800 protein-coding genes, 10 pseudogenes and 2 riboswitches (2 of these 812 cut by a window edge) are annotated in these 917558 nt (G+C 70.7%); of the genes and pseudogenes, 354 read left to right on the top strand and 456 right to left on the bottom strand.

Going from position 1 to position 917558, the window contains the following annotated elements; genetic code table 11:
- Nucleotides 1–456: the 3' portion of an ABC transporter substrate-binding protein gene (locus BKA18_RS30705; RefSeq protein ID WP_366044753.1), read on the top strand. Its footprint begins 429 nt before the window's first position; only the last 456 of its 885 coding nucleotides appear in the window; the start codon falls outside the window, past its left edge; the stop codon is at nucleotides 454–456.
- Between the two features lie 219 nt (nucleotides 457–675).
- Here BKA18_RS30705 and BKA18_RS30700 read toward each other — a convergent pair whose 3' ends face one another.
- From BKA18_RS30700 to BKA18_RS30690, 3 genes are all read right to left on the bottom strand, one after another.
- Complete coding sequence (locus tag BKA18_RS30700) at nucleotides 676–1434, bottom strand: hypothetical protein (RefSeq protein WP_366044754.1); 759 nt, start codon at nucleotides 1432–1434, stop codon at nucleotides 676–678.
- A 191-nt stretch (nucleotides 1435–1625) separates the two neighbouring features.
- A complete protein-coding gene (locus BKA18_RS30695) occupies nucleotides 1626–2948 on the bottom strand; it encodes an aspartate aminotransferase family protein (RefSeq protein ID WP_366044755.1) in 1323 nt (440 codons plus the stop codon).
- Nucleotides 2945–3787: a nitrilase-related carbon-nitrogen hydrolase gene (locus BKA18_RS30690; protein ID WP_006602179.1), complete on the bottom strand. Its 843-nt coding sequence runs from the start codon at nucleotides 3785–3787 to the stop codon at nucleotides 2945–2947. Before BKA18_RS30690 ends, BKA18_RS30695 begins: the two co-directional genes overlap by 4 nt.
- Before the next feature lie 205 nt (nucleotides 3788–3992).
- Here BKA18_RS30690 and BKA18_RS30685 point away from each other — a divergent pair, with 205 nt between their 5' ends.
- The 3 genes from BKA18_RS30685 to BKA18_RS30675 all read left to right on the top strand — a co-directional run bounded on the left by BKA18_RS30685 (nucleotide 3993) and on the right by BKA18_RS30675 (nucleotide 6613).
- Nucleotides 3993–4424, top strand: a complete 432-nt coding sequence (locus BKA18_RS30685) for a MarR family winged helix-turn-helix transcriptional regulator (protein ID WP_366044756.1) — start codon at nucleotides 3993–3995, stop codon at nucleotides 4422–4424.
- A complete protein-coding gene (locus BKA18_RS30680) occupies nucleotides 4421–5977 on the top strand; it encodes an MFS transporter (protein ID WP_366044757.1) in 1557 nt (518 codons plus the stop codon). Before BKA18_RS30685 ends, BKA18_RS30680 begins: the two co-directional genes overlap by 4 nt.
- Nucleotides 5978–6055: 78 nt before the next feature.
- Nucleotides 6056–6613 carry an isochorismatase family protein gene (locus BKA18_RS30675; protein ID WP_366044758.1) on the top strand — a complete coding sequence of 186 codons (558 nt, stop codon included), beginning with the start codon at nucleotides 6056–6058 and terminating at the stop codon, nucleotides 6611–6613.
- 32 nt (nucleotides 6614–6645) lie between these two features.
- Here BKA18_RS30675 and BKA18_RS30670 read toward each other — a convergent pair whose 3' ends face one another.
- Together BKA18_RS30670 and ggt are read right to left on the bottom strand one after the other, a co-directional pair.
- Entirely contained in the window at nucleotides 6646–8133 is a 1488-nt protein-coding gene (locus tag BKA18_RS30670) for an amidase (RefSeq protein ID WP_366044759.1), read from the bottom strand.
- 202 nt (nucleotides 8134–8335) lie between these two features.
- Nucleotides 8336–10165 (bottom strand): gamma-glutamyltransferase, encoded by a 1830-nt coding sequence (gene ggt / locus BKA18_RS30665; protein WP_366044760.1) that lies wholly within the window; start codon nucleotides 10163–10165, stop codon nucleotides 8336–8338.
- Nucleotides 10166–10440: 275 nt separating this feature from the next.
- Here ggt and BKA18_RS30660 point away from each other — a divergent pair, with 275 nt between their 5' ends.
- Both BKA18_RS30660 and BKA18_RS30655 read left to right on the top strand, forming a co-directional pair.
- Complete coding sequence (locus BKA18_RS30660) at nucleotides 10441–11184, top strand: hypothetical protein (RefSeq protein ID WP_366044761.1); 744 nt, start codon at nucleotides 10441–10443, stop codon at nucleotides 11182–11184.
- A gap of 186 nt (nucleotides 11185–11370) precedes the next feature.
- A complete protein-coding gene (locus tag BKA18_RS30655) occupies nucleotides 11371–12147 on the top strand; it encodes a polysaccharide deacetylase family protein (RefSeq protein ID WP_366044762.1) in 777 nt (258 codons plus the stop codon).
- 336 nt (nucleotides 12148–12483) lie between these two features.
- Here BKA18_RS30655 and BKA18_RS30650 read toward each other — a convergent pair whose 3' ends face one another.
- Both BKA18_RS30650 and BKA18_RS30645 read right to left on the bottom strand, forming a co-directional pair.
- Complete coding sequence (locus BKA18_RS30650; protein ID WP_366044763.1) at nucleotides 12484–13224, bottom strand: SDR family NAD(P)-dependent oxidoreductase; 741 nt, start codon at nucleotides 13222–13224, stop codon at nucleotides 12484–12486.
- Between the two features lie 211 nt (nucleotides 13225–13435).
- Complete coding sequence (locus tag BKA18_RS30645; protein WP_366044764.1) at nucleotides 13436–13723, bottom strand: antibiotic biosynthesis monooxygenase; 288 nt, start codon at nucleotides 13721–13723, stop codon at nucleotides 13436–13438.
- Nucleotides 13724–13819: 96 nt separating this feature from the next.
- On the opposite strand from BKA18_RS30645, the gene BKA18_RS30640 reads away from it, so the two are divergent.
- Nucleotides 13820–14392: a TetR/AcrR family transcriptional regulator gene (locus BKA18_RS30640; protein WP_366044765.1), complete on the top strand. Its 573-nt coding sequence runs from the start codon at nucleotides 13820–13822 to the stop codon at nucleotides 14390–14392.
- 29 nt (nucleotides 14393–14421) lie between these two features.
- Here the strand turns inward: BKA18_RS30640 and BKA18_RS30635 are convergent, their stop codons facing one another.
- A complete protein-coding gene (locus tag BKA18_RS30635) occupies nucleotides 14422–15762 on the bottom strand; it encodes an alpha/beta hydrolase family protein (protein WP_366044766.1) in 1341 nt (446 codons plus the stop codon).
- 773 nt (nucleotides 15763–16535) lie between these two features.
- Between BKA18_RS30635 and BKA18_RS30630 the strand changes: the two genes are divergently transcribed.
- From BKA18_RS30630 to BKA18_RS30600, 7 genes are all read left to right on the top strand, one after another.
- Nucleotides 16536–17954 carry an arylsulfotransferase family protein gene (locus tag BKA18_RS30630; protein WP_366044767.1) on the top strand — a complete coding sequence of 473 codons (1419 nt, stop codon included), beginning with the start codon at nucleotides 16536–16538 and terminating at the stop codon, nucleotides 17952–17954.
- Nucleotides 17955–17987: 33 nt separating this feature from the next.
- On the top strand, nucleotides 17988–18857 hold the full coding sequence (locus BKA18_RS30625) for a DAPG hydrolase family protein (RefSeq protein WP_366044768.1): 870 nt from the start codon (nucleotides 17988–17990) through the stop codon (nucleotides 18855–18857).
- A 61-nt stretch (nucleotides 18858–18918) separates the two neighbouring features.
- On the top strand, nucleotides 18919–20268 hold the full coding sequence (locus tag BKA18_RS30620; RefSeq protein ID WP_366044769.1) for an FAD-binding oxidoreductase: 1350 nt from the start codon (nucleotides 18919–18921) through the stop codon (nucleotides 20266–20268).
- Nucleotides 20269–20469: 201 nt separating this feature from the next.
- Nucleotides 20470–22761 (top strand): MMPL family transporter, encoded by a 2292-nt coding sequence (locus BKA18_RS30615; RefSeq protein WP_366044770.1) that lies wholly within the window; start codon nucleotides 20470–20472, stop codon nucleotides 22759–22761.
- A gap of 156 nt (nucleotides 22762–22917) precedes the next feature.
- Nucleotides 22918–23889, top strand: coding sequence for a non-homologous end-joining DNA ligase (gene ligD, locus BKA18_RS30610; protein WP_366044771.1), 972 nt, complete (start codon nucleotides 22918–22920; stop codon nucleotides 23887–23889).
- Between the two features lie 72 nt (nucleotides 23890–23961).
- Complete coding sequence (locus BKA18_RS30605) at nucleotides 23962–25032, top strand: glutathione S-transferase family protein (protein ID WP_366044772.1); 1071 nt, start codon at nucleotides 23962–23964, stop codon at nucleotides 25030–25032.
- A gap of 188 nt (nucleotides 25033–25220) precedes the next feature.
- Nucleotides 25221–25520: a hypothetical protein gene (locus BKA18_RS30600; RefSeq protein WP_006602195.1), complete on the top strand. Its 300-nt coding sequence runs from the start codon at nucleotides 25221–25223 to the stop codon at nucleotides 25518–25520.
- A gap of 42 nt (nucleotides 25521–25562) precedes the next feature.
- Here BKA18_RS30600 and BKA18_RS30595 read toward each other — a convergent pair whose 3' ends face one another.
- A complete protein-coding gene (locus BKA18_RS30595) occupies nucleotides 25563–26891 on the bottom strand; it encodes an aminotransferase-like domain-containing protein (RefSeq protein WP_366044773.1) in 1329 nt (442 codons plus the stop codon).
- Nucleotides 26892–26991: 100 nt separating this feature from the next.
- On the opposite strand from BKA18_RS30595, the gene BKA18_RS30590 reads away from it, so the two are divergent.
- The gene (locus BKA18_RS30590; RefSeq protein ID WP_366044774.1) at nucleotides 26992–27834 is read left to right on the top strand and encodes an alpha/beta fold hydrolase; all 843 of its coding nucleotides are present in this window, start codon (nucleotides 26992–26994) and stop codon (nucleotides 27832–27834) included.
- Between the two features lie 22 nt (nucleotides 27835–27856).
- On the opposite strand, the gene BKA18_RS30585 is transcribed toward BKA18_RS30590, so the two are convergent.
- Nucleotides 27857–28714, bottom strand: a complete 858-nt coding sequence (locus tag BKA18_RS30585) for a class I SAM-dependent methyltransferase (RefSeq protein WP_366044775.1) — start codon at nucleotides 28712–28714, stop codon at nucleotides 27857–27859.
- 192 nt (nucleotides 28715–28906) lie between these two features.
- Between BKA18_RS30585 and BKA18_RS30580 the strand changes: the two genes are divergently transcribed.
- Nucleotides 28907–30505 carry a CocE/NonD family hydrolase gene (locus tag BKA18_RS30580; protein ID WP_366044776.1) on the top strand — a complete coding sequence of 533 codons (1599 nt, stop codon included), beginning with the start codon at nucleotides 28907–28909 and terminating at the stop codon, nucleotides 30503–30505.
- A gap of 137 nt (nucleotides 30506–30642) precedes the next feature.
- On the opposite strand, the gene BKA18_RS30575 is transcribed toward BKA18_RS30580, so the two are convergent.
- Nucleotides 30643–31017 (bottom strand): DoxX family protein, encoded by a 375-nt coding sequence (locus BKA18_RS30575; protein WP_366044777.1) that lies wholly within the window; start codon nucleotides 31015–31017, stop codon nucleotides 30643–30645.
- Between the two features lie 116 nt (nucleotides 31018–31133).
- Here BKA18_RS30575 and BKA18_RS30570 point away from each other — a divergent pair, with 116 nt between their 5' ends.
- The gene (locus BKA18_RS30570; RefSeq protein ID WP_366044778.1) at nucleotides 31134–31646 is read left to right on the top strand and encodes a MarR family winged helix-turn-helix transcriptional regulator; all 513 of its coding nucleotides are present in this window, start codon (nucleotides 31134–31136) and stop codon (nucleotides 31644–31646) included.
- 51 nt (nucleotides 31647–31697) lie between these two features.
- Here BKA18_RS30570 and BKA18_RS30565 read toward each other — a convergent pair whose 3' ends face one another.
- From BKA18_RS30565 to BKA18_RS30545, 5 genes are all read right to left on the bottom strand, one after another.
- Entirely contained in the window at nucleotides 31698–32564 is an 867-nt protein-coding gene (locus BKA18_RS30565) for an amino acid ABC transporter permease (protein ID WP_006602200.1), read from the bottom strand.
- Nucleotides 32561–33205 (bottom strand): amino acid ABC transporter permease, encoded by a 645-nt coding sequence (locus BKA18_RS30560; RefSeq protein WP_366044779.1) that lies wholly within the window; start codon nucleotides 33203–33205, stop codon nucleotides 32561–32563. The genes BKA18_RS30565 and BKA18_RS30560 overlap by 4 nt, the downstream gene beginning before the upstream one ends.
- Nucleotides 33206–33225: 20 nt before the next feature.
- On the bottom strand, nucleotides 33226–34155 hold the full coding sequence (locus BKA18_RS30555) for a glutamate ABC transporter substrate-binding protein (RefSeq protein WP_366044780.1): 930 nt from the start codon (nucleotides 34153–34155) through the stop codon (nucleotides 33226–33228).
- 14 nt (nucleotides 34156–34169) lie between these two features.
- Nucleotides 34170–34913 (bottom strand): amino acid ABC transporter ATP-binding protein, encoded by a 744-nt coding sequence (locus BKA18_RS30550; protein WP_366044781.1) that lies wholly within the window; start codon nucleotides 34911–34913, stop codon nucleotides 34170–34172.
- Nucleotides 34914–35113: 200 nt separating this feature from the next.
- Complete coding sequence (locus BKA18_RS30545; RefSeq protein ID WP_006602204.1) at nucleotides 35114–35554, bottom strand: DUF6278 family protein; 441 nt, start codon at nucleotides 35552–35554, stop codon at nucleotides 35114–35116.
- 215 nt (nucleotides 35555–35769) lie between these two features.
- Here BKA18_RS30545 and BKA18_RS30540 point away from each other — a divergent pair, with 215 nt between their 5' ends.
- Nucleotides 35770–37572: an SGNH/GDSL hydrolase family protein gene (locus tag BKA18_RS30540; RefSeq protein WP_366044782.1), complete on the top strand. Its 1803-nt coding sequence runs from the start codon at nucleotides 35770–35772 to the stop codon at nucleotides 37570–37572.
- Between the two features lie 36 nt (nucleotides 37573–37608).
- Here BKA18_RS30540 and BKA18_RS30535 read toward each other — a convergent pair whose 3' ends face one another.
- The 6 genes from BKA18_RS30535 to BKA18_RS30510 all read right to left on the bottom strand — a co-directional run bounded on the left by BKA18_RS30535 (nucleotide 37609) and on the right by BKA18_RS30510 (nucleotide 45115).
- The gene (locus BKA18_RS30535) at nucleotides 37609–38751 is read right to left on the bottom strand and encodes an ABC transporter substrate-binding protein (RefSeq protein ID WP_366044783.1); all 1143 of its coding nucleotides are present in this window, start codon (nucleotides 38749–38751) and stop codon (nucleotides 37609–37611) included.
- Between the two features lie 188 nt (nucleotides 38752–38939).
- Nucleotides 38940–41786 (bottom strand): SpoIIE family protein phosphatase, encoded by a 2847-nt coding sequence (locus BKA18_RS30530; RefSeq protein ID WP_366044784.1) that lies wholly within the window; start codon nucleotides 41784–41786, stop codon nucleotides 38940–38942.
- Nucleotides 41787–41949: 163 nt separating this feature from the next.
- Entirely contained in the window at nucleotides 41950–42729 is a 780-nt protein-coding gene (locus BKA18_RS30525; RefSeq protein ID WP_358914243.1) for an exodeoxyribonuclease III, read from the bottom strand.
- Between the two features lie 38 nt (nucleotides 42730–42767).
- Nucleotides 42768–43409 carry an MBL fold metallo-hydrolase gene (locus tag BKA18_RS30520; protein WP_006602209.1) on the bottom strand — a complete coding sequence of 214 codons (642 nt, stop codon included), beginning with the start codon at nucleotides 43407–43409 and terminating at the stop codon, nucleotides 42768–42770.
- Between the two features lie 97 nt (nucleotides 43410–43506).
- On the bottom strand, nucleotides 43507–44790 hold the full coding sequence (gene pcaDC / locus BKA18_RS30515; RefSeq protein WP_366044785.1) for a bifunctional 3-oxoadipate enol-lactonase/4-carboxymuconolactone decarboxylase PcaDC: 1284 nt from the start codon (nucleotides 44788–44790) through the stop codon (nucleotides 43507–43509).
- A gap of 160 nt (nucleotides 44791–44950) precedes the next feature.
- On the bottom strand, nucleotides 44951–45115 hold the full coding sequence (locus BKA18_RS30510) for a hypothetical protein (RefSeq protein WP_366044786.1): 165 nt from the start codon (nucleotides 45113–45115) through the stop codon (nucleotides 44951–44953).
- A gap of 129 nt (nucleotides 45116–45244) precedes the next feature.
- Here BKA18_RS30510 and BKA18_RS30505 point away from each other — a divergent pair, with 129 nt between their 5' ends.
- From BKA18_RS30505 to BKA18_RS30495, 3 genes are all read left to right on the top strand, one after another.
- The gene (locus BKA18_RS30505; protein ID WP_366044787.1) at nucleotides 45245–45781 is read left to right on the top strand and encodes a phosphate-starvation-inducible PsiE family protein; all 537 of its coding nucleotides are present in this window, start codon (nucleotides 45245–45247) and stop codon (nucleotides 45779–45781) included.
- 276 nt (nucleotides 45782–46057) lie between these two features.
- Nucleotides 46058–46402, top strand: a complete 345-nt coding sequence (locus tag BKA18_RS30500; RefSeq protein WP_366044788.1) for a hypothetical protein — start codon at nucleotides 46058–46060, stop codon at nucleotides 46400–46402.
- 37 nt (nucleotides 46403–46439) lie between these two features.
- Nucleotides 46440–48647: an FUSC family protein gene (locus BKA18_RS30495; protein WP_366044789.1), complete on the top strand. Its 2208-nt coding sequence runs from the start codon at nucleotides 46440–46442 to the stop codon at nucleotides 48645–48647.
- 92 nt (nucleotides 48648–48739) lie between these two features.
- On the opposite strand, the gene BKA18_RS30490 is transcribed toward BKA18_RS30495, so the two are convergent.
- Complete coding sequence (locus tag BKA18_RS30490) at nucleotides 48740–49384, bottom strand: MEDS domain-containing protein (RefSeq protein ID WP_366044790.1); 645 nt, start codon at nucleotides 49382–49384, stop codon at nucleotides 48740–48742.
- A 14-nt stretch (nucleotides 49385–49398) separates the two neighbouring features.
- A complete protein-coding gene (locus BKA18_RS30485) occupies nucleotides 49399–51042 on the bottom strand; it encodes a PucR family transcriptional regulator (protein ID WP_366044791.1) in 1644 nt (547 codons plus the stop codon).
- Nucleotides 51043–51261: 219 nt separating this feature from the next.
- On the opposite strand from BKA18_RS30485, the gene BKA18_RS30480 reads away from it, so the two are divergent.
- Genes BKA18_RS30480 through BKA18_RS30430 form a run of 11 tightly spaced genes read left to right on the top strand, consistent with a single transcriptional unit; the run spans nucleotide 51262 to nucleotide 60944 of the window.
- Nucleotides 51262–51543 (top strand): YflT domain-containing protein, encoded by a 282-nt coding sequence (locus tag BKA18_RS30480; protein ID WP_366044792.1) that lies wholly within the window; start codon nucleotides 51262–51264, stop codon nucleotides 51541–51543.
- A gap of 36 nt (nucleotides 51544–51579) precedes the next feature.
- Complete coding sequence (locus tag BKA18_RS30475; RefSeq protein WP_366044793.1) at nucleotides 51580–51777, top strand: hypothetical protein; 198 nt, start codon at nucleotides 51580–51582, stop codon at nucleotides 51775–51777.
- 58 nt (nucleotides 51778–51835) lie between these two features.
- Nucleotides 51836–53746 (top strand): molecular chaperone DnaK, encoded by a 1911-nt coding sequence (gene dnaK, locus BKA18_RS30470; protein ID WP_366044794.1) that lies wholly within the window; start codon nucleotides 51836–51838, stop codon nucleotides 53744–53746.
- 9 nt (nucleotides 53747–53755) lie between these two features.
- Nucleotides 53756–54271, top strand: a complete 516-nt coding sequence (locus tag BKA18_RS30465) for a nucleotide exchange factor GrpE (RefSeq protein ID WP_366044795.1) — start codon at nucleotides 53756–53758, stop codon at nucleotides 54269–54271.
- A 6-nt stretch (nucleotides 54272–54277) separates the two neighbouring features.
- Complete coding sequence (locus BKA18_RS30460) at nucleotides 54278–55234, top strand: DnaJ C-terminal domain-containing protein (protein ID WP_366044796.1); 957 nt, start codon at nucleotides 54278–54280, stop codon at nucleotides 55232–55234.
- On the top strand, nucleotides 55231–55641 hold the full coding sequence (locus BKA18_RS30455) for a chaperone modulator CbpM (RefSeq protein WP_366044797.1): 411 nt from the start codon (nucleotides 55231–55233) through the stop codon (nucleotides 55639–55641). Before BKA18_RS30460 ends, BKA18_RS30455 begins: the two co-directional genes overlap by 4 nt.
- The gene (gene clpB / locus BKA18_RS30450; protein WP_366044798.1) at nucleotides 55632–58274 is read left to right on the top strand and encodes an ATP-dependent chaperone ClpB; all 2643 of its coding nucleotides are present in this window, start codon (nucleotides 55632–55634) and stop codon (nucleotides 58272–58274) included. Before BKA18_RS30455 ends, clpB begins: the two co-directional genes overlap by 10 nt.
- 5 nt (nucleotides 58275–58279) lie before the next feature.
- Complete coding sequence (gene trxA, locus BKA18_RS30445) at nucleotides 58280–58723, top strand: thioredoxin (protein WP_366044870.1); 444 nt, start codon at nucleotides 58280–58282, stop codon at nucleotides 58721–58723.
- 28 nt (nucleotides 58724–58751) lie between these two features.
- Entirely contained in the window at nucleotides 58752–59015 is a 264-nt protein-coding gene (locus BKA18_RS30440; RefSeq protein ID WP_366044799.1) for a UBP-type zinc finger domain-containing protein, read from the top strand.
- Nucleotides 59015–60760, top strand: coding sequence for an FAD-dependent oxidoreductase (locus BKA18_RS30435; RefSeq protein ID WP_366044800.1), 1746 nt, complete (start codon nucleotides 59015–59017; stop codon nucleotides 60758–60760). The genes BKA18_RS30440 and BKA18_RS30435 overlap by 1 nt, the downstream gene beginning before the upstream one ends.
- A 43-nt stretch (nucleotides 60761–60803) precedes the next feature.
- Entirely contained in the window at nucleotides 60804–60944 is a 141-nt protein-coding gene (locus BKA18_RS30430; RefSeq protein WP_429638723.1) for a hypothetical protein, read from the top strand.
- 140 nt (nucleotides 60945–61084) lie between these two features.
- Here BKA18_RS30430 and BKA18_RS30425 read toward each other — a convergent pair whose 3' ends face one another.
- A complete protein-coding gene (locus tag BKA18_RS30425) occupies nucleotides 61085–61444 on the bottom strand; it encodes a nuclear transport factor 2-like protein (RefSeq protein ID WP_366044801.1) in 360 nt (119 codons plus the stop codon).
- A gap of 25 nt (nucleotides 61445–61469) precedes the next feature.
- Complete coding sequence (locus BKA18_RS30420) at nucleotides 61470–62252, bottom strand: SDR family oxidoreductase (protein WP_366044802.1); 783 nt, start codon at nucleotides 62250–62252, stop codon at nucleotides 61470–61472.
- 99 nt (nucleotides 62253–62351) lie between these two features.
- Between BKA18_RS30420 and BKA18_RS30415 the strand changes: the two genes are divergently transcribed.
- The 6 genes from BKA18_RS30415 (at nucleotide 62352) to BKA18_RS30390 (ending at nucleotide 67989) form a co-directional block, all read left to right on the top strand.
- Nucleotides 62352–62867 carry a winged helix-turn-helix transcriptional regulator gene (locus tag BKA18_RS30415; RefSeq protein WP_366044803.1) on the top strand — a complete coding sequence of 172 codons (516 nt, stop codon included), beginning with the start codon at nucleotides 62352–62354 and terminating at the stop codon, nucleotides 62865–62867.
- A gap of 1126 nt (nucleotides 62868–63993) precedes the next feature.
- Nucleotides 63994–64722: a PIG-L deacetylase family protein gene (locus BKA18_RS30410; protein WP_366044804.1), complete on the top strand. Its 729-nt coding sequence runs from the start codon at nucleotides 63994–63996 to the stop codon at nucleotides 64720–64722.
- The gene (locus tag BKA18_RS30405) at nucleotides 64719–65459 is read left to right on the top strand and encodes a 4-carboxy-4-hydroxy-2-oxoadipate aldolase/oxaloacetate decarboxylase (protein ID WP_429638722.1); all 741 of its coding nucleotides are present in this window, start codon (nucleotides 64719–64721) and stop codon (nucleotides 65457–65459) included. The genes BKA18_RS30410 and BKA18_RS30405 overlap by 4 nt, the downstream gene beginning before the upstream one ends.
- The gene (locus tag BKA18_RS30400; protein ID WP_366044805.1) at nucleotides 65456–66163 is read left to right on the top strand and encodes an alpha/beta hydrolase; all 708 of its coding nucleotides are present in this window, start codon (nucleotides 65456–65458) and stop codon (nucleotides 66161–66163) included. Before BKA18_RS30405 ends, BKA18_RS30400 begins: the two co-directional genes overlap by 4 nt.
- 38 nt (nucleotides 66164–66201) lie before the next feature.
- Entirely contained in the window at nucleotides 66202–66480 is a 279-nt protein-coding gene (locus tag BKA18_RS30395) for a muconolactone Delta-isomerase family protein (RefSeq protein WP_366044806.1), read from the top strand.
- Between the two features lie 141 nt (nucleotides 66481–66621).
- Complete coding sequence (locus BKA18_RS30390) at nucleotides 66622–67989, top strand: MFS transporter (protein ID WP_366044807.1); 1368 nt, start codon at nucleotides 66622–66624, stop codon at nucleotides 67987–67989.
- A 150-nt stretch (nucleotides 67990–68139) separates the two neighbouring features.
- Here the strand turns inward: BKA18_RS30390 and BKA18_RS30385 are convergent, their stop codons facing one another.
- The 5 genes from BKA18_RS30385 to BKA18_RS30365 form a co-directional block, all read right to left on the bottom strand.
- Nucleotides 68140–68802, bottom strand: a complete 663-nt coding sequence (locus BKA18_RS30385) for a cyclodeaminase/cyclohydrolase family protein (protein ID WP_366044808.1) — start codon at nucleotides 68800–68802, stop codon at nucleotides 68140–68142.
- Nucleotides 68799–69671 (bottom strand): formyltetrahydrofolate deformylase, encoded by an 873-nt coding sequence (gene purU / locus BKA18_RS30380; protein ID WP_366044809.1) that lies wholly within the window; start codon nucleotides 69669–69671, stop codon nucleotides 68799–68801. Before purU ends, BKA18_RS30385 begins: the two co-directional genes overlap by 4 nt.
- A complete protein-coding gene (locus tag BKA18_RS30375; RefSeq protein ID WP_366044810.1) occupies nucleotides 69668–70627 on the bottom strand; it encodes a bifunctional 5,10-methylenetetrahydrofolate dehydrogenase/5,10-methenyltetrahydrofolate cyclohydrolase in 960 nt (319 codons plus the stop codon). Before BKA18_RS30375 ends, purU begins: the two co-directional genes overlap by 4 nt.
- Before the next feature lie 107 nt (nucleotides 70628–70734).
- Nucleotides 70735–71604 (bottom strand): methylenetetrahydrofolate reductase, encoded by an 870-nt coding sequence (locus tag BKA18_RS30370; protein ID WP_366044811.1) that lies wholly within the window; start codon nucleotides 71602–71604, stop codon nucleotides 70735–70737.
- Between the two features lies 1 nt (nucleotide 71605).
- The gene (locus BKA18_RS30365) at nucleotides 71606–72967 is read right to left on the bottom strand and encodes an aminomethyl transferase family protein (protein ID WP_366044812.1); all 1362 of its coding nucleotides are present in this window, start codon (nucleotides 72965–72967) and stop codon (nucleotides 71606–71608) included.
- Nucleotides 72968–73334: 367 nt separating this feature from the next.
- Between BKA18_RS30365 and pabB (BKA18_RS30360) the strand changes: the two genes are divergently transcribed.
- Nucleotides 73335–75119 carry an aminodeoxychorismate synthase component I gene (gene pabB / locus BKA18_RS30360; RefSeq protein WP_366044813.1) on the top strand — a complete coding sequence of 595 codons (1785 nt, stop codon included), beginning with the start codon at nucleotides 73335–73337 and terminating at the stop codon, nucleotides 75117–75119.
- On the opposite strand, the gene folP is transcribed toward pabB (BKA18_RS30360), so the two are convergent.
- Genes folP through BKA18_RS30345 form a run of 3 tightly spaced genes read right to left on the bottom strand, consistent with a single transcriptional unit; the run spans nucleotide 75096 to nucleotide 77242 of the window.
- Nucleotides 75096–75986, bottom strand: coding sequence for a dihydropteroate synthase (gene folP / locus BKA18_RS30355; RefSeq protein WP_429638721.1), 891 nt, complete (start codon nucleotides 75984–75986; stop codon nucleotides 75096–75098). The two genes, pabB (BKA18_RS30360) and folP, sit on opposite strands and share 24 nt — an antisense overlap.
- Before the next feature lie 46 nt (nucleotides 75987–76032).
- Entirely contained in the window at nucleotides 76033–76890 is an 858-nt protein-coding gene (locus BKA18_RS30350) for a class III extradiol dioxygenase subunit beta (RefSeq protein ID WP_366044814.1), read from the bottom strand.
- A complete protein-coding gene (locus BKA18_RS30345; protein WP_366044815.1) occupies nucleotides 76883–77242 on the bottom strand; it encodes a protocatechuate 3,4-dioxygenase in 360 nt (119 codons plus the stop codon). The genes BKA18_RS30350 and BKA18_RS30345 overlap by 8 nt, the downstream gene beginning before the upstream one ends.
- A 310-nt stretch (nucleotides 77243–77552) precedes the next feature.
- Here BKA18_RS30345 and ligM point away from each other — a divergent pair, with 310 nt between their 5' ends.
- Nucleotides 77553–78932, top strand: coding sequence for a vanillate/3-O-methylgallate O-demethylase (gene ligM, locus BKA18_RS30340; RefSeq protein ID WP_366044816.1), 1380 nt, complete (start codon nucleotides 77553–77555; stop codon nucleotides 78930–78932).
- Between the two features lie 201 nt (nucleotides 78933–79133).
- Here ligM and BKA18_RS30335 read toward each other — a convergent pair whose 3' ends face one another.
- Nucleotides 79134–79592, bottom strand: coding sequence for a MaoC family dehydratase (locus BKA18_RS30335; RefSeq protein WP_366044817.1), 459 nt, complete (start codon nucleotides 79590–79592; stop codon nucleotides 79134–79136).
- Nucleotide 79593: 1 nt separating this feature from the next.
- The gene (locus BKA18_RS30330) at nucleotides 79594–80496 is read right to left on the bottom strand and encodes an SDR family NAD(P)-dependent oxidoreductase (protein ID WP_366044818.1); all 903 of its coding nucleotides are present in this window, start codon (nucleotides 80494–80496) and stop codon (nucleotides 79594–79596) included.
- Nucleotides 80497–80994: 498 nt separating this feature from the next.
- On the opposite strand from BKA18_RS30330, the gene BKA18_RS30325 reads away from it, so the two are divergent.
- Together BKA18_RS30325 and BKA18_RS30320 are read left to right on the top strand one after the other, a co-directional pair.
- Nucleotides 80995–81879, top strand: coding sequence for an amidohydrolase family protein (locus BKA18_RS30325; RefSeq protein ID WP_366044819.1), 885 nt, complete (start codon nucleotides 80995–80997; stop codon nucleotides 81877–81879).
- A gap of 2 nt (nucleotides 81880–81881) precedes the next feature.
- Nucleotides 81882–83507, top strand: coding sequence for an AMP-binding protein (locus BKA18_RS30320; protein ID WP_366044820.1), 1626 nt, complete (start codon nucleotides 81882–81884; stop codon nucleotides 83505–83507).
- Nucleotides 83508–83577: 70 nt separating this feature from the next.
- Here BKA18_RS30320 and BKA18_RS30315 read toward each other — a convergent pair whose 3' ends face one another.
- The 5 genes from BKA18_RS30315 to BKA18_RS30295 form a co-directional block, all read right to left on the bottom strand.
- Nucleotides 83578–84216, bottom strand: a complete 639-nt coding sequence (locus tag BKA18_RS30315) for a response regulator (protein ID WP_366044821.1) — start codon at nucleotides 84214–84216, stop codon at nucleotides 83578–83580.
- Nucleotides 84217–84260: 44 nt separating this feature from the next.
- A complete protein-coding gene (locus tag BKA18_RS30310) occupies nucleotides 84261–85814 on the bottom strand; it encodes a sensor histidine kinase (protein ID WP_366044873.1) in 1554 nt (517 codons plus the stop codon).
- Nucleotides 85815–86140: 326 nt separating this feature from the next.
- Complete coding sequence (locus BKA18_RS30305; protein ID WP_366044822.1) at nucleotides 86141–86575, bottom strand: MarR family winged helix-turn-helix transcriptional regulator; 435 nt, start codon at nucleotides 86573–86575, stop codon at nucleotides 86141–86143.
- Nucleotides 86576–86734: 159 nt separating this feature from the next.
- Nucleotides 86735–87358, bottom strand: coding sequence for a non-oxidative hydroxyarylic acid decarboxylases subunit B (locus tag BKA18_RS30300; protein WP_366044823.1), 624 nt, complete (start codon nucleotides 87356–87358; stop codon nucleotides 86735–86737).
- A 191-nt stretch (nucleotides 87359–87549) separates the two neighbouring features.
- The gene (locus tag BKA18_RS30295; protein WP_366044824.1) at nucleotides 87550–89019 is read right to left on the bottom strand and encodes a UbiD family decarboxylase; all 1470 of its coding nucleotides are present in this window, start codon (nucleotides 89017–89019) and stop codon (nucleotides 87550–87552) included.
- A 292-nt stretch (nucleotides 89020–89311) separates the two neighbouring features.
- On the opposite strand from BKA18_RS30295, the gene BKA18_RS30290 reads away from it, so the two are divergent.
- The 6 genes from BKA18_RS30290 (at nucleotide 89312) to BKA18_RS30265 (ending at nucleotide 96413) form a co-directional block, all read left to right on the top strand.
- Nucleotides 89312–89836: an ATP-binding protein gene (locus tag BKA18_RS30290; protein ID WP_366044825.1), complete on the top strand. Its 525-nt coding sequence runs from the start codon at nucleotides 89312–89314 to the stop codon at nucleotides 89834–89836.
- A 167-nt stretch (nucleotides 89837–90003) separates the two neighbouring features.
- Nucleotides 90004–90600, top strand: coding sequence for a 3-hydroxyanthranilate 3,4-dioxygenase (gene nbaC, locus BKA18_RS30285; RefSeq protein ID WP_366044826.1), 597 nt, complete (start codon nucleotides 90004–90006; stop codon nucleotides 90598–90600).
- Nucleotides 90587–91024, top strand: coding sequence for a RidA family protein (locus tag BKA18_RS30280; RefSeq protein WP_366044827.1), 438 nt, complete (start codon nucleotides 90587–90589; stop codon nucleotides 91022–91024). The genes nbaC and BKA18_RS30280 overlap by 14 nt, the downstream gene beginning before the upstream one ends.
- A 35-nt stretch (nucleotides 91025–91059) precedes the next feature.
- Entirely contained in the window at nucleotides 91060–92574 is a 1515-nt protein-coding gene (gene hpaB, locus BKA18_RS30275; protein ID WP_366044828.1) for a 4-hydroxyphenylacetate 3-monooxygenase, oxygenase component, read from the top strand.
- A complete protein-coding gene (locus BKA18_RS30270) occupies nucleotides 92561–93121 on the top strand; it encodes a flavin reductase family protein (protein ID WP_429638720.1) in 561 nt (186 codons plus the stop codon). The genes hpaB and BKA18_RS30270 overlap by 14 nt, the downstream gene beginning before the upstream one ends.
- Nucleotides 93122–93158: 37 nt before the next feature.
- Complete coding sequence (locus BKA18_RS30265) at nucleotides 93159–96413, top strand: AfsR/SARP family transcriptional regulator (protein ID WP_366044830.1); 3255 nt, start codon at nucleotides 93159–93161, stop codon at nucleotides 96411–96413.
- Here BKA18_RS30265 and BKA18_RS30260 read toward each other — a convergent pair.
- The 4 genes from BKA18_RS30260 to BKA18_RS30245 are packed head-to-tail and all read right to left on the bottom strand — an operon-like array spanning nucleotide 96304 to nucleotide 99955.
- On the bottom strand, nucleotides 96304–97101 hold the full coding sequence (locus BKA18_RS30260) for a 2-keto-4-pentenoate hydratase (RefSeq protein WP_366044831.1): 798 nt from the start codon (nucleotides 97099–97101) through the stop codon (nucleotides 96304–96306). The two genes, BKA18_RS30265 and BKA18_RS30260, sit on opposite strands and share 110 nt — an antisense overlap.
- A gap of 9 nt (nucleotides 97102–97110) precedes the next feature.
- Nucleotides 97111–98214, bottom strand: coding sequence for a 4-hydroxy-2-oxovalerate aldolase (gene dmpG, locus BKA18_RS30255; protein WP_366044832.1), 1104 nt, complete (start codon nucleotides 98212–98214; stop codon nucleotides 97111–97113).
- A 5-nt stretch (nucleotides 98215–98219) separates the two neighbouring features.
- Nucleotides 98220–99149 carry an acetaldehyde dehydrogenase (acetylating) gene (locus BKA18_RS30250; protein WP_366044833.1) on the bottom strand — a complete coding sequence of 310 codons (930 nt, stop codon included), beginning with the start codon at nucleotides 99147–99149 and terminating at the stop codon, nucleotides 98220–98222.
- The gene (locus BKA18_RS30245) at nucleotides 99146–99955 is read right to left on the bottom strand and encodes a 2-keto-4-pentenoate hydratase (protein WP_366044834.1); all 810 of its coding nucleotides are present in this window, start codon (nucleotides 99953–99955) and stop codon (nucleotides 99146–99148) included. Before BKA18_RS30245 ends, BKA18_RS30250 begins: the two co-directional genes overlap by 4 nt.
- A 213-nt stretch (nucleotides 99956–100168) precedes the next feature.
- Here BKA18_RS30245 and BKA18_RS30240 point away from each other — a divergent pair, with 213 nt between their 5' ends.
- The 4 genes from BKA18_RS30240 (at nucleotide 100169) to BKA18_RS30225 (ending at nucleotide 107399) form a co-directional block, all read left to right on the top strand.
- Entirely contained in the window at nucleotides 100169–101230 is a 1062-nt protein-coding gene (locus BKA18_RS30240; protein ID WP_366044835.1) for a pseudouridine-5'-phosphate glycosidase, read from the top strand.
- Entirely contained in the window at nucleotides 101230–102855 is a 1626-nt protein-coding gene (locus tag BKA18_RS30235; protein ID WP_366044836.1) for an MFS transporter, read from the top strand. Before BKA18_RS30240 ends, BKA18_RS30235 begins: the two co-directional genes overlap by 1 nt.
- 326 nt (nucleotides 102856–103181) lie before the next feature.
- Nucleotides 103182–104021, top strand: coding sequence for an SDR family oxidoreductase (locus BKA18_RS30230; protein ID WP_429638719.1), 840 nt, complete (start codon nucleotides 103182–103184; stop codon nucleotides 104019–104021).
- 402 nt (nucleotides 104022–104423) lie between these two features.
- Nucleotides 104424–107399 carry an aminotransferase gene (locus BKA18_RS30225; RefSeq protein WP_366044838.1) on the top strand — a complete coding sequence of 992 codons (2976 nt, stop codon included), beginning with the start codon at nucleotides 104424–104426 and terminating at the stop codon, nucleotides 107397–107399.
- Between the two features lie 274 nt (nucleotides 107400–107673).
- Here the strand turns inward: BKA18_RS30225 and BKA18_RS30220 are convergent, their stop codons facing one another.
- The 3 genes and pseudogenes from BKA18_RS30220 to BKA18_RS30210 form a co-directional block, all read right to left on the bottom strand.
- The gene (locus tag BKA18_RS30220; RefSeq protein ID WP_366044839.1) at nucleotides 107674–109320 is read right to left on the bottom strand and encodes a sodium:solute symporter family transporter; all 1647 of its coding nucleotides are present in this window, start codon (nucleotides 109318–109320) and stop codon (nucleotides 107674–107676) included.
- Between the two features lie 591 nt (nucleotides 109321–109911).
- The gene (locus BKA18_RS30215) at nucleotides 109912–110190 is read right to left on the bottom strand and encodes a class II aldolase/adducin family protein (RefSeq protein ID WP_429638718.1); all 279 of its coding nucleotides are present in this window, start codon (nucleotides 110188–110190) and stop codon (nucleotides 109912–109914) included.
- 578 nt (nucleotides 110191–110768) lie between these two features.
- Nucleotides 110769–111279 (bottom strand): annotated as a pseudogene (locus BKA18_RS30210) (alpha-hydroxy-acid oxidizing protein); the annotation flags it as partial.
- Nucleotides 111280–111725: 446 nt separating this feature from the next.
- Between BKA18_RS30210 and BKA18_RS30205 the strand changes: the two are divergent.
- Nucleotides 111726–112355, top strand: coding sequence for an ATP-binding protein (locus BKA18_RS30205; protein ID WP_366044840.1), 630 nt, complete (start codon nucleotides 111726–111728; stop codon nucleotides 112353–112355).
- Between the two features lie 163 nt (nucleotides 112356–112518).
- Here BKA18_RS30205 and BKA18_RS30200 read toward each other — a convergent pair whose 3' ends face one another.
- Nucleotides 112519–113169 (bottom strand): TetR/AcrR family transcriptional regulator, encoded by a 651-nt coding sequence (locus BKA18_RS30200; protein ID WP_366044841.1) that lies wholly within the window; start codon nucleotides 113167–113169, stop codon nucleotides 112519–112521.
- Between the two features lie 343 nt (nucleotides 113170–113512).
- Here BKA18_RS30200 and BKA18_RS30195 point away from each other — a divergent pair, with 343 nt between their 5' ends.
- On the top strand, nucleotides 113513–114967 hold the full coding sequence (locus BKA18_RS30195) for an APC family permease (RefSeq protein WP_366044842.1): 1455 nt from the start codon (nucleotides 113513–113515) through the stop codon (nucleotides 114965–114967).
- A 93-nt stretch (nucleotides 114968–115060) separates the two neighbouring features.
- On the top strand, nucleotides 115061–116662 hold the full coding sequence (locus tag BKA18_RS30190; protein WP_366044843.1) for an amidohydrolase: 1602 nt from the start codon (nucleotides 115061–115063) through the stop codon (nucleotides 116660–116662).
- A gap of 161 nt (nucleotides 116663–116823) precedes the next feature.
- Here the strand turns inward: BKA18_RS30190 and BKA18_RS30185 are convergent, their stop codons facing one another.
- The 3 genes from BKA18_RS30185 to BKA18_RS30175 form a co-directional block, all read right to left on the bottom strand.
- Nucleotides 116824–117531: a TetR/AcrR family transcriptional regulator C-terminal domain-containing protein gene (locus BKA18_RS30185; protein WP_366044844.1), complete on the bottom strand. Its 708-nt coding sequence runs from the start codon at nucleotides 117529–117531 to the stop codon at nucleotides 116824–116826.
- 57 nt (nucleotides 117532–117588) lie between these two features.
- On the bottom strand, nucleotides 117589–118797 hold the full coding sequence (locus BKA18_RS30180; RefSeq protein WP_366044874.1) for a serine hydrolase domain-containing protein: 1209 nt from the start codon (nucleotides 118795–118797) through the stop codon (nucleotides 117589–117591).
- Nucleotides 118798–119129: 332 nt separating this feature from the next.
- A complete protein-coding gene (locus BKA18_RS30175) occupies nucleotides 119130–119315 on the bottom strand; it encodes a hypothetical protein (protein WP_366044845.1) in 186 nt (61 codons plus the stop codon).
- A 331-nt stretch (nucleotides 119316–119646) separates the two neighbouring features.
- Here BKA18_RS30175 and BKA18_RS30170 point away from each other — a divergent pair, with 331 nt between their 5' ends.
- Nucleotides 119647–119844: a hypothetical protein gene (locus BKA18_RS30170; protein ID WP_366044846.1), complete on the top strand. Its 198-nt coding sequence runs from the start codon at nucleotides 119647–119649 to the stop codon at nucleotides 119842–119844.
- A 377-nt stretch (nucleotides 119845–120221) separates the two neighbouring features.
- On the opposite strand, the gene BKA18_RS30165 is transcribed toward BKA18_RS30170, so the two are convergent.
- Nucleotides 120222–120896 carry a TetR/AcrR family transcriptional regulator gene (locus tag BKA18_RS30165; protein ID WP_366044847.1) on the bottom strand — a complete coding sequence of 225 codons (675 nt, stop codon included), beginning with the start codon at nucleotides 120894–120896 and terminating at the stop codon, nucleotides 120222–120224.
- A gap of 46 nt (nucleotides 120897–120942) precedes the next feature.
- On the opposite strand from BKA18_RS30165, the gene BKA18_RS30160 reads away from it, so the two are divergent.
- The 3 genes from BKA18_RS30160 to BKA18_RS30150 all read left to right on the top strand — a co-directional run bounded on the left by BKA18_RS30160 (nucleotide 120943) and on the right by BKA18_RS30150 (nucleotide 124633).
- Nucleotides 120943–122028 carry an SDR family oxidoreductase gene (locus BKA18_RS30160; protein WP_366044848.1) on the top strand — a complete coding sequence of 362 codons (1086 nt, stop codon included), beginning with the start codon at nucleotides 120943–120945 and terminating at the stop codon, nucleotides 122026–122028.
- A 119-nt stretch (nucleotides 122029–122147) separates the two neighbouring features.
- Nucleotides 122148–123704, top strand: a complete 1557-nt coding sequence (locus BKA18_RS30155; RefSeq protein ID WP_366044849.1) for an FMN-binding glutamate synthase family protein — start codon at nucleotides 122148–122150, stop codon at nucleotides 123702–123704.
- A gap of 122 nt (nucleotides 123705–123826) precedes the next feature.
- A complete protein-coding gene (locus tag BKA18_RS30150) occupies nucleotides 123827–124633 on the top strand; it encodes an alpha/beta hydrolase family protein (protein ID WP_366044850.1) in 807 nt (268 codons plus the stop codon).
- On the opposite strand, the gene BKA18_RS30145 is transcribed toward BKA18_RS30150, so the two are convergent.
- From BKA18_RS30145 to BKA18_RS30100, 10 genes are all read right to left on the bottom strand, one after another.
- The gene (locus tag BKA18_RS30145) at nucleotides 124606–124815 is read right to left on the bottom strand and encodes a hypothetical protein (protein WP_366044851.1); all 210 of its coding nucleotides are present in this window, start codon (nucleotides 124813–124815) and stop codon (nucleotides 124606–124608) included. The genes BKA18_RS30150 and BKA18_RS30145 overlap by 28 nt on opposite strands.
- 70 nt (nucleotides 124816–124885) lie before the next feature.
- Nucleotides 124886–125311 (bottom strand): hypothetical protein, encoded by a 426-nt coding sequence (locus BKA18_RS30140; protein WP_366044852.1) that lies wholly within the window; start codon nucleotides 125309–125311, stop codon nucleotides 124886–124888.
- 164 nt (nucleotides 125312–125475) lie between these two features.
- Entirely contained in the window at nucleotides 125476–126906 is a 1431-nt protein-coding gene (locus tag BKA18_RS30135; RefSeq protein ID WP_366044853.1) for a cellulase family glycosylhydrolase, read from the bottom strand.
- Nucleotides 126907–127281: 375 nt separating this feature from the next.
- Nucleotides 127282–127854 (bottom strand): hypothetical protein, encoded by a 573-nt coding sequence (locus BKA18_RS30130; RefSeq protein ID WP_366044854.1) that lies wholly within the window; start codon nucleotides 127852–127854, stop codon nucleotides 127282–127284.
- A complete protein-coding gene (locus BKA18_RS30125) occupies nucleotides 127851–128972 on the bottom strand; it encodes an ROK family glucokinase (protein ID WP_006602221.1) in 1122 nt (373 codons plus the stop codon). Before BKA18_RS30125 ends, BKA18_RS30130 begins: the two co-directional genes overlap by 4 nt.
- A gap of 236 nt (nucleotides 128973–129208) precedes the next feature.
- Nucleotides 129209–130018: an ATP-binding cassette domain-containing protein gene (locus tag BKA18_RS30120; protein ID WP_006602222.1), complete on the bottom strand. Its 810-nt coding sequence runs from the start codon at nucleotides 130016–130018 to the stop codon at nucleotides 129209–129211.
- Entirely contained in the window at nucleotides 130015–131070 is a 1056-nt protein-coding gene (locus BKA18_RS30115) for an ABC transporter permease (protein ID WP_366044855.1), read from the bottom strand. Before BKA18_RS30115 ends, BKA18_RS30120 begins: the two co-directional genes overlap by 4 nt.
- Complete coding sequence (locus BKA18_RS30110; RefSeq protein ID WP_176969494.1) at nucleotides 131067–132080, bottom strand: sugar ABC transporter substrate-binding protein; 1014 nt, start codon at nucleotides 132078–132080, stop codon at nucleotides 131067–131069. The genes BKA18_RS30115 and BKA18_RS30110 overlap by 4 nt, the downstream gene beginning before the upstream one ends.
- A gap of 185 nt (nucleotides 132081–132265) precedes the next feature.
- Entirely contained in the window at nucleotides 132266–133288 is a 1023-nt protein-coding gene (locus BKA18_RS30105) for a sugar ABC transporter substrate-binding protein (protein ID WP_006602225.1), read from the bottom strand.
- 496 nt (nucleotides 133289–133784) lie between these two features.
- Nucleotides 133785–134504, bottom strand: coding sequence for a GntR family transcriptional regulator (locus BKA18_RS30100; RefSeq protein WP_366044875.1), 720 nt, complete (start codon nucleotides 134502–134504; stop codon nucleotides 133785–133787).
- A 417-nt stretch (nucleotides 134505–134921) separates the two neighbouring features.
- Between BKA18_RS30100 and BKA18_RS30095 the strand changes: the two genes are divergently transcribed.
- A complete protein-coding gene (locus BKA18_RS30095) occupies nucleotides 134922–135317 on the top strand; it encodes a VOC family protein (protein WP_366044856.1) in 396 nt (131 codons plus the stop codon).
- A gap of 37 nt (nucleotides 135318–135354) precedes the next feature.
- Here the strand turns inward: BKA18_RS30095 and BKA18_RS30090 are convergent, their stop codons facing one another.
- From BKA18_RS30090 to BKA18_RS30075, 4 genes are all read right to left on the bottom strand, one after another.
- Nucleotides 135355–135564: a PaaI family thioesterase gene (locus tag BKA18_RS30090; protein ID WP_429638783.1), complete on the bottom strand. Its 210-nt coding sequence runs from the start codon at nucleotides 135562–135564 to the stop codon at nucleotides 135355–135357.
- Between the two features lie 28 nt (nucleotides 135565–135592).
- The gene (locus BKA18_RS30085) at nucleotides 135593–136420 is read right to left on the bottom strand and encodes a transporter substrate-binding domain-containing protein (RefSeq protein ID WP_366044857.1); all 828 of its coding nucleotides are present in this window, start codon (nucleotides 136418–136420) and stop codon (nucleotides 135593–135595) included.
- 190 nt (nucleotides 136421–136610) lie between these two features.
- Nucleotides 136611–137279 (bottom strand): bifunctional 4-hydroxy-2-oxoglutarate aldolase/2-dehydro-3-deoxy-phosphogluconate aldolase, encoded by a 669-nt coding sequence (locus BKA18_RS30080; RefSeq protein WP_006602230.1) that lies wholly within the window; start codon nucleotides 137277–137279, stop codon nucleotides 136611–136613.
- 405 nt (nucleotides 137280–137684) lie between these two features.
- Entirely contained in the window at nucleotides 137685–138134 is a 450-nt protein-coding gene (locus tag BKA18_RS30075; RefSeq protein ID WP_366045875.1) for a ribonuclease domain-containing protein, read from the bottom strand.
- Between the two features lie 329 nt (nucleotides 138135–138463).
- Here BKA18_RS30075 and BKA18_RS30070 point away from each other — a divergent pair, with 329 nt between their 5' ends.
- The 5 genes from BKA18_RS30070 (at nucleotide 138464) to BKA18_RS30050 (ending at nucleotide 143526) form a co-directional block, all read left to right on the top strand.
- Nucleotides 138464–138853, top strand: coding sequence for a VOC family protein (locus tag BKA18_RS30070; protein WP_366045874.1), 390 nt, complete (start codon nucleotides 138464–138466; stop codon nucleotides 138851–138853).
- 120 nt (nucleotides 138854–138973) lie between these two features.
- On the top strand, nucleotides 138974–139600 hold the full coding sequence (locus BKA18_RS30065) for a helix-turn-helix domain-containing protein (RefSeq protein WP_366045873.1): 627 nt from the start codon (nucleotides 138974–138976) through the stop codon (nucleotides 139598–139600).
- Between the two features lie 38 nt (nucleotides 139601–139638).
- Nucleotides 139639–139827 carry a DUF6126 family protein gene (locus BKA18_RS30060; RefSeq protein WP_366045872.1) on the top strand — a complete coding sequence of 63 codons (189 nt, stop codon included), beginning with the start codon at nucleotides 139639–139641 and terminating at the stop codon, nucleotides 139825–139827.
- Nucleotides 139828–139962: 135 nt separating this feature from the next.
- Complete coding sequence (locus tag BKA18_RS30055; RefSeq protein WP_366045871.1) at nucleotides 139963–142650, top strand: beta-N-acetylglucosaminidase domain-containing protein; 2688 nt, start codon at nucleotides 139963–139965, stop codon at nucleotides 142648–142650.
- 195 nt (nucleotides 142651–142845) lie between these two features.
- Nucleotides 142846–143526, top strand: coding sequence for a thiaminase II/PqqC family protein (locus tag BKA18_RS30050; RefSeq protein ID WP_366045870.1), 681 nt, complete (start codon nucleotides 142846–142848; stop codon nucleotides 143524–143526).
- Nucleotides 143527–143618: 92 nt separating this feature from the next.
- On the opposite strand, the gene allB is transcribed toward BKA18_RS30050, so the two are convergent.
- Nucleotides 143619–144983: an allantoinase AllB gene (gene allB / locus BKA18_RS30045; protein ID WP_429638717.1), complete on the bottom strand. Its 1365-nt coding sequence runs from the start codon at nucleotides 144981–144983 to the stop codon at nucleotides 143619–143621.
- Nucleotides 144984–145497: 514 nt separating this feature from the next.
- Between allB and BKA18_RS30040 the strand changes: the two genes are divergently transcribed.
- Nucleotides 145498–146295, top strand: a complete 798-nt coding sequence (locus BKA18_RS30040; protein WP_366045868.1) for an IclR family transcriptional regulator — start codon at nucleotides 145498–145500, stop codon at nucleotides 146293–146295.
- 44 nt (nucleotides 146296–146339) lie between these two features.
- On the opposite strand, the gene BKA18_RS30035 is transcribed toward BKA18_RS30040, so the two are convergent.
- Nucleotides 146340–146657 (bottom strand): DUF5955 family protein, encoded by a 318-nt coding sequence (locus tag BKA18_RS30035; RefSeq protein ID WP_366045867.1) that lies wholly within the window; start codon nucleotides 146655–146657, stop codon nucleotides 146340–146342.
- A gap of 583 nt (nucleotides 146658–147240) precedes the next feature.
- Between BKA18_RS30035 and BKA18_RS30030 the strand changes: the two genes are divergently transcribed.
- The 3 genes from BKA18_RS30030 (at nucleotide 147241) to aceB (ending at nucleotide 150094) form a co-directional block, all read left to right on the top strand.
- Nucleotides 147241–147465, top strand: a complete 225-nt coding sequence (locus BKA18_RS30030; protein WP_366045866.1) for a hypothetical protein — start codon at nucleotides 147241–147243, stop codon at nucleotides 147463–147465.
- Nucleotides 147466–147608: 143 nt separating this feature from the next.
- Complete coding sequence (locus BKA18_RS30025) at nucleotides 147609–148187, top strand: nucleotidyltransferase family protein (protein WP_366045892.1); 579 nt, start codon at nucleotides 147609–147611, stop codon at nucleotides 148185–148187.
- 278 nt (nucleotides 148188–148465) lie between these two features.
- A complete protein-coding gene (gene aceB / locus BKA18_RS30020; RefSeq protein ID WP_366045865.1) occupies nucleotides 148466–150094 on the top strand; it encodes a malate synthase A in 1629 nt (542 codons plus the stop codon).
- 124 nt (nucleotides 150095–150218) lie between these two features.
- Here aceB and BKA18_RS30015 read toward each other — a convergent pair whose 3' ends face one another.
- Nucleotides 150219–151622 carry a M20/M25/M40 family metallo-hydrolase gene (locus BKA18_RS30015; RefSeq protein WP_366045864.1) on the bottom strand — a complete coding sequence of 468 codons (1404 nt, stop codon included), beginning with the start codon at nucleotides 151620–151622 and terminating at the stop codon, nucleotides 150219–150221.
- 304 nt (nucleotides 151623–151926) lie between these two features.
- On the opposite strand from BKA18_RS30015, the gene BKA18_RS30010 reads away from it, so the two are divergent.
- Nucleotides 151927–152529 carry a TetR/AcrR family transcriptional regulator gene (locus tag BKA18_RS30010; protein WP_366045863.1) on the top strand — a complete coding sequence of 201 codons (603 nt, stop codon included), beginning with the start codon at nucleotides 151927–151929 and terminating at the stop codon, nucleotides 152527–152529.
- Nucleotides 152530–152621: 92 nt separating this feature from the next.
- On the opposite strand, the gene BKA18_RS30005 is transcribed toward BKA18_RS30010, so the two are convergent.
- The 7 genes from BKA18_RS30005 to BKA18_RS29975 all read right to left on the bottom strand — a co-directional run bounded on the left by BKA18_RS30005 (nucleotide 152622) and on the right by BKA18_RS29975 (nucleotide 158842).
- Nucleotides 152622–154064 carry a nucleobase:cation symporter-2 family protein gene (locus BKA18_RS30005; protein WP_366045891.1) on the bottom strand — a complete coding sequence of 481 codons (1443 nt, stop codon included), beginning with the start codon at nucleotides 154062–154064 and terminating at the stop codon, nucleotides 152622–152624.
- A gap of 290 nt (nucleotides 154065–154354) precedes the next feature.
- Nucleotides 154355–155758: an 8-oxoguanine deaminase gene (locus BKA18_RS30000; RefSeq protein WP_366045862.1), complete on the bottom strand. Its 1404-nt coding sequence runs from the start codon at nucleotides 155756–155758 to the stop codon at nucleotides 154355–154357.
- Nucleotides 155759–156081: 323 nt separating this feature from the next.
- The gene (gene pucL / locus BKA18_RS29995; protein WP_006602247.1) at nucleotides 156082–157029 is read right to left on the bottom strand and encodes a factor-independent urate hydroxylase; all 948 of its coding nucleotides are present in this window, start codon (nucleotides 157027–157029) and stop codon (nucleotides 156082–156084) included.
- A gap of 7 nt (nucleotides 157030–157036) precedes the next feature.
- Nucleotides 157037–157444, bottom strand: a complete 408-nt coding sequence (gene uraH / locus BKA18_RS29990) for a hydroxyisourate hydrolase (RefSeq protein WP_006602248.1) — start codon at nucleotides 157442–157444, stop codon at nucleotides 157037–157039.
- Nucleotides 157441–157953 (bottom strand): 2-oxo-4-hydroxy-4-carboxy-5-ureidoimidazoline decarboxylase, encoded by a 513-nt coding sequence (gene uraD / locus BKA18_RS29985; RefSeq protein ID WP_366045890.1) that lies wholly within the window; start codon nucleotides 157951–157953, stop codon nucleotides 157441–157443. Before uraD ends, uraH begins: the two co-directional genes overlap by 4 nt.
- Nucleotides 157954–158177: 224 nt before the next feature.
- Nucleotides 158178–158576, bottom strand: coding sequence for a helix-turn-helix domain-containing protein (locus BKA18_RS29980; RefSeq protein ID WP_366045861.1), 399 nt, complete (start codon nucleotides 158574–158576; stop codon nucleotides 158178–158180).
- The gene (locus BKA18_RS29975) at nucleotides 158573–158842 is read right to left on the bottom strand and encodes a TroA family protein (protein ID WP_366045860.1); all 270 of its coding nucleotides are present in this window, start codon (nucleotides 158840–158842) and stop codon (nucleotides 158573–158575) included. Before BKA18_RS29975 ends, BKA18_RS29980 begins: the two co-directional genes overlap by 4 nt.
- Before the next feature lie 135 nt (nucleotides 158843–158977).
- Here BKA18_RS29975 and BKA18_RS29970 point away from each other — a divergent pair, with 135 nt between their 5' ends.
- The 5 genes from BKA18_RS29970 (at nucleotide 158978) to BKA18_RS29950 (ending at nucleotide 164193) form a co-directional block, all read left to right on the top strand.
- The gene (locus BKA18_RS29970) at nucleotides 158978–159817 is read left to right on the top strand and encodes a TIM barrel protein (protein WP_366045859.1); all 840 of its coding nucleotides are present in this window, start codon (nucleotides 158978–158980) and stop codon (nucleotides 159815–159817) included.
- 59 nt (nucleotides 159818–159876) lie between these two features.
- Nucleotides 159877–160797 carry a 2-hydroxy-3-oxopropionate reductase gene (locus tag BKA18_RS29965; RefSeq protein ID WP_366045858.1) on the top strand — a complete coding sequence of 307 codons (921 nt, stop codon included), beginning with the start codon at nucleotides 159877–159879 and terminating at the stop codon, nucleotides 160795–160797.
- Between the two features lie 224 nt (nucleotides 160798–161021).
- Nucleotides 161022–162488 (top strand): catalase, encoded by a 1467-nt coding sequence (locus BKA18_RS29960; RefSeq protein ID WP_366045889.1) that lies wholly within the window; start codon nucleotides 161022–161024, stop codon nucleotides 162486–162488.
- A 496-nt stretch (nucleotides 162489–162984) separates the two neighbouring features.
- Complete coding sequence (locus tag BKA18_RS29955; protein WP_006602255.1) at nucleotides 162985–163734, top strand: hypothetical protein; 750 nt, start codon at nucleotides 162985–162987, stop codon at nucleotides 163732–163734.
- 78 nt (nucleotides 163735–163812) lie between these two features.
- Nucleotides 163813–164193, top strand: a complete 381-nt coding sequence (locus BKA18_RS29950; RefSeq protein ID WP_006602256.1) for an MmcQ/YjbR family DNA-binding protein — start codon at nucleotides 163813–163815, stop codon at nucleotides 164191–164193.
- A gap of 21 nt (nucleotides 164194–164214) precedes the next feature.
- Here BKA18_RS29950 and BKA18_RS29945 read toward each other — a convergent pair whose 3' ends face one another.
- The gene (locus BKA18_RS29945) at nucleotides 164215–165855 is read right to left on the bottom strand and encodes an AMP-binding protein (RefSeq protein ID WP_366045857.1); all 1641 of its coding nucleotides are present in this window, start codon (nucleotides 165853–165855) and stop codon (nucleotides 164215–164217) included.
- Between the two features lie 311 nt (nucleotides 165856–166166).
- On the opposite strand from BKA18_RS29945, the gene BKA18_RS29940 reads away from it, so the two are divergent.
- Nucleotides 166167–166970 (top strand): NAD-dependent epimerase/dehydratase family protein, encoded by an 804-nt coding sequence (locus BKA18_RS29940; protein ID WP_366045856.1) that lies wholly within the window; start codon nucleotides 166167–166169, stop codon nucleotides 166968–166970.
- Between the two features lie 74 nt (nucleotides 166971–167044).
- Here BKA18_RS29940 and BKA18_RS29935 read toward each other — a convergent pair whose 3' ends face one another.
- Nucleotides 167045–167221 (bottom strand): hypothetical protein, encoded by a 177-nt coding sequence (locus BKA18_RS29935; RefSeq protein WP_366045855.1) that lies wholly within the window; start codon nucleotides 167219–167221, stop codon nucleotides 167045–167047.
- Nucleotides 167222–167361: 140 nt separating this feature from the next.
- On the opposite strand from BKA18_RS29935, the gene BKA18_RS29930 reads away from it, so the two are divergent.
- Nucleotides 167362–167913 (top strand): YciI family protein, encoded by a 552-nt coding sequence (locus BKA18_RS29930; protein WP_366045888.1) that lies wholly within the window; start codon nucleotides 167362–167364, stop codon nucleotides 167911–167913.
- 96 nt (nucleotides 167914–168009) lie between these two features.
- Here the strand turns inward: BKA18_RS29930 and BKA18_RS29925 are convergent, their stop codons facing one another.
- From BKA18_RS29925 to BKA18_RS29915, 3 genes are all read right to left on the bottom strand, one after another.
- The gene (locus BKA18_RS29925; RefSeq protein ID WP_006602261.1) at nucleotides 168010–168426 is read right to left on the bottom strand and encodes a hypothetical protein; all 417 of its coding nucleotides are present in this window, start codon (nucleotides 168424–168426) and stop codon (nucleotides 168010–168012) included.
- A gap of 117 nt (nucleotides 168427–168543) precedes the next feature.
- Nucleotides 168544–168675 (bottom strand): hypothetical protein, encoded by a 132-nt coding sequence (locus BKA18_RS29920; RefSeq protein ID WP_366045854.1) that lies wholly within the window; start codon nucleotides 168673–168675, stop codon nucleotides 168544–168546.
- A gap of 128 nt (nucleotides 168676–168803) precedes the next feature.
- On the bottom strand, nucleotides 168804–170345 hold the full coding sequence (locus BKA18_RS29915; RefSeq protein ID WP_366045853.1) for an AMP-binding protein: 1542 nt from the start codon (nucleotides 170343–170345) through the stop codon (nucleotides 168804–168806).
- 165 nt (nucleotides 170346–170510) lie between these two features.
- Here BKA18_RS29915 and BKA18_RS29910 point away from each other — a divergent pair, with 165 nt between their 5' ends.
- On the top strand, nucleotides 170511–171074 hold the full coding sequence (locus BKA18_RS29910) for a GNAT family N-acetyltransferase (RefSeq protein ID WP_366045852.1): 564 nt from the start codon (nucleotides 170511–170513) through the stop codon (nucleotides 171072–171074).
- A 110-nt stretch (nucleotides 171075–171184) separates the two neighbouring features.
- On the opposite strand, the gene BKA18_RS29905 is transcribed toward BKA18_RS29910, so the two are convergent.
- The 7 genes from BKA18_RS29905 to BKA18_RS29875 all read right to left on the bottom strand — a co-directional run bounded on the left by BKA18_RS29905 (nucleotide 171185) and on the right by BKA18_RS29875 (nucleotide 182805).
- A complete protein-coding gene (locus BKA18_RS29905) occupies nucleotides 171185–172441 on the bottom strand; it encodes a GNAT family N-acetyltransferase (protein ID WP_366045851.1) in 1257 nt (418 codons plus the stop codon).
- Nucleotides 172442–172523: 82 nt separating this feature from the next.
- Nucleotides 172524–175289, bottom strand: a complete 2766-nt coding sequence (mgtA, locus tag BKA18_RS29900) for a magnesium-translocating P-type ATPase (protein WP_366045850.1) — start codon at nucleotides 175287–175289, stop codon at nucleotides 172524–172526.
- A 666-nt stretch (nucleotides 175290–175955) separates the two neighbouring features.
- Nucleotides 175956–177194 (bottom strand): XdhC family protein, encoded by a 1239-nt coding sequence (locus BKA18_RS29895; RefSeq protein ID WP_366045849.1) that lies wholly within the window; start codon nucleotides 177192–177194, stop codon nucleotides 175956–175958.
- Between the two features lie 36 nt (nucleotides 177195–177230).
- Entirely contained in the window at nucleotides 177231–178688 is a 1458-nt protein-coding gene (locus BKA18_RS29890) for an NCS2 family permease (RefSeq protein WP_366045848.1), read from the bottom strand.
- Nucleotides 178689–178922: 234 nt separating this feature from the next.
- Nucleotides 178923–181310 (bottom strand): xanthine dehydrogenase family protein molybdopterin-binding subunit, encoded by a 2388-nt coding sequence (locus BKA18_RS29885; RefSeq protein ID WP_366045847.1) that lies wholly within the window; start codon nucleotides 181308–181310, stop codon nucleotides 178923–178925.
- Between the two features lie 5 nt (nucleotides 181311–181315).
- Complete coding sequence (locus BKA18_RS29880; protein WP_366045846.1) at nucleotides 181316–181915, bottom strand: (2Fe-2S)-binding protein; 600 nt, start codon at nucleotides 181913–181915, stop codon at nucleotides 181316–181318.
- The gene (locus BKA18_RS29875; protein ID WP_366045845.1) at nucleotides 181906–182805 is read right to left on the bottom strand and encodes an FAD binding domain-containing protein; all 900 of its coding nucleotides are present in this window, start codon (nucleotides 182803–182805) and stop codon (nucleotides 181906–181908) included. The genes BKA18_RS29880 and BKA18_RS29875 overlap by 10 nt, the downstream gene beginning before the upstream one ends.
- A gap of 281 nt (nucleotides 182806–183086) precedes the next feature.
- On the opposite strand from BKA18_RS29875, the gene BKA18_RS29870 reads away from it, so the two are divergent.
- From BKA18_RS29870 to BKA18_RS29860, 3 genes are all read left to right on the top strand, one after another.
- A complete protein-coding gene (locus tag BKA18_RS29870; RefSeq protein WP_366045844.1) occupies nucleotides 183087–184796 on the top strand; it encodes a PucR family transcriptional regulator in 1710 nt (569 codons plus the stop codon).
- 373 nt (nucleotides 184797–185169) lie between these two features.
- On the top strand, nucleotides 185170–185976 hold the full coding sequence (locus BKA18_RS29865) for a hypothetical protein (protein ID WP_429638716.1): 807 nt from the start codon (nucleotides 185170–185172) through the stop codon (nucleotides 185974–185976).
- A gap of 428 nt (nucleotides 185977–186404) precedes the next feature.
- Nucleotides 186405–187280, top strand: coding sequence for a hypothetical protein (locus BKA18_RS29860; RefSeq protein WP_366045842.1), 876 nt, complete (start codon nucleotides 186405–186407; stop codon nucleotides 187278–187280).
- A 13-nt stretch (nucleotides 187281–187293) separates the two neighbouring features.
- Here BKA18_RS29860 and BKA18_RS29855 read toward each other — a convergent pair whose 3' ends face one another.
- Nucleotides 187294–187989, bottom strand: coding sequence for a GntR family transcriptional regulator (locus BKA18_RS29855; RefSeq protein ID WP_366045841.1), 696 nt, complete (start codon nucleotides 187987–187989; stop codon nucleotides 187294–187296).
- A gap of 173 nt (nucleotides 187990–188162) precedes the next feature.
- On the opposite strand from BKA18_RS29855, the gene BKA18_RS29850 reads away from it, so the two are divergent.
- A complete protein-coding gene (locus tag BKA18_RS29850) occupies nucleotides 188163–189002 on the top strand; it encodes a (2Fe-2S)-binding protein (protein WP_366045840.1) in 840 nt (279 codons plus the stop codon).
- 195 nt (nucleotides 189003–189197) lie between these two features.
- Here the strand turns inward: BKA18_RS29850 and BKA18_RS29845 are convergent, their stop codons facing one another.
- From BKA18_RS29845 to BKA18_RS29835, 3 genes are all read right to left on the bottom strand, one after another.
- Nucleotides 189198–189932, bottom strand: coding sequence for a response regulator transcription factor (locus BKA18_RS29845; protein WP_366045887.1), 735 nt, complete (start codon nucleotides 189930–189932; stop codon nucleotides 189198–189200).
- Between the two features lie 61 nt (nucleotides 189933–189993).
- The gene (locus BKA18_RS29840) at nucleotides 189994–191538 is read right to left on the bottom strand and encodes a sensor histidine kinase (protein ID WP_366045839.1); all 1545 of its coding nucleotides are present in this window, start codon (nucleotides 191536–191538) and stop codon (nucleotides 189994–189996) included.
- Nucleotides 191535–192293 carry a response regulator transcription factor gene (locus tag BKA18_RS29835; protein WP_366045838.1) on the bottom strand — a complete coding sequence of 253 codons (759 nt, stop codon included), beginning with the start codon at nucleotides 192291–192293 and terminating at the stop codon, nucleotides 191535–191537. Before BKA18_RS29835 ends, BKA18_RS29840 begins: the two co-directional genes overlap by 4 nt.
- Nucleotides 192294–192791: 498 nt before the next feature.
- Here BKA18_RS29835 and BKA18_RS29830 point away from each other — a divergent pair, with 498 nt between their 5' ends.
- The 4 genes from BKA18_RS29830 to BKA18_RS29815 all read left to right on the top strand — a co-directional run bounded on the left by BKA18_RS29830 (nucleotide 192792) and on the right by BKA18_RS29815 (nucleotide 198788).
- Nucleotides 192792–194381 (top strand): IucA/IucC family protein, encoded by a 1590-nt coding sequence (locus BKA18_RS29830; protein ID WP_366045837.1) that lies wholly within the window; start codon nucleotides 192792–192794, stop codon nucleotides 194379–194381.
- 76 nt (nucleotides 194382–194457) lie between these two features.
- Nucleotides 194458–196152, top strand: coding sequence for an IucA/IucC family protein (locus BKA18_RS29825; protein ID WP_366045836.1), 1695 nt, complete (start codon nucleotides 194458–194460; stop codon nucleotides 196150–196152).
- Nucleotides 196149–197345, top strand: a complete 1197-nt coding sequence (locus BKA18_RS29820) for a type III PLP-dependent enzyme (RefSeq protein WP_366045835.1) — start codon at nucleotides 196149–196151, stop codon at nucleotides 197343–197345. Before BKA18_RS29825 ends, BKA18_RS29820 begins: the two co-directional genes overlap by 4 nt.
- A 78-nt stretch (nucleotides 197346–197423) precedes the next feature.
- Nucleotides 197424–198788, top strand: a complete 1365-nt coding sequence (locus tag BKA18_RS29815; RefSeq protein ID WP_366045834.1) for an MFS transporter — start codon at nucleotides 197424–197426, stop codon at nucleotides 198786–198788.
- Between the two features lie 126 nt (nucleotides 198789–198914).
- Here BKA18_RS29815 and BKA18_RS29810 read toward each other — a convergent pair whose 3' ends face one another.
- Entirely contained in the window at nucleotides 198915–199841 is a 927-nt protein-coding gene (locus tag BKA18_RS29810) for a ribosome-inactivating family protein (protein ID WP_366045833.1), read from the bottom strand.
- A gap of 19 nt (nucleotides 199842–199860) precedes the next feature.
- Nucleotides 199861–200409: a hypothetical protein gene (locus tag BKA18_RS29805; protein WP_366045832.1), complete on the bottom strand. Its 549-nt coding sequence runs from the start codon at nucleotides 200407–200409 to the stop codon at nucleotides 199861–199863.
- Nucleotides 200410–200957: 548 nt separating this feature from the next.
- On the opposite strand from BKA18_RS29805, the gene BKA18_RS29800 reads away from it, so the two are divergent.
- Nucleotides 200958–202034, top strand: a complete 1077-nt coding sequence (locus tag BKA18_RS29800) for a DUF2637 domain-containing protein (RefSeq protein WP_429638782.1) — start codon at nucleotides 200958–200960, stop codon at nucleotides 202032–202034.
- A 39-nt stretch (nucleotides 202035–202073) separates the two neighbouring features.
- Here BKA18_RS29800 and BKA18_RS29795 read toward each other — a convergent pair whose 3' ends face one another.
- Nucleotides 202074–202451 (bottom strand): ATP-binding protein, encoded by a 378-nt coding sequence (locus BKA18_RS29795; RefSeq protein WP_093489348.1) that lies wholly within the window; start codon nucleotides 202449–202451, stop codon nucleotides 202074–202076.
- Between the two features lie 365 nt (nucleotides 202452–202816).
- On the opposite strand from BKA18_RS29795, the gene BKA18_RS29790 reads away from it, so the two are divergent.
- Nucleotides 202817–206050 carry an alpha-mannosidase gene (locus BKA18_RS29790; protein WP_366045830.1) on the top strand — a complete coding sequence of 1078 codons (3234 nt, stop codon included), beginning with the start codon at nucleotides 202817–202819 and terminating at the stop codon, nucleotides 206048–206050.
- On the opposite strand, the gene BKA18_RS29785 is transcribed toward BKA18_RS29790, so the two are convergent.
- Nucleotides 206051–207793, bottom strand: a complete 1743-nt coding sequence (locus tag BKA18_RS29785) for a pyruvate dehydrogenase (RefSeq protein ID WP_006602290.1) — start codon at nucleotides 207791–207793, stop codon at nucleotides 206051–206053.
- A gap of 124 nt (nucleotides 207794–207917) precedes the next feature.
- Nucleotides 207918–209606: a protein phosphatase 2C domain-containing protein gene (locus BKA18_RS29780; RefSeq protein ID WP_366045829.1), complete on the bottom strand. Its 1689-nt coding sequence runs from the start codon at nucleotides 209604–209606 to the stop codon at nucleotides 207918–207920.
- 453 nt (nucleotides 209607–210059) lie between these two features.
- Between BKA18_RS29780 and BKA18_RS29775 the strand changes: the two genes are divergently transcribed.
- Nucleotides 210060–210542, top strand: coding sequence for a DUF456 domain-containing protein (locus BKA18_RS29775; protein WP_093486218.1), 483 nt, complete (start codon nucleotides 210060–210062; stop codon nucleotides 210540–210542).
- 148 nt (nucleotides 210543–210690) lie between these two features.
- Here the strand turns inward: BKA18_RS29775 and rsgA are convergent, their stop codons facing one another.
- Nucleotides 210691–211866 carry a ribosome small subunit-dependent GTPase A gene (gene rsgA / locus BKA18_RS29770; RefSeq protein WP_366045828.1) on the bottom strand — a complete coding sequence of 392 codons (1176 nt, stop codon included), beginning with the start codon at nucleotides 211864–211866 and terminating at the stop codon, nucleotides 210691–210693.
- 378 nt (nucleotides 211867–212244) lie between these two features.
- Between rsgA and BKA18_RS29765 the strand changes: the two genes are divergently transcribed.
- Together BKA18_RS29765 and BKA18_RS29760 are read left to right on the top strand one after the other, a co-directional pair.
- Nucleotides 212245–215103, top strand: a complete 2859-nt coding sequence (locus BKA18_RS29765) for a SpoIIE family protein phosphatase (protein ID WP_366045827.1) — start codon at nucleotides 212245–212247, stop codon at nucleotides 215101–215103.
- 108 nt (nucleotides 215104–215211) lie between these two features.
- Nucleotides 215212–215712, top strand: a complete 501-nt coding sequence (locus tag BKA18_RS29760) for a hypothetical protein (RefSeq protein ID WP_429638715.1) — start codon at nucleotides 215212–215214, stop codon at nucleotides 215710–215712.
- 154 nt (nucleotides 215713–215866) lie between these two features.
- Here BKA18_RS29760 and BKA18_RS29755 read toward each other — a convergent pair whose 3' ends face one another.
- The gene (locus BKA18_RS29755; protein WP_366045826.1) at nucleotides 215867–216307 is read right to left on the bottom strand and encodes a DUF4118 domain-containing protein; all 441 of its coding nucleotides are present in this window, start codon (nucleotides 216305–216307) and stop codon (nucleotides 215867–215869) included.
- A 288-nt stretch (nucleotides 216308–216595) separates the two neighbouring features.
- Here BKA18_RS29755 and BKA18_RS29750 point away from each other — a divergent pair, with 288 nt between their 5' ends.
- The 4 genes from BKA18_RS29750 (at nucleotide 216596) to BKA18_RS29735 (ending at nucleotide 221820) form a co-directional block, all read left to right on the top strand.
- Complete coding sequence (locus BKA18_RS29750; RefSeq protein WP_366045825.1) at nucleotides 216596–218566, top strand: APC family permease; 1971 nt, start codon at nucleotides 216596–216598, stop codon at nucleotides 218564–218566.
- A 162-nt stretch (nucleotides 218567–218728) separates the two neighbouring features.
- A complete protein-coding gene (locus BKA18_RS29745; RefSeq protein WP_366045824.1) occupies nucleotides 218729–219541 on the top strand; it encodes a maleylpyruvate isomerase family mycothiol-dependent enzyme in 813 nt (270 codons plus the stop codon).
- Between the two features lie 190 nt (nucleotides 219542–219731).
- A complete protein-coding gene (locus BKA18_RS29740) occupies nucleotides 219732–220607 on the top strand; it encodes a sigma-70 family RNA polymerase sigma factor (RefSeq protein ID WP_366045823.1) in 876 nt (291 codons plus the stop codon).
- 571 nt (nucleotides 220608–221178) lie between these two features.
- Entirely contained in the window at nucleotides 221179–221820 is a 642-nt protein-coding gene (locus BKA18_RS29735; protein ID WP_040899813.1) for a hypothetical protein, read from the top strand.
- Nucleotides 221821–221916: 96 nt separating this feature from the next.
- On the opposite strand, the gene BKA18_RS29730 is transcribed toward BKA18_RS29735, so the two are convergent.
- Nucleotides 221917–223473 (bottom strand): nucleobase:cation symporter-2 family protein, encoded by a 1557-nt coding sequence (locus BKA18_RS29730; RefSeq protein WP_366045822.1) that lies wholly within the window; start codon nucleotides 223471–223473, stop codon nucleotides 221917–221919.
- A gap of 385 nt (nucleotides 223474–223858) precedes the next feature.
- On the opposite strand from BKA18_RS29730, the gene BKA18_RS29725 reads away from it, so the two are divergent.
- From BKA18_RS29725 to BKA18_RS29715, 3 genes are read left to right on the top strand one after another with little or no spacing between them, the layout of a single operon-like run.
- On the top strand, nucleotides 223859–226204 hold the full coding sequence (locus BKA18_RS29725) for an ABC transporter ATP-binding protein/permease (RefSeq protein ID WP_366045821.1): 2346 nt from the start codon (nucleotides 223859–223861) through the stop codon (nucleotides 226202–226204).
- Nucleotides 226205–226220: 16 nt separating this feature from the next.
- On the top strand, nucleotides 226221–227006 hold the full coding sequence (locus BKA18_RS29720; protein WP_366045820.1) for a hypothetical protein: 786 nt from the start codon (nucleotides 226221–226223) through the stop codon (nucleotides 227004–227006).
- A 6-nt stretch (nucleotides 227007–227012) separates the two neighbouring features.
- Nucleotides 227013–228074: a serine/threonine-protein kinase gene (locus tag BKA18_RS29715; protein WP_366045819.1), complete on the top strand. Its 1062-nt coding sequence runs from the start codon at nucleotides 227013–227015 to the stop codon at nucleotides 228072–228074.
- 2 nt (nucleotides 228075–228076) lie between these two features.
- Here BKA18_RS29715 and BKA18_RS29710 read toward each other — a convergent pair whose 3' ends face one another.
- Nucleotides 228077–229399 carry a streptophobe family protein gene (locus tag BKA18_RS29710; protein ID WP_366045818.1) on the bottom strand — a complete coding sequence of 441 codons (1323 nt, stop codon included), beginning with the start codon at nucleotides 229397–229399 and terminating at the stop codon, nucleotides 228077–228079.
- 556 nt (nucleotides 229400–229955) lie between these two features.
- Here BKA18_RS29710 and BKA18_RS29705 point away from each other — a divergent pair.
- Together BKA18_RS29705 and BKA18_RS29700 are read left to right on the top strand one after the other, a co-directional pair.
- Entirely contained in the window at nucleotides 229956–230936 is a 981-nt protein-coding gene (locus BKA18_RS29705; protein WP_366045817.1) for a DUF6777 domain-containing protein, read from the top strand.
- A 321-nt stretch (nucleotides 230937–231257) separates the two neighbouring features.
- The gene (locus BKA18_RS29700) at nucleotides 231258–232439 is read left to right on the top strand and encodes a L,D-transpeptidase (RefSeq protein ID WP_366045816.1); all 1182 of its coding nucleotides are present in this window, start codon (nucleotides 231258–231260) and stop codon (nucleotides 232437–232439) included.
- Between the two features lie 45 nt (nucleotides 232440–232484).
- On the opposite strand, the gene BKA18_RS29695 is transcribed toward BKA18_RS29700, so the two are convergent.
- From BKA18_RS29695 to BKA18_RS29685, 3 genes are all read right to left on the bottom strand, one after another.
- A complete protein-coding gene (locus BKA18_RS29695; protein ID WP_366045815.1) occupies nucleotides 232485–232934 on the bottom strand; it encodes a hypothetical protein in 450 nt (149 codons plus the stop codon).
- A gap of 62 nt (nucleotides 232935–232996) precedes the next feature.
- Nucleotides 232997–233410, bottom strand: coding sequence for a cupredoxin domain-containing protein (locus BKA18_RS29690; RefSeq protein ID WP_006602310.1), 414 nt, complete (start codon nucleotides 233408–233410; stop codon nucleotides 232997–232999).
- A gap of 287 nt (nucleotides 233411–233697) precedes the next feature.
- The gene (locus BKA18_RS29685; RefSeq protein ID WP_366045814.1) at nucleotides 233698–234756 is read right to left on the bottom strand and encodes an aldo/keto reductase; all 1059 of its coding nucleotides are present in this window, start codon (nucleotides 234754–234756) and stop codon (nucleotides 233698–233700) included.
- A 149-nt stretch (nucleotides 234757–234905) separates the two neighbouring features.
- Nucleotides 234906–235122, top strand: a riboswitch (cobalamin riboswitch).
- 159 nt (nucleotides 235123–235281) lie between these two features.
- On the opposite strand from BKA18_RS29685, the gene metE reads away from it, so the two are divergent.
- A complete protein-coding gene (gene metE / locus BKA18_RS29680; RefSeq protein WP_366045813.1) occupies nucleotides 235282–237606 on the top strand; it encodes a 5-methyltetrahydropteroyltriglutamate--homocysteine S-methyltransferase in 2325 nt (774 codons plus the stop codon).
- Nucleotides 237607–238057: 451 nt separating this feature from the next.
- Complete coding sequence (locus BKA18_RS29675; protein ID WP_366045812.1) at nucleotides 238058–238576, top strand: RICIN domain-containing protein; 519 nt, start codon at nucleotides 238058–238060, stop codon at nucleotides 238574–238576.
- 87 nt (nucleotides 238577–238663) lie between these two features.
- Here BKA18_RS29675 and BKA18_RS29670 read toward each other — a convergent pair whose 3' ends face one another.
- Entirely contained in the window at nucleotides 238664–240721 is a 2058-nt protein-coding gene (locus BKA18_RS29670; RefSeq protein ID WP_366045811.1) for a phosphocholine-specific phospholipase C, read from the bottom strand.
- 229 nt (nucleotides 240722–240950) lie between these two features.
- Between BKA18_RS29670 and BKA18_RS29665 the strand changes: the two genes are divergently transcribed.
- The gene (locus BKA18_RS29665) at nucleotides 240951–241841 is read left to right on the top strand and encodes a class I SAM-dependent methyltransferase (RefSeq protein ID WP_366045810.1); all 891 of its coding nucleotides are present in this window, start codon (nucleotides 240951–240953) and stop codon (nucleotides 241839–241841) included.
- Nucleotides 241842–242039: 198 nt separating this feature from the next.
- Here the strand turns inward: BKA18_RS29665 and BKA18_RS29660 are convergent, their stop codons facing one another.
- From BKA18_RS29660 to BKA18_RS29640, 5 genes are all read right to left on the bottom strand, one after another.
- A complete protein-coding gene (locus BKA18_RS29660) occupies nucleotides 242040–242582 on the bottom strand; it encodes an ATP-binding protein (protein WP_211823529.1) in 543 nt (180 codons plus the stop codon).
- 178 nt (nucleotides 242583–242760) lie between these two features.
- Nucleotides 242761–244899 (bottom strand): xanthine dehydrogenase family protein molybdopterin-binding subunit, encoded by a 2139-nt coding sequence (locus BKA18_RS29655; RefSeq protein WP_366045809.1) that lies wholly within the window; start codon nucleotides 244897–244899, stop codon nucleotides 242761–242763.
- A 111-nt stretch (nucleotides 244900–245010) separates the two neighbouring features.
- Complete coding sequence (locus tag BKA18_RS29650; protein WP_366045808.1) at nucleotides 245011–246006, bottom strand: FAD binding domain-containing protein; 996 nt, start codon at nucleotides 246004–246006, stop codon at nucleotides 245011–245013.
- The gene (locus BKA18_RS29645; protein ID WP_366045807.1) at nucleotides 246003–246614 is read right to left on the bottom strand and encodes a 2Fe-2S iron-sulfur cluster-binding protein; all 612 of its coding nucleotides are present in this window, start codon (nucleotides 246612–246614) and stop codon (nucleotides 246003–246005) included. Before BKA18_RS29645 ends, BKA18_RS29650 begins: the two co-directional genes overlap by 4 nt.
- 124 nt (nucleotides 246615–246738) lie before the next feature.
- A complete protein-coding gene (locus tag BKA18_RS29640) occupies nucleotides 246739–247125 on the bottom strand; it encodes a hypothetical protein (protein ID WP_006602320.1) in 387 nt (128 codons plus the stop codon).
- A gap of 233 nt (nucleotides 247126–247358) precedes the next feature.
- Here BKA18_RS29640 and BKA18_RS29635 point away from each other — a divergent pair, with 233 nt between their 5' ends.
- Nucleotides 247359–248177, top strand: a complete 819-nt coding sequence (locus BKA18_RS29635) for a lipase family protein (RefSeq protein WP_366045806.1) — start codon at nucleotides 247359–247361, stop codon at nucleotides 248175–248177.
- A 55-nt stretch (nucleotides 248178–248232) separates the two neighbouring features.
- Here the strand turns inward: BKA18_RS29635 and BKA18_RS29630 are convergent, their stop codons facing one another.
- Nucleotides 248233–248616, bottom strand: coding sequence for a VOC family protein (locus BKA18_RS29630; RefSeq protein ID WP_366045805.1), 384 nt, complete (start codon nucleotides 248614–248616; stop codon nucleotides 248233–248235).
- Nucleotides 248617–249007: 391 nt separating this feature from the next.
- Here BKA18_RS29630 and BKA18_RS29625 point away from each other — a divergent pair, with 391 nt between their 5' ends.
- Complete coding sequence (locus tag BKA18_RS29625) at nucleotides 249008–250201, top strand: serine hydrolase domain-containing protein (protein ID WP_366045804.1); 1194 nt, start codon at nucleotides 249008–249010, stop codon at nucleotides 250199–250201.
- A 12-nt stretch (nucleotides 250202–250213) separates the two neighbouring features.
- Here the strand turns inward: BKA18_RS29625 and BKA18_RS29620 are convergent, their stop codons facing one another.
- A complete protein-coding gene (locus BKA18_RS29620) occupies nucleotides 250214–250765 on the bottom strand; it encodes a MarR family winged helix-turn-helix transcriptional regulator (protein ID WP_366045803.1) in 552 nt (183 codons plus the stop codon).
- 173 nt (nucleotides 250766–250938) lie between these two features.
- Between BKA18_RS29620 and BKA18_RS29615 the strand changes: the two genes are divergently transcribed.
- Complete coding sequence (locus BKA18_RS29615; protein ID WP_235448368.1) at nucleotides 250939–251190, top strand: hypothetical protein; 252 nt, start codon at nucleotides 250939–250941, stop codon at nucleotides 251188–251190.
- A 27-nt stretch (nucleotides 251191–251217) separates the two neighbouring features.
- Here BKA18_RS29615 and BKA18_RS29610 read toward each other — a convergent pair whose 3' ends face one another.
- Complete coding sequence (locus BKA18_RS29610) at nucleotides 251218–252585, bottom strand: hypothetical protein (RefSeq protein WP_429638714.1); 1368 nt, start codon at nucleotides 252583–252585, stop codon at nucleotides 251218–251220.
- Between the two features lie 251 nt (nucleotides 252586–252836).
- Here BKA18_RS29610 and BKA18_RS29605 point away from each other — a divergent pair, with 251 nt between their 5' ends.
- Nucleotides 252837–254090 (top strand): molybdopterin-dependent oxidoreductase, encoded by a 1254-nt coding sequence (locus BKA18_RS29605; RefSeq protein WP_366045801.1) that lies wholly within the window; start codon nucleotides 252837–252839, stop codon nucleotides 254088–254090.
- Nucleotides 254091–254215: 125 nt separating this feature from the next.
- Nucleotides 254216–254680, top strand: coding sequence for a hypothetical protein (locus tag BKA18_RS29600; RefSeq protein WP_366045885.1), 465 nt, complete (start codon nucleotides 254216–254218; stop codon nucleotides 254678–254680).
- On the opposite strand, the gene BKA18_RS29595 is transcribed toward BKA18_RS29600, so the two are convergent.
- From BKA18_RS29595 to BKA18_RS29580, 4 genes are read right to left on the bottom strand one after another with little or no spacing between them, the layout of a single operon-like run.
- The gene (locus BKA18_RS29595) at nucleotides 254611–255360 is read right to left on the bottom strand and encodes a class I SAM-dependent methyltransferase (protein ID WP_366045800.1); all 750 of its coding nucleotides are present in this window, start codon (nucleotides 255358–255360) and stop codon (nucleotides 254611–254613) included. The two genes, BKA18_RS29600 and BKA18_RS29595, sit on opposite strands and share 70 nt — an antisense overlap.
- Complete coding sequence (locus BKA18_RS29590) at nucleotides 255357–256025, bottom strand: TIGR04282 family arsenosugar biosynthesis glycosyltransferase (protein ID WP_366045799.1); 669 nt, start codon at nucleotides 256023–256025, stop codon at nucleotides 255357–255359. Before BKA18_RS29590 ends, BKA18_RS29595 begins: the two co-directional genes overlap by 4 nt.
- Complete coding sequence (locus BKA18_RS29585; RefSeq protein WP_366045798.1) at nucleotides 256022–256753, bottom strand: glycosyltransferase family 2 protein; 732 nt, start codon at nucleotides 256751–256753, stop codon at nucleotides 256022–256024. The genes BKA18_RS29590 and BKA18_RS29585 overlap by 4 nt, the downstream gene beginning before the upstream one ends.
- Nucleotides 256754–256782: 29 nt before the next feature.
- Nucleotides 256783–257892: an NAD-dependent epimerase/dehydratase family protein gene (locus tag BKA18_RS29580; RefSeq protein WP_366045797.1), complete on the bottom strand. Its 1110-nt coding sequence runs from the start codon at nucleotides 257890–257892 to the stop codon at nucleotides 256783–256785.
- A 332-nt stretch (nucleotides 257893–258224) separates the two neighbouring features.
- Between BKA18_RS29580 and BKA18_RS29575 the strand changes: the two genes are divergently transcribed.
- Nucleotides 258225–259229, top strand: coding sequence for a PP2C family protein-serine/threonine phosphatase (locus BKA18_RS29575; protein WP_366045884.1), 1005 nt, complete (start codon nucleotides 258225–258227; stop codon nucleotides 259227–259229).
- A gap of 46 nt (nucleotides 259230–259275) precedes the next feature.
- Here the strand turns inward: BKA18_RS29575 and BKA18_RS29570 are convergent, their stop codons facing one another.
- Nucleotides 259276–260346, bottom strand: coding sequence for a YihY/virulence factor BrkB family protein (locus tag BKA18_RS29570; RefSeq protein ID WP_366045796.1), 1071 nt, complete (start codon nucleotides 260344–260346; stop codon nucleotides 259276–259278).
- Nucleotides 260347–260364: 18 nt separating this feature from the next.
- On the opposite strand from BKA18_RS29570, the gene BKA18_RS29565 reads away from it, so the two are divergent.
- The gene (locus BKA18_RS29565) at nucleotides 260365–262020 is read left to right on the top strand and encodes an acyl-CoA dehydrogenase family protein (RefSeq protein WP_366045795.1); all 1656 of its coding nucleotides are present in this window, start codon (nucleotides 260365–260367) and stop codon (nucleotides 262018–262020) included.
- A 91-nt stretch (nucleotides 262021–262111) separates the two neighbouring features.
- On the opposite strand, the gene BKA18_RS29560 is transcribed toward BKA18_RS29565, so the two are convergent.
- Nucleotides 262112–262570 (bottom strand): Lrp/AsnC family transcriptional regulator, encoded by a 459-nt coding sequence (locus tag BKA18_RS29560; RefSeq protein ID WP_366045794.1) that lies wholly within the window; start codon nucleotides 262568–262570, stop codon nucleotides 262112–262114.
- 142 nt (nucleotides 262571–262712) lie between these two features.
- On the opposite strand from BKA18_RS29560, the gene BKA18_RS29555 reads away from it, so the two are divergent.
- Nucleotides 262713–263681 carry a DMT family transporter gene (locus BKA18_RS29555; protein WP_366045793.1) on the top strand — a complete coding sequence of 323 codons (969 nt, stop codon included), beginning with the start codon at nucleotides 262713–262715 and terminating at the stop codon, nucleotides 263679–263681.
- Between the two features lie 91 nt (nucleotides 263682–263772).
- On the opposite strand, the gene BKA18_RS29550 is transcribed toward BKA18_RS29555, so the two are convergent.
- On the bottom strand, nucleotides 263773–264198 hold the full coding sequence (locus BKA18_RS29550; protein ID WP_366045792.1) for a hypothetical protein: 426 nt from the start codon (nucleotides 264196–264198) through the stop codon (nucleotides 263773–263775).
- A gap of 270 nt (nucleotides 264199–264468) precedes the next feature.
- On the opposite strand from BKA18_RS29550, the gene BKA18_RS29545 reads away from it, so the two are divergent.
- The 15 genes from BKA18_RS29545 to BKA18_RS29475 all read left to right on the top strand — a co-directional run bounded on the left by BKA18_RS29545 (nucleotide 264469) and on the right by BKA18_RS29475 (nucleotide 278305).
- Nucleotides 264469–265761 carry a GAF domain-containing protein gene (locus BKA18_RS29545; protein ID WP_366045791.1) on the top strand — a complete coding sequence of 431 codons (1293 nt, stop codon included), beginning with the start codon at nucleotides 264469–264471 and terminating at the stop codon, nucleotides 265759–265761.
- 288 nt (nucleotides 265762–266049) lie between these two features.
- Nucleotides 266050–266910, top strand: a complete 861-nt coding sequence (locus BKA18_RS29540; RefSeq protein ID WP_366045790.1) for an LLM class flavin-dependent oxidoreductase — start codon at nucleotides 266050–266052, stop codon at nucleotides 266908–266910.
- 147 nt (nucleotides 266911–267057) lie between these two features.
- The gene (locus tag BKA18_RS29535; protein ID WP_366045789.1) at nucleotides 267058–267726 is read left to right on the top strand and encodes a class F sortase; all 669 of its coding nucleotides are present in this window, start codon (nucleotides 267058–267060) and stop codon (nucleotides 267724–267726) included.
- A gap of 129 nt (nucleotides 267727–267855) precedes the next feature.
- Entirely contained in the window at nucleotides 267856–268455 is a 600-nt protein-coding gene (locus BKA18_RS29530; RefSeq protein WP_366045788.1) for a GNAT family N-acetyltransferase, read from the top strand.
- A 92-nt stretch (nucleotides 268456–268547) separates the two neighbouring features.
- On the top strand, nucleotides 268548–268631 hold the full coding sequence (locus tag BKA18_RS29525) for a putative leader peptide (RefSeq protein WP_350257049.1): 84 nt from the start codon (nucleotides 268548–268550) through the stop codon (nucleotides 268629–268631).
- A gap of 217 nt (nucleotides 268632–268848) precedes the next feature.
- Nucleotides 268849–270546 carry a nitrite/sulfite reductase gene (locus tag BKA18_RS29520; RefSeq protein ID WP_366045787.1) on the top strand — a complete coding sequence of 566 codons (1698 nt, stop codon included), beginning with the start codon at nucleotides 268849–268851 and terminating at the stop codon, nucleotides 270544–270546.
- Nucleotides 270547–270661: 115 nt separating this feature from the next.
- Nucleotides 270662–270850, top strand: a complete 189-nt coding sequence (locus BKA18_RS29515) for a hypothetical protein (RefSeq protein ID WP_006602344.1) — start codon at nucleotides 270662–270664, stop codon at nucleotides 270848–270850.
- Complete coding sequence (locus BKA18_RS29510) at nucleotides 270847–271539, top strand: phosphoadenylyl-sulfate reductase (RefSeq protein ID WP_006602345.1); 693 nt, start codon at nucleotides 270847–270849, stop codon at nucleotides 271537–271539. The genes BKA18_RS29515 and BKA18_RS29510 overlap by 4 nt, the downstream gene beginning before the upstream one ends.
- Before the next feature lie 20 nt (nucleotides 271540–271559).
- The gene (cysC, locus tag BKA18_RS29505) at nucleotides 271560–272093 is read left to right on the top strand and encodes an adenylyl-sulfate kinase (RefSeq protein ID WP_366045786.1); all 534 of its coding nucleotides are present in this window, start codon (nucleotides 271560–271562) and stop codon (nucleotides 272091–272093) included.
- The gene (cysD, locus tag BKA18_RS29500) at nucleotides 272090–273040 is read left to right on the top strand and encodes a sulfate adenylyltransferase subunit CysD (RefSeq protein WP_006602347.1); all 951 of its coding nucleotides are present in this window, start codon (nucleotides 272090–272092) and stop codon (nucleotides 273038–273040) included. Before cysC ends, cysD begins: the two co-directional genes overlap by 4 nt.
- A gap of 2 nt (nucleotides 273041–273042) precedes the next feature.
- Nucleotides 273043–274395 (top strand): sulfate adenylyltransferase subunit 1, encoded by a 1353-nt coding sequence (locus BKA18_RS29495; protein WP_366045785.1) that lies wholly within the window; start codon nucleotides 273043–273045, stop codon nucleotides 274393–274395.
- A gap of 210 nt (nucleotides 274396–274605) precedes the next feature.
- On the top strand, nucleotides 274606–275715 hold the full coding sequence (locus tag BKA18_RS29490; RefSeq protein ID WP_366045784.1) for an aliphatic sulfonate ABC transporter substrate-binding protein: 1110 nt from the start codon (nucleotides 274606–274608) through the stop codon (nucleotides 275713–275715).
- A gap of 35 nt (nucleotides 275716–275750) precedes the next feature.
- Nucleotides 275751–276554 (top strand): ABC transporter ATP-binding protein, encoded by an 804-nt coding sequence (locus tag BKA18_RS29485; protein ID WP_366045783.1) that lies wholly within the window; start codon nucleotides 275751–275753, stop codon nucleotides 276552–276554.
- The gene (locus tag BKA18_RS29480) at nucleotides 276541–277497 is read left to right on the top strand and encodes an ABC transporter permease (protein ID WP_366045782.1); all 957 of its coding nucleotides are present in this window, start codon (nucleotides 276541–276543) and stop codon (nucleotides 277495–277497) included. The genes BKA18_RS29485 and BKA18_RS29480 overlap by 14 nt, the downstream gene beginning before the upstream one ends.
- A gap of 4 nt (nucleotides 277498–277501) precedes the next feature.
- Nucleotides 277502–278305 (top strand): sirohydrochlorin chelatase, encoded by an 804-nt coding sequence (locus BKA18_RS29475; RefSeq protein ID WP_366045781.1) that lies wholly within the window; start codon nucleotides 277502–277504, stop codon nucleotides 278303–278305.
- A gap of 22 nt (nucleotides 278306–278327) precedes the next feature.
- Here the strand turns inward: BKA18_RS29475 and BKA18_RS29470 are convergent, their stop codons facing one another.
- The 4 genes from BKA18_RS29470 to BKA18_RS29455 all read right to left on the bottom strand — a co-directional run bounded on the left by BKA18_RS29470 (nucleotide 278328) and on the right by BKA18_RS29455 (nucleotide 283271).
- Entirely contained in the window at nucleotides 278328–279998 is a 1671-nt protein-coding gene (locus BKA18_RS29470; protein WP_366045780.1) for a glycoside hydrolase family 13 protein, read from the bottom strand.
- Nucleotides 279999–280111: 113 nt separating this feature from the next.
- Entirely contained in the window at nucleotides 280112–280960 is an 849-nt protein-coding gene (locus tag BKA18_RS29465) for a carbohydrate ABC transporter permease (RefSeq protein ID WP_366045779.1), read from the bottom strand.
- Nucleotides 280957–281940, bottom strand: coding sequence for a carbohydrate ABC transporter permease (locus BKA18_RS29460; protein WP_366045778.1), 984 nt, complete (start codon nucleotides 281938–281940; stop codon nucleotides 280957–280959). Before BKA18_RS29460 ends, BKA18_RS29465 begins: the two co-directional genes overlap by 4 nt.
- A gap of 5 nt (nucleotides 281941–281945) precedes the next feature.
- Nucleotides 281946–283271: an extracellular solute-binding protein gene (locus BKA18_RS29455; RefSeq protein WP_366045777.1), complete on the bottom strand. Its 1326-nt coding sequence runs from the start codon at nucleotides 283269–283271 to the stop codon at nucleotides 281946–281948.
- A gap of 149 nt (nucleotides 283272–283420) precedes the next feature.
- Here BKA18_RS29455 and BKA18_RS29450 point away from each other — a divergent pair, with 149 nt between their 5' ends.
- The 4 genes from BKA18_RS29450 to BKA18_RS29435 all read left to right on the top strand — a co-directional run bounded on the left by BKA18_RS29450 (nucleotide 283421) and on the right by BKA18_RS29435 (nucleotide 289076).
- Entirely contained in the window at nucleotides 283421–284467 is a 1047-nt protein-coding gene (locus BKA18_RS29450; protein ID WP_366045776.1) for a LacI family DNA-binding transcriptional regulator, read from the top strand.
- An 823-nt stretch (nucleotides 284468–285290) separates the two neighbouring features.
- Nucleotides 285291–286811 (top strand): right-handed parallel beta-helix repeat-containing protein, encoded by a 1521-nt coding sequence (locus tag BKA18_RS29445; protein ID WP_366045775.1) that lies wholly within the window; start codon nucleotides 285291–285293, stop codon nucleotides 286809–286811.
- Between the two features lie 183 nt (nucleotides 286812–286994).
- Nucleotides 286995–287627, top strand: coding sequence for a PadR family transcriptional regulator (locus tag BKA18_RS29440; RefSeq protein WP_366045774.1), 633 nt, complete (start codon nucleotides 286995–286997; stop codon nucleotides 287625–287627).
- A gap of 75 nt (nucleotides 287628–287702) precedes the next feature.
- Nucleotides 287703–289076, top strand: a complete 1374-nt coding sequence (locus BKA18_RS29435; protein WP_366045773.1) for an FAD-dependent oxidoreductase — start codon at nucleotides 287703–287705, stop codon at nucleotides 289074–289076.
- A 66-nt stretch (nucleotides 289077–289142) separates the two neighbouring features.
- On the opposite strand, the gene BKA18_RS29430 is transcribed toward BKA18_RS29435, so the two are convergent.
- The 12 genes from BKA18_RS29430 to BKA18_RS29375 all read right to left on the bottom strand — a co-directional run bounded on the left by BKA18_RS29430 (nucleotide 289143) and on the right by BKA18_RS29375 (nucleotide 296055).
- Nucleotides 289143–289265, bottom strand: a complete 123-nt coding sequence (locus BKA18_RS29430) for a hypothetical protein (protein ID WP_281424964.1) — start codon at nucleotides 289263–289265, stop codon at nucleotides 289143–289145.
- Between the two features lie 43 nt (nucleotides 289266–289308).
- Entirely contained in the window at nucleotides 289309–289611 is a 303-nt protein-coding gene (locus tag BKA18_RS29425; protein WP_006602363.1) for an antibiotic biosynthesis monooxygenase family protein, read from the bottom strand.
- Nucleotides 289608–289967: an antibiotic biosynthesis monooxygenase family protein gene (locus BKA18_RS29420; RefSeq protein ID WP_366045772.1), complete on the bottom strand. Its 360-nt coding sequence runs from the start codon at nucleotides 289965–289967 to the stop codon at nucleotides 289608–289610. Before BKA18_RS29420 ends, BKA18_RS29425 begins: the two co-directional genes overlap by 4 nt.
- On the bottom strand, nucleotides 289967–290719 hold the full coding sequence (locus BKA18_RS29415; RefSeq protein ID WP_006602365.1) for an SDR family NAD(P)-dependent oxidoreductase: 753 nt from the start codon (nucleotides 290717–290719) through the stop codon (nucleotides 289967–289969). The genes BKA18_RS29420 and BKA18_RS29415 overlap by 1 nt, the downstream gene beginning before the upstream one ends.
- A gap of 45 nt (nucleotides 290720–290764) precedes the next feature.
- The gene (locus BKA18_RS29410) at nucleotides 290765–291226 is read right to left on the bottom strand and encodes an anthrone oxygenase family protein (RefSeq protein WP_366045771.1); all 462 of its coding nucleotides are present in this window, start codon (nucleotides 291224–291226) and stop codon (nucleotides 290765–290767) included.
- Between the two features lie 12 nt (nucleotides 291227–291238).
- A complete protein-coding gene (locus tag BKA18_RS29405) occupies nucleotides 291239–291706 on the bottom strand; it encodes an SRPBCC family protein (protein WP_366045770.1) in 468 nt (155 codons plus the stop codon).
- A gap of 2 nt (nucleotides 291707–291708) precedes the next feature.
- Entirely contained in the window at nucleotides 291709–291969 is a 261-nt protein-coding gene (locus BKA18_RS29400) for an acyl carrier protein (protein ID WP_093486106.1), read from the bottom strand.
- Nucleotides 291966–293216, bottom strand: a complete 1251-nt coding sequence (locus BKA18_RS29395; RefSeq protein WP_006602369.1) for a ketosynthase chain-length factor — start codon at nucleotides 293214–293216, stop codon at nucleotides 291966–291968. The genes BKA18_RS29400 and BKA18_RS29395 overlap by 4 nt, the downstream gene beginning before the upstream one ends.
- Complete coding sequence (locus tag BKA18_RS29390) at nucleotides 293213–294499, bottom strand: beta-ketoacyl-[acyl-carrier-protein] synthase family protein (RefSeq protein WP_366045769.1); 1287 nt, start codon at nucleotides 294497–294499, stop codon at nucleotides 293213–293215. The genes BKA18_RS29395 and BKA18_RS29390 overlap by 4 nt, the downstream gene beginning before the upstream one ends.
- Entirely contained in the window at nucleotides 294496–294924 is a 429-nt protein-coding gene (locus BKA18_RS29385; protein ID WP_235447671.1) for a cupin domain-containing protein, read from the bottom strand. The genes BKA18_RS29390 and BKA18_RS29385 overlap by 4 nt, the downstream gene beginning before the upstream one ends.
- Nucleotides 294921–295256, bottom strand: coding sequence for a TcmI family type II polyketide cyclase (locus BKA18_RS29380; RefSeq protein WP_366045768.1), 336 nt, complete (start codon nucleotides 295254–295256; stop codon nucleotides 294921–294923). Before BKA18_RS29380 ends, BKA18_RS29385 begins: the two co-directional genes overlap by 4 nt.
- A 115-nt stretch (nucleotides 295257–295371) precedes the next feature.
- Nucleotides 295372–296055: an SDR family NAD(P)-dependent oxidoreductase gene (locus tag BKA18_RS29375; RefSeq protein ID WP_366045767.1), complete on the bottom strand. Its 684-nt coding sequence runs from the start codon at nucleotides 296053–296055 to the stop codon at nucleotides 295372–295374.
- 226 nt (nucleotides 296056–296281) lie between these two features.
- Here BKA18_RS29375 and BKA18_RS29370 point away from each other — a divergent pair, with 226 nt between their 5' ends.
- The 6 genes from BKA18_RS29370 to BKA18_RS29345 are packed head-to-tail and all read left to right on the top strand — an operon-like array spanning nucleotide 296282 to nucleotide 301815.
- A complete protein-coding gene (locus tag BKA18_RS29370) occupies nucleotides 296282–297421 on the top strand; it encodes a nucleotide disphospho-sugar-binding domain-containing protein (RefSeq protein WP_366045766.1) in 1140 nt (379 codons plus the stop codon).
- Nucleotides 297422–297452: 31 nt separating this feature from the next.
- Nucleotides 297453–299294, top strand: coding sequence for an asparagine synthase (glutamine-hydrolyzing) (gene asnB, locus BKA18_RS29365; RefSeq protein ID WP_366045765.1), 1842 nt, complete (start codon nucleotides 297453–297455; stop codon nucleotides 299292–299294).
- A 23-nt stretch (nucleotides 299295–299317) separates the two neighbouring features.
- Nucleotides 299318–299992: a TenA family protein gene (locus BKA18_RS29360; protein ID WP_366045764.1), complete on the top strand. Its 675-nt coding sequence runs from the start codon at nucleotides 299318–299320 to the stop codon at nucleotides 299990–299992.
- A 34-nt stretch (nucleotides 299993–300026) separates the two neighbouring features.
- Nucleotides 300027–301235, top strand: coding sequence for a cytochrome P450 (locus tag BKA18_RS29355; protein WP_366045763.1), 1209 nt, complete (start codon nucleotides 300027–300029; stop codon nucleotides 301233–301235).
- An 8-nt stretch (nucleotides 301236–301243) separates the two neighbouring features.
- Complete coding sequence (locus BKA18_RS29350; RefSeq protein ID WP_006602379.1) at nucleotides 301244–301441, top strand: ferredoxin; 198 nt, start codon at nucleotides 301244–301246, stop codon at nucleotides 301439–301441.
- 2 nt (nucleotides 301442–301443) lie between these two features.
- Entirely contained in the window at nucleotides 301444–301815 is a 372-nt protein-coding gene (locus tag BKA18_RS29345) for a SchA/CurD-like domain-containing protein (protein WP_366045762.1), read from the top strand.
- Between the two features lie 158 nt (nucleotides 301816–301973).
- Here BKA18_RS29345 and BKA18_RS29340 read toward each other — a convergent pair whose 3' ends face one another.
- The 8 genes from BKA18_RS29340 to BKA18_RS29305 all read right to left on the bottom strand — a co-directional run bounded on the left by BKA18_RS29340 (nucleotide 301974) and on the right by BKA18_RS29305 (nucleotide 310821).
- Nucleotides 301974–302819, bottom strand: a complete 846-nt coding sequence (locus BKA18_RS29340; RefSeq protein WP_366045761.1) for an NAD(P)H-binding protein — start codon at nucleotides 302817–302819, stop codon at nucleotides 301974–301976.
- Nucleotides 302816–304015 carry an FAD-dependent monooxygenase gene (locus BKA18_RS29335; RefSeq protein WP_366045760.1) on the bottom strand — a complete coding sequence of 400 codons (1200 nt, stop codon included), beginning with the start codon at nucleotides 304013–304015 and terminating at the stop codon, nucleotides 302816–302818. The genes BKA18_RS29340 and BKA18_RS29335 overlap by 4 nt, the downstream gene beginning before the upstream one ends.
- Nucleotides 304015–305427: an MFS transporter gene (locus BKA18_RS29330; RefSeq protein WP_366045759.1), complete on the bottom strand. Its 1413-nt coding sequence runs from the start codon at nucleotides 305425–305427 to the stop codon at nucleotides 304015–304017. Before BKA18_RS29330 ends, BKA18_RS29335 begins: the two co-directional genes overlap by 1 nt.
- Nucleotides 305428–305453: 26 nt before the next feature.
- Nucleotides 305454–306143 (bottom strand): TenA family protein, encoded by a 690-nt coding sequence (locus tag BKA18_RS29325; protein WP_366045758.1) that lies wholly within the window; start codon nucleotides 306141–306143, stop codon nucleotides 305454–305456.
- A gap of 6 nt (nucleotides 306144–306149) precedes the next feature.
- Nucleotides 306150–307340: a cytochrome P450 gene (locus tag BKA18_RS29320; RefSeq protein ID WP_366045757.1), complete on the bottom strand. Its 1191-nt coding sequence runs from the start codon at nucleotides 307338–307340 to the stop codon at nucleotides 306150–306152.
- Nucleotides 307341–307382: 42 nt separating this feature from the next.
- Nucleotides 307383–308447 (bottom strand): methyltransferase, encoded by a 1065-nt coding sequence (locus BKA18_RS29315; protein ID WP_366045756.1) that lies wholly within the window; start codon nucleotides 308445–308447, stop codon nucleotides 307383–307385.
- Nucleotides 308448–308475: 28 nt separating this feature from the next.
- Complete coding sequence (locus BKA18_RS29310; RefSeq protein WP_366045755.1) at nucleotides 308476–309666, bottom strand: cytochrome P450; 1191 nt, start codon at nucleotides 309664–309666, stop codon at nucleotides 308476–308478.
- A gap of 129 nt (nucleotides 309667–309795) precedes the next feature.
- Nucleotides 309796–310821 carry a methyltransferase gene (locus tag BKA18_RS29305; RefSeq protein WP_366045754.1) on the bottom strand — a complete coding sequence of 342 codons (1026 nt, stop codon included), beginning with the start codon at nucleotides 310819–310821 and terminating at the stop codon, nucleotides 309796–309798.
- A 213-nt stretch (nucleotides 310822–311034) separates the two neighbouring features.
- On the opposite strand from BKA18_RS29305, the gene BKA18_RS29300 reads away from it, so the two are divergent.
- Together BKA18_RS29300 and BKA18_RS29295 are read left to right on the top strand one after the other, a co-directional pair.
- A complete protein-coding gene (locus BKA18_RS29300) occupies nucleotides 311035–312663 on the top strand; it encodes an FAD-dependent monooxygenase (protein WP_366045753.1) in 1629 nt (542 codons plus the stop codon).
- On the top strand, nucleotides 312660–313676 hold the full coding sequence (locus BKA18_RS29295) for a methyltransferase (RefSeq protein WP_366045752.1): 1017 nt from the start codon (nucleotides 312660–312662) through the stop codon (nucleotides 313674–313676). The genes BKA18_RS29300 and BKA18_RS29295 overlap by 4 nt, the downstream gene beginning before the upstream one ends.
- A 140-nt stretch (nucleotides 313677–313816) precedes the next feature.
- Here BKA18_RS29295 and BKA18_RS29290 read toward each other — a convergent pair whose 3' ends face one another.
- The 8 genes from BKA18_RS29290 to BKA18_RS29255 form a co-directional block, all read right to left on the bottom strand.
- Nucleotides 313817–314275, bottom strand: a complete 459-nt coding sequence (locus BKA18_RS29290; RefSeq protein WP_106430446.1) for an anthrone oxygenase family protein — start codon at nucleotides 314273–314275, stop codon at nucleotides 313817–313819.
- Nucleotides 314272–315129 (bottom strand): LLM class flavin-dependent oxidoreductase, encoded by an 858-nt coding sequence (locus BKA18_RS29285; protein WP_366045751.1) that lies wholly within the window; start codon nucleotides 315127–315129, stop codon nucleotides 314272–314274. Before BKA18_RS29285 ends, BKA18_RS29290 begins: the two co-directional genes overlap by 4 nt.
- A 7-nt stretch (nucleotides 315130–315136) precedes the next feature.
- Entirely contained in the window at nucleotides 315137–316153 is a 1017-nt protein-coding gene (locus BKA18_RS29280) for a methyltransferase (protein WP_366045750.1), read from the bottom strand.
- The gene (locus BKA18_RS29275) at nucleotides 316150–317031 is read right to left on the bottom strand and encodes an NAD(P)-dependent oxidoreductase (RefSeq protein ID WP_366045749.1); all 882 of its coding nucleotides are present in this window, start codon (nucleotides 317029–317031) and stop codon (nucleotides 316150–316152) included. Before BKA18_RS29275 ends, BKA18_RS29280 begins: the two co-directional genes overlap by 4 nt.
- Entirely contained in the window at nucleotides 317028–317417 is a 390-nt protein-coding gene (locus BKA18_RS29270; RefSeq protein WP_006602395.1) for a SchA/CurD-like domain-containing protein, read from the bottom strand. Before BKA18_RS29270 ends, BKA18_RS29275 begins: the two co-directional genes overlap by 4 nt.
- The gene (locus BKA18_RS29265; RefSeq protein ID WP_006602396.1) at nucleotides 317417–318154 is read right to left on the bottom strand and encodes an SDR family NAD(P)-dependent oxidoreductase; all 738 of its coding nucleotides are present in this window, start codon (nucleotides 318152–318154) and stop codon (nucleotides 317417–317419) included. The genes BKA18_RS29270 and BKA18_RS29265 overlap by 1 nt, the downstream gene beginning before the upstream one ends.
- Nucleotides 318155–318305: 151 nt before the next feature.
- Nucleotides 318306–319682 (bottom strand): NAD(P)/FAD-dependent oxidoreductase, encoded by a 1377-nt coding sequence (locus tag BKA18_RS29260; RefSeq protein ID WP_366045748.1) that lies wholly within the window; start codon nucleotides 319680–319682, stop codon nucleotides 318306–318308.
- A 127-nt stretch (nucleotides 319683–319809) separates the two neighbouring features.
- A complete protein-coding gene (locus BKA18_RS29255) occupies nucleotides 319810–321720 on the bottom strand; it encodes an AfsR/SARP family transcriptional regulator (protein WP_063827979.1) in 1911 nt (636 codons plus the stop codon).
- A 422-nt stretch (nucleotides 321721–322142) separates the two neighbouring features.
- On the opposite strand from BKA18_RS29255, the gene BKA18_RS29250 reads away from it, so the two are divergent.
- On the top strand, nucleotides 322143–322910 hold the full coding sequence (locus BKA18_RS29250) for an SDR family NAD(P)-dependent oxidoreductase (protein WP_093486034.1): 768 nt from the start codon (nucleotides 322143–322145) through the stop codon (nucleotides 322908–322910).
- Nucleotides 322911–322980: 70 nt separating this feature from the next.
- Here BKA18_RS29250 and BKA18_RS29245 read toward each other — a convergent pair whose 3' ends face one another.
- The 3 genes from BKA18_RS29245 to BKA18_RS29235 all read right to left on the bottom strand — a co-directional run bounded on the left by BKA18_RS29245 (nucleotide 322981) and on the right by BKA18_RS29235 (nucleotide 326225).
- Nucleotides 322981–323751 carry a class I SAM-dependent methyltransferase gene (locus BKA18_RS29245; protein WP_366045747.1) on the bottom strand — a complete coding sequence of 257 codons (771 nt, stop codon included), beginning with the start codon at nucleotides 323749–323751 and terminating at the stop codon, nucleotides 322981–322983.
- A gap of 66 nt (nucleotides 323752–323817) precedes the next feature.
- Nucleotides 323818–324840: a methyltransferase gene (locus BKA18_RS29240; protein ID WP_366045746.1), complete on the bottom strand. Its 1023-nt coding sequence runs from the start codon at nucleotides 324838–324840 to the stop codon at nucleotides 323818–323820.
- A gap of 158 nt (nucleotides 324841–324998) precedes the next feature.
- Nucleotides 324999–326225 carry a cation:proton antiporter domain-containing protein gene (locus BKA18_RS29235; RefSeq protein ID WP_366045745.1) on the bottom strand — a complete coding sequence of 409 codons (1227 nt, stop codon included), beginning with the start codon at nucleotides 326223–326225 and terminating at the stop codon, nucleotides 324999–325001.
- A 355-nt stretch (nucleotides 326226–326580) separates the two neighbouring features.
- Here BKA18_RS29235 and BKA18_RS29230 point away from each other — a divergent pair, with 355 nt between their 5' ends.
- Complete coding sequence (locus BKA18_RS29230) at nucleotides 326581–327837, top strand: DegT/DnrJ/EryC1/StrS family aminotransferase (protein ID WP_429638781.1); 1257 nt, start codon at nucleotides 326581–326583, stop codon at nucleotides 327835–327837.
- A gap of 100 nt (nucleotides 327838–327937) precedes the next feature.
- Here the strand turns inward: BKA18_RS29230 and BKA18_RS29225 are convergent, their stop codons facing one another.
- From BKA18_RS29225 to BKA18_RS29210, 4 genes are all read right to left on the bottom strand, one after another.
- Complete coding sequence (locus tag BKA18_RS29225) at nucleotides 327938–328924, bottom strand: LLM class flavin-dependent oxidoreductase (protein ID WP_366045743.1); 987 nt, start codon at nucleotides 328922–328924, stop codon at nucleotides 327938–327940.
- 121 nt (nucleotides 328925–329045) lie between these two features.
- Entirely contained in the window at nucleotides 329046–329258 is a 213-nt protein-coding gene (locus BKA18_RS29220; RefSeq protein WP_366045742.1) for a hypothetical protein, read from the bottom strand.
- A 135-nt stretch (nucleotides 329259–329393) separates the two neighbouring features.
- On the bottom strand, nucleotides 329394–330119 hold the full coding sequence (locus tag BKA18_RS29215) for a nucleotidyltransferase domain-containing protein (RefSeq protein WP_366045741.1): 726 nt from the start codon (nucleotides 330117–330119) through the stop codon (nucleotides 329394–329396).
- A gap of 52 nt (nucleotides 330120–330171) precedes the next feature.
- Nucleotides 330172–330825, bottom strand: coding sequence for a maleylpyruvate isomerase N-terminal domain-containing protein (locus tag BKA18_RS29210; protein ID WP_366045740.1), 654 nt, complete (start codon nucleotides 330823–330825; stop codon nucleotides 330172–330174).
- Nucleotides 330826–331036: 211 nt separating this feature from the next.
- On the opposite strand from BKA18_RS29210, the gene BKA18_RS29205 reads away from it, so the two are divergent.
- Nucleotides 331037–331447 carry a VOC family protein gene (locus BKA18_RS29205; RefSeq protein ID WP_366045739.1) on the top strand — a complete coding sequence of 137 codons (411 nt, stop codon included), beginning with the start codon at nucleotides 331037–331039 and terminating at the stop codon, nucleotides 331445–331447.
- Nucleotides 331448–331649: 202 nt separating this feature from the next.
- On the opposite strand, the gene BKA18_RS29200 is transcribed toward BKA18_RS29205, so the two are convergent.
- Nucleotides 331650–332294: a class I SAM-dependent methyltransferase gene (locus tag BKA18_RS29200; RefSeq protein WP_366045738.1), complete on the bottom strand. Its 645-nt coding sequence runs from the start codon at nucleotides 332292–332294 to the stop codon at nucleotides 331650–331652.
- Nucleotides 332295–332316: 22 nt separating this feature from the next.
- Nucleotides 332317–333237 carry an NAD(P)/FAD-dependent oxidoreductase gene (locus BKA18_RS29195; protein ID WP_366045737.1) on the bottom strand — a complete coding sequence of 307 codons (921 nt, stop codon included), beginning with the start codon at nucleotides 333235–333237 and terminating at the stop codon, nucleotides 332317–332319.
- 94 nt (nucleotides 333238–333331) lie between these two features.
- Between BKA18_RS29195 and BKA18_RS29190 the strand changes: the two genes are divergently transcribed.
- Nucleotides 333332–334012: a class I SAM-dependent methyltransferase gene (locus BKA18_RS29190; RefSeq protein ID WP_366045736.1), complete on the top strand. Its 681-nt coding sequence runs from the start codon at nucleotides 333332–333334 to the stop codon at nucleotides 334010–334012.
- Between the two features lie 37 nt (nucleotides 334013–334049).
- Nucleotides 334050–334628 carry a TetR/AcrR family transcriptional regulator gene (locus tag BKA18_RS29185; RefSeq protein WP_366045735.1) on the top strand — a complete coding sequence of 193 codons (579 nt, stop codon included), beginning with the start codon at nucleotides 334050–334052 and terminating at the stop codon, nucleotides 334626–334628.
- Between the two features lie 7 nt (nucleotides 334629–334635).
- Here the strand turns inward: BKA18_RS29185 and BKA18_RS29180 are convergent, their stop codons facing one another.
- On the bottom strand, nucleotides 334636–335349 hold the full coding sequence (locus BKA18_RS29180) for a response regulator transcription factor (protein WP_429638713.1): 714 nt from the start codon (nucleotides 335347–335349) through the stop codon (nucleotides 334636–334638).
- Nucleotides 335350–335372: 23 nt separating this feature from the next.
- Nucleotides 335373–336569 carry a sensor histidine kinase gene (locus BKA18_RS29175; protein WP_366045733.1) on the bottom strand — a complete coding sequence of 399 codons (1197 nt, stop codon included), beginning with the start codon at nucleotides 336567–336569 and terminating at the stop codon, nucleotides 335373–335375.
- A gap of 221 nt (nucleotides 336570–336790) precedes the next feature.
- Between BKA18_RS29175 and BKA18_RS29170 the strand changes: the two genes are divergently transcribed.
- Nucleotides 336791–337561, top strand: coding sequence for an ABC transporter ATP-binding protein (locus tag BKA18_RS29170; protein ID WP_366045883.1), 771 nt, complete (start codon nucleotides 336791–336793; stop codon nucleotides 337559–337561).
- Between the two features lie 5 nt (nucleotides 337562–337566).
- Nucleotides 337567–340131 carry an ABC transporter permease gene (locus BKA18_RS29165; RefSeq protein ID WP_366045732.1) on the top strand — a complete coding sequence of 855 codons (2565 nt, stop codon included), beginning with the start codon at nucleotides 337567–337569 and terminating at the stop codon, nucleotides 340129–340131.
- A 79-nt stretch (nucleotides 340132–340210) separates the two neighbouring features.
- On the opposite strand, the gene BKA18_RS29160 is transcribed toward BKA18_RS29165, so the two are convergent.
- From BKA18_RS29160 to BKA18_RS29145, 4 genes are read right to left on the bottom strand one after another with little or no spacing between them, the layout of a single operon-like run.
- Nucleotides 340211–341080: a substrate-binding periplasmic protein gene (locus tag BKA18_RS29160; protein WP_366045731.1), complete on the bottom strand. Its 870-nt coding sequence runs from the start codon at nucleotides 341078–341080 to the stop codon at nucleotides 340211–340213.
- A 46-nt stretch (nucleotides 341081–341126) separates the two neighbouring features.
- On the bottom strand, nucleotides 341127–341885 hold the full coding sequence (locus tag BKA18_RS29155; protein ID WP_366045730.1) for an amino acid ABC transporter ATP-binding protein: 759 nt from the start codon (nucleotides 341883–341885) through the stop codon (nucleotides 341127–341129).
- Nucleotides 341882–342685 carry an amino acid ABC transporter permease gene (locus BKA18_RS29150; RefSeq protein ID WP_366045729.1) on the bottom strand — a complete coding sequence of 268 codons (804 nt, stop codon included), beginning with the start codon at nucleotides 342683–342685 and terminating at the stop codon, nucleotides 341882–341884. Before BKA18_RS29150 ends, BKA18_RS29155 begins: the two co-directional genes overlap by 4 nt.
- Nucleotides 342685–343818: an amidohydrolase gene (locus tag BKA18_RS29145; protein ID WP_366045728.1), complete on the bottom strand. Its 1134-nt coding sequence runs from the start codon at nucleotides 343816–343818 to the stop codon at nucleotides 342685–342687. Before BKA18_RS29145 ends, BKA18_RS29150 begins: the two co-directional genes overlap by 1 nt.
- 196 nt (nucleotides 343819–344014) lie before the next feature.
- Here BKA18_RS29145 and BKA18_RS29140 point away from each other — a divergent pair, with 196 nt between their 5' ends.
- Complete coding sequence (locus tag BKA18_RS29140) at nucleotides 344015–345145, top strand: ArsR/SmtB family transcription factor (RefSeq protein WP_366045727.1); 1131 nt, start codon at nucleotides 344015–344017, stop codon at nucleotides 345143–345145.
- 242 nt (nucleotides 345146–345387) lie between these two features.
- Here the strand turns inward: BKA18_RS29140 and BKA18_RS29135 are convergent, their stop codons facing one another.
- Nucleotides 345388–346479, bottom strand: coding sequence for a glycosyltransferase family 2 protein (locus tag BKA18_RS29135; protein WP_366045726.1), 1092 nt, complete (start codon nucleotides 346477–346479; stop codon nucleotides 345388–345390).
- A 359-nt stretch (nucleotides 346480–346838) separates the two neighbouring features.
- Nucleotides 346839–348044, bottom strand: a complete 1206-nt coding sequence (locus tag BKA18_RS29130; RefSeq protein ID WP_366045725.1) for a S8 family peptidase — start codon at nucleotides 348042–348044, stop codon at nucleotides 346839–346841.
- A 598-nt stretch (nucleotides 348045–348642) separates the two neighbouring features.
- Here BKA18_RS29130 and BKA18_RS29125 point away from each other — a divergent pair.
- The gene (locus tag BKA18_RS29125) at nucleotides 348643–349533 is read left to right on the top strand and encodes an aminoglycoside phosphotransferase family protein (RefSeq protein ID WP_366045724.1); all 891 of its coding nucleotides are present in this window, start codon (nucleotides 348643–348645) and stop codon (nucleotides 349531–349533) included.
- A 72-nt stretch (nucleotides 349534–349605) separates the two neighbouring features.
- Here the strand turns inward: BKA18_RS29125 and BKA18_RS29120 are convergent, their stop codons facing one another.
- Nucleotides 349606–350325 (bottom strand): 3'-5' exonuclease, encoded by a 720-nt coding sequence (locus BKA18_RS29120; protein WP_366045723.1) that lies wholly within the window; start codon nucleotides 350323–350325, stop codon nucleotides 349606–349608.
- A 298-nt stretch (nucleotides 350326–350623) separates the two neighbouring features.
- Here BKA18_RS29120 and BKA18_RS29115 point away from each other — a divergent pair, with 298 nt between their 5' ends.
- Complete coding sequence (locus BKA18_RS29115) at nucleotides 350624–351415, top strand: SDR family NAD(P)-dependent oxidoreductase (RefSeq protein WP_366045722.1); 792 nt, start codon at nucleotides 350624–350626, stop codon at nucleotides 351413–351415.
- 64 nt (nucleotides 351416–351479) lie between these two features.
- On the opposite strand, the gene BKA18_RS29110 is transcribed toward BKA18_RS29115, so the two are convergent.
- The 3 genes from BKA18_RS29110 to BKA18_RS29100 form a co-directional block, all read right to left on the bottom strand.
- A complete protein-coding gene (locus tag BKA18_RS29110; RefSeq protein WP_006602414.1) occupies nucleotides 351480–352730 on the bottom strand; it encodes a DUF5919 domain-containing protein in 1251 nt (416 codons plus the stop codon).
- Between the two features lie 100 nt (nucleotides 352731–352830).
- The gene (locus BKA18_RS29105) at nucleotides 352831–354162 is read right to left on the bottom strand and encodes a copper amine oxidase (RefSeq protein WP_366045721.1); all 1332 of its coding nucleotides are present in this window, start codon (nucleotides 354160–354162) and stop codon (nucleotides 352831–352833) included.
- A 44-nt stretch (nucleotides 354163–354206) separates the two neighbouring features.
- Entirely contained in the window at nucleotides 354207–355016 is an 810-nt protein-coding gene (locus BKA18_RS29100) for a Tat pathway signal sequence domain protein (RefSeq protein ID WP_366045720.1), read from the bottom strand.
- Nucleotides 355017–355256: 240 nt separating this feature from the next.
- Here BKA18_RS29100 and glgX point away from each other — a divergent pair, with 240 nt between their 5' ends.
- The 3 genes from glgX (at nucleotide 355257) to otr(A) (ending at nucleotide 362192) form a co-directional block, all read left to right on the top strand.
- Nucleotides 355257–357464 (top strand): glycogen debranching protein GlgX, encoded by a 2208-nt coding sequence (gene glgX, locus BKA18_RS29095; RefSeq protein ID WP_366045719.1) that lies wholly within the window; start codon nucleotides 355257–355259, stop codon nucleotides 357462–357464.
- Between the two features lie 112 nt (nucleotides 357465–357576).
- The gene (gene treY, locus BKA18_RS29090; RefSeq protein WP_366045718.1) at nucleotides 357577–360030 is read left to right on the top strand and encodes a malto-oligosyltrehalose synthase; all 2454 of its coding nucleotides are present in this window, start codon (nucleotides 357577–357579) and stop codon (nucleotides 360028–360030) included.
- Between the two features lie 197 nt (nucleotides 360031–360227).
- Entirely contained in the window at nucleotides 360228–362192 is a 1965-nt protein-coding gene (gene otr(A) / locus BKA18_RS29085) for a tetracycline resistance ribosomal protection protein Otr(A) (protein ID WP_366045717.1), read from the top strand.
- Between the two features lie 82 nt (nucleotides 362193–362274).
- Here the strand turns inward: otr(A) and BKA18_RS29080 are convergent, their stop codons facing one another.
- Nucleotides 362275–362820 (bottom strand): FHA domain-containing protein, encoded by a 546-nt coding sequence (locus BKA18_RS29080; RefSeq protein WP_096212299.1) that lies wholly within the window; start codon nucleotides 362818–362820, stop codon nucleotides 362275–362277.
- A 187-nt stretch (nucleotides 362821–363007) separates the two neighbouring features.
- On the opposite strand from BKA18_RS29080, the gene treZ reads away from it, so the two are divergent.
- Both treZ and BKA18_RS29070 read left to right on the top strand, forming a co-directional pair.
- Nucleotides 363008–364789, top strand: coding sequence for a malto-oligosyltrehalose trehalohydrolase (gene treZ, locus BKA18_RS29075; protein ID WP_366045716.1), 1782 nt, complete (start codon nucleotides 363008–363010; stop codon nucleotides 364787–364789).
- Nucleotides 364790–365043: 254 nt separating this feature from the next.
- Complete coding sequence (locus BKA18_RS29070; protein ID WP_366045715.1) at nucleotides 365044–365724, top strand: hypothetical protein; 681 nt, start codon at nucleotides 365044–365046, stop codon at nucleotides 365722–365724.
- A gap of 45 nt (nucleotides 365725–365769) precedes the next feature.
- Here BKA18_RS29070 and BKA18_RS29065 read toward each other — a convergent pair whose 3' ends face one another.
- The 3 genes from BKA18_RS29065 to BKA18_RS29055 form a co-directional block, all read right to left on the bottom strand.
- Entirely contained in the window at nucleotides 365770–367272 is a 1503-nt protein-coding gene (locus BKA18_RS29065; protein ID WP_366045714.1) for an IPT/TIG domain-containing protein, read from the bottom strand.
- A gap of 166 nt (nucleotides 367273–367438) precedes the next feature.
- Nucleotides 367439–368230: an IPT/TIG domain-containing protein gene (locus tag BKA18_RS29060; protein ID WP_366045713.1), complete on the bottom strand. Its 792-nt coding sequence runs from the start codon at nucleotides 368228–368230 to the stop codon at nucleotides 367439–367441.
- 666 nt (nucleotides 368231–368896) lie between these two features.
- The gene (locus BKA18_RS29055) at nucleotides 368897–369430 is read right to left on the bottom strand and encodes a type 1 glutamine amidotransferase domain-containing protein (RefSeq protein ID WP_235447834.1); all 534 of its coding nucleotides are present in this window, start codon (nucleotides 369428–369430) and stop codon (nucleotides 368897–368899) included.
- 226 nt (nucleotides 369431–369656) lie between these two features.
- Here BKA18_RS29055 and BKA18_RS29050 point away from each other — a divergent pair, with 226 nt between their 5' ends.
- From BKA18_RS29050 to BKA18_RS29035, 4 genes are all read left to right on the top strand, one after another.
- Complete coding sequence (locus BKA18_RS29050; protein ID WP_366045712.1) at nucleotides 369657–371258, top strand: PucR family transcriptional regulator; 1602 nt, start codon at nucleotides 369657–369659, stop codon at nucleotides 371256–371258.
- Between the two features lie 64 nt (nucleotides 371259–371322).
- Nucleotides 371323–372267 carry a metallophosphoesterase family protein gene (locus BKA18_RS29045; RefSeq protein ID WP_366045711.1) on the top strand — a complete coding sequence of 315 codons (945 nt, stop codon included), beginning with the start codon at nucleotides 371323–371325 and terminating at the stop codon, nucleotides 372265–372267.
- Entirely contained in the window at nucleotides 372264–372923 is a 660-nt protein-coding gene (locus BKA18_RS29040) for a 4'-phosphopantetheinyl transferase family protein (protein WP_006602429.1), read from the top strand. The genes BKA18_RS29045 and BKA18_RS29040 overlap by 4 nt, the downstream gene beginning before the upstream one ends.
- A 205-nt stretch (nucleotides 372924–373128) precedes the next feature.
- A complete protein-coding gene (locus BKA18_RS29035; protein ID WP_366045710.1) occupies nucleotides 373129–374442 on the top strand; it encodes an NPCBM/NEW2 domain-containing protein in 1314 nt (437 codons plus the stop codon).
- Nucleotides 374443–374506: 64 nt separating this feature from the next.
- On the opposite strand, the gene BKA18_RS29030 is transcribed toward BKA18_RS29035, so the two are convergent.
- Nucleotides 374507–375634 carry a beta family protein gene (locus tag BKA18_RS29030; RefSeq protein ID WP_366045709.1) on the bottom strand — a complete coding sequence of 376 codons (1128 nt, stop codon included), beginning with the start codon at nucleotides 375632–375634 and terminating at the stop codon, nucleotides 374507–374509.
- A 334-nt stretch (nucleotides 375635–375968) separates the two neighbouring features.
- Here BKA18_RS29030 and BKA18_RS29025 point away from each other — a divergent pair, with 334 nt between their 5' ends.
- From BKA18_RS29025 to BKA18_RS28990, 8 genes are all read left to right on the top strand, one after another.
- Complete coding sequence (locus BKA18_RS29025; protein ID WP_366045708.1) at nucleotides 375969–378188, top strand: hypothetical protein; 2220 nt, start codon at nucleotides 375969–375971, stop codon at nucleotides 378186–378188.
- 11 nt (nucleotides 378189–378199) lie between these two features.
- Nucleotides 378200–379441 (top strand): TRAFAC clade GTPase domain-containing protein, encoded by a 1242-nt coding sequence (locus BKA18_RS29020; protein WP_366045882.1) that lies wholly within the window; start codon nucleotides 378200–378202, stop codon nucleotides 379439–379441.
- Nucleotides 379438–381906 carry a GTPase-associated protein 1-related protein gene (locus BKA18_RS29015; protein WP_366045707.1) on the top strand — a complete coding sequence of 823 codons (2469 nt, stop codon included), beginning with the start codon at nucleotides 379438–379440 and terminating at the stop codon, nucleotides 381904–381906. The genes BKA18_RS29020 and BKA18_RS29015 overlap by 4 nt, the downstream gene beginning before the upstream one ends.
- Nucleotides 381903–383525: a TRAFAC clade GTPase domain-containing protein gene (locus BKA18_RS29010; protein WP_366045706.1), complete on the top strand. Its 1623-nt coding sequence runs from the start codon at nucleotides 381903–381905 to the stop codon at nucleotides 383523–383525. The genes BKA18_RS29015 and BKA18_RS29010 overlap by 4 nt, the downstream gene beginning before the upstream one ends.
- Before the next feature lie 59 nt (nucleotides 383526–383584).
- Nucleotides 383585–383716, top strand: a complete 132-nt coding sequence (locus tag BKA18_RS29005; RefSeq protein ID WP_366045705.1) for a hypothetical protein — start codon at nucleotides 383585–383587, stop codon at nucleotides 383714–383716.
- A gap of 83 nt (nucleotides 383717–383799) precedes the next feature.
- On the top strand, nucleotides 383800–384462 hold the full coding sequence (locus BKA18_RS29000) for a vWA domain-containing protein (RefSeq protein WP_366045881.1): 663 nt from the start codon (nucleotides 383800–383802) through the stop codon (nucleotides 384460–384462).
- Nucleotides 384459–385340: a protein phosphatase 2C domain-containing protein gene (locus tag BKA18_RS28995; RefSeq protein ID WP_366045704.1), complete on the top strand. Its 882-nt coding sequence runs from the start codon at nucleotides 384459–384461 to the stop codon at nucleotides 385338–385340. The genes BKA18_RS29000 and BKA18_RS28995 overlap by 4 nt, the downstream gene beginning before the upstream one ends.
- Nucleotides 385337–386668 (top strand): protein kinase domain-containing protein, encoded by a 1332-nt coding sequence (locus BKA18_RS28990; protein WP_366045703.1) that lies wholly within the window; start codon nucleotides 385337–385339, stop codon nucleotides 386666–386668. Before BKA18_RS28995 ends, BKA18_RS28990 begins: the two co-directional genes overlap by 4 nt.
- Before the next feature lie 58 nt (nucleotides 386669–386726).
- Here the strand turns inward: BKA18_RS28990 and BKA18_RS28985 are convergent, their stop codons facing one another.
- The 6 genes from BKA18_RS28985 to BKA18_RS28960 form a co-directional block, all read right to left on the bottom strand.
- Nucleotides 386727–387056, bottom strand: coding sequence for a hypothetical protein (locus BKA18_RS28985; protein WP_366045702.1), 330 nt, complete (start codon nucleotides 387054–387056; stop codon nucleotides 386727–386729).
- Between the two features lie 39 nt (nucleotides 387057–387095).
- On the bottom strand, nucleotides 387096–388538 hold the full coding sequence (locus BKA18_RS28980; RefSeq protein WP_366045701.1) for a hypothetical protein: 1443 nt from the start codon (nucleotides 388536–388538) through the stop codon (nucleotides 387096–387098).
- A 208-nt stretch (nucleotides 388539–388746) separates the two neighbouring features.
- Nucleotides 388747–389154, bottom strand: a complete 408-nt coding sequence (msrB, locus tag BKA18_RS28975) for a peptide-methionine (R)-S-oxide reductase MsrB (protein WP_366045700.1) — start codon at nucleotides 389152–389154, stop codon at nucleotides 388747–388749.
- A 16-nt stretch (nucleotides 389155–389170) separates the two neighbouring features.
- Nucleotides 389171–390568, bottom strand: coding sequence for a UDP-N-acetylmuramate--L-alanine ligase (murC, locus tag BKA18_RS28970; RefSeq protein WP_366045699.1), 1398 nt, complete (start codon nucleotides 390566–390568; stop codon nucleotides 389171–389173).
- Between the two features lie 127 nt (nucleotides 390569–390695).
- Nucleotides 390696–391337 (bottom strand): response regulator transcription factor, encoded by a 642-nt coding sequence (locus BKA18_RS28965; protein ID WP_366045698.1) that lies wholly within the window; start codon nucleotides 391335–391337, stop codon nucleotides 390696–390698.
- Nucleotides 391334–392575, bottom strand: a complete 1242-nt coding sequence (locus BKA18_RS28960; RefSeq protein WP_366045697.1) for a sensor histidine kinase — start codon at nucleotides 392573–392575, stop codon at nucleotides 391334–391336. The genes BKA18_RS28965 and BKA18_RS28960 overlap by 4 nt, the downstream gene beginning before the upstream one ends.
- A 182-nt stretch (nucleotides 392576–392757) precedes the next feature.
- Here BKA18_RS28960 and BKA18_RS28955 point away from each other — a divergent pair, with 182 nt between their 5' ends.
- Together BKA18_RS28955 and BKA18_RS28950 are read left to right on the top strand one after the other, a co-directional pair.
- On the top strand, nucleotides 392758–393855 hold the full coding sequence (locus BKA18_RS28955) for an ABC transporter permease (RefSeq protein ID WP_366045696.1): 1098 nt from the start codon (nucleotides 392758–392760) through the stop codon (nucleotides 393853–393855).
- Entirely contained in the window at nucleotides 393852–394538 is a 687-nt protein-coding gene (locus BKA18_RS28950; RefSeq protein WP_006602436.1) for an ABC transporter ATP-binding protein, read from the top strand. The genes BKA18_RS28955 and BKA18_RS28950 overlap by 4 nt, the downstream gene beginning before the upstream one ends.
- Before the next feature lie 18 nt (nucleotides 394539–394556).
- Here BKA18_RS28950 and BKA18_RS28945 read toward each other — a convergent pair whose 3' ends face one another.
- Nucleotides 394557–395054 carry an indole-3-glycerol phosphate synthase gene (locus BKA18_RS28945; protein ID WP_366045695.1) on the bottom strand — a complete coding sequence of 166 codons (498 nt, stop codon included), beginning with the start codon at nucleotides 395052–395054 and terminating at the stop codon, nucleotides 394557–394559.
- A 138-nt stretch (nucleotides 395055–395192) separates the two neighbouring features.
- Nucleotides 395193–396017 carry a pyrimidine reductase family protein gene (locus tag BKA18_RS28940; protein WP_366045694.1) on the bottom strand — a complete coding sequence of 275 codons (825 nt, stop codon included), beginning with the start codon at nucleotides 396015–396017 and terminating at the stop codon, nucleotides 395193–395195.
- A 67-nt stretch (nucleotides 396018–396084) separates the two neighbouring features.
- On the opposite strand from BKA18_RS28940, the gene zapE reads away from it, so the two are divergent.
- Nucleotides 396085–397203, top strand: a complete 1119-nt coding sequence (gene zapE / locus BKA18_RS28935) for a cell division protein ZapE (protein ID WP_366045693.1) — start codon at nucleotides 396085–396087, stop codon at nucleotides 397201–397203.
- A 112-nt stretch (nucleotides 397204–397315) separates the two neighbouring features.
- Complete coding sequence (locus tag BKA18_RS28930; RefSeq protein WP_366045692.1) at nucleotides 397316–398683, top strand: alkaline phosphatase PhoX; 1368 nt, start codon at nucleotides 397316–397318, stop codon at nucleotides 398681–398683.
- A gap of 40 nt (nucleotides 398684–398723) precedes the next feature.
- On the opposite strand, the gene BKA18_RS28925 is transcribed toward BKA18_RS28930, so the two are convergent.
- The 3 genes from BKA18_RS28925 to BKA18_RS28915 are packed head-to-tail and all read right to left on the bottom strand — an operon-like array spanning nucleotide 398724 to nucleotide 400566.
- Complete coding sequence (locus BKA18_RS28925; RefSeq protein ID WP_366045691.1) at nucleotides 398724–398879, bottom strand: hypothetical protein; 156 nt, start codon at nucleotides 398877–398879, stop codon at nucleotides 398724–398726.
- A 47-nt stretch (nucleotides 398880–398926) separates the two neighbouring features.
- A complete protein-coding gene (locus BKA18_RS28920) occupies nucleotides 398927–399595 on the bottom strand; it encodes an ABC transporter (protein WP_366045690.1) in 669 nt (222 codons plus the stop codon).
- On the bottom strand, nucleotides 399592–400566 hold the full coding sequence (locus BKA18_RS28915; protein WP_366045689.1) for an ATP-binding cassette domain-containing protein: 975 nt from the start codon (nucleotides 400564–400566) through the stop codon (nucleotides 399592–399594). The genes BKA18_RS28920 and BKA18_RS28915 overlap by 4 nt, the downstream gene beginning before the upstream one ends.
- A 289-nt stretch (nucleotides 400567–400855) precedes the next feature.
- Between BKA18_RS28915 and BKA18_RS28910 the strand changes: the two genes are divergently transcribed.
- The 4 genes and pseudogenes from BKA18_RS28910 (at nucleotide 400856) to BKA18_RS28895 (ending at nucleotide 405876) form a co-directional block, all read left to right on the top strand.
- Nucleotides 400856–401611, top strand: a complete 756-nt coding sequence (locus tag BKA18_RS28910) for an aminoacyl-tRNA hydrolase (protein WP_366045688.1) — start codon at nucleotides 400856–400858, stop codon at nucleotides 401609–401611.
- A 143-nt stretch (nucleotides 401612–401754) separates the two neighbouring features.
- Nucleotides 401755–403132 (top strand): annotated as a pseudogene (locus tag BKA18_RS28905) (MbnB/TglH/ChrH family RiPP precursor modification enzyme).
- A 158-nt stretch (nucleotides 403133–403290) separates the two neighbouring features.
- Nucleotides 403291–404103: a TIGR04222 domain-containing membrane protein gene (locus BKA18_RS28900; protein ID WP_366045687.1), complete on the top strand. Its 813-nt coding sequence runs from the start codon at nucleotides 403291–403293 to the stop codon at nucleotides 404101–404103.
- Nucleotides 404104–404202: 99 nt separating this feature from the next.
- A complete protein-coding gene (locus tag BKA18_RS28895; protein ID WP_429638780.1) occupies nucleotides 404203–405876 on the top strand; it encodes an alpha/beta hydrolase in 1674 nt (557 codons plus the stop codon).
- 66 nt (nucleotides 405877–405942) lie between these two features.
- On the opposite strand, the gene hemQ is transcribed toward BKA18_RS28895, so the two are convergent.
- On the bottom strand, nucleotides 405943–406704 hold the full coding sequence (gene hemQ / locus BKA18_RS28890) for a hydrogen peroxide-dependent heme synthase (protein ID WP_429638712.1): 762 nt from the start codon (nucleotides 406702–406704) through the stop codon (nucleotides 405943–405945).
- 2 nt (nucleotides 406705–406706) lie between these two features.
- Nucleotides 406707–408161: a protoporphyrinogen oxidase gene (gene hemG / locus BKA18_RS28885; RefSeq protein ID WP_366045685.1), complete on the bottom strand. Its 1455-nt coding sequence runs from the start codon at nucleotides 408159–408161 to the stop codon at nucleotides 406707–406709.
- A 225-nt stretch (nucleotides 408162–408386) separates the two neighbouring features.
- Between hemG and BKA18_RS28880 the strand changes: the two genes are divergently transcribed.
- Together BKA18_RS28880 and BKA18_RS28875 are read left to right on the top strand one after the other, a co-directional pair.
- Entirely contained in the window at nucleotides 408387–409583 is a 1197-nt protein-coding gene (locus BKA18_RS28880) for a thiolase family protein (protein ID WP_366045683.1), read from the top strand.
- Nucleotides 409584–409763: 180 nt separating this feature from the next.
- On the top strand, nucleotides 409764–411146 hold the full coding sequence (locus tag BKA18_RS28875; protein ID WP_366045682.1) for an FAD-dependent oxidoreductase: 1383 nt from the start codon (nucleotides 409764–409766) through the stop codon (nucleotides 411144–411146).
- 94 nt (nucleotides 411147–411240) lie between these two features.
- Here the strand turns inward: BKA18_RS28875 and hemE are convergent, their stop codons facing one another.
- Nucleotides 411241–412308, bottom strand: a complete 1068-nt coding sequence (hemE, locus tag BKA18_RS28870; protein WP_366045681.1) for a uroporphyrinogen decarboxylase — start codon at nucleotides 412306–412308, stop codon at nucleotides 411241–411243.
- A 147-nt stretch (nucleotides 412309–412455) separates the two neighbouring features.
- Here hemE and BKA18_RS28865 point away from each other — a divergent pair, with 147 nt between their 5' ends.
- The 3 genes from BKA18_RS28865 to BKA18_RS28855 all read left to right on the top strand — a co-directional run bounded on the left by BKA18_RS28865 (nucleotide 412456) and on the right by BKA18_RS28855 (nucleotide 415465).
- Nucleotides 412456–413112 (top strand): DUF3000 domain-containing protein, encoded by a 657-nt coding sequence (locus BKA18_RS28865; RefSeq protein ID WP_006602451.1) that lies wholly within the window; start codon nucleotides 412456–412458, stop codon nucleotides 413110–413112.
- A 338-nt stretch (nucleotides 413113–413450) separates the two neighbouring features.
- Entirely contained in the window at nucleotides 413451–414113 is a 663-nt protein-coding gene (locus tag BKA18_RS28860) for a response regulator transcription factor (protein WP_006602452.1), read from the top strand.
- A 77-nt stretch (nucleotides 414114–414190) separates the two neighbouring features.
- Nucleotides 414191–415465, top strand: a complete 1275-nt coding sequence (locus tag BKA18_RS28855) for an HRDC domain-containing protein (RefSeq protein ID WP_366045680.1) — start codon at nucleotides 414191–414193, stop codon at nucleotides 415463–415465.
- 54 nt (nucleotides 415466–415519) lie between these two features.
- On the opposite strand, the gene BKA18_RS28850 is transcribed toward BKA18_RS28855, so the two are convergent.
- Entirely contained in the window at nucleotides 415520–416203 is a 684-nt protein-coding gene (locus BKA18_RS28850) for a PepSY domain-containing protein (RefSeq protein ID WP_366045679.1), read from the bottom strand.
- A 247-nt stretch (nucleotides 416204–416450) separates the two neighbouring features.
- Between BKA18_RS28850 and BKA18_RS28845 the strand changes: the two genes are divergently transcribed.
- The 3 genes from BKA18_RS28845 (at nucleotide 416451) to BKA18_RS28835 (ending at nucleotide 420303) form a co-directional block, all read left to right on the top strand.
- Entirely contained in the window at nucleotides 416451–417677 is a 1227-nt protein-coding gene (locus BKA18_RS28845) for a thiolase family protein (RefSeq protein ID WP_006602455.1), read from the top strand.
- A complete protein-coding gene (locus BKA18_RS28840) occupies nucleotides 417674–419809 on the top strand; it encodes a 3-hydroxyacyl-CoA dehydrogenase NAD-binding domain-containing protein (protein WP_366045678.1) in 2136 nt (711 codons plus the stop codon). The genes BKA18_RS28845 and BKA18_RS28840 overlap by 4 nt, the downstream gene beginning before the upstream one ends.
- Before the next feature lie 101 nt (nucleotides 419810–419910).
- The gene (locus BKA18_RS28835) at nucleotides 419911–420303 is read left to right on the top strand and encodes a PIN domain-containing protein (RefSeq protein ID WP_366045677.1); all 393 of its coding nucleotides are present in this window, start codon (nucleotides 419911–419913) and stop codon (nucleotides 420301–420303) included.
- A 72-nt stretch (nucleotides 420304–420375) separates the two neighbouring features.
- Here BKA18_RS28835 and BKA18_RS28830 read toward each other — a convergent pair whose 3' ends face one another.
- The 9 genes from BKA18_RS28830 to ngcE all read right to left on the bottom strand — a co-directional run bounded on the left by BKA18_RS28830 (nucleotide 420376) and on the right by ngcE (nucleotide 432870).
- The gene (locus tag BKA18_RS28830; protein ID WP_366045676.1) at nucleotides 420376–421902 is read right to left on the bottom strand and encodes an amino acid permease; all 1527 of its coding nucleotides are present in this window, start codon (nucleotides 421900–421902) and stop codon (nucleotides 420376–420378) included.
- A gap of 199 nt (nucleotides 421903–422101) precedes the next feature.
- Nucleotides 422102–424105 (bottom strand): 1-deoxy-D-xylulose-5-phosphate synthase, encoded by a 2004-nt coding sequence (gene dxs / locus BKA18_RS28825; protein WP_366045674.1) that lies wholly within the window; start codon nucleotides 424103–424105, stop codon nucleotides 422102–422104.
- A 221-nt stretch (nucleotides 424106–424326) separates the two neighbouring features.
- Nucleotides 424327–425628, bottom strand: a complete 1302-nt coding sequence (locus tag BKA18_RS28820; RefSeq protein WP_366045673.1) for a sugar ABC transporter permease — start codon at nucleotides 425626–425628, stop codon at nucleotides 424327–424329.
- Nucleotides 425625–426425, bottom strand: a complete 801-nt coding sequence (locus tag BKA18_RS28815; protein ID WP_366045672.1) for an ATP-binding cassette domain-containing protein — start codon at nucleotides 426423–426425, stop codon at nucleotides 425625–425627. The genes BKA18_RS28820 and BKA18_RS28815 overlap by 4 nt, the downstream gene beginning before the upstream one ends.
- Before the next feature lie 361 nt (nucleotides 426426–426786).
- Nucleotides 426787–427881 carry a substrate-binding domain-containing protein gene (locus tag BKA18_RS28810; protein ID WP_040898087.1) on the bottom strand — a complete coding sequence of 365 codons (1095 nt, stop codon included), beginning with the start codon at nucleotides 427879–427881 and terminating at the stop codon, nucleotides 426787–426789.
- Between the two features lie 140 nt (nucleotides 427882–428021).
- On the bottom strand, nucleotides 428022–429221 hold the full coding sequence (locus BKA18_RS28805) for an ROK family transcriptional regulator (RefSeq protein ID WP_366045671.1): 1200 nt from the start codon (nucleotides 429219–429221) through the stop codon (nucleotides 428022–428024).
- A gap of 309 nt (nucleotides 429222–429530) precedes the next feature.
- A complete protein-coding gene (locus BKA18_RS28800; RefSeq protein ID WP_366045670.1) occupies nucleotides 429531–430460 on the bottom strand; it encodes a carbohydrate ABC transporter permease in 930 nt (309 codons plus the stop codon).
- Nucleotides 430461–430471: 11 nt separating this feature from the next.
- Complete coding sequence (locus BKA18_RS28795; protein WP_235446807.1) at nucleotides 430472–431395, bottom strand: carbohydrate ABC transporter permease; 924 nt, start codon at nucleotides 431393–431395, stop codon at nucleotides 430472–430474.
- 38 nt (nucleotides 431396–431433) lie between these two features.
- A complete protein-coding gene (gene ngcE, locus BKA18_RS28790) occupies nucleotides 431434–432870 on the bottom strand; it encodes an N-acetylglucosamine/diacetylchitobiose ABC transporter substrate-binding protein (protein WP_366045669.1) in 1437 nt (478 codons plus the stop codon).
- Nucleotides 432871–433494: 624 nt separating this feature from the next.
- On the opposite strand from ngcE, the gene BKA18_RS28785 reads away from it, so the two are divergent.
- A complete protein-coding gene (locus BKA18_RS28785) occupies nucleotides 433495–436956 on the top strand; it encodes a GH92 family glycosyl hydrolase (protein WP_366045668.1) in 3462 nt (1153 codons plus the stop codon).
- A gap of 78 nt (nucleotides 436957–437034) precedes the next feature.
- On the opposite strand, the gene acnA is transcribed toward BKA18_RS28785, so the two are convergent.
- Nucleotides 437035–439749: an aconitate hydratase AcnA gene (gene acnA, locus BKA18_RS28780; RefSeq protein ID WP_366045666.1), complete on the bottom strand. Its 2715-nt coding sequence runs from the start codon at nucleotides 439747–439749 to the stop codon at nucleotides 437035–437037.
- Between the two features lie 319 nt (nucleotides 439750–440068).
- Between acnA and BKA18_RS28775 the strand changes: the two genes are divergently transcribed.
- The 6 genes and pseudogenes from BKA18_RS28775 to BKA18_RS28750 all read left to right on the top strand — a co-directional run bounded on the left by BKA18_RS28775 (nucleotide 440069) and on the right by BKA18_RS28750 (nucleotide 444584).
- Nucleotides 440069–440575, top strand: a complete 507-nt coding sequence (locus tag BKA18_RS28775; RefSeq protein ID WP_366045665.1) for a MarR family winged helix-turn-helix transcriptional regulator — start codon at nucleotides 440069–440071, stop codon at nucleotides 440573–440575.
- A complete protein-coding gene (locus tag BKA18_RS28770) occupies nucleotides 440566–441891 on the top strand; it encodes an MFS transporter (protein WP_366045664.1) in 1326 nt (441 codons plus the stop codon). Before BKA18_RS28775 ends, BKA18_RS28770 begins: the two co-directional genes overlap by 10 nt.
- Nucleotides 441892–441932: 41 nt before the next feature.
- Nucleotides 441933–442289, top strand: a complete 357-nt coding sequence (locus BKA18_RS28765) for a YciI family protein (protein ID WP_006602473.1) — start codon at nucleotides 441933–441935, stop codon at nucleotides 442287–442289.
- A gap of 139 nt (nucleotides 442290–442428) precedes the next feature.
- Nucleotides 442429–443313, top strand: coding sequence for an RNA polymerase sigma factor SigJ (gene sigJ, locus BKA18_RS28760; protein WP_366045663.1), 885 nt, complete (start codon nucleotides 442429–442431; stop codon nucleotides 443311–443313).
- 181 nt (nucleotides 443314–443494) lie between these two features.
- Nucleotides 443495–443776 (top strand): annotated as a pseudogene (locus BKA18_RS28755) (MFS transporter); the annotation flags it as partial.
- 112 nt (nucleotides 443777–443888) lie between these two features.
- Nucleotides 443889–444584, top strand: a complete 696-nt coding sequence (locus BKA18_RS28750) for an MFS transporter (RefSeq protein ID WP_366045662.1) — start codon at nucleotides 443889–443891, stop codon at nucleotides 444582–444584.
- A gap of 73 nt (nucleotides 444585–444657) precedes the next feature.
- Here the strand turns inward: BKA18_RS28750 and BKA18_RS28745 are convergent, their stop codons facing one another.
- Nucleotides 444658–445017 carry a GntR family transcriptional regulator gene (locus BKA18_RS28745; RefSeq protein ID WP_006602478.1) on the bottom strand — a complete coding sequence of 120 codons (360 nt, stop codon included), beginning with the start codon at nucleotides 445015–445017 and terminating at the stop codon, nucleotides 444658–444660.
- 1 nt (nucleotide 445018) lies between these two features.
- Nucleotides 445019–446011 carry an SdpI family protein gene (locus BKA18_RS28740; RefSeq protein ID WP_366045661.1) on the bottom strand — a complete coding sequence of 331 codons (993 nt, stop codon included), beginning with the start codon at nucleotides 446009–446011 and terminating at the stop codon, nucleotides 445019–445021.
- 100 nt (nucleotides 446012–446111) lie between these two features.
- On the opposite strand from BKA18_RS28740, the gene BKA18_RS28735 reads away from it, so the two are divergent.
- Entirely contained in the window at nucleotides 446112–447641 is a 1530-nt protein-coding gene (locus BKA18_RS28735; RefSeq protein WP_006602481.1) for a helix-turn-helix domain-containing protein, read from the top strand.
- Nucleotides 447642–447745: 104 nt separating this feature from the next.
- On the opposite strand, the gene BKA18_RS28730 is transcribed toward BKA18_RS28735, so the two are convergent.
- Together BKA18_RS28730 and BKA18_RS28725 are read right to left on the bottom strand one after the other, a co-directional pair.
- Nucleotides 447746–448957, bottom strand: coding sequence for a tyrosine-type recombinase/integrase (locus tag BKA18_RS28730; RefSeq protein WP_366045660.1), 1212 nt, complete (start codon nucleotides 448955–448957; stop codon nucleotides 447746–447748).
- Between the two features lie 131 nt (nucleotides 448958–449088).
- Nucleotides 449089–449391 carry a helix-turn-helix transcriptional regulator gene (locus tag BKA18_RS28725; RefSeq protein ID WP_429638709.1) on the bottom strand — a complete coding sequence of 101 codons (303 nt, stop codon included), beginning with the start codon at nucleotides 449389–449391 and terminating at the stop codon, nucleotides 449089–449091.
- Nucleotides 449392–449669: 278 nt separating this feature from the next.
- Here BKA18_RS28725 and BKA18_RS28720 point away from each other — a divergent pair.
- A pseudogene (locus tag BKA18_RS28720) lies at nucleotides 449670–450597 on the top strand (chloride channel protein); the annotation flags it as partial.
- Here the strand turns inward: BKA18_RS28720 and BKA18_RS28715 are convergent.
- A pseudogene (locus BKA18_RS28715) lies at nucleotides 450595–451769 on the bottom strand (potassium channel family protein); the annotation flags it as partial. The pseudogenes BKA18_RS28720 and BKA18_RS28715 overlap by 3 nt on opposite strands.
- Before the next feature lie 686 nt (nucleotides 451770–452455).
- On the opposite strand from BKA18_RS28715, the gene BKA18_RS28710 reads away from it, so the two are divergent.
- A complete protein-coding gene (locus BKA18_RS28710; RefSeq protein ID WP_366045658.1) occupies nucleotides 452456–453277 on the top strand; it encodes a cutinase family protein in 822 nt (273 codons plus the stop codon).
- An 18-nt stretch (nucleotides 453278–453295) separates the two neighbouring features.
- Here the strand turns inward: BKA18_RS28710 and BKA18_RS28705 are convergent, their stop codons facing one another.
- The 3 genes from BKA18_RS28705 to BKA18_RS28695 form a co-directional block, all read right to left on the bottom strand.
- Nucleotides 453296–453958: a TetR/AcrR family transcriptional regulator gene (locus BKA18_RS28705; RefSeq protein ID WP_366045657.1), complete on the bottom strand. Its 663-nt coding sequence runs from the start codon at nucleotides 453956–453958 to the stop codon at nucleotides 453296–453298.
- Nucleotides 453959–454028: 70 nt separating this feature from the next.
- Entirely contained in the window at nucleotides 454029–454349 is a 321-nt protein-coding gene (locus BKA18_RS28700) for a hypothetical protein (protein WP_429638708.1), read from the bottom strand.
- Between the two features lie 370 nt (nucleotides 454350–454719).
- Nucleotides 454720–454935, bottom strand: a complete 216-nt coding sequence (locus BKA18_RS28695; protein WP_366045656.1) for a hypothetical protein — start codon at nucleotides 454933–454935, stop codon at nucleotides 454720–454722.
- A gap of 245 nt (nucleotides 454936–455180) precedes the next feature.
- Between BKA18_RS28695 and BKA18_RS28690 the strand changes: the two genes are divergently transcribed.
- The 3 genes from BKA18_RS28690 to BKA18_RS28680 all read left to right on the top strand — a co-directional run bounded on the left by BKA18_RS28690 (nucleotide 455181) and on the right by BKA18_RS28680 (nucleotide 459455).
- The gene (locus BKA18_RS28690; RefSeq protein ID WP_366045655.1) at nucleotides 455181–455480 is read left to right on the top strand and encodes a trypco2 family protein; all 300 of its coding nucleotides are present in this window, start codon (nucleotides 455181–455183) and stop codon (nucleotides 455478–455480) included.
- Nucleotides 455481–455488: 8 nt separating this feature from the next.
- Entirely contained in the window at nucleotides 455489–458416 is a 2928-nt protein-coding gene (locus tag BKA18_RS28685; RefSeq protein WP_429638707.1) for a S1 family peptidase, read from the top strand.
- 109 nt (nucleotides 458417–458525) lie between these two features.
- Nucleotides 458526–459455: a DUF6801 domain-containing protein gene (locus BKA18_RS28680; RefSeq protein WP_366045653.1), complete on the top strand. Its 930-nt coding sequence runs from the start codon at nucleotides 458526–458528 to the stop codon at nucleotides 459453–459455.
- 38 nt (nucleotides 459456–459493) lie between these two features.
- Here the strand turns inward: BKA18_RS28680 and BKA18_RS28675 are convergent, their stop codons facing one another.
- The 5 genes and pseudogenes from BKA18_RS28675 to BKA18_RS28655 all read right to left on the bottom strand — a co-directional run bounded on the left by BKA18_RS28675 (nucleotide 459494) and on the right by BKA18_RS28655 (nucleotide 463456).
- Nucleotides 459494–460033, bottom strand: coding sequence for a pyridoxamine 5'-phosphate oxidase family protein (locus BKA18_RS28675; RefSeq protein ID WP_429638779.1), 540 nt, complete (start codon nucleotides 460031–460033; stop codon nucleotides 459494–459496).
- Nucleotides 459966–460103 (bottom strand): annotated as a pseudogene (locus BKA18_RS28670) (transposase); the annotation flags it as partial. The pseudogene BKA18_RS28670 and the gene BKA18_RS28675, both read right to left, overlap by 68 nt.
- Before the next feature lie 83 nt (nucleotides 460104–460186).
- A pseudogene (locus BKA18_RS28665) lies at nucleotides 460187–460399 on the bottom strand (transposase); the annotation flags it as partial.
- A 1622-nt stretch (nucleotides 460400–462021) separates the two neighbouring features.
- Entirely contained in the window at nucleotides 462022–462255 is a 234-nt protein-coding gene (locus tag BKA18_RS28660) for a hypothetical protein (protein WP_429638705.1), read from the bottom strand.
- 244 nt (nucleotides 462256–462499) lie between these two features.
- Entirely contained in the window at nucleotides 462500–463456 is a 957-nt protein-coding gene (locus BKA18_RS28655; protein WP_366045652.1) for a LysR family transcriptional regulator, read from the bottom strand.
- Nucleotides 463457–463715: 259 nt separating this feature from the next.
- Between BKA18_RS28655 and BKA18_RS28650 the strand changes: the two genes are divergently transcribed.
- The gene (locus tag BKA18_RS28650) at nucleotides 463716–463976 is read left to right on the top strand and encodes a hypothetical protein (RefSeq protein WP_366045651.1); all 261 of its coding nucleotides are present in this window, start codon (nucleotides 463716–463718) and stop codon (nucleotides 463974–463976) included.
- A 490-nt stretch (nucleotides 463977–464466) separates the two neighbouring features.
- Here the strand turns inward: BKA18_RS28650 and BKA18_RS28645 are convergent, their stop codons facing one another.
- Entirely contained in the window at nucleotides 464467–465819 is a 1353-nt protein-coding gene (locus tag BKA18_RS28645; RefSeq protein WP_366045650.1) for an alpha/beta hydrolase family protein, read from the bottom strand.
- A 990-nt stretch (nucleotides 465820–466809) separates the two neighbouring features.
- Here BKA18_RS28645 and BKA18_RS28640 point away from each other — a divergent pair.
- The 5 genes from BKA18_RS28640 to BKA18_RS28620 are packed head-to-tail and all read left to right on the top strand — an operon-like array spanning nucleotide 466810 to nucleotide 474024.
- Entirely contained in the window at nucleotides 466810–469125 is a 2316-nt protein-coding gene (locus tag BKA18_RS28640) for a cache domain-containing protein (RefSeq protein ID WP_366045649.1), read from the top strand.
- Between the two features lie 16 nt (nucleotides 469126–469141).
- Nucleotides 469142–470488, top strand: coding sequence for a poly-gamma-glutamate synthase PgsB (gene pgsB / locus BKA18_RS28635; RefSeq protein WP_366045648.1), 1347 nt, complete (start codon nucleotides 469142–469144; stop codon nucleotides 470486–470488).
- Nucleotides 470485–470967, top strand: coding sequence for a poly-gamma-glutamate biosynthesis protein PgsC/CapC (locus tag BKA18_RS28630; RefSeq protein ID WP_033269075.1), 483 nt, complete (start codon nucleotides 470485–470487; stop codon nucleotides 470965–470967). The genes pgsB and BKA18_RS28630 overlap by 4 nt, the downstream gene beginning before the upstream one ends.
- A gap of 49 nt (nucleotides 470968–471016) precedes the next feature.
- The gene (locus BKA18_RS28625) at nucleotides 471017–472063 is read left to right on the top strand and encodes an NlpC/P60 family protein (protein ID WP_366045647.1); all 1047 of its coding nucleotides are present in this window, start codon (nucleotides 471017–471019) and stop codon (nucleotides 472061–472063) included.
- A gap of 41 nt (nucleotides 472064–472104) precedes the next feature.
- On the top strand, nucleotides 472105–474024 hold the full coding sequence (locus BKA18_RS28620) for an ArnT family glycosyltransferase (RefSeq protein WP_366045646.1): 1920 nt from the start codon (nucleotides 472105–472107) through the stop codon (nucleotides 474022–474024).
- A gap of 82 nt (nucleotides 474025–474106) precedes the next feature.
- Here the strand turns inward: BKA18_RS28620 and BKA18_RS28615 are convergent, their stop codons facing one another.
- The 3 genes from BKA18_RS28615 to BKA18_RS28605 all read right to left on the bottom strand — a co-directional run bounded on the left by BKA18_RS28615 (nucleotide 474107) and on the right by BKA18_RS28605 (nucleotide 478088).
- Nucleotides 474107–475306 carry a sensor histidine kinase gene (locus tag BKA18_RS28615; RefSeq protein ID WP_366045645.1) on the bottom strand — a complete coding sequence of 400 codons (1200 nt, stop codon included), beginning with the start codon at nucleotides 475304–475306 and terminating at the stop codon, nucleotides 474107–474109.
- Between the two features lie 547 nt (nucleotides 475307–475853).
- Entirely contained in the window at nucleotides 475854–476654 is an 801-nt protein-coding gene (locus BKA18_RS28610; RefSeq protein WP_366045644.1) for a VOC family protein, read from the bottom strand.
- 300 nt (nucleotides 476655–476954) lie between these two features.
- Nucleotides 476955–478088: an acyl-CoA dehydrogenase family protein gene (locus tag BKA18_RS28605; protein ID WP_366045643.1), complete on the bottom strand. Its 1134-nt coding sequence runs from the start codon at nucleotides 478086–478088 to the stop codon at nucleotides 476955–476957.
- Nucleotides 478089–478296: 208 nt separating this feature from the next.
- Between BKA18_RS28605 and BKA18_RS28600 the strand changes: the two genes are divergently transcribed.
- Nucleotides 478297–479904: an AMP-binding protein gene (locus BKA18_RS28600; protein ID WP_366045642.1), complete on the top strand. Its 1608-nt coding sequence runs from the start codon at nucleotides 478297–478299 to the stop codon at nucleotides 479902–479904.
- 4 nt (nucleotides 479905–479908) lie between these two features.
- On the top strand, nucleotides 479909–480760 hold the full coding sequence (locus tag BKA18_RS28595) for a PaaX family transcriptional regulator (RefSeq protein ID WP_093485853.1): 852 nt from the start codon (nucleotides 479909–479911) through the stop codon (nucleotides 480758–480760).
- Between the two features lie 17 nt (nucleotides 480761–480777).
- Here BKA18_RS28595 and BKA18_RS28590 read toward each other — a convergent pair whose 3' ends face one another.
- Nucleotides 480778–481542, bottom strand: a complete 765-nt coding sequence (locus tag BKA18_RS28590) for an HAD family hydrolase (protein ID WP_211823521.1) — start codon at nucleotides 481540–481542, stop codon at nucleotides 480778–480780.
- Between the two features lie 454 nt (nucleotides 481543–481996).
- Here BKA18_RS28590 and BKA18_RS28585 point away from each other — a divergent pair, with 454 nt between their 5' ends.
- Nucleotides 481997–482632: a TetR/AcrR family transcriptional regulator gene (locus BKA18_RS28585; protein ID WP_093485849.1), complete on the top strand. Its 636-nt coding sequence runs from the start codon at nucleotides 481997–481999 to the stop codon at nucleotides 482630–482632.
- Between the two features lie 52 nt (nucleotides 482633–482684).
- On the opposite strand, the gene BKA18_RS28580 is transcribed toward BKA18_RS28585, so the two are convergent.
- Nucleotides 482685–483713: an MDR family NADP-dependent oxidoreductase gene (locus BKA18_RS28580; RefSeq protein WP_366045641.1), complete on the bottom strand. Its 1029-nt coding sequence runs from the start codon at nucleotides 483711–483713 to the stop codon at nucleotides 482685–482687.
- Nucleotides 483714–483906: 193 nt separating this feature from the next.
- On the opposite strand from BKA18_RS28580, the gene BKA18_RS28575 reads away from it, so the two are divergent.
- Nucleotides 483907–484524 (top strand): ScbR family autoregulator-binding transcription factor, encoded by a 618-nt coding sequence (locus BKA18_RS28575; RefSeq protein WP_366045640.1) that lies wholly within the window; start codon nucleotides 483907–483909, stop codon nucleotides 484522–484524.
- A gap of 144 nt (nucleotides 484525–484668) precedes the next feature.
- Nucleotides 484669–485646, top strand: a complete 978-nt coding sequence (locus BKA18_RS28570) for a ScbA/BarX family gamma-butyrolactone biosynthesis protein (protein WP_366045639.1) — start codon at nucleotides 484669–484671, stop codon at nucleotides 485644–485646.
- A gap of 118 nt (nucleotides 485647–485764) precedes the next feature.
- Here BKA18_RS28570 and BKA18_RS28565 read toward each other — a convergent pair whose 3' ends face one another.
- Both BKA18_RS28565 and BKA18_RS28560 read right to left on the bottom strand, forming a co-directional pair.
- Nucleotides 485765–488086, bottom strand: a complete 2322-nt coding sequence (locus BKA18_RS28565) for a bifunctional salicylyl-CoA 5-hydroxylase/oxidoreductase (RefSeq protein ID WP_366045876.1) — start codon at nucleotides 488084–488086, stop codon at nucleotides 485765–485767.
- A gap of 2 nt (nucleotides 488087–488088) precedes the next feature.
- On the bottom strand, nucleotides 488089–488916 hold the full coding sequence (locus tag BKA18_RS28560) for an enoyl-CoA hydratase family protein (protein ID WP_006602528.1): 828 nt from the start codon (nucleotides 488914–488916) through the stop codon (nucleotides 488089–488091).
- A gap of 298 nt (nucleotides 488917–489214) precedes the next feature.
- On the opposite strand from BKA18_RS28560, the pseudogene BKA18_RS28555 reads away from it, so the two are divergent.
- Both BKA18_RS28555 and BKA18_RS28550 read left to right on the top strand, forming a co-directional pair.
- A pseudogene (locus BKA18_RS28555) lies at nucleotides 489215–489466 on the top strand (ATP-binding protein); the annotation flags it as partial.
- Between the two features lie 552 nt (nucleotides 489467–490018).
- A pseudogene (locus BKA18_RS28550) lies at nucleotides 490019–490126 on the top strand (ATP-binding protein); the annotation flags it as partial.
- Here BKA18_RS28550 and BKA18_RS28545 read toward each other — a convergent pair.
- The 7 genes from BKA18_RS28545 to BKA18_RS28515 all read right to left on the bottom strand — a co-directional run bounded on the left by BKA18_RS28545 (nucleotide 490095) and on the right by BKA18_RS28515 (nucleotide 497986).
- On the bottom strand, nucleotides 490095–491654 hold the full coding sequence (locus BKA18_RS28545) for an amino acid permease (protein ID WP_366045638.1): 1560 nt from the start codon (nucleotides 491652–491654) through the stop codon (nucleotides 490095–490097). The pseudogene BKA18_RS28550 and the gene BKA18_RS28545 overlap by 32 nt on opposite strands.
- 183 nt (nucleotides 491655–491837) lie before the next feature.
- The gene (gene argF / locus BKA18_RS28540; protein WP_366045637.1) at nucleotides 491838–492842 is read right to left on the bottom strand and encodes an ornithine carbamoyltransferase; all 1005 of its coding nucleotides are present in this window, start codon (nucleotides 492840–492842) and stop codon (nucleotides 491838–491840) included.
- Between the two features lie 190 nt (nucleotides 492843–493032).
- Complete coding sequence (locus BKA18_RS28535; RefSeq protein WP_006602532.1) at nucleotides 493033–494268, bottom strand: arginine deiminase; 1236 nt, start codon at nucleotides 494266–494268, stop codon at nucleotides 493033–493035.
- Between the two features lie 568 nt (nucleotides 494269–494836).
- Nucleotides 494837–495292, bottom strand: coding sequence for a DUF6099 family protein (locus BKA18_RS28530; protein WP_093485835.1), 456 nt, complete (start codon nucleotides 495290–495292; stop codon nucleotides 494837–494839).
- Nucleotides 495293–495691: 399 nt separating this feature from the next.
- A complete protein-coding gene (locus BKA18_RS28525; protein ID WP_006602534.1) occupies nucleotides 495692–496054 on the bottom strand; it encodes a nucleotide pyrophosphohydrolase in 363 nt (120 codons plus the stop codon).
- On the bottom strand, nucleotides 496051–497541 hold the full coding sequence (locus BKA18_RS28520) for a biotin transporter BioY (protein WP_366046638.1): 1491 nt from the start codon (nucleotides 497539–497541) through the stop codon (nucleotides 496051–496053). Before BKA18_RS28520 ends, BKA18_RS28525 begins: the two co-directional genes overlap by 4 nt.
- A gap of 55 nt (nucleotides 497542–497596) precedes the next feature.
- Nucleotides 497597–497986, bottom strand: a complete 390-nt coding sequence (locus tag BKA18_RS28515; RefSeq protein ID WP_006602537.1) for a cell division protein SepF — start codon at nucleotides 497984–497986, stop codon at nucleotides 497597–497599.
- A gap of 220 nt (nucleotides 497987–498206) precedes the next feature.
- Here BKA18_RS28515 and corA point away from each other — a divergent pair, with 220 nt between their 5' ends.
- From corA to BKA18_RS28475, 8 genes are all read left to right on the top strand, one after another.
- Nucleotides 498207–499364: a magnesium/cobalt transporter CorA gene (corA, locus tag BKA18_RS28510; RefSeq protein WP_366046637.1), complete on the top strand. Its 1158-nt coding sequence runs from the start codon at nucleotides 498207–498209 to the stop codon at nucleotides 499362–499364.
- A gap of 127 nt (nucleotides 499365–499491) precedes the next feature.
- A complete protein-coding gene (locus BKA18_RS28505; protein ID WP_366046636.1) occupies nucleotides 499492–500478 on the top strand; it encodes an NUDIX hydrolase in 987 nt (328 codons plus the stop codon).
- Nucleotides 500479–500993: 515 nt separating this feature from the next.
- Complete coding sequence (locus BKA18_RS28500) at nucleotides 500994–501104, top strand: keywimysin-related RiPP (RefSeq protein WP_366046635.1); 111 nt, start codon at nucleotides 500994–500996, stop codon at nucleotides 501102–501104.
- 27 nt (nucleotides 501105–501131) lie between these two features.
- Nucleotides 501132–502988 carry a lasso peptide isopeptide bond-forming cyclase gene (locus BKA18_RS28495; RefSeq protein ID WP_366046634.1) on the top strand — a complete coding sequence of 619 codons (1857 nt, stop codon included), beginning with the start codon at nucleotides 501132–501134 and terminating at the stop codon, nucleotides 502986–502988.
- Nucleotides 502989–503026: 38 nt separating this feature from the next.
- Nucleotides 503027–503281: a lasso peptide biosynthesis PqqD family chaperone gene (locus tag BKA18_RS28490; RefSeq protein ID WP_366046633.1), complete on the top strand. Its 255-nt coding sequence runs from the start codon at nucleotides 503027–503029 to the stop codon at nucleotides 503279–503281.
- A complete protein-coding gene (locus BKA18_RS28485) occupies nucleotides 503278–503712 on the top strand; it encodes a lasso peptide biosynthesis B2 protein (protein ID WP_006602541.1) in 435 nt (144 codons plus the stop codon). The genes BKA18_RS28490 and BKA18_RS28485 overlap by 4 nt, the downstream gene beginning before the upstream one ends.
- Nucleotides 503709–505601 carry an ABC transporter ATP-binding protein gene (locus tag BKA18_RS28480; protein WP_366046632.1) on the top strand — a complete coding sequence of 631 codons (1893 nt, stop codon included), beginning with the start codon at nucleotides 503709–503711 and terminating at the stop codon, nucleotides 505599–505601. The genes BKA18_RS28485 and BKA18_RS28480 overlap by 4 nt, the downstream gene beginning before the upstream one ends.
- Nucleotides 505602–506431: 830 nt before the next feature.
- The gene (locus tag BKA18_RS28475; RefSeq protein ID WP_366046631.1) at nucleotides 506432–507025 is read left to right on the top strand and encodes a LuxR C-terminal-related transcriptional regulator; all 594 of its coding nucleotides are present in this window, start codon (nucleotides 506432–506434) and stop codon (nucleotides 507023–507025) included.
- Between the two features lie 317 nt (nucleotides 507026–507342).
- Here BKA18_RS28475 and BKA18_RS28470 read toward each other — a convergent pair whose 3' ends face one another.
- The 9 genes from BKA18_RS28470 to BKA18_RS28430 are packed head-to-tail and all read right to left on the bottom strand — an operon-like array spanning nucleotide 507343 to nucleotide 514451.
- Complete coding sequence (locus BKA18_RS28470; protein WP_366046630.1) at nucleotides 507343–508275, bottom strand: alpha/beta hydrolase; 933 nt, start codon at nucleotides 508273–508275, stop codon at nucleotides 507343–507345.
- A gap of 36 nt (nucleotides 508276–508311) precedes the next feature.
- On the bottom strand, nucleotides 508312–509037 hold the full coding sequence (gene fabG, locus BKA18_RS28465) for a 3-oxoacyl-ACP reductase FabG (RefSeq protein WP_147244775.1): 726 nt from the start codon (nucleotides 509035–509037) through the stop codon (nucleotides 508312–508314).
- A gap of 27 nt (nucleotides 509038–509064) precedes the next feature.
- The gene (locus BKA18_RS28460; RefSeq protein WP_366046629.1) at nucleotides 509065–510087 is read right to left on the bottom strand and encodes an AurF N-oxygenase family protein; all 1023 of its coding nucleotides are present in this window, start codon (nucleotides 510085–510087) and stop codon (nucleotides 509065–509067) included.
- A complete protein-coding gene (locus BKA18_RS28455) occupies nucleotides 510084–511541 on the bottom strand; it encodes a DHA2 family efflux MFS transporter permease subunit (protein ID WP_366046628.1) in 1458 nt (485 codons plus the stop codon). Before BKA18_RS28455 ends, BKA18_RS28460 begins: the two co-directional genes overlap by 4 nt.
- Nucleotides 511538–512245 (bottom strand): hypothetical protein, encoded by a 708-nt coding sequence (locus BKA18_RS28450; protein ID WP_429638703.1) that lies wholly within the window; start codon nucleotides 512243–512245, stop codon nucleotides 511538–511540. Before BKA18_RS28450 ends, BKA18_RS28455 begins: the two co-directional genes overlap by 4 nt.
- A complete protein-coding gene (locus tag BKA18_RS28445) occupies nucleotides 512242–512796 on the bottom strand; it encodes a beta-ketoacyl synthase chain length factor (RefSeq protein WP_366046626.1) in 555 nt (184 codons plus the stop codon). Before BKA18_RS28445 ends, BKA18_RS28450 begins: the two co-directional genes overlap by 4 nt.
- On the bottom strand, nucleotides 512793–513944 hold the full coding sequence (locus BKA18_RS28440; RefSeq protein ID WP_366046625.1) for a beta-ketoacyl synthase N-terminal-like domain-containing protein: 1152 nt from the start codon (nucleotides 513942–513944) through the stop codon (nucleotides 512793–512795). Before BKA18_RS28440 ends, BKA18_RS28445 begins: the two co-directional genes overlap by 4 nt.
- Nucleotides 513919–514182 carry a hypothetical protein gene (locus BKA18_RS28435; protein ID WP_006602551.1) on the bottom strand — a complete coding sequence of 88 codons (264 nt, stop codon included), beginning with the start codon at nucleotides 514180–514182 and terminating at the stop codon, nucleotides 513919–513921. The genes BKA18_RS28440 and BKA18_RS28435 overlap by 26 nt, the downstream gene beginning before the upstream one ends.
- Nucleotides 514179–514451 (bottom strand): acyl carrier protein, encoded by a 273-nt coding sequence (locus BKA18_RS28430; RefSeq protein ID WP_006602552.1) that lies wholly within the window; start codon nucleotides 514449–514451, stop codon nucleotides 514179–514181. The genes BKA18_RS28435 and BKA18_RS28430 overlap by 4 nt, the downstream gene beginning before the upstream one ends.
- Nucleotides 514452–514482: 31 nt before the next feature.
- Here BKA18_RS28430 and BKA18_RS28425 point away from each other — a divergent pair, with 31 nt between their 5' ends.
- Nucleotides 514483–515211 (top strand): 4'-phosphopantetheinyl transferase family protein, encoded by a 729-nt coding sequence (locus BKA18_RS28425; protein WP_366046624.1) that lies wholly within the window; start codon nucleotides 514483–514485, stop codon nucleotides 515209–515211.
- On the opposite strand, the gene BKA18_RS28420 is transcribed toward BKA18_RS28425, so the two are convergent.
- Complete coding sequence (locus BKA18_RS28420) at nucleotides 515108–516529, bottom strand: class I adenylate-forming enzyme family protein (protein WP_366046623.1); 1422 nt, start codon at nucleotides 516527–516529, stop codon at nucleotides 515108–515110. The two genes, BKA18_RS28425 and BKA18_RS28420, sit on opposite strands and share 104 nt — an antisense overlap.
- Nucleotides 516530–516826: 297 nt before the next feature.
- On the opposite strand from BKA18_RS28420, the gene pabB (BKA18_RS28415) reads away from it, so the two are divergent.
- From pabB (BKA18_RS28415) to BKA18_RS28395, 5 genes are all read left to right on the top strand, one after another.
- Complete coding sequence (gene pabB / locus BKA18_RS28415; RefSeq protein WP_366046622.1) at nucleotides 516827–518935, top strand: aminodeoxychorismate synthase component I; 2109 nt, start codon at nucleotides 516827–516829, stop codon at nucleotides 518933–518935.
- On the top strand, nucleotides 518932–519711 hold the full coding sequence (locus tag BKA18_RS28410; RefSeq protein WP_366046621.1) for an aminotransferase class IV: 780 nt from the start codon (nucleotides 518932–518934) through the stop codon (nucleotides 519709–519711). Before pabB (BKA18_RS28415) ends, BKA18_RS28410 begins: the two co-directional genes overlap by 4 nt.
- Nucleotides 519711–520175, top strand: coding sequence for an FAS1-like dehydratase domain-containing protein (locus BKA18_RS28405; RefSeq protein ID WP_366046620.1), 465 nt, complete (start codon nucleotides 519711–519713; stop codon nucleotides 520173–520175). Before BKA18_RS28410 ends, BKA18_RS28405 begins: the two co-directional genes overlap by 1 nt.
- Entirely contained in the window at nucleotides 520172–520600 is a 429-nt protein-coding gene (locus BKA18_RS28400) for a MaoC/PaaZ C-terminal domain-containing protein (RefSeq protein WP_366046619.1), read from the top strand. The genes BKA18_RS28405 and BKA18_RS28400 overlap by 4 nt, the downstream gene beginning before the upstream one ends.
- Before the next feature lie 296 nt (nucleotides 520601–520896).
- On the top strand, nucleotides 520897–522066 hold the full coding sequence (locus tag BKA18_RS28395) for a 3-deoxy-7-phosphoheptulonate synthase (RefSeq protein ID WP_366046618.1): 1170 nt from the start codon (nucleotides 520897–520899) through the stop codon (nucleotides 522064–522066).
- 107 nt (nucleotides 522067–522173) lie between these two features.
- Here the strand turns inward: BKA18_RS28395 and BKA18_RS28390 are convergent, their stop codons facing one another.
- Together BKA18_RS28390 and yczR are read right to left on the bottom strand one after the other, a co-directional pair.
- On the bottom strand, nucleotides 522174–523211 hold the full coding sequence (locus BKA18_RS28390; protein ID WP_366046617.1) for a methyltransferase: 1038 nt from the start codon (nucleotides 523209–523211) through the stop codon (nucleotides 522174–522176).
- A gap of 744 nt (nucleotides 523212–523955) precedes the next feature.
- Entirely contained in the window at nucleotides 523956–525482 is a 1527-nt protein-coding gene (yczR, locus tag BKA18_RS28385) for a MocR-like transcription factor YczR (RefSeq protein WP_366046616.1), read from the bottom strand.
- A gap of 180 nt (nucleotides 525483–525662) precedes the next feature.
- Between yczR and yczE the strand changes: the two genes are divergently transcribed.
- Nucleotides 525663–526298 (top strand): membrane protein YczE, encoded by a 636-nt coding sequence (gene yczE / locus BKA18_RS28380; protein ID WP_366046615.1) that lies wholly within the window; start codon nucleotides 525663–525665, stop codon nucleotides 526296–526298.
- Between the two features lie 192 nt (nucleotides 526299–526490).
- The gene (locus tag BKA18_RS28375; protein ID WP_366046614.1) at nucleotides 526491–526718 is read left to right on the top strand and encodes a hypothetical protein; all 228 of its coding nucleotides are present in this window, start codon (nucleotides 526491–526493) and stop codon (nucleotides 526716–526718) included.
- A gap of 52 nt (nucleotides 526719–526770) precedes the next feature.
- Here the strand turns inward: BKA18_RS28375 and BKA18_RS28370 are convergent, their stop codons facing one another.
- From BKA18_RS28370 to BKA18_RS28360, 3 genes are read right to left on the bottom strand one after another with little or no spacing between them, the layout of a single operon-like run.
- Nucleotides 526771–527634 (bottom strand): ABC transporter permease, encoded by an 864-nt coding sequence (locus tag BKA18_RS28370; RefSeq protein WP_366046613.1) that lies wholly within the window; start codon nucleotides 527632–527634, stop codon nucleotides 526771–526773.
- Nucleotides 527594–528619, bottom strand: a complete 1026-nt coding sequence (locus tag BKA18_RS28365) for an ATP-binding cassette domain-containing protein (protein ID WP_366046612.1) — start codon at nucleotides 528617–528619, stop codon at nucleotides 527594–527596. The genes BKA18_RS28370 and BKA18_RS28365 overlap by 41 nt, the downstream gene beginning before the upstream one ends.
- Nucleotides 528616–529071: a MarR family winged helix-turn-helix transcriptional regulator gene (locus BKA18_RS28360; protein ID WP_006602566.1), complete on the bottom strand. Its 456-nt coding sequence runs from the start codon at nucleotides 529069–529071 to the stop codon at nucleotides 528616–528618. The genes BKA18_RS28365 and BKA18_RS28360 overlap by 4 nt, the downstream gene beginning before the upstream one ends.
- 636 nt (nucleotides 529072–529707) lie before the next feature.
- Here BKA18_RS28360 and BKA18_RS28355 point away from each other — a divergent pair.
- Both BKA18_RS28355 and BKA18_RS28350 read left to right on the top strand, forming a co-directional pair.
- Nucleotides 529708–530676, top strand: a complete 969-nt coding sequence (locus BKA18_RS28355) for a hypothetical protein (protein WP_366046611.1) — start codon at nucleotides 529708–529710, stop codon at nucleotides 530674–530676.
- Nucleotides 530677–530797: 121 nt separating this feature from the next.
- Complete coding sequence (locus tag BKA18_RS28350) at nucleotides 530798–531331, top strand: hypothetical protein (RefSeq protein WP_366046610.1); 534 nt, start codon at nucleotides 530798–530800, stop codon at nucleotides 531329–531331.
- A gap of 94 nt (nucleotides 531332–531425) precedes the next feature.
- Here BKA18_RS28350 and BKA18_RS28345 read toward each other — a convergent pair whose 3' ends face one another.
- The 15 genes from BKA18_RS28345 to BKA18_RS28275 form a co-directional block, all read right to left on the bottom strand.
- Entirely contained in the window at nucleotides 531426–532100 is a 675-nt protein-coding gene (locus BKA18_RS28345; RefSeq protein WP_366046609.1) for a LuxR C-terminal-related transcriptional regulator, read from the bottom strand.
- A gap of 353 nt (nucleotides 532101–532453) precedes the next feature.
- Entirely contained in the window at nucleotides 532454–532831 is a 378-nt protein-coding gene (locus tag BKA18_RS28340; RefSeq protein ID WP_093485771.1) for a VOC family protein, read from the bottom strand.
- Nucleotides 532832–532910: 79 nt separating this feature from the next.
- Entirely contained in the window at nucleotides 532911–534044 is a 1134-nt protein-coding gene (locus BKA18_RS28335) for an MFS transporter (RefSeq protein WP_366046608.1), read from the bottom strand.
- A 162-nt stretch (nucleotides 534045–534206) separates the two neighbouring features.
- Nucleotides 534207–534986 (bottom strand): SDR family oxidoreductase, encoded by a 780-nt coding sequence (locus BKA18_RS28330; protein ID WP_366046607.1) that lies wholly within the window; start codon nucleotides 534984–534986, stop codon nucleotides 534207–534209.
- A 49-nt stretch (nucleotides 534987–535035) separates the two neighbouring features.
- Complete coding sequence (locus BKA18_RS28325) at nucleotides 535036–535590, bottom strand: phosphoribosyltransferase (protein WP_366046606.1); 555 nt, start codon at nucleotides 535588–535590, stop codon at nucleotides 535036–535038.
- The gene (locus tag BKA18_RS28320; RefSeq protein ID WP_366046605.1) at nucleotides 535587–536297 is read right to left on the bottom strand and encodes an HAD family hydrolase; all 711 of its coding nucleotides are present in this window, start codon (nucleotides 536295–536297) and stop codon (nucleotides 535587–535589) included. The genes BKA18_RS28325 and BKA18_RS28320 overlap by 4 nt, the downstream gene beginning before the upstream one ends.
- A gap of 3 nt (nucleotides 536298–536300) precedes the next feature.
- Nucleotides 536301–536756: a nucleotide triphosphate diphosphatase NUDT15 gene (locus BKA18_RS28315; RefSeq protein ID WP_366046604.1), complete on the bottom strand. Its 456-nt coding sequence runs from the start codon at nucleotides 536754–536756 to the stop codon at nucleotides 536301–536303.
- Complete coding sequence (locus BKA18_RS28310) at nucleotides 536749–538083, bottom strand: FAD-binding protein (protein WP_366046603.1); 1335 nt, start codon at nucleotides 538081–538083, stop codon at nucleotides 536749–536751. Before BKA18_RS28310 ends, BKA18_RS28315 begins: the two co-directional genes overlap by 8 nt.
- A gap of 14 nt (nucleotides 538084–538097) precedes the next feature.
- Nucleotides 538098–538901, bottom strand: coding sequence for a hypothetical protein (locus BKA18_RS28305; protein ID WP_366046602.1), 804 nt, complete (start codon nucleotides 538899–538901; stop codon nucleotides 538098–538100).
- A gap of 74 nt (nucleotides 538902–538975) precedes the next feature.
- A complete protein-coding gene (locus tag BKA18_RS28300) occupies nucleotides 538976–540799 on the bottom strand; it encodes a GMC family oxidoreductase (protein ID WP_366046601.1) in 1824 nt (607 codons plus the stop codon).
- 2 nt (nucleotides 540800–540801) lie between these two features.
- Nucleotides 540802–541281, bottom strand: a complete 480-nt coding sequence (locus BKA18_RS28295) for a hypothetical protein (protein ID WP_366046600.1) — start codon at nucleotides 541279–541281, stop codon at nucleotides 540802–540804.
- Between the two features lie 7 nt (nucleotides 541282–541288).
- On the bottom strand, nucleotides 541289–542851 hold the full coding sequence (locus tag BKA18_RS28290; RefSeq protein WP_366046599.1) for a GMC oxidoreductase: 1563 nt from the start codon (nucleotides 542849–542851) through the stop codon (nucleotides 541289–541291).
- A gap of 224 nt (nucleotides 542852–543075) precedes the next feature.
- Nucleotides 543076–544059 carry a ribose-phosphate diphosphokinase gene (locus BKA18_RS28285; protein WP_366046598.1) on the bottom strand — a complete coding sequence of 328 codons (984 nt, stop codon included), beginning with the start codon at nucleotides 544057–544059 and terminating at the stop codon, nucleotides 543076–543078.
- Nucleotides 544060–544370: 311 nt separating this feature from the next.
- Nucleotides 544371–545561 (bottom strand): PP2C family protein-serine/threonine phosphatase, encoded by a 1191-nt coding sequence (locus tag BKA18_RS28280; RefSeq protein ID WP_366046597.1) that lies wholly within the window; start codon nucleotides 545559–545561, stop codon nucleotides 544371–544373.
- 131 nt (nucleotides 545562–545692) lie between these two features.
- Nucleotides 545693–546949, bottom strand: a complete 1257-nt coding sequence (locus tag BKA18_RS28275) for an MFS transporter (RefSeq protein ID WP_366046596.1) — start codon at nucleotides 546947–546949, stop codon at nucleotides 545693–545695.
- Between the two features lie 636 nt (nucleotides 546950–547585).
- On the opposite strand from BKA18_RS28275, the gene pglW reads away from it, so the two are divergent.
- Nucleotides 547586–552265 (top strand): BREX system serine/threonine kinase PglW, encoded by a 4680-nt coding sequence (pglW, locus tag BKA18_RS28270; RefSeq protein ID WP_366046595.1) that lies wholly within the window; start codon nucleotides 547586–547588, stop codon nucleotides 552263–552265.
- Nucleotides 552262–555858, top strand: coding sequence for a BREX-2 system adenine-specific DNA-methyltransferase PglX (gene pglX, locus BKA18_RS28265; RefSeq protein ID WP_366046594.1), 3597 nt, complete (start codon nucleotides 552262–552264; stop codon nucleotides 555856–555858). The genes pglW and pglX overlap by 4 nt, the downstream gene beginning before the upstream one ends.
- 79 nt (nucleotides 555859–555937) lie before the next feature.
- Here the strand turns inward: pglX and BKA18_RS28260 are convergent, their stop codons facing one another.
- The gene (locus BKA18_RS28260; RefSeq protein ID WP_366046593.1) at nucleotides 555938–556150 is read right to left on the bottom strand and encodes a DUF397 domain-containing protein; all 213 of its coding nucleotides are present in this window, start codon (nucleotides 556148–556150) and stop codon (nucleotides 555938–555940) included.
- Nucleotides 556132–556974, bottom strand: coding sequence for a helix-turn-helix domain-containing protein (locus BKA18_RS28255; protein ID WP_366046592.1), 843 nt, complete (start codon nucleotides 556972–556974; stop codon nucleotides 556132–556134). The genes BKA18_RS28260 and BKA18_RS28255 overlap by 19 nt, the downstream gene beginning before the upstream one ends.
- Before the next feature lie 530 nt (nucleotides 556975–557504).
- Here BKA18_RS28255 and pglY point away from each other — a divergent pair.
- Together pglY and pglZ are read left to right on the top strand one after the other, a co-directional pair.
- Nucleotides 557505–561413: a BREX-2 system ATPase PglY gene (gene pglY / locus BKA18_RS28250; protein ID WP_366046591.1), complete on the top strand. Its 3909-nt coding sequence runs from the start codon at nucleotides 557505–557507 to the stop codon at nucleotides 561411–561413.
- Nucleotides 561410–564322 carry a BREX-2 system phosphatase PglZ gene (gene pglZ / locus BKA18_RS28245; RefSeq protein WP_366046590.1) on the top strand — a complete coding sequence of 971 codons (2913 nt, stop codon included), beginning with the start codon at nucleotides 561410–561412 and terminating at the stop codon, nucleotides 564320–564322. Before pglY ends, pglZ begins: the two co-directional genes overlap by 4 nt.
- A 118-nt stretch (nucleotides 564323–564440) precedes the next feature.
- Here the strand turns inward: pglZ and BKA18_RS28240 are convergent, their stop codons facing one another.
- Nucleotides 564441–565178, bottom strand: a complete 738-nt coding sequence (locus BKA18_RS28240; protein WP_366046589.1) for a DUF3800 domain-containing protein — start codon at nucleotides 565176–565178, stop codon at nucleotides 564441–564443.
- Nucleotides 565179–565295: 117 nt separating this feature from the next.
- On the opposite strand from BKA18_RS28240, the gene brxD reads away from it, so the two are divergent.
- From brxD to BKA18_RS28225, 3 genes are all read left to right on the top strand, one after another.
- Nucleotides 565296–566618 carry a BREX system ATP-binding protein BrxD gene (gene brxD, locus BKA18_RS28235; RefSeq protein ID WP_366046644.1) on the top strand — a complete coding sequence of 441 codons (1323 nt, stop codon included), beginning with the start codon at nucleotides 565296–565298 and terminating at the stop codon, nucleotides 566616–566618.
- Nucleotides 566618–568828, top strand: coding sequence for a DEAD/DEAH box helicase (locus BKA18_RS28230; RefSeq protein WP_366046588.1), 2211 nt, complete (start codon nucleotides 566618–566620; stop codon nucleotides 568826–568828). Before brxD ends, BKA18_RS28230 begins: the two co-directional genes overlap by 1 nt.
- Nucleotides 568829–569288: 460 nt before the next feature.
- Complete coding sequence (locus BKA18_RS28225) at nucleotides 569289–569417, top strand: DUF6408 family protein (RefSeq protein WP_366046587.1); 129 nt, start codon at nucleotides 569289–569291, stop codon at nucleotides 569415–569417.
- 56 nt (nucleotides 569418–569473) lie between these two features.
- On the opposite strand, the gene BKA18_RS28220 is transcribed toward BKA18_RS28225, so the two are convergent.
- From BKA18_RS28220 to BKA18_RS28170, 11 genes are all read right to left on the bottom strand, one after another.
- A complete protein-coding gene (locus tag BKA18_RS28220; protein WP_366046643.1) occupies nucleotides 569474–571588 on the bottom strand; it encodes a DUF2075 domain-containing protein in 2115 nt (704 codons plus the stop codon).
- Between the two features lie 1088 nt (nucleotides 571589–572676).
- Nucleotides 572677–573651 (bottom strand): hypothetical protein, encoded by a 975-nt coding sequence (locus BKA18_RS28215; protein WP_366046586.1) that lies wholly within the window; start codon nucleotides 573649–573651, stop codon nucleotides 572677–572679.
- Nucleotides 573648–576155 carry a hypothetical protein gene (locus tag BKA18_RS28210; RefSeq protein ID WP_429638701.1) on the bottom strand — a complete coding sequence of 836 codons (2508 nt, stop codon included), beginning with the start codon at nucleotides 576153–576155 and terminating at the stop codon, nucleotides 573648–573650. Before BKA18_RS28210 ends, BKA18_RS28215 begins: the two co-directional genes overlap by 4 nt.
- 68 nt (nucleotides 576156–576223) lie before the next feature.
- Nucleotides 576224–576673 carry a DUF6507 family protein gene (locus tag BKA18_RS28205; RefSeq protein WP_366046584.1) on the bottom strand — a complete coding sequence of 150 codons (450 nt, stop codon included), beginning with the start codon at nucleotides 576671–576673 and terminating at the stop codon, nucleotides 576224–576226.
- Between the two features lie 131 nt (nucleotides 576674–576804).
- The gene (locus BKA18_RS28200; protein WP_093485732.1) at nucleotides 576805–577116 is read right to left on the bottom strand and encodes a pore-forming ESAT-6 family protein; all 312 of its coding nucleotides are present in this window, start codon (nucleotides 577114–577116) and stop codon (nucleotides 576805–576807) included.
- 49 nt (nucleotides 577117–577165) lie between these two features.
- On the bottom strand, nucleotides 577166–577498 hold the full coding sequence (locus tag BKA18_RS28195) for a hypothetical protein (protein ID WP_366046583.1): 333 nt from the start codon (nucleotides 577496–577498) through the stop codon (nucleotides 577166–577168).
- A gap of 194 nt (nucleotides 577499–577692) precedes the next feature.
- Nucleotides 577693–579111, bottom strand: coding sequence for a DUF6177 family protein (locus BKA18_RS28190; protein ID WP_366046582.1), 1419 nt, complete (start codon nucleotides 579109–579111; stop codon nucleotides 577693–577695).
- Nucleotides 579112–579193: 82 nt separating this feature from the next.
- Nucleotides 579194–583168, bottom strand: a complete 3975-nt coding sequence (gene eccCa / locus BKA18_RS28185) for a type VII secretion protein EccCa (RefSeq protein ID WP_366046581.1) — start codon at nucleotides 583166–583168, stop codon at nucleotides 579194–579196.
- Between the two features lie 47 nt (nucleotides 583169–583215).
- Complete coding sequence (locus BKA18_RS28180; protein WP_366046580.1) at nucleotides 583216–584373, bottom strand: MinD/ParA family ATP-binding protein; 1158 nt, start codon at nucleotides 584371–584373, stop codon at nucleotides 583216–583218.
- 51 nt (nucleotides 584374–584424) lie between these two features.
- Entirely contained in the window at nucleotides 584425–585780 is a 1356-nt protein-coding gene (gene eccD, locus BKA18_RS28175; RefSeq protein ID WP_366046579.1) for a type VII secretion integral membrane protein EccD, read from the bottom strand.
- A 169-nt stretch (nucleotides 585781–585949) separates the two neighbouring features.
- A complete protein-coding gene (locus tag BKA18_RS28170) occupies nucleotides 585950–586228 on the bottom strand; it encodes a hypothetical protein (protein WP_366046578.1) in 279 nt (92 codons plus the stop codon).
- 548 nt (nucleotides 586229–586776) lie between these two features.
- Between BKA18_RS28170 and BKA18_RS28165 the strand changes: the two genes are divergently transcribed.
- Together BKA18_RS28165 and BKA18_RS28160 are read left to right on the top strand one after the other, a co-directional pair.
- The gene (locus BKA18_RS28165; protein WP_366046577.1) at nucleotides 586777–588666 is read left to right on the top strand and encodes a DNA/RNA helicase domain-containing protein; all 1890 of its coding nucleotides are present in this window, start codon (nucleotides 586777–586779) and stop codon (nucleotides 588664–588666) included.
- A 45-nt stretch (nucleotides 588667–588711) separates the two neighbouring features.
- Entirely contained in the window at nucleotides 588712–589338 is a 627-nt protein-coding gene (locus BKA18_RS28160; RefSeq protein ID WP_366046576.1) for a class I SAM-dependent methyltransferase, read from the top strand.
- A gap of 124 nt (nucleotides 589339–589462) precedes the next feature.
- Here the strand turns inward: BKA18_RS28160 and BKA18_RS28155 are convergent, their stop codons facing one another.
- The 13 genes from BKA18_RS28155 to BKA18_RS28095 all read right to left on the bottom strand — a co-directional run bounded on the left by BKA18_RS28155 (nucleotide 589463) and on the right by BKA18_RS28095 (nucleotide 604659).
- Complete coding sequence (locus tag BKA18_RS28155) at nucleotides 589463–589663, bottom strand: hypothetical protein (RefSeq protein WP_366046575.1); 201 nt, start codon at nucleotides 589661–589663, stop codon at nucleotides 589463–589465.
- Nucleotides 589641–591533, bottom strand: a complete 1893-nt coding sequence (locus BKA18_RS28150) for a carbamoyltransferase family protein (RefSeq protein WP_366046574.1) — start codon at nucleotides 591531–591533, stop codon at nucleotides 589641–589643. Before BKA18_RS28150 ends, BKA18_RS28155 begins: the two co-directional genes overlap by 23 nt.
- Before the next feature lies 1 nt (nucleotide 591534).
- The gene (locus tag BKA18_RS28145) at nucleotides 591535–591720 is read right to left on the bottom strand and encodes a hypothetical protein (RefSeq protein WP_366046573.1); all 186 of its coding nucleotides are present in this window, start codon (nucleotides 591718–591720) and stop codon (nucleotides 591535–591537) included.
- An 11-nt stretch (nucleotides 591721–591731) separates the two neighbouring features.
- Nucleotides 591732–592649 carry an SGNH/GDSL hydrolase family protein gene (locus tag BKA18_RS28140; RefSeq protein ID WP_366046572.1) on the bottom strand — a complete coding sequence of 306 codons (918 nt, stop codon included), beginning with the start codon at nucleotides 592647–592649 and terminating at the stop codon, nucleotides 591732–591734.
- Between the two features lie 119 nt (nucleotides 592650–592768).
- A complete protein-coding gene (locus BKA18_RS28135; protein WP_366046571.1) occupies nucleotides 592769–593704 on the bottom strand; it encodes an NAD(P)/FAD-dependent oxidoreductase in 936 nt (311 codons plus the stop codon).
- Nucleotides 593705–593707: 3 nt separating this feature from the next.
- The gene (locus tag BKA18_RS28130; protein WP_366046570.1) at nucleotides 593708–595045 is read right to left on the bottom strand and encodes an MFS transporter; all 1338 of its coding nucleotides are present in this window, start codon (nucleotides 595043–595045) and stop codon (nucleotides 593708–593710) included.
- Nucleotides 595038–595940 (bottom strand): phytanoyl-CoA dioxygenase family protein, encoded by a 903-nt coding sequence (locus BKA18_RS28125; RefSeq protein WP_366046569.1) that lies wholly within the window; start codon nucleotides 595938–595940, stop codon nucleotides 595038–595040. Before BKA18_RS28125 ends, BKA18_RS28130 begins: the two co-directional genes overlap by 8 nt.
- A 136-nt stretch (nucleotides 595941–596076) precedes the next feature.
- The gene (locus BKA18_RS28120; protein ID WP_366046568.1) at nucleotides 596077–597966 is read right to left on the bottom strand and encodes a carbamoyltransferase C-terminal domain-containing protein; all 1890 of its coding nucleotides are present in this window, start codon (nucleotides 597964–597966) and stop codon (nucleotides 596077–596079) included.
- A 106-nt stretch (nucleotides 597967–598072) separates the two neighbouring features.
- Entirely contained in the window at nucleotides 598073–599656 is a 1584-nt protein-coding gene (locus BKA18_RS28115) for a radical SAM/SPASM domain-containing protein (protein ID WP_366046567.1), read from the bottom strand.
- Nucleotides 599657–599856: 200 nt separating this feature from the next.
- Nucleotides 599857–600024 (bottom strand): hypothetical protein, encoded by a 168-nt coding sequence (locus BKA18_RS28110; protein WP_159032259.1) that lies wholly within the window; start codon nucleotides 600022–600024, stop codon nucleotides 599857–599859.
- A 381-nt stretch (nucleotides 600025–600405) separates the two neighbouring features.
- A complete protein-coding gene (locus BKA18_RS28105; RefSeq protein ID WP_366046566.1) occupies nucleotides 600406–602316 on the bottom strand; it encodes a propionyl-CoA synthetase in 1911 nt (636 codons plus the stop codon).
- A 117-nt stretch (nucleotides 602317–602433) separates the two neighbouring features.
- Entirely contained in the window at nucleotides 602434–603180 is a 747-nt protein-coding gene (locus BKA18_RS28100; protein ID WP_366046565.1) for a creatininase family protein, read from the bottom strand.
- A gap of 33 nt (nucleotides 603181–603213) precedes the next feature.
- Nucleotides 603214–604659 (bottom strand): MFS transporter, encoded by a 1446-nt coding sequence (locus tag BKA18_RS28095; protein WP_366046564.1) that lies wholly within the window; start codon nucleotides 604657–604659, stop codon nucleotides 603214–603216.
- 228 nt (nucleotides 604660–604887) lie between these two features.
- Between BKA18_RS28095 and BKA18_RS28090 the strand changes: the two genes are divergently transcribed.
- Nucleotides 604888–605562, top strand: a complete 675-nt coding sequence (locus BKA18_RS28090) for a TetR/AcrR family transcriptional regulator (protein ID WP_366046563.1) — start codon at nucleotides 604888–604890, stop codon at nucleotides 605560–605562.
- Nucleotides 605563–605855: 293 nt separating this feature from the next.
- On the opposite strand, the gene BKA18_RS28085 is transcribed toward BKA18_RS28090, so the two are convergent.
- The 4 genes from BKA18_RS28085 to cseB form a co-directional block, all read right to left on the bottom strand.
- Nucleotides 605856–608414: an ABC transporter permease gene (locus BKA18_RS28085; protein ID WP_366046562.1), complete on the bottom strand. Its 2559-nt coding sequence runs from the start codon at nucleotides 608412–608414 to the stop codon at nucleotides 605856–605858.
- 68 nt (nucleotides 608415–608482) lie between these two features.
- Entirely contained in the window at nucleotides 608483–609265 is a 783-nt protein-coding gene (locus tag BKA18_RS28080) for an ABC transporter ATP-binding protein (protein ID WP_366046561.1), read from the bottom strand.
- A gap of 284 nt (nucleotides 609266–609549) precedes the next feature.
- Nucleotides 609550–610833, bottom strand: a complete 1284-nt coding sequence (locus BKA18_RS28075) for a HAMP domain-containing sensor histidine kinase (RefSeq protein WP_366046560.1) — start codon at nucleotides 610831–610833, stop codon at nucleotides 609550–609552.
- Between the two features lie 11 nt (nucleotides 610834–610844).
- Complete coding sequence (gene cseB / locus BKA18_RS28070; RefSeq protein ID WP_366046559.1) at nucleotides 610845–611537, bottom strand: two-component system response regulator CseB; 693 nt, start codon at nucleotides 611535–611537, stop codon at nucleotides 610845–610847.
- Between the two features lie 432 nt (nucleotides 611538–611969).
- Here cseB and BKA18_RS28065 point away from each other — a divergent pair, with 432 nt between their 5' ends.
- Nucleotides 611970–612932 (top strand): YcxB family protein, encoded by a 963-nt coding sequence (locus BKA18_RS28065; RefSeq protein ID WP_366046558.1) that lies wholly within the window; start codon nucleotides 611970–611972, stop codon nucleotides 612930–612932.
- A 187-nt stretch (nucleotides 612933–613119) separates the two neighbouring features.
- Here the strand turns inward: BKA18_RS28065 and BKA18_RS28060 are convergent, their stop codons facing one another.
- The 3 genes from BKA18_RS28060 to BKA18_RS28050 all read right to left on the bottom strand — a co-directional run bounded on the left by BKA18_RS28060 (nucleotide 613120) and on the right by BKA18_RS28050 (nucleotide 615787).
- Nucleotides 613120–613416, bottom strand: a complete 297-nt coding sequence (locus BKA18_RS28060; RefSeq protein WP_366046557.1) for a hypothetical protein — start codon at nucleotides 613414–613416, stop codon at nucleotides 613120–613122.
- Nucleotides 613417–613491: 75 nt separating this feature from the next.
- On the bottom strand, nucleotides 613492–613791 hold the full coding sequence (locus BKA18_RS28055) for a WXG100 family type VII secretion target (protein ID WP_168482238.1): 300 nt from the start codon (nucleotides 613789–613791) through the stop codon (nucleotides 613492–613494).
- Nucleotides 613792–614629: 838 nt separating this feature from the next.
- Nucleotides 614630–615787, bottom strand: a complete 1158-nt coding sequence (locus BKA18_RS28050; protein WP_366046556.1) for an FAD-dependent oxidoreductase — start codon at nucleotides 615785–615787, stop codon at nucleotides 614630–614632.
- On the opposite strand from BKA18_RS28050, the gene BKA18_RS28045 reads away from it, so the two are divergent.
- Nucleotides 615786–615950 carry a hypothetical protein gene (locus BKA18_RS28045; protein ID WP_366046555.1) on the top strand — a complete coding sequence of 55 codons (165 nt, stop codon included), beginning with the start codon at nucleotides 615786–615788 and terminating at the stop codon, nucleotides 615948–615950. The genes BKA18_RS28050 and BKA18_RS28045 overlap by 2 nt on opposite strands.
- A 70-nt stretch (nucleotides 615951–616020) precedes the next feature.
- Here BKA18_RS28045 and BKA18_RS28040 read toward each other — a convergent pair whose 3' ends face one another.
- The gene (locus BKA18_RS28040) at nucleotides 616021–616296 is read right to left on the bottom strand and encodes a helix-turn-helix domain-containing protein (RefSeq protein ID WP_366046554.1); all 276 of its coding nucleotides are present in this window, start codon (nucleotides 616294–616296) and stop codon (nucleotides 616021–616023) included.
- Entirely contained in the window at nucleotides 616296–616787 is a 492-nt protein-coding gene (locus BKA18_RS28035) for a DUF2975 domain-containing protein (RefSeq protein WP_366046553.1), read from the bottom strand. The genes BKA18_RS28040 and BKA18_RS28035 overlap by 1 nt, the downstream gene beginning before the upstream one ends.
- Nucleotides 616788–617126: 339 nt before the next feature.
- On the opposite strand from BKA18_RS28035, the gene BKA18_RS28030 reads away from it, so the two are divergent.
- Nucleotides 617127–617426: a DUF6506 family protein gene (locus BKA18_RS28030; protein WP_366046552.1), complete on the top strand. Its 300-nt coding sequence runs from the start codon at nucleotides 617127–617129 to the stop codon at nucleotides 617424–617426.
- Nucleotides 617427–617497: 71 nt separating this feature from the next.
- On the opposite strand, the gene BKA18_RS28025 is transcribed toward BKA18_RS28030, so the two are convergent.
- The 3 genes from BKA18_RS28025 to BKA18_RS28015 all read right to left on the bottom strand — a co-directional run bounded on the left by BKA18_RS28025 (nucleotide 617498) and on the right by BKA18_RS28015 (nucleotide 621360).
- Entirely contained in the window at nucleotides 617498–618718 is a 1221-nt protein-coding gene (locus BKA18_RS28025) for a PP2C family protein-serine/threonine phosphatase (protein ID WP_366046551.1), read from the bottom strand.
- Nucleotides 618719–618962: 244 nt separating this feature from the next.
- Entirely contained in the window at nucleotides 618963–620222 is a 1260-nt protein-coding gene (locus BKA18_RS28020; RefSeq protein ID WP_366046550.1) for a protein-glutamine gamma-glutamyltransferase, read from the bottom strand.
- Between the two features lie 937 nt (nucleotides 620223–621159).
- Entirely contained in the window at nucleotides 621160–621360 is a 201-nt protein-coding gene (locus BKA18_RS28015) for a hypothetical protein (protein ID WP_366046549.1), read from the bottom strand.
- Between the two features lie 902 nt (nucleotides 621361–622262).
- On the opposite strand from BKA18_RS28015, the gene BKA18_RS28010 reads away from it, so the two are divergent.
- The 5 genes from BKA18_RS28010 to BKA18_RS27990 are packed head-to-tail and all read left to right on the top strand — an operon-like array spanning nucleotide 622263 to nucleotide 626872.
- A complete protein-coding gene (locus BKA18_RS28010) occupies nucleotides 622263–623279 on the top strand; it encodes a GlxA family transcriptional regulator (protein WP_366046548.1) in 1017 nt (338 codons plus the stop codon).
- The gene (locus BKA18_RS28005) at nucleotides 623276–625057 is read left to right on the top strand and encodes a thiamine pyrophosphate-binding protein (protein ID WP_366046547.1); all 1782 of its coding nucleotides are present in this window, start codon (nucleotides 623276–623278) and stop codon (nucleotides 625055–625057) included. The genes BKA18_RS28010 and BKA18_RS28005 overlap by 4 nt, the downstream gene beginning before the upstream one ends.
- Nucleotides 625050–625682 carry an SRPBCC family protein gene (locus BKA18_RS28000; RefSeq protein WP_366046546.1) on the top strand — a complete coding sequence of 211 codons (633 nt, stop codon included), beginning with the start codon at nucleotides 625050–625052 and terminating at the stop codon, nucleotides 625680–625682. The genes BKA18_RS28005 and BKA18_RS28000 overlap by 8 nt, the downstream gene beginning before the upstream one ends.
- Complete coding sequence (locus BKA18_RS27995) at nucleotides 625679–626698, top strand: 3-oxoacyl-ACP synthase III family protein (protein ID WP_366046545.1); 1020 nt, start codon at nucleotides 625679–625681, stop codon at nucleotides 626696–626698. The genes BKA18_RS28000 and BKA18_RS27995 overlap by 4 nt, the downstream gene beginning before the upstream one ends.
- Before the next feature lie 3 nt (nucleotides 626699–626701).
- A complete protein-coding gene (locus tag BKA18_RS27990; RefSeq protein WP_366046544.1) occupies nucleotides 626702–626872 on the top strand; it encodes a hypothetical protein in 171 nt (56 codons plus the stop codon).
- 637 nt (nucleotides 626873–627509) lie between these two features.
- Here the strand turns inward: BKA18_RS27990 and BKA18_RS27985 are convergent.
- The 5 genes from BKA18_RS27985 to BKA18_RS27965 all read right to left on the bottom strand — a co-directional run bounded on the left by BKA18_RS27985 (nucleotide 627510) and on the right by BKA18_RS27965 (nucleotide 631834).
- Nucleotides 627510–628964 carry a hypothetical protein gene (locus tag BKA18_RS27985; protein WP_366046543.1) on the bottom strand — a complete coding sequence of 485 codons (1455 nt, stop codon included), beginning with the start codon at nucleotides 628962–628964 and terminating at the stop codon, nucleotides 627510–627512.
- Nucleotides 628961–629563 carry a hypothetical protein gene (locus tag BKA18_RS27980; protein WP_366046542.1) on the bottom strand — a complete coding sequence of 201 codons (603 nt, stop codon included), beginning with the start codon at nucleotides 629561–629563 and terminating at the stop codon, nucleotides 628961–628963. Before BKA18_RS27980 ends, BKA18_RS27985 begins: the two co-directional genes overlap by 4 nt.
- Before the next feature lie 148 nt (nucleotides 629564–629711).
- Nucleotides 629712–630698, bottom strand: a complete 987-nt coding sequence (locus BKA18_RS27975; RefSeq protein WP_366046541.1) for a tyrosine-type recombinase/integrase — start codon at nucleotides 630696–630698, stop codon at nucleotides 629712–629714.
- 162 nt (nucleotides 630699–630860) lie between these two features.
- Nucleotides 630861–631067 carry a helix-turn-helix domain-containing protein gene (locus tag BKA18_RS27970; RefSeq protein ID WP_366046540.1) on the bottom strand — a complete coding sequence of 69 codons (207 nt, stop codon included), beginning with the start codon at nucleotides 631065–631067 and terminating at the stop codon, nucleotides 630861–630863.
- Nucleotides 631068–631312: 245 nt separating this feature from the next.
- The gene (locus tag BKA18_RS27965) at nucleotides 631313–631834 is read right to left on the bottom strand and encodes a site-specific integrase (protein ID WP_366046539.1); all 522 of its coding nucleotides are present in this window, start codon (nucleotides 631832–631834) and stop codon (nucleotides 631313–631315) included.
- 1046 nt (nucleotides 631835–632880) lie between these two features.
- Between BKA18_RS27965 and BKA18_RS27960 the strand changes: the two genes are divergently transcribed.
- On the top strand, nucleotides 632881–633129 hold the full coding sequence (locus tag BKA18_RS27960; protein ID WP_366046538.1) for a hypothetical protein: 249 nt from the start codon (nucleotides 632881–632883) through the stop codon (nucleotides 633127–633129).
- Nucleotides 633130–633178: 49 nt separating this feature from the next.
- Here the strand turns inward: BKA18_RS27960 and BKA18_RS27955 are convergent, their stop codons facing one another.
- The 21 genes from BKA18_RS27955 to BKA18_RS27855 all read right to left on the bottom strand — a co-directional run bounded on the left by BKA18_RS27955 (nucleotide 633179) and on the right by BKA18_RS27855 (nucleotide 656445).
- Nucleotides 633179–633322 carry a hypothetical protein gene (locus BKA18_RS27955; RefSeq protein WP_366046537.1) on the bottom strand — a complete coding sequence of 48 codons (144 nt, stop codon included), beginning with the start codon at nucleotides 633320–633322 and terminating at the stop codon, nucleotides 633179–633181.
- A gap of 10 nt (nucleotides 633323–633332) precedes the next feature.
- Entirely contained in the window at nucleotides 633333–634205 is an 873-nt protein-coding gene (locus BKA18_RS27950; RefSeq protein ID WP_366046536.1) for an immunity 49 family protein, read from the bottom strand.
- The gene (locus tag BKA18_RS27945; protein ID WP_366046535.1) at nucleotides 634202–637123 is read right to left on the bottom strand and encodes a hypothetical protein; all 2922 of its coding nucleotides are present in this window, start codon (nucleotides 637121–637123) and stop codon (nucleotides 634202–634204) included. The genes BKA18_RS27950 and BKA18_RS27945 overlap by 4 nt, the downstream gene beginning before the upstream one ends.
- A complete protein-coding gene (locus BKA18_RS27940) occupies nucleotides 637120–637572 on the bottom strand; it encodes a DUF6507 family protein (RefSeq protein WP_366046534.1) in 453 nt (150 codons plus the stop codon). Before BKA18_RS27940 ends, BKA18_RS27945 begins: the two co-directional genes overlap by 4 nt.
- A 119-nt stretch (nucleotides 637573–637691) precedes the next feature.
- The gene (locus BKA18_RS27935; protein ID WP_093642528.1) at nucleotides 637692–638003 is read right to left on the bottom strand and encodes a pore-forming ESAT-6 family protein; all 312 of its coding nucleotides are present in this window, start codon (nucleotides 638001–638003) and stop codon (nucleotides 637692–637694) included.
- A 50-nt stretch (nucleotides 638004–638053) separates the two neighbouring features.
- Nucleotides 638054–638386 (bottom strand): hypothetical protein, encoded by a 333-nt coding sequence (locus BKA18_RS27930; protein WP_366046533.1) that lies wholly within the window; start codon nucleotides 638384–638386, stop codon nucleotides 638054–638056.
- Between the two features lie 200 nt (nucleotides 638387–638586).
- On the bottom strand, nucleotides 638587–640005 hold the full coding sequence (locus BKA18_RS27925; protein ID WP_366046532.1) for a DUF6177 family protein: 1419 nt from the start codon (nucleotides 640003–640005) through the stop codon (nucleotides 638587–638589).
- Nucleotides 640006–640090: 85 nt separating this feature from the next.
- Entirely contained in the window at nucleotides 640091–644065 is a 3975-nt protein-coding gene (gene eccCa / locus BKA18_RS27920) for a type VII secretion protein EccCa (RefSeq protein ID WP_366046531.1), read from the bottom strand.
- A gap of 36 nt (nucleotides 644066–644101) precedes the next feature.
- Nucleotides 644102–645343, bottom strand: a complete 1242-nt coding sequence (locus BKA18_RS27915) for a MinD/ParA family ATP-binding protein (RefSeq protein ID WP_366046530.1) — start codon at nucleotides 645341–645343, stop codon at nucleotides 644102–644104.
- Between the two features lie 61 nt (nucleotides 645344–645404).
- Complete coding sequence (gene eccD, locus BKA18_RS27910) at nucleotides 645405–646760, bottom strand: type VII secretion integral membrane protein EccD (RefSeq protein ID WP_366046529.1); 1356 nt, start codon at nucleotides 646758–646760, stop codon at nucleotides 645405–645407.
- 174 nt (nucleotides 646761–646934) lie between these two features.
- A complete protein-coding gene (locus tag BKA18_RS27905) occupies nucleotides 646935–647213 on the bottom strand; it encodes a hypothetical protein (protein ID WP_109893193.1) in 279 nt (92 codons plus the stop codon).
- A gap of 270 nt (nucleotides 647214–647483) precedes the next feature.
- Nucleotides 647484–648356: an aldo/keto reductase gene (locus tag BKA18_RS27900; protein ID WP_366046528.1), complete on the bottom strand. Its 873-nt coding sequence runs from the start codon at nucleotides 648354–648356 to the stop codon at nucleotides 647484–647486.
- A 194-nt stretch (nucleotides 648357–648550) separates the two neighbouring features.
- Nucleotides 648551–649903: a serine hydrolase domain-containing protein gene (locus BKA18_RS27895; protein ID WP_366046527.1), complete on the bottom strand. Its 1353-nt coding sequence runs from the start codon at nucleotides 649901–649903 to the stop codon at nucleotides 648551–648553.
- The gene (locus BKA18_RS27890) at nucleotides 649900–650823 is read right to left on the bottom strand and encodes an aKG-HExxH-type peptide beta-hydroxylase (protein ID WP_366046526.1); all 924 of its coding nucleotides are present in this window, start codon (nucleotides 650821–650823) and stop codon (nucleotides 649900–649902) included. Before BKA18_RS27890 ends, BKA18_RS27895 begins: the two co-directional genes overlap by 4 nt.
- A 102-nt stretch (nucleotides 650824–650925) precedes the next feature.
- Entirely contained in the window at nucleotides 650926–651090 is a 165-nt protein-coding gene (locus BKA18_RS27885; RefSeq protein ID WP_351528704.1) for a hypothetical protein, read from the bottom strand.
- A gap of 110 nt (nucleotides 651091–651200) precedes the next feature.
- Nucleotides 651201–652082, bottom strand: coding sequence for a protein kinase domain-containing protein (locus tag BKA18_RS27880; protein WP_366046525.1), 882 nt, complete (start codon nucleotides 652080–652082; stop codon nucleotides 651201–651203).
- Nucleotides 652042–652740 carry a nucleoside/nucleotide kinase family protein gene (locus BKA18_RS27875; protein ID WP_366046524.1) on the bottom strand — a complete coding sequence of 233 codons (699 nt, stop codon included), beginning with the start codon at nucleotides 652738–652740 and terminating at the stop codon, nucleotides 652042–652044. The genes BKA18_RS27880 and BKA18_RS27875 overlap by 41 nt, the downstream gene beginning before the upstream one ends.
- Nucleotides 652737–653468: a hypothetical protein gene (locus tag BKA18_RS27870; RefSeq protein WP_366046523.1), complete on the bottom strand. Its 732-nt coding sequence runs from the start codon at nucleotides 653466–653468 to the stop codon at nucleotides 652737–652739. Before BKA18_RS27870 ends, BKA18_RS27875 begins: the two co-directional genes overlap by 4 nt.
- Nucleotides 653465–654088 (bottom strand): hypothetical protein, encoded by a 624-nt coding sequence (locus tag BKA18_RS27865; RefSeq protein ID WP_366046522.1) that lies wholly within the window; start codon nucleotides 654086–654088, stop codon nucleotides 653465–653467. The genes BKA18_RS27870 and BKA18_RS27865 overlap by 4 nt, the downstream gene beginning before the upstream one ends.
- Entirely contained in the window at nucleotides 654085–655977 is a 1893-nt protein-coding gene (locus BKA18_RS27860; protein ID WP_366046521.1) for a radical SAM/SPASM domain-containing protein, read from the bottom strand. The genes BKA18_RS27865 and BKA18_RS27860 overlap by 4 nt, the downstream gene beginning before the upstream one ends.
- Before the next feature lie 33 nt (nucleotides 655978–656010).
- Nucleotides 656011–656445, bottom strand: coding sequence for an NUDIX hydrolase (locus BKA18_RS27855; protein ID WP_366046520.1), 435 nt, complete (start codon nucleotides 656443–656445; stop codon nucleotides 656011–656013).
- Nucleotides 656446–657042: 597 nt separating this feature from the next.
- Here BKA18_RS27855 and BKA18_RS27850 point away from each other — a divergent pair.
- The 11 genes from BKA18_RS27850 (at nucleotide 657043) to BKA18_RS27800 (ending at nucleotide 672294) form a co-directional block, all read left to right on the top strand.
- On the top strand, nucleotides 657043–658281 hold the full coding sequence (locus BKA18_RS27850; RefSeq protein WP_366046519.1) for a helix-turn-helix domain-containing protein: 1239 nt from the start codon (nucleotides 657043–657045) through the stop codon (nucleotides 658279–658281).
- Between the two features lie 931 nt (nucleotides 658282–659212).
- Nucleotides 659213–659458, top strand: coding sequence for a DUF5999 family protein (locus BKA18_RS27845; protein ID WP_366046518.1), 246 nt, complete (start codon nucleotides 659213–659215; stop codon nucleotides 659456–659458).
- A gap of 513 nt (nucleotides 659459–659971) precedes the next feature.
- Nucleotides 659972–661000 carry an aminoglycoside phosphotransferase family protein gene (locus BKA18_RS27840; RefSeq protein ID WP_366046517.1) on the top strand — a complete coding sequence of 343 codons (1029 nt, stop codon included), beginning with the start codon at nucleotides 659972–659974 and terminating at the stop codon, nucleotides 660998–661000.
- Between the two features lie 152 nt (nucleotides 661001–661152).
- Nucleotides 661153–662304: a glycosyltransferase gene (locus BKA18_RS27835; RefSeq protein ID WP_366046516.1), complete on the top strand. Its 1152-nt coding sequence runs from the start codon at nucleotides 661153–661155 to the stop codon at nucleotides 662302–662304.
- On the top strand, nucleotides 662288–664138 hold the full coding sequence (locus BKA18_RS27830) for a glycoside hydrolase family 15 protein (RefSeq protein ID WP_366046515.1): 1851 nt from the start codon (nucleotides 662288–662290) through the stop codon (nucleotides 664136–664138). The genes BKA18_RS27835 and BKA18_RS27830 overlap by 17 nt, the downstream gene beginning before the upstream one ends.
- A gap of 173 nt (nucleotides 664139–664311) precedes the next feature.
- Nucleotides 664312–665151, top strand: coding sequence for a hypothetical protein (locus BKA18_RS27825; protein ID WP_366046514.1), 840 nt, complete (start codon nucleotides 664312–664314; stop codon nucleotides 665149–665151).
- A gap of 178 nt (nucleotides 665152–665329) precedes the next feature.
- Entirely contained in the window at nucleotides 665330–666760 is a 1431-nt protein-coding gene (locus tag BKA18_RS27820) for an amino acid permease (RefSeq protein ID WP_429638778.1), read from the top strand.
- Entirely contained in the window at nucleotides 666760–668178 is a 1419-nt protein-coding gene (locus BKA18_RS27815; protein WP_366046513.1) for a glutamine synthetase family protein, read from the top strand. The genes BKA18_RS27820 and BKA18_RS27815 overlap by 1 nt, the downstream gene beginning before the upstream one ends.
- A gap of 954 nt (nucleotides 668179–669132) precedes the next feature.
- On the top strand, nucleotides 669133–671004 hold the full coding sequence (locus BKA18_RS27810) for an ABC transporter ATP-binding protein (RefSeq protein ID WP_366046512.1): 1872 nt from the start codon (nucleotides 669133–669135) through the stop codon (nucleotides 671002–671004).
- Nucleotides 671005–671094: 90 nt separating this feature from the next.
- Nucleotides 671095–671298: a hypothetical protein gene (locus BKA18_RS27805; protein WP_366046511.1), complete on the top strand. Its 204-nt coding sequence runs from the start codon at nucleotides 671095–671097 to the stop codon at nucleotides 671296–671298.
- 741 nt (nucleotides 671299–672039) lie between these two features.
- Nucleotides 672040–672294 (top strand): hypothetical protein, encoded by a 255-nt coding sequence (locus BKA18_RS27800; protein WP_366046510.1) that lies wholly within the window; start codon nucleotides 672040–672042, stop codon nucleotides 672292–672294.
- 180 nt (nucleotides 672295–672474) lie between these two features.
- On the opposite strand, the gene BKA18_RS27795 is transcribed toward BKA18_RS27800, so the two are convergent.
- Together BKA18_RS27795 and BKA18_RS27790 are read right to left on the bottom strand one after the other, a co-directional pair.
- Nucleotides 672475–673020 carry a hypothetical protein gene (locus tag BKA18_RS27795; protein ID WP_366046509.1) on the bottom strand — a complete coding sequence of 182 codons (546 nt, stop codon included), beginning with the start codon at nucleotides 673018–673020 and terminating at the stop codon, nucleotides 672475–672477.
- 543 nt (nucleotides 673021–673563) lie between these two features.
- Entirely contained in the window at nucleotides 673564–674214 is a 651-nt protein-coding gene (locus BKA18_RS27790) for an HAD-IA family hydrolase (RefSeq protein ID WP_366046508.1), read from the bottom strand.
- 398 nt (nucleotides 674215–674612) lie between these two features.
- Here BKA18_RS27790 and BKA18_RS27785 point away from each other — a divergent pair, with 398 nt between their 5' ends.
- Both BKA18_RS27785 and BKA18_RS27780 read left to right on the top strand, forming a co-directional pair.
- Nucleotides 674613–675182 carry a hypothetical protein gene (locus BKA18_RS27785; protein WP_366046507.1) on the top strand — a complete coding sequence of 190 codons (570 nt, stop codon included), beginning with the start codon at nucleotides 674613–674615 and terminating at the stop codon, nucleotides 675180–675182.
- 9 nt (nucleotides 675183–675191) lie between these two features.
- Nucleotides 675192–676445 (top strand): MAB_1171c family putative transporter, encoded by a 1254-nt coding sequence (locus tag BKA18_RS27780; RefSeq protein ID WP_366046506.1) that lies wholly within the window; start codon nucleotides 675192–675194, stop codon nucleotides 676443–676445.
- A 220-nt stretch (nucleotides 676446–676665) separates the two neighbouring features.
- On the opposite strand, the gene BKA18_RS27775 is transcribed toward BKA18_RS27780, so the two are convergent.
- On the bottom strand, nucleotides 676666–677550 hold the full coding sequence (locus BKA18_RS27775; RefSeq protein WP_366046505.1) for a helix-turn-helix domain-containing protein: 885 nt from the start codon (nucleotides 677548–677550) through the stop codon (nucleotides 676666–676668).
- 628 nt (nucleotides 677551–678178) lie between these two features.
- Here BKA18_RS27775 and BKA18_RS27770 point away from each other — a divergent pair.
- The 7 genes from BKA18_RS27770 to BKA18_RS27740 all read left to right on the top strand — a co-directional run bounded on the left by BKA18_RS27770 (nucleotide 678179) and on the right by BKA18_RS27740 (nucleotide 683265).
- Nucleotides 678179–679063, top strand: coding sequence for a helix-turn-helix domain-containing protein (locus tag BKA18_RS27770; protein WP_366046504.1), 885 nt, complete (start codon nucleotides 678179–678181; stop codon nucleotides 679061–679063).
- Nucleotides 679064–679065: 2 nt separating this feature from the next.
- A complete protein-coding gene (locus BKA18_RS27765) occupies nucleotides 679066–679785 on the top strand; it encodes a zinc finger domain-containing protein (RefSeq protein WP_366046503.1) in 720 nt (239 codons plus the stop codon).
- Nucleotides 679786–679941: 156 nt separating this feature from the next.
- Nucleotides 679942–680583, top strand: a complete 642-nt coding sequence (locus tag BKA18_RS27760; protein ID WP_366046502.1) for a WhiB family transcriptional regulator — start codon at nucleotides 679942–679944, stop codon at nucleotides 680581–680583.
- Nucleotides 680580–682124, top strand: a complete 1545-nt coding sequence (locus BKA18_RS27755; protein ID WP_366046501.1) for a hypothetical protein — start codon at nucleotides 680580–680582, stop codon at nucleotides 682122–682124. The genes BKA18_RS27760 and BKA18_RS27755 overlap by 4 nt, the downstream gene beginning before the upstream one ends.
- Complete coding sequence (locus BKA18_RS27750; RefSeq protein ID WP_350254666.1) at nucleotides 682121–682312, top strand: hypothetical protein; 192 nt, start codon at nucleotides 682121–682123, stop codon at nucleotides 682310–682312. The genes BKA18_RS27755 and BKA18_RS27750 overlap by 4 nt, the downstream gene beginning before the upstream one ends.
- Before the next feature lie 90 nt (nucleotides 682313–682402).
- The gene (locus BKA18_RS27745) at nucleotides 682403–682636 is read left to right on the top strand and encodes a hypothetical protein (RefSeq protein WP_366046500.1); all 234 of its coding nucleotides are present in this window, start codon (nucleotides 682403–682405) and stop codon (nucleotides 682634–682636) included.
- Between the two features lie 203 nt (nucleotides 682637–682839).
- A complete protein-coding gene (locus BKA18_RS27740; protein ID WP_366046499.1) occupies nucleotides 682840–683265 on the top strand; it encodes a plasmid mobilization protein in 426 nt (141 codons plus the stop codon).
- A gap of 9 nt (nucleotides 683266–683274) precedes the next feature.
- On the opposite strand, the gene BKA18_RS27735 is transcribed toward BKA18_RS27740, so the two are convergent.
- Nucleotides 683275–683760: a hypothetical protein gene (locus BKA18_RS27735; protein WP_366046498.1), complete on the bottom strand. Its 486-nt coding sequence runs from the start codon at nucleotides 683758–683760 to the stop codon at nucleotides 683275–683277.
- Between the two features lie 84 nt (nucleotides 683761–683844).
- Here BKA18_RS27735 and BKA18_RS27730 point away from each other — a divergent pair, with 84 nt between their 5' ends.
- From BKA18_RS27730 to BKA18_RS27720, 3 genes are all read left to right on the top strand, one after another.
- Nucleotides 683845–685557: a relaxase/mobilization nuclease domain-containing protein gene (locus BKA18_RS27730; RefSeq protein ID WP_366046497.1), complete on the top strand. Its 1713-nt coding sequence runs from the start codon at nucleotides 683845–683847 to the stop codon at nucleotides 685555–685557.
- Between the two features lie 132 nt (nucleotides 685558–685689).
- Nucleotides 685690–686091, top strand: coding sequence for a hypothetical protein (locus BKA18_RS27725; protein ID WP_366046496.1), 402 nt, complete (start codon nucleotides 685690–685692; stop codon nucleotides 686089–686091).
- 79 nt (nucleotides 686092–686170) lie between these two features.
- Complete coding sequence (locus BKA18_RS27720) at nucleotides 686171–686863, top strand: hypothetical protein (protein WP_366046495.1); 693 nt, start codon at nucleotides 686171–686173, stop codon at nucleotides 686861–686863.
- A 367-nt stretch (nucleotides 686864–687230) separates the two neighbouring features.
- Here the strand turns inward: BKA18_RS27720 and BKA18_RS27715 are convergent, their stop codons facing one another.
- From BKA18_RS27715 to BKA18_RS27700, 4 genes are all read right to left on the bottom strand, one after another.
- Nucleotides 687231–687986 carry a transposase gene (locus BKA18_RS27715; RefSeq protein WP_366046494.1) on the bottom strand — a complete coding sequence of 252 codons (756 nt, stop codon included), beginning with the start codon at nucleotides 687984–687986 and terminating at the stop codon, nucleotides 687231–687233.
- Between the two features lie 613 nt (nucleotides 687987–688599).
- Complete coding sequence (locus tag BKA18_RS27710) at nucleotides 688600–689421, bottom strand: SPDY domain-containing protein (RefSeq protein WP_366046493.1); 822 nt, start codon at nucleotides 689419–689421, stop codon at nucleotides 688600–688602.
- Nucleotides 689422–689438: 17 nt separating this feature from the next.
- A complete protein-coding gene (locus BKA18_RS27705) occupies nucleotides 689439–689684 on the bottom strand; it encodes a hypothetical protein (protein ID WP_371872453.1) in 246 nt (81 codons plus the stop codon).
- A 132-nt stretch (nucleotides 689685–689816) separates the two neighbouring features.
- A complete protein-coding gene (locus tag BKA18_RS27700; protein ID WP_366046492.1) occupies nucleotides 689817–690170 on the bottom strand; it encodes an SPDY domain-containing protein in 354 nt (117 codons plus the stop codon).
- Nucleotides 690171–690362: 192 nt separating this feature from the next.
- On the opposite strand from BKA18_RS27700, the gene BKA18_RS27695 reads away from it, so the two are divergent.
- Nucleotides 690363–691685 carry a hypothetical protein gene (locus tag BKA18_RS27695; protein ID WP_366046491.1) on the top strand — a complete coding sequence of 441 codons (1323 nt, stop codon included), beginning with the start codon at nucleotides 690363–690365 and terminating at the stop codon, nucleotides 691683–691685.
- 204 nt (nucleotides 691686–691889) lie between these two features.
- Here the strand turns inward: BKA18_RS27695 and BKA18_RS27690 are convergent, their stop codons facing one another.
- A complete protein-coding gene (locus BKA18_RS27690) occupies nucleotides 691890–692417 on the bottom strand; it encodes a hypothetical protein (RefSeq protein WP_366046490.1) in 528 nt (175 codons plus the stop codon).
- A gap of 580 nt (nucleotides 692418–692997) precedes the next feature.
- Here BKA18_RS27690 and BKA18_RS27685 point away from each other — a divergent pair.
- From BKA18_RS27685 to BKA18_RS27680, 3 genes are all read left to right on the top strand, one after another.
- The gene (locus BKA18_RS27685; protein WP_366046489.1) at nucleotides 692998–693144 is read left to right on the top strand and encodes a hypothetical protein; all 147 of its coding nucleotides are present in this window, start codon (nucleotides 692998–693000) and stop codon (nucleotides 693142–693144) included.
- Between the two features lie 208 nt (nucleotides 693145–693352).
- A complete protein-coding gene (locus tag BKA18_RS36605; RefSeq protein ID WP_488169144.1) occupies nucleotides 693353–693589 on the top strand; it encodes a hypothetical protein in 237 nt (78 codons plus the stop codon).
- A complete protein-coding gene (locus BKA18_RS27680; RefSeq protein WP_366046488.1) occupies nucleotides 693590–694096 on the top strand; it encodes a DUF6233 domain-containing protein in 507 nt (168 codons plus the stop codon).
- Nucleotides 694097–694373: 277 nt separating this feature from the next.
- On the opposite strand, the gene BKA18_RS27675 is transcribed toward BKA18_RS27680, so the two are convergent.
- Both BKA18_RS27675 and BKA18_RS27670 read right to left on the bottom strand, forming a co-directional pair.
- On the bottom strand, nucleotides 694374–695819 hold the full coding sequence (locus tag BKA18_RS27675; protein WP_366046487.1) for an SIR2 family NAD-dependent protein deacylase: 1446 nt from the start codon (nucleotides 695817–695819) through the stop codon (nucleotides 694374–694376).
- 439 nt (nucleotides 695820–696258) lie between these two features.
- Nucleotides 696259–696462 (bottom strand): hypothetical protein, encoded by a 204-nt coding sequence (locus BKA18_RS27670; protein ID WP_366046486.1) that lies wholly within the window; start codon nucleotides 696460–696462, stop codon nucleotides 696259–696261.
- 246 nt (nucleotides 696463–696708) lie between these two features.
- Here BKA18_RS27670 and BKA18_RS27665 point away from each other — a divergent pair, with 246 nt between their 5' ends.
- Both BKA18_RS27665 and BKA18_RS27660 read left to right on the top strand, forming a co-directional pair.
- Entirely contained in the window at nucleotides 696709–697608 is a 900-nt protein-coding gene (locus BKA18_RS27665; protein ID WP_366046485.1) for a hypothetical protein, read from the top strand.
- A 123-nt stretch (nucleotides 697609–697731) separates the two neighbouring features.
- Complete coding sequence (locus BKA18_RS27660; protein ID WP_366046484.1) at nucleotides 697732–697944, top strand: hypothetical protein; 213 nt, start codon at nucleotides 697732–697734, stop codon at nucleotides 697942–697944.
- Between the two features lie 306 nt (nucleotides 697945–698250).
- Here BKA18_RS27660 and BKA18_RS27655 read toward each other — a convergent pair whose 3' ends face one another.
- The 18 genes from BKA18_RS27655 to BKA18_RS27570 form a co-directional block, all read right to left on the bottom strand.
- Nucleotides 698251–698475, bottom strand: coding sequence for a hypothetical protein (locus BKA18_RS27655; RefSeq protein ID WP_366046483.1), 225 nt, complete (start codon nucleotides 698473–698475; stop codon nucleotides 698251–698253).
- A gap of 99 nt (nucleotides 698476–698574) precedes the next feature.
- The gene (locus BKA18_RS27650) at nucleotides 698575–699726 is read right to left on the bottom strand and encodes a hypothetical protein (protein ID WP_366046482.1); all 1152 of its coding nucleotides are present in this window, start codon (nucleotides 699724–699726) and stop codon (nucleotides 698575–698577) included.
- A gap of 116 nt (nucleotides 699727–699842) precedes the next feature.
- On the bottom strand, nucleotides 699843–700670 hold the full coding sequence (locus tag BKA18_RS27645) for an SPDY domain-containing protein (protein ID WP_366046480.1): 828 nt from the start codon (nucleotides 700668–700670) through the stop codon (nucleotides 699843–699845).
- Nucleotides 700671–700701: 31 nt separating this feature from the next.
- Nucleotides 700702–701328 carry an HAD-IA family hydrolase gene (locus BKA18_RS27640; protein ID WP_366046479.1) on the bottom strand — a complete coding sequence of 209 codons (627 nt, stop codon included), beginning with the start codon at nucleotides 701326–701328 and terminating at the stop codon, nucleotides 700702–700704.
- Nucleotides 701289–702419, bottom strand: a complete 1131-nt coding sequence (locus tag BKA18_RS27635; protein ID WP_429638777.1) for an MFS transporter — start codon at nucleotides 702417–702419, stop codon at nucleotides 701289–701291. Before BKA18_RS27635 ends, BKA18_RS27640 begins: the two co-directional genes overlap by 40 nt.
- Before the next feature lie 176 nt (nucleotides 702420–702595).
- The gene (locus tag BKA18_RS27630; RefSeq protein ID WP_366046478.1) at nucleotides 702596–702904 is read right to left on the bottom strand and encodes a hypothetical protein; all 309 of its coding nucleotides are present in this window, start codon (nucleotides 702902–702904) and stop codon (nucleotides 702596–702598) included.
- 28 nt (nucleotides 702905–702932) lie between these two features.
- Nucleotides 702933–704162 (bottom strand): MFS transporter, encoded by a 1230-nt coding sequence (locus BKA18_RS27625; protein ID WP_366046477.1) that lies wholly within the window; start codon nucleotides 704160–704162, stop codon nucleotides 702933–702935.
- The gene (locus BKA18_RS27620) at nucleotides 704159–704674 is read right to left on the bottom strand and encodes a hypothetical protein (protein WP_366046476.1); all 516 of its coding nucleotides are present in this window, start codon (nucleotides 704672–704674) and stop codon (nucleotides 704159–704161) included. Before BKA18_RS27620 ends, BKA18_RS27625 begins: the two co-directional genes overlap by 4 nt.
- On the bottom strand, nucleotides 704671–705519 hold the full coding sequence (locus BKA18_RS27615; protein WP_366046475.1) for a winged helix-turn-helix transcriptional regulator: 849 nt from the start codon (nucleotides 705517–705519) through the stop codon (nucleotides 704671–704673). The genes BKA18_RS27620 and BKA18_RS27615 overlap by 4 nt, the downstream gene beginning before the upstream one ends.
- A 38-nt stretch (nucleotides 705520–705557) precedes the next feature.
- On the bottom strand, nucleotides 705558–705992 hold the full coding sequence (locus tag BKA18_RS27610) for a hypothetical protein (protein WP_366046474.1): 435 nt from the start codon (nucleotides 705990–705992) through the stop codon (nucleotides 705558–705560).
- Between the two features lie 10 nt (nucleotides 705993–706002).
- Entirely contained in the window at nucleotides 706003–706443 is a 441-nt protein-coding gene (locus tag BKA18_RS27605; protein ID WP_366046473.1) for a hypothetical protein, read from the bottom strand.
- Nucleotides 706440–706907, bottom strand: a complete 468-nt coding sequence (locus BKA18_RS27600) for a hypothetical protein (protein WP_366046472.1) — start codon at nucleotides 706905–706907, stop codon at nucleotides 706440–706442. The genes BKA18_RS27605 and BKA18_RS27600 overlap by 4 nt, the downstream gene beginning before the upstream one ends.
- A 76-nt stretch (nucleotides 706908–706983) precedes the next feature.
- The gene (locus BKA18_RS27595; RefSeq protein ID WP_350254638.1) at nucleotides 706984–707328 is read right to left on the bottom strand and encodes an SH3 domain-containing protein; all 345 of its coding nucleotides are present in this window, start codon (nucleotides 707326–707328) and stop codon (nucleotides 706984–706986) included.
- Between the two features lie 56 nt (nucleotides 707329–707384).
- A complete protein-coding gene (locus tag BKA18_RS27590) occupies nucleotides 707385–707732 on the bottom strand; it encodes an SH3 domain-containing protein (RefSeq protein WP_366046471.1) in 348 nt (115 codons plus the stop codon).
- Between the two features lie 148 nt (nucleotides 707733–707880).
- Nucleotides 707881–709371, bottom strand: a complete 1491-nt coding sequence (locus BKA18_RS27585) for a hypothetical protein (RefSeq protein WP_366046470.1) — start codon at nucleotides 709369–709371, stop codon at nucleotides 707881–707883.
- 18 nt (nucleotides 709372–709389) lie between these two features.
- Nucleotides 709390–709860 (bottom strand): hypothetical protein, encoded by a 471-nt coding sequence (locus tag BKA18_RS27580; protein WP_366046469.1) that lies wholly within the window; start codon nucleotides 709858–709860, stop codon nucleotides 709390–709392.
- Nucleotides 709857–710414 (bottom strand): DUF4913 domain-containing protein, encoded by a 558-nt coding sequence (locus BKA18_RS27575; RefSeq protein ID WP_366046640.1) that lies wholly within the window; start codon nucleotides 710412–710414, stop codon nucleotides 709857–709859. The genes BKA18_RS27580 and BKA18_RS27575 overlap by 4 nt, the downstream gene beginning before the upstream one ends.
- 246 nt (nucleotides 710415–710660) lie before the next feature.
- On the bottom strand, nucleotides 710661–711416 hold the full coding sequence (locus BKA18_RS27570; RefSeq protein WP_366046468.1) for a DNA-methyltransferase: 756 nt from the start codon (nucleotides 711414–711416) through the stop codon (nucleotides 710661–710663).
- Between the two features lie 510 nt (nucleotides 711417–711926).
- On the opposite strand from BKA18_RS27570, the gene BKA18_RS27565 reads away from it, so the two are divergent.
- The 8 genes from BKA18_RS27565 (at nucleotide 711927) to BKA18_RS27530 (ending at nucleotide 719697) form a co-directional block, all read left to right on the top strand.
- Nucleotides 711927–713048 (top strand): C40 family peptidase, encoded by a 1122-nt coding sequence (locus BKA18_RS27565; protein WP_366046467.1) that lies wholly within the window; start codon nucleotides 711927–711929, stop codon nucleotides 713046–713048.
- A 120-nt stretch (nucleotides 713049–713168) separates the two neighbouring features.
- Entirely contained in the window at nucleotides 713169–713486 is a 318-nt protein-coding gene (locus tag BKA18_RS27560) for a DUF6112 family protein (RefSeq protein ID WP_109893083.1), read from the top strand.
- Nucleotides 713486–714160 (top strand): hypothetical protein, encoded by a 675-nt coding sequence (locus BKA18_RS27555; protein ID WP_366046466.1) that lies wholly within the window; start codon nucleotides 713486–713488, stop codon nucleotides 714158–714160. The genes BKA18_RS27560 and BKA18_RS27555 overlap by 1 nt, the downstream gene beginning before the upstream one ends.
- Before the next feature lie 32 nt (nucleotides 714161–714192).
- Nucleotides 714193–715524, top strand: coding sequence for an SCO6881 family protein (locus BKA18_RS27550; RefSeq protein ID WP_366046465.1), 1332 nt, complete (start codon nucleotides 714193–714195; stop codon nucleotides 715522–715524).
- 72 nt (nucleotides 715525–715596) lie between these two features.
- Nucleotides 715597–717069: an SCO6880 family protein gene (locus tag BKA18_RS27545; protein WP_366046464.1), complete on the top strand. Its 1473-nt coding sequence runs from the start codon at nucleotides 715597–715599 to the stop codon at nucleotides 717067–717069.
- Nucleotides 717070–717117: 48 nt separating this feature from the next.
- On the top strand, nucleotides 717118–717588 hold the full coding sequence (locus tag BKA18_RS27540) for a DUF6238 family protein (RefSeq protein ID WP_366046463.1): 471 nt from the start codon (nucleotides 717118–717120) through the stop codon (nucleotides 717586–717588).
- A gap of 21 nt (nucleotides 717589–717609) precedes the next feature.
- Nucleotides 717610–718137 (top strand): hypothetical protein, encoded by a 528-nt coding sequence (locus BKA18_RS27535; protein ID WP_366046462.1) that lies wholly within the window; start codon nucleotides 717610–717612, stop codon nucleotides 718135–718137.
- A gap of 45 nt (nucleotides 718138–718182) precedes the next feature.
- Complete coding sequence (locus tag BKA18_RS27530; protein ID WP_366046639.1) at nucleotides 718183–719697, top strand: ATP-binding protein; 1515 nt, start codon at nucleotides 718183–718185, stop codon at nucleotides 719695–719697.
- Between the two features lie 71 nt (nucleotides 719698–719768).
- Here BKA18_RS27530 and BKA18_RS27525 read toward each other — a convergent pair whose 3' ends face one another.
- The 3 genes from BKA18_RS27525 to BKA18_RS27515 form a co-directional block, all read right to left on the bottom strand.
- Nucleotides 719769–721316: a hypothetical protein gene (locus BKA18_RS27525; protein WP_366048844.1), complete on the bottom strand. Its 1548-nt coding sequence runs from the start codon at nucleotides 721314–721316 to the stop codon at nucleotides 719769–719771.
- Between the two features lie 197 nt (nucleotides 721317–721513).
- Nucleotides 721514–721822, bottom strand: a complete 309-nt coding sequence (locus tag BKA18_RS27520; protein ID WP_429638302.1) for a helix-turn-helix domain-containing protein — start codon at nucleotides 721820–721822, stop codon at nucleotides 721514–721516.
- A gap of 22 nt (nucleotides 721823–721844) precedes the next feature.
- Entirely contained in the window at nucleotides 721845–722921 is a 1077-nt protein-coding gene (locus tag BKA18_RS27515; RefSeq protein WP_366048841.1) for a tyrosine-type recombinase/integrase, read from the bottom strand.
- A 182-nt stretch (nucleotides 722922–723103) separates the two neighbouring features.
- Here BKA18_RS27515 and BKA18_RS27510 point away from each other — a divergent pair, with 182 nt between their 5' ends.
- From BKA18_RS27510 to BKA18_RS27355, 32 genes are all read left to right on the top strand, one after another.
- Nucleotides 723104–723673 carry a hypothetical protein gene (locus tag BKA18_RS27510; protein WP_366048834.1) on the top strand — a complete coding sequence of 190 codons (570 nt, stop codon included), beginning with the start codon at nucleotides 723104–723106 and terminating at the stop codon, nucleotides 723671–723673.
- Between the two features lie 24 nt (nucleotides 723674–723697).
- Entirely contained in the window at nucleotides 723698–724495 is a 798-nt protein-coding gene (locus BKA18_RS27505) for a hypothetical protein (RefSeq protein WP_366048833.1), read from the top strand.
- 49 nt (nucleotides 724496–724544) lie between these two features.
- A complete protein-coding gene (locus BKA18_RS27500) occupies nucleotides 724545–725276 on the top strand; it encodes a glycosyltransferase family 2 protein (RefSeq protein WP_366048835.1) in 732 nt (243 codons plus the stop codon).
- On the top strand, nucleotides 725269–726381 hold the full coding sequence (locus BKA18_RS27495; RefSeq protein ID WP_366048832.1) for a hypothetical protein: 1113 nt from the start codon (nucleotides 725269–725271) through the stop codon (nucleotides 726379–726381). Before BKA18_RS27500 ends, BKA18_RS27495 begins: the two co-directional genes overlap by 8 nt.
- Nucleotides 726382–726433: 52 nt before the next feature.
- Nucleotides 726434–726892: a hypothetical protein gene (locus BKA18_RS27490; RefSeq protein WP_366048831.1), complete on the top strand. Its 459-nt coding sequence runs from the start codon at nucleotides 726434–726436 to the stop codon at nucleotides 726890–726892.
- A 300-nt stretch (nucleotides 726893–727192) separates the two neighbouring features.
- A complete protein-coding gene (locus BKA18_RS27485; RefSeq protein ID WP_366048830.1) occupies nucleotides 727193–728290 on the top strand; it encodes a hypothetical protein in 1098 nt (365 codons plus the stop codon).
- Nucleotides 728291–728385: 95 nt separating this feature from the next.
- Nucleotides 728386–728883 carry a hypothetical protein gene (locus BKA18_RS27480; RefSeq protein ID WP_366048829.1) on the top strand — a complete coding sequence of 166 codons (498 nt, stop codon included), beginning with the start codon at nucleotides 728386–728388 and terminating at the stop codon, nucleotides 728881–728883.
- A gap of 100 nt (nucleotides 728884–728983) precedes the next feature.
- Entirely contained in the window at nucleotides 728984–729418 is a 435-nt protein-coding gene (locus BKA18_RS27475; RefSeq protein WP_366048828.1) for a hypothetical protein, read from the top strand.
- The gene (locus BKA18_RS27470) at nucleotides 729415–730191 is read left to right on the top strand and encodes a tetratricopeptide repeat protein (RefSeq protein WP_366048827.1); all 777 of its coding nucleotides are present in this window, start codon (nucleotides 729415–729417) and stop codon (nucleotides 730189–730191) included. The genes BKA18_RS27475 and BKA18_RS27470 overlap by 4 nt, the downstream gene beginning before the upstream one ends.
- The gene (locus tag BKA18_RS27465) at nucleotides 730188–731045 is read left to right on the top strand and encodes a relaxase/mobilization nuclease (protein WP_366048826.1); all 858 of its coding nucleotides are present in this window, start codon (nucleotides 730188–730190) and stop codon (nucleotides 731043–731045) included. Before BKA18_RS27470 ends, BKA18_RS27465 begins: the two co-directional genes overlap by 4 nt.
- 13 nt (nucleotides 731046–731058) lie before the next feature.
- Nucleotides 731059–731757, top strand: a complete 699-nt coding sequence (locus tag BKA18_RS27460; RefSeq protein WP_429638689.1) for a hypothetical protein — start codon at nucleotides 731059–731061, stop codon at nucleotides 731755–731757.
- A gap of 20 nt (nucleotides 731758–731777) precedes the next feature.
- Nucleotides 731778–732530 carry a hypothetical protein gene (locus BKA18_RS27455; RefSeq protein WP_429638688.1) on the top strand — a complete coding sequence of 251 codons (753 nt, stop codon included), beginning with the start codon at nucleotides 731778–731780 and terminating at the stop codon, nucleotides 732528–732530.
- Between the two features lie 24 nt (nucleotides 732531–732554).
- Nucleotides 732555–732962, top strand: coding sequence for a hypothetical protein (locus BKA18_RS27450; RefSeq protein WP_366046917.1), 408 nt, complete (start codon nucleotides 732555–732557; stop codon nucleotides 732960–732962).
- 273 nt (nucleotides 732963–733235) lie between these two features.
- Entirely contained in the window at nucleotides 733236–733625 is a 390-nt protein-coding gene (locus tag BKA18_RS27445; protein WP_366046916.1) for a hypothetical protein, read from the top strand.
- Nucleotides 733622–734425 (top strand): SPDY domain-containing protein, encoded by an 804-nt coding sequence (locus tag BKA18_RS27440; RefSeq protein WP_366046915.1) that lies wholly within the window; start codon nucleotides 733622–733624, stop codon nucleotides 734423–734425. The genes BKA18_RS27445 and BKA18_RS27440 overlap by 4 nt, the downstream gene beginning before the upstream one ends.
- Nucleotides 734426–734451: 26 nt before the next feature.
- Nucleotides 734452–734796 carry a hypothetical protein gene (locus BKA18_RS27435; RefSeq protein WP_366046914.1) on the top strand — a complete coding sequence of 115 codons (345 nt, stop codon included), beginning with the start codon at nucleotides 734452–734454 and terminating at the stop codon, nucleotides 734794–734796.
- Nucleotides 734797–734798: 2 nt separating this feature from the next.
- Nucleotides 734799–735620 (top strand): SPDY domain-containing protein, encoded by an 822-nt coding sequence (locus tag BKA18_RS27430; protein WP_366046913.1) that lies wholly within the window; start codon nucleotides 734799–734801, stop codon nucleotides 735618–735620.
- A gap of 63 nt (nucleotides 735621–735683) precedes the next feature.
- Nucleotides 735684–736274 carry a hypothetical protein gene (locus tag BKA18_RS27425; RefSeq protein ID WP_366046912.1) on the top strand — a complete coding sequence of 197 codons (591 nt, stop codon included), beginning with the start codon at nucleotides 735684–735686 and terminating at the stop codon, nucleotides 736272–736274.
- Nucleotides 736271–737044 (top strand): SPDY domain-containing protein, encoded by a 774-nt coding sequence (locus BKA18_RS27420; RefSeq protein ID WP_366046911.1) that lies wholly within the window; start codon nucleotides 736271–736273, stop codon nucleotides 737042–737044. Before BKA18_RS27425 ends, BKA18_RS27420 begins: the two co-directional genes overlap by 4 nt.
- A gap of 40 nt (nucleotides 737045–737084) precedes the next feature.
- Nucleotides 737085–738881 carry a TraM recognition domain-containing protein gene (locus tag BKA18_RS27415; RefSeq protein WP_366046910.1) on the top strand — a complete coding sequence of 599 codons (1797 nt, stop codon included), beginning with the start codon at nucleotides 737085–737087 and terminating at the stop codon, nucleotides 738879–738881.
- 178 nt (nucleotides 738882–739059) lie between these two features.
- Nucleotides 739060–739581: a hypothetical protein gene (locus tag BKA18_RS27410; RefSeq protein ID WP_366046909.1), complete on the top strand. Its 522-nt coding sequence runs from the start codon at nucleotides 739060–739062 to the stop codon at nucleotides 739579–739581.
- Nucleotides 739582–739822: 241 nt separating this feature from the next.
- Nucleotides 739823–740275, top strand: coding sequence for a hypothetical protein (locus BKA18_RS27405; protein ID WP_366046908.1), 453 nt, complete (start codon nucleotides 739823–739825; stop codon nucleotides 740273–740275).
- A gap of 142 nt (nucleotides 740276–740417) precedes the next feature.
- Nucleotides 740418–741119: a hypothetical protein gene (locus tag BKA18_RS27400; protein ID WP_366046907.1), complete on the top strand. Its 702-nt coding sequence runs from the start codon at nucleotides 740418–740420 to the stop codon at nucleotides 741117–741119.
- Nucleotides 741116–741838 carry an SPDY domain-containing protein gene (locus BKA18_RS27395; protein ID WP_366046906.1) on the top strand — a complete coding sequence of 241 codons (723 nt, stop codon included), beginning with the start codon at nucleotides 741116–741118 and terminating at the stop codon, nucleotides 741836–741838. Before BKA18_RS27400 ends, BKA18_RS27395 begins: the two co-directional genes overlap by 4 nt.
- A gap of 201 nt (nucleotides 741839–742039) precedes the next feature.
- Nucleotides 742040–742687, top strand: coding sequence for a hypothetical protein (locus tag BKA18_RS27390; protein WP_366046905.1), 648 nt, complete (start codon nucleotides 742040–742042; stop codon nucleotides 742685–742687).
- Between the two features lie 172 nt (nucleotides 742688–742859).
- Entirely contained in the window at nucleotides 742860–743270 is a 411-nt protein-coding gene (locus tag BKA18_RS27385) for a hypothetical protein (RefSeq protein ID WP_366046904.1), read from the top strand.
- Nucleotides 743267–744103, top strand: coding sequence for a tryptophan synthase subunit alpha (gene trpA / locus BKA18_RS27380; RefSeq protein WP_366046930.1), 837 nt, complete (start codon nucleotides 743267–743269; stop codon nucleotides 744101–744103). Before BKA18_RS27385 ends, trpA begins: the two co-directional genes overlap by 4 nt.
- The gene (locus BKA18_RS27375) at nucleotides 744096–744563 is read left to right on the top strand and encodes a hypothetical protein (RefSeq protein ID WP_366046903.1); all 468 of its coding nucleotides are present in this window, start codon (nucleotides 744096–744098) and stop codon (nucleotides 744561–744563) included. Before trpA ends, BKA18_RS27375 begins: the two co-directional genes overlap by 8 nt.
- Before the next feature lie 69 nt (nucleotides 744564–744632).
- The gene (locus BKA18_RS27370) at nucleotides 744633–745523 is read left to right on the top strand and encodes an adenine nucleotide alpha hydrolase family protein (RefSeq protein ID WP_366046929.1); all 891 of its coding nucleotides are present in this window, start codon (nucleotides 744633–744635) and stop codon (nucleotides 745521–745523) included.
- Nucleotides 745469–746776 (top strand): DNA cytosine methyltransferase, encoded by a 1308-nt coding sequence (locus BKA18_RS27365; RefSeq protein ID WP_366046902.1) that lies wholly within the window; start codon nucleotides 745469–745471, stop codon nucleotides 746774–746776. Before BKA18_RS27370 ends, BKA18_RS27365 begins: the two co-directional genes overlap by 55 nt.
- Nucleotides 746776–747903, top strand: a complete 1128-nt coding sequence (locus tag BKA18_RS27360; protein ID WP_366046901.1) for a DnaB-like helicase N-terminal domain-containing protein — start codon at nucleotides 746776–746778, stop codon at nucleotides 747901–747903. The genes BKA18_RS27365 and BKA18_RS27360 overlap by 1 nt, the downstream gene beginning before the upstream one ends.
- Nucleotides 747904–747963: 60 nt before the next feature.
- On the top strand, nucleotides 747964–749337 hold the full coding sequence (locus tag BKA18_RS27355; protein WP_366046928.1) for an SPDY domain-containing protein: 1374 nt from the start codon (nucleotides 747964–747966) through the stop codon (nucleotides 749335–749337).
- A 515-nt stretch (nucleotides 749338–749852) separates the two neighbouring features.
- Here BKA18_RS27355 and BKA18_RS27350 read toward each other — a convergent pair.
- The 8 genes from BKA18_RS27350 to BKA18_RS27315 form a co-directional block, all read right to left on the bottom strand.
- Nucleotides 749853–750059: a hypothetical protein gene (locus BKA18_RS27350; RefSeq protein ID WP_366046900.1), complete on the bottom strand. Its 207-nt coding sequence runs from the start codon at nucleotides 750057–750059 to the stop codon at nucleotides 749853–749855.
- Between the two features lie 320 nt (nucleotides 750060–750379).
- Nucleotides 750380–751267, bottom strand: coding sequence for a DUF5655 domain-containing protein (locus tag BKA18_RS27345; RefSeq protein ID WP_366046899.1), 888 nt, complete (start codon nucleotides 751265–751267; stop codon nucleotides 750380–750382).
- A 138-nt stretch (nucleotides 751268–751405) separates the two neighbouring features.
- Nucleotides 751406–752713, bottom strand: a complete 1308-nt coding sequence (locus BKA18_RS27340; protein ID WP_366046898.1) for a DNA sulfur modification protein DndB — start codon at nucleotides 752711–752713, stop codon at nucleotides 751406–751408.
- Nucleotides 752714–752740: 27 nt separating this feature from the next.
- Entirely contained in the window at nucleotides 752741–753361 is a 621-nt protein-coding gene (locus BKA18_RS27335; RefSeq protein ID WP_366046897.1) for a GIY-YIG nuclease family protein, read from the bottom strand.
- A gap of 155 nt (nucleotides 753362–753516) precedes the next feature.
- Nucleotides 753517–754350, bottom strand: a complete 834-nt coding sequence (locus tag BKA18_RS27330; RefSeq protein WP_366046896.1) for a phosphoadenosine phosphosulfate reductase domain-containing protein — start codon at nucleotides 754348–754350, stop codon at nucleotides 753517–753519.
- Nucleotides 754347–757925 carry an ATP-binding protein gene (locus BKA18_RS27325; RefSeq protein WP_366046895.1) on the bottom strand — a complete coding sequence of 1193 codons (3579 nt, stop codon included), beginning with the start codon at nucleotides 757923–757925 and terminating at the stop codon, nucleotides 754347–754349. The genes BKA18_RS27330 and BKA18_RS27325 overlap by 4 nt, the downstream gene beginning before the upstream one ends.
- A complete protein-coding gene (locus tag BKA18_RS27320) occupies nucleotides 757922–759037 on the bottom strand; it encodes a DUF4007 family protein (RefSeq protein WP_366046894.1) in 1116 nt (371 codons plus the stop codon). The genes BKA18_RS27325 and BKA18_RS27320 overlap by 4 nt, the downstream gene beginning before the upstream one ends.
- Nucleotides 759038–759095: 58 nt before the next feature.
- On the bottom strand, nucleotides 759096–760337 hold the full coding sequence (locus BKA18_RS27315) for a cysteine desulfurase family protein (protein ID WP_366046893.1): 1242 nt from the start codon (nucleotides 760335–760337) through the stop codon (nucleotides 759096–759098).
- Nucleotides 760338–760749: 412 nt separating this feature from the next.
- On the opposite strand from BKA18_RS27315, the gene BKA18_RS27310 reads away from it, so the two are divergent.
- From BKA18_RS27310 to BKA18_RS27290, 5 genes are all read left to right on the top strand, one after another.
- Nucleotides 760750–762354, top strand: a complete 1605-nt coding sequence (locus BKA18_RS27310; protein ID WP_366046892.1) for a DEAD/DEAH box helicase — start codon at nucleotides 760750–760752, stop codon at nucleotides 762352–762354.
- Nucleotides 762351–764243: an ATP-binding protein gene (locus tag BKA18_RS27305; RefSeq protein WP_366046891.1), complete on the top strand. Its 1893-nt coding sequence runs from the start codon at nucleotides 762351–762353 to the stop codon at nucleotides 764241–764243. The genes BKA18_RS27310 and BKA18_RS27305 overlap by 4 nt, the downstream gene beginning before the upstream one ends.
- Entirely contained in the window at nucleotides 764240–765136 is an 897-nt protein-coding gene (locus BKA18_RS27300) for a phospholipase D family protein (RefSeq protein ID WP_366046890.1), read from the top strand. The genes BKA18_RS27305 and BKA18_RS27300 overlap by 4 nt, the downstream gene beginning before the upstream one ends.
- 73 nt (nucleotides 765137–765209) lie before the next feature.
- Nucleotides 765210–765857, top strand: coding sequence for a hypothetical protein (locus tag BKA18_RS27295; RefSeq protein WP_366046889.1), 648 nt, complete (start codon nucleotides 765210–765212; stop codon nucleotides 765855–765857).
- A gap of 196 nt (nucleotides 765858–766053) precedes the next feature.
- On the top strand, nucleotides 766054–766854 hold the full coding sequence (locus BKA18_RS27290) for an adenine nucleotide alpha hydrolase family protein (RefSeq protein WP_366046927.1): 801 nt from the start codon (nucleotides 766054–766056) through the stop codon (nucleotides 766852–766854).
- 146 nt (nucleotides 766855–767000) lie between these two features.
- On the opposite strand, the gene BKA18_RS27285 is transcribed toward BKA18_RS27290, so the two are convergent.
- The 4 genes and pseudogenes from BKA18_RS27285 to BKA18_RS27270 all read right to left on the bottom strand — a co-directional run.
- Entirely contained in the window at nucleotides 767001–767372 is a 372-nt protein-coding gene (locus tag BKA18_RS27285) for an HIT family protein (RefSeq protein ID WP_366046888.1), read from the bottom strand.
- A 654-nt stretch (nucleotides 767373–768026) separates the two neighbouring features.
- On the bottom strand, nucleotides 768027–768875 hold the full coding sequence (locus BKA18_RS27280) for a hypothetical protein (protein ID WP_366046887.1): 849 nt from the start codon (nucleotides 768873–768875) through the stop codon (nucleotides 768027–768029).
- Nucleotides 768876–768934: 59 nt separating this feature from the next.
- The gene (locus BKA18_RS27275; RefSeq protein ID WP_366046886.1) at nucleotides 768935–770377 is read right to left on the bottom strand and encodes a DNA phosphorothioation-associated putative methyltransferase; all 1443 of its coding nucleotides are present in this window, start codon (nucleotides 770375–770377) and stop codon (nucleotides 768935–768937) included.
- 461 nt (nucleotides 770378–770838) lie between these two features.
- Nucleotides 770839–770982, bottom strand: a pseudogene (locus BKA18_RS27270) (DUF5655 domain-containing protein); the annotation flags it as partial.
- A gap of 747 nt (nucleotides 770983–771729) precedes the next feature.
- Between BKA18_RS27270 and BKA18_RS27265 the strand changes: the two are divergent.
- A complete protein-coding gene (locus BKA18_RS27265; RefSeq protein WP_366046885.1) occupies nucleotides 771730–772818 on the top strand; it encodes a hypothetical protein in 1089 nt (362 codons plus the stop codon).
- Between the two features lie 272 nt (nucleotides 772819–773090).
- Here BKA18_RS27265 and BKA18_RS27260 read toward each other — a convergent pair whose 3' ends face one another.
- From BKA18_RS27260 to BKA18_RS27250, 3 genes are all read right to left on the bottom strand, one after another.
- Nucleotides 773091–774419: a class I SAM-dependent RNA methyltransferase gene (locus BKA18_RS27260; RefSeq protein WP_366046884.1), complete on the bottom strand. Its 1329-nt coding sequence runs from the start codon at nucleotides 774417–774419 to the stop codon at nucleotides 773091–773093.
- A gap of 154 nt (nucleotides 774420–774573) precedes the next feature.
- The gene (locus tag BKA18_RS27255) at nucleotides 774574–776625 is read right to left on the bottom strand and encodes an APC family permease (RefSeq protein WP_366046883.1); all 2052 of its coding nucleotides are present in this window, start codon (nucleotides 776623–776625) and stop codon (nucleotides 774574–774576) included.
- Between the two features lie 336 nt (nucleotides 776626–776961).
- Nucleotides 776962–778944, bottom strand: coding sequence for an NAD-binding protein (locus tag BKA18_RS27250; protein WP_366046926.1), 1983 nt, complete (start codon nucleotides 778942–778944; stop codon nucleotides 776962–776964).
- Between the two features lie 329 nt (nucleotides 778945–779273).
- Here BKA18_RS27250 and BKA18_RS27245 point away from each other — a divergent pair, with 329 nt between their 5' ends.
- Both BKA18_RS27245 and BKA18_RS27240 read left to right on the top strand, forming a co-directional pair.
- Entirely contained in the window at nucleotides 779274–779942 is a 669-nt protein-coding gene (locus BKA18_RS27245) for a potassium channel family protein (RefSeq protein ID WP_006602613.1), read from the top strand.
- Nucleotides 779939–780610: a potassium channel family protein gene (locus BKA18_RS27240; protein WP_006602614.1), complete on the top strand. Its 672-nt coding sequence runs from the start codon at nucleotides 779939–779941 to the stop codon at nucleotides 780608–780610. The genes BKA18_RS27245 and BKA18_RS27240 overlap by 4 nt, the downstream gene beginning before the upstream one ends.
- An 81-nt stretch (nucleotides 780611–780691) precedes the next feature.
- Here the strand turns inward: BKA18_RS27240 and BKA18_RS27235 are convergent, their stop codons facing one another.
- From BKA18_RS27235 to BKA18_RS27220, 4 genes are all read right to left on the bottom strand, one after another.
- The gene (locus BKA18_RS27235; RefSeq protein ID WP_429638686.1) at nucleotides 780692–781579 is read right to left on the bottom strand and encodes a DUF3159 domain-containing protein; all 888 of its coding nucleotides are present in this window, start codon (nucleotides 781577–781579) and stop codon (nucleotides 780692–780694) included.
- 3 nt (nucleotides 781580–781582) lie between these two features.
- A complete protein-coding gene (locus BKA18_RS27230; protein ID WP_006602616.1) occupies nucleotides 781583–781981 on the bottom strand; it encodes an OB-fold nucleic acid binding domain-containing protein in 399 nt (132 codons plus the stop codon).
- A 109-nt stretch (nucleotides 781982–782090) separates the two neighbouring features.
- Nucleotides 782091–782774, bottom strand: a complete 684-nt coding sequence (locus tag BKA18_RS27225) for a response regulator (protein WP_366046882.1) — start codon at nucleotides 782772–782774, stop codon at nucleotides 782091–782093.
- Between the two features lie 79 nt (nucleotides 782775–782853).
- The gene (locus BKA18_RS27220) at nucleotides 782854–785406 is read right to left on the bottom strand and encodes a DUF4118 domain-containing protein (protein ID WP_366046881.1); all 2553 of its coding nucleotides are present in this window, start codon (nucleotides 785404–785406) and stop codon (nucleotides 782854–782856) included.
- Nucleotides 785407–785688: 282 nt separating this feature from the next.
- Here BKA18_RS27220 and BKA18_RS27215 point away from each other — a divergent pair, with 282 nt between their 5' ends.
- Complete coding sequence (locus tag BKA18_RS27215; RefSeq protein ID WP_429638684.1) at nucleotides 785689–786261, top strand: GNAT family N-acetyltransferase; 573 nt, start codon at nucleotides 785689–785691, stop codon at nucleotides 786259–786261.
- Nucleotides 786262–786479: 218 nt separating this feature from the next.
- Here BKA18_RS27215 and BKA18_RS27210 read toward each other — a convergent pair whose 3' ends face one another.
- From BKA18_RS27210 to BKA18_RS27175, 8 genes are all read right to left on the bottom strand, one after another.
- Nucleotides 786480–787184 carry an ABC transporter ATP-binding protein gene (locus BKA18_RS27210; protein ID WP_006602620.1) on the bottom strand — a complete coding sequence of 235 codons (705 nt, stop codon included), beginning with the start codon at nucleotides 787182–787184 and terminating at the stop codon, nucleotides 786480–786482.
- A gap of 535 nt (nucleotides 787185–787719) precedes the next feature.
- Nucleotides 787720–788400: a potassium-transporting ATPase subunit KdpC gene (kdpC, locus tag BKA18_RS27205; protein ID WP_366046879.1), complete on the bottom strand. Its 681-nt coding sequence runs from the start codon at nucleotides 788398–788400 to the stop codon at nucleotides 787720–787722.
- Entirely contained in the window at nucleotides 788397–790496 is a 2100-nt protein-coding gene (gene kdpB / locus BKA18_RS27200) for a potassium-transporting ATPase subunit KdpB (RefSeq protein WP_366046878.1), read from the bottom strand. The genes kdpC and kdpB overlap by 4 nt, the downstream gene beginning before the upstream one ends.
- 32 nt (nucleotides 790497–790528) lie before the next feature.
- Nucleotides 790529–792205 (bottom strand): potassium-transporting ATPase subunit KdpA, encoded by a 1677-nt coding sequence (gene kdpA, locus BKA18_RS27195; RefSeq protein ID WP_366046924.1) that lies wholly within the window; start codon nucleotides 792203–792205, stop codon nucleotides 790529–790531.
- 31 nt (nucleotides 792206–792236) lie between these two features.
- Nucleotides 792237–792326 carry a K(+)-transporting ATPase subunit F gene (gene kdpF / locus BKA18_RS27190; protein ID WP_096212427.1) on the bottom strand — a complete coding sequence of 30 codons (90 nt, stop codon included), beginning with the start codon at nucleotides 792324–792326 and terminating at the stop codon, nucleotides 792237–792239.
- Nucleotides 792327–792650: 324 nt separating this feature from the next.
- A complete protein-coding gene (locus BKA18_RS27185; RefSeq protein WP_093489262.1) occupies nucleotides 792651–793415 on the bottom strand; it encodes a DUF3710 domain-containing protein in 765 nt (254 codons plus the stop codon).
- A gap of 1 nt (nucleotide 793416) precedes the next feature.
- Nucleotides 793417–793938 (bottom strand): dUTP diphosphatase, encoded by a 522-nt coding sequence (gene dut, locus BKA18_RS27180; RefSeq protein ID WP_366046877.1) that lies wholly within the window; start codon nucleotides 793936–793938, stop codon nucleotides 793417–793419.
- Nucleotides 793935–794528 (bottom strand): PaaI family thioesterase, encoded by a 594-nt coding sequence (locus BKA18_RS27175; RefSeq protein WP_006602626.1) that lies wholly within the window; start codon nucleotides 794526–794528, stop codon nucleotides 793935–793937. Before BKA18_RS27175 ends, dut begins: the two co-directional genes overlap by 4 nt.
- 58 nt (nucleotides 794529–794586) lie before the next feature.
- On the opposite strand from BKA18_RS27175, the gene BKA18_RS27170 reads away from it, so the two are divergent.
- Nucleotides 794587–795030 (top strand): DUF3093 domain-containing protein, encoded by a 444-nt coding sequence (locus BKA18_RS27170; protein ID WP_006602627.1) that lies wholly within the window; start codon nucleotides 794587–794589, stop codon nucleotides 795028–795030.
- 58 nt (nucleotides 795031–795088) lie between these two features.
- On the opposite strand, the gene BKA18_RS27165 is transcribed toward BKA18_RS27170, so the two are convergent.
- The 4 genes from BKA18_RS27165 to BKA18_RS27150 form a co-directional block, all read right to left on the bottom strand.
- Entirely contained in the window at nucleotides 795089–795916 is an 828-nt protein-coding gene (locus tag BKA18_RS27165; RefSeq protein ID WP_366046876.1) for a hypothetical protein, read from the bottom strand.
- Between the two features lie 14 nt (nucleotides 795917–795930).
- Nucleotides 795931–796233: a DUF4193 domain-containing protein gene (locus BKA18_RS27160; protein ID WP_003982531.1), complete on the bottom strand. Its 303-nt coding sequence runs from the start codon at nucleotides 796231–796233 to the stop codon at nucleotides 795931–795933.
- 527 nt (nucleotides 796234–796760) lie between these two features.
- On the bottom strand, nucleotides 796761–798023 hold the full coding sequence (locus tag BKA18_RS27155; protein WP_366046875.1) for a sensor histidine kinase: 1263 nt from the start codon (nucleotides 798021–798023) through the stop codon (nucleotides 796761–796763).
- Between the two features lie 6 nt (nucleotides 798024–798029).
- A complete protein-coding gene (locus BKA18_RS27150) occupies nucleotides 798030–798683 on the bottom strand; it encodes a response regulator transcription factor (protein ID WP_006602630.1) in 654 nt (217 codons plus the stop codon).
- Between the two features lie 330 nt (nucleotides 798684–799013).
- On the opposite strand from BKA18_RS27150, the gene BKA18_RS27145 reads away from it, so the two are divergent.
- Complete coding sequence (locus BKA18_RS27145) at nucleotides 799014–799190, top strand: hypothetical protein (protein ID WP_006602631.1); 177 nt, start codon at nucleotides 799014–799016, stop codon at nucleotides 799188–799190.
- Nucleotides 799191–799271: 81 nt separating this feature from the next.
- On the opposite strand, the gene BKA18_RS27140 is transcribed toward BKA18_RS27145, so the two are convergent.
- Nucleotides 799272–800117 (bottom strand): inositol monophosphatase family protein, encoded by an 846-nt coding sequence (locus BKA18_RS27140; protein WP_006602632.1) that lies wholly within the window; start codon nucleotides 800115–800117, stop codon nucleotides 799272–799274.
- A 45-nt stretch (nucleotides 800118–800162) separates the two neighbouring features.
- On the bottom strand, nucleotides 800163–801317 hold the full coding sequence (locus BKA18_RS27135; protein WP_366046874.1) for a ferrochelatase: 1155 nt from the start codon (nucleotides 801315–801317) through the stop codon (nucleotides 800163–800165).
- A gap of 174 nt (nucleotides 801318–801491) precedes the next feature.
- Here BKA18_RS27135 and BKA18_RS27130 point away from each other — a divergent pair, with 174 nt between their 5' ends.
- Entirely contained in the window at nucleotides 801492–802766 is a 1275-nt protein-coding gene (locus tag BKA18_RS27130) for an MFS transporter (protein ID WP_366046873.1), read from the top strand.
- Nucleotides 802767–803124: 358 nt separating this feature from the next.
- The gene (locus BKA18_RS27125) at nucleotides 803125–804468 is read left to right on the top strand and encodes a D-arabinono-1,4-lactone oxidase (protein ID WP_006602635.1); all 1344 of its coding nucleotides are present in this window, start codon (nucleotides 803125–803127) and stop codon (nucleotides 804466–804468) included.
- A 97-nt stretch (nucleotides 804469–804565) separates the two neighbouring features.
- Here BKA18_RS27125 and BKA18_RS27120 read toward each other — a convergent pair whose 3' ends face one another.
- The gene (locus BKA18_RS27120; RefSeq protein ID WP_366046872.1) at nucleotides 804566–805765 is read right to left on the bottom strand and encodes a hypothetical protein; all 1200 of its coding nucleotides are present in this window, start codon (nucleotides 805763–805765) and stop codon (nucleotides 804566–804568) included.
- A gap of 497 nt (nucleotides 805766–806262) precedes the next feature.
- Between BKA18_RS27120 and sepH the strand changes: the two genes are divergently transcribed.
- The gene (sepH, locus tag BKA18_RS27115; protein ID WP_006602637.1) at nucleotides 806263–807324 is read left to right on the top strand and encodes a septation protein SepH; all 1062 of its coding nucleotides are present in this window, start codon (nucleotides 806263–806265) and stop codon (nucleotides 807322–807324) included.
- An 84-nt stretch (nucleotides 807325–807408) separates the two neighbouring features.
- Here the strand turns inward: sepH and BKA18_RS27110 are convergent, their stop codons facing one another.
- On the bottom strand, nucleotides 807409–808248 hold the full coding sequence (locus BKA18_RS27110) for a sulfurtransferase (RefSeq protein WP_366046871.1): 840 nt from the start codon (nucleotides 808246–808248) through the stop codon (nucleotides 807409–807411).
- A gap of 248 nt (nucleotides 808249–808496) precedes the next feature.
- Between BKA18_RS27110 and BKA18_RS27105 the strand changes: the two genes are divergently transcribed.
- Nucleotides 808497–809273, top strand: coding sequence for a VOC family protein (locus tag BKA18_RS27105; RefSeq protein ID WP_366046869.1), 777 nt, complete (start codon nucleotides 808497–808499; stop codon nucleotides 809271–809273).
- Between the two features lie 28 nt (nucleotides 809274–809301).
- On the opposite strand, the gene BKA18_RS27100 is transcribed toward BKA18_RS27105, so the two are convergent.
- From BKA18_RS27100 to BKA18_RS27080, 5 genes are all read right to left on the bottom strand, one after another.
- On the bottom strand, nucleotides 809302–809829 hold the full coding sequence (locus BKA18_RS27100) for a GNAT family N-acetyltransferase (protein WP_366046868.1): 528 nt from the start codon (nucleotides 809827–809829) through the stop codon (nucleotides 809302–809304).
- Nucleotides 809830–809937: 108 nt separating this feature from the next.
- Nucleotides 809938–810603 carry a thymidine kinase gene (locus BKA18_RS27095; RefSeq protein WP_366046867.1) on the bottom strand — a complete coding sequence of 222 codons (666 nt, stop codon included), beginning with the start codon at nucleotides 810601–810603 and terminating at the stop codon, nucleotides 809938–809940.
- 64 nt (nucleotides 810604–810667) lie between these two features.
- The gene (locus BKA18_RS27090) at nucleotides 810668–811858 is read right to left on the bottom strand and encodes an alkaline phosphatase family protein (protein WP_366046866.1); all 1191 of its coding nucleotides are present in this window, start codon (nucleotides 811856–811858) and stop codon (nucleotides 810668–810670) included.
- On the bottom strand, nucleotides 811858–812448 hold the full coding sequence (locus BKA18_RS27085; protein WP_006602644.1) for a DUF5998 family protein: 591 nt from the start codon (nucleotides 812446–812448) through the stop codon (nucleotides 811858–811860). The genes BKA18_RS27090 and BKA18_RS27085 overlap by 1 nt, the downstream gene beginning before the upstream one ends.
- A 38-nt stretch (nucleotides 812449–812486) precedes the next feature.
- Nucleotides 812487–815510 (bottom strand): bifunctional acetate--CoA ligase family protein/GNAT family N-acetyltransferase, encoded by a 3024-nt coding sequence (locus BKA18_RS27080; RefSeq protein WP_366046865.1) that lies wholly within the window; start codon nucleotides 815508–815510, stop codon nucleotides 812487–812489.
- A 219-nt stretch (nucleotides 815511–815729) separates the two neighbouring features.
- Here BKA18_RS27080 and BKA18_RS27075 point away from each other — a divergent pair, with 219 nt between their 5' ends.
- Nucleotides 815730–816011 carry an HPr family phosphocarrier protein gene (locus BKA18_RS27075; RefSeq protein ID WP_006602646.1) on the top strand — a complete coding sequence of 94 codons (282 nt, stop codon included), beginning with the start codon at nucleotides 815730–815732 and terminating at the stop codon, nucleotides 816009–816011.
- Between the two features lie 401 nt (nucleotides 816012–816412).
- Here BKA18_RS27075 and BKA18_RS27070 read toward each other — a convergent pair whose 3' ends face one another.
- From BKA18_RS27070 to BKA18_RS27055, 4 genes are all read right to left on the bottom strand, one after another.
- Nucleotides 816413–817102, bottom strand: coding sequence for a GntR family transcriptional regulator (locus BKA18_RS27070; RefSeq protein ID WP_366046864.1), 690 nt, complete (start codon nucleotides 817100–817102; stop codon nucleotides 816413–816415).
- A 279-nt stretch (nucleotides 817103–817381) separates the two neighbouring features.
- Nucleotides 817382–818161, bottom strand: a complete 780-nt coding sequence (locus BKA18_RS27065) for a M23 family metallopeptidase (RefSeq protein WP_006602648.1) — start codon at nucleotides 818159–818161, stop codon at nucleotides 817382–817384.
- 12 nt (nucleotides 818162–818173) lie between these two features.
- Nucleotides 818174–818330, bottom strand: a riboswitch (cyclic di-AMP (ydaO/yuaA leader).
- Nucleotides 818331–818538: 208 nt separating this feature from the next.
- Entirely contained in the window at nucleotides 818539–819921 is a 1383-nt protein-coding gene (locus BKA18_RS27060) for a M16 family metallopeptidase (protein WP_366046923.1), read from the bottom strand.
- A gap of 38 nt (nucleotides 819922–819959) precedes the next feature.
- Nucleotides 819960–821309, bottom strand: coding sequence for a M16 family metallopeptidase (locus BKA18_RS27055; RefSeq protein ID WP_366046922.1), 1350 nt, complete (start codon nucleotides 821307–821309; stop codon nucleotides 819960–819962).
- A gap of 288 nt (nucleotides 821310–821597) precedes the next feature.
- Between BKA18_RS27055 and BKA18_RS27050 the strand changes: the two genes are divergently transcribed.
- Nucleotides 821598–824045, top strand: a complete 2448-nt coding sequence (locus tag BKA18_RS27050; RefSeq protein ID WP_366046863.1) for a DNA gyrase/topoisomerase IV subunit A — start codon at nucleotides 821598–821600, stop codon at nucleotides 824043–824045.
- A gap of 64 nt (nucleotides 824046–824109) precedes the next feature.
- On the opposite strand, the gene BKA18_RS27045 is transcribed toward BKA18_RS27050, so the two are convergent.
- Nucleotides 824110–825213 (bottom strand): CobW family GTP-binding protein, encoded by a 1104-nt coding sequence (locus BKA18_RS27045; RefSeq protein ID WP_366046862.1) that lies wholly within the window; start codon nucleotides 825211–825213, stop codon nucleotides 824110–824112.
- Between the two features lie 111 nt (nucleotides 825214–825324).
- Entirely contained in the window at nucleotides 825325–826494 is a 1170-nt protein-coding gene (locus tag BKA18_RS27040; protein ID WP_366046861.1) for a citrate synthase/methylcitrate synthase, read from the bottom strand.
- Nucleotides 826495–826607: 113 nt separating this feature from the next.
- Between BKA18_RS27040 and BKA18_RS27035 the strand changes: the two genes are divergently transcribed.
- The 4 genes from BKA18_RS27035 to BKA18_RS27020 all read left to right on the top strand — a co-directional run bounded on the left by BKA18_RS27035 (nucleotide 826608) and on the right by BKA18_RS27020 (nucleotide 832208).
- The gene (locus tag BKA18_RS27035; RefSeq protein WP_366046860.1) at nucleotides 826608–827855 is read left to right on the top strand and encodes a citrate/2-methylcitrate synthase; all 1248 of its coding nucleotides are present in this window, start codon (nucleotides 826608–826610) and stop codon (nucleotides 827853–827855) included.
- Nucleotides 827856–828047: 192 nt separating this feature from the next.
- Nucleotides 828048–829040 carry a ferredoxin family protein gene (locus tag BKA18_RS27030; protein ID WP_366046859.1) on the top strand — a complete coding sequence of 331 codons (993 nt, stop codon included), beginning with the start codon at nucleotides 828048–828050 and terminating at the stop codon, nucleotides 829038–829040.
- An 841-nt stretch (nucleotides 829041–829881) separates the two neighbouring features.
- Entirely contained in the window at nucleotides 829882–831537 is a 1656-nt protein-coding gene (locus BKA18_RS27025) for an ATP-binding protein (RefSeq protein ID WP_366046858.1), read from the top strand.
- On the top strand, nucleotides 831534–832208 hold the full coding sequence (locus BKA18_RS27020) for a response regulator (RefSeq protein ID WP_366046857.1): 675 nt from the start codon (nucleotides 831534–831536) through the stop codon (nucleotides 832206–832208). The genes BKA18_RS27025 and BKA18_RS27020 overlap by 4 nt, the downstream gene beginning before the upstream one ends.
- Nucleotides 832209–832369: 161 nt before the next feature.
- Here BKA18_RS27020 and BKA18_RS27015 read toward each other — a convergent pair whose 3' ends face one another.
- The 6 genes from BKA18_RS27015 to BKA18_RS26990 form a co-directional block, all read right to left on the bottom strand.
- Entirely contained in the window at nucleotides 832370–833974 is a 1605-nt protein-coding gene (locus BKA18_RS27015; protein WP_366046856.1) for a solute symporter family protein, read from the bottom strand.
- A complete protein-coding gene (locus BKA18_RS27010) occupies nucleotides 833971–834492 on the bottom strand; it encodes a DUF485 domain-containing protein (protein WP_366046855.1) in 522 nt (173 codons plus the stop codon). The genes BKA18_RS27015 and BKA18_RS27010 overlap by 4 nt, the downstream gene beginning before the upstream one ends.
- Before the next feature lie 95 nt (nucleotides 834493–834587).
- Nucleotides 834588–835274 (bottom strand): response regulator transcription factor, encoded by a 687-nt coding sequence (locus BKA18_RS27005; RefSeq protein ID WP_366046854.1) that lies wholly within the window; start codon nucleotides 835272–835274, stop codon nucleotides 834588–834590.
- Nucleotides 835271–836437 carry a sensor histidine kinase gene (locus tag BKA18_RS27000; protein ID WP_366046853.1) on the bottom strand — a complete coding sequence of 389 codons (1167 nt, stop codon included), beginning with the start codon at nucleotides 836435–836437 and terminating at the stop codon, nucleotides 835271–835273. Before BKA18_RS27000 ends, BKA18_RS27005 begins: the two co-directional genes overlap by 4 nt.
- Before the next feature lie 30 nt (nucleotides 836438–836467).
- Entirely contained in the window at nucleotides 836468–836956 is a 489-nt protein-coding gene (locus BKA18_RS26995; RefSeq protein ID WP_366046852.1) for a DUF1453 domain-containing protein, read from the bottom strand.
- 155 nt (nucleotides 836957–837111) lie between these two features.
- On the bottom strand, nucleotides 837112–839232 hold the full coding sequence (locus BKA18_RS26990; RefSeq protein ID WP_366046851.1) for a DNA gyrase/topoisomerase IV subunit B: 2121 nt from the start codon (nucleotides 839230–839232) through the stop codon (nucleotides 837112–837114).
- Between the two features lie 443 nt (nucleotides 839233–839675).
- Here BKA18_RS26990 and BKA18_RS26985 point away from each other — a divergent pair, with 443 nt between their 5' ends.
- Entirely contained in the window at nucleotides 839676–839906 is a 231-nt protein-coding gene (locus BKA18_RS26985; RefSeq protein WP_003981845.1) for a DUF7455 domain-containing protein, read from the top strand.
- 123 nt (nucleotides 839907–840029) lie between these two features.
- On the opposite strand, the gene BKA18_RS26980 is transcribed toward BKA18_RS26985, so the two are convergent.
- From BKA18_RS26980 to BKA18_RS26955, 6 genes are all read right to left on the bottom strand, one after another.
- On the bottom strand, nucleotides 840030–840839 hold the full coding sequence (locus BKA18_RS26980; RefSeq protein ID WP_366046850.1) for a serine protease: 810 nt from the start codon (nucleotides 840837–840839) through the stop codon (nucleotides 840030–840032).
- A gap of 136 nt (nucleotides 840840–840975) precedes the next feature.
- Nucleotides 840976–842529: an RNA polymerase sigma factor gene (locus BKA18_RS26975; protein WP_366046849.1), complete on the bottom strand. Its 1554-nt coding sequence runs from the start codon at nucleotides 842527–842529 to the stop codon at nucleotides 840976–840978.
- A 404-nt stretch (nucleotides 842530–842933) separates the two neighbouring features.
- Complete coding sequence (locus BKA18_RS26970; RefSeq protein WP_366046848.1) at nucleotides 842934–843935, bottom strand: FadR/GntR family transcriptional regulator; 1002 nt, start codon at nucleotides 843933–843935, stop codon at nucleotides 842934–842936.
- Nucleotides 843936–844756: 821 nt separating this feature from the next.
- Nucleotides 844757–845521: an NUDIX hydrolase gene (locus BKA18_RS26965; RefSeq protein ID WP_006602669.1), complete on the bottom strand. Its 765-nt coding sequence runs from the start codon at nucleotides 845519–845521 to the stop codon at nucleotides 844757–844759.
- A 48-nt stretch (nucleotides 845522–845569) separates the two neighbouring features.
- Nucleotides 845570–847561 carry a glycogen debranching N-terminal domain-containing protein gene (locus BKA18_RS26960; RefSeq protein WP_366046847.1) on the bottom strand — a complete coding sequence of 664 codons (1992 nt, stop codon included), beginning with the start codon at nucleotides 847559–847561 and terminating at the stop codon, nucleotides 845570–845572.
- 215 nt (nucleotides 847562–847776) lie between these two features.
- Entirely contained in the window at nucleotides 847777–849366 is a 1590-nt protein-coding gene (locus tag BKA18_RS26955; protein ID WP_366046846.1) for a DUF4192 domain-containing protein, read from the bottom strand.
- Nucleotides 849367–849491: 125 nt separating this feature from the next.
- On the opposite strand from BKA18_RS26955, the gene BKA18_RS26950 reads away from it, so the two are divergent.
- Together BKA18_RS26950 and BKA18_RS26945 are read left to right on the top strand one after the other, a co-directional pair.
- Nucleotides 849492–851657, top strand: a complete 2166-nt coding sequence (locus BKA18_RS26950; protein ID WP_366046845.1) for a RecQ family ATP-dependent DNA helicase — start codon at nucleotides 849492–849494, stop codon at nucleotides 851655–851657.
- A gap of 223 nt (nucleotides 851658–851880) precedes the next feature.
- The gene (locus BKA18_RS26945) at nucleotides 851881–852591 is read left to right on the top strand and encodes a hypothetical protein (RefSeq protein ID WP_366046844.1); all 711 of its coding nucleotides are present in this window, start codon (nucleotides 851881–851883) and stop codon (nucleotides 852589–852591) included.
- 167 nt (nucleotides 852592–852758) lie between these two features.
- Here the strand turns inward: BKA18_RS26945 and BKA18_RS26940 are convergent, their stop codons facing one another.
- The 4 genes from BKA18_RS26940 to BKA18_RS26925 form a co-directional block, all read right to left on the bottom strand.
- Nucleotides 852759–853406, bottom strand: coding sequence for a hypothetical protein (locus tag BKA18_RS26940; RefSeq protein WP_366046843.1), 648 nt, complete (start codon nucleotides 853404–853406; stop codon nucleotides 852759–852761).
- Between the two features lie 67 nt (nucleotides 853407–853473).
- Nucleotides 853474–854175 (bottom strand): ribonuclease HII, encoded by a 702-nt coding sequence (gene rnhB / locus BKA18_RS26935; RefSeq protein ID WP_366046842.1) that lies wholly within the window; start codon nucleotides 854173–854175, stop codon nucleotides 853474–853476.
- 288 nt (nucleotides 854176–854463) lie between these two features.
- Entirely contained in the window at nucleotides 854464–855372 is a 909-nt protein-coding gene (locus BKA18_RS26930) for an ADP-ribosylglycohydrolase family protein (RefSeq protein WP_366046841.1), read from the bottom strand.
- A gap of 11 nt (nucleotides 855373–855383) precedes the next feature.
- Entirely contained in the window at nucleotides 855384–856043 is a 660-nt protein-coding gene (locus BKA18_RS26925) for a histidine phosphatase family protein (RefSeq protein ID WP_006602677.1), read from the bottom strand.
- 451 nt (nucleotides 856044–856494) lie between these two features.
- Here BKA18_RS26925 and BKA18_RS26920 point away from each other — a divergent pair, with 451 nt between their 5' ends.
- Nucleotides 856495–857250: a TetR/AcrR family transcriptional regulator gene (locus tag BKA18_RS26920; protein WP_366046840.1), complete on the top strand. Its 756-nt coding sequence runs from the start codon at nucleotides 856495–856497 to the stop codon at nucleotides 857248–857250.
- Between the two features lie 12 nt (nucleotides 857251–857262).
- On the opposite strand, the gene BKA18_RS26915 is transcribed toward BKA18_RS26920, so the two are convergent.
- Nucleotides 857263–857868, bottom strand: coding sequence for a YdbC family protein (locus BKA18_RS26915; protein ID WP_093485537.1), 606 nt, complete (start codon nucleotides 857866–857868; stop codon nucleotides 857263–857265).
- Nucleotides 857869–858480: 612 nt separating this feature from the next.
- Between BKA18_RS26915 and BKA18_RS26910 the strand changes: the two genes are divergently transcribed.
- Complete coding sequence (locus BKA18_RS26910; protein ID WP_366046839.1) at nucleotides 858481–859002, top strand: TerD family protein; 522 nt, start codon at nucleotides 858481–858483, stop codon at nucleotides 859000–859002.
- 229 nt (nucleotides 859003–859231) lie between these two features.
- Here the strand turns inward: BKA18_RS26910 and BKA18_RS26905 are convergent, their stop codons facing one another.
- Together BKA18_RS26905 and nrdR are read right to left on the bottom strand one after the other, a co-directional pair.
- Complete coding sequence (locus BKA18_RS26905) at nucleotides 859232–862108, bottom strand: vitamin B12-dependent ribonucleotide reductase (RefSeq protein WP_366046838.1); 2877 nt, start codon at nucleotides 862106–862108, stop codon at nucleotides 859232–859234.
- 124 nt (nucleotides 862109–862232) lie between these two features.
- Nucleotides 862233–862757, bottom strand: coding sequence for a transcriptional regulator NrdR (gene nrdR / locus BKA18_RS26900; RefSeq protein ID WP_006602682.1), 525 nt, complete (start codon nucleotides 862755–862757; stop codon nucleotides 862233–862235).
- Between the two features lie 544 nt (nucleotides 862758–863301).
- Between nrdR and lexA the strand changes: the two genes are divergently transcribed.
- On the top strand, nucleotides 863302–864102 hold the full coding sequence (lexA, locus tag BKA18_RS26895; RefSeq protein WP_006602683.1) for a transcriptional repressor LexA: 801 nt from the start codon (nucleotides 863302–863304) through the stop codon (nucleotides 864100–864102).
- A 151-nt stretch (nucleotides 864103–864253) separates the two neighbouring features.
- Here lexA and BKA18_RS26890 read toward each other — a convergent pair whose 3' ends face one another.
- The 5 genes from BKA18_RS26890 to BKA18_RS26870 all read right to left on the bottom strand — a co-directional run bounded on the left by BKA18_RS26890 (nucleotide 864254) and on the right by BKA18_RS26870 (nucleotide 872357).
- Nucleotides 864254–866230, bottom strand: coding sequence for an ATP-dependent DNA helicase (locus BKA18_RS26890; RefSeq protein ID WP_366046837.1), 1977 nt, complete (start codon nucleotides 866228–866230; stop codon nucleotides 864254–864256).
- Between the two features lie 41 nt (nucleotides 866231–866271).
- A complete protein-coding gene (locus tag BKA18_RS26885; RefSeq protein WP_366046836.1) occupies nucleotides 866272–868038 on the bottom strand; it encodes an IucA/IucC family protein in 1767 nt (588 codons plus the stop codon).
- A gap of 105 nt (nucleotides 868039–868143) precedes the next feature.
- Complete coding sequence (locus BKA18_RS26880) at nucleotides 868144–868845, bottom strand: GNAT family N-acetyltransferase (RefSeq protein ID WP_366046835.1); 702 nt, start codon at nucleotides 868843–868845, stop codon at nucleotides 868144–868146.
- Between the two features lie 102 nt (nucleotides 868846–868947).
- Complete coding sequence (locus tag BKA18_RS26875) at nucleotides 868948–870966, bottom strand: IucA/IucC family protein (RefSeq protein ID WP_366046834.1); 2019 nt, start codon at nucleotides 870964–870966, stop codon at nucleotides 868948–868950.
- A complete protein-coding gene (locus BKA18_RS26870) occupies nucleotides 870963–872357 on the bottom strand; it encodes a diaminobutyrate--2-oxoglutarate transaminase family protein (protein WP_366046833.1) in 1395 nt (464 codons plus the stop codon). Before BKA18_RS26870 ends, BKA18_RS26875 begins: the two co-directional genes overlap by 4 nt.
- 283 nt (nucleotides 872358–872640) lie before the next feature.
- On the opposite strand from BKA18_RS26870, the gene BKA18_RS26865 reads away from it, so the two are divergent.
- A complete protein-coding gene (locus BKA18_RS26865; protein ID WP_366046832.1) occupies nucleotides 872641–873831 on the top strand; it encodes a trypsin-like serine peptidase in 1191 nt (396 codons plus the stop codon).
- A 103-nt stretch (nucleotides 873832–873934) separates the two neighbouring features.
- Here BKA18_RS26865 and hflX read toward each other — a convergent pair whose 3' ends face one another.
- The 6 genes from hflX to miaA all read right to left on the bottom strand — a co-directional run bounded on the left by hflX (nucleotide 873935) and on the right by miaA (nucleotide 882672).
- Entirely contained in the window at nucleotides 873935–875422 is a 1488-nt protein-coding gene (gene hflX / locus BKA18_RS26860) for a GTPase HflX (protein ID WP_006602691.1), read from the bottom strand.
- A gap of 271 nt (nucleotides 875423–875693) precedes the next feature.
- The gene (locus tag BKA18_RS26855; RefSeq protein ID WP_366046831.1) at nucleotides 875694–877400 is read right to left on the bottom strand and encodes a M1 family metallopeptidase; all 1707 of its coding nucleotides are present in this window, start codon (nucleotides 877398–877400) and stop codon (nucleotides 875694–875696) included.
- A 145-nt stretch (nucleotides 877401–877545) separates the two neighbouring features.
- Complete coding sequence (locus BKA18_RS26850) at nucleotides 877546–879738, bottom strand: RelA/SpoT family protein (protein WP_366046830.1); 2193 nt, start codon at nucleotides 879736–879738, stop codon at nucleotides 877546–877548.
- Nucleotides 879739–879933: 195 nt separating this feature from the next.
- A complete protein-coding gene (dapF, locus tag BKA18_RS26845) occupies nucleotides 879934–880809 on the bottom strand; it encodes a diaminopimelate epimerase (protein ID WP_366046828.1) in 876 nt (291 codons plus the stop codon).
- A 288-nt stretch (nucleotides 880810–881097) separates the two neighbouring features.
- Entirely contained in the window at nucleotides 881098–881625 is a 528-nt protein-coding gene (locus BKA18_RS26840) for a hypothetical protein (RefSeq protein ID WP_366046921.1), read from the bottom strand.
- A 108-nt stretch (nucleotides 881626–881733) separates the two neighbouring features.
- On the bottom strand, nucleotides 881734–882672 hold the full coding sequence (gene miaA / locus BKA18_RS26835) for a tRNA (adenosine(37)-N6)-dimethylallyltransferase MiaA (RefSeq protein WP_366046826.1): 939 nt from the start codon (nucleotides 882670–882672) through the stop codon (nucleotides 881734–881736).
- A gap of 185 nt (nucleotides 882673–882857) precedes the next feature.
- On the opposite strand from miaA, the gene BKA18_RS26830 reads away from it, so the two are divergent.
- Nucleotides 882858–883271, top strand: a complete 414-nt coding sequence (locus tag BKA18_RS26830; RefSeq protein WP_366046825.1) for a hypothetical protein — start codon at nucleotides 882858–882860, stop codon at nucleotides 883269–883271.
- Nucleotides 883272–883375: 104 nt separating this feature from the next.
- Here the strand turns inward: BKA18_RS26830 and BKA18_RS26825 are convergent, their stop codons facing one another.
- The 3 genes from BKA18_RS26825 to BKA18_RS26815 all read right to left on the bottom strand — a co-directional run bounded on the left by BKA18_RS26825 (nucleotide 883376) and on the right by BKA18_RS26815 (nucleotide 886328).
- The gene (locus BKA18_RS26825) at nucleotides 883376–884086 is read right to left on the bottom strand and encodes a class III extradiol dioxygenase subunit B-like domain-containing protein (protein WP_366046824.1); all 711 of its coding nucleotides are present in this window, start codon (nucleotides 884084–884086) and stop codon (nucleotides 883376–883378) included.
- A 77-nt stretch (nucleotides 884087–884163) separates the two neighbouring features.
- Nucleotides 884164–885678: a tRNA (N6-isopentenyl adenosine(37)-C2)-methylthiotransferase MiaB gene (miaB, locus tag BKA18_RS26820; RefSeq protein WP_366046823.1), complete on the bottom strand. Its 1515-nt coding sequence runs from the start codon at nucleotides 885676–885678 to the stop codon at nucleotides 884164–884166.
- 107 nt (nucleotides 885679–885785) lie between these two features.
- On the bottom strand, nucleotides 885786–886328 hold the full coding sequence (locus BKA18_RS26815; protein WP_429638776.1) for a DoxX family protein: 543 nt from the start codon (nucleotides 886326–886328) through the stop codon (nucleotides 885786–885788).
- A 386-nt stretch (nucleotides 886329–886714) separates the two neighbouring features.
- Between BKA18_RS26815 and BKA18_RS26810 the strand changes: the two genes are divergently transcribed.
- On the top strand, nucleotides 886715–887710 hold the full coding sequence (locus BKA18_RS26810; protein ID WP_366046822.1) for a TAXI family TRAP transporter solute-binding subunit: 996 nt from the start codon (nucleotides 886715–886717) through the stop codon (nucleotides 887708–887710).
- A 95-nt stretch (nucleotides 887711–887805) separates the two neighbouring features.
- On the opposite strand, the gene BKA18_RS26805 is transcribed toward BKA18_RS26810, so the two are convergent.
- From BKA18_RS26805 to BKA18_RS26795, 3 genes are all read right to left on the bottom strand, one after another.
- Nucleotides 887806–888009, bottom strand: coding sequence for a cold-shock protein (locus BKA18_RS26805; RefSeq protein WP_006602702.1), 204 nt, complete (start codon nucleotides 888007–888009; stop codon nucleotides 887806–887808).
- A 216-nt stretch (nucleotides 888010–888225) separates the two neighbouring features.
- Entirely contained in the window at nucleotides 888226–889641 is a 1416-nt protein-coding gene (locus tag BKA18_RS26800) for a sensor histidine kinase (protein WP_366046821.1), read from the bottom strand.
- A gap of 16 nt (nucleotides 889642–889657) precedes the next feature.
- On the bottom strand, nucleotides 889658–890386 hold the full coding sequence (locus BKA18_RS26795; RefSeq protein WP_147244625.1) for a response regulator transcription factor: 729 nt from the start codon (nucleotides 890384–890386) through the stop codon (nucleotides 889658–889660).
- 275 nt (nucleotides 890387–890661) lie between these two features.
- On the opposite strand from BKA18_RS26795, the gene BKA18_RS26790 reads away from it, so the two are divergent.
- The 8 genes from BKA18_RS26790 to BKA18_RS26755 all read left to right on the top strand — a co-directional run bounded on the left by BKA18_RS26790 (nucleotide 890662) and on the right by BKA18_RS26755 (nucleotide 897312).
- Nucleotides 890662–891447, top strand: coding sequence for an amino acid ABC transporter ATP-binding protein (locus BKA18_RS26790; RefSeq protein ID WP_006602706.1), 786 nt, complete (start codon nucleotides 890662–890664; stop codon nucleotides 891445–891447).
- Nucleotides 891448–891503: 56 nt separating this feature from the next.
- The gene (locus BKA18_RS26785) at nucleotides 891504–892415 is read left to right on the top strand and encodes a glutamate ABC transporter substrate-binding protein (protein WP_366046820.1); all 912 of its coding nucleotides are present in this window, start codon (nucleotides 891504–891506) and stop codon (nucleotides 892413–892415) included.
- A gap of 140 nt (nucleotides 892416–892555) precedes the next feature.
- Entirely contained in the window at nucleotides 892556–893203 is a 648-nt protein-coding gene (locus BKA18_RS26780) for an amino acid ABC transporter permease (RefSeq protein ID WP_366046819.1), read from the top strand.
- A gap of 76 nt (nucleotides 893204–893279) precedes the next feature.
- Complete coding sequence (locus tag BKA18_RS26775) at nucleotides 893280–894215, top strand: amino acid ABC transporter permease (RefSeq protein ID WP_147244624.1); 936 nt, start codon at nucleotides 893280–893282, stop codon at nucleotides 894213–894215.
- Between the two features lie 214 nt (nucleotides 894216–894429).
- A complete protein-coding gene (locus tag BKA18_RS26770) occupies nucleotides 894430–896238 on the top strand; it encodes an FAD-dependent monooxygenase (RefSeq protein ID WP_366046818.1) in 1809 nt (602 codons plus the stop codon).
- Nucleotides 896231–896317, top strand: a complete 87-nt coding sequence (locus BKA18_RS26765; protein WP_338059684.1) for a putative leader peptide — start codon at nucleotides 896231–896233, stop codon at nucleotides 896315–896317. The genes BKA18_RS26770 and BKA18_RS26765 overlap by 8 nt, the downstream gene beginning before the upstream one ends.
- Before the next feature lie 78 nt (nucleotides 896318–896395).
- Nucleotides 896396–896938 carry a cupin domain-containing protein gene (locus BKA18_RS26760; protein WP_366046817.1) on the top strand — a complete coding sequence of 181 codons (543 nt, stop codon included), beginning with the start codon at nucleotides 896396–896398 and terminating at the stop codon, nucleotides 896936–896938.
- Nucleotides 896935–897312, top strand: coding sequence for a rhodanese-like domain-containing protein (locus tag BKA18_RS26755; RefSeq protein WP_366046816.1), 378 nt, complete (start codon nucleotides 896935–896937; stop codon nucleotides 897310–897312). The genes BKA18_RS26760 and BKA18_RS26755 overlap by 4 nt, the downstream gene beginning before the upstream one ends.
- Before the next feature lie 663 nt (nucleotides 897313–897975).
- Here BKA18_RS26755 and recX read toward each other — a convergent pair.
- The 4 genes from recX to BKA18_RS26735 all read right to left on the bottom strand — a co-directional run bounded on the left by recX (nucleotide 897976) and on the right by BKA18_RS26735 (nucleotide 901613).
- A complete protein-coding gene (gene recX, locus BKA18_RS26750; RefSeq protein ID WP_366046815.1) occupies nucleotides 897976–898632 on the bottom strand; it encodes a recombination regulator RecX in 657 nt (218 codons plus the stop codon).
- A gap of 6 nt (nucleotides 898633–898638) precedes the next feature.
- Nucleotides 898639–899760 carry a recombinase RecA gene (gene recA / locus BKA18_RS26745; protein WP_006602714.1) on the bottom strand — a complete coding sequence of 374 codons (1122 nt, stop codon included), beginning with the start codon at nucleotides 899758–899760 and terminating at the stop codon, nucleotides 898639–898641.
- Nucleotides 899761–900066: 306 nt separating this feature from the next.
- The gene (locus tag BKA18_RS26740) at nucleotides 900067–901302 is read right to left on the bottom strand and encodes an AI-2E family transporter (RefSeq protein WP_366046814.1); all 1236 of its coding nucleotides are present in this window, start codon (nucleotides 901300–901302) and stop codon (nucleotides 900067–900069) included.
- A 116-nt stretch (nucleotides 901303–901418) separates the two neighbouring features.
- Nucleotides 901419–901613, bottom strand: a complete 195-nt coding sequence (locus BKA18_RS26735) for a DUF3046 domain-containing protein (RefSeq protein WP_006602716.1) — start codon at nucleotides 901611–901613, stop codon at nucleotides 901419–901421.
- A 233-nt stretch (nucleotides 901614–901846) separates the two neighbouring features.
- On the opposite strand from BKA18_RS26735, the gene BKA18_RS26730 reads away from it, so the two are divergent.
- Complete coding sequence (locus tag BKA18_RS26730; protein WP_366046813.1) at nucleotides 901847–902770, top strand: hypothetical protein; 924 nt, start codon at nucleotides 901847–901849, stop codon at nucleotides 902768–902770.
- 4 nt (nucleotides 902771–902774) lie between these two features.
- Here the strand turns inward: BKA18_RS26730 and BKA18_RS26725 are convergent, their stop codons facing one another.
- From BKA18_RS26725 to BKA18_RS26715, 3 genes are read right to left on the bottom strand one after another with little or no spacing between them, the layout of a single operon-like run.
- Nucleotides 902775–903083 carry an AzlD domain-containing protein gene (locus BKA18_RS26725; RefSeq protein ID WP_006602718.1) on the bottom strand — a complete coding sequence of 103 codons (309 nt, stop codon included), beginning with the start codon at nucleotides 903081–903083 and terminating at the stop codon, nucleotides 902775–902777.
- Nucleotides 903080–903925 carry an AzlC family ABC transporter permease gene (locus BKA18_RS26720; protein WP_429638668.1) on the bottom strand — a complete coding sequence of 282 codons (846 nt, stop codon included), beginning with the start codon at nucleotides 903923–903925 and terminating at the stop codon, nucleotides 903080–903082. The genes BKA18_RS26725 and BKA18_RS26720 overlap by 4 nt, the downstream gene beginning before the upstream one ends.
- A gap of 10 nt (nucleotides 903926–903935) precedes the next feature.
- The gene (locus tag BKA18_RS26715) at nucleotides 903936–904895 is read right to left on the bottom strand and encodes an AraC family transcriptional regulator (protein ID WP_366046812.1); all 960 of its coding nucleotides are present in this window, start codon (nucleotides 904893–904895) and stop codon (nucleotides 903936–903938) included.
- A gap of 148 nt (nucleotides 904896–905043) precedes the next feature.
- Here BKA18_RS26715 and BKA18_RS26710 point away from each other — a divergent pair, with 148 nt between their 5' ends.
- Both BKA18_RS26710 and BKA18_RS26705 read left to right on the top strand, forming a co-directional pair.
- Complete coding sequence (locus BKA18_RS26710; protein ID WP_366046811.1) at nucleotides 905044–909816, top strand: Lhr family helicase; 4773 nt, start codon at nucleotides 905044–905046, stop codon at nucleotides 909814–909816.
- A 66-nt stretch (nucleotides 909817–909882) separates the two neighbouring features.
- Nucleotides 909883–910692 carry an Fpg/Nei family DNA glycosylase gene (locus BKA18_RS26705; RefSeq protein WP_366046810.1) on the top strand — a complete coding sequence of 270 codons (810 nt, stop codon included), beginning with the start codon at nucleotides 909883–909885 and terminating at the stop codon, nucleotides 910690–910692.
- 82 nt (nucleotides 910693–910774) lie between these two features.
- On the opposite strand, the gene BKA18_RS26700 is transcribed toward BKA18_RS26705, so the two are convergent.
- The 8 genes from BKA18_RS26700 to BKA18_RS26665 form a co-directional block, all read right to left on the bottom strand.
- Nucleotides 910775–911113, bottom strand: coding sequence for a hypothetical protein (locus tag BKA18_RS26700; RefSeq protein WP_366046809.1), 339 nt, complete (start codon nucleotides 911111–911113; stop codon nucleotides 910775–910777).
- 161 nt (nucleotides 911114–911274) lie between these two features.
- Nucleotides 911275–911745 (bottom strand): Dps family protein, encoded by a 471-nt coding sequence (locus BKA18_RS26695; RefSeq protein WP_096212472.1) that lies wholly within the window; start codon nucleotides 911743–911745, stop codon nucleotides 911275–911277.
- A 182-nt stretch (nucleotides 911746–911927) separates the two neighbouring features.
- Nucleotides 911928–912311: a helix-turn-helix domain-containing protein gene (locus tag BKA18_RS26690; RefSeq protein WP_006602725.1), complete on the bottom strand. Its 384-nt coding sequence runs from the start codon at nucleotides 912309–912311 to the stop codon at nucleotides 911928–911930.
- A gap of 94 nt (nucleotides 912312–912405) precedes the next feature.
- A complete protein-coding gene (locus BKA18_RS26685) occupies nucleotides 912406–912942 on the bottom strand; it encodes a CinA family protein (protein WP_366046808.1) in 537 nt (178 codons plus the stop codon).
- A complete protein-coding gene (gene pgsA, locus BKA18_RS26680; RefSeq protein ID WP_366046807.1) occupies nucleotides 912939–913589 on the bottom strand; it encodes a CDP-diacylglycerol--glycerol-3-phosphate 3-phosphatidyltransferase in 651 nt (216 codons plus the stop codon). Before pgsA ends, BKA18_RS26685 begins: the two co-directional genes overlap by 4 nt.
- Complete coding sequence (rimO, locus tag BKA18_RS26675; protein ID WP_366046806.1) at nucleotides 913586–915085, bottom strand: 30S ribosomal protein S12 methylthiotransferase RimO; 1500 nt, start codon at nucleotides 915083–915085, stop codon at nucleotides 913586–913588. The genes pgsA and rimO overlap by 4 nt, the downstream gene beginning before the upstream one ends.
- Nucleotides 915086–915188: 103 nt before the next feature.
- Nucleotides 915189–916001: a helix-turn-helix domain-containing protein gene (locus BKA18_RS26670; protein WP_366046805.1), complete on the bottom strand. Its 813-nt coding sequence runs from the start codon at nucleotides 915999–916001 to the stop codon at nucleotides 915189–915191.
- Between the two features lie 224 nt (nucleotides 916002–916225).
- Nucleotides 916226–917558 carry the 3' portion of a DNA translocase FtsK gene (locus BKA18_RS26665; RefSeq protein ID WP_366046804.1) on the bottom strand. It continues 1445 nt past the right edge of the window, so only the last 1333 of its 2778 coding nucleotides appear in the window; the start codon falls outside the window, past its right edge — the gene reads right to left on this strand; its stop codon occupies nucleotides 916226–916228.

Raw genomic sequence — 917558 nt, 5'->3', positions numbered from 1 at the left:
GGCCGGGGCGAACCCCTCGGCGCAGCCCGCGAGTTGGACGCCGCCGAGGACGCCCTGCGGCAGGCGGCCGGCGGCGCGGTACGGCCGCGGGTGCTGGCGCTGTCGCCCGCGGGCCCGGAGCGGGTGCATCTGGCCCGGCCCGGTTCCTGGCCGGAGCTGCGGGCGCTGACCGAACACGGCGTCGGCCTGCTGGAGCCGGCGGCCGGTGCCGGTCTGAACTGGTCCACGGTCGGCTGGGCGGACGCCGCGGCGATGGACCCGGACATCGTGCTGATGGACGTACGGGTCAACGCCGCCCGGCCCGAGCAGCTCCGGACCGACGAGCACTGGCGCGCGATCGAGGCCCGGGCTCGGCTGCTGCCGTGGAACCCGGAGGCCCCGTGCAGCCGGCGGGCGCACACCCGCTTCTTCCGCCTGGTGGCGGAGACGGTGCGGGAGGCGGCGGGTCGGGCGTAGTCCGTGTCCCAGAAATTTCCTCCCCCGTGACCTTGGCGGCTGACAGTGGCCACATGTTGGCGGCCGGCCCCGCACCGCACGGCGTCAGCCAACGAGGTCGTGCATGTTCGGCGTTGAGGCGTCTAAGACTTCACTGGGGCTCAGTGTTCGCATTCCGGGGCACCATGCCGATGTCGCGATGGTCCGGCAGGACCACAACGGACCGTACGGCGGGCGTGCTCACCGGTCACCCCCCGTCTCGGGGCCGTCGGCCGTAGCACCGCGGGCAGCCGAGACCCTGCGGGCGGCGCACATGACGGCCCCCAGGGCCACTGTGAACTCGCCGAGACACACGAGCGCGATCTCGCTCCCCATGGCGAGAACCGCGAAGAACCGGTACGTCCCTTTGGCCTCCGCGAAGTCCGGCTCGACCAGCCCGCCGGGGTCCCATGCCACCTGAACCGCGTCACCGACCCGGTCGGATTTGCTGCAGTTGAGGCTGCCGGGCGCCTTGGTGGCACCGCGATAGCGGAGGACACACTCGTACGAGGTGTTCTTCCCGTGGTGCTCGACGATCCGCACGACCTCGCCCGAGCGCACCTCGCCCCGCGTCTCCAGTACGAACCCCTGCGAGGCGTCAGCGGCCAGCACCGCGGTGGCGACAGCCGGAATGGCCAGCACGGTCATCATCAGCTGGATCAGCGCCCGGCCGGGCAGCAGTCTGGTCGCTGCCCCGATCAGCCAGATGCCGCCGGCCAGACACAGCACGCACGAGGGCACGAGCATCCAGCTGAAAGGTCCCAGCACGCCGCCGACGAGGACGAGCAGCGCGGCGGCCGGAATCAGCAGCGCGGTCCGTCCCGGGCCGGCCGTGCGCCGGGGCTTACGCGTCCGGATGCTGTGTGGCGGGCGCAGTACCGGCCCATCGCGCCGGTCTCTCCCCGCCGGCACCGCCCCCAGCTCGTCGGCCGCAGGTTCTCCCTGGTCGCGGTCCGTCATCACGCTTCTCCCCCGGCCGCTGAGCCAACATCAACTTCAGGTACACACCAAGCCGCCGCCGGCACTCTTGGCATCGCCTTGATGTCAAGAACACGGGCGGCGGTAGGCGGTAAAGGCATTGACGGTATACGTCAGCCGACCGGCATCCCCGACAGGCCCCGGCCCCAGGTGCGCGCTCCCGGAGCGCGCACCTACGAAGGCGCCAGTACCCCCTGCGTCGCCTGGAGTGCGTCCGCGAGCAGCGTCGCGCCCTCTTCCGCCTCGGCGACGGTCAGTGTCATCGGGGGCGCGATGCGCAGCGAGGCGCCGCCCTGGCCGCCCTTGCCGATCAGCAGACCGCGCTCGCGCGCGGCCTCCAGCACCAGTGACGCGGCCTCCGGCGCGCGCTCGTCGGTGCCGGGACGGACGAGTTCGACGCCGATCATCAGGCCGCGGCCGCGCACTTCCCGTACGAGGTCGAGGCCGGCGGTCACCGCCCGCAGCCGTTCGATGAGCAGTCCGCCGACCCGTCGGGCGTTGCCCTGCAGATCGTGTTCGAGCAGGTAGTTGAGGTTGGCGAGGCCCGCGGCCATGGTGACGGGGCTGCCGCCGAAGGTGGAGATGGAGTTCGCGGTGAGCGAGTTCATCACCTCGGCACGGGCCACCACGCCGCCGATGGCCATGCCGTTGCCGATGCCCTTGGCGAAGGTGAGCAGGTCCGGCGGGCCGTTGTCGGCGTGCGCCTGCCAGCCCCAGAAGTGGTCGCCGGTACGGCCCCAGCCGGTCTGCACCTCGTCGCTGATCCAGAGGATGCCGTGCCGGGCGAGCACCTCCCGGAAGGCGGCGTACAGGCCGTCCGGCGGCATGGTGAACCCGCCGACGCCCTGGACCGGTTCGGCGATCAGCGCGGCGATGCCGCCCGCGGTCTGCTGGAGCATGTCCTCCAGGTCGGCGACGCAGGCCGCGATGTAGGCACGGTCGCCGAGCTCTGCGTACGGGCCGCGGGTCCGCACCCCGCCGTGCACATAGAGCGTCTGGAGCGGCGAGAGGCTGGTCGGTGACCAGCTCTGGTTGCCGGTGATGCCGACGGTGGAGAACGACCGGCCGTGGTAGCTGTTGCGCATCGCCAGGACCTGGTTGGAGCGGCGGTGCGCGGTGGCCAGCAGCAGGGCCGCGTCATTGGCCTCCGTGCCGGAGGTGGTGAAGAAGACCCGGGCGTCGGGGATGCCGGAGAGCGCCACGATCCGCTCGGCCAGGTCGACCACGGGGCGGGAGAGGTAGAGCGTCGAGGTGTGGATGATGCGGCCGGCCTGCTCGCTGACGGCCTTGGTCACCTCGGGCAGCGCATGGGCCGTCATGGTGGTGAGGATGCCGCCGAAGAAGTCGAGGTAGCGGTTGCCCTCGGCGTCCCAGACGTGCCGGCCCTCGCCGTGGGTGAGTTCCAGCGGCCGCTCGTAGTAGAGGCTCAGCCAGGAGGGCAGGACGGACTGGTGGCGGGCGTGCAGGCTCGCCGCGTCCTGGGGGTGCTGGGTCATGGCTGCACCAGCCCGTCGTACGCGTCGGGTCGGCGGTCTCGGTAGAAGGCCCATTGCTGGCGGACCTCGTCGATCAGGGAGAAGTCGAGGTCGCGGACGACCAGTTCCTCCTTGGAGTCGCTGGCTGGCGCGCCGACGAACTGGCCCCGGGGGTCGACGAAGTAGCTGGTGCCGTAGAAGTCGTTGTCGCCGTACTCCTCGACACCGACCCGGTTGATCGCCGCGATGAAGTACTCGTTGGCGACGGCGGCCGCGGGCTGCTCCAGCTGCCACAGGTAGGCGGACAGCCCGCGGGAGGTGGCGGAGGGGTTGTAGACCAGCTGGGCGCCGTTGAGGCCCAACTGCCGCCAGCCTTCCGGGAAATGGCGGTCGTAGCAGATGTAGACGCCGACCTTGCCGACGGCGGTGTCGAAGACCGGCCAGCCGGCGTTGCCCGGCTTGAAGTAGTACTTCTCCCAGAAGCCCTTGACCTGCGGGATGTGGTGCTTGCGATAGGAGCCCAGGACCGTGCCGTCGGCATCGATGACGGCCGCGGTGTTGTAGTAGAAGCCGGACTGTTCGACCTCGAAGACGGGGACGACGATGACCATGCCGGTCTCGCGGGCGAGGTCCTGCATCCGCCGGACGGTCGGGCCGTCGGGCACCGGCTCGGCCCAGCGGTAGTGCTCGGGCTCCTGGACCTGGCAGAAGTACGGAGCGTTGAAGACCTCCTGGAAGCCGATCACCTTCGCGCCCTGCGCGGCCGCCGCTCTGGCGTACTCCTCATGCTTCGCGATCATCGATTCGGTGTCGCCGGTCCAGGTCGCCTGGACCAGTGCGGCACGCACAACATCGGCCATGAGCTGCTCCTTTGTCGATGCGTCAGCCTGCGGCCACGCGGGATCCACGACCCGGTGCACGGCGCGATCTACGCGTGTGGAGGTGACCGTAAGCCCCGTCACCCACCGTGGCAAGACCATCTCCACTGTGGCGCGCCCGGGCGTCTTTCGGGAATATTGACAGGCAAGCTTGCAAGTTTGCCTGTCAATCTCCTACGCTGGAGGTATGCCGGAAAAGGATCACGAACACCTCGCGACGGAGCTGGGCGCCACCGTCTCCCTGCTCATGCGGCAGATGCGCGCCGCCTCGCCCCATGGCGAGCTCACCCCGACCCAGCGCGCGGTGATCGGCCGTATCGACACCGACGGCGAGGCGACCATCGCCGCCCTGGCCCGCGCCGAGCGGGTCCGCCCGCAGTCCATGCGGCTGACCGTCGGGGCGCTGGAGGAGCGCGGCGTCCTCGCCCGCCGCCCGCATCCGACGGACGGCCGGCAGGTCGTCTTCTCCCTCACCGAGGAGGGCCGCCGGCTGCTCGCCGTCGTACGGCAGGCCAAGCACAACTGGCTGGCCGTGGCCATCGCCGACCGGCTGACCCCGGAGGAGCAGCGGACCCTGGCGACGGCCACCGAGCTGATGCGGCGGCTGATGTCGGAATGAGCGACTCCGCGAGGCTCGGACGGGGCGGCGCTGTGCCGGAGGCGGCGATACCGGCGCCGGCCGGCGCCATACCGGCGGCGGCCGGCGCCCCGGCGCAGGAGGCCGGCGAACGGACCGCCCCCCGCGCCGGCACCGGCTCCGGACCCAGCTCCGGCCGTGCCTTCGGCCCCCGGCTGATGGCACCGCTGCTGCTCGGCTCGCTGCTGAACCCCATCAATTCGACGATGATCGCCACCGCTCTGGTGGCGATCGGCCAGGACTTCCACGTCGGCGCCGCCGACACCGCCTGGCTGGTCTCCGCGATGTATCTCGCCAGTGCGGTGGGCCAGCCGTCGATGGGGCGGCTCGCCGACCGCATCGGGCCCCGCCGGGTGTTCGCCGCCGGTGCGCTGACCGTCTGCGCGGCGGGCGTCCTCGGGGCGCTGGCTCCCACCTTCGCGCTGCTGATCGTCTCCCGGGTCGTGCTCGGGATCGGCACCGCGGCGGCCTACCCCGCCGCGATGGCGGTACTGCGCGCCGAGTCCCGGCGGACCGGCTGCCCCACCCCGCGTCAGGTGCTCGGCCGGCTCTCGCTCGCCGCGCTGGCCAGCGCGGCCGTCGGCCCCACGCTCGGCGGGCTGCTCGCCGCGACCGCGGGCTGGCGCGCGGTGTTCGCGGTGAACGTCCCGCTCGCGCTGCTCGCCCTGCTCGGTGCGCTGCTCTGGCTCCCGGCCGACCGGAAGGACGCCCGGCCGGCGCACGACGGGAGTGTGTCCGCGTCCGCCTCCGCCTCCCTCGACCCGCTGGGCATCGCCCTGTTCGCCGCGGCGCTGACCTGCGCCATGGTCTTCCTGCTGCACCTGGAGGACCCGCAGTGGCTGCTGCTGGCGCCGGCCGGCGTGCTCGCGGGCGCCCTGGTGTGGTGGCAGCTGCGCCATCCGGCGCCCTTCATCGACCTGCGGATGCTCGCCCGTAACGGCGCGCTGGTGCGCACCTACCTCCGGCACGGACTGACCTACCTCGTCATCTACTGCGTGCTGTACGGCTTCAGCCAGTGGCTGGAGCAGGTGCACGGCGCTTCGTCCTTCCAGGCCGGACTGATCATGCTGCCGATGTCCCTCGCGGCCGCGGTCTGCTCGCTCATGGGCGCCCGGACGAAGGGGATCCGCGCCCCGCTGACCGTCGCCGCGGTCTGTCTCGCCCTGGGCAGCGGCGTCTTCCTTCTGCTCCAGGGCGCCAGCCCGCTGGTCGCGCTGCTGTGTGCCGGGGCGCTCTTCGGTATCCCGCAGGGCCTGTCCTCCACCGGCAACCAGGCCGCCGTCTACGCCCAGGCCCCGGCCGACGGCGTGGGCGCGGCCGCCGGGCTCCAGCGCACCGCCCAGTACCTCGGCGCGATCACCGCCTCCAGCCTCATCGGGCTGCTGTACGGGCAGCGCGCCTCCGACTCCGGGCTGCACGAGATCGCCCTGATCGGCATCGTGCTCGGCCTGCTGCTGCTCACCCTGACCCTCGCCGACCGCAGCCTGCGGCCCGGCGCGACGGGGACCGGGACCACGACCGGGACCGGCGGCTGAATCCAGCCATCGGCCTCCCGGCCCACAACGGCCACCCCCGTCACCACACCACCACCCCTCACCACACAAGGAGCCCCCGTGCCCGCCACCACCCTCGATGCCACGACCGCCCTGGTACTGATCGATCTGCAGCGGGGCATCGCCGGTCTGCCCTGCGTCCCGCTGCCCTCCTCCGACGTCATCGGGCGCGGCGCCCGGCTGGCCGCCGCGTTCCGGACGCACCGGCTGCCCGTCGTCCTGGTGAACGTCACGGGCGGGGCGCCGGGCCGTACCCAGTCCCCGCGGCCGGGCGGCACCCCGCCCGCCGACTGGGCGGAGCTGGTGCCCGAACTCGGCCGGCAGGACGGCGACATCCTCGTCACCAAGCAGCAGTGGGGCGCCTTCCACGGCACGAACCTGGACCTGGAACTGCGCCGCCGCGGGGTCACCCAGATCGTCCTCGCCGGCATCGCCACCAGCATCGGGGTCGAGTCCACCGCCCGTGCCGCGCACGAGCACGGCTACCACGTCACCGTCGCCACCGACGCGGTGACCGACCTGGACGCCGACACCCACCACAACAGCGTGGAGAAGGTCTTCCCGCGGCTCGGCGAGACCGACACGACCGAGGCGATCCTCGCGCTGCTCGGCTCGTGATCAATACACCTGGGGCATGACACGCCCTGAGCTCAGCGCGGTACGCCGTCGAGCCGCTCCGGGTGTCCGGGCGGACGCCGCTCGTGCCAGCGCAGATCGTCCTGGAGCTGGGCGGCCAGCGAGATCAGCAGGGGCTCGGCATGGGCCGGGCCCAGCAGCTGGGCGCCCAGCGGCAGGCCGTCGGCGCTGAACCCCGCGGGCACGCTCACGCCCGGCCAGCCGAGGACGTTCCACGGCCAGGCGTACGGGCAGGCAGCGATCATGGCCTGATCCGTACGCCAGCCGTTGAGCTTGGCGAGGGTGCCGATGCGCGGGGGCGGGGTGGCGGTGGTCGGCGTCAGCAGGACGTCGTAGGGGCCGAACAGCGCGCCGATCCGGGACTGTTGGCGCCGCTCGACGGCGCGCGCCCGGCGCAGGACGGGGCCGCCGAGCAGCCGGCCCATCCGTGCCGCCCCCCGCGTCCGGCGGTCCAGCAGGGAGCGGTCCGGGACCCGGTCCGCCCACTCCCCCACGCCGGCCGTGGCGCGCGGGACGAAGGCGAGCCCGACCAGTCCGTAGTCCGGTTCGGCCTCCTCGACGAAGTGCCCCAGGCGGGCCAGGGTGCGGGCCACGCCGGTCACCGCGGCCCGGACATCGGGGTGCAGCGGCTTGCGGGTGAAGGTGAGGGCCGCCTTCCAGGACAGCGCGATCCGCAGCCGGCCCGGGTCGCGGCCGGCCGCCTCGCGGGCCGCGATGGGGGGTGGCCGGTGCAGATCGCCCTCGTGGTTGCCGCTGGCCACGTCCAGCAGCAGCGCCGCGTCCTCGACCGTACGGGCCAGTGGTCCGATGCCGGTGATGCCCTGGAAGGACTCGGGGTCGGGCCAGGTGGAGATGCGGCCGCGCTGGGGCTTGATGCCGACGAGGTGGGACCAGGCGGCGGGAATCCGCACCGAGCCCGCGCCGTCGGTGCCGAGCGCGGCCGGCACCAGCCCGGCCGCGACCGCCGCGGCCGAGCCGCCGGACGAGCCGCCCGGGGTGTGGGCGAGGTTCCAGGGGTTGCAGGTGTTGCCGAAGGCCGGGCCCTCGGTGAACGGCCACTGCCCCAGCTCGCAGGCGTTGGTCTTGCCGACGATGATCGCGCCGGCCGCGCGCAGCCGGCGGACGACCTCGGCGTCGCGCTCCTTGGGCGGGAACTCGCCGGCGCAGCCGAACGCGGTCGGCTCGCCCGCCACGTCGGTGTCGTCCTTGACCGCGACCGGCACCCCGAGCAGGGGCAGCCGCTCCCCGGCCGCCAGCCTGCGGTCGGCCTCCGCGGCCTCCGCCATCGCCGCCTCGGCCCGTACCCGCCGGAAGGCATTGACCGTGCCCTGGGTGGCCGCGATGCGCTCCAGCGTCCGCCGTACCAGGGCGGTCGAGGTCACCCGCCCTTCGGCCAGCGCCCGCGCCTGCTCGGCGAGGCCCTCCAACTCCCCGGCCGGTGCACCGATGTGCCGGGCCGGGGCCGCTCCGGTCTCGCTGTCCTGGCTCTCGTCAACGCTCACGCTGCGTGCCCTCCCTGGGACCGCTCATTCGAACGAACGGTCCCAGGAGGCTAATCGCCACCTCGATCACCATCAACGGCGCCGCGCGGAGCGGTACATCGACGACACACGGACGGCACACAGGGGCCGGGCGAGTGCCGGCGGTGTGTCGTCCGGGTTACCCACCCGCGGTGGCGTGGGCCGGACGCACCCGCCGGCGCCGTCACTTCGGGTGGACGACCATCGCCGCGCCGCCGCCGCGCCGTACCTTTTCGGCCGCGGCCAGCCAGCGGCCGTCCGGCAGCCGCTGGACGCCGGTGGCCGCCCCGATCTCCGGGTTCGGCTTGAAGGCATGGCCGAGCGCTTCGAGTTGGGTGCGCAGCGCGCTGTTCCACAGGGCGGGTTCGAGCTCGGTCTGTGCCGCGTTGCGCTGGCTGGCCCGCGGTGCGGCGATCGCGTCGACCAGCGGCATCCCCCGGTCGAGGTGGTTGACCAGGGTCTGCAGCACGGTGGTGATGATGGTCGCGCCGCCGGGCGAGCCGAGCGCCACCACCGGCCGGCCGTGGCGCAGCACGATCGTCGGCGACATGGACGACCGCGGCCGCTTGCCGGGACCGGGCAGGTTCGGGTCATGGACGGCGGGGTCGGCGGGCACGAAGGAGAAGTCGGTGAGCTCGTTGTTGAGCAGGAAGCCGCGGCCCGGGACGACGATGCCGCTGCCGCCGGTCTGCTCGATGGTCAGGGTGTAGGCGACGACGTTGCCCCACTTGTCGGCGACGGTCAGATGGGTGGTGTTCGGCCCCTCGTACGTCGTCGGGGCGGCTCTGCCGGCACGGCCGCAGGGCTTCGGGTGGCGCGGGTCGCCGGGCGCCAGCGGGCTGGTCAGGGCCTTGTCGTCGCGGATCAGGCACGCCCGGGAGTCGGCGAACCGCTGGGAGGTCAGGCCCTTGGTCGGTACGTTCTCCTGCGCCGGGTCGCCGACCCAGCGGCCGCGGTCGGCGAAGGCGATCCGGCTCGCCTCCAGATAGCGGTGCAGATACTGCTGCTGGCTCAGCCGCGAGAGATCGCTCTTCTCCAGGATGTTGAGCGCCTCGGCGACGGTGGTGCCGCCGGAGGAGGACGGCGCCATGCCGTAGACGTCGAGGCCGCGGTAGCGGGTGTGGGTCGGCGCCTGGCTCAGGGCCCGGTAGGCCCGCAGATCGCCCACGGTCAGCTTGCCGGGCCGCACCCTGCGGGTGGAGCCGGGGCGCACCGGCGGTTTCCGGACGGTACGGACGATGTCCCGGCCCACCGCGCCGTCGTAGAGCGCGCCGACGCCCTTGTGCGCCAACTCCCCGTACGTACGCGCCAGATCGGGGTTCTTCATGGTCGAGCCGACGGCCGGCAGCTTGCCGCCGGGCAGGAAGAGGCCGGCGGTCGCCGGGAAGTCCCGGAAGCGCGCCTCGTTGTCCGCGGTCTGCTGGCGGAAGGTCGCATCGACCGTGAATCCGTCGGCGGCCAGCTTGCGGGCCGGGCCCAGCACCTGGCCCAGGGAGCGGCTGCCCCACGTGCGCAGGGCGGTGTCCCAGGTGGCGGGGGTGCCCGGGGTGCCGATGCCCAGTCCGCTGGTGACGGCCTGGTCGAAGGGGAGCGGTGTGCCGTTCTCCAGGAAGAGGTCCTTGCCGGCCGTGCGCGGGGCGGTCTCCCGGCCGTCGAGGGTGCGTATGGAGTGGGATCTTGCCTGGTAGTAGACGAAGTAGCCGCCCCCGCCGATGCCCGCGGAGTAGGGCTCGGTGACGCCGAGGGCGGCGGCGGTGGCGACCGCGGCGTCCACGGCGTTGCCGCCCTTCCGGAGCACCGAGATGCCGGCGGCGGAGGCGTCCGCGTCGACGCTGGAGACGGCCCCGCCGTAGCCGACGGCGACCGGGGACTTCTCCGGTGCGGCGGTGGCGCGGCCCCGGGCCGCATCGGGGCGCGGTGGCGCGGCGGACCCGGCGGCGGCCGGAATCGCCACCATGGAGCCGGCCAGCGCGGCGGCCGCTCCCAGGACGGTGAGGCGTCGGGCTCTGGTCATACCGGGATTCCTCCAAGGGCCTGCGAGGCGGCGGCAAGGGGCGGCCGGAGCCTACTCGTGTGCACAGCGCCCCGACAGAGGGTCTGCGGGATGCGGTGGGCCCATGGGCGTACGGAGCGGCTGCCCGTGCGCGGCGGGATCGGCTGCCCTTTTACGTACGGATCAGCTGCCCTTTTACGTACGGATCCGGTAGGCGCGCACGGACCGGGACAAGCCGCCCGGGCTCCCCGCCCGCCCTCGAACACACACCCGGGATGCCGCTACGCTCCCCGGCCATGGACGACACCCTGCAGCTCCTGACCATCGCGGCCGCGGCCCTCCTGGTGGGCCTGGCCGCCGGCTGGGCCGTGCGATCGGCGGCCGTCCGCCACAAGATGACCCGTGAGCAGGCCTTCTTCGGGCTGCCGGACGGTTCGGAGTGCGTGCTGGTCACCCACCGGGACAGTTCCTCGGCGCACTGGAGCATCCCGCGCCATGACGCGCTGGCGCTGCTGGGGCTGGCCGGGGTGATCGAGAACTGCGGTGCACACCCCGAGGTCGCGCCGCACGACACCGGCCTGCAGGGCTTCGGCGCACGCACCGAGTTCTGTGTCGGCGACCCGACCGCGCACCGCCGGCTGGCGGCCCATCTGGCCAATCTGCTGCCGGGGGTCGCGGTGCAGCCGGGCGACGAGTCCGGCGTGGGCCGCGGCACGTTCACCATCGGCGGCACGGCGTACCGGATGGAGCCCGGCGCGGTCGAGTACGTGCTGCTGGCCCGGCTGCGGGCCGGTGAGGGCGACCGTCCGGTGTTCCTGGCGGCCGGCCAGCGCCCGGTCACCCACCGGGCCGCGGTCCGCCATCTGGTCCGCAACCGTGCCCGGCTGGCCCGTAAGCACGGGGCCGACGGCCAGTTCTGCCTGCTGCTGAAGGTGGTCAACTCGCAGGCGTACGGGCCCGATGTCGTCGAGCTGGTCGCCGATGTCACCAAGGCCGCGACCACGGCCGCGGAGGCGAAGGGCCACCGGGCGGCGGCCTGAGAGGCCGGAGGTCGCCCGGCAGCCGTGCGGGCCGATCGGGTACGGAACCCGCCCGCCCCGTGTCGCTCCCGCCGCCCCGGAAGGCCGCGTGAGAGCACCTGAAGGGTGACATCCGATGAGCACACAAGTGCCAGGCGGGCGTTCCTCCGGGCCGCGCTCGTGATCGGTACGCTCGCCGTCGGCCGCGTGCTGCTCCCGTCCCGCGTCGTGGAGACGGGCGGCCCGCACCGCACGGCGGCGCCCCGTACCGCGGGAGCCGACCCGCCGGCGGGCGCCGGCCGGCCCGCCACGGCCGGGCCCCTGGAGACTCACCCGCTGCGCCCGATGGCCGGCGAGACCTCCCGTTCCGGTCCGGGCGCCTCGCCACCGCACCCCGATGTGGCCTTCACGCTGTCCACCGACCGCCGCGAGATCTTCCTGACCTTCGACGACGGTCCGCACCCCCGACACACCCCCGACATCCTGCGGATCCTGCACCGCCACGATGCCCGCGCCACGTTCTTCGTCGTCGGCGAGAACGCCGTCGCGTTCCCGGACCTGCTGCGGGACATCGCCGACGAGGGGCACGCCGTCGCCAACCACACCTGGACCCATCCGCAGCTCACCACGCTGCCCCCGGGCGCGGTGCGCAGCGAACTCGGGCGCACCAGCAGCCTGCTCGAAGAGGTCCTCGGCAGCGCCCCCGACCTGGCTCGCGCCCCGTACGGCGCCTGGGACGACCCCTCGCTGAGCATCTGCAACGACCTGGGCATGTCGCCCGTCGGCTGGGCGGTCGACTCACAGGACTGGACGACCCCCGGCGCCGAGACCATCATCGACACCGTCCTGGCCGAGATCCGTCCCGGCGCGATCGTCCTGTCGCACGACGGCGGGGGCGAGCGCCGGCAGACCGTCCAGGCGCTGGAGTGGTATCTGCCACGTCTGCTGGCCGACGGCTTCCGTCCGATCCGGATCGAGCCGTGACGCCCCGATCCCTGGTGACGGGCTCACGGAGGGGCGGGGACCGCGCCGCCCGGTGCCGCCGGCCGGCCGCCGGCGACCGGCGGCGAAGGGTGAGTGCCGTCACCCGGTACGCCGGAAGCTCACCCTATGGTTTATCGTTCAATTGGAAACGGCGCCGCGCGACGGCGTCCGAGGGCCCTCCCTCAGGGAAGCCGGCCCACCACCGCGCGGCAGCATCCCGGCGCCCGTCGCCGTCACCACTCCGCGCCCCCGAGCCGCCCCGGCCGAATTCCCCCGTTCGGCCGGGGCTTCCCCTTTCTCGGCTTCTCGGCTTGTCCCGGTGCCTCCCGGTGCCCCTCAGCGCAGATACGACGCGCCGTTGACGTCGAGCACCGCCCCGGAGACCCAGGCCGCCTCCGGCGAGGCGAGGTAGAGCACGGCGGACGCCACCTCCTGCGGCGAGGCGACCCGGCCGAACGGGCTCTGCTGCCGCACCTCGTCCGTCAGCCGGTCCGCGACCCGCTCGGTCGCCACGAACCCGGGCGCCACGGAGGCCACGCCGATGCCGTACGGCGCCAGATGGACCGCCAGCGACTGGCCCATCGCATGCAGCGCCGCCTTCGACGCGCCATAGGCCGGATGGTCCGGCTCGCCCCGGAACGCGCCCCGCGACCCGATGTTGACGATCCGCCCCGCCACCTCCCGCTCGATCATGTTCCGCGCCGCGCAGTGCGTCAGATGCGCCGCCCCCAGCAGATTCACGTCCACCAGGCGCCGCCAGACCCGCTGCCAGTCCTCGAAGGACGTGCGGTCCAGCGGATGCGGCTCATTGGCGGCCGCGTTGTTGACGAGCACATCGACGCCGCCCAGCCCGTCCACGGCCGCCTCGACGATCGCCGCCGCGCCCTCCGGCGTCCCCACATCGCCCTGCACCAGGACGTGCCCGCTCCCGGCCAGCCCCGCGAACGCCTCCCGGGCCGCCTCCCGCCGCGACGCGTAATGCAGCGCGACCCGGTCCCCGCGCGCGGCGAAGAGCTCCGCAACCGCCCGGCCGATCCCCCGCGAGGCCCCGGTCACCAGCACCGCCCGGCTGCTCATCGGACGCTCTCCGCCCGGGCAGCCGGACGGCAGCAACAGGCCGAACGACTGCGGGACATGCAGAGCTCACCGGATGCCCAGGGACGGTTCATCAACGGATCAGTCCTTACCTCGTGCCGTGCCGCGAATGATCGTGAGGAATGGTACGGAGCCCCACGGGGAAGCGGGAACGGCCGGGCGGCGATGCGATGTGCTGATACTGGTCGGCTGTCTAGCGCGACACGAGGAAGTGGACCTCGCGGGGCCTGACCTCCAGGTCGCTCAGGCCCTCGGGGGTCGCGCCCATCTCGCGGCCGACCTCGGCCGCCGCCGAGAAGGCCTCCTCGGACTCGAACGCGCCGGTGGTGACGACGGCCCCGCCGTCCGGGGTGACCCAGACCCCGACGGACAGGAAGCCGGGCTGGCGCCGCGTCGCCTCGGCGACCTGATGGCAGTTGCGAACGAACTCCTCGACGTGCTCGGGGGCGGGGTAGTGGAAGGCAACGAAACCGAATGACATAGGTGTCCCCTCTCGCGTTATACGATGCCGTACAACGTAAGCTAGGGCCTTATACGGCTCCGTACAACAGGTGGGACAGGGTGAGGTGAGCCACCGATGGGCGCATTGCGCACACCGCGGGAGAAGTGGGTCGAGGCGGGGCTGCAGGCGCTGGCCGCGGGCGGGGTGGACACGGTGCGGGTCGAGGCACTCGCCAAGGCGCTGGGGGTGACCAAGGGCGGCTTCTACGGGTACTTCGCCGACCGCGACGCACTGCTGACCGAGATGCTGGACACCTGGGAGCGCGAGAGCGTCGACGACGTCATCGACCGGGTGGAGCGGGAGGGCGCCGACGCGCGGGACAAAGTCCGCATGGCCGGGCAGCTCACCTTCTCCAGCGACCGCCTGCTCCCCATCGACCTGGCCGTCCGCGAATGGGCCCGCCGCGACCACACCGTCGCCGACCGCCTGCGCCGCGTGGACAACAAGCGCATTCAGTTGGCGCGAGACGCGATCGGCACCTTCTGCGCCGACCCCGACGAGGTCGAGGCCCGTGCCCTGCTCGCCTTCTGCACAGCCATCGGCAGCCATTTCCTCGCCGCCGACCACCCCGGCCGCGACCGCGCCCCGGTCATCGCCCGCGCCGCCGACATCATCCTTGACGTGCCGCGAGGCAGGCCCGTGAGGTGACACCGCCCCAGGCCCCTAGAGGTACTCGGTCATTTGGTGGGTGACTCGCCTCGGTGTGCAGAGGACGTCACCGGGAAGAGCTGCCGCAGGCGTGCCTGAAGCAGCGGGAGGCCGACCGTGGGGACGTCATAGTGGCCGGCTCCCTCGAAAACGGCGAGGTTGATGTCATTGGCGTTGGCCAGCATCTTGTTGACGACGTGGTAGGTGACAGCGCCCGGGCTGGTGATGTCATCGGCCCCATAGAGCCAGAGGACCGACCCCGGAAGTGTCGAGTTCTCAAGCTTCCCTTGGTTCCGCGCGTAGAATCGCCTGTTCTCCGGCAGCGAGTTCGGACCGTCTCCGCGAATTCCGGGATATGTCGCCAAGCGGTGCGAAGGCGAGGAATTCAGGTAGCTTTTGATATCATGCTTGACCATCGCGTTCAGATCGTCCAGGCACGTCCGCCAGTTCTGCTGATAGAACTTCAGCATATTCTGGCCGTAGATCTGTCCGGGGACGACGTGATAGCCCGCATTGCGTTGGGTTTTCGTGAAGTAGATGGTTTCCGCGTTGGCGAAGACCAGCTGGTCGATCTGATGGTCCGTGGGCGTGGTCCCGGGTGTGGAGGCGTGGGCGATGTCCCGCCACAGGAGCTTGTTCATGGCGGGGACGTCCGGGACGGGGGCGAGGGCGATCGTGCCCCGATAGTCCAGCGCGGGCTCAGCCTTCTTGGACAACCGGGAGTAGTACGCGGCGGCGAGCGCGGCGAACCCTCCTTCGGACCAGCCGGCCGGCACCCATTCCCCGGACGCCCGGCCACCGAGATACCGTTTCGCGGCAACCGCGGCGAAGATCATGGACTTGCCCTCGCTGGAGAGATGGTAATAGCCGTGCCCGGTCGTGACGCCGGCCGCCGTCGGGCCCAGCCCCTCGTAATCCGGGGCCACGACGGCAATTCCCATCTTCAGGACGGCCGCCAACAATGCGGCGTTCGGCCCGTCAGCCCATTTATTGTGTTCCTGGAGCTGGACGCTCGGTGCGCACTCCGGGGCCCATCCGACGGTCCCGTGACCCCATACGAAAAGGGGCCAGCCGCCGGCCGGCGGAGATTTTCTGGGCGTGAACAGCATGGCGGTCGCCTTGATCCGGTTTCCCTGAATTCCCGGCATGCGGTAGACGACCAGTTTTCCGTCGGCCACGGTGGACAGTTCGCGGGGCACGTTGCGCAGCGGTGTGGGAGTGCCCACCACGTCGCCGTTGCCCGTGGTTGCCCCGGAACCGTCGGAGTTTCCCAGGGGTGTGACGAACCCGCAGCCGGTGAGGACCATCGCCAGCAGCACAGCAGCCGCCGGCCTGCTCGACCGTCCGAAGCGTCCCCTCAGGCCGCCCACCCGCCGGCCTCCGTCCTTGGGAAGGAAGCGGCGGACGCATCGCCGGAGCGGACGTGTGTGCCCGGCGGCTTCACTCATCGCTGATGACCGCACCTGTGCCTGCTTCCTGTCGTCCTTCTCCCGGCCCTACACCCAGGGATGCTCCATGCCGGGAGCCGTGCTCTGTGACGGTAGGCATCGACGGCCCGTTCGCGCCTGCTCAGGCACCGGTCTGATGGCCCGTTGGGAGGGCCTGACCCTGTAGGCCCGACATTCTGATGGCCCGTCGGGACGGGTTTGACCGCATAGGCCCGACATTCTGATGGCCCGTCGGAACCCGGCGCCGACGCGTGGTCCGGCCACGCATACGCATGCCGTCGTCATCAGGGTGACGTCCGAAATCCACGCTCCACCGGACGGAGTCTCCAGCGGGCGGCGGCTGACCGTTGTGCTTAGCGTCACCAGCAAGCACAGGCTTCCCGGCGCTCAATCTTGCTGACGGACTTCCCGGGCGGCTCAGGAATGTGACACCTCGCGATGGAGAGACGATGGCAGAGGGAAAGCCGTGGGCCGGCGGGGCCACGAGGCGGATGAGCCGCACCGCCGGGACCTGCACACTGGCCGTGGGGCTCGCCTTCGCGGGCTGTGTGGTTCCCGCCGAGGCGAGTTCGCCGCCGGGGCCCCGCTTGTGTGCGACCGTGCCGGCGCCTCCGACGGGGAGCCCCCCTGCACCGGAGCTGATCACTTCGGGCCCCGGCGTGTGGAGTTTCGTCTCCGCGCCACGGCTTCATCCCATGCGCGTCAGCGTGACCGCGCAGCGGCGAGGAACAGCACCCGGGAACATCTTCGTCGGCCCGTACACCATCAGCAGCCCGATGATCGGCCAGACCGGAGCGCTGATTTCCGAGAACTCCGGTGCGCCGGTCTGGTTCCGTCCGCTGCCCTCGACGAGCCTTCAGAACGCCGACTTCAAGGTGCAGACGTACTACAACCACCGGAGCCGCCGGGCGGAGCCCGTGCTGACCTGGTGGCAGGGGTCCATCGCGATTCCGCCCGCGTACACCAACCTGCCGGGCGGCGCCCCCGAACCGGGCGGCTGCTACTACGTCTACGACAGCCACTACCGCCTGGTCCGAACGGTTTTCGCCCGGCACGGCTTCCATCCGGACGAGCACGAATTCATCCTGACCCGCAGAGGAACCGCACTGTTCATCGCGACCAAGCCGATCCCCATGGACCTCAGGCGCTACGGCGGTCCGGAGAACGGCGCCATCCTGGACAGCGAGGTTCAGGAGGTCGATCTCGCCACGGGGGAACTCGTCTTCTCGTGGGACATCCTCGATCACGTCAATCCGGCCGACTCCGAGGTGTCCGCCTCCGATGCGTCGTCATCCGGAGGAGTGTGGGACGCCTACCACATGAATTCGATCGACGAGGGACCCAACGGTGAACTGCTGGTCTCGGCACGCAACATGTGGGCGGCCTACGACATCTCCCGACGGGACGGCCGGATCCGCTGGCAACTCGGCGGGAAAAGGAGCGACTTCACCTTCGGTCCGAACGCGGACTTCTTCTGGCAGCACGACGTCAGATTCCGGCCGGGACGCCGGATCTCCATGTTCGACGACGGCTGCTGCAACCAGCCGGACGGCACACCGGAGCAGGAATCACATGGCCTGATCCTCAACATCGACTTCGCGCACCGCCGAGCGACCGTCGACCAGACCTACTACCACGCACCGCCCTTGTTCTCCGCCTCCCAAGGAAACACCCAGGCTCTCCCGCACGGGAACCAGTTCATCGGGTGGGGGCAGAACTCCTACTACTCGGAGTACGCCTATCCGGGAAACACCCAGTACAACGGCTTGCAGAACCTGCTCTACGACGCGAAGATGCCGGGCTCCGACATCTCCTACCGTGCCTACCGCCAGCGATGGGTCGGCAAGCCGTACTACCCGCCGAGCGCGGCGGCACGAGCGGCGGGCGGACGCACCGTCGTCTTCGCCTCGTGGAACGGGTCCACGGAGACCAGAGGATGGCAACTGCTCGCCGGACCCCATCCCCGCTCGCTGCGGGTCGTCGGACGCGCCCTGCGCACCGGGTTCGAGACGGCGCTCGCGACAGTGAACCAGGGCCCGTTCTTCCAGGTCAGGGCCCTTGACGCGCACGGGCGGGTGCTCGGTGCGTCGAGAATCGTGACGCCGGCCGGATGACGGCGACCACGACACCACGAAAGCGGGTGCACTATGGCTGACCTGGTGGAACCACGGCCCGACCCGGACCGGCGGACCCACCTCGGAATGCACGCCGGCGATCTCGACGGCAAGTGGTATGCGAGGTACTGGAATCCGGTGATGGCGCCGCTGCCGGAGCACGTCCGGGAGGCGCTCGCACTCGGTCCGCAGGCGCCGCCGCTGTGCCTGGACTTCGATGCCGCGGCAACACTGAGCGACGCCGGCTACCACGACCTGGAGAACGGCTACAGCCTCTTCGACGACGGTTCCATGCACATCGCCGCGCTGACCCGTATGCCCGGGGTGTCCCCGGGCATGGTGGACTGGTGGTTCTGGTGGCACGCCACGGAGACCCAGCGGTACAAGCTCTGGTATCCGCGGGCCCACGTCTATGCGGAATGGGCAGGAGAAACGGCGGCGCCCGGCACCCCCTACCGCGAGAGGTACCTCGGGGGCACATCCTTCGTCGATGAATACGTCGGCAATGCGCTCGGCGAGCTCGCCATTCGTTTCGTGCCTCCCCACCGGTTCGGGTTCAGCGACGACGGCCTCGATCCGGACGAGGCGACCGCGGTCTGCGGCACGGTCGGCCTGTCCCGCCTCCCGCTCGACTGGGGCTACTTGATCCATCACGTACGCCGGGTGAAGGACGGCAGCGAGATGCGCTCACGCTTCTGGATGGGCGGCAGGTACGTCACCGCCCGCAGCGGAGCATCCCTGACCGGTGAGCTCGGCACGGCTGCGGAAGCCCTACGGAAACTCGGCGCAGAGCAGGCCCGCGCGATGGTCGTGCACTGCTCCCAGGAAATGAACCACCTCGCCGCGTTCCTTCCGGACATCTTCGAGGAGTTCACCCGCAAGGAATCGGCCGACCAGCCGTGAGCAGTGGTCCGAGCAGGAGCCCGCTCGCGGAAGAGAGCGAAGGGCCCGGAGGGAGAAGACCATGACCCCCCAGATCGAAGGGAGGGTGTTGCGGAGAGGCGACTACCGCTACGAAAGCCTGCGCCGGGAAGCCTGCTGGCACGCGGGGGTGCCGGACCGGTACCCCGAAGTGATCGTGCTGGCGAACAACGAGGACGACGTCGTCGGAGCGGTCAAACTCGCCCGGCAGGAGGGCCTGCAGATCGCGGTGCGCTCCGGCGGCCACAGCTGGTCCGCCTCGCACCTGCGTGACGACACGGTACTGATCGACCTCTCGAACCTACGGCATGTGACGGTCGACCAGGAGACGATGACCGGCACCGCCCAGCCCGGCATCAAGGGGTCGGAACTCAACTCGATGCTGGCCGAACGCCGGCTCTTCTTCCCCACGGGCCACTGCACGGGCGTGTCCATCGGCGGATACCTGCTGCAAGGCGGTTTCGCCTGGGCCGGGCGGGACTACGGACCGGCCTGCATGTCCGTCACCGGCATCGACGCGGTCACCGCCGCCGGCGAACGGGTGCACGCCGACGAGAAGGAGAACCCGGACCTGTTCTGGGCGGCCCGCGGCGCCGGCCCCGGCTTCTTCGCCGTCGTCACCCGGTTCCACCTCACGCTCCATCCGCGCATGCGAACCACGATGAACAGCGGCTACTTCTGGCCGGCCGCGGCTGCGCAGGACGTCTACGGCTTCGTGCACGAGATCGGCCGCCGGACACCGACGGAGATCAATCTCCTGTGCAGCCGCGATCCGATGACCCACGGCGAGCCACTCCTCGCCCTGAACGCGACGGCCTTCACCGACACCGAGGAAGAGGCCCGGGAACAGCTGTCGCTCTTCGAGTCCTGTCCCGCACGCGCCCAGACGCTCGCGACCCGGCTCAACGAGGTGACGGACACCGGCACCTTGAGCCGCTACGGCACCGACACCCACTACGACGAGACCAAGCGCTATCTGGCCGACAACATGTGGACCCACGCCCCCTTCGACGACCTGTGGCCCACCTTCGAGGAGATGCTGAAAACCTGGCCGCCGGCACCGTCGCACCTGGTGGTGTTCAACTGGGGAGGCTACGAGGGAGCGCCCGCACGCCCGTCGATGGCCTACTCCGTGGAGGACGACCTCTACTACGGGCTCTATGCAGCCTGGACCGATCCGGCCGACGACGACATGTACACCAGGTGGGTGACCGACCACATGCGCGCATGGGAGCCCTACGCCAGTGGCATCCAGCTGGCCGACGAAAACCTGCTCAACCGCCCGTACCGCTTCGTCACGGAGGAGAACCTCCGTCGGCTCGACGACCTGCGCGGCATCTGGGATCCCGACGGGATGTTCGTGTCGTGGCTCGGTCGGCCTGCCGAGGGCTGACGCTGCGGAACGACGGAGGCAGCGCGCAGCCCGGCCGTATGCCGACGCCCATGCCGTCTCCTGCCGGGCGGCGTCCCGCGCCGCCGTGCACCCGTCCGGCCGACGCCCGGATCCCCGGTGGACGTGCCGCGGCGGCCGAACCGCCGTTGAATGCTGACTGTCCGCATGTGCCAGGAGGGCCGGCCCTCGTCGGGAGCACGCATGTCGTTGCCGAAGACCCCGAGCGTCCCCGCGTCCGGCGCCCCCCGTCCCCGGGGGGCGCTGCGCCGCATCGGGGAGTGGTGCGCCCGCCATTTCGTCGTGGTCATCGTGCTGTGGCTGGCCGCCCTGGCCGGGCTCCAGGTGTTGCAGCATGCGTACGGCGGCGACTACTCCGACGACTTCGCGCTGCCCGGCGTCCAGTCCACGCGGGGCCGCGATGTGCTCAAGGAGCACGAGCCGAAGGCCGGCGGCTACAGCAGCCAGGTCGTGCTGCACGACGCGGCCCGGCCGCTGACCGGGTTCCGCAGCCAGATCGACGGCGCCGTCACCGCCCTCGGCAAACTGCCGGAGGTGCTCGCCGCACAGAACCCGCTGCCGGCGCCCGGCGCACCGCCCGCCAAGCCGCCGCCCGGCACCCCGAACGTCGGCCCGCTGTCCACCGACGGCCGGACCGCGTACATCACGGTGCGCTTCAGCGTGCAGCCGTCCACCCTGAACCCCGACTATCTCCAGGGCGTCGACGCGGCGGTCAAGCCGCTGCGTTCGGCGGGCGTGGAGGTGGAGTACGGCGGGCCGCTGGGCGAGCTGGCCCGGCCGGCGCCCAACGACCGGCTCAGCGAGATCATCGGCTTCGCGGTGGCGATCCTGGTGCTGCTGGTCGGCTTCGGGAGTGTGCTGGCGGCCGGGGTGCCGCTGCTGACCGCGCTGATCGGCGCGGTGTGCGGGGTGGCCTGTCTGGGGCTGCTGGCCGCCGTCTTCGTCTTCGCCACCGTCTCCCCCACACTGGCCACGATGATCGGCCTCGGCGTCGGCATCGACTATGCGCTGTTCCTGCTCACCCGGCACCGGCAGAACCTGATGGACGGTGCGGACCCGGTCACCGCCGCGGGCCGGGCCGTGGCCACCAGCGGCCGGGCGGTGCTGGTGTCCGGCTGCACCGTGATCATCGCGCTGATGGGGCTGTGGGTCTCCCAGCTCTCGTTCATCGGCAAACTCGGGGTGGCGGCCGCCCTCACCGTGGTCTCCGCGGTGCTCGGCGCCCTCACCCTCGTCCCGGCGCTGCTCGGGCTGATCGGGCGCCGGATCGACCGGCTGCACGTCCGCCGCCCGATCGCCGAGACCGACGCCGCACCGGGCGAGGAGGCGCGCGGCACCTGGCACCGGTACGCCCAGCGGGTGGAGCGCCGCCCGTGGTGGTATCTGGCGGTCGGGGTGCTGGTGGTGGTCGTCCTGGCGCTGCCGGTCTTCTCGATCCAGCTCGGGCACATCGGCGACGGCGCCGACCCGAAGTCGTTCACCGACCGGCGGGCCTTCGACCTGATGTCCTCGGCGTTCGGCCCCGGCTCCAACGGCCCGCTGACCCTGGTGATCGACGAGTCGGCCGTACCGCAGGCGGACCGCCCGATGCTGGCCGCGCAGGCACAGAAGGCGCTCACCGATGTCCCGGGCGCGGCCTTCATCACCCCGCTGAAGGCCACCCCGGACGGCGCGGTGCTCACCGGGACCGCGTACTCCACCCAGGCCCCGCAGAGCGGGGTCACCACCGACCTGGTCAAGCGCCTGGAGCGGGACGTCCTGCCGCAGGCCGTGCGGGGCACCGACGCGGACGGCTATGTGACGGGCACGACCGCCGGCCAGGTCGACTTCCTGGACATCGTCGCCAGCCGGCTGCCACTGATCATCGCCGTGGTGGTCGCCCTCGCGTTCGTGCTGATCCTGACCGTCTTCCGGGGCCTGCTGGTGGCGGTGAAGGCGGCGGTGCTCAACGTCCTGTCGATCGCCGCCTCGTACGGGGTGGTGGTGGCGGTCTTCCAGTGGGGCTGGGGCGGTCCGGCGCTCGGGGTCTCGGGCACGGTGCCCATCGAGAGCTACGTCCCGATGATGATGTTCGCGATCGTCTTCGGGCTGAGCATGGACTACGAGATCTTTCTGCTGTCGCGGGTGCACGAGGCATGGCTGCGGACCGGCGATGCCAAGGCGAGCGTGGCGCATGCGCTGGAGATCACCGCCCGGGTGATCACCTGTGCCGCGCTGATCATGGTGAGCGTGTTCGCCGCGTTCCTCGTCAGCGACAACATCGTGGTGAAGATGCTGGGCCTCGGTCTGGCCGTGAGCGTACTGATCGACGCCACCGTGGTCCGGCTGCTGCTGGTGCCCGCGATGATGACGCTGCTGGGCCCGGCGGCCTGGTGGACACCCCGGTGGCTGGACCGGATCCTGCCGCATGTGAACACGGAGGGCGAGGAGCAGCTCCCCACGGGCGGGGCGGCGGCCGGCGGGGGCCGGCGGTAGGACGGGGCGACGGCCTGGCAGCCTGCGGGCGGGACCGCGGCCCCCGGCCGGTCCGGCTCCCGGCCGGTCCGGCTCCCGCAGACCCGACCGCCCCCCTTGGACCGCACCGGCCCCCTCCGATCTGCGAACGCCCCGGTATCCCGCGATCATCGAACCATGGCCCCCACCGCCGAGCGTGGCTCGGCCTCGTACCCCGTGATCCGGCCGATGCTGGCCACGGTCGGTCCGCTGCCTGCCGCGGACGACGAGACGGCCTGGGCCTTCGAGGCCAAATGGGACGGCGCTCGCTGCATCGTCAACACCCCGGGCGACGGGACGATCCGCCTGATCACCAGGGCGGGCAACGACGCGACCGCGACCTACCCGGAACTGGGCCCGCTCGGTGCGCAGCTGCGCGGCCGGCCCGCGGTGCTCGACGGGGAGGTGGTGGTGCTGGATGCCCGCGGGCGGCCGGACTTCGGGCTGTTGCAGCGCCGTATGGGCGTGGTCAATCCGCGGCGCACCGCCCGCCTGGCGATGGAGTACCCGGTGCACCTGGTCCTCTTCGACCTGATGTATCTGGCCGGCTCGCTGATGGCCGCGCCGTATTACGAGCGCCGGTCGATCCTGTCCGGGCTGGGGCTGCGCGGCCCGAACTGGTCGGCGCCCGCGTATGTCGAGGGCCATGCGCAGCAGGCGTGGGAGGCCTCGCTGCAAGGCGGGCTCGAAGGGGTGGTGGCCAAGCGGCTGACCTCCATGTACCTGCCGGGCGTGCGGTCACCCGAGTGGCGCAAGACGAAGCATCTGCAGACCCTCGACGTGATCATCGGGGGCTGGACGGAGGGCCACGGCGCGCTGGCCGGGCTGCCCGGTTCCGTTCTGGCCGGCCTGGCGGAGCCGGCGGGGCTGCGCTATGTCGGGTCCGTCGGTTCGGGGCTGTCCGCACGGGAGCGCCAGGAGCTGGCGCAGTACCTGGGCGTCATCGCGCTCGACCGGTCGCCGTTCCTCAACCCCGTGGACGTCGCGGGGGCGCACTGGGCCGAGCCCCGGCTCGTCGCCGAGGTCGCCTTCAGCGGCTGGACGTCGGCCGGCCGGCTGCGGCACCCGATCTGGCACCGGCTGCGGCCCGATCTCACCCGCCTCGGCTGAGGAGGGATATCCGCGCCGGTCCGGGAAGGCTCGCCATGAGGACGCCGGCAAGCGCGACGGAAGGAGTCGGTGATGTCCCACCCCCCTAGCGACGGTGCCCCCGCGGACGGCGGTGCCGACGGCAACACCGGCTACGGCAGCAAGCCGTTCAAGCGCTCCAAGAGCCACTTCGCGGACCGCATCACCGCGGACGGACGGGACGGCTGGCCGGTCGAGGCCGGCCGCTACCGGCTGGTGGCCAGCCGCGCCTGCCCCTGGGCGAGCCGCGCCGTCATCTCCCGGCGGCTGCTCGGCCTGGAGGACGCGCTCTCGCTCGCCGTCACCGACCCGATCCAGGACGACCGCAGCTGGCGCTTCACCCTGGACCCCGACGGCCGCGACCCCGTCCTCGGCATCCGCTTCCTCAGCGAGGCCTACGACGCCCGCGAGAAGGACTACCCGGGCGGCGTCAGCGTGCCCGCCATCGTCGACGTCCCCAGCGGGCAGCTCGTCACCAACGACTTCCAGCAGATCACCCTGGACCTCGCGACGGAGTGGACGGCGCTGCACCGGCCCGGCGCACCCGAGCTGTATCCGGAGCCGCTGCGCGAGGAGATCGACATCGTCATGGCGGGCGTCTACCGGGACGTCAACAACGGCGTGTACCGGGCCGGTTTCGCCACCGGGCAGGGTGAGTACGAGGCGGCCTTCCGCGATCTCTTCCGGCGCCTGGACCTGCTGTCCGAGCGGCTGGCCGACCGGCGCTATCTCGTGGGCGACACGATCACGGAGGCCGACATCCGGCTGTTCACGACCCTGGTCCGCTTCGACGCCGTCTACCACGGCCACTTCAAGTGCAACGGGTTCAAGCTGACCGAGGACCGGGTGCTGTGGGCCTACGCCAGGGACCTCTTCCAGACGCCCGGCTTCGGCGACACCGTCGACTTCCACCACATCAAGCAGCACTACTACCGGGTGCACGCCGGCATCAACCCGACCGGCATCGTCCCCGTGGGGCCCGACCTCTCCGGCTGGCTGATGCCGCACCACCGCGAGGAGTTGGGCGGCCGGCCGTTCGGCCACGGCACCCCGCCCGGCCCGGTACCGGCGGCCGAGGAGGTCCCTCCCAGCGGACGCGCCGAGCACCTGCTGACCGGCTCGTGACCGTTCCTCCATCACCGGCCGCCGGGGCTGCCCGCCACGGCCCGGCCGTGAGATCCTGAGAGCAGACAGCGACACAGACGAACGAGCGGTGCGCCACGGGGCCTCCCGCGTACCCGCCGAGCGCCCGGGCTCCCGGCTCACCGCCGCGCTCCAGCCTCCCCACGCGATCAACGCGAGGAGTGAGCCCGATGAGGATGGTTCTGAAGGCCCGCATACCCACCCCGACAGGCAACGAAGTGATCCAGAACGGCGGTCTGCCGAAGATCATGGAGTCGGCCCTCGCCGCCCTGAAGCCCGAGGCGGCCTACCTGACCCTCGACGAGGGCGACCGGACCGCCTTCTTCTACTTCGACATGCAGGAGTCATGGCAGATGCCGACGCTCCTCGAATCGTTCTTCATGGACCTGCACGCGAAGGTCTCGCTGCAGCCGGTGATGACCATGGACGATCTGCGCACCGGCTATGGCGAGCTGATGAGCGGCACCTGAGCCACGGGCGGCCCGGGACCCGGCCCGGGCCGCGTCGCCCGCTCACTCCGGCGCGGTGTCCTCCGGCGCCCCCTGCGCCAGCCCGGCCAGCACGGCGAGCGCCTCGGCCAGGACGTCCAGGGGCGGTGAGCCGAGCGCCAGCCGCACGGCGTTGGGGGCGTGGGCCGGGCCGACGGCAAAGGCGCCGGACGGGGTGACGGCGATCCCGCGGCGCGCGGCGGCGGCGACGAAGGTGTCGGCCCGCCAGGGCTCCGGCAACTCCCACCAGCAGTGGTACGCCCGCGGATCGGCGCGGACCCGGAAGCCGGCGAGCTGTTCGGCGACGAGGCGCCCGCGGGCCGCGGCGTCGCTGCGCTTCGCCGCCTCGATCGCCGCCGCGGTGCCGTCGGTCATCCAGCGGGTGGCCGCGTCGAGCGCGAAGCGGGACGCCGTCCAGGTGCCCGACCGGAGGGCCGTCGCGAAGTCCGGCACCCCGCCCGCGGGCACGGTGAGGAATCCCAGGGACAGTCCGGGCGCGAGCCGTTTGGACAGGCTGTCGACGACCACGGTGCGCTCCGGCGCCAGGACCGCGAGGGGCGGCAGGTCGTCGCGGAGGAATCCGTAGATGGCGTCCTCGATCGCGTACAGGCCCAACTCCCGCAGGACGGCGGCGAGTTCTTCGCGGCGGCGGTCGGGCATCGTGAGGCCCAGCGGATTGTGCAGGGCCGGCTGGAGGTAGACGGCACGCAGCGGGGCGGCGGCGCGCAGCGCCTCGGGGGTCAGCCCGTCCTCGTCCATGGCGAGCGGGACGAGGGTGACGCCGAGGCGGGCCGCGACGCCCTTCACCACGGGATAGGTGAGCGCCTCGACACCGAGGCGTTCGCCGGCCGGGACCAGCGCGGCGATGGCGGCGGCCAGCGCCTGCCGGCCGTTGCCCGCGAAGAGCAGCCGGCCGGGGTCCGGCGCCCAGCCCGCCCGGGCGAGGTGGGCGGCCGCGGCCTGCCGGGCGGCGGGCGTGCCGGCGGCGCCCACCGGGCGCAGCGCGGCGGCCAGGGCGTCGGGCCGCAGCATCCCTTCGAGGCTCCTGGCCAGGAGCGCGGGCTGCTCGGGCAGCACGGGGAAGTTCATTTCCAGGTCGACCCGGGCCCGGCCCGGCTCTGCCAGGGCGGGCTCCGCCGAGGGCGCGGCGGAGCGGACGAAAGTGCCGCGGCCGACCTCGCCCACCGTCAGACCGCGCCGGTTCAGCTCCCGGTACACCCGGGCCGCCGTCGAGTCGGCGATCTGCCGCTGACGGGCGAACCGGCGCAGCGGCAGCAGCCGCTCCCCGGGGCGCAGCCGGCCCGCCGCGATATCGGCCGCGAGTGCATCGGCCAGCGCCCGGTAGTCGTACATGGCTCACTCCCCATATTGCCCCGAGTGCATTATTTTTATTGCACCGAGAGATTGCCCCTCATAGCATCGAGACGTCAAGCCGAGCAGAGGGGGCGTTTCCGTGGGACCGGTCTTCCGCACAGAGATCACCGTGGGCTATGAGGACGAGGGGAGCGGTGAGCCACTGCTCCTGGTGCATGGCCACCCCTTCAACCGATCGATGTGGCGCCCGCAGATCGCGCACCTCAGCCAGGCCGGATGGCGGGTGATCGCGCCGGATCTCCGGGGCTACGGGGACAGCACCGTGGTCCCCGGCACCACCCCGCTGGAGACGTTCGCGCGCGACCTACTCGCCCTGCTCGACCATCTCGGGATCGAGCGCTGCGTCCTCGGCGGTCTCTCCATGGGCGGCCAGATCGTCATGGAGTGCTGGCGGCACTTCCCCGAGCGGATCCGGGCCGTGGTGCTCGCCGACACCTTCGCCGCGGCGGAGACCGCGGAGGGCCGGGTCGCGCGCGACGCCATGGCCGAGCGCCTGGTCCGCGAGGGCATGACCGGCTATGCCCGCGAGGTGCTGGCCAAGATGGTGGCGCCGCACCACCTCGCAGCACGGCCCGAAGTCGCCGCGCACGTCATGGAGATGATGACGTCCACGCCCCCCGAGGGCGCGGCCGCCGCCCTGCGCGGCCGGGCCGAACGCCCCGACTACACCGCGCAGTTGTCGCAGATGCCGGTGCCGGCGCTGGTGGTGGTCGGCACGGAGGACACGTACACGCCTGTGAGCGACGCCCGCGAGATCCATGACCGGATGCCGGACGCCCGGCTGGTCCTCATCGAACGGGCGGCCCATCTGCCGAATCTGGAACGGCCGGACGAGTTCAACGCCGCTCTGGAGGAGTTCCTCCGCTCCCTGCCGGCGGATGCCGCGGCAGACACACCGGGGACGCCCGGCGGCCCCGCGTGAACCGCCGCCGGGCAGCGCCCCGCTATCCGGCCACCCGGCCGGAGGCCAGCAGCGCCGTGTGCGGCAGCACCAGAGCGCCGTCCTCATCGGTGAACTCCCGTGCCAGCACCGCGAAGTGGCGTCGGATGCGCTCGGTCACGGCCGGCCCCTGGCTGAGCACGGTGCGGCCGATGGTCGCCACTCCGGCCGCCGGTCCGCTCCACCACTCCTGCGCTGTCGTGCGGTGATCCCAGGACAGCGGCACACACTCCGCCCCCGCCAGGCCCGCGCCCCGCAGCAGAGCGGCGAGGCCGTCGGGGGTACGCGGGAAGTCCTCCTCGGGCGCGAGCATCGGCAGCGACGGCGGCCGGGCCACCCCGGCAGCCTCCACGGCACGGCCGAGCAGGGCCTGCCCCGGTGCGGCGGGGGCCGCCCAGACCGTCAGCGCGATCCGGCCGCCCGGCCGCGTCACCCGGCGCAGCTCTTCGAGGGCCGCCCGCGGCCGTCCGACGTGATTGAGCACGAAGTTGCCGACGACGGCGTCGAAGTACCCGTCCGTGAAAGGGAGTTGCGGCAGCGCGGCGACCAGGACGCGGGCGCCGGGCACCGACTGCGCGGCACGACGCGCCATATCGGGCTCGGCGTCCACGGCGGCCACCCGTGCCCCGCGCGCACCGGCGGCCGCGGCGACCGAGCCGGTACCCGTTCCGACGTCCAGCACCCGGGCGCCGGTGCGCACCCGCGCGGCGTCCAGCAGCCGCGGCACCGGGTGGGCACACAGCTTGGCGAAACCGGCCTCGTACGCCGCCGCGTTCCCCGCCCACACCAGGCGCTCGCTCTCGTCGAACGGTGTCTGGGGCACCGCACTCCCTCCCTCGGTCGGCACGTCGGTCGGCACCATCCTCACCGTCCCCCCACCCCCTCCGTGCCCCCGACTCCCTTCCACCCCAAGGGTGTTACCCAGCCGTAACCTACCGATGGGTTACCAGAGGTAAGGTGCGGACCTTACTCTCCAGTCAACTCGGGCCTGCCGTGCGCCCCCTCCTGTCCTGTGACAGCGTGCGGCCGGCCCGCTTCGAGATCTGGAGAGAAGATGAGGCCCTCCCGTACCACCCAGCGCGCCGCGGTCGGCACCGTTTCGGCAGCGCTGCTGGCCACCACGGTTCTCACCGTCGCACCGGCACAGGCGGCCACACCGCCCTCGGCCCCCACCACCGCGTCATCGGGCAGCTCGGCCCCGGTGCGGTTCGTCGACATCGAGGGCGACGGCGGGGTCACGCTCAAGGCGAATGTCTTCACTCCGTCCGATGCGGACGGCACCCGGCGTTACCCGGTCATCGTGCTGCCCACCAGCTGGGCGACGCCGCAGATCGAATACATGGCGCAGGCAAAGAAGCTGGCCGACCAGGGCTATGTGGTCGTCGAATACAACACGCGCGGGTTCTGGCAGTCCGGCGGGGAGATCGACACCGCCGGCCCGAAGGACGTCGCCGACGCCTCGAAGGTCATCGACTGGACCCTGGCCCACACCCCGGCCGATCCGCACAGGGTCGGGATCGCCGGGGTCTCCTACGGTGCCGGGATCAGCCTGCTGGCCTCCGCGTTCGACAAGCGGATCAAGGTGGTCGCGGCGCTCAGCGGCTGGGCCGACCTGGTCTCCTCGATCTACAGCGGCCGTACCGAGCACCGGCAGGCCGCGGCCTTCCTGGGCGGCACGGGTGAGCTGACCGGACGCCCCAGCCCCGAATTCCGCACGATCATGAAGGACTTCCTGGCCTCGAACCTGGACAAGGAACAGGACCTGATCGCGTGGGGACGCAAGCGCTCCCCCGCCACCTATCTCGACAAGATCAACGCCAATGGCGCCGCCATCATGCTGGGCAACGCCTGGGGCGATTCGATCTTCCCGCCCAACCAGACCGCCGACTTCTACGAGAAGCTGACCGGCCCCAAGCGGCTGGAATTCCGCCCGGGTGACCATGCCACGGCCGAAGGGCTCGGACTGCTCGGGCTGCCCAACGACACCTGGACCGACACCCAGCGGTGGTTCGACCACTACCTCAAGGGCGCGGACAACGGCGTCGACCGGGAGTCGCCGGTGCTGCTCAAGTCCCGTTCCACCGGCGCGTACGAGGGCTACAAGAGCTGGAAGGACGTGCCGTCCGGGCAGCGGCGGATCGACCTCGGCGGCAGCAAGCAGATCAACACCAACTGGGACTCCGGCGCCGACGGCGGCCTGGTCATCCTCTCCAGCCTGATGGACCAGTTCTTCCGGCTGCCGCCGATCGCCTCGATCCCGCTGCTGCCGCGCTCGGTGGCCGCGGTCTGGCAGTCCGAGCGCTATGCGACCGCGCAGCGCGTCCGCGGCACCACCCGGCTGCACACCACCCTCAGCAGCACCGCAGAGAGCGGCACCGCCATCGCCTACCTCTACGACGTGGGCCCGCTCGGCATCGGCAAGCTGGTCACCCACGCGCCGTACACCTTCCACGGCAAGACCCCGAACCAGCCCTTCGGCGTGGACCTGGATCTGTTCTCCACGGCCTACGACGTACCGGCCGGCCATCATCTCGCGGTCGTCGTGGACACCGTCGACCCGCTCTACATCGAGCACAACCCCGGCGGCGCCCGGCTGACGTTCTCCTCCCCGGCGGACGATCCGTCGTACGTGTCGGTGCCGGTGCGCGACTAGGAGGCAGATGGGGAGTTCACCGGGCCGTACCTGCCGATCGGCGGGTACGGCCCGTAGGACGCCCCTGCACCTGCCCGGACGCGGTCGTCGCAGACAAGGCTCACTCCTCCCGCAGCAACCGGGGCTCGATGCGCGCCCTAGAAGGAGTACGGGCCGAACCGGCCCCACGCCACGACAGCCGCGAGCGCGAGCAGCACCACGTTCACAGCGATCATCTGCACCTCGCCCCGGCGGGCGTGCACCACCACAGCGCCGACCATGACCAGCGCCAGACCCAGCGCGGCCAAGGGCACCAGCGCCGGTGCGATGCCGAGCACAGCCGGCAGACTCAGCCCGATCGCGGCCAGCACCTCCAGGGCACCGATCAGCTTCACCGTCCCGGCGCTCACGCCCTCGGTCCAGCCCATGCCCGAGGCGGCCAATTTCTGCTTCGGCTGGGCCAGCTTCATCATCCCGGCCCCCAGGAACGCCACAGCGAGCACGCTCGCAAGGACCCACAACAGATTGTTCATCGTGATCAGTACCCTTCGTAACTTAAAACTTTAACTGAAACGTAGACCTCAATCACTTCAAGATGCAAGTCATTCGAAGAGTCGATCACTTAACGCGTGAAGCTATACTCGCGAGCATGGAGACCCCGAAAGAGCCCCGATGGCTGGACGACGAAGAGGACCAGGCGTGGATTGCGCTGAGCAGCATGGTGATGCGGCTGCCTGCGGCGCTGGATGCGCAACTACAGGGCGACGCGGGACTGAGCCACTTCGAGTACCAGGTGATGGCCGGGCTGTCCATGGTCCCCGAGCGGACTCTGCGGATGAGCGAGCTGGCCGCGTTCGCCGAGGGCTCCCTGCCTCGGCTCTCCCAGGTCGTCGGACGGCTCGAAAAGCGCGGCTGGGTAGCCCGCCGCCCCGACCCCACCGACGGTCGCTACACCGTGGCCACCCTCACCGATGAGGGCTTCGACAAGGTGGTCGCCACCGCCCCCGGACACGTCGAGGCGGTGCGCACCTACGTCTTCGACGCACTCACCAGGGCACAGGTCCGCCAGCTGGCCACGCTCGGCCGCCGCATCGTCGGCGCCATCGACCCCCATCACCCCCTCGTCACCGGAACGGTGGACCGACTACGCCCCAAGAAGTGACCGTGCCTCGGAAGCCGGTCAGGCAGGCGCACAGCGTGGGCGGCCTCGCTCTCACGCCGACGGCGGACGGGGCCCGCCCGGCAGCAGGGTGCCCGGCTCCGGGGCGGCCACCTCGACGGCCTCGACCTTGGGGTTGCGCCGCTGGCGCTTGGCGACCCAGTTGGCGAACCAGGAGAGCAGCATGCACATCCCGATGTAGATCGGCGAGATGATCATGACGACGGGGATGAACGGCAGGCCGTAGTCGAGGTTGGAGGCGATGAGCTTGCCGGCGTGCAGGAATTCCTCGTAGGTGATGAGGTAGCCGAGCGAGGTGTCCTTCAGGGCGACCACCAGCTGGCTGATGATCGCCGGCAGCATCGCCCGGACCGCCTGCGGCGCCAGGACCTGCGTCATGACCTGCGTCTTGCGCATACCCAGCGCATAGGCCGCCTCCCGCTGGCCGCGGTCGACGGAGTTGATGCCGCTGCGGAAGACCTCGGCGAGCACCGAGCCGTTGTAGAGGGTCAGCCCGGCGACCAGCGCGACCAGCGGCTCCGCCTTCAGCGCCACATAGATGAAGAAGATCATGACCAGTACGGGCATGGCCCGGAAGAACTCCACCACCAGGGTGCTCACCCAGCGCACGAGCCGGTGCGCGGAGAGCCGGCCGGTCGCGAACACCGCACCGAACGCCAGCGACAGCACGGCCGCGAAGCCGAAGGCCCGGAGGGTGTTGCCGAGGCCGGTGAGCAGCAGCTCCTGAATTCCCTTGTAGGTGAAGGGAGTCCACTTCGCCGCGGTGAACTGGCCGGTGGCGAAGAGCAGATACAGGATCCAGCCGAGCACCGCGAGGATCACCGCCGTCGAGGCGATGCCGTAGAGCCGGTGCCGCTGCCGGGCCCGCGGTCCCGGGACGTCGTAGAGGGCGGTGGTCATCGGGCCACTCCGTAGTGCTTCTCCAGCACGTGGAAGACCGCGCTGATGGTCAGGGTGACGAGCAGATAGCCGACGGCGATCCAGACGAAGGTCCAGATGATGCTGTAGCCCATCTCGCTGAGGGGTTTGTAGACCCCGAGCAGTTCGACGACGCTGAAGGCGCCGGCGATCGCGGAGTTCTTGGCGAGCGCGATGAGAGTGGAGCCGATGGGCGGGATCACGGACCGGAAGGCCTGCGGAAGGACGATGTCGCCGAGGGTCTGCGGAAAGGACATCCCCAGGCTGCGGGCCGCCTCGCCCTGGCCGGTGGGCACGGTGTTGATGCCGGAGCGCACCGCCTCGCAGATGAAGGCCGAGGTGTAGCAGCCCAGCGCGAGGACGGCGAACAGCTTGAAGGGCAGCACCAGACCGAAGCGCGGCAGGCCCAGCACCACCGCGAAGAACAGCAGCGTCAGCGGCGTATTGCGCAGCACGTTCACCCACACCGTGCCGATGGCCCGCAGCGAGCCGACCGGTGCGACGCGGAACGCGGCCATGAGGAAGCCGAGGGCCAGCGCCAGCAGTGAGGCGTAGACGGTGAGTTCGACGGTACCCAGCAGGCCCTGCCCGTAGAGGGAGAGGTTGTCGAGAAGCACGTTCATCGGTCGGTTCCCTGTCGGGCTCAGGCCGCCGGGTAGCGGTCGATCGGGGGCGGCTTGGGGGCGGGCACTCCGGACAGCCCGAGGGTCGCGTCATAGGCCTTCTTCCAGCTGCCGTTCTTCTCGGCCGCGGCGAGGGCGTCGTCGAGGGCGAGGCGCAGTGCCGTGTCGCCGCGGGGGACGCCGATGCCGTACGGCTCCTGGGAGAACGGCTTGCCGACCACCTTCAGTTCGTCGGGCACCTTGGCGGCATAGCCCAGCAGGATCGCGTCATCCGTGGTGACCGCGGCGACCTGGTAGGTGAGCAGGTTGTCGACGCACACCGAGTAGGTGTCGTAGGAGACCAGGACCGCCTTGGGGTAGTCGGTCTGGATGCGCTGGAAGGGGGTCGAGCCGGCCGCCGAGCAGACGCGTTTGCCGGCCAGGTCCTGGGGGCCGTGGATGTCCTTCTCGTCGGTGCGCACCAGCAGCGACTGCCCGGCCATGTAGTAGGGGCCGGCGAAGCCCACCAGCTTCTTGCGCTTGTCGTTGATGGTGTACGTGCCGACGTACAGGTCGATCTGGCCGTTCTGCAGGGCGGTCTCGCGGTTGGCGGAGGCGATCGTCTTGAACTCGATGGTGTGCGGCGGGAAGCCGAGCGCGGCGGACATCATCTTGGCGATCTCGATGTCGAAGCCGGTGTAGCGGCCGGAGGCCGGGTCCTTCTCGCCGAGGTAGGGCTGGTCCTCCTTGACGCCGATGACGAGATGGCCGCGGCGCTTGGCCTTCACCCAGGTCGGGGAGGCGGGCAGCCGGAAGTTCTTGGCCACCGGGTACTGCGGGAGCTCGCTGCCCTTGGGGCCCTTGACCGGCGGGCTGCCCTCCCGGCCGCAGCCGGCCAGGGCCAGCGCGAGCACGGCGAGGACGAGGGCCACCAGGGCGCGGCGCAGGGGCGAGGAGTGACGGTGCGGCATCGCGGCGCCCCCGTTCAGTGCTTGAGGATCTTGGAGAGGAAGTCCTTGGCCCGTTCGCTGCGCGGCGCGGTGAAGAAGGCCTCGGGGGTGCGGTCCTCGACGATGCGGCCGTCGGCCATGAACACCACACGGTTGGCGGCGGAGCGGGCGAAGCCCATCTCATGGGTGACCACGACCATCGTCATCCCGTCCCGGGCGAGCTGCCGCATGACCTCCAGCACCTCATTGATCATCTCCGGGTCGAGGGCGGAGGTCGGCTCGTCGAAGAGCAGCGCCTTGGGTTCCATGGCGAGTGCGCGGGCGATGGCCACGCGCTGCTGCTGGCCGCCGGAGAGCTGCGCCGGATACTTGTCGGCCTGCGAGGCGAGCCCGACCCGGTCCAGGAGTTCGCGGGCGCGCCGCGCGGCCTCTTCCTTCTTCGTCTTGCGGACCTTTATCGGCGCGAGCATCACATTGGCCAGTACGGTCTTGTGCGCGAAGAGGTTGAAGGACTGGAAGACCATGCCGACCTCGGCACGCAACTGGGCCAGCGCCCGGCCCTCTTCGGGCAGCGGCCGGCCGTCCAGCGTGATGGTGCCCGACTCCACGGTTTCCAGCCGGTTGATGGCCCGGCACAGGGTGGACTTGCCGCCCCCGGAGGGCCCGATGACCACGACCACCTCGCCACGGCCGACGGTGAGGTCGATGTTCTGGAGGACGTGCAGTTTTCCGTAGTGCTTGTTGACCCCGCGCAGTTCAATCAGCGCATCACCGGCCATATGCAGACCTGCCCACTCTCATCCGTACAGCGCGGAGCCTGCAACGTACCGGGGCGAAAGGGGCACTTCTCCACTGACACGCACGTATGCGCATAGATGGGCGGATAATTCAGGGTGACGGGGGAACTCCCGTGCGCGCGGTTTCTCCGGGCGGCTGCGGGGCCGTCCGCCGGGGCTGTGGCCGGCGCCTGCCGCGACCGTCAGGTCTCGGAGACCTCGGCATAGACCTGGGACAGCTCGGGGGCGCCGGAATCGGCCCAGTCATGGCCCGCCGTCACCACGTCGATCTCCCGGCCGGACGCCAGCCGGACCACCGGCTGCCCGTCCGGCCAGACGTGCCAGACGGCGCCGCGCACCGTGCGGACCAGCACCGTGCCGAGGTAGAGACCGGCGTCGTTGCCGAGCCAGGGCAGCACCTCCGGATCGTCCCGCCAGACGGGCTGCAGCTGATCCAGCGCCTCCAACGACCGTGCGGAGTCGTCCAGTTCCACCCCCGCCCTGGCGGCCTGGGCCCGCAGCAGCTCGCACTCGGACAGCAGCTCCACGACGCTCTCGGGGTCGGCCCGCACCGACTCGGCCAGCGGTACGGACGGGTGGGCATGCGGACGCTTGCGCCACCTGTCCAGGAAAGACATGTTCATGGTGTGCAGGGTCCCACCCGACCTATGGCCGGGGCCACAGGCGCGCGGCGCGGACCTGGCCCGTTCGTCACCTTGACGCTCCCCCTCCGCGTCCCTAACTTCAGGGCGCCCGGATCGGATCCGCTGGAGTCCACGGGAGCCCCCTGCCCCTCGTCGGACCGGCTGGATCGCAGCTCTCCCCTGCCCGTTGGCGCCACCCGGAGGGATACCGACCGATGCGTGTACGACGAGCGGCCACCGCCCTGACCCTGCTGCTCACCGCGACGGCGCTGCCGGCCGCCGCGGCCGGCCCGGCCCGGGCCGCGCCCGCCGCCCCGCGCCCGCTGCCCCTGCCGGCGCTCTTCGACAACCGTGCGGTCAGTGACGACTCCCGACCGGGCGCGGCCGACTTCGACGGCGCGGGCCGCTCGCTGTCCGCGCAGGACCTGGCGGCGGCCGGCTGGACGCCCGGGAGCGTGCTGACGCTCGACGGCGCCCGGCTGACCCTGCCGCGTACGACGGCCGGCGCGCCGGACAACGTCGTGGCGCACGGCCAGCAGGTCGCGCTGCGCGGCCGGGGCGAGACGGTCACCTTCCTCGTCGCCGGAACGGGCGGCACGGCCACCGGCACCGGGACCGTCCGCTACCGGGACGGCTCGCGCAGCAGCTACGAACTCACCGCGCCCGACTGGCGGTCGGGGCCCCTGAGCACCAAGGCGGTGGCGCTGCCGCACCTCAACAACGCCACGGGCGGACAGTCGGCCGAGACGGCGCGGCTGTACGCGGTGAGCGTCCCGCTGCGGGCCGGGCGGGAGGTGCGGTCGGTGGCGCTGCCGACGCCGTCCGCGGCGGGTGCGCTGCATGTGTTCGCGGTGTCCGTGCGGGACACCGGGCGCGGCCGGACCGGGAGTTGGGCGGCGAGCACGGCGGGCTACCGGGCGGTCGGCCCCTGGACCGACCGTACGCTCCGGCTGGTGGTGCACAGCGGCGCGGGCGGCCCACGGGCACGCATACGGCTCGCCAACACCTTCGCCGCCGCGCCGGTGGAGATCGCGGCGGCCAGTATCGCGGTGCGCGGCGCGGGAGCGGCGGCGGCCCGCCCTCCCGTACCTCTGACGTTCGGCGGCGGCCACACCGGGGCCCGTCTCCCGGCCGGGGCCGAGGCGTTCAGCGATCCGGTGGACTTCACCGTCCCGGCCGGCACCGATCTGCTGGTGAGCCTCCATCTGCCGGGGACGGTGACGGCGGCGCCGGTGCACCAGGAGGCGGCCCAGCTGTCGTATCTGAGCGCGGCGGGCAGCGGGGACCGCACCGCGGACGCCGGGGGCACGGCCTTCCCGGAGACGATGACGAGCTGGCCGTTCCTGACCGGTGTCGACGTCGGCGGCGGCCCCGGCTCGGTCGTGGCGCTGGGTGATTCGATCACCGACGGGGTGAAGTCGACCAGCGGGGCCAACCGGCGCTGGCCCGATGTGCTGGCCCGCCGTCTGTGGGCACAGCATGCCGTGCCCCGCTACGGCGTACTCAACCAGGGCATTTCGGCGAACCGCCTCGTCACCGACCGGTATCCGGGCGACGGGGTCAGCAGCGACACCGGCGGGGTCAGCGCCGGGCATCGGCTGGAGCGGGACGTGCTGGCGCAGCCCGCGGCACGGACGGTGGTGGTGTTCGAGGGCATCAACGACATGCGCTGGGGAACCCCCGCCGAGGACATCGCCGCCGGCCTGCGGGCGCTGGCCCAACGGGCGCACGAGCGGGGGCTGCGGGTGGTCGTGGCCACCGTGGCGCCCTGTGCGGGATACCCCGACTGCACCCCGGCCGTCGAGGCCCGCCGCCAGGCCGTCAATGCCTTCGTCCGCGACCACGGCGGCGCCTTCGACGCGACGCTGGACTTCGACGCCGTCCTCCGCGATCCGCAGCAGCCCCGGCGGATGCTGCCCGCCTACGACAGCGGGGACCACCTCCACCCCGGCGACGCCGGACTCCGGGCGCTCGGCGACTCGGTGGACCTCCGGGCGCTGGTACCGGGGCGCCGCTGACGGCCTTGCGCTCCCCGTCCATGGGGCGACGACGGATCAGCCGCCGACGGCCTTCGCCCAGTTCTCCCCCACGGTGTGCAGCGCCTTGTTCAGCTGGGCCGCGGTCGGGAACTGCGGTGTGCCCTCGACCGTCGGCAGCCGGGCGGCCAGGGCCTTGTCGAGGGTGCCGTTCTTCGCCATGACGGCCATCAGCACCGGGCGGGCGTAGTCCACGAGGCGGAGGTTCTGGCTTTCCGGACGGAAGAGGTACTCCTCCCACAGGCGCGCCGCGGCCGGGTGGGGGGCGTCCTTGGTGATCGCCTGTGCGTAGTACTGCGAGAAGCTGCCGTCGAAGGGAATGGAGACCTTCCAGTTCACGCCCGTCCCGCGGAGCTGGTCCATGTGCTGCAGGCTGAGGTAGTCCCACTCGATGCTGATCGGTGTCGTGCCCTTGGCGATCGTGGCCGGGCTGGGGGTGACCCGGTTGTAGTTGCCGACCTTCGCGAGCCGGGCGAAGAAGTCGATGCCAGGCTGAATGTTGTCGAACGACCCCCCGTTGGCGAGCGCCGCCGCGTACACGGCGGCGAAGGCCGCTCCCGCGACCGTGGGGTCGCCGTCGATCGAGACCAGGCCCTTGTACGCCGGCTGGAGCAGATCCGCGAAGGACGCGGGGCAGGTCCGGACGCGGGCGGCGTCGCAGCCGATGGAGACGTAGCCGCCGTAGTTGTTGTACCAGCGGGCCTCGGCGTCCTTCTGCTCCGGTGGGATCTGGTCGAACTGCGCGACCCGGTAGGGGGCCAGCAGTTTCTGCCGCGCCGCGGACTGGGCGAAGGAGTCCCCGAGGTCGAGCACGTCGGGGGCGCGCGGCCGGCCGCGGTAGCGCTTCACCGCATCGATCTCCTGCTGGCTGTGGCCGTTCGGATTGTCGACGACGACCTTGATGCCGTACTTCTTCTCGAAGCCGTCGATCAGCGCGCCGTAGTTGGCCCACTGGCGCGGCAGCGCGATCGTGTTGAGCCTGCCCTCCTTCTTCGCCGCCTTGACCAGTGCCGCCGTGCCGCCCACCTCCGCGGCGGACTCGGCCCGGGAGGGCTCGACCGGCCGGGTGGGTCCCTCTTCCTGGCAGGCGGCGAGACCGAACGCCGCAAGGCCGAGTCCGCAGAGGAGGGCGCCTGCCCGGACCCGATGATGTGCCGTCACGACGCCTCCAGGCAGGGCCAGGTGGGGAGCGGTCCGCCGAGCGGGTGGAATGATCCAAAACAGCCTACTCCGCCCCCTTGCGGGCCTCCGTCAGGACGGCGATCGGGCCAGGTCATAGCGGCGAGTAGGCGCCACACGCTGCCGGCGGCCACCCGCTCGTCCCCGGGCCGGGCGCCGCCACGGCATCCTCACTCCCCGCCGTTCTCCCCCTGGCTGAGGAAGTGCTCCCGCAGCTCCTCTTCGGAGGGCAGGGCGTCGGGGCCGACCGCCTGAGTTGCCCAGATCGTCTTGCCCCTGGGGGAATAGCGGGTGCCCCAGTGTTCGGCGAACTGCGCGACGAGGAAGAGGCCGCGGCCGTCTTCGTCGGTGTCCTTCGCCTGCCGGATGTGCGGGGAGGTGCTGCTGCCGTCGGAGACCTCGCAGATCAGCGTGCGGGTGAGCAGGAGCCGTACGTGGATGGGCTCGGCGCCGTAGCGAATGGCGTTGGTGATCAGTTCGCTGAGGATGAGCTCGGTGCCGTAGGCGATGTGCTGCAGACCCCAGTCCGCCAACTGGCGGATACAGGCGTTGCGGACCGGACCCACCGCCGCCGGGTCGCGGGCCACGTCCCACTCGGCGACGTGTGCCGGGTCCAGCCGCCGGGTCCGGGCCACCAGCAGCGCGACGTCGTCGGCGGACCTGGCGGGCAGCAGCGAGGTCATGACGGTGGCGCAGGTGTCCTCCGGCGTACGGTCCGGTCCGGCGAGAGCCGCCCGCAGTGCTTCCAGCCCCGCGTCCAGGTCGCTGCTGCGGTTCTCGACCAGCCCGTCGGTGTAGAGCACCAGCCGGGAGCCCTCCGGCAGCGACAGCTCAGCGGTCTCGAAGGGCAGGCCGGCGCCCAGCCCCAGCGGCGGGGAGACCGGCGAGTACAGGAACTCCACCCTCCCGTCGGGGTGGGCCACGGCCGGCGGCAGATGGCCGGCCGTGGCCGCGGTGGCCCGCCCGGAGACGGCGTCGTAAATGACGTACAGACAGGTGGCGCCGGTGATCGCCGGTCCCTCCTCGGTCGCCTCGGTCTCCTCGTCCTGGACGTCCATGTGGGTCACCAGCTCGTCCAGATGGCGCAGCAGCTCGTCGGGGGCGAGGTCCAGGGCCGAGAAGTTGTGCACGGCGATGCGCAGCCGGCCCATCGTGGCCGCCGCGTGCAGGCCGTGTCCCACCACGTCGCCGACGACCAGCGCCACCCGGGCGCCGGGCAGCGGGATGACGTCGAACCAGTCCCCGCCCACTCCCGCCTTGGCGGGGAGATAGCGGTGTGCCACCTCCAGGGCGTCCTGGCCGGGCAGGCCGCGGGGCATCAGGCTGCGCTGGAGCGTCATCGCCATCGCGCGCTCGCGGGTGTAGCGCCGGGCGTTGTCGATCCCCACCGCGGCCCGCCCCGCCAGTTCCTCGGCGAAGGACAGATCCTCGTCGTCGAACGGAGGGGAGCTGCCCGACCGCCAGAAGTCCACCAGCCCCAGCACCACGCCCCGGGCGCGCAGCGGTACGACCGCCAGGGAGTGCACCCCGTGGTCCAGGATGCGGCGGACGCGTTCCGGGTCCTGGGACCGCCATCGGGCAGAGCCGGCCAGGTCCGGCTCCAGCACGGAGTGCCCCTGGTCCACCCTCGCCGCCATCGGGGTGCCCGGGGCGAACCGGATCAGCTCGCCGACCGGGTAGAGCGGATGGTCCGCCGCCAGGCCGGCGACGGCCGTGCGGCGCAGCTCGGATCCCGCCACGGGCGGCTCCTCGCCCTTCAGGACCGGTTCCAGCAGCTCGACGGTGACGATGTCGGCGAACCGGGGGACCGCCACCTGCGCCAGTTCCTCGGCGGTGCCCACGACATTCAGGGTGGAGCCGATCCGTACCCCGGCGTCGTAGAGCACTCTCAACCGCTCCCTCGCCACCTCGGCGCGCCCTGACAGCCACCTCAGTTCGGTGGTGTCGCGCAGGGTCACCACGCTTCCGTGGTGGGCTCCATAGGGGGTGGTGGAGCGCTTGTTGAGGGCCAGCAGCCTGTCCTGGGCCAGGTGCACCTCGTCGGTGGCCGTCCGGTCCGACGCCAGGAGTTCGGCAGTGCGGTGGTCCAGCCCCAGGTCGCCGACGTGGCGTCCCTCCGCGTCCGCCGGCAGGTCCAGCAGCCGCCGTGCCTCGTCGTTGGCCAACAGCAGCCGCCCCCCGCGGCCGACGATGAGGACGCCCTCCCGCACCGCGTGCAGGACCGCATCGTGATGCTCGTACATCCGGGTCATCTCGGCCGGCCCCAGACCGTGAGTCTGCCGGCGCAGCCTACGGCTCATCAGCCCCGCGCCGCCGCCGGCGAGTGCCAGCGCCCCGACTGCGGTGCCCAGGAAGATGGGCAGCTGCCGGTTGACCGACTTCTGCACCTCTTCCACCCTGACCGGCGCGGACACGATGGCGACGACCTTGCCCGAGGAGTCCTTGACGGGGGCCGCAGAGATCACGGAGAGGCCCAGGGCGCCCTCGAAGGTCCTGGTGAAGGGCTTGCCCCGGGCGGCGTCGGCATACGGGCCGATGACGTGCTTGCCGATCTGCCGCGGGTCACTGTGGGTGAGGGTGATCCCGTCGAGCTTGTACACGATGAGGGCGTCGACGCCGGAGGCCTTCCGGGCTTCCTCGGCGAGCGGCTGGAGCTTCGCGGTCGGATCGTCGCTGTTCAGCGCCTGCTGGAGCCCCCAGGAGTGCGCGAAGGACTCCGCGGCGGCGAGCGTCCGGTGCCGGGCGTCGGTCATGGTGTCGCGCCGGCTCTGGACGACGATGGCCACCACTGCCGCCGCGACCAGCAGCACGACGAGCACCAGCTGGAGGAGGAAGATTTCCCGGGCGACGCTGAGCGTGGTCCACCGGGACCGCAGGTGCGGCGGGCCTCCGGCCCCCGCAGGGCGTTCGTCCTGCCGGTGGCCGGTGCCGCTCCCGGCACCGGCCACGCCCGGAAAAGCGGAACGGCCGGGGGCACGGCTCAGCCAACGCCGGAAACGACCCGAATGTCCGCTCATGATTCACATTTATCCTGCTTTGCCGGGACGCTGGCAAGGCGTGCTACGGCAGCTGCCCCAGGGACGACGAGGGGCAGCCGGGCAACGCCGCCGGGCTGCGGCAGGCGGCCACCACGAAGCCGCACCTCGTTCGTACTGCCGCCTGGGCGGCGGAAGCGGCGGTCTAGACGTCGAGATCCACCACGACCGGGGCATGGTCCGAGGCGCCCTTGCCCTTGCGCTCCTCGCGGTCCACATAGGCGTCCGAGACGGCCTTGGCGAACGGCTCGTTGCCGTAGACCAGGTCGATGCGCATCCCGCGGTTCTTGGGGAAGGCGAGCTGGCGGTAGTCCCAATAGGTGTACGGCCGGTCGTACTTGAGGGGGCGGGGCACCACGTCCGACAGGCCCGCCTCGCGCAGGGCGGCCAGCGCGGCCCGCTCGGCGGGGGTGACATGGGTGGCGCCGACGAAGACGGCCGGGTCCCAGACGTCCTCGTCCGTCGGTGCGACGTTGTAGTCGCCGAGGACCGCGAACGGGCGGGGGCCCGCCGCGTCCTCGGCGACCGCCGACTTCAGCGCCTCGAACCAGCCGAGCTTGTAGGTGTAGTGCGCATGCTCGACCTCGCGGCCGTTGGGGACGTAGACCGACCACACCCGGGCCGGGCCGCAGGTCGCCGAGACGGCCCGCGGCTCCTGCACGCCGTCGTACTCGGGACCGCCGGGCAGTCCCATGACGACGTCCGTCAGCCCCACCTTGGACAGCAGGGCCACGCCGTTCCACCGGCCGTCGGCGTTGACCGCGGCCTCGTAGCCGAGCTCGCGCAGCGGCTCGCTCGGGAACTGCTCGGCGGTGCACTTGGTCTCCTGGAGGCACAGCACGTCCGTGCCGCTGCTCTCCAGCCAGGCCAGCAGCCTCGGCAGGCGGGCGGTGATCGAATTGACGTTCCAGGTCGCGATGCGCATGTCTGTAAACCTACAGCCGGGGACTGACAGTCCGGCCCTCAGCCGAGCGCGGTGCCGCTGCCGGGGGTGAGCCGGCCGTGATCGGTGCCGCCCAGCTTGTCGATCATGGAGTCGTAGATCGGGCGGGCGTGGTCCTGGAGCAGGCTGTCGTGGATGTCGATGGCCCGCCGCGGCGCGACCGCGCGGACGTAGTCGATGACCTCGGCGACCTTGTTCCAAGGCGCGTGCACGGGCAGCAGCAAGGTGTCGATGCGGCGGTCCTCCGGGACGGTCAGGGCGTCGCCGGGGTGGAAGACCGCGCCGCCGTCGAGGAGGAAGCCGACATTGGTGACGCGCGGGATGTCGGGGTGGATGACGGCGTGCAGCTGACCGTGCACCTCGACGTCGAAGCCGGCCGCGGTGAAGGTGTCGCCCTCGCCGACCGTGTGCACCCGGCCGGGGAACGCGGCCGAGAGCTGCTCGGCGACGCTGGCCAGGGTCCAGATCTCGGCTCCCGGATTCGCCTCCATGCCCGCCCGCAGCCGGCCCTCGTGGAAGTGGTCCAGGTGCTCATGGGTGATCAGGATCGCGTCCGCGCCGACGGCCGCGTCCTCCTCGCTGAACACACCCGGGTCGATGACCAGCGTCCGCCCGTCCTTCTCCAGCCGGACACAGGCATGGGTCTTCTTCGTGAGTTCCATGCCTGCCATCTTGCCGTGGGGCACGGCCCGGTGGCACGCACGGGGGGGCGGTGCGGCGTCCCGTCGGCGGGGCCGCGGCCGCGCACCGCCGCCTCGCTCAGGCCTCCGGTGTCGTCTCCTCCCGGATCACCCGCTGGGCGACCTTGAAGGCGGAGTTGGCCGCCGGGACACCGCAGTAGACGGCGGTGTGCAGCAGCACTTCCTTGATCTCCATCGGGGTCAGGCCGTTGCGCAGCGCCGCGCGGGTGTGCAGCGCCAGTTCGTCGTGGTGGCCGCGGGCGACCAGCGCGGTGAGCGTGACGATGCTGCGGGTGCGGCGGTCCAGGCCCGGCCGGGTCCAGGTCTCGCCCCAGGCGTAGCGGGTGAGGAAGTCGTGGAACTCGCCGGTGAAGTCGTCGGCGGCGGCCTCGACCCGGTCGACATGGGCGTCGCCGAGCACCTCACGGCGGACCTTGATGCCCGCTTCGTAGGTGGCGCCGCGGTCCTGGTCCGGCCCGGCGAAGCCGGACTCTATGGCGGCGGGCGGCGTCTGCGGGTGCGACGGGGGCGCGATCTGCGGCTTGGGCGCGGCGGCGCCGATCGCGGCCTGCCCCCCGGGGCCCGGCTTGTCGTGCCAGGCACTGGAGAAGTGCCGGATGAGGAGTTCGGTGACGGCCGAGGGCTGCTCGACGGGTGCGAGGTGCGAGGTGCCGGGCACCAGCGCCAGGCTCGCGTCGGGTATGCCGGCGACGAGGCTGCGGGCGTCGGTGGTGGGCGTGACCTGGTCCTCGGAGCCGACGACGACGAGGGTGGGGACCCCGACCCGGCCGAGGGAGGACCGTACGTCGAAGGCCGCCAGCGCCTCGCAGGCGGCGATGTAGCAGCCGGGGTCGGTGGTCCGCACCATCTGGACGGCCCATTCGACGATGGCGGGCTGGGCACCGGCGAAGTCCTGGGTGAACCAGTGCTCGGGCGCGGTGCGGGCGATCGGTTCGAGTCCGTTGGTGCGGATGACCACGCCGCGCTGGCGCCAGGCGTCGGCGGTTCCGTAGCGCGGTGACGTGGAGACCAGCGCCAGCGAGGTGACCTGGTGCGGCCGGGTGAGCGCCAGCTGGGTGCCGATGGCACCGCCGATGTTGCAGCCGGCGTAGCCGAAGCGGTCCACGCCCAGGGCATCGAGGGTGGCCATCAGCCGGTCGGCCAGTTCGGCGATGGAGGACGCCGCGTGGGCGGGCGAGCCGCCATGTCCGGGCAGGTCGAAACGGATGACGCGCCAGTGGCGGGTCAGCTCGGGGATTTGCCGGTCCCACATGTGCCAGGTGGTCCCGAGCGCGGCGCCCAGTACAAGAACGGGGGCGTCGTCGGGACCATCGATCCGGTGCTGCAGGGTCTTCTCACTCACCCGGCCAAGCTACCGACTCTTTGACACGATCCTTACACCCGGGTCAAGAAAGAGCCGTCGGAACGTGGCCGCCGACCGCACCCGAAGCAGGGTTTGCGCAGGTCAGAGCCTCACTGTGAAGACAACGTAGACGATCGCTCCACGGGTACGGATGCGGTGCCTAGCTCGTGATCAGGGCCGGGTCTTCTGGCCCGGAGAAGCGGCGTTGCAGGGTGCGCGCCGACATCTCACTCACGCCCTGCACGATCCCAAATCTCACCACTGCCCGGAAGACGCCGATGTCCCAGTCACCGTCCCCCAGACGGGTGCCGACGATTTCGGCCACGTCGACACGTCGACCTGCTCGTCCACCACCAGGGGCGCCGTCACGTTGTCCGCCTGCCGCGCATGCCCCGTCGAGGCGGCGGCACCCGTTCGGCAGCACGCCGCGCCTTCGGGCTGCCACACCCCTAGCATGCCGACTGTGAGACCCATTCTCCCGAAGATCGAGGGCGGCCGGGTACAGGGCCTCCTGCAGCTCATCGAGGACGGCATCCACCTCGTCGTCGCAGCGCTCCTCGTACTGCTCGCGGGGCTCCTGACCGTCGGGGTCGTCCAAAACGTCATCAGGTCGCTCCAGGGGCCGTACCGCGAGGATGCGGTCGTTCTCTCCGCCCTGGACAACGGCCTTGTGCTGTTCATCGTCGCCGAGCTGCTCCACACCGTCCGCCTCACCATCAGAAACCAGACCCTCGACGCGGAGCCGTTCCTCGTCGTCGGCCTGATTGCCGGCATCCGCAAGGTGCTCATCGTGACGGCCGAGGCGGAGAAGTCCTTCCGGTGGAACGTCGCGGGGATCGAACTGCTGATCCTGGCGGGGCTGATCCTCGTGATGGCGTCGGCGGCGTACGTGTGGCGGCGCTCGACGCGGCCGGGAGACTACTTCCCGCTCCAGGAGGCGGGGCGCTCGCCGTCGCCGGCGCCGTCATCCACCCCGGTGCGCGGGTCCTGATCCGTCACCTTCCGTCTCTACGGATGTCCGCCAGGTCCAGAACCTGTGCCTGGTCGTCCTCCACTTCGCACCCGTCCAGCGCGGTGGGCGTGCAGGTCCCCGGAGACTCTCCGAAGCCGGATCAGGCGGTTACCCGTCGCCGTCAGTCTCGCCGCCGGTGCCGCGAGCCTCGCCTCGGCGTTTCCCGTCCTTTCCGATCATCTTCTGGCCGTATGCCTGATCGCACTGTTCCTCCTCACCGTCGTCAATCTGCGCGGCATCGCGGACAGCGCGCGGGTGCTGATGCTGCCCGCGGTGCTGTTCATCGTCAGCGTGATCGGTGTCATCGTCGTGGGGCTGTTTCGGGCCCATCCCGCAGTCACGGTCGGAACGTCCCAGTCCTTCCCCGCCGTCGAGGCACTGGGCGTGCTCCTGGTGCTCAAGGCGTTCTCCGCCGGATGCTCGGCGCTGACCGGGGTGGAGGCCATCGCCAACGCCGTTCCGATGTTCCGCCCCCCACGCATCAAGCGGGCGCAACACACCGAGCTGATGCTGGGGTTGCTGCTGGGCGCCATGCTCGTCGGGCTGTCGCGAGCGCGCCCGAACCGGCGAGTCCCGTGGACGGGTGCACGGTGCGGCTGACGGCGGACGGCCCCGGCCTCGCCCTAAGCTCGGCGCCGTGACGTGGCTGCGGGCGCTGGGGCTGAGCGTGCGCTCCGGGCTGACCATTGAGCGGACCCGGCTCGAGCCGCTGGTCGCACTGCGCGCCGCGGCCGGAGTGGCCACCGTGATCGGGCTCGCGCTGTGGCTTGTCTCCCCGGCCTATGCCACGTCCGCCGCGTTCGGAGCCTTCTCGGCCGGCACCGCCACGTTCCAGCGGAGTTGGCGCCCGCGCAAGGTGCTCGCGCTGGCCGCCGGCGCGGGCCTGGCGCTCAGCACCTTCCTGGGATATCTGGCGGGGGCGCACCCCGTGCCGTTCCTCCTGCTGCTCGCCGTGTGGTCCTTCGGCGCCGGAATGGCCTGGGCCGCGGGCTCGACCGCCGGGATCGTCGCGGCCACCACGATCGGCATCATGCTGGTGACCGTCACCCTGCCGACCACCGTGGTGCAGGCGCTGGAGCACGCCGCGGTGATCGCCTTCGGCGGTGTGGCGCAAGCGACGCTGATCCTGCTGTTCCCGATCCGCCGCTGGGGAGCGCACCGGGATGCGCTCGCCTGCGCCCTCGCCGCCGTGGCCGACTACGCCCGGCGGCTGCGGCACGACCCGGTGGCCCCCTTCGCCCCGGAACCGATGATGACGGCCCGCGAGGCCGCTGCGGTCACACCGTGGCAGGCGCGCCGGCGGCCCGCCGCGTTGCACGGCCCCCGCGGCCTGGCCGAGCGCATCCGCCCGGTCCTCGCCTCCCTCGCCGACCCCCGGGTCGGCGCTCCGGCGGAGGGGCCGGAACGCGACCGGGCGCGGGAACTCCTGAAGGCGGCCGGCGAGGTGCTGGACGCCGCTGCCCACTCGATCCGCCGCGGTACCCCGGTCCGGGCGCCCTCGGACGCCATGGAAGCCCTCCGGAGCGGGGAGGACGAGGTGCTGCGGGGGCCGGCGCGGCTGGCAGCGGTGCGGCTGTTCGATCTGCTGCGCGAGGTCGTGGAGACCGCGGACAGCAGCGACACCCACGCGGCGAACGCCCCGGCACTGGTACGTCCGACCATGTTCCGGATGGTGCCGGTCGTGCTGCGTGCGATGCGCCGCGAGCTCGCCTGGGACTCGGCTGTTCTCCGGCACGCGGTACGTCTCGCCGGGGTGGCTTGCCTCGGCTACCTGCTCGGCAATGCGCTTCCGCTGGGCCACGGCTACTGGGTGCCGATCACCTCCGTCATGGTGCTGCGGCCCGACTTCCACCAGACCTACTCCCGTGCCGTGGCCCGGTTCTCCGGCACTCTCGTCGGCGTCGGCCTGGCCACCGGAGTGGTGCAGTTGGCTCACCCGGGCGCATATCTGTCCGGCGGGCTGGCCGTGTTATCGGCCGGGTTGATGTACCTGCTGATGCGCACCGGGTACGCGGTCTCGCAATCCTTCGCCGCGGCGTATGTCGTCTTCCTGCTCGGGATGGGGGGCGAGGAGTGGCACCAGACGGTGCGGGACCGAGTGCTGCTGACCCTGCTCGGCGGTGCGCTCGCGATGCTGGCCTATGTGGTCTTCCCGGCCTGGGAGACCCCGCGGCTGCTGGACCGTCTCGCGGACTGGCTCGCCGCGAACGGGCGGTACGCGGCGGCGGTGGTCGGCAGCTACGCGGATCCCGGCGGCGGGCACCGCGCGCAAGTGCGGCAGGCACTGCTTGCCGCCCGTAAGAAGGAGGCCGCGTGGGACGAGACTTTCGAGCGGTCCAAGCAAGAGCCGGTGAAGCATCGTGGGCTGACCCGCAGTGCGGCCCAGGACGCATATGAGGCGCTCAAGTCGATGGGGCGGGCGGCGATGCTTCTGGAGGCCCATCTGCCGGGGCGAGGGGTGCGGCCCGTCCCGGAAGCCGCACTGTTCGCGGCGGCCCTGCGGGCGGACACCGCGCGTGCGGCGCGGGACGTACGCGAGCGGCGGGCCCCGGGATGGGAGCGGGTAGCGGCGGCGCTCGACGCCTGGGAAGGCGCGGACGACGGTGATGACCCGGTGGTGCGGCGTGGCGCGGAACTCTTGCTGGGGGCCCTGGAGGAGCTGACGGCCGCGCTGGGCACGACACCGCTGGAACGGGATGTCGAGTCGGCCCGGGAGGCGCGGGAGAACCGGCAGGAGCGACCGGCACCGGAGGAAGAGGCGGCAGATGCGGAAGAGGAACAGGAACAGGAACTCCGGCGGGGGCGCGGTGACGGCTCGGCTCCGCCGCCCAAGGACGTCGGATAGGCAGCGCCGCGTTCCGTGCGGCAGCCGGGGTTTCGTGCCGGAACCGGACGGCGGGATGTGCGCACGGCCGGAGCGGTGAGCGGTGAGCGGTGTCAGGTCTCCCCGGGGGCCGGTGGCCCGGTCTCCTCATCGGGATCGAGGACGTACGGATTTTCCATGATCATGCCGTTCAGCCAGACCTTCGGATGGGCCTTGATCAGGGGGACGATCAGGTCACTGTGGAACATCTCCAGGTCGTACATGCACATCCCCACCTGGGGATGCGACCGCAGCCACCGGGTCGTGTGCATCTCGTACCGGACCAGGTCCTGGACGAAGGCGGGCTGCACCAAGGGCTGGGCCCAGCTCATATCGGCGGCGAGCCGGGCGCAGGTGTCGTCGTCGGACGGGAACATCTCGTCCGACCATGCGGAGAGACGGGCCAGTGCGCGGTCTGCGTCGAAGGTCCCGTCCCGCAGATACTCCTTCGGGCCCCTGATCTGGAGGCTGTTGCCGCCCCGGCCCACCGCGGGGGCGTGAGAGGCCAAGACGTCGCGAAAAGTACGGCCGTCGCCCTCGGTGCCCAAAAGGAGGCAGATGTGCCCTGCACTCAGGCCCTCCGCCAAGAAGGGGGTCATGAGCTGGTCCCGCTCGGCACGCCCCCGGTACAGGACACAGATGTGGTCGCCGGGAGTCAGTGGTACTCCGCCCAGGTGAGCGACAGCGGCCACGGGAGTGTCCGCTGTCCGCCGGTGCATCGCTCGCCTCCTGGTCAGGGTGAGCCGCCCAGGACTTTCCACACCCGGGTGGCGACGTGCAGGTTCAGCCGGCTGTCGACGTCCCCGAGGTCACTGCCGCTGACCTCGCGGATGCGCTGGAGCCGGTAGCGCAGGGTGCTGCGGTGGATGGCCAGGGCGGCTGCCGTGGCGTCGTAGTTGCCACCGCACTCGAAGTACTGGGCGAGGGTCCGGACCAGGTCCGAGTGGTGTGCGGCGTCATAGTCCAGGAGCGGGCCGAGCCACTCACGGACGAACTGCTCGACCTCCCGGTAGCCGCCGCCCGACCCCAGGATGCGGTAGAGACCCAGTTCGTCGAAGGTCGTGGCGCCGTGGGGGGACTGCGAGCACTGGCGGACCTCCAGGGCGCGCAACGCTTCCTGGAACGAGCGGGGGATCTCGCTCGGGGTGTCGCAGCGGCCGCCCACACCGATGGAGCCGGTGGGCGAGCCGAGTTCGCGGCCCACTGCCTCGTGCAGGGCCTTCGCCCGGGGACGGCCTTGCAGTACGAGGACGGCCATCCCGGACCGTCTGGCCAGCAGTGACCGCATCCGCAGCCCGGCTGCCGACCTGCCGACCGCTTGCACGAAGGTGTCGTCGGCCGGCCGGCCCGCCCATTGCACGGCGGCGAGATAGTGCGGACCGTGCAGGTCATGGCCTACGGCGGCGGCCCGGGCGTAGGCGCTCGCGTCGTCGGTGCCGGTGATCAGGTCGTCCACGAGTTCGCGTCGTAGCCGCAGTTCCACCTCGGCGAGGTTGCGCAGATGGGCCAGTTCCAGGGCCAGCGCAGTGCTGGCGTAATCGAGGGCGAACCGTTCTTCCTCGCCGGCGCCTGCTTCGGGGTCGATCAGGGCTACGGTGCCGAGGACCTCGCCACGGTGCTGGGCCAGCGCGATGACCTGTTCCGCCACCCGCACCGGCCGCTGTCGGCGGGCCGCATCCTGCAGAAGCTCCTCGTGCGGGGTCGCCTCGGGTTTGGGGTAGGGGTCGGGGCGGCCCGGGCCCGCCCAGGCCCGCAGATTGCCGAAGCGGTCCTCGATGGCGACCGGGTAGCCGGTGAGCTTGTGGAGGGCCCCGGCGATGCCCTGTACGCCGTCGTCCTTGGCGGAGGCGTCGCTGAGCATCTCGTGGACGGAGCGCTGATGCTCCAATTGCTGTTCACGGTCGCGTTCCGTGCGCCGGGCCATGGCTTGCGTCAGGGCCGCCGCGGTCTGCTGAGCCAGGACCCGCAGCAGGAAGTACTCGTCATCGGTGGGCTGGGACGGTGCGCTGACCACCAGGTGACCGATGGCGTCCGCCGTGCCGCGCAGCGCGAGGCTCCAGCCCCATTCCCGGTCCCGCACCGTGACCGGCCCGCCCCGACCGTCCAGTCTCCGGACCTGGGCATCGAGGTGGGGGGTGGCGTGGGGCCAGTCGGCGGGTGCGCGGGTCGGGCCGTTGTCGAGCGTGAGGTAGGCGGCCTCGGCGCGGCACGGACCGAGGGTGCCAACGGCAGTGAGGGCCCGCGTCAGGACGTCGCTCTCGTCCGGCGCGTCATTCATGATCATCGAGAGCACGAAAAGGCTGTACAGGTTCGCCAGGTGCTCGCGGCCCCAGCTGGTCCGGGGGGAGTGGCCCGTCGTGCCCGAGGTCGTGGCCATGGTGGGATCAAGGGCCTTTCTAAGGGTCGCCCGGGATCCACACTACCCAACGACGCCGAATATTGTCCGATATGTCGGCCTCGATCAGCTCACCCTGGCAGACCGACATTCCCTACGGATTTCGGCCTCGCGGGCGCAGGCCGCGGGTCGGTGCGATGGCGAGACTGAAGCGGTCAGCCGCGAACCAGTAGCAGTGGCGTGCCGCCGGGAGGAGGGGACATGAGCCAGCAGGATCGTCGGCCCATCGCGTCCTGCCCCACCTACGCGGAGGCGGAACGCGCCGTCGATTACCTGTCCGACCAGGAATTCCCGGTGGAACGAGTCGCCCTCATCGGCCACGACCTGCAACTCGTCGAACAAGCTGTCGACCGTGTCGGTCATGGCAGGGCGGCGCTGAGCGGGGCCGCGTCCGGAGCTCTCCCCGGTGCACTGATCGGCTGGCTCTTCGGCCTGCTCAGTCGGCTCGACCCGGTGCTGTCGTCGCCGCGGGCCCGGCCATGACCCATCGGACAGGCCCTGGCCCTTTACGGGCTGATCTTGGGCGCAGTGATCGGCGCGCTGCTCGGACTGCTGCTGTACAGCGTGCGGCGCGGGCGCCGCGACGTCGCTTCGGTCAGCGCGATGCAGCAGAGCCGGTACGAGGTCGTGGCGTACGCCGAGGTGGCCGATCAGGCCGCCAAGCTGCTCGACCGGCTCGGGAGCGCGGCGGCCGGCACCACCGCCACCGAGAAGTGAGACCCCGCGGCACAGGGCGCGCGCACACTTCCGTGGCTTTCGATGAAGGAGTATCCCCATGGCTAAGGCAGTCGGCATCGACCTCGGAACCACCAACTCGGTGATCGCCGCGTGGGAGGGCGGTGAGGCGACGGTTCTCCCGAACTCCGAGGGCAGCCGCACGACGCCTTCGGTCGTCGCGTTCACCGACTCGGGCGAGCGGCTCGTGGGCCAGTTGGCCCGCCGCCAGGCGATCCTCAACCCCAAGGGAACCATCTACTCGGCAAAGCGCTTCATCGGCCGCCGCTACGACGAGATCTCGGACGAGGCGAAGGCCGTCGGCTTCGACGTGGTCGCCGACGACCACGGCAATGCGCGCTTCGAGGTGCGCGGCAAGCTGTACGCGCCCGAGGAGATCAGCGCACTGGTCCTGCGCAAGCTCGCCGACGACGCCGCCAAGCAGCTGGGCGAGAAGGTGACGGAAGCCGTCATCACCGTCCCCGCCTACTTCAACGACGCCCAGCGCACCGCGACAAAGGACGCGGGGCGCATCGCGGGACTGGAGGTCCTGCGCATCATCAACGAGCCCACGGCGGCGGCTCTCGCCTACGGGCTGGACAAGAAGGGGCACGAGACCGTGCTCGTCTTCGACCTGGGCGGCGGCACCTTCGACGTCAGCCTGCTCGACGTCGGAGACGGGGTGGTCGAGGTCCGGTCCACCGCGGGCGACAGCCACCTGGGCGGTGACGACTTCGACCGGCGGCTGGTGGACCACCTGGCGGACAACTTCCAACGCGACAACAGCATCGACCTGCGGAACGACCCGCAGGCCCTGCAACGGCTTTTCGAGGCCGCGGAGAAGGCCAAGACCGAACTCAGCTCGGTCACCCAGACGCAGGTCAGCTTGCCGTTCATCACCGCGGACGCCGCCGGCCCGAAGCATCTGACCGAGACGGTCATGCGGTCCACGTTCGAGCAGATCACCTCCGACCTGGTCGAGCGGACCATGGAACCGGTCAAGCAGGCGATGGCCGACGCCAAGATCAGCGAGAGCGATATCGACGAGGTCATCCTCGTGGGCGGCTCCACCCGCATCCCCGCCGTCCAGAACCTGGTCCGCCGCCTGACCGGTGGCAAGGACCCGAACATGAGCGTCAACCCCGACGAGGTCGTGGCCATGGGCGCCGCGATCCAGGCCGGAGTGCTCAAGGGCGACGTCAAGGACGTCCTGCTGCTCGACGTCATCCCGTTGTCGCTGGGCGTGGAGACCCGCGGCGGGGTCATGACCAAGATCATCGAGCGGAACACCACCATCCCGGTCCGCCGCACGGAGACCTTCTCCACCGCCGAGGACAACCAGGAAGCCGTCGACGTCGTCGTCCTGCAAGGAGAGCGCGAGCTCGCGAAGGACAACCGCGTCCTGGGCCGCTTCCAGCTCAAGGACATCCGCCCCGCGCCCCGCGGCGAACCGCAGGTCGAGGTCACCTTCGACGTCGACGCCAACGGCATCCTGAACGTCACCGCGCGTGACAAGGACACCGGCGCCGAGCAGGGCATCACCATCAGCGAGGGCTCCAACCTCGAACAGAGCGAGGTCGAGCGGATGGTCCAGGAGGCCGAGGCGCACCGCGGCGAGGACCAGGCCCTGCGCGCGGCGGTGGACGCCCGCAACGAACTGGACGCCGTTGCCTACCAGGTCGAACGCCGGCTGAACGAGCTGGGCGACGCCGCACCCGCGCACGAGAAGGCACGGGCCGAGATGCTCGTCACCGACGCCCGGGAAGCCGTCAAGGGAGAAGCACCGCTCGACAAGGTCAGGTCGCTGACCTCCGAACTCCAGCAGATCCACGCCTCGCTGGCCTCCCACCGGGCAGGCGCGGGCCCGTCCGCGGAGGAGCGGGCCACGGCGGACGCCGGGGCAGGCGGTGCTTCGGGCAGCTCTGCCGGATCCGACGACGACGTGGTCGACGCCGAATTCGACAAGAGCTGAGGTGCGGCGATGTCCACCGAACAGGAGCCGACGACGCCCCAGGAGGAGCTGGCCGAAGCTCCGGCCCGGGAGCAGCCGGAGGCGGTCGACCACGCGGCGGAACTCGATGAACTCCAGGACCGCTGGCGCCGGGCCCTCGCGGACCTCGACAACCTCCGCAAGCGCCACGCCAAGGAACTGGACGCCGTACGGAACGAGGAACGCGCCCGCACCGCGGCGGCCTGGCTGCCGGTGGTCGACAATCTGGACCTGGCGCTCACCCATGCCGGATCCGATCCGTCCGCCGTGGTCGAAGGCGTCAAGGCCGTACGCGACCAGGCCGTCGACGTGCTCCGCCGGCTCGGATATCCCCGCTACGAGGAGACCGGAGTGCCCTTCGAACCGGCCAGGCACGAGGTCGTCGGCACCGTCGACGACCCCGATGCCGAGCCGAACACCGTCGTGCAGGTGGTGCGTCCCGGCTACGGCGAGGGGAGCCGGGAGCTGCGCCCCGCGGCCGTCCTGGTCAGCAAGCGGCAGGAGTGACGCCCCATGGCACGGGACTACTACGACGTGCTCGGGGTGCAGCGCAACGCGAGCTCCGACGACATACAGCAGGCCTTCCGCAAGCTGGCCCGCAAACACCACCCCGACATCAACAAGGACCCGCAGGCCGAGGAGCGCTTCAAGGAGCTCAACGAGGCGTACAGCGTGCTGTCCGACCCCAAGACGCGCAAGCGCTACGACCGCTTCGGCGAGGACTTCCGGCAGATCCCGGAGGACTGGGAAGAACGGGTGGGCGCGGGCGTGGGGGCCGGGGCGGGAGCCCGAGGGCGCGGCCGGTCCACCGGCGGCGGCCGGGTCCGGTTCACCGACTACGGCGAGGGATTCGACGCCTCCGGCATCAGCTTCGAGGACCTGTTCGGCGGAATGTACGGCCGCGGCGGAGGCGGCGGACGCTGGGGCCCGGTTCCCGGGGCCGACCAGGAGGCCGAGCTCCAGCTCGGTGTCCAGGAGGCCTACCACGGCGGCCATCGCAGCATCACCCTCGCCGGGCCCGGCGGACAGCGGACCTACGACGTCAACATCCCGCGGGGCGTGGTCGACGGACAGCGCATCCGGCTGGCCGGGGAAGGCGGCAGGGGCAGCGACGACGGTCCCCCGGGAGATCTGTACCTCCGCGTACGGATCAAGCCCGATACGCGATTCCGCCTGGAGGGCCGGGACATCCACGTCGCGCTTCCCGTCACGCCCTGGGAGGCGGCGCTCGGCGCGACGGTACCGGTACCCACGCCCGGCGGCACCGCCAAAGTCACCGTTCCCAAGGGCTCGTCCAGCGGCCGCCGGCTGCGGCTGCGCGGCGAGGGCATGCCCAACCCCCGTGGCACCGACGGAGATCTCTACGCGGAGGTCCGGATCATGGTGCCGCCCGAAGTCGGCGACCGGGAGCGTGAGCTCTTCGAGGAGCTGGCTGCCGTGTCCACCTTCGACCCGAGGAAGCCAGGATGACCCATGATCCGCGGCGCGCTGCCGCCGGGCCGGAGGCCGGGCACCGCCGGCCGACGGCGCCGGACAAGCAGCGGCCCCTGAACGTCGTTGTCCGCAACTACGCCCTCGCGCCCGTCGACAGACTCAGCCTGGACGTCGTGGCCCGGCGCTCCGGACTCCACCCCGATCTCGTCCGGCGGTTCGTCACCCTCGGCCTGGTCGACGCCACCCGCGACCACAGCGGCCGGCTGTGGTTCGACCCGGGCGCGCCCGCAACTCTCGCCCGCATCCAACGGCTACGGGCCGGACTCCCCCTCAACTACGCCTCCCTCGGTCTGGTGCTCGACCTGCTCGACCGGATCAGCGAGCTGGAGGCCGCGTTGAGACGCAGCAACGCCGGCTCGAGGAGTGATGAATCGTGGATATGAACCGGCTCACCCAGAAGTCCCAGGAAGCCCTTCAGGAAGCGCAGACGATCGCCGGCCGGATGGACCAGACCGAGGTCGACGGTGAGCATCTGCTGCTCGCCCTCCTCGACCAGCCGGACGGGCTGGTGCCGCGGCTCTTCGACCAAGCGGGCGCCGACACCAAGGCGTTGCGCGCCTCGCTCATGAGCGAGCTGTCACGCAGACCGAAGGTGACCGGACCCGGCGCCACACCCGGCCAGGTGTACGTCACCCAGCGGCTGGCCAAGCTGCTGGACACCGCCGAGCAGGAGGCCAAGCGGCTCAAGGACGAATATGTGTCCGTGGAGCACCTCGTCCTGGCACTGGCCGATGAGGGCTCCAGGACCGCGGCGGGACGGCTGCTCAAGGAACACGGCATCACCAAGGACGTCTTCCTGTCCGCGCTGACCCGCATCCGCGGCAACCAGCGGGTCACCTCGGCGACGCCCGAGGCCGCGTACGAGGCGTTGGAGAAGTACGGCCGTGATCTGGTCGCCGAGGCGCGCAGCGGCAAGAAGGACCCGGTGATCGGCCGGGACGCGGAGATCCGCCGCGTCACCCAGATCCTCAGCCGCAAGACGAAGAACAACCCCGTGCTGATCGGCGATCCGGGCGTCGGCAAGACGGCCATCGTGGAGGGCCTGGCACAGCGGATCGTCCGCGGCGACGTCCCCGAGGGGCTACGCGAGAAGACCATCTTCTCCCTCGACATGAGCTCGCTGGTGGCGGGCGCCAAATACCGTGGTGAGTTCGAGGAACGACTGCAGGCCGTGCTGAGCGAGGTCAAGGCCGCCGAGGGGCACATCCTGCTCTTTGTCGACGAACTCCACACCGTCGTCGGAGCCGGCGGCGGCGCCGAGGGCGCCATGGACGCCGGCAACATGCTCAAGCCGATGCTCGCCCGCGGTGAGCTGCACATGATCGGCGCCACCACGCTGGAGGAGTACCGCAAGCACGTCGAGTCCGACGCCGCCCTCGAACGCCGCTTCCAGCAGGTCCTGGTGGACGAGCCGAGCGTGGAGGACACCGTCTCCATCCTCCGCGGCCTGCGCGAACGTCTTGAGGTCTTCCACGGCGTGAAGATCCAGGACACCGCGCTGGTCGCCGCGGCCACCCTCAGCCACCGCTACATCTCCGACCGCTTCCTGCCGGACAAGGCCATCGACCTCGTCGACGAGGCCTGCGCGCGGCTGCGCACCGAGATCGACTCCATGCCGGCCGAACTCGACGAGATCACCCGCCGGGTGACCCGTCTGGAGATCGAGGATGCGGCCCTGGAGAAGGAGACCGACGCCGCCAGCCGCAAGCGGCTGGAGGAGCTCCGGCGCGAACTGTCCGACCTGCGCGCCGAGGCCGACGCCATGAACGCCCAGTGGGAGGCCGAACGCCAGGCCATCCGGCGGGTGCAGGAGCTGCGTCAGGAACTGGAACAGGTCCGTCAGGAAGCGGAGGAGGCCGAACGCGCCTACGACCTCAACCGCGCCGCCGAACTGCGCTACGGCACACTCACCGAACTCGAACGCCGGCTGGCCGCCGAAGAGGACGCGCTCGCCACCAAGCAGGGCGAGACCCGGCTCCTGCGCGAGGTCGTCACGGAGGACGAGATCGCCGAGATCGTCGCCGCCTGGACCGGCATCCCGGTGACCCGGCTGCAGGAAGGCGAGCGGGAGAAGCTGCTGCGGCTCGACGAGATCCTCACCGAGCGGGTGATTGGCCAGGACGAGGCCGTCAAGCTGGTCACCGACGCCATCATCCGGGCCCGCTCCGGCATCCGCGACCCGCGCCGCCCCATCGGCTCGTTCATCTTCCTCGGCCCCACCGGCGTCGGAAAGACCGAACTGGCCAAGGCGCTGGCCGCGGCACTGTTCGACACCGAGGAGAGCATCGTCCGCCTCGACATGAGCGAGTACCAGGAACGGCACACCGTCAGCAGACTGGTGGGAGCGCCACCCGGATACGTCGGCTACGAGGAGGGCGGCCAGCTCACCGAGGCGGTACGCCGCAAGCCCTACTCCGTGGTCCTGTTCGACGAGGTCGAGAAGGCGCACGCCGATGTCTTCAACACCTTGCTGCAGGTACTCGACGACGGCCGGATCACCGACGCCCAGGGCCGCACCGTCGACTTCCGCAACACCGTCGTCATCATGACCTCCAACATCGGATCCGCCCATCTGCTCGACGCGGTGACCCCCGAGGGCGAGATCAAACCCGAGGCACGGGCCCTGGTCATGGGCGAACTGCAAAGCCACTTCCGCCCCGAGTTCCTCAACCGCGTCGACGACGTCGTGCTGTTCAAGCCGCTGGGCATGGACCAGATCAAGCGCATCGTCGAGCTGCAGTTCAACGACCTGCGCCGGCGCCTGGCCGAACGCCAGATCACCGTCGAACTCACCGAGCGGGCCCGCGAGCTCATCGCCCAGCAGGGCTTCGACCCCGTCTACGGGGCACGGCCGCTGCGCCGCTTCATCTCGCACGAGGTCGAAACGCTCGTCGGGCGGGCCCTGATCCGCGGCGATGTACAGGACGGCTCGACGATCCGGGTCGACGCCCAGAACGGTGAACTGGTGGTGACGTACGACAGGCCGGCCCAGGCCGACCACGGAATGGCTGCGTGAGCACAGTGACAACGAGCCGGAGCAAGACGGTCGTCTGTGAGTCGTGCGGCCGCAAGAACCGAGTGCCGGCAGCGGGGGACGGGCGCCCCACATGCGGAAACTGCGGTACCCCGTTGCCCTGGATCGCCGACGCCGGCGATGACGACTTCGCGGAGGTCGCCGATAAGGCGGCGCCCCTCGTTCTCGTCGACCTCTGGGCCACCTGGTGCGGTCCCTGCCGCATGGTCAGCCCCGCACTGGAACAGGTCGCCCGCGAGCTCGCCGGAAAGATCAAACTCGTCAAGGTCGATGTGGACCAGGCCCCCAGGCTGTCCCAGCGATTCCAGGTGCAGGCCGTGCCGACCCTGCTCCTTCTCGACCAGGGAGAGGTGATCGCGCGACAGGCCGGCGCCGCCCCCGCCCACGTGCTGCGCCAATGGGTCGAGGAGACCATCGCGGGTCGCCGCTGAGCCCGTCCGCCGAGGAAGGACGACGATCATGACTACCGAAAGCGACTGGCACCTGTCGCTCGTGCGCCCGGTGACGCCGCGCACCCCCGGGGGCTGCGAGGAGTGCCTGCGCCTCGGCTCTCCCTGGGTGCACCTCAGGCTGTGCCTGACCTGCGGACACGTCGGATGCTGCGACTCCTCGCCACTCAAGCACGCCCGCCTGCACGCCGCCAACGTCGGCCACCCCATCGTGCAGCCCCTCGAACCGGGCGAGAACTGGCGCTGGTGTTACGTCCACGAGGCCGTGGTCTGATGACTGCCGCGGGCCCGGACGCGATACCCACCGAAACCCCCGATCTGCACGGCGCCTACCCCCGGCTGACGCCGGAACAGCTCGATGCGCTGGCCCAGTACGGCGAGTACCGCCCCACGCGGCGGGGCGAGGTGCTGTTCCGCGAGGGCGAACCGTGCGAGGAGTTCCTTGCCATCGTCAACGGGATGGTCGAGATCGTCCACGACTACGGCGGTCCCGACCAACGCACCGTGGCGGTACACGGCCCCGGCCGCTTTCTGGGGGAACTCGGTCTGCTCGAAGGCCAGACGGCGTTCGACACCGCGGTCGTACGCGAGCCCGGCCAGGTCCTCGCGGTCCCGGTGGAGCGCCAGCGGGCCCTGGTGGCACGCGATCCGGCCCTCGGGGACCTGGTTCTGCGCGCCTACCTCGGCCGCCGGTCCCTGCTCATCGGCCTGGGCGCCGGCTTCCGGATCCTGGGCTCGTGCTACTCGCCCCACACCCTGCGGCTGCGTGAATTCGCCGCCCGCAACCGGCTACCACATCGATGGATCGACCTGGAGAAGGACAAGGAAGCCGAGGCGCTGCTGCGCCGGTTCGGCATCCGTCCGGACGAGACCCCGGTCGTCATGTGGAAGGGAGAGCAGGTACTGCGCAATCCCAGCATCGCGGACCTCGCCCGCCTCATCGGACTCCCCGCCTCTGCGCACGGCGACGGTGCATACGACCTGGTGGTGATCGGCGCGGGCCCGGCCGGGCTCGCCGCCGCCGTCTACGGCTCATCCGACGGCCTCGTCACCGTAGCCGTCGACGCCATAGCCACCGGGGGCCAGGCCGCCACCTCCTCGCGCATCGAGAACTATCTGGGCTTCCCGTCCGGAATCTCGGGTGGCGAACTCATGGAACGCTCGGTGCTCCAGGCCCGCAAATTCGGCGCACAGCTCACCGTCCCCGCCGAGGTCACCTCGCTCGAACCGCGCGACGGCCGGTACGCCCTCACCTTCGCGGACGGCTCCGAGATCCAGGCCGCCAGCATCGTCCTGGCCTCGGGAGTGCGCTACCGCAGGCTCGACATCCCCGGCATCGACCGGCTGGAAGGCTCCAGCGTCTTCTACGCCGCCACACTCCACGAAGCCAACCTGTGCCGGATGGACCCCGTGGCCGTGGTCGGCGGGGGCAACTCCGCAGGCCAGGCAGCGCTCTTCCTCGCCGAATACGCGCCCGAGGTGTATCTGCTCGTCCGCAGCGGCGACCTCGGCAAGGACATGTCACGCTATCTGGCGGACCAGGTGACACGCCATCCGAAGGTCGAGGTGCTGACCCACACCGAAGTGCGCCAGGTCGACGGAGAGGGGACCCTGCAGTCGTTGACCGTGGAGGACAACGCCTCCGGCGACCGTCGCGAACTGCCGGCCCGCGCCCTGTTCGTGTTCATCGGCGCCCGGCCGCACACCGAGTGGCTGAAGGACGTGGTCGCGCTGGACCGACGGGGGTTCGTGCTCACCGGCGCCGACGCCCGGGCAGCGGCCGACGAGAACATCTGGGAATCGCTCGGGCGCGGGCCACTGATGCTGGAGACCACGATGCCGGGTGTCTTCGCCGCGGGTGACGTCAGGAGCGGGTCCGTCAAGCGGGTCGCCTCCGCCGCGGGGGAAGGCGCCATAGCCGTCCGGCTCGTCCATGAACACCGGGCCCAGGAAGGCAATCTCGTCCGCGGGCCCGGCGTGAGCGAGCCTCGGTCCGTGCCGGGCCAGTCGGTGTCCTGACGTTGGCCGTCCTCCTGCTGGTGGCCGGTGCGGCGCTGGGGTCGTGGCTCGCGCCGGCGGGCGGCTGGGGGCTTGCCTGCGTGCCGGTGCCGAGGTGGTGCTCGCGGACCTGACGGAGTTCCCGTCCTGGCTGGAGCGCTATGTGGCGGGAGGGGCGGACGGGGGTGACGGCGCCGCCACTTGATTCCGCAGGCGTGCACGTGCTGATCCCAACCTGGGGGGCTGGCCCAGTGGCGGAGTGGCTGGGCACAACGGCCTGGAACGGCGATCCGGGGCGAGCGGGGCTTCTCGCATGTGGCGGCAACGTGTGGCGTGGGTGGGGACTCAGGGCTCGATGACGAGGCGTTCGATGAGGCCGTCGCGGAGTGTGAACTGGTAGCGCAGATCGATGGTCCCGCCGGGGAAGTTGCCCTCGAGGTGGAGGGTGGCGATGTAGCGGGTGGCGTCGGTCTGCTGGGCGCCGGTGAGGTGGATGGTGTAGTCGAATTCGGTGGCGGATCGGTCGAGCCATTCCCCGATCGCCCCGGTGCCCTCGTAGGTGTTGCCCTCGTCGATCACTGTGGCTTCGCGGGTGAACGCCGTGATTGCGGTTGCGGTGTCGTGGGCGTGGTGCGCTTTCAGGTAGCGGGTGATCACCTCGGGCAGGGCGTCCGGGGTGCTGGTTCGGGGCGGGTTGTCGTGCATGACGCTCCCTGGGGTGGTGGCAGGTTCAGACGGTGGGGGTGGTGCCGCCGTCGATGACGTGTTCGGCACCGACGATGGCCGAGGCGCGGTCGGAGACGAGGAAGGCGACGAGCTCGGCGACTTCCTCAGGCCGGTTGGGACGGCCCAGCGGGATGCCGCCCAGGGAGTCCATCAGCCGGCCCAGCGCCGCTTCCTGGGTGATGTCTGCGTCGTGGGCGATCCGGGCGACAAGGTTGTCGGCGGCCGAGGTCTGCACGAAGCCGGGCGAGACGGTGTTGACGCGGACGCCGTGCGGGGCGACCTCGTTGGCCAGGCCCTTGCTGTAGGTGGTCAGGGCGGCCTTGGCGGCGGCGTAGGCCAGGGTTCCGTTCCACAGCGGCATGCGGCGCTGGATCGAGGTGACGTGCACGATCACGCCCTTGCCCGTGGCGATCATGTGCGGCAGGAGTGCGCGGTCCAGGCGGACAGCGGCCAGCAGGTTCGTGTTCAACTCCCTGGCCCAGTCGTCCTCGCCGAGCGCTGCGAACCCTCCGGCCGGCGACTCGGACCCGCCGAGGGTGTTGACCAGAATGTCGACGCCTCCCACGCGGGCGTCCACCTCGGCGGCGACGTGGGCTGCGCCCTGGGCGGTGGACAGGTCGGCGGTGATGAACGCCTTCTCCTCGACGTCGTCAGGGCGGCTGCGGGCGGTGACCAGTACGTTTGCGCCGGCCTGGGCGAGACGTCGGGCGATGGCGGCTCCGGCGCCCTTGGTGCCGCCGGTGACCAGAGCGCATCGGCCTTCGAGGGATTCGCTGAGGGAGGTCACGGTGTGCTCCGTTCCCGGGTGCGGACGCAGAAGGCACCGCTCCCGTCATTACTGCTAAAATAGCACCCACTAACTTCGATTTTAGCAGTAACTGAGGGGATGGTCACCGTGGCAAGCCGGATCAGGCTGTCGGACCGGGAGTGCCCGCTGTCTACGACGGTGGAACACGTAGGCGAGTGGTGGACGCTGCTGATCCTCCACGATGCCTTTGACGGCTACACCCGCTTCGACCAGTTCCAGGAGAGCCTGGGCATCTCCTCCAGCATGCTCACCACCCGGCTGAAGACCCTCGTCGCGGACGGGCTACTGGAACGCCGGCCCTACCAGTGCAACCCCGTGCGCCACGAGTACGTCCTCACCGAACTCGGGCACTCCCTGCGACCGGTGATCGTCGCCCTGGCCGCATGGGGCAACTCCCGCCTCACATCGGCCGAACGCAGCATGATCCTCATAGACGCGCACAGCGGCGAGGAAGTCGAGCCCGTCGTCGTCGACGCCAAGACCGGCCGCCGACTCGACGACAGCGCCACCTACGTCTTCACCGCAGGCCCCGCCGCCAGCGACGCCATGCGCCACCGCTACGCGACACGACCGGCCACCCCCGCGGAGGCGTAAGGCTGGTCCGGACATGCACCGAAAACGGCCTTGAGCAGGGCCGGGACGCACAGGTCATCCCTGATCGACCAGGCAACACCGGCTCGCCGGCGGCAAGCACGCGCGCGGACGCCTCGGTGGTGCCTCCCCCGTTCGTAGCTCCGAAACAGAGCGGATCGCCTCCCAGTCCCGTCATGCCTGCCCGCTCCGCTCCGCTTTGCCGGCCGGCCGGCCGGCTGCTGGGCTGGGCCCGGCCGGGAGCCCTTCTCCGCCGACGTCTCGTACCTCCCCGATCCCGGGCCCACGCCACCGGCCTGTCCGCCGTCGCACCGTCATGCTCGGCATGCCCCGCGTTGACCAGGCTCCGCCGGTGTCCGCCCTCCAAGGACGCTGCCGTGTGCCTCCCGATGAGCAAGATCCCAGCCCCTCCGTTCCGCGCCCTCGATCCGCAGGCGCTTCTCGGTGGTTCGCGACGAATGACGTAGAGGCGGTGGGACATGCCTCCGGGCGAGTCCGGTCATTAGCGAGATACCTGGGATGACAGCGCTCTGTAGCGTCGGACGTGTCGCCATCGAGGACGTGCGGTGGCCATGAGTGGCGCTGGGAGGAGGTGTTCGACGTGGCGTCGACGTGGTGGGCCCCTCCGCGACGAAGCGGCCGAGCTGCCTCTCAGCACCAGAGTGAAGTGGTCGTTCCGGCTCGGCACTCCGCGGTCGGGACGACAATGCCACGTCGACGAGCGGATTTAGATCGGCGGCCGCCGTACGTACTTCTCCGTGCCGGACTCCTCGCCCTGTCTGTGCTTGGGCGTCGGCATGAGGATCACACCTCGCTGCCGGTGAGCGCCCAGGTGCGCCCGTAGGACGCCGGCTGGTTCCTGTCCTGCGGCGATTGCCTGCGCGGCCGGTAGGGCGAGGTCAGGACACCCTGACGCTCTGACGTCCCTGAGCGGGGGGCGTCTGCGGATCCGAGGTCCTCGAAGGGAACTCGGCCACCGCGATGCCGTCCTCGGCAAGGACGAGCAGATGTCGACGGCATCAAGGCGATCTGCGTGCCTCAGGGCAGGCGCAGGCGCTTGGCCCCAGGCTCTTGTATCCCGCTTCCCCCGACGGCGGCAGGACCGCCGAGAAAGGTCAGGACAGCAGCAATGGCTGACGACAAGCATCCTTCTGTTGTGGTGATCAGCGCCCACTCCGGTGACTTCGTATGGCGCGCCGGCGGCGCGCTGGCCCTGTATGCCGAACGCGGCCATGGCGTACGGATCGTATGCCTGAGCTACGGCGAACGCGGCGAATCACAAGGCCTGTGGAAGCAGGAGGGCATGACCCTGGAGCAGGCCAAGGAGGGCCGGCGGGCGGAGGCCGAGGCTGCTGCCGCGGCTCTCGGGGCGTCCATCACCTTCCTCGACCTGGGCGACTATCCGCTGCGGATCGATGATGCCGCGCTGGACCGGATCGTCGCCGAGATGCGCACGGCACAGCCCGAGGTGCTGCTCACCCACGTCGCCGCCGACCCCTACAACCGCGACCACAACGCCGCACACGAGGCCACGCTGCTTGCCCGGCAGGTCGCTCAGGCTGCCGGGCACGACCGCACCACCGCCCCGATCGGCGCCCCCCAGGTACTGCAATTCGAGCCGCACCAGCCCGAGCAGTGCGGCTTCGTGCCGAACCTGCTGCTGGACATCACGCCGGTCTTCGACCGCAAGCGCAAGGCCATGGAGTGCATGCGCGCCCAGTCACACCTCGTGCAGTACTACACCGACCTCGGTCTGCGCCGCGGTGTGCAGGCCGTCCGCAACGGCGGCACGAAGTCGATCGTGCAGGCCGAGGCGTATCAGCGGGTCTTCCCCCTCGTCGGGGACGAACTCCGGTGAGCGGGCGGGACAGCGGGCACGTCATCGTCCGCACGCGCCGGGGACCGTCCGGCGAGGTCGTGACAGGCCTGGCCAAAAACGGTGTCGCCACCGCCCACGAGGCGTACGGCAGAAGGGGGTTGCTCGGACCGGAGCTGCGGCCGATCTATCCCGGCGCGCGCATCGCGGGCCGCGCCGTGACCGTGCTCTCGCACCCGGGCGACAACCTGATGATCCACGCCGCCATCGAGCAGTGCCGTGCCGGCGACGTGTTGGTGGTCGCCACCACCTCGCGGTCGACCGACGGCATGTTCGGGGAACTGTTCGCCACCCAACTCCACCACCGTGGAGTCCTCGGCCTGGTGACCGACGCCGGGGTCCGCGACGTCGCCGACCTCACCGCGATGGGCTTCCCCGTCTGGTCCCGCGCGGTGCACGCACAAGGCACTGCGAAGGCCGTTGCGGGCTCGGTGAACGTCCCGGTGGTGGTCGCCGGGCAGCTGGTCCACCCCGGTGACGTCATCCTCGCCGACGACGACGGCGTGCTGTGCATCCCGCTCGCCGACGGCGAGGCCGTCGTCGAGGCGAGCGCCCGCCGCGAGGCGAACGAGGAGGCCAAGCGCCGCCGGTTCCGTCAGGGGGAGTTGGGGCTCGACATCTACGACATGCGACCGCTGCTCGATCAGCTCGGTGTGCGCTACGTCGACGCCGACGACGAGCCCGATCACGACAGCGCCCAGCCGGAGGATTGCCGATGAGCACGTTCGTCCTTGTCCATGGTGCCTGGCACGGCGGCTGGGTCTGGCAGCGGGTGGTCCCTGCGCTGCGAGCTGCCGGGCACGAGGTGTACACCCCCACCCTGACGGGTCTGTCCGGCCGCGCCCACCTGCTCAACCCGCAGGTCGGGCTGTCCACTCACGTCCAGGACATCGTCGGCCTTCTCCAGACGCACGACGCCCGCGATGTCGTCCTGGTCGGGCACAGCTACGGCGGACAGGTGATCACCGGCGTGGCCGACCGTGTCCCCGAGCGGCTGGCCAAGCGCATCCATCTCGACGCCTTTGTCGGCGACGACGGCGACGCCGCCATCGACTTGCTGCCCGCCACAGTCGCCGGCCACTACCGCCAGTCCGTCGCGGGCCCCGGGTACGGCTGGCTGATACCCGTCCGCTCCCTGGAGAAGCTCGGCGTCACCGAGAAGGCAGACGTCGACTGGCTCACCCCGCGGCTGACACCGCACCCGTGGCTGACCTACACCGAGCCACTGCGGCTGACGGGGCGAGGCGAGCACGTCCCGGCCGCGTTCATCGAATGCGTGGACTGGATGCGGGTGTTCACACCGCAGGCGAAGAAGGCCGCTGCCCGGGGCTGGCCGACCCACGAGGTCGCCACCGGCCACGAGGCCATGGTCACCGCCCCCGACGAACTCGCTGCGCTGTTGCTCGACGTCGCAGCGGGCTGATGCGCGCCGAACTGTTCCCGCCGCTGAGGAGAATCACCGTGGAATTCCTGGTCCGCACCGAGAACCGACTGCCCAACGACACCGCCGACGAAGTCCGCGATCGGCTCAGGAAGGGCGAGCGCAAGCGGGCCATGGAGCTGCGTGACGCCGGGATCCTCAAGCGACTGTGGCGGGTGCCCGGGCGCAACGCCACCCTCGGGCTCTACGAGGCCGAGGACCCCGCGGCCCTGCACGAGGCGCTGACCTCTTTGCCGATGTGGGTGTGGATGGACGTCACCGTCGAAGCACTCGCCACGCACCCGCAGGAAGAGCAGTGAGCGCCTGCCTCAGGCGCAACTGATCGGCCTGCGCTGATGGACATCGACCGCGTCCGACCGGTCGGCAGGGGGGCACCACCGCATCACCTTCGATCCCGCCCGGTCCGCCCGGACCGGGCACCTGCTCAACGAGGAGCGTCCATGTCCAGCAGTTCGCCCACCCAGCAGAGTGGCGCCGTGCCCGGCCGCAAGCCCGGCACGGTCGCCTTCGCCAGCTACATCGGCACCACGATCGAGTGGTACGACTTCTTCATCTACGGCGTCGCGGCGACCCTCGTGTTCCGCGTCCAGTTCTTCCCCGGCTTCTCCGATCTGGCGGGCACGCTCGCGGCCCTGGGGACCTTCGCTGTCGGGTTCATCGCCCGTCCCCTTGGCGGCATGGTGATGGGCCACTTCGGCGACCGGGTCGGCCGCAAGTCGATGCTGGTGGTCTCGTTGCTCATGATGGGCAGCGCGACGACACTGATCGGCCTGATCCCCACCTACGAGTCGATCGGCGTCTGGGCACCGATCCTGCTGATAGTGCTCCGCCTGGTGCAGGGCGCCGGGGTCGGAGGCGAATGGGCCGGTGCCGTGCTCATGGCGGTCGAGAACGCACCGGCGAAGCGGCGCTCACTCTACGGCTGCTTCCCGCAGCTGGGCCTGCCGTCCGGGATTCTGCTGTCGCAGCTGGCCTTCCTGCTGCTCACCGGAGTGATGTCGCCCGAGGACTTCGCCGCCTGGGGCTGGCGCGTCGCCTTCCTGACCAGTGCGGTCCTCATCGTCGTCGGTCTCGTCATCCGCCTGCGCATCGAGGAGAGCAGCGAATTCAACACGGTTCGCGAGGCGGGCCAGATCGAAAAGCTGCCCGTCGTCGAGGTCTTCCGGCGCAACCCGATGCAGATCCTGATCGGCAGCCTCGCGTCCATCGCGGCGCCGGCGATCGGCTATCTGGTCTCGGTGTACATGGTCTCTTACGGCGCCGCGACCCTGAAGCTGCCCGTCTCGACGATGCTGTGGATCCTCGTCGGGGTCAGTGCGGCGTGGCTCCTGATGATGCTCGCCGCGGGTCTCGCCGGGGACCGCTTCGGCCGCAAGGCCACCTTCGCCGTCGGCGCGGCGGTCGGTGCGGTGTGGGCATTCCCGCTGTTCTGGCTCGTCGACACCGGGTCGATCGCCCTGATCGTGGTGGGGCTCCTCGGCATCACCGTCGCGAACTCGATCATGGCGGGCACTCAGCCGGCGCTGATCACGCAGATGTTCCCCGTCCGGCTGCGCTACAGCGGTTCCACGATCAGCTACACCATCGCCTCGATCCTCGGCGGCGGTATCACCCCACTGCTGGCCACGGCCCTGTTCGCCGACTTCGGCAGCAGCGCGGCGGTCTCCGTGCTGATCGCGGTGGTCTGCCTGATCAGCCTGGCCGCCGTCCTGTGCGCCAACCGCAGGATCCTCTACGCCGAGGAGCCGGCCTCCGCGCCGGCCCTGGTCAAGCCGGCCCACCCGCTCGCCGAGGGATCCGCGGGCTGACGGTGGTGCCCACACCATGCCGCAGGAGCAGGAGCAGACGCTCCTGCTCCTGCGGTGCCATCTGCTCGATCAGCCGCTCAGTGGTCAGCTGGGCCGGTGCCTGCCCCCGGCGCGGGCGGGCAGGCATGGAGGGGTCCGGGGCCTCGGACGTCAGGGCGTGGGCTTCGCTGCCAGGGCCGTGCGCACCGAGCGCTCCACCGCGGCGGCACGGCGGATGAGCGGGTCGACCTGCTCAAGCACGCCAAGGAGATCGGATCGGGCCGCCTCGTCGCGGATGCCGCCGAGGTTGATCTCGACGTTGAGCCGGGCCGTGGTGGCGGCGGCCCGTGCCGCCTCGCCGGCCGCGGCGACGTCGGTGATGACGTTGCGGTTCGCCACCGGCAAGAGGGCCTCGGCGTGCGTCATCAGCGAGTACGCGACCCGGATCACCTCGGCCGGCGGGCCCGCGGCTGCCGCGAGCGCGGCGGCGATCGCCGCGGACCGTCGTTCCTTGTCCTGCGGCGTGGCACGCGGCAGTCCGTACGCCTGGGTCACTGCGGTGAACGCCGCTGCGTCTTCGGCGGCGAGCCGCAGCGCGGCGGTGCGTTTCGCCTCCGCTCCTTCGATGACGCGGGCGACGAGTTCTGCTGAATCGGCGTACTTCTCGCCCGTGGTGTACCGGGCGACCATGGTGAGCAGCGCCGCGGCCTGTGCTGCGTGCAGCGCAGCAGTGGCCCCGCCTCCCGGCGCGGGGGTCCGGGAGGCGAGGTCGTCGAGGAATCGTCCGACCGGCTGCCGTGCGAGGTCGCCGGTTTCGGTGTCGTGGGCGGTCATGGGAAGACGACGGCCCGGTTGCCGATGACCGCGATCCGGTTCTCGCTGTGCCAGCGGACGGCGCGTGCCAGTGCTCGGCTCTCCGCCTCGCGTCCGCGCGCCGCGAGCTGGTCGGGGCTGAGCGAGTGGTCGACGCGGAGGTGTTCCTGCTCGATGATCGGCCCCTCGTCCAGGTCGGCGGTGACGTAGTGCGCGGTCGCCCCGATGAACTTGACGCCGCGCGCGTGGGCCTGGTGGTAGGGCTTGGCGCCCTTGAAGCTCGGCAGTATCGAGTGGTGGATGTTGATGGCCCGGCCTTCCAGCTGCCGGCACAGGCCGTCGGAGAGGATCTGCATATAGCGGGCCAGGACGACGAGGTCGACCCGCTCCTCCCGGATCAGGTCCAGTAGGGCGGCCTCGGCCTGCGGTTTGGTGTCCTTCGACAGGGGGATGTGCCGGAACCGCACGCCGTAGCCGTCGGCGATCCGGCCGAGGTCGGGGTGGTTGGACACCACCGCGACGATGTCGAGGTTCAGCTCACCGATGGAGTTGCGGAAGAGCAGGTCGTTGAGGCAGTGGGCGAACTTGCTCACCATGATGACCGTGCGCAGACGCCGTGCGGTGTCGGCCAGTTGCCAGGTCATGCCGAACCTGTCAGCGAGAACCCGGACCCCGAGCCTGAGCGCGTCGAAGTCCAGCGGCGAGCCGTCGATGTGCGCGAACTCCACCCGCATGAAGAAGGTTTCGCTGGTGGTGCTGCCGAACTGCTGGCTCTGCACGATGGTGCATTTCTCCTGCACCAGCAGCCCGGTGACCGCGTGGACGAGGCCCGGGACATCCGGGCAGGAGAGCAGCAGGACGCCGCGCTGGGCGCCGGTGGGCGGATTCATGACGCCTCCAGGAGCGAGTCGGTCGGTTCGGGCAGGGCAAGCGCGTCGCCGCTGGCCGGGCGGCCGGCGAGGAGCCGGGCGGCGCGCACGGTGTTGCGCAGCAGCCACACGTCGGTCACGGGGCCCACACCTCCGGGGACCGGAGTGAGCGCTCTCACCCGCGGTGCGACGGAGGCGTGGTCGACATCGCCGACCATGTGCACCCGTCCGTCGGCGCCGGTCCGAGGGTTGATCCCGACATCGATCACCACCGCCTTCTCGCTGACGTGCTCAGCCTTGATCAGCCCGGCCTTGCCTGCGGCAACGATCAGGACGTCGGCCGCGCGTGTGTGACGCCCGATGCCGGTGGTCCGGTCGGCCCACTCGTCGAGGGACTCGACGGTGGCCTGTCGCTCGTAGCCCAGTGAAATCGCCGGCTTGCCCACATTGTTGGAGCGGCCGACGACGACGATCAGCGCGCGGTGGTAGAAGTCGGCGCGGTCTTCGCCCACCGAGTCCAGCCAGGTGTCGAGCAGATGGAACACCGAGGCTGCGGTGGAGGGGACGAAACGAGGCACGCCGAGGGCGAGCAGCCCCGCGTTCTCCGGGTGTACGGCCTCGATGTCCTTGCGGGGGTCGATCGCCCGGAACACTGCGGCCTCGTCGATATGTGCCGGCAGGGGGCGCAGGACGAGGATGCCGGACACCGCGGGGTCCCCGTTCAGCCGCTCGACCAAGGCGATCAGGTCGTTCTGGGAGGTGCCGGCGGGCAGTGGATGCGGCTGGTAGGGCACGCCGAGTTCTTCGGCGAGACGGCGCAGTCGGCGTTCGTAGGCTGCTGAGCCGTACCCGTCGCCGACGAGGATCGTGGCCAGACCGATGGTGAGTCCGTCCTGCCTCAGGCAGGACACGTCCGCCGACAGCTTCTCTTTGAGCTCGCGAGCGCAGGCACGCCCGTCGATCACCTGGGCACTCATGGGTGGTGCAACTCCTCGGGGTGGAAGCCCACGGGCAGGCCGGTGCGGCGCTGCGGTGACACGACCGGCCCGTGGGACGAAGGGAACGCCGGCACCGGCGGGATCCGTCAGGACAGGCGGGCGAGCCAGGCCTGGCGCCAGGCTTCGGTGCTGTCCAGGTCGTTGAAGGTGAACACGTGGAAGCCCTGCAGGTTGTTGTCGCCCTGGGCGAACGCCGGTATCAGCTTCTCGATCAGCTTGTTGGGGCTGTAGCCGCCGGGCAGGAAGAAGCGCCAGAACATGTTCTGTTGCTTCTTCAGGAACCGTGCGGACTGTCCGAGCCCGAGACTCGCCGACACCCGGATCAGCTTCTGCCGGCTGATGGCCCCGGGGATGCCGACCCGGATCGGCAGCGTGATGCCGCGCGAGTGCATCGAGCGGGCCCACTGGACGGTGGTGTCGGCGTCGAAGCAGAGTTGGGTGATGGCCTGCGTGGCGTACGGCGCCTTGTCCTTCAGGGCCTGCTCGATCAGTTCGTCACCGATGAGGCCGTGCCCCTCGGGGTAGCCACCGATACCGACCCACGAGAAGGAATGGCCGGCGGCCCGCAGTCCCTGGAGCAGACTCAGCGCATCCGGGAAATCCCCGGCCGGTTCGGCGGCGTCGCCGCCGATGCAGAAGAGACGGTCGATACCGCTGTCGCTCAACTGCTGTACGAGGTCCACCAGTTGCGCCTGGTCGCGCACCAGCCGCGCGGCGATATGGGGCGCGACCCGGTACCCCTGCCGGGTCAGCGAGGCGGCCAGGGCGATGGTCGGCCCCAGTCCCTTCGCCTCGGTGGTCGTCACCGTGAGCGCCACGTCCGTAGGTACGTGGGCGAGAACCTTCTCCTCAGCGCTCTTGAAGGGCAGGACCTCGTAGGTGGCGGTGCGCAGCGCGTGAGCCAGGGCCGCGTGGGCGTTCCGTGGGAGAGCGCCCTTCTCCGTTGCCAGCGTCATGTCACTTGTCCCGGTAGCTGGTGCGAGCGAACTGGACGTAGGGGACGGGGGCGACGGTGGCCCGGATCTCCCAGGGCCGATGTTCTTCGACCTGTGGCTTCGTCGAGTTCGGCTGCTCGCCCCAGACGACGGTGACCTCGGTACCGGGCGTGGCGTGCTCCTTGGCCAGGGTGGCCAGGGAGAGCATGGCCCGCTCGTTGGCGAGGTAGCCGCAGTCCAGTGAGAGGCCGATCTGCTCGCCGTTCAGCAGAACCTTGTCCTCCTGATGCAGCGCGTAGCGAGCCTTGGGAAACTCGATGTACTTGGCTCCCGGGCCCTCGCCGAGCAGCGACCCCATCGCGGCGGTGACGTCGTCGTCGTTCCAGACGAGGGTGACCTTGGTACGCGGCGGATTCCCGGCGAGCTCCTCAAGTGCCGCGCGGCCGATGAAGTCGTGGTCGAACCTGACGTTGCGGTCGTAACCGATGTCGTAGGGGGTGAGGTAGTAGTCGGCGATGTCGTCCGAGTCCATGCTGCCGCCGATGGCGCCGACGGCGCGGGCCGGCAGCCACTCCCGGTACTCCTTGAGCAGCGGGTCGTCGCCGAAGATCGCGGGGATCGGCGCCGGCACCCAGCCCGACTCGAGATTGGCATTCGAGTACGCCTTCGCTCCCACACGGACGAGCCCGTGGTCCTTCCCGGCCTCCAGGAGGGCCTCAAGGACGGCCTCTCCCTCCTCCCAGGGCCCGAACAGCTCGAAGCCCGGTTGGCCGGCCATGCCGTGGCGCAGACCGCGGACCGTGCGGCCGGCGAGGGAGAAGTCGGCCATGTGGAAGAACTTGGTCTGCGGCAGTGGCCGTCCGGTGGCCTGTTCGAGGACCGCCGCAGCGGTCGGCCCCTGGAGTTCGTAGCGGTAGAACGTCGGCGGGCCGGAGGGCCGGACGGCGGAGTTCTCGTCGCGCTCGGTAGTGACCCTGTAGTCCCCGCGCCCGACGTGGAACAGTACCCAGTCGATCACCATCGGGTGCCCGACGAGGTCGAACAGCTCCTCCTCCAGGTGGAACAGGATCGCATCACCGATCAGCTGGCCGTCCGGGTTCACTGCCACGAACTGCTTGGCCTTGTTCACCCCGAAATTGGCGAAGCTGTTCACCCCCAGGTCGCTGAGCAGCTTCAGCGCGTCGGGGCCCTTGAGGAACAGGTCGGTCATGTGGTGCGACTGGTCGAGGAGCGCGCAGGACTCCGCCCAGGCGCGCTGCTCGGAACGCCAGTTGGTGAACTCCGGTGTGACGGGGAAGGTGTGGGCGCGTGCGGCGGTGTTGCGCAGCAGCTCGACCGGATTCCCGACGCGGGCGATGGCCGCCGCCAGACTCTCAACAGTCATGATGCAAAAAACCTTTCCGCTGGGTGGTGTGGGTCGGGGCACACCGCCTTCGAGACCGCCGTGGCAGCGTCGTTGGGCTTGGCTCCGGGCCTCCTACGACGCTAGGAACCCGGCCTTGATCAAAGAACACTCGGATGACCGGACATGTGCTCGGCGAGCGTCGCGCCCCCAGCGGGACAAGTGACGTAGTCGCGCACCCGGGAGGCCGGACCACGACAGATGACTCTGTCCGACGCCGACGGAAGACGGGGTGCCCTTGCGCGATACGCCGATCCGGAGGGGCCTGGGCGACAGGCAGCATCGAATGCGCGGCGATGCCGTATCCGGCCTTGTGAGCAGGCGGATCCCGACGATGGAAGGCGGCCCGATGCGACACCTCCCCGGCTCGCGGGCCCGGTTCGACGACCTGGTCTCGGGTAGCGCCCAGCTCTTCGGACCGGTCGAAAAGGAACTGGTCGCGGAGCGCCCCGAAGAAGTCGTCGAGGTGCTCGACGCCGTCGGGCACCTGGCGGCAACAGGCCGGTGGGCCTTCGGATTCGTCAGCTACGAGGCCGCGCCGGGCCTGGATGCGGGGCTTGTCGTGCGCGAACCCGTCGAGGGCCTGCCGCTCGCCTGGTTCGGCATCACCGATGCCCCGCGGAACGTGCCGGTCGTGGGCCACGAGGCCGGGCCGGCTGCCCTGGCCGGTCCGTGGCAGCCGGCGTGGGACGAGCCCACGCACGCGCGGGCCGTTCAGTGGGTCAAGGCGCACATCGCGGCGGGCGAGACCTACCAGTGCAACCTGACGACGCGACTGACCGGATCGGTACGGGGCGAGCCGGAGCAGCTGTACCGGAACCTCGCGCTCGGGCAGCGGGGCGCGTACAACGCCTATCTGGACACCGGCCGCTTCGTGGTGGCGAGCGCGAGTCCCGAGCTGTTCTTCGAGACACGAGGCACCCGGATCCTGATGCGCCCGATGAAGGGAACGGCCGCCCGGGGACGGACCACCGGTGAGGACACCGACGTCGTGGCACGGCTGCTGTCGAGCCCCAAGGAACGGGCCGAGAACGTCATGATCGTCGACCTCGTCCGGAACGACCTCGCCCGCATCGCCGTACCGGGCTCGGTGGCGGTTCCCTCTCTGCTGCGCGCCGAGCGCTATGAGACCGTCCACCAGCTCACTTCCGACGTCACCGCTGAACTGGGCGCCGAGGTCGGGCTGAGCGACGTCTTCCGTGCCCTGTTCCCGTGCGGCTCGGTCACCGGGGCGCCGAAGGCGCGGACCATGGACCTCATCGCCGAGGTCGAGGACGGCCCGCGCGGGGTCTACTGCGGGGCGATCGGTGTCGTCGCGCCCCCGGACCAGCCCGGTGCGCGCTTCTCGGCCCGCTTCTCCGTGGCGATCCGCACCTTGCTGCTCGACCGTCGGACAGGTGTCACCGGTTACGGAACAGGGGGCGGCATCACGTGGGGCTCCGAGCCCGCTGCGGAGTACAGCGAACTGCTGGCGAAGGCCCGCGTACTCGATGCCCGCCCGGAGGAGTTCCATCTGATCGAGACACTCCGCCACCGGGCCGGAAGCGGTCCACGGTCGTTCGACCGGCATCTCGCCCGCGCGGCGGACTCGGCCGCGTACTTCGGGTTCGCCTTCGATGCGGCGGCGGTGCGCGAAGCCGTCGCCGAACGCCTGGCCGGAGAAGGGGACGCGCGGGTACGGCTGCTGCTGTTCCGCGACGGCGGTGTGGTCGTCGATGTCGCGGACCTGCCCGCCGCGGACCGCCACCCGGTCCGGCTCGCCATCGATGCGGAGCCCGTGGACTCGACGCAGTGCTGGCCACACCACAAGACGAGCCGGCGACAGCCCTACACCTCCCGACTCGCGCGTCATCCGCAGGCCGACGACGTGCTGCTGGTCAACGAGCGGGGTGAACTCACCGAGGCCTGCACGGCCAACCTCGCCGTCCGGCTCGACCACGCCTGGTGGACTCCCCCGCTCGGCGGCGGCTGCCTCCCTGGAGTCGCACGCGGACGGCTGGTCGAGACGGGCTTCCTGCGCGAACGGACCCTCCATCCGGCCGACCTGTGCCGAGCCGAGGGGGTAGCCCTGGTCAGCTCCCTGCGCGGGTGGCGGCCCGCGACGGTGCTGTCAGGCACGCTCGCTGCCGGCTGACCGGGCTCGGCACAGGACGGAGACCACCCGCACCGCGTCGGCCGAGGCGGCCACGTCATGTACCCGGACCCCCCATGCGCCGGCCCGTGCGGCGACCACGCTCGTGGCGAGCGTCGCGGCATCCCGGTCGAGTACCGGCCGGCAGGGTCCGTCACCGTACAGGGCATCGCTCAGAAAGCGTTTCCTGGATGCACCGACGAGCACGGGGAAGCCAAGACGGAGCAGGTCGTCGAGGTGGGCGAGCAGGAGCCAGTTCTGCTCGCCCCGCTTTGCGAAACCGAGCCCCGGATCGAGAATCAGCCGGTCCGGGTGGACGCCGGCCTCGACGGCACCGTCCACCCGCAGGAGCAGCTCGGCCGCGACCTCGCGCACGATGTCGTCGTACCCGGCCGTCGCGTACATGTCCCGGCTCGGTCCACGTGAGTGGTTGAGCACCCACGGCACCTCGGCGGCCGCCACGACCCGGGCCATGGCGGGGTCGGCCAGGCCGCCGCTGACGTCGTTGACCAGTACCGCACCCGCGGCCACGGCTGCCTCGGCGACCGCGGCCCGGGTGGTGTCGATGCTGACCGGCACCCCGGCCGCCGCCAGTTCCCGCACGACGGGAATCACCCGGCGCAGTTCGTCCGCGGCATCCACGCGGCCGGCTCCCGGTCGAGTGGACTCCCCGCCGACGTCGACGTAGTCGGCGCCGGCGTCCCGGAGCGCAAGTCCGTGCGTCACCGCCGAATCCGTCGTGGAGTACAAGCCACCGTCGGAGAACGAATCCGGGGTGACATTGACGACCCCCATCACTCGGCACCGTTCGGTGGGGACGTCCCCTTCTTCGGCGGTGCCCCGCAACCGCGCAAGACTCTCCATGGACATCGGCCGACTTCCTTCATGCATCGGGGCGAGGTGGACAGCTGGCCGATCAGGTCGGCTGTGCGGTCCGGTTGTCGAAGAGGGCGAGGCCGGCCGCGGTGTTGGATGCGGGCACGTGGTAGGCCGAATGGACCTTGCGGACCTCGGCGTTCAGCGCTCCGCGCATGACCAGCCACATGATCAGCTCGATACCCTCCGAGCCGGCCTGGCGGATGTAGTCCTCCCGGCTCAGCGCGGCCAGCTTCTCGGGATCCTTCTCGATCGCCTCGAAGAACATGTGGTCGAAGGTGGGGTTGATGAACCCGGCCCGGGCGCCCGCGATTTGGTGCGACATTCCACCTGTGCCGAGGATGCCTACCGTCCGCGCGCCGCCGTAGCCGGCGATCGCGCGGCCGAGGGCCTTGCCGAGCGCGTAGCAGCGCGCCGCGGTCGGCTGCGGGTAGCTGATGACGTTCACCATGATCGGGATGACGGGGCAGGGCCAGGCGTCGCCGGGCTCCGGCGTCCAGACCGACAGGGGCACCGTGAAGCCGTGGTCGACATCGAGCTCCGAGAAGACCGTGAGGTCGAAGCCCTCGTCCATCAGCTGCTGCAGAAGGTGAAAGGAGAACTCGGGATCCCCGACGACGTCCGGCACCGGACGACGGCCGAAGCCCTCGTCCGCCACCCGGTAGTTCTCCGCCGTGCCGATCGCGAACGTCGGGACGATGTCGAGGTCGACGCCGTTGGCGTGGTCGTTGTAGACCAGGATCGCGACGTCCGGCGTGTGCTCCGCGAGCCACTCCCGCGCCGGCCGGTACCCCTCGAACAGCGGACTCCACACCGGGTCCGCGGTCATGCCCCGATCCATCGCCGCCCCGATGGACGGCACATGCGACGTCGCCAGTCCCCAGATCACCTCAGACATCGGTCCGCCCTCCCGCCAGCATCGCGGCCTTGAACTCCGCCTCGGACATCCCGGTGAACACTCCGCCGAGGTACTGCAGGGTCAGCCCGTCCATACACGCGAGCTTGTAGATGTAGAAGATGCTCCCGCCGAGGTCGAGCATGGCCTGCCAGTCACGACCGAGAGTCGCAGTGGTCTGCTCTGCGGAGAGTCCGAACTTCCGGCAGTACGCGGCTTCGTCCGCGCTGAATTCCCGGCGGGCGTTCCGTTCTCGAAGGGACATGAACAGCTTGTTCATGTGGTGCCCTCGGCGACTCGTGGGACCGTCGAAGACGTAGGTCCCCTGCGGGTCCGGCCTGCTCCGGCTGGTCATGTGGGGTACTCCCTGGCTTGGGCCGCGCGACACCCCGTCGGCGGTCTGCTCCGACGGTAGAGCGCTCGGCCCCACCTGCCATTGCGCAGTTGTCGCGACTTCCCGGCGGCGAGCTGGCGAAGGCGGGGCGGGACAAATGACGTACAGCGGCTCCCCTACGTCAAATGACGTGCCGGCACTGACCGTCCTGGCGATTCCACTCGCGCCATTTCTCGCTGCCGACGCGGCGGGATCACTCCCTAGCGTCGAACGACGGAACAACCGCCACTTCAGAACGGGTAGCCCAATGAGCGCCAAAAACCTTCAGGACGTGTTGGACCAGACAGGCAACACCGTAGAGCTGCTCCGAAGCTCTCAGCTCGGGGCCTACATCTACCCGGTCGTGCCGGCCGAGTTCACCAACTTCCGCCGGGAAGCGATCGCCTGGCAGAAGACCGCGGTGCTGTTCGACCAGTCGCACCACATGGTCAACCTGTGGGTGTCCGGCCCCGACGCACTGAATTTGTTCACCGACACCGGCATCAACAGCACCGCGAATTTCCCGGTCGACTCGGCCAAGCAGTTCGTCCCGGTCTCCCCCGAGGGCGGCGTGATCGGCGACGGCATCCTGTTCCGGCTGGCCGAGGAGGAGTTCGTCTTCGTCGGGCGGGCTCCCGTCGCCAACTGGCTGATGTACACCGCGGAACAGGGCTACCACGTCGACATCCGATACGACGACCGCTCCCCGTCGCGTCCCTACGGCAAGCAGGTCACCCGTGATGTCTGGCGCTTCCAGATTCAGGGTCCGCGCGCCTGGGACGTGATCGAGAAGGTCAACGGCGGCCACGTCGAGCAGGTCAAGTTCTTCAAGATGGGCTCCATGAACATCGCCGGTGAGCGCATCCGCACGCTGCGCCACGGCATGGCCGGAGCGCCCGGACTGGAGATCTGGGGACCGTACGAGACGTACGACAAGGTCCGCGACGCGATCCTTGAGGCCGGCCGGGAGTTCGGCCTGGAGCCGGCCGGATGCCGGGCCTACTCCTGCAACACACTCGAATCGGGGTGGATCCCCTCGCCGCTGCCCGCGATCTACACCTCGAAGGAGCTGCGCCCGTACCGCGAGTGGCTCGGTGCCGACAGCTACGAAGCGGTCAACGCACTCGCCGGCAGCTTCGTCTCCGACAACATCGAGGACTACTACCTCAACCCGTGGGAACTCGGCTACGGCGGGTTCGTCAACTTCGACCACGACTTCGTGGGCCGCAGCGCGCTCGAAGCCATCGCCCCGGACACCCAGCGCCGCAAGGTCACCCTCGCCTGGAACGCCGAGGACGTCGCCAAGCTCCTCGCCTCTCCGGTCGACCCCGAAGGCCCCGGCTACCAGTTCTTCGATCTGCCCAACGCCAACTACGGCTCGTCCAACTACGACGCGGTGCAGGACGCCGACGGCAACCTTCTCGGTCTGTCGCTGTTCACCGGCTACAGCCCCAACGAGCGCACGGCCCTGTCGCTGGCCACGGTCGACCCCGATGTCCCGCTGGGTGCCGAGGTCACGGTCGTCTGGGGCGAGCCGAACGGCGGCTCGGAGAAGACGACTGTTCAGCCGCACCGGCAGTTCCCGGTCCGCGCCATCGTGAGCCCGGCCCCCTACGCGGCGACGGCCCGCGAGGCCTACCAGCCGGGATGGCGCACCTCCGCCTCCGTCTGAGCCGCATCGGCAGCCACGGTGCCGGTCTCCCTGCCGGGAGGCCGGCACCGCTCGTCCCTGCGGACCGTCTCTTCCCCAGGGACCGGACGCCGACTCTCACCGGAGGCCGTAGGATTCGCCGCCCCCTGCGGCGTGCGCACGACCGCCGTTGATGCCACGATGCCGGGACCCCGATGGGCCCCGGCACGGTCCTGGCAGGACTCAGACCAATTGACGGGTGAGGAAGGTGACGACGCAGGCGGGTTTTGAGGCGCCCTCGACCGTGATCGTCATGGTGAGGGTGAGCTGAAGGCCCCCCTTGACCTCGCTGACCTCGTCGAGAACAGCGGTGGCGCGCACCTTGCTGCCCACGGGGACGGACGCCGGGAAGCGAACCTTCTCGCAGCCGTAGTTCACGACCAATTCGAAGCCGGTGATCTGCAGGATCTCCGGCAGGAGCCGCGGCACGAGGGAGAGGGTGAGGTAGCCGTGGGCGATCGTCCCGCCGAACGGCCCGTCTTTCGCCCGCTCCGCGTCGACGTGGATCCACTGGTAATCGCCGGTGGCGTCGGCGAACTTGTCGACGGCGGCCTGCGTGATCTCGTAGCGGTCGCTCTGTCCGAGCACCTCACCGATGGGGAGGGCGCGCACGCCCTCGATGCCGTTTGCGACGATGGGCACGTCAGTTGCCTCCGAAGTCGAGCGGGGTGGGCAGGTAGTCCTGCAGCTCGCCCTTGAGCGGGCCGGCGAAGGCCGCTGCGACGCCCTCGGGTGTCCAGCCACCGCCGTGCAACTGCTCAGCCACCTCTCCCGGGTGGGTCCACAGGGCGATCCGATCGCCGCCGACCGCGATGGCCTGGCCGGTGACATGGGCCGAGTCGGCCGAAGCCAGGTAGACGATCACCGGGGCGACGTCGTCCGGCGTACCGAGACCGCGCCGGCGCACCTTCGCCGGAACGGGTTCGCCACGGTCGGCCTTCTCGACCAGCTCCCCGAGCCCCGGGACCGTGGCCACCATCCGGGTCAGGGCCGTCGGCACGATCGCGTTGGCCGTCACGCCGATCTTGGCGTTCTCGACGGCCCAGGTCCGCATCATCGCCACGATCGCGCCCTTGGACGCCGAGTAGGCGGTCTGACCGAAGCTCGCGCGCTGCCCGGCCGGCGACCCGACCAGGATCAGTCGACCGCCGTCGCCCTGCTCGCGGAAACGGGCCACCGCGGCACGGCCGCAGGTGAAGGTCCCCCGCAGATGGCTGCGGACGACCAGGTCGAAGTCCTCATCCGTGGTGTTGCGCAGCGTCTTGTCCCGCAGCGCACCCGCGTTGGTCACCATCACGTCCAGCCGGCCGAACTCGTGCACGGCCCGAGCGACCAGTGCCGCAGCCATGTCCGAGCTGCCCACCGCGCCGATTTCGGCGACCGCCGACCCGCCGGTGTCGACGATCGACCGCACCGTCTCCTCGGCAACGTCTCCGTCAAGGTCGTTGACCACGACCGAGGCACCCGCGGCGGCCAGCGCCCGGGCATAGGACCGGCCCAGGCCGCGGCCCGATCCGGTCACCACAGCAACCCTGCCGTCAAGCATGTGTCCTCCTCGCGCGCCCCGACGGGCGCCGTCGGCATCTCCTACGCGGCGTCCCCCACGCAGCCGGCGACCGGGGCGTCCACACCGCGCGATGTGCTCGACGCTAGAAGAGCGATCACCGTCGCGGATGCGGCCGATGACGGCATCCGCAGCCGCTTCCGTCGCGCCGGGGACTACGTCATTCGTCGCGAGCCGCCGCCTCGCATGCGCGCCCTTGCCGCCATCGGGCCGTCTCCATCGGCCTTTCTTCCTCGGCTGGTCCCCAGCCGCAGATCGTGCCGTCATCGACCCCGTACGGTCGGCGGCCGCGGCGCGCGCGGGACCTGCCGGCGAGATCCGTCTACGTCATCCGTCCCAGCCCCGCAGGGACGAGGGGCACAGGCACCGATCGGTCATTCCACGGTGGTAGGTCCCCTCCGAGGTCCTTACCGTGAGGCTCCGAGCGTGCACGGCCGCCTTTCGCCCCCGTGCCGAACGCCGACTCACCGAGGAGCCCGCATGGACGTCAGCCGGCTGACCGCGATCGACGTGCACACCCACGTCCTCGCATCCGTCACCGAAAAGGAGCGTTCCGGAACCGGTTCCGACGCCCTCGCCGGGGTCTTCGGCTCGATTCCCGAGCTGACGGTTCCCGAGCTCGCCGAGTACTACCGCGAGCGGTCCATGGCGGCGATCGTCTTCACCGTCGACTCCGTCACCCGGACCGGTCAGGAGCCCCGGGTCACCAACGAGGAGATAGCCGAGCACGCCGCCGCGCACCCGGACACCCTGATCCCGTTCGCCGGCGTCGACCCGGGCCGCGGCGCGGCCGCCGTGCGGACCGCACGCCGCCTGATCAACGAGCACGGGGTCCGTGGGTTCAAGTTCCACCCGAGCGACCAGGGCTTCTTCCCCAACGACCCGGCGGCCTACCCGCTGTACGAGGTGATCGCCGAGGCGGGCCTGCCGGCCCTGTTCCACAGCGGGCAGACCGGAGTCGGGGCCGGCCGGCCGGGCGGGGGCGGCATCCGGCTCAAGTACTCCAACCCGATGCACCTCGATGACGTCGCGGTCGACTTCCCCGACATGCCGATCATCATCGCCCACCCCTCGGTCCCCTGGCAGGACGAGGCGCTGGCGGTCGCGGGCCACAAGCCTCAGGTGTACATCGACCTCTCCGGCTGGTCCCCCAAGTACTTCCCGCCCCAGTTGGTCGCGCAGGCGAACTCGCTCCTGAAGGAAAAAGTCCTCTTCGGGTCGGACTTTCCCGCGCTCTCTCCTGACCGCTGGCTCGCCGACTTCGCCAAGCTCGACATCAAGGACGACGTGCGCCCCATGATCCTCAAGGAGAACGCGGTGCGCCTCCTCGGCCTGGACGACTCGGCGAAGGTTGCGGAGGCCTGATCATGGACGTCTCCTTCGGCACCGTCTGGGAAGCCGTGGCCACCCGCCTCCCGCACGCGGTCGCGATCTCCGAACCGGGCCGCGACTTCACCTACGCCGAGTTCGATGACCGCGCGTCCCGCCTGGCAGCGGCGCTCGAGGCCGCGGGTGTCGGGCCGGGCGACACCGTTGCCTGCTACCTGTACAACGGTGCGCCCTACCTGGAGACGGTGTTCGCCGCCTTCAAGATCGGCGCGATCCCGGTCAACGCGAACTACCGCTACACCGAGGAGGAGCTCTCCTCCCTGCTCGACGACGCCGACGCCGCCGCCTTGGTCTTCAGCGGGGAACTGGCGGCCAACGTCGGCCACGCCGCGGCCAATGTGTCGTCGCTGCGCCTGCTCGTACAGGTCGGCAACTCCCCCGGGTGGCCGGCCGGGCCCACCGCACGCGACCTCGACGACCTGCTCGCCTCCACCGGTCCACGCCCGCACCGTCCCCGGCCCGGCTCGGATCAGCTCTTCATGTACACCGGCGGCACGACCGGCAAGCCCAAGGGCGTCATCTGGCGGCAGGCCGACCTGCTGCACAGCCTCACCGTGCCGATCTTCCGCCCGCTCGGCCTGGCCGGGCTGCCCCGCTCGCTGGAGGAGGCAGTCGATGTTGCGGTCAAAGCCCACGAGGACCGCATGGCGCCGGCGGTCATGCCGGTCGTGCCACTGATGCACGGCACCGGCCTGTTCAACACGCTCGGCGCCCTGCTGGTCGGCGGCCGGGCCATTACCGTGCGCCCCGGCCGCCTCGTTCCACACCACGTCTGGGAGACCGCGGTGGCGCAGCGCGCGGGCACGATCATCGTGGCCGGCAACGCGGTCTGTCAGCCGCTCGTCGACGAGCTGATACGGGCGGAGAACGCCGGCTCGCCACACGACCTTTCCTCCCTCCGTGCCGTCCTGAGCTCGGGTACCGCTCTCAGCGACCGCCTCAAGCAGGCTCTGCACGAACGGGCGGACCTCACCATCACCGATGCGATCGCCTCCAGTGAGGGCGGTCCGTTCGCCTTCGCGGTGACCCGGTCCGTGGAAGACCTCCCGGCCCGCTTCTTCCCCACCCCGGCGACCAAGGTCATCACCCAGGACGAGCGCATCCTCGAACCTGGCAGCGACGAGACGGGAATGCTCGCCTACAGCGGCCCGATGCCGCTCGGCTACTACCACGACAGGGCAAAGACGGCGACCACCTTCCGCACCGTCGACGGCGTCCGCCATGCCATCCCCGGCGACCTCGCACAGCTGGAGGCGGACGGATCGATCCGCTTCCTCGGCCGCGGCTCGGGTGTCATCAACACCGGCGGCGAGAAGGTCCACCCGCAGGAGGTCGAAAGCGTCCTCCTCACGCATCCGGACGTCACCGACTGTGTCGTCATCGGTGCCCCTGACGACGTCTGGGGCGAGCGGGTCGCCGCCATCGTCGCCACGTCCTCGCCCCGCTCACTCGTCGAGTCGGATCTCCAGGACTGGGTTCGCCAGTCCCTCGCCGGATTCAAGGTCCCGCGCACGATCGTGCTCGTCGACAGGCTGGCCCGGACCCCGACCGGCAAGTTGGAGATGGCCTGGGCCAGGGCGACTGTCAGCGCGGACAAGCAATAGTCCCACCCGCACTCGAAGTTCGGGTGCGACGAGCCGGCGCCGACCCGGTTCAGCTTCCGGCCGACCCGGTTCAGCTCTGGGGCGGCACGAGGCCCTGTCGCACCGCGACGAGAGCGGCCTGGGTACGGGACGTGAGCTGGAGCTTTCGCAGAACGTTGCTGACGTGCGTCCGGGCGGTGCGCTCGCTGATCACGAGTTCGTCCGCGATCTCCTGGTTGGAGCACCCCTGGGCAACGAGAATCAGGACGTCGCGTTCCCGGCCGGTCAGCGCACCGATGCCGGTCGGCGGTGACACGATCTCCTGGGTGAGCTGACGGGCCACCGCGGGGTCGAGGAACACATCACCCACCGCTGCCGCGCGGATCGCGGCAACGACCTCGCCGGGTTCGGCATCCTTGAGCAGGTAGCCCGACGCGCCGTTGGCCAACGCGGCGTGCACCCGCTCCATCTCACCGAAGCTGGTCAGGACCACGACCTTCACGCTGGGGTGCAGCTGGGTGATGCGCGCCGATGCCGCGACCCCGTCCATTTTGGGCATCAGCAGGTCGATCAGGACGACGTCCGGGAGTTCGCCGTAAGCGGCCATGGCCTCCAGCAGATCGAGGGCCTCCAGACCGTTGCCGGCTTCGGCCGCCACTTCCAGGTCGTCGAGAACCTCAAGGTAGGCGCGGATACCACGGCGGACCACGGCGTGGTCATCAACGATCATGACCCGGACCTCTGCATGGGTCGGCGTCGGTGCTGCCGGAGCGTTCACGGTGTCGGGTCCTCCCTCGGTTCATCAGGCCTCTCGGGCTCCGGGAGTGCGGTGTGTGGCACGAGATCGGGCAGCGGGACCACGGCCCGCACCGAGGTGCCCCCGGCCGAGCGTGGTCGCACCCGCACCGTGCCGCCCCATCGCTCCGCCCGCTCCCCCATGCTGACCAGGCCGTATCCACGTGCCGGGCCCTGACCTTCGGCACCGCTCGCGCGAACGCCCCTGCCGTCGTCGGCCACGGTCACGGCGAGCGCGTGCTCTCGCACGCTCAGGCAGATGGTGACGCTCTCCGCCTCAGCATGCTTGACGACGTTGTGGATGGCCTCAGCGACGATCCGGTACACGTCCTCGGCCATCTCCGGGGCGATGCGGTCCAGCCCGGACCCGGCGATGACGCTGAACCGCAGACCGGTGCGGTTCCCGGTGCTCTCGGCGAGGGCCCGGACGGCCTCCTCGAACCCCAGTTGGGTCGAGGCCGCCGGCCGGAGTTCGTGCACCATGGCACGAAGGTCCGCCAGGACGGTCTTGGACAACACTCCGACCTCTTCGGCGATGCGCCGCACCCCCGCGGCCGGGACGCTCTCGCCACGAGCTCCCAGCACGCCCAACGACTTGGCCTGCATCCCGATGGAGAACACCTGCTGCACGATCGAGTCGTGCAGGTCCCGGGCCAGCCGCTGCCGCTCCTCCCGACGCGCGAGCTCACGCTCCTTCTGCAGCAACGAGACGTAGTCGACCGCAACGGCGGCCTGTTCGGCCATCGCCAGCAGGAACTCCATGGTGGGGCGACCGACGACCTGTCCCGGCTCGAAGAACGCGTTGAGGACGCCGGCGGAGCGGCCGCGGATGATCAAGGGCACGCTGGCGAACCAGTCCCACTCCAGCTCGCCGAGGTACTCGTGCAACGGTTCCCACGACGGGTCCTTCCGGATGGACGCCCAGCGGTCGGGCACCACGACCGGCTCGCCCTGCTCCAAAGCGTCGATCATCGCCAGGACGGCTCCGCGCTCGCGGCACTCCATGATCCGGTGAAAGAAGTCCGGCCAGCGGCGGAACCCGGCCGAGCCCATGATCTGCAATCCCTGGCCCGACTCGTCCAGCGTCAGGATCTGCACCCCGGCCAAGGCGTCGGCCTGCAGCACCTCTCCGGCGAGGGCGTCGAGAGTCGCCGTGATCGAGCCCTCCGACGCCAGCTTCACGGACGAGCGCGCGATGGCGGCCACCCGGCGCTGCCGCTGCCGCTCGGCACTGACGTCGCGAAAGGCCACCACGGTCACCGACGGATCACCCGGCAGCGGGCGGGTCCGATAGGCGAACTCGCGGCGCCGCCCGGCGACCGGGGTCCATACGCAGACCTGCTCGGTTGCGCCATCATCAAGAAGCTTCAGGGTGTCGGCCGAGAAGCACTGCGCAAGCTCGAAGGGTGCGGGCGTCCCGGCCAGGTCGTCCGCGGGGCGTGCGCACAACGCGGCCCCCGCCGCATTCACCTGGACGAACAACCCATCGGAGTCGATCACGGCAATGCCGTCGGGAACATGCTCAGCCGGCATCGCCCACGCAACCGGCGGGCCGAGCGCCCCGGCTCCCCCGTCATGCGACGCCACGACGTTTGCTCCGCGATCTCGGCTGGACATCGGCCCTCCTCCCGGACCTTCCAAACGGCGGCTGTCCGGCCAGCATGCGCCCAGCCGCACCCCGCCATCATCGGACTCCCGGCACATTCCGTCTACGTCATCTGTCGTAGGCACACGGGGAGGGACCGCCGAGGGCGACAGCACCAGGACGGCGACCGCCTTCCGCACCGTCGACGGCGTCCGCCTGTTGGTCATGTCGGCGAACGCCCGCGCGGACCGAGGGACCGACGGTCAGGCGACTCTCAGTCGCCGCGTTCCTCCGCCACCCCGGCAAGCTCCCGCAGCAGCGGCAGGAGCTCCTCCATCCGCCGAGCGCCGAGCCGCTCGACCGGCCAGCTGTCGACGCGGGCGGCCGCGGGGGCGACACGACGCAGGAGATCACGGCCTTCGGAGGTCAGCCGGACCTGGTGCCGGCGGCGGTGGGCGGGGTCGACCTCGCGAGTGACCCAACCACGGGAGGCGAGTCTGTCGAGCATGGTGGCCATGGTGGACCGGTCGATCGCGGTGGCCCTGCAGAGCTCCACCTGGGTGCTGCCGGGTGAGTCGACGAGAACGGTGAGGACGGCGTACTGGGGGGCGGTGAGGTCGGGAACCTCTGCTTGCCAGACCGCAGTGAGCTGTTGCAGCGCGCGACGCAACAGGTGCATCGGAGTGTCGGCGAGGGACTGCTCGGGCATGGCCGCGGTGTCTCCGAATCGTTGCAGCACTGGCGGACAGCCAGTGGGGCCACGCCATGGGGCTCCGGACGAATCCTTGCACAGACAGTCAGAGGCAGGACAAGCATCCACAAGCCAGAACATCGGGCTTGGTCAGGTCGGTGGGGCCCGGTCCCTCGATCAGGCCGCGGAAGTGCCAGTCCTGGCCGTAGGCGCGCACGGGACGTCATCGCCGCGCGCGGTGGAAGGCCCCTGCCAGCGCACCGCGCGTTGACTGTCGAGGCCGAACTGGTCCATGACGCGGGCGACTATGTGATCCACGATGTCGTCCATCGATGCGGGCTTGTTGTAGAAGGCCGGCATGGGCGGCAGGATCGTCACTCCCATCCTGGAGAGGGCCAGCATGTTTTCCAGGTGAATGGCCGACAGCGGGGTCTCCCGTACGCCGAGCACCAGGGGACGCCGTTCCTTGAGAGTGACATCTGCCGCCCGTGACACGAGGTCACTTCCGTAACCGGCCCGGATCGCAGCGAGTGTCTTGGCGCTGCACGGCAGAATCACCATGCCGTCGGTGCGGAACGAGCCGCTGGAGACAGCGGCCGCCTGGTCCTCGGGGCCGTGAACCGCATCCGCCAGTTTCGCGACCTGCCGCGCCGTCCACGAGGTCTCCAGCTCAATGGTCGCCCGCGCCCAGCGACTCATGACCAGGTGTGTCTCCACGTCCGGCTGCCGGCGTAGCTCCTCCAGCAGTCGGATGCCCAAAATCGCGCCCGTGGCGCCCGTCATCCCGACGACCAACCGCATGTACATACCTTTCGCTCGAACTTGCCTGAATGCCGGGTATCGCGCCGATTCGAAGAGGCGCATTGCCCCCGGCGTGTTCCTTCCGCCCCGCCGTGGAGGTGTATGTGGCTTCCGGCGGGACGGTGTGGGCGCCACGGCATGGGACGCGGGGCGGCCGGGGCCGAGCCCGGCCGCCCCGCGTCCCATCGGAGTCAACGCTGGTGCCGGGCCAGCACCTTGGCTCGCACATCGGCGGGGTAGGCGTGCTCGAAGTCGGAGGTCACCTGACGCTCTCCGGGTGCGGGGAGGAGTGCCTCATGGACCACCTTGGTGCCCTGTGCGGCGTGCCGCTCATCCTCGGTGTAGCAGGCGAGCAGCGGCAGGATCGGACCGCCTTCGAAGTAGACCTTGCGGTCCACGGGGTGGACCCGGGTGGCCAGTGCCCACATCAAGACATGCTCGTCGGCGGGATCGATGTCGTCGTCGAGCAGGAACACCTGCGGCAGGCAGTGGCCGAACTTGGTCGAGAAGAGGGTCTCGCCGACCCGGCGGGCGAACTCCTCCGGCGTGCTGCCGGGCAGTTGGTCGCGCCAGTCGGCGGGCACGGTCACCGCGTACCAGTGGCCGGCGCTGTACATCGAGCCCCAGACGGTGGTGACCGGAAGGTCTGCTGCGCGCAGCGCGGCCACTGCGCCGACGGCCATGCCGATGGTCTGCGAGGTGTGGCACTCGTCGACGGGTGTGCCTTCCGCGACCAGGGGCCAGATCGGGTCGTCGCGGTAGGTGATCGCCTCCACGCCGTAAACCGGCTGGAGGCTGGTTTCCGTCGGAATGTAGCCTGCGTATTCGCCGAACGGCCCCTCCACGCCGGAGCGTTCGATGGAGAGATGGCCCTCGATGACGATCTCGGCACTGGCGGGCACCAGCAGATCCGACAGTTCGGCCTTGACCACCTTGAGCGGTTCATCGATCAGTGCGCCGATGTAGTCGGCCTCGTTGACATTGTCGGGCAGCGGGACACCGCCGATGAACGGAATGGCCGGGTCGCCGCCCTGCACCAGGGCGTACGGCATGGGCTTGCCGAGGTCGACCCACTGCTGCCAGACCTGGGCGATGTGCTGAGGGTGCAGGACCAGACCGGTCATGTGCTTGCCGTCGACCATCATGATCCGGGCGATGGACCAGTTGGTCCACGAACCGTCCGGGGTCTGGGCGATGATCACGCCGTAGGTGTTGGCGTAGCGGTTGCCGTCCCCGTGGTGCACGAACGGCACCGGGAAACGGGTCAGGTCCGCGTCGTCACCGAGCAGCACGTTCTGCTTGACTTCGGCCTCTTCGCGGCTGACCGACTTCGGGGGGATGCCGGGGCGGCTCCAGGTGGCGACCAGGTGGTCCACCACCTCTCGGCCGGTGGCCTCCGGCGGAAGGCCGATGCTCACCGCGATGCGGGCGAACGGCTTGTCCGGGGCGACGCTCAGCGCGGCCGGCGAGCCGAGCAGGCGAAAGCCTTCCTCGACACCGCTCACCTTCTGAAACAGCGGTGCGGGAAGACGGCGCTCGACGCTGTAGCGCGTGTGCGCGGCGGCTTCCAGGTTCCAGTCGACCTCCGTCTCGATGCGGTCGAGGTCGCCAAGGGATTCCAGTACCGCAATGTGTTCGCGCAGATCCGAAGGGTGACGCATAGGGACTCCTTCCAAAGGACAGCGGACGCTATGTCCGTGTACTGACTATCAGTGTACGCCTAATGGTTGCCTCGGGAAACCTGATGCGTGTCGGGCAGCGTGCGGATGCCGGGCTGCGGCTTCGTCGTAGTGCCCCTTTGAAGGTGGCGGGCGCGCGCTGTGCAGGCCGCGGTGGTGCCGCCCGCATGCGCGTTGCCCGCATGTCAGCGCGCGGTAAGCGGCGCATCAGCCCGCCGGTGAAGCATTCCTCTTGTCCGCATCCAAGGAGCACGAGTACTGGGAGGCGGGGGAGATGAGTAACACGGTGAACACCGCACTTCGCGTGGACGAGTCCGCGCTCGATGCCCTCCGCTGGGAGAGCGGCCCGGCGTCGCCCCCGGTACAGCACACTCCGGCCCAGCCGAGGCGGGCCTTGGATCACGCCGGGAAGTCGGCTCCCCGGGCCGTGCTCGCCGTGCCCTCGCGCGAGCCGTTTGTGCGCACCTGCCGCGCCTTCGCGACGCAGGTGCTCCGCCGCTGGGGCGTTCCCGGAGCGGCGCGGGACTCCGCCGTGCTGGTCATCGACGAGCTCGCGGTCAATGCCGTCCAGCACGGCCACGCCGACACCACAGTCGTCCTGAGCCGGGTCGGGGACCTCCTCTTGATCTCGGTCACCGACTCCGGGGCCGCGGTGCCCCATTCCTGGGACGGCACGGACAGCGATGAGCACGGGCGCGGTCTGGCGATCATCGATTTCCTCGTGGAGTGGACCGAGGTGCACCACACCACGGCAGGGCGTCAGGTGCGCGCGGGTCTGCGTCTCCGGCGGGACCTGTGACGGCCGGGTCGAGCCCGTCGACCGGCGGACTCCGCTCGTCAGTCACATGTCAGTGCCACGTCAGCGCTTCCTCAGGCCGGTCCTGACGATGGGTGTATCAGGTCCCGCTCGCCCCGCACCGGTCTCCGGTGCGTCGGCGGGCCGCTGAACCGAGAGAGGGGTCGAATATGGCGGTAGCTCCGGTCATTCTCAACCTGCGGCGCTGGATAAGCGACAACGTCGAGCACTTTCAGCCGCCGGTGGGAAACCGGGAGTTGTGGAAGGAGGGGTCCCAATTCATTTTCATGGTGTCCCGCGGGCCCAACTCGCGCAACGACTTCCACATCAGCCCGAGCGATGAAATCTTCTATCAGCTCACCGGTGACATCCGCGTCGACTATCGGGACGAGAACGGACGCATGGAGAGTGTGACCGTCCGCGAGGGCGATGTCTTTCTGATGCCCGCGATGGTCCCGCACTGCCCGCTGCGGCCCGCCGGGACCTGGGGAGCGGTGATCCAGCGGGTGCGCACCGAGCAGGAGCCCGATTGCATCCTCTGGTACTGCAAAGGCTGCGGTGACCGGCTCAACGAGACATGGTTCGGGCTGTCGGACATCGAGGTCCAGGTCAAGGCCGCCATCGACCGGTTCAACGGCAGTGCGGAACTGCGGACCTGTGCGAACTGCGGCGCCGTACACGAGGTCGCCGGGCCCTTCGTGATGCCCCGGAGTGCCGCAGAAGGCGGCCGTAGCCGGAAGGGAGAGCGTGGCGATGACGCGGAGTAAGGGACGTCAGGGCGTCGTCGCCGACCAGGCGGTGCCGCGTGGCAGGTATCCGCACCTCCGGCGGGCCGGCGACTTCGTCTTCGTCTCGGGAATCAGTTCACGACGTGCGGACAACACCCATATCGGCGCGGAGGCCGATGAGTTCGGCACGGTGCGGCTGGATATCCGCGCACAGACCCGCGCGGTGATCGAGAACATCGCACGGATCCTGGCCACCGCCGGCTTGGGTCTTGGCGACATCGTCGATGTCACCAGTTTCCTCGTCAGCATGAATGACTTCGCCGGATACAACGAGACCTATGCGCAGTTCTTCGACTTCGACGGCCCCACCCGCACCACCGTGGCCGTCCATCAACTCCCGCACCCGCACCTCCTGATCGAGATGAAGGTCATCGCCGTCATCCCGACCGAGGGCTCGCGGTAACACAACTGGCTCATCAACGAAGGAGGATCGACCACATGGGTGCGCGCACTGCACAGGAGTACCTTGCGGGCCTCAATGACGGCAGAGAGGTCTGGCTCGGCGGGGAATCCGTAAAGGACGTCACTTCCCACCCCGCCCTGCGCCGCGGAGCGAGTTCGATCGGCGCCTGGCTCGACCGGCAGCACGAAGCGGAGCTGCGGGACGTTCTCACCTTTCCCTCACCCGAGTCCGGCGATCGCGTCGCCACGTCCTTTCTGCGCCCCGTGACCCAGGAAGACCTGGGCAAGCGTTCCGCCGCCTTTCTCGAAGCCGCACGGTGGAGCGGCGGAATGCTGGGGCGTACGCCCGACTATCTCAACTCGTCGTTCATGGCGCTGGCTTCCGCCTCGGAGTTCTTCACCGCGGTCAACCCCGAGTTCGGCCGGAATATCGAGGCGTACTTCCGCCATCTGCGGGAGAACGACATCGTGCTCACCCACACCCTGGTCAATCCGTCGGTCAACCGACGGCTCACCGATCAGGGAATCCCCAGCGCACAGGTGGCCCTGCACATCGTCCGGCACACCGACCGCGGCATCGTGGTGCGTGGGGCGCGGCTCCTTGCCACGCTCGGTCCGCTGGCCGACGAGCTGGTGGTGTTCCCCTCCACCTCGCTCAAGGACGACCCGTCGTCGACCCGTTACGCCTTCGCGTTCGCCGTGCCCTGTGCCACCAGCGGCCTGCGTTTTCTGTGCCGGGACAGCTACGACACGGGCCGGCCGGTCTTCGACGCCCCGCTCTCCGCCCGGTTCGAGGAGATGGACGCCGTCGTCGTGTTCGACGATGTCGAGGTCCCCTGGGAGCGGATCTTCCTGCTGGAGGACCCGTCCTCGTGCAACGCGGTGCATTCCGCGACGAATTCACTGATCCACATGATGCACCAGGTCGTCTGCAAGAACATCGCGAAAGCCGAGTTCATGGTCGGGCTGCTGTGCGCGATGACCGGCGCCAATCAGCGTGACCGCGCCCCGCAGACACAGGCACAGATCGCCGAGGCGATGTGTGTGGTGGAAATGATGAAGGCCTGCCTGACCGCGAGCGAGGCCCACGCCAGGGCCGACCAGTGGGGCACGATGACGCCCGACCGGATGCCGCTGGACGCCGCCCGCAACGTCTTCCCGCAGCAGTACCAGCGGCTGGTCGAACTGGTCCAGCTCCTCGGCTCCAGTTCGCTGATGGCCACCCCCGCCCAGGCCGACCTGACCTCGGCGATCGCCGGTGACATCGACACCTACTTCGCACTGGAGAACCTCGAATCCCCGCAGCGCATCGGGCTGTTCCGGCTCGCCCAGGACGCCGCCGTATCGGGCTTCGGCGCACGGCAGGCGCTCTACGAGCGCTTCTTCTTCGGCGCACCGGAACGGGTGGCGGGCATGCTGTTCCAGGCGTACGACAAGGAACCCCTCACCAAGAGGATCTTCGACTTCCTCGGCCGTCCGGACGGCCTCGCCGGCCTCACCGACGGTTCGGGACAGCGGGACACGGCATCGGAGGCCGATGATGGACGCTGACTCCTTCCGCCGGGCGCTGGGCAGCTTCCCCAGCGGCGTGACGATCGTGACCACCGCCGATGCGGACGGCGAGGCGTGGGGCATCACGGTCAGCGCCTTCTGTTCGGTGTCCCTGTCGCCGCCACTGGTGCTGTTCTGCCCGGCGGTGTCCGCACGCTCCCACGACGTGTTGCGGCGGGCCGAGCGGTACGCGATCAACGTGCTGCGGCCCGAGCACCGCACGCTGGCCCTGCGGTGTGCGAAGGCCGGCGCCGACAAGTTCGCCCGGGCCGGATTCCGTACCGAGGGCGGAGTTCCCGTCCTGCCCAGCGCGCTGGCCAGCCTGGTCTGCCGGGCATCCGCCCGGTACGACGCCGGTGACCACAGCATCCTCGTCGGCGAGGTCGAAAGCGTCCGGGTGAGCGACGGGCTGCCCCTGGTGTACTTCGACCGCGAGTTCCGCGAGCTGTCACCCGCGCCGCTCCTCGCACCACCCGGCATGGTCGACCGCTACCGCGACCGGCCGCTGTGGGAAACGGACGGCGCCGACGGAAGCCATGCGGCGTGACAAAGTGGCCGCTGACCGGGGATGTTACCCTTCTCACATGCGAGTTCAGCTGCTCGGACGGCTGGAAGTGCGCGAGGCGGAACAGCTGGTTCCTCTTGAGGGGCCCCGGCAGCGGACCTTGCTGGCCCTGCTCGCGCTGCACAGCGGAATGGTGGTCTCGACCGACCGTATCCTCGCCGAGGTCTGGGCCGAGGACATGCCCTCGCACCCGGCGAACACGATCCAGGCTCAGATCTCGCGGCTCCGGGCGCTGCTGGGCAGCAAGCGGATCGCCACCGCGAGCGGCGGCTACACGCTGGACGTGGACCGCGAAGACGTAGACGTCTACCGGTTCGAGGCCCTGGTGGCGGCCGGTCGCACGGCGCAGAAGTCCGGTGAGCCGGAGGCCGCTGCCGCCACCCTGTCCGAGGCGCTCGCCCTGTGGCGCGGGCCCGCCCTCGCCGATGTCCTGGACATGGACTTCGCCCGGACCGAAGCCGGTCGCCTCGACGAATTGCGGCTCATCGCCCTGGAGAGCCGCATCGAGGCAGACCTCGCCCTGGGCCGCCATGCCGAGGTCATCCCGGAGCTGTCCGCGCTCACCGAGGCACACCCGCTCCGGGAGCACTTCTTCGCCCTGCTCATGATCAGTCTCTACCGCTCCGGCCGCCAGGCCGAAGCCCTGCGGGTGTTCCGGAAGGCCCGCGCCCAGCTCGTCGACGAGCTGGGAGTCGACCCGAGCGAGGAACTGCAGCAGCTGGAGCAGCGGATCCTGATCCACGACGCGGGCCTGCTCGGACCCGCTTCCGCGCCGGTCCACCAGGCGACGCCCGCGGCCTCGCGCGCCACGGGCAATCTGCGCACCCCCTTGACCAGCTTCGTCGGACGTCATGACCTGCTCGGCCAGGTGCGGCAGTTCATCCGTTCATGGCGGCTGGTCACCTTGACCGGGGCCGGCGGGACCGGGAAGACCCGCCTTGCCCTGGAAGCGGCCGGCGCCGCCGACCTGCCGCTGCCCGACGGCGTATGGGTGGTGGAGCTGGCCCCGGTCTCCGAACCGGACCGGGTCGCCGGCGCGATCCTGCAGGCTCTCGACGTCAGGTCGCAGCCGCCCCCGACCATGCAGGCGGCGCCCGCTCCGGGTACCGTCCGGCCCGCCGTCGACCGGCTGCGGCAGTACCTCCAGGAAAAGCAGCTGCTGGTGGTGCTGGACAACTGCGAACACCTCGTCGAGGCCGTCGCCGAGCTGGCGGAAGCGCTGCTGCGGGACTGCGGACGGCTGCGCATCGTCACCACCAGCCGGGAGCCGCTCGGCGTCCCCGGAGAGATGCAGCTGCCCGTACCGCCCATGCGCTACCCGGGTCCGGCCGAGCAGGACCCCGAGGCCATCGCCGGCCACGAAGCGGTACAGCTCTTCGTGGAGCGCGCCCGTGCCGTCAGCCCCGGCTTTCGCCTCTCGGAAGGGAACGCCGTACCGACCGGGGAGATCTGCCGCCGGCTGGACGGTATTCCGCTGGCGATCGAACTCGCCGCCGCCCGTACCAAGACGATGTCGCCCATGGAGATCACCCGCGACCTGGCCGACCGCTTCAGCCTGCTGACGGGCGGCTCCCGCACCGCGACAGCGCGCCACCGCACCCTGGCGGCGATGGTCGACTGGAGCTACGAGCTGCTGTCCGCGGCGGAGCGAGCGGTCTTCGACCGGCTGTCGGTGTTCTCGGGCGGTTTCACCGTGGACGCGGCAGCGGCCGTCTGCGCCGACCTGCCGGAGATGGACGCGGCGGCCGTGCGGGACTGCCTCGACCGGCTGGTCAACAAGTCCCTGGTCACCGTGGAGGTGGGAAAGGGCGACCGCGCGCGTTACGAGATGCTGGAGACGATCCGGGAGTACGGCACCGCACGGCTGCACGCCACCGACGACTACGGAAAGGCACGCGACCGGCACGCCGCGTACTTCCTCGCGGTCGGTGAAGAGGGCGGCAGACAGGTACGCGGGCCCGACCAGCCCGCATGGCTGGACATCCTGCAACAGGAGACGGGCAATCTCGATACCGCCCTGGACTGGCTGCTCGGACGAGGGGAGGCCGAGCCGGCGCAGCGGATGGCAGGCGCGCTCGCCTGGTACTGGTGGATCCGTGCCGAGCATCAGAGCGGTACCCGGCGACTCCTCGCCGCGCTCGAGCTGGACGGCCGCGAATGCTCGCCCACCGTCCATGCGCTCGCGCTCGCCTGGGCGTCCCACCTCGCGCAGAACGCACACGACCTCGACGCCGCCGTACGCCTCGGCCGCAAGGCGCTGGACGTCGGGAGTGCCGCCGGCAGCTCGGACTCCGATCTCGCCCTGGCCTCGGCCTTTCTGGCGCACGCGCTGATGCGCCAAGGGGAGCACGCCGAAGCCGCCCCTCATATCGCCCGCGCCTTCGACGGGCTGGACGAGGCCACCGACCATTGGGTACTGGCGAGTTCCTACCTCGTTGCCGGACTCGGTGCTTTCTGGCAGGGCGATGTCGAACGCGCCACGGAGCTGTTCACCCACGCCCTGACGCATTACCGCCGCAGCGGCGACCAGTGGGGAGTCCTGCGGGCCCTGTTCCGCCTCGGTGCGGTCAGCGAAAGTCGCGGCCGCTACCGTGAGGCGACGGCGCTCGCCGACGAGGGGCTCGGCCTGGCCCGGCACCTCGGGCTGGCCGAGATGGTCGCGGCACGGCTGGCCGACCTGGGGCGGCTGGCCATCCTCCGCGGTGAACCGGACGCCGCCCGTGACCTGTTGCACGAGTCGTTGAACACCGCTGCCTGGATCGGCGCCGAAGAGCCCGCCGCCAGTGCCCGCAACAGTCTTGGCATCCTCGTGCGTGCCGAGAAGGACCTGGAACGGGCCAGTGCCCTGCACACCAGCGCCCTGGAGTCCTATGAACGCATGGCCCTGTCCAGGGAAGCGGGGATGTCCCGTGTCTGCCTGGGCCTGGTGCTTCTCGACCTCGGCAAGACGGCGGAGGCACGGGAGTGCTTCGAGCGCGCCCTCGCCGCCGGCAAGTCGGTGCACGACCCCTGGACGCTGGCCATGGGCCTCGAAGCCCTGGCCCGGGCGGTCTGCCGGACCGACCTGCGGCGCGCCGCCGAACTGCTGGCCCAGGCACGGCAGATCCGCGACGAGACGGGAATGCCCACTCCGACCTGGCTGGCCGACGACGTGAACCGCACCGCTAAGGCCGTGCAGGGCCAGGCGCCCCCGCCACCGTCACCGACGCCGAACCGAGCGACTCGATCACCGCACGCACCTGCGCCCCCGGGCGCAGCGGAACCGCCGCGGTAGCACCGCCGGCGAGCACCACCCACCCCGCCCGCAGCGGCATCCCGGCGCGCCCGGTCAGCCGTGCCGCGGCCGCCAGCGAACGCCACGGGTCCCCGAGGATCGACGCGGTGGCCCCGACCTCGGCGGTCCGGCCGTCCACCTCCAGGAGCACGCCGAGGCAGTCCAGCGACGGCGGCACGGCCTGCCAGGCGCCGAGGACGAATCCGGCCGCGGACGCGTTGTCGGCCACCACATCCGCCAGGGTGAAGCGGAAGTCCGCATAGCGGGAGTCGATGATCTCCAACGCGGGGGCAACCGCAGTCACCGCCGACGTGATCGTCTCCGGTGGTGCGCCAGGAGGGATGTCGCGTCCGATCAGGAACGCGACCTCGGGTTCGATCCGCGGATGGATGTAGTGGTCCGGTGCGATCCGGTCGCCCTCCGGGACCAGCATGGCGCTGGTCAGACGTCCCCAGATGACCTCGTCCACGCCCATCTGCGCCATCTTCTGCCGACTGGTGAAGCCCATCTTCACCCCCACCAGACGTTCGCCGCGATCCAGCCGCCGGGCGACGGCCAACTCCTGTACCGCGTAGGCGTCCGCGACACTCAGCACAGCTGCTTGTGAGGGCTGCGAGGTGACCTCACCCCGCCGGGCCGCCTCGTCGAGCCGCGCGGCCAGCCTCTCCTCGGGAGTCAATCCACTCATGGCGACCTCTCACGCGTCGTCTGCGGTGTGTGTCCGGTGTGCGCGGTCGCGCGCCAGGTCGAGCGCCACGTCCACGATCATGTCCTCCTGTCCGCCCACCATCGCCCGGCGGCCCACCTCGACAAGGATCGAGCGGGCGTCCACCCCGTACCGGCTCGCGGCGCGTTCGGCGTGGCGGAGGAAGCTCGAATAGACCCCGGCGTAGCCGACCGCCAGGGTCTCTCGGTCCACTCTGACCGGACGGTCCTGCAACGGGCGGACGAGTTCGTCCGCGGCGTCCATGAGCGGGAAGAGCTGACAGCCGTGCCGCCATCCCATCAGGGTGGCCGTGGCGATGAAGACTTCAAGCGGAGCGTTGCCCGCTCCCGCGCCCTGGCCCGCCAGCGCGGCGTCCACCCGGCAGGCGCCGTGTTCGACGGCCACCACGCTGTTGGCGACGCCCAGGGAGAGGTTGTGGTGGGCGTGGATCCCGATCTCGGTCTCCGGCCGCAGCACCTCACGGTAGGCGCTGATCCGCGCGGCGACCTCGTCCATCGTCAGCCGCCCCGCGGAATCGGTGACATAGACACAGTGCGCGCCGTACGACTCCATCAGCCGGGCCTGCTCAGCAAGGACCGCCGGCGGCGCCTGGTGCGACATCATCAGGAATCCGGCCACGTCCATACCGTGCTCCCGCGCCCAGGAGATGTGCTGGGCGGCGATATCCGCCTCGGTGCAGTGCGTGGCGACGCGGACGCTGCGCACCCCCAGATCGCGGGCCTGCCGGAGATCTGCGATCGTGCCGATTCCCGGCAGCAGCAGCGTCGTCAGCCGCGCCCGGGTGAGCGTCTCGGCGGCGGCCTGGATCCACTCGGCGTCGGTGTGCGCGCCGTGACCGTAGTTCACGCTGGACCCGGCCAGGCCGTCCCCGTGCGCAATCTCGATCGCGTCGACCCCGGCCCGGTCCAACGCCCCGGCGATCAGCCGTACTTGATCCAGGCTGTACCGGTGCGCGATGGCATGCATTCCGTCGCGGAGCGTCACGTCCTGGATGTAGAGGTTCCGGCTGCTTTCCTCCGCCGTTCCCCTCGCCGTGCCCTTCGCTGTTTCTGCCGTCTTTTCCTTTGAGTCCACCGTGGTCACCTGGCAGCTGCCTTTCTGCGGAGTTCCACCAGGCGCTCGGCTGTACGCACCGCGGCGGACGTCATGATGTCCAGATTTCCGGCATACTCCGGCAGGAAATGGCCGGCTCCGGAAACTTCGAGGAAGACGGATACCTGAAGGCCCGTGAAGGAGCCGCCGAGTGCGGGAACATGCCGGGGGCGGTCGACGCGCTCGAACTGCACGGGCTGCTTCAGCCGATAGCCGGGCACATACGCGCGGACGGCGGAAACAGCGGCCTCCACCGCGGCGCTGATCGCGTCCGGATCCCCGTCCGGGCACAGGCAGTGCACGGTGTCCCGCATGATCATCGGCGGTTCGGCCGGGTTGAGGATGATGATCGCCTTCCCCCGGCGCGCGCCTCCCACCTGCTCGATGGCGCGCGCGGTCGTCTCCGTGAACTCGTCGATATTGGCCCGGGTTCCGGGACCGGCCGACCGTGCGGCGATGGTGGCCACGATTTCGGCGTACGCCACCGGCGCCACGCCGTGCACCGCGGCCACCATGGGAATCGTGGCCTGGCCGCCGCAGGTGACCATATTGAGGTTCTGGGCGTCGAGTCGGTCGAGGTTGACATTCGGCACCACATAAGGGCCGATTGCGGCAGGTGTGAGATCGATGAGGGTCTTTCCATGGGGGCTCAGCACTTCCGCGTTGTGCAGGTGCGCGCGGGCGGATGTCGCGTCGAAGACAATCTCGATCTCCTCGAAGCCGGGCAGTTCGGTCAGTCCCTCGGCTCCCGATGTGGTGGTCGGTATGCCCAGTCGACGAGCGCGTGCCAGCCCCTCCGACGCGGGGTCGATCCCCGCCAGGGCCGCCATCCGCAGACCGCTCGACTGCCGGAGGATCTTGAACATCAGGTCGGTGCCGATATTTCCGGACCCGAGAACGGCGACCGGTACAGTCATGAGTGAATTCCCTTCGCGAACACCGCTCGTACCGAACCGAGCCCGGAGACACGCGCTTCGTAGACGGTTCCGGGCGCCACGCGGACCATGGGGCCGAGGGCACCGGAGAGGACCACATCGCCGGCGGCGAGCGGGTGGTCGGTCTTGGCGAGTCGGCGGGCGAGCCAGGTCACGGCGTTCACCGGGTGCCCCAGGCACGCCGCGCCGGCTCCGACGGACAGGGGCTCGCCACCGGCCAGCAGGACCGCTCCGCTCTCCCGCAGATCCAGTCCGTCCAGGCGCCGTGGGGTCCCACCGAGAAGAAACCGGCCGCTGGAGGCGTTGTCGGCGACCGTGTCGACGATATCGATGTCCCAGGCGGCGATCCGTGAGTCGACCACTTCGATCGCCGTCACCACGTAGGCGGTCGCCCGCAGCACGTCGGCCGTCGTCGTCCACTCATCGGCGAGGCCGGTTTCCAGGACCAAGGCGACCTCCACCTCGATGCGCGGGTCGATCAGCCCCGTGAGATCGATTTCCTCGGCGTCGCCCACCGCCATATCGCCGAACAGCACCCCGAAATCCGGCTGATCGACACCCAGTTGCTGCTGCACCGCCGGTGAGGTCAGTCCGATCTTGCGCCCGACGAGCCGTCGTCCCTCGGACAGCGCGCGTCGCGTGTTCACTTCCTGAACCTCATACGCGGCCTCGATATCTCCAGCGCCCAGCAATGTGCGGATGGGTGCGCAGGGCAGATTGCTCATACGCGCGTTCCAGAGCCGTTGTGCCGCTTCCGCGATGCCGTCGCTTTCCGTGCTCGGAAGCATGCTGAGGGCTCCTTTCGGTATTTCCTTGGCTTGCCCGGATTCACGGATCGGACGCCGGACAGCCACACCCTGCCCCCCGGCTCTGCTGCCGGCCTGACATGGCGCTGACACGGCGGCCCGACTGCGTGCCCGGGGGCGTCAGCCCGTCGTCAGGTGCACCTCAGCCGGCGGGGCGACCATTGCCGCCACTCTCGACGCGCACAAAGGCCACGGATGAATTCCGACAACGTGGCCGCGGGGCCTCGTGCCAGGAAGAAGAAAGAAGAAGGAGGAGGAGATGTGCACCAGTTGCTACGCCTGAGTGATGAGGTCGAACAGGCCCTTCGGGAAGGACAGCCGGTGGTGGCATTGGAGACCACCGTCATCAACCACGGACCGCCGTACCCGGGAAATCTTGAATTGGCCTTGGCCATCGGCCAGGCGGTGCGCGAAGGGGGCGCCATTCCCGCCACGATCGGTATTGCCGACGGGCACTTCGTGGTCGGGATGAGCGAGAGCGAACTCGAGCGGTTCGCCGGCACCGAGCACATTCCCAAGGCCACTACCCGGGATGTCGGGTTGATCCTGGCCTCCGGCGGCCTCGGGGCCACCACCGTGGCCTCTTCCTTGTTCATCGCCGACAACGCCGGAATTCCGGTGCTCTCGACCGGAGGCATCGGAGGAGTGCACCGCAACGCCTCGGTCACCTTCGACATCTCCGCCGATCTAGTGGAATTGACGCGCCGTCAGGTCGCCGTGGTGTGTTCGGGTGCCAAGAGCATTCTCGATGTGGGGCTCACGCTGGAATATCTGGAGACGCTGGGGGTGCCGGTCATCGGCTATCGGTGTGCGGAATTCCCGGCGTATTACTGCACTTCCAGCGGGTTCCCCAATCCGCAGCGGACCGATGAGCTCACCACCTTGGCCGCGGCCATCGATGTGCACTGGGAGGCCGGGGCGACCGGATCGGTGGTCGTCACCTCGCCCATCGAAGCCGAGGACGCGCTGGACAGCGACCGCATCGAGCAGGCGGTCCAAGGCGCCGTGCAGGAAGCCGAAAGCGACGGTGTGCACGGCGCAGCAATCACCCCGTACCTGCTGGAGGCCGTATCCGCGGCGACCCGGGGACGGAGTGCGGCGGCAAGCCGTGCGGTGCTGATCAGCACCGCGAAGCTGGCCGGACAGGTGGCCCGCGCTCTTGCGGACCGCCAGGCAGCCGAGCGCGACTCCGGCCGTGCTCCGGGACCGGGACGGCAGGCCGGCCGGGCCGGCGACATGTGGAAGCGAGTGACGTGATGACAAGCCCCAGAACCAAGGCCGTTGTGGACCAGCACCGGCGTTTCCGGTCCGCCCCCTCCGCCCGTGCGGCAACGCTGATCACCAGCTGCCTGGCGGTGTGTCTCGCCCAGATCGCGCTGGCCATGCCCGCGACCCTGAACGGGCTGTTCCAGGAGAGCCTGCATCCGGTCGGCTCCCAACTCACCTGGATCTCCGACGCGTTCTTGTTGCCCGTGACGGTACTGGAGCTGACCTTCGGTGTGCTGGGCGACCTCTTCGGCCGCAAGCGACTGCTGGTAGGCGGCGCGGGGCTGCTGGCCGTCGGCGAGGTGGTGGCGGCGACTTCCGTGGGTGTCCCCCAGTTGTGGGCGGGCCAGCTCCTCGGCGGCCTGGGCGCCGCGGCGCTGTTCCCCACCACGCTCGCCATGGTCGCGGCCGGCACCCACACACCGCGCGACCGGGCCCGGGGCATCGCGGTCTGGACCGCCGCGCTCTCCACCGGCGGGTTCATCGCCCCCGTTCTCGGCGGTATCTCCGGAACCTACGGTTCTTGGAAGCTCTCCTTCGTGATCGTCGCAGCCCTGGCCGTGATCACCGTGCTGGTCTGCTGGCTGCTCGCCGAAGACTCCAGCTCGCCGGAGGGTCGCTCACTGGACTGGGGCGGCCAGATCACCATCCTCATCGGCCTGTTCGCCCTGCTCTACGCGGTGATCCAGGGGCCGACCGACGGCTGGGGCTCCCCGTTGGTGATCGGTGCCTTCGTCGTCGCCGCGGTGTTCCTCGTACTGTTCGTCTTCGCCGAACACCGGGCCCGCACCCCTCTGCTGCGCCTCGACCTGTTCCGCAACCGCGCCTTCACCATCGTCTCGGTCATCACCGTCGTCGGGATGTTCAGCTTCCTCGGCACCGCCTATGCGACCAGCATCCGCCTCGGGGTGATCCAGCACCAGAGCCCCCTGCGGACCTCGGTGGCCTTCGTCCTGCTCGGCGGGTTCTCGCTGGTACTCACTCCGCTCATCTCACGGCTGCTGGAGCGGGCGAACCCCCGCTGGCTGCTCTCCGGCGGCCTGCTGCTGATGGCCACGGGCGACTTCTGGATGGCGACCCTGGACGTACGGGAGACCTCGCTCGGCGCGTACCTCGTCCCCCTGGGCCTGGCGGGCATCGGCTATGCGTTCAGCATCGCGTCGCTCACCGCCGTTGCCGTGAACACGGTGCCGATCCGCTACGCCGGTATGGCCAGCGCATCGACCAGCCTGCTCCGGGACTTCGGGTTCACCCTCGGCCCGGCCCTCATCGGCGCGGTCGCCCTCGGCCATGCCGCCTCGGCGTTCCAGTCCCACCTGTCCGCCTCCTCGCTCGCCCCAGCGGTGAAATCCGCTGCCACAGAGGTGGCCCGGGCCGGCGGCCCCCTGGCGGTGAACTCGGTTCCGCCGGACTCCGCACCAGGTCAGGCAATAGCCCTTGCCCGGGACGCGCTCGGCCGGGGCTACTCGCTCGGGTACGTGGTCTGCGGGGCGGCCGCGTTGATGTCGTGCCTGCTGGCCGTGTCGGCCCTGCGGGGCGACTGGAAGGGCACCCCGAACACCGGGGAGTCGCTGGCGGCGGACACCCCGGCGACGGCGGCCCCGGAGCCGCTGTAGCAGGCCAACCGGTGCGCACCGACAGGCTTCGAACACCTCGATGCGCTGGGCCAGAAGATAGCGGGACAGGGCTGCCCCGTAGCTACCGGCCCCCTCCCCCCGGCCCGGCGCACTGTACCCAACTGGCAAGCCCACCCCGGCAGTTGCCGATATCCGGCCCCGGTGGCCGGGAAGGTCTCCCGGCCGAGGACCGCCCCCAGCGGGGAGGGTGCGGGGGCGGCATGGATGTCCAGCGTTCAACCTGCTACGCTACATCCTACCTAAACCGAAACGGTTTCGGTAAATCCGCTCGGGCACCCCCACTCCCTGGCCGGGCGATCGCGTACATGCCAGGCCCGGAAGCCCCCTGTACGGGCTCTTCCGAGCGACGACAAGCAAAGGACAAACCGATGACGGCGGAAGGCAGCCGAGCCCGCGTCGCGATCGTGACTGGGGCGGGAAACCCTGATGGCATTGGATTTGCCTGTGCGCTGCGACTGGGGACTCAGGGAAATCGAGTAGTGCTGACCGCGACGACGGAGCGGATCCGTCAGCGTGTCGTCGAGCTGGCAGAGCAAGGGGTTGAGGCCGTCGCCGTGGTGGCCGACTTGACTGAGCCCGCTGCTGCCGGGTCTCTGGTGCAGACCGCCCTGGAGCGTTTTGGCGGGCTTGATGTCCTGGTCAACAACGCGGGGATGACCTCGGTGAGTGATCCCGAGCAGTCGGCACCATTCAGCCGGCTGTCGACCACTCAGTGGCACTCCGCGCTACGGCGGAATCTGGACACCGCGTTCTACGTCACTCGAGCCGCCGTGCGGCCCATGGTCGAGGCCGGATACGGGCGGATCGTGAACATCGCCTCGGTCTCGGGCCCGGCTATGGCCTATGCGGGGGATGCTGCTTACCACGCCGCCAAGGCGGGGCTCGTGGGCCTGACCCGGGCCGTGGCTGTGGAGACCGCCGCGCACAACGTCACCGTGAACGCCGTGGCGCCGGGCTGGATCGCTACCGGATCCAGCACCGAACGCGAGCGGAGGATGGGTACAGCTACTCTGGCGGGCCGTTCGGGCACGCCCGACGAGGTGGCAGCGCTTGTCGCGTTCCTGGCCTCCCCGGACTCGAGCTACATCATCGGGCAGGTGCTCACAGTGGACGGCGGCAACGGCATCCAGGAGGAGCGCGGCTAGGGGCTGTCGTTTGGATCAGCCCGGCATGATCCAAACGACAGCCCCTAGGCCCGTCCTCCGCCTTCGGGATCCACACCCACCCCTTCCTGTGGGACGTCGATTGAGTACGCCTGCCTGACGTCACGGACGAGACAACGGTGTGGTCAGGAACTTCTCCGGTTGCTGACGTGCAGCCCTTCGCTGGTGGCGGCCCACCATCCGTACGTCCTGCTTGCGTTTCACCCCGCAGGGGCACGGTGTAGCCCACGCGCACCGCGAGGCCGGCGCCGCACGGTGCGTCGGCTCACGGGCCACCAGCCGCCGAGCGCCTAGGCCGTTCCCGCAGCCGGCCGGCACCGCGCCCCCCTGCCGGCCTTCCCCCACACCTCCCCTCCCCCGCACCGAAAAGCTGAGGAGCCCGGCATGACGTACGACCAGTCCCGCACCGTCGATTTCTTCACCCACCAGGCGCTGCCCGCCCCGCGGCTGACGTCCGACCAGGCCTGCCGGATCGCCGCCGAGCACTTCGGTCTCACGATCCGCGCCGAGTCGCTGGGCAGCCAGCAGGACGCCAACTTCCTGATGACCGACGACGACGGCGCGCCCGCGGCCGTCCTCAAGATCGCGAACCCGGCGTTCACCGCGACCGAGATCGACGCCCAGGACACCGCCGCCGACCTGATCGCCGAAGCACAGCCCGGCCTACGTCTGGCAACCGTTGTGCGCGACGCCGACGGCAACCGTCGCACCGCCCTCGTGCGCACCGACGGCGGCCCGGTCACTGCCCGCCTGCTGCGGCACCTGCCCGGCGGAACACTGTCGGGCCCGCGCCACCTGTCGCCCGGGACGGTAGCGGCCATGGGCCGCATCGCCGGCCAGGTCAGCACCGCCCTCCAGCCCTTCGAGCACCCGGGGCTGGAGCGCGTCCTGCAATGGGATCCCCGCCACGCCGACCGCGTGGTCGCCCGGCTGCTGGATCACCTACCGCAGGTGGGGCGCCGGTCCGCCGTGCTCGCCGCGACCACGGATGCCTGGGCCGCTGTGCTGAAGGTCGCCGAGCGGCTCCCGCGCCAGGCCGTGCACCTGGACCTGACCGACGACAACCTGGTCCGCTCACCCGGCAGCCCGCTGCCGCTGCCCGACGGGATCATCGACTTCGGCGACCTCACGGACACCTGGGCGGTGTGCGAGCTGGCCATGCCGCTGTCCTCGATGCTCCATCACGACGGCATGGAACCGCACCACGTCCTGCCCGCCGTCCGTGCCTTCCACGAGATCCGCCCGCTCTCCGCCGACGAGGCGGCCGCCCTGTGGCCACTGGTCGTACTCCGCGCAGCCACCCTGGTCGTCAGCGGACGGCACCAGGCCGCCATCGACGGCGACAACGCCTACGCCCATGCCGCCCTCGACCGCGAGTGGCGCATCTTCGAGCAGGCCACCGCGGTACCGACCGCGGTCATGACCCGCCTGATCACCGAAACGCTCGGCCTGACCTGCCACCGAGCCACCATCCCTGCACCCGCGCAGCCGCTGGTGGCGGGACTGGGCCCCGACCGGATCTCCGTGCTCGACCTCTCCGTCGAGGCCGACGCCATGGACCACGGCGCCTGGCTGGACGAAGCGGCCGAAGACCGCCTCGCGTCGGCCCTCCTCGCGCACGAAGCCGTTGCGGCCGCCACCCGCTACGGGCAGGCGCGGCTCACTGCGACCCCGGCCCTGTCCGCCACCTCGCCCGCCACCATCGCCACGGGTATCGATGTGTGGCTCGATGAGCCCGCGGTTCTGCAGGCGCCCGGCGACGGTGAGGTGCTGTGGGCGGCGCCCGGCCACGCGGCCGTCACCTGCGGTCCCCACGCGCTGTGTCTGTCTTTCCCCGACACCGTCCACCCCACCTTGCCCGCCGCCACACTCGTCCGCGCGGGTGACCACCTGGTCGCCCTGCCCGCAGGCACCCGCGTCCACGTCGCGCTTCAGCAGCTCGACGCACCCGCCGTCCCGCCACTGGTGCGACCCGAGTACGCCCCCGGCTGGCTCGCGCTCACCGCCGACCCCGCCCCGCTGCTCGGCCTGCCGGTCGCCGGGACTGCTCCGCAGCCGGATTTGCTCGCGCGGCGCGACGCCACCTTCGCCACCGTTCAGGAGCACTACTACGACAACCCGCCCCGCATGGAACGCGGCTGGCGCCACTACATGGTCTCCGCCGAGGGCCGCTCCTACCTCGACACGGTCAACAACGTCACCCCGCTCGGCCACGCCCACCCCCGCGTCGAACAGGCGGTCTCGCGGCAACTGCGCAGACTCAACACCAACTCCCGCTTCCACTACGCCGCCGTTGTGGAGTTCACCGAACGCCTCACCGCGCTGCTGCCCGACCCGCTGGACACCGTATTCCTGGTCAACTCCGGCTCCGAGGCGGCCGACCTCGCGATCCGGCTCGCCATCGGCGCGACCGGGCAGCAAGACCTCGTCGCCCTGCGAGAGGCATACCACGGCTGGACCTACGCCTCCGATGCCGTCTCCACCTCTCTCCAGGACAACCCCAACGCCCTCGCCAGTCGCCCGAACTGGGTCCACACCGTCGACTCGCCCAACCCGTACCGCGGCTTGCACCGCGGCGAGCAGGCTGCCCGGTACGCCCCCGAGGCGGTCCGAATCATCGACGACCTAGCCGCCTCCGGCCGCCCGGCGGGCGCCTTCCTCAGCGAGTCCTACTACGGCAACGCAGGCGGAGTCGCCCTCCCCGACGGCTACCTCGCCCAGGTGTACGCGGCAGTGCGCAGGCATGGCGGACTGGCCATCGCCGACGAGATTCAGGTCGGCTACGGCCGCCTGGGCACCTGGTTCTGGGGCTTCGAGCAGCAGCAGGTCGTGCCCGACATCGTGTGCGTCGCCAAGGCCATGGGCAACGGCCACCCCCTCGGCGCCGTGATCACCACCCGGGCCATCGCCGACCGATACCGCGACCAGGGCTACTTCTTCTCCTCCACCGGCGGCAGCCCCGTCTCCAGCGTCGCCGGCCTCACCGTCCTCGACACCCTCCGGGACGAGGACCTCCAGGGCAACGCGGTCCGCACCGGCACCCGCCTCAAGACCGGGCTTCAGGCCCTCGCAGCCCGCCACGGAATCATCGGCGCAGTCCACGGCACCGGCCTCTACCTCGGCCTCGAACTCGTCCGCGACCACACCACCGTGGAACCCGCCACCGAGGAAACCGCCGAACTCTGCGACCGCATGCTCGACCTCGGCGTCATCGTCCAGCCCACCGGAGACCACCTCAACATCCTCAAGATCAAGCCGCCGCTGTGCATCGACCCCGCCGCGGTCGACTTCTTCACCCGCACCCTCGACCGCGCCCTCACCGAACTCGGCCACCGCAGCACCAGTGAGCACACTCACTGAGCGACACCAGAGCTCCTGCCTCCGCGTCGTGCGCACCGTGAGGTCACCACCGTGCGCACAACGACTCCGGTCATCTGGCGAACCGACGTTCCGTCCGCCGGCACGCGCCTCGGTGATCTCGAACCGGATCGGCCAGGTGGCCTCCGACGCTGCGCTGAAGGCTTCAACAAGGGCGATCGCCGAACAGAACGAACCTACCGGCACGATGCTCGGACGTGCCCAGGCGGAACGCCAGGTGCGCGCGGACCTCACCCCGGCCGGACCTGTCACTGCGCTAGGTGGTTCTCCGCAGGTGGTCCTGGCCGACGCCGTCAACCGGCTCGGTCATCATCCTGCGCGACGACCTCCGCCCGCGCCCCGGTCTGCCCAGCACAGTGGCGAGATAGCCAAGGAGAAAGCCAACCGGTGCCGAGACCAGGGCTACGTTCTCCAGTGGAAACCAGTCAAGATGCCATGAAGGGAACAGGGACGAGGGAACACCACTGACGCGCGGCGAGAAAAGAAGAAGGGCCAGGGTGGCTCCCATGCCGCCGTAAAGCGTCCACAGAAGTCCGCGGTGGGTGTACTCACGCCAGAACAGCGAGTACACCAGGGCAGGCAAGAGGCTGGAGGCGGCGATGGACAGCGCAATGGCGGTCAATTGTTGGATGTTCTCGTTCCGCGCGGCCACCGCCAGGGCGATAGCCGCAGTGCCCACAATGGCCGCGGCCCACTGTGCCGCAGCGACCTCTGATCCTTCGGACTGCCTCTTCCCGTAGGTGTGCGGGGAGATGTCGTGCGCGACCGCTGCGGCAGCAGCCAAGGTGACGCTCGCCGTCGCTGCCAGCACGGTCACGAAGAGCGCGCACGCAACGAGGATGAACACGGCAGCCCCGCCGGCGCTCGAGGGACCCCCGGCCAGGCTCGCGGACAGCAGCATCAGCGCGCCCGCTCCGCCCGTGTCAGCGGAAATAATTCGCTCGCTGCCGACGAGTGCGGCCGCTCCCAGGCCCATCACCACAGTTCCGGCCATGAAGGCCGCGACAACGTACATCACCCGGCAGACGACTGACGCTGCAGTGGCGTCGTCGGAGAGGGCATTGATGCGCATGACCACATGGGGCATGCCGGCCAATCCAAGGATGATGGTCACCTGGAGGCCCACGAAGTCGGCTGCCCCGACAGCATCGGAGGCCCGGGGTACCGTGCTCATCCCCTGGCTCAGGAACGCCTCCGGGCGGTAGCTGTGGCTCCGCGCGGACTGAAGCAGGGCGCCTGGGTTGAAGCCGAAGTGTTTCATCACCAGGATGACGACCGCGGCGCATGCAGCGAACAGCACGACGCCTTTGACGATCTGCAGGGCAGTCGCGCCACGCATACCGCCGAACACGGTGGCTGAGACGATCAGGACACCGATCATTATGGTGAAGACTGACCGGGCGCCGCTGCCGGCGAAACCGAGAAGGAGCGCGGTGTTGATGCCGGCGCTGGCGAGTTCGAACATGAGCAGGGGCAGACAGACTGCAAGGGTGACGATGCCCGCTGCGACTCGCGGAGCCCGGCCCTGGGTGTGCTGTGCGCACACGTCGCCGATGGTGAAGCGTCCGCGGCGCCTTAGCGGTCTCGCGAGGATGAGCAGCAGTGCCAGCGCGAACAGCACGCTGAGGGCGATGAACATGCCGTCGTAGCCGAAGAGACTGATCGTGCCCGTCATACCCAGGAGAGTGCTGGCTGGAAGGCACACGCCCACCATCGCCAACACGGCGCTGAAGAGAGTGCTTTGGCCGCGCCCTCGGTAGAAGACGTCGGCGTGATCCTGCTCCGGACCCAGGAACAGACAGAAGAGCAGGGCGCCAACAAGAAAGCCAAGAAACACCATGAGCAGGATCGTGCGCGTGTCGTTCGTCATCGGCACGATCACGGCCAGCATGCAGCCGGTCATTTCTCACCTCCATATTCCGAGGCGGGGGCCGACGCGTACCGGGAGGCTGTCCACAACAACAGCACGCTCTGCCCGATGAGCAGCAGGGAACCGGGCGTGAGTTGGCCGACCGCGTCGCTCGCAAGTTGTGGTTTGGCGGCCAAGGCCAGCACCATGTGGAGCACCAATAGGGCCACGTTGAGTCTTACGAACCGTCCCTCCGGACTCCGCTGCCATCGGCATGCGTGCTTACTTTCATGTGCCGCAAGAGATCGAGACATACCTGCCTCCCCCACACTTCTTCATAGGAGTGGTCGTGCGTCCGGACCGACCCGGGGGGCGGTACGGATGCACGCAAGGCCAGTTGGCGGTTGGGGCGACGGCTGCAGCTGTGTGCACCGCGGCAACCCTGAACCGATGTGACGTCGCTACCGAGGCACGCACGCAGGCTGTTGGCGACCTCGGCGCCAGAAAGCCGGGTCCGGGCACTGCGGGTCGTAACTCCTGCTGGTGACCCGCCAGACCGATTGTTGTCGGTCTCATACGGATGTGCACGAAGCGGGGCACTCGGCATGAGCACCCGTGACACCGGATGCACGGTTGATCTGTGGGTCAGCCGGCGAGGTCGGATGCCTTGATCTGGCCAAAGCTCATGTCGAACGGGTTGACCCAGAAAAGCTCTGGATTCCCCGGGTCACGAACCGTGATGTGCCCTGCGACTCCTTCGGGGAATCCGAGCCTGCCGAAGATACGAAATCCGGCTGCCGGCTCCCGCTTCCGGTACGCCCTCTCGTCCTCCGCCGATGTGCATGCCGGGGGCTGCGGTATGACGGCGCCGGCAGGCATCTGCCCCACTGCCGACCGCATCGGTTCGGGCAACGTGCTGGTCATTTGTCCTCCTGATATCGATTCACTCTTCGTCACGCCATGGCTCCAGGGGAATTCCGTGGTTCACGGCCTGGTCCGCACGCGGCCTGTTCTCCCGAACTGGCCGGACAACAGCCCTTCCCGCGTCGGATCAAGTCCCGGGAAGCGGCTGAGTACGGCCTGCCGCGGCCCCAGCACGTCGCGCCATGACGGAACGGATTGGATGCGCGGTAAAAGAGCTGAACGGCCAGTACCGGTCGACGATCCGCCGCAACTCGTCGGCCTACTGCGGTGCCGGCTTTCCGGTGTAGGAGGCCGGCTGTGCGCGCAGGTGGAGAATGGCGAACTCAGGAACCGTTCCGGTGTGATCAAACCGGTTCAGCCGCATCGCGACGGCCATCCGACGGAGACCTGATGCACAGGCAGTCCAGCGTGCTGCGGTTGATGACGCTCTGGAAGCCCCCAACTCGCTGCCCGGGTCCGCCCTCGCCACGGGTACCTCCCCTTCCGTCCCACCCAAGAGCGGTTCCCGCAGCGCCTGTGACAACCTGGCCACGCTCTGCATTCTCTCTTTTTGAACCATTGGTGTCAACGATGTTCGGCCATCGTGCGGCGCGCGGATCCAGGGTGACCACAATGCCCTGGTACCCACCCTTCTCTGCACGGTGGAAGCCCGGGGTGTCGCCGAACTCGGCGGCGACCTCCTCCAGCGGATCGACGGTCAGTGTGGAGGCGACCATCGGGACGCCGGTGCGGGCGGCGGCGCGGGCCGTGGCCAGATCGCCGTGGCCGGCCTGTGCGCACAGGCCGATCACGCCGACCGGTGCCATGAACAGCGGTGCGGGCAAGCGGATCCCGAACAGGTCGACGGACAGATCCCGGTCCGTGGCTCCCACCATCATGCGCGGGATGAGGCCCCAGCGTTCGAATGCGGTGACGTTGGCGCGCTGCGTGCCCTCGTCACCGGCTCCGGCCATGACGTAGGAGCGGACCCGACGCGGGCATCGCGGCCTGTGCCAGCGGCTCCAGGTCGTCGTAGGTCATCAGGAAGGGCGGCACCACGCCGCGCAGCCCGTCCATGTAGATCTCGTTCTGACAATCGCCGTACGCCATGGTGCGACCTCCTTCACGCCCGCCATGTGTTGGCATCACCACCCGTACAGGCCCGGATCGTCACCCACATGTTCACCGAGGGCGGCCGATGGCGCATCGCCGCCCTGCCCCCCGTGGCCGCTCCGTCGGCATCATCCCGCCCGACCTATGGGCGGAACCGGCGATGTGACGTGCACGGCCGAGGCCACGCACGGCATCCGGGCCGGGAATGCGGCAGACGGGCGCGGGCGGCGCCCCACGGTGCGGCGGGGTGGTCAGGTCGGGACCGGAAGGTCACCAGCCTTGCCGGGCCGGCTCCGCCCGGCGCCCCACCGATATCCGACAAATCGGGATGCTCTGAGGTCTTCCTACCCGATGGCGCAAGTGTTACTTTGCACTTATCTAAATCGAAACGGTTTAGATAAACCGCGCCCCCGAACCGGACGCCCGCCCCCTCTGGACCTGCCATGGAAGCCACCAGGACAGACTCCCCGCACACCACCGCCACCCCGCCCCGGGCGCTGCACGGCAACCTCGGCACCCCCGAGACGGCCTGCTCCACCACCAGGCGCCCCGCCCGCCAGGACCCCCCAGGTCCCGCCGGCTCCCCCTGGCCGACATACACCCCGGCACTGCCGCCGCACGATACGAGGCCACCACGGCCAATGATCCCGGCCGCCCCCCGCGCCGGTGACCGGCACACCACCTGGCCCGTGAACTGCGACCCGGCTGAAGTCGGCCGCATCCGCCACCGGACCACCGCACAGTTGCACGACTGGGGCCTGCAAGACCTCAGCGACACCACAGAGCTCCTGGTCAGCGAGCTGATCACCAACGCCTTGCGCTACGCCCCCGGCCCCATCCGCCTCACCATACGAATCCTCTGGGCCTCCCTGCGATGCGAGATCGAGGACACCAACCCCAGCAGCCCGCAACGCCGCACCGCCACCCCGGACGCCGAAAGCGGCCGCGGCACCGAACTCCTCGACGCACTCACCGAAGCCTGGGCAAGCACCCGCACCCCCACCGGCAAAACCACCTGGTTCACGCTGCCCCTCCCGCACCCCCAGGAGAGCGATCCCCACCTCGCCGACTGAACCCAGGAACAACCCCGGCCTACAAAGCCCGACAACCGCCATCCCGCACCGCCACGCCGGCAACTCCCGCCGCCACACGCCGAAGCCGACGGACCCCTCCCGGCAACTACGCGCCCGGCGGCTCCAGGACATGGGCATCGGAGCAGGCTCCGCCAGGGACGGTTCAGCGGGAAGGGAGGCTTTCGGTGAAGCCCGCGAGCAGGGCGGCCAGGCCGGCTTCGAAGGCTCGGTCGGCGCGTTCGGCGCGTTCGGCGTCACGGGGCACCGCCCCCAGGGCCTTGGCCAGTTCTGGGGCCTCGGCAGCGTCGGGGATCTCCCACATGACGGGGGGTGCAGCCAGGTCCAGCGCGGAACCGATGATGAAGTTCTCGACCGCGGTCACCATGGCCAGGGAGTCCCGCTCAGGGAAGCCCGCCCCGTGCAGCATGGCGATCACCCGCTCGTACGCACTGATGACGAGAGGTGCGCGGACGGTGGTGGTGGCGAGGATGGGCACGAGGTGCGGATGGGCGGCGAACGCCTCGCGGTAGGACCGGGCGAAGCAGGCCAAGACCTCCTGCCAAGGACGCTGGTCGATCCGATCCAGTTGGTCGTAGTCCATCGCCTCGCCGACCTTCTCGCGCAGCAGCTCTATAACGCCCGCACGTCCGTCGACGTGGTGATAGAGGGAAGAAGTCTGCACGTTCAGCGCTCGGGCGATCGCGGGCACGGTGAAGTCCCCGGTCTCGTCAACGATCGCCAGGGCAGCATTGGCGATGCGTTCTCGGTCCAGCAGTGCTACGCGCGGCCTGGCCATCTCGGCAGCCTCCGTCATGACGATCTCTTGGGGGCCCTGCAGGTCCGTCCGGCCCGGTGCCTACATGCTAGCGCCCAGTTACCTAAATCGAAACAGTTTAGTTTAGCAGTTCCGACACCCTTGGATCCGGAGCGCCGAACCGGCAGCAACCGCGGCCCGCAACAGCGGCGATCCCGCACCGCCACGCCGGCAACGCCCTCCGCCGCGACCGCAGCCATGTGACGTTTTCGAGACACGCTGGGCTCTTCCTCTGCGCCGCCGCACCGGTTAGCTTCCACTTACCTAAACCGAAACGGTTTAGGTAAGTGGGCGCCCTCGATCGGACGCCCGCCTTACCCTTGACCCTGCGATGGGAGCCACCATGACAGATTCCCCGCACACCACCGCTGCTCCGCCCCAGCCACTGCGCGGCAACCTCGGCACGGGTGACATCGCCTTCTTCGTGGTCTCGGCGGCGGCTCCCCTGACCGTCATGGCCGGGATCGCTCCGTTCGCGATCATGTCCGGAGGCATTGGCGCACCCGCCGCCTACCTGTTCGCCGGCGTCGCACTGGCCATCTTCTCCATCGGCTTCACCACGATGGCTCGTCACGTCGACGCAGGCGGTGCGTTCTACGCGTACATCACCCGGGGCATGGGTGCACGGACCGGCATCGCGTCCGCATGTCTGGCCCTGTTCGCCTACAACGCCTTGCAGATCGGCCTGTACGGACTGTTCGCGACCGCCACCCAGGCCACTGTCCATGCCTTTCTCGGTGTCAACATCCCGTGGCCCGTCTATGCCTTCGCTGCGATCGCCCTGGTCGCCCTCGCCGGCTACCGCAACATCGACTTCGGCGCGAAGCTCCTCGGTGTCCTGCTCTTCGCCGAGACCGGCATCCTCGCCCTCACCGACGCCGCTGTCGTCGTGCAGGGCGGAGCGCATGGCCTGGAGCTGTCGTCGTTCGCCCCCACGCACGCGATCAGCCCCGGCACCGGGATCCTCCTCGCGTTCGCGTTCGGCGCCTTCATCGGCTTCGAGTCCACCGCGATCTACCGCAGCGAAGCCCGCGACCCCCAACGCACCGTCCCCCGCGCCACCTACATCGCCGTCGGGTTCCTCGCCTTCTTCTACGCCTTCACCTGCTGGACCATCATCGAAGCGGTCGGCGTCCCTCACGCGGTGCAGATCATCGCCAAGGACCCGACGTCCGTGGTGTTCAACGTGACGGGCCAGTACGTGGGCGGCTGGGCCGCGAACACCATGTACGTGCTGATCATCAGCAGCGTCTTCGCCGCGCTTCTGGCCTTCCATAACGCGATCAACCGCTACACCTTCAGCCTTGCTCGGGAAGGCATCCTGCCCGCCCGCCTCAGCCGCACGCACCCCAAGCACTGCTCCCCCCACACCGCAGGCGTCGTGCAGACCGCACTCGCCATGGTGGTCGTCGCCGCGTTCGCGATCGCCCACGCCGACCCCTACCGCCAGCTGCTGATCTGGGTGAACACCCCCGGGGTCATCGGAATCGTGCTGCTACAGGCCCTCACGGCACTCGCCGTCCCGCTGTATTTCCAGCGCACCGCCCACAACGAAGGCGTGGTGCGCACCGTGGTGGCGCCGGCCGTGTCCGCGGTGCTCATGGCAGGCGCGCTCTACCTCATGATCAGCAAAATCGTCCTCCTCACCGGCGCGTCGGCCACCGTGAACAACGTCCTGATGGGTTGCGTGCCCGCCGTCCTCGTCGCCGGGTACGCCGTCGCCGCCGTGGTCCGTTCGAAGCGCCGCGAGGCCTACGACAGCCTGGCGCAGCCGCACGAGGCTCCCGCAGCAAGCTGACCCGGAGCCCAAGTCTCATTCGTTCCGGGCCGCCCGACTCCTGCCTCGCCCCAGTCTCGCGACCCTGCCCTCCTTGATGCCAGGAGCTCATCCATGCCGCAGGCCGACACGATCGTCCTCGCCCGCCACATCCACACCCTCGACCCCGACAAGCCCGGCGCAACCGCCGTCGCCGTCACCGACGGCCTGATCGCCGCCGTCGGAGACCACCGCGACGTCCGCGACTGGCGCGGCCCGGACACCGAGATCATCGACCTCGAGCACTGTTACCTCACCCCAGGCTTGGTCGACGGCCACACCCACCCCGTCCTGGGCCTCGACCTGGCCACCGGTATCGACCTCTCCGCCGTCGCCACCCCCGACCAACTGCGCGACGTCCTCGCGGACGCCGCCCGGTCCACCCCCCGCGGCGGTTGGGTCACCGGCTTCGGCCTCGAACACAGCGCCTTCGACGGCATCCCCATCACCGCAGCCGCCATCGACAACGTGCTCGGCGACGTCCCCGCGCTGCTGGGCCTGTACGACGGGCACTCCGCACTCGCGTCCACCAGAGCCCTGCACCTGGCCGGCGTGACCGGCCCCCGTGTCTTCCCCCAGCGCTCCACCGTCGTCTGCGACCCGGACGGCCGGCCCACCGGGCACCTTCTGGAAGCTGCTGCCATGGCCCTCGTCCAGCGCATCATCCCGCGCCCTGACCAGGCCCAGCGCCGCGCCGGACTGCGCGCTCTCCTCGACGACATGGCAGCCGTGGGCCTGACCGGCGGGCACGTCATGGACTGCCAAGGCGACGCCCTCGACCTGGTCGCCTCGCTCGATGACGAGGGCGAGCTGCCGCTGCGGCTGCGGCTGGCGCCGTGGTGCATGCCCGGGGTCACCGACGACGAGCTCGACAGCCTGATCCGCGACCACGGCCGGCACGGCCGGTACTGGCAGCTCGGCGCCGTGAAGTTCTTCATCGACGGAACCGTCGAGGGCGGCACCGCATGGCTCGAACACGCCGACTGCCACGGCGAGGGCACCGAATCCTTCTGGCGCGACCCCTCCGCGTACGCGCGCGCCGTGCATCGTCTCGCGGCCGCGGGCATCCAGACCGCTACCCACGCGGTCGGCGACGCCGGCGTCCAGCACGTCCTCGACACCCTTGAAAGCGTCCGCACCCGCTCCGTTATGCATCGCATCGAGCACATCGAGTCCCTGCCCTTGGAACACACCGGGCGCTTCGCGAAGCTGGGCGTCGCCGCCTCGATGCAGCCAACCCACGCCGCCTACACCCGGGCCGAACACACTGATGAGTGGTCCCGCCGACTCGGGCACGAGCGCGCGAATCGCGCCTGGTGCACCGGCGACATCCACGCCACCGGTGCCACCCTCGTCCTCGGCTCCGACTGGCCCATCGCCCACTACGACCCGCGGGAAGTCCTCGCGACCGCACGCCTGCGCCGCCTGCCCAGCCGTCCCGACGCCGCTCCGGTCGCACCCGGGCAGGCACTCGATGCGCTCGCCGCGCTCCACGGCATGACCACGAACCCCGCGAAAGTCGCCGGCGAGCAAGCTTCGGCAGGGCGTATCGCGCCCGGCTACCGAGCCGACCTCACCGTGTTCGGCGCAGACCCGGTGCACGCCCCCGCGGACGAACTCGCCGACGCGCCCATCGCGCTGACCATGCTCGGCGGCAACGTCACCCACCGCGCCTGACACCAGCAGGAGTATCGGACCGGCGACCTCGCGCAATCGGGAGTCGGACACCGGATCCGGCCTCACTGATGCTTGGCCGGCCCCCCGGTAGGCCGTAACCGGGCGGGTGGCCGAGCCGCGGCCCGACGCTGCCGACGCGATGCCACGCCGTCGAGAGCCGACTACCGGCCTCCGCGTGCGCGGAGTTCGACGGCGTCGAGGAGCAGTCCGAGCGTCGTCTCGAACTGGTCGTCCTCGTCGGCCTCGGCCAGGAACGGGGCCACCGCCGCCAGGTCCGGGTACCGGGCCGGAGAGACGGCCAGGTACTCGCGACGCCAGGCCATCCGGTCCCCTTCCAGGGACGCGCTGTCGAGCGCAGTGACAGCCGCCTCGTAGGACGCCAGCGCCATGGCGGTGTCCACCAGCGACCGGTAGTAGCGAGCGGCGTCGCGGTCCTCGAAGCCGGCCTGGCGCAGCGCGCCGATCACCACGTCCGCCCCCCGGAACTCCGCCGCGCGCCGGGAGACGCGGGTGGCGACGAGCACCGCGACCTGAGGGTGGGCCAAACACGCCGCGCGCACCCGGCTCGCCATCGACTCCAGCGTCTGCCGCCAGCTCGCGGACGGGACGAAGCCGTCCATCGCTTCCGCGATCAGCCGCTCGGCGAGCCCCAGCAGGATCTCGTCCTTGCCCGCGAAGTGCCTCAGTACCGCTGTGTGGTTGGCCCCCAGTTCGGCGCCCAGGCGACGCAGCGTCAACGCGTCGGCCCCCTCGCGCTCGATGACGGCGAGCGCGGTGTCCAGGATCAGTCCCTGGTTCAGCGACGTGGAAGGCGGACGGCCCCGCCGGGGCTTCGCCTCAGGCGCGCCCGTGGTCCCGGATTCCGTCATGGCGACCATCCTAGCCATCCGCTGTCACCGCGGATTCCGGGACCACGAGCGAGTTGCTCAGCCGCCCGCCTCCAGGTGCGAGACGAGGCCGGTCAGCGCCCGTACCGTCTCGGCGTCCCGATCGAAGTCGTCCGCCGTGGGCCAGGCACTGGTCTTGACCACCACCACGTCGGCCTCCGGATCGACCCAGAGGAACTGACCGTGGATGCCCACTCCGGTGAAGGCCCGGCGCGCGCCGCCCAGCGTCCACCACTGGTTGGAGTACCCGTAGTGCGGCGGGATGTCCGGCCCGAGCGCTCCGACCTCCAGATGCGCCAGGCCCGCGCCGCGGCTGCGCTCGACCCACGCCCGGGGCACGATCTGCTGCCCGTCCAGCACTCCGCCGCGCGCCATCAGCAGACCCAGCCGCGCCATGTCCCGCACCCCTGCGTTGAACGAGCCGCCGCCCAGCGCCGTGCGCGGATGCCTCCGGGTGAGGAAGTAGTGTGCGTCGAGCTCCGCGCCGACCGGTTTCCACAACCGCTCCGCCGCGTACCGCGCCAGCGACATCCCCGTCGCCGCCTCCAACACCCAGCCCAGCACCTGGGAGTCCATCGTGGAGTAGTTGAACACCGTCCCCGGCTTGGCGGCGCTCGGCACCGTGCGGAGCACCTCCAGGAGCGACCCGTCGCCCATGACCGCGTGCTCGAAGCGCGAGATCGTTGCGTCCGGGTCGGTGTATTTCTCCACGAAAGCTGCGCCGCTGCTCATGTGCAGCAGATGCTCGATCGTGCGGTCGTCGTAGGCGGTGCCCGCCAGCCCCGGAAGGTAGGAGACCGCCGTCCGGTCCAGCGAGGCGATGGCTCCTTCCTCCAGCGCGATGCCGACGAGCATCGAGGTGACCGACTTGGTCAGGGAGAAAAGCTGGAAGCGGGCCCGCGGCGAGGCGAACCACCCCGGGTAGGACTCGTGCACCAGCAGTCCGCGGTGCAGGACCGCGAACCCGGTGGTGAATGTGCGCTTGTGCAGGTCTGCCAGCGTGCGCCGCTCGCCGGCGTACTCGTAGGTCCACCCGTCGAGGGCTATGGGCGCGTAGCGCAGCGATCGCGGCTCCACCGCACGCGGCACGCTCTCGGTCGGCATCAGGGCCGAGGTGTGCGTGAAGGTCCACTCGTTGAACGGCCGTGAGGTCGCGACCTCACCCTGATGTCGCCACAGCCACCTCGCCCCGGCCGCGAGGCCCACGGCTGCCGCACCTGCCGTCAGCGCGCGGCCCGGTCCTCCCATGTCATCCACCACTTCGAGCCTCCAGTGATCAGACGATCCATAATTTTGAACCTATGGTGACACCATTGGTCATCGGGCGCAAACATCATCGGCGTTCCGCACCGACACGCGTCCAAGCCCAACTACGGCCTGGACCATGGCGCTTACATCCCCCTCAAGGAGATGTACCTCGGCGCCGACATCCCCAGGAGCCGCCGCGCGCCCTGGCCGCCCAAGACCTCGACGGGCTCTTCGACTTCGTCGGCAAGGCCCCGGCCGCGCAGATCGCGCACCTGTGTGAATCCGGAGCCGCCTGGCCGGCGGCCGCGATCGCAGGACGGGGGATTTTCGCCTCAGCCGAGTTGGATGGAGCGTTTGACCAGGCCGTACCGGTAACCGTCGATGAGGGTCTGCTGCTGGTCTAGGTCGTCCTCGCCGGCGCCGAGGGTGATGAACAGCGGGCCGAAGTGCGCGGGTGCGCGTCCTCGACCTTGAAGTTCGGCGGGAACGACTGCACCAGCTGGACGAATGTCTCGCACCCGTCCGGCACCTGCGGATCGTGCTGGACGTAGTTCGACCCCCACATCAACCGGAGGGCATCCTCATGTTTCGACAGTAGCACGAAAGTCGAGGAGTGCCTCATGTCAATTTCGATCGCGCACGCCCGCTCATCGGACGGGCCGCGGGCCGCATCTGCTTCCTGGAGGCGGGCCGCACTCGGCCGCGCACTCGGTTACGCAGGATCCCCCCGGCTGATCCCCAGCCCCTTGTCGATGCCCTCGTATCCGTTCTCCGGGTTCGACGGGTGCGAGGCGACGGCAAGCGCCTGGGAACTCCGTCGAGTGCGCCTTCGCCGCCATCAGCGAGGGCGTGACGATCGCCGACGGCGACTTCGTGTTCTTCTACAACCGGGTCACGGGCTTCGGCCCCGAGCCGCTGATCGCGGCCGAGATCTTCCGCCTGGAGAACAACAAGATCGCCGAGCGGTGGGCCGTCTACCAGCCGGACCTCGACAAGACCGTCAGTGGCCACCCGCTCTTCACCCCGGACATAGCCGGCTCGCGCTGATCACCGCCACGCGGATGCCCCCGGCGCCCTGGGGTGCGAGGGGCATCTGTGGTGTCACCTCGTTCTCACCCCCCTGAGGCCGGGCCGAGTTCCGCAGGACCGGCCGCGACTCCTCCCGGCCTCCACCGGAGGCGGCGGGGCGTCGCGGCGGGCGCGGGGCCCGCGGGTCGTTCCCCGATGGCCGGTTGGCCGGCTTCACCGGCCGTAAGAGCGCTCGCTCCCCTGTCCGGTCGCCGGATACGGCCGTCTACCGTTCTTCACCGGTGACCCGCGCTCGCATGTCGGGCGGTGTCGAGCCCCGTGGGGGTTCCCGCGTCGTGACCGTCGTCGTGCGCGTACTGCCGAAGCCGGACGACGCCGGGTGGAGGTTCAGCGGATCATTCGGTGCGGGAGCCGCCGAGGGTGGTCATGGCGCGGCTGACCTCGTCGGGTGTCATGGGGGGTTCGGGCAGGGGGTGGGCCCTCTCGGCACGGAAGGCGTCGAGCGTGAAGCCGAGGTGGCGACGCCAGGCGGTGGGGGCGACGGTCCGGGTGGCCTGGATGATGCGGGCCTGGGACCAGATGAGGAAGGCGAGGTCCTCGGGGGTGGCGTCGTCGCGCAGTGCACCCTGTTCCTGGGCGCCTGCGAAGATCTGGCAGGCGAGGTCGTAGCTGCGCCGGCGGACCTGCGCGGTGAGGGCTTCGGTGGGCAGGCGCATGGAGACCAGGTCGTTGAACGCGCGGTCGTGCGCCTGCAGTTCGCAGAACTTCTCCAGGTAGGAGCAGAAGCCCTGCCAGGCGTCGTCCATGGCCACGGCCTGCTCGCCGGCCGTGAGCCATTCCTGGAATTTCTCGGCGAACAACTCCTCCACCAGAGCCACGCGGGTGGGGAAGTGCCGGTACAGCGTCCCGATCGCCACCCCGGCCTGCCGGGCGATGCCTTCCAGGGACGCCTCCAGCCCCTCTTCCGCGAAGGCGCTGCGGGCGGCGGCCAGGAGCGCGTCGCGGTTGCGCTGGGCGTCCCGGCGCAACGGCTTGACCTGGGGCGGAGTCGTTGACGACTGGTGTGACATGAAACCCACCCTACCAACATGAGGCCCCCTCAGCTTCCGTGTTCACGTGCAGAAACACGTCATGCTCATCGTCACCGGGGCGACCGGACAACTCGGCCGCCTTGTCATGGAACACCTGCTGGAACTGGCCCCGGCCGACCAGGTCGCCGCCATGGTCCGCGACCCCGGCAAGGCGGCCGATCTCGCCGCCCGCGGCATCCGGATCCGCACCGCCGACTACGACAACCCCCACTCCCTGTCCGGCGCGTTCGGCACCGGCGACCGGGTCCTGCTGATCTCCGGCAACGACACCGCACGCCACGTCCCCCAGCACCTCGCGGTCATCGACGCCACCAAGGCCGCCGGCGTCGCACAGCTCGCCTACACCGGCATCCTCGGCGGCGGCGCCGGCCAGACGGTGTTCGCCGCCCACCACACCACCGAACACGCCATCCAGGACTCCGGCCTGCCGTACACGTCCCTGCGCAACGGCTGGTACACCGAGAACTACACCGCGCAGCTGCCCACCATGCTGGAACGCGGCGTGCTCCTCGGCTCCGCCGCCCCGGACAGCCGCATCGCCTCCGCCACCCACGCCGACTACACCGCGGCCGCAGCCGCGGTCCTGACCGGCGAAGGCCACGACAACGCGGTCTACGAGCTCAGCGGCGACAGCACCTGGAGCCTCGCCGAGTACGCCGCCGAGGTCTCCCGACAATCCGACCGGCCTGCCGTCTACCAGCAACTCACCGCCGACCACCACCACCAAATCCTCCTCGACAGCGGCCTGCCCAAGGAACTCGCCGACGCCCTCCTCGACGCCGAGGACCTCGTCAGCCGAGGCGAACTCGCACGCACGACAGGCGACTTGAGCCGTCTCATCGGCCGCCCCACCACACCACTCGCCCGGACCGTCAAGGACGATCGCGCGATCCAGCTCGTCGTAGCTCACCATGATCCGCCGGTACGGATGCGGCGCCTCGCTCGTGACCAGGGCCTCGTGTCCCCGGACGCGGATGAAATCGATCCGCCGGCACCGGCGGGAGCCCGCGGATCTGGAGGCCGACCCCCGACTGCACCTCAGCATGGGCTGGACCACCCACCACTGGGAAGACCACCCCACCCGCGCCCCTCTTTCCGGGCGAGCCCCTAGTATCACTTCGCGTTCTCCGACGAACGCTGACGCCCGCTGGGTCGTGCCCGCCGCCCAACGCCCGGCACGACGACTCCACCGCATGGAGATGGAGTCAAGCACCGAGGAGAGGAACGTTCATGCGCGCCCGGAGCATCGCCACGGCCACCGCAACAGCATTGGCACTGGTGGCCGCCCGTGACCTTGTCCAGAAGAAGCACGCATTGCTCCGGAACTTCCCTGTGCTCGGGCACGCCCGGTACCTGTTGGAGACGATCGGGCCGGAGCTGCGGCAGTACATAGTGACCTCCAACGACGAGGAGCGCCCGTTCAGCCGTGACCAGCGCACCTGGATCTACGCGTCGGCGAAGGGGGAGAACAACTACTTCGGGTTCGGAACGGACAACGACGTCGAGCACACGCAGGGGCACGCCTACCTGAAGCAGCGCACGTTCGCCGGCACGTTGCCCGACCTGCACGACCCGCAGGCCCTACTGCCATCAGCCAAGGTGCTGGGCGGGCCGCGCGGGCGCGCCAAGGCGTTCCGGCCGGCGAGCGTGGTGAACATCTCGGCGATGAGTTTCGGATCGCTCTCCGGCGCGGCGATCACGGCGCTCAACAAGGGGGCGGCGCTGGCGGGCACCCTGCACAACACGGGTGAGGGCGGTCTCTCGCCGTACCACCGCAACGGCGGCGACCTCGTCCTGCAAATCGGTACGTCCTACTTCGGCTGCCGCAACGAGGACGGCAGTTTCAGCATCGACAAGCTCAAGGATGTGGTCGCCGGCGCCCCGGTCAAGGCGATAGAGATCAAGCTCTCCCAGGGTGCCAAGCCCGGGCTGGGCGGAATGCTCCCGGGCGCGAAGGTGACACCGGAAATCGCCGAGATCCGCGGCATCCCGCTCGGCGAGGACTGCGCTTCCCCGTCACGGCACACCGCGTTCGGCGACGTCGACTCGATGCTCGACTTCGTCGAACTGCTCGCCACCGAGACCGGCCTGCCGGTCGGGATCAAGAGCGCGGTGGGCGAGATGGAGTTCTGGCAGGAGCTGGCCTCGCTGATGGCGCGGGGTGACCGTGGTGTCGACTTCGTGACCATCGACGGCGGCGAGGGCGGCACCGGGGCGGCGCCGCTCACCTTCTCCGACTCGGTGTCGCTGCCCTTCCGGATGGGCTTCTCCCGGGTCTACGGCGTCTTCGCCGAGCGGGGGCTGACCGACGACCTGACGTTCATCGCCTCCGGCAAGCTCGGACTGCCCGAGAACGCCGCGGTCGCCTTCGCTCTGGGTGCCGACATGATCAATGTGGCTCGTGAGGCGATGCTGTCGATCGGCTGTATCCAGGCGCAGAAGTGCCACACCGACAAGTGCCCCACCGGCATCGCCACCCAGAGCCCGTGGCTGGCCCGCGGCCTCGACCCGACCTCGAAGGCCACCCGGGCCGCTGTCTACCTGCGGACCCTCCGCAAGGAGCTGATGAAGGTCTCGGCGGCCGTCGGTGTCGCCCACCCGGCGCTCATCACGGCCACGGACATCGAGATCATGAACGGCGACTACGAGGCTCGCACCCTGGCCGGCGTCTACGGCTACAAGGACGGCTGGGGCGAGCTCGGCCCGCACCTCGCCGAGGAGATCACCGCACTGCTCACCTCCGAGCAGTCCCCCGAGCAGTCCTCCGACCAGAAGCCGACCGCCTGACGCGCCGATCACGGCAGGCACCCCGCTCGCCGCTCCCCTGCCCGGAGCGCGCGCGTGGCGCCGGCCGGTGGCACCCTTGTCTTGCCTGCTCCACGAACAGCCCCTGCCTAGGTGATCACAACATGAGCGAAAAAGTGAGATTCCCGAGCGTCGTCGGCCCCGAACTGGCCGGAGCGATCGACCTCCCGGACGGCGAGATCCGCGGCTGGGGGATCTTCGTGCACGGCTTCACGCTCGGCAAGGGCTCGCCGGCCGCGTCACGTGTCAGCAAGCAGCTGGCACGCGAGGGGATCGGCATGCTGCGCTTCGACAACCTCGGGATCGGGGACTCCGACGGCGACTGGGGGGACGGTTCCTTCACCGTCAAGGTCCAGGACACGATCCGTGCCGCAGCCATGATGGCGGAGCGAGGAACTCCGGCAGACCTGCTGGTGGGGCACTCATGGGGAGGCGCCGCCGTCCTCGCCGCGGCGGCCGAGGCAACCGGCGTCCGCGCGGTCGCCACGATCGGGGCGCCGGTCGATCCCAGCCACGTCGAGCGACAGTACGACGCGGTCGTGGATCGCGTGCTCAGTGACGGGTCGCACGAGTGGTTCGTCGGCGGGAGGACCCTGGTCCTCAAGCGCGCCTTCGTCGAAGACGTCCGCCGTGCTCACCTGCGTGACCGGATTCGCGAGTTGGACCTACCACTCCTCGTCCTGCATTCGCCGACCGACGACACCGTCCACATCGACAACGCCGGAGAGATCTTCCGCGAGGCACGGCACCCGCGAAGCTTCGTCTCACTCGAAGGAGCAGACCATCTCCTGACCGCCCGAGGACAAGCTCAGCGAGCCGCCCACATCATCAGCGCCTGGGCCGACCAGTACATCCACGGACCACAGCCCGCAGGAGACACATCTCAGGTGGTGCAGAGCTCGCTCGGGTAGTCCCGCAGGGCCCCCTGGCGGGCACCCGGTCCGACGAACTCGGCGGGGTCGAACTCGGCTCCAAAGGTGGCGAGGGCGGGTCTCCCTGCGGCGCGGCGGCGGGGGTGCTCCTCGTCGAGGTGTCGCGCATGGTGCACGCCTGGTGCGGTGGGCGCCTGCTCCTGGCGGGCGCGTGCGGACATGCGCAAGGGGCCCGCTCCTGGCGGGCCCCTTGGGGGTGGTGTTGTGGGTGGCGAGTGCTGTGCTACCTCATCAGCAGCCCGGGAACGTCGCCGCCGGGGTTTCGAAGGTCCCTTGCCCCCTGACCTTGATCAGGCCAACGGCCTTTTTGCAGGGCCAGCTCATCTTCCAGGTGTTGGTGGCCCGGTCGCCGTCGCTGATGGTCTCCAGCCCGGCGTATGACGACGAACCGTTCATGCGATACCCGAGTTGCGCCTTGATGTTCGCGCCACCCTTTTTGGTGTAGATGACATCGATGGACTGGGGCCGGCTGTCCATGACGATGCAGAGTTGCCCCTTGCTCAAGCGGGTGCACTTGACATGGTCCGAGCCTGACGCCACTTTCTGCGACGCGTGGGTGGGCGTCGCCTCGGCGCCAGCCGCATGAGCCGGAACAGTGACAAGCGAGAAACCAACGGCCGCACACGCGGCGGCTGCCAGTGAGACACGACGAATCATGAAGATCTCCCCGTTCGAAATTTCTCTGACCGTATAAAGGATCGATCACTGGAGCGACCCATTTTCGGACAAGCTTCACCCTTGTTCGAGCCGAAGGCATGAGGGGATGTCGCTTGGTCCGCGAGTCCCCTGGCGTGGTCGTGAGCCCGAGCGAATCGGGTGGGCTACCTCGGGCTGATCGTGACCCGGTAGGTGGCTCCGGCCCTGTCGTGGGTGCTCACGGTGACGGTCTGGCCGTGGGCGTCCCAACTGGCCTTGCTGCCTTGGATTTCGACGCGGTAGCCGCCTGGGTACGTGTCCCTGGGCACGGTGATCCGGGTGGGCCCCTCTGCGTGGTCGCGGGTGCGGAAGGTGAGCGTGTAGGTGCGGGTAGCCGGGGCGTACGCGAACGTGAGCGGGTCGCCCGCGACGGCCCGCGCGTACGGCTGGACGAGCAGTTGGGCGTTGGGCTTCGCGGCGCCCGTCTGGTCGAGGAAGCAGTAGCCGCCGCCCCGGCACCACTGCCACCACGTCCAGCCACTGGCGAAGCGGTCCAGGGAGGCCGTCATGTCGGTGACGAACTGGCTCGCGTGCGGAATGTAGGGGTTGCCGCCCCACTCGCCCACGATCACCGGCATGCGGTTGCGGGTCGGGTAGTGGCTGATCGCGGCCTCGTAGGCGGGGATGAAGGTGCCGTTGGGGTCGTAGTCGGCGCCGGTTTCCATCGCGGTCTCGTAGAAGTGCGGCGCGTAGCCGGCGTGCGGGTCGTCGATGTGGCCCATCTGGGTCGGGACGCCGACACCGACGATGACGGTCGGTTCGACGAATACCCACGACCTGTGGTCGACCAGGCGGATCGCCCGGGCAAGGCGGTTCCACAGCTCGGTGAGCTCGGTGGCCTCGAAGCGGGCCGCGGCGGTGGGGAGGTCTTCGCCGTCGAGGAACTTCGCGAACGGCTCATTCATCAGGTCGTAGCCGAGCAGTGCCGGGTGCCTGCCCAGGGCGGCGGCGACCGTCATCCACATGCGAGCGTGCGCGGCGCGGAGGTCGGCGTCCTTGTACAGGTGGTCGAAGGCGGTCTGTACGGATAGCTCGAAGTACTCGGAGAACCAGTCGTCGGGTATCGGCGAGAACGGCAGCCCCTCGTCGCGGGTGGCCCAGTCGGGGACGCCGCGGGAGCCGAAGTGGGGGCCGTATACGTCCTGGTGGGCGTCGAGGATGACCTTGATGTGGTAGCGGTCGGCCCAGTCGAGGATGCGGCGCATCTTGGTGAGGTAGCCGCGGTCGTAGTGCGCGGGGGTGGGTTCGAGGTCGTCCCAGAAGAACGCGAGGCGCGCGAGGTTGAAGCCCCGGGCGGCCATGTCTTCGAGGTCGCTCTCGTGGATGTCGGCGAACGCGTGAGTGCCTCGGCTGCTCTTGTCGGCGAGGTTGAAGCCGCGCCACTGCAGCGCGCGGCCTTGGCCGTCGGCGATGAAGGTGCGGTCACCGACCGTGACCCGGTCGGGGGCGCGGTCGGGGGCGCGGTCAGGGTGGGCCTGGGCCTGCGCGGGGAGGACGCCGAGCAGGAGGGCGGCCACGGCGAGGGCGGCGGGCGCGACGCGGGAGGTCAGGCGCATGCAGGAGCCCCTTTCGAGGATGGCTGCTTGAGCGGCGTGCTACTGGCCGGCCGGATGCTACTGGCGGGTGGGTCAAGTTCCCAGGGATGCACGGGAGTTGGCGGGAGTTGCCGGGCCTGGCCTCCGCACCTCCCAAGAAGATCGACAAGATAGAGAGCTTTACCGACGCATCCGGAAGGGTGCTGAGACGGCAGGACTCTCGGCAGAAGCCCTGGCCAGACGGCACAACGTCACCTGTCGGACCGTCCGAGCCGCCCTGGATGGCCTCGAACCCCGCACGCGCAAGCCGATGCCCCGCCGGAGGATGAGCACATTCCGGCGGGGCAACTCGTCGCACGCGCTCTCAAGGTATGGAATCTTCCGCCCGGAACGGGGTCAGAACCTCACGGTCGAGACCGTGTAGACCACCGGGTGTCCGGGCTCGTCGTAGCTGACCATGATCCGCTGCGACGGGCGCGGTGCCCGGTCCGTGGTCGTGGTGCCCGACCACGGCAGGTCGTCGTCGAAGCCCCAGCCGACCTTGGATGCCTGTTCCGGCGGGATGGTCTGCTGCTGCTTCTTGAGCGCCGCGGTGCTGGTGCCGATGGCGTTGAGGTAGTGCTCCAGCCCCCAGTCGTTGGTCCGGAACTGGACGAACAGCGAGCTGGTCTGCCAGGAGTTGGTCTCGTAGTAGTAGACCGGGGTGGAGCCGATCGGGACCGGGACGTTGTAGATCCGCTGCTGGACCTTCGTGGGGAAGGCGTTGGTCAGGCCGGTGGCGGCGGCCTCCGCCTCCTTGCCCTCGCCGCTGTCGCGGCTCTGCTCGGCGGAGATGACGATGTAGCCGGCCGGGATCGCGATCAGCAGAAAGACGATCAGTGCCGTCAGCAGGGGGCGACGGCGCTTGACGCGGGGCGGCTGGGCGGGGTGCGGGTCGTCGTGCAGGGGGTGCAGGTCGGTGTCGGTCATCGGCGGCCGGTCCGTTCATAGCGCTCGTACCGCTCGACGCGGCGCCGGTTGGCGCGCCGGAAGCGGCGGGCCACCAGGCGGGCCAGGTCGGCGGCGCCGACCATCCCGGCCTCGGGGCCCAACTGGGCCTTGGCGATGGTGGCTTCGGGGCGGTAGCCGCGGCCGGTGAGCTGGCGCCGGAAGGCGTCCCGGGCCGGGCCGATCAGCAGGTCGTCGGCGGCGCTGACGCCCCCGCCGATGACGAAGCAGGACGGGTCGAGGGCGGCCGCGAGGTTGGCGATGCCGACGCCGAGCCACTGGCCGATCTCCTGGAGGAGCTCGACGCACATCGCGTCGCCCTCCCGGGCCAGCTCGGTGATCAGCGGTCCGGTGATGTCGCCGATCTGCCCGCCGACCCGCTCGATGATGTTGTACGCGACCGGGGAGTCGGCGGCGGCCAGCTCGCGGGCCTCGCGCACCAGGGCATTGCCGGAGCTGTACTGCTCCCAGCAGCCGCGGTTGCCGCACGGGCAGCGGTGGCCGCCGGGGACGACCTGCATATGGCCGAATTCACCGGCCACGCCGTACTTGCCGCGCTTGACCGCGCCGTCCTCCAGGATCGCGCCGCCGATGCCCGTCCCGAGCGTGATCATGACGAGGTGGTCCTCGCCGCGTCCGGCGCCGAAGCGCCACTCCGCCCAGGCAGCGGTGTTGGCGTCGTTGTCGACCATCACCGGCACCGCGAGGCGGCCGGCGAGGCGGTCGCGCAGCGGTTCGTTGCGCCAGTTCAGATGCGGGGCGAACAGCACCTTGCTGCGGTCCGCGTCGACCCAGCCGGCCGCGCCGATGCCGACCGCGTGGACGTCGTGCCGGTCGGAGAGGTCGAGCACCAGCTCGGTGATGGTGTCCTCGACGACCTTGGGGCTCTTGGACTTGTCCGGCGTCTCGGTGCGGATCTGCTCCAGGATGGTGCCGTCGGGGTCGACGACACCCGCCATGACCTTGGTACCGCCGATGTCGATGCCGACCGTGGGCACCCGGGGGGCGGTCAGGTGCGAGCGCCGCTCGCGGGTGCCGACCGTGCGCAGCACGGTGGCCCTGGCGGATCCGCGGTGCACCCGGTCCCGGTACATGCTCATCGACCCACCTCTTCGCCGTGGCTCCCCCACTGCCTGAAGGGCGTGGGTGATGCCCCCATGCGGCTGCTGCTGCGCAAGAGTCGTCTCGTCCCTGCGGGTCTCGGGAGGCCGGGGCCTCGATGTGCTGGTTCGCTGCGATTGTGCATCACCGGCGGCGTCCGGCGCACCGCGACCGACGGTGATGCGCCCCGCACGGCCCGGAGGCGGTGCGGGGCGCGGCGCCTCCCCAGGGTGCCTCACTCGGGCCGGTGACCTCCCGGGAACTCCGGCGTCGCGGTGCGGGCCAGCTCATGACTGAGCTGTTCCAGCTCGCTGCCGCCTGCCATCTGGCGGGTCAGCTCCTCCAGGGCGATCTCCGTTTTGGCGTGGCTGCCGGCCATCGTGCCGCGCTTGAGGAGCACGAAACGGTCGCCGACGAGATAGGCGTGGTGCGGATTGTGGGTGATCAACACCACGCCGAGTCCGGCGTCCCGGGCGGCCGCGACGTACTTGAGGACGACGCCGGACTGCTTGACGCCGAGCGCCGCCGTCGGCTCGTCCAGGACGAGGACCTTGGCGCCGAAGTAGACGGCCCGGGCGATGGCGACGCACTGCCGCTCACCGCCGGACAGCGTCCCGATCGGCTGGTCGACGTCGCGCAGGTCGATGCCCATCCGCAGCAGCTCGCTGCGGGTGGTCTCGCGCATCGTCCGGACGTCGAGCCGCTTGAAGGGGCCCACGCCGGTGGTCGGTTCGGAGCCGAGGAAGAAGTTCCGCCACACCGGCATGAGCGGGACCACGGCCAGGTCCTGGTAGACGGTCGCGATGCCGCGGTCCAGGGCCTCGCGCGGGGAGGACAGGGTGGTCTCCTCGCCCTCGATGGTGAAGGAGCCCGCGTCGTGCCGGTGCAGCCCGGCGATGATCTTGATGAGGGTGGACTTGCCGGCGCCGTTGTCCCCGAGCACACAGGAGATCTCCCCCGCGTGCACCTCCAGGGACACACCCTCCAGTGCCCGGACGTTGCCGTAGTACTTGCTGACGTCGGCCAGCTCGACCAGCGCTGTCATGCCTTTTCCTCCGCCCGCTTGCGGACCCATGCGTTCAGGAGTGTGGCGAGCAGCAGCATCGCGCCGAGGAAGAACTTGTACCAGTCCGGGTTCCACTGCGCGTAGACGATGCCCTTGCTCGCCATGCCGAAGATGAAGGCGCCGACGGCCGCGCCGATCGCCGAGCCGAAGCCGCCGGTCATCAGACAGCCGCCGACCGCCGCCGCGATGATGTAGAGGAATTCGTTGCCCACCCCGTCGCCGGACTGGATCGCGTCGTACGAGAACAGCAGATGCTGGCCGGAGACCCAGGCGGCGAAGGCGACGCCCATATAGAGGCCGATCTTGGTCCTGGTGACCGGGACGCCCACCGCCCGCGCGGCCTGGGCGTTGCCGCCCACCGCGAAGATCCAGTTACCGACGCGGGTGCGCAGCAGGATCCAGGTGGCGAAGCCGACCAGGACGAGCCACCACAGGATGGTGATCTGGATGTCGACGCTGCCGAGGGTCAGATGCGAGGCGAAGATCGTACGGGCCGAGTTGAAGCCCTCCATGTCGGCGATGGACTTCGTCGAGACGGTGCCGTCGATCAGCTTGGTGAAGCCGAGGTTGAGGCCGGTCAGCATGAAGAAGGTGCCGAGCGTGATGACGAAGCTGGGCAGTTTCGTACGGGTCAGCAACAGCCCGTTGAACGCCCCGATGGCGAGGGTGACCAGCAGCGACACCCCGACGCCCACCCAGGTGTTGGCGGTCATCTGGTAGCTGAACATCGACGAGATCAGCGCCGAGCTGACGACCATGACACCGGCCGACAGATCGAATTCCCCGCCGATCATCAGCAGCGCCACCGGCACGGCCATGATGCCGATCGTCGAGGACGCATAGAGCACCGTGGAGAGGCTGGAGGCCTGCAGGAACGGCTCGGCGACGATCGAGAAGAAGACGAAGACGGCGGCGGCGCCGACGACCGAGCCCAGTTCGGGGCGGCCCATCAGTCTGCGCGTCAGGGAGCGGTGCAGCAGCCGTTCGTCGATCTTGGCGGGCTGCACCGGGGACGCCTCGGTCCGGCTCATCGGGTCCCCCGCTTCGTGTAGTCCTGCAGGGCGTCGGCGTCCTTCTTGGTGATCACCTGGGGTCCGGTGAGCACCGGCTTGCCGCCGCCGAGGACGTCGGAGTTGTACTTGTACAGCCACAGCAGGTCGACGGCCTCGTAGCCCTGGAGGTAGGGCTGCTGGTCGACGGCGAAGCCGAGGGAGCCGTCCTTGAGCCCGGTCGCGACCTGGGCGTTGAGGTCGAAGGTGTCGATCTCGGCCTTGCTGCCGGCCTGCTCCCTGGCCTTGACGGCGGTGGCGGCGAACGGGGCGCCGAGCGTGACGACGGAGTCGATGCCCCGGTCCGCCTGGAGCTTGGACTCGATGGAGGACTGCACGTCGGGCATGTTGGTGCCCTCGACGTAGAGCTTCTGCAGATCGCCCTTGAAGGTCTTCTTGGCGCCGTCGCAGCGCTGCTCGTGGCCGACGTTGCCCTGCTCGTGCAGCACGCACAGGGCCTTCTTCCGGCCGCGCTTGTTCAGCTCCTCGCCGACCGCCTCACCGGCCACGGTCTCGTCCTGGCCGATGTGGCTGAGCGCGCCGAACGCCTTGGACTCCTCGGCGCCGGAGTTCACCGTGATCACCGGGATGCCGGCCTTCTCGGCCTTGGCGACCACGTCCTTCATGGCGTTGGGCTTGGCCAGCGAGACGATCAGCCCGTCGACCTTCTGGTCGATGTAGGACTGCACCAGCTGGCTCTGCCGCTGGCCCTCCTTGTCGTGCCCGTAGACGAACTTGATGTTGTCCTTGGCGGCGGCCTGTTGGGCACCGTTCTGCACGATGTCCCAGAAGGTGTCGCCGTCTCCGGAGTGGGTGACCATCGCGAACGTCCACCGGGGGGTGTTCACCGCGGCCTTGCCGCCGGCGGTCTTGGCGGCGCGTTCCTGTTCCGCGCGCAAGCCTCCGGTGCTGCTGCACCCCGCCAGGGAGGCGCCGAGCACCGCCGCCAGTACGGCGCCGACCACGCGTCCCCTTCTTCGAACCCGTGCCACGAGGACTCGCCCTTCCCGCTCATGCGGCCGTGTCGGCCTGGTTGGTTGTATTCGCTGTCCGGATTGCCCGGTTCGTACCTGTGTCGTGTGGTGCCACGGCACCGGTCGGGCCGGCTCAACCGGCCAAGTATCCGTTACCGGTGATCTGTCCCGGTTCATGGGGTGGTCCCGTCTTCCCTGAGGCCTCACCTGGTGCCTCGCCCGGTGTACTCGGTGAGCTTCGGTACGTCCTCCTCGGTGACCAGGGCGGGCCCGGTGAGCACCGGCTTGCCGCCGCCGAGCACATCGGCGTTGGCCCGGTGGAGCCACAGCAGGTCCACCGCTTCGTAGCCCTGGAGGTAGGGCTGCTGGTCGACGGCGAAGGTGACGTCCTTGGCCTTGAGCAGCTTGACGACGGCGGAGTTCAGATCGAAGGTCGCGATCTGCGCGGAGCTGCCCGCCTGCTCCTTGGCCTTGACGGAGATCGCCGCCATCGGCGCACCGAGCGTGACGATCGCGTCGATGGACTTGTCGGACTGCAGCTTCGCCTCGACCGAGGACTGCGAGGCCGGCGCGTTGGTGCCGTCGACATCGAGGTTCTCGACCGTCCCGTGGAACGCCTTGCGGACACCCGCACAGCGGTCCTCCAGCGAGACGTTGCCCTGCTCGTGGATGACGCAGAGGGTCTTCTTCGCGTGCCGGTGGTTGAGCTCCTCGCCGACCGCGCGGCCGGCCACCGACTCGTCCTGCCCGATGTGGGTCAACGCACCGTACGCCTTGGAGAACTCACCACCGGAGTTGATGGTGATGACCGGGATGCCCCGCGCCACGGCCTTGCGGACGGCCGCCTGGACGGCCTCCGGCTTGGCGAGGGTGACGATCAGGCCGTCCACCTTCTGATCGATGTACGACTGGATCAGCGCGGCCTGCTGGGCGCCCTCCTTGTCGTGGGCGTACAGGAACTTCACGTGATCCTTGGCGGCCGCCTGCTCCGCGCCGTTCTGCACGATGTCCCAGAAGGTGTCGCCGTCGCCGGAGTGGCTGACCATCCCGATCGTCATGTGCGGGGTGGCGGCGCCCTTGCCCGTTCCGCCGCTGCCGTCCGTGGCGTCCTGGGCGCCGGCCGCGGCGCATCCGGTGGTCAGCGCGAGGGTGGTCAGTAAGGCGGCGGCGCAGCGCACCGCGCTGCCGCGGACAGTGAAGGGGCTAGCCGTACGCACGCCGTTCATCGTGGAACCGCCTTTTTCTCCCGGCCGCCGGAATGCGGTTGGAGGAGTTTGTAACGGCGCGCACGGAGCCACGTCAATGGTTTGTCAGAACATTCTGACGACTGGGCTTTAGACTGCCCCGTTAAAGCAGGGAATTACGGGTGATATCGCCCGGCCCGGCAGCCTCAGGAGGACGGGGCGGCGGATGCAAGGCCCCTCTGGGGCATCCGTACGGGGCATCCGTACGAGGCAGGCGCGGAGGCATGCCGGAGGCCGGCGACGGCTCCTGCCGGAGGCAGGCGAAGAGACCTTCCGGAGGCGGGTGACGGCGTACGACGGCGCGGCGCTGTCCGCCGGCCCGGGCGGCACTCCGGGACCGGCGTAGGCGCACCGTGGAGACGGACGAGAGACGGCGCGGCGGGGCACCGGTCGGCGCCATCCCGCGCGGGGACGCTCCGACCCTCCCGGGGACGCTCCCGCCCACCGCGGGCGCCGGAAAACCGCGCGCCCGCCCCGCTCAGGGACGTACCAGCAGCTGGAACTCGAAGGCGTAACGGGACGCGCGGTAGACGTGCGAGCCGAACTCGACGGCGCGCCCGGTGTCGTCGAACGTCGTCCGCTGCATCGTGAGCAGCGGGGCGCCCTCGGGCTCGTCGAGCCGCGCGCCCTCCTCCGCGGTCGCGGCACGGGCGCCGACGGCCTGGCGGGCGCTGTGCAGCGTGATGCCGGCCGACCTCATCAGGCGGTACAGACCGGTCTCCTCCAGCGCGGCGGTCTCCAGCGGCAGCAGCCCCGCGGGAAGGTGGTTGCGCAGATGCGCGACGGGCTCGCCATGCGTCAGCCGCAGCCGCTCGACCAGCGCGACCTGCGCCCCCTCGGCGATCCCCAGCGCGGCGGCGACCTCGGCGTCGGCCTCGGTGGTGGTGTTGAGCAGCACCCGGGTGGCGGGCTTCTGTCCGGCCGCCTCCAGGTCGTCGTAGAGGCTGCTCAGCTCCAGCGGGCGCTTGACCTGGCTGTGGACGACCTGGGTGCCGATGCCGCGGCGGCGCACCAGCAGCCCTTTGTCGACCAGCGACTGGATGGCCTGCCGGACCGTCGGCCGGGACAGCCCGAGCCGGCCGGCCAGCTCGATCTCGTTGCCGAGCAGGCTGCCGGGTGCCAGTTTGCCGTTCTCGATCGCGGCCTCCAGCTGCTGGGACAGCTGGAAATACAACGGGACCGGACTGCTCCGGTCCACGCTGAACTGGACGGGGCTCCTGGCGCCCAGGGCCTCTTCACTCTCGCGTTTCCCCACGCTCGCGAGCGTATCCGCCCGGGCAGATGACGGGAAGTCCGGAGGTCACATTGTCCGGACAAGGGTGGGTGAGGCCATGTAAGCAGGTCGGGCGGCGTCGGGGGCCGATTCCCTCGGCGTACGGCGGCCGGGCGCGGACACCGGGTGCCGGCCACGGCTTGCCGACGGACCGGACAGGGCTTGCCGAGGCGCCGGGCCCGGCGTGCCGACGTGCCGGGCCCGGCATGCCGACGTGCCGGGAACCGCAGGCGGCGCGGGACGCCGCACGGAAGAATCCGTCCGGCACCTCCCACTGCTCGCCCCCGGCCCGGCAGCCGCCGGCCGCCCGTCCCGTCCCGTCCCACCCCGAAGGAGCCACCCGTGCCCGTACGCCGCGTCGTCCCCGACCTCCAGTGCGACGCCCTGGAAGAGAACCGCACGTTCTACGGCCTGCTGGGGTTCGAGGAGGTGATGAACCAGGGCTGGGTGATGACCCTCGCCTCCCCCGCCAACCCCACCGCCCAGCTCACCTTCCTGACCCACGACAAGACCGCCCCGGTGACCCCCGATCTGAGCATCGAGGTCGAGGACGTGGACGCGGCCTACGCGGCCGTGCTGAGCTCCGGCGCGCGGATCGTCCGGCCGCTCCAGGACGAGGAGTGGGGCGTCCGCCGCTTCTTCGTCAAGGACCCGAACGGCCGGGTGGTCAATGTCCTGGCGCACGCGGCAGCACCCGCCGACGACGCCGCCACCGAGGACACCGGCACCGGCGGCTGATCGCCCGCGGGGGCCGGCCGGGCCGGCCCGGGTCCGCTCAACCGGACAGGTCCTGGCGCGCCCCGCCACCGTCCGGGGCACCGTTGAGCGGCAGCGCCGTCCCCTGCGCCACCGCACACACCCGCTCCGTCCCCGCCTCGTCGATCACCGTCAGTTCGCCGCGGCACACGGCCTGCCGGCGCCCGGCCTGGACGACCTCGGCGCGGGCCCGCAGCGTCCGGCCGCGCGCCGGACGCACGTACTGGATCGTGAAGCCGCCGGGCCTCGCGAGCGCGCTACTTCAGCCAGGCGTCCTCGTACTTGCGGTACGTCCCGTCGTGGGTGGCCAGGTGGACCCACTGGTCCACATAGGCCTTGAACTCGTCGTCGCCGCGGGGCAGGGCGTAGGCCTTTTCGGAGAAGGTGAAGGGCTTGTCCGGGTGGAGCGAACAGAGTTGGGGGTGGATCTTGGCTTGGTAGCGGGTCTCACTGGCGTCGGTCATCATCACGTCCGCACGTCCCGCGATGATCTCGTCGAAGATCGTCGTGTTGTCCGGATGCACCGTGAGGGTGGCGTGCTTGAGGTGGGAGCGGGCGAATTCCTCGTTCGTCCCACCGGGGTTGACGATGACCCGGGTGCCGGGCCGGTCGATCTGCCGCAGGGTCCGGTACCTGTCCTTGTCCGTACAGCGCACCAGGGGCGTCTTGCCGTCGGTACGGGTCGGCTCGCTGAAGTAGGCGGAGCGGGCGCGTGCGAGGGTGACGGAGACCCCGCCCATGGCGATGTCACAGCGGCCGGCCGACAGATCGCCGACGAGCCGTGCCCAGGTCGTGGCCACGTAACGCGGCCTGGCGTCGAGGCTCTTGGCGAGATCCCGGGCCATCTCGATGTCCACACCGCGGTACCTGCCGGTCCCGGGGTCGCGGTAACTGAGGGGCCGGTAGTCGCCGGTGGTGCAGACCCGCAGCACCCCGCGCCGGGGGACGGCATCGAGCGCCGAGGTCTTCCCGGCGGCGCGGGAGGCGGTGTCCCGGCCCCGCGCGGGAGAGTCCGAGACCGCCGGGGCGGCGGCGGTGACGGCGAGCAGACAGGCGAGGGCGGAGAGGGCGGCGGCGCGCTTCATCAGGGCTCCTGGGACTCCGGTACGCGGCGGCGTGAGCACACGGTCGAAGCCCTCAGAGTGGCAGAGCCGTGCTGCCGGTGCACCCCTTGAGCGGCTGGTGGAACGGCCGCAGGGGCCCGGGCAGCGGCGAACCGACGGATCTTCGGTCCACGTAACCGACGGGACGTCAGTCGTCGTCACCGACGGGACCTCAGTCCTCGTAGAGGTCCGCGCTGCCCCTCGTCGTCGGACGGTCCGGGGCGGCCTCGTCGAGGCGGACGAGGAGGTCGGCGGCGCGCTTGGCGACGGTGTCGCGGTCCCCCTCGGAGAGGGCTGCGCCCATCCCGACGGCGACCGCGCCCGCGGCGATCCACTCCGGTGCACTGTCGACCGTCACCCCGCCCGTCGGCAGCAGCGGCACCTGCGGCAGCGCGGCCCGGACCTCCGTCAGCCAGGACGGATCGTGCGCCGCGGCGGGGAACAGCTTGAGCGCGTCCGCGCCGAGTTCGAGGGCGCGGACCATCTCGGTCGGCGTCGACACACCGGGGAAGACCGGCACGCCATAGCGGTGGCCGGTGCGGATGACCTCGGCGTCCAGGCTGGGGGAGACCAGGTAGCGGGCGCCCGCGTCGACCGCCATCCGGGCCGATACCGCGTCAAGGACCGTGCCCGCGCCGATGATCGCGTCGTCACCGAGCTCGCGGGAGAGCGTGGTGACCGCTTCCAGGGCGAACGGGGTGGTGAGAGATATCTCCAGGCTGGTGATGCCGGCCGACAGCAGGGTGTCGGCGGTGGCGCTCGCCTCGTCATAGGTCCTGCTGCGGACGATGGCGAAAACCCGCTGCGCCAGTGCGGCACGGGTGATCTCCCAGCGATACACGGCAGTTCGCCGTCCTTCCTTGTCTCCGACAGTGCATGCCGTCCGGTACGTGACCCATGACGGACAGGGCACGTTCCGGGGCGCTTCCCGGCAGCCGACCACAGAGGGTCTTTTTCCGCCGATGCCCGCCCGCTCCTCGTTTCTACCGAAACGCTACCGGGAACCACCGACAATCCTCTCTCGGGGGTGCGCCCCATGCGCCCCTTCTGCCGAGAACGGGGAGAAAAGGCAGGTCGGAGGGGGCGCACAGCACAGCGGCGGCCGGGGTGCATGGGCACCCCGGCCGCCGTGGACTCCGGACAACGGGCCCAGCGAGGCCCGTTACTCCGTTCTTCCTGTCGTTCCTGTCGTTCCTGTCGTTCCTGTCGTTCCTGTTGTTTCTGTTGCTTCCGTTGTTTGCCGGCCTCAGCAGCTGCGGTCGACGAGGGCGAACGTCCCGTAGTGGTCGGCGGTGTAGTAGTCCTCGTCCTTCTTCTGGCCGGCCACGATGCGGCGTGCACCGCGGTCGGGCGAGCCCGGCGTGACGACGGTGTACTCGTGGTAGTAGTCGGCGCTCTGGTCCGGGAGGACGTGTTCCCGGTTGTCGAAGACCGTGCCGTCCTTCGGATAGGGGTAGGGCCCGCCCTTCGCGATCAGGTCGAGGGTGTCATGGGCCTGCGAGGGCAGCTTGGAGTAGCAGAGCTTGCCGATGTCCATGGCGTGCGCGGCCGTCGCGTGCGCCGTCGTGGCGTACGAGGTGGCCGGGTGCGTCGTGGCGACGGCAGGGGTGGCGGAAACAGCGGTTCCGCCGATGAGAAGGGCCGATGCGAGGGCGCCTGCGGCGCCGATCCTGGTAATCCGTGGGGGGATTCTCATGCCTCCCAGAATGACGCGCGTAGACATGGCCCTGTCAATCCCAAGCAGCGGAAGTTTTCCGGGAGTTCACACGGTCCGCCCAATTGCCCCGTCTCCGACGGGGCGTCAGAAGCACGTACGGAAAGTCCCTTTCGTGATCGGGAAGCAGGCACGTCGCCGACCGTCCGCACCCCTCTCCGGCAGGACGAACCGTCCCGCCGTCAGACGGACCCCGACACCGGCGGCTTGGGGTTGAATTCACGGGTTGAACGGAATCGGCCCCGGCGCGCAGCGCCACGGGCCGGGCCGAGCCGGACCCACGGTTCGGCCCACATCACTGGAGGTAACCCATGCGGGTCAAGGGCTTCGATCACCTGGTGCTCAAGGTGCAGGACATCGAGCGCGCGCTGGAGTTCTACTGCGGGCCGCTCGGGCTGGAGCCGGTCCGGGTGGACGAGTGGCGGGCCGGCGACGCCCCCTTCCCGTCGGTGCGGGTCAGCCCGAGCACGATCATCGATCTGATCGTCGGCGACGCGCGCGGCGGGTCCAACGTCGATCACATCTGCCTGGTCGTCGAGCCGTTGGACTGGCAGCAGGTCATCGACTCGGGACGGTTCACCGTGCTGGACGGTCCGGGCAGCCGCTACGGCGCACGCGGCGAGGCGCAGTCGATCTACATCGAGGACCCGGACGGAAACACCGTCGAGCTGCGCTGGTACCCGCAGGACGCCGGGGAGTGAGACCGGCCCGGGCCGTCGCCGGGCAGCCGCCCGGCGGCTCGTAGGCACGGGGGCTCGTCGGGCTTTTGCCCGAGAGGCAAATCTTTTGCCCGATGGGCGAAAGGTCGTTATACCGGGGACATGACCGAGCTCCCCGACGAGCCCTCCGGCGCTCCGCCGGAGGAGCTGTCCACCGTCGCACCGCGCCTGCGTGACCTGCGGCGACGCAGTGGGCTCACGCTGGAGACCGCGGCCCGGCTGGTGGGTCTGTCGGCCGCGCATCTCTCGCGGCTGGAAACCGGCCGGCGGCAGCCGTCGCTGCCGATGCTGCTGGCGCTGGCGCGCACGTACGGCACCACGGTATCCGACCTGCTCGGCGAGACCGCGCCGGAGCGGGACCCGATCGTGCGGGCCGGGCGCACCGAACCGTCCCGGGCCGGCGGCTGGACGTACTGGACCGTCGGCGGGGCCGGGCGGGCGATGCAGGCGCTGCGGGTGCATGTGCCGCAGCGGGCGCAGGGCGAGTTGGTGCGGGTGCATCCCGGCGAGGAGTGGCTGTACGTCCTCGACGGGCGGCTGCGGCTGACGCTCGGTGCGGCGGTGCACGTGCTGGATCCGGGGGACGCGGCGCACTTTGACTCGCTGACCCCGCATCGCATCGCCGCCGCCTCTCCGGACGGGACGGAGCTGTTGTTCGTCCACACCCTGCTGCAGAGCGGGGCCGCCGACCTGTGCCTCGGCGACGACGCGAGGCGCCGCGGGCTGTGAGCCCGGGCGCCGCTCTCGACGGAAGGACCGTATGCGTCATGCCTGATCAGACCACCCCTGCCAGTCCCCCGGCGGCGGAGCAGCTGCCCGAGGCGGCGTCCGGACGGACGTACGTCGAGAACAAGCCACCCCGTGGGCTGTACGTGCGGGTCTTCATCTACGTCGTCGCCACGCATGTGCTGCTGGCGTTCATGAGTCTCCTGGTGGTCATCGCCAAGACGCGGTGACGCCGGGACCGGCAACGTCCATCCCTTCGGCTCGAAAGTCCATGGCCCCGGCACGGCGGCCGGGTGAAGCCTGCTGGCGCACGCGGCTCGCGGCACTCCCGCCCCGCACGTCGTCGTGCCGAGGAGGACCGAAGGATGCACCGTACCCGCACCGCGGCGGCCACCGCGTTGGCCATGGCCCTGGCCGTGCTCCCTCTGACGGGCATGTCGGGGCCGCCGGGCACCGGCCACGACCGGGCACCGGACGGCGCCCGGACCCGGCCCCTGGCTGCCGCGGCCCCGTCCCTGTCCCCCACGCCCCGCTCCGTCCAGCGCCGGTCCGACCGGGTCACCCTGACCCGGTCCGTGACCGTCGTCGCAGGTCCGAAGGCCGATGCCGGCGCGCTGTCGGTCGTCGAGGCGGCGCTGGCCGACGCCGGTGCACAGCACGTCGTACGGGCCGGGCGGGCGCCGGGCGGCGGGCAGCTCACGGTGTACGTGGACGGCGCGGGTGCGGACCGGGCGCTGGCGGAGCTGGGCGCACGGGGGCCCGGCGGGCTGCCCGCCGAAGGCTATGCGCTGGCCGTCGGCGAGGGGCGGATCGCCCTGTCCGGCAAGGACGCCACCGGTACGTATTACGCCGCGCAGACGTTGCGGCAACTGCTGCCGCACCGGGCCCGGCCGGGCGCCCGGGTGGCGGGCACCCGCATACGGGACTGGCCCGCCACCCCGCTGCGCGGTGTCATCGAGGGCTTCTACGGCACCCCGTGGTCCCACGAGGCCCGGCTCGACCAGCTCGATTTCTACGGCGCGCACAAGATGAACCTCTATGTGTACTCGCCGAAGGACGATGCCTACCTCCGGGAGAAGTGGCGTGACCCGTACCCCGCGGAGCGGCTCGCGCAGCTCAAGGAGCTGGTGGACCGGGCGCAGCAGCGGCATGTGGAGTTCACCTACGCGCTCTCCCCGGGGCTGTCCGTCTGCTACAGCTCCGACGCCGACCTCAAGGCGCTGACCGCCAAGTTCCAGACGCTGTGGGACATCGGCGTACGGACCTTTGCGGTGCCGCTGGACGACATCAGCTACACGGACTGGAACTGCGCGGCGGACAAGGACCGGTTCGGGACCGGCGGCGGGGCGGCGGGGGCCGCGCAGGCGCATCTGCTCAACCGTGTGCAGCGGGAGTTCATCGCCGCGCATCCGGGCGCCGGGCCGCTGCAGATGGTGCCGACCGAGTACTCCGACGTGCAGCCGTCGCCGTACAAGAAGGCGCTGGCCACCCAGCTGGACCCGAAGGTGCTGGTGGAGTGGACGGGGGTGGGGGTGATCGCGCCGACGATGACCGTCCGTCAGGCGCAGCAGGCCCGGGAGGTCTTCGGGCACCCGATCCTGACCTGGGACAACTACCCGGTCAACGACTATGTGACGAACCGGCTGCTGCTCGGGCCGTTCCACGGCCGGGAGAAGGGGCTGCCGGAGCAGCTGGCGGGGATCACCGCGAACCCGATGATTCAGCCCGCCGCCTCCAAACTCGCCCTGTACACCGTGGCCGACTACTCCTGGAACGACACGGCGTATGACGCCCGGGCCTCCTGGGGCGCGGCGATCGAGGAGCTGGCCGGCGGCGACGCCCGGACGGCACGGGCGCTGCGGGCCTTCGCCGATACCGGCTACGCCTCGGCGCTCAACCCGCAGCAGGCACCCGAACTGGCCGCTGCCATCGCCGAGTTCACGGCGGGCGGGCCGGCGCGGCGGCTGGATGCGGTGCTGCAGACCCTTGAGGACGCCCCGGCCGTACTGCGCGACCGACTCCCCGACCGCGGCTTCGTCAGGGACAGCGCGCCCTGGCTGGACGCGACGCACGCCTGGGGCGTCGCGGCACGTACCGCGCTGCAACTGATCGAGGCGACCAAGGCGGGCGACGGCGCGCGGGCCTGGGAACTACGGCAGCGGCTACCGGAGTTGATACGGACCGCGCAGTCCTTCGTCTATGTGGACATGCGGGGGAAGAAGGTCCCGGTCCTGGTGGCGGACGGCGTGCTGGACACCTTCGTCGACGATGCGGTGGCCGCGCACGACCAGGCGCTGGGGATCACCGGCCGCCCCCGGGCGTCGACGGATCTCTCCGTCTACCAGGACAACGCCCCCTCCCGGATGACCGATGGCGAGGACGCCACGTACTTCTGGAGCGGGGCGGCGCCCCGGGCCGGTTCCGTCGTCGGACTGGATCTGCGGGCCGAGCGTCCGCTGGGCCCCGTCACCCTGGCCATGGGCAAGAGCGACAGCCCGGACGACTACCTGCACCAGGGCGTCCTCGAGTACTCCTCGGACCGCACGCACTGGCGGCAGCTGGCCGCCTTCGACGGGAAGGCCGAGGTGAGAGCCGTACCGCCGGCCGGCACCAAGGCCCGGTACGTCCGGGCGCGGGCCACCCGGGCCCAGGACAACTGGCTGGTGGTACGCGAGTTCACGGTGTCCGGGGCCGAGCAGGCGACGGTGGCCGGGGGCCCGCCCGCGGCCGGAGGCAGCGCGCTGCGGTCTGCGGGGGACGGCGATCCGGCGACGGTCTACCGCGCGGCGCGGGCACCCCAGCCCGGCGAGGCGCTGGAGTTCACTCCCTCCGCACCTCGCACAGCGCGGTCCGTGGTGGTGCTGCGGCCGCACGGCGCGCCCGGACCGGCGGCGCGGATCGAGGTCCGTACGGGTGGTGTCTGGCGCACGCTCGGCACCCTGTCCGGTGCGTATACGCGGCTTGCGGCAGGCGGCGGTGCGATCGAGGCCGTACGGCTGGCCTGGCGGGACCCGTCGGCGGTCCCCGAGGTCAATGAGGTGATTCTGCACTGAGCGGCGGGCCACGCGGACGGCCCTGCCCGCGACGACGCGGTATGCCGGACGGCCTGCCGCGTCGTCCCGCCCTGACACGGGTCCGGGGGCCGTCCGCTTCCCCCGGACGGGCCGCGTCATCGCACCCGCAGCCGGTCTCCCGCGCCCTAATCTGAGGCGCTGGCCACCGCCCTCGCCCCGGAGGAGACCGACACCATGGCCCGACCCGCCCCCGACGCCCCCCGCCCGACCGCGACCGCCGTGCTCGACGACGCGGTGCGGGTGCTCGCCCCGGACACCGATGCCAACCGGCTGGTCGCGCGGATCGAGGCGGGGACGGCGCCGCGCTCGGTGTTCGCCACCTTTGCCCTCGAACAGCATCAGGTGATCGCCGCCGACCGGCTCAGCTTCCAGCATCTGGCGCGGCGGGCGGACGGCGATCCGCCGGTCGCCGACTTCTTCGATCTGCTGGTCCAGGGCGAGACGCAGGCCCTGAAACAGCTGGCCGGGCTGGCGGATGCCTGCGAGCTGACCGAGCGGGAGATCGCCCAGTACCGGCCGCGCCCCGGCTGTCAGGCGTACCCCTCCTACGCGGCGCGGCTCGCCCTCGGCGGCGAGCCGACCGATGTGGCGATCGCACTGACCGCCAACTTCGCCGCCTGGGGCGGCTGTTGCGCGATCGTCGAGGCCGCGATGCGGGAGCATTACGCCTTCCCGGAGGCGGCCCGGGACTTCTTCGGGTTCTTCGCCGAGCCGGCGCCGGCCGTCGAGGAGAAGGCCCGCGCGGCGGTACAGCACGGCCTCGACACCGGCCAGGCGCAGCCGGCCATGGCGCACCGCTACGGCCGTCTCCTCCAGGCGTACGAGCTCATGTTCTGGGACGCGGTCGCGGACTGACCCGCCCGGCGGCCCCGGCGAAGGGCCGGAGCCGACCGTGACGAAGGGCCGGGGCCGACCGTGGCGGCCGCGGACCGTTCAGCGGCCGCCGCTCATCCGCCCTGCGGCCGCTGCAGCAGCTCACCGGTGGGCTCGGCCAGGGTGGCGCCGTCGTTGATCTGCCGGCCGCGCAGCCAGGTGGACCGCACGACGCCGTGCAGGGTCTTCCCCGCGTACGCGGTGATCTTGTTGCGGTGCTGGAGAGCCTGCGGGTCGACGGTGAAGGTCTCCTCGGGGGCGAGGACCGCGAAGTCCGCGTCCCGGCCGGGCTCGATGGCGCCCTTCCGGTCGAGGCCGGCCAGCGCCGCGGGGGCGGTGGCCATCCAGCGCACCACGTCGTCGAGACGGTGCCCGCGCGCCCGGGCCGCGGTCCAGATGGCGGGCAGGCCCAGCTGGAGGGAGGAGATGCCGCCCCAGGCCGCGCCGAAGTCGGCGGTCTTGAGGTCGGCGGTGGAGGGCGAGTGGTCGGAGACGATGCAGTCGATGGTGCCGTCGGCCAGCCCCGCCCACAGCGCGTCCTGGTTGCCGGCCTCGCGGATCGGCGGGCAGCACTTGAACTCCGTGGCGCCGTCCGGGATGTCCTCGGCGGCCAGGGTCAGGAAGTGCGGGCAGGTCTCGACGGTGAGCTGGACGCCCTCGCGCTTGGCGGCGGCGATCAGCGGCAGCGCGTCGGCGGAGGACAGATGCAGCACATGCACTCGTGCGCGGAGCCGCGCGGCGAGTTCGATCAGCCCGGCGATGGCGTCGTTCTCGGAGATCCGGGGGCGGGAGGCGAGGAAGTCGGCGTACTTGGGGCCATGCGGTACGGGTGCCGCGTCCAGGTGGCCCGGGTCCTCGGCGTGCACGATCAGCAGGCCGCCGAAGCCGGCGATCTCGCCCAGCGCGGCGGCCAGTTGCTCCTGGTCGACCGCGGGGAACTCGTCCACGCCGGAGGGCGACAGAAAGCACTTGAAGCCGAAGACGCCGGCGTCGTGCAGCGGGCGCAGATCCTTGACGTTGCCGGGGATGGCGCCACCCCAGAAGCCGACGTCGACATGGGCCTTGTCGCGGGCCACCGCGCGCTTGGTGTCGAGGTGCGCCGTGGTGGTCGTGGGCGGCAGGCTGTTGAGCGGCATGTCGACGAGGGTGGTGATCCCGCCGGCCGCGGCCGCGCGGGTGGCGGTCCAGAAGCCTTCCCACTCGGTGCGGCCGGGGTCGTTGACGTGGACGTGGGTGTCGACGAGGCCGGGCAGCAGGGCGTCGGCTCCGAAGTCCACCACCCGCGCCCCGGCCGGAGCCGGGGCGTCGTACGGCAGCACCGCGGTGATCGTGCCGTCCTGAACGGTGACGGACGCGGCGCGCGTGCCCTGCGGGGTGACGACGCGTGTGGAGCGCAGCACCAGCTCTCGTTCGGACACCCGGTCCCCTCCTCGTCTCATGTCTTCCATCGTTGGCCGACGGCGTGTGCGGCGCATGGCCGACGGGGCGGCCGGACCTCCGGAGCACAGCGTCCGCCTTGGCTTGACCGGCAGAATTCAACAGTCTGTTGAACGAGTCTTCACTCCGGACCCCGACCCGTCAAGACCCCTGGCCCGGCGCCGCCGCGCCCGACCCGGCATCCCAGGAGGCCGACACGGTCACACCGAAGGCCGAGGCAGGAAAAGGCGCCGAATGCCCGGGAATCCCCTTCCACCCCTTCCCTTGGAGGATTCCATAGAATGGATAAGAAATTTCGCTCAACAGAACGTAGCTCTGTCCACTGGCGCCACCGGGAGCGCACGGCCGGCCGTCGGCCCGAGGGTTCACAGCCTGGGACAAAGAGGGCCTGACCGGCGGGAACGAGTGCGCAAGACGCCGTGTGCCACGGTAAGGGGACCGGTAGGCTTCTCCGATCGGGCCCGGCGCCCGTGAGCCCTGCCGAGACCGATCCGCCCCGCCCGAAAGGAACGCGACGTGCCGTCGTCCAGCGCCAGCACCTCCGCCGCCGAAGCCAAGCCCGCCGGCGGCGGTGTCCAGTCCCTTGAGCGCGCCTTCGACCTGCTCGAGCGGATGGCCGACGCCGGCGGCGAGGTCGGTCTGAGCGAGCTCTCCAGCAGCAGCGGACTGCCGCTGCCCACCATCCACCGGCTGATGCGCACCCTCGTCGCCTGCGGCTACGTCCGCCAGCAGCCCAACCGCCGCTATGCGCTCGGCCCGCGGCTGATCCGGCTCGGCGAGAGCGCCTCGCGGCTGCTGGGCACCTGGGCCCGGCCGTTCCTGGCCCGCCTGGTCGAGGAGACCGGCGAAACCGCCAATATGGCGCTGCTCGACGGCGACGAGATCGTCTATGTCGCCCAGGTCCCCTCCCGGCACGCGGTGCGGATGTTCACCGAGGTCGGCCGACGGGTGCTGCCGCACTCCACCGGCGTGGGCAAGGCGCTGCTGGCCCACCACTCGCCGGAGGAGGTCCGCGCACTGCTCGGCCGTACGGGCATGCCCGCCGCGACCGACAAGACGATCACCGACCCGGACCGCTTCCTCGATGCGCTCGCCGATGTCCGCCGCCTCGGCTACGCGGTCGACGACAACGAGCAGGAGATCGGCGTCCGCTGCCTCGCGGTGCCGGTGCCCAACTCCCCCACCTCCGCGGCGATCTCCATCTCCGGCCCGACCGGCCGGGTGTCGGAGGCCGCGACGGACACGATCGTGCCGGTGCTGCAGGACGTCGCGGCCCAGCTTTCGGTGGCGCTGGCGAACCAGGCGCCGGCGTAATGGGAGGCGGGCGGCGGACGCCGGAGACTCGGCTCGGCGCCCCCTCAGCGGGGGCGGGGCAGCTCGCCGAACCGGTCGATACCCTCCCGCACTTCGGTCAGCGCGGGCGAGAGCGCGCTCACCGAGCCGACCGCCCCGGCGATCAGCAGCAGCGAGCGACGCAGCCGGGGCACCTCGGGCAGGCCGTGGCTCACCATCGCATCCAAGGCGGCCAGCTCGTCGTCCGCGGCCGCCCGGTCCAGCAACTCCCCTGGAAGGAGGGCCAGTTGGCGGCGCAGCCGCGCCACTGCCCCGCGTAGCTCATGGACCCGGGGGTCACCCTCGACCCCGGTAGTTCGTCTGTCACTCTGCAGCTGTTCCACCACGACGGCGTCCTCCGTGGCCGTTGCCCGACCCGCGATGCCGGACAGTTAACGCCACTCTGTGCTCCTCGCGCCATACAGAGAGCGAAAAAAACCGATCACTGGCGGGATTCGTCCGGCGATCGTCCGGCCGGCGCACCCGGCAGAAGCGCGGCTCGTACGCCCGCTCACGCCCCTGACCTCAGGAAACATAGCCGTCGGGCAGGTGGGCGCGCTTACGGTCGACCGGCTCCGGGTCCTGCTGTGAGGCGGCGGGGGTACGGGTCCCGTCATCCGGGGCTCCGGGGCGGGTCCGCGGCGGGGAGGAACGATATCCGGCCACCGGCCGCGCCAGGACCTCGCCGGCGAGGAAGGGGAGGCCTGGCCCGAAGAGTCGGTTTCGCGACGGATGTTGGCCGCCTCGGCACCCCCGGAACGGGTCCGCCCCACAATGCCCGAATTCGGCTTGATTATGCGTCAGCACATGCGTTCCCCATGGCACCCGATGGCGTGGGCACATCCGATACGAGGCGTATGGCAGGGCGCGATGGAGCATTCTCCCTTTCAAGGAAATATCCGGCATATCACTGGATCGGAGAGTGCCATGGAACCCCACTCCGGCCCCGACACCGGCTCGAACCGGCGTCGGGTCAGCGTCGTACAGCTCATCTGCCGTGCGTACGGCCTGTCCGATGCCTCCGAGATCACGCTGGAGCACATAGACCGTTACGTCGCCGAGCAGCGGCGCGTGGAGGAGCGCACGCATCAGCTGCGCGAACGGTTCCGGCCGCACATTCCCCGCCCCCGCGCGTCGGACGACGCCGCCTGACCCGGCGGGCCATGCTCCACGGTGCCATGAGGTATGCAGTCCTCATGGCACCGACAGCACCGAGAGATCCGGGCGAACAGCCGCTCCGCGCCCGGCCGGACGTCCCTGAGGGGACCCGGGAAGCCGGGCGGCCCGGAGGGCGGGTGGCCGGTCTGCTGCTCGCCGCGGGTGGCGGGCGGCGCCTGGGGGGACGGCCCAAGGCGCTGCTCGACCACCGGGGCCGGCCGCTGGTCGAGCACGCCGCGCGGGCCCTGCGACAGGGCGGCTGCGACCCCGTCCACATCGTGCTGGGCGCGGCGGCCGATGCCGTACGCGAGCGGGCCGAGCTCTCCGCGTACCGCATCCGGTACAACCCCGACTGGGCGCAGGGCATGGGCTCGTCGCTCCGGGTGGGCCTGGCCGCGCTGGCCGGCTCGGGGGCGGACGCGGTCGTGGTGTCCCTGGTGGACCAGCCGGGTATCGGCGCCGCGGCGGTGGCGCGGGTGGTGGCGGCGTACGACGGCGGCAGTTCGCTCGCCTGTGCCGCCTACGACGGCCGGCGCGGCCACCCGGTGCTCTTCGGCGCCGACCGCTGGCCGGACATCGCCGCCACCGCAACGGGCGACCGCGGTGCGCGCGCCTACCTCCAGCAGCATGCGGCCGCCCTCACCCTGGTCGAGTGCGCCGATGTCGCGGAGCCGTACGACATCGACACCCCGGAGGATCTGCGCCGGTTGGAGTGACCCTTCGCACCGGCAGGCACTCGCCCGCCACCGGAGCGGGAGTAATGGAGAGTGACTGTCGTGGCACCGGGAGCCATTCGATCAGCGGGTGTGTCGACCCGGAGAATCTCGACATCAACAAACCATTGAAGTTCCGCGATAAGGAAACTAGTCTCCACTGGTCAGAAGCGCCCTGAACCCAGACGGCGCCCGCGACCGTACCCCGGGGCCCGCGGCACCCCGTGCCGCCCGGCGCCCCCGGCGGCCGCCGGCACCGCCGATGAATGGAGTGACAGCTCATGTCCGCACCAGCGCCGTCCCCGCTGGCCATCGTCGAAGTCGACCCCGCGCACACCCCCGAACGGCAGGGCGAGGTCCTCACCGACGCCGCGCTCGCCTTCGTCGCCGAACTCCACCGACGGTTCACCCCGCGCCGTGACGAGCTGCTCGCCCGCCGCGCCGAGCGTCGTGCCGAGATCGCCCGCACCAGCAGCCTGGACTTCCTGCCGGAGACCGCGCAGATCCGCGCCGACGACAGCTGGCGGGTCGCCGAGGCGCCCGCCGCGCTCAACGACCGCCGGGTGGAGATCACCGGCCCCACCGACCGCAAGATGACCATCAACGCGCTCAACTCGGGCGCCAAGGTCTGGCTCGCCGACTTCGAGGACGCGTCGGCCCCGACCTGGGAGAACGTCGTCTCGGGTCAGCTGAACCTCATCGACGCCTACGAGCGGCGCATCGACTTCACCGACCCGGCGTCCGGCAAGTGCTACGCCCTCAAGCCCGCCGGCGAACTCGCCACCGTCGTGATGCGGCCGCGCGGCTGGCATCTGGACGAGCGGCACCTGCAGTTCGAGGGGCGGCCGGTCCCCGGCGCGCTGGTCGACTTCGGCCTCTACTTCTTCCACAACGCCAAGCGTCTGCTGGACCTCGGCAAGGGACCGTACTTCTATCTGCCGAAGACCGAGTCGCACCTGGAGGCCCGCCTCTGGAACGAGATCTTCGTCTTCGCCCAGAACTATGTCGGCATCCCGCAGGGCACGGTGCGCGCCACCGTCCTCATCGAGACCATCACCGCCGCATACGAGATGGAGGAGATCCTCTACGAGCTGCGCGAGCACGCCTCGGGGCTGAACGCCGGCCGCTGGGACTACCTCTTCTCCATCGTCAAGAACTTCCGTGACGGCGGCGCCAAGTTCGTGCTGCCCGACCGCAATGCGGTCACGATGACGGCACCGTTCATGCGCGCCTACACCGAACTCCTCGTCCGTACCTGCCACAAGCGCGGTGCGCACGCCATCGGCGGCATGGCGGCCTTCATCCCCAACCGCCGGGACCCCGAGGCCAACGAGCGGGCCCTGGCCAAGGTCAAGAACGACAAGGACCGCGAGGCCGGCGACGGTTTCGACGGCTCCTGGGTCGCCCACCCCGACCTGGCCCCGATCGCCCGCGCCTCCTTCGACGCGGTGCTCGGCGACCGGCCGAACCAGAAGGACCGGCTCCGCGAGGACGTCGACGTCAAGGCCGCGGATCTGATCGCGATCGACTCCCTGGACGCCAAGCCCACCTACCAGGGCCTGATCGACGCCGTTCAGGTGGGCACCCGCTACATCGAAGCCTGGCTGCGCGGACTGGGCGCCGTCGCCATCTTCGGCCTGATGGAGGACGCCGCCACCGCCGAGATCTCCCGCTCCCAGATCTGGCAGTGGGTCGACGCGGGTGTCGTCTTCGAGAACGGGGAACGGGCCACCGCGGAGCTGGTGCGCCGGGTCGCGGCGGAGCAACTGGCCGCGATCCGCGCCGAGGTCGGCGAGCAGGCCTTCACCTCCGGCCGCTGGCAGCAGGCCCATGACCTGCTGCTCCGGGTCGCCCTGGATGCGGACTACGCGGAGTTCCTGACGCTGCCGGCGTACGAACTGCTGCGCTGAGGCCTTCGCCCGTCATACCCGGGGGCCGGTACGGACCGCCGTTGTGCGGTGCGTGCCGGCCCTTCGCGCTGCGCTCGGGCGAACTGCTCCTCGCGCGTACGACGCCGATGTCGATGACGACCCGTCACCTCGGCTCGCCGGCACGGTAGGTCGCGGCGTACTCGGCCATGAAGGCGGCCTCGGCGAGCAGGGCGCCGCGCAGTTCGGACAGCAGCACCCGTTCGTTGGGGCCGTGCAGACCGCAGAGGCTGTCCTCGGCGCCGAAGAGCAGGATCTCGGCGTCCGGTACGGCCCTGGCCAGGCCGTTGACCAGGGGCACGGAACCGCCGGACGCGGCGTGTACGGGGTCGGCGCCCCAGGCGCGGCGCAGGGCGGTGCGGGCGGCGCGGTAGGCGGGTCCGTCGGCGGCGGCTTCGTAGCCGGGGCCCGCGTCGCCCGGGGTGACGGTGAGCGGGATGCCGTACGGGCGCAGCCGTTGCAGATGGCGGATCAGGGCGGCCTGCGCCTCGCGTGGGTCCTGCCGCGGGTGGACACGGAGGTTGAGCTTGGCGCGGGCGTACGGGACCACCGCGGCGGCGGCGCGGTCGACGGGCGGCGCGTCCAGGCCGATGACGGTGACGGCGGGGCCGCTCCACAGCCGTTCGCCGAGGCCGCCGGAGCCGAGCAGCGGGGTGCCGTGCGGGACCCCGGCCACCTCGCGGAATTCGTCGTCGGTGAAGGCGGTGCCGTCCCACGGCTCGCGGTGCAGGCCCTCGACGGCGACATCGCCGTGCACGTCGTGCAGCGTCGCCAGGGCCTTGAGCAGGACGAGCAGCGCGTCGGGGGCGGCGCCGCCGTACGCGCCGCTGTGCACGGCGGCCCGGAGGGTGCGGACCTCGGCGAAGACCACGGCGGACCCGCGCAGGGCGGTGGTCAGGGTGGGGGTGCCGGGGCGGATGTTGCCGGTGTCGGCGATGATCATCGCGTCGCAGGCGAAGAGGCCGGGCTCGGTGGGCGGGTAGTCGTCGAAGGCGCTGCCGTACTCCTCCTGCCCCTCGAAGACGATCCTGATGCCGACCGGCGGACGGCCGCCGTAGGCCCGCAGCGCACCGATGTGGACCATGAGGTTGGCCTTGTCGTCGGCGATGCCGCGGGCCCGGATGCCGCCCTCGATGTCGGTCGGCTCGAAGGGCGGGGAGTCCCAGAGCCGCTCCTCACCGGGCGGCTGGACGTCGTAGTGGCCGTAGAGGAGGACGGTGGGGGCCTCGGGAGTGGGCGGCGGGAGGCTGCCGGTGATGACGGGGGCGGTGCCGGGGAGGTTGAGCTCGCCGATATCGGCCACACCGGCGTCCCGGAGCAGGGCGACGAGCAGGTCGCGGGCCTGCAGCACCGGTTCGGGGGAGAAGCCGGGGAAGGCGATCGACGGGATGGCCGCGAGCCGCTTGAGGTCGGCGCACACCCCGTCCATCAGGGCGTCGACGGTGCTCTCCAGAGTGCCGCGGGCCGTGCCGGTGCGGCGGAAGGGCGGGTCGCCGGCGTGCTCGTCCACCGCGGAACCCCTCTCCGTGGCGCCGTCGCCGCGCACACATCGATCACCTGACTCCCTGTCAGGGCCGATGCAGCATACCCGGCATAGCACAGTAAATGCTGTTATGTGCGCGAGGGCTCGCGCCCCGGTGGGGCCCGCCGGGCGCGTGGCCGACCGGGGGCTCGGGGCGGGGCCCACGGAGGCCACCGACCGCACGCTCCGCACCGCACGCGCGCCGGCACCCGATCCCCTCGCGGCACTATGTCTATAGTGTCTCGCCCCTGCACAAGCAGGACGAACGGGCACGGCACGAAGGGCGCGCGGCGTGGCACGACGGCGGGAGCAGGTCCTGGACGCGGGGATCCAGGTACTGGGCAGCGAGGGCGCGCGGCGCCTGACCTATCAGGCCGTGGACGCCGCGGCAGGGGTTCCGTCGGGCACCGCCTCCAACTACTTCCGCAACCGGACGGCCCTGATCGGCGGCATCGTCGACCACCTCCAGGAGCTGGAGCGCCGCGACTGGGAAGCCTTCGCCGCGGCGGCCGCCCCGGCCGATGCGGGTGAACTCGCCGCTGCCGTCGGCCGGTTCCTGCGGGACGCGACCGGCCCCGAGCGCGCCAGGACCGCCGCCCGCTTCGCGCTCTACCTGGAGTCCACGTCCCGGCCCGAGCTCCGCCCGGCGCTCACCCGCGGGCGGGAGGCCGTCGTCGGCTGGGGCGCGGAGTGGCTGCGGCGCTTCGGTTCACCGGCGCCGCAGCGGCACTGCGGGATCCTCCTCGACTACATGGACGGCGTCGTTGTCCGGCAACTCGCCTTCCCTGACGAGGACTTCGACCCGGTGCCCGGGCTCCGCGAGCTGCTGTCCGGGCTGCTGGACCGATCCCCGCAGGACCGGACAGCGTACGGCGAGAGCCACCGCACCGGCTGACGCCACATCCGCGCTCGAACAGCCCGACGGCCCGTAGGGAAGCTGCGGTTGCCGCTCCCGTACGGGCCGTTTGCCGTTGTCCCGTTCCGGCGTCAGTGGGCGGGCGCCGCCGCCGCGGGCTCGCCGGCGCCGCCCTCGGTGGCGAGGCGCGGTGGTGGCGCGACCTCCGGATCGCCGGGGGCACCGGCGTCCGGCGCCGTTTCCGCGTCCCTGCCGCCGAAGTGGTTGAAGGCGAGGTTGAGGACGATGGCGACCAGACAGCCGGTGCTGATGCCGGAGTCCAGAACGACCAGCAGGTCCTTGGGGAGGGTGTGGTAGAAGTCCGGCGCGGCGATCGGGATCAGCCCGATGCCGACGGCGGCCGCGACGATCAGGGCGTTGTCGCCCTTCTCCATGGCGGCGGAGGCCAGCGTCTGGATGCCGCTGGCGGCCACCGAGCCGAACAGCACGATGCCGGCGCCGCCGAGCACCGGCAGCGGGACCAACGAGATCACCGAGGCGGCCACCGGACACAGGCCCAGCACGATCAGGATCAGCCCGCCGGTCGCCACGACGTAGCGGCTGCGCACCTTGGTCATCGCGACCAGGCCGATGTTCTGGGCGAAGGCGCTGTTGGCGAAGCCGTTGAACAGCGGGCTGAGGGCCGTGCCCAGGGTGTCGGCGCGCAGTCCGCCCTCGATGGTGCGCTCGTCCGCCGGACGGCCGACGATCTTTCCGAGGGCGAGCATGTCGGCCGTCGACTCGGTCATGCAGACCAGCATCACGATGCACATGGAGACGATCGCGGCGATGTCGAACTGCGGGGCACCGAAGTGGAACGGCGTCGGGAAACCGATCAGGGACGCCTTGCCGAGGGCGGCGAAGTGGGTGATCCCGACGGGTATCGCGATCAGCGTGCCGGCGACCAGCCCGAGCAGGATCGCGATCTGCTGGAGGAAGCCGCGCAGCACCCGGCGCAGCACCAGCACGATCACAAAGGTCAGCGCGGCCATCCCGATGTTGGTCGGTGAACCGTAGTCAGGGGCCTGCGGATTGCCGCCCTGGGACCAGTTGAAGGCCACCGGCAGCAGCGAGACGCCGATCAGGGTGATGACGGTGCCGGTGACCACCGGCGGGAAGAACCGTACGAGCTTGGAGAAGTACGGGGCGAGGAGGAACCCCAGCACACCGGCGACGATCACGGCACCGAAGATGATCGGCAGCGCATGGCCGGGGCTCTGGGCCTTGCCGATGGCGACCATCGGGGTGACACCGGCGAAGGAGACCCCGTTCACGAACGGCAGCCGGGCGCCGACCTTCCAGAACCCCAGCGTCTGCAGCAGCGTCGCGATGCCCGCGGTGAACAGGCTGGCGCCCATCAGGAACGCGGTTTCGGTGGCGCTGAGCCCGCAGGCCGGCCCCACGATCATCGGCGGGGCCACCACACCCGCGTACATCGCGGCCACGTGCTGGAGGCCGCTGGTGAACATCTTCAGGGGCGGGAGGGTCTCGTCAACGGGGTGTTTCCGGTCCCCCTCCGGCTTCTGCCCGGTCATTGCGGCCACTGCGGGCCTCCTTCGTTTTCTGCGTCGCCGGGGCCGGCGAGGCGAGGCTGTCACGGAGGTCTTGCCTGTGGTGCGTGGTGGTGGCCGCCTGGTGAGCGGTGCTGCGTGCGGTGCGCTTGTGGCGCGTGGACGGCGGCGAGGCCGACCGTCCCGGGGGTGCGGGCAGATCCCGTACCCCCGGGTCCGGCGCTTGTGGATCCCGCTCGGATCCACAAGCCCGGCCGGGAGCCGTCCCTCCCGGCCGAGTCAGGGGTCGTCGGCCGCAGGGCCGCGCCAGGGGGTCAGTCCCCGGCGGCGATCCGGGCCAGACGCTGTGCCTCGGCCCGCGCGGTGCGGGCGAGGGCGTCCTCGTCGACGTTGCTGAGGTGGTTGTCCTCGACGACCGGCCGGCCGCCGACGAGGGAGAGGGTGACCGGTGCGGGCGGGCCGAAGACCAGCGCGGTGACCGGGTCGGCGATGGAGGAGTGGCCGAGGCCGTCCAGCTTCCACAGCACCAGGTCGGCGAGCTTGCCGGCCTCCAGCGAACCGAGCTCGGCGGTCCGGCCGAGGACCTGCGCACCGCCGTACGTGCCCAGCCGCAGCGCCTTGCGGGCGTTCAGCGCGGCCTCCCGGTGGGCGCCGAGGCGGTTGATCAGCAGGGCGTTGCGCAGCTCGGTGTGGAGTTCGCCGGACTCGTTGGAGGCGGTGCCGTCCACGCCGAGGCCGACCGGGACGCCGGCCGCCAGCATGTCGGGGACGCGGGCGATGCCGGCCGCGAGGCGGGCGTTGGAGGACGGGCAGTGTGCGACGCCGGTGCCGGTGCGGGCGAAGGCGGCGATATCGGAGTCGTTCATGTGGACGCAGTGCGCCATCCACACGTCGTCACCGAGCCAGCCGGTCGACTCGAAGTAGTCGGTGGGTCCCATGCCGAACAGCTCATGGCAGAACTTCTCCTCCTCCACGGTCTCCGAGCCGTGGGTGTGCATCCGCACGCCCTTACGGCGGGCCAGTGCGGCGCCCTCCCGCATGAGTGCGGTGGAGACGGAGAACGGCGAGCAGGGCGCGGCGGCGATGTGCACCATCGAGCCGAAGGAGGCGTCGTGGTGCTTGTCGATGGCCTCCTCGGTCGCCAGCAGGGCGCCCTCGGTGGTCTCGACGGCGAAGTCCGGGGGCAGCCCGCCGTCCTTCTCGCTGCGGTCCATGGAGCCGCGGGCCAGGGTGATCCGGGCGCCGATCTCGGCGGCGGCCGCCAGTTCGGCGCCGACGAGGTCGCCGGAGCCCCGGGGGAAGACGTAGTGGTGGTCGGCGGCGGTGGTGACGCCGCCCTTGACCATCATGCCGAGCGAGCCCTGGGTGGCGGCGGCGAGCATCGGGGCGTCGATCCGCGCCCAGGTCGGGTAGAGCGCGACCAGCCAGTTGAACAGGTTGTGGTCGGTGGCCAGCCCGCGGGTGAGCCACTGGTAGAAGTGGTGGTGGGTGTTGACCAGGCCGGGCGTGACCAGATGTCCGGTGCCGTCCACCCGGCGTACGACGCCCGGAAGCCCCTCGGGCGCCTTGCCCGCGCCCACCGACTCGATGAGGTTGCCCGCGACCACCACATGGCCGGTGGCGTACTCGGTGTCCTGGGCGTCGACGGTCGCGAGGGCACAGTTCTCGATGACGATGCGCTGCGTCACCGCGCCGTCAGGGGATGCCGATGCAGCCATGGTGCTTTCCTTCTTTCGGTTCCGGCATGGGGATCCCCCTGGACGGTGCAGGTCCTCCCGCCCGAACGGCGTCGGGAGCGGGGGACGGCCGGAGTCCCAGGGGGAGGGCACGGCATGGCCCTACGGAGTTGAGTGCCGGAGCCGGGCGGGACGGCTGACAGGGCCGCCGCCCGTGGAGTGCTCCGGGTGCCGAGTGCGGGGAAGAGCAGCGGGAGCGGGAGCGTGTGTGCGGTTGCTGTGCCATAGGTCGCTCCCCTCGGGGTGCGTGCCCCTCCCCGCTGCGGGACGGGGAGCGGGCACGGCGTGGCGTGGCGTCGGGACGCTCAGAGGTTGGTCAGATCCACGGGGATCCGGGCTTCGACACCGTCGCGCAGGACGGTGGCTTCGATCAGGCCGTACGGGCGGTCCGCCGCGTAGTAGACAGCTCCGTCGGCGGTGTCGTTCTTGATCCCGAACGGCTCCAGATCCACCAGGAAGTGGTGCTTGTTCGGGAGCGAGAAGCGGATCTCGTCGATCTCGGAACGATGGTTGATCACGCGCGAGCCCATCTGGTACAGCGTCTGCTGGAGCGAGAGGCTGTAGGTCTCCGCGAACGCCTGCAGGATGTGCTTCTTGACCTGCTCGTACGAACGCTCCCAGCCGGGCATCCGCTGGTCGTCGTCGGTCCAGTTGAACCGCCAGCGGGCGGACACCTCGGTGGCCAGGATGCGGTCGTAGGCCTCCTTCAGGGTCGTGTACTTGTCCTTGATGTAGCCCCAGAACTCCGAGTTGGTGGAGTTCATCACCACCAGGTCCTTGAGACCGGAGATGACCTGCCACTGCTCACCGTCGTAGGTGATCTCGGTCAGCCGGGTCTCCTGGCCCTTGCGGACGAAGGAGTGCTTGACCTCGTCGGAGCCGATGAAGCGGGAGTTGGCGTCGGAGCCGGCGATCCGCTCCCAGGCGTACTCCTCGATCCGGATGCGGGCCCGGTGGATCGGTTCCTGGCTGGTGACGAAGTGCCGGGCCAGATGGATGCCGAACTGCTCGGCCGACTCGATCCCGTACTCCTTGGCGAAGGCGTAGACGGTGTTCTTGGTCGTATCGGTGGGCAGGCAGTGCGCGTTGGAGCCGGAGAGGTGGACCTCTTCCAGGTCGCCGGAGAGCGAGACCGAGACGTTGAGGTCCTTGATGTGGTGGGTGTCCCCCTCGCGGGTGATCTTGACGACGCGGTTTTCCGCTTTGCCGTACTGGTTCTGGCCGAGCATCACCGGGCGGGAATGGGCAGTCATGTCGGTGCTAGCTCCCTCGGTATACGGAGTAGCCGAACGGGTTGAGCAGCAGCGGTACGTGATAGTGCTCGCCCGGGGTGACGGCAAAGGTGATCGCCACCTCCGGGAAGAAGACTCCGCTGTCCCTTGCGCGGGGGGCGTCCTGCTGTTCCTCGGCTTGCTGGTGTGCCTTGCTGGATACGAAGTACTCCTCGACGGCGAAGTCGAGGCGCACATGGGTGGTGCCGTCCGGCAGCGCCGGCAGGTCCTTGCAGCGTCCGTCCGCGTCGGTGGTGGACGCGCCGTGGGCGGTCCAGGCGCCGTCGCTGCCGGAGCGCACCGAGAGCGTGAGGGCGACTCCCTCCGCGGGGCGGCCCACGCTGGTGTCCAGGATGTGTGTGGACACCGACGTCGGTGCTGCCGTCTCGCTGCTCATGCTGCGTCTCCTTCTGCGTGCTCCGCGATCCGGGTCAGACGAATGCGGTTGATCTTGCCGAGCTCCACCCGGACGATCTCTCGTTCCTGTTCCGGCGTGTTGTCGATCCGGTGCCGGACGGCGTCCCGCATCTCCTCACCGGTGCGGCCGGAGGCGCAGATCAGGAAGGTGTGCCCGAACTTGTCCTGGTAGGCCAGGTTGAGTTCGAGCAGCTCCGCCTTGAGCGCGGCGGAGGCGCCGGCCATCCCGCTCTGCTCGCGGTGCGAGGTCGGGTCTCCCGGCGTGGGCCGGCCGATGGGCGGGTGCCCGGCCACCGCCTCGGCCAGATCGTCCGCGGTCAGCTCGGCCATGGCGGCGTCGCTCGCGGCGCACAGGGCGTCGGTGGTGGCGTAGGGGCGCCCGGCGAGAATCCGGTCTCCCCATGCCCGGCTGGCACACGCCTCGTGCAGTGCGGACCGGGCCGCCTCGTCGTCGGCGGTGTTGAGCCGGCTGAGCCCCGGCGGGGGCACGGGGGTGTCCCCCGTCGAGCGCGGTGAACTCGAAGACACGGGAAGCCTCCGTGGCAGGTGGTGCGGCAGGTGGTGCGAGACAGCTCTGGTTGGCTGGAAACAGCTAAGACCCCCGGCAACACCACGTCAACACTTTGTTGAAAACTCGGCGACACAAAAGCCACCGTCGGGTGATTCCGGACGGAAATGCCGCCCCGCTCGCCCCGCCGCTCGCCCCGCCCCCGCTACTCGCCTGCCGCCTGCGCCCCGGGCTCCCGCGCGGCGCTCTCGCGGTTCAGGTAGTTGTAGACGGTGAAGCGGCTGACGCCGAGGGCGGTCGCGACCGTTTCGACGCCATGGCGGACCGAGAAGGCGCCCCGGGACTCCAGGATCCGCACCACCGACTGCTTGGTCTTGCGGTCCAGCTCCGCCAGCGGCTTGCCGTGCCGGCGCTGGAGCTCGACGAGGATGTGGTCGAGGGACTCGGACAGATGGGGGAGGCGTACGGCCACCCGGTCCTGCCCCTCCCAGGTCAGCACGACGTCATCGCCCTCGGCCTGGTCCGGTGCGACCAGCCGGCCGCCCATCGCATCGACCAGCGGCTTGACGGCCTGGACGAACGGGTGGTCGGCGGGCTCCGTCACGTCGCCTCCCCCTCGCCGCGCCCGGCGTCCGCGATCACATTGACCTGGAGGGAGACCCGGGTGGCGCCCGCCTGCAGGGTCTCCCGCAGCAGGGCGTTCACCGCACCGAGCACCCGGTCCGCGTCGCCCTCGGCCGTATTGCCGAACGGGCCGACGTCGACGGCGTCCAGTGCGGCGCCCGTGACGATGTCCCGCGCCACCACCGCATGCGGGGGCGCCTCGTCCAGATCGAACGGCTCCGTCGTGAACTCCACTCTCAATCGCACGTCGCTCAACCTACGCGCGGTTCGGCCCGGCCACCAGAAATTGCCCCGGGGCCCCCTTGACAGCCTCCGAGCCCGGCAGGCAGTGTTCCATTAAGCAGAAAAACAGTTCCACTATCCGGAAGGGGCGCCGGCCTGATGGGCTTCACGGACACGCGCTTCAACGTCAATCTGTCGATCCTGTTCACCGAGCTTCCGTTGCTGGAGCGGCCGGCGGCCGCACGGGCGGCGGGTTTCACGGCGGTGGAGCTGTGGTGGCCGTGGGTGGACGCCCCGGTCCCCGACCCGACGGAGACGGCCGCGCTGCGTGCGGCGCTGGACGACGCCGGGACCCGGCTGGTGGGCCTGAACTTCTACGCGGGGCAGCTGCCGGGGCCCGACCGTGGCGCGCTGTCCGTCCCCGGGGCGGAGTCGGAGCGGTTCCGGGCGAATGTGCCGGTGGCCGTCGAGTTCGCCCGCTCGCTGGGCTGCACCTCCTTCAACGCCCTGTACGGCAACCGCGTCGAGGGCGTGAGCGAGGCAGAGCAGGACGAACTGGCGCTGGAGAACCTGGCGTTCGCCGCCCGCGCCGTCGCCGAGGTGGCGGGGACGCTGCTGATCGAGGCGCTCAACGCGCCCGAGTCGCCGCACTGCCCGATCGTCTCGGCCCCCCGGGCGATCGAGGTCGTGGACGCGGTGAACGCGGCCACCGGCCTGGACAACGCCCGGTTCCTGATGGACCTCTACCACCTGTCGATGAACGGCGAGGACCTGCACGAGGTCATCGACCGCTACACCGCGAAGACCGCGCACGTGCAGATCGCCGACAACCCGGGCCGCGGCGCCCCCGGCACCGGCGACCTCGACTTCGCCGATCTGCTCGACCGCCTCACCAAGGCCGGTTACGACGGCTGGACCGGCCTGGAGTACAAGCCCGGCGACGGGCCGAGCGCGGGCGCCTTCGCCTGGCTGCCGGCCCCGCTGCGCGCGGCGAGCTGACCCGTAGGAAACCGGCGGCCCCCCGCCTGACGACGCACGCTTTCGAAAGAGGCACCCTCATGAGCAACCTTGCTGACTCCTCCCGCCCGACCCGCCCGGCGATTGCATGGATCGGCCTGGGCATCATGGGCTCCCCCATGGCCGAGAACCTGCTCAAGGCCGGCTACTCGGTCACCGGCTACACCCTGGAGACCGACAAGCTGGAGCGGCTGGCCGCGGCCGGCGGCACCGCGGCCGGCTCGATCGCCGCGGCGGTCGCCGATGCCGACGTCATCATCACCATGGTCCCCGCCTCCCCCCAGGTCGAGGCCATCGCCTACGGGCCCGACGGCATCCTGGAGAACGCCCGGCCCGGCGCGCTGCTGATCGACATGTCCTCGATCACCCCGCAGACCTCCATAGACCTGGCCGAGGCCGCCGGCGACAAGGGCATCCGCGTCCTGGACGCCCCCGTCTCCGGCGGTGAGGCCGGCGCCGTCGAGGCCGTGCTGTCCATCATGGTCGGCGGCGACCGGGCCGACTTCGACGCCGCCCGCCCCCTCCTGGAGGCGCTGGGCAAGACCATCGTGCTGTGCGGCCCGCACGGCTCCGGTCAAACCGTCAAGGCCGCCAACCAGCTCATCGTCGCCGTCAACATCCAGGCCTGTGCCGAAGCCGTCGTCTTCCTGGAGAAGTCCGGCGTCGACCTGGCGGCCGCCCTCGACGTCCTCAACGGCGGGCTGGCCGGTTCGACCGTCCTGACCCGCAAGAAGGACAACTTCAAGCACCGCGACTTCCGGCCCGGCTTCCGCATCGACCTGCACCACAAGGACATGGGCATCGTCACCGACGCCGCCCGCACCGTCGGCGCCGCCCTCCCGGTCGGCAGCCTCGTCGCCAGCCTCGTCGCCGCGCTGCGCGCCCAGGGCGACGGCGGCCTCGACCACTCCGCCCTGCTGCGCGGCGTCGAGCGCCTCTCCGGAGCGCCCACCGCCGACTGAGGCCGGGACCGACGGCACGCCCCCTCCAGCTTCCGGGCGGCGGCCGCGCCGACACCTGTCCTGTCGCGCCCAGGCGCGGCCGCCGCCCGGAATTTCGCCCCGCCTCTCCACCCCCGGTTTGTTTCAACAAACTGTTGACGTTTGGTCGGAGCGCTTCTTACGCTCCGACAGCGGAAGCCAACTTCCGCGCTCTCGTACGGAAGGTCACCATGTCGAAGCCCACGCTGACGGCGCGCTTTCTCACTACGGAGGCTGGCGCCCCCGTCGCCGACAACCAGAACTCCGCCACCGCCGGCGTCGGCGGCCCGCTCGTCCTCCAGGACCAGCATCTGCTGGAGAAGCTCGCCCGCTTCAACCGCGAGCGCATCCCGGAGCGGGTCGTGCACGCCCGCGGCTCCGGTGCGTACGGCTACTTCGAGGTGACCGACGACGTCACTGGTTTCACCCGCGCCGACTTCCTGAACACCGTCGGCAAGCGGACCGAGACCTTCATCCGCTTCTCGACCGTCGCCGACAACCTGGGCGGCCCGGACGCGGCCCGTGACCCGCGCGGCTTCGCCCTGAAGTTCTACACCGAAGAGGGCAACTACGACCTCGTCGGCAACAACACCCCGGTGTTCTTCATCAAGGACCCGATCAAGTTCCCCGACTTCATCCACTCGCAGAAGCGCGACCCCTTCACGGGCAAGCAGGAGCCGGACAACGTCTGGGACTTCTGGGCGCACTCCCCCGAGGCCACCCACCAGATCACCTGGCTCATGGGCGACCGCGGCATCCCGGCCTCGTACCGCCACATGAACGGCTACGGCTCGCACACCTACCAGTGGACGAACGCCGAGGGCGAGGCCTTCTTCGTCAAGTACCACTTCAAGACGAACCAGGGCATCCGCTGCCTGAGCAGCGAGCAGGGCGCCGAGCTGGCGGGCAAGGACCCCAACAGCCACCAGACCGACCTGCTGCGGTCCATCGAGCGCGGCGTGTACCCCTCCTGGACGCTGTACGTGCAGCTCATGCCGGTGGCGGAGGCGGCGGGCTACCGCTTCAACCCGTTCGACCTGACCAAGGTGTGGCCGCACGCGGACTACCCGCTCCAGCGGGTCGGCCGGCTGGTCCTGGACCGCAACCCCGACAACGTCTTCGCCGAGGTCGAGCAGTCCGCCTTCTCCCCGAACAACTTCGTGCCCGGCATCGGCCCGTCCCCGGACAAGATGCTCCAGGGCCGGCTGTTCGCCTACGCCGACGCGCACCGTTACCGCCTGGGCGTCAACCACACCCAGCTGCCGGTGAACGCCCCCAAGGCTGTTTCTGGTGGCCAAGCCGCCAACTACGGCCGGGACGGCCTCATGGCGGCCAACGGCTACGACCGGCACGCCAAGAACTACGAGCCGAACTCCTACGGCGGCCCCGTGCAGACGAACCAGGCGCTCTCCGCCCCGCTCGCCGTCTCCGGCCACACCGGCACCCACGAGGCCCCGGCGCACACCAAGGACGACGACTTCTTCCAGGCCGGCGAGCTCTACCGGCTGATGTCCGAGGACGAGAGGACGCGCCTGGTGGACAACATCGCCGGCGGTCTCTCCCAGGTGGGGCGCGACGACGTGATCGAGAAGAACCTCACGCACTTCCACGCCGCCGACCCGGACTACGGCAAGCGCGTCGAGGCACGGGTCCACGAGCTGCGCGAGGACTGACGGGAGGTCAGCATCCTTGCGCATCCGTACCGGCCGGCTGGCTGAGGGGCGGCCGGCCGGTACGGGCAGGGAGCGCGAGCTCCGCGGCATCCGGGACACTCCAGTGCGGTGGCAGCGCCCGCCCGGCAGGAAGGGCGAGCCGATTCCCCGCCGCGGAGCCCGCCTCCTGCGACCCCACTGACTCCGTCCGGCGGCGCGATGTCCTGTCGCGCCGTTTCTCGCGCTGTCGGACGGGATCCACCGCAGGGCCCGGAATCCGTACGGTCACGGATTCCGGGCCCTGCGCCACGTGTGCCGGGCCCCGGCCGGTGGCGCGCCGTACCCCCGCCGGCGGGGTGGGCACGCCCCGGTGCGCTCCCCCGTGCGCCATGGCTCCCCGTGTTCTTCCCCACCCCGGGCTCTCCCGCAATTCGGCCCCGGGCGGCCGGTTTTGGCGAGACCATGGAGCCGGCAGCAGATCCGACCTGACTGCCGCCCGACCTGCCAGGAGCCCAGCATGGCCGAGAGCGTGCCGGTGCGGTGCCCCACGTGCCGCCGCGAGAACGCCTTCACCCCGCCCACCTTCCCGTGCGCCTGCGGTGCCCCGCTGACCCTGCCCGTGCTGCGCGGCGGGGTGCCCGTCGAGATACTGCACCGCACCTGGCAGGCCTCCTGGGTGGAGGTGCGCTGCGAGGTCTGCGGACGGCAGGACGAGTGGCCGGCGCCGGAGTCCGGCTGCGCCTGCGGCACGGTCGTCCGGGTCCCGGTCGCCCCGGCTCCCACGCCACCGCCCCCGAACTTCCCGTCACCCGGCCGGCCCGCCCGGCAGCCCGCACCCGTCTCCCCCGCCCCGCACGGCATCCCGTACGGCACCCCGCGCCCGGCGTTCCGCCCGGTCACGATCCGTACGGCCCGCGACTGCGTCACCGCCGCCGAGCAGTACCTGAAGTGGCTGGGCTACGCCGATGTCGCACGGACCCAGGAGCGCACCGCCTCCGGCGTGGACCTGCGCGGTACGGGCCTGGTCGCGCAGGTCGACCCGACCACCCACGCCACCGCGCTGCGGGAGATCGAATGCGTCTGGCTCAACGGCCTCAACGACTCGGCCCTCGCGGTCTTCTTCTCCCTCGCCGGCTACGCCCGCGACGCCCGGTCCCGCGCCGACGAGCTCCGTCTCCCGCTGTTCGTCATGGACCTCACCGGCACCCCACAGCCGGTCAACGACCCGGCCGACGAGCTGATCAAGTACGGCGCGGCCGGGCGGTGACCCGGCCGCGCAACACCACATGACGTTGCGTCAGCTGTGATCGCCCCCGCCCGACCCCGCTCCGGCGATAATGACGGAATGATCGACGCGAACACCCTGCGGGCCGTCTGCCTGGACTTCAACGGGGCGGCCGAGGAGTTCCCCTTCCCCCGGCACCCGGACGTGTCGACCTTCAAGGTCGGCGGCAAGATCTTCGCGCTGACGACGCTGACGGAGGCTCCGCTCACCGTGAGCCTCAAGTGTGAGCCCGAGCTGGCGGAGCGGCTGCGGGCCGCACATCCCGAGGTGGTGCCCGGATATCACCTCAACAAGCGCCATTGGAACACCGTTTCCCTGGACGGCGCCCTGCCCGACCGGCTCGTTCTCGACATGATCGAGGACTCGTACGACCTCGTGGTCGCCTCGCTTCCGCGCGCACAACGGCTGCTGCTCGACTGGCAGGGAGAGCGACGGCCCTGACAAGAGGCCCCAAGGGGCCGCTCAGTGCGGCACCCGCCCCAGGTCCCTGGCCAGCCGCTCGCGCAGTTCGACCTTGCGTACCTTGCCGCTGACCGTCATCGGGAAGGCGTCGACGATGTCGAGGTGCCGCGGCACCTTGTAGTGGGCGAGCCGGGAGCGGCAGAAGCGGGCCAACTCGTCGCGGGTGAGCGGGTCTTCGGGGTCGCGCAGGATGACACAGGCCGCGATCTCCTCGCCGTATTTCTCGTCGGGGACCCCGACGACCTGTACGTCGGCGATCTTGGGGTGGGAGTAGAGAAACTCCTCGATCTCGCGCGGATAGACGTTCTCGCCACCCCTGATGATCATGTCCTTGATGCGACCGACGATCCGGACGTAGCCGTCGTCGTTCATCACGGCGAGATCGCCGGTGTGCATCCACCGGGCGGCATCGATGACCTCGGCGGTGCGCTCGGGCTCCTCCCAGTAGCCGAGCATCACGCTGTAGCCGCGGGTGCACAGCTCGCCCGGTGTCCCGCGCGGCACGGTGACCCCGCTCGCCGGGTCGGCGACCTTCACCTCGATGTGCGGCAGCACCCGGCCCACGGTCTCGGTGCGGTGGGCGAGGTCGTCCTCGCGGCGGGTCTGGGTGGAGACCGGCGAGGTCTCGGTCATGCCGTAGCAGATGGAGACCTCGGCCATGTGCATCTCGGCGACGACCCGCTTCATCACCTCCTCGGGGCACGGCGAGCCCGCCATGATGCCCGTACGCAGCGAAGAGAGGTCGTAGGAGCCGAAGTCGGGGTGGTTGAGCTCGGCGATGAACATGGTGGGGACGCCGTAGAGGGAGGTACAGCGCTCGTCCTGGACACTCTGCAGGGTGGTGGCGGCGTCGAAGGCAGGGGCGGGGATGACGATGCAGGCGCCGTGCGAGGTGGCGCCGAGGTTGCCCATGACCATGCCGAAGCAGTGGTAGAAGGGCACCGGCAGACACACCCGGTCGTGCTCGGTGTAGGCGAGGGTCTCGGCGACCCAGTAGCCGTTGTTGAGGATGTTGTGGTGGGAGAGGGTGGCCCCCTTGGGGAAGCCGGTGGTGCCGGAGGTGTACTGGATGTTGACCGGATCGTCGGCCGTCAGGGTCTGTTCGCACTCCGCGAGCCGGGACTGCGGGACGGCGGCGCCGGCGGCCAGCAGCCCGCCCCAGGTGGGGTCGCCGATGTAGACGACATCACGCAGCACCGGGCTCTCGGCGCGCACCTGCTCGATCATCCGGCGGTAGTCGCTGGTCTTGTGGTGGGTCGCGGAGACCAGGACCGTGATGCCGGCCTGCCGCAGGACGTAGGCCAACTCGTGGACGCGGTAGGCCGGATTGACATTGACGAGGATGGCGCCGATCTTCGCGGTCGCGTACTGGACGAGTACCCATTCGGCGCAGTTGGGGGCCCAGATGCCGACCCGGTCGCCCTTGGTGACGCCCTTGGCGAGCAGGCCGAGGGCCACCTCGTCGACCGCGCGGCCCAGCTCGGTGTAGGTCCAGCGGCGGCCGCTCGCCACCTCGACCAGCGCCTCGCGGTCGCCGAACCGGGAGAGGGTGCGGGCCAGATCGGTGCCGATGGTGTGGCCGAGCAGCGGGCGTCCGGCGGCGCCGCTGGCGTACGACAGTTCCTGGTGCGACGGGCTCATCGGTGGTTCTCCTCCAGGGCGTCACGGGAGTGCGCGAAGAGCTGCTCCGCGCTCCCCGGTGCGAACGGCGGGACTCGTCATCGGAGGCCGTGAAGGGATCGACCTTGTCAAGGGATCTTCACCCCTCATCAGCCGGGGATCAACCCCTCCCCTGACCTCACGGCGCACAACCATCCGACGCCCCGGCCGAGCGGGTGAACGGTGGCTCCCGGTGCGGACCTGCGCACCGGGCGGGCCGGGTTCCCCACAGCCTTGCCGAGCGGTTCGTCGACCGTGAAGATGCGAGGGTTGTCGAAACCTGGGGAGGCGCTGTGGGTCTGGGGACGGTGGCGGTGACGGGCGCGGCGGGGAACATCGGTTCCGTGGTGCGGGAGGCGCTGCGGCGGGAGGCAGCGCGCTTGATCCTCGTCGACCGCGTCCCGCTGCAACCGGAGGCCGGGAACGAGGTCGTCCACACCGTCGACCTGCGGGACGCGACTGCCGTGGAGTCGGCGCTCGCGGGGGCCGACCGCGTGCTCCACCTGGGCGGGGTCCCGGACGAGGCGCCGCTTCCCGACCTGCTGGAGGCCAACGTGCTCGGCACCCACCACGTGCTGGAGGCGGCGCGCCGCGCGGGAATCGAGCGGGTGGTGCTGGCCAGCAGTAACCGGGTGACCGGCTTCTACCCCGCGGGGCAGCACACCGGCCCGCGCGAGCCGGTACGCCCCGACGGCCTGTACGGGGTGAGCAAGGCGGCCGTCGAGGCCCTCGGGCGCATGTACGCCGACAAGTTCGGCCTGTCAGTGGTCTGCCTGCGCATCGGCAGCTTCGAGCACGCGCCCACCGAGCCGCGGCATCTGGCGACCTGGCTGAGCCCGCGCGACGCCGTCGGCTATGTCCGGGCCGCGCTGACCGCCCCGTCGTCCACCCGCTTCGCCACGGTGTACGCCGTCTCCGCCAACACCCGCCGCTTCTGGGAACTCCCCGACCCGACGGTGCTGGGCTACACCCCCGTCGACGACGCCGAACTGCATGCCGGGGACATCCCCGGCGCGGACCTCCCGGCCGACCCGGCCGCACCCCAGGCCGGCCCCTACGCCCTGCCCGAGTTCACCCTCAAGCACCTCGGGCCCTGACCCACGCCGGATGCGCACGTGGCGCGGAGGTTCCCGGCCTCGCCCACGTGCACCCCGGGTCCGGCGCCACGTGTTCACACGTCCGGATGGTCCGGCACCGGTGAGGACGCGACAGCATCGTCGAAGATCTGGTCCCGCGCCGAGACGACCAGCCTGTGGAGTGTGGTGGCCACGGCGAGCGTCTCACCGGGCCGGTCCGGGTAGGCGATCCGGCCGGTCGACTCGTCGAGGAAGGCCATCGCCTTCCGCATGAGGCTGTGCGCTTCAGGGGTGGCGGGAAGCCTCGGCCCTGACTCCCGTATTCGGGGCGCGAGTTGAGCGTCCGGTTCGGTGGCGTGCATGCGGACGTACGGGGGCGGGGCGGTGCGGGACGGTGGTGAAGACTGTGGGCATGGAGTTCTTCATCTACCACCGCGATCGGCCCGGCTCCCTCGCGCTGCGCCACGAGCTGCTGGAAGAGCACTGGTCCTACATGGACCGGTACGCGACGGAGATGATCGCCCGCGGCCCCACCCTCGCCGGCGACGGCGACACACCCACCGGCAGCCTGCACCTCGTCGACCTGCCGGACCCCGCCGCCGCCCGCGCATTCGCCTTCGACGAGCCCGGCTACCAGGCCGGCGTGTACCGGGACGTGTTGCTGCGCCGGTGGCAGAACACCTTGGGGCGCACCATGTGGGATTTCCCCGGTGGCCGGACCGGCGGCAACCGGTATCTGGTGCTCGGCCTCGGCACGGGTCAGGCCGCCGACCTCGCCGTGCCGCCCGACCGGGACGAGCTCATCGCGTACGGACCGCTGCTGTCCGACCACGGCACCGGCTGGCTGGGCACGGCGGCGCTGGTCCGGGCACCGGATGCGGACGCGGCACGCGCCGTCCTGACACCGGACCGGTACGCCGACATCGAGGTCCACCACTGGCGGTTCGGCGGGCGGCCGTCATGAACGTGAGGCGTTGCCGCCCTGCCTGCCACCGACCGTGGCGCTCGGCCCCTGCCCCCAGACCGTGCGGAACAGGAGCCGAGCGTCACGGCAAGACACCTAGCGCACAGTGACGTTGAAGACGCTGGAGGCGGTCTTTCCGTTGACGATGCGCAGGTCGTTCTTGCCCTTCAGGCCGAGCTTGACGCCCAGCGAGTAGGTGCCCTTGTGCGTGACGGGCGCGGAGGCCGGCAGGGAGACCCACTTGCCGTGCTGCTTCTGCTGCAGGGTGACCTTGCTGCCCGCCTTGATGCCGGTCGTCTTGCCGGTGACACGGAACAGCGTCCATGCCTTGACCGCGGTCACCGACGGCTTCGCGGTGATGCCGGCCTTGGTGACGGCAGCCTTCTGCGTGACGGAAGTGGTGGACGCCGCCGGGGTGGCGGCTATGGCGGCGGTGCCCGCCAGGGCGACGGCTGCTGCGCTGAGGGCGCCGACGGCAGCGATACGCAGGGAGTGCCGCTTGGTGACGATCATGGATGTCCCTTTCGGTAACGATGGTGGGTGTTCACGCTCAAAAGCTCATATCTGCACATTCGCGTGACTCTCGACCGAATAGATGCGCCCTCGGCCGCGTGCGTTGTGGCCCCGGCGTCACTGTCTTGTAACAGGTGCGCGGGAGGCGTGGCCGGGAACCGCATCGGAGCCCGCCACGTCGCCCATGCCCAGGGGCAGCGCGGGTGCCGTAGGGGGCAGCTCGCGCACCTCGCCGTCCGCGGTGAGCATCAGGGGCGCCGGGCTGGCCGACCGCGCGGTAACCAGGGCGTACGGCGGTCGGCTCCGCGGCGGCGGTGCCCTTGCGGGCGATTGCCCGGTGGTCGGACCCCGGTGCCCGCCGTCCTACGGGCGCACCCTCAACTGACCCCTCGGTCACGCCCGGACCAGTACGGCTGCCGGAGCTTGAACTTCTGGATCTTGCCGGTGGCGGTGCGGGGAATGCTGTCCCGGAACTCCACCGAGGTCGGGGCCTTGTAGCCGGCCATCCGCTGCTTGCAGTGGGCGATGATGTCGGCCTCCTGCGCCGTCGCGCCCTCGGCGAGGACCACCAGAGCCTTGATCGTCTCGCCCCACTTCTCGTGCGGTACGCCGATGACGGCGACCTCGGCGACGGCCGGGTGGCTGAAGATCGTGTCCTCCACCTCGATCGACGACACGTTCTCGCCGCCGGTGATGATCACGTCCTTCTTCCGGTCGGAGATCGTGAGGTGGCCGTCGGTCTCGTCGAGGGTGCCGCCGTCGCCGGTGTGGAACCAGCCGTCCTCCAGCACGTCCGCGGTCTCCTCCGGCTTGTCCCAGTACCCGCCCAGCACCGTGTTCGAGCGGGCCAGGACCTCACCGGACTCCGAGACCTTCAGCTTGACGCCGAGGGCGGGCAGGCCCGCGCGGCAGAGTTTGCGGGCCCGTTCCTCGGCGGGGAGGTCCAGGTCGGCGGGCCGGGTGCGGTTGAAGGTGAGCACCGGCGAGGTCTCGGTGAGACCGTAGAGCTGGATGAACTCCCAGCCCAGTTCCTCCTCCACGCGCTGGATCGTCCTGGTCGGCGGCGGGGCGCCCGCGCAGACGATCCGCACCCGGTCCCGGCCCGGGATCGCGCCCTCCCAGGTCGCTGCCGCCTCCAGCACCATGTTCCAGACGGCCGGGGCACCGCACATGAGCGTGACCCCGTGCTCCGCGACCCGCCGCAGGATCTCCGCACCGTCGACCTTGCGCAGCACCACCTGCTTCGCGCCCAGACCCGCCATCACGTACGGCATCCCCCAGCCGTTGCAGTGGAACATCGGCAGCGTGTGCAGATAGACGTCACGCTCCCAGGCCCGGGTGTGCAGGCCGAAGGTGAGGCCGTTGACCCAGATGTTGCGGTGGGTCAGCTGCACGCCCTTGGGACGCGCGGTGGTGCCGGAGGTGTAGTTGATGGTCGCGGTGGCGTCCTCGTCCGGGTGCGCCCAGGGACGCGGCTCGACGCCGAAGCGCATCAGTTGGGTCTCGGTCTGCTCGCCGAGGACGAAGCGGTGGCGCGCCGTGACGCCGGAGAGCGTGTCATCCAGCTCCGGGTCGACGAGCAGGACCGAGGATCCGCTCTGCCGCACGACGTAATCGACCTCGTCGGGCTTGAGGCGGAAGTTCACCGGGACGCAGATGCGGCCGCTCATCGGCACCGCGAACAGCAACTCCAGCAGGCGCGCGGAGTTGTGGGCGGCCACCGCCACCCGCTCCCCCGCACCGACGCCCAGGGCGTCCAGGCCCGCCTGCCAGGCACGGACGCGTGCGCCGAACCGCCCGTAGGTCGATTCGGGCACGGGCGGGGCGGGTTGCCGCGGCTCGTCGATCACTCCCGGGCTGTCGCGGAACCCCAGCTCGGCCCGGTCGAGGAAGTCCGCGATCGTCATCGGTGTCCGCATGCTCTCTCCTGCGTTCGGATGTAGAGGTACCCGTAGATGTACCGGGAGAGGTGCGTGTAGCGGTACCAGGAACAGACGTGTCTGCCCCGCCAGGCACCGCCGCGCCCGTTCCCCGGCCGGACAATTCCCTTGCCGCGCCGTCCGCGGCCCGGACATCATCCCCCCGTGATCGATGCCACCGCACTCTCCGAGAAGCCCGTACTGACGGGCGACGCGATTCGTCTCGTACCGCTGTCGGCGCGGCATGCGGACGCCTTTTACGCCGCCTGTCACGACCCGGAGATGCGCCGGCTGACCGGTACCCACCACGACTTCACTCGGCAGGAGATCCAGGACTGGTGCGCCGGTTGCCCCGACCGTGCGGACCGGCTCGACCTCGCCGTCGAGGACCGGGAGAGCGGTGCGTTCCTGGGCGAACTCGCGCTGAGCCGGATCGACCAGGACAACGCCCACGGGGTGTTCCGGATCGCCCTCGTCCCGCACGCCATCGACCGCGGCATCGGCAGCGAGGCGATACGGCTGCTGCTCGACCACGCCTTCGACCGGGTGGGCCTGCACCGCGTCCAGCTGGAGGTCTTCGACTACAACCCGCGTGCCCGGCGGGCCTACGAGAAGTGTGGCTTCGAGGTGGAGGGCCGGCTGCGCGAGGCTCTCCACTGGGACGGCGAGTGGCACGACGTGCTGGTGATGGCGGCCCTGCGGACGCGGCGGGGGACGGACGCGGGCTGAGCGCGGACCTGAAGGGACACCCCGCCCGCACCTTCAGGCCCGACGACCGACCCGACCGCCCAGACCACCCCGGACCGGAAACGACAAGGTCAGTCGTTGTCCCCCGTGCATCAGTCGTTGTCCGCCGTGAACGGAAGCCACTCGGTCTGGAGGGCGGCGTCCAGCCGGCGGACCGCACCCGGGGTGTGCTCGGTGACCAGAGCGGCGTGCGCCAAGCGCCGGAGCGGGGTGCCGCCCAGATAGCAGGCGCTCAACTCCCGTACGTCCAGGGCGAGATCGGGGTCGTCCGTAGTGGGAGTCCAGGTGGCACCGGCGGGGGTGGCGGTCAGCCGGAAGCGGCCCGCGTTGGCGGGCAGCGCGCGGTCGCTCAGGTCGAGGACGAGGTCGACGGGCGCCGCCCAGGAACGGGCGGTCAGCGCGGCGCGGACATCCACGAGCCGGAGCCACAGAGCGGGTTCCTGGCCGGTGACGCGCACCTGGTCGCGGTCGGCGGCGAGGCTGAACAGCAGGTCGTCGGCGGGGCGGGCGTGGATCCGGACGGTCGAGGTGAGGTCGATCGCGGCGAGGTAGGACCACAGGGCGGCGGCGGCCGGTGCGGACTCCGCCTCCAGCTCCGTCACCGCGACCGCGCCGGGACGGCTGTCGTTCGCGGAGCGGGTGCGGTAGACCGCATAGCCGCCCGGCGCCTCGCCGTCCGCGCCCAGCACCACCACGCGCACCGCCCCGAAGCCGTCCCGGTCGTCGCCGCTGCGGGCGCCGTCGAGGTCCAGCACCTGGGTGCGCCACCAGGTCTCGTCGCGGGTGAACCGGCCCGCGCGGTCGGCCAGGCTCGCGTCGTAGCGCGCGGCGAGCAGGGCGGGTGCCGCGGCCGGGTCGATCAGCCGCAGCGGACGCCGGTCGGCCGCGATCCGCAGCGCGAGCGGCCGGGAGGAGTCGATCTCCACGCGGTACGCCTCGGTGGCCGCGGCGAAGCCGAAGCGGCCGTAGATGGCGCTCTCGGAGGCCCACAGGCAGGCCAGCGGCTGTCCGTCGGCGGCGCAGCGGCGCCACAGCTCGCCGATCATCGACGTCAGCACCCCGCGGCGCCGGTGGGTGGGCGCCACGGAGACGAAGTCGAGGGCGGCGCAGGGGAGTTGACCGCCCGGGACGGAGAGAGCGAGGCGATGGGCCCCGGCCACCCCGGTCAGCCGGCCACCGTGCCGGGCGCCGATACGGGTGCAGTCCCGCAGCAGTTGGCGGTGGTAGGTGCGGGTCTTGTCGGGGAGCGTCAGGTGGAACGCGAGGTAGACGAGGTCGAGGGCCTGGTCGAGGTCCTCTTCGGGGATGTCCCCGAGGTGGGGGGCGGTGCGGGTGTCGTCGTGGGTCACCCGGGGACGCTAACCCGGCGTGCCGGGATCCTCATCCCGTTATTGCGCACGCCGGGCCGGCATCCCCGGGCCCCCGGTGGCGTTACAGCCAGCTGCCGAACCGGCGGATGTACCAGGTCTTCACGCCCTGCGTGAGCAGGCAGTACGCCGTCAGCGTGGCGACCAGCCACGGGAAGTAGCTCATCGGCAGCGCCTGCATCCCGAGCACCCCGGCCAGCGGCGAGAACGGCAGATAGAGGCCGATCGCCGTCACCGCCGCCGTCATCACCATCACCGGGAGGGTCGCCCGCGACTGCACGAAGGGGATCCGGCGGGTGCGCAGCATATGGACGACCAGCGTCTGGGTCAGCAGGCCCTCGACGAACCAGCCGGACTGGAACAGCGCCTGGTGCACCTCGCTGTTGGCCCCGAAGACGTGCCACATCAGCAGGAAGGTGGTGATGTCGAAGACCGAGCTGGTCGGCCCGAGGACGAGCATGAAGCGGCCGATGCCCCGGGCGTCCCAGGTGCGCGGGGTGCGCAGATAGTCGCGGTCCATCCGGTCCCAGGGCGTGGCCAGCTGGGAGATGTCGTACAGGAGGTTCTGTACGAGCAGCTGCATGGCCAGCATCGGCTGGAAGGGCAGGAACGCGGACGCGGCAAGCACCGAGAAGACGTTCCCGAAGTTCGAGGAGGCCGTCATCTTGAGGTACTTGATGGTGTTGCCGAAGGTCAGCCGGCCCCGCAGCACCCCCTGCTCCAGGACCATCAGGTCTTTCTCCAGGAGGATGATGTCCGCGGACTCCTTGGCGATGTCGACCGCGGTGTCGACGGAGATCCCGACGTCCGCGTCGCGCAGCGCGGCGGCGTCGTTGATGCCGTCGCCCAGGAATCCGACGGTGTGCCCGTCGGCCTGGAGGGCCCGGACGATCCGGGCCTTCTGGGTGGGGTCGGCCTTGGCGAACACCGTGGTGGTGCGGGCGAGTTCGCGCAGGTGCCGGTCGTCGAGGACGTCGAGTTCGGCGCCGGTGACCACGGTGCCGACGTCCAGGCCCACATCGGCGCAGACCCGGGCGGCGACCAGTTCGTTGTCACCGGTGATGACCTTGACCGCGATCCCGCTGTCGGCCAGTGCCCCCAGCGCCCGGGCGGCGTCCGGCTTCGGCGGGTCGAGGAACGCCAGGAAGCCGATCAGGGTCAGCCCGGTCTCGTCCGCGACACCGTAGGAGGCACGGGCCGCTTCCCTGCCGTCGGGGCCACCGGCGGCCTCGCCGGGCAGGGTGCGGGTGGCCACGGCCAGCACCCGCATGCCCTGCCGCTGGTGGTACGCCGCGGTGTGCAGGACCTGCCGGCGCAGGGTGTCGGTCAGTTCGGCGCGGCGGCCGCCACCGGTCAGCTGGCTGCACCCGTCGAGCACTTCCTCGACCGCGCCCTTGGTGATCAGGATGTGCTCGCCGGCCGGCCCGTCCGCGTCGTTGCGGCGCAGTACCACCGACATCCGCCGCCGTGCGAAGTCGAAGGGGATCTCGTCGACCAGCGTGAAGCGGGCGTCGACGACAACCTCCTCGGCCTCGTGCATACGGTCGATGACCGCCTGGTCCAGCAGGTTGCGCAGCCCGGTCTGGAAGTGGCTGTTGAGGTAGGCGTACTCCAGGACCTCGTCGTCCGGCTCGCCGTGGATGTCGAGGTAGCTGTCCAGGACGATCCGGTCCTCGGTGAGGGTGCCGGTCTTGTCCGTGCACAGCACGTCCATGGCGCCCAGATTCTGAATCGCGTTCAGGCGCTTGACGACGACCTTGCGGCGGGACAGCGCGACCGCGCCGCGCGCCAGGTTGGTGGTGACGACCATCGGCAGCATCTCGGGCGTGAGGCCGACGGCGACGGCCACCGCGAAGGTGAAGGCCTCGGCCCAGTCGCCCTTGGTCACCCCGTTGATCAGGAAGACGATGGGGACCATCACCAGCATGAAGCGGATCAGCAGCAGGCTGACCTTCTTCACTCCGGTGTCGAAACCGGTCTGCGGCCGCTCGCCGGTCAACGCGTCCGCCATGGAGCCGAAGTAGGTGTACGGGCCGGTGGCGACGGCCACGCCGGTCGCGGTGCCGGAGGTCACCGAGGTGCCGGCCAGGACGAGGTTGTCGGCCTCGATCGGGTCGCTGGTCAGCCGCTGCCCGTCGTCGGGGAAGCGGGTGTCGGCCTTGGCCGCGGGCAGTGACTCACCGGACAGCGCGGCCTGGCTGACCATCAGGTCCTTGGCGGTCAGCAGCCGCAGGTCGGCGGGGACGAGATCGCCGGCGGCCAGCTTGATGAGGTCGCCCTTGACCACGCCGTCCATCGGGATCTCGACGGTGGTGGGCAGCCGTCCGTTGCCGGCCAGCCGCTGTACGGCCGTGGTCGTGGTGACCAGGGCCTGCAGGGCGGCGGCGGAGCTGTTGGAGCGGTACTCCTGCCAGAACCGCAGCCCCACGCTGATCAGCACCATCGCGCCCAGGATCGCGATCTTCGGGTCGAACGGCTCCTCGTCGGCGACCTGGAGCCACTGCACGTACATGACGGTGACCAGCACCGCCAGCACAAGGATGAAGGGGTTCCAGAAGGCCTTGGCGAGCTGGGCGTACCAGCGCGGGGCGGACCTCGGGGTGAGGACGTTGGCGCCGTCGCGCTCCAGCCGGTGCTGGGCCAGGCCGTAGGACAGCCCTGCGGGGGTGGTCTGCAGATCCTGCAATACCTGGGCGGCGGGACGGCCGCTGGCCTCGGCCAGCTGGTCGGCGACATGCCGGGTACGGGCCGCGGATTCGGCGGCCTGCCGCTCCCGCTTGAGACGGCGGCCCGGCGGAGCGAGCTTTTGAGGGGTGAGCAGATGGGTCATGACAAAACCTCCGTGCGCGCAGAAGGGCACACCGGCGGACCGGAATACGCGACACCGGCGCGTGGCACAGGACAAGTCACTGCACAAGGCACAGCACAAGTCACTGCGCACGCAATTCGGCGTTCCGGGCCGAAGGACGGCCGGCTGTTTTCAGGCAGGCCGGCATGGCCTTCGCGCGAAGAATGCGAAAACTCGAAGGAACTCGAAGGAACTCGAAAAAGGGGAACCCAGGGGCGGCCGGACGCAGCCGGAAGCGCCCCGGTATCAGGGTGAAGGCATACCGCGAAGCCGGTTCGGGACCCTTAGGGGCACCCCGTCAACGGCTCGGAGAAAGGCAGCAGTCAGTACGCTGCAACGCTGCGGCAAGGACTTCCTTCGGGACTCATCCCGATCACCTCCTTGCTCGCGCGGACATATCCCGGCGCCCTCACCACGGGCGCCGTCATTTCCCCATGCTGCCATATCCCCGCAGCGGGCCCCTCATTCTTTCGGCCGAAATGGCGTCCCGGGGCGGTGTGATCTGCACCGCTCCGCAATGAGCGGTGCGGACGGCGACAATGGAGCAGGGCGGCGGACGGCGGGCGGCAAGTGCGGTGCCGGGCAGCCTTATTGGCGGGGGGCAGCAGTTTTGATGCGGGCAACCGTATTCGTGCCGACGGCCGTGGCTCAGGCCACCGACCCGATCCGCCCCACCGGCCGGCCCGTGTCGTGGTGGATGGGGGTGTGCGCGCCGGTCAGCGGTGTGCCGGTGCCGCCGCGGCGGCTGGCGACGATCTCGGCGGCGATGGACAGCGCGGTCTCCTCCGGGGTGCGCGCGCCGAGGTCGAGCCCGATGGGCGAGCGCAGCCGGTTCAACTCCAGCTCGGTCAGGCCGATTTCGCGGAGGCGCCGCTGACGGTCCAGGTGGGTGCGCCGGGAGCCCATCGCCCCGACGTAGGCGACCGGGAGCCGCAGCGCGCGCTCCAGCAGCGGGACGTCGAACTTGGCGTCATGGGTCAGCACACACAGCACCGTGCGGGCGTCGAGGTCCTGGGAGTCCAGGTAGCGGTGCGGCCAGTCGACGACGATCTCGTCGGCGTCGGGGAAGCGGCTGCGGGTGGCGAAGACGGGGCGGGCGTCGCAGACCGTGACGTGGTAATTGAGGAACTTTCCGACCTTGACCAGCGCGGCGGCGAAGTCGATGGCTCCGAAGACGATCATGCGGGGTGCGGGGACGGAGGATTCCACGAGCAGTTCGATGGTCCCGCCGCAGCGCGAGCCCGCCGGCTGCGCCCCGTCGTCGCCCTGCGGTGCGGCGTCGGCACCACCCGTGCCGATCGCGACCGTCGTGGTGCGTCCGGCGTCCAGCAGGGCGCGGGCCTCGGCCAGCGCGGTGCGGTCCAGCGCGGGGTGGCCGCCGAGGGTGCCGGTGTGGCTGCCGTCGGGGCGGACGAGCAGGGCCCGGCCGAGGTACCCGTCGGGGCCCTGGACGACCCGGGCGAGGGCCGCCGCCTCCCCCGCGGCGGCGGCGGCCAGCCCGGCGGCGAGCGTGCCGGCGGTGCGGTCCGCCGGCTCCCTCGCCGCCGTGCCGTCACCGGCCGGACGCCCGGCCGCGGCCGGTATCGGCTCGACGAGGATGTCGATGATTCCGCCGCAGGTCAGGCCCACGGCGAAGGCATCCTCGTCGCTGTACCCGAAGCGCTCCAGGACCGGTTGGCCGGTCCGCAGCGCCTCCTGGCACAGTTCGTACACCGCCCCCTCCACACATCCGCCGGAGACCGACCCGATCGCCGTGCCGGCACTGTCGACCGCAAGGGCGGCTCCGGGCTGGCGGGGCGCGCTGCCGTGGGTGGCCACCACCGTGGCCACCGCGACGTCGCGGCCCTGCTCGACCCACCGGTGCAGCTCGTCGGCGATGTCCAGCATGTCGGTCTCCTTATGGACGGGGGGAGGGCCGGGCGGTTACTTGACGCCCAGCCACTGCTCGATCGGATGGAGCGAGAAGTAGACGAGGAAGATCGCGGACAGCACCCACATGAAGCCGCCGACCTCGCGCCACTTGCCCTGCCCCGCCTTGATGACGGTGTAGGCAACGACGCCGGCGCCGACACCTGCGGTGATGCTGTAGGTGAACGGCATCAGCACCACGGTCAGGAAGACCGGGACGGACACCGAGCGGTCGCGCCAGTCCACGTGCCCGGCGGCACTCATCATCATCGAGCCGATGACGACGAGGGCGGCCGAGGCGACCTGGGCCGGTACGAGCTGGGTGAGCGGGGTGAAGAACAGGCAGGCCGCGAAGAGCAGACCGGTGACGACGGACGAGAGGCCGGTACGCGCACCCTCGCCGACGCCGCTCGCCGACTCGATGAACACGGTCTGGCCGGAGGCACCGGTCATGCCACCGATCGCGCCGCCCGCGCCGTCCACGAACAGCGCCTTGGACAGCCCCGGCATCCGGCCCTTGTCGTCGGCCAGCCCGGCTTCCGTACCGACGCCGATGATGGTGGCCATCGCGTCGAAGAAGCCGGCCAGTACCAGGGTGAAGACGATCATGCCCACGCTGAGGGCGCCGATCGAACCCCAGCCGCCGAAGTCCACCTGGCCGAAGAGACCGAAGTCGGGCATCGCCACCGCGCTGCCGCTCAGCTCCGGAGGCGTACCGCCCCAGTCCTTGGCCGTCAGTCCGCCGATCCTGGTGGCCGCGATGGCCAGGACGCTGCCGGCCACGATGCCGATGAGAATGGCACCGGACACCTTGCGTGCCTGCAACATGAAGATCAACAACAGCGTGACACAGAAGAACAGGACCGGCCAGCCGGAGAGCTGACCGGTCAGGCCGAGGGTGACCGGGCCACCCTCGCCCTTGCCCACGAACCCGGCCTTCACCAGGCCGAGCAGGGCGACGAACATCCCGATGCCCATGGTGATCGCATGCTTGAGCGCCAGCGGGATGGCGTTCATGATCATCTCGCGGAGGCCGGTGACCACCAGCAGACAGATGATGACGCCGTAGATCACGCACATGCCCATCGCCTGCGGCCAGGTCATGTGCGGGACCACCTGCGCGGTCAGCGCGGCGGAGACGTTGAGGCCGGCCGCCAGCGCCAGCGGCACCTTCCCGATGAAGCCCATCAGGAGGGTGGAGACGGCCGCGGCGAACGCGGTCGCGGTGACCACACCGGCGTGCGCGAGGGTGTTCTTCTGCACGTCCGGGGTCGACAGGATCAGTGGGTTGAGCAGGAGGATGTAGCACATCGCCATGAAGGTGGTGATGCCGCCGCGCAGCTCGCGCGCGAGCGTCGATCCTCTGTCGGATATGTGGAAGTACCGGTCGAGCCAGTCCCGGCCGGCGGGCTGGCGCGAGCCGGCGCCCGCGTCTTCCGCCGTGGTCCGCGGCTCAGTGGACTGCTGGGTCATGGTGCCTTGCTCCCAAGGTTCAAAGGGGCCCTCGCATCGGATGCGAGATTTGGGATGGTTCATGGCTGCACGACCCGGGGGACGGCCCGAGACGAACGGGGTACTGACTCCGTACGTGGGGCGGAGCAGTGACTGCGTGGTGCGGGCCTGCGGAGGGTGCGCGCAGGAGGACCGGCAGGACCTCCTGCACGCACCGCCCGGAAGCCGGGCCCGGGGTCCGGCCCCGGACGGTCTCTAGGTGCCGGTGAGGTGCTCGGGGCGCACCGGCGTCTTGTTGAGCTCCAGCCCGGTCGCGTTCCGGATCGCCGCGAGGACGGCCGGGGTGGACGACAGGGTGGGGGCCTCGCCGATGCCGCGCAGCCCGTAGGGGGCGTGCTCATCGGCGAGTTCGAGCACATCGACCGGGATGGTCGGGGTGTCGAGGATGGTGGGGATGAGGTAGTCCGTGAAGGACGGGTTGCGTACCTTCGCGGTCTTGGGGTCGACGATGATCTCCTCCATGACGGCCACGCCCAGGCCCTGGGTGGTGCCGCCCTGGATCTGGCCGACGACGGACAGCGGGTTGAGCGCCTTGCCGACGTCCTGGGCACAGGCCAGTTCGATGACCTTGACCAGGCCGAGTTCGGTGTCCACCTCCACGACCGCGCGGTGGGCGGCGAAGGAGTACTGGACGTGGCCGTTGCCCTGGCCGGTGCGCAGGTCGAACGCCTCGGTCGGGCGGTGCCGCCACTCCAGCTCCAGGTCGATCGCCTCGTCCTCCAGGACGTCCGCGATATCGGCCAGGACCTCTCCGCCGTCGGTGGTGACCTTGCCGCCCTCCAGCAGCAGTTCGGCGGTGGCCCAAGCGGGGTGGTACGTGCCGAACTTGGCGCGGCCGGTCGCCAGGACCTTCTCGCGCACCGCCTCGCAGGTGTGCTTCACCGCGCCGCCGGTCACATACGTCTGCCGGGAGGCGGAGGTGGAGCCGGCCGAGCCGACCTGGGTGTCGGCCGGCTGGATGCTGACCTGCTGGACGCCCAGCTCCGTACGGGCGATCTGGGCGTGCACGGTGATGCCGCCCTGGCCGACCTCCGCCATCGCGGTGTGGACCGTGGCGACCGGTTCGCCGCCGATGACCTCCATCCGCACCCGGGCGGTGGAGTAGTCGTCGAAGCCCTCGGAGAAGCCGACGTTCTTGATGCCGACGGCATAGCCGACCCCGCGGACCACGCCCTCGCCGTGGGTGGTGTTGGACAGCCCGCCGGGCAGCGCGCGCACATCGGCGCCCTCGCCGGCCGACAGCCACTGTTGCTCGGGCGGCAGCGGCATCGCCTTGACCCGGCGCAGCAGTTCGGCGACCGGCGCGGGCGAGTCGACCTGCTGTCCGGTCGGCAGCAGCGTGCCCTGTTCCATGGCGTTGAGCTGCCGGAACTCCACCGGGTCCAGCCCCAGCTTCTTCGCGAGCTTGTCCATCTGCGCCTCGTACGCGAAGCACGCCTGGACCGCGCCGAAGCCGCGCATCGCCCCGCAGGGCGGGTTGTTGGAGTACAGCGCGATGGCTTCGATGTCGACGTCGTCGACGACGTACGGGCCGACCGAGAGGGACGAGGCGTTGCCGACGACGGCCGGGGAGGCGGAGGCGTAGGCGCCGCCGTCCAGCACGATCCGGCACTTCATGTGCGTGAGCTTGCCGTCCTTGGTGGCGCCGTGCTCGTACCAGAGCTTCGCCGGGTGCCGGTGGACGTGCCCGAAGAAGGACTCGAACCGGTTGTAGACGATCTTGACGGGCTTGCCGGTGCGCAGCGCCAGCAGGCAGGCGTGGATCTGCATCGACAGGTCCTCGCGGCCACCGAAGGCGCCCCCGACGCCGGAGAGCGTCATCCGTACCTTCTCCTCGGGCAGGCCGAGGACCGGGGCGATCTGGCGCAGGTCGGAGTGCAGCCACTGGGTGGCGACGTAGAGATCGACGCCGCCGTCCTCACCGGGCACCGCGAGGCCGGACTCCGGGCCGAGGAAGGCCTGATCCTGCATGCCGAAGACGTACTCGCCGGAGACGATGACATCGGCCTTCTTGGCGGCCTCGTCCGCATTGCCGCGGATGATCGGCTGGCGGTGCACGATGTTGGGGTGCGGCACATGACCCGAGTGGTGGTCGCTGCGGTTCTCGTGGACCAGCGGCGCGCCCTCGGCGGTCGCGGACGCCTCGTCGGTGACGACCGGCAGTTCGCGGTACTCGATCTTGATCTTGGCGGCGGCGCGGCGTGCGGTCTCCGGATGGTCGGCGGCGACCAGCGCCACCGGCTCGCCGTGATGGCGCACCTTGCCGTGCGCGAGCACCGGCGTGTCCTGGATCTCCAGGCCGTAGTTCTTCACGTCGGTGGGCAGGTCGTCGTAGGTCAGTACGGCGTAGACACCGGGGGTCGCCAGCGCCTCGGCGGTGTCGATCGAGCGGATCTCGGCGTGTGCGGTGGTGCTGCGCAGCGTGTGGCCCCACAGCATGTCCTCGTGCCACATGTCCGAGGAGTAGGCGAATTCGCCGGTCACCTTGAGGGTGCCGTCCGGCCGCAGGGTGGATTCGCCGATCCCGGCCCTGGTCTTGCCGCCCTGGGTGAGGCTGGTGGGGGTGCGGGTGACACCTGCCATGGCGATCAGGCCCCCTGTCCGGCGGTGTGGGAGTCACCACGGGCGGCCGCCAGCCGCACCGCGTCGAGGATCTTCTCGTAACCCGTGCAACGGCAGAGGTTGCCCGACAGCGCCTCGCGGATATCGGCGTCCGACGGGGAGTCGTTGCGCTCCAGCAGTTCATCGGCGGCGACCAGCAGTCCCGGGGTGCAAAAACCGCACTGGACCGCGCCGGCGTCGATGAACGCCTGCTGGATCGGGGAGAGTTCGGCCGCCTCGCCGGTCTGCGAGCCGGCGGGCCGGGCCTGCCACCGCTTGGCCTCGTCCACGCTGGTGCCACAGACACCGGAGGCGCAGCCGCCCCCTTCCGCACGCTGCTTGGCGAAGTCCGCCAGGCCCTCGACGGTCACCACCTCGCGGCCCTCCACCTGGCCCGCCGCGACCAGACAGGAACACACCGGCACCCCGTCCAGACGGACCGTGCAGGACCCGCATTCGCCCTGCTCACAGGCGTTCTTGGAGCCCGGAAGCCCCATCCGCTCGCGGAGGACGTACAGCAGGCTCTCGCCTTCCCATACGTCGTCGGCCTCCTGCCGGCGGCCGTTGACGGTGAATGTCACGCGCACTGTGCGCCTCCCTTTGAGCCGTGGGCGTTGCCGCGGTAGGACTCCCAGGTCCAGCCGAGGGTGCGGCGCGCCATGATGCCGACCGCGTGCCGGCGGTACGCGGCGCTGCCGCGCACGTCGTCGATCGGGTTGCAGGCGCCGGCGGCGAGCTGCGCGAACTGCTTGGCGACGGACGGCGGAATGGGGCTGCCCGACTCCCAGAGGCCGCCCTCCTCCAGCGCCGCGGTGAGGAAGGCCTCGGCCTCCTTGGCGCGGACGGGGGTGGGCGCGGCGGAGCCGATGCCGGTGCGCACCGTGCGGGTCTCGGGGTGCAGCGCGATACCGAACGCGCAGACCGCGATGACCATGGCGTTGCGGGTGCCGACCTTGGAGAACTGCTGCGGGCCGTCGGCCTTGGGCAGATGCACCGAACGGATCAGCTCGTCGGGCGCCATCGCATTGCGCTTGACGCCGGTGTAGAAGTCGTCGATCGGGATCATCCGGCGGCCGCGTACGGACTCCACCTCGACCTCGCAGCCGGCGGCCAGCAGCGCGGGGTGGGCGTCGCCGGCCGGGGAGGCGGTGCCGAGGTTGCCGCCGACACCGCCGCGGTTGCGGATCTGCGGGGAGGCCACCGTGTGCGAGGCCAGGGCCAGGCCGGGGAGCTCGGCCCGCAGGTTTTCCATGATCTGGGTGTAGGGCACGGAGGCGCCCAGCCGGACGGTCTTCTCGCCGACCTCCCACTCGTTCAGCTCACCGATGCGGTTCAGATCGAGCAGGTACTCCGGGCGGCGGTGGTCGAAGTTGATCTCGACCATCACGTCCGTGCCGCCCGCGATGGGCACAGCGGTGGGGTGCTCGGCCTTGGCGGCGAGCGCCTCCTCCCAGCTGGCGGGGCGAAGGAAGTCCATGGGGTGGCCTCTTCTACGAATTCTACGAATGTGCTGCGAAATCGGTCGCTCGGTGCTCATGGTGCGGACGCGGTGCTCGCGCCGCCATGGAGCGGTTCATGTCTCGTTCATGTGATGAGGCTCAGTGAACGCCCCTGGACCCGTCGGGTGCAGTCACCGAAACCATGAAGCGGTTGGCTGGCCAGGCCACCCGTCTTGTAGATTCGAACGAAAGTCGAGGCTTGGAAACCTCGCGGCATTCCACCGGCAACACCAGACAGCAAAGAACGGCGGGCGAGGTCATGCGGCTCCGCGTACTCCTGGATACCCACTCCCTGGGCCTCAGGCTCCTCGGAGGCGAGGACGAACTGGATCGCACTGTACGCGGCGTGATGACCACCGATCTCCGCGATCCCAGCCGCTATCTCTCCGGCGGCGAACTGGTGCTGACGGGCCTGGCCTGGCGCCGCGAGCCGGAGGACTCCGAGCCGTTCGTCCGCATCCTGGCCGCCGCGGGCGTCGCCGGACTCGCGGCGGGCGAGGCGGAGCTGGGCTCGGTCCCGGACGATCTGATCGAGGCCTGCGCTCGGCACCGGCTGCCGCTGTTCTCGGTCGTCGAGGACGTCTCGTTCGCCTCCATCACCGAGCATGTCGTCCGCCAGGTCTCCAGCGAGCGGGCCGGCGATCTGGCGGCCGTGGTGGACCGGCACCGGCGGCTGATGACGTCCGCGGGCGGCGGCCCGGAAGTGGTCCTGGACCTGCTCGGCTCCGACCTGGACCTACGGGCCTGGGTGCTCTCCCCCACCGGGCGGCAGATCGCCGGCTCGACCCTGGCGGACGCCGGGCCGGAGCTGTCCGGTGAACTGGCCGCCCGGCTCGCGGGCGAGCATCTGGCGGCCGCCCGCACCGGCCGGCGCGGCCCGCACCGCGTCACGATCGAAGGGGGCGGCGCGCAGCGCCTCGATGTGGGGCGGCGGTCGGGCGACGGGTCGGGAGGGGCCACCTTCTCGCTGTTCCCGATCCGCCAAGAGGGCCGTGACCTGCGCCAGACGGTGCTGAGCGACTGGCTGCTGGCTGTCGAGGCGGACGCCGGCGAGTGGCCGGCGGAGCGCCTGGATCTGCTGCACGGCGTCACCCAGCTGATCGCGGTGGAACGCGACCGGCGCGATGCGGCGCGCACGGTCCGCCGCCGGCTCGCCCAGGAGGTGCTGGAGCTCGTCCAGGCCGGCGCCCCGCCGGCCGAGATCGCGGCCCGGCTGCGGGTGGCCGCCCCGGTGCTGCTGCCCGGTCTGGGCACCGCACCGCACTGGCAGCTCGTGGTGGCCCGGGTCGAGTGGGAGGACGGCGACGTTCCCGGCGGCCCCGTGGCGCAGAGCCTGCTGGAGGAGATGCTGGTCGACCCCGGCGCCGCCGGGCCCGAGCACTCCGACCGCATCGCCGTGGCGCACACCGGCGACGAGGCGGTGGCCCTGGTGCCGCTGCCCGTGCCGGACGAGTCCGGGGACTCCGCGGCGACGGGGCTGCACGCCGCCGAGCTGCTCCGGCTCGTCCAGGAGCCGCTCAGCCGCGGTCTGGACGACGACGGGCGGCTGACGGTCGGGGTGAGCGCCGCGGTGCACTCCGCGGAGGGCCTGCGCGGCGCCCTGGAGGAGGCCCGGCACGCCCGCCGGGTCGCCGCCGCCCGCAACGGCCGGGTCTGCGCCGCCGGGCACGAGGAGCTGGCCTCGCACGTCCTGCTGCTGCCGTTCGTGCCGGACGACGTCCGCCGCGCCTTCACCGCCCGTCTGCTGGACCCGCTGCGCGAGTACGACCGCAAGCACCGCGCCGAGCTGATCCCCACCCTGGAGGCGTTCCTGGACTGCGACGGCTCCTGGACCCGCTGCGCCACCCGTCTCCATCTGCATGTGAACACGCTGCGCTACCGGGTGGGCCGAATCGAGCAGCTCACCGGGCGCGATCTGGCCCGCCTGGAAGACAAGCTGGACTTCTTCCTGGCGTTGCGGATGAGCTGACGGCGCCGACCCCTCGCGGATTCCGTCGCCGACGGGATCCGCCGGTCCGCGGCCGCCCGGTGCGATCCAGCAGCCCCACGTCCGCCGTTCGGGGTAACTCGATCGGGCGGCATCGCGGCGGCGGAGACCGGCCGCGGCCGCCCGAGCTTGCGCCGCAATGCGCCCGATCAGGGCCGCGCGCCCCGTCCGAAGCGCGCACCGGGTGATTGTGAAAACGTTCACCCGCCCCCTTGGCCCGGCAGCGGAGTTCGTGCTGAGATGCGCGCACGGCTTCCGATTTCCAGCTCAATGGCGCGCTTGGGAGGGCAACGTGGCGGATACCGCCATGCCAGATTCAGCGGATCCCGCGGATCCGGAAAGTTCTGCGGATCCGGTGCCGGTCACGGTACCGAGGCCCGCATCCGCACCGGAAGTACCGGCCGTCGGCACGGTCGAGGGGGACGATCCCCTCGACCGTGCCGTTTGGCGACTGCGCTCCCGCGGCTGCTGGGACGACGCGGCCGCGCTGCTGGAGCCGCACGCCGTCCGCCACGCACCCTCCGCGCTGCGCCGCGCGGCCCTCCTGGTCGAGCGCTGTGTGTTCACGGCCACCGGCTGGGCCGAGGCCGAGGACGCGCTGCGCGGCGCCGAGGCCCTGGCGGGCGACGACGACGAGCGGGGCGGTGCGGCCTGTGAGCGCGGCCATCTCGCCTACGCCGCCACTGTCTTGGGCGTCCGGGACCGGGCCGACGAGGCGCGCTCGGCGCTCGGCCGGGCCGCCGCGCTGCTGGCACCCGCCGCGGCCGGCCGCCCGCTGCTGGACTTCCGCCGCGGGCTGATGGCCGAGCACGTCGCCGACAGCCCGGATTCGGCGCGCGCCGCCTACCGCCGCGCGCACGCCGGCGCCACCGCGCACGGCGACCACCTGCTGTTGTCCTTCACCTGGCGCCATCTGGCCGGACTCGCGCTGCGGGACGGGGAGTTGACGGAGGCCCGGCACGGTTTCGCCGAGTCGCTGCGGATCCGTGAGGAGCTGGGCTTCCTCATCGGTACGGCACCGGCCCTCGCGGCCCTGGCCGATGCCGCCCCGGAGGCCGACGCGGACCGGCTGCGCGCCGAGGCGGCCCGTCTGTTCCGCCTCATGGGCGGGGTACCGACCTGGCTCGCGGATCATCTGTCCACGGCCGGCACGGCGCTCTAGCCAGATGGGTCACGCTGCCCCGGCCCCCGGCCGGGGACCCGGCGAGACGGCCCACCACCCGCCGAACGCGAGTGGTGGGCCGTCACCGTTCTCCGCCACCGTTCTCCGGCGCCGGAGGGAGCTCCTCCGCTCGCCGTCAACCCCCCTTCGTCAGCCATGCGCGCAACCGGCTCGATTGGCTGGATTTCGACGGTCCCCGGGGCGGATCGGCCGGGGCGCGACGGTTCCCGGGCCGGCCGGCGGTCGACGCGCCGGGTGAACCGGGAGGTGGGACCATGGGGCGAAGGCCCGGGGCCGGGGTGTCTCCGAACGCCCCACAGGCCCCGAGAATGGCCGCAAGTCGCACTGTGAGGCGGCGGCGGGGGTAGGGATGCTGGTCCGGGACCAGCTGAGCCCCCACCCATTGGCTCAGCCTTTCAGGAGGCCACATGACAGCAGGAGTGACCAACACGACCGCGGGAACCGACTGGGGCAAGGCGGATTTCGAGGCGATTTACAACTGCCTTGATCCCCGCCGGTACTTCACCACACTGCAGCCCCTGGATTACCAGATTCCGCACCACGGCCAAGCGGTGTTCCGCACGGTGACCGAGACGCTGCAGCGCCACCGCAGTGATCGTCCGCCACTCAACGTCGTCGACCTCTGCTGCTCATACGGGGTCAACGCGGCACTGCTCAACTGCCAGCTGTCCCTCTCCGACCTCTACGACCGCTACACCGCGCTCCGCCCGGATGTGCCGACGACCCGTCAACTCATCGACGAGGACCGTACATTCTTCGCCAGCCGGCGGCGTGCCGAGTCCGTACGCATCACCGGCATCGACGCGGCGGACCACGCGGTCGGCTACGCCCGCGAGGTCGGTCTGCTCGACCACGGATTCGCGGAGAATCTGGAGCTCGACGAGCCGAGTCCACAGCTGCGGCGCGTGCTGGCGGACACGGATCTGATCACCGTCACCGGTGGCGTCGGCTACATCACCGCGACCACCTTCACCCGTCTCTTCGACTGCGTGTCGTCACCGCCGTGGGTCGCCGCGTTCGTGCTGCGCACGGTGCCCTACCGCCCGGTCTCCGCCCTGCTGGCCCGGGCCGGACTGGTCACGGAGAAGCTCACCACCCGTACGTTCCGCCAGCGGCGGTTCGCCGACGGGGCCGAGCGGCGGGGGGCGTTCGAGGCGATCGCCGGACACGGCCTGTCCACCGCCGGCAAGGAATCCGACGGCTTCTACCACGCCGATCTCTATCTCTCCCGGCCCGCCGCCGATGTCGCGGCGCTGCCTCTGGAAGAGCTGCTGCCCGGCTGAGCCACCGGACGGTTCAGCGCGGGTGCCGGGCCGCCGAAACATGCGCGCGGGCGATCCGCTCGGCGACCGCGAACTCCTGGGCGCTCAGGGCGTCGAGCAGCTCGTGGTGTTCGGCGGCATCGGCCAGCAGCTCGGCCGCGCGCCCGGATCCGGCGGCCGGCGGCCACTGGGAGCGGCGCAGCAGATCGCCGGTGACCTCGGTGAGCCGGCGGTTGCCGGTGAGCGACATCAGCGCGTCGTGGAAGGCGTGGTCGGCCTCGGCATAGCCGACCCGGTCGCCACCGGCGGCGGCCGCCACGCCCGCCGCGGCCAGCGGGCGCAGCTCCTCCCAGCGCTGCGGGGGCAGCGTCCGGGCCAGCCGGACGATCGCGGGCACCTCCAGCATCGCCCGGACCTCGGCCAGCTCGGCGAGGTCGCGGGCGCTGCGCTCGGCGACCCGGAAGCCGCGGTTGGGCACCACCTCGACGGCGCCCTCGCCCGCGAGCTGCTGCATGGCCTCGCGGACCGGGGTCGCGGAGACGCCGTAGCGCTCGCCGAGCGCGGGCGCGGAGTAGACCTCGCCCGGGGTCAGCTCACCGTCGACCAGCGCACGGCGCAGTGCGGCCAGCACCTGGCCGCGGACGGAGTGCCGCCGGGGCACGCCGGGACCGGGCTGCGCGGGCACCCACCCCTGCACACACGGCTGCGGTTCCGCTGTGCCCTGCTCCATGACGATTCCTCCTGACGTTCCCAGCACCATAGGCGGCGCGGGCCGCCGTGCACATCCGAAACCGGACGAGGAACGTCCGGGAGCCGCGAGGACTGGCGTTCGGCAGGCACGGGTAAAGTCCTCGGGTAAGGTAAGGCTTACCTGCTGACGCTCGCGATTCGGTGGTCTCCCCCATGGCTCCTGTCCCCGCCGCTCCGCCCGCCGCCCACCCCGTCGCCGACGCCTACGCCCGGCTCTCGGAGGTCTTCCCCGGCCTGCAGGTGACCACCTGGGACGCGGCGCCGCCCAGCGGCGACGGCTGGGTGTGCGCGGCCGGTCTCGCGGCCGGCGGCGCGGCCCTGGAGACCTTTCTCGCCCAGGACGACGCGCAGATCCTGCGGGATTACGGACAGCGCGCCCGGCCGGACGTCGTCGCGAGCTTCGCCCTGCACCGCTACGCCTGGCCCGCCTGCCTGCTGATCACCCTGCCCTGGTTCCTGCACCGCCGGGTCCCGCGGCTGCCCGTACAGGACGTGTCCTTCCAGCGGGAGCCGGGGCGGATGGCGGTCCGCATCGGCGCGTTCTGCTGTCTTCCGGACGATCCGGCGGCCGGGCTGCCCGGCGCCCGGGTCGTACCGGACGAGGAGGCGCTGCGCGCGGAGGTGCGGGCCGCGGTGGCCGAGCACCTCGCCCCCGTCCTGGCCGGTTTCGCCGCGCGGATGCGGCGCGGGCCGCGGGCGCTGTGGGGCCTGGCGTCCGACGAGCTCGTCGAGGGCCTGTGGTACCTCGGGCATCTGCTGGGCGAGGAACCGCGCGCGGTGGCCGCACTGAAGCGGCTGCTGCCGGGCACCACCGCTCCCTACGTCGGCGCTGCCGGATTCCGCACCCTCACCGGCCCGGCCGGCGAGTCGCTCCCCACCCGGGACCGCGCCAGCTGCTGCATGTACTACACCCTCCGCCCCGAGGACACCTGCGTCACCTGCCCCCGCACCTGCGACACCGCCCGCATCAAGCGCCTCACCGCAACCACCTGACCCCCACGCCACCCATTTCGGGTCGCACCCTTCGAACTCAACTCGGCTACCAGGAAGTTCGAAGGCACGCCCGTCCTCTGCGGGACCCGCCACCCCCGCGGACGACGCGGCCTTCCCCGGGAGCCTCCACCCCGACCGTGAGGGGGCCGTACCGAGGACTCGTGGGGCAGCGCACGGCTCCGTGTGCGCTGCCGTTCAGGCATATGTGCTGTCGCCGGGGACGGTGAGGCGGAAGCCGATGCCGCGAACGGTGGCGATCCAGGCCGGGTCGCCCAGCTTGCGGCGCAGCGCCGACACGTGCACGTCGAGCGTGCGGGTGGGGCCGAAGTAGTTGGGGTCCCACACCGTGTCGAGGATCTGCTGGCGGGAGTGCACGGCGCCGGGATCGCTGGCCAGTTGGGCCAGGAGATCGAATTCCTTCGGGGTGAGTGTGAGCGGGCGGCCGTCGATGGTGACGCCCCTGGTGCGCCGGTCGATGGTCAGCGGGCCGAGGTGCTGGACGCCACGATCCTCCGGAAGTTGCGTGCGCTGACGGGGGAGTCCGGTTGCCGTGCCGGTGTGCAGTGGGGCGAGTCTCTCGGGGTGGGTGCGGCGGGTGACGGCTCGGATCCGGGCGACCAACTCGCGTACCCCGAAGGGCTTGGAGAGGTAGTCGTCCGCTCCGACTTCCAGGCCGACGACGCGGTCGGTCTCCTCGCCTCGTGCGGTGATCATGATGATGGGGACGGTGGAGCGGGCGCGCAGGGCCCGGCAGACGTCGATGCCGTCCATGTCGGGCAGCCCGAGGTCCAGAAGGATGAGGTCGGCGGTGGAGGCCGACAGGGCGGAGGCTCCGGATTTGACGTGGTCGACGGCGAAGCCGTAGCGGTTCAGCCCTTCCATGACGGGACCGGCGATCCGGTCGTCGTCTTCGACGAGCAGGAGCCGCATGGTTTCTGCCGATGGTCCGGCCGGGACGACCTGGTCGGCCCCTGCGGTGTACGAGGGATCGCTATGCGTCGGCATGGCTGTGTCCGTGATCGTCTGGGGTGGGTCCGCCGCTGCCGGCGTCGCGGCGTGCGGTGGTGGTGACGGTGCTGCGAGTGGGGAGGGGAGGCACCGCGCCCTGTCGTGCCCGCATCGCGGACCGGGGACGTCGGGGATGGGCTGTGCGGTGGGCGTCAGCGGTCCTGAGGCGGACAACGGCATCAAGTCCGCCGCCGGGTGCGGCCTGCAGAGTCACCTCGCCGCCCGAGGCGCGGGCCAGTTGCTTCACGATGGGCAGGCCGAGGCCGGTGCCTTCGTGGTCGGCGTCGCTCGCTCGCCAGAAGCGGTCGAAGGCGCGTCGCCGCTGTTCCTCGGTCATGCCCGGGCCCTGGTCGGTCACGTGCAGTTCCACGGTTCCGGGCGCCCCGCTCGCCCAGGCGGTGGCCAAGGTGATCGTTGTTTCGGGCGGTGAGACCCGCAGCGCGTTGGAGAGCAGGTTGTCGATGATCTGGTCCAGGGCGCCGGGGATGGCCCGCACCCGGCCGATCTTCGGCCCGGCGACGACGATGTCCACGTAGTGTTCGCCGGCGAAGGCGGTCCACACGGCCGCGCGGTCGGCGACGACGGAGTCGAGGTCGGTGGCCTCGGGGGTGGTCGCCGCGTTCTCCAGCCGGGCCAGGGCGAGCAGCCCCTGCACCATGCGGCTGAGCCGCTCCACCTCCTCCACCGCTTCGTCCAGGCTGGGCCGGGCGCGCGGGTCGAGGTAGGGCTCGAAGTTCTCCAGTCGCAGCCGCAGCGCGGTCAGCGGGGTCTTCAGCTGGTGGGACGCCTCCGAGGCGAACGCGTGCTGGGCCTTGAGCAGATGCTGGAGCCGGGTCGCGGTGCGGACGAAGCTGGAGGCCAGGCGCCGTAGCTCAGGGGGTCCGAGGTCGGTGGCGGGCAGATCCTTCAGGGTGCCGTCGGCCAGTTGCGTCGTGGCGTGCTCCAGCGCCCGCACCGGGCGGGTGATCCAGCGGGCCAGCGCAAGAGCTATCAACGCAACGGCCGCCAGTACCCCCAGACCCACGGCTGCCAACGCCAGCCAGGCGTCATGGACCTTGGACGTCACCGTAGTGAGGGGAAAGGAGGCCCGTACGACGCAGCGGACCGTGGCGCCGGAGGCGCCCGGCACGGTGGCGAAGAAGGCCGCTTCGTCGAGAGCTGGATCCTGCCGGGTCCCCGAATTGGACCGGTTCCGCAGAGCGGCTGCGATATCCGGCTGCGTGGACAGGTCCGCCCCGGCGGGCAACGCGTTGCGTGAGTCGGTGAGCAGTTTTCCTTGGCTGTCCACGACGGTGACATGGCTGCCGGTGCGCCGCGCGAAGCTCGCCACCAGCTCCGGCAGGTCGGTGGCGGTCCGCCGCTCGACCTTCTCCTCCAGCACCTCTGCGAGCATGACCACGGCCTGCTGCCCGTTGCCGGTGAAGCGGGACATCTGACCGCGGGCGTAGACGTAGCCGAACGGCACTTCCAGGCACAGCAGCACCAGCAGGGTGAGGCTGAGATAGCTGAGGAGGAGGCGGCGGGTCACCGGTCACCTCCTTCGATGTGCTCTTCCGCCTGCGAGGCGAATGCGCCGCCGGCGGGTGGCATGAGCCGGAACCCCACGCCGCGGATGTTGTCGATCCAGGCGGGATCACCGAGCTTGCGACGCAGTGCGGCGACGTGGACGTCCAACGTCTTGGTGGGACCGAAGTAGTTGGGTTCCCACACGGCGTCCAGGATCTGTTGTCGCGTGCGGACGGCGCCGGGGTCGTCGGCGAGATAGGCGAGCAGGTCGAACTCCTTGGGCGACAGGGCGATGAAGGTCTGGTGCAGGCGGACTCGGCGGCCCCGCCGGTCAAGGGTCAACGGGCCGATCTGCTGCGCGCGGGCCACCGGTACGGGGTGGCCGTCCCGGGAAGCGGGCATGGCCGCCACCGGCTCGGCCGCAGCCGGTCCGGCACGACGGAAGACGGCCCGGATCCGGGCGACCAGTTCCCGTACCCCGAACGGTTTGGACAGGTAGTCGTCGGCCCCGAGCTCCAGACCGAGCACACGGTCGACCTCGTCGTTTCTCGCGCTGATCATGATGATGGGCACCTGGGAGCGCAGTCGGAGGGTGCGGCAGACATCGATGCCGTCCATGTCGGGCAGCCCCAGGTCCAGGAGCACCATCTCCGCTTCCGCCGCGGCGAGTCCGTCGGCGCCCGTACGGGCGTGCTCCACGGTGAACCCGAAACGGCTCAAGCCCTCCATCAGCGGCCCGGCGACCCGGTCGTCGTCCTCGATCAGTAAGACATGCATGTCGACAGACTCACAAGCCGGCGGTGCCCTGCGCCGGGAAACTGCTGAATGTCGCGCGGATTGCCTTCGGCGAAAGTGAACAACCGTCTTCCTTCACTGCCTGCTGTCCGTCACCGACCCTACGGGGCCTGATGCAGCACAACGTCAGCGAGATGACAGCGGCGTGCAAGCAGTCTGTTAAGAAGTGCAGCGCAGGCTTTTCGTCGGCCGGCAACCGCTTTCCGGGTAAGCGGTACCCCGGCGCAGCCGCTCCGCTTGCCGAGCCGGGCACACGGGACATGCGGCCAATTGTCCGACGACGGTTCCATTTTCCGGAACGGTGGAGCGGTCGGAATGCTGGATCGATTCTGATACCGGCCTTCCTTTTCTCTGGCGATCAGTTAACTAACGATCCCGTAACGTTGCCGGCAACTGATCGCGGACGGCGCTCGCATTCGCGCTTTCTCTTTGCCTCCGCAGCCTCTCCGCTCATTTTCCTATGCCACGGGACGGTGAAACATGCCGTACAGCAGCACGATCGACGAACTGCGCCGAGTACGCCCCGATCTGGTCGAGCCCTTCACGGCCGCGCTCCCCGGTGCGCGTGCCACGGTGCTCGGCCGACTATGGGGCGCCTTGGCCCGCGAACCCCTGCCGGGTGTCGTCGACCGCAACCGCGACGCCGACACCCTCGTCATCCGCCTCACGGGCGGCGGACAGGTCTCGGGCCCGGCCGCCGCGGCGGAACGATTCGCTTCGATCCCCGCCGACTTCACCGTGCAGGGCTCCCACGGTCCGATCGAGGGGCCGACCCGGCTCCTCGCCGCCCTCGGGGTCCACACGGAGACCGCCTCGCGTCTGGCCGCCGAGCTCGACAACAGCATCGCCAACCTGGCCCTGGCCCGCGCGGCGAACCACGAGCCGGACGCGGTACGGAACTCCGCCGACGCCGAACAGACGGTGGTCGACGGCCATCCGCAGCACCCCTGCTGCCGCACCCGCACCGGACTGTCCGTCTCCGAGGTGCTCGCCTACGCGCCCGAGCACCACCCCGTCATCGAGCTGGCGCTCGTCGCCGTACCGGCCGCTCGCTGGCAGGTCACCGGCGAGTGGCCCCAGGAACTGCGGGACGGCGACACCGTCCTGATGCCGGTCCACCCCTGGCAGCGTGACCACGTCCTCGCCCGGCAGCCCGACCTGCCGGTCGTGGACCGTACGATCGCCGCCCGCCCGCTGCTGTCCATGCGCACCATGTCCCCCCTCGACGCCCTGCCCGGCTGCCACATCAAGACGGCGCTGGACGTGCAGGTCACCAACTACCGGCGCACCATCTCCCCGGCCGAGGTGGCCGACGGAGCCCCACTGTCCGAGCTGGTCACCGCCGTCGTCGACAAGGCCGGCCACGGCGAGAGCCTGCGCATCCTGCGCGAACTCGCCGGCGGCGCCATCCGCGTGAACGGCACGCCCTCGGCCAGCCTGGCGGCGATGATCCGTGAGTCCAGCGAACGGCACCTGGAATCGGGAGAGATCGCCGTGCCGCTCACCGCCATCCACGCCACCGGGGCCCGCATGGTGAGCGGCGACCCGGTCAGCTGGCTGGCGGAATTCGCCGGACTCGTCCTGCCGCCCGCGCTGACGCTGTTGTCCATGGGTGTGGCGCTGGAGGCCCATGGCCAGAACACGCTCGTCGCGCTGCGCGACGGACGGCCGGTACGGGTGCTCTACCGCGACCTGGACGGCGTACGCATCCATCCGGACCGGCTCGCTCTGCACGGCTTCGCACTGCCACCGCTGGCCGGCACCCGAGCCGGAAACGACGAGTCGGCGCTGCGCACCAAGCTGTTCGGCGGCCTGCTCAGCGGTGTCTTCAGTGAACTGGTGGCCGTGTTGTCGCGCACGCACGGGGCCGACCCCGAGGAGCTGTGGGCCGCGGTGGCCGCCGTCGGCCGCCGCGTCTACGCCGACCTCCCCGATGCCGCCGGGGACCGGCAGGCCTTCTTCGGCGACACGCTGCCGCTGAAGGCGACCATCGCGATGCGCCTGGCACAGGACTCCGGCGTCGCCCGATGGACTCCCGTCCCCAACCCCCTGGCCCGCCACCGCTGCTGACTGACAGCCCGCTTCCCCCTGCCGTGCCCGGCCGGCCTCCCCGCACCTCTCCTTGCACCGACTGGAGTCTCTCCGCATGACCCTCCCCAGCACCAGCGGCGCCGTCCTCGCCACCACCGACAGTCCCGCTCAGGTCGCCGACGCCGTCACCGCCCATACCCTGCTCAACTGCCTGATCCGCGAACTGTCCGCGCCCGAGCGACAGGTCACCGTCGACAAAGACCGCCTGCTGCTGTGGCTGCCCCGCCGCGACGTCCTGCTCCGCGTCCCCCTGCGCCGCATCTCCCTGATCGGCGCCCACCGCTTCGACGGACAGATCAAGCGGTACGACGGCGCGAGCTGGTCCCCGATCGGCTGGCGAGAGCTCGCCGGATACATCCAGGACGAGCTGGAACTGCGGACCGGTGTGGCCAACGACGAGTTCCTGGACCAGGTCACCGACAGCCGGAACACCATCCGCACCGTCCTGGACCTGCGCGCCACGGCGGCCTTGCCGCAGGACCCGTACCTGGAGTCCGAGCAGTCCCTGGTCTTCGGCCACCGCTTCCACCCCTCACCCAAGTCCCGCACCGGTGACCCCGAGGACTGGCTGGACTACGGCCCGGAGACAGGCACCCGCTTCCCGGTGCGCTACCTCGCCGTCCATCGGCGTCTGGTGCGCGAGGAAGGCGATCTGAGCAGGCTCGACGCCCTTCACCCGGACGGGCGAAGGGATTACCTGACCCTGCCGGTGCACCCCTGGCAGTACCGGCTGCTCGGCGACCACGCCACCCTGCGCAGGGCCATGGCCGCAGGCTCGATCATCGACACCGGCGTCACGGGCCCGGACTTCGCCCCCACCGCCTCCGTGCGGACCCTCTACCAGCCGGACGCCGACACGTTCCTGAAGTTCAGCCTCAACGTCCGCCTGACCAACTGCGTCCGCAAGAACGCCGCATACGAGCTGTCCGGCGCCGTCGCCCTCAACCGGCTCCTCCACCCCGTCTTCGCCGCAATCGGTCAGGCGCATCCCGGAAGCTCGCTGCTCCCCGAGCCGGGTTACCGCACCCTTGCCCTCGACGGCGACCTCTCCCTCCTGGAGGGCTTCGGCGTCATCGTCCGCAGCGGCCTGCGCGCACACCTGCGTCCGGGCGTGACCCCGCTGCTGGCCGCCGCGATCGCCGACGAGCACCCCACCAGCTCGGCCCAGGTGTCCCGCCTGCTGGCGCGCGGTGACGGCGATGCGCTCGCCTGGTGGGACGCCTACCTCGGCCTGCTGCTGCCGCCCGTCCTGACCGCCTACTTCGAGCACGGCATCGTCCTCGAACCCCATCTGCAGAACGTCGTCGTCGGCGTACGCGCCGACGGCACCCCCGCCCAGATGCTCTTCCGCGACCTGGAAGGCACCAAGCTCCTCCCCGAACACCACCGCGAGTTCCTCACCGCCCTGCCCGAGGACGTCCGCAAACCGATGACGTACGACGCCGAACGCGGCTGGAACCGGGTGGCCTACTGCCTCCTGGTCAACCACACCGCCGAAGTCCTCGCCGCCCTCGCCGACACCGACCCGGCCCTGGAGCCCGCCCTGTGGGGCCTGGTCCGCGACCATCTCGACGCCCACTCCCGCAGCGCGGGCGAGCCGCCCCGGCTGCGCGCCCTGCTCTCGGGCGTCCCGCTGCCCGCCAAGGCCAACCTGCTGCTGCGCTGGTCCCGGCAGGCCGACCGGCACGCCGGCTACGTTCCCCTGCCCAGCCCGCTGGGCGAGGGCTTCCCCCGCGAGGTGACCCGATGAGGCCGCAACTCCTCCAGCACGTCGCCGAGCTGGGTGCCGAAGACCTCCCCGTCTACGTCTACGACCTGCAGGACCTGAGCGCACACGCGGCCGCCATCCGCACCGCCCTGCCCGAGCGCGTCGAACTCTTCTACGCGGCCAAGGCCAACTCCGACCCCCGGCTCATGGAGGTGCTGAGCGACCACGTCGACGGCTTCGAGGTCGCCTCCGGCGGCGAACTCCACCACATCCAACGCACGTGCCCAGGCACGGCGATCGCCTTCGGCGGCCCCGGCAAGACGCCCGCCGAACTGGAACAGGCCCTCCAAGGCGGAGTGGACCGCCTGCACATCGAGAGCGAACAGGAACTCCACCTGCTCACCGGCCTGCTCGGCGAGCGCACGGTGGACGTCCTGCTCCGGGTCAACCTCCCGATCGCCCTCGGTCCGGTGGCCCTCGCCATGGGCGGTCGGCCCAGCCCCTTCGGCCTGGAACCCGGCCACCTCGACCGCTGTCTGGCCCTCCTCGCCGACGACCCGCGCATCCGACTACGAGGCATCCACGTGCACCTCGCCAGCGGCCTCGATGCCACCGCCCACCTCGACCTCGCCGGCCAGGTCCTGACCTGGGCGAGCGAATGGGCGGACCACAAGGGCGTGGAATTGACCGAGGTCAACCTCGGCGGTGGCATGGGGGTCGACTACGCCCGCCCCGACCGGCGCTTCGACTGGGCGGCCTTCGGCGCCGGTCTGCGCCGTCTGCTGGAGGGACACCCCGGCCTGACCCTGCGCATCGAGCCGGGCCGCGCGGTCACCGTGTACTGCGGCTGGTACGTCACCGAGGTCCTCGACATCAAACGCAGCCACGGCCACGCCTTCGCCGTCCTGCGCGGCGGTACGCATCACCTGCGCACCCCGGCCACCAAACAGCACAACCAGCCGTTCCGCATCCTCCCCGCCGACACCTGGGACCGTCCCTGGCAGCGTCCCCAGGCCCAGGACGAACCCGTCACGCTGGTGGGCCAGTTGTGCACACCCAAGGACGTCTTGGCCCGCGAGGTGCACGTCGGACGGCTGCGCGTCGGCGACCGGATCGCCTTCGCCCTGGCCGGGGCGTACGCCTGGAACATCTCCCACCACGAGTTCCTGCTGCACCCCGCCCCGCAGTTCCACCACCTCGACCACGCCCCCGTCCTCGCCGGACCCCACCCGTAGAAGGTCATGAGCAAGCACCGCCGTGTCCGCAGCAGCGACAGGATGCAGACCCTCCGCGCTTGCTTTGCCACCCCCGGCGTGGGAGGCCGACACCGCAGGGTCCGAAGGGGCGGAAAGCGACGGGCCCGGAGCGAAGCACTCGCCACGCTCGGGGCCCGCAACTTCCGCCGGTACCTGATCGGGCAGCTCGTCTCCAACACCGGCACCTGGATGCAACGCGCCGCCCAAGACCTGCTCGTCCTCCAGCTCACCGGCAACAGCGGCAGCGCCGTCGGCATACTCACCGCCCTGCAGTTCCTGCCGCAGACACTCTTCGGTCTCTTCGGGGGCGTCTTCGCCGACCGCTTCGCCAAACGCCGCCTGCTGACCCTCACCCAGTCCGCCATGGGAGTGCAGTCCCTGGTTCTGGGCGTCCTGACGGTGACCGGAGCAGTGCACCTGTGGGCCGTATACGTGCTGGCCTTCCTGCTGGGCACGGCCACGGCGCTGGACAGTCCGGCCCGTAACGCCTTCGTCTGCGAACTCGTCGGCACAGAACGCCTGGCCAACGCCGTCAGCCTGAACTCCGCCCAGTTCAATGTCGCCCGCGCGATCGGTCCGGCCGTGGCCGGCCTGGCGGTCGCCGTCGCGGGCACCGGACCCGTCTTCCTGGCCAACGCGGCGTCGTACCTTGCCGTCCTCTACGGCCTGATCACCCTCCGCGCCGACGAACTCCACGCGCCCAAGGAGAAGAACCGCGGAAACACCGGCTTGTCCGACGCGTTCAGAGCCATCCGCGCCACCCCCGAACTGCTGCTGCCGATCACGGTCATCGCTTTCGTCGGCACGTTCGGCTTCAACTTCCAGGTCACCATCGCCCTGATCGCCCGCACCGTCTTCCACTCGGGCTCCGCCGCCTACGGTTACCTGTCCGCTGCCTACGCCGTCGGCAGCCTCATCGGCGCGCTGCGGGGGGCCGGGAAACGCAAGCCTCCCACCGCTCGCCGCCTGGTCACCGCCACGGTCGTCTTCGGAGTCCTGGAGGCCCTGTCCGGCTTCATGCCCGGTTACGCCGCCTTTCTGCTGGTCCTGCTGCCCACCGGGCTCGCCTCCGTGACCGTGATGACCACGGCCAACGCCATGACGCAGCTGAACGCCGACCCGGGCATGCGCGGCCGCATCGTCTCCGTCTACCTCTTGGTGCTGCTCGGCGGCACCCCGGTCGGCGCCCCTTTGGTCGGCCTGGTCTCCGACACCCTCGGCGCCCGCTTCAGCCTCATCCTCGGCGGCGCGCTCTCCGCCATGGCCGCCCTCACCCTCTCGACCGTGATCACCACACGCTCACGCACCGCCCAAGAGAGCCCCCCGCTCGCCACGGTCGCCTCACCGCCACCGATAGCCATCGACAGCCGCCTCCACCCCGAATCCGCCGCACAGCCCGTCGCACGCCGACCAGCGGCCTGAGGCAGGACGTGCCAGCTGGCCGCACCGGGGGCCGCCGCGCCGAGGCACTGGCACGGCGGCAGCGCCGCCCCCTGCAGCACGAGGTGGAGCACGGCGGCGGCAGCCCCCGGCGACCGGGTCGGTACGTCAGCGCTTCGGCGGCGGCTTGATCAGGTAGAGCCGGCGGGCCAGGTCCAGCGCGGTCAGCATCACGTTGGCGCCGTTCCAGCGGTACGGGCGCTGCTGTCCCCACACGGAGCGGTTGCCGCCGCTCGGGTCGGCGGCACGCGCGCCCACGACGACCCCGGACCGATCGCTCCAGTCATGGAGCTCCGCCTCGTGGTCGCCCACTGTCCAGCTCTGCCCACCCCGGATGTGCTGGGCGATCAGCCCGGGAATCAACTGGAACCGCGACCCTTCGGCCAGAGCCACGGCCAGCCTCTCGACACCGTCCTGCAGTCTGTGGTTGCTCGTGCCGGCGTCGTTGTCGAAGAGTTGGCGTACGGCATCCCTCAGGAAACCCCGGCCGACTTGGATGGTGGGGAGGTCGCGATAGGTGACGGGGAAGGGGAAGCGCGACCTTTGGGCGCCCTCGTACACCTCTCCCGGGACCATGTCCCTCCCGCCCTCGGCGAACGTGTAGACGATCTGGCGGCCGTCCTCGTGACGCACGTAGAAGCCCAGCAGATAGTTGTCGGACCGGCGGAAGAGTCCTCGGACCGCGCGGCCCGCGATGTCGTCGCGCTCGGCGAGCCGTCCGATGTTGATCGACTGGAAGGCTTCGGGGTCGGGGTTGCGGATCAGATGGCCGGACCCGGGCTGCCGGACGGCCTCGTCCCCCAGCATCGCGCTGCGGATGTTCCCGACCGTGTGCGTGTAGAGGTCTGCGTACTCCTCGTCGCTTCCTGCCAACCTCGGCTGGGCCTGCGTCTGTGGCCGGGACTGTGGCCGGGCCTCCGGGCTGTTCTGGGCGACCGCGCTTCCCGCACCGAGCGTGCCCGCCAGCACGGACACCATGACCGTCGCACTGACCAATCGCCGCCGCAGCAGCCCGTGTTCAGTTCCTCGCGTCATCTCTCCTCGGCCTCCCATGTCAGGCCCAGAAGTCGAACTCGGCCCGCAGATGGCCCTTGGTGACCCGGCCTCCGTCGCTCCAGTAGAAGGCCTTGTACTCCTCGCCCTTGTTCAGGTGCAAACCGATCATGGTCGAGCCGTACGCGCCGCAGTGGTCGTTGCCGCAGGCCCAGTCCCACGTGATGCGGTTGCCTTTGCTGTCGGTGATCTCGATCCAGTCCCAGCCGTCGTACGGATCCCGCCCCGAGGGCGCCATCCATGTCACGTTGATGCCGGTGAGGTGGGACTGGTACCACCAGCCGCGGTGTTGCGCCGGCGACACCTCGCTGATCAGGTAGTCGGCGTTCATCGTCGGGAACTCCGCCTTGGGGTCCCCGGGGCCCACCTTCTGGTGCGTCGGCGGCTGCCAGTGCGCACGCGCCGAGTCGGTCGCCGGAGCCGCCTGCACAGCGGCCGTCGTCGACTTGCCCGAGTCCTGCGGCGCCGCGGAAGCCGTCCCCAGCGCCACCACGGACACGCTCGCGAGCACCCCGGCCATGACCGCGGCCCGCCGCCGGGGCGTGTTCACCCCGGCGTATAAGGAAGAAACCTTTCCCCTGCCTCGTGTACGGAACGACATACGTACCCCACCTTGCCGTTGATCGGTGATCGGTGATCGATGCGCCAGAGACGCTAGGGAGCGGCGATCAACGTTCCTTTGACGATCGCTCAACGCGAGGCTTCACGCGTGGATGCGAGGCATGTCCATGACGTCGCAGACCTCCGCCTCAACGTCCTCCTCCATGCCCCGAGGAAGGAAAGGCTCCGATATCCAGTCGGCCGCGTCTTTCAAGGTCGCATGAAGAAATTCACCACACGCCGATTTGCCTCGCCTGGGGGCGGACGGCACCAGCCACGAATCGACGCTCGACCTCGCACTCCGGCCCACACGCCACCCGTCAGGGTGATCTCGCTCGAACTCAACTCAGTTCCAGGGAACGACAGTTCGACGCCAACGAGGCTCTTCGCACCCCTTGGCGTCGTCTTATTCCGAATGCCTCAGTTACGGCAGCAGCTTCCGCCAGGATGACGCGCAAAACGCGGACCGCAACGCAAAGGGACCCCGGAATGAGAATGATGACCGACATATCGCTGGATTGGCTGGTTCCCGGAGCCCTGGTGCTCGTCGGGGTGCCGGTGGCAGTGGCGCTGGTGGTGCGTGGTCGGCGGGCGGCGGCGCGGTCCGACGGTGGCGACTCGTGGGAGCGCAGCGAGGAGCGGCGCCGCCGCAAAGAGACCGTCTTCGCCTCGGCCTCCTATCTGCTGCTGTTCTGCTGTGCGGCGGTCGCTGCCGCACTGTCCTTCCACGGTCTGGTCGGCTTCGGCGTACAGAACCTCAACCTCTCCGGGGGCTGGGAGTATCTGGTGCCGTTCGGGCTCGACGGTGCGGCGATGTTCTGCTCCGTGCTCGCCGTGCGGGAGGCCAGCCACGGTGATGCGGCGCTCGGCTCCCGGATGCTGGTGTGGACCTTCGCGGGCGCCGCTGCCTGGTTCAACTGGGTGCATGCGCCGCGCGGCCTGGACCACGCCGGTGCGCCGCAGTTCTTCGCCGGGATGTCGCTGTCGGCCGCGGTCCTCTTCGACCGGGCGCTGAAGCAGACCCGCCGGGCCGCGCTGCGCGAACAGGGTCTGGTGCCGCGTCCGCTGCCGCAGATCCGGATCGTCCGCTGGCTGCGCGCGCCTCGGGAGACCTTCGCGGCCTGGTCGCTGATGCTGCTGGAGGGCGTACGGACGCTGGACGAGGCCGTCGAGGAGGTGCGTGAGGACCGGCGGCAGAGCGAGCAGAATCGTCTGCGCAGGCGCGAGCAGGGCAAGCTCGACCGGGCCAGGATCAAGGCCATCAACCGGCAGCACCGCAGTTGGGGCCGCGGCGGCCGGCAGCTGGCGGTGACGCAGGCGGCATCGGCCCCCGCGGAGGTGGCCGGCCCGGACCCGGCCATAGCCGGTGAGCCGCAGCCACCGCTCGCCGGGGAGCCGCCGGCGCACTCCCGTCCGGCACTGAAGGCCGTGTCCGGTGCTGAGGCCGGGGACGCCGAGGACGCTGCCGGTCCCCGGCGGACCGTCGATCTCACCGCCGAGGACGACACCCAGACGATTCCGCGTCTGGACTCCCTGGAGGAGAAACTCGCCGAGATCGAACGGCAATTCGGCTGACCGGTGGCGGACCGCGCCGGCCGGCGCCCCCGACCCGGGTCAGGCCGGTCCGCCGCCCAGCTCGAACCACACGCTCTTGCCGAGGCTCTCGGTGCGGATCCCCCACGCATCGGCTAAGGAACGCACCAGCATCAGCCCGCGGCCGGAGGTCCCGTCGGTGGTCGGGGCGCGCGGCTCGGGGCGCCCGGGGACGAAGTCCCGGACCTCCACCCGCAGCCGGTCGCCGACCCGGGCCGTGACGACGGCACCGCCCTCGGCATGCACCAGGGCGTTGGTGACCAGCTCGCTGGTGAGCAGCGTGGCGACCTCCATGAGCTCGCCGCCCCCCGGCACCGTCCAGCGGCTCAGCAGCTGGCGCAGCTCGCGGCGCACCTCGCCGACCGCCTTCAGGTCCGCATGGCGCACCTTCCGCTCCAGTACGCCCGGCGCCCGCGCGGCGCTCCCGCCGCTGCGACTCACCTCGACGCCGCGCTCTCCTCTGTCCCGTTCCTCGCGCCGCACAGGCTGACGCATGCTCTCCCCCGCCCCCAACGAACTTCGGCGCTCTGCCTCGAACAGCCTCACGGTCAGCATGCCCATCGGATCAGCCGCCATGCTTCCGCCCGCGGGGTCACCGGTGCACGCCCCGCGCGCCGGGTGAGCCCCCCGTGTCCCAGTGGGTATGCCTGACCAGAGCCCGTCGTGGAACCCCGCCGGACCGGGCCACGCCGGGGAGGTGCTCCCCGGCCACCCGCCGGGGGCGCGCCCCCGGCGCACGGGGAGAACGAGTGTGAGGAGCCGCTGTGCACGACGACCGACTGCTGGTGGAGGGGCGCCTGGAGCGGGCGCTGAGGCAGTTCATCAGGCCCGCGCAGTACGCCGCGCGGGAGCCGTTGCGGCTCTCGGTCTGGCATGCGCCGGGGATTGGGGCCTCCCCTGCGCATGGGGGTCCCCCCTGCTCGAACGGAGCCGAGAGCGTGGGGGAGGAGTCGAGAGCTTGGGGAACCGTCCCCGTGGGGGAGGCGCTGGCGGCCGCGTACGAACCGTTCGCAACCGGTGAGGCGTGGGGGCCGCCGTGGTCCACCAGCTGGTTCCGGCTGGCGGGCCGGGTGCCGCAGGAGTGGGCCGGGCGGCGGGTGGAGGCCGTCATCGACCCAGGCTTCAGCGGCGACGGGCCCGGGTTCCAGGCCGAGGGGCTGGTCTACGACGCCGACGGCGTGCCCCTCAAGGGCATCCATCCGCGCAACCGGCACATCCCGGTCGGCGCGCCGGCCGACGGCGGGGAGGAGGTCCGGCTGCTGCTGGAAGCCGCCGCGAACCCTGCGGTGCTGCGGGACTTCTCCCCCACCGACCTCGGCGATCTCCGCACCGCGCCCGGACAGCCGCTGTACCGCTTCGCCGCGGCGGATCTCGCGGTGCTCGACGAGACTGTCTGGCAGCTGGTCCTCGACATCGAGGTGCTGTCGGAGCTGATGCACGAGCTGCCCGTCGACCGCCCGCGCCGGCCCGAGATCCTGCGGGCCCTGGAGGACATGCTGGACGCGCTCGATCTGCATGACGTCGGCGGGACGGCGGCCGCGGGCCGGGCCGCGCTGGCGGAGGTGCTCGGCCGGCCGGCCGCCGCCAGCGCCCACCGCGTGTCGGCCGCCGGACACGCGCATATCGATTCCGCCTGGCTGTGGCCGCTGCGCGAGACCGTACGCAAGGCGTCCCGCACCTTCGCCAATGTCACCCACCTCGCGAAGGACTACCCGGAGCTGGTGTTCGCCTGCTCGCAGGCGCAGCAGTACGCCTGGGTCAAGGAGCACCAGCCGCATATCTGGGAGCGCATCAAGGAGGCCGTACGGGAGGGCAACTGGGCGCCGGTCGGCTCGATGTGGGTGGAGTCGGACGCCAATATGCCCGGCGGTGAGGCGCTGGCCCGCCAGCTCGTACACGGCAAGCGCTTCTTCCTCGACGAGCTGGGGGTGGAGACCGAGGAGATCTGGCTGCCGGACTCGTTCGGCTACACGGCCGCCTTCCCGCAGCTGGCCCGGCTGGCCGGGGTGAAGTGGTTCCTGACCCAGAAGCTGTCGTGGAACCAGACCGACCGGATGCCGCACCACACGTTCTGGTGGGAGGGCATCGACGGCACCCGCGTCTTCACCCACTTCCCCCCGGTCGACACCTACAACTCCCGTCTGCACGGCGCCGAACTCGCCCATGCGGAGCGGAACTTCGCCGACAAGGGCCGCGCCACCCGCTCCCTGGTGCCGTTCGGCTGGGGCGACGGCGGCGGCGGGCCGACCCGCGAGATGCTGGAGCGGGCCCGCCGGCTGCGCTCTCTGGAGGGCTCACCGCGCGTGGAGATCGAGCCGCCGGCGCGGTTCTTCGAGGCCGCGCACGAGGAGTACGGCGCGACGGCGCCGGTCTGGTCGGGCGAGCTGTACCTCCAGTTCCACCGCGGTACGTACACCTCGCAGGCGAAGACCAAACAGGGCAACCGGCGCTGTGAACATCTGTTGCGCGAGGCGGAGTTGTGGGCCGCGACGGCCGCCGTACGGGCGGGCGAGGCCTCCGTAGGAGCAGACGGGGGCGCCGCGTACCGCTACCCGTACGAGGCCCTCGACCGCCTGTGGAAGACCGTTCTGCTGCATCAGTTCCACGACATCCTGCCGGGGTCGTCCATCGCCTGGGTGCACCGCGAGGCCCGTGAGACCTATGCGGCGGCCGAGGCCGAACTGACCGGGATCATCGAGGCGGCGATCGGCGCGCTGGACGGGACGGGAGCGGGGAGCGCCGGGCCACCGACGGTGTTCAACGCCTCGCCCTACGACCGGGACGAGATCGTCGAACTGCCCGCGGGAGGCCGGGCCCCGGACGGACCCACCGCCGTCGCGGTCCACGTCCCCGCGCTGGGCTCGGCCGTCGTCCGCCCGCCCGGCCCGGACTCCCCCACCCCGCCGCCGGCGCCCGTCCGGACCGAGACCGGCACCGAAGGCGACCTCACCCTCGACAACGGGCTGCTGCGGGTGCGGCTCGACACCGACGGGCTGCTGGTGTCCGTACGCGATCTGCACGCCGGGCGGGAGGTCCTGGCGCCGGGCGCCCGCGGCAATCTGCTGCAGCTGCACCCCGACCATCCCAACCAGTACGACGCCTGGGACCTCGATCGGCACTACCGCAACCGGCACACCGATCTGACCGACGCCGAGTCCGTCGAGCTGGCCGCGGCCGGGCCGCTGTCCGCGACGGTGCGGGTGACCAGGGCGTTCGGCGCGTCCCGGATCGTCCAGGAGCTGACCCTGCGGGCCGGGTCGCACCGCCTCGACATCCGCACCGACATCGACTGGCACGAATCGGAGAAGGTGCTCAAGGCAGCGTTCCCGCTGGACGTGCACGCCGAACGGTCCACCTCCGAGGTGCAGTTCGGGCACGTCCACCGCCCCACCCACACCAACACCAGCTGGGACGCCGCCCGTTTCGAGATCTGCGCCCACCGCTGGCTGCGGGTCGCCGAGCCCGGCTACGGCGTCGCGCTGCTCAACGACTCGACGTACGGCCATGACGTCACCCGCACCCCACACCCCGAGGGCCTGGGCACGACGGTGCGGCTGACCCTGCTGCGCGCACCGCACAGCCCCGACCCCGAGACCGACCAGGGCACCCACCACTTCACCTATGCGCTGCTGCCGGGCGCCGGGACCGGCGAGGCCGTCGCCGAGGGCCTGGCCCTCAACCTCCCGCTGCGCACCGCCGCCACCCCGCCCGTGCCGCCGCTGATCCGCGTCGACCACCCGGCCCTGACCGTGGAGTCGGTCAAGCTCGCCGAGGACCGCAGCGGCGATGTGGTGGTGCGGCTGTACGAGTCGCAGGGCGGAAGCGCGAGCGGCACCCTGTCCCCCGGCTTCCCCGTCGAACGGGCCACCGTCACCGACCTGCTGGAGCGTCCGCTGCACCGGGAGGAGGAGGGGCCGACCTCCGATCTGACGGTCGAGCTGCGGCCGTTCCAGATCCGCACGCTGCGGCTGCGCCCCCAGCACCCGCCGGTCGGCTGACTACATCCGGGGAATGTTGCGCAGGTTGGAGCGGGCCATCTGCAGCATCCGGCCGACCCCGCCGTCCAGCACGATCTTGCCGGCCGACAGCGCGAAGCCGGAGACCATCTCCGCGCTGATCTTCGGCGGGATCGACAGGGCGTTGGGGTCGGTGACGATGTCGACCAGCGCCGGGCCCTTGTGGCGGAAGGCGTCGCGCAAAGCGCTGCGTACCTGCTTGGGCTTCTCCACCCGGACGCCGTGGGCGCCGGCCGCGCGGGCGATGGCCGCGAAGTCCGGGTTGCGGTTGGTGGTGCCGTACGACGGCAGACCGGAGACCAGCATCTCCAGCTCCACCATGCCCAGCGAGGAGTTGTTGAACAGCACCACCTTCACCGGCAGGTCGTACTGGACCAGGGTGAGGAAGTCGCCCATCAGCATGGAGAAGCCGCCGTCGCCCGACATGGAGACGACCTGCCGCCCGCGGTCGATGAACTGGGCGCCGATCGCCTGCGGCAGCGCATTGGCCATCGAGCCGTGGCTGAACGAACCGATCACCCGGCGGCGGCCGTTGGGGGTGAGATAGCGGGCGGCCCAGACGTTGCACATACCGGTGTCGACGGTGAAGATCGCGTCGTCGGCGGCCTCCTCGTCCAGAATGGCCGCGACGTACTCCGGGTGGATCGGGGTGTGCTTCTCGACCTTGCGGGTGTAGGCCTTGACCACGCCCTCCAGCGCGTCGGCGTGCTTCTTCAGCATCCGGTCCAGGAACGTGCGGTCCTGCTTCTGCCGGACCTTGGGGGTCAGGCACCGCAGCGTCTCGCGGACATCGCCCCAGACGGCCAGGTCGAGCTTGGAGCGGCGGCCCAGGTGTTCGGGCCGGACATCGACCTGGACGATCTTGACGTCGTCGGGCAGGAACGCGTTGTACGGGAAGTCGGTGCCGAGCAGGATCAGCAGATCGCACTCGTGGGTGGCCTCGTAGGCGGCGCCGTATCCCAGCAGCCCGCTCATGCCCACGTCGTACGGGTTGTCGTACTGGATCCACTCCTTGCCCCGCAGCGCGTGGCCGACCGGGGACTTCACCCGCTCGGCGAACTCCATCACCTCGGCATGGGCGCCGGCGGTGCCGCTGCCGCAGAACAGCGTGACGTACCGGGCCTCGTCGATCATCCGGGCGAAGGTGTCGATCTCGGCGTCCCCTGGACGCACGGTCGGGCGCGAGGTGACCAGCGCGTGCTCGATGGCCCGCTCGGGGGCCTGCTCGGCGGCGATGTCGCCGGGGAGGGAGACCACCGAGACCCCGCGCTGCCCGATGGCGTGCTGGATCGCGGTCTGCAGCACCCGGGGCATCTGTTTCGTGCTGGAGATCAGTTCGCTGTAGTGGCTGCACTCGGTGAACAGCCGGTCGGGGTGGGTCTCCTGGAAGAAGGTGGTGCCGATCTCGCTGGAGGGGATGTGGGAGGCCAGGGCGAGGACCGGGGCCATGGAGCGGTGGGCGTCGAAGAGGCCGTTGATGAGGTGCAGATTGCCCGGGCCGCAGGAGCCGGCACAGGCCGCGAGCGAGCCGGTGAGCTGCGCTTCCGCTCCGGCGGCGAAGGCCGCGACCTCCTCGTGGCGGACCTGGATCCAGTCGATCGCGGAGTTCCGGCGGATGGCGTCCACCACTGGGTTCAGACTGTCGCCGACGACGCCGTAGAGCCGCTGCACCCCCGCCCGCGCGAGGATGTCCACGAACTGCTCGGCCACGGTCTGCTTCGCCATGTCGCTGCCGCTCCTTCGACGGGTGGGTGGCTGCGGGTCCGTTCCCATGAACCCATGCGCCGCCTCGGGGCGCCTCCGCTGGACGTCCGCCTCCGATCCGGTCCGGATCCCCGTGTGCCCCGGGCTACGACTCCCACACCCCGACGGCCGTACGGTCCTTCGGGTGGCCCTCGACCCGCAGTTGGGCGGCGGTGAGGAAGTCCGCCAAGCCCGGCGGTTCGGGGGCGGACCAGGCGGCGGCCAGCCGCGCGGCGAACGCGGGCTCCTGGTGGAGCGGTTCGGCGAAACCGGCGCTGCACAGCAGCAGGGTGTCCCCCGGACGGGCGAAGGCGGTCCGGAAGAGGAACGGCTCGGGCCGCGCCGGGCTGCCGGCCGGATACCCGCCGGCGGCGGGCGGGGGCGGGTCGCCGGCGTCCGCCGGGGCGTGCCGCGGCAGGTGGTCCAGCGCGGCGGGCTCCAGGTCCTGCCAGGCGCCGTCCCGCAGCCGGAAGAGGCCGCCCGCGCCGACCCCGAAGAACACCCGGGTGCGGCACTCCGGGTCGGCGGGCAGCAGCAGACAGCGCAGCGCGGCCGTGTACTGCTCCGGCGGAACGCCCCGCTCCTCCGCCCGGGCGCGCAGCTTGCCGTAGCCGCGGTCGATGAGCCGCTGCAGCCCGGATTTGAGGGCGTCGCGCTGGTCGGTACGGATGTCCTCCGCCAGTCGGGTGTAGCTGCGGCCGACCGCACCGCCGATCAGGGCGCAGGCGTCGCGGGCGGCGCGCGGGGCACCCTCGACGCCCGGCAGACCGGTGGCGACGGCGACCAGGAGCAGCGCATGCCGGCCCGCCCCGAAGCGGACGGTGAGCAGCGCATCGCGGCGGACGTCGCCGCGGTGGCGGGCCAGATCGCCGCGCCGGGAGGCGGCGCGCAGGGTCAGCGAGCCGTAACGGGCGCCGTCCAGCGCGGTGTCGGGCACCAGCTCGTCGAGGGCTGCGGGGTCGGCGGCGGGGAGGGGGCCGGGCTCGGGGGCGTATCCGTTGGGGCCGTAGTGGGGCGGTCCGGGGTCGTTGGGTCCGGATCCGGGCGGGTCGGGCTCGTACCCGTTCGGATCGGGTCCATTCGGCCCGTATCCGTTGGGTTCGGATCTGTTGCGTTCGGATCCGTTCGGTTCGCGTCCGCCCGGATCGGGTCCGGTCAGCTCGCGCTCGCCCGGATCGCGCCCGTACGCGGGCGGGCGGTCACCGGCGCCGCCGGCGGGGGCGGCCGGCGGCGTGTCACCCGGCGCCCCGCGCGGGGCCGGGGCGGGGCGGCGCGGGGCGGCTGCCGGGCGCGTTCCGGGGCCGGTGGACTGGAGCGGGATCGGTGCTGACGGGGCGGGCGGGGGCAGTGACGCAGCTCGGACGGGTGGTTCCCCGACGGCCGGATCGGGCCACTCCGGCGGGTCCCCGGGGGCCGGCTCCGGCCGTCCCGGCGGCTCTCCGTCCGCCGGCTCCGCCCACCGCGGCGGCTCCTGAGGCTCCGTATCCGCCCACCGTCGCGGCTCCTGCGGAGGCACCGTATCCGCCCTCCGCGGTGGTTTCGGCGGAGGCGGCGCCGTCCTCCCGGGCGGCCGCTGGGGCGCCCGGTCCACGCGTCCGGGCGACGCGAGCGCCCGCAGCGCCGACGCGACCCGGTCGTCGAGGGTGTCCGGGGCGTCGGACGGCCCGGTGTCGCCCACCGCGCCGCTCCCCGGGACGTCGTCCCCGCCGCCCCCGCCACCACTGCCGCCGCCGTCGCCGTACAACCGCCGCCACCAGTCGTCCTCGTGGCCGCGCCCGGTCCCCTGCTGCTTCATGGACCGTATTGTCCCCGGACGGCCGCGGCCCAGACAGGGCGCGAGAGAGCGTTCCCCCGTCGGGGTCACCGGGCGGCGCGGCCTTGATCGGGCTGCCGGGGTGTGTCCGGTGGTGTCCCTCTGGGTGTCTACGGCGGAGTGCCGCCCCGGGGCCGGCGAAGTCCCCCGCGGGTACGGCAGGTTGCAGACGGCCCGGGCGGACGGGCCGGGCAAGCGGAACGGACGGCCCGGCCGAGCGGCCCGGGGTGGGCCGCCCGCCCCTGCCCGCCCGCCGGCAAGCGCTTCCGGGCCGCGTCCGGCACGCTGGGCCCATGAGAGTGTGCAGCGGACGGTCCGTCACGGGGCGGGCGCCCGCCGGGAGTGAGGCCGGCGGGTGAGTGCGGGCAGCGAGCGGGCCGGGACGGGAGCCGCGCCCCGTGCCGGCGGGGCCGGCGGGCGGAGCGGGGCCGGCGCATGAATGTGTGGCAGCTGGTGGCGGTCGGCCTGGTGATGCTGCTGGGGCTGCTCGGGGTGCTGGTGCCCGGTATCCCCGGGCCGCTGATCGTGTGGGCGGGCACGGTGTGGTGGGCGCTGTCCGAGAAGTCCGGCCTGGCGTGGACGGTGCTCATCGGCGCCACCGCCGTCCTGCTGCTCAACCAGGTGGTGAAGTGGCTGCTGCCGGCCCGCAATCCGCGGGCCGCGGGCGCGCCGTACCGGACCCTGTTCCTGGCGGGGGTGGCCGGCATCGTGGGGTTCTTCGTGGTCCCGGTCCTCGGATGCCCGCTGGGCGCCGTCGGCGGCCTCTATCTGCTGGAACGGGTCCGGCTCGGCGGCCACGGCCAGGCCTGGGCCTCGACCCGTACGGTGCTGCGCGCCACCGGCCTGAGCGTGCTGGTCGAGCTGTTCGCCTGCCTGCTGGTCGCCGGGGCCTGGGCCGGGGCGGTGTCGGCGGGCTGAGGCGTCAGCCAGGGCGGCGGCCGCCGCCTCGTACCCGGTCTCGTCGTCCATCACGCCCGCAGTGTGTGCCGCGCGCGACGCACCCGGCTGGCGGACATCGGACGTGGCGTTCCGGGGGAGGGACCGGCCCCTCCCCCGGACTGCTGCCTCAGCGCTGCGGCCCCCGCTTCCGCTCCATCATGTGCCGGCCCAGCGCCTGCTTCTGCTTCCAGTCCCGGCGGAGCTCGGCGCGCAGCCGGGCGTCCGTCTTCGCCACGATGCGCTGGTTCTCGCGCTGGAGCTTCCGATAGCTCTCCAGCCGCCGGACGGTCAACTCCCCGCTGTCGACGGCCTGTTGCACCGCGCAGCCCGGTTCGCCACGGTGTGCGCAGTCGTGGAAGCGGCACTCCTCGGCCAGCTCCTCGACGTCCGAGAACGTCCGGGCGAGGCCGGTGTGGGCATCCCACATTCCGACGCCGCGCAGCCCCGGTGTGTCGATGAGGACCCCGCCACCGGGCAGCGGCCGCAGATCGCGGGTGGTCGTGGTGTGCCGTCCCTTGCCGTCCCGGTCGCGGATCGCCTGCACCAGCTGCACCTCCTCGCCGACGAGGACGTTGACCAGGGTGGACTTGCCCGCACCGGACCGGCCCAGCAGGACGGAGGTGCCGCCCGCGAGCACGGCACGGAGCACATCGAGCCCGTCACCGGTCGCCGAACTGACCGCCAGCACCGGCACTCCGGGCGCCGCGGACTCGACATCCGCGACGAGATGCGCGAGGCCCTCCGGCGCCCCGGCCAGATCCGCCTTGGTCAGCACGACCACGGGCTGTGCCCCGCTCGCCGGGGAGGAGGCACAGGTGTCCAGCGGTCCCTCGTCGGCCGCGCTGGACATCGCCAGCGCCAGGAACCGCTCGATCCGTCCGAGGTCCAGCGGCTCCGCGAGCGAGACGCAGATGACGATGTGGTCGAGGTTGGTGGCCAGCACCTGGCCCTCGGCCCGCTTCGAGGACGTGGACCGCACGAATGCCGTACGGCGCGGCAGCAACGCCCGTACGACACCGTCGACATGGGCTCCGCTCCGGCCGTGGGCGAGGTCGAGCACGGCCCAGTCCCCCGTGCACGGCACGCGCAGGGGATCGCCGGTGGCCACCGGTGCGGTGTCCGCCAGCACGGTCCGGACGCCGTCGCCGTCCGGCACGACGGCATCCACCCGCCCGCGGTCCACGCGGACGATCCGGCCGGGCAGGAACCCCTGCTCGGCATGGGGAACAAAGCTCTCCGCGAATCCCTGGTCCCAGCCATAGGCGGACAGCGGGTGCGCAGCGGAGAAGGTGAGGTTGAACAACGGGTTGGCCCTTCAGAGGGTGGGGCCCCGGCGCCGCGCGCCCACGCGCGGAAGTGAGAGGTAAAACTGCGTCAGCCGGAGGCCACGGGGGTGGGGTTGAGGAACTCCTGAATGCGGGCAGTGCCCACCGCAACGGCAGTCATCAATGTCCTCACCTCCCGTTCGCTCACACGGCCGGCGACGGCGGCCACGGCCGCCGTCCCGAATGCTGGGGACGTTAGCGCGGTGCCGGTCGGGGGTGCCACCGATTTTCTTCCGGCCGCGGCGGACCGCCACCGCGGCCGGGCCCCCAGCCCTTACGTCCTGTATGCCGGCCTGCCGCAGGGCCGCACCGAGAGCCGGGCACCCCCTGGCTGAGCAGAATGCTAAATATGGGTCATGAGGGAATTTTTCCGGCGTGAGCGTGACGATTCCCCGGATTCGTCACGCTCCCCGGGACGGCACCTGCACTCACTGCTGGCCACCCACAGCGTCGCGGGCCAGGTGTTCGTACTACAGCTCGCGCTCACGGTGCTGCTGGTCGTCGCGGCGGTGGTGGCCCTGTTCTTCCAGTCGGAGCGAGCGGGTACCCAGGAGGCCCGGCAGCGTTCGGCCGTCGGCGCCGAGACCTTCGCCCATGCGCCGGGCACCCTCGCCGCCATGCAGTCCGCCGACCCGACCGCGCGGCTGCAGCCCGCGGCGGAGGCGGCACGGAAGGCCTCCGGTGCGGACCTGATCGTCGCGCTCCGTCCCGACGGCATCCGCTGGACCCACACCGATCCCCGCCTGATCGGCAAACCCGTCCCCCGCCGGCCGGCGCTCGACGGCAAGGCGCACACCGCCACGTTCACCACGTCCGTCGGCCCCGCGGTGAGCACCACGGTGCCGGTCCGCGCCGAGAACGGCTCGATCGCCGGACTGGTCTCCGTCGCGATCCGCGTCCATCAGGCGGACGAATGGACGGTGCGCCAGCTGCCGCTGCTGCTCGGCTCCGCCGCCGCGGCGCTGCTGCTGGTCACCGGCGGGGCGGCATGGGTGAGCAACCGGCTGCGGCGGCAGACGCACGGGCTGCATCCGGCCGAGATGCGGCGGATGTACGACCACCACGACGCGGTGCTGCACGCCGTACGGGAGGGCGTACTGATCATCAGCAGTGGCGGGGTGCTGCTGCTGGCCAACGACGAGGCCCGGCGGCTGCTCGAACTGCCCGCGGACGCGGAACGGCGCCCGGTCGCGGACCTGGGCCTGACGGCGCGGCTGAGCACCCTGCTGGCCTCGGGACGGCCCGCGACCGACGAGGTGCATCTGGCGGGCGACCGGCTGCTCGCGGTCAACGTCCGGCCCACCGCCCCTCGCAGCGGCCCGGCCGGGACCGTGGTGACGCTGCGGGACACCACCGAGCTGCGGGCGCTGGCCGGCCGGGCGGGGGTGGCCCAGGAGCGGCTGAAGATGATCTACGACGCGGGGCTGCGGATCGGCACCACGCTCGATGTGGGGCGCACCGCCGAGGAGCTGGCGGCCGTCGCGGTCCCCCGGTTCGCCGATGTGGTCACCGTCGAACTGCTGGAACCGGTGCTGCACGGCGACGAACCGGCGGCCGGGGCGAACGCCGTGCTGCGGCGGATGGCGATCCGCGGTCTCCCCGAAGAGTCGGCGACCTACCGGGTGGGCGAGGCCCTCGCCGTGGTGGCCGGCACCCCGATGGGCCAGGTACTGGCGAGCGGACGGCCGGTTCTCGTGGCGGATCTGCGCAGGGCGGACGAGTGGCGGCGGCAGGACGTGGCGGGCACCGAGCGCGTGCTGGAGCGGGGGATCCGGTCGCTGATCGCGGTACCGCTCCAGGCGCGGGGCGTGATCCTCGGACTCGCCAACTTCTGGCGGGCCGAGGCCTCCGGCCGCTTCGAGGAGGAGGACATGACGTTCGCCGAGGAGCTGACCGCGCGGGCCGCGGTCGCGATCGACAACGCCCGCCGCTACTCCCGTGAGCACACCACGGCCGTCACCCTGCAGCGCAGTCTGCTGCCCCAGACGCTGCCCGAGCAGTCCGCCCTGGAAGTGGCCCACCGCTATCTGCCGGCCCACGCCGGGGTCGGCGGCGACTGGTTCGACGTCATCCCGCTGCCGGGCTGCCGGGTGGCGCTGGTGGTCGGCGATGTCGTCGGCCACGGCCTGCACGCCGCCGCCACCATGGGCCGGCTGCGTACCGCGGTCCACAACTTCTCCGCCCTCGATCTGCCGCCCGATGAGCTGCTCGGTCATCTGGACGAACTGGTCAGCCATATCGACACCGACGAGGCGCGGGCGGCCGGCCTCGGCACCGGCCACGGGGGCGGGCCCGGCGACGAGGGGCTGTGGCCGGGCGGTGTGCCCGGCGACACCGACGGCGGTCCGGCGGGCGCGGGGCGCACCGGCATCACCGGCGCGACCTGTCTGTACGCCATCTACGACCCGGTGGGCGGCCGGACCACTCTGGCCAGAGCCGGCCACCCCGGGCCGGCCGTGATCGGCCCCGACGGCACCGTCTCGTTCCCGGAGGTCCCCGTCTCCCCGCCGCTGGGCCTGGGCGGCAGCCTGCCGGTGGAGACCGCGGAGCTCACCCTGAGCGAGGGCTCCCGGCTGGTGCTGTACACGGACGGGCTGGTCGAGAACCGTGACCGCGCCATCGACACCGGTCTGGAGCTGCTCCGTACGGCGCTGGCCGCCGGGGCCGACCGCACCCCGGAGCAGACCTGCGCGGCGGTCCTCGCGGCGATGCTGCCCGACCATCCCAGCGACGACATCGCCCTGTTGGTGGCCCGTACCCGGCTGCTGGACCCCGCCCGGGTCGCCGACTGGGAGGTGGCTTCCGACCCGGCGGCGGTCGCGCCCGTCCGGGCGGCCTGTCTGGACATGCTGGCGTCCTGGGGGCTGACGGCGGCCCAGTTCACCACCGAGCTGATCCTCAGCGAGCTGCTCACCAACGCCATCCGCTACGGCGCCCAGCCGATCCGGGTCCGTCTGCTGTACGACCGCAGCCTGATCTGCGAGGTCTCCGACGGCACCAGCGCCTCCCCGCATCTGCGCCGGGCCGCCACCACGGACGAGGGCGGCCGCGGGCTCTTCCTGGTCGCCCAGTTCGCCCAGCGCTGGGGCACCCGATACACCCCCGGCGGCAAGGTCATCTGGACCGAGCAGTCCCTCGACGGAAGCCGGCCGGACACCGGACCGGAGTCGGCCGACGACGTCCTCGACCAGTGGGGCGACGTGCCCGAGCTGTGAGGGCGGCGGTGCGTGACGGCCGTGGTGCGGGCGCCACCCGGTCGCGCCATGGTCGCCCGGGTGCACCCCGGTTGTCCCCTGGCTAGGCTGCTTCAGGGGGCCGAAGACATGATCTTGGAGGCTCCCGTGGTGCAGCTGCCCGAAGCGCGAGATGTGGCCCCCCGTCTGGCCACCGGCGCCTTCCTCCTGAACTCCGGGCTGATGAAGCTGCGGGCCGACCGGGCGACCGCCGAGGGCGTGCACGGGATGGCCGTCGTCGCCTATCCGTTCCTCGACCGGGTTCCCGCCGAGCGGTTCACCCGGCTGCTGGCGTACTCGGAGATCGCGGTCGGCGGCGCGCTGCTGACGCCGTTCGTGCCCACCCGGCTGGCGGGACTGGCGCTGACCGGGTTCTCCGGCGGGCTGGTCGGGCTGTATCTGCGGACCCCGGGGATGCGGCAGCCGAAGAGTCTGCGGCCGACCCAGGACGGCTTTCCGCTGGCCAAGGACTTCTGGATGCTGGGCATCGGGCTCGGCTTCCTGGGGGCCGCGCGCCCCTGGAAGCGGACCGCGTCCCGCCGGCGGCGGGCGGCCTTCCCGCGTTGCCGCCACCGGTGCTGCCGACGCTGACCACCCGGCCCGTCCCGTCGTACGCGGCGCCGCCGGCCGTGACCGCAGGGACGCGGGCGTCGGCCCGGCCCGGCCCGGCCCGGGGCAGTCGGCCCGGCCCGGGGCAGTCGGTGCGGACCGTCAACCGGTGCGGACCGTCACCCGGTGCGGACCGTCACCCGGCCGAGCGGCGCCGGACGGTGCGCAGGGCGGCGGCCCCGCACGCGCCGGCGGCAGCGGCGACGAGAAGCATCAGCAGACTCGTCCGGTCCTGCGCCCGGAAGGCCAGGTCGGAGTGCCCGTTCAGCACGAAGCCGTCGTAGAACAGCCAGGAGACCAGGGCCACGACGGGCACCACGACCGGCCGGGCGAGCGCGGAGACGGCCACCGTCAGCAGGAGGAAGGCGGCCGGCGCGACCGGGGAGGGGGCACTTCGACCGGTCAGCATCAGGGCGGTCACCAGGAGCGCCGCTCCCACCGCGCCGAGCGGCAGGGCGAGGTCACGCGCGAGGGTGCGGCCGGGTGCCACCGGGTGGGCCGGGGGCGCCGTCATGCGCGGCGGGGGCCGGCGTGCGCGGGGGCGGCGCGGGGGCGCCGGCCGGTGCAGCAGAGCCACGGGGAACACCTCCAGCTGTGGCCCCTGCGGCGGACCGGTGCGGTCCCGTGGACCCGCGGTGGACCCTTGCCGCCAGACTGCGCGCCGAAGGCCGGGCGGGCGCGCCACCGCGCGGTCCTTAACGCCGTTCGTACGGCCGGCGGACGCTTCCTGACGTCGTCTTAACGCCTTCTTGACGCCGGGTGTGACGTCTGATGCGGGGCGGGCGACGACAGCGTCCTCACAGTGATGCATACTCGCTGCTCGTTGCCCAAAACGAACGACCGAAGATCGGCAGGACGCGCTCACATGACCACCACTGTCCAGGCGGACCCCACGCCCCCCGCCCCCGCCTCCCGGCGGTGGCGCGCCTGGCTGCTGGACGGGCTGAGCAGTCAGGCCGCCCGCCACCCCGGGCCGCACGGCACCCCGCCGGCCGAGCACCAGGGGCACTCCTGGTGGCGCGTCATGTGCCTCACGGGTGTCGACTACTTCTCGACCCTGGGCTACCAGCCGGGCATCGCCGCGCTGGCGGCCGGCGTGCTCTCGCCGTTCGCCACCCTCGTCCTGATCGCGCTGACCCTGCTCGGCGCCCTGCCGGTGTACCGCAGGGTCGCCAAGGAGAGCCCGAACGGCGAGGGTTCGATCGCCATGCTGGAGCGGCTGCTGCCGTGGTGGGCGGGCAAGCTGCTGGTCCTGGTGCTGCTGGGGTTCGCCGCCACGGACTTCGTCATCACCATGACGCTGTCGGCCGCGGACGCCTCGGCGCACGTCGTGGAGAACCCGTTCGCCCCTCCCCTGCTGCACGGCGCGAACCTGTGGATCACCTTGCTGCTGCTGGCCGCCCTGGGCGCGGTGTTCCTCAAGGGTTTCCGTGAGGCGATAGGCATAGCCGTCGGTCTGGTCGGGGTCTATCTGACGCTGAACGTCGTCGTCCTGGCCACCGCGGCCTGGCACGTGCTGTCGCACCCGGTGGTGATCGACAACTGGTGGGGCACGCTGACCGCCGGGCACTCCTCGCCGCTGGCGATCGTCGGTGTGGCGCTGCTGGTCTTCCCCAAGCTGGCGCTGGGCATGTCCGGCTTCGAGACGGGTGTCGCCGTCATGCCGCAGATCCAGGGCGACGCCGCCGACACCCCCGAGCGCCCGGCCGGCCGGATCCGCGGCACCCGCCGGCTGCTGACCACCGCGGCGCTGGTCATGAGCTGCTTCCTGCTGCTGTCGAGCCTGGCGACCACCCTGCTCATCCCGCAGAAGGAGTTCGACACCGGCGGCGCGGCCAACGGGCGTGCGCTGGCCTATCTGGCGCACCAGTACCTCGGCGAGGGCTTCGGCACCGTCTACGACATCTCCACCATCGCCATCCTCTGGTTTGCCGGCGCCTCGGCGATGGCCGGACTGCTCAACCTCGTACCGCGCTATCTGCCGCGCTACGGCATGGCACCGGAGTGGACCCGGGCGGTGCGTCCGCTGGTGCTGATCTTCCTGGCCATCGCCTTCGGCATCACGTTCTTCTTCGACGCGAGCGTCGACGAGCAGAGCGGTGCCTATGCCACCGGTGTGCTGGTGCTGATGCTCTCGGCGTCGTTCGCCTCCACCGTCGCCGCCCGCCACCGGCGGCTGCGCGCGGCCACCGCCGGGTTCGGCGCCATCACCCTGGTCTTCGGCTACACCCTGGTCGCCAATGTCATCGAGCGGCCGGACGGTCTGAAGATCGCCTTGCTGTTCATCCTCGGCATCCTGCTGACCTCGTTCGCCTCGCGTGTCCACCGGGCCTTCGAACTGCGCGCCGTACAGGTCGACTTCGACGAAACGGCACAGCGGCTGATCGACACCGCGCTCGCGGCCGGGCCGCTGCGGGTGATCGCCAACGAGCCCGATGAGCGGGACGCGGCGGAGTACCAGGAGAAGGAGTACAGCCAGCGCGAGGAGACCCATATCCCCGACGGCCGGCCGGTGCTGTTCCTGGAGGTGACGGTCCGGGACTCCTCGGACTTCACCACGGATCTGCACGTCCGGGGCGAGGAGCGGTACGGGGCGCAGATCCTGCTGGTCGAGGGCGCCGGCGTGGCGAACACCATCGCCGCCGTACTCATGCAGCTGCGCGAGCACACCGGCCAGGTGCCGCACATCTACTTCAACTGGACCGAGGGCCATCCCGTCAGCCATCTGCTGCGCTTCCTGGTCTTCGGCGACGGCGAGGTCGCGCCGGTCACCCGGGAGGTCCTCCGCCGCGCCGAGCCCGACCCGGCCCGGCGCCCGCGGGTCCACGTGGGCTGAGGCGGCGGACGGCCCACTCCGGCAGGCGGCCCAGCGGACGGTGCCGGCGGCCGCCCGGGCACCGGGTGGCCGCTCGTCCCCTCCTCGGCCCGTTGTGACACGCTGCGCGCAGAGGTCCGGCGGTCCGGTCGCCGGGCCGCAGCGACCGGAAGAGCAGCGCCCATGAATACGTCGGACACGTCGAACACGACGGACACCCCGGGCCGGGCGGCCGTCACCCCTGCCGTGCACCGCGACGCCGTCGCGACGGAGACCGCGCGGTTCGTGGCGGCACTGGACGGCGCGGACCTGTCGGTCCCGGTGCCCGGCTGCCCCGACTGGACGCTCCGGGACCTGGTCGCTCACACCGGGAGGGTCCAGCGGCTGTTCGCACTCCTGCTGCGCCGGCGGGTCCAGGAGCCGCCGCGCAGCCGTGAGGTGGAGTTGCAGCTGCCCGCGGACGACAGCGGCTGGGCCGACTGGCTGACGGCGAGTGCGGCGGAGGCCGCCGATGCCTTCGCCGGGACCGACCCGGATGCCCCGATGTGGGCCTGGGGCGCCGACCCGCACGCCCGGTTCTGGATGCGGCGGATGCTGTTCGAGACGCTGGTGCACCGCACCGACGCGGAGCGTGCCGTCGGTCTCCGGCCGGTGATCGATCCCGCCCTCGCGGCCGACGGCGTGGACGAGTTCCTGGTCAATCTGCCGTTCGCGGCCTCCTTCGCCCCCAAGGTGGCGCACCTGCGCGGCAACGGCGAGACCCTCCGCTTCCGGTGCACCGACACGGCCAGCGACTGGCTGGTCCGCCTGCGGCCCGACGGCTTCGGCCTCGCCCCGCAGACCGCGGCCCCCGGCTCCGCCGACGCCGGTGTCGAGGCACCCGCCGCGGACCTGCTGCTCCTCCTGTACGGCCGCCTCGACCGCGGCGCGGACGCCGTCGAGACCGTCGGCGACGAGCAGCTGCTGGCGCGCTGGTTCGCCAACTCCGAGTTCTGAGGCGGGTGTTGGGAGCCGCCCACGCGCGCTCCGACTGGTCGACGGGCACCGAACCCCGCCTCGCCGCACCCCACCCGGTGACGGGCGGCGCACCCTGCTCCATGGCAGCCTGACGCTCGGGTGTCACACCGGCTCTGCCCCACGGGTCACGTCTGCGGCACACCACCACGACGGACGGGATGGGTGACCGATGGACGAGCAGGACCTGCTGGCGGAGCGGTTCGAGCGGCACCGCCCCCGGCTGCGGGCGGTGGCTTACCGGGTGCTCGGCTCGACCGGCGAGGCGGAGGACGCCGTCCAGGAGGCCTGGCTGCGGCTGAGCCGCTCCGGCGCCGGTGAGGTGGAGAACCTCGGAGGGTGGCTCACCACGGTCGTCGCGCGGGTGTCGCTCGACATGCTGCGCTCGCGCGCGAACCGGCGGGAGGACTCCTGGCAGGCGCACCGGGCGGAGGCGGCCGCGGGGCCCGCGGAGGAGGCCACCGGCCCCGAACAGCAGGCGGTGCTCGCCGATTCCGTCGGCCTTGCGCTGCTCGTCGTCCTGGACACGCTGGCGCCCGCCGAACGGCTGGCGTTCGTGCTGCACGACATGTTCGCCGTGCCGTACGACGAGATCGCCCCGGTCGTCGAGCGCACCCCGGCCGCGGCCCGGCAGCTCGCCAGCCGGGCCCGCCGCCGGGTGCGCGGCGTGCCGGGCCTTCCCGAGACCGATGTCGTCCGCCAGCGCGAGGTCGTCGACGCCTTTCTCGCGGCCGCGCGCGGCGGGGACTTCGGGGCGCTGCTGGCGCTGCTCGACCCGGAGGTGGAGCTGAGCACCGACGCCGCGGCCGCACTGGCGGGGGTGAGCCCGGCGCACGGGCCGGCGGCGGTGGCCGAGACCTTCGTGGGACGCGCCAAGGCCGCACAGCCGGCGCTCATCGGGGGCACTGCGGGACTCACCTGGGCCCCGGGCGGCACCCCCCGGGTCGTCTTCGGCTTCACCATCCGGGACGGCCGGGTCGTCGCCATCGAGCTGCTCGCCGACGCCCAGCGCATCGGCCGGCTGGATCTGGAACTCCTGGCCGGCTGAGCGGCCGTGGCGGGGACCAGGGGCTGCTCCGCCCCCGGCCTCCCACCCGTCCCTACGGTGCCTGGACGAGCCCCTGACACGCCGCGGACCGGCGAGGTGACCGCGGGCGGCAGCTGACCGGCCGGGCCGGGGCACCGCCGCGGCCACGTCAGCCCGGCCACCCCCTACGACACCGACACCGCCCCTCCCCCCCCCGCATTACGCTCGCATCACGCCCCGTCGACCAGCCGGTCCCAAGAATCGCTACCGCCGGGTAAATGGCGAGCCATCGGCTATACCCGGTAAGCGAGTTGCGGCGTGAAATCGGACAGATAGCGCACATCCCCCGCACCCCGGTCTTCAGGGCCCCCGAGGCCTTCAATCCGAAGGGCGAACTGGAGATTCGTACGTATGGACCATCTGTTAATCTGCCCGCTCCTGGATGTTCCTCCATCTCCAGTCCCCCCAAGCACCCTTTGTCCGCCGGGTGCAGCGAGGTGTCCCGAACGTGTACAGCACTCCCTTTTCTCCCGCAGAGGCCAGATCCGCGCGGGCCCGGGTGGGCCTGAGCACGGCTCAGGTGTCCCAGGCCATGACGGCGTGCGGAGCGCCGGTCCGTCCCGAGCTCGTCGAGGCCTGGGAGTACGGTGCCCAGCTCCCTACCGAGCCGCAGCTGTTCGCCCTGGCCGATGTTCTGTGGTGCGCGCCGACCGTGCTGATGGGCGTCGAACCGCGGACCCTGGCCGAACACCGGATGGCCCGCCAGCTGAGCGTGGAGCGCCTGTCGCAACTGATCGGCATGGACCCGGCCCGATACCGGGCGGCCGAGGCGGCACAGCAGTGGACGGGCGACTACCGGCAGACCAAGGCGCTGGTGGACGCGCTCGGGCTGTCGCTGCGCAAGCTGATCGCGGTGATGGGGCACGACGAGGAGCTGGCGGGGCATCTGCGAGCGGCCATCGACGGGCGCTGGAAGTCGCACGTCGGGCCGGTCGCCGCGATCAGCACGCTGAACAAGAGCCGGGTGAGCGACGCCCTGCGCACGATGCATGCGGAGTTCGCGGAGTTCTCCGAGCGCTATATGGGGCATGTGGTGGCGCGGAGCGCCGACGCCCGCCTCAAGGAGGTCGCGGGCGAGCGCTCGGCGTATCTGCGCCGGCTGGTGGACCACTTCTGGGAGCTGATCGGGGACGCGGGCGAGGCGCCGCCGTTCAACACCGTGGCCACGCACTGACGGGACGGCGCGGGGCACCGGGCGCGGACGGACGGAAACGGGCGGGGCGGGACGTGTCACCGAGTCCCGCCCCGCCCGCCCGCGGCGTCGGCGGACTCAGTGGCCGGAGGCGCCCCACTGGGGGCCCTGCGGGTGCGGCGGGTACTGCGGGCCTGGCGGGGTGTGCGGCGCCGGGGCTCCGTGCGGACCGTACGGGTCGGCCGGCGCGTACGGGTCCGCGGGCGCGTGGGCGTCCATGGGGCCGGGCGCTTCGGCCGGTTCGTCGGCCTCGATCTCGTCCCAGTCGATCTCCATCGTCCGGCGGCGGGTGAAGACGTTGAAGAAGAGGTTCAGCAGCACGGCGGTCAGACTGCCGAGGGTGATGCCGCTGTCGAGGACCGCCCGGACGTCCTCCGGCATCCGCTGGAAGAACGGCTCGACCGCGGTGGGCAGCAGCGAGGCGGCGAAGCTGACCGCCAGGATCAGCGCATTGCGCTCCTCGCGCAGATCCACCTTGCCCAGGATCTGGATACCGACCGTGGCGACCATGCCGAACATCGCGATCGCGGCGCCGCCGAGCACCGGGTGCGGAATCGCGGCCACCACACTGCCCGCCTTGGGCAGCAGCCCCATCACGATCATGAAGCAGCCGGCCGCGACCACCACGAACCGGCTCATGACCTTCGACATCCGCACCAGGCCGATGTTTTCGGCAAATGCCACGTACGGAAAGGAGTTGAGCACCCCGCCCAGAACGGTGGCGAGACCGTCCGCACGCAGGGCATTGGCGACGGTGGTGTTGTCGATCCGCTTACGGGTGATTTCGCCGATGGCGTAGACGTCTCCGGTGGTCTCCACCATGGTGATCAGCATGACGACGACCATGGCGATGATGGGGAAGAGCTCGAACTTCGGCATTCCGTAGTGGAATGGCGTGCTGACACCGAACCAGGCGGAATCCTTCACGGCACCGAAATCCGCGTCGCCGAGGAACCAGGCGACCGCCGTGCCGGCGACCAGGCCGAGCAATACGGCGAGGCTGCTCAGATACGGCTTCCCCACGCGCACCACGAGCAGGATGAACAGCAGGGTGCCCAGCGCGTATCCGAGGTTCTTGAGATCGCCGTATCCGGGGTGTCCGATCAGCTGCGCACCGCCGGCCGCGTCCTTCAGCCCCTGCGGGATCAGGGTGAGGCCGATGATGGTGAGGATGGTGCCGATGACGACCGGCGGGAAGTACTTCACCAGCTTGCTGAAGAACGGGGCGAAGAGGAAGGTCGCTATGCCTGCCGTGATCACCGCGCCGTAGACGACGAGCAGGCCGGCGGTGCCGCCGCCGGCCCCCAGGCCGATCGCGATCATCGGCGAGACGGCGGTGAAGGTGACGCCCTGGACCAGCGGCAGCCTGGCGCCGATCTTCCAGATGCCCAGAGCCTGGATGATCGAGGCGATACCGCAGGTCAGCAGGTCCGCATTGATCAGATAGACCAGCTGTTCGTGGGACAGGCCGAGGGCGTTCCCGAGGATGATCGGGACGATCACCGCGCCCGCGTAAAAGGCGAGGACGTGCTGGAAGCCGTAGAGCGTGAGCTTGCCGACCGGGAGCACCTCGTCGACCGGGTGCGTGCCGTCGCGGGAGAACTGCTCGGGGTCGTGTCGGGAGACTCGTGCCATCTCTGCCTTGCCTTCAGGAGGTAGGTGAATAAGAAGGGACCGGCCCCGCCGCACCACAGGACGGACGGGCCGGCTGGGTCCTACAAAGCCGACGCTCTGCGGTGTTGCCGGCACTACGCAGCCCTGCGCTGTACTTAACGTCCTGGTTCGGCAGGACTTCCTTCGATCAGCGCAACAAATTCCGGCATTTCCATGGAATTTGCAGGTGAGGCCAATCGGATCGCTCACCCTAGTTGACCTGTGCCCTTTCTCGCGAGTAACCGGTCGTATGCGCTCGCATAAAGGGGGATCATGTCGCGAAATGCCGTTTTGGGCAGGGCTTTTGTGGGCTGCGGTGCTGCCGCGCGAAGAGGCGGAGGCGGTCCCTCCGCCGTAAAATTCTGGTATGGCCGAGTGGCAGGGTTCGCCCACCGCGCCGGAGCTCGTCGTCGAGTCCGACGGCGGCACCCAGGTGATGGACCCCGGCCGCGTCTACCACGTCGGACGGGACCCCGCGAGCGAGGTCGTCCTGAGCGACGCGCGGGTCTCCTGGCATCACGCGGTGCTCCGGGCCAAGGCCGGGCACTGGACCGTGGAGGACGAGGGCAGCACCAACGGCACCTACGCCGACGGGCGGCGGGTGCAGGAGTCCGGGGTCGGGCCGGGCAGTGTGATCCGGTTCGGCAACCCCGCCGACGGGCCGTGCGCGGTGCTCTCCGCGCCGCCCCGCCCGACCCGGGTCGAGCGGCCCTCCGCCGTTTCCCACCCCGCGGGCACCAGCACCTTCCGCCGCCCCAGTGCGGTGCGGCCGCTGCCGGCCGCCCGGACCACCCGGATCGGCCGCGCGAGCGACAACGACCTGGTCGTCGACGACCTCACGGTCTCCCGCCGGCACGCGGAGCTGCGCGCGGGCCCGGACGGCTTCGAGATCGTCGACCTGGACAGCCACAACGGCACCTACCTCAACGGCCAGCCGGTGGACCGGGCGCCGATGATCCCCGGCGACATCGTCGGCATCGGGCACTCTGCGTTCTCCCTGGTCGGCGATGAACTCCAGGAGTTCATCGACACCGGCGAGGTGTCACTGGACGTGCAGGACCTGGCCGTACGCGTCGACAAGGGCCGCAAGACGCTGCTGGACAAGGTCTCGTTCCCGGTGGGTGAGAAGTCGCTGCTCGCCGTGGTCGGACCGAGCGGCGCGGGCAAATCGACGCTGCTCAACGCGCTGACCGGACAGCACCCCGCGGACCACGGCACGGTGCTCTACGACGGCCGTGACCTCTACCGCGACTACGCCGAGCTGCGCCAGCGCATCGGACTGGTCCCGCAGGACGACATCCTGCATCTGCAGCTGACCGTGCGCCGGGCGCTCGGCTACGCCGCGCAGCTGCGCTTCCCCGAGGACACCGCGAAGGCCGAGCGGCAGGCGCGGGTCGACGAGGTGATCCATGAACTGGGCCTCGACCAGCGGGTGAAGCAGCCGATCCACAGCCTCTCGGGCGGCCAGCGCAAGCGGGTGAGCGTCGCGCTGGAACTGCTGACGAAGCCGTCGCTGCTCTTCCTCGACGAACCGACCTCCGGGCTCGACCCCGGAATGGACCGCTCCGTCATGCATATGCTGCGCGGCCTCGCGGACGACGGCCGTACCGTCATCGTCGTCACCCACAGCGTGCTGAGCCTCGATGTCTGCGACCGGCTGTTGATCCTGGCGCCGGGCGGCACGATCGCCTACTACGGGCCGCCGCAGGAGGCACTGCACTACTTCGGGTACACGCAGTGGCCGGAGGCGTTCGAGGCCTTCGAGAACGACAAGGGCCGTGACTGGTCGGGCGAGTTCCGCGCCTCGCCGCAGCACCGCCGCTACATCGCGATGGAGTCCCACCAGCCGCCGCGCGCCCCGGAGGCGCCGCGGGGACCGGTGGCCGCGCCCAAGGCGCAGAGCTGGGGCAAGCAGCTGCACACACTGGTCCGGCGCTATGCGGCGGCACTGACCGCCGACCGGACCTTCCTGATCATCATGGTGGCGCTGCCGTTCATCATGGGGGCCATGGCGCACGCCCTGGCCGGGTCCTCGCTCGCCGAGGGCGCGGGCGCCATCAACGCGCTGCTGATCCTGTGTGTCGGAGCGGTGCTGACCGGCGCCGCCAACGCGGTACGGGAACTGGTCAAGGAGCGGACGATCTATCAGCGGGAGAGAGCCGTCGGCCTGTCCCGCTCGGCGTATCTGATGTCCAAGGTGCTGGTGCTGGGGTCGATCACGATCGTGCAGGCCGTGGTGCTGACCCTGGTGGCGCTGTTCGGCGTCAACCTGAGCGCACCGGGCGGCAAGGGCGTGTTGCTGCCGCCACTGCTCGAAATCACCCTGGCGGTGGCCCTGTTGGCCTTCACCGCCATGATGCTCGGCCTGTTCGTGTCCGCGCTGGTGCGGAAGGAGGAGGTCACCATGCCGCTGCTGGTCCTCCTCGCGATCGTCCAGGTCGTGTTCTGCGGTGCGCTGCTGAAGCTGACCGGCGTGCCGGTGCTGGAGCAGCTGTCGTGGCTGGTGCCGTCCCGGTGGGCGCTCGGCGCCATGGCGGGCACCATCGATCTGCACCATCTCGTACCACAGGCAAGCACCACCGACCCACTGTTCCAGCACTCCGCGGGAATCTGGCTGCTGGACATGGGCATGATGATCGTGCTCTCGCTGATCCTCGGCTTCGTGGTGCTCAGGCTGCTGCGGCGGCACGAGCCCGAGATCATGCGTGAGTAGCGCCCGGGAGCCGCCGATGACCTCGCCCGAGTTCCTTCCCAGCCATGTCGTCCCACCGGAGGGGATGGCGACCTGGGCGGCCCCGGACACCACCCGCCCGTCCTCGCCGCTCGATCCGCTGCTGCCGGTCCAGGTCATCGACCGCCGGGGCGACTGGGCGCTGGCGCTGTGCTCCAACGGCTGGTCGGCCTGGGTGGACGGCCGGCTGCTGCTGTCCGTCCCGCGCGAAGCGCCGGCCGCCGCACAGCCCGCCGCCCGGACCGCGGACCCCCGGCCGTTGCTGGGCGCGGTGGAGGAGGAACTGAGCCGGTACCGGCACCTGGTGGAGGAGCTGGCCGCCGGGCAGCTGGACGGCGAGTCGTTCACCCGGCGCACCCGGGGCAACCGGCTGGGAGTGGTCGTGGACGGCGATGCGGTCTGGCTGTACGACGCCCGGCACGAGCGCTGGTGCTACTGCGACGGGGTGTCGTTGCAGACGTACGCCGTGGGGTCGAAGCCCTCCTCACGGCCGGGGCGGCAGAGGCCGCCGGAGCCGGGCTCCGGGGGGCGGGACGCGCCGGACGGGCCGGGGGACGCGGCTGACGCACCGGACGGGCCGGAGGGCAGGGCCGACGTACCGGAGGGCGCGGCGAATCCGGCGCAGGAGCCGGCCGGCCCGGCATCCGGCCCCGTATCCGGGCCCGCCGCCCCCGAACCGGCTCCCGGCCCTGCCGGGCCGCCGGACGGACCGCCCCCGCCGGACCCCGACCGGACCCGGGCCATGGACCCCGGCGGTCCGCCGCCGGCCGCCGGACGCGGGTGACCTCCGGTGAACGGCGAGCAGGAAGCCGCCGGCCGGGGCCAGGAGCGTGCCACGGCCTCGGACGCCCCCACGCTGCGCGGGCGGCAGCTGGCCGGGTATGTGCTCCAGGACGAGATCGGCCGGGGCGGGATGGCCGTGGTCTACCGTGCGGAGGATCTGCGGCTCGGCCGCACCGTGGCGGTCAAGGTGCTGGCACCCGAACTCGCCCGGAACGACACCTTCCGGCAGCGCTTCACCCATGAGTCGCGGGTGGCCGCGGCGATCGACCACCCGCATATCGTGCCGGTCTTCGAGGCCGGGGAGACCGAGGGCGTGCTCTACATCGCGATGCGCTACGTCCAGGGGCGGGATCTGCGGGCGCTGCTCGACCGCGACGGGCCGCTCCCCCTGGAGACCGCCTGCCGGATCGCCCTCCAGGTGGCCTCGGCACTGGACGCCGCCCATGCGCACGATCTGGTGCACCGGGACGTCAAACCGGGCAACATCCTGATCGCCGAGGGCACCGACAGCGACCGCCCCGAGCACGCCTACCTCACCGACTTCGGGCTGACGAAGAAGTCGCTGTCGCTGACCGGGTTCACCAGCGTCGGCCAGTTCGTCGGCACCCTGGACTACGTGGCACCGGAGCAGATCTCGGGCCGCCCGGTGGACGGCCGCTGCGATGTCTACAGCCTGGCCTGCGTGCTCTTCGAAATGCTGACCGGGGCACCGCCGTTCCGGCGCGACGACGACATGGCGCTGTTGTGGGCGCACCAGTACGATCCGGCGCCGGCCCTGACCCGGCAGCGGCCGGATCTGCCGGAGTCCGTCGACACGGTGTTCGCCCAGGCCCTGGCCAAGGCGCCGGAGAACCGCTACGAGACCTGCCGGGGGTTCGTGGCGGCGCTGCGCGCGGCCGGCCGGACCGCGGATCCCGGGGCAGCGGTGGGCGCCACCCGCGCGCATCCCGTGACGCAGGTGGACGCCCAGGCGGACCCGGGCGGCCGGCGCAGCGCGGCGCCCCCGCCGCCCCCGCGCTGGGCCACCCCGGTCTTCCCGGGCCGCGCGGGGCAGCCGCCGGCGGCGTGAGGTCAGGGCTCCCGTGGGCGCTGCGGCGCCGGTACCTCGCCGGGATGCCGTACCCGCCGCGCCAGCAGGCTGCCGAGGAAGCCGGTGACCAGCCCCCATAGGAGGCCCACCCCCACCAGGCGCAGGAGTTGCGGATCCAGGGTGACCGCGTTGCCCAGGCCGCCCCCGAGGTCGCCGACGCCGAGCAGGGAGAGCCCGAAGCTGGCGGAGATCCGGGTGAGCAGTCCGACGGTGAACAGGGTGAGCGCCAGCGCCACGGCCATCTCGACGGCGTGCCGCCAGGCCGGCCGCCGGGCCGGGGAGCGGACCGCCGCGAAGAAGGCGGCCGCGAGCAGCACCACGGCCGCCACCGCCACCAGTAGCCAGACCCGGCCGTCGTACGCGGAGAGCGAGTGGAGGTCCAGGGTCCGCTGCCCGCGAGTGCGCAGCACCTGGTCGAGGGCGGGCGGCACGGGCAGTCCGATCGCCTTGTCGACATGCCCCACCCAGCCGCCGCCGGTGCCGATACCCAGCGCCATCCAGGCCAGGTTGGGCAGCCCGAGAAAAATGACGGCGAAGGTCCGTGCCGGATCCCCCCGGGCGAAGAGCTCGACGATGCCGATGACCAGCCCGATCGCGGCATAGGCGAGCAGGGTCAGCAGCATCGCGAAGGCGGGTGGCCGGACGGAGTCCTGGAAGTGCAGCAGCCGGGGGGAGAGCGGGGCCCGGCGCGAGATGAGGAAGGTCAGCACGAGCAGCGCCAGCACCCAGAGCAGCCCGACACCGAGCGTCGCGGGCACGTCGGCGCGGAAACCGATGACGGGGGTGGCGCCCAGCTCGGCGCCGAGCTGATCGGCGAGGTCGTTGCCCACCGTGATCCGGAAGTCGTGCGAGGACGCGAGCGCGAGCAGCAGCAGAAGCACCAGCCAGCACACCGCCGTGCGGGCGATCCGGCCGAGCAGCTCCCCGGTGCCGGCCACCGCCCGGTGGCGCAGCGGCAGCAGGAAGACGGCGGCGGTCACCAGCGCACCGGCGAGCGTGACCGACAGCGGTACGGCGTCGAGGTTCGCGTGGGCCTGGGCGAGCACTCCGGCGTCACCGGACAGGCCCACCGAGCCGCCGGCGGCGACCACCACGGTGGCCGCGACCACCGAGGGGAAGGCCCCGCCGGGGAGGTCCGCGGCGCCGGCCGCCCACAGGCCGAGCGTGGCGATCACGATCATCGTGACGATGCCCGCCACGGCCGTCCCGAGCGCGTGTGCCCAGGCCCGTACCTCGGGCGGGGCGCCGTGGACGGCTACCGGGCCGGGGGGACCGGCCGACGTGGGGCCTCGCAGCTGGCTCACGCTCTCTCCTGCCGGTACGGGACCGCCCTTGCAGGCGATCCGCCTGATGGACCGCCTGCAAGCTGCTGCGCACGGGGCCATGGCGCTCCGCCGGGGGACGCGCAGCGCGGTGCCGTGCCCGCATGGACGGCTGTCCCCACCACCGTAAGCACCCTGTGTACCGCCCCGCTTGCGGACCGTACCGAACCCGGGCACACAATGGCCTTGACATCGACAAACACGGGCAAAATTCGCATAGCCGGATGGCCCACACGCGTCGGAAGGGCCACCCGTGACTTCTTCACCGCCGCCGGACAGTCACCCGACAGGACCGCCGTCGGGTCCGCTCTCCGGCCACCCGCACGAGCCCACACAGGTGGCTCCGCAACCAGGAGCGCGGCCGGAGGAGCCCACCACGCCGGTAACCGCCCCCCGCCCGGGCGGACCCAGCGGCCCGGGTGGCCCCGGCGGACGCGGCGGGGGCGGAGGCGGCGGGGGCGGCGGAGCCGGGGGCGGCAGGCCCTGGTGGCGGTCCGCACCGCGGGTCGCGATCATCGCCGCGGTCGTGGTCGCGGCCGTGATCATCACCATCGTGCTCACCCGGCCGAGCGGCACCACGAGCGAGGTGTTCGCCGAGCCGGCCGCCTCGACCGGCCCGAACCCGGTCACCGAGTCGTCGGCGAACGAGTCCACCCCGACCACGTCCGCCACGCCCAAGCAGTCCAGCGGCTCCAACAGCGAATTCTCGGGCGCGACCCCCGGCCTCTACGGCGGGACCGAGAACAGCGCGAGCTGCGACGTCGAGAAGCAGATCAGCTACCTCACCGGCGCCCCCGCGAAGAACCAGGCGTTCGCCGGCGTCGTGGGCGTCACCCCGGGCGATGTCCCGCGCTATCTGCGGTCGCTGACGCCCGTACAGCTGGCCTATGACACCCGGGTCACCAACCACGGCTACAAGGACGGCAGGACCACCGAATTCCAGTCGGTCCTGCAGGCCGGCACCGCGGTCATGGTCGACGCGTACGGCGTGCCGCGGGTGCGCTGCAAGTGCGGCAACCCGCTGACGCAGCCGAAGGCCCTCCAGGGAAGCGTGAAGACGGTCGGCACGAAGTGGCCCGGATACCGGTCCTCGAACGTGGTCGTCGTCAAGCCCGCGAAGTCCAAGATCAAGGAATTCACGCTGCGCAACCCGAAGACGGGCACCTGGTTCACGCGCCCCCAGGGAACCACCGGCACCGCCGACAGCCCGACCTCCCCGCCGTCCGAGACCCCCAGTGGACCCTCCTCCTCCCAGCCGCCGCCGAACGAATCCCCGTCGTCCGGCGAGACGTCCTCCGGGACCACCGGCTCCCCGGGTACGAGCACCGGCGAGACCACCGGGCAGCCGCCGGGGACCACGGGAGGCAGCAACACCACCGGCGGGACGCCCTCGTCGACGGGAGGGGAGACCGGTCCGGGCGGTGGGACCACCGGCGGGGGGACGCCGAGCGAAGGGGTGCAGGGCGGCGGTACGGGAACACCGGGCAGCGGCGGGGGCGGCACACCGCCCTCCAGCTGACGCTTCCGGCCCGCTGACGCTTCCCGACCGGCTGCCCCTGTCCGCCCCTGTTGCCCGCGGCGGGGCCGCGGGCAACAGGGGCGCAGCCATGTGCCCATGGCCGGCCGCCATGCGACCGAGGCCGGCCACCGTCCGTGGCCGGCCACCGCCGACTACCCAACAGCCCCGATATCGAACTGTGTCCTCATGAATCGGTGCACGAGGCAACCATCTCGGCAGACACACCCTCTGCATATGCGGCGGGTGCATCGACAGCCCTGAACGTGACCCCTCAGGGCCGGGCTCCGCCACTGTCAGCTGTTCTGCTTTGGAGGGACCCCCGTGCACGCCGCATCACGCCGCCACTCTGCCCGGTTGATACCCGCCCTGACCGCGGCGGCCGCACTGTTGAGCGCGTGCGGGCCGGGTACGGACGCGTCGAAGGCGGACGAGCCGGCGACCAAGGTGACCGTCACCCCGGCCGCCGGAACCAAGTCGGCCAAGCTCGGCTCGCGGATATCCGTGCGGGCCGACGGCGGAAAGCTCACCTCCGTCGAGGTCAAGACCGACAAGGGCGACAAGGTCGCCGGACGGCTCGCCGGTGACGGCACGTCATGGACCTCGGACGGCAAGGTCGCGCCGCAGACCACCTACACCGTGCACACGAAGGCGAAGTCGGCCAAGGGCAAGGAATCCTCCGGCACCTCGGACTTCACCACGCAGCAGGCCGACAAGGTCAACAAGCTCACCAACACCCCGGGCGGCGGCCAGACCGTGGGCAGCGGAATGCCGGTCTCGATCCTGTTCGACCACCCGATAGCCAAGGACCGGCGCGCCGAGATCGAGAAGGCGCTGACGGTCTCCACGCAGCCGAAGGTCCAGGGTGCCTGGGGCTGGGTCAAGGACTACTCCGGCAAGGACCGGATCGACTGGCGCCCCAAGGACTACTGGCCGACCGGCACCAAGGTCTCCGTGAAGGGCGCGCTGTCCGGGATCAACTCCGGCACGGACGGCGGCTGGTTCGCCCGGGACTACAACTTCGGATTCACCATCGGCAGCGACCACAAGGCCGTCATCGATGTCCCGTCGCACACCATGACGATGTACGACAACGGCAAGAACGTCGGCACCATCCGCGGCTCCGCGGGCTCCCCGGAGGCCCCGACCCGCGGCGGGGTGCACACCGTACGCAGCAAGAACGCGGCCGAGACGATGGACTCCGCCACCATCGGGTACGGCGACAAGTGGATGCTGGACTCCAAGTGGGTCACCCACCTCACCGCGTCCGGGACGTTCCTGCACTCCGCCCCGTGGAACAAGTCGATCGGCGTGGAGAACAACAGCCACGGCTGCTTCGGCATGACCACCTCGGACGCCAAGAAGGCCTACGACTTCCTCCCGATCGGCTCCACGGTCGAGGTGAAGGGCACCAGCAACACCGACAAGACCGATGTCGGCAACGGCCTGGAGGTCTGGCAGGAGAGCTGGCAGCAGTGGCAGCAGCGCAGCGCGCTCAAGCACTGACCCGGGCGGCAGCCCCGACTCGGCACTGACCCGGGCGGCGCAGGCTCATCTGCGGTGTCTGCCCGGCGGCCGGGCGCGGGTGGACAGCAGGAAGACGGTGGCCAGGACGGCGACGGCCTGGGCGAGGGCGGCGATCTTCTTGTCGCCGGTCCAGGCCCGTTCGTACATGTTCGGCACCGGCCCCAGTGTGCCGACGTCCACGTAGGTGTACAGGAGCAGCAGCGCGAGGCCGCCCGTGGCGACCAGCCAGGCGAAGATGTCGGCCGCCGGACGGCGCCAGACCAGCACCAGCAGGGCGGCGATTGCGGCGAGGACGGCCTCGACGCGGAAGAGCGTGCCCTGGCCGATGGTCGCGGTGACCGCGTCGTACTGCGCGGCGACCCGGGCATGGACGGCGGCGTCCACGGCCAGCCCGGCCGCCGCGAGCACCCGCGCGATGCCGCGGGGGACCCGGCGGGCCCGCCCGCGCTCCGGTACGGAGCTGTCTGGTGCCACGGCATCTCCCAGCCTCATGGTGAGCGGCGGTCAGGCGGTCAGGCGGTCAGGCGGTCAGGCGGTCAGCGGACGGTGAGCGCGCCCTTCATGTACGGGTGGATCGTGCAGATGAAGGGGTAGCTGCCGGCCTTGCCCGGAGCCTTGAAGGTGACAGTCCGGCCCGGCCCGATGCTGCCGGTGTCGAAGGCCTTGGGGCCGGTGGCCGTCACGGTGTGGGTGGTGGAGTCCTCGTTGACCACGGTGACCGTGCCGCCGGGCCGTACGGACAGCGCGGCCGGCTTGAAGGTGAAGTCCTTGATGGTCAGGCGGGCGGCGGCCGGGGCCGCGCTGGTCGGCCCCGCGGTCACCGTCGCCGCGGTGGGGGTGCGGGACCGGGCCGGGGCGGTGCCCTCGCCGGTGTTCGTACAGCCGCCGAGGCCCATGGCACACAGCGCGACGGTGGCCACGGCGACGGCCGGGCCGGCGGTTCTCCTCATCGGGCGTCCTTCTCCTCGGTCCGTCCGCTCCGGCCCCGGGCGGGCCACCTCCTGACTCAATAGACAGCAGACGCCGCCGCCCGGCCATCCGGGCGGCGGCGTTCGGCGTAATCGGGCATCTGCCGGGCGAGCGAGCGGGGGGGGCGGCCGCCCCCGCCGGGGGCCGGCGGCGGGGGGGGCGGGGATCGACGGCGGCGGGCGGCCGGTCAGTGGACCCGCCGGTCGGTCAGCAGGTCCCGCCTCCCGTCACCCGATCCCGCCGGTCGGTCAGCGGGTCCCGCCTCCCGTCACCCGATCCCGCCGATCGTCCGACGATAGGTGGACCGCCGGTCCTCGATCCGGCCCCAGCGGTCGCCGTAGACGTTCTCGACGACCCGCGGCTCCCGCAGGAAGTCGTGCGGGAAGCCGAGGGACACCGCGCTGGTCCGGTCGAGCCGGGCCAGCGCATCGGCGTCGAGCGTGACCTCGACCGCGCCGAGATTGTCGCGGAGCTGGCTCTCCTTGGTGGCGCCGATGATCGGGATGACGGTGCCGGGCCGGCTGCGCAGCCACGCCAGCGCCACCTGCGCCGGGCTCCAGCCGCCCTGCTCGGCGACCTCCAGCACCGCGGTGATGGTCTCCTCCGCCTGGTGGTCTCGGGCGTCGTCGGCGGCGTTGCCGTCCAGCCGGCCGGTCTCGCCGCGGCGGTACTTGCCGGTGAGCCTGCCGGCCGCGAGCGGTGCCCAGGCCAGCACGGCCAGATCGAAGGCGCGGGCCTGCGGCAGCAGTTCCCGCTCCGGCGTCCGCTCCAGCAGGTTGTAGCGCAGCTGCGAGCCCGCGAACGCGGTCCAGCCGCGCAGCTCGGCGAGGGTGTTGGCCTGAGCGATCTCCCAGGCCGGCCAGTCGGAGACGCCGACGTGGAGCACCTTGCCCGACCGCACCATGTCGTCGAGCGCCCGCATGACCTCCTCCACGGGCGTGAAGTGGTCCCGTGCGTGCACCCACAACACATCGACGTGGTCGGTGCGCAGCCGCTCCAGACTGGCCTCCACCGAACGGACCAGGTTCTTGCGGTGGTTGCCCGCGGCGTTCACCTCGCCCTGGCGGGTCGCGCAGGTGTATTTGGTGGCCAGCACGAAGCTGTCCCGGCGGCCTTCGAGCAGCTCCCCCAGGATCCGCTCCGAGGAGCCGTCGGTGTAGTTGTTGGCGGTGTCGATGAAGTTGCCGCCCGCGTCCGCATAGGCGTCCAGGATCCGGCTGCTGGTGTCCTTGTCGGTGCCCCAGCCCGGGTCGCCGCCGATCGTCATGGTCCCCAGGCTCAGCTCGCTCACCCGCAGGCCGGTCCTGCCGAACAGTGTGTAGCGCACGATGTCCCCTTCGTTCAGCGACGGGTGGTCAGGTCCTGCGCCCACGCTAGGAGCTGGAGTGCGCTCCAGGGCAAAGCACAGCGGCGGGCCGGTGGCCCATGTCACGCGCCGGAGTCCGGGAGCCGGTGTCCGATCGGGGCGGCAGCGCCTAGGGTGGCGGGTGCAACTGGTTCGCCCTGCCCGCCAGGCAGACGCGTCGCAAGAGGGAACCCGGTGGAATTCCGGGACTGCCCCGCAGCGGTGAGTGGGAACGACCGCCGTCATACGCACTGGGCCCGGCCGGGTCTGGGAAGCGACGGCCAGTAGATGTCCGCCCAGGCGGATGTGCCCACGAGTCCGAAGACCTGCCAGTGCCCCCGTGCGACCGGTGCACGGGGCGATCTCGGTGACCTCGAGGGCAGGTCGGCGGACACCTCAGGCGGGCACGGACGGCCAGTTGGCGCCGCTGCCCGCCCGGTTCGCCGTCCCTTCGCGCTCTCGACCCGTCCCGGGGTCCATGGAGTCATACTCGCGAAGGAGAGTTCCGTGACCAGCACATCCGCCGCCGCGGCCGCCCGCGCCACCGTGCACGGCTACCCCCGTCAGGGACCGCACCGCGAACTGAAGAAGGCCGTCGAAGGCTACTGGAAGGGCCACGTCAGCGCCGACGCCCTCGAAAGCACCGCCGCCGCACTGCGCCGTGCCACCTGGCAGCAGCTGGCCGAGGCCGGTGTCCACGAGGTGCCGACCGGCGACTTCTCGTACTACGACCACGTCCTGGACACCACGGTGATGGTGGGGGCGATCCCGGCCCGGCACCGCGCGGCGGTGGCCGCCGACCCGCTGGACGGCTACTTCGCGATGGCCCGCGGCACCCAGGACGTGGCGCCGCTGGAGATGACCAAGTGGTTCGACACCAACTACCACTATCTGGTCCCGGAGTTGGGCCCGGACACGATCTTCGCCGCGGACTCCGGCAAGCAGGTGACCGAACTGCGGGAGGCGCTCGCGCTCGGCCTCACCGCCCGCCCGGTGCTGCTCGGTCCGGTCAGCTACCTTCTGCTGGCCAAGCCCGCGCCCGGTGTCGCGGCCGGCTTCGACCCGCTGACGCTGCTGGACCGGCTGCTGCCCGTCTACGCCGAGGTGCTCGCCGACCTGCGGGCGGCCGGCGCCCGCTGGGTGCAGCTGGACGAACCGGCCCTGGTGCAGGACCGCTCCCCCGCCGAACTCGACGCCGCGGCCCGCGCCTACCGCGGCCTCGGTGCGCTCACCGACCGCCCGCAATTGCTGGTCGCCTCGTACTTCGACCGGCTGGGCGAGGCGCTGCCGGTGCTGGCCAAGGCGCCCGTCGAGGGCCTGGCGCTGGACTTCACCGGCGCCGCGGCCGCCAACCTCGCCGATCTCGCGGCGGCCGGCGGACTGCCCGGCAAGCGGCTGGTCGCCGGGGTCGTCGACGGCCGCAATGTGTGGCTCAACGACTTCGAGCAGTCGCTGGCCACCCTGGGGACGCTGCTCGGTCTGGCCGAGCGGGTCGATGTGTCGTCGTCCTGCTCGCTGCTGCACGTTCCGCTGGACGTCGGTATGGAGCGGGAGATCGACCCGCAGATCGCCCGCTGGCTGGCCTTCGCGCGACAGAAGACCGCCGAGGTCGTGACGCTGGCGCGGGGTCTGAGCCGGGGCACCGGCGCGATCGCCGCCGAACTCGCCGCCAACCGGGCGGACCTGGCGTCCCGCTCCGGTTCGCAGCTCACCCATGACCCGGCGGTACGGGCCCGGGCCGCGGCCGTCACCGGGGCCGACGGCCGCCGCTCGGCGCCGTACGCCGAGCGGGCCGCCGCCCAGCGAGCCCACCTCGGGCTGCCGCTGCTGCCGACCACGACCATCGGCTCGTTCCCGCAGACCGACCAGTTGCGCGCCGCCCGTGCCGCGCTGCGGGCCGGGCGCATCGACGCCGCCGCCTACGACGAGCGCATCGCGGCCGAGATCCGCGAGGTCCTCGCCTTCCAGGAGAAGGCCGGTCTCGATGTCCTGGTGCACGGGGAGCCCGAGCGCAATGACATGGTCCAGTACTTCGCCGAGCAGCTGACCGGCTATCTCGCCACCCAGCACGGCTGGGTGCAGTCCTACGGCACCCGCTGTGTCCGCCCGCCGATCCTGGCCGGTGACATCTCCCGCCCCGAGCCGATGACGGTGCGCTGGACGCAGTACGCCCAGTCGCTCACCGACCGCCCGGTCAAGGGCATGCTCACCGGACCGGTCACCATGCTCGCCTGGTCCTTCGTCCGGGACGACCAGCCGCTCGCGGACACCGCCCGCCAGGTGGCGCTCGCCCTGCGCGATGAGGTCAACGACCTGGAGGCGGGCGGGAGTTCGGTGATCCAGGTCGACGAGCCGGCGCTGCGGGAGACGCTGCCGCTGCGCCGTGCCGGCCATGCGGAATATCTGGCCTGGGCCACCGAGGCGTTCCGCCTCACCACCGGCGGGGTCCGTCCGGACACCCAGATCCACACCCATATGTGCTATGCGGAGTTCGGCGACATCCTCCGGGCCATCGACGACCTCGACGCGGACGTCATCAGCCTGGAGGCGGCCCGCTCCCATATGCAGGTCGCCGGGGAGCTCGCCACGGCCGGCTATCCGCGCGAGGTGGGGCCGGGCGTCTACGACATCCACTCCCCGCGCGTGCCCGGCACGCACGAGACAACAGCCCTTCTGCGCAAGGGACTTGAGGCCATTCCGGCCGAGCGGCTGTGGGTCAACCCGGACTGCGGCCTGAAGACCCGCGGCTGGCCCGAGGTACGCACCGCCCTGGAGAACCTGGTCGCGGCGGCCCGCGGGATCCGCGGCGAACTGCCCGACGCGGCCTCCTGAGCCGACCGGGCCGGGAGCGGTGCCGGTGACCGCCGCGCCTCCCGGCGGGACCGCCACCGCTCCCCGGCCCGCCACCGGCACCTGACCCGTGGCGACGGCGGTACGGCGTACGGCTGCGCGGACGGCACCGGGGATTCGGCCAACTTGGGCCGGATCCCCGGTCGCTCCCGGCCACCGGCCACCGGTCCACGCCGCATCGCACGGGCCCGCCCCCGCCGCCCCGGCACGCCCGAACACCAGCGTTCCCGCTCCACCCGTACGCCGTTGTGCCCCGCACCTCCCGCCGCAGAGAGTTTAAAGAGGCACAAGACGCCTGATCGCATGAAAACCCGTGCGAAACACCGCTGACAGGTGAGGTGTTCGTTACGTTCTCCTTGCGCCGCATCCCTCCCCGCCCGGTGCGGCGCACCCGTTCCACAGCACCTCACGAAGCACGGGAAAGAGGCCTGTCATGCCACGCGCCCTCAACCGGTTTCTCCTGGTCCTCGGCCTGCTGGCCGGCCTGCTCGGCGGGTTGACCGCCGCCACCGCCACCGCCGCCGACAGCGTCCCCTACCGCATCCTCAACAACGCGACCGGCGGCAGCCTGCTGCCCCACGGCTACGGCAGCGACTCGTCCGACGGCATCGTCGTGTACGCCTGGAACCCCGCCCTCACGTACGGCGGCGACGAGTGGACGTTCGAGGACGTCGGCGGGACCTACCTCATCCGGAACACCAAGACCGGCAAGTGCCTGAAGCCGGGCGGGCCGTGGTACGGCAAGACGTATGTGACCCAGGGTGCGTGCAACACCGGCTACGAGTTCCAGTGGTCGCTGCAGCTGCGGGACTCGGACGGCCAGTACAAGATCATCTCGCGCTCCTCGCACCAGGTGATGACGCCGTACTACGGCAACACGGTCGGCGAGGTCGTCGTCCTCGAACCCGACAGCAACATCGCCAAGAACTGGTGGTCCATCACCCCGGTCTGACGGCCACCGACAACGGAGAACGGGGCACCCGCCATATGCGGCGGGTGCCCCGTTGCCATGGCGGCGGGACGTGCCCGCGCCGCCCGTTCAGCCGGTGATGATCGCCGGGTCGCTGACGCCCGGCTCACCGTTCTCGACGTGGCCGGCGAACCGGCGCAGGAAGGTCTTGTCCGAGTCGGAGGTGACCGACAGGTCGTACCAGCGCTTGCTGGCGCGCAGGTCGAGCGGCTTCGTGACGGTGGCCCCCGCGCGGACGGGGTAGGTCTCGCTCGCCCCGCCGTAGGCGTTGGTGACGGTGAGGTGGCAGTCGGTGCTGCCGTGGTTGGTCAGGGTGAGGACGAGGCGGCCGGCGGTCGCGTCGTGGCGGGCGGTCACCTCGGGGCCGGCCTTCTTGCCGTCGCCCTTGAAGGTGCGCAGGAAGCCGTTCGGGCCGTGGACCGACAGGTCGTAGCCGCCCTTGGAGTAGGCGGTGTTCCAGGTGTCGGAGATCTTCTTGCCGGCCTCCGTGGTGTACGTCCAGGGGCCGTCGGTGCGGTTGCCCGCGGTGACGGTGAAGCAGGCACCGGCCTTGTCGCCGCTCTTGAACGTGAGGGTGTAGCGCCCCGTGGAGGGCGTGCCGGACCCGTCGACGAGCGGCGCGTACGGCAGCGGGCGGGACGGCCGGGAGCCCGGCTCCTGCTTGGGCAGGACGGAGTTGGCGGGCGGCTTCGGCACGTAGCTGTCGTGCCGGTTCTTGTCCGGCGGCTGGTAGCCGTCGGTGGCCGGCAGCGCGGCCGGCTTGGTGTTCTCCAGGCCGAAGTCGAAGGCGGAGGTCAGATCGCCGCTGATGGCGCGCCGCCAGGGCGAGATGTTCGGCTCGTGCACCCCGAAGCGGCGCTCCATGAACCGGATGATGGAGGTGTGGTCGAAGACCTCGGAGCAGACGTAGCCGCCGGTGCTCCAGGGCGAGACGACGAGCATCGGGACGCGCTGGCCGTAGCCGTAGGGCCCGGCGGAGTAGGACGCGTTGCCGCCGAAGGAGTCGAGCTTGGTGTCCACGGTCGACAGACCCTGGTCGGCGGAGGCCGGCGGGAACGGCGGCAGGACGTGGTCGAAGTAGCCGTCGTTCTCGTCGTAGGTGATGAACAGGGCGGTCTTGCTCCACACCTCGGGGTTGGAGGTGAGCGCGTCCAGCACCTGGGAGACGTACCAGGCGCCGTAGTTCGCGGGCCAGTTGGGGTGCTCGGAGAAGGCCTCGGGGGCGGCGATATAGGAGACCTGGGGCAGCTTGCCGGCCTTCACATCGGCCTTGAGCTGGTCGAAGAAGCCGTCGCCCTGCTTGGCGTTGGTGCCGGTGCGGGCCTTGTCGTAGAGCGGGTCGCCGGGCTTGGCGTCGCGGTACTGGTTGAAGAAGAGCAGGGAGTTGTCGCCGTAGGTGCCACGGTAGGCGTCCTCGATCCAGCCCCACTTGCCGTCGGCGTCCAGGCCGTCACCGATGTCCTGGTAGACCTTCCAGGAGATCCCGGCCTTCTCCAGCCGCTCCGGGTACGTGGTCCAGCTGTACCCCGCCTCCTCGTTGCCCAGGACCGGGCCGCCGCCCGAGCCGTCGTTGCCGACGTGGCCGGAGAACATGTAGTAGCGGTTGGGGTCGGTGGCGCCCATGAACGAGCAGTGGTACGAGTCGCAGATGGTGAAGGCGTCCGCGAGCGCGTAGTGGAACGGGATGTCCTTGCGGGTCAGGTACGCCATCGTGCCGGCGCCCTTGGCCGGGATCCAGCTGTCGTACTTGCCGTTGTTCCAGGCCTTGTGGCCGCCGGCCCAGTCGTGGTCCAGGCCCGCGATGAACTGCATGCCGAGGTTCTCGGCGTCCGGGTGGTAGGGCAGGACGTCCTTGGAGCCGTCGGACTGGTGCCAGACGGACTTGCCGTTCTCAAGGAGGAGCGGCCGGGGGTCACCGAAGCCGCGTACGCCCTTGAGCGAGCCGAAGTAGTGGTCGAAGGAACGGTTCTCCTGCATCAGGACGACGACGTGCTCGACGTCGCGCAGGGAGCCGGAGCGTCGCGCTGCGGGGATGGCCGCGGCACGGGCGATGCTGCTCGACAGGGCCGAGACACCCGCGGTCGCGCCGGCGATCTGGAGGAAACGCCGCCGATTCAGTTCAGGCATGAGATGGGGAACCTCGTGGTGTGTGCGGGAATTCGCGATGGTGGGGGTGATGCTGTGCGGTGATGGAGAGAACAGTGGGAAGTACAGCGTCAGCAGAGTGTTCCAAGAGGAACGAGCATCGGGGAAGGGGGTGTGACACGGGTGTGACATATCGCGGTACGCACGGCGAACACCCTGGTCGGGCAGGAGAAGGCAGCGAGAGCGGGCCACGACGGACGAGGAGCACGCGATGAGCCAGGGAGCCACGGGAGCCGACGGGCCGCTCCCGCCCGACGAAGTGGCGGCGGGCAACACCGCGCAGGCACAGGCGTGGAACGGCGCGGACGGACAGTACTGGGTCCGGCAGCGGGAGAACCTGGAGGCACGCTACCGCCGGCTCACCCCCCAGCTGATGGCGGCGGCCGGGATCCGGCCGGACAGCCGGGTGCTGGACGTCGGATGCGGCAGCGGCGGCACGAGCCTGGCGGCGGGGCGGGCCGCCGCCGAGGGGTCGGTGCTCGGGGTCGACCTGTCGCGGCCGCTGCTGGCCGAGGCCCGGCAGCAGGCCGCGGCGGCCGGGCTGTCACAGGTCACCTTCGCGGAGGGCGACGCCCAGATCCACCGCTTCGCCGACGGCGCCTTCGATGTCGTGCTCAGCCGCTTCGGCGTGATGTTCTTCGCCGATCCGCGGGCGGCCTTCCACAACCTCGCCCGCGCCCTGCGCCCGGGCGGCCGGCTGGCCTTCCTGTGCTGGCGGGAGCTGCGCGAGAACGCCTATCTGACCGTGCCGTTCGCCGCCCTCGCCCCGTATGTGCAGCTGCCCGACCTCGGGGCACCGGGCGCCCCCGGGCCGTTCTCCCTCGACGCCGCCGACCGGATCACCGCACTGCTGGGCGGCGCCGGATTCGAGGAGGTCTCACTCACCGCGCTCGACGAGCCGATGTGGGTGGGCACCGACGCGGACGATGCGGTGGCCGCGCTGACCGCCATGCCGATGGCGCAGGAGATGCTGTCCGAGCTGGGCGAGGAGACCGGGGCCCGGGCACGTGCCGCACTCCGGGACGCGCTGGCCGCGCACCAGGGCCCGGACGGGGTCACCCTCGGCTGCGCGGCATGGTTGGTGACGGCGCGGCGGGGGTGAGCTGCGCTCCGCCGGCGGTCCGGCACCGGTGGAACCGGCGGCCCGCGGCGGAAGGGAGCGGCCCGCCCCGTCCCGTACGCACTGACGGGAACGGGGCGGGCCACCGGTTTTCCTGGGCTGCTCGCCGTACGGCGGCTCTCGCCATACGGCGGCTCTCGCCATACGGCGGCTCTCGCCGTACGGCGAATTGATGGCTGGTCAGGCGACCGACACCGCCGCCGCCTCCGGGGCGGCGCCGGCGGCCGCCTCGGGCACCGGCTCGACGAGCGGCTCGGCGGGGACCGGCGGCGGCACCACGGGCTGGCCCTTCGTGTCGGGCACGCTGCGCAGCGGGGTGCGGGCCGTCAGCCGGGACTTGCGGGCCGACTCGACCCGGCGGGTGAACCAGATGACCTTGCCCTCCGGGGTGCCGCAGGTGCCCCAACTGTCGCTCAGCGCGGCCACCGTGGAGAGCCCGCCGCCGGCGGCGCTGCGCAGCTTGGGCAGCCGGGGTCCCTCGTCGGCGACGGAGGCCGTGAGGTGGCGGCCGGTCCAGCGGAGTTCGACGACGCACCGGGCGTCCGGCCCGATATGGCGATGGACGTTGGTCAGGAGTTCCGCCACTCCCCGGCACACGGGCGGGATATGCAGCTCAAGATCCCAGTAGCGCAGATGCGCGGCGAGAATCCGCCGGATCTGCGGCACACGCTCCGCCGAAGCATGCAGTTCGACCGTGTAGTGCCGGTCGCCGGGAAGTGTCATGTCGTGGCTCCTCACCGCGAGGCTCACGCCCTTCACCTCGTTGGACCAACGAACCCCGAAACACGAAGAGTGAGCATTTATCACGTATGGGTCATTTGTCATGGTGACCCGACTGGGCGGGTTCCGCAACAGATCTTGGAGTGCGCGGACCCTCACCCGGGCCCTCCAGGCCGGCCCCTCACCCGGCCCCCTCCTGGCGAGCCCGCAGCCGCGGCAGGACCTTGTCCGCGGTGAGCGGGAGGTCGCGCAGCCGGATGCCGGTGGCGTGCCGGAAGGCGTTGGCGACGGCCGCCGCGGTGCCCACGATGCCGATCTCCCCGATGCCCTTGCTGCCCATGGGGTTGAGGTGCGGGTCCTCCTCGTCGAGCCAGTGCGCCTCGATCTGCGGGACGTCGGCGCAGACCGGCACGTGGTAGGAGGCCAGATCGCACTCGGCGAAGTCCCCGAAGGCGGGGTCCAGCCCGCTCCCCTCCATGAGCGCCATCCCCAGCCCCATGGTCATCCCGCCGATGAACTGGGAGCGCGCCGTACGGGCGTTGAGGATCCGGCCGGCCGCATAGACGCCCAGCAGCCGGCGCAGCCGGACCTCGCCGGTGACGGTGTCGGCCTGGACCTCGGCGAAGGTGGCCCCGAAGGCGTGCCGGGCGTAGGGGGACCGTTCGGCCGCCTCCTGACGGGTGTCCGCGACGGCGGTCAGCCCGCCGGCCGGCAACGGCCCGTCGTGGTGGCGCAGTTGTGCCCGCAGCGCCATACAGGCCTTGTGGACGGCCCAGCCCCACGAGGCGGTGCCCATGGAGCCGCCGGCCAGCATCGCGGGCGGCAGATCGCTGCTGCCGATCTCGATGTGGACCCGCTCCTCCGGCACGGTCAGCGCGGCGGCGGCGATCTGCGCGAGGACGGTGCGGGCGCCGGTGCCGATGTCCGTGGCGTTCACCCGGATCCGGTAGCTGCCGTCGGCGGCGGCCTGCGCCTCGGCGCTGGACGGGGCGACGTAGACGGGGTACGTGGCGGCCGCGACGCCGGTGCCGAGCAGCAGGTCACCCTCGCGCCGGACGCCCGGCCGGGGATCCCTGGGCAGCCAGCCGAAGCGCTTGGCGCCCTCCCGGAGACAACCGATGAGATGCCGACTGCTGAAGGCGCGGTCGCTGTCCGGCTCGGTGTCCGGCTCGTTGCGCAGCCGCAGTTCGACGGGGTCGACGTCCAGCAGCACGGCGAGTTCGTCGACGGCCGACTCCAGGGCGTACATCCCAGGGGCCTCGCCCGGTGCGCGCATCCAGGAGGGGGTGGGGACGTCGAGCGGGACGACGCGGTGCACGGTCCGGCTGTTCGGCGAGGTGTACATCATGCGTGCCGGGACCGCGGCCTGCTCGACGAACTCCGCGACGGTGGAGGTGTGGGTGGCGATCTCGTGTGCGAGGGCGGTGAGCACCCCGTCGTCGCCGGCCCCGAGGCGCACCCGCTGGACGGTGGGCGCGCGATGGCCGACGACCGCGGCCATCTCACGGCGCGGCAGGGAGAGTTTGACCGGGCGCCCGGTGTGCCGGGCGGCCATCACGGCCAGGACGACCTGGGGGCGGGGCGTCCCCTTGGAGCCGAAGCCGCCGCCGACGTGCTCCGAGACGACCGTGACCTGGCCGGTGTCCAGCGAGAACAGCGCGGCGAGGTCCTCGCAGACCTTGGTGGAGCCCTGGCTGGAGTCGTGGACGGTCAGCCGGCCCTCGCTCCAGTGGGCGGTGGAGGCGTGCGGTTCCATGGGGTGGTTGTGCAGCGGGGGCACGGTGTAGGTGGCGTCGACGGTGACCGGTGCGGCGGCGAACGCCCCGTCGAAGTCACCGCGTTCCCGGGTCCCGGGATAGCCGCCGTTGGCGGTCTCGGCCTCGTACAGCCGCGGATGGCCGGCGGTCAGCAGCACGTCGTGGTCCTCGGTCGCATAGCTGACGCGGACGGCCTCGGCGGCGGCGCGGGCGGTTTCGAGGCTGTCGGCGACGGCGAGCGCGACGTACCAGCCGCGGTGCGGCACCCGGTCGTCCTGGAGCAGCGACAGCGTCGGGTCGGCGTCGGCCGCGAGGCGGGGCGCGTTCTCATGGGTCAGCACCGCGCACACTCCCGGCAGCGCGAGCGCCCCGTCGGCGTCCACGGCGGTGATCCGGCCCCGGGCGACGGTCGCGGCCACCGGCCAGGCATAGGCGCAGCCCGGCGGGGTGTGTTCGGCCGCGTAACGGGCGGTGCCGGTGACCTTCTCCCGTCCTTCCCGGCGGGCGAGCGGGGCGCCCAGGGGGTAGGGGGGTGGTCCGAGCGGGAACGGGTCGGGGCTCATGGCTCGCGTCCTTGGGTCGGGGACGGGGGGCGGGGGCGGGGGTCGGCTGCGGCGGTGGCGCTCCGGTCGTCGTGGTCGGCGTGGTCGTCGTGGTCGGCGTCGTGTGGTCGATCAGCGGGCGCCGGCCGGGTCCGCCAGGCCGGTCAGCACACTGACGGCCAGGTTGCGGGCGAGTTCGACCTTGAAGGCGTTGTCGCGCAGCGGGCGGGCGGCGGCGAGTTCGGCGTCGGCGGCGCGGGCGAAGGTGTCCTCGGTGGCGGGTGCACCGTGCAGCACCTCTTCGGCCGCGCGGGCCCGCCACGGCCGGTGCGCGAGGCCACCGAACGCCAGCGCCGCCCGCCCCACGACGCCGTCCTGCACCTCCAGTACGGCGGCGACGGAGGCCAGGGCGAACGCGAAGGAGGCGCGGTCGCGGGCCTTGCGGTAGTGCGAGCGCGCGCCGGGGGCGGCCGGCGGGAGCCGGACGGCGGTGAGGAGTTCGCCGGGCCGGATCTCGGTGTCCTGCTCGGGCCGGTCGCCGGGCAGCCGGTGGAAGTCGGTCACCGCCACCGTGCGCTCGCCGTCGGGGCCGTGCAGCTGCACCTCGGCGTCCAGGGCGGCCAGGGCCACGGCCAGGTCCGAGGGCTGGGTGGCGACGCAGTGCGCGGAGTGGCCCAGGACGGCCAGATCGCGGTGGACACCGTCGCGGGCCGGGCAGCCGGTGCCCGGGGAGCGTTTGTTGCAGGGCTTGCTGATGTCCTGGAAATACAGGCAGCGGGTGCGCTGGAGCAGATTGCCGCCGGTGGTCGCGGTGTTCCGCAGCTGCCCCGAGGCGCCGGCCAGCAGCGCCTGCGACAGGGCGGGGTAACGCTCGCGTACGGGGACGGCCGCGGCGAGGTCGCTGTTGCGGACCATCGCACCGATCCGCAGCCCGCCGTCCGGCAGTTCCTCGATGTCCGCCAGCGGCAGCCGGGTGACGTCGATGAGCAGCCGCGGTGCCTCCACGCCCAGTTTCATCAGATCGACGAGGTTGGTGCCGCCGCCGAGGAAGCGGGCGCCGGGCCGGCCGGCGGCGGCCCGTACGGCCTCCTCGACGCTGGTCGCCCGCAGATAGCCGAACGGTTTCACGGCGCCACCTCCTGGCCTGCGGACCGCGCGGTTCCACCGGGCCGGGCGCCGGCGTCCGCGACCGCTTCGACGATCCGCGGATACGCGCCGCAGCGGCACAGATTGCCGCTCATCCGCTCGCGGATCTCGTCGGCGGTGAGCTCGACCGGTGCCGTGGGGTCCGCGGTGGCCGGGGTGACGTGGGACGGGAAGCCGTCCGCGGCCTCGGCCAGCACACCGGCGGCCGAACAGAGCTGGCCCGGGGTGCAGTAGCCGCACTGGAACGCGTCGCGCTCCAGGAAGGCTTCCTGGAGGGGGTGCAGCCGCTCCCCGTCGGCCAGGCCCTCGACGGTGGTGAGCCGCCGCCCCTCCTGGGCCACGGCCAGCAGCAGACAGCTGTTGGCGCGCCGCCCGTCGACGAGCACCGTGCAGGCGCCGCACTGTCCGTGGTCGCAGCCCTTCTTGGCGCCGGTGAGAGAGAAGTGTTCGCGGAGCAGGTCCAGGACCGTGGTCCGGTGGTCCACGGTCACGGTGTACGCCACATCGTTGACGTGCAGGATCAGCTCGGACCGCTGCTCGGTGGCCGGCGCTGCACCGCCGCCGTCCGCCGGAGGTGGGGTGGGCTCCACTCGCTCCTGCCTTTCCGCTCCGGGCCTCGGGGCAAGTGGTGCGGCCCGGGCCGTCGCTCTGCGTGCGCCGTGGTCGTGGTCCCCCTGGTCCCCTCCCCGTCGGTCCGCTTCGGATCCGCGGCCCCTAACGGGTCTCCAGCCGCAGTTCGACCTCCTTTTCCTGGTCGCCGGCGGCGGTGCCGAGGACGTGCACCGCGAACGCCGACTCCAGGCCCCGGCACAGCTCGTCGACCGCCCAGTAGCCGCCCTGGAGGCTGACCACGACGGGGGCGGACAGCCGGCGGGGCTCGGCGGCGGCCTTGCGGTCGCTCACGTCGAAGGTCGAGGTCCACACGGTCGCACCCGGGCCGGCCATCTCCTCGGGTACGTCGTCCGCCTCCCGGTCGGAGCTGAAGGTGGTGCGCAGCGCGCTGAAGACGGCATGTGCGTCCTGGGTCGCACAGCTCTCCAGTTCCACCATCACCTCGGCCGGTACATGTTCCGCGTGTGCCGCCTGCTGTGCGCTGTTCACTGTGGGGGCCTTCCTTCGTGGACCGTCCTCCGGAGCCGAACGCTTCCAGGCTCGCCCGGCGGCCCGGTGTGTGCGACCCGAGGCTCGAACGAGTGGTTTGAACGGGCGGCACCGCACGGCACTCCGCAGCGGAGTTACGCTGTGTAGCCAGTGCAAGCGCTCTGTAATCAGGGGCGGAATGCGCGCCTCGCCCGGCAATCACCGCATCCACCGTCGACCACCAGGAGCCTTCGTTGACCAGCACCACCATCGACCAGAAAGCCACCGGCTACACCGTCCGCCATGCGCTCGCCATGGCACGCGCCGCCGCGCTCGCCTACCAGGACGAGGCGGCCATCGATGCCGCCGCCCGGACCTGGGGCTTCGACCGGGTGCGCCATCACCACACCACGTTCCGCCCACCGTTCCCGCTGGAGGACACCCAGGCGTACACCCTGGGCGGCCACAGCATGATCATCACCAGCTTCCGCGGGACGGAGCCGGCCGAGCTGCGCGACTGGCTCTCGGACGCCACCACGCCGCCGAGGCCCGGCCCCGGCGGCAGGGGGTACGTCCACTACGGCTTCGCCGAGGCCCTGCAGGCCGTCTGGCCGCAGGTCCGCGCCGCCGTCGACGAGTTCCGCGACAACGGCCAGACGGTGTGGTTCACCGGCCACAGCCTGGGCGGGGCGCTGGCGATGCTGGCCGGGGCCCGGCTGCATTTCGAGGAGCCGCATGTGACGGCCAACGGCGTCTACACCTTCGGCCAGCCGCGCACCTGCGACAGACAGCTGTCCAAAGAGTTCAACACGGCCTTCTCGGACCGGATGTACCGCTTCGTCAACAACAACGACATCGTGCCGCAGCTGCCCCCGGAGCCCACCTTCCATCACGTCTCCGCGCTGCGCTACATCGACTCCAAAGGCGCCATCCACCACACCATGCCGCTGCTCAGCGGCATGCTCGACCATGCCAGAGGCCTCACCGCCGATGCCCTCGCGCCCACCTCCGACGGCGTCCGGGACCACTTCATGGACGCCTACCTCCAGGCCCTGGAACAGAACCAGAACTGACCGGCCGGCCCCGGCGCGGCCGACGGCGCCGAGGGCGAGCCGGCCGCCGCCCCGGTCAGAGGGGCTGGGTGAGGTTGACCGCGTTGCCGTCCGGGTCCTGGATGTGGGCGACCCGCTGCCCCCAGGGCATGTCATCGGCCGGGCCGCGCACCGTTCCACCGAGGGGCTCGACCCGGTCCAGGAGGGCGTCGACGTCCTCGACGGCGATGCTGAGCAGGATGCGGGTCGGGGTGCCGATCGCCATGCTCCGGTCCGCGACGAGGCCCAGCTCCGAGCCCCGGATCCGCAGTCCGACGAAAAAGGCCGGGCCCTCCTCGGGCACCCGGGTGAACTCCTCGGCTCCGGCCAGTGCGCGGTAGAAGTCCCGCAGCCGGTCGAGGTCAGGGGTGACGATCACCGGCTGGACGGCGGCGGGGGCGGGCGACGGGGTGGCAGACATGGCGTCCTCCGATGGGCGTGGACCTGCGGGTTCGGTGAGGTAGACGGCGCCCGGCGGGCCGATTCATCGGCCCGGGCCGGATGACTTGGCACGGATCTCGGCGGCAGCGGCGACGCTACCGGCCCCCGCCGCCCGGGCCCCCTCCCCCGGCCGGCGAATGTCCTCGCGCCGGGACCCTCGCCGAGGCCGCCGGCCTGCGGTTTCACCGGCCACGGCCGTACGGCACCACCCCCGCGCCGGCCGCCGCGGCGCCGCACCACGCCGACGCTCCGCCGTCCGGCCTCACATGGTTGCCATGGGCATCGACCCGGGCGGATCATCCGATACGTACGCCGTACCCACGTACGGAAGCACGGGATGACCGCACCCGGACGACGCGAGGAGAGCCACCGTGGGACCAGCCACCGTCAACGGCCACTGCGCACCGGGGTTTGCAGGCGTACGGGAAGCCTTCGCACGGAACTTCAGCGAGCACGGCGATGTCGGCGCGGCGGTCACGGTGACCGTGGAGGGCGAGGCGGTGGTCGACCTGTGGGGCGGCCATGCGGACGCGGCCGGCGCCCGTGTCTGGGAGCGCGACACCCTCGTCAACGTCTACTCGACGTCCAAAGGGATGACCGCGCTGTGCGCCCATCTCCTGGTGGACCGGGGCGAGTTGGACCTCGACGCGCCGGTCGCCCGCTACTGGCCCGAGTTCGCACAGGCCGGCAAGCGGGACCTCCCCGTGCGCTGGCTGCTCAGCCACCGCGCCGGACTCATCGCCCCCCGTGAGCGGCTGTCCGCACGGGACGCCTACGACTGGGACCGGGTGTGCGCCGCCCTGGCGGCCACCGAGCCGTGGTGGGAGCCGGGCACCGCCCAGGGCTACCACGCGGTGACCTTCGGATACCTCGTGGGCGAGGTCGTCCGGCGGATCACCGGGCAGTCCCTCGGCACGTTCCTGCGCAGCGAGATCACCGGGCCGCTGGGCGCGCGGGTGTTCATCGGCACCCCCGCCGAGGAGCACGCCCACTGTGCCGACATGGTCGGGCAGCTGGACGAGGCGCGGCTCGCCCGGCAGTTCCCCGGCCTGCCCAAGCCGCCGTTCAAGGCGCTGTCCGACCATCCGTACGCCGTCGTCGCGCTGGCGTTGACGTACGTCCCCACCGGCGATGTCAACAGCGCCGCCTACCGGTCCGCCGAGATCCCGGCGGGCAACGCGCATGCGTCCGCCCACGGGCTGGCGACCGTGTACGGCGCGCTGGTGGGCGGCACGCTCGTGCGGCCCACCACCCTGGAGGCGATGCGCCGGTCGCAGAGCCTGCCGGGCGAGCGCGATCTGACCATCGGCGCACTCGCCCCGGAGGGCTACGAACACCGCTGGGGGCTGGGCTACATGCTCAACCACCAGGGCCAGGCGGGGCCCAATCCGCGGGCGTTCGGACACGGCGGCGCGGGCGGCTCGTACGCCTTCGCGGACCCGGAGAACCGGCTGTCGTACGCGTACACCATGAACAAGTACGGCGGGGGCACCACGGGCCTCGATCCCCGCAACGCCGGGCTGGTCCGGGCGGTGTACCAGGCCCTGGAGCACGGCCGGAGCTGAGCACCGGCCCGGCTACGGTGCGGCCGACTCCGGCGGCGGGGCCGGCCGCGGGGCCACCGGCGGCTCGCCCGCCGCGTCGGTGAGCGCCCGCAGCGAGCGGACGAGCCCGGCGCGTTCGCCGGCCGGCAGCCGGGACACGAGCGCGGCGATCTCCGTGTGCCGGGCGGCGAGCACCTCCTCGACGAGCGCGCGGCCCGGCTCCGTCAGGCTCAGCACGACCTCGCGGCGGTTGCCGGGGTTGGCCTGCCGGGTGACGCTGCCGGCCGCCTCCAGCCGGTCCACCATCCGCATCGCGGTGGACGGATTGACGCCCAGCGCACCGGCCAGCGCGGCGAGCTTGACCGGCCCCTGACTGTCCAGCACCACCAGCGCCCGCAGCTGGGGCAGGGTGAGGGAGGGCGCGGTCCGGCCGAGCGCCCGGGCGGAGATCGCCACCAGCAGCCGGGAGGCGGTCAGCACCGCGGCGATGACCTCGTCGACGTCGTGGTCGAGGTCATGGTCGAGATCGCTGCCGGACGCGGTCACCCCGGCCGGCCGCGGTGCGCCATGCGCGTCGTGCCCCATGGCGCCTTTATACCCGGTGACGGCATCGTGCCTGGTCGCGGGCGCTACAAGGGGCGATCCACGGTCCGCGGCTCCGGCCCCCCGCACACCCTCACGGAGCGCCATAATGGGAGGAGCGGCAGGCATCCGGCCCCGGTACGAGCACGCAGGGCCGGGGAGAGGGCGTGATCACCATGGAACGGGACACCGAGACGGTTCACGAGGCATATTCCTTCGTCTGTCTGCACTGCGGGCACGGCTGGGAAGAGGAGTACGAGATCCGGCACACCACGGATCTGGCCGGCCACCGGCGCGCCGACTACTTCACCCGCGGCGTCCGCGTCGCCTCCCCGCTGACCCGCGCCGAGTGCCCGTCCTGCAATCGCGGACCGCTGCGCATCCTGCGCCCCGGCCGGGTGGACTCGACCCGCCCCTACCTGGCCTGAGCCCGCCCCCGATGAGCTGACTCCCCGTCACCATCCGGTGTACAGGAGGTGGTTGAGGAGCAGCGCCAAGACGGCCTGAGCCGCCAGCCAGTGGCGGTGCCGGGCCGTGGGCAGCAGGGCGCAGGCCGCCGGCAGCCAGGCGGCGAACGGCAGCCATATGCGTTCGGTCTCCGCCTTGCTCATCCCGGAGAGATCGGCGACCAGCACGGCGAGCAGCACGGCCAGCACGAGGACGACCAGCCGGTCGGTGGGGTGGCGCAGCGGTCCGGCGGACGGGCGCAGCCCCCGCAGGGCGGTGGGGGCCGCCACGAGGGTCCGGCGCACCCCGGCCACCGTCGCCAGGCCGGTGATCAGCACGGTGCAGGCGAGGTTGCCCCACACCCAGTACGCGTACGGGCGGACGGCCGCGGCGCCCTGGTAGTAGCGCTCGACCAGCAGCTGGTAGCCCTCCCACCAGGAGAATCCGGCGAGGGTGAAGGCGGTCGCGACGGCCGCGGCGCCGACCGCGAAGAGGGGCAGCGGGCGCCAGGTCCGGGTGAGCAGCAGCACCGCGCCGGCGATCAGCGCGATCAGGGTGAGGCCGTAGGAGAGATAGCAGGTCAGGCCGAACAGGAGGCCGGAGGCCAGGGCGGCGGCAGCCGGGTACCGAGTGCGCCGGGTGGCGGCCAGCGCGAGCAGGGCCAGGGACCAGGCGGCGACCGCCGCGAAATAGCCGTCCGCCGAGGTGCCCACCCAGACGGCGGACGGGGCCAGGACGAGAAACGGGGCGGCCCGGCGGGCGGTCGGCTCGTCGGTCAGGGCGCGCAGCGCGACGAGGACGGCGGCCACGGCGGAGGTGCCGAGGGTGAGGCACCAGACACCGGCCCAGCCACCGCCGCCCAGACCGATGCGGTCCAGGCCGACGAAGGTGAGCACGGCGGCCGGGGGGTGCCCGGCGACATGGGCGGGCCAGTGGTCCGGGCCGTTGTTGAGGATGTGGTGGGTGAAGTTCCGCACCGCCGCGCCGAGATCGTCGAAGCGGTGGATGACGGTCAGGTACTCGTACGAGGTGGTCAGGCGCCGGGCGATGCCGGTCTGCCAGCCGTCTATCAGCGCCAGCGACCAGGTCCAGGCCAGGGCGGCGGTCCAGCTCGCCAGGACGAGACGGCGCCAGGGCAGCCGGGCCGCGAGGGAGGGCCCGTGGAGGGTCACGGCCGCGCCGACCGCGAGCGCGGCGGGGGTGCCGGGGCCCAGGTGCGGGAACCACGAGGCGTACAGCGGGGGCCAGTTGACATGCAGGCTGCCGTGGGTCCGCTCGATGACGGTGCCGACGACGGCGGCAACCGTGACAAGCAGAACGCCGGCCGCGGCGGCCCGCAGGTCGGCTCGGTAGGGGGCACGTTCTTCGGTGGTCACACGGGGAGTCACAGCCGCACGCTAGGCGCCGATGGGCGGCCCGGGACGTCCGGCGGCCAGGGCGTCACCGTTCCGTCAGATTCTCCGGCGCCGTGCCGCCGTTCCGCCGACGTCAGAGCTTCGTCATGCGTTGCAGCCCCCTCGGCACACCGGTCGCGGCATAGCGTCGGCACCAGGTCCCGTCCGGCCCCGACCCGCCGGACGGTTCACCCGCGACGGACCGCCGTCGCACCGACCGCCGAGGACACAACATGGGTGCCCGTTCCCCGTTCACTCCCCCGACAGCGCCGTCGTTCTGGCGCAGTCCGCTGCGCGGCCCGTGGCTGACCGCGGTGCTCGGCACCGTGCTGCTGGCCGGCATCACGCTGCTGTTCGTGACCGGTCTGCTGTCGTACGCCGCGTACAACCCGGATCTGGCCGGCGGCGTCAACGACAAGACGCCGGACAAGGGCCTGCTGGGCTTCTATCTCTTCAGCTGGCCGACCGGTCCGCACTGGCTCTACCGCCTCACCCAGGGACTGCACGTCATCCTGGGGATCACACTGGTGCCCGTGGTGCTGGCGAAGCTGTGGTCGGTGATCCCCAAGCTGTTCACCCTGCCGCCGGCCCGGTCCGTCGGCCATGCGCTGGAGCGGATTTCGCTGCTGCTGCTGGTCGGCGGGGTGCTGTTCGAGTTCGTCACCGGGCTGCTCAACATCCAGCTGGAGTACCTCTTCCCGGGCTCCTTCTATCCGCTGCACTTCTACGGCGCGTGGGTGTTCATCGGCGCGTTCGCCGTGCATGTCGTGCTGCGGCTGCCGCGGGCCGTGCGGGCGCTGCGCGAGCGCCGCGACCCGCAGGCGGCGGCCGACGACACCGGGCTGGTGGCGGCCCGGCCGGACCGGCCGACGGTGACCCGGCGCGGTGCGCTGGGGCTGGTCGGGGCCGGTGCGCTGGTGCTGTTCGCGACGTCGGCGGGGCAGAGCATCGGGGGGTGGTGGCGGCGTACCGCCCTGCTGGCGCCGCACGGGGGACGGGATCCGGGCAGCGGCCCGAACGGCTTCCAGATCAACAAGACCGCCGCGGCCATGGGCATCCGGGCCCGGGACACCGGCGACGACTGGCGGCTGACGGTCGAGGGCGGCGGGCGGCGGGTACGGCTCAGCCGCGTCGATCTGCTGACGCTGCCCCAGCACGAGGCGGCGCTGCCGATCGCCTGCGTCGAGGGCTGGTCGACCGACGACCAGCAGTGGGGCGGGGTGCGGCTGCGCGACCTCGCCGGGCTGGTGGGGCTCGGTGCGCAACCGCCCGGCGTGCTGGTCGAATCGCTCCAGCTGCACGGCGCGTTCCGGCGGGCCGCGCTGCGCGACAACCAGGTGCGCGATCCGCGGTCACTGCTCGCGCTGCGGGTGGGCGGGGCGGAGCTGTCCGAGGACCACGGCTATCCGGCGCGGATCATCGTCCCGGCGGCACCCGGGGTGCTCAACACCAAGTGGGTCTCGCGGCTGACGTTCGGGGAGTGGTGAGGATGCGGGAGCGGCTCGTGACGTGGCGTGAACGGCTCGTGGGGTGGCGGGCGCGGGGAGCCCGGGCGGTGGGCGCGCTGCGCCGCCGGCTGCGGTACGGCGAGGGGCCGCTGCATCTGCTGCTGATGCTCGCCTCGTTCGCGCTGACCGGCTATGCGGGGCTGCGGCTGCTGGCCGGCGGGCAGTGGCCGCTGGTGCTCGTCTGGTTCGTCGGGGCCGCGCTGCTGCACGATCTGGTGCTGCTGCCGCTGTATGCGTCCGCCGACCGTGCGCTGGCCCGCTGCACGGCACCACGCGCCCGGCACCGGGCCTGGACCGGGTACGTCCGGGTCCCCGCCGCGGTGTCCGGGCTGCTGTTGCTGGTGTGGCTCCCGCTGATCGCGGGCTCGTGGGACCCCGGTGCGGCGGCGCGCTACGAGGCCGGGACGGGACTGCCCGGCGGGGTGTTCCTGGCCCGCTGGCTGCTGGTCACCGCCGGGCTGTGCGCGCTGTCCGCCCTGTGGCTGCTGGGCCGTACGCTTCAGCCGCGGCTGCGCAGGGCGGCCCGGCGGCGCAGGGAGACGAAGCAGCGTTCGGCGCCCGGCAGTTGATCCGCCTGGCCGGTGACGGTCCACTGCTCGGCGGGGGCCCAGCCGGCCTGGGCCGCGTACCGCAGCAGCGCGGGGGTCCCCACCCGGGCCCAGGGGAAGGTGTCATCCGGCGACCGAGGGGCCCCGCCCGGGGCGTGGTGGCCGCCCTCGACCCGGACCCGGACCTGTTCATCGACGTCCGCCGGGGTGGTCTCCACTATGAGGAGGCCACCCGGGTCGACCAGTTCGGCGCTGCGGGCGAGCAGGGCGCGGGGGTCGCCGCCGATGCCGATATTGCCGTCGAGCAGCAGGGCGGTGCCCCAACTTCCCTCGCCGGGAAGGGAGTCGAAGACCGAGCGGTGCACCGCGGCCCCACCGGTCGCCCGGGTGCGGGCCACCGCCGCGGCGCTGACGTCGATGCCGAGCGCACGCCGGCCCCGCGCGAGGAGCGCGGCGACCAGCCGGCCGGGACCGCAGCCGATGTCGAGGACGGCGCCCTCGCAGCGGCGCAGCGCCGACAGATCGGCGGCGTCCGCCCGGGCGCACCAGCGCTCGACCTCCAGCGGCAGCAGCCAGCCGTCGCTGCGGCGCAGGAACAGCGGGCCGCGGCCGTTGCGCAGGGCATCGGCGTACGGGTCCGCTCCCCAGGAGACGGGGTGGGGCCGGTCGGTGCGTGTCGTGGGCGGTACGGCGGTGCTCATCGTCCGGTGACCCCCGTCAGACGGGCCAGGGTGGCGGCGAAGCGGCCGTCCGGTGCCGCGGCCGCGACCTGCTCGGCATCGGCCGCGGTGTCGACATCGCGCAGCGGCGGCAGTTCCCGTACCCGGAGTCCGGCGGCGGCCAGCCGGGCGCGCTGGGCGGCGCCGGTGCGGTCGGTGGACATCGGGACGCCGCGCAGAAGCCGGGGGTCGGGGGTGGCCAGCCCGAGCGCCCAGAATCCGCCGTCGTCGGCCGCCCCGAACCAGGCGTCGCAGTCGTCCCAGGCACCGAAGTCCAGTGCCGGGGCGAGGAGTTGGGGGGTGACCTGCGGGGTGTCCATACCGATGAGCAGGGTCGGGCCGGCGCTGCCGGCGAAGGCCGCGGCGAGCCGCTCGTCGAGACCGCCGGGGCCCTGCTGCCGGACGTCGAAGCCGGCCGGCAGCCAGTTCCCCGGGCGGCCGTCCAGGACGACCACCCGTCGCCGGGCGGGCATCGCACGGACGGCCTGGAGGGTGTCGTACAGCGCGGCCTCGGCCAACCAGGCGGCCTGGTGCGGGGTGTAGGGCGGGGTGAGCCGGGTCTTGACCCGCCCCGGCACCGGCTCCTTGGCGATGACCAGGACCGTCGTGGGCCCCGGTCGCGCCGGCTGGTCTGCGGACTCGGTCATCGGGCCGTCTCCTCGGTACGGAGCGTCAGCGGCGGCTGACGCAGGACGGTGCGCATGTCGCGCACCGCATGCCAGGTGCCGCGCCAGGTGCCGGTGACCTTCGAGCGGCCGGTGCGCGGCCGGTAGGGCACCTCGCGTTCCTCGACGCGCCAGCCGGCGTCGGCGGCCCGGACGACCATCTGTAGGGGGTAGCCGCTGCGGCGGTCGGTGAGGCCGAGGCCGAGCAGGTCGGTGCGCCGGGCGGCGCGCAGTGGGCCGAGGTCGTGCAGCCGCAGTCCGGTGCGCCGGCGCAGCATCCGGGCCAGGGCGAGGTTGCCGAGCCGGGCGTGCGGCGGCCAGGCGCCGCGCCCCTCGGGGCGCCGGCGGCCCAGCACCAGATCGCTGTCGCCGTCGCGGACGGCCCGGACGAACGGGGTGAGCAACGCCGGGTCGAGGGAGGCGTCGCAGTCGCAGAAGCAGACGATGTCCGCGTCGGCGGCGAGCAGTCCGGCGTGGCAGGCGGCCCCGAAGCCGCGGCGCGGCTCGTGCACCACGGTGGCGCCCAGGCCGCGGGCGACCTCGGCCGAGCCGTCGGTGGAGCCGTTGTCCACGACGATCGCCCGCCAGCCGGCCGGGATGCGGGCCAGCACCCAGGGCAGTGCGGCGGCCTCGTCGAGGCAGGGCAGTACGACATCCACCGAGCCGGGCCGGAGGCCGGGGGACGCGGAAGAAGGGGAGGAAGGGGTCATGCCGTCACCTGCACCTCAGAAGCGGAACATCAGGACATCGGGTTCGTGGAACACGCGGACGGCGTGGACGCCGCGGGCCGTGCGGACGGCGCCGCCCGCATCCCTTCGCGGGCGAACTCCGCCATCCCCTCGGTGAATCCGGTCGCCGCCCGCCAGCCGAGGTCCGCGGCGATCCGCCGGGACGACGCGGTGATGTGCCGTACGTCGCCCAGCCGGTACTCCCCCGTCACCACGGGCGGCGGCCCGCCGCACGCCGCGGCCAGCGTCTGCGCCATCTCCCCGACGGTGTGCGGCACTCCGCTGCCGGTGTTGTACGCGGTCAGGGTCCCCGGCGCACGGTCCGGCAGGGCCGACAGCGCCACCTCGTTGGCCGCCGCGACATCCCGCACATGGACGAAGTCCCGCCGCTGGCCGCCGTCCTCATAGACCGTCGGCGACTGCCCGCGGGCCAGCGCCGAGCGGAAGAACGAGGCCACCCCCGCGTACGGGGTATCGCGCGGCATCCCGGGCCCGTAGACGTTGTGATAGCGCAGCGAGACCGCCCGGCCGCCGGTGGCCCGCGCCCAGGAGGCGGCCAGGTGCTCCTGGGCGAGCTTGGTCGCCGCGTAGACGTTGCGCGGATCGGTGGGCGCGTCCTCGCCGACCAGCCCCGGCCGCAGCTCCGCGCCGCACTGCGGGCAGCGCGGCTCGAACCGCCCCGCCGCCAGCTCGGCCTCCGCCCGCGGACCGGGCCGCACCGCCCCGTGGCCGGGGCAGGTGTAGCGCCCCTCCCCGTAGACCACCATCGACCCGGCGAGCACCAGCTGCCGCACACCGGCCGCGGCCATCGCGGCCAGCAGCACCGCGGTACCCAGGTCGTTGCAGCCCACATAGTCGGGCGCATCCGCGAAGTCCTTGCCCAGGCCCACCATCGCGGCCTGGTGGCAGACCGCCTGCACCCCGTCGAGGGCCGCGTCGACGGCCGCCCGGTCCCGTACGTCGGCGACGATCCGCCGCTCCCCCGGGCGCAGGGGCGGGGGCTCGGGGTGCGCCGAGGGCAGCAGCGCGTCCAGCACGACGGGCTCGTGCCCGCGCGCCAGGAGCGCCTCGACGACCTGCGATCCGATGAAGCCGGCACCGCCGGTGACCAGTACACGCATGCCGGTCACGCTAAGCGGGTCAGGGCGCTCGGGCCCGCGTACGGAGCGCCGTGTCATGGGTCCGTAAGATCCGCGGCCCGGCCGGCGCGGGCGCGGACCGGCCTCTCCCGGCCCACTGCGATTCGGTAACAGGGCGCATTCGAGGTATTTCGGTACGGCATACGGTGCTTATGCTCAGGCCGGGGGAACGGGGGACCGCTTCGGGACAGTCCGACGGCCGACGGTCCCCTGCCCGATCACCTCACCTGACACCGTCGGAGAACACCTTGGCCGTGGAGAACGTCGAGCGCTGCACCGGCTCCCGTGTGCTGGCCGCGCTGCCGTACGCGGTCATGGCCGTGGTCGGCGCGGTCGACCTCACCGCGGGCCCGGGGGTGGGGTTCCTGCCTCTGGTGTCCCTGGGGCCGGCGTTCGCCGGGCTGGTCGGCGGCTGGCGGCGCACCGCCGTGGTCGGGCTGACGGCGTGCGTGCTCTGCGTCTCGCTGGGCGTCTACAACGGCCTGTTCGAGAGCCGGCGCGGGCTGACCGCCCTGCTGTCGGTGGCCGGCGTGACCGCGGCGGGTGTGGTGGCCGCCGTGATGCGCCAGCGGCGCGAGGCGGAGCTCGCCAGCGTCCGCTCGATCGCCGAGGTGGCGCAGCGGGTGCTGCTGCGGCCGGTGCCGCGCAGCGCGGGCCCGCTGCGGATCGCGGTCTCCTACACCTCCGCGGTGGCCGAGGCCCGGATAGGCGGCGACCTGTACGAGGTGGTGACCTCGCCCGCCGGGGTCCGGATCATCGTCGGCGATGTGCAGGGCAAGGGCCTGGAGGCGGTGGAGAGCGCGGCGGTGGTGCTGGGCGCGTTCCGGGAGGCGGCGCACGACGAACCGGATCTGCCGGCCGTCGGGGAGCGGGTCGAGCGGGCGCTGAACCGTCATCTGGCGGGCGAACGGTTCGTCACCGCGGTGCTCGCCGAGATCGGTGACGGTCCGCAGGCCACGCTGCTGAACTTCGGCCATCCGGCGCCCCTGGTGGTCCGCCCGGCCGGCGCGGTCGCCTTCGCCGCCCCGCCCGACCGCGCCCTCCCGCTGGGCCTGACCCTCCAGGGAGCCGGGGCACCGGTCCCCTACGAGGTGCCGTTCGCCCCCGGGGACCAGATGCTCTTCTACACCGACGGGGTCACCGAGGCCCGCGATGCGGCGGGCCGCTTCTACCCTCTCGACGAGCGCGCCGCGCTGCTGAAGGACCCGGACCCGGAGGCCGCACTGCGCTCGGTGCGCGAGGACCTCGTCGACCATGCCGAGGGTCCGCTGCACGACGATGCGGCGATGCTGCTGGTCCGCCATCGGGAGGAATGGTGAACCGGGTTCGGGCCGGGGGCGGCCGGGGCGGTGCGCCGCGCTCGGCTCAGTCGTCGCGCCGGCCGTCGCTGCCCTGACCGCCGTCGGTGCCGGGCCGCTCGCCGCCGGCCTCGCCCTTCCCTCGCTCCCCCGGCTCCCTCGCGGGCTTCGCCGCCGCCCTGGCCTCCAGTCGGCGGGCGGCCTCCTCGCGGGCCGCGGCCGTGGCGACCGAGGGCCACACGCGGTCGAGTGAGGCGTTCATCGCGGCCCCGACCAGCACCGCGAAGGCGGACACCCCGATCCACAGCAGGACCGCGACCGGTGCGGCCAACGAGCCGTAGATCGTGGGGCCCTCGACCGTCGAGGTGAGGTAGAGGCGGAGCAGAAAGCTGCCGAGCACCCACATGCCGAGGGCGACCACCGCGCCGGGAATGTCCTCCGGCCAGGGCGAACGGACCGGTACGGACGCGTGGTAGAGCGTGGTCAGAAAGGCCACCGAGAGGATCAGGACGACCGGCCAGTACAGCGCCCGGATGATGTGCTCGCTGGCCGGCAGCCAGCCCACGACGGTGTCGGGGCCGGCGACCATCAGCGGCAGTGTGACGGCGCCGACGACGAGCGCGGCGAGGTACAGCGCGAACGACAGCAGCCGGGTCCGCACGATGCCGCGCCGGCCGTCGAGGCCGTACATGATGGTGATGGTGTCGACAAAGACGTTCATCGCCCGGGAGCCGGACCACAGGGCGATGGCGAAGCCGATGGAGATGACGTCCGGGCGGCGGCCGGTGAACACATCGTGCAGCAGCGGCCGGGCGATCTCGTTCACGCCGCGGCTGGACAGCACGGTGCCGGCGCCGGAGAGGATCTGCTGCCGGACGTGGTGGAGGGTGTCGTGGCCGATCCACGCCTGCGTGTAGCCGAGCACACCCAGGAGCCCGAGGATCAGCGGGGGCAGCGACAGCAGACTCCAGAACGCGGCCTCGGCGGCCAGACCAGTGACCCGGTACTTCATGCAGGAGTGGACGGTGTCCTTGAGCAGCAGCCAGGCCAGCCGGCGCTTGGAGACATTGCGGTAGAGGGCACGGGCCTTGATCAGGCGCCCCGCGGGCCGCTCGGTTGGTTCGTTTGCCGGCTGCACCTCCTTACCGTATCGGGCATGGCAGCCACCACTCACACCGTCACGAACCAGCCCCCGCCGCTGGTCGGATACAACGTCTTCGGGAGCGACCCGGTCCTCACCGAGGGCATCACCCGGCACATCGCCGAGGCCCGGCTCGACGAGGTACGCGAGGAGCTGAACACCCTGGGACGGGCGGCCGGCTCCGCGCACGCCCGCCAGTGGGGCGAGCAGGCCAATGACTGTCCGCCGGTACTGCGCACCCATGACCGCTACGGCCACCGCATCGACGAGGTCGAGTTCCACCCGGCCTGGCACCGGCTGCTCGGCCACGCCGTCACGGCCGGACTGACCGGCGCCTGGTCCCGGCCCGACGGCCATGTCCGGCGCACCGCCGGCTTCCTCGTGTGGACCCAGGCCGAGGCGGGGCACGGCTGCCCGCTGTCGATGACCCATGCGGCGGTGCCCACGCTGCGCGCCGAGCCGGAGCTGGCGGCCGAGTGGGAGCCGCTGCTGACCTCGCAGGTGTACGACCGGGAGCTGCGGCCGGTCGCCGAGAAGGGCGGGGCGCTGGCCGGGATGGCCATGACGGAGAAGCAGGGCGGCAGCGACGTACGGGCCAACACCACCCGCGCCGAACCCCTGGCCGCACCCGGCGAATACGTCCTGACCGGGCACAAGTGGTTCTGTTCGGCGCCGATGTCGGACGCCTTCCTGGTGCTGGCCCAGGCGCCGGGAGGGCTCACCTGCTTTCTGCTGCCCCGGGTGCTGCCGGACGGCAGTCGGAACGCCTTTCGCATCCAGCGGCTCAAGGACAAGCTCGGCAACCGCTCGAACGCCTCGGCGGAGGTGGAGTTCGACGGGCAGACCTGGGCCCGCCGGGTCGGCGAGGAGGGGCGCGGGGTGGCCACCATCATCGAGATGGTCGCGGCCACCCGGCTGGACTGTGTCACCGCGTCGGCGGCGGTGATGCGGCAGGCGGTGGCACAGGCGGTGCACCACACCGCCTACCGGGAGGCGTTCGGCGGCCCGCTGATCGACAAGCCGCTGATGCGCAATGTGCTGGCCGATCTGGCGCTGGAGTCGGAGGCGGCGTCCACCCTCGCGCTGCGGCTGGCGGCGGCGTACGACGGCGACACCGAGCAGGACCGGAACTTTCTGCGGCTGGCGGTGCCGGCGGCGAAGTACTGGGTGACCAAGCGCTGCACCCCGGTGGTGGCCGAGGCGCTGGAGTGCCTGGGCGGCAACGGCTATGTGGAGGAGTCCGGGCTGCCGCGGCTGCTGCGCGAGGCGCCGCTCAACTCGATCTGGGAGGGGGCCGGCAACGTCCAGGCGCTGGACGTGCTGCGGGCCCTGCGGCGCGAACCCGACGCGCTGAACGCGTTCCTGACCGAGATCGGGACGGCGCGGGGCGCGGACCACCGGCTGGACCGGGCGATCAGGGCGATGCTCACCGAACTCGCCGACCTGGAGGGCATCGAGGCCCGGGCCCGGCGGCTGGTGGAGCGGATGGCGACGGTGCTCCAGGGGTCGCTGCTGGTGCGCCACGCACCGCCCGAGGTCGCGGATGCATTCTGCGCCTCCCGGCTCGGCGGCGATGCCGGGGCGGCGTTCGGGACGCTGCCGCACACGCTGGATCTCGCCGCGGTGGTGGAGCGGGCCCGGCCGGAGATCGACGACTGCCCGCCGGACTGAGCCGGCGGCACGGAGAAGGGGGCGGGCTCGGCGCCGCGGCGGGCCGGACCGGTCGGCGCCGGTTCGCCGCGGAGCATCCACGGTGCAGGCGTCAGCCGGACGCGGTGGGCGGCGGGATGGGGGCCCATGCCTTGGGCGAGGAGAGGACGAAGGAGGTCGCCGGCTTACCGAGCTCGTTGAGCTGGTCGATGAGCGGTTCGAGCGCGCCGATCTCGTGCGCGACCACGCGCAGGATGTGGTCGTCGGTGCCGGTGACACGGTGGTCTTCGAGGATGTGCGGCGCGGCCTGCGCGAGGTGGGCGGTCTGGTGGGACTGGCGGATGCCCGCTGTGGACAGCACCACGAAAGCGTGGACGGGCCAGCCGGCCTTGGCCGGGTCGACGCGGGCGCTGTAGCCGGTGATCACTTGGAGGCTCTCCAGGCGCCGTACCCGGGTGGCCACGGCCGGGGGGCTGAGCCCTACCCGCCGTGCGAGTTCACGGAAGCCGAGTCGGGCGTCGTGCTGCAGCAGTTCGAGCAACTGCCAGTCGGTGGAGTCGAGGGTCGCCATGCCGTGATCACACCTCGGGACTTAACACATGGCAAGTGGAAGCTCGGCTCAGCGGCACAGTGTGCATTCCAGCGCCCCGGTGCCCGTGCGTACGGTCTGCCCATGCCTGATCCGGGCATGTTCTTCGACCCGTGGAGTGCCGATGAGCCGCCGTGGCCTGCTGCTGTTCATGACCGTGTCCGTGCTGTGGGGCGTGCCCTACCTTCTGGTCAGCGTGGCCTTGGAGGGGCTGGGGCCGGTGAGCGTGGCGGCGGGGCGGGTCACTTTGGGGGCCTTGGTCCTCCTGCCGATGGCGTGGCGGCGCGGCCTGCCGCGGCTGCTGCGCGAGCGATGGCGTCCACTGCTGCTGCTCGCCGCGGTGGAGGTCGCCGCTCCGCTCACCCTCATCGCGGTGGGTGAGCGCACGGTGCCTTCCGGGCTCGCCGGGGTGCTGATCGCCACGGAACCGCTGTTCATCCTGGCCCTGGGCCTTTTCTGGGGGAAGCGTCGGCGACTGGCGCGCGGGGCGTGGGCCGGTGCGGCTCTCGGCTTCCTCGGCGTCGTCGTCCTGCTCGGGGTGGCGGGCACGGGCACGGGTGCCGTACTCGTGTGGGCAGCCGCGGCCTGCTACGCGGTGGGCGCGGTGCTGATGCACCGTCTCTTCCCCGGCGTACCACCCCTGACCGTCGCCGCGGGCATGCTGGCGCCGGCCGCCGGCCCACTGCTGGCGGTGGCCGCGGTCACGGAACCGGCTCCGCAGGTCACGGCCCGGGTCCTGGTCGCGGTCATCGGCCTGGGCGCGGCCTGCACGGCGGGCGGCTTCACCGCGTTCTTCGCCCTGATCGGCGCCGAGGGCCCGGCACGTGCTGCGTTCATCACCTACGTCGCGCCGGTCGTCGCGGTCGCCGCGGGAGTGCTCCTGCGCTCCGAACCCGTCACCACACGCACGGTCGTCGGCACCTTGCTGGTCCTGGCCGGAGCCGCACTGGCCGCCCGCCGGCCCACCGCGGCAGCCCTGCCCGACTCACCCGAAGTGCCGGCCCTCTCGGACAAGCGAACAGGGAGTAGGCAGGACGTCGGGCATGTCGTCGATGGCTCTCATGGTGCCGAAGCCGACGTCCAGCCCCTTTGACGCGCGGCCGGGTCACACCCCGCCGGGGCGGGCCACCACCTCCGCGGTGGTCGGGGAGCGGTGCCGCGCCGACTCGGCACCGCTCCCTGTCTCAGGGGCCGCCGGCCGGCCCGTCCGGCGGGTCCTCGGTGCGGCCGCGCAGCACCGCGTCGACCGCCACGATGAGGTCGCCGTCCGGTGCATCCGGCGGGAAGGCGGCCAGCATCCCGCGCGCCTCGTAGTAGCGCAGCACCCGCCGGGCCTCGTCCGCACCGGTCCACTCCGCGCCGTGCAGCAGCACGACGAGGTCGGCGAAGGCCAGCGCGGGGCGCAGACCGCCGATGCCGCTCGCCCCGTCGAGGAGTTGGGGGGCGCTGTCGATGACGTAGCCGCCGGGAGGCAGCGGCCGGCGCCTGAGCAGGAGGTCGGCCGCGGGCAATCGGGGGATCCCGTAGTGGTCGGCCAGCCGGGCGGCACGCGCGAGGCGCGCCCCCTCGTTCGCTCCGATCACCACGAGACGCGGGGCGGCGGACACCATGGTGAGCCCCCTCCCGCACCGTGCCGATGTCTCACGGCGGCCGATGGCGTCCCCGGCGACAACCGGCGGGGTCTCCGACGGGTGACCGGCGAGCCCGCGGTGGCGAGGCGCCATCGGCCGCCGGCACCAGAATCCCCCGTACACCTCAGGGGCCACAACGGTTGCAATGCGTTGCAGTGCGTTGCGACGGACCGGAACAATGGCCCTTCCAGGACGGCCTGATGACGGCTCGCTGGGCACCGCCCACCGGAGTGCACAACGGAGAGCAGCGTGAGCGACAGACCGATCGACAGCGCCATCTGGTCGGACCGGGACGTCCGCGCCACCACCCGCCGCCTCGCCACGGTGCACGAGGCCGCGCTCGCGGGCGAGGCGACGGGCGGCGCTCCGCTCGCCGCACCCCGCGCGGTGATCGGCGAATCCTGGCGCCGGGTGCTGGTCTCGGGGAGCGTGGACCCGGACCGCGATTCGCCGCAAACCCTGCTCTCGGTCGCGGAGTTGGAGCACCGTCGGCAGGTCTCCCAGCTGGCGGCGGTGCTGCCGGTCCTCCACGAGGGGCTGCTGCCGGCCGCCGACGCCGCGCAGCAGATCATGGTCGTCACCGACGCCGAGGGCCGGGTGCTGTGGCGCGAGGGCAGCGCGCCGGTCCGTCGGATGGCCGACCGGCTGGGCTTCGACAAGGGCGCCGACTGGCGGGAGGGCGTCGTCGGCACCAATGCCATCGGCACCGCGCTGGTGGCCCGCCGGCCCATACTGGTGCACTCTGCGGAGCACTTCGTCCGCAGCCATCACCAGTGGACGTGTGCCGCGGCGCCGCTCCACGACCCGCGCGACGGACGGCTGCTGGGCACGGTGGACCTCAGCGGTCCGGCGCCCTCCTTCCACCCCACGACGCTCTCCCTGGTGTCCGCGGTCGCCCGGCTCGCGGAGGGCGAGCTGCGCAGCCGCCACCAGCTGTCCCTGGAGCGGCTGCGGTCGAGCGCGGCGCCGGTGCTGGCGCGGCTCGGCGGGCGGGCGCTGGCCGTCGACCCGAACGGCTGGGTCGTGGGGGTCACGGGCCTGACGCCGCCGGACCGGGTGGCGCTGCCCAAGGCGCCCCAGGCCGGGCCGCTGTGGTTGCCGCGGTACGGCAGCTGCGCGCTGGAGCCGCTGCCCGGCGGCTGGCTGATCCGGGTCGGGCGGCAGGAGCGGGACGGGGGACCGAGCCGGGTGCTGCTGGACGTCAGCGGCCGGGACGGCCCCACGATCACCGTCAGCGGCCCGGCCGGTAGCTGGGCGCACGAGCTGACGCCGCGCCATGCCGAGCTGCTGTTCGTCCTCGCCGCGCATCCGCAGGGGCGCAGCGCCGCCGAACTCGCCCGGGACCTGTTCGGCGACGAGAGCCGTACGGTCACGGTGCGGGCCGAACTCTCCCGCCTGCGCCGCCATCTCGCGAGCGTGCTGGCACACCGGCCGTACCGCTTCGCGGACGGGGTGGAGGTGGAGCTCCGGCTGCCGGCGGCGCGGGCCCATCTGCTCCCGCAGTCGTCGGCGCCCGCGGTGGCGGCGGCTCGGCGGGGGTGACCGGGTGGCGCGGGCGGGGACGAGCCGACGGCGCGGGCCGGGATGACCGGGTGGCGCGGGCGGAGATGAGCCGACGGCGCGAGCGGGGCTGACCGGGCGGCGCGGGGCCGGCGCGGAAATTCGGATGCGGACGCGCGTTCCCCTCTCCTAGGGTGGGCCGCACTCATACCGCAGCTCCCTCCAGAAGGACGTCGCAGAACGGGAGCAGCCCGCGCCACCCCGCGCGGAAGAGGACGAGTGGGCGACATCGAGTTCCGTCATGCCCGCACGTCCTTCTGGAGGACCTCCATGTCCGTCGGCCTCGGCCTTCCCATCGGCGACCCCGCGCAGCTGCTCAGCTGGGCCCGGCGCGCCGAAGCCACCCCCTTCACCACGGTCGCCCTGCTCGACCGGCTGGTGTTCCACAACCCCGAACCGCTGATCACGCTGGCCACCCTGGCCGGCGCCACCTCCCGGATCCGCCTCCAGACCGAGGTGCTGCTGGCCCCGCTGCACCGTACGGCGCTGCTCGCCAAGCAGGCCGCCACCCTCGATCTGCTCTCCGGCTCCCGCTTCACCCTCGGCATCGGTATCGGCGGCCGCGACGACGACTATCTGGCCGCCGACGTCGACCTGCGCACCCGTGGCCGGCGGCTGGACGCACAGATGGCGACCCTGCGGCGGCTCTGGTCGGGCGAGCCGCTCTCCGAGGAGGTCGGCCCGATCGGTCCCGCGCCCGCGCGGCCCGGTGGGCCCGAGGTGCTGTTCGGCGGCTTCGTACCCGCCGCGATCGAGCGCGTCGCCCGCTACGGCGACGGCTTCCTCGGCGCCAGCCTGCCGCCCGCGCACATGGACGGCATGTTCCGCGCCGTGGAGGAGGCGTGGTCGCGGACCGGGCGTACGGGCCGGCCGCGGCTGCTGGCCCAGGTCAATGTGGCGCTCGGCCCGCCGTCGGTCGTCGACCGCGCCCGCCGGGAACTGCGCGCGTACTACCAGCCGAGCGGCCACACCGACCATGTCGTCAACGGGCTGCTCACCACCGGGGCACAGATCCGTGCGGCGGTGTCCGCGTACCGGGCGATCGGCGCGGACGAAGTGATGCTCTACTGCTGGTCCCCGGGCCCGGACCAGGTCGAGCGGCTGGCCGACGCGGTGTTCGGGACGGAGTAGCCGACACGTCGGCCGCCCGGCGGGTCCGGGCGGCCGGGCCGGCCGCCACCCGTTCGGCCAACTGCGCTCGCCGCCGCCCCGCGGGCGCGCCTAGCGTGCCGACTGCGGACCGTGCACCGCGGGGCGCGCGGCCGCGGGAGGTGAGCGATGAGCCCGGCAGGCCCGACCGAAGCGGCGGCCGCGGAACCGGCCGCCGCCCGTCGGCCCCGGTGGGGCGTGCTGGTCCTGGCCGGACTGATCGGCCTCGGCATGGTGCGTCAGGGGCTGTCCGGCGAGGCGGACGGGCCGCCGCAGCCGGCGGCCGGCGGTGTGCTCTTCCCCGGCGACCTCCCGCCCACCGGCCCGGCGCCGCCCCCGCTGCCCCGTTCCGTGCCCTCCCGGGTGGCGATCGCGTCGATCGGGGTGTCGGCCCCGCTGATGCCGCTGGGCCTGGACGGGCACGGCTGGATCGAGGCGCCGCCGGCCGGTGAGCCCGGGCTGGCGGGCTGGTACGCGGACGCCCCGACGCCGGGGGAGAACGGCACCGCCGTCCTCGTCGGGCATGTCGACAGCGCCGCCGGACCCGCCGTGTTCTACGGGCTGGGCGCCCTGGAGAAGGGCCGGACGATCCGGGTGACCCGCAAGGACGGCCGGACCGCGGTCTTCGAGGTCTACGGGATCCAGGTCTTCGACAAGCACAAGTTCCCCGCCCGGAAGGTCTACGGCCCCACCGGGCGCCCCGAGCTGCGCGTGCTGACCTGCGGCGGCGCCTATGCGGCGGGCTCCGGCTACGCGGGCAATGTGGTGGTCTTCGCCCGGATGACGGGGACCGCGTAGGCCGGCCCGCCGGCCGGTGCCGCCCCGAGATGAGCGGACATCTCATGATGCGGACGCGGCCCGGCCCGCCTCTCCAGGCTCTCCCCCGATCCGTGGCCAGGGCCCGACCGGGTGTGATGTGCTGACGCCATGAGCCTCTCGGTCACCACCTGGTACCTCGAACAGACCTCGCGGGCCGACCTGACTCCCGTCCAGGGGCCGCCGCCCGAGCAGGGCGTCCGGATCGCCCGGTCCGAGGTGCCCTCGCCGGAGTTCAGCCGCTTCCTCTATACGGCGGTCGGCGGGGACGTCACCTGGACCGACCGGCTGAGGTGGCCGTACACCCGGTGGGCGGAGTACCTCGGGGGGCCGGGCGTAGAGACCTGGGTGGCGTACGAGCGCGGGACCCCCGCCGGGTTCATCGAGCTGGAGGCAGGCCCGGACGGGTCCGTGGAGATCGTCTACTTCGGACTCCTCCCGGCCTTCCGGGGGCGCCGGATCGGCGGGCTGCTGCTCTCGTACGGGATCGAGCGGGCCTGGGACCTCGCCGAGCGGTGGCCGGGGCAGGCCCCGACGAAGCGGGTGTGGGTGCACACGTGCAGCAAGGACGGCCGGCACGCGATGGCCAATTACCAGCGGCGCGGCTTCCGGCTGTACGACACCACGGTGGCCGAGGAGCCCGACGTACCGGCCCCCGGCCCGTGGCCCGGGGCGGGGCCCCGCACGGCCGGCGCGGCCGCCGGAGAGTGACCGACAGCACATTGTCTCGCGATGCGGGACAGAGTTGTCCATATTTTGGATGACGGTGGACTGGCCGGAGAACGGCGTGACAGGCTTCCGTCATGTCTCGAGCTGGAATTGCCTTGGTGAGTCGGCGGCACGTCGACCTCGGCCGCATGTCCAGCGCCATTTGTCGGGCGGGCTGAGGTCGCATTCACCAGGGCCTTCGGCCCTTGGCAGCACTCAGCACCACCGAACCTCCGCCCCTCGTCCCCGCCGTCGCGGACGCCCTGACGCCCCCTGCCCCGCAGGCCTCACCGACGCGTTGCCACGCGCCGCCCTTCGGTGTGTCTGCGCAGGTCATGCCAGGCGTCCGGAGATCCCCGTCCGCCTCCTTGAGCCCGCCCAGAAGGACAGACATCCATGGCCGCCACCCCGGAATCGACCGCAGCTGCCTCGACCCGCCGCAAGGCCGGCCGCCACCGCGGCGAGGGCCAGTGGGCCGTGGGGCACTTCACTCCGCTCAACGGCAACGAGCAGTTCAAGAAGGACGACGACGGTCTCAATGTGCGGACACGCATTGAGACGATCTACTCCAAGGCCGGTTTCGACTCGATCGACCCCAACGACCTGCGCGGACGGATGCGTTGGTGGGGTCTGTACACCCAGCGCAAGCCCGGGATCGACGGCGGCAAGACCGCGATCCTGGAGCCGGAGGAGCTGGACGACAAGTACTTCATGCTGCGGGTCCGGATCGACGGCGGCCGGCTGACCGTGGCGCAGCTGCGCGCCATCGGCGAGGTCTCCGAGCAGTACGCCCGCGGCACCGCGGACATCACCGACCGGCAGAACATCCAGCTGCACTGGATCCGCATCGAGGACGTCCCCGCCATCTGGGAGAAGCTGGAGTCCGTGGGGCTCTCCACGACCGAGGCCTGCGGCGACTGCCCGCGAGTGATCATCGGCTCCCCGGTGGCCGGCATCGCGGCGGACGAGATCATCGACGGCACCCCGGCCGTCGACGAGATCCACGAGCGCTACATCGGCAGCAAGGAATTCTCCAACCTGCCGCGGAAGTTCAAGACGGCGATCTCCGGCTCGCCCGTCCAGGACGTGGTCCACGAGATCAACGACGTGGCCTTCGTCGGTGTCGTCCACCCCGAGCACGGCCCCGGCTTCGACCTCTGGGTCGGCGGCGGCCTGTCCACCAACCCCAAGCTCGCCCAGCGCCTGGGCACCTGGGTGCCGCTGGACGAGGTCGCGGACGTGTGGGCCGGTGTCGTCGGCATCTTCCGTGACTACGGCTACCGCCGGCTGCGCACCCGCGCCCGGCTGAAGTTCCTGATGGCCGACTGGGGCCCGGAGAAGTTCCGCCAGGTGCTGGAGGATGAGTACCTCCAGCGCAAGCTGGTCGACGGCCCCGCGCCCGAAGAGCCTGTCTCCACCTGGCGTGACCACATCGGTGTGCACCGGCAGCAGGACGGCCGCTTCTACGTGGGCTTCGCCCCGCGCGTCGGCCGGGTCGACGGCACCACCCTGACCAAGATCGCCGAACTCGCCGCCGCGCACGGCTCCGACCGGCTGCGCACCACCGTCGAGCAGAAGCTGATCATCCTCGACGTCGAGCAGGACCAGGTCGACGCGCTGGTCGCCGGGCTGGAGGCGCTGGACTTCCAGGTCACCCCCTCGCCGTTCCGGCGCGGCACGATGGCCTGCACCGGCATCGAGTTCTGCAAGCTCGCCATCGTCGAGACCAAGGGCCGCGGTGCCTGGCTCATCGACGAACTGGAGCGCCGGATGCCGGACTTCCAGGAGCCGATCACCATCAACCTCAACGGCTGCCCCAACGCCTGCGCCCGCATCCAGGTCGCGGACATCGGCCTCAAGGGCCAGCTGGTCCTGGACGCCGACGGCAACCAGGTCGAGGGCTACCAGGTGCACCTGGGCGGCGCGCTGGCCCTGGAGGCCGGCTTCGGCCGCAAGGTCCGCGGGCTGAAGGTCACCGCCGAGGAACTCCCCGACTACGTCGAGCGGGTGCTGCGCAATTTCGAGGCGGAGCGCGAGGAAGGCGAGCGGTTCGCCCAGTGGGCGGCCCGTGCGGAAGAGGGTGCGCTGAAGTGAGCGAGCCTCGGCGCGCGGCGCCGGCTGGACCGAGGAGCCGCGCAGTGACGAAGGAACGAGCAGTGACGAGGGAAGCCGGCGCACCCGAGCGCGCCGGGGCTGAGCGGGGGACACCGTGAGCGAACGCGCCGCGCCGTTCTACTGCCCGTACTGCGGGGACGAGGACCTCCAGCCTTCCGAGGAGGGCCACGGAGCGTGGGAATGCCGGTCGTGCAGCCGGGCGTTCCGGCTGAAGTTCCTGGGCCTGCTGGCCCCGGGAGCCACCGACCTCTCCCCTTCCGCTTCCGACGGAGGTACGCCGTGACCACCGCTACCGACCTTCAGCAGCTCGCCGAGCAGGCGGGCCGCGATCTGGAGGACGCATCCGCCCTGGAGATCCTCAAGTGGGCCGCCGAGACCTTCGGTCCGCGCTTCTGCGTCACCTCCTCCATGGAGGACGCGGTCGTCGCGCACCTGGCCTCGCGGGCCTTCCCCGGCGTGGACGTGGTCTTCCTGGACACCGGCTACCACTTCCCGGAGACGATCGGGACGCGGGACGCGGTCGCCGAGGTGATGGATGTCAACGTCCTCACCCTGACGCCGCGGCAGACCGTGGCCGAGCAGGACGCCGAGTACGGCCCGAAGCTGCACGACCGCAACCCCGACCTGTGCTGCGCGCTGCGCAAGGTCCGGCCCCTCGAAGAGGGTCTGGCCGCCTACGACGCCTGGGCGACGGGGCTGCGCCGGGACGAGTCGCCGACCCGGGCGGGCACCCCGGTCGTCGGCTGGGACCCCAAGCGGCAGAAGGTGAAGATCTCGCCGATCGCCCGCTGGACGCAGGCCGATGTGGATGCGTACGTGACCGAGCACGGGGTGCTCACCAATCCGCTGCTGATGGACGGCTACGCCTCCGTCGGCTGTGCGCCCTGCACCCGCCGGGTGCTGGAGGGCGAGGACGCCAGGGCCGGCCGCTGGGCCGGCAGCAACAAGACCGAGTGCGGGCTGCACGGATGACGGACCATCAGGAGATAGCCATGACGGGCGCCACGATCTGGCTGACCGGTCTGCCGAGCGCGGGCAAGACGACCCTCGCGCACGAGCTGGCCGGCCGGCTGCGCGGCGAGGGCCACCGGGTCGAGGTGCTCGACGGCGACGAGATCCGCGAGTTCCTCTCCGCGGGGCTCGGCTTCAGCCGCGAGGACCGGCACACCAACGTCCAGCGCATCGGCTTCGTGGCCGAACTGCTGGCGAGCAACGGCGTCAAGGCGCTGGTGCCGGTGATCGCGCCGTACGCGGACAGCCGGGAGGCGGTGCGCAAGCGCCACCAGACCGAGGGCACCGCGTACCTGGAGGTGCATGTGGCCACCCCCGTCGAGGTGTGCTCCGAGCGGGATGTGAAGGGGCTGTACGCCAAGCAGGCGGCCGGCGAGATCTCCGGGCTGACCGGCGTGGACGACCCGTACGAGGCCCCCGAATCGCCCGATCTGCGCATCGAGTCGCACACCCAGACCGTGCAGGAGTCCGCCGCGGCGCTGCACACGCTGCTCACCGAGAGGGGACTGGCATGACGACGGCCGCTTCCATCACCGCGACCGGCCCGGGCCACGAGGGCGACTCCCCGTACGCCCTCTCCCACCTCGACTCGCTGGAGTCCGAGGGCGTGCACATCTTCCGCGAGGTGGCGGGCGAGTTCGAGCGGCCGGTGATCCTGTTCTCCGGCGGCAAGGACTCCATCGTCATGCTGCACCTCGCGCTGAAGGCGTTCGCGCCGGCCGCGGTGCCGTTCTCGCTGCTGCACGTCGACACCGGGCACAACTTCCCCGAGGTCCTCGACTACCGCGACCGCACCGTCGAGCGGCACGGGCTGCGGCTGCACGTCGCCCACGTACAGGACTTCATCGACCGCGGTGAGCTGCGCGAGCGCCCGGACGGCACCCGTAACCCGCTGCAGACCGTCCCGCTGCTGGACGCCATCGAGAAGAACCGCTTCGACGCGGTCTTCGGCGGCGGCCGCCGGGACGAGGAGAAGGCGCGCGCCAAGGAGCGGGTGTTCTCGCTGCGCGACGAGTTCGGCGGCTGGGACCCGCGCCGGCAGCGCCCCGAGCTGTGGCAGCTCTACAACGGCAAGCACTCCCCCGGCGAGCACGTCCGGGTCTTCCCGCTGTCCAACTGGACCGAGCTGGACGTGTGGCAGTACATCGCCCGCGAGAAGATCGAACTGCCCGCCATCTACTACGCCCACGAGCGCGAGGTCTTCGGCCGCAGCGGCATGTGGCTGGCGCCCGGTGAGTGGGGCGGCCCCAAGGACGGCGAGACCCTGGAGACCCGGCAGGTGCGCTACCGCACCGTCGGCGACATGTCCTGCACCGGTGCCGTCGACTCCGACGCGGACACCATCGAGGCCGTCATCGCGGAGATCGCCGCGTCCCGGCTGACCGAACGGGGTGCGACCAGGGCCGACGACAAGATGTCCGAGGCCGCCATGGAGGACCGCAAGCGCGAGGGGTACTTCTAACCATGAGCACGACCCATGCTGTTGAAGACGTCGTTGACGCGGGTGCCACCTCGCTGCTGCGGTTCGCCACCGCCGGATCCGTCGACGACGGCAAGTCGACGCTGGTGGGCCGGCTGCTGCACGACTCCAAGTCGGTGCTCGCCGACCAGCTGGAGGCCGTCGAGCGCGTCTCCCTGGGCCGCGGGCAGGAGGCGCCCGACCTGGCGCTGCTGACCGACGGGCTGCGCGCCGAGCGCGAGCAGGGCATCACCATCGACGTCGCCTACCGCTACTTCGCCACCCCGCGGCGCCGGTTCATCCTGGCGGACACCCCCGGGCACGTGCAGTACACCCGCAACATGGTCACCGGCGCCTCCACCGCCGAACTGGCCGTGGTGCTGGTCGACGCCCGTAACGGCGTGGTCGAGCAGACCCGCCGGCACGCCGCGGTCGCCGCCCTGCTGCGGGTCCCGCACGTGGTCCTGGCCGTCAACAAGATGGACCTGGTCGACTACGCCGAGCCCGTCTTCGCCGCCATCGCCGAGGAGTTCACGACCTACGCGGCCTCGCTGGGCGTCCCGGAGATCACCGCGATCCCGATCTCGGCGCTGGCCGGCGACAACGTCGTGTCCGCGTCGGCCAACATGGACTGGTACGGCGGCCCGACCGTGCTGGAACACCTGGAGACCGTGCCGGTCGTCACCGACCCCTCGAACGACCCCGGCCGTTTCCCGGTCCAGTTCGTCATCCGTCCGCAGACCGCGGAGCACCCCGACTACCGCGGCTACGCGGGCCAGATCGCCTCCGGTGTGCTGCGCGTCGGCGACGCCGTCACCGTGCTTCCCTCGGGCCGTACGAGCACCATCGAGGCGATCGACGCGCTCGGCCAGGCCGTGGACACCGCGTGGGCACCGCAGTCGGTGACCGTCCGGCTCAGCGATGACCTGGACATCTCGCGCGGCGACCTGATCGCCCCGACGGCCACCGCGCCGGCCGTCTCGCAGGACATCGAGGCGACCATCTGCCATGTGGCGGACCGTCCGCTGAAGGTCGGCGACCGGGTGCTGCTCAAGCACACCACCCGCACGGTCAAGGCGATCGTCAAGGACATCCCGTCCCGGCTGACGCTGGACGACCTCTCCCAGCACCCGGCGCCCGGTGAGCTGGTCGCCAACGACATCGGACGGGTCAAGGTCCGCACGGCCGAGCCGCTGGCCCTGGACGCCTACGCCGACTCCCGGCGCACCGGCTCCTTCCTGCTGATCGACCCGGCGGACGGCACGACGCTGACCGCGGGGATGGCGGGCCACGCCTTCGCACAGGCGGCGGCCGAGGCCGCGCAGGCCGATGGTGACGACGAGGGATGGGACTTCTGATCATGATCCAGGACGTGTTCTCGACCTTCGCGATTGAGGGCGGCCGCATCGGCAGCGGCGCCCTGGGCAGCGGGCAGGGCGGAGTCGGCCGATGTGTGTGCTGACGATGTCTCCCTCCGCTCTCCCCTCACCCTGCTACCGAAGATCCGTCGATCTGCCGGGCGTGCCATAGGGGCACACCGACCCGGCCCTCCGAGAGGAACACCTTCCGTGTCTGCCGTTCGTCACCGCCTGCTGGCCGCTGCTGTCACCGTCCCGCTCCTGGCCGGAGCGCTGGGCGCCTGCGCCTACGGTTCCCAGGCCAAGAAGGACACAGCGGCCGGGGTCGCCCCCAAGGGCCCCAAGACCGATGGGCTCGATCACGTGACGATCGGGCTCTTCGGCAACACGACGCACGCCACTCCCCTGATCGGCCTCCAGAACGGCCAGTTCCAAAAGGAGCTGGGCGGCACGGAGGTGAAGTCCTCCGTCTTCAACGCGGGCCCCGCCGAGATCGAGGCGCTCAACTCGGGCGCCATCGACATCGGCTGGATCGGCCCCTCCCCCGCCATCAACGGCTACGCCAAGTCGCACGGCAAGAGCCTGAAGATCATCGGGGGTTCGGCCTCCGGCGGGGTGTCGCTGGTGGTCAACCCCAAGAAGATCAAGAGCCTGAACGATCTCAAGGGCAAGACGCTCGCGACCCCGCAGCTGGGCAACACCCAGGACGTCGCGCTGCTGAACTACCTGGCCGGCAAGGGCTTCAAGGTGGACCCCACCACCGGCAAGGGTGACGTCACCGTCCAGCGCACCGACAACAAGGTGACGCCCACCGCCTTCCAGCAGGGCTCCATCGACGGCGCCTGGGTCCCCGAGCCCACCGCTTCCAAGCTCGTCGCCGAGGGCGGCAAGAAGCTCCTGGACGAGAAGACGCTGTGGAAGGACGGCAAGTTCGTCATCACGAACATGATCGTCTCGCAGAAGTTCCTCAAGGAGCACCCGAAGGCCGTCGAGGCGGTGCTGCGGGCCTCGGTGCAGACCAACGCCTGGATCCGCTCGCACCCGGCCGAGGCGAAGAAGGCCCTGAACGACAAGCTCGCCTCCCCGGACGTCGCCGGCAAGGCGCTGCCCGCGAACGTCATCGACCCGGCGTTCGGGAACGTCCAGATCACCGATGACCCGCTGGCCGCCACGCTCCAGCAGGAGGCGGACCACGCGGTCAAGGCGGGCCTGCTGAAGAAGCCCGACCTCAAGGGCATCTACGACCTCACGCTGCTGAACAAGGTGCTCAAGTCCGAGGGCAAGCAGCCGGTCGACGACGCCGGACTCGGCAGCAAGTAGCCCGCAGCACCGCACTCCCCCAGGAGGTGACACCGATGACGACCACCACGCTCACCAAGCAGCCCGCCACGGCGGACACGGGCACCACCGTGCCGTACGCGGCTCGCATCGACCATGTCTCGAAGTCGTTCGGCCGCACCGGCGCACAGCAGCATGTGCTGGAGGACATCAGCATCGATGTGGCGCCCGGTGAATTCGTCTGCCTCCTGGGGGCCTCGGGCTGCGGCAAGTCCACCCTGCTCAACCTGGTGGCCGGCCTCGACGCCCCGTCCGCCGGCGCCATCGAGACGCCGGGCGGCCGGCCGGCGCTGATGTTCCAGGAACATGCGCTGTTCCCGTGGCTGACCGCGGGCCGCAACATCGAACTGGCGCTGCGGCTGCGCGGGGTGCCGCGCGCGGAGCGCCGTGCCGAGGCCGAGCGGCTGCTGGAACTCGTCCGGCTCAAGGGTGCCCACGGCAAGCGGGTGCACGAGCTGTCGGGCGGGATGCGCCAGCGCGTCGCGATGGCCCGGGCGCTCGCGCAGGACAGCCAGCTGCTGCTGATGGACGAGCCGTTCGCCGCGCTCGACGCGATCACCCGCGATGTGCTGCACGACGAACTGACCCGCATCTGGCGCGAGACGAACCTGTCCGTCCTCTTCGTCACCCACAACGTCCGCGAGGCCGTACGGCTCGCCGAGCGGGTGGTGCTGCTGTCCTCCCGTCCGGGCCGGATCGCCCGCGAGTGGCAGGTCGACATCCCGCAACCGCGCCGCATCGAGGACGCCGCGGTCGCCGACCTTTCCATCGAGATCACCGAACAGCTCCGGGGGGAGATCCGCCGACATGGCCAGCACTGAGACCGACGAACCCGCCGCACCCGCCGCGCCCAGCGCCCGGAACGGCGAGGAGCCCGCGGCCGCCGGCACCGACGCCACCACCGACGCCGGTGACCTCGCCGGTCTGGAGGCCGGACTCGACGCCCTCGAATCCCGGGTCGTCGCCCGGCAGCCGTGGCTGCGGGCCGCCGCCGCCAAGGCGCTGCCGCCCGTCATCGCCATCGCCATCGTGCTCGGCCTGTGGCAGCTCGCCTACCACTTCGCGCTGAAGCCGCACTACCTGCTGCCCAGCCCCCTGGACGTCTTCGGCTCACTGAAGCAGAAGTGGCTGGAGGGCACTCTGCTGAGCTTCGTGTGGACCAGCGTCTCGCGTGGCGCCCTGGGCTTTGTGACGTCGGTCGCCATCGGTACGGTGCTCGGCCTGATCGTCGCCCGGGTCAAGGCCGTTCGGGCCGCGATCGGGCCCATCCTGAGCGGTCTGCAGTCGCTGCCCTCGGTGGCCTGGGTCCCGGCCGCGATCATCTGGTTCGGGCTGAGCGACGCCACGATCTACGCGGTGGTGCTGCTCGGTGCGGTCCCGTCGATCGCCAACGGCCTGGTGGCGGGCGTCGACCAGATCTCCCCGCTCTATCTGCGGGCCGGCCGCACCATCGGCGCGACCGGTCTCACCGGGGTACGGCATGTGCTGCTGCCGGCCGCGCTGCCCGGCTACATCGCCGGACTCAAGCAGGGCTGGGCGTTCTCCTGGCGTTCCCTGATGGCCGCCGAACTCATCGTCAACGCGCCCGATCTGGGCACCGGCCTGGGTCAGCTGCTGGAACAGGGCCGCGAACTCCAGGACATGTCCTGGGTGCTCGCCGCGATCCTGCTGATCCTGATCGTCGGCATCGGCATCGAGCTGCTGATCTTCGCCCCGATCGAGCGCCGGGTGCTGCGCAGCCGCGGCCTCCTCGTCAAGAGCTGACCCCATGGACGCACGCCCCACGCTTCTCGTCATCGCCCACGGCAGCCGCGACCCGCGGCACGCGGCGACCGTCTCCGCGCTCTGTGCACGGGTGCGGGCGCTGCGGCCCGGGCTGCGCGTCGAGGTCGGCTATCTCGACTTCCATGCGCCCCGGGTGCCGCGGGTGCTGGAGCGGCTGGCGGACGAGACGGCGGGGCGGCGCGCAGGGCCGGCGTCCGGGCGCGTACGGGACGTGGTGGCGCTGCCGCTCCTCCTCACCCGCGCCTTCCATGCGAAGTCCGACATCCCGGCGGTACTGCGGGAAGCCGCCACCCGGCTGCCCCGACTGGCCGTCCACCAGGCCGCGGTGCTCGGCCCGTCCGCCCTGCTGACCGCCGCGCTGGAGCGGCGGCTGGCCCAGGCCGGGGTGCGGCCCGGCGACCGCCGCTCGACCGGGGTCGTGCTGGCCTCGGCGGGCTCTTCCGACCCGGAGGCGATCGCAGTGATCGCTGAAATCGCGCGGGAGTGGCGGCGCACTGCTGGATGGTGCGCCGTGCGACCTGCGTTCGCCTCCGCATCTCTGCCCCGCACGGCCGATGCCGTGCGGGAACTGCGGGCCGAGGGCGCCGAGCGGGTGGCCGTCGCCCCGTACGTCATCGCGCCCGGTTTCCTGCCGGACCGCATCGCCGCCGGGGCCCGCGAGGCCGGTGCCGATGTCCTGGCGCCGGTCCTCGGGGCCGCGCCCGAGCTGGCCCGGCTGCTGCTCCGGCGGTACGACGCGGCGGTCGCGGACCGGGCCGGTGCGGACCGGCCGGCGCTGATCGCCTGACCGGTCCCGCCCGGTGCGCCGGTCAGCCGGCCGCGGTGTGCAGCCAGACCGTGGTCCACGGCGGGAGTTGACCGCCGGTGACCGGTGCGGAGGACAGCAGCAGCTCGCCGGCCGGCAGCGGCCGGGGCTCGTCCGACAGGTTGGCCACACACTCCCAGCCGCCCGAGCGGCGGAAGTGGAGTATGTCCGGGGCTGCGGTCGGTGCCTCGTCGGCCCACTCCAGCGCCTCGTCGGCGATCAGCCGGCGGCGGGTGGCCAGCGCCGCGCGGTACAGCTCCAGCGGCGAGGACGCCACGCCCTCCTGCGCTTCGACGGACCACTCGCCCCAGCCCGTGGGCTGCGGCAGCCACGCACCGCCGCTGCCGAACCCGTACGAGCTGCCCGCGCGCCGCCACGGCAGGGGCACCCGGCAGCCGTCCCGCCCCTTCAGCCGGCCCGCGCTGCGGGTCCACACCGGGTCCTGGAGGCTGTCGCGGGTCAGGTCGGCGACCTCGGGCAGTCCCAGTTCCTCGCCCTGGTAGAGGTAGCTCGAACCGGGCAGCGCCAGCATCAGCAGGGTCGCGGCCAGCGCCCGGCGCAGCCCGAAGTCCCGCTCCAGCGGCGGCTCCTGGCCGTCGGAGAGCAGCCAGGCCTCCTCGTCGCGGCCCTCCGGGAGGCCGTAGCGCGAGGCGTGCCGGATCACGTCGTGGTTGGAGAGCACCCAGGTGGCCGTCGCGCCGGCGGCCCGGGCGTCGGCGAGCGCGGTGTCGATGGAGGCGCGCAGCTCCGGCGCGTCCAGCTTCGCCTTCAGGAAGTCGAAGTTGAAGGCCTGCCCCAGCTCCTGGGGGGTGGCGTAGGCGGTGCGGCGGGAGTTGCGCACCCAGGCCTCGGCGACGGCGATACGGGGCGGGTCGTACTCGTTGAAGACCTTGCGCCACTCGCGGAAGATGTCATGGACCTCGTCCCGGTCCCAGAAGGGGTGGCTGCCGTCTTCGGGCAGGTCTTCCGGCCGGTAGCTCTCCACGCCGCCGATGTCGCGCAGCGGTGCGGCCAGGTCCTTGGCGAGGCCGTGGGCCACATCGACCCGGAAGCCGTCGACGCCGCGGTCGGACCAGAAGCGCAGGGTCTGCCGGAAGTCGGCGCGGACCTCGGGGTTGTCCCAGTTGAAGTCGGGCTGCTCGGGGGCGAAGAGGTGGAGGTACCACCAGCCGTCGGGCAGCCGGGTCCAGGCCGGGCCGCCGAAGCAGGAGACCCAGTCGGTGGGCGGCTCCGCCCCTCGCTCGCCCCGCCCCTCGCGGAAGACGTAGCGCTCCCGGGCGGCGGAGCCGGGGGCGGCACGCAACGCCTCCTGGAACCAGACGTGCTGGTCGGAGGAGTGGTTGGGCACGATGTCCACCATCACCTTGATGCCGAGGCGATGGGCCTCGGCGACCATGGCGTCGAAGTCGTCGAGGGTGCCCAGCCGCGGGTCGACGTCGCGGTAGTCGGCGACGTCATAGCCGCCGTCGGCCAGCTCCGAGGGGTAGAAGGGGCTCAGCCAGACGGCGTCCACGCCCAGGCCGGCGAGGTAGGGCAGCCGGGAGGTCACGCCGGGGAGGTCACCGAGACCGTCGCCGTCGGAGTCGGCGAAACTGCGCGGATACACCTGGTAGACGACGGCCTGCCGCCACCAGTCGGTGGTGTTGCTGTCGGAGCCGAGGTGCTGTGCGGTCACGTGGATACCCTTCGGTGCGGTTGCGGTTGCGTGGCGGGTTACGGCGCGGTGCGGCGACGCACGCGACGGGGCGGGGTGGGGCCGGCACCGGCGCCGGCCCCGCGGCCGAGGAGTCACCCCTTGACCGCCCCCGAGGTCATGCCCGAGACGATCGAGCGACGGAAGATCAGGACGAGGATGCCGATGGGCAGGGTGGCGGCCACCGCGCCCGCGAAGAGCGTCCCGTAGGGGACCGTGTACTGGCTGGTGAACAGGGCGATGCCGACCGGGACGGTGCGGTGGCCGTCCTCGCTGTTGAAGGTCAGCGCCAGCAGGAACTCCGCCCAGGTCGCGGTGAAGGTGAAGATGCCCGCGGTGAACAGGCCCGGCCGGGCGAGGGGGGCGATGACGGTCAGGACGATCCGCAGCGGCCCCGCGCCGTCGACGGTGGCCGCCTCCTCCAGTTCATGCGGGATACCGACCAGATAGTTGCGCATGATCCAGATGGCGAACGGCAGATTGAGCGCGACGTACGGCACGATCAGGCCGGCGTAGCTGTTGAGCAGCCCCAGCTGCCGCTCCAGCAGGAACAGCGGGACGACCAGCGCGATCGGCGGGAAGACGGACAGCATCAGCAGTGCGGTCATCAGCGGGCCGCGGCCCCGCAGCGGGGTTCGGGCCAGGGCGTACCCGGCGAAGAAGGACAGGCCCAGCACGACGACCGTCGAGACCGAGGCCACCAGCACGCTGTTGAGCAGATAGCGGCCGATGCCGTTGCGGACGAAGGCCTCCGCGTAGTTGCCGAGCGTCGGCGACTCGGGTGCCAGGGTCGGCGGGGCGGCGCTGATCTCCCCCGGGCCCTTGAAGGACGACGCGAGCATCCAGTACAGCGGCAGCGTCGACAGCACGACGATCGCCAGACCGCCGAGGTTGACGACGTTGCAGTACCGGCGGATGCCGGACGCCGGTGCGCGGCGGCTCATCCCCGCCCCCCTTCGTCGGCCTGCGCCTTGAAGAGCCGCAGGAAGAGCAGACAGCAGCCGACCACGATCACGGCGGAGGTGGTCGCCACCGCCGCGCCCCGGCCGATTTCGAGGTTCTGGAAGAGCGTTTTGTAGCCCAGGATCGCCAGGGACTGGGTGGCGGTGCCGGGACCGCCCTGGGTCAGCACGAAGGGAAGGTCGAAGACGCCGAAGGCCTGCAGGATGCGGAAGAGCACGGCGATGGCCATGATCGGGCGCAGCTGCGGCAGGGTCACCTTCCAGAACGTGGTCCAGGCGTTGGCCCCGTCGATCTCTGCCGCCTCGTAGACGTCGTCGGGAATCAGCATCAGCCCGGCGAGGACGACAATGGCGACAAAGGGCGTGGTTTTCCATACATCGACCACCACCATGGCGCCCATGGCGGAGGCGGGCTGCCCGAGAATGTCCGGCTGGTGGCCGAGTATCTGCTCGAAGAACCAGGTCAGCCCGCCGTAGGTGCCGTTGAAGAGATAGCCCCACAGCTGGGCGGCGACCACATTGATCAGCGCCCAGGGCAGCAGCAGCACGGCAAGGACCCCGCCGCGGGCGGCGCCCAGCCGGTCCAGTACGAGCGCGGCCGCGGTGCCCAGCACCAGCTCCAGCACGACGGTGACGACGGTGAAGCCGAAGGTGAAGGCGAGCGCCTGCCGCCATTCCGGGCTGCTCAGCACGGCGGCGTAATGGTCGCCCGTCAGGGAGCGGAAGCTGAACCCGCCGTATTCCAGGCGGACATCGGCGAAGCTCAGCAGGACCGAGAAGAGCACCGGGAAGACGGTCACCGCACCGATGGTGAGCAGCGCCGGCGAGGCGAAGAGCCAGCCGGTGCGCGCCCGTCGGCGCCGGCTGGCACGGGCCGGACCGCCGCTGTCCGGGGCCGGTCCGTTCCGGGGGCCCGCCTGCTCGGCGGCCGGTTCCCGCGACACGGTCGCGGAGGAGGTCACGGCATTCACAGTGCCCTGCCTTCCAGCGCGGTGCGGATGTCGGCGCGGGCCGCGCGCACGGCCTGGGCCGGCGAGGTCCGGCCGCCGGTCACCGCGTTGGCCTGGGTGTAGAGCGCCTTGCTGACCTGGGAGTAGTACGGGGTCTGCACCGGCCGGGCGACCAGGTGCAGTTCGTGCGTCATGGTGAGCGTGGGGTCGCCGACCTTGCGGGCCTCGGGTCTGGTGAGTACCTCTTGCAGCGCCGGAATCACCCCGGCGTTCTTCAGCAGGATCATCTGTGCCTCCTCGCCCGCGCAGAAGCGGGCGAAGGCGACCGCGGCTCCGAGGTGGTGGGAGTTGGGATTGACGAAGTTGCTCCAGCCGCCGGCGCAGCTCACCCCGGGCGGGCCGCCGCCGGCGAAGCCGGGCCGGGGTGCGACGCCGACCCGGCCGGCGATCTTGGAGGCCGAGCGGTCGGCCGAATTGCCCCACGCGTAGGACCAGTTGCGCAGAAACACGCCGCGGCCGCCGGTGAAGGCGTCCTGCGAGTCCGCCTCGACGTAGGTGGTGACCGTAGAAGGGGTGACTCCGGTCTCGGTGAACTCCCGCATCAGCGCAAAGGCCCGCTCCGCGCCCGGACCGTTCAGCGCCACACCGCCCGAGTGATCCAGTACGGGGGCGTCGGCGTCGGCCAGGAACTCGGTGACGTTGCAGGTCAGCGACTCCGAGACGTTCCCCTGCCAGAGGAAGCCGTAGGCGGCGTCACCGGACCGCTGGATCGTGCGGGAGGTGCGCAGCAGCTCCTCCCAGGTGCGGGGCACCGGCAGTCCGTGCTTGGCCAGCAGGTCCTTGCGGTAGAAGAGGAAGGCGCTGTCGGTGAAGAAGGGCAGCGCATAGACGGCGCCGCGGTATTCGCTGACCCGGCGCAGGGCCGGCGGATACCCCTCCCAGAAGTCTTTGGGCAGCAGCTTCTGCAACGGCAGGGCAAGGGAGTTGGCGCCGAACTGGGCCGGCCAGATGGTGTCGCCGAGATAGACGTCGGGGGTGGGCGAGGCGCCCGCGAGCTGGGTGGTGACCGCGGCCCGATTGCTGTCGGTCGTACTCAGGGCGTTCGACTTTCGGACACGGATATTCGGATGTCGGCGCTGGAACGCACGAATGATCAGGTCGGCCACCACGGGACCGCCCCGGGAGGGGATTTCGGACACCCACCAGGTGAGAGTGGCCGGGGTACGCGGGACGTGGGCAGCCTGGGTCAACAGGGTGTCCAAGGACTTGCCCGCGCAACCGCTGGTGAGCCCGGCTCCGGCGGCGAGACCGCCCGCGAGCAGGGTTCTGCGGCTCAAGGCCATGAGTGCTCCTCACGTCTTGGCTGTCACCGATGACAGCGCTTGCAGGCTAGAAGTGGCCTTGTCGTCAGGTCAACGGGTCGTGAACAGCAGATTTCGTGTGGGGATCACTTGGCAACGCTGTCATCGCCATTTTGTGCTAGCGTCCCGGCATGTCCTCAGCTCGGAGCGAGGCCACGATGGCCGACGTGGCCCATCGGGCGGGGGTCTCGGTGTCCACGGTGTCGCGCACGCTGCGCGGCCTGTCCACCGTCTCGGACCCGACCCGCGCCCGCGTCGAAGCGGCAGCCCGCGAGCTCTCGTTCGCGATCACCCGCAGCGCCTCCAGCCTCGTCACCGGCCGCACCGGCCGGGTCGCCGTCCTCATGCCCCACCTGGCTTCGTGGTTTCTGAGTTCGGCGCTGTCCGGGATGGCGCCCGCGCTGCGCGAGGCGGGCCTGGACCTGCTGGTGTACAGCGTGACCGATGTGCACGAGCGGGCCGATTTCTTCGACCGGCTGCCCGCCCGCCGTAACGCCGACGCCCTCCTCGTGGTGAGCTTCGCCCTCACCCCCGCCGAACGCGCCCGGCTGGACGATCTGGGGATGCCCCTGATCTTCGTCAGCCAGCACGCACCGGGGCGCCCCAGTGTCTATGTGGACGACGAGGACGCCGCCCTGCGCGGCACCCGCCATCTGATCAATCTCGGGCACCGGCGAATCGCCTTTCTCCAGACGTTCGACGAGACCGGCTTCGCCTGGAGCAGCAAGAACCGGCTCGCCGGACATCTGCGCGCCCTCGCCGACGCCGGACTGGAGCACGATCCCTCGCTGGTGATGAGCGTGCCCGACTGGAAGGGCGCCGGAATGGCCACGGCCGTGGGACGGCTGATGAGCCTCCAGGACCCGCCGACCGCGCTGTTCGCCGAGACCGATGACCTGGCGTTCCGGCTGCTGGCGGCACTGCGCGCGGCCAACGTCTCGGTACCGGGGCAGGTTTCGGTCATGGGCTTCGACGACCACGTCATGGCGGGAGTGCTGGGCCTGACCACGCTGGCCCAGCCCGCCGTGGAACTCGGCCGTACCGCCGTACGCCTCACCCGGTCGGTGATCGACAACTCCGACGGCGCCCACGAACGCCACATCGTGCTGCCGACCGAACTCGTCCCCCGCGGCAGCACGGGACCGCCGCCGGCGGCGGGGCGTGAGGACAGGCCCTAGAGGACGTCGCGCGCCGAGCGGGCCCGAGACGGTCAACTCATCGGTGCCCGCAGCCATTTGGCGTACCGCGGGCCGCGCCGGCCGGGACCGGCACCGCCCTACCGGCCCGCAGCCGCACAGCCCGGACGCAGCCCCCCGCAGCCGGGCCGGAGTTCACTGTCCTCGGTTCAACTGACCGCCCGTACGGAAACGTCGACCTGGCCGAGAACCACACGCGCCGGCGACAGGCCCGACGCTCTCGGGCGCGAAGCCGGGAGTCACAGGGGCGTGCGTCAGCCCCTCCCGCACCCTCTCTCGCCTCAACCCGCCCCGCACGCCCCCGACTTCCGGTGCGACCGGCGCCGACCAGCCCCGAAGGCACAGCACACGGCCCGCCGGCAAGAGTGCCCGCCGCGACATGAGCGCCGGATCGGTGCGGCCAGACCGCGACTCAGCGGAATCCGAGCGGCTCTCAAGGGGGGCATGTGACGATGGAAGTTTCCGCCGAGATAAACCGGAAAACAATTCCCCCGCACTTCTCCGAAGAATTCGCACGTCAGGGCGCCCGGCGACATAATTCCTTTTTCCCACGGTGCAAATGGCCGGCAATCGTGTATTCTGCGTTCGCCATCCGGAAAGGCGGTAACCAGCCGTTCTTTCCAGCACTTTTCGGGCAGTGTCTTCTCCGGCACGGGACACGGCGCCCCACGTCGATGGCCACCGCCACGCCGGGACGGTCCGGCACCGGAACGACACATCGAACGAAGACGCGCCCGGAACCTCGGAAACACGACATGGGGGAGCGAAGAGTTCCGTGTTAAATGCGCGAAAGACCGCGACTGCCTTGATCTCAGCCCTCATACTCGCCTGCTCGGCCGGCACCGCAACCGGCGCCGCGCCGACCGACGCCACCGCGCCCGAGCAGACAACGGGCGGGACCTCCTACTACGTCGACTGCTCCTCGGGGGACGACGCCAAGAGCGGCACCTCGGCCGGCACGGCCTGGCGCACGCTCCAGAAGGTGAACAGCGTCGTCTTCCACCCCGGGGACAAGATCCTGTTCCGTAAGGGCTCCACCTGTCAGGGGCAGTTGGTCCCCCAGGGGTCGGGCTCCGACAAGAAGCCGATCGCGGTCGGGTCCTACGGATCCGGCGCCCGGCCGAAGCTGGTGGCCTCCGACGCGCGCGCCGCCGTCTACCTGCACAACGTCGAGGGCTGGGAGATCCGTGGCCTCGACATCTCCGACCCGGGCGGCAATGTCACCGACCCCCGTACCGGGATCTACGTCGAGCTGACGGACTTCGGCGTCGGTTCGCACTACGTCTTCGACGACAACTACGTGCACGACGTGGCCGGTTGTGACTGCACCAACCCGGGTCAGCCGGGCGGCGGGATCGTCTTCAACGCGACCGGTTCCGGGAAAGTCACCTCCTTCTCCGGCATCACCGTCACCGACAACACCCTGCGCGACGTGAGCGGTATCGGGATCGGGACGTCGTCGCTCTGGGCGCGCCGGGCGCTCTACCCGAGCGGGCCGGGGAGCGCCTACGGCCCCGACACCGGCATCGTGGTGGAGCGCAATCACCTCAGCCGGCTCGGCGGTGACGGGATCAACATCACCAACGGCCAGCACGCGATGATCCAGCACAACACCGTCGAGGGATTCGGCCTGAAGGCGACCACCGACCACGCGGGCATCTGGGCGTGGAACTCCGACTACACGACGATGCAGTACAACACCATCGGCGGCGGGGACGCGGGGAAGTTCGGGGCGTTCGCCTTCGACGTCGACGGCGCGGACGTCGGCGACCTGTACCAGTACAACGTCAGCCACGACAACGGCGGGTTGATGCTCATCTGCTCGGTCGAGGGGCTGCCGTCGGACAAGCCCACGATCCGCTACAACATCAGCCAGAACGACCGCGACGTGTCCGGTGGCGTGATCATCCTGGCCTGCACCAAGCAGACGAACATCTCGATCTACGGCAACACCGTCTACGCCCCTACGGCCGACACGATGTGGTGGAACATCAGCCCGGACACCCCGCTGGTCGCGAACAACATCTTCGTCGGCAAGCCCGGGGGCTCCGCGTTCAAGGACACCACCAGCACCTTCACCGGGAATCTCTACCAGAACATCTCGTCGGTCCCCGCCGATGCGCAGCGGGTGGTGGGTGACCCGAAGTTGGTCGACCCCGGCTCCGCGACGTCCATCGACGACGCCGCCGGGTACAAGCTGAAGAAGTCCTCGCCGGCGCTGGGCAGCGGCGTACGCCTGCCCCAGGACGCGGCGCGCGACTTCTTCGGCAACCGCGTCCCCGCCGCGCACCCGAACATGGGGGCGTACCAGGGGCCCGGGATGTAACCGGGGCGGACCGTACGCAGTACGGCGCAGGGGCGCCGTCCCCATGAGCGGGGCGGCGCCAGACCTTTCGCGTGTGGCCGGTGGGCATGCCCACCGGCCACACGCGTGTGTGCGCCATGCGGCGCCCGCCCAGCTCCGGACGGAGGTTGAATTAGTCGCTCCCTGACTAGTAACCTGGATACTATGACGTACAGGCGCTCAACGTTGGCTCTGGCGGTGCTCTCCCTGCTGGCCGAGGTGGACCACCAGCAGCAGCCCGGCATGCACCCCTACAAGATGCAGCGGTTGATGAAGGACCGCGGCAAGGGCGAAGTGGTCAACGTGGGTCAGCGGGCCAGCCTCTATCGCACCATCGACCGTCTGCACCGCAAGGCCCTGATCGAGATACGGGAGAGCAGCCGCGAGCACAACCGCCCCGAGCGGACGCTCTACGCGCTCACCGACGAGGGCCGTGCCGTGTGGCGCGACTGGATGCTCGACGCGCTGGCGGCTCCGACCCGCGAATACCCCGAGTTCCTGGCCGCCATGGCGTTCGTCCCCCTGCTGGAACCCGGCGAGGTGGCCGAACAACTGGAGAAGCGGCAGGCGAACCTCGCCACCGAACTGGCCCGGCTCGACACGCAGATCGCGGCGTCGGGTGAATGGGGCAGGCTGTTCACCCTGGAGATGGAGTGCATGCGGGCCACCACCGCCGCGGAGCTGGACTGGGTGGAATCGGTCATCGCAGATCTGCGCTCCGGGCGCATCAGCTGGACCAAGGAGTGGCTCGCCGCCATGGCGGCCGCCCACGACCGCCAGGGCGCCCCCACCCGCTAGGACGTTCACGCCCTGGGCGGGGTCCCGACCACGGCGCCGACGCGCCTTTCACACATGACGAAATGGGAGACCACAATGCCCGGTTTACCTTTGCATGTCATCATCATCGGCGCCGGTACGGGCGGGCTCTGCCTCGCGCAGGGCCTCAAGCGGGCGGGCGTCAGCGTCGCGGTGTACGAACGCGACCGCACCCGCCGCGACGGTCTGCAGGGCTACCGGGTCGGCATCGACGCCGACGGCAAGCGGGCGCTGCGGGCCAACCTGTCACCGGAGCTGTACGACACCTTCCTCACCACCTGCGCCCGGCGACCCGTCTACGGCAACCAGATGACGCATGAGAAGAAGTTCCTCTTCTCTGCCGGACCCGAGGTGCTGAAGGCGGAGGACCAGCCGTCGGAGGACGACGCCGACGAGTCGGTGAGCCGTATGACGCTGCGTCAGGTGCTGCTGACGGGGGTGGAGGACGTCGTCCACTTCGACAAGCGCTTCACCCACTACGAGCAGCACGACGACGGACGGGTCACCGCGTTCTTCGCGGACGGCGACTCGGCGACCGGCGATCTCCTCGTGGGCGCCGAGGGGGCCAACTCCGCCGTCCGCCAGCAGTATCTGCCGCACGCCAAGCTGGTCGACACCGGGCTGATCGGTATCACCGGCAAGACGCCGCTCACCGACGAGACCCGGGCGCTGCTGCCCAAGGAGGTGATGGAGGGCGTCACCATGGTGCACGGCCCCAAGGGGTTCATGTGCATCCTGCATGTGATGCGCTTCAAGTGGGACGAGGACGGCAGGCCGAAGCAGGGCATCGGCAGCACCGACGCGGAGGCGCTGCGCGCCTGGCCCGGGATGCTCTACGACAACAGCCGTGACTACATCATGTGGGGCTTCGCCGCGTCGGAGAAGTGGCTGCCGAAGGACGTCACGCAGATGCGCGGCGCCCGGATCCAGCAGCTGGTGCAGGAGAAGACCGCGTCGTGGCACCCCGACTTCCGGCGGATCTTCTCGCTCGGGGACCCGGACAGCAGCTTCCCGCTGGTGATCCGGACGTCCGAGCCGATCGACCCGTGGAAGCCCAGCACCGTCACGCTGATCGGTGACGCCATCCACACCATGACGCCGGGCCGCGGGGTGGGCGCCAACACCGCGCTGCGCGACGCCCGGCTGCTCACCCGCAAGCTGGTCGCCGCGAGCGGCGGCGAGCTGTCCCTGCTCGATGCGGTGGGCCAGTACGAGAGCACCATGACGTCGTACGCCTGGGACGCCGTCATCAAGTCCCGTGCGCAGATGGACGGTCACTCCGTCATGCACAAGGGTGATCTGATCGGCAACCTGGCCCGCACGGGGATGCGGACCGCGATGCGCACGATGAACCATCTGCCGCCGATGAAGCGGAAGATCGTCCTGGCGGAGAGCTCGTTTCGCGGTGCCGGCCGCGAGGACGAGGACTGACCCACCGGCCCGCCCCCCGGGGCGTGTCGTCCGGAACACGCGGGACCGCCGCGTGTTCCGGACGGATCACCCGGCCCGCGGGTCGCCGGGCTCCGGCTCCTCCTCCGGCGGCGGGAGCAGCGGCACCCCCACGAGCCATGCGGTGGAGTGCCCCAGGACGACCAGCAGGTTCAGCAGGGCGCGTGCCACGTCGCGCCACGGCGGCACGGCTGCCCCAGGGCATCCGCAGCGGTCAGTAGGCCGCGGTGACATGGAATATCTCGAACGGGCGGCCTCCGTCGTGGTCCCGGAACGGGCGCAGCGGTGAGGTGCTGTCGCGGTGCGCGGCGCCGGCCTCCCAGGTGCGGAAGGCGGCCACGTCACGCCAGCGACTGACGACCACGAAGACGCCGTCGTCGCCCAGTCCGCGCCACAGCTCGTTGCCGAGCATGCCCGCCACACCGGCCAGTTCCTTGCTGACCTGGTGGTAGGCGCTCTCGATCGCCTCGGGGTCCTCGGCGACGTGCCGGACGGTCACCCGGACCTCGTCGCTCATTCCACGGCCTCCCAGTCGTGGTGGGTGGCCGGCGCGCCCGGGTCCGCCGTGAGGTGGGCGACGACCGTCATCGTGGTCATCGAGCCATCGCTGCGGTAGGGGTGCAGATGGCGGCGGTGGTCGAGGTGGCGGCGGCTGGTCTCGAACTCCCGGAAGCGGGGCTCGTCCACCCAGTCGCTGACGATGTAGTAGACGCCTGCCTCGTCGAGGCTGCGGGAGAGCCACTGCCCCAGGTTGGCGGGGTGGGAGGTGACCGACGCGCCGACGTCCCGCCAGACCTTCTCGAAGTCCTGCTCCATGCCCGGCTTGATCTGCATGCGCAGCATCACCCGGAACGGCTGCGTCGCCGCGCCCATCAGGAGATCCCCCCGTCGACGGCGAGGGTGGCGCCGGTGACGTAGCTGGAGAGGTCGCTGGCCAGCCAGAGCACCGCCCCGGCGATCTCGTCCGGGGTACCGAGCCGGCCGAGCGCCGTCTTGGCGCCGTAGCGGGCGCGCATCGCCTCGGCCTGCTCCGGGCTCATCGCGTCCAGCGCCTCGGTCGCGATGACGCCGGCGGCGAGCACGTTGAAGCGCAGGCCGCGGGGGCCGAACTCCTTGGCCAGCGAACGGGTCAGGCCGCGCAGGGCCGCCTTGGTGGCGGTGTAGTGCGCGCGCAGCGGGATGCCGACCTCGGAGGACTTGGAGCCGAGGCTGATGACCGAGGCGCGTTCGCCGAGTATCGGCAGGGCGTGCTGGATGACCAGGTGGGCGGCGGTGAGGTTGGTGTCCATGATCCGCTGCCACTCGGCGAGCGTCAGGTCGCCGTAGGGCACATGGCTGATGGCTCCGGCGTTGTTGACGACGACGTCGAGGGTGCCGAACCGGTCGGCGCACTCCCGGAGCAGGCCCGCGATCTGGCCGGGGTCGGTGAGGTCGGCGCGGAGCACATGGTGGTTGCCGCCGGTCTCCTTCAACTCGCTCTCCAGGGAGGCGACGGCATCGCCCTCCTGGCGGTGGCAGGTGACGACGTCCGCCCCCGCCCGGGCCAGGGCCAGCACCACGGCGCGTCCGATGCCCCGGGTTCCGCCGGTGACCAGGGCCTTCTTACCTTCCAGGTGGAGTTGCACAGCAGCCTTCCCTTCGTGAGATGTGGTGGGAGACGGCGCGCCCGCTCACAGCAGCAGGCCGCATCCCAGGCAGTTGGCGAGCAGCGCGGCGACGGCGAGGACGCAGCGGCCGCGGTTCCACACCCCCCAGTGCGCGCGGGGGTCCCGGTCGGCGAAGTCCGGCGGCAGCGCCTCCGGGTCGAGCGACCGGATCCACCGGTTGACCGGCACGTTCCTGGTGACCGAGATGACCACGGCCGCCAGCACCAGCGGCACGCTCCCGCCGAACGCCCAGCGGGCCGCGGTCTGCGGTGCCCAGGCGGCGAGGAGGACGTCGCCGAGCACCGTGCCGAGGAAGCACACGGGCATGAACGGGTCGTAGCGGGTGGCGAAGAAGGCGTGGGCGTGGACGTAGCGCCGCGGCGGCAGGGCGGCCAGCAGGGGCCAGCCGCCGAGCTGGGTGCCCACCAGGACCCCCGCCGCCAGGCCGTTGGCGAGCAGGACCAGGGGCACGACGAGGGCCGTCACGTCCGCCCCTGCTCAGTGGGGAGCAGCGGTGCGCCGGGCGGCCGTCTCGATCTGCTCCTTGATGCGCCGCATCTGGGTGCCGCTGTTGGTGTCCAGCCGGGCGGTCATGGCGGCGTCGTCCATCGGCAGACCGGGCTTGAGCTCGAAGTCCTGGACCCAGCGCATGTGCACGCCGTCGTGTTCCTGGAGGAACTCCCAGTAGATCCACATGTACTTGAAGTTCCCGGTCTCCACACGGCGGGAGTGCACCACGTGGGCGACCGGGTCGCTGATCCGCTCCGAGACCCAGCTCCATGTCGTGCCGTTCGCGTCGGGGTGCAACGACAGCCGGAACCGGACGCGGTTGCCCTCCCGCTCCAGCACGGTGGCCTCCGCGTACTCGCTGTACAGCGTCGTCCACGAGGCGACGTCGTTGGTCATCTGCCACACCAGGGGCATGGGTGCGTCGATCACGATGGTGTTGTCGACGTGTCCGGACATGCTCAACTCCCCGCTTCGGTCAGTGCCTGGTTGACACAGGCCACGAAGGCGCCCGGGCTCGGCGCCTCCAGGGCCAGTTCGTCGGCGATGGGGACGCCCACCGCGCGCTGTACCTGGCTCGCCAGTTCCAGTACGGCGAGCGAGTCGTAGCCCAGGTCGGAGAACGTGACGTCGGCGATGTCCCCCGACAGGTCCACCGACTCGTCCACCCCCACGCTCTCCCGCATCACCACGCGCAGCTCGTCCAGCGTGTAGCCGCTCATGCCGTCTCCTCTCCTTCGTCGTTCCCGCCGGCCCCGGTCCGGCGCAGGACCATGGCCGAGGTGAAGCCGCCGTACCCGCGGGCGAGGACGACGGCGACCCGCAGTCGCCGGTAGCGCGGGGCCCCGGTGACCAGGTCGATGTCGTAGCCGGGCGCCGGGCGGGTGGTGCCCGCCGTGTGCGGGATGACGCCGTCGCGCAGCGCGAGCAGCGCGGTGGCCACGTCGAGTGCCGCGCCGCCGCCGTAGAGCCGTCCGGTGAGGGCCTTGGGCACCGTCACCGGCACCGCGTGCGGCCCGAAGACGGCGCCGATCGCCCGGGCTTCGGTGCGGTCGCGTTCCGGCACCCCGCTGCCGTCCGCGAAGACGACGTCGACCTCGCCGGGAGCGGTCCCGGCGTCGTCGAGGGCGCGTTCCAGCGTGCGCCGCAGGACCGGCGGGCGGGGCGAGCCCGGGGGCGGGTCGAAGCCGGCGGCGTAGCCGGCGATGACGCCGTACCCGGCGCCGGCCGGGAGGGACGAGGCATCCTGGGCGACCAGGATCGCCCCGCCCTCGCCCGGTACGGCTCCGCTCGCGTCCTGGTCGAAGGGGAGGTAGGCGCGGGCCGCGTCCTCCACCGTGGACAGGTGGCCGCCGGAGAGCTGGGCGGTCAGGCCGTAGGGGCACAGCGAGGCGTCCGTACCGCCGGTGACGACCAGTTGGACGTCGTCCCGCAGCAGGCGCCGGGCCTGGCCGATCGCGTCGAGCCCGCCCGCCTGCTCGCAGGCGAGCACCCCGCACGGCCCCCGCATCCCGTGCCGGATGGAGATCTGCCCCGTGGTGGCGGCGTAGAACCAGGCGATCGACTGGTACGCGCCCACCCACGAGGGGCCGTTGCGGTAGAGGCGTTCCATCTCGTGCTGCCCGAACTCGGTCCCGCCCGAGGAACTGGCCGTGACCACTGCCATGGAGTACTCGGGGAGCGCGGCCGGGTCGATGCCGGCGTCCGCCAGCGCGGCCTGCGCGGCCCACAGGGCCAGGTGGGTCCAGCGGTCGGTCTGCGGGACGAGCCGGCGCGGCAGCGTCTCCAGGGCGTCGAAGCCGGGTACTTCGCCGGCCAGCCGGACCGGGTAGGGCGAGGGGTCGAATCGGCCGAGGGCACCGATGCCTGTCTTGCCCGCCAGCACGGCCTGCCAGTGCGCGTCCGTTCCGAGGCCGGTGGGCGCGATCACGCCGATGCCGGTGACAACGGCTGCGCGGGGGGTGGTCACGGCCGCCCCCTTTTGGTGTGTCCCGTGCCCGGGCGGGCCAGCACGGTCGCGCTCTGGAACCCGCCGAACCCGCTGCCGACGCTCAGGATGGTGTGCATACGGTGCTCCCGGGCGGTCAGCGGCACGTAGTCGAGGTCGCACTCGGCGTCCCGGGTATGCAGGTTGGCGGTCGGCGGCACCACCTGCTCGCGCAGGGCGAGGGCGCACGCGGCGACCTCGAGGGACCCGATGGCGCCGAGCGAGTGCCCGATCATGGACTTGATGGAGCTGACCGGTATCTCGTAGGCGCGTGCGCCCAGGCTGCGTTTGAAGGCGGCCGTCTCGTGCCGGTCGTTCTGCCGGGTGCCGGAGCCGTGGGCGTTGATGTAGTCGACATCGGACGGCGCGAGGCGGGCCCGCCGCAGCGCGGTGGTGATCGCCTCGGCCATTTCGCGGCCGTCGGGGCGGAGTCCGGTCATGTGGTGGGCGTTGCTGCGGCTGGCGAAGCCGGCGATCTCCGCGTAGACCCGCGCGCCACGGGCCCGCGCCGCGCCGGCCCGCTCCAGGACCAGGACCGCCGCGCCCTCACCGAGGACGAAGCCGTCGCGGTCGGCGTCGAACGGGCGGGAGGCGTGCGCGGGGTCGTCGTTGTTGGGCGAGGTGGCCCGGATGGCGTCGAAGCAGGCCGAGGTGATGGGCGAGAGCGGCGCGTCGGTCGCCCCGGCGAGGACGACGTCGGCGGAGCCCTCCTCGATGAGCTGGGCGCCGTGCCCGACCGCGTCCAGGCCCGAGGTACATCCGGTGGAGACCAGCGCCACCGGCCCCTCCGCCGCCACCTCCCGGGCCACATCCACGGCCAGCGAGCTGGGCACCATGTAGCCGTAGAGGTGCGGCACGCCGTAGGTGTGGTCGACCAGCCAGTTCCGCCCGTCGTCGGACAGGACCTGGTACTCGCGCTCCAGGCTGGTGGTGCACCCCACGGCGCTGCCCAGGGAGACCGCCACCCGCCCGGGGTCGGCCGCCGGCATCCGCAGCCCGCTGTCCGCCAGGGCCTCGCGCACGCCGACGACGGCGAATTGCGCCGCCCGGTCCATCCGCCGGACCTCCTGGTGCGTCAGTCCGCACGCCCCCGGGTCGAAGTCGACCTCGGCGGCGATGCGGGAGCGGAACGCGGCCGGGTCGAAGCCGGTGATGCGCCGGGTGGCGGTGCGGCCGGCGGCCAGCAGCTCCCAGAACGCCTCCCGCCCGACGGCGCCCGGTGCCACCACCCCGATCCCGGTGATGACCGCCTTCTCAGCGCTCACCGGTCCGCCCGGACGTCGGGATGGGGCTCGGCGGCGGCGACGACGGGCTCGGTGTCGACGTGGCCGAGCTCGGGGCGCGGCGCCAGCGGCGAGAGGTGGAAGACGCCGGTGGCGGGCTCGTCCCCGACGTTCACCAGCCGGTGGCGCACCCCGATCGGCACGAACAGCGAGTCCCCGGCGGCGAGCGCGACCGGCTCGCCGTCCATCGTCATCTCCAGCGCACCGCTCACCACATGGAGGAACTCCTCGGAGTACGGGTGGTAGTGCTCGGTGACGACCTCACCCGGGGCGAGGTGCAGCACGCCGCCGAAACCGGACGTGCAGCCGACGGTCCGGGGGCTGAGCGTCACCCGGAGCTCACCGCCCCGGCGGCGGTTGGCGGCGACGTCGGCGGCGTTCAGCCTGCGGGGCAGCTCCGCGGTCACCCGATCCTCCCCTGCTCCGCCGTCCAGACGTAGAACGGGGACGCCATGGCATCCTTGGGTTCCTTCCAGCCGGGGTCGTACGGCGAGACGAACGCGGAGAGCCGGGTGTTGATGTCGGAGTAGAGCGGGTGGCTGCGCGCCCGGTAGAGGTTCGGGCCGATGTCCTCGTCCGCCTCGACGAGGTGGAAGTACAGGTCGTGGAAGGTGAACAGGGTCCTGCGGGACACGCCCACCATGTGCGGTAGTTCGGTCGCGTCCGACGCGCCGAAGACGTCCGCGATGCGCGCGGGGTCGTCGGTCTTCAGCCTGGCGACGATCAGCGTGCGGTGCACAGCGCCCTCCTCAGGGGTGCGTGGGCTCGTAGGCCGACCGTCGCAGAGCGGTCTGGAAGCCGGCTGGAGCTGACATCAAGCGGGTGTGGAGCCGGTGTCCGGTGGGGTGGCTGCGCTACCAGCCGACGATCCGCCCGCGGCGGAACAGCACCCCGGTGGGGCCGTCGTCGGGCAGCCCGAGGGCGGCCACGACGTCGTCGGCGGCGTCCCGCACGGTGCCCCGGGCGTCCGGCATCATCCGGGTCCGGGTGCGCCCGGGGTTGACCGCGTTGACGAGCACACCGGTGCCGCGCGTCGTGGCGGCCAGCAGCGTGGTGAGCCCATTGACCGCGGTCTTCGAAAGGGAGTAGCCGGGGGTGCCGGTGAACAGCCCTTGGGTGAACGTGCCCGTGCCGCTGGAGAGGAGGACCACCCGGCCCCAGCCGGCGCGGACCATGTCGGGCACGAAGGTCTGGCAGACCCGCCAGGCGCCCAGGACGTTGACGTCGAGGGTGGCGCGGACCAGGTCGACCGGGACCGTCAGCGGGTCGTACCCGGCGTCCAGCAGCACGCCGGCGTTGCTCACCAGCGCGTCGACCGGTCCGGCCGCGTCGCGGGCGGCCGCCACGCTCTCGGGCAGGGTCACATCGAGGGCTATTCCCATGGCGTGTGGCCCGGTTTCGGCGGCGGCGGCCCGTGCCGCGTCCCGGTCCCGGGCGGCGAGCACGACACGCCATCCGGCGCGGTACAGCGCCTGGGCGGTGGCCAGTCCGATGCCGCGGTTGGCCCCGGTGACCAGGGCGGTGCGGGGGGTCGTCACCGGTCTCCCCTCTGTACGACGGGTGGGGTGTACGGACGGGTGGGGTGTGCGGACGGGTGGGGTGTGCGGACGAGGTATGTGTCCGGGCGGAGCGGCGCCCACGATCCCCGCGCGGGCTCGACGCCCGGTGAGGCGGCGCCCACCTCGGTGCCCAGCGGTCTTCGAGCCCGCCACGAGCAGCGCGCCACACGATGGCCGCAACCGCGGCGGGAAGGGACGCACCGAGATGCGCTTGCTGTTCACCACCTGGGCCTGGCCGTCGCACCTGTACGCACTCGTGACACAGGCGTGGGCCTGCCGCGCCGCCGGACACGAGGTGCTCGTGGCCAGCCAGCCGGCGCTGGCCGAGGAGATCGGCCGGTGCGGGCTGCCGGCGGCCGTGGTCGGCCACGATGTCGACGCGGTGGCCATGGTGCGCCGTTATGTGATCGGCGCACCGCGGCCCGGCGCCGGCGGGGGCGGCGGCCCGCGGGCGGCGGAGATGTTCCTCGCGCACGCCGAGTCCATGACCGACGGGCTGGTCGCGCTGGCGGCCGGCTTCCGCCCGGACGTCGTGGTCTACGAACCGACCGCGCTGGCCGGCCCGTTGGCGGCCGCCGTGCAGGGGGTGCCGGCCGTGCGGCACCTGTACGGGACGGATCTGCTGGCCCGGGCGGGGAACGTGCTGCCCGGGCTGCTGGCGCCGCTGGCCGAGCGGTACGGGCTGGACGCCGTCGACCCGTTCGGCGCGCTGACCGTCGATCCCACTCCCCCGTCGCTACGGCCGGCCACCGCGCCGCCGGCCGTCCCGGTGCGGTATGTGCCGTTCAACGGCGGTGGCCGGCCGGTCACACTCCCGAAGACGGCCGGACCGCGGGTGTGCGTGACGTGGGGGCACACGATGGCGAAGCTGTCGGCCCGGCGGTTCCTCCTCCCCGAAGTGGTGCGGGCGCTGCACCCGCTGGGCGTGGAGCTGGTGGCGGCCGTCTCGGCGGCACAGGCGCCGCTGCTCGGCCGGCTGCCCGAGGGCGTGCGGGTGGTGGTGGACGCGCCCCTGCACGGCCTGCTGGACGCGTGTGACCTGGTGGTCGCGCACGGCGGCGCCGGCACCGTCCTCACCGCGCTGCACCACGGGGTCCCGCTGCTGCTCGTACCGCAGTTGCCGGACCACGCGGGGCATGCGGGGGCGGTCGCGGGCGTCGGTGCCGGGCGGCTGCTGCCGGCGGCGGACGCGACGCCGGAGCGGCTGCGGGAGGAGTGCCGGCGGCTGCTGGCGGACGGCGCCGTGCGCGCGTGCGCCCGTCGCCTTCAAGAGGAGATGCGTCGCCAGCCTCCGCCGTCCGCACGCGTCGGCGACCTGGTGTCCGCTGCCCGCCGGCCGGCGTGAGCGGCCTTCAGACGACTGACGAGGGGACGACATGTGCGGAGTGGCCGGGTGGATCGACTTCGAGCGGGACCTGACCGAGCACGGCAGCACGGTCCGCACGATGGTGGCCGCGATGGCCAACCGCGGGCCGGACGCCGAGGCGGTGTGGGCCGACCGGCGGGTCGCGCTCGGCTTCCGGCGGCTGGCCGTGATCGACCCGCCGGGCGGCCGGCAGCCGATGACCACGGAGCGGGACGGCACCGTGCGGGCGGTCCTCGCCTACAACGGCGAGATCTACAACTTCCGTGCATTGCGCGGCCAGTTGGCGGCCCGCGGCCACACCTTCCGTACGTCGAGCGACACCGAGGTGGTGCTGGCCGCCTACCTGGAATGGGGGGAGCACTGCGTCGACCGCTTCGACGGGATGTTCGCCTTCGCGGTGTGGGACACCGGGCGACAGGAACTGCTGCTGGCCCGCGACCGGCTCGGGGTCAAGCCGCTGTACTACGCGCCGACCCGCCGCGGCCTGCTGTTCGGCTCGGAGGTCAAGGCCCTGCTCGCCCACCCGCTGGTCGACTCGGCGGTGGACGGCGAGGGGCTGGCGGAGCTGCTGTCGTACCTCGCCACGCCCGGGCACGCCATCTACTCCGGCATCCGGCAGGTGCCGGCCGGGCACGTGCTGACCGTCCGGGACGGCGGGTTCCGCGAGCGCGCCTACTGGTCGCTGCCGGGACGCGCGCACACCGACGACTGGCCGACGACGGTGGAGACCGTGCGGGGGCTGCTGACCGACTCGGTGGCGTCCCACCTGGTGGCCGACGTCCCGCTGTGCACCCTGCTCTCCGGCGGACTGGACTCCAGCGCGATCGTCGCGCTGGCGGCGCGGCACGGGCAGCGCCCGCGGACCTTCGCGGTGGACTTCGAAGGGCACGCGGAGCGCTTCCGCCAGGACTTCTGGCACCACAGCCCGGACGCCCCGCACGCCGCGGAGGTCGCCGCCTTCGTCGGGACCGACCACGAGCCGGTCGTCCTGCGCACCGAGGACCTCGCCGATCCGGTGGTGGGGCACGCCGCGATGACGGCGCAGGACCTGCCCCGGCCCACCCCGGACATGGACCGTTCGCTGTACCTGCTGCTGCGGGCCGTCCGGCAGCACTCGACGGTGGCGCTGATGGGCGAGGTGGCCGACGAACTCTTCGGCGGGTACCGGTCGTTCAGCGACGAGAACCTGGTGGACAGCGGCAACTTCCCCTGGGTCACGATGGGGTTCGGAGTCGCCCCGCACGGGATGAGCACCGGGCTGCTGGACCGCTCCCTGCTGGAGAAGGTCGACGTGCCCGGCTACTCCGCGGACCGCTACGCCGAGGCGGTGCGCGAGGTTCCCGAGGTGCCGGGCGAGGACGCCCGGGAGGCCCTGCTGCGTCGCGTCGGCTACCTCCACATGACGCGGTGGCTGCCGTTGCTGCTGACCCGCAACGACCACCTGAGCATGTCGGTGGGGCTGGAGGTGCGGGTGCCCTACTGCGACCACCGGCTCGTCGAGTACGCCTTCAACATCCCCTGGCGGCTGAAGCGGTACGGCGGCGAGGAGAAGAGCCCGCTGCGCGCGGCGCTGGCCGGGCTGCTGCCGGAGCGGGTGCTGCGCCGCCCCAAGAGCCCGTTCCCGATCACCCAGGACCCGGGCTACGGGCAGGTGCTGCGCGACCGGCTCGCGGAGCTGGTCGCCGATCCGCACTCCCCGGTGCGCCCGCTGCTCGACGTGCCGGCCGCCCGGCGGCTGCTGGCCGAGGGCCGGCCGGTGCGCACCACCGGCTGGGGGGAGCGCCGCGACGTGGAGATGGTGCTCCAACTCGACGCCTGGCTACGGCATTACCACGTCCGGCTGGCGCTGTGACCCCTACCCGAGAGGAAGCTCCCATGCTGCGAGACCGGCTGATCGCGATGGCCGATCCGGTGCTGCGCGAGGTGCTCGACCATCCCTTCTGGGCCGGGCTGCGGTCCGGCTCGCTCCCCGGTGAGGCGCTGACGCACTTCGTCGAACAGGACACCGGGCACCTGCTGCCCGCGTACGGGCGGGCGCTGGCGCGGTGTGCCGCGACCGCGACCGACGACGCGCACGCGGTGTTCTTCGCCCGGGCCGCGGTCGGCACGCTTGAAGCCCGGGACCGGCTGCGGGAAGCCTTCACCAAGCTCGCCCCCGACCTCGGCCTGCGCGCGCCGGCCGCCGACGCGCCGGCGGACCCGCTCGCCCGGGCCCACTGCTCCTTCTTCCAGGCCGCGGCGACCACCTCACCGGCCGCCGCCATCGGCGCGCTGCTGCCCATGGCGTGGTTCAACCACCAGGTCTCCGCCGACCTGGCACGGCGCTGCGCGCCCGGTTCGCGTTACGCGCCGTGGGCCGCGCTGTACCAGCCGGCGGACGGCTATGCGCGCGTCGTCGAGCGCTATCTGAGCGTCGCCGAGGAGATCGCGCAACAGGGCTCGGACCGCGACCGCGCCCAACTCACCGACTTCTTCTCGCTGAGCGTCCGCTACGAGTGGACGTTCGCCGAGAGCGCCTGGGCGCGTCCCGACTGGCCCGTCCGGCCCTGACCCCGCTCCCACCCCATGAGAGGCAAGGACGTCGATGTCTTCCCCTTCCCCCGTCCGTTACCCGTTCCCCTGGTCCCCGCCGATGGAGATACCCGAGGCGCTGCGCGGTCTGCGCAGCCGGTCGGCGGTCGAGGTGATGCTGCCCAGCGGTGACCGCGCGCTGATGGTGACCCGGTACACCGACGTGCGCTCCCTCTTCGCCGACCACCGGCTGAGCCGCAACATCTCCCGCAAGCAGCGCCCGGACGTCGCGCGGATCTCGGCCGACAACGAGCTGTTCGCCGACCCGAAGATCAACCCGGACCCGCCGGACCACATCCGGGTGCGCGGGCTGGTGACCCGGGCCTTCACGGCGCGCCGGGTCGAGGCGCTGCGCCCGGTGGCGCAGGCCGTGTGCGACGAGCTCATCGACGCGATGGCCGCCGGGCCCCGTCCGCTCGACCTCAACGAGGCGTTCGCCTTCCCGCTGCCGATCCGGGTGATCTGCCGGCTGCTCGGCGTACCGCTGGCGGACATGGACCGGTTCCGGTACCTCGTCGACGGCTTCCTGTCCGTCAGCAAGCTGCCCGTCGAGGAGATGCAGCAGTGCCGTGACGGGCTGTGGCGCTACCTGGGCGAGCTGATCGACAGCAAGCGCACGACCCCCGGCGACGACCTGGTCAGCGGGTTGATCAAGGCCCGCGACGAGGACAACAACCGGCTCTCCGAGCACGAGTTGCAGTTCTGGACCCAGGGCCTGTTGATCGCCGGGTATGTCACCACCGCCAGCCAGATCGGCGCGAGCGCGGCGGTGCTGCTGCACCACCGGGACCTGGTCAAGGAGATCCAGGCGGACTGGTCGCTGGTGCCGGGCGCGGTCGAGGAGCTGCTGCGGACCCAGATCATGGGCTCCTCGATCGGCACGCTGCGGTACGCCGTGGAGGACATCCCGCTCTCGGACGGTTCCGTGATCGCGAAGGGCACCAGCGTCCTGCTGTCCGAGGAGTCGGCCAACATGGACGAGGAGGTGTTCCCCGAACCGTTCAAGATCGACATCCGGCGTACGGACAACCACCACATGACGTTCGGCGCCGGGCTCCACTACTGCGCGGGGGCCGCACTGGCCCGCATGGAGCTCCAGGTCGCGACCCGGTCGCTGCTCGAACGGCTGCCGGACCTGCGGCTCGCGGTCACCGGCGACCAACTCCCCCGCGGCCTGGGCGGATTCACCGAGGGCTTCACCGAGATCCCCGTCACCTGGTAGGAGGAACCGTGCGCGTCACCGCCAATCGAGACACCTGCACCGTCAGCAGTCTGTGTGTCTACCGGGCTCCGGACGTCTTCGACCAGGACGACGACGGCCATGTCCTCGTCCTGGACCCGGAGCCGCCGGAGAGCTCCCGAGCGGCCGTACGCGACGCCGCCCGCAGCTGCCCCACCCGCTCGATCCACCTCGACGAGGAGGAGTAGCGGTGCCGTTCGCCGCGCTGACCTACGACATCCGGCCCGGGTGCGAGGACGAAGTGGCGGAGGTCTTCGCCGGTTTCCGCCGGGTCGGGTCACCGTCGGTGCCCGGGCCCTCCGGGGGCACACCGGCCGCCCGCCTCCTGGCCACCGCGGTGTTCGTCCGCGACGCGACCCTGGTGCGGGTCATCGAGTACGAGGGCGACCTCGACGCCGTCGCCCGCCACATGGCCGACCAGCCCGGCGTCCAGGAGGTGGAACGCCGCCTGAAGCCGTACCTGAACACGCCGCGCGACACCGACAGCGTCGAGGGCTTCGTCCGCACCTTCCGGCAGAGCCTGCTGCGGTGCGTCACCCAGATCGGGGTTCCGCGCGACTGAGGGCGCCGCCCGCTTCCTCCGCCCCGGCCGTCCGTGACCGCCGGGGCGGAGTGGTGTGCGCGGCCGGGACCGGCGCACCCGGTGGCGGGAGGTGGTGGAGCCCGCCGGCGAGGGCCGGCGGGCTCTGGACGGGCGGGCCGGGAATTCCCCGCCCCGGGTCAGCTGAACAGATGCAGATGCGCCGCCACCCACGCATCGAACGTGCGCGGCGCGCGGCCGGTGATCTCCCGCACAGTGGCAAGCGGCACCCCGCCGCGGGCCGGGTCGGGATCGGACTGGGACGCGAGGAGTCCGTCGACGTAGGCAGCCGGCAGGCCGGCGTCGGTCATTGCCCGGTGGGCCTGTTCGGGGGGCGCGTCGACGAAGGTGAGGGGGCGGCCGAGGGCGTCGGAGAGGCGGCGGGCCCGCTGGCGGGGTGTCAGTGGCTCGGGGCCGGTGAGCGCGTAGGCGCGGCCGCCGAGGGCGGGGGCGGTCAGCACGCGCAGGGCGACCTCGGCGACGTCGGCGGGGTCCACGACGGCCTGGGGGAGGTCGCCGAAGGGCTGGAAGACGGTGGACCGGTCGGTGATCGACCAGTGCCACTGGAGGGTGTTGGACATGAAGGCGGCCGGGCGCAGGAAGGTGCAGCGGGCGCCGGTGGCGCGGTAGGCGTCCTCGGCGGCGGCGTGGGCCGCTCCGTAGGAGTCGTGCACCGGGGGCAGGGCCGCCACCGAGGTCACCTTGACCACGTGCCGCACCGCGTGGCGCGCGACGGCCTCGGCGATCGCCCGGTCGTGGGCCGCCGCCTCCGGGCCGGCCGTCACCACGAAGGCGGCGTCGGCACCGGCCAGTACCTCGTCGGCGCAGCCGGGGGTGGCCAGGTCGCCTACGACGGCCTCGGCGCCCGGGGCGAGTGGGGCGCGGCCGGGGTCGCGGGTCAGGATCCGCGGGTGCGTGCCGCGCGCCAGGAGGCCGGCCACGAGCGGGCGGCCGACGTTTCCGGTGGCTCCGATCACGGCGATCATCGGGCGGCTCCCGTGGGGAGTTCCGGCGGGTGCCAGTCGCCGATCCGGGCGAGCGCGGCCTCCCCCGTCCTCGGGGGCGCCAGGGTCGTCAGGGCGTTGCGCATCAGCACCTGCCACCACTGCTCGCGCAGCTTCATGTGGCCCACCCGGTGGGAGGCCGCCACGATCGCCTGGGCGCGGGGGCGCCGGCGCGCGTCGTAGTCGGCGAGGGCCTCGTCGGTGTCCGGGTGGGCGGCCAGCGCGGCGCACAGCACGACGGCGTCCTCCAGGGCCTGGCAGGCGCCCTGCCCGAGGTCGGAGGTCATCGCGTGTGCGGCGTCGCCGAGCAGCGCGGTGCGTCCGGAGACGAACGGCGGGAGGGGGAGGGGGAGTTCGAAGATGTCGTCGTGGCGGACGGCGCGGGGCGGGGTGCGGCCCAGCAGGTCGGGGAGGGGCCGGTGCCAGGTGCCGAACCGGCGTACCACCTCGGCGTGTTCGTCCATGTGGTGCTCCCCCTCGGGCGTGTTGGCGACGGCGTACCAGTAGACCCGGCCGTCGGCGAGCGGCATCCTGCCGAACTCCTGGCCGCGGCCCCAGGTCGTCCCGCCGGGCTCCTCCCGGTCGATCTCCGCGATCCCCCGCCAGACGCTGTGCCCGCTGTAGACCGGGGGCGCCGCGGCGGGCCACAGCTGCCGGCGCAGGCGGCTGTTGAGGCCATCCGCGGCGATGACCACCTGTGCCGGGACACTCGCCGGGACCCCGCCGCGGCGGTAGTGCACCAGCGCGGTGCCGTCGCTCCGCCGCGCCACGCCGGTGACCTCGGCGCCGGTCAGCACGTGTGCGGCGGGCACCGCGTCGCGCAGGGTCCGGTGCAGGTCCGGCCGCGGCAGCACGGCGGTGGAGAGCCCGTGGCGGCGTACGAAGGCGGGGTCGGTGGGCTTCATCAGCCGTCGGCCCCCGGCGGTGCGGACGCCCTCGCCGCCCGGCAGCATGGTGGCGGCCAGCTGCCTGATCCGGCTGCCCACACCGAGCTGGTCCAGCGACCGCTGGGCGTTGGCCAGCAGGGAGATGCCGGCGCCCTCGGTCCGCAGGGCCGCGGCGCGTTCCAGCACCAGTACGGACCGTCCCACCCGGGTCAGGCCGGCCGCCGCGGCCAGCCCGCCGATGCCGGCCCCGACCACCACCGCGAAGGGGTGGCCGGGCGTGTCGGCGGCCATCAGATCCGCTCGCCGGGCGCGTCGGGACGTCCGGTGATCAGCAGGGACGCGCCGAACGCGAGCGCGATGACGAGGGCCGCCATCCACAGTGCTGCACGGTAGCCGTCCGCGGAGTGTGCCCCGGCCGGTCCGACGAGCTGGGCGGCCAGGACGAATCCGAGGGACGAACCCACGCCGTACGCGGCCGAGTTGACGCCGGGCAGCAGGCTGGGGCTCTGCGGCGCGGCGAGCAGGGCGCTCAGGCCGTTCAGTGGCGTCATGGCCCCCGCGAGGCCGAAGCCGACGAGGACCACCAGGGCCAGCACCAGCCCGCGCGAGGACAGGCCCAGGGCGAGGGCGGCCAGCACCGGCACCGTCAGGGCGGTGGCGATGCGCAGGATGCGGCGCCAGCCCACACGGGCGGCGAGCGTGCCGACGGCGGGCGCCAGGAAGACGTTGACCAGGCACACCGGCACGATGAAGAGCAGCGCCGCCTCGGTGGCCGAGAGGCCGTACCCGACGTCGTGGTTCTGACTGAAGACCGGTATCACGAAGTTGATGGTGCTGAGCATGCCCATGGTGACGAGGATCGAGGTGAGCAGGACGGGCCAGGCCTGACGGGATTTCAGGTACTGCGGCGGCAGCAGCGCGTTCGGCCGCCGGCGCTCGATGGCCCAGAACGCCACCAGGAGCAGCGCGCCGAGCACCAGCATCCCCGCCACGCCGCCCGCCGGGGCGCTCGCGGCCATGCCGATGCCCAGCTCCACGCAGGCCAGGGCGAGCGCGAGCACGGTGAGCCCCAGCCAGTCCAGGCGGCCGGTCGCCACGCGTTCCGGCTCCGGTACGGTCCGGCCCACGACGAGCGCGGTGAGCACCCCGAACGCGGCCATGACCAGGAAGACCGACCGGTAGCCGTACCGGTCGGTGAGCCATCCGGAGAGCAGGCCGTCCAGCCCGACGATGCCGCCGTTCGCGGCGGTGATCAGGCCCATGGCACGGCCGAACTGCCGGGGCCCCAGGGTCTGTCGCATGACGCGCAGCGCCAGGGGGAACACCGCGGTCGCCGTGGACTGCACGGTCCGGCCGAGGACGAACAGCGCCATCGTCGGGGCGGCCGCCGCGACCAGCGCCCCGACGACGGCCAGCGCCAGTGCGCCGATCATCAGGGCCCGGGTGCGCCCGTAGTCGCTGCAGGCCGCCATGATCACCGAGAGCAGCCCGCCCAGGAGGAAGAACAGGGCCTGGGCGAGGCCCACGGCGGCGGTGTCGGCGTGCAGCCGCCGGGCGATGTCCGGGAGCGCCGGAGTGGGCATGGAGATGCACAACTGGCAGGCGACCGCCGCGAGGACGAGCGCGGCGACCAGGGAGGTCGTACTGCGGGAGGGCGGGCCGGCCACGTCGGGCGACAGGCCGGGGGGTGACGTCTGCTTCATGGCGGACCTCGTGGTGGTGGACGGGCTCAACAGGGAGAAGGAGCAGGTACCGCGGGGGCCGGGCCGTCGTCGAGGGCGGCGTCGGCGAAGGCGAGTTCGCAGCGGGCGCCGCGCAGGAACCAGTCGGCCGTCTCCGCGGTCTCGGCGGGCGTCGCCGTCGCACCGAAGCGGTCGGCCAGCTCCCGCACCGCGCGCACCGCGTACCGCGCGCCGTCACCGGGCAGATAGGCCGCAAGCCAGGGCACGTAACGGGAGTCCGGGCGCTGTCGTGCCCGGAGGTCCTGGCAGACCTCAAGGTGGAAGAGCATGAAGGGCAGCAGCGCGCCGAGGCCGGCCGCCCACGACGTGGCGGCGGCCGCGGTCACGGTGGCGCACTGGACGCGCGCGGCGTGGTGGGCGCCGGCCGCCGGATCGGGCCGGCGCACCCCGAGTGCGGGCGCCAAGTCGGCCAGCGCCGCCCGCAGTCGCGGGCCCGAGGCGACGGTCTCGAAGGCGCAGCGGGAGAGCAGGACGAGGTCGCCGTCGTCCGCGGTGAGCGCCGCGCACCGGGCGAAGGCGCGCCCGTAGCACGGCAGGAGGTGACCGGTGTCCTGTTCCACGAAGCGCACCAGGGCCTCGCCGGGCAGCGTGCCCTGGCGCAGCCCGGCCCAGAAGGGGTGGTCGAGCACGTCGCGCAGCACCGGGGCGGCCAGCTCGGCGAGGTCGTCGGAGAGCATGGCGGACTACCAGGCGAGGGGGACGGTGCGCGGGCGGGAGAAGGCCAGCCCGCTGCTCCACTCCAGTTCGCCCTCCGGCACCGCCAGGCGCAGACCGGGCAGCTCGCGCAGCAGCGCCCCGATCCCCAACTCCAGCTCCATGCGGCCGAGTTGCGCACCCAAACAGTGATGGATGCCGTGGCCGAAGGAGAGGTGCGGGTTGGGTGTGCGGTCCAGGAGCAGTTCGGCGGGGTCGGGGAAGACCTCGGAGTCCTGGTTGGCGGCGTTGATCAAGGGGAGGACGGCGTCGCCGGCGGCGATGCGGACCCCGTGCAGCTCGACATCCTCCAGGGCGATGCGCAGCGCCCCCAGCCCGCCGCCCGCCTGGGAGCGGCGCAGCAGTTCCTCGACGGCAACGGGCAGCAACTCCGGTTCCTTCCGGAGCCGTTCGAGGTCGGTCGGCCGGCGCAGCAGGGTGAGCACCGCGTGCACCAGCCCGGACGTCGTGGCGTGGTAGCCCGCGCCGAGCAGGGTGTAGCCGAAGGCGAGGAGCTCCTCGTCGTCGAGCCGGTCGCCGTCGTCGGCCGCGTTGATCAGGTCCATCAGCACGTCGTCGGTGGGGGCGGCCCGTTTGGCGTCGATCAGCCGGGTGAGGTACCGGCTCAGCGCGCCGCGGGCCGCCACCACCTCCTCCCGCCGCCCCCGGTCGTAGCTGAGCATCACGTCGGTCCAGGCGCGGAATTGGTCGACGTCCTCGTACGGCACCCCGAGCAGCCGGCAGATGACGGTGATCGGCAGCGGCTGGGCGAGGCCGGCGACGAGGTCGGCCGGCGGCCCGGACGTGACCATGGCCGCGACGAGGTCGTCCGCGAGGGCGCGCACCTCGGTGCCGAGCGCCCTGATCCGGGCCGGTGAGAAGGCGCCCGAAACGAGCCGGCGCAGCCTGCTGTGCTCCGGCGGGTCCATGACGAAGATCGATTTCGACCCCTCCGCGAGGGGCAGCAGCCGCGGCGCGCCGGGCGCGGTGATGGCCTGCCGGCTGAACCGCTGATCGGCCAGGACCCGGCGGACGTCCTCGTGCCGGGAGACCAGCCACACCAGGTCGCCGGTGGGGAGGGCGACCCGGGCGACCGGCTCGTCGCGCAGCAGGGCGGCGTAGCGTTCCGGCGGGTCGAGCGGATCGGCCGGGGTGAACGGGAAGGTCTCGTCGGTGGGCATCGGGCTCTCTTTCCGGGTCGCTTCGTACCGGCCGGTGCCTGCTCAGACCGGCCGGTACTCCAGCAGGGCCAGGTCACCGGGGGCGGGGTCGCCGGCCGGGGCGAAGCCGGCGGCCGCGGCCAGCCGGTTCCACTCCTCGCGGTCGCGCTCCCGGCCGCCGAGGACCGCCAACATCTCGATGTCGGTGAGCTTGCCGAGGTCCCACGCTCCGGGGCCGGTCAGCAGCGCGTCGACGATGAGCAGCCGGGCGTCCTCGCGGGTGCCGACGGCCTCCCGGACGCGGGTCAGGATCCGGCCGGCGTCGTGGTCGCTCCAGTTGTGCAGGGTGTGCTTGATGAAGTAGGCGTCGTACCCGGCGGGGACGGACGCGAAGAAGTCGGTCGCCACCGCGGACGCCCGGTCGGCCACCCCGCGGCGTTCGAACTCCTTCTTCGCCTCGGCGACGACCTGCGGCTGGTCGCAGACCGCCCCCGTACAGCCCGGGTGCCGGGCGAGGACCTCGGCGAGGAACTGCCCGCGGCCGCCGCCGACATCGGCGATCCGGCGGAAGCGGGAGAAGTCGAACCGCTCGAAGATCCGGTCGGTGCCCGGGTAGTGGTTCTGCACCATGGCCCGGTCGAAGAGCGCGGCAGAGCCCGGGTGCGCCCTCAGATGGTCGAAGAACGTCCCGCCGAAGGCATCGTCGAAGGCCGGCGCGCCGGTCCGCACGGTGTGCAGCAGGTTCTCGTAGGGCCGCCACATCATCGGGTCGCTGGCGAACAGGAACATGTCGCGCACGCTCCCCTCGACCCCGGTGCGCAGCCCCTGCCCGGCGGCGGTGAGGGCGAAGGCGCGCTCCGCCGTCTCCGCCAGGACCCCGGTGGCCGCCGCGCAGCGCAGCACCCGGTACAGGGCGTCGGCGTCCGCGCCGGTCTGCTGTGCCAGGTCGGTCGCGGTGCGGGGCCCTTCGGCCAGCAGGTCCGGGATGCCCAACTGCACCACCGGGCGCAGCGCGCCGATCGTCCACTTCCCCACGAACAGCCCGATCACCCGCTGGGCAGGGGGGAGTTCGACCGGAAACCACGACAGGACCCCGGTCACCTCGGAGTCGTCCTCCGCACCGTTCATGGTGTCTCCTCTCCGGCCGCGGTACGGCTCAGGTGAACCGTGCGGGCATGTGTCGGAAGCTGTTCATGAAGTTCGTGATGCTGCGCACCGGTGTGCCGGTGAGTTCGAGGCGGGGCAGCCGGTCGATCAGGGCCGCGAGCAGCAGCCGCAGTTCCAGCGTGGCCAGCCCGCGGCCGATGCAGACGTGCGGTCCGCCGCCGCCGAAGGAGATGTGCGGGTTGGGCTGCCGGCCGACGTCGAACCGTTCGGGGCGGTCGAAGGCGGACTCGTCGCGGTTGGCGGAGGTGTACCAGAGCACCACCCGCTCCCCGGCGCGGACGGGCTGTCCGGCGATCTCGGTGTCCCGGGCCACCTGGCGGGCGAAGTGGGTCGCGGGGGTGACCCAGCGGATGATCTCCTCGACGGCGAGCGGGATCAGGGTCCGGTCGGCACGGAGGGCCGCCAGTTGCCCGGGGTGGTCGAGCAGCGCGAGCACGCCGCCGGTGACCGAGCAGTACGTCGTCTCGCTGCCCGCCCCCATGAGGGTGGTGGCGAACAGGGCGATCTCCTGCGGCTCCAGCCGGCCGGCGGCGTCGTTGCCGGCCGCGAGCAGTACCGAGAACAGGTCGTCGGCCGGTGCGGCGCGGCGGCGCCCGAGCAGTTCCTCGAAGTACGCCATGAGGTTCCCGAACGCGGCCACCGCCTTCTCGGGGGTGCTGTGGTGGTAGTCCGGGTCGCCGAGGTTGACGGTGTGCCGGGTCCATTCGACGACCTGGGCGCGTTCCCCGGGCGGCACCCCGATCAGTTCGGTCAGCACCTCCAGCGGGAGCTGCATCGCGAGGTCCTCGGCCAGGTCGAACTCCCCGGCGTCGGCACAGTCGTCGAGGATGCGGTCCACGATCGCCGCCACCGGCTTGTCCAGCGCGGCCAGGCGGGCGGGGGTGAACCCCTTGAAGGCGAGCTTGCGCAGGCGGGTGTGTTCGGGGGCGTCCAGGAACGAGATGAGCGGCAGGCCGGTGCTGTCCTGGCGCACCGAGGTCATCGTGCTCGGGCCGGAGCGGAAGGTGTCGTGGTCCCGCGAGGCCCGCACCACGTCGGCGTGGCGCACCAGGTACCAGAACGGGTAGCCCTCGGCGTCGTGCGCCCGGGTGAGGCCCGGGCGGCTGCGCAGGTGGCGGAAGTAGTCGTGGGGGACGCCGCCGGCGAAGGCCCGCGCGTCCATCAGGTCCCTTTCCTGCATGGTCTCAGCACTCTCCGCGGCGCCGGGAATGCCGCCGTGGTCCACGAACGGGGGTGTGGCGTAAGGGAGTTGTTCCCGTCCGCCGGGCGGTCCGCGGCCGCCGGCCCCCGGTGGCCGGCGGCCGCGGGGTCAGCCCGCCTTGCGGCAGACGACGAGGGTGTCGTAGTCGCCGAGCGGCCGGTCGGTGACCGAGACGAATCCCGCCGCGCGGGCGTGGTCGCGCAGTTCGGCGACGGTGTACTCGCTGCCGCCGTCGGTGACCAGCAGCATGTCGAGGCTGATGACCAGGTTCTCCACGTGGCGTGGGTCCTCGTCGAGCATCCGGTCGTAGACGAGCAGCTCGCCGCCGGGGCGGACGCTGCGGAAGGCCTTGTGCACCAGGAGCCGCCGCTGCTCGGCGCTCCAGTCGTGCAGGGCGTGGCCGATGACGACGAGGTCCGCCTCGGGCAGCTCCTGGGTGAAGAAGTCGCCGGGGTGGAAGGTGACCTTGCCGGTCATGCCGAGCTCGGCCATCTTCTCGTCGAACAGCGGGGCCATCTGCGGGAGGTCGAAGACCCGCCCGGTCAGCCGGGGGTGGGCGGCCACGATCCGGGCGGCCATGTTGCCGCGGCAGCCCCCGACGTCGAGGACGCATCGATAGCGGTCCCACCCGTCGTAGGCCGCCAGCAGCTGCGGGGCCAGGACGTGGGTGAGCGCGTCCATCATGTCGACGAACTGGCCCAGCAGGCGGGGGTCTTCGATCATGGTGAAGAAGTCGCCCCCGGCCTGCGGCTTGCCGGTGCGCAGTGCCTCGGTGAGCCGGCCCCACGCCGGGTACAGATTGCGGTTGGACCGCTCCAGGAAGCCGCCGACGTACAGGGGTTCACCCCGCACGAGGTAGCTGCGTGCCCCCGGTGCGTTGCGGTAGCGGTCCCCGTCCCGCTCCAGCAGGTCGAGCCCCACCAGGAGCTGGAGCCAGTCGCGCAGCCCCCGGCCGTGCAGGCCGAGCGCCGCGCCGATCTCCTGCGGAGTCCTGGCCTCGTCCCGCAGGGTGCTGAACAGATCCAGTTCCACGGCGCTCAGCAGCGCCTTGGCGTCGCAGAAGGCATTGGCCAACCGCAGGATGCCGGCCGGCGTGGAGGTACCCGCGCCGTCGTGGGCAGCGATGCCCGTCATCCGCCTCACTCCTTCCCACCGCGGCCTGGCGGGACCGCCACGCCGGTGCAGGCACGACGCTGGCAGTGTGCTGTGGAACTCCGCTCGAAGGCCGCTGGAGGGCCGGGGAACGGACGGCTCCTGCTCGGGACGCCACCGTTTCTCAAGTACCGGGAGACGGGCGTGGGCTTCGATGGGCCGGCTAGGCACACCGAACTCGTCGAGGGATCTGGCATGGACGACATGACAATTCCGGTGCTGGTCGTGGGCGGCGGGCCCGTCGGCCTGTCCACCGCGATGTTCCTGGGCCGCCACGGCGTGCCCACCGTGCTCGTCGAGAAGCGCGAGGCCACGTCGCTGCTGCCCCGGGCGCCGGGCCTGCAGGCGCGGACCATGGAGCTGTTCCGCGCGGCGGGGTGCGTCAAGGAGGTGCGGGCCCTGGAGAAGGGCGACTCGCACCCGTACTTCGAGGGCGGGATCATCCAGACCTCCACGTTCGCGCGGATCGACGAGGCGGTCACCCTGGAGGCGCCGTCGCTGGACGGCCCGCTGGTCAGCCCGGAACGGGTCATGGGCTGTGGGCAGGACCGCTACGAGAAGGTGCTCGTCGCCAAGGCCACGGAGGCCGGCTGCGGCGTGCGGTTCGGCACCCGGCTGACGTCGCTGACGCAGGACGAGGACGGCGTGACGGCCGTGGTGCGCGGCCCGGACGGTGCGTCGTACACGATCCGCGCGCAGTACGTCGTGGCGGCCGACGGCGCGAGCAGCTTCGTCCGCCGGCAGCTGGGGGTGGAGCGCTCCGGGCGCGGCACCGTCTTCAACGCGCTGAGCATCTACTTCCGCGCGCCGGAGCTGGAAGGGCTGCTGAAGGGGCGCAAGTTCATCCTCTGTTACGCGACGGCTGCCCGCGGCTCGCTGATGAGCCTGTCCCGGCTGCACGGCTGCGACCCGTGGCTGGCGACCCCGCTGTACTTCCCGGACAAGGGCGAGACACCGGAGGACTTCACCGACGACCGCTGTGTGGACATCATCCGGACGGCGGCCGGCCGCGACGACCTCGATGTCGAGGTCGTGTGGAAGGTGCCGTGGCAGGGCGCGCAGCTGGTGGCCGAACACTTCCGCGTCCAGCGGGTGTTCCTGGCCGGCGACGCGGCGCACGTCCATCCGCCGGCCGGCGGGTTCGGCGCCAACACCGGTATCCACGACGCGCACAACCTGGCGTGGAAGCTGGCCGGCGTGCTGCACGGGTGGGCGGGCCCGAACCTGCTGGACAGCTACGAGGCCGAACGGCACCGGGTCGGCGAGGCGATGGCCGAACAGGCCATGATCCGCAACCGCATCCGCCACGGGTACGCCGACGAGGCGACCCGGGCCGCCATGGTCGACGACATCATCATCACCCTCGGCTACCGCTATCACTCCACGGCGGTCCCCGGCGGCGACGCGAGCGCGCCCGCCCTGTCCCCCCGGCTCGACCTGACCGGCCGGCCCGGTACCCGCGCGCCGCACGTGTGGCTCGACCGGGACGGCGAACGGATCTCCACCATCGACCTGTTCTGGGACAGCTATGTGCTGCTGACCGGGGCGCGGGGCGGGCGGTGGGCCGAGGCCGCGGAACGCGCCGCCAAGCAGGTCGGCGTGCCGCTGCGCCACCACGTGGTGGCGCAGACCGGTGACCTGCGGCCGCTCGACCGGCCCTGGGCGCCGGCGTACGGGGTGACGGACGGCGGGGCGGTGCTGGTGCGGCCGGACGCCTGCGTGGCCTGGCGGGCCGCGGAGCCGGTGGACGATCCCGAGACCGAGCTGGGTGGCGCGCTGGCGCGGGCCGCCGGGTTCGCCGTGCCGGCCGGGGAGGCGCGATGAGCGAGGCGTTCGGGGCCGGCTCGCTGCTGGAGACGGCGATGTCCTTCCAGCGGGCGAAGCTCGTGCTGACCGGCCTGGAGCTCGGGCTCTTCGAGCTGCTGGCCGGCGGGCCCGCCACGGAGGCGACCATCGGGGAACGGCTCGGTCTGCACCCCCGCGGCACGGGCGACTTCCTCGCCGCGCTGGCCGAGGCCGGGGTGCTGGCCCGCGAGGGGAGCCGCTACCGCAACGGGGAGGCGGCGGCGCAGTTCCTGGTCCGCGGCGAACCGGGCTTCCTGGGCGGCTTCCTGCACGTCGCCGACGAGGTGATGTACCCGGCGTGGGGGCGGCTCGCCGCCTCGCTGCGTACCGGTGAGCCGCAGGCCGCGACGTACTCCCGGCCCGACATGTTCGCGGAGCTGTACGAGGACGACGCCAAGCGGTCGGCCTTCGTGCGCATGGCGGAGGACGCCAGCCGGCCGCTGATCCCGGCGCTGGCCGAGGCCTTCGACTGGGCCGCGCGCGGTGCGGTGCTGGAACTGGGCGGCTGCCGGGGGAACGTGGCGGCCGGGCTGGTCGCGGCGCACCCGCACCTGGACGCGACCGTGCTGGATCTGCCGCAGCTCAGGCCGGAGTTCGACGCCCACATGCGCGCCCTGGGCACGACGGGAAAGGTGCGGTTCCACGGGGCCGACTTCTTCGCCGACGGCCTGCCCGAGGCCGAGGTGATCATGATCGGGCACTGTCTGGTCGACTGGACCGACGACCAGCGCCGGGCCCTGATCGCCCGGGTCTTCCCCGCGGTGCGCCCCGGGGGCGCCTTCCTCATCTGGGACCCGATGATCGTCCCCGGGGCCGAGAGCTGCCTGCGGAACCTGGTCCGCAGCCTCAACATGCAGCTGATGACGCCGCACGGGGCGAACTACCGGGTCGACGAGCTCACCGGCTGGCTGCGGGAGGCGGGGTTCGGCGAGGTCCGGCACGACGCGCTGGGCCAGGACGTGACCCTGGTGACGGCGGTCCGGCCGGAGTGACGCCGGACCGGTGAACGCGCCGTCCGTCCCCGCCGCCGCCCCGACCGGTGGCGAGGACGGACGGCCGGCCCGGCCGGAGCAGCGCGAGGGGCCGCCGGCCGTGCCACCCGGATCGCGGGGGTGGCACGGCCGACGGCCCGTCAGAGCAGAGCGAGCCCGGCCGCGTTGAGGGCGGCGGCCACGACGGCCAGTACCGTGCGCGCCAGGTGCCAGCGCCGCCACAGCGGGCGGGGGTCGCGCCAGTCCGGAGGGATCGCCTCGGGGTCGATCCCCTTCACCCGGCGGTTGATCGGCACGTTTCCGAAGTGCGACACCACCGACACCAGCAACAGGAGCACCGCGGCGGCGGCGAACACCGGCCACCCCCGCCCGCCGGCCGGCGTCGCCGCGAGGGCGGTGTCGGCGGCGAACGAACCGAGGACGACCACCGGCATCGTCGGGTCCCAGTGGCGTCCGAGCAGCTGGTGCGCGTGGACGTAGCGGTCCGGCGGCATGGCGTCGAGCGCCGGCAGCACGCTCAGCGCCACGGCGAACAGCACCCCGGCCACCAGGCCGCTGGTCACACACACCCCCGCGGCCAGGACGGCGGGCCCGTTCACCACACCGCCCCGGCCACCAGGTCCACCTGCTCCGGGTCGGCCGAGCAGGGGAACAGGACGATCTCGTCGCACCCGGCGTCCGCGTACTCGGCCAGAACGTCGCGCAGCCGGCGCCCGTCGGTGACGGCCCGCGAGGCCGCCTGCCGGGCCTTGGTGCCGATGTACGCGTAGTAGGAGTGCAGGTACGCCTCCGCGTGCCGCCGCCCGTCCGGGCCGAGGGAGACGTAACACAGCGAGACCACCCGAGGGGGCTGCGTCCGCCCCTCGTCCGCCCACGCCTGCCGGGCGCGGTCGACCAGCTCGCGGTAGGCGGTGCCCGAACTGCCGCCGGAAATCCAGCCGGAGCCGTACCGGGCGGCCCTGCGCATCGCCGCCGGGGAGTGCCCGCCGAACAGCAGCGGCGGCCCTTCCGGACGCACCGGCCGGGGCCCGACACCCGCGGCGGGCCCCTCTCCTGCCCACACCGCCCGCAGTTCCCGTACGAGGGTGTCCATGCGCCGCCCGCGTTCGGTGAACGGGACGCCGGCGGCGACGAAGTCGTCCTCCCGGTCGCCCACCGCGAGGCCCACCACCAGGCGGCCGCCGCTGAGCCGGTCCACCGTCGCCAGCTGCTTGGCGAGCGGGGCCGCGCTGCCCCGGCAGGAGCCCAGCAGCACGGTGCTGGCCAGCCGGATGCGGGTGGTCACGGCCGCGGCGGCGGCGAGGACGGCGAGCGGCTCGTAGCCGTCGTGGACGAGCCGGTCCACGGCGCACAGGCTGGTGAAGGGGGCCCGGTCGGCGCGGCGGGCGCATTCCAGCAGCGCCGCGCCGGTGACGTCGGGCACGGTCGTCGGCAGTCCGATCGAGACGTCCACGTTCCCCTCACCTTCCGGCGGTCCGGTGGCCCACCACCAGCGTGTTGCCGAGGCCGGCCGGCCGTACGCAGATGTCCTGGAAGCCCGCCTCCGTGAGCCAGCCGGCGCACCGGTGCGGCGGATAGCCGGCGCCGGCCGGCGACATCACCAGCATGTGGAGGCTGCCGACGAGGGACAGCGGGTCCGGGTCCGCGGGGTCCGGCATCGGGTCGTAGACCACCAGGGCACCGCCGGGGCGGAGTGCCCGGTACGCCGAGCGCACCAGCGCGGTGCGCTGTTCCAGCGAGAAGTCGGCCAGTACGTGCCCGATGACCAGCACGTCGCTGGGCGGCAGGGGGTCGGTGAAGAAGTCGCCGCCGACGAAGGAGACGCGGTCGCCGACGCCCTGCCGGGCGGCGTGCTCGGCGACGTCGGGGCCGTTCTGCGGGCGGTCGAAGACCACCCCGCGCAGGTGCGGATGGGCGCGCAGCAGCAGCGACACGAGGTTGCCGCGGGCCCCGCCGACGTCGGTGACGGAGGGGTGCCGGCTCCAGTCCAGCGCCTCGGCGATGGCGGGCGCCAGCGGGGCGCTGAGCGAGTCCATCATGCCGTGGTACATCCGGCGCCGTTCGGGGTCGGTCAGCATCTCCTCGAAGTCGCCGGTGTTCTGCGGCGCCCCGGTGCGCAGGGCGGAGGTCAGTCCTCCCCAGGCGGGGTAGAGGACGGCGTTGGCGCCCTCCAGGAAGCCCGCGTCGTAGTGCGGGCCGCGCACCAGGTGCCGCTGGGCGACCGGGGCGTTGCGGTAGCCGTCGCCGGCCCTCTCCAGCAGGCCGAACGCGGTCAGGGCGGCGAGGAAGTCGTCGAGTCCGCGGCCGTGCAGCGCCAGCTCCTTGCACAGCTGCTCCGGGGTGCGCGGGCCGTCGGCGAGGACGGTGAACACGCCCAACTCCAGCGCGGAGAGCACGATCTTGGCCGTCGCGAACCCCATCCCGAGTCCGGTGACCGCCTCCCACTGCGGCGCGTCGGTACGGTGCCGGGTCGTCATCGGTGGTTCTCCTTCGACGGGGGCGGGACTTCCACGACGGCGGCGGCGTCGTCGTCGGCGTGGCCGGCCGCGAGGGCCGATCCGAAGCGGGTGACGGCCTCGTGGCCGAGGGGCAGTTCCATCTGGTAGGCGGCGGCCTGGTCCAGGGCGAGTTCCAGGTCCTTGTGCATCAGGGCGGTACGGAACGCGGCCGGCCGGTAGACCCGGCGCCGCATGAACTCGGCGCGGAACCCCAGGACGGGTGAGCGCCAGCCGCTGTGGAGCACGACGTCCAGCAGCAGTTCACGGTCCAGCCCGGCCGCCTCGGCGAAGGCGGCGGCCTCCGCCAGCCCCGCCGTCTGGATGCCGAGGAGGAGGTTGAGGGCCAGCTTCAGGGCGCTCGCCCGGCCCGGCCCGCCCAGGTACCGGACTTCCTGGGAGAGCGCGGACAGCACCTCGTCCACCGCGTCCAGGGCGGCCCGGTCCCCCGAGACGAAGATCCGCAGCGTGCCCTCGGCCGCCATGGCGGGGTTGCCCATGACGCAGGTCTCCAGGCGCCGGACGCCGGAGGCGGCGAGCCGGGTGGCGGTGGTGCGCGCGTAGGACGGGGAGACCGTGGTCGTGTCGATCAGCACGGTTCCGGGGCGCAGCCGCCAGACCAGGTCGCCGAACAGCACCTCCTCCACGGCCGGTTCGTCCGCCAGGCTGAGCAGCACCGTGTCGGCACCGGCGGCGGCCTCCACGGCGGTGGACGCGACGACCGCGCCCGCCTGCTCCAGGGGTGCGGCCCGCTCCCGGGTGCGGTTGAACACCGTCACCGCGTACCCGGCGCCGAGCAGCGCCCGGGCCATGCCGCCGCCCATACCGCCCAGGCCGATCACGGCCACCGGTCCCGTCATGCCGCCGGCTCCCCGTTCGGGTGGGTGTCCACGGTCAGCTGCGCGATGCACCGCATGGTCGCGTCACGGAAGTAGCCGGTGAACCCCTCGGTGGTGGACGTGTCGCGGGGGTGGGCGAGGAAGGGCGAGAGCCGCTCCTCGATGAGGTGGACACCGCGCTGGGCGGCCATGTGGCGGGCGATGGCCCGGAAGTCGCCCTCATAGTGGATGACCCGCACCAGCACGTCGTCGCGGAGGAAGACCGCGGTGCCCAGCAGCCGGCCGGCAGGCGCGCCCTGCGCGTCGCGGAAGTCCGGGGTGTCCACGCGCTGGAAGCCGGCGAACAGCTCGGCGATCTCGTCCTCGTGGCCGGGCTTGACCCGGTAGGTGATGGCCGCGTACGGCATCAGATGCCTCCGTCGACGTTGAGGGTGACGCCGGTGATGTAGCGCGAGGTGTCACCGGCCAGGAAGAGGACCGCGCCGGCGACGTCCTCGGGGCGGCAGATCCGGCCGAGCGCCGTCATGCCGACGATGCGCTCCACGGCGGCCGGCGGCAGTCCGGCTCCCGGCTCGGTTTCGGTGAGGCCCGGGGCCACGGTGTTGACGCGGATCCCGCGCGGGCCCACCTCCTTGCACAGGGCGCGGGTGAACCCGATCAGGGCGGCCTTCGAGGCGGTGTAGTGCACGCCGTTGGACCGGCCCCGCAGGGCGACGGAGGAGCCGACGTTGACGATCGAGGCCCCGTCGGCGAGCAGCCCGAGCGCGGCCCGGGTGACCAGGTACGGCGCCGTCACGTTGTGGTCGAACATCCGCCGCCACTCGGCCTCCTCGATGCCCTCGAAGGGCACCGGGCCGTCCACGCCCACGTTGTTGACCAGCGTGTCCAGCCCGCCCAGGACGTCCCGGCAGACCTCGGCCAGCCGCGCCACGTCGGGTGCGTCGGTCACGTCGCACCGCACCACCTCAGCGGCACCGCCGAGGTCCTTCAGCTCGCGGCGCAGGCTCTCGGCGTCGTCGTCCGGCGTGCGGTGGCAGGTGACCACCCGGGCGCCGGCCCGGGCGAGGGCGAGGACCGTGCAGCGCCCGATCCCCCGGGTTCCTCCGGTGACCAGTACGCGTTTTCCGGCCAGGTTCGAATCCACGTCTGTACCTCCTGGGCACCGCTCGCGGCGGTCGCCGCTCGGGTCGGATGGGCGGTGGGCGACGCCTCCCGCGGGCCGGCCGTGGCATGCGGGGCTCGCGGGGGCGTCCGCCCGCTGGGGCCGCGCCCGCTGCGGCGCGCGGCGGGGCCGCTCAGGCGCGTCGCAGCGACAACTGCGGCCGGTAGGACAGGTAGAGGCCGCTGACCGCCCGGTCCGGGCTGATCGGGGCGACCTTCAGTTCGTGCTCCTTGTTGAGGTTGGCCAGCGGGTTGGGGTCGCCGCTCTCCGCCCCGCCGAGGTGCTGGCGCACCCGCCGGTAGACGTCCTCGGCGTCCTTCAGGTCGGCGATCCCGGTGATGATGTGGTCGAAGGACGCCTGGAGGTCGAGGGCGTCGCGGTCCTCGGCGGACAGCCGCTGGGCGTTGTAGAAGTGGAACTCCTTGCCGCGGTAGCTCTCGTAGAAGACCGACACCAGGACCAGCAGCCGCTCGTAGGAGGACCGGTAGACCCCGTCGAAGAAGGCCCACGCCTCGCTCTCCTCGACCTCGCCGCGCAGCACCGAGCCGATCGCCGCGGCGGCGAGCATGGCGCTGTAGGTGGCCAGGTGCACCCCGGTGGAGAGCAGCGGGTCGAGGAAGCACGCGGCATCCCCGCAGAGCAGGTAGCCGGGGCCATGGAAGGTCTCACTGGTGTAGGAGTAGTCCTGCTCGGTCTTGAAGTCGCTCACCCGCTCGGCGTCGGCCAGCAGTTCCTGCACGAGGGGGCACTGGCGCAGCGCGTCGTCGTAGACGGCCTCGATGCCGCCCTGCTCGCGGCGGCGGCGGTTGAACGTGTCGCGGCCGGTGACCAGTCCGACGCTGGTGGTGCCGTCGTGCAGGGGGATCGCCCAGAACCATCCGTCGGGGACCGAGGCCACCGTGATCGAGCCGGCCGGGCCCCGGTCCAGGGACTTGGCGTTCTTCCAGTACGACCAGGTGGCGACGTTGCGGAAGACGCTGTGGAACTTGCGTGCCCCGAGGTACTTCGTCGCCATGACGCCGCGCCGCCCCGAAGCGTCGACGAGGTAGTCGAAGGTGAGGCGCCCGGTCTTTCCGCCCCCGGACCACCGCGCCGCCACCGGCCGGTCGCCGTCGAACTCGATCTCCTTGACCGTGACGCCCTCGTGCACGTCCACGCCCAGCTCACGGCTGTGGTCGAGCAGCAGCTTGTCGAAGTCGGCCCGGGTGACCTGCCAGGCGTTGGCACCGTCCGCGCCCAGCTCCGCGAAGCGGACCTCCCACTCGTCCGGGCCCCAGCTGAAGTAGGCGCCGCCCTTCGGCTGGAACCCGAACGCCTCGACCTTGTCCCAGACCCCGAGCAGTTCGAAGATCGGACGGCAGGACGGCAGGATCGACTCACCGATGTGGTACCGCGGGAAGGTCTCCCGCTCCAGCAGGGTGACCTGCACGCCCTGACGTGCGAGCAGACCGGCGGCCGTCGATCCGGCGGGGCCGCCTCCGATGACCAGAACCTGCGTCCCTGCGCGCATGTGCGTCTCCCCTTCCGAGGCTGTGTGCGTCCGGATGAGAACGTTCCAGGCCCGGGTCGAAGGCCGCTGGAGTGGTGGTCGTGGCACCGGCGGAGGGCCGGTGGGGGCACCCTCCGTCGGTGCGCGGTCAGGCCGAGCGGGCCGCGGCCCGGGCCAGTTCGAGCGTGGGCAGCACGCGGGCCCCGTCGTCCGGCGGCGCCGCATAGGCGGCGTCCTCGGGCCGGTTGGTCAGGCTGGGCGCCACGGTGCGGAACGGGCCCCTGATCGAGTAGAGGAACATCCCTCCGATGTCCTCGGCCTCCGCGAGCTGGAACTCCACCAGGTCCTCCAGCAGCAGTTCGGCCTCGGACTCCGCCACGCCGAGCAGCGCGGCCGCCCCGGCGACCGACACCCCGGACTCGGTGCTCGCGGCCACCAGGCGGAAGGCGGCCTGTTCGGCACTGGACAGCAGGCGGAAGGAGCGCCCCACGCTGTCGGCGATGCGCGGCGCGTCCCGGCTGGCCGGGGGGATCCGCCGCACGTCACCGTCGGCCAGGTTCAACAGCTTGCTGATCGGCCAGTGGGGGCGCCGCTGGAGGAGGCTGGCGGCCGCGCGCAGCGCCAGGGGCAGGCCGCCCGAGAGCTTGACCAGCTCCCCCAGTCCCGCGAGGTCCGCCTGGAGCCGGTCGTCGCCGAGCACGTCGCTGAGCAGGCACCGGCAGATCTCGTCCGCCAGCGGGGCGGTGCGCGTGATGATCACCACCGCGGGATGGGACAGCAGCCGGCGGCTGGAGGCGATCATGGCCGATCCGGTACCCGGCAACAGGGCGTCCAGCTGGTGGGTTTCGACGACGTCGTCCAGGACCACCAGCAGTCTGCGCTGCGCCGTCCAGGTGCGGAAGGCCGCCTGCATCTCCTGTGCGGACGCCCCCCGAAGGGCCCGGCTCAGGCCCAGGGCGCGCAGGAAGTCGGCGAGGACCTCGTCGGTCGGTACGAGCGAACCGTCGTCCCGCTGGAGCCGGGCGAAGAGCACGCCGTCGGGGTACGCCTCCCGTACCCGGTGTGCGGCGTGGACGGCGAACACCGACTTGCCGGAGCCGGGCGGGCCGACGGCCAGGGCGACGACCGAGGTGGGCCGGCGCCCGGTGTCGGTCAGTGTGCGCCGCACCGCTTCGAGCGCTTCCTCCCGGCCGACCAAGTGGTCGGTCTCCAGCGGGAGTTGATTGGGCTGCTGGTGGGTGGCAGTGACCACCATCGTGCCGGTGGCGTCGGCCGGCGCGTCGAGGCTGGGGTCCGCGGTCAGCATGGCCTGGTGGAGGCGCCGCAGCTCCGCGGACGGCTCCAGCCCGAGTTCGGCGGCGAGCGCCGTACGGGCCCGCTGGTACGCCTGGAGCGCCTCCGCGCGCCGTCCCGCCCGGTAGAGCCCGAGCATGAGTTTCGCCTGAAATCCCTCGTGCGTGGGTTGTTGCGCGACCAACGTGGTGAGTTCACCTATCAGGTCTATATGACGGCCGAGTTGTAAGTCGGCCTCTAATCGGTGACCGAGCGCAAGCTTTCGCAATTCTTCTAGGCGCACCATATGCGCGTGCAGCAACGGCCCGGGGCTCACCGCTCCGAATGCCCGGGAGGTCCACAGATCGAGCGCCTGCCGAAGGACGAGGGAAGCCCGCTCGAAATTCCCGGCCATCAGCTGTTCACGTCCCAGCGCGGCAAGCTTCTCGAACTCCACAGCGTCGAGCGCATCGTCCGGAAGGGTCAGCATGTACCCACCGGGCGTCGTGCGAAGCGTCACTTTCACGCCAGTCCCGCAGGCATCGCCGGTGGCCGCTTCCGACCAGTTCAGATGCTTGCGCAACTGGTAAATGTAGGTTTGGAGGGTGGTGACGGCACTCAGGGGCGGCCTGTCGTCCCACAGTTCCTCGATGAGTTGGTCGGTATGCACCGCCCGGTTCGCCTCCACCGCGAGGAGCGCGAACACGCGGCGCAGCTTGGGGGCGGCGGGCGTCACTCGCACCCCGGACCGAAGGACCTCGAACTCCCCTAGCACCTTGACATGCATACAAGCTCCCCCTTGTTGGATCAGCCGGTGACGAAAACGGATTCGTGACCGATCGCGACAGCTGTCGCGATCGGGCCCTGGCGCGATCGAAGGTGAGTGCAGCCGGCACCCTCCCAGCCTCGGTTGATGTTCAACCAGACTCTCGGGTGTGTCCCGCTAGAAAGCCATGGACCTGTTTAACGTCACGACATCGAATTCCGCTAGAGCATCGCTGAGTAGCGCGTCGCAAATGGGTCGAGTCTTTTTGTGTACAACCGGCCCGCCTCGAAAATCGCCTGGTGACTGCGGTGGCCCCGCCGGGTGGATCAGCCTTGATAGTCGCCGGGTGGACTAGTAGTCTGACAACTATTCATCACCGGCGGGCCGGTCGCGGCCCGCGTTCGTCGTCGGCGGAAAGCGCCGACCGGTCGAGGGGTTACCGAATGGATCTGGGACTCACGGACAAGCGGGTGCTGATCACGGGGGGCACGAGGGGCATCGGCCGCGCGACCGCCCTGCTGTACGCCCAGGAGGGCGCCCGGGTGGCCATCACCTACAACTCCTCGGCGGATGCCGCCCACAAGCTCGTCGAGGAACTGGGCGGACCGGACCGGGCGATGGCCGTCCCTTACGAGCTGCGCGACCCGGCCTCGATCGTCTCCGCCGTCGACACGGTGCGTGACGCGTTCGGCGGCATAGACGTCCTGGTGGCCAATGCCCTCTGGTTCACCTGGGGCGACCCGGGCGAGGACGACGCCTTCGAGGACCTCGACCCGGAGAAGTGGACGCGGCGCTTTCGGGCCAACACCGAAGGGCACATGCTGACGGCCCAGCGAGTCGTCAAGGACATGCGGGCCAACGGATGGGGGCGGGTGGTCCTGCTCTCCTCGATCACCGCGCAGTACGGCATGTGGCGCTCGGAGATCTACAGCAGTTCGAAGGCGGCGCTGCACGGCTTCGCCAAGGGCCTGATGTGGAGTCAGCACGGCGTGCTGGTCAACGTCGTGGCGCCGGGCGCGACCAGGACGGAGTTCATGGAGCAGCTCCTGGAGGACCCGGACACCCGGGAGATGGTGGAGAAGGAGATCGAGCGGACCCCCAGCGGACGGATCAGCGAGCCCGAGGACATCGCGAAGCTGATCCTCTTCCTCGGCTCGGGAGCCAACGGCAACATCAACGGCGAGATCATCCACACCGCCGGCGGGCGCTGAACCACGCACGGAGCCGAGGGACGCGACGCGGTGGCGTCCCTCGGCTCGGGCCCTGCAGTGTGCCGGCGTTTCAGGCGGTGGCCCGGAAGAGGGCGACATTCCCCCGCACCACGACCCGCGAGAACGGAAAGTGCGCGGCGAGCGCCCGGGCCAGACCATCCGGACCGTCGCCCTGGTTCTGGAAGTTGCCGCGCCGGTGCTGCTCCACGAGCAGCCGCCGGGTCAGCGCGTTCATCCGCACCCCCTCGGCGAGCACGGTCGACCCGAACAGCGTCCCGCCCGGCCGCAGCACCCGGGCCAGCTCCGCGAAGGACTTTCCCTTGGCGTCCCAGCCGCCGGGGACGGTGTGCAGGACCAGGCTCATGGCGACCGAGTCGAAGGCGCCGTCCGGCAGCGGCAGCGGTTCGAGCAGGTTGGCCCGGCAGGTCCGGGGACGGTAGCGAGCCAGCCGGTGCGCCGACATCTCCAGGCACTCCTGGCTCAGGTCGAGCAGGGTGATCTCGGGCGGCGGCCTGGTGAAGCCGCAACGGTCCAGGAAGTAGCCGGTACCGGGTCCGATGTCGAGGTGGCGGGCACCGGTGGCGCGCCGGTAGAGCCGCAGCATGTCGCCGCGCGGACAGCGCCACACCACCGAGCAGAACAGCCCCAGCACCACGGCGTCGTACACCGCCAGCCGCCGCCGGGTGTACGCCTCCTGTGCGTGACGGGTCCGCGGATCCCATGCCCCGGGGTCGGACAGGTCGGGGATGGGCGGGTCGGGGACGAGCGGGTCGGGGACGGACAGGTCGGGGACGGACGCCCCGGATTCGGATGCGTCGGAATCGGATGCGTCGGATGACACAACCGCACCTCCTCCCATGCAGTTCGGCCGCGGCGGGCCACGGGCGAGCGCGACAGGCCGGACGGCTCACCTGGTCCGGTGGGCCACGAGCAGGGTGTCGTCCCCGGCCAGCGGCCGATGGCTCACCTCCGCGAAGCCGGCGTCCTCGAACCACCGGGCGCCCTCCGACGGCGTGTACTCACTGCCGCCCGGGGTGCAGAGCATCATATTGAGGCTGACGAGCAGGGAGTTGGTCTTTGCGCGGCGCTCCTCGTCGATCATCGTGTCGTAGGCGAGCGCGTAACCGCCCGGCGCCACCGCCTCGAAGGCCCGCCCGGCGAGCTGCCGCCGCTGCTCGACGTCCCAGTCGTGCAGGACATGCCCGAACACCACGACCTCGGACTCGGGCAGCGCGTCGCGGAAGAAGTCCCCAGGCCGGAACGCCACACGCCCGGTGAGGCCGAGTTCCGCCATGTGCTCGGTGAAGACGGGCTCCACCGCGGGCAGGTCGAAGACCGTCGCCTCCAGGTGCGGGTACGCCCGTACGAGCTCGGCGAGCACATTGCCGCGCGCTCCGCCGACGTCCGTGACCCGCTTGACCGTTCCCCAGTCGAAGGCGTCCACCAGCGCGCGGCCGCTGGGGCCGTTGAGTGCGTCCATACCGCCGTAGTAGGCGCGCCACTCCTGACGGCTGCGGTGCTGGCGGACGAACATCCCGGCTCCCGGGCGCGCCCCGTTCTGCGGCTCGCCGGTGAGCAGCCCCTCGCCCAACCGCGACCAGCGGGCATCGGCCTGCTGGAGGAACCGGCCCAGGTAGGCGGCCTTCTCGCCGTCGAGGAACCGCGCGGCCAGCGGCGCGGTGCGGTAGGGCCCGTCCCCGTCCGCCCGTTCCAGCAGCCCGACGGACACCAGGGAATCCAGGAAGTCGGCCGCGCCGCGCCGGCTGATCCCGAATCGGTCGCACACCCCGGCCGGTGTCATCGGGGTGTGCAGCAGCGCGGTGAACAGCCCCAGTTCGACCGCGAACAGGACTGTGCGCCACTTGTAGAAATCGGCAGCCATCTGCAGCAACGGCTCGGCCGTCGCACCGGCCTGTGCACCCTTCGTCATACGCCCGTCTCCTTCGGCAGTGTCTGACGGTGCTCGGCAGGAAGCTACGGCGCGGCACTCGACAGCAGCTAGACGACCGCTGGATACCGCCCCCAGCCAGGCGAACGACGCGGGCCGAGAGCCGCAGCGTCCCCCTGCCGCGGGACCCCACCTGGTCCCTATTCCTGCCGCACCGGCTCCCGGTCCCCCGGCCTGGCGAAGCACCGCAGCAGCGGTCCGGTCATCACCGTCGTGACGAGGGCCATCACGACCATCTCCGAGTAGAGCCCGCCGTCCAGCAGACCGATCTGCAACCCCACGCTCAGCGCGATGAGTTCGGTCAGCCCACGGGTGTTCATCAGCGTGGCCAGTACCGCGGAACGGCGCGCCGGCAGCCCCTGGGATCTGGCACCGAGCCAGGTGCCCGCGAACTTCCCGGTGACCGCGACGGCCAGGATGAGACCGAGGTCCCACAGCCCCGACGCACCGATCCGGGAGAGATCGACGTTCAGCCCGGCGACGATGAAGTAGACCGGCAGCAGCAGTGTCGTCGTGAACTGCACGCGGGGCAGGAGTACGTCCTTCAAGCCGGTGCCTTCCCCACGGGGCATGACGAGGCCGAACAGAAAGGCCCCGAGCACGAAATGGAGCCCGAGCGCCTGCGTCACCGCGGCCGACACCAGCAGGCCGATGAGCACGACCGCGAGACTTCCCGCCGACGCCGGGCCCTCGGGGCCCCCACCGCGCAGCGCCCGCTCCAGCAGCGGCCTGCCACGGGTGATCAGCACCACGGCGTAGGGGACGATCAGCAGTACCCACCAGGGACTTTGGCCCGCGGTCCCGGCGAGCACCTGGACGGCGGCCAGCGCCGTCCACGCGACGAGATCGCACACCGCCGCCGACGACAGTGCGATCGTCCCCAGCCAGGTGCCGCTCATGCGCCGGTCGGTCAGGATGCGCGCCAGCACCGGAAAAGCGGTGACCGACACGGCCACCGCGATGAACAGGATGAAGCCGGCCCGGCTTGCGGGGTGCCGCTCGCGGAGCAGGTGGAGGGCGAGCAGCGCGCCGAGGGCGAACGGCACGACGGCGGAGCCGAGGACGGTTCCGACGGCGATCCGTCCGCAGCCCCGGAGCCTGCCGAAGTCGACCTCGTACCCCACCACGAACATGAAGAGCACCAGCCCGAGATTGGCCAGTGCACTCAGATAGGGCCGGATGTCCGTGGGGAACAGCGTGTGCGCGAGCGCCCCTTGGAACAGTGTGGGGCCCAGTAAGAGCCCCCCGACGATCTCACCGATGACTGCCGGCTGGCCGAGCCGGTGAGCGATCCGGCCGGCCACCCGGGCCATCACAAGGATCAGGGAGAGATCTGCGAAGAGTATTGCCGCGTTGAGTTCGGTCACCGGTCGCCACCTCACGCTTCGGTCCGCATCCGTCCGTACATCCGCATCCGTCCGTACGACGGCGACGCCCTGTCGTACGGAGCACTCCGCCCAGGGCGTGTCTTTCGGGTCACCCCGGGGCCGCTTCGGACGCCTCCGTGCGCGCGCCATCCTCGGGCACCGCACGGCGACCGGCCTCGAAGACCACTGGAATCCCGGGCTGTTGGCCCCACGCGGACGGACCGGTCCGGCTGCCGACGGCGAAACTGACCGAACTGACCTTGCTGACCACCGTCTGCTCTTCACCCCGCCCCGCTCCTGCACTGTCATGGGTAGAGCACCCACCGGTGCGCCGGCGACCATCTGGGGGGAACTGATGCTGGACAAGAGTTACGTCGTGCCCTGGGGCAAGCGGGGCGTGCTGCCCGCCGACACCGAGGCAGCCGTACTGGCCGAGCTCATCCACGAGAGCACCCCACTGCCGACGGGCGTGCGACGGGAACGGTTCGAGCGCTCCTTCGCCGAGTCAGTGGGCAGCAGGCACGCCATCTCGGTGACCAGCGGAACCGTCGCCCTGCAACTGGCCGTCCGGATGCTCGGGCTGACCCCCGGGGACGAGGTGATCGCCACCCCGCAGACCCATCAGGCCACCGTCCAGCCGCTGTTCGACTACGACGTGCAGGTCCGGTTCTGCGATATCGACCCCACCACCCTCACCCTCGACCCGGCCGTGCTGGAGTCGCTGATCACCCCGCGTACCAAGGCCCTGCTGCTGGTCCACTACGGCGGCTGCCCCGCCGAGATGGACACGATCATGGCGCTGGCACGCCGCCACGGCTTTCTGGTGCTGGAGGACTGCGCCCATGCCCTGGGCACCCGCTACCGCGGACGCAGCGCGGGCTCGCTGGCGGACATCGCCACCTTCAGCCTCCGCAACTCCCGGAACAACAGTCTGCTCGGAAAGGGCGGTCTGATCACCTGCGACCGGGACGACTGGGCCGAGCGTCTGTACCGGCTGCGCGCCGACGGCACCGACGCGCGCAGCGCACACCTGCGGCCGGACCACACGGCGGCGCCGAACCCCGCGCTGTGGACCCCGCACACCGTCCCCCTCCAGCGCGGTCCCGCACGGCGGCCCGGCGGCGCCGCGACGATGCCGGACATGGTCGCGGCCCTCGGCCAGACCCAGCTCACCCGGCTCCCGGCCACCACCGCCAGACGGCGCGCACTCGCCGGCCGCCTGGACGAGGTACTCACCCGCTACCCCTTCATGACCCCGCAGTCGACGCCCGCGCACAGCACACACGCCTACCACCTCTACACCTGCTTCACCGACCACCAGGAACTACGCGACCGGCTCGTACTGAGCCTGGACCGCAGGGGCGTGGAGATCCAGCTCCGCTACTTCCCCCAGCATCTGCTGCCGCAGTGGCGCCACCGGGGCCATCTGCGCGGCGAGTGCCCGGTCGCCGAACGCAGCTGGTTCGAGCAGCATCTCAACCTTCCGTGCCATCCCTTGCTGACGGCATATCAGGAGGATTACCTCATTGAGGCGTTGGACGAGTCACTGGCCGAGCTGAACGGCGGAGCCCCGGCGCCGCTGCCGGTGCCGGTTACGGCCTGCGGGCGGTAGCCGGGGGCCGGCAGGCGGTGGCCGGTGGCCGGCCCAGCACCGCCCCGCACCGCCCCGCCCCGCCCCGGCCCGCCATCACAGCCCACCCCCGGCATGGTTCCTACGACAACGTCGTGACCTCGGCGTACTTCTTGATGAGTTCGTAGGAGCGAATGCGCTCGTCGAGCTCGTAGACCGGTGTGGTCAGCATCAGCTCGTCCGCTCCGGTCTCGCCGGCCAATTGCGCAAGCCGACGCACAACGGTCTCGGGTGTCCCGACGGCTTGCTGTGCACGGAACCCGGCCAGCGCCCGTCGCTCCTCGGCAGTGAAGGGGTGGGCGGCCGCGTCCGCGGGCGTGGGGAAGGGGATCTCACTCAGGCCTTTGAGAAGCCCGGCTTTGACGACCTCCATCGGCCCGACTCGCCACGCGGCTTCTTCTTCCGTCTCGGCACACACCGCCTCCACGCACACCAGCACCCGAGGTCGCTCGCACCACCGGGACGGGGCGAAGTCGGCCCGGTACCGTTCCACCACCGCAAGGGTGTTGTCCGGCCGGATGTGGTGCGCGAGGGCGATCGGCAAGCCAAGTCGTGCGGCGAGAGCGGCACCCGCGGTGCTGGACGCCAACAGCCATGGCTCCGGCAGCGGGTCGAGCGCGACTTCGTCGACCAGGAAGGACAGGATCGCGGCCACATCCTCGTGGTACTCCGCGTCCGTCGTCGGTCCGGCCCCGCGGCGCAGTGCCCGTGCGGTGGCCTCGTCGAAGGTGCCGGGGCCACGGCCGATACCCAGATCGATACGGCCCCCGTGCAGCCCGGCCAGCGTTCCGAACTGCTCCGCCAGCATGAGGGGAGCGTGGTTGGGCGCCAGTACACCGCCCGAACCGAGACGAAGGGCCGAGGTCGAGGCGGCAGCGTGCGCGATCAGCACGACCGGCGGAAACGCCCCGATGGCGGGCGAGTGGTGATGCTCGGCGTACCAGATCCGGTGGTAGCCCAGCCGTTCCAGTCCCTGCGCGAAGGCGGCGGTGTCGCGCAGGGTCTCCACGGCTCGTCTGCCGGTTTGGACCATCGCGACTTCCAGCGCTGAAAGAGGTACATCGATCATGTCGTCAGCATAAGGATCGGGCGTTCGAAAAGGGCGCCGCGCTCTCCCTGTCCCCGGCAACAAAGCCCAGGCCGCCGCCGCGAGTTCGGGCGGCGGGGGCGCCAGGGGGTGCTGCTGTTGGCTACGCTTCCTCGCCCTCCCGCCTGAGGAGTTCGTCCTCGACGGCGCGCAGCCTCTGGCGCCAGTCACGGGCAGCCTTGGGGTTGCGGCCCGTCCGCCGCGCTACGGAGTCCTCCGCGCGCTGGGCAGCAAAAGCTCGGCGCTCACGCAGCTGCTCGATGGTGAGGCCGGCGAGATCGGCATACCAGTTGTCGTAAAGCTTCCAGCGACTCATGGCAGCCAGGATGCCGCCACAACGACCGGGTCGCTCGGGATTTTCGATCCCGGCAACAGGCCCTCGCTCACAGATCGCCGAGACATCTGGCAGGGAGCTACGGGTGAGGTGGGATATGTCAGGCCGCCTGGCGCATCAGGTGCGCCAGGGGTGTGCGTAGCCTTCCCGCAGCGGTCCGCCCAGCAGGTCGAGCACCTGCTCGGCAGCGGCTGCCAACGGGGCGGGGTCGGCGCGTTCGGCCACCGCCTGATGGCCGTCCAACAGGGCCTTGCCTCGTGCCGGGTCTGCGCTCAGCAGCCTGCGGGGCAGCCACTTGCCGATGCCCGTCCAGGCGTTGTGGTAGGCCGTGAGAAGGTGTGCCGCCTCGCGCAGAGTGAAGTCGGCGAGGGCGAGCTGTTCGTACCGATGGGTCGGCGGGGTGTCGACCAAGTCGTCCATGAAGCAGGTGAGGCCGTAGCGGGACCGTTCCCGTTCCGCCGGGGTGAGCGGAGGTGGACCGGCCGCGAGTACCGCCCGGGCCTGTTCGCGCGTGCGGGACAGATGGCCGTGCGGGTCCAGCAAGGGCAGCCCCTGGTCATAGAGGAACAGGACCGTGCCACGACGACGGGCTCTGTCCCACGCGAAGAATTCCGGCACGTCCGCGAGAGTGTTCAGGAACAGCTCGGCCAGGCGGCCCTCGTGGCGTATCACCTCACGACGGCTGGTGTCCGAGTCCGGCAGGAGGACGGCCACGTCGAGATCGCTCGTCGGGGTGGCACGCCCCTGAGCAACCGAGCCTCCCAATAAGGCCCCCAGCGCGTGGGGGAAGAGGGTGGTGACCAGGCGCAGAGCTTGGGCGGCGGTGATTTCTTGATCATTCATGGGAACTCATCGTGCCAGGTGAGATCCTGACGTCGTACGACCTTCCCGGCGCTCAGCCGATGATGAGCGGGAGCTTCGCGGCGAGCTCGCCCAGCTCGTCCTTCTCTTCGCCGGTCGGCGTGCGGCGTCCGGTGCCGATCAGCAGCGCGTCCCTGTCGGACAGCGAGGCGGGAAACGGGGTCCCGGCGATCTTCTCCAGCGACGCACGTGCTGCCGCGAGGGTCTCGGCGGGCGGCTCGGCGGCCGACGGCAGATGCGCGATCAGGTCGAGGTGGTGCAAGGTCCATTCGAGCACGTACGCCGACAGGTAGTCGCCGACGGTCAGCACCTCGTCGCGGGTGCTGACGCGGACGGCGGGATCGGCGAGCTCGGCGGCGCGGCCCGCGGCGGAACCGACGTCGTCGAAGTGGAACTTGAGCCACCGCGGCTCGCCGTATGCGGCGGCGAGCCGGGGAATCAGCGCATCGAGCGGGTCCTCGCCGGTCGGGGGTTCGACGAGCTGCCAGTAGGTGACCGCGTCCACGGTCGGTTCGGTTTCGGCGGGCGTGACCAGGGTGATCAGGACGTCCTGTGCGTCGATGACCAGGTGGCACACCAGGTCCCGCACGAGCCAGCCGGTACAGCCGGACGGCCGCTCGAAGTCCTCGTCCGGGATATCGGCGACCGCCGTGCGCAACGCCGTCCACGAGCGTGAGAAGAGATCCACTGCGGCACGGTAATGCCGCAACGGAACGACGGACAAGCATATTTGGATGGTCGGTCCGCGTACCCGAGCCGTCGGTTCGCGTGCCCCCGGACGGTCGGTTCGCGATCTGGTCAAGGCTCATTGCCCACTACGGTCATGTCCGGCCGTACACCCCAGTCATGGGATCTCGATCCGTTCGCAGCATTCTGGCCAATTCGGAAGGAATTGCACCATGGGCAAGGGAACTACTGGACTTCTGCACCACGTCGAGATGTGGGTACCTGATCTGGAGCGCGCCATCGCGAGCTGGGGCTGGTTGCTGGGAGAACTCGGCTACACGCTCCACCAAGAGTGGAAAGCTGGTCGCAGTTGGCGTCTCGGCGCGACGTACCTGGTGGTTGAGCAGTCACGTGCTCTGACATCCGACCAACACGACCGGTGCCGTCCTGGACTCAACCACATTGCCTTCCACGTCGAGACCCGTGACAGGGTCGACTCCCTGGTCGAGCAGGCTACGGGCCGAGGCTGGAAGCTGCTGTTCCCTGATCTCCACCCGCACGCAGGAGGCGAACGGAGTTACGCGGCCTATTTGGAGAACGAGGATGGCTTCGAAGTCGAACTCGTCGCTGCTGATCACGTGTGACGATGGCCCGCCACGCTGACGGACTTCACCTCTCCGGTGCGCCGACCGGCTGGTCGCTCCGGCTCGGGCCCGGTTCTTTCGTAGCTCTGGGTACCGAGTGGACAGGCTGATGCCGAGATCCCGGGAGACTCGTTCCGGGAAGGCGCCGTTCGAGGCGGCTCACTGTCGAGATCCGTCGGCCGCTCGGTCCACTCGCCAAGGGTTACGTGGTGGGTCTGTATTGGAAGAGGTAGGCCGTGGCGGGGTGGGTGTACGCGATGCCGCGGCCACGTTGGTGCAGTTCCTCGCGCGTGGGGTGGGGTGGCCGTTTGGGCTGGAGGTAGCGGTCGAGGTGGTGGGCGACCAGACGGTAGCGCCTGCCGTCGCTGTGGAGGGCGGCGGTGAGGCGGTAGGCGGGGTCGAGTGCGGCCAGGCCGGCGTCGGCGTGGCTGTTGTTGACCAGGAGCCGGCCCCCTGGGCGCAGGCACCGGGTGGCGTGTTCGGAGACGGGGCCCGCGTAGAGGGAGATGACCAGGTCCCAGCCGTCGGCGGGCAGGGCTTCGAGGGTGTGGGTGTAGTCGCCGGGGACGAAAGTGATGTGTGGGTCCTCGGGGAAGCTCTTGTGGCGCGTGGCCAGTTGATGGGCGAGGGCCGGGTCGGCGAAGGCACTACGGGCGCGCGGGTCGGAGTCGAGGTAGGTGACGTCGGGCCAGACGAAGGAAGGAGCGAGGTCCAGGTAGCTGCCGGGGTAGAGGACGCGCTGGGCGCCGGCGTGGGCGGCGACGGCCTCGTACATCGCGGTGCGGTCGCCGATGTGGTCGATGTAGTCGGTGAAGGCCGCGGTGAGGGGGCGGGTGGGGCGGGGCATGGGGGCTCCGGATCTCGGTCGGTCAGTGCAGGCCGGCGAAGTGGATGGCTCCGGCGGCCGCGGCGCCGGCCGCCGCGGCCTCGATGGCGCCCTGTTCCCACCGGGTGGTCAGGTCTCCGGCGGCGTAGAGCCCGGGGACGCTGGTCCGGCGGGCGTCGTCGACGGTGACGAAGCCGTCGTCGTCCCGTGCGAGTCCGAGTGTGTTGGCCAGGCGGCGGACGAGCGGGACCTGTTCCTGGGGCGGGGACCACAGCAGGGTCTGCCGTGCGATGCGGGTGCCGTCGGCGAGTTCCACGGTGTGCAGGTCGCCGTTGTGGTGGTGCAGTCGGGCGATGTCCCCCTGGACGAGGTCGCTGCCCGCCTCCTGGAGGGTGCGGCGCACCTGGTCGGCGCGGTCCATGCCGAGCGGGGCGATGGCGATCACGTCGCCGGACCAGGCGCGGAACGCAGTGCCCGCCATGGCGGCGTAGTCGGGGTCGTCGGCGAGCACGGCCCAGCTGCGGTCGGCGTTCTCCCAGCCGATGCAGAACGGGCAGTGGATGACGGTACGGCCCCAGCACTCCTCGAAGCCCTCGACCCCTTCGGGGTGCAGGTCGCGGACTCCGGTGGCCAGCAGCACGGTGCGCGCCCAGGCGGCGGTCCCGTCCGCCAGCCGCACCCGGAAGCCGCCCTCGGGGAGCGGAACGACATCGTCGGCGGTGGTGCGGCGCAGCTCGGCGAGGCCGTAGTGGTGCAGCTCCCGCCACGCCCGGTCCCGCACCTCGGCAGGCGTCGCGCCGTCCAGGCCGATCATGCCGTGGACGCCACGGGACGCCTGATTACGGGGCGGGTGCGGGGATTCCACGACCAGGGACCGGTGGCGGTAGCGGGTGAGGGCCTGGGCTGCGGTGAGTCCGGCGGGGCCGCCGCCGATGATCACGGTGTCGTACTCGGGGGTGCTCATGACTGTCTCCTGGAGCGCTTGGCGAATGAATGACCGTCGGTCATACTACTGACCAACGGTCATTCGCGCCGTACTCTTCCCACGGAGGCACCCTGTGAACAGCGACACACCCACCAGCAGCCCCGCCCACGGCGCCCATGACGGGCACACCGACTGGGACGCCGTCTACCGCGGCGACGGCAGCGACACCGTGCCGCCCGACCCGCTGCTGCTCGCACCGGCTGAGGGGCTGGCCCCCGGCCGGGCCCTGGATCTGGGCTGTGGGGCCGGCGGCAACGCCCTGGCGCTCGCCGAGCGCGGCTGGCGGGTGACCGGCGTCGACATCGCACCCCGCGCGATCGCCGGTGCCCGTGCCAGTGCCTGCCGACGCGGCCTGGATCTCGAACTCGTCGTCGGCGACAGCGCCCTCTGGAAGCCCGACGACACCTACGACCTGGTGCTCAGCTCCTACGCCCTGCCGCCGCGCGGCCCGGCCCGCACCGCCACCCTGGCCACCGCGGTCGCCGCTCTCGCGCCCGGCGGCATCCTGGTCATCGGCGAATGGGACGAGGACGGCTGCGCGTGGGGAGCCCCCGGCGAGCTGGTCACCCTGGACGAGCTCCGCGGGCACCTGGCAGGTCTGGAACTGCTGCGCGCCGAGCGGCTCCGCGTCCCGCTGCATCGGCATCCCGGATTCGAGCAGGCAACGGGCTCTCGCGACGAGGGGCACGGCACGGACGCCGCGGTGCTCGTATGGGCCCGCAGGCTGCATGGCATCCTCGGTGACGACAGCTGACCGGACACCGGTCACCGCCCTGCCAGGAGAGGACCCCGTGCCCGCCAAGACCGCGCCCACCGGCCGCTTCCAGCCGCCCGACGTCCGCCGCCGCCAGATCCTCGACGCGGTGGCCGCCCTGCTGCTGGAGGACGGCTACGAGGCGCTGACGATCAGCAAGGTCGCCGCGCGGGCCGGGGTCGCCAAGGGCACCGTCTACCTCTACTTCGCCTCCAAGCAGGAGCTGCTGACCGCGCTGCAGGCGGAGATGTGGGAGCGGATGGCCGAGCGGCCCGCCCGGCTGCTGGAGCAGTCCGGCCTGAGCTGGGCCGAGCGCCTGGACGGCCTGGTCGACGCCTGGGTGGCCGCCGAGCGCGACCATCACGAGCTGTATCACCTGCTCTTCCATGAGCTGGGCGCGGGCGGCGAGGAGCCCATGGGCGCCGCGCGCGACGTCCTGGTGACCCTCCTCACCGAGGGCACCAAGGCCGGTGAATTCGACATCGCCGACGCGGAGTTGACGGCGGACTTCCTCACGCATGCCTACGCCGGGCCCTGCCACCACGGCTCCGCCGACGAGATCACCGTGGCCGTCCAGGCGCTGTTCCGCAGGGTCGTCGCCGCGCGGACACCGTAAGGGGCCGTCAGTCCCGGTCGCCGGTGCAGATCCCGTTCTCCCAGGCCCAGGCGGCGATCTCGACCCGGTTGCGGGCGGCGAGCTTGCGCTGGACGTTGCCGAGGTGGGTCTTGACCGTGGACAGCGTGACGTAGAGCTCGGCGGCCAGTTCCTCGTTGGTACGGCCGCGCGCGACCAGGCGTACGACGTCGAGTTCACGCTGGGTCAGGGGCTCGACCAGCCCGCCCGGCCCGGCCTTTGCGGTACGGACCGGGCGGTCCTCGAAGGTGGCCGGCCGGCTGCGATGCGGTGCCATGTGCGCGAGCAGACGGACGGTCACCGAAGGGGAGATCAGCGAGTTTCCGGCCGCCGCCGCTCGTACCGCTTCGGTGAGCAGGCCGGGTGCGCCGTCCTTGAGGAGGAAGCCGCAGGCGCCGTTGCGGAGGGCGCGGTAGACGTATTCATCGAGGTCGAAGGTCGTGGCGATGAGGACGTTCAAGGGGTCTTTGACGCCCGGCCCGGCGAGGAGGCGGGTGGCTTCCAGGCCGTCCAGCTCGGGCATGCGGATGTCCAGGAGGCAGACGTCGGGCCGTAGCCGCCGGGCCTGGTCGAGCGCCGTGGCCCCGTCCGCCGCCTCCGCGACGACCTGTATGTCCGGCTGGGAGTCGAGGATCATGCGGAACGCGGCACGGACCATCTCCTGGTCGTCGGCGATGAGCACCCGGATCGTCATGCCGGACATGATCGCAGGCGGCGCGCCGGCCATCAGCCGGCGGAGGACTCGGGGTCCAGGGGCAGGACGGCCAGGACGCGCCAGCCGCTGCCGTCCTGCGGCTCGGCGGTGATGCGCCCGCCGAGCCCCTCGGCCCGCTCGGCGAGACCGATCAGGCCGTAGCCGCTCCCGGCCGCCTTCTCACGGACGGTCGGGATGCCGCCCCTGCCGTCGTCGGTCACCGAGACCTCCAGCCGGTCCGGGGCACCGGGCAGCGCCTCGACCCGCACCTCGACCCGAGTGGCCCCGGCCGCGTGCTTGCGGACGTTGGTCAGTGCCTCCTGCACCACGCGGTGAACCGTGGTGGTGACCTCGGGAGGGAGGCGGCGTTCGGCGAGCCGCGGGTCGAGAGTCAGGGCCGCGGGCGGTCCCGCCGCGGAGAACTCCTGCGTGAGGTCGCGCAGCCCGCCCAGGTCGCCCGTGGGACGGATGGCGGCGGGTGCGGTGGTGTCCCGAAGCTCGGAGACCATGGCGCGCATCGACCCCATCGCCTGCGATCCGGCCCGCTCGATCTCGGCGAGCATCCGGTCCAGGTCCTCGGGGGTCTGGGAATGGCCGGCCGCGGCCGCGAAGCGCGCGGCCTTGGCCTGCGCGACGATCGCCGTGACGTGGTGCGCCACGAAGTCGTGCAACTCCCGTGCCTGTTCCAGGCGTTGGGCCTGCCGGACGGCCTCGCGTTCCCGTTCGCGCAGGGTGTCCCACAGGCGCAGACACCAACCGAGCACCACCATGAACGGCACCGCGAGCACAGCGATCGCAGCGATCAGGGCGTTGAGGTTGTTGCCCCACTCGGCAAGCCGCAAGGGCAGAAGGACGGCGGCGAGAGCCGGTCCCGCGCCCAACACGAGCGCCTTCCAGGGAGGTTGGCGCCGCACGGCACGGGTGATCAGCAGCAGCAGTGCGCACAGCTCCACCAGACCCGGGGTGTTCTCGGGACGGTGGGGCAGCTGCGTCTCCATCACGGTCAGGGCGCACGAGGCAACCGTGGCGAGTACGACCTGCCGTGCGAACAGCCGTTCCGGCACGACCAGGGCGGCCAGGCACAGCACCCCGGAAGCTGCCGTCGCCGCAGCCAGCGGCAGGTACGGCGCGTTCAGCCCCTCCAGCACCACGAGGACGACCAGGGCAGCGCCGACGAGGCTCAAGAGGGCTTGCTGGGTACGGGAACGAGCCCGGAGCGCGGAGATCATGGCAGGTCACGCTACGACAGCGCGGTGCGCGCCACGTCAGCCTTTCGACCGAGGGAGAGTGCGGCCGCTTCGGCAATCCGGTGGATCCGCCGCACCCGCACCACGCCGAAAGATCGACCCCAGGGGCGCCCCGGTGACCGCCGGCCGCGCCCCTCCCCCGCCCTTCGGCCCAGTCGCCATTCCCCGAGCAGTCATCCAGGAGCGATGCAATGAACCAGAGGATGGACGCCCTGTCGTCCCCCGGGAGGCCGGGCGCGGTGGTCGCCGCCGCCGACGGTCTGACCAAGGTCTACGGCGAGGGCGAGACCCGCGTCATGGCGCTCGCCGGGGTGTCGGCCCGCTTCCTGCGCGGCGAATTCACCGCGATCATGGGGCCCTCCGGCTCCGGCAAGTCCACGTTCATGCACTGTCTGGCCGGACTGGACACCCCCACGTCCGGTACGGCGCGCCTCGGCGACACCGACCTGGGCTCGCTGAACGACGTCCAGCTGACCAAGGTCCGGCGCGAGCGCATCGGCTTCGTCTTCCAGGCGTTCAACCTGCTGCCCACCCTCACCGCCTGGGAGAACATCACCCTGCCGGGCGACCTGGCCGGGCGCACCCCCGACCAGGAGTGGCTGACGAACCTGATCGACATCTTGGGGCTGGCGGACCGCCTCGGTCACCGCCCCGCCCAGCTGTCCGGCGGCCAGCAGCAGCGGGTCGCCTGTGCCAGGGCCCTGGCCACCCGGCCGGCGATCGTCTTCGCCGATGAGCCCACCGGCAACCTCGACTCCCGGGCTGGGGCCGAGATCCTGTCGTTCCTGCGCTCCTCCGCAAAGGAGTTGGGCCAGACGATCGTGATGGTCACCCACGACCCGGTCGCCGCGGCGCACGCCGACCGTGCCCTCTTCCTGGCCGACGGAAGCCTCGTCCACGAGATGCCGGACCCGACCGCGGCCGGGGTGCTGGAACAGATGAAGGCATTCGACGCCTCGCAGCGAGTGAGCTGACCGCGATGACCCACCCACCGATCCCCTCCCGAAGGCCGTCGATGTTCCGCGCCGCTGTCCGCACCCTGCGCTCCCACCGCCTCCGTTTCGCGATGCCCGCTCTCGCCGTGCTGCTGGGCGTGGCATTCGTGACCGGAACGCTGATCTACAGCGAGTCCGTCAGTACGGCCGTGGCGCGCGCACGGGCCAACTCCCAACCCGATGTCTCCGTTGAGATCACACCGGACCGCTCCGCCCCTTCGCGTCCCGCGGACTCCTCCGGCGGTACCCCCCGCCTCGACGACGCACTGCTGCGGCGGCTGGGCGCGCTGCCCGGGGCGGCCGCGGCCCGTGGCGCCGTGGAGGGCCGCTCCTTCCTCGCCGGGGCCGACGGCACCCTGGTCGGCGATCTGAATCAGGCCGCGGGCATCAATTACGTTCCCGGCCGTACGGGCAAGGACCCCCGTTACCCGCTCACGGCGGGCCGCGGGCCCCGTGCCACCGGAGAGGTCGCCGTCGACAAGCAGGCCGCCGAGCGGGCCGGGCGCCGGGTGGGTGACCGGGTGCGCATCGTCGTCAACGGCACCGCCCAAAGCGCCCGGTTGGTCGGCATCTTCACCGCCCAGGACAGCCGCTCGGCGGCCGGCGGCACGCTCATCGCCTTCGACACCCGCACCGCGCAGAAGCAGTTCGCCCCCGCCCCGGGCAGTTACACGGCGATCACCCTGGCCGCGGCCGACGGCACGACGGAGGACCAACTCGCCGCACAGGCACAGAAGTTGCTGCCTTCCGGACTGCGGGCCGTGACACGAGCGGACCTGGACGCCGAAGCAGCGGCCGCCACCTCCGACGATCAGAAGCTCACCGGACTGCTGCTGAGCTTCGCCGGCATCGCCCTGTTCGTCGCCACCCTCCTGGTCGCCAACACCTTCACCATGCTCAGTGCGGCCCGTGCCCGCGAACATGCCCTGCTGCGCGCGGTCGGCGCCACCAGGAAGTACGTGCTGCGGCTGGTCCTGGCCGAAGCCGTCCTCGTCGGAACGGTCGCCTCGGTCGCGGGATATGTGTTGGGCATCGGGGTCGCGGCGCTGCTGAGCAGGCTGTTCGGTGTCACCGGAGGGCCGAGCGCCCCGTTGCGCCTCTTCTCCGGCACACCGCTCATCGCGGCGTTCGCGGTCGGCGTCGGCGTCACCGTACTGTCGGCGTACCTGCCGGCCCGCCGGGCGGCGGCCGTACCGCCCGTGGCGGCGCTGCGCACCAGCGAGCCTCCCACCGCCGCCGCACTGCGCCGCCGCAACCTGGTCGGCCTGGCCGTGACCGCGTTCGGAGCCCTGCTGGTCGCTGCCGCCGTCGGCAGCCAGAACGTCCTCTTCATCGCCGTACCCGTCCTCCTGATCGGACTGATCGTCCTCACCCCGCTGCTCGCCCTGGGCGTCACCGGGCTGCTGCGCTCCCCGCTGACCCGGCTGGCAGGCATCCGCGGCAAGCTCGCCGTGGAGAACGCCCGCCGCAATCCACGGCGAACGGCGGCCACCGCGACCACCCTCATGGTCGGTCTCGCGGTGATCACCGCCGTCACCGTGGTCGTCACCTCGGTGAGCCGCATGGACGAGCAGGACGCCGACCGCTCCATGACCTCGGAGCTGCGCATCACAGCCGTCGACTTCGCCGAGATCGGCGACGACACCGCCGCCCGCGTGGCACGGCTCGCGGACGCCGAGGCCGTCACCCCGGTCGTCCACACGTTCTTCGACGTCTCCGGCGGCACCTCCCTGCCGGCGAACGCCGTCAACCCCGCCACGGTGCAACGCCTGGCGGCAGTCACCGTCCGAGAGGGCTCGCTGGACCGACTCGACCACGGCATCGCCGTCACCGAAGAGACGGCCACCGACCAGGGCTGGCGGCTCGGCTCCCGCGTCACCGCGACGCTCAACGACTCGGGCACGAAGACCACCCTGCCCGTCGTGGCGATCTACAACGGCTCCAACGCCCTGGCTCCCGTCCTTCTCTCCGACCGGACACTGCCGCCCACCGCGGACACCGAGCGCCGGCCGCGTGTCGGATCCGTCCTGGTCAACGCCGCCCACGGCCGCACGGCCGCGCTCCGTCAGGAGATCCGGCGCACGCTGGACAACCCCGCGCTCCTCGTACAGGACCGCACCGATGCAAGGGCGGCAGCCGCTGCCAGGACCGGCCCGTTCCTGAACATCATGTACGCCATGCTCAGCGTCACCGTGCTGATCGGGGCCCTCGGACTGGTCAACACCATGGGCATGGCCGTCTTCGAACGCGTCCGGGAGATCGGCGTACTGCGGGCCCTCGGCCTGGACCGCCGAGGCATCGGCTCCGTCCTGCGGCTCGAATCGGTCACCATCTCCCTCCTCGGCTCCGCACTGGGTCTCCTCGCCGGCAGCGCGATCGGCGCGGCGGCCGTCGCCGGCCAGGAAAGCGTCCCCCTCGTCATCCCGTGGGACCGTGCGGTCCTCTTCTTCCTCGCCACCGCCGCGACCGGCGTCCTCGCCTCCCTCTGGCCGGGGCGCCAGGCCGCGAGGATCCCGATGCTGAAGGCCATCACGACAGACACCGAATGACGGAGGGATGGCTACGGCGGCCGGGTCGACTTGCCCGTCGACCCGGCCGCCGTTGCCGACATCCGCTCAGCCGCTGCGATTACTTCTTCGCGGGGGCCAGATCGGTTCCCTCGACCTGCTTGGCGAGGTGGGGGCGCTTCTTGATCAGGTCGGCGGCGATCGGGTCCCGGAAGTACTTCTTGTACAGCTTGACGTAGGTGCCGTCGTCGATCATCGCGTCGATCTGGGCGTCGATGTCCTTGAGGAGCTTCGGGTCGCCGTTCTTGCGCAGCGGGAAGGCGCTCCCTTGAAGGCTGTCCTGCTCGACCGCTATGCGTACGGGCTGCTTCTTGACGTATGCGTCGGCGTCGGCGCCACCGAGGACGATCGCCTCGACGCCGCCGGAGAGCAGCTGGGAGATCAGCGCCGTCTGATCCTTGAACTGCACGAGCTTCGCCTTCGGCATCTTCTTGGCGATGAAGGCCTCCTGGACCGCGCCGCTGACGACGCCGACCCGCTTGCCGTCGAAGTCCGAGAGGTGCGTCTCCTTGCCGCTCTTCTTGGTCACCACGGAGGTGAAGCCCCAGTAGTACGGGGTGGTGAAGGAGACCTGCTTGGCGCGCTCAGGAGTGGCGCCCACACCTGCGACGCCGATGTCGTACTGCCCTGCGGACAGCCCCGCGAGGATGCCCTGCAGGCTCGTGGTCTTGTACTGGACCTTCACATCGAGGCGCTTGGCGGCCTCGTTCATCAGGTCGACGGCGAAGCCGGTGGGGTTGCCGGAGCCGTCGGTCATCGCGAAGGGCGGCTGCTCGGCCTGGGTGCCGGCGGTGATCACTCCGTTCTGTACCAGCTTGTACGGGGCAGTTGCCGCCTTCGCCGAGCTGCTGCCGCCGCCGCAGGCGGTGAGGGGGAGCAGCATCGTGGCCGCGGCGCCGGCGAGAAGTGATCTGCGCAGGGTGCTGTGCATGGGAGGGGCTCCTGTAGGGGGACGGCGTTGGTACGGGGGACGGCGTTCAGAGGACCTGGGAGAGGAACTGGCGCAGCCGGGGGTGGTCGGCGCGTTCGAAGATCCGGTCGGGGGTGTCGATCTCGGCGAGGCGGCCGTCGCACATGAAGGCGACGCGGTCGGCGGCCTCCCGGGCGAAGCCCATTTCGTGGGTGACGACGGCCATGGTCATGCCGCCCGATGCGAGGTCCCGCATCACGGCGAGCACGTCCTTGACCAGTTCGGGGTCGAGCGCGGAGGTGGCCTCGTCGAAGAGCATCACCTCGGGCTCCATGGCGAGCGCGCGGGCGATGGCGACGCGCTGCTGCTGGCCGCCGGACAGTTGGGCGGGCCGCCGGTCGGCGAAGGCGGCGAGGCCGACCTCCGTCAGGCGGCGCAGCGCGCGCTGCCGGGCCTGCTCGCGGTCCATGCCCTTGACCGCGGTCAGAGCGAGGCTCACATTGCGCTCGACGCTCATGTGCGGGAAGAGGTTGAAGTGCTGGAAGACCATGCCGATGCGGGCACGGGCGGCGTCGACGTCGGCCCGCGCGGCCGTCAGACAGGTCTCGCCGAGCCAGATCTCGCCGGAGTCGGGGGTCTCCAGGAGGTTGAGGCACTTCAGGAGGGTGGACTTGCCGGAGCCGGAGGGACCGATCAGGCAGAGGGTCTCGCCGGCGCGTACGTCGAGGGTGATGCCGCGCAGCACGGTGTGGCTGCCGTAGCTCTTGCTGAGACCGGTGACCCGCAGCGCGGCGGGGGTGGCCGGGGCCTTGGTCATGGCGGTCATGCCTGCCCTCCTGCGGTGGCCGATACGGGGGTCGGGGGGACGTCCGCGTCGGCGACGGCCCGCGGGTTGCCGTCCTTCGGGCCTTCGCGCAGCCGCTTGTCGAGATGGTTGACGACGTACGTCAGCGGGATGGTCAGGCAGAGGTAGCACAGGCCGGCGGCGATCAGCGGGGAGGAGTTGTAGGTGCGGGCGACCTCCTCCTGCGCGATGAAGTACAGCTCGCGCTGCCCGGCGGCGAGGCCGAGGAGGTACACCAGCGAACTCTCCTTGATGTCCTTGACGAACTGACCGGCCATCGCCGGCAGCACACGCCGGATGCCCTGCGGCACCACGACCAGGCGCATCGCCTTGAGATAGCTCAGGCCGAGGCTGCGGGCCGCCTGGAGCTGGCCGGGGTCGACGCTCTGGATGCCGGAGCGGAAGATCTCCGCGGTGTACGCGCCGGAGATGATGCCGATCGCGAGGATGGCGTAGCCGAACGGGTCGGTGCCGAAGGGGCGGATGCCGGCGGCGGGCAGGCCCACGCCGATCAGCATGACCGTGATGATCACGGGCAGGCCGCGGAAGATGTCGACGTACAGCCGGGCGGGGAGCCGTATCCACCAGCGGTTCGACAGCAGCAGCAGGGCCGCCAGCAGGGCGATGACGATGCCGACGACGATCGCACCGGCCGCGATGACGAGGGTGTTGAGCAGCCCCTCGGTGATCAGCCGGGGGAACGTCTGGGCGATCAGATCCCCGTTGAAGAACGTGTTGACCAGGGCATTGGACGCCAGGTCCGGCGGGGAGGAAGGGTCCATCACGACTCCTGACAGCGAGCGAGGGCGGAAGCGGGCACGGATGCGTGGAACTCCTCGCGCACCGAGGTAAGGAATTCCGGGTCGCCGAGAAGGTCCAGGACCAGAGCGGCGAGGGCGGTCGCGATGGTTTCCGTCGTGGCGTGGGCTTCCGGCGTACGGGCTGCCTCGCGCATCTGCGCGGAATGCCCGGGAGTCCCGCGGGGGCAGATCTGCACGTACGGATGGATCACGGGCATTTTCACGGACACATTACCGATGTCCGAGGAACCTGCCGGATTCGCGGGGGACGGCGGCTCCAGGTCCAGGCCGAGGCCGGCGGCGTGGACGGCGAGCCGGTCGGCCATCGTCATGTTGTTGTTGCGCTCGGTGTAACGGGGTGCGGTCTCGGTGTGTTCGACCGTGGTACCGGTGGCCAGTGCGGCGCCCTCGGCAGCGGCCAGTACCCGGACCAGCAGCTCGTCCAGGGCCGCGGAGGTGGCCTCGCGTACGTAGAGATCCAGCTCGGCGCGCTCGGGCACGACGTTGGGGGCGTCGCCCCCGTGTGTCACGATGCCGTGCACACGGGCGGTCGGCGGGACGAACTGCCGCATCGAGTCGACCGCCGTGAGAAACAGCTGTGCGGCGGCGGCTGCGGAGCGGCCGTCCCAGGGCGCCTTGGCGGCATGGGCGGCGACGCCGTGGAAGGTCAGCCGCAGGTGGCTGGCGGCCAGTGCATGCCGGGCCCGCAGGCTGCGGTCGGCCGGATGGAACATCACCGCCGCGTCCACGCCCGCAAAGACGCCGCGCTCCAGCATGAGGATCTTGCCTCCGCCGCCCTCCTCACCCGGGGTGCCGATCACCTTCAGCATCCCGGCGTGGCCGGGCCGGACGGCGACCGCGGCGAGAGCGGCGATCAGGCCACCGGCCGCAATGAGGTTGTGGCCGCAGCCGTGACCGATGCCGGGCAGCGCGTCGTACTCCAGCAGCACCGCGATCGTCGGGCCGTCCGCGGCACCCCGGTGGGTGGCGGTGAAAGCGGTCGGTAGGTCCGCGACTCCTTTGTCCACCTCGAAGCCTGCCGCGGCAAGACGGTCGGTGAGCTGCTCGACGGCGTAATACTCCGCGAACCGGGTCTCCGGCATGGCGTGCAGCATGAGACTCAGCTCCTTCAGCGCAGGCCGGTGCTCGCACACGACGGCACGCAAATCGGGGACAAGGGAATGCATGGACGCTCCGAGTGGTGCGACGTTCTGGGGTTGCCGGAACGCTAGGAGCTGCCCGTACGGCTTCGACTATGGTTACCGCACTCGCGGTAAGCGACCGAGGTGCGGCAAGGGACAGGAGGCGGCGATGAGCGTGGTCCTGATGCTTGCCGGAGCGGCCCCGTCCCGCATGGTCGTCGGCGCCTCGCCGCTGGCCGAGCTGACGGCGGCGCTCCACGCCTACACGGAAGCCGAGCACCACCCCGCGACGATCCGCTGGGCCCGCAGCCTGGACGCCGAAGGGCCCGGAAGCGGTGGCCCTGCCCGGGACGAGGGGGCGGTCGCGGCGCTGCCCGCGGGGCTTCGGCAGCGGATCATGGGCTGGGCCCCGCTGTGGGCCTCCTACCGCGCCCGGTACCTGCTGCCCCTGCGCGCGGCGGCAGACCGCCCGCTCGACGCCGAACTGGCCGATATCGCGGACCTGCCGCTCCCGCGCTTCGCCGAGCTCACCGGCTATGCGGTGCGCGGCGGCAACTCCGGGGCCCCGCTGGACCGGGTGCTGCACGACTCCACGCAGCGGGACGACCTGCTGGCCGCGGCCGAGCTGCGCTCCACGGCGCGAGCCGAGCTCGCCCGGCGGCTGCTCGACGCTCCCGACGAACTGCGCTCGGACCTGCTCGCCCTGCTGTCCCAGGCAGCCCAGGCCCTGGAGCCGGACCTGACGCGGGCCGCTCGTACGATCGCCACCCATGTGCCCCGGCTCCGCGCGGCCATCGAACGCAGCGGCCCCGGCCAGGCACTGGCCGGACTGGACCCCTCGGCCTCATACCGCAGCGGGCCACCGCGGGTCGTCTTCGACAAGTTCCACCACGGCATCGTGAACGTCGCCACCACACGGCTTCTCGTGGTGCCTTCGGTCTTCGGCCGCCCCCATGTCCTGGTCAAGCACGAGCCGGGACCGGTGGCCGTCATCCAGTACCCGCCGCTCACGGACGGCGCCGCACAGCCCAACTACGCGGATGTCCACCGCCGACTCGAAGTCCTCCGCGACCCCGGCCGTCAGCGCATCGCCCGGGCCATCGCACGCGAACCCCTCACCCCCTCGGACCTGGCCGCCCGCAGCGGCATGACCCTCCCCCAGGTATCCCGCCACCTCGCCCGGCTGCGCCAGGCGGGCCTGGTGACGGTCGACCGTGCCGGCCGCCGTGCGTACTACCAACTGAGTCTGGAGCCGGTGCGCCGCATCGGCGATGATCTGCTCGCCGCACTCTTCCGCTGACGTCGGGGCAAGGGAGACGGGTGGCACGCGTTCAGTTGCTTTCCTTCCCATGGTTCTGACCTGTCGGCGCTGGCGGACGGCGGGGGGCGAGGGGGCGGCGGGCGGCGGGCGGCGGGCGGCGGGCGGCGGGCGGGCCGAGCAACACCCCCAGCCCCCATGGGGGTTCCACCCTCCCGAACCCGCCCTCTCCCCCGTTCCCCCCTCCCCCCGTTCCCCGCACCGCTAGTCAGCCCGAACCCGTGTCACCCCGTCCTGGCGAGTGCCGGTCGGGCGGTCGGGCCATCGGCCCGTCCCTTCTCGTAGACGGTGAGTCCCCGCGCCAGGTGGAGCGGCACCAGCAGCAGCTCCACGATGAGGGCCTTCCAGGCGTAGACGAGGTTGACGGCCTTGGTCGCGTAGACGCAGGGGATGTTCAACAGCACTCCCGGCAGCGGGAGTTTGCGGCGACGGGCGGCGTAGAGGAGAGGTGGTGTCGTCAGCAGGAGTTCGGCGCCGGCCCACCAGAGGAAGGCGAGTGCGGGTGGCTGATCGGTGGTTGCGGCGATGACGAACGGGGTCGCCCACCACAGCGGTGCGGTGAGGATCTCCAGGAGGGCCAGCAGTACCCAGACCGCCAGCAGTGGTTTGTGGACGATCAGGCCACCGAGGTGGAGCCGGACGTTCTGGCAGAAGCCGGCCATCCAGCGCCAGACCTGTTTGCGGAGGTAGGTGAGGTCTTCCGGGTCGGCGGCGAGGGCCACGGCGTCGGAGACGTAGACCGCACGTCTGCCCGCGATCTGCTGGGACCACGTGAAATCCATGTCCTCCACGATGGTTCGTTCGGGGAAGCCGCCGAAGGCCATCAGATCGTCGCGCCGGAAGACGGAGCAGCAACCCGAGCAGACCATGGGGCTGTTGGCGCGGGCCTGGATGGGGCGGTGCCAGTGGAAGCCGAAGAGATACTCGGTGGAGCGTCCGCGCTCCCAGAGCGTACGGGTGTGGCGGGTGCGGACCGTGCCTGCCGCGACGGCGACACCGGGGTCCTCGAAGACGGGAACGACGGTCTCGATGTAGTCCGGCGCCAGGACGGTGTCCGCGTCGACGGCCAGAACGAGGTCGGTGGTGCACTGCGGCAGGGCGAAGTTCTGCGCCCTGGCCTTGCTGCCCAAATTGCGCGGCGGGCGCAGTACGGTCACGCCGTGTGCGGCCGCCACCTCGCCCGTACGGTCCGTGGAAGCGTCGTCCACGACCAGGATCCGGTCAGGTCGGACGGTTTGCCGTGCGAGGGACTCCAGCGTGGCCGGCAGTCCCTCCTCCTCGTTGTGAGCGGGCACGATGACGGTGATGGTGTGCAACTCGATCTCCCCCTGTCTTGCGGATCGCGCCGGCTACGACCATGACCAGTCCGATCACGCCGTAGACAATGGTGCTGATGCCGATGAACGGCAGTCCTCCGTGCATGTCACCGACGGTAGTGACATGTCGCGAGGGATGGTTCCGGAGGCTTCCTCCTGTGGATAACTCAGCGTCGGGGGCGCCGGGTTGGGGGTGACGGGAGGTCAATGAGCGGGTCGGCGGGGCCAGACGGACCGTCGTCCGGAGCTCGGTTGCGCCCGCCGCCGGGGGAACCCACCCCCGCACACGACAACGCCGGCCGTCGCGCCCCGTGGGGGCGGGCGCGACGGCCGGCACGTGGAGCTGAGGCGGCGAGTGGTTACTCGACGACCTTCAGCAGCTTGTTGGGCGTGCCCTTGGCCGGATTCGTGATCTTCCCGGCTGTGGCGCCGTCGGTCAGGGCCTTCTCCACGTCCGCCGGCTTGGCGTCCTTGTGACCGGCCAGGTAGACCGCGGCGGCGCCGACGACATGCGGGGTCGCCATGGAGGTGCCGGAGATGGTCTTCGTGGCGTCGTCGCCGGTGTTCCAGTCCGAGGTGATGTCGGAACCGGGCGCGTAAAGGTCCACCGCGCTACCGAAGTTGGAGAAGTCGGACTGCTGGTCGTCCTTGGTGCTGGAGGCCACCGTGATGGCTTCCTTCACCCGCGCCGGAGAGCTCTGGCCCGCGTCGGAGGACTCGTTGCCGGCCGCGACACCGAAGGTGACACCGGCGTCGATGGCCTTCTTCACGGCCGCGTCCAGCGCCTCGTCCACGCCGCCGCCGAGCGACATGTTGGCGACCGAGGGGCCCTTGTGGTTCTTGGTGACCCAGTCGATGCCCGCGACGACCTGCTCGGTGGTGCCGGAGCCCTGACCGTCGAGGACCTTGACCCCAACGACCTTGGCCTTCTTGGCGACACCGTGCTCGGTACCGGCGATGGTGCCCGCGACATGTGTGCCGTGCCCGTTGTCGTCCTCGGCCTTGTCGCTCTTGTCGATGGCGTTGAAGCCGTACGACGCACGGCCGCCGAAGTCCTTGTGGCTGATGTGGATGCCGGTGTCGATGACGTACGCGGTGACGCCCGCGCCCGCACTGTCGGGGTAGTTGTACTTCTTGTCGCCCTTGGCGTCCGCCTGGTCGATGCGGTCCAGGCCCCACGACGGCGGGTTGGCCTGGCTGCCGTCGATGTGGAACTTCTTGTTCTGGACGACCTTGTCGACGGCCGGGTCGGCGGCGAGGCGCTTGGCCTCCTCGTCGCTCAGCCCGGATGTGGAGAAGCCGTCGATGGCGGAGGAAAAGTTCCGCTTGACCTTGCCGCCGTACTTGGCGGCGAGGTCGCCGCTCTCGGCAGTACGGATCGACTTCTTCAGCATGACGATGTAGCTGCCGTTGACGGCGCCCTTGGCCTCGGCTCCGTAGATCTTTCCTTCGGCGGCAGGGGACGCCCCCGCGGTGACCGCGGTGACGGTTGCGATACCAGTGGCGGCAACCGCGGCGCCTATCGCCGTGACGAGCCGCTTCTTGCTGGAACGCTTGTGAGCCATTGCGAGGGTTCTCCTCGTTCGTGGTGTGGGGGGAAAGCGTTGCGCAATAGCCCGAGGAGACCGGAAGATCTGCGTCGGACTGGCTCGAAACCCTGTCTGATTGATCAGTCCGATTTCAAGGCCAGCCCGGTCGTGTGAGATAAGCAACAACCCGACCAAAAAGGGAAAGGTTTCAGAAGTGGTCAAAAGTATCGGGGAGTTGAAGCCGAGGGACTCAACTCCGTTTACATGAATGCAATGGACGTAGTTGAAAGTGACGCGAACGGCGCCTGGGGAGGGTGGAGTTGGGGTCCGGGCGACCGGTGCGGGGCGATGCAAGGAAGGGGACGCCGTAGATCCGGCCGCCGACCGTGCCGGTTTCCCAGCTGCGCCGGGGGATGCCGCGCCGGAGGCGGGACGGATTACCGGCCGGATTGCGCGACCGGATTTACCGGGTGGGGTGCCGACTGGATTGTCGGTGGATTGCTGACCGGATCACCGGCCGTTTTGGCAGGTGGATCCGCCCGCCCGTGAGGCCTCCCGAACCGCCGGTAGGCCTCCGGAACCATCGGGAGGACCTGCGACACTGGTCGCGTTCCCGCACCGCAGGAGGCATCCGATGACCGCACCGAGCTCCGCCGCCTTCACGGAGGCGCGCGCCCGGGACGTGCTGGCCGCGGCCGGGCGGCCCGATGCGGCGGCGGACGCCGAGCTGCTCGCGCTCGGCGAGAACGCCGTCTTCGCCCTCGGTGACCACGGGCCGGTCGTGCGGGTGGGCCGCAGCGCCGAACTCCTGGAGCGGGCCGAGCGGGAATTGGGCGTAGCGCAGTGGCTGGCGGCCGAGGGTGTGCCTGCCGTACGGGCTGCGGAGCCGGTGGCCACCCTGGTCGAGGGGCATCCCGTCACCTACTGGCAGCGGCTGCCGGCGGCCGTCCGCCCCGCCTCGCCCGACGATCTGGCCGCGCTGCTGAAGCTGGTCCACTCGCTGCCGAAGCCGCCGTTCGCACTCCCCCGGCGCGCGCTGCTCGGTGGTGTCGAGCGCTGGCTGCGGCTGGCCGGCGATGCCGTGTCGGCCGCGGACGCGGAGTATCTGCGCGGGCGGCGGGACGCGTTCGCGGCCGCCGCCTCGGCGCTGGAGCCGCGGCTGCCCCGGGGACCCATCCATGGCGATGCGCTGCCCCGCAATGTGCACATCGGGCCCGACGGACCGGTGCTGGTCGATCTGGAGACCTTCTCCTGCGATCTGCGGGAACACGACCTGGTCGTGATGGCGCTGAGCCGGGACCGCTATGGCCTGTCCCCGGAGGCCTACGACACCTTTGTGTCCGCCTACGGCTGGGACGTACGGGACTGGGAGGGCTGCGCCGTGCTGCGCGGGGCGCGGGAGACGGCGAGCTGCGCCTGGGTGTCCCAGCACGCACCCGGGAACCCCGCGGCACGCACGGAATTCCGGCGCCGGATCGCCTCGCTGCGCGACAAGGACGCGACGGTGCGGTGGTACCCCTTCTGAGCCGGGGAAGCCGGGTGACCCGGGAAGCCGGGCGCTCCGGCCGGGTCGTACGCCGGACAGCAGCGGCAGCGCTCAGACGCCGGCCTGGTACGGGATCAGCGGCCAGGCCGGCTCGACTATCGCCCGCGGGTCTCCGGAGCGCCGCAAATACTCCTGGAACGAGGCGGCTTGTTCGGCGGCCGCCTGCTCCTGAAGGGCGTGCAGCGCCCGCGGCGACGGGAGGGCGACGGCCGGATACTTCTCCCCGATGCGCCGGGCGACCCCGGCCGCGGCGGCGGCATCGGCACCCGCTTCGTGGGCGCCGTCGAGCCGGACGCCGTAGTGACCGCAGAGCGCCTGCAGGGCGCGCTTCCCCTTGCGATAGCGGTCCACGTGCTTGTCCAGGACGAGGGGGTCGATGACCGGCGCGGGGGGATGTCCGAGTCGTTCGGTCAGGGTCGGCAGGCCGTGGCGCCGGCACTCGCGGTCCAGCAGCGAGAGGTCGTAGCGGGCGTTCATCACCACCAGCGGGATGTCCGCGCGCAGGGCCTCGGCCAGCGCCTCGGTGATTTCCGCTATGGCGTCCGCCGGTGGGCGCCCGTGTTCTTGGACATATGCGGTCGAAATGCCGTGAATGGCCGCGGCTTCCTCGGGAATCGGCACCCCCGGATCGAGCAGCCAGGTCAGCTTCTCGGCGGCCCGGCCGTCCCCCTCCAGCCGGATCAGGGCGGCGGTGACGATGCGGTCCTGCTCGACGTCGGTGCCTGTGGTCTCCAGGTCGAAGCTGACCAGCAGCTCCTGATGCCAGCTCATGCGGCCTCCTTCGGTGGTACTTCCCCCGTGCCCGGTCACTCTCGCACGCACCACTGACAATCGACCGGCCACCCGTCGCCCCGCAGCGGCCCCCGGCCCCGCGGCGCAGCTCCGGCCCGGCCGACCGACCGCCCCGAACCGTCCCTCCCGGCCGGCACCGATCCCGACCGTCCCTCCCCGCCGAAACCACAGACCGGACCCCGACCGGCCCCCGCCGCTGCCGACGCTCCCCGCCCAAGCCCTCCCGGCTCACCACACCCCGCCCCCAACCGACCCCCCAGCCCCTAGGCTGACCGCCATGGACCTACGGCTGGCAGGACAGGGCGCGCTGGTGACGGGCAGCAGTTCGGGCATCGGCGCGACGATCGCCGAGACGCTGGCGGACGAAGGGTGCAATGTCCTCGTGCACGGGCGCAACGCGGGGGCCGCGGCGGCCGTCGCCGAGCAGCTCGCGGCCCGCGGTGTACGGGCCGAGGTGGTGCTCGGCGATCTGACGGAACCGGGGGTCGCCGAGCAGGTCGCGCTCACCGCACGGGACTTCGGGGCTCGCATCCTCGTCAACAACGCCGGTCCGTTCGCCGAACACGACTGGGAGAGCTCCCAGCCGTCCGACTGGCGCGCCGCCTTCGAGGGGAACGTGCTGCCGACCGTACGGGTCAGCCAGACGCTGCTGCCCTCGCTGCGCGCCCACGGCTGGGGCCGGGTGATCACCATCGGCAGCCGTGCCGTGCGGACACCGCTGCCCAACATGGTGACGTACTCCGCGGCCAAGGCCGCCGTGGTGAACATGACCACCAGCCTGGCCCGCCATCTCGCCGGTACGGGCGTCACGGCGAACTGTGTGAGTCCGGGGGTGATCGTCACCCCCTCCATGTACCGGATGTTCGAGGAGCGCGCAGCGGCCGGCGGGGACGAGGGGGCCGGCCGGGACGAGGCGGACATCGTCGCGGAGTACGCGCCGAACCCGAGCGGGCGGCTGGGCCGTCCGCAGGACATCGCGGCCGCGGTCGCCTACCTGGCGAGCCCGCTCGCCGATTACATCAACGGGATCGAACTGCGGGTGGACGGGGGAATCACCGGAACGTCCTAGACACCGCCGTTCCCCGGCCGTTCTCCCCGCCCCTCCGCTTCGCCCTTTCGCCGCCGTCGGCCGGTCAGGACACCGGTCGCGAATCCGCCCACATGCTCTCGAATTCCTCCCGGTAGGTCTCGAAGAGGCCGTGGTCGCCGTCGCGGCCCTCCCGGGCGTCCTGGCGGACGATCTCGCGGCCGCCGCCGCGCAGGACGAGGACGGGCGACTCCATCCCGCGGCTCTTGCGGAGGTAGGGCTGGACGACCGCCACACCGTCCGGCCCGTCACCGTCGACCAGGTAGGCGGTGAAGCGCGGGGTCTCGTCGAAGACCTGGATCTCGAAGGCACCGGGGTCGCGCAGCCGGGCGCGCACCCTGCGCATATGGAGGATGTTCATCTCGATGGAGCGGCTCATCTCGCCCTTCTTCAGGCCGATTTCGCGCTCCCGGCGGCGGACCGCACTGCTGGCCGGGTTGAGGAACAGCAGGCGGACCCGGCAGCCGGATTCGGCGAGCCGGACCAGCCGCCGGCCCGAGTAGTTCTGGACCAGGAGGTTCAGCCCTATGCCGACGGCGTCGAGCCGGCGGGCGCCGCCGAAGAGGTCCTCGGCGGGCAGCTGGCGCTGCAGGCGCACCCGGTCGGAGTGCACCCCGATGACATCGGCATAGCGGTCACCGACCAGGTCCTCCACCGCGTCGATCGGCAGCCGTCCGGAGATACGGGTGCCGACACCGGAGCCGAGTATGTCCAGGAGGCGGGCGGAGGCGCGCTCGGCCTGGGCGAGCACCGTCTCGGACAGCGCGCGGTTGCGGGAGACGATGTTGCGCGCGACCTCCAGTTCGTCGAGGGCCAGCTCGACGTCGCGGCGGTCGTCGAAGTACGGCGCGAAGCAGGGCCAGTGCTGGACCATCAGTTCGCGGAGTTGCGGAAGGGTCAGAAAGCTGACGATGTTGTCGTCGGCGGGGTCGAGGAGGTAGCCCTTGCGGCGGCTGACCTCGCGCACGGCGACCGCGCGCTGCACCCACTCCTGACCGGCCGGTCCGGCCGCGGCGACCACCCATTCGTCGCCGTGCACCGGCTCGTAGATGGGCCGCAAAACGGCCGCGACCACGGCCCGCAGCCGTTGCTCGACGAGATTCAGCCAGATGTAGGCGCGCCCGGCCCGGCGGGCCCTGGTGCGCACCTCGCTCCAGGCGTCGGCGCCCCAGTCCAGCTCCGCCCCGATCTCCAGCGGTCGCGCCAGGGACACCGCGCCGGGCGGTGCGTCGACGGAGCCGCCCTCATGGCCCTCATGACTCTCGTCACCAGGGGGCAACTCCAGCCCGCCGCTCACCTGCCACCGCCTTCCGAACCCCCGTGCCAACGATCAAGGCAGACTACTGCGGTGCGGGAGGCGGTGCAGCAGGATGGGTTGAGTCGGTTACCAACTCCCCTTATCCATAGTGCCCGTTGTGGCCGGACAACGCGGGCGGAGTGAGCGGATTCATAGCGGTGACATCACGCGGCACGAGCTGGAAGCCCTGCCAGTGCACGGGCATCGGCTCCTGGTCCTCGTCCCTGGCGATGTGGTGGAATCCGATGTTGACCCACGCGATGGGGTGTTTCAGCGGCTGGCCGTTGACCCAGGTGTCGACGCTCCGCCCGGCCCGGGGCCCACAGTTGGCCAGGTTGTTGCTGGCGAACTGCTCACATGCGTTGTAGTCGGTGACGTAGAGGTCGTGAGTGGTGTAACTGCGGCCGGTGTATTTGCTGGAGCGGCCCGGGACGATCTCGTACGAGCGCGGATGACCGTCCTTGTTCTTTCCGGTGTCGCTCACCACGCGCCACCACCGCAGCGGCCCGTAGTCGCCGGCCAGTTCCTTGGTGACGGGGGTGCGGGTGGTGCGGATGGTGGGCGTGCGGCCGCCGGGCCGGGTCGTGAGGGCGGAGTCGAACTGCTCGACCTTGTTGGTGGCGGAGCCGTCCAGACCGAAGTTCAGCCGCCAGAAGACATTGTGGCTGTGGCTGGTGGCGTAGTCCTTGGCGCCCTTGCCGATCGGCATACCGCGGCCGTCGCCGGCGTCGTAATCGCCGGGAGAGACGGTGCCGGTGGCGCCGACCTGCATGGTCATCGTGCCGTCACCGGAGAACCGCCACTCGCTGATGTACTCGTACCAGCCGACCTTGTTGACGGTGTAGACCAGCAGGTCCTTGCCCTGGAGCTGGTAGGTCCGGGCGTTCTCGCCGGGGTAGGGGCCCTTGCGGTAGGCGTGGCCGCGGGCGCGGGTGGTGGCACACAGGCCGCTGACGTCGGGGTGTGCGGGGTCATAGGCGCCGGGCACCCGGACGGTCTTGATCGTGCCGCCGGGGCATTCGGCGGGATCGAGCTTCTGCAGCCCCTGAGCGAAGCCCTGGCCGGTGAGGTCGTCGTACTCGTTGGTGCCGTCGTCGTACGGGACGTGGATCTGGGCGAGCTTGGCGGTGGTGAGCACCTTGATCGGGGCGCGTTCGCCCTTGGGCTGGTACGAGATGTCGTCCAGGACGAGGCCGGCGTTGCCCTCGTAGTGCCAGCACATGCGCCAGACGGTGCCGCCGTCGAGCGTCTGGGTGAGGCGGTAGGCGGCGCTGCACCGGGGAGCGGGTGCGGCGGGAGCCGCGGGGGCGGCCTGGGCGGCCGGGCCGGTCAGCAGGGCGGTCGCGGTGAACAGCAGGGGGACCGCGGCGAGTGCCGTGGTGCGGCGGCGAGTGCCTCGGGAGCGGGCACCGGTGGGGCGGCTTTCGGGCATGGCGAAGGCTCCTGTGCGAAGGAGTGGCGGTGGGGAGGGCGCGGTCAGCCCAGGCGGGCGACGGTGCGGGCGCTGAGGTCGATGACGAAGCGGCGGGTGTCGATCCACCGGCCGTTCTTGATCTTGGTGAAGAGGCGGATGCAGCGGTGTTTCCCGCACTCGCCCAGGGCGCCGGGCGCCGCGCCCTCCGCCCGGCCGCGGTAGACGAAGCCGGTGACGGAGAGCGGGTCCGGGCCGGTGAGGTCGTGCCCGGTGGCGTCGCGGTAGTCCTGGCGCAGACCGGCCCCCAGCGGGGCGGCGATCAGCAGCCGGGCCGCCTCGACGGCCTCGTCGTGGCCGGGCGGCGGCTGCACGCCGTGCTGGGTGTCGGCCGACTCCACCGTCGAGGTCGTGAGATTGACCGTCCTGGTGAGGTAGCTGTCGCTCCGGTAGTCGTAGAACGAGACCCTCGCCCGGCGCGGCGGATCGGCGAGCCCGGCTTCTGCGGGGGTGAGTTCGACCAGGTCGGTGGTGAGGCGCTCGGGCCCCGGCTTCCCGGTGACGTCCGCGGCGGCGCCGCGCAGGGTGCGCGGCAGCGCCAGGTCCTGGGCGCGCCGGAGTTCGTCGTCGGTGAGCGGGTCCCGTCCCGTCCCGCGCTCCCCCTGGGCGGGGGCCTTTTCGACGACGCCGGGCGGCGGCGGTCCCCCGTCACGCCCCGGCGCGGGGGCCCCGGCCGCGGCGGGGCGGCTGCCGCTGCCGTCGGCGGCGCCGGCGTCGGACGGCAAGGTGATCGCGGCCATCGCGGCGGTACCCGTGAGCGCGAGGGCGGCGCCCGCGACGATCTTGCCGAGGTGGCGGTGCATCAGGTGGCGCACTGTTCCCCCCTGCTGTCACATTCCGTGACACGCATGTCGGTCCCCCGTCGGTCCTCCAGTAGGACGACTGATAGGACGATCCGACATCGCGACGGGTTGCCCACCATTCAGCGGAGATCTCGCGAAAAGGCCTCTGTGTACGACAAGTTGCGAAAAGTTGAGGAAAGATTTCGTCTTGTTCCGCTGAGGTGTGTCGTGGAGTCGCCGCAGCGCCCGCCGAGAAAGTGGAAGAGTCTCCCCATGCAGGTCTGGCCGGGACAGATGTATCCGCTGGGTGCCACCTATGACGGGGCAGGCACCAACTTCGCGGTGTTCTCCGAAGCCGCGAAGCGCATCGAACTGTGTCTGCTGCACGACGACGGTTCGGAGACCGCCGTCGAGCTGCGCGAGAGTGACGCCTTCGTGCGGCACGCCTATCTTCCGGGAGTGATGCCCGGGCAGCGCTACGGCTTCCGGGCGCACGGCCCCTACGAACCGGAGCGGGGGCAGCGCTGCAACTCGGCGAAGCTGCTGCTCGACCCGTACGCCCGGGCCATGAGCGGCCGGATCGACTGGGACGAGGCCGTCTACGGCTACCACTTCGGTCGCCCCGAGGTGCGCAACGACCTGGACTCGGCGCCGCACACCATGGCGTCGGTGGTGGTCAACCCGTACTTCGACTGGGGCGACGACCGCCCGCCGCGCACCGCGTACCACGAGACGGTGCTCTACGAGGCCCATGTGAAGGGCCTGACCATGCGCCATCCGGAGCTCCCCGAGGAGCTGCGCGGCACCTACGCCGCGCTGGCGCATCCGGCGATCATCGACCATCTGACGAAGCTCGGGGTGACCGCCCTGGAGCTGATGCCGGTGCACCAGTTCGTCCAGGACCACCGGCTGGTGGACGCGGGGCTGACGAACTACTGGGGCTACAACACCATCGGCTTCTTCGCCCCGCACAACGCCTACGCGTCCTGGGGCGACCGCGGGCAGCAGGTGCTGGAGTTCAAGACGGCGGTGCGGGCGCTGCACCAGGCCGGGATCGAGGTGATCCTCGATGTGGTCTACAACCACACCGCCGAGGGCAGCCATCTGGGCCCGACGCTGTCCTTCCGGGGGCTGGACAACGCCTCGTACTACCGGCTGTGCGACGACCGGCAGTACTACATGGACACCACCGGCACCGGCAATTCGCTGCTGATGCGCAGCCCGCATGTCCTGCAGCTGGTGATGGACTCGCTGCGCTACTGGGTGCAGGAGATGCGGGTGGACGGCTTCCGCTTCGATCTGGCGGCGACGCTGGCCCGGCAGTTCCACGAGGTGGACCGGCTGTCGTCGTTCTTCGACCTGGTGCACCAGGACCCGGTGGTCAGCCGGGTGAAGCTGATCGCCGAGCCGTGGGACGTCGGGGAGGGCGGCTATCAGGTGGGCAACTTCCCGCCGCTGTGGACCGAGTGGAACGGGAAGTACCGCGACACCGTGCGGGATCTGTGGCGGGGCGAACCCCGCACCCTGGCGGAGTTCGGGTCCCGGCTGACCGGTTCCTCCGACCTCTACCAGGAGGACGGGCGGCGCCCGCTGGCCTCGGTGAACTTCGTGACCTGCCACGACGGCTTCACCCTGCACGATCTCGTCTCGTACAACGACAAGCACAACGAGGCCAACGGCGAGGACAACCGCGACGGCGAGCGCTTCAACCGGTCCTGGAACTGCGGTGCCGAAGGGCCGACCGGCGACCCCGGGGTCCGGCGGCTGCGGGCCCGGCAGATGCGCAACTTCCTGGCCACGCTGATGCTGTCGCAGGGCGTGCCGATGCTCAGCCACGGGGACGAGTTCGGACGCAGCCAGGGCGGCAACAACAACGCGTACTGCCAGGACAACGAGCTGTCGTGGGTGCGCTGGCCGGAGCGGCGGGGCCCGGGCGGGGGCACCGGGCTGCCGGACGGGGCCGAGGGGACCGACGAGCCCGACGAGGCAGACGGGACCGACGAGGCGGACGGGGACGCGGAGCAGCTGGCGCTGCTGGCGTTCGTCCGGCAGATGGTGTGGCTGCGGCGCGACCATCCGGTGTTCCGGCGGCGGCGGTTCTTCCAGGGGCATCCGGTGGAGGGCACCCCTGACGAGCTCTCCGACATCGCGTGGTTCACGGCGGACGGCGAGGAGATGGGCCCGCGCGACTGGCAGTCGGTGCACGCCAAGTCGCTGACGGTCTTCCTCAACGGCAACTCCATCTCCGAGCCGGGCCCCCGGGGCGAGCCGGTCACCGATGACTCGTTCCTGCTGATGTTCCACGCCCACGACCAGGAGAAGGAGTTCATGGTTCCGGAGCATCTGGGCCGGCAGTGGCAGGTCGTCGTGGACACCGACCGGCCGCAGGCGGTGGCGGACGGCGGCGGCGCCAAGGTCAAGGCCGGCGACCGGCTGACCCTCGTCGGCCGGAGCCTGCTGGTGCTGCAGCGGCCGGCTTAGGGCGGGCCGGCGGGCCGCCCAGGGCTGCGGGTGCCCTGGGGCGCCGGGCCGCCCGACACCAATGCCGGAAGCAGATGACACAACGAGCCGTCAGCGGGGTACGGGTGTTCCCATGACGCAGCCATCGAGTCCGTCGCCGACCGCCACCTACCGGCTGCAGCTCCAGCCGGACTTCCCGTTCGCCGCCGCGGAGCGGGCGGTCCCGTATCTGGCCGCACTCGGCGTCTCCCACCTGCACCTCTCGCCGGTGCTGGAGTCGGTGCCGGGGTCCACGCACGGCTACGACGTGGTCGATCACGCGACGGTACGGGCCGAGCTGGGCGGTGAGGCGGGGCTGCGGGCGCTGGCGGCGACGGCCCGGTCGCACGGCCTCGGGCTGGTCGTCGACCTCGTGCCGAACCATATGGCCGTGCCGGAACCGGTGTCGCTGAACGGGCCGCTGTGGCAGGTGCTGCGGGACGGCCCGGCGTCCCCGTACGCGCGGTGGTTCGACATCGACTGGGAGGCACACGGCGGCCGGCTGCTGCTGCCGCTGCTCGCCGGCCGGCTCGGCGACGAGATCCGGCACCTGCGCGTCGACGGCGAGGTGCTGCGCTACCACGGACACACCTTCCCGCTGCGCCCCGGGACGGAGGGGCTGCCGCCGGCCCGCCTCCTGGACGCCCAGTGGTACCGCCTCGCCTGGTGGCGGCTGGCCCGCAGTGAGCTGAACTACCGCCGGTTCTTCACCATTTCGGAGTTGATCGGGGTCCGTGCCGAGGACCCCGAGGTCTTCGAGGCCACCCATGGCACGGTGCTGCGGCTGCTGCACGAGGGCGTCGTCGACGGGCTGCGCATCGACCACCCGGACGGGCTGGTGGACCCCGGTGGCTATCTGGCCCGGCTGCACGAGCGGACCGGCGGCCGCTGGACGGTGGTGGAGAAGATCCTCACCGGCGACGAGCAGCTGCCGGCGGGCTGGGCCTGCGCGGGCACCACGGGCTATGACGCCCTGCGGCACATCGACGGGCTGTTCGTCTGCCCGCAGGGCTCGGGGCGGCTGTTCTCCCACTACCGGGACTTCGTCACCCCGCTGGCCGACGAGGGCGGCGACTGGGAGGAGACGGTGCGCCGGGCCGCGTACGAGGTCGTCACCCACGATCTGTCCGCGGAGGTCGAGCGGCTGGTGCGGACCGCGGCCCGGATCAGTGCGCGCCGGCCCGAGCCGGGCGATCATGCACCGTGGGCGCTGCGGCACGCCCTGCGCGAACTGCTGGTGCGGCTGCCGGTCTACCGCCCCTATGCCGCCGAGCCGGAGCAGGCCGCGCACAACGAGGCGTTGCTGGGCCCGGCGGCCGCGCAGGCGCGCACCGCCTTCCGGGTGCCCGAGGAGGCCCGGGCGGTGGACCTGATCCACGAGCTGGCCCTCGGCCGGCTCACCGACGGCCCGGACGACGCCACCGCGGACTGCGCCGACTTCACCGCCCGGTTCGCCCAGACCGCCTCCGCCCTGCACGCCAAATCCGTCGAGGACACCGCCTTCTACCGCTATCCGGTGCTGCTGTCGGCCTGCGAGGTCGGCGGCGACCCGGGCGAGCCGGCGCTCACCCCCGCGGCGTTCCATGCGTACTGCGCCCGGATGCAGCGGGACCGGCCCGCAGCCGGCACGGCGCTCTCCACGCACGACACCAAACGCAGCGCCGATGTACGGGCGCGGATCGCGGTGCTGTCGGAGTGCCCGGACCGGTGGCGGGACGTCCTGGGCGCCATCCCCGGGGCGGTGTGCGAGGCCGGGGGTGACCTGGTGGGCGGGGCCGGTCCGCGGGATCCGATGGTGTCGTGGCTGGCGTGGCAGACCGCGTTCGGCCTCGGGACGCCGGCCGACGGCCCGGCGGCGGACCGGCTGGTCCCCGCGGTCCTCAAGGCGGTGCGGGAGGCCGGGCTGCGCACCTCGTGGACGGAGCCGGACACGGCCTATGAGGAGGCCGTCGAGGAGTTCGTACGCAGCGGCCCCTGCGGTCCCGCGGCCGCCCCGCTCGCCGCGCTGGCGGCGGAACTCGCGCCGTTCATCCGGGCCAATGTGCTGGGTGCGGCGCTGCTGCAGCTGACCATGCCGGGCGTGCCCGACCTCTACCAGGGCACCGAACTCGTCCATCCGACGCTGGTCGACCCGGACAACCGGCGCCCGGCCCGTTTTCAGCCGGAGCTGCTCGACGCGCTGGACGGCGGGAGGGCACCCCGCGATCTGTCCGGCGAGAAGCTCCGGCTGACCGCCGCGGCCCTGCGCCTGCGGCGGGACCGGCCGCAGTGGTTCGGCGCTACGGGATCGTACGACCCGGTGTACGCGGAGGGACCGGCGGCCGAGCACTGTGTGGCGTTCTGCCGCGGCCGGCGGGTGCTGACGGTGGTGACCCGGCTGTCGCTGCGGCTGGTGGAGACCGGCGGCTGGTGGGACACCCTGCTGCGGCTCCCGCCCGGCGGCCCCTGGCGCGAGCAGCTGACCGGCCGCACGCTGCCGCAGGGCTCGGTGGTGGCACTGAACGAGCTGCTGGACGAGTCACCGGTGGCCTTGTTCGTGCGGGAGTGACGTCTCGTCAGGTGGGGGCTCGGGGGCACGGTCCGCCCTCCGCCCCGCCGCCGGAAAATTCGGTTGCGGGCTCCCGCACGGCTGGCAGCATGGCCCCGTACGACCGAATTTCCTGAACAGGAGCAACGGAATGCGCGGATTCCTCGGAACTACTCATCGCCCCGACCGGACGACAGTTCTTGAGGACTTCACCTTCCATGCTTCCTTCGCACACCCTGAACATCGGGATTCTCGCCCACGTCGACGCGGGTAAGACCAGCCTCACCGAGCGGCTGCTGTTCGACTCCGGTGCCATCGGCCGGCTCGGCAGCGTCGACGCCGGCGACACCTGTACGGACACCGGCGCGCTGGAGCGCCTGCGCGGCATCACCATCCGCTCGGCCGTCGCCTCCTTCACCGTCGGCGAGGTCCGGATCAACCTCATCGACACCCCCGGCCATGCCGACTTCATCGCCGAGGTCGAACGCGCCCTGGGGGTCCTCGACGGCGCCGTGCTGCTGCTGTCCGCAGTGGAGGGCGTCCAGGCCCGCACCCGGGTGCTGATGAAGACGCTGCGGCGGCTGCGGCTGCCCACCCTGCTGTTCGTCAACAAGATCGACCGGGCCGGCGCCCGGGACGAGGCGCTGCTCACCGACATCCGCCGGCTGCTGGCACCGGTGCCCGTCCCGATGACCTCCGTGACCGGCCTCGGCACCGCACGGGCCGGCTCGGTGCCGTACGACCTGGAGGACCCGCTGGTCCGTGAGCGGATCGCCGAAACGGTGGCCGAGGCCGACGAGTCGGTCCTGGCGCAGCTGGTCGGCGCGGCACCCGGAGGGCAGGAGCAGGAGGACGGGCCGCTGACCGCGGACCGGCTCCGCGCGGCGCTGGCCGCCCGGACCGCCGACGGCTCGCTGCATCCGGTGTACTTCGGCTCCGCGCTCGGCGGCCAGGGCGTCGGGGCGCTCGTCGAGGGAATCGTCCGGCTGCTCCCGCCGGCGCCGGCCGGGACGGGCACCGAGCCGCGGGGCACGGTCTTCGCCGTCCACCAGCCGCCGCACGGCGAGCGGACGGCCCATGTCCGGCTCTACGACGGCGAGTTGCGGCCGCGGCAGCAGATCACGCTGCACCGGCCCGGGGCGGACGGGGCGGCCGCGTCCGTGACCGGCCGGATCACCTCGTTGGAGGTCATCGGCCGGCCGCCCGGGGACACCGGGCCGCTCACCCCGGGAAATATCGCGGTGCTCCGCGGGCTGCCCGGCATCCGGACCGGCGACCGGCTCGGCCCGGCCGACGACACCGCGGCCGGGCCGGCGCTGTTCGGCTCCCCCACCCTCGAAACCCTGGTCCGGGCCCGCCGTCCGGCCCGCGCCGCCGCCCTGCGCGGCGCACTGCTGACGCTCGCCGACCAGGACCCGCTGCTCCAGGTGCGCCCCGCGCCGGACGGGGCGACCTCGGTGCTGCTGCACGGCGAGGTGCAGAAGGAGATCCTCGCGGCCACCCTGCACCAGGAGTACGGCATCGAGGCCGAGTTCACGCCGAGCCGGGTGGTGTGCGTGGAGCGGCCGTCCGGGGTCGGCGAGGCGTGCGAGGAGATCGCCAGATTCGGCCACACCGGGCCCTGGGCCACGGTCGGGCTCCGGGTGGAGCCGGGCGCCCGCGGCTCGGGGCCGGTCTTCACCTACGAGACCGAACTGGGCGCGCTGCCGCACGGCTTCCACCAGGCCATCGAGGAGACCGCCCTGGCGACCCTGCAGTGCGGACCGCAGGGGCTGGCGGTGACCGACTGCCGGGTGGTGCTGACCCGTTCCGGCTTCATCGGCCCGGTCAGCACCGCCGGGGACTTCCGTACGGTCACCGCCCCGGTGCTGCGGCGGGCGCTGGAGCGGGCCGGCACCCGGGTCTACGAGCCGTACCACGCGTTCGAGGCCGAGGTCCCGCTCCCCGCGCTGGCCGCGGTGACCGCCCGGCTCGCGGCACTGGGCGCCGAGCTCGCCGAGACCTCCGGCGGAGTGCACTCCTGGCTGGTCAGTGGCGCTCTCCCGGCCCGTCACCTCCAGGAGATCCAGCGGAGGTTGCCCGGACTGACGCACGGTGAAGGGGTGTGGATGTCGCACCCGTCGGGCGACCGGCCGGTGCGGCGGGGCGGGGGCGGGACCGGGGCCGGGACCGGGACCGGGTGAGGCGACGCGGAGCCCGGCGGGGCGGGCGCGGCACGATCCCGGCCGCGTCGCCGCTCACCACTCGCCCCTCACCGCTCGCCCCTCACCGCTCCGTCAGGACGTAGTCCACCTGGCCGAACGTGATGTGGTCGCCGGGGCCGACCGGCACCTCGCCCACCACCCGCCGGCCGTTGACGCAGGTCCCGTTGGTGGAGCCGAGGTCGCGCAGCAGCCAGCCCTTGCCGGCGCTGCGGAGTTCGGCGTGCGCGCGGGAGACCGTGTCGTGGTTGAGGCGCAGGCCCACACCGGGCGCCCGCCCGATGAGCAGCGGGAGCGGGCCCGGCTCGGGCAGCAGAAGCTTCGGCAGCCGCTCCCTGCGCCAGGCGCGGCGCACCCGGATGTGGAACGCCGAGGCCCGGCCCACCATCCGCAGGACGGTGCCCTGGACCTTGCCGCGGTCGGCCAAGTCGGCGGTGACCACGTCGAGTTCGGACTGCTGCTGGGCGGTGAGGACGAGTTCCAGTCGCCGCAGAAAGGTGTCCTGGGACAGCCGTCCCTGCGCCGCGCCGTCGCGCAGCAGATCAAGAGCGCGTTCCCGGTCCGCATCCGACGGGCGCGTCGGGCGCGCAGGGAACTCGAGCGAAGTCATACCGCGATTCTCGGGCCACCGCGAGCCGCTGTCCAGGCGGTGTCGCCGCGGGGACGGTGCAGGTGGGGGCGGGTCACCACAGCGGCACGCGGGAGAACGCGAGGTGGGCCCGTGTCGCAACACGGGGCTGTCGGGCGGCGCGCGGGCATGCTTTCTTCGTCGGGACCGCGAACGAAGGAGGACGGCCGTGCTGTTCGAGGTGTGGGCGCCGAGGGCCGGACAGGTCGCTCTCCAGTGGGCGGGGGACCGGGCCGGGGAGCCGAAGGTCGTGCTGGAGCGCGACCCCGGCCGTGCGGGCTGGTGGCGCACCGAGGCCCCGGCGCGCGACGGCGACCGCTACGCCTTCCGGCTCGACGACGGGCCGCCGCTCCCCGATCCGCGCGCCGTCCGGCTGCCGGACGGCCCCGGCGGGCCGGGTGCGGTCGTCGAGCACGACCGGTTCCGGTGGCGGCACCCGTGGCCCGGCCGCCCGCTGCCCGGCGCGGTGCTCTACGAGCTGCACCTGGGCACCTTCACCCCCGAGGGCACCTTCCGTGCCGCCGCCGAACGGCTGCGCCACCTCGCCGACCTGGGCATCACCCATATCTCCCTGATGCCGGTCTGCCCCTTCCCCGGCCACCACGGCTGGGGGTACGACGGGGTCGCGCCCTGGGCGGTGCACGAGCCCTACGGCGGGCCGGACGGGCTCAAGCAGTTCGTGGACGCCGCGCACGGTCACGGCCTGGGGGTGCTGCTCGATGTGGTGCTCAACCACCTCGGCCCGTCCGGCAACCCTCTCCCCGCGTTCGGGCCGTACTTCACCGACACCCACCACACCCCCTGGGGCGCGGCGGTCAATCTCGACGCCCCCGGTTCCGCCGAGGTACGCAGCTACTTCCTGGGCAGCGCGCTCTCCTGGCTGCGGGACTTCCGGCTCGATGGCCTGCGGCTGGACGCCATCCATGCGCTGTACGACGACAACGCCCCGCACTTCCTGGCCGAACTGTCCGCCGCCGTCGACGGGCTGGCCGGGCAGCTGGGGCGCCCACTCTTCCTGGTCGCCGAGTCCGATCTCAACGATCCGGGCACCACCGCGCCGCGGGAGCACAACGGGCACGGTCTGCACGCCCAGTGGAACGACGACTTCCACCACAGCCTGCACACCGCGCTCACCGGCGAATCCCAGGGCTACTACGCCGACTTCGCGCGCGCCCCGCTCGCCGCCCTCGCCAAGACGCTGACCGGTGGCTTCTTCCACGACGGGACGTACTCCGGCTTCCGCGGCCGGGCGCACGGCGCACCCCTCGACCTGCGGGTGACGCCCGCGTACCGCCTGCTGGCCTACGCCCAGACGCACGATCAGGTCGGCAATCGCGCACTCGGCGACCGGCTGGCCGCCGGGCTCTCCCCCGGCCTGCTCGCCTGCGCCGCCACCCTGGTGCTGTGCTCACCGTTCACGCCGATGCTGTTCATGGGCGAGGAGTGGGGGGCGACCACCCCGTGGCAGTACTTCACCTCGCACCCGGACCCGGAGCTGGCGGAGGCGGTACGGGCCGGGCGGCGGCGCGAGTTCGCGGCGCACGAATGGGCCGGAGAGGCCGGCGACTGGCCCGATCCGCAGGACCCGGCGACCCGCGACCGCTGCGTCCTGGACTGGACCCAGCCGGCCCGGAAGCCGCATTCCGCACTGCTGGCCTGGCACCGCACGCTGCTGGCGCTGCGCCATGAGCTGCCCCCGCTGACCGATCCGGATCCGCGCCACACCGCCGTCCGCTTCGACGAGGATGCCCGCTGGCTGCTGCTGCGGCGCGGCCCGCTCCAGGTGGCGGTCAATCTCGCGCGGGACGCCACGGCCGCCATCCCCGTCGACGACGCGGCGCGGGGCGGGACCCGGCTGCAGGCCCTGGCGGGCTGGCCCGCGGCCCGGCTCCCCGGGGCGGACGGGGTGCTGCGGCTGCCTCCGGAGTCGGCGGTGGTGCTGGGGCCGTAGCGGCCATGTGCCGCGCTCGGCTGAAAAGGTGAAGGGCTGTCGGCCTCCCTTGTGCCCGGCTCCCTCGGATGGGTTACTGGTGCTCCTACCAGGTGGGCCGCCCCTCCCTCCGCTGGTCAGCGGCGGCGGCCGGTCCACGGGTGAGCGGGCCCGGCTTGCCTGAGCACGGCGTCGCCCGGCGGAGGGTTCCGCCAACCGGCGCCAACACCGGTGTCGGCTGATGGGTGGCTCAACTACGTCTCCGAGGAGGAGTCTTGCGAGCCATCCCCATTGTGCGATCCCTGCTGGCGGCAGCTGTGCTTCCGCTGGCTTTGGTTTCCGCTCCCGCCGCGCACGCCGCGCTCCCGATCCAGGTGCCGTGCGGCGAGTCGGCGCTGGCCGACGCGATCAACACGGCCAACGCTGCCGGAGGCGGCAGCCTGACCCTCGCCGCCCTGTGTACGTACACCCTGACCAGCGCCCACAGTTCGGGCGGAGCCGGACACCCGGCGGGGCTGCCGAACATCACCACCCCGATCTCCATGACCGGCTTTCTCACGCAGATCACCCGGGCCCCGGGCGCGCCGGCCTTCCGGATCTTCGAGGTGGACGGCCCGTCACAGGTCCCGGGTGCCAACGGCCGGCTCAGCATGACCACCCTGACCGTCAGCGGTGGTGACGCCGGCCTCGGTGTGGGCGGGGGCATCGCCAACCTCGGCGGCACGGTGACCCTCACCAGCAGCACGGTCAGCGGCAGCAAGGCCTCCTATGGCGGCGGCATCTACACCGACGGTGCCCTGACCCTCACCGGCAGCACCGTCACCGGGAACACCGCGAGCGTCGTCGGCGGCGGCATCTTCACCAACGCCGGGACGGTAGCCCTGACCGGCAGCGCCGTCGTCGGCAACACCCCGACCAACTGCGGTGCCCTGCCGCCGGTTTCCCCCGCCTGCTGACCTCCCGGCCCTGCCGCCGACGCCGAATGTCTCACCTCGGCGGGCTCAGGACGGATCGTAGACATACGGCAGGGCGTTGCTGTTTCCGGCCGGGGTGTGTGCCACGACGTTCACCGTGCCGGGCGCGCCGCCCGGGGAGGTCGCGACGACCTGAGTGTCGGAGACCGCCGCGAACGAGGCCGGGACGCCGCCGAAGGTCACCGCGTCGGTGTAGGTGAGGTTGCTGCCGCCCAACACGATCGCGTCGCCCCCGAAATCGGGGCCGTGGGAGGGGATGAGACTGGTCAGAACAGGCGCCGCCAGATACGTGTAGTACGGATTCCCGGTGGCCGCCGTGCTGGTCCCGCCCGGTGTGGTGACGGTGACGACGACCGTGCCCGCACCGGCCGGAGCGGTGGCGATCAGCTGGCTGTCGGAGACCACAAGGACGGCAGTGGCCGGGTTCCCCCCGAAGCTCACCGCGGTGGCCAGGGTCAGATTGCTGCCGAAGACGGCGACGGTGTTGCCGCCGGTGGCCGGGCCGAGGTGCGCGGACAGATCGTTGACGGTGGGCGCGGCGACGTAGAAGTACGGCAGGGGGTTGCTGGTGCCGCCGGCCGTGGTGACCGTGACCGTGGTGGCGGACGGCGGCCCGGCGGGCGCGCTGACGACGATCTGCGTAGCGGTGTTGCTGAGAATGGTCGCCGGGTTGTTTCCGAATTTCACCGAGATCGCTCCGGAGAGATTGCTGCCGCTGATGGTGACGAGATTTCCTCCCGGGACCGGACCCGAGCTCGGGCTCAGACCACTGATGACCGGAACAACAGCAGCAACATACGTGTAGACAAGGGCATTACTGGTACCACCCACCGTGGTCACCGTCACCGCGACGGACGACGGCAATCCCGCAGGCGCGATCACCACCACCTGAGAAGCGGTATTACTCAACACAGTCGCCGAGTTGGCCCCGAAATTCACCGAGATCACACCGGCAAGATTGCTGCCGCTGATGGTGACGACATTGCCGCCCGAGACCGGACCCGAACTCGGGCTCAGACCACTGATGACCGGAACAACAGCAGCAACATACGTGTAGACAAGCGCATTACTGGTACCACCCACCGTGGTCACCGTCACCGCGACGGACGACGGCAATCCCGCAGGCGCGATCACCACCACCTGAGAAGCGGTATTACTCAACACAGTCGCCGAGTTGGCCCCGAAATTCACCGAGATCACACCGGCAAGATTGCTGCCACTGATGGTGACGACATTGCCGCCGGAGGTGGGGCCCGAAGCGGGACTGAGGGTGGTGAGTACGGGGGCGGCGACCGTCGTGTAGGTGAAGAGCACATTCTGGGTGCTGGTCCCGGTCGGCGCCGTGACCGTGACCATAACCGTGCCGGTCCCTGCGGGCGTCCTGGCCGTGATCTGCGTATCGCTGACGAGGACGAAGTTGGTGGGGGTGGGGCCGAACCTGACCAGCGTGGCGCCGGTGAAGCCGGAGCCGGTGATGGTGACGGCGGTATTGCCTTCAGGAGCACCTTGGTTGGGGCTGACGCCGGTCACAACGGGGGCCATGATGCTCTTCTCCTTCTCGTGCCGCCCGGGGCGGTCGCGCCCCGTGGCCCGCGATCGTCGGCCGGGGCGGAGGCGTGGCCGCCCGTCCGCGTCATGCGCTGCGGACGGGCGGCGACGTGGTGGTCGTGCCGTCGGTGCCGGTCGTCCCCGACGATCAGGTGATGGTGAAGGCCTGGGCGTTGGAGTTGCCGCCGCAGGTGTGGACCGTGATGGTCCCGGCGCCGGTGGCGAGCCCGCCGGGCACGGTGGCGACGAGTTGGCCGGCGCCCACGGGGGTGAAGACCGCGTTGGCGGTGGCCGCGGCGCTGTCGGTGAACGTGACGGTGTCGACGCCGACGAAACCGGTCCCGTTGACGGTGATCTGGTCCCCCGCCGTGCCCGACGTGGGCAGCACCGAGGTGATGGCCGGCGCGAGGTAGTAGTCGACCAGCGTGGTGCCCGAGGTGCTGGTACCGCCGGCGGTGGTGATGGTCACCGGCTGGGTCGACACCGTGGTGACCTGCCCCGGGTTGGCCGGCGCGGTGAAGGTGACCTGGCTCGACTGGGTGGGGGTGACGGCCACGTTGCCGACGGTGCCCACCCCGACCTGTGTTCCGGAGAGGAAGTTGGTGCCGAACAGCGTCACTGCGCCGCCCGTGGCGGCCGACAGGCAGGTGACACTCAGCCCCGTGGTGGTCGGCGTGGCGACGACGAAGAACGGCAGCGCGTTGCTGGTGGCACCGGCACTGCTGGTGACGCTGACGGATACCTGACCGGAGCACGGCGCCGTACTGGGCACCACGAAGGTGACCAGGGTGGCGGTGACACTTGCCGGGGTGACCGACGCCGCACCGAAGTTCACCCTCGTGGTGGTGGACAGACCGGTTCCGTTGATCTGGACGGTGTCCCCGGGTTTTCCCTGGTTGGTGGTGGTCGTGGTGTCCACTAGCGAGGTGATGGTTGCCATGCACTTTCTCCTTCGAATGTGCCGCCCTGCCGGGGGTGGGCAGAGCAGGCCGTGACTGACCCCGTCCGCAACGCATGGGAGGTCCCAGTGGGGCGGGAAGGGCATATGAAGACCCGTGGGGCCGGCACCTGGGCGGGTCGCCCCGTGTGAATCGACGCGGCGCCGCATACAGGGCGGCGTCAATCTCGCTCGATTGATTAAAGCCAAGGGGTGAAGGAGGCGACAGGTGAAATTGGCGCAACAAAGGCTTGATAGGTAAATAGGCTAAGGGCTACTTAACCGACCCCATCCGCCGTTGCGCGCCCCGGCCCGTTCCCCTGTTTTTCCAGCCGATAGGGACGCTGAAAAACGGTCGGCCGGCCTCAATCGCCCACCCGCCGACTGTATATGTGCGCACGTGAGCAGGGCCAAGGGCCGATTCTGCATCCGGGATTGTCCACCGCCTCTTGGGCAGTGCCGGGGTGCAGGGCCGGGGTCGTTCGATACGAGGGGGCGGGGCAACAGCGGGAACCGTGCTGCGCGTTACGCCGGTGCGCGCCCGTTCGGCTCGCCGGGGGTACCTGGTCGGTTCGACGCTCAGCTCGCCGTTCATTCTCGCCAGGCGGCATCCCTCACCAGCGGATGCCGTCGGGGACACCTCATGCGAGACCCTAGGGCGGGCAGGCCCTAGTGCGAGAACTCCGAGACGAACGCCGCGCAGAAGGCCTCCAGGTCCGCGGGCTTGCGGCTGGTGATCAGGGTGTTCGGTCCGGCGGTGCAGATCTTGACCTGCTCGTCGACCCAGGTGCCGCCCGCGTTGCGGATGTCGGTCCGCAGACTCGGCCAGGAGGTCAGGGTGCGGCCGCGCACCACATCGGCCTCGACGAGCGTCCACGGTGCATGGCAGATGGCGGCCACCGGCTTTCCGGCGTCGAAGAACGACTTGATGAACGCCACGGCCCGCTGGTCCAGGCGCAGCGCATCCGGGTTGGCCACGCCGCCGGGCAGCACCAAGCCGTCGAAGTCCGCCGCGGTGGCCTCGTCCACCGTCAGATCGACGGGGAAGGTGGCCGCCCTGTCCAGGTGATGGAACGCCTGCACCTTTCCCGTGTGGGTGGAGACCAGCGTCGGGCCGCCGCCCGCGGCGACCACCGCCTGCCAGGGCTGGGTCAGCTCCACCTCTTCGGTGCCCTCCGGGGCCACCAGAAACGCCGCCTGCATACTGCGTTCACGTCCCTTCGTCGGGTCGGGGAGCGAGGAAGCCCCCACCCCCACTTCTCGACCATAACGGCCCGAAGCGCCGGGCACTTCTTTGCCGAGCCGGGCCCCGCGGACCGGGCCCGACAGGCGCTCCCGAGCCCGTCCGGCGCCCTGCAAAACGCGCGCTCACCGGCCACCCCGCTCGCCCGATCGTCCACTCCCGGCAAATGTGCTGGACACTGTGTACATGCCCCTGCATCTCTCCGACCTCCTGGCCCGGCCCGACCTCGATCTGTCCGTCGCCTACGACGTGCCGCCGCACCTGCTGGCCCGCACGGTCGAGGCGGCGACGGTCTCGGATCTGCCGGCGCCGGGGAAGTGGCTGCAGGGCGGCGAACTCCTCATGACCATCGGGCTGTTGCTGCCGAAGGAGCCCGCCGCGTGCCGGGCGTACGTCCGGGATGTGGCCGAGGGCGGGGCGGCGTGTCTGGCGCTCGGGCTGGGGCAGGGGCTGCCGTATCAGGAGGCGCCGGAGCCGCTGGTGCGGGCGGCGGAGGAGGCCGGGCTGCCGCTGCTGACGGTGCCGGACGGGGTGCCGTTCATCGCCGTGACCAAAGCGGTCTTCGACGCGCGGGCCCAGGAACAGCGCGAACTGCTGCAGCGGGGCTTCGCCACCCAGCGGCGGCTGACGGCCGCGGCGACCGGCGGTGGCCTGCGGCCGATGCTGGCGGAGTGGACGGCCGCCACCGGCGTGGGCGCGGCGGTGCTCGACCCGCTGGGGCGGCTGCTGGCGGCCGGTGAGCGGGCGCACCGTACACCGCCCGCGCAGGCGCAGGAGCTGCTCGCCCGGGTCGCCGCGCACGGGCTGCGCGGCAGTGCCGCCAGCACGGCCGCCGGGCAGCAGCTGGAGGTGCAGCCGCTGGGGGCCCGGCGGCTGCGCGGGCTGCTGCTGCTCACCGGCCGCTTGGACGACGCCGCCCGCTCGGTCGTCCCGGGCCTGGTCTCCCTGCTCTCCCTGGAGCTGGAGCGCCGCCATCTGCGCGATGAGCCGGAGCGGCGCCGCAGGTCGGCACTGCTGTCGGAGCTGCTGGCGGACGAGGACCCGTCCGCGGACCGGGCCCGGGACGTGCTGCAGTCGGTGGGACTGACCGCCGAGCGGGTGCGGGGCGTCGTGGTGGAGGCCCCGGGCGGTGCGGGAGGCCGTACGGGGCCGGACGCGTCGCAGGAGGGGAGCGTGGAGGGCGCCGCGCAGGAGATGGCCGCCGATCTGGCGCTGGCGCTGCCCGGCGGCCTGGTCCGGGTCGTGGACGGGGCGGCGGGCCCGCTCATCGAGGCGGTGGCCGGCGAGGACCTGGACGTCCGCGAGGTGCTGGCTCGCTTCGCCCCGCACCGTCCGGCCGGTATCGGCCCGGCCGCCGGCCCCGAAGCGGTCCGGGTGTCGCTGCACCAGGCGGCCGGTCTGCTCGCCCTCAGCCGGGCCGGCGGGGAGCCCGCCCAGGCCCGGCAGAGCCAGGCCAGCCGGCTGCTGCTCGACCTGGGCGACCGCCGTACGCTGCACGGTTACGCCGACACCGTCCTGGGCCCGCTCGACCTCGCCGACCACGGGGAGGAGCTGACCGCCACGCTCGCGGCCTGGCTGGAGACCGGCGGGGCCTGGGACGCCACCAGCCGACGGCTCGGCGTCCACCGGCACACCGTCCGCAACCGCCTCGACAAGGTCATGGACCTCACCGGCCGCCGCCTCGACGACCCCGACGACCGCTTCGACCTCTGGCTGGCCACCCGCATCCGCCGCGGCGGCGCCCCCGGGACCGGCGGCCGCCCCGCTCCCCCGCCGCCGGGCCGATGACACGAACCCCTACATTTCCCCTCCGCCCTTCACTCTCCCCCCTGGCACCGTTTTTACTTCGAGGGTGACTTACGAGATCCGCACCCCCACGCCCGGCACCGCCGGCCCCACCACCGCGCCCCCTGCACGCTCCGCACGGGGCGGCGGGCGCGGCGCCCTGGTGGCCGTCAGCGATCTGCACGTCCGCTACAAGGAGAACCGCGACATCGTCGAGGGGCTCCAACCGCAGTCCGCCGACGACTGGCTGCTGGTGGCCGGCGACATCGGCGAGCGGGTGTCCGACATCCGCTGGGCGCTCGCCCTGCTCAGCAGCCGGTTCGCCAAGGTGGTGTGGGTGCCCGGCAATCATGAGCTGTGGACGACGGCCGACGACCCCGTACAGCTGCGCGGTGTGGCGCGCTATGAGCATCTGGTCGGCGTCTGCCGGGAGTTGGGCGTCCTCACCCCCGAGGACCCCTATCCGGTCTGGGAGGGCGACGGCGGTCCGGTCGTCATCGCACCGCTCTTCCTCCTCTACGACTACAGCTTCCGGCAGCCCGGGGTGACATCCACTCACGAGGCGCTCGCCCGGGCCGAGAAGGCCGGAGTGGTGTGCACCGACGAGCACTTCCTGCACCCGGACCCGTATCCGACGCGAGAGGCGTGGTGCCGGGCGCGGGTGGCCGCCACCGAGGCCCGGCTCGCCGCCGTGCCGGAGGACCTGCCGACGGTGCTCGTCAACCACTGGCCGGTGGTGCGCGAGCCCACCGAGCCGCTGTGGTACCCGGATTTCGCGCTGTGGTGCGGTACGGAGGCGACCGCCGACTGGCCCGTCCGGTTCCGGGCCGCCGCCGTGGTCTACGGCCATCTCCACATCCCGCGGCTGCTGGTCTGTGACGGCGTCCCGCATCAGGAGGTGTCGCTCGGCTACCCGCGCGAGTGGCAGCGCCGCTCCCGCGCCCCGGGCCGCCCGGTCCAGATCCTCCCCGTACCGGCCGCGGCCGGCGACACCACGGGGACCCCCGCATGATCGACAAACTGCTGCCGCCCCCGGTCGTGACCGCGGAGGCCTTCCAGGACGCCCCGGTGTCGCAGATGTTCCCGGAGGAGTGGGCGCTGGTGGCCGGGGCCGTCCCCAAGCGGCAGAAGGAGTTCGGCACCGTACGCGGCTGCGCCCGCAGCGCACTGGCCGAGCTGGGGTTCGCCCCCGCGCCCCTGCTTCCGGGCCCGAAACGGGAGCCGCAGTGGCCGGCCGGCGTCGTCGGCGCAATGACGCACTGCGACGGCTACCGCGCCGCCGCGGTGGCCCGCTCGGCGGAGGTCCGCACCATCGGCCTGGACGCCGAGCCCCATCTCCCCGTGAACGACCCCGGGGTGGTCGATCTGGTCACCCTCCCCGAGGAACGCCCCCAGCTAGCTCGACTTGCCGCAGCGCAGCCCGAGGTCTGCTGGGACCGCCTGATCTTCAGCGCAAAGGAGAGCGTCTACAAGGCGTGGTACCCCCTCACCCACCGCTGGCTCGACTTCCAGGAAGCCCACCTCACCCTCGACCCCACCAACGCCACGTTCACCGCCCGCCTCCTCGTCCCGGGCCCCGTGATCGACGGCCGAGAACTCACCGAATTCAGCGGCCGTTGGCTGATCGGGGCGGGGTTGGTGGTGACGGGGATCGTGGTGATGGTGTGAACTGCCCGAGGATCAGGGGTGGTTCCTGACTCCCGTGTCGCAGAGGGGCGAGCCGCACGTAACGCAGCATCAAGAGGCTTGTTCCGCAGCATCAAGAGTCGCGTTCCGCACCGATCGACCACAGTGACGGACCGCCAGCGCAACCCTGTACGTCCTGCGGTATTTTTATGAATCGTCAGGACGTCGAAGGGTCAGTAGCCCACTTATGCAAGAGCAATTCGCCCCCACCGGCGGAACAGAACCGTCCGATACCGAGCTGGTCGCGCGTATCCGTGCGGCCGCCCGGACCGGCGGCCCCGCGGCGGCCGATCCACATGGGGCGGCAGTTCCGGACGGATCGGCCGAGGAAGCCCTCGACGAGTTCCACCGCCGGCACTACGCCGCCGTATTGGCCTACGCCCGCACCTGCTGTGGATCCTCCCAGGCCGCGGCGGATCTGGCGGCGGAAGCCATCGCCGGCGTCCTGCACTCCCCCGAACCGGGAGAGGGCGCCGATACGGACTGGCAGGGCAGCTTGCTGGCGGCGGTACGTCACGCAGCCGCCGCCTGGCACCAGGGCTCCCGAAGGACCGAGCTGCGCGATGACTTCGCGTCCTGGCTGGCCGGGCGGCATCCGGGGGAGGGATCCGGTCCGTCCGACACCGGGCAGGTGTCCTTCACCGGGCAGGTCTCCTTCACCGGACACATGCCCTTCACCGGCGACGAACCCGCCGACTCCGTGCGCCCCATGGGGGTGAACCCGTCCAACGGGCCGCGCAAGGCCCAGGGGTCCCGACTGGCGCCGGCGCGCATCGCCGTGCTCGCCGCCGCCGTGACCGTCGTGGCCGGGGTTGCCATATCCGTCGGCCCGCTGCTCGGCCCGACGCGCCACGAGGCCTCGGGCACCGGCCCAGGAAGGGTCGGCCTCTCTTCGGCTCCCACTCCCGACCCGTCGCCGACCGCGTCTCCCGGGAAGTCGGCGAGCGCCTCCCGCTCGGCGTCGGGCACACCGACCGCCGGCCACACCACGGCGTCGAAGCACCCGAGTTCCCGGCCCTCGAAGTCGGCCACCCGGTCGCCCTCCGCGCCCCGGGGCCCCGAGGACAAGCCGCCGCCCGCCCACACCACCGCGTTAAGCGCCCGACCGTGGAGCTCCAGCCAGAACGGCTGGGGGCCGGTGGGACTGAACCGCAGCATCGACGGACGTCCGCTCACCATCGCCGGGACCAGCTACGCCGAAGGCCTGGGGGCCCACGCCAACAGCGTGATCACCTACCACCTCGGCGGCAGCTGCTCCGCCCTCAACGTGGACGTGGGGATCGACGACGAGGTGGGCGCGAACGGCTCGGTGGTCTTCGAGATCTACCGGGACGGCACATTGGTCGCCGCCAGCGGGCTGATGACGGTCGGCCAACCCGCGAAGCACCTCACCGCGGACCTCACCGGCGGCACCGACCTGCGACTCGTGGTCACGGACGGCGGCAACGGGAACAACTCCGATCACGCCGACTGGGGTGGGCCGCTCATCACGTGCAGGTGAGCGGCGGGCTACAGCAGCCGGCCGCCCATCAGTTCAGCGACCGGATGCGCCAAACAAACCTCTCTCAGCCGCGATGGGGAAGCACACCTGTGAGCTGTCCGGGTAACTTTCGTAATTCTCGTAGCACATATGTCATGTGCTGAACGTGCCCTGCCCAGGTCCACTTGGCGGGATTGCCCGAACCACGACTTCCCGCCCCATACGCGCAATCGCGGAGCCACCGCTCCCCGGCGCTACACACCGGCCCGCGGAAGTCGGGCGCTTCGACGAGGTGTCGGGCGAGCGAACGAACCACCGCAGAATGACCCAGACCTTCGGTAGGCACCTTGACAAGGAGAAAGGTGCGCTCTGTTGTGTAGCGCAGAAAACCCCATGGCGGGCCGCCCCCACTGTCGGCGGGCTGATCCGCACCGCCGACATGATGCGCGCTGTAGTCTCCGTATGTCACGTGGAGTGGGTCCTCGGGTCGAGCATGCCGGACCATGTGCCAGGCATCCCAGTCGAAACGATGCGCTTCCTCCGGCAACGCGCGGAACGACTCGGGCAGGGTGCGCGGGAAGGCGCCCGCCATCATGGCTACAACGCGCCATGGGTGAAGCGGGCCGAACAATTCCAAGGCACGCAGGGCCCACTTGTCCGCCAGGTGGTGTTCGTCGGTGACGGCGCCCAGGTCCAGGAGCAGATCAAGAGCGATGGACGGCGTGGTTCCTATGCGGTCGAGCAGAGCCTGGACGGCGTCGGCATGCCGCTCGTCGGGGAGGCCGGGCAGCAAGACGCGTATACCCACACCGTTTCCGCTTGCCCGCGCCAGTTCCGCGCACGCGGTCGTCTGCCAATCGGCTCGTTCGACCCCAGTCACCAGCCGCAACGGGCTGTCGGCCATGAGCGCCCAAACTCCCTCGATGACGGGCCCCGGCTCCTCCTCCACGTGGAAGGCGTCCAGCCATGCAGGTACGGCTTGCTGGACTTTCCTGACCTCGATGACCTTGCCACGCAGCCACTCTGTGAGAGCAGCCGGATCGGGGTCGGCGGGAGCCGCAGGCCGGTGACCCAGCGAGCGCATCGGGCCGATTCGAGGCGCGATGGTCCACAGCGGTGACGTCCTCGCCCGCAACGAAGGCGCCAGAGACGCGTATGCCCCGAGTGCGTTCCGCTTCGTCGGTAGTACGGGTATATAGAGCGGCTCGACCATCGCGGCTCCCCCATCGACCCCGCTGAATCGCCCTTGGTCGAAGGATGGAGGGGGAAGCCCCGTGCCGAAAGAGCGCAATTCCGGCCAGCGTTCGCGTCCTCTCCGCATAAAAGGGCATCACACCCGCTGCCGCCCCGCCATCGCAGCGGTGTCTGGACACGGCAGTGTGGAACGTACCGGCCTACCTGGTCTGGGCCGACGGACATCTCAGAAGATCGGCTAGCCGCAGAACGCTGGCCCCGTGGGCCGAGTGTGAGGAAAGTGCCCTCACACCGCCTGCAGATCTGCTGAGATAGGATCTTCACGAACTTGGGCAGTGGGGTCACGGGGGCACATGGTGGGGCTGGAGTTCGGGCATCGTCTCGGGCTGCCCGGGGCGCTTTCCGGGCTACCGCTGTCCCCGCTCGTACCTCGCTATCAGGAACTGGTCGCGCACCAGCGCACTCTGGGGTTGCGACACATCGGTGAGGTGCTCCTCGCACGCGGCGGATGTCTGCGCGTGCTCGACGGGGTGTATGTGCGGCGGGCGCCGCGCGGCTGGCGGCGCGTCGACTCTGCGGAGCTACGGCAGTTGGAGGCGGGCCAACCCGGTGCGGAAGTCCTTCTGCGGCGGTTGGCGGAGCTGCACGATCGAAATCTGATGGCTTTGCGGCAGGTGCTGCTCTATCAGTTGATCGAGATCCTGCAGGACCACCCGCAGGGCGGGCGGACAGACTCGGTGGTCTCCCTGGGGATTGACCCCGGGGAGGCCAACGCGCTGGTCCAGGCGGCCCGCACGCGACTTCGTCTGGATCCTCGGCAGCGGAGGGCCGCCGAGGACATTGAGGATGCATGGGAGCGCGGGCGACTGCGCCGAGCCGCACGGCTGGCGGCTGAGCTGCCGCCGGACGGCGGCCGGGACCCGTACCTCATCCGTCGGTTGGCGGCCATCGCTGCCCGCATCCGCGAGACGGATGCTGCCCTCGATGGCGCGTACCAGTGCGCGCGCGAGGGTGAGGCGGAAGCCGCGGGAGACCACTTTCTGCGTGCCGCCCAGCTGGCAGGTGACTGTCCCCACGCGATACGCGGACTCATCCGTATGCACCGTCCTGCCAAGGGCACGCCCGGCACACTGCGCGTCGACCTTGCCGGCGATTCAGTGACGTTGGCCTGGCCCGGAGATACGGGCCCATTACCTTGGCGGATCATCAGGCTCACTCGCAGCACCGCGCAGCGTCGCACGTCCCTCGCCGAGATCGACCGACAGGCGGAGCAAGCGCCTCCGCAGGACCTTCAGCCTCCAGTCGGATCTCAGGTCCGCTACGCGGTCTTCCCGCTGTGCGACGGGGAGATCGCCGGCCCGCCGCTCGTGTCGAGGGCGCTGCTCATCGCACCGGAAGTGTCCGGGCTGCGCACCGCAGACGGCAGGGCACGCATCGAGGCCACCTGGACGCAGCCACCCGGAGCTGTCGGGGTGAGTGTGACCGTCACGGGACCTGACGGCCGTACGAGCCAGATCGACGCCCCGGACGGCGGCTTCACCGCGCCCGGTCTGCAGACCGGGCAGCACCGCCTACGCATCAGCTGCTGCTACCGCACCTCCGACGGTGACGAGGTCGAATCGCCCGGTGTCCGGGCCCGCGTCACCGTCCATCCCTGGCCGTCGCCGGTGCTCGACCTGACCGCCGAGCCCCAGGTCGGGGGCGTACGGTTCGCCTGGACCGGCGGCGAGGACGCAGAAGTGCGCCTCGTCGAATGGCCTGGCGAGGCACCGGCGCCGGGTACGGAGCTGCCGATCCCACCGCCGGAATTGCCTGCGCCGCTCCCCTGGAAACAGACATCTGCGGGCCTTGTACCACCGCCCGGCACCCTCGCCTGGGTCACCGCCGTCGCGGTCCTCGGCGAGCGTGCCGTCACCGGGCCCGGGCTCCTCGTCGAAGCGCCCGCCCCGGTCACCGCTCTCATGGTGGAGCGCACCGAGGGAAGTCTCGCCCGGGTCGTCTTCGAGTGGCCCGGGGACGCCGGCCAGGTGAACGTGGTGCGGGAGCAGGACGGGCGCCGTGACGAGTACCGGGTGACCCGCACCGTGTTCCTGCGGGAAGGTCTGCGCATCCCCGTCGGGCCGACCACCGCGCGCATCCGCGTGGCACCCGCCGCCCGCACGGTCGACGCGATCGTCGTTCCACCCGCCCGTGCCGAGAGCCTGCTTCCGGCGGACATCACCATCGCCTACCGCATTCTCCCGGCGACTCGCCGTCCCCTGCGGCGGAAGCCCACCACCGTCCGCGTCGCCTTGACGTCTCCGGCCGGTGAACCCGCCACGGATCTGCCGGAGTTCGTCCTCGTCGCCCGGAGCGGCGACGCCCGGTCCCCGGCCCGGCCACGCCACCCGGCCGACGGCACCACCGTGCTGCGGCTGAGGGGCGAGGAGTTGCATCGCGCCGGCACCGTCGAACGCGAGATCCCCATCGGTGACTGCCGGCCCCCGTACGCCCTGCGCGGCTTCCTCGTCGGCGGACGAGCCGCGTCCGTTTCCCTCGAAGAACCCTCTCCCGCGACCCTGGTGGTGCGCTGACCTTGACAACCGTGATCTGCCCCTACTGCTTCGATCGGGCCGCTGCCAAGCAGCTGCCGTACCGCTGCTTGATGAAGGCCGCCGGCGTGCACGGCGACAAGCCGTGTGAAGCCGAACGTGACGACATCTGGGCCGAGTTCATGGGCCCCAGCGTGTCACCGGCGCTCCGTCTGCGGGGCCCGGTCTTCGCGGCTCCGCGCGGACTCGCCGGACTGCGCGGCGGGGGATCCCGGGCGGCCTGCCCCGGATGTGGGGTGCCCACCCCGGTACGCGTCTGCCGCCGCTGTCACAACGACCTTCCCAGCGACTACTGCGACCAGGACAGCCGCATCATCGCGCTGGTCGGCGCCAAGGCTTCCGGTAAAAGCACCTTCGTTTCCGTGCTCGTCAATGAGCTGCGCAACCGGGTGGGGCGCGCCTACGGCGCCTCACTTCCCGCGATGGGCAGCGACACCCAGCGCCGCGACCGCGAGCTGGCGGAGGACCTGTACGACCGGCTGCGTCTGCCCGACGCCACCAGGCCTGCCGCCATGGGCTTCAACGATCCTTTGATGTACCGGCTGAGCCTGCCCCGGCGCGGGCCCCTGGGCGACGGCAGCCGACACACCGCGCTGGTGTTCTTCGACGCCGCGGGTGAGGACCTGAAGAGTGCCGAGGCAATGGATCGCTACACCAGCTATCTGGGTGCGGCCGACGGCATCATCCTCCTTGTCGACCCGCTCCAGCTGGGTTCCGTACGTGATCGGTTACCGCGCGGCGACGGCCCGCCGCTGCCCGCAGTCGAGACGCCTCCGCAGCAGATCGCCGCGGACCTCGCCGCCCAGCTGCGCGCCCACGGCCGCGGTGGATCGCGCGGTCGGGTCTCCACCCCCATCGCCGTCGCCGTCACCAAGAGCGACGCCCTGCGGCCCCTGCTCAGCCCGCATTCGCCCTTGCTGCGGAACGCATCGCACAGAGGAGGGGCGTTGGACGAGGAGGACCGGCTGGCTGTACACGAGGAGATGCGCTCACTGATGGACGGCTGGGATTCCGGTGCGCTGTACCGGCAACTCGAACGTGACTTCGCGAAGCTGTCGCTCTTCGGGCTCTCCGCGCTCGGGGCATCACCACCCGCAGACGCCCCCGCCGACGCCCCCAAGTCGGGACCACAGCCGCTGCGCGTGGAGGATCCGCTTCTCTGGCTGCTCGGAGAGCGTGGCCTCCTTCCCGTGCACAAGACCGGAAAGCACCCGCGGGGAGGATCCGGCGCATGAGCCTGGCGCAGTGCCACTACACATCGGCCCCACCGGGCCCGGACGGCTCCGGCTTCCGGTTCACCGCGGTCACCCCCGATATGCCTCAGTCGCTGCTCAGGGAAGCCGAGCAGCTCATCGGGTACGAACCGCCTCGTGATGCCCCGCCGCGTCCCACGGACGCCGAGCTCGCGGGGTTTCCCCAGGCGCTCAGCCACAGCCTGCTCTCCGATGGCAGCCGGCTTCTCTGCCGTACGGTCTACACAGGCGCCGATTACAGCGGCCGATGGGGAAACTTCCACGCCCACGCCGTGCATCTGCCCGCACACGGCGGACTGCCCGGCGGCGCGTTGCCCATCACCACATGGGACTCCCCGCAGTGGGCCGTACGCACGCCGGACGGCGACGTACCGACTCCGTTGGGAGCACTCACCCCCTCGGGGTTCTTCGACCGGGACGGCCTCATCGGATTCGCCGCCTCGCGCGCGCCGTGGCTCCCGGGCTTCTTCTCCGATCTGCGCCGGCTGAGCCAGGATCCGGCCTCGCCGCAGATCATCCTCGTCGAGCGGAACAGCGCGGACGTGGCCCGGTGGATCGCACTGGCCGGGGCGGTGCTGCCCCGTGAGCTCGCCCACCAGCTGACCTTCACGACCTACACGCGGCGACCGCAGCTTGCACGGCAGCAGCTCATCGGGGTGCTGCCGACGGACGGACAGGGCCTTGCCGGGTACGAGGACCGCTACCGCGTGCACGACTGCACCGGCCCCGGACCTACGGAGCCGGTGACCGACGCATGGGCCGAGACCGCGGCCCAGGTCTGGCTCGCCAAGGTCCCCGAGGTGTTCAAGGAGGCGGCATCCCTGCCAGGGGAGCATTTCACCGCGGGATCCCTCGCAGCCGTCGCACTGGGTGCCCAAGTCGCGCTGCCCTCGCGGGGCCGGGTGGCCGCCGCCGAGTGGTCGAGCGGTGGCGCGGACGCGCTGGGAGGCCAACGGTTGTGCCAGCTCATCGACGCGCTGACTGGGCCGGTGGCAGGCCGGACGCCGACCGAAACAGCCGCACTGACCTCGCTGTTCGCCGCGCTGAACGGTAAAGCGCCGATCACCACGACCGCGCCGCTGGCAGCCGTCGTCCTCACCGAGGCCGTTCGGAGGGCCCCCGAGGTCGAGCTACCGGAACTGCGGAGTCCAGAGCTGACCGACGACTTGCGGCAGCGCCTGAGCGCCGAGCTCCGCCCCGATCTGCGCGCGGGCATCGCGGATTCCGCACAGGACGTCGCACGACGGGTCGAGCTGCTCCGCATCGCCGACACCCTCGCGGTGGACTGCACGGATCTGCTGCCCGATGTCGCACGCCGGCTGTGCCGGGCACTGCTGGTCGATCCGGACACGGCATACACCCCCGCGGTACGCTCCGCGCTGCAGGAGCACTTCGACCTGCGGGCGGCGTTGCTCGCCAAGTGCAACGACGCCGCGGCGGGCGATCCGCCCTCCGCCAGCCGGTTGCTCACCCGAACCGGATTGTCCCTCGACGGAGTTCAGGCCCTGCCGCATCTGCGGATGTGCGCCGAGGCTCCCGCGGCAACAGCGACCGGCGGCGACCGCGTCACCGCTCTGCACAACGTACTGCGCGCCGGCGGGGTCTCCGCGTTCGCCGAGCCGCTCGCGCTGCGCACCGCCGTACGGTTGGTGTGGGACGACAGCACGCCGACCGCCGGCGAGGCGCGGTTGCTGCTCGCCGGGCTGGGTTCGGATGTCCACCGCGCGGCAGACACCTGGCGCGAGATCGCCAACGCCGCACTGGAGGCACCCGCCGACGACCCGGACGCCGCGCAGCTGGCGCCCGAACTGCTGCGCTGCTTCTCCGATGAGCTGGCACCACGCCAGCGCGCGGCCCTGCTGCTCCTGGAGTTCGCCCGGGACCTGCGCGAGGGACAGGCAGGCAGCGGGTGGGCCGACCGCGCACTGGCACTGCGGGCCGCCGCCGAATCACCGCAGCCCGCCGTACTGGAGCAGGCCTTCGGCGCGCTCGCCGGCCGCCTGCTGTCCCAGGAGAGGCCGGACGGAGAGCTCTCCGCACTGATCAACAGCGGCGACCGGGATCTGATCGCGGCGTATGGCCGGGCCGCTCAGGAAGACCGGGTACGCGACCGGCTGCGCGTCGTCCCGGAGTACGTGGCCGACTGCTTCGTCTCATGGACGTGCCACCCTCAGGCGGGCGAGGCCTGGCACGAAACGCGCACGGCGCTGCTCGACAAGGTGCTGCGTCCGATTGTGCGCGCACTGCCCGACGAGGACATCTCCTCCATCGAGCGCCACCTCGAACGAACCGGAGGCCGGTGGGCCGACGAGTTCCGCGCGTGGAACCGGCCGGGGGCCTTCGGCCGGCTCGGGCGGCGCTTCGGCGGGCGGGGGCAGCGAAGCCCGCTGCGAGGACCGCGCTGGGGTGACGTGGAACCACCGCGAAAGGACGGAAGCTCGTCGTGAGCCTCATCAATCTGACGACGTTCGCCCTGGCGATCACCGCTCTGGTGGCGGTCCCCGTCTGCCTCTATACGACCGTGCTGTTCCTCGGCCTTTCCCTGACCGCTGCCGGACGTACCCTCGGTCCGTGGCGGGCTGGGGCACTCGACCCCCGCCTTTCTGGTGCCGTCGCCAGCGAGCCGGCCCACCGGGCGTACTGGTCCGCGCAGATGTGGCTGGACGCCCGAGACGCGTCGGACGGCGCGAGGAAAACCATCTGGCGCCGGTTGACCTTGTTGTGGCTCCACCGGTACGCCAAGCGGCTGTTGCACGGTCGGCGACCCACCACCGGGCAACGGGGGGAGAACTGGTTCACCAGCACCGTGCTGCGTGCCACCGCGCCGGGAACAGCCTTGGGAGCGGCTTTAGGAGCTCTGCTCGCGGCGCTGATCACCTCCGTGGTCCTGCTCGCCTTCGGGCTGCTGCTCGGGGTGGTCTGGCTACTGGTCATGGCGACCGTGGCCGTCCTCCGCGGGGCGGAACGCCTGTGGCTGCTCGTCCGCGGTATCCGCATGAAGTGCCCCTACCCCGGCTGCTACCGGCCGTTCCCGCTGGCCGTCCACCGCTGCCCAAGCTGCGGGGTCGCCCACCGCGAACTTCGCCCCGGGCGGTATGGCGCACTGTGGCACATCTGTGTCTGCGGACAGCGGCTGGTCACCACCTCGCTCGCCGGCCGGGGCCAGCTGGCCACCCGCTGCCCGCACTGCGACCAGCAGCTCCCCGAGACGGTCGGCAGCACGCGCGTGGTGCATCTGCCGCTGGTCGGCGGCACGTCGTCCGGGAAGACGATGGTCATGGCGGCGATGGTCGCCGGGCTGTACGCCTGGTCCCGGCGGAGTGCGCTGACGGTGGAGTACGCCTCCACGGCGGACCGCAACGACGCCGGTGCACTCAATCAGCAACTGAACCAGACTGGTTGGGCCCTCAAGACGCAGGGAGGCGATCCCCGGGCCTTCATGCTCCGCATCGGACACGGCAGACGGCACCGGCTGCTGTATCTGTACGACCCCATGGGCGAATCGCTGCGGGACGCGGATGCCGTACGGCAGCAGCAGTACCTGGCCCATGCCGACGGTGTGGTCCTGGTCGCCGATGTCCTCGCCGATCCACAGGTCCGGCGTGCACTGCTCGGTGGTGACGCGGAGCGCGCATCCGCCGCCCGGCCCTCCGACCAGAGCCCCCTGGACACATACCAGCGGCTGACCGGAGAACTCGCGGCGCTCACCGGACGGCGGCGGCGTCTGCCCATGGCAACGGTGGTCACCAAACGGGATGTGCTGGACCAGATCGACGCCCTGCCGGTTCCGGGGGCCCGGGTCGACAGCTGGCTGGAAGTGATCGGTCTCGGCGCCCTCGTCCGAGGCGTGGGCCACGACTTCGGATCCGCCCGCTACTGGGCGGTGAGTGCGTATGCGGCCACGGGCACGGGGGCTCTCGAAAGCGAGCAGCGCCGGGCGGCGGAGCCGGTGCTCTGGATCCTGGCCCGCTCCGGGCTCCGTGTGGGGGCGCTCGTCGGGGAACCGCCCGAGCAGGGCGTCCCCCGACCGCGTAGCGAGGCGGTAGCCGATCGATCCATTAGCTGACACGTGCAGGACCACTACACGAGTCAACCGAGCGAGGAAAAGGGAGGCCGAGAGTCGCCATGCATGGTGTGACACCGCAGATCGCACGGGGGCGGCGGCTTGTGCTGGGCCTGTTCGTCACCGCCGTCGTGATCTCGACGGCCTCGGTGGCAGCGCTGGTTCAGTACCTATGGAAGGTGCTCGGCGGCTGATGCACAGGAGGCACCCGGTGCATCGGTCGGGCAAGAACGACGAAACGGAGGACATGTAAGTGAGTGACATCCCGGGCGGTCCGATGGCCAACCGACCAGTCCATTTCATCTGGCTGCTGGACTGCTCGTACTCCATGCAGGGCGAGCGCATCGGCCAGCTCAACTACGCGCTCCGGGAGGCGATCCCGGAGATGCGCTCGGTTGCGCACGACAATCCCGCCGCGCAGCTTCTGGTGCGCACCCTCACCTTCTCCACTACTGCCGAGTGGCATCACAAGGATCCGGTCCCGATCGACGACTTCACCTGGCAGGACGTCCAGGTCGACGGCACGACCAATCTGGGCGAGGCACTGCACCTGGTGGCACGTGAGCTCCAGACGCCGCCCATGCCGCAACGTGCGCTGAAGCCGGTGCTGGCGCTCGTCTCGGACGGGGTGCCCACCGACGACTGGAAGGCCGGCCTGAAGGCCATCGACGCCACTCCGTGGGGGAAGAAGGCGGTCCGGGTCGCGATCGCCATCGGCGCAGACGCCGACCGCAGCGTGCTGCGGGAATTCCTCGGCAACCCCGAGCTCCAGCCGCTGGACGCCAACAGCCCCAAGCAGCTGGCCGCCGCTATCCGCTGGGCCTCGACTGCCGCGGTCAAGGCCGCCTCACAACCGGTGGCGAGCTCCTCGGACCCATTGGTGAAACAGCCCGCGTACGCCCCGCCGGTGTTGGACGACGACGATGACGATGTGTGGTGAGCGAGCCGTACACGCCGCTCTGGGAAACGGTCGCCGAGAGCGTCCAGGGCGTCAACAAACAGCAGAACCAGGACTGGCACACGGCAGAGGGAACCGGAGGCTCGGCGTCGCCATTGATCCTCGCGGTCTCGGACGGGCACGGATCGGCGGCGCACGCTCGCAGTGACATCGGGGCCCGTTACGCGGTGGAGCTGTTCGCCGTGCACGCCAGGGAGTTCGCGTCCATGGCCGGGGCCGAGGGGCCCGACGGGGAGCGGCGTAGTCTCAGCTGGCTGATGAATTTCGCTCGCCACACCATGCCGCGTCGTCTCGTCGCCCACTGGCAGCAACGCGTACGGGAGCACTGGCAGCGCCAATACGAAGCGGAACCCGGCGGGACACCGGCCGAACCCAGCGAGGAGCAGAAGCTGGTGCTGTATGGCGCCACGCTGATCGGCGCCGTACTGACGCCTCAGCTCTTCGCCGCCTGGCAACTCGGCGACGGCGAACTGACAATCATCGAGCACCACGACGAAGTGATCCTGCCGCTCGCACCGGCGGAAGCGGACCTCGGGGACGACACGGAGTCGTTGTGCGGCCGCGAGGCGTGGCGCCTGATGCGGATGCACTGGGCACCGATCACGGACCCGGCCCGTATGCCGCGTCTCATCGCGCTGTCCACGGATGGCCTGTCCAAGAGCTTCGCCTCGGACGAGGGGTTCATCCAGTTCATGACCGGAATGGACCAGCGTCTCTGTGAGGCGGGTGCCGCGGGGGTACGAGCCGCCCTTCCGGAGTGGCTGACCAAGGCCGCGCAGCACTCCGGGGACGACACCACCTTGGTGGCAGGGCACCGGCTCCGCCACCCCGAAGCAGCGGAATCTACGGAGAGATCATGACCGGCATGCTCGACAGCGGCACCCTGCTCACCGCAGACGACGGCGAGGAGGTCCAGGTCACCGGGATGCTCGGGGCCGGTGGCCAGGGCGAGGTCTACCGGGTGAAGACCACGAGCGGCGACAGGGCACTCAAGTGGTACTACCCGACGTGCGCAACACCCGAGCAGGAGGCCATCGTCCAGGAGCTGGTGGCCCGGGACTTCGACGACGACCGCTTTCTGTGGCCGACGGCGTACGTCCGTGATCAACAGGGCGGGTTCGGCTATCTGATGGACATCCTGCCGGACCGTTTCAAGCGTCTCCCCGCGTTGTTCACCAGGCAATTGCGCACCACGCCCCGAGCACTGCTGACCGCCTGCCTCTACACGGTGGAGGCGTATCAGGCACTGCACTCCCGCGGCATCGCCTACCGCGACATCTCCTGGGGCAACATCCTCTTCGATCCGGCCACCGGCGAAGTCCTGGTGTGCGACAACGACAACGCCGTGGTGGAGGGGGACAGCAGCGGTATCTCCGGGACCATGAAATTCATGGCGCCCGAGCTGGTTCGCGGGGACACGGGTGCCAGGCCCGGCACACAGACCGATCTCCACTCCCTCTCGGTGCTGCTGTTCATGCTGCTCATGAACCACCATCCGCTTGAGGGCAGGCGTGAGCTGGCCATCCGCTGTCTCGACGAAGCAGCGGAGAAGAAGCTGTACGGCAAACAGCCGCTGTTCGTCTTCGATCCGGATGACGACGCGAACGCGCCCGACCCCCTTGAGCAGGGCACCGTTGTCGCCACATGGGCCGTGGCTCCGCGGGCGCTGCAGGATCTCTTCACGCACAACTTCACCGCCGGACTGCACGATCCCGCGGTGCGGGTGCGTGAATCGCAATGGCGGGATGTGCTGCGGGCCGTGCTCGACTCGGTCGTCGACTGCGCGCACTGCGCACGGCAGAACATGACCCAGCCCGGGGAGACCGCTGCCGGGACGTGCTGGTCCTGCGGCGCTACGCTGATCCTGCCGCCCCGGCTGATCGTCACCACGCCGCTGCCTCGGGCCGAGCACCACATCCGGCTTCACCGCACCGCGCGGGTGCACGCCCACCATCTGGTGCCGGAACCCACGCGGCATGATTACAGCGACGCGACTCTCGTGGCCGAGCTCACCGAACACCCCAAGAAACCGGGGAAATTCGGGCTCGCCAACCATTCGGACCGGGCGTGGACCGGGACCCGCTCGGACGGTACGACACAGCAGGTCTCGCCGGGGCAGAGCGTGCTCCTGCGCGCCGGCCTGGAACTCGATCTCGGGGGCGCACAGGCCGTCGTACGAGCGACGTGACGCGAACGGGGAGCCCCCAGGGGCTCCCCGTGCATGTCGTTACGGCCCGGCTGGGCGCTCAGTGACCGATGAGGTGCCCAAGCTCCTGCGCAAGCGCCACACCGCTACTGCCCGCTGTGAGCCCGAGCGAAATGGTCTGCAGCGCCTGCCGGACCCTTCCGCGGTCAGCGGGCCGCTGCTCCTGCTCGGCCGCCACCAGTTCGCCGCGCACCACCTCAGCCTGTGCGGCGAGCGCCGACTGGCCTTCGGTGCACAACTGCCGTACAAGTTCGGTGGCGAGGCGCAGAGCCTCGGTGGAGCTCTCGCCGTGATGGTGAATCTCGATCCTGCCGCCGTCTCCGAAGTTGCTCGGGCCGGAGACTTCACTGTGGAAATTGAAGGTACTCATCCATGCTCCTGGGCGGGGAGGGGTGTCGGGATCGTCAGGTCAGGGCTGTCCACCGGGGTACCCAGGGGCCCCCGAGGGCTGCGGCCCCTGTCCGTACGACGCGATCTGGCCGTTGTTGCCGAAGTTGCTGGGACCGGTGACGTCCCCGGAGAAGTTGTACGTCTGGGTATTGATGACTTGCTGGGCCTTGTCGAAGGAGCTGGTGTCGACGTTGTGGTCTTTGAGGAATCGCTCCGTCGCGATCAGCACGCCTTGCTGGAGGCGGTGCAGGAAGTCCTGGGAGTCGGTGCGATCCGAGTGCCCCAACTCGTCCCAGGAAGCGACATGTTCGCGCAGGCTGTCCGCGGCACCGTAGTCGTACACGGCATGTCGCTTGCTGATCTCCCTGCGCCGCCTCTCCAGTTCCTTCGCCTTCCGGTTCCGCTCGGAGTGACGGCGGTGGTTTCGACCCAGCGCACCCCGCAGCGCCGGCCCGGTCGTCCTGGTGGCGAACCGCACCAGGTTCCACCACCGCTCGAAGCCGCCGAGCGGCAGATAGCCGACCCGGTCATAGCGGCGACTCACCGGAGGAATCGCATAGGCCGCGACCTCCCAGGACAGGCTGGGGTGCTGTAGCCGGGCCCGCAGATGCATCGAGACGACGACCCGACCTCCTTCACCCACGCGTTCCAAGCTCAGATAGGTGCGCATGCCTGCGCCGGGGTGGGCGAGACCTGCCTGCACCAGCTGCTTCGGGATCTGTACACGGGGCGGGCCGAGTGGATCCGGCAGCAGCTCGGGGCCGAAGTGCTGCACATGAGTGCCCAGCACGTAGAGCCGGTTCCTGGCTCGTAGCCCTTCGAGGCCGGCGATCTTCGCCATCTCCCGGGCCACGTAGGTGTGCAGATCGACCGCGTCGAAGGGCGTGATGGTCAGTTTGCCGCCGCCAGGGGCTTGGGCAGGGGTGCTGATGTCGATGGGCTGCCAGACCACCTCTTTGATCTTCCTGCCGCTGCCCACGAACGGATGGGTGCGTTCGGCGGCCGCCGTATACGGCACGACGTTGGCGCGCTTCAGCTCCCGGAGCCGGTCTTCCGCCTGCTGCGGAACGGGCGGGGCGAGGTCTTCGGGTTTGCCGCCCGTCCTCATGACGGTGAGCGCGGCGGCGCGGGCCCCGCTTTCCGCCTGGTACACCAGCCACCATGCGGCGCCGAGCAGGACCGGGATACCGCAGCCACCCGCCGCTGCGACGCCGGACGATCCGGTCCCCATACCCCATACCGCGAGCAGCGCAGCTGCCCCCAACCCTGCAAAGAGCCAGGCCAGTCGACGGTCCCGAGCATCTATCCGGTTCACCGCCACCCGGGCATGCCGCACGAGCGCCACCAGATTGATGCCGAGCGGCAGTCCGATCGCGGTCATCCGGTCCGCGGTGAACTCCTCGTGCGCCCGACGGGCGAACTGATCGTCCAGATGCGTTGCCGCACACAGTCGCCGGGTCACCGCGTCCGTCCGGTATGTCGGCAACGGAGGTAACCGCCGACTTGCCATTCACCCTCCCCGAGTACTTCTTCCGCAGCACCCTATGAAACCGGGCACCGGCTGTCCCACCGTTTCGCTGATCAAGGCCTTTTGCACACCGAGCCGCTCGACGTCGACCCGCCTCACCTCTACGCCGACCGCCCTCTCCGCCAGGACGACACGGATCCGGTCAGCCCTCGTCCGGCGCCAACCGCAGCGAGATGGAGTTGATGCAGTACCGCTGATCGGTGGGGGTGGGGTACCCCTCGCCTTCGAAGACGTGCCCCAGATGCGAGCCGCAGCGCGCGCACCGCACTTCGGTCCGCGTCATGCCGTGCGACGTGTCGGGCACGAGCTCCACGGCGTCCGCGTCGCGTGGGTCGTAGAAGGACGGCCAGCCGCAGTGGCTGGCGAACTTGGTGTCGGAGCGGAAGAGTTCGGCGCCGCAGGCGCGGCAGGAGTAGACGCCCTCGGTCGTGGTGTCGGTGTACTCGCCGACGAAGGCGGGCTCGGTGCCGGCCTCGCGCAGGACGCGGTACTCCGCGGGGGTCAGCTCGGCGCGCCACTGCTCGTCGGGCTTGTCGATCTCGTACGGCATCGGGGGCCTCCTTGGCTCAGCTGCCCAGGCGGGACAGGATGGCGGGGCCGAGGTCGGTCACATCGCCCGCGCCCATGGTGAGAACAAGGTCACCGGGCTTGGCCATTCCGGCGATGAGGTCCGGGACGGCGGCCTGGTCGCTCTCGGGGGTGACATCGGCGCCCGCGGCGCGCGCGGCGTCGATGATCAGGGTGCTGGTGACTCCGGGGATCGGGTCCTCGCGGGCCGGGTAGATGTCCAGGACCACGGAGGCGTCGGCGAGGGCGAGCGCCTGGCCCATCTCCGTGCCGAGCTCCTGGGTGCGGGAGAAGAGGTGCGGCTGGAAGACGACCAGCACCCGGGAGCCCTCGGCGGCGCCGCGGATGGCTTCCAGGTCGGCGGTCATCTCCGTGGGGTGGTGGGCGTAGGAGTCGATGACCTGGACGCCGGCCGCCTCGCCCTTGAGCTGGAGGCGGCGCTTGACGCCGGTGTACTTGCCGAGCGCGGAGGCGAGGTTGTGCGGCGGGAGGCCCAGGGCGACGCCGGCGGCCAGGGCGGCGACGGCGTTGTGGGCGTAGTGCCGGCCCGGGACGGAGACCGTGAAGGTGAGGATCTTGCCGCTGGTCAGGGTGACGGTGACGTCGCTGGTCAGGCCGCGGGGGTTGACCTTGAGGATGCGGACGTCGGCGTCCGCGGACTCGCCGTAGGTGACGACCTCGATGTCATGACGGCCGGAGATCCTTTCGGTCAGCTCGCGGGCGCCGGGCTGGTCGGCGGCGATGACCAGGGTGCCGCCCGGGCGGATGCGGCCGACGAAGGTCTCGAAGGACTCGTAGATCTCGTCCATCGAGGCGTAGTTGGCGTGGTGGTCCAGCTCCACGTTGAGGATGATGGCGACCTCGGGGGCGTACTTGTGGAAGCTGCGGTCGCTCTCGTCGGCCTCGGCGACGAAGATCTCGCCGGCGCCGTGCTCGGCGTTGGATCCCGGGGCGTCGAGGTCGCCGCCGATGGCGTAGGACGGCGTGAGGCCGAGGGCGCCGAGGGAGACGGCGAGCATGGAGGTCGTCGTCGTCTTGCCGTGGGTGCCGGCGACCGCGATGGGGCGCAGGCCCTCCATGAGGGAGGCGAGCGCGTCGGAGCGGTGGACGACCGGGATGCCGCGCTCCTGGGCGGCGGCCAGCTCGGGGTTGTCGGGGCGGATCGCGGAGGAGACGACGACACTGGTGGCGTCCTCGGCGAGATGCCCGGCGGCATGGCCGAGGTGGACCGTCACACCGAGGGCGCGCAGGGCCTGGGCGGTCGCGGAGTCCTTGGCGTCACTGCCCGCCACCTGGGCGCCGCGCTGCGCGAGGATCTTGGCGATGCCCGACATACCGGCTCCGCCGATGCCGATGAAGTGCGGCCGGTCCATCGAGGCTGGGATGGCGGGTGCCATGGTGCGTCTCCCTGATCGTCGATCATCGCGAGCGGTGATGCTGCCGTTCGGTCGTGCTGTCGATGATTCTCGCACCCGGCACCGACAGCGCCGGTCCATGGACCCCGGCCGGGCCCTGCGGCGGTGGTCAGCGGCGGATCAGGCCCTGTGCGGTGGCGGCGGCGACCGCGGACGTACGGGAGTCCACGCCCAGCTTGGCGTAAATGTGGACGAGGTGGGACTTGACGGTCGCCCGGCTGAGGAAGAGCAGTTTGCTGACCGCCGCGTTCGAGTGGCCCTCGGCAACGAGCTGGAGGACCTCCGTCTCGCGCCGGGAGAGCGCGGTGGCGGGGGTACGCAGCCGGTCCATCAGGCGCAGCGCGACGGTGGGTGCGAGCGCGGACCGTCCGGCGGCGGCGGTGCGGACCGCGGCGGCCAGCTCCTGGGGCGGGGCGTCCTTGAGGAGGTAGCCGGTGGCGCCGGCCTCGATGGCGGCGAGGATGTCGGCGTCGGTGTCGTAGGTGGTCAGCACGAGGACGCGCGGGCCGCCGGGGCGGGCGGTGATCTCGGCGGTGGCCTGCGAGCCCAGCATCCGGCCGCCGAACTGGAGGTCCATGAGGACCACGTCGACGTCGCCCTGCGCGGCGCGGCGGACCGCCTGCTCGGCGGTGGGGACATCGGCGACGATCTCGAAGTCCGCTTCGGTCTCCAGGACGGCGCGCAGCCCGGCCCGTACGACGGGGTGGTCGTCGGCGAGCAGCAGCCGGACGGTGGTGGCCGGGACGGTCACGAGGCGGCCTCCGGGGCGGCGTCGGGCGCGGGGGCGGGGCAGGGCAGGGTGACGGCGATCGCGGTGCCCTCTCCGGGGGCGGACTCGACGGCCAGCGTCCCCTGGAGGGCGCGGGCCCGGGCGCGCATCGCGGCGAGGCCGAAGCCGGTGCCCCGGGCCTCGGCGGAGCCGGGTGCGGGCAGTTCGGCGGGGCGGAATCCTCCGCCGTCGTCGACGATGTCCAGCGCGACCTCGGTGTCCATGTAGCTGAGGGTCAGCTCGACGCGGCCGGCGGCGGCGTGCCGGACGGTGTTGGCGAGCGCGGACTGGGCGATGCGCAGGAGGGCGACCTCGTGCGGGGTGGGGAGCGCGAGGGGCACGCCGGAGACCTGGCAGTGCACGGTGAGCCCGGAGCTGCGGGCCGTGGTGGCGCAGAGCCGCTCCAGGGCGGCGGGCAGCGACCCCGCCTCCAGGGCGGGCGGGCTGAGCGCCTGCACGAAGCGGCGTGCCTCGGCGAGGTTGTCGACGGCGGTGGTGCGGGCCTGCCGGACATGTCCGAGGGCCGCTGTGGGCTGCTGCGGCAGGACGCGTTCGGCGGCCCGCAGCAGCAGCTGGATGCTGGACAGCCCCTGCGCGAGGGTGTCGTGGATCTCGCGGGCCAGCCGCTCGCGTTCGGCGAGCCGGCCGGCGGCGCGTTCCGCGGCGGCCAGCTCGCTGCGGGTCGCGGTGAGCTCCTCGATGAGGCGCCGGCGCTGTTCGCTCTCCCGGTAGAGGGCCTGGTAGCCGAGGACGACGGCGACCGCGACGGCGGCGCCCAGGACGGGGCCGAGGACCGTGCCGACGCTGATGGTGTGGGTGTGCCAGCCGAATCCGGCGATGCCGGCGAGGGTGGTGGCCGCGACGGCGGGCAGCGACCGGCGCAGCGGCAGCAGATGCAGTTGGACGAAGAACAGCGGGAACGCCAGCCAGACGCCGTCCGGGGTGAGAACCAGCAGCGCCAGCCACACCAGGGCGACGGCCGTGAGCCAGCGGGCCGCGGCGGGCGGGGAACTGCGTACGCGGGGCAGCCGGGGGCCGAGCGCGTAGAGGGCGAGCAGCACGACGGCGGTGGCGACGACGGCCGGGGCGTTCGGGGCGCGCCCGGCGACTGCGCGTACGCAGGCGAGCGCGAGCAGCGCGGCCACCAGCAGATGCAGGCAGCTGCGCAGAGCCCGCAGGACGGGGGTGAGGGAGTGTGCGGTCACGGCTTCTTCGGTCACGGCCCTCACAGGCTAAGGGCCGTCCTCACCCGCGGCATCAACCAAAGGGTTGACCTCGGGGCGCACCTTCCGGCGCGGGGAGACCACTCCCCCGCGCGATGCCCGGCCCCCGCCCGGCAGGCGACGGTGGTCCGGCCGCCGGGCAGTGGGTCCGGCGGCCGGAAGCAAGGAGGGCACCGCCTGTGTTCGTGGCCTGGAGGGACCTGGGATTCGCCAGGGGACGGTTCGCCCTGATGGGCACCGTCATCATGCTGATCACGGTGCTGGTGGGGCTGTTGTCGGGCCTGACCGCGGGCCTGGGCCGGGAGAACACCTCGGCGATCACCGCGCTGCCCGCCGATCACCTGGTGTTCTCGGCGCCTGCCGACGGCAGCACCATCGCGTTCACCGACTCGCGGCTGTCCGGGCGGACCGTGGCGGCCTGGGCGCGGGTGCCGGGCGTACGGGGCGCCGAGCCGGTGGGGATCACCCCGGTGAAAGCCGAGGCGGGCGGCCGGAGCGCCGCGGTGTCGGCGTTCGGGGTGCGGCCGGGGTCCCGGCCGGCGCCGGAGGGGGTCGGTGACGGAGCGGTGGTGCTGTCCGGGAAGGCCGCGGCGGCGCTGGGGGTACGGGCCGGGGACGCGCTGACGCTGGGCGGCCGGACCTGCACGGTCGCGGCGGTGTCGGGCACGGCGATGTACAGCCATACGCCGGTGGTCTGGATGTCGCTGGCGGACTGGCGGAGGGCCGGCGGCGGATCCCGGGCGGCCGACGGCTCCGGGCGCGCCGACGGGACGGAGGCGACCGTGCTCGCCCTGTCCACCACCGGGTCGGCCGATCTGGCCGCCGCCGATACGCGGCTCGGCACCAGGACCGTCGGCACCGGCGACGCGCTGCAGGCCATCGGCTCGTACCGCGCGGAGAACGGCTCCCTCCAGCTGATGCGCGGTTTCCTCTTCGCGATCTCCGCGCTGGTCATCGGGGCGTTCTTCACGGTGTGGACGGTCCAGCGCAGCGGCGATGTCGCGGTGCTGAAGGCGCTGGGCGCCTCGACCGGCTCGCTGCTGCGGGACGCGCTCGGCCAGGCCGTCGTCCTGCTGCTGCTCGGGACCGGCCTGGGCAGCGCGGTGGTGGCCGCGGTGGGTGCGGGGATCGGCTCCGCGGTGCCCTTCGTGCTCACCCCGTCCACCGTGCTGCTCCCGGCCCTGATCATGACCGCGCTGGGCGCCGCCGGCGCCGCGCTGGCCGTCCGCCGCATCACCTCCGTCGACCCGCTGACCGCCCTGGGGAGTGCCCGATGAGCCTCGAACTGACCGATGTCACCCTCACCTACCCCGACGGCGACGCCCGGCTGACCGCACTGGACGAGGTCTCACTGACCGTGTCCCCGGGCTGTCTGACGGCGGTGATCGGGCCGTCCGGCTCCGGCAAGTCCAGTCTGCTGGCGGTCGCCGCCACGCTGATCCGCCCGGACCGCGGACGGGTGGTGCTCGCCGGCACGGACACCACCGGGCTCGCTCGCGCGCAGCTGACGGCGCTGCGCCGCACCACCGTCGGCACGGTCTTCCAGCAGCCGAATCTGCTGCCGTCGCTGACCGCCGCCGAACAGCTGCAGGTGATGGCCCATCTGGACGGCCGCTCGCCCCGTAAGGCGCGGGCCCGGGCGCTGGAGCTGCTGGCCGCGGTCGGCATGGACCGGCTGGCCGGCCGGCGGCCGCATCAGCTGTCGGGCGGTCAGCGGCAGCGGATCAACATCGCGCGGGCGCTGATGAACGAACCGGCGGTGCTGCTGGTGGACGAACCGACCAGCGCCCTGGACCACGAGCGGGGCGCCGCGGTGCTCGACCTGCTGCTCACCCTCACCCGGCAGCGCGCGACCGCGACGGTGCTGGTCACCCACGACCCGGCGCATCTCGGCCTGGCGGACGAGGTCGCCGAGGTGCGCGACGGCCGGCTCCGCCTGCGGACCGGTGCCCGCCCCTGATCCCCGCCGCGCGGCCGCTCAGCCCCCGGTGGGCTGCTGGGGCTGGTCGTCCGCCGCGTGCGAGAAGAGTTTGAGGACCGGGACGCCGACCATGTGGCGGGCGCGGGAGGCCCAGTCGCGGTGGAAGAACTCCTCGACGAAGTGCGGGGTGGTCAGCACGATCACCTCGTCCGCACCGGTCTCGTCGACGACGGACCGCAGCAGGTCCAGCGGGTGGTCCTCGACCACCTGCCCGACGGCCTCCGCGCCGGTGGCGCGCAGCGCCTGCAGTGTGTGGGCCAGGGCCACCTCGGCGGGTGCCTCCGCCTGGGCGCCGCCCGGTTCCTCGCCCTCCCGTACGGCGTCGTCGAACTCGCCGAGGGCGACGTCGTCGATCGCCCGCAGCAGGACGTCCTGCTTGCCGCGCGGCTGCATGAGCACGACGAACGAGATCCGGTCATCGCCGTGCAGCGTGGTCACGAACTCCACGTCGGCGGGCGTCAGAGGCTTCTCGATCATCAATACGCTCGTGAACACGACGGACGCCCTTCTTCTCCTCGGGGCACCGCATCGCGCGGAGCCCGACAGAAACCATCCGCCCCGTCGCCACACGGGGCCTGCTGGCTCTAAGTGTGCCCAACGGAAGCTAAGCGGAACAGATAATTCCGCCGATTGTCACGACCGGCGGTACCGAGTGAACAGGAACCCGTCCTCCTCCAGCACGGATGCCAGGGCGAAACGCTCCGGAACCGGGACGGCCGGCCCGTTCATGATCCTCGGGGCACCACCCACGGCCACCACGGGGGCCAGCGACAGACACATCTCGTCCAGCGCATCGGCCGCGGCGAACTGTCCCAGCAGCCTGGGCCCGCCCTCCGTCAACAGCCGGGTGTGCCCCCGCCCGGCCAGTACACCGGCCACCCGGGCCGGATCGACGCCCACGCCCTCCCCGGCGAACAGCACCTCGGCACCCGCGGCCCGGGCCGCGGCCACCCGGTCCGCCGGTGCACCGGCGCCGGTCAGCACCAGGGTGGGCACCACCGGCTCGGTGAACAGGGGCAGCGTGAAGTCCAGCTCAAGACCGGCGGTGACCACGGCGATGGCCGGGGCCGGGCCCTGGCCGGCGGCGGCCCGGCGGGCGGCGAACACCTCCCGGGCGCGGGCCGGGCGGTAGCCCTCCTTCCGCACCGTTTCCGCCCCCACCACCACGGCATCCGCGAGCGCCCGCAGCACCCCGAAGATCCGCATGTCGGCGTCGCCGGAGAGCGGCTGCGAGCGGCCCTCGTGGTGGGCCGCCCCGTCCAGGGAGGACACCATGTTGGCGCGCAGCCAACCGGGGCGGCCCGCGCGCACCGGATCGTCCGCCGCCGGATACGCGTAGGCCTCGGCCAGCTCGGCCGGCGTCCACGGCCGGTCCACCGGGCCGACCGCCGCCACCTCGGCTTTCCCGGTCTCGGGGGTCGGCGCGGGCGGGGCGGGGAGGGGGAACAGGCGTCGCATGGCGGCAGTGTGACATGCCTCGCTCACCGGACCGCCGCCTCCCGCACAGGAGATAGGCTGGAGCGCTGTGTCACCTTCCGAGTCCTCTTCTCCGCAGCCCGCCCCGACGGCCGTTCCGCCGGCCGACGGGGACGCCGCGGCCCCCGCCGCGCTGACCGCCCGCGCCCCGCACGTCCCGGCCGAACGCCTGGTCGCCGAGATGGTGCCGCCGCCGCGCTTCCAGGGCGCCCGCTTCGACACGTACATCCCGGACGCGAAGCAGCCCAGCCAGGCCGAGGCCGTCCAGGTCCTCAGCGACTTCGCGGACAGCATCGAGGGCGGGCGGGCCCCGGAAAAGCGGCGCTGGTTCGCCAGGAAGCCGGCGGCTCCCACGGGCCCGCGCGGCGTCTATCTGGACGGCGGCTACGGCGTCGGCAAGACCCACCTGCTCGCGTCCCTGTGGCACGCCACCCCCGCCCCGGCGGAGCGCAAGGCCTTCGGCACCTTCGTCGAGCTGACGAACCTCGTCGGGGCGCTCGGCTTCCAGCAGACCGTGCGCACGCTCGGCGAGCACCGGCTGCTGTGCATCGACGAGTTCGAGCTGGACGATCCCGGTGACACCGTCCTGGTCTCCACCCTGCTCGGCAAGCTGGTGGACGCCGGTGTGGCGCTGGCCGCCACGTCCAACACGCTGCCCGGCAAGCTCGGCGAGGGCCGGTTCGCCGCCGCCGACTTCCTGCGCGAGATCCAGGGGCTGAGCGCCCAGTTCCGTCCGCTGCGCATCGACGGCGAGGACTACCGCCACCGCGGTCTGCCCGACGCGCCCGCCCCGTACGACGACGAGACGGTCACCCGCACGGCATACCGCACGCCCGGCGCCTCGCTCGACGACTTCCCCTCCCTGCTGGAGCATCTGTCCACGGTGCACCCCAGCCGCTACGGCGCGATGTGCGACGGCATCGAAGCGGTCTGCCTCACCGACGTCCAGGCGGTGCCCGACCAGTCGACGGCGCTGCGCCTGGTCGTCCTCGCGGACCGGCTCTACGACCGCGAGGTGCCGGTGCTGACCTCCGGCAAGGCCTTCGACGAGCTGTTCAGCGAGGAGATGCTGCGCGGCGGCTACCGCAAGAAGTACTTCCGGGCGATCTCCCGGCTGACGGCGCTGGCGCGCGACGCGGGGGCCCTGGTGGCCGACGGCTCCCGGTAGGCGGCACGGCGGGCGCGCCACCCGGCTGTCGCCCGCCGCAGTGGTTCCCGGCGCCCCGGCTGCGTGGTACACACGGCGGGTCACGTCACCTGTCCGCCAACAGGGAGCCGCCATGTCCGCGACACGACGTCAGATCCTGGCCCGCACCGGTGCGTTGGGGACGGCCCTCGCCTTTTCCGGAAGCCTCACGGAGCTCTTCGCGGGGACCGCGACCGCCCAGGGCATGGGCCGGCGCGGCTACGGCCCGCTGATCCCCGACCCGGACGGCCTGCTCGACCTGCCCCGGGGCTTCCGGCACCGGGTTCTCTCCCGGGAGGGCGACCCGCTGCTCTCCGGGGAGGGCAAGGTGCCCGGCAACTGCGACGGCATGTCGGCGTTCCCCGGCCGCCACGGAGGCACCTACCTGGTCCGCAACCACGAGAACCGTACGCACTCCCGCCAGGCCGTCCCCACGGTCCGCGATCTGACGTACGACCCGGGGGCCGAGGGCGGCTGTACGGCCCTGGAACTCGACCGGGACGACACGGTGCGCTCCGAGCGGGTCGCCCTCGCCGGTACCTCCACCAACTGCGCGGGCGGCCATACCCCTTGGAACACCTGGCTGACCTGCGAGGAGACCGAGTTCCGGGCCGGTGAGGAGAACTACACCAAGGACCACGGCTTCGTCTTCGAGGTCGATCCGTACGACCCGCGGCGCACCGGTGCGGTCCCGCTGACCGCGATGGGCCGCTTCTCGCACGAGGCGGTCGCCGTCGACCCCGGCACCGGCACCGTCTACGAGACCGAGGACGCCTTCGACAAGCCGTTCGGCCTCTTCTACCGCTTTCTGCCCAAGAAGCCGAGGGGCGGCCGCGGTTCCCTCCGGGCCGGCGGCCGGCTCCAGGCGCTGCGGGTCCCCGGTGTGCCCGACCTCTCCGCGATCCAGCGGCCCGGCACCGTCTTCGACCACGTCAGCTGGGTGGATGTGCCCGACCCGCTCGCCCGCGAGACCCCGATCCGCTTCCAGGACTTCGGCCCCGGGGGCATCACCCACGCCCAGAAACTGGAGGGCTGCTACTGGGGCGGCTCCTGCGTCTACTTCGTCTCCAGCTTCGCCCACCGGTCCGCCGGCTCGACGGCCGACCACTACGGCCAGGTGTGGAAGTACGACCCGAGGAAGCGGCAGCTGACCCAGGTCGTCGTCTTCGGCCCGGACACCGACCTCCAACTGCCCGGCGAATCGCCCGACAACATCTGCCTGGCACCCAGCGGCGGCCTGATGGTCTGCGAGGACGGCGACGGTGCCCAGCATGTCTTCGGCCTCACCCGGCGCGGCGAGGTCTATCCGATGGCGCGCGGCCGGCAGAACATCGGCACACCGGAGAAGCCGGAGTGGGGCGAGTTCGCGGGCGTGACGTTCTCGCCCGACTTCCGGACGATGTACGTCAATTGCTATACGCCGGGAACGACGTTCGCGGTGACCGGCCCGTGGCACCACTGACGCCGCGGCGGACCGAGGCGACCCCGCACGGTACGGAGCGTCAGCCGGAGCAGGCGGACCGTTGGGCCTCCTGCCACTCACAGACGGGGCAGAGCACCGTGCCGGGGTGGTCGAGGGGGTACTCGGTGGGCTGGGCGCAGTGGAGGCAGGCTGCGGTGTGGTCGGCTTGAGGGGAGGGGGCGGGGGAGGGCGGCATGTCGGCGAGCGTACGCCTGCTCCCCCCCACCCCCGAACCCACCCCGTTCAGCTACGACGAGACGTGAGGGCACAGGCCGCGGCGATGGCGGCAGCCGCGATCACGACGGTGGCGGCGAGCGGCAGCCAGGGGGCGAGGACCGTGCCGTGGGCGGAGCCGGTGACCATGCCCGACAGAGCGGCGTTGGCGGGCGAGGCGCCCAGTACGAGCAGCAGCAGGGCGGCGGTGAGACTCGCCGGGACGCCCCAGGCGGCGCTGCGCAGCACCGGCCAGTTGCTCAGCGCGCCGATCGCGATACCCATCAGCAGGCATGTCAGCGCGGTGAGCAGCCCGGCAACGGCCGCCGGCAGGACCGGGACGGCCACCCGGTGGTCGTTGGAGCGCGGGTCGCCAAACAACACGACCAGCCCCACGCCGACCACCGCGAGCACCAGCGCGGCGCCGGCCGCGGTCAGCACGGCGGCGAGGTGGGCCCGGTCGGGGCCGGCGGCCGCGGCGGCGCAATTGCGGGCGGCCGGCGGCTCGTTGGTGACGCAGATCCGGGTCAGCCATACGGCGACCGGCAGCAGGCCGCCGGCGGCATAGCCGAACGAGTCGAGGATCGGGCTGCCGCCCTTCACACCGATGGCCAGCCAGGCGGCGTAGAGGATGACCGGGGGCAGCCAGCGGTGCGAGCCGATGAGCAGGGCCGTCTGGTAGCGGAGGAGAGCGGTCACGGGAGGGGCGCCTCGTCGGGTGCGGGGGTGGGGTCGTCGGCGCCGGGGGCGGTGATTCCCTCGATGGCAGTTCCGGGGGCGGTGCCGTCGTCCGGCCCCGGGGCGGCGGTGACCGCGCGGATGTGCCAGGGCGGGCGTGCGGTGAGCAGGGCGCGCAGCACAGCGTCGGAGTGGACGGCCGGGACCGTCAGCAGGGTCGTACCGTCCGGTCCCGGCGAGATCTCCGTTCCGCCGGGCAACTGGGGCGCTCCGGCGGGTGCCCGGTCCGGCCCGGCGGGCAGCACACTGCCCGGTGCGCCCTCGGCCTCGATGGTCACCCGAGGGCCGGTCACGGTCACCGGGCCCGCTGTCGGGGCCTGCGCGACCTGGGCCAGCAACCGCCCGTCCTCGACCCGGTAGCGGGCGTCGGCCGCGCCCGCCAGCCGCCGCGGGTCATGATCGACGAAGACGACGGTGCCACCGTCCGCGACCCGCTCGGCGACCGCCCGGTCGAGCACCTCGCGCGCGCTGCGGTCCAGCCCCGTCCAGGCCTCGTCGAGCACCAGGAGTCCGGGCTCGGCGAGCAGCGCCTGGGCGACCGCCACCTTCTGGCTCGTCCCCTTGGACAGCTCGGCCATCGGGGTCCGCGCATGTCCGGCCGCCCCGAAGCGTTCGAGCCACTCGGTCGCGCGGCGGGCGGCTTCGGGGCCGCGCAGGCCGTGGATGCGGCCGAGGTGGGTGAGGTAGCCGACGGCGGTGAAGGGCAGGGCGACCGGGAACCGTTCGGGCACATAGGCGCTGCGCCGGCGGCCGGTGATCCGTCCGGTGCTGGGCCGGTCGATCCCGGCCAGCAACCGCAGCAGCGTGGACTTCCCGCTGCCGTTGGCCCCCTCGATGCGCAGCAGTGCCGATACGGGCACGTCGAGTTGCACCTCCCGCAGCACCCAGGGGCCCCGCACCCCGTAGCGCCGCCCCACCCCGTCCAGCCTCATGCGTTCCGGCACCTCCGCAGTCTCCCGGCGGCTCCCACCGCGCCACCGCCCCGACGGTAGCCGGACCGGCCGCCCGGCGCCCGCGCGAGGACGCACCCCGCCCCGCCCTGCGTACGGCAACCCCCTGCGGGGCGAGCGGCGTTCCTGTGACGTGCCGACGGAGTCGCCCGCTCCGGCCGGACGGGGTGGGTGGCCGGTGCGCGGCGACCGGGGGCCGGCGGGTGCTCTGTCGGTGCCGGCGGGAGCGACGGCCGAGGGCGCTGTCGGTGCCGGCTGGCAGACTGGGCGTGTGACCAGCACCGAGACCGCCGGGCAGCAGCCCGGCAACAGCTCCGCCAGCGCGTTCACCCAGGCCGCGAACGACCGGGACGCGGCACCGCAGTTCGTGCTGCCGCTCGTCGCACGGATCGAGAAGAGCGACCCGCCGGCGCGCACCGACGCGCTGGAGACGGCGGCGCGGGCGGTGCTGGTGCTGCTGTCGGACGAGCGGTCGGCCGGGGACGGCGAATGGGCCGCGGCGGTGCGCGACTGGCAGGACGCCCGGATCCGGAAGGTGGTGCGGCGGGCGCGCGGCGCGGAGTGGCGGCGGGCCGGGGAGCTGCCGGGCATCACGGTCACCGGCGCCCGCGCCGAGGTGCGGGTCTTCCCCCCGGTGCCGCTCGACGGCTGGCCGAAGGAACTGGCACGGCTGCAGGTCTCGGGCACGGAGCTGGACGATCCGGAGCCGCCCGGGCCACCCGCGGCCGACCGGCCGGTGCTGTGGCTCAATCCCGGGCTGGAGATGTCGGCGGGCAAGGAGATGGCCCAGGCCGGACACGCCGCGCAGCTGGCATGGTGGGAGCTGTCCGATGCGGAGCGGTCGGCCTGGCGCGCGGCCGGGTTCCCACTCTCCGTACGGTCCGCGGCGGCCGCGGAGTGGGAGAAGCTCACCCGCAGCGGTCTGCCCGTCGTACACGATGCCGGCTTCACGGAGATCGCACCCGGCTCCTGCACGGTCGTCGCCGACCACCCGGCGCTGCGCAGCGCGGTGCCGCCCACCGGCTGAGCCGGCGGGGCACGCCCCGGCCTGCGCGGTGACGTCGGGCAGGCCCCCCGGTAAACCTCAAATCCACCTCTGAACCCGCCCGGTGCAGGATTCGGACCGTCGTGCCGGGTCAGGAGTACCCACACCACGGAGGAGGGGGAGCCATGCAGTGCCTGGGGACGGGAATCGGGTGGCGGCCGGAGATTGCCGCCGAGATAGCGGAGCTGCCCGGGGTGGACTGGGTCGAGGTGGTGGCGGAGAACATCTGCCCCGGCCATCTGCCGGACGCCCTGCGGGAGCTGCGCGCGCGGGGCACCACCGTCATCCCGCACGGGGTCTCGCTCGGTCTGGGCGGCGCCGAGCGTCCGGACGCCGGCCGGCTGACCGCGCTCGCCGAGCGCGCCGCGGCACTGGACGCCCCGATGGTCACCGAGCACATCGCCTTCGTCCGGGCCGGCGGGCCGCTGACCGCTTCGCCGCGGATGGAGGCGGGGCATCTGCTGCCCGTCCCCCGCACCCGTGACGCGCTGGAAGTGCTGTGCGAGAACGTGCGGATCGCCCAGGACGCCCTGCCGGTGCCGCTGGCGCTGGAGAACATCGCCGCGCTCATCAACTGGCCGGGCGAGGAGCTGACCGAGGGGCAGTTCCTGACCGAGCTGGTCGAGCGGACCGGGGTGCGGCTGCTCATCGATGTCGCCAACCTCCATACGAACCACATCAACCGGGGCGAGGACCCGGCGGTGGCCCTGGACGGGCTGCCGCTGGAGGCCCTCGCATACGTCCATGTCGCGGGCGGTGTGGAGCGGGACGGGGTGTGGCACGACAGCCACGCCCACCCGGTGACCGGGCCGGTGCTGGACGTGCTGGCCGAGCTGTGCGCCCGGACCACCCCGCCCGGCGTGCTGCTGGAACGGGACGACGACTTCCCCGGGGGCGGGGAACTGGCCGGCGAGCTCGACGCGATCCGTAGCGTGCTGAGGGAGGCCCGCCATGTCCGGGCCGCGTGAACCGGAGGCCGGGCAGGCGGCACGGGCCCGCGGCCAGCGTGCGGGGGAAGGGGCCACCACTCCTCCCGCCACCGCTCCCCCCGGCGTCGACACCACGACCGCCACGGACACCACCACCGACGCGGCGCGGCAGCGACTGGCGCTGGCGCAGACCGCGCTGCTGTCCGCGCTGGTCGCCGGGACGCCGGCCCCCGAGGGCTTCGACCGCACCCGGCTCCGGGTGCAGAGCCGGGCGCTGACCGCCAAGCGGGCCGATGTCGTCGCCAAGGTCGCGCCGGAGCTGCCCGGCATCCTCGGCCCGGACTACCGGGCCGCGTTCCTCGGCTATGCGCGCCACCGCCCCATGAGCGGCGGCTACCGGCAGGACGCCCTGGAGTTCGCGGCGTATCTGCTGGACCGGGGGCGTCCCGAAGACCCGGACGCACGGCGGCAGTTGCGGCGCTGGTGGCGGGATCGCTCGGGCCCACGACCGCCGTCCGCGCGACCCCTGGCCCGGCTGCTCAGAGCGGTGCGGCAGGTCCTGCCCCCGAGATGACCGCGGCGCCCCGCACAGGACGGCGAGTGGTGCGGGCCGCGCAAGAGGGTGCGGTTCGGACCTTGCCGGCGGAACGTGCGCGGTGCGGCGGGGGGGGCCTGCCCGCATCGTGAGAAACGTTGTGGCGGCAAGCAGGGCCGTACCGTAGAAAACCGGCTATGTCGCTCCTCTTCCTCCTTGTCGCCTGGTCGGCGGCGGTGCTGTCCTGTGCGCTGCTGTGCCGTGCCGCGGTCGCCGCCGCCCCCCTCACCCCGCCGGCCCCGCGAGCGAGCGCCCAGGCCGTCCCGGCTCCGGCCGCCGCGGAGCGCCGCGGCTCCGGGCTGACCCTGTACGAGATGGCCTACCTTTCCGGCGGACCGCACCGGCTCGCCGACGTGGTGCTGGTGCTGATGGCGCAGAAGCGGCGGCTGCTGCTCGCCGACACCGGCTGGGCCACCGTGGTCGACCCGGTCGGCACGGACGCCGTCGAGCGCGCCGCCCTCACCGCGATAGGCCCCGAAGGACAGCGCCGCATACCGGCCGTACGGGACGCCCTGGTGAGCGACGAGGCGGTGCGGCAGGTGGCGGACCGGCTGGAGACGGCGGGGCTGGCGCTGCCGGCCGCGGTCCGCCCGGGCATCAGCGGTGCCGTCCGCCTGGTGCGGGGCGCCGCCCTCGTGGTGCTGCTGTCCGCCCTCGCGACCTACTGGAAGGCGGCGCCCGGCGTGGACAGCGGGCCGGTCCTGGCCTGGTTCGCGGTGCCGCTGATCCTCACCCTCGGCACCTGGGCCGCGGCCCGCTTCGAGCTCCACCCGTACAGCGACTGGGCCACGACGGCGGGCGAGCGGCAGCTGCCCGGCGCGGCCGGCTCCCGCAGCGCCCCCGACTCCCCTGCCGCCCCGGCCGGCTCGCTCATCACTCTCGCCCTCCGCGGCCCCGCCGCCCTCACCGACCCCACCTTGCGCGCCGCGCTCCACTCATCCGGGGCATAGCCTCCGACACCGGACCCAGGTGCTTTACATCGACAATGCGCGCCCCAACTATCCCTTTTGTATGCACACACGAAGGGACGGCCAGTGAGAGCACTTGCGTTGTACGGCACCATCGGGTCGCTGATGGTGACCGCCCTCGCCACTGCCCCGGCAGGCGGCGTCACGGGGGCCGCCGGCGCGCCACCCGCACCGGTCGCGCACCACCTCCGATTCGGCCGCTGCGCGCCCGTGGAGCATCTGCCGTCGTCCGTGGAGTGCGGCACGCTCACCGTTCCCCTCGATTACGCGCACCCCGAGGGCAGGAAGATCCACCTGACCGTCAGCCGGGCCCGGGCCACCGCGCGCGGTGAGCGGCAGGGATCCCTGGTCTTCAACCCCGGCGGCCCCGGCGCGTCCAGCATGGAGTTCCCGCTGTACGGCGGGCTGCCCAAGTGGAGCAAGCTGGCGCGCGCCTATGACTTCGTGGGCTATGCGCCGCGCGGCGTCGGCCGCTCGGCGCCGCTGTCGTGCCAGGACCCCGGGGAGTTCGCCAAGGCGCCCACCGACAGCCGGATGCGCCCCGACGCGGCCTTCAAGCGCAAGAAGGTGGCGCAGGCGCGGGCGTACGCCCGTGGCTGCGTCCGCCGGGCCGGGTCCGCGCTGCCCTTCTACAACTCCGTCAACAACGCCCGCGACCTGGACATGCTGCGGGCCGCGCTCGGCGAGCGTCGGCTGACCTTCATGGGCGCCTCGTACGGGACGTACTTCGGTGCGGTCTATGCGACGCTCTTCCCCGGTCACGTCCGGCGGATGATCTTCGACAGCGTGGTCAACCCCGACCCCCGGCAGGTCTGGTACCGCAACAACCTCGACCAGGACGTCGCCTTCGAGCGCCGCTGGGGCGACTGGCTGCGCTGGGTCGCCCGGCACAACGGCCAGTACCACCTGGGCACCACCCGGCAGGCGGTGCAGCGGGCCTACGACACCGCCGCCACGAAGCTGCGCCGCGCGCCCCTCAACGGGAAGATCGGCGCGGGACAGCTGCAGTCGGCCTTCCTCAAGACCGGCTACAACGACGCCTTCTGGCCGCTGCGCGCCGAGGCGCTCTCGGGCTATCTGCACGGCGACCCCAAGCCGCTGATCGCCCAGGCCCTGCCCCGGCCCGCGGGCGCCGCCGCCGAGGAGAACAGCGCCGCCGTCTACACCGCCGTCGAGTGCAACGACGCCCGCTGGCCGCGCAGCTGGCAGACCTGGAACCGCGACAACACCGAGATCGCCCGGGACGCACCGTTCGAGACCTGGGACAACGCCTGGATGAACCTGCCGTGCGCCTTCTGGCCGGACCGGGCGGAGTCGGCCGATGCCGAGCTGGACGCCGCGGCACACCGGGCGGACGGCCCCGAGGTCGGCGGGGATCTGGTGAACGCCGCCGACCGTACGGCCGAGGCCGCGGTCGACGGTGCGCTCCACGGTCAGCGCCGGCCGCTCGACGTCCGCACCGCGCCGGGGGCGCTGCCGCCGGTGCTGCTGCTGGCCGCCGAGCGGGATGCGGCGACGCCGTACCGGGGCGCGGTGGAGCTGCAGCAGCGGCTGCCCGGCTCCTCACTGGTCACCGAGAACGGGGCGGGCACCCACGGGATCGCCTTCAACGACAACGCCTGTGTGACCGCGTACGCCGAGGCGTATCTGCTGCGCGGGAAGGTCCCGGCGCGCCGGGTGTACTGCGCACCGCGGGCCGAGCCGGTGCCCGGCCAGCAGGCGACCCGGTCGCAGCACGCGCTACCGGGCAAGTAGCCGGGGAACAGACGCTGCGGGCCGCCCCCGAGGGGACGGCCCGCAGTGCTGTGTGCCGGCCCCGGCTCAGGCCAGGCCGGCGACCAGCTCGGCGACCGGCTTACGGCGACCGGTGTAGAACGGGATCTCCTCGCGGACGTGCATCCGCGCCTCGGAGCCGCGCAGATGGCGCATCAGGTCGACGATGCGGTAGAGCTCGTCGGCCTCGAAGGCCAGCACCCACTCGTAGTCGCCGAGCGAGAACGACGGCACCGTGTTGGCGCGCACGTCCGGGAAGCCGCGGGCCATCTTGCCGTGGTCGGCCAGCATCCGGCGGCGGTCCTCGTCAGGCAGGAGGTACCACTCGTAGGAGCGCACGAAGGGGTAGACGCTGACGTAGTCGCGGGCCACCTCGTCGGCCAGGAAGGCCGGGATGTGCGACTTGTTGAACTCGGCGGGGCGGTGCAGCGCCATGTTCGACCACACCGGCTCCAGCGCACGGCCCAGACGGGTGCGGCGGAAGAGGTTGTACGCCTCCTGCAGGGCGTCCGAGCTCTCCGAGTGCCACCAGATCATGAGGTCGGCGTCGGCGCGCAGGCCGGACACGTCGTACGTGCCGCGGACCACCACGTCCTTGGCCGCGAGCTGCGCGAACAGCTCCTCGACCTCGTCGGCGTAGCCGCTGCGGTCCTCGGGGAGGACCTCGCGCAGCTTGAAGACCGACCAGAGGGTGTAGCGGATGACCTCGTTGAGGTCCTTGGCCTTCTTGCCGGCGTTCGGGGACTTCTCGGGCGCCGCGGGGGTGTGCGGCGCCGAAGCGGGGGTGGAAGCGTCTGTCATGTCGTCCATTCTCACTCGCCCGGGGTCCGGTCCGCCGTCAGGGTCCCGAGGATCTCGTCCGCGGCGCGGTGCGCCGAGCCGATGCAGGCCGGGATCCCGACGCCGTCGTAGACCGCGCCGCACACCCGCAGCGCACCCGGCATCCGGGCGACCGCGGCGCGGATCTTGGCGACCCGCTCCAGATGGCCGACGGCGTACTGCGGCAGTCCGCCCTCCCAGCGGGTAACGGTGGCGGCCACCGGGCGGGCGGCCAGGCCGACCGCCGCGCCAAGGTCGGCGAGCGAGAGCGCGACCAGCTCGGAGTCGTCGCGCTGGAGGTCGGCATCGTCCTGGTAGCGGCCGAGGGAGGTGCGCAGCACGAACAGATCGGGGTCGGCGTCGCCGATCCAGCCCCATTTGTGGCTGGAGAAGGTCGAGGCCTTGATCCGGCGGCCGTCGACGGGCGGCACGAGGAAGCCGCTGCCGGCGGGCACCCGGTCCAGGTCGGCGCGGCGGAAGGCCATGGTGACCAGCGCCATCGAGGCGTAGTCGACGGTGGCCAGCTCGGCGGCCGCAGCCGGGGAGCCCTGGCGCAGGAGGTGTGCCGCGGCGCCCGCGGGTGCGGCCATGACGACCGCGTCCGCGGTGAGCGTCCGGTCGCCGAGCCGGATCCGCCAGCCGTCGTCCCCGGCCCAGTGCAGCTCGTCCACGGCGGCCCCGCAGCGGATCTCGCCGCCGGCCCGGCGCACGGCGTCGGCGACGGCGGCCGGCAGGGTTCCGATCCCGCCGTCGATACCCATGAAGACCGGGGCGACCTGCCCGTTCTGCGGTGCGGTGGCGGCGGCACGCGCCTGGAGGTCCCGTACGCCCTCGGTCAGGGAGCGCCGGGTGCGGGCGACCTCGAAGAGCTGCGGGACGGCGGCGCGCATCGAGATGCGGTAGGCGTCACCCGCGTAGACGCCGCCGAGCAGGGGCTCGACGAGCCGGTCGACGACCTCCCGGCCGAGCCGGGCGGCGACGTACTCGCCGACCGCGACGTCCTCGCCGGTCTCGGTCCGGGCCAGGGTCTCGTCCTGGGCGATCCGCGCCATGCCCTCCGGAGAGATCACGCCGGAGGCGGCGAGCGGGGCGAGGTCCCCGGGCACGCCCATGACATGGCCCTTGGGCATCGGGCGCAGCGCGTCGCGGGTCCACAGGGCCGCGGTGGCGGTGGCCGGCGGCTGCAGCCGGCCGCCGATCCCGACGGCGCGGGCGAGCTCCACCGCCTCCGGGCGCCGGGCGAGCATCGACTCGGCACCGAGATCGACCGGGACGCCGGCGATCTCGCCCGCGTGCAGCTTGCCGCCGAGCCGGCCGGACGCCTCCAGGACGGTCACCCGGGCGCCGCCTTGGAGCAGACGGTGCGCGGCCGCCAGCCCGGAGATGCCTCCACCGATGACGACGGCATGACCGGGCCCGCGGCCCGTACTGGTGTGCGCTGCGCTCATGCCCCCACTCTCGCAGAGCCGCCCACCGGGGCGTCGGCCAGACCGCGGCCCGGGCGACAAGGCGCCGGAGCACCGGCGCCGTTCACGGTGCCCGGCGCGGCGGGCGAGGTGACCGAGAGCCCCCGTTGACAGCGGGCAGCGGCGGGCAAAGACTCATGGTCGGTGGGTGGCGATCTTCGTGGCGCCCGCCGACCGTCGAGCCCGGGACAGCGAGGACAGCGCCTGATGACCGACCCACGCCTGCGGGATGTGTACATCGTCGATGCCGTACGGACCCCCGTCGGCAAGTACGGCGGCGCACTGGCCGGGGTCCGGCCGGACGATCTCGCCGCCCATGTGCTCAAGGCCCTGGTGGACCGCACCCCGGACCTCGATCCGGCGCGGATCGACGACGTCTGCTTCGGCGATGCCAACGGCGCCGGCGAGGACAACCGCAATGTGGCGCGGATGGCGGTGCTGCTGGCCGGGCTGCCGGTGACCGTGCCCGGCGTGACCGTGAACCGCCTGTGCGGGTCCGGCCTGGAGGCCGTCATCCAGGCCGCCCGGGCCATCGCGCACGGCGACGCACGGATCGCGGTGGCGGGCGGCGTGGAGTCGATGAGCCGCGCGCCGTATGTGCTGCGCAAGCCGGAACGCGCCTTCCCCGCGGGCCATCAGGAGATGTTCTCCTCGACGCTGGGCTGGCGGATGGTCAACTCGCGGATGCGCCCGGAGTGGACGGTCGCGCTCGGCGAGGGCGCGGAGCTCATCGCCGACCGGTACGGCATCACCCGCGAACAGCAGGACGTCTTCGCGCTGGCCAGCCACCAGAAGGCGGTGCGCGCCTGGCGGGAGGGCGCCTACGACGCGGAGGTCGTACCGCTGCCGGAGGGGGACCTGCTGCGCGACGAGACGATCCGCGAGGGCTCCTCCCTGGAGTCCCTCTCCAAGCTGAAGCCGGTGTTCCGTACGGCCGGCGGCACGGTCACCGCCGGCAACTCCTCGCCGCTCAACGACGGTGCCGCGGCCCTGCTGCTGGTGGACGAGGAGGGCCTGCGGGCCACCGGGCGCGAGCCGCTGGCCCGTATCAGCGCGAGCGCGGTGACCGGCGTCGAGCCACAGCTGTTCGGACTGGGCCCGGTGGAGGCGGTACGCCGCGCACTGGAGCGCTCCGGCCGCGGCTTCACCGACATCGCGACCTTCGAGCTCAACGAGGCCTTCGCGGCCCAGGCCCTGGGCTGCATCACCCAGTGGCCGGAACTCGACCCCTCGGTGGTGAACCCCCAAGGCGGCGCCATCGCCATCGGCCACCCCCTGGGTGCCTCCGGCGCCCGCCTGGCCGGCTCGGTAGCCCACCAGCTCGCCGCCCAGGGCTCGGGCACCGGCCTGGCCGCGCTCTGCATCGGGGTGGGGCAGGGGCTGGCACTGGTGCTGGAGCGCTGAGCGGGGGCGCGCAGAAACCTGCCCCCTCCCCCCTCCCAGCGTTGTCCACAGGTCCCCGCGCAGACGGCTGACGAGCCGTAACGTAGCGAGGGCAGGCGAGGGAGCCGCACGGCACGCGGCACGACACGGCACGCGGACGGCCAGGGCCACAAGGGCCACAAGGACGGCAAGGGGGCCGGCATGACGGCGGAACGGCTGGTGATCGTCGGTGGTGATGCGGCAGGGATGGCCGCGGCCTCACAGGCCCGGCGGCTCAGGAAGCCCGGCGAGCTGGCCATCACCGCATTCGAGCGCGGGCATTTCACGTCGTACTCGGCCTGCGGGATTCCGTACTGGGTGGGCGGTGCGGTCGACGGTCCTGATGCGCTGATCGCGCGTACGACAGCGGAACACCGCGCCCGGGACATCGATCTGCGGATGCGCACCGAGGTGACGGAACTCGACCTGGACCGCGGCCGGGTGCGTACCCGGGAGCTGGACAACGGCGGCCGGGAGACCTGGACGGGCTTCGACAAGCTGGTGCTGGCGACCGGAGCGCGCCCGCGCCGCCCCCTGCTGCCGGGGATCGACGCCCCGGGGGTGCACGGTGTGCAGACCCTCGACGACGGCCAGGCGCTGCTGGACACCCTGGAGGCATCGGCGGGCCGCCGCGCGGTGGTGGTCGGCGCGGGTTACATCGGGGTGGAGATGGCCGAGGCCCTGATCCGCCGCGGCTACCGGGTCACCGTGCTGGAGCGGAGCGCACAGCCGATGTCCACCCTCGACCCGGACATGGGCGCCCTCGTCCACGAGGCGATGTGCGCGAGGGGCATCGAAACGGTACGCGGTACGGCCGTCACCGGAGTGGTGACCGGCACGGACGGCCGGGCGTGCGCGGTGACCACCGAGGACGCCGAGTACCCGGCGGATGTGGTCGTGCTGGGCATGGGCGTGCGCCCCGAGACCACGCTCGCCGCCGCGGCCGGGCTGCCGCTGGGCGAGTCCGGCGGGCTGCTCACCGATCTGGCGATGCGGGTCCGCGGCCAGGACCACATCTGGGCGGGCGGGGACTGTGTGGAGGTGTGGGACCTGGTCTCCGGGCGCACCCGCCATATCGCGCTGGGCACCCACGCCAACAAGCACGGGCAGATCATCGGCACCAACGTGGGCGGCGGCTATGCGACCTTCCCCGGTGTCGTCGGCACCGCCGTCAGCAAGGTCTGCGACCTGGAGATCGCCCGTACGGGACTACTGGAACGCCACGCGGACGCCGCCGGGCTGCGTTTCGTCACCACGACCGTCGAGGCCACCAGCCGCGCCGGCTACTACCCCGGCGCCCGCCCGATGCACGTCAAGATGCTTGCCGAGCACCGTACGGGGCGGCTGCTGGGCGTGCAGATCGTCGGCCGCGAGGGCGCCGGCAAGCGCGTGGACATCGCGGCGGTCGCGCTCACGGCCGGGATGACCGTGGAGCAGATGACCGCCCTCGACCTCGGCTACGCCCCGCCGTTCTCCCCGGTCTGGGACCCGGTGCTGGTGGCGGCCCGCAAGGCGACCCGGGCCGTACGGGAGGCCGGAGACTGACGGTTCGGGTCCGCAGCGCGCCCCGCCGCACGGGAGGGCGCCGGTCCGGTCGTGTCCCGCAGGACGTCCGGCCGGACCTGGGAGACGGCTCCGCTCAGCGCGCCGTCTGCGTGTGGACGTACTCGACGAGGCGGGTCAGCGCCTCCGGGTCGGTGCTGGGCAGCACGCCGTGGCCGAGGTTGAAGATGTGCCCCTCCAGACCGGCGGCCGCATCCAGGACCTCACGGGCCTTGGTCTCGACGGCCTCTTGGGGCGCGAAGAGCACGGCCGGGTCGATATTGCCCTGGAGCGCCTTGCCGGGGCCGACGCGGCGGGCCGCCTCGTCGAGCGGGACCCGCCAGTCGACGCCGACGACATCCGCGCCCGCCTCGCCCATCAGGCCGAGGAGTTCGCCGGTGCCGACACCGAAGTGGATCCGCGGGACGCCGAGGCCTTCGACCGCCTTGAACACCTTGGCGGAGGCCGGCATCACGGAGCGGCGGTAGTCGGCCGGCGAGAGCGCGCCGACCCAGGAGTCGAAGAGCTGGACCGCGCTCGCGCCGGCCTCGATCTGGACCTTGAGGAAGGACGCGGTCATCTCGGCGAGGCGGTCCAAGAGGTCGGCCCACAGCTGCGGGTCGCCGTACATGAGCGCCTTGGTGTGCTCGTGGTTGCGCGACGGGCCGCCCTCGACGAGGTAACTGGCGAGCGTGAAGGGCGCGCCGGCGAAGCCGATGAGGGGCGTGCCGCCGAGCTCGCGGACGAGCATGCCGATGGCCTCGGTGACGTACGGGACGTCGCCGGGCTCCAGATCACGCAGCTGCGCGAGGTCGGCGCGGGTGCGGATCGGGTTCGCGACGACCGGGCCGACACCCGGCTTGATGTCGAGGTCGATACCGATGGCCTTGAGGGGGACGACGATGTCGCTGTAGTAGATGGCGGCGTCGACGCCGTGGCGGCGCACGGGCTGCAGCGTGATCTCGGTGACCAGCTCGGGCCGCATACACGAGTCGAGCATCGCGATGCCCTCGCGGACCTTGCGGTATTCGGGCAGCGAGCGCCCGGCCTGGCGCATGAACCACACCGGGGTGTGCGGCACCGGCTCCCGTCGGCAGGCCTTGAGGAAAGCCGAGTCGTATGTAGCGGTCTGCTGCTGGCCCGTGGCCTGGTTGTTGGCGCTCACGCCCCAAATCTTCGCACGCCGGGTCGGCGGCCGATTTCGGCAGGTGGCCGATATCTCCGCATGCGCCCGAAGGCACCTCCGAACGGGCGACGCGCGCACCGGGTGTCCTCCCCGTATGCGGGCCCGATTCCGCCTAACCTTCCGGGCATGGCTGCGGCTCATGAACACCTCGCGGACAGCGCGGACGAGACCCCGATCCCCTTCCGTCAGGCGGTCGAAGCGCTCCGCGCGGCCAGACTACGGCCGGAGATCGAGATCGATCCGACGCCCGCGCCGAAACGGCTCGCCCCGTTCGCGTACGCCCTGGAGGCTGCGGTCGTCGAGCGCGGCGCGGGTCCGGACGGCGAGGACCGGGATCTGGCGGACGGTCGGCTGGTGGTGCTGCACAACCCCGCCGGGGACGACACCTGGCAGGGCACCTTCCGGGTGGTGACACTGGCGCGGGCGGAGCTGGAGCCGGAGATGGGCAGCGATCCGCTGTTGCCGGAGGTGTCGTGGTCGTGGCTCACGGGCGCGCTGGAGGCGCGCGGGGTGCACTACGGCGCGCCGAGCGGCACGGTGACGCGGGCCGGCTCGTACTACTTCGGCGGGCTCGCGGCGCGTGAGCCCGCGACCCAGATCGAGATCCGGGCGTCGTGGACGCCGGCCGAAGGCCCCGGCGGGGTGCCGGATCTGGCGGCCCATCTGGCGGCGTGGTGCGATCTGCTGTGCCAGGTGGCGGGCCTGCCGCCGGCCACGCCCGACGCGGCACCGCGCGGCGGCGTCGTCCCGCTCCCCCAGCGGCGTGGCGCACAGCCCCGCTGAACTGCACTTTTCCCGCCCGGTCCGGCCGGCGCCGATCGCTTCGCGCACGCCCGCTCCGGGGCATCGTCCGCGGCCGGACGGGCCTTGTGCCCGTCCGGCCGCCGTGCCGAGTCGACGCCGGTGCGGCATCGCGTACGGCTTTGATCACCTCGGTGCACACCGGGTGCCCAACTGTGATCGATCACGCATCCGATTTGCCCGAATTGCCCCTAACTAAATCGTGATCAAAGTCTAAAGTCCCGCCGGATTGCTGCCGAAGAGGTCAGTGACCCTTCAAACACGGATCATTCCGGCTCCCCCAAGCCGGCTCCGTACTCGCCACTCCCCCAGGAGGCCCGGTGTCTGTTCTCCTCGAGCAACCTTCGAGCCTGGTCGCCTACCGCCCGAACAAGCCGACGGCCATGGTCGTCGTGGCCGACCCTCGCGTCCGCTCCACCGTCACCCGCCACCTGTGGGCCCTCGGAGTGCGGGACGTGATCGAGGCGTCGTCCATCGCGGAGGCCCGTCCCCGCGTCGGCAACCCGCGCGACATCTGCGTTGCCGACGTCCACCTTCCCGACGGCTCCGGCCTCACCCTCCTGTCCGAGACCCGGGCTGCGGGCTGGCCCAACGGCCTCGCACTGTCCGCGGCCGACGACATCGGCGCCGTACGCAACGCCCTGGCCGGCGGCGTCAAGGGCTACGTCGTCACCGGCACCCGCACCAATCTGGGCATCCCCGGCCGCCCCGGCACCTCGCCGATCGGCGCCAACGCGGCCCGTATGCAGCGCCGTCCGCCGGGTGCTCCCGGTCACCCCGGTGGCTACCGCGAGCTGTCGGGTCGTGAGGTCGAGGTCTTGCGGCTGGTGGCGGAGGGCCAGTCCAACAAGGCCATCGGCGTCTCGATGGGGCTGTCGGCGCTGACCGTCAAGAGTCACCTCGCCCGCATCGCCCGCAAGCTCGGCACCGGGGACCGGGCCGGAATGGTGGCGGTCGCACTGCGCACCGGCATCATCCACTGACCGCTCACCCGACCGGCCCGCCCGTCGAGGGAACGTTCCCTCGACGGGCGACGTGCATACACAGATACCCTTGACTGGTGACCGACGCCCAAAAGACCGCAGCAGAGACGACACTGCGAGCACCCGGAGACTCGCCTCCGGATCCCCGACCGGCGCCGGTCCCTCTCCTGGAGCCCCGCGAGGGCATTCCCCCGGTGGTCGCCACCGGCGAGGCACTCGCCGAGGTCGTGGCCGCGTTCGCGGGCGGTACGGGCCCGGTGGCCGTCGACGCCGAGCGGGCCTCGGGCTATCGCTACGGCCAGCGTGCCTACCTCGTACAGCTGCGTCGCGAGGGGGCCGGCAGCGCACTGATCGACCCGGTCGGCTGTCCCGATCTGTCGGCGCTGGGGGAGGCGATCGGCGACGCCGAGTGGGTGCTGCACGCCGCCACCCAGGACCTTCCCTGCCTGCGTGACATAGGGATGGTCCCCACCCGGCTGTTCGACACCGAGCTGGCCGGGCGGCTGGCCGGCTTCGCCCGGGTCGGCCTGGGCGCCATGGTCGAGAACGTCCTCGGCTTCGCCCTGGAGAAGGGCCACTCCGCCGTCGACTGGTCCACCCGCCCGCTGCCCGAGCCGTGGCTGCGCTATGCCGCGCTCGACGTCGAGCTGCTGGTGGACCTGCGCGACGCGCTGGAGGAGGAGCTGGAGCAGCAGGGGAAGCGGGAGTGGGCCAGGCAGGAGTTCGCGGCGATCGCCGCCGCTCCCCCGCCGCCGCCCCGCAAGGACCCCTGGCGCCGTACCTCCGGCATGCACAAGGTCCGCCGGCGGCGCCAGATGGCGGTCGTACGGGAGCTGTGGACGGCCCGCGACCAGGTCGCCCAGCGGCGGGACGTGTCGCCCGGCAAGGTGCTCGGGGACGCCGCGATCGTGGAGGCGGCGCTGAGTCTGCCGCCGAACAGCCATGCGCTGGCCGCGCTGCCCGGCTTCGGCCACCGCATGGGCCGGCGGCAGCTGGAGCAGTGGCAGGCCGCCGTGGACCGGGCCCGTGCCCTGGCCGAGAGCGAACTGCCGCAGCCCGGCCAGCCGCTCAGCGGGCCGCCGCCGCCCCGCGCATGGGCCGACAAGGATCCGGCCGCCGCGGCCCGGCTGTCGGCCGCCCGCGCCTCGGTCACCGCGCTCGCCGAGCGCCTGAACCTCCCGCAGGAGAACCTCATCACCCCGGACACGGTGCGCCGGCTGTGCTGGGAGCCGCCGGAGCTGCCGACGGCGGAGTCGGTCGCCGAGGTACTGGCCGGCCATGGCGCTCGGCCCTGGCAGATCGAGCTGGTCACGCCGCTCCTCAGCGAGGCGCTGCAGGCGGACGCGGGCTGACGCGCACGGCCCGGGCCGGACGAGGACGCCGGCCCGGGGCGCGCGGCGGGCCGGTCAGCCCTGCTCGACGTGCATCCACAGGACCTTGCGGTTGGTGGCGTCGATCTCGTAGGCCGTCTCGTTCCAGTCGTCGGTGGTCACCACGCCCACGGACCACGCCGGGTTGTCGGTGTTGCCGTGGTCGGCGTCGCCGAGCTCCAGTGAGGTGACGGTGCCCTTCGTCTTGTCGGTGGCCGTCTTCGCGGCCTGCTGGGCGGTGACGGTGGCCTTGGACAGCCGGGCGGCCAGCTGCTGCTTGTCGCCGGGGTCGTCCGACTCGGTCCGCGGCTGGGCGGCCTTGCCGGTGCGCGCGTCCACCCGGACGTCGCTCACCGTCCCGTCGGCGGTGGCGACCGCGGTGTTCCAGTACGGGCTGGCGGGCGTCCCCTTGAGTTCCGCGGCGATCGGCTCCGAGGCCGGGACGGCCGCGACCGCGGCCTTCAGCGCCTGCACATAGTCCACCGAGGCGCTGGGGATCAGGGCCTTGCGCCGGGCCTGGTCCGCGCTGAGCGAGGCGCTCGGCGTGGCGGGGGCCGAGGCGGGCACCGGACGCTTGGGGCTTCCGGTCTCTTTCTTGCCGGTACTCCCGCAGCCCGACACCAGCGCGCCCGCGGCGGCCACGGCGCAGACCAGGCCGATCGCGCGCGGCACCGCCAGCTGCCCGCACCGGACCACGGCATGACTCCTCTTCGTCTCCATACGGTCACTCTAAGTGCGCTATGGGATGAATTACGCCAAGACCCGACGACATTCGGTCCATTTCGTTCGGCTCCTGCCGCCGCACACCCCGGGGCCACCCGGCGGCCGGCGCCGCCATCCGGTGTGACCTTCACCGCTCCGGCCGGTGGGGGTGTGCAGCTTGGTTACCCGTAAGTAGCATGTCGGTGTGAAGCGTCCCCCGGGGCGCCCCGCAGCAGTGCCACCCCGCACCTGGAGGAGAGCCAACGTGCCTCGTACCGCTAGGGACGTCGTCTTCGTCGACGGCGTCCGCACCCCGTTCGGCAAGGCGGGCCCGAAGGGCATCTACCACGAGACCCGCGCCGACGATCTCGTCGTGAAGGCCATCCGGGAGCTGCTGCGCCGCAACCCGGCCCTGGACCCCGCGAAGATCGACGAGGTCGCCATCGCCGCCACCACCCAGATCGGTGACCAGGGCCTGACCCTGGGCCGTACCGCCGGCATCCTGGCGGGCCTCCCGCAGTCCGTGCCCGGTTACTCCATCGACCGCATGTGTGCCGGTGCGCTGACCGCCGTCACCGCCACCGCCGGCTCCATCGCCTTCGGTGCCTACGACGCCGTCATCGCCGGTGGTGTCGAGCACATGGGGCGCCACCCCATGGGCGAGGCCGTCGACCCGAACCCGCGGTTCGTGAGCGAGAAGCTCGTCGACCAGTCCGCGCTGTTCATGGGCATGACCGCGGAGAACCTCCACGACCGCTACCCGCAGATCACCAAGGAGCGCTCGGACGCCTACGCCGTGCGCTCGCAGGAGAAGGCGGCGAAGGCGTACGCGAACGGGAAGATCCAGCAGGACCTCGTCCCGGTCTCGGTGCGGAACACCAACGCCGAGGTCGGTGAGACCGGTTGGGGCCTGGTGACCGCCGACGAGCCGATGCGCCCGGGGACCACCCTGGAGAACCTCGCCGGTCTCAAGACGCCGTTCCGTACGCACGGCCGCGTCACCGCCGGTAACGCCGCCGGTCTCAACGACGGCGCCACCGCCTCGATCCTCGCCTCCGAGGACTTCGCCCGGGAGCACGACCTTCCGGTCAAGATGCGCCTGGTCTCCTACGCCTTCGCGGGCGTCGAGCCCGAGGTGATGGGCTACGGCCCGATCCCGGCCACCGAGAAGGCTCTCGCCAAGGCGGACCTGGGCATCGGCGACATCGGCCTGTTCGAGATCAACGAGGCGTTCGCCGTCCAGGTGCTCGCCTTCCTCGACCACTACGGCATCGCCGACGACGACGAGCGCGTCAACCAGTACGGCGGCGCCATCGCCTACGGCCACCCGCTGGCCTCCTCCGGCGTCCGGCTGATGACCCAGCTGGCCCGGCAGTTCGAGGAGCAGCCGGAGGTCCGTTACGGCCTGACCACCATGTGCGTCGGCTTCGGCATGGGCGCCACGGTCATCTGGGAGAACCCGAACCACAAGGACGCCGGAGGCAGCAAGTGAGCACCACCAACACCGCCGAGCTGCTGAAGGGCGCGGCCGAGCTGTTCCCGGACGAGGTCGTCACGTCGGCGCACGTCCGCCACCTCGACCTGCCGTACGGCGCGGGCAAGTTCGCCCTGATCACGCTGGACAACGGCTTCGACCACACCAAGCCGACCACCTTCGGCCCGGGCTCGCTGGCGAACCTCAACGCCGCGCTCGACCAGGTCGAGAAGGAGGCCGCGGACGGCGACATCGTCGGCGTCGGCCTCACCGGCAAGCCGTTCATCTTCGCCGTCGGCGCCGACCTCAAGGGCGTCGAGCTGCTCAAGCGGCACGAGGACGCGCTGGCCATCGGCAAGGGCGGCCACGAGGTCTTCAAGCGGCTGTCCGCGCTCGCCGTGCCGAGCTTCGCGTACTACAACGGTGCCGCCATGGGCGGTGGCGTCGAGGCCGGTCTGCACTGCTCGTACCGGACCGTATCGAAGGCGCTGCCCGCCTTCTCCCTCCCCGAGGTCTTCCTGGGCCTCGTCCCGGGCTGGGGCGGCTGTGCGCTGCTGCCGAACCTCATCGGTGCGGACAAGGCCGTCTCGGTCATCATCGAGAACTCGCTCAACCAGAACAAGCAGCTCAAGGGCCAGCAGGTCTTCGACCTCGGCATCGCGGACGCGATCTTCGAGGGTGCGGACTTCCTGGAGCAGTCGCTGATCTGGACCGCACACGTCCTCAAGGGCGAGGTGACGGTCGAGCGTGCCGAGATCGACCGCGGCGAGGCCTGGGACCAGGCCGTCGCCAAGGGCCGGTTCATCGCCGACGGCAAGGTGCACGGCGCCGCCCCGGCCGCCTACCGTGCGCTGGACATCATCGCCGCCGCCAAGAGCGGTGACCTCCAGGCCGGTTTCGACGCCGAGGACCAGGCGCTCGCCGACCTCATCATGGGCGGTGAACTCCGCGCCGGCATCTACTCGTTCAACCTCGTGCAGAAGCGCGCGAAGCGCCCGGCCGGCGCTCCGGACAAGAAGCTCGCGCGCCCGGTCAGCAAGGTCGGCGTCGTCGGCGCCGGTCTGATGGCCTCGCAGCTCGCCCTGCTCTTCCTGCGCCGCCTGGAGGTGCCGGTCGTGCTGACCGACATCGACCAGGAGCGCGTCGACAAGGGTGTGGGCTACGTCCACGCCGAGATCGACAAGCTGCTCGGCAAGGGCCGGATCAACCAGGACAAGGCCAACCGCCTCAAGGCCCTGGTCTCCGGTGTCCTCGACAAGGCCGAGGGCTTCTCCGACGCCGACTTCATCATCGAGGCCGTCTTCGAGGAGATCGGCGTCAAGCAGCAGGTGTTCGCGGAGGTGGAGGCCGTCGCCCCGGCGCACGCGATCCTCGCCACCAACACCTCCTCGCTGTCGGTCACCGAGATGGCGTCGAAGCTGAAGCACCCCGAGCGGGTCGTCGGCTTCCACTTCTTCAACCCGGTCGCGATCCTGCCGCTGCTGGAGATCGTGCGCGGCGAGCAGACCGACGACGCCTCGCTGGCCACGGCGTTCGGGGTCGCCAAGACGCTGAAGAAGACCGCGGTGCTGGTGAAGGACGCCCCGGCGTTCGTCGTCAACCGCATCCTGACCCGCTTCATGGGCGAGATCCAGAACGTCATCGACGAGGGCACCCCGGTCGAGGTCGCCGAGAAGGCCATCGAGCCGCTCGGTCTGCCGATGTCGCCGCTGGTCCTGCTGGAGCTGGTCGGCCCGGCGATCGGTCTGCACGTCTCCGAGACCCTCAACCGCGCCTTCCCGGACCGCTTCACGGTCTCCCCGAACCTCAAGGCCGTCGTCGAGGCCGGCAAGCGCGGCTTCTACGTCTACGACTCCGGCAAGCCGGAGCTGGACCCCGAGGTCGCCGCGCTGCTCAAGCAGGGCGACTCGGTGCTGACGGAGGAGCAGGTCCGCGACCGCGTCCTGGACGCCGTCGCGCAGGAGATCGGCCTGATGCTGGACGAGGGTGTGGTCGCCGAGGCGCAGGACATCGACCTGTGCCTGATCACCGGCGCCGGCTGGCCCTTCCACCTGGGCGGCATCACGCCGTACCTGGACCGGGCCGGGGTCTCCGAGCGGGTGCGGGGCAAGAAGTTCCTGGCCCCGGGCATCGCGAGCGTGCCCGCGTAAGGGTGCACGACTGACAGGGGGATGCGCGGGCCGGCTCGGCGAAGCCGGTCCGCGCATTCGTGTGTGCGGCGGGGGCGGCGGCGGCATGGGAGGGTGACGGCATGGATGCCTTGGTCGTTGTCGATGCCGCGAATGTCGTGGGCTCGGTGCCCGACGGCTGGTGGCGGGACCGGCACGGTGCGGCCGAGCGGCTGCGCGACGCGCTGGCCGCCTACGCCGCGGACGGGCTGCCGGGCCTTCTCGCCCCGCCCCTGGAGCTGGTCCTGGTGGTGGAGGGCGCGGCCCGCGGCGTCGAGTCCGCAAAGGGCGTACGGGTGGTGCCGGCGGCCGGCAGCGGCGACGACCGGATCGTGCAGCTGGTGGCCGACGAGGGCCGCGGACGGGACTGTCTGGTGGTGACCGCGGACCGCGGGCTGCGGGAGCGGGTCCAGGCGCTGGGGGCGCGGGTGACGGGGCCGCGGGCGGTGTGGGGGCCGGGGCGCGGCGGGGCGTAGCCGGGGACGGCGCGGCCCCGTACACCGTCGGGGCGGCGTACGGGGCCGGGCGCAGGAGCGGCTGACCGGGGGTCAGTCCCCGGCGGGCCGGCGGTTGCGGAGGCCCAGGCGGCTGTGCGAGCGCCCGTAGACGAAGTAGATGCCGAAGCCGGCCACCATCCAGATCCCGAACCGGACCCAGGTCTCCGCGGGCAGATTGAGCATCAGCCACACCGAGGCCAGGACGGACAGCAGCGGTACCACCGGCACCCACGGGGTGCGGAAGGCGCGGGGCAGGTCGGGCCGGGAGCGGCGCAGGATGATGACGCCGATGGCGACCACGACGAACGCGAACAGGGTGCCGATGTTGACCAGTTCGGCGAGGACGTCGATCGAGGTGAAGCCGGAGGCGATGGCGACGACGACACCCAGCACGATGGTGGACCGGTACGGGGTCCCGTACCGCGGGTGGGCCCGGGAGAAGACCCGGGGCAGCAGGCCGTCCCGGCTCATCGCGAAGAACACCCGGCTCTGGCCGAGCAGCAGAATCATGCAGACCGAGGTCAGGCCGACGGCGGCGCCGAAGCTGATCACGTCCGCGAAGAAGGGGTGCCCGAGGTCCGCGAAGGCATCGGCGAGCGGCGCGTCGGTGGAGAGTCTGCTGTACTTCTCCATGCCCGTGACGACGACCGACACGGCCACATAGAGGACCGTGCAGAGGGCGAGCGAGCCGAGGATGCCGCGCGGCACATCGCGCTGCGGGTTGCGGGTCTCCTCGGCGGCGGTGGCAACGATGTCGAAGCCGATGAACGCGAAGAAGACCACGGCCGCCGCGGCGAAGATGCCCATGACCCCGAAGGTGGACGGGGCGAAGCCGAACATCAGCTCCGCCAGCGGCGCGGACAGTCCGCCGCCGGCCGCAGTGGACTTGCTGGGCGGGACGAACGGCTCGTAGTTGGCGCCGGTGATCAGGAAGGCGCCGGCGATGATGACCAGCAGGACGACGGTGACCTTGATCGCCACGACCACCGCCGTCACCCGTGACGACAGCTTCATCCCGAGCACGAGGATGCCGGTCAGGGCCAGCACGAGGATGCAGGCGAGTAGATCGAAGCCGAAGTTCCCCTCGTGCGTACCGGACAGGATCGGCGGCAGGTGCCACCCCACGCTGTCCAGCAGCGAGCGCACATAGCCGGACCAGCCGACCGCGACCACCGCACAGCCCAGGGCGAGCTCCAGGATCAGGTCCCAGCCGATGATCCAGGCGGGCAGTTCGCCCAGTGAGGCGTACGAGAAGGTGTAGGCCGAACCGGCGACCGGCACGGTGGAAGCGAACTCCGCATAGCACAGGGCCGCCAGCGCACAGACCACGCCCGCGACCACGAAGGACAGAGCGACGGCCGGGCCGGCCTGCTCCTTGGCGATTTTTCCGGTGAGGACGAAAATGCCGGTTCCGATGACGACACCGACCCCGAACACCGTCAGATCGAGCGCCGACAGGGACTTTTTGAGCGTGTGCTCCGGCTCCTCGGTATCCAGGATCGACTGCTCCACAGTCTTCGTCCGGAACAGGCCGCGATCGCGGCGTGAATCATGTGGTGTGCCGTGCTGTGTGCTCATGGGCGAACCTCCGCCTGGACGACCCTCGCAACTCTCCTGAACTGACCGAGTCTCCGCAATGTCGGGAAACAGTCAGCTTCGGCGGGGCGCCGGGCGGCGGGGATTCACCCGATGGGGTGCGGCTGGGCTTATGCCGATGGGCCGGGCGGAACATCCGTACGGATGACCGGCCGGCCCATCGGGGGTGCCGTCTGCGGAATCAGTCGCGGGCGGCCTCGGCGGGCTCGGCCGCGCCCTCGGCGCCGACAGGCTCGGCGTCGTCGTACCGGCCATCGATCTTGGAGACCAGGCCGGTCACCTGGCGCGCGATGTCCGGCGCGGTGAGGCCGATCTCCGCCATGACCTCCTTGCGGGAGGCGTGGTCGAGGAACCGCTCGGGGATGCCGAAGTCCCGCAGCGGCATGTCCACACCGGCGTCCCGCAGCGACTGGGCGACGGCCGAACCGACGCCGCCGGAGCGGATGTTGTCCTCGACGGTGACCACGACCCGGTGGGTGGCGGCGAGCCCGGGCAGCGCCGGATCGACCGGCTTGACCCAGCGCGGGTCGACGACGGTGGTCGAAATGCCCTGCTTGTCGAGAAGATCGGCGATCTCCAGGCACATCGGGGCAAGGGCACCGACGGACACCAGCAGGACATCCGGCCGCTTGACGCTCTCGGCGGGCTCGCGCAGCACGTCCATCCCGCCGATGCGCCCGACAGCCTCGACGGCCGGCCCGACCGCACCCTTGGAGTACCGCACGACGGTCGGCGCGTCATCGACCTCGACGGCCTCCCGCAGCTGGGCGCGGACCTGGTCGGCGTCGCGCGGCGCGGCGATCCGCAGGCCCGGGACGACCTGCAGGATCGACATGTCCCACATGCCGTTGTGCGAGGCGCCGTCGGTGCCGGTGACACCGGCCCGGTCCAGGACGAAGGTGACCCCGCACTTGTGCAGCGCCACGTCCATCAGCACCTGGTCGAAGGCGCGGTTGAGGAAGGTGGCGTAGACGGCGAAGACCGGGTGCAGGCCGCCGGTGGCCATACCGGCCGCGGAGACCGCCGCGTGCTGCTCTGCGATGCCGACGTCGTAGACCCGGTCGGGGAAGGCCTTGGCGAACTTGTCCAGTCCGACCGGCTGCAGCATGGCCGCCGTGATGGCGACGATGTCGTCCCGCTCCTTGCCGAGCTCGACCATCTCGTCACCGAAGACGGAGGTCCAGTCCTTGCCGCCCGAAGAGAGCGGCAGGCCGGTGTCGGGGTGGATCTTGCCGACGGCGTGGAAGCGGTCCGCCTCGTCCTGGAGGGCGGGCTGGTAGCCGCGGCCCTTTTCGGTGAGGCAGTGGACGATGACCGGGCCGCCGAAGCGCTTGGCGCGCGTCAGGGCGGACTCCAGCGCCTCGATGTCGTGGCCGTCGATCGGGCCGACGTACTTCAGGCCCAGGTCCTCGAACATGCCCTGCGGCGCGATGAAGTCCTTCAGGCCCTTCTTGGCGCCGTGCAGGGTCTCGTACAGCGGCTTGCCCACGACGGGCGTGCGCTCCAGCAGGTCCTTGCCGCGGGCCAGGAAGCGCTCGTAGCCGTCCGTGGTGCGCAGCGTGGCCAGGTGGTTGGCGAGGCCGCCGATGGTCGGGGCGTAGGAGCGCTCGTTGTCGTTCACGACGATGACGAGCGGGCGGTCCTTGGCGGCGGCGATGTTGTTGAGCGCCTCCCAGGCCATACCGCCGGTCAGCGCACCGTCGCCGATGACCGCGGCGACCCGGTTGCTCGAACCGCGGACCTCGTTGGCCTTCGCGATGCCCTCGGCCCAGCCCAGCACCGTGGAGGCGTGGCTGTTCTCGATGACGTCATGGGCGGACTCGGCGCGGGAGGGGTAGCCGGACAGGCCGCCCTTGGCCTTGAGCTTGCTGAAGTCCTGACGGCCGGTGAGAAGCTTGTGGACGTAGGACTGGTGCCCGGTGTCGAAGAGCACCTTGTCCCTGGGCGAGTCGAAGACACGGTGCAGGGCGATGGTCAGCTCGACCACACCGAGGTTCGGGCCGAGGTGTCCGCCGGTCTTGGACACCTCGTCGACAAGGAAGGTACGGATCTCCCCCGCCAGCTGCTCGAGCTGCTCCGGGGCCAGTCGGTCCAGATCGCGCGGTCCCCTGATACGGGACAGCAACGCCCTCCCGCTGCCCGCCACCACCCCGGCCGGACTCGCTTTGCGCGGCACCTCCTGCACCCCTGCCTCCTTGCTGCTCGCTGCTTGCTGCCGTGGATCGAGCTTGCCGATCAGATGAGTCTAATGTTGCGTCCGCCGCGGGCACGCCCGGGCCTTGCGATGTATGTCACTCGGGTGACTCGGGCTCCGGCACACCGATTTCCCCCGCCGGCGCACACGGACCGGCCCCCACCGGATCATGCCCGGTGGGGGCCGCTGCCGTCGAACGACGACCGGTGCGATCAGGTCCGGCCGGCTGTTTTCTGCGTGCGGCGGGAGACCGAGTCGATCACGACGGCGGCGAGCAGCACCGCGCCGGTGATCATGTACTGGATCTCGCTCGCCATGCCGAGCAGGTTCAGGCCCTGCTGGATCGACTGGATGACCAGCATGCCCAGCAGCGCGGACCAGATCTTGCCGCGGCCGCCGAAGAGGCTGGTGCCGCCGATGACGGCCGCCGCGATGACGTTCATCAGGGTGTTGCCGGAGCCCAGGTTCTTGGTGGCACCGCCGGAGAGGCTCGCGATGAACAGTCCGCCGAAGGCGGCGAGCATGCCGGAGATGGCGAAGACGCTGATCCGGATCTTGTTCACGTTGATACCGGCCCGGCGGGCCGCCTCGGCGTTGCCGCCGACCGCGAAGATCTGCCGGCCGTAGGTGGTGCGCCGCACCACGAAGTCGGCGACGACCAGCACCGCGAGGAACAGCACCAGGGCCAGCGGCAGACCGCGGGCGCCGGCCGGCTCGTTCAGGACGTAGGCGACCACGAAGGCGATCACCGCGACCACGCCGGTACGCAGCAGGATCTCGCTGAGCGGCCGGGACGGCAGCTCGGCGGCCTTGCGGCGGCGGCTCTCCAGCAGCAGCGAGCCCGCGTAGGCGAGGACCGCGATCAGCGCCAGGCCGTAGCCGGCGCCCTTGTCCTCGAAGTAGTAGCCGGTGAGGTTCTCCACCACGCTGCCGGCCGGCGTGTTGATGGAGCCCTCGTTGCCCATCATCCAGATCTGCAGGCCGCTCCAGCCGAGGAAGCCGGCCAGCGTGACGACGAAGGCCGGCACACCGACTTTGGCGAAAAAGAACCCGTGCAGCGCGCCGATGGCCACGCCCGCGACGATGGCGATCAGGACCGCGAGCCAGTCGTTGACGCCCTTGGTGACGCTGAGGACGGCCCACACGGCCGCGCCGACACCCGCCACCGAGCCGACCGACAGGTCGATCTCGCCGAGCAGCAGCACGAAGACGATGCCGACGGCCATGATGCCGAGGCCGGAGGTGTAGACACCGATGTTCGCGAGGCTGTCCGCGGACAGGAAGCTGCTGTTCTTGAACTGGAAGACGACCGCGATGACGATCAGGCCGATGACGACCGGCAGCGAGCCCAGCTCACCACCGCGCACCCGGCGCTTGAAGTCGCTGAGATAGCCGGCGAAGCCCTGCTCACGGACGAGCAGACGGGGGTCGACGGCGGCCGGCTGGGGGACGTCCGCGGCGGCCGGGGCGTCCTTCGTCGCGTCGTCCGCCGGCTGCTTGGTGAGGTCGCTCATGCCCCGGCCTCCTTCTTCACCTGGTCCGTACGCGCCTTGCGGCGGGTCACGGCGTTGTCCGACGCGCCGGTGATGGCAGCGATGATCTCTTCGTGGGAGGTGCCCTCGACATAGAAGACACCGTTGTTGCGGCCCAGCCGCAGCACCGCGACCCGGTCCGCGACGGCCTGCACATCGGCCATGTTGTGGCTGATGAGGATGACGCCCAGACCGCGTTCCCGCAGCCGCTCGACGAGGTCGAGGACCTGCGCGGTCTGCTCGACACCGAGGGCGGCGGTGGGCTCGTCGAGGATGACGACCTTGGGGTCGCCGATCAGCGCCCGGGCGATCGCGACGACCTGCCGCTGACCGCCGGAGAGCGCGGCGACCGGGATGCGGACGCTGGGGATGCGGATGGACAGGGTGTCCAGCAGCTCCTTGGCGCGCTTCTCCATGGCGATCTCGTCGAGGACACCGACGGTACGGGTCTCGTTGCCGAGGAAGAGGTTGGCGACGACATCGAGGTTGTCGCAGAGCGCGAGGTCCTGGTAGACGGTGGCGACGCCGAGGTCCTGGGCGTCGTGCGGCTTGTTGATACGCACCGCACCGCCCTCCCATTCGATGGCGCCGTCGTCGACCGGGTGGACGCCCGAAATGGTCTTGACGAGCGTGGACTTGCCGGCGCCGTTGTCGCCGACGAGGGCGACCACCTCACCGGGGTGGATCTCCAGGGTGACGTCCGTCAGAGCTTGGACGGCGCCGAACCGCTTGGAGATTCCGCGCAACGCCAGCACAGGCGTAGCGGACACGTGAATCATCTCCTTCGCCGCCGTCACAACGGCGGGGATGGTGGTGCGTGGAGCGGGGGGCTTGCGGGGACGGTCCGGGTCCGCGCCGGGAAAGGGGCGGCGCGGGGCGGGGACAGACCGGGTCGGGGTGGGGACCGGACGGGACCGGTCGGAGTGCGGACCGGTCGGGAGAAGGGGAACAGATCCGGACCGGGTCGGGATAGAGACCGGGTCGGGACGGGACCGCGGGCGGTGCCGCGCGGCCCCGTCCGACCGGGGTGCCTGGCGCCTGAGCGCCGGGCCGTGGAGCGCCGGGGCCGGTGGGGCCGGGGCGGGAGCGCCGGGTCCGGTGGGGCCGGGGCGGGAGCGCCGGGGCCGGTGGCCCGGGGCCTTACTTGATGCCGGCTGCTGCGCAGGCCTTCTTGACGTCGCCGGTGCAGATCTGGCTCGCCTTGTAGACCTTGTCCTTGATGATCGTGGACTCGATGTTGTCCTTGGTCACGATCTGCGCGTCGTAGAGCTTCGCGGGGATGCCCTTGACCTCGCCGCTGAGGCTGTCGACCTTCTTGGGCGTCAGCGAGTCGATCTTCTCGCCCTTGAGCAGCTTGACGGCGATCTCCGCGGTGGAGTCGGCCTGCGGCTTGATCTGCTTGTAGATGGTGAACGCCTGGTCACCCTTGAGGACCCGCTGCAGACCCGCGAGCTCGGCGTCCTGGCCGCCGACCGGGACCTTGACGCCCTTCTGCTTGAGCGCGGTGATGATGCCGCCGGCCATGCCGTCGTTGCCGGAGTAGACGCCCTGGAAGCCGTCCTTGCCGAGCGAGTCGAGGGCCGCGCTCATCTTCTTGTTCGCCTCGTCCGGCGACCAGTCCGGAATGTCCTGCTCGTACGCGATCTTCTTGACCTGCTTGTCGAGGACGCTGTGGGCGCCCTTCTTGAAGAACGGCATGTTCGGGTCGGTCGGCGAGCCGTTGATCATGACGACATTGCTGTCCTTGGCCTTGTCGCCCAGCGCCTTGACCAGCGCCTGGCCCTGCAGGCGGCCGATCTTCTCGTTGTCGTAGGACACGTAGGCGGAGATGTTGCCCTCGGCCAGCCGGTCGTAGGCGACGACCTTCACGCCCTTCTTGGCGGCCTGGTTCACCCAGGACCTGGTGGCCTTGTAGTCGACCGAGTCCAGAATGATCACCTTCACGCCCTGGGTGATCAGCGCATCGAACTGCTTCTTCTGGGTCTCGGTGTCCTGCGCCGCGTTGTTGTACCGCACCGTGCAGTCGCTGCACAGCTGCTTGATCTTCGCCTCCATCAGCGGACGGTCGAAGGTCTCGTAACGCGTGGTCTTGTTCTCCGGCAGGAGCAGACCGATGGTCTTGTTCTGGCCACCGCCGCCGGCCTTGCTGTCACCGGCTTTGCCACATGCGGCCACGGAGAGCGCCATCGAAACAGCGGCAGTGCCTATCACGACGCGACGCGTCCATACGTTCATTGGGGTTGCCTCCCTGACGTGGCCGCGTCGTTGCGGCCGAGGTGGCTGGAAGTCAACTCGGCCGCCAGCCGACCGTCAAGAAGTAAATCCTTAACGAGATGGCAACGGTGCCATGCGTTAGCTGTGTGAACTCAGTGCTTTCACGCTAGGGCCGGGGCATCCACCGGCTGCCCACCGTCCAGAAGGGACGAATCGCCCATCTCGCTCAGCACCAGCGCCAACGCGCCCAGCACCTCGGCACGGCCGCCGAGCGTGCCGGGGACGATCCCCAACTGCCGTGCCGCGCTGGGAATGGCGTACCGCGACACCGACTCCCGGATCGGCGCGAGCACCAGCTCACCGGCCTCGGCGAGATCGCCGCCGAGCACCACTCTGCTCGGATTGAGCAGATTGCACAGATTTGCCACACCACTGCCGATATGACGGCCTACGTCCGCGATGACCCGCCGGCAGCCGGGGTCGCCCTCGCGGGCCAGCTGCACCACCCGCGCCATGGTCAGATCCGGACCGTGGCTCGGCTGCAGCAGCGGGAGGACGTACCGGGCCGCGGTGAAGGTCTCCAGGCAGCCGCGGTTGCCGCAGCGGCACACCGGACCCGCCTCGTCCAGCGTGATGTGCCCGATCTCGCCCGCCGTACCGCCGGGCCCGCGGTAGATCTGGCCGCTGATCACCAGGCCGGCGCCGACACCGCTGGCGACCTTGATGTACGCCAGGTCGGAGGCCCCGCGGCCGCCGCCCCACACCAGCTCGCCCAGCGCGCCGAGGTTGGCGTCGTTGTCGACGTGGACCGGCACCCCGAGGCGCCCGGACAGCTCCTGGCGGGGGTTCGTCCCGGCCCAGCCCGGCAGGATCGCCGTCGAGCCCAGCGTCCCGGATTCGACGTCGATCGGCCCGGGCACGCCCAGCCCGACGCCGACGACCTTGCCAACGCCGATCCCGGTGGCCTCGATCAGCCGGTTGACCAGCTCTTCCGCCCGGTCGAAGCCCTCCGCGGCGGAGGCGTCGACATCGATCGGCTCGGCCTGCTCGGCGAGCACCTGATGGGCGAGGTTGCCGATGGCCACCCGCAGATGGGAGTGCCCGAAATCGACCCCGACGACGATGCCGGCGTCACCCGAGAGCGAGACGCTGCGCGCCCGCCGCCCGCCCGCTGAAGTGGGGGTCACCTCAACGGTCCCACCGTCCTTCAACTCACGAACGATGTTGGAAACGGTGGCCGCGGACAGCCCCGTGCTCCGGGCGATCTCCGCCTGGGTGAGCGAGCCCGCCATACGCACCGCGCGGACGACCCGCTCCAGATTGGCCCGGTGCAGCGAGGACTGCGACCCCGGAGTCTCCATTGACTCATACTCCCGTCTCGGGCCGGGCTCCCCCAGCGGTGGCCGGGGAGGCACGACGACCTCCCGCCGACCGCACCCCCCTCATCGGGGGGACGGCCGTCGATTCAACATGTGAACTCTAAGCAGAACGCCAGCCGGGAAGTCTCGTCAAGGCGTTGAGCCCGGCATGATCGAAGGCCGGCCCGGGAGGAAAACCCGCGGGGCGGCTCCGTTGCCGCGGAGCCGCCCCGGGGTGCGCGCGGGAAGCGCACACAGGCACGCGCCAAGATGGCGCAAAACAATCGGCGGTACGAACGGAGTGCCGGTCCGCTACTTGATCGCCCCCGCCGTCAGCCCCGCCTGCACCTGGCGCTGGAAGATGAAGTACACCAGCAGCACCGGCAGCATCGCGATCATCATGCCGGCCATCAGCCCGCCCCAGTCCCCCTCGTATCCCTGCTGCAGCGCGATGTTGGCCAGGCCCTGCGTCAACACGTACTTGTCCTCGTCCTGGTTGAGGACCATCGGCAGCAGATACTGATTCCACTGCCCCAGGAAGTTGAAGATCCCGATGCTGATCAGGCCGGGCTTGGCCATCGGCAGCATCACCTGGAAGAACGTCCTGGCGTGCGAGGCACCGTCGATCATCGCCGCCTCCGCCACCGACGTCGGCAGGGTGCGGAAGAAGGACGTCATGAAGAAGACGGTGAACGGCAGCGAGTAGGCGATATAGACCGCGATCAGGCCCTGGTACGTGGCCAGCAGCGGAATCCCGGGGAAGTCCCGCATCACGAAGAACAGCGGGATGACCAGCATGAACACCGGGAAGGACATCCCGGCCACGAACAGGTAGTAGATGACGCGGTTGCCCGGGAACGTGAACCGCGCCAGGACGTAGCCCGCCATGGAGCCGAGCACCATCGTCCCGGTGACCGAACCACCCACCACGATCAGGGTGTTGAGGAACATCTTGCCGATGTTCGCCTTGTCCCAGGCGTTGACCCAGTTCTCGACGTGCAGCTTGCCGGGCAGCGACCAGGGTGTGGTGAGGATGTCCCCGCTGCTCTTGAACGAGCTCCACAGCACCCACAGCAGCGGCATGCCCACCATCAGTGCCCACACGATCAGCATGCCGTGCGAGAAGACGTTGAGCACGCCGCCCTCGGCGCCCCGGCGCGACTTCCCGGCGCTCTTCCTGCCGCCGGACCGCTGCCCGGGCACCGCCGGCAGCTTCTCCACCGCATTGGTTTCCGTCGTCATGCGCCCTGCCCCTAGAACTCGATCCGCTCACGGCGCGCAAAGCGCATCGTGAGGACGGCGAACAACAGCGTGACGACGAGCATGGCGACACCCATCGCCGCCGCATAGCCGAACTGGCTGTCCCGGAAGGCGGTTTGGTAGAGCCGCAGCGGTACGACGTCGGTGGCGCCGTCGGGCCCGCCCATGTTCACCGACATGATCTGCACCAGCGCGAAGGCGTCCATCGCGATGATGCCCATATACACCCAGCCGGTCTGCACGGTGTCCCACAGCAGCGGAAGAGTGATCCGGAAGAAGGTGTGGAGACGGTTGGCGCCGTCCAGCAGCGAGGCCTCGTAGATCTCCCGTGGAATGGAGGCCATGGCGGCGGAGAAGAGCACGACGTAGAAGCCGACGTTCGCCCAGACCATCACCACCATGATGCAGGCGAGGGCGATACTGCGTTCTCCCAGCCAGGAACTCTGCAGCGAGTCCAGACCCACCGCACCCAGCAGCGAGTTGAGCATGCCGTCGTGCGGATCCGGGTTGTAGATGTTGAACCAGATCACCGAGATGATGGTGATCGAGATGACCTGCGGGAAGAAGTAGACGAATTTGTAGAACGAGGCTCCGCGGACTCCGGTGATGACCGCGCCGCGGCGGGCCCGGCCGCCGACATTGAGCATGAAGGCGAAGAACAGCCCCAGCGTCAGCGTGGCGATCGGGACCAGCACCAGCATGATGACGTTGTGCCCCAGCGCGTTCCAGAACTCGTCGCTGTGCAGCAGCTTGTCGTAGTTGCCCAGACCGACGCTCTTGGCGGCACCGCGCAGGCCGCTCCATTCCGTCGTCGAGATCTGGAATGCCTGGATGAACGGCGAGATCACAAAGATCGCGTAGATGAGCAGAGGCAGGGCCAGGAACCCCACGATGAATCGGTACTTGCCGTGTTGCATTGCGCTCCCCGGCCCTCCCTCGGCAGCGGTGGTCTCGGTCAGGCCTCGCGATGGAACTTGGTGACGGAGTCGTCCTTGGCGAATTCGTCCGCGTACTGCTGGGCCTTCCTGATCCACTCCGCGGCCTTCATGTCACCGGTCAGCAGCTGGCTGGTGAGCCCGCCCAGCTTCTCGTCGGTCAGCTTCGGATACCACTCCTGCAGCTGGATCATCAGCAGGTTCTGGCCGCCCGCCTTGACGGCCTCGGCGGCCGACGAGAGCCCCGGGGAGAGCTGCATTCCGTCGGTCGCGCCCTGGACCGTGGTGAGCGAGCGGACCTTGGTCGCGAAATTCTGCGCATGCTTCTTCGACAGCAGAATGCGCAGCAGCTCCATGCCGCCGACCGGATTCTTCCCGTCCTTGGCCACGATGAACGGCTCGCTGGGCTCGGCACGCAGGGTGCCGTGCGGCATCTTGTCGCCGCTGCCGCCGTTGAACAGCGGGCCGACGGCCATGTCGAAGTCCTTCGGCGTGGTCGGCGCGGCCTCGTTCTCCACCCAGGAACCGTTGGGGAGGAAGACGGCCTTGCCCCGGGTCCAGGCGGTCTGCGACTGGATGTGCGTCAGGCCCTGACTGCCCTGGAGGAAATAGCCCTTGGCGGCCAGCTCCGCATAGTGCTCGACGACCTGCTTGACCGCGTCGTTCGACGTCCAGGCCTTGGGCTCCAGATTGTCGATGGCGATCCATTTGTCGAGCCCGCCGATCTTGGCGATCTGGGCGAACATATTGAAGTGGACGTAGTAGGGGTACTTGCCCGGGTACGTCCAGGGCGCCACGCCCGACTTCTTGATCTCGCCGCAGAGCTTGACCATGTCGTCCAAAGAGGTCGGGTACTCCCAGCCCTTGTCCTTCAGCAGCTTGTGGGAATACCACGTGCCATAGACCGTGAACGCATAGTAGAAGACATCGAACACGTCCTTGTGCTTGCCCTTTTCCAGGGTGCTGGGGTAGAGCGTGTCCCGGATCTTCTTCTTCGGGTCGTCCAGCGACGGCGCATCGAGCAGCGCCGCCAGATCCTGCAACTGGCCCTGTGCGGACAGCTTGTTCATGTCCAGATGGTCGGCCCCGGAGTTGTCGATGATGTCCGGGGGATTTCCGCCGGCGAAGCGCGGCTGCAGCTTCGGCCCGACCTGCTGCGTTCCGGTGTGCTTGACGGTGACGCCGTAGGTCTTGTCGTAGTCGGCCTCGGCGTCCTTGGCGTACTGGTCGCCCAGCCCGCCCTTGAAAATGAACGCCTCCAGGGCCACGCCCTTCTTCACGCCCAACGGGTTCTTCGCCGAGGTCGCGCCCTTGTTCTTGGCGCCGTTGTCCCCGTTTCCGCCACCGCCTCCGGTGGCACACGCCGAGAGCGTTCCCATGGCCGGTACGGCGATGATTCCCAGGGCAGCGGCTCGCTTGACCAGATCGCGACGGTTGAATTCAGAGGTGGATCCCATGCTCAAGTCCTCGCCTTCTTCAGGACTCAGGCGGTGTACCGGAGCCACCCCGGCACCGCGGGTCAGATGAAGCTGAGTTGTACGGGATGTGCACCGGGACGCCAGGGAAGTGCGGGGAGGTCATCCGTTTCCCGCTTTCCCCCCGGATCCACGGCCCTGTCGTACGGCCGGTCGGACGCCGACAGGTATAGTCCACTTGCGGCCGCAGGGGCAAGATCGAACGCAGGGTCGGGCGGCAGTCTTTCCCTAGTTGAGACCTCCCCGGTATGCGGGGGATTTTCCGGTCGGCACCCCCGGGTGCGCCGGCCGGCACGGCCGACCCACCGATCTCGGCACCACCCTTGACACCAAAGCCCCCACGCACGTTACTTATCTCTGCTTAGGGCGTGTCTCCCCGATCTCCGTGGATCAGCCTGCGGCTCCCCCAGCTAACGCTGGGAGGTGCCCCCAGGTGCCGTGCATCGCAAGGCGGAGCATCTCCCGCGGACTGGGTGTCCGTGGGTGATGCGACAACGCCGCGAGGCGCGGTGCCAGGCGTCGCAGGCCCACGGAGATCGGGGAGACACGCCCTCAGCTTGGCGCCACCCAACTGACAACGATGTCACCCTGGTTGAGAGGGCTCGCGTGCGGCTCAGACACCGGCACCGTCCACTGCGCGGGATCGCCCGCCCCGCCGCCCTCGTGGCGGCCGCTCTGCTCCTCGTCACCGGGCTCGGACCGGCCGGCATCGCCCAGGCCGCGCCGCCCCAACGTCCCCACGGGGCCACGGAGTTCCGCTCCTCCTTAGAGGCCGGCGACCCCCAGCCGGACTGGAACGACGCCGTCGAGACCGGCCCCGACGGAAAGCCCAGGGTCTTAGGCGTCACCCAGGAGACCGCCCCCGCGGCGCCCGGGATGAGCACCGGCATCGACACCGGCCCCGGCGACTCCCCGACCGCCAAGGCGCACGCCGGCTTCAGCGGCGGCCATGCGCTGCGCTACGCCGGCACCCACACCGCCGGCGGCCACGGCTACGCGTACAACAAGGTCTTCGAGGTCAACATCCCCGTCACCGCGGCCACCTCGCTCTCGTACGAGATCTTTCCGGAGATGGCACGGAGCGATCCGGACTACCCGGCGACCCATGCCGCCCTCGATCTGGCCTTCACCGACGGCACCTACCTCAGCGAGCTGTCCGCCGTCGACCAGCACGGCGCACCGCTGACGCCGCAGGGACAGGGCGCCTCCAAGACGCTCTACGTCAACCAGTGGAACCACCGGGAGGCGCGGATCGGCGCGGTCGCCGCGGGCAAGACGGTCGACCGCATCCTGGTCGCGTACGACGCGCCGCGGGCCCCGCGGACCACCACGGACTTCCGCGGCTGGGTCGATGACATCACCCTCGGTCCCGCCGCCCCGGACAAGCCGCTCGGTCATCTCTCCGACTACGCCGTCACCACCCGCGGCACGCTCTCCAGCGGCAGCTTCTCGCGCGGCAACACCTTCCCCGCCACCGCCGTCCCCAACGGCTTCACCTTCTGGACCCCGGTGACCAACGCGGGCTCCGCCGACTGGCTCTACGAATACGCGCGGAAGAACAACGCCGACAACCTGCCCACGCTCCAGGCCTTCAGCGCCAGCCATGAGCCGAGCCCGTGGATGGGCGACCGGCAGACCTTCCAGGTCATGCCGTCCGTCGCGGCCGGCACCCCGGACGCCTCGCGCACCGGCCGGGCGCTGCCCTTCCACCACAGCAACGAGACGGCGAAGCCGCACTACTACGGCGTGACCTTCGACAACGGCCTCAAGACGGAGATCACCCCGACCGATCACGCCGCGCTGATGCGCTTCACCTTCCCCGGCGACCGGGCGAGCCTGATCTTCGACAACGTCAACGACAAGGGCGGCCTGAGCCTGGACACCGAGCACGGCATCGTCACCGGCTTCTCGGACGTCAAGAGCGGGCTCTCCGTGGGCGCCACCCGGCTCTTCGTCTACGGCACCTTCGACGCCCCGGTCACCGGCGGTGGGAACATCAGGGGGTGCGGCGTCAGCCGCTCCGGTGGAGCCGGTGCTTGCACCGGGGGCGGGGGAGGCAAGGATGTCACCGGCTATCTCCGCTTCCGACCGGGCGCGGACCGCACCGTGACCATGCGGCTCGCGACCTCCCTGATCAGCGTGGACCAGGCGAAGGCGAATCTGGCCCGGGAGATCCCCGCCGATGCCACCTTCGCCGGCATCGAGGACCGGGCGCAGGCGCAGTGGGACGGCCTCATGGGCCGGATCGAGGTCCAGGGCGCCAGCCGCGACCAGCTCACCACCCTCTACTCCAACCTCTACCGCCTCTACCTCTACCCCAACTCCGGCTTCGAGAAGGTCGGTTCGCGCAGCCGCTATGCCAGCCCCTTCTCGCCGCAGACCGGCCAGGACACCCCGACCCACACCGGCTCGAAGATCGTCGACGGTGAGATCTACGTCAACAACGGCTTCTGGGACACCTACCGGACCACCTGGCCCGCCTATTCGCTCCTCACGCCGAAACGCGCGGGGAAAATGGTCGACGGATTCGTGCAGCAGTACAAGGACGGCGGCTGGATCTCCCGCTGGTCCTCCCCCGGTTATGCGGACCTCATGACCGGTACGAGTTCCGACGTGGCCTTCGCCGATGCCTATCTCAAGGGCGTGAAGTTCGACGCCGAGGCGGCCTATGCCGCGGCCGTCAAGAACGCCACCGTCGCCCCGCCGAACCCCGGTGTCGGCCGCAAGGGCATGACCACGTCCCCCTTCCTCGGCTATACGAGCACCGACACCCGCGAGGGAATGTCCTGGGCGCTGGAGGGCTATCTCAACGACTTCGGCATCTCCCGTATGGGCCAGGCGCTGTACGAGAAGACCAAAAAGCCCCGCTACAGGGAAGAATCCGCGTATTTCCTGGGCCGCGCCCAGAACTACGTCCGGCTCTTCGACGAGAAGGCCGGCTTCTTCCAGGGCAAGGACGCCCACGGCAACTGGCGGCTGCCCGCGGACCGGTTCGACCCCCGTGTCTGGGGCTACGACTACACCGAGACCAACGCCTGGACCGCTGCCTTCACCGCGCCGCAGGACACCCGGGGGCTGGCCAACCTCTACGGCGGCCGCTCGGGCCTGGCCAAGAAGCTGGACGCCTACTTCTCCACCCCGGAGACCGCGGCCAGGGAATTCGCCGGCTCCTACGGCCAGGTGATCCACGAAATGACCGAGGCCCGCGACACCCGGATGGGCATGTACGGGCACAGCAATCAGCCCGCGCACCACATCGGCTACCTGTATGACGCGGCCGGGCAGCCCTGGAAGACCCAAGAAAAGGTCCGCGAGGCGATGTCCCGGCTCTACCTCGGCAGTGAGATCGGCCAGGGATATCCGGGGGACGAGGACAACGGTGAGATGTCCGCGTGGTACGTCTTCAGCGCGCTGGGTTTCTATCCGCTGGTGATGGGCCAGGGCGAATACGCGGTGGGCTCCCCGCTGTTCACCAAGGCCACGGTCCATCTGGAGAACGGCCGCGATCTCACCATCAACGCCCCGCACAACTCCGCACACAACAGCTACGTCCAGAAGCTCACGCTCAACGGCAAGCCGTGGAATTCCACCGCCCTGCCGCACCAGCTGCTGGCCCGCGGCGGCACCCTGGACTTCACCATGGGCCCCGAGCCGTCCGCCTGGGGCACCGGCGCGCACGCGGCCCCCACCTCGATCACCCAGGACGACGAGGTCCCCGCCCCGCCCCGGGACCTGACCGGCCCCGGCGGCGGCCCGCTGTACGACAACACCTCGGACACCTCGGCCGAACTGACCAATGCCCCGGTGGACCTCGCCCGGCCGGCCAGGGTCACGTCGTACACCTTCACGTCGGCGGACCGCGCCTCGGCACCGTCCGGCTGGACGCTGGAGGGCTCCGCCGACGGGGAGCGGTGGACGCGGCTGGACCACCGCGAGGGAGAGTCCTTCACCTGGGACCATCAGACCCGTGTCTTCGGCATCAGCCGGCCGGACAGCTACCGGCACTACCGGGTGGTGCCCGACCACAAGGGCACCCTCGCCGAGGTCGAGTTGCTCGGGACGCCGTAGATCCCGATGCCGTGAAAGCGGACGGGCCGCACCCCCTCGACCGAGGGAGTGCGGCCCGTCCTCGCTGCCGCGGGGGACCTACTTACGCAGGAGCGAGCGCAGCACGTACTGCATGATGCCGCCGTTGCGGTAGTAGTCCGCCTCACCGGGGGTGTCGATGCGGACGACCGCGTCGAACTCGACACCGCTGTCGGTGGTGACCTTGACGGTGCGCGGCGTGGTGCCGTCGTTCAGCCCGGTCACGCCGGAGACGGCGAAGGTCTCCTCGCCGGTCAGACCGAGGGTCTCGGCGGTCTGGCCCTCCGGGAACTGCAGCGGCAGGACGCCCATGCCGATGAGGTTCGAGCGGTGGATGCGCTCGTAGGACTCGGCGACGACGGCCTTGACGCCGAGCAGCGCGGTGCCCTTGGCGGCCCAGTCGCGGGACGAGCCGGAGCCGTACTCCTTGCCGGCCAGGATGACCAGCGGGACGCCGGCGGCCTGGTAGTTCTGCGACGCGTCGTAGATGAAGGAGACCGGGCCGTCCTCCTGCGTGAAGTCACGCGTGAAGCCGCCCTCGGTGCCCGGCGCGATCTGGTTGCGCAGGCGGATGTTGGCGAAGGTGCCGCGGATCATGACCTCGTGGTTACCACGGCGGGAGCCGTAGGAGTTGAAGTCGCGACGCTCGACGCCGTGCTCGGTGAGGTACTTGCCGGCCGGGGTGTCGGCCTTGATCGCACCGGCCGGGGAGATGTGGTCGGTGGTGACCGAGTCGCCCAGCTTGGCCAGGACGCGCGCACCGGCGATGTCCTGGACCGGCGACGGCTCCATGGCCATGCCCTCGAAGTACGGGGGCTTACGGACGTAGGTGGACTGCGGGTCCCACTCGAAGGTGTTGCCGGTCGGGATCGACAGCGCCTGCCACTGGGCGTCGCCCGCGAAGACGTCCTGGTAGGACTTGTTGAACATGTCCTCGCCGATGGCGTTGGCCACGACGTCGTTGACCTCGGCCTCGGAGGGCCAGATGTCCTTCAGGTGGACCGGGTTGCCGTCCTGGTCGGTGCCGAGCGCGTCCCTGGTGATGTCCACCTTCATGGAGCCCGCGAGGGCGTACGCGACGACCAGCGGCGGGGACGCCAGGTAGTTCATCTTGACGTCGGGGTTGATCCGGCCCTCGAAGTTACGGTTGCCGGAGAGCACCGACGTGACGGCCAGGTCGTGGTCGTTGACGGCCTTGGAGACCTCCTCCGGCAGCGGGCCGGAGTTGCCGATGCAGGTGGTGCAGCCGTAGCCGACCAGGTTGAAGCCGACCTTGTCGAGGTACGGCGTCAGACCGGCCTTGTCGAAGTAGTCGGTGACGACCTTCGAGCCCGGGGCGAGGGTGGTCTTGACCCAGGGCTTGCGGGTCAGGCCCTTCTCCACGGCCTTCTTCGCAACGAGCGCGGCGGCGACCATGACGTACGGGTTCGAGGTGTTGGTGCACGAGGTGATGGCCGCGACCGTCACCGCACCGTGGTCGATCTCGTAGGTCGAGCCGTCGGGGGCGGTGACCGTGGTCGGGCGGCTCGGCACACCGTTGGTGGCGGCCGGGGCGTCGGAGGCCGGGAAGGACTCCTCGCCCGCCTCGTCCGCGTCGGAGACGTAGTTGAGGACATCGCGCTCGAACTGCGTGGCGGCCTCGGCGAGGACGATGCGGTCCTGCGGGCGCTTCGGGCCGGCGATCGACGGAACGACCGTCGACAGGTCCAGCTCCAGCTTCTCGGAGAAGTCGGGCTCGGCGGCCGGGTCGAGCCAGAGGCCCTGCTCCTTGGCGTACGCCTCGACGAGCGCGACCTGCTGGGCGTCGCGGCCGGTCAGGCGCAGGTAGTTCAGGGTCTCGTCGTCGATCGGGAAGATCGCGGCGGTCGAACCGAACTCCGGCGACATGTTGCCGATGGTGGCGCGGTTGGCCAGCGAGGTGGCGGCGACGCCCTCGCCGTAGAACTCGACGAACTTGCCGACGACACCGTGCTTGCGGAGCATCTCGGTGATGGTCAGCACGAGGTCGGTGGCGGTGGTGCCCGGCTTGAGCTCACCGGTCAGCTTGAAGCCGACGACGCGCGGGATGAGCATCGAGACCGGCTGGCCGAGCATCGCGGCCTCGGCCTCGATGCCGCCGACGCCCCAGCCCAGCACACCGAGGCCGTTGACCATGGTGGTGTGCGAGTCGGTGCCGACGAGGGTGTCGGGGTACGCCTGGCCGCCCCGCACCATGACCGTGCGGGCCAGGTGCTCGATGTTCACCTGGTGGACGATGCCGGTGCCCGGCGGGACGACCTTGAACTCGTCGAACGCGGTCTGGCCCCAGCGCAGGAACTGGTAGCGCTCCTTGTTGCGGCCGTACTCCAGCTCGACGTTCTGGCCGAAGGCGTCCTTGGTGCCGAACTTGTCGGCGATGACGGAGTGGTCGATGACCAGCTCGGCCGGGGCCAGCGGGTTGATCTTCGCCGGGTCGCCGCCGAGCTCCTTGACGGCCTCACGCATGGTCGCGAGGTCCACGACACACGGCACACCGGTGAAGTCCTGCATGATCACGCGGGCCGGCGTGAACTGGATCTCCTGGCTGGGCTGGGCCTGCGAGTCCCAGCCGCCGAGCGCCCGGATGTGGTCGGCGGTGATGTTCGCGCCGTCCTCGGTGCGGAGCAGGTTCTCCAGCAGCACCTTCAGGCTGTACGGGAGGCGGGCCGAGCCCTCCACCTTGTCCAGCCGGAAGATCTCGTACGACTCGTCGCCCACCTGCAGCGTGCTGCGGGCGTCGAAGCTGTTCGCCGACACGACAGTCTCCTTCATGCATGAATTCGCGCGTACCGCCGCAATGCTGCCGTCACAGCTCCTTGCCCCATCCACTAAGGTTGACCTAACTTAGGCATGCCTTACTGGCGCGGCAGCGGTACGCCTCTCGGTAGATATCTCGATGTCGAGATAACTCTAATACATCGCCGCGCCGGGGTCATGCCCTGACCTTCGCGCATTCGCCATCGCCGCCTGCCGTTCACCCCGCCGACACCCCTCCCCGCGGCCGCCGCCTTCCGGGATGCAAGAAAAAGCGGGAGAAATACAACAGCGCTTATATAAGCACCGTTATGATTCCGTCATGACGACGACCGACCACCCGGCCCCCGATCCCACCCACCACAGCCGATGGCGGCCGCTGCGGCTGCTTCAGGCCTCGATGGACGCGGACATCGCCCGGATCTACGCGGAGAAGCAGATCGACGGGCTCAAGCCGAGCTATGTGCTGGAGCTGCTCCGGCTGCACGCCGAGGGGCCGATGACCATCACCGAGCTGGCCACGTCGGTCGGCCGGACGCATTCGGCGCTCAGCCAGAAGGTGGCCGCGATGCGCGCGGCCGGCTGGGTCCGGACCGTGCCGGGCCACGATGCGCGCAGCAAGAAGGTGACGCTCACGGACGACGCCCGCCGCGTGGCCGGCCGGCTGGCGGCGGAATGGCGGGCCACCGAGGCCGCGCTCGCCGAGATCGAGGCGGAGATCCCCTATCCCCTCAGCCGGGCCGTCACCGACATCGAGCAGGCCCTCGCACGCAAGAGCTTCCACGACCGGATCGCCGAGAGGCTGGCGGGGGACCCCGCATGGGAGTGAGGCGGGCCCTCCTCGATGTGCGCCCGCTGCGCTCGTCGGCACCGTTCCGGCGGCTCTGGGTCGGCCAGTCGCTCTCCGGGCTCGGCAGCCAGATGACGCGCGTCGCCGTGCTGTTCCAGATCTGGCAGCACACGCACAGCACCGCCTGGACGGGCGCGGTGGGCCTTGCCGGGGCGGTTCCGCTCCTCGTCCTCGGGCTCTTCGCCGGGTCCGTCGTCGACCGGGTGGACCGGCGGACGTGCTACCTGATCACCACCGGCGGCCAGGCCGGCTGTTCCCTGCTGCTCGCTGTGCAGGGCTTGCTCGGACACTTCCCGGCCGGGGGCGTACTGCTGCTGGTCGCGGTGCAGTCCTGCTTCGGGGCCGGCAGCGGTCCGGCGGCCCGCACCTTCGTCCCCCGCCTGCTTCCCGAGGACCAGCGCGCGGCCGGGCTGGCGCTGCGCCGGATCGCCTTCCAGGGCGCCATGCTGACCGGACCGGCACTGGGCGGGCTGCTCCTGGACGGGCTGGGCGTCGGCGGCTGCTATCTGGTCGACGCGCTCACCTTCACCGCGGCGCTCCACGGTGCCCGGGGCCTGCCGCCGATGCACCCCGGGGACGAGCCCACCCGGCCGGGCCTGCGCGGTGTGCGGGACGGTCTGGCCTTCCTGGTCCGCACGCCCGTCATTCGCGGGGCGCTCCTCACCGACCTGGCCACCACCGTCCTGTCGATGCCGATCAGCCTGTTCCCCCTGATCAACGCGGAACGGTTCGGCGGCGGCCCGGGCACCCTCGGGCTGTTCCTGACCGCCCTCGCGGCCGGCGGCCTCGCCGCGTCCGTCCTCTCCGGGACCTTCACCCGGCGCTCCCGCCCCGGCCTGGTGATGCTCGGCGGATCGGCGGCCTGGGGCGGGGCGCTCGCGCTGTTCGGCCGCTCGTCCCACCCGTGGGCCGGGCTGGGATTGCTGGTGCTGGCCGGCGCGGCCGACACCGTGTCCGTGGTCTCCCGCAACACCCTCGTCCAGCGGCACACCCCCGACGCGCTGCTCGGCCGGGTCGGCGCCGCGGAACAGATCGTCGGGCAGGCCGGGCCGGACCTCGGCAACGTCCGCGGAGGCCTGCTGGCCGACGCCACGTCAGGGGCGACCGCCCTGGTCAGCGGCGGTCTCCTGTGCCTCGGCGCGGTCGCTCTGGTGGGTGCCGCGACGCCCGGGCTGCGCGCGTGCTCCGCGGATTCCCCCCGCCCGGGAGACGCTGCGGTGGCCGCCCCGGAAAAATCTCCGAAGAATTCCGGGAAAGGTGTCGATCCGGCCGTCTCCCGTTCGACGCAAGGGTGAGAGGCGGGGACCGGCCCCGCCCTCCCGACCGAGGAGTGACCATGCCGCGCTTTCTGACGATGATCCGCATCGACGAGCAGAACGTCCCCGCCGAGGGCCCCGGCCCCGAGTTCGAGGGGCGGATGGCCGAGCTGTTGGAGGAGATCACCAAGGCGGGAGTCATGCTGGACACGGCCGGCCTCACCCCGACCTCCGAGGGCACCCGGGTCACCTGGTCCGAGGGGAAGCTCCACTGGACCGACGGGCCGTTCACCGAGAGCAAGGAGGTCATCGGCGGCTACGCCCTGACCCAGTGCAAGGACAAGGCCGAGGCCCTGGAGTGGACCAAGCGGTTCCTCCAGATCCACCCGGAGCACCTGACGGTCACCGCCGAGGTCCGCGAGATCGCCGAGGGCTGACCGGCGCCCCACTCCCCTACGCGCGCTACGGGCAGGGGAAACCTGCCCGTAGCCTCCCTCCTGTCACATGCGCCCCGCCGGATGCGTCAGAACGGTGACGGACCTTGCCGGGTAGCGAAACGGGGGAAGGGTGAAAGCGATGGATGAGCACGAGTGGCTGGCGGAGCGCTTCGAGGAGAACCGGAGCCATCTGCGGGCGGTGGCCTACCGGATGCTCGGGTCGCTGACCGAGGCGGAGGACGCCGTCCAGGAGGCCTGGCTGCGGCTCGACCGGTCCGGTGCGGACGGGGTGGAGAATCTGGGCGGCTGGCTGACGACGGTCGTGGGGCGGGTGTGCCTGGACCAGCTGCGGCGGCGCACGGCACGGCGCGAGGACCCGCTCGAGGTGCATGTCCCCGAGCCGGTCGTGCGCCGGCTGGACGCCGACGGCCCGGAAGACGCGGCGGTGCTGGCCGACTCCGTCGGGCTGGCGCTGCTCGTCGTCCTGGAGACGCTCTCCCCCGCCGAGCGGCTCGCCTTCGTCCTGCACGACATGTTCGCGATGCCCTTCGACGAGATCGCGCCGATCGTCGACCGCACGCCCGCCGCCGCCCGGCAGCTCGCCAGCCGGGCGCGGCGGCGCGTGCAGGGCACCGCTCCGGCCCCCGATGCGGATTTCGCCCGGCAGCGGGAGGTGGTCGACGCCTTCCTCGCCGCCTCCCGCGGCGGCGACTTCGATGCACTGCTCGCCGTCCTCGACCCGGACGTGGTGCTGCGCGCCGACGCCGGTGCCGCGCGCGGGGGCCTGTCGAAGCTGGTCCGCGGGGCACGCGCGGTCGTCGAACAGGCGCTGACGTTCTCCCGGTTCGCGCCGTTCGCCCGGCCGGCGCTGGTCAACGGCGCCCCGGGGCTGGTCACGGCGCAGGGCGGGCAGCCGCTGGCCGTCATGGGCTTCACCCTCCCCCACGGGAAGATCGTCGAGATCAATATCCTCGCCGATCCGGCACGGCTGGAGCGGCTGGACCTGACGTTCCTCGACGACTGAGGACGGCAGGACCCGTCGCAGGGAAGGCGGGCCTCCGTCGGTGTCCGGATCCCGTACGGGGAGGGGCAGTTGGTCCTACGCTGACGCCGTGACGGCCACTCCGGAACCCGCGCCCCCACATCCGTCTCCGACGCTGACCGCGCTGCCCGCCGGCCCTCCCCTCTCGCGTGACCGACGGTTCATGCTGCTCACCGCCGCCCGTACGATCTCGGTCCTCGGCAACGGCTTCGCCCGGGTGGCGCTGTCCTTCGCCGTCCTGGCGCTGCCGGGGGCGGGCCCCGGGCAGCTGTCCCTGGTGCTGGCCTGCCAGGCCGTGCCGCAGCTGGCGTTCGTCCTCGTCGGCGGGGTGCTGGCGGACCGGATGTCGCGCTCCCGGCTGATGATCGTCGCCGATCTCGTGGGCGCGGCCGCCTATGCCGGGCTCGCCGCGATGGTGCTGACGGGGCATGCGCCGCTGTGGGCGCTCTGCTCGCTGGCCTCGCTGGCGGGGACGGCCACCGCGCTGTTCTCCCGGGTGTGGTCGTGGCACTGGTCGGCGCCGGCTGGGCGCTGCCCTCAACGCCGCCTCCTTCGTGGTGAGCGCGCTGCTGATCCGCGGCCTCCGGCTGTCCGCACGGGTCCGGCCGAGGGCTTCGGGGTCGTCGGAACTGCGGGACGGCTGGCGGGAGTTCGCGGGGCGGCAGTGGCTGTGGGTCGTCGTGGTGCAGTACGCGGTCGTCGTCGCCGCGCTCAACGCCAACGCCGGGGTGCTGGGACCGCTCGCGACCGAAGGCGGGCTGGGCGGTGCGCGCTCCTGGTCCCTGATCGTCGCCGCGCAGGCGCTGGGCACCATCATGGGCGCCGGACTGGCCGCCCGTCTCCGGGTGCACCGTCCGGTCCTGGTCGCCGTATTGGCCACCTTCCCGGCGGCGCTCCCGATCGCCCTGCTCGCCGTGCGGGCACCGGTGCCGCTGATCGCGCTCGCCATGTTCAGTTCGGGCATCGCCGCCGACGTCTTCGGGGTGCTGTGGGCGACCACCCTCCAGCGGGAGGTCCCCGAGGCGGCGCTGTCCCGCGTCAGTTCCTACGACTGGTTCGGCTCACTGGCCTTCGCACCACTCGGCCTGCTGGTCGCGGGGCCGGTCGCGGCCCACCTCGGCGTGGGCCGTGCGCTCGCCGGCTGCGCCGCGCTGATCGTCCTCGCCACGGCCGCCGCCCTGCTCTCCCCGCAGGTCCGCGGCCTGCGCACGCCCCGCCCGGCACCCGGCGGCGAGGCACCGGACGGCCCGTGAACGAGCGGTCGAGCCGGCCCGGGTGGTGCGGCGGCGCCGGCCCGGGCGCACCCTCCGCCGCGCCCGCCCGCGCTCACCGCCCCGCCAGCCCCGTCCGTACCACCGTGACGATCTCCTCGTCGGAGAGCCCCAGATGGCGGGCCTCGGCGATCAGCCGCTCGGCGGTTTCCCCGAGGCGGGCACGCGCGGGTGTGGCGGCACCGGTGACCACCGCACCGCGGCCGCGGCGGAGTTCGATCAGCCCCTCCTCCTTGAGGCGCTGATAGCCCCGCAGCACGGTATGGACGTTCACGCCGAGGGACCCGGCGAGCTCGCGGGCGGCCGGCAGCCGCTCCCCGGCGTCCACCGTGCCGTCGGCGATGGCGCCGCGGACACAGGCCGCGATCTGGTCGCCGAGCGGGACGGACGAGCCGGGATCGACCCGGAAGAGCACCTCAGCCTCCTTGCCGCGAACGGGCGCGGTCGGTGTACGTATTGAGCAGTGCGGCGGCGGTCGCGGCATCATCGACCGTCACCACGAACTCCCTGCCGCTGGTCAGCCGTACCACGATGCCCTCCCCCGAGCGCAGCACGAAGCCGCTGCGGCCGGCCCGGATGCGGTAGCCCCAGCCGCCGAACTCGGTGAAGCAGGCGATCCGTCGGCTGCCGGCCTCCTCGATGCGGTCCAGGGGTATGCGCCGGAAACGGCAACGAGCGGACAGCAGCGTCGGCGCAAGGGTCAGCCCGCGCCGGTCCACGGTCACCCGTAGCGAAGCCAGCGGCAGGGACACGGCAGCGCCGAACAGCAGGCCCGCGCCGGCGATCCAGTCGGCGAGGAGGCCGACGAGGAGCCCGGCGGCGAGCAGCAGACCGCCCAGTACGGCCAGCGGCGGCGAGCTGATGGTGCGCGACCAGCCGGCCGTCGCGGCGGCGGGAAGGTCGAGCCGGGACACCGCACCACGCGGCCGCCGGGGCGCGGCCGGCGCCGCACCGGCGAGCAGCCGCCCCAGCGCCCCGGCGCCCAGCGCCACGGCGAAGCTCAGGAACAGCTCCCACTGCGGCACCCGGACGGCCGATACGTCGGCCACGTCGGCGTTGCTGAGCAGCGTCACGCAGACGGCGTAACCGGTTACGGCGGCGGTGGCGTAGCCGCCGGCGATCACCCACGGCGCCTCGGGGGCGTCCGGCCGCAGCTGGAGGAGGAGGCCGACCACGGCACCGAAGAGGAGGAACAGGGCGAGTGACCCGGTGAGAAAGCTGTGGACGGAGGTGAAGCCGTCGGCCCGGCCGCCGAACCCGAAGTGGGTGGCGAGCGGATCGGGCAGCCGGCCGGACACCGCCGTATAGATGCCGGCGAACGCGACGATCACGGCAAGGAAGGGACCGGCGGCAATCACGGTCCGCGGCCGGCCGGTCAGAGGCGGGACAGAACGCAGCACACTCTTCATGACTCCCCTTATGACTCCCCTTCAATTGTTCGCATAGTAGGAGAACAACCCAGGCAATGGCAATTGCGTATCCATCTCATATCTGAGATACGGTCACCCCATGGCAGACGACTACCTCGTACGCATCGGCAGGCTCATCCGTGACGCCCGGCAGCACCGTGGCTGGACACAGACGCAGCTTGCGGAGGCTCTGGGCACCAGCCAGAGTGCGGTCAACCGCATCGAACGCGGGAATCAGAACATCAGCCTTGAGATGATCGCCCGAATCGGCGAGGCGCTCGACAGCGAAATCGTCTCGCTCGGTTACGCCGGGCCGATGCATCTGCGGGTGGTCGGCGGCCGCCGGCTGTCCGGCAGCATCGACGTGAAGACGAGCAAGAACGCCTGTGTGGCGCTGCTGTGCGCCACGCTGCTGAACGCCGGCCGCACAACTCTGCGCCGGGTGGCCCGCATTGAGGAGGTCTACCGCATCCTCGAAGTGCTGGGCAGCATCGGCGTACGGACCCGGTGGATCAACGACGGCAACGACCTGGAGATCGTTCCGCCCGCCGAGCTCGACCTCGCCTCGATGGACACCGAGGCGGCCCGCCGCACCCGCAGCGTCATCATGTTCCTCGGCCCGCTGCTGCACCGGATGGACCACTTCAAACTGCCCTACGCGGGCGGCTGCGACCTTGGCACCCGGACCGTGACCCCGCACATGACGGCGCTGCGGCACTTCGGCCTGGAGATCACCGCGACCGACGGCACCTACATCGCCGAGGTGGACCGCAGCGTCGCCCCCAAGCGCGCCATCGTGCTGACCGAACGCGGCGACACCGTCACCGAGAACGCGCTGCTGGCCGCCGCCCGCCACGACGGCGTCACCGTCATCCGCAACGCCTCCTCCAACTACATGGTCCAGGACCTGTGTTTCTTCCTGGAGGAGCTGGGCGTCCGGGTCGACGGCATCGGCACCACCACGCTCACCGTCCACGGCGCCGCGCACATCGAACGCGATGTGGACTTCGCGCCGTCCGAGGACCCGGTCGAGGCGATGAGCCTGCTGGCCGCGGCAGTTGTCACCGAGTCCGAGCTGACCATCCGCCGCGTCCCGGTCGAGTTCCTGGAGATCGAGCTGGCGGTCCTGGAGGAGATGGGCCTGGACCACGAGCGCAGCCCGGAGTACGCCGCCGACAACGGCCGCACCCGGCTGATCGACCTGACCGTCCGCCCCTCCAAGCTCCAGGCCCCGATCGACAAGATCCACCCGATGCCCTTCCCGGGCCTCAACATCGACAACGTCCCCTTCTTCGCGGCCATCGCGGCCAGCGCCCAGGGCCAGACCCTCATCCACGACTGGGTCTACGACAACCGCGCCATCTACCTGACGGACCTCAACCGACTCGGCGCCCAGGTCAAGCTGCTCGACCCGCACCGGGTGCTGGTCGACGGCACAACCCGCTGGCGCTCGGCGGAAATGATGTGCCCCCCGGCCCTGCGCCCGGCCGTCGTCGTCCTCCTGGCCATGATGGCCGCCGAGGGCACCTCCGTCCTGCGCAACGTCTACGTCATCAACCGCGGCTACGAGGACCTGGCGGAACGGCTCAACTCGATCGGGGCGCAGATCGAGATCTTCCGGGACATTTGATGCGCGGATGCCGCCACACCCTGTCTGACCTGCTACTTAGCGGGATAGGTAGGGGTGCGGCGGCATCTCTGGGACTTCTCTGGGACTTTGGGCCCGCGGCGGGGCTACGGGCCACGCTTCGCAGGCTCTGCCGACCGGCTACGGCTCCGTGAAGATCGCGTCGATGGCGGCACTTCCCCGTGCGCCGGCGCGAGGCAGGAAGTGGGAGTACTTCCGCAGCGTGAACCCGGGGTCGGAGTGCCCCAGCCAGCGTGCAGGGAGACGATCGATTCGCCGACCTCCAGTTCCTCGGAGGCGAAGAAGTGACGCAGGGCGTGGAAGCCGTGCTCTCGGGACGGCTCCCACACACGACCACCGTCGCCGCTGCCCTCCTCCAGCGGAGCGATCACGCCCGCCGTGGCCAGAGCGGGCTTCCACACGTAGGAGTTGAAGTGGTTCCGGTTGATGGCCTTCCACTCGCGTCCCGTCACCAGGAGGTTGTAGGTCCTCGGCCGCCGGTGTTTGGCTTCCACAGGTGTCTCGGCCGGAGTCGGGTCGTCCCAGGGCAGCGTGACCGGCACCGGCGGGAACTGCTCCATGTGCTGCCGGATGGCCCGGGCCACGCTAGCCGGCAGCGGCACGTCCCGGACCTTGCGGCCCTTGGGAAGTGCGAAACAGAGTTTCGCCCGCACCATCTTGACCTGCTGCCGGACATGGACGACTTCCTTGGCGAAGTCGATGTCCTCCAGGGCGAGCCCGAGCGCCTCCCCTTGCCGGAGCCCAAGGCCCGCGCCGATCACGAGGAGGAGTCGGTAGCGGTCGGGCAGTGCCTCCCGTACCGCTAGCACCCGTTCGGGCGGCCACGCCTCAACCCTGCCGGGGGTGGGGGCCGGAGGACCGACTGTGCTGGACCGACATGGATTGCGTCCGAGGCGATGGTCCTCGACGGCGGCCTGGAGAACGCTGGAGAGCGTCGCCCAGACCAGACGGATCGACGTCGGACCGAGGTCCTTCTCCAGCCGCTTCTTCCAGTGGCGCAGGACTTCCGTGCCGATGGCGTTGAGCGGCTGAGCGCCCAGGTGGGGCACGATGTGCCGGCGTATCCTCTGCTCGAGCCGTTCGATCGTGGACGGGTCACCGCTCTGGGTGGGCCACCAGTGGGTCGCGATGTAGTCCTTGAGGGCGATGGCCCCGTCGCGGGGATCGACGAACTCGCCTCGGCGTGCGTCGGTCTGAGCCTGTGCGAGCCAGGTTTTGGCGTCCTGGAGGGCGTCGAAGGAACGGTCCTTGACGCCGGGGATGCCCTTGACTCGGTAGCGGGTGCACTTGCCATACATGGCGGTGCGGTCACGCTTGCCGGTTCTCGGGTTGGGACGCTTCTTCAGCCATCGGTCTTCTATGTAGCCGGCCAGGTGGAACTCCTTTTGCGATGGGGGTGACGGCGGTGTTCGACGGCGCTTGCGTGACGTCAGGCTCTGATGAAGCCGGCGGAACGCTCCTGGGGCCGGACTCGGAGCGGGTTGAGGGCCGGGTTGGAGCGGGAGTCGGCCTGCTCCTGTTCGCGGACCCAGGCGTCGAGGGCTTCCACCCGATACATGACGCGGCCGCGAGGGCCCATGCGGAAGCTCGGCGGTCCCTGCCGACGATGGCGCCAGACGTAGAGGGTGCGGGGCGAGAGGCCGAGGTAGTCAGCGGCGTCTTTCACGGTCAGGAAGGCCGTACGTACGGCCACGGAGGAAGCCGTGGAGGCAAGCAAAGGTCGTGCAGGCATCGGAGGTTCTCTGTGAGGTACGGGAAAGGGGAGCCCGGCTGGGCGGAAACGAGTACTCCGCCCAGCCGTTGCTTGTCGTGAGCCAGGGAAGAGCCGCGGACGAGCCGCGACGCGGAGTAGCGCTACCGCCGCCGCGCGGTCGGAATCGGCTCAATCGGCGGGTCAGGAAGGGCCAAGGCAGCTTCGAGTCGGTCCCAAGGGAAAGCGGCCCGACGGGAAGTTCACCGCACGCCGCGACCACGCGGGCGGGGGCGTAACTGGCGCTCCCCCGACGGCACGGCGCGTTCAGCGTCGAGGCTTTCGGCGCAACCGTCCTCTCCGGCGTCACCCCGAGCATCATCGGCCGAGCCGCCTTCGGCGACACCGCCTTCCTCGCTCTTCCGGCGTTCCATGTCGAATACCTCGGCCAGTACGGCCTGTTCACCATCCTCGGGATCCTTGCGGGCGCCGTGGGCGGTCGGCTTCACCCGCATCCTGTACTGGATCGAGGTCACCTGCGACTGGGCCTGGCGCGGCCCCGAATGGCTCCGCCCCGCTGTCGGCGGCCTGCTGCTCGGCGTGGTCCTGCCGGTGCTGCCGAGATGTACGGCGTGGGCTACCCGGTACTGGAGCGCCCTGGTGGGCACGGGTGCCGTCTTCGCCGGGGCCCTCACGGGCCCCCATCACCGCGGTCGTCATCCTCTTCGAGCTCACCGGCCAGTACCATCATCCTGCCGCTGATGCTCGCCATCGTCCTGGCCACCCTCACCAGCCGCCTGCTCTCCCACGACACCGTCTACACCCTCAAGCTACGCCGCCGCGGCATCGACCTGACCGCGCCGGCCCCCGGAGCAAAGATCGGCTCGCAGACCGTGGAGGAAGTCATGGAGTCGCTCCCTGCTCCCTTGCCGGCTGCCACCGAACTCGCTGAAGCGGGAGACTTGTTGGTCCGGTCCGGTCACGGAGCGCTGCCGGTTCTGGACACCGAGGGGCGCTACCTGGGCATGCTCACCGCCCGATCCGTGGCCGAAGTGCTCGCCGAACGCCCCGGCGGAGACTCCGAACCGCCGGCCCGCGCGGGGCGATCTCGCCGGACCGACCACTCCCATCACCACGGACATGCCGCTGTCCACGGCCCTGTACGTCCTGGTCTCCGTGCCCGGGACCGGCCTGCCCGTCCTCGACTCCGGAAAGGACCGGCTGGTCGGCTGGCTCACCCACCAGAGCTTCGGCCACGGTGCGGCCATCGAGCTGCGGGTGGCCGGCAACGGTGAGAGCAGCGATGAGCAGGACGCGGCGTTCGACGGGGATGGCGCCGAGGATCTGGCGTCCCATCATGGCACCGGCGAAGGCGGGAGCGGCGAGGGTGGAGACGCTGCGGCTCCGGGTGAGGGCGTCGGGGTGGGCGGTGCGCAGGGTGCGGTAGACGGCGGTGGCGAAGTCGTCGTCGTACAGGCGCAGCGCCACCCGCAAGTCGGCCTTCAGAGAGCGGGCGTAGAGGGCGGCTTCGAGGTTGGTGGTGTCGGAGCTGGTGAGGGCGAGCAGGGAGTGAGCGCGATGGATCTTGCCGGCTTCCAGAATGTTCTCTTCGGTGACGTTGCCGATGACGGTGGGTACGCGCAGGCGCCGGGCGAGTGCGATGCCGCGGGCCTCGGGGTCCTGTTCGACGCGGACGACGGGAATGTCGAGTTCGCGAAGCCGGGCCAGTACCCGGGTGCCGAACTTGCCCAGTCCGAGGGGGACGACGTGCCCGGACAGTCCGCGGGGCGGGTGCCGCAGCTGGGAGGCGGTGCGGAAGGTGCCCAGGGCTTCGAGAACGGCCGCGACCATGACCGGCAGGAGCAGCAGGCCGAGGACACCGGCCAGCAGCTGGAGGATCTGTCGGCCGGTGCGTTCGCCGATAGCGGGGTCGTTGATGGCGAACAGGTCCAGCACGGTCATGTAGGCGGCATGGCGGGGGTCGTCGCCCGTCACGATCCAGGAGGTGATGACCAGGGCGAGGACTGCTGCCGCGGCCCCCGCGAGCGACCACCGCAGCCGGCGCGAGAACAACGAACCCAGCGGGGCCGACCTGCCTGCCAGCAGGCGGTGCGCGTCGCCGGACCTTGGTAACTGATGGCCTCCAGGACCACGGTGCCGCGTCCGGTGGCGGCGGCAACGCTACGGTCATCAGGAAGAAGCAGCGGCGCCTCGTCCCCGCTGCTGTCCGATCCTTCGGTGCCGGCAGGGTCGTTGGCGGTGGCCGACAACAGGGCGAGGGTACACAGGCCAGGGTCGGCGATCTCGCCACGACCGGGCGGGGTGCGTTCTGCTGCCCGTAGCAGGAGCCCGTCGGCCTGGACGACCTTGCTGCTGCCGGCTATGGCAGTGGCGGCGAGAGCGGGGGCGGCGGTGTCCGCGCCCAACACGCCACCGCAAGCGCCTGCCCCGACAGCGCAGGCAAGAGCCTGGCCCCGACCTGTTTCCTGTCTCGCATCAGGCGTCACCTCTCGATGGTCGCAACCTCACCCGGTCGGTGTGCTCCATATGCTGGGCTCGGCCGTGGAGGGACTGGTCGAGAGCCGGCGCGTCGCGGTGGCCGGGATCCTGCTTCCAGTGCGATTCCTGCCAGCGCGGGGTCTCGTCCCAATGCCAGGGACGGATGCTGGGCGGCGCCCGGTTCACCATCCGGCGCGACGGGACTCTGGCCCCAGTACTTCCTCGTCAACAACCCCGAGGCCAACTTCGCGCCGATTCCGGAAGAGCTCTCCGACCACCGGGCGTTGTACGCCACCGACATGCTCTCCACCGGGTTCGTCGCCGCCGAACACGCCGAACTCGCCCTGGGCAAGACCGTCGCAGTCTTCGCCCAGAGCGCGGAATCATCAAGCCGCTGACCCACTTCGACGCGCCCCAAGGGCTGGCTCGTATTCCCTGAGGGGTCCGGACGGCCTTCACGCCGGCTTCCTTCGATACACCCACCGTGAACACCGCACTTTCACGAACAACTCTGTTCGCCGAACCTCTCCCAGCGCTACCTTTGGGTCGCACCGAGCCGGGAACTCACCTTCCCTGCAAGCCAATTGGAGACGAGGTACAGATGCGCATGGCACGATCGTTGCTCGCGTTACTTGTCGCACTGCCCGTCATGGGGCTGAGCACACCGCCGCACGCCGTCGCGGCCTCCCCGCAGGCGCGGACCCGGGCCGACTGCCCCCGCACAATGATCTTCGAGGTCGGCGGTCACCTCGACGGCCATGCCACGGTCTACGACCGCAGCAACGCCGCGCTCCCCGAAGGCGTGTCGTTCACAAAGATCCACTACTCGGCTTCCATCGCCCCGTACCCCGGCGACCCCCTGTCGCTGGACGACTCCGTGGCCGAGGGCATCGCGAAGCTCGACACCGCGGTGAAGGACTTCCACGGCGCCTGCTCCGCCAGTCACCTCACCATCGGCGGCTACTCGCAAGGCGCGCTGGTCGCCGGGGATGAGCTGGCCGCGCTCTCCGAAAGCGGTGCCGTACCGCACGACCAGATCAACGGTGTGCTGTACGGCGATCCCCGGCGTCCCGGTGTGGACGGCGGCTCGGGCGGCATCGAGGCGAACCTGCCGACGATCCTGCCGGGGATGACCATGAAGGGGCCGCGCGGCTTCGGTGACCTGACGGTCAAGGAGATCTGCAACACCAACGACGGCATCTGCTACTCCGCGAACGCGCTCACGAACCTGGCGTGCTTCGTCAACGGCTGGGCCGGGTACTTCTCCGGCGACCACGGCTACGACATCAACCCCCACGCCGTCTCCGGCGGCGGCGACCAGCTCAACCGTCAGACCCCGAAGTTTCCGCTCTGCGGCCCGGGGCTGCCGGTCCCCGGCAAGACACTCCACGGGCTGTTCCACCACGCCCGGGCGACGGACGCGCCCTGAGGGCTGTCCCGTAGTTCTTCAGCCAAGGAGCCGTACCGCAAGACGGACGAGCGGATCCTCCAACGCGCGCAGGCCCTCCAGGTCGTCCGCGACCAGGTGCGCGGTCACCAAATGCGCGGCGGCTGCGACCAGGGCCTCGCAGTCGAAGCGCCGCTCGTCCGCACCGCCCTCGCCCCGCGTGTGGAAGATCGCGGCGATGGCGTCCGCGAACCATCGCTGCCCCTCCATGCGGCGGGCCATCGCCTCGGGCCCGGCGGCATACACCTCGACGAGGAACAGCCGTGCACACGCGGAATGTTCGGTGAGGGTCCGTAGGTAGAGGCGCAGCAGCCGGCGGAAGGTCTTCGCGGGGTCGACCGGCCCGGCCGCCTCCGATGAGCCGGCCGCCGGCGGCCAGGCGACCTCCAGCACGCCCGCCAGCTGCCGCGTGGCGGCCTCCAGGGCCTGGATGAAGCAGTCCTCCTTGGAACGGAACTGCTGGTAGAACGTCTCCCGCGACACCCCGGCACGTCGGATGATCTCGGCGACCGAGGTTCCCGCGTACCCGTTGTCCCGCATCGCCTCCGCGGTGGCGGTCAGCATGCGCTTCCGCTGCGACGCCACCACCTGTTCGCGGCTGAGGCGGTGCCGGCCGCTGGGCAGCGAGCCGGGCAGGGCAGCGTTCCCCAGGGACTCAGCCACTCTTGCCTCCCCCTCCCTCTCATCGGGCGCATGCCGCCGACCGCAAGAACCTACGTCACCATGCCAGCGCTCACCGCGCGGTGAAGTCCGCGGTGGCGAGGGTACGGCCGTCGGCCGAGGTCAGACGGACACCGGAGAGCGAGGAGAGCTGCACCGAGGCCGGGGCGCCCCAGTAGCCGTACCCGTGGTGCAGGGTGAAGGTACCGATGTGGACGGGCAGCAGGCGAGAAGACCGTCGCCGACGAGGGCAAGCTGCTCGATGTGCTCCTGGCAGTCCGCGCAGCGGTCCAGATGGGCGATCGCCTCGGCCCGCTCCCGGCCCGAGAGCATCCCCCAGTGCCAGCTCGGCACCGGTCTCGTGCAGCTGTGCGCAGCTCAGGTCCTTAGTCATGGCCGCCTCGTTTCCCGGACGTGGGATGCGGATGCGGAAGCGGGGGGTGCGCGGACACGGAGTCCGGATGCGTGGGTTGCGGCGAGGTGAGGGTGGCCGCAGCTTTCCCATTGCGGTCCTGATCCGCGTCTTGGTGGTGCCCAGCGGGATGTGTTCCCAGTCGGCGGCCTGCTGCGCCGTAATTGTCACTCAGGGCCACCGACGAAGCGGCCTCGACGATGGCGGCTGCACCCTCGGGGTCCTCGGTGACGGACAGCAACCGCCGCACGATCCACCTGAGGCGGCCCGCGATGGAGGGGCGCACCTTCCCCTTGCCCACGCCGTCGCCTTGGGCGTCACCCGCGGGCGGAAGGAGGTGGCTGCGCGCTGCTCATGTCGCCTCATCGACCGATGTGGCCGGGCCGGAAACCGGCCGCTGGGGCGTGTCCGCAATTCCCGTCGTCCGCCCGGAGGGCAGGACTTCGCGGACGCGCCCTGGCATACACGACGAGTGTTCAGTAATTCCCTTCACTGTTCCATCCGCCGCCATGGCCCATGCCGTGGTGCCGATGCCGGCGCCGCCGACGACGGTCGCGGTGATCGTCATGATCGTCCCTGCGCCGATCCATCGTCGAGCGGTCACGACGACGGCTCAGCGCGGGAGCCAGGCTCTCCCAATGCTCTCCCCTTCCCCATGGTGAGGCCGGCGACCGCCGGTGGCCGGAAATCGCCGTACTGTGCCGGCCCGCACCCCTGGAAGGGTGCGTCAACACAGGGCGCAAGAGGTGTCATTGGCCTACAGTCCTGGGTAACCCGCGATGGGTGAAGGGTGAACAGAAAAGGGGGCCCGGCGTGATCGAATTGGCCAGTGTGATCAGGGATTTACGGGCGGAACTGGAACAGGCGATCACTGCGGCGGAGAGCGAAGCGCTCCGCTTCGAGCTGGGGCCGATCGAGTTGGAGGTCTCGGTCGCGCTGGAGCGGAAGGGGCAAGCGGGAGCCAAAGTGCGGTTCTGGGTAGTGGAGTCGAGTGCGGACGCGGCGGTGAACGCCCTGTCGACCCAGCGCATCAAACTGGCATTACAGCCGACCCTGGCGGGGTCGAACGCCCCCGCGCTGATCTCCGGCCGGGCTGAAGCCCACGAGGAGTGAGGTCTGCCGTGGGCGGGGAGTGGGAGCCGGAAGGGCTCGACTCCGGGCGGGCGGTCCAGATCATCACCACGCATCCGACGGGCGCAGGCCGGCGCGGGTCGGGATACCGGGTGTCCGGGGATGTTGTGCTCACGGCCGCGCATGTGGTGAGCGACGCGGGGTCGGTGCAGGTCCGGTTCGTCACCGGGGACGGCAGCACGCGGGAGGTGCACGGCGAGCCGGTCTGGGCGGACTCCACCTCGGACATCGCACTCCTCAAGATCTCGGACGGATTGCGCACCGACGGACGGGGCGCCGCCGCGGTCCCCCCGGTGCGGTTCGCCCGCATCAGTCAGCCGATGGACTGCGAAGCGCTGGGATTCCCCAGGTTCCGGCTGCGCCGCGACACCGCGTTGCCGGACCGCGGGATCACCTCGTACCGCGATACGCACCACGCGCTCGGCCATGCCGTCCCGTTGTCGAACCAGCGCAGAGGCACCCTGGAGATCTCCCGGCTGGAAGCTCCGGAGTACGCCCCCGAGCGGGACCGCTCCCCGTGGGAGGGGATGTCCGGAGCCGCGGTGTGGAGCGGCGGGTGCCTGATCGGAATCATCAGCGAGCATCACCGCGACGACGGGCTCGGCAGGCTCACCGCAAACCCGGTGACCCGCTGGTACAAGTGCCTCACTCCGGCTCAGATCGATGAACTGGTCGACCTGATCGACCTGCCGGCCGAGGCCGACCAACTCGACCGGCTCCCCCACTCCTCACCGCCGCCGCCCGGCGGCTCACCGGAACTGCGGGAGGCAGCCAGGAAGCTCGCCTCCGCGGTGCACGACCAGTGGGACAAAGAGGAGCGGCGGCGCAGGGTTCACGACCCGTTGCCGCTCGCCGTGCGCTTCCGGCCCGCCGAGGCGGGGCTGTTCGATCACTGGGCCAACATCCGCCGAGCCCAGCCGGGGGCGGACCCCGGTCCCCTCCCGCTGGCCGGCCGGCTCGACCAGATCGTGCGGATATACCGGACCCTTCCGTCCCGTCGGCTTGTGGTGCTGGGCGCGGCTGGGTCGGGAAAGACGATCCTGACCCTGCGCTTCGTCCTCGACTGGCTGGACGGCCGCGCTCCCGGTAACCCCGTACCGGTGATCTTCGGCCTGGGTTCCTGGGACGTGCAGACCACCTCACTGCGCGACTGGATGTGCGACCAACTGGCCCGCGACTACGGTCTGGTAGCCCAGGACCCGGACTCGCCCGGACGGAACCTCGCCGGCGCCCTGGTCGACGCGGGGTGGATCCTGCCCGTCCTCGACGGGTTCGACGAGATCGCGAGCGGCCTCCAGGGTGCGGCGCTCAAGAAGCTCAACGCCACCACCATGGCCTTGCTGCTCACCAGCCGCCCCAAGGAGTACAGCGCGGCCGTGGCGAAGACCGATGTGCTCAGCGCCGCCGCCGTCGTCAAGCTGGACGACCTCACCCTGAGCGACCTCGACGACTATCTGCCCCGCGCCAGCCGTCCCGGCAAGGGCGGCGGCCTGCAGAGCACCGTATGGGGTCCGGTCCTGGCCCAGCTGCACCACTCTCCACGCACCCTGGGCGCGCACAACGTCACCACGGTGCTCAGCACCCCGCTGATGGTCGCCATGGCACGCACCATCTACAGCGACGCTCCCGGCCGGGACCCCTCAGAGCTCCTGGACACCACCCGATTCCAGAGCCCTGACGCTCTGCGCACGCACCTCCTGGCCGCGTTCACGCCCGCCGCCTACCACCACCCGCCGACCGACAGCGCCAGCACCAGCACCAGCGGCACCGGCACCGCCACCGGCACCCGCCGCCGGCGGCAGTGGGACCCAGAACGTGCCCAGTACTGGCTGGGCTATCTCGCCACGCACCTGACCGAACTCAAGACTCCCCACCTCGCCTGGTGGCAGCTGGGCACCACCATGAGACGTTCTTCCCGCATGCTCGTGGTCGGATTCCTGGCCGCGCTGTCCTTCGGGTTGACGACCGGGATCGGAAACCTGCCGGTGGACTTGGTCGGGACGCCGTACGACCTCGGGTTCGCGGTCCGACGGGGCGTCGTGGTCGGGCTCCTGCACGGCTTCACGGCCGGACTCGCCTTCGCGCTCGTGTACGGGTTCGTGTCGCGGGGTGCCGCAGAGCCGTCGCGCGTCCGCATACAGCTCTTGGGTCGGGCAAGGGAGCAGCGTGCGAAGTTCGCCCCCCGGTTCACGATCGGGTTCGCGTTCGGGCTTCCGGCAGCGCTCGTACTGGTTCTCGTGGATCGGAGCGTGGTCGAGTCGCTCGGGCTCGGGGACGGACTCGATGGCGGGCCCCTGGGCGCGCTGCTCTTCGTGTCCGAGGTCGGCCTCGGGGCGGGGCTGGTCTTGGGCCTCATGGCCTGGCTCGAAGTTCCCACCGACATCCGGTCTGCGGTCCGCCCCGCTGCCCTGTTGGACGAAAACCGCAGGAACGTGGTCTTCCACATGCTTGTGTGGGCGCTGGTGTTCGGGGTCCCGGCCGGGGTCGGCCTCGGGCTCAGGTCCGAGCCGATCAGCGAGCTCGTTCCCGGGCCGGTGGTCGGGCTGCTGGGCGGCCTCGCCATTGGGATCGAGGCGGCCTTCGGGGGTGGACTCGGATACGCGGTCAGTTGCACCGCGTGGGGCCAGTGGGTGGCCCTGTCGCGTATGTGGTTGCCACTGACCGGGCGACTGCCCTGGGCTCTGGTCGCCTTCCTCAACGACGCTTGCGACCGGGGGGTGTTACGTCAGGCCGGTGCGGTCTACCAGTTCCGCCACGCCGAACTCCAAGAACACCTGGCTCATGCCTTCCAGGCCCGCCACGAGCCACAACGACCTGTCCGTTCCACTGAGCGCTGCACTGCCCGCGCGTCGAGCCGATCCGGTGAAGAGCTGACTCCGGACCGTGACACTCCTATGACGCGGAGGGTACATCCTTAGCAACAGGCCCCGTCATGAGGCCTCCATTCCTTACGGGGGAATCGAGATGACAACTGGCAAGCAACGGCAACGCCGGCACGGAGTGACCCGTGCCGTCCTGAGGGGTCCCATGGCCCGTCACGTCGTGGGGTTGGCGACGATGGCAGCGGTTGCGGGTGGCACCGTAGGAGTATGGGCAGCCGGAGCCGCGACCGCGGCCCCGGTGTCGCGCACGCTGCAGTACAACTGCTCAATTCAGTCGATCACCCAGCCGGCGACGGTGACGGTTGACGCCGATGTCCCGAAGTCGGCCGTGGTCGGCAAGCCGACCCCGCAATTCGCCATCCGCGCGGGGGCGCCGGTGAGCGCGGCCGTCACGAGCGGGCTGAACTTCATCGGCGTGAAGAGCTTCGAAGGCACAGTGGAGGCGAAGGCTCGCGTGGAGGCGCCGCAGGGCGACGCACCGGTCCGCCTGCAGTTCCAGGTGCCCAGGACCCGTGTCCCGGCGTCCGGCCCGTTCCGTGCCAAGGCGACCGGCACCGCGCCGTCGCGCACCTTCCGCCAACCGGGCAAGGCGAAGATCAGCGTGGGTGATCTCGTCCTGCACATCGTTCCGAGGGACGCGAGCGGCCGTGTGTACCCCCGCAGGGCCGATGTGCCGTGCACGCTGAAGCCCGGGCAGAAAACCGTAGTGGCGTCATTCGAGATCACCCGGCCGAAGGCGCCGACTGGCTCCGGCGCCACTCGACCGAACACCTCGGGGGGCACCGCCTCCGCATCGGACGACTCCGCCCACTCGACCGCGTCCGGCTCCGCGGGCTCCTCCCCCGGTGCGAAATCCGCTGACCCGGCACGGGGTTCGGCACAGCAGACAGCAGACCGTGCGACCGGCGGTGCGACGGACGGTGCAAGCGCGCACGGCCCGACCGCCGCCGCCGAACACACCGCTGCCGCCGGCATCCAGGACACCACGATCCTGATCCCGCTGACCGTGGGCGCGCTGGTCGCCGGCGCGATCGGCCTCGCCGTGGCCTTCCGCTTCCGCTCACGCGGCAGGTAGCCACGGGCTGTCCCGTCACCCACCGCCCGGGACTGCCCTCAGGGCGACGGCCGCACCCCGGTGACCAAGTCCGGGCGGATCCGTAGCGCGTAGGACATTCGGTGGTCGGCCCAGGGGTGCAGCAGCGCCTGGTAATGCGCCAGCTCGTCGGGGTCGGTCACCAGGTGGCAGTAGCCGGTCACCACCACGCTCCAGCCGCAGTACGTGGCCGGGGCGATGGCGTCGGCCTCGTAGGCGACGACCACCCCCTCGTCCGGTGCACGCTCGGTCAAGCTGGTCAGTGCCGCGCCCTCGTGGGTGCGGATGATCACCTCGCCGTGGTGGAGGAGGTGGTTGACGGGGCAGATGGCCGGCAGCGCGTCCTGGGTGAAGACGATCCGGCCCAGCAAAACGCTGCCCAACAGGCGGAGGGCCTCGGCACGGTCAGTTCGGTGCTGCGGCGGAACGCCTCGCGGTCGGCCCAGGCCACCAGCGTGGAGTCGATGGCGGTCCCGGCCCGAACGACGCTGACGGGAGCTGCTGCCACGTGCAGCCTGACGTGGCCACGAACACGATTGCAGCCAGCACCTCCCGGTCACCATGCCGGCGCCGTCCACCACCTTGAGGTCGCGACGGCCCCTCCGGCACCACGCGCGCGCAAGAAGACACTGGAGGAACTGACGGCCACTCACGACGATGTCGCCGGACGCGTCCGCCTTAGCCTGGATGTGATGGAGAGACCGGGTGAACACGCCGTCCAGGGCATAACGGCGAGAGAGCGTGTAGACCGCCTGCCACGGCCCGTAGCGTTCCGGCAGGTCACGCGCAGGGATCCCGGTCCGGATCTTGCAAATCATGCCGTTGATGACCTGCTGGTCCGGCACAAGCGGCCGTCCCGGAGCGGCCCGCGGTATCAGCGGAGAGAGTAACTCCCACTCCTGTTCGGCAAGTTCATCGCGGCGCATCGCCCCACCATGATCCACCAACCCGATGATCTCTGAAGGCGGCCCCTAGTACACCTCACACGGGCTCCGAGTTCCCGACCGAAACGCCGTACCACTTGTCGTTCTGCCGCGCCCCACGGAGGCGAACGTCTGCTAAAAGCCCGTTACAAGGCTGAGCGCAGGCACCTGAGCAGAGTCAGCAGGTGCTGGCCTGCGCTCAGGCCGCGACTGTGTATGCGAGTGACGGCCTGGAGCGGGGGCAGGCCGTCACCACACTGCGGACCGTCGCACAGAATCTTGCGGCACTTCTTCCGTCTGAAGACGTGGGCCGCCCGGGCACGGGCCACGGACCCGTTCGGCTCCAGCGCGTTCCCGGGCTGCTGAGCAACTGCTGGCAGTTCGTTTCTGGTGCGGGAGTCCGGCCATGGTGGCGGCGGAGGGAGCTGCCGTACGCGTGGGGGAAGCCGACGACAGGCGTCCGAGGCGGCGGCCATCGGTCCTGGGCACCGTTCCCACCGCATCGCCGTCCGCCAGCACCGCTACCTCACGTGCTCACAAGGCCCCGCCGGCGCCGGGGGCCCCTGCGGCTGAACAACGCGACCACCTGTCCCAGCTGGTGGAGCTTGCGCGTGTAGGCCGCCGACAGGAAGGCGGCCAGAGTCGGAGTGAAGCCGCAGCACAGGGCGAGCACGGTGAGCCAGGCGAAGGCTGCCGTGACGAACGAGCATGCCGAAACCGCGAACGGTCTACCGGTGGCGATCCAGTGCCGAACCCCGCCAACCAGGCCGTGGCCGGTGAAGACGCCGAGCGAGACCGCCCGGTCCGCGACTGGGCACCGGCGAACCAGGCCAGTGTGAGGGCACGTTGGGACAGTGCGGAGGCGGCGTGCAGGACACACTGAGCAGTGCGAAGAGACGTGCGAAGCGCCGAGAGCGGCTTAGCTGGGTGGCGCGCCGGCGCCGCCCAGCCGGGTGCCGATCGCGAGTGCGGCGATGCTGGCGACTTCGGCCCAGGGGGATGGGAGACGTCCTGGTGCGCTCGTCGATGCCGTGGAGATATGTCTCGGCCATCTCCTCCTCACCACCGAGCGGTAAGAGGAGGGCAGCAGGCGCAGTGCGCTGCGGTAACACTGTTCGAGCAGGGTCGTCATGCGGTGCCTCCGGCGATGCCCGGGCGGAGTTGCCGGTCAGCGGGGGACGGTTGGTGGGCGGGTGGTGCTTTGCGGGGGGGGCGGCGCGCGGCGGCGATGCGCCGGGTGGCGGTGCGTGCCCCTGCCGGCATTCGTTGCACTTCGGCCGACAGTGCCGCCTCACCTGCGTCAGGTAGTAGCGCCGCAGTCGATCCTGTTGAACCTCCTCGCGGTCGAGTTCGATGAGCTCGACCGCCGCCCACAGGTATGAGCGCCTCCAGGGACGGCTGGCCCGTCAGCCACGGCACCGGCCACCGCCTGACCCGCGTCCGGCGTCACCCACGGCCATTGACGCCGCCGGCCCCGCCCGTCCGCCCGTCGTACCGGAACCAGACCTCTGTCACGCGTGCCGTACCTACAGGGGAAGGGCGGGCCCGGAGCATCAGCTCCGGGCCCGCCCAGCATCAGCCCTCGTCCGGCGATCCGGAATCGGAAGCCGGATCAGGACCGAGGATCAGCGGTTGGTCCACAGGTTCCAAAAGCTTCCATTCGCGCACTGGAATTCGTCCCAGTGATGGCGTTGGACACCTTCCTGCCCGGCCTCCAGGCAGCCGCCGCGGGTCCAGTACTTGCCGCGGTGCACCCAAGCAGGGGGCGCTTCGACGACATGGGCGGCCCGGGTGGCCCGGACCGACTCCCGGGAGGGCTCGGCGGACGCCTGAGCGGTGCCCAGACCCATGGTTCCCACGAACGCGATGGCCGCGAGAAAACCGGCTGTAATGCGATGACACCTCATACTCTTCCCCCTGGTGCATACGGTGCTGATGTCCTTTAGATTCTGGCGATCGAATCCCGTAGATCGCAAGAAAGCCGCAATTCCATAGCCGTCGGGATCCATATCTGATGGGTTATGAGGGGGCGACATGGGACGCCATCCAGGCCATCCTCCGGCGGCCGTGCTGCCGCGCCTGGTCACGGCGCCACGGCGCGCCCTAACCGGCCCGGTGGACAGCGGTCCTCGCGATCTTTCGAATCAGGGCAACGTGCGGGCGGTCGCGATTACCGACGAACCAGGTGAGGGCCATCGTGCACGGTGGCACATCCACTAAGTCCCGATAGACGATTCCCGGGCGCGGATAGAAATCGCGAGCCGAGGAAGGGAGAAATCCGATGGCCTGCTTTCGGGAGATCGCATGCAGTACGCCCTCAACATCAACAGCCGGCGGCCCGAACTGAATGGGAATTCCATCGGGGCGTGGATTGACGGCCCAGAAGTCCCGCCACTCCCGGGGCGACTCCGGTGGCATCGTCACCATGGTGCGCGTGGAGAGATCAGCAAGGGCGATCCGTTCCCGCTCGGCCAGTGGATCGTCGGCCGGCAGGCAGACGATGCGAGGTTCCTCGGCCAGCTGGTACACCTGGATACCGGAAGGTACCGGCGGGCGCAGGAAGGCCACATCCACATCACCACAGGCGAGGGCCTCGTACTGATTGCTGAAGTTGAGGCTGCGCATCTCGATCACCAACTGGGGGTGCAGCTTGTGCAGTTCGTCAAAAATGACACGGGTATGCGGCATCGCCGGCTCGGCGGCGAGGGTGCCGACGACGATGCGACCAGAATTCTCCCGCGACCGCACCTCGGCGACATGGCGCAGGTTCGCCATGGCCTCGGTGACGGCACGAGCCTGCGGCAGCAAAGCGTGCCCGGACGGAGTGAGCTCGACGGCACGGCTGGTGCGCTCGATCAGCTGAAGGCTCAACCGCCGTTCCAGAGCGCGGATCTGCTTGCTTAATGCCGGCTGAGACATAAACAGCCGGGCAGCAGCACGTCCGAAATGCAACTCCTCCGCCAGCATCATGAAGAGACGAAGCTGATGGACGCTCGGCTCGGAACCACCCCCGTTCGAACGAGCAAGCGAGGATAAGGCCCATTCATCGTCAGCGCTCATAGCGAAAAGCTATCGCCAAATGAGCACCGGTTCCATCTCGTAACTCGACTGTGGTGAGCACTTCTTGAAGCCCTTCAGCAGATGCCGGACGATGCAGACTTGGATACCGAAGAGTCCGAATGGTGGCGCGCGGCGCTGAGCCGAGCCCCTGACGTCCCCGGGCTGCCGGCCGCCCGGGGACGAGGAACAGTCGAAAGCCGTCACTTCCCGTCACTGGAATTGACGTACTTTCCCCGTGCAACGGCACTAACCTGGCCTGATGACCTGGGACTGGGAGCGGGTGAACGATGTCATCGGCACGATCGGCGTCGCCGCCACGCTAGGGCCTGTCCGGCGGATCATGCCGGACAGCCCCCGGTCCAACGGGCACGACCTCAATGCCGTCGTCCGCAAACCCCGGATCATCGGGGTGACGACCATGCCGAAGGTAGAACCGGCCGGCCTCGGTAACCTCCACGTGGACATTCCCACCACTCTTGCTGACCGTCAGCAGGCCACGGTCACGCAGGGCATAGGCTGAGCGCCATTCCCCCGGCGCCCACGCTCCAGGTTCCTCACCGGCCGCGAGCCGCTCCAGAAGCGCGCGCTGCCGATCGTTCAAGACGGACCACCGATGCACGAGCCCAGCCCACACCGCACCCCTCACCCTGCATAGAGCCGAAAGAGTGGCCGACGACAGTGGGAGCCCCCTGGGACTTTTCTGGGACTTCCGGCTGCATCAACGGGCACGAGCGTGAAACAGCCGAAAGGCCATCTGTGCAGGTCAGCAACGCGCCGTCGTCCAGCGTGGCAGGTCACGGGGCTGGCTGGTCTCTTCCGGGACATCTGACGGGCGGATGCCGCCGCGTCAGGGTGTGGCTCTCGATGTGCGGTGTGCCGAGCACATGGCGGAAGGCGTCGCACACCGCTGTGGCCTGCCCTGACTCGTCGGACCGGTCTCCGGAGCGGTGAGATGCCGAGCCGGCCTGGCCGTGACTCTTCTGAGGCGCTTGGCGTCGTGGTGAACCGGTTCAGCGCACGAAGGCGATTTCCGGGAAATGGCGCGAGGGGCCGTCGAGCAGGTCGCTGTGCTGGTGGCGCAAGTGTTTGTCGAAGAAGGCGGCGACGTAGGTGCGTTGGACCTCGATGGAGCGGTTGGGGTCGATCGTGCCGAGTGCCTGCTGCATGACTTCCGGGGTTACCCCGAAGGCGCCCGGCGCCTGGGGGAACAGGACCTGGTTGTCGACGAAGGAGTTGTGCCCGGAGCCGCGCAGCTTCAGGTCGAGCCGCTCTCCGTGCAGGTTTTCCCAGAGCCGCGCCCAGCTCCCGTCGGTGTTGCGGTTGTGGTGCTCGGAGCTGAACAGCATGTAGGGGCGGTCGAGCCGCTGGTGTTCCGACGAACCGAAGAGCTGGCCGTCCAGGTTCGCGCCGGCGTCGATCCTGGGGTCCGCGTGCATGGCAGCGGCCACCGATCCTCCGCCGAGGGAAGCGCCGAACATCCCGACGTGTTTCGTGCTCACGGCCTGGGTCAGCCCTTGGGGGAGCTGCTTGTGCTCCACATCCGGGTTGTGGCCGCGGGCGATCTCGGCCAGCTGGTCGATGACGAAGTGGGCGTCCGCCGCCCGGACGTCGATCAAGTCGCGCGATTTGGTGCCCGGCGGCAGCATGCTCACCTCATGTCGCCCGCCAGGGAACACCACATCGCCGGTGTCGTGGGTGTGGTCGATGGTGACGACCAAGTAGCCGCGGCTGGCCAGGTCCTGAACCAGTGCCGTGCCCGTCGCACGGTTCCCACGGCCGCCGGGCGAGTACAGCAGCACCGGCAGCTTGCCGGCTTTGTGGTCGACCGGGGCGCCGGTGTGCCCGGCAGTGGTGGGCAGGGTCACCCCGCCGGGCAGCACCTGCTGGCTGTTGGGGAGAAGCGCGGCGGGATAACGGGAGGTGTGTGTGGCCGGGTACCACAGCGAGACCATCAACTCGCGCTGCTGTCCGGGCACCCACGGATCCATGCGTTTTGAGTCGCGCAGGTGAAGGTCGACCGTTCCGACGCGATGGCGCCCGGTCGGGGCGGGGAGAGTCAGCTGGCCCGGGGCCGGCGCCACCTTCAAGGACGCCGCCCGGCGCGAGTGTTGCGCCGCGTCGTCCAAGCCCACCGCCTGGCCCACCGCCTGACCCGGGGCCTGCGCCGCGTCGTCCAGGGCCACCATCTGGCCCGGGGCCTGCCCCGCGTCGTCCAAGGACGCTGCAGTGGTCATGGGCGCACTGGTGGCCTTCTCCGCGGCGGTGGCCGGCGCGATACCGGCGCCCAGGGCGAGGGTCAAGAGTCCTGTGGTGCCGGCGACCCGGGTGCGCAACCGACTGTGGCGCCTTCGTGCGTGCTTCATGGGCAGCCCCCCTCCATGGTGGTGATCGCGACGTGATCAGCGATCGGCTGGCGGTCATCGTATATGCAGTTTTGCCATTGCCAAGCCAACCCGGTTGATAGTGCGGGGAGTTAACTACGGCAGTGGTTGAGGTGAGCGCTCATGACGCGTCCGGAATTGCGCGGCGTCGACTTCGTGCCCCGTCCGTCGCCGGGCCCCCGGGGGGTGGCCTTTTCGCTGGACCCATATGCGTGGGGAGCTGCCTGTCGGCGCTCGTGGAGCATGCCTCCGAGTTGAGCAACGTCGAGTGCCCATACGGGATGCGCGAGGGGGAAATCCCCTGGTGCTACCGGTGGCAGTCGTCGGCGCCGGGCCACTCGGCATCCTCAGCCAACCAGTTGCAGCAGCAAGGACCAAGTCGACGGAGGGCCGGCGTGAGCGACCGGTCCGTTGCCTCGGCGCGAGGGCTGAAGGGGCGTCAGCACCGGCCAGAAGGCCTCTACGGAAGATGGCTGGTTCACGCCATCTCCGGATGGTGGCCATCGGATCCAGGTTTGCATCGACTTTGCTCACTGCTTTCACTGAGCGCTTTTATTACGCAGCAGTTCGTAACTGCTGACCTCCGCCGACCAGCCCCTGCGGATTCGCGAATTCACTTGGGAAGGGGCCGTTTGGGGGGTGAACTTCAGCGCCTCCGCAACTGTGTGTGAGGCGCCGAACGCAGAGCGGAAACGAGCGGGCAACCGGCCCTGCCGACCGGCGCGTGAGAAATTCCCCCATGTCGGGATGGGGCCGAAGACGCATAAGCGGCCGCTTCCGAGGGCGAGTTGAGCCCGGTGTTGTATGGCCCGTCAATCCGGGCACAGCATGAACAACCTTGTGATTATCCTGTGTTCCCAGTATTCATACTGTTTGAGTTGTCGCACGGCCATCCCCACACGCCGAGAGGACGCTGCCCTGCTCGCTGTTGCCCGCGCGCCCCGTCCGCACCGCACCCGACGCCGCGCCGACATGCCCATGCTCGGAGGCGTCCGCCCACCGATCGCCGCACTGCTCTGCGCCCTGCTGGCAGTTTCCGCGTTGACCGCTCTCGGTCTCGGTACCGTTCACGAACAGGATGTGCCCCAGGCCCTGAGCGACGCGGAACGCCAGATAGCCCAGGACGCCGCCGATTCGGTCGGGACCTCCATCAACGCAAGTGCCAGGGCCGTGCGCCGCTCTGCGGCGTCGGCCACACCCGCCGTCAGCAGCAAGCCGGCGGCAGTTCTGCGGTCCCTTCTCCCGACCGGGCACCCTGCGGCGGGCGGTGTGCTGCTCGACCCGCGCACCGGCAAACCGCTGGCGGCCAGTGGGGAAAAGGTGCCGCTGACCGGGGTGGATGCGAAGGATCTGGCGCGGCCCGATACCGGCAACATCGCGCCCCGGGTGGTCGCTTCCGGCAGTGGCGCACCGCGGCTGCTGCTCTTTGCCCGGGTGAGCGTCCCCGTTGCGGGCCGTAAACAGGACGAGAGCCAGGATCAGGCCGGTGACCTGAGGGGGGATCAGGACGCGGAGTCACGCGGACTCCTGTTCGTCGTCTCGGAAAAGGTCGCTGCTCCAGCGGTGTACGGGGCGGGGCGCACCGGGCAACTCGTGGACCGGGACGGCAAGGTGTGTGCTTCCGCCCCCACCACCGGCGCGGCCCTGGCGGCCGCTACCGACCACCGCGCGCTGCCTGCCGCTGCGGCGAACGTCGCGCACACCGGCGTCCACACCGGCGACGTCTCGGGCAGCGTGCTCGGTGACGGTCACGACGGGCTGCGCAGCGTCACGGGGTGGGCGTCGGTCACCGCGGCGGACGGCAAGGACGACGACGCCTCCAGCCTGGGACTGACCGTCCTGACGGCCCGGGAGGTGCCTCCGGCGAAGGCGGGAGGCGACCATATGTGGTTCGCCCTCGTGGCCGCGGGTGTGCTGGTGGTGATCGCCGTGCTGGTCACCCTGGTGCTGTGGGGCACGATGCAGCGTCCGCTGCTGCGGCTGCATCTGTCCGCTGCCCGGCTGGCCAAGGGTGTCGGCGACATGCCGGGGGAACGTGCGGAGTTGGCGCGGCCGGTGCCGGTCGACGGGTTCGACGAGCCCGGCAGGATCGGCCGGGCGCTGGAGTCGATACGCCGCCAACTGCTCGGCGAGACGGGACCGGAGCCGGTGCGGCCGGTGCGGCGCCGCCCCGGTGTCCGGGCTCTGGTGCTCGTCTGCGCCCTCGTGATCGCCGCGTGGGGGGTGCCGCTGCTGTTCCTGTTCAACCGGGTACCGGCGGCCAAGGCCGTACCGGCGGCTGCCGTCGCCGACCAGCGGGCCCGCACCGAGGCCGCCGCCGACCGGGTGCAGCGGTCCCTCGGCCGGAGCCGCACCGACCTCGCGGCGGCGGCGTCCGCCCTCTCCGGTGCGCGCCCCGAGCGGGCGGCGGAGGTGCTGCGGCGCGAACACGACGACCACCCCACGTTCCGGTCGTTGTACGTGCTGGACCGTACCGGTGCCGTCGTGCGGCAAGTGGGCCAGCAGCCGCTGCGTACCCTCGTTCCTCCCACCGGCGACGGAATCACCCAGGTCAACACGTCGGGCAAGATCCCCGCGATCGCCGCCTACGCCCGGATACCGGCGGCCGGGAACGCCAAGGGCGCCAAGAAGGCCGAGGCCACCGCCCCGGCTGTGGTCGTCGCAGAGATCGGCGTCGACGAGCTGAACGACCTGGTGACCCGGCCCGGGCTCGGCAAGGTGTGGCTGACCGACGAGCACCACAGAGTGCTCGCGGCGAGCGTCGGCTTTGAAGCCTTCGAGCCCCTTCCCAGCCGGCGCCTCACCCGTCTGGTGGCCAAGACCGACGCGGCACCCGGCAGCGCGGGCAACCCGGCGTCGGCCGTCCTGCATGCGGGGACGGCCCCGGGCGAGGGCCTGTCGGTCGCGGCCGCCGTGCCACTGGCGCTGAAGGGGCCCGCCGCCGGACTCGGCTGGCGGGTGGTCTCCGCCGAGCCCGCCGCAGCGCTCAAACTGGCGGCATATCAGGTCCAGGCACGCACCATGCTGGCCGGGCTGCTCGCCCTGTCCGCGGGGGGCGCCTGCCTGGGCTGGCTGTACATCGTGGTGGTCAGGCCGCTGCGCACCCTCACCGGATGCGCGGAGCGGCTGGCCGGCGGTGACCGCCGCACCGTGCTGTTCCCGGTCCACCACGACGAGTGCGGTTCGGTCACGCGCAGTCTGGAACTGCTCCGGCAGGCGCTGGTGGAGCGGGACCGTGGCGCCGGAGCCGACCTCGCCGCTGTCCCTGCCCCCTCGAGCGCACCGTAGTGAAGGATCAACCGACGTGCTTTTCCTCTATGTTGTGCTGCTGCTGAGCTGTGCCGCGCTGCTGGTCGCCGGCGTACTGGAGCAGCGGCGCCACTACGCCGCGCTGGCGCAGATCCCCACCCGGGTGCTGGTCAACGGCATTCGCGGCAAGAGCTCGATCACCCGGCTGTGCGCGGGGGCGCTGCGCGGCGGTGGTCTGGTCACCGTGGCCAAGACCACCGGCACCGCCGCCCGGTTCATCCACCCGGACGCCACCGAGGAGCCGGTGTACCGGAAGTTCGGCATCGCGAACGTCGTCGAGCAGATCGGCATCGTCCGGCGCGCGGCGGCATACCGGCCGTGCGCCCTGGTGATCGAGTGCATGGCGGTGATGCCCGCACTTCAGGAGGTCAACCAGGACAAGCTGATCCGCTCCACCATCGGCGTGCTGTGCAACGTGCGCGAGGACCACCTCGCCGAAATGGGGCCGACGTTGGACGATGTGGCCCGCTCGCTGTCCCGGTCGATGCCGTTCGACGGGATCTGCGTCACCGCCGAGCAGGATCGGCTGCACATCCTCCAAGAGGAGGCGGACAAGCGGAGGTGCCGCCTGATCGCCGTCGATCCGGAGTCGGTCACCGACGAGGAGCTGCGCGAGTTCAGTTGGTTCACCTTCAAGGAGAACGTCGCCATCGCGCTGGCCGTGGCCGAACTGCTCGGTGTGGACCGGGCCACCGCACTGCGCGGTATGTGGGACGCACCGCCGGACCCCGGCGTGCTCTCCGTCGAGCGCTACCGCACACCGGACGGCAAGCAGCTGCGCTTCGCCAATGTCTTCGCCGCCAACGACCCCGAGTCGACCTTGATGAACGTCCGTCAGCTGGAGGAGCTCGGTGCGATCCGCCGCCCGCTGAACGTGGTGATCAACTGTCGCCCGGACCGGGTGGAACGCAATGGGCAGATGGGAGCGATCATCCCCGACCTGGCGCCGGAGACGGTGTTCCTCATCGGGCATCCGACCAAGAGTGCCCTCGACGGCATCCCGCCGGGCTCGCCGGGCCGGGTGGTGGATCTGGGCGGCGACCGGCGCGACGCGCAGGAGCTGACCCACGCCCTCCTCGCCGAACTCGCCCCCGATTCCTCGCTGGTGGCCGTCGGCAATATCCACGGCCAGGGCGAACTCCTCTTGGACCACCTCGGCAGGCTGGCCTCGGACCACGACGACGAGCCGCTTCCGGTCGCGCACCCGCCCGAGACGGAGCCGTACAGCTGGGTGGGGTCGCTGACCGGCCCGACATCCGGCGCACCTGTCCCGAGCCCCTCCTCCGCCCATGCCGATGCCCCTGCCGATTCCCGGTACGAAACCGCAAGGAAGCCGCTGTGATCCCCGTCATCGTCACTCCGCAGACCGCCGCACTGGGGATCGCCCTCGGACTGCTCTTCTCGCTGATCTGCTATCTGACCACCAACCTCTCCCCCGGCGGCATGATCACCCCCGGCTGGCTGGCACTGACCCTGGTCACCGATGTGGTCCGGGCCGCGATGATGATCGGCGTCACGGCCCTCACCCTCGCCGCGACCAAGCTCCTCCAGCGTCATGTGATCCTTTACGGGAAGCGGCTGTTCGCCGCCGTGGTGCTGTCCGCGGTACTGCTCCAGACCACGGTGATGCTCGCCCTCCAGCACGAGTTCCCGCTCCTGTACACCGCCCAGACCCTGGGCTTCATCGTGCCCGGCCTGATCGCCTATCAGCTGGTCCGGCAACCGTTGGCGGCCACCGTGGTCTCCACCACCGCGGTGACCCTCGGCACGTATGTGGTGCTGGTCGCCGGGCTGCTGCTGGGGGCACTGCCCGTCGGCTGAACCCGCCGCACGCGTCCGCCGTACCCATCCGCACGCAGAGGAGGTCACCATGGGCACCCACCCCACCCCGTCCGGCAGGCCCAGTCGCCGTCAGGTCCTGGCCTGCGCCGCCGGTCTGGCCTCCGCCGGAGCGATCACCGGATACGCCTGGCACCACTTCCGAAGCGGCGTACCGGGCAGTGACAGCGACGTCCCGGTACCGGCCGGCGGCTACCGCTTCGAGCGCCGCGCCGCGCCCGCCCGTACGGTGGTGCGCGCCGCCGACGAGCGCGTGCTGGCCACCTTCACCGACGGCGCCCGCACCGCGCTGCTGACCGGCCCGACCCGTACCTGGAGCGAGCCGCGCACCACCGGCGCGGTGGTGCGCAGTGACGCCTGGGTGCGGCTGATGGGCGGCGCATGGAGCCAGGGCAAGGAGCGCACCCACTGGTTCCGGGAGTGGTTCCCCAAGGCCCTGGCCGACCGCAGTCCGGACGCCTTCGCCGTGGCCTTCCAGTACGGCGACGGGGCGCCCGATCTGCGCACCGCATCGGGCCTGCGCTACGGCGGCAACGCCCGCTTCGGGCCGCGTGTTCCCGGGCAGTCGGAGACGTCGTTCCATTACCGCGATGAGAAGTCCGACTTCTACGACTACCTCGGCGTTCCCTGGACCTTCCCGGACGGCACCCGCAAGTACCCGGAGAAGGAGCGCTACGGGGCCGTGGACTGCTCCGGCTTCATGCGCCTGGTCTGGGGATACCGCATGGGCTACCCCATGCACGCCACCAACGGCCCGGGCATCGGCCTGCCCCGCCGGGCCTACGCCATCGCCACCCGTGCCCCCGGCGTGCTGCTGCTCCCGAACACCGGCCGGCCACCCGCCGACTTCAGCCGGCTGCTCCCCGGCGACCTCGTCTTCTTCGCCATCGACATCGGCAGACCGCACGGCATCGACCACTGCGGCATCTACCTGGGACCGGACACCGACGGGCGCCCGCGCTTCTACTCCAGCCGCTCGCGGGCCAACGGACCCACCATGGGCGACTTGGCCGGCCGCGCGACGCTCGACGGCCCTGGCTTCTACGCCCAGGGATTCCGCATGGCCCGCCGCCTGTGAAGCCGACGCCCCCAGCCCGCCGCCCCAAGAGAGACCTCGCCATGGCCACCGCCCCCGTCATCCGGGACCCCGCCGACAGCCGCCCCCGCACGGACGGCCTCACCCGCACCCTCCGCGCCACGCTCCGTCGACGCATCTCCCTCAGCCGGGAGTCCTACGCCCTGCTGCTGATCCTGGCAGCTGCCGCGGTGCTCTACACCTGGGCCATCGAGCGTGCCGGGGTGCACCCGTACTACAGCGCGGCCGTGCGGTCGATGGCGGCGGACTGGCACGCCTTCGTCTTCGGCGGGCTCGACCCGAGCGGCTCGCTCACCCTGGACAAAATCCCCGGGGCGCTGTGGCCGCAGGCCCTTTCCGTCCGGCTCCTCGGACCGTACAACTGGGCGGCGGTACTGCCGCAGGTGCTGGAGGGCCTCCTCGCCGTCTGGGCGCTGCACCGGATCGTCCGTGCCTGGGCCGGCCCCCTGGCAGGGCTGCTCGCCGCGCTGGCACTCACCCTCACCCCGGTCACCGTCGCGCTCAACCGGCACAACATCCCCGACACCCTGCTCGTGCTGCTGCTGGTCCTCGCGGCGGGATCGCTGCAGAAGGCCGTCCACACCGGGAAACTGCTGCCGCTGCTGGTCTGCGGAACATGGGTGGGACTGGCCTTCCAGGCCAAGATGCTGCAAGCCTGGCTCGTCCTGCCGGTCTTCGCCGCGGTGTACCAACTGGCGGCACCCGGCTCCCGGTGGGACCGGGCCCGGCGGCTGCTGCTCGCCGGAATCACCGCACTCGTGGTCTCCTGCTCCTGGCTGCTGCTGGTATGGGTCACCCCCGCCGCGAGCCGTCCCTACCTCGACGGAACCACCAACAACAACCCCTTCACCCTGGTCTTCGGCTACAACGGGCTGAGCCGCTTCGGCCACGACCCGCACGCGCTGGGCGCCGTCGCCGGCACCGCCGCCAGCCGCACCAGCGGGAACACGGGGTGGACCATGGTGGTCAACCATGACGTGGGGCCGCAGATCGCCTGGCTCCTGCCGCTCGCCGTACTGGCCTTGGCGCTGGGTGTGTGGTGGCGCGCCGGACGGCCGCGCACCGACGGGTCGCGGACCGGGTTCCTGCTCTGGGGCGGCTGGCTGGTGATGCACCTCGTGGTCTTCAGCAACTCCAACGGCAACCACGGCTACTACATGGCCGTACTGGCCCCGGCCCTCGCCGCGCTGGCCGGTGGCGGAATCGCGCTCTTCCGGTCCGAGTACCGCGCCGGTGGCCGACGTCGGGCGGCACTGCCCGTCGCCGTCGGGATCACGGCACTGTGGGCCGCGGTCATTGACGGCCCGCACGGCGAATTCGCGCCCTGGCTGCTGCCGGTGGTGCTGATGCTCGGCCTGTGCGGGACCGTCGGCCTGTGGACCAGCGGGCCGCACACCACACGGCCGGCGGTGCACAGCGCCCTGGCGGCGTCCCTGGCGGCCGTACTCCTCGCCCCGGCCGTCTGGGCCGCCTCCTGCCTGAACCCGCGCTACCCCGGCTCACCGATCGAACCACTGGCCGGACCGGTCGGCCCCGGCTTCCACGGTACGCACCATCACCGAGCCAAGGTCCTCCGAAACCCCTTGAACACACCGTCCACGCGGGACACCGCACTGCTGAAGTACCTCTCCGCGCACCGTTCCGGCGAGAAGTACCTGCTCGCCACCCAAGCCGCCTACGGCGCCGAGCCCCTGCTGCGCGCCACCCCCCAACCCATGCTGGTCATGGGCGGCTTCACCGGCCTGACCCCCTTCCCGACCGCCCCACGGATCGGTGACCTGGTCTCCACCCACCAACTGCGCTACGCCCTGCTCACCACGCGCCGCCCGTCCACACCGGCATCGGCCTGGGTGAAGAAGAGCTGCGCCGCCGTCTCCCCACGCGCCTACGGTCAGACCTCGGACGGAAGCTTCACCCTCTACGACTGCGCCCGCGGCAGATGAGCCCTCCTGAACACGGCGAGTTCCGCGGCCCGCACACACACCGGGCCCGGTCCGCACAGAGGTCTGCCTGCCGGAGCGGGCCTCAGCCCACCGGCTTGAGGGGGAGCACCGCGCTGATCCGGAATCCGCCCCCGGGCCGCGGCCCGGCGTCCAGGCGGCCGCCGACCATACCGACCCGTTCGCGCATCCCGATCATCCCGTGCCCGAGCCCGTCGGCCCCGCCCTGCTCGTGCACCTCGTGCTGCGCGCCCCGCCCGTCGTCCTCGACCAGCAGATCCAGCGCGTCGCTGCCGTAGACGAGGCGTACCCGCGCGCTCACGTCCGGGCCGCCGTGCTTACGGGTGTTGGTGAGCGCCTCCTGCACGATGCGGTACGCGGTCAGCTCCACACCGCTGGACAGCGGCCGAGGCGTGCCCTGGACCGTGAAGTCCACCGGGAGCCCCGCCCCGCGCACCTGCTCTATCAGGTCGTCGAGCCGGCCGACGTCCGGCTGCGGTGCCCGGTCGCCGCTGTCCTCGCCCGGCTCGCCGGTGCGCAGCACGCCGAGCAGCCGCCGCATCTCGGCGAGCGCCTGCCGCCCCGTACCGGAGATCGTCTCCAGTGCCTGCCCGCACTGCTCGGGCGCGGCATCGAGGACGTACGCGGCGCCGTCCGCCTGCACGACCATCACGGACACGTTGTGCGCCACGACGTCGTGCAACTCCCGTGCGATCCGCGCCCGTTCGGCCGCGACGGCCACCTTGGCCCGCGCGTCGCGTTCCTTCTCCAGCTGGGCGGCACGCTCCTCCAGCTGGGCGTAGTACGCGCGGCGGGTGCGCACGGAGTCGCCGAGGACCCAGGCGAGGGCGAAGGGGATGGCCAGGAAGACGAGGACGGTGGCGATCGTCCCGCCGGACCCGTAGTCGTGCGGCCAGCGGGCGTAGTCGAGCAGGGGCGCAGCCAGTCCGCCGACCAGTGCAAAACGGGAGGCCCAGCGGGCGCCGTTCGCGGCGACGGTGTAGACGATCACCAGCATCGCGAAGTCGGCGAGGTTCTTCGGCACGTTCGCGACGAGCTGGAACACGCCCGCCGCCGTGGCCAACAGCAGCATCTTCTCCGGCGCGCGGCGGCGCAGCGCGACCGCGGTGCACAGCGCGCACGCCTGGATCGCGGCGGTCCACAGATATGAGCCGCCGAAGCCGTCGTCCACGACCGACAGCCAGGAGAACCCGAGCAGGAAGACCGCCCAGAAGCTGTCGACCATGGTCGGGTGCCGGCGGAGGAAGACGTAGAGACGCTGCACGTCGACCAGCGTAGGCAGGCCGCATACGCGCCAGGGTCAGCCTGGGGGCCGATCCCTGGGGCGGTCATGTACGCCCCACGGTGGAGGGCGGCACCTCCTCTTGGTGCAACGGACCAGGGCCGGGAGGGTCATGGACTCCGAGGAGGACGCGAGCAAACGCGAGTACGTCGAGGTCAAAAAGGGACACGTGGGCAAGGTCCCGCGCACCTGGCTGAACCTGAGCCGCTCCGGCCACCTCGCCCTGCAGGCCCATCTCACGGCCCTGCGGCACATCGCCGACCGGTCGGCACGACATGTTTCCGACGACGAGCATGCCGGCAGCCCACCGCCCGGGTTATCCGTTGAGGCTGCTCAGTCGGCCACTCCGCGGAACCCTGGATCGCGTCCCAGTGCTGCGCACCCTCGACCGCGCCTGCCAGGCCGCCACCGGCCACACCCCCGGCGCCTTCCGCGCGCAGGAACGGCCCTGAAATCGAGCAGGGGACGATGCGGAGCGGACCTGCCACCGGAGACCGATTGCGCGCGGCGAGGCCGACGCGGTGGACTCTCACAGTGTCCCCTCCGGCGTCAGCACCACGAACTCCGCGCCCGCAGGGTCCGTGCAGACGGCGAGGCGGCCGACGCCCTCGGCGGTATCCGGGCCCATCGACAGGATGCCGCCGTTGCCCGTCACCAGGCCGACGGTGGCATCGCAGTCCTTGGAGCCGAACACCGGGTGCCAGTACGGCCTGCGGCTGGGGCCCAGGAGATCGGCCGGGACTTCCATGAGGCCGCCGTGCATCCGGTCCTCGCCGCGGTCCGCGGGGGTGAGCAGGGTGTAGGTGCCGCCACCGCCCGGGAGCGCCATGTCCTGGGTGGTCCAGCCGAAGACGGTGGTGTAGAAGGTCTGCGCGGCGGCCGCATCGGTGGTGTAGAGCTCGGTCCAGCACAGCGTGCCCGGTATGTCCGCGGCCTCGATGCCCGGATATCTCAGGGGCTGCCAGACGGCGAACTCCGCGCCCTGCGGGTCCGTGAGCTGCGCGAACCGGCCGTCGTCCGCGCCGACTTCGGCGGGGGCCGTGCGGACCGCGCCGCCTGCCTGTTCCACCGCCTTGGCCGTGGCGTCCGCGTCGGGGGTGTGGAAGTAGAGCGTCCAGGCGGAGCGGGCGCCGACTTCGGTGAGTGGGCCCACCGCGCCGACGGCCTTGCCGTCGAGCCGGAAGAGGGTGTAGCCGCCTGCCTCCTGACCACCGTGCGGCTCGGACTGCCAGCCGAACACGGCGCGGTAGAACGCCGTGGCGACCTCGACGTCGGGGGCGCCGAGATCTAGCCAGCAGGGGGAGCCGGGGACGAAGTCGGTAGTGATCATGGCGATTCCCTTCGCGGATCCTCTCTGTTGTCAGCCTGACATCCGGCACTGACACTCGCCCGTCGGCCGGGGTCCGGTACCCGTGCGCCCGCCGGCCGGGATCCGGTGTCCGAGGTCCGGTGCCGTGCGCCCACCGGCCGCGAGGCCGTCCCCGCGCCCGTCAGGAACGCCCGGCGCACGCATCACCAATCGGCGGCACGCATCGCCAATCGGCGCGAGGTATGGTCATGAGCCCCCCGTATGGCTCGGCCACCCAGCGAGCGCCCCGTCCACCGCGCCATGAGGGAGAGCGCGAAGAGTTCAGGTCCTCTCCCGGTAGAGCTCCTTGGCGATGATCGAGCGCTGCACCTCCGTGGCGCCCTCGTAGATGCGCGGGGCACGGACCTCCCGGTAGAGGTGTTCCAGCAGGTGTCCGCGGCGCAGCGCGCGGGCGCCGTGGATCTGTACGGCGGCGTCGACGACGTACTGGGCGGTCTCGGTCGCCAGCAGCTTGGCCATGGCCGACCGGCGGGCGATGTCCGGGGCCCCGGTGTCGTACGCAGTGGCCGCCGCGTACACCAGGAGCCGGGCGGACTCGACCCGGGTGGCCATCTCGGCGAGCTGGTGGCCGACGGACTGCAGGTCCTTGAGGGGGCCGCCGAACGCGGTGCGCGCGCCGGCGTGCGTCAGTGCCGCATCCAGCGCGGCCTGCGCCATGCCGACCGCGAAGGCGCCCACGCTGGGCCGGAAGAGGTTCAGCGTGGCCATCGCCACGGCGAACCCGCCGTCCACCTCACCCAGCACATCCGCCCTGGTCACAGGCGTGCCGTCGAAGACGAGGGTGCCGATGGGGTGCGGGCTGAGCATGTCCAGGCGCGCGCCGGTCAGTCCGGGGCGGTCGGCGGGGACGAGGAAGGCGGTCACCCCGCGCGCGCCCGCCCCGCCGCCCGTGCGGGCAAAGACGGTGGCGAAGTCGGCCTCGGGGGCGTTGGAGATCCAGCACTTCTCGCCGGTGAGCCGCCAGCCGTCCGGGCCGTCAGGCTCGGCGGCCAGGGACAGGGCCGCGGCGTCCGAGCCGGCGCCCGGCTCGCTGAGCGCGAAGGACGCGACCGCCCGGCCGGCGGTCACCTCCGGCAGCCAGCGGGCGCGCTGCTCCTCGGTCCCGGACTGCACGACCGGGTAGGCCCCCAGCCCCTGGAGCGCCAGAGCGGTCTCCGCCTCCGTGCACTCCTGGGCGAGCGACTCCCGCAGCAGACACAGGTCCAGGGCGCGCAGGGCGCCGTCGGCGGGGAACAGGCGGCGCAGCAGACCCAGTTCGCCGAGGGCGGCGACGAGCGGACGGTTGACCCGGCCCTCGGGACCCTGCTCCGCCAGCGGGCACAGCCGTTCGGCCGTGAGCGCGCGCAGTTCGGCACACCACTTCCGCTCATCCGGTCCCAGCGCGAATACGGTCACGAGGCGGCTCCCTGGTAACGGTCCTCTATCGCGGTCTGTTGACTGCCGTCACGAACACGTTACGCTGACGACGGATCCGAACGGCAGTCCTCGCCCCGCAGAACGAGCGCCACCCGAGCCTTCCCCACCGGTTCCCGCACCGGCCTCCACAGTCCCCCATCCCTCCCCCGGCCGCGTGTCGGCCGCCATGCCCCAGGGGGCATCCGCCATGGAGCTACGGTCCTCGGCCCACGCCGACACCTTCGCGCGCGACCGGCTGCCGCCCCACGACCAGTGGCCGCAGCTCACCGATCTGGGCTATCCCGACCGCCTGAACTGCGGCGCCGAGCTGCTGGACGGCACCATCGCGCGGCTCGGCCCCGACCGGCCCGCGATCCGCGACGCCGGCGGGCCGGTCTGGACGTACGGACAGCTGCGGGCCCAGGTCGACGCGATCGCCCATGCGCTCACCGGCCCGCTGGGCGTGCGGCCGGGCAACCGCGTTCTGCTGCGCGGCCCCACCACACCGTGGCTGGCCGCCTGCTGGCTCGCCGTGATGAAGGCGGGGGCGGTCGCGGTGACCGTACTGGCCTCGCAGCGCCCCGAGGAGCTCGCCACGATCTGTGAGATCGCGCAGGTGAGGTATGCGCTGTGCGATGTCCGCTCGGTCGACGATCTCGCCAAGGCCACGGTCCCGGGGCTGCAGATCACGCGCTTCGGCGGGGACGGCCCGGACGACCTGCGGCAGCTCGCCCGGCCGGGCGGTGCGCCGTATCCGGCGGTGGCGACCGCGGCCGACGACGTCGCGCTGATCGCCTTCACCTCGGGCACCACCGGGCGTCCCAAGGGCTGTATGCACTTCCACCGCGATGTGCTCGCCGTCGCGGACACCTTCTCGGCGCAGGTACTGCGCCCGGAGCCGGACGACGTGTTCGCCGGCAGCCCGCCGCTCGGCTTCACCTTCGGCCTCGGCGGGCTGGTCATCTTCCCGCTGCGGGCCGGCGCCTCGGCCTTTCTCGCCGACTGGGGCGGGCCGGAGCGGCTGCTCGGCGATATCGCGGCGCACCGGATCTCGGTGCTGTTCACCGCGCCGACCGCCTATCGCGCGATGCTGCCCCGGCTCGCCGGGCACGACGTCTCCTCCCTGCGCCGCTGCGTCTCGGCCGGGGAGAATCTGCCCGCCGCGACCTGGCAGGCCTGGTACGAGGCGACCGGTCTGCGGATCATCAACGGCATCGGCGCCACGGAGCTGCTGCACATCTTCATCGCCGCCGCCGACGAGGCGATCCGGCCCGGTACGACGGGACTGCCGGTCCCGGGCTTCCAGGCGCGGGTGGTGGGCGCGGACGGCGAACCGCTGCCGGACGGCGAACCGGGACTGCTGGCCGTCCGCGGGCCGACCGGCTGCCGCTACCTCGCCGACGCCCGGCAGACCGCGTACGTACAAGGCGGCTGGAACATCACCGGCGACACCTACGTCCGCGAGCCCGACGGCTACTTCCGCTATGTGGCCCGCGCGGACGACATGATCATCTCGGCCGGCTACAACATCGCGGGCCCGGAGGTGGAGGACGCCCTGCTGCGGCACCCCGACGTGACCGAGGCGGCGGTGGTCGGGCGGGCCGACGAGCAGCGCGGGCAGGTGGTCGTCGCCCATGTCGTACTGCGGGCGGGCGTCCCCCGGGGAGAGGAGACCGTCGCGGCCCTGCGCGCCTCCACCAAGACCCGGATCGCGCCCTACAAATGCCCGCGCGAGATTGTCTTCCACACCTCCCTGCCGCGCACCCCGACCGGCAAGCTCCAGCGCTTCCGGCTGCGCGGGCCCCATCTAGAGTGACCCGGTGAACGACCAGCAAACGCAGCGCACCCCACGGTCCCTGATCGTCACGTTCTACGGCGCCTACGGACGCGGCGAGCCCGGCACCGCGGGCGGCCCGGCCGCGCCGGTGCCGGTCGCCGCCCTGATCCGGCTGCTCGGCGCGCTCGGCGTGGACCCGCCGTCGGTACGCTCCGCGGTCTCCCGCCTCAAGCGGCGCGGTCTGCTGGTCCCCGCGCGCACGGCCACCGGGGCCGCGGCCTACGGGCTGTCCGACGACGCCCGTCAGCTCCTGGAGGACGGCGACCGGCGGATCTTCGGCCGGCCCGCCGCCCAGCTGTCCGACGGCTGGGTACTGGCCGTCTTCTCCGTCCCCGAGGAGGAGCGGCACAAACGGCATCTGCTGCGCTCCCGCCTGGCGCGGCTCGGTTTCGGCACCGCCGCACCCGGGGTGTGGATCGCCCCCGCCCAGCTCTACGAGGAGACCCGGCACACCCTGCAGCGGCTGCAACTGGACCCGTACGTCGATCTGTTCACCGGCGCACACACCGGGTTCGCCCCCACGGCGGACGCGGTGGCGCGGTGGTGGGACCTCGATGCCGTGGCCGCGGCGCACCGCGCCTTCCTCGCCGAGCAGGAGCCCGTCCTGCGCCGCTGGTCACCGCGCCGCTCGGTGCCCCCCGAGGCGGCCTACCGCGACTACCTGCTGGCGCTGGACGCCTGGCGTCAGCTGCCCTATGCGGATCCCGGACTGCCCTCTCCCCTCCTGCCCGAGGACTGGCCGGGCGGCCGCGCGGCGGAGGTGTTCGGCCTGCTGCACGCCAAACTGCACACCGCCGGGGCCCGTTACGCACACGAGCTGACGACCGGAGCGTAGCGCCCCCTCCCCCGGCCTCAGCGTCGGCGCTGCTGGGCCCCCACCGTGACGCCCGACCGCGGCCTGGCGGCGGCGATCACGGAGACCACGTCCTTGAAGGAGCTGCACATCCGGGTGCCGGCGACCCCGGCGAGCTCGCCGAACTTCCCGACGCCGTAGGTCACTGCGACCGGCTCCATGCGCGCGGTGACCGCCATCCTCATGTCCCCCACGGTGTCCCCCACGTACGCGCTCTGCCAGGCCGCGACGCCGAGTCGGCCGGCGGCCCGCAGCACCATCTCCGGGTGCGGTTTGCCGCGCCGGACCATGTCCTGGCCGATGACCGGGCCGACCAGATCACGGATGCCCATGACATCGAGGAGCGACTCGGCGCTGCGGGTGGTCTTGGACGTGGCGACGGCGAGCTCGACGCCGTGGGCGCGCAGCGCGGACAGCCCCGCGGTCACGCCCGGGAACAGCAGCTGCGGCCCCTGGCACAGGACCTCGTAGGAGAACAGCTCGCGGTAGCGGGAGATGGCGGCCTGTACCCGGCCGTCGTCCTCGGGCTTGCCCAGCAGCCGGCCGAAGGCGGGGCCGGGCGGCTTGCCGATGGCGGCGGCCGCCTGCCGCGGGGTCACCGAACAGCCCTGCTCCGAGGCCACCTTGACGAGAAGTTTGCTGATCGCGGGGAGAGTGTTGGCGAGGGTGCCGTCCAGATCGAAGACGGCGGCTCTGATGGTTTCACCGCCGGCGCCCCGCACGCCTCTCACGGGACGTTCGCCGACTTCCGTTGCTACGCGCATGGCTGAGACCTTTCCGGATTCCTATGGGGGTGCAGGGGGCTCGGGTGACGTTGCTGGCTCGGCTGCTCGGGCGGCCTGCGGTCGACGACTGGTGAAGGCAGAGGCGGTCTCGCCATGACGTACCACTGTCCAAGGGCGGTACGCGACCGTCGCGGGCGGCTGCAACGGAGGGGATCGCCCCGTTTACCGCCTTCGGAGATTTAAAAACCGCCTGCGCTGTTTGTCAATGCATCCTTGCTGCCTCTGACGGGTCGACAACACTCCGCTTCCCGGCCAGACTGGGAACGCACCGCACCCCCCGAGCCCCACAAGATCCGAACGACCGACCGAACGTCAGCTTCGCGTCAGACAGCGCCAGTTCCGGCCAATCCTGGGGAGCATACCGAACCGCATGGTTGGTTTTCTATGTAGACTGCATTGAGCTCGCAGCCGTACTAGAGACGGGACGGACACCGTGCCCACCCAGCATCGCGCCATCCAGAGCCGCCAGGCACTCATCCGCTCGGCCGCAGAGACCTTCCTGGAGAAGGGGGTACCCGCCGCGGGCATGGTCGAGATCAGCCGGCGGGCCCGGCTGAGCAAAGGTGCCCTCTACTTCCACTTCACGTCCAAGGACGACCTCACGCTCGCGGTGCGGGACGCCGCACTCGCCACCCTGCAGGAGGTCGAAGAGGCCTTCACGCGCTCCCCGCAGCCGCTGACCACCGCCGTACAGGACTTCACCGTCGAACTGTTCGGCCGGGTGCGGACGGACGCCGTGCTGCGCGCCGGACTGCGGCTGCGGCCGGAGACCGCGCCGGGGCTCGGCATCTACGCCCTGGAGCAGCGCTGGTACGCGCTCTTCCTCGACAAGGCGGTGACCTGCGGCCCGTGCGGGCCGGCCGGCTCGCACGCGCCGGACGCCGAACCGCGCCGGACGGCCCAGCTGTTGACCTCGCTCGTGGTGGGCCTGCTGCATCTGGGCGGCGAGGACGGGACGTGGTGGGACGAAGAGTCGATCGTGGGCATGTGGGGGCTGTTGCCGGCCGCGCCGAGCCGGATCGCGGCCGCCGGCATCCCGGCACCGGCCCAGCTCCCGGCGGCCGGCTGACCGGCGCGGCCGCCACCCGGGCCGGTGCCGCCCGCCTCTGCGCGCCCGGCCCTCACAACTCGACCAGCACGGCCCCGATATGACGCCCCTGCGTAAGTTCGCACAGCGCCCGTGGCGCCTGCTCGATCCCCTGGAGAAGGGCGTGCGGGAAGGTCAGCGAGCCCTCCCGCAAGCCCTGCCCGAACTCCTTCGTCCACTCCTGCGGCAGATCCGGATGCGCATACAGCCCGAAGCCGCGCAGCGTCACCCGGCGCGTGATGATCAGCCCCGTGTCCAGCTCCACCGGCGTGAGGGCACCACCGCTCCCGCCCAACTGGCTGGAGAGCGCGCCGACGAGCGCGAACCGCGCATCGGGACGGGCCACCGCCAGCGCCGCCGGGAGCTGTTCCCCGCCCACGGTGTCCAGCAGCACATCGATCCCCCCCGGCGCGGCCCGGCGCAGCTGGCGCTCGATCGGCCCGGCGCCGCGCACGATCGTGTCGTCGTACCCCAACTCGGCGCGCAGCCGGGCCGCCTTGCGTTCCGAGCCGGTGCTGCCCACCACCCGGCCGGCCCCCAGCCGGCGCGCGAGCTGCCCGGCCAGGCTGCCCACACCGCCCGCCGCGCCGGTGACGAAGACGGTGTCCCCCGGCCGCACCTCGGCGGCCCGGCGGAGCGCACCCCAGGCGGTCGCCCCTTGCGACAGATGTGCGGCGGGCGTCGGCAGGGCGTCCGGGTCGAGCCGCCGTACCCGCGACTCCTCGACGGCCGCGAACTCCCGCCAGCCGTACGGATGGTGGACCAGCTCCCCGGGGGCGAAGCCGCCGCCGGGTGCCGCCACGACCTCGCCGACCGCGGCGCCCCACAGCGCCTGCCCCGGCACGAATGAGGGCATCGGCAGCGGAACTTTGGTCATCTGCGTCCGCATCGCAGCGGTCACCGCCATCACACGGGTACGCACCAGTACCTCCCCCGGCTCCGGGACCGGCACCGGGACCTCGACGATGGTGAAATGACCTGCCGTCAGTTCGCCTTCGGCCTGGTGGGCGAGGCGGACCTCGCGGTGTACGGCCGGTATGGCGGGGACGACGGTGGGGGACATCGGACAGCTCCTCGCGCTCGTAACACTCGACGGCGTCGCACCGGGCCGCGACGCGGGATTCGCGCCACCGTCGCGGGCGCGAATCAATACCGCATGGTTGGCTTCTTTATGATGCGGAAATAGACTGCGCGGCCACGGGCGGCGGGTCGCACTCAGGCACAACAACTCCAAGAGAGCATACGGAGGATGATCGGTGGTCAAGCAGGAACGCGCAGTGCGCACCCGACGGGCCGTCCTCGAAGCGGCGGCTCATGTCATCGGCACCCGCGGGTACCAGGCCGCCACGATGGCAGAGATCATCCAGCGCGCCGGGGTCACCAAAGGCGCCGTGTACTTCCATTTCACGTCCAAGGACGCGCTGGCCCGGGCGGTCATCACGGAGCAGACCGATCCGTTTTTGCCGCAAGTCAGCGAATCCCGGCTGCAGGACGCCATCGACTTCACCCACCATGTGGCGCTGGCCCTGCGCAGCGATCCTTTGCTGCAGGCCGGCACCCGTATCGCGGTGGAGACGACGTTCAGCGAGAACCCGCTCGTGCCGTACCAGGCCTGGACCGACATCATCACCACGATGTTCACCGAGGCCCGCGACAACGGGGAATTACTGCCCGGCGTGGCACCGGACCGGGCGGCCGAGTTCTTCGTCGCCGCCTACATGGGCGTGCAGTTGTTCTCGCGGGCCGCGACCAACCGCGCCGATCTCCCGGAGCGCGTCACGGCTCTGTGGAAGCACACCCTCCCGGGTCTGGCGTCGCCCGGCGCGCTGAGCCACCTGGATCCGCACGGCCGGTGCGTGAAGGTCCCGGTCTGACACCACCGTTCACCGCCCCGACGAAGCCGGGGCCCGTTCGGCACTGGAAAACAAACCACATGGTCCGTATCTTAGTGCCGCCGAACGGTCACCACGGCTCAGCCCGGCAGGGCGCGAAGAGCCGCACCTCAGAAAGGAACACCTATGGCCAGCGCCACGCTCACGCCGTACTTGCGCGATGAGCGCCACGACAACGGAGGCGAGGACGCCAACGGAATCCGACCGTCCGCGCTCACCACGACGGTGCCGCGGGAGTATGTGCACCGCACCGCCGTCTCCGAGGTGTTCCTGACCAACTGGCGTCAGGGCGACGCCGACAGCTGGGTGGTCAGCGCGCAGTGGCCGCGCGCCCACACCTTCTACGGTCCGGTCCACGGGCTGCACGACCCGCTTCTGCTGATAGAGAGCATGCGGCAGGCCGGGATATTACTCAGCCACGTCGCCCACGGCGTGCCCCTGGACCACCCGATCATCTGGCAGCGGGTCCGCTACGACCTCTTACCGGAGGCGCTGCGCACCACCGACCGGCCCGCCGAGCTCGAACTGCACATCACCGACCACGACATGGTCCACCGCGGCAAGCGGCTGGCCAGCGCCCGCCAGGAGTTCCGGATCGTGCGCGACGGCGCCGAACTGGCCACGGCGGCGCTCGACTACTCCTGTCACAGCCCGGCGGTCTACCGCCGGCTCCGCGGCGAATACTGCGATCTCGCCCTCGCCAACTCCCGCAAGCTGCCGGTTCCCGAGGCCGTTCCCCCGCAGCTGGTCGCCCGGGACCACGACCGCGATGTGGCGCTCTCCCCCACGGACCGCCCCGACCGCTGGCAACTGCGGGTGGACACCTCGCACCCGGTGCTCTTCGACCACCCCGTCGACCACACGCCCGGCATGCTGATGATCGAGGCCGCCCGGCAGGCCGCGCAGGCGTCCGCCCCCGGCTTCACCCTCCCGGTCTCCATGGAGTGCTCGTTCGCGCGCTATGCCGAACTCGACGCACCGTCCTGGGTACAGGCGCGGACCACCGACCGGTCCGACGACGGCAGCCGGCAGCTCACGGTCACCGTCGAACAGCACGACAAGCCCGTCGTCTCCGCGCAGATCACCAGCGTGCCGATGTCCTGACCGGCCGCTGCGCCGGCCCGCCGGCCGCCGGCCACCACACGCCTCTTCGCCGCCCGCCCGGCGCCCTGCCGGGCCGGCCCCCGTACGGCCCCGCCCCGCACTGCCCGTGCCTCCCCCGTCACCGCAGTGTGAGGCGGGGCTTCGGCGCGTCGGTGCGTCCGGTGGGCGGGGGGCGGTTGCCCGCCTGGTACGGCAGCGGCCAGGGCGCTCCCGGCCCCGCGTACCCCTGCTCCGCGGCGGCGTGCAGCGTCCAGTGCGGGTCGTACAGATGCGGTCGGGCCAGCGCGCACAGGTCCGCGCGGCCGGCCAGCACCAGGGAGTTGACGTCGTCCCAGGAGGAGATCGCGCCGACCGCGATGACCGGCACACCGAGGGTGTTGCGGATGCGGTCGGCGAACGGGGTCTGGTAGGAGCGGCCGAAGTCGGGGCGCTCGTCGGAGACCACCTGCCCGGTGGACACATCGATGGCGTCCGCGCCGTGCCGTGCGAAGGCCTCGGCGATGGCCACCGCGTCCCGGACCGTGGTGCCGCCGTCCGCCCAGTCGGTCGCGGAGATCCGCACGGTCATCGGACGTCCGGCCGGCCAGACGGCGCGGACCGCGTCGAAGACCTCCAGCGGGAAGCGCAGCCGGGCATGCACGTCGCCGCCGTAGGCGTCGGTGCGCCGGTTGGTGAGCGGGGAGAGGAAGCCGGAGAGCAGATAGCCGTGTGCGCAGTGGAGTTCGAGCAGATCGAAGCCGGCGCGGGCGGCGGACTCGGCGGAGCGGACGAACTGTTCGCGCACGGTGGCGAGTTCGGGCTCGGTCAGGGCGTGCGGGAGCTGGTTGACGCCGGCGCGGTAGGGAAGCGGGGAGGCCGCCACGAGGGGCCAGTTGCCCTCCGGGAGCGGCTGGTCGATGCCGTCCCACATCAGCCGGGTCGAGCCCTTGCGGCCGGAGTGCCCGAGCTGGACGCCGATGGCGGTGCCGGGCGCGGAGGTGTGGACGAAGTCGGTGACCCGGCGCCAGGCGGTCTCATGGCCCGGTGCGTACAGTCCCGTACAGCCGGGGGTGATCCGTCCCTCCGGGCTGACGCACACCATCTCCGTCATCACCAGCCCGGCGCCGCCCAGCGCGCGGGCGCCGAGGTGGACGAGGTGGAAGTCGCCGGGGGTGCCCGCGCCGTCCACCGCGGAGTACATGTCCATCGGGGAGACCACGACCCGGTTGCGCAGGGTCAGCCCGCCCAGCCGGAACGGGGTGAACATGGGGGGCGTGGCGGATTCGATGCCCGCCTCGCGCTCGACGGCCGTGACGAATCCGGGGTCGCGCAGCCGCAGGTTGTCGTGGGTGACCCGGCGGCTGCGGGTGAGGAGGTTGAAGGCGAACTGGTGGGGCGGCTGGTCGAGGTAGGTGGCCAGCTCCTCGAACCAGGCGAGGCTGGCGCGGGCGGCACGCTGGGTGGAGGCGACGACGGGGCGGCGCTCCTCCTCGTAGGCGGCCAGCGCGGAGGCGGTGTCGGGCTGCTCCTGGAGGCAGGCGGCCAGCGCCAGGGCGTCCTCGACGGCGAGCTTGGTGCCGGAGCCGATGGAGAAGTGCGCGGTGTGCGCGGCGTCGCCGAGCAGCACCGTATTGCCGTGGGACCAGCGCGCGTTGACGACGGTGCGAAAGGCGATCCAGCTGGAGTTGTTGGCGCGCAGCGACCGGCCGCGCAGCGCGTCCGCGAAGACCTTGGCGCACCACTGCGCCGACTCGCGCTCGTCGCAGCGGTCGAGTCCGGCCGCCCGCCAGACCTCCTCGCGCATCTCGACGATGACGGTGCTGGCGCCGTCGGGGTGCTCCCCGGAGGGGCTCGTTGCGGGGTGGCCGGACGACGGGCGGGCGTAGGGATAGGCGTGGAGCTGTGCGACGCCGTGCTCGGTCTGCGCGATCTCGAAGCGGAAGGCGTCGAGGGCGAAGTCGGCGGCGAGCCAGATGTAGCGGCAGCGGTGGGTGGTCAGCTGCGGGCCGAAGATGTCGGCGTGCGCGGTGCGGGTCGCGCTGTGCACCCCGTCGGCGGCGATCACCAGGTCGTAGGTGCGCGCCAGTTCGGCGGCGGGCGGGGCCTCGGTACGAAAGCGCAGCTCGATGCCGAGGTCACGGCAGCGCTGGTGGAGCAGAGCCAGCAGCCGGCGCCGGCCGAGCGCCGCGAAGCCGTGCCCTCCGGAGGTCAGGGTGCGGCCCCGGTGCACGATGTCGATGTCGTCCCAGCGGACGAACTCCGCCTGGAGCGCGCGGTAGACCTCCGGGTCGGCGTGCTCGATGCCGCCGAGGGTCTCGTCGGAGAGCACCACGCCGAATCCGAAGGTGTCCTCGGGTGCGTTGCGCTCCCATACGGTGATCTCGCGGGTGGGGTCGAGGCGCTTGAGCAGGGCCGCGGCGTAGAGCCCGCCCGGCCCCCCGCCGATGACGGCGACCCGCATGGCTACTTCCCCTGCCATTTGGGCGTCCGCTTCTCCGTGAAAGCGGCGTGGAATTCCGCGTAGTCGTCGCTGTTCATCAGCAGCGCCTGGGTGGCGGCGTCCATCTCGACGGCGGCGGCCAGCGGCATGTCGAGCTCCGCGGTGAGCAGCGCCTTGGTCTGGGCGTGGGCCAGCGCGGGCCCCTCGGCGAGCCGCTTGGCGAGCGCCGCGGCGGCCTCGTCGGCCCGCCCCTCCTCGGCCAGCTCACTGATCAGCCCGAGGCGTTCGGCCTCCGGGGCCCGGACGGGGTCGCCGAGCATCAGCAGCCGGGTGGCATGACCGAGGCCGATGACGCGCGGCAGGAGATAGGCCGCGCCCATGTCACCCCCGGACAGCCCGACCCGGGTGAAGAGGAAGGCGAAGCGGGCGGAGGGATCGGCGACGCGGAAGTCCGCGGCCAGCGCCAGCACCGCACCGGCCCCGGCCGCGACCCCGTGCACGGCCGCGATCACCGGGAACGGACACTCCCGCAGCGCCCTGACGACCTGCCCGGTCATCCGGTTGAAGTCCAGCAGCTGCGCGGTGTCCATGCCCAGGGTGGCGCCGATGATCTCCTCGACGTCGCCGCCGGAGCAGAAACCGCGCCCCTCCCCCGCGAGCACGAGGGCGCGCACCGAGCGCTCCCGGGAGAGTTCCGCGAGCAGATCGCGGAGGTCGGCGTAGGCCTCGAAGGTGAGGGCATTGAGCTTGTCCGGGCGCGCGAGGGTGACGGTGGCGATCCCGTCCTTCCTGGTCACGCGGATGTGCTGCCAGGGCTCTGTGCTGCGGGCGGATCCTGCGAACGGGCTCATCGGGCTGCCTGCCCCCTTTGGCCGGTCGGCCGGTGGATGCTGTTCCGGATGCTCCTCGAAGTTATCACCCCTTCATGACTATCGTCACGAGAACGCGATATGCGCGCGCCGCCGGTGGCGATTCCCCGCCCTCCGGACGACCGGGCGAGGGTGCCGAAGGTCCCGGCCTCCGCATGACGTAGGTCATGTGCGACCCGGCCACACGCCCCTGATCCCGGCGCCCCGCGCTTCCTACGCTGGATCCGACCGAACCGGCCTCGAACGGCCGGCCTGGCTTCTGCGAACGGATCGACGGCACATGCTGGAACCCGCGACCCCGACCTGGCACATCGCGCTGCCGCGTGGCGTGACGGCCGTCCCCATCGCCCGCGCGATGGTCCGGGCCGCGCTCCAGGACCTGCGGGTGGCGGCCGACCGGCCCACCGCGCAGTTGCTGACGTCCGAGCTGGTGAGCAACGCCCTCCAGCACACCTCCGGTAGGGAGCCCATCGAGCTGGTGGTGGAGTCGCGGCCGACGGGCTGCCTGATCGAGGTGCACGACGACGATCCGCTGGTCATCGACGTGCTGCTCGACGATCCGTGCCCGCTGTCCGGGCCGGGAGGTGCGGTGTTGGTGGCGGCGCCCGATGCTTCGGGGCCAGGGCCAGGGCCAGGGCCGGGGCTGGGGCTGGCGGCGGGGAGCGCCACGGCGGAGGGGGACGCTACGGGAGAGGGGGCCCCCTCGGGGGACGAGGTGCCTGCGGTGGATGCGCTGGACGGGGTCCCTGCGGCGCACGCGGTGGACGGGGTCCCTGCGGCGGGCGGGGCGCGTACGGCCGAGGGTCGCCAGGCGGAGGGTCACCGGGCGGCCGATGACCGGCTTCCGGCGCAGCGTACGGGGGGCGTCGCGCCGGCGGATGACGCCGGGCGCAGCGGCGGGGACGAGGACGGCGACGCCGGGGAGAGCGCGGAGGCAGGCGGCACCGAGGCGGGCACGGGCACCCGGGCCCCGGCCCCTCTGGCCGCCCCCGGCCCCCCGATCATCCAGGCCGCCGACGCCGTCGATGCCGCTTATGCCGCCGAAGCCACCGGCCTGGGCCCGCACGGCCACGACCACCAGCACCGTGGCCTGCTGCTGCTCCGTTCGCTGAGCTCCGACGCGGGCTGCCGCCGGACGCCGCGCGGCAAGGCCGTCTGGTTCACCCTTCCCGAGGTGCCGCGCCGCCGGTAGTGAGGCCGCTACCGGCCCCGTCCGCCGGTTCCTGGGCCGTCGGTTCCTGAGCCGCCTGTTCCTCGACTGCCTGCCCGAGCCGCGAACGGCGCCGCCCGTAGCACGCATAGACCAGCGCCCCGGCCACCAGGAAACCGGCGAACTGGAGCCAGGTCGCCGGACCGGTGCCGTAGCTCAGATACAGACAGAAGGCGATGCCCAGGAGCGGGCTGACCGGGAAGAGCGGCACGCGGAAGCGGCGCGGCAGATCGGGGCGGGTGCGGCGCAGCACCATCACGCTGAGGTTGACCGCCACCATGACGGCCAGCGTCCCGATGGTCGACAGATTCATCACCGCGTCCAGCGGCACGACCGCGGCCGGCACGGCGAAGACCGCCATGACGATCCAGGTGTTGGCGACGGGGGTGGACGTCCGGGGAGAGACCCGCTCGAAGACCCGCGGGACCAGCCCGTCCCGCGACATCGACATCAGGATGCGGGTCTGGCCGTACATGACCGCGAGGACGACCGAGGCGATGGCGACGACGGCGCCGAAGGCGATCACCCCGCCACCGAGGGTCGAGTGGGTGACGCGGTTGACGATCAGCGACAGCGCGGCGGGCCGGCCGGCGACGTCGTCGTCGGCGGAGAGCGCACCGATGGCGGCGGCCGCGACCAGGCAGTACAGGACGGTGACCACACCGATGCAGACCATGATCGCGACCGGGATGTTGCGCCGCGGGTTCTTGACCTCCTCACCGGCCGTGGTGATCGCGTCGAAGCCGATGTAGGAGAAGAAGGCGACCGAGGCGCCGGAGGTGATGCCGGCGACGCCCTCCGGGGCGAACGGCGAAAGGTTGCCGGCCCGGAAGGCGCTGAGCCCGATCGCGCAGAACAGGACCAGGATCGCGAGCTTCAGGACGGCCATCGCGGCGGTCGCCCGGGCGCTCTCGCGGATGCCGCGGACCAGCAGCAGGGCGGCGAGCAGCAGCACGACGACGGCCGGGACGTTGACGAGGCCGCCGTCACCGGGCGGGTTGGAGAGCGCGGCGGGCAGCTGCCAGCCGGTCAGGCTGCCGAGCAGCTCGTTGAGGTACTGGCCCCAGCCGACGGCGACCGCCGAGACCGAGATCCCGTATTCGAGCAGCAGACACCAGCCGACGAGGAAGGCGGTGCGCTCGCCGAGGGTGGCGTAGGCGTAGGAGTACGAGCTGCCGGACACCGGTATCGCGCCGCCCAGCTCGGCGAAGGAGAAGGCGGTGAAGACGCAGGTGACGGCCGCCAGCACGAAGGAGACGAGGACGGCGGGACCGGCCTTCGCGACGGTGTCGGACAGGCCGACGAAGATGCCGGTGCCGACGATCGCGCCGATGCCGAAGCAGATGAGCTGGAAGAGCCCCATGCTGCGGCGCAGGCCGTGGCCTTCGAGGTCCGCACCCGATTCGGCGATGAGCAGGTCGGGGGACTTGATCCGCGGTCCGGACAGGGCCGCGGGAGGTGCGGCGCGCAGCGCCTCCGAGGGACGGCGGCAGGAGACGGGCGGGCGCATGGGGTGGTTCTCTCTCTGGTGGTGCGGTGCGCGCGGCGCGGGTGGGCCACACACGAAGCGGGGTCCGGACCGGTGGGTCCGAACCCCGCGAGCGGCTCGATGGTAACCGCTTGACCTGCATGATCGCCTGTCGCGGCGGATGGCTGCGCCGCACCTGAGGTGCCGCGCGGGCACCCCGTAGCGCTAGCCGGCGAGCGTCGCGACCAGCACCGCCTTGATCGTGTGCATCCGGTTCTCCGCCTCGTCGAAGACGACGGAGTGCGCGGACTCGAAGACCTCGTCGGTGACCTCCAGCGACGACAGTCCGTGCCGGGCGTGGATCTCCCGGCCGAGCGCGGTGCCCAGGTCGTGGTACGCGGGCAGACAGTGCAGGAACTTCACGTCCGGCTTGCCGGTGGCGCGCAGCACGTCCATCGTGACCGCGTACGGGACGAGCTGCGCGATCCGCTCGTCCCACACCTCCTTGGGCTCACCCATGGAGACCCAGACATCGGTCGTCACGAAGTCCGCACCGCGCAGGCCCTCGGCGACGTCGTCGGTCAGCGTGAGGCGGGCGCCGCTGCTCCCGGCGAGCGCGCGCGCCTGCGCGACGACCGACTCCTCGGGCCACAGCTGCTTCGGCGCCACGATCCGCACGTCCATGCCGAGCAGGGCGCCGGTGACGAGGTAGGAGTTGCCCATGTTGTTCCGGGCGTCGCCGAGGTAGGCGAAGGCGGTCTCCTCCAGAGGGCGCCCCTTACCGTGCTCGACCATGGTCAGCACGTCGGCGAGCATCTGCGTGGGGTGCCATTCGTCGGTCAGCCCGTTGAAGACGGGCACCCCGGCGTGGGCCGCCAGCTCCTCGACGTCGGACTGCCGGCTGCCGCGGAACTCGATGCCGTCAAACATCCGGCCCAGGACCCGGGCGGTGTCCTTCACCGACTCCTTGTGCCCGATCTGCGAGCCGGACGGGTCGAGGTAGGTGGTCGAGGCGCCCTGGTCCGCCGCCGCGACCTCGAAGGAGCAGCGGGTCCGGGTCGAGGTCTTCTCGAAGATCAGGGCGATGTTCCGGCCCCGGAGGCGGGGGACCTCGGTGCCGGCGCGCTTGGCCGCTTTCAGCTCGGCCGCCAGCTCGGTCAGTCGGCGGAATTCCTCGGCGCTGAAGTCCAGCTCCTTGAGGAAATGGCGGCCCCTGAGGTCTATCGCCATGGGTGGGCTCCTGATTCGCGACGGTCGGGACGGACTCGAATAGTGGAAGTGTATACGAACACATGTATCTCTATACGGAGCCCCCGGCGCGGCCGCGGGGTGCGGCACCGGAGCACGGAGCCCCTGGCTGGAGTACGGAGCCCCTGGCCGAGGAGGGATCCGGCCCCGCCCCGAAGGGTGCGGGGCATCCTCAGGCTGCCCCCGTCACCGCGTCCCTCGCCACCGGACAACTCATACAGCGCGGCCCGCCGCGTCCGCGTCCGAGCTCGCTCCCCGGGATCGTGATCACCTCGATACCGCGCTTGCGGAGGAAGGTGTTGGTGGTGACGTTCCGCTCGTACGCCACCACCACGCCCGGCTCCACCGCCAGCACATTGCAGCCGTCGTCCCACTGCTCACGTTCGGCCGAGTGCACGTCCTGGGTCGCGGTCAGCACCCGGATGTCGGACAGGCCCAGCGACGCCGCTATGGCGCGGTGCATGTGCTCCGGCGGATGGTCGGTGACCTTGAGGTCCTGATCGCCCGACCCCGGCTCGATGGTGTACGAGCGGAGCATGCCCAGGCCCTCGTACTGGGTGAAGGTATCCCCGTCGATCATGGTCATGACGGTGTCCAGATGCATGAACGCCCGCCGCTTGGGCATGTCCAGCGCCACGATCGTGCGGGCGGAACCCGCTGCGAACAGCCCCCGCGCAAGCAGCTCCACGGCCTGCGGCGTGGTGCGTTCGCTCATCCCGATGAGTACGGCGCCACTGCCCAGCACCAGGACGTCCCCGCCCTCGATCGTCGAGGGGAAGTCCGCCTGGCCCTCCGACCAGACATGGAAGTCCTCGCCGCGGAAGAGCGGGTGGTGCCGGTAGATCGCCTCGTAATGCATGGTCTCGCGCTGCCTGGCCGGCCAGCGCATGGAGTTGATCGACACCCCGTCGTAGATCCAGGCGGAGGTGTCGCGGGTGAAGAGGTGGTTGGGCAGCGGCCCCAGCAGGAAGTCGTCCAGATCCATCACATGGAAGCGCACCGAGGTCGGCTCGGGGTGGCGTTCCAGGAACTCGCGCTTGGTCATGCCGCCGACCAGCGCCTCGACCAGCTCCGGGACCGGAAGCTCGTCGAAGGCCGCCCGCAGATGGTCGGTGGCCAGCGGCCCGTATTCCTTCTCGTCGAAGACCCGGTCGAGGACCAGCTGCCGCGCCTCGGGAATCTGCATGCTCTCGGCCAGCAGATCCCCGAAGAGGTGGACCTCCACCCCACGGTCCCGGAGCACATCGGCGAACCCGTCGTGCTCGGCCCGCGCCCGGCGCACCCACAGCACGTCGTCGAAGAGCAAGGCGTCCTTGTTCGAGGGCGTGAGCCGCTTCAGCTCCAGATCGGGGCGATGCAGGATGACCCGGCGCAGCCGCCCGGCCTCGGAGTCGACTTGGAATCCCATCCACCCATCTTGGCCGCTCCGACGGTTTTGCGGAGGGAGTCGGGGGATGTCGGATCGGTTGGGTCGGCCCGGGCGGGGGCCAGGCACGGGCCAGGCGCGGGCCAGGCGCGGGCCAGGCGCGGGCCGGTTGGTGTTGGCCCGCAGGCGCTTGTTGACCGGGCCGGAGCGTGGGCGGCGGACTGGTCGAGTTCGTCGGCACGTTCACGGAGAAGCCGAGCGTGGGTGTCGGCGCGGACCGTGTTGCCGCAGCCGGGTCGGCATTCGTACTGCCTCGGGACACGTCGCCCCGGGCTCTGGTTCACATCGGGCGCTGTCGTGCTCGAAGGCGCAGATCAGGGACGCGGCGGGGTTGCCGCAGAGCACGATGCCGTCCCGGGTGAGGAAGGCGCTTGCCTTCCTCGCGACGGCGTGGGGCCGGCGGGGAAGCAGTTGCGACGGCGGGCGGGCCGTGTACGACGGCGGGCGGGCCGTGGCGTATCGGGCGTGAGCACTCCCGGCCCCGGGGCGGTGGCGTACCGCTCGGGGTGTTCCTTCCGCGTGGACGCGGTCGCGGTGGGGCCGTCCCACCTCAGGCAGGGTTGCGGTCGCGCACCTCCAGCTTCTCCAGTATTCCGGCGACGCGGTCTCTTGATTCGTCGACGGTGTCCATCGCCTCGACACACGTCCAGTACATTCCGTCCTCGTCCGCCAGCAGCACCACGGCCACCAGCGCTTCACACACCTCCCGCAACAATCGGCACAGGCCGGTCAACGCCTCCTTGACGTCGCGCACTTCGGACAGCTGACCCGCCCGCAGCCCACCGGTGACCGATGCCGGGCACAGCAGTCCCCCGCTGAACCGCCCGCCCGCATCGCCTAATCCCCGGGCCCTGGACCGCACTTCGTACGGACCGAATATCGCGAGATGGCTGCCTATCGCCTCTGCCAGGGCTTGCGCCTGCCATGCCTCGACGATCACTCCCTGGATCGTGTTCGCCTCCGCCACACCGCGCCGACTCGCCGCGATGATCCGCACTGCGTCCATCCGCTCCCTCCTCTCCTCATCAATCGCATGCACCCTGCACTCTTCTCACTACCCAGAGTGAGGGTGAACACCCAAAAAAGCCAGGGGAATTCGCAAATCTGTGGACAACCAAGGCGATGTGGAAAGATCTATGACTCCATAGAGTGATGAAAGGGCGGCTCGTACGCGCGTCTTCCCCGCACGCCACAGCCTCCTCGCCCCTCACACCACCGGCACACGCCACACAGGACGCCCGGAGTGAGCGCCCAAGTGAACATCTGGGGCCGGCGCAGAAGACCCCGGAGCGGACACCGAAGAGTGCGGTGCGAGCCCGCGAGCGGGCCTCCCCACACGGCGGGGCGGGGGCCGACGCCCCCGCCCCGCCGGCCCCCGCCCCGCTACGACCCGACCCGGCCGGCCCTACTCCTCCCCACCCTCCCGCGGCCGGTCCGGTCGTGCCGAACGGACCGCCGGAAAGCGCGTCTCATTGCGGTCGATCTTCGCTGCGAGCGCCGTCAGGGCGTCGATCCCCAACGCCTCACAGAACTGCAGCAGATAGGCCAGCACGTCCGCGACCTCGTCCTCGACCCGGCCGGCCTTCCGCGGATCCGACATCACCGTCGCCGACTCCTCCGGCGTCAACCACTGGAAGATCTCGACGAGTTCCGCGGCCTCGACACTCAGCGCCGCAGCCAGGTTCTTGGGGGTGTGGTACTGCTGCCAGTCCCGCGCGGCCGCGAACTCGGCGAGCCGTCGCTGCAGCGCATGAAGATCTTCACTCATACCCCCAGGTGTAGCACCTGCACGCCGGGCAGTCCGTCGGCGACCGACGGGTCCCGCACCGTCCCCAGCAGCCGCACATGCCCGCGCTCGGTCATCCGCACGGCCAACGACACCAGCTCACGGGCCTGCCTGAGGTCCATGCAGCGGTCCATCCCGTCCGCCAGCACCGTCATCTGCTGATGGGCCGACGGGACCTCCCCGACCGGGTCCATCGCCAGCACGTCCGGCCCGGTGAGCAGCACCAGCGCCAGCGCGAGAAACCGCAGCTCACCGTCGCCGAGCTGCTCGACGGGAAGTTCCCCCAGCTCCCCCCTGTCGAGGACGGCCCGGACGCCCTCCGCGCCCCCGGCCCCGGGCACGGCCTGCGCACCCGACGAGCCGCCGCCCGCGCCGTCACCGCGGCCCACCCCCGCACCGGCGACGGCCGCACCGGCGTCGCCCTCCCCCGCTCCGCCCGGCCGGAGCGGCACCGTATGCAGTCCCTCGACGGGTCCGGCGCAGGCCTCCCGTACCGCCGCCACCAGCACCGCATGCCGCCGCGCACACTCCCGGCTGGTACGCGCCAGCACCGTGGGCAGGTTGTCGCAGGCGGACCGCAGCCGCCCCTCGTCGCACTGTTCCTGCGCGCCGTGGCCCCAGCCGCCCGCCTCCCCACTTCCCGCACTCCCCCGGCGCCCCCGGGCTCCCCAGGCTCCTGCGGTCCCCACCCCGCCGGACCCTCCCGGCTTCCCAGGTGCCTTGCCTGCGGCGCCCCCCGCGGCCCCGCCACGCCCACTCCGCCGTACGCCGGCCCCGGTCCCGCGTCCCGCAGCACCCCCACCGTCCGCACCGCATCCGCCCTCCGCACCGCCCGCCCCCACGGCCCGCATGGCCTCCGGCCGCGGGTCGCACACGAACGCCGACCGCAGCGCGACCACCACCTGTTCCGCGGCCGCCAGGACCAGCCGCTGGCCCGCCGTCTTGCCCGCGACGCGCAGCGGCAGCAAGGAGGTGCCGAGCCGGTCGTCGGGTAGCGGGGCACGGGTCACCGGGGTCGCACCCGCGGTGTGCCAGGCCGCCTGGACCGCGGGGCGGGTGGGGTCGGTGAGCGCGGTGGTCAGCAAGGTCTCGCCGCCCCCGGTCAACCGCTCGCCGACGATGCGCAGTTCGGGCTCGGCCTGGACCGCGAGATCGAGGCTGACGGGTCCGGCCGGGCCGTCGACCGTACATCCGATGCGGAAGCCACGCCTCCCCTGCCCGTCGGGGCGCGCCCCCACCGGCACACATGCCGACGGGCCGCCGGCCACCTCCTCCAGCGCCCGCGCGAGTGACTCCCCGCTACCGAGCCGGGCGAGAATCGCGTACGCCTGCAGCGCGCTGGACTTGCCGCTGCCGCTCCCGCCGCTCAGCAGTGTCAGCGGGCCGAGCGGCAGGGTGACGCCGCGATGGATCTTGAACGCGGACAGCCGTAACTCGGTGACCGCCGGCCGCACACTGTCGGAATTCATATGCGGACGTTACGCAGCGCCCCGAGCGGAGAACCGTTACGCCCAGCAGCTCTTCCTACGAACGGGGGATGGCGCCCGCCGCCTCTTCCTCGACCTCGGTGCCGACGGGTGCCAGCAGGAAGACATTGGTGTCGACGCGGTGCATCCCGCTGCCCAGCCCGAAGACGACTCCGCTGGAGAAGTCCAGGATGCGCTTGGCGACATCGGTATCGGCACTACTGAGGTCCAGCAGGACGGGGATCTGCGCCATCAAGTACTCGGCGACCTCACGGGCGTCGGCGAAGGTCTGGACGCGGATGACGATGAAACGCCGCAGCTGCTCCGCCGGTTCGTCCTCCGGGAGGGCCCGGTGGTCGGGCCAGGAAGGCCACTCACTGCTGCTGCGGAGCGGGACGACCTCGGCGAGCCCTTCCCACTGCTCGTCGGTGGCATCGGGGCCGTTCACCGAATCACCTCACCCGGGGGAGCGCTGGCTGTCTGCGGTATCTGCATCGCACAATTCTAGAGATAAACATACAAAGCTCGGCGGACGCGACACACACCGCGTCACGTCCCGTTCCATCCTGCACCATGGCCCCTGACCTGTGCTGACATCCGCGACAGATATCCTGCGTCGAGATTCTGTGTGCCTGTTCATCCCCATTGTGACGGAGGTCGGTTCTGTCGTGAGCTCTGAGCCTCCCGGCCGTCGGCTGCGTGGCCTGCGCGGCCTGCGCAAACCCGCGAAGAAGCGGCCCGCCGGTCCCCCGCCCGCCGCCGCCCCGGACGACTCCGACGCCCCGAAACCGTCGGCCGAAACCGGCGGCCGCGTCATCAACGCCGCCCTCTACCGCGACGGACACCGCGTCAGCACCCATGACACGCTCGCCGACACCTTCCGGCAGCAGCGCGCCACGCCCGGCACCCTCGCCTGGATCGGCCTGCACCGCCCCACCCCCGCCGAACTCACCACCCTGGCCTCGGAGTTCGACCTCCACCCGCTCGCCCTCGAGGACGCCCTGGAGGCCCATCAGCGGCCCAAGCTGGAACGCTACGGCGGCACCCTCTTCGTCGTCCTGCGCGCCGCGCGCTATCTCGACGATCCCGAGGAGGTCGACTTCGGTGAGCTGCATGTCTTCGTCGGCCGCGACTTCGTGATCACCGTACGGCACGGCGGCGCCCCCGACCTCTCCGCCGTACGCCGCCGCATGGAGGACGCCCCCGAACTCCTCAAGCGCGGCCCGGAAGCCGTCCTCTACGCCATCCTCGATGCCGTCGTCGACGGCTATGCGCCAGTCGTCGCCGGTGTCCAGAACGACATCGACGAGATCGAGACCGAGGTCTTCGACGGCGACCCCCGGGTCTCCCGCCGTATCTATGAACTCTCCCGCGAGGTCGTGGAGTTCCAGCGCGCCACCCGCCCACTGAACGGCATGCTGGAGAACCTGACCGCGGGCTTCGAGAAGTACGCCATCGACGAGGAACTGCGCCGCTATCTACGCGATGTGGCCGACCACGTCCTGCACACCACCGAGCGCGTGGACGGCTTCCGGCAGGCGCTGCAGGACATCCTCACCGTCAACGCGACCCTGGTGAACCAGCAGCAGAACGCGGAAATGCGGGCGCTGGCCGAGGCCGGCTTCGAACAGAACGAGGAAATCAAAAAGATCTCGGCCTGGGCCGCCATCCTCTTCGCACCGACACTCGTCGGCACGATCTACGGCATGAACTTCCGGAACATGCCGGAACTGCACTGGGCATTCGGATACCCGTTCGCGGTGGTCCTTATGGCAATCGTCTGCACCGGCCTGTACGTCGTCTTCAAGCGGCGGGGCTGGCTCTGAGCGACCGCGGGGAGGCGGCTCTCTCGCGGTCTGGGGCACTCCGGCAGGAGCGCATATCGCCGACGGCTGTGCCCACGGAACAGGCCGCGTCCGCGGCATCCGACTCCGAACCCGGGACGGTGTACCAGTGAACGAGGAGACCCCACAGCTCGACTCTGCTGTGCCGCGCGAGCACCGGCCGGCGAACGCTTCAGCGCTGATCCACAACGGGGCCGGCGAGTACCTGCTGCACCTGCGGGACCAGATTCCCGGTATCTGGGAGCCGGGAGCGTGGTCCCTGCTCGGGGGCGGACGGGAACCAGGCGACCGGTCTTTGGAGGAGACGGTCCGGCGGGAGCTGTGGGAAGAGGCCGGTCTCGACATCCCTGACCTCGCCCCCTTCGCAGTGGAGGAGGCCTCGGGCAGCGACGGCACGTCCCTTCCGATCCAGATCTTCGTCGGCCACTGGGCCGGTGACCCGGCCGCCTTGGACCTGACCGAGGGCGTCATGCTGCACTGGTTCCGGCCCGAGGTCATGCCGCGCCTGCGGATGGCCCCTGCGACCCTCGAACTGGTTCGCCGCCACGCCGAGATGCTCCCCTCCGGCCAGTGCGGAGCCGCCCCACCGTTGGCGGGCGCCGACGCCCGCCGACCTCCGCACCCGCGCGGGCCGTCGGCACCAGTCTCGACCGGGGATGCCGTGCTCAACGTCATCGGCGTCCATCTCTACCTGGAGAACGCCAACGGCGAGGTCCTGCTCGGTCTGCGCCACCCCGACTCCGCCTACGCGGGGTCGACGTGGCATTTCCTGGCCGGCCACTGCGAGCGGGAGTCCGCCGTCGCCTGCCTGATCCGCGAAGCCCGGGAAGAAGCCGGGCTGGTGATCGACCCGAAGGACGTGGAGTTCGTGCACGCCGTCCATCTCGTCGATACGCCGGGAATGCAGCCGCGCATGCAGATGGTCTTCCGCGCTCGGCGCTGGACGGGGGTGCCGGAGATTCTCGAGCCCGACAAGTGCATCAGCTGGGGCTGGTGGCGTCCGGAAGCCCTTCCGGAGCCGATCGTGCCCTACACCCGCGCAGCGATCGAGGGAATTCAGTCTGGCCGTCTCTACACCGAGAGGGGCTGGTCATGACCGATACAGGCGCGGGTGAGTGCACGCCGACGTAGCGCCGCACGTCCCTGCGGGAGCCCAGGCCCCGTCATCGCCTTGCGCCTTACCGATGGAGCCGATCCGTCGTCGCCCGGCGCGAAAGGCGGCGGACTGGTTGTGCAGGGAGTGAGGCCAGGCGCTGCCCGGCGGCGACCACTCCGCGTTCCTGCGCCCCCGCGCGCCGGGTAGGGCGACCGCCATGTCTGCACAGGACCAAAGGTTTTTTCTCATCGGGGCCGCAACGAAGGTCCGGCAGTTGGCGATTCAGTGGTGCGCAGCTATCGATTTATTTCGAGCACGAGTCGCACGCCAATTCATACAACCCTATTTCTGGTTCTTCGGTTGCGAGGGGCTGATGGGCTGCAACTAGCTTCGGTGGCGCGCCGCAGCTCCTGATCCGGGTTCCGATGAATCCGGGCGCAGCTGTTCATGAGCCGGACGGCCGGCTCGTGGCCGGGCTGGGGAGGGTGGCGGAATCCGCATCGAAGGAGACGGCAATGAAGAAGACTTACGAAGCGCCGACGCTCGTCCGACTGGGTTCGTTCCGGAAGAAGACCGGGCTCCTGAACAGTTCCGGGAACGACCGGCTGATTCTGAGCAAGAACTGACGGTCGACGGCTCGCTGAATCGAAGCCATGACTGAAACGCACCCAGGTGCGGGCACGGGCCCCGGCGACGCGCACTTCGCGGTCTTTCCCGACCGTGCGGACGCGGCCGCCGTGGCCCGCTGCTTCGCCCGCCCGCACACCCGCACCCTGACGTACGCCTCCGGCCGTCCCTGGCTGGTGGGCCATTGGCACGACGAGGACATCGTGACCGCTCGCGCCGGCACGGACGCCCTCGCCCTGATCGGCTGCCGTCCGATCGACGCCGCCGAACTGGAGCGCCGGCTCGGCCGGTTGAGGGATCTCTCGGAACTCGACGCCTTGGCACGCACCCTGCCCGGCAGCTTCCATCTGGTGGCCGCACTCGACGGGCGGCTCCGGGTGCAGGGCACCGCGTCCGGTCTGCGGCTGGTGTTCCACGCGCTCGTCGGCGGTGTGCGAGTGGCGGCCACCAGCGCCGATGTGCTCGCCGACGCGCTCGGAGCCGAACCGGACGAGGAACAAGTCGCGGTCAGGCTGCTGTGGCCGGTTCCGCACCCGTTGCTCGAAGCACCGCTGTGGCGGGAGGTCGACTCCGTGTCCCCGCAGGACGCGCTGATCGTCTCGGCGGACGGGCGGTCCGTACGGCACTCGCGCTGGTGGACGCCGCCGGAGCCGACCCGGTCGCTCGCCGATGGAGCCCCCCTCGTCCGGGCCGCACTCACCGAAGCCGTCGAGGCCCGTACGCGGCAGGGCGGCGTGGTCAGTTGCGATCTGTCCGGCGGGCTGGACTCCACCTCCATCACTTTTCTGGCCGCTCGCTCGCCCGCCAAGGTGGTGGCCAGTACCTGGCCGGGGCGTGATCCGGCGGACACCGATCTGTACTGGGCCTCGCAGGCCGCCCGGTCGCTGCCGCAGGTCGAGCATGTGGTGTGGAACGCCGACGATTCACCACTGGTCTACAACGATCTCCTCGGCATCGACGACCTGCTGGACGAGCCGACCATCGGCGTCATGGACCGCTCACGGGTCCTGCACCACCTGCCGGGCCTGGCCGGGCGAGGCAGCCGGCTGCATCTGACCGGTATCGGCGGTGACCACGTGGCGTGGTGCTCCGAGGCGTATTACCACCGCCTGCTGCGCAGGCGCCCGTTGTTCGCCGTGCGTCAGCTGCGTGGGTTCCGGGCGCTGTGGCAGTGGCCGCTCGGCGGTATGACCCGGGCGCTGGCCGACTCCCGGCCGTACGGGAGATGGCTGGCGGACGCCGGCCGCGGCCTGCGCGGACCGCTGCCCGCGTCCGTCAGCAGCGGTCTGGGCTGGGGCATGGCGCCACGGCTGTTCGACTGGGTCACCCCCGAGGCCGAACAGCTGGTACGACGGGCACTTCGGGAGGCGGCCGCGACCGCCGTACCGCTGCATCCGGACCGGGGCCTGCACACCGACCTGGAACAGATCCGCTCCTGTACGCGCATCATCCGGCAGTGGGACCGGATGGCGGCCAGGGCCGGGGTGCCGATGGCGTCGCCGTTCTTCGACGACCGGGTGATCGAGGCATGCCTGGCGGTCCGTCCGAGCGAGCGCGTGACGCCCTGGCGGTACAAGCCGCTTCTCACCACGGCCATGCGCGGCATCGTGCCGGAGTCCTGTCTGGGGCGTACCAACAAGGCCGCGGCGTCCATGGACGCGTCCAACGGGCTGCGCGAGCACCGCGGTGACCTGCTGGCGCTCTGGGAGGACTCACGGCTGGAACGGCTCGGCCTGGTGGACGGCGAGGCCCTGCGCCGGCTGGCCCAGCGGCCCGCCACCCCCGGGCTGCGCGACGCGATCCTCTACTCGACCATCGCCGGCGAAGTGTGGCTGCGCAGCCTCGCCCGTGCCACGCCGGACCGGGCCCGCACCGCCCGCTAGGCACTTCGCTGCACGCCCCGACACGAAAGGTAGACATCATGGCATTGCGGTTCGGTGACAAGGTCTCCACGGCGGCGACCGACTACGGCACTGTCCTGCTGGACGAACGCAACGGTCAGTACTGGGAGCTGAACCCCACCGCCGGCCTGATCGTCACCACCCTGCTGGCGGGCGGCGACGAAACCGCGGCGGCCGAGGCGCTGATCGCCGAGTTCGGCATCGACCGCGGGCGCGCCGAGCAGGACGTCGCGACCCTGGTCGCGGAGCTGCGCGCGTCGGGGCTGGCCGCATGACGACACCGAGCGCACTGGAGCGGCCCACCGGAGTCCCCTTCGCCCGGCGGCTGGCCGCCCGACTCGTCCTCCTGCCCGCCGTCGCGCTGTCCTTCCTGCCCCCGCACCGCGTCCGCGCCGTCCTCGGCCTCGTCCGCCGAGGAGCCGTACCGGCCTCCGCCGCCCAGGCCAAGAATGCCCGGGACGCGATGTGCGCGGTCAGCCTGCGCTGCGCCGGGCCGCGCGGTTGCCTGCCCCGCTCCCTGGGGGCCGCGCTGCTGTGCCGGCTGAGCGGCAGCTGGCCGACCTGGTGCACCGGGGTGCGGGTCGTGCCGCCCTTCACGGCGCACGCCTGGATCGAGGTCGATGCCCGCCCGGTGGACGAAGGGGTGCCGGACGACTACTTCACCCCGCTCATCGCCGTGGCACCGGTCGGCCGGCCCACCCGATGACCGCGGCCACCACGGCGACACCGGACCGTTCGACCTGGGGTGCGGTCGCCACCATGTACCGGCTCACCACCGGGCACCGGGCCTCCGTCGTCGTCGCCACCGTGCTCACCCTGGCCGGCTCCGCCCTGGGACTGGCCCAGCCGCTCGTCGCCAGGAAGATCGTCGACGCCAGCGGACACGGGCACACCTTCTGGCCACTACTGGCCCTGCTGGCCACGCTGTTCGTCACCGAGGCAGCGACCGGCGCGGTGGGGCGCTTCGTACTGGAACGCATGGGTGAAGGCGTCGTACGGGGACTGCGCCACAGCCTCATCTCGCGCCTGCTGCGGCTGGAGATGAACCAGTACCAGCGGCACCGTACCGGCGACTTGATCTCCCGCGTGACCACCGACACCACCTTGCTCAGGGACGTCGTGTCCCAGGCGCTGGTCGACCTGGTGACCGGCGCCCTCGCCGCCGCCGGGGCGGTCGTCCTGATGGCCTGGATCGATCCGTTGCTGCTGCTTCTGGTCGCCCTGACCGTGGCCACCGCCGCCGTGATCGTGGCCTCCCTGCTCAAAGGCATCCGGGCCGCCTCCGCACACATGCAAGGCTCCGTCGGCGCCGTCGCCGCCGAACTGGAACGCGCGCTCGGCGCCTTGCCGATGGTCCGGGTGCACCGTGCCGAGGACCGCGAGGCGACGCGCATCGGCAAGCGGGTCGACGCGGCGTACGACGCCGGCGTACGGACCGCGAAGCTCGCCTCGGTGATGAGCCCCGCCGTCGAACTCGCCGTCCAGGGCTCCTTCCTGCTCGTCCTGGTCATCGGCGGGCTGCGGGTCAACGGACACGCCAACTCCCTCGGCGACCTGGTCGCCTTTCTGCTGTACGCCTCCTACCTGGTGCTGCCGTTGTCGTCGGTCTTCCGGGCGGTCGGGCTGATGCAGCGCGGCATGGGGGCGTATCAGCGGATCGGGCAGGCGCTGGGGCTGGCTGCGGAGCCCGTTGAGCCGGTTGAGCCCGTGGAGGCCGTGGAGGCCGTGGAGCGGGCCGCGTCGGACGTGTGCGCCGCCCGTGCTGCGGTGCCCAGGCGGGTTGAGCGGACGGGGCGGGGCGAGACGCCGGCCCTGGCTCTGCGTGACGTCCGTTTCGGGTACGTCCCGGACCGGACGGTGCTCGACGGTGTCTCGTTCACCGTCCCCCACCACGGACAGGTCGCTCTCGTCGGACGGTCGGGCGCGGGCAAGAGCACGATCTTCGCGCTGGTGGCGAGGTTCTACGAGCCGGACTCCGGAACGCTGCTGTTCGACGGTCGCCCCGCAGCCGAGCTGAGCCGCGGAGCATGCCGGGCACGCATCGCCGTCGTCGACCAGAACACCCATGTCGTCCACGGCTCGCTCCGGGACAACATCACCTACGCGGTACCCGGCGCCAGTGAGGCCGAGGTCCGTCGGGTCGTCGCACTCGCCCAGCTCGACGGGGTGGTCCGACGACTGCCCGGGGGCCTGTCCGGCGTACTCGGCGAACGCGGCAACACCCTGTCGGCCGGCGAAAGGCAACGGGTCGCGCTGGCCCGCGCCCTCCTCGCCCGGCCCGCACTCCTCCTCCTCGACGAACCGACCTCCCACCTCGACGCCATCAACGAGACCGCGCTCACCACGCTGATGAAGGAAGCCGCCCAGGAATGCGCCCTGCTGGTGATCGCGCACCGTCTCTCCACCGTCCGGCACGCCGACCGCATCATCGTGCTGGAAGGCGGGCGCACCGTCGCCTCCGGCTCCCACGAGGAACTGCTGACCACCAGTCCCTCCTACCGCGCGCTGGCCTGTGGCCAAATGCTCCGGCCGGCCGACGGCACGCCCGGGGCGCATGCGGCGACGGCCGCGCACAGGCGGCCTCGAACGCCGTAGTCGACGGCCCTATCTCACGAGATGCGCGTACCTCCCAGCTGGCTGGGCTGGAAGGAAGGCCGCTCAGCTACGGGGCCAGGCCTGCGCTCCCCCTGAGAGGTTGAGCGCAGCAAGCGAAGTTGTGGGCAAGGCCAGGCGCCTGGACGTCCCGCGACGGCGACACGGTCACGGGAACACTGGACGGTGCTGCGCTGACGCTTTCCGGGCTCCTCGGCGAAGTCATTCTCGACGGCTCGGCATCAGACTTCAGCTCACCGGTCTTCACACCCCCACTGCCCAACTCCGACCGGATAGAAATCGTCAGCACCCCCGCCAACAATGAGTTCACCCACCTTCCAGGTGAAGCCCAACTTCACCGGCGGCTCAGGGAAGTACACCTCCAGGTCGGCGGGACGTTGGCGTAGGTGGGGGCGCGTCCCGGGGCAGTCTCGTGGCGACCGTCCGTAACGGACCGCGGTTCGTGTTCAGGAGGCGGGAGGCAGGCGGCGGGGCCGGCGCGGGGCGACCCCACCGGGGCGGTCCCTGCGCCGGGGCGCCTCCGGCCTATTCCCGGAACCGTGGCGAGGATCCGGCCAGGTTCTGCGGGAGGGGAACACGCATCCGTCCTGCCTGCTGCCTTCCTGGGTACCCCGAAGTCTGGCTGGAATAGGGCTCCTCCCTGGCTCGCCGCTTCCCTGACGAGCCCGGACGCGTTGAGCCACCCAAGGGCAGCAGTCGGCCATTCTTCGCGAGTACCGGAGGTAATTCAGGCCACCGTTACGACAGAAGAGGCATTATGGCCGTGAACCATCTGGCGGCACACGCCGGACTACTTGCGGGGGAAGGCTCATATGAGACAGAACAAGGGGTATCGGGAACTATTGGCGCAACCGGCCGAGCGGCTGGGCGAGGGGGTACGAGGGCTCGTTCTTGTCGATCCCGCGGGAAAAGAATCCTTCGACTGGGAGGCCGGCGCACACCTGAGCGTGACACTTCCGTCGGGAATGATTCACCAGTACTTCGTCCGCGGAAACTCGAATGACCGGCTCCACTTCCGGATCGGAGTTCCGCAGAAACCACCAGGACACCTCATCGCCGACGGCGAACAGGCAGGGGGAAGCGGGCAGGACGGCGCAGCGGGCGTGACCGGTTCCACGGCGGACGCGGCCGGCCCGGCCGAGGCCGTCGTGCCCAGTGCGCAGCAGGAGACGGGGGCGGGGACGCAGACGCAGGAGAGCGGGCGGGAGGCGTTGACGAGCCGGGAGACGGAGATCCTGGAGCATGTCGCACGGGCGTTGAGCAACCGTCAGATCGCCACTCTGCTCTCCATCTCCGAGGGCACGGTCAAGCGTCATCTGCGGAACATCTTCGCCAAGCTCGATGCCCGTTCGCGTATGGACGCGGTGAACAAGGCAGTGCCGCAGCCGAGGCCCCGGGCCAGCTGAGCACCGAATCGGCTGAGCATCAAAACGGCTGACCGGATTCGGCACGGGTGGGGCAACGAGGCCTCACTACCGGGCGGATCGGTTAACTCCAGGAGAACGAACGACGGATCGTTCTCATCGTTCGGCGGGAGAGGAATTCTCCGCCGCCATACTTACTCCGACGGCGTACCGCGGGTCACCCTCCGTGGAAATCCGGTAGGGGTACCGGCATGTTTTCCGACGGGAGATTCCGTGCCCCGGCCGTCGTACGATCCGGCCGGGGCATACGGAATTTACTTTACTGTTCCCGATATCTTTCCTTCCCGCGCGCCAGCCGTTCACTTTTCGGCCAGTGCGTCACGGAGGGCGCGGGTCCAGTGGGCGACGGTGGCGCGGGCCAGGTCCGTGGTCGGTGCCCAGTCCTCGAAGAGGTGGAACGCGCCCGGGACGAAGTGGAGTTCCGCCGCGACCTGGTGGTCCATCAGCTTCCGGGCGTAGGCGAGCCCCTCGTCGCGCAGCGGGTCGGCGCCCGCCACCTGGAGGTAGGCGGGCGGTAGTCCCGAGAGGTCCGTCGCCCGCGCGGGGACGGCGTACGGCGGGGCCGCGGCGGGGTCGGCGCCCAGGTACATCTGCCAGATCTGCGTCACCGACGCCCCGTTGAGCAGCCGGGGGTCGTCGATCTCCGTACGGGAGCCGCCGTCGGCGCGGTCGTCCAAGGCGGGCAGCAGCAGCTGCTGGAAGGCGAGGGCGGGGCCGCCCTCGTCGCGGGCGCGGAGGGTGAGGCCGGCGCACAGGCAGGCGCCGGCCGAGTGTCCGCAGAGGGCGATGCGCGCCGGGTCCACCCCGAGTTCCGTCGCGCGGGCCGCGGTCCAGCACAGCGCCGTCCAGGCATCCGTGACCGCAGCCGGGCAGGGGTGCTCCGGGGCCAGCCGGTAGTCGACGGCGATCACCAGGGCGCCGGTTTCGACACAGAGGTGGGCGCAGGTCCGGTCGCCCGAATCGAGGTCGCCCAGGACGAATCCGCCGCCGTGGAAGAAGAGCACCGCCGGCAGTGGCCCCGGCGCACCGGTGGGGCGGTAGAGGCGGAGCGGGACCTTCGAGTCGTCGGGACCGGGGGCGACGGTGTCCTCGATGGACAGGCGGGGATCGTCGTAGGGGGCGCGGGTCGCCATCGCTCTCCGCAGGCCCTCCCGGGCCCGGGGGATGTTGCCGAACATGCTGCGCTCCGGTAAGGCCGCCAGCACCGGCTCAAGGTCCGGATGAACGTACAAGGTGGTGCTCCTTTTCCGGTTCTGTGGAGTGGCGGCTCAGTGTCCCATTCCGAGGCCTCCGTCGACGGGGATCACGGCACCGGCCACATAGGACGCCTGCGGTCCGGCCAGCCAGGTCACGGCGCCGGCCACCTCCTCGGCGGTGGCGCTGCGGCCCATGGGGATCCCGCGGACCTTCTCCTGGCGGGACTCCTCCGACAGCGCCGCCGTCATGTCCGTGTCGATCAGGCCCGGGGCCACCACATTGGCGACGACGTTGCGCGCACCGTATTCGCGGGTCAGGGAGCGGGCCAGGCCCACCAACCCCGCTTTGCTCGCGGCGTAGTTGGTCTGGCCGGCGCTGCCGTGGAGACCGGCCACGGAGGAGAGCAGGATGATCCGGCCGCCGCGGGCCCGGAGCATCGGGGCGACGGCGCGCCGGGCGCAGCGCCAGGCCCCGGCGAGGTTGGTGTCCAGCACCCGCAGGAACTGCTCCTCCTTCATCCGCATCAGCAGGCCGTCGGCGGTGATCCCCGCGTTGGCCACCAGTACGCCCACCGGGCCCAGCTCCGCCTCCACCTCGGTGAAGGCGGCGTCCACGGAGGCGGTGTCGGTGACATCGCACGTCACGCCGAGGGCCCCCTCGGGGACACCGGAACCCCGGTGGGTGACGGCGACACGGTCGCCCTGGGCGACGAAGGCCTCCGCGATCGCCGCGCCGATGCCGCGGTTGCCGCCGGTGACGAGCACGGTACGGGCCGGCTGTCCGGTCGAGTCAGTCATGGTGTCCGTTTCCCGGAGGTCTGGGGGTCAGCGGGTGGGGGAGAGCGCATCGGAGTCGGTGACGCTCCGGGACCAGTCGAAGTCGACGTCGTCGACGGCATCCAGGCTCTCGACCAGCTTCCGCAGCCCGGAGAAGTCCTGCACCAGCCGCTTGCGTCCGCCGGCCTGCTGAATGTCGTCGAGCATCTCGTGGCCGCCGCGGATGCCGGTCTCGGCCATGATGCGGTGCCAGGCCCGGAAGTCGTTGCCGACGAACGCTTCGAGACCGGCGACGAGGGAGTCGAGGAAGAACCGCCGTTCGGCGTCGCCGAGTGCGTGATGGACCTGCTCGGCCAGCACCGCGCAGATCGAGGCGTGGCAGTACTCGTCCCGGTTGTGGATGCGGACCGTGGCGCTGTTGACCGGCTGGATCTCGGTGTCCTCGGCTATCAGGTTCAGATAGGCGTTGATGGATATCTCGGCCACGGTGGCGAAGGCGAGGGTGGTCAGCCGGCGTTCCCGCTCGTCCGCGCAGGAGGCGAGGCGGGCCTCGTGCTCCCGTACGACGAGCGGCTTGGGCAGCGCGGTGTCGGCGAACGCCTCCTTGCGCATCCGCCGGGTCACCGCGCTGGCGTTGAGGTGCATCAGGGTGTGGTACTGCTCGTCGACCATGGCCTGCGCCAGGCTGCGCTGCATCAACTCGCCCACGGGCCGGGGGAACTTCCCGTCGAGCCCGAGCTGGAACGCGGGATTGACGATCTGCCCCTCCAGCAGCACCGTGGTGCGGTTGTACGAGATCCACGCCCAGCTCAGCAGGCGGGCGCGGTCCTCGGGCGGCAGGGCCCGGAACGTGGGGTGGTCCCGGAACGGAAGGATCTTCTCCGGGTAGTCGTCGCGATCCAGCTCGAACAGGTCGGCGAGACGGGGCTCTTCGCGCTTCACGGCGGCCCGGCGGTGCCAGTTCCCCGCGAGCCGGGCGATGACGGCGTTCTCCACCGGGTCGTCCGGGTCGTGCGCGGGGATCTCCGGGGGCTGGATCTCGGTGAGTTCTTCGGGCATCCGACTGCTCATCGTGATTCTCCTCGTACCTCGGACAAGGGCCGCGCGGGTGCGGACGGCTCCGCCGCGGGCTGCGCCACCGGGTCCGTCAGCCACAGGGCGACGACTCCGGCCAGCGCCGAGAGCACCGTGCAGACCAGGAACACCTGCCGGAACGAGCCGAGTTGGGGGCCGCCGAGGGCCGCCGTCAGCGCCGCGAAGGCGCCGGTGCCCAGGGCCGCGCCGACCTGCCGGGAGGTCATGGCCAGGCCCGCGCCGGCCGCGAACCGCTGCGGGGGCAGCGCCCCGGCCGCCGCCGAGGACAGCGTGGTCATCACGGCACCGATCCCCACCCCGCCGATCAGGTTGGCCGGCAGCCACACCAGGAGGTAGTCCGGCTGGGACCTGAGGGCCACCGCCCAGATGCCGCACTGCACGGCCACCATGAGCGCGCCGGCCACCACCACCGTCCGCTGGTGCTTGCGGGGCATCCGCCCGGCCAGCACCGAGGCGGCCACGGACAGCACCGCGCCCGGTGTCAGGGCGAGTCCGGCCGCCAGCGGCGAGTAGTGCCAGATCTCGGTGGTGAACAACGGCGCCGCGATCAGCCAGCAGTACATCGCCGCGCCGAAGAGCACGAAGGTCGCATTGGCCACCGCGAACTTGCGGGTGTGCAGCAGCGTGAGTTCCAGCGCCGGGACGCGGTGCCGGCGCGAGCGCAGGACCGCCAGCGCGAGCAGCAGGGCGCCGCCCAAGGTGGTCCCCACGAACGCGGCGCTGCCCCAGCCCCAGGTGCTGCCCTTCGTCAGTCCGGCGACCAGGCTGCCGACGCCGAGCATCAGGGCCAGCATGCCGATCAGGTCGGGCAGGCCGCCGCGCTCGGTGCGCAGCTTGGGCAGCACGCGCCAGGCCGTGAGCAGCAGGGCCGCGCCGAGCGGGACGTTCACCAGGAATACGCCGGTCCAGTCGAAGCTGTGCACCAGGAAGCCGCCCAGCGGCGGCCCCACCGCGGCGGCCGCCGAGGAGCTGGCGCCCCACAGGCCGATGGCCTTCGGCCGCTGCTGCGGCGGCCGGGAGGCCAGCAGCAGCCCGAGCGACGACGGGATCATGCCGGCCGCGAACAGCCCCTGCAGTGCGCAGCAGGCGATCAGCAGTTCCGCCGTCGGCGCGAGCGCGCACAGCAGGGAGGCCGCGGTGAAGCCGGTCACCGAGAGCAGGAACAGGGTGCGCAGACCGATGACGTCGGCCATCTTGCCGACCGGCGCCAGCGCGGCGGCGAAGACGACCGTGTATCCGCTGACGACCCAGGACAGGGAGGACAGCGAGGAGCCGGGGAAGCTCTTCGGCAGTTCGGGGAAGGCGATATAGACCACCGAGACGCCGAGGAAGGCGATGAAGGCGGCGCCGCACGCCACGAGCAGGGTCAGCCCCGGACGGGCATACGGCGTACGGTCGGGCGGATCTGCCGGAGCGGGCCTGGCGGTCATGAACGGTACAACTCCTTGCGCTCCACGGATGCGGTCTCCGCGGATTCGGTCTCCGCGGATGCGGTCTCCGCGGATGCGGTCTCCGCGGATGCGGTCTCCGCGGATGCGGTCTCCGCGGATGCGGTCTCCGCGGATGCGGTCTCCGCGGATGCGGTCTCCGCGGATGCGGTCTGCACGGATTCGGTGTGGAAACGGCAGACGGCCCCACCGGTCCGCATGCATTCCCGGTTTTCGTCGCGGACGTCGACCCCGAGCCCTTCGAACCAGCCGCCGCGCATGTCGAGGCAGGGGCAGTCGTACCCCTCCAGGGAGCGCGCGGCGCGCAGCATCCGCAGGGCGAAGTGTTCGGTGATGACGGTCTGGATGCCCGGCCCCCCGTCGGGGTCCGGCTCCGTGTGGGAGCGCATCATCCCCTCGTTGGTCATGATCCGGGTGATCGTCTCGATCACGTCCTGCAACGCGGCCGAGGAGCACACGTCGGGTGTGCCCTCCCGGTTCGCGTACCACGAGCCGACGCGCCGGCCGACGAACCGGAGGGCCTCCGCGTTGATCTCGTTGGCCACCTCCTGGCCGAAGCGCTTCTTGACACCCTGGTACCAGCGGGCGTCGTGCAGCCACCAGAACTGCCGCAGGGCCACGGTGAGTTCGTTCTCCAGCTCGCCGACGGGTGTCGTGGCCGGCTTCCCGGTTTCCTGGGCCGTCACGGATGCGCCCCTTCCGCCACCCGGTCCCCGGGGCCGACCAACAGTGCGGTCGCCGCACCAGGCGCGCCCTGATCGGTCGCGAGTTCCACCAGGACGAGCAGCGCCCGGTCCGCCTCGTCGTCCGCGAAGAGCAGGTCGGCGTAGTCCAGCGCGGCTTCCTCGGGATCGCCCTCCGGGCTGAAGCAGACCACCGGTCCGTGCAGCTGCCACTGGGTGGTCACATGGCCGAGCACCGAGTTGGGCACGGACTGGAAGAACAGCAGGGGCTGCACCGGGCGTCCGGCGTCCACCGCCGCGGCCACCGCGCGGTCGGTGACGACGTCGCCGAGCCGGCTGACGAGCACGACGGCCGTGCGGGCGCCCTGGCCGGCCGCCGCGGACGGGTCACCGTAGTGGGCACGCAGACAGCGATCGGCGACCTCGGCGACGAGCGGGCTGAACGACGACACCACGAAACCGGGCAGCTTGCGCGGGCCCGCGGCAGCATCGCCGTCCGGCCCGGGCCATGAGGCCCGCTCCCATACGATGACTTGCTCGGTGCTCTTACTCATGCCGCCCCCAGGACCAGAGCCGTATTGGCACCGCCGAAGGCGGCGTTGAGGGAGACCACGGTCGCGGGCTTCAGCCTGCGCGGAACCTGTGTCACGAGGTCGAGGCGGCAGGCCGGGTCCTGGCCGGTGTAGCCGGCGTTCACGGGAAGCAGTCCCTCCTGGAGGACGAGCACCGACACCGCGAACTCCACCAGCCCGGAGGCCTCCAGCGTGTGTCCGGTCAGCGACTTGGTGGAACTCACCGGCAGCTTGGGCGCATGGGCCCCGAAGGCGAGGTGGACGGCCGCGGCCTCTGCGGAGTCGTTGTACGAGGTGCCGGTGCCGTGCGCGTTGAGGTAGTCGACCTGCTCGGGGGCGCGGTCGGCCCGGGCCAGCGCGGCGGTGAGGGCCCGGGCCATGCCGAGCCCCTCGGGGTGCGGCTGGCACACGTGATGGGCATCGCCGGCGCGGCCCCAGCCCAGCAGCCGCGCCAGCGGCTCGGCACCGCGGCGTTCGGCCGCGGCGGCCGACTCCAGGATCACGGCCGCCATCCCGTCGCCGAGCAGCAGCCCCCGGCGGCCGGCGCTGAAGGAGCGCAGGGCGCCGTCGTCGGCGAGCGCCCGCCCCGCGTCGAACAGGGCGAAGACGTCCTCGTCGACGAGGTAACCGGCGGCCACCGCCACCCGCTCCTCGCGGCCCGACGCGATCAACGCGGCCGCATCGGCGAGCGCCGTGCTCGCGGCCACACAGGCATTGGTGTAGGTGCGGCGGGCGTCACGCAGCCCCGCGCGCGCCGCGAGCGCGCTGCCGGTGGCCGCGGCGTGGCCGTCCGCCCGGCTCTCCTGCGGCCGGCGCGGCCAGGACGGATCGCTGTGCCGGGCGCACAGCAGCGGTGTCTGCCCGACCGCGGCCGCGTCCAGGCCCGCCTGGCCGATCGCCTGTGTGAGGAGATCGCCCAGCTCGTCCAGGAGCACCGGGGAGCCCGGAAGGTGGGCGGCCCGCTTGGCGCGCCGGCGGCCGACATCGAACCGGGTCACGTCGGTGAAGGCCGGCTGCCCGGCCGCAAGCGCCGCGCGCAGCCGGTCCGTTCCCCGGCCGAAGGCGGTGGTCACCGACATGCCGGTGACGACGACGGCCGCGCGCTCAGCGGTGGGCCGCGGGGCGGTCATGCGGTTCACCCCCCAGGGCGCTCGCGAGGACGTCGAGCACGCTGTCGAGCGTCACCATGCGCGCGAGTTGGACGTCGTCGAGGTCGAGCTCCACGTCGTAGCGCTCCTCCATCGAGTGGATGATCCAGGCCAGTTCCAGCGAATCGACGCGGTCGGGGACGTCGCCGGGCGGCCGGTCGCCGTACGAGGCGAGCAGCTCGACCAGCTCGTCCTTGGTCGGCGGGGCCTGAGCGGTCACGCGGCCGGTCCCGTCACGGCCGGGCCCTGGGCGCGCTCGCCGATCAGCGTGCGGAACTCGCCGAAGGTGAGCTTGCCGATGCTCTCCAGTTCCTCGTCGTCGAACTGGACCCCGTACTGCTGCTCGATGTGCATCGCGACCTCGGCGAGCGAGAGCGACTCCAGTTCCAGACCGCCGTCGCCGAGGGGCGTGCTGTCCGTGACGCCGCTCGTGTCGTAGTTGAGTTCGCCCAGTGTGCTCAGCACGAACTCGCTTATGGTGTCGCTCATTGACGCCTCCCATGTCCGCAGGATGATTCGGATGTCTTCTGCTGTGTCTGATGTCTGTGCGCACGCCCCGCTGCCGGCCCGCGAGGGCCGCGTCCTGGTCCTGCTGGCCCGGACCGCCGAACGGCATCCGGCCGGCGCTGCGCTGCTGCGCGCCGCGGCCGGCACCGTCCTCGGGGTGCCCGCGGAAGAGGTCCTGGTGGACCGGGAGCCCTCGGGCCGTCCGGTGCTCGGCGGTGCCGCCCGCGGGCTGCATGCGAGTGTGAGTCATGTCCCGGGCCTGTCCGCCGTGGCGATCGGCTCGCGGGGTCCGGTGGGGGTGGATGTGGAACGCCTCCGTGCCGTCCCGGCCGCTGCCCTGGCGCGGCGCTGGTTCGGCGCGCGGGAGGCCGGCTGGCTGGCCGGCCGGCCCGAGGCGGAACGGCCTCTCCAGTTCCTGCGGATGTGGACGCAGAAGGAGGCCATCGGCAAGGTGCTGGGCACCGGGCTCGCCGACGGCGGTCTCCTCCGGCCGGTACGGCTCGGCGCTCCGGCCGGGACCGTCCTCGGGCCGGTGCCCGGCTCCCCACGGTTCTACATCGCGCTGCCCCCCGCCCCGGAAGGATTCGTGCTGGCCGTCGCGGGCGGGCCGGAGGCCGCCGGGTGCCGTCTGGAGGTGCTCACGCTGCCGCCGCCGCCCGCAGCACTGCCGGATCACGGCGCGGCTTGCCCGTCGCGGTCCGCGGAAAGCGGGGCAGCACGTACCAGCGGCTCGGAAGCTTGAAGGAGGCGAGCCGGTCGGCCAGTTCCTGCTGTACCCGGGGCAGCGGGACCCCGGGTGCCAGGGTCACATAGGCGTCGATCGCGTCCTGGTGGAGCACGACGGCCTCCGTCACGCCGTCGAGCCCGGCCAGGGTCTCCTCGACCTCGGTCAGGTCCACCTTCAGGCCGCGGATCGACACCTGGGAGTCGAGCCGTCCCAGGACCGTCACCAGCCCCGTTTCGGGGTCGATCTCCCCGGCGTCGAGGGTGTGCAGCCAGCCGTCCGACCAGCGGCCCGGCGAGGTGTCGCCGAAGTAGGGGGACCGGGGCAGCGCGACGAGCAGTTCGCCCCTCTCGGCCCGGACCCGGACGCCAGGGACGGCGGTGCCGACCGACGGGTGGTGCTTCCCGGAGAGGTCCATGGTGATCATGCCGGTTTCGGTCATGCCGTAGCACTGGCTGAGCGGTACCCCGTAGCGCTCGGTGAAGGCCCGGGCGACCTTCGCCGGGGTGCGGCCGCCCGCCGTCATCATCCGTACCAGACGCGGTAGTCGGGGCGGCCGTTCGACCGAGGCGAGCAGGGCCACCTGGGCGGGCACCCCGAGCAGCGTGGTGGGCACCGGGGCGTCGGCGACCGTGGCGAGGATGCCGCGCACCGAGGTCCGCGCCGGCAGGACGATCCGCGCCCCGGCATGCAGGCCGTGCAGCAGACCGCCGACCAGGCCCCAGGTGTGCGAGAGCGAACCCAGGACCATCAATTGCTCACCGGATTGCGGCATTCCGTCGAGCCGGGAATACCTCTGCAATTCCGTGACGAGATCGTCGGCCGTCCTGCCGATCATCTTTGACGGGCCGGTCGAGCCGGAACTCAGCTGGACCAGCGCGTGATCCGAACGGGCCGGCCCGCCCTCGGATCGCCGGGTGAATTCCGGGGTCACCCGGTGGAAACCGCGCATCGCGCTGGCGGCTTCCCGGGTCGAGACGAGCAGCTGCGGATCGGTGTGGGTGACGGCCCGCTCCGTCTCCGCCGCGGTCAGCCGGTGGTCCAGGAGGATCACCTGGGCACCGAGCCGCCATCCGGCGAGCAGCAGCGCCACGTACTCCAGCGAGGGCGGGAGTTGCAGCGCGAGCGTGCCTCCTGGACACAACCCCTCGCGCTCAAGGGCTTTCTGATGGCCCCTCACCCTTGCGCGCAGGCTCTGCCGGTCGACCTCGGCGTCGAGCACGAGGCAGATGTCGTGCGCGGGCCCGTGCAACAGCACGTCGTCGACCCAGTCGGTGTGCGGCGTCCGGGAGCCCGCGGTCGCACCGGAGCGTCCGGCCGCCTGCCCAGTGATCATCGATGCTCCAGAATTCTGAAGAGCTGAGAATGAACGCCGGTCCCCCCGGATCGGCCTCGGTACCGCCTCAAACTAGCCTTCGGGACAGGGACATTCAATGGCAATCGGATGTCACCAAAGAGGTATGCCGACAACGAGGTGCGCCGGGATATCGTGACCTGGACTGGAGGTTGCCAGCGCCGCAGAGCCCGGACGTCAAAGGGGCCGGTGCTCCCTCGTTTTTCTTTCTTGATTTCCTGCACCTTGACGCCTGTTACGCAATTCGGCGCGGATCCGATGGCCTGGGGGAAACACCGCATGCGCACGCTGATCGTGGACAACTACGACTCGTTCACCTACAACCTGGCGCACTATGTCGCCGAGGTGACGGGGGACGAGCCGACCGTCGTGCAGAACGACGACCCCGCCTGGCGGCTGAAGCATGTGGCGGAGTTCGACAACGTCATCATCTCGCCGGGTCCCGGTACTCCCGAGGTCGAGACCGACCTGGGGATCTGCGCGGACATCATCCGGCACGGCGCGGTCCCGCTGCTCGGTGTCTGCCTCGGCCACGAGGCCCTGGCGCACCTGAACGGCGGCCGGGTCGGCCTCGCCCCCGAGGAGCGGCACGGCCGGCTCTCCGGCGTCCACCACATGGGCCAGGGCCTGTTCGCCGGCCTGCCCTCGCCGTTCGAGGTGGTGCGCTACCACTCGCTGGCCGTATCGGGGCTGAGTGACGAGCTGGAGGCCACCGCCTGGGCGTCCGACGGCGTCCTGATGGGGCTGCGCCACCGGCACCGGCCGCAGTGGGGCGTGCAGTTCCACCCGGAGTCGATCTGCACCGAGCACGGGCACGAGCTGCTCGCGAACTTCTTCCGGCTGGCGGAGCGGCACACCGGCGGGCCGGGCCGCGCCGCCCTGCCGGTGGTGGCCGACAAGCGCCCCGCGACCGGCGGCGGGCAGCCGGCGCAGCCGCCCCGGCAGCTGCGGGTGCACGCCGAGGAGCTGCCCTCCCGCTGGGACCCGGAGATCGTGTTCGACGCGCTGTTCCGCGGCACCGAGCACGCCTTCTGGCTGGACAGCAGCCGGCCCGACGGGGAGCTCGGCCGCTTCTCCGTCCTCGGCGACGCACGGGGCCCGCTCGCCCGGGTCGCGCTGGCCGACGTCGAGCAGTGCACCGTCACGGTCCGCGGGTCCGACGGGACCGAGGCCGTGCACCACTCCCCGTTCCTGGACTGGCTCGACCAGGACCTGCGCGGCATCGAGACCGACCTGCCGGAACTCCCCTTCGACTTCGCCCTCGGCTGGGTCGGCTACCTCGGCTACGAACTCAAGGCGGAGTGCGGCGCGGACCCCGCGCACCTCTCCCCCGACCCCGACGCGGCGCTGATCTTCGCCGACCGCGCGGTGGTCTTCGACCACGCCACCGGCACGACCCATCTGCTGGCCCTGGCGCCGGCGGGCGACGCCGCCACGGCCCGTGACTGGCTGACGGCGACCGCCGGGCGGCTGGCGTCCCTGGCCGGCCAGGAGGCGGAGCGGGAGCACCTGCCCGTCGGGGTCAGCATCCCCGTCGAGCTGCGGCACTCCGCCGACCACTACCGCGCGCTGATCGGCGCCTGCCATCAGGCCATCCATGTGGGCGAGTCGTACGAGGTGTGCCTCACCAACATGATCGAGGCCGAGGGGGCGGTGGATCCCTGGGCCGGCTACCGCTATCTGCGGCGTACGAGTCCGACCCCGTTCTCCGCACTGCTGCGCTTCGACCGGCTCTCGGTCCTGAGCACCTCGCCCGAGCGGTTCCTGCGCGTGGGCCGGGACGGGCGGGCCGAGTCCAAGCCGATCAAGGGCACCCGGCCCCGCGGCGCCACCCCGGACGAGGACCGGATCCTCATCGAGGACCTTCGCGCGAGCGAGAAGGACCGCGCGGAGAACCTGATGATCGTCGACCTGGTCCGCAACGACCTGGCGCGCTGCGCGGAGGCCGGCTCCGTCGAGGTGCCCAAGATCTTCGACGTGGAGAGCTACGCCTCCGTCCACCAGCTCGTGAGCACCGTCCGCGCCCGCCTGCGTCCGGACCGGACGGCCGTCGACTGCGTGCGGGCCGCCTTCCCCGGCGGGTCGATGACCGGCGCCCCCAAGGTCCGCACCATGCAGATCATCGATCAGCTCGAAGAGGGGCCGCGCGGCGTCTACTCCGGAGCCATCGGCTACTTCTCGCTCTCCGGGGCCGCGGATCTGAGCATCGCCATCCGTACCGCCGTGGTCACCGCCGACCGGGTACGGTACGGCGTCGGCGGCGCGATCACCGCCCTGTCCGATCCGGCCGAGGAGTTCGAGGAGACCGCGGTGAAGGCGACTCCGCTGCTCGGGCTGCTCGGTACGACGTTCCCGGGCCGGCTGACCGAGGACCGGGCCGCCCAGTGAACACCGCCACCGAGGCGCCGCACCCGGCTCCCACGCTGCTGGCCGCCGACTCGTGGCTGGTGGAGGACGGACGCACCCGGGAACTGCACCGGCACCAAGACCGCTTCACCGCGTCCGTGGCCGCGGCCGGGGGCCCGGCCGCGGGTGTCGTGGACGCCTTCTGGGAGCGGGAGCTGCGCCGGGTGCCCACGTCGGGCGACTGGTTCCCCCGGGCGGAACTCACCCGGGAGGGCTCCCGCGCCCCCCGTCTGGAACTCCGGGTGCGCCCCGCGCCACAGCGGACCGACGAGGTGCGGCTCTGGCTGTCCGGGCGCCCGGACCCCCGTCGCGTACCCCGCCACAAGGGCCCCGACCTGACCGTTCTGGGCGCGCTGCGTGCCGAGGCCGTCGAAGCGGGCGCGACCGAGGCCCTGCTGACCACCCGGGACGGGCTGCTGCTCGAAGGGGCGACCACCAGCCTGCTGTGGTGGGAGGACGAGACCCTGTGCACGGTCGATCCGGCCCTGCCCACCCTGCCGGGGGTGACCCGGGACTGGGTGCTGGACCGCGCCGCGGCCCTGGACGTCCCGGTCCGGCGGCGCCGTTCCCGGCTGCCGGACCTGGCCGGCCGCGAGGTGTGGTGCGTCAACGCGCTGCACGGCATCCGGCCGGTGACCGCCTGGGTGGGCGCCGGCCGGCTGCCCGCCCCCGGGCCGGCACCCCGGTCCGGCCCGTGGCGGGCCGCCTGGGCCGCCGCCGCACAGCCCCTCCCCCACACCCTCGATCGGGGCAACTGATGGCTGCGGACCGTCCCTCGGCGGGGCATGTCCACCCGCCCACCGAGATCTACGAGGTCAGTCGTGCCAAGATCCGCGAATTCGCCGAAGCCGTGGGCGCGGACAGCCCCGCGCACCTCGACCCGGCCGCCGCGCGGGAACTGGGCCATGCCGACGTGATCGCGCCCGCCACGTTCCCCTTCCTGGTGGTGCACCGCGCGAGCAGCCGGGTGCTGAGCGGCCCCGAATGGGGCCTGGCGGACGCCTCGTTGGTGCACACCGCCCAGCGGATCGTGCCGAGCCGGCCGGTGCGCGCGGGCGACCGGCTCGCGGTGACCCTCCAGGTGGAATCCGTCCGGCGCCTGGCGGGGCGGGACGTGGTGCAGATGCGGGGTGAGGTGCGGACGGAGGGCGGCGAGCACGTCGTGGACACCTTCATGACGTTCACGGCCGGCGGCCCGGACGAGAAGGAGACCGGCCGATGACCGCGCGCCCCGACTACGACTCCGTGGCGGTGGGCACCGTGCTCGGACCCCTGACCGTCCCCGTCACCCGGACCGACCTGGTCCGGTACGCGGGCGCCGCCGGGGACTTCAACCCGCTGCATTTCAGCGACCGTTCGGCCCAGCGGGCCGGATTTCCCTCGGCCCTCGCGCACGGCATGCTGACCATGGCGCTCGCCACCCGGCTGGCCACCGGCTGGAGCGGGGACCCGGCCGCAGTGTGCGAGGTCGCCGTGCGCTTCACCCGGCCGGTACCGGTCCCCGACGACGGCGTCGGGGCCCGCCTGGACATCCGGGGCACGGTGACGGCGAAGCTCGACGGGCGCCGGGTGCGGGTCGCCCTCGACGTCCGCTGCGACGACGTGAAGGTGCTGGGTTCGGCGCAGGCCGTCGTCCAGCTCAACTGACCTGCCACCACTCGCCGTTCCACCGGCGGACATCCCGTTCCCCTACCGACGGGGCTCCGGCACCTCGCGCGCGACGCTGCACGCAACCGGAGCCCCCCGCCCGTCACCGCGCCGCCCGCCCGCATCCGCGCGCCGGGACACCACACCATGCCGCCGTCCCCGGAGCAGCGCGAAGGTTCCGGCCCCGGCGGCACCACTCGACACCCGCCGGCGCGGCCCTCCCCGAGGCGGGCGCCGGACGCCGCCTGCCGCGTCCGGCGCCGCCTCGCCCTCATCCACCACGCACGGGAGACACGATGGAAGACACCCTGCTCGGCATCCGTCAGAAACCCGCCCTGCAACAGCCGCACTGGGACCGCCCGGAACAGCTCGCACAGGTACGGCGGGAGCTCGCCACCCGGCCTGTGCTGGTGGGCGCCGCGGAGGTCCGCGCCCTTCGTGCAGCCCTGGCCGAGGTCGCCCTCGGCCGGGCACAGCTCGTCCAGGCCGGCGACTGCGCCGAGGACCCGGAGGAGAGCACCGCGCGGGACGTACACCGCAAGGCCGCCCTGCTGGATCTGCTCGCCGGCACGATGAAGATGGCCGCACACCGGCCCGTCGTCCGGGTCGGCCGGCTCGCCGGACAGTTCGCCAAGCCGCGGTCACGGGCCACGGAGACCGTGGACGGCGTGGAACTGTCCGTCTACCGCGGCCACATGGTCAACGGCCCGGAGGCCGACCCGGCCGCCCGCCGGCCCGATCCGCTGCGGATGCTGACCGGCTATATGGCCGCCAACGAGATCATGGGGCATCTGGGGTGGCAGCGCCCCGCGGGGGCGGTCCCGGAGGCCCCGGTGTGGACCAGCCACGAGGCGCTGCTCCTGGACTACGAGCTTCCGCAGCTCCGCCCGTGCGACGACGGCGGCCTGCTGCTTGCCTCCACCCACTTCCCCTGGATCGGCGAGCGCACCCGCCAGGTGGACGGCGCCCATGTCGCCCTGCTGTCCGAGATCGTCAACCCCGTCGCGTGCAAGGTGGGGCCCACGATGACGGCGGAGGAACTGCTGGCGCTGTGCGAGGTCCTCGACCCGGACCGGGAGCCGGGCCGGCTGACCCTGATCGCCCGGATGGGCGCCGAGACCGTCGCGGACCGGCTGCCGCAGCTGGTGAAGGCCGTCCTGCACGCGGGCCACCCCGTCATCTGGGTCAGCGACCCGATGCACGGCAACACCGTGTCCGCGCCCTGCGGCCGTAAGACGCGCCATGTCCGGACCGTCGTCCAAGAAGTGCGGGCCTTTCAGCGCGCGGTGGAGTCCGCGGACGGTGTCGCGGGCGGACTCCACCTCGAAGCCACCCCCGACGAGGTCACGGAGTGCGTGGCAGACCCGGCCGGCGCGGACCGGGTCGGCGAGGCGTACACGAGCCTGTGCGATCCGCGGCTGAACCCCTCGCAGGCCGTCTCGGTCGTCGCGGCCTGGCAGCACTGAGCCGACGGCGTGTTCCTGCGCCGGCCGCCGGGCCGGCGCCGACGTGGTGACGGGGTTCCGCGCGAGGGAATCCGGTCGGTCGGTGCCGTCCCGGCAGGCGGGCGGAGTCAGACCTTACGGCCGCAGATCGCCACGGCGTCCGGTCCGAGCAGCACCCGCCGGGTGGGCTCGAAACCCGCCTCGGTGAACCACTGTTCATACTCCTTGGGCGTGTACACCATGCCCTCCCCGGAAGCGATGGTGTGGAAGTACGCCGAGAGATACGCGGAGCGCTCCGGGCCGGTCTCCTCGTCGTTCTGGTAGGGGGTGACCACGAACAGGCCGCCGCCCGGCGGCAGTTGACGAGAGGCTCGGGCCAGCAGGCCCCGGATGCGGTCGGCCGACCAGATTTCGAGGAAGTGGGCGAAGAGCACCGCGTCGGGTCCGGACGGGAACTCGTCGTGGAAGGCATCGAGGCTGACCGCGTCCACCCGGTCGGCCAGCCCCAGATCCGCGATCTTCTCCTCGGCGAGCGCCGCGATCGAGGGCAGATCGCCGATCGTGATCCGGAGGTGGGGCCACTTCCTCGCCAGATTCGCCGCGTTGATGGCGGTGCCGCCGCCCACGTCGAGCAGATGCCGATGGCCCGACAGATCGATCCGCTCCACGATCTCCTCGGCGACCAACTGGCTCACCGAGCCCATCATGGTGTGGAAGGCCGATTCCAGCTCCGGGTTCTCGGCGAGCCGTCCGTAGAGCGTCGGTGCCGTTCCCGCGATTTCCCGTTGCAGACCGACATTCGAGTCCTGGTCGAGCGCTTCGGCGAACCAGCCGATGGCCCGGTAAATACCCTGGCTCTCCCACGGAATATATGCCGCCGGCGCCTGGTCGAGGTTTTCCGCGAGGGGGCGGGTGAGCTCGGTGTTGTGATAGCCGTCACCGTCCTTGTGCAGAAGTCCGGTGGCGGTGCAGCCGAGCAGCAGGATTCGGGTGGGCTGCTCGTTCAGTCCCAGCCGCACCGCGATGTCCTTGACCGTCAGCCCCGGATCTTTTTCGAGAATCGAAAAGAGGCCGAAGCGAAAGGCGGCGCTCAAGAACTGGAAGTGGTAGTGGGCCTTGATATAGGGCCGAAGTGCCGTCGAGGCGGATGCGTCGGCTCGTTGCATTGTCAAACTCCTGGGACACCAGCGGAAGTCGTGCCTCGGTCACACGACACGGGCAGGGGGGTGACGCCGGTCAAAGTGGCATCTCTCCGGGCGTCGGCGGGCCCGGAGGAGCTCGTGAGCAGGCACGGAACGGGCGACCGGAATCGCGCGCCACGGCATGTGACCCCGCACTCCCTGGCGGCGCCACACTCCGGGAAAGGGGAGACCGGAGGGCGCCGCAGGCCCGTATACCGGTACCGTGACGGCCGCGCTGAACCGCGAACTGCGGCTCGGTCGCCCTCACTTATCCCTCCGGTGGCAGAGCGCGGATACGCGGATACTTCCCACCTCCGGGAATTCCGGCACCGGCTGAACGGCGCCCCATACCCGAAGGCAAGAACGGACGAACGACGACTGCCCCGGTGTTTTCCGGGAAGCCCGCGAAAGCCCGTGGCGTGACGCCGGCTCACTTCTCTGCCGACGCCGCCGCCCCCTTCACCCTGACAGAGAGCTGGCTAGGTGATTCCCCATATACAGGGCGTCATACGGCGTTTCAAGAAACGCGCGTTACTCTTATTCGCTATTTACCCGGACGGAAATGCTGCTCGCGTGACGAGTCTTTCCTCCGGACGGACGGCAGCGAAATACCGGGCGACCGGATTGTTCTGGAGCCGGGCGACCGTCGGGGCGAGCCGCCCCATGCAGCCGCGGAAGCCGCCCACGGCCCACGGGCCAGGGCACACGCCAGGCGTCAGGCATCAGGCATCAGGCGACCCAGTGCGGTCGCCGGGTGGCGGACGAGGGCGGCAGGCCGTCGGCGACCGCGACGGCCATGCGGCGCACCGCTTCGCTCAGGGTGTCGGAAGTCGTGGTGTACGGGATGCGCAGGCGCTGTTCGAAGAGGCCGGGGTCGGTGGCGAAGTAGGCGCCGCCCTCGATCCGTACCCCGTAGTCCAGGACCCGCCCGGCGAGCGCCGAGGCGAGGGGCGCACCCAGGTCGACCCACAACGACAGGCCGCCGGGCGGCAGTTGCCAGGTCCATGACGGGGCGTGTGCGGCCAGTGCGGCGGCCAGGGCGGCGCGCTGCTCGCGCAGCTCCTCCAGGCGGGGCGGCAGCAGCTCCCCGGCCCGGGACAGCAGCGCCAGGGCCAGGAGCTGGTCCAGGACCGAGCCGCCCATATCGGTGGCGACCCGCTGTCCGGCGAGTTCGGTCACCAGCCGCGAGGGGGCGCGCAGCCAGCCGATGCGCAGGCCGCCCCAATGCGTTTTGCTCATCGAGCCGAGGGTGATGAGCTGGCCGGTCCCTTCGCCGCGCTCTCGACCGCGCCCGGGCAGCGGACGCCCCAGGGGCGCGGCATGGGAGGCGAACGGCGGCGGGGCGGGAACGTCGAGGGCGAGGTCGGCCAGCGTCTCGTCGATGACCAGCCAGCTGCCGGAGCGCTGCGCGGCGCGCAGGGTGCGCACTCGCTCCTCCTCGGGCATGAGGCAACCGGTCGGATTGTGGAAGTCCGGTATCAGATAGGCCAGTTGGGGCACGACCTGCCGGAGGGTCGATTCGATGATCTCGATGTCCCAGCCGGTATCGGTCACCGGGACCGACACCGTGCGGAGCCGGGCGCGGCGCATGGCGTCCAGCGCATTCGGATAGGTCGGATTCTCGACCATGATCCGGTCGCCGGGGCGGCACAGCAGTCCCAGGACCAGCGTGAGTGCGTGCTGAGCGCCGGAGGTCACCAGGATCTGTTCGGGCACGGTGGCCAGGCCCCGCCGGGTGAACCGCTCGGCGATGGCGGCGCGCAGCTCCGGAAGGCCGTAGGGGTGGTAGCCGGGGGTGTGCGCATGCGCGCCCAGCTGCGGGGCGACCTCGGAGAGCGCCTCGGTGAGCACCCGTTCCGGCAGCCCGGGGGCGGCCCTGGCCAGGTCGATCGCGGTGTCCTGGGGGCCGAGGAGCCGGCTGATGCCGTGCGGGGTACGGCCTTCGGGGAGGGCCGTCCAGGTGCCGGAGCCCTGCCGGCTGTGCGCGTAGCCGCTCTCGCGCAGCAGGTCGTACACGGCGGTGACGGTGGTCCTGCTGGTGTGCAGGGCGGTGGCCAGCTCCCGCTCGGCGGGAAGCCGGACGTGCAACGCGATCCGCCCGTCCAGGATCAACGCGCTGATCGCCTCGGCCAGATGACGGTAGGCGGGCCGCATGCCCGCCGGGTCGGGCAGCAGGGCGGCGAGCTGCCGGCTCCCCAGTGTGCGCCCGGCGCGGTCCGCCCGGCCCGCGGGCCGGAACGGCTGCGAGTCGGCCATACCACTCCTCCGGAATTGGCCCTGCTCTCTGGGCCGATCACTGTACAGACTCGCCGCCGGTAGCTGTCAGGCACATCGAGCACATCGGAGGCGACCGCCTTGGAGCCGGAAACCACGGAACGCCACCCGCGCCCGCCCGGGCGCCGAAGCGGTCAACGCACCACCGCTCGCCCGGCGTCCGTGTCGCGCCCCTCACCACCGCCCCTCACCTGCCTCCCCCTCGGCGAGCGGCCGCGACGGCGCCTCCCCCAGCTGTTCATCGGTCTCGCGCTGTACGGATTCAGCCTCTCGCTCATGGTGCGGGCCTCGCTGGGCGTCAACCCCTGGAGCGTCCTCTACGAGGGCCTGGAGCACCGCACCTCCCTGAGCTTCGGCACGATCAGCGCCGCCCTCGGTGTGCTCGTGCTCCTGTTGTGGATCCCCCTCAAGCAACGACCGACGTTCGGCACCGTCGCCAACATCGTCGTCCTGGCCTGCTCCTCCGACCTCGGCCTCGCCCTCCTCCCCCAGCATCTCGGCCTCCCGGCCCGGGCCGGTCTGCTCGTCGGCGGTGTCCTCCTCAACGGGCTCTCCGTCGCCGTCTACGTCGGCGCGCGCTTCGGCCCCGGCCCCCGGGACGGGCTGATGACCGGCGCGGCCACCGCAACCGGGCGCTCCCTCCGGCTCATCCGCACCCTGGTCGAGCTCACCGTGCTCGCCCTGGGCTGGCTCCTGGGTGGGACGGTGGGCGTCGGCACCGTGCTGTACGCCCTCGCGGTTGGCCCGCTCACGCAGTTCTTTCTGCTCTGGTTCGTGTACCGGAGCAGCGCGGGATAGGCGGGGGGGCGCGGCGTCCGAGGGGGCGAATCCGGACGCGGGGCCTCCGCGCGGTCCGCGCCCCACGGCACGTTCCGAAGTCGGGGCCTGACGACCCGTCCTGACGGGCACTCAGCACAGGCCGCAGTTCCCTTTCGCCGTCGTCCGTCCCTGCCCGGCGTGGTTCGCGAAGTCGCCCTTATAGTCCGCCTCATGAGCGAAGAGAACGACAACGAGGTGCGCATCCGTCCGGCGGTCCGGGCCGCCCTGTGCGTGGGATGCGTCCTGCTGGCCGCGGGCCTGGCGTGGACCGTGAACCAGTCGCTGGGCTGGTGGAATCCCGGCGTCGGCTGGATATCGGCAAAGCTGGCGGCGAAGGCGTCCGTCGTGCTGTTCGTGGGACTCGTGACGCTGCTGACCTGGCTCAAGAAGCGCGGTTGAGGCAGCGGGCCGGGGTCCCTCGGGCGGCGGCCGCACCGGCGCCGCCCGGCGCTCAGCGCGCCAGGCGGCCCAGGAGGGACGCGGCGGCGGCGATGCCCAACGCGGCGGCGACCGTCAGGACGGTGAAGTCCAGGGCCAGATGGGCGTGGGTGCCCAGGAGAAGGCCGCGGAGGGCATCGACCTGGTAGCTCAGTGGGTTGACCTTGCTGACCGCCTGGAGCCAGCCGGGCATGACCGACAGCGGGTAGAGGGCGTTGGATGCGAAGAACAGCGGCATGGTGATGGCCTGGCCGACGCCCATCAGCCGGTCGCGGGTGAGCACGATCCCGGCGATCGACATGGACAGGCAGGAGAAGAAGGCCGAGCCGAGGACCACGGCGACGGCGACGGCGAGCAGCCGCAGCGGATTCCAGGTCATGGCCACACCGAGCAGCGCGGCGATCACGATCACCACGACGGCCTGGACCAGCGCCTTGACCCCGGCGGCGAAGGACTTGCCGGCGATCAGGGCGGCCCGCGGGGTCGGGGTGACCAGCAGCTTGGTGAGGATGCCGGCGTCCCGCTCCCAGATGATCATGATGCCGTAGAAGATCGCGACGAACATGGCCGACTGGGCGATGATGCCGGGCGCCAGGAAGTCGATGTACGGGGTGCCACCGGTCGGGATGGCCTTGATGTGGGTGAAGGTCTCACCGAAGATCAGGAGCCACAGGGCGGGCTGGACCGCGCGGGTGTACAGCTCGGTCCGGTCGTGGCGCAGCTTTTGCAGCTCGACCACGCACATCGCGACGACCCTGGCGGGCAGTACCTGCCAGCCGGCGCGGGCGCGCGGTGGGATCAGCAGCAGGTCCAGCCGGTCGGCGCCGGTGGCCGGCTCAGCCGACGCGGTGGGCGGTGCGGCGGGTGCTTCGGACATCGCGGAAGTCTCCAGACTGCTCGTCGAGGCCGCTGCCGGCGACGTCCCGGAAGACGTCCTCCAACGTCGGTGCGGCATCGGACGAGCGCGATGAGGCCGGTGCGGGGGAAGCGGCCGGTGCGGGGGTGGGGGTGCCCGGGGAGGGCGAGGCGGTCGGCGGGGCCGCCGTCCGGGCCGCGCGGCGGCGGGCGCTCAGCGCCGCCCGGAGCTCGTCCGGTGTGCCGAGGGCGCGGAGCCGGCCGTGGTGCATCAGCGCGACGCGGTCGCAGTACTGGTCGGCCTCGTCCATGTAGTGCGTGGTCACCAGGACGGTCATGCCGGTGGCGGCCCGTACCGCGTTGATGTGTTCCCAGACGCTGGTGCGGGCGATCGGGTCGAGGCCGATCGTCGGCTCGTCGAGCATCAGCAGACGGGGCGCGCTGACCAGCGCCTGGGCGAGTTCGAGGCGGCGGACCATCCCGCCGGAGTACGTATTGGCGAGCCGGCCCGCCGCATCGGTGAGGCCGACCGCCTCCAGCGCCTGGGTGACGCGTGCCGCCCGCTCACGGCGCGGGACGTCGAAGACCCGGGCGAAGAGCGCGACGTTCTCGCGGCCGGTCAGCCCGGCGTCCGCGGACAGCTGCTGCGGTACGTACCCCAGCAGCCGGCGCACCGCCATCCGCTCCTTGGCCGCATCGTGCCCGAAGACCCGCACCATGCCGGCCGGGACGGGCAGCAGGGTGGTGATGCAGCGGATCGCGGTGGTCTTCCCCGCGCCGTTCGGCCCGAGCAGCCCGAAGACCTCGCCGGGCCGGACGGACAGGTCGACGCCGTCCACGGCCCTGGTCTCACCGAAGGCATAGCGCAGACCACGGCAGGTCACCGCGTCGGGAGGGGACGCGGACCGGCCGGGGGCGTCCGGGGCCGGGGCACAGTGCGCGAAGGGCGCGCGCTCCGGCCCCGAACCCGTCAGCCGCCCCGGCCGTCCCTCGTCGTCGGTAGTCATGTGCCCTCCGCCTCCTCGTGCAGGTTGTGGGCGAGGAGGCGCAGCGCCGGGAGGGCCGCGGCCAGCGCCGCCCGGTCAGCCTCCGGCAGGCGCGCGAGCTGCTCGCTCACCAGGGCGCTGCGACGGGTCTCCCAGTCACGCAGCCGCGACCGGGCCTCGGGGGTGGGGTAGAGCAGGGCCGAGCGGCGGTCCTCGGGTGCGGTCTCCCGGCGCAGAAACCCGGCCCGGCTGAGCTGATTGACCAGGGTGGAGACCGAATTCCCGGCGAGACAGAGCTCCCTGGCCGCGGCCGACACCCGTATACCGGGCCGCTCCGCGACCAGCCGCAGCAGCTCCACCTCGGCGCCGCGCAGCGGTGGGGCGGTCAGCCCGGCCCGCAGCCGGCGCCGGATCAGCCGCTGGACACCGGCCAGCACCTCGGCGAGCGAGTCGGGGAACTCCCCTGCAGCCATGCCCCAATTTTAGCTCTGAGTGAGAGGTAGTGGCCGAGGCGCACGCGGGACGGGGCCTTGGACGGCCCGAACGGCCCAGCCGGGGTTCCGGCCGCCACCGGGCCCCGTGACCTGCCCGGACGGACGGCGGCACCCCGGCGGGCGTCTTTGGACGGGGTGGCGCCCGACGGCCCTGGGGGCGCGAACCCCGGCTGACGGTCCCGGCGGGGCCTCGCCACCCCGGCCCCCGGCGCAGCCGCCGTCGTCCGGTCGAGGAGGCGACGGAGCCGGTGTCCCCGCCGCTCCGGCATCCGCCGACGGCCGCACTGCACCCGCCACCGGGACGTCGCGCCGTACGGCCGCCCGCGGAAGAAGATCACTCACGCGCGGCGGGGCCGGGGACCCGGCAGACCCCCAGGTGACCGACGCACGGCTGCGGAAGCCCGAAATCCGCGGGGTCAGGACTCAACTACCGTCCGCACCAACGGCCTTGACAGCCCCTTGTGGGCGGAGAAGCCTGGCTCTTCCGGCGGTTGCCGGAAGTCGGGGGATACCGGGGGAATCGGGGGACTCATGAGGACGTACACGTCTGCGCGCGCGACGGGCGGGACACCGTCGGACAGGCACGGGAGACCGACGCACGACCAGGACCGCAGCGTGCCCGCACCGCTGCCGCGGCGGGGCCGCCGGGGGCGCACGGCCTACCGGGCGGCGAGCCTCGCCGCGGCGGCCCTCGCCCTCTCGCTGCCACTGTCGGCGTGTTCCTCGGACGGCGCGGGCGGGGCCTCGGCGGCCGACAGCTCGGCCCCGTCCCCCAGCCCGACACCGACCGTCGACCGCGCCGCCTACCGCCACACGCTGACCGGCGCCCTCGGACCGCTCGACAGCGCACTGCGCGCGGTGGACAGCGCCCACGAGGGCCGTGCGCTGAACACCGCGCTGGACACGGCGTCGTCCCGCGCGGACGCGGCCGCGGACGCCCTGCAGATGACCACGACACCGGACGACGCCTCGCCCGGCAACAGCCAACTCGTCTCCGCACTGAGGGCGTTGGGGCAGGACCTCAAGAGCGCCGGCAGCGCCGGAGGCGGCCGCTGCGCCACCTCCCCGCGTGTCGCCCTCGGCAGCGCGCAGAGCCCGCAGAGCGTCCGGGCCGCCGGGCGTGCGCTCACCGCCCTCGGCTACGACACGACCCTGCACCTGCCGCGTACGCAACCGGCCCAGCACCGGCGGCTCACCAACGGCACCCTCGTCCGCGACGGCGGCCGGGGCGGTCTGGGACGGCTGACCGTCAAGAACGGCACGGCCCGCGATGCGGTGGTGACCCTGACCCGCGGGAAGCGCACCGCCTTCTCCCTGTATGTGCGCCACGGGTCGGACGCGACCGTACGGAGCGTCAACAGCGGCTCGTACACGGTGTACTTCACCACCGGCGAGGACTGGAACGGCTCGAAGAGCTCCTTCACCCGCGAGTGCAGCTTCGAGAAGTTCGACGACCACGCGAACTTCAAGACGGTGCGGGTGACCGGCGGGACGCAGTACACGGTGCTGACCTTCACCCTGAACAAGGTCTTCGGCGGCAATGCGCGCACGAGCACGGTGCCGGCGGCCGAATTCCCTTCGTAGCAAGCCCACATGCCCGTTGTGGCGGAGGAAACGGAGATCCTCGGTTCACCGTCGCCGGGCCCGCGGGCAGCCGCGGACCCGGCGACCGGGGTTCCCCCACGACTCGGTAACGTGACTCCCTGTGGGCGACAGCACGGTGTGGACTCTGGCGATCGCGGCGATGACCGGCGGTACGGCGGTGCTCGCCAGCTGGGTGACCGGCCGCGGCAGCACCCAGGCCGCCAGGATCCAGGCCGAGACCGCCGCCCGTTCCCAGCGGGCCGAGCGGCTGCGGGAGAGCCGACGCACGGCCTACCTGGATCTCATCGAACAGACCCACCACATCGGCGAGTTGTTCTGGGAGATCTCCGCGGCCCTGCGGCTGCCCGATTCCCCGGACCGTACCGCCGCCCTCGGCGAGCTGCGGGAGCGGGAGGTCGCCGAGTACGCCAAGATCCGGCGCTGCGCGCGCGTCGTCGACCTGGAGGGCCCGCCCGCGGCGGCCGCCGCGGCGCTCGCCCTCCAACGGGCGACCCGCCCCTTCTATGCGGCCATGACGGCAGACCTGTCCGACGAGGCCGACGGCCGCCACGACTTCGATGCCGCCTTCCGCCCGTTCTGGGCAGCGCTGGAGGACTTCGTCGAGGCGGCGCGCGCGGCCCATCAGCAGGAGTGAGCAACCGACTCCTCGGCGAGTTGGCCGGACTTCAACGCCTCAACAAGGGCAGGAGGGAAAGACGCTCGACCAGAGACGCCGGGCTCCGGTGTCGTCACGCCGAGCGGGGCTGCGCATCCCCCGTCCCCCCGAAACCGGCCTGGAGAGCCGCGACGACGGCTTCGGAGCGGTGGGAGACGCCCAGCTTCCCCATGACATTGGCGACGTAGTTGCGCACTGTCTTGTCGCTCAGGAAGAGGCGGTCCGCGATTTGCCGGTTACTGGCGCCGGACGCAATCAATTCGACGACATCCAGCTCCCGCGGGGTCAGATGCCCCACGGTGCGGGCCGCCTCCTCCACGTGGCAGTCCCCGGCCGACGGCCGCCGCTCGTAGTCGGCCACGACCTGGTCCACGAGCGGCTTGCTGACCACGACCCCGCCCGCCGCGACGATATGGATCGCGTGCAGGATCTCGTCCACGGCCGCGGTCTTCAGGACATAGCCGCGGGCTCCGGCGGCGAGCGCCGAGATGAGGCGGGCACTGTCCGCACGTGCCCCCACCAAGAGCACTCGGGCACAGCCTTCTTCGCCGTAGGCGTTCTTGATGAGTTCGCTTTCCGTCATCTCCGGAAGGTCGCCGTCGACGATGACGACATCCGGTACGGCGCTCCCGCCGACGGAGGCCCAGCCTGCGTCCAGGGAGTCGGCCTCACCGACGAGTTCGATGTCCGCACTGCTCAGAATCGAGGTACGAAGCCCGATCCGGAAGAAAGGGTGACTGTCTATCACCAGCACACGGACGGGGCATAACTCACCAGATGCTCGCTGCACTACGGACAACATTCATTCCCCCATTCACGACGCATTCACGACGCATTTATGCCAGAGCGTGGGGCCTTGACAAGGACGACCAGGTCACGCGGTGGAGGGGACAGTTTATCCGCAGCGCGCAAGAGGAACCCGAGGTAATGGATCAGAACGCGCCAAGCCAGCCGGAATGCAGGGAAGGAAAAGAACCGTCGGACAGGAGCGGGGTGATGCCGTAGCAGCACCCCGCTGGGAAGTTTCCTTTTTTACCATTCAGGCGCGCAGAAGGCGCGGGGGCGGGCACATCTCTTCCGCCCCCGCACACACGCCGCGGATCAGTCCGTCAGCCTGTCGTACAGCACATAGGTGTTGCCGTCCTGATCGGCGAACTCTCCCATCCACGAACCCCAGGACTGTTCGGCCGGAAATTCGGTGAAGCGCACACCCCGCGCGATCAGTTCCTCGGCGGTGGCGCGCACGTCGGTGCTGCCGAACTGGATGCCGGTGTCCACGCCCGCGCGATGCTCGTCATCGGCGGGCCGCAGGCTTAAGGACAGGCTGTCGCCGGGAGGCGCGACGGTCACCCAGCGGTCCTTTTCCCCGAAGGGGTGGTCGGCGCGCTTTTCCATCCCGAGGGACTCGGTGTAGAAGCTGATCGCCGACTCGACATCGGTGACATAGACCTTCACCGACTGCGTGCGTTCCAGTGCCATCGTGGTGCTCCAAAAAGTGTGAAGGGGGCAGGTGTGGGTTGTGGGTCGGGTGGTGGATTCCGGTGGTGGGCCGCCGGGCCTAGGCAGGCGCCGGGTCGGTCGGCTCGTCGGCGGCGGCCGGCGGGCGGACCTTCAGCAGGCTCAGCAGCAGGGCGACGGCGGCGAACGCCGCTCCGGCCGGGCCCAGCCAGGCCGGCAGGTCGACGGCCAGCAGGCGCGCACCGACCACGGAGCCGACGGCTGTCCCGGCGTAGATCGCCGCCTCCACCCAGCCCAGCGCCACCGCGGGGGCATCCGGCACGAGCGACATGAGCCGGTGCTGCTGCGGGACCGTGACCAGCCACCCCGAGGCGGACCAGACCGGGACCAGCACCGCCATGGCGAGCAGACTGTGCCGGCCGAACAGCATCAGCACCGCGATCAGGCCGTTGATCAGCAACCCGACCCGCAGCACCACCAGCGGCCGGAACCGGTCCGTGAGCCGGCCCGCCAGCGCGTTGCCGGCCACCCCCGCGACGCCGTAGAGCAGAAGCAGCAGGGGGAACTGGGCCTCGGTGACGCCCGGCGAGGACGCGGCCGGCAAGTAGGTGTAGATCGTGAAGATCGCCGCCAGTTGGCCGACCGTGACGCCGAGCACCGGCAGCATCCCGGGGCGGGCCAGCACCGCGAACCGTGCCTTGGCCTTGGCGCCGCCCAGAGGCTGAGCCGGCACCCGCGCCGCGCCCGCGCAAGCCACCAGCCCGAACACGGCGACCAGCCAGAGGGTGGCGCGCCACCCGAGCCAGTCACCGACGAGCGCGCCGAGCGGCGCGCCGAGCACGGTGGACACGGTCAGGCCGCCGGTGACCATCGCCAGGGCACGCCCCCGTCGCTCGGGGCTCACCATGCCGCTCGCCGCCGCGCCCGCGGTGGCGATGTAGGTCGCCGCGCCGGCCGCCGCGATGACGCGTCCCGCCGCCACGACCGCCAAGGCGGGGCCCACCGCCTGCAGCACCATGCCGACGGTGAACACCAGCTGGGACAGCACCAGGATGCGCCGCTGGCCCCAGCCCGCGGTCAGTGCCGTCAGCAGGGGTGCCGCGATCGCGTAGCTGACCGCGAACACCGTCACCAACAGCCCGGCCGACGGGACCGAGGTATGCAGATCACGTGCAATCGAAGGCAGCAGCCCGGCGATGACGAACGCATCGGTCCCGATGGCGAACGTGCCCACGGCGAGTAGTAACGGCGCGCCGCCGAGGCGCGCCGACTGCTCCGCGACCGCCGTGTCACTTCGATCACGGAGTCGACTTTCGGATGACAAAAGGATGCCTCTCTCTCCATGAGTGGGGTCTTGGGGAGGGTCTTCTCCTGAGTGGGGATCAGGACGGATCGGTTATACCTGGGTCGTCGGGCCGACCACGATCTGCGAATAGTTCACATGGCTTGGTTGGCACGTCGTGAAGGCGACGGCCGCCGCGATGTCCTCGGGAGCAAGTACGGGCATGCTGCGGGTGAGGCCCGTCAGGAGTTCGTACGACTCCGGATGTGTGATGTGTTCTGTCAACTCGGTTTTGACCAGGCCTGGTTCGATATTCGTGACGCGTACCTGCCGAGGTCCGAGCTCGGTGCGCAGTGTGTGCGAGAGATGAGTGACGGCTGCTTTGGTCGCGCAGTACACCGCGAAATTCGGGAAACCCCGGTGCGCGGCATCGGACGAGATGTTGACCAAATCGGCCTGGTCACCGCGCTCAGCTGCGGCAATCAGATCCGGCACGAAGGCCCGGACGACCCGGAGCACGCCGGCGAGGTTGAGGTCGATCATCCGGGACCACTCGTCCTCCTGGCCCTCGGTGACCGGCGAGGGCAGCATGACGCCGGCGTTGTTCACCACCAGGTCCACCTGCCCCAGGTCGGCCGCGACCCGTTCGGCGGCCACGGCCACCGAGTCCGGATCGGTCAGGTCGGCCACGGCCACGACGGCCCGGCCCCCGTCCGCGGCGATCTGGCCGGCCAGGGCGGCCAGTTGCTCCTCCCGCCGGGCCAGGAGCGCCACCCGCGCTCCCCGCACGGCCAGCAGGCGGGCGGCGGCCGCGCCAATTCCCGAGGAGGCGCCGGTGACGACGGCGGTGCGTCCCCGTAACGGGAGAGTGTTGTCGGTCTTGGGCTGCGACACAGTGATCCTCCTGAGGTCGGGCGCCGGGTGAAGGCGAGGCGTTGTGCGACTACGCGGCGATGGCCGGTAGTTGGTACTCGTGGATGTCGGGGAGATTGCGGTGCCGGTCGGCGTAGTCGATGCCGTAGCCGGCGACCCAGGTGGCGGACGGCACCTCGAATCCGACATAGCGGGGTACCGGCCGGTTCTCGATCTGGTCTTCCTTGTGCATCCGCATGAGCACACAGCTCTCGATGGACGCCGGGCCGAAAGCCGCGAGGTGGTCGCGCAGCCAGGCCAGGGTCAGCCCGGAGTCGATCAGATCCTCGACGAGCAGTACATGCCGGCCGCGCAGATCGGCGTCCAGATCGACACCCTTGCGCCGGACCTCCCCGGCGACCGCACCGTCCGCGTACGTGGACAGTCGTATCCACTCCAGCGACACCGGGAGCCGGACGGCCCGCGCGAGGTCCGCCGCGAACATCGCGCCGCCTTTGAGCACCCCGATGAGGGTCAGCTCCTTGCCGGCATAGTCACGGGTGATGCGCGCGCCCAGCTCCTGCACCCGGGAGCGGATCTGGGCCGAGGTGAACAGGACGTCACCGAGTTTGCCGTCGGTCTTCATGTGGTCTCTCCAAGTCGGTCGGGCCCGGCGGGGTGGGACCGCTGTTCCCGTCGGTCGGCCGGCACGGGGACCGCCGCGAGTCGGCCCAGGATCCGGCGCACCTCGGCATAGGGGACCCGCAGATCACCTCCGACGTAGTCGACGGTGGCATGTGCGCGAAGGGGCGCGGTCGCGTTGACGGCGACGGTGTGCCGGGCGACCTGGAACAGCGGCAGGTCGGAGTGGGAATCGCCGTAGGCGACGACCGCTTCCCCCACCCCGTGGCGCTGTTGCAGCGCCGCGCACAGCCGCGGTTTGTCGGCCGGCGTCAGGATGCCGTCCTCCGCCAGGGGCCCGCGAAACGGCGGGGGCGGGAACACGGAGGCGAATACCTCCATGCCCCACCGCGCGAAGTGCCGCGCGAAGAAGTCCGGCGACATGGTGATCAGCACGGCGTGCTCACCGCGTTCCGCGATGTCGCACAGCACCTCGCGGATGCCGGTGAGTTTGGGAGCCGCGTCGAAGACCTCGGCCACCACCTCGGCGGTCAGCTCCGGCATGAGTTCCAGCAGGGCACGGGCGAAGTCCACGGTGCTCCCGCCGGCCGCGAAGGACGCCTCCAGGTCGTGCAGCCGGCGCTCACAGCCGAGGTGCCGGGCGAGCTCCAGGGATGCCGTGGTGCCGGGGAGCAACGTGCCGTCCATGTCGAAGACGTGGAGTACGGACATCCGTCATTCCCCGACCCGGCCCAGGCGGTACGCGTGGCAGTCCGAAGGCTGGGCACCGGCGCGCACCGCGAGCAGTTGACGGCTGGCGGGGAACAGCTCCGCGGGCAGGGCGTCCGCGGCGAACCACTCCCACCGGCTGAAGTTGTGCGGCTCGGTGACGACCGGGCGCCGTTCGCCGGCGTCCGCCCGGACTCCCGCGGTCAGCCAGGTCGTGCCGTGCACGTCCCCCAACAGCAGGGCGAACAGGGCGAACCGCGGCGGGTCGAGGTCGATCCCGGTCTCCTCGTGGAGCTCCCGGCGGGCCGCCCGCTCGAACGACTCCCCCGGCTCCACCCGGCCGCCGGGCAGGCACCACGACTCGGGCTCGCCGGCCTTGATGCGTCTGCCCAGCAGGATGTCCCCGGCGGTGTTGCACACCACCACCCCGACTCCGAGCTTCGGCCCCACGTCGCTAGGCACCGACCGTCTCCTTGCTGACATCGAGTTCGTGCACCAGCGCGCTCGCCGCGTACCAGCCGCTGATCATCGCGGCGACGATGCCCCGGAACAGGCCGCAGGCGTCACCGGCCACGTACATCGGCCACTCGGCCATCCGCAGATCGCCGTTGACCTTCGGGTACCAGCCGACGCCCTCCAGGGTCGGGCCGATCAGCTCGGTGCGCGCGCCCGCGATGCCGGGGAACTTCTCCCCGAGCCGTTCGAGGCCCTCCCTCATCAGGGCGCTGACTTCCACGCCGTAGGCGCGGTGCAGCGCCTCGGACGCCTCGGGGCGGCCGCTGAGGAATTCCTTCAGCGGCACCCGGAACCACGAGGTGGAATCCGCCAGGGCCGCCTCGATGTGCGGCATGGCGCGCCGGGCGATGTCCTCGTCCAGGACCCGGGTGTTGAAACCTATGTTGGACCGGCCGGTCGGCGGGCAGTCCGCCCGCCCGGACACCGTCCACATGCCCGAGGTCTCGGTCAGAACGGCCTCGCCCTGCCGGCAGGCGCAGAAGGTACGCCACTCGACGGCGCCGTCCTCGCGGCGCAGCCGCAGCTTGGGATCGAGCTGCTTCATGGCACCGAAGAACGACTCCTCGGCGGGCTGCTCGATGCGGAAGCCGACCTCCAGCCGGCGCCAGGAACGCTCCCGCACCCGGTCGACGAGTCCCAGCGGGCCGAACCGGCCGGTGGCCACGAGCACCCGTCGCGCGCGGATCCGCTGGTCCCCGTCGGGGCCGGCCACGTCCACCAGGAAGGTGCCCTCGCCGTGGTGGTACACCAGGCCCGCGACCCGGGTACGGGGCAGGACGTCGACCTCCAGTTTGTCCACGAGCCCCTGGGTCAGCTCCAGCCGTGCCGGCAAGGAGAGGTAGTCGCTCGGATATTCCTTGAGCACCCACTCCCCCGAGCCGATGGAGTAGGCACTCGGGTCGTCCGGGAACGGCGGGGTGTCCAGGCCGGCCGCGCCCAGGACCTCACACGTCCAGTCGAAGCCGGCCCGCAGATCCGGGTAGCGGCGTAAGGACCACAGCTCGCTGGCGGAGGGGAAGAAGGAGAACTTTCCGTCGGAGAACAGGCCGGCGCCGCCGTATCCCTGGCTCATGTCCTCGGGCGCGTCCCGGTCGCGGTCGGTCACCGGCTTTCCGGCGTCCACCACGAGGGTCGAATAGCGTTCCGCGCTCAGGCGGTTCGCGGCCGCCAGCCCCGCCGGACCGGCCCCGACGACGAGTATGTCGACGGCGATCTCGCCATTTCCCTGACCATTCCCCGCCAGGGGCGTACCTGAAGTGCTGTGTGCGGGCATTCCGATGACCTCTTTCAGACGTAGTAGGCGCGGCTTTGTACCGCTGCCGGGGCCGAGCGGAAGGTGAACACGGATGCCGGTTCGGCATCCGCCAGCATTTCCTGCATGTCCGTGCTCATCGGATGGTTGCTCTCACCGAAGGTGAGCCGGACCCGGTCGGCCCGGCCGGGGCCGAGGAGATGGACATTCAGCGGGGAGAGGATGTTCCAGCGGGCGCCGATCGGCACTCCGTCGACCACTCCGTACTCCGTGACCGGGGAAAAGCTGGCCGGAATCGGGGTGAGGCCGCTCAGGTCGACGACGCAGGTGAAGAGGGCGGCTTCGGCGTCCTCGGGGTCGTGGCAGCGGAACATCCAGGTCTCCGGCCCCGGGGCGTTCGGCGTGGGAAGTTCCGCGGTGAAGGTGGTGCGGAACTTCGGCTCACCGAAGAGGGTTTCCCCGGCCGCGATGGCGAGTTCGTTGTCGCACGGTACGTGCAGCCGGAAGTTCCCCAGGTGCCGGCTCTGCTCGTCACCGAGCGCATACTGCTCGAAGGTGACATCGGGCACCTGGCCGCGGCGGGAATCGGGGTGGCAGATGACGTTGTACTCCACCTCCTGCGTGATCGAGGCACCCTGCCGGAACTGCCCCACATAGAGCTGGTAGTTGAAGGAGACGCAGGCGGCGCCGTCGAAAGCGGCCGCCGTGAAGCCGGTGCCTTCCAGCCGCTTCGCACAACGGTCGTAGTCCACCAGGTAGTTCACCCCGCAGTTCAGCAGGGCACTGTAATAAAAGGGCAGGGAGAGACCTTCGGGTATCTCCGGGAACGGCGTGGTCATGACGAAGTTGCTCCTTGACTCGGGGAGGGCCGCAAAGGACCCGGGAAACGGCCGCGGAACTGAGGCGATTCAGGTCACAGCGACCGGATGATTTCGTCGGCCGTGCGATAGGCCATGGCAGCCATGGTCAGCGTCGGATTGGCCGCGCCCATGGTGGGCATGGAGCCGCAGCCGACGATGAAGAGATTCGGGTGGTCCCAGGACCGCTGCCGGTCGTCCACCACGGAATTGTGCTTGCTGGTGCCCATGATGTGCGTTCCCGCGCCATGCCCGGCACCGAAATACGTGAACTCCTCAGCACCGTGGTGCACATGCGTGGGAAGAGCGGAGTTCACCTCGGAGTGGTCCTCCGCACCGACGGCGTCAAAAATCCACCGGGCGAGCTCACGGGCCTCCGACATTCCGGCCCGGACATAGTCGTCCACGTCGTAGTGGATGACCGGGCGGAAGTTGCCCATTTGGTCGCGGTGGGCCGGATCGATGGTGACCCGGTTGGACTCGCTCGGCATCTGGTCGAGCATGAACTGGAGCTGGAACTGCCGCGGCAGATCACGCGCCAGCCGGGCGCGCAGATCGCGCCCGAACAGCCCTAGTTCGTCCATCAGCGGCGCCAGATGACCGGCGGGTGCGCCGGAGGACCAGGCCCATCCCCAGTTGCCGATCTCCACCCGGTAGCCGGCGCGGCGCGCGCGGGCCGGCCCGGTGCGGAACACCTCGATGCCGGAGGTGACGCCCGGCCCGCGGAAGGCCCCGACCGGATCGGCGGCGAGCGCTCGGGTGATCAGGGTGGGGTGGTCCATGAGGTTCTTGCCGACCAGCCCGCTGGAGCTCTCGATGCCCGATGCCAGCAGCACCTTGGCGTTCTCGATGGCGTGCGCGGCGAGCACCACGATGTCCGCGGTGACCAGGTGGGTGGTGTGCTCCGGCGAGCCGGAGTCCTGATAGCGCTGGTACTTCACCCCGCTGATCCGGCCCGAGGCGGGGTCGACCAGCAGCTCGCTCACCACTGCCCGGGTCAGCACGGTGGTGTGCGACAGGTCCGCCGTGTCCAGCGTCTTCAGCGCCGTGTACTTCGCCTGGCTCGGGCAGATCGGCATACAGCTGGCGCTGCCCACACACCGCAGCCCGTGCTCCGGATCGCCCGCCGCGCCCACCGGGCGGTAGCCGCGCCCCCCGTCGTAGGCGGGGTTGGGCACGCTGTTGCGCGCCTGCGGCATGGAGCGGACCTGGAGGGTGTACTCCTGTCCGCCGAGGCTGAGCGCCTTGCCGTTCAGCTGCCGTGCCATGACCCGGTCGAGGTGGCTGGGCGGGATGCGGTACATCGGATAGGCGTAGTCCTCGGGGAACCACATACCGCCGTACGCCTGCTCACCGGCGTTGGCCGACACGCCCATTTCCCGCTCGGCACGCGCGTAATACGGCACCAACTCGTCATAGCCGATCGGCCAGTCCAGGCCATGGTCGAACAGCGTTCTGGTCCGGAAGTCCTCGGGCGGCATCCGCAGACAGGTGCCGAGCCAGTACATCGAGGCGCCGCCCTGGACCCGCGCGTAGTCACTGGCGTACGGCCGCGGCCCGCGCTGGACGAAGTACCCGGGAGCGCCGTGGGGGCCGGCGGCGAGGTCGCCGACATCGGGGTAGGGCGCGTTCGGATTGCGGCGATAGGCCGAGTTGAGGGTCTTCACGGGCGCGCTGTGGAAGGCGCGTACCGCGTCCCGGTAGCCGTCCGTCGTGCTCGCTTCGTTCGTGCCGGCCTCCAGCACCAGCACGCGTTTGTGGTGCGCGCCCAGGGCCTTGGCCAGGATCGCGCCGTTGATGCCGCTTCCGACGATGACCACGTCGTGGTGGTCCGCCCGCTGGTTTTCGGCAACTCCGCGGCTGCTCACAGTGTCCTCCATGGTCATGCACTCCACTCGTGCTGCGGAGCCCGGGCCCAGCTGCCGAAACCCGGTGCCTGGGCGCCTCGGGGCGGTGCTCCCGCCGTACGCCAGATGAGGCTTCGGGCGTAGGAGTCCGGGGCCGGGACGAAAGTCGCGTCGGCGCTGCGCCGAGCGCTGCCGTACCGCTCGTGCCAGGCATCCGGCAGCGCCTGCCAGATGCCGACGTACCAGAGCCGGACGAGATTGCGGGCCAGCGGCCCGTGTTCCGGGTCGCCCATCACCTGGCGGTCGAGCGCTTCGTGGAGCAGCTCGGGGTCCGCCTCGGCGCTCTGTTCCGCGGCGGTGAACCGGCCGAGCAGTCGGCCGACGGCCTCGCCGCCGGCCCGGTCCACCATGACCCAGTGGTAGGCCTCGGCGAGTCCGGTGCCGGTCAGGTCGCTCTCGGTGAATCCGGTGAGAGCGGAGGACAGGCGCAAAAAGGTCGGGTCCATCGTGTGCATCGGCTGATCACGCCCTCCGGCTGAGGTGACGGGCCAGCCTGCGGGCCATCGCCACCATGGTCAGGGTCGGGTTCCAGGAGCCGCCCGTGGGGAACACGGCGGAGGTGGAGAGGTAGACGTTGTCGACGGCGTGCAGCCGGCCGGTGAGGTCGGTGACCGACTCCTCGGCGTCGTGGCCCATCCACAACGTTCCGCACTCGTGCATCAGGAACGTCTGGCGGTGCTCGACCGGCCCCTTGGTGGTCCAGCACCGTTCGCCCGGCGACCAGAACTCCACCGGCGCGCCCTGCGCGAGCGTGCCGACGAGTTCCGTCATGGCGTCGTCCATGGCGTCCCACATCCGGGCGTCCTCGGCATCCAGATGGGTGGTGACCAGGGTCTCGCCGGATTCGTCGAGCCGGACCCGGCCGGGCGCCCGCGGACCGCGCTCGCCCGCGACCTCACCGATGCCGTGCATGAACAGCACCACATGGTCGTCGTCACAGAGCTGCTGGAGCGCGTCGGCACGGAAGATGTCCGGCACCAGCCGGTAGATGTCCTCGACGTCCCGCGCGCTGTCGGACGTGGCGCTGGCGTTGATGTCGACGTGGAACTGCCGCGTCTTGGTGGCACCGTCGAGGTAGAAAGCAGCGGCCTGGTAGCTGCTCGGCAGCGTGGGGAAGGCCGCCCGCGGCACCCGGCAGGTGAACCACGTCCCCACATGTCCGTTGAGATTGCGTCCGGCGAGCGGGATACGGGAGCCGGGGAACGACGACAGGACCACCTTGGTCGTCTCGACGGTGCCGTGGGCCAGCACCACCGCGGCGTCTTCGAGACCGCGCAGGGTGCCCTGGGTGGTCTCGGCCGCCGTGGCCCGCCCGTTCTCCTCGTACAGCCGCAGCACCTCGCACTCGGTCACCACCGTGAGCCGCTCGGGATACCGCCGCAGCAGGTCCAGCAGCATCGGCACCGGGCTGAAGCGCCGATAGCCGGCCGAGGAGGCGCCCGGGCCGGCGGCCAGCGGCGCGTCCAGGCCGTGCGGGGCGTCCGGGACCCTCAGGTCCGCGATGGTGCCGAGGCCCTGGAAGAGTCGCTCGCCGGCCTGCCGGTGCAAGGAGGTGGCCTCGTGCCCGCAGAACGCCCCGGAGCGCACACCGAGCAGCTCGCGGGCCCCCTCCCACTCCTCCTCCAGACCGGCGACGACCTCGTCCGGCCAGTCCCGCAGGTGCTCAGGGCTGGGCTGCGGCGTCCAGGTGCTCCAGAACAGCGCCCGGCCACCGACGTAGGGGACCTGCGGGGCCAGGGACAGATCGCCCTCCACCCGCCACGGCGAGGCCTGCGCACGGTTGATGAGGGAGTGATACGTGGACGGCAGATTCTGCACATGGTCGGGCAGCAGGAAGGGGCCCTGCTCCAGCACGAGAACCCGCGCCCCGGGGTCGCGGGCGAGCAGTTCGGACGCCATGACCGTGCCCACCAGACCACCACCGACGACGAGATGGTCGAAGGAGCCGCGGTCGACGTCCTCAAGCGTCGAGAAGCAGTAGCTCTCCAGCCGTGGAGAGCCAGGTGAATCGCGCCGTGCTGACATCAAGGGGTGCTCCATGAAAGTGAGAAGGGGTTCACCGTCGCGGTCATGACGGGATCTCCGGCCGGTGGCGACCGGAGAGGAAAAGTCCTGGGTGCTGTGCGCGGCAGGGGCGGCGGACACGGGTGGGGCCCGAGACCCGGGTTACGGGGACACAGGACCCGGCAGCTCCGGATCAGCTGCCGTCTCCGGATCAACTGCCGTCGTCCGGTCCTGCCGTCTCCCGGTCAGCTGCCGTCGTCGAAGAGGCCGGTGACGGACGTGTCGTCGGCAACCGCCTGGATTGCCTGCGCCAACAGGGGTGCGATGGAGAGCACCGTGAGGGCGTCGAAGTACTTCCCGTCCGGGATGGGCATCGTGTCGGTGAGCACCACTTCGCGTGCACCGCAGCCGGCCAGGCGTTCCGCGGCCGAGCCCGACAGCACCCCGTGCGTCGCGGCGACCACCACGTCCCGCGCTCCCGCGTCGAGGAGCCGGCGCACCGCCTCCGCGATGGTGCCGCCGGTGTCGATCATGTCGTCGATCACCACGCACAGCTGCCCGCGCACGTCGCCGACGACCCGGTTGGCGACCACCTCGTTGGGCCTGAGCGGGTCCCTGGTCTTGTGGACGAAGGCCATAGGGGTTCCCCCCAGGGCCTGCGCCCACTTCTCCGCCAGCTTGGTGCGCCCGGAGTCCGGGGAGACCACGGTGAGGTGCTCGGAGCCGTGCTTCTGCCGCACATGCCCGGCCAGCAGCGGCAACGCCCACAGGTGGTCGACCGGTCCGTCGAAGAAGCCCTGGATCTGTGCCGCGTGGAGGTCGACGGTCATGATGCGGTCGGCGCCGGCGGTCTTGAACAGATCGGCGACCAGCCGGGCGGAGACGGGTTCGCGTCCGCGGTGCTTCTTGTCCTGCCGGGCGTATGGGTAGCAGGGCGCGACCACGGTGATGCGCCGGGCGCTGGCCCGCTTCAACGCGTCGACCGTGATCAGCTGCTCCATCAGCCAGTCGTTGACCGCTCCGCAGTGGCTCTGCAGCACGAACGCATCGCAGCCGCGCACCGACTCATCGACACGTACATAAATCTCCCCGCTGGCGAAGTCGTACGACGACTGCGGCGCCACGGCAACATCCAGATGCTTCGCCACATCGTCCGCCAGCCGCGGATGTGCTCGTCCGCTCAGCAGAACCAGCCTCTTCGCAGCCGCCCCCGGCACCGCGCCCGTCATCCCCGTCACCTCTCTGTCCCGCGGCACGCCTGCCGGCACGCCGTGAGCGAGAGCCTCACATGCCCATATGCCCTGGGCACCATGGTCAGTTGTCCCGAATCGCCGCCCCGTCACCGAGGCGGCCCGGCCGGGCGCGGGGCACTCGCGCCCGGGCAGCGGCGGAGCTGTCGCGCCCGGGCCGGCTCGGGCTCTCGAAGCCGCTCCCCCGTCCGCCTTCCCGGCTAAGACACACCGACACCTGCGGACTCACCGACGTCCTGTGCACTGGTCCCGTCATACGGACTCACCGACGTCATACGAGCTCACCGACGTCATGCGGGCCCCAGCGCGAGCAGGGCGACATCGTCGTGGAAGACCCGGGTGTGGCGTGGCAGGTCGGTGTTGAGGAAGTCGATGACGTCGGCGGGGCCGGGCGCGGGCCGGCCCGCGAAGCGGTGGCGCAGGCGGTCGAGGAGCGGGTAGAAGGCCCCGGACTGGTCGCGGGCCTCGATCAGGCCGTCGGTGCACAGGAGCAGGACGTCGCCATGGGTGAAGGGGTGGGTGTAGGAGACGGGGTCCTCGCCGTCGAGGGCGCCCAGGCCGAGCGGGAGGGCGGGCGGTCCGGAGAGGGCCGTCACCTCACCGCGGGAGATCAGCATCGGCTCGATGTGCCCGTGGTTGACGATGGTCAGCCGCTGGGCGACGGCGTCGTACTCGACCAGGGCGGCGGTGACGAACAGTTCGTCGTCGGGGCGCTCTTCGGCCTCACGGGCCAGGCACCGCTCCATCCGGGCGGCAACCGCCAGCAGGTCCGGCTGGTCGTAGGCGGCCTCGCGAAAGCTGCCGAGGAGGTCGGCGACCGTACGGACGGCCTGGAGCCCCTTGCCGCGGACATCGCCGATGAGGGCGCGCTCCCCGGCCGGGGTGGCACGGATGTCGAAGAGGTCACCGCCGACCATGGTCCCGACCTCGCCGGACCGGTAGAGACCGGCCGCGAGCACCTGCCCGACCCGGTGCGGCACCGGCCGCAGCAGGGTACGCATCAGGGCCTCGGCCACCGAATGGGCGCGGACCAGCTGTTGCTCCTGGCGCCGGCGGTGGGCGGCCAGCGCCACCCCGAGGAGGCCGACCAGGCCGGTAGCGGTATAGGCGGCGACATGGTGGTTCTCCCACAACTGGTGGACGTTGTGGCCCGTGCAGCACGGGGTCCCGGCCAGCACGCCCTCCAGCACCATCGCGAAGACGGTGATCGCCGCGACCGCGACCGGACCGAGGGTGTACGCGGCGGTCACCGGCAGCGCGATGAGCAGAAAACTCACCGCCCATGGCGTGGGGGTCACAAATTCCAGCAGCAGCACCCACACGACATAGGCCAGCGGCAGCCAGCGCATCCACGCGGGCGGCCGCGGCACCTCGAAGCCGCTGTGGTCGACGATCGCCGTGAGCTGTCCGCCCGTACGCCCCCGGTCCGGCCGGCGATCACGGCCGATCCGCTCGAAGATCCACTGACCCGACCTGTCCACACGGGCTCCCGACACGACCGTGATCAAGAACCACAGCCTGTCGCGCCCGGACCGCCCCACCCGGCCATTACGCCGCCTGACGGCATGTCACATACCGTCAGGCGGCGAGCAACGGGAAGGAAGGTCAGGGCTCAGCCGTCTCCGGCCCCCGGCCCGGCCTCCACCCCGGCGGGACCTGCCCGGTCCACCACCCGGCCCCCCTGATCCACCAGGTCCGCCCGGTCCGCCCGGCCCGGCTCGGGTTTGACGAACGCCAGGACGGCGGCGAGGCCGACGGCAGTGGCCATCACCCCCGCGGTCACCCGGGAATCACCATGGAACAGGCTCCCGGCGGCGCCGGTGAACAGCGTCACCAGCAGCGCCCGCCCGCTCATGTTCAGCGAGGACGCGGCGCCCTGAAGCTCCGGGTAGACGCCCATGGAGCGCCCGAAGATGACCGGATAGACCGCGGCGAAGCCCACACAGAAGACGGCCACCGCCCCGGTGGTCGACCACGGCCCCTGACCGAACACCAAGAACAGCACGACGCCGAGGACCGTGGCGGCGATACCGCAGACCACCGTGCGCTCCGGACCGCCCAGCATCTCGACGAGCCGGGAGGCAGCCAAGCTGGTCACGGCGAACGAGGCCACGATGATCAGGAGATGCCCGGCGAAGTGGACCGTGGACAGCCCGAAGGCGCCGGTGTAGAGGAACGAACTGGACGCAATGAACACCATGTACGCCGCGAACAGCAGACTGGGCACGAGCGACGCCGCCAGGAACCCCTTGCTGAACAGCAGCTTGCGGTAGCCGGCGGCGACCTGCCGCACGCCGATCCCGCTCGGCTCGCCCCGGGTCTCCGGCAGGAAGAGCGCCATCAGCAGCAGCGACACCAGGGTGATGCCGACGACCGTCGCATAGTTTCCGCGCCAGCCGAGCGTCCGGTTGACGAGGCCGCCCAGCGCCGGCGCCGCCGTCATGAACACGGACATGGCGGCGTTGGTGAGCCCGTACCACTTCATCAGACGGGCGCCCTGGTAGACGTCACCGAGAATGACGAAGACCAGGACCACGGACGTACTCGCCCCGACCCCCTGGACGAGCCGGGAAGCGAGCAGGAAGCCGATGCCGGGCGCCACGGCGCAGCCCAGCGCACCGGCCAGCATGACCGAGTTGCCGGCAAGCATGACCGTTCGCCGGCCGTACCGGTCCGACAACGGGCCGTAGGCCAGGGCGCCCAGGCAGTAACCGAAGAAGTTGAACGTGATCGTCAGCTGCACCGAGGAATCGGCCGCCGCAAGGTCGTGCGCGATGTCCGGAAAGCTGGGCACGGACATGTCGAGTTCCATCAGGGTGCCGAGGAGCGTCAGCACCAGCAGGGCAGGCAAATATCTGTGTGTGGTCATGGCCTCATGAGGGACGAACCCAAGGGGAAGGAAATACGGACACGTTGACCGGAGCCGTGCCGAAACCAGCAGGGCTCAGTACTGAGTCGCGACCTGTCTTCGCACCAGAGGCCACCAGGCACCACAGGCGTTGAGGGGCCTACGACTCGCCCTCTCCCCACCCACAGCACGAAACGCCGACTGCAACGCGTCCCCTTCTGCATGTCGAGTCTGTCGTCGCGCGAGGGTAACTGGCGGGCTCCGAACGCCGCACTGCATTTTTGACAGCGGCGACGGGGGGAAGCGGCAGGGACGGCAACTCCTTCGCGTCGCATCCCGGCGGCCTTTGGCGACATCGTGCCCCTGGCGGATGCCCTCGATCACGGCGACCGTTCATGCACCTGAAGTGGCGCGATTGTGAGCGAAGGGAACAACGGGGCGAGGGTTTCCAGCCGACGTGCTGGTGAGCACGGCTGGAAGCGCCGACGGCTACGGCGATGGTTCTTGGCGGCAGGCATCGCGCCCGCGTTCTCCACAACTACCTCCCGCATCCGGCCTCGCCGCTAGGATTTTCATGTCTTCCGCAGTCCGAGGGCCGACACCGGACGGGCGGGCGGTGAACCATCGTGCACGGGAATCAAGAGGCGGGGTCAGCACATGCGGGAAGGCCGGTGGACGACGGTCACCGAGTCCGAATTCGACCACGAGCGCCGCGGACTGACGGCCATCCGCGAGAAACTACCGGACGCCGATCCATGGCGGGCCTGGTCGAACTTCACCTTCACCGCGAACAGCGGCCATGTCCGCGAGGTGGACCTCCTCGTCGTCGCCCCCAGCGGCGTGTGCCTGATCGAGTTAAAGAACTGGCACGGCTCCCTCGCCAGCGAGAACGGCACGTGGGTCCAGACCACATCCAGGGGCCGCCGCATCACGCACGGCAATCCGCTGCACCTCGTCAACAAGAAGGCGAAGGAGCTGGCAGGGCGGCTCGGCCAGCACGGCAAACGAGTGTGGGTGGCCGAGGCCGTCTGCTTCACCGAGGGATCGCTGCGCATCCGCCTGCCGGCCCACGACCAGAACGGCGTGTACACCGTCGACGAACTGGTGGCGATGCTCAAGCAGCCGCCGCGCGACGAGCGTCACCGGATCACCGCGACCGGCTCCCGCGAGGTCAAGGCCGCACTCAACCGCGTCGGCATCCACAAGAGCGACGCCGAGTACAAGGTCGGCCCGTACGAACTGAAGCGGAAGTCCTTCGACTCCGGGCCGACCTGGGCCGACTATCTGGCCGAACACAGTGAACTGCCCGGGTCGGCCCGCGTCCGGATCTACCTGCGTGAACGCGGTTCGGACGCCACCATCCGCCAGTCGGTGGAGAACGCCGCCCGGCGCGAGGCCGCGGTCCTGCAGCGATTCAGTCACGTGGGCGCGGTACAGCTCAAGCAGTACAACCCCTCGGGGCACACGGCAGGGCCCGCCCTGATCTTCGACTACCACCCCCAAACCCTGCGCCTGGACGAGTACTTGCTCCAGTACGGGGCGAAGCTCGACATCCTCGGCCGGATGGCCCTTGTCCGGCAGCTCGCCGAAACCATGCGGTCCGCCCACTCGAGCCGCATCTATCACCGTGCGCTGGCCGCGCGCTCCGTTCACGTCATCCCGCGCGATCGAGGCAGGCGGGGCCAGGTGATCGGGGAAGAGGCCGCCTGGCTGACCCCGCATCTGCAGATCTCCGACTGGCAGATCGCCACGCAGCGCAATGGCTCGGGCAGCTCCGCACCGGGCGCGGCCCGGCTCGCACCGACGGCACTGTCCACGACACATCTGGCCGAGGGCTCCGACGCCTACCTCGCACCCGAGCTGCGTGCCCTGAGTGCCGACCCGGTGTACCTGGACGTGTACGGCCTCGGCGTCCTCACCTATCTGCTGGTGACAGGGAAGCCACCGGCGGCAAGCCAGGCCGAACTGCTCGCCCGCCTGGAAGCAGAGGAGGGCCTGCGGCCGAGTTCTCTGGTGGACGGCCTGGCGGAGGACATCGACCAACTGGTGCAGCTGGCCACGGCCTATCGGCCCGAACACCGCCTCTCCACAGTCGACGAGTTCCTGGAGATGCTGGAGCTGGTCGAAGACGCACTCACCGCCCCGGCTGCCGCGCCCGCGCCCGCGGCTCCCGAGAAGGACCCTCTCGAAGCCGTCGCCGGGGACGTCCTCGACGGCCGCTGGGAGGTCCGCCGACGCCTCGGTACCGGGTCGACCAGTCGCGCCTTCCTCGTACGGGATCTGGAGGCCGAGGCGCGCAGAACGCGACCCCTCGCCGTCCTCAAGGTGGCACTGTCCGACAGCCGGGGGGAGGTGCTCGCCCGGGAGGCCGAGGTGATGGGGCGCCTGCGTCCCGACTCCCGGGTGATCCGGCTCGTCGAGCCGCAGCCGTTGCGCATTGCGGGCCGGACGCTCCTCGCCCTGGAGTACGTGGGCGACGAGCGCGAGGAGACCGGCGACGGCACGGAGTCCAGCGGTGGACGTACCCGGCGGCGCGGCGAGACGGTCGCCCGTCAGCTGCGCGAGGGCGGACGTCTCCAGATCGACCAGCTGGAGGCGTACGGCGACTACCTCTTCGGCGCGGTGGATTTTCTGGAGGGCGAGAGCGTCTGGCACCGGGACATCAAGCCGGACAACATAGCGATCCGGGTCCGCCCCAACCGCACCCGAGAGCTCGTCCTCATCGACTTCTCCCTCGCCGGCTATCCGGCCAGAGAGTACGAGGCGGGCACGGACGGCTATCTCGACCCGTTCATCGGGACGTTGACCCGCACCGCCTACGACTCGCACGCCGAGCGGTACGCCGTCGCGGTCACCCTGCACCAGATGGCTTCGGGCGAACTCCCCAAGTGGGGCGACGGCTCGGTCCTGCCCCGGCAGACGGACCAGAAGAAGTTCCCGTACCCGACCATTGCGGCCGACGCCTTCGAGCCCGCGGTGCGGGACGGCCTGGTCGACTTCTTCCGAAAGGCCCTGCACCGGGACGCCGCCCGGCGCTACCCCGAGCTGAAGCCGATGCGGGATGCCTGGAAGAAGATCTTCCTGGACGCCTCGCAGGCCGTGCCGTCCAGCCGGTCCCGCCAGCCCGAGGCACCCGCCGCGACCGCCGCCGATGGCCGGCCCGCCATCGCGGACGCCGAGCCACTCACCGCTGAGCAGCAGCGCGATCAACTGGCCAAGGACGTCACCCGCGAGACGCACCTGTCGGCGGCGGGCCTCACCCCGGCCGCGGAGTCATTCCTCTACGGCCTGGACATCACCACGGTCGGCGGCCTCCTCGACTACAGCCGCCGCAAACTCGTCAACGCGCCGGGCCTGGGCGCCAAGACCCGCGGGGAGGTGCAGCGCCGACAGCGCGAGTGGGGTGAGCTGCTGCGCGAGGCGCCCGTGTCTCCGCTCACTCCCCGGGGCAGGGCGGAGGCCAAGGAGGAGCTCGCGCAGCTCACCGCCGGTGAGTCGACCGTGCTCGACTCCCTCGCCGCGGGCGGAAAGGCGGCCGGTCTCTCCGAGTCGGCACTTCGCTCGGTCAGCCTCGACACCCTCGCCACGATCCTGGTCCCGGAGCTGAACAACAACGGCTCCAATCAGAACAAGGTCGAGATGGTCCGGCTGCTGCTGCGTCTGCCGGACGAGCGTGGCGTCCTTCCGCACATCGGTGTCTGGCCGAAGCAGAAGGATGTCGCCGACGCGCTGGGGCTGTCCGCGGGTCGCATCCCGCAGATGCTCAAGGAGGAACGCAAGCGCTGGCGAAAGGACCCTTCGGTGCAGGCGCTGCGTGAGGAGATCATGGATCTGCTCGCGGACCTGGGCCGGGTCGCCCCCGCCGCGGAGATCGCCGACGCACTCGCCGTACGCCGTGGCACCCAGCTGTCCGAGCGGGAGCAGCGGCGCGCACTGGCGCTCGCGGCGGTTCGGGCCGTGGTGGAAATGGAACAGCTCGCCCCCGAGTCAGCGCAGTTCCAGCACCAGCCGAACCGCAAGGCCACGGACGAGTCCCTCGGCGCAGGCCTGCTCGCCCTGGATGTGCGGGAGGCCGACGAGGACGCAGGGGCGGAGGGCGACCCGCCGGACACCCCCACGGCTCCCGGTCTCCTCGACTATGCAACCCGGCTGGGCAAAACGGCCGACCGGCTCGCGAAGCTGGACACGCTGCCCACGGCGACCACGGTCCTCGGCGAGCTGGGCGCGCTGACTCCACCACCGGGAGCGGTGGAGTGGGACGAACGCCGGCTGGTCGAGCTGGCGGCCGCCGCGTCGGCGAACGCGGCGGCGACCCCGCGCCTGGAGATCTACCCGCGGGATCTGGACCTCGTACGCGCCCTGCGGCTCACCCAGGCCGGTCTGGTCCGGCTGATCCCGGGCGTGCCGGAGGAACGGCAGCCAGGGGTGACCGGCGAGGACGTGCACGAGCGCGTCCGGGCCCGCTTCCCCGAGCTGGTCGTGCCGGACGGCCGCGGCGGCGGCACGCACGATCTGCCGACGGCGGGCCCGCTGACGAAGGCGCTGCGGGAGGCGGGTTTCGACCTCATCCTCGCGACGCGCAAGGACACCGGAACACTGCGCTATCTGCCCGCGCGGATGGATACGGCATCCAGCTATCTGACTACCGGCGCCTGGCGGCGGTCCACAGACGTGGGCGCGGTGACGCGCTACGCGGACGACCCCCTGATCGCGGATGCGATACGCACCGAGGAACGCCTCACCGCCTCGGTCCGACGCGACGGTTACCGCATCTTGACAGTGCGTCAGGGCCTGTCACGGGAGGCTGTGGAGGAACTGGGCGCGGCGAACGGCCGGTTCGGCGCACACGTGGTGTCGGTGACGGAGCTGTTCCTGGAAGCCCTGCACACGCTCGTCCCGCCGGGGACGAAGCCGACGTGGGAGACGCTGCTGAAGGCCGACGCGGCGGAGCCCGGCTCGCGGAACGCGATGAAGTTCGCGGAGTACGCACGGACGGCGTGGGGCACGGTGGAGCCCCGCATACGGGAGCTTCTGGGGAACGGCGGTCCCGGCACCGCCCCGGTACTGCTGACGGAGGCGTCCGTCTTCGCCCGGTACGACGCGATGGGCGTCCTGGACCGGAGCGCGCAGGCGGCCCGGCACGGCGGCCGAGGACTGTGGCTGCTGGTCCCGCAGAGCGACCCGGCGCGCGAACCGAAGCTCGGGCAGGTCGCGGTGGCCCACCAAGCCGGCCTGGGCGAGTGGATCGAACTTCCGGACGCGTGGGTGCGCAACGCCCACCGGGCCGGCGCAGTGGCCGAGAACGGCCCCGAAGGCTACGAGGGAGACGTCAAGTGATCGACCGCAAGGCTCTGTTGGACGACCTGAAGCAGCAGGTCAAGGCGGTCGAAACCGATCTCGCGCGGCAGGTGAAGATCGTCGACGAGGGCCCACGCCTGCGCGCCGAGTACGACCGGGCCCGCAAGCTGGGCCGTACGGCGGCGACGTGGAACTCCTGGCTCGACGAGCGCGTCACGCAGGTCGCGGTGGCGTGGGTCCTGGGCACGGTCTTCGTCCGGTTCTGCGAGGACAACCGGCTGATCCCGGAGCCGTACCTGACGGCGCCGGAGGACGATCGCCGGGACCTGGCGCTCGCCCGGTACGAGGAGTACGTGGCGACCTCCGACGATCCGACCTACCGGGGCTGGCTGGAGCAGGCCTTCGACGAATTGGGTGCCGGGCAGGCCGGTCGGCTGCTGTTCGACCGCAGGCACAACCCGCTGTTCCAGATCCCGCTGTCGCACGACGGGGCACGGGACCTGGTCGACTTCTGGCGCGGCCGGGACGAGGCGGGCGTGCTGGTGCACGACTTCACGGACCCGCTGGAGCAGGACGGCGACGGCACGAAGGGGTGGGACACGCGGTTCCTGGGCGATCTGTATCAGGACCTGAGCGAGGCGGCGAGGAAAACTTACGCGCTGCTCCAAACCCCTGAGTTCGTGGAGGAGTTCATCCTCGATCGGACGATGGACCCGGCGGTCCGGGAGTTCGGGTACGAGGAACTGAAGATGATCGACCCTACGTGTGGGTCGGGGCACTTTGTGCTTGGCGCGTTTCGGCGGTTGGTGAGGCTGTGGGCGGAGGGGCAGCCGGGGCGGGATGTGCATGAGCGGGTGGCGGCTGCGCTCAACTCGGTACACGGGGTGGATTTGAATCCGTTCGCGGTGGCTATTGCTCGGTTCCGGTTGCTCATGGCCGCTATGGCTGCGGGGAACGTTCGCACGTTGGCCGAAGCCAACAAGTACACGTGGCCCGTGCACTTGGCCGTAGGTGATTCGCTGATCAAGGACCGGCAGCTGGAGCTAGAACTGGTCGGCGAGGAGTCTGGAGGCCGGTTGGTTGACTTCGCGTACGCGACGGAGGATATGCCGGAGCACCCGGCGATTCTGGAGCCGGGGCGATATCATGTAGTGGTCGGCAACCCGCCCTACGTAACCGTGAAAGACAAAAATCTGAGTGAGTTGTATCGAGAATTATACAATGCCTGCTCAGGCACTTACGCCTTGTCAGTTCCGTTTGCGCAGAGATTCTTTGAGCTGGCCAAGCGAGGGGATTCTGGCGGGTACGGGTACGGCATGGTCGGACAGATTACGGCAAACTCTTTCATGAAGCGGGAATTCGGGATCAAGCTAATCGAGAGCTTTTTCCGGGACAGAGTGGAACTGACAGAGGTGATCGACTCCTCCGGCGCCCACATCCCGGGTCACAGCACTCCTACGGTTATTCTAATCGGCAAACCGCGCGATGGCAGAAGCAGGTCAGTAACCATCCGCACAGTACGAAGCATCCAAGGCGAGCCGAGTACGCCAAAGAACGGCGCCCAAGGGGTTGTTTGGAATGCGATCATTGACCAGATCGAAAGGCCTGGGTCTGTCAGCAACTGGGTATCAGTCGACAGCCTGGATCGCGGCCGCTTTTTCGGCAAGCAGCCTTGGATCCTGACAGACGGCGGCCTAGAGATGGTCGAGCAAATCGATTCCGCTAGCGGCCAGCGAATGCGGGCAGTCGTGGAGCCCCCGATTGGGAGGGGTGTGAGGGTCGGTGCAGATGAGGCATATATTCGCCCCTTGCGCCCTGGCTACCGGACTATCGCTGACCGTGCGGCGCTGAGGCCGTTGATGGTCGGCGAGCTCGTCCGCGACTGGATAGGGCATCCCGAGGAGGCCATTTGGTACCCGTACCACGCGGGACTCGATAAAACCGATCTCGAAACCGAGCTCTGGCCCCTGCGGCGCGTGCTCGAAGTGCGACGTACCTTCCAGGGCGACATCAAGGATGCTGGCCTTAATTGGTTCGACTACATGCAGTTTACGGCCTCCGCGTACACGACAGATCTGTCAATTACTTTTGCAGAGGTTGCCACACACAATCATTTCACTCTTGACCGAGGCGGAAAGGTATTCAAACAAACATCACCGGTAATCAAATTGCAGCAGGGCGCAGATGAGCGTGATCACTTAAAAGTCCTCGGGATCCTGAACAGCTCCACAGCTTGTTTCTGGCTCAAGCAGGTATGTTTCTGCAAGGGAAACGCCACAGCATCAAGCGGTATGGCTGATCAGCCATGGTCCTGGAACTACCAGTTCAACGGCACCAACATTGAACGATTCCCGCTTCCCTCCGCCTACCCCACCACCGCGCTAGCGATCCTCCTTGACGCCCTGGCTGAAAGGCTATCTGGCACTACGCCGTCTGCAATCGCATCCAAGGCCCCGCCTGCCGCCCCTACCCTCCGCGAAGCCCGCGCCGCCTGGCTCTCCAACCGCGCCCGCATGATCGCCCTCCAAGAAGAACTGGACTGGCAGGTCTACTCCCTCTACAAGCTGCACCCGGAAGACCTCCGTGTCTCCGAGGATCCCGAATCCCCCAACATTCCCGAACTCACCCTAGGAGAGCGCGCCTTCGAGATCGTGCTCGCTCGGCGGGTCGCCGCAGGCGAGGCGAGCGGCGAGTGGTTCAAGCGGCACGGGTCCACGCCCATCACAAAGATCCCCGAGCACTGGCCTGCCGCATACCGCGAGGTCGTGCAGAAGCGGATCGACGCCATCGAATCGAGTCGAGCCATCGGCATGGTGGAGCGTCCCGAGTACAAGCGGCGCTGGGCCACCGAAGGGTGGGACTCTCTCCAGGAAAAGGCACTCAAGTCCTGGCTGCTCGACCGGATCGAGAACCGGGACCACTGGTTCGACGAGAACGGCATGCCTGCTCTCGTCACCCTTTCCCGCCTCACCGACGTTCTCTCCCGTGACGACGACTTCGTCTCTGTCGCCAAGATCTACGCTCCTCACAAGGAACTGCCCAACGTCGTCGCCGAGTTGATGACCGACGAGCACGTTCCGTTCCTCGCCGCCCTGCGCTACAAGCCCTCCGGGCTGAAAAAGCGCGCGGACTGGGAGCACGTGTGGGATCTCCAGCGGCAGGAGGACGCCGCGCCGGACGAGCCGACCAAGCGGAAGATCCGGGACAGCATCCCCGTACCGCCGAAGTACACCTCCGCGGACTTCCTGCGCGCCTCCTTCTGGCGGGCGCGCGGCAAGCTCGACGTACCCAAGGAACGCTTCATCTCGTACGGGCAGAGCAACGTCGCCACCCCGGACCTGTACGGATGGGCCGGCTGGGACCACCGCGAGCAGGCCTACGCCCTCGACGCCTACATCGCCTCCCACGAGGCGCTGACCTCCGAGGAGTTGACGCCGTTCCTGGCGGGCCTGCTGGAGCTCCAGCCCTGGCTGGACCAGTGGCACGACGAGTTCGACGCGGCCTTCGGCGCCTCACCCGCCGCCTTCTTCCGAGGCGACCGGCTGATGGTCCAGGGCGAGCACGGTCTCACGGACGATGATCTGCGCGAGTGGCGCCCGGTTCCTGTGAAGCGGGGTGCCAAGAAGAAGTAGCCCTCGCGACGAAGACACCGACGACCTCCGCAGACCAGCAGTAACTGGTCGGCGGAGGCCGTCTCGTGAAACCTGCGGCTCAGACGCCCAACGAACCGTCCTTCACGGCCGATACGAACGACGACCAGCCGTCCGCAGCGAACGCGAGTATGGGACCGTGCGGGTTCTTGCTGTCCCGCACGGGGACGACGGCGCGGGCGAAGTCGTCGGAAACCTCGACGCACTCGCCTCCATCCTGATTGCTGTAGCTGCTCTTACGCCAAGTCACGGCGGTCAGGTCGAGGGATCGCACGGTACTTCCTCCAACATGCGTAGGACGAACTTCCGCGACTCAGCCGGGGTCAGTGCCAGGTCGCGGACTGCATCGTAGGCACGCTGTAGTCGCTCGACCGGGCCGTTTTCCTCGATGAGCTCGCCCCGGTAGCCGTTCTCTGTGTACGCCACCGTACGCCCCTCCGGCAGACGCAGAAACATCACTGCGGCACCCATCAGCCCGTGCAATCCAGAGCTCTGCGGCAACACCTGAATCGTCACCCCATCCCGCTCCCCCACCTCCCCCAAATACTCCAACTGCCGCCGCCACTCCCCCGCATCCCGCAACGGCGTCCGCAATACCGCCTCCGACAGGATCGTGCGGAATGGCGGCGCATCCTCGCCCGCCAACAGCTCCCGACGCCCCATCCGTGCCTCGACCTGCTGGTCCAGTTCCTCCCCCTTGAGGCCACCGGCCGCCAGCACTTCTCGCGCGTACCCCGGCGTCTGCAACAGCCCCGGCAAGACGCTCACCGCGAAGTGCCACAGGCTGGTGGCCTCCGCCTCCAACGCCATGTATCGCCGGTACCGCTCGCGGAACTGGGTCTGGTCACTGACCGCCAGTTCCCACAGGGCCAGGAGCAGCCCCGGCGTGCCGTAGTACTGGTCAAGGGCTTGGACCACCTCGGGGCCGCCCAGCGTCTCCCCGTTCTCCATCTTCCCGAACAACGACCAGTCCCAGCCCAGCCGTTCGCCGAGCTGCCGCAGGCTGTCGCCGCGCCGGGTACGCAGTGCACGCAGCTCCTCCGCGAACCGCACGCGGGGTTCCTTGCTGCGGCCCGTAACCACTCGCCTCATCGGCATGATGCTGACCTCCTTGGATGGTGTGGAACCGGTGTCGTCCGCCGGGGAAGCACAGCCGCCGTCGACGTGTCTCACTGCCCTGCGCAGGCGAACTGTCGTAATGAGCCCGCAGGCAAGCTAATTCACGCCGCGCGGCCAAGGCGGAGAATCTCCGCAGGCACGATCGAAGGGGGACACGCGCGCCAGGCGACCGGCCCCGCATGGCACCGCACAGCGAAGGCTCTGGCGGCTGACGCCCCGCCACACCGATGCTCCTGGCGTCCCCTAACTGGTGCTAATTCAAAGGCAGTCGAGAAGGTGGTTTCGGAAACGGCAGATCTGGTTACGAGGCATGCCGGCGTTCCGCTTGCGTCCGGAGCCCGCCGAGGAACAACGAGGCGACGGGTTGGCACAAGATGGCAAAGGACCGACCGGAGAACCGACCGTGTACCGGACAATGTCCTGCGGGATGAGAGTGGTCCCGACGAGACCCGCCCGCCCGTACGGATCGCGACGGCGCGCACGGCACCAAAAGGAGAGCGAGACCCGCAATGGCCCTGGCCCAACAGCCGCCCCTGCTCCGCGATGTCATCGACATCAAGGAGTCGATCTCCACCTCGGACTTCGTCCTCCAGCTGTCCGAGGCGACAACCAGGGAGGGCGCCGCACACGCCCTACGGGACTACGTCGTCACGGAGCGGCTGCTGGAGAACTTCGACGAGGCGCTGGGCCTGATCAAGGCGGCGCTGGACGGGCGGACGTCGAAGGCCGCCTATCTGCACGGCTCGTTCGGTTCCGGTAAGTCGCACTTCATGGCGGTGCTGCACGCCCTGCTCAGCGGAAGCCCCGCCGCCCGGTCCCGCACCGACCTCGACCCGGTGCTGACCAAGCACGAGTGGCTCGGCACGGACGGGAAGAAGTTCCTGCTCGTGCCGTACCACATGCTCGGGGCCAAGGCGCTGGAGCAACGGATCCTCGGCGGCTACGTCAGCCATGTGAAGAAGCTGCACGAGGACGCGCCGACACCGCAGGTGTACCGGACCGACGCGCTCTTCGAGAACATCCGGTCGCTGCGGGAGCGCCACGGGGACCGGTTCATCATCGACGGGCTCGCATCCACCGACGCCTCCGGCAACGCTGACGAGGACGACGAGTGGGGCGAAGCGTTCGCCTGGCAGCCGGATCTGCTGGACACCGCGCTCGCCGCCGAAGAGGTGCACGAGTCGGGTCAGGCCCTGAACCTGGTCAGCCCGTCGACGCCGGCCGAGCTGCGGGCCCGGCTCGTCCAGGACGCGAGCACGAACCTGCTGCCGGGCTTCACGAAGAACGCCGCCGAGGACGAGCACGGTTTCGTCTCGCTGGATGCCGGGCTGTCCGTGATCGCCGAACACGCCAAGTCGCTCGGCTACGACGGGCTGATCCTCTTCATGGATGAGCTGATTCTGTGGCTGGCGACCCTGATCCACGACCAGAAGTTCGTGGCCCGCGAGGCCAGCAAGATCACGAACTTTGTGGAGGGCGGCGATGCGCGCCGTGCCATCCCGGTGGTGTCCTTCATAGCCCGGCAGCGGGACCTGCGGGAACTCGTCGGCGAGGAGGTGTCGGGCGCTGCCGAGTCGTCCATCCAGGACACCCTCAACCTGGCATCCGGGCGGTTCGACAAGATCACGTTAGAGGACCGCAACCTCCCGCAGGTCGCCCACGCCCGCCTTCTTCAGCCCAAGGACGCCCAGGCAGCGGCGCTCGTCACCGCCGAGTTCGAGAAGACCCGCAAGATCCGCCAGGAAGTGTGGGACACGCTGCTGGGCTCCGACCGGGGCGCCGACGGGGTGGGCGCCGACGAGGAGAGCTTCCGGCTGACGTACCCCTTCTCGCCGGCCTTCATGGACACCCTCGTCCATGTCTCCTCCGCGCTCCAGCGCAACCGGACCGGTATGAAGCTGATGGGGCAATTGCTCGCCGATCACCGCGACGAGCTGCGGCTCGGCGATCTGATCCCGGTCGGCGATCTGTATCCGCTGATCACGGCCGGCGGCGACAAGCCGTTCACGGACAGCCTGAAGGTCGTCTTCGAAGCGGCCGACAAGCTCTACCGCACCAAGCTGCGGCCGTATCTCCTCGGCACATACAACGTGTCGGAGGAGGACGTCGAGCAGTACACGCACCGCGGCCCGGACAGCATCACCGACCCGGACCTGCGGGGCCGGGTGAAGACGTTCGTCGGCGACAACCGGATCATCGGCACCCTGCTGCTGTCCGCGCTCGCGCCCAGCGTGCCCGCACTCGCCGATCTCACCATTCGCCGGCTCTCCGCGCTCAACTACGGTTCCGTCGTCGCACCGATCCCTGGACGCGAGTACGGCGTCCTGAAGGACAAGGTCGCCGAATGGGCGGGCCGCTTCCCGGAGATCAAGGAAACCGGTACCAAGACCAATCCGGGTGTGCGTCTCGAACTGACCGGTGTGGACGTCGACTCCGTCATCGCCAACGCCAAGGTCAACGACAACCCCGGCAACCGGCAGGCGCTCGCGAAGCGGTTGCTGGCAGAGGAACTCGGCCTCGAAGAGGGGCAGTTGACCGACCGGGTGAACTTTGCGTGGCGCGGCACGCATCGCAGCGCCGAGGTGGTCTTCGGGAACGTGGCCGATGAGGAGGAGCTGCCCGACCACGACCTGATGCCGCAGGAGGACGGCTTGTGGCGCATCGTCGTCGACTTCCCGTACGACGAGAGCGAATACGGGCCCGTCGAGGACGCCAACCGCATGCAGCGGCTGCGCGAGAAGCAGCACCAGGGCGAGCGGTCCCGTACCGTCGCCTGGCTGCCGGCCCACCTCTCCGCACAGCGGTACACGGACTTCTGCCGCCTCGTGGTCATCGACAAGGCGCTCGCCGACGAGCAGCGCTTCGACAGCCAGTACGCCGGTCACCTCAACGCCGACAATCGCGCCCGGGCCAAGGGACTCCTGGAGACCCAGCGCGAGTCCCTGCTCAACAAGGTCAAGGCCGCCTTCAAGCAGGCGTACGGGCTGGCCGACAAGAAGGCCACCGATGTGGAGCTGGGCTTCGGCGACCATCTCCAGTCGCTGCGCGAGGTCGACGGGCTGACGCTGTCCTTCGGCCAGTCCCTGCGGGACGGTCTGCGGCACATCGCGGGCAGGCTGCTGGCCCATCAGTACCCGGACCATCCGGATCTGGACCCCGACGCCACCGGCACGACGGTGAAGGCGGCCGACGCCCGCAAGGTCTTCACCCATATCCGGGCCGCGGCAGAGGCCCGCGACGGCCGGACCGAGGTCCCGGCCGGCGACCGGAAGCTGGTACAGCGCATCGCGGGCCCACTCCGCCTGGGTCAGCAGAAGGAGGCGTACTTCGAGCTGTCCCTGTACTGGGCCGACCACTTCCGGAAGCTGGTCCGCGACCGCGGCGTCACCAGCGACCTCTCCCTGATCACGCTCACCGACTGGACCGACCTGCCGCAGCCGCGCGGGCTGCCCGACTTCCTCACCCGCCTGGTCGTCGCCGCGTTCGCCGAGATGGACGACCGGGTGTGGGTGCGCGGCGGCATGCCGCTCGACCCCGCTCCCGAGCTGTCGCAGATCAAGGACCTCGACGGGCTGCGCAGCCAGCCGCTCCCCTCGGAGGAAGCCTGGGACGGCGCCCGGCACCGCTTCGCGACGATCTTCGGGGAGACCGCTCCGACGCTGCGGCGCGGACGCATGGTCAACCAGTTCGCCCGCCAGATCACGGAACAGGCCCGCTCCCATCAGGAGCACGCGGCAGATCTCGTCCGGAAGCTGGAGGAGCACGCGGGATTTCTCCGGCTCGACGGGACGGACGAAGCGGGGCGGCTCGCGCTCGCCCGTCGGTCCGTCGAGCTGCTCAAGGCCCTCACCCAGGCCGCGGGGCAGGGTGCCGCCGGCGCGAAGAAGACGGTGGAGGCGCTCGCCTCCTTCGACCTCGGCCAGGTCAGCGCCGACCGTTTCGGTGCCTCGGTCAAGCAGGCCCGGGCCGTCGCCCAGGCACTCGACGCCGCGTCCTGGACCACTCTCGACCTGGCATCGAGCGAGGGCCCCGAGGGGCAGGCCCTACTGGACTCGCTGCGGAACGTGGCCGGCAGCGACCAGCGGACCAGCGACCTGCGGGACGCCCTGGTCCGTACGCAACGCGAGGTCCTCGCGCTGGTGAAGCGCAACCGCGCCGCCGCCACTCCCCCTCCGGCGCCCCCCGTCTCCCCGAGCGCGAGCCAGGTGTCGCTGAACACGGCCACCAGCCACCCGCCCGTCCCTCAGGACAGGACTCCGGCGCCCGCCTCCGGCCGCATTCCGGCGCCGCGGTCCAGCGGCGCCCGCACTACCACCGCGGCTCGTGCGGTGGCCGAGCTGCAGGCGGAGCTGGCCGACTTGGCGGCCAGCGAGCCCGGCGCCGCGGTCGAAATCACCTGGCGGGTCGTCGAGTCATGAGCGCCACGAGCACCCCGGTGGCGGTGGCTCGACTGAACGTCGCGACCCTCACCCAGTATCTGGCGTCCCAGACGTCGCTGGCCGACTCCCTCACGGGCGGTGGCCGGCGACGGGCCGTCCTGCTGCGCTCCGCGCCCCAGTGGGACGGCCCGGCCGAGGCGGCGTGGGGCAACGGGTACACCGCCCGAGTCGCCGCGGCCCCCTCCCCGCTCGCCGTCCACGAACTGCTCCTGGACCATCTTGCGGAGCAGGACACGGAGGCGGCGGGCCCCGACGTCCTCGTCGTGCTGACCGACCGCGAGCAGAGCGAACTGGACCCGGCGATCCTGGCCCGCGCCCACAAAAAGCGCATCGACACCGTCGACAGCTGGGAAGTGGTGCGCGAGGCGTTCGGAGCCACGCAGGTCGACACCCGGCTCAAGAACGCGAACTGGGCCTCCGAGGCCCTGCTGGACGCCACCCCGCCGGGTGGCTGGCCCGCGCTCGCGGGTGGCGTGCTGTCCCGGCAGAAGGCCCTTTCCGCACTCACGCTGCGACGGCTGAGGCTCGGGAGGTACGACAGCGATGCGGACGGACCGCACCACACCCGCACCGACGACACCCTGGACACACACGCCTTGCTCGGCTGGTCCCTGAGCCCCGGCGGCCCCGAGCGGCTGCTGGAGCTGCGGGGTCCCGAACGCGCCGGTCTGCGGGAGTTCCTCGGCGAGGAGGACCAGGCCGGCCTGGCCGGACAGGCGCTGCTGGCCCTCGTCGAGGCCGAGCACGGCGAGGAGGCGGTCGCGTTCGGGCTCGTGTGCGGGGCGCTGTGGCTGCACGCCGTGCCGGACGCCGACATCTACCGTGCGCGCGGCCGTGCCGAGCGCTGGTTCGGAGAACAGTCCCCGGCAACCGGCGATCGGCTCGACGCTCTCGCGTCCGCGTTCGGGCGGGCCTGCGAGGAGTATGCGGGGGTCCTGCTGACCACCGCCGCCCGGGACACGGGCGGCGAGACGGACGAGGCCCGTGAAGCGCGCCGGATCAGCGACACCGTCCTGGACCGGGCATCAGCCCTGGTCCGCCAGTTCGGGGCGGAGACCGCCGCCCAGGCCAGCCCACTGCTGCCCACCGGGCTGGAAGCACGCTTCACAGCGGTGGGTCGGGCCCTGGAGACCGGCCGGCCCGGCCCTCTGGCGGAGGCCGTCCGCGCCCTGGGCACGCACCGGCGCGCCCAGGGCCCCGAGGCACGGGCCCGTATCGAGCGGGCCCGGATGGGTCAGCGTCTGGCGCAGTGGCTTGCCGGCGAACCCGGCGTCGCATGTGATTCGACGGGCGACGGAGTAGAGCGCCACATCAGGGAGACGGGGTGGGTGGACCAGGCCCTGGAACACATCGAGGCAGGCGGCGACCCGGACCCCGTCCTCAGGACCGCGTACGACAGGCTGGCCGCACGCGTCCGGGAACGGCGGCACGAGATCGACCGGCACTTCGCGCAGGCCCTGGCGGTCTGGACCGCCGCGGGCACACCCCCGCATTCGATGCTGACGGTGGAGTCCTTCCTCGACCGGGTCGTGAAACCGATCGTCCGCAGTGGAGACGGCCGGCGCGTCCTGCTGCTCGTCCTGGACGGCATGAGCGCGGCGATCGCCACCGAACTGGGTGAGGAACTCCGTTCGTCCTGGGCCGAGTTCGACCCGGTGAAGGAAGACAAGCCGCGTCGACGGGCCATGGCGGCCGCCCTGCCGACCCTGACCGCCGTCTCCCGCACGTCGCTGTTCGCGGGCCGGCTGCTGACAGGGACGCAGGCCGACGAGAAGCGGCTCTTCCCCGCGCAGAAGCTGTGGGGCGGCGCCCCGGCCGCGGTGTTCCACAAGGACGACCTGCGCGCCCAGAGCGCCGGGGACACCTTCGGCCCCGCACTCAGCGAGGCGCTCGCCGACGGCCGCACCCATGTGGCGGTCGTCCTCAACGCCATCGACGACAGACTGGCCAAGGAACAGAAGCTCGGCGACGGGGCGTGGCGGGCACACCACCTCCCGGGGCTCGTCGATCTGCTGCGCGTGGCCGCGGCGCAGGGCATGGCCGTACTGATCACCAGCGACCACGGGCACGTGGTGGACCGGCACGGCAGCAGGGTCGCGGCCGGAGCCCCGGAATCGGCCCGCCACCGCCTGCCCGACGAGGCTCCGGGCGCGACCGAGGTCGCGCTCAGCGGTCCACGGGTGGTCTGGCCCGACCCCGGTGCATCGATCGTCGCGCTGTGGGACGCGGACTCGCGCTACACCGCCCTCAAGGCCGGCTACCACGGCGGCGCCTCCCTCGCGGAGTTCACCATCCCCGTCCTCGCCTTTCTGCCTTTCGGCGCAACGCCGCCCAAGGAGTGGCGGGAGCTGGGTGACCAGCGGCCGGCCTGGTGGTTCCTGGACGAACGGGCGCCCCGGCCCGCACCGGCACCGCCCGAGGCGGCCTCCCCGGCGAAGAGCCAGCCCCGGCAGAAACCGTCGAAGACGCAGGCCGAACTGGCCCGGACGCACGACTCCCTGTTCGACGTCGTCCTGGTCCCGGCGGACGCGGACGGGGATGCACTGATCACCCCGGAGCTGCTCCCTCAGGCCGAGACCCTGGTTCATGCGCTGTTCGCCTCGGCTCCCTTCCAGGACCAGGTCGAGCTCCTGGCCCGCAAGCCGCGCGAGCGCGACATGGACAAGTTCAAACAGGCGGTTCGTGCTCTCCTCGACGCGGGCGGCACGCTGCCCGTGACGGCCCTGGCGCAGCGCGTCGACTTCCCCCTCAGCCGCGCGGACGGCTTCGCCGCGGTCCTGCGTCAGCTCCTCAACTACGACGGAGTCCAGGTCCTGGAGACGCTGCCCGACGGGCGGACCCTGCGCCTGCACCAGGGACTCCTGCGGGAGCAGTTCGGGCTGGAATGAACCCGTACGGGGGCAGCCGGTCAGCAGGGCGCCGTGCTAGCCTCGGCCGTAGGGACGTCCTCAAGAAACTGACGCCCGGTTCGCCTCAGGCCCCGCGGATGCGGGGCCTTTGTGCTGGTCAGCAGGTGGGCTGCGGCGGAGTCCAGCAGTGCTGATGAGCGACACGAGGCGCGACGAAGGACCACAGCGTCTCGTTGGCCTTACGCGCTCGGGCGTCGGCGTCCTGGCCGCTGACCAGCCGGCGGTGCAGATATGCGATCAGGTCCGCGGCCTGCAACAGCCGGCTCGCCTTCGACGGTGCGAAGTGAATGGTGTCGACGAGGCACGGAAGGGTGTTGCTGATGCTCTCGCCCGTACCGACCTGCTGGTAGTCACGGAAATGGCGCCGGTGGTCGTCCGCTCCGTCGATCTCATCCGCGATCACCAGGGCCAGCTCCTCCCGCACCTGCACATGGTCGCAGATCTGCTCCAGCAGGTGCCGCAGTACCACCTCGTGGGGAGGCCGGAACGGCCCGTCATCGGTGTGATGTGCCCAGTAGGCCCGCAGGTCGAGCCCTCGGACTATCACGCGTACATCATGCGCACCGATCGCCTTCATGGCGTCGCCGTAGACACCGATGCGGGCACGGATCATGTTGCGGCCCTTGTGACCCATCCGCTGCCAGTCGTCCCGGGCGTGCACCAGAGCGTGCCCATGGAGTTCGGCATGGCGGTCGACCGGGTATTCCTCTGCAGCCTTGGTCACGACGGAGTCGAGAGCGCGGTGCAGCGACCGCAGATGCTTCTCGGCCACCACGAGAGCAACCATCCAGTAGCGGTCGTTGTCGTATGACTCATCGACGTAGGTCAGCAACACCACGCGAGTGTTTCACACAGCAACCTTGCGACACATACGAGTTGGGCGCCGTCGAGGCGGCAGCGACAACGCTGACCCGGCCGCGTCGGGTGAGAGACTGGACCGGTGAGCTCCGCAATGCCGAATCCCGTGTCCCCCGCCTCCGCTGCCCGCAGGCGGACGGTCATCGACGCGCTGCGACGTGGCGCCGTGCCCGACAGCGGGCTCGATCTGCTGGCCACCGGCCTGGGCCGGTTCGAGGCGGCGCTCGATGCCGAGTTGGATGCGGTCGCGTCGGGCGGGTCGGTGTTCAAAGCCGTACGCGGCGAGTACGGATCGGGCAAGACGTTCTTCACCCGATGGCTGGGAGAGCGGGCGAAACGCCTCGGCTTCGCCGTGGCCGAGACCCAGGTCTCGGAGACCGAGACTCCGCTGCACAAGCTCGAGACCGTATACAGGCGCCTCACCGAACGGCTGACCACCGCTAGCTTCCCCCCGAGCGCACTCAGGCCGATTGTGGACGCCTGGTTCTACGCGCTTGAGGAGGACGCTCTGGCGGCCGGAGCGAGCGAGGAGGAGCTGACCGATGAGGTCGAAAAGCTGCTGACGGCCCGACTGGCCGAAGTCTCCCGGCACGCCCCGTCCTTCGCCACTGCGCTGCGCGGCTACCGGGCCGCACTCACCGAGGGCGACGAAGCAACGGCGGCGGCTGTTCTCGCCTGGCTGGGCGGCCAGCCGCACGTTGCCGCGGCGGCACGACGGTCGGCCGGAGTCCGCGGCGACCTCGACCATTTCGGAGCTCTGGGTTTTCTCCAGGGCCTGCTGACCGTGTTGCGCGACTCGGGACACAGGGGGCTGTTCGTCGTCCTCGACGAGGTGGAGACGCTCCAGCGGGTGCGGTCCGACGCCCGTGACAAAGCGCTCAACGCATTGCGTCAGCTCATCGACGAGGTTCATTCGGGCCGCTTCCCCGGCCTCTATCTGGTGATCACCGGTACCCCGGCTTTCTACGACGGCCAGCAGGGTGTGCAGCGCCTCGCCCCGCTCGCGCAGCGCCTCGCCACGGACTTCACCACCGACCCCCGCTTCGACAATCCACGCGCGGTGCAGCTGAGGCTGCCCGGGTTCACATCGGAATCGCTGATGAACCTCGGCGTGACCATCCGCGATCTTTACGCGGCGGGAGCCGCCGCCCCCGACCGCATCAGAGCCCTCGCGGATGAAGCCTACGTCGCGGACCTCGCCGGAGCCGTCGGCGGAGCGCTTGGCGGCAAGGTGGGGGTAGCGCCACGGCTCTACCTGAAGAAACTGGTGGGCGATGTCCTCGACCGTATCGACCAGTTCGATGACTTCGACCCCAGGCAGCACTACAAGTTGACGGTAATCAACAGCGAACTCACCGACGTGGAACGGAATTCGGCTGCCGGAACCTCGGCCGACGACATCGAACTGGACGTGTGATGGCAGGCGCCGAGGGCGCGAATGTCGCTCCTCCCCCGGGCTTCACTCTCCCCGCGCACGACGAGGACCCCGTAGAGCGGCTCGACCCGGTCGTCCTCCACCATGTGGTGAACACGCTCGGCTGGCCTGACCTGCGACCGCTACAGCGGGCAGCGATCCATCCGTTGATGGACGGCGAGGACGCGGTTCTTCTCGCTCCCACAGCAGGTGGAAAGACCGAGGCAGCGTGTCTGCCGATGCTGTCGGCCATGTCGGAGCAGGGCTGGACCGGCACCTCCGTGCTCTATCTGTGTCCGCTCAAGGCGCTGCTCAACAACCTCGTGACGCGCATCGACGCCTACGCTCAGTGGCTCGGGCGCCGTGCCGCGCTGTGGCACGGCGACACGAAGGAGTCGCAGCGGCAGCGCATCCGCACCGAACCCCCGGACATCCTGCTCACCACACCGGAGTCCCTGGAAGCCATGCTGATCGGCGTGAAAACCGATCACGCACACCTTCTGGGACGTGTGCGGGCGGTCGTCGTGGACGAGGTGCACGCCTTCGCGGGGGACGATCGGGGCTGGCACCTGCTCGCGGTGCTGGAGCGCCTGGAAAGAGTCACAGGACGTCCCATCCAGCGGATCGGACTGTCGGCGACCGTCGGTAATCCGGAGCACCTGCTCACCTGGCTGCAGGGCTCGGGGGCCGGAAAGCGACCGGCACAGGTCATCGCACCGGACCTGGCCCCCGCACCGGATGTGTCGTCGAACCGCGGGGCGACCGCGGAGAGCGCACGCCCGGCGGGTGAGGTGGAGCTGGACTACGTAGGTTCCCTCGACAATGCCGCCAAACTCATCGCCACACTGCACCGGGGTGAGAAGCGGTTGGTCTTCTGTGATTCCCGGCGGCAGGTCGAACAGCTGGGTGCGGCGCTGCGCGAGCGTGAGGTGACGGTGTTCCTGTCGCACGCATCGCTGTCGGCCGAGGAGAGAGCCAGGTCCGAGCAGGCCTTCGCCGAGGCCCGGGACTGCGTGATCGTGTCCACTTCCACGCTGGAACTGGGCATCGACGTCGGTGACTTGGACCGCGTCATCCAGATCGACTCTCCCAGCACTGTCGCCTCGTTTCTGCAGCGCATCGGCCGTACGGGGCGGCGCCCAGGGAGCACACGCAACTGTCTGTTCCTGGCAACCCGCAAAGACAGCCTCCTCCAGGCCGCGGCGCTGCTCCTGCTCTGGGGAAGGGGCTGGGTCGAGCCGGTAACGGCACCGCCCGAGCCACGCCACCTGGTGGCTCAACAGCTCTTGGCCGCCACGCTCCAGGAGCAGAGTATGGGTGACCAGTTGTGGCACCAACAGTGGAACGGACTGGCCCCCTTCGACCGCTCGGCAGCGCCTGTCCTGCGCCATCTGGTGACGCAGGGCTTTCTCGACGAGGACGATGGCCTGCTGTTCATCGGACCCGAAGCCGAACGGCGCTTCGGCCGACGGCACTTCATCGAACTGACCGCATCGTTCACCGCGCCCCCGCAGTTCACCGTCCTGTCCGGACGCACCGAGATCGGGCAGACAGACCCTTCTGTACTGACCGAGGAACGTCCAGGCCCTCGCCGGCTCCTCCTCGGCGGCCGCAGCTGGCAGGTGACGTTCATCGACTGGGCTCGCAAGCGGGCCTTCGTCGAGCCGGCCGACGGCGGCGGCGTGGCCAAGTGGACCGGTGGCTCGCTGGCCGGGCTCTCCTATGCCCTCACACGTGCGATGCGAGAAATCCTCCTGGGAGCCGACCCCTCCGTGTCGCTCACACGACGGGCTGAGGTGTGCCTCGCCGCGTGGCGGGAGGAAGAGGCTCCTGACATCGTGCATCCGGGTGGAACGCTGGTGGCCCGGCAGGGCAGCGACGTGCGCTGGTGGACCTGGGCCGGTTACCGCGCGAATGCGACACTCGCAGCAACGCTGCCGTCGATCGCCGATCCCGTGCAACGGCCGACGGACTGCTACGTGCGCCTGCGGGAGGATCTGACCCCCGCCCTGTGGCGTGCGAGCCATGATGCAGCCGGCGGCGGTGCAGCACTCGTGCTTCCGGACGTCGACCGCCGCGCCGTGCACGGGCTCAAATTCTCCGCCGCGCTACCCGAGCGACTCGCCGTGGCCTCCGTCGCCGCCAGGCTCGCCGACTTCGACGGAGCGCGTGCGGCTCTCGAAGAGAGGGTGCGGTTCCACAACGACGGCTGACCGACGTGCGACTGCGCAATCGTCATGCCCGCTAAGGCACGAGGGCACGGTTCCGTCTCTTCAGGCGCCTTTCCATCCGGCGCCCGGTACGGATCGCCGTGGACAGATGGCGTTACGCAGAGAAGGACGAGGCAAAGCGGCTTCTTAACGCACGCCGGGACCCGGAGGACCGACAGCGGTAGCGGACGCCACCAAGGTGCTACAAGCAGCTGGTACGGCGGCCCTCCGTTCACATGACCGTGGCCGGACGGCCGGCCAGAAATCCCTCACACTCAACACAGGTGCGTACTAATGTTGTTCACGCTGCGCACCTTCCCGGAGGGTACGTCGGCGGTGTTCAGTGCCGGTCCTCGGCTGTGACTGACGAGTGGTTTCCACCGCGTGCTGCACGTGGTGTGAGTGCGGATGCCCGGTAGGGCGATCCCTGCCACTTCGAGCTCATACCGAGGAGTGGTCACGCATGAACCCCGTTGAGTACAAGCCTGCACGTCGTAACCGGCTTCGCGAGATCCTGGTCGACGTCGCCGTGGGTGTCACCGCCAATCTCGTGGTGGCGGCGCTGACCGCGGCAGCGCGCCTGGTCTTCTGACGCAGGCATGTGGCGGGCCCGGAGAGCCCGCCACTCCCCTTGTTCGGCAGCGTTGGTCAGAACAGCCGCAGATCTGGCCCCTGTGCATCCGGCCTCTTCCGGTTCCTGCGGGAACGCCTTCCTCTCCGAGGCCGGGGCAGGTGCGGTACCCGTGCCTCCTGCGGCAGGTTCTCCCAGGTGGGGCGCAGCCCGTGGATCTGGACCTCGCCCACGTGTTCCTTCAAGTAGTCCCGCGTCTCCTCATCCACGGAGTAGAGCACCGTCGCACGGCTCGCCCGGGTCATCAGCACGTGATAGGCATGGCGGACAAGCCGCGCGAACTCCTCGTCGTCGACGCTGCTGGCCTTCACCTTCGGGTCGAAAGATCCGGGTACGGCGACGCGCTTGACACCCGGCTCCGGGCCCTCGCAGTCCTTGCCCCGACGGAACACCCATCGCTCGTCGCGGCGCACCATGTCTTCACCCATGATCACGCCGCACCAGTCCCATTCGAGGCCCTGCGCCGTGTACACACAGCCGATCTGGCCGAGTCCGTTCTCGTGCACGGACCAGATCTTCGACGGTGGTGCCTCGTTCTCGCAGAACGTCTCGCTGTCCGCGTTCCACGGCCGGTGCCAGTCGCCGATGCGGACGTCTGCCTCCAGCCGTTTGTCCTTGCCCAGTGGCTTCGTCCATGGCCAGCAGTAGCCCGCGACCATACGCGCCGATGCACCGGCGAGGGCCTCGGTACGGATGATCCGTTCGAGTTCCTGCGGACTGTCTGCGACCTCAACGTGCATGAGTCCGTCCGGTGTCCACTGCCCCGGCGCCTCACCCTTCACGCCAAGCACAGCGCGCACCCAGTGGATGTAGGCGTCGCTGCCGCCGCACCGGAACTGCTCTCGGAGGCCGGTTTGCACGACCTGGGCGCTGTGGCGCCTAGCGGCGTCCTTGATCAGATCGACCGTGCCAACCTCGTTCGGCCGCACGGACTGGCCCTCGTCCAGGAAGAACACCGTCAGACGGGACGCGTCGAGAAGCTCGTCCACCTGAGGCTGTGTGCCCTGCTGCTCGGGCTTCCAGAACCGGCTGGTCGACCGGTCACGAATGCGGTGCGCCTCGTCGCAGATCAGTACGTCCAGCGGTGGGTCCGGCGTGGTGACGAAGCTGCTGAAGTAGGTGAAGGTCTCCCGGAACTCCCGGTCCCCGTAGCCGACGTGCTCCTGAATGGCTCCGTTGAACGCGCGACTACCGCTGGCGTACCTGACCGTCCGGCCCTGGGCCTCCAACTCCGCTTTGATCTGGAGGCCAATGGCGCTCTTGCCTGTGCCGGCGCCACCGGTCACCAGAAAGACCACCCTCCGCTCGTCCGGGACAAGAGCGGGACGCCGGGCGTCCGGAAGGACCTTGGAAGCCGCTTCCAGAATCTGGTCGGCCACCACCTTCTGTCGCCCGCGCAGGGTGAAGACGGTGTCGTCTCCGCGGGACCAAATCATGGCGTCGAGGAGGGGCGTATTGCGCAAGCCCATGCTTCGCAGGAGTATCTCGGCGGCGGAAGCGCCACCTTCATCGGCGAAGTGCTGCCGGAGGTCGGACAGCAGCTTTTCGCGCCGGTCGTTCGTGTACACATGCGCATAGGCGCCGGTCGGACCGTCCACGTCGATCAGGGCCTGCACAGACGCCTCAGTGGCGTTGTGCAGGTAGGCGAAACCGCCGCATTCGAAGTCGAGTCCGTGCAGCGGACCCCTGCTGCTTGTGAACGCCTCGTAGTACTCGCGCAGTTGCAGAGCCGGGTGCTTCTTGTTGTCCATCCCCGGTACATGTACTAGCTCCGCGGTGGCCCGTTCCACCCTGGTCACCATCGACCAGCGCTTCAACTCGACGAGTTGAACGGACAGTCGGTGCTCCTGCGGGTGACGGCCCACAAGAACGACATCGATGAGTCTGGGATCATCCTGTCGGTCGGTCTCGTCGAGTGTGGCAGCGCACTCGACGATCATCTCCACGTTCCCGCGACCGGCTGCGACGAGGTCGTTTGCGAGGCTGACCAGGCTTTCCGCCCACGCGGAACGTTCCGTCCGCGAGGCGTCAGCCCCCCGGAAGTGCCGCCATCTGGCGGCGAGGTGCGGCACCATACGGCGCCTTGAGTTCAAGGTAAGCAGATCCTGCGCTGCCAATTTCAGCAGAAGCATGGACACGAGGTGGTTCCCCCTGGGCACGAGTGACTCGTGCGGGTGGGGGCATGTCCTCGTGGGGAAGCCCGTCGGGCCGCAACCGGTAACGGTGATCTTAGGGACACGGCCGCTTCCTGTGAAACCTGTGACGGCCGTCGTGGCCAAGCCGTGCTGAACTCGGCTGACTACCGGTAGGTGCTACTCCTTCGATGCCCAACGGCCGAGAGACCGAAGAGGTCTTCTGTGCGGAACGGCAGCGGTCACGAATCGATGACTTCGTCTTCTCCCCGACCGGCGCGTACATGCGTGGCTTCGACCACGAATCACCGATGGGCCCATCGCCGAAGACTCGGCCTGGGCGGGTGTGCGCTATCTCGACTCTGCTGCCTTCGTAGGCCGGAGCTCCACGTTCTTCAAAGGGTCCTGCCAGCACTCAGAGGAGCTAAAGCGCTTTGGTCGAAAAGCTGCTCGTTGAATTCTCCCTCAGCCCGGTCCAGTTCCTCGCCAGACAGAGTGGCCGGGGTGAAGTTACATCTCCGCGCATGTTCGACAAATTTATCGGTGCGCTGCACGGCGTATTGCTGCACACAGCACCCCCAGTATGCGAGCCATACCCATTCTCCATCGGTGCAGTACCCAAAGGGGACAACTGCACCCTGTCTGCACTCATCGAGTCTTGGATATTTCCAGCCGCATGAGGGAGTAGGAACCGGACAAGTACTGCCCATTGGCTCACGCAGGGAGGGGCAGACACCCTACCAGTTGGCTAAGGGAAGCCTGCTGGGAAATGCCTCGACGCTCTGCGTGAACTTTCTCAAAAATCGGAAGCATCTTCATGGGGTTGCCTCACCTCCGCTACTCAAGCAGCCCACTCGACCGCTCAAGGAGCGCCACGGCTCAGGCACGCCGACTCCACCCTTCAACGGGGAAGTCCGTCGTAGGGCGAAGCAGGCCATGGCCGGCGGGCCAAGAGCAACTAGACCAGGCCCTGCACGGCTCGACTCTCAGTGCTCCAGCATTCTTTGCTCCACTGGAGTGCGTCGGCGAGTGCCATGCTGAACTGACCTCCGAGCCGGCCCCGGAGAGCCTTGCTGGCCGGCCGGCGCTCAGTACCGGCCGGAGTACTCCTGCAGCCTGTCGAGCGAACCGATGTCATGCAGTTCGGACACCCCGTGGGACCCAGCCGCTTCCCGGAGTGCGTCCAAAGGGGGCACCCCCGCCTGCCGCGCCTTCGCGAAGTGCATCAGCCACGGGACGCCTTCCTCGAAGGCAGCCTCACCAGCCGCGGTCCGTGGCTCGTAGCCCGCCGCATCTTCGGCTGTGCCAGCCCAGAGGTAGCCCATCACCCCATCCCGCCTCAGCACCTTCGCGTACCGGACGGGGCCGTCGGTCCAGCTCTCGTAGCACTGCTCCGGATATCCGTCCGGCAGCAGCTTCATCAGCTTCTGCCAGCGCGCCGGGACTTCGAACGTCCCCCACGAGTCGTCGTAGTCGGCCCCCTCGTCGGATAGGTCTTCGAAACCCGTGGCCGTGGCGTGGGCATGCGGGGTGGGATCACCGGGGTCGGGCGCGCTTCCGAGGACCTCGGAAATGCCCCGTAGGGCCGCTGCGAGGCGTGGGGCGTTCTCCGCGTGCACAGCGGGCTGCGCGCGCTCGCGTAGATCGAGCGTTAGCCATGCGTCCGAAAACGTCGACAGGGTAACCACGCCTCCGCCCTCCCCCCAGATGTCCAAGCCCAACGAGAACAGCTTCTCGGCCCGGTGGCCGGTTCCGGACTCGAACCAGACGCCGGGGACATCGCTCTGCACAGACAGCATGCGCCCGGCGACCAGCCCGACGCGGTCCACCGCAGCCGACTCGCTGGCCGGGGAGGAACCCTGCCATGTGAGCAATGGCTGCGCGACAGCGTCGCGAGGAACGAGGGACATGGTCGTCCGCCCCCATCCCACGGCCATCTCCTGGTGGGTCATCTGCGCATGGACGGCGGTGAACAGTTCCAAGGCGTTTGCGGCACCGCGCCGGTCGGTGACGTCCACGGCGACTTCCCAGAACCATTGGCCGACGGGCTCGGTAGTGATCACAGCATGTCCTTAGGGTCGGTTTTGGCTCCAGGAGGTATCACAAGCGAGCCGTCGTCGAGCCTGATGACGAACGTTGTCCCGGCTCCGAGGCCGTTTCCGTTGCGACCGATTTGGTGAATGTCCATGAGCGCCTGGAAGGAGCCGTTCTCCGTCCACTGGGCGACGGTTCCTTGGCCGTCCACAAGCATGATGCGGTGGTTGACGTCGGACTTGGCCAGTTGGCCGAGGTACTTCCCACGCGTGATCTCACTCACCGGGTCGAGAGGGTCGCTCAGCCGCTTCATCTGGTATCCGTACACCTCGCCATTCTCGGCACGCACGTGCACGTCGATGTCTCCGCCAGCCGCGGTCTTCACCTCGAAGTTGATCGACTCGGCAGGCACACCCCCCTTGTACAGGTCGTTGGCGAAGATGATTTGGTCGAGGCCGGGCTCGACCATTCCGATCTTCTTTGCCCCCAGGCTCGACACCACCTGGGAGAAATTCTCACTGCGGTTGAACCGCCCCGAAGCAATGACGTCGGCCACCGCGTGGCCGCGCGGATTCTCGGACAGGCGGGTGAGCACGAGTTCAAGAGTGTTCGGCTTGGGGCGCGTGGCGCCTGGGAGCCCCTTGATCGCTTCGCGAAGATGCTGCTCCAGCTCGCCATCGCGCTCCATGGGCATCGACGACTCGGAGGTCCCTCCGGGGAGGTGCTCGGCAGGTGCTGGCACGCCTTCGTCACCCAGGCCGGGCTGTCCGGCTTCACCTCCGCCCGAACTACCACCGTTCCCGAAGGAGGCGTCGGACGAACTCGTCTTATCATGGCCGCCGGCCTGTCCGTCGTGCCCACCCTGGTGTGGGACACCATGCCCGTCGCCGGCGCCGTGTTCGGGCCCCGTGGGCGTGGTGGCCTGGGTGTGTGTTCCATCCGAGGGGGATGGCTCAGTGTGGCTATTGGTGGGCACGCTGTCGGCTGTGCCGCCGATGGGGTGGGTGCCCGCGTTGCCACCCGGAACGATGCCGCCGTGGCCCGCATTATCGCCGGCACGGCCCGCATCGGAGATGTCCGACCCTACCCGTGTGACCTCCTCGCCCCGTCCACCGACGCCGGCCGGGACCGGCTGTTCCTGGCGGACTGGGTTTTCGAGCCGTGGGTTGTCCGCGCCCGCAGCCGGTTGGGCGGGCTTGCCTGTGGGCGCGTCCTCGGCCCGCTGGAAGAGACTCCCGTCCTCCTTGTAGAGATGGCCGTCGCCATCCAGGTACTTCCCCGGCCCGTCGAAGGGCGACTTCACCGTGTTCGGCGGGAGGGTGATCGTGCCCTCGGGGAGTTTGATGCTGCCGTCAGGGAGCTTGATCGCCCCCTCCGGAATCGCGGCGCCCTTGGGTAGTTGTACCGTGCCGTCGGGCATCTTCACGGAGCCCTCGGGCAGGCTGAAAGCGCCCTCGGAAATCTTCGGGGCTTCGACGTGGCCGAGGCCCTTGAGGTGGGCCATCGCGTCGCCGATCTTCGATATGCCGGCGCCCGCGCCCTTGAAGACGTACGTCATCGGGTCGATGACCTCGCCCGCCTTACCGGCGATGGACAGGGCCTTGGCCGCCGCGGCGGCCTTGCCGGTGCCCGACACGGCGGCGCCGCCACCGCGGGTGAAGATGGCGGTCAGGACGTTGAAGGTGACCGCGCCGGCGGCTCGGGAGCCGTTTGATTCCCACTGGTCCCAGGCCACCAGTGCCTTGCCGGTGTCCTTCATTGCGGTGCGCGAGTCCCGCAGCCAGGAGGGGAGTTTGTCCCCCGGAATCGCGAAGAAGGCGGGGCCCACGATGGGCAACATGGTGATCGTCACGCCGGTGGAGAGCTTGGCCAGACCGGTCCATGCCTGGCCGGCGGCCTCCCAGCCGTCGACGCCTATCAGGGTGCCCAGGCCCTTGATGGTGCCCCACGCACCGTCGACGATGACGCCCTTGCCGAAGTCGTAAGCGTGCTCCCACACCTGCCACCAGGGAACGGATTCCTCGACCGCGTCACCCCAGGGCAGGCTCTTGGAGGCTTTGAGGGCTTCGGCGTCATAGCCGTACCCGGTCGGGTGGGAGCCGTCGATCGTGTGGAGCGCCTTGCCGCCGACCAGGCCGACGATCTTGGCGTGGCAGTCGCGTTCGGCTTCCTGGAACGCGGCCCAGACCTCGGCGATCTTGTTGCGGCGGTTGAGGTTCTCCTCGACCAGATCGCCGTCCTCGTTCCAATCATCGTCGGCGGCGTCCTTGGCGCGGAAGTCAGCGGCGTCCTGCTTGAGCTGCTTGAGCTGGTGGACCAGCGGAGTGATCTCGCGGGCGTAGGTGCCCAGGGCCCTGGCGATGACATGCATGTCCTCGCTCAGGTGGTGCGCCTTGTCGGCCACCGGTTTGGTGACGCCGAACAGTTGCTCCGCTTCGGGCGCCTTGTAGTAGGCGGCCAGTCCGCCGAAGGACTTGTGGACGTCGGAGCCGACGGTTGCGACCTTGGAGCCGCCGCCGGACAGCGCCTTCACCTTGGTTTCGAGCAGGGCCAGATCGCCGGTGAAGACCGGTACCTCGGCCGGGTCGACCGGTGCATCGCTCACTTCTTCCCCCCAGCGTCCTTGAGAGCATCCACCCGCACGGCCCGAGCGGCATTCTGGGCGTGCCTGGCCGCCTCCAGATCGCCCTCGACGTACTCACGGGTGGCCTTGGCCGCGCCCAGGACCGCGGCCTGACACCGATCGGCCATCGCCTTGAAGTCCGTCTGGTGTTGCGTCGCGTACTGGGCCAACGCCGCACCGACCGGACCCGTCGCCTTCTGCGGCAGCAAGGCGGGAGCCACCGGTCCTATTGGCTTGTACTCCGACGCCATCAGACCGCCCGGCACCGTCTTGGCCTGCGAGCCCGGCACGGCGGTCCCTGCCGCCTCAGCCGCCTCCCGCATGTCCGCGAGCAGGGTGGTGAGGGCCTTCCCCAGATCCTCGGCATGCGCGCCGACGACCTTCAACTGGCCCTGCACTCCCTGCGGCTGAATGTCCCATGACGCCATGAACGCCCCCCTGCGTACATACTTCCTGCACCACCGCCGCCACACGATCCGCGCGGCGCCGTCCCCCACGGCCGACAGCCTGCCGGCGCACGACGCAAGGCGTGCTCGCCCTCCCGGTGCGCCCCACCGGTTCAGCCGATGTTGTCGACCGCAGCCTTCGCGCGCGCGAGCGTGTGGTGCGCGGTCCCGTCATTCTTCTCCAGCGTCGTCTTCAGCAACTGGATGATGCTCCTGACCTCCTGCGACGCACGGTTCCAGCGCAGTTCCTTGCCGTGGTACTCGTCGGCGACACCGTCCGCCGCGAAATCCGACATTGCCGCCTTCACCTGCGCATCACGCGCGGCGATCACCTGCTCCAGGCGTGCGATCACCGCCTGGATGTTGCCCTGCGTCTCCGCCGACGTCGCCGTGTCGTACGAACGACGGTCACTACCAGCAGCCATCACAATCACTCCCCCTGGGATCTGAAGTACTTCCGCCGCAATCGGGCGCTCAGCGGCCCGAGAAGCGGGCCGCGTCGAAGTTCGCCGCCGACATCTGCGACCGGGCGTTGTCAGCCTGCTCCTGGTCACCCGAGCTGAACGCCGACTCCATCCCCGACTGACCGCCCACAATGGCGGTCAGGGAACTGTTCAACTCCGCCGCGATCTCGTCCGCGTGTGACTTGAACGAGTCGAACGCCGCCTTGCCCGCACCGTTGAACTTGCCCTCCAACGGCTGAGCTGCCTGTACGAGCTGGCGGATCAACGTCCCCAGCTCCGTACCCGACCCCTGCGACTGCGACCTCAGGGTCGAGAGCGTCTGCGCCCCCATGTCGAACTTCATCAGGCTCCCCCCGCCAGACTTGACGATCGTTTGTACGGTCATGCCTATCAACCGGGGCATCACCGGTGCAATCCACAACCCCCATGTTACGGAAGGGGTGTGACAACGCCTCAAAGTCGCCCGGAGCCCATTGACCCGTGTCTGCAGTGTGCTTGGTGTGGAGGTCCGCCTCCCGGCCCCATCGGCCCTGGTGTTCACGCGCCTTTCAGATGCCGCATCAGGCGCTCGAAGTCCTGCCAGCCGGACAGGTCCGACGGGTCGCCCTGCAGCGGGTAATACAGCGCAGGACGGGTCTTCGGGCCGAGGGGGACGGGCTGCTGGGACAGCGGGGTGCGCCGGGCACGGTCGTCGGGCATCTGGCGGACCTCCTCCGCGCCGAGCACAAAGGCCAGAGGAACGCCGGGCCCCTCGAAGTGCGGCGGCACCGCCAGGTCGCGGCGGGCCTTGCGGAGCTGTACGAGCATCGACTGGAGGTGGTGGCGGGTGGCGAGCAGCTCCGCCGCCCTGGGCAAGGCGTCCACCGGCGGCTCCTCATCGTGCCCGTAGCCGAACATCAGCGTGACGTGTTCCTCCACGCCCGCCTTTGTGCGGCTGATGCGCACGGTGGCGAGGCCGGGCCGGTCCGGGGAGCCGACCACGACGAACCAGGTGGGTTTGGGGGCCCTTTCGTAGGCGAGGTCGGTGATCTGGCGCGGCGACCAGGGGAGGTTGGCGGGCTCCGCGGCTCCCCATCCGGCAGGGGGCTCGCCGGTGAGTTCGCGCCATATCGACTCCAGTGCGCCGCCGAGCACGAGGCGGTCGTCCGCCGGGTGGACCGCGCGGAAGGTCACGGCCAGCTGGCGCTCGTCGGTGGCCGTGGCCTCCTGGTAGGAGGCGGCCACCGGGGTGCGGGGGTCGTCCGCGGTCGGGGCGGCCGTCGCTACCGGTGCGAACATTCCTTCCTGCCAGCGCAGTACGGCGCCGGACAGCCCGTCGTAGTAGCCGTCCGGCTCGTCGCGTACCACCCAGCGGGAGGGCCAGGTGCTGAGGCTGTCTCGTACGGCCGGGGAGAGCGTGGTTCCTGCGGGGGTGACGACCTGGAGGCCCAGCTCCGCGTGTGCGGCGGTCCGGAACGCGTCCGAGAGCCAGGCCGTCATGGCGACCACCGGGCGGTCCTGGATGACGACGGCGACCTTGTCGGTGAGGACGTCGACGGTGGGCTTCGCGGCAGCGGGTGCGGGCGCGACACTGACGCCTTCGGTCTTCACCACGGCCAAGGAGCGCGTGGCCTCAGGTGGCCAGGCGGAGCCGCCGGCCAGTGAGGCCAGCCGGGCCGCAAAGGTGCCCGCGAGCCGCTCGGCTTCTTCGACGCCGGTGGTGGCGCGGGCTTCGGTCCACCAGTACGGAACGGGCGGCGGGGTGGCTCCGAGCAGTCGCTCGGCCTCGCCGGCGACCTGTACGAGCAGCGGTGCCTCGACGGAGACCAGCGGTCGGCCCTCGCCGTCGCAGAGTCGCACGACGGCGCCCTCGCCCGCCGCGTCCACCAGCTTGTCGGGGCCCCCGGAGAGCAGGCCCGCGAGCATGCTCCACGGGTCGGGCATGCGCTGAGTGAGGGCGATGACGTCCTTGGTCATATGGTCGTCCGGTCCTTCGTCGTTCGTGGCATGGATGCCGTACGGCTCGTGGCCTGAGTGATAGGGGGAGCTCCGACCCGTATCACTCAGGGGAGTACACGGTCTGGATCAAGCGGTTGGTCTGGCCCCTACGGAGGAGGACGCCGCGGCCGGCCGGCTGCTGGGAGGCGTACACGCCGGGGAACAGCTGACCCTCGCTGCGGTCCCCCGCCATGAGGAGCGCCGAGGCTCCCGACTCGCGCAGGCCCTGCACCAGGGGCTCGTAGATGCCGCGTGAGGCGCCTGCGACGCGGCGCGTCAGGACGAAGTGGAGTCCGATGTCGACCGCGGCCGGGATGTACGGCAGGAACGGGGCCAGCGGTTCCTGGCCGGCGGTGGTGAGCACGTCGTAGTCGTCGACGAGGACCACGATCCGTGGACCGCCGCCCCAGCTGCCGGGCTCCAGGTCCTCGAGGCGGGCGCTGTCATCGGGCAGCCGCTTGTCCAATTCGGTGGCGATACCGGCGGCGAGACCCGCGCACAGCTTGGCGTTGTACGCGTAGCCGCCGTTGAACTCCTCGGGGACCGCGCCGCGCAGACTGCGCCGGGGGTCCATGACGGCGAAGACCAGCTCGTCCTCGCTGTAGCGCTCGATGAGGCCGCCTGCGACGGCCTTCAGGAGATTCGTCTTGCCGCACTCGCTGTCACCCATGATCAGCAGGTGCTGGTCATGCTGGAACAGGTCGAGCAGAACAGGTGCGAGCGCTGTCTGGTCCAAGCCGATCGGCACGCGCTTGGGTTCGGCGACCGGCCCCGGCAGGAGGTGCGGCTCCAGGAGGTGCGGCAGCACCCGTACCGGCCGGGCGACCTCGCCGCTCCAGGTGGCGCGGATCGTCCGCGCCGCTCGCTCCAGGACCGCCCCCATGTCCGCGGCGTCGGCGAGCCCGTCCGTACGGGGCAGCGCGCCCTGTGCGAAGAGCTTGCCGTCGGTCAGGACGCGGCCGGGCTCGTCGGGGACGAGCGTCGCGGCGAGTTTGTGGTCGATGCAGGACTCGCTGGGGTCGTTCAGTCGCAGCTCGACGCGGGTGCCGAAGTTGGACTGGACGGCGATGCGGACGTCGTTCCAGCGGAGCATGCCCGCGACGACGTGGATGCCGTAACCGCCGCCTCGTTTGAGGATGTCGGCGATGTCGTCGTCCAGGTCCTCGAAGTCGTCGCGCAGCGCGCCGAAGCCGTCGATGACGAGCACGATCTCGGCGGATGCCAGCTGGGGCAGCCGGCCTGCCGCGTGCAGGCCGCGCAGCTGCTCGACGGAGTCGATGCCGTGCTCGCGGAAGAGGTCCTCCCTGGTCGCGAGCATGGTGCGTACTTCTTCGACGGTGCGGGCCGCGCGCTCGCGGTCGGCGCGGCCCGCGATGCCGCCGACGTGCGGCAGGCCCGACAGGGCCGCCAGGCCGCCGCCTACCAGGTCGAGGCCGTAGATGCCGACCTCCTGGGGGGTATGGGTCAGGGCGAGCGAGAGGACGAGGGTGCGCAGGAGCGTCGTCTTGCCGGACTGCGGGCCGCCGATGACGGCGGCGTGGCCGCCCGCCACCGTGAGGTCGAGGTACCACCTGCCCTGCCACTGCTTGGCCGGATCGTCGAGCAGCCCGAGCGGTACCTCAAGAGGGCCGCGCCGCCCCGCGAGCTGCATCCCGCGCCGGCCGACGTCCAACGGTCCGGCGACGGTGTCCAGGGCGACCGCGTCCGGCAGCGGGGGCAGCCAGATGCGGCGCACCGAACCGGCGGCGTTCGCCAACTGCTCGACCATGACGCCCAGCTCGGTCGGTCCGGTCTCGCGGCGCCGCACCGTCGGCTCCTGCGCGCCCGAATCCTCCGCACCGGCCGTGGCGTTGAAGGTCTCGTAGGGGAGGGCAAGAGGCCCGGTGTCCTCCTCGTCTCCGCGCTGCACGGGGCCGCGATAGGCGCCCGAGACATAGCTCGCCTTGAAGCGGTCGTAGTGGCTGGTGTCGACCTTGAGGTAGCCGAATCCGGGCAGCGGCGGCAGGTGGAAAGCGTCCGTGGTGTCCAGGACCGTACGGGATTCCTCGGCGGAGAAGGTACGCAGGCCGAGCCGGTACGAGAGGTAGGTGTCCAGGCCCTTGAGGTTGCCGCCCTCGATGCGCTGGCTGGACAGCAGCAGGTGCACCCCGATGGAGCGGCCAATGCGGCCGATGGACAGGAACAGGTCGATGAAGTCCGGCTTGGCGGTGAGCAGTTCACCGAACTCGTCGATGACTACGAAGAGGTGCGGCAGCGGGTCCAGGTCGGGCCGGTGACTGGCGCGCAGCGCAGCGTAGTGGCCGATGTCGGCGATGTTTCCGGCGTCCTTGAGGACCTGCTGGCGGCGTTTGACCTCGCCGGCGAGCGAGGCGTGGACGCGTTCGACGAGGCCGGCCTGGTTTTCCAGGTTGGTGATGACACCGGCGACGTGCGGCAGGTTCGCGAACGGCGCGAAGGTCGCCCCGCCCTTGTAGTCGACGAGGACCAGGGCGAGGTCCTCGGGTGGGTGAGTGGCCACCAGGGCGAGGACGAGGGTGCGCAGGAGTTCCGACTTCCCGGAGCCGGTGGCACCGACGCACAGGCCGTGCGGGCCCATGCCGAGCTCGGAGGACTCCTTCAGGTCCAACAGCACCGGCTCGTGGGAGTCGTTGATGCCGATCGGTACGCGCAGGAAGGCCCGTTCGCCGCGCGGCGCCCACAGCCGCGACACGTCGAGCCGCGCCATGTCGTCGATGCCGAGCAGGTCGGCGAAGTCGACGGGGCCGGACAAGGGGGCGTCGACGAGTGACTCGGCGGACAGGCGCAGCGGCGCCAGCATCCGGGCCAGGCCCTCGGCGAATCGGATGCTGACCTCGTCCACGGTGCCGTGGGCGCCGACCGGCTCCTGCTCGCGCAGGTCCTCGATCAGCACCTGGTCGCCGTCGACAGTGATCCGGACGCCGACCTGCCCCGGCTCCTGGACCCGCTGCTGAAGCAGGTGCAGGACGGTGACACCCATCTCCCGCAGGCCGACCGCCTCATCGGGACGCGGCAGGTCGACGGCGTCCTCGCCGTGTCCGTCGGCGACGACGAGCAGCCGGGACGTCATGGACAGGGCGCCCTGGCCGGACAGGCCGCGGCGCACCTCGGCCGCATAGGAGGCGCGGCGGCGCAGTTCGGGGCCGAGCTGCCGGGCGAGCTGGGGAGCGGAGGGGGCGATACGGCGAGCGGCAACAGGGCCGTCGAGCTGCTCGGTGTCGAGCAGATGCGGCATCCACTTGGCCCACTCCCAGTCGTCGAGCCGGTCCCCGGGGACGGCGAGAGCCATCGCCACGTCGTCAGGGGCGTGCAGGGCGGCAGCCTGGATGAGCAGGCCGCGCGCGACGCGCAAACAGTCCTCGCGCGGGCCGATGACGCTGATGTTGCCGACCCGGTCGAGCGGGACGGTCAGGGGGAGTTCGGTGCCGGTACGGAAACGGGCCATCAGCGCCGACGCCTCGTTGAGCATGAAACGGTCGGGCGGGGTGAGGACCGATGAGCCCTGCTGAGCGATCTGCAAGTCCCGTACGGGCATCTCACCGGTGCCGACACGCACGCGCAGGAAGTCGCCGTCGACCCGGCGGCGCTCCCATAGGCGAGCCGGATCGCGCACGATGTCGTAGAGAGCGGACGGCGGCGGGTTGAGGACCTCGGCGCGCTCGCGCCGCTCGCGCTCCTGGACAGCGAGCTCCTCACGCAGATCCTCCAGATAGGAGAGATATGCCTCGCGCTGGGTGCGCCGGGTGCGCTGGGCCTTGCCCCGCTGCGAGAAGACGAGGGCGACGGACCCGATGACAGTGACCACGAGGATGATCGCGCCGAGCCCGGCGAACTGACTGTTGCGCACGACCGTCATCATCACCACGGACGACATGACACCGGCGACGGGCAACAGCGACATCGCGATGTTGCCCGACTTTCCCTCGGGGAGGTTGGGTGGGGCCTCAATGATGCGCGCCTCAGAGGCGGTCGGCGGCCTGGTCGTCCTGGCCGGGCGGTGGATCAATCGGGTAGTCATCGTCGTCCGTCATTCACGATCGGGCTCGGCTTCTGGTCGGTAACTGGTCAGTGACGTGTCTGGGAGAGCTGGAAGACACGTGCAGCGAGGCGGGTGGCGGCCTGCCTCGTCGGGTGAGCGAGCAATGCGCTCTGGAGCGGGCCGCCGGCTGCCAAGTGCCGGTCGTACGGCAGCACCTGCACGTCTGCCCCGGTGGACTTGAGTTTCCGGGCTGCCTCGTCGAGGTCGAGTCCGGAGTGGGGCACCAATTCGGTGAGCACGACGACCGTGCCGGCGATCACCTGCCGGGGCAGCCCCTGCATCCACTGGAGCACCGAGTACGTACTGGTGACGCCTTCCAGCGTGGCCGGTGTGGTCAGAACGCGGCCATGGGCGGCGGCGAGTGCCACCCGGCCGACTTCGGCGGGCAGCGTCTCGCAGTCTATGACCATCACACCGAAGTAGCGGCGCAGCGCGACCACGGCCCGCTCGTAAGCCCGACTGTCCAGCATCACACCGATCTCGCCCCTGCTCGCGGGCAACAGCCAGGCATTGTCGGGGAGCTGGACAAGGTAACCGGTGACATCGAGCAGCGACATGTCCGGCGTGACGATGTCCGCGATATCGCTGGTGGTCCAGCGCCGGGTTTTCGCACCGAGCCGCAGAGGCAACGAGCCGAGCGCCGGATCGGCCTCCAGGACAAGGACCGGGTCCTGCCGGTAGTGCGCGTACGTGGTGCCGAGCAGCGCGGCGACGGTCGACTTACCGGCGCCGCCCCGGATGGAGGTGACGGCAATCTGCCGGCCGGTCGTCACGGGCTGCTGGAGCACCTCGGCGGTGCGGGTGATCTCGGCGACCTCGCGCGCGGCTGACGAGGAAAGCGTACGGCGCAGGGCGCGTGCGGCCCGCGCGGCGAAGGACTCGCCGTGCTGCGGCTTGCGTCGCACCGCGCCGGCCAGCCCCTCGTCCACCACGGGCCGGGACTCGGGAGCGCTGTGGAGGCGGCGGCCTTGGGCGTACGCGGCCGGACCCGGCTGCGTCTGTCCCCTGTACTCGGTCTGCCGGGGCGCGCCTCCCACCAGGGCGGCGTCCGGCGCCTGGGCACTCTGCCCAGGGAGACCCGGGACGGGCGCGGAGGCGTGCCCGCCGGAGCCCTGCGCGCCCTGCTGGGCGCCGCCTCTCAGGTCGCGCAGCACATCGCCCTGCCAGTCGTCTCCGTTCGGCATGCCTGCCCTTCTCCCCCGCTGCTGCCCCGCCCGGAGCGCCCGCGCTTCGACTCAGAACTGATGGAGCAGCTGCCCGTACACACCGAACACCCCAAAGGCGAGCGGGAAAAGCCCCACCATGCCGATGGATTCGACCAGATCGGCCACTCGCCGCAGCCTGACCTGCACATGCTCGGGCGGCTGCACCGCCAAAACGACCAGCGGCAGCACCGCGGCCGCACACAGCACGACAAGCGGCCCGGCGCCCCCGGCGTGCTCCATCCACCACATCACCAGGCGCACGACCAGGCACGACGCGGCAGCGAAGAGCACGATGACCTCGGCGACCAGCGGGAAGGCCCGCGCCCTGGACACCAGCACCATGACCACGAGCGAGGCCAGCACCACGGTCCATACGGTCGGCTTCTCGGCCGAGGTGAGCAGCCAGCCGGCGGCGGCCGCCGAGACCGCGGTGACGGTCGTCGACAGGGCAAGGCCACGGTGCGTCGCCGCGAGCGCAGTACCCACCTGATGACGGCTGACCGAGGACCCGCCCGAGCGACGGTCGTCGAGCGCGGTGAGCCCCGACGCCATCAGGGCCAGCCGCGGCAGCACGCCGAGCACCACCAGAGAGAAGACAGCCATCACGGCGCCGAGCCGGGCCGGATCACTCTGAACGGCGGCGACCACCTCCCACACGGCGGCGATCGTGGCGGTGGTCACGGCGCCCACGAGCCCGCCCTTGCCGAGCGGCGAGAAATATCCGAGGAACACAAGCGTCAGGGCCAACGCACCTGCGACGGCGGCGAATCGCGCGATACCCGACCATTGGAACGCGTCGGCGGCCGTCCACGCAGTGAGGAGGCCCAGCCCGCCGGAGGCGAGCAGGAGCGCGGTCGCCAGACCCCGGTTTCCCTGCCCGATCTTGGCGACGAGCGCACCGCACGCCAGGAGCATGAGCGAGACAGCCGAGAGCACGGCGACCAGAGCGTCGAGCGCGAACTCACGACGGGCGAGCAGAGCGGCGATCACCGTGAAGGCGACGGTCGCCACGCCCGCGCTGGCCCGGCGCGCGGCGGGGCGCCAGCGCCAGGCCCGCAGGTCGAGGTCGTCGGCCACCTGGTCGGTGACATCGTGCACTACGGGAGCAGGCGGCGCAGAGTGCGTCCTGACGAGCCGGAGCACGGCGCCATCGGCAATCCCGGCCGACGCCAGCGTGCTGTCGTGCGGCAGGACGGAGCCATCGGAGGTGATCAACTGCCTCGACATCGGGCGCGATGCGGGGCGGTCATCCAGCAACTCCTGGATATCCGGTAGCAGTTGTCCTATGGGTGTGTCGGAAAACAGGACGATGTCGGCCCGGCGTCGCTCACCGACCAAGGTCACTCGGCTCAGCTGCGCCTGGGAAGTCGTTGCTCTGCTCACCACTTACGGGAACCTATCATCGCGGACTTGGGAACTCTCGGGTCAGCTGGGCATGCCCATACCGCCAACTTCTGTCCAGCCCCTTTTCAGACAACCCTTCTGTTGTTACGGCGAACTCCTCGCGATTTCCCGGCAATATCGCATGGCAAGACATTTCCGAACCTGTGAATTTCTAAGGGTTCGCTGACTTCGTCGGCTGCCCGTACGGCTGCACCTGACGCTGCTGCTTCTCCTGCTCGGCCTTCTGCGTCGCCAGGGTGTGCTGAAGGAAAGACCACCCGACGCACCCCGCACACAGAACAGCCGTGATGGCGATCCCCGCGAACACCTTCCCGAGCCGCTCGTCCGCCATGCGCCGCCCCCGCTGCGCGCCGAACAACAGGGCGTCCCGCATCCTGCGCCGGCGGACCGCCACCGACTCCAGTAGCTGACTGTCGTAATCCCGCGCCATTTAGCCGTCCGTCGCCTCAGTCGTCCGTTGACTCTGTCACGGCCGGTGTACCCCCTCGGCCCATCAGCACTCACACGCCAACCATTGATCCTAGGTGCTCCGCATGACAGAGGCGCTTCCACACCGGCCGCCGCGCAACCAGCTCATCAAATACCGTCACACGTCTTGCACATGCTGCTGGTTTTTCGCCGGCTCACTCGGTCGTCATCTGCACAACACCCTTTGACAGCCGGGTGCATGCCCTTCATTGAGTCACCGCTCCAGAGGACGCTGTCCTCCGGGGGAGAACCGTGCAGGCCGGCGGTGGCGACCAGTTCATCGTTGCCCGCCTCACGTGCGGATGCCGTCAGCGACAGCCTGGCTTGCAGCTCATCGGCGTAGGGGCGCCCCGCCGCCTCTTACCCCTGCACACTGGGCCCGTGATCCCCCCTGTTCTAGGATGGCTGGGATCATCTCAGCGGCCCGACGGGCTTCCGCTCCGCTTCCGCGGAACAGAAGGACATGCCCCCACCCGCACGAGTCACTTCGTGCTGCCTGGGGGCATTTTCTTGCTGTTCCGTGAGTCCGCGGCATCGTTGGCCGATCGCACCCACCTCGAAGGACGGCTGACGGAACTCCTGACAGCGAACTTCCTGCACAAGCATCACCATCGGCCCCAGCCGGCGGAAGTTCGTTCCTGGGAGCGCAGCATCCCGGCGCTGACCAACGCGTTGGTGGAGGCCGGTCTCGGCGAGGTCGAAATGCTACTGGAGTACGGGCTGCCGCTGACCAGCAAGCGCGCGGACGTGATACTCGCCGGCGTGCATCCGGCCACCGGTGCGCCGTCGTACGTGGTGGTCGAACTCAAGCAGTGGAGCGAGGCTCACCCGGAGGACGACGACCCGCTGCGCTGCCGCATCCCTGCCTACCCGGCGCCGGTCCTGAACCCGATCGAGCAAGTACGCGGCTACTGCGACTATCTGGTGTCCTTCAACGGGGCACTGGAGCGGATCCCGGAGTCGGTCGCGGGGGTGGCCTACCTGCACAACGCGACCGAGTTCGGGGTGGCGGGGTTGCGCGCCGTCACCGAGGACCATCGGGGCCGGATGTTCACCGGCGATCAGCGCGGCGCCTTCCTGAGCTACCTGCGTTCGAGGCTGGCGTCGAAGCCGGGCGCCGACGCGGCCGACGCCCTGCTCCAGGGCAAGGTCCGGCCGTCCAAGCAGCTCATGGCCGTTGCTGCCGAAGAGGTACGCAGTCGGGAACAGTTCGTGCTGCTGGATGAGCAGCGGCTCGCCTACGAGACGGTGATGTCCGCAGTGCGGCAGGCGCGCCGCTCCAACCACAAGCAGGTCGTTGTGGTGGCCGGTGGTCCGGGCTCCGGCAAGAGCGTGATCGCACTGTCCCTGCTGGGCGATCTCTACCGGCGCGGGGTTCCGGCCCTGCACGCCACCGGGTCGCAGTCGTTCACCAAGACGATGCGCAAGGTCGCCGGCGCCCGGAAGCCCGAGGTCCAGCGGCTCTTCCGCTATTTCAACAGCTTCATGGAGGCCGAGCCCAACGATCTCGACGTGCTGGTCTGCGACGAGGCGCACCGCCTCCGCAAGACATCCGCCAATCGCTACACCAAGGCAGCACTGCGCACCGGCCGCCCACAGGTGGCAGAGCTGATCGACGCGGCCCGAGTGCCGGTGTTCCTGCTGGACCAGCACCAGGTGGTGCGTCCGGGCGAGATGGGAACGGTGGAACAGATCCGGCAGGCCGCGTCCGAGCAGGGGCTGGGGTGCACGGTGGTGGAACTGGACAGCCAGTTCCGCTGCGGTGGCAGTGACGCATACCTGCGGTGGGTGACCAGCTTGCTGGGGCTGGAAGGCGACGGTCCCGTTGAGTGGGAGCCGGATTCCAAGGTGCACCTGCTGACCGCCGACAGTCCACAGGAGTTGGAAGACTTCCTAGCCGCGCGACGGGCCGAGAACTTCGGCGCTCGCATGTCCGCGGGCTACTGCTGGAAGTGGACGACGAAGATCACTCCGAGCATGTCCGCACTGCCCGCCGACGTGACCATCGGTGACTGGGCGAAGCCGTGGAACCTCTACGGCGACCGCGCCCTCCTCGGTGCGCCGCCGGCGCCGCTCTGGGCCACCGACCCTGCGGGGTTCGGACAGGTCGGGTGCGTGTACACGGCGCAGGGCTTCGAGTACGACTGGTCGGGCGTGATCATGGGACCGGACCTCGTGTGGCGGACCGACCGCTGGGTCGTGGACCGCACCGCATCCAAGGACCCTTCCTTCACCAAGTCCACCCCGGACGCGGACGTGCGCCGGCTGGTCCGCAACACCTACAAGGTGCTGCTGACCCGGGGCATGATCGGGACCATTGTCTATTCGACAGACCCGGAGACCCGCGAGAAGCTCCGCTCTTTGATCCCACGGACCGGCAAGGTCCTGGCCCAGGAGTGAGGACTGGTCAACGGATCACCGGGGCTCAGCGTCTAAGATCGCCCGGTGACGCAGAGCGTAACTCTGGCCGGGGCCTTCGATGAGCTGGCTGATAGCTATGACCACCGGCACCACGAGGAGATCGCGCGGGTTCTGATCGCGTGGGTGGCCCCTGGTGCGGGGGACGCGGTCGCCGATGTGGCGTGCGGAGCGGGGGCCGTCGCCCGGCAACTCGCGCAGAGGCGGCCCGATACCGCACGGCCGGTCCTGGCCGTCGACGTGTCTCCTGGGATGGTCGCGGTGGGCAGGGCCCGCGCCGCGGGTCTGGAACGGGAGACGGCGATCGACTGGCGGGTCGCCGATGCCGTACCGCTGCCGGTGGCCGATCGCTCCCTCGACGTCGTGCTCTGCGCGTCGTCGCTGCACTTCCTGGGGCGCCGGGCACTGGCCGACTGGCGGCGTGCCCTGCGTCCGGGTGGCCGGGTGGGTTTCACGCTGCCCCTGGCCACGCACTTCCGGCCGTCGGAACGCTTCTCGGGGCTCCTCGCCCGTGATGTGCCGCTGCCCCACACCGCGCAGGAGGCGAGCCGCTGGGCGACGGCATGCGGATTCACCGAGGCGGATTCGCGCGTGCATGTCCTCGGTACGCGCCGCGTGGTGGTGACGTCGGCGACGAGCCCGGACGGCCGGTGAGCGAGCGAGTGCACGCGCGCAGCGCCACGCGGGGCACCACCCGATGCACGACGGTCCGTGCCGTCCTGCCGTTCGCCGGCGGCCTCCTGGACGTGTGCGGCCGCCCGCCGACCCCGCCGTCCGCTCAAGGGGCCCGGCGGAAGGCTGCGACGGGGCGGCGGGGACGGGCCGGGCGGTCCAGGTAGCTCGTCCGGGAGCGGTCCCAGGAACGCCGCAGCGGGTCCCGTACCGCCCGTGCGCACAGCCCGGCCGGGGTGACCAGCGCGAAGTACAGCGCGGCCAGGGCCAGGTGCCGCAGGCGTTCAGTCCATCGGGATCGCGGCACGCCAGTCGCCCTCCTCCCGCCACTCGGGCTGCTCCCGCTTGTCCAGCAGGAAGTCGCCGAGGACCAGTAGATCGATCCGGGTGCGCATGAAGCAGGCGTACGCCTCCTCGACGTCGCGCACGATCGGCTCCCCGCGCACGTTGAACGAGGTGTTCACCAGCACGGGGCAGCCCGTGCGGTCCCGGAAAGCGGTGAGCAGCGCGTGGAAGCGCGGGTGGCGCTCGGCCGAGACGGTCTGCACCCGGGCCGAGCCGTCGACATGGGTGACCGCCGGGATCGTCGAGCGCGGCACCCGCAGCAGGTCCAGGCCCGTCGCGCCGTCTGCCGCGGCTCCGCACTCCCGCCGCTGTGCCGCGGCGACCTGCGCGGTCAGCAGCATGTACGGGCTCTCCTGTGGCAGGTCGAACCAGTCCTTGGCGTCCTCGGCGCGCACCGCGGGCGCGAACGGGCGGAAGGATTCCCGGAACTTGGTCTTGAGGTTGAGGGTGGACTGCACGGCGGGATCGCGCGGATCGGCGAGGATGGAGCGATTGCCCAGCGCCCGTGGTCCGAACTCCATCCGTCCCTGGAACCAGCCCACCACCTTTCCGTCCGCGAGCTCCGCGGAGACACGCGCCACCAACTCCCGCTCCGGCAGTCGCGCGGCGGGATATCCGGCCCGGGTCAGGAACTCCTCGGTCTCCCGGTCGGAGCAGCCGGGGCCGAGCAGCGCGCCCGCCATGGCATCCGTGCCGCGCCCCACATGGGGGCGGGGCGCTCCCCGGCGGTGCGACTCGGCCAGCGCCGCGCCGAGCGCGCCGCCCGCGTCCCCGGCCGCCGGCTGGACCCACAGCTCGTCGCAGACCCCGTCGGCCAGGAGCCGGCCGTTGGCCACGCAGTTGAGCGCCACACCGCCGGCCAGGCACAGCCGTCGCTCCCCGGTGCGTTCCAGCGCCGTCCGGGACAGCCGCAGCATCACCTCCTCGGTCACCTGCTGGACGGAGGCCGCCAGGTCGAACTCCCGCTCGGTGAGCGGGCCTTCCGGTGTCCGGCGCGGCCCGTCGAACAGCTCCTCGAAGGCCCGGCCGACCATGGTCTGCCCGTACTGGAAGGTGAAGTGACGCAGGTCCAGACGGAACGAGCCGTCCGGCTTGACGTCGATCAGCCGCTCCCGGATGAGCGGCGCGTAGCGCGGCGTCCCGTACGGCGCCAGGCCCATCAGCTTGTACTCGCCCGAGTCGACCTTGAAGCCGCAGAAGTACGTGAATGCCGAGTACAGCATGCCGAGGGAGTGCGGAAAGCGCAGTTCGGCGAGGGGGACCAGCTCGGTGCCGCGGCCGTGCCACAGCGTCGTCGTGGCCCACTCCCCCACGCCGTCGACGCACAGCACCGCGGCCGACGGGTACGGGCTCGGGAAGAACGCCGACGCGGCGTGCGAGGCGTGGTGCCGGTGCGCCACCACCGGTGGCAGCTGCTGTCCGGGCGCCAGGGCGCGCAGCCGCGCCCTTACGTCGTCCAGGGCCCGCCGCTTCCAGCCGGCCCACTGCGGGAACGCCCGGCGGAACACGGGAAGGCCGTGTGGAGCGGTGGCCAGCCAGGTCGCCAGCACCCGGCGGAACTTCACCGCCGGGTCCTCGTAGAACGCCACGGCCGCCAGCTCGTCGAGGCGCAGCCCGGCCTCGTGCAGGCAGCAGGCGACGGCGTGCGCGGGGAAGCCGGGGTCGTGGCGGCGCCGGGTGAACCGCTCCTCCTGGGCCGCCACGAGCGGGGTGCCGCCGGCCACGACGGCTGCCGCGCTGTCGTGGTAGTAGGCGGAGATGCCCAGGACCGGGCCGTCCGGGCCGCCGGGGCCCGAGCGGCCGGCGCGGGCACCGCCCCTGCCGGTCCCCATCTCAGAACAGGGGGTAGACGGAGGCGTCGTCCTCGGGCTGCGGCCGCAGCCGGGACGGCGGCGCGGGCCGGTCGGCGGGCCGGTGCGGTGGGGTGTCGGGGGCGGGTCCCGGGCGGCCCCGGTGCCGCAGCCAGGAGGCGAGGCGGCGGACTGCCGACGCGGGCGCCGCGCTGCTGTCGTCGGGCATGGAGGGGCTCCTCACACCAGGTCCAGGCGGTCCGCCAGCTGCCGGGCCACCAGGTCGTATCCCAGATCGGTGCAGTGCACGCGGTCGATGAACAGCCAGTCCTTCGGCCCGGCGGCCTCGGCCAGCGCCACGTTCAGGTCCAGGAACGGCACGTCGAGCCGGGCGCATCCGGCGGCCAGCCGGTCCGCGTAGGCGCGGCCCACCGCCATGGTGGAGATGTCGTTGTGGAACCGGCGAAAGTTGGACACCTCGTCCAGCTCCTCGAAGAGCAGCTGCTCGCGGGGCAGCGGTTCCTCGCGCACCCAGGGCGCGAGCGGCTGGAGTGCGAAGACCAGCCGGGCGCCCAGGGCGTCCGCGAGCCGCTTCCATCCCCCCAGATGACGGATCGTCAACTCGGTGGCGTGCGCGACCCGCTGGTCCGGCGGCGGTACGACGTCGGGGGCGGGCCCGCAGTCGAAGAAGGCCCCGTGCCGGCCCTGCTTCTCCTCGGGCAGCCGGCTGAGCACCAGGTTGTTGACCCCGGAGAGCAGCACGATGTCCTCGACCGGCGGGAGTTCGTGCTGGAACAGGGTGAACAGCAGCAGTTCCTGGGCCGAGTTGTGGCTCTGCCCGGCGATGTTCAGCCAGGGCAGCCGGGGTGCGTGGGCGTTCCACAGCCGCGCGCTGATCGTGGCCGCGTCACCGGTGGCGCCCACACCGAAGACCGCGGAACTGCCCGCGAGCACCCGCACCGGGCCGTCGGGGCGGTCGTCGCCGACCGTCGCCCGGAGCCCGCCGGGGCCCGGGGTGACCCGGAAGCCGTGCCGGTCGGTCGTGTAGACGGGGGTCTTCTCGTTGCCGTACTGGAAGTACCCCAGATAGGGCTGGTCCTCCAGGACGAAGGTGTAGTGCTCCATGTGCGGAGTGAACTCGGCGCGGGGTGACGTCATCGTGAAGGGGCTCCCGTCGGTGCGCGGTGCATGGCTGTCGTGCCTTCCGTGGGGACCGGCCGTCCTGCCGTGCGCGGTGGGCCCGTGGGGCACGCCGGTGCGGGGATGGCGGCCTGCGCTCAGGGGGCCGGGGTCGGGGGCGGCGGCTCGGGCAGGGAGCCGGGGCGGTCCTCGCGGATCAGGTCGGCGTTGATGGCCATGCCCGCCAGGCCGCCGCTGGCAGCGGCCATCGCGGCCTGCTGCATGTTCCGGCCCAGATCCCCGGCCACGTACAGCCGGGGCAGGCTGGTGCGGCCGCGCTCGTCGGTCTGTACGGACTCCAGGTCCGGGGCCTGCAGCCAGGGGCGCAGCGGGGCCACCCGGGGCTCGATGTCCAGGTGGAGGAAGAGCGCCCCGTAGCTCGCGGACCGGCCGTCCTCGAAGCGGACCTCGACACCCTCGGGATGCGGCCTGACCTCGCTGACCCCGTCGGTGACGACGGGCACGCCGGCCGCGGTGAGCCGGTCCCGCTCGTCCTGGGGCAGCTCGCGCCGGTCGGTGAGGTAGGTGAGGGTGTCGGACCACACCGTCAGGGTCGCGGCCAGGCACTCGCCGGGCACGCTCCCTCCGTACACGGCGAAGCTGCGCTCGCGCACCTCCCAGGCGTGGCAGTACGGACACTCCAGGACGGTCGTGCCCCACAGGTCCGCCAGGCCCGGGACCGGCGGCAGCACCGAGCGCACACCGGCCGCGTACAGCAGGGTGCGGGCGCGGAAGGTGCCGGACTCCTTGGTGGTGACCACCACCTGGTCGCCGTCGGGCTCGGCCGACACCACCTCGTCGTCACGGAACGTCACGTCGTACGCGCCGAGTTGGGCGCGCGAGCGGGCCCGGAAGTCCGCGATCGTCGCCCCGTCGTTGGTGAGCACGTTGTGCATGACGCCCGCTGCCATGTTGCGGGCGTCGCCCGAGTCGATCAGCAGCACGCGGCGACGTGAACGGCCCAGGTAGAGCGCTCCGTTGAGGCCGGCCGGGCCGCCTCCGACGATCACCGTGTCGTAGAGCTGCGTGTCCAATGGTCACCCCTTGTCGAGAAGGTCACTGTGCGGAGGCGGATCGGCGGGCGGCGCACCGGAGGACAGCGGTGGTGCGGAGGGCGCCGGGAGTGCGTCGCCGGGCGCGGAGTGGTCCTCGCGCACCGGCGCGAGCAGCACCAGCGCGCCCACGGCCAGAACGGTCCCGCACACCACGAACACGGCGGGCACGGACAGGGCTTCGGCGAGCAGTCCGCCGAGTGTCGCGCCGACCGGCATGGTGCCCCACGCGCACAGCCGGGACACGCTCATCACCCGGCCCTGGAGATCCTCCGGCGTGAGCCGCTGGCGCAGCGACATCACGGGGATGTTCCAGCCCATCATGAAGACGCCGTTGACGGCGAGCGCCAGCGCGGCCAGGACCGGGTGGCGGCCCAGGCCCAGCGCGGCGTACGCGGCCCCGGACGCCACCAGGGACCAGCGGGCCAGCCGTACGGTGGGCAGCCGGTCGGCGGCCCGGGGCGCCAGCCAGCTGCCGGCGACGGCGCCCAGCGAGCCGACGGCGAGCAGCAGTCCGTACCCGGCTTCGCCGAGCCCCAGAGTGCGCTCGCTCAGCAGCACCAGCATCGAGAAGGTCGCCGAGAACACCAGGCCGTACAGGGCGCTCGCGGCCAGCGTGCGCCGCAGGGTGCGATGGCCGAGGACGAAGCCGAGCCCCTCCCGGATGTCGCGCAGCACCCCGCTGCGCGCCCCGCCCGGCGCCGCCTCGCGGCTGGTGCGGACGAGCGGGGCGAGGCCGAACAGCAGCAGCGCGGCCAGCGCGTACAGCACCCCGCCGGTGGCCAGCGCCGCGGCGGCGGTCAGGCCCACCAACAGGCCCGCCACGGGCGGTCCGACCGTTTCGTTGAGCACGATCTGCGCTGCCATCAGCCGCCCGTTGGCGCGCTCCAGGTGCCGCTCGTCGACCAGGCGCGGCAGCATCGCGGGCGCCGCGGTGTCGGCGAGGGTCTCGGCGATGCCCAGCAGGAACGCCAGCGCGTACAGCAGGACCAGCGGGCGGTTGTCGGCGAGGGCCAGGGCCGCGCCGAGCAGCGCCGCCGCGCGGACCACGTTGCTGCCCAGCACGATCCGGCGCCGGTCCACCCGGTCCACGAGGACGCCCGCGGGGAGCGCGAACAGCAGCCAGGGCAGCATGTTGACGGTGGTCAGCCCGGCGACCGCCGCCGGGTCGGGGTGGTGCGCGACCACCAGCAGCGGCAGCAGCGTACGGGTGATGCCGTCGCCCGCGTTGGAGGCGGCCGTCGAGGCCCACAGCCAGCGGAACGGGCGGCCCAGGTCCACCCGCAGGGCCGGGCCGGCCCCGGACGGGGCGGTGCTAGCCAACAATGCTCCCCTCGGACCACGCACGCAGGCCCAGCAACCGCTCGCCCAGTGCGGTCAGCGTCGCCGGCCCGTACAGCTCGGCCTCGTCCTTGCGCACCCCGCCCTGCGGCGGATGCGGCGGGATCCGGTCCCGCCAGAACCGCACCCGGGCCTCCCGGAGTTCGGCGTTCTCCTCCCAGGCGGGCGCCATGGTCAGGTACTGGGCCATGCGCACCCGGGCCTTAGAGACGTTGGGGTGCACTCCGTGCGGCAGCAGGCTGTTGAAGATGATCAGGTCGCCGGGCGCGACCCGAGGCGTGGTGATCGGGTAGCCGGTGATGTCCGGCGTGAACGGGTCGCGGTCGGCCGGCTGGCCGCTCACCCACTTCTCCCACTCGGTGAAGATCTCCGGCACGCACTGGAAGCCGCCGATCTCCTCGTCGCCGTGGGTCAGCGAGAGCACCGCCTGGCAGCTCACCTGCAGCGGTTCGGTGGAGGTGTCCACGTCCCAGTGGATGAACCCGTCGAAGGCGCGCGGTCCCCGGTTGGGCGGGTTGACATTGGCGAAGTCGATGGTGACCCACAGATCGGTGCGGTCCCAGATGTCGGCGAAGGCCCCGTACACCCGCGGGGTCTGCCGGATATCCCACTGGGCCTGGTGGTTGTACATCTCGACCAGCCCGCTGTGGCCCGGCAGCCGGTCGTTGCCGGTGTGCGGCGAGGCCCAGGTCGAGGGGTCCTGGGGGCGCATGTCGAGGAAGGAGTGGAGACCCTCGATGAGGGCGGTGACCGTCTCCGGCGCGACTGCCTGACGGACGATCACATAGCCTTGGGTGATCCACTGTTGCCAGTCCTCGGGGGACAGGACGCGCAGTGGTTCCGTCTTGTGGATGTCTCGCAGTGGAATGGCGGCCACGGGCACTCTCCAGGGACACGACGCCTGCACATGATCGGGTGGGACGGGCCGGCCTCGACATCGTCATTCCGGCCATTTTTCGCCCGGACGGAGATATCGGGGGAAACAGGTACGGGGCGCTGGACCGAGGCGGGGATCACTCGACGATCAGGCGGCGTTCGGGCAGCACCACGGCGTCCAGCTCGGTCCCGGTGAGCAACTCCAGTGCCTCGTCGAGGTGGTTGAGGATCGGGCGACCGCCCCCGTTGGCGCTGGTGTTGATGAGGACGGGCAACTCCGTGCGGGCGGCGACCGCGTGGCACAGCCGGTGCAGCAGGGGCTGCGCGTCGGGCCGTACGGTCTGGAGGCGGGCCGTACCGTCGATGTGCCGCGCCTCGGCGAGCTGCCGGGCCCGGTCGGGCCGCACCCGCACCGCGAACAGCATGGTCTCGGTGTGGTCCAGGGGCCCGGTGAAGTACTGGTCGGCCACCTCCTCCGGGCAGATCGGCGCGACCGGCCGGAACCACTCCCGGTTCTTGATCGTCTGGGAGACGTACCGGCGGGCGCCGCTCCAGTGGGCCGAGACCAGCAGCGAGCGGTGGCCCAGCGCCCGCGGCCCGGTCTCCAGGCCGCCCTCCAGCCAGGCCACGCACCGCCGGTCGGCCAGCAGGTCGGCGACGGCCCGGACGAACTCCTCGTCGTCGGCCGGGCGGCGCAGGGACAACCCGAGGCCGGCCAGCCGGCGACGGAGGCCGTCGGCCGCGGCTGCGTCGTCATCGTCGTCGCCGTCCACCGTGTCCAGGCCCTCCAGCGGCGGCCCGGCGTAGGCCAGCGCCCATCCCGAGCGGCCCAGCAGGGCCGGGCGGTCGGCCGGGTCGGCGACGGCCAGCGCCGCGCCCAGCGCGATCCCCGAATCGTCGCAGCAGGTCGGGACGGACACCCGGGTGAACTGGGCGCATTCGGCGAGGCGGCTGTTGGCGGTGATGTTGAGCGCGCAGCCGCCCGCGTAGCAGAGCGTCGGGTAACTGGGGAAGCGCCGGCTGACGCCGGTGACCAGCCACGTCAGGTCCCGCTCCACGGCGGTCTGCAAGGTGGCCGCCAGGTCCCGGCAGCTGCGCGCGTCCGGGGAGGTCCCGACCGGGGTGCTCCGCCCGTCCGCGGTGCGGATCTCGTCGGGGAAGACCGAGCCGAAGGAGTGCACGACGTCGTCGTCGGAGGAGTCGGCCAGGCCCGCGTCCAGATACCCGCCGCTGTGCGGGTCGTACTCCCACCAGGTGTCGGCGTAGCGCAGCGCGGTGCCGGTCAGCCGGTCCTCGTCGAGCTGCTCGTACAGGTCCGGCGAGGCGCGCCGGGTCGACTGCGGGACGAGCATGGCGCGCAGCACCGGCAGCAGGGCGGCATCGGTCTCCCCCGTGGCCGTCAGCCCGAGCAGCTTGCCGGTGTCGAACTGGCTGCCGTGGACGCGCCGGGCGAGCGCCTCGTAGACCAGGCCGAAGCGCGGGCCGGTGCGGTTGGTGAAGGACATCACCGGGGTGAGCTGGTCGCCGTCGCCGAGGCAGACCATGCCGCACTCGGCGTAGTTGCCCGTCCCGTCCAGGGCCAGCACCAGGGCCTTGCGGGCCCCGGAGGTGTAGTACGCGAGGGCGGCGTGCGCGTAGTGGTGGCGTACCGCGGTCAGCGTGATGTCGCCGAACCCCTTGGCCAGCGGCCAGTCCAGGGGTTTGATCACCCGGGTCACCGCGTCGGCCAGGCCCGTGCCGCCGGTGGCCGTCCAGCGGGCGTCCTCGTTGACGAGCTCCACCAGCGCCGGGGGCAGCACCTGGCACACCGGCGTGTACCAGTCGGCCACCGCGATCCCGGTCACCGGGCTCGCCGCCCCCTCCCGCAGCTCCGCCAGCCACTCGGCGGCGGCCTGCGGGAAATCGCCGTTGCCGCCGCACACATGGCGCAGCCCCAGGCGGCGCTCGGCCTCGATGACGCGGTAGCCGCCCGCCTCGGTGAGAGCGGCACCCGCGTCGTGGCCGAAGTGCATCCCCATCATTGCCATGGAACGAGTCACCCTTCCTCTGCCCGGACCGGAGTCGTGGGGCCGGGTCGTGGATCGGGGGCCCGCCTCGCGGAGGCGGGCCGTTGCACAGAGCGTCGGGCCCGGCTCAGGACAGCGTGGCGAGGCTCTGGGTGTGATGGCGCTCCAGGAGGCCCTGCACCACCTCGCGCATGTAGGCGCAGTAGCCGGGCGACATCACCTGGATCGAGCCGTTCTCCTCCTCCAGCGCTCCGGCGGAGCCGCCCGAGCAGGTGCCCTGGAGCTCGCAGCCCTGGCAGCCGGGGCCGTTGGTGTAGGCCCGCATGCCGTAGTCCTGGTAGGCGGGAGAGGAGAAGATGCCGCGCCAGTCGTCGATGGTCCCCAGCTTGCGGGCGGTGGCCTTGCAGGCGAAGACGCTGCCGTTGGGCTCGATGGAGAGCTGGCGGCCGACCGCCGGGCAGGTCTTGTAGTCGGCCTGCTCGGCCCACTTGGCCTCATCGATGATCATCTGGAAGGTCTGGTACCAGTAGCCGCTGAGCTGCACACCGCGCTCCCGCCCGTAGTCGACGGCGGCCAGCAGCCGCTGCGCCACGTCGTGCGGGCTGTGCTTCTGGAAGAACTCCTTGGCCTGGAAGGACACGATGACGTCCAGGGATTCCAGACCGGCCTCGGCGACGAAGTCGATGAGCGGGGTGCCCCACTTGTCCCAGGTGTACTGGGAGAGCACCGAGGTGATGCTGACCGGGACGCCCGCGGCCTTCATGTCGAGGATCGCCTTGCGGACCACGGCCCAGGCGGTGCGCTGCTGCTGCCCGCCACGGAACTCGCCGGTCTCCGGGACCAGGTAGTCGATGGAGACGGTGGTGTCGACGCGGTGCTCGGCGAGCGCCGCCAACAGCTCGTCGTCGATGCGGGAGCCGTTGCTGGTGAGGTCGTAGGAGAGGGTGACGCCGTCGTAGCGGTCGCCGAAGGTGCGCAGCACGTGCAGGATGGTGCCCCGCGCCAGGGTGGGCTCGCCGCCGAAGAACGACACCGTCAGATGGCCGCCCCCGTTGGCTTTGCGCAGCTCGATGGCTTCCTTGACGGTCTTCTCGGCCACCTCGCGCGACATGTGCATCGAGGGGTTGCGGACCTCGTCCGCGCCGTGGTTCCAGTCGCCCTTGGCGAACGTGGGGCCCGAGTCCTGGCGGGTGGGGCCGACGACCTCGCGGGAGCGGCGCAGTTCGACCAGGACCGGGCCGGGTTTCACCGACTCGCCGGAGGTGTTGCGCTCCTCGACGCCGCCGTCGAAGTTGTACGCGAAACAGCCCTGACAGGAGAAGTTGCAGGCGTTGGTGAGCACGAGCTGGATGGAGGAGTGGAACACACCGCTGCCGAGTGCGCTTTGCCGGCTCTCCAGCAGGCCGTCGATCTCCGCGGCCTCGTCGTGCCCCGCCTCGACGAGGAACCGGGCCTCGACGAGGTCGCGCAGTGCGTCGCCGTCGACCCGCTCCCGCAGTCGTTCCCAACTGAGTCCCTGGGACGCCGCTTTGAGGAGTTCGACGATGTCCCGGTCGATCAACCGCGCATTTCCGAAGAGCGAATGAAAAGCCATGGTCCGCTCGTCGCCCTCATAGGAATCGAGCCGGCCTCCGAACGACGTGAAATCCCGGTTGCCCGCGGCACGCAGGGTGCGGACGTAGCGCGAGGACTGGTACATCGAATTCTGCATGGCGAAGACTTCTCCCTGCGTCTCACGACTTCCGACGCACCGCACGACGCGGCCCTGGGCGCGCGGCATACGGCACTTGCGTCGGCGAAAAGGGCCCCGGGCGCGGAGCCGTGGGACGCGGACCGGTCCCGGCCCTCGGCCCGGCCCGCGCGACAGACCGGGGCCCGGCCGGTGGGCGGGGCCCCGGGGAACCTCAGCCCTTAGGCCGACGCACTCTCTTTCCGCTGCTCAGCGGGGGCCGAGACGACCTCCGCCTGCTTGTGGGCGGGCGTGATGGTCGGGGCGTTGCCCTTGTCCGGCGAGACGAACGCACACGGACGGGACGACGCGGTGACCGCGGGGCGGGCGACCTTCTTGACTTCGGCCATATGGCCTCCTCAGTAGGTGCGACACAACGCGGTCCACTCAAGCAGAAGAAAACACCACTCAATAAGTCTTCAACCGGACATGGTTGGAAAAGGGCGCCACTACGGGGCATACCAAGGGGAATTGATCCTTCACCGTGCGGCACGTGCCGCGCTGTCTGCCGATTCGCCCGCGCACCCCGCGTGCCCGTCACGGCCGACTCACCCGCTGGAGTCCCTTCCCATGCCCTCGCCCGGGATGAATTCCGGCCAGAAGCGGAGACCGAAGGAGATGACGTTCCGGCGTGCGCGACTCGGGGCAGGCCGGGACCTGTACCCACTGGGGTGGCCGGGCCCGGCCGGTCTCACCCCCTCCTGATTCCCCACCCCTGCAGGGAACGAGAACTAGGGCGTGTCGTTTGGATCATGGCGGAGTACCGGTCGCAGCACCTCGATCACCGCGGGATCGTCGATGGTGGAGGGCAGTTCGGTGTCCCGGCCGTCGGCGATGTCGCGCATGGTGCGGCGCAGGATCTTTCCCGAACGCGTCTTGGGCAGCGCCGGTACCACGTCGACCCGCCGCAGCGCCGCCACGGGGCCGATCGTCTCCCGTACGGCGGTGACAAGTTCCGCGGCGATGTCGTGCGGATCGCGGTCGAGGCCGGCCTTGAGCACGACGAGACCCCTCGGCACCTGTCCCTTGAGCGGGTCGGCGACACCGACGACAGCGCACTCGGCGACATCCGGGTGAGCGGCGAGCACCTCCTCCATCGCGCCGGTGGACAGCCGGTGCCCGGCTACGTTGATCACGTCGTCGATGCGGCCCATGATGAAGAGGTACCCGTCCTCGTCCTTGTGACCGCCGTCGCCGGTGAGGTAGTAGCCGCTGTAGGTGGACAAGTATGAGCGCACATACCGTGCGTCGTCCTGCCACAGCGTGAGCAGCGTTCCGGGTGGCAGCGGCAGCCGGATCGCCACCGCGCCGTCGGCGCCCGGCGGCACATCGCGGCCCGTCGCGTCGAGGATGCGCACGTCGTAGCCGGGCATCGGCACGGTGGGCGAACCGGCCTTGAGCGGGTGCGGCTCCAGGCCCATGGGGTTGGCGACGATCGGCCAACCGGTCTCGGTCTGCCACCAGTTGTCGACCACCGGAACGCCGAGCAGGTCAGTGGCCCAACGGTAGGTCTCCGGATCCAGGCGCTCGCCGGCCAGAAACAGGTGGCGCAGCGATCCCAGGTCGTGGGCGTGGAGAAGCGCTCCGTGCGGGTCCTCCTTCTTCACCGCGCGGATCGCCGTCGGTGCGGTGAACAGTGCCGTCACGCGGTGTTCGGCGATCACCCGCCACAGCGCACCGGCGTCCGGCGTGCCGACGGGCTTTCCTTCGTAGAGCACGGTGGTGCAGCCCGTGAGCAGCGGTGCGTAGACGATGTAGGAGTGGCCGACGACCCAACCGACGTCCGAGGCCGCCCAGAAGACTTCACCGGGGTGGGTGTCGTACACGTTCTCAAGGGACCAGCGCAGCGCGACCGCGTGGCCGCCGTTGTCGCGCACCACGCCCTTGGGCCGGCCGGTCGTGCCGGAAGTGTAGAGGATGTACAGCGGGTCGGTGGCGGCCACGGGCACGCAGTCGACCGGCTCGGCGGTCGCCAGGGCCTGGTCCCAGTCGAGGTCACGGCCGGTCATCTCCGCTGTGCACTGCGGTCGCTGGCGGATGACACAGTGCTCCGGCTGGTGTTCGGCCAGGGCGAGGGCATCGTTCAGAAGCGGCTTGTACGGCACGACGCGGGTCGGCTCGATGCCGCACGAGGCGGCGACGACGACCTTGGGGCGGGCGTCGTCGATGCGCACGGCGAGCTCGTGCGCGGCGAATCCCCCGAAGACGACCGAGTGGACGGCGCCGATGCGGGCGCAGGCCAGCATGGCGACGACCGCCTCGGGAATCATCGGCATATAGATCGCGACGCGGTCGCCCTTGGCCACCCCGAGCCCGGCCAGCACTCCGGCGAACAGCGCGACCTCGTCACGCAACTCCCGATAGGTGAACGACGCCTTGCAGCCGGTGACCGGGCTGTCGTACACCAGCGCGAGTTGCTCGCCGCGCCCGGCGTCGACGTGGCGGTCCAGAGCGTTGTGGCAGGTGTTCAACTCCCCGTCCGGGAACCACCGGTACAGCGGAGCCTTAGACCCGTCGAGGGCGCGGGACGGCGCGACGGTCCAGTCGATGGCACGGGCGGCGTCCAGCCAAAAGCCTTCCGGATCCGCCAGACTGCGCCGGTACCCCGCCGCATAGCCGTCCTGCTTCGGCGTCCGCGTCATGTCGATGTCCCTTTCCTCGTTCTGTCTGCGCCGCACCGGAAGGTGCCTTCCGCCCATGCCCGTCACGTGCGGGCGACAGCACGGTCGGCCCGGCGGATTCGCCGCCGGACGCCGGGTTCATTTCCTCAGCCATTCGGCGATGGCTTCGGCGCATGCGTCCAGAATGGCTTCGCCCTTCTCCGCGGTCGCCGAACGCGCGTCACCTGCTACGCCCGACGCCGTGACCTTGTGGAACGACCGCGGTACGTGGATCGCTTCGCTCGGATCCGACTGCAGCGCGATCTGAGGGCCGACCGCCTCGGCGAGCCGTACGCCGTCGACGAGGTCCGGCGCGATCGCCATCGTCATGGACGTCTCGCCTTCGCAGGCGTGCATCAGAGTGTCCTGGTCCTCCAGGATCTCCGCGATCCGCGCCTGCCCGGCCACGAAGTAGCTGGTGACGGCGATGGGCGCGGACAGTTCCCGGGAGATTTCACTGCTGATCGCGTGCAGGGCCGTGACGTTGCCGCCGTGGCCGTTGACGATGAGGATCTTGCGGAAGGCGGCCGTGAGGATGGAGCGGCACAGCTCACGCAACAGTGCGTGGTACGTCGCGAGCGTGAGGGTGAAGGTACCGCCGAACTCCACATGATGGTCCGCCAGCCCGCACCACAGGGACGGCGCGACGACCACGGGCCTGCCCTGAGCGACCATGATCGCGGCTGCCCGCCGGCATGCCTCGGTGCTGAGGAAATCGTCGACCCCGGTGGGCAGATGCGGGCCGTGCTGCTCGGTGGAGCCCACGGGAAGCAGCACCGGTGCGCCCTGGGCCGCCAGCTCCCGGAGAGCAGGAGCTGTCATGCGGTTCCAGAAGATCTCTGGCATGGGGGGTGTCCTTTCCTGGCGAGCCGGCGGAGGTCAGTGCGTCTTTTCGGGAATGACGGGGGAGGTGGGCCCACTCGGGGCGGCCGGCCGGGCGAGGGTGGCCCGGGCCGGACCTGAGATGGCTTCCAGCCGCAATCCCGTGGTCCGCACGCCGAAGACGAGCGAGAGTGCGGCCAGCAGCATCGCCGCGGCGACAACGGTGAAGGCGACCGGTGCTCCATGGGCACCCAGAAGGGGGAGCAGATAGAAGGGCGCTGCCGCTGTCGAGAGCCGGCTCAGCGAGTACAGCCAGCCGGTGGCGGTGGTGCGCACACTCGTGGGGAACTGTTCCAGCTGGTAGATGTGGCCGGAGTTGGACATGACATTGGCCACCGCGGTGAAGCAGAAACCCGAGGCGATGATCACGGCTGCCGACTGGGCGCTTCCGTACACGATTCCGCACACCGCCATGCCCACCAGCGACGCGGCCAGAATCCACTTCCGTTCTGCCTTCTCCATGATGAGCATGGACAGATAGGAGCCGAGCGGATAGCCGATGAAGGAGAAGGTCAGATAGGTCAGCGAGGTGCTGAGGTCGAGTCCCTTGGCAGCGAGGACGAGCGTGGCCAGGCTGCCGAAGCCGTAGTAGCCGATGGGCGCGAGGATCCACACGGTCGCCATGATCACCATGCGCCGGGCCAGGGGCCGGCGGAAGAGGGCGCGGACGGGCACCGGCTCGACCGCGAGGTCCGGCTCCTCGGACTCGTCGAAGACCGCGGGGGGTGTCCAGCCTTCGGCCTCGGCGGCTTTCTCGAAGCGGCTGGTGACGGCGTCGGCCTCCGCCGTGCGTCCGACCGACTCCAGCCAGCGAGGTGACTCGGGCAGACCTCTGCGCACCAGGAAGGTCAGCAGGGCTCCGAGGGACCCGATGGCGAACATCCAGCGCCATCCCGCTACGCCGAGCGGAGCGCCGTCCACCAGCACCAGGCCCAGGAAGCCGACGACGGGTACGGCGAGATAGGCGCCCGTGAAGGCCCATGCCGCGTAGTAGCCGCGCCGGGCCGGCGGGAGGATGTCGCCCAGGAACGAGTCCGTCACCGGCAGTTCGCCGCCCAGGCCGATGCCGGCCACGAAGCGGAAGGCCACGAGCGTCCACAGGTTCGGGGCCAGAGCGCAGGCGAGCGTGGCCCCGGAGTACAGGGTCAGCGTGACCATGTAGGCGGTCCGCCGTCCGACACGGTCCGCGAGCCGCCCGATGACCACGGCTCCGACGAAGGCTCCGACGAACGCCGACGCCAGAACGAGCGACAGCTCGAAGCCGCCCAGGGCGAAGGTCTTCTTCAGCGTGGTCGCGAGGACCCCGGCCAGGAACAGCTCGTAGATCTCGAAGAAGTTCCCCAGCGCCATGACGCCGGTGAAGCGCTTGTGGAGCCTGGTGACCGGCAGCCGGTCGAGCCGTGCCGCGACGGAGGGGCCAGTCGACCCCAAGGAAGATCGCATACTTCTCCTCTCAGGTTGAATCGCACATTCAGCCCCCGCGAAGTAGACTGGACAGTACAGTCCAATTTGAGCCATGGCAAGAGTCCGACAGACCTCTGAGCTGGAGGGAGGGATTCCTTGCGGGTGTGGTCCACTCGGGCCGGCCTGGCGCACCCGGGACCCTCGCAAGATCAACGCATTGCTGGACTAGACTGGCGCGTCCAGTACAGAAAGAGGTGCTTGACGGTGGTGCCCGCGCCCTCCCAGCCCGCCCGGCAAGGCAAGGGTCGCTCCCGCAGCAGACTGAAGATCCTCGCGGCGGCGAAGGCGCTCTTCCTGCAGGACGGCTATGACGGTGTGAACCTCGACCGGATCGCCACCCAGGCCGAGGTCGCCCGGCAGACGGTCTACAACCAGTTCGGGAGCAAGGAAGCGGTCTTCCGTGCCGTGATGGAGCACCACTGGTCCAGCCTGCCGCTCGGAGACCTGTTGACGCGCCTCGAACAGAGCCTGGGGACCGACGCCGACCCGGCCGGATTCCTGCGCCAGTTTTCCCAGATCCTTCTGACCTTCATCGACGACGCGGATCAGGTCGCCTTCACACGGCTCGTGATCGCCGAGTCCCGCCGGAGCCCCTGGGTTGCCGAGGAGTTCTACCGGGTCGGCAAGGAGCCGTTGACCAAGACGCTCGCCGGCTGCCTGCAGCGGCTGCACGAGACAGGGGGGATCGATTGCCCCTCCCCCGAACTGGCTGCGCATCAATTCCTGGGACTCGTACAGGAATTCATCATCTGGCCGAAGGTCATGGCGATCGGACCGGACGTCATGAGCATCCCGCCGTTCGACGTCGTCGTCGAAGAGGGAATAGCCATGTTCCTCAGTCGCTACGGCGTCTGCGACGAGGCACGGGCGGCGCGGACGTGATCGGCACGTCGCCCGGCCTTCGGCCCCACGCTGGCCGCCTGCCGAATCACCAGCTCCGAGAGGAACGCCACGAGTTCGAGGCCGGCCGCGTCCGCTCCTCCAGGGCCACGCCAGGGTGGCTGAAAAGTGCCGGATGGTGGTGCATCGGTGGCACTGAACAGCAGCCGGGGCACAGCGGGCTCCCGTCACTGGGCGGGAAAGTCGGCGACCGGTAACTCGGCGTACGCACCGGACAGTTGCCACGGCACCGGGGCACGCCAGGTTCCCCTCGGACGTCGAAGGTGGGCCGTGCGTCACGTCTCCGCAACGGCCTCCAGCGGGCTCAGGGCGGCGGCCCGGCGAGCCGGGACGGCGGCGGCCAGCGCGCCGATCGCGAGGGAGAGCAGGCACACGAGGAGCAGCGTCCCCCAGGGCAGCGCAAGGGAGTACTGCGGCAGCGCGGCGTTGGCCAGCGAGCCGACCGCCCAGGCGCCGAACAGGCCGCCCGCCAAGCCGAGGAGCGTGCCGAACGCGGCGACGGTCACCGCCTCCAGGCGGATCATCCGCCGGATGCCGGAGCGGTCCATGCCGATGGCCCGCAGGGCGCCGATCTCTCGGGTGCGTTCGGCGACCGACATGGCCAGGGTGTTCATGATGCCGAGCGCGGCGATGACGATGCCGATGGCGAGCATCCCGTACATCAGGGTCAGCAGGTCGCCCATGGTGCCGGCGGCCTCGTGGACGAACTGCTGCCGGTCCTGCACCTTCAGCAGCGGGCTGTTGCCCACGGCGGTGCGCAGCCGGTCCTCGGTGGTGTGCGAGACCGCGCCGCCGTCGGTGCGGACGAGGATGCGCTGGACGGAGCCGGGCAGGTAGCTGTGGTGCGCCACCTCGGTACGGGCGCCGAGCGCGTCGTGGGCGACGGGGTTGTCCTTGTAGACGCCCACGACGGTGTACTTCCTGAACTCCTGGTTCCGGCCGAGGCGGACGTTGAGGTGGCCGCCCGTGGTCACGCCGTTTGCCCGGGCGAGGGTGCGGGAGACGGCGATCCGGCCCGGCCCGAGATCCTTGGCGGAGCCGCTGACGAAGTCGAGCTTCATGACGTCGTGCACGGTGTGGGGGTCGACGCCGGAGATCTCCCGGACACCGCCGCCGGTGAACAGGGTGGAGTCCGTGACGGCGCTCGCGGTCCGCACTCCGGAGGTGTCGGCCACCCGCCGTACGGCGGCCGGGTCGACGCCGGTCATGGGCGGGGAGCTGATCACGTAGTCGGCGCCGAGGCCGGCCGCGGCCTGGCGGTCGAGGGCCTGCCCGGTGGAGTTGCCGATGACGGCGAGGCCGGCGACCAGTGCGGTGCTGATCAGCAGGGTGGCGGCGGTGGCGGCGGTGCGCCTCGGGTCGCGGAGCGCGTTCTGCTGTGCGAGGTGGCCGGTGATCCCGAAGCGGCCGGTCAGCCGTCCGGTCAGTCGGATCACCGGGGAGGCGAGGATCGGCGCGAGGACGATCAGGGCGGCGACGAGGAGGGCGCAGCCGAACATCGCGGTCTGCAGGTTCTTCTCCGAGGCGTCCTTCGCCCCCGAGAGCGACACCAGCACACCGGCGCCGGGGACGAGGAGAGCAAGGCCCGCCACGCCGCGGATCCGGGACCGCTGGGCGGAGGGTGGTGTTTCCGTCGTGCGCATCGCCTCGATGGGCGCGACCTTCGCCGCCCTGCGCGACGGCAGCCACGCGGCGAGCACGGTGACTCCCACGCCCACGCCGAGCGCCGCCACCACCGAGCGCGGGCCGATCACCAGAGGGCCGTGGGGCAGCGTGTTCCCGTCGGTGCTCAGGATGTCGGGCAGCACCGAGGCGATGCCGAGGCCGAGCAGGAAACCGGCCGCCGATGCGACGAGGCCGACCAGGAGGGCCTCCAGGAGCACGGTGCGGGACACCTGGCGGCGTGTGGCGCCGATCGCCCGCAGCAGCGCGATCTCACGGGTGCGCCGCGACACGAGCATGGTGAAGGTGTTGATGATGAGGAAGGAGCCGATGAACAGCGAGACCCCGGCGAAGACCAGCGGCAGCTTCTCGTAGCCCCGGGTCAGGGTGTCGACGAGGAGGGCCTGCTGGGCGGCCTGGGCGGCGCCGGTGGTGGCCTCGGCCCGGTCGGCCGGGAGCATGCCGGTGACTCGGCGGGAGAGCGCGAACTGGTCGGTGCCGGGGGCGGCGGACAGATCGATTCCGGTGTAGTGGCCCGGCGACGCGAACAGCTTCTGGGCAGTCGCCTTGTCGAACAGGGCGAGGGTGCCGCCGGCGGTCACCCGGGTGTCCTCGGTGGTGACGATGCCGACGAGCCGCTTGGTCATGACGGGGCCGTCGATGGCCAGCGTGATCGTGTCGCCGATGCGGAAGTGGCCGGCGGCGACGGTGCCGCGGTCCACGGCGAGTTCGCCGCTGTTCGTCGGGGCGCGTCCCTCGGCCAGCGGGTAGCGGCTGTCCTTGCCGTCCTCGCCCGGTACGTAGCCGGCGGCCTGATTCGCCCCCGGATGGACCCGCAGCGGGGTGCCGTCCGCCGCGTTCAGGGCGGCCGTGCCGTCGGCCGACGGGCGCACGGCGGCGACACCGGGTACGGCCGCCAGTTTCCGTGCGAGCGCGTCGTCGAGCGGGCTGGCCTGCTGGTGTGCGGCGGCCCCCGGCGGGGGTGCCTTCGCGGTCACGCTGACCGCGATGTCGGCAAAGCTCTTCGACGCGGCGGCGCGGTGGGCCTCGGCGCTGGAGTCTGCGAAGACCAGGGTGCCGCTGACGAACGCGACACCCAGGCAGACGGCGAGGAGAGTCATGATCTGACGGGCCTTGTGCGCCAGGAGGTTGCGCAGGGCTGTTTTCAGCATGGGGAGCCTTCGAGGCGTGGGCTCGGCGGATGCGAGCGGCGGCGGGTTCGGTCCTGGGCGAGGCGGGTTCAGCAGGTGTGTGAGAGGGCGCCCAGGCTCTTCATCAGGTCCAGGACCCGGTCCGGGGTGGGGTGTGTCAACTCGTCGACCGGGTGGCCGTCGGAGAGGAAGACCACGCGGTCGGCGTAGCCGGCGGCGACCGGGTCGTGGGTGACCATGACCACGGTCTGGCCCAGCGCGCGCACCGAGTCGCGCAGGAAGCCGAGGACTTCGGCCCCGGCGCGGGAGTCAAGGTTTCCGGTGGGCTCGTCGCCGAAGATGATCGCGGGGCGGGAGGCCAGGGCGCGGGCGACCGCGACGCGCTGCTGCTGCCCGCCGGACAGCTGCGCGGGCCGGTGACCGAGGCGCTGGGAGAGTCCGACCATGGCGACCACGCGGTCCAACCACTGCTGGTCGGGGCGGCGTCCGGCGATGGTCAGCGGCAGCGTGATGTTCTCCAGCGCGGTCAGCGTCGGCAGCAGGTTGAACGCCTGGAAGATGAAGCCGATCCGGTCGCGGCGCAGCGCGGTGAGCTGCCGGTCGCCCAGCGTGCTCAGTTCGGTGGTGCCGATGCGCACGGAGCCGGAGCTGGGCGAGTCGAGCCCGGCGGCACAGTGCATCAGCGTGGACTTGCCGCAGCCGGAAGGACCCATGATCGCGGTGAACTCGCCCTCCCGGAAGTCGATGCTGACATGGTCCAGGGCTACGACACGGGCGTCGCCGCTGCCGTAGACCTTCGACAGGTCGAAGGTGGCCGCTGCGACCCCGGGCGCCCCGTGCCGCGCGGGCGGGCCGAAGGGGGTGACGGACATGCGGGGACTCCTCTTCGGGTGCGGAAGGGTGCACTGCGAAGGGTGTCCGGGGAACGTATCGGGGCCTGAGCCACCGTGTATCGGCGACCGCGCCGCTTTGTAGCAGTTCTGTAGGGCGTGGCCGGCCGGGCGGGCAGGCGCGTCCGTGGTGTCCGAGGGGGCGGGGGCGGCCGCGTCCGTGCCGGGTGAGCGTGCCCGAAGCGGCGGGCCACACACCGGGGCCTCCCGGCGCGAGCAGGCGCCGCACCGTCTTCTCCGGCAGCGGCATCAGCCCATGAGGAACGTCATGCCGGCGCGGCGGTTCCGCAGGAGCCGGATGGTCGGAACGGGAGGCGCAGGGTGGCGACGGCGCCGCCGTCCGGGGGGGTTTCCAGATGCAGTTCGGCGCCGAGGAGCCGGGCCTGGCCCAGGACGATGGTCAGGCCCAGGCCGTGGCCCGTGCCGCGCTCCGTCGCACCCGTCTGGAACCGGCGCGGACCGTGGAGCAGCAAGTCTGCCGGGAAGCCGGGGCCGTGGTCGCGCACGACGACCGTACGGCCCTCGACGGTGACCTCCACCGGGGGCCCTCCGTGCCGGTGGGCGTTGACGACGAGGTTGCTGACGATCCGCTCCAGACGGCGCGGGTCGGTCTCCACGGTCCGATCGGCTTCCCGCTCGGCGACGGTGACCTCGGTGCGGAGACCGGTGCGTGCCACGGCCTCGGAGACGACGGCGCCGAGCGGCACCCGGGCAGGGACCGGCTGCTCGGCCCCGGCGTCCAGGCGGGAGATCTCCAGCAGGTCCTCGACCAGGCCGCGCAGATCCCGCACCCGGGCCCGCAGCAGATCCTCCGTCTCACCGGCCGGCAGCAGGTCGGCGGCGGCCAGCAGACCGCCGACGGGGGTGCGCAGCTCATGGGCCACGTCCGCGGTGAACTGCCGCTCGGTGCGGAGCAGTTGGCCGAGACTGTCGGCCATACGATCGACGGTGGCGGCGATCTCGGCCACCTCGTCGCGGCCCTTGGTGGGCCCGGTGCGGGCGTCCAGATCCCCGGCGGAGATCCGGCCTGCGGTCTCGGAGACCCGCCGCAGCCTGCGGGCGAGCAGCCCGGCCCCGTAGACCGCCAGCGGCACGGCCGCCGCGAGCGCGACCAGCGAGGCGACCACCATGGTCACGTCGAGTCGGCGCAGCGTGTACAGCTCCGGGCCCATGTTGACCTGCACCGCCAGCACCCGGCTGCCCGGGCCGTCGACCCGCTGGGCGGCCCAGGCGCTGGGGCCCACATTCCCCTCGACGCGCCCGTCGTAAGCCGTATGCCGCTCGCCGTCGGCGGGGTGCCGCAGCGCGAGGGGCAGCTCGGCCGGATCCAGCTCGGCTCCGTCCGCGAGGGTTTTGGTGCGCCGGTAGGTGTCCATGGCCGAGTACAGCCCGTTGAACGCCTGGGCCTCGGCCCGGGAGCGGATGTCGTCCGCGGTCCACAGGTGCACCAGCACGCCCACCGCCGCCACGACCAGGCAGGCTGTGACCGCGGCCAGCGCGGCGATCTTCCAGCGCAGGGACGACAGGTCCGGCCGCAGCCGTCGGCACACCCGCACCGCCCTCAGCGCCTGAGCTTGTAGCCGAAGCCGCGGACCGTTTCGATCCGCTCCCGCCCCAGCTTCCGGCGCAGCCGCTGCACACACAGATCCACCACCCGGCTGTCGCCGTCCCAGCCGTACTCCCAGACATTGCGCAGCAGGGTGTGCCGCTCCAGCACGACACCCGGGTGGGCGGCGAACTCCAGCAGCAGCTTCAGTTCGGTCGGGGTCAGCGCCACCGGGCTTCCGGAGACGCACACCTCCATGCCGGCGGTGTCGATGCTCAGGTCCCCGAACACCAGCACCTCCCCCTCGGACGGCGGCCCCTCGTCCGCGGCCCGCCCGGGTCCCGGGGCGGGCGCGTAGGTCGCCCGCCGCAGCAGCGAGCGGATGCGCGCCACCAGCACGTACGTGTCCACGGGCTTGACCACGTAGTCGTCCGCCCCGGCCTCCAGACCGGCGACGACATCGAGCCCGTCGCCGCGCGCGGACATCATCAAAACGGGCACCAAGCTGGTCTCCCGAACCCTGCGGCACAGGCCGATCCCGTCCAGACCGGGCAGCATCACGTCCAGGATCAGCAGGTCGAAGCTTTCGTCACGGAAGAGCTCAAGGCCCGTAAGACCGTCGGCCGCGGCCTGCATCTCGTAGCCGTAACGCTCCAAGGCGACGGTGAAGGACCGTCGCATCAGGTCGTCGTCCTCCACCAGCAACACGCGGACAGGTCGCGAAGAGGCCCCGGCCGGGGCGGACGAGGACACGAGCGGCTCACTCCTGTTCGGACGATTCGGGTGAGGCATCGGTCGCATCGGTCCCGTATGGAGGCACACGCAGCCGATGTACGCACGCGCAGCCGACGACCCGAAAGAAAGGGTAAGGCAGACACCGGACGCGGCAACCGCGTCGCACCACGGACACGCATCGCACCCCTACCGCCTCATTCGTCCACGGACACCCATGTCAGAGGAGCTGTACCGCGACACCGCGGGGAAGCTCTCGACGTGTGCCGGTGCCCCCGACCGCCAACCGCCGGCGTGGACGCAAAGCTCCTCGGGCGCCGCGTGGTCGTCACGACGTACTCAGCGGCGATGCGCGCGCTCTCCTGACCCCAGGTCGCCGGAGCGGCTGAGAGAGCCTCTACGATCCGCTTGATCACCGAACCGGGGAGGGACATGGCCGAGGGCCGGGAAACAGACGCGGTCGCCGAGAGACCGGTGGAGCTGGCCTACCGGCCGACCGTCGGCGAACTGGCGTCCGCGCTGCGGGCACGCGCGAGGAGCATCGGCGCGGGACGCTTTCAGCGCCGGGCGCTGGTCTGGACGGTGGCGGTCACGACCGTCGGCGCCCTGCTGTCGGCGGCCGGCTCCGGCCACCGGGACAGACCGTGGCCGCTGTATGCGGGGGTGGTGGCCGCCCTCGCCTTCATGACTGCGGTGCCGTGGTTGCAGGCGCGCCGCCTCCACCGGCTCGCCGAACGGCAGGGGGACATCCGCGGGACGGTCGACGACACCGGGGTCCGGCTCACCACCGTGCACAGCTCGGCCAGCCACGACTGGCACCTCTACTCGCGCTATGTCGAGACGCCGGAGCTGTTCGTGGTTCTCAGCGCCGACAAGTCCGCCGTCGGCTTCGTCGTCCTGCCCAAGCGGGCCGTGGCGGGCCCGGAGGAGGTGGACCGGCTCCGGGCGGTCCTCGACCGGCGGCTCGTGCGCGCGGACGACGCCGAGGCGACCGGAGTCCCGCGGAGCCGGGGCGGGGCCGTCGGCCGCGGGGTCGGTTCCGTCGGACTGTTGCTGCTCGGGCTGCTGCTGTTCTTCTTCGCCTTCGCCGCCGTACAACAGGCCGCGCACCCGGACCGCTTTCCGGGGCTCCAGAACAACACCGCCCCGATGTCGGCCGTCATGCTGGGGCTGGGGGCGCTTGCGGTCGCCGGGGCCTGGTGGCTCGTACGGCGGATGACGGCCATGCGGATCGTGACCGCCGTGCTCGCCGTCCTTGTCCTGCTGGCCGGTGGCGCCGCCCTGTACCGCGTGGGGCCGATGCTCCACTGCTGGGGCTCGGACCGGATCGCCCGCGGGCCCGAGGGCACCTACGTCTGCTACGACTTCTGAGCGGGCCACGGTCTCCGAGCGGGCCCGGAGATCATCTCTCGGCGACGGGCTGCGGAAGCCGCGCAGTCAGCAGGGTGGTGAGAACCGTGTCACCGGCCGTACGAAGCCCTCCACGCTGCGGACGCCGGGCTCGACTGCCGTGGTACGCCGAGCCGGACGACGGCCCCGCGTCGCCGGACATCCCAACTCACCGCGTGCGAACGGGCCCCATATCGTCCGTCTTCGTGAAGTTCTCGGAGATCGTGTCCACGTTCTTGGCGAACGTCTTCACGTTGTCGTGGACCCGCTCGTGACCCGCCGCCCACGCCTTGTCGAATTCGTCGAGGGCGTGCGCGAGCTTGCTGTCGCCGGCGACGCTCTTGAAGTCCTTCCGGTCGCCCGCGGCGTGGTAGAGCGAGGCGGAGTCCCCGATCAGATCCCCGATGTTCTGGAGCTCCTTGGCCGTGTCCTTCAGATCCTGCACGGGAACGCTGATGCGCCCCATCGGTGTCTCCTCTCCTGCTCCGGCGTCCGGCCCCGCCCTCACAGGGAGAGCGGGGCCGGACGGTGCGGGGGCACGTCAGCCGATGGAGCCGGACGTCTGGTCGTCGGTGTCGACGAACGCGTCGGCGACCTGCTTGATGAACTCGCTGACGCCCTGCAGGCCCTCGATCGCCTTCTCGGTTCCGTTCTTGTACTCCTCCCAGTACGGACGGAACTTGGACTCGGAGCCGGGGGTGGCGTAGGCCGCCTCGACCATCTCGTCCATCTTGGTGTTGGCCTCGTGGAGGCTCTGCTGCATCAGTTCCTTCTGGTTCTGCAGCCAGGTCGACGCCTCCCGCATCTCGTCCGGGCTGATCTTGATGTTGCCGCCGGCCATGCCGATTCCTTCCCTCGCTGCGTATCGCCGCGGCCATCGGGGCCGCGCACACGGGGCTGTACGGGGCAACTGCCGAGGCGGTTCACACACCAGTTCAGAAACGGTGACAAAGCATCAGCTGACGGCCTGACCAGCAAGGTGCACCCAGGGGGTGTCTCTCCCGCCCTCTCCCGCCCACCGGCAATCATGATTCCGAAAGCGTGCACCCTCGGGCTCCGGACCGACAGCACGAGCAGAAGCCTTCTGATGCGGATGTGGTGCGGGACGCCCGAACCAGTCCGGACAACGAACCAGGCCCAGGCCTAATGCGGAGTGACCGGCAATTGCCGGCTCTTTACGTCACATTCTGGCCGACGAGCGCCCCGTGCCTTGGTCGGAACGGATCTGAACGGACCACTCGCACACGGCGGGAAGCGGCCGGGGGGCGTACTACCGCTGGGCAGAGCATGTGACCGACCGCCCTGCTGCGCCCTTCTGTTGGTCCAGAACGCGGCCGTCGCCGTCCCTCAGGAGGCAGTGCGCCACGCCCTTGCCGGTAGGCACGACTTCGAGGCGTGGGCTGTGCCCGCCGTCCTCCTGTGTGCTCCACTTGGCTCCGCTCACCTCGGCTTGCATGCTTACCGCGCCGTTGAGGCCATCGATGTAGTCGTACCTGGCGGATTTCAGATTGCCTCCTTCGGTCCAGGCTTTGTACGTCACGTCGGAACTCTTGGCACTCTCGGCACCGCAAGCCGACAGGAGTCCACAGGTAACAACCAGCCCTGCCATCATGGTGATGAGCTTCGTGGGCGCTGATATGGGGAATGAAGGCATGGGCTTGGCCTCTCGCTCAGTGAGTTCACTTGGGTGTGGGGTCGGGGAAGGATCTGTCGCCGAAGAGGACTCGGCTTGCCGCGGCCCGGCCGAACGGGGTGCGTAGCAGGGGGAACACCGCTGCCGCTGTGGCAGGCGTCCGTACGTGGGCCCATGCCCGGCGCAGCGTGAGTCGTCCGCGGAAGTGGGGGCGGAGTGCGGCTCCGTCGTAGTGGCTCATCGTGTCCGGATTCCCGGTGCACAATGCGTCGTTGAGGACCTCGGCCGCGAGTTTCGACTGCCGTAGGCACGGGTCCAGGCCGCCGGCGGTGAGTGGGGAGACCGCGCCCGCTGCATCCCCCACGAGAAGCCCGTCGGCGCAGCTGATCCGGCGCAGCAGGCCGCCGACGGGTATGGGCCCTGCGCGCCGCTCCACCGTTTCGGGACGTTCGAGACCGGTCAGTCCGGGCGCTGAGGCGCTGAACCGCTCCATGGCACGGCGAAGACCGTCCGGATAGCGGTCGGCATAGCCTGCGACTCCGACATGGGCATGTTGCCCGTCGTTCACCACCCAGGCCAGGTAGCCGGGGGCAAGGGAGGGGTCGAGTACGCAGTGGAAGGTCGGCGGCTGGTCGCTTCCGGGTAGTGCGAAGACCTCCTCGGCGCCGACGATCAGGTGATGGTTGCGGTCGAGAGCGAGGTCGCGGGCGACTCTTGAGCGGGCCCCGTCGGCGCCGACGACGAAGCGGGCTCGGACCGTGGTCGGTCCGTCGCGTCCGGCCAGGTGGAAGGTGGTGCCCTGTCGGCCGGTGTAGCGCGTGCCCAGTGCTATGCGGACACCGGCGTCGACGGCGGTGGCGGCGGACGCTTCGTAGAGGGGTGCCATGTCGCCCACCCGGTACTCGTCGCGGAGGCTGCTGAGGCTGACCGGCCGGCGCAGGTCAGGGGGGTAGAGGACCACACGTCGGATCGGTGGTCCGAGGCAGTTCGCGGGCAGCGGGAAGTCGTCGAGTGTCTTCCGCACGAAGATTCCGGTGGTGCGGATCGCGCCGGCAAGGCTGGTTCGGCGTTCGGCCAGAAGCACGTCGTGGCCTTGTCGGGCGAGGAGTGTGGCGGTGTTCAGTCCGGCCAGCCCGGCCCCGACCACCAGTACGTCGGCACTGGCAGTGGCCCCGAGACGGTATGAGAGGCGTGCTGTCGTCATGTCTGCCCTGTTCCTTGTCGAGTTCGTCATCGGGGCGTTCGGCGCACAGCAGGCGCCGATCGGCCGCGGGCACTACGGCGACGGCCCGGGCCGCGAAAGTGAGGTGTGCGAACGTCGTCCTCAGGTCGTCACTCGGGCGCTCGCCGAAGATCGGGCGGGGTGAGTCGCGCGGCAGGGATCGTCGAGGGCGTACCTGGCGATCGTGTACGGGCGGCCGACCACCGCGGCTGTGGTCACCGAGGCGAAGGTCCGGCTGGGACGGATGCTCCGGATTCGTGCGCAGCCTTGTCCGGATCCCCGGGGTCATCGGGCTCCCAGCGCAGCAGGTCTCCGGGCTGGCACTCAAGCACCTCGCACAGCGCGGCAAGCGTGGTGAAGCGCACCGCCTTGGCGCGGCCGTTCTTGAGCACCGCCAGGTTGGCGGGTGTGATCCCCACCCGGTCCGCGAGTTCGCCCACGGACATCTTCCGCTTGGCCAGCATCACATCGATGTCGACGGCGATCGGCATCAGATCACCTCGGCCAACTCGGCTCCCAGCTGCGACGCCTCGACATCACGTGCGACGGCCTGTGCGAGCAGCATCCGCAGCACGAGCACGATGAGCGCCACCCCGAAGACCGCCAGGCCCACCCCGCCCAGCAGGGCCACGACTCCCGGGGGCACGACGTTGCCGGACGCCAGCACCACCCCGAGCGCGAACACCAGAAGCGCGGCCGCCACGAACGCGCCGATCACGAGATGGACGTAGCGGAATGCGCCGTAGGAGAACACGGTTCCGCGTTGCATCATCGTCACCAGCCGCCACACGGAGACCAGGACGACCTGGACCGTCACGACGCCCAGGACTGCGATCACGAGGACCGGAGTGCGGCGGCCCGCAAGGAAGCTCACCTCCACGGCGCCCGTCAACATCGCCACCATCACCGCCTGGGCACACACCGATCCGGCGTGCAGCGCCACCATCACGGCACGCAGCGCGAGCACTGTCAGCTTTCCCAATGCCACTCCCCTGATCGATCCACGATGGAAATCTATTGATTATCGATAGAAATGGCAAGTCGGGTCCGCAGGCGGGATCGGGCTGGGTGGGTTACCCGGGACGCGGGAGTCCGCGGCGCCGGACTCGGCTTCAGCACCGGCCGAGCGCGGGGGTAGCCGGCCTGGCGGCATGCGGCGGCTCGGAGGACATCCACACACGCGAGGCGATCGGCCCCCCTGGCCATCGCTCCGACATCGGGAGTGAGGTGTGGATCACACGTGGGTCATCCCCGATCCGGAGCGTTCTCACCCTGCTTCTGTTTCGCTGGTGGCTTCGACGGTCATAGGAGGTCCACACGCATGGCGCTCACACACTGGGGATTCATCTACACGGCGGCCGGCAGTGCCGCAGGCGGCGATGTCAACGTCGTGGACACCGGCAAGTGCCGCACTGTCCTCGTGGGGGTGGAGAAGCCCGACCAGGGCCTTGAGGTCGCGCGTCGCCTGGTGAGCGAGGGCGTGCAACTGATCGAGCTGTGCGGAGGATTCGGTCCCGTTTGGGCCGGGCGCATCATCGACGCGATCGATGGCGCAGTCCCCGTCGGCACGGTTGGCTATGGGCCTGAAGCAGTCGACCAGGTGCACGCAATCTTCTCCTGACCACTGGTGCAGGCGGCCAGAAGATCATCCATGACCTCGGCAACGGGCAGCCGGGAGCGCGTAATGCTCCTTCACGGCTGTTGCGGCGGGTGCTGCGGGTGCCATTCGAAGAGCAGGATCGTGGCATCGTCCGGCAGGCTGTTGTGCTGGTAGTCGAGGATGGCGTGGATGAGCAGCCGCAGCACCTCGGCGGGGCGCTCGCCGGCGGCGGAGGCGCGGATGATGAAGGCCGTGAACCGTTCGAGGCCGAACTCAACGCCGTTGGCGTCGCGTGCGTCGACCACACCGTCGGTGTAGAGCAAGACGCGGTCGCCCGGTTCGAGTGTGGTCTCGTAGACCTGCCGGGCGGGTGGGTCGGATTCGACGTACAGGCCGATCGGCGGCTGCGGGGGGCTGTCCAGCGCCCCTTCGAGTACCCGCTTGGCACGGATGAGCAGCGGTGGCGGGTGCCCGCAGTTGATCCAGCGCAACTCCCCGACGTCGGCGTCGAGCCGGCACACCACACCGGTGCAGAAGTGGTCGGGCAGCCACTGTGTGAGCGCACGGTCGACGGAGCCGACGAGGTCGGGCAGATCGGCGCCGCTGCGGCGGGCGTTCCGCGCGCCGGCCATGGCCACCGAGGTGGCCAGACCGGAGGCCAGATCGTGTCCCATGCCGTCGAGGATCATGGTGTGCAGCACCTGCTTGACCACCGCATGGTCGAAGGCGTCCCCGCCGAGGTCGTACGCCGGCTCCAGCACCGCGGTCGAGACGCACTGCCTGCTGCCGATGGTGCGGGGCGGCAGGAATGCCCGCACCAACTCGGCCGGCAGCTGCATGGTCGCGGTGCGGGTGCGAGCGGCGATCCAGTCGCTGTAGGCGCGCTTGGAGGTGACGACCATCGCGAGCAGATCGGCCAGAATCCGAGAGCGGCGCATCCGTGGCCCGTCCAGTGGGGCGGTCCGCACCGCCAGCACCCCCAGCCGCTCCGCACCGTCGACCAGCGGCAGCCAGATGACCACGTCGTCGCCGTCGTCCGTCACCCGCGGGGAGACCGTGCGGTACGCCCAGCCGGCCTGCGAGGCGTCCACCGGCAGCACTTCCAGGGCCTCGTCGAGCGGGACGAGCAGCCGTTGCTGCAGGTCGACGAGGTAGATCAGTGCCGTATTCAGGCCGAGGGCCGAGGCACACCGGTTCGCCAGTGCGGACAATTCTACCGGAAGGACGATCTGCGCCTCGGTGATCAGCTCTTCCAGCCGACTCTCGTCGACGGCGGCGCCGGGATCGGCGGGCGCCTGCGATGGGTCTGGCACGGGAATCACCCCTTCCGCACCCAGTCTCGCAGCGATCCCGGCGCCTCTCACGTCAACAGCGCCCGGCGCCCCAGCCCACGACCGCGTCGACGACCGGGGTGCTTGGTTCGGTGATGAGCCGGACCGCCTCTCGGTCCCGGGGACGAGCGGCACACGGCGTTGATCAGCACCGATTGCAGCTCCAGCCGGTTCCGGTCGGGCACCGGAACGGTGAGCGGCCACCGGTCCTCCTACCCGGCTCTGTTTACGGCCAGCCCTGCTTCACCTCGGCGGGGGCGGTGTTCCAGCTCTTGGGTATGAACGTGATGACGTAGGTTCCGCGGTCGAAGTCCGAGTACCCGGCAGACCAGTTCCGGAACTTGCTCTCGTATACGTTCATGGGGCCCATGCCGCCGTTGGGCGCGTGATAGTGGTTGGCGTGTGTCCATATGGTTTTGTCGGCATCCGCTTCCGTCTGGGCCCCGAACCAGCCGTAGTCGAAATTGACCCAACTTTCGCCAGGTTTGGCGGGACTGCGCGGAATATTCCGGTCCTTCGACATGTCGACCAGGCCTGTGCCCTGGTCGGGGCGGAAGGCATCCGGGTCGCCGTACTTCCTCTTGTCGGCGGAGCCCCGCTGGTCCTGCCCGCTCCAGAAGTGCTTCGAGTAGACCACTGCCTTCATCTTGGATGGGTCGTAGTTGCCTCCATCCCGTTCCTTGAAGGAGGGGGTATCCCCCAACGCCGAGTAAAAGTTCGAGCTGCTGCCCTCGTAGCGCAGAGCGTCATTTTTGTTCGTGAGCTCTGTCTTGAGGTTGTCGAGGTAAGTCCCCTCGTTGTGGGCACTCTCCAGAGCCTTGTTCATCACGGACGCCACATCGCGCGCCCGCTTGAACCCCTTCCCCTCATCGAAACTGTCCTTGGCGATGCGCCCCTCGAACTCCGCCTGCGTCTCGTTGGGTCGTGGCCTGCTGTTTTCCAGATCGTTCTGGTACTTGTTCTCGTCGAAGAATGCGAACGCTAATTTATTCGTCGGGTAGGGGCCCGAATTGACCCAGGTGACGCCGACGCAGCCGTAGGACAGCTTTTCTCGCTGCTCTTCGGTCATTTGCTGTTGCCTGCCGTCGTGGTGACTGTAGACCTGCTGCCACTTGCGTATGTAGTTGTTGACGACCGTAGTGGCCCGACCTCCCTGGGCCCGGTACGCGTCAGGCATCCTGCTGAGCGGCTCGGCGGGAGGGGTCACCCTGTCATCGACAGCGTCGGGAGCCCGGAAGAGCGCAGTGACACTCGGCGGCAATTCCACCGGAGAATTGCCGGGTTGCCCCACAGTCAGAGCTCTCTTGTTCAGTGCGTTGATGTTCTTCACATCCTCCGCCGTCAGACCGTGCGTTTCGGCGTAGGACTCCTCCGTTTCCCCCTCGCCGCCGCTGGCGGCATGACTGACCGACGGCGGCATGACTCCAGCGGTACATATCACCGCACCCAGAGTGGCGAAGGCGAGTAAACTCCGACGCTTATACATGAAATCAGTAACTCCCTTGTTGTGGAATCCCGTGATGCGGGGCATGCGAGCGAACGACGCAACGAAGGGTCTGCGGTAAGCAGCCGGTCCGGACCTCGGCCGCGCTGTCCTGGGTCGCTGCGCCGGCGACAGGAAGGAACGCAGCCACGAGACGGAAGAGAATGCGGCAAAGGCGGGGGACGGCTGTGGCGGTGCGGCCGTCGCCGGTCATGGCCTCGTGGCCGGCGCGCCGCCCGGGTCGGGCGGCACCGGTGCCTCGCTACATCAGCGTCGCCGCCGAGCCGACGACGCGGGCTCGGTCCGGGGGGCCGGGGTCGCCGCAGCGGACCTCGACGCGCAGGTGGGAGCGCATGAAGTCGCTGTCGACAGGTGGACCTGACTGGGATGGCCGACAGCGACGGTCGCCGGGGCGACGGGAGTCGGGGCGACGGCCCGGGCTCCCTGGGCGAGGGGCAGGGCGGGGGCCGCGGCGGCCGAGGCGGAGGCGGAGGCGGTAGAGAGAACGCGGAAAGCAGTTGGGCGTATCACGTATCGGCTCCCGGATGAGTGATCAGGTTGATACGAGCAGTGATCATGTCCCCGCGCCAACTCCCCGGCAACGCCGCGGTCTTAAAATCGGCCAATCTGTCACGTAGGGCGTATCCGGCCATGCATCCGAGTCGGCCCTCGGGAATGCGATGCGGCAGCGTTTCCCCTGCTCCTGGACCTCCAACGCGATGAAGCCGGGCATACACGTACGCCCAGAGTCCCGCACAAGGCGGCGCCGCAGCAGCTCCGCCAACAGGAGCAAAACCCCTGGACGCGGCTGCCCGAGTACGACGAGGAATGCAACGGACGCCTCGCCCTCGGCGCCCCCACCAAGAGCTGGTACCAGCACCCCTGCTCGTCTACGCCGGCGGCGACTCCCCGACCCGACAGGACGACACCAAGGCCGCTTTCAAGGCCCGCTTCCCGACACATCGTCCTGACGCTGATCGTCGACGACAGCCGGTACCACGGCGTCCGCATCGACAACCAGCTCGCCACCGACCCCCTCGTCCCCGACGTCGTACCACTGCAGCCCCTGCAGGACTTCGCCCCCTGGAAGCAGCAGGGCCGGCCTCTCCACTACAAGCCCGCCGGATTCTCGAAGCTGCACGCCTCCTTCAAGCACCCGCAGGGGCCGGGGTCGCCGTCTCCGCCCCTCGCCCTCAGCTTCCTGCACGGCACCGCGGCCGTGGGCTCGGACGCGCCGCGCAACCCACTCGCCCTCGTCGCCCCCCAAGTGGAAGGGCAGGATCGCCCCGCCGTACCTGCACGACGACGACGCCGTGCTCTACCTCTACACGCTCACCGCGGCATGGGCGCGGGGATCCGCGTGCCGGGGCCGGTCAACAGGAGACCGAGATGCACTGCCGGGGCAGCCCTGTTCCGCCCCGGTGGGGTGGGCCGTGGACGGAGCCGTGTCGTTCGGCGCGACCTGGTCAGGTCTCGCCGAACGACACGGCCGGTCAGGTGCCCCGTTGGGTATTACGGCTTGACGAGCTTGCCGACGGCGTCGGCTTCCCGCACCTGGTTGGCGAGGTAGTTCCAGGAGAGGTTTCCAGGGTCGCCTCCCGGCGTACCGCAAGGCAGCTAACGAGCCGGACAGACGCGCCCTCCACGCTTACCGGACACACCACCCACAGCTCCAGGCCGCTCAAGGCGGGCGGCGAGCGCCTGCAGGAGCGCCACCGCCACCGCACGCACCAGAGGATCAGCCGCCACCCGCCGCGCCCAACCCATGGGCCGGGCTGCGAAGACCTCCCGTTGCGGGCCCGTCAGGGGGAACTCACCCACGCGGCAGACCACTTCGAGCTGGACATTCCGGTGGCACGGCAATGAGTCGCCGCCCCGTACCACTGCGCCAACGCCCTGTGAGCCGCCCCACCCAGCGCCGTCCGCCCAGGCACACGAACTGCCTGGCCAGCACCCCTCTCCGCGATCCGCCGGCCGCTCTTGGCCGGATACGTCAGTAATCTGTCATTGCAGCCAGTGCGATTGCCCATACAGACTGCGACTGTGTTGGAGCGACGTGTTGTTGTGGTGGTGTACGCGGGAGCGATGGCCCTGGACATCACCGGACCGATTGAAGTGTTCGATACCGCCAACAGGCTCCTCGACCCGTCGGGCGCCCGCTACCGCGTCGACTTCGTCTCCGCCGACGCACCACTGGTGCGCACGAGTTCAGGAGTGGTGGTGGAAGCCGCGCCCCTGGAGGCGGGGCAGGGACCGATCGACACGCTCCTCGTGCCGGGCGGCTGGAGTCTCCAGAACGCACTGCGGGACCGGGTGCTGGTCTCCTGGATCCGTGGGGCGGCAGCACGTTCGCGCAGGGTCGCCTCCGTATGTGGCGGATCCTTTCTGCTGGCGGAGGCGGGCCTCCTCGACGGCAGGCGCGCCACCACCCACTGGGCGTACAGCGAAGCGATGGCGTGCCGCTATCCGGAGGTGGCGGTGGACGCCGAGCCGATCTTCGTCTGGGACGGCCGCTTCGTGACCTCCGCGGGCGTGTCGACGGGCATCGACATGGCGCTGGCTCTGGTGGAGGCCGATCACGGTGCGGCGCTCGCCCTGGAGACGGCACGGTTTCTGGTCCTGTTCCTCAAGCGGCACGGAGGGCAGTCCCAGTACAGCGCCGTCCTCGACGCCCAGTTGGCCGATCACCCGCCGATCAGGGCAGCGCAGGAGTGGATTCTGGGCAACCTGCACAACCCGCTGCCCGTGGCCGAGATCGCCCGGCAGGCCAACATGAGTGAGCGCAACTTCGCCCGCGTCTTCCGGCGCGAGGTGGGCACGACACCCGGCCAGTACGTCGAGCGGACCCGCATCGCCCGGGCGCGCGAACTGCTGGAGACCACCGAACTGGCGATCAGCCAGATAGCCGGCCGTTGCGGATTCGCCGCCCCCGAGACCTTCTTCCGCTCCTTCGCACGAACCCTGGGGCTCACCCCCAAGGAATACCGACACCGCTTTCAGGTCATCTCGCCGGCCGGCCTCGTCGACCGGCACCACACGAGGGATAGGAACCCCTTATGACCGGCACGACCTCCCACCTGCGCGACGCGGAAACGGCACGCCTGGTCGACCATCTGGTCACGGAACTCGCCGGAGCCGGCGTCTCCCACGTATTCGGCGTCGGCGGCGCGAACATCGAGGACCTGTACGACGCCGTGCACCGCAGCGGCGCCGTACGCGGCATCGTCGCCAAGCACGAGTTCTCTGCCGTCACCATGGCCGACGGGTACGCACGCACCACCGGGCGCCTCGGCGTCGTCGCGGCCACCTCGGGCGGTGGGGCGATGAATCTCATACCGGGCCTGGCGGAGGCCCATGCCTCGCGGGTGCCGGTGCTGGCCCTGGTGGGTCAGCCGCCGAGCGGCCAGGAAGGCCACGGGGCATTCCAGGACTCCAGCGGCAAGGCGGGCTCCTTCGACGCCCGGGAGGTGTTCGCCCCCGTCTCGCGGTTCTGCGCCCGGGTGGATGACGCGGACTCGCTCGTTGAGTTGCTGCCCCGGGCACTGGCGGCGGCACAGACCGTTCCACGTGGACCGGCCGTGCTGTTGCTGCCCAAGGACGTGCAGCAGGCGCGGATCCGGGTGCCCGGCGGCCACGCGGCCGCTCCCCCGGGCGGGCCGGCGCCGTCGGCACCGGTGGCGCGGCTCGACGAAGCCACCCTCACCACCGTGTCGGAGACCCTTCGTGCGGCCGGCCGCGTCCTCGTCATCGCCGGTGAGGACGTCGCCGCCGCCGACGCGCGTACCGAGCTGGCCGAACTGGCAGGTCGCCTCGGGGCCTGGGTGGCGGTCACCCCGGACGCCAAGGACGTCTTCGACAACCGCGATCCCCGCTTCGCAGGCGTGGCCGGGGTGATGGGCCACGACAACGTCGAAGACTGCCTGCGACGGGCCGACGTGTGCCTGCTGGTCGGTACCCGGCTGCCGCTGCTGGCACGCGGCGGCCTCGACCGGGCCCTGGCCGCGACCGATGTCCTCTGCGTCGGTCCGGAACCGCCCTTCGTGGCAGGCACCGCGCTGGGCGGGGACCTGCGGGAGGCGCTGCTCGCGGTGAGCGCCCGCCTGCCGGCCCTCCCCCGTCCCTGTCCCCGGCACGCCGGCCCTCGTCCCGCCCCCGCGACGAGCCCGCCTCCCCGTGCCCTTGAGCGGACCCTCCCCCACCTTCAGGCGGTGGCCGCGGTGGAGGCGGCACTCCCCCAGGACGCGCACGTCTTCGTGGACGCCGGCAACGCGGGAGCCAGCGCCGTCCATCTGCTGCCGGCACCGCGCCGCGGCCGCTTCGTGGTGGCCGTCGGCATGGGCGGCATGGGCTACACCTTCGGTGCCGGCATCGGTGCCGCGCTCGCCACCGGTCGACGCACCTACGTCCTCGCCGGGGACGGGGCCTTCTTCATGCACGGAATGGAAGTGCACACCGCCGTGGAGTACGCGGCACCAGTGACCTTCGTGATCTTCAACAACAACGCCCACGCCATGTGCGCGCTGCGCGAGGAGTTCTTCCAGGGCGGTGTCCGCACCGACGACTCGTTCGCCCGGACCGACCTCGCCGCCGGAATGGCCGCCGCCTTCCCCTCGCTCGACACCACGGGGGCCGGCGACGTGGCGCAGCTGCGCGCGGCACTGCTGCGCGGCAATGCGGGCAGCGGCCCCGCGTTCGTCGCGGTGGACTGCGACCCACGGGAGATCCCGCCGTTCCTCCCCTTCCGGGCCCGTACCGACAGCGCCGGCGGCACCGCGCGCCCCAACGACACGACGAAAAGGGAGAGTTCGGATGAACGAGGAGTCGTCCAGGTTGGCTGACATCCCCGGCCTGCTCCGGATCGAGAACGCCGGCAAGGAGGAACTGACCGCCCACTGCATCGAGCTCACCCACGCCGTCTACCCCCACCATCAGGTCTACGGGCAGTACTGCACCCTTCACGAGTACGTCGACTGCCCCCCGGAGGCGGCCTACGACTACCTGCGCCAGGGGCACCACCTGGAGGAATGGACCTGCAGCCTGCGGGACTTCGCGCCCTCCGGCACACCGGGGCTGTGGGTCGGCCACGACCGGCTGGAGGACGACACCAGGATCTACTGCGAGGTGGTCGCCAACCCCGACGCCATGACCGTGGACTACCACTGCTCCTGGGACCAGGGCGAGAAGCTGTGGATGATCTACCTGATGCGCGTCGTCCCGGCGCAGCTGGTGCTGGACAAGCCGGGTTCGGTGATCACATGGACCAATTGCCGGCACCCCTACTACGACGCCAACCCCCATCCCGAGAGGGCTCCCCGCCCGGACCGGCCCTGGGTGGGCGACTACTGGGATCTCTTCTACGCGGGGCACACCGTGGAGATGAACAACCTCAAGGCGATCCTGGAACACCGCCACCGCAACAGCCTCCCGGTCAGCGTGGCTCCGTCAAGGGAGGTGGCGCGGTGACGACGGTCAGCCTCACCGACGTCGCGAGCTATCTTCCCGGCGAGCCGGTGCCCGCGAAGTTCTACACCGAGTATCCCGGAGCCGAGGACAAGCTGCGCGACCACCCGATGTTCAGGGTCCCGCCGTTACGGCACCACGTGGCCGCCGACGAGACGAACGCGGACATGGTCGAACGCGCCGTACAGCCTCTGATCGAACGACACGGCAGGGACGAGATCCGGGGCGTCGACGTGCTGTTGGTGCACAGCCAGTTGCCGGACCTGCCGTTCGTGGGCGCAGGCACCGAGGTGGCGCGCCGACTGGGCCTGAACCCGGAGTGGCTCGTCGACGTGGCCAACGCGGGCTGCGCCTCCTTCGTGTACATGCTGAAACTGGCCCGGCAGATCCTCGCCACCACCGACGCGAGGAGCGCCCTGATCTGCAATGCCCAAAGCGCCGCGGGTCAGTGGTTCACCCAGTCCCAGGTGCGCCGGCTCACCCAGGCCGCGATCCCGGGCGACGGCTGCGGCGTGGGGTACGTGACGACGTCGTCCGACGCGCCGGTCCTCGACGTGGCGACCCGGCACATCGCCGAGTACGCCGGTGACATGACCGTAGCCCTCGACGACGGCCGCAAGTACTGGGAACCGGGAGAGTCCCAGCTGCGGATCGGGTTCACCGAGGCCAGCGTCGCGAAGGTCCTGGCACGCGGGAACCGCCTCGTTCCCGAGGTAGTCACGAACCTGTGCCGGCGGCTCGGCGTGGCGACCGCCGACATCGACGCCCTCATCACCAACCAGCCCAACCGCACTTTTCTACGGAACTGGCAGGAAGCGCTGCAACTGCCGGCCGAACGCCACTTACACACCTTCGACGAGTACGGAAACCTCTTCGGCGCGGCGATCCCGATCACCCTGGACCGCGCGATCAGCTCCCGACAGGTCGAGGACGGCGACCTGGTGGTGCTCGGAGGCTTCGCCCACGCGGGCGACTTCGCAGGTGCCGTCGCCGTCCGCTGGCACAGTGGACGGACCTGAGCCGTGAACATCGCCGTACTGCACCGACTTGCCCTCATCGAGACCGGTCCCCTACCGCCCTCGGCAGGCCGGGATGAACGGGCCATCGCACAGCCCCACGGCTACCCGCAGCGCCATGTCGACGGCGCCACCGAGGTCTCGCTGGCGCCGGATCGCAACACTTGGCGCCGGTGAAGCAGTAATCGCCGAGAGGCTCCGGAGACAGCCGGCGCGATCCGGACCAGGCACGGACCAACGCCCTCCCGACAGAGCCACAACCGCTGTTTCAGCAGGTCAACACCGCTATGAGAGCTGTACCACCAGCAGACGAAGAACCTGCTGGGCCCTGCACACACGTGCATGAGCCCGGCCGCTTGGCACCACGAAATTCCCGGCAACCTGCCACACCCGCGCAGCCAGCAGACCGCCTGACCAGCGACGGAATTTGCCTGACACCCCATCAGAACGAGCGTCATTTCAGCGTCAAGATATCGCCCGTGACGCCCACACCGCACCTCATACGCACGCGCAAAACCGCAGCTCAGGCGCCCTTCCCTGCCTTCTCCAACACCACAACACACTCCACATGATGCGTCATAGGAAACATGTTGCCCAGGACGCAGGCGGTAAAGCAGCAGGTCAGAGAGGCTTTCGGGTCCCGAATGAGGGCCACCGGGCGCCCGGAGCGTCAAATGAGCGTCACGGCCGTACGTCGGTTCGGCACGGGCAATCTGGCGTGTCATGGCTACCCGCAGTACGGCAGCACCTCCCCCGATACAGAGCCTCACGCGGTGGAGTCGTGACGGTGCGCCCACTGTGGACCCGCCGCGCGTCAGTCGGCGGGGGGCTCTGTCCCCGGCATGTCGTGATCGATTCCGGCATGCAGGGTGCGGCCGCCCGACGGGATCACCTCGACGAGGCGTTCCTCCTCCGCGTGGGATAGATCCGTGAAGAGTCGAATGGACGTGTTCACGAGCTCCAGTAGGGGGACGCTGCCGCGGGGCGGTTTTACCGAGGCGGTCCGGGTGGAGAAGTTGTACCTAACCGGTACGCCACTTGGCGGCAGGGCTGCTTCGAGTGTTTTGACCAGGGTCCCCGGTCCGAGGGATTCGCTGAGGTGGCGTAGTCGGTCCCCATGCAAGGCGCCTACCTCTCCTTCGTACGCCACCTTCCCGCCACCGTTGACCAGTGTGATGGCCTTGAGGCTGAGCCCTAGGAGCGGCAGACGATTGCCGACCTCGTCGAGGGCCGGCAGTTCGTACGCCGCCCGTGCCGCCGACGATGTCAGGTGGTCGACCTTCTGTGCGAGCGTGAGAACGAAGCCGGGCGCGTCGAAGCTGAGGACTCCCTCGCCCTTAGTCCAGTGCAGGGGGGCTGCGCCACGGCGAGCGGCGACGGAGGAGGGGGCTACGCCGCAAACCCGGGCGTTCCATGTGCTCAGCGCGGCTCGCATGAGGTGCTGGAGATTGTCGGTGGCGGTGATCCTGCCGTGCCGCAGCAGATCGGTCAGAGTGATCTCACGGGCGATACGGCTCCAGAAGGCCCCATCAGGGATCTCCTGGCCTTCGAGGAGGTAATCGAGCGACGACTCGTCCAGTTGCTGCGGATACCTGGGAGCGCGTTCGAGCGCAGCTACCGGTGCACCACTAGCGCGCCATAAGGTCCCCAGGAAGGTCGTCAGACGGCGCGCGATCGCTGGGGATAGCGTGTCCGAGGCGAAAGCAAGCGCGTCATCGGTCGCCTCACGCTCACCGCGGCGGGCTGCCTGCGCGCCGGTCGTCATGGCACGGGCCAGCTGGGACACGGAGCGCTCGTCAAGGAGGCCCTGGCCGCCTTCAATGACGGTGTTCGCGATCAGACGCCTCAACGCGGCGTCGGCCGACTCGCCAGCGGTCAGCTCCGCGAAAGCCGCCAGGTCCAAGACCAGGGTGTGGTGGTCGATCGCGAGCGAATCCAGGGCGCGGGCGTCGAAGGACGGGCGGAGGGCACCGAGCGCCAGAACAATGGGCCGGTCCTGGCGAGCAAGACGCCTGATGTCGAACCCGAGCTCGTCCGCGTCCGTCGTGCTGCGCAGGTAGACGTATCGGTCGCTGAGGTCGTCGTCGTGCGGCCATCGCATGACCAGGTCCGGCATGTGGGTGTGGTTGTAATATCCGGTGCGCCTGGACCGGATCTGCGGATTGATCTGCCGGAGGTGCTGTTCGAGGAGTCGTTTGATTTCGGCGAACGAGCGGTACGGGTCGTCCGCCTCGAGCGCCTCCGCGATCGACGATGCGACGGCGTTCACCACTCCCCCTTTAGGGTCAGCTCGTGCGCCAGGATGGCCCGCCACTCGGTGAGGGGCAGCAGGCCCTCCTGCTTCTCTGACAGGACGATGCGCCACACGCGCTCGGACACGCTCTGCACCGCGATCGCGTCGATCCTCTTCCTGGCCTCGTCCTCGGAGACGTCACCGAAGATGCGTTGCCGGTGGTGGACGACGGCGGACTCGATCCTTTGCGGCTCGTGTAGTTGCGACCAATTGTTCACATTGAAGGGGGCCCAGGTGATCCACATGTAGTGATCGCCGAAGAGGTATTTCTCCTGGTGCGCGACGTAGCACTTGGCGAGAAACTCGACGAAGTGAGTGCCTTGGTCCGCCGGCCCCTGATAGTGCTTGACCTCCGCGCAGAACTGGTCGCCATGGTACGGGGCACCCCTCATCGACCCGCCCAGGTCGAAGGAGAAGGTCTGTCCGCCCTCCGGCCAGGCGAGCGTCAGTTTCCTTGCCCAGGCGTCCGAGTCCGTGTTCGCGAAGGCCCCACAGATCCGCATCGTGCCCTCGAGGTAGAGCTTGGCTCTCTTCGCTCCCGAGATTCCCTTTAAGTGGGCGTCCTCTCCTACCACGGTGAGAGTCTAAGCGCTGCGGAGGGCTCGGCGAGCAGCACCGGGTTCCCCTCAAGGCCAACCGATCGACGGGAGCCTGTGATCCGAGCTCCAGCCTGCTCGTAAACGCCTTCGCCCCTGTCCGGCGCGGACAGGGGCGAAGGAACGTTCATGCAGCAACGGTGAGCGGGGCTTCCATCCGCTCCCAGGCTCCGAGGACGGCCTTGTGCGCGTCCGGCTGCAGGTGCGCATAGCGCTGGGTGGTCTGGAAGCTCTCGTGGCCAAGGAGGTGCTGGACCTCGTAGAGCGAGACTCCCTTCTGGACGAGCCACGACGCGCTTGTGTGGCGCATGGAGTGCGGCGGATAGTGCGGGACGACTTGCTGTTCGCCGTCGGTGTCGAAGAAGTAGGCGTTGTCGACAGCGGGCCACCAGGTCTGGCGTCGCCAGTTGCCGTCGTCGAGGCGGCGGCCGGCTCGCCCCTTAGTGATGGTGGTGAAGACCAGCGCGTCACGGTCGAGCCTGTGGATGTGGCGCTCGAGCGCCTCCAGGACGTGCGGCGGGAGCGGGACCTCCCGGCGGCTCTTGGAGCTCTTGGGGTACTCCTTGATGCCGCTCTTGGTGTTGACCTCCACCACGAACAGGCGCGAGCGGCGCTGGTCGATACGGTGGCGGTGCAGACCTGAAAGCTCACCCCAGCGCAGACCGGTGTAGAAGCCGAGCAGGCACATCGTCCGCCACACGGCGGGAAGTTCGTCCAGGATGCTCTGCGCCTGGTCGAGCGTGAACCACTGCGGCGGTTTGACCGCGATCTGAGGCAGGTCGATGCTGCGACACGGGCTCACCGCGATGACATCGTCGTCGACGGCCGCACGCATCACGGAGGACGTCAGGTTGTAGGCGCGCTTGATCGCGGCAGCCCCCGCGCCCTTCTCGATCAGCTCACGGATCCAGCTCTGGACATCCATGCGGGTGATGGCCCGCATCTCCCAGTCTGCCCAGTAGGGCAGAACATGGTTCTTGATGCTGTAGGCATCGCCGCGCAAGGTATGGGGCTCGACGACGCGACCTCTCCACCATCGGTCGTGCCACTCGCGGAACGGCATTTCGCCGGCCCTCGGGTCGCGCATACCGCCACGGGTGAACTGGGTCTCCATTTCGACCCCCCAGGCACGCGCCTGTGCCTTGAGGGGGAACGACTCACTGAACCGGTCTCCTGTCCGGTTGCGTACGGTCGCCTGCCACTTGCCAGACTTCAGCTTGCGCAGGTACGTGGGACTACTCCTTGTCCTAGGTGCTGGAAGGGTCGACAGTTCGGGTCAGCGGCGAGACATCGGCGCAGCGACCGCCCTGCTGCCAATGAACTCCTCCAGCGCGGCGGAGGGGACACGGACGCGGGAGCGCCCCGTGCCGGTGCGCAGGTCGACGACTGGCAGCTCCCCGGCGGCAATGAAGCGGTAGACGGTTCGGCGGTCGACGTCCAGCGCGGCGGCAACGGCGGGAATGGACAACAGGCGCGCAGGCATGGATGGATCCTTGACGGTGGGGTTGGGATAGGCGCCCGGCGAGTCATAAGCCAGGCCATCGGCGGTCCAGGACGAAGATCAATGAGCCCTGTCAGGGCACAGGGGCCGCGGCACAGAGAAAGTCCGCAAAGAAGGGATTGACCGCGTGTCGACAGCGTCGAGGTATGGACCGCTGATGCCCGAGATGGGCAATCTGGTAACAGCGGCGCTCTGGAACTATCAGCCAGAGCGCTGGGAGGGAACTACTACTTCAGCGCGTCCGGAAGCGCCATAACCTTGGGCAGGTGCCCCCGGTCGAGTTTGACATCCTGCAAGCGGAAGCAGTGCGGATAGCGCAACGCAAGCCAACTCGCTCTCAGGCCGGCCCACTCGGCAACGCCCAAGACAGGAACTCCCGCCTTAAGCCACACGTCCAGGCAGGAATCGCGAAGGATGGTCACGTGCTCCCCCAGTCCCGCTTCCAATTCGTCCGGTCGGAGAACCGCCTTGCGCGCCTGCCTCCACACCCGTCGGTACAGGGGAGACGGCAACCACCCGCCACGCGCGCCGGGAAAGAACAGATCTCGCGGCTTCAGTGTGGCGGTGCTGATCCAGTCCCGCAGGAGGCCGACGAGTTCAGGCGTGACAGGTACCTCACGGGCCGCACCGGAACGGACCAGCAACTCGCCGAACCCGTCTTCCGGAAGTGTCACGTCGTCCACCCGAAGTGCGAGGGCTTCACCAGGAAGCAAGGCCGCCGTCGCCATGGATGCCAGGAAGAGATACACGGCGCTGTGGACCCCGGTGTTTCCCGCACACAACCGAGCAGGGAACTGATCTGATTCGGTGAGAGCAGGGCTGATTCAACTATTGCATGCTGCGACAAGCTAGTCGACTCCTAACACGGGGCATCGGGACGACCGGGACATCCCCTGGCACATTCAATACTCTGCGGAATCGCCGGTTTGGCTAACCGGCGATCGTCGGCTATGTTCCGCTCGCGACCGGCCGGGATCTGCCCTCGGTCGCCGGCCACGACACCAGCCGGTAGGACCTCAAGTTCCCCGATGCCCTTCTGATCCACGACCAATAGCTCCGCCTCGCAAAGGTGCTGGAGCCTCGCAGCAACAACACGTTCCAGCCTGCCAACCTGCGCTGCGATCACACGGCTTACCGATCCGGGATTCCCGGCCACGTAGGCGAGGATGCGGCGATCGACTCGGTATGCCCGCTGCACCAGGTCCTCTCCGAAGAGACCCGCCGCGCAGACACAAAAACAGACGGCTGAGAAGCGTGCCCCGTAGTTGGATTGGCTGCGCACGGTCCACACGTTGAATGAGCCCAGGGTGAAGAGGACAGGAGCAGTCAGCCGAACAGATCCGAGCGCGTGCGTTGACAGAAGAGACTCCTCATCGGGTCACCCGGTGGGCCGCATACCAACCCCGTGCTTCCGCGGTGTTGTACGTTGACATAGCCCCGGAGAGGGTTCCAGTCTTTTGAGGGTATTTCTCGTCCGCCGTGGGCGAATTGCCGAGACGTAGAAGGAACGGCAACTGCATGCGAGTGACTTCTCCACTGCGGTGGAACCCGTGCACAGAGCTCGGAGGGCGCTGAACGTGTTACGGCTCGGTGTAGTGGCGAGCCACATCACCGAGCCGTATGTCTCATCCGCATTTGAGGAGCCCGCAACCCCTCGAATGCGGCGAGGATTGCCCATTCCCCTCGGCCGAGGCAGGTCAGCGGCAAGCCAGCTGCTTCGCCCCCCCGGCACCGCCGCGAGCCCCTGGCAGAGGCACCCTTCCAGGGCTGCAGCCCGCCACCCGGGAGCGGATGCTTGCGCTCGGTTGGGTATCCGCCCGAGGAGCGCTTCGAGAACTGCGTCGAATTGAAGCGTGCCGTACACGAAGAGGTCAGCCCGATCGGGGCGCAGGCTCAGGCTCTCTGCCGCGTTGATAAGCCCGGCGCCCAGCTCCAGGTAACCACACGGGGGGAACAGAACGGCATGGTGCGCTTTTCGTCCGTGATGCGTGCCTCGATCGACCCGTCGGCCGTGGCAGCGGCGAAGGCTGCCGTGCCGACCTGATCGCGGAGACCGTGGCCACCCAGGTCGGGAGTCGGTTACCCCGGGGGTCTTACAGAAGCGTCTCGTTCAGCGCCATGCCGAAGACGGCTGGCGACGTATCCAGGCTCCCGACGCTGTCTTTGAGCTCTTTGGCTAGGCGCTCGTCAGCCTCCTCGTCGACCGACGGGCTCCCGTGCCGCGCCACCGTCACCATGCCAGGTGCCTCATGTGGGGAACTCTCCGAGCCAACCGCGCTGCAGGAGGTGCTTGGGCAGGTACTCCGACTCGACCTCGATCGGGAGTTCCCCGTCGTAGGCGAGGCAGGCGATTGCGAGAGGGCCCAGCGCGATGCTGCCGTCGATGTCCGCTTCCCGGTCCTCGTTCAGAGTCCAGTACGTCTTGTGCAGCTTCAGCGCCTCCACCAAGGCCGGGCTGAAGCCTTCCTCGTCCTTGCGCACGAAGCGGTAGAAGAGGTTGATCGGCGGATAGAGCACGCCATCCAGCAGATCTCGCGGGGCGACCCGTGCCACTGCGGGATCCGACGCCTGGAATGTGGCGGTGAGCTTCTCCACCAGCCCCGGCCGCCGCAGCCAGTACGTCTGCAGGGTGTCCACCCAGTGGTAGATGTACTCGTCGTATTGCCCCTCAGGAGCACGCAGCCGCTCCAGCGGGATCTCGCACAACTGCGTCATCCGCCGCTGGTCACGGCAAATGACGGCCAGCCAGAACGCCGTCAGCCAGTTTCCCGCATCGGCAGTTGACAGCGGGCCGACGGCCGGAAGCGTCCGCACCTTCCGGTTGATGCGGCATTCGACAGACCCCTCGCTCACCCCCGTCACGGCAAACAACGCCGAGCCCAGCTGCATCGCATTGACCGCGGCCTCCCATGTCTCCAGCGCCGCCGCTCGCGGATCGACGACACAGCGAGCGCGCAACACCAGGAGTCCGGTGTCGAAATGGGAGTCGAGCAAGCTCGTGGCGCCGACGGAGTCCTCGAGACCGTCGATGCCCTCGGCCAAGTGTGCGCTCAGCCGCTCCGCGAACTGCTCGGCGTCAGGTCCCGCCGACAGGTGATGCCGGGAGATGTCTACGGTCACGGAAGAGTCCCCTTGCTGATATCGAACCGCCGATATTGAAGGCCAGTGTACCTTCCTGCGTTCCTCTCCCCCTTGACGACAACATATTCTAGCTTCCCGTCGGCTAGAGCCCTCTCCAGGTCTCTCACAACTCCGAATTCTCCGCGCTTTTTCATCATGCGGATGATGTCGAAGAAATATTCCCTGCTTCCCTGAGAGACCTTTCTACCGTTCGGGAGAGTGCGAGGGCCGAGATCCGTACCGGTACTACTCTTGGCTTCGATAACAACTACTCGACCGTCCTCGTGCTTCCACACCTGATCGAACTGGTCATTGCCGTTCTTTGGGCCGAGGAGGGTCTGCTTGTCGAAGTCCGGGTAGTGCTCAGCAATAAAGTGATGCTCGGCAGCCTTCTCGCCGAACTTCTCGGCTAGGTCCCCCATCTGAGTGTGGGACTCCTTGTAAGCCCCCTTGGCCTCGCCCCAGAGCCCTCCTGTTTCGAGAGTGCCGTGGGCTTCGTGCGCCTTCCCGGTCTCCCCCTTCCAGTTCTCGACGAGCTTGTCCCACTGAATGGCGAAATGGCGGTCCTGTGCGGCCTCGTGGAGAATCTTGAGTCTGGAAGCGCTCGTGACGGTATCCGCCCCTACAGGGATGTAATCGCCGTCGAGGAAATGCGGTTTGGGGGGCTCGGGAGCGTCCTTGGCACGGATCAACGGGCCGTCATCCGACAGCCGGGTCAGCTGAGGTGGAGTGAGCCCGCTCTCGTCCGTGAGTTCAAGGTTCTTCCGGTCGCCGAGGTGGTCGCCGCCCTTGTAGTAGTCCTTGAAGTACCCGGGTTCGTGGTTGGCACGGTAGACCTGGATCTCCTCGATCTGCTCCTGCGTGAGGCGCCCGCGCGGTCCGTAAGGGTTCGGGCCTTCCAGCATGAACTCGGGGCGCGGCACGGGCTGGTGCGGGGCCGGGGTGTCGCCGGCCTGATTGTCTCCGGCAGGCGTGGCCGCATCGTCGCCAGCATGGGCCGCGTCGTCGCCCGCGTTGTCCCCGATGCTCTCCCGGGCGCGGGCAGCGTCGTCGAGGGCATCCAGGCCCGGGGACGCCGGGTGACCAGAGCCCAGGATTCCGCTATTGGTGGTAGAGCCACCCGGGAGGCCGTTCTCGGCCGTCAAACCGCCAGGCAGGTCGCGGCCGGCGGAGCTGGTGGGCGGGATGCCCGTGTGGCCGCCGCCGGTCGTGGGCGTAGTGTCCGTGATCCGGCCGCCACCACCGGTCGGGTTGTTGTCCAGGTTGTTGGTGGGCATGTGGTTGCCAGCGCTGCCGCCGGGAGCACCGTGGTCGCCGGCGCGGCCCATGGGGGTGTTGTCGCCTGTTCTGGTGCTGCCGTGGCTTGCGTCGTCGAAGTGAGCCGGGTCGGAGATCTCCGAGCCGACGCGTGTGAAGTCGTCGCCCGATCCGCCGACGCTGGCCGGGACCCGCTGTTCCTGGTGGGCCGGGGTCTCGATTCGTGGGTTGTCCGCGCCTGTGGCGGGTGGGGCGGGCTTGTCGTTGGGGGCGTCCTCGGCGCGCTGGAAGAGGCTGCCGTCCTCGTTGTAGAGGTCGCCTCTGCCGCTCATGTACTTCCCGTTGGACGGGTCCTTCACCGTGTTCGGTGGGAAGGTGACGGTGTCCTTGGGCAGCTCGATTCTGCCGTCCGGGAGTTTGGTCGCCCCTTCCGGGATAGCGGCGTCCTTGGGTAGCTGGATCGTGCCGTCCGGCATCTCGACAGCGCCCTCGGGCAGGCTGTAGGCGCCATCGGAGATTTTTGGGGCCTCGACGTGGCCGAGGCCCTTGAGGTGGGCCATCATGTCGCCGACCTTCGACAGGCCGGCGCCTGCGCCCTTGATGACGTAGGTCATCGGGTCGACGGCGCTGCCCACCTTGCTGACGACGGACAGGCCCTTGGCTATCGCCCCAGCCTTGCCCACGCCCTGCACGGCGGCGCCGCCACCGCGGGTGAAGATGGCGGTCACGATGTTGAAGGTGACCGCGCCGGCGGCTCGGGAGCCGTTCGATTCCCACTGGTCCCAGGCCACAAGAGCCTTGCCCGTATCCAGCACCGCGGTACGCGAGTCCCGCAGCCAGGAGGGGAGCATCTTCCCCGGCGCCATCCAGTAGGCGACGTTCAAACCAGGCGTGGTGGTGATCGCCACAGCGGTGGAGAGCTTGGCCAGACCGGCCCACGCCTCGCCGGCAGCGTCCCCGCCGTGCCCGCCGAACAGGGTGTAAATGCCGTCGATGGTGCCCCCCACGCCGTCGACGATGAAGCCCTTGCCGAAGTCGTAGGCGTGCTCCCACACCTGCCACCAGGGAACGGATTCCTCGACCGCGTCGCCCCAGGGCAGGCTCTTGGATGCCTTGAGGGCCCCGGCGTCGTAGCCGTATCCCTTCTGGTGGGAGGCGTCGATTGTGTGGAGTGCCTTGCCGCCTACCAGCGCGACGATCTTGGCGTGGCAGTCGCGTTCGGCTTCCTGGAACGCCGCCCAGACCTCGGCGATCTTGTTGCGGCGATTGAGGTTCTCCTCGACAAGGTCGCCGTCCTCGCTCCAGTTGTCTTCGGCGGCCTCGTTATCGCGGAAATCGGCGGCTTCCTGCTTGAGCTGCTCCAGCCGGTGGATCAGTGGCCTGATCTCACGGGCGTAGGTGCCCAGAGCCCCGGCGATGACATGCATGTCGTCACTCAGGTCGTGCGCCGTGCGCTCCACCGGCTTGGTGACGCCGAACAGCTGCTCCGCCTCGGGCGCCTTGTAGAAGGCAGCCAGTCCACCGAAGGACTTGTGGACGTCCGAACCAGCGGTGTGGACCTTGGAGCCGCCGTGGGACAGCGCCTTCGTCTTGGCTTCCAGAACGTCCAGATCACCGGTGAAGACCGGTACATCGGCCGGGTCGACCGGTCCGCCGCTCACTTCTTCTTCCCCCTGAAGTCCTTGAGAGCATCCAGCCGCACGGTATGGGCGGCGTTCTGGGCGTTCTTGGCCGCCTCCAGATCGCCCTGGACGTACTCATTGGTGGCTTTGGCAGCCCCCAGAACGGCGGCCTGGCAGCGATCGGCCATTGCCTTCATGCGGGGCTTGCGCTTCGTTACGTACTCGACCAGCGCCGCGGCGACCGGACCCGTCGCCTTGTGCGGCAACAATTCGGGGGCCACGGGCCCCAACGGCTTGCCCGCCGGCGTCATCGGCCCGCGCATCGGCGTCATGGCGCTCGTGCCCGGCACAGCCGTACCCGCGGCCTGAGCCACTTCCTGTATGTCAGAGAGCAGCGTGTTGAGGACTTTCCCCAGATCTTCGGCATGCGTGCCGACGACCTTCAACTGGCCCTGCACTCCCTGCGGCTGGATGTCCCATGACGCCATGAACGCCCCCCTGCGTACATACTTCTTGCACCGCCGCCGCGCCCCGCGCGGCCCCACGGCCGGCAACCCGTCCGCGCACTCCGAAGGATCGCCTTATCTGTCGATGTGCTGAGGCCGGCTCAGCCGATGTTGTCGACGGCGGCCTTCGCGCGTGCGAGCGTCTGGTGCGCGGTGCCGTCGTTCTTCTCCAGCGTCGTCTTCAGCAGCTGGATGATGCTCCTGACCTCCTGTGAGGCGCGGTTCCAGCGCAGTTCCTTGCCGTGGTACTCCTCCGCGACACCATCCGCAGCGAAATCCGACATCGCCGCCTTCACCTGCGCATCACGCGCCGCGATCACCTGCTCCAGGCGCGCGATCACCGCCTGGATGTTGCCCTGCGCCTCCGCGGACGCACCCGAGTCGTACGAACGACGGTCCATGCCAGCAGCCATAAATAATCACTCCCCGTTGAGATCTGAGTACTTGCGCCGCAATCAGGCCGTCAGCGGCCCGAGAAGCGGGCCGCGTCGAAGTTCGCCGCCGACATCTGCGACCGGGCGTTGTCGGCCTGCTCCTGGTCGCCCGAGCCAAATGCCGACTCCATGCCCGACTGACCGCCCACAATCGCAGCCAGCGCACTGTTCAACTCCGCCGCGATCTCGTCCGCGTGCGACTTGAACGAGTCGAAGGCCGCCTTGCCCGATCCGTTGAACTTGCCCTCCAACGGCTGGGCTGCCTGGATGAGCTGGCGGATCAACGTTCCCAGTTCCGTGCTCGACCCCTGCGACTTCGACCTCAGGGTCGAGAGCGTCTGCGCCCCCATGTCGAACTTCATCGGGCTCCCCCTACCAGACTTGACGATCGTATGTACGGTCATGCCTATCAACTGCGAAGTCATTGGTGCAATCCGCAATCCCGATGCTATGACCAAGGTCTGACAACGGCTCAAAACAGCCAGGAGCCCGCCCACCTACCCATGCCTGCAGCGTGCTTGGCAGCGAGGTCCACGCGCAGGTCCAGCTGGTCCAGGTGCTCTCACTCGCCTTTCAGATGCCGCATCAGGCGTTCGAAGTCCTGCCAGCCCGACAGGTCCAACGGGTCCCCAGGGAGCGGGTAGTACATCGCAGGGCGGGTCTTCGGACCGAGGGGGACAGGCGGCTGGGCCAGCGGCGTGTTCCGGGCGCGGTCGCTGGGCATCTCGCGGACCTCGTCCGCGCCGAGCACGAAGGCGAGTGGGACACCGGGGCCCTCGAAGCGGGGCGGCACGGCCAGGTCCCGGCGGGCTTTGCGGATCTGGACGAGCATCGACAGGAGGCGGTGGCGGGTGGCGAGCACCTCCGCGGCGCTGGGCAGGGCGTCCACCGGCGGCTTCTCATCGGGGCCGTAGCCGAACATCAGCGTGACGTACTCCTCCACGCCTGCCTTCGTACGGCTGACGCGCACCGTCGCCAGGCCCGGCCGGTCCGGGCTGCCGACCACCACGAACCAGGTCGGATCGGGCGCTCGCTCGTAGGCGAGGTCGGTCATCTGGCGCGGCGACCAAGGGAGGTTGGCGGGCTCCGCAGTTCCCCATCCAGCTGGAGGCTCGCCGGTGAGTTCGCGCCAAATCGACTCCAGCGCACCGCCGAGGACCAGACGCTCGTCCGCGGGGTAGATCGTGCGGAACGTAATGGCCAGCTGCTGCTCGCCGGTGTCCGTGACCTCCTGGTAGGAGGCGGCTACCGGGGTGCGGGGGTCGTCAGCGGTCGCGTCGGCTACCGCCACCGGTTGGAACATGCCTTCGTGCCAGCGCAGGACGGCTCCGGACTGTCCGTCGTAGTAGCCGTCCCGCTCGTCGCGCACCACCCAGCGGGAGGGCCAGTTGCTCAGGCTGTGGCGTACGGCCGGGGAGAGCGTGGTTCCTGGCGGCGTGACGACCTGGAGGCCCAGCTCTGCGCCGGCGGCTGTCTGGAACGCATCCTGGAGCCAGGCCGTCATGCCTACCACCGGGCGGTCCTGGATGACGACGGCGACCTTGTCGGTAAGGACGTCAACAGCGGGCTGCGCGGCGGCGGGCGTGGGTGCAACGCTCAGCCCATCGGTCTTCACCACGGCCAGGGACTGCGCGGCTTCAGGCGGCCAGGCCGAGCCATCGGTCAAAGCGGCCAGCCGGGCCGCGAAGGTGCCCGCGAGCCGCTCGGCTTCTTCCACACCGGTGGTCGCGCGGGCCTCTGTCCACCAGTACGGCACCGGTGGCGGGGTGGCACCGAGCAGCCGCTCGGCCTCGCCGGCGACCTGCACGAGCAGCGGTGCCTCGACGGAGACAAGGGGGCGTCCCTCTTCGTCGCACAGTCGCACGACGGCGCCCTCGCCCGCCGTATCCACGAGCTTGTCGGGGCCTCCGGAGAGCAGCCCTGCGAGCATGGCCCACGGGTCGGGCATGCGCTGGGTGAGGGCGATGACGTCCTTGGTCATGTGGTCGTCCGGTCCTTCATCGTCGTTCGTGGCAGGGATGCCGTATGTCTCGTGGTCTGCGCGGGCGGCAAGGCTCTCTTGTATGTCACGCGGGGGAGTACACGGTCTGGATCAGGCGATTGGGCTGGCCCCTGCGGATCAGGACACCGCGGCCCGGCGGCTGCCAAGAGGCGTAGACGCCGGGGAACAGCTGGCCTTCACCGCGGTCCCCTGCCATGAGGAGCGCGGAGGATCCCGACTCGCGCAGGCCCTGCACCAGGGGCTCGTAGATGCCGCGTGAGGCGCCTGCGACGCGGCGGGTGAGGACGAAGTGGAGGCCGATGTCGACCGCGGAGGGGATGTACGGCAGGAAGGGAGCCAGTGGTTCCTGGCCGGCGGTGGTCAGGATGTCGTAGTCGTCGACCAGGACCACGATCCGCGGTCCGCCGCCCCAGCTGCCCGGTTCCAGGTCCTCAAGACGCGCGCTGTCATCAGGCAGCCGCTTGTCCAGTTCGGTGGCGATACCGGCGGCGAGGCCCGCGCACAGCTTGGCGTTGTACGCGTAGCCGCCATTGAACTCCTCGGGGATCGTGCCGCGCAGACTGCGCCGCGGGTCCATGACCGCGAAGACCAGCTCGTCCTCGCTGAAGCGCTCGATGAGCCCGGAGGCGATGGTCTTCAGAAGATTCGTCTTGCCGCACTCGCTGTCGCCCATGACCAGCAGGTGCTGGTCACGCTGGAACAGGTCGAGCAGAACGGGTTCGAGCGCCGTCTGGTCCACGCCGATGGGTACCCGCTGGGGTTCGGCGACCGGGCCCGGCAGGAGGCGAGGCTCCAAGAGGTGCGGCAGCACCCGCACCGGCTGGGCAACCTCGCCGCTCCAGGTAGCCCGGATCGTCCGGGCCGCACGCTCCAGAACCGCGCCCAGGTCCGCGGTATCGGCGAGTGAGTCCGTACGGGGCAGCGCGACCTGCGCGAAGAGCTTGCCGGCGGTCAGAACGCGGCCGGGCTCGTCGGGCGAAAGGGTCACTGCCAGCTTGCTGTCGATGCTGGACTCGCTGGGGTCGTTCAGCCGCAGCTCGACGCGGGTGCCGAAGTTCGACTGGACGGCGATGCGGACGTCGTTCCAGCGGAGCATGCCCGCCACGACGTGGATGCCGTAACCGCCGCCGCGTTGAAGGATGTCGGCGACGTCGTCGTCCACTTCCTCGAAGTCGTCGCGCAGCGCACCGAAGCCGTCGATGACGAGCACGATCTCGGCGGAGGCCAGCTGGGGCAGCCGACCTGCCGCGTGCAGGTCGCGCAACTGATCGACGGAGTCGATGCCATGCTCGCGGAAGAGATCCTCCCTGGCCGCCAGCATGTTCCGTACCTCGTCGACGGTGCGCGCCACCCGCTCACGGTCGACGCGACCCGCGATACCCCCGACGTGCGGCAGGCTCGACAGGGCCGCCAGGCCGCCGCCGACCAGGTCGAGGCCGTAGATGCCGACCTCCTGCGGAGTGTGGGTCAGCGCCAGCGAAAGGACGAGGGTGCGCAGGAGGGTGGTCTTGCCGGACTGCGGGCCGCCGATGACGGCGGCGTGGCCGCCCGCCACCGTCAGGTCCAAGTACCACTGGCCCTGCCACTGCCTGCCCGGATCATCGAGCAAACCGAGCGGCACCTCAAGCGGCCCGCGGCGGCCCGCGAGCTGCATACCGCGCGTGCCGACGTCCAGCGGTCCGGCGACCGTGTCCAGGGTGATCGCGTCGGGCAGCGGAGGCAGCCAGATGCGGCGCACTGTACCAGTGGCGTTCGCCAGTTGCTCGACCACGACGCCCAGCTCGGTCGGCCCCATCTCGCGGCGCCGCACCGTCGGCTCCTGCGCGTCCGAATCCTCGGCGGAGGAGAGGGTGTTGAAGGTGTCGTAGGGAAGGGCGAGGGGGCCGCTGTCCTCGTCGTCCGGGCGTTGGACTGGGCCGCGGTAGGCGCCCGAGACGTAGCTCGCCTTGAAACGGTCGTAGTGGCTGGTGTCGACCTTGAGGTAGCCGAATCCCGGCAGCGGCGGCAGGTGGAAGGCGTCCGCGGTGTCCAGAACCGTACGGGACTCGTCGGCGGAGAAGGTCCGCAGGCCGAGCCGGTAGGAGAGGTAGGTGTCCAGGCCCTTGAGATGACCGCCCTCGATGCGCTGGCTGGACAGCAGCAGGTGCACGCCGATCGAGCGGCCGATGCGGCCTATGGACAGGAACAGGTCGATGAAGTCCGGCTTGGCGGTGAGGAGTTCGCCGAATTCGTCAATGACGACGAACAGGTGCGGCAGAGCCTCCAGATCGGGCCGACGACCGGCGCGCAGCGCGGCGTAGTCACCGATGTCGGCGACGTTGCCCGCGTCCTTGAGGACCTGCTGGCGGCGCTTGACCTCGCCGGCGAGCGAGGCGTGGACGCGCTCGACCAGGCCGGCCTGGTTCTCCAGGTTGGTGATGACACCGGCGACGTGCGGCAGATCCGCGAACGGCGCGAAGGTCGCGCCACCCTTGTAGTCGACCAGGACCAGCGCGAGGTCCTCAGGCGGGTGGGTGGCCGCCAGGGCGAGGACGATGGTGCGCAGGAGTTCCGACTTCCCGGAGCCGGTGGCGCCGACGCACAGACCGTGCGGGCCCATACCGAGCTCGGAGGACTCCTTCAGGTCCAACAGCACCGGTTCGTGGGAGTCGTTGATGCCGATGGGTACGCGCAGGAAGGCACGTTCGCCGCGCGGCGCCCACAGGTGTGAGAGGTTGAGTTGCGCCACGTCGTCGACGCCGAGCAGCTCGGCGAAGTCGACGGGCCCGGTCAGGGGGGCGTCGGTGAGCGATTCGGCGGAAAGGCGCAACGGTGCCAGCATCCGGGCCAGGCCCTCGGCGAACGGGATACTGTCCTCGTCCACGGTGCCGTGGGCGCTGACCGGCTCCTGTGCGCGCAGGTCCTCGATGATCACCTGGTCGCCCTTAACGGTCATCCGCACGCCCACATGCCCCGGTTCCTGGACCCGCTGCTCCAGCAGATGCAGGACGGTGACGCCCATCTCCCGCAGGCCAACCGCCTCGTCGGGACGCGGCAGGTCGACGGCGTCCTGGCCGTGGCCGTCGGCGACGACCAGTAGCCGGGACGTCATGGACAGGGCGTCGTTGTCCGACAGGCCGCGCCGCACTTCGGCCGCATAGGAGGCGCGGCGACGCAGTTCGGGGCCGAGCTGCCGGGCGAGCTGGGGGACGGAGGGGGCGATACGGCGAGCGGCGACCGGGCCGTCGTACTGCTCGGCATCGAGCAGATGCGGCATCCACTTGGCCCACGCCCAATCGTCGAGCCGATCCCCGGGCACGGCCAGCGCCATGGCCACGTCATCCGGAGCATGCAGGGCAGCGGCCTGGACAAGCAGGGCACGAGCCACGCGCAGACAGTCCTCGCGCGGGCCGATGACGCTGACGTTGCCGACGCGGTCGAGCGGGACGGTGAGCGGGAGTTCGGTGCCGGTCCGGAAGCGGGCCATCAGCGCCGACGCCTCGTTGAGCATGAAGCGGTCGGGCGGGGTGAGGACGGACGAACCCTGCTGAGCTATCTGCAGATCGCGTACGGGCATCTCGCCGGTGCCGGCACGCACGCGCAGGAAGTCGCCGTCGACGCGGCGGCGCTCCCACAGGCGAGCCGGATCGCGCACGATGTCGTAGAGGGCGGGCGGCGGCGGGTTGAGGACATCGGCGCTTTCGCGCCTCTGGCGCTCCTCGGCTGAGAGCTCTTCGCGCAGATCCTCCAGGTAGGCGAGATATGCCTCGCGCTGGGTACGCCGGGTGCGCTGTGCCTTGCCACGCTGCGAGAAGACCAGCGCGACCGAGCCGATGACAGTGACGACGAGAATGATCGCGCCCAGCCCGGCGAACTGACTGTTGCGCACGACCGTCATCATCACCACGGACGACATGACGCCAGCGACAGGCAGCAGCGACATCGCAATGTTGCCTGCCTTGCCCTCGGGGAGGTTGGGCGGTGCCTCGATGATGCGCGCCTCGGAGGCGGCCGGGGGGCGGGTGGTTCTGGCCGGGCGGTGTATCAGTCGGGTACTCATCGTCGTCCGTCATTCACGATCGGGCTCGGCATCTGGTCAGTGACGCTGCTGGGAGAGGGAAAGCTGGAAGACGTCCGCGGCGAGGCGGGCGGCGGCTTCCCTGGTCGGTTGAGCCAGCAACTCGGTATGGACCGGGCCACCGGCTGCCAAGTGCCGGTCGTACGGCAGAACCTGGACGCTTACCCCAGTGGACCTGAGCCTCTGGGCGGCCTCGTCGAGGTCGACTCCCGAGCGGGGCACCAATTCGGTGAGCACGACGACCGTGCCGGCGATCACATGCCGGGGCAGCCCCTGCATCCACTGGAGCACCGAGAACGTACTGGTGATGCCTTCCGGTGTGGCGGGTGTGGTCAGAACACGGCCATGGGCGGCGGCGAGCGCGACCCGGGCGACTTCGGCGGGCAGCGTCTCGCAGTCGATGACCATCACCCCGAAGTAGCGGCGCAGCGCGACCACGGCCCGCTCATACGCCCGGCTGTCCAGCATCACACCGATCTGCCCCTGGCTCGCAGGCAGCAGCCAGGAGTTGTTGGGGAGCTGGACGAGATAGCCGGTGACGTCGAGCAGCGACATGTCCGGCTTGACGATGTCCGCGATATCGCTGGTCGTCCAGCGCAGCGACTCGGCGCCGAGCCGCACCGGCAGCGAGCCGAGCGCCGGATCGGCCTCCAGGAAGAGGACCGGGTCATGCCGGTAGTGCGCGTACGTGGTGCCCAGCAGCGCGGCCACAGTCGACTTGCCGGACCCGCCCCGGATGGAGGTGACGGCGATCTGTCGGCCGGTCGTCACGGGTTGCTGGAGCACCGCGGCGGTGCGGGTGACCTCGGCGACCTCGCGCGCGGCCGACGAGGAGAGCATACGGCGCAGGGCGCGTGCGGCACGCGCGGCGAAGGACTCACCGTGCTGCGGCTTGGGGCGCATCACGCCGGCCAGCCCGTCGTTCACCACGGGCCGGGAGCCGGGGACCCTGTGGGGTTGAGGGCCCGGAGTATAAGCGGCCGGTGCTTGCTGCTCCTGTCCCCGGTTCTGGTAGCTGGTCTGCTGCGGCAAGCCGCCTTGGTGGCCCGCCGGCTGCTCCTGCTCCTGGTACGGGTAGCCGACCTGCCCAGGCACACCACCGCCATGAGCGGCGGCCGGCGCTTGGGCGCTCTGCACGGGAAGGCCCGGGCCCGGTGCGGAAGCGCGGTACGTCTGTCCGCCGGAGTCCTGTGCACCCTGCTGGGCGCCGCCTCTCAGGTCGCGCAGCACATCGCCCTGCCAGCCGTCTCCGTTCGGCATGCCTACCTTTCGCCCCCAACCTGCTGCCCCGCCCGGAGCACCGGCACATCGACTCAGACTGTCAGAACTGGTTGAGCAGCTGCCCATACACACCGAACACACCAAAGGCGAGCGGAAAGAGCCCCACCATGCCAACGGACTCGACCAGATCGCCCATGCGCCGCAGCCGCACCTGCACATGCTCGGGCACCTGCACCGCCAACACGACCAGCGGCAATACCGCAGCCACGCACAGCACAGCGAGCGGCCCCACACCCCCTGCATGCTCCATCCACACCAGCACCAGGCGCACCACAAGGCACGACCCGGCAGCAAAGAGCGCAACAACCTCAGCGACCAGCGGGAACGCTCGCGCCCTCGACACCAGCACCACGACAACGAGCGCTGCCAGCACCACGGTCCATACGGTCGGCTTCTCGGCCAGCGTAAGCAGCCAGCCCGCGGCGGCTGCCGAAATCGCAGTGACGAGCGTCGAGAGGGCAAGGCCGCGATGCGTCGCCGCCAGTGCCGTACCCACCTGATGACGGCTGACAGAGACACCGCCCGAGCGGCGGTCATCGAGCGCGGTGAGCCCCGACGCCATCAGCGCCAGCCGCGGCAGCACACCGAGCACCACCAAAGAGAAGACAGCCATGACGGCGCCCAGCCGGGCCGGCTCACCCTGAACAGCGGCAACCGCCTCCCACACAAGGGCGATCGCGGCAGTGGTCACCGCACCAACCAGCCCACCCTTGCCCAGCGGAGAGAAGTGACCAAGGAACACAAGCGTCACGACCAGCGCACACGCCACGGCAGCGAGCCGCGCGGTACCCGGCCAGCCGAACGCATCGGCAGCCGTCCACGCAGTGAGAACACCAAGCCCGCCAGCAGCGAGTAGGAGCGCGGTCGCCAGTCCCCGGTTTCCCCGTCCGAGCTTCGCGACGAGCGCACCGGCCGCCAGGAGCACAGGCGATACAGCTGACAGAGCACCCACCAGGGTGCCAAGCGGGAACTCACGACGGGCGAGCAGCGCGGCGATCACCGCGAAGGCGACAGTCGCCACACCCGCAATGGCCCGGCGCGCAGCCGGACGCCAGCGCCAAGACCGCAGATCGAGGTCATCAGCTACCTGATCGGTGACGTCGTGCACAACGGGAGCCGGCGGCGCAGAATGCGTCGTCACCAGCCGGAGCACGGCGCCGTCGGCTACCCCTGCCGATGCCAGCGTGCTGTCGTACGGCAGTACAGAGCCGTCGGACGTCATCAACTGCCGAGCTATCGGCCGCGATGCGGGTCGATCGCCCAGCAACGGCAGCACATCCGGGATCAGCTGCCCTATCGGCGTATCGGAGAGCAGAACGACATCGGCCCGGCGTCGCTCGCCGACCAACGTCACTCGGCTCAGTTGCGCCCGGGAACTCGCTGCTCTGCTCACCACTTACCGAAACCTATCATCGCGGCGTTGACGAACCCTCGGGCCAAACTGCACATGCCCGTGCTGCTGACGTCCATTCCGACTCCGACCTCAGGGAACCCTTCTCCCGCCCCGGGGAGCTCTTCGACCATTTCCCAGGAACGCTGCAAACTCTGTCCGAATCTAATCTGTGGACCTCTAGGGTTTCGCCGATCGCGTCGGCTGCTCGTACGGCTGCACCTGCCGCTGCTGCTTCTCCTGCTCAGCCTTCTGCTGCCCCAGCGTGTGCTGAAGGAAGGACCACCCCACACACCCCGCGCACAGAACAGCCGTGATCGCGATCCCGGCGAACACCTTCCCCAGCCGCTCGTCTGCCGTGCGCCGCACTCGCTGCGCGCCGAACAACAGGGCATCCCTCATCCTGCGGCGGCGTACTGCCACTGACTCCAGCAGCTGACTGTCGTAATCCCGCGCCATTTCCTCGTCCGTCGCCTCAGTCGTCCGTTGTCTCAAGTCATTGTCGGTGCCCCTCGGCCATCGACGGTCACGCGCCCACCGTCAATTTGAGGCACTCCGCGCGCCGGCACCCTTCCGCGTCAGCCGACGCGCTGTCGGCTCGTCGGGCACCATCGTCCGCCCCCTTTCGGACTGTGTGCGAGATCTGATTGGGCGATACCCATGTAGTCGTCTTCCAGACGGAAGACGACTCCCTCACCAATGCCAGACCTACTGATGCCGTGCTGGTGGTCAGACTGCGGCGGCCAGGGCGTCGCACTCGTCGTCGGTGAGGGTGATGCGGGCCGCCTGGGTGTTTTCCTCCAGGTGGGCCGTCTGGGAGGTGCCGGGGATGGGGAGCATGACCGGAGAACGGTGCAGTAGCCAGGCGAGGGCGAGCTGGGAGGGGCTGGCGCCGTGCTGTTTGGCGGCAGCGTCGAGCGCGCCACCGGAGCGGGCGAGCTCGCCGGTGGCCAGGGGGAACCATGGAATGAAGGCGATGTTCTCGCGCTCGGCGTACTTAAGGACGTCTTCGGCGCTGCGGTTGGCGAGGTTGTAGAGGTTCTGCACGGCAGCGATGTCCGCAAGCGTGCGGGCCTCCTTGAGCTGTTGGACGGTCACTTCGGAAACGCCGATGTGGCGGACTTTGCCTTCCTGCTGGAGCAGCACGAGCTCGCCCAGCTGGTCGGCGAGCGGCACCTGCTTGTCGATGCGGTGCAGCTGGTAGAGGTCGATGCGTTCGACGCCGAGGTGGCGCAGGCTCAGCTCGGTCTGCTGGCGCAGGTACTCGGGCCGGCCTACGGGGCGCCAGTCGTCGGGGCCGGAGCGGGTCAGCCCGCCCTTGGTGGCGATGAGTAGGTCGTCGGGGTAGGGGTGCAGAGCCTCGCGGATGAGTCGCTCGCTGACGAAGGGGCCGTAGGAGTCGGCCGTGTCGATGAAATTGATGCCCAGCTCGACAGCACGGCGCAGCACCCGTATCGCTTCTGCCGGGTCCTTGGGCTCGCCCCAGGTGCCGGGGCCGGTGAGCTGCATAGCGCCGTAGCCGAGGCGGTTGATAGTCAGGTCCCCGCCGAGGGCGAAGGCGCCGGAGGCGTCTGCGTGGCGGGAAGTGTTCTGGTGACTCATGTGGCCCATTTCTTTCACTTAGGAACTGTGTAGAAGCTGCGCGTCGGAACCACGGGACAGTCAGGCTGGAGCCCCGGAGCCCGGCTGCCGTCCTGCTACGGGGGTATGCGTCGCCTGGCGACAGGGGGCGGAAGGATGGGCGTGATCGTGGGCGAACGTGCGGCTGGTTGTCGACCGTTGTGGTCGGAAGTTGGTCAGCCCGGGTGTCGTCGGTAGTGCAGTCCGGGTGCACGGTCGAGATCGAGAACGAAGCCGTCCGGCGAGGGCACGCATTCGTCTGCGGGCGAGGTGGTGAGCGTGTAGCCGTCCGCGGTGTACGTCGCGGGCCCGCTGCGGGTGAGATAGTCGCGGGTTCCCCGACGCCATAGGTACAGCGACCCCTCGCTGCGGGTCAGACGGACGGTGCCGGGTACGTCCTCGCAGGCGTACGTGCCAAGGGGCACATGCGGCGCGTCGAGATTGGGGCGGTTCACCGGTGCGGGCGGTGGCTTAGGACGCTGCTGAAGGGATCGGCGCAGGACTTCGCCCGGGTCGGCTTCGGGGTGGTGGTCGAGGTCGGCGAGGACTGTGGCGGCGACGTGGTCGGCAGCGATCCCGGTGTGGTTGGACAGGCAAATGACGCGGAGCCCTGAGCTGGTGAGGTGGGCGGTTGCGGAGAACCCCTGTTCGTGGCCGTGGTGAAAGACGGCAGTGCGCCGGGGACGGGTATCGGCGTACAGGCCGGCTCCGTAGGTCAAGCGGCGGTGGTCGCTGGGCACGTAGCTGATGTGCTGCCCGAACGGGAGGGCGACGCTGGCGGGGGCCTGCCACTCGCGCCACAGGTGGTCGAGCCAGCGGTCCAGGTCGGTGGCGGTGCACCAGAGCGAGCCGGGGCCGGGCAAGGTGACCGGGGCCTGCTGGTGGAGCCAGCCGTCGACGGTAAGTCGGTAGGTGGAGGCGGCGCCGGGGATGACCTCGCGCGGATCGCTTTTGAAACGGGCGGAGGTCATCCCGAGCGGGGTGAAGACCTGCCCGTCGGCGACTTCTTGGAGCCCGGCGGCGCCGTGGACGTGCTTGAGCACCTCGCCGAGGAGGAGGTAGCCAGTGTTGCTGTACAGGAAGCTGCCGGGCTCGACGGCGCGGTGGTGCTGGCGGTAGGCGAGTTGCAGCAGGTCGTCTGCGGTGTAGTGGTCGAGGTCGCGGAAGCCGGCCAGGGACAGCAGGGATTCGGCGTCGCGGATCCCGCCCCGGTGCTGGATGAGGTCGCCGACGGTCACGCCTGCGATGCGGAAGCGCGGCAGGATGTCGCCGACCGGCTGGCCTAGGTGGAGGAGACCGTTCCGCGCTGCGTGCACACACAGGTATGCGGTGATCTGCTTGGCAACAGAGCCGACGTTGAAGGCGGTGTTCTCCCCGATGGGCGCACTGAGTTCGAGGTTGGCCGCTCCGATGGACGCCTGTACCGGGCGTTGGCCAACGGGGTGGATGCGCAGGATGAGGCCGGGCTCGTGCGCTCGGTCGGTGGGGCTGGTAGCCGGTGAAGTGGTGGGAGCGTCGGTGTGGTTCACAGGCTGAGGGCCTCGTGATGGACGGCGTGCAGACGCTGGCGTAGGCCGGCGTCAGGGATGAGGGCGAGCACGCGTGCGTGGTCGTCGGTGGTCGGGGCGAGCAGGCCGCGCTGCTGGTCCAAGTAGGCGGTCAGGAACTGATGCAGGGCACCGGTGGTCTGGGACAAGACGCGGGCGGTGTAGATCATGGTGAGGGGGAAGGCCCAACAGGCGTGGAGGAATCCGAAGGCGGGGCGCATCGTCTTCTTCCACGGGGAGTAGAACTGTGCTTCGTCACTGATCTTGCTGGTGGTGGCGGCGAGGGCGTCGTTGAGCCAGTTGTGGCCGGATTCGTGAATGAGGTCGCGGGCCAGGACGACGGGCTCGTCGACGTGGTCGCTGAAGACGGTGCCGGGTAGGCGGGTGATGGTCCAGCTATCGAGTGTGTCGCCGAGCTGCTTGTGCCGGAGCAGGACCAAGACGACGGCATGGGCGGCGAGCAGGGTGCCGAATCCCGTTTGGGCACCGGTGTTGTATGCGGTGGTGGCCAGTTCGCGCAGGTCCTTCCGCGCGGCGGTGGTGTCGGGGCCCAGCACGTAGTAGGGGGTCTCGGAAAACGCCGAACGGGGCAGGCGGTCCAGGTCGGGGTTGATCACGATGCGCGGGCCGACGGCGGTGGAGGTGGACAGCGTCGCCGTGTTCGCGTCGGGGTGGGCGCCGTACCAGTCGAAGATGGTGGTGTCGCGGGCGCGGGCGGCCGCCTCGGCGCCTTCGAGGACATGGTGGGCCAGGCAGTAGTCGGCTGCGGCCGTCACCGAGGCCGCGGCGGTGTCGGCCGAATGCGGGGAGTTGGGCTGGACGACGGCGTGGATCCGCCGGGTGCGGTCGCGGTGCAGGCTCTGGATGGGGGCATACGAGAAGGCGGTGGTGGGCGCGTCCACGAGGCGGGTCCTTCCGTCGGGGCTGGGCCTGGGGCCGGACCGTGGTGGTCCGACCCCAGGAGATGCTCACCGGCGGCCTGCCGCCGGTGTGGTGCGCGGCGGTCAGGCGGCGTCAGTGCCCGTGGCAGCGTCGGTGGTTGCCGGGACCTCGGTCGTAGGCCAGCCCTCGGCGGAGACGCTGGAGGTGTGGGCAGTGGTGCGTACGGTCTTGTCGTCGCTGCGGAGGTCGTCCACGGCGGCGAGGAAGTCGCTGATCCGGTCGTTCATGAGTGTGCTCGTCCTTTCCTGAAAGGGGTGTTGGGGCCGTGCACCTTTGGAGCCGGGGGCGAGGCGGCGAACGTGCGGTGTTCACTGCGGTATCCCTCCGAGGGCGTGGTTCAGTGGCCGGGCTTGGCCAGCGAAGCGGCTGCCTGAGACAAGGCGTCGCGGAGTTCGCTCATCGCGGGTCGGTGCTGTGGAGCGGGAGCCAGGGCCGCGGAGATCACCGGTTGGAGGCCGGCGGGGGCAGTGTCGAGGCGCGAGTGGCCATGCCGGGGGATGTCCGCGCAGAGGAAGCGGTAGATCAGGACTGCAAGGCTGAAGGCGTCGGCGGCCGGGGTGGCGCGGTCGTAGGAGGTTGCGTACTCCGGGGGCCAGTGGACTTCGGGGCCGCGGGCGGCAGGTCCGCGGGGGATGTCGGCGAGGCCGGCCGCGCCGAGGTCGGTGATCAGCCCGCGGCCGTCGTGGATGAGGATGTTCTCCTGGTAGACGTCGCGGTGCACGATGCCGCGCTCGTGCAGGCCCCGCAGTCCCTCGGCGACGTCAGCCAAGATGCCCAGCCCGGCCACCGCCCGGTCGTGGTCACCGGCCGTGGCCAGGAAGGGCCGGAAGTTGCCGCCAGAGCAGAAGGGCATGGTGTACCAGTCGAAGCGGTCAGTGCTGCCCTCCTCCAGCAACGGCACTATGTGCTCGGCATCTGCGGCGGCGCGGGCGACGGCGATCTCGTGGCGGAAGTCCTCGCGGGTCAGGGCACGCTCGGCTTCGGTCATTTCCGCGTACCAGTAGAAGCCGTAGGCGGCTTTGCGGCTGTCCTCGTCCAGCTCGGACAGGACGTGGTTGCTGCCGAAGCCGGCCTTGAGGACCACCGGGGACGCGCCGCCGCGGCTGACGAGCACCAGGGTGCTGGCGCGGGTGAAAGAGAGCAGACCGTGCACGTGCCACCCGATGTCACGGAGCTGATCAAGGACCCAGACGGCGGGGTGAAGGGGGTGCAGGTGCATGGGGCGGCTCCTCTAATATTCGCGCCATACGCGGGGCGGCTGCACGCAGCTGGTCCAGGCAGGCGGCGGTCAGCAGGTCGAGGTCGGGCTCGGCGGTGCACGGGTGCCGCAGCACGGGCAGCCCGGTCGTCTCGGTCCAGGCGGTGGCGGCCTGCTCGTACAGGTCGGCGAGCCGAGCGGCGGTCGGCGGGGCCTCACCGAAGCGGCGCGAGGTGGCCCGTTGGGAGAGCCGGGCATGGCACAGCTCGGGCTCGGTGGTCAGCAGGACGGTCAGCTCTGCCCGCACGGGCGTCACCTCGGCCAAATTCCGGACGTAGTCGGCGACGGGACGGTCGTGGAGCAGGGCGAGCAGGCAGGCGGTCGACAGGGTGAGCCGGTCGGCGACCACGGGGCCCAGGGACAGGGCGGGGGCGAGGTTGTGGCAGGCGTGGAGTTCCAGGTCGCGGCGGGCGGCCGACAGCGCCTGCTCGCCACTCGGCGCGGGGCGGCCGGCCCGCAGACCGGTGAGGGTGCGCGTGGCCTCAAGCGACAGCCAGGCGAACTGGCCGATGTGTCCGAGGCGGATGTCCTCGGGCATGGCCGCGGACAAGAGCCGGTCGCGCAGTGTGCTCTTCCCGGCTCCGGCGATTCCCTCCAGGGCCAGCAGCATGCGGCTCACCCCTCGTGCTTCTCGGCGATCAGCCAGCTGATGAACTTCGCGACCCGGCCGCGGGCCACTGGCTCGGTGCCGTGGGTGAGCTGGGATCCGTACAGCAGGGCGGTGCCCGGGGCAGCGCTCACGCTCCATCGGGTGCGGGGCATCTGCCGGAACCAGTCGGCGGAATGGTCCGCCCCGTCGTGGGCTAGCCACATGCCGTCCGCGTAGCCGTGGTCTGCGGCCTGGTCGAGGCGGGTGTCCCACAGGCGGTCGCTGGAGGAGCTCTCGACGTAGAAGGCGCCGCCGGCCTCCGCTTCGCTGATCACGACGCTGATTCCGGCGATCTGCCTCGGCCAGGCGATCGGGTCGGGGGAGATGCCGTCGAGGTGGCCGGTTATGTGCTGGCCGGGGCCATATTCGACGTACGTCCACGGTCGGCATGCGGTGATCGACGGCATGACGCGGGACAGGGCGGGGCGGGCACGGTCGAAGGCGTGCTGCAGAACCTGTTCGGCCTCGGCCGGGATCTGCGGTACCTCCACCCGTCCGGCCGGCTCGTACACCGTCATCGCCTGCTCGTGGGAGTGGCCGGGGATCTCGTGGATCGAGGTGGTCCGTTCTTCACCGAAGCGAGCGCGGGCGTCCCTGGAGAGGAAGTTATTCATCGCAGTGACCAACCGGGTCTGCTCCTCGGAGCCGAGGAATCCCTCGATGCTGCCGACCGCGACGGTTTCGGCGATGTGGATCACGAGCCGGTCCTCCTAGATTCGAGCACGCGGCAGACGTCGTCCAGGCCGGTGCAGTGGTTGAGCCAACTGGTCACGGGGTGGCGGGTGGTGGCTGTCGGTTCGGCCCACAAAGCCAGCAGTTCGCCGGTCAGCGGCAGCTCCTCGGTGCCCGGGAGTGCCTCCGGCACTGCGACCTGATCCAACGCCGGGCAGTGGGCCGCGTGCTGGGTGGCGAAAACCCGCCCGAGACGGGCTGCCGCCGCCTGTCCGCAGTTGCGCAGGAGACTTTCGGTGGGATCGGCCTGCCGGTAGCTGTGGCACTCGGTCTGTGCCCATCCGGCCGCGACCGCTGTGGCTGCAGAGGCGACGCGGCACGTGGCGCAGCAGGCACCGGTGGCCTTCGGGCACGGCCGGTGATGTGCCGGGAGGGTGGCCGCCACCTCGACGAGGGACCCCCAGGCGGAGTCCGGCAGCAGCTCACCGACGGACAGTTGGCCCGGGGCGGTGGCGTGGTTGCAGCACGCCGGGCCCGGCGCGGACGGCGTGCTGCGTCGGAGCTCGGGTTCGATGAACAGGGCGTGGAAGTACACGATCCGCCCAAGTAACTGGTGGATCGTCAGCGCGTCCGAGGCACTGCTCACGCCGATATCTCCTCGGAGGAGGGAGCGGCGGGTTGCGGCATCGGACAGGAACAGCAGCGGCCAGCTGGGGCCTCGCCGCGCAGCGCATCCGCGACAGCCTCGGTGGCCGACTCCACGGCGTCGAAGTACGCCGGCCAGTCATGGCCTGGGGCCAGTCGCAGTGCCAGGTCGAGCACGTGGGTCGTCTGGTTCGTGGCCTCGCAGGTCAGCTCCGCGCGCCCGACGGTCACCTGCACCGCGGCGGGCAGGGCGGGGGCAGCCGAGGTGACCGCGCGGCACAGGGCAGCGGCACCCTGGGCGTACTCGGCTCGGTTGCGCGGGAGGATGCCGACTCTGCGTTCGGCGGGCTCCAGGTCAAGGCCGGTGTAGGGATGCCCCTGGCAGCTGTCGTAGGTAACGAGTCCCCACTTCCGGGTGACGGCGTCGACCAGGGGCCGCACCCCGGGCTCGATCGCGTCGCGCCACTGGGGGTGGGCCGGGTCGAGGTCGTCGGCCTCGTGGATGCCGGGCAAACCCACAGTGTTGATGTTGCCGTGCGCACTGGTGTGCAGCCGCACAGGCGTCCTGGCCGCGTCGGCGCGGTCCCAGCGGGCGAGGAAGGCAGCAACGTCGCGCATGCTGTTCGGGGTGCGGGGGCGCCAGCGCATGGTGCGGCACCAGGTGCCCTCCGGGTAGGCGGGTTGGGCGAGGATCGCGGCGATGCCGTCAATCATCCGCATCCGGTAGTCGCAGTAGGCGTCCTGGCACCCAGCTTGGTCATGGCGCCAGCGGGTGGCCACACAGCCGCCGCCGCACGCGGACCGGTAGGCGCAGGTAGTGCACCGCTCCATCAGGCCCTTGCCCTGGTTCAGCAGCGGCAGCTGTCGCTGCCCGGCAATGACAACGTCCTGGTCGGGCACCTGGTCAAGACGGCCGATCTGGGCTTGGGGCCAGGGCAGTTCGTCGCAGCTGCCGAGGCGCCCGTCCGGGTAGAACGTGAAGACATGGTCGCACTTGAGGTTGGAGAAGTGGCAGAAGCCGGTGTCCAAGCCGCGCAGCCGCCGAATGGTGGAGACAGCTGGTTCCAGCTTCAGGCGGGCGAAATACCCGGCGTCGATCCACCGGATCGTGGCGGCAAGCACGAACTCGGCGTACTCGGCTGGACTGATCGCCCACGCGGGGCCACCATGGCCGCGCACGGCAGCGCGCTGGAGTTGTCGGCTTTCCGGAATGCGCAGCCCTGGGGTGGCGGTGGGACGCTGGACGGAGGTGTCGAAGCAGGGCACGAAGCTGACGGCGTTGACCGCCTCGAAGCTGGCGACGTGGTCCAGGACCGCTTCGGCGCGTCCGAGCACGGCCGGGGTGACCGCGGCGATGACTCCAGTCTTCCGGCCGCGATCGGCCAGCAGCCGCAGGGCGGCGGCGACGCGGGGGTAGACCGGCTGGCCGTCGTAGCCGACCCGCCAGGCGTTGCCCGCCGCGTCCCCGTCCAGAGAGATGCCGATCTCAAGGCCCGGGTACAGGGCATCGAAGAGGTCCAGCCACTGCTCGTCCAGCAGCACGCCGTTGGTCTGCATCGAGACGCGGACCACTCTGGGCTGGCCGGCCAGTTCGCGCAGGACCTCGGCGATGTGGTCGCGGCCGGCGGTCAGCGGTTCACCGCCGTGAAGCTCCACGGCGAGCGGACGCCCCTGGAAGAGCTCTGCGAGCCGGCGAACTTGGCTAGCGTCGATCCGGGCTCCTCCCGGGGCCTCCTTGCGTTTCTCATAGCAGTACAGGCAGTCGATGTCGCAGGTCTCACCGCGTAACTTCAAGATCACTGATACGGCGCTGTCGGTATCCTCGGCGTCCAAGCCGCGATACATCTGGGCGATCGGATCATGCTCGTGCTGTTCGGTGGTGCGGTGCATCGGCTGCCTCCCGGGGCCGTGACCGGACAGGGATCAGTCGTACAGGCGTCCCAGGAGCGCGCCCTGGCCGGACTGGAGGATGTGGGCGGCCTCCAGCGGAATCCAGAAGCACTCGAAGTGCGTGGGCTCCTGCTCCCCGTCGTGGTCCTCCTGGCTCATCCACCGCTCCGGAGTGGGCTCAGTCAGCTCCAGGTGGAAGACGTGACGGCGCTGGAGTTCGAACCGATACGGGCTGATGTCGTACTCGGCCTCGCCGAGCTTCCGCACAATCTTGAAGTCCTTCAGGCCGGTCTCCTCGCGGGCCTCCCGCAGCGCCGCCGCATCCGGCGTCTCGCCCTCACGGATGCTGCCGGCCGGAACCTGGATCCCGACCTCCTCGTAGCTGTATTCGGTGTGCCGGAACACCAGCAGCTTTCCGTCGCGCACGACGTAACACAGCACCTTCTCCTTGGTGACCTTCTCGGGCACGGGAACACCCCTCATTCATTCATCGGAACCGGGCGCCCACCCGGCGGGGCCCTCGGCCGGGGCCAGGGCGTGAAGCGGCGTGCACCCCTGGTGGCGCACGCCCTACGCCGGGCAAACGACCTCGAGTCTAGGCCGGGTGACCAGGCGTCACGACAGCGTGAATAGCGTCGAACTAGCTTGCGGAATCGGCGAGATGGGGCGGTGCAGGTGTGTGCGTCCGTGGCGGGCCTGCATCGCCTCTTCTCGCTGGCGCCCACGGCGGTGCGGCACCGAGTGCAAGCAGATACTTCCACAGCGTGATCAGCGTTCGCGGACAAACTGTCCGCACTTTTTCTTGCGGTGGCCCTTGACGGCAGGGGCCCGGGTGCCCCTCGTCGGCGCCAAATGATGTCGCGATTGCAGGCATAAGTGCCATTTCTCAATCCCCCCGCAAGGCGTGGGATCACCAAGTAGGGAAGTGTCAGCCCCACCAGGCGATCTTGGTCTAGCCGTCCTGTGCCACCAGCCCCGTTAACAGTTGGCGACGGCAGTCGCGCGGAACTGGAATGTCCGTACTCTGAAGCGAGTGCGCCTCATCGCGAAGGGACCGATCCACCGATGAATGAAAACCTGATGCTGGGCGACCGCCTCCGCGTCGCCCGCAGGACACGGAAGCTGTCCACGGCTCAACTGGCGCGGAAAGCCTCTGTCTCGCCGAGCTACATCCAGAAGTTGGAATCCGGGGCGCGAAAAGCGCCGCCATCGCTCGTCCTGGCGCTGTCCAAAGCGCTGCGCTTCGGGACTGAGGTCCTTACGGGGCAGCCGTACTACGGCGATCCGGAGGCCGAAGATGGCGTTCACGCAGTGATCCCCGAGCTGCGACGGATCATGCTTTGCTATGACACACCTGATGACATCGAGGCTGCGCCGCGCTCACTCGCGGTGCTGACTTCCGAGGTCGATCAGGTGGCGGCATTGCGGCGCGACGCCCGCTACGCACCGATGGGCCCACTGCTCCCACCGGTTATCACGGAACTCACCCACATAGCGCTGGGGGGCCGTAACGGTGACCGGGCGCAGGCTTTCTTGCATCTCGCCCGTGCCTACCGTGCCGTGAACTCACTGGCCCACAAGATGGGGCATCACGACCTTTCCAACACCGCGCTAGAGCGGGTCCGTTGGGCTGCACAGCACTCCGGCGATCCGCTGATGCAGATCACATCCGGCTACTTGGTGGCCGGCGCGATGCTGCGGCAGGGCGCGTATTCATCGGCTCGGCGTAAGCTGCTGACCTTGCGGGACGAGCTTGAGCGACTCCAGCCGGAGCGCTCCTTCACGAACGACGCTCTCGCGGTCGACGGTGCACTGCTGCTGAAGCTGGCCGTGCTGGAAGCTCGGGAGAACAATCCGGGACGCGCGGACTCGTATCTGCGGGAGGCGGAAGACGTGGCCCGAATGGCTGGCAACCGCGACTCCCTCGCCTACGAGATGTCGTTTGGTCCAACGAACATTCGCATCCACGAGGTTCACTCCATGATCGACCTGGGTGACACTGAGCAAGCGTTGGCACGACTGACCGAGTGGTCCCCTGTGGCTGGTGGGGAGTGGGCTCCTCCGTCGACCACGGTGGGCGAGCGGTCGAGCCACCACTTCATCGACGTGGCCTCCGCGAAGCTTGGCGTGGGCGATCGTGCTGGTGCATTCGATGACCTCAAGCGTGCCCGCAAGGTCGCCCCCAACCACGCACGTTTCCACCCGTCCGTTCGCGAGACCGTCGCAGCTCTTCTGCGGCAGGATGCGCACCCCTCCAACGAGCTCTCGGCGTTCGGCAGTTGGGCTGGCTTTACCACAACGTGAGCCCTTGTCAAGGGCGTTCGCGTGACCAGACTGCGCACAGTCTGTCCGCGCACTGCATCCACAAAGTGAAATGGTCTCCTCAGTGCAGAATGCTGAGGAGACCATTTCATGTCCGCCACAAATCGTGCAGCACCCATAGTGCCGCCCCGGTGGATGCCCATCGGCAACGAGCCCGAACTATGCTCCGCTGGTGAATGGTGGGATGCCATTCGCGCGACGGAGGCTATCGGGCGGCGAGCAATTGACATTCTTCGTGCGGAGTCAGTACCGATCGGAGCTGTGATTTTTCAGCCTGATGGCCCTGAGCCGCGTCTCTACTTTCTCGTTCCCGCCGGTGTCGCTGCGCGCTGGGACGAACCCGAAACTGTCCCGCTTGGGCACAAGTGCCATGTAGTTGTTCCGCCGGCCAGCGCATCGGCTCCCCCTGGCTTGCACTGGCACGTACTTCCCGCAAGCGTCCGAGGCTTGACCGATCCTGAAGGGCTGCGCAAAGCGCTCGGTAAGGCTCGGAGAGAGCGAAAAGGCCCTTCACAAGGCCCTTCGGAACAATCGGCTCCCAGATAGAACTGCGCATCTCCGCGCTTCTTCGGCTTGGGCCCATCCGGCATTGACCCTCAATGGGTCCGCGAAGGCTGTTCCTGCGTTCGGGCAGCGTGCCGTTCGGACTCTGCTCGCGAGAACATTCCTCGCTTCGAGCATCGCAAAACGCGTGGTGAGCCTCACGAGCTTGATCGAAACATCAGCCTGTGGGGTAGCGACGGGGATTTACGAGAAGGTCTCTGAGATTTCGCCTATCGCCGAGAGCATCTTTGTGAGGTGTTTCGGTAATTCCCGGCGTTGCGCGGCCAATTCACCGATGAGGTAGCCCTCGGGTTCCCGCACGGAAATCTGGAAATGCATCGAAGGAATCGCGAGAGAGGAATCATCTCAGATGTGCCTGCACCAGCCGCTCTGTCCAGATCCCAACGCGTCTGACTGCGAGGCCGCACGTCCAGTCGCTCAGCACCCGGAACAAGGGTGGTCGCTCCTGTGTAACGGCGTCCTGCTCCTAAACGACACAGGGGCAATTCGCCCCGACGGGAGCAGTATCGCTCCGCAACGCACCGGCTATTGCAACCCGAGGTCGCGGTGCACAGTCTCCTCCGGCCGTCGGCACCCCACCGGATCGAGGGCGTGACGTGTGATGTCTTCGACCACCGTTGTGTGGCCATCGTCGACCACTGGAGTCAGAACGACATATCCCTGGTGGCACCAACTCGACGAGCAACCACATCCTGCCCCGCTGCCAGGCCGGGAATGGGCAGCGCTTTCCGTTCGCCCCGTGCTTGGACTTGCAGCCCTTGAGGCGCTCATTGCGGCCGGTGTTGACGTAGGTCCGGTTCTCGTGTGCTTGCAGCACCGCTGGTTGCACATTCCGGTGGAGCCGGAGGCCGCACGGAGCTTTTTGGGTGAACGCCTAGGCGTGAAGGGGCGATGTCTGTCCTGCCCCTACGACAGCCAGCGCTTGCAGCGGGGCGGGTGTCCCACCTTTCGTCTGTGGCTCCTTCCGCAAGATCCAACCGTTCTGACTGACTTCCGGGCTCTTGCTGAGCGGCTGGACGCAATGCGTGCGACGAGAGCAGGGCCCGTATCCGCCGTTGCCTGAGCGCTCCGTTCACTGCCGTTCAATTTGATGTTTCGAGGAGTCTTCATGAGCCGCCTCCAGGGCAACCCGGACGGATATCCGTGCCACGCGCCAAAAGTGCAGGTCGATCACGCGCGCACAGATGTGGATAGGAGCGCCAGTCGGCCTGTCGGCACGGAGACGGGCGGCACGACTGGGAGTTACGCCAGCGAGCGGCAGATGAGCATTCCGGGCTGCGTGCTCGATTGGGCCTCGTGTGTGCTCGGCGTCATCACGGGCGTGCTGAGCGCCTCACGGGGCCGCACGAACTCCAAGGTGTGGGAGCTGACCTGTGCGGACGGCACGCGGTTTTTCCTGAAGGTTGCGTCGACGAAAGCCTCCTACGACCGCGAAGTCCACGCTTACAGATTCGCGGTACCTGCTCTCGGTCCCGGCCGTGCTCCACGGCTCCAAGCGGCGAATCCCCGTGAGCTGGCGATGCTCCTGACCGCAGTGCCCGGTGAGACAGTGGCACCAGCCGTGCTCGATATGAACGACCTCATCCGGGTGCACCGACAAGCGGGCTACCTGCTGCGTGAACTTCATGACACGCTGGTCGCCCCCCGAGCCTCGGTGGATGTGCTGGCAGAGGTACGTGCACGGACGGCATCCGCGGGCCAGGGCGTAGCTGCGGCCGGTGCCCTCCTCTCGCATGCCGAGCAGAAGATGGTGCTTCGCCTGGTCAGGGAGCTGCCCCAGCTGGAGGCGTGCCCTATGGCATTCGTCCATGGTGACGCGCGGGAACTCAACTTCTTGTGGGATGGGCCCAGCGGGTGCGCTGCTCTGCTCGATTTCGGGCAGGCGCGGACTGCGGTGGCCGTCGACGATTTCGTGCATCTGGCTGTCGGCCCGTGGACGCAATCGCCGCGGCTTCGGCGAATGCTTTTCAGCGGATATGGGCGTGAGCTGACGGGTCCGGAGCGAAAGGTGCTGCCGGCTCTGGCCGCGATGGATGCTGTCGACGGCCTGCTCCAGGGCGACCGTTGCCGTGATCCCGATGTCACTGAACGTGCCCGCACCACCTTGAAGTTGCTGGCGGACGGAGTGCGCTGGTGAGCGTGACTAGCGCAGCCTCCCGTCGCATCCCTGACCCGCGCCAGCCCTGGCAGCCCCCGCAGCGCCCTGAGGAATCCGCGATCGCGCTTCCCCGAGCCCGCCAGGGCGGATTGGCAGCCGCTTGTGGTCGCCGGAGCGTGCTGGTGGTCTGTTTGGCCTGGCAGATGAACGCGGCCTCAGGCTCCGTGAAGGCCGCAGCAGCCCTGGCCGTCGGGTTGGCGGGTGCCGGACACCGGGCGGTGATCGTCACCGCGGCCCCGCCAATGCCCGCCCCCAGTCTTGAGGGCGTGGTCGTGGAGCAGATCGACTTGCCCGTCAGCCTGCCTTGCCCTCCAGACACGCTCCGGGAAGCAATCAGCGTCGGTGCGTGGGGACTTCAGCGTCAGCTGCGCTCGCTGATCGACCGGCACGACGCCGACACGGTGCTGTGCACCGACGCGCTGTGGGGCCTGGGCCGGCTGCGCATGAACCTCCCCGAGGGGGTGCGCCGGGTGCTGACGGTGGAACGACTGCCCGACGACCGCGACGCGATAGCTCTGACACGGGCCGATATCGTTCTGACCCCAACGGCGGCGGTCCTCGACGCGGCGCACCAACGTGGCTGGGACACCTCGACGTGGGGTGTGGTCCCTCACGCCCTCCTCCACGAACCGCCCGAACCGAATCCCGTCAGTGTGCTGGGCCGTCTGCAATCCGGGGACCTCCGGATTCTGAGCGCGGTCGGGGACGCCTCCAACGGCATTGTTGCCCTGCTGCGAGCGGCACGGCACCAGGGGACCACCGTCAGCTCCTGTGTGATGCGCGTGGCGGCAGCAACGCACTACCTGCAGTCAGGACCGGCCGGCATCGTCCTGGCGGAGACCTGTCGGCGCCAGGTGGATCTGGCGGCGCACATGAGCTGGTCCGGAGGGCTGCCGTGGCATGCCGTGCCCGCCTGGCTCTCGGGGGCCGCGATCGTGATCACGCCGTCCACCGGCTCACTGGGGATGGTGGCTGTTGAGGCCATGGCCGTGGGAGTCCCCGTCATCGGATACCGGAGCGGAAATCTGCCCTACCTCATCGGTCCAGCGCAGCGAGAACGGGCGTTGCTTGCCGAACCGCAACACGGGCCCCGCGCCTTGCTGAACCTCGCCCGCGCTCTCCTCGCGTCTCCCCGCGCCTACTGCGAGGCCGCGCAGGCCGCTTACGAACAATCCCGCCTGTTCACCAAAGGCCGTATCACCCAGCGGTTCCTTGCTGCCGTACCTGCCCGCGGAACGCTCCCGCACGACGATCGGACACCAACCCATGTCCATGCCCATTGAGGATTACGCGCTCATCGGCGATATGCAGACGGCCGCTCTGGTGCGCCGGGACGGCACGGTCGACTGGCTGTGCCTGCCCCGCTTCGACTCGCCGGCGGTCTTCACGGCGCTGCTGGGCACCGAGGAACACGGCTGCTGGTCCATCAGCCCGGCCCATGCTCCCGGCGCCAGCCCCCGACCTGTTGACCGCCGCCGCTACCGAGGCAACAGCTTGGTGTTGGAATCCGAGTGGGACACACCACATGGCACGGTCCGGGTGATCGACTTCATGCCGCCGCGCGACGGTGCACCCCAGGTAATCCGCATCGTGGAGGGGATCAGCGGGCGCGTCCCGATGCGCTCGCAGCTGCGGATGCGGTTCGCGTACGGCAAGGTCGTGCCTTGGGTCCACTCGGTCGACGGCCGGACCGTCGCGGTTGCCGGCCCCGACTCCGTGTGGCTGGACACCCCCGCGAGTGCGACCGCCCGTCACGGAACAGTGGTCTCCGAGTTCGCCGTTTCGCAGGGTGAGCGGATCGCGTTCACGATCAGCTGGCAGCCCTCGCACCACCAGCCGCCGGCCGTGGCGGACCCGGAGGGGACGCTGGAGGCCACCGAGGAGTTCTGGCGCGAGTGGGTCGAGCGCTGCACGTACCACGGTCCGTACCGCGATGCGGTGGTGCGCTCGCTGATCACGCTCAAGGCGCTGACGTACGCGCCGACCGGCGGGATCGTGGCGGCGCCGACGACCTCGCTGCCGGAGTGCATCGGCGGTGTCCGTAACTGGGACTATCGCTTCACCTGGCTCCGGGATGCTGCGATCACCCTTTCTTCGCTGCTGCGCACCGGCTACCGGGAGGAGGCGCGGGCCTGGCGGGAGTGGCTGCTGCGGGCGGTGGCCGGTGATCCGGAGAACCTCCAGATCATGTACGGCATCGCCGGGGAACGGGAGCTGGGCGAGAACGAGCTCAACTGGCTTCCCGGGTACGAGAACTCACGCCCGGTACGGGTCGGCAACGGCGCCGCCGGCCAGCTCCAGCTCGACGTCTACGGCGAGGTCGCCGAGGCCCTCCACGTCGCGTGCGCCTCCGGCCTGGCACCCGATGACCACGCGGTCAGCCTGCAGCTGAAGCTGATCCAGTGGGTGGAGAAACACTGGGACGAGCCAGACGAGGGCATCTGGGAGGTCCGCGGCCCACGCCGGCACTTCGTCCACTCCAAGGTCATGACCTGGGTCGCCGTCGACCGCACGGTCAAGCTGATCGAGTCCGGGGACGTCGACGAACCGCTGGAGCGTTGGAAGGACCTGCGCGAGACGATCCACCGGGACGTCTGCGAGAAGGGCTACGACAAGGAACGCAACACCTTCACCCAGTCCTACGGCTCCCAGGAGCTGGACGCCTCGCTGCTGCTGATCCCGCAGATGGGCTTCCTCCCGCCGGACGACAAGCGCGTCATCGGCACCATCGAGGCCATCCAGCGGGAGCTGGGCACCGAGGACGGCTTCGTCATGCGCTATCCGACGGCCGGCGAGGGCGAAGGGGTGGACGGCCTGCCCGGTGACGAGGGGGCCTTCCTGGCCTGCTCGTTCTGGCTCGCCGACGACCTGGCGATGATCGGCCGGGTGGACGAGGCCCGCCAGCTCTTCGAGAAGCTGCTCTCGCTCCGCAACGACCTGGGCCTGCTGGCGGAGGAGTGGGACCCCAAGGCCAAGCGCCAGGTGGGCAACTTCCCGCAGGCGTTCAGCCATATCGGCCTGATCGAGGCAGCACTCAGGATATCGGCCGGCGGGGCGCACGTCTCCGACGCAGCGATGAGATGCCGCGACGTCGCAAGCTGGCGCGAGGGGGGCTGATGTATCCCGTATATCACCCCGCGGGCAGCGATGATGACCTGCGAGTGGCCCTGGTAGAGCTGCAAGCCGGACGGTGGTCGGCCACGCGGAACCTGTTGTCCGCCACGAGGTCTCTGGCGCTGAGGACGTCACGGACTCAGGTCCTGGCGGTCACCGCTGCCGGGAGCGACGTGATGGATGTGTGGCTGGCCGAGGAACCGGACAGCTACGACGCCCAGGTCATGCGAGCCCGAGTCTTCGTGGAGCGCGCCCTTCGCGCCCACCGCCAACAACACCCCGCCGTATCCGAGTTCGAGACCCGTGGCCGACATGCAGCACAGATGGCCGCACACCGGGCTCCGCACGACCCGGTCCCGTGGGTGTGCCTGCTGGCCCTCGCGCAGATCGATGTACATCAACAGCGACCGGAGCACCGTGTGCCGTCGAGCGAGCCGATGCTGCCGCCGGGGCCGTGGCAGTTGCTGGGAGAGGTGCACCGGCGGGATCCGTTCAACCGGGAATCATTCCACCGGATCCTGCAGGTCCTGCTCTCCCGGGACGCCCCAGCATCCGGAGGGCTGGCTGCCGTCTTCGACTTCGGACGGTGGGTGGCATCGTGGGCGCCGCCCGGATCGCCCCTGCTCCTGCTACCGGCATACGCTCAAGTCGAGCAGTGCCGCCAGCAGATGCAGCACGGCAGGGTGCACCCGCTGTGGCGACGGCAGTGGGCTGAAGACCCACTGCGCTCCTACACCCTCAACGCCTTCCACCACTGGTTCAAGACCACGGACCCCTCTCTACGGTCTTTGACCGACCTGAGCCACCTTGCGTATGCGCTGTGGGCCGGTCACCAGTTCGTCGAAGCGGCCCAGGTGTTCACCTCCATGGAGCCCTACGCGACCCGCGAACCGTGGTCCTCGGTGGAGGACCAGCTCTCGGGAGACGACGCAGGTCAGGAGCTGATGCTGCGGGCCCGCCGGGAATCGCTGGCCTACGCACACAGGAAGGCGCCACGCGCCGGCTCTCGTCCGTGACACTGCCGGACAACTCCATATCCCTCGACACGCACGTTCAGCCCATTCGCCCCTTTCTTCACTTCCTGGAGGTTTCGTGTTCCGCTTAGGTCAGCACCGCCGGTCGGATCACTCCCGGCGCGCCCCGGACGACGCGTACTTGCGCGAACTGGGGTACGAGCCAGTACTCACCCGCCGGATGGGTCCGTTCGGCAACTTCGCAATCAGCTTCTCCGTCATCTCGGTGCTCTCCGGCTGCATGACGCTGTACGGCTTCGGTCTGACCACCGGTGGCCCGGCGGTGATGATGTGGGGCTGGATCGCCGTAGGCGTGATGGTGATGTTCGTCGGCGCCGGACTGGCCGAGGTCACCTCCGCCTACCCGACATCCGGGGCCCTGTACTACCAGGCAGAGAAGCTCGGCGGCCGCAAATGGGGCTGGTACACCGGCTGGCTGAACCTGCTCGGACTGCTCGGCGCGATCGCCGGCATCGACTACGGAGCCGCACTGTTCACCGGCGCCTGGCTGAACCTGCAATTCGGCTTCGAGCCCACTGCGGGCAAGACCATGGTCATTTACCTGATCATCCTCACCCTGCACGCCACGTTGAACCTCTTCGGTGTCCGCCTGGTCAGCATCCTCAACAGCATCAGTGTCTGGTGGCACCTGGCCGGCGTCACCGTGATCGTCGGCGTCCTGGCCATCGTCCCCGCCCACCACCAGGAACCCGGCTTCGTCTTCGGCGAGTTCGTCAACCACACCGGCTGGTCCAGCCCCGTGTACGTGACGCTGATCGGCCTGCTGCTCGCGCAGTACACCTTCAGCGGCTACGACGCCTCCGCGCACCTGTCGGAGGAGACCACCAACGCCCAAGTCAGCGCCTCCCGCGGCATCATGCGGGCCATCGGCTGGTCGTGGGCGGCCGGCTTCCTGCTGCTGGCCGGCCTGACGTTCGCCATCCAGGACTACGCCGCGACCCGCGCCACCGCGACCGGAGTTCCGCCTGCCCAGATCTTCCTGGACGCCCTGGGGGTGTCTGGCGCGAAGGCGCTACTGCTGATCGTCATCGTCGCCCAGCTGTTCTGCGGCAACGCCGAGACAGCCGCCGCCTCCCGGATGGTGTTCGCGTTCAGCCGGGACGGCGCGCTGCCAGGCTCGGGCCTGTGGCGGCGGGTGCACGCCCGCACCGGTACGCCCCGCCACGCGGTGTGGCTGACCGTCGGCGCCGCGGCCCTGCTCGCCGTGCCGAGCCTGTACAGCCCGACCGCGTACGCGGCGATCACCAGCATCAACGTCATCGGCATCACCCCCGCCTACGCCATCCCCATCTACCTGCGCATCAAGCACCGCCACCGGTTCCGGCCCGGACCGTGGAACCTGGGCCGGTGGGGCGTGACGGTTGGCACCGTCGCCGTGGCCTGGGTGGCGTTCGTCACCGTCCTGTTCTGCCTGCCCCAGACCAGCCCGATCTCCGTCGCCACCTTCAACTACGCACCCATCGCGTTGATCGCCGTGCTGTCGCTGGCCTGGCTGTGGTGGCGAGCCGCGGGCAAGCGCACCTACGACGTTCCCGCCCGCACCCTCGGCCTCGACCGCTCCTCCGACGGCTTCGACCAGGAGATCGTGTGATGTCCTCTGCCAACTCCGGCAACGGCTCCGATGCACCTCTCGCTACTCCTCCGGGACAGGGGCGCGCCGCGTCGGGCCATCTCACCCTCGAACAGCTGCACCACCTGATCGGCTCTGGACGGGTCGACACGGTGGTGCTGGCTGTCCCCGATCTGCAGGGCCGGCTGAAGGGCAAGCGCTACGGCGCGCGGCACTTCCTCGACCGCGTCGGCACGGGCGGGGCGGACTTGTGCGCCTACGTGCTGGCCACCGACGTCGACATGACCCCCGCGGACGGCTTCGCCCTGACCTCATGGGCCGCCGGCTATCAGGATCTGGCGGTCACCCCTGCCCTCACGACGCTCCGTCTCACGCCGTGGATGCCGAAGACTGCCCTGGTCCTCGGCGACGCCGTCGACCACGAGGGCAACCCCATCGAGGTGGCCCCGCGCCAGATGCTACGTCGGCAGCTGGACCGCCTGGCCCGCCATGGCTTGGACGTCAAGGCGGGCCTGGAATGCGAGTTCGTGGTCTACCAGGGAACCCCCGAAGAGGCCGCCGAGTGCGGCTACCAGGGCCTGCGGCCTCTGGCCATGGGGAACCTGGATTACGCCCTGGACCACCCGCCGGCCGCGGACCGGTTCTTCCGCCGTCTGCAAGCCGCCCTCGCGGGCGCCGGCCTTCCCGTCGAGGCGGTCAAAACGGAAAGCGCCCCCGGGCAGGTGGAGGTGACCTTCCCCTACGGCGAGGCACTCGCCGCCTGCGACGGGCACCTTGCGTTCAAGCACGCCGTCCGCGCCATCGGCGGCCGGTCAGGTCTCACCCCCACCTTCATGGCAGCCCCCACAACCCGCGTGGGCAACGGCCTGCACCTGCACATCTCGCTGTGGAAGAACGGCACCAACGCGATCAACGGCGCCGACGGCGCCCTGTCCGCACTCGCCCGGCACGCCGTCGCCGGACTGCTCGACGCTCTGCCGCAGATGGCGGTGCTGTACGCGCCGAACATCAACTCCTATAGGCGGTACGTCCCCGACTCCTTCGCGCCCACCACCGCTAGCTGGGGCTACGACAACCGCACGTGCGCCATCCGCGTCGTGGGCCACGGCGAAGGCCGGCACCTGGAGGTCCGCGTCCCTGGGGCGGATGCCAACCCCTACCTCGCGCTCGCCGCTGCTGTCGCCGCCATCAACCACGGAGTCGACAACGCGCTCACCCCAGGACCGCCAGAGACAGGCAACGCCTACCGGGAAGGAGGTCCCCCCCTCCCGAGCACGCTGAAGCAGGCACAGGTGGCCCTCCGCAATAGCGCCATCGTCCGCGACGCCCTCGGCCCCGACGTCGTCGAGCACTACGCCCACCTCGCCCAGCTGGAGATCTCCCACCACCAGCACATCGTCACCGACGCCGAACGCCACCGCTGGCTCACCCGCGCATGACCCCCAAGGAGGCTTCCGTGAAGAGCACCCCCGACATGGCGAGGTGACCACCCTGCGATGACGCACCACCCCAACTGCCCTGATTGCCTACACGCGGCACATATACACGGCCATACCCCGCCAGAGCCGCTAAAACCTGACCCGCCCATACGTGCCGCGACATTCATCCTCCTGTTCCTGGTCTTCATCGTGATCGCCAGTGGATGGATGGGCCTCATATGGCTCGTGACATAAGGACATCGGCCGGCCCTGATCAACTCATCGGGCACCGCCCCCTTCGACAGCTAGCCGTTGCGCAGGCACGGCTGAAGCCTGGCGGGCGCTTCATCCCGCTGGCCAGCTGATCCGTAGCAACCTCTCAGCGGAGCCAGAACGGCTCGCTGGTACGCGCGGATTGATCGCGCTCGCAACCCACGCCCGGACTGAGATCACACACCGTCAATTCCGTTGTCGCAATACCTCAAAGGACTGATTCGAGCTGTTCGAGCACCCGAAGCCGCACGCAGGCCAACGGCAGCACAGCCCAAGTCGGTGATGGGAACTCATGTTCAGTATTTGCCTCCGAAACACCCGTTACGGGGGTGCGATCGGGGCCGTTCTTAGAGCACCTGTACTCATCAGTGACCCTCCTGGAGGAACCATGCATCCCGTTGCCATCCCCGTCATGCCCCCTACCGATATCGAACATCGACAGCTGGCCCCCCATCTGTCCATGGGCTTCTTGAGACGCCTTGTTGACGCTGCCGCCCGCAGTGGCCACTCATCACGCCCGGATTCGAGGTGGGAGGCATGAGCGAACCCACCGATGCATCAGCCGACCGTGTCCCGGGGCCGCGCACCTCCCCTCAGCCGCCTCCGCCCGCCACTAAACCTGCCGGACCGCAGGACGGACATGACGTCCCCCCAGGAGCCAAGCCGGGCACCGCAGCAGAGGCGACCGAACCGGGTTCGCAGATGCGGTACGTGGACCTGACCGGCAGCCGTGAAGCGGCCGGCCGGTCGATCCGGATGAGCGACATGGCCAGGCGCCTGCCCCGGCTGGTGCGCCGGTCGTTGGCCCTCGCCTGGCGGGTCGACCGGGCAGCGACCGTCGGCCTCCTGCTGTGCCAGGGGCTCGCCGGTGTGATGCAGGCCCTGGGCCTGGTGGCGATCAGCGGGACCCTGACCGCGCTGCTGACCAACGGGGACGTCTACCACCGGCTCCTGCAGGCGTGGCCGTCGGTCGTCCTGCTCGCCAGCGCATCCGGCGTGCGAGCGCTCCTGGGGATCACCGTCAACTGGCTATCCTCCCGGCTGGGCCCGCTGATGTCGCGCGAAGCCGAGCAGATGCTGCTGACGGGCTGCGCAGAGGTGGAGCTGTGCGCCTACGACGAGCCCGACTTCAACCGCGACCGCGAGGCCGCCGACCGCGGAGCGCAGGTCACCGGGGACCTCATCGACGAGGGACAGGACCTGATCGCCTCGGCGGCCTCCTTCCTCGCTGGGGCCGTCGTACTGGCCGGGGTGCATTGGGTGCTCCTGCCGCTTTTGGTGGCAGCCAGCCTGCCGCAGGCCCTGGCCCAGGTCAGCGCCGCACGCGTGCGCTACCTGGCGAACCTCCGCAGCAACGGCGACAACCGCATGCTGTCGGTGCTGCGCTGGCACATCTACACCCGCGACGCCGCCGACCAGATCCGCGCCGGCACCATGGCCGGCTTCCTGTCCGGCCGGTACCGGCAGACGGTCGCCCGGATCAACCGCGAGGACCGGGCCGCAGCCGACAAGGGGGCGCGTATGTCCCTGGTCGGCGCGCTGTGCGGAGGGTTGGGCTCGGCCCTGGTGTGGGCGGCGGTCGTGTGGCTGCTGGCAACCAGCCGCATCAGCGTCGGATACGCCGGTACGGCCGTCTTCGCCTTGCAGACGGTGGGGCAGTCGGTCCGCGGCCTGGTGGCCATCGGGGCGCGGGCGGTGCGCACGGGTCTGTACATGGACGACTGGAGCGGATTCCTGGACAAGGCCGGTGGGTTCCGCATGCGCCGGGGCACGCACCGGCCCAAGCCGCCGCAGAAGATCGAGATCAAGGCGGTCTCCCACCGCTACGCGGGCAAGGACCAAGACGCGCTGTCCGACGTCTCGCTCACTCTGCACCGTGGCGAGGTCACCGCCCTGGTCGGTTTCAACGGCTCGGGTAAGTCGACGCTGTCGAAGCTGATCAGCGGCCTGTACCTGCCCACGGACGGCCAGGTGCTGTGGGACGGCACCCCTGCCGGCGACGCCGACCCGCAGGCGCTGTGGCAGCAGGTGGCCCTGGTGCCGCAGGACTACGCGCACTGGCCCCTGACCGTGCGCGAGAACGTCACCCTCGGGCAGCCCTCGCCGCGCGGCGATGCGGCCGTGCGTGAGGCGTGCGAGGCTGCCGGCGCCGACGAAGTCGTCGACAAGCTCGGTGCCGGGTTGGACACCCTCCTCGCCCGCGAGTGGCTCAACGGCGAGGAGCTGAGCGGTGGCCAGTGGCAACGCATCGCTCTCGCAAGGGCGTTCTTCAAAGAGGCGGGGCTGCTGGTCCTCGACGAGCCGACCGCGAACCTGGACCCGCGAGCGGAGTACCGGATCTTCCAGCGGCTGCGGGACCTGGCACGGGACCGGGTGGTGCTGCTGGTGACCCACCGCATCACCAACGTGGCCGTGGCCGACCGGATCGTGGTCCTCGACGAGGGCAGGGTCGTGCAGGAGGGCACCTACCAACAGCTCTCCCAGCAACCGGGCCTGTTCCAGCAATTGTTGTCCTACCAGGTCACCTCTGAGGAGCCCCAGTGTGACGGCGAGCACCGCGGGGCACGCACGTGAGGCGCCGCGGTGGGCCGGAGACCGAAAGCCGGGTGCAGCAGCCGAGCATGGGAGCCCGGGTGCCCCAGCCGGGCACCACGGTGGATCCGGATGCCGCGCGGGCACTGGATCGACGACAACGGCAAGCCCGACCCCTTCGGCCCCGGCCACATCGACTCCCCTCGCGTAACCCTCGCCGTCGCCTGCACGGCCCGCACACACACCACCCACGACGGCACGCTGGCCAAGAAGGCGTCGGACCACCTCCTGGTGACAGCAGATTTCGCGCTGGACGACATTGCCTTTGGCCGATGAGCAGCGCAGCCGTGCCCCCGCAAACTCGCGTCACGGATACCACCAGTCCACACACGAAAGGAACCGGCCTTGATACGTCTAGCGAACCTGAACACCTACAAGCTCCGCCTCGACCAGCGCGGCACCCCCGAGTGGAAGGCCCGGGTCACCACATTGGGGAGATCGACGCGGACATCCTCGGACTGCAGGAAATCCGTGTCGACGAGGAGAACGATCCCGACACGTGGAATGAGGAAGCTGCCGAGGCCATCCAGCTCCTCGCAGACGACTGCGGTCTCACTGCCACGGCGATCGACAACCGTGGCCGGGAACGCACCGCAATGGCCAACAACGCCCACCGCGGCTGGTACACAGCCCAGCTGTGGCGGCCCGGAACCGTCAGCTGCATCCGTGGCAGTTACCGCCCTTACGGTGCACCAGACTTCTGGCACGGGGTCACCACCGCCCCTCCGGTCCATTCAAGGGGCACCGCGGGTACGTACGCGACGTCGGCTGGTACTTCGACGATGACGCTGAATCCGTTGACGGGCCGGCCGGGTACGTGGTCGACCTCGACGACGTCGAGGGCACCGAACGCATCGACGCGGAGCAGGTGAAACCATGCTCGGACCTCAGCTGGCCGCGCCGCCCAGAAGGGACGCTCAAGGACGGCCCGCCCCCTGGATGGAATGCTCCGCACCCGCCGGCAAAAACCTGCGAGGAGGACCTCGCGGAGCTCCTGTCCCGGCCGTACCGCAGGAGGTGCGCCGCACCATCGCCGACGCCCACCATCACCTGGAGCTTGACTGGCAGGCCAGCCCCGGCCCACAGCGGTACACGTGGCGCGTGCTGCTGCACTGGTATCAGTTGACCGAGCGCTACGCGGACGACCAGCGCGCTCACCTGTACGAGGTCGTCGTCAAGCGGCATCTCAACGACCCCGAGCCAGCCCATCATCTCGCGCTGAACGAGGACGACTTGCCCGCCGTGATCGAACGCTGCATCTCCACAACCTGACCGCGATTCACGAAGACGCCATCGCGCGCCCAGCGCTGAAGCGAGGATAGGTTAGTCACAGGCTCCGAGGCCGCTCTTCACACCGTGCCCTTATGCCGGTGCCGCCCGCAGGGAGGGGCTGCGCGAGCCCGGGGACAATCACTCCCAACCCGGGCCCGCGCTACAAGACACCACCCGGGATCAGAGATGGAGGGCAAGGCCCGGAAGCGCCAAATGGCCGCCCCCCTCGCACCTGACCTCCGCTATCCCGAGGTCCGCTGGCGAGAGCACTCCGCGCAAACGCGCCTCCGCCACCGCCATCCAGGCCGCGGCTGCCGGCCCCTCGGCGCCGACGCCGCAGAAGTCTCGTTGCCACCAGCCCATGATCCGGTCGCGCCACCCCCTCCCGGCCATGACCTCGCTCGGGGTACCGCCGCGGACCGCCCGGTCGTCCACCAGCAACATCACGCCGTCGGTCTGCGAGCACAGGACCGAGAGTGTGCTGAACGTGCCCGCGTGATCCCCGCGGGGCACGATGTTGAAGCCTGCAACGTCCGGTCCGATCTGCGCCGGCAATTGCTCCCACCACGCACGCAGCAGCGCCTTCAGCGACTCCTCCAGCCAGTGCCAATCCGGCGCTGTCGGCACAGCTGGAAGGGCGGGTAGCGCAGCATCGGCCCTTCCATGCGGACTAAGCCGCCACAGGTACGGCAGTTGACGGAAGTACGACGCCGGATCGAGCTGCACACACTCGAACACAGCCCTGTCCATACCTTCGAGCTCTGCTGTGCGTCGAACCGACAGCTGCAGCCCTTCAGCACCTCGGGCCAGCATCACAGTTCGGTGCTCGTCGCGCCAGCGTACGACGGGGCCTGCCGTTGATCCGCCGTACCACGTCGGCTGACCTATTCGATCAACGATTGCGGCCAGCGCCTCAGCTGTGACCGCCCGTCGAGCCTCAGGGCGCTCGCCGTACATACACAACGTCACTGGACCACGTTGGAGGTCACTTTCCACCGGAGCGGTGTAGAACCTTTCCGCCAGGTTCCCCAGACCTCCGTCTACCGATCCAACGGATTCCGACATATATCCACTTTGACTCGAAGGCATGATTCCGCAAACTGGGCACGTTTCGTGACCGTTATCAATGGCATGCGTAGTTAGCGACCACGTCTTTACTGCGGCGAATCAGCCGGAGGCCCGGGCGACCGAGAGTCACTCGCCACCATGTAGTTCTCAGGCCCAGTCAGCACATCCAGCCGCCGCGACAGGGAGGGCGTGCCCGACGCATCAGACGGCGATGGTCAGTTCCACTCCAGCATCAGTGGCGCAGGTGGTGACAGCTGACAGGTCGGATATCACCACGTCGGCATCAAGGGCGCTGGCGTCATGGGTCGTGGTGATAGCGACGGTGACCATCCCCGCCGCACGCGCAGACGCAAGCCCCGCCGGGGCATCTTCGAATGCTACGCAGCGCTGGGGATCGACGCCCAACCGCTCCGCCGCGACAAGGAAGGGCTCCGGGTCGGGCTTGTGGTGGGTGATGTCATCCACCGTGATGACGTGAGTCGCGCGCACCCCCGCGGCAGCCAGTCGCGCGTCCGCGACCCGGCGCGTGCCGGAGGTAACCACGGCCCAGCGGTCTACCGGCAACGACGCCAACAGCTCCTGCGAGCCTGGGATGGAGACAACCCCTCCTGCGATGGCGTCGTCGACCTCTGCTTGTTCGAGGAGAGCCAGTGCCGGAGCGACCTCGTCGGCCGGCAGGAGGTCGGCCACGATGGCTGCGGCGGGCCTGCCATGCGGTTGGACCTCCATGATCTCCGCGATTGTGAGGCCATGAGCGTCCGCCCATTGCGACCAGCACCGGAAAACCGACTTTATGGACGAAATGATCGTTTCGTCACTGTCGAACAGTAGGGCATCGGCCGAAAACTTCATGTTGGTGGACGATACCGCGCCACTCACTCCACCTCCGACGTGAAGATCTAGCCCAATAACGTGCATCCTAGATCAGGCTTTAGGGCGACAAATACCCGATTTGGGCAAGTAGATGGCCCCTGAATCGAGTGAGGCGTAGCGCACATTTCCAGCCACTCGAAGGAGCCCTGGGCGGGCCACGAACTCACCAACTCCCCCCACACAAATGGCGGTCGGGGCTACAGGCGGCGCGCGGCTCGATGAGAGATCACAGCGAGCACGTTCACTCGCGTGATCTATGCTCATCCCCACATCCCGAGGCGGAACTAGGTCTTCCGCTTTTGTTTTCAAGGTGTTACATGGGCTTGACCATGGAAGCTGTCGGGATCTGACGCTCAAGTCCATCGAAAGGTGTAGTGATGGGGCTCTCGCGCCTAGCTGGCGAGATGCGCCTGCTGCGCAAGCGTTGCGAACGCCAGCTGGCCGACCTCCCCATCCCATCCCCTTTCAGCCTCAGGGGACTCGTCGCCGAGATCGAGACGGCACGCGGATGCCAAATCCACCTCGTGCCCGTGGCGGATGCGCACGGAGACATGCGGACGGCTTGCGGTCTCCGCGTCACCGTAGAGCGCTTGAATTCGACATTTATCCTCTACCGGTCGCGCCCCACGCCAAATCAGACTGAACACGTCATCATCCACGAACTGGCCCACTTGTGGTTTGGTCACGGGAAATCCCTTTCACGTGACGAGGAAGAGCAACTCCTGCCCCCGCTTTTCCAAATCTTCCTCTCCGACGTCCGAGATGAGAATCCGGTAGTCCAGGCGCGAGCACACTACGAAAGCCACGAGGAGCGCCAGGCCGAATTCTCCGCCTCCCTCATCAAGCGCCTCGCGCGCAAGCAAGCAACACTCGGGACCGATCTCATCAGCGTGATGGAAGCAAGCCTCACGCATCCGCTGGCACCGCCGCGCGGGCGCCTGCCGTAAGGGCCTTCCTTGGAATATCTGATTCTCGCCGTTTCCGTAGCGATGACCACCGTAGCGATATGGCGTCTGCCAGGCGCCCTCCGATACGGGGACCCCCTCCGTCGCACGCTGTGGGGCTGCAGTGCTGGATTCGCTGTCTCGCTGTGGACTCGCTTCCCCCCAATCAGGGAAGCACTGGGGCTGCTTGGCGTGGTCGACCTCGACGCCTTGGTGAAATATCTGGTCTCCATTGCAGCTTGCCTGTCACTGCTCAACTACTCCGTCACCAGTTACTTTCTCGCCGGAGACGACGCCCCGACACACATCGCCATCTCGCGGAAGGTTGCCCGGGTCGCGAGGCGATCGATCCTCGCCGTCGTTCCAACGATGCTATTGCTGTTCTTCTTCGCCATTGACCGTAGGCAGCCCAGCCTGGATTTCGCTGCCGATCACGCCGGCGAATGGGGGGCGGCGTCCTTCATGACCTGCTACTACCTCTACCTGGGGGCATCCGCCTGGACCGTCGCCTACCAGTGGACGCACGTCGCCTTCCGGGCTGAGACAGTGGTCTTCCGCCTCGGACTGGCCCTTGGCGCCGCCTCGACCTGGCTCTACACCCTGTACGCAGTAGTACGCCTGACGTACATGTGGATTGCGATGCTCATACCCACCCCCGCGAGCGTCGACCACACCGTCGAGAACCTGGGAAACGCGTTCAACGTACTGGCCGCGACTCTGTTCGCTACTGGGGCGAGCCTTCCTACCACCAACGTAGTGGCTGACCGCCTCAGAACCTGGCGGTCATTGTGGTCCCTGCACACCCTTCGACGTGAGCTGACCGAAACCTTTCCCGATATCACTTTCCAGCCGGCTGGTACCCGCCTCCGGGAAATGACTCGACTAGCTCCCCCTCTGGACGTCCGGCTGGACGGATGGATCCAGGAAATCGGCGACGCCGTCAATCGTCTACGGCACCACGCAGCGCCCGACCTGTGGCCCGCCGCCGCAGAGGCAGCCTTCAGCCACTCCGACCCGGATCCGGCCGCCGAGGCTCACTGGATCAAAGCCGCGCTTGCCTCTGCCACCCGCGGCTGCCGCTCCACGGCGCCGGCCGAGCCCCTGCCGGAGAAACCGTTCGGCACTGCCAACGGCGAGGCTGCCTGGCTGCGTCGAGTGCAGGCCGTCTACGCCAGAATCCGCCCGCAGGAGACGGAGGAGCTGCTTGCCGAGGCTGGCGTGCCCTGCTGGCACCAGCAGGACACGTGTGAGGCGCACTCAGCCTGAACAGCACCGGAAAGCCGAGCTGCGACGGCCATCTGGCCAGGACTCGATCGGGCGGCGGTGGCCACCAGGACCGGCGATCAGCCGAGGCCATCACAGGCCGGGGCGAGCGGTCTCTTCGCTTTGGGGGCCGAAGGCCAGGCTGCGGCGCCCCCTTGTTCGGGCGCCTACGGCGTGCCGGAGGGCTCAGTCACTGCTGGAGTCGCCCGACGCGAGCTGAACGCTAGCCCTCTTCGGGGCGGGGTGCGCTCTCGTGACGCACAAGGACCTCGCTGAGCGTCGCCAGCATGGCAGCCGAGACTCCCTCGCTGGCGCCGCGGGCAGCCACGCTTACGCCTTCGCTGCGCATGAGGCTCAGGAACTCCAGCCGGTCCAGGATCTGCCGCTCGACCTCTTCCCCGTCCGCGAAAAACCACGGCTGGACGCCGAAGGCCGCCCCCAGCCCCGCGAAAAGGCTGTCGGGGGGCAGACTGGCCTGCACTTCTGCGGACTCTTGGCTGTCCGTCCGCAGCGCCTCGATACCCGCGGCGTCAACGGCAGGGAAGCCTGCTGCGGTGTTGACTGCGTCCGCGATTTCCGCGTCTGAGAGCGGCTTCCGCTGAAGGAAGCTGGTGATCTTCTCACCGAGGGTCTGAGGCAGCCGATCTTCTGGCTTGGGGGCGCCTGATTTGCCGAAGGATCTCTCCTGCGCTTCCTCCAACGCTTCGCGGCTCACCTGGTAGAGGTCGGCAAGGGGCTGGACATAGTCGTCGTTGAGCGGACGGGTCCCTGCTTCCGCGTTGCTCAGAGGAAGACGGCTGATGCCAAGGGCTCGCGCGGCCTCTGCCTGGGTGTGTCCGGAGTCGCAGCGCAGATCCTTTAGATCCGGTGGCCCGAGTCGTGGGAAGAGCACATCGAGGTCATGCCCCAGTGCCTCGGCAAGGGCCGGCAGGCGCTCGGGGGAGGGGGCGCTGTCACACCGTTCCCAGTCACCGATCGAATCCTTGCTCAGGCTGAGCATGCGCCCCAGTTCGTTTCGCTGGAGTTTCGCGGCTCGCCGTGCGGCCAGGACGCGCCGACCATCGAATTGGCGAACCGGCACTGCACTCTCCTTCTGGATCGCGGCCATCGACGGGGACAGTCTATCCGCGCTTGATGCACAGACTCACCTAGCGTAGGTTTTGTGCATCACGGCAGGTGAGGGGCTGCTTCGGCATCCGTCTTGACGTTTTTCGCCTCAGCCTACTGGCTGATCGCGCCCGCCGACCGGACCGAGCCCATCGAGCATGAACGGAAGAACGCGTTGCATTCCGCTCCTCACGCTCTGCAACTAGTACAGAGATTAAGAACCAACTCTGGATCTTGACACGGTCCCGTGCGTATGTTCGTCATCCCCGGGCGCCCCGCCCGGCAGCACGAATGCGAGGAGCACGGCAGGTACCGACAGACGTCGCAGGTCCGCATACAGCGGCGGCGCCCGAGAGCGGGAACTCCCGGACGCCGAACGCTTAACGGCATAACCCGCCCCGGCAAGGGCGGAGATTGCCCATCATCACCACGCTGATCCCATTCCACCGGGCGCGTCAGCGTGGCAACACGCAAGGGGATTGTTGCATGCCTCCTGCCCAGCGCAAAGGGCCATCCCACCTGGCCTGCGCGGCAGAAACCTTCATCTCGGCGCCACTTTGCTACGCGCCGGAGCACCCCAGCACGGCCTCGGCGAACCGTCGGCCCCGCCCCATGAGCGGGAGCGGCCGATGAGCAGCGACGCCCGCGAGTGGGTGTGGGAGAACAGCTCCAGCAAGGGAGCTGGGCGCCTGATCCTGCTGTCGCTCGCCGACCGAGTGACCGACGAGCAGTGCATCGCCTGGGCCTCCCTGACCAGCCTGGAGAAGCGCACAAACGCCTCACGGTCCACCGTGCGCGAAGCCCTCGACCGTCTGCTCGCCAGCGGTGAACTGGAGCAGCTGGACGACCTGGTCGGCCCGCAGCGCAGCACGGTATACCGCCTGCCCCTCGCCGCGAAGGCCGTGGCCCAGGCCATGAGGGAGCAGGGCGGCGACAACTCGTCGCCGGACGAGTCCGAGGCTGGCCTGGCGCTCCGAATATCGGCTCTGCGGCGGTACGGAATCCGCCCCCGCGAGGTACCGGATCCCCCCGGCACGGTCCGGAATCCGGCAGGTCCGGAATCCGGTACCTCGCGACGGAAACCGGCACAGCGACGTGCCGGAAACCGGCACGGCGGTGTGCCGGAAACCGGTCCCCAGAACCGTAGTGAACCGAAGGTGAACCGTAGGTACAGCAGTAGTGGTACCGCCGTCACCCCGGCCAGCGAGTGGCAGGTCGACCCAGACACCCACACCTGGGCTCGCCAGCAAGGACACCTCGACCGCCTCGGTCAAGAGGGCCTCGCCGCCGCCGACGCGAAGTGGCGTGCCTACCGCGCCGACTTCAAGCCCCGGTCGGCGGGAGCTTGGGCTGCCGACTGGCGGTCCTGGATCGCCAGAGAGCACGCCCCCGGCCGCCCGAACCTCTACGCCGTGCCCGGCAACGGCTCCGGCAAGCCGAGCGGGATGACCCGCGCCGAAGCCCACACCGCAGCCCTGCTCGCTGCCCTCGACGAGCCGACCGGAACGGAGTAGCCATGGACCGCCGCGAAATCGCCGCCCTGCTCGCCTACATCGGCCGACTCGACCCCCGCACCACCCGCACAGACCAGGCCGAGGCCCGCGACCAGATCGCCACGTGGCACGAGCTGCTTGGCGACGTGCCGATGACCACGCCGCACGGCTGGGACGCCCGCGCCGCCGCCCGGCAGCACATTCGGGTCTCGCCCTACCAGGTCCTGCCTGCCGACATCGCCCGCCCGTGGGAGAGCTACCGGCGGGACCGGCTGGTCCGGCACACCGACCCGACTCCGTCGGCTGACCCTGACGACCAGGCGGCCTGGACCGCAGAGTTGGTGGCCACCCGGCGCGCGGTGGCGGCCGGCAGCGCTCAGCCCGCGCAGTACCGGGCGATCACCAGCGGCCGGATGGACCCCGAGCTGGAGGCGCGGCTGGAGGCGCGGCTGGAGGCGATCGGCTCCTGCATACCGCGGGAGGTCCGAGTCGCCCTCGCGCCCTACCGGCCCGCTCGTGCGGCGCGCGAGGCGGCTGTCGCCCAGGGCCAGCCCGATGCCCTCTGCGTCAGGTGCGAGTGGTGCCAGGCCCAGATCGGCGAGCCATGCCGCCGCCGCCGGGTCGCCCCCGACGGCGGCGCACGCGGAACCGCCCCACGAGTCACCCCCCACCCTGGTCGCCTCGACCTCGCCGCCGCCCGGCAGGCCCAGGAGACCGAGCAGGTCCAGCCCGCCCTGGCCTGACCGACCGCCCCGTCGGTGCACCCCATCTGGTGCCCCGACGCGGCACCACCATCACCCGGCTGCGGCGCCCGCCCTGCGCCGCAGCCGGCCCTCGACACCGCGTCCACCCGCCACCGGCCCCCGACCGGCCGACGCGGCAGCACATCGGAGCCCCCCTTGCGCCACATCACCACCCACGACGCGCCGGCCACCGGCCTGCGCAGCATTAGCGACACCAGCTGGCACACCCGCGGAGCGTGCCACGGCATGGACGTCGAGGACGCAGACGCCGTGTTCTTCCCGCTCCCCCGGGACCACGAAGCCATCGCCGAGGCGAAGGAGCTGTGCGGCTGGTGCCCGGTTCGCCGCGACTGCCTCAACTACGCCTTGGAGAACGACCTCAAGGAGGGCGTCTGGGGCGGGTTGACCGAAGCCGAGCGGCGCCCCTGGCATGACGGACTGCCTCAACGCCTCGACTACAGCCGTGTGATCGCGTTCTTCAACGGACGCGACGTGCACCTGACCGAGTCCGAGCGCCAGATCGTCATCAACCACGCCTACGTCCGGGGCTGGCACACCGACCGGCTCGCCGCCGCCCTGCAGATCGGCCACAAGCACGCCCGTGACCTACTGCGGCAAGCAGCCCTCAAGGTCTTCGACCGCGACCGGACCCTCGGCGTGCCCCGCCGCAAGAAGAAGCGGACGCAGAACCCCCGGGCGACCAGGCGGCCCACGCCCACCAAACCCGACACGAAGCAGCCCGTGTCCGGCCCAGTGACCTCGCCCTCGACGGGCGCCCCTCTCGGAAAGGCCGCATGACCCTGACCCACCTGAGCCTCGGTGTCGCCCCAGCCCCATCCCTCCTCCTCGCCATCGGCATTCCCGTCGCCGCCCTCGCCCTGGCCCTGACCGGCTGGGCAGCCCGCCGCCGGAAAGCGCGTACGCCGAATCGTCTCGGCAGCCCGGCAGTCAAGGTCGCAGCTCTCGCTGCGGTCGGATGCACCGCTTACTCTGCCGACACAAGCTGGCGGTTCGCCGCCGACTTCTTGGACATGGCCGGCGTCGGCGAGCGGATCGGCATGTTCGCGGCAGCCGAACTCGCACTGTTCGCCACCGCGCTGATGGCCCGGCAGAATCTGGCGGTCCAGGGGGCACCCGGGCTGCCCGGGACGCTGGTCTGGGTCATCACCGGCGTGCAGGTGGTCCCTGCCTATGCCGAGAGCGGCCCCATCGGCGGTACGGTTCGCGCCTTCGTCGGCCCGTTCATGGCGGCGATGCTCTGGCATCAGGCGATGGGGATCGAACTGCGTCTGCGCACCCCAGGCGCCGCCTCCCACGGCCTGCTCGCCGTCCTGGGGCGGGAGGCACGCGAACGGCTGCTGTCCCGCCTTGGCATCGCCGCGCGAGATCGCGACGCTGCGCAGATCACCGCAGACCGCGCCACGGCACGCGCCGTCGCCCTCGTCGTCCGCCTCGCCGAACGCACCCCCAAGCAGCAGCAAGGCTGGCGAGGCCGAGGACTCACGCGGCGGCTGTCGAAGGCAATCGGACGGTCAGGAGTCGGCACCGACCCCCGCCAGCGCGCTGAGCTGCTCGACCAGCTCGCCGCCCGCCGGCACGCACTCGCGCTCGCCACGGTCCCGCTGCCCTCCCCCTGGTCCCCGCTCCACGACCAAAAGCCCGCCGTCGCGGTCCCCTCACCGAAGGTCCAGCTCACCACGGTCCCCACCGGCAGCCCGCCCAGTGACACCGTATCGATCGGTGGCCGGGGACCACGCGCGGACCGTGCCCACCGGGGACCGGGGACCGGGGACCAGATCGGGACCGGGGACCACGCCGGGACCGCGCCCACCGGGGACCGGGGACCGGAGACCAACACCGGGACCGGGGACCAGATCGGGACCGGGGACCACGCCGGGACCGCGCCCACCGGGGACCGGGGACCGGAGACCAACACCGGGACCGGGGACCAGATCGGGACCGGGGACCACGCCGGGACCGCGCCCACCGGGGACCGGGGACCGGAGACCAACACCGGGACCGGGGACCAGGGACACAAGGTGCCCCTCCGGCGGAAGCCGACCCCCAAGACCACAACCCGTGGTAGCCGGTCCCGCAGTCCGCAGACGCAGCGTCCCCCGCGCGGGCCGGAGCAAACGGTGGAGCAACTCGTCCAGCAGCTTCGCCCCCACGTCCCGCCCCTGCTCAACCGGGACGGCAACGAGACCGTAACCCGGGTCCAGCTGCGGGAAATCCTCCGGCGCGAGGGCCTCGTAGGCGGCCGGAATGACCGCCTGAGCCTCGTCCTGCAGCAACTGCGCAGCGAGACGAGCACGACGACAAGGAGCACCACCCGATGAAGACCTGCCCCCAATTCGCTGCCCTCCGCGCTGAGTACGAGCGGGAGATCGGATTCCTGACCGCTCACTCAAAGCGCCATGCCGGACGGCCGGCGGCCAAGTCCAGTGCGAAGCACGCCGCATCGACGAAGGCGCGGATGGCACGGGCTCTCAGCGGCCACGTCGGGCGCTGCCCCGAGTGCGGCTGAAACCACAAAGCAGCAGCTCAAAGTCCTGACCCGCCGAGGGTGGCCCGGCTCCACGCCGGGCCACCGCCCCTTTCCACGAAGGAGATCGCCATGACACACGCAACCGCTCCCGAACAGTTCGAAGACCGCTTGGTCTGGGCATTCCTGCACACCTTCCTGCGGTACGGACTGAGCCATTCGGCAGTCGACGGCCCCGAAGGACAGTGGTTCGTCCGGATCGGCCCCGATCACCAGATCCATCACCTGACCGACACGGAGGATGCTTTCGACTTCGTCCTCGAAATCCTGGAGATCATCGACGGCGCACAGGGCGGTGAGCAGTGACGAACCCGAACCGGTCCCCCTCCACCCCGGATCCGTCTCGTGATCTCAACTCGGTCTCGGGGCGAGCAAGTTATCGGCCAAGCTACTCTTCCCCGTCGGGGAAGGCAGCTTGGCCATCTCCCGCCCCAGGGGTGGCGGGAGCGGTCCGGCACCGGGGGGCGCTGGACCGTCAGGCGGCGACCGAGGGCGGATCGCAGCCGGGGGTGGAGGAGACACCACGAAGCCCCGCGAGCGCCACTCCAGCATCCACCACGCGTAAGCGCTCCCCCCAGAAGAACAAGCGCGCACGCATCTGCAACATCCGTCTCAACGACAACGAGTGGAGTCGGCTGACCACCGCAGCCCGTACGTCACGCAAGAGCCTGCCCGCCTTCCTCGTGCGCGCCGGTCTCGCTGCCGCCGAGGACTCCGAGAACACCGCTGCGGTCATCGCAGATCACCGAGACCTGATAGCCGAGCTGTTCGCCGCACGCCGTCATCTCGGCCAGGTCGGCAACAACTTGAACCAAGTCGCCCGTGCCATCAATAGCGGTGGACAGCCTGCGGAACTCGACGCCGTCGTTTCGGCCGTTCGGCGGGCGGTCGCCCGCGTGCAGGCAGTCACCGACCGGATGCTTGCACAGGATTGATCAAGCGCCTCATGCAGACCATGAGGCGTTGCCGGCCAGCAGGCCGCAGACGTCGCGTCGGACCGCTTCCTGGAAGCGGTCGCGCAGCGTTCCGACCTCGTCCTTGAGGGCGAGGAGCCCTGGAGTGTCCCGTGGGTCGGCAGTCGCGACGTAGTCGCGGGCACGTCGTAGAGCCCGAAAGATCTCGTCGGCCGCCCGAACGACGTCGAGCGGAGCCAGGACGTGGATCCGCTGCCGTGTGCCCCCGAGGTTGAAGCCGGCGAACGCCGCGTCGGCAGACGTCTCGCGTTCCTCGGCCGCCGTGGTCCGCAGCACGCGCAGGAGGTCCCTCCCCGTTTCCTCCATCGCTACCAGGTACTCGGCGTACAGCTCCGTACGTAGCTCCAGCAGGCGCGTGACCGCCTCCCGGCGCCACCGGCGACGATCCGCCATCGCCGTCGCGCCGGCCCCAAGCAGGACTCCCAGCAGTGCGACTAGCGGCGACATCCAGCTCATGCGTCGGGTTTTCCCGCCGCCGGCACGTGGAACGCCTCCTTCCCGCTGGCCATCCCAGTTGATCAATCGGTTGAGGACAGCAGCATGATTCCCCGGATTCAAAAGCGTGGGCAGCGCACCATCGGTCTCCTCTACTACCTGTACGGGCCGGGCAAGTTCGAGGAGCACATCGACCCGCACCTGGTGGCCTCCTGGGACCACCTCGCACCCGACCCCGGACGGGATGACGCTGCCACCCTCAAGCAGCTCCAACAGCTCCTGGATCAACCGGTCGAGAACATCGACGAGGCGGAACGACCAAAGCGCCATGTGTGGCACCTGTCCGTCCGCAACGGGCCCGACGACCGGATCCTGAGCGACGAGGAGTGGGGCGACGTCGCCCGCCGCATGGTCGCCGCCGCGGGCATCGACGACCCGGAGCAGGTCGCGGGATGCCGGTGGGCGGCCGTCCGCCATGCCGACAACCACATCCACATCGTCGCCACCCTCGTACGCGAGGACGGCTACCGCCCCGACCTCAACAACGACGCCATCCGCGTCCAGGACGAAGCCCGCGCCTTGGAAGCCGAGTTGGGCCTGCGCCGCCTCAACAAGGGCGACGGCACCGGAGCGAAGCGCCCCACCAGCGCCGAGCGCCACAAGGCCGAGCGGCAGGGCCGCGAGCGCACGGCGCGGGAAGAGCTGCGCGAAACCGTGCGCCGCGCGGTCGCCGGCGCGGCGGGCGAGACGGAGTTCTTCGATCGGCTGGCCGCCGCCGGCCTTCTGATCCGCAAGCGCGTAGCCCCCTCCGGCGACCTGCTCGGTTACAAGGTCGCCCTGCCCGACGACCGCAACAAGGACGACGAGCCCGTGTTCTACCCCGGCGTGCGCCTCGCCCCCGACCTGTCGCTGCCCCGGATCCGGGAACGCTGGTCCGCCGACCGCCCCGACCCGGCTCCCTCGACAGATACTCCCGGCCGCGCGACCCCGGACAACCCCTCTGCCGCGCGTCGCGGGACCGCATCGGCCGCCTGGGCAGCGCTCCCGAGCGTCGAGCAGGGCGACGATGCGGTCGCCGCAGCACACATAGCGGCGACCGGCGAGGTCCTGGACGCGCTCGCGAAGACCTCCGCTGCCCACACCCGCCGTGAACTGCGCGAAGCTGCCTTCGAGTTCGAACGTGCCTCCCGCTCTCACATCCGTGCCGGACGCGGGCACGACCGGGCGCTGCGGCAGGCCGCCCGCGACCTCGTCAACGGCGGCCCCGCCCTCGGCCGGGGTGAAGACGGCGCCACGACCGCGATGGCGATCGACATGCTGGTCTTCCTCATCACCGCCGCCATGCACTGGCACGCCAAGAAGGGCCACGCTCAGCAGGCCGAAGCCGCCCGCCAGGCCGCCGAGCACCTACGCTCTGCCTACCAGGCCGCCGCTGCCCACCCCCTTGGCACGCTCTACCAGCGCGGCAGGCGCCTGGCCAGCCCTCTGGTCCAGCGGCAGACGTCGGTGCTGCGCCAAGCGCTGCCGGAGCTGGCCAAGCAGATCCTGGCCGAGCCCGGCTGGTACGCGCTCGCTGCCACCCTCGCCGACGCCGAAGCCGCCGGCCACGACCCGGCAAGCCTCCTCACCGACGCCGCCGGGCGACGGGAACTCGACACCGCGGGCTCCGTCGCGGACGTCCTCGTGTGGCGGCTGCGCCGGGCCGCGGACCTGCCCGCCGACACCAGTGACACGGCTAACGACACGCACGCAGCGGAGCGCTCGCCACACCCGGCAGGACAGCGGACACCGGGGCGGTCCGGGCACCGGCGCGGATGACCGTGACTGTGGACTTTGTGAATTGAAGCAGGTCAGGGACTTGAGGCACGATCATGAAGCGAGCAGGACACGACGAGGGAGGACACCACGGTGTTTCACCGGATACGCCGCCGCCGTGCGGAGACAAACGAGATGCGGCGCCTGCATGACGAGGCATGGGCGCAGCTGGAGGGCCTGGTGCCCCCGGAGGCCGAACGAATGCCGGCCGAACCAGAGCCCTCCGAGCCGGCGTCGGTCGTGGACGACTTCCTCCCGCCGGAGCTGCGCATCCCGAGCCACGACCAGCTCGACGGCCGGATGATGCCATGGGCCCAGCCGATCGTCCTCGACGAGGATATGATCGCCTGCGCCGAGTGCGGTGCGTACCGGGACTGGCTCATCCTCTCCACCCGCGACCAGATCTGGCTGCGCTGCCGCCAGGGGCACCAGCAGCAGGAGACGCGCCTCGACACGGCCTGGTACAACCGCCATGCTGGCCCCGCGGATGCGACACATGCGACGTTCGAGGACTGCCTGCGGCACCTCGGCCACTGACCCCCACTCCTACGACCCCACCGGGCCCACGAGCCCGTACTGACCACCCGTCACCAAACACCAAGGGGTCAGTTCCACCATGCGCGTTCGCATCGTCGCCGCCCTCGGCCTCACCGCCGCCGCTCTCCTCGCACTGCCCGCCTGCTCGGCCAACAACACCGGGGCCAAGACCGCCACTCCCTCCTCCGCCCGCGACGGTAAGCCGACCAAGGCTGGACACAGTGCGCCGTTGTCGTCGACCGCACTGAAGACGCGCCTGCTCGACGAGAGCGACCTCGGTAGCGGCTACGCCCGCCAGGCCGACCGTCCCACCCAGCACGACGACGTCTCCGTTCTCGGCTGTCCCGCCTTGAACGACATGGGCGGTGATGCGGCCATGGGCGGCTCGCTCGACTTCCCGCACAAGGCGAAGGCCACCTTCACCTACACAGCCAGCAGCAACTCGGGGGTCTCCGAGGAGCTGTACAGCGACACCGCGGGGAAGCTCTCGACCGGCACCGGCCGGATCTTCGAGGCCATGACCGGCTGCCCGCAGTACCAGGTCCTCGTCGGCAGCACCAAGGTCGACGTGACGACGCAGAGGATGACCGCGCCCCAGCTCGGTGACGAGCGCTGGAGTCAGCTCCTCACCTTTTCCGCCGATGGGCGCGACACCGTGGTGAAGCAGACCGCGATCCGTGACGGCAGCGTGCTGGTCATCGTCTCCGGCTCGCCGGCCCTCGTCGACCAGCACCTCGACGAGGCCCTCGCCAAGGCGGTAGCAACCCGCTGAAGTGCCGTATGCCGGTGCCCTCGACTGCATGGTCGGGGGCACCGGCGCGTCACCAGGGCACCTGGACGGACATGCTGTCGCCCCGATGACCTTGCCCGGGTAAGTGGCCCAAAACTCGCAAGCCCGGCCACCCCTCTCGGGGTGGCCGGGCTTGCGAGCGTCTGATCGGGCGGTGAGCGGACAGCATGGGGGGGGTTGTGAGGCGGGCGGGGTCCGTGGGCGCCATTCCCACGTGGGGGCTCAAGGCCCGGGGATGTCTTCGGGCGTACCACGGTCCGCCCGCCTCTCCCGCTCCGGCCGAGGGCGGGGGCCTTCACCACCGTACGGTGAACGCCTCCGCTCTCGGACCGAGCGCGCCGAGGGCCGGTCACCGTGGGCGGGGCCGGCCGAGTACGTGGCGGTAGACCGTCTGCGTGCTCACCCCGAGGGCCCATGCCGTGGCAGTGACGGTGGCGCCGGGGGCGGCGAGCATTTCACGGGCGCGCACGATCTCCATGTCGTCCAGCGGCTTCTCCCGTTGGAGGGTGGGAGCATCGGCTGCTGCCGGGTCGTAGCCGAACGCGACGGCGTCGTCGTACGGCACGCCAGAGGCCATGCAGTGGTAGAGGCACAGAAGGATCTTGCGCCCCAGCTTTCTCAGCGCCGTGGCGTGTGCATCGCCAGCCGTGCGACGCCGGCGGTAGTACGCCTGCGCGCCCGGCGAGTGACTGACCATGGAGAAGGCCACCGCGTGAAGAGTGCTCCGCAGGTGTGTCGACGATGCTCGGCGGAAGGCGACCCGCACCGTCTGGCCGGATGCCCAGGTGACGGGGGCCACTCCGGCGTATGCGGCGAGAGAGCGTCCGGTACCGAACCGCTCGACAGGCCGGTCCCCGATTTCCGCCAGGAGGTAGGCGCCGAGGGTCGTACCGACTCCCGGAACGCGGGACACCAACTGGTGATAGCGGTGGGCAGCATAGCGCTGCTCCAGCTCCCCCTGTAGTGCGTCAGTCCGCTGAACGGCCTGGTCGAGGGCAGCGAGGAGGTGTCTGATGCGTACAGCCTCAGCGTCTTCCACGCGAGGGTCGAGCACCATCACCGGGCGGCAGAAGAGCAGGCGGAGCCGCTCGGCCTCGCTCTCCACCGTCCGCTTCCTGCCTGCCGCCGTCAACAGGGCCGCCAGGTGCTTGCGGTCCAGCCGAGCTGCCGCCCGGGGGCCAGGGGCGGCAGCAAGGACGGCTCGCGCCTGGGGACTGCGCAGGCCGCCAACACTGGCCGGCCACGCCGATACGGCCGTCGGCCAGATCCGTACGAGAGCCGCCCGCAACACGTGCAGGGCTTCGGCACGGCTGGCGACGGCCGACCGGTGAGCGTGCGCTACCACCCGAAGTGCCTCTGCTGTGGGGGAGTTCGGGACGATCGCGCGGCATTCCCCCGCACGGGTCATCGAGGCAATCAGCCTCGCAGCCCGAAGCCGCCAAGGACCGGGCGAAGAGAATATGCACGTCCTCGATCCCGGTGACGGTCGCTCTCCACCTGCGGCCCAGCGGCGTCAGGAACTCCCGGTAACAGGCGACCGGGTCCGGGCTGTCGGCGTAGACGATCCGCATCTCCCCAAGGAGGGAGCCGGACCGGTCGAGAACGGCGACGTCCAGCCACCGATCCGACCAATCGCACCCTGCGAACAGCAACTACCTACCTCCACCTGGTGGAAGGAAAATGATGTGTTGAGACGGGGACGGCACGCCGTCCCCGTCTCAGCTGGCCGGGGCCCGCAGGAGTCGCTCGCGCGTACTCTCGGGCAGGACCCGGCGCAGGACTGGTGCGGTCGAGCTGAGCCCGTTGGCGAACACGGCGACAAGGTCCTGCGGCACACTGGCGCCGAAGGATGCGGCCCACAGGATCGGTGCGCCCAGCACGGGCTCGGCCCACGCCTGCCACCCGGCCGGCCCCGCCTCGTCAGCCTGAGCCGTCAGAGCGCGCAGGTCGGCGTCCTGGATGAGAGGCGGCATCTCGCCGAAACTGAGGTGCGAGGCGAAGGTCGGGTCGATCGCTCCCGCGTGGGGCTGATCGATGTCGCGGAGCCAGCCGTGTGCGGTGACCGCATCAAGGACCAACTCGGCGCCGCCGAGCGGGACATCGGGCTGGCCGCGGGCATCGAGCGCGACAACGAAGTCGGCGAGGACTTCCCCCGGGACATCGGGGGTGAAGTAGGCGGACCACTGCGCGAGCGGGCTGCTCGCGTCCGCGCGAGCGGAGATCTGCCAGGCGATCGGCAGGTCCCCCAGGTGGAACGGCTCGTCGGCCAGAACCCATTGGGCCCAGCGGAGAGTGTCGGGGCTGATGTGCAGGACGGTGCTGCGCAGGACCTGGCGGTCCTCCGGTTGATCGTCCGGCTCCTGCCGTCCGCGGACGATCGTCAGGCTCGTCCAGCCGAGGCCGGCGAGCGTGTCGGCGACGGTGTCGTAGAGACGTCCGTCGTCACCGGCCAGGTGCCGGGGACCGACCCAGTACGCGGTCTGGGCCTTGTTCGGGGTGGGCGGGTCGAGCGGGTGCTCGGGGTACAGGGGCGCCTCCAAAGGCTAGGTGTGCGGTTCTACTTGCCGCTGGCGGTACGGCGGGGGCGGCGCGGGGGCGCCTGGACGGGCGACTGCCAAGCCAGCTCGACGGCGACCTCGGGCGGCAGATGACCGAGCTGCGTGTCCGCGTCCCGCCCTTCAGCGAGGTAGACGACGGGCCGTCCGGCCTCGTCCACGGACTGGATTACCTGCGCGAGTCGGTGCGCCATCGGGAAGAACGGGTTCATCGCCTGTCGCACCGGCGCATCTCGATCGCAGGCCATCAGCAGGTCGATGACATCGCCGACGGTCAACTCCGTGTGGTCCACGGACAGCCTCCTTGGATGTGGGTGGCGGACTGTGCCGCCGGGATGAGGAGACCTCGCGTGGAGGACTTCCGATTCGAGCCTTTGGCGTCAACGGCGCCGGGAGGTCTCCAGCACGCGTGCCACGGCGGCGGCGACCACATCGGCCGGCGTCTCCATGTCGAAGGACATCTGGTAGCCGCGGACCTTGGCGGTGCCGGTGACGGCGATCTTCCACCCCTCGCCGTCGTCACCGGGGCGGCCGAGCGGGAAATAGCCGAGGTAGAAGCGGCCGTCCTTGCTGCTCACGTGCACGTCCCCCCGGTCGTCCACGATCAGATTGAAGTCCTCGGCGGAGAACTGGTCCAAGACGAGCGTGGGCTGGCCCGGGCCGTGCTGCCACTCGCGCAGCCGCAGGGCTTCAGGAGTAGTCGAAAAACCGGGGCTGACAGGGGCCACGATCACGAGCAATCACCTCTCTGACCTGGGGTTTTTCGGGAAGATGTCTAAGTTGACATGCCCCTGCGCCCCTTGGCCAGTCTTTCGTGGATCTTTCGCGTCTGCCCCAGGCGAACTGGTGACCACTGTCATCCAATCGAGGCGTGACAACGGGAAAATGCCAGCGCCCTCGTCTGCGGGTCCTTCATGCTGACGGGCATGCACCCTCGTGACGAAGAGATATGGCGGGCGATCGACCAGGGCCTCCGTGCGATCGACTGGGAGGCGTGGTTCGGTTGCCCGGAAGGCGCAAGCTATCTCTCCCCCGCAGGTCACGAGGTGACCGCACGCGCGGTGGCCGGCCTCACCGCGTTTTTCGACAGCCGCTGGCTGCCCAAGGCCGTGACCCCCTCCCCCACCTCTGGCCGAGCCAGCGACACCTTCGTCGGTCTTGGCCGGGCCGCCCCAGTACTCCAGTTCATGAACGAAGCCGACCGGGGAGCGTGGGTGGAGGCGGTGCGGTGGTGGGCCGCATACGCATATCTGGAGGAAGCCGGGGTGCCCGGCCTTCTCTCCGTTAGGCGAGATGCCCGCCGCGACGTCACCCTGTCCCGGTTCCTGCACACCCAGACACAGGCCCGGCTCGCGCTCATGGGGGCGGCCCGCGGACACCCAGTCGAGCTGGAGCCGGCGAAAGCCAGCGGCGGCCCCGGCGACGTCCGTATCGACCGGGTCTTCATCGAGGTCGTCACCTTCGCCGAAGACCAAAAGCTCCAGGACTACGAGAAGTTCCGCCAGAACTGCCGCGTCCACCTCCTCTCCCTGGACATGGACCGCACCATCTACTGGGAGGGCGACTTCCCCGAACTCCTCAACGGCGACGACTTTGAGACGTGGAAGAAGCGAACCCAGGAGGCCGCCCAGGAATGCGCGGCCTCGGGGGCCGCGGTCGACGTCCTCAGCAGCGCCGGGAGGCGGCTGACCGTCCACCCCGGAACGGCTCCCCTGGGCACCACCCTGACCGGGGACACCGTGGAGAGCGACCAGGGCAAGCGGCTCCTGGGCAAGGTGCGAGGCAAGTGCGCCAAGACGCAAGGAGCGGGCACCGCGTGGATCTGGGTGGAGGACCACAGCGGCCTCTTCCACCTCCCGACACCCTTCGCCGGGCTGTCGCTCGCCGCCAAGACCGACGCGCTCGCCGACCTGTTCGGGCCGCTTCTGGAGGAGTACGTCCACGTCGCCGGAATCGTCGTTTCGAACGCGGCCCACCGCCGCCTTCCGCTCCCGCCGGACGAGGACGCGATCCGCCCCGCCGCGCAGGGCTTCCGGCGAGGGCTGCCCCTCGACCGCGTCCGCGAGACGATCATGGTCCCGCGAAGGATCCTTCTGCCCGAGCAGACGAGCCTGATTGCCAGAATGTGCGATGCCGAAGCAGCCGTACTCGACTGGGTCCTGGGGAAGCTCGGTGTTCCCGGGGGTGTGACGTCGCTGCTGGCCGACTCGTCGACACCGCACCAGGTTTCCCCGCTGTGGACGCCGTGAACCGGCCACGACGGAAGAGGCGGAACAACTCCTTCTAACCGGCCTGGTGCCGGACAGAATCGCCTCACCGCGCGGGTACCGCCAGAGGCGCAGGGCGCACCGGTCCGCCGCCGGAGCCACTGGAGGTTCGGACTGGGCGACCGGTGCCCCTCAGGTGCCCCGCGTTGTGACGTGACGGCTCTCTCGTCCACGCCGCAGCGGCAGTCAGGACGTGGCGGCTCTCCAGGCTGCGCCGAGTTCCACGAGCCGCCCCCGCAGTTCGCCGCGCTGCTCCTCCAGGTCCTGCGAGGCGGGCGAGAGGAGATAGATTCCGTCGCGGTACAGGCGAAACCCGATGCGCTCCCGCCCATGGGCGATCTTCGCGGTCACGCGGTCCCACTCGGCGCGGTCTTTGAGGCGGTGGCTGCTGAGGTCGGTGATGCCGGGTGCGCAGGCGATGGCCCGGCAGCCGGGCATGAGCCGGTGGATCGCCTCGGTGGCCAAGATGACGGCCAGGCCATGGCCTCGCCACTGCCGGTCAAGGGTCACCCGGTCCATGACGAGCAGGTCCGCGCCGATGTACTCCAACCTCTCGCTGACCTCTTCGCTGAACGAGCCGGCCTGCTGGTCGAGTAGCACCTGCGCGGTCTCGTACAGGTCCTCGGATTCCTCCTCCATGGCCCAGTAGGCATTCCGCCCGCGGTCGAAATGCACCCGGTAGAAGGTCAGCGCCCCGATCGCAACGTCCTCCACGGTGCACGAGGGACAGTCCGCCTGGACGCAATCACCGGTCGCCGCCGGGTCCTCACCGCCGTGATGCGTACGGCGCCGGGGTGGAGGACAGCCACTTCCCACCGCTCCAGCGTGTCTGCCTGCGGGGTGTCGCAGAGTCCGTCGTCGTAGGAGATGCGCAGGTGCAGCTCGGAGGGGTCGCCGGGCAGCGCGGAGGACTCGTTCACTGCGGCAGCCTAGCGCGGCAAAGACGGCGTGACGGGTCGTCCGCCAGGGCCTAGAGTGCGGCGCCAGAACTACCTGTCGGCCGTAGTGATCGGCGCCGTGGGTCAGGCGCCAGGGTGATGGCACTCCAGCCGCCGGCGCTCCGCGGCAGGTGGGTCCGAGGGCGTTGCACATTGCGTGCTCACCAGCACACAGCTCCGGAATAATGTGACGTCCACCACAGCGAAATCGGGGCAATTAGAAGGCCCCCACAGGGCGGCGAAACCTCTCAACGCGCCTGACCAGCAAGCCTCTTGACGTTGACGCATATAACTTAACCCGGCGCCCTTAAATGGGTAAATTAGTGACAAAGCAGACTCTAGTACGGTCTTGCCGCATGGGACTCAATCTGCAGTTCGCGACCTCCTCCAGCTCACTCCTAGCCGTGCTGACGGTGCTGTTCGCCGTAGCCCTGGCGCACCCGGACCCACAGATCAGGGCGCGTGCAGAGCGACTGCTGGCGGTGATCTTCCGAGCCCGATAGAACGGCGCGAACGCCAACCTGAGCCGAGGGCCGCTTACCGCCGAGACGTGCACGGCAAGCGCCGCCCCACGACGAAGCCCCCAGAATCTGCGGATTCTGGGGGCTTCGTCGTGGGGCGGCGCCTCGTCGATGGAGCCTTCCGTAGGCAGACCAGCCGCCCCACCTGTACGGATGCGCCATAAATCGAACATGAGATGCAATATCTTGCATGCGACGCCGCTCCATCCCCGAGGACCTTCTCGCCGCGCAATGCGCCTGGGACCGTACGTACCGGGCCCTCGCCGATCCAGCGCGACAAGGGGGGACGACTGTGCTGCGGCGGCGCCTGCTGAAGCTGTCAGTGCAGGTGTGGTGGCACCCACACTGGTCGTCGCGCGATGCGGGATGCGGCGAGCGGGTAACTCTGTGCGGATGGGCGAGGCAGCTGGAGTCCGGAGCGCCGTAGATGGGCAGCAACGCCAAGGACCAGCCGCCGGCCAGAACCCGGTCGGCCGAGATCTCCCTGACCTTGCCTGACGGGCAGACCGTACGCGTGCGCCTTCACGAGCGGCGTGAGACACGGGGGCCCCACCCGTGGCGCTATCTCATCGGGGTGCCGTCCTGGGTAGCAACACCAGCTGGTGTGGAGGCAGCGGAATACAGGGTCTGGGTCACAGCCGACCCGCTCCAGCCGATCGAGGGAGTGGACTTGTCCTCCGTTCCGACGCACCGGCTCCCGGCAGAACTCCCCCCGCCCACACCGTCGGGATGGGTAGTACGGCCAGATCCCGAGCGGCGGGGCGGAACGGTCGTGCACGCCGCCGGCTGCCGGAAGTCGGGCGGCGGGGGGACGGAGCTGGACGCGATGGAAGCGCTCGACGCGCTGATGCGGCCAGGTGCGCGAGCCTGCCACGACTGCGACGCCGCCGCGATACTCATGCCCGCGCTGGAACTCGGAAAGGGGTACGGCTAGCTCGCTGGCCACCGCCCCTCACCCACAAGCGAGACCCCGCAACTGACCGATGTCCGCTTCTTCGCGACGGCCAACGCCTGGCCAGCCCGGTTGCAAGCTTCAGCCCGTCCTCGCCGGAGCAGCGCCTTCCTGGGCGACATTCACGGATGGCATCGATGCTGGTCAGTCGGGCTCCGGAATGCGATCACTCTCAGAGGTGGCATGGAGGCATGGCCGCCATCACGAGACTCCACATCACCTTCGGGCTGGTATCTTCTCTGAACTAATCTCAACGCCGCTATGTTTCGGTGGAGGTTTGGCTTAGGTCGAGCCGCTTCTTTACCACGTCATACAACGCCGCCGCAGCTGTCTTGAGCTCAGCAGGCTCCACGAGAAGGTTTTGCATCAAATCATGGCGCAAGCGAACTGCTTGCATCACGAGAGTATACTCTTTATCGCCGAAATGCCGACGAAGATGAGCTATCGGGCCCCCCATTGAGACAACCGACGGCAGTTCCTCCGGCTGTTTGTCACGCATCTCCCTTTCCAGTAGAGCCAGACATGTCAATAGGAGTCGGTCATTCTGATCGGATCGCGCCAGGACGTTCAACTGTTCATCCAATTCGACCGGCCCTGGCATTGAGGCTCGGGCAATTTCAGCGATCCTTTCCTGTAGCGGCCTGATGAATGATTCTTCCCAGATCTCCATCTCCCGTGGGCGCTCTGTGCGTTCTGTGTCTGGCTCCGAAATCTCAGCAATTCCGGGTTTATTTGGTGCAGATACCTTCAATACCGAATTCTTGCGGCCGCGACGACTCTCAATATAGTCGAGCGGTAGAGATCCTCGGCCCTCGTCGTATACCACGACAGCCGCCCTTTGGATGGCCATGTCTATTGCCATGGGTTTCATTGCAGTGTCCTGGGCGCGCACATCGTCGATCCCCAGAGTCAACAGCCCTGCTTGTCGCGCGACTGGGAATACGTAGTCACGGTAGAGGCTAAGCAGGGGCCGACTCGCGACAAACAGCGCAAGCTGCGGAGCAATCGGAGGACGCCGGAGTTCGGCAGTAGTGGCGTCGGTCCGTGCCTTGAGCTGAGATGTGATCTCATCCTCCCAGGCATTTCTAAGTTCTCCAAAGAAGTCTTCTAGTACCTGTGAAGGATCTGCTTCCGAGTGCCTGTTCAAGACGATGGCTTTGATTCCCCGGCGGAGGAACTTTGGTGCTTCGTCATGGGGGTCGGTCGGGAGGATGGCCCAGGCGGGACGGACCATTCTCCCAAGGCGTTCACGAAGCAGCGAGAGGATCTCGCGCAAGTCTGGATCGTCCAGGCTGTAGCCAATGAATACAGGCTCTCGGGTGAGCAAGTACCACGAAAGATAGGTTGCCAGTAGGGGGTGGCGGCGGACGAATCCGTCGTAGTCCTCCTCCGTTGCGATGAGCTGATCAGGATGATTCAAGTCGCCGTGGAACTTCAAAAGGTAGGTGGCATCGGAGGGGCGTTGCACCGACAGTTGTGATTCACCAATGAGGGGGGTATAAGGTCGACGCTGCTCCATATATCCTTTCTCGAGTAGAAAGTCGAAATTCGTGGTGACCACGATATCGAAAGGAAGCTGCGCGAAGGCTTGGTGCACCTTTCCCGGCGTGACATCATCCACCAAGAGAAGTTCGTGTAGCCGCTCAATCAGCTTTGCGCGGCCGTAAAGATCAGCATAGGAACTGACGGGCTCGATGGCGCTCATGAACGTCTTTTGGGCGTGTGTGCCCGCGCGCTCCAACTCACTCCCAAGCTCCTCGCCCAACTGCGTCCAATTGGGAGGATGTCGCCCATCCTCCGTGTCCGCATTGAGGCTCATGCCTGCACCGATAATCGGTAACCAGCGCCCACTGACCAAGGCTCGTAGCAAACCACCGGGAAGTCTATTCACGTATTTCCCGAGACCTCTACCATCGGTCGACGCGGTCATGAGTTCTCCGGTTTCTTAAATACCTGCCATTTTTCGTCTCGGCTATGAAGTCTAATTCGTAATCGACAAGGCCGCAGAAGTTGCTAGGCCATGTGGGCGAGATGCTGGCGTTGTACTGCGCTAACTGCCGACATCCGGGGAAGACGGTGCAATATGGCTTTGATCAACTCTTTTGGTTCGGGTCGAGCAGTGGGCCGTCGCGGGATGGACAGCATCACGGGCTTCTGGGAGTCGTTGGGGGGTGAGTTGCAATCAGACCGATGTGGACCACCGCTGGCCTGCTCTCTTGCTGGGCATCGAGCTGGGCAAGTTTGTCCTGGGCGCCGGCGAGGCTGACCTTGAGGCCCTCGACCTCGCCGAGCCAGCCTTCCCCCTCGGCCTCGGAGATGCGGGCGATCAGGTTGTCGCGGATCTCCACGAGCCGACCCCGCTGGGCAGGATCGGGGCGCAGGAGGGACAGCGGACGCAGGCTTATCCGAACTAGCCCAGCACCGCCCTAAACCGGCTGACTCCCTTCTCCACCACGGAAAGTAGTGGTGGAGAAGTTGGAGAGCTGAGTGTCGTCGGGCGTGCCGGCGCTCTCCTCCGATGGATCCTCCACGTACAGAGAGCGATGTACCTGAAACGTCGTCACCGACACGGTTCAGGCTCTTAACCTGGCCCGATGGATACAGCTGTCGAGATAGTCAGCGCCCGGACGCGCCGGCTCTTCTGGGAGCTCAGCTCCATCATCGAGCTGAGTCCCCTGCGAGCATGCTGGACAGGTGAGGGCTTCTCTCCCGTGGAGGCCGCGCAGACTCGCTCGGGTGGAGCCCGCAAGCAGGTCTTCAGCTCCTTCGCCGAAGGCGTTGACTGGACCGACGAGGGGCAGGTACAACGGGCCCTGCGCGCGTTCGAGGGCATGCTGGATGAGTGCACCGGCTCCTACGGCTGGGACGGGACGCTGGCGAAGGTCACAGCCGCGCTGGCCCGGGACGGCTACCAGGTCAGCCCGACCCTCCAGATCCTGCCGGTCGGCGAATGGCGGCCCGAGGTGGCGCGGCACGACGCCAGGGCGTACGCGGAATCCCTCAGGCTTCTGCGGGGTGCCCGCAACGCGATGGAGCGGTTGGGCCTCCTGACCTCCGACATGCCTGAGGAGCGGCTGCGAGACGTGCTGCTCGTCGCCCTCAACGCCTACTTTGAAGGGCAGTCCACGGGCGAGACCCTGAACGGCAAGGGCAAGACGGACATCCTGATCCGAGTCGGAGACCGCAACGTGTCGATCTCCGAGTGCAAGTTCTACACCGGGCCGAAGTCGGTCACCGACGCGCTGGACCAGCTGCTCAGGTACACGGACAACGGCGGCCGCCGGACGTCTCTGCTGATGTTCTACCGGGAGAAGGACCCGGATGCCCGGATCACCGACACTATCGCCGCGATCCGTTCCCACCCGCAGTGCGAGTCCTTCGACTCCAGCAGAGCTGACGAGGACCGGCAGTGGGGTTTCTTTGTCCGGGGCAGCGGAGATCCGGGCAGTGCTCCCCGTGCCGAGGTGGCGTTCATCCCCTTCGTCATCGCCTGACCCCTACCAGGACTTCAAGATCATCCCGTGGCGGCTTTTGGCCTCACCTTGGCTGGACCCCTACGGAACGATGTGATGGCCCCGGCAAGGGTCGGGGCCACCCAGACGAGGAGAACGACGACGATGAACCTGTTGAAGCTGCTGTTCAAGGCGATCACGTCCAACCGCGAGCCCGACGCCCTGCCCCGCTCGAAGGTCTACCACTCGCGCTGCGACACGTGTGGCGACAGGTATGTCGGCTCCGGACGGCAGCATGTCGGGAACGTCGCCGCTTCGCACCGGCGGCGGATGGGTGGCAAGTGCCGGACGCCGAAGGTGTACCCCTCCGAGGTGTGACGGCGCCGGGCGGCGGACGAGTTCGTCGAACAGATCGACCTGATCATCCCTACCGGCAAGCGCAAGGGCCAGAACCCCGGCCTGGCCAGCATCTACCGGGCGCTCGCCGAACACGAGAAGCGCCAGGCGTACCCGGCAACCGCCGAAGCAGCACAGGCCGCCTTCGCCGCCCTCCGGACCGGCTGACAGTGAATCGACCTTCAAGATCATCTCATAGCCCGTTTTGCACGTACCTTGGCTGGACCCGTGGTAGGCGCACAGCCTGTCGCGCGGCTACCACCGGCGGACCAGGTTCATGGATGGCCGTCACTCCTCCCTGACAGGGGTGAGTCTGCCGGCGGTGGTGCGTAAGTCGGGCATGCCCAGGTGGACGGTGGACGGTTGCGCTGCACGCTCGCGCATGGCCTCCAGCTTCTGCGCTGCGGCGGCCATGGTGGTCTCGATGGCGGCCACCTCGCCAAGCCAGCCCTGGTCCCGGGCCTCCTGGAGGCAGTCGACGAGGTTGGCGTGGATCTCCTGGAGACGTGGCATCTGGGCCGGGTCCACGAGCAGTAGCGGCCGTACGCGGCAGGCCCCGGAAATTAGTTCCGGGGCCTGCTGTTCGAGGCGGTCATTCGGCCATGCGGCGGCTCAACGGGTGCGACTCGCTGTGTGGGAAGCCGGCGGGGTCGGGACCTGGTGAACGGTCCGGCCAGGGCTGCGAGAGGGCGTCGCCGTAGCCCACGCGCCGGGAAACCACACCTGGCTGTACTGCTCGATGGCGCGGCGCAGGCCGTCGAACTCGGCACCCTGCCAGGGCATTTCCCCAGCACGGTGGTACTTATCAAATGTGCCGTGTTGGCTGTAGCCGGGCCGATCGCTCTCGATCCGATCGCGGCGGAGGAAGGTCTCATGGTCGCTGAATGTCAGGACCGTGGCATCGACTTCGCCCGTGTGCGGATGGATGACCTGGACGCGCAGTCCGCCGTAGGTAAACGCACGCATGGTTGGGGAGAACTCGATCCGCAGCCGCCGCGGATCGCCGGGGATGGGCGTCGCGTAGTACGTGTTCCCGACGACGCTGCTGTTGGCGAAGGGTATTCCAAGCTCGGTGAAGAACTCACGGGCGTACAGGGGCATACGGACCTCCAGTTTGCTAGCGATGGTGGCGCCGGGGGGAGGGCGGGAGATGCAGGCGGAGCGGAGCGCGCGCACCCGGGCGGTTGGTGTGGTGGCGTTGTAGTGGGAAACGCGGTCGCGCCTGTGCGGCTTGGGAGGGCCGAGTTCCCTGAGCCTCTCGGGGGCGTCCGCCAGCTCTTCACCGAGCGCGGTGAGCGTGGTGGCGGCCTCCGTGAACCGGTGGTGCAGCTCCGAGCCCTCCTCGCTGCCGGACGCCTGGGCCTGCTCGGCCGCGGCCTTGAAGAACTCGCTGAGCCGCGCCATCACGCCGAAGTCCGGGTGCAGCACCTGATTGGCGTGGTACTCGGCGCGGACATAGCTGTCGGCTCCGAGCATCCGGTCGGTCAGGACCCGTATCTGCGACCCGGCGCTGTGGCTGTCCTGCGGGTCCGCATCGTTAGCTGCCTCGGGCACGCGGAGGGCCGGGTCGAGTTCCACGGTGTAGCCAGCGGCGGTGAGCATTTGCGCCGCCTCACTGGCCATTGCGTTCTCGCGCTGTTCGCCGATGTTCAAAGGCAGGTGATACACGGTCCGGTCGTTCCACGTCGACCGGAGGAAGCCGGCACGCCCGAGCAACTGGACGGCAAGGTCGTCTCCGCCGTCGGCATCGACGATGCCGAACACATCTCTGCTGATCTTGACGTCAGGTGTCTCGGTAATAGGCGGCTCCAGTCAGAAGCGGGGGTCTCAAGGGCTGGTCGGTGTCGGCGGCTCCTCCAAGGTCTGCGGGAACAGCCTCGTCAGCGGCGCGGTCCGGGCAGGGCAGGGCGGCTGGTGGTGGTCCAGCGCGGGACGCTGGAGGTGGGGAGGGCGGCCGGTCGGCTAGGGGCGGCTCTCCGGACTTCCAGCGGGGTCGGTGCCGCAGGCTTGGGCGGTCGTACGGGGGTGAGCTGGGCCAGAGCAGCGAGCTGGGGATCAAGGCCGTGCTTGTAGCGGGGGACGGGGGAAGGGTCGGCCAGCGCGGCGGCAGTGGCCGCGATCAGGTACGACGGGGTGCGGGCGGTGAAGTGTGCTTCCGCACGGGTACCCCAGCCGGGAGGTCCGGCCCACAGAGTCGTTGTCTCGTCGTCCGCGTCATGGCGGCGAACGTCAATGAGGGCTCCCGCCTGCCCGTCGGGGGCGATGATCTCCACTGTGCCTCGTTCGGCAGCTCCGTGCTTCCAACCGGCTGTGAGCAGCGGCCGGATGCTGTCGGACCAGTAGATCGACGGGCGTGCGAGGAAGGGGTCTGTGCTGTCGGCCCAGTCGCGGGCCAGGGCAGTGGTAAGGCCGGCGACGATCTCAGCGGGAATGTTCTGGTTGAAGGTCGCCGTCCAGCGCGGCATGGAGGCAGCGTCCTCGGAAGCGGTGATCTTCCACAGGTCGTGGTCGTCGCCGAACCAGCCGATCCGGATGCGGTGGTCCGGAGAGGTCACGACGAGCTGACACGGGCCATCGTCCAGGTGGTGGTGCGGCCAGGCGGCGACCGGTGCGAAGCCGGGGTCGCCGAATCCGCTGGATCCGGCGAGGTAGCGCGGGGAGACGAAAACGTCACCGTCGAGGGTGGGAGGGTGATCGGGGGGTGCCACGGGATCCTGAGAGGTTGAGGGTGGAGGCGGGTCAGTCGGCGGGCAGCATGGCCGCTTCGAGGTCGGCAGGCTGGCCGGTGTAGTGCAGCGTGCGCAGTCCCAGTCGGTGGGCGGCGCTGCAGTTGTCGGCACGGTCGTCCACGAAGAGCACGCGCCCCGGCTGGACGGCTCCGAGGGTGTGCAGGGCGTGTTGGTAGGTGGCGGGGTCGGGTTTGCACACGTCCAGCCGGGCCGAGTACAGGGCGTGGGTCATCAGTCGGCGCCAGTCGTGGGTGTCGAGCACGTCGCTGAGATGGGCGGGCGCGTTCGACAGGAGCACCATCGGCAGTCCTGTCTGGTGGGCGCGGTGCAGGACGCTCAGGACGCGGTCGTCGGTGGTGATCCACATGTTGGTGTCCGCGACACGTAGTTCGTGCAGCAGGCGCCTGCTGGGATGGAAGCCGAGGACCTGAGTCCAGTACGCCTGGTCGCTGAGCTGGCCGGCGTCGTAGAGGGGACGCGCGCTCCAAAAGGCGTTCTGGAAAGCGGCGAGGTCTGCCTCCCAGGTGGCGGTGTGGGCGAGGCGGAGCCACTGGGTGGTGGTGGGCTGGACGCCTAGCACGCCGTTGTAGTCGAGGATTACGGCGTCGGGGCCGGTGTGCGTGGTGGTGCGGGGCACGGGACGATGTTCTCCAGAGCGCGATGGGACAGGGCGGCAACGGCGGCGGCGAGCAGGGCGGGCAGCAGCAGGGCCGCGGGCAGGGCAGTGGCGCTGGCGAGGGCGCCGATGAGGGCGGGGCCGGCCAGCAGGCCCACGTAGCCGATGACGGCAACCGTGGCCACAGCCGTGGGGCCACCGGTTCCGGCCGCGGTGATCAGTGAGGGGACGGTGGTGGACAGGCCGAGTCCGAAGACCGCCCATCCAGCCAGCGCCCACGGCACACTGGCAGCTAGGACGCCGGTGGCAAGCCCGGCCGCGGCGAGCATCGCGCCGGCCCGAATCACGGCTGGGGCGCCGAAGACGGTGTGGAGACGGTCCCCGGTCAGGCGTCCGAGGGCCATGGCGGCGCTGTAGAAGGCGAATGCGGTGGCGCTTACGGCCGTTGTCGCATGCAGGCTGTGCAGGTGGACAGCGGCCCAGTCGGCGGCTGCCCCCTCACCCAACAGCGATCCCGCAGCCAGCGCCCCCAGAAGCCACAACTTCGCGGAGGACAGCGGCGGTCGGCGGTCGTCGGTCCCGCGGCAGGTGGGCGTCGTCGGTTGATCGGCACCGCTCAAGGTCTGGGTCGCAGGTGCGGCGCCGAGCGCAACCACTGCCACAGCCAGGCCGGTTACGAGGAAGAGGCTGGTGCGCGTGGTGTGGGCGGTGGCGGCGGTCAGGGCGGCGCCGCCGAGAGCGCCAAGGGAGTAAGCGGCGTGGAAGCCGGACATGATCGACCGGCCATACGCGTACTGGCAGCGCACCGCCGCTGCGTTGGCGGCGACGTCCAGTACGCCGTGGGTGGCCCCGAAGGCCAACGCCGCCACAAGCAGGGAGGCAAGGCTGTGGCACTGCCCCAGGAGGGCAAGGCAGCCGGCGAGGCCGACGGCTCCGCCGGTGAGCAGGGTGGGAAGCCGCCCGGGAAGGGCGAGACGGCCTCCGAATTTCAGTCCGGCGACCATGCCGAGAGCGGCGGCCAGCAGCACCAGAGCCAGCTGTGCGGTGGTCAGGTGGGCGGCTTGCTGTACGGCCGGCATCCGGGCGCCCCAGATGGCCATCACCACTCCCATGCCGAGGAAGTAGCCGGTCAGCAGGCCCCGGCTGCGCCGGGCCGAGGCGACTGTCGGACTCACGCGACCGGCCTGCCCCTCCGTGTCGGCTGCGGCGACGCCCAGGGCGACAGGACGGTCGGACAAGAACAGACTCCTCGAAGGTCAGGACAGGGTCGGGTGATGGGATGGGGTGTTCACGGGCTGCGCCGGCGGCGGATCTCGATCACGGATGCCCACTGCGGGTGCTCAGCGAGCAGCCGTCTCGCGTATAGGGCGGTGTAGTCGTTGTTGAGACCCCTGACCTCGTGCGGGTGGCGCCATCGCAGAGCCTCGAACAGCGCCTTCATCCCGACCTTCTTCGCCCCCGCGCCGAGCCTCTCCTCCACGAGCTGCTCCAAGACGCGGTAGATCCAGGGGTGCTGGGCATCGAAGGCACGGAACCGGTCGGTGATTGTCGAGGAACGGCGAAGGCCCGGCAGTCGGTCCTGCGTGATGGTGGGCATGAGCGGTGACTCCTCTCTTCGCCGCGGGTCAAGAAGATGCGGCGGGCAGCGTGCGCAGCCGGGTGAAGGCGGTCGCGAGACCGAGGGCTTGCAGGAGGGCAGCAACGGTGACGGCGTGTCCGAGCTGGGAGGGCGGAACCGCCGCGACGAGGAGTCCGGCTGCGGGGAAGGGCAGCAGGAGCAGCAGGATCGTCACCGCGAGGGTGCTGCCGAAGACGTCGCGTGGGATGAGGTGGGAGCGCATGGTGCGCAGGACGACGGTGAGGCCGCCTTCGCCGGCCATCAGGGCTGCGATCAGCAGGAGGTAGCCGCGGTAGGAGTCGGCCTGGGCGACGGCGAGGGTTGCCGTGGCTGCGATGGCGGCGGAGGCGGTGCCCACCGGCCACAGGCCCCAGCGGTCGATCGCCCGGCGGGCTGCGGTGACGGCGAGCAGGGAGGCGACGGCTGCGGCGGACCAGATGAGTCCGGCGTCGGACTTGGAACGCCCGAGCTCATTGACCACGATCACCGGCATAGCCGCCTGGAGAAGGCCGATGGCCACATTGGAAACGAGCAGGCCACCGACTAGCCAAGCGAGCGCCGGCAGCGAACGCAGCGTCCGCCAGCCGGCCCCGAGCCCGCTCTTCTCCGACATAGCACCGATCGGGTGCGAGCGCTGGCGGGGGCTGAGGGCGGCGGCGAGGAGCGAGAAGCCCGCGAGAGTGCTGAGCATCACTGCCGGGCCGCCGTGCTCCAACAGCAGGCCCGACACCACAGGTCCGGCGAGCATGGCACTCTGGTCGATCCCCAGCAGAAAGGACTGCACTCGGTGCGCCCGGCCTCCGGCTGTTCGGCTCGCCTCGCCGCCGGCGGTCTCGGCGGCGACGTAACTGAACTCGGTGAGGACGCCAGATACCGGGGCGAGCACCATGACGATCACCGCCGCGAGCGCCCCGGCATCATGGACCGTCAGCAGGAGCGCAGCAGTGAGGACGACCAGGGCCCGCAGGACGCACGCGGCGCGGAAGACGCATGCGGTGCCGTGGCGGTCGACGAGAGTGCCGGCCACCACGAAGGTGCCCAGCCGGGGCAGCCATTCCAGTGCGAAGGCCAACCCCGTCAGCCCCGCAGACCCGGTAGTGGCCAGGACGAGGAGGGGAATGCCGTAGGTGGTCATCGCGAACGCGGCGCCGTCGGCCGCCCGGGGCAGATAGACGCCACGCAGCAAGGTCGGAGCGGTTGTGCCGGGCTGCCGGGGCCAGACGGTGGGGCCCGTCACTCGGCGGACTGGGACGCGCCGAGCTGGACGGCCTGGTTCGCGGCCAGCCACTGATCCAGCAGATCACGTGCCCCGGTCAAGTCGGCGTGAGCGTCCGCGGTCAGCTGGGAGTCGGCTGTTGGACCACAGAGGCCGCGCTCCTCAGTGAGGGCGGGTGCCGCGGCCAGGAGTGCGAGGGCGCTCTGGATGCGGTGGGTGAAGTCGGAGGCGGCGCTCGGATAGGCGTGGCGGCGGGCCCACCGTGCTGCCGCGTCGTAGAGGTCCGCCAACTCCGATCCGGATGTGGTCAGTTCGAGGCGGCCTCCCGGCCGGACGTGGACGAGGCCGAGGTCGCGGGCCAGATCGGCGGCCCTGCGAAGGCGGTACTCGGAGAGATCAGCGAGGGTGCTGGCCAGTCGGCGCAGGGGTATGGGTCCGTTGTCGTCGATCTCGGAGATCAGGCGGATCAGGGCCGGATAGGAAAGCGCCGAGCAGGCGTCCGGCATGGTGGCCGTGGAGGGGGAGCTGTTCATCGGCGCGGACCTCCCGCCGCGAGTGCTCCCCCCGAACGAGCGGGTGTGGCATGGGAGAACAGGTCGCGGTGCTGCCACGTCAGTGAGGAGATATGGCCGTTCGTGCTGGGTGCGGGCGTGGCGGTTGGGGCCGGTAGCCGCGACTGGTTGCTGACCCACGTCTTCGGAGCGGGCGCGGTGTCCGGGCGTCCCCAGAGCGGGTGCCGGGCAGCCTGGGTGAGGGGCTGCCCGGCCGACCACGCGGACAGAGCGCCGAAGACAGGCCCGAGAGCGTCGCCGGCACCGGACAGGCGGTAGGGCTTCCCGATGCCGGCGGTGTCGACCAAGCCGTCAGCCACGAGCTGCCTCAGGGGCGGGTAGACGTTGGTCCAGTCGCTGTCGGGCATGACCATCTTGGCCAGGGTCCGACCGCCGGTCTGCCCGCGGGACTTCAGCACCCACAGGATCGCGGCGGCGTGGCGCCGGGTGAGGAGGGTGAGGCTGTCCTCGATCTGCTCGATCGCGGGCAGCGGCCGGTCTGCCTTCTCCAGATGTTCCTCCGCCCAGGTGACGATCAGCGGCAGTACCGGCAGCAGGGCGGCGCCGCGATCGGTGTGGCCGTAGGTGACGTGCCGCGGGGTGTGCTCGGTGCGCTGGACGAGGCCGGCTTCGCACAGGGACTGAAGCCGGGGATGGAGCTGGCCGTTTTGCAGCCACGCAACCTTGTCCGCGACTTCGCTGTAGCGCAGCGGACGGCCCAGCGCCAGCAGGATCCGCACGTGCCATCGCGGAGTGATCATGGCCAGGGCCTCGGAGACGCGGGCGATATCGGCGTCGGTGTCGGAGGGCAGACCGGTGGTAGCCAATGGAGGAACTTCCTGGGTGAGTGAACGGAGCCCGTGGGTCAGCGGCTTGGAGCAGGGCTCGCGGCCGGGACGGGTGAAGCGGGCAGGGCTGGCACGGGAGCGGGTGCCGGCTCGGGTGAGGCGGCGCGCCCCGGGGCCGGGGTGACGCGACCGAGGCTCTGGAGGACGGCGGAAGCCGTCTTGGCCTGGAGGTCACGCACAGCGACTGCTTCGGCGAGCCGTCGGGCGCAGTCGAGAACGTGCGACACCTCAGGTCCGCCGATCTGCCGCTCCGGGTGGACGAGTTGGGCGAGGCGGTCGCGGTGGACGGTGATGCTCTGCTCGGCGACGGCGAGGTCGCAGTGCATGCCGAGAAGGGCGGCGAGCATGCCGGGCGGCTGGTCCTGGCTGTATGCCTCCAGGTCGGCCAGCGGTGCGCCGTACAGGTCCTGGATCTGTCCGGCTATCTCGGGTGACGTGATGTGGTCAGGCAATCGGTGGCTTTCACAGTCGGGCCCGGGCCGCCCCGGCACGCTGCGGTGCCGGGGCGGCGGTGGGGAGGGTGGCGGTGGCCACCGGTTGTGCCATGCGGACGGGCCGGGGCTGCTGGACAGCAGTCGGCATGGTGCGCAGCAGGTCATCAAGTGCGGCTCGGTAGCCGTTGCGGGCATCGAGCGCGGCCTCCAGCCACTGCGCGTCAAACCGCAGGTCACCCGCGGACAGCTCGTCCATGTCCCGCGCGGCTGCCATGGCGTGGCGGACTCGGTCGCGCACACGGACGACCTGTTCCTCGGCCAGGGCGAGGAACGAACGCAGCTCCATGGCGCGGGTCACCGCGGCGGGGGCGTGCGGACTGGCGGCTGTCGCGTACAGGTCGGCGATGGGAGCGTCGAAGACCTGCTCCAGCCGGCCGTCCAGGGTGCTGGGCTTGAGTCGGACGCTCACCGCAGGAACCTTCGTCCCGATGCCGGTTCCGGTGCATTCGCTGGCCGGAGTGGCGCGCTGGTCTGCACGGCCGGGCCCTGCCGGGCCCCGCGGCTGAGGCGGGCCAGCCGTTCTGCGGCCAGGCCCTGCTTTCCGTACGCGGTGGGGTCGAGGAGCCACTGCACGACCATGGCTCGCCCGTTCCTCGCGGTCACGGCCATATTCACTCGGTGAGCCATTGCCATGGATCGATCGTCGAGTTCAACCGGCTGGGCTTCGAGCACGGCAACGAGTTCGTCCTCAGCCCTTTCCAGTGCTTTCTGGGACTCTGCGAGCATGCCGTGCCAGCGGACGATCTCTGTGGCCTCACGGTTGGCCTGTGGAGCCGCAGCGACAGCCTTCTGCAGTTCCGCGAAGTTCATATCGAAGCGGGCTTCGACATGCTCGGTGATGACGCCCATGACGTCTTCTACGCCGTCAAGCACAACGGACTCCTTTCATCTGCGGCGGTTCCGTGAGAGGTAGCCGATAGCCATTGACGGCGCGGCGTGGTGTGGCCTTTTAGTGGAGGCAGGTGTAGACGGTCGGGTAGACGTAGACACCGGAGACCCAGCCCTTTACGCCGGTCTTCTTGTCCGTGATGTAGACCCACCAGCCGGACTTGGTCACCTTGTGGACGGTGAACTTGTGGCTCTTGTAGAGAACCCCGACGGCGGTCGACTTCGACGACGCCTTGGAGCGGATGGTCACGGCGCTGGCGTGGACCTTGTACGGCCCGGACTTGTCACACGAGGCAGAGGCAGCGAAAGACGCCGGGGCTGCGGCGTTGGCGGCCGGAGCGGTGACGGCAGGCAGGGCGATGGCTGCGGTCACAGCTGCGGCAGCGGCAATGCGGGAAAGTCGCAAGGAGATTTCCTAACAGTTGAAGGGAGGTAGCGAGGGGGTGTACGGAGGCGGCTAAATCAGTCGAGGCACATGTAGACCTGCCGGTAGACGTAGGTGCCGGATACCCAGCCCCTTTCACCGGTGGTCGTGTCGGTGATGTAGTGCCAGTTGCCACGAGACTTGTGGACGGTGAACTTGTGGCCGCGGTACAGAACCCCGAGGGAGGTCGACTTCGACGACGCCTTCGATCGGACGGTCACGGCCTTCGTGCCGATCACCCACGGGCCAGGCCGGTCACATGGCCGGGCGACCTGGGAACTACTCGCCGCAGAAGCTGAGGCGGCCTTGGCCACCGCCGCCGAGGTAATCGGCAGGGCGAGAACGCCGAGCATCGCGGCGGATACCGCAATTCGGGTTGAGCGCATGCGAAATAAGCCTCCTTACGTAAGGGGGAATGCGCGGAGAGGCGGCCAGATCTGTCGTCCCGGCGGCTATATAAGAGTCCGGAGAATCGCCGGTTTGGCCAACCGGCGATCGTCGGCTATGTTGCGCCGCGCATGGGCGGTTTGAGGCTCAGCGTGATCGGCCCGGCGGGCCGGGAGCAGGTGCCTTCGGTACGGGAGCCGAGTGGACAAATGACGTGGCGGCCGGCCTGACGGGTGGGAGTGGTCCTGCCGTGCCACTGAGCCGGTCGTCGCACCACTGGAGGGCTTCTTCGACCGTGTCGAAGCCGCCCTCGCGCAGGCTGTAGGTCCACGCGTTGAAATCGAGTTCCTCGGCTACGACGCGGAACTCGGACGGTGCCTGCTCGTCCAGGTCACGCAACGCCACCACGATGACTGGGTCGCCTGGGTCGTCCCGGGTGTAGGAGTACCCGAGTGCGAAGCGATCTCCGTCCCCCATGAGCCGTCGCTCCAGAGTGCGTGTCGCCTCGTCCACAGGCTGTGGGCCCAGCTCGCGGTTGAGTCCTATCGACTGCGGTGGGCAGCCGCGGTGGATTAGCCAGGACTGTGCCATCGCGGGGAGTGGCAAGGTGGCGTGCTCGAAGCGGAACGTGTGCGACTCAAGATCGCGTTGGAGATGGAGAGCGACGTACTGCGAGATGCCTGGGTAGTCCCAGGTGGCCGAGGAGTCGTGCGCGACGTGGAAGCTGTGGATGCCATCTGCAGTGTGGTGCTCGGCTAGCGGGACGAGGTAGTCCTCGTTCACGCCAATGTGGTGGAAGAACTCTTCGGCGGTCTTCTCGTCGGCATCGAAGCCGTCTAGCCGGAGATCCAGTTCAGGCGTGCGCCGACTTCGGTCGTCAGGTGGGGTCGATTCGGTAGCTGACATAGAGCCTTTCGATGGGCGCTCGGCGCGGTTCAGCGCCGATGTGCTGAGGCGGCGGGCCACGCGCCCGGCCGGGCAGCCCTCGTGGCCGCCTCGGTCGCCGGCATGTGCCTGGCGGAGACCAGCGCGGTGCGCCCGGCCTCGGTCAGGGCGAGCGGCTGGCCGGCGTGGAGGGGATGACTGGTGTCCCGTGAGATCAGCCCGGCGGATTCGAGCCGCTCCAGCTCGGGATAGGGGATGCGGATGCCTGAGGGCAGTAGTTGCCGAGATACGCCCGGTGTGGAGGTGCTGGTAGAGCTTGGCGCCGCCGATGATGGCCAGCAGCGCTGCCTGGTCGGCGGCTGGGATCGGCTCCCTATTGGCCGCTGGCGACGTGCGGGCGGCGGACTCGATCGGCTCCAGCGCGGCGATCACCTGCGGAGCGGCGGCGTCGCGTTCGTCGGCGGCGTTCTCCAGCTGTTCCACGGCTCTCTTGATGCGCTCGAACAGGGCTCCATCGACCTGGAACTCCCCGCTGGTCAAGCGGTGGAGGAGGGTGCGGTAGAAGGTCACAGCGGTCTCGGCCTGGGCCAGTTCGCGGTGTCGGTCGACCAGGCAGGCGTGCGGCTCGTCGAGAACGCCGCGGTCGCGGTGGGCTCGCAGGGCATCGACGTCGTGGCCGGTGCTGGACTCGATGCGGTGGTCGAGCTGGGAGACCGCGCGCCGGGCGGGTACCGGCGCGGGATCAGGAGGCATAGGCAAGGCTCCGTGTATTCAGCGTGCGTGATGGTGCGAGGGTGCCTGTGGGAGGTGGGGCAAGCCCGGGATCGCGGACGGCATGGGCGCCGGGCGGGTCGTGAGCTGCGGGGAGCTGGAGCGGGCCGCGTGGGTGCGCGCGCTCAGCGGCCGGCTGGTCATCCCCAGGCGGCGTCCAACGGTGTCGTAGACGTCGTTGCCGGCCCGCGGCCGGACAGCGACGACGTGGATCTCCTGTCGGTAGTTGGATGTCTCGGGCGCCGGGCGGAGGCCGTAGACGACGCGCCAGTCCTTCCGGGAGTCGACAAAGAGTTTGCGGTAGCCCTCCAAGTCACCCGTGAGCCGGAGCCCGAATCGTTCCGCGTTCACCACTTCTTGCAGGTACGCGAGGGTGAGGTCGCGGATGTCGGTGGGGGCTTGGAGGAGGTCAGTGAGGGCACGAGGATCGAAGCTCAGGCCGAAGGCCGGCTGATTCTGCCCCCGGGTCATGACGTCAGCTCGTGCTCACCGGACGCGGATGGCTCCGGCTCGGCCTCTGTCGTCTTCTCGGCTCGCGCCGATGGCGGAGGTCCGGGAAGCACCCGGTGCGTGGGTCGGTCCGGGGAGGTCATGCACGCCGACAGCGGACCGCCTGGCGAGCGGATCGCGGCGATGGTGTGGGTCAGGAAGTCCCGGTGCCATACGAGCATCCCGGACGGGCCCGCTTCGGGGTCCTTGTGCTGCTGGTAGGCGAGCCACAGGGCATGAAGCCAAGCGACGACGTCGGTGTGCTCCTGCCACTGCAGGCACCAGGGGGTCGCCGTGGTGACCTCCGTCCCGTAGGCGGGCAGGAGGAAGTCATCCACCCAGTCCGAGAGGCCGTCGAGTTCGTCCTCGTACGCCTCGCCCTCCAGTTCCAGGATGGGTTGGGGCTCCGGCGGCGCTGCCGGGACCGGTCCGCCGGGCGCCGGCAGGCCGAACGCCGCGAACGGAGAGGCGCCCCCGGTGGCCGGGGTGGAGGAAAGGTGATCGAGCTGTTGGGCCTGCTGGGCCGACTGCTCCATCAGCCGTCGGACGCTGGCCTCTATCCCCTCCAATTGGGCATCTGGAATGCGGACCGGTTCCAACTCCCCGTCGACAGGGGGTTCTACGGATTCAGGCATGAAAGGAATGGCCTCCTACGAGCCATGGAAATGGGGAAGCGGGAAGTGTGGTGAGCAATTCCGCCCTCGGAGTGTCGGCAGGGCTATGGGGTGCCGCCAGGTCCGCGAAGGGTGCAAAATTCCGCCGCAGGTCGTGCCGTTGTGGTGTCAGGCGGTGAGCGTCACGTCGTCCTGGTTGAGGGTTGTGCGGATTGTCTCCGTCAAACGGTCGGCCGCGATCGAGGCGTAGTGGTGCGTCTTCTCTACGCCGATGAAGTCGCGGCCTTCCAGCAGGGCCGCCACCCCCGTGGAGCCGGAGCCGGCGCAGAAGTCGAGCACCGTGCCGCCCTCGGGGCTGATCTTGACCAGCTCGCGCATCACCTCGACGGGCTTTTGCGTGATGTGCTGGCGCTGTTTGCCCGACGGCTGCGAGGCTGAGTACAGCCCTGGCAGGTAGACCGGGTTACGGGAAGCATCGATGGGACCGTTGCTAGCCCAGACGATGAACTCGCAGTTCTGGGTGAAGCGCCCCTTCTGCGGCCTGGCCTGGGGCTTGTGCCAGGCCAGCACACCGCGCCACAGCCAGCCGGCTGCCTGGATCGCGTCGGTGGTGATGGGGAGCTGGCGCCAGTCGGTGAACAGCAGGGCGGTGCCGCCCGTCTTGGTCAGCCGGTGTGCCTCGGTCATGATCTGCGTCAGCCAGAAGCCGTAACTGCGCTGGTCCATGTTCTCGCCGGTGAAGTCGGCGAGGTCGTGGCCGGCATCGGCTGAGGTGTACTTCTGCTTCGCGCTGCGGGTGGTGCGTTCCTTCGCCGTGCGCCCGCCGCTGTTGTACGGCGGGTCGGTGATGACGGAGTCGACGCAGTCGTCCGGAAGATCAGCGAGGACGCTGAGGGCGTCGCCCTGGTGAAGGGAAAAGGGCAAAGAGGAACCCCGATTCGTGTGGGAGCTTGAGGTGGGATAGCTCCCCGTCGCACGTGTAAGTCCCCGCGAGCCGAAATTGGGCATACAGAAGCCCAGGGCTACGAGCGGGAGGCGAGGGGAGTCCCAAAACTGTAGAGGCGAATTCGCCGACGACCAAGAAGTGACGTACTGAGGGGTCGGATTCCGCCCCCTCCCGTCGACTTTTTGGTCAACTGCCGATCTGGACCTACTGTTTTTGAACTGCCCGGCGCACACCGCCGCTGGCTGATCCCCCACCCTGCCTCACGGAGGTTCCCCCTGCCCCGGCACCCCTAGCTCGCCTCCTGGCCGGCACTGCGAGCGGCAACTCGCCAAAGCCGACCACCACCTCAACCGCCCACCCCGGCCGCCGCACCCTTCCACCACCCCAGGCGCACGCGGCACGCCGGAACCGCACCCGAAGGACCCCTTCATGACCTCTCGCTGCCCACCCCTGCCCGAAAACGGTGATCTGCGAGCGGGCCGCACGGGTTGAAGGCGCTCGCCGCCTGCCTCGGCGTCGTCGTCCTCTCCCCCGTTCTCCTCTTCGGCACGGCCACGATGATGGCCACCGCCAGCCAAGCCGCCCAGAACACCGGCCAGTTCGGCGACTGCCTCCCCACCGGTGGCAACACCGACGCGGCCACGAAGAAGATCACCAAGATCCTCGACGGCGCGGACAGCAAGCACGTCCACATCAAGGACCTCACGCTGCCCGCGACACAGATTCCCAACGCTCAGACCATCGTCACCACCGGCATCAGCCTCAACGTGTCGCCCCGTGGCCAGGTCGTCGCCCTGGCCACCGCGATGCAGGAATCACGTCTGCGCAACCTGGACAGCGGCGACCGAGACTCGGTCGGACTGTTCCAGCAGCGGCCCAGCCAGGGCTGGGGCACCGCACAACAGCTCCACGACCCCGTCTACGCCACGACGAAGTTCTACAAGGCGCTGGAGAAGGTGCACGGCTGGCAGCAGCTGACCGTCGCCCAGGCTGCCCAAGCCGTCCAGGCGTCCGGCTTCCCCGAGGCGTACGCCAAGTGGGAAAGCCTGGCTACCGCACTGGACAAGGCCATCGCCGCGTCGCTCCTCCACTCCGCCCAGGGCAAAAACACCAAGGGCGCGTCATCCGGCGCCTCCTCGGCGTGCGTCCCGGGCAAGGACGGTTCCAGCTGGGGCCCCATCCCCGAAGGCAAGGTCCCGAAGGGCTACAAGACCCCCAAGGGTGCCGACCCCAGGGCTCGCAGGGCCATTGGATGGGCCATGCAGCAGCTCGGCACGCCGTATCAGTGGGGTGGCTACTGCACCAACCCCCGCGGCCCCGATCCGATGGGCCGCTGCGACTGCAGCTCGCTGATGGAGAAGGCGTACGCCCACGCCGACGTGAAGCTCACCCGCACCACGTACACGCAGGTCCACGAGGGCAAGGCCGTCTCCGCCAATCGCCTCCGCCCAGGCGACCTGATCTTCAGCCGCGGCACTGCCTCCCGGCCCGAGCACGTCGGCATGTTCATGGGCGACGGCCTCGTCATCGAGGCTCCCAGGACCACCAAGCCGGTCCGGATCACGCCGATCACGGACTGGACGATTCTCGCCGCCCGCCGCGTCCTCTGACGCCGCCTGCCTGACTCGTCGCCTCTCCTCCCCCGGAGCGCGGCACCTCTCCCCCTTCTTTCTTCTCCCCTTCCCGCCGGGCCGGGCCTCACCGAGCCGGCGCATGCAAGGAGCTTTGCCATCACCACGTCACTCGTAGACCGCGGGGTCGTCTACCTCGCCTACAACCCTGGCATCACACCGCAGGGCGGTGGCCTGCCCGGCCTCTCCGTCCTGAAGTCCGTCGTCAACAGCATCAACCTCTTCGGCATCATCGCCGTAGTCGGCGCCCTCGCCGTCTCGCTCGGCGTATGGGCCTGGGGCCATCACTCCGGCGGCCACCAGGCCGAGGCGAACGGCAAGAAGGGCGCCACCGTCTCCGCCGGTGCCGCCCTCGGTCTTGGCGCCGCGAACGGAATCGTGGCCTTCTTCAGCTCGCTGGGGTCGCAGATCCACTGATGCCCAAGCCCCCCTCGCCCCGATCCGCGTACGGCTTCGGCTGGCCAGCTAACCGACGCATCGCGATCGTCGCCCTCGCCCTGACCGTACTGCTGGCCATCGCCGCCGGCGCCGCCTTCCTTACCGGCCGCAGCGAGCAGCACCCGGACCGCCCCACACCGACGAGCAGTTCGTCTCCACCCGCGCCCGCGCCAGACCGCCCGGCGAAGACCGGGTCGGTGCCGAAGCCGCCGCGTACCGCCGAGCCGGTCGCCTACGCCAAGGCCGCCGCAAAGATGCTGTGGTCCTACGATACCCGGAATACCAGCCGTAGCCAGCAACTCGACGGCATGCAGGCGTGGATGACCGGCGAGGCGAAGTACGCCGACTGGACCTCCGTCTCCGGCCAGGTTCCCGATCCGGTGCTGTGGTCGCGTATGACCGACCAGGACCAGCACGCCACCGGCACGGCCCCCGAGGGCCACTTCCCGAGCACGTTCAAGCAGGCCCTGGCGGACGACCCGTCAGCGATCACCCAGGCGTACGTCTACGTCGTCACCGTCAACGGCAAGCAGAAGATCGCCTGGAAGAAGCACGGCGGCGGTGCCGAGGACCGCGCCATCACGCTCGCCGTGCAGTGCCGGCCCCACCACGACTGCTCGCTGGCCGCCATCGCCCCCCGCGTCGCGCCCTGACCGCCTGATCCCGAAAGGAGGGACACGCTCCCATGGGCTTTTGTGACTTGCCCCTGGCGGACAAGGTCTGCTCGGCCACCGACGCAGCCGGCGGCGCGATCGACTTCGCCTCCAACCCCGGCAAAGCGATCGGCAACTGGATCGCCAAGAGCGCCGGCGAACTCGCCGCCGCAGCAGCCGACCTCGCCACGAAGGCCGTCAACTCCACCACCAATGTCGATCTAAGCGCCGGATGGTTCCGCGACAACTACGAGATGCTGCTGCCCATCGGCCTGACCATCCTGGTCGCCACCTTCTGCGCGCAGCTCATACGTGCCGCCGTCCGACGCGACGGACAAGCCCTCGCCCAGGCATTCACCGGCACGATGTCGGGCGTCCTGTTCACCTTCGGCGCCGTCGCCGCCACCACCATCGCCATCGAAGTGGTCGACGCCCTGTCCGACGGACTCTTCAAAGCCTCCAACCAGTCCATCGAAACCGCCGTGCGACGCACCGTGAAGGTCGCGGCGATCGGCGCGCTCTCCAACTTGGGCTGGATGGTCGCCACCGTGGCCAGCCTCGGAGTCGCCCTCGGCGCCGTCCTGTACTGGTGCGTGATGATGGTCCGCAAGGTCGGCATCCTCGTCATGGTCACCCTTGCCGTGTTCGCCGGCGCCGGTGGCGGCTGGGAAGCCGCCCGCCGCTGGCGTAAGGGCTGGATCGAAGCCACCGCCACCCTCGTGGTCTCCAAGCTGCTGATGACGATCATCTTCGTGCTAGGGGTCGCCGCGATGGGCAACACCTCTCCCAAGGGTGGGCTCGGTGCGCTCGCCGATGTCCTGTCCGGCATCGTGATCATGGTCTTGGTCCTGCTCTGCCCCTACGCGGTGTTCAAATTCGTGCACTGGGCGGCCGAGGGCACAGACGGGGAGTCGATCCACCGCGCCGGTGGTGCCGGTGCGCAGATGGCCCGGCAGCACGCCGAGCGCGCCGGACGCAAGGGCGCTTCCATGGCCGCCACTGCCGGAACCGGCGGCGCAGCCGCCGGAGCCGGCGCAGCGCCCCAAGGCCCCGACGCAGGCTCCGGAGAATTCCCCGGCGACATCGCCGCCACGTCCTCCGGCGGAGACTCGGGGGTCTCGCCCGGCGGTGACGCCGCCAAGTCAGGTCTGGAGAAAGCCGTCCAGCCGCCGCCGACCAATGCCGCCGATGACACCAGCGGTCACGTAGGCGGCAGTTCAGCAGCAGGCGGACAGGGCGCCGCAGCCGGCCAGACCGGCGGATGGCAGCCCACGCCGCCCACCACGACCCCGCCGCCACAGGGGGCACCGCCCTCCGGCTCACAGCCCGTCAGCGCCTCCCCACCGCCGCCGACCGGCCCCTAACCCCTGTCCGATCCCTGGGGGCGGGAGGTCTCCGTCTCCCGCCCCCAGCCCCGCGCCCAGGACCACTGCTCCTTGTCTGATCTCTCCGTCGCCCCGGTCTCGGTGAAGTTTCCGCACCGGTCCCGCCGCGGCATTCTCCTCGGCCTCACCCTTCCCCAACTCGCCTTGGCCTCATGTGCATTGGCCCTACTTCTGGTGACGGTCGTGACGACCGGGCTGCTCGGCGCCATCGCCCTCGCACCGCTGTGGGCGTCCGTCGCCGCCCTGGTCACGATCCGCCGACACGGCCGCTCATTGATCGACTGGGCCCCCATCGTGGCCCGCTACGCAAACCGCCGCCGCACCGGGCAGACCCTCTGGCTCGCCCGGCCCATCACCCGACCCCGGCAGGACGGCATCCTCCACCTGCCAGGCACCTCCGCCTCCCTCAAAGTCGTCACCCCCGGCGACTCCGCCACCGGCTCCGCCGCCATCCACGACCCGCACCAGCAGACCCTCACCGCCATCGCCCGAGTCAGCAGCCGCGCATTCGCCCTGCTCGACCCCGCTACGCAGAACCACAACGTGGCCGGGTGGGGCCGAGCGCTGGCGGGCATCGCCCGCACCGGACACGTCGCCACCGTGCAGGTACTGGAGCGCACCGTCCCCGACAGCGGCGACACCCTCGCCCGGCACTGGACCCAGCACGGCCGGCCCGACACCGAGGTCGCCGGACAGGTCTACTCCGAACTGGTCGCCGCCGCCGGGCCCGCGGCAGCACCGCACGAGACGTACCTCGCGATCTCCCTTGACCTCAAGGCCGCCAAGCGCCTGATATCGCAGGCCGGCGGCGGGCTGCCCGGCGCCTTCACCGTGATGCAGCAGACCACTGCCAGCGTCGCCCAGGCCGCCCGGAACTCCGGACTAACGGTCACCGGCTGGCTCAGCGCACGGGAGATCGCAGCCGTCATCCGCACCGCCTACGACCCCAAAGCCCTGTCAGCCCTGCAGCAGTGGTCCGAGACCGGCCGCGCGGAAGCCGACCCCGCCGCCGCCGGACCCGTCGTCCAAGTCGAAGACTGGGACCGACTGGCCACCGATTCCGCCCGCCACGCCACCTACTGGGTGGAAAACTGGCCGCGCGTCCAAGTCGGCGCCGGATTCCTCCACGGCCTGATGTTCACCGCCGGGGTCCGCCGCAGCCTGTCCCTGGTGTATGTGCCCCAGGGAATCGAGTCGGCGCTGCGCGACGTCCAGCGCCGCAAGTCGGCCATCATGGCCGACGCCAGCGAACGCGCCCGCCGCGGCCAGGTCGACAGCGAAGAGGACAGCGTCGAATACGCCGACGTCAAGCAGCGCGAGCGGCAGCTCATCGCCGGACACGCCGATGTCGCCCTGACCGGGCTGGTCACCGTCACCGCCGACACCGACGACCTCCTCGACGCCGCCTGCGCGCAGATCGAGACCGCCGCCGTCACCGCCGGCGTCGACCTGCGACGCCTCAACTACCAGCAGCCCGACGCCTTCGCCGTCACCGCACTGCCGCTGGCTCGCACCACCCTCTGACCCCGCCGCCCTCTCCACCGATACGGCGGCAGCAAGGACCCCGCACCTTTGAACTCGCCTACGCATACCGACGACGCGCACCCCTACCTCCGCGCCGCCAGCGCCGGGATCCGCCACCACACGCGCAGCCTCGCCTCCCGCGCCCAGCACGCCCCCTCGTCCGCGGACCGCATGCACCTCGACGTTCTGCACGCCCACCTGACCGCGCTCCACCAGGTGCTCGACCAGCTCGCCGAAGCCGCCCGACCGCCACACCCCGCCGCCGGCCGACACCTCGCCACCGCCCACACACGGCTCTGGCAAGCCGCCGCCGCCGTGCACGACGCCTTCCACCTCCTGCCCGTGGCGGACGAAACCTCGGCAGAAACCGAATGCCACCCCGAGCAGCTGCCCAAGGGCCCGCACGTCCTCACCATCTGCCAGCGCCACCTCGCCGCAGGCCACGTCGTCCGCCGCAAAACCACCCCGAGCGACCTCAACACCCCGCTGCACGGCCACACCGCCCCCAGCAGCCAGTAAACCCTCACCGAAAGGCACCAAATGCGCGCCCTTAAGCGTTCCACCTCGACCGCGGCCATCCTCGCCGCGCTCGCCGGCACCACCGCCCTGGCCACCGCCACACCGGCCTCCGCCGCCAGCTACCACTGCACCACCAGCAGCTACACCGTCGACGACCCGTCGTTCAACCCCGACTCCGACAACTGGGACTTCGACGTGAAGCTGTGCGCTAGGCGGAGCGGCGGCTACATCTACACCACGGCCAAGGTCAACTGGGACGGCCCCTACTCGGCCCCGAAGAACCGGTTCAACAAGGCACGCTTCCACCTGCAGACCAAGCGAAGCGTGAAGGGCACGGACCCGGTGGTGAAGTACGCCAACTACACCGGCCTGGGACACGCGCTCGCACACAGCAGCAGCAACGGCAACGGCTCGTACGAGACCGGGACCCTCAAGCACAAGGCGGGCTCCAGCCGTTACCTCGCCGACGGCTACATCGAGCTGGACTGGGCGGGCGATGGCAAGGGCTACCGGAAGCCGCTGATTTTCCGCGCCTCCCCGCGCGTCTGACCCCGCACCGCGTCCAGACCGTCATCACGTGAAAGCCGCCCTGCCATAAACCACCGACCCGCGCGCCGCGCCCGCCGCGCCAGCGCCAGCCCCCTGTTCACCCCGCATGGCACGGACCGCGCCTCCCGGAAAGCCGCCCGCCGCCGCCTCGCCGAGGCAACCGCGAAGGCCCGCACCGAGGCCGCCGTCCACACGGCAGGCGCCGCACCCGTCGGACCCGCAACACCCGCGCCCCTGTACCCGCTCAGTGGGCGCCCCGGTCCCGCCTCTGCCCGCGGCAACCGTCTGAAACTGGCATCCCACCGCATGACCACCGCCATTGCCGCCGGCGCGTACCCCTTCCTCGCCGAAGGGGGACTCGGCGCGGAAGGCATCTACATCGGGCGCGACGTCCATGCCGAAGCCTCCTTCGTATTCGACCCGTTCGCCCTCTACGGCAAGGTCGACGGGTTCACCAATCCCAACGTCTTGTTGGCAGGGGTGATCGGCCAGGGCAAGAGCGCACTGGCCAAGAGCTTCGCCCTCCGGTCGGTCGCCTTCGGCTATCGGGTCTATGTCCCCTGCGATCCCAAAGGTGAGTGGACGCCGGTAGCGCAGGCACTGGGCGGTACGTCCGTCGCGCTCGGCCCCGGATTGCCCGGCCGCCTCAACCCTCTGGATGCCGCGCCCCGCCCGGAGAGCATCCCCGAGGCCGACTGGGTCGGCGAGGTCCGCAAGAGGCGCCTCCTGCTGCTCGGCTCCCTGGCCCGGACCGTCCTCGGCCGGGACCTGCTGCCCATGGAGCACACCGCCCTCGACGTCGCCCTCAATGCCGTGGTCACCCGCGCCCAAGCCGCCGGACGGGCCCCGCTTCTCGGCGACGTCGCCGCCGCCCTCAACGACCCCACCCAGCTCGACGAAGCCGCCGGGATGATGTCCGGACGGCTCGGCGAGGCAGCATCCGACCTCGCCCACGCCATGCGGAGATTGGTCCACGGCGACCTGGCCGGCATGTTCGACGCACCCTCCACCGTGCAATTCGACCCCAGCACGCCGATGCTCACAATCGACCTGTCCCGGCTTGGCGGAGGCGGTGACGACACCGCCCTCGTGCTCGCCATGACCTGCGCCTCCGCCTGGATGGAGTCCGCCCTCACCGACCCGCGCGGCGGCCGACGGTGGATCGTCTACGACGAGGCATGGCGCCTGATGGGCCATGTCGGGCTGCTGCAACGTATGCAGGCCCAGTGGAAGCTCTCCCGCGGCCTCGGCATCGCGAACTTGATGGTGATCCACCGGCTCAGCGATCTGCTCACCGCAGGCGACGCCGGATCACAAGGCCGGGCGCTGGCCGAGGGCCTCCTCGCCGACTGCTCCACCCGCATCATCTACCGCCAGGAGACCGACCAGCTCCACGCCGCGGCCTCCCTGCTCGGCCTGACCTCCGTCGAGATGGAAGCCATCGCGCACCTCAACCGCGGCAGGGGCCTGTGGAAAGTCGCAGGCAGGAGCTTCATCGTGCAGCACCTCCTGCACAGCCACGAGCTGGCACTCTTCGACACCGACGCCCGCATGCATTGAAAACCCAGTGGGTTCACTCCAACTGAAGGATTCCCAATACCGATGCGAGCCAGGGAGCTGCAGCGATGAGTCTACGTGGGGTCGTGGGTTCCCGAGTCTCGCTCGGTTGTAGCCCTCAGTTCGGGGTCGTCCAGGACGCTCCGGTATCGCAGTGCGGCTTCGATGCCTATTCCGAAGAAGTCGCAGAGGCGGCGTACGTCGCCCCCGGTGGCGTAGATCTCCTGCAGGATTCGGTCGTCGCGCAGGGATTGCGCGGTGATGTTCAGCATGCGCCAGGGGAACTGCTTGCTGACCGGCTTGGTTCGGGCCTGGGTCTTATGGTTGACGAACAGGTGCGGGTTGATCGTCTGAGGCCATCGGCGTGCGCGGTGGTCGAGGTAGGCCGTCAACCGAGTCTTGACCGGGGCTGCGAGCGGAATGACGCGAGGTCCGAGCCGGAGTCGGCCGTCGACAATGTCGGTCAGCGCCAGCTCCTGAAGTTGTCGGCCATTGAGTGCGTGGAAGGCCACCAGGGCGACTGCGAGAGCGCATGCGGGGTCCGGCGAGTTGAGTGCGTCTCGGATCTTCTGGGTGTCGAGTGGCAGCGGGACGGTGGTGTTCGGGCGGGTGGCTCGCATCCCGCGCAGCGGGTTGGTGAACACCCGGCGGTGCGCCTTGAGGACGGTGAACAGCGAGCGCAAGCCCTGCTCGGCGAAGATCCGGTTCGTGCCGCTGGTGGGCAGTGCACGCGTCACGTCCTGGGCAGTGATCTCGGCGAACGATGCGTGGCCCTGCTGGGCCCAGGTGCGCCAGATCGGCGACATGCCGGCGATGTGCATGTGGATGGTCTCCACGTGCCGAGCTCGGCGCCTGGGGGCGGTGCTGCTGCCGCGGAGCATGGTGTCGAACCACAGCTGGAGCTGGCCGGTCATTGCGGCGGGCAGGTCTGTGGTGCGCTGGGCGAAGTAGCGCTCGACGGCCAGGGTGCGGTCGTCCTCGAGGAGGCCGACAGCGTCCAAGACTTCCAGAGTCGAGATCACGGTGGCCCCGTAGCGGATGGCGGCCAGGACGTCGCTGCTGCGGATCTTGGTGCTCGGGGTGTCCTGGAGGGCATCGAGGAGTTTGATGGTGTGGGCGACCCCGTTGACCAGTCGCTTGCTCCAGCCGTGCTGCCGGGCGTGATCGCGCAGGGCCTGGTTGCAGTGCCGCAGCAGCGGCGAATCCTGAGTCAGGGCCCGCTTCTTGATCGCTCCCTGGCCCGGTGGCATGCGGAACAGCAGCAGCTGGCGGTGACTGGCTATGGGCAGTGGTTCGGACGGCGGCTGCAGGCGACGGCGGTGCCGCTCGCGGGCTATGCGTCGTCGGTGGGCGCCGGTGGTGTCGTACTGCAGGTTGGCCAAGAACAACTGCTGCCCGTGACGGTTGGCCTCGGGCAGGTTGATCGCACGGTCAGGCTCTTGGACGCGGCGGGCATTTTCCCAGCACAGACGGCAGGCTCCCGAGCCGTTGACGTAGGTCTCGCGTGCGCAGAAGGCACAGGTGCCAACCGGGTAATGACCGCGCCACCAGCGGCAGGTCCAACACATCCAGCTGTGGCGGCGGTAGACACCCCAGGCCAGACAGCTGTGGCAGGCGCCCATGTACAGCGGTGCTCCGGGGTGGCAGCGCTCGCACCGGCCTTGGCTGAAGTAGGACTCGCTCGCTCCGCAGATCCGGCACGGTGGCGGGGTGAACGGTCCGCCGGGCAGGCATGCGTAGCAGAAGTCGACGCGCGGGTTCGTCCACGCCGCCCGATTGACCTTGCAGGAAACGCACTTGGGTGGTGGAGGGCTGACGCTCATAGCGGCGGCTGGGATCGCTTGTTGCCGAAGCGCGGCGCGACGACCGGTGGTGTGGAGGAGGAGGCGGAGGCGATCTGCGGCCGGTCCGGCCGGCGCTCGGCCACTTTGTCCGGCTCGCGGATCAGCAGCTCCGACGGCTCGCAGTCCAGGATCGCGCAGATCACGTCCAGTTCGTCCAGGCGGACGATGTTGGGCGTGCCGGTCCATAGCTGGGACATCTTGCCCGCGCTGATCTCCACGCCGGCCTCGGCGAGCAGGCGCCGCATCTCGGTCGACTTCCAGATGCCGCGCTCAGCGGCCTTCATGCGCAGGTTCCACCGCACGTTGTCACGTCTCCTCGAAACGGGTTTCCAGCCGCTGGTTGGCCTCGGTCCAAGCCCGTTCGATGTGCTCGCTGCGGACATGGATGTAGCGGGTCGTGGTCGAGAGCCATTCGTGACCGAGCAGCTCCTGCAGTGCCTTGAGGTCCATGCCCTCGGCGTAGAGCGACGAGGCGCAGTAGTGCCGGAGCACATGCGGGGTCAGTCGGCCGTCCCAGCCGGGCAGCCACGTGTTTGTCGCCGCGGCCAGGCTCTTGCGCAGCGGATCTGTGGTGACGCGCAGGCAGCCGCCGAAGTCTGGGTCACGCCGCTCGCTGGGCAACAGGGGGGCGTCCGGGTTGGACCAGTCGCTGCCGAACTGATGCCGTACGTCGCCGAGCCACCAGTCGATCAGGCGGTCCGCGCCGTTGATCGCGGGAATCAGGCGAGGCTTGGGGCCACGGCCCCGGCTGCCCTTGCCGTGTCGCACGTGCAGTTTCCCGAAGGCACCCAGGTCCGGGCGCCAGTCCCGGATGTCGAGCATGACCGACTCGTTGATCCTCAGGCCGAGCCGACGCCACAGGGACGCCACGAAGTAATCCCGGGCTGCTGGCAGGTACTTGCGAGCCTCGGAGATCGACGAGCGCCACTGTCCGAAGAGCACATCCATCTCCGCTTCGGAGGGCGGTACTCGAACGTCGGCGTAGAGGGGGCTCCGCGGACGGTTGTACTCGTCGATCGGCTGCTCGACGACGCAGCCCGTCAAGGCGTGGACATCGCCCTGGTACCGCCTGATCACGAAGTCGTAGAAGCAGGCCAGGATTCCAGCTTTGCCCGCGCGGGTGCTGTGGGCATGACCCGCGAGGCGCTGCTGAGCGAGGAAGCGGTCCCCATCGTCGCACGAGGCCGTCCAGATAGGGCTGTTGAGGGACCGAGTGAACTCGAAGATCACAGCCCGTGCGCCGCCGATGTGGCCGTCCGAGAGATTCGCGGCCGCCATGGCGATGGCGTACTGGTCGACGATCTCCTGCTCGAAATCCTCGACGTCACGCTGCGTCCGCAGCGCACGCGCGGACGAGAGGTTGCGGACCACGGCCAGGCTCATCGACCACTCCCTTCACCGAGGGTGCCATCACGTCGATGCTACCGACCGAACTTCACTGTGGATGAAGGAACTTCAAAACTCATGCCCCAGACCAGCCACCCCCAAGGAGCTGGCCGTCCGCTTCAGCTCATCCCAGAGGCCACGAACGAACCCACGGCCCTACAGACAAAAGCAAGAGGCTCATGAATCCCAATGTCCAGCGCGAACTGATACCTCGCGATGACACCCTCCGCCTTATCGCGGCGCTCGACAACATGGAGGTCAAACTCCTCGACGCCGCTGAGCAGTGGCAGCTGCTGGACGCCACCGGCCATGTGCCGGCCGCGCCGTCCTACGCCGAGCTGATCCAGCACGCCGACGACGCGCAGTCCCTCGCCCACGACGTCGTCCAACTCACCGCCGAATTCGCCCAGACCGCCCACAGCACGAACCGAGACGGCAGTGCCGTACTCGCCCGCCTCTCGACGGCGGCCACCATGTCGTGCTTCGCCGCACCGCACTTCGCAGAGGCGGCGGAGACCGCCCTCTCCCTGCGCCGGGCCTCCCGCCCGGCCGACAAGCAGCACCTGGAAAACCGCATGGTCATCGGCCATGCCACGGCGCGCGCCTACTTGCGGCGCACGTCGGAATCGCTCCGCGACGCGGCCAAGGAACTTGGCAATCACCTCGACATCCACCGCTTCTTCCCGACACCTTCCCAACGGGAGAGCCCAGCGCCTCCGTCGCCCAAGCCGAGTGCACGTCACCGCTGACCCGAACCGAATCCGCTCGGCCCCATGGAGCCCATGCCCCACCACCGCGCAGACCTGTCCTCCTTCGCCGCCGCCCTCGCCGCTCGCCTGCCCGGCACCTGGACCAGTGAATATCGCCAGCACGTCGTCTACCGCGACCAGTTCCCCCTTGGGGAAGAGGTCTGGGACAACGGCCTCGTCAGCTGGGCGTTGTCCGAGTTCGTCCTCCGCCGCCACGCGCAGCTCGACGGCCCCGCCGGTCAACGGCTCTGCGTCATCGACCGGCCCCTGCACCGCGACCAGTTCCTCGTCGCGTCCCTCCGGCCCGATGATGACCTCAAGCCGCACCACTTCGACCGTGTGATGGAGCCCAACGGCATCAAGGTCGCCAGCGACCCGCTGCGTGCCGCCGTCGCAGTCACGCGACGCCTCCTGCCCCACTACAGGTGCGCCCTGACCGCTGTACGCCGCAAAGCCCTGGCACCGCCCGAGCCGCCACTGCTTCACGTCCCGCCCGAGGCCGACCAGGTCGTCACTCTGGTCTGGTACGAGGACGGAGTGCTGGGCACCCCTTATGCGTCCGTGCCCGAGGAGGCACGGATGCACCTGTACGCGCACGGCTTCCAGTACCACCCGCACCGAGCCGCTTTCCTCCTGCCCACCGCGTACGGCGTGGAGGGTCGTGCACTTCGAATTCAGGCAGTAGCCCACCAGCTCGCGACGCAGGGCATCGGCGTGAACCTCCGCCACGCGATACCGGCCACCAACCAAGTCCCACCCACGCCGCCGACGACCGCTCCCGCCACCGCGTCGGGCAAGCCCCGAACTACCGCACGCCGCTGACTCCTCCCGCCCCTCTCCGGAGACCGACCTGCCCACACCCCGCATCACGATCGTCATCGCGACCCGCCTGCACGACGACCGTCTCGACTACCTGACCGCCATGCACGCCAGCCTCACCCGGCAGACCGTGCCGTGGGAAGCGGTGATCGCCATCGACGGAGCCGACCCCACCCGCCTGCCGGCCCCTCTGGCCGCAGACCCCCGTGTCCGCACCGTGGTCACCCCCCAGCGCGTCGGCGCTGCCTGCGCCCGCAACCTCGCGCTCAACACCGTCCGTACAGAGTTCTGCAACTGGGCCGATGACGACGACGAATTCGAAGACCACGCCATGGCCACGCGCCTGCACATCCTCAAAGAGACAGGGGTGGGCTGGTGCGCCGGATACAGCCAGGACCTCCACCCGGACGGCTCGACCTCACTGTGGACTTGCCCTGCGCCACCGGGCCGACACGAAGCGGGCGACGTATGGACGTACTGGAAGCACCCTTCAGACACCATCCCGATCGGCCCCACCACGATCCTGGCACGCACCGACCTCGTACGCGCGGCTCCCATGGGTGGTCTCGTCCAGGGCGAGGACTACATGGCCCTCGGCGTCACCAACCTCGCCCCCGGAATCCTGCTGCCCATCCCGGTCTACCGCTACCGCAAGCACCCAGGCCAGATGACCAAGCAGGCCACATACGACCAGCTGGAAGCCGCATCCCGCGAGCACGCCTGGAACTACGGCCGCAGCCTGAGCGCCGCTCTCCGCTCCGGGGAGGCACTCGCCCATGGCTGACGCCCAGATCATCCTCACCGACAGCCGGCACAACGGCATCGTCGCCCTCGCCTCCGGCGAGAAGTACCCCTGGGCACACACCGCTCTGCAAGAGTGCGGATTCCAGCGCGAGGAAGCCGGCGTCTACCACCTGCCGGCCAACGAGCCCACCACTTCCCGTACCACGCTGGCCAATCTGATCCGGTGCGCCGAGCGGCACCACACCACTGTCTGCCTCAGCAGCCGGCAGTTCATCGGCGACATGGCTGACCGCATCGCCCTTCTGCTGCCCGGCGTTTGGAAGGCGCAGGTCGAGGTCTACTCCCATCCCCTGTGGCAGGAGGACCTCGTGCCATGGCTGTGGGACAGCGGCGAACTCGGTCGCGCCGTGCGCGCCACCCGCCTCCCGTACGCGGCCACCCTCACCAACGCCACCACCGGCACCACCCTTCTGCTCGCCGAGCGTCCTGGGTACCAACGCGACTATCTGATCGGGGCCTTCGCGCCCAGCCCCCTCGAAGAGGGCTTCGCTGACCCGCATGCCCCGCGCAGCATCGTCCTGCCTCCGTCCCCCGGTCTCGCGGCACGGGCGATCACCGACCGCTACCTTCCGGCCTACGACCGCGCCGTCCATGCCCGCAGCACTGACGCGGTCGCCGCGGCGCTCGCCCGCCTCCGCAGCGAACACAGCACCTGGACGACCATGATCGCCTCCGGCCGGTACAGCGACGCCACCCCGCTCAAGTTCGGTGCGCTCGAAAGCTCGACAGAGGAATTCCTGGACAACTCCTGGCGCGACTTCCTCACCGTGCTCGACCACGCGCCACCGCTACTGGACCGGTGCCGTCCCACCAGCACCCCGTGGCCCGAGGACTCCACCGCCCTCGTACGCCTGGCGGGCGCCCTGGCCGACGCCGAGGCCCTACACGAAGAGCTGGCCGCCGGCATTCGGTTCACCCGCGGCGAGCGCGTCACACGAACCTGGACGCCCATCGAGACCTGGCTCACCCACGGCGAGGCATTCCTCCGCCAGGCGCACACCTGCACACCGCGTGTGCGAAACGGCCCCGCCGCCACGGCTACACCTCGCGCCCTCCCGCCCGGCGCCCCCGCACCGCGCCGCTGAGACAGCCCGCCCGTCGGTGCCCGCGCCCAGCCACGACAGAAAGCTCCGCACCTTGGCCCCATCCCCCCACTTCGCCTTCGGCACTCACCCCGACCACGGCTTTGTCGCCACCTTCTCCTCCTCCATGCCCGCGCACCTGGCCCATTGGTTCCTCGACCGGGAACAGTTCGTGCCCGTCCCCGACCAACCGGGCCTCTTCCGACTCACCGAGCCCGAGCGCGACGGCCCGCGCCGCACCCGGCAGGCCGCCCACGACCTGCGCCGCCACGGCTACGCCGTGCAAACCGATGTCGCCCTCGATCCGGCTGCCTCAGCCAGGCCGCCCCGCCCCACCCAGTCCAACGGCCTATCGGAGCGGCGCAGCCGGATCGCACAGGCTGCCGCTGGCCAGTCACCGCAGTACGGCATGACACCGACGGCCTCACTGCCGCCCGCGCGGTCGGCCCTGCCGGAGCCCGGCTACGCACCCACCGCCCAATCCCCCGCCTATGCCCCCAGCCGGTCACGATGACGACCCCGCGCCAGCCGATGCGCATCACCTACGGCGGGGCGCCCTGGGCCATCGGCGCAAACGAAGGACCGTCGCCTGACGTGGCCGCCGAGATCACTCTCCACCTCGCTCAGGCTGCCCCCACGCGCCAGACCACCGTTACACGGCCGGCAACCCCGACCGCCGTTCCCGTCCCGCCAGCGGCGGTGACGAGTACAGGCCGGTCCCGCTGACACCGACCACCAGGAGCAATCGATCCCCACACCCCCCACTCCTTCGACCGCCGAACTTCGCGCCCGTGCCCGTGACTTCCGGCTGCGAATGGCCGTCATCGACCGCGAGGTGGAGACCGTGCTCGACACCACCCGCGACCGCCACGGGCGGACCGTCCACCATCACACCGCCACGGCAGCTCGCGCACGCCGAAACCACGCAGCCATCGACGCGTACGCCATGGATCTCGCCCCGCGCGCCGACGAACTGCTGACCGCCGCCCACCGCGCTCTCGACGAGCTGCCTCCCGCCCGACACACCGCCGCGTGGCGAAGCGTCCTCGACAGCCTCGCCACGTCCCACGCCGAGATCGTCCGAGTGCTCGATGAGCCCGCCACTCCTGGCTCGGACGCTGAGCGCGAGCAGCACGCAGGCGTGTGGCCGCATCTCGCTGCCTGGGCCGACCACGGCTCCATCGCCGCCGACCTCACCGACCAGCATCACCAGCCCGCGCCCGAACTGGCCGACGAGGAACGGCAGATGTGGATCGAAAGGGCCCAGGCTGCACAGAGGCGTGGTGAGCTGGAGCTGATGGAGTCGTGGTACGCCGCCGACGGTCGACGGATCACGCTCGCCGATCTGGTCGAGGACGACACGTCCACCACGATTGCTCTGGCCGGGGACCCGGATGCGCCGGAGTATCAGGTGATCGGTCACTACGACAACGAGTACGCGGCCGGGCAGGCGCTACCGCGCCCCGTTCCCCCTGGGGTGCTGCGGCCGGACGCCTCGCGCTTCAACCGCCCGGAGCCCGTGCCCGAGGTGTCCTTGCAGGAACTGCGCCGGGACGTCGTCGAGGCCCGCACTGCAGCGGACGTCTCCGAAGCTCTGCTCACCACCACCCAGCACGGCTACGACGCGGGCCCGCTGATCCGCCTCCAGGAACTCTTGGAAACCGCAGGCCAGTTCGCCTTCGCCCTTGAGAGCGTGCAGGGCCGCCAGGTCGCTGCCCGGCTCGCCGCGCTCGGCCGACAGGTCGAATTCCTCACCCGCGAAGTCCACGAGGCAGCCGAAGACCTCGGCGCGACCATCGCCGTCCTGCCGCCCCACCGCACCCCCGCACCGCGGATCCGCCCGCGACTCGCCCTGGACACCACACCGCCCACATCGCCGCCGCGCACCACAGCAACCGCACGCCACCGCTAGGGCACCGTTCCGCCCCGGTCGACGCACCGACGCGGACACGCCTGAGCAGGCACCCCAACTTCCCGTTTATTGCACGTCTTCAAGGAGTTTCACCTATGGCCGTCCGTACGACCTGGAACGTCCAGCACACCTGTGGACACGATCTGCCGCACGACCTGTCGAACCGTCCCGCCGACAAACGCGCCGGCTTCGCCCGCTGGCTCGCCGCGCGAGACTGCACGGACTGCTGGCAGGCTGGCCGCCACAGTGACAGCGCCGACAGGGCACAGTGGCTTGCCGCCAAGCGGGCCGAAGAACAGCAGGCCGCGACGGAGTGGGCACAGCGGTTCGACATGCCGCCGCTTGAAGGCCCCGAGCGCGCCCTGGAATGGGGCGAGCGGTCCCGCCACCAGCTGATGACGGCCGCGCACACCGCCCTCGTCATCGAGGGCACCTGGGACGAGGCGGACTGGGCGGAAGCGGAGGAGAAAGCACGAGCGATCACGCAGGCCGGATGGTGGATCGACCAGAGGGACGCCAACGGCTCTGACCTGCTCGAACTCCTCGACGCAGCCGGCGAATCGGCGCGCGGGACAGAGAACCCGTTCCGCTAACGGGGTGCAACATAGACGACGATCGCCGGTTAGCCAAACCGGCGATCCTCCGGACCATTGATCCTTCCGCCGCCACCCCCATCCGCGTGGAAGGACTCGTATGACATCGCCCTCGGCACCCCCGCCCACACCAGCGTTCGCGCCGACGCCTGACCCGCTCACGCCCGCCCGGGACATCACCCACGCCCACTTCGAGCCCGGAGACCAGGTCGTCATCCTCAAAGGGGTGGCGGGCGGGGATCTGTGGGGGGATGCGGTGCACGTCGTCGCCCCCTCGTGGCACACACCCACCGACGAGGACGGGTGGCGGCTGCGCGACGCCACCGGAGGCGCGCAGACGTACATCACAGGCCACCCCCGCTACCTGGTGCATCTCTCGCACCGCTGCCCGGAGTGCCTGATCCACCTGCGCGCCATGGAAGACCACCTCCTGCCGAAGTACGCCGACCACGACGCGTTGGTTGACTGCGGCTGGTACACCACCACCGCCCTTGGCCAGCTGGTGCACATCGCCGATGCCCGGAGCGGCCGGTGACCCTCCCCGTACGCCGCCCCGGCCGGGCCCACGCCCTCCTCGACGCGGAAGCCCGGGCCGCCGCTGATCCGGCCGACCCGTCCTGGCCCGTCCGCCTGGCTGAAGACCTGCGCGAACTAGACGCCGACTGGCGCGAGTCGGCTGAGGTATGCGCGAATGCCGCATGGGCGGCACGCTCCGCTGGGCACAGCGTTCTTGGTCTGCTGAGCCCGGAGCAGGTCACCGCCGCCGGCCCCGATCCGGTCACCAGCCGCACCTTCCGGCATCTGTACATGAGCGCCCTGCGGTTCGATTTCCGCTGCCCCACCCTCCAAGCATTCATCGAACAGCTCCCGAGCACCACGCTCCGGTCGCTGGACTGCTACAGCCGCGCCTTGTACGCCTTCGCGCTGCTGGGCCAGTCCCGTCCCGAGGGCCTGGCGTTGATGGACGAGGTACTCGCGGAGGCAGGGGAGCACACCAAGACGCTGCACGTTCTGCTGCACGGTCTGTGGCTGGGCCAAGGCTTGGAGCAAGGCGCCGCGCGCCTCCTGGCTCTCAGCTCCCGACCGGGCTTCGACACCGACAGAGACCCGATCCTGCTCTTCCGGGTAGCCGGCGCCCTGCGTCGGCTGGGCCGATACGACGAGGGGCTGACTGCCATCGACCGGGCCCTGGACCTTCTCCCGCCGGGTGACATCGCAGTGCACGCCGACCTGGTGCGCGAGCGCTCCCTGATCGCCGCCGTCCGTGACATGCCCTACCCCAGCCCCGCGGGAGGAACAGCAACATGATCCCCCGCATCAACGAACGCACCCACACCCCTCACGACCCGCTCAGCGAGGCGCTGGGATACGCGGTGCCCTTCGTGGGCGGTCTGACCGAGCATGCCGTCGTCGCCTACTGGCCGGGGCTGGACTCCTACATCCTGGACGACGAACAGGCCACGTGGACAGCCAAACAGTGGGCCGAGCACCTCGAAGACCCACTCCTGGAGCATCCGTTCGCCGTCAGCCCCCAAGGCGACCGGCGGGCAATCTTCCACCTCGATGCGCGACTCCACCCCGACGACCGGGAGCTGTCCCGTGCAGAGTGGGCGGAGGCCGCCCACCGTCTCGCTCGCGCCGCCGGCATCGAAACACCAGGGGACACGAACGACTGCCACTGGATCGCTGTCCAGGGCAAACCCGGACGCCTGGACCTGATCGCCAACCTCATCCGCCTCGACGGCACTTGGCAGGGTCAGCCAGCCGACCTCCTACGGCGGCTCTCCGACGAGGCCCGCGCCATCGAAGAGGACCTGCGCCTCACTCCCCCACGAACCGCCTCCCGACAGCGCGGCAGCAGCCAGGAAGCGCCGACCGCGTCAACGCAGTTCGCCAGGGTTCTCGCCCAGCTCGCCAACGAACAGGACGGCCCGCTGGTCGCTGTGCGCGGCCTCGTCGAGCACACCGCACACCGCTTCGCCGACCAGGCCGGTGCCGCCAGCGCCGACACTGCGCATCGCCTGGAGCTAATCGCCCACCGCCTCTACGGCATCCAGCGGGACCTCCAAGCCACCGCCACCAGCCTGAACGCCCCGCCCCAGCCGCGCACAGCCGTTCCGGTCCCGCCCACAGTCAAGGCAGTCACACGCCAACCACGTTAGGAGAAACGCTTCTTTGGCCCACGCCGACCGCTTCCTGAGTATCCGACGCGATCCGTACTCCGATGAAGTCCTCGCCCGCGGCGGCGACCCAGAGGCCCACAGCCTCCTCCAGCGCACCGGGTTCGTCCCCGTCGTACGAGCCCACGAGACATACCACCGCGTCCCCACCAACCTCGCGGAGCACGACGAGGCCCGCCTCGCCACCAAAGCGGTCGCCCGGCTTCGATCCACCAGCTACCACGTCGACTGCGACAAGGACTTCGACACCGACGACCGCCCGACGCACCACCTGCCGCTCGGGACTTCGGTCGCCCACATTGCCGAGTCCATCCGCGAAGCCACCACCACCGACGAGGTGGCCGACACCCTCACCGAGCTGACCGCCCCCCACGACGGCGTCCTCGCCGCTCTCGACGACGTGCTCGTCACCCTCGCCGAGTTCCACGAGGGCCTCGGCGACGCGGCCGACCCGCACATCGCCCGACGCCTGCGCTACCTCGCCGACGAGCGCCTGGGCGTCATCAGGAGCGACCTCTCCCACACACGCAACGACCTCGCCGACCGCCACGTCCCGCATCCCGGCCGCAGCATCTGCACCGAGCAGGTCCCCGCCAACGAGCGAGAGCGCTCCGCCGTGTGCGCCTGCCCGCCCCCGCCGCGCACGGTTCCGGCTCCGCCTCCCCCGCCCGTGGCCGCCGCGATGCGCCGCTGACCCAACCGCCCAAGGACACCATGCACGACCACGAAAACTCCGAGCGTCTCGCCTCGTTCGCTGACGTCCTCGCCAGCGAACTCCCTGACAGCTGGACCAGCGCCTATCTCCCGCCCGAGCACAAGGACGACCTCGCCGAACTGGTCGACCGGATCTGGGACCTGGACCTCGTCGCCGAGGCCCTCGCCCATCACCCACTCCAGCAGGCAGCCGTCCTGGCCCGGTCGGACGGTGCCAGGCTCGCCGTCCTCCACCGTCACGACGAGCGCGACGGTTTCCTCATCGCCGCCGTCGCCCCCCGCGACCTGCCCGACGAGGCATACCGCGGTGTCAGCGAGCCGAACGGCATTGCCCTGACCGACGACCCCTTCCTGGAGGCCGAGCAGGTCGCCGGTGACCTGCTGGCCCGATACGACATCGCGCTCACGCAGGCCCGGCACAACGCTGCCCAAGACGTGCAGCCGTCACAGGCGGACCGGGTCGTCCTGACCTGGCAGCCCGACGGCGGCCTCGCCGCCTCCCCCGTCGGTGACCAGGCCGGCTCTGTCCTGGCCGCCAACGGCTTCGTCCGTGACAGCGCGGGTGTCTACCGCCTCAACGGCGACGACACCCTCACCCAGGCGCGCGCTGTGCGTGAGACCGGCCGGCAGCTCGACGCTCTCGGCATCGACACCGCCCTGCAGCACCCCTCGGGCCGGATCGCACCCGCCGCCACACCCGCCGTGGCCCCCCCTGCCCCTGCTGCCCGCGCCTCGACGACCAGGACTCGATGAATCACGCTCTGAACTGGAGACCTTATGGGTAATAGGGCCGACGAGTGCGGCACCGACGTCGAGATCTACCGCAAGCCCCTGACCGACACGATCCACGCCGACACTCCTAGCGGCGCCCCCGAGCAGCTCCTCGACCTGCTCGACCTGCTCGACCTGGAACGCCGGGAAGTCCGTACCGCCGGCCCCGTCTACATCTGGCACGAGGTACCCGGGCACCTCGATGCCGACGAGCAAAAACGTCTGGCGAGCCGCGCGATCCCCGCACTTCTCGTGGCCGGATACAAGGTCAACTGCACCCCCGACGTCTTCGACGAGGCTGCCTACCAGCAGGCCGTGCAGGAGATCCGCTCCCGTCGAGCCCGACCAGCTGCGACGCGCCCGGCTCCGGCCGCCCTCTCCTCTCGTTCTGAGCCGTCCCGGCGCACCACGTAGTAGCGGACGGTGGCCCCAGTACCGACTGGGGCCACCGGGGGCCTGCACCACGCAACCGACCGGAGAGTTCCGTAACACCCCGCACACCCCCACCGATCACCCACCACCTCAAGCCCAGACTCGCGACCGCACTGCTCCGTCGATATCTGCACGCCTGCGTCGTGCGGGACTGCGGCAGCCCGCTCGCCACTGGCCGGTCCGACGGCGCCCTGGGGGAATCCCGCCGCCTCGGACACCGCCCTTGACCCCTTGCCCCTGCGCTCCGGGAGGACCATGCCCGACCCCACCCCCTACGCCGTCCCCCTCGCCGAGGACATCGCACGTGGACTCGCCCAGCTGACCGAGCACCTCGCTCAGGCCCCGCCTCGCCAGGCCGCCAAGATCCTGGGAAAGGTCCTCGACGCCGACGAAGGCGTCCTGGGCCGGATGACCGGACTCATGGCCACCGGCTCCCAGATCGCCCAGCACCGCGCCCAGGCCGGCTCCCTCCCGCCCGAGGTCTTCCTCGCCCTGGGCCGGGCGGCCAACGCGCTCCACGACATCGCGCTCGACCTCGACGAGCACGCCGACGACATCCGCCGCCTCGCCAACCCGCCGACCGCCGCACACCCCGCAGTGTCCAAGCCGGTGGCCTCCGACATGGTCGTCAGGCGGCACCGGTGAAGAAGCACAAGCAGCCGGCCGGCCGCCTGGGTGAACAGGCCCAGCAGCACTACCTGGTCGAACCGCGGTACCTGGCCGGCGGCGGCGACGTGCGCCATGTCAGCGAATTTCTGCGCGCCTCAGGCTGGAAGGACCGCTCCAAGAGCGGCGGCCCGCTGGTCTTCGACAGCCCTGACCGCACCATCCGCGTCGCGTACGACCCTTTCATCCAGCCCGGCGGGTGGATGATCCGCGCCGAGGCCACGCGTAGGCAACCGGCCTGGCACGTGACCTTGGGCCGTCAGACCCCAGTGGAGATCGTCGCCGGATTCACTGACGCCCTCACCCAGCCCCGCTCCGCCCACGCCCCCAACCCCTGGGCCCCCCTGCACCAGCACAGCTGGAAGACCGAACAACACCGGCACCCCACGGCGACCAGCCCGGACGACAGCAGCTGGGTGCAGTTCCACCAGACCGCTCCCGGCAAGGCGTTCTGGTGGGCAGGAGCACGCACCGAGCACGGCAGAACGTGGGAAGCCCATCTCTCCCCCACCACCCCGATGCACCTCGTCCAGGCACTCACCGCAGCCCTGGCCGACCCGCAGCCGGTGATGCGGCCCCGCGGAACCGTTCCACCCTCGACCCGCGTCCGCACCACCTCCGTCTCCGTCCTGCCCTCCCAGCTCAGCGCCTGGCAGCAGACCCGCATCACCGCCGCCCGCGCCGCCACCTGGGCCCGCAACTCCTGGGCCGCCGCCCAACCCCGCAACCGCAGCGCCCGGCCCCACACGGCGGCCGGAAGCGCCCGCGCCACCCGCTGAACCGCCCCACATCAACGAGGAGCCCCATGCCCACACCCACTCCGGACGACGTCCGCTGCGCCACCGAAACCCTCACCCAGTTCACCGAGTACCTGCGCGAGAACCCCAACCTCGACGAGGCCATCGCCCTGATGGAACCCCTGCTCGACGAATACACGGGCCTGCCCGTGCAGCTCGGCGACACCCTGCGCGCCCTTGCCCGCGCCGTACTCGCTCACCCGGGCATCCCGAACCGCACGGCCGTGCACGCGCTGGTCGACGACCTGCGGACCGCTGCGTGGGAGCAGACCGACCAGCACACCCTCCACTACACCCTCGACGACCTGCGCACCCTTGTGCGGAGCGCGCCTTCCACCACTGCGGGGCCCTAGCGGTGCCACTCAGCGAGCAGCAACTCGCCGAGTTCGCCTCCACCCACGCCTGGCGAACCCCGTTCGACATCACTCCCCGCTACCTCGCCGGCCCCGGTGACGCCCGCCACGTCACGCACGGTCTCGCCGCGGCCGGATGGACCCGCACCTCGGACCCGCTCAGCCCCGAAATCGTCCTGACGAGCCCGGACAAGCGGTACCACCTGCACTTCGACCCGCAGTCCGCCACCTCCGCCTGGTGGCGGCTGCGGGCCGAGCCCACCTACACCAGGTCGTGGTACGCCGAATTCGGCGAACTCGTCCCCGCCGAGATCCTCGTCGGCCTCACCGACGCGCTCACAGCCCCTCTGCCCTCCGAACAGCCCAATCTCTTCCGCACGTTGGGATGGGCAGGATGGGTGATCGACACACCGAACTCCGCCTTCTCACTTGACGGCATGTGCCACGTAGAACGGCGGACCGACCTCGGCGACAGCAGGATGCCGCACTGGCACATCGAGGCGACGGAGCCGGCCCCCGGCATCTTGGGGGCCCGGATCTGGCACGCCTCGTTCGACGAGCACACGCCCGCCCACCTCGTGGATGCCTTCGTCACCGCGCTCGCCGACCCCGCCCCGCTCCAGCGCGGCAGGTACGAACGCACCGCGCACCACAGCGCCGTGCCGAAGCCGAGCCGCCCGCTCACCCGGCAGCAGGTCCTCGATGCCCACACCACCCGCCTCGACGCGCTCCGCACGCAGGCACGCGCCGCCCGCCGGGAACAACCGGCCCCCGCCCTGGCTCCAGCGCCCCCCACGAGCGCGGTCTCACCCCTGCGGCGCTGACCACCAATCCCGCCGGCCCCCATCACCGCATGTGGTGGGGAAATTCCCCCCGAAGGATGCCCTTTGCCCTCACCCCCCAATGAAATCCACCAGCAGCGGCTGGAGCAGCTGGCCGTCTTCATCCGTGAAAGCGCCCAGATCCAAGCCGACTGGGACACCTACGCCGAGCAGCACACCAACCTCGACGACGTGCCCCACGACGTGGGGGCATATGTGCGGCGCGCCTACCACCGCGATGCCGAAATCTGGAGGGCATTCAACCGGGTCCGTCCTGGTGCCAAGGCCCTCGTCGCCACCGCCGAGACGCAACTGCAACACCTCCCAGCCCGTGCCATCCAGCCCCGGTGGGCCTGGCAGCTCGGGGTCCTCCACACTGCGCTCGACCACCTTGCCGCCCTCCAGGAGGAATGGCTCGCCATCCGCGACAGCCTGCACCCGTCCGCCCGACCGGGAACCTGGCTCTACGACGACGAGCGGGCCCAGCGCAACGCCGAAGCCGCGCACTACATCGACGAGTGGGCCTCGGCCGGGGAAACCGTCCTCGAAATCCACCAGGCCGCGCAGCAGGCACCCTCACCACTGACCATCACGCCTGCGGTGCCAGCCCCCGCGCCGCTGGTGTCGGCCAGCCGCACAACCAGGGCCCACCGGTGAGCGGGCCCGATATCGTCGATGTGGCACTGGTCGCCCCGCGCTACCTGGCCGGCGGGGGCGATCCCGCGTGGGTCACCGCCCCGTTGCACCGATCCTGCAATTGGAGTGCCCAACCCAACCCGCTGGTGCCACACGTCGTGCTCACCAGTCCCGACAGCAGGGCCGTGCTGCGTCTGGGACCGGACCCCGACGGTCCGTGGTGGACCCTCCAGCACGCGCCCGTGGACAAGCGGCGGGCCTGGTCGGTGAGCTTCGGCGCTCGCACCCCCGTCGAGATCATCGCCGGATTCACCGACACCCTCACCGACCCGGCCGCCGCCCAGGCGCCCGCACCCGATCCGTACGAGCCCCTGCGTCAGGCCGGATGGTTCGAAGGCCACGACCACGACGGCCTCACCTCCCCCGACGGCCTCGCCCACGTGGAGCACTTCACCCACGGCTTCACGGACTGCTGGTTCGCCAGGACCGCAGTCAGTGAGGACCCCGAGGGCCTGATCTGGCGCGCGTACCTCAGCGGCGACACACCTGCGCACCTGATCACCGGCTTCACCCGCGCGCTCGCCGAGCAAGCCCCGCTCCCCCGAGATCCCTATCCGCTCCGCGTCCCGCTCAACGCCCGCCGACAGGCCCGCGTGACCACTACCCAACGCCCCGCCGCTGAAGTCGGCTTCGCCCTGGACCGCCGCGTCACGGCTCTCGCCGATCGGTCCAAGCAACCAGTGCCCGCCCCCGTGCCGCCGAGGGCGCCACAGCCCCGGCGTACCCGCTGACGCCGCCCATCCCCGACACCACCCCCTGGAATCAATCCTCTTGCTCAACTCCTCCTCACCGAAATCGAACGACGGCTACGACATAGCCTTCAAGGCCCTCCTCGGCGTTCTCGCCATCGTCGTCCCGTTGTCCAACCTCGCCTGGCTCGGCGGAAACGCCACCGCGTGGATGACAGGCTCCGGCAGCGCAGCGCCCTACGAGCCGATCGGCGCGCTCCTCCATCCCGACCAGCTGTGGCCCGGCCTCGACCACACCGCGCTGCTTGTCGGCACCCGCATCGCCCCCACCGCCGTCCTGCTGGCCCTCGCCGCCCTCGGTGCCCTGTGGTGGTCGCGGCACAAGAACACCCCCGGCGGAAAGAAGAAGTCCTTGCGCGGGCTGGCTCGCAAGAGGGACATCGAGCCCCTACTCGCCAAGGCGATGACAGCCAAGGCCCGCTCCCTGCGTCCGAGCCTGGCGGACGCCAAGCACATCGCTCCCCACGACACCGGAGTCCTCCTCGGTGATCTCCAAGGCACCCGGCACGAGGTCCGGATGGGCTGGGAGGACGTCGCCGTGGCGATCATGGCTCCCCGCTCCGGCAAGACCACGAGCCTGGCCATCCCCTCGATCCTCAGCGCCCCCGGCCCCGTCCTGCTGACCTCGAACAAGGCCGGCGGCGACGCCTACACCGCCACTATCGATGCGCGTGCGACCGTCGGCCGGGTCTGGTCGATGGACCCGCAGCAGATCGCCCATGCCGAGCGCACCATGTGGTGGAACCCCTTGGCGGATGCCAAGACCCTCGAGGGTGCCGGCCGCCTGGCCGGTCACTTCCTCGCCGCCAGCGTGGACGCCTCCCAGCAGGGTGACTTCTGGTCCAAGGCCGGATCCAACATCCTCTCCCAGCTCTTCCTGGCCGCCGCGCTCGACGAACGCCCCATCACGGACGTGACGTCCTGGCTAGCCTTCCCCGCGGACCGCACCCCGCTGGACATCCTGCGCGACCACGGCTTCGTAGCCGTCGCCGCCCAGCTCAAGGGCACCGTCGAAGGCCCGCCGGAGACCCGCGACGGCATCTACGAAACCGCCCGCCAGTACGCCGCCGCCCTGCTGAACACGGAGATCGCCGCGTGGGTCAGCCCGCAGGGGGACACCCCTGAGTTCAAGCCGTCGGAGTTTGTGGACAGCACCGACACGCTCTACCTGCTCTCCAAGGACGGCGGCGGCGGTGCCAGCGCGCTGATCGCGGCGTGCGCGGACTCGGTCATGCGGGCCGCGACCGCCCGCGCCGAACGGGCCGGCGGAAGGCTCGACCCGCCGATGCTCGCGATCCTCGACGAGGCCGCCAACGTCTGCAAGATCTCGGACTTGCCCGACCTGTACTCGCACCTGGGCAGCCGCGGCATCATCCCGATCACCATCCTGCAGTCCTACCGGCAGGGCCAGAAGGTGTGGGGCGATGCCGGCATGGACGCGATGTGGTCGGCCTCCACCATCAAGGTCGTCGGCCCTGGCATCGATGATCCCGACTTCGCCGACAAGCTCAGCCGGATGATCGGGGACCACGACGTGGAGAGCACGTCCGTCTCGCACTCCGAGTCCGGCAAGTCCACCAGCGTGTCCATGCGACAGGAACGCATCCTGGCAGCCGACGCCATCCGCGCCCTGCCCAAGGGCAGCGCGCTGGTGCTCGCCACCGGAATGCGCGTCGCCGCCCTCGACATGAAGCCCTGGTACCTGCAGCCCGAAGCGGACGAGATCTCCGCCGCCTCGGAGCGTGCCTCGAAGGCCATCACCGAACGCGCCGTCGCCAAGACCACGCCGAAGCAGAGCGACTTCACAACGGCCGCGTAAGCCGGCCACCACACCCGGCGTGTAACACCAGCAACGCCCCCCACAACACCAGCCGGCCGCTCCTCCCCCGCGCGTCACTGAACCGCCGCGGCCGGGACGACACACGCCGTCCCGGCCGCGGACGGACCGCGGGAGCGAGCAGATCGCCCGCACGCGCTGCCAAGCCCCCTGACAGGACATGCTCATCGACACCTACGAACCCTATGAACTCGACGACATGACGCCAGCCGCAGCGCTGGACGCCGTCATCGCCGACGTTCGCTCCCACCCTGTCGATGCCGGCCCTGGCGGCTTCTTCACTGCCCTGCGCCACATCGACCTGCTCAGCCATCTCGCCCTGCGCTTCGCCGGCGACGCCCACTACCACCTCGACTCTGCCCACGAAACGGGCTCCGCCTGGCATCCGGTCGAGGCGCTCACCAACACGGCCGTCCCGCTCAGCAAAGCGCAATGCCACTACGCGCAGGCCATGGTTCCGCTCGCCACGCTCAGTAAACCGAATCCTGACATGTCCACGGCTGCGCGGCTGCACGACATCGAGCATCACTGCTCGCTGCGCATGCATCTCCACGCCGCCGCGCAGTCCCTCGACGAGGCCCGCACCACGCTGCGCACGCCCACCCCGGCACGGCCTCCGTCCCCCACTGCCCCGCCCCCGGTGGCGACATCGGAACAGACCGCCTCGCGCCGGGCCCGCTGAGCATGCACCAGGCCCCTCTCCAACAACCTCCCTGGACCGTCTTGTCTCTTCTGAACATCCCCGATGTGTTCATCGGGTCCACCGACGACGGGCACACCTTCGTCGTCCTCAATCGCCGCATCCGCGACGCCGACCGCTGCTGACCGATGCGGGTTTCCTCGCCCGTGAACACCTCGGACGCACGCTCTACTTGCTCCCACCGGGCACGGCCCAGGACGCCCACGAGCGCGCCGGAGACGCGATGTACGGGCTCCTACCCCGCACCCTCGACCTTGTCGACCTCTCCTGGACAACGCGCTGGAGCCCCGACACTCCCCCCGAAGCCGATCCGGACCTCCGCTTCCAGTTCACCGACGGCACCGTGACGGCGACAGCCGGGACCCCCGCCGCTCGCTCACTCCTGGAGCAGCACGGCTTCGCCCTCGCGGCGGACGGCTCCTCCTATCAGCCGCTGCCCGGGCTGGATCAACGCGGCCTGCTCGGCGCCGTCACGGCTGCCGAAACGCACGCCTACACCCACGGCCTCACGGTGAGCGTCGGCCTCGGCATCCCCACACCGATGGACATCCCGGCCGCACCCCGCCGTGCGTCACCTGCGCCCCCAGCCCGCCGTCCGGACCGGCGACCCGTCGCCGCCCGCGCTGATTCCATACCCGCCGCCCTTCTCAAGGGCATGCCCCGGAGCCTCTGTTGACCACCGCCGTCGATCTCAACGAGCAGATCAACCAGCTGCGCCACCTCTCCCACGACTTCAAGGCCCTTCACAACCGGGTCCGCGCCCTCGACATCGCGGCCGTCGCGCCAGGCACGGAAGCCCTTCGGCAGCTCACCCCCTTGTGGTCAAGAGTCAGGAGCTGGTCGGGAAGGCGCTCTTGGCGCTGTCCGCCCTCGACGGAAGCCCTTACGCAGCCGTGAGCGGCAGCCGGCAAGCACTCAACGCTCTCGGTGCCGTCGTCTCCGGTGCATCCCAGGCCAGCTGTGACCTCGCGCATGCGCTGGCCGCCAACCCCCTGGACAGCATCGGCTTCGGCGGACCGCACCAGGACGAGGAGGGCATCCGCAACGCCCGGCACGCCCGTGCCGTACCGGAAGTGGCCGGCCACCTCGCCGACGCCGCCCACCAGCTCGACGTGTGCGAGTCCGCCTGCCAATACCTGGCCACCTACATCACCCGCGACCTCGAACGCGCATCCACCAACACCCGACAGGCCCCCAAGATCAGTCCCACCCAGTACGAAGCACTGACCTCGCTCGCGAAGGGCGGGGCCACGATGCAGACACGAGGCCGCGGCTCGACCATCGTCCTCACCCCCGACCACACCGTCATCACCATCGCCACATTCCAGTCCCTGGACAAGCGCGGCCTGGTCCACCTCGACACCTCCGTACCGCTTTACCAAGGGCGGGGCATCACCGTGACCGTCGAGGGACATCGCGCGCTGGCCCAGCACCGAGCCCGCACCGGTGCCACCACGGTGCCAACAGCCGCGACGGCCACCATGTCCCCCGCTGCGGTGAAGCGGGAGCTGCGCCGATGAGCCCGTACGCACACGACGACCGGGTCATGGTTTCACCCCCGTACATGGCCGGCGCCGGCGACCGCGTCGCCGACGTGATCGGCCCCCTCATCCACCTCTTCGGGTGGAGGCACCAGCACGATGCTGCCACCGGGCACGTCGCAATCGACAGCCCCGACGCCAGCCTGTTCGTCGACTTCGCCCCGCTGCACCCGCATGGTCGGTGGCTCACCGTGACCCACCATGAGCCGTACTGGGAAGCGATGTTCAGCAGGCAGGCGCCCCTGGAGGCGGTCGCCGCCGTCACCCAGGCACTGCCCCAGCTGCTGGGCGATGCCCGTCACGCCGACCGCATCCCGATCACGGACATGCCCCTGGACCAGCTCGCCGAGCTGAACGACTGGTCCGCCGAGGACAGCGTCCTCACCTCGCCCGACCTGTACTGCCGGCTAGAGCACACGCCCGGCGAGGAGATCGCCTGGCAGGTCGAGCACGTCTACTTCGAGGGGGCGCCGCTGGCCACCTTCACACAAGACACCCCTGAGTGCCTCGTCCGCAACTTCTTCTCCCACCTGGCCACTCCCATGGCGGTGGAGCGGTCCTTCGCCGACATCCCCCTCAGCACGCGGCATGGGCACAGCGCTTTGATCACGCCGGTCCGCGGAGCCGCAGTGAGTCCACAGGTCCATCACGCCCTCGCGCAGCTCGACCGCCCCAGCCATCCCGGCCGCCGCCGCTGACTCCCCGCCCCCCTGGAACCATCCCTGAACGAGAAGACCGGATCCCTTGAGCCCGCCGAGCAACTCCTCACGCTGGCCGCTGACTTCACCCGCTTCAACGACGCCCACATACGGCATTCACTCAACGGGCCAAACCCCACCACCCTGCTGAACGCCCAGACGGAATCCGCACAGCACCTGGCGCGATCCGCACTCACCATCGTGGACACCCTCAACGCCCAGCCGATGTACCACAGCCCCGCGATCCACGCGGTGTACGCACGCGTGCGCCAACTCGCCCATCTCGCGTCCGACGCAGCCGACCATCTCATCGACGCCGTGGACATCCTCGACCACACCCGCGCGGGACTGCCCGTTGAGCTGGGCGACGGCTTCCTGGCGGTCGTAACCGAGCAGGAGGCCCGCCGAGGAGCCGGGCGGTGCTTCAGCCTCGTCGCGAGCCTCACCGCCCTGGGCTCCTCAGACGCCCTGGCAACCGCTGAACTCTTCGTCGCCGAACGCCGCCACCGGGGCTTCGTATCCGAGTGCCAGCCGCCCGCCCTGTCCCCCGCCCAGGACACCACGCTGCGCGCGGTGGCGCGCGGCGACGTGGCGATCACCGGCGGCAAGCCCTATCTGGGCCGCGAGGACATCCGCGTCAGCATCAGCACCATCCGCGCCCTGGAGAGCCGCGGCCTGGTGATGCGCGAGGACTGCCCGGACTGGTTCCGCGACGAGCGCGTCCACCTCACCGCAGCCGGGCGCCACGACCTCGCCGCCTCCTTCACCCGGCCCCGCTCCACCCCACCCGCCGCAACACGCCCACCAGCCCGCCCAGCCGCGACCGCGGCACGAGCCGCGGCCCGTTGACCTCAACTCCCGGAGTTCCACCACGCCTTCCGACACTCCGACAGCACACGATCTGGCCCGTGCCCTCGCCGACCAGATCTGCCCCGGCGCCGCACCCCGCGACGTCACCGTCAGCTTCGAAGCTCGCCGACAGGCCCCAGCCGAGTACCGCCACCGCGGCCGAGGCGGACCCGTGACGGTCTTCGCCCAGGCACTGCACGCCCACCTCTTCGGCCTCCCCGCGGACGACGAGCCGCTGCCCCCCGCCCTGGACGCGCTCCTGCAGGCCACGCACACCGCGACCGCACCCGAGCAGCAGACCGCGATCCTGCGACAGGTCGCCGACCAGCTGCACAACGCCGCCGAGATCATCCAGCGCTACCAGTACCGGGCCCAGTGGGACCGGCTCCCTGACGACGTCGCCGAGCAGCTCCGTGACGCCCACGACCAGGCCCAGCAGGTCGCCGAGACCCTCGACCTCGTCGCACCCGCCCTCAGCAGCCCTCCCGCTGCGTCCGAGCCGCCCGAGGCGCCCGGCCCGCAACCGCGACACACCGCCGGCCCGCCCGCGCCACCGACCCCACCGGCCGGGCGCCGCCGCTGACCTCCGGCGACAGCCCCGCCGGGAAAGGCCCGACCCTGACCACTGCCGATCCCCTCCACACCCTCCTTACCCAACCCCGCTGCTCACTTGGCGTATTCGTCCCAACCGGCCTCCACCCGGCAGCCGCAGAGCGCCGTCACCTCGACCAGCTCGCGCAGGCAGGTGCCGACCTGTTCGAAGTCGGCCTGCCCACCCAGGACGCCGTCCTTGACGGCCCCGTCATCCAGGCCGCCTACCACCACGCCCTGCGACGCGGAAACGTCCTCGATGCCGCCGTCCGCGCCATCGAGCATGCCGCCAGCCTCCGGCCGACCGTCGTCATGACCTACTGGGAGCCCGTCCGCCGCCACGGCCCCGAGCACCTGGCCCGCCTGCTCGCCGACGCCGGCGCCGCTGGCGTGATGGTCGTCGACTTGCCCGCCCACCAGGCGGCCCGCTGGCACGACGCCGCACGGCACGCGGGCCTTCGCACCCCACGCCTGATCCCGCGCACCACCCCCAACACCAGCCTCCCCGCCGCGGTCGCCGGCGCATCCGGCTGGCTCTACGCACCCGCCAGCACGGCCCCCACCGGCTACCGGGGCCCGCTCGACATCCCCGCGCTCGCCGACTTCACCCAGCGCCTTCGCGCCACCAGCCCGCTGCCCGTGGTCTCGGGAGTGGGCATCTCCGCCCCGACCCTCGCCACACGCATCGCCCCGCTGGTGGACGCCGTCGTCATCGGCACCCGCATCGTCCGCGCACTGCTCACCGACCCCGGTCAAGCCCCGGACCTGACCGCCGCGTTCGCCCAAGCCCTTCACCCGACCCCCCTCACGGAGCACCGTGCCTGATCGCCCCGACCCGGCAGAGGCCCTCGACCGGATCACCGCCGACGCCCTTGCCCTATACCGGGCCCTGCGCGCCAACGCCCCCGACCACGCACAGCAACTGGCTGCGCGGATCACCGACGCCCAGGTCCTCGCAGGCACCTGTCTGCGGCTCTTCGTCGACCTCACCCAGCACACTCCGCGCACCACATCCGCGGACCTGCCGCTCCTCGACCACGTCGCGCACATCGCCAAGGCCGCCCAGGACGCGGGCGCCGAACTGACCGCAGCCCTTGCCCGAGCCGTGGAGAACCAACGCCGCCGAGCCGACGCCGCATCCAAGCCGGTCGTCCTCATCGGCCCCTCACCGCAGCAGTTCGTCGAGTCGGCCGCCGACCTCCTCGACCGCATCCCCGCCCTCTACCACGCGATCCCCCGCGACCAGCTGATGCCGCCGATCCCGTGCACGCACCAGCCGCATTGAGGGTGCGTTCCCTCATTCCCCACCCCAGGACAGACCATTTCAGATCAGCCCCGATTCCGCGCCCTTTCTCTGGGCGCTGGAGTTCAGTCCAGCACTCTCCTCGCCCTTTCCGCCAAGGGCATCCTTCCCACGGTCGACTACGCGATATTCGCCGACACCGGCTGGGAACCGAAAGCCGTTTACGCCCACCTGGACCGCCTGGAACAGGAGATCGCCAAGCCCGCCGGAATACCGGTCCTCCGCGTCGCTGCCGGAAACATCCGCAACGACGCCCTGAACCCCGACCACCGATTCGCCTCCATGCCCCTCCACATCCTGAACAAGGACGGGCGGCCTGGAATGACCCGAAGGCAGTGCACCGGCGAATACAAGGTAAAGCCGATAAAGCAGAAGGTCCGCGAACTGCTCGGGCACCCCTATCCATCGCGCGTCCCCAAGGGGGTGTTCGTCGAGCAGTGGGTGGGAATCTCCACCGATGAGTTCCACCGCGCCAAGGATGCCGACGTAAAGTACATGCGCAATCGGCACCCTCTTCTGGACCTGGGGTGGAGCAGGTCCGACTGCCTTCGCTACCTGACCTCGCTCGGGCTGGCCGAAACACCGAAATCGAGCTGCCTGGGATGCCCGTTCCACGGAAATGCGCAGTGGCGGCACATCAGGGACACATCCCCGTCCGAGTGGGCGGACGTCGTCGAATTCGACACGGCCATCCGGCAGGGCAATGCCCGCGCCAACGCATCCGGTAACCGGCTGCTCGGCGAGGCGTTCCTGCACCGCTCCCGCATCCCGCTCAGCCAGGCGCCAATCGACCACGTCACCGCCGCCGAACGGGCAGCCCTGCTCACCGGCGAGGGCGGGGCCGACGAACTGGAACACGGCGTCGCGGACGGCTGCTCGCCCTGGGCATGCCGCGGGGATACGGACACGCTGACGCAGGACGCCTTCGGGCTGGCCACGTGATACTCGACCTCTTCGCGGGGCCGGGCGGCTGGAGCAGAGCAGTGAGCGTCCTCGGGGTGCGCGACCTCGGGCTGGAATGGGACCAGTGGGCCTGCAAAACTCGTACTGCCGCTGGGCAATTGACGATTCAGACCGACGTGGCGATGTATCCGACGTCGCCCTTCATCGGCCGGACCCGCGGGCTGATCGCGTCCCCGCCGTGCCAGGCATGGTCGATGGCCGGCAAACGCCTCGGGCTGATCGACCAGCCCCTGGTCCACCAAGCGGTCTCAGACCTCGCCGCTGGTCGCGACACCCGCGAAACGCTCCTCGGCGCCTGCCAGGATGTGCGCTCCTTGTTGGCCGCCGAGCCCATGCGCTACCTCCACGACCTGAATTCGGCCGGAGAGCCGGAGTGGGTCGCCATGGAGGAAGTGCCGGACGTCCTCCCACTGTGGAAGCAGTACGCGGTAATCCTGCGCAGCTGGGGGTTCTCCGTGTGGACCGGCATCCTCAACGCCGCGGACTACGGAGTGCCCCAGACGAGGAGGAGGGCGATCCTGCTCGCCTCCCGCGTCCGCACCGCCCAGCCGCCCCCGCCAACGCACGCCAAAATCGAAGAGCCCGAGGGGCTGTTCGGGCCGGGCCGCACCCGTTGGGTCAGCATGGCGCAGGCCCTGGGCTGGGGAGCGACCGACCGGCCCGTGCCCACCGTCTGCGCCGGCGGCGGACCCGGCGGCGGCGCAGAACCATTCCCCTCCGGCTCCCGCAAGGCACTGTCCACCGCCCGCGACCGCGGCACCTGGACACCCCACCCGGACACCCCCCACCAGCACTCCAGCCAGGCAGGAACCGAGCCTGCCGACCGGCTCAGCGCCCAAGACGAACAGGCAGCCGGCCATCCCGTGCCAGAGCCTGACTGGTCGTGGTCCTTGCGGAGCAACAACCAGGCCCACGCCACCATCCGGCCCCTGTCCGAGCCCGCGGGAACGCTGTTCTTCGGGCACCGCTCGAACGAATGCACCTGGGTCGCCGAACCCGTCGCCCCGCCTGCCGGGAACGCGGAGTCGCTACCCGTCCCGATGCCCATCCGAATCACCGCCCAGGAGGCGGGAGTTCTGCAGACCTTCCCGGCCGACTACCCCTGGGCCGGCAACAAAGGCCAAGTCTTCAGCCAGATCGGCAACGCCGTACCGCCCCGCCTCGCCGCCCACCTCCTCGCCCCGCACCTCGGCAAAACCCTCAACCCCAACGACTTCACCCTGGCCGCCTAATGCCCCAATCCGCCGACCCGTACGAGGGCGACGACCTGGACGACCTGCCACCGCCACAGCCCCTGCACTACGCCGAACAGGCCCTGCTCGGCGCCATCCTGCTCGAACCACACCGGCTGAAGACCATCGGCCACCTGGAGCCACACCACTTCGGCAACCACGCCCACGGCGCCCTGTTCACCGCTCTGCTCAGCGTGCCGGCCCCCGACCCGAAAGAGCACGCGAAGGACATAGCCTGGCTCAACGCCGTACTGACCAAGGCCCAGCCCGAGGCGCCGGGGCTGACCGCCTCTTACCTGCATACCGTCATCCAGGTCTGCCCCCGGGCCGAGCACGCCGCGGCCTACGCGGGCATGATCCGCGCCGATCACGCCCGCCGGACGGTACGTGAGCACGCCGACCGGCTGTGCCAGATCGCCACCGACGCCACCCTGCCGAACCCTGCCGTGACCGTCCTCGGGCAAGCCGACGCCCTGAGCCTCTACCTCGATGAATTGGGCACCCAGTTCGCCCCGCACCCCGGTTCTCTGCCTCGCGCGCCCCTGCCGTCAGCGCCGCCCCGGGAGACCGGAGAAGAAGCCCTCGATGAGGAGCGGCTGCTGCTCTCCACCGCCACCGCCCACTCAAGCGAGGTGAAGGCCATGCGGTGGCTGCAGCCAGGCGACTTCACGCACCCTCTGCACGCGGGGCTGTGGCAGTGCCTGGTCGCCCTGACGCGGCGCGACACACCCGTCGACCCCGTGACGGTCCTGTGGGAGGCGCAGCACCGTGGCCTCCTCTGCTCCGGGGCCGAGCCGAGTGAGCTGCTCAACCTCCTCTCCGGACCGGTCGGCTCCCCGGAGTCCTGGGGCGAGCGGATCCTCCAGCGCTCCGTCCTCCAGGTTGCCCACCACATCGGTCGGCGCATCGAGGCGTTCACCAAAGACCCGGCCACCACGCCGTACCAGCTCGTCGTCGGCAGCCGCCGCGCGCTCGCCGATCTGTCCGCCGTACGTACCCGGTGGCAGCACGCCACCTCACCCGCGCCGGAGAGCAGGCCCACGCGCACCAGCGCCACGGCAACGCCCCGGGCCGGTCCGCCGCGGACCACGGCCCCACCTCCACCTACCGCACGCATCTCGCGCTGACCCAAGCCGACCGGTGGCCGGGCTCCTTGGCCCGGCCACCGGCAGAAAGAGCACCCCTTGGTGACACCGCCCTCCATCGACGCGCACGTCCGCCTCGACACCCACCCCACGCACCCCAGCGCTGTGATTGCCACTCTTACCGGCGCCCAGGCCCACATCCCCCGCGTGGGCCTGGAGGCCGCCGACTGGCACGTCGTCGCCAAAAACACCCTGGTCCTGGCCCGCATCGACCACGAGGAGCCCTACTGGGCTGAGAAAGCCGCCCAGGAACTGATCGCCGAGGGGATCGCCGTCGAGATCACGCCCCGGCTCCGGGAAGCCATCGACGAGGAATGGACATGGGCCGACTACCCGATGCCCTGGTGCACCCGCACCGAGATCCGAGAGGTCTCCGCTGAGGCCCAGAAGATCTACGACGACATCCGTCACGGCTACCTCCTCATCCACGCCCACGCCCACGATGGCCACACCACCGTCGCGGTCGGGACCTACCTCAACACCGGCAACAGCGTCTACCTCCACGGCGAGAACCACCTGCGGCAGGTCGCCGACACCTTCGACTCACCCGCCCAGGCTCTGATGTCCTTCGAGCGACTCCACGGCGACACCATGCGCCCAGGCCCCGCACCGATGACCGACACCGAGCGCGCCGCTGCCGAAGCCCGGACCTCCCTCATCACACCGCCCACCGAACCCGAGCCTTCTAGCCCGGAGCCGGAGACTGTACCCGCCTACGCCGCCGACCCCGGCGACCACGACGCCCTCCTCGACACATTCCTCGACGCACACGGCGACTGGTCGAAGTGGCGCACCTGGTCCGACGACACCACCCACGCCATCCACGAATCCCAGACCCTGCGCATCGAGCGCATCCACCACGCCCCCGCCCACGAGACCGCCTGGGTCGTCGCCGCGTACGAGACGCCCGTCTCGGACCGCATGTGGCACCTCACCACGACTGGCGCAACTCCTGCCCCCGTGCTGCAGGAGCTGCTGGACCACCTCGCCGACGGTGACGGATGGGACACAGCCGTCGGCGGCGACCTGGACGAGAAGTCCGTCACCGCCGCCACCAAGCCACTCGTTGAAGCCGGCTGGAAGCACGGCATCGACGGGCGCTGGATGCGCTGGACCAACCTGTCCGAGGACGCGGGGGTTCAATTCGACGCCTTCGCCGCTCAGAAGCCGAGCAGCTCCCTCGCTACCTGGACCATCTGGGCAGGCCCAAGTGTTGACCAGCCCACCTGGGCACTGCACGCCTCGCCACACGCGCCAGCTTCAATGATCGCCAGCCTGGCCACGGAACTTGCGCACGGCACCGGCACCCGACGCCCGCTACATCCCGACGCGCATCGGCAGTCGCCCCAGCGCACCACGACGTTTCCCGCCGCCGCGCCAACTGGCCCGCGACTCCCCGCTGGCCGACTCCGCTGACCTACGGACACAAGTGTGGCTCCGCGGACGGGGGATGCCGCGGAGCCACCCTCGCACCGTACCGTCCATCTGCCCCTTTCGCAGGGCATTGCACCTAAGCGCAGTCCCATAAGTGATCTCCGGCAGCCGGGTCAGGCGCTCCGCGGTTCCGCATTGCGATCGAGTAGCTTCACGACACCCGGAGTACGCCGTACCAAGGATTTGGTCATGACTGCCCGCGTGCACAGTGATGCGCCGACCGCCAGATGGCGACGGACGGTGCACGACGATCGGAGCAGTGCCCACGCCCCCAGCCTGCTCCCAATTAACAGGTCGAAGCCAGTCAGACGGACAGGCAGCACGTTCAGCACTGGGCTTCTCCTAAAGCGGATGATCGGGCGGGGACAAGCCAGCCGTCGAATGAAAGCATCGCCCTGACCAGCCGCGGCCAGTTCCGGCTGGCCCGATGCCGCGCGCAGACCGTCCAGCACGGAAGCGCCGTGAGGCACGTTCTGCCTGCACAGCCGAGGCGGCCCTCACCGCGCACCCGGCCCGCTCGCACTCGGGCGGTCGTCACCGTCCAGGTCGGCCATCGCGTAGACGTGCTCTTCCGGATGACGGGCCAGGCGCGCCATCGTCCACGCTGTGCGGGCATCCATACCCGGCCCGAACTCCGCCGCCAGCCGACGAGCCCGCCACGTCGTCCGCGGGGCGAGCAGCCAGCGGGCGAGGGAGAACCGCACACGGCCAGCGCCGGCCACGGTCCGACCGGGGCGAGCTGTCTGCGTGCGGTCCGGATCCGGGCGGCCCGGGGTACTCGAAGTCGTGTCGGCCACGCCGCGAGTGTCAGGGCGCGGCAAGCAGGCACGGAGGTGATTAGCCGGTGACCACCGGAACGAGTGGGCAGGTATCGCACTCCTCTTCGTGGCCCGCACAAGGTGCCGTGCCGCCCGGGTGGCAGAACAACCTGCTTCCCGCTACCCAGAGTGGCTCAGCATCGAGAGGTAGCACCACGACGACAGGGCCGACTCCCACAGCCCCGTGGCTCCCGCAGGGGAAGCCGCTACGCCGCGGCGTAGCTGAGGCGGAACAGGCCCTGGGCACGCTCTAGGTCCCGCTCCGTGCGCAGCTGCAGCTCCAGGTCGCCCGTGCCGTGGTGGCCGAGCCCTGTCACGTCCCGGGTGAATCCGGGAATGAGGTCGACGCTCTTCGGGTCGACCTTGAGGTAGACGAGGAGCTTGGTCTGCTGAGGCGGGCAGACGCACGCGAAGTTCCGCAGCCGCTGGTAGGCGCGGTACTGCTTGCGCTGGACCCGGGTAATGCCGTCCCCAAGGCCGAGCAATGCCTCGTCGACCGCCGCAGCCAGCTCCGTCAGCGCTCCATCCTGCCTCCGCATGCTCGGCACCCCGGCCGCGCGATGGCGGGTCGCCGCGGGTGCAGCTTTCTGCCCGGTGTACGAGGCCACGGTCTCAAGGCCGATGTAGTCGTCGCCGAAGAGGCGGTAGCGGACCAGGTCGATGCTGCGTCGGTGCTCGCGGACGGCGTGGATGTCGTAGCGGGTGAAGTCGCCGGCCACGCAGATAAGCCTCGGTGCACTCCACAGCACCTGGGACGCTGTCGTCGCCCCAAGCCGGTCGCGGACCAGGTGCCCGAACTCGGCCCGGTGATCCATCAACCAGGACAGGTAGAAGAGTCCCTGGTTGATCACGCCTGCATCGGTGCCGCGCTTGTATTCCACGAGGACGGGTGCCCCGTTCTCGTCGATGCCCAGCGAGTCGATGCGCCCGCCGTGGACGGGCCCGGTGCTGTACTCGCTCGCCAGGAACCGGACTCCCAGCATCGTCTCCATGTGCGCCTCGATGAGCCCCTGCACATCCGCCTCGACCTCAGCAAGACGCGGCGCGACCTCGGTCACGCCACCCTTCGTGTTGAACAGCTTCAGACCCGACACCCCCTCCTTGGCTACGTAGCCCGCAACACCGAGGGGAACAAGATTGTTTCCGCCAAGCTCTTGGCTCCTGTGAAGATGGAATTCCGGCCAGAAGCCGGGCAGGGCTGCCCGCCAGCCGCCCTGCCCTGAGGTGTACGGCTAGTTCTCCTCGCCGGCGACGGGCAGCCGTCGCGCCAGTTCTTCAGCCACCACGGGATAGCGCTCGTTCCTCACCTGACGGTACCCGCGGATGGCACGGTCGATCTGCGCGCGGGAAGCCGGCGCAAGATGCACGAGCAGCAACTCGTAGAGCGCTTGGTTGTTCTCCTTGGACGGAATCATCTTGCCCTTACGGGCGGCGTCCGGCGTCTCCTGCCACACCGCAGAAAACGGTGCGGAAGACATCGTCCAGTCCAACTCGCCCAGACGGCGTAGGAGCTCCGGCCATTCCAGGAGGCGCTGCTCGATGACGTGACGGGCAGCCCGGACAATCTGAACCTGGACTGCGGGGCGCATGAACGGGTGCCCCTCTCCATCCCGCCCCTTAGGTGCACGAAGATCCCTGGGCGCTGCGTGCGCCTCATAGCGATCTCGCATATTGCCACAGACCGCAAGCAACTCATCCATGCGCTTGGCGAGTACCTCGTAACTCTCATCGAGGATCTCGTCTGTCGCACGCTGGGAGGTCTTGTTCATGCTCTCGTGGAGGCCGAAGCCCAAGTCCGTGAGCAAGTCATACAGGACGCCGATTGTTGTCCAAGCGGTGCCAGTGACGCCGACCTGACGGGTGGCGAGCTTGAGTTCACCATCGTTCCCGACCTTGCTGAAGACCTGAACCACGCCGTCCTGCCGCAGGAATTCGTGGTCATCGAGCAGGCGGCGGGTGAGGATGGCGAAGCCGTCGTCCTCGTCGAGAGCGATGTTCTCTTGCGCGGTGGTCTTGACGGCGTTGCGATTGATGTTGGTGAAGAGACGGCGCGTCCTTCGGCGGCCTGCTTCATCATCGAAGTGCGGGACAACGATCACGGTGATGTCTTCGCGCCCCAGCTCCGGGTTTCGCTTGATGGCATCTTTGATCGCCTTGAGGCGGTGTTGGCCGTCCAGGGCGAAGAACTGGTGGGTGCCGTCGAAGGTCAGCACCCCGAAGTTGCGGTCCATGCCTGCGAGTACATCGCTATTCTCGGAGCTCTTCTCCATTTCCAGTGGGATGTACTCCGGGGCTCCTCCCCAGGCTGCGACGATGATCGCGCCCAGGAAGCGGTTCTCGTTCGACAGAAGGTAGTTGGTGATTTCAGTGGTGCGTGTGCCGACGCCCCTCTGAATCATTGTTCCCAAGTCTTGATTGCCGCCTAGCTCGTGCGCGAAGTTGATCTCACGGGCAACTGCTGCGTAGCTCATGAGGCATGAGTAGTAGGTCCAGTTGCCCACCTTTGCTTCAAAGGCGGGAACAAATGTCTTGGAGGGCATGGATACCTCTTCTTCGTGCGGGTGCGATCAGGCTGTCCAAGCTGCTCGGGGAGCACCGAGCCGTCCGCGCAGCTTGGGACGATCGGAGTCATTGAGCGGGGGATTCCACAGGCGGATGAGCCTCTTCTCCAGGCCCCTGATCCTGTGCCGGTCCGTCACCGTGGTGCACCAGAACTCCATCGGACGCAGCGGGAGATAGCGGCTGAGCCGCTGCTCACGGGTCTTCGGCTCGCTATCGGTCCACAGGCTTTCGGGGCTGGCCCGCAAGTACCGGCGGTACTCCTTGTAGCGCTGACGGATGGTGTTCCCGCAGTCAGATTTCGAGGCGCCGGCCTGCCCGACGTAGAGGAGCTGGGGGAAACTCCCCTGTGCAGGACGGCCGTCGACCTGGAACTGGAACTGAGGTCGCCAGACGAACATGTACAGGCCGGGTTCGTCAGGGAGAGCCGGGGCAAGATTCTCCGTGGCCTGGTGGACCTCCCATGGGGAGGCGAACTCGCGGAGGTCCTGGTCGAGTTGTTGACAGTTGTCCGCGTCCAGCATCCGCAGCAGACCGACCTCGATGGGAAGCGCTGGGCTGTCCTCCTCACGGTGCCTCTGCACCATGCGGGTGAACGCGTCCCGGCCGGCCATGCTTGAAATGGGCATGCTGATGGGACCCCCCGAACGGCTCTGCGGCTCTGGCATATCTAGTGTGACAGGCAGGACTGACAGCCGATCAGGGAACCCAAAGACAGAGGCCCGCCCTGCGGAGAACATCCGCAAGGCGGGCCTGGGCAGTTGGGCACCCCAGTCGACCGGTCCTAGAGGTGGCAGACGGAGCAGCCGGCCTCGTCGTCGTCTGAGTCGAGTGCGTCGGAGAGGACCTCTAGCAGGGGCCGGTTGGGCTTAATGCGCTTGGCGGCCCGATCCAGGGCTGCCTGGTGCTTGGCCTCGATCTCTTCCTTGCGCTCTATGAGCTCCGGGAGAGACTCACCTTGCGACCAGGTGTAGTTGCGGCCCTTCATGGCGGTGTGGCGGTATCGGACCTTGTCCTCGTACTCCACGGCCTTGGCGTACAGGTCGGGGTGGCGTTCTTGGAGGCCGACCCACTCGTGCTTGCGCTGGAAGAAGCAGAAATAGCAGCCTGAGCGTGTGCGCCACTCGTAGTAGTCGGGCAGGCCGATGCCGGCCTCGTTGAGGATGCGCATCACACCGTCCTTATCGATGCCGTCCTCGCGGAAGGGGAAGACAGCGTCGATGTTCGGCTTGGTGCTGACGTAGCCGAGGCGGTTCTCGTCGGCCCGGATGGCGACGTAGGAGATGACCTTGTCGTCGCCCACCCAGTCTTCCAGGGGCTTGATCTTGAGATTCTTGGTGCACCAGCGCATCTGTGGACTCGGCAGCGTGCCCTGGTAGACCTCCATCCAGTGGTCGAAGTCGCGGTCGGCGTTCAGCCTCACGATGGACTTGCCGAGGGCAGCCTCAAGCCGGTTGAGGTACTCGTAGGTCTCGGGCAGTTCGGCGCCCGTGTCGCAGAAGAAGTACTCCATCTCCGGGACCCGGTTGCGCATGTAGACGGCGAGCGCCGAGGAGTCCTTGCCGCCGGAGATACCGAGAACGTGCCGGACCCTCTGAGTGTCGGCTCCGTCGGTCATCCCTGTGCCTTCCTTTCACTCGCCGCTGTCGCGGCATCGGTCACGCGCTGGGCGAGAGCCGCGAGCAGGATCCGCGCTCCGTCCGGTCCGAGAGACTTCTCGGCCTGCTTCAGGACATCGGCCGCGAGGCTGTTGGCCTCGGTGCGGGCCTGTTCGGGCACGTAGATCAAGGTGCGTTGCTCCATGCCGGCGCTATCAGTCAAGGTCAACAACTGCGCGTCGAGTTTCTCTTCCCGTCCACGGGCCTCGTTCCCGGCGTGGTGCAGGTGCCCGACTCGGTCAAGGGCCGCCGCCATCGACCGGGCCTTCTGCGGGAAGAGCTTGGCTTCGTGGTCGTCCCAGTCACCCAGGGCGGAGTTGGTCAGGCGCACGACGATGGGCTCAAGCCAGTCGTCGTCCTCAAGACTGTCGCTGAGGACGAAGTCGACAAAGCCGCGCAGTTCCGGAGTCAGCACCGCGCCGGCGAAGCCTCGCAGCCGTGCAGCAAGCTGCGCGCGCAGCTCCGGCAGTTCGGCCGGCAGGCGGAACTCCCGTGCGAGGACGCTCACGACTTTGGCCCGCAACTGGATGTCGATGGCCACGAGTTCGTCGGCCGCCGCGGTGAGACGTTCGACGTAGGTATTCGCCGTTTCCGCATTGGCGCGCGTGCCGGCCGGAATCTCGGGCAAGCCGAGCGCCTTCGGCAGCGCATGGAAGATCAGATCGTCGGGGTCCAACGCTCCAGCGATCGTCGTGCGCACGGTGCGGGCGTCGGCAGAGATGCTCTTGGTGGTGCGGGCGTACTTGTGCAGGTCGGCCACACGCACAATCAGGGCGCTGGCTACGGAGAGTAGGTCGGGGTTACGCAGGGCCTTGGAGCGCGGTGCCTCCACGCCGAGCGACACCATCAGCTTCTTGATGACGCTGCCGCGCTGGCCGTCTCCGGCCGGCGTGTACTTCACCGAGAAGCGTCCCGGGCCCTTGACGAGTCGCTCGACCACGTCAATGGTCAGCCGGGGAAGGTAGGTGCCTTCTTCGAACAGGGCGACGTCGTGGCGGCGGATGACTAGAGCCGGGACCAGGAAGACCGGGATAACGCCAGCCTTGAGCCCGAACGGCGGGCTCATCAGGACACGGATGACCTCTTCCATGTTGACCCGCTCAGTGGCGCCGGTCAGTACCTCGTTGAGGGCGTTCCAGGCGGGCTGGGCGTGCTCGTGATCGTCGCCGGGCGGGGAGAAGCCGTACGGGAGGAGGCTCTCTTGCTGGCTCTCGGCCTGGGCCACCCCGTTCTCTCTGTGAAGGCCGAGGTAGGCCAGAACGCCGCTGTAGATGGCCCGTTCGGCCCTGTACCCGACGAGACCAAGGTTCTCTTCGCCCGAGGCGGAGAGCATGGCTGTCAGCAGTATGCCGCGGGCCTGGGCGGCCTGGCTGGTCAGGACGTGGCGGCCGAGCATCTCATTGCGAATGTGCGGGGTGTGCGGGTACACCGACTCGCAGGCCAGGGAGACCAGGCCGCTCAGGCTGCGGGCCGTCAGGCCGGAGGCGGCGGGCTCTTCGCCAGGGGCGATCCCGGTGTGCCACAGGCTCCAGGACGCTGCAGCGGACGGCGGGTAGAAGGCGTCCTGCAGCAGCTCCAGGAGCTCGGCCTCGGCCTGCACAAGCCGCTCGATGACTTCCCGTCGGGCGACGTGGTCGATGTCCTGCTGGTTGCTGAGTTCCTTCAGTGCGACGAGGTAGGTGGCCGTGGTCAGCACCACGTCGGGGTCGGGGGTCGTGCCGACAAGTACCGGCAGCGGCGAGTGGACGCTGGGCCGGTCGGCGTCGGTGCCAAGGTGGAAGACGACGAGGCCGTCGGCGGGCTCTTTCAACTCGTCCGGGGCAGCGACGGTCTTGGTCTCGGGGCCGCTGACGGCGGTGTAGAACACGCGCATCATGCCGGTGACCTGGCTGTGGCGGCCGGCCACGAATGCCTGCGGGACCAGACTGCCGAGTCGGTCGATGACCGAGGCGTCATCGAAGTGGCTGATGATGTCCTTCAGCCGTCCGTCGATGTCGACGTCGGTGCCCTGCCACACCCGGTATTCGCCGCTGAACTCACGGTGAACCACGAAGCCCCGGCGGACGAGGTCGGCGAGACGCTCTTCGAGTGCCGTGAAGGCGTCAGTGTCAGCGACGTCAGTGGGGTCGTGGAGGGCGAAGTGAATCATCGGCGCGGTGGCGCTGAGTGCCCCGTCGGAGTCGATCAGGTTGAGGACGCCGATGGTCTTCAGTACGTCCTGGTCGGCGTCCGGGAGACCGTTGGCGTCCCGGATGCGCGAGTCGACCTCGATCCACCGGCTCGCGTTGGCGGAGGCGAGCAGAGTGGTGCGCCCGGAGTTGAGGAAGTAGTCGTAGAGCTGTGGCAGGCGCACCGTGCTGGCATGGTCCACCTCGTCGTTGCTGTGCCGGGCCAGCGAGTGGCGGACGGTGTTGGGCTCCCCGCTGTTGAGGAAGCCTGACAGGCTGCGGTCGTGCTGGCCGATCTGAGCGGCAAGGATCGGCGCGGCCAGGGCCGTGATGGGGTGCAGCGGATAGAGGTCCGCGAAGTGGTCGGGGCCGAGTTCGGCCAGAACGCCTAGACCGTGCTGAGTCCAGATGTCTGCGGACGCCTCGGCCGACGCGGTGATCAGGGTCTGTCCGGCAGAGTTGACGGCCGAGCGGTCGAGGCGGCGGCGCAGCAGATGCAGGGAGTCGCCGTGGTGCGGGACGAAGGTGATGTCTTCGAAGCGCCCCTGGATCTTGGCCCATTCGCGGGTCTTGAGTTCGCTGGACCGTGAGGCGTAGTCCATGAATGACAAGTGCTGCAAGGTCATCAGGTAGACGGGCAGCCCGTTGGAACCAGCCGCCTTCTCGGCGAGTTCCTGCAGCAGGAACAGGTCGTGTTGGGCGTCGGCGAATTCGTTGTGGCCAGCGAGGTGTTCCAGCGTTTTGCCGAACTCGTCGATCACCAGAAGCAGAGGCTGTTGCCCGTCCGCGGTCAGAGCCGTGACGGCGCCGAGGATCTCCTTGGCGCCGGCGCGGTCCGGGTCGGCACACGCCTCCAGGGCGGTGGCGATGGCCTTCGGGACGCGCTTGCCCCAGCGTCGCGCCGCCGCCGTGTGCAGGGCGCGGGAGAGGGTAGCGACGACGGATTCTCGGCGCGCGGTGGCCACGCCGCCGAGGAAGCCCTCGGGGGCGATGGCGTCGCGTGCTGCGGCAATGCGGTGGGCGAGGGCGGGGCTTGCTTCTTCGAGGATGCGCTCGGCCTCGCTGCGGCGCTTGGCATCCCGCCCCAACAGGGCGTCGATGATGTTGGACAGGGTCGACTTGCCGGAGCCGTAGGGGCCGGTGAAGGACCATGCGCGGGTACGGCGTTGGTCGGCCAGCGCGCTCGCGATGCGTTCCAGGACGTCGACGGCCCGGGCACCGACGTAAGGGTCGTGCAGGACGTCCTCGACGTCGCGCTCAAGGTTGGTCGAGCGCATCTGGGAGCCGACAAGTTCGATGCCGGCGGGAAACTGCGGGGCGGAACTCGACGGGGCGTTCGATGTCCGCGTGGGGGTTGCGGTGGTCACGCGGCGGTCTCCTCGTCAAAGAGCGTGTCGTTGGTCTCTGCCGCGGCTGTGGCGTCCGTGGCCTTCGTAGCGAGTTCCTTCTCCTCGGCCTCGGCGAGCTTGGGGAACTCGGCGGCCCACTCCTCACGTGTGGGGAAGCCGGGGCGGCGGGTGACGAAGTCGTACTGCTCGTCCAGCACTTCCCAGGCCAGATCGAAGGGATCGGTCGTGAAGGCGAGGCTGCGCTGCCCCACCGCCTCGGTCAGGTTCAGCTGAGGGTGATCGGCGGCGGTCTTCTGCAGCGCCATGACGATCTCGTTCTCCCGGACACGGAAGGCACGCCCCGGTGAACCCGGCTCGTTGGCAAGACGGGCCACGGAGATCGAATTGGCCTGGCGGGAGAACTTGGCTGCGTAGTCCAGGCAGGCGTAGGCCAGAACCCGGGGGGGCAGCGAGGTACGGTGCCCGCTGGTGAACTGCCACTCGGGCTTGCCGCGCGTCCCCACGAAGGTGAGCAGGTCCAGGTCACGGAAGGGGCAGGCGAGCAGATCCTCGTAGCTGCCCGGCGAGCCGGCCTTCTCCGGCGCGCTGCGCGCGTACATCTTGGTCAGGCATTCGATGTCACGGACGATCGACGCCTCTTCCGGGCTCTTGTCATAGGAGAAGTTCACGTGCCGGGTGACCACCTGTGCCATGTCCGCGACCGTGAAGCGGGAGAACGGGGCGAGGTGGAAGGCCGTGTACCAGGTTGGCGCGTGGCTCTTGGCTCCGGGACGGGACGAGACCAGCCACCAGTGCAGCAGCCACAGGCTGCCGTTCTCCTCCAGATACGGGTCCGCCCCGTCCTCGTCGAGGAGCCAGCGGGCTTCCCAGGTGGGGTAGGAGAACTTGGCATGTGAGCGTGTCGTGGGCGAGTGCTCGCGAGTCAGCTTGAAGGCGCGGGACCAGTAGCGCATGGCGTTGACCATGTTCTTACCCACGCCGAACAGCACCGGCGCGTTGTCTGCGAGAAATGCATCCTGTTCACGTTTGACCTGCATGTACGCCTTGTGCAGCCAGCCGAAACGAGGCGCGAATGTTTCGTGTCGCGCGAAGGAGTAAAGGGCGGCTTCCCCAAGCCGGCTGTCTGACATCCGGGACCTCTCTGTGGCCAATGCGTTTGCTCTAATGACGTGGTAAACGGGGTAACGGTCAGCGGGGACCATCGGCTTCGGCCAGCGCGGCACGAACCTGCGTCACGGCACGTTTGACGGCCCTCGCGGCATGCTCGATCTCGGCATCCGTGGTGGCGTAGCCCAGCGAGAAGCGGATCGTGCTGTCGGCATCCGCCCGGGACAGCCCCATGGCCAGGAGCACGTGGCTCGGTCTCGGAGCCCCGGACGCGCACGCGCTGCCCTCCGAGGCGGCAACGTCGGGCATAGCCGCCAGGACCGCGTCCGCGGGCACCCCAGGGAAGGTGACGCTCGTCACGCCGGGCAGGCGCTGATCGCGCCGGCCGTTGATCCGACAGTCAGGCAGGGCGTCGGTCACGAGGTCTTCAAGGCGGTCGCGCAGCGCCGCGATGCGCTCGGCCTCCTCGCCGAGTCCGCGCGCCGCAGCCTCAGCCGCGGCGCCCATGCCGATGATCCCTGCCACGTTCAGCGTGCCTGCGCGCCAGCCCCGCTCCTGTCCGCCGCCCACGAGGAGCGGCCTGTGCGGGAGAGGGGACCCGCGCCGTACATACAGAGCGCCGACTCCCTGCGGTCCGCCGAACTTGTGGGCCGACAGCGACAAAAGGTCGACGTCGAGTTCAGCGACGTCCACGGGGAGGCGGCCGATGAACTGCGTGGCGTCGGTGTGGACGAGTGCGCCGGCTTCACGGGCCGCCTTGGCCGCGACGCGGAGATCGGTGAGGACGCCGGTCTCGTTGTTCGCCGCCATCAGGGAGACCACCCCCCCATGACGGGAGGCGAAGACCTGATCGAGGGCGTCGAGATCCACCAGGCCGTCGGTGCCGACCGGCAGGAGTACAAGATCCTCGGGGCTTCCGGCGGTGACCGCGCGGGCTGTTTCCAGGACAGCCGGATGCTCAACGGGGCTTGTAACCAGGGGATTTCCGGCGCAGAACGAGGCCCGGAGGGCCAGGTTGTTCGCCTCGGTCGCCCCAGAGGTGAAGATGATCTCGCCGGGTGAGCAGCCGAGGAGATCGGCTAGCTGCCGACGGGCGACGTCGACCCGATGAGCCGCCTGCCGTCCCGGTTGATGCATGCTTGAGGCATTGCCGACCGATTGCATGGCCTCGACGACGGCCGCAAGGGCCTCCGACCGGATCGGAGCGGTGGCATTGTAGTCAAAATAGGACGTATCCGGCCCATTCGGCCCGCTCATCATCTGCCACCCCGCCTCGCTCGTGTCGCACACCAATGTACTGCTGGTGGAAACCTTCTCCCGCATCCGGGGTTCCACCAGTAGCTCGCGTGATCCTAGCCGCGAGCCGAGATCCACTCTTTGAATCACTCCAACGCGTGGTGTCGCAAGCCATTTGCCGAATACATGTTCTATATTGCGCGCCTCGCGTGCGGGCCACTCCCGAAAAGGCCGTCTCGCGGCGGAAAGACGGGACGACTGTGTGGCCAAATGCCTTCGGTGGCTGGTCTTTTAGTCTGATGGTGCTCCTGGTGTCGGTGGCCCCGTCTAGGGTGGTCGACATGCTGCAGCGGCGCACTATCTGCACGTTGAAGCGCTGCTTGGTGTGCGTCGAGCCGGGGGAGGAACTTCACGATGATGGTCGGTCCTATGCGAGCGGCCCACGGCTTGCCGCCAGCCGCATCGGTCAGGTGAGGCCGTGACGACATGGTCACCGGGCATGCCCTTCGATGCAGTGCTGGCCAATGCCCCCATGGACTACATCCGCCGGCACCTCGGCAAGGAGCTGTGCGGCCTCCTTGACCTCATCGAAGGAGGAACGGCGGGTGATGAGCGGTTACGAGCCGTCGCCGCGATCGCGATCGACGCTGAGCTCCTGGTGGCGGACGAGGACGAGCGCGCCGTACTGCTCGACCTCGTTCCCGGCCCCAAGCAGGCGGAACTGGCGCAACGGCTCGGGTCGCTGGGCGACGGGCAGCCGCTGGAGTACCTGCAGGCGCTGAAGTGGACGCCTGACGAGCGCAGGGAGCTTCTGGAGTTCTTCGGCTTCACGGTCGAGCGCGCACAGCCTCAACTGCCCTCCTTCAAGCGGGAGACAGCACCCGACTACGCCCTGTTCCCCCATCAGCTCCGCGCGGCGCGCCGGGTCAAGGAGCTGCTGTACGACGGCCCCCGCCGGGCCGTGCTCCACCTGCCGACGGGCGTGGGCAAGACGCGGACCGGCATGAGCATGATCTGCGACCACCTGCGGCAGCACGGGCCCGCCCTGGTGGTGTGGCTGGCCCACGGGCAGGAACTGCTGGAGCAGGCCGCGGCCGAGTTCGAGCGCGCCTGGAGCAAGGTCGGCGACCGCCCCCTGCCGGTCCTCCGCGTGTGGGGCAGCGCTGCCCCAGACCTTGCGGATGTGACCGACGGACTGGTCGTCCTCGGGCTGGAGAAGGCCGTCGCAATCGCCAAGTCCGACCCGCAGTTCCTGCGCACGCTGGCATCCCGCGCCACTCTGACCGTGTTCGACGAGGCCCATCAGATCATCGCCCCCACGTTTCAGGGCGTGGTGGACGACCTGACAGTGCGCCACGACTCCAGCTTGCTGGGCCTCACCGCGACCCCGGGCCGCACGTGGGCGGACATCGCCAAGGATGAGGAACTCGCCGACTTCTTCTCCCGCCAGAAGGTCATGCTGGAGATCGAGGGCTACACGAACCCCGTGACGGCCCTCATCGACCAGGGTTACCTAGCCAAACCGATCATGCGCACGGTGGCCGCGGAAGCCGGCATGCATCTGTCGGCCCGGGATCAGCAGAGCCTGGCGCGAGCGTTCGAGATCCCGGACAGCATCATCGCCGAGCTCGCGAAGGACGAGCAGTGGAACCTCAAGGTTGTCCAGACAATCATGGAGCTGCTTGAGAAGCAGCACCGCCGCATCCTCGTGTTCGCGGCATCGGTGCAGCACTGCCGACTCATCGCCTCCGTGCTGTCCGCGGCCGGCCTCGACGCGGTATTCGTGACCGGCGAGTCCTCGCCACGGCACCGAAGCGACGCCATCCGTCGTTTCAAGAGCGCGGCGCGGCGCCCGATGATCCTGTGCAACTTCGGAGTCCTGACCACGGGCTTCGACGCGCCCGCGGCCAGCGCCGCCGTCATCGCCCGGCCGACCAAGTCCCTGGTGCTGTACAGCCAGATGGTCGGTCGGGTCATCCGCGGCCCCAAGGCCGGCGGAACCGAAACCTGCGAGATCGTCACCGTCGTCGACCCGGAGCTCCCCGGGTTCGGCGACGTCGCCGAAGCATTCACCAACTGGGAAGACGTATGGGAGACAGCGTGACCGGCGAAGGAAACAACTACCGGATCGTCAGCCCTTCGCTGACCGTCAAGGCCATGCGCGACAGCGGCTACAAAAACACCGCCTACGCGCTCGCCGAGCTGATCGACAACAGCATCGACGCCGAAGCCACGCTGGTACAGGTCTTCGCCTGCGAGAGCCCCATCGAGGGCGCCACCCAGACCAGGTACCGGGTGGACAAGATCGCCGTCCTCGACAACGGCAAGGGCATGGACAGCGAACTCCTGCGCCGCGCCCTGAAGTACGGAGACGGTCTCGGCGACGACCGCAACCGAATTGGCCGCTTCGGCATGGGCCTGCCCAACTCCAGTATGTCCCAGTGCACCAAGGTCGAGGTCTGGTCGTGGAAGAACAGCCCTGCGAACGCTCTGTACACCTACCTTGACCTGGACGAGATCACCAACGGGCAGGATGAGGTTCCCGACCCCATCCCTCGCCGTGTTCCAGAGTACTGGGACGACCTCAGCGAGGTGCCCCTGGGCGCCAGCGGCACCCTCGTCGTCTGGACGAACCTGGACCGCGTCAAGTGGCACAGTGCCGGCGCCACCCTGCGCAACACCGCCGAGCTGATCGGTCGTGTGTACCGGCACTACCTAAACGACGGCTCCGTGGACATCAAGATGGCTCCCGTTCGCGACGGGAAGGTCATCGAGAAGGTCAACGAAGGGGACAACGGCGCCTACTACGCCGAACCCAATGACCCCTTGTACCTCATGGCGAAGACCGGCACGCCCGCGCCGTTCAACAGCACCCCCATGTTCGAGCCCTTCCACATGGGCAACGAGGCCGAACCCGGGGTCTACCGCTATCCCATCACGGTCGATGGCACGCAGCACACCGTAACGGTGCGCGCATCCATCGCCCGGCCTGAAGCCCGCCGTTCTGATGTCTCCGACCATCCGTGGCCCGACACGGCCAACCCGAACCGGGACGCTGGTGCCCAGAAGTGGGGACAGCACGCCCGTCGGAACATCGGCGTCTCCCTGGTCCGCAAGGGCCGCGAGCTCGACCTCGATACCTCGTGGGCGATCGGTTACGACCCCGTGGAGCGGTGGTGGGGCGTCGAGGTGGACTTCCCGCCCGAGCTCGACGAGGTGTTCGGCGTCACCAACAACAAGCAGACCGCCGTCGTGTTCTCATCACTCGCCGACTTCGACTGGTCGGCTGAACAGGACTCCGACGAGACACCCAAGCAGTTCAAGGACCGCCTGCGGGAACTCGGCGACCCCCGGCTGCCACTGATCGACCTCGCCCAGTACCTCAAGGGTCTCCTGGGCAAACTGCGCAAGAAGCTGAAGCAACAGACGCTGGGCGGCCGGAAGGGCAAGAAGCGGTATGACCAGGACGTCACCTCCAAGGCCACGGACGCCGTCAAGCGCCGGCAGGAGGACGGGTACACCGGTACGACCGACCTCCTCGCCGAGGAGGCTACGGAAGCCGACAAGCGCCAAGAGCAGCTGACCGCGCTGACCGAGCGACACCACGTCGACGAGGACACCGCCCAGACCCTGGTCGACGAGGCCATGGAGAACGACTGGCGCGTCCGCTGGATCTCCAGCCCCCAGGACTCATCCGCCTTCTTCAACATCGACCTGCTCGCCGGCATGCTCCAGGTGTCCTTCAACACGGAACACCCCCTGCACAGCAAGTTGATGGCCGTCCTTGAGGACGTGCCCGAGGACTCCAACGACGCAGAGCTCCGCCAGCGGCTCGCCCGTGCGACCGAGACCTTCAAGCTGCTCATCTTCTCCTGGGCACGGATGGAGGACGAGATCCCCAACAAGAAGGCGCGCCGGGTCATCGCGGATGCCCGAAGCGACTGGGGCCGGTACGCCCGTGACTTCATCGAGGACGGGAGCGAAGAGGAGTGACGCAGCCGGACCATGTCTGGCAGCAGGTCGCGGACATGATGGAGGACGCCGCCGAAGAGGTGGTCATCATCGCCCCCTTCATCAAGAAGGCGATCTTCGAGGAGACCATCGCCGCGGTGCCCTCCTCCGTCCAGAAGATCACGTGTGTCACGCGCTGGACCCCGGCGGAGGTAGCCGCCGGGGTCTCCGACCCGGAGATCATCGAAGCTGCCCAGAATGACGAACGCATTTCCATTGCCTTGTGTCCGTCCCTCCACGCCAAGCTCTACGGTGCCGGCGGCCGCTGTCTGGTCGGCTCCGCCAACCTGACCGGCAAAGCCACTGGACGCGTACCGAACGCCAACGTGGAACTCTTGTTGGAGGTGCCGATCGACCACCCCGAAGTACAGCGCGTCCTCGGCCAGATCAACGCCCGATCGACGATAGCCACACCCCACGCCGCAGCCCTCGTGCGGCAGCAGGCCGAACTCCTGAGGAGCGAGCGCATCACTCCGCCGTCCGAGGACGAAGCGGCCCCCTACTGGTTCCCGGAGACAAGGAGACCGGAGAACGTCTACGCCCTCTACGGCGGGCGCCAGGGATTCACCTCGCTGGTCGAGGCTGGCATTGTGCGCGACCTGGCCATGCTCGATGTCCCCGCCGGCCTCACTGAGGAAGCCTTCAACGCTGAGGTCGAGGCCCGCCTGCATGCGATCCCGGAACTTGGTCAACTCACCGCAGAACAGCGTCTCAGCAACATCGAGCTCCAGCGGGCCATCGCCGAGCGGACAGGAGATACAGAGGAGCAGGCGCGCAGAACGACCGAGACGCTCGCGGCCTGGCTCCAGCACTTCGGCCGCTACTACACCGAAGTGGGATCGTGGGAGCTGCGACCGGGCATTGAGCACGCCTAAGATCACAGTCACGGCGTGGTCGCCAGCGCATCGCCGATGAACACGGGCACAGGGTGATGGGGAAGGCCGTCTCATGGCAGAGGTACGCGTCCCGTTCCTCCTCGGGCACGCCGAGATCGCCTTCCTCTTCCACGTGGAGCGGCAGACGTCACAACGGTGGCGGACAGAAGGCACGCTCGACGAGCCCGATCTGATCGCTTCGGGCAATCCGTACTGGCTGCTGAGCACGGTCATGCGACTCGACGGCGAAGGCGACCGCAAAGTCAACCGGGAAAGGCTAGCCGCTTACAAGGCTGGCATCCCTCTCGGCTACGACCCAGAGGACAAGGGGCAACTCCCAGTCGTAATCGGCATCCAGGAGGCAGCGCGCGTTCTCGGGCAGGACGCACAGGCAATCTCTCGCTGGCGCAACCGGCACCGCATCGCCGCCGCCGACCTTCTCATCTCCGGCTCTCCGCTGTGGCTCCTTGAGACGATCCTGGACGACGGGCGACAGCGGCAGCGAACCATCGTCGCTTCCGAAGTTGCCGCGCTCCGTGCAGGGCGGCGCGCTTCTCAGAAGCCTCGTGGTCGCAGACTCACCGCGCCGAGGGCTCGCCCTCCTCGACAGCCACTGCCTGCCGCACAGACCTTCACCAGCGCCGACCACGGCACCGCGGCCGAGTTCCTGGCGTCCGTCCTGGCCCAGGGATACTCCGTCACCATCAAGCCCCAGCCGTAGCCCGCGGCCTGTGGACGCCAGCGGTATTACAGACCTTCGCGTTCGCCAACAGCAGTGAGAGAAACACTTGCTTCTCGATCACTCCATCCATACTGTCTCTCATATGTCGATCTTGCAGCAGCCCTCCGGAGCCCATCACGCCAATCCCGCCGACTTCAGTCCTCGCGCCACTTCCAGCGAGCCCAACCACCATCAAGTGAAGGCCGTCTCCTACGGAGGCGGCGTACAGAGCACAGCCCTGCTCGTACTCGCCGCGCGCGGAGAGATCGACTTCCGCACCTTCCTGTTCGCCAATGTCGGCGACGACAGCGAGCATCCGGCGACCCTCGCGTACGTGCGCGAGATCGCCGTCCCGTACGCCGCAAGTGCGGGACTGGACGTCCATGAGCTCAAGCGGCGCCGCCGCGACGGGGCCACGGAAACGCTCATGCAGCGGCTGAACCGGCCGGACACCCGGTCGATCCCCATCCCGGTCCGCATGGCGAACGGCGCTCCGGGCCGCCGCAACTGCACCGCCGACTTCAAGATCAAGGTGGTCGGGCGGTGGCTTCGGGAGCATGGCGCCACCGCGGAGGCCCCGGCCGCGGTCGGCATCGGCATATCGCTCGACGAAATCCATCGCGCCAACCGCCGGCGGAGGGAAGCCCACGAGGTCATCGAATACCCCCTCCTCGACCTCGGGCTGCGCCGGGACGACTGCGAGCGCATCATCGCCGAGGCCGGCCTGCCAGTACCGCCCAAGAGCTCCTGCTTCTTCTGCCCCTTCCGCACCGTCGGCGCCTGGCGCCACCAGCGTCGGCACGAGCCCGAGTTGTTCGCTCAGTCGGTCCGACTGGAGGAGACGATCAACCGTCGGCGGGCCGCACTCGGGCGGGATGCCGTGTATCTCACGAGGTACGGCATCCCCCTCACCCAAGCCATCCCCGACCAGAGCCCGGGGGTAGATGACGTCGATGACGACGACGAGGCTTGCGACTCCGGCTGGTGCATGACCTGATACATGCCGAGCAGGCCGCAACGATCGGGGCTCGAAGCAATTGGCTTCGGGCCCCGCAACGCTCCTCCACTCGAGGGGCCTGGTTTCTCGCTACGGGACATGCCTAAAGGGGCTATGTTGACTGTTCTTAGGGTGACTGAGCTTGCTTATCCAGCCCATGTATCTGGACTCGGTCCAGGGAGAACCTGCCGGATACCCCCCCGAGGATCAGCAACATCCCCATCATGTCGCGGAACTAGATGGATATGCAGGTGATCAATAGTGCGCCCCGCGGCCCTGCCTTCATTAACGCCAATTGTGTAGCCGTCTGGCTGATGCCTCGAGTTTAGTTCCGCTTGACTCTCAACTAGCAGAGCGTACGCATCCAGGACTTCACGAGGGGTTAGCTCAAAGAAGGACACGATGTGACGCTTTGGAACAACTTCAATGTGTCCGTCTGCCGCTGGATAGTTATCAAGTCTCACGTAACAGGTGTCGTTCTCCCTCTGAACTGTATTGAGAGACGCGTCCTCGCGCATGCAGAATAGGCACCCTGGCTCAGCCGCCACCTGACGCTGCGATCTCGAAGCACGGGAGATCAGTTCGTCAAGTCGAGCCCTCCAGGTGAGGCTCTTTGCGGGTCCTTCGACGCGAGCCACGCTCTGCCCCCTTCCGTAAGGTCAGCGCCAGCATCGCAGACGGCGCCGACACTGGAGACAACCTACTGAGCCACATAGATACTCCCCACTCAACGCCGGAGCCAATCCCCCAGTACCTGCCGATTGCCCCCTTGTGGAGTAGCACAACCGGGAGCTGAGTGCGACCCCTACCCATACACCGCATGAGCAGAGCGAGCGACCGCAAGTAGCGACGTCACAAAGCGCGCCACCCGACCATGCCCATCCGGTCCTCTAGCGGGCAGAGGCAGCTGCGAGAGAACCACTCGATCACTGCCAGCCATCCATACGGCTCCCACACACCGATCTTGACCTACACCCCGGGGGCCACGTCACCAACCCCATGACCACGCGTTCAGGCAGGATGCCGAGATCTCACGAGGCACGGGATCCCGCTCACTCAGGCCATCACCGATGAAGCCCGGGGGAATGTGACCTCGACGAGGACGAGGGAGCATGTGACTCCAGCTGGACCATGACCTGATTGTGCCGAGCAGGCCACCTCACCTGGTGGGATTAGAACTCGGGTGGCTCACCGGGCTGCAGGTGGAGGACGGCGAGGTACTCGCCGTAGGGCATCTCTTCATCCACCCAGCGGCTGCCGCCCGAGGAGTCGGGAATCCACATGCCGTCGAAAAGGTACTTGTCGTCGAAAACGGCGACGCGGCCCTCCTGCACCGCTGCCGCCATCAGCAGCTGTAGCCCCAGCAGCAGCACTGTGGAGGCTTCCTTGACCGCGCAGACCTCAGCGTGCCCGGTGGGAAAGACCTTCCCGTCCGCGTCGCTGTCCGGCTCGGGGACGACAGCACGGCCGTGAACGACCATCTCGTGCAAGGCAATCGCCTGAGTCACCGCTGCCGCCACCGGCATGCCGGCGCCTGGCACCCCGTCCGGGGCATGTGTCCGCAGGTGGTCGGCGACCGCGCGAGCGTGCACTGGCCATGCGTCGGCATGATGGTGCAGCCGTTGTTCCGCGGCCTCGACCGCCAGTCCAGGCTCCGCGGTGTCCGGGTGCAGCAGCCGGCCGAATCCTTCAAGTGCTGCACGCAGATAGCCGAGACGGACCTGGTGCTGCTGCCACTCCTCCATCATCTCGGTCCAGACAGCGTCGAAGTCGAGGCCCGCCGAGCACATGCCGTCGTCGTACGACATGTCCAACGTCACCGTGCGCAGGCCCTGGGCGAGTCGCAGCCACTTGTAGGCCGTATCCCAGCTGTTCTGTGCCCCGGGGAGAGCGGTAACGGCGGAGGCATGCTCCACCCAGTCGGTGAATTCACGGACGTGGTCCTCGGGCTCGGACAGCGCGAGGGCGGACAGCGTGCGGTACGAGGGCAGGCAGGGGCCCTCCATCCGGGTAGTGGTCATGGGTAGAGCGTGGCACACGACACTGACAATCGCTCCGATGCCGAGAGCCGGTGCGACGCTCAGGTGCTGGTGGTGCGGCGCACGAGCCGGTGACCCCGCAACTCCCGCGCGCAGCGTACGAGTTCGCGCCCCCAGCCCTCTTCCGTGCCGATCAGGTGCGGACTCTCGTAGAGGCCAGCGCGCACCTCGGCCTCCGTGAGCCTCCGGTACTTGGGTGCGTCGGGATCGTCCTCAGCAAGGAACTCGTGCTTACGGTGCAGCAGGGGACGATTGGTGGATTCCGCGTACGAGGTGAAGGAGGACTTGAGGGTCTTCAGGTCGACGGCGTACGAGGCCGCGATCCGCGGGTGGGGATCCGTGTCGAACTCGGGGTAGTCGAGCCAGCTGACGCCGCGACCCTGATGGCGGAGCTTGACGACGGACCACTCTCCAGGGCGGCCGGCAGCGATACTCGCGCACTGCTCGTACAGGCGCAGCACGGCCGGGATCCGGTGGAGAGCGCGACGGTGCACGTACAGGGCGGTTGCGGTGAACTTGCCGGCGATCGATCCGTTCATCGCCCGACGGACGTATGCGTCGTCACGCAGCTTGAACAGCAGCCGATCCGCTCGCTGGCACGCCTCGGTGTAGGAAGGGAAGAAGGCACGGATGTCCAGTTGAACCGGCAGAGGCAGACTGCTGACCGGGCCTCGGCCGTGAAACAGCTCCAGCGCGAGGAAAAGCAGAGTGTCGAGGGCTCCACGCTCGGCGCTCCGCTCGACCTTCACGGGGTCGGCTTCCTGCTCGGCAAGGCGCTTGAGCTCAGCGGGACGCAGGTGGCCGAGGAGGCTGATGATGGGTTGCGGCATTTCCTCCAGCTGAGGCATCCTGCCGCGCTGTTCGAGATGATCGACGATCGAGGTGATCGCCGAGGCGGTATCCTCGGACGCCAGCCATCCCCCCTCGGGGGCGACCTGGCGGGCCAGATAACTCAGGCGGGCCGCATCGTCCTTGAACGCGTAAACGATGCCGGGCGCCGCCGACACGCAACGCACACCGGTGGCTTCCTCGACGTAGTCGCGAAGCTCGCCGGCGGCGTAAAGATGCTGGAAGGTGCGGCGCTGCGTGAGGATGCCGTCGCCGTACTCCGTGCCTTTGATCTGGTTGCGCTCCCACCTCAACCGCGCGGACACCACGAGCGCCGATTTGGCGAGGTCCCAAGCCCGTAGAAGTGTCTCTCGTCGTTCGGCGGGATTCTCAATGACGTTCAGGACATAGGTGAGAAGGACTACCTCGGCCAGCTCGCGCCGCCCGTCCGGAAAGTGCACCGGGTCCCACCCCGCGGCATCGAGGCCGAGGTACTGCAGTGCCCGTACATCGCCGCCACGCCCGCACCCGTAGTCCAGTACTCGCATGGCGGGTTCCAGCTGTAGGTCGCCGAGCGCGCGACGGGCCGGCATCGAGAGACCGACTCGGCCGATCGCGGTCTGATGCCTCCGGCTGCTCCAAAGCTGCTGTGTCATCGGCGTCCCCTGAATCCACGAACAGGCCAGCATGCGACAGCACCGAACCATACGGGACACCCGAGCCGATGACCGGTAGAAGCCACTACCTTTCGGATCTTGAGGGGGTGTGCTCCAAGGCGGGTGGGCCGGGTAGCCCCATCGCCATCGTGCATGAGGATCTGTACCTCTGGCAGAGTTCGAAGTTTCTGGGAAACCGAGCGCCAGGCGGCCCTGTTGTCGCCCTTGGAGTGATGGTTCCGGCGGTCACGGCACCGGGGTAACCGCCAGCTGTTCGAGCTAATCACTGGCGGGGAAGATGTGGGGCAACAAACAGCGTGGGATGACCGGTTGGCCAAACCGGCGATCCCACGCACCATAGATAGTCCACCGCCGTACCCTGCCCCCACGTCGCGAGGCTCCCCCCACGACCGCACACGACACGAAGCGCAGCCCGCTACGAAGCAGGCAGCGGCAGCCGATCACGCCGCCGCATAGCTTGCCCGGAACAGATGCTGAGCCCGCTCCACGTCCCGCGGCGTACGGAGCCGCACCTCCAGATCACCCGTCCCATGGTGACCGAGACCGGACACGTCACGGGCGAAGCCCGGAACGAGGTCGACGTCCTCCGAGTGGCAGCGGGGAGTCTGCTCGGGTGGCTCATCCCCGCCCGTTCCCGGTCTGGAGTACGCCATCAACCCCGTCCTGGGCACCACGAGCCGACGCTTGCGCGCGAAGCTCAGTGGCTGAAGGCTCTGACCGAAGCCCCCGAGGTGACTCGCCAGCTGCTCACGGAGGCCGAACAGACGGCAACGGCTGAATTCGCCGCTCGCACGGACATCCAGTTCGCCCGCTCAATGGCAGCTCATCGCTCCCTTCGGCGAAGAGCCAGCCACGCACCGGTCGGCGTTACGCCGCCATCGCTGCGTACACACGGCCCGCGTCAGCCCCAGCTCGTTCGAGCGAATTTTTTCGAACCGTCCGTCGCTTACAAACAGAACTGACAACATGCCGCCGTCGTATGTCAACCTCAAGTCGAAGGCGGACCATTGGAGCGACAGGTCAATGAGCGGCAACTGTCAGTGCTGCAGTGGGTGGGAGCCGGGTGTCCCGCTGGCGTTTGGGAGACCAGCTCCTACAAGACCACCTGTCAGGCACTGCAGAACCGGGGCCTGGTCACGGTCTCCCGGAAGGCCGGGCAGTGGAGCGTCGCCCTGACGAGTGCAGGCCAGCACTACCTGGCGCACGGCACGTACCCTCCCCGCAGGTCACGCCCGCGGAAGACCCAGGCCGCCGCCCCACGACCCCAGTCCACCCGAGCGCAGGAAACTCCGGCCGCCGGGCGGAAGCCAAGCCCTCCATCACAGCCTCGGGTGACGTTCACGGAGCAGCTGCTGCAAGAGCTCGCGGAGGCCGGCGGCAGGATCGTCAAGAGTGGCAGCGGTCCGGACTTGGAGAAGTGGCCGTCCCGCGTCGCCGCGGCACGCAGGTCCGGAAGGGTCCCGGAGACGAGGGAGCTGTACGGGGGTTGGTGCCATGGCGGGTATGAGATCAAGCTCGTCGACATCCCCGCCTGGCGCCTCGCCGTCCTCGAACCCGTCCCTGTTACCTCCCGGCTCACGCGGCCGCACACCGTGGTCCGGGCCATGCAGAACGAACAACAGCCACTGGGCCTCACGAAGCCCGTCCAAGGACGTGCCCTCCGGCTCGTCCAGGCGCTGATCACCGCTGCCGAGGCCGAAGGACATTCCAGTTCGGCAGGGCAGACCGGCTTCGCGCCCCCGTCTCATCGCCGCCGCAGGGCATCTCCCCACTTCACCATTACCGCACAGGGCCAGACTGTGGGGTTCCTTGTCCTCCAGGAGCAAGACCGGACCGAACATGTCGCCGCCGAGAGGGAACTCGCCGCGGCCAAGAAGGACTCCTGGGTCAGGATCCCCCGCTTCGACTACACCCCGTCCGAGCGTCTCCGCTTCGTCCTCAGCGGCGGCCAACCGCACCGGGCCACCGAATGGTCCGACACCCCCGGCCGCCCCCTGGAAGACCAGCTCGCCGAGATCGCCCAAGAGGTCACCCTCCGCGGCGAAGCCGCCGAACGCAGACGCCTGGACGAGATCGAAGCGGCACGCCAGAAGCGCATCCGCTGGGAAGCCGCCATGGAAGAAGCCCGCATCCGGTATGCCGAGGCGTACCGCGTCAGGCATCTCGAAGCGCAGGAAGCGGCATGGCGCCACGCCACCGGACTGACCGAATACGTGAGCGCTGTACGTACGCGAGTCGACGCCATGCCGCCGGGCCAGGCCAGAACTGAGGCCGAAGCATGGATCAGCTGGGCAGCGGCCACCGTGGAGCGCCTCGACCCACTGAACACACCGCCCCGGCTGACCGACATTCCCGAGCCACGCGCCGACGACCTGAAGCCCTTCCTCGGGCACTGGAGCCCCTACGGCCCCACCTACTGACGCCCGCTCCGCCAAACGTCCGGCCCGCCGAAGTACGGCGGCAGCGCGCCTGCCACCGCAATCAGCGGCACCGAAGCCCAGCCGAATTTTCTTCAAGTTCCCGCAAAACCAGCCCTGGGAAGCGCGCCTCCCAGCCAGCGTGACCTGCACGATCAGCCAGGTGACGCCCCGTCAGAACGAGCGTCATTTGAGCGTCACGAGCGTCATTTCAGCGTCAAGATATCGCCCGTAACGCCCACACTGCACATAATGCGCACGCGCAAAACCGCAGGTCAGGCGCCCTTTGCCGCCCTCTCAAGGATCACGACGCACTCGACGTGGTGGGTCATAGGAAACAAATCAAACGCCCGCATCCGCCGTGGTGCATACCCCGCATCCGCGAAGTACTTGAGGTCGCGGGCGAGGGCGGCCGGGTCGCAGGCGACGTAGGCGATGCGGCGGGGGGTGAGGGAGGCGAGGTGGGTGACGGTTTGTTTGCCGGCGCCGGCGCGGGGTGGGTCGAGGACGACGAGGTCGACGTCGGTGATGCCGGTGCGGGGGAGGATCGCCTCGACCTTGCCGTGTTCGATGCGTACGCGGTCGAGGTCGGCGAGGTTGTGGCGGGCGTCCTCGGCGGCGCGCTTGCCGGATTCGATGCCGAGGACCGCGCCCTTGTCGCCGACGCGTTCGGCGAGGGCGCCGGCGAAGAGGCCGACACCGCAGTACAGGTCGAGGGCCATGTCGCCCTTCTTGGGCATCAGGCCCTGCATGACGGCCTCGACGAGGAGGTCGGCGGCCTTCGGGTGGACCTGCCAGAAGCCGCCGTTGCCGACCCGCCAGGTGCGGCCGGCGGCGCGTTCGCGGACGAAGGGGCGGCCGTGGACGCGGTGGACCTGTTCGTCCTTTTCGCCGATGCGCAGGACGGAGACGGGCTTGTCGAGTTCGACGATCGGGAGGCGGCCGCCGGGCTTGGGGGTCAGGATGACCTGGCGGTCGAGGGAGCCGGTGGCGGCGATCGCCTCGACGGTGGCGATCTGGGGCCAGTCGCGGTGCTCGATGCCGAGTTCGGAGACGCCGGGGGCAGCGATCATGCAGTGGGTGATCGGCTCGATGTCGTGCGAGCGGTGCTTGCGCAGGCCCGCGCGGCCCTCGGCGTCGACGGCGTACTGGACGCGGGTGCGCCAGGCCGGGACCTCGCCCGGGGCGACCTTGTCGCCGGGGGCGGGCTCGACCGTGCCGTCCCAGCCGGCCGCCTCGGGGGTCAGTCCGGCCAGTCGCATCAGCTGCTCGGCCACCACGTCGCCCTTGAGGCGGCGCTGGGCGCCGGGCTTGGCGTGCTGCCAGTCGCAGCCACCGCAGCGGCCCGGGCCGGAGAACGGGCAGGGCGCCTCGACCCGGTCCTTGGAAGGCTCCAGGATCCGTACGGCGTCGGCGCGCAGGAAGCGGGCGCCCTCTTCGCCGTCGGTGACGCGGACGATGACGCGTTCGCCGGGGAGGGCGTGGCGTACGAAGAGGACCTGGCCCTCGTCGGTGCGGGCGACGCAGTGGCCGCCGTGTGCGACCGGGCCGACCTCGACCTCGTACTCCTCGCCGACCAGCGACTTCTTCGGTTCTGCCTGCATGGCGGGAGGGCTCCTGAGGTGGGGTGCTGCGGGGCGGTACGGCGGGACGCCGACCGTCAAGTCTACGGCCCGGCGTGTGGTGCCCCGGCCCCCGCGCCCTGTCGTGGCCGCCCTGCCGGCCGGACCGGCGCCGTGACGCCGGTCCGGGCGGCGGCTACTTCTTGGTGGCCGCCTTGTCCTTCTTCGGCTGGGCGACCGGACCGCGGCGGACGGCACCCGGCGCGTTCCACTCCGCGCGCTTGCGGGCGCGCAGCTTGGCGGCCTCGGAGGAGTCCAGCTGCCAGGGCACGGAGGTGACCATGACGCCGGGGGTAAACAGGAGGCGGCCCTTGAGGCGCAGTGCGGACTGGTTGTGCAGCAGGTGCTCGTACCAGTGGCCGACGACGTACTCGGGGATGTAAACGGAGACGGCGTCGCGCGGGCTCTCCCGGCGCAGCGACTTGACGTAGTCGATGATCGGCCGGGTGATCTCGCGGTACGGGGAGGCCAGGACCTTCAGCGGCACCTCGATGCCGCGGCGCTCCCACTCCTCCCGCAGGGCCTTGGTGTCGGCCTGGTCCACGTCCACGCTGACCGCTTCGAGGCTGTCCGAGCGCATCAGCTTGGCGTAGTTCAGGGCGCGCAGGGTGGGCTTGTGCACCTTGGAGACCAGGACGAGGGAGTGCACCCGGGAGGGGCGGACCACGTCGTCGTCGAGGGTCTCCTCGGCGGCGATCTCGTCGGCGACCCGGTCGTAGTGGCGGCGGATCGCGGACATCGTCACGAAGAAGACGACCATGCCGAGCAGCGCGACCCAGGCGCCGTGGGTGAACTTCGTCAGGAGGACGACGACGAGCACCAGGCCGGTGAAGAAGGCGCCGAAGGCGTTGATGGCGCGCGAGCGGTGCATCCGGCGGCGCTCGGCCGGGTCGGTCTCGGTCAGCAGATGGCGGTTCCAGTGACGGACCATGCCGGTCTGGCTGAGCGTGAAGGAGACGAAGACGCCGACGATGTAGAGCTGGATGAGCCGGGTGGAGTCCGCGCCGTAGAGGTAGACGAGGATCGCGGCGGCGCCGGCCAGCAGGACGATGCCGTTGGAGAACGCCAGGCGGTCGCCGCGGGTGTGCAGCTGGCGCGGCAGATAGCGGTCCTGGGCGAGGATCGAGCCGAGCAGCGGGAAGCCGTTGTAGGCCGTATTGGCGGCGAGGAACAGCACCAGTGCGGTGGCGGCGGCCAGGATGACGAAGAGGAAGCTGCCCTTGCCGAAGACCGCCTCGGCCACCTGCGAGATGACCGGATTCTGGGTGTAGCCGGAGCCGAGCGGCTTGCCGTGGAGGAGCAGGTCGGTGGCCGGGTTCTCGGCCATCCTGACGTTGGTGGCCATGGCCAGGCCGATGATGCCGCAGAACATGGTGACGGCCAGGCCGCCCATGAGGGCCAGGGTGGTCGCGGCGTTCTTGGACTTCGGCTTGCGGAAGGCGGGGACGCCGTTGGAGATCGCCTCGACGCCGGTGAGCGCCGCACAGCCGGAGGAAAAGGCGCGCAGGAGAAGGAAGATGAGCGCGAAGCCGGCCAGGCCGCCTTGTTCGGCGTGGATGGCGTAGTCGGCGGTGGGGGCCTTCATCGTGTCGCCCATGACCACGCCACGGATGACGCCCCAGGCGATCATGATGAAGACGCCGGCCACGAAGACATACGTCGGGATCGCGAAGAGCTTGCCCGACTCCTTGACGCCCCGCAGGTTCATCAGCGTCAGCAGCACGATGACGGCGACCGCGCAGAGCGTCTTGTGCTCGACGACGAACGGGATCGCGGAACCCAGGTTCTCGATACCGGAGGAGATGGAGACCGCGACGGTCAGCACATAGTCGACGAGCAGTGCGCTGGCGACCGTGAGTCCCGCCTTGGGGCCGAGGTTGGTGGTGGCGACCTCGTAGTCGCCGCCGCCGCTCGGGTAGGCGTGCACGTTCTGCCGGTACGACGCCACGACCGTGAACATCAGCACCACGACCGCGACCGCGATCCAGGGGCTGAAGCTGTACGCCGACACACCCGCGACGGACAGGACGAGCAGCACCTCGCCGGGCGCATAGGCCACCGAGGAGAGCGGGTCGGAGGCGAAGACGGGGAGTGCGATGCGCTTGGGAAGGAGGGTCTCCCCGAGCCTGTCGCTGCGCAGTGCGCGCCCGATCAAGATCCGTTTGGGCACGTCGGTCAGTTTGGACACGCAGAGGATGCTAAGCCTTCGTCAAGGTCCGCGCCCACCCGCTCCCCGCGCCGAAGCGCGCGGCGGGGCGGGCGAGGCGCATCCGGCCTGCTGAGGGGCGCCTCGCAGGCCGGTGCCTGCACAGGATCCGCACGTCGCGCGCATGGCACCAACGCGGCGAAGCGGGCTGTGGCGTTCGTCACGCGCCGCCGGTGCCCGTTACAGGAACGGTGGGGGTCGTCACGGAGTGATCGTGGCGGTGACGGGGCGCGATGCGGGGGTCACGGTGAGATCCCGCGGCGGGCGGACCGCAGGCGGCGGGCGGAAGGTGACCGGGCGGGAGCGGACCCGCCCGGCTCAGCCCTGCCGGGCCCCGGCGCCGCCGGCTCTGACCCCGGCTCCCGTGGCCCGCGGCTGCCGGGCGTGCAGATCCCCCAGCCCCTGCCGGGTGGCCACCAGCAGCACCCGGTCCTGCGGCCGGAGGACGTAGTCGTCGCCGAGCTCGTGCACCAGGCGGGCCGGTTCGCGCTCGGCGGCGTCCGGAGGTGGCGCGGCGGCCGCGGCCTGCGCCTCCGGGTCGTCGGGGGCCGAGGTGTCCACCGCCAGCACCCGCAGCCGCCCCGGCCGCAGCACCTCGGCGACCGTACGGCCCTCCAGCGCGGCATTGCCGCGCACCTCGACCCGGGCGACCAGCAGCACCCGGCGCTCGACGGGGATGGCCCCCAGGATCTGCCGCCCCATCATCGCGCCGCCGAAAGCGGGCGCGGCCAGGAAGGAGGTGCTGCGGCTGCGGGTGAGCGCCCGGGGGTGGGCCGCGCGCAGGGTGCGGTAGACGGCGGTGGCGAACCGGTCGTCGAACAGCCGCAGGGTGACCCGCAGCCGCGGGGTGACGCTGCGGGCGTAGAGGGCGGCCTCCAGGTTCGTGGTGTCCGCGCTGCTGAGGGCGAGCAGCGAGGCCGCCCGCTCGATCAGCGCGGCCTCCAGGACTCCTTCCTGGGTGACGTCCCCCAGGACGGTGGGCACCCGCAGCCGGCGGGCCAGTGCGATGCCCCGCGCCTCCGGGTCCGCCTCGATGCACACCACGGGGATGCCCATCTCGTGCAGGCGCGCCAGGACGCGGGTGCCGACCTTGCCGAGGCCGAGCAGCACCACATGCCCCGACAGACCGCGCGGCGGGCGGCGCAGCGCCGAGGCGCTGCGGAAGGTACCCAGCCCCTCGAACGCCGCCGCGACCAGCACCGGCAGCAGCAACAGGCCGGTCAGCCCGGACAGCAGCTGCAGGATCTTGCGGGGCAGCGGCTGGCCGAGCGCCGGGTCGTTGATCGCGAAGAGGTCCAGCAGCGTGAGGTAGGCGCCGTGCACCGGGTCCAGACCGGTGGTGAGCCAGGACGCGACGGCCAGCGCCAGCACCGCGCCGACGACACCGGCCAGGGACCAGCGCAGCCGCCGCGAGAAGAGCGAGGCGAGGGGTGCGCCCCGGCCGCGCAGCCGGGCGGGGCGCACCGGCCGCCCCGTATAGGAGACGGTCTCCAGGACGACGGTGCCGCAGCCGGCGGCGTCCGTGACGGCGGCCTCGTCCGGCAGCAGCATCAGCCCCTCCTCGCCGCCGGCCGAACTCGGCTCCTGGTCGGGGTCGTTGGCCGAGGCGGGCAGCAGCGCCAGGGTGCACACGCCGGGGGCACCGGGCCGGCCGGGCGGCACCGGCGGCCGCTCCGCCGCCCGCAGCAGCAGCCCGTCCGCCTCGATGACCTTGCTGGTCCCGGCGACCGCGGTGGCCACCAGCGCGGGGGCCACCGTATCGGCGTCGGACAGCACCGTCGTGGAGGCGTCGGCGTCCACCGCGCCTCCGCCGCCGTCGGCGTCCAGGGCGGCGACCGCCGCGGCCTGGTCGAGCAACTCCTCCAGATGCTGGCCGAGTTTGCGGTTGTAGAGCCGGATGACCAGTCGCAGGCGGGGATTGAGCCGGCGGGCGCGCAGCGCGGCGTGGATGTTGAGCTCGTCGTCGTCGTAGACCAGCGCCAGCGCGCCCGCCTCGGCGATGCCCGCCTCGGTCAGCGCCAGGTCGTCCGGCTGCGCCGCCTCCAGGATCCGTACGGTCTCCTCCGGCGGCTCCGCACCGTCCCCGGGCTCCTCGGACGACACCGGCGGGGTACGGGCGACCGCCGCGGACACCCGGCCCAGGAGCGCGGTCGCCCGGTCGAGCGCGCGGGCCGGCGGCGGGATGCGGGGCCGGTGCGGCTCCCGGGCGGAGGGGACGACCAGCGTCACCCGTTCGCCGTAGACGTCCTGGAGCTCGGCGGCGAGCCGGTGCGCCAGCGCATCGTCGCCGCAGACCACCATGTGCGAGGTGTATGAGCCCTGTTGGGGCTGGAGAGGCAGGTTGGGCACACGGTTCAGCGTGCCTTACGGACCCGGCACGGCGCAGCCCGGCGCGGGAGACGGTCGCCCGGCCGGGCAGGTCCACATCCGAATGCCGCCCACCGCGCCCCCTACCAGGAGCGGCATTACGGATACGGTTGTACCGGACCACGGCGTGGGTGGCGCTCCCGTTGCCCGCCCGGGTCCGTGTCGCGAGCCGTGGCCTCGTGTCGCCGGTACTGGGAGAAGAAAGTAGTGAGCAGGGTGTTTGTGCAGGTCATCGCGCTAGTACAGGGCACGGGGTAATCAGCATGCACATCGTCATCATGGGGTGCGGGCGCGTGGGCTCCGCGCTGGCACAGACCCTGGAGAGCCAGGGGCACACCATCGCGGTGGTCGACCAGGACCCGACCGCGTTCCGTCGCCTGGGCTCGTCCTTCGGCGGCCGCCGGGTGACCGGCGTCGGCTTCGACCAGGACACCCTGCGCGAGGCCGGTATCGAGGAGGCGGGCGCCTTCGCGGCCGTCTCCAGCGGTGACAACTCCAACATCATCGCCGCCCGGGTGGCCCGCGAGATGTTCGGCGTCGAGAACGTCGCGGCCCGTATCTACGACCCGCGCCGCGCCGAGGTCTACCAGCGCCTGGGCATCCCCACCGTCGCCACCGTCCGCTGGACGGCCGACCAGATGCTGCGCCGGCTGCTGCCGTCGGGGGCCGAGCCGCTGTGGCGCGACCCGAGCGGCGGCGTCCAGCTCGCCGAGGTGCACACCGACCCCTCCTGGGTCGGGCACAAGATCAGCACGCTGCAGGAGGAGACCGGCGTCCGCGTCGCCTTCCTCACCCGGCTGGGCGAGGCGATGCTGCCGACCTCGCAGACGGTGCTGCAGGAAGGCGACCTGGTGCACGTGATGATGCGCACCGACGAGGTCGAGAAGGTCGAAGCGGCATTCGCCACGGGTCCTGAGGGGGCGCAGTCATGAGGGTCGCGATTGCGGGCGCGGGCGCGGTGGGCCGTTCCATCGCCGGCGAACTCCTCGAAAACGGGCACGAGATCCTGCTCATCGACAAGGCGCCGACCGCCATCTCGGTCGAGCGGGTGCCGCTGGCCGAGTGGCTGCTGGCCGACGCCTGCGAGATCACCTCGCTCGACGAGGCGGCGCTGCAGCGCTGCAACGTCGTCATCGCGGCGACCGGCGACGACAAGGTCAACCTCGTCGTCTCGCTGCTCGCCAAGACCGAGTACGGCGTGCCGCGGGTGGTCGCACGGGTCAACAACCCCAAGAACGAGTGGCTGTTCAACGAGTCCTGGGGCGTCGATGTCGCGGTCTCCACACCGCGTCTGATGTCGGCCCTGGTCGAGGAGGCCGTCAGCGTCGGCGACCTGGTGCGGCTGCTGCGCTTCAGCCACGGCGACGCCAACCTCGTCGAGCTGACGCTGCCGCCGGAGGCCGCACTGGCCGGCACCCGGGTCGGCGATGTGGAGTGGCCCGAGGACACCTCCCTGGTCACGATCATCCGCGGCACGCGGGTGCTCACGCCCAACAAGGAGGACGCGCTGGAAGCCGGTGACGAGCTGCTGTTCGTCGCGGCCCAGTCGCGTGAGGAGCAGCTGGAGGACCTGCTGTCGGTGCGGCACGAGGAGGCATAGCTCCGGCCGCCTTGAGGCCGGTAAGCCGCCGGGGCCCGGGAACCGTACGGTTCCCGGGCCCCGGCGTTCGTCTGCGGTGCGTCAGCGGCGGTGGCGGCCCCCGCCGGGCGGGCGGTCGGCCGGCGGCTCGGCCGTGATCTCCTGCACGAGGTCCCTGCCGAGGTCGTCGGCGACCGCGTCCAGCGTCTCGCGCTCGGTGCGGCGCCGCTCCTCGGCCTCCTCCTCGGCCTTCTCCTTCGCCTCCATCTCGGCGAAGACGTCGATCGGCGGCGGCGCCTTCGCCAGGAAGATCCAGGTGAGATAGACCGCGAGCAGGAAGGGCGGGATCTTCAGCGCGATCAGTATCCAGCCGAGCTGGGTGGTGTCGGCCCACCAGTACAGCGGGAAGAGGATCGCGCACTTGGCGAGCAGGATCAGCCCCCAGGCCCAGCTGGCCTTGGCGTACGCCGTCTTGCGGCCGGGGTTGCGGGTGCGCCAGGAGAGGTTCTCCTTGAACACCGGGCCCAGCATCAGCCCGATCAGTGGGACGCCCGCGAGCGTGGTGACGAGGTAGGCGACGGCCAGCCCGAGGGTGTACAGCATGCCCGGCAGGTAGAAGTCCTTGGCGTTGCCGGTCATCATCGCGAAGACCACGCCGAAGGCCACCCCGAAGACGCCGCTGAAGGCGTGCTTGACGGTGTCCTTGCGGACCAGGCGCACCGCCGCCAGCACCAGCGAGACGGCCAGCGCGGCGATCGCCGAGACGTGCAGGTCCTTGTTGATCGTGAAGATCGTGACGAACAGCAGGCCGGGGACCACGGTCTCCACCATGCCGCGCACGCCGCCGAACGCCTCGAACAGCGCGGCCTCGGTCACCTGCCTGCCGTCAGGGGCACCCTCGGCGCCCTGGCCGGGCGCGGTGGACGAGGGGCCTGCGGAGGCATCGGGGTGGGCATGCGCGTCAGTGGTCGGTCGGTCGTAAGACGTCACCGGCTACTCCTGTCCGAGCGGTCGGAGTTCGTACTTCGGATTGAAGAGCACCCGGCGTCCGTGGCTCAGCGAGACCCGGCCCGAGGCGATGAGCTTCCGGCCCGGCTCGATCCCGACGATGGAGCGGCGTCCCAGCCACACCACGTCGAGCGCCGCGGAGCCGTCGAACAGCTCCGCCTCGAGCGCGGGCACTCCGGCGCGCGGCCGCAGCGTGACATGCCGCAGGGTGCCGGTGACCTTCACTATCTGGCGGTCGTCGCAGTCGCAGATACGGGTGCACCCCGCGTTCTGCGCATCCTGTTGCAGCTCGGCGGACTGCAGCTCCTCCTCGGAGGAGGACAGCCGGTCGAGCAGCCGGCGGAAACGACCGGCCGGTTTCTCGGATCGGGTCCCAGCACTCATGAACCCCAGCGTACCGGTGGCCGCGTCCGGGGATCACGGCCCGCACACGGACTTCGTACCCGGCTCACAAACCCGCGCCCGGCCGCCGTGGACAGGGCGCCGCGGGGCACTACTGCTCGAAGCGGTACCCCATGCCCGGCTCGGTGATGAAGTGCTTCGGGTGCGAGGGGTCGCCCTCCAGCTTGCGGCGGAGCTGGGCCATGTACACCCGCAGATAGTTGGTCTCGGTGCCGTACGAGGGGCCCCAGACCTCCTGGAGCAGCTGCTTCTGGCTGACCAGCCGGCCCGCGTTGCGGACCAGGACCTCCAGCAGATGCCACTCGGTGGGGGTCAGCCGGATGTCCCGGCCGCCGCGGTTGACCTTCTTCGCGGCGAGGTCGACGGTGAACCCCTCGGTCTCGACGATCACCTCGTCGTCGGCGGGCCCGGTCGGCTCGGCCCGGCGCACCGCCGCCCGCAGCCGGGCCAGCAGCTCGTCCATGCCGAACGGCTTGGTGACGTAGTCGTCCGCGCCGGCGTCCAGCGCCTCCACCTTCTCGTCGGAGGTCTGCCGCGCGGAGAGCACCAGGATCGGCACCCGCGTCCAGCCCCGGAGCCCCTTGATCACCTCGACGCCGTCCATATCGGGCAGGCCGAGGTCGAGGACGATGACATCGGGGTGGCGGGCGGCCGCGAGTTTGAGCGCGGTGGCCCCGTCCGGGGCGGCGTCGACCTCGTACTTGCGCGCCTTCAGGTTGATCACGAGGGCGCGGACGATCTGCGGCTCGTCATCGACCACAAGCACCCGGTTCACTGGCGTTCTCCTCGCGGTGTCGTCGCCCGGCGGGCCGGACCCGCGGGGCGAGTGGTGGGGGTGGTCCGTACGGCCCGGCTCATGTGGTGGCCCGGGCCGGGAGGTCGGGGCGAGCGGGTGGCCCGCCGGGGGCGGCCCGGAGGGTGAGCACCATGGTCATCCCGCCACCGGGGGTGTCCTCGGCGGCGAGCGTGCCGCCCATCGCCTCGGCGAAGCCGCGCGCCACGGCCAGCCCCAGGCCCACACCGGCGCCGCGCGGAGCGTCGCCATAGCGCTGGAACGGCTCGAAGATCCGGTCCTTGGCGCTGTCCGGCACCCCCGGACCGCGGTCGGCGATCCGCAGCTCCACCCGGTCGCCGAGGGCGCTGGCCGACACCAGCACCGGCGTCCCGTCCGGGCTGTATTTCACGGCGTTCTCGACGAGGTTGGCGACCGAGCGCTCCAGCAGCCCCGGGTCGACGGCGACGATCGGTAGCTCCTCGGGGATGTCGAGGGTGACACTGCCCTCCGGCACCCCGCCCAGCGCCATCGGCACCACCTCGTCGAGGTCGAGGTCGCGGATCAGCGGGGTGACGGTGCCGGTCTGCAGCCGCGACATGTCCAGGAGATTGCCGACGAGATGGTCCAGCCGGTCGGCGCCCGCCTCGATGCCGGCCAGCAGCTCCGCCTCGTCCTCCTGGGACCAGGCGACGTCATCGGAGCGCAAGGAGGTGACGGAGGCCTTGATGCTCGCCAGAGGGGTGCGCAGATCGTGGCTGACCGCGGCCAGCAGCGCCGTCCTGATGCGGTTGCCCTCGGCCAGCTCCCGGGCCCGCTCCGCCTCGCCCACCAGCCGCTGCCGGTCCAGTACGACCGCGGCCTGGGCAGCGAACGCGGCCAGCACCCGGCGGTCCTCCGCCGGCAGCACCCGGCCGGTGAGCGCCAGCGCCATGTGGTCCCCTACCGGCATGTCGACATCGGCGTCCTCGGGGCGCAGCAGCGGCTTGCCGTGGTCGGCGCCGGCCCGGCCCGCGCAGGTCCACGGCTCGACGTCGCCGGCCCGCTCCAGCAGGGCCACCGTCTCCATGCCGAAGGTCTCCCGCACCCGCTCCAGCAGCGCGTCCAGCGTCGTCTCACCGCGCAGCACGCTGCCCGCCAGGAAGGACAGGATCTCCGACTCGGCGCGCAGCCTGGCGGCCTGGTGGGTGCGCCGGGCGGCGAGATCCACCACGGAGGCGACCGACACCGCGACGGCGAAGAAGATCACGATCGCGACGATGTTCTTCGGGTCGCTGACCGTGAGGGTGTGGGTCGGCGGCGTGAAGTAGAAGTTCAGCAGCAGCGAACCGACCGCGGCCGACGCCAGCGCCGGCAGCTGCCCGCCGAGCAGCGCGGCAACGACGGTCAGGAAGAGGAACAGCAGTACGTCGTTGGCCAGGCCGGGACCGTTCGCGAGGCCGGTCAGCAGCAGCGAGAGCAGAGCGGGGCCGACGACACCGACGACCCAGCCGGCGATGATCCGGGCCCGCCCCAGCCGCGCCCCGCGCGGCACCGGCAGCCCACGGCCCCTGGCGACCTCCTCGTGGGTGACGATGTGCACATCGAGATCGGGCCCGGATTCCCGGGCGACGGTCGCGCCCACGCCGGGCCCGAAGATGTACTGCCAGGCTTTGCGGCGACTGGAGCCCAGCACGATCTGCGTGGCGTTGACCCCCCGGGCGAACTCCAGCAGGGCACTGGGGATGTCCTCACCGATGACGTGGTGGAACGTTCCTCCCAGGTCCTCCACCAGCGTGCGCTGGACGGCGAGTTCCTTGGGTGAGGCGGAGGTCAGGCCGTCGCTGCGGGCGATGTAGACGGCCAGCACCTCGCTGCCCGACCCCTTGGCCGCCATCCGGGCCGCGCGGCGGATCAGCGTCCGCCCCTCCGGCCCGCCGGTGAGTCCGACGACGATGCGCTCCCGCGCCTGCCAGGTGGAACGGATCGAATGTTCCGCGCGGTACTCCTGCAAATACTCGTCCACCCGGTCGGCGACCCACAGCAGCGCCAGCTCGCGCAGCGCCGTGAGGTTGCCGGGCCGGAAGTAGTTGGACAGGGCGGCGTCCACCTTGTCGGACTGGTAGATGTTGCCGTGCGCCATCCGCCGGCGGATCGCCTGAGGCGACATGTCGACCAGTTCGATCTGGTCGGCCCGGCGGACGATCTCGTCCGGTACGGTCTCGCGCTGCCGCACACCCGTTATGGACTCGACGACGTCCCCGAGCGACTCCAGATGCTGGATGTTCACCGTCGAGATCACATCGATCCCGGCTTCCAGCAGTTCCTCGATGTCCTGCCACCGCTTGGTGTTGCGCGACCCGGGGACGTTGGTGTGCGCCAGCTCGTCGACCAGCGCCACGGCCGGCCGACGCTCCCGCACCGCGTCCACGTCCATTTCGGTGAAAACCGCGCCGCGGTGGGCCAGCTCCCGGCGCCGGATCTGCTCCAGCCCGTGGAGCATGACCTCCGTACGGGGCCTGCCGTGGGTCTCGACGAACGCCACGACGAGGTCCGTGCCCCGCTCCACGCGCCGGTGCGCCTCGGACAGCATCGCGTACGTCTTGCCGACGCCCGGTGCCGCGCCGAGGTATATCCGTAGCTTGCCGCGTGCCATGGCCCCATTGTCTTACGTGAAGGCCGCCCCCACCGGGCTGAGCCTGCTGCGACCCTACCTACCTGACAAGGGGGCAAAAGGGACATCGGGCGACTTCGCGGCCGGTCTTGACGCGACTCTGATACGGGGGGTGGGTGGCTCTGTCGGCGGGCCGGGGGCGGAGGGAAGCCGTAGGAAGGGGAGGGCGGGCGAACCGGACGGGCGGACGGGGGTGGGCCGGCGACGCAGAGGAGGAGCCACGGCCGGGAAAAGCCATCGCCCGGCAACCGGACGACTGCGACGATGACCGGCATGACCGAGGCATATCTGACGACGCCCCGCATGCCCGACGTACGGATCGCCCACACCGCCGAGCTGGACGCCGCCACCCTCAAGGCGGTCCGCGCCCTCCTCTACGACGTCTTCGATGACATGACCGCGGAGGACTGGGAGCACGCTCTCGGCGGTCTGCACGCCCTGGTCCACGAGGGCGGCGAAGTGATCGGGCACGCCTCCGTGGTCCAGCGACGACTGCTGCACGGCGGCCGGGCGCTGCGCTGCGGATATGTGGAGGGCGTCGGCGTCCGTGCGGACCGGCGCGGCCGCGGTCATGGCGCGGCCATGATGGACACCCTGGAGCGGGTGGTGCGCAGCGGCTACGACCTCGGTGCGCTCGGCGCCTCCGACGAGGCCGCGTCCTTCTATGCGGCGCGCGGCTGGCAGCTGTGGCGCGGCCACTCCTGGGCGTTGACTCCGTACGGCATCCGGCGCACCGCCGACGAGGACGGCTGTATCTACGTCCTCCCGACCCCGGCCGCAACGCTCGACCTCGACACCGACCTCACCTGCGACTGGCGCGACGGGGACGTCTGGTAGAGCGCGCCGCACGGGGCAAGGGGCGGGGCGGATGCGGCCGCCGCCGGGTGGGGGGCGAGGCCGCTCGCACGGCATCCGCTCCGGCCGCGGGGGCCGCGGTGCGGGGCCGATCTGGCCGCGGTGCGGGGCCGCGTCGTGAGGAGTGCCGTCCTGCTGCTGTCCGCAAGGGGGGCCTCCCCCTCCCCACCCCTCCTCCACCCCCTCCCGGTCCCGGCCCCCTACCTCTCCCCCTCCTCCGTGATCAACCCGTCGCTCAGTTGCAGGACGCGGTCGGCGAGGCCGAGGAGGTTGGGGTCGTGGGTGGCGACCAGGGCCGTGACACCCTCGCTGCGGACCACGGCGCGCAGCAGCTCCATCACCTCCATGCCGGTCTCGGCGTCCAGTTGGCCCGTGGGCTCGTCGGCGATGAGCAGCGCGGGACGGTTGGCGAGCGCGCGGGCTATCGCCACGCGCTGCTGCTGGCCGCCGGAGAGCTCGCCGGGACGCTGCGCGGCATGGCCCGCCAGGCCCACCAGGGACAGCAGAAGAGCGACGCGCTCCTCCCGTTCGCGTGGTGCGACCTTGCGCAACCGCAGCGGCACCCCGACGTTCTCTGCGGCGCTCAGGATCGGTATCAGCCCGAAGGACTGGAAGACGAAGCCGATACGGTCGCGGCGCATCTCCAGCAGGCCGCGCTCACCGAGGCCGTCGAGCGGCGTGCCGTCGACGACGATCCGCCCGGAGTCCGGGGTGTCCAGGCCTCCGATGAGGTTGAGAAGTGTCGTCTTGCCGGATCCGGAACGGCCTCGCAGGGCAACCAGTTCACCCCGCGGTACGCGGCAGGACACCCCGCGCAGGGCGTGTACGGCGCCGGCGTCGCTCCCGTAACTTCGGTGCAGGTCCTCGACGACGACCATCGCCCGCGACCTCTCCGCGACGGCCATCGCCTGCCGGCTCTCCCCGGCCCCGGTTGTATTTCCCCCGCCGTTCATGATCCGCTCCCCCCACTTCTCAGCTCCTCCCCGGATCCCCCGTCACCGGGCCCCGCGGCGCCGGATCCGGGTCGCCGGATCCCTGGTCGCCTGCCGGTTTCGTCAGTATGCGTACGGCACAGCACGGCGAGCAACGCCTGTGGATAACTCGCGGATCGACTCGGAAATCCGCCGCAAACAGCCTCCCGCCGCACAGCCACGCCGGCTGGGCGACGCCCGTGAAGGCAGGGGACCGGAAAGCCGCGCCATCACGCACCAAGCCACGAGAGCCGCATGCCGGTGCATCACGCGCCGGCAACGAAGCACCGCGTGCCGCTACATCAAGCGCCCCGCCACGAAAGCTGCATGACGACGCATCAACCGCCATGATCCGGCAAACAGTTCGGCGCCCGGAGGAGAAAGGCCCACACACGCGTAAAAGGCGTCCCCGGAGAAGCACTTCTCCGGGAACGCCTCCCTACACAGCCTCAGCGACCGTGGCCCCTCTTCAGGGCTTGCCCCCACCCCCCTGCACCAGATCCCTCAGGGCAACGTTCAACTCCAGTACATTCACCCGCGGTTCCCCCATGAAGCCCAGCGCGCGCCCGTCCGTGTGGCTCTTGACCAGCCGACGCACCACGTCCGCGGGAAGCCGGTTCTCCTTCGCAACGCGGTCGGCCTGCAGCTCGGCGTACGCCGGGGAGATGTCCGGGTCGAGGCCGGAGCCGGACGAGGTGACGGCGTCCGCCGGGACCTTCGACTGAGGCACCCCGTACGTCTCGGAGACCCACTGCTTGCGCTCCTTCACCGCTTTGACGAGGCCGGTGTTGGACGCACCGAGGTTGGACGCTCCGGAGACCTGAAGGTCGTACTGGGCGTTGACGCCGTTGGTCCGGTTGCTGCCCAACCCGGCGGAGGGACGCGGCTGGAAGAACTTCAGGTCCGGGACGGGGTTGCCCTCCTTGTCCTTGCCCTTGTCGTAGCGCTGGCCGAGCAGCGCCGAGCCGACGACCTTGCCGTGGGAGCTCACCTCGGAGCCGTTGGCCCGGCCGGGGAACGCCGCCTGTGCCACGCCGGTGACCACCAGCGGATAGATGACCCCGCAGACCACCGTCAGTACGAGCAGGGCGCGCAGGCCCGCCCCCATCAAGCGGGCGGTGTTGCGTACGGAGTTGTTCACGGCGGTCACCCGATTCCGGGGATGAGGGAGATGAGCAGATCGATGAGCTTGATGCCGATGAACGGGGCGATCAGACCGCCGAGTCCATAGACGGCGAGGTTGCGCCGCAGCATCCGGTCGGCGCTGACCGGCCGGTATTGCACGCCCTTGAGGGCGAGCGGTACCAGGGCGACGATGACCAGCGCATTGAAGATGATCGCCGAGAGAATCGCGGAGTTGGGGCTGGACAGCCGCATGACGTTGAGGGTGTCCAGGCCCGGGTAGGCCACCGCGAACATCGCCGGGATGATCGCGAAGTACTTCGCGACGTCGTTGGCGATCGAGAAGGTCGTCAGCGCACCCCGCGTGATCAGCAGTTGCTTGCCGATCTCCACGATCTCGATGAGCTTGGTCGGGTTGGAGTCCAGGTCCACCATGTTCCCGGCTTCCTTGGCGGCCGAGGTACCGGTGTTCATGGCCACGCCGACGTCCGCCTGGGCGAGGGCCGGGGCGTCGTTGGTGCCGTCGCCGGTCATGGCGACCAGCTTGCCGCCGGCCTGCTCGCGCTTGATGAGCGCCATCTTGTCCTCGGGGGTGGCTTCCGCGAGGAAGTCGTCCACGCCCGCCTCGTCGGCGATGGCCTTGGCCGTCAGCGGGTTGTCACCCGTGATCATGACGGTCTTGATGCCCATCTTCCGTAGTTCGACGAAGCGTTCGCGCATGCCCTCCTTGACGACGTCCTTGAGGTGGATGACTCCCAGGACGCGGGGGCCCTTGTCGTCCTCGACGGCCACCAGCAGCGGCGTGCCGCCGGCCTCCGAGATGGCGTTGCTGAGCGTGTCGGCGTCCTGCGCCACCTCGCCGCCGCGCTCCTGGACCCAGGCGATGACCGAACCGGACGCGCCCTTGCGGACCTTGCGCCCGTCGACCTCCACACCCGACATCCGGGTCTGGGCGGTGAACGGGGTCCACTCGGCGCCCGTCAACTCACCCTGGTGGCGCTCGCGCAGACCGTACTTCTCCTTGGCGAGGATGACGATGGAGCGGCCCTCGGGGGTCTCGTCGGCCAGTGACGACAGCTGTGCGGCGTCGGCGATCTCGGCTTCGGTGGTGCCGTGTACCGGCACGAACTCGGCGGCCTGACGGTTGCCAAGGGTGATGGTGCCGGTCTTGTCGAGCAGCAATGTCGATACATCGCCTGCGGCTTCGACGGCGCGGCCGGACATGGCCAGGACGTTGCGCTGCACGAGCCGGTCCATGCCGGCGATGCCGATGGCCGAGAGCAGTGCGCCGATCGTCGTCGGGATCAGGCAGACCAGCAGGGCGAGCAGCACGATCATGGGCTGTTCGGCGCCCGCGTAGATCGCGAACGGCTGGAGCGTGACGACCGCCAGCAGGAAGATGATGGTGAGCGACGCGAGCAGGATGTTGAGCGCGATCTCGTTGGGGGTCTTCTGCCGTGCGGCGCCCTCGACGAGGTTGATCATCCGGTCGATGAAGGTCTCACCGGGCTTCGTCGTGATCTTGATGACGATGCGGTCGGAGAGCACCTTCGTCCCGCCGGTGACGGCCGAGCGGTCGCCGCCGGATTCGCGGATGACCGGAGCCGATTCACCGGTGATCGCGGACTCGTCGACGGAGGCCACGCCGTCCACGACATCGCCGTCCCCGGGGATGATGTCGCCGGCCTCACAGACCACCAGGTCGCCGATGCGCAGCTCCGTACCGGGGACCTGCTCCTCCGTTGCGCCGTCGAGCCGGCGCGCCACGGTGTCGGTCTTGGCCTTGCGCAGGGTGTCGGCCTGCGCCTTGCCCCGTCCCTCGGCGACCGCCTCGGCGAGGTTGGCGAAGAGCACGGTCAGCCACAGCCAGACGGCGATCGCCCAGCCGAACCAGTCCGTCGGGGAGGTGCAGGCGAAGACCGTGGTCAGCACGGAGCCGACCTCGACCACGAACATCACAGGGGACTTGATCATCACCCGCGGGTCGAGCTTGCGTATCGCGTCCGGCAGGGACGTGAGCAGCTGCTGGGGATCGAAGAGACCGCCGCCCACACGGCCGTCGCCGGGCTGGTGCCCGCTGGGGACGTCCTGGTGCGGAGCGCGGGTCGGAGTGGCGGTGGACATGGAGCCGGGCTCCTCCGGTTTGACGGGGACGGTCATGACAGCCCCTCCGCCAGCGGCCCGAGGGCCAGTGCCGGGAAGTAGGTCAGACCGGTGATGATCAGGATCGTGCCGACGAGCAGCCCGGCGAAGAGCGGCTTTTCGGTACGCAGGGTGCCCGCGGTCTGCGGGACCGGCTGCTGCTCTGCGAGCGAGCCGGCCAGGGCGAGCACGAACACCATCGGCAGGAAGCGGCCGAGCAGCATCGCCAGACCGATCGTGGTGTTGTACCAGGGGGTGTTGGCGTTCAGTCCGGCGAACGCGGAGCCGTTGTTGTTGGCGCCGGAGGTGTAGGCGTAGAGGACTTCGGAGAAGCCGTGCGAACCGGCTCCCAGCGCCTTGGTGTTGAGCATCGAGCCCAGGGCGTCGGGCAGCACCATCGAAGCGGCGGCGAAGCCGAGCACCAGGGTCGGCGTGATGAGGAGGTAGCAGGCGGCGAGCTTGATCTCGCGGGTGCCGATCTTCTTGCCGAGGTATTCGGGGGTCCGGCCCACCATGAGTCCGGCGATGAACACCGCGATGATCGCCATCACGAGCATGCCGTAGAGCCCGGAGCCCACGCCGCCGGGGGCGAGCTCGCCCAGCATCATGCCGAGCAGCTGGATGCCGCCGCCGAAGGCGGTGAACGAGGAGTGGAAGGCGTCCACCGCGCCGGTGGAGGTCAGGGTGGTGGCCACCGAGAAGATCGAGGAGGCGCCGACGCCGAAGCGGGTCTCCTTGCCTTCCATGGCGGCGCCCGCGGCCTGCAGGGCCGAGCCGCCGTGGGCGAACTCGGTCCACATCATCAGCGCCGTGAAGCCGAGCCAGATGACGCCCATCGTGGCCAGGATGGCGTACCCCTGCTTCACGTTCCCGACGAGCTTGCCGAAGGTGCGGGTCAGCGCGAACGGGATGACGAGGATCAGGAAGATCTCGAAGAGGTTGGTGAAGGCGCTGGGGTTCTCGAAGGGGTGGGCGGAGTTGGCGTTGAAGTAGCCGCCCCCGTTGGTGCCCAGTTCCTTGATGACCTCCTGGGAGGCGACCGCGCCGCCGTTGGTCTGCTGGGCGCCGCCCATGAACTGGCCGACCTCGTGGATGCCGGAGAAGTTCTGGACGGCTCCGCAGGCGACCAGGACGAGCGCGCCGAGGACCGCGATCGGGACGAGCACCCGTATGGTGCCGCGGACCAGGTCGGCCCAGAAGTTGCCGAGGTCGCCGGTGCGGGACCGGGCGAACCCGCGGACCAGCGCGACGGCGACGGCCATGCCGGTGGCGGCGGACACGAAGTTCTGCACCGCGAGGCCGGCGGTCTGCACGACGTGGCCCATGGCCTGCTCGCCGCTGTAGGACTGCCAGTTGGTGTTCGTGACGAAGGACGCCGCGGTGTTGAACGCCTGGTCCGGGCTGATCGAAGCGAAGCCGAGGGACAGCGGCAGACCGCCCTGGACGCGCTGCAGCAGGTAGAGGAAGAGCACGCCCGCCGCGGAGAAGGCCAGGACCCCGCGCAGATAGGCCGGCCAGCGCATCTCGGCGTCCGCATTGGCGCCGATGCAGCGGTAGACGACCTTCTCGATGCGGAGGTGCTTGGGCGAGGCATAGACGGCGGCCATGTAGTCGCCGAGGGGGCGGTACGCCAGCGCCAGCGCCGCGGTGAGCGCTGTCAGCTGGAGCACGCCGGCGAGAGCGGGGCTCATCTGGCCCGCCGCGGCAGCAGCAGTGGACACCTCAGAACCTCTCCGGGAAGACGAGGGCGAGGACCAGGTAGCCCAGCAGGGCGACGGCCACGATCAGGCCGACGGTGTTCTCGACGGTCACAGCTTCGCCACCCCCTTGGCGACGAGAGCCACCAGCGCGAAGGCCGCGAGGGTGACGACGACGAAGGCCACGTCGGCCATCGTGTGCTCCTAGAGGGATGAGGAGGTAAGGACTCCTAGAGCAAAGCGCCCTTCCCGCCGCCTGTGACCGCCGTTGACGCCTCCCTTACGGCCATTAGCGCCCCGTTGACGGAATTCATACGCATCTCGACCTGACCTGCACAAACGACGAGGCCCGCACCCCCTTCCGGGGAGTACGGGCCCTTACGACCGTCACGATCCAGCCGCCACCGGGGCGGCGCGCGCCGCCCGGCCGCCGGAGGTGTCAGCGGATCTCGGTGATCTCCGGTCCGCGTTCCAGACGCTCCACACCGCCGCCGAAGCGCGACTGCTCGGCCGGCTCCTGCTGCACACCGTCCGGCACCATCTGGGCGTCGTCCGGCAGCTTCAGGACGATCGGGTCACGCGGCGCCATCGGGGCGTCACCGCGGATGATGACGGTGTCCCGGAAGATGTGCTCCAGCACGCCCGCGGCCTGCGGCTGCACCGCGCCCTGGCCGGAGATCACACCACGCAGGAACCACCGGGGGCCGTCGACGCCGATGAAGCGCACGACCTGCACACCGTTTGTGCCGTCCGGCAGCTGTACGGGTACCTGGGCGCGCAACTCCCAGCCCAGCGGGCCCTCGACCTCGTCGATGACCCCGCCCTGCTGGGTGATGCCGGCGGCGATCTCCTCGCGGACCTCGCCCCAGATCCCCTCGTTCTTGGGAGCGGCGAAGGCCTGCAGCTGTACGGCACTGTCCTGCAGCACCACGGTCGCGGCGACGATGGCGTCACCGGCGACCTCCACCCGAAGCTCCATGCCCTCGACACCGGGCACGAACAGCCCGCCGAGGTCGACCCGGCCCTCACCGGGCTCGGAGACCTCCGACGCGTCCCAGGGACCGTCGGGGCGCGGCGCGGGCGGAAGACTGAGCCGCTGCTGTGCCGCCTCGTCCTCGTCGGCGTCGCTCACCGTGTGCTCGTCGAGCGTGGTGTCCTCGACCGACTCTTCAGGAGCCTCGTTCTTCTTGCGACGTCCGAACACGTCATTGTCCTTCCCGGTCGGCACCGACCGATGCGTATTCATTCCCGCCCGTGGAGCCGTCCACCGCCGCATGACCGCCGGTGGAACCGAATCCCCCCTCGGCCCGCGCCGAGCCGGGAAGTTCCGCCACCTCGTGGAAGCGCACCTTCTCGACCTGCTGGACGACCAGTTGGGCGATCCGGTCGAATCGTTCGAACCGCACGCTCTCGCGCGGGTCCAGATTGACCACGATCACCTTGATCTCTCCACGGTACCCGGCATCCACCGTCCCGGGGGCATTCACCAGCGCCAGTCCGCACCGGGCGGCGAGCCCGGACCGCGGATGCACAAATGCCGCATACCCGTCGGGAAGGGCGATCGACACTCCGGTGGGCAGCACGGTGCGCTCCCCCGGCGCCAGCACGGCGGCCTCGGTGGTCACCAGGTCCGCGCCGGCGTCGCCAGGATGCCCGTACGACGGAACCGGCACGTCCGGGTCCAGCCGCCGCAGCAGCACCTCCACGGGCTTTCGTCCCTCACTCACGGGTTCACCTCGAAGGCACGCGCGCGCTTGGCCTGGTCCGGGTCGGCCATCGCCGCCTGGATCTCCTCGGCCCGTCCGTTGTCGATGAAGTGGTCGACCTTGACCTCGATGAAGACGGCCTCGGCGCGCACCGCCACCGGACCGTCCGGGCCGTCTATGCGCCCCACGGCGGTCGAGTAGATCTTCCGTCCGTCCACCGCGGTGACCCGCGCGTCCAGATGCAGCACCGTGCCCAGCGGCACCGGCCGGACGAAGTCGGTCTCCAGCCGACCGGTCACCGCGATCACCCGCAGCAGCCAGTTCAGCGAGCCGAGCGTCTCGTCCAGCGCGGTGGCCAGCACCCCGCCGTGCGCCAGACCGGGCGCACCCTGGTGGGCCTCCTTGACGGTGAACTCCGCCCGTACGCTCACGCCCTCGCCGGCCCGCGCCTCCAGGTGCAGGCCGTGCGACTGCCCCGTACCGCAGCCGAAGCACCGGTCGTAGTGCGTGCCGAGAAGTTCTCCGGGTGCCGGCGCCTCGGCATGCCGGACCGGAGCGACGGCGTCCTTCGGTGGCGTCAGCCGCGCCCTGGGTTCGTCAGTTCCACTCACGAGTGCAGACCCTACCCGCGCACGTCACGGGCCCGCGCCGCCGTGCCAAGCTGGAGCCATGCAGCCGTACGAAGAACGCCTCACCGCGCCCCGGTCCTGGTGGGTGATCGCCGCGCTGATCGGCGTCGCCTGCGCCCTGATGCTGCTCCCCCTGGGGACGCTCCCGATGCTCGGCGGACTGATCGGCGGCGCGGCGCTGTCCGCGGTGGCGGTGAGCGCGTACGGCTCGGCGCGGATCCGGGTGGTGGGCGGTGCGCTGATCGCCGGTGAGGCGAAGATCCCCGCGTCCGCGCTGGGTGAGGCGCGGGCGCTGGACGCGGACGAGGCGCTGGCCTGGCGTACGTACAAGGCCGATGCCCGCGCGTTCATGCTGCTGCGCAGCTATGTCCGCACCGCGGTGCGGGTGGAGATCACCGATCCCGAGGACCCGACGCCGTACGCCTATCTCTCGACGCGGGAGCCGGAGCGGCTGGTGGCGGCGCTGGCGGCCGTACGCACCTGACCGGCGATTCCGGGGCCTGGCGGGTGCCGCCGGCGAGATGAGGAGCCCTCCGGCTTCGTCAGCCGTTCCCCGGGGCGTTCGGCGCGGAGCCGGGAAGGGCGTCCCAGGGAACCTGGTGCGCCCGCAGGTCTTTACGGATCTTTTCCGCGAGCCTTCTGGTGTCCCTGCGGTTCATGAACGCGCCGACGGTGGCGCCGATCATGAACGGCGTGAGGTTGGGGAGGTTGCGCAGGGTGCGCTTCATGATCTGCTGGCGCAGTTCCCGCTTCATCTGCCCGCCCAGGGCGATGTTCAGCGTGGCCGGTTTGGCGAGGTCGATGCCCCGCTCCTCGGCCCAGGAGGTCAGACAGGCCATCGCACGCTGCCGGAAATTCCCCGCGGGCCGCAGACCGTAGACCTCGTGCAGCTCGGCGATCAGCTTGATCTCGACCGAGGCGACACCGGTGACCTCGGCGGCCAGCTCGGCCGGCATGGCGGGCGGTACGGGCAGCATCGCTGCCGCGCCGACGCCCGCTCCGACCGTCGCGGTGGCGGCGCAGGCACCCGCGACGAGCTTGTCGGCCAGGTCCTCGGGGGTCAGTCCGGGGAACTGGGCGCGCAGCGTCGCGAGATCGCGGACCGGGATCCGCGGGGCGGTGTCGATGACGCGGTCGGCAATCGCGGCGATCAGTCCCCGCAGCCTGCCGCCGCCTCCTGCGGCACCGCGGCCGGTCAGGGCCGCGAGCGAGGCCCTGCAGCCCCGCTCCTGCAGTGCATCGGGCGTCCGTTCCGTGGGAAGGGCGGTCGGATCGGCGGGCACGGGCGCGGTTTCCTCATGTGATCGTGCGCCGGCCGCCGGACCGGGTCCGCCCTTGGGGCCCTTACGGAACGGGTTCACGCCTGCCACGGCGTAGACCGGGCTCAGGCCGCGCAGTCGCGGCAGATCGGCTGCCCGTTCTTGTCCTCCGCGGCGAGCTGGCTGCGGTGGTGGACCAGGAAGCAGCTCATGCACGTGAACTCGTCCTGCTGCTTGGGCAGCACGCGCACGGCCAGCTCTTCGTTGGACAGGTCTGCGCCCGGCAGCTCCAGGCCCTCGGCCTGCTCGAACTCGTCGACGTCGACCGCCGAGGCGGACTTGTCGTTCCGCCGCGACTTCAGCTCTTCAATGCTGTCCTCGTTGAGGTCGTCGTCGGTCTTGCGTGGGGTGTCGTAATCCGTAGCCATTTTCGCTCTCCCCCTCTGGGTGTCTGCGGTGTCTCAGCGCTCGTAACGCGTGAGAGGCCGGACTTGTGCCCGACCTGAGGCGGAGATTTTGCCTCACATCAAGGTCTGTTACTCAATCGACACCCAACCGCACCCCTGAAGAGGTGATCGGTTTGGATGGCGATCAGGACCGTACACGGTCCGAATGTCGCACCTCGCGCAGCCCATCACCTGTACTTCCCGTGATCTGACCCCCCGGAAACCCGGACGTCCCAGGCATTCCGACAGCCATTTCGCTCACGGAGCGTAGATGGCCGGAATTTCGCGTCTGTGAGGCATCACACACGCACAGACCGGTGGGCGGACCGGTTCAATTCCGCGCAAAGCGAACTTCGGCGAAGGATCCCCGCCGACCCCCCTCCACGTCAAACCGGGAGGCGAGGCGGTGTACGGCCGCGAGACGGGCGATCGTACGCACGGATGTCCGACGACTGCACACCGGGGCGCGCAGTGGCTCCAGCAGGCGCACAACCGCCCTGTGGCCTGCATCAGAGCGGCAGGACGACGCGCATCACGAGCCCGCCGCCTTCGCGGGGTGAAGCGGTGATCGTGCCGTCGTGTGCGCGGACGACCGAGCGCACGATGGACAGGCCCAGACCGACGCCCTTGTCGCTGCCGGTGCGCTCGGTCCGCAGCCGCCGGAACGGCTCGAAGAGGTTCTCCACCTCATAGGCGGGGACCACCGGGCCCGTATTGGCGACCACCAGCACCGCACAGCCCGGCTGGGGCTCGGTGGCGACCTCGACCCAGCCGTCCTCGGGCACGTTGTAGCGCACCGCGTTCTGGACGAGGTTGAGCGCGATGCGCTCCAGGAGGACGCCGTTGCCCTGCACGAAGACCTGCTGGCGGACCCCGCGCAGCTCCACGCCCTTGCTGTGCGCCTCCTCGCGGCTCTGGTCGACGGCCTGCGAGGCGACCTCGGACAGATCGACCGGCTTCTTGTCGACGACCTTGTTCTCGCTGCGGGCGAGCAGCAGCAGGCCCTCCACGAGTTGCTCGCTGCGCTCGTTGGTGGCCAGCAGCGTCTTGCCGAGCTGCGCGAGCTCGGGCGACGCGTCCGGGTCGGCGAGCTGGACCTCCAGCAGCGTGCGGTTGATCGCCAGCGGGGTGCGCAACTCGTGCGAGGCGTTGGAGACGAACCGCCGCTGCGACTCGAAGGCCCGGTCGAGGCGGTCCAGCATCTCGTCGAAGGTGTCGGCGAGCTCCTTGAGCTCGTCGTCGGGCCCGCCCAGCTCGATGCGGCGGTGCAGATCCGAGCCCGCCACCCGCTGTGCGGTGCGGGTGATCCGCCCCAGCGGCGCCAGCACCCGCCCCGCCATCGCGTAACCGAACGCGAAGGCCACCACCGTCAGCCCCAGCAGCGCCAGCAGCGAGCGGTTGAGGAGGCTGTTGAGGGCCACCGCGCGCTGCTGCTGGAGGCACTGCTCGACGGCCTCCTGGAGCAGCGGTCCCGAGGTCTTGGTGGGCAGGTCGCAGAGGTTGCTGGTCGACTGGAACTTGCCGCCGAGGATCTTCAGGGGCAGCGCACTGCCGTCGTGCAGCGCGTCCGCGGCCAGCATGTAGATGATCGTCAGCAGCACGATCCCGGCCATCAGGAACATGCCGCCGTACAGCAGGGTCAGGCGTATGCGGATCGTGGGGCGCAGCCACGGGAACGGCCGGACGTTGACCGGCCGGGGGTCCCAGGTGGGCTTGGGGGGCAGGGGCGGCGGCGGGGCGGCCGCCTTGGAGAACGAGGGCAGGGAGGGCATCGTCGGTCAGATCCGGTATCCCGAGCCGGGGACGGTGACGATCACCGCGGGCTCGCCGAGCTTGCGGCGCAGCGTCATGACCGTGACCCGTACGACGTTGGTGAACGGGTCGGTGTTCTCGTCCCAGGCCTTCTCCAGCAGCTGCTCGGCCGAGACGACCGTGCCCTCGCTGCGCATCAGGACCTCCAGCACCGCGAATTCCTTCGGTGCGAGCTGGACCTCCTTGCCGTCGCGGAAGACCTCGCGGCGATTGGGGTCGAGCTTGATGCCGGCCCGCTCCAGTACGGGCGGCAGCGCGACGGTCGTACGGCGCCCCAGGGCGCGGACCCGGGCGGTCAGCTCCGTGAAGGCGAACGGCTTGGGGAGGTAGTCGTCGGCGCCGATCTCCAGGCCCTCGACACGGTCGCTGACGTCGCCGGAGGCGGTGAGCATCAGCACACGGGTGGGCATCCCCAGCTCGACGATCTTGCGGCAGACGTCGTCGCCGTGGACGACCGGGAGGTCACGGTCGAGCACGACGACGTCGTAGTCGTTGACCGCTATCCGTTCCAGCGCGGCAGCGCCGTCGTAGACCACGTCGACGGCCATGGCCTCCCGGCGTAGTCCGGTGGCCACCGCATCGGCGAGCAGCTGCTCGTCCTCGACGACGAGAACACGCACGTCGCTAGTCCTTCCTCAGGGCCCTCACGGGCAGGCAAAACTTGTCTGAAAGCCCTTCCATCCTGCCCCGAAGAGCCATAAACCGGCGGTAAGAGGGGCGCGGAGGGGTGGAGAGCGGCCCATGAACCCCGACGGGCATGATTCCTGGGCGGGTTGAGGTTTCCCTGAGGTACCGGGTGGGGAGGACGACTGCACACCCGCGATCACGCCCTGTTTATTAGGCAACTTTAAGCACCCTTTGCCACGAACTGATCCATCGCAGGGATCCAGCCGTGATCACCCACCCGTCGGCACACCCCCGTGCCACCGACCCACGACGAGGGGGCGCACATGGACGCGTTCACCGCAGGCATTTTGCAGCGCATAGAGAACACCGAAGCCGATCTTGACCGGGCCCGGGCTGCGGGCGACGACTTCCTCGCCGAGGTCGAGCAGGCAGAGCTCGAGGACCTGCAGCGACTGGCGACCGAGCACGGCGTGCGCTACGGCGCGGTCAGCAACGCCTGACCGTTTCCCGGCGTACGACGACAGCGCCCCGGCATCCAGGGGATGGTGCCGGGGCGCTGTCATGCCCGCGCGGGGGCCGGGTCAGTCGTGCCAGGCGCCGAGCTCCTCCAGCAGCGGCTGGAGCTGCGCGAAGAGGGCCGGGGAGGCGGCGAGGGTCAGCTCGTGGGCGGCCGGGCGGCCGGGGCGGCCGCCGGTGAGCGCGCCGGCCTCGCGGGCGATCAGGGCGCCGGCCGCCAGGTCCCAGGGGTTCAGCCCCCGCTCGTAGTAGGCGTCGAGCCGGCCGCCGGCCACATCGCACAGGTCGATCGCCGCCGAGCCGCCGCGCCGGATGTCCCGGACCTGCGGCAGCAGCGTGCGCAGCACCTCGGCCTGGGCGGCCCGGCGCTCGGCGAGGTAGGCGAAGCCGGTGCCGAGCAGTGCCTGGGAGAGCGGCGGGGCGGGCCGGTGGTGGAGGCGCTCGCCGTTGTTGAACGCACCACGACCCAGGACCGCCCGGCAGGTCTCGCCCCGCATCGGTGCGGCGACGACCCCGACCACCGCCTCGCCGTCCTTCTCCGCCGCGATGGACACCGACCAGGACGGCAGCCCGTAGAGATAGTTCACCGTGCCGTCGATGGGGTCGATGACCCAGCGGATGCCGCTGGTGCCGTCGGTACTGGCGCCCTCCTCGCCCAGGAAGCCGTCGTCGGGGCGGTGCTCCCCGAGGAAGCCGGTGATCAGCTTCTCGGAGGCGAGATCCATCTCGGTGACGACGTCGATCGGGCTGGACTTGGTGGCGGCGACGCCGAGGTCGGCGGGCCGGCCGTCACGCAGCAGGTCCCCCGCGCGGCGGGCCGCCTCCAGGGCCAGTTCGAGCAGTTCGTCGTAGAGCGCGTCGGTCGGTGTGGCGGCGGTCTGCGGGGCCTCGGGGTACAGCGGGTCGGGCACGATGCTCCTTGCTCACACGGGCGGTGGTCGGGCGGGCGGACGGGCTTATGCGGGGGCCTTTGCGACCGGGCCCCGCCAGTCGGCACCGGCGGCGGCCGGGCGCGGTGTGCGCGCCGGACAGCAGCCGACCGGGCACAGGTCGTGGCCCGCGCCGAGGGCGCCCAGGGCGCAGCGCTCCGGGGCGGCGCCCCGTTCCGCGGCCGCGCGCTCCAGGAGGAGGTCGCGGACGGCCGCGGCGAACCGCGGATCGGCGCCCACGGTCGCCGACCTGGCGACCGGCAGTCCCAGCTCGGCGGCCTTGGCGGTGGCCTCGGTGTCGAGGTCGTATTTGACCTCCATGTGGTCCGAGACGAACCCGATGGGGGCCATGACGACGGCCGGGACGCCCGCGGCGTGCGCCTCTTCCAGGTGGTCGCAGATGTCCGGCTCCAGCCAGGGAATGTGCGGGGCGCCGCTGCGGGACTGGTAGACGAGCCGCCAGGGGTGGTCCACGCCGGTCTCCGCGCGGACGGCGTCCGCGATCACCCGCGCCGCGTCGAGGTGCTGGGCGACATAGGCGCCGCCCTCGCCGCCGCTGGTGTGGTCGGCGGGCGTGCCGGAGGTGTCGGCGGCGGCGGTGGGGATGGAGTGGGTGGTGAAGGCGAGGTGGGCGCCGTCGCGCACCTCCTCGGGCAGTTCCGCGAGCGACGCCAGCACACCGTCGGTCATCGGGCGCAGGAAGCCGGGGTGGTTGAAGTAGTGCCGCAGCTTGTCGACCTGCGGCAGCTCCAGGCCCTCGGCCTGCAGGGCGGCGAGCGCGTCGGCGAGGTTCTCGCGGTACTGGCGGCAGCCCGAGTACGAGGCGTAGGCGCTGGTCGCCAGGACCGCGATCCGGCGGTGCCCGTCGTGGACCATGGTGCGCAGGGTGTCGGTCAGGTAGGGCGCCCAGTTGCGGTTGCCCCAGTAGACGGGCAGGTCCAGCCCGTTCTCGGCGAAGTCCGTGCGCAGCGCGTCGAGCAGCTCACGGTTCTGGGCGTTGATGGGGCTCACGCCGCCGAACAGGAAGTAGTGCTGCCCCACCTCCTTGAGTCGCTCACGGGGGATGCCGCGGCCGCGGGTGACGTTCTCCAGGAACGGGACGACGTCATCGGGCCCTTCGGGCCCGCCGAAGGACAGCAGCAGCAGGGCGTCATAAGGACGGGGATCGCACTGTTCGGGCATGCCATCGATCCTGCCACCCTTCCCCCGGGGCCGATGGGCAGGTCCCGGCGCGGAGAGGGGAGGCCCGGAGTGGGGCCGAAAACTCGGAGGCGGCCGGCGGCATGCCGCCCGTAAGCTGTATCGGTTGCAGACATTCCTTACCGATCTTCGGTCCTGACCGGCGGAGCGCCCCCGTTGCCCAGTCCCTACCGCGCCATCTTCGGCCGCCCCGGCACCAAGTCGTTCTCCGCCGCCGGACTGCTGGGCCGGATGCCGCTGTCGATGATGAGCATCGGCGTCGTCACGATGGTCTCCCAGCTGACCGGGCGCTACGGCCTGGCCGGCGCGCTGTCCGCGACCCTCGCGCTGTCCGCCGCGGTGCTCGGTCCGCAGATATCCCGGCTGGTGGACCGGCACGGCCAGAGCCGGGTGCTGCGCCCGGCCACCCTGGTGTCGATCGCCGCGGTCGCCGGGCTGCTGCTGAGCGCGCAGCAGCGCTGGCCGGACTGGATCCTGTTCGTCTTCGCGGCGGGTGCAGGGTGCGTGCCCAGCATCGGCTCGATGATCCGGGCCCGCTGGGCGGAGATCTACCGGGGCTCCCCGCGCGAGCTGCACACCGCCTACGCGTGGGAGTCGATCGTCGACGAGACGTGCTTCATCTTCGGGCCGATCCTGTCCATCGGCCTGTCCACCGCGTGGTTTCCGGAGGCCGGCCCGCTGCTGGCGGCCGGATTCCTGGCCGTCGGCGTGTTCTGGCTGACGGCGCAGCGTGCGACGGAGCCGGTGCCGCATCCGCATGAGCTGCACCCCAAGGGGTCGGCGCTGCGCTCGCGGGGGCTGCAGGTGCTGGTGGTGACGTTCGTGGCGATCGGGGCGATCTTCGGCGCGATCGATGTGGTGACCGTGGCCTTCGCCGAGGAGGTCGGACACAAGGCCGCGGCCAGTCTGGTGCTGGCGGTCTATGCGCTCGGCTCGTGTGCGGCCGGCGCCGTCTTCGGGCTGCTGCATCTGAAGGCGCACCCGTCCCGCCGCTTCGTCGTGGGGATCTGCGCGATCGCGGTGAGCATGGTGCCGCTGCAACTGGTGGGCTCGCTACCGCTGCTGGCCGTCGCGCTGTTCCTCGCGGGGCTGTCCATCGCCCCGACGATGGTGACCACGATGGCGCTGGTCGAGGAGCACGTGCCGCGGGCCAAGCTGACCGAGGGCATGAGCTGGACCAGCACCGGTCTGGCGGTGGGCGTCGCACTGGGCGCGTCGGCGGCCGGCTGGGTGGTCGATGCCGCCGGTGCGGCCCGGGGGTATCTGGTGCCGGGGGCGGCGGGGGTGCTCGGCGCGCTGGTGGCCTTCGCGGGCTACCGCAGGCTCCGCCCGCAGCCGGCTCCGTCGTTGCCGGGCCCGGTGGCGTCCGGGTCGCCGTCCGGTCAGGACGGCACGGCCCCGCAGCCGCACAGCGAGGAAAGCGTCGCCTAGGGCCTGCCCGATGGGTCATGGCCGGGCCCGCGGCGCGGCCTTTCCGACCCTGACCCATCGGACCTGGCGGGCGGGCATCCGCAGAAGTCCGCTGGCCGGCGGGCGTCCGCACGGTCCGGTCGACCGCCCGCGAGCGGGCGGGGCTTTTCGGAGAACCCCGGGCCCGGCCGGAGAGCCGCGAACTGAACACGCGCCGCCCGCTTGCGAGTTACCGTCGGTACGACCTGTCCGGGAGCCGGGCGGTTGCGGCCGGTTCCTTGAGCGTGTGAGGTACGTCACTCAGTCCGGATATCGCGTCGGTGACTGGCATCATGCGCCCACGCCAACGTGGGCCGGACACGCGGGAGGGGACGTCACCATGGCAGTCAGCAACGCCGTCGGCGGCTCGGGAGGGCGCGGCTCGACGAGCGGACCGTGGCGCAACTGGGCGGGCAATGTCACCGCCCGCCCCATCCGGAGCGTGACCCCGGCGAGCACCGAGGAACTGGCCGCCGCGGTCCGCGCGGCCGCCGCGGACGGGCTGACGGTCAAGGCGGCCGGCAGGGGCCACTCCTTCACCCCGGCGGCCGCCACCGACGGGCTGCTGATCCGCCCCGAACGGCTGACCGGGGTCCGCAGGATCGACCGCGCGGCCGGCACCGTGACCGTGGCGGCCGGCACCCCGCTCAAGCACCTCAACGAGACGCTGGCCGTCCACGGGCTGTCGCTGACCAACATGGGCGACATCATGGAGCAGACCGCCTCCGGGGCGACCGCTACCGGTACCCATGGCACCGGCCGGACCTCGGCGTCGCTCGCCGCCCAGGTCACCGCCCTGGAACTGGTCACCGCCGACGGGTCGGTGCTGACCTGTTCCGCCGAGGAGCGACCGGATGTCTTCGCCGCGGCGCGGCTGGGCCTGGGCGCACTGGGCGTGATCAGCGAGCTGACCTTCGCCGTGGAGCCGGAGTTCCTGCTGACCGCCCGTGAGGAGCCGATGCCCTACGACGAGGTGACGGACCGGTTCGACGAGCTGGTCGCCGAGAACGAACACTTCGAGTTCTACTGGTTCCCGCACACCGGCAGCTGCAACACCAAGCGCAACAACCGCAGCCAGGGCCCGGCGGCGCCCCCCGGGAAGGTCAGCGGCTGGGTCGAGGACGAGCTGCTGTCCAACGGCGTCTTCCAGCTCGCCTGCACCGTGGGGCGGGCGGTGCCGGCCGCCATACCGGGCATCGCCAAGATCTCCAGCCGCGCGCTGTCGGCCCGTACGTACACCGACATCCCCTACCGGGTGTTCACCTCCCCGCGGCGGGTGCGGTTCGTGGAGATGGAGTACGCGCTGCCGCGCGCCGCCGCCGTCGCGGCGCTCGGTGAGCTCAAGGCGCTGGTGGAGCGCGCGGAGTTCAAGATCAGCTTCCCGGTGGAAGTACGCACCGCGCCGGCCGACGACATCCCGCTGTCCACCGCCTCGGGCCGGGACACCGTCTACCTCGCCGTGCACATGTACCGGGGCACGCCGCACCAGGCGTACTTCGCGGCCGCCGAGCGGATCATGACGGCACACGAGGGCCGTCCGCACTGGGGCAAGCTGCACACCCGCGACGCCGCCTACCTTGCCGACGCCTATCCGCGGTTCGGCGAGTTCACCGCGGTGCGCGACCGGCTGGACCCGGACCGCCGGTTCGCCAACGCTTATCTGCGGCGGGTCCTGGGGGACTGACCGACGACGGCCGCGGCCCGGCGCCTTTGCAGGGCACCGGGCCGCGGCCGTGTCCGTTCCGCCTCACCGGACCGTCGCCCCCCACGGGCGCTTCGGCTCAGGAGGCGCCGGGCGCAGGGGCCTGTCCGTCGGCCCCCTGCTGGCCCTGCGTGCTCCCCGGCTTCTCACCGCCGGTCGAACCGTCACCCTTTCCGGTGGCGCCGCCGCCGGTGGAACCGCTCGCCGGGGCGTCCGGTGACGAGGGGGTGTCCGGGTCGGGCGAGGACTTGCCGCTGTCGGACGGGCTCGGCTCCGGCGACGGGCTGCCGCGGTCCTTGCCCTTGTCGGCGCCGGTGTCCGAGGCACTCGGGTCCGGGGACGGCTGCCGGCCGTCGCCGTGCTGTTTGCCGTCGTCCGGGGAGTCACCCGATCCGGGCGACTGCGGACTGCTGGGCTGGTGCCGGCCGGACCCACCGGTCTGGGTGATGTTTCCCAGCGAGGTCCCCTTCTCACCGTTCGGCGTCTGCCCGGTGATCAGCTCGGTGCCGGTGACCGCGCCCATGGCGAGCACGAAGACCGCGAGCGCACCGAGCGCCGGCCGCTTCCAGCCGCGCAGCCGGGAACCGTACGTCGCGGTGCTGAGCACCTCGGGCGGCCCGGCCGGGTGCCGCGCGGGCGGTGCGCCGGCCGGCCGAGCGGCGGCCTGGCCCGGCATCGCGGTCCGCTCGTCGAGACGCGGCACCAGCTGCGTACGGTCGGCCGGCCGCTCCGGACCGGCCTGGTCCCCCACGTACCCCCCTGGGTTCGATTCGGGGTCGACGGAGCGCAGCATCCGCGTCGCGTCCTCGGTCCCCGGAGCGGGTGAGGCGCGTGCCGGGTCCCGGGGCCCGGACAAATCGGCCCGCGGGATCAGCTGCGTACGGGCCGTGTCGCGCCCGGGCATTCTGGCGGCGACGGAGGTGACCTCGTCCTCCGCTCCGTGCCTGTCGAAGGTCGGCAGCACCATCGTGGAGACGGGCCGCGCGTCGGGTGTGGTGGATCGATTGCGGGCGGAGGAGCGGCGCGGCTTCGGCCGGGTGGTGACCGAGGCCTCCTTGATCTGTTCCCCGGTACGCCGGAACAGGTGCTGGAATATCGAGCCGCCAGTAGTGGCCACGACACTGACCACACCCGCCCCGATGAACGTTCCGTAGACGCCGAGCTGGCCTGCGAGATACGCCGCGGCGGCCGCGGCGAGCGCGCTGCCGGCAACCTGAGCCACGCTCAGGTCTATCCGCTTCTCCTTCTTCTTCGTGTCGGTTTCGGTTTCTTCGTCCATCTCCAACCTTTGATAGCCCTTTCGATCCATCTTGCATGGAGAAGTGACCATCTGGCGTACCCAAAAGTTCCGATTTTGGGGAATCTGTGAAACTTGCCACCTACGTGCCTGGTAGAGAGATCGACAAGACGACTCAACTCCGTTGCCCGCCCAGAAGTTCGGCGGCGCGGCGGTCCACCTCAGTGGTCCGAATGGAGTACTGTGGCGAGCCCTGGCCCCGGTTCCCGTCCGGCTGCCCGGAACCCACGGGAGGGGCTGTGAAGGCGGCACTCGCCCCGGGGCGCCGCCGACCGGCACGGGTGCACGGCGACAGGAACAACGGCACGGTCACTGAGCGTTGCGAACAGGTAACCGTGTCATAACGGCGTTTCAGGGCCAAGCCTCGACACGCCGGGCAACTCGGCAATGTTGTGGCAGGCTGCACCCGGGCAGGCCACACTCGACTAGCGGAAGCAGCGACGCACGTGACGTCGGCAGGCACCACCCGGGAGGTCCCCATGCCCGAACTGCGTGTCGTGGCCGTCTCCAACGACGGCACACGGCTGGTGCTCAAAGCTGCGGACAGCACCGAGTACACGCTTCCGATCGACGAACGGCTGCGCGCCGCCGTCCGCAATGACCGCGCACGGCTGGGCCAGATCGAGATCGAGGTCGAGAGCCATCTGCGTCCGCGGGACATCCAGGCCCGTATAAGAGCCGGTGCCTCCGCCGAGGAGGTCGCCCAGCTCGCCGGCATCCCCGTCGACCGGGTGCGCCGCTTCGAGGGCCCGGTGCTCGCCGAGCGCGCCTTCATGGCCGAGCGGGCCCGGAAGACGCCGGTGCGGCGCCCCGGCGAGAACACCGGTCCCCAGCTCGGTGAGGCGGTCGCGGAGCGGCTGCTGCTGCGCGGCGCCGACAAGGAGAGCGTCCAGTGGGACTCCTGGCGCCGCGACGACGGCACCTGGGAGGTGCTGCTGGTCTACCGCGTCGCCACCGAACCGCACTCGGCGAGCTGGACGTACGACCCGCCGAGGCGGCTCGTGCAGGCCGTGGACGACGAGGCGCGGGCACTGATCGGCGAGAGCGACGACACGCCCGAGCCGAGCTTCCCGTTCGTGCCGCGGATCGCGCGGTTGCCGCGCGACCGGCCGCTGGACCGCACCCTGGACCGGCAGTCGTCCGAGCGTGCGGCGCAGCCCGGCGACGAGGACGGAGAGCCGCGGGACGCCGAGGAGGCCGTCGGTGAACGGGAGCGCGAGCGGGATTCGCTGACCAGTCTGCTGGAGGCGGTGCCGAGCTTCCGTGGCGACATGGTCGTCCCGGAGAGCCCGAAGGCGCCGCAGAGCGACGAGGAGTCCGAGGCCGAGGTCGAGGAGCCGCCCGCCCCGGCGGCCAGCGCGGGCGCGGGTTCCGCGTACGCCGATGTGCTGATGCCGCGTGCGGTGGCCGGCCACCGCGACCGGCTGACCGGGACCACGGACCGGCAGGCCGAGGCGGACGGCGTCCGGCCCGGCCGCCGCGCCGCGGTGCCCAGCTGGGACGAGATCGTCTTCGGTACCCGGCGGAAGAAGCCGGAGTAGCGGGGCGGCGTTCCCCCGTGCAGCGAGGCCCGTCCGCCCGTCCCCTGCTTCCAGGGGGCGGGCGGACGGGCGTGTGACGGGGGCTCAGCCGGGCTGCGGGCCGGTGGCGACCGGTCGGGAGGGGTCGGCCGTCCACTCGCTCCAGGAGCCGACGTACAGGGCCGCAGGGACGCCCGCGACCGCGAGCGCCAACACCTCATGGGCGGCGGAGACCCCGGAGCCGCAGTAGACACCGACCTCCGCGTCCGCCGTGGCGCCCAGCGAGGCGAACCGCTCGGCCAGTTCCGAGGCGGCACGGAGGACGGTGCTGCCCTCGGCGACGTTCTCGGTCGTCGGCGCGGACACGGCGCCCGGGATGTGGCCGGCGACCGGGTCGATGGGCTCGACCTCGCCCCGGTAGCGCTCGGCGGCCCGGGCGTCCAGCAGGACTCCGCGGCGGGCCAGCGCGGCCGCGTCGTCCGCCGTCAGCACCGGGAGAGCGCCGGGCAGCGGAGTGAAGTCGCCGGCCGGCGGGGCCGGCTGATCGACGCTCAGGGCGCCCCCGGACGCCTGCCAGGCGGCGAGGCCGCCGTCCAGGACACGCACGTCGGGGTGGCCGGTCCAGCGCAGCAGCCACCAGGCGCGGGCGGCCGCCCAGCTCTGACCGCCGTCGTAGACGACCACCGGGCGGTCCGCGCGGACGCCCGCGGCGCGCATGGCGCCGGTGAACACCTCGAGGTCGGGCAGCGGATGCCGGCCGGCCGGGCCGGGGGGTGCGGCCAGCTCGCTGTCGAGGTCGACATAGACCGCGCCGGGCACATGCCCGGCCTCGTACTGGGGGCGGCCGGGCGGTCCGCCGAGCTGGTAACGGACGTCCAGGAGCACCGGAGCGGCGGACTGCGCCAACTCGCTCGCGAGTTCGGTAGCGGTGATGATGACGTTCATGGGACTCATCCTTGCGTAGCAACCGCTACGTTCAGAAGGCGGTGCCCACCCTCCGTATGACGCAGTTACGCCCTGCCGTCACGCCAGCGAAACGCCCCAGGGGCCTCAAAACGGGCATTCTCCCCCGCGAACGCGCCGTGGACGGCGCGGCCGGGGCGCACACCAGGGCGCCGGGTGCGAGCATCTGCTCCAGACCGTGCCCGTACCGCGCAGGGTCAGCACCCCGACACTCCGAGGAGAAAGCGACCATGACGACCGAGGCAGCGACCCGGCGGATGTCCGGCGCGCCCTGCTGGGTGAGCCTCCTGGCCCACAGCATGTCCGCGACGCAGGAGTTCTACGGCGCGCTGTTCGGCTGGGAGTTCCGCCCGGGGCCGCAGCACTTCGGTCCGTACGCCCGGGCCTTCCTCGACGGCCGGGAAGTCGCCGGGGTCGGTGAGCTGGCGCCCGACCGCCACCTCCCGGTCTCCTGGACCACCTATCTGGCCAGCGACGACGCGGATGTGACGGCGGAACAGATCCGTTGCTGCGGTGGGACGGTGGGCGTCGGGCCGCTGGATGCGGACGACGACACGGGGCGGATGGCGATCGGCTCCGATCCGCAGGGCGCGATCTTCGGCGTCTGGCAGGGCAAGTCGCTGATGGGCACCGCCCGCACCGGCGAGCCGGGCACGCCGGTCTGGAACGAGCTGGTCACCCGGGACACCGGCTCGGTCAGCCCGTTCTACGAGCACGTCTTCGGCTTCGAGGCGGAGCCGGTGGCCTCGGCCGGTCCCGACGCTCTGACGCTGCAGCTCAAGGGGCAGCCGGTGGCCGGTATGCGCGGCGTGGGCGCCGACCTGCCCCGCGACCGGGGCTCCCATTGGATGACGTACTTCGCCGTCCCCCACACAGACGCGGCGGCCCGCCGGGTCACCGAACTGGGCGGACAGGTGCTGCACGCCCCCCGGGATTCCGTGCACGGCCGGCTGGCGGCCGTCGCCGACAGCGAGGGCGCCGTCTTCACGATCATCCAGCAGGGCTGAACGCCCGCCGCACCAGGGGCGGTGGGGCTCAGGAGGCGTCCGGGTCCAGGCGCATCCGGACGTAGCACGCACCGGCCGGTCCCGGGCGCCGGCGGCCGTCCGGCTGCCAGCCGTGCCGCGCGTAGAAGGCCTGTGCACGGTGGTTGCGCTCCCATGCCTCGACCCGGCCGCTGGGCAGCGCGGCCTCGCGCAGGAACCGTACGAAGGCCGCGTGCAGTTGGCCGCCGATGCCCTGGCCCCACTGACCGGGCAGCACATGGATCTGGTACAGCTCGCCCACGGTCACCGGCTCGTTCCCGGGGACGAGCGGCGGGCCCATGGCCACCACGCCCACCACGGTGTCGTTGCGGAGCGCGCACCGCACCGTCCTGGTGGGCGACCGGATCGAGCGCGCCCACCCCTCCCGTCGCCGCGCCGGGCCGTCGGGGGTGTCGATCTCCGCCGCGGGCAACCCGCCCGCCCGGTAGTACGCGGTGCGGGCCCGGGTGTGCAGCTCCACGAGCGAGTCCAGGTCGGCAGGAACGGCGGGGCGCAGTAGGGCCGGAGTGCGCGTCATACCCGTGAGGACGGGCCGGGCGGGCCGGCGGGTTCCCTCACGCCGCGGCACCGGGCGCCGGTGCGGTCGCCCGGCGGCCGCCGGACGACGCGGCGCCGGCGGCCGCCGCTACTTCGTGCCGTCGACCGGCAGTACGTCCGGGGAGAGGGCGGCCGCGCGGGCGGTCGCCGAGGTCTGGCGGCGGCGGTGGTGGCGCCGGCACAGCACCTCGTAACCGGCCTCGGCCTGGGGGCTGTCCACGTCTCCCACGACATCGCCGACGACGACCTGTGCGCCCTCGACGACCATCCGGCCGTCGACGGTACGGGCGTTGTGCGTGGCGCGGGCGCCGCACCAGCACAGCGCCTCGACCTGCAACACCTCCACCCGGTCGGCCAGTTCGACCAGGCGCTGGGAGCCGGGGAAGAGCTTGCTGCGGAAGTCGGTGGTGATGCCGAAGGCGAAGACGTCCAGTTCCAGGTCGTCGACGACGCGGGCGAGCTGGTCGACCTGTTCGGGGGCCAGGAACTGCGCCTCGTCGGCGATGACGTAGTCGACCCGGCCGCCGGAGGAGAGGTGGCCGATGACATGGGCGTAGAAGTCCATGTCATCCGCCGCCTCGACGGCCTCGGTGACCAGACCGAGCCGGGAGGAGAGCCTGCCGTGGCCGGCGCGGTCGTTGCGGCTGTAGATCATGCCTTGCAGACCGCGGGAGGAGCGGTTGTGTTCGATCTGCAGAGCGAGGGTGCTCTTTCCGCAGTCCATCGTTCCGGAGAAGAACACCAGCTCGGGCATGGGAAGGTGCGGGCCTTTCGGGCTCGTGAGGGGGTGGCGACGTGCGGGCAGTGGGCCGTGCGGATCAGGTACGGACTTCCAGGAGGGGCACCAGCTGCTCCACCGGGGTCATCGAGCCGTGCATCCCGACCATCTCCGATTCACGGGGCTCCCGTTCGGTCGCAATGATCACCATGTCGGCGTGGGCGGCCGCCACGACATCGCCGATCCGGGCGCGCACCCGGTCGTCGACCGACGGACCGAACCAGCCCGCGGCGATGGCCTCCTCACGGCTCGCGACCCACATCTGCTCACCGACCACCTCGCGCCATACGGCGAGCACATCGGCGGCCGCGCCCGGGTGGGCGTACACATGCCGGGCCCGGCCCTCGCCACCCAACAGGCGTACGCCGGCGCGCAGTTCCCAGTCCTCGTCGAAGTCGATCCGGGACTCCGGGTCGAAGGGGATGTCGATCATGCCGTGGTCGGCGGTGATGTAGAGGGCGCTGCGCGGCGGCAGCTGCTCGGCCAGCCGCTGGGCGAGCCGGTCGACGTACATCACCTGGCCGCGCCAGGCATCGGAGTCGACGCCGTAGCGGTGCCCCTTGCCGTCGACCTCGGAGTAGTACGTGTAGACCAGCGAGCGGTCACCGGCGGCGAGCTGCTCGGCGGCGAGGTCCATCCGCTCCTCGCCGGAGAGCCGGCCGTGGAAGGTGCCGCCGCTGAGCGCGACCTTGGTGAGCGGGGTGTGCTGGAAGCTCGGTGCGGAGACCTGGCAGGTGTGGATGCCGGCGGCGTCCGCGCGCTGGAAGACCGTCGGATACGGCTGCCAGGCATAGGGGTCGGTCCACGGATACCAGCGCAGCTGGTTCATCAGGGCGCCGGTGTCCGGGTCCTGGCAGGTGTAGCCGGGCAGGCCGTGGGCGCCCGGCGGCAGCCCGGTGCCGACGGAGGCGAGAGAGGTGGCAGTGGTGGAGGGGAAGCCGGCGGTGAGCGGGCGGCCGCTGCCGTTGAACGACGTGTCCAGGAGGGAGGTCAGGAACGGCGCCTCCTCCGGGTGGTTGCGCAGCAACTCCCAGCCGAGGCCGTCGATCAGGAAGACACAGGCGCGGTCGGCGGGGGCCAGCTCCATCGACGTGGCCACGCCGGGTATCTCCAGGCCCGCGGCGATGCCGGGCAGCAGATCGGCGAGCGAGCCGGTGCCGTACTGCGGTACGGGGGCGCCCAGCGGGTCGAGCGGTTCGGGTTCCGGCCAGGCGGGGACGGTGTGGGTCATCAGCGGGTGGTGGTGGCCGCGGTGGCCTCGGAGAGCGCCTGGGCGAAGGTGAGCGTCTCGCGCACCGAGTCCGGTCCGTCACCGGCCTCGCTGACCCGCAGCGAGAGGTCGTCGGCGGTGGAGGAGCCCGTGTAGCCGTGGTCCGCCTCGCAGTTGGGGTCGCCGCAGGCGGCGGGCTCCAGATCCAGGCGGGCGACCGCGCCCCAGCCGATGGTCAGCACGACCTCGCGGGGCAGCTGGCCCGGCGTGTACGACTCGGGGTTGGCGACCACGCGGCTGAGCACCACGGACGAGATCCGGCCGAGCTTGACGGACTCGGTGGAGGTGGTGGCGTACGGCGACGGGGAGGTGGCGTCGGCGGCCTGCTCGTCGGTATGGCTGACGATGAAGCGGGTGCCGGTCAGGACCAGGACCGTGACATGACGGCGGACCTCGTTGGCGTCGAAGGTCGTCTCCTGATGGACGAGGTACGACACCACCGGCTCACCACCGACCGCGGCCTGCACCGCCTCGGCCACGAGCGTCGGGTAATAACCACTGCGCTCGATCGCCGCACGCAGTCCCTGGGTCGTCGTACCGGTCTTAGCCATGGGGTCCATCTTACGGGGCGTACCGGGCCGCGAGAGCCTCAGTAGACGGGCAGCCGGCGGGGGCCGAGGTCAGTGGTGGCGGGGGGCCTGGCCAGGCGGACGGAGGCTCCCAGGACGGAGAGGCCGTGCGCGGCGACGACGACCGGTTCGAGGTCCACGGCGACGACCTCGGGATGGTCGTCGACCAGCCGGGACACCCGCAGCAGCAGCTCGGCCAGCGCGGCGGTGTCCACCGGCTGGGAGCCGCGCCAGCCGAACAGCAGCGGGGCGGCACGGATCGAGCGGATCTGTTCCGCGACCTCGCGGTCGGTGGCGGGGATGAGGCGGTGGGCGATGTCGCCGAGCAGCTGGGAGGGCGCACCGGCCAGGCCGAAGGAGAGGACGGCGCCGGCGGCCGGATCGATGGCGGCCCGGATGACGGTGTCGACGCCGCGCGGCACCATCGACTGGACGACCGGACGCAGCTCTTCCGGTGAGCCCAGGAAATCGGTCAATTCGGCATACGTGCGGCGGAGTTCCCGCTCGCCGGCGATGTCGAGGCGTACGCCGCCGAGATCGGCGCGGTGGCGCAGATGGGGTGCGGTGGTCTTGAGGGCCACCGGATAGCCGAGGCGGGCGGCGGCGCGGACGGCGGTGTCCGGGTCGGGGGCCGCAAGGACGGGGCGGGTGTGGATGCCGTAACGGGCGAGCAGGGCCTCGGCGTCCTCGGGCGGCACGGGGACGGAGCGGCCGGTGGGGACGTCAAGGGTGAGCCGGCCCAGGAGGCGCTCGATGTCGGCGCCGGCCGCCGTTTCCTGGATGTCGTCGTACTCGGGCACCCGGCCAGGATCGGCGGCCTCGCGGCGCCACGCGGCATAGCGGACGGCCTCGGCGAGGGCACGGACGGCACGCTCCGCGGCGGGGTAGGCGGGGATGCGGAGGGGGGCTGCGCGGCGCGGGGGCGGGGTGATGGTCCCGGGGTCGCGGGCCGGTGCGGGCTGCGGGGCGGCGAGGGCGGGTGGCGGTCCCGGGGGGCTCAGGGGGCGTGCGGGTTGCGACGGGCTGCGCGGGGGCGGAGCGGACTCCGGGGGCCGGGCAGGTGCCGGGGCCGGGTCCTCGGGGCGGGGCGCCCGGTCCCCGGCGGGGGCGTCGGGCCCGGACGCCGGTGCGGGTGCGGGTGCGGGTGCGGGTGCGGGTGCGGGTGCCGCGAGCGTCTCCGCCAGCTCGTTCATCGCGAGGTGGACGACGGTGACCGGCTTCTCCGGGTGGGCCTCGGCGGCGGTCCGCAGAGCGGCGGCGAGTGCGGCGCCCTCACCGCCGCCCGGGGAGACCGCGGCCCCCTCCCCCACCCAGGGGATGGCCGTGACGACCACGGCGTCGCAGCCGTCGCCGGCCAGTGCCCCGGCGAGCGCGGCCCGGAAGTCGTCGGGCGTCGCGGCCGAGGTCAGGACGTGCGGCCGCTGCGGGCGCAGCCGTTCGGTCAGGCAGGCGTCGTAGGCCAGCAGCGCCAGCGACTCGGAGTTGCCCAGGATGGCGATACGTGAGCCGGCCGGCAGCGGCTGGGAGGCCAGCAGCAGCCCGGCGTCGATCAGCTCGGTGACCGTGTCGACGCGGATCACGCCCGCCTGGCGCATCAGGGCGGCGACGGTGCTGTCGGGGACGCGGACGGTGGGGACGGCGTGGCCGGGCGGGGCGGTGCCGTTGTGCCGGGCACCCCGGGCGACCACGACCGGTTTGACGGCGGCGGTGCGGCGGGCGAGCCGGGCGAACTTGCGGGGGTTGCCGATGGACTCCAGATAGAGGATCACGACGTCGGTGTCCGGATCCTCGTACCAGTACTGGAGCAGGTCGTTCCCGGAGACGTCGGCGCGGTTGCCTGCCGAGACGAAGGCGGAGATACCGGCGATGCTGCCGTCGCCGGGGCCGCGCGCATGCAGTCCGCTGAGCAGCGCGATGCCGATGGCACCGGATTGGGTGAACAGGCCGATGTGGCCGGCGCCTGGCATCTGGGGCGCGAGGGAGGCGTTCAGCCGGACACCGGGGGCCGTGTTGATCAGGCCGAAGGCATTGGGCCCGATGAGCCGCATGCCGTACGAACGGGCCTGGCGGAGCAGGTCGCGCTGCCGCTCCCTGCCGTCCGGGCCCGCTTCGGCGTACCCGGAGGACAGGATCAGCACGCCCTGGACACCGTGTTCGCCGCAGTCGCGGACGACGTCCGGGACGCTGTCCGCGGGCACGGCGATGACGGCGAGATCGACCGGGTCGGAGATCTCCCGCAGCGCGCGGACGGCCGGCACCCCTTCGGGGTCCAGCCGCTGCATGCCTTCGGGGAAGGCGTGGTTGACGGCGTGCACCCGGCCCGTGAAGCCGGAGTCCAGGAGGCTGCGCAGGGCCGTACGGCCGACGCCGCCGGGGGCGCGGCCCGTACCGATGACGGCGACCGAGCGCGGGGTGAGCAGCCGCTGGACGGAGCGGGCCTCGGCCCGCTGCTCGCGGCCGCGCATCACGGCCATGGACTGCTCGGTCGGCTCCAGGTCGAACTCCAGCCGGACCACGCCGTCTTCGAAGGTGCGCTTGTGGGTGTAGCCGGCGTCCGTGAACACCTTGATCATCTTGGAGTTCGCCGGGAGCACCTCGGCGGCGAACCGGCGGATGCCGCGCTCGCGGGCGACGGCCGCGATGTGCTCCAGGAGGGCGGAGGCGACGCCGCGGCCCTGGTGGGCGTCCTGGACGAGGAAGGCGACCTCCGCCTGGTCGTCCTCGGGGTCCTTCGCGGGCAACCCCTGGTCGTTGATCCGGTCGTAGCGGACGGTGGCGATGAACTCGCCGCCGACCGTCGCGGCGAGCCCGACCCGGTCGACGTAGTCGTGGTGGGTGAAACGGTGCACGTCGCGGGCGGACAGGCGCGGGTAGGGCGCGAAGAAGCGGTAGTACTTCGACTCGTCCGAGACCTGTTCGTAGAACGAGACCAGCCGCTCGGCGTCGTCGGGGGTGATGGGGCGGATCCGTGCCGTGCCGCCGTCACGCAGCACCACGTCTGCTTCCCAGTGGGTCGGGTACGCGTGGTCCTGCGACTTCTGCATGCGGACAGCGTACGACCGGGCACCGACAACGGGCGGCGCGCGTACGCTCGGGGTGCAGAGCAGGCCGGGGCTGCCGTGGAGTCCGTACGGCACGGCCCGGCCGACCGGCCTCCCTTGGGGACCAGGGGCGGCGAAGGCCAGGACGCACGTCTGGTGGAGCACGTCCGCCATCGTGAGAGACTGGTCTAGACAACAGTCACGACTTTGAAGGGCAACACCATGGCAGAGCGCCGCGTCAATGTCGGTTGGACCGAGGGCCTGCACGCCCGCCCCGCGTCGATCTTCGTCCGTGCGGCCACCGCCTCCGGCGTCCCGATAACGATCGCCAAGGCCGATGGCAACCCCGTGAACGCCGCCTCCATGCTCGCGGTCCTGGGCCTGGGCGCCCAGGGCGGCGAGGAGATCGTGCTGGCCTCCGACGCCGAGGGCGCCGAGGCCGCGCTCGACCGCCTGGCCAAGCTCGTCGCCGAGGGTCTTGAGGAGCTCCCCGAGACCGTCTGAGCCCCTCGGACTCCCTGCTGTATGCGGCGGCCCCGCCGCGGTAACCGGTCACCGGCTGCCGCGGCGGGGCCGTTTCACTGCGCCCTGAGTCCGAGGCGGGGCAACGGTGTGCGATGTCGCCGCATGCGCATGACCGCGCGGGTGCACCGGAATTCCCCGGCCGCCCGGAAATCCGGGACGGGCGAGAAATAGTGCGCACCGTCAGGCATGGCATTCCGGTGCCGTAAAACGCGCACCATTAACCATCTGCAGCGCCGAAGAATGGGCACCCGAATACCGGCGGAATACCGCCGGAGCGGGGAGCTCACTTCGCCGCACCGAAACCCGTTCCACACGTCCCACACTTCCCGTGCTTCCCGTACTTCTTCGCGTGTGGGACTTCTTTGTATACGGGACGGTTGTTAAGGGCGGACGCGCACCGTGTTGACGGGCGGTTTCGGATCCCTCACCTCGGTCTTGAGCGGGCGCCGCAGCCGGTACACCGGAAGCGAGCGCTCGACATGGGCCGCCATCAGGGCACGGGCCCGCTCCGCGTCCCCCCGGGCCACCGCGTCCAGCACGGCACCGTGTTCGTCCCACGACTCGCCGGCCCGGGCCGGCGGCTCCACGGCGTACATCCACTCGATCTTGCGCCGCAGCTGGGTCAGCAGCGCCGTCAGACTGGGGCTGCCGACCGCCTGGGCGAGTGTCTCGTGGAACCAGTCGTCGAGTTGCTGCAGGTCCGCCGGATTGCCGTGACGGGCCCGCTCGCGGCCGAGACGTACCAGACCGCGGAGCACCTTGAGGTGGGCGGGGCTGCGGCGGGCGGCCGCGCGGGCGGCGCCCAGCGGCTCCAACAGGGCGCGGATGTCCAGGAGATCGGCGGCCTCCTGTTCGGTGGGCTCGGCGACACAGGCCCCCGCGTGGTGGCGGGTGGTGACGAAGCCCTCGGACTGCAGGGTCCGCAGCGCCTCACGGACCGGCACTCTGGATACGCCGTAGCGGGCCGCGAGAATCTCCTCGATCAGCCGGCTCCCCGGCGCCAGCGCACCGGAGACAATGTCGTCGCGAATCGCCGTGCACACCGCATGCGCGGAAATATGGCCTCGCATCTCCCGAGCCTCCGCCGTAATCCCCTGGAATCGCCACCGGTCGGCGGCTTTTCCGTGACTCTATTAGACCGGAGGGGATTTTCCGACGGGCATCGAATATTCATGGATATTTTTGGCCGGAAGTCGCGGCCGAGTCGGCCTCGTATCCGGCGCACCCCGGGCCCGGCACCGCGCCGCCGGAACGCCGCGCCCCATGCGCCGAAGCCCCGGTCGCGGGACCGGGGCTTCGGGAGGAGCGCGGTGCGAGGCTCCCGGGCGGCGGGGCGGGCGAGCGGGAGGTCAGACGTTGACGCCGTGCGCGCGCAGGTAGGAGATCGGGTCGATGTCCGAGCCGTAGTCGGGGCCGGTGCGGGCCTCGAAGTGCAGATGCGGGCCGGTGACGTTGCCGGTGGCACCAGAGAGGGCGATCTGCTGGCCGGGGGTGACGTGCTGGCCGACCGACACGGCGAACGACGACAGGTGACCGTACTGGGTGTACGTACCGTCGTTCATCTTGATCACGATGTTGTTGCCGTACGAGCCGCCCCAGCCCGCCTCGACGACGGTGCCCGAGCCGACGGCATGGACGCTGGTGCCGGAGGCGGCGTGGAAGTCGATGCCGGTGTGGCTGCCCGAGGACCACAGACTGCTGGACGCCTTGTACCCGGTGGAGATGTAGGAGTCGGCGACGGGCGCGACAAAGGTGTTCAGGCGCTTGCGCTCCGCGTCGCGGGCGGCGCGCACCTTGGCCTTGTGGACGGCCTCGGCGCGGCGCTTGGCCTCATCGGCCTGCTTCTTCGCCAGGGCTTCGGCCTTCGCCTGCGCGGCGGCGGACTCCGCGGCGGCGCGCTGCGCGTCGGCCTGGGCGGCAACGTGGCCGGCGAGCTCGTCACCCAGTACGACGGCCTGCTGCAGACCCGTGTCGTGGGCGGGTGCCACATCGGTGGCGGCCAGCGCCGGCGAGGCCACGGAGGCGACCACACCGCCGGCCGCAAGGGTGGCTATACCGGCGACCTTCCGGGTCGTCCGGGCAGGGCGGTCGGCGCGGCGGTGTTTCCCGGTGGCACGGATGAACGCCATGTACGGGCTTGTCCTTTCCCTCCTTCTCGCCTACCGGGTTAGCTGACGGGTTCGGAGCAGGAAGGTCTCCTACGGGCTCCTCGGGAGAGGAGTCCGATTCACCCCAAGGGACGTGTGGGTCCCCGGCTCCCCTGGCTCGCGCCGTACGGGGACTCGGCGATGACTGCCCGGTGCCACTGTTGTGGCGGACTTGTGACGAACAGCCGGACCGACGCTAAACGGGGCCACTTTCCCTGGGCAAACAGATGCCGTTTTTTGTGCGGGATGCCACAAGAACCGGCGCAACCAGCCGTAAGAAAACGGACATACAGCGACTCCCGTGGCGAGTGAGTGCCACGGGAGCCGCTTTGTCGATATATGACCTTCCGTCACGCGGACTAGCCGCTGACGACCGTCACCTCGCCGATGCCCAGCCCCTTGACCGGCTCGGCGATCTGCGCCGCATCACCCACGAGGACCGTCACCAGCCGGTCCACGGGGAAGGCGCTGACCGCCGCCGCGGTCGCCTCGACCGTGCCGGTCTCCGCGAGGCGGGCGTACAACTGCGCCTGGAAGTCGTCCGGGAGATGCTGCTCCACCTGGTCGGCCAGCGTGCCCGCGACGGCCGCCGCGGTCTCGTACTTCAGCGGCGCGACCCCGACGAGGTTCTGCACGGCGACATCCCGCTCGTCGTCGGTCAGCCCCTCTGCCGCGAGGGTGCGCAGCACCTTCCACAGGTCTTCGAGCGCCGGGACGGTGGAGGCGGTGTCCACCGACCCGCTGATGGCGAGCAGCGCGGCACCCGTGGCCCCCTCGGGGGACGTGGGGGCGGTGGAGCGGAGCACCTGGCCGAACGCGCGCACCCCGTAGGTGTAGCCCTTCTCCTCCCGCAGCACACGGTCCAGACGGGAGGTGAGGGTGCCGCCCAGGCAGTATGTGCCGAGGACCTGCGCAGGCCACACCCGGTCGTGCCGGTCGGAACCGATGCGGCCGATGAGCAGCTGCGTCTGGACGGCGCCGGGGCGGTCCACGATCACCACGCGGCCGGTGTCGTCGGCGACGATCGGCGAGGCCTTCAGCGGCTCGGCCGTCGAACCGCTCCAGGCGCCGAGGGTGTCGGCGAGGGCCGCGTCCAGGTCGACGCCGGTGAAGTCACCGACGATGACGGCGGTGGCCGTGGCGGGCCGTACATGGGCGTCGTAGAAGGCGCGGACGGCCGCGGCGTCGATACGCGCGACGGTCTCCTCGGTGCCCTGGCGCGGGCGCGAGATGCGGGCCGTGGCCGGGAACAGCTCCTTGGACAGCGCCATCGCGGCGCGCCGGGCCGGGTTGGCGAGCTCGTGCGGGATCTCGTCGAGGCGGTTGCGGACCAGCCGCTCGACCTCGCTCTCCGGGAACGCGGGGGCGCGCAGCGCATCGGCGAGCAGGCCGAGCGCGCGGTGCAGCCGGGAGGCCGGCACTTCCAGGGAGACCCGTACGCCGGGGTGGTCGGCGTGCGCGTCCAGGGTGGCGCCGCAGCGCTCCAGCTCGGCGGCGAACTCCTCCGCGTCGTGCTTGTCGGTGCCCTCGGACAGCGCCCGCGCCATGATCGTGGCGACGCCGTCCAGGCCCTCGGGCTCGGCGTCCAGCGGAGCGACGAGGTTGATCTCGACGGCGACGACCTGCTGACCGGGGCGGTGGCTGGTCAGCAGGGTGAGGCCGTTGGGCAGTTGGCTGCGGTCGGGCGCCGGGAAGGCCCACGGCTTGGGCGCGCCGCCCCGGGGCTGCGGGTGGAAGTCCATCGTGCTCACAGGGGTGTCGGCGTGGGTGGTGGCGTCGCTCACTGGTCCGCCTGCCCTTCCTCGGTGTCGGCGGCGTCGTTCTGCTCGGTCGGCTCGGTCGGCTCGTAGACCAGCACCGCGCGGTTGTCGGGGCGCAGCCGGGCCTTGGCGACCGCCTGCACCTCCTCGGGGGTGATGTCCAGGACGCGCTGGACGGCGCTCAGCGCGAGCTGGGGGTCGCCGAACAGGACGGCGAAGCGGCACAGTTCGTCGGCGCGCCCGCTGACCGTGGCCAGCCGGTCCAGCCATTCACGCTCCAGCTGGGCCTGTGCGCGCTCCATCTCCTCCGGGGTCGGCCCCTCGGCGGCGAAGCGAGCCAGCTCCTCGTCGACCGCGCGCTCGATGGCGGGGACCTCCACCCCGCCGGACGTCTTCACGTCCAGCCAGCCCAGCGAGGGCGCGCCGGCGAGCCGCAGCAGGCCGAAGCCGGCGGCCACCGCACTGCGGTCACGGCGCACCAGCCGGTTGTACAGACGGGAGGACTCGCCGCCGCCCAGTACGGTCAGCGCGAGGTCGGCGGCGTCCGCCTCACGGGTGCCGTCGTGCGGCAGACGGTAGGCAGCCATCAGGGCGCGGGCGGGCACGTCCTCCTCGACGACCTCACGCAGCTGGCCGCCGATGACGTCGGGCAGCGTGCCGTCGCGCGGCGGCTGCTTGCCGTCGTGCGAGGGGATCGAGCCGAAGTACTTCTCCACCCAGGCCAGGGTCTGCTCGGGGTCGATGTCGCCGACGACCGACAGGACGGCGTTGCCAGGTGCGTAATACGTACGGAAGAACGCCCGCGCGTCCTCCAGGGAGGCCGCATCGAGATCGGCCATCGACCCGATGGGCGTGTGGTGGTACGGGTGGCCCTCCGGGTACGCCATGGCCGTCAGCTTCTCGAAGGCCGTGCCGTAGGGGACGTTGTCGTAGCGCTGTCGGCGTTCGTTCTTGACGACGTCGCGCTGGTTCTCCATGGACTCGTCGTCGAGCGCGGTCAGTAGCGAGCCCATCCGGTCCGCCTCCAGCCAGAGCGCGAGCTCCAGCTCATGGGCGGGCATGGTCTCGAAGTAGTTGGTGCGCTCGAAGCTCGTGGTGCCGTTGAGCGAACCGCCGGCGCCCTGCACCAGCTCGAAGTGACCGTTGCCCGTCACCTGCGCGGAGCCCTGGAACATCAGGTGCTCGAAGAGGTGAGCCAGGCCCGTACGGCCCTTGACCTCGTGGCGGGAGCCGACGTCGTACCACAGGCAGACCGCTGCAACCGGGGTCAGGTGGTCTTCGGAGAGCACCACGCGCAGGCCATTGGCCAGCCGGTGCTCGGTCGCTGTCAGGCCGCCGGAGCCGGCTTGTTCTGTGGCCGTGTGACCCATGGGCATGTACGTCCCTTCGATCCGCTTGCGAGGAAGTTCTGTCACTGTATGCAAGCGCGTCGGGATCTGGCGAAGTTCCCGGGTGTCCGGCCCGGTACGTGCGCCCTGCGCGGCTTCCACGGGGGCCGAAGGGGGAGTCGCGGTCGGCGTTGTCAGTGCGGCGGTCCACAATGGTCCGCGTCAGACTCAGAGATATGCGCGGGCTGATCCCCCGCCCGGTTGACCCGACGGGTTGACCGATGCTTTCCGATATCGGCAGTAGACGCAGCAGAAGGAGCCGCAGCCGCGATGGCCCGCCGCAGCACGAAGACCCCGCCGCCGGACGACTTCGAGGAGAGGATCCTCGACATCGACGTCGTCGACGAGATGCAGGGTTCCTTCCTCGAGTACGCGTATTCGGTCATCTACTCGCGCGCCCTGCCGGACGCCCGCGACGGTCTCAAGCCCGTGCACCGCCGCATCCTCTACCAGATGAACGAGATGGGTCTGAGGCCCGACCGCGGCTACGTCAAGTGCGCCCGGGTCGTCGGCGAGGTGATGGGTAAGCTCCACCCGCACGGCGACGCGTCCATCTACGACGCGCTGGTGCGCATGGCGCAACCGTTCTCGATGCGGGTGCCGCTGGTGGACGGCCACGGCAACTTCGGCTCGCTGGGCAATGACGACCCGCCCGCCGCGATGCGGTACACCGAGTGCCGGATGGCGTCCGCGACGTCCCTGATGACGGAGTCCATCGACGAGGACACCGTCGACTTCGCACCGAACTACGACGGCCAGGAGCGGGAGCCGGTCGCCCTCCCGGCCGCGTATCCGAACCTCCTCGTCAACGGGACGTCCGGCATCGCCGTCGGTATGGCGACGAACATGCCGCCGCACAACCTGGGCGAGGTCATCGCCGCGGCCCGTCATCTGATCAAGCATCCGAATGCCGATCTCGACACCCTGATGCGGTTCGTGCCGGGGCCCGACCTGCCGACGGGCGGCCGGATCGTGGGGCTCGGCGGCGTACGGGACGCGTACGAGAAGGGCCGCGGCACCTTCAAGATCCGCGCGACGGTCACCGTCGAGACCGTCACCGCCCGCCGCAAGGGGCTGATCGTCACCGAACTCCCCTTCACGGTCGGCCCCGAGAAGGTCATCTCCAAGATCAAGGACCTGGTCGGCTCGAAGAAGCTGCAGGGCATCGCCGACGTCAAGGACCTCACCGACCGCGAGCACGGCCTGCGGCTGGTGATCGAGGTCAAGAACGGCTTCAACCCCGAGGCCGTCCTGGAGCAGCTCTACAAGCTCACGCCGATGGAGGAGTCCTTCGGTATCAACAACGTCGCGCTGGTGGACGGCCAGCCGCTGACGCTGGGCCTCAAGGAGCTGCTGGAGGTCTATGTCGACCACCGCTTCAATGTGGTGCGCCGACGCAGCGAGTTCCGGCGCAGCAAGCGGCGTGACCGTCTCCACCTGGTCGAGGGCCTGCTGACGGCCCTGGTGGACATCGACGAGGTCATCCGCCTCATCCGCTCCAGCGAGAACAGCGCACAGGCCAAGGAGCGGCTGATCGAGCGCTTCTCGCTGAGCGACATCCAGACGCAGTACATCCTCGACACCCCGCTGCGCCGGCTGACCAAGTTCGACCGTATCGAGCTGGAGTCGGAGCGTGACCGGCTGCAGGACGAGATCGAGAAGCTGACGCGGATCCTGGATTCGGACGCGGAGCTGCGCAAGCTGGTCTCCGGCGAGCTGGCCGCGGTGGCGAAGAAGTACGGCACGGACCGGCGGACGGTCCTGCTGGAGTCGACGGGCACCTCGGTCGGTGCGGTGCCGTTGGAGGTGTCCGACGACCCGTGCCGGGTCCTGCTGTCCTCGACGGGCCTGCTGGCCCGGACGGTCACCGGTGAGGTGCCCTTCGACGCCGACGCCCGGCGCGTCAAGCACGACGTGATCGTCTCGACGGTGCCGGCGACGACCCGTGGCGAGGTGGGCGCGGTGACGTCCCTGGGCCGGCTGCTGCGGATCGCAGTGATCGATCTGCCGCAGCTCCCGGAGACGGCGGCCGCACCCGGCCTCTCCGGCGGCGCCCAGCTCTCGGAGTTCCTGACGCTGGAGGAGGGCGAGCAGCTGATCTGTCTGACCACGCTGGACGAGTCCTCGCCGGGCCTGGCGCTCGGCACGGAGCAGGGCGTGGTCAAACGGGTGGTGCCCGACTACCCCTCCCACAAGGAGGAGTTGGAGGTCATCACCCTCAAGGACGGCGACCGCATCGTGGGCGCGGCCGAGCTGCGCACCGGTGAGGAGGACCTGGTCTTCATCACCAACGAGGCGCAGCTGCTGCGCTATCCGGCCGCGCAGGTGCGGCCACAGGGCCGTCCCGCGGGCGGTATGACGGGCATCAAGCTGGGCGAGGGCGCGAAGGTGATCTCGTTCGCCGCGGTCGATCCGGCCTCCGAGGCCATGGTGTTCACGGTCGCCGGCTCGCACGGCACGCTCGACGACTCGGTGGCGACGGCCAAGCTCACCCCGTTCGACCAGTACCCGCGCAAGGGACGGGCGACCGGCGGTGTGCGCTGTCAGCGGTTCCTGAAGGGCGAGGACTGTCTGACCCTGGCGTGGGCCGGGCCGGCTCCGGTGCGGGCCGCGGACGCCAAGGGCTCACCCGTCGAGCTGCCGGAGGTGGATCCGCGGCGGGACGGTTCGGGGGTGCCGCTGACGAAGCCGGTGGCGTCGCTGGCCGGGCCGGTGTAGGCGGCAGTCGGAAGGACAGACGCGGTGGACGCCGTCGGGCCGGTGGAAGACCGGCCCGACGACGTCACCAGTCTTCCTCGCGTGCGGCCACGTACCGCAGCACACCCCACATGCTGTGGGCACCGGCCTCCGGCGGTGTGCTCTCCCGGCAGTTCTCCAGCTCCTTGCGCAGGGCCGGTGCGTCGATGCCGCTGCCGATCATGACGAGCTGGGTGCACCGCGCCTCGCCCTTCGGCCACGGCTCGGGGTAGAAGCGCAGGAAGTCGCCGACGGCATGCAGGGTGAACTTCTGGCGGTTCTCCGGCACGTCGAAGTGGACGAAGCCCTTGATGCGGTAGAGACCGGCCGGGCGGCTGTCGAGGAAGTCCATGAGACGGCGCGGGTGCATCGGCTCGGCGGAGGTGAACTCCACGCTCTGGTAGGCGGCGTGGAGGTGGTCCTCATGGTGGGCGTGGTCGGGGTGATCGCAGTGACCGTCGCAGTGGTGGGCGGCGGCATCCCCGTTCGCCGCGGCCTCGCGCAGCAGGTCCTCGAAGGACAGCTGGCGTACGGCCGCGTCGCGGCCCTCCCCCGGTCCGCGGTCGAAGAACAGCTCGGGGTCGACCCGGCCGTACGCCGTGCAGATCACGGGCCGGCCGGGCGCGAGGTCAGCGAGTGTGCCGATGAGTTCCTGTAGTGCCGCGTCGCCGATGCGGTCGGCCTTGTTGAGCACCACGATGTCGGCGATGCCCACATGCCGGTCCAGTTCGGGGTGGCGGACCCTGGTGTCGTCGAATTCGGCGGCGTCGACGACCTCGATCAGCCCGCCGTAGACGATCCGGTCGTTGTCGCTGGCCAGGATCATCCGGATGAGTTCCTGGGGCTCGGCCAGTCCGCTGGCCTCGATGACGATCACATCGATACGGGCGGCGGGGCGGGCGAGCCGTTCCAGGTAGGTGTCCAGTTCGCTGGTATCGACCGCGCAGCACAGACAGCCGTTGCCGAGCGAGACCATCGAGTCCACCTGTCCGGCGACGGTCATGGCGTCGATCTCGATGCTGCCGAAGTCATTGACGATCGCGCCGATACGGGTGCCGTCGCCGGTGCCGAGCAGGTGGTTGAGGAGGGTGGTCTTGCCCGATCCGAGGAAGCCCGCGAGCACGACGACCGGGATCTGTTGCGTGGCCAAGGGGGCGCCTCCATGGTGCGGGTGGCGGGCCGCGCGGACCGGCGGCGGACGAGCTGTCGATCGTAACGGACCGCCGGCGGCGCGGGCCCGGCTCGGCCGCCGCACCGCCCGCTAGCGGGGCGCAGCGGCGGGCAACGGCTGCGGCGGGGGCGGGCCCACGTACCGCGCGGCGGGACGAATGATCTTCGAGTCCTCGGCCTGCTCCAGAATGTTGGCGCTCCAGCCGACCACGCGGGCTGCGCAGAAGGTGGGTGTGAACATCTCGCGGGGCAGCCCGCACAGCTCCATGACGACGCCCGCGTACAGCTCCACGTTGGTGTGCAGCTCACGGCCGGGCTTGAGCTCGGCCAGCAGCGCTTCGACCCTCGCCTCCACCTGGACGGCGAATTCCACCAGCGGACCGCCGAACTGCTCGGCGACACCTCGCAGCATCCTTGAGCGCGGGTCCTCCGTGCGGTACACGGAGTGACCGAACCCCATGATCCGGTCGCCGCGCAGGACGCTGTCGCGGATCCAGGAGTCGATGCGGTCGGGGGTGCCGATGGCGTCGAGCATGTCCAGCGCACGGCTGGGCGCACCGCCGTGCAGCGGCCCGGAGAGCGCGCCGACGGCGCCGACGAGGCAGGCCGCGAGGTCGGCGCCGGTGGAGGCGATGACGCGTGCGGTGAAGGTCGAGGCGTTGAATCCGTGGTCGATGGTGGAGATCAGATACGCCTCGATCGCCCGGACCCGGTCCGGCTCCGGCTCTTCGCCCGTGAGCATGTAGAGGTAGTTGGCCGCGTGACCGAGGTCCGCCCGCGGCTCAACCGGCTGCAGGCCCTGACCGAGCCGGTGCAGCGAGGTGATCAGTGTCGGTACTGCGGCACATGCGGCAAGAGCATCGACGCGGCGGCGGTCGGCGTCGATGTCGTACAGCGGGCGGAAACCGGCCGCTGCGCCGAGCAGCGACAGCGCGGTACGCAGCCCGGCGAGCGGACCGGAGAGTGCGCCGCCATGGGCGAGGGCGGGCAGCGCGTCGCGTACGGCCCCGGGCAGCGCGCGCAGCGCGGCAGTCTCGGTCCTGAAGGCGGCCAGCTGCGTCGCGGAGGGCAGCTCGCCGTGGAACATCAGGTACCACACGTCCTCGAAGCTGCGGGCTGCGGCCAGCTCGACGGCGGAGTACTGGCGGTAGTGGTAAAAGCCCTCGGCGCCCCGGACATCGCCCAGTTGGGTCTCGGTGACGATGACGCCCGCAAGCCCGCGGGGCGCGTCGATCGGTGCGTTCACCTCGGCGATCGGCATGGCTGGTCTCCTTAGCTCTTCCTCACCCAAATATTGATCTGACTGTCTATGCTTGACTCTACACTTGTCAATATTGATTCCATCAATGTGGATGTCCCGGATACGGTGAACGCATGGCAGATCAGGAAGCGGCGCAGGGCCGGGGTGGACAGCGGCTGAGCACCCGGGAGACGGCCGAGCGGCTCGGGGTGAAGCCGGAGACGGTGTACGCCTATGTCAGCCGCGGCCAACTGACCAGCCGCCGGGAGCCGGGCAGCCGCGGCAGCACCTTCGACGCGAAAGAAGTCGATGCGCTGGCCCGCCGCGCCGGCCGCCGCGAACCCTCCGCACCCGGCAGCGAGTTGGCGATCCGCACCGGCATCACGCTGATCGACCGCAACCACTGCTACTTCCGCGGCGTCGACACTTCGGAACTCGCCGCCCACTACAGCTACGAGGAAGTCGCCGAGTGGCTGTGGACCGGCGAACTGCGCCCCACCGTCCGCTTCACGGCACCGCGCGACGCGCTGTCCGCCGCCCACCGCGCCGTACAGGCACTTCCGGCACACAGCGGACCGATGGACCGGCTACGGGTCGGTGCGATCGCCGCGGCAGCCGCCGACCCGCTGCGTTTCGACCTGTCCGAGGACACCGTCGTCGACATCGCCCGCAGTCTGATCCCTACCCTGGTCGACGCCTTGCCGTCGCACTCCCGGAAGCCACCCGCTGCCGATTCCCTTGCCACCCGCCTCTGGTCACGACTGACCTCGGAACCGGCCGACGCCGAGGCACTCCGTGTCCTGGACGCCGCATTGGTCCTGCTCATCGACCACGACCTCGCCGCCTCGACGCTCGCGGTCCGGGTCGCCGCCTCGGCCCGCGCCCATCCGTACGCGATCGTCTCGGCCGGTTTCGGAGCACTGGACGGCGTGCTGCACGGTGCGGCAAGTGGACTTGCCCACCGAATGCTGGTGGAGGTGCTGGACCGGGGCAGCGCGGCTGCCGTCGTCGCCGACCATCTGCGGGCCGGCCGCCGAGTACCAGGGCTCGGTCATCCCCTCTATCCCGGCGAGGACCCACGGGCCCGCACCCTGTTCCGGCTCCTGGAGGATGTACCGCAAGCCCGCACCGCCCTGCAGGCCGCCCGTGAAGTGATCACCACCACGGCCCGGCACACGGAACTGCACGCCAATGTCGACCTGGCACTGGCCGTTCTGTCCGTCTCAACAGGCATGCCGGCCGAGGCCGGCGAAACCATGTTCGCCATCGCCCGCACGGCCGGCTGGATCGCCCATGCCCTGGAGGAATACGCCGAACCTCCCCTCCGCATGCGCCCCAGCGGCCAGTACCACGGCCCCCGCCCGCCGCAGCGGTTGCCATAAGGGAAGCGGTCGCGGAGTGCGGGCGCATATCGATACGACGCCGGCGGCGAGATCTCCGGCGCCGCCGTGTTCGGCTCAGCAGTTGAGCCACCTCTAGGACTGCCAGGTAAAAGCGGCGCGCGGCCTTCGCCGTCACTGCCGGGAGACCCACCCGACATCCGACGCCAGCCGAATGAGGTTAGGCTCACCTATGTGAGTACCTGTGCCACCGCTTCCCGTGAATCGGCCGAATCTCTCACCGCGACCGCGGCCACCGCCAGGACCTGGCTGCTCATCGAGCAGACCGGGCCCTGGGGATCCCAAGCGCTGACGAACAGTCACCTCGATCCTGACGTCGGCCGGGCCTTGGAGGCCGCGACCGAGGGGACGGGCGTACGAGTCGCCCTGATCCGCCGACCTGGGCGTCATGCCGACTGCCACGGCACGTCCCAGCGCCGGATGTTCCTCGCGCACACCGCCCCCGGACGCACCTGGATCCGCACGACCACCGTCACCGACCCGCGGGCAGCTCTCGGGCTGGACTTCACGGCTTTGGGAGCTGGTGAGCATCACCACCTCTGGGAGCCGTACATCGGTGAGCCGCTGGTCCTCGTGTGTACCAACGGCAAGCGGGACCGCTGCTGCGCCCTGCTCGGCCGCCCACTGGCCGCCGAGCTCGCCGCCGGCGGAACCGAGGCCTGGGAGGTCACCCACATCGGGGGGCATCGCTTCTCCCCCACCCTTGTCGTCCTCCCCTACGGCTACGCCTACGGACGCGCCTCGGCCCCCCTGGTCAAGGAGGCTGTGGAAGCGGCGCGCGATGGACGGATCACGATCGACCACTGCCGTGGCCGCTCGGCCTGGGGCCGGCCGGGCCAGGCCGCTGACCTCGCGGTCCGCGAGCTGATCGCGGAGGACCGGGCGGACGCACTCGACATCGTACGGACCGACACGGTGCGGCCCGAACCGGCCGACAGCCCGATGCCCGGTGGCTCTGCGATCGCGGGAGCCTCCCCTATGTGGGTTGTCACCGTGGCACACTCCGACGGTCGCAGCTGGCGGGTCACCGTTGAACAGCGGACCGATGGTGCTGCGGCGCCCGCCAGCTGTGGTGCGCCGCTCGGTCCACCGGCGCGTATGGCCGTTGCCTCTGTCGCCGCTGCGGACGTTATGCCGCGGAGGCGGGCGCCGGCTGTCAGCAGCTGACCTCAAGGGTTCACCCGGGTACCCGCTGGGTCCTCCACGCCCCTCCTCTTCTCTCCTACGACGCGCATGCGGGACCCCATCTCTGCCGCTCCTACGCTCGTCTGGAAGCCGATGATCACTGCGGCTCGACGAAAACGTTCTGCCGGGCGGGCGCGACCCTTCCGGCCGCACGCGGCTGCGCCAGGACCACGTGACACTGCAGGCGACACGCACCGACCAGCTGCGCCGGGGCAGCGCGCCCCCGGCCAGGCGGCGATCGAGCGGCCCACCACTAGCCACTCTCCACGACGTACGCCAGGCCCTGCAGCCATCCCCCCTCGACCACATGACCGCTCCCTTCCGTGCACCCTGTCGCGCACCTCGCCCTGCACCCGATCGGCGTCGGGCCGCCGAACGCAGGGTCTGTCGGTTTCACCGTTCGAGGCTAGGTGCGCACGTTCCGCAAGCGACAGGCCTGTGGATAACCCCGTGCAGCAGCAGAACGCGCATCCGCGGAAGCCCGTGATCGGGACGCACTCGGGCGGAGTCACGTATGCGTCGCCACCCGGCCACCCTCCGAATTCGTCCCCATGAGGGATTACCGGACCGGCCATGACCGCGCTTACTGTTCGTTCGTATGGGCGAGAAGGAAGAGTCCGTTCCGCGCCCGAGCGCCACAGAGCCCTCGGGTTCCGTGCCGCTTCCCGCCACCGCGGCTGTCTCCCCCGCCAGCACTGATGAGCCCCACAGCACCACGCACGCGCCCGGTACTCGGTCCGCCCAGTCCGACCGCCGACCGGCCGCTTCCAGGCTGCATCGGCCGCGACTGGGCTGGCCACGGAAGGTGTTTTCCCAGGTCCTAATGGTGCAGCTGGCCATCGCCGCGGGTGTCACCGCACTGGCCACCGGCCTGTTCCTCGCCCCGCTCAGTGCGCAACTCGACGATCAAGCAATGCGCCGCGCCCTGGCCATCGCGCAGACCACCGCCGCCGAGTCACGCCTCGACGACGCCCTGGAGTCCTCCCGCCCGACGCGCCACGGCCCCGTACAGCACGAGGCGGAGCGGATTCGCGCCGCCACCGGGGCCGAGTACGTCGTGATCATGGACAAGCGGGGTGTGCGCTGGTCCCACACCGACCCGGACGAGATCGGACGCCATGTCTCGACCGATCCCAGCGCCGTGCTCTCCGGCGAGGAAGTCATGCAGATCGACGAGGGCACTCTCGGCCGGTCCGCACGCGGCAAGGTCCCGCTCCGTGACGAGCAAGGCAAGATCGTCGGAGCCGTCTCCGTCGGCATCGCGTACGAGAGTGTGCGGGAACGGCTGCTCTCCACCGTCCCCCAGCTGCTCGCCTACGCGGGCGGAGCCCTCGCCGTGGGGGCTCTCGCCGCCTACATCGTCTCCCGCCGCCTCCAGCGCCGCACCCACGACCTGGCGTTCTCCGACATTTCCGCGCTGCTCGCCGAGCGGGAAGCAATGCTGCACGGCATCCGTGAGGGGTTCCTCGCGCTCGATAAGCACGGCCGTATCCGCCTCATGAACGACGAGGCACAGCGACTCCTCGAGCTACGCGCCGAGGACACCGGCCACCCCCTGGACACGGCGCTGCCTCCTGGCCGTACAACCGATGTCCTGGCCGGCCGCGTGTCGGGGGCGGACCTGCTGGCCGTCAGCGGGCACCGGGTTCTGGTGGCGAACCGTATGCCCACTGAAGACGGCGGTGCCGTGATCACCTTGCGCGACCGCACCGAGCTGGAACGGCTCGGCCGCGAACTGGACGGCACCCGCGGACTCATCGATGCCCTCCGTGCCCAGGACCACGAACACGCCAACCGGCTGCACACCCTCCTCGGTCTGCTCGAACTCGGTCTGCACGAAGAGGCAGTGGAGTTTGTGACACGAGCCGTAGGCGTGCATCGTGCGACCGCCGAGCAGGTCACCGAGCGCATCCACGATCCCCTGCTGGCTGCCCTCCTGGTGGGCAAGGCCACCGTCGCCACCGAGCGCGGTGCCTCCCTCCGCATCTCCCCCGATACGCATGTGCCCGACCGTCTGGTCGATCCGCACAGCCTCGTCACCGTGCTCGGCAATCTCATCGACAACGCCCTGGACGCCACGTCGGGAGAGCGCGACGCACTCGTGGAAGCCGAGGTTCGCACCGTTGACCGGACCGCCGTCGTGCGAGTCAGCGACAACGGACCGGGCGTGCCCGAAGCGCGTCGCGCCGAGATCTTCACCGAGGGCTGGACGACCAAGGATCCGGCCGCCCATGGGCAGCGCGGCATCGGCCTGGCGCTCGTACGGCGTCTCGCGGAGCGCTATGGAGGCAGCGCCGAGGTCGGCGAGCGCCCCGGTGGTGGTGCGGTATTCACCGTGACGGTCCCCGACGCGCTGTCCGACGAGCTTCCAGAGGGGCGTGAGGCGGCCTCCCAGGAAGCAATCACGGGAACCCACAGCACCGGGCGAGCAACCTTGGGCACTCGTCTTCCCGGGGGCGCGACGGAGGCCGGCCAATGATCAACGTACTGGTCGTGGACGACGATGTGCACGTGGCAAAGATCAATGCGGCGTACGTCGCCAAGACCGAGGGATTCCGGGTCAGTTGCCTCGCGCACACCGCTGCGGAAGCCCTCGCAGCCCTGGAAAGTTACCCCGTCGATCTGATCCTTCTGGATCACTACCTTCCCGACAGGACAGGGCTGCAGCTGGTCGGCGACCTGCGACGCCGCGGTCTGCTCACCGACGTGATCATGGTGACGGCGGCGCGCGATATCGCCACCGTGCAGGCTGCCATGCGCCACGGTGCGCTGCAGTATCTGGTCAAGCCGTTCACCTTCGCAGGCCTGCGCTCCAAGTTGGAGGGCTACGCGGCGCTGCACCGCACCTTTGCGGGCGGCGGACAGGCGGAGCAGTCCGAAGTGGACCGGATCTTCGGCGTCTTGGGCGCCGCCAACGCGGGCCCCGCCGAATTGCCGAAGGGGCACTCCACCGCTACCGCCGACCGCGTGCGCTCGGTGCTGCGCTCCGCGGACGCCGCGCTGTCCGCGCAGGACGTCGCCCTCCAGGCGGGGCTGAGCCGGCAGACCGCCCAGCGTTACCTCAAGCTCTTGGAGCGCGCAGGGCGGGTGCGCCTCACCCTCAAGTACGGCGAAACCGGCCGCCCCGAGCACCGCTACGAGTGGGTCTAGAGCCGCAAACCGCCATCGGGGAGCGACGGATGCGGGTAACGCGAGGCGTACGGGAGGGCGAGGGCCAAGAAGCCGCCACACGGCTGTGGGCAACCCCGCCCGTCCTGCCCGTGCCCTCCAAGTCCAGGGCCTGCCCGCCCCTGGACTTGTCGGATACGCCCTTAGGCCGCCCCCGCCCCCGTGAGCGCCCGTACCTCCGTCTCTGCATGCCGTGCCTCGTCGGCAGCCTCCGGGGAGAGCAGCGTTCCCAGCCAGCCCATCAGGAAGCCCAACGGGATCGATACGACACCGGGGTTGTCGAGCGGGAAGACGGCGAAGTCCAGTCCGGGGAAAATCGATTCCGGACCGCCGGAGACCACCGGCGAGAGAACGACCAGGGTGATGGCCGGGATCAGACCGCCGTACACAGACCAGACCGCCCCCCGGGTCGTGAAGCGGCGCCAGAAGAGGGTGTACAGCAGGACCGGCAGGTTGGCCGAAGCAGCAACGGCAAAGGCCAGGCCCACCAGGAAGGCGACGTTCAGGTCCTGGGCGAGCAGGCTGAGGCCGATGGCAACCGCGCCGACCGCCACCGCCGCAATGCGCGCCACGGCCACCTCGGCACGCTGGGCGTCCTGCGCCGTGCCGCGCGCGCGTCGCAGCGAGGCATACAGGTCGTGTGCGACCGAGGCCGACGAGGCGAGCGTGATGCCGGCGACAACGGCCAGGATGGTGGCGAACGCGACCGCGGCCACCACTGCGAAGAGAACCGTCCCCCCGGTCGAACCGGCGCCGCCTCCCAGGTTGAGGGCGAGCAGCGGGACGGCGGTGTTGCCGGCCGTATTGGACGTATGGACGGCCGAGCTGCCCAGCACCGCTGCGGCACCGAAACCGAGCACGATGGTCATCAGGTAGAAGCCGCCGATCAGACCGATGGACCAGACGACGGAGCGACGGGCGGAGCGCGCCGTGGGAACGGTGTAGAAGCGGGAGAGGATGTGCGGCAGCCCGGCGGTCCCCAGAACCAGAGCGATGCCGAGGCTGATGAAGTCGAGCCGCGCGGTCCAGCCGCCGCCGTATTTGAGACCGGGAGTGAGGAAGTCGCGGCCGTGGCCGCTGCGTTCGGCGGCCCTGTTCAACAGGGCGTTGATGTCGCCGTGGAACCGGATCAGTACCAGGACGGTCAGGGCGATGGCGCCGCCCATGAGGAGTACCGCCTTGACGATCTGGATCCAGGTCGTGGCCCGCATGCCGCCGAAGGCGACGTAGACCACCATCAGAGCGCCGACCCCGATCACCATCCAGGTACGGGCCTGCTGGCTCGCCCCGCCCAGGAGCAGGGCGACCAGACTGCCGGCGCCGACCATCTGCGCCACCAGGTAGAGCACGGACACGGTGACGGAGGCCGTGCCCGCCGCGATGCGGACGGGTCGCTCCCGCATCCGGGCGGCGACGACATCGGCAAGGGTGAACCTTCCGCAGTTGCGGACCAGTTCGGCGACGAGGAAGAGGACAACGAGCCAGGCGACGAGAAAGCCGACCGAGTACAGCAGGCCGTCGTAGCCGAAGAGCGCGATCAGCCCGGAGATACCGAGGAAAGACGCAGCGGACATGTAGTCACCCGCGATGGCGAATCCGTTCTCCATAGGGGAGAAGAGTCTTCCGCCCGCGTAGAACTCCTCAGCGGAGCCGTGCCGGCGGCGGCTCACCCAGGTCGTGATCGCCAGGGTGACGGCGATGAACACACTGAACAGGACCAGTGCGAGGGTCTGGTGGTCGCCGGTCAACGGATGTTCCCCCCGGTGAGTTCCTGCGTTTCCCAGCGGATGTCGAGCGCCGCGCGGTCCCTGCGCAGCCGGGCATGGCGCGCGTAGGCCCAGGTGAGCAGGAACGTGGTGGCGAACTGGCCGAGTCCGGCGAGCATCGCGACGTTCAGGGCGCCGACGACACGATGGGCCATGAGGCCCGGCGCGGCGGTCGCTGCGACCACATAGGCGAGGTACCAGACCAGGAATACCGCCGTGCCGGGGAGGACGAACCGCCGATAGCGACGACGCACCTCCTGGAATGCCGTGCTTCGTTGCACTGCCAGATAGATCTCGTCGTGGGGCGCGGATCGTGGTTCCGCTACCGGGACCGGTGCGGGTACCGGGACCGGTTCGGGCTTCCCTGTGCGGTCCCACTCGCCCGCTGGTTTTGCCGCGTCGCCCAGCTCGCCCCACCCGGAGGCGAGAGCGTCGTACCAGGGGTCGTCGAGCCGTAGGGCCCCTGACTCACCGGCCGAACGGCCGTCCTGCTTGTCCACCGAACTCTCCTTGGTGCACGGGTTTGTTGTCCGTGTGGGCCAAGAGTGGACAGAAAGGAAGATCCTGGACTCTTCATTGCGAACCCTTCACCCCATCAGGTGACGGGCTTTTGCGGCGGCCGCGCAAGGCCGTGACGGTACGCGTAGTGGATGGCCTGCGCGCGGTCCCGCAGCCCCGCTTTGGCGAAGAGATTGTTGATGTGGGTCTTCACGGTCGCGGTGGAAACATGCAGGCTGCGGGCGATCTCCGGGTTGGACTGGCCCTCGGCGACCAGCCGCAGCACCTCCACCTCACGGGCGGTCAGTCCGTCCGGGGGCTCGGCGGGCGATTGCGGCGCCGTCCGCACGGGCTCCGTGAAGCGCTCCAGCAGCCTGCGCTGAATCCTGGGCGACAGCCCGGCCTCACCCGAGATCACGTCGTCGATGGCGCGGACGATCTCGTCGCCGTCCGCGTCCTTGGTCAAATAGCCACGGGCTCCGGCCTGCAGAGCGGGGAAGAGCGAGTCGTCGTCCGCGTAGGTGGTGAGCACCACGACCTGGGTACCGGGGTGCCCGGCGCAGATACGGCGGGTTGCCTCGACGCCGTCGCAGCGCGGCATCCGCAGGTCCATCAGGACGACGTCGGGGGCGAGTTCGGCGACGAGGCGGACCGCTTCCTCGCCGTCCGCGGCAGACCCGATGACCTCGATTCCCGGCAGCAGCCCCAGCAGCATCACGATCCCTTCGCGCACCACCGTCTGGTCGTCGGCAACCACGACCCGCGTCACCGTGCCTGACGTCATGCGGGCACCCGCAACCGCACCACGAAACCCTCCTCGTCAGGGCCGGACTCCAGCGTTCCGCCGAGGAGTTCGGCGCGCTCCCGCATCCCGAGCAGACCGTACCCGGAGCCGCTCTCCGCGAGATCGCCGGGCGTGCCGCGACCGCCGGAGTCGCGCACCTCCAGCCCGATGCCGTCCGCCGCGTACTCCAGCCGCACGCTCACCCGGGCGCCCGGGGCATGCTTGCGTACGTTCGTGAGCGCCTCCTGGGCGACCCTGCGGACCGCGAGGCCCGCCTCGGCCGGCACGACGCGGGCCGTACCCGCCACATCCAGCCGAGCGCCCTCAGTGGCGGTCAGGCGGCGCAGGAAGTCCTCGACCGGGATCATCTCCCCGCGCAGCGCGGAAAGCGCCTCACGGGTGCCGTCCAGCCCTTCACGGGCCATTCCCCGGCACGCCGTCACCCGCTCCAGGAGCCGCGCACGGTCGGCCTCGAGGTCGGTGCTGCGCTGGATCAGCAGCCGCGCGGCCTCCAAGTGCACCAGTTGGGCGCTCAGGCTGTGGGCGAGGACGTCGTGTATCTCGCGCGCGATCCGCCCGCGTTCGGTGAGCGCCGCCGATTCCGACTCGGCCTTACGGGCGGCCCGTTCCTGCGCCAGCATCCGCTGGGTGTTGCCGCGCGCCTCGGCGTCCAGCCGTACGACGCAGCCCGCCAGTCCCAGGCCCACGGCGGTCGCGGCGGTCGCCCACCAGTGGTCGTGGTTCAGCGCGGCGTACCCGCTCAGGGCGGTGGCACAGCACGGTACGGCGACGCTCAGCGGCAGCCGCTCCATGGCGATGACGGCGCAGGCGCACCACAGGACGGTCGCGGGCGTCCGCGCCCCCACGTATGCGAAGCCGAGAGCCGCAGCCACCAGGACGGCGAACAGTCCGATGGACGGCCACAGGTGATGGGCCAGCGTCGCCCGGAAGAAACCGCGGAACGCCAGCACCGTGACGGCCACGCCGGTGCACAAGGCCATCAGGCGCCATCCGGTGAAGGCCGGCCCCGCCAGGGTGGTCCACACCAGCCCCGCCACCACCGCAATGCGCACCGACCGCCCGATCCACAACCGGGCGCCACTGACGCCCTCACGGGACAGCGATTCCCGCAAGGGCCAGCTCGTCCAGGAGTTCGGCGGCACTACGGTCCCTTCCACGGCGCGCGCAGGGGCTCAGCCCGCGACAGGGACACGGTACGTCCGCTGCACGGCCTGGGCCCGCCAGGTGGTGACGCCGGCCCGGGTCAGCAGCATTGCGGCAACGGAGAGCATCGTGGCCGCGCTCCCCTGGTGGAGGCCCATGGCCGCGGCGATGCCCATGAGTCCGACCCGCAGTGCCATGCCGCAGAGCCACACGCCAGCCGCCGCCCAGCTTCCCTTGGTCCAGACCGCGCCGTCCTCGTCCGTCCAGATGCGCGTCGTCCAGGCCCAGCCGGCGCCACAGGCCAGCCCGATCAGTATCTCCAGGCCCAGGAGGACGGCCGATGCGACGTGGTGTGCAGGGTCCACGAGGCCGGGCTGCCGCACCGCCATGACCGTCAGGACGACGGGAATCAGCCACCACGCCTTGCCCTCCGACGAGAGGCGCTGCGCCGCGAACTGCCGGATGAAGACCAGCGCGATGACGCCGATGATCACAACGATGTTGAGCGTGCCGCTCATGACCTGGCCCTCCATGGGACGGGAATTCGACGTCTCCGACGCTATGGAGCGGCGCCACCGCGCGGATCGGCGCCAGGGTGGGGCCCGGGTGGAAAACGCGACGGGCGTTTCTCCACCCGGGGGTGGAGAAACGCCCGTCGGTGGCCGCGGACGGCTCAGGTGTCGATGCGCGAACGGTCCAGAGTGGACGCGGAGTTGGTGATGAACTCCTTACGGGGGGCGACTTCGTTGCCCATCAGGAGGTCGAAGGCCTTCTCCGCCGCTTCGAGATCGCTGATGTTGATGCGGCGCAGGGTGCGGTGGCGCGGGTCCATGGTCGTCTCGGCGAGTTGGTCGGCGTCCATTTCACCCAGGCCCTTGTAGCGCTGGATGCTGTCCTTGTAGCGGACCTTCGTGCGCTGGAGTTCGAGCAGGGTCTGGCGCAGCTCGTTGTCCGAATAGGTGTAGATGTACTTGTCCTGGCCCTTTTTGGGGTTGATCAGTTCGACGCGGTGCAGCGGCGGGACGGCCGAGAAGACACGGCCCTCCTCGACCATGGGCCGCATGTAGCGCTGGAAGAGGGTCAGCAGCAGGCAGCGGATGTGGGCGCCGTCGACGTCCGCGTCGGCCAGGAAGATGACCTTGCCGTAGCGGGCGGTGTCGATGTCGAACGTGCGGCCGGACCCGGCCCCTATGACCTGGATGATGGCCCCGCACTCGGCGTTCTTCAGCATGTCCGAAACCGACGACTTCTGGACATTGAGAATCTTGCCGCGGATCGGCAGCAGCGCCTGGAATTCCGAATTCCGCGCCAGCTTTGCGGTGCCCAGCGCCGAGTCGCCCTCGACGATGAAGAGCTCGCTGCGGTCGACGTCGTCGCTGCGGCAATCCGCGAGCTTGGCCGGCAGCGAGGACGACTCCAGCGCGGTCTTCCGCCGCTGGGCCTCCTTGTGCTGCCGGGCGGCGATGCGCGTACGGGCCGCGGCGACGACCTTCTCCAGGACGGAGCGCGCCTGCTGCTTGGCATCCCGCTTCGTGGAAGTCAGGAACGCCTTGAGTTCCCGGCTCACCACCTGGGCGACGATCCGGGACGCGGCGGAGGTGCCGAGCACCTCCTTGGTCTGCCCCTCGAACTGCGGCTCCGCCAGTCGTACGGTCACGACCGCCGTGAGGCCCTCCATGGCGTCGTCCTTGACGACGTCGTCCTCGGCCACGCGCAGCAGCTTGCTCGACCGCAGCACCTCGTTGACGGTCTTGGTGATCGACCGCTCGAATCCGGAGACGTGGGTGCCGCCCTTGGGCGTCGCGATGATGTTGACGAACGACTTGACCGTCGAGTCGTAGCCGGTGCCCCAGCGCAGCGCGATGTCGACGCCCAGCTCCCGGGTGACCTCGGTCGGGGTCATGTGGCCGCGGTCGTCGAGTACCGGGACGGTCTCCTTGAAAGTGCCCTGGCCGGACAGCCGGAGCACATCGCACACGGCCTTGTCCTGCGCGAGGTACTCGCAGAATTCGCTGATGCCGCCGTCGTAGCGGAAGGTCTCTTCCGTCTTGCCGGCGCCGTCGATGCCCCGCTCGTCGCGTACGACGAGGGTCAGGCCCGGTACGAGGAAGGCCGTCTGCCGCGCGCGGGCGTACAGCGTCTCCAGGGAGAGCTTGGCGTCCTTGAGGAAGATCTGCCGGTCGGCCCAGTAGCGCACCCGGGTGCCGGTCTTCGTCTTGGCGATCCGCTTGCCCTTGAGCAGGCCGTTGCCCGGATCGAAGGGGGCGTCGGGACCCGATTCGGTGAAGATGCCGGGTACGCCGCGCCGGAAGCTGATCGAGTGCGTCTTGCTGCTGCGGTCCACCTCGACGTCGAGCCGCGCGGACAGGGCGTTGACGACCGAGGCGCCGACGCCGTGCAGTCCGCCGGAGGCCGCGTACGAGCCCCCGCCGAACTTGCCGCCGGCGTGCAGCTTGGTCATCACGACCTCGACGCCGCTGAGGCCGGTCTTCGGCTCGACGTCGACCGGGATGCCGCGGCCGTTGTCCCTGACCTCCACCGACCCGTCGTGGTGGAGGATCACCTCGATGTGGTCGCAGTAGCCGCCCAGCGCCTCATCGACGGAGTTGTCGATGATCTCCCACAGGCAGTGCATCAGACCACGGCTGTCCGTCGAGCCGATATACATGCCGGGGCGCTTGCGGACGGCTTCGAGCCCCTCGAGGACGAGCAGATGCCGCGCGGTGTAGTTGGAACCGTCCCGGTCTGCCCCGGTCAGCACTGCGGTGGACGGCACGGACATCTCGGCGGTCACGCGGTTCGCTCCTCGCTGAATTTCTGGCAGTCCGCATTCCGCGGACTCGGTTGTGGCGGTGTCGCCGGTCAGAGGGTACCGAGGCCTGGTAGAGCCGATGTGACGCCACCCGTAAGCATGCTCATGCTAGTAGAATTTCGCTCGCGTGTTCGATCCCTCGTTGGGGTGACGTCGCAGTGACGTGCACATCACGTTCCCTTCGAGGCATGAACCATTTAGGCTCCGGGCACGTCCTCATCAACAACCGGCAAGCCAGCCGGGAGGGCAGACCCAACAACCAACGTGAATCAGACCACCCAGCAATACGGCTCATTCGCCGCCACCCGGCAGCACCCGGCCCCCTCGGAGAATTTTTTCGAGGAAAAGGCACGAGCGGGAACGTTTTCGGCCTGGTTGGATGTTGACCCTGGTACGACAGCTCGTCGAGCTAGAGAAGAGGCGACGTGACTACTGTTCTGACACCCGCGAGCCCGCTGACGGCCGCTGACCGCTGCGACCGCTGCGGCGCCCAGGCATACCTGCGCGTCGTCCTGATGTCCGGCGGAGAACTGCTCTTCTGCGCCCATCACGGTCGCAAGTTCGAGCCAGAACTCAAGAAGATCGCCGCGGAAATACAGGACGAGACGGAGCGGCTCACCGCTTCTCCGGCGTCCGCGTCCGATGAGGAACGCTGACACTTCGCATCCACGACGAGCGAACAGCGGCACAGCGCCGTACCGCGGGCGGCCACCTGGCACCACCGGGAGGCCGCCCGCAGTCGTGCGTCCTCACGTGGGCCTGAGAGCCCCCCGCGCGGTTCAACCGGCCCCGTGTGCGGACACCGCCGGGAGCAGCGCAGAGGCGCGCGTATAGACCCCTGGACTGCCCGCCCGGCCGCAGCCGGTCCCCCATGACACCAGCCCCACCAGCCGCCCCCGGACGACCAAGGGCCCGCCGCTGTCCCCCTGACAGGCGTCCCTTCCGCCGGCCGGCTCCCCTGCGCACAGCATCGACTGCGCCCGGTACCTGCCGTCGGCATTGCCCGGGTAGGCCCGCGCACAGACCGCATCGGGCAGCACATTGACGTGCGCCGCCCGCAGCTGTGACGCATAGCTGCCCCCGCCCGTGGTGTCCCCCCAGCCGTAGACCGTGGCCGCGTTCCCCGGCCGGTAGGCGCTGTCACGCCGTCCCGCTATCGGGATGGGCCGGTTCAAAACCGGCTTGTCCAGCGTGAGGACGGCCATGTCACCGTCGTTCGTCCAAGTGTTGTAGCCGGGGTTGACCCAGACCTTCGCGGGCTTGAGTTCCTGGCCGCCGCCACCGGTGAGGTTGTCGCGTCCGACGACGATCCTCAGGTCCCGCACCTGCCGCCAGTGAACGCCCAGCACCTCCCTGCTCAGGCAGTGCGCCGCCGTCACCACCGTCGAGTGGCCGACGAGCACGCCGCCACAGAACTGCCCGGAGCGCTGGGCCCCGAAGCGCTCATGAGAGGCCAGCGCCACCGCCCAGGGGCTGTGCGACAACGGTGCAGGTCTGCCACCGATCACCACCCCGTCCGCGGCCGCCGACGCCGGCAGGGCGAGGACCAGCGCGAGGGCTGCAAAGGCAGCACGGGCGGTGGGACGCATACGGACTCCTGACTCCGGGACAGTGCATGCATACCCAGAGTGACGCCAACGATCACCCTGCGCACCCGGACGTGCGTGAGCCCGGCCTCTCAACGGAGAGAGACCGGGCTCGTGACGCTGTCCAGGCGGACCGGAACTAGTCGAGGTAGTCGCGCAGCACCTGGGACCGCGACGGGTGACGCAGCTTCGACATCGTCTTCGACTCGATCTGGCGGATCCGCTCACGCGTGACGCCGTAGACCTTGCCGATCTCGTCCAGGGTCTTCGGCTGACCGTCGGTGAGACCGAAGCGCATGGAGACGACGCCGGCCTCGCGCTCGGAGAGGGTGTCGAGAACCGAGTGCAGCTGCTCCTGCAGAAGCGTGAAACTGACCGCGTCGGCCGGGACGACCGCCTCGGAGTCCTCGATGAGGTCTCCGAATTCGCTGTCGCCGTCCTCGCCCAGCGGGGTGTGCAGCGAGATCGGCTCGCGGCCGTACTTCTGGACCTCGATGACCTTTTCGGGGGTCATGTCGAGCTCCTTGGCCAGCTCCTCCGGGGTGGGCTCGCGGCCCAGGTCCTGGAGCATCTGACGCTGGACGCGCGCGAGCTTGTTGATGACCTCGACCATGTGGACGGGGATACGGATCGTACGGGCCTGGTCGGCCATGGCGCGGGTGATGGCCTGACGGATCCACCACGTCGCGTAGGTCGAGAACTTGTAGCCCTTGGTGTAGTCGAACTTCTCGACCGCACGGATCAGACCGAGGTTGCCCTCCTGAATCAGGTCCAGGAAGAGCATGCCGCGGCCGGTGTACCGCTTGGCCAGGGAGACGACCAGACGGAGGTTGGCCTCCAGGAGGTGGTTCTTCGCCCGGCGGCCGTCCTCGGCGATGATCTCCAGCTCACGCTTGAGCTTCGGCGCGAGCTTGTCGGCGTTCGCCAGCTTGTCCTCGGCGAACAGGCCCGCCTCGATGCGCTTGGCGAGCTCCACTTCCTGCTCGGCGTTGAGGAGCGGGACCTTACCGATCTGCTTGAGGTAGTCCTTGACCGGGTCGGCGGTGGCGCCGGCCGCGGCGACCTGCTGCGCGGGGGCGTCGTCCTCGTCGTCGTCGGACAGGACGAAGCCGGCGCTCTCCGCGCCCTCGGCGGCCTCGGGAGCGTCGCCCTTACCGGGCGCCGGGGTCTCCTCGGTCACCTCGTCTTCGAGCAGCTCGTCGACGTCCTTCTTGGACGCGGTCTTCTTGGCGGTGGCCTTCTTGGCCGTCGTCTTCTTCGCGACGGTCTTCTTGGCGGCCGTCTTCTTCGCCGCTGCCTTCTTCGCGGGCGCGGACTCGGACTCACCGGCCGGCGGGTCCGCCACAGGGGCGGGGGCCGCGGCGGCGGTGGTCTTCTTGACCGTGGCGGCCTTCGCCGCGACGGTCTTGGTGGCGGTGCGCTTCGCCGGACTCTTCGCTGCGACGCTCTTGCGGGTGCGCTTGGGCGCCTCTGCGGCACTGACCATCAGCGTCACACCCTCCTCGTCGAGGATTTGGTTGAGGCTGCGCAGAACGTTCTTCCACTGGGTTGGCGGAATCTGGTCAGCCTCGAAGGCCCGACGCACGTCATCGCCGGCGATCTGCCCATCTGCCTTTCCCCGCTCGATGAGCGCCATCACAGACTCGGACTCGGCGATCTCCGGCGGGAGCGTACGGGATGTGCTGGCCGACACGAACAACCTCTCGGAACGATGGAAACGGCTTCCGACCCCGTCCAGTGTGGATCGGAGCCGACGACCGCCGGTGGGGATAGACCGACGGCGCAGGGGCAACCGGGGAGTTGAACAGCGTCATTCACGCCGCTCTTATTCCCTCCTCGGCTATCACCTCTTAAGTCATCGCGCTTCCCTGAAGAGTGTTACGCCCAATCTGCGTGGCCCGAGTCACACCCCATAACGACCCATTCCCAGTCATATGACATGCAACCCTCCCGAGACCTGTCGCCGGATCCGGTCGACGACCCGGATCCGGCGATCTTCTGCGCCTTCGCCGCGTACGGCGTGCCCTGCCCGGAGGGGCGTGCAGGGCACGGAAGCCGCGCGGCGCCCACCGTCCGTACGCCTTCGGGTACAGGCCTTCAGTGCTCGCGGGGCGCGGGGACGACGTGATCGACAGGCGTCCCGGAGCCCTGGCCGCCGACCTCACCATGGGCGGCGAGGAGCTGGCGCATCGCGGATTCGGCCGCCGTGGCGTCGCCGGAGCCGATGGCGTCGACGACCCGCATGTGCTGGCCCACCGACGTCTCGACCGGTCGCTCGCAGCCGCCGGCGGCACCACCCGAGACGTGGAGGGCGGCCGAGACGATGCCCGAGAGGTGCTCGAGCATGCGGTTGCCGGCGAGCTGGAGCAGCAGCGAGTGGAACTCGGCGTCGGCGCGGGAGAACGTCATGGTGTCGCCCTGGGCCGCGGAGTGGCCCATGATCTCGACCATGTCGGCGAGCCGCTGCTGGATGTCCTCACGGCTGTGACCTGCGGCGAGCCGGGCGGCGAGGGGCTCGATCGTCCAGCGCAGCTCACAGAGCTCACGGCGCTGGTCGTCGCGTTGCGGCCCGTAGGCCCGCCACTCGATGATGTCGGGGTCGAGGAGGTTCCAGTCGCTTACCGGGCGTACCCGGGTGCCGACGTTCGGGCGGGCGCTGACGAGGCCCTTGGCCTCGAGGACTCGCAGCGACTCACGGACGACGGTGCGGGAGACCTCGAAGCGCTGGCCGATCTCCTCGGGGACGAGCGGGCGGTCGGCCCCGAGATCGCCGGAGACGATCATCTGGCCGAGCTGCTGGACGAGTTGGCCGTGCAGGCCACGTCCGCGACTGCCGGCCGCACGACGGCCGACCCGGCCGATGTCTGCCTCGGAGCCGTCCCAGACCTGCGAAACGCGCTCTGCACGGTCCTGGCCGGCCGCGCTGGCGGCGTTCGCGGCGTTGCCCGCGTTGGCGTAGGGGTAGCGGTCAAGCTCGCCCGGGCCTGCGAGGCCGGTGTCGCCGGGGCGAGCCGCGGTCATCATGGTGTGCGCAAGGGTACTCACGCATCTGTTGTCGGCGACACCCTGAACACCCTTGAGGTCTTTGGTGAAAAGCACACGAAAGGGTGATCGCCCCCCATCCCTGAATTGACGCTTTATCGGAAAGAAATGCGCTCTCTGCGGCGAGTTGTGGACAGTGGCCACAACGACAGGGAACCAAAACATATGCCTTACTCGATCAGCAGAAGCAGCCGCACCGCACCGATGACGCATCACCACAGGCCAGAAGGGTGGCGTCAACACCGTTGCTCCGCCTGCCGGTTGGCTCGTGGACCGCATCACGAACCGGCGTGCATTGGTCAATTCCGAACGGGCTCTTGACGGCGCCGCCAGGGAGCAGGTGGCGACCTCATCGCAGGCACATGGACAGGAATTCTCCGGCAACCCCGTTAGGTCGGAACTGAATACATCACCGGCCCCTCTTTTCACTCCGGCAGGACCGGTCAGTCGCTTCGCTCAACTTGCCGCGATGACAGGACATTCAATGATCCAGCGACGGAGTGGCGGCACCGAAGGCGGCGTCGGATCGGGCCGGAGAGCGCGATGCCGGCCGGGGTGCGGGGTCGGGATCGCCGGCTACGGGCCGGCCGGGCTGGTCGCCGTCAGGTGGGCGCCCCGGCCAGGCGGAGCCGCACATCCGTGACGCCGACGGTGGCCGGGCGTGGGTCGCTGGGGTCGCCGGACGGGTCCGACGGCGGCGGGCCGGACACCCCTTGCGGGGCGTGAGGCCGGCGGGGAGCTCGCGTGGTGACGTAAGGACTCACCGGGCCAAGGTACCCACGATATGTCCTATTTTCGCGTAATTGCTCAACCTTGGCGCCTCGCCGTGTCACCGTGGGTGAACTTCGACCCTTCGGTCCCCGCTCTGTCCGCGACGCTCAGACCTCGGGGCGGAGCATCGGCGGGTTGAGCAGCGTCGCCCCGCCGGCTCTGAACAGCTGTGCGGGACGGCCGCCCTGACGCGTCGTCGTGCCGCCGGTGGGCACCAGGAAGCCAGGGGTGCCGGTCACCTTGCGGTGGAAGTTACGAGGGTCCAGGGCCACTCCCCAGACCGCCTCGTACACGCGGCGCAGCTCGCCCACGGTGAACTCCGGCGGGCAGAAGGCCGTGGCGAGCGAGGAGTACTCGATCTTCGAGCGGGCGCGCTCCACGCCGTCGGCCAGGATCCGGGCGTGGTCGAACGCGAGCGGAGCCGCCAGCTCACCCTCGCGGGTGAGGGTGTCGTCCTGCCCCAGGAGGGTCTCCACCGGCGCCCAGCGCGCGCTGTGGGCGTCGCCGCCGGCCTTGGGAGCGGGCAGGTCGGGGGCGAGCACCAGATGCGCAACGCTGACGACCCGCATCCGGGGATCCCTCTTGGGGTCTCCGTAGGTGGCGAGCTGTTCGAGGTGTGCGCCGTACACGGGTGACGGACCGGCCGGGGACTGGGCGTGCAGGCCGGTCTCCTCGGCGAGCTCCCGCGCGGCCGCGTCCTCAAGATCCTCGTCGGCCCGGACGAATCCACCGGGCAGGGCCCAGCGGCCCTGGAACGGCGGCTCACCGCGTCGCACGGCCAGCGCACACAGGGCGTGGCGGCGCACGGTGAGCACGACCAGGTCGACAGTGACGGCGAAGGGCGGGAAGGCCGACGGGTCGTAGGGAGGCATGGCGTGATCATAGTCGTCCGCCTGACGATAAACAGGCCCCGCAGCGCCTCACGAGCCCAGTTGCAGGCCTTCCGCCGCGGTCTCCACCATCCCCATGCCGAGTCTGCTGACCCGTACGGCGAACGGCTGCTCGGCCACGCTCAGGCCGGTGAGCTGTATGGCGCCGAGAGGGGCGGTGCCGAGCGGCCGCACGGACACCGTTCCGGCAGGAACATCGGGGCGCAGGCCAGCGAGGGCGACCAGTATGTGCACCGCACCGGCCGCCGCCACTGCAGCGGGGCGGCAGGCAGCCGGGTGCGGTACGGGGACGCCGCCGGCGGTGCGCTGCTCCCCCACATACATCTCGGGGAGGCGGTAGGCGAAGCTGTCTGCCGCATCGAGGATTCCCCTGGTCAGGGCGCCGGCTGCCCGCTCATGGCCGGCGGCGGCCAGTCCGACGGCGGCGATCGCCGTGTCGTGGACGCGGACCGCACCGCTGCGGTGGCCGAACGGGTTGTAGCCGCTCTCCCTGACTCCCATTGCGCGCAAGCCCCATCCGGAGTCCATGGCGGGGCTCTCCCATGCTCTGGCCAGCTGGTCGGTCTGTGTGGCGTCCAGCAAGCCGGGAGCCAGGGCTCCGCCGCCGAGCAGGCCGGTGTCGAGGAGATGGACGGTGGTGGAGCCGAGGTGTGGGACGGGGCGCCCGTCGGCGGTGAGCAGCGCGGCGGGGCGGCCGCCGGCACTGTCTTCCCACCAGAAGTCCGTGCGGAAGCGGGCGCGCAGGTCAGCGGCCCAGTCCCGTAACGCCGTCGCGTCGGACGATCCGACGGCTTCGAGGAGATCGGCACCCAGGAGAGCGGCGCGATGGGCATGCGCCTGGGTCTCGCATCGGTACGGTCCGCCGGGTGCGGGATCGGAGACGTAGCCGCCGCGGCTGCTCCCCGGTGGGTCGGTGACGGTCCTCAGCCATCGCAGGCAGCGCTCCGCAACGGGCAGCAGCCGCTCTGTCTCCTGCTCTGGAAGTCCCCAGCGGCGGGCCTCCGCCAGAACGGTGGGAAAAAGAAGCGTTGCCTCGATGCCCGTGCAGCTCGGTGGAGCATGCGGTCCGGCGTCCCGGAGCGGACCGGGAATTCGACCGAAATCCGCTCCTGGTGCGGCTTGTTGGCTACGGGCGAGCGCCCGCAACGTGCCCGCGGCGAGCCGGGTACCCAAGGGCAGCAGCATCCGCGCGGCCCACAGCGCCTCGAACGGTGCAAGCCCACAGCGCCAGGGGAATCCACCGGCCACGTAGATGTCCGCAGCGGCGGCCGGATCACGCATCACCAGGCCGTGCAGATCGTCGAGGCTGGCTGCCATGAGCGCGTCGGCCCGGTGGTCGTCACATTCGAGACGGGCCGCTGTCCAGGGCCGCGGTGGCCGGGCGCCGCGCGTACGCGGAACGCCGTGTCCGGTGCGCGGGCCGGGGATGAGGACGGTGCCGGGGCGTCGGCGGCCTGCCGGTCCGGCGGTGTCGTGTTCCAGTGCGGTGTGCAGTTCGATGGTGCGGCGGCCGCCGGGTGGCAGATCCAGTTCCCAGCGCAGCAGGCCCAGCGAGGCGAGCGCGTCCTGGGGTGCGGGCGACGTGGACACCACCGCATGCACACCGGGCCCCGACCAGCGCAGCCCGGAGCCGTGGACGGCGGCTTCCCGTTCCGGCCCCGGCAGGCCCACGGCGATGGCTCCGAGCTCTGCAAGATCCGTACCCAGCCGGATCTCGACCGGCAGCCGCACGGGCCGCGCGGAGCTGCTGTGGAAGGTGATCCGCTCGGTGCCGTCGGCGGAGCGCAGCCGTTCCACGCGGATGTCCGGGTCCGGTCCGCGCTCTCCTGCCCTGCGGATCGTCCCGAGGAACCGGGCCCGGTCCGCGCCGTTCAACCGCCCCTGGACGACGAGCGGTTCGTCGCCCGCGACCCGGAGTTCGCAGCGGGACAGGACCCGCCGACCGTCGCGATAGAAGCCGTCCATGCCGTGGCCGCTCAGCTGGCCCGACGCCGGGGACACCGCGAGGGCCGGGAGGGCCACACAGACGAGTGAGGAGTGGACGGGTTGCGGTTGCGGGGGTCGGGGCGGCGCCGGGCGGCGCTCGCCGGGCGGCCGATGAGCCGGCTGAGTGAGGGGGACGATGCCTGGCACGCTCTGGGCTCCCTGGTGAGGTCGGATCTTCGTACGGCCTACGCCACTCAGGTGAACGGCCCGGCCGGCGCCCAGGTCACGCCGGCCGCGCTGCCATGTCGTGTTCACCGCCGGCTCCGGTCGCCGTCCCGGCCGGCCCGGCGCCTGCCGCGGCCGTCCGTCGAACGGGCGCCTGGGCCCGTGCCGCCGCGAGGTCCGCGGGGGCGGCCGGCCGCCCCGGGGCGCCTGGTCGGCCGTCGTGTCTCCTTGGCGGTGGACGGCGAATCGGCGACGGGCGCGGATGCATCCTCGGCAGCGCTCACGACCGCGTGGTTCTGCTCGCGCAGGCAGCGGCGCAGCGGCTCCGGATCGAGGCCTTCATTGATGGCGCGGTGCAGCAACTGGGCGAAGGTGTAGTCGGGGTCGAGCGACAGAGCGCAGTTGAGGGCGATGCGCGCCGACGGTCCGTCCTCGGTGGACCAGCAAACCCAGCCGGCGAGGGTGAGCGGGGCCACCGCGTGCTCGGCATAGCCCCCGGCGCAGCGGCGGGCGAGGGCGCGCCAGAGCCGGAGGGCCGGCGCGGCAACTGAGCCGTCCATCCACTCCGCTGCCCGGTCGCGGGTGACCCGGTCCTGGAGGCCGAGGATGAGATCGGCGGCCTCGACATCGGTGATCAGCGCATCGTCACAGGCGTCCCGGGCCCGGTTGCTGCCCGAGGGGGTGTCCTGACGGAACCGGTGGATCATGGCGCCGGCCAGGTCGAGGGTGTCGCGCCGGACGGCCGCCGCGCCGTCCCTTTCGAGCATGCGCGGCACCAGCGCGCCGGCCGCCGCATCCAGCACCTTCTCCTGCTCCGCGGCCCGCCTGCCGGTACGGGGCATCAGCCTGGCCTCCATCTCCTTGAGCGAGCCGCGCACCTGCATGCCCGCGTATGCGGCGGCCGCGGCCATCACGGATGTGCCGGGCATGACCATGGGCGTGCCCTCGGCGGGGCAGCACCGGAAGTCGGGGCAGCAGTAGGACCAGAAGCGGCCGTTGGACAGGCACAGGGCTTCCAGGACGGGTACGTCGAGCGCACCGCAGGCGGTACGCAGCCGTTGGGCGAGCGGCCGGAGCCGGTCCTTGACGTCCTTGCCGTTCTCGCCTTCCGCGGGCTCCTGGCAGAGGTAGACGAGGATCGCCTCGGGCCGGGTGTCACGCTCCTGGCCCGCGGAGATCAGACATTCGGCGAGTTGGTCGGCGACATCCGGCCACTGCGCGGTGTCGGTGGGGATGCCGAGCCTGACCCGACCGCCGAAGCGCCCGCGGTCGCCGTGCAGCGCGATCAGCACGACGCTGTCATCCGGGTAGAAGCCCATGAGATACGGCAAGGCGTCGGCGAGTTCGGCCGGGCTGCGGAGGGTGACCTGGGCTTCGGCGGGTGGCGCCGGGACCGCGTCGGAGGGGGCGGAGGAGTGCGTGGGGCCGGACGGGTCGGACGGGGTGGAGGAGCCGGCGGGCTGGGTGGGGGTGGATGGGGTGGTGGTGTGCGCGGAGTCGGCCGGGCGCGAAGACTCTGCAGAGCGGGCGGGTGGAGTGGGGTCGGATGCGCTGCGCGGGTCGGCAGGGGCCGGCGGCTCGGGCGGGCGGGGAGGGGTCGAAGGCGGCGGGGCGGAGGGCGTGGCGGCGGAATTGCTGTCGGTGGAGCGCTTGCTCGGTTCGCTGTGCGGATTCATGGCTCGAAGATCCCGCGGCAGGCCGCCGCGCCGCGACCCCTGTGGATAACTCGCGGGCGAGGAAGTTGTCCACAGCCTCGGGCGGGAGTTCGCGCATTGTCAGTGGCATCGGGTTGCATGGAGGCATGAGCAACGATGATCTGCGTGCCGCCGCCGATGCCGTCCTGACCCGACTCGTCGGGGATCCCGGCGGCGAGGCCAGGCTGCGCGAGGATCAGTGGCGGGCGATCGAGGCGCTGGTCGCCGACCATCGCCGGGCGCTGGTCGTGCAGCGGACGGGCTGGGGCAAGTCCGCGGTCTATTTCGTCGCGACGGCGCTGCTGCGCGAGCGCGGCAGCGGGCCGACCGTGATCGTCTCCCCGCTCCTTGCGCTGATGCGTAATCAGGTCGAGGCCGCCGCGCGCGCCGGGATCCGGGCGCGCACGATCAACTCCGCCAACACCGAGGAGTGGGACACCGTCCAGGCCGAGGTGGCGGCCGGTGAGGTGGATGTCCTGCTGGTGAGCCCCGAGCGGCTCAACAACCCCGATTTTCGTGATCAGGTACTGCCCAAGCTCGCGGCGGCGACCGGGCTGCTGGTGGTCGACGAGGCGCACTGCATCTCCGACTGGGGCCATGATTTCCGGCCGGATTACCGACGGCTGCGCACCATGCTCGCCGATCTCCCGCCCGGTGTGCCGGTGCTCGCCACCACCGCCACGGCCAATGCGCGGGTGACCGCCGATGTCGCCGAGCAGCTCGGGACGGGCGAGGGCTCCACCGAGGCACTGGTGCTGCGCGGACCGCTGGATCGGGAGAGTCTGAGTCTGGGCGTGCTTCCGCTGCAGGACGCCGCGCACCGGCTCGCCTGGCTCGCGGACCATCTGCACGAGCTGCCGGGCTCGGGAATCATCTACACCCTCACGGTCGCCGCCGCCGAGGAGGTGACGGCCTTCCTGCGCCACCGGGGGCACACGGTCTCGTCGTACACCGGTAAGACGGAGAACGCCGACCGCCAGCAGGCCGAGGACGATCTGCTCGCCAACCGTGTCAAGGCGCTGGTGGCGACCTCCGCGCTGGGTATGGGCTTCGACAAGCCCGATCTGGGCTTCGTGGTGCACCTCGGGTCGCCCTCGTCCCCCATCGCGTACTACCAGCAGGTGGGCCGGGCCGGCCGAGGGGTGAAGCACGCAGAGGTGCTGCTGCTGCCGGGGCGTGAGGACGAGGCGATCTGGAAGTACTTCGCGTCGCTGGCCTTCCCGCCCGAGGAGCAGGTGCGGCGGACCCTGGACGTTTTGGCCGCGGCCGGCCGGCCGGTGTCGCTGCCCGCCCTGGAGCCGCAGGTCGAACTGCGCCGCTCGCGCCTGGAGATCATGCTCAAAGTGCTCGATGTGGACGGCGCCGTGCAACGCGTCAAGGGCGGCTGGACATCCACCGGCCGGCCATGGTCGTACGACGCCGAGCGCTATGCGTGGGTCTCGCGTCAGCGCGAGACCGAGCAGCAGGCCATGCGGGAGTACGCCACCACGGCGGGGTGCCGGATGGAGTTCCTGCGGCGGCAGTTGGACGACGAGGCGGCGGTGGCCTGCGGCCGCTGCGACAACTGCGCCGGAGCACGCTTCAGCACCGAGGTGTCGTCCGCTTCGCTGGATGCGGCGCGCGGTGAGCTGGGGCGCCCGGGGGTGGAGGTGGAGCCGCGGCGGATGTGGCCGACGGGGCTGCCGGCCGTCGGCGTCGACCTCAAGGGGCGTATCCCGGCGGGCGAGCTAGCCGCGACCGGCCGGGCCCTGGGCCGGCTCTCCGACATCGGGTGGGGCAACCGCCTGCGGCCGATGCTCGCACCGCAGGCGCCGGACGGGCCGGTCCCCGACGATGTGTCGGCCGCGGTGGTCACGGTGCTCGCCGACTGGGCCAAGGGGCCAGGTGGTTGGGCCTCGGGCGCGGCCGAGGCCCCGGCCCGCCCGGTGGGCGTCGTCGCGCTCTCCTCACGCAGCCGCCCGCAGCTGATCCGGTCGCTGGCCGAGCGGATCGCCGCGGTCGGCCGGATGCCCTTCCTGGGCACGGTGGCCTCGGCGGACAACGGTGTCGAGGGCAGGGTTCCGCGCAGCAACAGCGCTCAGCGGCTGCGGGCGCTGCACGGTTCGCTGAGCGTGCCGCCGGAGCTGGCGCAGGCCCTGGCCTCGGCGGGTGGCCCGGTGCTGTTGGTGGACGACTACGCCGACACCGGCTGGACAATGGCGGTGGCCGCCCGGCTCCTGCGCCGGGCGGGCGCCGAGGGGGTGTTTCCGCTGGTCCTCGCCGTACAGGGCTAGGAGCGGTCCGTCCCGGCCGACGCCGCGACGGGCAAGCACATTGGCGACTCTCCGGACGATTCCGGGCACCGACGGGAATTGCTCGTTGCCGCATGCGTGTACGACGGCAAGAATTGGAATGCTTCCCCGTACCGGCCGTCCATGGTCAGGCAGCGCCGTGCCGTGGTGCGCACCCGTGCCCGGTCACCGCCCGACGCATGGACGCCTAGACGAAGGGAGGAACATGACCTTCGGCTTCGCTCCACCCCCGCAAGTGTCTTTGCCCGTGTCCGCCGATTCCGCCGCGCGACTGGGACGGATGCTGGTGCCCGCCGAATGGGCATCGGCCGGGATCCCGTTGCTGCGCAATCCCCGTGAGGTCGTCGCCGATCTGCACGATCGCCATCGTCCGGAGCCGTCGACGGCCGTCGTCGCGGTGCTCGACGCACAGGACCGGGTGACGGCCAGCGCCTCGTTCACCGAGCTCGCGGCCGCGCCCGACGGCTGGGATTTCCGCAATGCGCTGCTGGCGCATCTGCGCCGGGTCATCCCGCACGACCTGCGGTTGCGTGCCCCGGTCCGGACCGCGGTGCTGCTCTACTGCCGTGAGGGCGAGCCCCGTTGGACGGAGACGGACGGGGCGTGGATGTGGGGGCTGCGCGATGCCTGCACCCTGCACGGGCTCCGCTGCGGGGCGTACATCACCCTGACTCCCGGCCGCTGGCAGGTATTGGGCGAGGGCCGGGGCGGGCGCCGCCCCAGGCCTCCCGCCACGGACCTGCCGGTCCCCGAACCGCGCCGCCCGGAGGCGGGACGTTCGGAGTCGCGTCGTATGACGGCAGCGCGACCGGATGCACCGCGCACCGCCGCGAAGGCCGCCGTCCCACAGAGCCGGCCGCTTCCTCGGCGCGCCGGCGGCGCCCCGGAAGCACATCGGCACACGGCGGCGCGCTGAGGCGGACCGAGCGGCCGCGCCCCGACCGGGGTTCACGCATACGGCCGTGCCTCTCGGAGAGGCCGCACCACCTGTCGGCACCCTCGGCATCCGCGCGCCGTGGGCGCGGAAGCGCAAGCGGGCCCGACGGCCCTCCAGGACCGACGGGCCGTTGCGAGCCGACCGGGTCAGGCGTGGGCGCCCAGGACAGCCGTGATCCGCTGCGGGTCGCCGCAGACGATCAGCAGCACTCCGGCACGGGCCATGGCGGCCGGCAGCGCCTTCCCGGTGACCTCGTCCGAACCGCCGTTGACGGCGACGACCACAACGGGCCGGCCGGTGGCGCGCTCGGCGGCCGCGTCCGCGTAGAACACATCGTCCGTGGCGTCGTGTTGGGCCCAGTACGAGGCCTCGCCGAAGGAGAGCTCATGCGCGGCCCACGGGTGGGCCTCGCCGGTGGTCAGCACCAGGATTTCGCCCGGCGCACGCCCGGAGTCCAGCAGCAGGTCGACGGCCTCGTCGGCAGCGTCGACGGCGCCGGCGGCGGGTGCCGGGATCAGCTGGAGCTGCGCTCCCGCGGTACCGGTCTTGCCGGCCGGCGGCTGCGGGGAGCTGGTGCGCTGCGCCGGCGGAGCGGCGACAGGCCCACGCGGCGGGGCAGCAGGTCCGGGCTTGCCCGGACGGACGCTGGCCGCCGGAGCGCCACGCGGAGGCGCGGGGCGGGGACCGGGGCCAGGAACAGGACGAGGGGTCGGCGCGGTACGGCCGGCGGCCGGAGTTGCGCGGGGACCCGGGACACTCTCGTGAATCTGAGGCTCCTCGGGGAAGAGAGGCATAAAGGGATGTCTATCAAACGTAAGTGCGGAACACGCTATCGGGTACCGAATTGATGTCCGCTACCGCTCAGAAATCGAAGCCGAGTTGGCCACCGGCTTCCAGAGCGGCTGCTTCGGGGGTGAGGCGCACCTTCTTCAGATGCCGCCACCGGGGCAGGGCGTCCATGTAGGACCACGACACTCGGTGGTGCGGCGTGGGACCGTACTCCTCCAGGGCAATGCGATGGGTCGGCGAGGGGTAGCCTGCGTTGGCCGCGAAGTCGAAGTCGGCGTAGGCCAGACCCAGTTCGGCCATCAGCGCGTCGCGCCGCACCTTGGCGAGCACGGACGCGGCGGCGACCGCGATGCAGGACTGGTCACCCTTGATGACCGTGCGGACCCGCCATGGCGCGCCCAGGTAGTCGTGCTTGCCGTCGAGAATGACCGCGTCCGGCCGGACCGGCAGCGCCTCCAGGGCGCGTACGGCCGCGAGCCGCAGTGCCGCGGTCATGCCCAGCTCGTCGATCTCCTCCGGCGAGGAGTGCCCGAGGGCGTACGACGTGACCCACTCGCCGAGCACATCGCACAGTTCGGTGCGGCGCTTGGGAGTCAGCAGCTTGGAATCGGTGAGTCCGTCGGGCGGCCGGCGCAGACCGGTGATGGCTGCGCAGACGCTGACCGGACCGGCCCACGCTCCGCGTCCGACCTCGTCGATACCTACAACGATCTTGGCGCCCGTCGTGGCGCGCAATGATCGCTCGACGGTATGGGTGGGGGGCTCGTACGGCATGGCGCCAGCAAGGTTACGCCTATTCGGCCCAGCCGTCCGCACCGGATCCGCACCTGGCGGAAAACGATGTCCGCGCAGGTCGAGCGGGGCCGGACCGGTACCGCTACCAACGGGTATCCGGCGGCGCTCCCCGGCGGGTGTCACGCGCCGCGTTCCCGTGCCCCGCAGGCCACGGCCTGGGGCGAATTCGCCGTCCGTCACCGCCCGTTGGAGGGGACCGGGGGGGGACGTAAGGGGTCGCGGACGGCCGGCCCGCGACGGGCGAGGGGAGCTGCGGTGCGGCGGTGCTCAGTCGGTGTGGACGGGGGCCCAGGACGGGAGGGGCTCGGTGCCTGCCAGCCATGCCTCGGGCGGGGCGCCCGCCCCACCGGCGGCGACGATGCCGCCGACGATGGCACAGGTGGTGTCGACATCGCCGCCCGCATGAGCGGTGGCCCAAAATGCCCGCTCATAGTTGCCGAGATGCCGGGCGGCGGCCCAGAGGGTGAAGGGCACGGTGTCGTGGGCGCTGGTACGCCGCCCGCAGCCCAGCACGGCGGCGACGGTGCCGGAATCGGCGTAGTCGAGCATGTCGCGTGCCCGGCGCAAGCCGGCCTGTACGGCGCTGCGCGGGATCAGCTCCAGTACGCCGTCCAGCAGCTGCTCGGGGCCGAGGTCGCGGGTCGGGTCGGCCACCAGGGCGGCCGCGGCGGCGACGGCCATGGCACCGACGACGGCCTCGCGGTGCTGGTGGGTGGTGTACGCGGAGATCTCGGCCTGGTGGATGGCCTGCTCGGGGTCGTCGGCGTACCAGGCGCCGAGGGGAGCGATGCGCATGGCGGCTCCGTTGCCCCACGAGCCCTGGCCGTTGAAGAGTCCGGACGCCAGCTCACGCCAGTCGCCGCCCTCGCGGATCAGCCGCAGCATGCGGTTGACGGCCGGGCCGTAGCCACGGTCGAAGTCGTGGTGGTCGGCGAAGGAGCGGGCGAGGGAGTCCTGGTCGATCCGCCCATGGGTGGTGAGCTCGGCCAGGACGGAGCAGGCCATCTCCGTGTCGTCGGTCCACTGCCAGGGGGCGGGTGGCAGCTCGCGGCGCTTGAGGGAGCGGTAGTGGGCGGGGACGAAGAACTGGGATCCGAGGGCGTCACCCACGGACAGACCGCGCAGGCTCGCCAGAGCCCGCGCACGGCGGTCTGCGTCACGGTGATCGAGGGTCATCGGTGTGCACTCTAACCGGTGGCCCCGTAAGGCTCCGGTTTACACCAGCGCTCGAAGGGCCGGTCGAGGGTGTAGCGGCCGTTCCCGCCGAGCAGCAGGGTGCGCCGTTCCGCATTGCCCGGATTGGACAGCGATTCGAAGTCGGCCACCGTCCAGTGGAACCAGCGCATACAGAACAGCCGCATGGTGAGCCCGTGCGTGACGATCAGGACGTTCGGCGGGTGGTCCGGGGCCTCGAAGCTGCGCCACAGACTCTCCAGGAACGCCCCGACGCGGTCGTAGACGTCCGCTCCGGACTCGCCCTGGGCGAACCGGTAGAAGAAGTGTCCGTAGGCGTCGCGGTAGGCCTTCTGCCGTCGTACGTCGTCGCGGTCCTGCCAGTTCCCCCAGTCCTGCTCGCGCAGTCGGGGCTCCTCGCGTACCCGGACCCGGCCGGGATCGAGGCCGAGCGCCCGGAAGGTCTGGTGGGTGCGGCGGTAGGGCGAGACATAGGCGGAGACCCGCTGGTCACCGAACATCTCGCGCAGCGGGCCGCCGGCGGCCTCCGCCTGTCGCAGCCCGGCCGGGGTGAGCGAGAGCGCATGATCGGGCTCCCGCTCGTAGACGGTGTCGTCGACATTCCCCTCCGACTCTCCATGGCGGATGAGAACGATGCGTCGGGGCCGAGCCATGCCGCCAGCCTAAATCTCGTGCTCTGCACATGCCGCACGCCCCCTGGTCCGCGGTCCGGACCTTGCTGCACAGCACTCCTCCCGCCTGTGTGGCCGCGGTCCTTTCCTGGCCTGGCTGAGGTCCCTGCGGCGAGGTGCGACCGCACTCCCGCCCGGCACCGTCGGGCATCATCCGTCCACGGCAGAGCCGGTCCGCCGCGTAGAGGCGCCCGGCACCGGACGGGCCGCATGCGGAGCCGGCAGGCCTGCCAGTCAGGGACCGACCGGGACCGACCGTCCGGCGGGGCATATCGACAGCGCTACGCCGTCGTTCAGCGGCCGGTCACCGTAGGACGTGATGATGGCGTGCAATGAGATCCGAGCAGGCACCGATCCCCCAATCAAACGCAACACTCGTTGCATTACGATGAGGATGACATAGGCCCGCCCACTAACGCAACAAGGATTGCAATTGACTGAGGACGAAGCGAGCGGCGGCCGACGCACGACCGTCGGCTCCGCACCCGCCCCCGGCACCCGGCGCCCCGGCGGCCGCACCGCCCGCACCCGCGCAGCCGTCCGCGACGCCGTACTGGCCGGGCTCACCGAGCACGGCTATCCCGGCCTGACCGTCGAATACGTCGCCGAGCACTCCGGCGTGCACAAAACGACGCTCTATCGCCGCTGGAAGGACATCGAGGGCCTGGTGGCGGACGCCCTGGATCTTGCGGGTGAGGACGAGTGGACCCCGCCCGACACCGGGTCCCTGGAGGGCGATCTGCGCGCCCTGGCCCGCGAGGTCGTCGCTTCCTTCGCCGACCCTGCGGTGGCCGCGTCGGGCTCCGCGATGATCGCCGCCGGTTTCCAGTCGGAACGGGCGGCCGCCGCGCTGCGCGGCTACTACACCGAGCGGTTCGCGCGCTGCGAGGCCATCGTCGAACGTGCCGTCCTGCGCGGAGAATTGCCTGCGCCCCCGGAAGCCGTACCGGGCCCCCCGGCGGACACCCGGGCCCACACCGGCTCCGACACCGCCGCGAGCGGCGCGATCGACGCCGGTGCACTGGTCCGCTCGGTCTCCGCGCCGCTCTTCCTCCGCCTGTTCATCACCCGGGAACCGGTCGAGGCCGCGCACGCCGACCAGGCCGCGGCGGCCACGCTGGCCGCCGCCCGCGCCGGGGCGTTCACCCTCGACAGCGACGCAGGCTCCACCCAGGGCACGGGCTCCTGAACGCGCCGCCCCTCACACCGTCCATGACGGTTCGAGCTGGACCACGTCCCCTGCGATGGCCCGGACGTCCGCGGCTATCTGGGCCCGCAGCGCCAGCCGCTCCACCCGCTCGGGCCGGTACTTCCCCCGCTCGGCAGCCGACTGCCACATCGACAACACCAGGAACTCCTCGCCCGGCGCCCGGCCCAGCATCCCCCGCAGCATTCCCGGTGAACCCGCCATCGCCGGGTTCCATACCTTCTCCTGCATCAGCATGAAGTGGTCCACCCGGTCCTGGTACACCTGGCAGTGCGCGAGCCGCAGCACGTCCACATCACCGAAGGACGGGCGGAAGCCCACCTTCACGTCGAACTCGTGCTCAAACAGGCGCACCTGCGCGTCCTTGTACGTGCCGACCTGGGCGGCCGCCAGCCGGTCGTGCGAACGCGCCATGAAGGAGTCGTAGAACGCCCGGCTCTCCCAGAAGGCGACGAGATGCGCGACACCCGGCCGCCCCCGGCTCCACCCGCCGCCCTGCCCTCGGAACCCCGGCTCACCCAGCAGCCCCGCCCATTTCCGCTGCCCCCGCTCGAACCCTCGACGGTCCACGACGGTGAGGCGAATCCACTTGACAAGCACCGCGCCATCGTACGGCCCGCGGGCGAACCGGAATCACTGCGCGTCACAATCCGACCACCCCGAACTTCCATACGGACGCGAGTCGATGGGGGCTCACGCCCGGTCGTCGCTCCGCCGCTTCGACCGCTTTCAGGCACCGTTCCTGCCAGTGCAGCACAAGCCCTCACCGATCCGTCCCTGGCCGAAACCTGCGTACGCACTACAGCGGAATGCCGCCGGTGTCCGCCCGGCCGATCTCCCCATACTGCGCGACGGCCCCTCCCGCCCCAGACCATGCGGCTTCTCGTCCTCACCCGCGGGCCTCACCACCCACAGCCCGAGGTCGCCTGCCCCTCCCCCGCCACGGCGCCAGACGTCCCGCGCGGACATCTCGACCGCCCCTGGGGCGAGCGGACCACTGCCCCGGACCCACGCATTCAGGCCAGAGCCCGGAGGGCGCTTTCCAGCCACCCACACCGGCTTCATATCGCCTGCCACCAAGGAAAGTTGCTTCCGCCCACGAGCCACCTGGCGTGGCACGATGGTCCACCAACGGGAAGTCCCGGGGAGTAGTCCGCGTGATCATCGCGTGGGTCGGGCCGCGCCCCCGGGGGATGAAGGAGGGGAAGCCCGGTGAGCACGCTCAACAAGGGGATCGAAAAGGTCGAGGTCACACTCAAGTGGGACCCCAGTCCCATCGGAACACCGGACAACGACCTCGACATCGTCGCGGCGACGTACCCGGCCGACGCGCCGCACGGTGACCCGGCCTATCTGGTGGCCTTCGACAGCCGGTCGCCCGACGGCACCATCACCCTCAACCGGGACAGCAGGACCGGCCAGGGGTTCGGCGCCGACGAGATCATGACGCTGGAACTGGACCGGCTGTCCGAGACCTATGCCCGGGTCCTGGTGGGTGTGGCCATCCAGCAGGGCGAGGGCCGCAAGGTCTTCGGCGACGTCGCGAACACCGCGGTACGGATCCGCGAGGGGTACACCGTTCTGGCGGAGGACGATTTCGCCTCGGTAGCGGAGGCGACCGCCGCGACGGTGGCCGAATTCACCCGGGACGAGACGGGCAAATGGCGTTTCCGCCCCGGCCTCCGGGGCTTCGACGCCGACCCGGATGCGTTCGTCTCGCTGATGGGGCGCTGACGGGGCGGCGTTGCTGCTCCCCGGCGCACCGGCGGCGCTGTACGGCCACTCCCACGGCGACGCTCCGCCGGCCCGGTCGCCGGAAGTGCGGCACGCCCCCTGAACGTCGTCCGGCACACACGACGGAGGGGACCGGCGCCCGGCCGGTCCCCTCCACGCTTCCCCGGGCCGTCTCAGCCCGGGCCGCGGGCCGCGCGGGAGGAACCCTCCTGCGCGGCCTCTCTGCTGCTCAGCTGCAGCCGCTGGTCGATCCGCAGCCCTCGCACAGGTAGCAGCTGCCGGCCCGCTGCATCTTCGTCCCGCAGGAGAAGCACAGCGGCGCGTCGGCGTTGATGCCCAGCTGCATCTCGACGAGTTCGGCGTTGGTGTGCGCCTGCTTGGGAGCCGGGGCGGCGGCATCCTCGACGATCTTCACGGCCGGAGCGGACTCCTGGGCCGACTCGAGCCGGCGCGGCGCCGACTGGGCCAGGCCCTCGACGTCGACCTCGTCGTCGGACGGCTCGTACGAACCGGTCTCCAGGTGGCGCTGGCGCTCCTCGACGGAGTGGATGCCGAGCGCCGAGCGGGTCTCGAACGGCAGGAAGTCCAGCGCCAGGCGGCGGAAGATGTAGTCGACGATCGACTGCGCCATCCGCACGTCCGGGTCGTCCGTCATGCCGGCCGGCTCGAAGCGCATGTTGGTGAACTTCGAGACGTAGGTCTCCAGCGGCACGCCGTACTGGAGGCCCACCGACACCGCGATGGAGAAGGCGTCCATCATGCCCGCGAGGGTCGAGCCCTGCTTGGACATCTTCAGGAAGACCTCACCGAGACCGTCGTCCGGGTAGGAGTTGGCGGTCATGTAGCCCTCGGCGCCGCCGACCGTGAAGGAGGTGGTGATGCCGGGACGGCCCTTGGGGAGGCGGTTGCGGACCGGGCGGTACTCGACGACCTTCTTCTCGGCGACCGGCTCGGCCTTCTTCTCCGCCTCCTTCTTCTTGGCGGAGAGCGGCTGGCCGACCTTGCAGTTGTCGCGGTAGATCGCCAGCGCCTTCAGGCCGAGCTGCCAGCCCTGGAAGTAGACGTCCTCGATCTCCTCGACGGTGGCCGACTCGGGGACGTTGACCGTCTTGGAGATCGCACCGGAGAGGAACGGCTGGGCCGCGGCCATCATGCGGACATGGCCCATCGGGGAGATGGAGCGCTCGCCCATGGCGCAGTCGAAGACCTCGTAGTGCTGCGGCTTGAGGCCGGGGGCGTCGATCACATTGCCGTGGTCGGCGATGTGGGCGACGATCGCCTCGACCTGCTCGGGCTGGTAGCCGAGCCGCTTGAGCGCCTTGGGGACCGTGTTGTTCACGATCTGCATGGAGCCGCCGCCGACCAGCTTCTTGAACTTGACCAGGGCCAGGTCCGGCTCGACGCCCGTGGTGTCGCAGTCCATCATCAGGCCGATGGTGCCGGTCGGGGCCAGCACGGAGGCCTGCGCGTTGCGGAAGCCGTTCTTCTCGCCCAGGCGCAGCACGTCCTGCCAGGCCTCGGTGGCCGCCGCCCAGACCGGGGTGTCCAGGTCGTCCATGCGCGTGGCGACACCGTTGGCGTCGGAGTGCTGCTTCATGACGCGCTTGTGGGCGTCGGCGTTGCGGGCGTAGCCGTCGTACGGGCCGACGACCGCGGCGAGCTCGGCGGAGCGCTTGTAGGAGGTGCCGGTCATCAGGGAGGTGATGGCACCGGCGAGCGCACGGCCGCCGTCGGAGTCGTAGGCGTGGCCGGTGGCCATCAGCAGGGCGCCGAGGTTGGCGTAGCCGATGCCCAGCTGGCGGTAGGCGCGGGTGGTCTCGCCGATCTTCTGGGTGGGGAAGTCGGCGAAGCAGATGGAGATGTCCATCGCGGTGATGACCAGCTCGACGACCTTGGCGAAGCGCTCGGCGTCGAAGGACTGGTTGCCCAGGTCGTCGTCGCGCAGGAACTTCAGGAGGTTGAGCGAGGCGAGGTTGCACGAGGAGTTGTCCAGGTGCATGTACTCGCTGCACGGGTTGGACGCGGTGATCCGGCCCGACTCCGGCGAGGTGTGCCAGTGGTTGATGGTGTCGTCGTACTGGATACCGGGGTCGGCGCACGCCCAGGCGGCCTCCGCCATCTTGCGGAAGAGACCCTTGGCGTCGACCTCCTCGATGACCTCGCCGGTCATCCGGCCGCGCAGCCCGAACTTCGAGCCGGCCTCGACGGCCTTCATGAACTCGTCGTTGACCCGGACCGAGTTGTTGGCGTTCTGGTACTGGACGGACGTGATGTCGTCGCCGCCCAGGTCCATGTCGAAGCCCGCGTCGCGCAGCGCGCGGATCTTCTCCTCCTCCTTCACCTTGGTCTCGATGAAGGCCTCGACGTCCGGGTGGTCCACGTCCAGGACGACCATCTTGGCCGCCCGCCGGGTGGCACCGCCCGACTTGATCGTTCCGGCGGACGCGTCGGCGCCGCGCATGAAGGAGACCGGACCGGAGGCGTTGCCACCGGAGGAGAGCAGCTCCTTGGAGGAGCGGATGCGGGAGAGGTTCAGGCCGGCGCCGGAGCCGCCCTTGAAGATCATCCCCTCTTCCTTGTACCAGTCCAGGATCGACTCCATGGAGTCGTCCACGGCGAGGATGAAGCAGGCGCTGACCTGCTGCGGCTGCTGGGTGCCGACGTTGAACCACACCGGGGAGTTGAAGCTGAAGACCTGGTGGAGCAGGGCGTAGGCGAGCTCGTGCTCGAAGATTTCGGCGTCCGCCGGGGAGGCGAAGTAACCGTTCTCCTCGCCGCTCTTTCGGTACGTCTTGACCACGCGGTCGATCAGCTGCTTGAGGCTGGACTCACGGGTCGGGGACCCCACCGCGCCACGGAAGTACTTGCTCGTAACGATGTTGACCGCGTTCACCGACCAGAAGTCGGGGAACTCGACGCCACGCTGCTCGAAGTTGACCGAGCCGTCGCGCCAGTTGGTCATGACGACGTCACGAGACGCCCACGCCACCTCGTCGTACGGATGCACGCCGGGGGTGGTGTGGATGCGCTCGATGCGCAGCCCCTTGCTCGCCTTGCTGCCCTTGGCGCGGGAGCCTCGTGCCGGGCCGCTCGTCGTCTCTGTCATTCCGCCTCCCTGTATACGGGCAAACGCCCATATGTGCGCACTCATTCCGTGGCACGGTGTTTGTCTTTCTGCCACCGGGACGCCCTGCTCTCGCCCCGGTTCAGGTCCTGGATGTGCGCCGAGCTCAGTCGGCGGCGGTGGCGGGCACGGGAACGGCCGGGCCTTCACCCTCGGTCCCGTGATCCTGCCCGGGCGGTCCCTGCTCGCGCTGCTCCCGCAGCTCGGCGATGGCCGCCTCGAAGTCTTCGAGTGAATCGAATGCCCGGTAAACGGACGCGAAGCGCAGGTAAGCGACGAGGTCGAGTTCCTGCAACGGGCCCAGTATGGCGAGCCCGACGTCATGAGTGGTCAGCTCGGCGCTGCCGGTGGCGCGCACCGCCTCCTCGACCCGCTGGCCGAGCTTGGCGAGGGCGTCCTCGGTGACCGGGCGTCCCTGGCATGCCTTGCGCACTCCCGCGATGACCTTGTCGCGGCTGAAGGGCTCGGTGACCCCACTCCGCTTGATCACCATCAGCGACGCCGTCTCGATCGTCGTGAAACGGCGGGAGCAGTCGGGGCACTGGCGGCGCCGGCGGATCGCCGTCCCGTCATCGGTGGTACGGCTGTCGACGACCCTGCTGTCCGGGTGCCTGCAGAAGGGGCAGTGCACGCTCCACCCTCCTCACCCTTGTCATACGGACGTACGTACGCCAACGAACCCGGCGCACGGCAAACACCTCCGGCCGGTCCGTACGGGCCCTTCGGAGCAGTACCCAGCATATGCGATCCCCGCCCGGTCGAGAGACCAGGGACCACAACTTCTAGGTAGTCGAAGGCATCTAACCACTAGATGTGGTGTCGGGCCGCTTACATGCGCCTACCGCGTGTCGCGGTGGCGGCGGGCCGGGCGGCCGCAGACGAGGGTACGGGAAGCGACCCGGCCAGGAGCGCGGCGGGGCGGGGTGGCAGTATCGGCGGGGTCATGGCGGCGGCCGCACCGGTCTCCGCGTCCCGACGCTTGTGAGGGACGCCCGCCGGCCCGGGGCGCGGGCGGGAAGGTGCGGCGAGGGCGCGAAATACCGCTCGGCCATACACCCAGCCCCTTGCCCAGGTCAGCCAATCGGCGAATATTTCACTCGAACGTGTGTTTGGCGCAACCTTTCGAAAGCAACTACCGTTGGCTAACCAGGGAGAACATTTCGAGAGGGGCCGACGTGACCACCACCGCAGACAGCGCGACCATCACCGCACAAAGCCACTCCCAGGGCCGGTTCGAGCATCCGCACAAGGCACAGCGGCCACCGATGGACGACGCCACGTTGGACTCCGAAGAACAGAAGCCCGCCCGCTCGCTTCCCGGCCGGCCACCCGGGATCCGGGCCGACAGTTCCGGGCTCACCGACCGCCAGCGCAGGGTGATCGAGGTGATCCGGGATTCGGTCCAGCGCCGCGGCTACCCGCCGTCCATGCGCGAGATCGGCCAGGCCGTCGGACTGTCCAGCACCTCGTCCGTCGCCCATCAGCTCATGGCGCTCGAACGCAAGGGCTTCCTGCGGCGTGACCCGCACCGCCCCCGGGCGTACGAGGTCCGCGGCTCGGACCAGTCGAGCTCGGCGGCGACGGAGACCGCCGGCAAGCCCGCCGCTTCCTATGTCCCCCTGGTCGGCCGGATCGCCGCCGGTGGCCCGATCCTCGCCGAGGAGTCGGTCGAGGACGTCTTCCCGCTCCCCCGTCAGCTCGTCGGTGACGGCGAACTGTTCGTGCTGAAGGTCGTCGGCGACTCCATGATCGAGGCCGCGATCTGTGACGGCGACTGGGTCACGGTCCGCCGCCAGCCGGTCGCCGAGAACGGCGACATCGTCGCCGCCATGCTGGAGGGCGAAGCCACGGTCAAGCGCTTCAAGCGCGAGGACGGCCACGTCTGGCTGCTGCCGCACAACTCCGCGTACCAGCCGATCCCCGGCGACGAGGCGACCATCCTCGGCAAGGTGGTGGCGGTGCTCCGCCGCGTCTGAGCCACCCCTCACGACCGAGCCCCGGAACCACTGCGCCGGTTCCGGGGCTCTGCGCTTGTTGCGCCTAAGCCGGCGCCGCTTTCGCGGAGGGGTTGGGGTCCACGGGGTTGCTCAATTGAGGGTTGCGGTCCAGGAACCCATGGTGCGCCGCCTATGCGTCAGCCTGTGATGCCTTGGCTGCGGCGTCGATGGCGGCCAGGGAGCGGCGGACCTGGTTGCGGTCGGTGGTGTACCAGAAGTCGGGCATCGACTTGCGGAGGAAGGAGCCGTAGCGGGCCCGCTCCACCCGGGGGTCGAGGACGGCCACCACGCCGCGGTCGCCGGTGGCGCGGACCAGACGGCCGGCGCCCTGGGCCATCAGCAGGGCCGCATGGGTCGCCGCGACGGCCATGAAGCCATTGCCGCCGGCCTCCTCCACAGCCTTCTGCCGGGCGCTCATCAGCGGATCGTCCGGGCGCGGGAACGGCACCCGGTCCATCACCACCAGCTGGCAGTTCGCGCCCGGTACATCGACGCCCTGCCACAGCGACAGCGTGCCGAACAGGCACGTACGGGCATCCGAGGCGAAGGACTTGATCAGCTCGCCGAGGGTCTCCTCCCCCTGGAGCAGGATCGGCAGATCCAGCCGGCCGCGCAGCTCCTCGGCAGCGGCCTGGGCCGCGCGCATCGACGAGAACAGGCCGAGGGTGCGGCCGCCCGCCGCCTCGATCAGTTCGGCGAGCTCGTCGAGCATGTCGGTACGGCTGCCCTCACGGCCCGGCTGGGCCAGATGCTTGGCGACGTAGAGGATGCCCTGCTTCGCGTACTCGAAGGGGGAGCCGACGTCGAGCCCCTTCCAGGGCGGGACGTCCTCGCCCGCCGTGCCCTCGGGGGCCAGGCCCAGGGAGGCCGCGACCCCGTTGAAGTCGCCGCCCAGTTTGAGGGTGGCGGAGGTGAGGACCACCGAGCGGTCCTCGAAGAGCTTCTCGCGCAGCAGACCGGAGACCGAGAGCGGGGCCACCCTCAGGGAGGCGCCGAAGCGGTCATGGCGTTCGTACCAGACGACGTCGTACTCGGAGCCGTTCGCGATGCGCTCGGCGACGGCATGGACGTTCTCCACCGAGGCGATGGCCTGCTTGCGGACGGCGTCCTCGTCCTGGACCGACTTGTCGCGGGTCGAGCCGAGCGCCGAGATAACCGTACGGGCCGCGTCCCGCAGCGCCATCAGGCAGTAGCCGAGGTCCTCGGGGATCTCTTCGAGGCGGCCGGGCAGGGCCAGCTCCATGAGTCGCTCGAAGGACTCCGCGGCGGTCTGGAGCTGGTCGGCGGCCTTTTCGTTGACGAGCTTGGCGGCCCGGCGGACGGCGCGGTTGACCTGGCCGGGGGTGAGCTCGCCGGTGGCGACGCCGGTGACCCGGGAGACCAGCTCATGGGCCTCGTCGATGATCAGGACCTCGTGCGACGGGAGGACCGGGGCGCCCTCGATCGCGTCGATGGCGAGCAGCGCATGGTTGGTGATGACCACATCGGCGAGCTTGGCGCGCTCCCGTGCGGCCTCGGCGAAGCACTCCGCCCCGTAGGCGCACTTCGAAGCGCCCAGGCACTCGCGGGAGGAGACCGAGACCTGGGCCCAGGCACGGTCGGAGACCCCGGGGGTCAGCGCATCGCGGTCGCCGGTCTCGGTCTCGTCCGCCCAGTCGCGCAGCCGCAGCAGATCCTTGCCGAGCTTGCTGGTCGGCGTCGCCTGCTCGAACACATCGAAGAGGCCGTCCTCCTCTTCCTGTGGGGCGCCCTCATGGAGGCGGTGCAGACACAGGTAATTGGAGCGGCCCTTGAGCATGGCGAATTCGGGGCGGCGGCGCAGCAGCGGATGGAGGGCGTCGACGGTACGCGGAAGATCGCGCTCCACCAGCTGGCGCTGCAGCGCGAGGGTGGCCGTGGCGACGACGACTCTCTCGCCGTGGGCGAGCGCCGGAACCAGGTAGCCGAGGGACTTTCCGGTGCCGGTGCCGGCCTGGACGAGCAGATGGGCATTGTCGTCCACGGCCTCGGCGACGGCCTCGGCCATCGCCACCTGGCCGGGGCGCTCGGTGCCGCCGACGGCGGTGACGGCGGCGTGGAGCAGATCGGGGAGGGAGGGCTTCGTCATAGCGTGGCAAGCCTACGCGGGACCACTGACAGCCACCCCGTTCACGCCAGATGCAGGGGGTTGGGGACGGTGCCGTGCACGGCCGCGTGCGGTCTGTCACGGCGGTCGCGGTAGCCGTCCACATGCAGACGGTTGCGGTTCAGGCACAGCCGCTCGATCCGCGGGGTGAGCAGGTCGAAGGTGTCGTGCCGCTCCTTGAGGTGGGGGAAGCGCTCGTGGTGGCGGAGGATCTCCGCCCGGACGAGTGACCAGAACTCGGCCTCGGGCACGTCCAGTTGGTCCGCACAGATCGGCGCGAGATAGCGGAAGACGCCGACGAACAGGCCGGAGTGGATGAACTGGGTGAGGAAGGAGGGCGGTTCGGTCAGCAGGACCGTCCGGACGTCGTCCGGCATGGCGTCGTGCTCCGGGAGCCGCCAGGAGCTGGTGTTGACGTCGTCGACGAAGTCCTTGACCGCGAGGCGGGTGGGGACGTCGTGGGCGTCGAAGATCACGATGGCGTTCTCGCCGTGCGGGGAGAAGACCGTGCCGTACTGGTAGAGGAAGTGCAGCAGGGGCGGCAGCAGTGCGGCGAACAGCCGGCTCAGCCAGTCGCGCGGCGCCAGTCCCGAGCGGCGCACCAGCTCCGCGGTCAGGGCGCGGCCCTCGGGGTCGGTCTGCAGCAGCGCCGCCAGGGTGCGGGCGCGTTCGCCGGGGTCGAGCCGGCCGCTGACCGGCTCGCGCCAGATGCAGCCCAGCAGCTCCTTGAACTGGTACGGGACGCCGGGCAGCCGGTCGTAGAGGGGGTGCTCGACGGTGACGGAGGCGGTCTCGCCGAGCAGGATCACCCGGGTCTCGTCGCGCAGATAGGGGTCGGCGTCGCGCAGGCCGTGGACCCAGCGGGTGACGGCGGGGGCGGCGAGGGTGCGCTCGGTGGGCAGGCCGCGCCACACCAGGGTGTTGAGGATGGACAGCGGAAGCTTGACCGTACGGGCCTCGGGACGGCTGACGTTGAGGAAGGTGCGGATGGACTGCTGCGGCAGGCGGAGGTCGTTGTCAGTGGGCAGCGCGATGATGGATCCGTCGGCGAGCTGCGGCGCGAAGAGCGGGGCGATGGTCTCGTCCCACTGCCAGGGGTGCACGGGGAGGTAGAGGTAGTCGGCGGGGTCGTGGCCCTGGTCGGTGATGGTGCGGGCGAAGGCATGACGGGTGGCGGGGGCCAGCTCCTCGCCGTAGAGGCGGTCGGGGGTGGCCAGCGTGGGGATACCGCGGTAGTGGGCGATGCGGTGGTGCGCGGCGAGCCAGGGCAGACGCCGTGCGGTGCGGGCCTCGGGGGCCCAGGTCGCCGCGTCCTGGGCGGAGAAGCCGAGCCGGCCCTTGTTCGCGACGAGCCAGGGGTGGCCGGTCTGGTGGCCTTCGAGGCCGGCGTAGTCCAGGTCGGCGAGGTCGGCGGCGCTGAGGGCGGTGGCGTCGAGCCGGGTGTCGGCGGTCAGGGTGGCGGTCAGCTCGCGGATGAGATGGCCGGTGGTGTCGCCGGACAAGCCCAGAACGGTGTCATGGGCGTGGGTGAGGAAGTGGAAGGGGTCGGTTCCGGGGGTGATCGAAGCGGGGTCGATGCGCCAGTGCCCGTAGGCGCCGCGGCGGGCACGGAAGCGGTAGACCAGGTCGTCGGTGACCGGCAGACGGTATTTCTCGGTGCCGTCGGGGGCGGTGCCGTCGGGCTCGGGGGTGAGGATTTCCTCGTACGCGAACTCCGCCAGGATCTTGGCGAACAGTCGGCGCGCGGCGTGCTGCCAGGCGCGGTGCGAAGGCTGGGGTTCAGGAGACAAGGCGGGACTCCTCGAAGCGGGACCGCCCCGGCTCGTGTGGGGGACAACCGGGGCAGCGGGATGGACGGCGAACCGGAACGGGACCGTCGACGGACGGTCCCGGGGTCAGAGCAGATGGCGGTGGGCGCGGTCGCGGACCATCAACGCCGCGCGTTTGACGGGCAGTTCGAGCTCGTCGGCATAGCGGAATCCCGCGCTCAGAAAGGCCGCGACGGAGGCGGTGTTGCGCAGATCCGGCTCGGCGACGACCCGGGTGCACGGCGGGCGGTGGTCGAGTACGAGGTCGGCGGCGGCGCGCAGCAGGGTGCCGCCCAGTCCGCGCCCGCGGTACCCGGCGCCGAGGAGCAGATGGATGCCGGTGTCCTGGGGCTGGGCCGGGTAGTGGCGGGCGAGGGGGTCGAGGTCGGCGAGGTAGATCTCCCAGTAGCTCATCGGGACTCCGGCCAGCACCCCCAGGCAGGGCACGCTGCGGCCGTCGCCGTCGAGCTGGCTGCGCAGATGGGCGGCGGTGGTCTCCGGCGGGCCGGCCAGCTCCCAGAAGGCCGCGACCGCCGGATCGTTCATCCAGCCGGTGATCCGGTCGAGGTCGCGGGCCGGCCGGACGGGCACGAGCGCGAACGGGCCGGCGGGGGTGTCGGCCGCTCCCCAGCCCGCCAGGTCGTCGAGCAGCGGCCCGGCGGCCGGGCCGCCGGTCGTGGCGGCCGGCTGCCGGTGCCCGTCCCCGTACAGCGCCCCGAGGTCGGGCGGGAGCTGCAGTTCGAGGGTGTCGTCGGAGCTGGAGCTGAGGCCGGAATCGGTCGGTGGCACGGCGACGCTCTCCTCTCGTGGCCGCGTGCCGCGTGGCCTGATCGGTCGCGGGGCGCCGGCGCCGGGGGACGGGATGCTGCTGTCGGGGGATGCGGTGGGCGGCTACGGGGCGAGGGGGTTGGGCAGGGTGACGTAGACGGACTGGGTCTCGACGGGGCCGACGAGTTCGTCCAGGCCGTGCAGCCGGGTCGCCAGGTTGGCCTTGCAGCGCAGCGTGCGGGCGGCCAGCAGCTGCTCGGGGAGGGGCGAGCGGTGGGCGCGGGGGGCCGCGGCGGCATCGGCGAGGAACCGCCGGAAGGCGGCGAGCAGGATCTCCTCGCGGACCAGGCGCTGGGCGCCGAAGGCTCCGATGAGTCCGAGGACGTTGTTGATGCCGAGGTAGTAGGCGAACCGTTCGTCGGTGACGTCATCGGAGACGAAGGTGTCGCTGGCGGCACCGATACCGGGCAGCCGGCGTTCCAGCTCGGCGCGGCGGGAGGCGCGGAAGTAGTAGCCCTGGTTGTCGCGGTAGCGGCCGCCGACCGGCCAGCCGTCGGGGTCCAGCAGCACCAGGGTGTTCTGCTGGTGGGCCTCCAGGACGATGCCGGCGGTGCCGTCGAGCCACAGGAGAGGCCGTACGACCACTTCGAGATAGCGCAGGAACCATTCGGTCGCCACCGCGTCGAGGGTGCGGCCGGTGCGGGCGCCGAGCGTGGTGACGAGGTCCTCGAGCCGGGAGCGCACCCCGGGGTGGCCGGGCCAGGGCCGGGGCGAGGTGAGGCCGGCGATGCAGACGGCGTCGTCGGTGGTGCTGAAGGGGTTGTGGCGGATGACGACATCGAGGCCCTGGACGGGTTCGCCGGCAAGGCCGTCGACGGCCAGATAGGCCGGGTCGCGGACGATGTCGAAGCCCGGGTGCACGGACTGCCACTGCTCGGCGAGGCCGGTACGCAGCAGGCGGTGCACCTCGACACCGCGGGCCAGTTCCTTGCGGAGATTCTCCCGGCGGGAGTTGGTGATGCGCAGCCCGAGGGAGAGCTTGAGCATGGCGTGCGTGTCGGGGCGGTAGACCGTGCGGACGGAGGAGGTGGGGTGCCAGGGGGCGCCGTGGGCGCCGAGGTCGTGGAGCAGGCCGGCCGCGCGCAGGGCGGCGGTCTCGGGGCGGTCGGCGAGTTCCCTGGCCTGCCAGGGGTGCAGCGGCAACGGCACCGTCTCGTCGGGGAGTTGCAGACCGTCCCCGGCGAGGCGCAGCACCAGCCGCTCGGCGGGTACGGGCTTGCCGCGTTCGGTCCAGGCGGAGTCGGCGGCCAGGACCGAGCGGTGCACGGCCATCCAGTGCAGCCGGAAGGCGCCGCGCATTTCGGGCGAATACGCGCGGAGTTCGGCGTCGGAGAGCCCCTCGCGGCTCTTGGGCGTGGGGTGCAGCGGATGGCCGAGGAGGAGGGACTGTTCGGCTTCGAGGAAGAGGGCGCCGTGGTCGTCGGCGGGCCGGGCACGCCGGTCGGTGAGGAACGTGGCGACATTGCGGACGGAGTTGGCGACGCGGCCGATGAGTTCGGCGCCGTCGCCGTCCGGTGCGTGCTGCTGCCCGGTGTCCGGGTCCGGCCGCTCGTCGGCGTCCGCCACGCGGTGCTCCCCGCCGTCGGATGCCCGGCGGTCGCCGTGCGCGGCCTCCCGGCGCAGCAGCGCGGCGAGGGTGACGGCGTCCAGCGGGGCGGCCCCGGCCGGGGCGCCTTCGAGGGTGGGGGCGCCCAGGCGGTGCCAGCCGGTCGGTGACCAGTAGCGCACGGGGATGTGCAGGGCGCCGGCGGCGGCGTGCAGCGGGATGCGCAGCCGGCCGTCGGCCGGATGGTGGGTGCCGCTCTCGCGCAGCCAGCAGCGCAGCAGATGCTCGATGCCCGCGGCGTCGGCGGCGACCGCCGGATCGGGGTGGTCGAGCGGATCGTGCGCACCGCAGCGGGCACGGTCGTACGGTCCCGGGCTGCCGTGAGCGGCGGCCCGGCCGGCGTCCTCGTGGGTGTGGCAGGCGTGGTCCGCGGCGCGGCGCTGCTGACGCGGCACCGACTCGATGGTGCCGGCGCCCTGGTGGGCGGGGACGCGCTCGGCAGGCTGACCGCCGTCGGGGCCGGGTCGTTCGTTCATGGGGAGATGCCTCGCATTGTCGTGGGGGACGAGCCCGTCGGCCCGGGGATGATGCGGACCGCCGCCGTGATGGCGTCGGCGAGGCGGTCGAGGATCGCGTCCGCCTGTTCGTCGGTGATGGTCAGGGGTGGCAGCAGCCGGACGACGGCGGAGTGCCGGCCGCCCAGTTCGACGATCAGGCCGCGGTCCAGGCAGGCGTGCTGGACGGCCGCGGCGAGCCGCGGATCGGCGGGGCGGGCGCCGTGGGCATCGGCATCGGCGTCGCGGTCGACGATTTCGACCCCGAGCATCAGTCCGCGGCCGCGGACGTCGCCGATGCAGTCGTGGGCGCCGGCGAGGGAGGTGAGCCGGGCGAGCATCCGGGCGCCGAGCTCCCCGGCACGCCGGTCGAGGCCGTTCTCCCGGACGTAGGCGAGGGTGGCCCGTCCGGCGGCCATGGCGAGCTGGTTGCCGCGGAAGGTGCCCGCATGGGCGCCGGGCTGCCAGCCGTCGAGTTCCTCGCGGTAGACGATCACGGCCAGCGGCAGACTGCCGCCAATGGCCTTCGACAGCACGAGCACATCGGGCACGATGCCGCTGTGTTCGACCGCCCAGAAGGTGCCGGTGCGGCCGACGCCGGTCTGCACCTCGTCCACGATCAGCGGGATCTGCCGGGCGGCGGTGAGCTCCCGCATCCGCCGCAGCCAGCTGTCCGGCGCGGGAATCACGCCGCCTTCGCCCTGGACGGGTTCCAGGATCATCCCGGCCGGCCCCGGCACCCCGCTCTTGTGGTCGTCGAGCAGGCTCTGGGTCCAGCGCGCGGCGAGTTCGGCGCCCCGCTCACCGCCGGTGCCGAACGGACAGCGGTAGTCGTACGGATAGGGCAGCCGGGCCACGCTGGTGTGCTGCGCTCCCCCGGAGGCGGCGAGCGCCTGTGCGGTCATGCCGTGATAGGCGCCGGAGAAGGCCATCAGCCCCTCCCGGCCGGTCGCGGTGCGGACGAGGGTGAAGGCGGCCTCGACGGCGTCCGTGCCGGCCGGGCCGCAGAACTGGATGCGCCCCTTTTCGGCCAACTCCCTGGGCAGCGTGGCGAAGAGCTCGGTGGTGAAGGCGTCCTTGACAGGCGTGGCCAGGTCGAGGATGTGCAGGGGTGCCCCGGAGTCGAGGACCGCACGGATCGCTTCGAGCACCACGGGGTGGTTGTGGCCGAGCGCCAGGGTGCCGGCGCCGGAGAGACAGTCGAGATAGCGCCTGCCGTCGGCGCCCTCGATGGTCAGCCCGCGGGCGCGCACCGGAACGATGGGCAGCGAGCGGGCGTACGTACGGGCAGCGGACTCACGCAGGGACTGTCGGCGCAGGATCCCCTGGTGGGCCGGCGGCGCGGCCGCCGGCACGGATTCGGTCAACGCCACGGCAGTTGTGTCCTCCTGCTGGTGAGCGGCTGAAAGCCGCGCGGGCCCTGCGGGCAGCCCGGCCGTCCCCCGTACGTACCAACGACGGCGGGGACCCGGGATCACGGCTGAGGACAAGATCCTTGAGGGGCGTGAAACCGGGGACCCGAGTTCCGCCGTCCCCATCGTCACCGGCATAGTGGGGTGTTGCGCCGGATCTTGGGGTTCATGACAAAGAACAAAACGGCGCAGCACCGCAGAAGTCACACCGGCTCAGGCCGAATTCACCAGGGGGAACTCACCCATGCGATCCATACGTCGGCCAGTCCTGGCCGCCGCCGCCCTCACCGCCGTCATGGCGCTGACCGCCACCGGCTGCGGACCGGAGGGCGACAACGCGGACGCCAAGCCCAGCCAGGCCGCGGCCCAGGACACCACGGGCGGGGGTGATTTCAAGATCCCCAAGGACATCCAGGACAAGCTCAAGGAACACGGCGTCAACCTGGACAAGTGGAAGAACGGCGAGTGGAAGAACTGGGACCGGGACAAGTGGCTCCGGGAGGCCGGGGAGTTCATCAACCCGATCATCAAGGACTTCTGGGACAAGGACAAGATCGACAAGGTCAAGCCGCCCCAGGACCCCAGCAAGCCCGAGGACATCTCCGAGGACCAGGGCAAGACCGACCCTGAGCCCGCCGCCGTCCCGGCCCAGGCCGTCAGGACCCCGTACACCTCCACCGCCCCCGGTGTGGGCCTGCTGCTGTTCAGCACCCCTGAGGGCGGCTCGCGTTGCTCCGCCACCGTCGTCAAGGACCCGGCGCACCCCGGTAAGTCCAACCTGGTGTGGACCGCGGCGCACTGTGTGCACGCCGGCAAGAACGGCGGCTGGTACCGCAACATGATGTTCGTGCCGAACTTCAACAAGAACGGCGGCACCGCCGACAAATTGAAGACCACCCCCTTCGAGGACCGCGTCCCGTCGGGCAAGTGGTGGGCGGACGACATGGCGACGTCCAGCGAGTGGATCAAGGCCGGCGGCGCCGTTCCCGGCGTGCCGATGGCCCCGTACGACTTCGCGCTGATGCATGTGAAGCCGGAGGAGAACACCGGCGGCAAGTCGCTGGAAGAGGTGGCCGGCGGCGCCTACCAGGTCGACTTCAACGCGCCGGCGATGGCCAAGATCCCGAGCCTGACGGCGCAGGGTTACCCGGCCGAGCCGCCGTTCGACGGCGCGGCGCAGCAGCAGTGCACCGACAAGCCGACCCGGCTGTCGATGGACGCCAAGAAGCCGACCATGTACCGGATCGGCTGCACCATGACCGGCGGTTCCTCCGGTGGCCCCTGGTTCATCAAGGGCGCCGACGGCAAGCCGGTGCTGGTCTCCAACATGTCGATGGGGCCGCGTCCGGCCCGCTGGTCGGCCGGCCCGCACCTGGGCCCCGAGGCCAAGTCCCTCTTCGACAAGATGAGCCAGAAGTGGGCGGCCAAGCAGTAGCCCGGTGAGGAGGGCGCCGTGCGCGGCGCCCTCCTGTCCACGGACAGGACGAAGGCCCGCTCCCGGTCTCCCGGGGGCGGGCCTCTTCCGTTCCTGGCAGCGGTTACGCCGCCGCCACGAACGGCTCGAACGCGGCGGCCAGTTCCTCGTGCACCCGCGCCTTGAGGACCGTGCCGTCGGCAGTGTGCTCCTCGGAGATGACCTCGCCCTCGGAATGCGCCCGCGAGACCAGGGCGCCCTGGGTGTAGGGCACCAGCACCTCGATCTCGACCCGCGGCCGGGGGAGTTCCTCGTCGAGCAGCTCCAGCAGCTCCGCCATGCCCTGGCCCGTACGGGCCGAGACCGCCAGCGCGTGCTTCTCCTGGCGCAGCAGCCGCTGGAGCACCAGCGGATCGGCCGCGTCGGCCTTGTTGACGACCACGATCTCGGGCACGTCCGTCGCGCCCACCTCGCGGATCACCTCGCGTACGGCGGCCAGCTGCTCCTCGGGCACCGGATGCGAACCGTCGACCACATGCAGGATGAGATCGGAATCGCCGACCTCCTCCATCGTGGAGCGGAACGCCTCGACCAGGTGATGCGGGAGATGCCGGACGAAGCCGACGGTGTCGGCGAGGGTGTAGAGCCGTCCGCTGGGCGTCTCGGCCCGGCGGACGGTCGGGTCCAGGGTGGCGAACAGGGCGTTCTCCACCAGGACACCGGCGCCGGTGAGGCGGTTGAGCAGCGAGGACTTGCCGGCGTTGGTGTAGCCGGCGATGGCGACCGAGGGGACCTTGTGGCGCCGGCGCTCCTGGCGCTTGATGTCCCGGCCGGTCTTCATCTCCGCGATCTCCCGGCGCATCTTCGCCATCTTCTCGCGGATCCGCCGACGGTCCGTCTCGATCTTGGTCTCACCGGGGCCACGGGTGGCCATACCGCCGCCGGCCGAACCGGAGCCACCACCACCCATCTGCCGGGACAGCGACTGGCCCCAGCCACGGAGCCTGGGGAGCATGTACTGCATCTGCGCCAGCGAGACCTGCGCCTTGCCCTCCCGGGACTTGGCGTGCTGGGCGAAGATGTCGAGGATCAGGGCGGTCCGGTCGACCACCTTGACCTTGACGACGTCCTCGAGGTGGATCAGCTGGCCCGGGGAGAGCTCACCGTCACAGACCACGGTGTCCGCCCCGGATTCGAGCACGATGTCGCGCAGCTCCAGGGCCTTGCCCGAGCCGATGTAGGTGGCCGGGTCGGGCTTGTCGCGGCGCTGGATGACGCCGTCGAGCACCAGAGCGCCGGCAGTTTCGGCCAGGGCGGCGAGCTCGGCGAGCGAGTTCTCCGCCTCCTGGACCGTGCCCGTGGTCCAGACGCCGACGAGCACCACCCGCTCCAGACGGAGCTGCCGGTACTCGACCTCGGTGACGTCCTCGAGCTCGGTGGAGAGGCCCGCTACACGGCGCAGCGCGGCACGCGCCGAACGGTCGTACTGCTCGCCGTCACGCTCCCCGTCGATCTCGTGGCTCCAGGCGACGTCCTCTTCCATCAGGGCGTGGGCCCGAAGGCTCTCGGAGAGGCGCTGCCGGTCCTGCGGAAGGGAAGAAGAGGAGGTCATTTGATCCTTTGCGTCGTCGGTGAGCCCTTGCGGGGACCTGCTGCCCCCACCGGGACTGTCGGTGGTGCCCGACCGTCGCGGGAGACCCGCGGCCGTCGAAGGTGTCAACGTCCGAGCCGTCCCGGAGATTCCCCGGTCCGGCCGGAGCCGACCCCATGATGGTCCCACGACCGGAAAGGGCCGTCACGCGGGTTTCCCCGGGGTTCCGGCCCCTCCCCCGGTGCCGGGGCGCCCGGGCAGACCCCTGGGGCACAGGACCCCTGGCGGGCCCCTAGGACGCAGGGACCCGAGCAGTCCCCTGGGGCGCGGGGGTCCCGGCGGCACCGTTCGGGCCGGGAGTCCGGGCGGCAGCCTTGGGCACGGGCGTTCCCGCGGCTCCCTTGTGCGCCGCGGTCCCGCCGGTGCTCTTGGGTGCCGGTGCCTCGGCGGTCCCCTTGGGCACGGGGGTGGTCACCGCGCCCGCGGAGCGCCAGTCCGGGTGCCCCGGCATCGGCGGGGTCCGGTCGCCGTAGAGCCAGTCCTGGAAGAAGTCGGTGAGGGGCGCTCCGGCGACCTCCGAGGCCAGCTGGACGAAGTCAGCGGTGTCGGCCACACCGTCACGGTGCCGGGCCACCCACTCGCGTTCGAGGCGCTCGAAGGCCGCGGGGCCGATCTTCTGGCGCAGGGCGTACAGGACCAGCGCGCTGCCGTCGTAGACGACCGGGCGGAAGATGCTGATCTTCTGTCCCGGGCTGGGGGCCTTGGGCGCGGCGGGCGGCCCGCCCTCGGCGCGCCAGCCGTTGGACTGCTGGTAGGCGCGGTGCATACGCGTCTCCAGCGAGGCCCGCTTGTCGCCCCGCTCCTGGGCGTAGAGGGCCTCGTACCAGGTGGCATGGGCCTCGTTGAGCCAGACGTCGGACCAGCGGCGCGGGCTGACGCTGTCGCCGAACCACTGGTGGGCCAGCTCGTGCACCATCACCGACTCGACGTACCAGGCGGGCAGCTGGTTCGCGCCGAACAGGGGCTTCTCGAAGAGCGAGAGGGTCTGGGTCTCCAGCTCGAAGCCGGTGGTGGCATTGGCGATCAGCACCCCGTACGCCTCGAAGGGGTAGGGGCCGACCTTGCGCTCCATCCAGGCCACGTGGTCCGGGGTCCGGCCCAGCCAGCGCGCGAGGGCGGCACGGTCCGCGGTCGGTACGACGTCGCGGATCGGCAGGCCGTGGGGCCCGTGGTGCAGCAGCACGCTGGTCTTCCCGATGGAGACCTGGGCGAGTTCGGTCGCCATGGGGTGGGCGGTGCGGTAGGTCCAGGTGCGGCGGGCCGCGCGGGTGGCGGTGCCCTGGGGCAGCCCGTTGGCGACGGCGGTCAGCTGCTGGGGCGCGGTGATGCGGAAGGTGAAGAGCGCCTTGTCGGAGGGGTGGTCGTTGCAGGGGAAGACGCGGTGCGCGGCATCGGCCTGGTTGGCCATCGCCAGCCCGTCGGCGGTGCGGATCCAGCCGCCGTCGGCCGTGCCGCGCGGGTCGGTGGTGTGCTGGACGGAGATCTTCACCTCCTGTCCCCGGGAGACGTGGAAGGCCGGGGTGACTACGAGGTCCTCGCCGTTCTGCTCGTGCCGGGCGGGCAGGCCGCCGATCGTCACGGAGCGTACGGTGCCGCGGGCGAAGTCGAGGTTGAGGTGGTCGAGCTCGGTGGTGGCCTCGGCGGTGATCTCGGTGGTGACGTTCATCGGCCGGTCGTTGTGGCCGGAGTAGTCCAGGGAGACGTCGTAGGACGTGACGTCGTAGCCGGTGTTGCCGAGGGTGGGGAAGAGGCGGTCACCGAGGCCTTGCGCCCCTACGGACGCCGGTGGTGCGGTCAGGCCGAGGCAGGCGGCGGCCAGCCCGAGGACGGCGGCCCGGCGCACAGCTGACCGGAGCCGGCCGCGCAGGGTACGGGGCAGAGCGCGGGCGGGGACGGCGCGAGCGGGGTCGCGGGACGGGCGACGCAGGGGAAGGGACATGCACTACGGCTACCAACGCGGCCCCCTCCGGCGCGGGTGAGGCGGCAAACGGCACCCGAACGGGCGGCGGATCGGGCGCCCGTCTTACGCCGCCAGGCGGAGACGCTTCCGACGGACCGTCACCTTTCCGGCCCCCCGGGGAAGTTCAGGGGCCCAGCACTGCGGCCTGCCGGGCGCGGCCGGCCCGCAACACGTCGAAGACGCCCGGCACTTGGCGCATGGCGCGCATCAGGGACGGCAGTCCGGCGGCGTTCGGCAGATGCAGGGTGTAGGTGTGGCGGACCCGCTGTTCGTGCGGGGGTTCGACGGCGGCCGACACCACGGCGGCACCCTGGGAGGCGATGGCTTCGGTGAGGTCGGCGAGGAGGTGCGGCCGGCTGAAGGCCTCGGCCAGGAGGGTGACCCGGCAGCCTTGGCCGCCGTGGCCGGCGCCGCGCCAGCGCACCCCGACCGGCTGCCGGCCGGTGGCGGCCATCCGCGCCACGACGGGGCACAGGGCGCGGTGCACGGTGACCGTGCCGCCGCGTACGGCGAATCCGGTGACGGTGTCCGGCGGCACGGGGGTGCAGCAGCCGGCCAGCCGGACCGCCGCACCCGGCAGATCCGCCACCGCGAGCAGCGAGGCGGGGACCGGGCCGGCGCCGGAGCGGACCTGGCCTGCGCCGCGGCGGTCGGCGGGGGGCACCGCGGCGCCCGTCTCGCCGGGCCCCGCCGGGCGGGCGCCGGGCTCCTGCCGCCCGGCCAGCCAGCGGGCGATGGCGAGCCGGGCGGCGGGCGTGCGGGCGTGTTCGAGCCACTCGGGCAGCGGGCCGGCCGCGGAGTCCGGGGCCATCAGCAGCTGCAGGCTGTCGCCGTCGTGCAGGACGGTGGAGAGGGTGGCGAGCCGGCCGTTGACCCGGGCGCCGATACAGCAGTGGGCCGCCTCGCCGTGCCGCTCGTATGCGGCATCCACGCAACTGGCCCCGGCGGGCAGGCCGATGGTGCCGCCCGAGGGGCCGGACGAGCCGTCCGACGGGGCGTCGGCGCAGAAGACCGTGATCTCCCGGTCCTGGGCGAGATCGTCGCGCAGCGAGGTCCAGAAGGTGTCCGGGTCGGGGGTGGTGCGCTGCCACTCCAGCAGCCGGGAGAGCCATCCGGGGCGGGTCGGGTCGGCCCGCTCGCCCTCGGGGGCGTCCGCGCCGTCGGTGGGTGCGTACGGATTGCCCAGCGCGATCACCCCGGCCTCGGCGACCCGGTGCATCTGGTGCGTACGGATCAGGGTCTCGGCGATCTCCCCCGACGGGCCGGTGACCGCGGTGTGCAGCGACTGGTAGAGGTTGAACTTGGGGGCCGCGATGAAGTCCTTGAACTCGGAGACGACCGGGGTGAAGCAGGTGTGCAGCTCGCCGAGGACGGCATAGCAGTCGGCGTCCTCGGCCACCAGTACCAGCAGCCGCCCCAGGTCCGCGCCGGTCAGCTCGCGGCGCGCGAGGCGTACGCGGTGCACGGAGACGAAGTGCCGTGGGCGGACGTGGACTTCGGCGTCGATGCCGGCCTCGTCCAGGACCGTGCGCATCCGCGCGGCGAGGACGGCGAGCGGATCGGGCCGCCTGGCGTACTCCCCGACCAGGGCCCGGGTGGTGGCGTACTCCTCGGGGTGCAGGATCGCGAAGACCAGGTCCTCCAGCTCGGCCTTCAGCGCCTGGACACCGAGGCGTTCGGCGAGCGGGATCAGCACATCGCGGGTCACCTTGGCGATCCGGGCCTGCTTCTCGGGGCGCATCACGCCGAGGGTGCGCATGTTGTGCAGCCGGTCGGCGAGTTTGATGGACATCACCCGGACGTCGTTGCCCGTCGCCACCAGCATCTTGCGGAAGGTCTCCGGCTCCGCGGCGGCGCCGTAGTCGACCTTCTCCAGTTTGGTGACGCCGTCGACGAGATAACAGACCTCCGCCCCGAACAGTTCGCGTACCTGATCCAGCGTCACTTCCGTGTCCTCGACGGTGTCGTGGAGCAGAGAGGCGGTCAAGGTCGTGGTCTCCGCGCCCAGTTCGGCGAGGATGAGGGTCACCGCGAGCGGGTGGGTGATGTACGGCTCGCCGCTCTTGCGCACCTGCCCGCGGTGCGAGGACTCGGCGAGCAGATAGGCCTGGGCGAGGGTATCCAGATCGGCGTCCGGGTGGTGGTGGCGGTGCACCTTGGCGACGTGCTTCATCGCGTGCGGGAGGCCGTCGCGCGGGGCCGGGCCGAGCAGCGCGGCGCGGCCGATACGGCGCAGCCCTCGGAGTTCCAGTCGGCGGCGGCCGCGCTTGCGGGCCGCCGCTCCATGGTTACCAGGGTCAGTGGCCTCTGCGCTCATGGGCACCTCCGGCAGCGTCGACCGGCGGTGGGATGCGTCGGTTCCGACGTCCGGGCCGGTGCTTGATGCTATCGAGCCCATCACGCAGCGCTGTTCGCCTCTTGCTCAGAGTGATACGGATCACCCGTTCGAGCGAATCTTTTGGCCGGAACCGCTCCTCGTGCGAGCGCGGAACCCGGGACGCCGTGGGGTGCGTCAGGCGAGCGCGCCGGCCAGCCAGGCGGCCTCGAAGGTGCCCTCGGCGACGATCTCGGCGGGCCCGGTCATCTCCACCGTGCCATCGGGCAGCTCGGTGATCGTCAGGCTGCCGCCGAGCACATCGACGGTGTAGGTGACGGGGACTCCGGTGGCGGCCGGGTCCAGTCCGTCCCTGCGGGCGGCCGCGACGGCGACCGCGCAGGCGCCGGTGCCGCAGGACCGGGTCTCCCCCGAGCCGCGCTCGTGGACCCGCATCGCCACATGGTGCGGACCGCGGTCGACGACGAACTCGATGTTGACGCCGTCGGGATAAACCGCCGCTGGGCTGAACGGCGGTACGTCCCGCAGGTCGCCGGCGTGGGCCAGATCCGCCACGAAGGCGACGGCGTGCGGATTGCCCATGTTCACGTTGCGGGCCGGCCAGCTGCGGCCGTCGAGCGTGACGACGACGCTCTCCTCGGGGAGCTCGGCGCGGCCCATGGAGACCGTCACATCGCCGCTCTTGGCGAGGTGGACACGGCGGATGCCGGCGCGGGTGGCGATGGCGAGGTCGCCGGCCTCGACCAGGCCGGCGTGCAGCAGATAGCGCGCGAAGACGCGGACGCCGTTGCCGCACATCTCGGCGATCGAGCCGTCGCCGTTGCGGTAGTCCATGAACCACTCGGCCTCGCCGGCCTGGTCACGCGCCTCCGGGTGCGCGGCGGACCGGACGACGCGCAGCACACCGTCGCCACCGAGGCCGGCCCGCCGGTCACAGATCCTGGCGACGGCGGCCGCGGACAGGTCGAGAAGCCCGTCCGGGTCGGGGACGATCACGAAGTCGTTCTCGGTGCCGTGGCCCTTGAGGAAGGCGAGGCGCTGCGTACTGGTCACCTTGGCATCGTACGGGGAGGGCGGGGGGTGCAGGGGTTGTGGGGGGCGAGGTGGGTGCGCGCTTTGGCTGGGGGCGAGCCCGTGCGGGGCGTAGGGGTGGCGGCGGGAGGCGGCACGTGTGCGGGCCGAACCTGCCCTCTACACCCGCCCACCCCCCGAAGGGGGGTGGGCGGCAGGGAAAAAACCAACCGGGGAAACGACTAGCCGGGGAAACGACCAGCCAGGGAAACAACTAGCCGGGCAACCAACCATCCCGATCACCCACCGGCGAAGATCCCCACTGCCAGCTCACCGCAGCCGCGCCACGCGCCAGATCGCCAGTGCCGCCGGGACGGCGACCACGAGGGCGTAGATCAGCACCACGCGCCAGCCGGCGCGGCCGCCGGAGCCGGGCACCGGGAGGCCGGGCCAGGCGTAGTGGACGCGGCGGGCGGCCATCATGCCCCAGCCGGCGGCGCAGCAGCACAGCAGCAGGCCGAGCATCGCGATCACCGCACCGCCGTCGCCGCCGAACTCGAAGGCGAGCGGGAAGGCGAACATCAGCGAGCCGAGAGCGGCGAGGCCGACGACCGGCGCCAGCTGCCACAGCCGCAGCCGGCGCGGCGGGCGCAGTTCCCGGAAGGACTCACCGCCCTCGCCGGGCCCTTCGGCACCGGCGTCGAAGCCCTCGGGGTCGTCCAGGGTCCCGGGGTCGGCGAGCGGGTCGCCGGCGGCACCGGACAGCCCGTCACGGGTGTCCGGACCGTCATCGGTCAGCGGCGCCGTCTCCGCACCGCTGTCCGGTTGCTGCGCTCTGTTGCGAGGGCCGGCCTCCATTGCCACGCGCCCTCCCCACTGCAGACTGCACGCCTCGATCGAAGGTCGATGATGACACGCCCTCAAGAGCCCGGATGACGGCCGGAGCGTCCCGATGCCATGACGTGATCAGGCTGTGACCGGTCGTTCGAGCAACGTCAGGGCCCGCTCCGGAAGTTCCGCCCGGCGGTCGGCGGCCCCGCTGAGCCAGTGGACCCGGGGGTCCCGGCGGAACCACGAGTCCTGGCGTCGCGCGAAGCGTTTGGTGGCGCGCACCGTCTCATCACGCGCCTCCTGCTCGGTGCATCCCCCCGCGAGCTGGGCGAGCACCTGCTGATAGCCCAGCGCACGGGACGCCGTACGGCCCTCGCGCAGCCCCTCGCCCTCCAGCCGGCGCACCTCGTCGACCAGGCCCGCCTCCCACATACGGTCGACCCGCCGCGCGATCCGCTCGTCGAGCTCGGGACGCTCGACGTCCACGCCGATCTGCAGGGTGTCGTAGACCGCCTCATGACCGGGCAGGTTGGCGGTGAACGGGCGGCCGGTGATCTCGATGACCTCCAGGGCGCGCACGATGCGGCGGCCGTTGCCGGCCAGGATCGCCTGAGCGGCCCGGGGGTCGGCGGCGGCCAGCCGGGCGTGCAGGGCGCCGCTGCCGTGTTCGGCCAGTTCGGCCTCCAGGCGGGCGCGTACCTCCGGGTCGGTGCCGGGGAAGTCGAGGGCGTCGATGGCGCCGCGTACGTACAGGCCGGAGCCGCCGACCAGGACCGGGGTGCGGCCCTCGGCGAGCAGCCGGTCGATCTCGGCACGGGCCAGCTGCTGGTACTCGGCGACGCTGGCGGCGCGGGTCACGTCCCAGATGTCCAGGAGACGGTGCGGGACGCCCTGCCGCTCCTCCAGGGTGAGCTTGGCGGTGCCGATGTCCATGCCGCGGTAGAGCTGCATGGAGTCGGCATTGATGACCTCGCCGCCCAGGTGTTGGGCGAGCGCGACGCCCAGATCGGACTTTCCGGCCGCGGTGGGGCCGACGACGGCGATGACCCGCGGAGCGGGAACGGCGGTGTTCACCCCGTCAGTCTCGCAAACATCACGCCCCCCTCTCGAACGAGCGACGTGACGGGCAACCAATGGGTTCGTTGCCTGTTGCGAGGTCCCGGGAGCCGGTGCAGCACCGGCGCCCGCGGGCGGCGCAACGGTCCGCCCCGGGCGGCACGGGACGTCGCCACATGAAGAGCGTAGGAGCAGTTATGGGCGTGTTTTCGCGGTTTCGCCGCCGTAAGTCCGACGTGTTGACGGAGGAGAGTGCCGCTACGGCCGTGCCGGCCGCGGCGAAGGAGCCGGCGGAGTCGGCCGCTTCGGCGGACGCCGAGGACGCTCAGGACACCACGGAATGCCAGGACACCACGGAGTCCCAGGTCCCGTCGGAGTCCCAGGACGCCACGGAGTCCGGGGACACCGCGCACACCGGCGACGACGCCGAGCCCACGGCCGAGGTCACGGCGGACGACGGGACCGTGGCGGCTCCGGAGACATCCGGTGACCCGGCGGGCGAGCCGGCGGCCGCCGACGGGCCGCGCGGGGAGAAGGCCGAGGGCGCCGGCATTCCCCGGCAGAAATCGGCACCGGCCGCGGCGGACCGCGAGTCCGGTGAGAGCGCGCGGCACTGACCGAAGGCCCGCGCGGACCCCATCCGCCGGACCGGCAGCACACGGCACGACGGCCGCGCGGCGGGATCGCCTCGCGGCCGTCGCCGTACGCTCCCGGTGCCGCGCTACGACCAGGTCGCCACGAAGTAGCCCACGCCGTACGGAGCCTCCTCGCGCAGCAACCGGCCGCGCAGGTCCGCGTCCTCGGCCGCGCCCGCCGCGACCTGCCAGCAGGCCCGTCCCGAAACCTGGAGGCCGGTGGCCTGCTCCTCGTCGAGGACGGTCAGCGCGGCGAGGTCCGCGGCGCCCAGGGCGTGGGCCACCGTCGCGTCGAAAGGCTCGGCCCGCTCGTCGAAGTAGCCGGGTGCCTTCACCGTCCGGCAGGCGCTGCCGTCGCCCATCACCAGCAGCGCCACCCGGGGCGCGGCGGCGGCGATCTCCCGACCGGTCGCCACACACCGTTCGCGCGGCAGCGGCTGCGCCACTCCCAGCGCCTCCACCGGGGCGTCGTCCCAGTCCGTACGGGACAACAGCCAGGCGCCGACGGAGAGCGACGGCGACAGGCCCCGTCCGGGCACGGTTTCGGCGGCGCCCAGCGGCACGTCGAGGTCGACCCCGAAGCCGCGGAACGAGCCGAGGGCGCCCTGCCGGTGCGGGCCCTGGCCGGCCTCGTCGGCGGGGCCGAGGACGACCAGCCGGTCGGGGCGGGCCGCGGCGAGCACGCCGACCGCATCCACGCAGGCGGCGCGCAGCGCGTCCAGCTCGGGTGCGGCGCCGGCGGCCACCTCCGGGACGAGCAGCGGCGGACAGGGGCAGAAGGCGGCGGCTACGAGCATGCACGCAGCGTAACGCCCCGGGTGCGGACGCGGTTTCGGTGCCCTCCCGCCGTGGCTCGCCCCCGGTGTGCGACCGGTCAGTCGCAGCCGCAGCCGGCCGCGGGCGCCGGGGCCGCCGCCGGGGCGCCGATGGTGGGCAGGCCCAGCAGCACGCCCTGGGGCTTCTCCGCCGGGGCGGCGGTGCGCTTCTCCCAGGCGTCACCGGCGCGGGTACGGCGCACCGCCTTGGCCGGTCCCTCCGCCAGGAGGTGGTGCGGAGCGGCGTAGGTCACCTCGACCGTCACCATGTCGCCGGGCCGGACCGGCTCCTGGGGACGGGTGAAGTGCACGAGGCGGTTGTCGGCGGCCCGGCCGGACAGCCGATGGGTCGCGTCGTCCTTGCGGCCCTCCCCCTCGGCGACCAGCACCTCCAGCGTGCGGCCGACCTGCTTCTTGTTCTCCGCCCAGGAGATCTCCTCCTGGAGGGCGACCAGGCGCTCGTAACGCTCCTGGACGACGGCCTTGGGGATCTGGCCCTCCATGTCGGCCGCGGGGGTGCCGGGGCGCTTGGAGTACTGGAAGGTGAAGGCCTGGGCGAAGCGGGACTCGCGGACCGTGTGGAGGGTCTGCGCGAAGTCCTCCTCGGTCTCGCCCGGGAAGCCGACGATGATGTCGGTGGAGATCGCGGCGTCCGGCATCGCGGCGCGCACCTTCTCGATGATGCCGAGGAAGCGCTCCTGGCGGTACGAGCGGCGCATCGCCTTCAGGACACGGTCGGAGCCGGACTGCAGCGGCATGTGGAGCTGCGGCATGACGTTCGGCGTCTCGGCCATGGCGGCGATGACGTCGTCGGTGAAGTCACGGGGGTGCGGGGAGGTGAAGCGGACCCGCTCCAGGCCCTCGATCGTCCCGCAGGCACGCAGCAGCTTGCTGAAGGCCTCGCGGTCGCCGATGTCGGAACCGTAGGCATTGACGTTCTGGCCGAGCAGGGTGATCTCGCTGACGCCCTCGGCGACCAGTGCCTCGACCTCGGCGAGGATGTCGCCGGGCCGGCGGTCCTTCTCCTTGCCGCGCAGCGCGGGCACGATGCAGAAGGTGCAGGTGTTGTTGCAGCCCACGGAGATGGACACCCATGCGGCATAGGCGCTCTCCCGCCGGGTGGGCAGCGTCGAGGGGAACGCCTCCAGCGACTCGGCGATCTCGACCTGCGCCTCCTCCTGGACGCGGGCGCGCTCCAGCAGGACCGGCAGCTTGCCGATGTTGTGCGTCCCGAAGACCACGTCGACCCAGGGGGCCTTCTTGACGATGGTGTCCCGGTCCTTCTGCGCGAGGCAGCCGCCCACGGCGATCTGCATACCGGGCCGCGCGGCCTTCTTCGGGGCGAGCTGACCGAGGTTGCCGTAGAGCCGGTTGTCGGCGTTCTCCCGCACCGCGCAGGTGTTGAAGACCACCACGTCGGCGCCCTCGCCGTCCTTGGGAGCGGGCACGTATCCGGCCTCCTCCAGCAGGCCGGACAGCCGCTCGGAGTCGTGGACGTTCATCTGGCACCCGTAGGTGCGGATCTCGTAGCTTCTGTTGACGCCCACTGCCTGGCTCCGGTCGCTGCTGGTCATGCGTCAAGGGTAGGCGGTGCCCGGCATTGCTCCGGACGCCGGAGGGCCCCCGCGGGGAGCACGGGGCACGTACCGGCGGGCAGCCGCCGGCCGGGGCCGCGGGCGCCTCACAGGGCCAGCACGATGGCGGCGCCGATGCCGCCCGCCCCCAGGGCGAAGGCCGCGCAGCCCAGCCCGCCGCTCCCCCAGCGGAAGGGGCGGTCGAGCGCGAAGCGGCCGGGTCCGGTCGCCGCGACGGTCAGCGCGACGATGGCGATGGTCACGGGGTACTCGATGCCGCCGCTGAGCGCCCAGAGCCCCTGAGGAGCGCCGATGACCATGGCGTTGATCATCACTCCGATCAGTGCGGCGGCCGCCAGGGGCGTGAGCAGTCCGGCCGCGAGACCGAGGCCGCCGGCGAACTCCGAGACGCCGGCGAGGCCGGCGTAGAAGTCGCCCGGGTGGTAGCCGAGTGCCGCGAATCCCTTGCCGGTGCCGGCGATACCTTGGCCGCCGAAAAGGCCGAAGAGCTTCTGGGCGCCGTGCCCGGCCATGATCATCCCCACCGTGAGGCGGAGAGCGAGCAGGCCGAGGTCGGCGCCGAGCGGAGGCGGACGGTGGATGTCGGGCCGGGCCCGGATGTCCGGCCGCATCTCGGTGAGCGGTTTCATGAGGGTGTCGCTTCCCGCACCGGCGCGCCATGGGGCCGCGGTGTCGGACACCGGCGCCGGTGCGCTCATGGTGGGGAATGTCAGGGACTGCGCGCCGCGTGGCGCGCGGTGGGGGACGTGCCGGGTCCCCGCTGCGTGCAACTGCGGATCCGCAGAACCGCAGAAAGGCGGCACCCGGCGGGAAGGGGAAAGCGGACCGCCCCTCCACAGCTCTCTGGCTCTACAGCCGATCCTTCTACGCGTGCGGACTTCCGCAAGTGGGGAGAGAATACGGCCCCGGCTGCCGGGAGGCGCCCGCCGCCGGGAGGCCGGCCCGCACACCGATGGCTTCCGTGGACCCACCCCACCCCTCCCTTTCCCGCCGGAGTGCTGGCAGGATCCCGCCCATGGTCCCCGCTCTCCCCCGCCTCGGCCGCCGCTCCCTCCGGGCGGCGCTCGCGGCACCGGTCGCCCTCGGGCTGCTGCTGTGGTGGCTGCTGTCGATGGGCGGTGACCCTTCCCCCGGGGGGCGGGTGACGCTGGCGACGGGCGTGCCGACGGGCGTGTACGCGCGCTACGGCGAGCTGCTGAAGCAGGATCTGGCCCATGACCTGCCGGAGGTGGATCTGCGGCTGACCCGCAGCGAGGGCTCGATCGACAATCTGCGGCAGCTGGTCGCCGGGCGGGCCGGATTCACCATCGCGACGGCGGACGCGGTCGCCGCGTACAAGGTCAGGGGTGAGCCGGGCGCGGACCGGCTGCGGGCCTGTGCGCGGCTGTACGACGACTACATGCAGCTGGTGGTGCCGAGGAAGTCGGCGGTGCGCTCGACGAAGGACCTGCGGCGGCTGCGGGTGGGGGTCGGGGCCGACAGCTCCGGCGTACAGCTGATCACCCGGCGGCTGCTGGAGGCGGCCGGTCTGGACTTCGACACGGACATCGAGCCGGTGCGGGTCGGTATCGACCGGATGCCCAAGCTGCTTCAGGAGGGCAAGCTGGATGCCTTCTTCTGGTCCGGCGGGCTGCCGACGACGGCGGTGCAGCATCTGGCACAGCACTTCCCGGTGCGGCTGGTCCAGCTCGGCGATCTGAGCGAGGCGCTGCACCGGCAGGGCGAGCGCACCCGCTACTACCGTGCCGCGGTGATGCCCGCCGACGCCTACCCGATGGCCCAGAGCGGCGAGGCGGTGAAGACGATCGCGGTGGCGAACCTGCTGGTGACCACGGACCGCGAGGACGCCGCGCTGACCGAGGGGATCACCCGCACCGTCATCGACAGCCGGGACTGGATCGGCCGCCAGGTGCATGCCGCACAGAAGGTGGATCTGCGGACGGCGGTCTTCACCGATCCGCTGGAGCTGCACGAGGGCGCCCGGCGCTATTACGTGTCCCAGAAGCCCTGAGGCGGCGGGGAGGCCGCAGTCCTCGCCGCCGTACACGCGCCGGGGCCCGCACCGGTCGGTCCGGTGCGGGCCCCGATCGTGGGACGCGAGGTGCGTCAGGCGGCGACGATGTTCTCCGCCTGCGGGCCCTTCGGGCCCTGGGTCACGTCGAAGGTGACCTTCTGGCCCTCGAGGAGCTCACGGAAGCCCTGCGCGGCGATGTTCGAGTAGTGGGCGAAGACGTCGGGGCCGCCGCCGTCCTGCTCGATGAAGCCGAAGCCCTTTTCCGAGTTGAACCACTTGACGGTGCCGGAAGCCATGTTTTTCTCCGTTCATGGGGCAAACCGGAGACCGCACTGCGCGGCCTCCTTGTCGCCGAGATGATCGCCCCACACCGGAACAGGTCCGGAAAACAAGGAACGCCCGGAGCTATCAGCTTCCGGGCGCGCACAAAGTTCATCATGGGTACCTCAACTGCAACGCGGCCCACGCTAGCACACGTGCGGGGAGCCGCCCCGCGCCGAGCGGGTGCCCGGTCACGGGGCGGTGCGCGGCATCGTGACGGTGACCTTCAGTCCGTGCGGCGGATGCGGGGCATAGGTGATGCTGGCGCCGCCCGCGGCGAGCAGGGCGCGGGTGATCGACAGGCCGAGCCCGGAGCCGGAGACGTTCTGGTGGCGGCCGCTGCGCCAGAAGCGGTCACCGATCCGCTCCAGTTCGTCGTCGGTCAGGCCGGGGCCGCGGTCGGCGACGGTGACCTGGACGCGCTCGCCGTCCGGGGCGACGCCGACGGTGACCGGCCGCCCCTCCGGGGTGAACTTCAGGGCGTTGTCGACGACGGCGTCCAGGGCGCTGGACAGGGCGACCGGGTCGGCCCAGCCGGTGACGGCGCTCGGCCCCTCGTAGGTGAGGCGGACGCCCTTGGCATCGGCCAACGGGCGCCAGGAGTCCACGCGTTCGGCGGCCAGCGCCGCGACATCGGTGAGCTGGAGGTCGGCGTCGGAGTGCTCGGCGAGCGCGAGGCCGAGCAGACCGTCCAGGACGCGGGCCAGCCGCTTGCCCTCCGTACGGACCGAGGCGATCTCCGCGTTGCCGTCGGGGAGTTCGAGGGCCAGCAGCTCGATGCGCAGCAGCAGCGCGGACAGCGGGTTGCGCAGCTGGTGGGAGGCGTCGGCGACGAAGGCGCGCTGCTGCTCCAGGACCTCCTCGACATGGTCGGCCATTTCGTTGAACGAGCGGGCCAGGCGGCGCAGTTCGGGCGGTCCGGCGGTGGCGGCGACGCGGGCGTTCATCCGCCCGGTGGCGATGTCGTGGCTCGCCACGTCCAGGATCCGTACCGGCCGCAGCACCCAGCCGGTGAGGCGGAAGGCCGCGCCGACGGCGACGAGCATGGCCGCGCACTCACCGGCCGCGATCAGCAGCCAGCTGCGCAGGATCCGCGAACGCATCTGCCCGGTGGGCGAGTCGGTGACGACGACGGCGACGACATCGCCGTCGCGGATCACCGGTGAGGCGACCGGAATGCGGCCGGTGTCGTCCCAGGGCCAGATCTGGTGCGGGTCGTGGCTGCGGCGGCCGGCCAGCGCCTCGTTGAAGGCCTGGGCGGCCTCGCCGTCGTGCGGTACCGACAGCCCGGCGGGGGCGGCGGCCATCGTGGTCTGATCGCGGTAGAAGACACCGGCGCGGATGCCGTAGAGGCTGTAATAGCGGGCGAGTTCGGTGCCGAGAGTGGCGAGCCGCTCGTCCTCCTCGGGGGTCTTGTCCCGGGCGTTCGTGGCGGGGCGGGCGGTGACGAACTGGGCGAGGGAGGCGAAGCGGGCGGCGTCGTCTATCCGGTCGACGACCACCCGCTGCTGCTCCACACCGGCGGTGCTGAGACCGAGCGGGAAGCCGAGCGCGAGCAGCACGGCGGCCATCAGGACGATCAGCAGCGGGAGCAGGCGGGTGCGCACGTGACCGCGGCGGCCTTCAGGAGGCCGGCGCGGCGGGCGGCCCGGCGGCCGGGACGACCAGGCGGTAGCCGACGCCGCGCACCGTCTCGATCAGCGCGGGCATCCGCAGCTTGGCGCGCAGCGAGGCGACGTGCACCTCCAGGGTCCGGCCGGTGCCCTCCCAGCTCGTGCGCCACACCTCGCTGATGATCTGCTCCCGGCGGAAGACCACACCGGGGCGCTGCGCCAGGAGGGCCAGCAGATCGAATTCCTTGCGGGTGAGCGGAACCGCGGCGCCGTCCACGGACACCTGGCGGGTGGGGAGTTCGACGGTGACGGCGCCCAGCCGGAGCGCCTCGTCGGCCGCGCCCTCGTCGGCCGGCTGCTCACCGCCGCCGGGCGCGGTGCGCCGGCTCACCGCGTGGATACGGGCCAGCAGCTCACCGGTGTCGTATGGCTTGACGACATAGTCGTCCGCGCCGAGGTTGAGGCCGTGGATACGGGAGCGCACATCGGCCCGTGCGGTGACCATGATGACGGGGGTGGCGCAGATCTTGCGGATCCGGCCGCACACCTCGAAACCGTCCTGGTCGGGCAGCCCGAGGTCGAGCAGCACCACCGCGAACGGCTCGGCGCGGTCGGGCAGCAGGGCCTTGAGCGCCTCCTCGCCGTTGCGTGCGTGCACGACGGCCACGCCGTGCTTGGCGAGCACCGCGGACAGCGCCGCGGCGACATGGTCGTCATCCTCGACGAGCAGCAGTCTCATCGGACCTCCTCCCGGGTGCGTGCGTACAGGCCACAGGGCATCTACGGCGATGGGAGGTGTGCGCGTCAAGAGGCGGCCACCTCCGCGCCGCCATCCGTTACCCAGCCGGTACTCCCGTGGCATATCGTCACGACATCCCTACGCGGCGTCGACTTCACGCACCGTGTCCGCATGAGGCCGGATCGTTATGCTCAAGCTTCGCTCAGAACTAATGACGCTGGTCGCAGGGCATTACTAGGGTCCTCCCCAATCGAGGAGGACGGAGCTACCCGCCGATGAGCGAAGTATCGGTGACCGAGAACGCCGGGGGTCCTGCGCCCGCAGCGGACCGGCTGGTCGTGCTGGACAACGTGAACAAGCACTTCGGCGCGCTGCACGTGCTCCAGGACATCGACCTGACGATCAACCGCGGTGAGGTCGTCGTCGTGATCGGGCCCTCGGGCTCGGGCAAGTCGACGCTCTGCCGCACGATCAACCGCCTGGAGACCATCGACTCCGGCAGCATCACGATCGACGGGAAGCCGCTGCCGCAGGAGGGCCGCGAGCTGGCCCGGCTGCGCGCCGATGTCGGCATGGTCTTCCAGTCGTTCAACCTCTTCGCGCACAAGACGGTGCTCGAGAACGTGATGCTGGGGCAGACCAAGGTCCGCAGGACCGACAAGGCGGCGGCGGCGAAGAAGGCCCGCGCGCTGCTCGACCGGGTCGGTGTCGGCACCCAGGCGGACAAGTACCCCGCACAGCTCTCCGGCGGTCAGCAGCAGCGCGTGGCGATAGCCCGCGCGCTGGCGATGGACCCGAAGGTGATGCTGTTCGACGAGCCGACCTCCGCGCTGGACCCGGAGATGATCAATGAGGTGCTGGACGTCATGCAGCAGCTCGCCCGGGACGGCATGACGATGATCGTGGTCACCCATGAGATGGGGTTCGCGCGCTCCGCGGCGAACCGGGTCGTCTTCATGGCGGACGGCCGCATCGTCGAAGAGGCCGAGCCGAACCAGTTCTTCAACAACCCGCGCAGCGAACGCGCCAAGGACTTCCTGTCGAAGATCCTGCATCACTGAGGCCGCAGTTGGGCCACCCTCATTGCCACCACTTGTTGAACCAAAGGATGTTCACCATGAGGATTCGTAAGACTGCTGCGGCCGGTGCCATGGTGCTCGCGCTGGCGGCGACGGCGACCGCCTGCGGCGGCGAGTCGGGCACGGCGGGCGACAAGCCGGCCGGCGGCGACGTGTTCAGCAAGGACTACAAGGTCGCGGCCGCTCCGAAGATCGACTCTCCGGTGCTGAAGAAGGCCCTGAAGGCCAAGAAGATCGTCATCGGCGTCAAGGCCGACCAGCCGTTCCTCGGTTTCAAGGACCCCGGCACCGGCAAGTACTCCGGCTTCGACATCGAGATCGCCAAGATGGTCGCCGCCGACCTGGGCTTCTCCACGAAGCAGATCCAGTTCAAGACGATCGACTCCAACGTCCGCGAGACCACCATCTCCAACGGCGACGTCGATTACTACGTCGGCACGTACACCATCAACGACGAGCGCAAGAAGCAGGTCGGCTTCGCGGGCCCGTACTACACGGCCGGCGCGGACCTCCTGGTGCGCAAGGACGACAAGAGCATCACCGGGCCGGACTCCCTCAAGGGCAAGAAGGTCTGCTCGATCACCGGGTCCACCCCGCTCCAGGAGATCAAGAAGGCGAAGTACGGCGCCGACACCACCGAGCTGGGCAAGTACTCGGACTGCGTGAAGGTCCTGCTGGACGGCGGCGCCGACGCGGTCACCACCGACGACGCGATCCTCAAGGGCTACGCCGCCCAGCGCCCCGAGAAGCTCCGGGTCGTCGGCAAGCCGTTCACCAAGGAGCCCTACGGCGTCGGCATGAACAAGGACGACAAGGCCCTGCGTGACGAGATCACCAAGGCCCTGGAGAACCACATCAAGAACGGCGACTACAAGAAGGCGTACGAAGGCACGCTCGGCAAGTCGGGCTCGAAGTACGTCGCCCCGGAGACCCCGCTGCCGCGGTACTGAGGCTTCCGGTTCCTCTTCTGTGACGGCGCCGCCCCGTACGCCCGCCGCGGCGGGTGTACGGGGCGCGCTGTCGTCACCCGCTTCCCGGCCCCCGGGCCGTCCCCCGCCGCCGACCTGATGACCGCTACCGCGGAGACCCCATGAACGTACTCCTCGATTATCTGCCCGAGTTCCGCGACGGATTCCTCGGAACCCTGGAGATCACCGCGTCCAGCGGGCTGCTCGCCCTGGTGCTCGGCGTGCTCATAGCCGGCTTCCGGGTCTCTCCGATTCCGCCGCTGCGCGCCTTCGGGACGGCCTGGGTGACAGTCCTGCGCAACACCCCGCTGACGCTGCTGTTCCTCGTCGCGTTCTTCGTCGTGCCGCAGATCCTCTTCCAGGGCGCCAGCCCGTTCGTGCTGGCCACGCTGGCGCTGGGCTTCTACACCTCCTCGTTCGTGTGCGAGGCGGTGCGCTCCGGCATCAACACCGTGCCGCTGGGCCAGGCGGAAGCCGCCCGCAGCATCGGAATGACCTTCACCCAGACGCTGCGCCTGATCGTGCTCCCCCAGGCCACGCGCACCGTGCTCGCCCCGCTGAGCAGCATCATGATCGCGCTGACCAAGAACTCCGCGATCGCCGGCGCCTTCAGCTTCCCGGAGCTGTTCAGCGTCTCCAAGCTGCTCAACGACAAGGGGTACACGGTCGCCTGGATCTTCCTGTGGACCGCGCTCAGCTACCTCGTCATCACCTTCTCCATCAGCGGTCTCTTCCGGCTGCTGGAGCGCCGGATGGGAGTCGCCCGATGACCGGCGGACACGGCAGAGGGAACAGCACGACGTGGGCGCCGCACAACGGCGGGGCGGAACGAAGCGAGGTAAAGGCATGAGCGGCGCCAGCGTTCTCTACGACGTACCCGGACAGAAGGCGAAGGCGCGCAACCGCCTCTACTCCGTCCTCGGCTCCCTCGCGGTCCTCGGACTGATCGCGTTCGCCTTCCTGCGGCTGAACAGCCGGGGGCAGCTCGAACCCGAGGTGTGGAACATCTTCAACAATGCCGGTGTGCGCACCGGCATCCGCGACGGCGTCCTGACGACACTGCAGGTCTTCGCGGTGGCCGCGGTGCTGTCGCTGGCGCTGGGCGTGCTGCTCGCGGTGGCCCGGCTCTCGGACCACAAGCCGGTCAGCTGGCTGGCGACCGGCTTCATCGAGCTCTTCCGCGCCGTCCCGCTGCTGATCACGATCTATGCGGTGTGGGTGACCCTGCTCGCCAACCGGGAGAGCCTCGGGCTCGCCGGCAGCCAGCCGCAGTTCTGGGCGCTGGTCATCGGGCTGACCGTCTACAACGGTGCGGTGCAGGCCGAGGTGCTGCGGGCCGGCATCAACTCCGTGCCGACGGGGCAGCGCGAGGCCGCCTATGCGCTGGGCATGAGCAAGACGCAGGTCATGACGACGGTGCTGATCCCGCAGGCCGTCCGGGCGATGCTGCCGACGATCATCAGCCAGCTCGTGGTGACCCTGAAGGACACCTCCCTCGGCTACATCATCACCTTCGAGGAACTGCTCTTCACCGCCCGGCAGATGAGCACCAACATCATCGTCAACGGCAATGACACCTACGTCCCGGTCATCATCGTCACCGGCAGCATCTATGTCGGGATGTGCCTGGCGCTGTCCTCCCTCGCCAACTGGATCGAGCGGCGCGGCCGCCGCACCCGGACCGGTATCGAGGTGGCGTCGGCCGGTGAGCCGGTGGCGGCCGCCGATGCGATGGAGGTGGCCGATGCGGTCCCCGGCGGGCCGGCGGCCAAGCAGGAGTGAGGGTCCGTCCGTGACCCCCGGCCGGCCCTGACCGCACGACCGCGGGCCGCGGCCGGGAAGAGACCCTCCGGAGGCGGTGGCACCGGCGCCACCGCCTCCGTCACTTGACGCGAGCGGCCGCAGTGGGTTGCATACGCTGTGTGATCGCGCACCGGGCTCCAACTGCCAGTTCCCGCCAGTCCCGTACGTACCAGCGGCCCCGGGGAGCTGCGCCGTGGACCCGGTGATCGTCGTCGGGGCCGGCCCGGTCGGCCTCTCCCTCTCGCTCGCCCTCGCCCGTCTGGGCGTCCCCACCGTCGTCCTCGACGAGACCACCGGCCAGGAGGACACCCGGCCCGCCCGCACCGCCGTGCTCCGCCAGGACACCGCCGCCTTCGTCGGACGGATCGGCTGCGCCGACGCCCTGGAGACCGCCGGCACCCGCTGGACGGCCTGGCGCACCATGCGCCGCCGCCGACTGCTGCAACGCGTCGCGTTCGCCCCGGACGGCCCGGCCGCCCCCGCCACCGCGTCCCCGCTGCACCTCCCCCAGCACGCGCTCACCCGCGCACTGCGCGCCGCACTCGCCGACGAGCCGCTCGCCGAGGTCGTCACCGGCAGCCGGCTCGCCGCGCTCGAACAGGACGGGCACGGCATCAGCGCCCAGACCCGCGGCCCCAACGGCACCTGGTGGCGCGGGAGTTACCTGATCGGCTGCGACGGCCCGCGCTCGACCGTCCGCAAGCTGCTCGACATCCGCTTCCCGGGCCGGACGGCCGTGGAGCGGCATGCGGTGGCCGCGCTGCGCTGCGAACTCCCCTGGCCCGGTGAGGCCCTGCTGCACCGTTCCCCGACCCGGCACGGCGGCGGACCGGGCAACGAGGTCTCGGCCCGCCCGCTGACCGACCACGTCTGGCGGCTGGACTGGCTGCTGCCACCGGGGCGGGAACTGGTCACCCCGGACGCCCTGGTCGCCCGTATCCGCGACTCCCTGGCCGGCTGGACCACCGACCCGCCGGCGGACGGTGCCGACGAGACCGGCGACGGGGGCGGCGGACCGCTCGCACGGGGCCGCGGCCACAGCCGGCAGGTCCCGCCCTACGAACTCCTCGACACCGGTGTGCACACCGTCCACCACCGGCTGGCCCGGCGCTGGCGGGAGGGCCGGGCCTTCCTCGCCGGGGACGCCGCGCATCTGCTGGGCGCACTCGGCACCCAGGGCCTGGACGAAGGCCTGCGGGACGCCGAGAACCTCGCCTGGAAGCTGGGCCTGGCCTGGCACCACGGCGCCTCCGAGCTGCTGCTCGACAGCTACCAGGCCGAGCGCCGGGGCGCCGTCGCGGCCCGGCTGCGCGCCGCCGACCAGGCGCTGCCGCTGCTCCGGGACGGCGGCGCCGCCCGCTGGCGGACCGTCCTGCCCGGCGCGGTGCGCGGCCGCAGCACCCTGCTGACCGACGGCCACCTGGGCCGCGGCCCCCTCGGCGCACCGCCGGTCTACGCCCGCACCCCGCTGGCACCACCCGCCGAGCACACCGGCGGGCCGCCCGTCGAGACGCTGCCCGGCGCACCGGTCGCGGATGTGGCGGTGACCGCGTCCGACGGCTCGGTGGTCCAGTTGCGCGACCGGCTCGGGCGCGGCCTGCTGGTGGTGCTGGTGGCGCCCGGCACCGGCGTCTGGGACCGGCGGCACTGGCAGTCGGCGGGCCTGATGCCCCGGCTGACCGAAGCGGTCGAGGCGCTGCCGATGGACGCCGAGATCCTGGTCACCGAGGCCTATCCGGGCGCGGCCGCCCACACCGTGCTGCTGGTCCGGCCGGACGGCCATCTCGTCACCACGCTGTCCGGTGTCCGCCCGGCCGACATGGCCGCCTGCGCGGACGCCGTACGGGGCGGGGCACACGGGCGTCAGACCGCGGCCGGCCGGTCCCCGCGGTCCGACGGAACCGGGAACTCCGCGGCGTCCGGCGACAACGGAGCCGAGGAGGGGGAGGATTCCGCGGTTGACCCTGTGGGAACCTCCATGCTTCACTCCGAGAATGACTGAACACAGCTCGCGATTCTGGCGGAGGGTCCATCTCGACCTGGTCCGCTATGCGGGCTGTATGTGTCGTCCCTCCTGTTGATCCGCTTCTTCTCCCCCGCGCGGCCGCCCGCCTCTGCCCGGCAGCCGCGCCTCTTCGCGATCATTCAGGACGGTTTCCGTGCCCGACGTACGTACCCCTGCGCACCCGCATGCCTCCGGCCATGACGGCGGGCCGAGCGCAGCCGAACTCCTCGATTTCGTCCGCCGCAGCGCCGCGGACCCGGCGCTCATCGCCTCGCTCCCGCTCGACCCCGAAGGCCGTACCTGGATCCGGCTGGCCGGGCCGGGCGGCAGCGAGGCATGGCTGATCGGCTGGCCGCCCGGCACCGGTACCGGCTGGCACGACCACGGCGGCTCGCACGGCGCCTTCGCGGCCGCCTCCGGTGAGCTGACGGAACAGTCGCTCGCCGCCGCGCTGCCCACCGAGGGCTGGACGACGCTGGAACTCGCCGAGGGCCTGGACCGGGAGCGCAGGCTCGGCGACGGCCGCGGCCGGGCGTTCGGCCCGCACCATGTGCACCAGGTGCTCAACACCTCCCAGGACACCCATGCGGTGTCGGTGCACGCCTACTACCCGCCGCTGCCGCTGATGCGCCGCTACAGCCGCACCGGAGCGGTCCTGCGGGTCGAAGCGGTCGAGCAGCCGGAGGAGTGGACATGAGCGCGGTCGACGAGCTGCTGGCGCGGGCCCGGCGGGAACTGGGGCACCGGGTCGGGCCCCGGGAGGCCGCCGCGCTCCAGGAGGCCGGCGGACTGCTGGTGGACATCCGCTACGCGGAACTGCGGGAGCGGGACGGCACCATCCCCGGCGCGCTGATCGTCGAGCGCAACGAGCTGGAATGGCGGCTCGACCCGACGGGCGAACACCGCGCCCCGGAGGCAACACATCACGCTCTGCCGGTCGTCGTCATCTGCAACGAGGGCTACGCCTCGAGCCTCGCGGCCCTCTCCCTCCGCCACTTGGGCCTCCACCGGGCAACCGATCTGGCAGGCGGGTTCCAGGCTTGGCGGGGGGCGGGGTTGGGGGTGGGGTGAGGGTTGGTGGGGTGAGTGGCGGTGGGGGGCTGATGTTCGGGGGGCCTCCCCCTCCCCCGCCCCTCCCCACCCACCCCGCATTTCCGGTCGCGATGCACGCCAGGTCAGGCCCACACCGCGCCCCTCGCCCGAGCCGGTGTCGGCACACCGGCCCCCCAGCCCGGTCTCGACGCACCGGTCACCCGAGCCGGTCTCGGGACCGGCAGATACGCGCGACCGGGCGACCTCGCTCCGCGTCCCCCGCGGCCCCCGTCCGCGGGACAGGTGTAGTTGACCTACACCGCGGACGCGGGCTCGTCTTCAAGGTGCGCCCGTTCCGGCCCCCGGAACGGAACGGACCTCCCCCGGCACCGCGTCCGCTTCCGGCACCGCGTCCGCTTCCGGGCCCGGGACGGACATCTCCCGGCATCGCGCCCGGAGGTGAGCTCCCGCACGGCTGCGGCTACGACTGTGTCCCCAGCTACGGCATGGCTGCGGCTGCGGCCCCAGCTACGGCTATGCCTGCGGCTCCCAGCTGCGGCTGGGCTGCCCAGCCACGGCTACTGCTACGGCTCCCCAGGTACGGCCATGGCTCGGCGCCCACCACAGATCCGTAGCCCCGCGTCCGCAACAGCGCGGCGGGGGGGCGGGATGCCCAACCCTCCTGCCGTGGTGCGCGGTTCCTCACCCCTCCGGCCCCCAGTGCTGCTCCAGAAGTTCCGGATCCTCTCCCTCCTCCTCCAGTGCCTGCTTGACGACGCGCAGGGCGAGCCCCTCCCCGTAGCCCTTGCGGGCCAGCATCCCGGCCAGACGGCGCAGCCGTTTTTCGCGGTCCAGACCCCTGGTGGCCCGGAGCTTGCGGTCGACCAACTCCCGGGCGGTGGACTCCTCCTGCTCGGAGTCGAGGCGGCCGACGGCCTCCTCGATGAGGGTGGAGTCCACCCCCTTGGTGCGGAGTTCGCGGGCCAGCGCACGGCGGGCCAAGCCCCGGCCGTGGTGGCGGGAGTCCACCCAGGCATCGGCGAAGGCCGCATCGTCGATCAGCCCGACGTCCTCGAACCGCGACAGCACCTCTTCCGCGGCCTCCTCGGGGATACCCCGCTGCCGCAGGGCGTCCCCGAGCTGCTTGCGGGTCCGCGGGCTCCCGGTGAGCAGGCGCAGGCAGATGGCCCGCGCCTGCTCCTCGGGCGTACGCGGCGGTCCCGACTCGGCCCTCGACGAGGAGGGACCACCGCTGTCCGTATGGCCATGACGGCCCCTGCGGCCGCTACGGGTCTCGGCGTCGCCGGCAGCACCGCGGGGGGCATCCCCGCTGTCCGGCCATTCCGTTCGCCGTGTCATGACGGGCTAGCTCTTGGCCGCGGCGGCCTTGGAACCCTTGGCGGCCTTCGCCGCCGGTGCCGGAGCTGCGGCAGCCGGTTCGCCCGCCGCCACCGCGGCGTCCGCGCCGGGGTCCGCCGCCGGGTCCTGCGGCTTCACACCGATGCCCAGCTTTTCCTTGATCTTCTTCTCGATCTCGTCGGCGAGATCCGGGTTGTCCTTGAGGAAGTTGCGGGCGTTCTCCTTGCCCTGCCCGAGCTGGTCGCCCTCGTAGGTGTACCAAGCGCCGGACTTGCGGACGAAGCCGTGCTCCACACCCATGTCGATCAGGCCGCCCTCACGGCTGATGCCCTGGCCGTAGAGGATGTCGAACTCGGCCTGCTTGAACGGCGGGGAGACCTTGTTCTTGACCACCTTGACGCGGGTGCGGTTGCCCACCGCGTCCGTGCCGTCCTTGAGGGTTTCGATGCGGCGGATGTCGAGGCGCACCGAGGCGTAGAACTTCAGCGCACGGCCACCGGTCGTGGTCTCCGGCGAGCCGAACATCACGCCGATCTTCTCGCGGAGCTGGTTGATGAAGATCGCGGTGGTCTTGGACTGGTTGAGCGCGCTGGTGATCTTGCGCAGCGCCTGGCTCATCAGCCGGGCCTGGAGGCCGACGTGGGAGTCGCCCATCTCGCCCTCGATCTCGGCCCGCGGCACCAGGGCGGCGACGGAGTCGATCACGATGAGGTCGAGCGCGCCGGAGCGGATCAGCATGTCCGTGATCTCCAGGGCCTGCTCGCCGTTGTCCGGCTGGGACAGGATCAGGGAGTCGGTGTCCACACCGAGCTTCTTGGCGTACTCGGGGTCGAGGGCGTGCTCGGCGTCGATGAACGCGACGGAGCCGCCGGCCTTCTGGGCGTTCGCGACGGCGTGCAGGGTCAGGGTCGTCTTACCGGAGGACTCCGGGCCGTAGACCTCGATGACGCGGCCGCGGGGGAGGCCGCCGACGCCGAGCGCGACGTCGAGGGCGGTGGAGCCGGTGGGGATGACCTCGATGGGCTCCTTCGACCGCTCCCCCATGCGCATCACGGCGCCCTTGCCGAATTGCCGTTCAATCTGTGCGAGCGCGGCGTCCAGTGCCTTCTCGCGGTCGGTGCCTGCCATGGGTTCCACCCGATTTGCTTGAGTCGATCGCTTCACGTCCATGACGCTAACGCCTGCCACTGACAATGCGCCCGGACCCGGCTCCGGCCTGTGGATAACTCCGCGGAATACCCGAGGACACAGGCCTGATCCCCAATGAGAATGGATGTTCGATTTTGCTGTCAAGCAGCGACCCGCACCAGCCGCCGGCACCGTGCCCTGCGCCATCGAATGTTGATCTTTGCCACTGTGGCACCCCCGCGCACCCCCCGTCCGGACACCCGCGGCCAGGCGAACCCACCGAGGACCCGCCCGGCGCCGGAGCCGTCAGTGGGCGCCCTGCCCCTCCCCCTGGGCTTCCTCCGCCTCCTGGTCCTCCAGCGGGGACGACGGCTGGTCGGCGCGCAGGGTCCGCCGGACCCGGGCCAGGGCGCTGACACCGCGCCCGCGTCTGCCGCGGACCCGCAGATCGTCGGTGACCTCGTACCGCTTGACGTACGCACCGAGGAACGCCTGCAGCGTCGCCGTCGCCGGGATTGCGATCAGTGCGCCCACCGCACCCATCAGGGCCGTGCCGGCGACGACCGAGCCGAAGGCGACGGCGGGATGGATGTCCACCGTCTTGGCGGTGATCCGCGGCTGCAGGAGGTAGTTCTCGAACTGCTGGTAGATCACGACGAATCCGAAGACCCACAGTGCGTACCAGGGGTTGACGGTGAACGCGAGCAGGATGGGCAGCGCGCCCGCGAGATACGTGCCGATGGTCGGGATGAACTGGGAGACCAGCCCCACCCACATGCCCAGCGCCGGAGCGTACGGCACGCCGAGGATCTCCAGCAGGACGTAGTGCGCGACGCCGGAGATCAGTGCCATCAGCCCGCGGGAGTAGAGATAGCCACCGGTCTTGGCGACCGCGATCTCCCAGGCGCGCAGCACCTCTGCCTGGCGGTGCGGCGGCAGCACGGAGCACAGTGCACGGCGCAGCCGGGGGCCGTCGGCGGCGAAGTAGAACGAGAACAGGGCCACGGTCAGCAGGTTGAACAGGCTGCCCAGCACCGTCGCCGAGACGGCCAGGACATTGTTGGCGCTGTCCTGGACGTACTTCTGCAGCCAGTCGGACTTGAGCAGATTGTTCTGCACCTCGACCCGGGACAGATGGGTGTGCAGGGTGTTGTTGATCCAGCTGATCAGGGAATCCAGGTACTGCGGGAACTCCTCCACCATGGTGGTGATCTGCCCGGCGAGCATGGAGCCCAGGAGGGCGAAGAATCCGGCAGCGGCGACGAGGATGCTCAGGAAGACCAGGCCGGTGGCCAGTCCGCGCCGCATGCCCCGGGCCGCCATCCAGTCGACGGCCGGCTCGACGGCCAGCGCCAGGAAGAACGCGATCAGCACGTTCAGCAGCAGGGTGATCAGCTGGTGGAATCCCCAGGTGGCGAGCTGGAAGCAGGCCACGAGGGCGAGCGCGAGCACCATGGCGCGCGGCAGCCAGGGCGGCATCCGCGCATCGGGCCGCTCCTCAGGGCGTGGGACGTGGTTGCTGATCTCATCTGGCTCAGGCACGGAGCCAAGTGTCGCGCACTGCTGTGACATCCCCGGCCCTGACCCGTGCGGCCCGGAGGCTGTGGGCCGCCGCCGGACCCTTTCCGCCCAGATCAGGGGGTAGAACTGCCGCCCACTCAGCGCTTCTCGGGCGGCACGTCCATCACCGAGCAGACCACCCGCCACACGTCTTTGGCGCTCCACCCCGCGTCCAGCGCCTCGTGCACGGTCCGGCCGCCGAGGCCGGACATCACATGATCACGTGCGAAGGAGTCGGCGTACGCCGCGCCGAAGTGGTCCGCCATCCGCTCCCAGAAGATCGTCAATCGCATGAATTCCGCTCCGTACCCACTCTGATCTGCACTTTTCCGTCGCATCGCGCCCGTACGGCCGTACCGAGCCCTCCGGGAATCCCGCGTCTCCCTGCACCAAGCATCCATCAGCCGGCCAGGGCGCCCGTCCGGCGGCCTGCAGGCCGTCAACCGCAGGCCTTCCGAATCCGTCCTGGGAGGGCACCGGTGCGCGAGCAGGTCCCCGCGGGGGCTTTCCGCCTTACGGTCAGGCCATGGCCGACAACGTAAGCCCACCTCCGACCCCTCTGGCGCGCGCCGAGCGCTTCATCTGGCTGACCGCCCGGGTGCTCGAGCAACGGCTCTTCGAGTACCACTTCCTCGGCGGCGGGCCCGACCCGGTCGAGACCGCGCTCGCCGCGTACCGCAATGACGACGACGGCTTCGGTCACGCCCTGGAGCCCGATCTCCGCGGCCCGGTCAGCCAGCCGCTGCACACCGCGCACGCCCTGAAGGTGCTCGATCTGATCGGCCGCTGCGACGGCCGCCAGGTGGAGCGGATCTGCCGCTATCTGACGAAGATCTCCACCCCCGAGGGCGCGCTGCCCGCGCTGCACCCCTCACTGCGCGGCTATCCGGCCGCGCCCTGGATCCCGGTGGTCGACGATCCGCCGAGCGCACTGCTGGCCACCGGCCCCGTAGTGGGGGTGCTGCACCGCAACGAGGTGTGGCACGCCTGGCTGTTCCGGGCCACGGACTACTGCTGGGCGGCCGTGGAGTCGCTGGAGGAGACCCATCCGTACGAGGTCGAAGCGGCGATGGCGTTCCTGGACGGCGCCCCTGACCGGCCGCGGGCGGCCGCCGCGGCGCAGCGCCTCGGCCGGCTCGTACGGGAGCAGCAGCTGGTCCTGCTGGACCCGGAGCGGGCCGCGGATGTCCCGGTGGCGCAGGGGTATGCCCCCGGGGAACATCACCTGGCGTACGACTTCGCCGCCGCCCCCGGCTCGCTGGCCCGCAGCTGGTTCACCGACGGGGAGATGGACCGGGCGCTGGACCACCTCGCCGCGCTCCAGGAGAAGGACGGCGGCTGGCCGGTCAACTGGCGGGTGTGGGCGCCCGGGACGGCTCTGGAGAGCCGCCCGATGGTGACGCTCAAGGCGCTGCTGACCCTGCGGGCGTACGGGCGCCCCCTGGGCTGAGCGCTCAGCCTCCCAGGGCCCGCACCCCCGCAGTGACGATCACGGCGACCCCTACGACCAGGAGGAACGGCGCCCGCAGGACGAGCGCGAGGGCCGCGGCGGCCACCCCCGCGGCCTTGGCGTCGAGCATCGGATACCGGCCGTCGCTGAAGGTCTGCTGGGCGGTGAGCGCGGCCAGCAGGGCCACCGGCAGCAGGGCGGCCAGCCGTTTGACGAGCGGGCGCTCCAGTACGCCGGCGGGCGCCGCCAGACCGAGGTACTTGACCAGGTAGCAGCCGACGGCGGTGACGGCGATCGCGAGCCAGACGTTCATGCCCGGTCCTCCCCAGACGTGTGGTGGATCTGCGTGGCCCCGTCCTGGGGCGCGGGCGGCGGCCCGGTGCCCTCCGGGCCGGTGCCGGGCCGCTCCGTCCCGTCCGCCTCCCTGGTGCCCTCCCCTCGTCCCCGCGCCAGGAGGACGGCGGGTGCGGCAAGCGCCGAGATCAGCACCGGTACGCCGGTGGGCAGCAAGGGCAGCGTCACCATGACCAGCACCACGGCCAGGCCGGCCGTGAGCCGCTCGACGGTGGTCGTGAGCCTGGGCGCGAGCAGCGCCAGAAAGACCGCGGGGCCGGCCGCGTCCAGCCCCCAGCTGTCGGTGTCGCCGAGCGCTCCGGCACCAAGGGCGCCGACGAGGGTGGTGAGGTTCCACAGGACGTACAGCGTCAGCCCGGTGACCGTGAAGCCCAGCCGGGCGCTGCGCCGGTCGGGCTGGGCCAGGGTGACGGCGGAGGTCTCGTCGAGGACCCAGTGGGCGGCGAAGGGTTTCACCGTCGCCCGGTAGCCGAGGACGGAGGACAGCCGCAACCCGTAGAAGGCGTTGCGCGCGCCCAGGAAGAGGGCGGCGGCCGCGGCGGTGAGCGGATTCCCGCCCGCCGCGAGCGCGCCGACCAGGGCGAGCTGGGACGCCCCGGTGAACACCAGCAGGCTGAGCGCGCAGGTCTGCAGGAGGCTGAGCCCGGCGCCGGACGAGGTCACACCGAAGGCGAATCCGGAGAGACCGACGGCGACGCCGACTCCGAGCGCGTCCCGGATGACGGCGGAGTCGGGTTTCGTGGAGACGGCCGGCGGCCCTGCGGCCCGCCCCGCGGTGCGTATCTCTGTCTGTTCTGTCACGCCCCGGACGTTAGGAGCCTGTGCCCTCGGCGGTCTTGTACGTTCTTGCGCCCCAGGGCTGCCCGTCACCGGCAGCCCCCGTCCCGCCCGGCACTGCCGCGCGCTCCCTGCGGTACGCGCCCGGGGGCACCCCGACGATCCGGGTGAAGTGCCGGTTGAGGTGGGGCTGATCGGTGAAGCCGACGGCGACGGCCGCGTCGGCGGGGGCGCTGCCCGCTTCCAGGAGCCGGCGGGCCCGGCGCACCCGGGCATCGGTGAGCCAGGTGTGCGGCGGCATCCCGTAGGTGCTCCGGAAGGCCCGCAGCAGCGCGAACGGGCCGGTCCCGAGCTCCTCGGCCAGCCGCTCCAGAGAGGGCGGGTCGGCCATCCGCTCCTCCAGGACGGTCCGCGCGCGGGCGGCGGTGCGGGCGCCGGCGCCCCGGGGGGTGCGCATCGGGAGCGGGCCTCCGTAGCGGCGCAGCAGCCGGGCGACGAGGATCCGCAACAGGCTGTCGGCGGCGAGCGCATTGCCGGCCTCGGCGGCCCGGTGGATCTCGGTGATCATGTGGCCGAGGTGCGGGTCCTCGGCGACCGTCTCGTCGAATCCCGCGGTGCCGCGCAGCCCCGTGGTCTCCGCAGCGATCTCGGCGACGACGTCGGAGGAGGGGTAGAGCGTGGCGTAGGTCCAGCCCTCGGGGGCGCCCGCCCGCGCGGTGTGCGCAACCTCCGGATTGATCATCATGATGCCGCCGTGGCCGGCCCGGACGGTGCCGTGCTGGAACCCGACCTCCTCGATACCGGAGGTGACCGCGCAGACGACATACCCGTCGTGGGCATGGCGGGGGAAGGAGTGCCGGACGTAGCGGGCGCGCAGCAGGTCGAGGCCGGGCAGGCCCGCGTACCGCCAGTGACGCGCCCATTCGCCGCGGGCCCGCGGCGTGGCGTCCGCGCCGGGGCCGCCGGCCGCACCCTCCCCGCTGACCATGACCATGCCGCCATTCTGCGTCCGGCCCGTGGCCGCCGGTCTGCACGTCCGAGGTGTGGACGGCCGGGCGGCGGGCGGCCTCGGCGGCCGGGGAACGCACAGGTGGCAGCGGGGACGGACCGCGTTGTCAGTGGTCCGGTGCACGATGGGGGACATGGCCCAGGCAGCGCTCGACTCGTTCTCGCCCGCGACCCGCGGTTGGTTCGCCGGGGCGTTCAGCGCGCCCACCGCCGCGCAGGAAGGTGCCTGGCAGGCGATCGGCGCGGGCAGTGACGTCCTCGTGGTGGCACCGACGGGGTCCGGCAAGACGCTCGCCGCCTTCCTCGCCTCCCTGGACGCACTGGCGAGCACCCCGCCGCCCGCCGAGCCGAAGAAGCGCTGCCGGGTGCTGTATGTCTCGCCGCTGAAGGCGCTGGCTGTCGATGTCGAGCGCAATCTGCGCAGTCCGCTGACGGGCATCCGCCAGGAGTCGGTCCGTCTGGGGCTGCCGGAGCCGGACATCACGGTCGGCATCCGCTCCGGGGACACCCCGCCCGCCGAGCGCCGGTCGCTCGCCAACCGCCCGCCGGACATCCTCATCACGACTCCCGAGTCGCTGTTCCTGATGCTGACGTCCTCGGCCCGGGAGGCGCTGGCGGGCGTCGAGACGGTGATCGTGGACGAGGTGCATGCCGTCGCCGGCACGAAGCGCGGCGCGCATCTGGCGCTGTCCCTGGAGCGGCTGGACGAGCAGCTGGACCGCCCGGCGCGGCGGATCGGGCTGTCGGCGACGGTGCGCCCGGTGGAGGAGGTGGCCCGCTATCTGTCGCCGCGGCGCCGGGTGGAGATCGTGCAGCCGCCGTCCGGGAAGCGTTTCGACCTCTCGGTGGTCGTCCCGGTGGAGGACATGGGCGAACTGGGCGGCTCACCGGTCCAGGAGGGCGAGACCGGCGAGAAGCCGTCCATCTGGCCGCAGGTCGAGGAGAAGATCGCCGATCTCGTCCAGGCCCACCGCTCGACGATCGTCTTCGCCAACTCCCGCCGCCTGGCGGAGCGGTTGTGCAACCGCCTCAACGAGATCGCCTACGAGCGGGCGACGGGAGAGGCCCTGCCCGAGCACCACTCCCCCGCGGAGCTGATGGCGGAGGCCGGCGCCGCCAAGGGTGCGCCGCCCGTGCTGGCCCGGGCCCACCACGGCTCGGTGTCCAAGGAGCAACGCGCCCAGGTGGAGGAGGATCTGAAGGCCGGCCGACTGCCGGCCGTGGTCGCCACATCCAGCCTGGAGCTGGGCATCGACATGGGCGCGGTCGATCTGGTCGTCCAGGTGGAGTCGCCGCCGTCGGTGGCGTCCGGCCTGCAGCGCGTCGGCCGGGCCGGGCATCAGGTCGGCGCGGTCTCGACGGGCATCGTCTTCCCCAAGTACCGCGGCGACCTGGTGCAGGCGGCCGTGGTCACCGAGCGGATGCGCTCGGGTGCCATCGAGGCGCTGCGGCTGCCGGCCAACCCGCTGGACGTGCTCGCCCAGCAGCTCGTCGCCATGACCGCGATGGACACCTGGGACGTCGAGGAGCTGCTGACCGTCGTCCGGCGGGCGGCCCCGTTCGCCGCGCTCCCCGAGTCGGCGTTCACGGCCGTACTGGACATGCTCGCCGGCAGGTATCCCTCGGATGCCTTCGCCGAACTGCGGCCGCGTCTGGTGTGGGACCGCATCGCCCAGACCGTCACGGGCCGCCCCGGAGCCCAGCGGCTGGCCGTCACCTCCGGCGGCACGATCCCCGACCGCGGCCTGTTCGGGGTGTTCCTGGCGGGCAGCGAGTCCGGTAAGGGGGGTGGGCGACGCGTCGGAGAGCTCGACGAGGAGATGGTCTACGAGTCCCGCGTCGGCGATGTCTTCACGCTCGGCACGACGTCCTGGCGCATCGAGGACATCACCCGTGACCGGGTGCTGGTCACCCCCGCCCCCGGGGTGCCGGGACGGCTGCCGTTCTGGAAGGGCGACCAGCTCGGCCGCCCCCTCGAACTGGGCCGGGCGCTCGGCGCGTTCCTCCGTGAGGTCGGCTCGCTCGGCCCCGAGGAGGCCGGGGCCCGGCTGTCCGCCGCCGGGCTGGACGACTGGGCGGTGTCCAATGTGCTGAGCTATCTCGCCGAGCAGAAGCAGGCCTGCGGCCATGTCCCCGATGACCGCACGATCGTCGTGGAGCGGTTCCGCGACGAGCTGGGCGACTGGCGGGTGGTCATCCACTCCCCGTTCGGCGCGCAGGTGCACGCCCCCTGGGCGCTGGCGCTGGGCGCCCGCCTCGCCGAGCGCTACGGCATGGACGCCCAGGTGATGCACGCCGACGACGGCATCGTGCTGCGGCTGCCCGATGCCGATCTGATGGGCCTCGACCTCCTCGACGGCGACCCCGGTTTCGACCCGGCCGCCGACCCGGGCCTGCGCGCCCGCGGCACGGAGTACGACCCGGAACAGTCCCCGGTGGGGGCCGCCGATGTCGCCTTCGACCACGGCGAGGTCGACCAGCTCGTCACCGACCAGGTCGGCGGGTCCGCGCTGTTCGCCTCCCGTTTCCGGGAGTGCGCGGCCCGGGCCCTGCTGCTGCCGCGGCGCAGCCCCGGCAAGCGCACCCCGCTGTGGCAGCAGCGTCAGCGGGCCGCCCAACTCCTCCAGGTGGCGAGCGAGTTCGGGTCGTTCCCGATCGTGCTGGAAGCCGTTCGGGAATGCCTCCAGGACGTCTTCGACGTACCGGGCCTGACGGAGCTGATGCGCGACCTCGAGGCCCGCCGGGTCCGCCTGGTGGAGGTCACCACCCCCGAGCCGTCCCCGTTCGCCCGCTCGCTGCTGTTCGGCTATGTCGCCCAGTTCCTGTACGAGGGCGATTCGCCGCTCGCCGAGCGCCGCGCCGCCGCGCTCTCCCTGGACTCCCGGCTGCTCGCCGAGCTGCTGGGCCAGGCCGAGCTGCGTGAGCTGCTGGATGCCGAGGTGCTGGCCGAGCTGGAGCGCGAGCTGCAGTGGCGCACGGAGGACCGGCGGGTCAAGGACGTCGAGGGGGTCGCCGATGTGCTGCGGCTGCTGGGCCCGCTGACCGACGCCGAGCTGGCCGAGCGCGGCGCGGATCCGGCGTGGGCCGGGGAGCTGGCCGCCGCCCGCCGCGCCCTGCGGGTGCGGATCGCCGGCGCCGACCACTGGGCCGCCGTCGAGGACGCCGGCCGCCTCCGCGACGCGCTGGGCACGGCGCTGCCGGTCGGCGTCCCGGAGTCGTTCACCGAACCCGTCAAGGACCCGCTCGGCGATCTGCTGTCCCGGTACGGCCGTACCCACGGCCCGTTCACCTCCGAGCAGGCGGCCGCCCGCTTCGGCCTGGGCACGGCCGTCACGGACGGCGCGCTGCACCGCCTCGCCGCCGCCGGCCGGGTCGTCCAGGGGGAGTTCCATCCCGCGGGCATCGGCCAGGAGTGGTGCGACGTCCAGGTGCTGCGCAGACTGCGCCGCCGCTCGCTGGCCGCGCTGCGCGAGGAGCTGGAGCCGGTGCCGCCCGCCGCGCTCGCCGCCTTCCTCCCCCAGTGGCAGCACGTCGGCGCCCCGCGCCCGGCTCCGGTGAGCGGCGCGCCGGCGGTGCCCGGCGGCGCGTCGCACGGTCTGCGCGGCATCGACGGCCTGGCGCGCGCCATCGAGCAGCTCCAGGGCGCGCCGGTGCCCGCGTCCGCCCTGGAGAAGCTGGTGCTCCCGTCCCGCGTCGGCGGCTACACCCCCGCTCTGCTGGACGAACTCACCGCCACCGGCGAGGTGGTGTGGGCCGGCGCCGGCGCCCTCCCCGGGAAGGACGGCTGGCTCTCCCTCCATCTGGCCGACACCGCCCCGCTACTGCTCCCGCCGCCGCTCCCGCTGGAACTGTCCGCCCTGCACGAGTCGTTGCTGACCGCCCTCGCCCCCGGATACGGCCTGTTCTTCCGTCAGCTCGCCGACCAGGTCCGCGCCACCACCCACCCCGATGCCACCGACCCGCAACTGGCCGACGCGCTGTGGGAGCTGGCCTGGTCGGGCCGGCTGACCAACGACACCCTGGCCCCGCTGCGCGCCCTCCTCGGCTCGGGCCGGACCGCCGGCTCCACCGCCCATCGCGCCCGCCGCGCCACCCCCCGGGGCCGCTGGGGGCATCCCGCGGGCGCGGGCCGCAGCGGCCGCCCCACCGCCTCCCGGTCCGGCCCGCCGACCGTGGGCGGCCGCTGGTCGCTGCTGCCCACCGCCGAACCGGACCCCACGCACCGCGCCCACGCCCTGGCCCGTGCGCTCCTGGACCGCCATGGCATCGTCACCCGCGGTGCGGTCGCCGCCGAGGGGGTCGAGGGCGGCTTCTCCGCCGCCTATCGCGTACTGGCCGCCTTCGAGGAGTCCGGTCAGGCCCGCCGCGGCTATGTGGTGGAGGGGCTGGGCGCCGCCCAGTTCGCGATGGACGGCGCGGTGGACCGGCTGCGCGCGGTCAGCACCCAGCGGGAGCGCACCACCGATGAGGCGCTGCCGGACAGCGGCCCGGCGCCGTCCCGTCGCGGCGGCCCGCAGCGCGCCGTCCTGCTGGCCGCCGCGGACCCCGCCAACGCCTACGGCGCCGCCCTGCCCTGGCCCGAGCCGCCCGAAGGGTCCACCCACAAGCCCGGCCGCAAGGCGGGCTCCCTGGTCGTCCTGGTCGACGGCGAGCTGACGCTCTACATGGAGCGCGGCGGCAAGACCCTGCTGGTCTGGCCGCTCGGCCACGACCCGGCCCGGGCCGCCACCGACCCGCGCCTCCAGCTCGCCGTCGAGGCCCTCACCGACGCCGCCCGCGCCGGCGCCCTGGGCACCATCACCACCGAACGCATCAACGGCACCGCGGCCCTCACCTCCCCCTTCGCCGCCATCCTGGAGTCCGCCGGCTTCCACCCCACCCCGCGCGGCCTGCGCCTACGGGGGTGATGCGCGCGGCGCCGCGATACCGCCCGCTCCCCCACGCCCACACGACCCTCCCGGCATGATGGGGGCATGCCCGAAGGCGACACCGTCTGGCGTCTGGCCCAGCGGCTGCACGAAGCGCTGGCCGGCAGCCCGCTGACCCGCTGCGAGCTGCGCGTACCGCAGCTCGCAACGGTGGACCTGACCGGCCGCCGGGTGCTGGACGTCGTCCCGCGCGGCAAGCACCTCCTCACCCGCTTCGAGGGCGGCCTCACCCTCCACTCCCATCTGCGGATGGACGGCGCATGGAAGATCTACGCCCCGGCGGAGCGCTGGCGCGGCGGCCCCGCCCACCAGATCCGGGCGATCCTCGGCACCGCGGACCACACCGCCGTCGGCTACCGCCTGCCCGTCCTCGATCTGCTGCGCACGGCCGAGGAGCCACGGGTCGTCGGCCATCTGGGACCCGACCTCCTCGGCCCCGACTGGGACCCCGCCGAGGCCCTGCGCCGGCTGTTCTGCGATCCGGCACGGCCGCTCGGCGAGGCCCTGCTCGACCAGCGCAATCTCGCCGGCATCGGCAATGTCTACAAGTGCGAGCTGTGCTTTCTGCTGCGCGCCTCCCCCTGGCTGCCGATGGGGCAGCTGGCCCACCCCGAGCGCGTGCCCACCCTCGCCAAGAAACTGTTCGACGCCAACAAGCGCCGCCCCGCCCGCACCACCACCCCCAGCGCCCGCCCCGATCGCCGGCTGTGGGTCTACGGCCGGGCCGGCCGCCCCTGCCTGCGCTGCGGAACGTCGGTCCGCACCGCCGCCCAGGACCCCACCACCGAGGAACGCGTCACCTACTGGTGCCCCACCTGCCAGCCCGACCCACCGGGCGACCACGCCACCGACTGACCCCGCACACAGATCTCACACCCGCCGTGCCGGGCAGACCTCGCACCCGCCATGCCGTACCCGGCCTCCGCCGCCCCGCCCTTCACATCCGGCCGGACTCTCCGCCCGAACGACGGCGTCGCCATGCTCTGGTCAACGTCTCCCGCCCCCGAACCCCCCGAGCCACTCGCTCCAGAACCCGGCGGCAGATCCCGTCCCCCCGCTCCGTCCACGGAACGCAGTGCACCGGCAGCAGGCTGAGCCCCCAGCCGCCCACGACGACGGCTCCTTCGACCACCCCCGCCGACTGCGGCCACAGCACCAGCCGGGCCGCGGCCCACCACCACACGCCCCCGAGGGCGGCCGCGGATATCCATCGCCCCGGTACGGCCCGCGGGTGCCGGCCGGCCCGCCCGCGGGCCGTGACGTCACGCCACCCCATGGCTGCCTCCTCCGGCCGACGCTAGACGGGACCCGCCGCCCGGCGGGAGGGCGCACCGGGGCATTCCCGGCGCGTGGACGGTCTCGCACACCCGGAGGGCACGGCGCCGCGAGCTCGACGGACAGGGCCCCGGGCGGCCCCTCGGCGGGCGCCGCGCTCCGTCAGTGGGCCTCGGCCTGGAACATCCAGTGGTGCTTCTCCAGGTCACCGGTCAGACCGATGAGGATGTCCTGGCTGACCGGGTCCGGGTCCGCGGTCGCGACGATCCGCTCCCGCATCCGGCCGATGACCGCGGACAGCGCCTCCACCATCGCCCGCACGACGTCGCCGTCCTTGATCCAGCCGTCCCCGATCTCACGGATGCCGCTGGTCTTGGCGACGGTGGCGGCCCGCCCGTCGGGGGGCACCCCGATCGCGGACGCCCGCTCGGCCACCGTGTCGGCGTGCGCCCGCGCGCTGGCGACCACGTCGTCGAGCTGGAGGTGTACGGAACGGAAGCGCGGACCGACGACGTTCCAGTGCACCTGCTTCGCCACGAGGGACAGGTCCACCAGATCGACCAGCGCGCCCTGGAGGGCGTGGCCGACGATGCCGCGGCCTTCGTCGGACAGTGTGCTCTTGACCACAGACATCCAGATACTCCTGTTCGGGCGATTTATCCGTTTTGTCATCGTACAAATGAATCGCCCGTGAGGAGCGGCCCCGCAGTCCGGCCGGACGCTCCTGCGGGCACCGCTGCCCGCGCCCCAGCAGGCAGCACAAAGCCCCGGCCGGGTGCTGCCCGCCGGGGCTTCGATGCGTACGAACAGGGGTGTCAGGCCGCGACGACATCCACGACGTCGGCCGGGGACTTGATGGTCACGCGGTCCTCGGGCACACCGGCCAGGGACGTGACGGACACCGAATTGAGCTTCGGCCGTACCGGTGCGGGCACCGTGTCGCTTGCGGCCGCGGACGCTGCCAGCTCGGCGAGCGCAAGCTCGTCGCTGACCTCCCGCATGAGCTCGGACATGCGCACATCCAGCGCGTCACAGATCGACGAGAGCAGCTCGGAGGAGGCCTCCTTCTGCCCCCTCTCCACCTCGGACAAATAGCCGAGCGATACCCGGGCGGAGGAAGAGACCTCGCGCAGGGTTCGGCCCTGGCGCTGACGCTGTCGGCGCAGCACGTCACCCAGCAGGCGACGAAGCAGAATCATCGCTGGCTCCCTCCTCGGACCTCGGATCCGGATCCTTCTCGCCCCACCGTACCGCCTCGGGCGGTACCAGTGCCGGGCGCAAGTACGTGTTCACTCAGGGCTGCAAACATCCATTCCCCCCGTGTTGTTCCGTATCCTGTGCCCGCCCATTTTCTGCAAGTTCGCTCAACAACAGTGCGAGCACGGCCCGGATGGTGTCCTCTCGGATCCGGTCGCGGTCCCCCGCCAGCGCCAGCCGGCGCACCTCCCCGGGCCCCTCCGGCCCCCGGACCGCCACGAAAACGGTGCCCACCGGATGTCCGTCCTGCGGATCGGGCCCGGCCACGCCCGTGGTGGCGATGCCCCAGTCGGCACCCAGCACCCGCCGCACACCGCTCGCCATCTGCCGCGCGACCTCGCCGTCCACGGCCCCGCGCGCGGCCAGCAGGGCACCGTCCACGCCCAGCAGCTCCTGCTTGAGATCGGTGGCGTATGCCGTGATCGAGCCCCGGAGGACCCGCGAGGCCCCGGGGACGGCGGTCAGGGCGCCCGCCACCAGGCCGCCGGTCAGCGATTCGGCCACCGCCAGGCTCTGCCCCCGCCCGGCGAGCAGCTCCAGCGCCCCGGCCGCGGCAGAGCCCGGCCCGTTCACCGGGCCGAGTCCCTCTCGGTCGGGCGGGCCCGCTCCGCGGCCAGGCCGGCCCGGCGCAGCACCACGGCCTGCCGGACGTAGTCGAGCCCGGTGGCGACGGTCAGCAGCACGGCCACCGCCATCACCCACCAGCGGAAGGTCGCCAGCGGACCGGTCAGCACCAGGACGTACATCCCGACCGCGGTGCCCTGCGCCAATGTCTTGATTTTGCCGCCACGACTGGCCGGAATGACCCCGTGCTTGATCACCCAGAACCGCATCAGCGTGATCCCGAGCTCCCGGAAGAGGATCACCCCGGTCACCCACCACGGCAGATCACCCAGCACCGACAGACAGATCAGCGCGGCACCCATGATCGCCTTGTCCGCGATCGGGTCGGCGATCTTGCCGAAGTCGGTGACCAGGTTGTACGCACGCGCCAGATGCCCGTCGAAGATGTCGGTGATCATGGCGACGGCGAAGGCGGCCCAGGCGAAGACGCGCCAGACGGGATCGGTGCCGTTGTCGTGCATCAGCAGCACCACGAAGGCCGGGACCAGCACCAGCCGCAGCATCGTCAGCACATTGGCGATGTTCCACAGCCCGGCCTGCCGGACGACCGGCGCCGGACGCGGGCCACTCGCCGCGGAAGCCGGGATTCCGCTCATCTGGCCGCCTCCTCGATACACCCCGCGCCCTCCACCGACAGCACCTCCGCGACGAGGTCGACCCCCTCGCTCGCCACCACCTTTGCTTCGACCATACGACCGGGCTCCAGCTCCTGGTCGGTCGACAGCAGGGTGACGCCGTCGGTTTCCGGGGCCTGGTGCGCGGCCCGCCCGACGATGCCGTCCTCGTCGTCGGTCCGGTCGACCAGCACCCGCAGCGTCTCGCCGACCCGCTCCTCGGCACGCTGTGCCGTCAGCTCCTCGGCCAGCCGCGACACCCGCGCCAGCCGCTCGGCGACCACGTCCGGGTCGACCTTGTCCTCGTACGAGGCGGCCTCGGTGCCGTCCTCGTCGGAGTAGCCGAAGACGCCGATGGCATCGAGCCGGGCCTCGGTGATGAAGCGCTCCAGCTCCGCGAGGTCGCTCTCGCTCTCCCCGGGGAAGCCGACGATGAAGTTGGAGCGGGCGCCGGCCTGCGGCGCCTTCGTACGGATCTGCGCGAGCAGGTCCAGGAAGCGGTCGGTGTCGCCGAAGCGCCGCATCGCGCGCAGCACGCCGGGCGCCGAGTGCTGGAAGGACAGATCGAAGTAGGGCGCCACCTTGTCGGTGCCGGTCAGCACGTCGATCAGGCCGGGCCGCATCTCGGCCGGCTGGAGATAGCTGACCCGGATCCGCTCGATGCCCTCGACGGCCGCCAGCTCCGGCAGCAGCGTCTCCAGCAGGCGGATGTCGCCGAGGTCCTTGCCGTAGGACGTGTTGTTCTCGGAGACCAGCATGATCTCCTTGACGCCCTGACCGGCCAGCCAGCGCGTCTCTCCGAGCACGTCGGAGGGCCGTCGGGAGATGAAGGAGCCGCGGAAGGACGGGATGGCGCAGAACGAGCAGCGCCGGTCGCAGCCGGAGGCCAGCTTCACCGAGGCCACCGGGCTGCTGCCGAGCCGGCGGCGCAGCGGCGCCCGCGGCCCGGAGGCCGGTGCGACGCCCTCCGGCAGGTCCTCGGGCGGAGCCGGCTCGTCGGAGCCGGTCTGGGCGTGGCCGGGCAGCGCGACCCCGGCTGAGCCCTGGCGCTCGGCCGGGCTGATCGGCAGCAGCTTGCGGCGGTCGCGCGGGGTGTGCGAGGCGTGGATGCCGCCGCTCAGGATGGTCTGCAGACGGCCGGAGATATCGCCGTAGTCGTCGAAGCCCAGCACACCGTCGGCCTCGGGCAGCGCCTCGGCGAGCTCCTTGCCGTAGCGCTCGGCCATGCAGCCGACGGCCACCACGGCCTGGGTTCTGCCATGATCCTTCAGATCGTTGGCTTCCAGCAGGGCATCGACGGAGTCCTTCTTGGCGGCCTCGACGAACCCACAGGTGTTGACGACGGCGACATCGGCATCGGCGGCTTCCTCGACGAGCTCCCAGCCGTCCGCTGCCAGGCGGCCTGCGAGCTCCTCCGAGTCCACCTCGTTACGGGCGCAGCCAAGGGTGACAAGGGCGACGGTACGGCGTTCGGGCATGGGGCTCAGCCTACTTCGTCCCGGGTGCCCCCTTGGCGCGCAGGTCTCCGCCGCCGCTCCCGGGTGCCCGGAAGCGGCGGCGGAGGTCGCTCGGGACGGGCGCTCAGCCCGCCTGGGGATCGCCCGGCGTGTAGCTCAGCCGCTCCACCGTGCCCTTGTGGCCGATCTCCTTGACCTCCTTGCCGTTGACGTACAGCTGTACGGCTCCGGCGTTGCCGAGGACCAGGTCGATGCGTTCCTTGTCGGTGATGGTCTTGGACTCGCCCTTCTTGAGCAGTCCGTCCTCCAGGAGCTTGCCGTTGGCGTCCTTGGCGGAGATCCAGCTCTGGCCGTCGCGGGCGGTGACCTTGATCGTGACCTTGTCCTTCGGCAGTCCGGCGACGGCGCTGTCGGAGGGCTCGGGGTGGTCGGGCTTGAGGGGCGGCTTGATCGTCGACGGATGGCGGGTGGGTGCGGGCGCCGGCTTGGCGTTGTCACCGGCCGCGATCGAGCCGCCGTTGCTCTTGTCGCCGCCCGTGAAGAGCGTGAAGCCGGCAAAGCCGACCACCGCGACGATCGCCGCGACCATCGCCGCGGTCCAGTTGGGACGGCGCGGCTCGGAACGGATCCGCTCGGCTTCGAAGAGCGGCGCGGCGGCGGTCGGCGCGGGCCGGCCGCCATGCTCGGCATCGAACTGGTCGATCAGCGGGCGGGAGTCGAGGGACACGGCGCGGGCGAGCGCCCGGATGTGCCCCCGGGCGTAGACGTCGCCGCCACAGCGGGAGAAGTCGTCCTGCTCGATCGCCTGCACGAGAGGGATGCGCACCCGTGTCGTCGTACTGACCTCTTCGACGGTCAGTCCCGCTCCGATACGGGCCTTCTGGAGGGCAGCACCGACGGAAGGCCGGTCTGCTTCGGGGGAGTTGCCGATGGACACGGGGGCGCCTTTCGAGCGTGTAGCCACCTGCTGGAAGTTCAGTCTAGGGGTGGAGCGAAAGGGTCGGGCAAGCGGGAGAGCGGAGTTTGTACGCCATCGGAACGCCATCGGCGGTGCCATGGGGCTCGGTGGTGAAGCATCGTTCCCTCATCTCCCTCAACTTGACGTCTTGGCAGGAGAAACGGTTGCCTTCTGCTCCCGTGCGCGTGACCCGGATATCTGTGCTACTGGGTAGCCTCCCCACGGATCACCGCCAGCACTCCGTCCAATTCGTCGGGCTTCACCAGGACGTCGCGCGCCTTGGACCCCTCGCTGGGCCCGACGATGTTCCGCGACTCCATCAGGTCCATCAGCCGCCCGGCCTTGGCGAACCCCACCCGCAGCTTGCGCTGAAGCATCGACGTCGACCCGAATTGGGTGGAAACCACCAGCTCAGCGGCCTGACACAGCAGATCGAGGTCATCGCCGATGTCCTCGTCGATCTCCTTCTTCTTCGCCGTGCCGACGGTGACGTCGTCGCGGAAGACGGGCGCCATCTGATCCTTGCAGTGCTGGACGACGGCCGCGACCTCCTCCTCGGTCACGAACGCGCCCTGCATACGGACCGGCTTGTTGGCACCCATCGGCAGGAACAGCCCGTCGCCCTTGCCGATCAGCTTCTCGGCGCCCGGCTGGTCGAGGATGACCCGGCTGTCGGCGAGCGAGGAGGTGGCGAAGGCGAGCCGGGAGGGCACATTGGCCTTGATCAGGCCGGTCACGACGTCGACGGACGGGCGCTGGGTGGCGAGCACCAGATGGATACCGGCCGCCCGGGCGAGCTGGGTGATGCGGACGATCGAGTCCTCCACATCGCGCGGCGCGACCATCATCAGGTCCGCCAGCTCGTCGACGATGACCAGCAGATACGGGTACGGCGCCAGCTCGCGCTCACTGCCCTCGGGCGAGCTGACCTTGCCGCGGCGCACCGCCTCGTTGAAGTCGTCGATGTGCCGGAAGCCGTAGGCCGCGAGATCGTCGTAGCGCAGGTCCATCTCGCGCACCACCCACTGCAGCGCCTCGGCGGCACGCTTCGGGTTGGTGATGATCGGCGTGATCAGATGCGGGATGCCCTCGTACGCGGTCAGCTCGACGCGCTTGGGATCGACCAGCACCATCCGGACGTCCTCCGGCGTGGCCCGCACCATCACCGAGGTGATCAGGCAGTTGATGCAGGAGGACTTGCCGGAACCGGTGGCGCCGGCCACCAGGACGTGCGGCATCTTCGTCATGTTGGCCATGACGTAGCCGCCCTCGACGTCCTTGCCGAGCGCCACCAGCATCGGATGCTCGTCGCCCGCGGCGTCGGCCAGCCGCAGCACATCGCCGAGGTTGACCATCTCGCGGTCGGTGTTGGGGATCTCGATGCCGACCGCGGACTTGCCGGGGATCGGGCTGATGATGCGGACGTCGGGGCTGGCCACGGCGTAGGCGATGTTCTTGGCCAGCGCGGTGATCTTCTCGACCTTGACGGCCGGGCCGAGCTCGACCTCGTAGCGGGTGACCGTCGGGCCACGGGTG

Origin of the sequence: Streptomyces auratus (genome assembly GCF_050433025.1) — a bacterium.
Classification (GTDB): Bacteria; Actinomycetota; Actinomycetes; order Streptomycetales; family Streptomycetaceae; genus Streptomyces; species Streptomyces sioyaensis.
This window is presented reverse-complemented; position numbering and strand designations above follow the sequence as displayed.

What these genes read in the sequence shown, in the direction of transcription:
- BKA18_RS29005 (WP_366045705.1), top strand. Translation starts at nt 383,585, where the DNA reads ATGCATGGTGTGACACCGCAGATCGCACGGGGGCGGCGGCTTGTGCTG.
- BKA18_RS30385 (WP_366044808.1), bottom strand. Translation starts at nt 68,802, where the DNA reads ATGACCGCCCACGACACCGAAACCGGCGACCTCGCACGGCAGCCGGTC.
- BKA18_RS27365 (WP_366046902.1), top strand. Translation starts at nt 745,469, where the DNA reads ATGCCGCGGGGATACGGACACGCTGACGCAGGACGCCTTCGGGCTGGC.
- BKA18_RS28205 (WP_366046584.1), bottom strand. Translation starts at nt 576,673, where the DNA reads ATGGCGTCATGGGACATTCAGCCGCAGGGAGTGCAGGGCCAGTTGAAG.
- BKA18_RS28655 (WP_366045652.1), bottom strand. Translation starts at nt 463,456, where the DNA reads ATGAGCGCTGACGATGAATGGGCCTTATCCTCGCTTGCTCGTTCGAAC.
- BKA18_RS30630 (WP_366044767.1), top strand. Translation starts at nt 16,536, where the DNA reads ATGCGCGTCAGCGTGACCGCGCAGCGGCGAGGAACAGCACCCGGGAAC.
- BKA18_RS28365 (WP_366046612.1), bottom strand. Translation starts at nt 528,619, where the DNA reads ATGACTACCGACGACGAGGGACGGCCGGGGCGGCTGACGGGTTCGGGG.
- BKA18_RS28200 (WP_093485732.1), bottom strand. Translation starts at nt 577,116, where the DNA reads ATGGCTGCTGGTAGTGACCGTCGTTCGTACGACACGGCGACGTCGGCG.
- BKA18_RS26795 (WP_147244625.1), bottom strand. Translation starts at nt 890,386, where the DNA reads ATGAGACTGCTGCTCGTCGAGGATGACGACCATGTCGCCGCGGCGCTG.
- recA (WP_006602714.1), bottom strand. Translation starts at nt 899,760, where the DNA reads ATGGCAGGCACCGACCGCGAGAAGGCACTGGACGCCGCGCTCGCACAG.
- BKA18_RS27065 (WP_006602648.1), bottom strand. Translation starts at nt 818,161, where the DNA reads ATGGCGTTCATCCGTGCCACCGGGAAACACCGCCGCGCCGACCGCCCT.
- dnaK (WP_366044794.1), top strand. Translation starts at nt 51,836, where the DNA reads ATGGCTAAGGCAGTCGGCATCGACCTCGGAACCACCAACTCGGTGATC.
- BKA18_RS26735 (WP_006602716.1), bottom strand. Translation starts at nt 901,613, where the DNA reads ATGCGATTGACGATCTTCTGGGAGCGGATGGCGGACCACTTCGGCGCG.
- BKA18_RS29850 (WP_366045840.1), top strand. Translation starts at nt 188,163, where the DNA reads ATGGCTCCTGTCCCCGCCGCTCCGCCCGCCGCCCACCCCGTCGCCGAC.
- BKA18_RS30605 (WP_366044772.1), top strand. Translation starts at nt 23,962, where the DNA reads ATGTCCCACCCCCCTAGCGACGGTGCCCCCGCGGACGGCGGTGCCGAC.
- BKA18_RS28810 (WP_040898087.1), bottom strand. Translation starts at nt 427,881, where the DNA reads ATGAACGTATGGACGCGTCGCGTCGTGATAGGCACTGCCGCTGTTTCG.
- BKA18_RS27770 (WP_366046504.1), top strand. Translation starts at nt 678,179, where the DNA reads ATGAGCAGCGACGCCCGCGAGTGGGTGTGGGAGAACAGCTCCAGCAAG.
- BKA18_RS29080 (WP_096212299.1), bottom strand. Translation starts at nt 362,820, where the DNA reads ATGACTTCGCTCGAGTTCCCTGCGCGCCCGACGCGCCCGTCGGATGCG.
- BKA18_RS27785 (WP_366046507.1), top strand. Translation starts at nt 674,613, where the DNA reads ATGGGGCTCTCGCGCCTAGCTGGCGAGATGCGCCTGCTGCGCAAGCGT.
- BKA18_RS26945 (WP_366046844.1), top strand. Translation starts at nt 851,881, where the DNA reads ATGACCTTCGGCTTCGCTCCACCCCCGCAAGTGTCTTTGCCCGTGTCC.
- BKA18_RS26785 (WP_366046820.1), top strand. Translation starts at nt 891,504, where the DNA reads ATGAGGATTCGTAAGACTGCTGCGGCCGGTGCCATGGTGCTCGCGCTG.
- BKA18_RS29120 (WP_366045723.1), bottom strand. Translation starts at nt 350,325, where the DNA reads ATGAGCTGGCATCAGGAGCTGCTGGTCAGCTTCGACCTGGAGACCACA.
- BKA18_RS28775 (WP_366045665.1), top strand. Translation starts at nt 440,069, where the DNA reads ATGACGACGACCGACCACCCGGCCCCCGATCCCACCCACCACAGCCGA.
- BKA18_RS26715 (WP_366046812.1), bottom strand. Translation starts at nt 904,895, where the DNA reads ATGGTCATGGTCAGCGGGGAGGGTGCGGCCGGCGGCCCCGGCGCGGAC.
- BKA18_RS28360 (WP_006602566.1), bottom strand. Translation starts at nt 529,071, where the DNA reads ATGGCTGCAGGGGAGTTCCCCGACTCGCTCGCCGAGGTGCTGGCCGGT.
- BKA18_RS27250 (WP_366046926.1), bottom strand. Translation starts at nt 778,944, where the DNA reads ATGGTGGTCTGCGGCGACGATGCGCTGGCGCACCGGCTCGCCGCCGAG.
- BKA18_RS27295 (WP_366046889.1), top strand. Translation starts at nt 765,210, where the DNA reads ATGGCAGAGGTACGCGTCCCGTTCCTCCTCGGGCACGCCGAGATCGCC.
- BKA18_RS27805 (WP_366046511.1), top strand. Translation starts at nt 671,095, where the DNA reads ATGCCGCGCGGGCACTGGATCGACGACAACGGCAAGCCCGACCCCTTC.
- BKA18_RS28045 (WP_366046555.1), top strand. Translation starts at nt 615,786, where the DNA reads ATGTCTGCCCTGTTCCTTGTCGAGTTCGTCATCGGGGCGTTCGGCGCA.
- BKA18_RS29155 (WP_366045730.1), bottom strand. Translation starts at nt 341,885, where the DNA reads ATGACCGCCATGACCAAGGCCCCGGCCACCCCCGCCGCGCTGCGGGTC.
- BKA18_RS30660 (WP_366044761.1), top strand. Translation starts at nt 10,441, where the DNA reads ATGGACGACACCCTGCAGCTCCTGACCATCGCGGCCGCGGCCCTCCTG.
- BKA18_RS29745 (WP_366045824.1), top strand. Translation starts at nt 218,729, where the DNA reads ATGAATACGTCGGACACGTCGAACACGACGGACACCCCGGGCCGGGCG.
- BKA18_RS29360 (WP_366045764.1), top strand. Translation starts at nt 299,318, where the DNA reads ATGCTGCGAGACCGGCTGATCGCGATGGCCGATCCGGTGCTGCGCGAG.
- BKA18_RS29670 (WP_366045811.1), bottom strand. Translation starts at nt 240,721, where the DNA reads ATGCCTGAACTGAATCGGCGGCGTTTCCTCCAGATCGCCGGCGCGACC.
- BKA18_RS28195 (WP_366046583.1), bottom strand. Translation starts at nt 577,498, where the DNA reads ATGAAGTTCGACATGGGGGCGCAGACGCTCTCGACCCTGAGGTCGCAG.
- BKA18_RS27320 (WP_366046894.1), bottom strand. Translation starts at nt 759,037, where the DNA reads ATGTCAGACAGCCGGCTTGGGGAAGCCGCCCTTTACTCCTTCGCGCGA.
- BKA18_RS30330 (WP_366044818.1), bottom strand. Translation starts at nt 80,496, where the DNA reads ATGCTTGACGGCAGGGTTGCTGTGGTGACCGGATCGGGCCGCGGCCTG.
- BKA18_RS27775 (WP_366046505.1), bottom strand. Translation starts at nt 677,550, where the DNA reads ATGGCCGCGATCCAGAAGGAGAGTGCAGTGCCGGTTCGCCAATTCGAT.
- BKA18_RS27630 (WP_366046478.1), bottom strand. Translation starts at nt 702,904, where the DNA reads ATGCCCACCATCACGCAGGACCGACTGCCGGGCCTTCGCCGTTCCTCG.
- BKA18_RS28520 (WP_366046638.1), bottom strand. Translation starts at nt 497,541, where the DNA reads ATGAATTCCGACAGTGTGCGGCCGGCGGTCACCGAGTTACGGCTGTCC.
- BKA18_RS28485 (WP_006602541.1), top strand. Translation starts at nt 503,278, where the DNA reads ATGACGACACCGAGCGCACTGGAGCGGCCCACCGGAGTCCCCTTCGCC.
- BKA18_RS28680 (WP_366045653.1), top strand. Translation starts at nt 458,526, where the DNA reads ATGGCCCGTCACGTCGTGGGGTTGGCGACGATGGCAGCGGTTGCGGGT.
- BKA18_RS30685 (WP_366044756.1), top strand. Translation starts at nt 3,993, where the DNA reads ATGCCGGAAAAGGATCACGAACACCTCGCGACGGAGCTGGGCGCCACC.
- BKA18_RS27680 (WP_366046488.1), top strand. Translation starts at nt 693,590, where the DNA reads ATGGGCAGCAACGCCAAGGACCAGCCGCCGGCCAGAACCCGGTCGGCC.
- rimO (WP_366046806.1), bottom strand. Translation starts at nt 915,085, where the DNA reads ATGCCCGAACGCCGTACCGTCGCCCTTGTCACCCTTGGCTGCGCCCGT.
- BKA18_RS30525 (WP_358914243.1), bottom strand. Translation starts at nt 42,729, where the DNA reads ATGCGCATCGCGACCTGGAACGTCAATTCGATCACCGCCCGCCTGCCG.
- BKA18_RS26940 (WP_366046843.1), bottom strand. Translation starts at nt 853,406, where the DNA reads ATGCCTCTCTTCCCCGAGGAGCCTCAGATTCACGAGAGTGTCCCGGGT.
- BKA18_RS27445 (WP_366046916.1), top strand. Translation starts at nt 733,236, where the DNA reads ATGCCCGACCCCACCCCCTACGCCGTCCCCCTCGCCGAGGACATCGCA.
- BKA18_RS28290 (WP_366046599.1), bottom strand. Translation starts at nt 542,851, where the DNA reads ATGTCAGCACGGCGCGATTCACCTGGCTCTCCACGGCTGGAGAGCTAC.
- BKA18_RS27485 (WP_366048830.1), top strand. Translation starts at nt 727,193, where the DNA reads ATGGCCGTCATCGACCGCGAGGTGGAGACCGTGCTCGACACCACCCGC.
- BKA18_RS28610 (WP_366045644.1), bottom strand. Translation starts at nt 476,654, where the DNA reads ATGATCACTACCGACTTCGTCCCCGGCTCCCCCTGCTGGCTAGATCTC.
- BKA18_RS28445 (WP_366046626.1), bottom strand. Translation starts at nt 512,796, where the DNA reads ATGAGTAAGAGCACCGAGCAAGTCATCGTATGGGAGCGGGCCTCATGG.
- BKA18_RS30620 (WP_366044769.1), top strand. Translation starts at nt 18,919, where the DNA reads ATGACCCCCCAGATCGAAGGGAGGGTGTTGCGGAGAGGCGACTACCGC.
- BKA18_RS29580 (WP_366045797.1), bottom strand. Translation starts at nt 257,892, where the DNA reads ATGCGTGTACTGGTCACCGGCGGTGCCGGCTTCATCGGATCGCAGGTC.
- BKA18_RS29675 (WP_366045812.1), top strand. Translation starts at nt 238,058, where the DNA reads ATGCCACGCGCCCTCAACCGGTTTCTCCTGGTCCTCGGCCTGCTGGCC.
- BKA18_RS28900 (WP_366045687.1), top strand. Translation starts at nt 403,291, where the DNA reads ATGTCGCTCCTCTTCCTCCTTGTCGCCTGGTCGGCGGCGGTGCTGTCC.
- BKA18_RS30410 (WP_366044804.1), top strand. Translation starts at nt 63,994, where the DNA reads ATGGCTGACGACAAGCATCCTTCTGTTGTGGTGATCAGCGCCCACTCC.
- BKA18_RS28440 (WP_366046625.1), bottom strand. Translation starts at nt 513,944, where the DNA reads ATGACCGCCCCGCGGCCCACCGCTGAGCGCGCGGCCGTCGTCGTCACC.
- BKA18_RS29535 (WP_366045789.1), top strand. Translation starts at nt 267,058, where the DNA reads ATGAGCCCGGCAGGCCCGACCGAAGCGGCGGCCGCGGAACCGGCCGCC.
- uraH (WP_006602248.1), bottom strand. Translation starts at nt 157,444, where the DNA reads ATGAGCAGCGAGACGGCAGCACCGACGTCGGTGTCCACACACATCCTG.
- BKA18_RS28490 (WP_366046633.1), top strand. Translation starts at nt 503,027, where the DNA reads ATGGCATTGCGGTTCGGTGACAAGGTCTCCACGGCGGCGACCGACTAC.
- BKA18_RS30320 (WP_366044820.1), top strand. Translation starts at nt 81,882, where the DNA reads ATGGACGTCTCCTTCGGCACCGTCTGGGAAGCCGTGGCCACCCGCCTC.
- BKA18_RS28255 (WP_366046592.1), bottom strand. Translation starts at nt 556,974, where the DNA reads ATGCCGATGAGGCGAGTGGTTACGGGCCGCAGCAAGGAACCCCGCGTG.
- BKA18_RS28480 (WP_366046632.1), top strand. Translation starts at nt 503,709, where the DNA reads ATGACCGCGGCCACCACGGCGACACCGGACCGTTCGACCTGGGGTGCG.
- BKA18_RS30220 (WP_366044839.1), bottom strand. Translation starts at nt 109,320, where the DNA reads ATGACCGGCTGCATGCTGGCCGTGATCGTGCCGATGACGAACGACACG.
- miaB (WP_366046823.1), bottom strand. Translation starts at nt 885,678, where the DNA reads ATGACCAGCAGCGACCGGAGCCAGGCAGTGGGCGTCAACAGAAGCTAC.
- BKA18_RS29800 (WP_429638782.1), top strand. Translation starts at nt 200,958, where the DNA reads ATGACCGACATATCGCTGGATTGGCTGGTTCCCGGAGCCCTGGTGCTC.
- rnhB (WP_366046842.1), bottom strand. Translation starts at nt 854,175, where the DNA reads ATGCCGTACGAGCCCCCCACCCATACCGTCGAGCGATCATTGCGCGCC.
- BKA18_RS29180 (WP_429638713.1), bottom strand. Translation starts at nt 335,349, where the DNA reads ATGTCCGGCATGACGATCCGGGTGCTCATCGCCGACGACCAGGAGATG.
- BKA18_RS30075 (WP_366045875.1), bottom strand. Translation starts at nt 138,134, where the DNA reads ATGAGAATCCCCCCACGGATTACCAGGATCGGCGCCGCAGGCGCCCTC.
- BKA18_RS29845 (WP_366045887.1), bottom strand. Translation starts at nt 189,932, where the DNA reads ATGCGGCTCCTGCTCGTCGAAGACGACGACCGGATCGCCGGTCCCGTC.
- BKA18_RS30105 (WP_006602225.1), bottom strand. Translation starts at nt 133,288, where the DNA reads ATGAACGGCGTGCGTACGGCTAGCCCCTTCACTGTCCGCGGCAGCGCG.
- BKA18_RS29280 (WP_366045750.1), bottom strand. Translation starts at nt 316,153, where the DNA reads ATGACGACCCGGCACCGTACCGACGCGCCGCAGTGGGAGGCGGTCACC.
- BKA18_RS27050 (WP_366046863.1), top strand. Translation starts at nt 821,598, where the DNA reads ATGGCCCGCCGCAGCACGAAGACCCCGCCGCCGGACGACTTCGAGGAG.
- BKA18_RS29035 (WP_366045710.1), top strand. Translation starts at nt 373,129, where the DNA reads ATGCAAGAGCAATTCGCCCCCACCGGCGGAACAGAACCGTCCGATACC.
- BKA18_RS28600 (WP_366045642.1), top strand. Translation starts at nt 478,297, where the DNA reads ATGGAGCTACGGTCCTCGGCCCACGCCGACACCTTCGCGCGCGACCGG.
- BKA18_RS29740 (WP_366045823.1), top strand. Translation starts at nt 219,732, where the DNA reads ATGGACGAGCAGGACCTGCTGGCGGAGCGGTTCGAGCGGCACCGCCCC.
- BKA18_RS28865 (WP_006602451.1), top strand. Translation starts at nt 412,456, where the DNA reads ATGGCTGCGGCTCATGAACACCTCGCGGACAGCGCGGACGAGACCCCG.
- BKA18_RS27535 (WP_366046462.1), top strand. Translation starts at nt 717,610, where the DNA reads ATGCGCGCCCTTAAGCGTTCCACCTCGACCGCGGCCATCCTCGCCGCG.
- ggt (WP_366044760.1), bottom strand. Translation starts at nt 10,165, where the DNA reads ATGACCAGAGCCCGACGCCTCACCGTCCTGGGAGCGGCCGCCGCGCTG.
- BKA18_RS26725 (WP_006602718.1), bottom strand. Translation starts at nt 903,083, where the DNA reads ATGAACGTCTGGCTCGCGATCGCCGTCACCGCCGTCGGCTGCTACCTG.
- BKA18_RS27575 (WP_366046640.1), bottom strand. Translation starts at nt 710,414, where the DNA reads ATGGAGCAGTCGGCCCAGCAGGCCCAACAGCTCGATCACCTTTCCTCC.
- BKA18_RS28875 (WP_366045682.1), top strand. Translation starts at nt 409,764, where the DNA reads ATGACGGCGGAACGGCTGGTGATCGTCGGTGGTGATGCGGCAGGGATG.
- BKA18_RS26850 (WP_366046830.1), bottom strand. Translation starts at nt 879,738, where the DNA reads ATGAGCGCAGAGGCCACTGACCCTGGTAACCATGGAGCGGCGGCCCGC.
- BKA18_RS28190 (WP_366046582.1), bottom strand. Translation starts at nt 579,111, where the DNA reads ATGACCAAGGACGTCATCGCCCTCACTCAGCGCATGCCCGACCCGTGG.
- BKA18_RS27020 (WP_366046857.1), top strand. Translation starts at nt 831,534, where the DNA reads ATGATCAACGTACTGGTCGTGGACGACGATGTGCACGTGGCAAAGATC.
- BKA18_RS29565 (WP_366045795.1), top strand. Translation starts at nt 260,365, where the DNA reads ATGGCAGCCACCACTCACACCGTCACGAACCAGCCCCCGCCGCTGGTC.
- BKA18_RS29665 (WP_366045810.1), top strand. Translation starts at nt 240,951, where the DNA reads ATGAGCCAGGGAGCCACGGGAGCCGACGGGCCGCTCCCGCCCGACGAA.
- BKA18_RS29310 (WP_366045755.1), bottom strand. Translation starts at nt 309,666, where the DNA reads ATGCAGGAAAGGGACCTGATGGACGCGCGGGCCTTCGCCGGCGGCGTC.
- BKA18_RS27635 (WP_429638777.1), bottom strand. Translation starts at nt 702,419, where the DNA reads ATGGGAGTGGTGATGGCCATCTGGGGCGCCCGGATGCCGGCCGTACAG.
- BKA18_RS27095 (WP_366046867.1), bottom strand. Translation starts at nt 810,603, where the DNA reads ATGCCCGAGCTGGTGTTCTTCTCCGGAACGATGGACTGCGGAAAGAGC.
- BKA18_RS29440 (WP_366045774.1), top strand. Translation starts at nt 286,995, where the DNA reads ATGACGTACAGGCGCTCAACGTTGGCTCTGGCGGTGCTCTCCCTGCTG.
- BKA18_RS27810 (WP_366046512.1), top strand. Translation starts at nt 669,133, where the DNA reads ATGCGGTACGTGGACCTGACCGGCAGCCGTGAAGCGGCCGGCCGGTCG.
- asnB (WP_366045765.1), top strand. Translation starts at nt 297,453, where the DNA reads ATGTGCGGAGTGGCCGGGTGGATCGACTTCGAGCGGGACCTGACCGAG.
- BKA18_RS28880 (WP_366045683.1), top strand. Translation starts at nt 408,387, where the DNA reads ATGACCGACCCACGCCTGCGGGATGTGTACATCGTCGATGCCGTACGG.
- BKA18_RS30295 (WP_366044824.1), bottom strand. Translation starts at nt 89,019, where the DNA reads ATGCGTCACCCTTCGGATCTGCGCGAACACATTGCGGTACTGGAATCC.
- BKA18_RS27555 (WP_366046466.1), top strand. Translation starts at nt 713,486, where the DNA reads ATGCCCAAGCCCCCCTCGCCCCGATCCGCGTACGGCTTCGGCTGGCCA.
- BKA18_RS27215 (WP_429638684.1), top strand. Translation starts at nt 785,689, where the DNA reads ATGACCGGCATGACCGAGGCATATCTGACGACGCCCCGCATGCCCGAC.
- BKA18_RS27025 (WP_366046858.1), top strand. Translation starts at nt 829,882, where the DNA reads ATGGTGCAGCTGGCCATCGCCGCGGGTGTCACCGCACTGGCCACCGGC.
- BKA18_RS28230 (WP_366046588.1), top strand. Translation starts at nt 566,618, where the DNA reads ATGGCAGGCGCCGAGGGCGCGAATGTCGCTCCTCCCCCGGGCTTCACT.
- BKA18_RS30585 (WP_366044775.1), bottom strand. Translation starts at nt 28,714, where the DNA reads ATGGTGCCGACCGACGTGCCGACCGAGGGAGGGAGTGCGGTGCCCCAG.
- BKA18_RS26840 (WP_366046921.1), bottom strand. Translation starts at nt 881,625, where the DNA reads ATGGAGGCCGGCCCTCGCAACAGAGCGCAGCAACCGGACAGCGGTGCG.
- BKA18_RS27465 (WP_366048826.1), top strand. Translation starts at nt 730,188, where the DNA reads ATGATCCCCCGCATCAACGAACGCACCCACACCCCTCACGACCCGCTC.
- BKA18_RS29575 (WP_366045884.1), top strand. Translation starts at nt 258,225, where the DNA reads ATGGCCGTGGTCGGCGCGGTCGACCTCACCGCGGGCCCGGGGGTGGGG.
- BKA18_RS27100 (WP_366046868.1), bottom strand. Translation starts at nt 809,829, where the DNA reads ATGACGCGCACTCCGGCCCTACTGCGCCCCGCCGTTCCTGCCGACCTG.
- BKA18_RS28940 (WP_366045694.1), bottom strand. Translation starts at nt 396,017, where the DNA reads ATGCGACGCCTGTTCCCCCTCCCCGCCCCGCCCGCGCCGACCCCCGAG.
- BKA18_RS30195 (WP_366044842.1), top strand. Translation starts at nt 113,513, where the DNA reads ATGACAGATTCCCCGCACACCACCGCTGCTCCGCCCCAGCCACTGCGC.
- BKA18_RS30570 (WP_366044778.1), top strand. Translation starts at nt 31,134, where the DNA reads ATGGAGACCCCGAAAGAGCCCCGATGGCTGGACGACGAAGAGGACCAG.
- BKA18_RS27275 (WP_366046886.1), bottom strand. Translation starts at nt 770,377, where the DNA reads ATGACACAGCAGCTTTGGAGCAGCCGGAGGCATCAGACCGCGATCGGC.
- BKA18_RS30555 (WP_366044780.1), bottom strand. Translation starts at nt 34,155, where the DNA reads ATGCCGCACCGTCACTCCTCGCCCCTGCGCCGCGCCCTGGTGGCCCTC.
- nbaC (WP_366044826.1), top strand. Translation starts at nt 90,004, where the DNA reads ATGGCGGTAGCTCCGGTCATTCTCAACCTGCGGCGCTGGATAAGCGAC.
- BKA18_RS26710 (WP_366046811.1), top strand. Translation starts at nt 905,044, where the DNA reads ATGGCCCAGGCAGCGCTCGACTCGTTCTCGCCCGCGACCCGCGGTTGG.
- BKA18_RS29105 (WP_366045721.1), bottom strand. Translation starts at nt 354,162, where the DNA reads ATGCCCGAAAGCCGCCCCACCGGTGCCCGCTCCCGAGGCACTCGCCGC.
- BKA18_RS30365 (WP_366044812.1), bottom strand. Translation starts at nt 72,967, where the DNA reads ATGACTGTTGAGAGTCTGGCGGCGGCCATCGCCCGCGTCGGGAATCCG.
- BKA18_RS28565 (WP_366045876.1), bottom strand. Translation starts at nt 488,086, where the DNA reads ATGCGGGTCGCCGTCATCGGCGGGGGGCCGGGCGGGCTCTACGCCGCG.
- BKA18_RS29780 (WP_366045829.1), bottom strand. Translation starts at nt 209,606, where the DNA reads ATGAAGCAGCAGGGGACCGGGCGCGGCCACGAGGACGACTGGTGGCGG.
- BKA18_RS29690 (WP_006602310.1), bottom strand. Translation starts at nt 233,410, where the DNA reads ATGAGGAGAACCGCCGGCCCGGCCGTCGCCGTGGCCACCGTCGCGCTG.
- BKA18_RS28420 (WP_366046623.1), bottom strand. Translation starts at nt 516,529, where the DNA reads ATGATCACTGGGCAGGCGGCCGGACGCTCCGGTGCGACCGCGGGCTCC.
- BKA18_RS30155 (WP_366044849.1), top strand. Translation starts at nt 122,148, where the DNA reads ATGCGCGCCCGGAGCATCGCCACGGCCACCGCAACAGCATTGGCACTG.
- BKA18_RS30120 (WP_006602222.1), bottom strand. Translation starts at nt 130,018, where the DNA reads ATGACAGCGCTGGTCGAGCTGGCCGACGTCAGCAAGTACTACGGCAAC.
- BKA18_RS30690 (WP_006602179.1), bottom strand. Translation starts at nt 3,787, where the DNA reads ATGGCCGATGTTGTGCGTGCCGCACTGGTCCAGGCGACCTGGACCGGC.
- BKA18_RS28325 (WP_366046606.1), bottom strand. Translation starts at nt 535,590, where the DNA reads ATGAAGACCGACGGCAAACTCGGTGACGTCCTGTTCACCTCGGCCCAG.
- BKA18_RS29335 (WP_366045760.1), bottom strand. Translation starts at nt 304,015, where the DNA reads ATGGCCGCCGACACGCCCGGCCACCCCTTCGCGGTGGTGGTCGGGGCC.
- BKA18_RS29425 (WP_006602363.1), bottom strand. Translation starts at nt 289,611, where the DNA reads ATGAGCGACGAGGTCCGGGTGACCGTCCGGCACGTCGCCGAGGACCCC.
- BKA18_RS29615 (WP_235448368.1), top strand. Translation starts at nt 250,939, where the DNA reads ATGGAACGGGACACCGAGACGGTTCACGAGGCATATTCCTTCGTCTGT.
- BKA18_RS27955 (WP_366046537.1), bottom strand. Translation starts at nt 633,322, where the DNA reads ATGGTGACGGTGGCGCGGCACGGGAGCCCGTCGGTCGACGAGGAGGCT.
- BKA18_RS30190 (WP_366044843.1), top strand. Translation starts at nt 115,061, where the DNA reads ATGCCGCAGGCCGACACGATCGTCCTCGCCCGCCACATCCACACCCTC.
- BKA18_RS29935 (WP_366045855.1), bottom strand. Translation starts at nt 167,221, where the DNA reads ATGCGGAAGGCGATGGCCTTCCTCGACGAGTCGACCGGCCGGATCGCC.
- BKA18_RS29915 (WP_366045853.1), bottom strand. Translation starts at nt 170,345, where the DNA reads ATGCGGACACCGATGACGATCGCGGACTTCCTCGACCGGGCCGAGCTG.
- BKA18_RS29930 (WP_366045888.1), top strand. Translation starts at nt 167,362, where the DNA reads ATGGAGTTCTTCATCTACCACCGCGATCGGCCCGGCTCCCTCGCGCTG.
- BKA18_RS29945 (WP_366045857.1), bottom strand. Translation starts at nt 165,855, where the DNA reads ATGAGCCCGTCGCACCAGGAACTGTCGTACGCCAGCGGCGCCGCCGGA.
- BKA18_RS30260 (WP_366044831.1), bottom strand. Translation starts at nt 97,101, where the DNA reads ATGAGTGGATTGACTCCCGAGGAGAGGCTGGCCGCGCGGCTCGACGAG.
- BKA18_RS27505 (WP_366048833.1), top strand. Translation starts at nt 723,698, where the DNA reads ATGGAGCCCATGCCCCACCACCGCGCAGACCTGTCCTCCTTCGCCGCC.
- BKA18_RS29165 (WP_366045732.1), top strand. Translation starts at nt 337,567, where the DNA reads ATGACCCACCCACCGATCCCCTCCCGAAGGCCGTCGATGTTCCGCGCC.
- BKA18_RS30235 (WP_366044836.1), top strand. Translation starts at nt 101,230, where the DNA reads ATGACAAGCCCCAGAACCAAGGCCGTTGTGGACCAGCACCGGCGTTTC.
- BKA18_RS30700 (WP_366044754.1), bottom strand. Translation starts at nt 1,434, where the DNA reads ATGACGGACCGCGACCAGGGAGAACCTGCGGCCGACGAGCTGGGGGCG.
- BKA18_RS27705 (WP_371872453.1), bottom strand. Translation starts at nt 689,684, where the DNA reads ATGGCCTGCGATCGAGATGCGCCGGTGCGACAGGCGATGAACCCGTTC.
- BKA18_RS27685 (WP_366046489.1), top strand. Translation starts at nt 692,998, where the DNA reads ATGGGACTCAATCTGCAGTTCGCGACCTCCTCCAGCTCACTCCTAGCC.
- BKA18_RS28145 (WP_366046573.1), bottom strand. Translation starts at nt 591,720, where the DNA reads ATGCCCGACGACAGCAGCGCGGCGCCCGCGTCGGCAGTCCGCCGCCTC.
- BKA18_RS28475 (WP_366046631.1), top strand. Translation starts at nt 506,432, where the DNA reads ATGAGACAGAACAAGGGGTATCGGGAACTATTGGCGCAACCGGCCGAG.
- BKA18_RS30305 (WP_366044822.1), bottom strand. Translation starts at nt 86,575, where the DNA reads ATGCCCGAGCAGTCCCTCGCCGACACTCCGATGCACCTGTTGCGTCGC.
- BKA18_RS27790 (WP_366046508.1), bottom strand. Translation starts at nt 674,214, where the DNA reads ATGAAGTTTTCGGCCGATGCCCTACTGTTCGACAGTGACGAAACGATC.
- BKA18_RS30180 (WP_366044874.1), bottom strand. Translation starts at nt 118,797, where the DNA reads ATGGGAGGACCGGGCCGCGCGCTGACGGCAGGTGCGGCAGCCGTGGGC.
- BKA18_RS27450 (WP_366046917.1), top strand. Translation starts at nt 732,555, where the DNA reads ATGGGTAATAGGGCCGACGAGTGCGGCACCGACGTCGAGATCTACCGC.
- BKA18_RS26865 (WP_366046832.1), top strand. Translation starts at nt 872,641, where the DNA reads ATGCGATCCATACGTCGGCCAGTCCTGGCCGCCGCCGCCCTCACCGCC.
- BKA18_RS28545 (WP_366045638.1), bottom strand. Translation starts at nt 491,654, where the DNA reads ATGCGCCCGCCCGTCTCCTGCCGCCGTCCCTCGGAGGCGCTGCGCGCC.
- BKA18_RS29340 (WP_366045761.1), bottom strand. Translation starts at nt 302,819, where the DNA reads ATGATCGCCGTGATCGGAGCCACCGGAAACGTCGGCCGCCCGCTCGTG.
- BKA18_RS30185 (WP_366044844.1), bottom strand. Translation starts at nt 117,531, where the DNA reads ATGACGGAATCCGGGACCACGGGCGCGCCTGAGGCGAAGCCCCGGCGG.
- BKA18_RS29560 (WP_366045794.1), bottom strand. Translation starts at nt 262,570, where the DNA reads ATGGCGACCCTCGACTCCACCGACTGGCAGTTGCTCGAACTGCTGCAG.
- BKA18_RS26995 (WP_366046852.1), bottom strand. Translation starts at nt 836,956, where the DNA reads ATGAGCGGCACGCTCAACATCGTTGTGATCATCGGCGTCATCGCGCTG.
- BKA18_RS29140 (WP_366045727.1), top strand. Translation starts at nt 344,015, where the DNA reads ATGAGCGTGGTCCTGATGCTTGCCGGAGCGGCCCCGTCCCGCATGGTC.
- BKA18_RS28030 (WP_366046552.1), top strand. Translation starts at nt 617,127, where the DNA reads ATGGCGCTCACACACTGGGGATTCATCTACACGGCGGCCGGCAGTGCC.
- BKA18_RS30205 (WP_366044840.1), top strand. Translation starts at nt 111,726, where the DNA reads ATGGAAGCCACCAGGACAGACTCCCCGCACACCACCGCCACCCCGCCC.
- BKA18_RS29050 (WP_366045712.1), top strand. Translation starts at nt 369,657, where the DNA reads ATGCCCCTGCATCTCTCCGACCTCCTGGCCCGGCCCGACCTCGATCTG.
- BKA18_RS30440 (WP_366044799.1), top strand. Translation starts at nt 58,752, where the DNA reads ATGACTACCGAAAGCGACTGGCACCTGTCGCTCGTGCGCCCGGTGACG.
- BKA18_RS30250 (WP_366044833.1), bottom strand. Translation starts at nt 99,149, where the DNA reads ATGACTGTACCGGTCGCCGTTCTCGGGTCCGGAAATATCGGCACCGAC.
- BKA18_RS26730 (WP_366046813.1), top strand. Translation starts at nt 901,847, where the DNA reads ATGGCCGACAACGTAAGCCCACCTCCGACCCCTCTGGCGCGCGCCGAG.
- BKA18_RS27750 (WP_350254666.1), top strand. Translation starts at nt 682,121, where the DNA reads ATGAAGACCTGCCCCCAATTCGCTGCCCTCCGCGCTGAGTACGAGCGG.
- BKA18_RS28040 (WP_366046554.1), bottom strand. Translation starts at nt 616,296, where the DNA reads ATGCCGATCGCCGTCGACATCGATGTGATGCTGGCCAAGCGGAAGATG.
- BKA18_RS30325 (WP_366044819.1), top strand. Translation starts at nt 80,995, where the DNA reads ATGGACGTCAGCCGGCTGACCGCGATCGACGTGCACACCCACGTCCTC.
- BKA18_RS27935 (WP_093642528.1), bottom strand. Translation starts at nt 638,003, where the DNA reads ATGGCTGCTGGCATGGACCGTCGTTCGTACGACTCGGGTGCGTCCGCG.
- BKA18_RS26875 (WP_366046834.1), bottom strand. Translation starts at nt 870,966, where the DNA reads ATGAACGAACGACCCGGCCCCGACGGCGGTCAGCCTGCCGAGCGCGTC.
- BKA18_RS28650 (WP_366045651.1), top strand. Translation starts at nt 463,716, where the DNA reads ATGACCTGGGACTGGGAGCGGGTGAACGATGTCATCGGCACGATCGGC.
- BKA18_RS27725 (WP_366046496.1), top strand. Translation starts at nt 685,690, where the DNA reads ATGCGGCGCCTGCATGACGAGGCATGGGCGCAGCTGGAGGGCCTGGTG.
- BKA18_RS26765 (WP_338059684.1), top strand. Translation starts at nt 896,231, where the DNA reads ATGACTGAACACAGCTCGCGATTCTGGCGGAGGGTCCATCTCGACCTG.
- BKA18_RS29920 (WP_366045854.1), bottom strand. Translation starts at nt 168,675, where the DNA reads ATGCTCACCGCGGACGGCGAGGTGCGCGAGCTGCCCCCTACGGCACCC.
- BKA18_RS27925 (WP_366046532.1), bottom strand. Translation starts at nt 640,005, where the DNA reads ATGACCAAGGACGTCATCGCCCTCACCCAGCGCATGCCCGACCCGTGG.
- BKA18_RS29855 (WP_366045841.1), bottom strand. Translation starts at nt 187,989, where the DNA reads ATGGAGCAGGGCACAGCGGAACCGCAGCCGTGTGTGCAGGGGTGGGTG.
- BKA18_RS30345 (WP_366044815.1), bottom strand. Translation starts at nt 77,242, where the DNA reads ATGACCAGCCGGAGCAGGCCGGACCCGCAGGGGACCTACGTCTTCGAC.
- BKA18_RS27550 (WP_366046465.1), top strand. Translation starts at nt 714,193, where the DNA reads ATGGGCTTTTGTGACTTGCCCCTGGCGGACAAGGTCTGCTCGGCCACC.
- BKA18_RS29040 (WP_006602429.1), top strand. Translation starts at nt 372,264, where the DNA reads ATGATCGACAAACTGCTGCCGCCCCCGGTCGTGACCGCGGAGGCCTTC.
- BKA18_RS28295 (WP_366046600.1), bottom strand. Translation starts at nt 541,281, where the DNA reads ATGCACACGATGGACCCGACCTTTTTGCGCCTGTCCTCCGCTCTCACC.
- BKA18_RS29270 (WP_006602395.1), bottom strand. Translation starts at nt 317,417, where the DNA reads ATGCCGTACGCGGCCATCACCTACCGGGTCAAGCCCGGCCACGAGGAC.
- BKA18_RS26780 (WP_366046819.1), top strand. Translation starts at nt 892,556, where the DNA reads ATGAACGTACTCCTCGATTATCTGCCCGAGTTCCGCGACGGATTCCTC.
- BKA18_RS30600 (WP_006602195.1), top strand. Translation starts at nt 25,221, where the DNA reads ATGAGGATGGTTCTGAAGGCCCGCATACCCACCCCGACAGGCAACGAA.
- BKA18_RS30425 (WP_366044801.1), bottom strand. Translation starts at nt 61,444, where the DNA reads ATGCACGACAACCCGCCCCGAACCAGCACCCCGGACGCCCTGCCCGAG.
- BKA18_RS30200 (WP_366044841.1), bottom strand. Translation starts at nt 113,169, where the DNA reads ATGACGGAGGCTGCCGAGATGGCCAGGCCGCGCGTAGCACTGCTGGAC.
- BKA18_RS27240 (WP_006602614.1), top strand. Translation starts at nt 779,939, where the DNA reads ATGAGGGTCGCGATTGCGGGCGCGGGCGCGGTGGGCCGTTCCATCGCC.
- BKA18_RS28830 (WP_366045676.1), bottom strand. Translation starts at nt 421,902, where the DNA reads ATGAGCACACAGCACGGCACACCACATGATTCACGCCGCGATCGCGGC.
- BKA18_RS28285 (WP_366046598.1), bottom strand. Translation starts at nt 544,059, where the DNA reads ATGACGGGCGCGGTGCCGGGGGCGGCTGCGAAGAGGCTGGTTCTGCTG.
- BKA18_RS29025 (WP_366045708.1), top strand. Translation starts at nt 375,969, where the DNA reads ATGGTGGGGCTGGAGTTCGGGCATCGTCTCGGGCTGCCCGGGGCGCTT.
- BKA18_RS27510 (WP_366048834.1), top strand. Translation starts at nt 723,104, where the DNA reads ATGAATCCCAATGTCCAGCGCGAACTGATACCTCGCGATGACACCCTC.
- BKA18_RS30375 (WP_366044810.1), bottom strand. Translation starts at nt 70,627, where the DNA reads ATGAGTGCCCAGGTGATCGACGGGCGTGCCTGCGCTCGCGAGCTCAAA.
- BKA18_RS29450 (WP_366045776.1), top strand. Translation starts at nt 283,421, where the DNA reads ATGTCCTCAGCTCGGAGCGAGGCCACGATGGCCGACGTGGCCCATCGG.
- BKA18_RS26755 (WP_366046816.1), top strand. Translation starts at nt 896,935, where the DNA reads ATGAGCGCGGTCGACGAGCTGCTGGCGCGGGCCCGGCGGGAACTGGGG.
- BKA18_RS28985 (WP_366045702.1), bottom strand. Translation starts at nt 387,056, where the DNA reads ATGAGTACCTTCAATTTCCACAGTGAAGTCTCCGGCCCGAGCAACTTC.
- BKA18_RS29830 (WP_366045837.1), top strand. Translation starts at nt 192,792, where the DNA reads ATGCCGTACAGCAGCACGATCGACGAACTGCGCCGAGTACGCCCCGAT.
- BKA18_RS29955 (WP_006602255.1), top strand. Translation starts at nt 162,985, where the DNA reads ATGGCCGAGAGCGTGCCGGTGCGGTGCCCCACGTGCCGCCGCGAGAAC.
- BKA18_RS27845 (WP_366046518.1), top strand. Translation starts at nt 659,213, where the DNA reads ATGTGCCTGCACCAGCCGCTCTGTCCAGATCCCAACGCGTCTGACTGC.
- BKA18_RS26775 (WP_147244624.1), top strand. Translation starts at nt 893,280, where the DNA reads ATGAGCGGCGCCAGCGTTCTCTACGACGTACCCGGACAGAAGGCGAAG.
- BKA18_RS29315 (WP_366045756.1), bottom strand. Translation starts at nt 308,447, where the DNA reads ATGAACGGTGCGGAGGACGACTCCGAGGTGACCGGGGTCCTGTCGTGG.
- BKA18_RS28400 (WP_366046619.1), top strand. Translation starts at nt 520,172, where the DNA reads ATGACCGCGCGCCCCGACTACGACTCCGTGGCGGTGGGCACCGTGCTC.
- BKA18_RS28590 (WP_211823521.1), bottom strand. Translation starts at nt 481,542, where the DNA reads ATGCGCGTAGCAACGGAAGTCGGCGAACGTCCCGTGAGAGGCGTGCGG.
- BKA18_RS29030 (WP_366045709.1), bottom strand. Translation starts at nt 375,634, where the DNA reads ATGGTCGAGCCGCTCTATATACCCGTACTACCGACGAAGCGGAACGCA.
- BKA18_RS30390 (WP_366044807.1), top strand. Translation starts at nt 66,622, where the DNA reads ATGTCCAGCAGTTCGCCCACCCAGCAGAGTGGCGCCGTGCCCGGCCGC.
- BKA18_RS26930 (WP_366046841.1), bottom strand. Translation starts at nt 855,372, where the DNA reads ATGACCCTCGATCACCGTGACGCAGACCGCCGTGCGCGGGCTCTGGCG.
- BKA18_RS26855 (WP_366046831.1), bottom strand. Translation starts at nt 877,400, where the DNA reads ATGTCCCTTCCCCTGCGTCGCCCGTCCCGCGACCCCGCTCGCGCCGTC.
- BKA18_RS30480 (WP_366044792.1), top strand. Translation starts at nt 51,262, where the DNA reads ATGAGCCAGCAGGATCGTCGGCCCATCGCGTCCTGCCCCACCTACGCG.
- BKA18_RS28060 (WP_366046557.1), bottom strand. Translation starts at nt 613,416, where the DNA reads ATGGGGCGCATCAGCGTTCCCGTGCAGGATCTGAAGGACACGGCCAAG.
- BKA18_RS28120 (WP_366046568.1), bottom strand. Translation starts at nt 597,966, where the DNA reads ATGGCAATGATGGGGATGCACTTCGGCCACGACGCGGGTGCCGCTCTC.
- BKA18_RS28850 (WP_366045679.1), bottom strand. Translation starts at nt 416,203, where the DNA reads ATGGAGACGAAGAGGAGTCATGCCGTGGTCCGGTGCGGGCAGCTGGCG.
- BKA18_RS30645 (WP_366044764.1), bottom strand. Translation starts at nt 13,723, where the DNA reads ATGTCATTCGGTTTCGTTGCCTTCCACTACCCCGCCCCCGAGCACGTC.
- BKA18_RS27520 (WP_429638302.1), bottom strand. Translation starts at nt 721,822, where the DNA reads ATGAAGGCCGCTGAGCGCGGCATCTGGAAGTCGACCGAGATGCGGCGC.
- BKA18_RS28110 (WP_159032259.1), bottom strand. Translation starts at nt 600,024, where the DNA reads ATGGCCGAAGTCAAGAAGGTCGCCCGCCCCGCGGTCACCGCGTCGTCC.
- BKA18_RS27120 (WP_366046872.1), bottom strand. Translation starts at nt 805,765, where the DNA reads ATGGACGAAGAAACCGAAACCGACACGAAGAAGAAGGAGAAGCGGATA.
- hflX (WP_006602691.1), bottom strand. Translation starts at nt 875,422, where the DNA reads ATGACCTCCTCTTCTTCCCTTCCGCAGGACCGGCAGCGCCTCTCCGAG.
- yczR (WP_366046616.1), bottom strand. Translation starts at nt 525,482, where the DNA reads ATGGCCGACTCGCAGCCGTTCCGGCCCGCGGGCCGGGCGGACCGCGCC.
- BKA18_RS30680 (WP_366044757.1), top strand. Translation starts at nt 4,421, where the DNA reads ATGAGCGACTCCGCGAGGCTCGGACGGGGCGGCGCTGTGCCGGAGGCG.
- BKA18_RS30230 (WP_429638719.1), top strand. Translation starts at nt 103,182, where the DNA reads ATGCCAGGCCCGGAAGCCCCCTGTACGGGCTCTTCCGAGCGACGACAA.
- BKA18_RS30245 (WP_366044834.1), bottom strand. Translation starts at nt 99,955, where the DNA reads ATGCTTCCGAGCACGGAAAGCGACGGCATCGCGGAAGCGGCACAACGG.
- BKA18_RS30125 (WP_006602221.1), bottom strand. Translation starts at nt 128,972, where the DNA reads ATGAGCATGTACCGGGACCGGGTGCACCGCGGATCCGCCAGGGCCACC.
- BKA18_RS28105 (WP_366046566.1), bottom strand. Translation starts at nt 602,316, where the DNA reads ATGACGCGGACGCCGAAGCAGGACGGCTATGCGGCGGGGTACCGGCGC.
- BKA18_RS30050 (WP_366045870.1), top strand. Translation starts at nt 142,846, where the DNA reads ATGGCCCGACCCGCCCCCGACGCCCCCCGCCCGACCGCGACCGCCGTG.
- BKA18_RS29605 (WP_366045801.1), top strand. Translation starts at nt 252,837, where the DNA reads ATGGGTGCCCGTTCCCCGTTCACTCCCCCGACAGCGCCGTCGTTCTGG.
- BKA18_RS29655 (WP_366045809.1), bottom strand. Translation starts at nt 244,899, where the DNA reads ATGAGCCCCGACCCGTTCCCGCTCGGACCACCCCCCTACCCCCTGGGC.
- BKA18_RS28275 (WP_366046596.1), bottom strand. Translation starts at nt 546,949, where the DNA reads ATGACCACACACAGATATTTGCCTGCCCTGCTGGTGCTGACGCTCCTC.
- BKA18_RS28525 (WP_006602534.1), bottom strand. Translation starts at nt 496,054, where the DNA reads ATGAGTGAAGATCTTCATGCGCTGCAGCGACGGCTCGCCGAGTTCGCG.
- BKA18_RS27110 (WP_366046871.1), bottom strand. Translation starts at nt 808,248, where the DNA reads ATGAACGTCATCATCACCGCTACCGAACTCGCGAGCGAGTTGGCGCAG.
- BKA18_RS29125 (WP_366045724.1), top strand. Translation starts at nt 348,643, where the DNA reads ATGACCGCACCGAGCTCCGCCGCCTTCACGGAGGCGCGCGCCCGGGAC.
- BKA18_RS29785 (WP_006602290.1), bottom strand. Translation starts at nt 207,793, where the DNA reads ATGGCGAAGCAGACCGTGGCCGAGCAGTTCGTGGACATCCTCGCGCGG.
- BKA18_RS27160 (WP_003982531.1), bottom strand. Translation starts at nt 796,233, where the DNA reads ATGGCTACGGATTACGACACCCCACGCAAGACCGACGACGACCTCAAC.
- BKA18_RS29240 (WP_366045746.1), bottom strand. Translation starts at nt 324,840, where the DNA reads ATGACGAAGGGTGCACAGGCCGGTGCGACGGCCGAGCCGTTGCTGCAG.
- BKA18_RS29175 (WP_366045733.1), bottom strand. Translation starts at nt 336,569, where the DNA reads ATGATCTCCGCGCTCCGGGCTCGTTCCCGTACCCAGCAAGCCCTCTTG.
- BKA18_RS29475 (WP_366045781.1), top strand. Translation starts at nt 277,502, where the DNA reads ATGGACGCACGCCCCACGCTTCTCGTCATCGCCCACGGCAGCCGCGAC.
- BKA18_RS30465 (WP_366044795.1), top strand. Translation starts at nt 53,756, where the DNA reads ATGTCCACCGAACAGGAGCCGACGACGCCCCAGGAGGAGCTGGCCGAA.
- pabB (WP_366046622.1), top strand. Translation starts at nt 516,827, where the DNA reads ATGCGCACGCTGATCGTGGACAACTACGACTCGTTCACCTACAACCTG.
- BKA18_RS30560 (WP_366044779.1), bottom strand. Translation starts at nt 33,205, where the DNA reads ATGAACGTGCTTCTCGACAACCTCTCCCTCTACGGGCAGGGCCTGCTG.
- BKA18_RS29255 (WP_063827979.1), bottom strand. Translation starts at nt 321,720, where the DNA reads ATGCATGTCAAGGTGCTAGGGGAGTTCGAGGTCCTTCGGTCCGGGGTG.
- BKA18_RS29895 (WP_366045849.1), bottom strand. Translation starts at nt 177,194, where the DNA reads ATGCTGGACATCGCCGACGAGCTGCACCGGTGGGTCGAGCAGGGCCGC.
- BKA18_RS26890 (WP_366046837.1), bottom strand. Translation starts at nt 866,230, where the DNA reads ATGACGAAGCCCTCCCTCCCCGATCTGCTCCACGCCGCCGTCACCGCC.
- BKA18_RS29760 (WP_429638715.1), top strand. Translation starts at nt 215,212, where the DNA reads ATGATCTTGGAGGCTCCCGTGGTGCAGCTGCCCGAAGCGCGAGATGTG.
- BKA18_RS28695 (WP_366045656.1), bottom strand. Translation starts at nt 454,935, where the DNA reads ATGACGATCACCGCGACCGTCGTCGGCGGCGCCGGCATCGGCACCACG.
- BKA18_RS29325 (WP_366045758.1), bottom strand. Translation starts at nt 306,143, where the DNA reads ATGCTCTCCGACGACCTCGCCGAGCTGGCCGCCCCGGTGCTGCGCGAC.
- BKA18_RS30520 (WP_006602209.1), bottom strand. Translation starts at nt 43,409, where the DNA reads ATGGAACTCACGAAGAAGACCCATGCCTGTGTCCGGCTGGAGAAGGAC.
- BKA18_RS27885 (WP_351528704.1), bottom strand. Translation starts at nt 651,090, where the DNA reads ATGAACGACCGGATCAGCGACTTCCTCGCCGCCGTGGACGACCTCCGC.
- recX (WP_366046815.1), bottom strand. Translation starts at nt 898,632, where the DNA reads ATGACACGGCGAACGGAATGGCCGGACAGCGGGGATGCCCCCCGCGGT.
- BKA18_RS29130 (WP_366045725.1), bottom strand. Translation starts at nt 348,044, where the DNA reads ATGGCTCACAAGCGTTCCAGCAAGAAGCGGCTCGTCACGGCGATAGGC.
- BKA18_RS29585 (WP_366045798.1), bottom strand. Translation starts at nt 256,753, where the DNA reads ATGACCCCTTCCTCCCCTTCTTCCGCGTCCCCCGGCCTCCGGCCCGGC.
- BKA18_RS29620 (WP_366045803.1), bottom strand. Translation starts at nt 250,765, where the DNA reads ATGGGGCACGACGCGCATGGCGCACCGCGGCCGGCCGGGGTGACCGCG.
- BKA18_RS29600 (WP_366045885.1), top strand. Translation starts at nt 254,216, where the DNA reads ATGCTCGCCTCGTTCGCGCTGACCGGCTATGCGGGGCTGCGGCTGCTG.
- BKA18_RS29370 (WP_366045766.1), top strand. Translation starts at nt 296,282, where the DNA reads ATGCGCTTGCTGTTCACCACCTGGGCCTGGCCGTCGCACCTGTACGCA.
- BKA18_RS27525 (WP_366048844.1), bottom strand. Translation starts at nt 721,316, where the DNA reads ATGGGCGCCTGCCACAGCTGTCTGGCCTGGGGTGTCTACCGCCGCCAC.
- BKA18_RS30000 (WP_366045862.1), bottom strand. Translation starts at nt 155,758, where the DNA reads ATGGCTGCATCGGCATCCCCTGACGGCGCGGTGACGCAGCGCATCGTC.
- BKA18_RS29320 (WP_366045757.1), bottom strand. Translation starts at nt 307,340, where the DNA reads ATGCCCACCGACGAGACCTTCCCGTTCACCCCGGCCGATCCGCTCGAC.
- BKA18_RS29720 (WP_366045820.1), top strand. Translation starts at nt 226,221, where the DNA reads ATGACCTCGCCCGAGTTCCTTCCCAGCCATGTCGTCCCACCGGAGGGG.
- BKA18_RS27090 (WP_366046866.1), bottom strand. Translation starts at nt 811,858, where the DNA reads ATGACCCACACCGTCCCCGCCTGGCCGGAACCCGAACCGCTCGACCCG.
- BKA18_RS27070 (WP_366046864.1), bottom strand. Translation starts at nt 817,102, where the DNA reads ATGCGAGGCCATATTTCCGCGCATGCGGTGTGCACGGCGATTCGCGAC.
- BKA18_RS27340 (WP_366046898.1), bottom strand. Translation starts at nt 752,713, where the DNA reads ATGCCCTCCAAGACATTTGTTCCCGCCTTTGAAGCAAAGGTGGGCAAC.
- BKA18_RS27055 (WP_366046922.1), bottom strand. Translation starts at nt 821,309, where the DNA reads ATGGGTCACACGGCCACAGAACAAGCCGGCTCCGGCGGCCTGACAGCG.
- msrB (WP_366045700.1), bottom strand. Translation starts at nt 389,154, where the DNA reads ATGCCGTACGAGATCGACAAGCCCGACGAGCAGTGGCGCGCCGAGCTG.
- BKA18_RS30055 (WP_366045871.1), top strand. Translation starts at nt 139,963, where the DNA reads ATGCACCGTACCCGCACCGCGGCGGCCACCGCGTTGGCCATGGCCCTG.
- BKA18_RS28770 (WP_366045664.1), top strand. Translation starts at nt 440,566, where the DNA reads ATGGGAGTGAGGCGGGCCCTCCTCGATGTGCGCCCGCTGCGCTCGTCG.
- BKA18_RS30540 (WP_366044782.1), top strand. Translation starts at nt 35,770, where the DNA reads ATGCGTGTACGACGAGCGGCCACCGCCCTGACCCTGCTGCTCACCGCG.
- BKA18_RS27260 (WP_366046884.1), bottom strand. Translation starts at nt 774,419, where the DNA reads ATGCAGGCAGAACCGAAGAAGTCGCTGGTCGGCGAGGAGTACGAGGTC.
- sigJ (WP_366045663.1), top strand. Translation starts at nt 442,429, where the DNA reads ATGGATGAGCACGAGTGGCTGGCGGAGCGCTTCGAGGAGAACCGGAGC.
- eccCa (WP_366046531.1), bottom strand. Translation starts at nt 644,065, where the DNA reads ATGAGTACCCGACTGATACACCGCCCGGCCAGAACCACCCGCCCCCCG.
- BKA18_RS29355 (WP_366045763.1), top strand. Translation starts at nt 300,027, where the DNA reads ATGTCTTCCCCTTCCCCCGTCCGTTACCCGTTCCCCTGGTCCCCGCCG.
- BKA18_RS28835 (WP_366045677.1), top strand. Translation starts at nt 419,911, where the DNA reads ATGGATGCCTTGGTCGTTGTCGATGCCGCGAATGTCGTGGGCTCGGTG.
- BKA18_RS27825 (WP_366046514.1), top strand. Translation starts at nt 664,312, where the DNA reads ATGGATGTGTGGCTGGCCGAGGAACCGGACAGCTACGACGCCCAGGTC.
- BKA18_RS28320 (WP_366046605.1), bottom strand. Translation starts at nt 536,297, where the DNA reads ATGTCCGTACTCCACGTCTTCGACATGGACGGCACGTTGCTCCCCGGC.
- BKA18_RS28340 (WP_093485771.1), bottom strand. Translation starts at nt 532,831, where the DNA reads ATGGCACTGGAACGCACGCAGTCGGTGAAGGTCTATGTCACCGATGTC.
- BKA18_RS30650 (WP_366044763.1), bottom strand. Translation starts at nt 13,224, where the DNA reads ATGAGCAGCCGGGCGGTGCTGGTGACCGGGGCCTCGCGGGGGATCGGC.
- BKA18_RS29530 (WP_366045788.1), top strand. Translation starts at nt 267,856, where the DNA reads ATGAGCCTCTCGGTCACCACCTGGTACCTCGAACAGACCTCGCGGGCC.
- BKA18_RS30070 (WP_366045874.1), top strand. Translation starts at nt 138,464, where the DNA reads ATGCGGGTCAAGGGCTTCGATCACCTGGTGCTCAAGGTGCAGGACATC.
- BKA18_RS26950 (WP_366046845.1), top strand. Translation starts at nt 849,492, where the DNA reads ATGAGCAACGATGATCTGCGTGCCGCCGCCGATGCCGTCCTGACCCGA.
- BKA18_RS27755 (WP_366046501.1), top strand. Translation starts at nt 680,580, where the DNA reads ATGACCCTGACCCACCTGAGCCTCGGTGTCGCCCCAGCCCCATCCCTC.
- BKA18_RS29405 (WP_366045770.1), bottom strand. Translation starts at nt 291,706, where the DNA reads ATGTCCGGACACGTCGACAACACCATCGTGATCGACGCACCCATGCCC.
- BKA18_RS29520 (WP_366045787.1), top strand. Translation starts at nt 268,849, where the DNA reads ATGGCCGCCACCCCGGAATCGACCGCAGCTGCCTCGACCCGCCGCAAG.
- BKA18_RS27495 (WP_366048832.1), top strand. Translation starts at nt 725,269, where the DNA reads ATGGCTGACGCCCAGATCATCCTCACCGACAGCCGGCACAACGGCATC.
- BKA18_RS27840 (WP_366046517.1), top strand. Translation starts at nt 659,972, where the DNA reads ATGAGCCGCCTCCAGGGCAACCCGGACGGATATCCGTGCCACGCGCCA.
- BKA18_RS28495 (WP_366046634.1), top strand. Translation starts at nt 501,132, where the DNA reads ATGACTGAAACGCACCCAGGTGCGGGCACGGGCCCCGGCGACGCGCAC.
- BKA18_RS28950 (WP_006602436.1), top strand. Translation starts at nt 393,852, where the DNA reads ATGAGCCTCGAACTGACCGATGTCACCCTCACCTACCCCGACGGCGAC.
- BKA18_RS29160 (WP_366045731.1), bottom strand. Translation starts at nt 341,080, where the DNA reads ATGCACAGCACCCTGCGCAGATCACTTCTCGCCGGCGCCGCGGCCACG.
- BKA18_RS30270 (WP_429638720.1), top strand. Translation starts at nt 92,561, where the DNA reads ATGATGGACGCTGACTCCTTCCGCCGGGCGCTGGGCAGCTTCCCCAGC.
- BKA18_RS30030 (WP_366045866.1), top strand. Translation starts at nt 147,241, where the DNA reads ATGGAACCCCACTCCGGCCCCGACACCGGCTCGAACCGGCGTCGGGTC.
- pglY (WP_366046591.1), top strand. Translation starts at nt 557,505, where the DNA reads ATGGCCCTGGCCCAACAGCCGCCCCTGCTCCGCGATGTCATCGACATC.
- BKA18_RS27220 (WP_366046881.1), bottom strand. Translation starts at nt 785,406, where the DNA reads ATGGCACGCGGCAAGCTACGGATATACCTCGGCGCGGCACCGGGCGTC.
- BKA18_RS28455 (WP_366046628.1), bottom strand. Translation starts at nt 511,541, where the DNA reads ATGACCGCCAGGCCCGCTCCGGCAGATCCGCCCGACCGTACGCCGTAT.
- BKA18_RS29750 (WP_366045825.1), top strand. Translation starts at nt 216,596, where the DNA reads ATGACCACCACTGTCCAGGCGGACCCCACGCCCCCCGCCCCCGCCTCC.
- cysD (WP_006602347.1), top strand. Translation starts at nt 272,090, where the DNA reads ATGACGACGGCCGCTTCCATCACCGCGACCGGCCCGGGCCACGAGGGC.
- BKA18_RS27170 (WP_006602627.1), top strand. Translation starts at nt 794,587, where the DNA reads ATGCAGCCGTACGAAGAACGCCTCACCGCGCCCCGGTCCTGGTGGGTG.
- BKA18_RS28310 (WP_366046603.1), bottom strand. Translation starts at nt 538,083, where the DNA reads ATGCCCGCACACAGCACTTCAGGTACGCCCCTGGCGGGGAATGGTCAG.
- BKA18_RS29150 (WP_366045729.1), bottom strand. Translation starts at nt 342,685, where the DNA reads ATGGACCCTTCCTCCCCGCCGGACCTGGCGTCCAATGCCCTGGTCAAC.
- BKA18_RS27210 (WP_006602620.1), bottom strand. Translation starts at nt 787,184, where the DNA reads ATGGCCGTCGCGGAGAGGTCGCGGGCGATGGTCGTCGTCGAGGACCTG.
- BKA18_RS29480 (WP_366045782.1), top strand. Translation starts at nt 276,541, where the DNA reads ATGGCCAGCACTGAGACCGACGAACCCGCCGCACCCGCCGCGCCCAGC.
- BKA18_RS27590 (WP_366046471.1), bottom strand. Translation starts at nt 707,732, where the DNA reads ATGCGCTCAACCCGAATTGCGGTATCCGCCGCGATGCTCGGCGTTCTC.
- BKA18_RS28020 (WP_366046550.1), bottom strand. Translation starts at nt 620,222, where the DNA reads ATGTATAAGCGTCGGAGTTTACTCGCCTTCGCCACTCTGGGTGCGGTG.
- BKA18_RS28560 (WP_006602528.1), bottom strand. Translation starts at nt 488,916, where the DNA reads ATGAGCCCGTTCGCAGGATCCGCCCGCAGCACAGAGCCCTGGCAGCAC.
- BKA18_RS30315 (WP_366044821.1), bottom strand. Translation starts at nt 84,216, where the DNA reads ATGATCGTTGATGACCACGCCGTGGTCCGCCGTGGTATCCGCGCCTAC.
- treY (WP_366045718.1), top strand. Translation starts at nt 357,577, where the DNA reads ATGACGCAGCCATCGAGTCCGTCGCCGACCGCCACCTACCGGCTGCAG.
- BKA18_RS28055 (WP_168482238.1), bottom strand. Translation starts at nt 613,791, where the DNA reads ATGGCCGGCGGCAACATCAAGATCAGCCCGGACGAGATGCGGGAGGCG.
- BKA18_RS29555 (WP_366045793.1), top strand. Translation starts at nt 262,713, where the DNA reads ATGAGCCGCCGTGGCCTGCTGCTGTTCATGACCGTGTCCGTGCTGTGG.
- BKA18_RS27475 (WP_366048828.1), top strand. Translation starts at nt 728,984, where the DNA reads ATGACATCGCCCTCGGCACCCCCGCCCACACCAGCGTTCGCGCCGACG.
- pabB (WP_366044813.1), top strand. Translation starts at nt 73,335, where the DNA reads ATGCGACACCTCCCCGGCTCGCGGGCCCGGTTCGACGACCTGGTCTCG.
- BKA18_RS27695 (WP_366046491.1), top strand. Translation starts at nt 690,363, where the DNA reads ATGCACCCTCGTGACGAAGAGATATGGCGGGCGATCGACCAGGGCCTC.
- BKA18_RS27820 (WP_429638778.1), top strand. Translation starts at nt 665,330, where the DNA reads ATGGGTCCGTTCGGCAACTTCGCAATCAGCTTCTCCGTCATCTCGGTG.
- BKA18_RS29660 (WP_211823529.1), bottom strand. Translation starts at nt 242,582, where the DNA reads ATGACACTTCCCGGCGACCGGCACTACACGGTCGAACTGCATGCTTCG.
- BKA18_RS29435 (WP_366045773.1), top strand. Translation starts at nt 287,703, where the DNA reads ATGCCCGGTTTACCTTTGCATGTCATCATCATCGGCGCCGGTACGGGC.
- BKA18_RS30575 (WP_366044777.1), bottom strand. Translation starts at nt 31,017, where the DNA reads ATGAACAATCTGTTGTGGGTCCTTGCGAGCGTGCTCGCTGTGGCGTTC.
- BKA18_RS29205 (WP_366045739.1), top strand. Translation starts at nt 331,037, where the DNA reads ATGGGCAAGGGAACTACTGGACTTCTGCACCACGTCGAGATGTGGGTA.
- BKA18_RS27620 (WP_366046476.1), bottom strand. Translation starts at nt 704,674, where the DNA reads ATGAACAGCTCCCCCTCCACGGCCACCATGCCGGACGCCTGCTCGGCG.
- BKA18_RS27080 (WP_366046865.1), bottom strand. Translation starts at nt 815,510, where the DNA reads ATGCAGAAGTCGCAGGACCACGCGTACCCGACCCACTGGGAAGCAGAC.
- BKA18_RS27455 (WP_429638688.1), top strand. Translation starts at nt 731,778, where the DNA reads ATGCACGACCACGAAAACTCCGAGCGTCTCGCCTCGTTCGCTGACGTC.
- BKA18_RS28085 (WP_366046562.1), bottom strand. Translation starts at nt 608,414, where the DNA reads ATGCTGAAAACAGCCCTGCGCAACCTCCTGGCGCACAAGGCCCGTCAG.
- BKA18_RS29890 (WP_366045848.1), bottom strand. Translation starts at nt 178,688, where the DNA reads ATGACCCAGCAGTCCACTGAGCCGCGGACCACGGCGGAAGACGCGGGC.
- BKA18_RS29540 (WP_366045790.1), top strand. Translation starts at nt 266,050, where the DNA reads ATGTCCGTCGGCCTCGGCCTTCCCATCGGCGACCCCGCGCAGCTGCTC.
- BKA18_RS27310 (WP_366046892.1), top strand. Translation starts at nt 760,750, where the DNA reads ATGCCCTTCGATGCAGTGCTGGCCAATGCCCCCATGGACTACATCCGC.
- BKA18_RS28735 (WP_006602481.1), top strand. Translation starts at nt 446,112, where the DNA reads ATGGCAGACGACTACCTCGTACGCATCGGCAGGCTCATCCGTGACGCC.
- BKA18_RS29250 (WP_093486034.1), top strand. Translation starts at nt 322,143, where the DNA reads ATGGATCTGGGACTCACGGACAAGCGGGTGCTGATCACGGGGGGCACG.
- BKA18_RS29630 (WP_366045805.1), bottom strand. Translation starts at nt 248,616, where the DNA reads ATGTCTGCCACCCCGTCGCCCGCCCCCGCCGCCGTCCAGCCGGTGATC.
- ngcE (WP_366045669.1), bottom strand. Translation starts at nt 432,870, where the DNA reads ATGGGATCCACCTCTGAATTCAACCGTCGCGATCTGGTCAAGCGAGCC.
- BKA18_RS27765 (WP_366046503.1), top strand. Translation starts at nt 679,066, where the DNA reads ATGGACCGCCGCGAAATCGCCGCCCTGCTCGCCTACATCGGCCGACTC.
- BKA18_RS29300 (WP_366045753.1), top strand. Translation starts at nt 311,035, where the DNA reads ATGGACGACATGACAATTCCGGTGCTGGTCGTGGGCGGCGGGCCCGTC.
- BKA18_RS29465 (WP_366045779.1), bottom strand. Translation starts at nt 280,960, where the DNA reads ATGAGCCGCCGCGCACCGGCGTCCGGCATCCGCCGGTACTGCAACGTC.
- BKA18_RS27580 (WP_366046469.1), bottom strand. Translation starts at nt 709,860, where the DNA reads ATGACCCGGGGGCAGAATCAGCCGGCCTTCGGCCTGAGCTTCGATCCT.
- BKA18_RS29400 (WP_093486106.1), bottom strand. Translation starts at nt 291,969, where the DNA reads ATGAGCGGCTACACGCTGGACGAGCTGCGCGTGGTGATGCGGGAGAGC.
- BKA18_RS29870 (WP_366045844.1), top strand. Translation starts at nt 183,087, where the DNA reads ATGCGGCTCCGCGTACTCCTGGATACCCACTCCCTGGGCCTCAGGCTC.
- BKA18_RS29260 (WP_366045748.1), bottom strand. Translation starts at nt 319,682, where the DNA reads ATGCGCGCAGGGACGCAGGTTCTGGTCATCGGAGGCGGCCCCGCCGGA.
- BKA18_RS28115 (WP_366046567.1), bottom strand. Translation starts at nt 599,656, where the DNA reads ATGCAGAATTCGATGTACCAGTCCTCGCGCTACGTCCGCACCCTGCGT.
- BKA18_RS30400 (WP_366044805.1), top strand. Translation starts at nt 65,456, where the DNA reads ATGAGCACGTTCGTCCTTGTCCATGGTGCCTGGCACGGCGGCTGGGTC.
- BKA18_RS26790 (WP_006602706.1), top strand. Translation starts at nt 890,662, where the DNA reads ATGAGCGAAGTATCGGTGACCGAGAACGCCGGGGGTCCTGCGCCCGCA.
- BKA18_RS28095 (WP_366046564.1), bottom strand. Translation starts at nt 604,659, where the DNA reads ATGCGATCTTCCTTGGGGTCGACTGGCCCCTCCGTCGCGGCACGGCTC.
- BKA18_RS26810 (WP_366046822.1), top strand. Translation starts at nt 886,715, where the DNA reads ATGGTCCCCGCTCTCCCCCGCCTCGGCCGCCGCTCCCTCCGGGCGGCG.
- BKA18_RS28535 (WP_006602532.1), bottom strand. Translation starts at nt 494,268, where the DNA reads ATGGGATTCCAAGTCGACTCCGAGGCCGGGCGGCTGCGCCGGGTCATC.
- BKA18_RS29860 (WP_366045842.1), top strand. Translation starts at nt 186,405, where the DNA reads ATGACAGCAGGAGTGACCAACACGACCGCGGGAACCGACTGGGGCAAG.
- BKA18_RS27585 (WP_366046470.1), bottom strand. Translation starts at nt 709,371, where the DNA reads ATGCCTCCTGATCCCGCGCCGGTACCCGCCCGGCGCGCGGTCTCCCAG.
- BKA18_RS29145 (WP_366045728.1), bottom strand. Translation starts at nt 343,818, where the DNA reads ATGCTGCACGCCATGCCGGAGACCCGGTTCGCGGAGTATTACGCCGTC.
- BKA18_RS30005 (WP_366045891.1), bottom strand. Translation starts at nt 154,064, where the DNA reads ATGACCGGGCAGAAGCCGGAGGGGGACCGGAAACACCCCGTTGACGAG.
- BKA18_RS30145 (WP_366044851.1), bottom strand. Translation starts at nt 124,815, where the DNA reads ATGTCCGCACGCGCCCGCCAGGAGCAGGCGCCCACCGCACCAGGCGTG.
- BKA18_RS30265 (WP_366044830.1), top strand. Translation starts at nt 93,159, where the DNA reads ATGCGAGTTCAGCTGCTCGGACGGCTGGAAGTGCGCGAGGCGGAACAG.
- BKA18_RS29200 (WP_366045738.1), bottom strand. Translation starts at nt 332,294, where the DNA reads ATGCCCCGCCCCACCCGCCCCCTCACCGCGGCCTTCACCGACTACATC.
- purU (WP_366044809.1), bottom strand. Translation starts at nt 69,671, where the DNA reads ATGAATCCGCCCACCGGCGCCCAGCGCGGCGTCCTGCTGCTCTCCTGC.
- BKA18_RS29590 (WP_366045799.1), bottom strand. Translation starts at nt 256,025, where the DNA reads ATGACCGAGTCCGCAGACCAGCCGGCGCGACCGGGGCCCACGACGGTC.
- BKA18_RS27970 (WP_366046540.1), bottom strand. Translation starts at nt 631,067, where the DNA reads ATGCCTGCGCGCCTGTTGTCCATTCCCGCCGTTGCCGCCGCGCTGGAC.
- BKA18_RS30695 (WP_366044755.1), bottom strand. Translation starts at nt 2,948, where the DNA reads ATGACCCAGCACCCCCAGGACGCGGCGAGCCTGCACGCCCGCCACCAG.
- BKA18_RS30240 (WP_366044835.1), top strand. Translation starts at nt 100,169, where the DNA reads ATGAATTCCGACAACGTGGCCGCGGGGCCTCGTGCCAGGAAGAAGAAA.
- BKA18_RS27850 (WP_366046519.1), top strand. Translation starts at nt 657,043, where the DNA reads ATGAATGAAAACCTGATGCTGGGCGACCGCCTCCGCGTCGCCCGCAGG.
- BKA18_RS26980 (WP_366046850.1), bottom strand. Translation starts at nt 840,839, where the DNA reads ATGCGTCCCACCGCCCGTGCTGCCTTTGCAGCCCTCGCGCTGGTCCTC.
- BKA18_RS29525 (WP_350257049.1), top strand. Translation starts at nt 268,548, where the DNA reads ATGTCTCGAGCTGGAATTGCCTTGGTGAGTCGGCGGCACGTCGACCTC.
- BKA18_RS29765 (WP_366045827.1), top strand. Translation starts at nt 212,245, where the DNA reads ATGAGGGAATTTTTCCGGCGTGAGCGTGACGATTCCCCGGATTCGTCA.
- BKA18_RS30060 (WP_366045872.1), top strand. Translation starts at nt 139,639, where the DNA reads ATGCCTGATCAGACCACCCCTGCCAGTCCCCCGGCGGCGGAGCAGCTG.
- BKA18_RS27285 (WP_366046888.1), bottom strand. Translation starts at nt 767,372, where the DNA reads ATGCGCGAGGACGCGTCTCTCAATACAGTTCAGAGGGAGAACGACACC.
- BKA18_RS26925 (WP_006602677.1), bottom strand. Translation starts at nt 856,043, where the DNA reads ATGGCTCGGCCCCGACGCATCGTTCTCATCCGCCATGGAGAGTCGGAG.
- BKA18_RS28805 (WP_366045671.1), bottom strand. Translation starts at nt 429,221, where the DNA reads ATGGAGACTCCGGGGTCGCAGTCCTCGCTGCACCGGGCCAATCTGGAG.
- kdpB (WP_366046878.1), bottom strand. Translation starts at nt 790,496, where the DNA reads ATGTCCACCGCCACTCCGACCCGCGCTCCGCACCAGGACGTCCCCAGC.
- BKA18_RS29195 (WP_366045737.1), bottom strand. Translation starts at nt 333,237, where the DNA reads ATGAGCACCCCCGAGTACGACACCGTGATCATCGGCGGCGGCCCCGCC.
- BKA18_RS29295 (WP_366045752.1), top strand. Translation starts at nt 312,660, where the DNA reads ATGAGCGAGGCGTTCGGGGCCGGCTCGCTGCTGGAGACGGCGATGTCC.
- murC (WP_366045699.1), bottom strand. Translation starts at nt 390,568, where the DNA reads ATGGCACCCGCCATCCCAGCCTCGATGGACCGGCCGCACTTCATCGGC.
- BKA18_RS28795 (WP_235446807.1), bottom strand. Translation starts at nt 431,395, where the DNA reads ATGCAACACGGCAAGTACCGATTCATCGTGGGGTTCCTGGCCCTGCCT.
- BKA18_RS28395 (WP_366046618.1), top strand. Translation starts at nt 520,897, where the DNA reads ATGGAAGACACCCTGCTCGGCATCCGTCAGAAACCCGCCCTGCAACAG.
- BKA18_RS26695 (WP_096212472.1), bottom strand. Translation starts at nt 911,745, where the DNA reads ATGTCTGTGGTCAAGAGCACACTGTCCGACGAAGGCCGCGGCATCGTC.
- BKA18_RS28645 (WP_366045650.1), bottom strand. Translation starts at nt 465,819, where the DNA reads ATGAAGCACGCACGAAGGCGCCACAGTCGGTTGCGCACCCGGGTCGCC.
- BKA18_RS29970 (WP_366045859.1), top strand. Translation starts at nt 158,978, where the DNA reads ATGGGCTTCACGGACACGCGCTTCAACGTCAATCTGTCGATCCTGTTC.
- BKA18_RS29835 (WP_366045838.1), bottom strand. Translation starts at nt 192,293, where the DNA reads ATGCATGTCTTACTGATCGAGGACGACGACCGGGTCGCCGGGCCGCTG.
- cysC (WP_366045786.1), top strand. Translation starts at nt 271,560, where the DNA reads ATGACGGGCGCCACGATCTGGCTGACCGGTCTGCCGAGCGCGGGCAAG.
- BKA18_RS26815 (WP_429638776.1), bottom strand. Translation starts at nt 886,328, where the DNA reads ATGAAACCGCTCACCGAGATGCGGCCGGACATCCGGGCCCGGCCCGAC.
- BKA18_RS29275 (WP_366045749.1), bottom strand. Translation starts at nt 317,031, where the DNA reads ATGACGGGACCGGTGGCCGTGATCGGCCTGGGCGGTATGGGCGGCGGC.
- BKA18_RS28500 (WP_366046635.1), top strand. Translation starts at nt 500,994, where the DNA reads ATGAAGAAGACTTACGAAGCGCCGACGCTCGTCCGACTGGGTTCGTTC.
- BKA18_RS27720 (WP_366046495.1), top strand. Translation starts at nt 686,171, where the DNA reads ATGCGCGTTCGCATCGTCGCCGCCCTCGGCCTCACCGCCGCCGCTCTC.
- BKA18_RS27040 (WP_366046861.1), bottom strand. Translation starts at nt 826,494, where the DNA reads ATGCCGATCGCCGAGGTGAACGCACCGATCGACGCGCCCCGCGGGCTT.
- BKA18_RS27410 (WP_366046909.1), top strand. Translation starts at nt 739,060, where the DNA reads ATGCTCATCGACACCTACGAACCCTATGAACTCGACGACATGACGCCA.
- BKA18_RS30310 (WP_366044873.1), bottom strand. Translation starts at nt 85,814, where the DNA reads ATGCCGGCTGAGCATGTTCCCGACGGCATTGCCGTGATCGACTCCGAT.
- BKA18_RS30530 (WP_366044784.1), bottom strand. Translation starts at nt 41,786, where the DNA reads ATGAGCGGACATTCGGGTCGTTTCCGGCGTTGGCTGAGCCGTGCCCCC.
- BKA18_RS27930 (WP_366046533.1), bottom strand. Translation starts at nt 638,386, where the DNA reads ATGAAGTTCGACATGGGGGCGCAGACGCTCTCGACCCTGAGGTCGAAG.
- BKA18_RS30615 (WP_366044770.1), top strand. Translation starts at nt 20,470, where the DNA reads ATGTCGTTGCCGAAGACCCCGAGCGTCCCCGCGTCCGGCGCCCCCCGT.
- BKA18_RS29420 (WP_366045772.1), bottom strand. Translation starts at nt 289,967, where the DNA reads ATGGGCGCGGCGACGCAGCCGTTCCGGGTGATGCTGCGCATGCAGATC.
- BKA18_RS29495 (WP_366045785.1), top strand. Translation starts at nt 273,043, where the DNA reads ATGAGCACGACCCATGCTGTTGAAGACGTCGTTGACGCGGGTGCCACC.
- BKA18_RS29595 (WP_366045800.1), bottom strand. Translation starts at nt 255,360, where the DNA reads ATGAGCACCGCCGTACCGCCCACGACACGCACCGACCGGCCCCACCCC.
- BKA18_RS30435 (WP_366044800.1), top strand. Translation starts at nt 59,015, where the DNA reads ATGACTGCCGCGGGCCCGGACGCGATACCCACCGAAACCCCCGATCTG.
- BKA18_RS30065 (WP_366045873.1), top strand. Translation starts at nt 138,974, where the DNA reads ATGACCGAGCTCCCCGACGAGCCCTCCGGCGCTCCGCCGGAGGAGCTG.
- BKA18_RS30300 (WP_366044823.1), bottom strand. Translation starts at nt 87,358, where the DNA reads ATGCGGTTGGTCGTCGGGATGACGGGCGCCACGGGCGCGATTTTGGGC.
- BKA18_RS27730 (WP_366046497.1), top strand. Translation starts at nt 683,845, where the DNA reads ATGATTCCCCGGATTCAAAAGCGTGGGCAGCGCACCATCGGTCTCCTC.
- BKA18_RS26965 (WP_006602669.1), bottom strand. Translation starts at nt 845,521, where the DNA reads ATGCCTCCCTACGACCCGTCGGCCTTCCCGCCCTTCGCCGTCACTGTC.
- BKA18_RS27915 (WP_366046530.1), bottom strand. Translation starts at nt 645,343, where the DNA reads ATGCCGAACGGAGACGGCTGGCAGGGCGATGTGCTGCGCGACCTGAGA.
- BKA18_RS28815 (WP_366045672.1), bottom strand. Translation starts at nt 426,425, where the DNA reads ATGATTCACGTGTCCGCTACGCCTGTGCTGGCGTTGCGCGGAATCTCC.
- BKA18_RS27335 (WP_366046897.1), bottom strand. Translation starts at nt 753,361, where the DNA reads ATGCCCATTTCAAGCATGGCCGGCCGGGACGCGTTCACCCGCATGGTG.
- pgsA (WP_366046807.1), bottom strand. Translation starts at nt 913,589, where the DNA reads ATGAGCGGAATCCCGGCTTCCGCGGCGAGTGGCCCGCGTCCGGCGCCG.
- BKA18_RS27075 (WP_006602646.1), top strand. Translation starts at nt 815,730, where the DNA reads ATGGCAGAGCGCCGCGTCAATGTCGGTTGGACCGAGGGCCTGCACGCC.
- BKA18_RS28460 (WP_366046629.1), bottom strand. Translation starts at nt 510,087, where the DNA reads ATGAGCAGTCGGATGCCCGAAGAACTCACCGAGATCCAGCCCCCGGAG.
- BKA18_RS29225 (WP_366045743.1), bottom strand. Translation starts at nt 328,924, where the DNA reads ATGATCGATGTACCTCTTTCAGCGCTGGAAGTCGCGATGGTCCAAACC.
- BKA18_RS30490 (WP_366044790.1), bottom strand. Translation starts at nt 49,384, where the DNA reads ATGCACCGGCGGACAGCGGACACTCCCGTGGCCGCTGTCGCTCACCTG.
- BKA18_RS27900 (WP_366046528.1), bottom strand. Translation starts at nt 648,356, where the DNA reads ATGAGTCACCAGAACACTTCCCGCCACGCAGACGCCTCCGGCGCCTTC.
- fabG (WP_147244775.1), bottom strand. Translation starts at nt 509,037, where the DNA reads ATGACTGACTCGACCGGACAGCCGGCCCGTACCGTGCTCGTCACCGGC.
- BKA18_RS27060 (WP_366046923.1), bottom strand. Translation starts at nt 819,921, where the DNA reads ATGGACTTCCACCCGCAGCCCCGGGGCGGCGCGCCCAAGCCGTGGGCC.
- BKA18_RS27230 (WP_006602616.1), bottom strand. Translation starts at nt 781,981, where the DNA reads ATGAGTGCTGGGACCCGATCCGAGAAACCGGCCGGTCGTTTCCGCCGG.
- BKA18_RS29170 (WP_366045883.1), top strand. Translation starts at nt 336,791, where the DNA reads ATGGACGCCCTGTCGTCCCCCGGGAGGCCGGGCGCGGTGGTCGCCGCC.
- BKA18_RS29455 (WP_366045777.1), bottom strand. Translation starts at nt 283,271, where the DNA reads ATGGCCTTGAGCCGCAGAACCCTGCTCGCGGGCGGTCTCGCCGCCGGA.
- BKA18_RS26805 (WP_006602702.1), bottom strand. Translation starts at nt 888,009, where the DNA reads ATGGCTTCCGGCACCGTCAAGTGGTTCAACTCGGAAAAGGGCTTCGGC.
- BKA18_RS28220 (WP_366046643.1), bottom strand. Translation starts at nt 571,588, where the DNA reads ATGCTTCTGCTGAAATTGGCAGCGCAGGATCTGCTTACCTTGAACTCA.
- hemG (WP_366045685.1), bottom strand. Translation starts at nt 408,161, where the DNA reads ATGAGCGCAGCGCACACCAGTACGGGCCGCGGGCCCGGTCATGCCGTC.
- BKA18_RS28390 (WP_366046617.1), bottom strand. Translation starts at nt 523,211, where the DNA reads ATGCAACGAGCCGACGCATCCGCCTCGACGGCACTTCGGCCCTATATC.
- BKA18_RS30460 (WP_366044796.1), top strand. Translation starts at nt 54,278, where the DNA reads ATGGCACGGGACTACTACGACGTGCTCGGGGTGCAGCGCAACGCGAGC.
- BKA18_RS29115 (WP_366045722.1), top strand. Translation starts at nt 350,624, where the DNA reads ATGGACCTACGGCTGGCAGGACAGGGCGCGCTGGTGACGGGCAGCAGT.
- BKA18_RS29305 (WP_366045754.1), bottom strand. Translation starts at nt 310,821, where the DNA reads ATGACGGGCATCGCTGCCCACGACGGCGCGGGTACCTCCACGCCGGCC.
- BKA18_RS27660 (WP_366046484.1), top strand. Translation starts at nt 697,732, where the DNA reads ATGAACCTGTTGAAGCTGCTGTTCAAGGCGATCACGTCCAACCGCGAG.
- BKA18_RS30225 (WP_366044838.1), top strand. Translation starts at nt 104,424, where the DNA reads ATGACGTACGACCAGTCCCGCACCGTCGATTTCTTCACCCACCAGGCG.
- BKA18_RS28640 (WP_366045649.1), top strand. Translation starts at nt 466,810, where the DNA reads ATGCCCATGCTCGGAGGCGTCCGCCCACCGATCGCCGCACTGCTCTGC.
- BKA18_RS36605 (WP_488169144.1), top strand. Translation starts at nt 693,353, where the DNA reads ATGCGACGCCGCTCCATCCCCGAGGACCTTCTCGCCGCGCAATGCGCC.
- BKA18_RS28740 (WP_366045661.1), bottom strand. Translation starts at nt 446,011, where the DNA reads ATGAAGAGTGTGCTGCGTTCTGTCCCGCCTCTGACCGGCCGGCCGCGG.
- BKA18_RS29215 (WP_366045741.1), bottom strand. Translation starts at nt 330,119, where the DNA reads ATGAATGATCAAGAAATCACCGCCGCCCAAGCTCTGCGCCTGGTCACC.
- BKA18_RS26825 (WP_366046824.1), bottom strand. Translation starts at nt 884,086, where the DNA reads ATGCTCGTAGCCGCCGCCTTCTGCCCCTGTCCGCCGCTGCTCGTCCCG.
- BKA18_RS27035 (WP_366046860.1), top strand. Translation starts at nt 826,608, where the DNA reads ATGGCAGATCAGGAAGCGGCGCAGGGCCGGGGTGGACAGCGGCTGAGC.
- BKA18_RS27155 (WP_366046875.1), bottom strand. Translation starts at nt 798,023, where the DNA reads ATGCCCTCCCTGCCCTCGTTCTCCAAGGCGGCCGCCCCGCCGCCGCCC.
- BKA18_RS29330 (WP_366045759.1), bottom strand. Translation starts at nt 305,427, where the DNA reads ATGAAGCAGACGTCACCCCCCGGCCTGTCGCCCGACGTGGCCGGCCCG.
- BKA18_RS28425 (WP_366046624.1), top strand. Translation starts at nt 514,483, where the DNA reads ATGTCTTCTGCTGTGTCTGATGTCTGTGCGCACGCCCCGCTGCCGGCC.
- BKA18_RS30640 (WP_366044765.1), top strand. Translation starts at nt 13,820, where the DNA reads ATGGGCGCATTGCGCACACCGCGGGAGAAGTGGGTCGAGGCGGGGCTG.
- BKA18_RS29825 (WP_366045836.1), top strand. Translation starts at nt 194,458, where the DNA reads ATGACCCTCCCCAGCACCAGCGGCGCCGTCCTCGCCACCACCGACAGT.
- hpaB (WP_366044828.1), top strand. Translation starts at nt 91,060, where the DNA reads ATGGGTGCGCGCACTGCACAGGAGTACCTTGCGGGCCTCAATGACGGC.
- BKA18_RS27280 (WP_366046887.1), bottom strand. Translation starts at nt 768,875, where the DNA reads ATGACCACTACCCGGATGGAGGGCCCCTGCCTGCCCTCGTACCGCACG.
- BKA18_RS28100 (WP_366046565.1), bottom strand. Translation starts at nt 603,180, where the DNA reads ATGCCAGAGATCTTCTGGAACCGCATGACAGCTCCTGCTCTCCGGGAG.
- BKA18_RS27675 (WP_366046487.1), bottom strand. Translation starts at nt 695,819, where the DNA reads ATGAGCGCCATCGAGCCCGTCAGTTCCTATGCTGATCTTTACGGCCGC.
- glgX (WP_366045719.1), top strand. Translation starts at nt 355,257, where the DNA reads ATGCAGGTCTGGCCGGGACAGATGTATCCGCTGGGTGCCACCTATGAC.
- BKA18_RS27085 (WP_006602644.1), bottom strand. Translation starts at nt 812,448, where the DNA reads ATGGCTAAGACCGGTACGACGACCCAGGGACTGCGTGCGGCGATCGAG.
- BKA18_RS29950 (WP_006602256.1), top strand. Translation starts at nt 163,813, where the DNA reads ATGATCGACGCGAACACCCTGCGGGCCGTCTGCCTGGACTTCAACGGG.
- BKA18_RS28820 (WP_366045673.1), bottom strand. Translation starts at nt 425,628, where the DNA reads ATGAGCGACCTCACCAAGCAGCCGGCGGACGACGCGACGAAGGACGCC.
- sepH (WP_006602637.1), top strand. Translation starts at nt 806,263, where the DNA reads ATGCCCGAACTGCGTGTCGTGGCCGTCTCCAACGACGGCACACGGCTG.
- pucL (WP_006602247.1), bottom strand. Translation starts at nt 157,029, where the DNA reads ATGACTGCCCATTCCCGCCCGGTGATGCTCGGCCAGAACCAGTACGGC.
- BKA18_RS27395 (WP_366046906.1), top strand. Translation starts at nt 741,116, where the DNA reads ATGAGCCCGTACGCACACGACGACCGGGTCATGGTTTCACCCCCGTAC.
- BKA18_RS30550 (WP_366044781.1), bottom strand. Translation starts at nt 34,913, where the DNA reads ATGGCCGGTGATGCGCTGATTGAACTGCGCGGGGTCAACAAGCACTAC.
- BKA18_RS28765 (WP_006602473.1), top strand. Translation starts at nt 441,933, where the DNA reads ATGCCGCGCTTTCTGACGATGATCCGCATCGACGAGCAGAACGTCCCC.
- hemQ (WP_429638712.1), bottom strand. Translation starts at nt 406,704, where the DNA reads ATGGACGACATGACAGACGCTTCCACCCCCGCTTCGGCGCCGCACACC.
- BKA18_RS28005 (WP_366046547.1), top strand. Translation starts at nt 623,276, where the DNA reads ATGACCGGCACGACCTCCCACCTGCGCGACGCGGAAACGGCACGCCTG.
- BKA18_RS28915 (WP_366045689.1), bottom strand. Translation starts at nt 400,566, where the DNA reads ATGAGGCTGGACGGGGTGGGGCGGCGCTACGGGGTGCGGGGCCCCTGG.
- BKA18_RS27245 (WP_006602613.1), top strand. Translation starts at nt 779,274, where the DNA reads ATGCACATCGTCATCATGGGGTGCGGGCGCGTGGGCTCCGCGCTGGCA.
- BKA18_RS30455 (WP_366044797.1), top strand. Translation starts at nt 55,231, where the DNA reads ATGACCCATGATCCGCGGCGCGCTGCCGCCGGGCCGGAGGCCGGGCAC.
- BKA18_RS28580 (WP_366045641.1), bottom strand. Translation starts at nt 483,713, where the DNA reads ATGTCCCCCACCGTCGTCCCCGCCATACCGGCCGTACACCGCGAGGTC.
- ligD (WP_366044771.1), top strand. Translation starts at nt 22,918, where the DNA reads ATGGCCCCCACCGCCGAGCGTGGCTCGGCCTCGTACCCCGTGATCCGG.
- BKA18_RS28930 (WP_366045692.1), top strand. Translation starts at nt 397,316, where the DNA reads ATGTCCGCGACACGACGTCAGATCCTGGCCCGCACCGGTGCGTTGGGG.
- BKA18_RS29775 (WP_093486218.1), top strand. Translation starts at nt 210,060, where the DNA reads ATGAATGTGTGGCAGCTGGTGGCGGTCGGCCTGGTGATGCTGCTGGGG.
- BKA18_RS27435 (WP_366046914.1), top strand. Translation starts at nt 734,452, where the DNA reads ATGCCCACACCCACTCCGGACGACGTCCGCTGCGCCACCGAAACCCTC.
- BKA18_RS26700 (WP_366046809.1), bottom strand. Translation starts at nt 911,113, where the DNA reads ATGGGGTGGCGTGACGTCACGGCCCGCGGGCGGGCCGGCCGGCACCCG.
- BKA18_RS27105 (WP_366046869.1), top strand. Translation starts at nt 808,497, where the DNA reads ATGACGACCGAGGCAGCGACCCGGCGGATGTCCGGCGCGCCCTGCTGG.
- BKA18_RS30545 (WP_006602204.1), bottom strand. Translation starts at nt 35,554, where the DNA reads ATGAACATGTCTTTCCTGGACAGGTGGCGCAAGCGTCCGCATGCCCAC.
- BKA18_RS29230 (WP_429638781.1), top strand. Translation starts at nt 326,581, where the DNA reads ATGCTGGACAAGAGTTACGTCGTGCCCTGGGGCAAGCGGGGCGTGCTG.
- BKA18_RS27405 (WP_366046908.1), top strand. Translation starts at nt 739,823, where the DNA reads ATGTACGGGCTCCTACCCCGCACCCTCGACCTTGTCGACCTCTCCTGG.
- BKA18_RS30290 (WP_366044825.1), top strand. Translation starts at nt 89,312, where the DNA reads ATGAGTAACACGGTGAACACCGCACTTCGCGTGGACGAGTCCGCGCTC.
- BKA18_RS30085 (WP_366044857.1), bottom strand. Translation starts at nt 136,420, where the DNA reads ATGAAGCGCGCCGCCGCCCTCTCCGCCCTCGCCTGTCTGCTCGCCGTC.
- BKA18_RS28725 (WP_429638709.1), bottom strand. Translation starts at nt 449,391, where the DNA reads ATGCCTGCACGACCTTTGCTTGCCTCCACGGCTTCCTCCGTGGCCGTA.
- BKA18_RS30505 (WP_366044787.1), top strand. Translation starts at nt 45,245, where the DNA reads ATGCCGACTGTGAGACCCATTCTCCCGAAGATCGAGGGCGGCCGGGTA.
- BKA18_RS27940 (WP_366046534.1), bottom strand. Translation starts at nt 637,572, where the DNA reads ATGGCGTCATGGGACATCCAGCCGCAGGGAGTGCAGGGCCAGTTGAAG.
- BKA18_RS28150 (WP_366046574.1), bottom strand. Translation starts at nt 591,533, where the DNA reads ATGGGGACCGGCAGGGGCGGTGCCCGCGCCGGCCGCTCGGGCCCCGGC.
- BKA18_RS30565 (WP_006602200.1), bottom strand. Translation starts at nt 32,564, where the DNA reads ATGACCACCGCCCTCTACGACGTCCCGGGACCGCGGGCCCGGCAGCGG.
- BKA18_RS29485 (WP_366045783.1), top strand. Translation starts at nt 275,751, where the DNA reads ATGACGACCACCACGCTCACCAAGCAGCCCGCCACGGCGGACACGGGC.
- BKA18_RS29220 (WP_366045742.1), bottom strand. Translation starts at nt 329,258, where the DNA reads ATGAGTCGCTGGAAGCTTTACGACAACTGGTATGCCGATCTCGCCGGC.
- BKA18_RS30150 (WP_366044850.1), top strand. Translation starts at nt 123,827, where the DNA reads ATGAGCGAAAAAGTGAGATTCCCGAGCGTCGTCGGCCCCGAACTGGCC.
- BKA18_RS28430 (WP_006602552.1), bottom strand. Translation starts at nt 514,451, where the DNA reads ATGAGCGACACCATAAGCGAGTTCGTGCTGAGCACACTGGGCGAACTC.
- BKA18_RS28925 (WP_366045691.1), bottom strand. Translation starts at nt 398,879, where the DNA reads ATGCCGCCCTCCCCCGCCCCCTCCCCTCAAGCCGACCACACCGCAGCC.
- BKA18_RS28570 (WP_366045639.1), top strand. Translation starts at nt 484,669, where the DNA reads ATGGCCAGCGCCACGCTCACGCCGTACTTGCGCGATGAGCGCCACGAC.
- BKA18_RS27145 (WP_006602631.1), top strand. Translation starts at nt 799,014, where the DNA reads ATGGACGCGTTCACCGCAGGCATTTTGCAGCGCATAGAGAACACCGAA.
- BKA18_RS26690 (WP_006602725.1), bottom strand. Translation starts at nt 912,311, where the DNA reads ATGATTCTGCTTCGTCGCCTGCTGGGTGACGTGCTGCGCCGACAGCGT.
- BKA18_RS30215 (WP_429638718.1), bottom strand. Translation starts at nt 110,190, where the DNA reads ATGACCAGCACGTTGCCCGAACCGATGCGGTCGGCAGTGGGGCAGATG.
- BKA18_RS28800 (WP_366045670.1), bottom strand. Translation starts at nt 430,460, where the DNA reads ATGACGACGGAAACCAATGCGGTGGAGAAGCTGCCGGCGGTGCCCGGG.
- BKA18_RS30135 (WP_366044853.1), bottom strand. Translation starts at nt 126,906, where the DNA reads ATGCGCCTGACCTCCCGCGTCGCGCCCGCCGCCCTCGCCGTGGCCGCC.
- BKA18_RS29925 (WP_006602261.1), bottom strand. Translation starts at nt 168,426, where the DNA reads ATGATCGTCACCAAGCGGCACTCCCTGCGTATCGCTGCCGTCGGCGCC.
- BKA18_RS27135 (WP_366046874.1), bottom strand. Translation starts at nt 801,317, where the DNA reads ATGCCCGAACAGTGCGATCCCCGTCCTTATGACGCCCTGCTGCTGCTG.
- BKA18_RS30485 (WP_366044791.1), bottom strand. Translation starts at nt 51,042, where the DNA reads ATGGCCACGACCTCGGGCACGACGGGCCACTCCCCCCGGACCAGCTGG.
- BKA18_RS28530 (WP_093485835.1), bottom strand. Translation starts at nt 495,292, where the DNA reads ATGGACGCAGTGCGGATCATCGCGGCGAGTCGGCGCGGTGTGGCGGAG.
- BKA18_RS28730 (WP_366045660.1), bottom strand. Translation starts at nt 448,957, where the DNA reads ATGTATGGCAAGTGCACCCGCTACCGAGTCAAGGGCATCCCCGGCGTC.
- BKA18_RS28990 (WP_366045703.1), top strand. Translation starts at nt 385,337, where the DNA reads ATGACCGGCATGCTCGACAGCGGCACCCTGCTCACCGCAGACGACGGC.
- BKA18_RS28305 (WP_366046602.1), bottom strand. Translation starts at nt 538,901, where the DNA reads ATGACCACGCCGTTCCCGGAGATACCCGAAGGTCTCTCCCTGCCCTTT.
- pglW (WP_366046595.1), top strand. Translation starts at nt 547,586, where the DNA reads ATGCGGGAAGGCCGGTGGACGACGGTCACCGAGTCCGAATTCGACCAC.
- BKA18_RS27360 (WP_366046901.1), top strand. Translation starts at nt 746,776, where the DNA reads ATGCCCCAATCCGCCGACCCGTACGAGGGCGACGACCTGGACGACCTG.
- BKA18_RS28180 (WP_366046580.1), bottom strand. Translation starts at nt 584,373, where the DNA reads ATGCCGAACGGAGACGACTGGCAGGGCGATGTGCTGCGCGACCTGAGA.
- BKA18_RS27665 (WP_366046485.1), top strand. Translation starts at nt 696,709, where the DNA reads ATGGATACAGCTGTCGAGATAGTCAGCGCCCGGACGCGCCGGCTCTTC.
- BKA18_RS30415 (WP_366044803.1), top strand. Translation starts at nt 62,352, where the DNA reads ATGGTCACCGTGGCAAGCCGGATCAGGCTGTCGGACCGGGAGTGCCCG.
- BKA18_RS28225 (WP_366046587.1), top strand. Translation starts at nt 569,289, where the DNA reads ATGAACCCCGTTGAGTACAAGCCTGCACGTCGTAACCGGCTTCGCGAG.
- BKA18_RS26955 (WP_366046846.1), bottom strand. Translation starts at nt 849,366, where the DNA reads ATGAATCCGCACAGCGAACCGAGCAAGCGCTCCACCGACAGCAATTCC.
- BKA18_RS27315 (WP_366046893.1), bottom strand. Translation starts at nt 760,337, where the DNA reads ATGCGGGAGAAGGTTTCCACCAGCAGTACATTGGTGTGCGACACGAGC.
- BKA18_RS30130 (WP_366044854.1), bottom strand. Translation starts at nt 127,854, where the DNA reads ATGACCGACACCGACCTGCACCCCCTGCACGACGACCCGCACCCCGCC.
- BKA18_RS27905 (WP_109893193.1), bottom strand. Translation starts at nt 647,213, where the DNA reads ATGGCGCGGGATTACGACAGTCAGCTGCTGGAGTCAGTGGCAGTACGC.
- BKA18_RS28370 (WP_366046613.1), bottom strand. Translation starts at nt 527,634, where the DNA reads ATGTCCGAAGCACCCGCCGCACCGCCCACCGCGTCGGCTGAGCCGGCC.
- BKA18_RS27975 (WP_366046541.1), bottom strand. Translation starts at nt 630,698, where the DNA reads ATGGAGACCCAGTTCACCCGTGGCGGTATGCGCGACCCGAGGGCCGGC.
- folP (WP_429638721.1), bottom strand. Translation starts at nt 75,986, where the DNA reads ATGTCCATGGAGAGTCTTGCGCGGTTGCGGGGCACCGCCGAAGAAGGG.
- BKA18_RS27745 (WP_366046500.1), top strand. Translation starts at nt 682,403, where the DNA reads ATGACACACGCAACCGCTCCCGAACAGTTCGAAGACCGCTTGGTCTGG.
- BKA18_RS28080 (WP_366046561.1), bottom strand. Translation starts at nt 609,265, where the DNA reads ATGTCCGTCACCCCCTTCGGCCCGCCCGCGCGGCACGGGGCGCCCGGG.
- BKA18_RS28050 (WP_366046556.1), bottom strand. Translation starts at nt 615,787, where the DNA reads ATGACGACAGCACGCCTCTCATACCGTCTCGGGGCCACTGCCAGTGCC.
- BKA18_RS29965 (WP_366045858.1), top strand. Translation starts at nt 159,877, where the DNA reads ATGAGCAACCTTGCTGACTCCTCCCGCCCGACCCGCCCGGCGATTGCA.
- BKA18_RS28300 (WP_366046601.1), bottom strand. Translation starts at nt 540,799, where the DNA reads ATGGAGGACACTGTGAGCAGCCGCGGAGTTGCCGAAAACCAGCGGGCG.
- BKA18_RS27515 (WP_366048841.1), bottom strand. Translation starts at nt 722,921, where the DNA reads ATGAGCCTGGCCGTGGTCCGCAACCTCTCGTCCGCGCGTGCGCTGCGG.
- allB (WP_429638717.1), bottom strand. Translation starts at nt 144,983, where the DNA reads ATGAGACGAGGAGGGGACCGGGTGTCCGAACGAGAGCTGGTGCTGCGC.
- BKA18_RS28405 (WP_366046620.1), top strand. Translation starts at nt 519,711, where the DNA reads ATGGCTGCGGACCGTCCCTCGGCGGGGCATGTCCACCCGCCCACCGAG.
- brxD (WP_366046644.1), top strand. Translation starts at nt 565,296, where the DNA reads ATGCCGAATCCCGTGTCCCCCGCCTCCGCTGCCCGCAGGCGGACGGTC.
- BKA18_RS26905 (WP_366046838.1), bottom strand. Translation starts at nt 862,108, where the DNA reads ATGACAGAGACGACGAGCGGCCCGGCACGAGGCTCCCGCGCCAAGGGC.
- BKA18_RS30370 (WP_366044811.1), bottom strand. Translation starts at nt 71,604, where the DNA reads ATGACGCTGGCAACGGAGAAGGGCGCTCTCCCACGGAACGCCCACGCG.
- aceB (WP_366045865.1), top strand. Translation starts at nt 148,466, where the DNA reads ATGTCCGCACCAGCGCCGTCCCCGCTGGCCATCGTCGAAGTCGACCCC.
- BKA18_RS30595 (WP_366044773.1), bottom strand. Translation starts at nt 26,891, where the DNA reads ATGTACGACTACCGGGCGCTGGCCGATGCACTCGCGGCCGATATCGCG.
- BKA18_RS30280 (WP_366044827.1), top strand. Translation starts at nt 90,587, where the DNA reads ATGACGCGGAGTAAGGGACGTCAGGGCGTCGTCGCCGACCAGGCGGTG.
- BKA18_RS29810 (WP_366045833.1), bottom strand. Translation starts at nt 199,841, where the DNA reads ATGACGCGAGGAACTGAACACGGGCTGCTGCGGCGGCGATTGGTCAGT.
- kdpA (WP_366046924.1), bottom strand. Translation starts at nt 792,205, where the DNA reads ATGAGCCCCGCTCTCGCCGGCGTGCTCCAGCTGACAGCGCTCACCGCG.
- BKA18_RS27830 (WP_366046515.1), top strand. Translation starts at nt 662,288, where the DNA reads ATGTCCATGCCCATTGAGGATTACGCGCTCATCGGCGATATGCAGACG.
- BKA18_RS26705 (WP_366046810.1), top strand. Translation starts at nt 909,883, where the DNA reads ATGCCCGAAGGCGACACCGTCTGGCGTCTGGCCCAGCGGCTGCACGAA.
- BKA18_RS27330 (WP_366046896.1), bottom strand. Translation starts at nt 754,350, where the DNA reads ATGACCGACGGAGCCGACACTCAGAGGGTCCGGCACGTTCTCGGTATC.
- BKA18_RS30625 (WP_366044768.1), top strand. Translation starts at nt 17,988, where the DNA reads ATGGCTGACCTGGTGGAACCACGGCCCGACCCGGACCGGCGGACCCAC.
- BKA18_RS27815 (WP_366046513.1), top strand. Translation starts at nt 666,760, where the DNA reads ATGTCCTCTGCCAACTCCGGCAACGGCTCCGATGCACCTCTCGCTACT.
- argF (WP_366045637.1), bottom strand. Translation starts at nt 492,842, where the DNA reads ATGGCGATAGACCTCAGGGGCCGCCATTTCCTCAAGGAGCTGGACTTC.
- BKA18_RS27655 (WP_366046483.1), bottom strand. Translation starts at nt 698,475, where the DNA reads ATGCCACGTCTCCAGGAGATCCACGCCAACCTCGTCGACTGCCTCCAG.
- BKA18_RS28170 (WP_366046578.1), bottom strand. Translation starts at nt 586,228, where the DNA reads ATGGCGCGGGATTACGACAGTCAGCTACTGGAGTCGGTGGCGGTCCGC.
- BKA18_RS28700 (WP_429638708.1), bottom strand. Translation starts at nt 454,349, where the DNA reads ATGACTAAGGACCTGAGCTGCGCACAGCTGCACGAGACCGGTGCCGAG.
- BKA18_RS28140 (WP_366046572.1), bottom strand. Translation starts at nt 592,649, where the DNA reads ATGACGTCACCCCGCGCCGAGTTCACTCCGCACATGGAGCACTACACC.
- BKA18_RS28625 (WP_366045647.1), top strand. Translation starts at nt 471,017, where the DNA reads ATGGGCACCCACCCCACCCCGTCCGGCAGGCCCAGTCGCCGTCAGGTC.
- BKA18_RS30350 (WP_366044814.1), bottom strand. Translation starts at nt 76,890, where the DNA reads ATGTCTGAGGTGATCTGGGGACTGGCGACGTCGCATGTGCCGTCCATC.
- BKA18_RS29885 (WP_366045847.1), bottom strand. Translation starts at nt 181,310, where the DNA reads ATGGCAGGTGTCACCCGCACCCCCACCAGCCTCACCCAGGGCGGCAAG.
- BKA18_RS29725 (WP_366045821.1), top strand. Translation starts at nt 223,859, where the DNA reads ATGGCCGAGTGGCAGGGTTCGCCCACCGCGCCGGAGCTCGTCGTCGAG.
- BKA18_RS27860 (WP_366046521.1), bottom strand. Translation starts at nt 655,977, where the DNA reads ATGCACCGCACCACCGAACAGCACGAGCATGATCCGATCGCCCAGATG.
- BKA18_RS27005 (WP_366046854.1), bottom strand. Translation starts at nt 835,274, where the DNA reads ATGACGTCAGGCACGGTGACGCGGGTCGTGGTTGCCGACGACCAGACG.
- BKA18_RS27880 (WP_366046525.1), bottom strand. Translation starts at nt 652,082, where the DNA reads ATGCACCTGCACCCCCTTCACCCCGCCGTCTGGGTCCTTGATCAGCTC.
- BKA18_RS29735 (WP_040899813.1), top strand. Translation starts at nt 221,179, where the DNA reads ATGACGGCGTGCGGAGCGCCGGTCCGTCCCGAGCTCGTCGAGGCCTGG.
- BKA18_RS30580 (WP_366044776.1), top strand. Translation starts at nt 28,907, where the DNA reads ATGAGGCCCTCCCGTACCACCCAGCGCGCCGCGGTCGGCACCGTTTCG.
- BKA18_RS29820 (WP_366045835.1), top strand. Translation starts at nt 196,149, where the DNA reads ATGAGGCCGCAACTCCTCCAGCACGTCGCCGAGCTGGGTGCCGAAGAC.
- BKA18_RS29730 (WP_366045822.1), bottom strand. Translation starts at nt 223,473, where the DNA reads ATGGCACGAGTCTCCCGACACGACCCCGAGCAGTTCTCCCGCGACGGC.
- BKA18_RS28375 (WP_366046614.1), top strand. Translation starts at nt 526,491, where the DNA reads ATGAGCGAAGAGAACGACAACGAGGTGCGCATCCGTCCGGCGGTCCGG.
- BKA18_RS30165 (WP_366044847.1), bottom strand. Translation starts at nt 120,896, where the DNA reads ATGTCACACCAGTCGTCAACGACTCCGCCCCAGGTCAAGCCGTTGCGC.
- BKA18_RS30140 (WP_366044852.1), bottom strand. Translation starts at nt 125,311, where the DNA reads ATGATTCGTCGTGTCTCACTGGCAGCCGCCGCGTGTGCGGCCGTTGGT.
- BKA18_RS27125 (WP_006602635.1), top strand. Translation starts at nt 803,125, where the DNA reads ATGGCAGTCAGCAACGCCGTCGGCGGCTCGGGAGGGCGCGGCTCGACG.
- BKA18_RS29550 (WP_366045792.1), bottom strand. Translation starts at nt 264,198, where the DNA reads ATGGTGTCCGCCGCCCCGCGTCTCGTGGTGATCGGAGCGAACGAGGGG.
- BKA18_RS28620 (WP_366045646.1), top strand. Translation starts at nt 472,105, where the DNA reads ATGGCCACCGCCCCCGTCATCCGGGACCCCGCCGACAGCCGCCCCCGC.
- BKA18_RS29000 (WP_366045881.1), top strand. Translation starts at nt 383,800, where the DNA reads ATGGCCAACCGACCAGTCCATTTCATCTGGCTGCTGGACTGCTCGTAC.
- BKA18_RS29875 (WP_366045845.1), bottom strand. Translation starts at nt 182,805, where the DNA reads ATGGACTTCCTTCGCCCCGCCAGCTGGGAGGAGGCGCTCGCCGCCAAG.
- BKA18_RS29060 (WP_366045713.1), bottom strand. Translation starts at nt 368,230, where the DNA reads ATGGCAACCATCACCTCGCTAGTGGACACCACGACCACCACCAACCAG.
- BKA18_RS27480 (WP_366048829.1), top strand. Translation starts at nt 728,386, where the DNA reads ATGGCCGTCCGTACGACCTGGAACGTCCAGCACACCTGTGGACACGAT.
- mgtA (WP_366045850.1), bottom strand. Translation starts at nt 175,289, where the DNA reads ATGACCCATCTGCTCACCCCTCAAAAGCTCGCTCCGCCGGGCCGCCGT.
- BKA18_RS27735 (WP_366046498.1), bottom strand. Translation starts at nt 683,760, where the DNA reads ATGAGCTGGATGTCGCCGCTAGTCGCACTGCTGGGAGTCCTGCTTGGG.
- BKA18_RS30115 (WP_366044855.1), bottom strand. Translation starts at nt 131,070, where the DNA reads ATGAGCCGGACCGAGGCGTCCCCGGTGCAGCCCGCCAAGATCGACGAA.
- BKA18_RS28710 (WP_366045658.1), top strand. Translation starts at nt 452,456, where the DNA reads ATGGCACGATCGTTGCTCGCGTTACTTGTCGCACTGCCCGTCATGGGG.
- pglZ (WP_366046590.1), top strand. Translation starts at nt 561,410, where the DNA reads ATGAGCGCCACGAGCACCCCGGTGGCGGTGGCTCGACTGAACGTCGCG.
- BKA18_RS29055 (WP_235447834.1), bottom strand. Translation starts at nt 369,430, where the DNA reads ATGCAGGCGGCGTTTCTGGTGGCCCCGGAGGGCACCGAAGAGGTGGAG.
- eccCa (WP_366046581.1), bottom strand. Translation starts at nt 583,168, where the DNA reads ATGACTACCCGATTGATCCACCGCCCGGCCAGGACGACCAGGCCGCCG.
- BKA18_RS29015 (WP_366045707.1), top strand. Translation starts at nt 379,438, where the DNA reads ATGAGCCTGGCGCAGTGCCACTACACATCGGCCCCACCGGGCCCGGAC.